At 37.2% G+C, this 922,746-nt stretch carries 849 protein-coding genes, 13 tRNA genes, 15 pseudogenes, 2 riboswitches and 2 other annotated features; of the genes and pseudogenes, 480 read left to right on the top strand and 397 right to left on the bottom strand.

The window, feature by feature from the left end; translation table 11 throughout:
* Window positions 1-100: 100 nt before the first annotated feature.
* From mprA to BTA34_RS03590, 6 genes are all read right to left on the bottom strand, one after another.
* Window positions 101-634: a transcriptional repressor MprA gene (mprA, locus tag BTA34_RS03565; RefSeq protein WP_151434525.1), complete on the bottom strand. Its 534-nt coding sequence runs from the start codon at window positions 632-634 to the stop codon at window positions 101-103.
* 491 nt (window positions 635-1,125) lie between these two features.
* Entirely contained in the window at window positions 1,126-2,334 is a 1,209-nt protein-coding gene (locus tag BTA34_RS03570; RefSeq protein ID WP_151436724.1) for an MFS transporter, read from the bottom strand.
* 173 nt (window positions 2,335-2,507) lie between these two features.
* Window positions 2,508-2,909 (bottom strand): hypothetical protein, encoded by a 402-nt coding sequence (locus BTA34_RS18265; RefSeq protein WP_265576170.1) that lies wholly within the window; start codon window positions 2,907-2,909, stop codon window positions 2,508-2,510.
* A 10-nt stretch (window positions 2,910-2,919) separates the two neighbouring features.
* Window positions 2,920-4,251 carry a phosphatase PAP2/dual specificity phosphatase family protein gene (locus BTA34_RS03580; RefSeq protein WP_151434526.1) on the bottom strand — a complete coding sequence of 444 codons (1,332 nt, stop codon included), beginning with the start codon at window positions 4,249-4,251 and terminating at the stop codon, window positions 2,920-2,922.
* 104 nt (window positions 4,252-4,355) lie between these two features.
* Window positions 4,356-6,125, bottom strand: a complete 1,770-nt coding sequence (locus BTA34_RS03585) for a bifunctional alpha/beta hydrolase/class I SAM-dependent methyltransferase (RefSeq protein WP_151434527.1) — start codon at window positions 6,123-6,125, stop codon at window positions 4,356-4,358.
* On the bottom strand, window positions 6,122-6,757 hold the full coding sequence (locus BTA34_RS03590; RefSeq protein WP_151434528.1) for a CDP-alcohol phosphatidyltransferase family protein: 636 nt from the start codon (window positions 6,755-6,757) through the stop codon (window positions 6,122-6,124). Before BTA34_RS03590 ends, BTA34_RS03585 begins: the two co-directional genes overlap by 4 nt.
* Before the next feature lie 541 nt (window positions 6,758-7,298).
* On the opposite strand from BTA34_RS03590, the gene BTA34_RS03595 reads away from it, so the two are divergent.
* Window positions 7,299-9,632: a TonB-dependent hemoglobin/transferrin/lactoferrin family receptor gene (locus tag BTA34_RS03595; protein ID WP_151434529.1), complete on the top strand. Its 2,334-nt coding sequence runs from the start codon at window positions 7,299-7,301 to the stop codon at window positions 9,630-9,632.
* A 105-nt stretch (window positions 9,633-9,737) separates the two neighbouring features.
* Here BTA34_RS03595 and BTA34_RS03600 read toward each other — a convergent pair whose 3' ends face one another.
* The 8 genes from BTA34_RS03600 to nrdH all read right to left on the bottom strand — a co-directional run bounded on the left by BTA34_RS03600 (window position 9,738) and on the right by nrdH (window position 18,307).
* On the bottom strand, window positions 9,738-10,088 hold the full coding sequence (locus BTA34_RS03600) for a ribonuclease G (protein WP_151434530.1): 351 nt from the start codon (window positions 10,086-10,088) through the stop codon (window positions 9,738-9,740).
* Between the two features lie 285 nt (window positions 10,089-10,373).
* Complete coding sequence (proX, locus tag BTA34_RS03605; protein ID WP_151434531.1) at window positions 10,374-11,369, bottom strand: glycine betaine/L-proline ABC transporter substrate-binding protein ProX; 996 nt, start codon at window positions 11,367-11,369, stop codon at window positions 10,374-10,376.
* Window positions 11,370-11,515: 146 nt separating this feature from the next.
* Entirely contained in the window at window positions 11,516-12,712 is a 1,197-nt protein-coding gene (proW, locus tag BTA34_RS03610) for a glycine betaine/L-proline ABC transporter permease ProW (RefSeq protein ID WP_151434532.1), read from the bottom strand.
* Window positions 12,705-13,904, bottom strand: a complete 1,200-nt coding sequence (proV, locus tag BTA34_RS03615; RefSeq protein ID WP_109374070.1) for a glycine betaine/L-proline ABC transporter ATP-binding protein ProV — start codon at window positions 13,902-13,904, stop codon at window positions 12,705-12,707. The genes proW and proV overlap by 8 nt, the downstream gene beginning before the upstream one ends.
* 622 nt (window positions 13,905-14,526) lie before the next feature.
* Complete coding sequence (nrdF, locus tag BTA34_RS03620) at window positions 14,527-15,495, bottom strand: class 1b ribonucleoside-diphosphate reductase subunit beta (protein ID WP_151434533.1); 969 nt, start codon at window positions 15,493-15,495, stop codon at window positions 14,527-14,529.
* Between the two features lie 24 nt (window positions 15,496-15,519).
* Window positions 15,520-17,646, bottom strand: a complete 2,127-nt coding sequence (gene nrdE, locus BTA34_RS03625; RefSeq protein WP_151434534.1) for a class 1b ribonucleoside-diphosphate reductase subunit alpha — start codon at window positions 17,644-17,646, stop codon at window positions 15,520-15,522.
* 5 nt (window positions 17,647-17,651) lie between these two features.
* Complete coding sequence (gene nrdI, locus BTA34_RS03630) at window positions 17,652-18,071, bottom strand: class Ib ribonucleoside-diphosphate reductase assembly flavoprotein NrdI (protein WP_151434535.1); 420 nt, start codon at window positions 18,069-18,071, stop codon at window positions 17,652-17,654.
* Between the two features lie 11 nt (window positions 18,072-18,082).
* On the bottom strand, window positions 18,083-18,307 hold the full coding sequence (nrdH, locus tag BTA34_RS03635) for a glutaredoxin-like protein NrdH (RefSeq protein WP_023581131.1): 225 nt from the start codon (window positions 18,305-18,307) through the stop codon (window positions 18,083-18,085).
* Between the two features lie 283 nt (window positions 18,308-18,590).
* On the opposite strand from nrdH, the gene BTA34_RS03640 reads away from it, so the two are divergent.
* Window positions 18,591-19,064, top strand: a complete 474-nt coding sequence (locus BTA34_RS03640; protein WP_151434536.1) for a methylated-DNA--[protein]-cysteine S-methyltransferase — start codon at window positions 18,591-18,593, stop codon at window positions 19,062-19,064.
* Between the two features lie 197 nt (window positions 19,065-19,261).
* A complete protein-coding gene (cspE, locus tag BTA34_RS03645; protein WP_023581133.1) occupies window positions 19,262-19,471 on the top strand; it encodes a transcription antiterminator/RNA stability regulator CspE in 210 nt (69 codons plus the stop codon).
* Between the two features lie 77 nt (window positions 19,472-19,548).
* Here cspE and crcB read toward each other — a convergent pair whose 3' ends face one another.
* The 10 genes from crcB to rsfS all read right to left on the bottom strand — a co-directional run bounded on the left by crcB (window position 19,549) and on the right by rsfS (window position 28,470).
* Complete coding sequence (gene crcB / locus BTA34_RS03650; RefSeq protein ID WP_151434537.1) at window positions 19,549-19,923, bottom strand: fluoride efflux transporter CrcB; 375 nt, start codon at window positions 19,921-19,923, stop codon at window positions 19,549-19,551.
* A 13-nt stretch (window positions 19,924-19,936) separates the two neighbouring features.
* Window positions 19,937-20,902, bottom strand: a complete 966-nt coding sequence (gene lipA / locus BTA34_RS03655) for a lipoyl synthase (protein ID WP_151434538.1) — start codon at window positions 20,900-20,902, stop codon at window positions 19,937-19,939.
* Between the two features lie 101 nt (window positions 20,903-21,003).
* The gene (lipB, locus tag BTA34_RS03660) at window positions 21,004-21,648 is read right to left on the bottom strand and encodes a lipoyl(octanoyl) transferase LipB (RefSeq protein ID WP_151434539.1); all 645 of its coding nucleotides are present in this window, start codon (window positions 21,646-21,648) and stop codon (window positions 21,004-21,006) included.
* Window positions 21,649-21,807: 159 nt separating this feature from the next.
* A complete protein-coding gene (ybeD, locus tag BTA34_RS03665; protein ID WP_036912266.1) occupies window positions 21,808-22,071 on the bottom strand; it encodes a DUF493 family protein YbeD in 264 nt (87 codons plus the stop codon).
* A gap of 200 nt (window positions 22,072-22,271) precedes the next feature.
* Complete coding sequence (gene dacA / locus BTA34_RS03670; RefSeq protein ID WP_151434540.1) at window positions 22,272-23,483, bottom strand: D-alanyl-D-alanine carboxypeptidase DacA; 1,212 nt, start codon at window positions 23,481-23,483, stop codon at window positions 22,272-22,274.
* 122 nt (window positions 23,484-23,605) lie between these two features.
* Window positions 23,606-24,607, bottom strand: coding sequence for an endolytic peptidoglycan transglycosylase RlpA (gene rlpA, locus BTA34_RS03675; RefSeq protein ID WP_151434541.1), 1,002 nt, complete (start codon window positions 24,605-24,607; stop codon window positions 23,606-23,608).
* A gap of 10 nt (window positions 24,608-24,617) precedes the next feature.
* Window positions 24,618-25,730 (bottom strand): peptidoglycan glycosyltransferase MrdB, encoded by a 1,113-nt coding sequence (mrdB, locus tag BTA34_RS03680; protein WP_151434542.1) that lies wholly within the window; start codon window positions 25,728-25,730, stop codon window positions 24,618-24,620.
* A 5-nt stretch (window positions 25,731-25,735) separates the two neighbouring features.
* A complete protein-coding gene (gene mrdA / locus BTA34_RS03685; RefSeq protein ID WP_151436726.1) occupies window positions 25,736-27,631 on the bottom strand; it encodes a peptidoglycan DD-transpeptidase MrdA in 1,896 nt (631 codons plus the stop codon).
* Window positions 27,632-27,670: 39 nt separating this feature from the next.
* On the bottom strand, window positions 27,671-28,141 hold the full coding sequence (gene rlmH, locus BTA34_RS03690; RefSeq protein ID WP_004246050.1) for a 23S rRNA (pseudouridine(1915)-N(3))-methyltransferase RlmH: 471 nt from the start codon (window positions 28,139-28,141) through the stop codon (window positions 27,671-27,673).
* Between the two features lie 2 nt (window positions 28,142-28,143).
* Window positions 28,144-28,470 (bottom strand): ribosome silencing factor, encoded by a 327-nt coding sequence (gene rsfS, locus BTA34_RS03695; protein WP_006537732.1) that lies wholly within the window; start codon window positions 28,468-28,470, stop codon window positions 28,144-28,146.
* 515 nt (window positions 28,471-28,985) lie between these two features.
* On the opposite strand from rsfS, the gene BTA34_RS03700 reads away from it, so the two are divergent.
* Entirely contained in the window at window positions 28,986-29,732 is a 747-nt protein-coding gene (locus BTA34_RS03700; protein ID WP_151434543.1) for a YbgA family protein, read from the top strand.
* Window positions 29,733-29,742: 10 nt separating this feature from the next.
* Here BTA34_RS03700 and nadD read toward each other — a convergent pair whose 3' ends face one another.
* The 8 genes from nadD to BTA34_RS03740 form a co-directional block, all read right to left on the bottom strand.
* A complete protein-coding gene (nadD, locus tag BTA34_RS03705) occupies window positions 29,743-30,414 on the bottom strand; it encodes a nicotinate-nucleotide adenylyltransferase (protein ID WP_151434544.1) in 672 nt (223 codons plus the stop codon).
* Window positions 30,407-31,441, bottom strand: coding sequence for a DNA polymerase III subunit delta (gene holA, locus BTA34_RS03710; RefSeq protein ID WP_151434545.1), 1,035 nt, complete (start codon window positions 31,439-31,441; stop codon window positions 30,407-30,409). The genes nadD and holA overlap by 8 nt, the downstream gene beginning before the upstream one ends.
* Window positions 31,438-31,986, bottom strand: a complete 549-nt coding sequence (gene lptE, locus BTA34_RS03715) for an LPS assembly lipoprotein LptE (protein ID WP_151434546.1) — start codon at window positions 31,984-31,986, stop codon at window positions 31,438-31,440. The genes holA and lptE overlap by 4 nt, the downstream gene beginning before the upstream one ends.
* A 12-nt stretch (window positions 31,987-31,998) precedes the next feature.
* Window positions 31,999-34,581, bottom strand: a complete 2,583-nt coding sequence (gene leuS, locus BTA34_RS03720; protein WP_151434547.1) for a leucine--tRNA ligase — start codon at window positions 34,579-34,581, stop codon at window positions 31,999-32,001.
* Window positions 34,582-34,907: 326 nt separating this feature from the next.
* Entirely contained in the window at window positions 34,908-35,633 is a 726-nt protein-coding gene (locus BTA34_RS03725) for an amino acid ABC transporter ATP-binding protein (RefSeq protein ID WP_099075883.1), read from the bottom strand.
* Complete coding sequence (gene gltK, locus BTA34_RS03730) at window positions 35,634-36,308, bottom strand: glutamate/aspartate ABC transporter permease GltK (RefSeq protein ID WP_006537724.1); 675 nt, start codon at window positions 36,306-36,308, stop codon at window positions 35,634-35,636. It abuts the gene before it with no gap.
* Window positions 36,308-37,048 (bottom strand): amino acid ABC transporter permease, encoded by a 741-nt coding sequence (locus BTA34_RS03735; protein WP_069370058.1) that lies wholly within the window; start codon window positions 37,046-37,048, stop codon window positions 36,308-36,310. The genes gltK and BTA34_RS03735 overlap by 1 nt, the downstream gene beginning before the upstream one ends.
* A gap of 116 nt (window positions 37,049-37,164) precedes the next feature.
* Entirely contained in the window at window positions 37,165-38,058 is an 894-nt protein-coding gene (locus BTA34_RS03740) for a glutamate/aspartate ABC transporter substrate-binding protein (protein ID WP_151434548.1), read from the bottom strand.
* Between the two features lie 365 nt (window positions 38,059-38,423).
* On the opposite strand from BTA34_RS03740, the gene BTA34_RS03745 reads away from it, so the two are divergent.
* The 4 genes from BTA34_RS03745 to BTA34_RS03760 all read left to right on the top strand — a co-directional run bounded on the left by BTA34_RS03745 (window position 38,424) and on the right by BTA34_RS03760 (window position 42,171).
* A complete protein-coding gene (locus BTA34_RS03745; RefSeq protein ID WP_151434549.1) occupies window positions 38,424-38,813 on the top strand; it encodes a metal resistance protein in 390 nt (129 codons plus the stop codon).
* Between the two features lie 84 nt (window positions 38,814-38,897).
* Window positions 38,898-40,937: a protein-disulfide reductase DsbD family protein gene (locus tag BTA34_RS03750; protein WP_151434550.1), complete on the top strand. Its 2,040-nt coding sequence runs from the start codon at window positions 38,898-38,900 to the stop codon at window positions 40,935-40,937.
* Window positions 40,937-41,668 (top strand): DsbA family protein, encoded by a 732-nt coding sequence (locus BTA34_RS03755; RefSeq protein ID WP_151434551.1) that lies wholly within the window; start codon window positions 40,937-40,939, stop codon window positions 41,666-41,668. The genes BTA34_RS03750 and BTA34_RS03755 overlap by 1 nt, the downstream gene beginning before the upstream one ends.
* The gene (locus BTA34_RS03760) at window positions 41,668-42,171 is read left to right on the top strand and encodes a protein disulfide oxidoreductase (protein WP_151434552.1); all 504 of its coding nucleotides are present in this window, start codon (window positions 41,668-41,670) and stop codon (window positions 42,169-42,171) included. The genes BTA34_RS03755 and BTA34_RS03760 overlap by 1 nt, the downstream gene beginning before the upstream one ends.
* A gap of 87 nt (window positions 42,172-42,258) precedes the next feature.
* On the opposite strand, the gene lnt is transcribed toward BTA34_RS03760, so the two are convergent.
* From lnt to miaB, 5 genes are all read right to left on the bottom strand, one after another.
* Window positions 42,259-43,785, bottom strand: a complete 1,527-nt coding sequence (gene lnt, locus BTA34_RS03765; RefSeq protein ID WP_151434553.1) for an apolipoprotein N-acyltransferase — start codon at window positions 43,783-43,785, stop codon at window positions 42,259-42,261.
* Between the two features lie 7 nt (window positions 43,786-43,792).
* Entirely contained in the window at window positions 43,793-44,674 is an 882-nt protein-coding gene (gene corC, locus BTA34_RS03770; protein ID WP_151434554.1) for a CNNM family magnesium/cobalt transport protein CorC, read from the bottom strand.
* A 71-nt stretch (window positions 44,675-44,745) separates the two neighbouring features.
* A complete protein-coding gene (gene ybeY, locus BTA34_RS03775) occupies window positions 44,746-45,213 on the bottom strand; it encodes an rRNA maturation RNase YbeY (protein WP_151434555.1) in 468 nt (155 codons plus the stop codon).
* A complete protein-coding gene (locus tag BTA34_RS03780) occupies window positions 45,206-46,267 on the bottom strand; it encodes a PhoH family protein (RefSeq protein WP_036912056.1) in 1,062 nt (353 codons plus the stop codon). Before BTA34_RS03780 ends, ybeY begins: the two co-directional genes overlap by 8 nt.
* A gap of 28 nt (window positions 46,268-46,295) precedes the next feature.
* Complete coding sequence (gene miaB, locus BTA34_RS03785; RefSeq protein ID WP_151434556.1) at window positions 46,296-47,726, bottom strand: tRNA (N6-isopentenyl adenosine(37)-C2)-methylthiotransferase MiaB; 1,431 nt, start codon at window positions 47,724-47,726, stop codon at window positions 46,296-46,298.
* Window positions 47,727-47,931: 205 nt separating this feature from the next.
* On the opposite strand from miaB, the gene ubiF reads away from it, so the two are divergent.
* Window positions 47,932-49,119 (top strand): 3-demethoxyubiquinol 3-hydroxylase, encoded by a 1,188-nt coding sequence (gene ubiF / locus BTA34_RS03790; RefSeq protein ID WP_151434557.1) that lies wholly within the window; start codon window positions 47,932-47,934, stop codon window positions 49,117-49,119.
* A gap of 54 nt (window positions 49,120-49,173) precedes the next feature.
* On the opposite strand, the gene fghA is transcribed toward ubiF, so the two are convergent.
* The 13 genes from fghA to nagB all read right to left on the bottom strand — a co-directional run bounded on the left by fghA (window position 49,174) and on the right by nagB (window position 56,189).
* On the bottom strand, window positions 49,174-50,004 hold the full coding sequence (gene fghA / locus BTA34_RS03795; RefSeq protein ID WP_151434558.1) for an S-formylglutathione hydrolase: 831 nt from the start codon (window positions 50,002-50,004) through the stop codon (window positions 49,174-49,176).
* Window positions 50,005-50,057: 53 nt separating this feature from the next.
* The gene (locus BTA34_RS03800) at window positions 50,058-51,170 is read right to left on the bottom strand and encodes an S-(hydroxymethyl)glutathione dehydrogenase/class III alcohol dehydrogenase (protein WP_151434559.1); all 1,113 of its coding nucleotides are present in this window, start codon (window positions 51,168-51,170) and stop codon (window positions 50,058-50,060) included.
* Between the two features lie 18 nt (window positions 51,171-51,188).
* Entirely contained in the window at window positions 51,189-51,464 is a 276-nt protein-coding gene (locus BTA34_RS03805; RefSeq protein WP_036938507.1) for a metal-sensing transcriptional repressor, read from the bottom strand.
* 265 nt (window positions 51,465-51,729) lie between these two features.
* A tRNA-Leu gene (locus BTA34_RS03810) sits at window positions 51,730-51,814 on the bottom strand.
* 50 nt (window positions 51,815-51,864) lie between these two features.
* Window positions 51,865-51,939, bottom strand: a tRNA-Gln gene (locus BTA34_RS03815).
* A gap of 5 nt (window positions 51,940-51,944) precedes the next feature.
* Window positions 51,945-52,021, bottom strand: a tRNA-Met gene (locus BTA34_RS03820).
* A 32-nt stretch (window positions 52,022-52,053) separates the two neighbouring features.
* Window positions 52,054-52,128 (bottom strand) — tRNA-Gln (locus BTA34_RS03825).
* Window positions 52,129-52,169: 41 nt separating this feature from the next.
* A tRNA-Gln gene (locus BTA34_RS03830) sits at window positions 52,170-52,244 on the bottom strand.
* Between the two features lie 27 nt (window positions 52,245-52,271).
* Window positions 52,272-52,356, bottom strand: a tRNA-Leu gene (locus BTA34_RS03835).
* Between the two features lie 8 nt (window positions 52,357-52,364).
* Window positions 52,365-52,441: transfer RNA gene (locus BTA34_RS03840), tRNA-Met, on the bottom strand.
* Window positions 52,442-52,851: 410 nt separating this feature from the next.
* Window positions 52,852-54,084, bottom strand: a complete 1,233-nt coding sequence (nagC, locus tag BTA34_RS03845; RefSeq protein ID WP_088493435.1) for a DNA-binding transcriptional regulator NagC — start codon at window positions 54,082-54,084, stop codon at window positions 52,852-52,854.
* A 13-nt stretch (window positions 54,085-54,097) separates the two neighbouring features.
* The gene (gene nagA, locus BTA34_RS03850; protein WP_151434560.1) at window positions 54,098-55,258 is read right to left on the bottom strand and encodes an N-acetylglucosamine-6-phosphate deacetylase; all 1,161 of its coding nucleotides are present in this window, start codon (window positions 55,256-55,258) and stop codon (window positions 54,098-54,100) included.
* Window positions 55,259-55,382: 124 nt separating this feature from the next.
* Entirely contained in the window at window positions 55,383-56,189 is an 807-nt protein-coding gene (nagB, locus tag BTA34_RS03855; protein ID WP_075671607.1) for a glucosamine-6-phosphate deaminase, read from the bottom strand.
* Window positions 56,190-56,670: 481 nt separating this feature from the next.
* Here nagB and nagE point away from each other — a divergent pair, with 481 nt between their 5' ends.
* The 6 genes and pseudogenes from nagE (at window position 56,671) to BTA34_RS03885 (ending at window position 64,702) form a co-directional block, all read left to right on the top strand.
* Entirely contained in the window at window positions 56,671-58,713 is a 2,043-nt protein-coding gene (nagE, locus tag BTA34_RS03860; protein ID WP_151434561.1) for an N-acetylglucosamine-specific PTS transporter subunit IIBC, read from the top strand.
* Window positions 58,714-58,910: 197 nt separating this feature from the next.
* Window positions 58,911-60,578 carry a glutamine--tRNA ligase gene (gene glnS / locus BTA34_RS03865; protein ID WP_151434562.1) on the top strand — a complete coding sequence of 556 codons (1,668 nt, stop codon included), beginning with the start codon at window positions 58,911-58,913 and terminating at the stop codon, window positions 60,576-60,578.
* Between the two features lie 636 nt (window positions 60,579-61,214).
* Entirely contained in the window at window positions 61,215-62,609 is a 1,395-nt protein-coding gene (gene chiP, locus BTA34_RS03870) for a chitoporin ChiP (RefSeq protein ID WP_151434563.1), read from the top strand.
* 528 nt (window positions 62,610-63,137) lie between these two features.
* Window positions 63,138-63,977 carry a DUF817 domain-containing protein gene (locus tag BTA34_RS03875; protein WP_109420393.1) on the top strand — a complete coding sequence of 280 codons (840 nt, stop codon included), beginning with the start codon at window positions 63,138-63,140 and terminating at the stop codon, window positions 63,975-63,977.
* Between the two features lie 100 nt (window positions 63,978-64,077).
* A pseudogene (locus BTA34_RS03880) lies at window positions 64,078-64,356 on the top strand (toxin HicA).
* The gene (locus tag BTA34_RS03885; RefSeq protein WP_151434564.1) at window positions 64,349-64,702 is read left to right on the top strand and encodes a type II toxin-antitoxin system HicB family antitoxin; all 354 of its coding nucleotides are present in this window, start codon (window positions 64,349-64,351) and stop codon (window positions 64,700-64,702) included. The pseudogene BTA34_RS03880 and the gene BTA34_RS03885 overlap by 8 nt, the downstream one beginning before the upstream one ends.
* An 81-nt stretch (window positions 64,703-64,783) precedes the next feature.
* Here BTA34_RS03885 and fur read toward each other — a convergent pair whose 3' ends face one another.
* The 4 genes from fur to ybfF form a co-directional block, all read right to left on the bottom strand.
* Window positions 64,784-65,230 carry a ferric iron uptake transcriptional regulator gene (gene fur, locus BTA34_RS03890; protein ID WP_023581171.1) on the bottom strand — a complete coding sequence of 149 codons (447 nt, stop codon included), beginning with the start codon at window positions 65,228-65,230 and terminating at the stop codon, window positions 64,784-64,786.
* A 189-nt stretch (window positions 65,231-65,419) separates the two neighbouring features.
* On the bottom strand, window positions 65,420-65,947 hold the full coding sequence (gene fldA, locus BTA34_RS03895; protein ID WP_004244384.1) for a flavodoxin FldA: 528 nt from the start codon (window positions 65,945-65,947) through the stop codon (window positions 65,420-65,422).
* 275 nt (window positions 65,948-66,222) lie between these two features.
* Complete coding sequence (gene ybfE, locus BTA34_RS03900) at window positions 66,223-66,531, bottom strand: LexA regulated protein (RefSeq protein ID WP_036912278.1); 309 nt, start codon at window positions 66,529-66,531, stop codon at window positions 66,223-66,225.
* Between the two features lie 211 nt (window positions 66,532-66,742).
* Window positions 66,743-67,525 (bottom strand): esterase, encoded by a 783-nt coding sequence (gene ybfF / locus BTA34_RS03905; protein WP_151434565.1) that lies wholly within the window; start codon window positions 67,523-67,525, stop codon window positions 66,743-66,745.
* 460 nt (window positions 67,526-67,985) lie between these two features.
* On the opposite strand from ybfF, the gene seqA reads away from it, so the two are divergent.
* From seqA to BTA34_RS03920, 3 genes are all read left to right on the top strand, one after another.
* Complete coding sequence (gene seqA / locus BTA34_RS03910; protein ID WP_151434566.1) at window positions 67,986-68,549, top strand: replication initiation negative regulator SeqA; 564 nt, start codon at window positions 67,986-67,988, stop codon at window positions 68,547-68,549.
* Window positions 68,550-68,623: 74 nt separating this feature from the next.
* A complete protein-coding gene (gene pgm / locus BTA34_RS03915) occupies window positions 68,624-70,264 on the top strand; it encodes a phosphoglucomutase (alpha-D-glucose-1,6-bisphosphate-dependent) (RefSeq protein ID WP_100159440.1) in 1,641 nt (546 codons plus the stop codon).
* A 146-nt stretch (window positions 70,265-70,410) separates the two neighbouring features.
* Window positions 70,411-70,893, top strand: a complete 483-nt coding sequence (locus BTA34_RS03920; RefSeq protein WP_151434567.1) for a DUF1456 family protein — start codon at window positions 70,411-70,413, stop codon at window positions 70,891-70,893.
* A gap of 50 nt (window positions 70,894-70,943) precedes the next feature.
* Here the strand turns inward: BTA34_RS03920 and BTA34_RS03925 are convergent, their stop codons facing one another.
* Window positions 70,944-71,162 carry a hypothetical protein gene (locus BTA34_RS03925; RefSeq protein ID WP_151434568.1) on the bottom strand — a complete coding sequence of 73 codons (219 nt, stop codon included), beginning with the start codon at window positions 71,160-71,162 and terminating at the stop codon, window positions 70,944-70,946.
* A 66-nt stretch (window positions 71,163-71,228) separates the two neighbouring features.
* Window positions 71,229-71,795, bottom strand: coding sequence for a hypothetical protein (locus tag BTA34_RS03930; RefSeq protein ID WP_151434569.1), 567 nt, complete (start codon window positions 71,793-71,795; stop codon window positions 71,229-71,231).
* Window positions 71,796-72,056: 261 nt separating this feature from the next.
* Here BTA34_RS03930 and nadS point away from each other — a divergent pair.
* The 3 genes and pseudogenes from nadS to BTA34_RS03945 form a co-directional block, all read left to right on the top strand.
* A pseudogene (gene nadS / locus BTA34_RS03935) lies at window positions 72,057-72,212 on the top strand (NadS family protein); the annotation flags it as partial.
* 342 nt (window positions 72,213-72,554) lie between these two features.
* A complete protein-coding gene (locus BTA34_RS03940; protein WP_036912074.1) occupies window positions 72,555-72,761 on the top strand; it encodes a YbfA family protein in 207 nt (68 codons plus the stop codon).
* A 222-nt stretch (window positions 72,762-72,983) separates the two neighbouring features.
* The gene (locus tag BTA34_RS03945; protein WP_151434570.1) at window positions 72,984-73,727 is read left to right on the top strand and encodes a type 2 GTP cyclohydrolase I; all 744 of its coding nucleotides are present in this window, start codon (window positions 72,984-72,986) and stop codon (window positions 73,725-73,727) included.
* A gap of 80 nt (window positions 73,728-73,807) precedes the next feature.
* Here BTA34_RS03945 and BTA34_RS03950 read toward each other — a convergent pair whose 3' ends face one another.
* The 6 genes from BTA34_RS03950 to BTA34_RS03975 form a co-directional block, all read right to left on the bottom strand.
* Window positions 73,808-75,880 carry an SWIM zinc finger family protein gene (locus tag BTA34_RS03950; protein ID WP_151434571.1) on the bottom strand — a complete coding sequence of 691 codons (2,073 nt, stop codon included), beginning with the start codon at window positions 75,878-75,880 and terminating at the stop codon, window positions 73,808-73,810.
* Entirely contained in the window at window positions 75,877-77,031 is a 1,155-nt protein-coding gene (locus BTA34_RS03955) for a VWA domain-containing protein (protein ID WP_151434572.1), read from the bottom strand. Before BTA34_RS03955 ends, BTA34_RS03950 begins: the two co-directional genes overlap by 4 nt.
* Window positions 77,018-79,600 carry a DUF5682 family protein gene (locus BTA34_RS03960; RefSeq protein ID WP_151434573.1) on the bottom strand — a complete coding sequence of 861 codons (2,583 nt, stop codon included), beginning with the start codon at window positions 79,598-79,600 and terminating at the stop codon, window positions 77,018-77,020. The genes BTA34_RS03955 and BTA34_RS03960 overlap by 14 nt, the downstream gene beginning before the upstream one ends.
* A 99-nt stretch (window positions 79,601-79,699) precedes the next feature.
* On the bottom strand, window positions 79,700-80,809 hold the full coding sequence (locus BTA34_RS03965; RefSeq protein WP_151434574.1) for an ATP-binding protein: 1,110 nt from the start codon (window positions 80,807-80,809) through the stop codon (window positions 79,700-79,702).
* Between the two features lie 25 nt (window positions 80,810-80,834).
* Window positions 80,835-84,563, bottom strand: a complete 3,729-nt coding sequence (locus BTA34_RS03970; protein WP_151434575.1) for a DUF4132 domain-containing protein — start codon at window positions 84,561-84,563, stop codon at window positions 80,835-80,837.
* Window positions 84,564-84,942: 379 nt separating this feature from the next.
* Window positions 84,943-86,073 carry a multidrug effflux MFS transporter gene (locus BTA34_RS03975; protein WP_151434576.1) on the bottom strand — a complete coding sequence of 377 codons (1,131 nt, stop codon included), beginning with the start codon at window positions 86,071-86,073 and terminating at the stop codon, window positions 84,943-84,945.
* 101 nt (window positions 86,074-86,174) lie between these two features.
* Here BTA34_RS03975 and BTA34_RS03980 point away from each other — a divergent pair, with 101 nt between their 5' ends.
* A complete protein-coding gene (locus BTA34_RS03980) occupies window positions 86,175-86,936 on the top strand; it encodes an AraC family transcriptional regulator (protein WP_151434577.1) in 762 nt (253 codons plus the stop codon).
* Window positions 86,937-87,017: 81 nt separating this feature from the next.
* Here the strand turns inward: BTA34_RS03980 and BTA34_RS03985 are convergent, their stop codons facing one another.
* The gene (locus BTA34_RS03985; RefSeq protein ID WP_151434578.1) at window positions 87,018-88,301 is read right to left on the bottom strand and encodes a citrate synthase; all 1,284 of its coding nucleotides are present in this window, start codon (window positions 88,299-88,301) and stop codon (window positions 87,018-87,020) included.
* A gap of 622 nt (window positions 88,302-88,923) precedes the next feature.
* Here BTA34_RS03985 and sdhC point away from each other — a divergent pair.
* The 12 genes from sdhC to ybgE all read left to right on the top strand — a co-directional run bounded on the left by sdhC (window position 88,924) and on the right by ybgE (window position 103,260).
* Window positions 88,924-89,304 (top strand): succinate dehydrogenase cytochrome b556 subunit, encoded by a 381-nt coding sequence (gene sdhC, locus BTA34_RS03990; protein ID WP_129586864.1) that lies wholly within the window; start codon window positions 88,924-88,926, stop codon window positions 89,302-89,304.
* Window positions 89,298-89,642, top strand: coding sequence for a succinate dehydrogenase membrane anchor subunit (gene sdhD / locus BTA34_RS03995; protein WP_006537664.1), 345 nt, complete (start codon window positions 89,298-89,300; stop codon window positions 89,640-89,642). Before sdhC ends, sdhD begins: the two co-directional genes overlap by 7 nt.
* On the top strand, window positions 89,642-91,408 hold the full coding sequence (gene sdhA, locus BTA34_RS04000) for a succinate dehydrogenase flavoprotein subunit (RefSeq protein ID WP_023581183.1): 1,767 nt from the start codon (window positions 89,642-89,644) through the stop codon (window positions 91,406-91,408). Before sdhD ends, sdhA begins: the two co-directional genes overlap by 1 nt.
* A gap of 34 nt (window positions 91,409-91,442) precedes the next feature.
* Window positions 91,443-92,159, top strand: coding sequence for a succinate dehydrogenase iron-sulfur subunit (locus BTA34_RS04005; RefSeq protein ID WP_006537662.1), 717 nt, complete (start codon window positions 91,443-91,445; stop codon window positions 92,157-92,159).
* A gap of 244 nt (window positions 92,160-92,403) precedes the next feature.
* Window positions 92,404-95,208 (top strand): 2-oxoglutarate dehydrogenase E1 component, encoded by a 2,805-nt coding sequence (gene sucA, locus BTA34_RS04010; RefSeq protein ID WP_151434579.1) that lies wholly within the window; start codon window positions 92,404-92,406, stop codon window positions 95,206-95,208.
* Window positions 95,209-95,221: 13 nt separating this feature from the next.
* Entirely contained in the window at window positions 95,222-96,427 is a 1,206-nt protein-coding gene (odhB, locus tag BTA34_RS04015) for a 2-oxoglutarate dehydrogenase complex dihydrolipoyllysine-residue succinyltransferase (RefSeq protein WP_151434580.1), read from the top strand.
* Between the two features lie 161 nt (window positions 96,428-96,588).
* Window positions 96,589-97,755 carry an ADP-forming succinate--CoA ligase subunit beta gene (gene sucC, locus BTA34_RS04020; protein ID WP_151434581.1) on the top strand — a complete coding sequence of 389 codons (1,167 nt, stop codon included), beginning with the start codon at window positions 96,589-96,591 and terminating at the stop codon, window positions 97,753-97,755.
* On the top strand, window positions 97,755-98,624 hold the full coding sequence (gene sucD / locus BTA34_RS04025; RefSeq protein ID WP_006537657.1) for a succinate--CoA ligase subunit alpha: 870 nt from the start codon (window positions 97,755-97,757) through the stop codon (window positions 98,622-98,624). Before sucC ends, sucD begins: the two co-directional genes overlap by 1 nt.
* Before the next feature lie 1,485 nt (window positions 98,625-100,109).
* On the top strand, window positions 100,110-101,678 hold the full coding sequence (gene cydA, locus BTA34_RS04030; protein WP_151434582.1) for a cytochrome ubiquinol oxidase subunit I: 1,569 nt from the start codon (window positions 100,110-100,112) through the stop codon (window positions 101,676-101,678).
* A 14-nt stretch (window positions 101,679-101,692) separates the two neighbouring features.
* Entirely contained in the window at window positions 101,693-102,850 is a 1,158-nt protein-coding gene (gene cydB / locus BTA34_RS04035) for a cytochrome d ubiquinol oxidase subunit II (protein ID WP_151434583.1), read from the top strand.
* A 12-nt stretch (window positions 102,851-102,862) separates the two neighbouring features.
* On the top strand, window positions 102,863-102,976 hold the full coding sequence (gene cydX / locus BTA34_RS04040) for a cytochrome bd-I oxidase subunit CydX (protein ID WP_099075922.1): 114 nt from the start codon (window positions 102,863-102,865) through the stop codon (window positions 102,974-102,976).
* Window positions 102,976-103,260 (top strand): cyd operon protein YbgE, encoded by a 285-nt coding sequence (gene ybgE / locus BTA34_RS04045; protein ID WP_151434584.1) that lies wholly within the window; start codon window positions 102,976-102,978, stop codon window positions 103,258-103,260. Before cydX ends, ybgE begins: the two co-directional genes overlap by 1 nt.
* A 99-nt stretch (window positions 103,261-103,359) precedes the next feature.
* On the opposite strand, the gene BTA34_RS04050 is transcribed toward ybgE, so the two are convergent.
* Window positions 103,360-104,247 (bottom strand): LysR family transcriptional regulator, encoded by an 888-nt coding sequence (locus tag BTA34_RS04050; RefSeq protein ID WP_151434585.1) that lies wholly within the window; start codon window positions 104,245-104,247, stop codon window positions 103,360-103,362.
* Window positions 104,248-104,336: 89 nt separating this feature from the next.
* On the opposite strand from BTA34_RS04050, the gene BTA34_RS04055 reads away from it, so the two are divergent.
* From BTA34_RS04055 to BTA34_RS04105, 11 genes are all read left to right on the top strand, one after another.
* Window positions 104,337-105,707, top strand: a complete 1,371-nt coding sequence (locus tag BTA34_RS04055; RefSeq protein WP_151434586.1) for an MFS transporter — start codon at window positions 104,337-104,339, stop codon at window positions 105,705-105,707.
* Complete coding sequence (locus tag BTA34_RS04060) at window positions 105,697-106,104, top strand: DUF4440 domain-containing protein (protein ID WP_151434587.1); 408 nt, start codon at window positions 105,697-105,699, stop codon at window positions 106,102-106,104. Before BTA34_RS04055 ends, BTA34_RS04060 begins: the two co-directional genes overlap by 11 nt.
* 309 nt (window positions 106,105-106,413) lie before the next feature.
* Complete coding sequence (gene ybgC / locus BTA34_RS04065; protein ID WP_151434588.1) at window positions 106,414-106,809, top strand: tol-pal system-associated acyl-CoA thioesterase; 396 nt, start codon at window positions 106,414-106,416, stop codon at window positions 106,807-106,809.
* Window positions 106,809-107,495: a Tol-Pal system protein TolQ gene (gene tolQ / locus BTA34_RS04070; protein ID WP_075672726.1), complete on the top strand. Its 687-nt coding sequence runs from the start codon at window positions 106,809-106,811 to the stop codon at window positions 107,493-107,495. Before ybgC ends, tolQ begins: the two co-directional genes overlap by 1 nt.
* Before the next feature lie 22 nt (window positions 107,496-107,517).
* Complete coding sequence (gene tolR / locus BTA34_RS04075) at window positions 107,518-107,943, top strand: colicin uptake protein TolR (RefSeq protein WP_023581195.1); 426 nt, start codon at window positions 107,518-107,520, stop codon at window positions 107,941-107,943.
* Between the two features lie 28 nt (window positions 107,944-107,971).
* Window positions 107,972-109,042, top strand: a complete 1,071-nt coding sequence (gene tolA, locus BTA34_RS04080) for a cell envelope integrity protein TolA (RefSeq protein WP_151434589.1) — start codon at window positions 107,972-107,974, stop codon at window positions 109,040-109,042.
* Between the two features lie 142 nt (window positions 109,043-109,184).
* On the top strand, window positions 109,185-110,480 hold the full coding sequence (tolB, locus tag BTA34_RS04085) for a Tol-Pal system beta propeller repeat protein TolB (protein WP_151434590.1): 1,296 nt from the start codon (window positions 109,185-109,187) through the stop codon (window positions 110,478-110,480).
* 45 nt (window positions 110,481-110,525) lie between these two features.
* Entirely contained in the window at window positions 110,526-111,020 is a 495-nt protein-coding gene (gene pal / locus BTA34_RS04090; protein ID WP_100159459.1) for a peptidoglycan-associated lipoprotein Pal, read from the top strand.
* Window positions 111,021-111,029: 9 nt separating this feature from the next.
* Entirely contained in the window at window positions 111,030-111,797 is a 768-nt protein-coding gene (gene cpoB, locus BTA34_RS04095) for a cell division protein CpoB (protein ID WP_088493403.1), read from the top strand.
* Window positions 111,798-111,951: 154 nt separating this feature from the next.
* Window positions 111,952-112,027: transfer RNA gene (locus BTA34_RS04100), tRNA-Lys, on the top strand.
* Between the two features lie 30 nt (window positions 112,028-112,057).
* Window positions 112,058-112,133 (top strand) — tRNA-Lys (locus tag BTA34_RS04105).
* 158 nt (window positions 112,134-112,291) lie between these two features.
* On the opposite strand, the gene BTA34_RS04110 is transcribed toward BTA34_RS04105, so the two are convergent.
* A complete protein-coding gene (locus BTA34_RS04110; RefSeq protein ID WP_151434591.1) occupies window positions 112,292-113,176 on the bottom strand; it encodes an aminoglycoside 6-adenylyltransferase in 885 nt (294 codons plus the stop codon).
* Window positions 113,177-113,427: 251 nt separating this feature from the next.
* Here BTA34_RS04110 and pnuC point away from each other — a divergent pair, with 251 nt between their 5' ends.
* Both pnuC and aroG read left to right on the top strand, forming a co-directional pair.
* Window positions 113,428-114,156, top strand: a complete 729-nt coding sequence (gene pnuC / locus BTA34_RS04115) for a nicotinamide riboside transporter PnuC (protein WP_151434592.1) — start codon at window positions 113,428-113,430, stop codon at window positions 114,154-114,156.
* Window positions 114,157-114,399: 243 nt separating this feature from the next.
* Window positions 114,400-115,458: a 3-deoxy-7-phosphoheptulonate synthase AroG gene (gene aroG / locus BTA34_RS04120; protein WP_151434593.1), complete on the top strand. Its 1,059-nt coding sequence runs from the start codon at window positions 114,400-114,402 to the stop codon at window positions 115,456-115,458.
* A gap of 82 nt (window positions 115,459-115,540) precedes the next feature.
* Here the strand turns inward: aroG and gpmA are convergent, their stop codons facing one another.
* Both gpmA and modF read right to left on the bottom strand, forming a co-directional pair.
* Window positions 115,541-116,293: a 2,3-diphosphoglycerate-dependent phosphoglycerate mutase gene (gpmA, locus tag BTA34_RS04125; protein WP_099075932.1), complete on the bottom strand. Its 753-nt coding sequence runs from the start codon at window positions 116,291-116,293 to the stop codon at window positions 115,541-115,543.
* Window positions 116,294-116,684: 391 nt separating this feature from the next.
* Entirely contained in the window at window positions 116,685-118,151 is a 1,467-nt protein-coding gene (modF, locus tag BTA34_RS04130; RefSeq protein WP_151434594.1) for a molybdate ABC transporter ATP-binding protein ModF, read from the bottom strand.
* 183 nt (window positions 118,152-118,334) lie between these two features.
* On the opposite strand from modF, the gene BTA34_RS04135 reads away from it, so the two are divergent.
* From BTA34_RS04135 to BTA34_RS04170, 9 genes are all read left to right on the top strand, one after another.
* Window positions 118,335-119,894 carry a ShlB/FhaC/HecB family hemolysin secretion/activation protein gene (locus tag BTA34_RS04135; protein ID WP_151434595.1) on the top strand — a complete coding sequence of 520 codons (1,560 nt, stop codon included), beginning with the start codon at window positions 118,335-118,337 and terminating at the stop codon, window positions 119,892-119,894.
* 14 nt (window positions 119,895-119,908) lie between these two features.
* Window positions 119,909-125,296 (top strand): DUF637 domain-containing protein, encoded by a 5,388-nt coding sequence (locus tag BTA34_RS04140; RefSeq protein WP_151434596.1) that lies wholly within the window; start codon window positions 119,909-119,911, stop codon window positions 125,294-125,296.
* Window positions 125,293-125,625 (top strand): hypothetical protein, encoded by a 333-nt coding sequence (locus BTA34_RS04145; protein WP_069369151.1) that lies wholly within the window; start codon window positions 125,293-125,295, stop codon window positions 125,623-125,625. The genes BTA34_RS04140 and BTA34_RS04145 overlap by 4 nt, the downstream gene beginning before the upstream one ends.
* Window positions 125,626-126,015: 390 nt before the next feature.
* Window positions 126,016-126,084 (top strand): hypothetical protein, encoded by a 69-nt coding sequence (locus tag BTA34_RS18510; RefSeq protein WP_416202679.1) that lies wholly within the window; start codon window positions 126,016-126,018, stop codon window positions 126,082-126,084.
* 3 nt (window positions 126,085-126,087) lie between these two features.
* A complete protein-coding gene (locus BTA34_RS04150; RefSeq protein WP_151434597.1) occupies window positions 126,088-126,594 on the top strand; it encodes a contact-dependent growth inhibition system immunity protein in 507 nt (168 codons plus the stop codon).
* A gap of 45 nt (window positions 126,595-126,639) precedes the next feature.
* The gene (locus BTA34_RS04155; protein WP_151434598.1) at window positions 126,640-126,972 is read left to right on the top strand and encodes a zinc ABC transporter substrate-binding protein; all 333 of its coding nucleotides are present in this window, start codon (window positions 126,640-126,642) and stop codon (window positions 126,970-126,972) included.
* An 11-nt stretch (window positions 126,973-126,983) separates the two neighbouring features.
* On the top strand, window positions 126,984-127,196 hold the full coding sequence (locus tag BTA34_RS04160; RefSeq protein ID WP_151434599.1) for a hypothetical protein: 213 nt from the start codon (window positions 126,984-126,986) through the stop codon (window positions 127,194-127,196).
* A 135-nt stretch (window positions 127,197-127,331) separates the two neighbouring features.
* Window positions 127,332-127,583, top strand: coding sequence for a hypothetical protein (locus BTA34_RS04165; protein ID WP_151434600.1), 252 nt, complete (start codon window positions 127,332-127,334; stop codon window positions 127,581-127,583).
* A 383-nt stretch (window positions 127,584-127,966) separates the two neighbouring features.
* Window positions 127,967-128,209, top strand: a complete 243-nt coding sequence (locus BTA34_RS04170) for a hypothetical protein (protein ID WP_151434601.1) — start codon at window positions 127,967-127,969, stop codon at window positions 128,207-128,209.
* A 114-nt stretch (window positions 128,210-128,323) separates the two neighbouring features.
* On the opposite strand, the gene modE is transcribed toward BTA34_RS04170, so the two are convergent.
* Window positions 128,324-129,115: a molybdenum-dependent transcriptional regulator gene (gene modE, locus BTA34_RS04175; RefSeq protein WP_151434602.1), complete on the bottom strand. Its 792-nt coding sequence runs from the start codon at window positions 129,113-129,115 to the stop codon at window positions 128,324-128,326.
* Between the two features lie 158 nt (window positions 129,116-129,273).
* Between modE and BTA34_RS04180 the strand changes: the two genes are divergently transcribed.
* From BTA34_RS04180 to modC, 4 genes are all read left to right on the top strand, one after another.
* On the top strand, window positions 129,274-129,417 hold the full coding sequence (locus tag BTA34_RS04180) for an AcrZ family multidrug efflux pump-associated protein (RefSeq protein WP_071788544.1): 144 nt from the start codon (window positions 129,274-129,276) through the stop codon (window positions 129,415-129,417).
* Between the two features lie 260 nt (window positions 129,418-129,677).
* The gene (gene modA, locus BTA34_RS04185; RefSeq protein WP_075672737.1) at window positions 129,678-130,448 is read left to right on the top strand and encodes a molybdate ABC transporter substrate-binding protein; all 771 of its coding nucleotides are present in this window, start codon (window positions 129,678-129,680) and stop codon (window positions 130,446-130,448) included.
* Window positions 130,449-130,465: 17 nt separating this feature from the next.
* Window positions 130,466-131,158, top strand: a complete 693-nt coding sequence (modB, locus tag BTA34_RS04190) for a molybdate ABC transporter permease subunit (RefSeq protein WP_151434603.1) — start codon at window positions 130,466-130,468, stop codon at window positions 131,156-131,158.
* Window positions 131,152-132,216 (top strand): molybdenum ABC transporter ATP-binding protein ModC, encoded by a 1,065-nt coding sequence (gene modC, locus BTA34_RS04195; protein ID WP_109373972.1) that lies wholly within the window; start codon window positions 131,152-131,154, stop codon window positions 132,214-132,216. Before modB ends, modC begins: the two co-directional genes overlap by 7 nt.
* 77 nt (window positions 132,217-132,293) lie before the next feature.
* On the opposite strand, the gene BTA34_RS04200 is transcribed toward modC, so the two are convergent.
* On the bottom strand, window positions 132,294-133,115 hold the full coding sequence (locus tag BTA34_RS04200; RefSeq protein ID WP_151434604.1) for a pyridoxal phosphatase: 822 nt from the start codon (window positions 133,113-133,115) through the stop codon (window positions 132,294-132,296).
* Between the two features lie 149 nt (window positions 133,116-133,264).
* Between BTA34_RS04200 and pgl the strand changes: the two genes are divergently transcribed.
* Window positions 133,265-134,254, top strand: coding sequence for a 6-phosphogluconolactonase (pgl, locus tag BTA34_RS04205; RefSeq protein WP_151434605.1), 990 nt, complete (start codon window positions 133,265-133,267; stop codon window positions 134,252-134,254).
* A gap of 76 nt (window positions 134,255-134,330) precedes the next feature.
* Here the strand turns inward: pgl and bioA are convergent, their stop codons facing one another.
* A complete protein-coding gene (gene bioA / locus BTA34_RS04210; RefSeq protein WP_151434606.1) occupies window positions 134,331-135,605 on the bottom strand; it encodes an adenosylmethionine--8-amino-7-oxononanoate transaminase in 1,275 nt (424 codons plus the stop codon).
* 103 nt (window positions 135,606-135,708) lie between these two features.
* On the opposite strand from bioA, the gene bioB reads away from it, so the two are divergent.
* From bioB to BTA34_RS04240, 6 genes are all read left to right on the top strand, one after another.
* A complete protein-coding gene (gene bioB / locus BTA34_RS04215) occupies window positions 135,709-136,746 on the top strand; it encodes a biotin synthase BioB (protein ID WP_151434607.1) in 1,038 nt (345 codons plus the stop codon).
* Window positions 136,746-137,909: an 8-amino-7-oxononanoate synthase gene (gene bioF, locus BTA34_RS04220; protein ID WP_151434608.1), complete on the top strand. Its 1,164-nt coding sequence runs from the start codon at window positions 136,746-136,748 to the stop codon at window positions 137,907-137,909. The genes bioB and bioF overlap by 1 nt, the downstream gene beginning before the upstream one ends.
* The gene (gene bioC / locus BTA34_RS04225; RefSeq protein WP_151434609.1) at window positions 137,884-138,648 is read left to right on the top strand and encodes a malonyl-ACP O-methyltransferase BioC; all 765 of its coding nucleotides are present in this window, start codon (window positions 137,884-137,886) and stop codon (window positions 138,646-138,648) included. Before bioF ends, bioC begins: the two co-directional genes overlap by 26 nt.
* Window positions 138,641-139,324, top strand: a complete 684-nt coding sequence (gene bioD / locus BTA34_RS04230; RefSeq protein WP_151434610.1) for a dethiobiotin synthase — start codon at window positions 138,641-138,643, stop codon at window positions 139,322-139,324. The genes bioC and bioD (BTA34_RS04230) overlap by 8 nt, the downstream gene beginning before the upstream one ends.
* 470 nt (window positions 139,325-139,794) lie before the next feature.
* Complete coding sequence (gene uvrB / locus BTA34_RS04235; protein WP_151434611.1) at window positions 139,795-141,804, top strand: excinuclease ABC subunit UvrB; 2,010 nt, start codon at window positions 139,795-139,797, stop codon at window positions 141,802-141,804.
* A gap of 199 nt (window positions 141,805-142,003) precedes the next feature.
* Window positions 142,004-142,954, top strand: a complete 951-nt coding sequence (locus BTA34_RS04240; protein ID WP_151434612.1) for a DUF1266 domain-containing protein — start codon at window positions 142,004-142,006, stop codon at window positions 142,952-142,954.
* A 137-nt stretch (window positions 142,955-143,091) separates the two neighbouring features.
* Here BTA34_RS04240 and yvcK read toward each other — a convergent pair whose 3' ends face one another.
* Window positions 143,092-144,030: a uridine diphosphate-N-acetylglucosamine-binding protein YvcK gene (gene yvcK / locus BTA34_RS04245; RefSeq protein WP_151434613.1), complete on the bottom strand. Its 939-nt coding sequence runs from the start codon at window positions 144,028-144,030 to the stop codon at window positions 143,092-143,094.
* Between the two features lie 279 nt (window positions 144,031-144,309).
* A riboswitch (molybdenum cofactor riboswitch) is annotated at window positions 144,310-144,452 on the top strand.
* Between yvcK and moaA the strand changes: the two genes are divergently transcribed.
* The 5 genes from moaA to BTA34_RS04270 all read left to right on the top strand — a co-directional run bounded on the left by moaA (window position 144,442) and on the right by BTA34_RS04270 (window position 147,551).
* Window positions 144,442-145,422, top strand: a complete 981-nt coding sequence (moaA, locus tag BTA34_RS04250) for a GTP 3',8-cyclase MoaA (protein ID WP_151434614.1) — start codon at window positions 144,442-144,444, stop codon at window positions 145,420-145,422. It overlaps the preceding riboswitch by 11 nt.
* A 39-nt stretch (window positions 145,423-145,461) precedes the next feature.
* A complete protein-coding gene (moaC, locus tag BTA34_RS04255) occupies window positions 145,462-145,941 on the top strand; it encodes a cyclic pyranopterin monophosphate synthase MoaC (protein WP_023581221.1) in 480 nt (159 codons plus the stop codon).
* Window positions 145,938-146,183: a molybdopterin synthase sulfur carrier subunit gene (moaD, locus tag BTA34_RS04260; RefSeq protein ID WP_151434615.1), complete on the top strand. Its 246-nt coding sequence runs from the start codon at window positions 145,938-145,940 to the stop codon at window positions 146,181-146,183. The genes moaC and moaD overlap by 4 nt, the downstream gene beginning before the upstream one ends.
* Before the next feature lies 1 nt (window position 146,184).
* Window positions 146,185-146,646 carry a molybdopterin synthase catalytic subunit MoaE gene (gene moaE, locus BTA34_RS04265; RefSeq protein WP_151434616.1) on the top strand — a complete coding sequence of 154 codons (462 nt, stop codon included), beginning with the start codon at window positions 146,185-146,187 and terminating at the stop codon, window positions 146,644-146,646.
* Between the two features lie 194 nt (window positions 146,647-146,840).
* Window positions 146,841-147,551, top strand: coding sequence for a Bax inhibitor-1 family protein (locus BTA34_RS04270; RefSeq protein WP_151434617.1), 711 nt, complete (start codon window positions 146,841-146,843; stop codon window positions 147,549-147,551).
* 259 nt (window positions 147,552-147,810) lie between these two features.
* Here BTA34_RS04270 and BTA34_RS04275 read toward each other — a convergent pair whose 3' ends face one another.
* The 7 genes from BTA34_RS04275 to cecR all read right to left on the bottom strand — a co-directional run bounded on the left by BTA34_RS04275 (window position 147,811) and on the right by cecR (window position 155,657).
* Window positions 147,811-148,446 (bottom strand): retron system putative HNH endonuclease, encoded by a 636-nt coding sequence (locus BTA34_RS04275; protein WP_151434618.1) that lies wholly within the window; start codon window positions 148,444-148,446, stop codon window positions 147,811-147,813.
* Window positions 148,421-149,845 carry an AAA family ATPase gene (locus tag BTA34_RS04280; RefSeq protein ID WP_151434619.1) on the bottom strand — a complete coding sequence of 475 codons (1,425 nt, stop codon included), beginning with the start codon at window positions 149,843-149,845 and terminating at the stop codon, window positions 148,421-148,423. The genes BTA34_RS04275 and BTA34_RS04280 overlap by 26 nt, the downstream gene beginning before the upstream one ends.
* Window positions 149,846-149,910: 65 nt before the next feature.
* Complete coding sequence (locus tag BTA34_RS04285; protein ID WP_151434620.1) at window positions 149,911-151,020, bottom strand: ABC transporter permease; 1,110 nt, start codon at window positions 151,018-151,020, stop codon at window positions 149,911-149,913.
* A 13-nt stretch (window positions 151,021-151,033) separates the two neighbouring features.
* Window positions 151,034-152,185, bottom strand: coding sequence for an ABC transporter permease (locus tag BTA34_RS04290; RefSeq protein ID WP_151434621.1), 1,152 nt, complete (start codon window positions 152,183-152,185; stop codon window positions 151,034-151,036).
* Window positions 152,178-153,947 carry an ATP-binding cassette domain-containing protein gene (locus tag BTA34_RS04295; protein ID WP_151434622.1) on the bottom strand — a complete coding sequence of 590 codons (1,770 nt, stop codon included), beginning with the start codon at window positions 153,945-153,947 and terminating at the stop codon, window positions 152,178-152,180. Before BTA34_RS04295 ends, BTA34_RS04290 begins: the two co-directional genes overlap by 8 nt.
* Before the next feature lie 13 nt (window positions 153,948-153,960).
* Complete coding sequence (hlyD, locus tag BTA34_RS04300; RefSeq protein ID WP_151434623.1) at window positions 153,961-154,947, bottom strand: secretion protein HlyD; 987 nt, start codon at window positions 154,945-154,947, stop codon at window positions 153,961-153,963.
* Between the two features lie 11 nt (window positions 154,948-154,958).
* Window positions 154,959-155,657, bottom strand: a complete 699-nt coding sequence (cecR, locus tag BTA34_RS04305) for a transcriptional regulator CecR (protein WP_151434624.1) — start codon at window positions 155,655-155,657, stop codon at window positions 154,959-154,961.
* A gap of 373 nt (window positions 155,658-156,030) precedes the next feature.
* On the opposite strand from cecR, the gene rhlE reads away from it, so the two are divergent.
* The 3 genes from rhlE to BTA34_RS04320 all read left to right on the top strand — a co-directional run bounded on the left by rhlE (window position 156,031) and on the right by BTA34_RS04320 (window position 158,849).
* On the top strand, window positions 156,031-157,455 hold the full coding sequence (gene rhlE / locus BTA34_RS04310; protein ID WP_151434625.1) for an ATP-dependent RNA helicase RhlE: 1,425 nt from the start codon (window positions 156,031-156,033) through the stop codon (window positions 157,453-157,455).
* Between the two features lie 9 nt (window positions 157,456-157,464).
* Window positions 157,465-158,397, top strand: a complete 933-nt coding sequence (dusC, locus tag BTA34_RS04315) for a tRNA dihydrouridine(16) synthase DusC (RefSeq protein WP_151434626.1) — start codon at window positions 157,465-157,467, stop codon at window positions 158,395-158,397.
* Window positions 158,398-158,600: 203 nt separating this feature from the next.
* Window positions 158,601-158,849 (top strand): GlsB/YeaQ/YmgE family stress response membrane protein, encoded by a 249-nt coding sequence (locus BTA34_RS04320; RefSeq protein ID WP_151434627.1) that lies wholly within the window; start codon window positions 158,601-158,603, stop codon window positions 158,847-158,849.
* Window positions 158,850-158,927: 78 nt separating this feature from the next.
* On the opposite strand, the gene sseA is transcribed toward BTA34_RS04320, so the two are convergent.
* The 4 genes from sseA to metC form a co-directional block, all read right to left on the bottom strand.
* Complete coding sequence (gene sseA, locus BTA34_RS04325; protein ID WP_151434628.1) at window positions 158,928-159,770, bottom strand: 3-mercaptopyruvate sulfurtransferase; 843 nt, start codon at window positions 159,768-159,770, stop codon at window positions 158,928-158,930.
* A gap of 13 nt (window positions 159,771-159,783) precedes the next feature.
* Entirely contained in the window at window positions 159,784-159,969 is a 186-nt protein-coding gene (locus tag BTA34_RS04330; RefSeq protein ID WP_151434629.1) for a hypothetical protein, read from the bottom strand.
* Between the two features lie 313 nt (window positions 159,970-160,282).
* Window positions 160,283-161,650 carry a C4-dicarboxylate transporter DcuC gene (gene dcuC / locus BTA34_RS04335; protein WP_099075077.1) on the bottom strand — a complete coding sequence of 456 codons (1,368 nt, stop codon included), beginning with the start codon at window positions 161,648-161,650 and terminating at the stop codon, window positions 160,283-160,285.
* A 33-nt stretch (window positions 161,651-161,683) separates the two neighbouring features.
* On the bottom strand, window positions 161,684-162,859 hold the full coding sequence (gene metC / locus BTA34_RS04340; protein ID WP_151434630.1) for a cystathionine beta-lyase: 1,176 nt from the start codon (window positions 162,857-162,859) through the stop codon (window positions 161,684-161,686).
* A gap of 408 nt (window positions 162,860-163,267) precedes the next feature.
* Between metC and purB (BTA34_RS04345) the strand changes: the two genes are divergently transcribed.
* Complete coding sequence (purB, locus tag BTA34_RS04345; RefSeq protein ID WP_151434631.1) at window positions 163,268-164,635, top strand: adenylosuccinate lyase; 1,368 nt, start codon at window positions 163,268-163,270, stop codon at window positions 164,633-164,635.
* A gap of 81 nt (window positions 164,636-164,716) precedes the next feature.
* Complete coding sequence (locus BTA34_RS04350) at window positions 164,717-166,096, top strand: MmgE/PrpD family protein (RefSeq protein WP_151434632.1); 1,380 nt, start codon at window positions 164,717-164,719, stop codon at window positions 166,094-166,096.
* A gap of 69 nt (window positions 166,097-166,165) precedes the next feature.
* On the opposite strand, the gene fabZ is transcribed toward BTA34_RS04350, so the two are convergent.
* The 3 genes from fabZ to BTA34_RS04365 all read right to left on the bottom strand — a co-directional run bounded on the left by fabZ (window position 166,166) and on the right by BTA34_RS04365 (window position 168,617).
* On the bottom strand, window positions 166,166-166,591 hold the full coding sequence (gene fabZ, locus BTA34_RS04355; protein WP_151434633.1) for a 3-hydroxyacyl-ACP dehydratase FabZ: 426 nt from the start codon (window positions 166,589-166,591) through the stop codon (window positions 166,166-166,168).
* A gap of 185 nt (window positions 166,592-166,776) precedes the next feature.
* Entirely contained in the window at window positions 166,777-167,658 is an 882-nt protein-coding gene (locus BTA34_RS04360; RefSeq protein ID WP_151434634.1) for a dihydrodipicolinate synthase family protein, read from the bottom strand.
* A gap of 50 nt (window positions 167,659-167,708) precedes the next feature.
* Window positions 167,709-168,617: a LysR family transcriptional regulator gene (locus BTA34_RS04365; RefSeq protein ID WP_151434635.1), complete on the bottom strand. Its 909-nt coding sequence runs from the start codon at window positions 168,615-168,617 to the stop codon at window positions 167,709-167,711.
* A gap of 254 nt (window positions 168,618-168,871) precedes the next feature.
* Here BTA34_RS04365 and dinG point away from each other — a divergent pair, with 254 nt between their 5' ends.
* On the top strand, window positions 168,872-170,986 hold the full coding sequence (dinG, locus tag BTA34_RS04370; protein WP_151434636.1) for an ATP-dependent DNA helicase DinG: 2,115 nt from the start codon (window positions 168,872-168,874) through the stop codon (window positions 170,984-170,986).
* Window positions 170,987-171,047: 61 nt separating this feature from the next.
* Here dinG and dps read toward each other — a convergent pair whose 3' ends face one another.
* Together dps and rhtA are read right to left on the bottom strand one after the other, a co-directional pair.
* On the bottom strand, window positions 171,048-171,554 hold the full coding sequence (gene dps / locus BTA34_RS04375) for a DNA starvation/stationary phase protection protein Dps (protein ID WP_151434637.1): 507 nt from the start codon (window positions 171,552-171,554) through the stop codon (window positions 171,048-171,050).
* 274 nt (window positions 171,555-171,828) lie between these two features.
* Window positions 171,829-172,719 (bottom strand): threonine/homoserine exporter RhtA, encoded by an 891-nt coding sequence (gene rhtA / locus BTA34_RS04380; RefSeq protein WP_151434638.1) that lies wholly within the window; start codon window positions 172,717-172,719, stop codon window positions 171,829-171,831.
* Window positions 172,720-173,050: 331 nt separating this feature from the next.
* On the opposite strand from rhtA, the gene BTA34_RS04385 reads away from it, so the two are divergent.
* Together BTA34_RS04385 and BTA34_RS04390 are read left to right on the top strand one after the other, a co-directional pair.
* The gene (locus BTA34_RS04385) at window positions 173,051-173,629 is read left to right on the top strand and encodes a TIGR00730 family Rossman fold protein (RefSeq protein ID WP_151434639.1); all 579 of its coding nucleotides are present in this window, start codon (window positions 173,051-173,053) and stop codon (window positions 173,627-173,629) included.
* Between the two features lie 9 nt (window positions 173,630-173,638).
* Complete coding sequence (locus BTA34_RS04390) at window positions 173,639-174,103, top strand: GNAT family N-acetyltransferase (protein WP_151434640.1); 465 nt, start codon at window positions 173,639-173,641, stop codon at window positions 174,101-174,103.
* Window positions 174,104-174,193: 90 nt separating this feature from the next.
* On the opposite strand, the gene BTA34_RS04395 is transcribed toward BTA34_RS04390, so the two are convergent.
* The 3 genes from BTA34_RS04395 to moeA form a co-directional block, all read right to left on the bottom strand.
* Complete coding sequence (locus BTA34_RS04395; protein ID WP_151434641.1) at window positions 174,194-175,894, bottom strand: amidohydrolase; 1,701 nt, start codon at window positions 175,892-175,894, stop codon at window positions 174,194-174,196.
* A gap of 233 nt (window positions 175,895-176,127) precedes the next feature.
* Window positions 176,128-176,895 (bottom strand): molybdopterin-synthase adenylyltransferase MoeB, encoded by a 768-nt coding sequence (gene moeB / locus BTA34_RS04400; RefSeq protein WP_151434642.1) that lies wholly within the window; start codon window positions 176,893-176,895, stop codon window positions 176,128-176,130.
* Window positions 176,896-176,900: 5 nt separating this feature from the next.
* Window positions 176,901-178,142: a molybdopterin molybdotransferase MoeA gene (gene moeA / locus BTA34_RS04405; RefSeq protein WP_151434643.1), complete on the bottom strand. Its 1,242-nt coding sequence runs from the start codon at window positions 178,140-178,142 to the stop codon at window positions 176,901-176,903.
* 210 nt (window positions 178,143-178,352) lie between these two features.
* Here moeA and BTA34_RS04410 point away from each other — a divergent pair, with 210 nt between their 5' ends.
* The 3 genes from BTA34_RS04410 to yeiB all read left to right on the top strand — a co-directional run bounded on the left by BTA34_RS04410 (window position 178,353) and on the right by yeiB (window position 181,496).
* On the top strand, window positions 178,353-179,522 hold the full coding sequence (locus BTA34_RS04410) for a YbfB/YjiJ family MFS transporter (RefSeq protein WP_151434644.1): 1,170 nt from the start codon (window positions 178,353-178,355) through the stop codon (window positions 179,520-179,522).
* Window positions 179,523-179,670: 148 nt separating this feature from the next.
* Window positions 179,671-180,330: a GTP cyclohydrolase I FolE gene (folE, locus tag BTA34_RS04415; protein ID WP_151434645.1), complete on the top strand. Its 660-nt coding sequence runs from the start codon at window positions 179,671-179,673 to the stop codon at window positions 180,328-180,330.
* A 14-nt stretch (window positions 180,331-180,344) separates the two neighbouring features.
* Window positions 180,345-181,496, top strand: coding sequence for a DUF418 domain-containing protein YeiB (yeiB, locus tag BTA34_RS04420; protein WP_151434646.1), 1,152 nt, complete (start codon window positions 180,345-180,347; stop codon window positions 181,494-181,496).
* Here yeiB and sanA read toward each other — a convergent pair.
* From sanA to metG, 6 genes are all read right to left on the bottom strand, one after another.
* Entirely contained in the window at window positions 181,493-182,224 is a 732-nt protein-coding gene (gene sanA / locus BTA34_RS04425) for an outer membrane permeability protein SanA (protein ID WP_109373464.1), read from the bottom strand. The genes yeiB and sanA overlap by 4 nt on opposite strands.
* Before the next feature lie 141 nt (window positions 182,225-182,365).
* Window positions 182,366-184,063, bottom strand: coding sequence for an NAD-dependent malic enzyme (locus tag BTA34_RS04430; RefSeq protein ID WP_151434647.1), 1,698 nt, complete (start codon window positions 184,061-184,063; stop codon window positions 182,366-182,368).
* A 213-nt stretch (window positions 184,064-184,276) separates the two neighbouring features.
* Window positions 184,277-185,161, bottom strand: a complete 885-nt coding sequence (gene cdd, locus BTA34_RS04435) for a cytidine deaminase (RefSeq protein ID WP_151434648.1) — start codon at window positions 185,159-185,161, stop codon at window positions 184,277-184,279.
* 201 nt (window positions 185,162-185,362) lie between these two features.
* Entirely contained in the window at window positions 185,363-186,058 is a 696-nt protein-coding gene (locus BTA34_RS04440; protein ID WP_151436727.1) for a CidB/LrgB family autolysis modulator, read from the bottom strand.
* The gene (locus BTA34_RS04445) at window positions 186,058-186,534 is read right to left on the bottom strand and encodes a CidA/LrgA family protein (RefSeq protein ID WP_109373467.1); all 477 of its coding nucleotides are present in this window, start codon (window positions 186,532-186,534) and stop codon (window positions 186,058-186,060) included. The genes BTA34_RS04440 and BTA34_RS04445 overlap by 1 nt, the downstream gene beginning before the upstream one ends.
* Before the next feature lie 134 nt (window positions 186,535-186,668).
* Entirely contained in the window at window positions 186,669-188,696 is a 2,028-nt protein-coding gene (gene metG / locus BTA34_RS04450; protein WP_109373468.1) for a methionine--tRNA ligase, read from the bottom strand.
* Between the two features lie 204 nt (window positions 188,697-188,900).
* Between metG and apbC the strand changes: the two genes are divergently transcribed.
* The 6 genes from apbC to BTA34_RS04480 all read left to right on the top strand — a co-directional run bounded on the left by apbC (window position 188,901) and on the right by BTA34_RS04480 (window position 196,336).
* A complete protein-coding gene (gene apbC / locus BTA34_RS04455; protein WP_151434649.1) occupies window positions 188,901-190,013 on the top strand; it encodes an iron-sulfur cluster carrier protein ApbC in 1,113 nt (370 codons plus the stop codon).
* Window positions 190,014-190,233: 220 nt separating this feature from the next.
* Window positions 190,234-190,875: a uridine kinase gene (gene udk, locus BTA34_RS04460; RefSeq protein WP_151434650.1), complete on the top strand. Its 642-nt coding sequence runs from the start codon at window positions 190,234-190,236 to the stop codon at window positions 190,873-190,875.
* 67 nt (window positions 190,876-190,942) lie between these two features.
* Entirely contained in the window at window positions 190,943-191,524 is a 582-nt protein-coding gene (gene dcd, locus BTA34_RS04465; RefSeq protein ID WP_006537532.1) for a dCTP deaminase, read from the top strand.
* 46 nt (window positions 191,525-191,570) lie between these two features.
* Window positions 191,571-193,508, top strand: coding sequence for an outer membrane assembly protein AsmA (gene asmA / locus BTA34_RS04470; protein ID WP_151434651.1), 1,938 nt, complete (start codon window positions 191,571-191,573; stop codon window positions 193,506-193,508).
* Window positions 193,509-193,783: 275 nt separating this feature from the next.
* Window positions 193,784-195,145, top strand: a complete 1,362-nt coding sequence (gene dcuC, locus BTA34_RS04475; protein WP_109409728.1) for an anaerobic C4-dicarboxylate transporter DcuC — start codon at window positions 193,784-193,786, stop codon at window positions 195,143-195,145.
* A gap of 372 nt (window positions 195,146-195,517) precedes the next feature.
* Window positions 195,518-196,336, top strand: a complete 819-nt coding sequence (locus BTA34_RS04480; RefSeq protein WP_265576205.1) for a DUF6708 domain-containing protein — start codon at window positions 195,518-195,520, stop codon at window positions 196,334-196,336.
* A gap of 76 nt (window positions 196,337-196,412) precedes the next feature.
* On the opposite strand, the gene BTA34_RS04485 is transcribed toward BTA34_RS04480, so the two are convergent.
* Window positions 196,413-196,712, bottom strand: coding sequence for a hypothetical protein (locus BTA34_RS04485; RefSeq protein WP_151434653.1), 300 nt, complete (start codon window positions 196,710-196,712; stop codon window positions 196,413-196,415).
* A gap of 76 nt (window positions 196,713-196,788) precedes the next feature.
* Window positions 196,789-198,369, bottom strand: coding sequence for a TerC family protein (locus tag BTA34_RS04490; protein ID WP_151434654.1), 1,581 nt, complete (start codon window positions 198,367-198,369; stop codon window positions 196,789-196,791).
* Window positions 198,370-198,613: 244 nt separating this feature from the next.
* Here BTA34_RS04490 and gndA point away from each other — a divergent pair, with 244 nt between their 5' ends.
* Window positions 198,614-200,020 carry an NADP-dependent phosphogluconate dehydrogenase gene (gene gndA / locus BTA34_RS04495; RefSeq protein WP_069368813.1) on the top strand — a complete coding sequence of 469 codons (1,407 nt, stop codon included), beginning with the start codon at window positions 198,614-198,616 and terminating at the stop codon, window positions 200,018-200,020.
* A gap of 299 nt (window positions 200,021-200,319) precedes the next feature.
* Here the strand turns inward: gndA and BTA34_RS04500 are convergent, their stop codons facing one another.
* The 3 genes from BTA34_RS04500 to BTA34_RS04510 form a co-directional block, all read right to left on the bottom strand.
* Complete coding sequence (locus BTA34_RS04500) at window positions 200,320-201,672, bottom strand: dicarboxylate/amino acid:cation symporter (RefSeq protein ID WP_151434655.1); 1,353 nt, start codon at window positions 201,670-201,672, stop codon at window positions 200,320-200,322.
* Between the two features lie 434 nt (window positions 201,673-202,106).
* Window positions 202,107-203,456, bottom strand: coding sequence for a dicarboxylate/amino acid:cation symporter (locus BTA34_RS04505; protein WP_151434656.1), 1,350 nt, complete (start codon window positions 203,454-203,456; stop codon window positions 202,107-202,109).
* Window positions 203,457-203,885: 429 nt separating this feature from the next.
* Window positions 203,886-204,386 (bottom strand): YbaK/prolyl-tRNA synthetase associated domain-containing protein, encoded by a 501-nt coding sequence (locus BTA34_RS04510; protein ID WP_151434657.1) that lies wholly within the window; start codon window positions 204,384-204,386, stop codon window positions 203,886-203,888.
* Between the two features lie 313 nt (window positions 204,387-204,699).
* Between BTA34_RS04510 and yiaY the strand changes: the two genes are divergently transcribed.
* Entirely contained in the window at window positions 204,700-205,851 is a 1,152-nt protein-coding gene (yiaY, locus tag BTA34_RS04515) for an L-threonine dehydrogenase (protein ID WP_151434658.1), read from the top strand.
* 110 nt (window positions 205,852-205,961) lie between these two features.
* Here yiaY and hisIE read toward each other — a convergent pair whose 3' ends face one another.
* The 8 genes from hisIE to hisG are packed head-to-tail and all read right to left on the bottom strand — an operon-like array spanning window position 205,962 to window position 213,092.
* The gene (gene hisIE / locus BTA34_RS04520; protein ID WP_265576207.1) at window positions 205,962-206,579 is read right to left on the bottom strand and encodes a bifunctional phosphoribosyl-AMP cyclohydrolase/phosphoribosyl-ATP diphosphatase HisIE; all 618 of its coding nucleotides are present in this window, start codon (window positions 206,577-206,579) and stop codon (window positions 205,962-205,964) included.
* Complete coding sequence (gene hisF / locus BTA34_RS04525) at window positions 206,579-207,352, bottom strand: imidazole glycerol phosphate synthase subunit HisF (protein WP_151434660.1); 774 nt, start codon at window positions 207,350-207,352, stop codon at window positions 206,579-206,581. The genes hisIE and hisF overlap by 1 nt, the downstream gene beginning before the upstream one ends.
* Complete coding sequence (gene hisA / locus BTA34_RS04530; RefSeq protein WP_151434661.1) at window positions 207,334-208,071, bottom strand: 1-(5-phosphoribosyl)-5-[(5-phosphoribosylamino)methylideneamino]imidazole-4-carboxamide isomerase; 738 nt, start codon at window positions 208,069-208,071, stop codon at window positions 207,334-207,336. The genes hisF and hisA overlap by 19 nt, the downstream gene beginning before the upstream one ends.
* Before the next feature lie 6 nt (window positions 208,072-208,077).
* Window positions 208,078-208,668 carry an imidazole glycerol phosphate synthase subunit HisH gene (gene hisH / locus BTA34_RS04535; protein ID WP_109373480.1) on the bottom strand — a complete coding sequence of 197 codons (591 nt, stop codon included), beginning with the start codon at window positions 208,666-208,668 and terminating at the stop codon, window positions 208,078-208,080.
* Complete coding sequence (gene hisB, locus BTA34_RS04540; protein WP_151434662.1) at window positions 208,668-209,735, bottom strand: bifunctional histidinol-phosphatase/imidazoleglycerol-phosphate dehydratase HisB; 1,068 nt, start codon at window positions 209,733-209,735, stop codon at window positions 208,668-208,670. Before hisB ends, hisH begins: the two co-directional genes overlap by 1 nt.
* Before the next feature lie 49 nt (window positions 209,736-209,784).
* On the bottom strand, window positions 209,785-210,867 hold the full coding sequence (gene hisC, locus BTA34_RS04545) for a histidinol-phosphate transaminase (RefSeq protein ID WP_151434663.1): 1,083 nt from the start codon (window positions 210,865-210,867) through the stop codon (window positions 209,785-209,787).
* Window positions 210,867-212,186: a histidinol dehydrogenase gene (hisD, locus tag BTA34_RS04550; protein ID WP_151434664.1), complete on the bottom strand. Its 1,320-nt coding sequence runs from the start codon at window positions 212,184-212,186 to the stop codon at window positions 210,867-210,869. The genes hisC and hisD overlap by 1 nt, the downstream gene beginning before the upstream one ends.
* 6 nt (window positions 212,187-212,192) lie before the next feature.
* On the bottom strand, window positions 212,193-213,092 hold the full coding sequence (hisG, locus tag BTA34_RS04555; protein ID WP_151434665.1) for an ATP phosphoribosyltransferase: 900 nt from the start codon (window positions 213,090-213,092) through the stop codon (window positions 212,193-212,195).
* Between the two features lie 44 nt (window positions 213,093-213,136).
* Window positions 213,137-213,267: a sequence feature (His leader region), on the bottom strand.
* A gap of 358 nt (window positions 213,268-213,625) precedes the next feature.
* Between hisG and BTA34_RS04565 the strand changes: the two genes are divergently transcribed.
* Window positions 213,626-214,447, top strand: a complete 822-nt coding sequence (locus BTA34_RS04565) for an SDR family oxidoreductase (RefSeq protein WP_151434666.1) — start codon at window positions 213,626-213,628, stop codon at window positions 214,445-214,447.
* A 1-nt stretch (window position 214,448) separates the two neighbouring features.
* On the opposite strand, the gene BTA34_RS04570 is transcribed toward BTA34_RS04565, so the two are convergent.
* Window positions 214,449-215,069 (bottom strand): glutathione S-transferase family protein, encoded by a 621-nt coding sequence (locus BTA34_RS04570; protein ID WP_151434667.1) that lies wholly within the window; start codon window positions 215,067-215,069, stop codon window positions 214,449-214,451.
* A 157-nt stretch (window positions 215,070-215,226) separates the two neighbouring features.
* Here BTA34_RS04570 and BTA34_RS04575 point away from each other — a divergent pair, with 157 nt between their 5' ends.
* Window positions 215,227-216,429, top strand: a complete 1,203-nt coding sequence (locus BTA34_RS04575; RefSeq protein WP_023581278.1) for a serine hydrolase — start codon at window positions 215,227-215,229, stop codon at window positions 216,427-216,429.
* Window positions 216,430-216,580: 151 nt separating this feature from the next.
* On the opposite strand, the gene BTA34_RS04580 is transcribed toward BTA34_RS04575, so the two are convergent.
* The 4 genes from BTA34_RS04580 to ybjG all read right to left on the bottom strand — a co-directional run bounded on the left by BTA34_RS04580 (window position 216,581) and on the right by ybjG (window position 222,907).
* The gene (locus tag BTA34_RS04580; protein WP_151434668.1) at window positions 216,581-218,251 is read right to left on the bottom strand and encodes a formate--tetrahydrofolate ligase; all 1,671 of its coding nucleotides are present in this window, start codon (window positions 218,249-218,251) and stop codon (window positions 216,581-216,583) included.
* Window positions 218,252-218,578: 327 nt separating this feature from the next.
* On the bottom strand, window positions 218,579-219,943 hold the full coding sequence (locus BTA34_RS04585) for an L-serine ammonia-lyase (protein WP_151434669.1): 1,365 nt from the start codon (window positions 219,941-219,943) through the stop codon (window positions 218,579-218,581).
* 125 nt (window positions 219,944-220,068) lie between these two features.
* Entirely contained in the window at window positions 220,069-221,385 is a 1,317-nt protein-coding gene (locus tag BTA34_RS04590) for an HAAAP family serine/threonine permease (RefSeq protein WP_151434670.1), read from the bottom strand.
* A 910-nt stretch (window positions 221,386-222,295) separates the two neighbouring features.
* Complete coding sequence (gene ybjG, locus BTA34_RS04595) at window positions 222,296-222,907, bottom strand: undecaprenyl-diphosphate phosphatase (RefSeq protein ID WP_151434671.1); 612 nt, start codon at window positions 222,905-222,907, stop codon at window positions 222,296-222,298.
* Window positions 222,908-223,146: 239 nt separating this feature from the next.
* Here ybjG and BTA34_RS04600 point away from each other — a divergent pair, with 239 nt between their 5' ends.
* Window positions 223,147-223,572: a secondary thiamine-phosphate synthase enzyme YjbQ gene (locus BTA34_RS04600; RefSeq protein ID WP_151434672.1), complete on the top strand. Its 426-nt coding sequence runs from the start codon at window positions 223,147-223,149 to the stop codon at window positions 223,570-223,572.
* 253 nt (window positions 223,573-223,825) lie between these two features.
* Here BTA34_RS04600 and BTA34_RS04605 read toward each other — a convergent pair whose 3' ends face one another.
* The gene (locus tag BTA34_RS04605; RefSeq protein WP_036912158.1) at window positions 223,826-224,089 is read right to left on the bottom strand and encodes a GrxA family glutaredoxin; all 264 of its coding nucleotides are present in this window, start codon (window positions 224,087-224,089) and stop codon (window positions 223,826-223,828) included.
* Between the two features lie 172 nt (window positions 224,090-224,261).
* On the opposite strand from BTA34_RS04605, the gene BTA34_RS04610 reads away from it, so the two are divergent.
* The 4 genes from BTA34_RS04610 to BTA34_RS04625 all read left to right on the top strand — a co-directional run bounded on the left by BTA34_RS04610 (window position 224,262) and on the right by BTA34_RS04625 (window position 227,713).
* Window positions 224,262-224,564, top strand: a complete 303-nt coding sequence (locus BTA34_RS04610; protein WP_151434673.1) for a YbjC family protein — start codon at window positions 224,262-224,264, stop codon at window positions 224,562-224,564.
* 167 nt (window positions 224,565-224,731) lie between these two features.
* Window positions 224,732-225,244: a YbjN domain-containing protein gene (locus BTA34_RS04615; protein WP_151434674.1), complete on the top strand. Its 513-nt coding sequence runs from the start codon at window positions 224,732-224,734 to the stop codon at window positions 225,242-225,244.
* 30 nt (window positions 225,245-225,274) lie between these two features.
* Window positions 225,275-226,408, top strand: coding sequence for a 23S rRNA (uracil(747)-C(5))-methyltransferase RlmC (rlmC, locus tag BTA34_RS04620; protein WP_151434675.1), 1,134 nt, complete (start codon window positions 225,275-225,277; stop codon window positions 226,406-226,408).
* Between the two features lie 105 nt (window positions 226,409-226,513).
* Complete coding sequence (locus BTA34_RS04625) at window positions 226,514-227,713, top strand: multidrug effflux MFS transporter (RefSeq protein WP_151434676.1); 1,200 nt, start codon at window positions 226,514-226,516, stop codon at window positions 227,711-227,713.
* 94 nt (window positions 227,714-227,807) lie between these two features.
* On the opposite strand, the gene artM is transcribed toward BTA34_RS04625, so the two are convergent.
* The 6 genes from artM to BTA34_RS04655 form a co-directional block, all read right to left on the bottom strand.
* Window positions 227,808-228,476, bottom strand: a complete 669-nt coding sequence (gene artM, locus BTA34_RS04630) for an arginine ABC transporter permease ArtM (protein WP_151434677.1) — start codon at window positions 228,474-228,476, stop codon at window positions 227,808-227,810.
* Window positions 228,476-229,180 (bottom strand): arginine ABC transporter permease ArtQ, encoded by a 705-nt coding sequence (artQ, locus tag BTA34_RS04635; RefSeq protein ID WP_151434678.1) that lies wholly within the window; start codon window positions 229,178-229,180, stop codon window positions 228,476-228,478. The genes artM and artQ overlap by 1 nt, the downstream gene beginning before the upstream one ends.
* Window positions 229,181-229,211: 31 nt before the next feature.
* The gene (gene artJ / locus BTA34_RS04640) at window positions 229,212-229,946 is read right to left on the bottom strand and encodes an arginine ABC transporter substrate-binding protein (protein WP_023581291.1); all 735 of its coding nucleotides are present in this window, start codon (window positions 229,944-229,946) and stop codon (window positions 229,212-229,214) included.
* Window positions 229,947-229,960: 14 nt separating this feature from the next.
* A complete protein-coding gene (gene artP / locus BTA34_RS04645) occupies window positions 229,961-230,689 on the bottom strand; it encodes an arginine ABC transporter ATP-binding protein ArtP (RefSeq protein WP_151434679.1) in 729 nt (242 codons plus the stop codon).
* Window positions 230,690-230,801: 112 nt separating this feature from the next.
* Window positions 230,802-232,259: a DUF2867 domain-containing protein gene (locus tag BTA34_RS04650; RefSeq protein WP_151434680.1), complete on the bottom strand. Its 1,458-nt coding sequence runs from the start codon at window positions 232,257-232,259 to the stop codon at window positions 230,802-230,804.
* A gap of 52 nt (window positions 232,260-232,311) precedes the next feature.
* Window positions 232,312-233,214: a lysine exporter LysO family protein gene (locus tag BTA34_RS04655; RefSeq protein ID WP_151434681.1), complete on the bottom strand. Its 903-nt coding sequence runs from the start codon at window positions 233,212-233,214 to the stop codon at window positions 232,312-232,314.
* Between the two features lie 341 nt (window positions 233,215-233,555).
* Here BTA34_RS04655 and BTA34_RS04660 point away from each other — a divergent pair, with 341 nt between their 5' ends.
* The 3 genes from BTA34_RS04660 (at window position 233,556) to macB (ending at window position 238,423) form a co-directional block, all read left to right on the top strand.
* Complete coding sequence (locus BTA34_RS04660) at window positions 233,556-235,232, top strand: ATP-dependent nuclease (RefSeq protein WP_151434682.1); 1,677 nt, start codon at window positions 233,556-233,558, stop codon at window positions 235,230-235,232.
* A gap of 135 nt (window positions 235,233-235,367) precedes the next feature.
* A complete protein-coding gene (macA, locus tag BTA34_RS04665) occupies window positions 235,368-236,477 on the top strand; it encodes a macrolide transporter subunit MacA (RefSeq protein WP_151434683.1) in 1,110 nt (369 codons plus the stop codon).
* Window positions 236,477-238,423, top strand: a complete 1,947-nt coding sequence (gene macB, locus BTA34_RS04670; RefSeq protein WP_151434684.1) for a macrolide ABC transporter ATP-binding protein/permease MacB — start codon at window positions 236,477-236,479, stop codon at window positions 238,421-238,423. The genes macA and macB overlap by 1 nt, the downstream gene beginning before the upstream one ends.
* A gap of 149 nt (window positions 238,424-238,572) precedes the next feature.
* Here macB and cspD read toward each other — a convergent pair whose 3' ends face one another.
* A complete protein-coding gene (cspD, locus tag BTA34_RS04675; RefSeq protein ID WP_023581298.1) occupies window positions 238,573-238,782 on the bottom strand; it encodes a cold shock domain-containing protein CspD in 210 nt (69 codons plus the stop codon).
* A gap of 288 nt (window positions 238,783-239,070) precedes the next feature.
* Between cspD and clpS the strand changes: the two genes are divergently transcribed.
* Window positions 239,071-239,385, top strand: coding sequence for an ATP-dependent Clp protease adapter ClpS (gene clpS / locus BTA34_RS04680; RefSeq protein ID WP_151434685.1), 315 nt, complete (start codon window positions 239,071-239,073; stop codon window positions 239,383-239,385).
* A gap of 30 nt (window positions 239,386-239,415) precedes the next feature.
* Window positions 239,416-241,707 carry an ATP-dependent Clp protease ATP-binding subunit ClpA gene (gene clpA / locus BTA34_RS04685; protein WP_151434686.1) on the top strand — a complete coding sequence of 764 codons (2,292 nt, stop codon included), beginning with the start codon at window positions 239,416-239,418 and terminating at the stop codon, window positions 241,705-241,707.
* A 131-nt stretch (window positions 241,708-241,838) separates the two neighbouring features.
* On the opposite strand, the gene infA is transcribed toward clpA, so the two are convergent.
* The 5 genes from infA to trxB form a co-directional block, all read right to left on the bottom strand.
* Entirely contained in the window at window positions 241,839-242,057 is a 219-nt protein-coding gene (gene infA / locus BTA34_RS04690) for a translation initiation factor IF-1 (protein WP_004244560.1), read from the bottom strand.
* A 339-nt stretch (window positions 242,058-242,396) separates the two neighbouring features.
* Window positions 242,397-243,089 carry a leucyl/phenylalanyl-tRNA--protein transferase gene (gene aat / locus BTA34_RS04695; RefSeq protein WP_151434687.1) on the bottom strand — a complete coding sequence of 231 codons (693 nt, stop codon included), beginning with the start codon at window positions 243,087-243,089 and terminating at the stop codon, window positions 242,397-242,399.
* 1 nt (window position 243,090) lies between these two features.
* Complete coding sequence (gene cydC / locus BTA34_RS04700) at window positions 243,091-244,842, bottom strand: heme ABC transporter ATP-binding protein/permease CydC (RefSeq protein ID WP_151434688.1); 1,752 nt, start codon at window positions 244,840-244,842, stop codon at window positions 243,091-243,093.
* Window positions 244,843-244,844: 2 nt separating this feature from the next.
* On the bottom strand, window positions 244,845-246,614 hold the full coding sequence (gene cydD / locus BTA34_RS04705; RefSeq protein WP_151434689.1) for a heme ABC transporter permease/ATP-binding protein CydD: 1,770 nt from the start codon (window positions 246,612-246,614) through the stop codon (window positions 244,845-244,847).
* 141 nt (window positions 246,615-246,755) lie between these two features.
* Window positions 246,756-247,715, bottom strand: a complete 960-nt coding sequence (gene trxB, locus BTA34_RS04710; RefSeq protein ID WP_023581304.1) for a thioredoxin-disulfide reductase — start codon at window positions 247,713-247,715, stop codon at window positions 246,756-246,758.
* A 544-nt stretch (window positions 247,716-248,259) separates the two neighbouring features.
* Between trxB and lrp the strand changes: the two genes are divergently transcribed.
* The 10 genes from lrp to BTA34_RS04760 all read left to right on the top strand — a co-directional run bounded on the left by lrp (window position 248,260) and on the right by BTA34_RS04760 (window position 262,603).
* A complete protein-coding gene (gene lrp, locus BTA34_RS04715) occupies window positions 248,260-248,754 on the top strand; it encodes a leucine-responsive transcriptional regulator Lrp (protein ID WP_004244566.1) in 495 nt (164 codons plus the stop codon).
* Window positions 248,755-248,886: 132 nt separating this feature from the next.
* Window positions 248,887-252,567: a DNA translocase FtsK 4TM domain-containing protein gene (locus BTA34_RS04720; protein ID WP_151434690.1), complete on the top strand. Its 3,681-nt coding sequence runs from the start codon at window positions 248,887-248,889 to the stop codon at window positions 252,565-252,567.
* 113 nt (window positions 252,568-252,680) lie between these two features.
* On the top strand, window positions 252,681-253,289 hold the full coding sequence (gene lolA, locus BTA34_RS04725; protein WP_075672453.1) for an outer membrane lipoprotein chaperone LolA: 609 nt from the start codon (window positions 252,681-252,683) through the stop codon (window positions 253,287-253,289).
* 7 nt (window positions 253,290-253,296) lie between these two features.
* Window positions 253,297-254,646: a replication-associated recombination protein A gene (locus tag BTA34_RS04730; RefSeq protein ID WP_151436728.1), complete on the top strand. Its 1,350-nt coding sequence runs from the start codon at window positions 253,297-253,299 to the stop codon at window positions 254,644-254,646.
* Window positions 254,647-254,764: 118 nt separating this feature from the next.
* Window positions 254,765-256,054: a serine--tRNA ligase gene (gene serS / locus BTA34_RS04735; protein ID WP_151434691.1), complete on the top strand. Its 1,290-nt coding sequence runs from the start codon at window positions 254,765-254,767 to the stop codon at window positions 256,052-256,054.
* A gap of 259 nt (window positions 256,055-256,313) precedes the next feature.
* Entirely contained in the window at window positions 256,314-257,345 is a 1,032-nt protein-coding gene (locus BTA34_RS04740) for a methionine ABC transporter ATP-binding protein (protein ID WP_265576219.1), read from the top strand.
* Window position 257,346: 1 nt separating this feature from the next.
* Window positions 257,347-258,033 carry a methionine ABC transporter permease gene (locus tag BTA34_RS04745; RefSeq protein ID WP_151434692.1) on the top strand — a complete coding sequence of 229 codons (687 nt, stop codon included), beginning with the start codon at window positions 257,347-257,349 and terminating at the stop codon, window positions 258,031-258,033.
* A gap of 51 nt (window positions 258,034-258,084) precedes the next feature.
* Entirely contained in the window at window positions 258,085-258,909 is an 825-nt protein-coding gene (locus tag BTA34_RS04750; protein ID WP_151434693.1) for a MetQ/NlpA family ABC transporter substrate-binding protein, read from the top strand.
* Between the two features lie 256 nt (window positions 258,910-259,165).
* The gene (gene allD / locus BTA34_RS04755; RefSeq protein WP_151434694.1) at window positions 259,166-260,215 is read left to right on the top strand and encodes an ureidoglycolate dehydrogenase; all 1,050 of its coding nucleotides are present in this window, start codon (window positions 259,166-259,168) and stop codon (window positions 260,213-260,215) included.
* Between the two features lie 252 nt (window positions 260,216-260,467).
* On the top strand, window positions 260,468-262,603 hold the full coding sequence (locus tag BTA34_RS04760; RefSeq protein WP_151434695.1) for a pentapeptide repeat-containing protein: 2,136 nt from the start codon (window positions 260,468-260,470) through the stop codon (window positions 262,601-262,603).
* A gap of 106 nt (window positions 262,604-262,709) precedes the next feature.
* Here BTA34_RS04760 and BTA34_RS04765 read toward each other — a convergent pair whose 3' ends face one another.
* From BTA34_RS04765 to ycaO, 5 genes are all read right to left on the bottom strand, one after another.
* On the bottom strand, window positions 262,710-263,597 hold the full coding sequence (locus tag BTA34_RS04765) for a BPSS1780 family membrane protein (RefSeq protein ID WP_151434696.1): 888 nt from the start codon (window positions 263,595-263,597) through the stop codon (window positions 262,710-262,712).
* Between the two features lie 300 nt (window positions 263,598-263,897).
* Window positions 263,898-264,638, bottom strand: a complete 741-nt coding sequence (pflA, locus tag BTA34_RS04770) for a pyruvate formate lyase 1-activating protein (RefSeq protein ID WP_036938126.1) — start codon at window positions 264,636-264,638, stop codon at window positions 263,898-263,900.
* A 108-nt stretch (window positions 264,639-264,746) separates the two neighbouring features.
* Window positions 264,747-267,029 (bottom strand): formate C-acetyltransferase, encoded by a 2,283-nt coding sequence (gene pflB, locus BTA34_RS04775; RefSeq protein WP_151434697.1) that lies wholly within the window; start codon window positions 267,027-267,029, stop codon window positions 264,747-264,749.
* A gap of 54 nt (window positions 267,030-267,083) precedes the next feature.
* Window positions 267,084-267,938 (bottom strand): formate transporter FocA, encoded by an 855-nt coding sequence (gene focA / locus BTA34_RS04780; protein ID WP_151434698.1) that lies wholly within the window; start codon window positions 267,936-267,938, stop codon window positions 267,084-267,086.
* Window positions 267,939-268,610: 672 nt separating this feature from the next.
* Window positions 268,611-270,368 carry a 30S ribosomal protein S12 methylthiotransferase accessory factor YcaO gene (ycaO, locus tag BTA34_RS04785; RefSeq protein ID WP_151434699.1) on the bottom strand — a complete coding sequence of 586 codons (1,758 nt, stop codon included), beginning with the start codon at window positions 270,366-270,368 and terminating at the stop codon, window positions 268,611-268,613.
* Window positions 270,369-270,600: 232 nt separating this feature from the next.
* On the opposite strand from ycaO, the gene ansB reads away from it, so the two are divergent.
* Complete coding sequence (gene ansB, locus BTA34_RS04790; protein ID WP_151434700.1) at window positions 270,601-271,638, top strand: L-asparaginase 2; 1,038 nt, start codon at window positions 270,601-270,603, stop codon at window positions 271,636-271,638.
* 68 nt (window positions 271,639-271,706) lie between these two features.
* Here ansB and BTA34_RS04795 read toward each other — a convergent pair whose 3' ends face one another.
* A complete protein-coding gene (locus BTA34_RS04795; RefSeq protein ID WP_151434701.1) occupies window positions 271,707-273,137 on the bottom strand; it encodes an MFS transporter in 1,431 nt (476 codons plus the stop codon).
* 136 nt (window positions 273,138-273,273) lie between these two features.
* On the opposite strand from BTA34_RS04795, the gene serC reads away from it, so the two are divergent.
* From serC to mqo, 13 genes are all read left to right on the top strand, one after another.
* Window positions 273,274-274,362, top strand: a complete 1,089-nt coding sequence (gene serC, locus BTA34_RS04800) for a 3-phosphoserine/phosphohydroxythreonine transaminase (protein WP_151434702.1) — start codon at window positions 273,274-273,276, stop codon at window positions 274,360-274,362.
* Between the two features lie 197 nt (window positions 274,363-274,559).
* Entirely contained in the window at window positions 274,560-275,861 is a 1,302-nt protein-coding gene (aroA, locus tag BTA34_RS04805; RefSeq protein WP_151434703.1) for a 3-phosphoshikimate 1-carboxyvinyltransferase, read from the top strand.
* A 312-nt stretch (window positions 275,862-276,173) separates the two neighbouring features.
* Entirely contained in the window at window positions 276,174-276,860 is a 687-nt protein-coding gene (cmk, locus tag BTA34_RS04810) for a (d)CMP kinase (protein ID WP_099074997.1), read from the top strand.
* Window positions 276,861-277,033: 173 nt separating this feature from the next.
* Window positions 277,034-278,707 carry a 30S ribosomal protein S1 gene (gene rpsA / locus BTA34_RS04815; protein ID WP_006537421.1) on the top strand — a complete coding sequence of 558 codons (1,674 nt, stop codon included), beginning with the start codon at window positions 277,034-277,036 and terminating at the stop codon, window positions 278,705-278,707.
* A 64-nt stretch (window positions 278,708-278,771) separates the two neighbouring features.
* Window positions 278,772-279,059 carry an integration host factor subunit beta gene (gene ihfB / locus BTA34_RS04820; protein WP_006537420.1) on the top strand — a complete coding sequence of 96 codons (288 nt, stop codon included), beginning with the start codon at window positions 278,772-278,774 and terminating at the stop codon, window positions 279,057-279,059.
* Between the two features lie 541 nt (window positions 279,060-279,600).
* Window positions 279,601-281,838 carry a DNA internalization-related competence protein ComEC/Rec2 gene (locus BTA34_RS04825; protein ID WP_265576229.1) on the top strand — a complete coding sequence of 746 codons (2,238 nt, stop codon included), beginning with the start codon at window positions 279,601-279,603 and terminating at the stop codon, window positions 281,836-281,838.
* Between the two features lie 36 nt (window positions 281,839-281,874).
* The gene (msbA, locus tag BTA34_RS04830) at window positions 281,875-283,620 is read left to right on the top strand and encodes a lipid A ABC transporter ATP-binding protein/permease MsbA (protein WP_151434705.1); all 1,746 of its coding nucleotides are present in this window, start codon (window positions 281,875-281,877) and stop codon (window positions 283,618-283,620) included.
* A complete protein-coding gene (gene lpxK, locus BTA34_RS04835) occupies window positions 283,617-284,606 on the top strand; it encodes a tetraacyldisaccharide 4'-kinase (protein ID WP_151434706.1) in 990 nt (329 codons plus the stop codon). Before msbA ends, lpxK begins: the two co-directional genes overlap by 4 nt.
* A gap of 514 nt (window positions 284,607-285,120) precedes the next feature.
* A complete protein-coding gene (locus BTA34_RS04840; protein ID WP_023581324.1) occupies window positions 285,121-285,336 on the top strand; it encodes a cold-shock protein in 216 nt (71 codons plus the stop codon).
* 415 nt (window positions 285,337-285,751) lie between these two features.
* Window positions 285,752-285,931: a Trm112 family protein gene (locus BTA34_RS04845; protein ID WP_004244593.1), complete on the top strand. Its 180-nt coding sequence runs from the start codon at window positions 285,752-285,754 to the stop codon at window positions 285,929-285,931.
* A gap of 4 nt (window positions 285,932-285,935) precedes the next feature.
* The gene (gene kdsB, locus BTA34_RS04850) at window positions 285,936-286,697 is read left to right on the top strand and encodes a 3-deoxy-manno-octulosonate cytidylyltransferase (RefSeq protein ID WP_109373527.1); all 762 of its coding nucleotides are present in this window, start codon (window positions 285,936-285,938) and stop codon (window positions 286,695-286,697) included.
* Window positions 286,698-287,157: 460 nt separating this feature from the next.
* Complete coding sequence (locus BTA34_RS04855; protein WP_151434707.1) at window positions 287,158-287,553, top strand: hypothetical protein; 396 nt, start codon at window positions 287,158-287,160, stop codon at window positions 287,551-287,553.
* A gap of 11 nt (window positions 287,554-287,564) precedes the next feature.
* On the top strand, window positions 287,565-289,061 hold the full coding sequence (gene mqo / locus BTA34_RS04860) for a malate dehydrogenase (quinone) (protein WP_151434708.1): 1,497 nt from the start codon (window positions 287,565-287,567) through the stop codon (window positions 289,059-289,061).
* Between the two features lie 173 nt (window positions 289,062-289,234).
* On the opposite strand, the gene elyC is transcribed toward mqo, so the two are convergent.
* The gene (gene elyC / locus BTA34_RS04865; protein ID WP_151434709.1) at window positions 289,235-290,068 is read right to left on the bottom strand and encodes an envelope biogenesis factor ElyC; all 834 of its coding nucleotides are present in this window, start codon (window positions 290,066-290,068) and stop codon (window positions 289,235-289,237) included.
* Between the two features lie 375 nt (window positions 290,069-290,443).
* Between elyC and cmoM the strand changes: the two genes are divergently transcribed.
* The 8 genes from cmoM (at window position 290,444) to BTA34_RS04905 (ending at window position 302,299) form a co-directional block, all read left to right on the top strand.
* The gene (gene cmoM, locus BTA34_RS04870; protein ID WP_151434710.1) at window positions 290,444-291,217 is read left to right on the top strand and encodes a tRNA uridine 5-oxyacetic acid(34) methyltransferase CmoM; all 774 of its coding nucleotides are present in this window, start codon (window positions 290,444-290,446) and stop codon (window positions 291,215-291,217) included.
* 9 nt (window positions 291,218-291,226) lie between these two features.
* Window positions 291,227-292,549: a chromosome partition protein MukF gene (gene mukF / locus BTA34_RS04875; RefSeq protein WP_151434711.1), complete on the top strand. Its 1,323-nt coding sequence runs from the start codon at window positions 291,227-291,229 to the stop codon at window positions 292,547-292,549.
* Window positions 292,530-293,261 carry a chromosome partition protein MukE gene (gene mukE / locus BTA34_RS04880; protein ID WP_151434712.1) on the top strand — a complete coding sequence of 244 codons (732 nt, stop codon included), beginning with the start codon at window positions 292,530-292,532 and terminating at the stop codon, window positions 293,259-293,261. The genes mukF and mukE overlap by 20 nt, the downstream gene beginning before the upstream one ends.
* Window positions 293,258-297,718 carry a chromosome partition protein MukB gene (gene mukB / locus BTA34_RS04885; protein WP_151434713.1) on the top strand — a complete coding sequence of 1,487 codons (4,461 nt, stop codon included), beginning with the start codon at window positions 293,258-293,260 and terminating at the stop codon, window positions 297,716-297,718. The genes mukE and mukB overlap by 4 nt, the downstream gene beginning before the upstream one ends.
* A gap of 225 nt (window positions 297,719-297,943) precedes the next feature.
* Window positions 297,944-298,657 carry an acid phosphatase AphA gene (gene aphA / locus BTA34_RS04890; protein WP_151434714.1) on the top strand — a complete coding sequence of 238 codons (714 nt, stop codon included), beginning with the start codon at window positions 297,944-297,946 and terminating at the stop codon, window positions 298,655-298,657.
* 352 nt (window positions 298,658-299,009) lie between these two features.
* Window positions 299,010-300,737, top strand: coding sequence for a L,D-transpeptidase (gene ldtD / locus BTA34_RS04895; protein WP_151434715.1), 1,728 nt, complete (start codon window positions 299,010-299,012; stop codon window positions 300,735-300,737).
* Between the two features lie 327 nt (window positions 300,738-301,064).
* Window positions 301,065-301,613, top strand: coding sequence for a YcbK family protein (locus BTA34_RS04900; RefSeq protein ID WP_151434716.1), 549 nt, complete (start codon window positions 301,065-301,067; stop codon window positions 301,611-301,613).
* A gap of 35 nt (window positions 301,614-301,648) precedes the next feature.
* Window positions 301,649-302,299 (top strand): MBL fold metallo-hydrolase, encoded by a 651-nt coding sequence (locus BTA34_RS04905; protein WP_151434717.1) that lies wholly within the window; start codon window positions 301,649-301,651, stop codon window positions 302,297-302,299.
* Window positions 302,300-302,458: 159 nt separating this feature from the next.
* Here BTA34_RS04905 and BTA34_RS04910 read toward each other — a convergent pair whose 3' ends face one another.
* From BTA34_RS04910 to pncB, 4 genes are all read right to left on the bottom strand, one after another.
* Window positions 302,459-303,649, bottom strand: a complete 1,191-nt coding sequence (locus tag BTA34_RS04910) for an amino acid aminotransferase (RefSeq protein WP_072069660.1) — start codon at window positions 303,647-303,649, stop codon at window positions 302,459-302,461.
* A gap of 407 nt (window positions 303,650-304,056) precedes the next feature.
* Window positions 304,057-305,172: a porin gene (locus tag BTA34_RS04915; RefSeq protein WP_322618351.1), complete on the bottom strand. Its 1,116-nt coding sequence runs from the start codon at window positions 305,170-305,172 to the stop codon at window positions 304,057-304,059.
* 340 nt (window positions 305,173-305,512) lie between these two features.
* Window positions 305,513-306,913 (bottom strand): asparagine--tRNA ligase, encoded by a 1,401-nt coding sequence (gene asnS / locus BTA34_RS04920; protein ID WP_151434718.1) that lies wholly within the window; start codon window positions 306,911-306,913, stop codon window positions 305,513-305,515.
* A 257-nt stretch (window positions 306,914-307,170) separates the two neighbouring features.
* Window positions 307,171-308,385, bottom strand: a complete 1,215-nt coding sequence (gene pncB / locus BTA34_RS04925; protein WP_151434719.1) for a nicotinate phosphoribosyltransferase — start codon at window positions 308,383-308,385, stop codon at window positions 307,171-307,173.
* A gap of 353 nt (window positions 308,386-308,738) precedes the next feature.
* Between pncB and pepN the strand changes: the two genes are divergently transcribed.
* The 3 genes from pepN to BTA34_RS04940 all read left to right on the top strand — a co-directional run bounded on the left by pepN (window position 308,739) and on the right by BTA34_RS04940 (window position 313,340).
* On the top strand, window positions 308,739-311,354 hold the full coding sequence (pepN, locus tag BTA34_RS04930; RefSeq protein ID WP_151434720.1) for an aminopeptidase N: 2,616 nt from the start codon (window positions 308,739-308,741) through the stop codon (window positions 311,352-311,354).
* 204 nt (window positions 311,355-311,558) lie between these two features.
* Window positions 311,559-312,569, top strand: coding sequence for a quinone-dependent dihydroorotate dehydrogenase (gene pyrD, locus BTA34_RS04935; protein ID WP_036912193.1), 1,011 nt, complete (start codon window positions 311,559-311,561; stop codon window positions 312,567-312,569).
* 219 nt (window positions 312,570-312,788) lie between these two features.
* Window positions 312,789-313,340, top strand: coding sequence for a cell division protein ZapC (locus tag BTA34_RS04940; protein WP_151434721.1), 552 nt, complete (start codon window positions 312,789-312,791; stop codon window positions 313,338-313,340).
* A 268-nt stretch (window positions 313,341-313,608) separates the two neighbouring features.
* Here the strand turns inward: BTA34_RS04940 and BTA34_RS04945 are convergent, their stop codons facing one another.
* Window positions 313,609-314,733 carry a YcbX family protein gene (locus BTA34_RS04945; RefSeq protein ID WP_151434722.1) on the bottom strand — a complete coding sequence of 375 codons (1,125 nt, stop codon included), beginning with the start codon at window positions 314,731-314,733 and terminating at the stop codon, window positions 313,609-313,611.
* A gap of 108 nt (window positions 314,734-314,841) precedes the next feature.
* Here BTA34_RS04945 and rlmKL point away from each other — a divergent pair, with 108 nt between their 5' ends.
* The 6 genes from rlmKL to rmf all read left to right on the top strand — a co-directional run bounded on the left by rlmKL (window position 314,842) and on the right by rmf (window position 323,387).
* The gene (rlmKL, locus tag BTA34_RS04950) at window positions 314,842-316,956 is read left to right on the top strand and encodes a bifunctional 23S rRNA (guanine(2069)-N(7))-methyltransferase RlmK/23S rRNA (guanine(2445)-N(2))-methyltransferase RlmL (RefSeq protein WP_151434723.1); all 2,115 of its coding nucleotides are present in this window, start codon (window positions 314,842-314,844) and stop codon (window positions 316,954-316,956) included.
* Window positions 316,957-316,962: 6 nt separating this feature from the next.
* Window positions 316,963-318,891 (top strand): ABC transporter ATP-binding protein, encoded by a 1,929-nt coding sequence (locus BTA34_RS04955; protein WP_151434724.1) that lies wholly within the window; start codon window positions 316,963-316,965, stop codon window positions 318,889-318,891.
* A gap of 85 nt (window positions 318,892-318,976) precedes the next feature.
* On the top strand, window positions 318,977-320,266 hold the full coding sequence (gene pqiA / locus BTA34_RS04960) for a membrane integrity-associated transporter subunit PqiA (RefSeq protein WP_151434725.1): 1,290 nt from the start codon (window positions 318,977-318,979) through the stop codon (window positions 320,264-320,266).
* Window positions 320,259-321,911, top strand: coding sequence for an intermembrane transport protein PqiB (pqiB, locus tag BTA34_RS04965; RefSeq protein WP_151434726.1), 1,653 nt, complete (start codon window positions 320,259-320,261; stop codon window positions 321,909-321,911). Before pqiA ends, pqiB begins: the two co-directional genes overlap by 8 nt.
* A complete protein-coding gene (gene pqiC / locus BTA34_RS04970; protein WP_151434727.1) occupies window positions 321,911-322,483 on the top strand; it encodes a membrane integrity-associated transporter subunit PqiC in 573 nt (190 codons plus the stop codon). Before pqiB ends, pqiC begins: the two co-directional genes overlap by 1 nt.
* 733 nt (window positions 322,484-323,216) lie before the next feature.
* Window positions 323,217-323,387: a ribosome modulation factor gene (rmf, locus tag BTA34_RS04975; protein ID WP_023581348.1), complete on the top strand. Its 171-nt coding sequence runs from the start codon at window positions 323,217-323,219 to the stop codon at window positions 323,385-323,387.
* A gap of 218 nt (window positions 323,388-323,605) precedes the next feature.
* On the opposite strand, the gene BTA34_RS04980 is transcribed toward rmf, so the two are convergent.
* From BTA34_RS04980 to BTA34_RS04990, 3 genes are read right to left on the bottom strand one after another with little or no spacing between them, the layout of a single operon-like run.
* Window positions 323,606-325,603, bottom strand: a complete 1,998-nt coding sequence (locus tag BTA34_RS04980; protein WP_151434728.1) for an FUSC family protein — start codon at window positions 325,601-325,603, stop codon at window positions 323,606-323,608.
* Window positions 325,604-325,628: 25 nt separating this feature from the next.
* Window positions 325,629-326,645 carry a multidrug transporter subunit MdtN gene (gene mdtN, locus BTA34_RS04985; protein ID WP_151434729.1) on the bottom strand — a complete coding sequence of 339 codons (1,017 nt, stop codon included), beginning with the start codon at window positions 326,643-326,645 and terminating at the stop codon, window positions 325,629-325,631.
* Between the two features lie 12 nt (window positions 326,646-326,657).
* Window positions 326,658-326,849, bottom strand: a complete 192-nt coding sequence (locus BTA34_RS04990; RefSeq protein ID WP_265576319.1) for a YtcA family lipoprotein — start codon at window positions 326,847-326,849, stop codon at window positions 326,658-326,660.
* On the opposite strand from BTA34_RS04990, the gene BTA34_RS18270 reads away from it, so the two are divergent.
* Complete coding sequence (locus BTA34_RS18270) at window positions 326,785-326,973, top strand: hypothetical protein (protein WP_265576351.1); 189 nt, start codon at window positions 326,785-326,787, stop codon at window positions 326,971-326,973. The genes BTA34_RS04990 and BTA34_RS18270 overlap by 65 nt on opposite strands.
* Window positions 326,974-327,291: 318 nt before the next feature.
* Here the strand turns inward: BTA34_RS18270 and fabA are convergent, their stop codons facing one another.
* Complete coding sequence (gene fabA, locus BTA34_RS04995; protein ID WP_023581351.1) at window positions 327,292-327,810, bottom strand: bifunctional 3-hydroxydecanoyl-ACP dehydratase/trans-2-decenoyl-ACP isomerase; 519 nt, start codon at window positions 327,808-327,810, stop codon at window positions 327,292-327,294.
* An 83-nt stretch (window positions 327,811-327,893) separates the two neighbouring features.
* Window positions 327,894-329,636 carry an AAA family ATPase gene (locus BTA34_RS05000; RefSeq protein ID WP_151434731.1) on the bottom strand — a complete coding sequence of 581 codons (1,743 nt, stop codon included), beginning with the start codon at window positions 329,634-329,636 and terminating at the stop codon, window positions 327,894-327,896.
* A 361-nt stretch (window positions 329,637-329,997) separates the two neighbouring features.
* Here BTA34_RS05000 and matP point away from each other — a divergent pair, with 361 nt between their 5' ends.
* Window positions 329,998-330,459, top strand: a complete 462-nt coding sequence (matP, locus tag BTA34_RS05005) for a macrodomain Ter protein MatP (RefSeq protein WP_151434732.1) — start codon at window positions 329,998-330,000, stop codon at window positions 330,457-330,459.
* Window positions 330,460-330,649: 190 nt separating this feature from the next.
* Here matP and ompA read toward each other — a convergent pair whose 3' ends face one another.
* Together ompA and sulA are read right to left on the bottom strand one after the other, a co-directional pair.
* The gene (ompA, locus tag BTA34_RS05010; RefSeq protein WP_151434733.1) at window positions 330,650-331,741 is read right to left on the bottom strand and encodes a porin OmpA; all 1,092 of its coding nucleotides are present in this window, start codon (window positions 331,739-331,741) and stop codon (window positions 330,650-330,652) included.
* Window positions 331,742-332,088: 347 nt separating this feature from the next.
* Window positions 332,089-332,640 (bottom strand): SOS-induced cell division inhibitor SulA, encoded by a 552-nt coding sequence (gene sulA, locus BTA34_RS05015; protein ID WP_151434734.1) that lies wholly within the window; start codon window positions 332,638-332,640, stop codon window positions 332,089-332,091.
* A 229-nt stretch (window positions 332,641-332,869) separates the two neighbouring features.
* Here sulA and BTA34_RS05020 point away from each other — a divergent pair, with 229 nt between their 5' ends.
* Window positions 332,870-333,478, top strand: a complete 609-nt coding sequence (locus BTA34_RS05020; RefSeq protein WP_151434735.1) for a TfoX/Sxy family DNA transformation protein — start codon at window positions 332,870-332,872, stop codon at window positions 333,476-333,478.
* A 70-nt stretch (window positions 333,479-333,548) separates the two neighbouring features.
* On the opposite strand, the gene yccS is transcribed toward BTA34_RS05020, so the two are convergent.
* The gene (yccS, locus tag BTA34_RS05025) at window positions 333,549-335,717 is read right to left on the bottom strand and encodes a YccS family putative transporter (RefSeq protein ID WP_151434736.1); all 2,169 of its coding nucleotides are present in this window, start codon (window positions 335,715-335,717) and stop codon (window positions 333,549-333,551) included.
* Window positions 335,718-335,831: 114 nt separating this feature from the next.
* Here yccS and helD point away from each other — a divergent pair, with 114 nt between their 5' ends.
* Entirely contained in the window at window positions 335,832-337,883 is a 2,052-nt protein-coding gene (gene helD / locus BTA34_RS05030) for a DNA helicase IV (protein ID WP_151434737.1), read from the top strand.
* Between the two features lie 2 nt (window positions 337,884-337,885).
* Here helD and BTA34_RS05035 read toward each other — a convergent pair whose 3' ends face one another.
* Window positions 337,886-338,344: a methylglyoxal synthase gene (locus tag BTA34_RS05035; protein WP_069368776.1), complete on the bottom strand. Its 459-nt coding sequence runs from the start codon at window positions 338,342-338,344 to the stop codon at window positions 337,886-337,888.
* Window positions 338,345-338,481: 137 nt separating this feature from the next.
* Between BTA34_RS05035 and BTA34_RS05040 the strand changes: the two genes are divergently transcribed.
* A complete protein-coding gene (locus BTA34_RS05040; protein ID WP_151434738.1) occupies window positions 338,482-338,895 on the top strand; it encodes a CoA-binding protein in 414 nt (137 codons plus the stop codon).
* Between the two features lie 79 nt (window positions 338,896-338,974).
* Here the strand turns inward: BTA34_RS05040 and hspQ are convergent, their stop codons facing one another.
* Complete coding sequence (gene hspQ / locus BTA34_RS05045) at window positions 338,975-339,295, bottom strand: heat shock protein HspQ (protein ID WP_006537351.1); 321 nt, start codon at window positions 339,293-339,295, stop codon at window positions 338,975-338,977.
* 196 nt (window positions 339,296-339,491) lie between these two features.
* On the opposite strand from hspQ, the gene BTA34_RS05050 reads away from it, so the two are divergent.
* The gene (locus BTA34_RS05050; RefSeq protein ID WP_151434739.1) at window positions 339,492-339,773 is read left to right on the top strand and encodes an acylphosphatase; all 282 of its coding nucleotides are present in this window, start codon (window positions 339,492-339,494) and stop codon (window positions 339,771-339,773) included.
* 44 nt (window positions 339,774-339,817) lie between these two features.
* Here the strand turns inward: BTA34_RS05050 and tusE are convergent, their stop codons facing one another.
* The gene (gene tusE, locus BTA34_RS05055) at window positions 339,818-340,147 is read right to left on the bottom strand and encodes a sulfurtransferase TusE (protein WP_023581360.1); all 330 of its coding nucleotides are present in this window, start codon (window positions 340,145-340,147) and stop codon (window positions 339,818-339,820) included.
* Window positions 340,148-340,329: 182 nt separating this feature from the next.
* Here tusE and BTA34_RS05060 point away from each other — a divergent pair.
* Window positions 340,330-340,417: transfer RNA gene (locus BTA34_RS05060), tRNA-Ser, on the top strand.
* Window positions 340,418-340,606: 189 nt separating this feature from the next.
* Here the strand turns inward: BTA34_RS05060 and BTA34_RS05065 are convergent.
* Window positions 340,607-340,837, bottom strand: coding sequence for a DNA polymerase III subunit theta (locus BTA34_RS05065; protein WP_151434740.1), 231 nt, complete (start codon window positions 340,835-340,837; stop codon window positions 340,607-340,609).
* Between the two features lie 182 nt (window positions 340,838-341,019).
* Window positions 341,020-341,349: a hypothetical protein gene (locus BTA34_RS05070; RefSeq protein WP_151434741.1), complete on the bottom strand. Its 330-nt coding sequence runs from the start codon at window positions 341,347-341,349 to the stop codon at window positions 341,020-341,022.
* 625 nt (window positions 341,350-341,974) lie between these two features.
* Here BTA34_RS05070 and BTA34_RS05075 point away from each other — a divergent pair.
* Entirely contained in the window at window positions 341,975-342,856 is an 882-nt protein-coding gene (locus tag BTA34_RS05075; RefSeq protein WP_151434742.1) for a hypothetical protein, read from the top strand.
* An 859-nt stretch (window positions 342,857-343,715) separates the two neighbouring features.
* On the opposite strand, the gene BTA34_RS05080 is transcribed toward BTA34_RS05075, so the two are convergent.
* Window positions 343,716-344,168 (bottom strand): multidrug/biocide efflux PACE transporter, encoded by a 453-nt coding sequence (locus tag BTA34_RS05080; protein WP_151434743.1) that lies wholly within the window; start codon window positions 344,166-344,168, stop codon window positions 343,716-343,718.
* Window positions 344,169-344,268: 100 nt separating this feature from the next.
* Here BTA34_RS05080 and BTA34_RS05085 point away from each other — a divergent pair, with 100 nt between their 5' ends.
* Complete coding sequence (locus tag BTA34_RS05085; RefSeq protein ID WP_151434744.1) at window positions 344,269-345,141, top strand: LysR family transcriptional regulator; 873 nt, start codon at window positions 344,269-344,271, stop codon at window positions 345,139-345,141.
* Between the two features lie 75 nt (window positions 345,142-345,216).
* Here the strand turns inward: BTA34_RS05085 and BTA34_RS05090 are convergent, their stop codons facing one another.
* Both BTA34_RS05090 and BTA34_RS05095 read right to left on the bottom strand, forming a co-directional pair.
* Window positions 345,217-345,555 (bottom strand): DUF1869 domain-containing protein, encoded by a 339-nt coding sequence (locus tag BTA34_RS05090; protein ID WP_196735792.1) that lies wholly within the window; start codon window positions 345,553-345,555, stop codon window positions 345,217-345,219.
* 9 nt (window positions 345,556-345,564) lie between these two features.
* Complete coding sequence (locus BTA34_RS05095; protein ID WP_151434746.1) at window positions 345,565-345,897, bottom strand: DUF1971 domain-containing protein; 333 nt, start codon at window positions 345,895-345,897, stop codon at window positions 345,565-345,567.
* A 380-nt stretch (window positions 345,898-346,277) separates the two neighbouring features.
* Between BTA34_RS05095 and cbpA the strand changes: the two genes are divergently transcribed.
* The 3 genes from cbpA to BTA34_RS05110 all read left to right on the top strand — a co-directional run bounded on the left by cbpA (window position 346,278) and on the right by BTA34_RS05110 (window position 349,453).
* The gene (gene cbpA / locus BTA34_RS05100) at window positions 346,278-347,219 is read left to right on the top strand and encodes a curved DNA-binding protein (RefSeq protein ID WP_151434747.1); all 942 of its coding nucleotides are present in this window, start codon (window positions 346,278-346,280) and stop codon (window positions 347,217-347,219) included.
* Window positions 347,219-347,524 carry a chaperone modulator CbpM gene (gene cbpM / locus BTA34_RS05105; RefSeq protein ID WP_151434748.1) on the top strand — a complete coding sequence of 102 codons (306 nt, stop codon included), beginning with the start codon at window positions 347,219-347,221 and terminating at the stop codon, window positions 347,522-347,524. Before cbpA ends, cbpM begins: the two co-directional genes overlap by 1 nt.
* A gap of 432 nt (window positions 347,525-347,956) precedes the next feature.
* Window positions 347,957-349,453 carry a C69 family dipeptidase gene (locus tag BTA34_RS05110; protein ID WP_151434749.1) on the top strand — a complete coding sequence of 499 codons (1,497 nt, stop codon included), beginning with the start codon at window positions 347,957-347,959 and terminating at the stop codon, window positions 349,451-349,453.
* A gap of 79 nt (window positions 349,454-349,532) precedes the next feature.
* Here the strand turns inward: BTA34_RS05110 and BTA34_RS05115 are convergent, their stop codons facing one another.
* Window positions 349,533-350,429: an AraC family transcriptional regulator gene (locus BTA34_RS05115; protein WP_151434750.1), complete on the bottom strand. Its 897-nt coding sequence runs from the start codon at window positions 350,427-350,429 to the stop codon at window positions 349,533-349,535.
* A 380-nt stretch (window positions 350,430-350,809) separates the two neighbouring features.
* Between BTA34_RS05115 and BTA34_RS05120 the strand changes: the two genes are divergently transcribed.
* From BTA34_RS05120 to lpxL, 4 genes are all read left to right on the top strand, one after another.
* A complete protein-coding gene (locus BTA34_RS05120; protein ID WP_151434751.1) occupies window positions 350,810-351,142 on the top strand; it encodes an MliC family protein in 333 nt (110 codons plus the stop codon).
* Window positions 351,143-351,512: 370 nt separating this feature from the next.
* Complete coding sequence (locus BTA34_RS05125; protein WP_151434752.1) at window positions 351,513-352,370, top strand: alpha/beta fold hydrolase; 858 nt, start codon at window positions 351,513-351,515, stop codon at window positions 352,368-352,370.
* 395 nt (window positions 352,371-352,765) lie between these two features.
* Window positions 352,766-352,978 carry an RNA chaperone/antiterminator CspA gene (gene cspA / locus BTA34_RS05130; protein ID WP_006537332.1) on the top strand — a complete coding sequence of 71 codons (213 nt, stop codon included), beginning with the start codon at window positions 352,766-352,768 and terminating at the stop codon, window positions 352,976-352,978.
* 464 nt (window positions 352,979-353,442) lie between these two features.
* Window positions 353,443-354,372 carry an LpxL/LpxP family Kdo(2)-lipid IV(A) lauroyl/palmitoleoyl acyltransferase gene (gene lpxL / locus BTA34_RS05135; RefSeq protein ID WP_151434753.1) on the top strand — a complete coding sequence of 310 codons (930 nt, stop codon included), beginning with the start codon at window positions 353,443-353,445 and terminating at the stop codon, window positions 354,370-354,372.
* Window positions 354,373-354,794: 422 nt separating this feature from the next.
* Here lpxL and BTA34_RS05140 read toward each other — a convergent pair whose 3' ends face one another.
* The 3 genes from BTA34_RS05140 to BTA34_RS18275 form a co-directional block, all read right to left on the bottom strand.
* Window positions 354,795-355,106: a hypothetical protein gene (locus BTA34_RS05140; protein WP_151434754.1), complete on the bottom strand. Its 312-nt coding sequence runs from the start codon at window positions 355,104-355,106 to the stop codon at window positions 354,795-354,797.
* A 1,151-nt stretch (window positions 355,107-356,257) separates the two neighbouring features.
* Window positions 356,258-357,679: an SMI1/KNR4 family protein gene (locus BTA34_RS05145; RefSeq protein WP_151434755.1), complete on the bottom strand. Its 1,422-nt coding sequence runs from the start codon at window positions 357,677-357,679 to the stop codon at window positions 356,258-356,260.
* Between the two features lie 387 nt (window positions 357,680-358,066).
* A complete protein-coding gene (locus BTA34_RS18275) occupies window positions 358,067-358,228 on the bottom strand; it encodes a hypothetical protein (RefSeq protein WP_196570153.1) in 162 nt (53 codons plus the stop codon).
* A gap of 221 nt (window positions 358,229-358,449) precedes the next feature.
* Between BTA34_RS18275 and BTA34_RS05150 the strand changes: the two genes are divergently transcribed.
* Complete coding sequence (locus tag BTA34_RS05150; protein WP_151434756.1) at window positions 358,450-359,385, top strand: 5'-nucleotidase; 936 nt, start codon at window positions 358,450-358,452, stop codon at window positions 359,383-359,385.
* Between the two features lie 218 nt (window positions 359,386-359,603).
* Window positions 359,604-359,783 (top strand): hypothetical protein, encoded by a 180-nt coding sequence (locus tag BTA34_RS05155; RefSeq protein ID WP_151434757.1) that lies wholly within the window; start codon window positions 359,604-359,606, stop codon window positions 359,781-359,783.
* A gap of 143 nt (window positions 359,784-359,926) precedes the next feature.
* Here BTA34_RS05155 and BTA34_RS05160 read toward each other — a convergent pair whose 3' ends face one another.
* Window positions 359,927-360,442, bottom strand: coding sequence for a DUF1543 domain-containing protein (locus BTA34_RS05160; protein ID WP_151434758.1), 516 nt, complete (start codon window positions 360,440-360,442; stop codon window positions 359,927-359,929).
* Between the two features lie 110 nt (window positions 360,443-360,552).
* Between BTA34_RS05160 and BTA34_RS18280 the strand changes: the two genes are divergently transcribed.
* Entirely contained in the window at window positions 360,553-360,711 is a 159-nt protein-coding gene (locus tag BTA34_RS18280; protein WP_265576247.1) for a hypothetical protein, read from the top strand.
* 221 nt (window positions 360,712-360,932) lie between these two features.
* Here BTA34_RS18280 and BTA34_RS05165 read toward each other — a convergent pair whose 3' ends face one another.
* The 3 genes and pseudogenes from BTA34_RS05165 to BTA34_RS05175 form a co-directional block, all read right to left on the bottom strand.
* Window positions 360,933-361,412 carry a GNAT family N-acetyltransferase gene (locus BTA34_RS05165; RefSeq protein WP_151434759.1) on the bottom strand — a complete coding sequence of 160 codons (480 nt, stop codon included), beginning with the start codon at window positions 361,410-361,412 and terminating at the stop codon, window positions 360,933-360,935.
* A gap of 208 nt (window positions 361,413-361,620) precedes the next feature.
* A pseudogene (locus tag BTA34_RS05170) lies at window positions 361,621-361,710 on the bottom strand (integrase); the annotation flags it as partial.
* A gap of 39 nt (window positions 361,711-361,749) precedes the next feature.
* Window positions 361,750-361,887, bottom strand: a pseudogene (locus tag BTA34_RS05175) (glutathione peroxidase); the annotation flags it as partial.
* Between BTA34_RS05175 and BTA34_RS05180 the strand changes: the two are divergent.
* From BTA34_RS05180 to BTA34_RS05190, 3 genes and pseudogenes are all read left to right on the top strand, one after another.
* Window positions 361,829-362,139, top strand: a pseudogene (locus BTA34_RS05180) (hypothetical protein); the annotation flags it as partial. The pseudogenes BTA34_RS05175 and BTA34_RS05180 overlap by 59 nt on opposite strands.
* 81 nt (window positions 362,140-362,220) lie before the next feature.
* Window positions 362,221-363,072: an aldo/keto reductase gene (locus BTA34_RS05185; RefSeq protein WP_151434760.1), complete on the top strand. Its 852-nt coding sequence runs from the start codon at window positions 362,221-362,223 to the stop codon at window positions 363,070-363,072.
* A 38-nt stretch (window positions 363,073-363,110) separates the two neighbouring features.
* Complete coding sequence (locus BTA34_RS05190) at window positions 363,111-364,100, top strand: aldo/keto reductase (RefSeq protein ID WP_151434761.1); 990 nt, start codon at window positions 363,111-363,113, stop codon at window positions 364,098-364,100.
* A 51-nt stretch (window positions 364,101-364,151) separates the two neighbouring features.
* Here the strand turns inward: BTA34_RS05190 and BTA34_RS05195 are convergent, their stop codons facing one another.
* The 4 genes from BTA34_RS05195 to BTA34_RS05210 form a co-directional block, all read right to left on the bottom strand.
* Complete coding sequence (locus BTA34_RS05195; RefSeq protein ID WP_151434762.1) at window positions 364,152-365,048, bottom strand: LysR family transcriptional regulator; 897 nt, start codon at window positions 365,046-365,048, stop codon at window positions 364,152-364,154.
* A gap of 446 nt (window positions 365,049-365,494) precedes the next feature.
* A tRNA-Pro gene (locus BTA34_RS05200) sits at window positions 365,495-365,571 on the bottom strand.
* An 86-nt stretch (window positions 365,572-365,657) separates the two neighbouring features.
* Complete coding sequence (yejM, locus tag BTA34_RS05205) at window positions 365,658-367,394, bottom strand: LPS biosynthesis-modulating metalloenzyme YejM (protein WP_151434763.1); 1,737 nt, start codon at window positions 367,392-367,394, stop codon at window positions 365,658-365,660.
* Between the two features lie 26 nt (window positions 367,395-367,420).
* Complete coding sequence (locus BTA34_RS05210) at window positions 367,421-367,648, bottom strand: YejL family protein (protein WP_004247042.1); 228 nt, start codon at window positions 367,646-367,648, stop codon at window positions 367,421-367,423.
* 155 nt (window positions 367,649-367,803) lie between these two features.
* Here BTA34_RS05210 and yejK point away from each other — a divergent pair, with 155 nt between their 5' ends.
* On the top strand, window positions 367,804-368,808 hold the full coding sequence (yejK, locus tag BTA34_RS05215; protein WP_099074944.1) for a nucleoid-associated protein YejK: 1,005 nt from the start codon (window positions 367,804-367,806) through the stop codon (window positions 368,806-368,808).
* An 83-nt stretch (window positions 368,809-368,891) separates the two neighbouring features.
* Here yejK and rplY read toward each other — a convergent pair whose 3' ends face one another.
* Entirely contained in the window at window positions 368,892-369,176 is a 285-nt protein-coding gene (gene rplY, locus BTA34_RS05220) for a 50S ribosomal protein L25 (RefSeq protein ID WP_023581385.1), read from the bottom strand.
* A 144-nt stretch (window positions 369,177-369,320) separates the two neighbouring features.
* A complete protein-coding gene (locus BTA34_RS05225; protein ID WP_151434764.1) occupies window positions 369,321-371,084 on the bottom strand; it encodes a DEAD/DEAH box helicase in 1,764 nt (587 codons plus the stop codon).
* 181 nt (window positions 371,085-371,265) lie between these two features.
* On the opposite strand from BTA34_RS05225, the gene rsuA reads away from it, so the two are divergent.
* From rsuA to BTA34_RS05240, 3 genes are all read left to right on the top strand, one after another.
* Window positions 371,266-371,970, top strand: a complete 705-nt coding sequence (rsuA, locus tag BTA34_RS05230; RefSeq protein WP_151434765.1) for a 16S rRNA pseudouridine(516) synthase RsuA — start codon at window positions 371,266-371,268, stop codon at window positions 371,968-371,970.
* A 37-nt stretch (window positions 371,971-372,007) separates the two neighbouring features.
* On the top strand, window positions 372,008-373,192 hold the full coding sequence (locus tag BTA34_RS05235; protein WP_265576253.1) for a Bcr/CflA family multidrug efflux MFS transporter: 1,185 nt from the start codon (window positions 372,008-372,010) through the stop codon (window positions 373,190-373,192).
* 520 nt (window positions 373,193-373,712) lie between these two features.
* Window positions 373,713-374,060 (top strand): YejG family protein, encoded by a 348-nt coding sequence (locus BTA34_RS05240; RefSeq protein WP_069368284.1) that lies wholly within the window; start codon window positions 373,713-373,715, stop codon window positions 374,058-374,060.
* A 126-nt stretch (window positions 374,061-374,186) separates the two neighbouring features.
* On the opposite strand, the gene mepS is transcribed toward BTA34_RS05240, so the two are convergent.
* Window positions 374,187-374,801 (bottom strand): bifunctional murein DD-endopeptidase/murein LD-carboxypeptidase, encoded by a 615-nt coding sequence (gene mepS, locus BTA34_RS05245; protein ID WP_151434767.1) that lies wholly within the window; start codon window positions 374,799-374,801, stop codon window positions 374,187-374,189.
* Window positions 374,802-375,170: 369 nt separating this feature from the next.
* Window positions 375,171-375,878: a phosphatase PAP2 family protein gene (locus BTA34_RS05250; protein WP_151434768.1), complete on the bottom strand. Its 708-nt coding sequence runs from the start codon at window positions 375,876-375,878 to the stop codon at window positions 375,171-375,173.
* Between the two features lie 346 nt (window positions 375,879-376,224).
* On the opposite strand from BTA34_RS05250, the gene BTA34_RS05255 reads away from it, so the two are divergent.
* Both BTA34_RS05255 and BTA34_RS05260 read left to right on the top strand, forming a co-directional pair.
* Window positions 376,225-376,536, top strand: coding sequence for a hypothetical protein (locus BTA34_RS05255; protein WP_151434769.1), 312 nt, complete (start codon window positions 376,225-376,227; stop codon window positions 376,534-376,536).
* A gap of 341 nt (window positions 376,537-376,877) precedes the next feature.
* Complete coding sequence (locus BTA34_RS05260; protein ID WP_265576255.1) at window positions 376,878-377,132, top strand: hypothetical protein; 255 nt, start codon at window positions 376,878-376,880, stop codon at window positions 377,130-377,132.
* Between the two features lie 153 nt (window positions 377,133-377,285).
* On the opposite strand, the gene yeiP is transcribed toward BTA34_RS05260, so the two are convergent.
* The 3 genes from yeiP to BTA34_RS05275 form a co-directional block, all read right to left on the bottom strand.
* Window positions 377,286-377,858, bottom strand: a complete 573-nt coding sequence (gene yeiP / locus BTA34_RS05265; protein ID WP_088493223.1) for an elongation factor P-like protein YeiP — start codon at window positions 377,856-377,858, stop codon at window positions 377,286-377,288.
* 171 nt (window positions 377,859-378,029) lie between these two features.
* Entirely contained in the window at window positions 378,030-379,271 is a 1,242-nt protein-coding gene (gene mtr / locus BTA34_RS05270; RefSeq protein ID WP_151434771.1) for a tryptophan permease, read from the bottom strand.
* 290 nt (window positions 379,272-379,561) lie between these two features.
* Window positions 379,562-379,978 carry a nucleotide triphosphate diphosphatase NUDT15 gene (locus BTA34_RS05275; RefSeq protein ID WP_151434772.1) on the bottom strand — a complete coding sequence of 139 codons (417 nt, stop codon included), beginning with the start codon at window positions 379,976-379,978 and terminating at the stop codon, window positions 379,562-379,564.
* Between the two features lie 188 nt (window positions 379,979-380,166).
* On the opposite strand from BTA34_RS05275, the gene fruK reads away from it, so the two are divergent.
* Entirely contained in the window at window positions 380,167-381,105 is a 939-nt protein-coding gene (fruK, locus tag BTA34_RS05280; RefSeq protein WP_151434773.1) for a 1-phosphofructokinase, read from the top strand.
* Between the two features lie 88 nt (window positions 381,106-381,193).
* Here fruK and nfo read toward each other — a convergent pair whose 3' ends face one another.
* The gene (gene nfo, locus BTA34_RS05285) at window positions 381,194-382,036 is read right to left on the bottom strand and encodes a deoxyribonuclease IV (protein WP_151434774.1); all 843 of its coding nucleotides are present in this window, start codon (window positions 382,034-382,036) and stop codon (window positions 381,194-381,196) included.
* Between the two features lie 164 nt (window positions 382,037-382,200).
* The gene (locus BTA34_RS05290; RefSeq protein WP_196533112.1) at window positions 382,201-383,295 is read right to left on the bottom strand and encodes a YeiH family protein; all 1,095 of its coding nucleotides are present in this window, start codon (window positions 383,293-383,295) and stop codon (window positions 382,201-382,203) included.
* 184 nt (window positions 383,296-383,479) lie between these two features.
* On the opposite strand from BTA34_RS05290, the gene yieE reads away from it, so the two are divergent.
* The 15 genes from yieE (at window position 383,480) to BTA34_RS05365 (ending at window position 401,090) form a co-directional block, all read left to right on the top strand.
* Window positions 383,480-384,373, top strand: a complete 894-nt coding sequence (gene yieE / locus BTA34_RS05295) for a DNA-binding transcriptional regulator YeiE (RefSeq protein WP_151434776.1) — start codon at window positions 383,480-383,482, stop codon at window positions 384,371-384,373.
* A 118-nt stretch (window positions 384,374-384,491) separates the two neighbouring features.
* Window positions 384,492-385,979 (top strand): amino acid permease, encoded by a 1,488-nt coding sequence (locus BTA34_RS05300; RefSeq protein ID WP_100157914.1) that lies wholly within the window; start codon window positions 384,492-384,494, stop codon window positions 385,977-385,979.
* A 486-nt stretch (window positions 385,980-386,465) separates the two neighbouring features.
* Window positions 386,466-387,554 carry a FecCD family ABC transporter permease gene (locus BTA34_RS05305; RefSeq protein WP_151434777.1) on the top strand — a complete coding sequence of 363 codons (1,089 nt, stop codon included), beginning with the start codon at window positions 386,466-386,468 and terminating at the stop codon, window positions 387,552-387,554.
* On the top strand, window positions 387,554-388,336 hold the full coding sequence (locus BTA34_RS05310; RefSeq protein ID WP_098943438.1) for an ABC transporter ATP-binding protein: 783 nt from the start codon (window positions 387,554-387,556) through the stop codon (window positions 388,334-388,336). The genes BTA34_RS05305 and BTA34_RS05310 overlap by 1 nt, the downstream gene beginning before the upstream one ends.
* A 171-nt stretch (window positions 388,337-388,507) precedes the next feature.
* Entirely contained in the window at window positions 388,508-390,487 is a 1,980-nt protein-coding gene (locus BTA34_RS05315) for a ligand-gated channel protein (RefSeq protein ID WP_151434778.1), read from the top strand.
* Between the two features lie 770 nt (window positions 390,488-391,257).
* A complete protein-coding gene (locus BTA34_RS05320) occupies window positions 391,258-391,467 on the top strand; it encodes a hypothetical protein (RefSeq protein ID WP_074454084.1) in 210 nt (69 codons plus the stop codon).
* Window positions 391,457-392,836, top strand: a complete 1,380-nt coding sequence (locus BTA34_RS05325; protein WP_151434779.1) for an APC family permease — start codon at window positions 391,457-391,459, stop codon at window positions 392,834-392,836. The genes BTA34_RS05320 and BTA34_RS05325 overlap by 11 nt, the downstream gene beginning before the upstream one ends.
* A gap of 577 nt (window positions 392,837-393,413) precedes the next feature.
* The gene (locus BTA34_RS05330) at window positions 393,414-393,965 is read left to right on the top strand and encodes a fimbrial protein (protein WP_151434780.1); all 552 of its coding nucleotides are present in this window, start codon (window positions 393,414-393,416) and stop codon (window positions 393,963-393,965) included.
* 58 nt (window positions 393,966-394,023) lie between these two features.
* Window positions 394,024-394,722: a molecular chaperone gene (locus BTA34_RS05335; RefSeq protein WP_151434781.1), complete on the top strand. Its 699-nt coding sequence runs from the start codon at window positions 394,024-394,026 to the stop codon at window positions 394,720-394,722.
* Window positions 394,700-395,254, top strand: coding sequence for a fimbrial protein (locus BTA34_RS05340; protein ID WP_151434782.1), 555 nt, complete (start codon window positions 394,700-394,702; stop codon window positions 395,252-395,254). The genes BTA34_RS05335 and BTA34_RS05340 overlap by 23 nt, the downstream gene beginning before the upstream one ends.
* 46 nt (window positions 395,255-395,300) lie before the next feature.
* Window positions 395,301-395,807: a fimbrial protein gene (locus BTA34_RS05345; protein ID WP_265576264.1), complete on the top strand. Its 507-nt coding sequence runs from the start codon at window positions 395,301-395,303 to the stop codon at window positions 395,805-395,807.
* Between the two features lie 8 nt (window positions 395,808-395,815).
* On the top strand, window positions 395,816-396,508 hold the full coding sequence (locus tag BTA34_RS05350; RefSeq protein ID WP_151434784.1) for a molecular chaperone: 693 nt from the start codon (window positions 395,816-395,818) through the stop codon (window positions 396,506-396,508).
* A gap of 4 nt (window positions 396,509-396,512) precedes the next feature.
* Complete coding sequence (locus BTA34_RS05355) at window positions 396,513-397,259, top strand: molecular chaperone (RefSeq protein ID WP_265576266.1); 747 nt, start codon at window positions 396,513-396,515, stop codon at window positions 397,257-397,259.
* A gap of 43 nt (window positions 397,260-397,302) precedes the next feature.
* On the top strand, window positions 397,303-399,888 hold the full coding sequence (locus BTA34_RS05360) for a fimbria/pilus outer membrane usher protein (RefSeq protein ID WP_265576268.1): 2,586 nt from the start codon (window positions 397,303-397,305) through the stop codon (window positions 399,886-399,888).
* Between the two features lie 35 nt (window positions 399,889-399,923).
* Window positions 399,924-401,090 (top strand): hypothetical protein, encoded by a 1,167-nt coding sequence (locus tag BTA34_RS05365; RefSeq protein WP_151434786.1) that lies wholly within the window; start codon window positions 399,924-399,926, stop codon window positions 401,088-401,090.
* Window positions 401,091-401,354: 264 nt separating this feature from the next.
* Here the strand turns inward: BTA34_RS05365 and BTA34_RS05370 are convergent, their stop codons facing one another.
* A complete protein-coding gene (locus BTA34_RS05370) occupies window positions 401,355-403,004 on the bottom strand; it encodes an alpha-keto acid decarboxylase family protein (RefSeq protein WP_151434787.1) in 1,650 nt (549 codons plus the stop codon).
* Between the two features lie 148 nt (window positions 403,005-403,152).
* Between BTA34_RS05370 and BTA34_RS05375 the strand changes: the two genes are divergently transcribed.
* Together BTA34_RS05375 and dld are read left to right on the top strand one after the other, a co-directional pair.
* Window positions 403,153-404,040, top strand: coding sequence for a LysR family transcriptional regulator (locus tag BTA34_RS05375; RefSeq protein ID WP_151434788.1), 888 nt, complete (start codon window positions 403,153-403,155; stop codon window positions 404,038-404,040).
* 233 nt (window positions 404,041-404,273) lie between these two features.
* Window positions 404,274-406,034, top strand: coding sequence for a D-lactate dehydrogenase (gene dld, locus BTA34_RS05380; RefSeq protein ID WP_151434789.1), 1,761 nt, complete (start codon window positions 404,274-404,276; stop codon window positions 406,032-406,034).
* 66 nt (window positions 406,035-406,100) lie between these two features.
* Here dld and sbcB read toward each other — a convergent pair whose 3' ends face one another.
* Both sbcB and BTA34_RS05390 read right to left on the bottom strand, forming a co-directional pair.
* Complete coding sequence (gene sbcB, locus BTA34_RS05385; RefSeq protein WP_151434790.1) at window positions 406,101-407,531, bottom strand: exodeoxyribonuclease I; 1,431 nt, start codon at window positions 407,529-407,531, stop codon at window positions 406,101-406,103.
* Window positions 407,532-407,749: 218 nt separating this feature from the next.
* Window positions 407,750-408,172 carry a VOC family protein gene (locus BTA34_RS05390; protein WP_151434791.1) on the bottom strand — a complete coding sequence of 141 codons (423 nt, stop codon included), beginning with the start codon at window positions 408,170-408,172 and terminating at the stop codon, window positions 407,750-407,752.
* 253 nt (window positions 408,173-408,425) lie between these two features.
* On the opposite strand from BTA34_RS05390, the gene BTA34_RS05395 reads away from it, so the two are divergent.
* Both BTA34_RS05395 and tmaR read left to right on the top strand, forming a co-directional pair.
* Entirely contained in the window at window positions 408,426-409,688 is a 1,263-nt protein-coding gene (locus tag BTA34_RS05395; protein ID WP_151434792.1) for an MFS transporter, read from the top strand.
* A gap of 256 nt (window positions 409,689-409,944) precedes the next feature.
* Complete coding sequence (tmaR, locus tag BTA34_RS05400) at window positions 409,945-410,283, top strand: PTS system regulator TmaR (RefSeq protein ID WP_036937771.1); 339 nt, start codon at window positions 409,945-409,947, stop codon at window positions 410,281-410,283.
* 200 nt (window positions 410,284-410,483) lie between these two features.
* Here tmaR and rne read toward each other — a convergent pair whose 3' ends face one another.
* A complete protein-coding gene (gene rne / locus BTA34_RS05405; RefSeq protein WP_151434793.1) occupies window positions 410,484-413,951 on the bottom strand; it encodes a ribonuclease E in 3,468 nt (1,155 codons plus the stop codon).
* Window positions 413,952-414,482: 531 nt separating this feature from the next.
* Between rne and rluC the strand changes: the two genes are divergently transcribed.
* Window positions 414,483-415,436 (top strand): 23S rRNA pseudouridine(955/2504/2580) synthase RluC, encoded by a 954-nt coding sequence (gene rluC / locus BTA34_RS05410; RefSeq protein ID WP_099076193.1) that lies wholly within the window; start codon window positions 414,483-414,485, stop codon window positions 415,434-415,436.
* A 104-nt stretch (window positions 415,437-415,540) separates the two neighbouring features.
* Here rluC and BTA34_RS05415 read toward each other — a convergent pair whose 3' ends face one another.
* Both BTA34_RS05415 and BTA34_RS05420 read right to left on the bottom strand, forming a co-directional pair.
* Window positions 415,541-415,942, bottom strand: a complete 402-nt coding sequence (locus BTA34_RS05415; protein WP_151434794.1) for a hypothetical protein — start codon at window positions 415,940-415,942, stop codon at window positions 415,541-415,543.
* 46 nt (window positions 415,943-415,988) lie between these two features.
* On the bottom strand, window positions 415,989-416,588 hold the full coding sequence (locus tag BTA34_RS05420; protein ID WP_151434795.1) for a Maf family protein: 600 nt from the start codon (window positions 416,586-416,588) through the stop codon (window positions 415,989-415,991).
* Between the two features lie 141 nt (window positions 416,589-416,729).
* On the opposite strand from BTA34_RS05420, the gene yceD reads away from it, so the two are divergent.
* From yceD to umoD, 21 genes are all read left to right on the top strand, one after another.
* Window positions 416,730-417,263: a 23S rRNA accumulation protein YceD gene (gene yceD, locus BTA34_RS05425; RefSeq protein WP_023582576.1), complete on the top strand. Its 534-nt coding sequence runs from the start codon at window positions 416,730-416,732 to the stop codon at window positions 417,261-417,263.
* Between the two features lie 5 nt (window positions 417,264-417,268).
* The gene (gene rpmF, locus BTA34_RS05430) at window positions 417,269-417,439 is read left to right on the top strand and encodes a 50S ribosomal protein L32 (RefSeq protein ID WP_006537252.1); all 171 of its coding nucleotides are present in this window, start codon (window positions 417,269-417,271) and stop codon (window positions 417,437-417,439) included.
* A gap of 24 nt (window positions 417,440-417,463) precedes the next feature.
* Window positions 417,464-418,501 (top strand): phosphate acyltransferase PlsX, encoded by a 1,038-nt coding sequence (gene plsX, locus BTA34_RS05435; RefSeq protein ID WP_151434796.1) that lies wholly within the window; start codon window positions 417,464-417,466, stop codon window positions 418,499-418,501.
* Window positions 418,502-418,505: 4 nt separating this feature from the next.
* Entirely contained in the window at window positions 418,506-419,459 is a 954-nt protein-coding gene (locus BTA34_RS05440; protein ID WP_151434797.1) for a beta-ketoacyl-ACP synthase III, read from the top strand.
* Between the two features lie 19 nt (window positions 419,460-419,478).
* Entirely contained in the window at window positions 419,479-420,411 is a 933-nt protein-coding gene (gene fabD, locus BTA34_RS05445; protein ID WP_151434798.1) for an ACP S-malonyltransferase, read from the top strand.
* An 8-nt stretch (window positions 420,412-420,419) separates the two neighbouring features.
* A complete protein-coding gene (fabG, locus tag BTA34_RS05450) occupies window positions 420,420-421,154 on the top strand; it encodes a 3-oxoacyl-ACP reductase FabG (protein ID WP_109372881.1) in 735 nt (244 codons plus the stop codon).
* A gap of 157 nt (window positions 421,155-421,311) precedes the next feature.
* Window positions 421,312-421,548 carry an acyl carrier protein gene (acpP, locus tag BTA34_RS05455; protein ID WP_004247087.1) on the top strand — a complete coding sequence of 79 codons (237 nt, stop codon included), beginning with the start codon at window positions 421,312-421,314 and terminating at the stop codon, window positions 421,546-421,548.
* A 74-nt stretch (window positions 421,549-421,622) separates the two neighbouring features.
* A complete protein-coding gene (fabF, locus tag BTA34_RS05460; protein WP_151434799.1) occupies window positions 421,623-422,864 on the top strand; it encodes a beta-ketoacyl-ACP synthase II in 1,242 nt (413 codons plus the stop codon).
* A gap of 133 nt (window positions 422,865-422,997) precedes the next feature.
* Window positions 422,998-423,825: an aminodeoxychorismate lyase gene (pabC, locus tag BTA34_RS05465; protein WP_151434800.1), complete on the top strand. Its 828-nt coding sequence runs from the start codon at window positions 422,998-423,000 to the stop codon at window positions 423,823-423,825.
* Window positions 423,826-423,842: 17 nt separating this feature from the next.
* On the top strand, window positions 423,843-424,865 hold the full coding sequence (gene mltG / locus BTA34_RS05470) for an endolytic transglycosylase MltG (RefSeq protein WP_151434801.1): 1,023 nt from the start codon (window positions 423,843-423,845) through the stop codon (window positions 424,863-424,865).
* Between the two features lie 2 nt (window positions 424,866-424,867).
* Entirely contained in the window at window positions 424,868-425,515 is a 648-nt protein-coding gene (gene tmk / locus BTA34_RS05475; protein WP_151434802.1) for a dTMP kinase, read from the top strand.
* A complete protein-coding gene (gene holB, locus BTA34_RS05480) occupies window positions 425,512-426,495 on the top strand; it encodes a DNA polymerase III subunit delta' (protein WP_151434803.1) in 984 nt (327 codons plus the stop codon). The genes tmk and holB overlap by 4 nt, the downstream gene beginning before the upstream one ends.
* 198 nt (window positions 426,496-426,693) lie before the next feature.
* A complete protein-coding gene (locus tag BTA34_RS05485; RefSeq protein WP_151434804.1) occupies window positions 426,694-427,479 on the top strand; it encodes a metal-dependent hydrolase in 786 nt (261 codons plus the stop codon).
* Between the two features lie 42 nt (window positions 427,480-427,521).
* On the top strand, window positions 427,522-427,872 hold the full coding sequence (gene hinT / locus BTA34_RS05490) for a purine nucleoside phosphoramidase (protein WP_151434805.1): 351 nt from the start codon (window positions 427,522-427,524) through the stop codon (window positions 427,870-427,872).
* Between the two features lie 39 nt (window positions 427,873-427,911).
* Entirely contained in the window at window positions 427,912-428,313 is a 402-nt protein-coding gene (locus BTA34_RS05495) for a YcfL family protein (protein ID WP_151434806.1), read from the top strand.
* Between the two features lie 17 nt (window positions 428,314-428,330).
* Entirely contained in the window at window positions 428,331-428,912 is a 582-nt protein-coding gene (locus BTA34_RS05500; RefSeq protein ID WP_151434807.1) for a penicillin-binding protein activator LpoB, read from the top strand.
* Window positions 428,905-429,789 carry a phosphotransferase gene (locus BTA34_RS05505; RefSeq protein ID WP_151434808.1) on the top strand — a complete coding sequence of 295 codons (885 nt, stop codon included), beginning with the start codon at window positions 428,905-428,907 and terminating at the stop codon, window positions 429,787-429,789. The genes BTA34_RS05500 and BTA34_RS05505 overlap by 8 nt, the downstream gene beginning before the upstream one ends.
* Window positions 429,790-429,827: 38 nt before the next feature.
* A complete protein-coding gene (gene nagZ / locus BTA34_RS05510; RefSeq protein WP_151434809.1) occupies window positions 429,828-430,847 on the top strand; it encodes a beta-N-acetylhexosaminidase in 1,020 nt (339 codons plus the stop codon).
* The gene (gene ycfP / locus BTA34_RS05515) at window positions 430,844-431,383 is read left to right on the top strand and encodes an alpha/beta hydrolase YcfP (protein WP_151434810.1); all 540 of its coding nucleotides are present in this window, start codon (window positions 430,844-430,846) and stop codon (window positions 431,381-431,383) included. The genes nagZ and ycfP overlap by 4 nt, the downstream gene beginning before the upstream one ends.
* 454 nt (window positions 431,384-431,837) lie before the next feature.
* Entirely contained in the window at window positions 431,838-433,145 is a 1,308-nt protein-coding gene (locus BTA34_RS05520; protein ID WP_151434811.1) for an NAD(P)/FAD-dependent oxidoreductase, read from the top strand.
* 848 nt (window positions 433,146-433,993) lie between these two features.
* A complete protein-coding gene (gene umoD, locus BTA34_RS05525; RefSeq protein WP_151434812.1) occupies window positions 433,994-434,494 on the top strand; it encodes a flagellar biogenesis regulator UmoD in 501 nt (166 codons plus the stop codon).
* An 87-nt stretch (window positions 434,495-434,581) separates the two neighbouring features.
* Here umoD and mfd read toward each other — a convergent pair whose 3' ends face one another.
* The gene (gene mfd / locus BTA34_RS05530) at window positions 434,582-438,031 is read right to left on the bottom strand and encodes a transcription-repair coupling factor (protein ID WP_151434813.1); all 3,450 of its coding nucleotides are present in this window, start codon (window positions 438,029-438,031) and stop codon (window positions 434,582-434,584) included.
* A 193-nt stretch (window positions 438,032-438,224) separates the two neighbouring features.
* On the opposite strand from mfd, the gene lolC reads away from it, so the two are divergent.
* The 6 genes from lolC (at window position 438,225) to BTA34_RS05560 (ending at window position 444,230) form a co-directional block, all read left to right on the top strand.
* Window positions 438,225-439,427 (top strand): lipoprotein-releasing ABC transporter permease subunit LolC, encoded by a 1,203-nt coding sequence (gene lolC / locus BTA34_RS05535; RefSeq protein ID WP_151434814.1) that lies wholly within the window; start codon window positions 438,225-438,227, stop codon window positions 439,425-439,427.
* Between the two features lie 40 nt (window positions 439,428-439,467).
* A complete protein-coding gene (gene lolD, locus BTA34_RS05540; RefSeq protein WP_408633989.1) occupies window positions 439,468-440,178 on the top strand; it encodes a lipoprotein-releasing ABC transporter ATP-binding protein LolD in 711 nt (236 codons plus the stop codon).
* The gene (lolE, locus tag BTA34_RS05545; protein WP_151434815.1) at window positions 440,178-441,425 is read left to right on the top strand and encodes a lipoprotein-releasing ABC transporter permease subunit LolE; all 1,248 of its coding nucleotides are present in this window, start codon (window positions 440,178-440,180) and stop codon (window positions 441,423-441,425) included. Before lolD ends, lolE begins: the two co-directional genes overlap by 1 nt.
* An 85-nt stretch (window positions 441,426-441,510) precedes the next feature.
* Window positions 441,511-442,368, top strand: coding sequence for a Sir2 family NAD+-dependent deacetylase (gene cobB / locus BTA34_RS05550; RefSeq protein ID WP_151434816.1), 858 nt, complete (start codon window positions 441,511-441,513; stop codon window positions 442,366-442,368).
* A gap of 52 nt (window positions 442,369-442,420) precedes the next feature.
* Complete coding sequence (gene pepT, locus BTA34_RS05555) at window positions 442,421-443,665, top strand: peptidase T (protein ID WP_151434817.1); 1,245 nt, start codon at window positions 442,421-442,423, stop codon at window positions 443,663-443,665.
* Between the two features lie 286 nt (window positions 443,666-443,951).
* Entirely contained in the window at window positions 443,952-444,230 is a 279-nt protein-coding gene (locus BTA34_RS05560; protein WP_151434818.1) for a hypothetical protein, read from the top strand.
* Between the two features lie 97 nt (window positions 444,231-444,327).
* Here the strand turns inward: BTA34_RS05560 and BTA34_RS05565 are convergent, their stop codons facing one another.
* The 8 genes from BTA34_RS05565 to rluE form a co-directional block, all read right to left on the bottom strand.
* Window positions 444,328-445,449, bottom strand: a complete 1,122-nt coding sequence (locus BTA34_RS05565) for a cupin domain-containing protein (protein ID WP_151434819.1) — start codon at window positions 445,447-445,449, stop codon at window positions 444,328-444,330.
* Between the two features lie 179 nt (window positions 445,450-445,628).
* A complete protein-coding gene (gene phoQ, locus BTA34_RS05570; protein ID WP_151434820.1) occupies window positions 445,629-447,092 on the bottom strand; it encodes a two-component system sensor histidine kinase PhoQ in 1,464 nt (487 codons plus the stop codon).
* 1 nt (window position 447,093) lies between these two features.
* Window positions 447,094-447,768: a two-component system response regulator PhoP gene (gene phoP, locus BTA34_RS05575; RefSeq protein ID WP_151434821.1), complete on the bottom strand. Its 675-nt coding sequence runs from the start codon at window positions 447,766-447,768 to the stop codon at window positions 447,094-447,096.
* A gap of 214 nt (window positions 447,769-447,982) precedes the next feature.
* On the bottom strand, window positions 447,983-449,353 hold the full coding sequence (purB, locus tag BTA34_RS05580) for an adenylosuccinate lyase (protein ID WP_151434822.1): 1,371 nt from the start codon (window positions 449,351-449,353) through the stop codon (window positions 447,983-447,985).
* Window positions 449,354-449,384: 31 nt separating this feature from the next.
* Window positions 449,385-450,014 (bottom strand): high frequency lysogenization protein HflD, encoded by a 630-nt coding sequence (gene hflD / locus BTA34_RS05585; RefSeq protein ID WP_151434823.1) that lies wholly within the window; start codon window positions 450,012-450,014, stop codon window positions 449,385-449,387.
* Between the two features lie 2 nt (window positions 450,015-450,016).
* Entirely contained in the window at window positions 450,017-451,120 is a 1,104-nt protein-coding gene (gene mnmA, locus BTA34_RS05590) for a tRNA 2-thiouridine(34) synthase MnmA (RefSeq protein ID WP_151434824.1), read from the bottom strand.
* A 108-nt stretch (window positions 451,121-451,228) separates the two neighbouring features.
* Complete coding sequence (locus BTA34_RS05595; protein ID WP_151434825.1) at window positions 451,229-451,678, bottom strand: NUDIX hydrolase; 450 nt, start codon at window positions 451,676-451,678, stop codon at window positions 451,229-451,231.
* Window positions 451,671-452,300: a 23S rRNA pseudouridine(2457) synthase RluE gene (rluE, locus tag BTA34_RS05600; RefSeq protein WP_151434826.1), complete on the bottom strand. Its 630-nt coding sequence runs from the start codon at window positions 452,298-452,300 to the stop codon at window positions 451,671-451,673. The genes BTA34_RS05595 and rluE overlap by 8 nt, the downstream gene beginning before the upstream one ends.
* Before the next feature lie 138 nt (window positions 452,301-452,438).
* Here rluE and icd point away from each other — a divergent pair, with 138 nt between their 5' ends.
* Window positions 452,439-453,692, top strand: coding sequence for an NADP-dependent isocitrate dehydrogenase (gene icd / locus BTA34_RS05605; RefSeq protein WP_151434827.1), 1,254 nt, complete (start codon window positions 452,439-452,441; stop codon window positions 453,690-453,692).
* Window positions 453,693-453,801: 109 nt separating this feature from the next.
* On the opposite strand, the gene BTA34_RS05610 is transcribed toward icd, so the two are convergent.
* The 4 genes from BTA34_RS05610 to BTA34_RS05625 all read right to left on the bottom strand — a co-directional run bounded on the left by BTA34_RS05610 (window position 453,802) and on the right by BTA34_RS05625 (window position 456,799).
* Window positions 453,802-454,935, bottom strand: a complete 1,134-nt coding sequence (locus BTA34_RS05610) for a site-specific integrase (RefSeq protein ID WP_151434828.1) — start codon at window positions 454,933-454,935, stop codon at window positions 453,802-453,804.
* Window positions 454,910-455,161, bottom strand: coding sequence for an excisionase (locus BTA34_RS05615; RefSeq protein ID WP_017628380.1), 252 nt, complete (start codon window positions 455,159-455,161; stop codon window positions 454,910-454,912). Before BTA34_RS05615 ends, BTA34_RS05610 begins: the two co-directional genes overlap by 26 nt.
* 85 nt (window positions 455,162-455,246) lie before the next feature.
* Window positions 455,247-455,771 carry a hypothetical protein gene (locus tag BTA34_RS05620; protein ID WP_100157866.1) on the bottom strand — a complete coding sequence of 175 codons (525 nt, stop codon included), beginning with the start codon at window positions 455,769-455,771 and terminating at the stop codon, window positions 455,247-455,249.
* A 389-nt stretch (window positions 455,772-456,160) separates the two neighbouring features.
* Window positions 456,161-456,799, bottom strand: coding sequence for a LexA family protein (locus tag BTA34_RS05625; protein ID WP_373274641.1), 639 nt, complete (start codon window positions 456,797-456,799; stop codon window positions 456,161-456,163).
* A 112-nt stretch (window positions 456,800-456,911) separates the two neighbouring features.
* On the opposite strand from BTA34_RS05625, the gene BTA34_RS05630 reads away from it, so the two are divergent.
* The 14 genes and pseudogenes from BTA34_RS05630 (at window position 456,912) to BTA34_RS05695 (ending at window position 465,458) form a co-directional block, all read left to right on the top strand.
* Window positions 456,912-457,106 (top strand): Cro/CI family transcriptional regulator, encoded by a 195-nt coding sequence (locus tag BTA34_RS05630; RefSeq protein WP_049217157.1) that lies wholly within the window; start codon window positions 456,912-456,914, stop codon window positions 457,104-457,106.
* A gap of 37 nt (window positions 457,107-457,143) precedes the next feature.
* On the top strand, window positions 457,144-457,620 hold the full coding sequence (locus BTA34_RS05635; RefSeq protein ID WP_036908083.1) for a YmfL family putative regulatory protein: 477 nt from the start codon (window positions 457,144-457,146) through the stop codon (window positions 457,618-457,620).
* Window positions 457,621-457,881: 261 nt separating this feature from the next.
* Window positions 457,882-458,061, top strand: a complete 180-nt coding sequence (locus tag BTA34_RS05640; protein ID WP_017628377.1) for a DUF4222 domain-containing protein — start codon at window positions 457,882-457,884, stop codon at window positions 458,059-458,061.
* Between the two features lie 8 nt (window positions 458,062-458,069).
* Window positions 458,070-459,134, top strand: a complete 1,065-nt coding sequence (locus BTA34_RS18290; RefSeq protein WP_265576270.1) for a helix-turn-helix domain-containing protein — start codon at window positions 458,070-458,072, stop codon at window positions 459,132-459,134.
* 21 nt (window positions 459,135-459,155) lie between these two features.
* Entirely contained in the window at window positions 459,156-459,962 is an 807-nt protein-coding gene (locus BTA34_RS05655) for a KilA-N domain-containing protein (protein ID WP_151434829.1), read from the top strand.
* Window positions 459,959-460,984, top strand: a complete 1,026-nt coding sequence (locus BTA34_RS05660; RefSeq protein ID WP_151434830.1) for a DUF968 domain-containing protein — start codon at window positions 459,959-459,961, stop codon at window positions 460,982-460,984. The genes BTA34_RS05655 and BTA34_RS05660 overlap by 4 nt, the downstream gene beginning before the upstream one ends.
* Window positions 460,985-461,011: 27 nt before the next feature.
* Window positions 461,012-461,416 (top strand): antiterminator Q family protein, encoded by a 405-nt coding sequence (locus BTA34_RS05665; protein ID WP_151434831.1) that lies wholly within the window; start codon window positions 461,012-461,014, stop codon window positions 461,414-461,416.
* 183 nt (window positions 461,417-461,599) lie between these two features.
* A complete protein-coding gene (locus BTA34_RS05670) occupies window positions 461,600-462,490 on the top strand; it encodes a hypothetical protein (RefSeq protein ID WP_151434832.1) in 891 nt (296 codons plus the stop codon).
* Window positions 462,491-462,502: 12 nt separating this feature from the next.
* A complete protein-coding gene (locus tag BTA34_RS05675) occupies window positions 462,503-463,045 on the top strand; it encodes a hypothetical protein (protein WP_151434833.1) in 543 nt (180 codons plus the stop codon).
* A gap of 23 nt (window positions 463,046-463,068) precedes the next feature.
* On the top strand, window positions 463,069-463,305 hold the full coding sequence (locus tag BTA34_RS05680) for a hypothetical protein (RefSeq protein ID WP_232797655.1): 237 nt from the start codon (window positions 463,069-463,071) through the stop codon (window positions 463,303-463,305).
* Window positions 463,306-463,518: 213 nt separating this feature from the next.
* Window positions 463,519-463,974: an IS200/IS605 family transposase gene (gene tnpA, locus BTA34_RS05685; RefSeq protein WP_151434835.1), complete on the top strand. Its 456-nt coding sequence runs from the start codon at window positions 463,519-463,521 to the stop codon at window positions 463,972-463,974.
* Between the two features lie 480 nt (window positions 463,975-464,454).
* A complete protein-coding gene (gene cspA, locus BTA34_RS05690) occupies window positions 464,455-464,667 on the top strand; it encodes an RNA chaperone/antiterminator CspA (protein WP_006537195.1) in 213 nt (70 codons plus the stop codon).
* Window positions 464,668-464,690: 23 nt separating this feature from the next.
* Window positions 464,691-464,798 (top strand): annotated as a pseudogene (locus BTA34_RS18295) (cold-shock protein); the annotation flags it as partial.
* A gap of 201 nt (window positions 464,799-464,999) precedes the next feature.
* Window positions 465,000-465,458, top strand: a complete 459-nt coding sequence (locus BTA34_RS05695) for an Hsp20 family protein (RefSeq protein WP_151434836.1) — start codon at window positions 465,000-465,002, stop codon at window positions 465,456-465,458.
* 243 nt (window positions 465,459-465,701) lie between these two features.
* Here BTA34_RS05695 and BTA34_RS05700 read toward each other — a convergent pair whose 3' ends face one another.
* The 3 genes from BTA34_RS05700 to BTA34_RS18300 all read right to left on the bottom strand — a co-directional run bounded on the left by BTA34_RS05700 (window position 465,702) and on the right by BTA34_RS18300 (window position 468,928).
* A complete protein-coding gene (locus tag BTA34_RS05700) occupies window positions 465,702-466,478 on the bottom strand; it encodes a hypothetical protein (RefSeq protein ID WP_151434837.1) in 777 nt (258 codons plus the stop codon).
* Window positions 466,479-466,910: 432 nt separating this feature from the next.
* The gene (locus BTA34_RS05705) at window positions 466,911-468,053 is read right to left on the bottom strand and encodes a hypothetical protein (RefSeq protein ID WP_151434838.1); all 1,143 of its coding nucleotides are present in this window, start codon (window positions 468,051-468,053) and stop codon (window positions 466,911-466,913) included.
* 92 nt (window positions 468,054-468,145) lie between these two features.
* Window positions 468,146-468,928, bottom strand: a complete 783-nt coding sequence (locus tag BTA34_RS18300; RefSeq protein WP_045513525.1) for a hypothetical protein — start codon at window positions 468,926-468,928, stop codon at window positions 468,146-468,148.
* Window positions 468,929-469,749: 821 nt separating this feature from the next.
* Here BTA34_RS18300 and BTA34_RS05715 point away from each other — a divergent pair.
* From BTA34_RS05715 to BTA34_RS05800, 19 genes are all read left to right on the top strand, one after another.
* Window positions 469,750-470,073 (top strand): hypothetical protein, encoded by a 324-nt coding sequence (locus tag BTA34_RS05715; RefSeq protein WP_265576271.1) that lies wholly within the window; start codon window positions 469,750-469,752, stop codon window positions 470,071-470,073.
* Window positions 470,074-470,243: 170 nt separating this feature from the next.
* The gene (locus BTA34_RS05720) at window positions 470,244-470,513 is read left to right on the top strand and encodes a bacteriophage protein (protein ID WP_046334538.1); all 270 of its coding nucleotides are present in this window, start codon (window positions 470,244-470,246) and stop codon (window positions 470,511-470,513) included.
* Entirely contained in the window at window positions 470,513-470,983 is a 471-nt protein-coding gene (locus BTA34_RS05725; protein WP_151434839.1) for a lysozyme, read from the top strand. The genes BTA34_RS05720 and BTA34_RS05725 overlap by 1 nt, the downstream gene beginning before the upstream one ends.
* Window positions 470,965-471,123 carry a hypothetical protein gene (locus tag BTA34_RS18305; protein ID WP_265576272.1) on the top strand — a complete coding sequence of 53 codons (159 nt, stop codon included), beginning with the start codon at window positions 470,965-470,967 and terminating at the stop codon, window positions 471,121-471,123. The genes BTA34_RS05725 and BTA34_RS18305 overlap by 19 nt, the downstream gene beginning before the upstream one ends.
* A 2-nt stretch (window positions 471,124-471,125) precedes the next feature.
* Window positions 471,126-471,590: a lysis protein gene (locus BTA34_RS05730; RefSeq protein ID WP_151434840.1), complete on the top strand. Its 465-nt coding sequence runs from the start codon at window positions 471,126-471,128 to the stop codon at window positions 471,588-471,590.
* A gap of 59 nt (window positions 471,591-471,649) precedes the next feature.
* Window positions 471,650-472,522 carry a hypothetical protein gene (locus BTA34_RS05735; RefSeq protein ID WP_151434841.1) on the top strand — a complete coding sequence of 291 codons (873 nt, stop codon included), beginning with the start codon at window positions 471,650-471,652 and terminating at the stop codon, window positions 472,520-472,522.
* Window positions 472,523-472,626: 104 nt separating this feature from the next.
* The gene (locus BTA34_RS05740) at window positions 472,627-472,965 is read left to right on the top strand and encodes an HNH endonuclease (protein ID WP_004242468.1); all 339 of its coding nucleotides are present in this window, start codon (window positions 472,627-472,629) and stop codon (window positions 472,963-472,965) included.
* A 118-nt stretch (window positions 472,966-473,083) separates the two neighbouring features.
* Window positions 473,084-473,551 carry a phage terminase small subunit P27 family gene (locus BTA34_RS05745; protein ID WP_151434842.1) on the top strand — a complete coding sequence of 156 codons (468 nt, stop codon included), beginning with the start codon at window positions 473,084-473,086 and terminating at the stop codon, window positions 473,549-473,551.
* Window positions 473,505-475,238 (top strand): terminase large subunit, encoded by a 1,734-nt coding sequence (locus BTA34_RS05750; RefSeq protein WP_151434843.1) that lies wholly within the window; start codon window positions 473,505-473,507, stop codon window positions 475,236-475,238. Before BTA34_RS05745 ends, BTA34_RS05750 begins: the two co-directional genes overlap by 47 nt.
* Window positions 475,238-476,506 (top strand): phage portal protein, encoded by a 1,269-nt coding sequence (locus BTA34_RS05755; RefSeq protein ID WP_004242475.1) that lies wholly within the window; start codon window positions 475,238-475,240, stop codon window positions 476,504-476,506. Before BTA34_RS05750 ends, BTA34_RS05755 begins: the two co-directional genes overlap by 1 nt.
* Window positions 476,507-476,523: 17 nt before the next feature.
* Window positions 476,524-477,192: an HK97 family phage prohead protease gene (locus tag BTA34_RS05760; RefSeq protein ID WP_020946083.1), complete on the top strand. Its 669-nt coding sequence runs from the start codon at window positions 476,524-476,526 to the stop codon at window positions 477,190-477,192.
* Window positions 477,193-477,195: 3 nt separating this feature from the next.
* On the top strand, window positions 477,196-478,362 hold the full coding sequence (locus BTA34_RS05765; protein ID WP_151434844.1) for a phage major capsid protein: 1,167 nt from the start codon (window positions 477,196-477,198) through the stop codon (window positions 478,360-478,362).
* Between the two features lie 38 nt (window positions 478,363-478,400).
* A complete protein-coding gene (locus BTA34_RS05770) occupies window positions 478,401-478,700 on the top strand; it encodes a head-tail connector protein (protein ID WP_012367786.1) in 300 nt (99 codons plus the stop codon).
* The gene (locus BTA34_RS05775) at window positions 478,700-479,029 is read left to right on the top strand and encodes a phage head closure protein (RefSeq protein WP_012367787.1); all 330 of its coding nucleotides are present in this window, start codon (window positions 478,700-478,702) and stop codon (window positions 479,027-479,029) included. Before BTA34_RS05770 ends, BTA34_RS05775 begins: the two co-directional genes overlap by 1 nt.
* Window positions 479,019-479,492 carry an HK97-gp10 family putative phage morphogenesis protein gene (locus tag BTA34_RS05780; RefSeq protein WP_036976749.1) on the top strand — a complete coding sequence of 158 codons (474 nt, stop codon included), beginning with the start codon at window positions 479,019-479,021 and terminating at the stop codon, window positions 479,490-479,492. The genes BTA34_RS05775 and BTA34_RS05780 overlap by 11 nt, the downstream gene beginning before the upstream one ends.
* Before the next feature lie 5 nt (window positions 479,493-479,497).
* Complete coding sequence (gp17, locus tag BTA34_RS05785) at window positions 479,498-479,839, top strand: tail completion protein gp17 (RefSeq protein ID WP_036976750.1); 342 nt, start codon at window positions 479,498-479,500, stop codon at window positions 479,837-479,839.
* 9 nt (window positions 479,840-479,848) lie between these two features.
* Window positions 479,849-480,514, top strand: a complete 666-nt coding sequence (locus BTA34_RS05790; protein ID WP_109850104.1) for a hypothetical protein — start codon at window positions 479,849-479,851, stop codon at window positions 480,512-480,514.
* A 64-nt stretch (window positions 480,515-480,578) separates the two neighbouring features.
* On the top strand, window positions 480,579-480,995 hold the full coding sequence (locus BTA34_RS05795) for a hypothetical protein (protein ID WP_036900961.1): 417 nt from the start codon (window positions 480,579-480,581) through the stop codon (window positions 480,993-480,995).
* A gap of 44 nt (window positions 480,996-481,039) precedes the next feature.
* Window positions 481,040-481,270: a DUF4035 domain-containing protein gene (locus BTA34_RS05800; RefSeq protein WP_223231949.1), complete on the top strand. Its 231-nt coding sequence runs from the start codon at window positions 481,040-481,042 to the stop codon at window positions 481,268-481,270.
* Between the two features lie 24 nt (window positions 481,271-481,294).
* Here the strand turns inward: BTA34_RS05800 and BTA34_RS05805 are convergent, their stop codons facing one another.
* The gene (locus BTA34_RS05805; protein WP_004242485.1) at window positions 481,295-481,486 is read right to left on the bottom strand and encodes a YqaE/Pmp3 family membrane protein; all 192 of its coding nucleotides are present in this window, start codon (window positions 481,484-481,486) and stop codon (window positions 481,295-481,297) included.
* A 126-nt stretch (window positions 481,487-481,612) separates the two neighbouring features.
* On the opposite strand from BTA34_RS05805, the gene BTA34_RS05810 reads away from it, so the two are divergent.
* The 10 genes and pseudogenes from BTA34_RS05810 to BTA34_RS18310 all read left to right on the top strand — a co-directional run.
* Window positions 481,613-484,888 (top strand): phage tail tape measure protein, encoded by a 3,276-nt coding sequence (locus BTA34_RS05810; protein WP_151434845.1) that lies wholly within the window; start codon window positions 481,613-481,615, stop codon window positions 484,886-484,888.
* On the top strand, window positions 484,889-485,485 hold the full coding sequence (locus BTA34_RS05815; protein WP_151434846.1) for a hypothetical protein: 597 nt from the start codon (window positions 484,889-484,891) through the stop codon (window positions 485,483-485,485). It abuts the gene before it with no gap.
* On the top strand, window positions 485,485-486,066 hold the full coding sequence (locus tag BTA34_RS05820; RefSeq protein ID WP_012367795.1) for a hypothetical protein: 582 nt from the start codon (window positions 485,485-485,487) through the stop codon (window positions 486,064-486,066). The genes BTA34_RS05815 and BTA34_RS05820 overlap by 1 nt, the downstream gene beginning before the upstream one ends.
* Before the next feature lie 17 nt (window positions 486,067-486,083).
* Window positions 486,084-486,632 (top strand): Ail/Lom family outer membrane beta-barrel protein, encoded by a 549-nt coding sequence (locus BTA34_RS05825; RefSeq protein ID WP_151434847.1) that lies wholly within the window; start codon window positions 486,084-486,086, stop codon window positions 486,630-486,632.
* Window positions 486,633-486,699: 67 nt separating this feature from the next.
* Window positions 486,700-487,098, top strand: coding sequence for a DUF6950 family protein (locus BTA34_RS05830; protein WP_151434848.1), 399 nt, complete (start codon window positions 486,700-486,702; stop codon window positions 487,096-487,098).
* Window positions 487,098-490,913, top strand: coding sequence for a phage tail protein (locus BTA34_RS05835; protein ID WP_151434849.1), 3,816 nt, complete (start codon window positions 487,098-487,100; stop codon window positions 490,911-490,913). Before BTA34_RS05830 ends, BTA34_RS05835 begins: the two co-directional genes overlap by 1 nt.
* A gap of 3 nt (window positions 490,914-490,916) precedes the next feature.
* A complete protein-coding gene (locus BTA34_RS05840; RefSeq protein WP_004242498.1) occupies window positions 490,917-491,168 on the top strand; it encodes a hypothetical protein in 252 nt (83 codons plus the stop codon).
* Window positions 491,153-491,416, top strand: coding sequence for a hypothetical protein (locus BTA34_RS05845; protein ID WP_151434850.1), 264 nt, complete (start codon window positions 491,153-491,155; stop codon window positions 491,414-491,416). The genes BTA34_RS05840 and BTA34_RS05845 overlap by 16 nt, the downstream gene beginning before the upstream one ends.
* Window positions 491,413-492,054 (top strand): hypothetical protein, encoded by a 642-nt coding sequence (locus BTA34_RS05850; RefSeq protein WP_151434851.1) that lies wholly within the window; start codon window positions 491,413-491,415, stop codon window positions 492,052-492,054. Before BTA34_RS05845 ends, BTA34_RS05850 begins: the two co-directional genes overlap by 4 nt.
* 47 nt (window positions 492,055-492,101) lie before the next feature.
* A pseudogene (locus BTA34_RS18310) lies at window positions 492,102-492,475 on the top strand (IS3 family transposase); the annotation flags it as partial.
* 373 nt (window positions 492,476-492,848) lie between these two features.
* Here BTA34_RS18310 and BTA34_RS05855 read toward each other — a convergent pair.
* A complete protein-coding gene (locus tag BTA34_RS05855) occupies window positions 492,849-493,622 on the bottom strand; it encodes a hypothetical protein (protein ID WP_151434852.1) in 774 nt (257 codons plus the stop codon).
* Window positions 493,623-493,979, bottom strand: coding sequence for a hypothetical protein (locus BTA34_RS05860; protein ID WP_151434853.1), 357 nt, complete (start codon window positions 493,977-493,979; stop codon window positions 493,623-493,625).
* Window positions 493,980-494,929: 950 nt separating this feature from the next.
* Here BTA34_RS05860 and BTA34_RS05865 point away from each other — a divergent pair.
* Both BTA34_RS05865 and BTA34_RS18515 read left to right on the top strand, forming a co-directional pair.
* Window positions 494,930-495,874 carry a hypothetical protein gene (locus BTA34_RS05865; protein WP_151434854.1) on the top strand — a complete coding sequence of 315 codons (945 nt, stop codon included), beginning with the start codon at window positions 494,930-494,932 and terminating at the stop codon, window positions 495,872-495,874.
* A 210-nt stretch (window positions 495,875-496,084) separates the two neighbouring features.
* Window positions 496,085-496,381, top strand: a complete 297-nt coding sequence (locus tag BTA34_RS18515) for an isocitrate/isopropylmalate family dehydrogenase (protein ID WP_416202675.1) — start codon at window positions 496,085-496,087, stop codon at window positions 496,379-496,381.
* 303 nt (window positions 496,382-496,684) lie between these two features.
* Here the strand turns inward: BTA34_RS18515 and BTA34_RS05875 are convergent, their stop codons facing one another.
* The 3 genes from BTA34_RS05875 to BTA34_RS05885 all read right to left on the bottom strand — a co-directional run bounded on the left by BTA34_RS05875 (window position 496,685) and on the right by BTA34_RS05885 (window position 498,951).
* Window positions 496,685-497,812, bottom strand: coding sequence for a phage integrase Arm DNA-binding domain-containing protein (locus BTA34_RS05875; RefSeq protein ID WP_151434855.1), 1,128 nt, complete (start codon window positions 497,810-497,812; stop codon window positions 496,685-496,687).
* Complete coding sequence (locus BTA34_RS05880) at window positions 497,793-498,035, bottom strand: excisionase (RefSeq protein WP_151434856.1); 243 nt, start codon at window positions 498,033-498,035, stop codon at window positions 497,793-497,795. Before BTA34_RS05880 ends, BTA34_RS05875 begins: the two co-directional genes overlap by 20 nt.
* Before the next feature lie 256 nt (window positions 498,036-498,291).
* On the bottom strand, window positions 498,292-498,951 hold the full coding sequence (locus tag BTA34_RS05885; RefSeq protein ID WP_151434857.1) for a helix-turn-helix domain-containing protein: 660 nt from the start codon (window positions 498,949-498,951) through the stop codon (window positions 498,292-498,294).
* A gap of 321 nt (window positions 498,952-499,272) precedes the next feature.
* On the opposite strand from BTA34_RS05885, the gene BTA34_RS05890 reads away from it, so the two are divergent.
* From BTA34_RS05890 to BTA34_RS05905, 4 genes are all read left to right on the top strand, one after another.
* Window positions 499,273-500,343 (top strand): conserved phage C-terminal domain-containing protein, encoded by a 1,071-nt coding sequence (locus BTA34_RS05890; protein ID WP_151434858.1) that lies wholly within the window; start codon window positions 499,273-499,275, stop codon window positions 500,341-500,343.
* A gap of 13 nt (window positions 500,344-500,356) precedes the next feature.
* Entirely contained in the window at window positions 500,357-500,752 is a 396-nt protein-coding gene (locus BTA34_RS05895; RefSeq protein WP_151434859.1) for an antiterminator Q family protein, read from the top strand.
* 226 nt (window positions 500,753-500,978) lie between these two features.
* A complete protein-coding gene (locus BTA34_RS05900; RefSeq protein WP_023582490.1) occupies window positions 500,979-501,239 on the top strand; it encodes a helix-turn-helix domain-containing protein in 261 nt (86 codons plus the stop codon).
* 174 nt (window positions 501,240-501,413) lie between these two features.
* Entirely contained in the window at window positions 501,414-501,671 is a 258-nt protein-coding gene (locus BTA34_RS05905) for a helix-turn-helix domain-containing protein (protein WP_151434860.1), read from the top strand.
* Between the two features lie 5 nt (window positions 501,672-501,676).
* Here the strand turns inward: BTA34_RS05905 and BTA34_RS05910 are convergent, their stop codons facing one another.
* On the bottom strand, window positions 501,677-501,949 hold the full coding sequence (locus BTA34_RS05910) for a helix-turn-helix domain-containing protein (RefSeq protein ID WP_151434861.1): 273 nt from the start codon (window positions 501,947-501,949) through the stop codon (window positions 501,677-501,679).
* Between the two features lie 303 nt (window positions 501,950-502,252).
* On the opposite strand from BTA34_RS05910, the gene BTA34_RS05915 reads away from it, so the two are divergent.
* From BTA34_RS05915 to BTA34_RS05935, 5 genes are all read left to right on the top strand, one after another.
* Window positions 502,253-502,459, top strand: coding sequence for a hypothetical protein (locus BTA34_RS05915; RefSeq protein ID WP_151434862.1), 207 nt, complete (start codon window positions 502,253-502,255; stop codon window positions 502,457-502,459).
* A 185-nt stretch (window positions 502,460-502,644) separates the two neighbouring features.
* Window positions 502,645-503,028, top strand: a complete 384-nt coding sequence (locus tag BTA34_RS05920; RefSeq protein WP_151434863.1) for a hypothetical protein — start codon at window positions 502,645-502,647, stop codon at window positions 503,026-503,028.
* A 97-nt stretch (window positions 503,029-503,125) separates the two neighbouring features.
* On the top strand, window positions 503,126-504,151 hold the full coding sequence (locus BTA34_RS05925; RefSeq protein ID WP_151434864.1) for a DNA-methyltransferase: 1,026 nt from the start codon (window positions 503,126-503,128) through the stop codon (window positions 504,149-504,151).
* A 220-nt stretch (window positions 504,152-504,371) separates the two neighbouring features.
* On the top strand, window positions 504,372-504,851 hold the full coding sequence (locus BTA34_RS05930) for an Hcp family type VI secretion system effector (protein ID WP_151434865.1): 480 nt from the start codon (window positions 504,372-504,374) through the stop codon (window positions 504,849-504,851).
* Window positions 504,851-505,819: a DUF4225 domain-containing protein gene (locus BTA34_RS05935; protein ID WP_151434866.1), complete on the top strand. Its 969-nt coding sequence runs from the start codon at window positions 504,851-504,853 to the stop codon at window positions 505,817-505,819. Before BTA34_RS05930 ends, BTA34_RS05935 begins: the two co-directional genes overlap by 1 nt.
* Before the next feature lie 30 nt (window positions 505,820-505,849).
* On the opposite strand, the gene BTA34_RS05940 is transcribed toward BTA34_RS05935, so the two are convergent.
* On the bottom strand, window positions 505,850-506,215 hold the full coding sequence (locus BTA34_RS05940) for a hypothetical protein (RefSeq protein WP_151434867.1): 366 nt from the start codon (window positions 506,213-506,215) through the stop codon (window positions 505,850-505,852).
* A 114-nt stretch (window positions 506,216-506,329) separates the two neighbouring features.
* On the opposite strand from BTA34_RS05940, the gene BTA34_RS05945 reads away from it, so the two are divergent.
* From BTA34_RS05945 to BTA34_RS06035, 19 genes and pseudogenes are all read left to right on the top strand, one after another.
* Window positions 506,330-506,800 (top strand): lysozyme, encoded by a 471-nt coding sequence (locus tag BTA34_RS05945; RefSeq protein WP_151434868.1) that lies wholly within the window; start codon window positions 506,330-506,332, stop codon window positions 506,798-506,800.
* Window positions 506,801-506,946: 146 nt separating this feature from the next.
* Window positions 506,947-507,408 (top strand): lysis protein, encoded by a 462-nt coding sequence (locus BTA34_RS05950; RefSeq protein ID WP_151434869.1) that lies wholly within the window; start codon window positions 506,947-506,949, stop codon window positions 507,406-507,408.
* A gap of 163 nt (window positions 507,409-507,571) precedes the next feature.
* Window positions 507,572-507,949 (top strand): DUF6979 family protein, encoded by a 378-nt coding sequence (locus BTA34_RS05955; protein ID WP_151434870.1) that lies wholly within the window; start codon window positions 507,572-507,574, stop codon window positions 507,947-507,949.
* Between the two features lie 319 nt (window positions 507,950-508,268).
* The gene (locus tag BTA34_RS05960; protein ID WP_151434871.1) at window positions 508,269-508,769 is read left to right on the top strand and encodes a hypothetical protein; all 501 of its coding nucleotides are present in this window, start codon (window positions 508,269-508,271) and stop codon (window positions 508,767-508,769) included.
* Between the two features lie 63 nt (window positions 508,770-508,832).
* A complete protein-coding gene (locus BTA34_RS05965; RefSeq protein ID WP_151434872.1) occupies window positions 508,833-509,309 on the top strand; it encodes a DUF1441 family protein in 477 nt (158 codons plus the stop codon).
* A gap of 11 nt (window positions 509,310-509,320) precedes the next feature.
* Window positions 509,321-512,662, top strand: coding sequence for a phage tail tape measure protein (locus BTA34_RS05970; protein WP_151434873.1), 3,342 nt, complete (start codon window positions 509,321-509,323; stop codon window positions 512,660-512,662).
* A gap of 7 nt (window positions 512,663-512,669) precedes the next feature.
* Window positions 512,670-512,999 carry a phage tail protein gene (locus BTA34_RS05975; protein ID WP_151434874.1) on the top strand — a complete coding sequence of 110 codons (330 nt, stop codon included), beginning with the start codon at window positions 512,670-512,672 and terminating at the stop codon, window positions 512,997-512,999.
* A 135-nt stretch (window positions 513,000-513,134) separates the two neighbouring features.
* Window positions 513,135-513,437, top strand: a complete 303-nt coding sequence (locus BTA34_RS05980; RefSeq protein WP_099659624.1) for a hypothetical protein — start codon at window positions 513,135-513,137, stop codon at window positions 513,435-513,437.
* Window positions 513,427-513,960, top strand: a complete 534-nt coding sequence (locus tag BTA34_RS05985; RefSeq protein WP_151434875.1) for a hypothetical protein — start codon at window positions 513,427-513,429, stop codon at window positions 513,958-513,960. The genes BTA34_RS05980 and BTA34_RS05985 overlap by 11 nt, the downstream gene beginning before the upstream one ends.
* A gap of 125 nt (window positions 513,961-514,085) precedes the next feature.
* Complete coding sequence (locus tag BTA34_RS05990; RefSeq protein ID WP_151434876.1) at window positions 514,086-514,631, top strand: hypothetical protein; 546 nt, start codon at window positions 514,086-514,088, stop codon at window positions 514,629-514,631.
* Between the two features lie 51 nt (window positions 514,632-514,682).
* On the top strand, window positions 514,683-515,387 hold the full coding sequence (locus BTA34_RS05995; RefSeq protein ID WP_151434877.1) for a phage minor tail protein L: 705 nt from the start codon (window positions 514,683-514,685) through the stop codon (window positions 515,385-515,387).
* 21 nt (window positions 515,388-515,408) lie between these two features.
* On the top strand, window positions 515,409-516,137 hold the full coding sequence (locus BTA34_RS06000; RefSeq protein ID WP_151434878.1) for a C40 family peptidase: 729 nt from the start codon (window positions 515,409-515,411) through the stop codon (window positions 516,135-516,137).
* Complete coding sequence (locus BTA34_RS06005; protein WP_265576273.1) at window positions 516,041-516,691, top strand: tail assembly protein; 651 nt, start codon at window positions 516,041-516,043, stop codon at window positions 516,689-516,691. The genes BTA34_RS06000 and BTA34_RS06005 overlap by 97 nt, the downstream gene beginning before the upstream one ends.
* A gap of 14 nt (window positions 516,692-516,705) precedes the next feature.
* Window positions 516,706-519,820 (top strand): annotated as a pseudogene (locus BTA34_RS06010) (phage tail protein).
* Entirely contained in the window at window positions 519,810-520,142 is a 333-nt protein-coding gene (locus tag BTA34_RS06015; RefSeq protein ID WP_023582457.1) for a hypothetical protein, read from the top strand. The pseudogene BTA34_RS06010 and the gene BTA34_RS06015 overlap by 11 nt, the downstream one beginning before the upstream one ends.
* Window positions 520,142-520,831, top strand: a complete 690-nt coding sequence (locus BTA34_RS06020; RefSeq protein ID WP_151434879.1) for a hypothetical protein — start codon at window positions 520,142-520,144, stop codon at window positions 520,829-520,831. The genes BTA34_RS06015 and BTA34_RS06020 overlap by 1 nt, the downstream gene beginning before the upstream one ends.
* A 622-nt stretch (window positions 520,832-521,453) precedes the next feature.
* Window positions 521,454-522,416 (top strand): retron St85 family RNA-directed DNA polymerase, encoded by a 963-nt coding sequence (locus BTA34_RS06025; protein ID WP_151434880.1) that lies wholly within the window; start codon window positions 521,454-521,456, stop codon window positions 522,414-522,416.
* The gene (locus BTA34_RS06030) at window positions 522,413-524,062 is read left to right on the top strand and encodes an AAA family ATPase (protein WP_265576277.1); all 1,650 of its coding nucleotides are present in this window, start codon (window positions 522,413-522,415) and stop codon (window positions 524,060-524,062) included. The genes BTA34_RS06025 and BTA34_RS06030 overlap by 4 nt, the downstream gene beginning before the upstream one ends.
* A gap of 2 nt (window positions 524,063-524,064) precedes the next feature.
* On the top strand, window positions 524,065-524,712 hold the full coding sequence (locus BTA34_RS06035; protein ID WP_151434881.1) for a retron system putative HNH endonuclease: 648 nt from the start codon (window positions 524,065-524,067) through the stop codon (window positions 524,710-524,712).
* 172 nt (window positions 524,713-524,884) lie between these two features.
* Here BTA34_RS06035 and BTA34_RS06040 read toward each other — a convergent pair.
* Both BTA34_RS06040 and BTA34_RS06045 read right to left on the bottom strand, forming a co-directional pair.
* Window positions 524,885-525,788, bottom strand: a pseudogene (locus BTA34_RS06040) (integrase core domain-containing protein).
* Between the two features lie 146 nt (window positions 525,789-525,934).
* Window positions 525,935-528,634, bottom strand: coding sequence for an NACHT domain-containing protein (locus BTA34_RS06045; protein WP_151434882.1), 2,700 nt, complete (start codon window positions 528,632-528,634; stop codon window positions 525,935-525,937).
* A gap of 733 nt (window positions 528,635-529,367) precedes the next feature.
* On the opposite strand from BTA34_RS06045, the gene BTA34_RS06050 reads away from it, so the two are divergent.
* The gene (locus BTA34_RS06050; protein ID WP_151434883.1) at window positions 529,368-530,336 is read left to right on the top strand and encodes an HNH endonuclease domain-containing protein; all 969 of its coding nucleotides are present in this window, start codon (window positions 529,368-529,370) and stop codon (window positions 530,334-530,336) included.
* Between the two features lie 321 nt (window positions 530,337-530,657).
* Here the strand turns inward: BTA34_RS06050 and BTA34_RS06055 are convergent, their stop codons facing one another.
* The 3 genes from BTA34_RS06055 to BTA34_RS06065 form a co-directional block, all read right to left on the bottom strand.
* Window positions 530,658-531,959 carry a hypothetical protein gene (locus BTA34_RS06055; RefSeq protein ID WP_151434884.1) on the bottom strand — a complete coding sequence of 434 codons (1,302 nt, stop codon included), beginning with the start codon at window positions 531,957-531,959 and terminating at the stop codon, window positions 530,658-530,660.
* Between the two features lie 550 nt (window positions 531,960-532,509).
* A complete protein-coding gene (locus BTA34_RS06060; protein WP_265576278.1) occupies window positions 532,510-532,734 on the bottom strand; it encodes a hypothetical protein in 225 nt (74 codons plus the stop codon).
* Window positions 532,706-532,891, bottom strand: a complete 186-nt coding sequence (locus BTA34_RS06065) for a hypothetical protein (RefSeq protein WP_151434886.1) — start codon at window positions 532,889-532,891, stop codon at window positions 532,706-532,708. Before BTA34_RS06065 ends, BTA34_RS06060 begins: the two co-directional genes overlap by 29 nt.
* Window positions 532,892-533,052: 161 nt before the next feature.
* Between BTA34_RS06065 and BTA34_RS06070 the strand changes: the two are divergent.
* Window positions 533,053-533,220: pseudogene (locus tag BTA34_RS06070) on the top strand (isocitrate/isopropylmalate family dehydrogenase); the annotation flags it as partial.
* Between the two features lie 120 nt (window positions 533,221-533,340).
* On the opposite strand, the gene BTA34_RS06075 reads toward BTA34_RS06070, so the two are convergent.
* Window positions 533,341-534,444: a phage integrase Arm DNA-binding domain-containing protein gene (locus BTA34_RS06075; protein ID WP_151434887.1), complete on the bottom strand. Its 1,104-nt coding sequence runs from the start codon at window positions 534,442-534,444 to the stop codon at window positions 533,341-533,343.
* A gap of 238 nt (window positions 534,445-534,682) precedes the next feature.
* Here BTA34_RS06075 and BTA34_RS06080 point away from each other — a divergent pair, with 238 nt between their 5' ends.
* From BTA34_RS06080 to BTA34_RS06090, 3 genes and pseudogenes are all read left to right on the top strand, one after another.
* Complete coding sequence (locus BTA34_RS06080; protein ID WP_072062621.1) at window positions 534,683-535,204, top strand: YagU family protein; 522 nt, start codon at window positions 534,683-534,685, stop codon at window positions 535,202-535,204.
* A 413-nt stretch (window positions 535,205-535,617) separates the two neighbouring features.
* Window positions 535,618-536,632 (top strand): annotated as a pseudogene (locus BTA34_RS06085) (DNA-methyltransferase).
* Window positions 536,633-536,713: 81 nt separating this feature from the next.
* Window positions 536,714-537,070: an MmcQ/YjbR family DNA-binding protein gene (locus tag BTA34_RS06090; protein WP_151434888.1), complete on the top strand. Its 357-nt coding sequence runs from the start codon at window positions 536,714-536,716 to the stop codon at window positions 537,068-537,070.
* Window positions 537,071-537,352: 282 nt separating this feature from the next.
* Here BTA34_RS06090 and BTA34_RS06100 read toward each other — a convergent pair whose 3' ends face one another.
* Complete coding sequence (locus BTA34_RS06100; RefSeq protein ID WP_151434889.1) at window positions 537,353-537,541, bottom strand: hypothetical protein; 189 nt, start codon at window positions 537,539-537,541, stop codon at window positions 537,353-537,355.
* A gap of 102 nt (window positions 537,542-537,643) precedes the next feature.
* Here BTA34_RS06100 and BTA34_RS06105 point away from each other — a divergent pair, with 102 nt between their 5' ends.
* From BTA34_RS06105 to BTA34_RS06115, 3 genes are all read left to right on the top strand, one after another.
* Window positions 537,644-537,913 (top strand): hypothetical protein, encoded by a 270-nt coding sequence (locus BTA34_RS06105; protein WP_151434890.1) that lies wholly within the window; start codon window positions 537,644-537,646, stop codon window positions 537,911-537,913.
* A complete protein-coding gene (locus tag BTA34_RS06110) occupies window positions 537,913-538,383 on the top strand; it encodes a lysozyme (protein ID WP_151434891.1) in 471 nt (156 codons plus the stop codon). The genes BTA34_RS06105 and BTA34_RS06110 overlap by 1 nt, the downstream gene beginning before the upstream one ends.
* Before the next feature lie 150 nt (window positions 538,384-538,533).
* Window positions 538,534-539,358 carry a colicin-like pore-forming protein gene (locus BTA34_RS06115; RefSeq protein ID WP_151434892.1) on the top strand — a complete coding sequence of 275 codons (825 nt, stop codon included), beginning with the start codon at window positions 538,534-538,536 and terminating at the stop codon, window positions 539,356-539,358.
* Window positions 539,359-539,384: 26 nt separating this feature from the next.
* Here BTA34_RS06115 and BTA34_RS06120 read toward each other — a convergent pair whose 3' ends face one another.
* On the bottom strand, window positions 539,385-539,720 hold the full coding sequence (locus tag BTA34_RS06120; RefSeq protein ID WP_231619311.1) for a colicin E1 immunity protein: 336 nt from the start codon (window positions 539,718-539,720) through the stop codon (window positions 539,385-539,387).
* A 74-nt stretch (window positions 539,721-539,794) separates the two neighbouring features.
* Window positions 539,795-539,920, bottom strand: coding sequence for a hypothetical protein (locus BTA34_RS18320; protein WP_265576279.1), 126 nt, complete (start codon window positions 539,918-539,920; stop codon window positions 539,795-539,797).
* A gap of 33 nt (window positions 539,921-539,953) precedes the next feature.
* Here BTA34_RS18320 and BTA34_RS18325 point away from each other — a divergent pair, with 33 nt between their 5' ends.
* Complete coding sequence (locus BTA34_RS18325) at window positions 539,954-540,097, top strand: hypothetical protein (RefSeq protein ID WP_265576352.1); 144 nt, start codon at window positions 539,954-539,956, stop codon at window positions 540,095-540,097.
* Between the two features lie 962 nt (window positions 540,098-541,059).
* Here BTA34_RS18325 and BTA34_RS18330 read toward each other — a convergent pair.
* Window positions 541,060-541,186: pseudogene (locus BTA34_RS18330) on the bottom strand (electron transport complex subunit RsxA); the annotation flags it as partial.
* Between the two features lie 441 nt (window positions 541,187-541,627).
* On the opposite strand from BTA34_RS18330, the gene gltP reads away from it, so the two are divergent.
* Window positions 541,628-542,929, top strand: a complete 1,302-nt coding sequence (gene gltP / locus BTA34_RS06140; protein ID WP_151434895.1) for a glutamate/aspartate:proton symporter GltP — start codon at window positions 541,628-541,630, stop codon at window positions 542,927-542,929.
* 379 nt (window positions 542,930-543,308) lie between these two features.
* On the opposite strand, the gene BTA34_RS06145 is transcribed toward gltP, so the two are convergent.
* Window positions 543,309-545,309: an autotransporter outer membrane beta-barrel domain-containing protein gene (locus BTA34_RS06145; protein WP_151434896.1), complete on the bottom strand. Its 2,001-nt coding sequence runs from the start codon at window positions 545,307-545,309 to the stop codon at window positions 543,309-543,311.
* A gap of 262 nt (window positions 545,310-545,571) precedes the next feature.
* Window positions 545,572-546,219, bottom strand: coding sequence for a hypothetical protein (locus BTA34_RS06150; RefSeq protein ID WP_151434897.1), 648 nt, complete (start codon window positions 546,217-546,219; stop codon window positions 545,572-545,574).
* Between the two features lie 202 nt (window positions 546,220-546,421).
* On the opposite strand from BTA34_RS06150, the gene BTA34_RS18335 reads away from it, so the two are divergent.
* From BTA34_RS18335 to BTA34_RS06160, 3 genes are all read left to right on the top strand, one after another.
* Entirely contained in the window at window positions 546,422-546,577 is a 156-nt protein-coding gene (locus BTA34_RS18335) for a hypothetical protein (RefSeq protein ID WP_194952313.1), read from the top strand.
* A gap of 611 nt (window positions 546,578-547,188) precedes the next feature.
* Complete coding sequence (locus BTA34_RS06155) at window positions 547,189-547,539, top strand: hypothetical protein (protein ID WP_151434898.1); 351 nt, start codon at window positions 547,189-547,191, stop codon at window positions 547,537-547,539.
* 233 nt (window positions 547,540-547,772) lie between these two features.
* Complete coding sequence (locus BTA34_RS06160; protein WP_075672624.1) at window positions 547,773-547,994, top strand: DUF465 domain-containing protein; 222 nt, start codon at window positions 547,773-547,775, stop codon at window positions 547,992-547,994.
* Between the two features lie 205 nt (window positions 547,995-548,199).
* Here the strand turns inward: BTA34_RS06160 and BTA34_RS06165 are convergent, their stop codons facing one another.
* The 3 genes from BTA34_RS06165 to BTA34_RS06175 form a co-directional block, all read right to left on the bottom strand.
* Entirely contained in the window at window positions 548,200-548,451 is a 252-nt protein-coding gene (locus BTA34_RS06165) for a putative Se/S carrier-like protein (RefSeq protein ID WP_196736834.1), read from the bottom strand.
* Entirely contained in the window at window positions 548,441-549,526 is a 1,086-nt protein-coding gene (gene yedE, locus BTA34_RS06170) for a YedE family putative selenium transporter (protein WP_151434900.1), read from the bottom strand. Before yedE ends, BTA34_RS06165 begins: the two co-directional genes overlap by 11 nt.
* A 239-nt stretch (window positions 549,527-549,765) precedes the next feature.
* Window positions 549,766-550,197, bottom strand: coding sequence for a hypothetical protein (locus tag BTA34_RS06175; protein WP_151434901.1), 432 nt, complete (start codon window positions 550,195-550,197; stop codon window positions 549,766-549,768).
* Between the two features lie 333 nt (window positions 550,198-550,530).
* Between BTA34_RS06175 and BTA34_RS06180 the strand changes: the two genes are divergently transcribed.
* From BTA34_RS06180 to BTA34_RS06195, 4 genes are all read left to right on the top strand, one after another.
* The gene (locus BTA34_RS06180; RefSeq protein WP_151434902.1) at window positions 550,531-550,812 is read left to right on the top strand and encodes a DUF5339 domain-containing protein; all 282 of its coding nucleotides are present in this window, start codon (window positions 550,531-550,533) and stop codon (window positions 550,810-550,812) included.
* 226 nt (window positions 550,813-551,038) lie between these two features.
* A complete protein-coding gene (locus BTA34_RS06185; RefSeq protein ID WP_151434903.1) occupies window positions 551,039-551,566 on the top strand; it encodes a dihydrofolate reductase family protein in 528 nt (175 codons plus the stop codon).
* A gap of 194 nt (window positions 551,567-551,760) precedes the next feature.
* Window positions 551,761-552,264: a hypothetical protein gene (locus BTA34_RS06190; RefSeq protein ID WP_151434904.1), complete on the top strand. Its 504-nt coding sequence runs from the start codon at window positions 551,761-551,763 to the stop codon at window positions 552,262-552,264.
* Window positions 552,265-552,307: 43 nt separating this feature from the next.
* Window positions 552,308-552,553: a hypothetical protein gene (locus BTA34_RS06195; RefSeq protein ID WP_151434905.1), complete on the top strand. Its 246-nt coding sequence runs from the start codon at window positions 552,308-552,310 to the stop codon at window positions 552,551-552,553.
* Window positions 552,554-552,605: 52 nt separating this feature from the next.
* Here the strand turns inward: BTA34_RS06195 and BTA34_RS06200 are convergent, their stop codons facing one another.
* Together BTA34_RS06200 and BTA34_RS06205 are read right to left on the bottom strand one after the other, a co-directional pair.
* Window positions 552,606-553,145: an AAA family ATPase gene (locus BTA34_RS06200; protein WP_151434906.1), complete on the bottom strand. Its 540-nt coding sequence runs from the start codon at window positions 553,143-553,145 to the stop codon at window positions 552,606-552,608.
* A 234-nt stretch (window positions 553,146-553,379) separates the two neighbouring features.
* On the bottom strand, window positions 553,380-554,135 hold the full coding sequence (locus BTA34_RS06205; protein WP_151434907.1) for a hypothetical protein: 756 nt from the start codon (window positions 554,133-554,135) through the stop codon (window positions 553,380-553,382).
* 362 nt (window positions 554,136-554,497) lie between these two features.
* Here BTA34_RS06205 and BTA34_RS06210 point away from each other — a divergent pair, with 362 nt between their 5' ends.
* The 4 genes from BTA34_RS06210 (at window position 554,498) to BTA34_RS06225 (ending at window position 557,195) form a co-directional block, all read left to right on the top strand.
* Window positions 554,498-554,695: a ParD-like family protein gene (locus BTA34_RS06210; protein WP_036913277.1), complete on the top strand. Its 198-nt coding sequence runs from the start codon at window positions 554,498-554,500 to the stop codon at window positions 554,693-554,695.
* 12 nt (window positions 554,696-554,707) lie between these two features.
* Entirely contained in the window at window positions 554,708-555,484 is a 777-nt protein-coding gene (gene map, locus BTA34_RS06215) for a type I methionyl aminopeptidase (RefSeq protein WP_151434908.1), read from the top strand.
* Between the two features lie 273 nt (window positions 555,485-555,757).
* Window positions 555,758-556,102, top strand: coding sequence for an antiterminator Q family protein (locus BTA34_RS06220; protein ID WP_151434909.1), 345 nt, complete (start codon window positions 555,758-555,760; stop codon window positions 556,100-556,102).
* A gap of 229 nt (window positions 556,103-556,331) precedes the next feature.
* Window positions 556,332-557,195: a lipase family alpha/beta hydrolase gene (locus tag BTA34_RS06225; RefSeq protein WP_151434910.1), complete on the top strand. Its 864-nt coding sequence runs from the start codon at window positions 556,332-556,334 to the stop codon at window positions 557,193-557,195.
* A gap of 74 nt (window positions 557,196-557,269) precedes the next feature.
* Here BTA34_RS06225 and BTA34_RS06230 read toward each other — a convergent pair whose 3' ends face one another.
* Window positions 557,270-557,710: a hypothetical protein gene (locus BTA34_RS06230; RefSeq protein WP_151434911.1), complete on the bottom strand. Its 441-nt coding sequence runs from the start codon at window positions 557,708-557,710 to the stop codon at window positions 557,270-557,272.
* 334 nt (window positions 557,711-558,044) lie between these two features.
* Between BTA34_RS06230 and BTA34_RS06235 the strand changes: the two genes are divergently transcribed.
* Entirely contained in the window at window positions 558,045-558,782 is a 738-nt protein-coding gene (locus BTA34_RS06235; protein WP_151434912.1) for a phosphatase, read from the top strand.
* 74 nt (window positions 558,783-558,856) lie between these two features.
* On the opposite strand, the gene BTA34_RS06240 is transcribed toward BTA34_RS06235, so the two are convergent.
* The 5 genes from BTA34_RS06240 to BTA34_RS06260 form a co-directional block, all read right to left on the bottom strand.
* Entirely contained in the window at window positions 558,857-560,455 is a 1,599-nt protein-coding gene (locus BTA34_RS06240; RefSeq protein ID WP_265576281.1) for a methyl-accepting chemotaxis protein, read from the bottom strand.
* A gap of 702 nt (window positions 560,456-561,157) precedes the next feature.
* A complete protein-coding gene (gene nqrE / locus BTA34_RS06245) occupies window positions 561,158-561,757 on the bottom strand; it encodes an NADH:ubiquinone reductase (Na(+)-transporting) subunit E (RefSeq protein ID WP_151434913.1) in 600 nt (199 codons plus the stop codon).
* Between the two features lie 338 nt (window positions 561,758-562,095).
* Window positions 562,096-562,647 carry a class IV adenylate cyclase gene (locus tag BTA34_RS06250; protein ID WP_151434914.1) on the bottom strand — a complete coding sequence of 184 codons (552 nt, stop codon included), beginning with the start codon at window positions 562,645-562,647 and terminating at the stop codon, window positions 562,096-562,098.
* 230 nt (window positions 562,648-562,877) lie between these two features.
* Complete coding sequence (locus BTA34_RS06255) at window positions 562,878-563,258, bottom strand: DUF2628 domain-containing protein (protein ID WP_023582416.1); 381 nt, start codon at window positions 563,256-563,258, stop codon at window positions 562,878-562,880.
* A gap of 315 nt (window positions 563,259-563,573) precedes the next feature.
* Window positions 563,574-564,008 carry a universal stress protein gene (locus BTA34_RS06260; protein WP_072062602.1) on the bottom strand — a complete coding sequence of 145 codons (435 nt, stop codon included), beginning with the start codon at window positions 564,006-564,008 and terminating at the stop codon, window positions 563,574-563,576.
* A gap of 701 nt (window positions 564,009-564,709) precedes the next feature.
* Between BTA34_RS06260 and ftnA the strand changes: the two genes are divergently transcribed.
* The 4 genes from ftnA to BTA34_RS06280 all read left to right on the top strand — a co-directional run bounded on the left by ftnA (window position 564,710) and on the right by BTA34_RS06280 (window position 567,343).
* Window positions 564,710-565,213, top strand: coding sequence for a non-heme ferritin (ftnA, locus tag BTA34_RS06265; RefSeq protein ID WP_075673382.1), 504 nt, complete (start codon window positions 564,710-564,712; stop codon window positions 565,211-565,213).
* Window positions 565,214-565,662: 449 nt separating this feature from the next.
* Window positions 565,663-566,055 carry a copper homeostasis periplasmic binding protein CopC gene (copC, locus tag BTA34_RS06270; RefSeq protein ID WP_151434915.1) on the top strand — a complete coding sequence of 131 codons (393 nt, stop codon included), beginning with the start codon at window positions 565,663-565,665 and terminating at the stop codon, window positions 566,053-566,055.
* Complete coding sequence (gene copD / locus BTA34_RS06275; RefSeq protein WP_151434916.1) at window positions 566,055-566,951, top strand: copper homeostasis membrane protein CopD; 897 nt, start codon at window positions 566,055-566,057, stop codon at window positions 566,949-566,951. Before copC ends, copD begins: the two co-directional genes overlap by 1 nt.
* A gap of 47 nt (window positions 566,952-566,998) precedes the next feature.
* Complete coding sequence (locus tag BTA34_RS06280; RefSeq protein ID WP_151434917.1) at window positions 566,999-567,343, top strand: YebY family protein; 345 nt, start codon at window positions 566,999-567,001, stop codon at window positions 567,341-567,343.
* Between the two features lie 307 nt (window positions 567,344-567,650).
* Here the strand turns inward: BTA34_RS06280 and BTA34_RS06285 are convergent, their stop codons facing one another.
* The 3 genes from BTA34_RS06285 to yebS form a co-directional block, all read right to left on the bottom strand.
* Window positions 567,651-567,893, bottom strand: a complete 243-nt coding sequence (locus tag BTA34_RS06285; RefSeq protein WP_075673379.1) for a DUF1480 family protein — start codon at window positions 567,891-567,893, stop codon at window positions 567,651-567,653.
* Window positions 567,894-568,100: 207 nt separating this feature from the next.
* Window positions 568,101-570,419, bottom strand: coding sequence for a PqiB family protein (locus tag BTA34_RS06290; protein WP_151434918.1), 2,319 nt, complete (start codon window positions 570,417-570,419; stop codon window positions 568,101-568,103).
* The gene (yebS, locus tag BTA34_RS06295) at window positions 570,361-571,617 is read right to left on the bottom strand and encodes a membrane integrity lipid transport subunit YebS (RefSeq protein WP_151434919.1); all 1,257 of its coding nucleotides are present in this window, start codon (window positions 571,615-571,617) and stop codon (window positions 570,361-570,363) included. The genes BTA34_RS06290 and yebS overlap by 59 nt, the downstream gene beginning before the upstream one ends.
* A 278-nt stretch (window positions 571,618-571,895) precedes the next feature.
* Here yebS and BTA34_RS06300 point away from each other — a divergent pair, with 278 nt between their 5' ends.
* The 5 genes from BTA34_RS06300 (at window position 571,896) to htpX (ending at window position 578,814) form a co-directional block, all read left to right on the top strand.
* On the top strand, window positions 571,896-572,393 hold the full coding sequence (locus tag BTA34_RS06300; RefSeq protein WP_088495806.1) for a GAF domain-containing protein: 498 nt from the start codon (window positions 571,896-571,898) through the stop codon (window positions 572,391-572,393).
* A gap of 95 nt (window positions 572,394-572,488) precedes the next feature.
* Window positions 572,489-573,184, top strand: coding sequence for an RNA chaperone ProQ (gene proQ / locus BTA34_RS06305; RefSeq protein ID WP_088495805.1), 696 nt, complete (start codon window positions 572,489-572,491; stop codon window positions 573,182-573,184).
* Between the two features lie 19 nt (window positions 573,185-573,203).
* Window positions 573,204-575,264: a carboxy terminal-processing peptidase gene (gene prc / locus BTA34_RS06310; RefSeq protein ID WP_151434920.1), complete on the top strand. Its 2,061-nt coding sequence runs from the start codon at window positions 573,204-573,206 to the stop codon at window positions 575,262-575,264.
* Between the two features lie 911 nt (window positions 575,265-576,175).
* Window positions 576,176-577,528, top strand: coding sequence for an OprD family outer membrane porin (locus tag BTA34_RS06315; RefSeq protein ID WP_151434921.1), 1,353 nt, complete (start codon window positions 576,176-576,178; stop codon window positions 577,526-577,528).
* A 407-nt stretch (window positions 577,529-577,935) separates the two neighbouring features.
* Window positions 577,936-578,814 (top strand): protease HtpX, encoded by an 879-nt coding sequence (gene htpX, locus BTA34_RS06320; RefSeq protein WP_088495802.1) that lies wholly within the window; start codon window positions 577,936-577,938, stop codon window positions 578,812-578,814.
* A gap of 84 nt (window positions 578,815-578,898) precedes the next feature.
* On the opposite strand, the gene BTA34_RS06325 is transcribed toward htpX, so the two are convergent.
* The 6 genes from BTA34_RS06325 to hxpB form a co-directional block, all read right to left on the bottom strand.
* Window positions 578,899-579,864, bottom strand: a complete 966-nt coding sequence (locus tag BTA34_RS06325) for a nucleotidyl transferase AbiEii/AbiGii toxin family protein (protein WP_151434922.1) — start codon at window positions 579,862-579,864, stop codon at window positions 578,899-578,901.
* A complete protein-coding gene (locus BTA34_RS06330) occupies window positions 579,848-580,252 on the bottom strand; it encodes a DUF6088 family protein (RefSeq protein WP_151434923.1) in 405 nt (134 codons plus the stop codon). The genes BTA34_RS06325 and BTA34_RS06330 overlap by 17 nt, the downstream gene beginning before the upstream one ends.
* 377 nt (window positions 580,253-580,629) lie before the next feature.
* Entirely contained in the window at window positions 580,630-581,484 is an 855-nt protein-coding gene (locus BTA34_RS06335) for a hypothetical protein (protein ID WP_265576320.1), read from the bottom strand.
* 144 nt (window positions 581,485-581,628) lie between these two features.
* On the bottom strand, window positions 581,629-583,020 hold the full coding sequence (locus BTA34_RS06340) for an L-cystine transporter (RefSeq protein ID WP_151434924.1): 1,392 nt from the start codon (window positions 583,018-583,020) through the stop codon (window positions 581,629-581,631).
* Between the two features lie 243 nt (window positions 583,021-583,263).
* The gene (locus BTA34_RS06345) at window positions 583,264-583,830 is read right to left on the bottom strand and encodes a metal-dependent hydrolase (RefSeq protein WP_151434925.1); all 567 of its coding nucleotides are present in this window, start codon (window positions 583,828-583,830) and stop codon (window positions 583,264-583,266) included.
* Window positions 583,831-584,139: 309 nt separating this feature from the next.
* On the bottom strand, window positions 584,140-584,808 hold the full coding sequence (hxpB, locus tag BTA34_RS06350) for a hexitol phosphatase HxpB (protein WP_151434926.1): 669 nt from the start codon (window positions 584,806-584,808) through the stop codon (window positions 584,140-584,142).
* A gap of 200 nt (window positions 584,809-585,008) precedes the next feature.
* On the opposite strand from hxpB, the gene BTA34_RS06355 reads away from it, so the two are divergent.
* Window positions 585,009-585,548 (top strand): YniB family protein, encoded by a 540-nt coding sequence (locus BTA34_RS06355; protein WP_196736649.1) that lies wholly within the window; start codon window positions 585,009-585,011, stop codon window positions 585,546-585,548.
* 135 nt (window positions 585,549-585,683) lie between these two features.
* On the opposite strand, the gene BTA34_RS06360 is transcribed toward BTA34_RS06355, so the two are convergent.
* From BTA34_RS06360 to BTA34_RS06380, 5 genes are all read right to left on the bottom strand, one after another.
* Entirely contained in the window at window positions 585,684-586,556 is an 873-nt protein-coding gene (locus BTA34_RS06360; protein ID WP_151434927.1) for a fructosamine kinase family protein, read from the bottom strand.
* A 154-nt stretch (window positions 586,557-586,710) separates the two neighbouring features.
* Entirely contained in the window at window positions 586,711-587,568 is an 858-nt protein-coding gene (locus tag BTA34_RS06365) for a metal ABC transporter permease (protein WP_151434928.1), read from the bottom strand.
* On the bottom strand, window positions 587,565-588,476 hold the full coding sequence (locus tag BTA34_RS06370; protein WP_151434929.1) for a metal ABC transporter permease: 912 nt from the start codon (window positions 588,474-588,476) through the stop codon (window positions 587,565-587,567). The genes BTA34_RS06365 and BTA34_RS06370 overlap by 4 nt, the downstream gene beginning before the upstream one ends.
* Before the next feature lie 2 nt (window positions 588,477-588,478).
* Entirely contained in the window at window positions 588,479-589,366 is an 888-nt protein-coding gene (locus BTA34_RS06375; protein ID WP_151434930.1) for a manganese/iron ABC transporter ATP-binding protein, read from the bottom strand.
* Complete coding sequence (locus BTA34_RS06380; protein WP_151434931.1) at window positions 589,363-590,271, bottom strand: metal ABC transporter substrate-binding protein; 909 nt, start codon at window positions 590,269-590,271, stop codon at window positions 589,363-589,365. The genes BTA34_RS06375 and BTA34_RS06380 overlap by 4 nt, the downstream gene beginning before the upstream one ends.
* Window positions 590,272-590,868: 597 nt before the next feature.
* Between BTA34_RS06380 and BTA34_RS06385 the strand changes: the two genes are divergently transcribed.
* Window positions 590,869-591,540: a transglycosylase SLT domain-containing protein gene (locus tag BTA34_RS06385; protein ID WP_151434932.1), complete on the top strand. Its 672-nt coding sequence runs from the start codon at window positions 590,869-590,871 to the stop codon at window positions 591,538-591,540.
* Here the strand turns inward: BTA34_RS06385 and BTA34_RS06390 are convergent.
* Both BTA34_RS06390 and BTA34_RS06395 read right to left on the bottom strand, forming a co-directional pair.
* Window positions 591,537-592,250, bottom strand: a complete 714-nt coding sequence (locus tag BTA34_RS06390) for a MarC family NAAT transporter (RefSeq protein WP_151434933.1) — start codon at window positions 592,248-592,250, stop codon at window positions 591,537-591,539. The two genes, BTA34_RS06385 and BTA34_RS06390, sit on opposite strands and share 4 nt — an antisense overlap.
* A gap of 99 nt (window positions 592,251-592,349) precedes the next feature.
* The gene (locus tag BTA34_RS06395; RefSeq protein ID WP_151434934.1) at window positions 592,350-592,943 is read right to left on the bottom strand and encodes a GNAT family N-acetyltransferase; all 594 of its coding nucleotides are present in this window, start codon (window positions 592,941-592,943) and stop codon (window positions 592,350-592,352) included.
* Between the two features lie 266 nt (window positions 592,944-593,209).
* On the opposite strand from BTA34_RS06395, the gene BTA34_RS06400 reads away from it, so the two are divergent.
* Window positions 593,210-593,548 (top strand): tRNA-binding protein, encoded by a 339-nt coding sequence (locus tag BTA34_RS06400; RefSeq protein ID WP_151434935.1) that lies wholly within the window; start codon window positions 593,210-593,212, stop codon window positions 593,546-593,548.
* Window positions 593,549-593,644: 96 nt separating this feature from the next.
* On the top strand, window positions 593,645-594,334 hold the full coding sequence (locus BTA34_RS06405) for an AraC family transcriptional regulator (RefSeq protein ID WP_151434936.1): 690 nt from the start codon (window positions 593,645-593,647) through the stop codon (window positions 594,332-594,334).
* A 4-nt stretch (window positions 594,335-594,338) separates the two neighbouring features.
* Here BTA34_RS06405 and BTA34_RS06410 read toward each other — a convergent pair whose 3' ends face one another.
* On the bottom strand, window positions 594,339-594,779 hold the full coding sequence (locus tag BTA34_RS06410) for a PACE efflux transporter (RefSeq protein WP_151434937.1): 441 nt from the start codon (window positions 594,777-594,779) through the stop codon (window positions 594,339-594,341).
* A gap of 403 nt (window positions 594,780-595,182) precedes the next feature.
* On the opposite strand from BTA34_RS06410, the gene BTA34_RS06415 reads away from it, so the two are divergent.
* From BTA34_RS06415 to BTA34_RS06510, 20 genes are all read left to right on the top strand, one after another.
* Window positions 595,183-595,635, top strand: a complete 453-nt coding sequence (locus BTA34_RS06415; RefSeq protein WP_151434938.1) for a hypothetical protein — start codon at window positions 595,183-595,185, stop codon at window positions 595,633-595,635.
* Between the two features lie 465 nt (window positions 595,636-596,100).
* Window positions 596,101-598,029 (top strand): threonine--tRNA ligase, encoded by a 1,929-nt coding sequence (gene thrS, locus BTA34_RS06420; RefSeq protein ID WP_151434939.1) that lies wholly within the window; start codon window positions 596,101-596,103, stop codon window positions 598,027-598,029.
* Between the two features lie 3 nt (window positions 598,030-598,032).
* Window positions 598,033-598,572 carry a translation initiation factor IF-3 gene (gene infC / locus BTA34_RS06425; protein WP_151434940.1) on the top strand — a complete coding sequence of 180 codons (540 nt, stop codon included), beginning with the start codon at window positions 598,033-598,035 and terminating at the stop codon, window positions 598,570-598,572.
* A gap of 94 nt (window positions 598,573-598,666) precedes the next feature.
* A complete protein-coding gene (rpmI, locus tag BTA34_RS06430) occupies window positions 598,667-598,864 on the top strand; it encodes a 50S ribosomal protein L35 (RefSeq protein ID WP_004263702.1) in 198 nt (65 codons plus the stop codon).
* A 42-nt stretch (window positions 598,865-598,906) separates the two neighbouring features.
* A complete protein-coding gene (gene rplT, locus BTA34_RS06435) occupies window positions 598,907-599,263 on the top strand; it encodes a 50S ribosomal protein L20 (RefSeq protein ID WP_151434941.1) in 357 nt (118 codons plus the stop codon).
* Between the two features lie 106 nt (window positions 599,264-599,369).
* Window positions 599,370-599,493: a sequence feature (Phe leader region), on the top strand.
* Window positions 599,371-599,418 (top strand): pheST operon leader peptide PheM, encoded by a 48-nt coding sequence (gene pheM / locus BTA34_RS18520; RefSeq protein ID WP_120655563.1) that lies wholly within the window; start codon window positions 599,371-599,373, stop codon window positions 599,416-599,418. (Overlaps the previous feature by 48 nt.)
* Window positions 599,494-599,593: 100 nt before the next feature.
* Complete coding sequence (pheS, locus tag BTA34_RS06445; protein ID WP_023582383.1) at window positions 599,594-600,577, top strand: phenylalanine--tRNA ligase subunit alpha; 984 nt, start codon at window positions 599,594-599,596, stop codon at window positions 600,575-600,577.
* 14 nt (window positions 600,578-600,591) lie between these two features.
* Window positions 600,592-602,979: a phenylalanine--tRNA ligase subunit beta gene (pheT, locus tag BTA34_RS06450; RefSeq protein WP_151434942.1), complete on the top strand. Its 2,388-nt coding sequence runs from the start codon at window positions 600,592-600,594 to the stop codon at window positions 602,977-602,979.
* Window positions 602,980-602,983: 4 nt separating this feature from the next.
* Complete coding sequence (gene ihfA / locus BTA34_RS06455; RefSeq protein ID WP_023582381.1) at window positions 602,984-603,280, top strand: integration host factor subunit alpha; 297 nt, start codon at window positions 602,984-602,986, stop codon at window positions 603,278-603,280.
* 365 nt (window positions 603,281-603,645) lie between these two features.
* Window positions 603,646-604,656 (top strand): vitamin B12 ABC transporter permease BtuC, encoded by a 1,011-nt coding sequence (gene btuC / locus BTA34_RS06460; protein WP_151434943.1) that lies wholly within the window; start codon window positions 603,646-603,648, stop codon window positions 604,654-604,656.
* 1 nt (window position 604,657) lies between these two features.
* Complete coding sequence (locus BTA34_RS06465; protein ID WP_151434944.1) at window positions 604,658-605,407, top strand: ATP-binding cassette domain-containing protein; 750 nt, start codon at window positions 604,658-604,660, stop codon at window positions 605,405-605,407.
* Between the two features lie 141 nt (window positions 605,408-605,548).
* The gene (gene arnB, locus BTA34_RS06470; protein WP_151434945.1) at window positions 605,549-606,694 is read left to right on the top strand and encodes a UDP-4-amino-4-deoxy-L-arabinose aminotransferase; all 1,146 of its coding nucleotides are present in this window, start codon (window positions 605,549-605,551) and stop codon (window positions 606,692-606,694) included.
* A complete protein-coding gene (gene arnC / locus BTA34_RS06475) occupies window positions 606,695-607,675 on the top strand; it encodes an undecaprenyl-phosphate 4-deoxy-4-formamido-L-arabinose transferase (protein WP_151434946.1) in 981 nt (326 codons plus the stop codon).
* A complete protein-coding gene (arnA, locus tag BTA34_RS06480; RefSeq protein WP_151434947.1) occupies window positions 607,675-609,657 on the top strand; it encodes a bifunctional UDP-4-amino-4-deoxy-L-arabinose formyltransferase/UDP-glucuronic acid oxidase ArnA in 1,983 nt (660 codons plus the stop codon). The genes arnC and arnA overlap by 1 nt, the downstream gene beginning before the upstream one ends.
* Window positions 609,658-609,666: 9 nt before the next feature.
* Entirely contained in the window at window positions 609,667-610,560 is an 894-nt protein-coding gene (arnD, locus tag BTA34_RS06485; protein WP_151434948.1) for a 4-deoxy-4-formamido-L-arabinose-phosphoundecaprenol deformylase, read from the top strand.
* A 7-nt stretch (window positions 610,561-610,567) separates the two neighbouring features.
* Window positions 610,568-612,232: a lipid IV(A) 4-amino-4-deoxy-L-arabinosyltransferase gene (arnT, locus tag BTA34_RS06490; protein ID WP_151434949.1), complete on the top strand. Its 1,665-nt coding sequence runs from the start codon at window positions 610,568-610,570 to the stop codon at window positions 612,230-612,232.
* Window positions 612,232-612,573 carry a 4-amino-4-deoxy-L-arabinose-phosphoundecaprenol flippase subunit ArnE gene (gene arnE / locus BTA34_RS06495; RefSeq protein WP_151434950.1) on the top strand — a complete coding sequence of 114 codons (342 nt, stop codon included), beginning with the start codon at window positions 612,232-612,234 and terminating at the stop codon, window positions 612,571-612,573. The genes arnT and arnE overlap by 1 nt, the downstream gene beginning before the upstream one ends.
* Window positions 612,570-612,968, top strand: coding sequence for a 4-amino-4-deoxy-L-arabinose-phosphoundecaprenol flippase subunit ArnF (gene arnF, locus BTA34_RS06500; RefSeq protein WP_151434951.1), 399 nt, complete (start codon window positions 612,570-612,572; stop codon window positions 612,966-612,968). Before arnE ends, arnF begins: the two co-directional genes overlap by 4 nt.
* A gap of 149 nt (window positions 612,969-613,117) precedes the next feature.
* A complete protein-coding gene (locus tag BTA34_RS06505) occupies window positions 613,118-613,609 on the top strand; it encodes a C40 family peptidase (protein WP_109397694.1) in 492 nt (163 codons plus the stop codon).
* 77 nt (window positions 613,610-613,686) lie between these two features.
* Complete coding sequence (locus BTA34_RS06510) at window positions 613,687-614,706, top strand: lipoate--protein ligase A (protein WP_151434952.1); 1,020 nt, start codon at window positions 613,687-613,689, stop codon at window positions 614,704-614,706.
* A 93-nt stretch (window positions 614,707-614,799) separates the two neighbouring features.
* Here BTA34_RS06510 and BTA34_RS06515 read toward each other — a convergent pair whose 3' ends face one another.
* From BTA34_RS06515 to BTA34_RS06560, 10 genes are all read right to left on the bottom strand, one after another.
* Complete coding sequence (locus BTA34_RS06515) at window positions 614,800-615,168, bottom strand: helix-turn-helix domain-containing protein (RefSeq protein ID WP_069369334.1); 369 nt, start codon at window positions 615,166-615,168, stop codon at window positions 614,800-614,802.
* A gap of 527 nt (window positions 615,169-615,695) precedes the next feature.
* Entirely contained in the window at window positions 615,696-616,490 is a 795-nt protein-coding gene (locus tag BTA34_RS06520) for a heme ABC transporter ATP-binding protein (RefSeq protein ID WP_151434953.1), read from the bottom strand.
* Complete coding sequence (locus tag BTA34_RS06525) at window positions 616,487-617,491, bottom strand: FecCD family ABC transporter permease (RefSeq protein WP_098943120.1); 1,005 nt, start codon at window positions 617,489-617,491, stop codon at window positions 616,487-616,489. Before BTA34_RS06525 ends, BTA34_RS06520 begins: the two co-directional genes overlap by 4 nt.
* Window positions 617,491-618,306 (bottom strand): heme/hemin ABC transporter substrate-binding protein, encoded by an 816-nt coding sequence (locus tag BTA34_RS06530; RefSeq protein WP_151434954.1) that lies wholly within the window; start codon window positions 618,304-618,306, stop codon window positions 617,491-617,493. The genes BTA34_RS06525 and BTA34_RS06530 overlap by 1 nt, the downstream gene beginning before the upstream one ends.
* 15 nt (window positions 618,307-618,321) lie before the next feature.
* Window positions 618,322-619,371 (bottom strand): hemin-degrading factor, encoded by a 1,050-nt coding sequence (locus tag BTA34_RS06535; protein ID WP_151434955.1) that lies wholly within the window; start codon window positions 619,369-619,371, stop codon window positions 618,322-618,324.
* 35 nt (window positions 619,372-619,406) lie between these two features.
* Window positions 619,407-621,434, bottom strand: coding sequence for a TonB-dependent hemoglobin/transferrin/lactoferrin family receptor (locus BTA34_RS06540; protein ID WP_151434956.1), 2,028 nt, complete (start codon window positions 621,432-621,434; stop codon window positions 619,407-619,409).
* Window positions 621,435-621,504: 70 nt separating this feature from the next.
* Window positions 621,505-623,679 carry a TonB-dependent receptor domain-containing protein gene (locus BTA34_RS06545; protein ID WP_151434957.1) on the bottom strand — a complete coding sequence of 725 codons (2,175 nt, stop codon included), beginning with the start codon at window positions 623,677-623,679 and terminating at the stop codon, window positions 621,505-621,507.
* Window positions 623,680-623,760: 81 nt separating this feature from the next.
* Complete coding sequence (hemP, locus tag BTA34_RS06550; protein WP_151434958.1) at window positions 623,761-623,943, bottom strand: hemin uptake protein HemP; 183 nt, start codon at window positions 623,941-623,943, stop codon at window positions 623,761-623,763.
* A 261-nt stretch (window positions 623,944-624,204) separates the two neighbouring features.
* Window positions 624,205-625,254: a 3-deoxy-7-phosphoheptulonate synthase gene (locus tag BTA34_RS06555; RefSeq protein ID WP_151434959.1), complete on the bottom strand. Its 1,050-nt coding sequence runs from the start codon at window positions 625,252-625,254 to the stop codon at window positions 624,205-624,207.
* Window positions 625,255-625,375: 121 nt separating this feature from the next.
* Window positions 625,376-626,242 carry a pyruvate, water dikinase regulatory protein gene (locus BTA34_RS06560; RefSeq protein ID WP_151434960.1) on the bottom strand — a complete coding sequence of 289 codons (867 nt, stop codon included), beginning with the start codon at window positions 626,240-626,242 and terminating at the stop codon, window positions 625,376-625,378.
* Between the two features lie 218 nt (window positions 626,243-626,460).
* On the opposite strand from BTA34_RS06560, the gene ppsA reads away from it, so the two are divergent.
* Window positions 626,461-628,833: a phosphoenolpyruvate synthase gene (ppsA, locus tag BTA34_RS06565; RefSeq protein WP_151434961.1), complete on the top strand. Its 2,373-nt coding sequence runs from the start codon at window positions 626,461-626,463 to the stop codon at window positions 628,831-628,833.
* Between the two features lie 455 nt (window positions 628,834-629,288).
* Here ppsA and ydiK read toward each other — a convergent pair whose 3' ends face one another.
* Window positions 629,289-630,401: an AI-2E family transporter YdiK gene (gene ydiK / locus BTA34_RS06570; protein WP_151434962.1), complete on the bottom strand. Its 1,113-nt coding sequence runs from the start codon at window positions 630,399-630,401 to the stop codon at window positions 629,289-629,291.
* Window positions 630,402-630,617: 216 nt separating this feature from the next.
* Between ydiK and BTA34_RS06575 the strand changes: the two genes are divergently transcribed.
* From BTA34_RS06575 to BTA34_RS06625, 11 genes are all read left to right on the top strand, one after another.
* Window positions 630,618-633,674: an FAD-binding and (Fe-S)-binding domain-containing protein gene (locus tag BTA34_RS06575; protein ID WP_151434963.1), complete on the top strand. Its 3,057-nt coding sequence runs from the start codon at window positions 630,618-630,620 to the stop codon at window positions 633,672-633,674.
* Entirely contained in the window at window positions 633,671-634,084 is a 414-nt protein-coding gene (gene menI / locus BTA34_RS06580; RefSeq protein WP_151434964.1) for a 1,4-dihydroxy-2-naphthoyl-CoA hydrolase, read from the top strand. Before BTA34_RS06575 ends, menI begins: the two co-directional genes overlap by 4 nt.
* Before the next feature lie 173 nt (window positions 634,085-634,257).
* Window positions 634,258-634,878 carry a hypothetical protein gene (locus BTA34_RS06585; RefSeq protein ID WP_151434965.1) on the top strand — a complete coding sequence of 207 codons (621 nt, stop codon included), beginning with the start codon at window positions 634,258-634,260 and terminating at the stop codon, window positions 634,876-634,878.
* A 418-nt stretch (window positions 634,879-635,296) separates the two neighbouring features.
* On the top strand, window positions 635,297-635,665 hold the full coding sequence (gene sufA, locus BTA34_RS06590; protein WP_036913225.1) for a Fe-S cluster assembly scaffold SufA: 369 nt from the start codon (window positions 635,297-635,299) through the stop codon (window positions 635,663-635,665).
* Window positions 635,666-635,682: 17 nt separating this feature from the next.
* Window positions 635,683-637,185 (top strand): Fe-S cluster assembly protein SufB, encoded by a 1,503-nt coding sequence (gene sufB, locus BTA34_RS06595; RefSeq protein WP_151434966.1) that lies wholly within the window; start codon window positions 635,683-635,685, stop codon window positions 637,183-637,185.
* 44 nt (window positions 637,186-637,229) lie between these two features.
* Window positions 637,230-637,976 (top strand): Fe-S cluster assembly ATPase SufC, encoded by a 747-nt coding sequence (sufC, locus tag BTA34_RS06600; protein WP_023582353.1) that lies wholly within the window; start codon window positions 637,230-637,232, stop codon window positions 637,974-637,976.
* A complete protein-coding gene (sufD, locus tag BTA34_RS06605) occupies window positions 637,951-639,258 on the top strand; it encodes a Fe-S cluster assembly protein SufD (protein ID WP_151434967.1) in 1,308 nt (435 codons plus the stop codon). Before sufC ends, sufD begins: the two co-directional genes overlap by 26 nt.
* Window positions 639,259-639,269: 11 nt before the next feature.
* Window positions 639,270-640,508, top strand: coding sequence for a cysteine desulfurase SufS (sufS, locus tag BTA34_RS06610; RefSeq protein ID WP_265576284.1), 1,239 nt, complete (start codon window positions 639,270-639,272; stop codon window positions 640,506-640,508).
* 37 nt (window positions 640,509-640,545) lie between these two features.
* Window positions 640,546-640,974: a cysteine desulfuration protein SufE gene (sufE, locus tag BTA34_RS06615; protein ID WP_151434969.1), complete on the top strand. Its 429-nt coding sequence runs from the start codon at window positions 640,546-640,548 to the stop codon at window positions 640,972-640,974.
* A gap of 117 nt (window positions 640,975-641,091) precedes the next feature.
* The gene (locus BTA34_RS06620; RefSeq protein WP_151434970.1) at window positions 641,092-642,009 is read left to right on the top strand and encodes a L,D-transpeptidase family protein; all 918 of its coding nucleotides are present in this window, start codon (window positions 641,092-641,094) and stop codon (window positions 642,007-642,009) included.
* A 106-nt stretch (window positions 642,010-642,115) separates the two neighbouring features.
* Window positions 642,116-642,640: a hypothetical protein gene (locus BTA34_RS06625; protein ID WP_151434971.1), complete on the top strand. Its 525-nt coding sequence runs from the start codon at window positions 642,116-642,118 to the stop codon at window positions 642,638-642,640.
* A 91-nt stretch (window positions 642,641-642,731) separates the two neighbouring features.
* Here BTA34_RS06625 and BTA34_RS06630 read toward each other — a convergent pair whose 3' ends face one another.
* From BTA34_RS06630 to BTA34_RS06655, 6 genes are all read right to left on the bottom strand, one after another.
* On the bottom strand, window positions 642,732-642,971 hold the full coding sequence (locus tag BTA34_RS06630; RefSeq protein WP_036913221.1) for an Lpp/OprI family alanine-zipper lipoprotein: 240 nt from the start codon (window positions 642,969-642,971) through the stop codon (window positions 642,732-642,734).
* 265 nt (window positions 642,972-643,236) lie between these two features.
* Window positions 643,237-644,295 (bottom strand): linear amide C-N hydrolase, encoded by a 1,059-nt coding sequence (locus BTA34_RS06635; protein ID WP_151434972.1) that lies wholly within the window; start codon window positions 644,293-644,295, stop codon window positions 643,237-643,239.
* A 178-nt stretch (window positions 644,296-644,473) separates the two neighbouring features.
* Window positions 644,474-645,886 (bottom strand): pyruvate kinase PykF, encoded by a 1,413-nt coding sequence (gene pykF, locus BTA34_RS06640; protein WP_151434973.1) that lies wholly within the window; start codon window positions 645,884-645,886, stop codon window positions 644,474-644,476.
* Window positions 645,887-646,353: 467 nt separating this feature from the next.
* Window positions 646,354-646,430, bottom strand: a tRNA-Val gene (locus BTA34_RS06645).
* 29 nt (window positions 646,431-646,459) lie between these two features.
* Window positions 646,460-646,536, bottom strand: a tRNA-Val gene (locus BTA34_RS06650).
* 148 nt (window positions 646,537-646,684) lie between these two features.
* Window positions 646,685-648,058, bottom strand: coding sequence for an MATE family efflux transporter (locus BTA34_RS06655; RefSeq protein WP_151434974.1), 1,374 nt, complete (start codon window positions 648,056-648,058; stop codon window positions 646,685-646,687).
* Between the two features lie 313 nt (window positions 648,059-648,371).
* Between BTA34_RS06655 and BTA34_RS06660 the strand changes: the two genes are divergently transcribed.
* A complete protein-coding gene (locus BTA34_RS06660) occupies window positions 648,372-649,043 on the top strand; it encodes a riboflavin synthase subunit alpha (RefSeq protein ID WP_151434975.1) in 672 nt (223 codons plus the stop codon).
* An 86-nt stretch (window positions 649,044-649,129) separates the two neighbouring features.
* On the opposite strand, the gene cfa is transcribed toward BTA34_RS06660, so the two are convergent.
* Window positions 649,130-650,284, bottom strand: a complete 1,155-nt coding sequence (gene cfa, locus BTA34_RS06665) for a cyclopropane fatty acyl phospholipid synthase (protein WP_151434976.1) — start codon at window positions 650,282-650,284, stop codon at window positions 649,130-649,132.
* Window positions 650,285-650,587: 303 nt separating this feature from the next.
* The gene (gene punC, locus BTA34_RS06670; RefSeq protein ID WP_151434977.1) at window positions 650,588-651,805 is read right to left on the bottom strand and encodes a purine nucleoside transporter PunC; all 1,218 of its coding nucleotides are present in this window, start codon (window positions 651,803-651,805) and stop codon (window positions 650,588-650,590) included.
* Window positions 651,806-651,923: 118 nt separating this feature from the next.
* Here punC and punR point away from each other — a divergent pair, with 118 nt between their 5' ends.
* Window positions 651,924-652,826, top strand: coding sequence for a DNA-binding transcriptional activator PunR (gene punR / locus BTA34_RS06675; RefSeq protein WP_088495752.1), 903 nt, complete (start codon window positions 651,924-651,926; stop codon window positions 652,824-652,826).
* A gap of 26 nt (window positions 652,827-652,852) precedes the next feature.
* On the opposite strand, the gene purR is transcribed toward punR, so the two are convergent.
* Window positions 652,853-653,878 carry an HTH-type transcriptional repressor PurR gene (gene purR / locus BTA34_RS06680; RefSeq protein ID WP_023582340.1) on the bottom strand — a complete coding sequence of 342 codons (1,026 nt, stop codon included), beginning with the start codon at window positions 653,876-653,878 and terminating at the stop codon, window positions 652,853-652,855.
* Between the two features lie 268 nt (window positions 653,879-654,146).
* Between purR and BTA34_RS18525 the strand changes: the two genes are divergently transcribed.
* Window positions 654,147-654,230: a YnhF family membrane protein gene (locus BTA34_RS18525; protein WP_103004765.1), complete on the top strand. Its 84-nt coding sequence runs from the start codon at window positions 654,147-654,149 to the stop codon at window positions 654,228-654,230.
* A gap of 137 nt (window positions 654,231-654,367) precedes the next feature.
* Here the strand turns inward: BTA34_RS18525 and sodB are convergent, their stop codons facing one another.
* Entirely contained in the window at window positions 654,368-654,946 is a 579-nt protein-coding gene (gene sodB / locus BTA34_RS06690) for a superoxide dismutase [Fe] (RefSeq protein ID WP_072062546.1), read from the bottom strand.
* 283 nt (window positions 654,947-655,229) lie between these two features.
* The gene (locus tag BTA34_RS06695) at window positions 655,230-656,045 is read right to left on the bottom strand and encodes a sulfite exporter TauE/SafE family protein (RefSeq protein ID WP_151434978.1); all 816 of its coding nucleotides are present in this window, start codon (window positions 656,043-656,045) and stop codon (window positions 655,230-655,232) included.
* A gap of 677 nt (window positions 656,046-656,722) precedes the next feature.
* On the opposite strand from BTA34_RS06695, the gene BTA34_RS06700 reads away from it, so the two are divergent.
* On the top strand, window positions 656,723-657,064 hold the full coding sequence (locus BTA34_RS06700; RefSeq protein WP_151434979.1) for a Grx4 family monothiol glutaredoxin: 342 nt from the start codon (window positions 656,723-656,725) through the stop codon (window positions 657,062-657,064).
* Between the two features lie 141 nt (window positions 657,065-657,205).
* On the opposite strand, the gene rnt is transcribed toward BTA34_RS06700, so the two are convergent.
* A complete protein-coding gene (gene rnt / locus BTA34_RS06705) occupies window positions 657,206-657,844 on the bottom strand; it encodes a ribonuclease T (protein WP_069369299.1) in 639 nt (212 codons plus the stop codon).
* A gap of 95 nt (window positions 657,845-657,939) precedes the next feature.
* The gene (gene gloA / locus BTA34_RS06710) at window positions 657,940-658,347 is read right to left on the bottom strand and encodes a lactoylglutathione lyase (protein ID WP_036937247.1); all 408 of its coding nucleotides are present in this window, start codon (window positions 658,345-658,347) and stop codon (window positions 657,940-657,942) included.
* A 185-nt stretch (window positions 658,348-658,532) separates the two neighbouring features.
* Between gloA and BTA34_RS06715 the strand changes: the two genes are divergently transcribed.
* Both BTA34_RS06715 and slyA read left to right on the top strand, forming a co-directional pair.
* Window positions 658,533-658,772 carry a DUF1289 domain-containing protein gene (locus tag BTA34_RS06715; RefSeq protein WP_151434980.1) on the top strand — a complete coding sequence of 80 codons (240 nt, stop codon included), beginning with the start codon at window positions 658,533-658,535 and terminating at the stop codon, window positions 658,770-658,772.
* A gap of 450 nt (window positions 658,773-659,222) precedes the next feature.
* On the top strand, window positions 659,223-659,651 hold the full coding sequence (gene slyA / locus BTA34_RS06720) for a transcriptional regulator SlyA (protein ID WP_151434981.1): 429 nt from the start codon (window positions 659,223-659,225) through the stop codon (window positions 659,649-659,651).
* Between the two features lie 326 nt (window positions 659,652-659,977).
* Here the strand turns inward: slyA and BTA34_RS06725 are convergent, their stop codons facing one another.
* Window positions 659,978-660,445 carry a glycine zipper 2TM domain-containing protein gene (locus BTA34_RS06725; RefSeq protein WP_023582334.1) on the bottom strand — a complete coding sequence of 156 codons (468 nt, stop codon included), beginning with the start codon at window positions 660,443-660,445 and terminating at the stop codon, window positions 659,978-659,980.
* Window positions 660,446-660,666: 221 nt separating this feature from the next.
* Here BTA34_RS06725 and anmK point away from each other — a divergent pair, with 221 nt between their 5' ends.
* The 4 genes from anmK (at window position 660,667) to pdxY (ending at window position 664,875) form a co-directional block, all read left to right on the top strand.
* Entirely contained in the window at window positions 660,667-661,779 is a 1,113-nt protein-coding gene (anmK, locus tag BTA34_RS06730) for an anhydro-N-acetylmuramic acid kinase (protein WP_151434982.1), read from the top strand.
* Between the two features lie 43 nt (window positions 661,780-661,822).
* A complete protein-coding gene (pdxH, locus tag BTA34_RS06735; protein WP_151434983.1) occupies window positions 661,823-662,476 on the top strand; it encodes a pyridoxamine 5'-phosphate oxidase in 654 nt (217 codons plus the stop codon).
* A 132-nt stretch (window positions 662,477-662,608) separates the two neighbouring features.
* Window positions 662,609-663,883: a tyrosine--tRNA ligase gene (gene tyrS / locus BTA34_RS06740; RefSeq protein WP_151434984.1), complete on the top strand. Its 1,275-nt coding sequence runs from the start codon at window positions 662,609-662,611 to the stop codon at window positions 663,881-663,883.
* A gap of 122 nt (window positions 663,884-664,005) precedes the next feature.
* Entirely contained in the window at window positions 664,006-664,875 is an 870-nt protein-coding gene (gene pdxY / locus BTA34_RS06745; RefSeq protein ID WP_151434985.1) for a pyridoxal kinase PdxY, read from the top strand.
* Between the two features lie 108 nt (window positions 664,876-664,983).
* On the opposite strand, the gene gstA is transcribed toward pdxY, so the two are convergent.
* The 9 genes from gstA to pspF form a co-directional block, all read right to left on the bottom strand.
* Entirely contained in the window at window positions 664,984-665,595 is a 612-nt protein-coding gene (gene gstA, locus BTA34_RS06750) for a glutathione transferase GstA (RefSeq protein ID WP_151434986.1), read from the bottom strand.
* Window positions 665,596-665,807: 212 nt separating this feature from the next.
* Entirely contained in the window at window positions 665,808-666,512 is a 705-nt protein-coding gene (locus BTA34_RS06755) for a DUF3592 domain-containing protein (RefSeq protein WP_151434987.1), read from the bottom strand.
* A 266-nt stretch (window positions 666,513-666,778) separates the two neighbouring features.
* Entirely contained in the window at window positions 666,779-667,567 is a 789-nt protein-coding gene (fabI, locus tag BTA34_RS06760) for an enoyl-ACP reductase FabI (RefSeq protein ID WP_072067955.1), read from the bottom strand.
* 207 nt (window positions 667,568-667,774) lie between these two features.
* Window positions 667,775-668,584, bottom strand: coding sequence for a putrescine export ABC transporter ATP-binding protein SapF (gene sapF, locus BTA34_RS06765; RefSeq protein ID WP_151434988.1), 810 nt, complete (start codon window positions 668,582-668,584; stop codon window positions 667,775-667,777).
* Window positions 668,574-669,575: a putrescine export ABC transporter ATP-binding protein SapD gene (gene sapD, locus BTA34_RS06770; protein ID WP_151434989.1), complete on the bottom strand. Its 1,002-nt coding sequence runs from the start codon at window positions 669,573-669,575 to the stop codon at window positions 668,574-668,576. The genes sapF and sapD overlap by 11 nt, the downstream gene beginning before the upstream one ends.
* Window positions 669,575-670,468 (bottom strand): putrescine export ABC transporter permease SapC, encoded by an 894-nt coding sequence (gene sapC / locus BTA34_RS06775; RefSeq protein WP_099075271.1) that lies wholly within the window; start codon window positions 670,466-670,468, stop codon window positions 669,575-669,577. Before sapC ends, sapD begins: the two co-directional genes overlap by 1 nt.
* A complete protein-coding gene (sapB, locus tag BTA34_RS06780; RefSeq protein ID WP_151434990.1) occupies window positions 670,455-671,420 on the bottom strand; it encodes a putrescine export ABC transporter permease SapB in 966 nt (321 codons plus the stop codon). The genes sapC and sapB overlap by 14 nt, the downstream gene beginning before the upstream one ends.
* A 3-nt stretch (window positions 671,421-671,423) precedes the next feature.
* Window positions 671,424-673,109: an ABC transporter substrate-binding protein SapA gene (gene sapA / locus BTA34_RS06785; RefSeq protein ID WP_151434991.1), complete on the bottom strand. Its 1,686-nt coding sequence runs from the start codon at window positions 673,107-673,109 to the stop codon at window positions 671,424-671,426.
* 291 nt (window positions 673,110-673,400) lie between these two features.
* Window positions 673,401-674,396: a phage shock protein operon transcriptional activator gene (gene pspF, locus BTA34_RS06790; protein ID WP_151434992.1), complete on the bottom strand. Its 996-nt coding sequence runs from the start codon at window positions 674,394-674,396 to the stop codon at window positions 673,401-673,403.
* A 214-nt stretch (window positions 674,397-674,610) separates the two neighbouring features.
* Here pspF and pspA point away from each other — a divergent pair, with 214 nt between their 5' ends.
* From pspA to tyrR, 8 genes are all read left to right on the top strand, one after another.
* Window positions 674,611-675,279, top strand: a complete 669-nt coding sequence (gene pspA / locus BTA34_RS06795; RefSeq protein ID WP_151434993.1) for a phage shock protein PspA — start codon at window positions 674,611-674,613, stop codon at window positions 675,277-675,279.
* A gap of 36 nt (window positions 675,280-675,315) precedes the next feature.
* Entirely contained in the window at window positions 675,316-675,549 is a 234-nt protein-coding gene (pspB, locus tag BTA34_RS06800) for an envelope stress response membrane protein PspB (RefSeq protein ID WP_151434994.1), read from the top strand.
* On the top strand, window positions 675,546-675,902 hold the full coding sequence (gene pspC / locus BTA34_RS06805) for an envelope stress response membrane protein PspC (protein WP_151434995.1): 357 nt from the start codon (window positions 675,546-675,548) through the stop codon (window positions 675,900-675,902). Before pspB ends, pspC begins: the two co-directional genes overlap by 4 nt.
* A gap of 119 nt (window positions 675,903-676,021) precedes the next feature.
* Window positions 676,022-676,276 (top strand): phage shock protein PspD, encoded by a 255-nt coding sequence (locus BTA34_RS06810; protein WP_265576286.1) that lies wholly within the window; start codon window positions 676,022-676,024, stop codon window positions 676,274-676,276.
* Window positions 676,257-677,651 (top strand): YcjX family protein, encoded by a 1,395-nt coding sequence (locus BTA34_RS06815; protein WP_151434996.1) that lies wholly within the window; start codon window positions 676,257-676,259, stop codon window positions 677,649-677,651. Before BTA34_RS06810 ends, BTA34_RS06815 begins: the two co-directional genes overlap by 20 nt.
* Window positions 677,648-678,691 carry a YcjF family protein gene (locus BTA34_RS06820; protein WP_151434997.1) on the top strand — a complete coding sequence of 348 codons (1,044 nt, stop codon included), beginning with the start codon at window positions 677,648-677,650 and terminating at the stop codon, window positions 678,689-678,691. The genes BTA34_RS06815 and BTA34_RS06820 overlap by 4 nt, the downstream gene beginning before the upstream one ends.
* A gap of 534 nt (window positions 678,692-679,225) precedes the next feature.
* Window positions 679,226-679,645 (top strand): hypothetical protein, encoded by a 420-nt coding sequence (locus tag BTA34_RS06825; RefSeq protein WP_265576287.1) that lies wholly within the window; start codon window positions 679,226-679,228, stop codon window positions 679,643-679,645.
* 153 nt (window positions 679,646-679,798) lie between these two features.
* Window positions 679,799-681,364 carry a transcriptional regulator TyrR gene (gene tyrR, locus BTA34_RS06830; protein WP_151434998.1) on the top strand — a complete coding sequence of 522 codons (1,566 nt, stop codon included), beginning with the start codon at window positions 679,799-679,801 and terminating at the stop codon, window positions 681,362-681,364.
* A 67-nt stretch (window positions 681,365-681,431) separates the two neighbouring features.
* Here the strand turns inward: tyrR and tpx are convergent, their stop codons facing one another.
* The gene (gene tpx / locus BTA34_RS06835) at window positions 681,432-681,935 is read right to left on the bottom strand and encodes a thiol peroxidase (protein ID WP_151434999.1); all 504 of its coding nucleotides are present in this window, start codon (window positions 681,933-681,935) and stop codon (window positions 681,432-681,434) included.
* Between the two features lie 223 nt (window positions 681,936-682,158).
* Between tpx and BTA34_RS06840 the strand changes: the two genes are divergently transcribed.
* Window positions 682,159-683,778 (top strand): peptide ABC transporter substrate-binding protein, encoded by a 1,620-nt coding sequence (locus BTA34_RS06840; protein ID WP_151435000.1) that lies wholly within the window; start codon window positions 682,159-682,161, stop codon window positions 683,776-683,778.
* A gap of 672 nt (window positions 683,779-684,450) precedes the next feature.
* Here BTA34_RS06840 and BTA34_RS06845 read toward each other — a convergent pair.
* Both BTA34_RS06845 and BTA34_RS06850 read right to left on the bottom strand, forming a co-directional pair.
* Complete coding sequence (locus BTA34_RS06845) at window positions 684,451-685,011, bottom strand: outer membrane beta-barrel protein (RefSeq protein WP_151435001.1); 561 nt, start codon at window positions 685,009-685,011, stop codon at window positions 684,451-684,453.
* Between the two features lie 309 nt (window positions 685,012-685,320).
* Window positions 685,321-685,662 (bottom strand): DUF4377 domain-containing protein, encoded by a 342-nt coding sequence (locus BTA34_RS06850; protein ID WP_151435002.1) that lies wholly within the window; start codon window positions 685,660-685,662, stop codon window positions 685,321-685,323.
* Window positions 685,663-686,039: 377 nt separating this feature from the next.
* Here BTA34_RS06850 and zntB point away from each other — a divergent pair, with 377 nt between their 5' ends.
* Entirely contained in the window at window positions 686,040-687,023 is a 984-nt protein-coding gene (zntB, locus tag BTA34_RS06855; RefSeq protein ID WP_151435003.1) for a zinc transporter ZntB, read from the top strand.
* Window positions 687,024-687,330: 307 nt separating this feature from the next.
* Here zntB and ttcA read toward each other — a convergent pair whose 3' ends face one another.
* The 3 genes from ttcA to leuE (BTA34_RS06870) form a co-directional block, all read right to left on the bottom strand.
* Window positions 687,331-688,254, bottom strand: a complete 924-nt coding sequence (gene ttcA / locus BTA34_RS06860) for a tRNA 2-thiocytidine(32) synthetase TtcA (RefSeq protein WP_151435004.1) — start codon at window positions 688,252-688,254, stop codon at window positions 687,331-687,333.
* Window positions 688,255-688,584: 330 nt separating this feature from the next.
* Window positions 688,585-689,133, bottom strand: coding sequence for a 4Fe-4S dicluster domain-containing protein (locus BTA34_RS06865; protein ID WP_151435005.1), 549 nt, complete (start codon window positions 689,131-689,133; stop codon window positions 688,585-688,587).
* A gap of 269 nt (window positions 689,134-689,402) precedes the next feature.
* Window positions 689,403-690,044 carry a leucine efflux protein LeuE gene (gene leuE, locus BTA34_RS06870; protein ID WP_196734308.1) on the bottom strand — a complete coding sequence of 214 codons (642 nt, stop codon included), beginning with the start codon at window positions 690,042-690,044 and terminating at the stop codon, window positions 689,403-689,405.
* Window positions 690,045-690,210: 166 nt separating this feature from the next.
* On the opposite strand from leuE (BTA34_RS06870), the gene BTA34_RS06875 reads away from it, so the two are divergent.
* The 6 genes from BTA34_RS06875 (at window position 690,211) to BTA34_RS06900 (ending at window position 693,275) form a co-directional block, all read left to right on the top strand.
* A complete protein-coding gene (locus BTA34_RS06875) occupies window positions 690,211-690,411 on the top strand; it encodes a hypothetical protein (protein WP_151435007.1) in 201 nt (66 codons plus the stop codon).
* 131 nt (window positions 690,412-690,542) lie between these two features.
* Window positions 690,543-690,845 (top strand): putative quinol monooxygenase, encoded by a 303-nt coding sequence (locus tag BTA34_RS06880; RefSeq protein WP_151435008.1) that lies wholly within the window; start codon window positions 690,543-690,545, stop codon window positions 690,843-690,845.
* Between the two features lie 63 nt (window positions 690,846-690,908).
* The gene (locus tag BTA34_RS06885; protein ID WP_151435009.1) at window positions 690,909-691,226 is read left to right on the top strand and encodes a hypothetical protein; all 318 of its coding nucleotides are present in this window, start codon (window positions 690,909-690,911) and stop codon (window positions 691,224-691,226) included.
* 377 nt (window positions 691,227-691,603) lie between these two features.
* On the top strand, window positions 691,604-692,143 hold the full coding sequence (locus BTA34_RS06890; protein ID WP_151435010.1) for an Ail/Lom family outer membrane beta-barrel protein: 540 nt from the start codon (window positions 691,604-691,606) through the stop codon (window positions 692,141-692,143).
* A gap of 211 nt (window positions 692,144-692,354) precedes the next feature.
* Entirely contained in the window at window positions 692,355-692,810 is a 456-nt protein-coding gene (locus tag BTA34_RS06895) for a GNAT family N-acetyltransferase (RefSeq protein WP_151435011.1), read from the top strand.
* Window positions 692,811-692,993: 183 nt separating this feature from the next.
* Window positions 692,994-693,275, top strand: coding sequence for a hypothetical protein (locus tag BTA34_RS06900; protein ID WP_151435012.1), 282 nt, complete (start codon window positions 692,994-692,996; stop codon window positions 693,273-693,275).
* 97 nt (window positions 693,276-693,372) lie between these two features.
* Here BTA34_RS06900 and BTA34_RS06905 read toward each other — a convergent pair whose 3' ends face one another.
* The gene (locus tag BTA34_RS06905) at window positions 693,373-693,702 is read right to left on the bottom strand and encodes an HI1450 family dsDNA-mimic protein (protein WP_409282945.1); all 330 of its coding nucleotides are present in this window, start codon (window positions 693,700-693,702) and stop codon (window positions 693,373-693,375) included.
* A 109-nt stretch (window positions 693,703-693,811) separates the two neighbouring features.
* Window positions 693,812-695,272: a cardiolipin synthase gene (cls, locus tag BTA34_RS06910; RefSeq protein WP_151435014.1), complete on the bottom strand. Its 1,461-nt coding sequence runs from the start codon at window positions 695,270-695,272 to the stop codon at window positions 693,812-693,814.
* Between the two features lie 305 nt (window positions 695,273-695,577).
* Between cls and BTA34_RS06915 the strand changes: the two genes are divergently transcribed.
* The gene (locus tag BTA34_RS06915; protein ID WP_036913581.1) at window positions 695,578-695,760 is read left to right on the top strand and encodes a YciY family protein; all 183 of its coding nucleotides are present in this window, start codon (window positions 695,578-695,580) and stop codon (window positions 695,758-695,760) included.
* A gap of 113 nt (window positions 695,761-695,873) precedes the next feature.
* Complete coding sequence (tonB, locus tag BTA34_RS06920; protein WP_151435015.1) at window positions 695,874-696,587, top strand: TonB system transport protein TonB; 714 nt, start codon at window positions 695,874-695,876, stop codon at window positions 696,585-696,587.
* Between the two features lie 146 nt (window positions 696,588-696,733).
* Here tonB and yciA read toward each other — a convergent pair whose 3' ends face one another.
* Window positions 696,734-697,165: an acyl-CoA thioester hydrolase YciA gene (yciA, locus tag BTA34_RS06925; protein ID WP_006536988.1), complete on the bottom strand. Its 432-nt coding sequence runs from the start codon at window positions 697,163-697,165 to the stop codon at window positions 696,734-696,736.
* 257 nt (window positions 697,166-697,422) lie between these two features.
* A pseudogene (locus tag BTA34_RS06930) lies at window positions 697,423-697,971 on the bottom strand (septation protein A); the annotation flags it as partial.
* A 309-nt stretch (window positions 697,972-698,280) separates the two neighbouring features.
* On the opposite strand from BTA34_RS06930, the gene BTA34_RS06935 reads away from it, so the two are divergent.
* On the top strand, window positions 698,281-700,086 hold the full coding sequence (locus BTA34_RS06935) for a SulP family inorganic anion transporter (protein WP_265576290.1): 1,806 nt from the start codon (window positions 698,281-698,283) through the stop codon (window positions 700,084-700,086).
* A gap of 131 nt (window positions 700,087-700,217) precedes the next feature.
* On the opposite strand, the gene BTA34_RS06940 is transcribed toward BTA34_RS06935, so the two are convergent.
* Entirely contained in the window at window positions 700,218-700,988 is a 771-nt protein-coding gene (locus tag BTA34_RS06940; RefSeq protein WP_151435017.1) for a YciC family protein, read from the bottom strand.
* A gap of 433 nt (window positions 700,989-701,421) precedes the next feature.
* Here BTA34_RS06940 and ompW point away from each other — a divergent pair, with 433 nt between their 5' ends.
* Window positions 701,422-702,057, top strand: coding sequence for an outer membrane protein OmpW (gene ompW / locus BTA34_RS06945; protein ID WP_151435018.1), 636 nt, complete (start codon window positions 701,422-701,424; stop codon window positions 702,055-702,057).
* 674 nt (window positions 702,058-702,731) lie between these two features.
* Here ompW and BTA34_RS06950 read toward each other — a convergent pair.
* From BTA34_RS06950 to BTA34_RS06980, 7 genes are all read right to left on the bottom strand, one after another.
* Window positions 702,732-703,046: a BON domain-containing protein gene (locus tag BTA34_RS06950; RefSeq protein ID WP_151435019.1), complete on the bottom strand. Its 315-nt coding sequence runs from the start codon at window positions 703,044-703,046 to the stop codon at window positions 702,732-702,734.
* 273 nt (window positions 703,047-703,319) lie between these two features.
* Entirely contained in the window at window positions 703,320-704,126 is an 807-nt protein-coding gene (trpA, locus tag BTA34_RS06955) for a tryptophan synthase subunit alpha (RefSeq protein WP_151435020.1), read from the bottom strand.
* The gene (gene trpB / locus BTA34_RS06960) at window positions 704,126-705,316 is read right to left on the bottom strand and encodes a tryptophan synthase subunit beta (RefSeq protein WP_036937130.1); all 1,191 of its coding nucleotides are present in this window, start codon (window positions 705,314-705,316) and stop codon (window positions 704,126-704,128) included. Before trpB ends, trpA begins: the two co-directional genes overlap by 1 nt.
* Window positions 705,317-705,355: 39 nt before the next feature.
* The gene (gene trpCF / locus BTA34_RS06965) at window positions 705,356-706,711 is read right to left on the bottom strand and encodes a bifunctional indole-3-glycerol-phosphate synthase TrpC/phosphoribosylanthranilate isomerase TrpF (protein ID WP_151435021.1); all 1,356 of its coding nucleotides are present in this window, start codon (window positions 706,709-706,711) and stop codon (window positions 705,356-705,358) included.
* 4 nt (window positions 706,712-706,715) lie between these two features.
* Window positions 706,716-707,714, bottom strand: coding sequence for an anthranilate phosphoribosyltransferase (trpD, locus tag BTA34_RS06970; protein WP_151435022.1), 999 nt, complete (start codon window positions 707,712-707,714; stop codon window positions 706,716-706,718).
* Between the two features lies 1 nt (window position 707,715).
* Window positions 707,716-708,309 carry an aminodeoxychorismate/anthranilate synthase component II gene (locus tag BTA34_RS06975; protein WP_109402903.1) on the bottom strand — a complete coding sequence of 198 codons (594 nt, stop codon included), beginning with the start codon at window positions 708,307-708,309 and terminating at the stop codon, window positions 707,716-707,718.
* Window positions 708,309-709,886, bottom strand: a complete 1,578-nt coding sequence (locus tag BTA34_RS06980) for an anthranilate synthase component 1 (protein WP_151435023.1) — start codon at window positions 709,884-709,886, stop codon at window positions 708,309-708,311. Before BTA34_RS06980 ends, BTA34_RS06975 begins: the two co-directional genes overlap by 1 nt.
* Window positions 709,887-710,192: 306 nt before the next feature.
* Between BTA34_RS06980 and rnm the strand changes: the two genes are divergently transcribed.
* From rnm to BTA34_RS07000, 4 genes are all read left to right on the top strand, one after another.
* Window positions 710,193-711,053, top strand: a complete 861-nt coding sequence (gene rnm, locus BTA34_RS06985) for an RNase RNM (RefSeq protein WP_151435024.1) — start codon at window positions 710,193-710,195, stop codon at window positions 711,051-711,053.
* A gap of 24 nt (window positions 711,054-711,077) precedes the next feature.
* Complete coding sequence (locus BTA34_RS06990; protein WP_151435025.1) at window positions 711,078-711,698, top strand: L-threonylcarbamoyladenylate synthase; 621 nt, start codon at window positions 711,078-711,080, stop codon at window positions 711,696-711,698.
* A gap of 426 nt (window positions 711,699-712,124) precedes the next feature.
* Entirely contained in the window at window positions 712,125-713,048 is a 924-nt protein-coding gene (gene rluB, locus BTA34_RS06995) for a 23S rRNA pseudouridine(2605) synthase RluB (RefSeq protein WP_023582283.1), read from the top strand.
* A 200-nt stretch (window positions 713,049-713,248) separates the two neighbouring features.
* A complete protein-coding gene (locus tag BTA34_RS07000; RefSeq protein ID WP_151435026.1) occupies window positions 713,249-714,196 on the top strand; it encodes a hypothetical protein in 948 nt (315 codons plus the stop codon).
* 44 nt (window positions 714,197-714,240) lie between these two features.
* Here the strand turns inward: BTA34_RS07000 and cobO are convergent, their stop codons facing one another.
* The gene (cobO, locus tag BTA34_RS07005; RefSeq protein ID WP_151435027.1) at window positions 714,241-714,831 is read right to left on the bottom strand and encodes a cob(I)yrinic acid a,c-diamide adenosyltransferase; all 591 of its coding nucleotides are present in this window, start codon (window positions 714,829-714,831) and stop codon (window positions 714,241-714,243) included.
* 25 nt (window positions 714,832-714,856) lie between these two features.
* A complete protein-coding gene (locus BTA34_RS07010) occupies window positions 714,857-715,618 on the bottom strand; it encodes a YciK family oxidoreductase (RefSeq protein ID WP_196566073.1) in 762 nt (253 codons plus the stop codon).
* Between the two features lie 229 nt (window positions 715,619-715,847).
* Here BTA34_RS07010 and sohB point away from each other — a divergent pair, with 229 nt between their 5' ends.
* Window positions 715,848-716,894 (top strand): protease SohB, encoded by a 1,047-nt coding sequence (sohB, locus tag BTA34_RS07015; RefSeq protein ID WP_151435028.1) that lies wholly within the window; start codon window positions 715,848-715,850, stop codon window positions 716,892-716,894.
* A gap of 517 nt (window positions 716,895-717,411) precedes the next feature.
* Here sohB and BTA34_RS07020 read toward each other — a convergent pair.
* The gene (locus BTA34_RS07020; RefSeq protein WP_069369238.1) at window positions 717,412-717,660 is read right to left on the bottom strand and encodes a YciN family protein; all 249 of its coding nucleotides are present in this window, start codon (window positions 717,658-717,660) and stop codon (window positions 717,412-717,414) included.
* Window positions 717,661-717,967: 307 nt separating this feature from the next.
* On the opposite strand from BTA34_RS07020, the gene topA reads away from it, so the two are divergent.
* The 3 genes from topA to cysB all read left to right on the top strand — a co-directional run bounded on the left by topA (window position 717,968) and on the right by cysB (window position 722,460).
* Window positions 717,968-720,565, top strand: a complete 2,598-nt coding sequence (gene topA, locus BTA34_RS07025; RefSeq protein WP_151435029.1) for a type I DNA topoisomerase — start codon at window positions 717,968-717,970, stop codon at window positions 720,563-720,565.
* 155 nt (window positions 720,566-720,720) lie between these two features.
* Window positions 720,721-721,245, top strand: a complete 525-nt coding sequence (gene sodC, locus BTA34_RS07030; RefSeq protein WP_151435030.1) for a superoxide dismutase family protein — start codon at window positions 720,721-720,723, stop codon at window positions 721,243-721,245.
* Between the two features lie 240 nt (window positions 721,246-721,485).
* Window positions 721,486-722,460 carry an HTH-type transcriptional regulator CysB gene (gene cysB, locus BTA34_RS07035; RefSeq protein WP_151435031.1) on the top strand — a complete coding sequence of 325 codons (975 nt, stop codon included), beginning with the start codon at window positions 721,486-721,488 and terminating at the stop codon, window positions 722,458-722,460.
* 66 nt (window positions 722,461-722,526) lie between these two features.
* On the opposite strand, the gene BTA34_RS07040 is transcribed toward cysB, so the two are convergent.
* On the bottom strand, window positions 722,527-723,357 hold the full coding sequence (locus tag BTA34_RS07040) for a hypothetical protein (protein ID WP_151435032.1): 831 nt from the start codon (window positions 723,355-723,357) through the stop codon (window positions 722,527-722,529).
* A 219-nt stretch (window positions 723,358-723,576) separates the two neighbouring features.
* On the opposite strand from BTA34_RS07040, the gene acnA reads away from it, so the two are divergent.
* Both acnA and BTA34_RS07050 read left to right on the top strand, forming a co-directional pair.
* Window positions 723,577-726,249: an aconitate hydratase AcnA gene (acnA, locus tag BTA34_RS07045; protein ID WP_151435033.1), complete on the top strand. Its 2,673-nt coding sequence runs from the start codon at window positions 723,577-723,579 to the stop codon at window positions 726,247-726,249.
* A gap of 214 nt (window positions 726,250-726,463) precedes the next feature.
* Window positions 726,464-727,828 (top strand): transferase, encoded by a 1,365-nt coding sequence (locus BTA34_RS07050; RefSeq protein ID WP_151435034.1) that lies wholly within the window; start codon window positions 726,464-726,466, stop codon window positions 727,826-727,828.
* 316 nt (window positions 727,829-728,144) lie between these two features.
* On the opposite strand, the gene nlpA is transcribed toward BTA34_RS07050, so the two are convergent.
* Both nlpA and ribA read right to left on the bottom strand, forming a co-directional pair.
* Window positions 728,145-728,960, bottom strand: coding sequence for a lipoprotein NlpA (nlpA, locus tag BTA34_RS07055; protein ID WP_151435035.1), 816 nt, complete (start codon window positions 728,958-728,960; stop codon window positions 728,145-728,147).
* A 246-nt stretch (window positions 728,961-729,206) separates the two neighbouring features.
* Window positions 729,207-729,806 carry a GTP cyclohydrolase II gene (ribA, locus tag BTA34_RS07060; protein ID WP_109400383.1) on the bottom strand — a complete coding sequence of 200 codons (600 nt, stop codon included), beginning with the start codon at window positions 729,804-729,806 and terminating at the stop codon, window positions 729,207-729,209.
* Between the two features lie 266 nt (window positions 729,807-730,072).
* On the opposite strand from ribA, the gene pgpB reads away from it, so the two are divergent.
* The 6 genes from pgpB to BTA34_RS07090 all read left to right on the top strand — a co-directional run bounded on the left by pgpB (window position 730,073) and on the right by BTA34_RS07090 (window position 734,093).
* On the top strand, window positions 730,073-730,786 hold the full coding sequence (pgpB, locus tag BTA34_RS07065; RefSeq protein ID WP_151435036.1) for a phosphatidylglycerophosphatase B: 714 nt from the start codon (window positions 730,073-730,075) through the stop codon (window positions 730,784-730,786).
* A gap of 225 nt (window positions 730,787-731,011) precedes the next feature.
* The gene (locus BTA34_RS07070) at window positions 731,012-731,269 is read left to right on the top strand and encodes a LapA family protein (RefSeq protein ID WP_409282946.1); all 258 of its coding nucleotides are present in this window, start codon (window positions 731,012-731,014) and stop codon (window positions 731,267-731,269) included.
* 12 nt (window positions 731,270-731,281) lie between these two features.
* Window positions 731,282-732,451 carry a lipopolysaccharide assembly protein LapB gene (gene lapB / locus BTA34_RS07075; protein WP_151435038.1) on the top strand — a complete coding sequence of 390 codons (1,170 nt, stop codon included), beginning with the start codon at window positions 731,282-731,284 and terminating at the stop codon, window positions 732,449-732,451.
* Window positions 732,452-732,496: 45 nt separating this feature from the next.
* Window positions 732,497-733,228 carry an orotidine-5'-phosphate decarboxylase gene (gene pyrF, locus BTA34_RS07080; RefSeq protein ID WP_151435039.1) on the top strand — a complete coding sequence of 244 codons (732 nt, stop codon included), beginning with the start codon at window positions 732,497-732,499 and terminating at the stop codon, window positions 733,226-733,228.
* Between the two features lie 29 nt (window positions 733,229-733,257).
* A complete protein-coding gene (gene yciH / locus BTA34_RS07085) occupies window positions 733,258-733,581 on the top strand; it encodes a stress response translation initiation inhibitor YciH (protein WP_151435040.1) in 324 nt (107 codons plus the stop codon).
* Window positions 733,582-733,682: 101 nt separating this feature from the next.
* On the top strand, window positions 733,683-734,093 hold the full coding sequence (locus BTA34_RS07090) for a hypothetical protein (RefSeq protein ID WP_151435041.1): 411 nt from the start codon (window positions 733,683-733,685) through the stop codon (window positions 734,091-734,093).
* 269 nt (window positions 734,094-734,362) lie between these two features.
* On the opposite strand, the gene BTA34_RS07095 is transcribed toward BTA34_RS07090, so the two are convergent.
* The 9 genes from BTA34_RS07095 to BTA34_RS07135 all read right to left on the bottom strand — a co-directional run bounded on the left by BTA34_RS07095 (window position 734,363) and on the right by BTA34_RS07135 (window position 743,672).
* Window positions 734,363-736,309, bottom strand: a complete 1,947-nt coding sequence (locus BTA34_RS07095) for an exoribonuclease II (RefSeq protein ID WP_151435042.1) — start codon at window positions 736,307-736,309, stop codon at window positions 734,363-734,365.
* A 113-nt stretch (window positions 736,310-736,422) separates the two neighbouring features.
* On the bottom strand, window positions 736,423-737,061 hold the full coding sequence (gene nth, locus BTA34_RS07100; protein WP_109372352.1) for an endonuclease III: 639 nt from the start codon (window positions 737,059-737,061) through the stop codon (window positions 736,423-736,425).
* A 12-nt stretch (window positions 737,062-737,073) separates the two neighbouring features.
* Window positions 737,074-737,778: an electron transport complex subunit E gene (locus BTA34_RS07105; protein WP_151435043.1), complete on the bottom strand. Its 705-nt coding sequence runs from the start codon at window positions 737,776-737,778 to the stop codon at window positions 737,074-737,076.
* Between the two features lies 1 nt (window position 737,779).
* Window positions 737,780-738,406, bottom strand: a complete 627-nt coding sequence (gene rsxG / locus BTA34_RS07110) for an electron transport complex subunit RsxG (protein ID WP_151435044.1) — start codon at window positions 738,404-738,406, stop codon at window positions 737,780-737,782.
* Window positions 738,407-738,421: 15 nt separating this feature from the next.
* The gene (rsxD, locus tag BTA34_RS07115; protein ID WP_151435045.1) at window positions 738,422-739,498 is read right to left on the bottom strand and encodes an electron transport complex subunit RsxD; all 1,077 of its coding nucleotides are present in this window, start codon (window positions 739,496-739,498) and stop codon (window positions 738,422-738,424) included.
* A 6-nt stretch (window positions 739,499-739,504) separates the two neighbouring features.
* Entirely contained in the window at window positions 739,505-741,910 is a 2,406-nt protein-coding gene (gene rsxC, locus BTA34_RS07120) for an electron transport complex subunit RsxC (protein WP_151435046.1), read from the bottom strand.
* On the bottom strand, window positions 741,903-742,529 hold the full coding sequence (gene rsxB / locus BTA34_RS07125; RefSeq protein WP_151435047.1) for an electron transport complex subunit RsxB: 627 nt from the start codon (window positions 742,527-742,529) through the stop codon (window positions 741,903-741,905). Before rsxB ends, rsxC begins: the two co-directional genes overlap by 8 nt.
* Window positions 742,529-743,110 carry an electron transport complex subunit RsxA gene (gene rsxA, locus BTA34_RS07130; protein WP_006536930.1) on the bottom strand — a complete coding sequence of 194 codons (582 nt, stop codon included), beginning with the start codon at window positions 743,108-743,110 and terminating at the stop codon, window positions 742,529-742,531. Before rsxA ends, rsxB begins: the two co-directional genes overlap by 1 nt.
* A 94-nt stretch (window positions 743,111-743,204) precedes the next feature.
* A complete protein-coding gene (locus BTA34_RS07135; protein WP_151435048.1) occupies window positions 743,205-743,672 on the bottom strand; it encodes a DUF2569 domain-containing protein in 468 nt (155 codons plus the stop codon).
* A gap of 130 nt (window positions 743,673-743,802) precedes the next feature.
* On the opposite strand from BTA34_RS07135, the gene BTA34_RS07140 reads away from it, so the two are divergent.
* Window positions 743,803-744,846 carry an oxidoreductase gene (locus tag BTA34_RS07140; RefSeq protein WP_151435049.1) on the top strand — a complete coding sequence of 348 codons (1,044 nt, stop codon included), beginning with the start codon at window positions 743,803-743,805 and terminating at the stop codon, window positions 744,844-744,846.
* A gap of 22 nt (window positions 744,847-744,868) precedes the next feature.
* On the top strand, window positions 744,869-745,858 hold the full coding sequence (locus BTA34_RS07145) for a bile acid:sodium symporter family protein (RefSeq protein WP_151435050.1): 990 nt from the start codon (window positions 744,869-744,871) through the stop codon (window positions 745,856-745,858).
* A 96-nt stretch (window positions 745,859-745,954) separates the two neighbouring features.
* Here BTA34_RS07145 and BTA34_RS07150 read toward each other — a convergent pair whose 3' ends face one another.
* Window positions 745,955-746,398 carry a hypothetical protein gene (locus tag BTA34_RS07150; RefSeq protein WP_265576291.1) on the bottom strand — a complete coding sequence of 148 codons (444 nt, stop codon included), beginning with the start codon at window positions 746,396-746,398 and terminating at the stop codon, window positions 745,955-745,957.
* Between the two features lie 135 nt (window positions 746,399-746,533).
* The gene (gene add / locus BTA34_RS07155; protein ID WP_151435051.1) at window positions 746,534-747,535 is read right to left on the bottom strand and encodes an adenosine deaminase; all 1,002 of its coding nucleotides are present in this window, start codon (window positions 747,533-747,535) and stop codon (window positions 746,534-746,536) included.
* A gap of 668 nt (window positions 747,536-748,203) precedes the next feature.
* Between add (BTA34_RS07155) and BTA34_RS07160 the strand changes: the two genes are divergently transcribed.
* The gene (locus BTA34_RS07160; protein ID WP_151435052.1) at window positions 748,204-749,169 is read left to right on the top strand and encodes a VWA domain-containing protein; all 966 of its coding nucleotides are present in this window, start codon (window positions 748,204-748,206) and stop codon (window positions 749,167-749,169) included.
* Window positions 749,170-749,293: 124 nt separating this feature from the next.
* On the opposite strand, the gene BTA34_RS07165 is transcribed toward BTA34_RS07160, so the two are convergent.
* Entirely contained in the window at window positions 749,294-750,985 is a 1,692-nt protein-coding gene (locus BTA34_RS07165; RefSeq protein WP_151435053.1) for a YdgA family protein, read from the bottom strand.
* A gap of 579 nt (window positions 750,986-751,564) precedes the next feature.
* Between BTA34_RS07165 and fumC the strand changes: the two genes are divergently transcribed.
* Together fumC and BTA34_RS07175 are read left to right on the top strand one after the other, a co-directional pair.
* The gene (fumC, locus tag BTA34_RS07170; RefSeq protein ID WP_075673810.1) at window positions 751,565-752,962 is read left to right on the top strand and encodes a class II fumarate hydratase; all 1,398 of its coding nucleotides are present in this window, start codon (window positions 751,565-751,567) and stop codon (window positions 752,960-752,962) included.
* 75 nt (window positions 752,963-753,037) lie between these two features.
* Window positions 753,038-753,397, top strand: a complete 360-nt coding sequence (locus BTA34_RS07175; protein WP_151435054.1) for a hypothetical protein — start codon at window positions 753,038-753,040, stop codon at window positions 753,395-753,397.
* Between the two features lie 14 nt (window positions 753,398-753,411).
* Here the strand turns inward: BTA34_RS07175 and tus are convergent, their stop codons facing one another.
* The 3 genes from tus to BTA34_RS07185 all read right to left on the bottom strand — a co-directional run bounded on the left by tus (window position 753,412) and on the right by BTA34_RS07185 (window position 756,094).
* Window positions 753,412-754,341 carry a DNA replication terminus site-binding protein gene (gene tus / locus BTA34_RS07180; protein WP_151435055.1) on the bottom strand — a complete coding sequence of 310 codons (930 nt, stop codon included), beginning with the start codon at window positions 754,339-754,341 and terminating at the stop codon, window positions 753,412-753,414.
* A 200-nt stretch (window positions 754,342-754,541) separates the two neighbouring features.
* Complete coding sequence (locus tag BTA34_RS18340; protein WP_265576292.1) at window positions 754,542-754,697, bottom strand: hypothetical protein; 156 nt, start codon at window positions 754,695-754,697, stop codon at window positions 754,542-754,544.
* Between the two features lie 110 nt (window positions 754,698-754,807).
* Entirely contained in the window at window positions 754,808-756,094 is a 1,287-nt protein-coding gene (locus tag BTA34_RS07185; protein WP_151435056.1) for an MFS transporter, read from the bottom strand.
* Window positions 756,095-756,219: 125 nt separating this feature from the next.
* Between BTA34_RS07185 and BTA34_RS07190 the strand changes: the two genes are divergently transcribed.
* From BTA34_RS07190 to bioD (BTA34_RS07200), 3 genes are all read left to right on the top strand, one after another.
* Entirely contained in the window at window positions 756,220-757,134 is a 915-nt protein-coding gene (locus tag BTA34_RS07190) for a LysR family transcriptional regulator (RefSeq protein ID WP_151435057.1), read from the top strand.
* 128 nt (window positions 757,135-757,262) lie between these two features.
* Window positions 757,263-758,474 (top strand): ROK family transcriptional regulator, encoded by a 1,212-nt coding sequence (locus tag BTA34_RS07195; RefSeq protein WP_151435058.1) that lies wholly within the window; start codon window positions 757,263-757,265, stop codon window positions 758,472-758,474.
* Window positions 758,475-758,670: 196 nt separating this feature from the next.
* Complete coding sequence (bioD, locus tag BTA34_RS07200; protein WP_151435059.1) at window positions 758,671-759,342, top strand: dethiobiotin synthase; 672 nt, start codon at window positions 758,671-758,673, stop codon at window positions 759,340-759,342.
* A gap of 353 nt (window positions 759,343-759,695) precedes the next feature.
* On the opposite strand, the gene BTA34_RS07205 is transcribed toward bioD (BTA34_RS07200), so the two are convergent.
* The 4 genes from BTA34_RS07205 to osmB form a co-directional block, all read right to left on the bottom strand.
* Window positions 759,696-759,932, bottom strand: coding sequence for a DUF1161 domain-containing protein (locus tag BTA34_RS07205; RefSeq protein WP_151435060.1), 237 nt, complete (start codon window positions 759,930-759,932; stop codon window positions 759,696-759,698).
* 52 nt (window positions 759,933-759,984) lie between these two features.
* Entirely contained in the window at window positions 759,985-760,341 is a 357-nt protein-coding gene (locus BTA34_RS07210; protein WP_151435061.1) for a DUF1283 family protein, read from the bottom strand.
* Window positions 760,342-760,441: 100 nt separating this feature from the next.
* The gene (gene ydfG / locus BTA34_RS07215) at window positions 760,442-761,191 is read right to left on the bottom strand and encodes a bifunctional NADP-dependent 3-hydroxy acid dehydrogenase/3-hydroxypropionate dehydrogenase YdfG (RefSeq protein WP_151435062.1); all 750 of its coding nucleotides are present in this window, start codon (window positions 761,189-761,191) and stop codon (window positions 760,442-760,444) included.
* Window positions 761,192-761,446: 255 nt separating this feature from the next.
* The gene (gene osmB, locus BTA34_RS07220) at window positions 761,447-761,668 is read right to left on the bottom strand and encodes an osmotically-inducible lipoprotein OsmB (protein ID WP_006536908.1); all 222 of its coding nucleotides are present in this window, start codon (window positions 761,666-761,668) and stop codon (window positions 761,447-761,449) included.
* A gap of 248 nt (window positions 761,669-761,916) precedes the next feature.
* Here osmB and tehA point away from each other — a divergent pair, with 248 nt between their 5' ends.
* Window positions 761,917-762,903, top strand: coding sequence for a dicarboxylate transporter/tellurite-resistance protein TehA (gene tehA / locus BTA34_RS07225; protein WP_151435063.1), 987 nt, complete (start codon window positions 761,917-761,919; stop codon window positions 762,901-762,903).
* Window positions 762,904-763,006: 103 nt separating this feature from the next.
* On the opposite strand, the gene BTA34_RS07230 is transcribed toward tehA, so the two are convergent.
* The 7 genes from BTA34_RS07230 to BTA34_RS07260 form a co-directional block, all read right to left on the bottom strand.
* Window positions 763,007-763,300, bottom strand: coding sequence for a hypothetical protein (locus BTA34_RS07230; protein ID WP_151435064.1), 294 nt, complete (start codon window positions 763,298-763,300; stop codon window positions 763,007-763,009).
* Window positions 763,301-763,560: 260 nt separating this feature from the next.
* Window positions 763,561-763,971, bottom strand: coding sequence for a hypothetical protein (locus BTA34_RS18345; protein ID WP_265576294.1), 411 nt, complete (start codon window positions 763,969-763,971; stop codon window positions 763,561-763,563).
* Between the two features lie 134 nt (window positions 763,972-764,105).
* A complete protein-coding gene (gene dhaT, locus BTA34_RS07240) occupies window positions 764,106-765,269 on the bottom strand; it encodes a 1,3-propanediol dehydrogenase (RefSeq protein WP_151435065.1) in 1,164 nt (387 codons plus the stop codon).
* Window positions 765,270-765,527: 258 nt separating this feature from the next.
* Window positions 765,528-766,649: a cupin domain-containing protein gene (locus BTA34_RS07245; protein ID WP_151435066.1), complete on the bottom strand. Its 1,122-nt coding sequence runs from the start codon at window positions 766,647-766,649 to the stop codon at window positions 765,528-765,530.
* A 294-nt stretch (window positions 766,650-766,943) separates the two neighbouring features.
* Window positions 766,944-767,234 (bottom strand): hypothetical protein, encoded by a 291-nt coding sequence (locus BTA34_RS07250; RefSeq protein ID WP_151435067.1) that lies wholly within the window; start codon window positions 767,232-767,234, stop codon window positions 766,944-766,946.
* Window positions 767,235-767,252: 18 nt separating this feature from the next.
* Window positions 767,253-767,714, bottom strand: a complete 462-nt coding sequence (locus BTA34_RS07255) for a hypothetical protein (RefSeq protein WP_151435068.1) — start codon at window positions 767,712-767,714, stop codon at window positions 767,253-767,255.
* A gap of 3 nt (window positions 767,715-767,717) precedes the next feature.
* Complete coding sequence (locus BTA34_RS07260) at window positions 767,718-767,987, bottom strand: hypothetical protein (protein ID WP_151435069.1); 270 nt, start codon at window positions 767,985-767,987, stop codon at window positions 767,718-767,720.
* A gap of 870 nt (window positions 767,988-768,857) precedes the next feature.
* A riboswitch (Fluoride riboswitch) is annotated at window positions 768,858-768,936 on the top strand.
* Window positions 768,937-768,977: 41 nt separating this feature from the next.
* On the opposite strand from BTA34_RS07260, the gene BTA34_RS07270 reads away from it, so the two are divergent.
* Window positions 768,978-769,940, top strand: a complete 963-nt coding sequence (locus BTA34_RS07270; RefSeq protein WP_151435070.1) for a DHHA2 domain-containing protein — start codon at window positions 768,978-768,980, stop codon at window positions 769,938-769,940.
* 95 nt (window positions 769,941-770,035) lie between these two features.
* Window positions 770,036-771,322: a phosphopyruvate hydratase gene (gene eno, locus BTA34_RS07275; RefSeq protein WP_151435071.1), complete on the top strand. Its 1,287-nt coding sequence runs from the start codon at window positions 770,036-770,038 to the stop codon at window positions 771,320-771,322.
* Between the two features lie 104 nt (window positions 771,323-771,426).
* On the opposite strand, the gene BTA34_RS07280 is transcribed toward eno, so the two are convergent.
* The 4 genes from BTA34_RS07280 to BTA34_RS07295 form a co-directional block, all read right to left on the bottom strand.
* Window positions 771,427-772,659, bottom strand: coding sequence for a multidrug effflux MFS transporter (locus BTA34_RS07280; protein WP_151435072.1), 1,233 nt, complete (start codon window positions 772,657-772,659; stop codon window positions 771,427-771,429).
* A complete protein-coding gene (locus BTA34_RS07285) occupies window positions 772,643-773,233 on the bottom strand; it encodes a TetR/AcrR family transcriptional regulator (RefSeq protein WP_151435073.1) in 591 nt (196 codons plus the stop codon). Before BTA34_RS07285 ends, BTA34_RS07280 begins: the two co-directional genes overlap by 17 nt.
* A 120-nt stretch (window positions 773,234-773,353) precedes the next feature.
* Complete coding sequence (locus BTA34_RS07290) at window positions 773,354-774,109, bottom strand: serine hydrolase (RefSeq protein WP_151435074.1); 756 nt, start codon at window positions 774,107-774,109, stop codon at window positions 773,354-773,356.
* Between the two features lie 60 nt (window positions 774,110-774,169).
* Complete coding sequence (locus tag BTA34_RS07295; RefSeq protein ID WP_151435075.1) at window positions 774,170-774,523, bottom strand: hypothetical protein; 354 nt, start codon at window positions 774,521-774,523, stop codon at window positions 774,170-774,172.
* Between the two features lie 171 nt (window positions 774,524-774,694).
* On the opposite strand from BTA34_RS07295, the gene BTA34_RS07300 reads away from it, so the two are divergent.
* Complete coding sequence (locus BTA34_RS07300; RefSeq protein WP_151435076.1) at window positions 774,695-775,612, top strand: LysR family transcriptional regulator; 918 nt, start codon at window positions 774,695-774,697, stop codon at window positions 775,610-775,612.
* A 141-nt stretch (window positions 775,613-775,753) separates the two neighbouring features.
* Here the strand turns inward: BTA34_RS07300 and BTA34_RS07305 are convergent, their stop codons facing one another.
* Both BTA34_RS07305 and BTA34_RS07310 read right to left on the bottom strand, forming a co-directional pair.
* Window positions 775,754-776,455 carry an ArsR/SmtB family transcription factor gene (locus BTA34_RS07305; RefSeq protein WP_151435077.1) on the bottom strand — a complete coding sequence of 234 codons (702 nt, stop codon included), beginning with the start codon at window positions 776,453-776,455 and terminating at the stop codon, window positions 775,754-775,756.
* 77 nt (window positions 776,456-776,532) lie between these two features.
* The gene (locus tag BTA34_RS07310; RefSeq protein ID WP_151435078.1) at window positions 776,533-776,847 is read right to left on the bottom strand and encodes an antibiotic biosynthesis monooxygenase family protein; all 315 of its coding nucleotides are present in this window, start codon (window positions 776,845-776,847) and stop codon (window positions 776,533-776,535) included.
* Window positions 776,848-776,994: 147 nt separating this feature from the next.
* Here BTA34_RS07310 and BTA34_RS07315 point away from each other — a divergent pair, with 147 nt between their 5' ends.
* Window positions 776,995-777,279, top strand: a complete 285-nt coding sequence (locus BTA34_RS07315) for an iron-containing redox enzyme family protein (protein WP_196734359.1) — start codon at window positions 776,995-776,997, stop codon at window positions 777,277-777,279.
* Between the two features lie 41 nt (window positions 777,280-777,320).
* Window positions 777,321-778,217 (top strand): DMT family transporter, encoded by an 897-nt coding sequence (locus tag BTA34_RS07320; protein ID WP_151435080.1) that lies wholly within the window; start codon window positions 777,321-777,323, stop codon window positions 778,215-778,217.
* A 49-nt stretch (window positions 778,218-778,266) separates the two neighbouring features.
* Here the strand turns inward: BTA34_RS07320 and BTA34_RS07325 are convergent, their stop codons facing one another.
* From BTA34_RS07325 to add (BTA34_RS07345), 5 genes are all read right to left on the bottom strand, one after another.
* Entirely contained in the window at window positions 778,267-780,918 is a 2,652-nt protein-coding gene (locus BTA34_RS07325; RefSeq protein WP_151435081.1) for a bpX6 domain-containing protein, read from the bottom strand.
* Complete coding sequence (locus tag BTA34_RS07330; RefSeq protein ID WP_151435082.1) at window positions 780,911-782,815, bottom strand: hypothetical protein; 1,905 nt, start codon at window positions 782,813-782,815, stop codon at window positions 780,911-780,913. Before BTA34_RS07330 ends, BTA34_RS07325 begins: the two co-directional genes overlap by 8 nt.
* Before the next feature lie 35 nt (window positions 782,816-782,850).
* Complete coding sequence (locus BTA34_RS07335; RefSeq protein ID WP_151435083.1) at window positions 782,851-783,279, bottom strand: hypothetical protein; 429 nt, start codon at window positions 783,277-783,279, stop codon at window positions 782,851-782,853.
* Window positions 783,276-784,394, bottom strand: coding sequence for an AAA family ATPase (locus BTA34_RS07340; RefSeq protein WP_151435084.1), 1,119 nt, complete (start codon window positions 784,392-784,394; stop codon window positions 783,276-783,278). The genes BTA34_RS07335 and BTA34_RS07340 overlap by 4 nt, the downstream gene beginning before the upstream one ends.
* A 409-nt stretch (window positions 784,395-784,803) precedes the next feature.
* Window positions 784,804-785,799 (bottom strand): adenosine deaminase, encoded by a 996-nt coding sequence (gene add / locus BTA34_RS07345; protein WP_151435085.1) that lies wholly within the window; start codon window positions 785,797-785,799, stop codon window positions 784,804-784,806.
* A 136-nt stretch (window positions 785,800-785,935) separates the two neighbouring features.
* Between add (BTA34_RS07345) and BTA34_RS07350 the strand changes: the two genes are divergently transcribed.
* The 4 genes from BTA34_RS07350 (at window position 785,936) to BTA34_RS07365 (ending at window position 790,874) form a co-directional block, all read left to right on the top strand.
* Window positions 785,936-786,616 carry a Crp/Fnr family transcriptional regulator gene (locus BTA34_RS07350; RefSeq protein ID WP_151435086.1) on the top strand — a complete coding sequence of 227 codons (681 nt, stop codon included), beginning with the start codon at window positions 785,936-785,938 and terminating at the stop codon, window positions 786,614-786,616.
* Window positions 786,617-786,893: 277 nt separating this feature from the next.
* Window positions 786,894-788,762 (top strand): amidohydrolase, encoded by a 1,869-nt coding sequence (locus BTA34_RS07355; RefSeq protein WP_151435087.1) that lies wholly within the window; start codon window positions 786,894-786,896, stop codon window positions 788,760-788,762.
* A 63-nt stretch (window positions 788,763-788,825) separates the two neighbouring features.
* Window positions 788,826-790,424: an MFS transporter gene (locus tag BTA34_RS07360; RefSeq protein ID WP_151435088.1), complete on the top strand. Its 1,599-nt coding sequence runs from the start codon at window positions 788,826-788,828 to the stop codon at window positions 790,422-790,424.
* Between the two features lie 159 nt (window positions 790,425-790,583).
* On the top strand, window positions 790,584-790,874 hold the full coding sequence (locus tag BTA34_RS07365) for a VF530 family DNA-binding protein (RefSeq protein ID WP_040133173.1): 291 nt from the start codon (window positions 790,584-790,586) through the stop codon (window positions 790,872-790,874).
* Window positions 790,875-791,049: 175 nt separating this feature from the next.
* On the opposite strand, the gene BTA34_RS07370 is transcribed toward BTA34_RS07365, so the two are convergent.
* From BTA34_RS07370 to BTA34_RS07380, 3 genes are all read right to left on the bottom strand, one after another.
* The gene (locus BTA34_RS07370) at window positions 791,050-792,903 is read right to left on the bottom strand and encodes an NERD domain-containing protein/DEAD/DEAH box helicase (RefSeq protein ID WP_151435089.1); all 1,854 of its coding nucleotides are present in this window, start codon (window positions 792,901-792,903) and stop codon (window positions 791,050-791,052) included.
* A gap of 72 nt (window positions 792,904-792,975) precedes the next feature.
* Window positions 792,976-793,263: a DUF3892 domain-containing protein gene (locus tag BTA34_RS07375; protein WP_151435090.1), complete on the bottom strand. Its 288-nt coding sequence runs from the start codon at window positions 793,261-793,263 to the stop codon at window positions 792,976-792,978.
* A 235-nt stretch (window positions 793,264-793,498) separates the two neighbouring features.
* On the bottom strand, window positions 793,499-794,665 hold the full coding sequence (locus tag BTA34_RS07380) for a XylR family transcriptional regulator (RefSeq protein WP_151435091.1): 1,167 nt from the start codon (window positions 794,663-794,665) through the stop codon (window positions 793,499-793,501).
* 188 nt (window positions 794,666-794,853) lie between these two features.
* Between BTA34_RS07380 and BTA34_RS07385 the strand changes: the two genes are divergently transcribed.
* From BTA34_RS07385 to xylB, 4 genes are all read left to right on the top strand, one after another.
* Window positions 794,854-796,023 (top strand): MalY/PatB family protein, encoded by a 1,170-nt coding sequence (locus BTA34_RS07385; RefSeq protein WP_151435092.1) that lies wholly within the window; start codon window positions 794,854-794,856, stop codon window positions 796,021-796,023.
* A gap of 6 nt (window positions 796,024-796,029) precedes the next feature.
* Window positions 796,030-797,505 carry a Na+/H+ antiporter NhaC gene (nhaC, locus tag BTA34_RS07390; RefSeq protein WP_088495624.1) on the top strand — a complete coding sequence of 492 codons (1,476 nt, stop codon included), beginning with the start codon at window positions 796,030-796,032 and terminating at the stop codon, window positions 797,503-797,505.
* Between the two features lie 10 nt (window positions 797,506-797,515).
* The gene (gene xylA, locus BTA34_RS07395; RefSeq protein WP_151435093.1) at window positions 797,516-798,832 is read left to right on the top strand and encodes a xylose isomerase; all 1,317 of its coding nucleotides are present in this window, start codon (window positions 797,516-797,518) and stop codon (window positions 798,830-798,832) included.
* A gap of 72 nt (window positions 798,833-798,904) precedes the next feature.
* The gene (xylB, locus tag BTA34_RS07400; protein WP_151435094.1) at window positions 798,905-800,359 is read left to right on the top strand and encodes a xylulokinase; all 1,455 of its coding nucleotides are present in this window, start codon (window positions 798,905-798,907) and stop codon (window positions 800,357-800,359) included.
* Between the two features lie 113 nt (window positions 800,360-800,472).
* Here xylB and BTA34_RS07405 read toward each other — a convergent pair whose 3' ends face one another.
* The 3 genes from BTA34_RS07405 to yegD form a co-directional block, all read right to left on the bottom strand.
* Entirely contained in the window at window positions 800,473-800,736 is a 264-nt protein-coding gene (locus tag BTA34_RS07405) for a DUF3811 domain-containing protein (protein WP_151435095.1), read from the bottom strand.
* A gap of 172 nt (window positions 800,737-800,908) precedes the next feature.
* A complete protein-coding gene (locus BTA34_RS07410; protein WP_151435096.1) occupies window positions 800,909-801,934 on the bottom strand; it encodes a threonine aldolase family protein in 1,026 nt (341 codons plus the stop codon).
* 328 nt (window positions 801,935-802,262) lie between these two features.
* Window positions 802,263-803,615: a molecular chaperone gene (gene yegD, locus BTA34_RS07415; RefSeq protein ID WP_151435097.1), complete on the bottom strand. Its 1,353-nt coding sequence runs from the start codon at window positions 803,613-803,615 to the stop codon at window positions 802,263-802,265.
* A 202-nt stretch (window positions 803,616-803,817) separates the two neighbouring features.
* On the opposite strand from yegD, the gene BTA34_RS07420 reads away from it, so the two are divergent.
* The gene (locus BTA34_RS07420; RefSeq protein WP_151435098.1) at window positions 803,818-804,294 is read left to right on the top strand and encodes a hypothetical protein; all 477 of its coding nucleotides are present in this window, start codon (window positions 803,818-803,820) and stop codon (window positions 804,292-804,294) included.
* Here BTA34_RS07420 and BTA34_RS07425 read toward each other — a convergent pair.
* A complete protein-coding gene (locus tag BTA34_RS07425; RefSeq protein ID WP_151435099.1) occupies window positions 804,286-805,218 on the bottom strand; it encodes a LysR family transcriptional regulator in 933 nt (310 codons plus the stop codon). The genes BTA34_RS07420 and BTA34_RS07425 overlap by 9 nt on opposite strands.
* A 98-nt stretch (window positions 805,219-805,316) precedes the next feature.
* Between BTA34_RS07425 and BTA34_RS07430 the strand changes: the two genes are divergently transcribed.
* Both BTA34_RS07430 and BTA34_RS07435 read left to right on the top strand, forming a co-directional pair.
* Complete coding sequence (locus BTA34_RS07430; protein ID WP_151435100.1) at window positions 805,317-805,772, top strand: DMT family transporter; 456 nt, start codon at window positions 805,317-805,319, stop codon at window positions 805,770-805,772.
* Window positions 805,773-805,775: 3 nt separating this feature from the next.
* The gene (locus tag BTA34_RS07435) at window positions 805,776-806,207 is read left to right on the top strand and encodes a DMT family transporter (protein ID WP_151435101.1); all 432 of its coding nucleotides are present in this window, start codon (window positions 805,776-805,778) and stop codon (window positions 806,205-806,207) included.
* 28 nt (window positions 806,208-806,235) lie between these two features.
* Here the strand turns inward: BTA34_RS07435 and BTA34_RS07440 are convergent, their stop codons facing one another.
* Window positions 806,236-806,649, bottom strand: coding sequence for a DUF6122 family protein (locus tag BTA34_RS07440; protein WP_151435102.1), 414 nt, complete (start codon window positions 806,647-806,649; stop codon window positions 806,236-806,238).
* A 102-nt stretch (window positions 806,650-806,751) separates the two neighbouring features.
* Between BTA34_RS07440 and BTA34_RS07445 the strand changes: the two genes are divergently transcribed.
* Entirely contained in the window at window positions 806,752-807,840 is a 1,089-nt protein-coding gene (locus BTA34_RS07445; protein ID WP_265576325.1) for a linear amide C-N hydrolase, read from the top strand.
* Between the two features lie 81 nt (window positions 807,841-807,921).
* On the opposite strand, the gene BTA34_RS07450 is transcribed toward BTA34_RS07445, so the two are convergent.
* The 4 genes from BTA34_RS07450 to BTA34_RS18350 are packed head-to-tail and all read right to left on the bottom strand — an operon-like array spanning window position 807,922 to window position 812,514.
* The gene (locus BTA34_RS07450; RefSeq protein ID WP_151435104.1) at window positions 807,922-809,394 is read right to left on the bottom strand and encodes a TolC family protein; all 1,473 of its coding nucleotides are present in this window, start codon (window positions 809,392-809,394) and stop codon (window positions 807,922-807,924) included.
* On the bottom strand, window positions 809,391-811,244 hold the full coding sequence (locus BTA34_RS07455; RefSeq protein ID WP_151435105.1) for an FUSC family protein: 1,854 nt from the start codon (window positions 811,242-811,244) through the stop codon (window positions 809,391-809,393). The genes BTA34_RS07450 and BTA34_RS07455 overlap by 4 nt, the downstream gene beginning before the upstream one ends.
* Window positions 811,234-812,274, bottom strand: coding sequence for a multidrug transporter subunit MdtN (gene mdtN / locus BTA34_RS07460; RefSeq protein ID WP_151435106.1), 1,041 nt, complete (start codon window positions 812,272-812,274; stop codon window positions 811,234-811,236). The genes BTA34_RS07455 and mdtN (BTA34_RS07460) overlap by 11 nt, the downstream gene beginning before the upstream one ends.
* A 3-nt stretch (window positions 812,275-812,277) precedes the next feature.
* Complete coding sequence (locus BTA34_RS18350; protein ID WP_322618352.1) at window positions 812,278-812,514, bottom strand: YtcA family lipoprotein; 237 nt, start codon at window positions 812,512-812,514, stop codon at window positions 812,278-812,280.
* Between the two features lie 315 nt (window positions 812,515-812,829).
* Here BTA34_RS18350 and mnmH point away from each other — a divergent pair, with 315 nt between their 5' ends.
* Window positions 812,830-813,918 carry a tRNA 2-selenouridine(34) synthase MnmH gene (mnmH, locus tag BTA34_RS07470; protein WP_151435108.1) on the top strand — a complete coding sequence of 363 codons (1,089 nt, stop codon included), beginning with the start codon at window positions 812,830-812,832 and terminating at the stop codon, window positions 813,916-813,918.
* 130 nt (window positions 813,919-814,048) lie between these two features.
* Here the strand turns inward: mnmH and BTA34_RS07475 are convergent, their stop codons facing one another.
* Complete coding sequence (locus BTA34_RS07475; RefSeq protein WP_151435109.1) at window positions 814,049-814,792, bottom strand: DUF4184 family protein; 744 nt, start codon at window positions 814,790-814,792, stop codon at window positions 814,049-814,051.
* Window positions 814,793-815,074: 282 nt separating this feature from the next.
* On the opposite strand from BTA34_RS07475, the gene BTA34_RS07480 reads away from it, so the two are divergent.
* Entirely contained in the window at window positions 815,075-816,247 is a 1,173-nt protein-coding gene (locus BTA34_RS07480) for an MFS transporter (RefSeq protein WP_151435110.1), read from the top strand.
* Window positions 816,240-817,219 (top strand): annotated as a pseudogene (gene yidZ / locus BTA34_RS07485) (HTH-type transcriptional regulator YidZ). The gene BTA34_RS07480 and the pseudogene yidZ overlap by 8 nt, the downstream one beginning before the upstream one ends.
* Window positions 817,220-817,388: 169 nt before the next feature.
* Here yidZ and BTA34_RS07490 read toward each other — a convergent pair.
* The 4 genes from BTA34_RS07490 to BTA34_RS07505 all read right to left on the bottom strand — a co-directional run bounded on the left by BTA34_RS07490 (window position 817,389) and on the right by BTA34_RS07505 (window position 822,325).
* Window positions 817,389-819,032 (bottom strand): DUF4139 domain-containing protein, encoded by a 1,644-nt coding sequence (locus BTA34_RS07490; protein ID WP_265576296.1) that lies wholly within the window; start codon window positions 819,030-819,032, stop codon window positions 817,389-817,391.
* A 352-nt stretch (window positions 819,033-819,384) separates the two neighbouring features.
* On the bottom strand, window positions 819,385-820,785 hold the full coding sequence (locus BTA34_RS07495; protein ID WP_109374035.1) for an amidohydrolase: 1,401 nt from the start codon (window positions 820,783-820,785) through the stop codon (window positions 819,385-819,387).
* A gap of 139 nt (window positions 820,786-820,924) precedes the next feature.
* Window positions 820,925-821,380, bottom strand: coding sequence for a YaiI/YqxD family protein (locus BTA34_RS07500; protein ID WP_151435112.1), 456 nt, complete (start codon window positions 821,378-821,380; stop codon window positions 820,925-820,927).
* A 69-nt stretch (window positions 821,381-821,449) separates the two neighbouring features.
* A complete protein-coding gene (locus tag BTA34_RS07505) occupies window positions 821,450-822,325 on the bottom strand; it encodes an EamA family transporter (protein WP_151435113.1) in 876 nt (291 codons plus the stop codon).
* 99 nt (window positions 822,326-822,424) lie between these two features.
* On the opposite strand from BTA34_RS07505, the gene BTA34_RS07510 reads away from it, so the two are divergent.
* The 7 genes from BTA34_RS07510 to BTA34_RS07540 all read left to right on the top strand — a co-directional run bounded on the left by BTA34_RS07510 (window position 822,425) and on the right by BTA34_RS07540 (window position 830,568).
* A complete protein-coding gene (locus BTA34_RS07510) occupies window positions 822,425-822,907 on the top strand; it encodes a MarR family winged helix-turn-helix transcriptional regulator (protein ID WP_151435114.1) in 483 nt (160 codons plus the stop codon).
* A gap of 279 nt (window positions 822,908-823,186) precedes the next feature.
* Complete coding sequence (locus BTA34_RS07515; protein ID WP_151435115.1) at window positions 823,187-825,325, top strand: TonB-dependent receptor plug domain-containing protein; 2,139 nt, start codon at window positions 823,187-823,189, stop codon at window positions 825,323-825,325.
* A 2-nt stretch (window positions 825,326-825,327) separates the two neighbouring features.
* Window positions 825,328-826,206, top strand: a complete 879-nt coding sequence (locus tag BTA34_RS07520; protein WP_265576297.1) for a heme/hemin ABC transporter substrate-binding protein — start codon at window positions 825,328-825,330, stop codon at window positions 826,204-826,206.
* Between the two features lie 13 nt (window positions 826,207-826,219).
* The gene (hutW, locus tag BTA34_RS07525; RefSeq protein WP_151435117.1) at window positions 826,220-827,566 is read left to right on the top strand and encodes a heme anaerobic degradation radical SAM methyltransferase ChuW/HutW; all 1,347 of its coding nucleotides are present in this window, start codon (window positions 826,220-826,222) and stop codon (window positions 827,564-827,566) included.
* Window positions 827,567-827,608: 42 nt separating this feature from the next.
* A complete protein-coding gene (gene hutX, locus BTA34_RS07530) occupies window positions 827,609-828,097 on the top strand; it encodes a heme utilization cystosolic carrier protein HutX (protein WP_409282779.1) in 489 nt (162 codons plus the stop codon).
* Between the two features lie 6 nt (window positions 828,098-828,103).
* Window positions 828,104-828,730, top strand: coding sequence for an NAD(P)H-binding protein (locus BTA34_RS07535; protein WP_151435119.1), 627 nt, complete (start codon window positions 828,104-828,106; stop codon window positions 828,728-828,730).
* 239 nt (window positions 828,731-828,969) lie between these two features.
* Window positions 828,970-830,568 carry an ABC-F family ATPase gene (locus tag BTA34_RS07540; protein WP_151435120.1) on the top strand — a complete coding sequence of 533 codons (1,599 nt, stop codon included), beginning with the start codon at window positions 828,970-828,972 and terminating at the stop codon, window positions 830,566-830,568.
* An 88-nt stretch (window positions 830,569-830,656) separates the two neighbouring features.
* Here the strand turns inward: BTA34_RS07540 and BTA34_RS07545 are convergent, their stop codons facing one another.
* Window positions 830,657-833,242: a hypothetical protein gene (locus BTA34_RS07545; RefSeq protein ID WP_151435121.1), complete on the bottom strand. Its 2,586-nt coding sequence runs from the start codon at window positions 833,240-833,242 to the stop codon at window positions 830,657-830,659.
* 375 nt (window positions 833,243-833,617) lie between these two features.
* Here BTA34_RS07545 and BTA34_RS07550 point away from each other — a divergent pair, with 375 nt between their 5' ends.
* The 7 genes from BTA34_RS07550 (at window position 833,618) to fhuB (ending at window position 844,025) form a co-directional block, all read left to right on the top strand.
* Complete coding sequence (locus BTA34_RS07550) at window positions 833,618-835,801, top strand: TonB-dependent siderophore receptor (protein ID WP_151435122.1); 2,184 nt, start codon at window positions 833,618-833,620, stop codon at window positions 835,799-835,801.
* A 9-nt stretch (window positions 835,802-835,810) separates the two neighbouring features.
* A complete protein-coding gene (locus tag BTA34_RS07555; protein WP_265576298.1) occupies window positions 835,811-836,980 on the top strand; it encodes an ABC transporter substrate-binding protein in 1,170 nt (389 codons plus the stop codon).
* Between the two features lie 2 nt (window positions 836,981-836,982).
* Window positions 836,983-838,104 (top strand): hypothetical protein, encoded by a 1,122-nt coding sequence (locus BTA34_RS07560; protein WP_151435124.1) that lies wholly within the window; start codon window positions 836,983-836,985, stop codon window positions 838,102-838,104.
* Window positions 838,105-838,215: 111 nt separating this feature from the next.
* A complete protein-coding gene (locus BTA34_RS07565; RefSeq protein ID WP_151435125.1) occupies window positions 838,216-840,300 on the top strand; it encodes a TonB-dependent siderophore receptor in 2,085 nt (694 codons plus the stop codon).
* A 74-nt stretch (window positions 840,301-840,374) separates the two neighbouring features.
* The gene (locus tag BTA34_RS07570; RefSeq protein WP_151435126.1) at window positions 840,375-841,157 is read left to right on the top strand and encodes an ABC transporter ATP-binding protein; all 783 of its coding nucleotides are present in this window, start codon (window positions 840,375-840,377) and stop codon (window positions 841,155-841,157) included.
* Window positions 841,148-842,068, top strand: a complete 921-nt coding sequence (locus BTA34_RS07575; protein WP_151435127.1) for an iron-siderophore ABC transporter substrate-binding protein — start codon at window positions 841,148-841,150, stop codon at window positions 842,066-842,068. Before BTA34_RS07570 ends, BTA34_RS07575 begins: the two co-directional genes overlap by 10 nt.
* Window positions 842,058-844,025: a Fe(3+)-hydroxamate ABC transporter permease FhuB gene (fhuB, locus tag BTA34_RS07580; RefSeq protein WP_151435128.1), complete on the top strand. Its 1,968-nt coding sequence runs from the start codon at window positions 842,058-842,060 to the stop codon at window positions 844,023-844,025. The genes BTA34_RS07575 and fhuB overlap by 11 nt, the downstream gene beginning before the upstream one ends.
* A 70-nt stretch (window positions 844,026-844,095) precedes the next feature.
* Here the strand turns inward: fhuB and BTA34_RS07585 are convergent, their stop codons facing one another.
* The gene (locus tag BTA34_RS07585; RefSeq protein ID WP_151435129.1) at window positions 844,096-845,298 is read right to left on the bottom strand and encodes an MFS transporter; all 1,203 of its coding nucleotides are present in this window, start codon (window positions 845,296-845,298) and stop codon (window positions 844,096-844,098) included.
* A 140-nt stretch (window positions 845,299-845,438) separates the two neighbouring features.
* On the opposite strand from BTA34_RS07585, the gene BTA34_RS07590 reads away from it, so the two are divergent.
* Entirely contained in the window at window positions 845,439-846,029 is a 591-nt protein-coding gene (locus BTA34_RS07590; RefSeq protein WP_151435130.1) for a TetR/AcrR family transcriptional regulator, read from the top strand.
* Window positions 846,030-846,101: 72 nt separating this feature from the next.
* Here the strand turns inward: BTA34_RS07590 and BTA34_RS07595 are convergent, their stop codons facing one another.
* Window positions 846,102-847,013 carry a LysR family transcriptional regulator gene (locus BTA34_RS07595; protein WP_151436742.1) on the bottom strand — a complete coding sequence of 304 codons (912 nt, stop codon included), beginning with the start codon at window positions 847,011-847,013 and terminating at the stop codon, window positions 846,102-846,104.
* Between the two features lie 120 nt (window positions 847,014-847,133).
* Between BTA34_RS07595 and BTA34_RS07600 the strand changes: the two genes are divergently transcribed.
* Window positions 847,134-848,330 (top strand): MFS transporter, encoded by a 1,197-nt coding sequence (locus tag BTA34_RS07600; protein WP_265576299.1) that lies wholly within the window; start codon window positions 847,134-847,136, stop codon window positions 848,328-848,330.
* Between the two features lie 100 nt (window positions 848,331-848,430).
* On the opposite strand, the gene BTA34_RS07605 is transcribed toward BTA34_RS07600, so the two are convergent.
* On the bottom strand, window positions 848,431-849,027 hold the full coding sequence (locus tag BTA34_RS07605; protein WP_100158240.1) for a TetR/AcrR family transcriptional regulator: 597 nt from the start codon (window positions 849,025-849,027) through the stop codon (window positions 848,431-848,433).
* A gap of 152 nt (window positions 849,028-849,179) precedes the next feature.
* Between BTA34_RS07605 and BTA34_RS07610 the strand changes: the two genes are divergently transcribed.
* A complete protein-coding gene (locus BTA34_RS07610) occupies window positions 849,180-850,682 on the top strand; it encodes an MFS transporter (RefSeq protein WP_151435131.1) in 1,503 nt (500 codons plus the stop codon).
* A 3-nt stretch (window positions 850,683-850,685) separates the two neighbouring features.
* On the opposite strand, the gene BTA34_RS07615 is transcribed toward BTA34_RS07610, so the two are convergent.
* On the bottom strand, window positions 850,686-851,573 hold the full coding sequence (locus tag BTA34_RS07615; protein WP_151436744.1) for a LysR family transcriptional regulator: 888 nt from the start codon (window positions 851,571-851,573) through the stop codon (window positions 850,686-850,688).
* 78 nt (window positions 851,574-851,651) lie between these two features.
* Window positions 851,652-852,614, bottom strand: a complete 963-nt coding sequence (accA, locus tag BTA34_RS07620) for an acetyl-CoA carboxylase carboxyl transferase subunit alpha (RefSeq protein ID WP_151435132.1) — start codon at window positions 852,612-852,614, stop codon at window positions 851,652-851,654.
* Between the two features lie 304 nt (window positions 852,615-852,918).
* On the opposite strand from accA, the gene ydeE reads away from it, so the two are divergent.
* A complete protein-coding gene (gene ydeE / locus BTA34_RS07625) occupies window positions 852,919-854,106 on the top strand; it encodes an efflux MFS transporter YdeE (protein WP_151435133.1) in 1,188 nt (395 codons plus the stop codon).
* A 92-nt stretch (window positions 854,107-854,198) separates the two neighbouring features.
* On the opposite strand, the pseudogene nifJ reads toward ydeE, so the two are convergent.
* The 3 genes and pseudogenes from nifJ to BTA34_RS07640 form a co-directional block, all read right to left on the bottom strand.
* A pseudogene (gene nifJ / locus BTA34_RS07630) lies at window positions 854,199-857,710 on the bottom strand (pyruvate:ferredoxin (flavodoxin) oxidoreductase).
* Between the two features lie 212 nt (window positions 857,711-857,922).
* On the bottom strand, window positions 857,923-858,459 hold the full coding sequence (locus BTA34_RS07635) for a metallophosphoesterase (protein ID WP_151435134.1): 537 nt from the start codon (window positions 858,457-858,459) through the stop codon (window positions 857,923-857,925).
* Window positions 858,460-858,591: 132 nt separating this feature from the next.
* Entirely contained in the window at window positions 858,592-859,437 is an 846-nt protein-coding gene (locus tag BTA34_RS07640; protein WP_151435135.1) for a helix-turn-helix domain-containing protein, read from the bottom strand.
* A 222-nt stretch (window positions 859,438-859,659) separates the two neighbouring features.
* Here BTA34_RS07640 and BTA34_RS07645 point away from each other — a divergent pair, with 222 nt between their 5' ends.
* The gene (locus BTA34_RS07645; RefSeq protein ID WP_151435136.1) at window positions 859,660-860,217 is read left to right on the top strand and encodes a GNAT family N-acetyltransferase; all 558 of its coding nucleotides are present in this window, start codon (window positions 859,660-859,662) and stop codon (window positions 860,215-860,217) included.
* A 64-nt stretch (window positions 860,218-860,281) separates the two neighbouring features.
* Here the strand turns inward: BTA34_RS07645 and BTA34_RS07650 are convergent, their stop codons facing one another.
* From BTA34_RS07650 to BTA34_RS07670, 5 genes are all read right to left on the bottom strand, one after another.
* The gene (locus tag BTA34_RS07650; RefSeq protein ID WP_151435137.1) at window positions 860,282-861,565 is read right to left on the bottom strand and encodes a cystathionine gamma-synthase family protein; all 1,284 of its coding nucleotides are present in this window, start codon (window positions 861,563-861,565) and stop codon (window positions 860,282-860,284) included.
* 283 nt (window positions 861,566-861,848) lie between these two features.
* The gene (locus BTA34_RS07655; protein WP_151435138.1) at window positions 861,849-862,649 is read right to left on the bottom strand and encodes a MetQ/NlpA family lipoprotein; all 801 of its coding nucleotides are present in this window, start codon (window positions 862,647-862,649) and stop codon (window positions 861,849-861,851) included.
* 217 nt (window positions 862,650-862,866) lie between these two features.
* Window positions 862,867-863,400, bottom strand: coding sequence for a carbapenem self-resistance protein CarG family protein (locus BTA34_RS07660; protein WP_151435139.1), 534 nt, complete (start codon window positions 863,398-863,400; stop codon window positions 862,867-862,869).
* A 205-nt stretch (window positions 863,401-863,605) separates the two neighbouring features.
* Entirely contained in the window at window positions 863,606-863,983 is a 378-nt protein-coding gene (locus BTA34_RS07665; RefSeq protein WP_151435140.1) for a lysozyme inhibitor LprI family protein, read from the bottom strand.
* A gap of 755 nt (window positions 863,984-864,738) precedes the next feature.
* Window positions 864,739-866,073 (bottom strand): PLP-dependent aminotransferase family protein, encoded by a 1,335-nt coding sequence (locus tag BTA34_RS07670; RefSeq protein ID WP_151435141.1) that lies wholly within the window; start codon window positions 866,071-866,073, stop codon window positions 864,739-864,741.
* A 181-nt stretch (window positions 866,074-866,254) separates the two neighbouring features.
* Here BTA34_RS07670 and BTA34_RS07675 point away from each other — a divergent pair, with 181 nt between their 5' ends.
* A complete protein-coding gene (locus tag BTA34_RS07675; protein ID WP_265576300.1) occupies window positions 866,255-867,130 on the top strand; it encodes a DMT family transporter in 876 nt (291 codons plus the stop codon).
* 216 nt (window positions 867,131-867,346) lie between these two features.
* Here BTA34_RS07675 and ddlA read toward each other — a convergent pair whose 3' ends face one another.
* On the bottom strand, window positions 867,347-868,447 hold the full coding sequence (ddlA, locus tag BTA34_RS07680; protein ID WP_151435143.1) for a D-alanine--D-alanine ligase: 1,101 nt from the start codon (window positions 868,445-868,447) through the stop codon (window positions 867,347-867,349).
* Between the two features lie 463 nt (window positions 868,448-868,910).
* Between ddlA and BTA34_RS07685 the strand changes: the two genes are divergently transcribed.
* A complete protein-coding gene (locus BTA34_RS07685; protein ID WP_151435144.1) occupies window positions 868,911-870,659 on the top strand; it encodes an ABC-F family ATP-binding cassette domain-containing protein in 1,749 nt (582 codons plus the stop codon).
* 59 nt (window positions 870,660-870,718) lie between these two features.
* Here BTA34_RS07685 and yqfB read toward each other — a convergent pair whose 3' ends face one another.
* From yqfB to BTA34_RS07700, 3 genes are all read right to left on the bottom strand, one after another.
* Window positions 870,719-871,039, bottom strand: a complete 321-nt coding sequence (gene yqfB, locus BTA34_RS07690) for a N(4)-acetylcytidine aminohydrolase (protein WP_151435145.1) — start codon at window positions 871,037-871,039, stop codon at window positions 870,719-870,721.
* Window positions 871,040-871,100: 61 nt separating this feature from the next.
* Window positions 871,101-871,949, bottom strand: a complete 849-nt coding sequence (gene ada / locus BTA34_RS07695; protein WP_151435146.1) for a bifunctional DNA-binding transcriptional regulator/O6-methylguanine-DNA methyltransferase Ada — start codon at window positions 871,947-871,949, stop codon at window positions 871,101-871,103.
* 77 nt (window positions 871,950-872,026) lie between these two features.
* Complete coding sequence (locus BTA34_RS07700; protein ID WP_151435147.1) at window positions 872,027-872,635, bottom strand: DNA-3-methyladenine glycosylase family protein; 609 nt, start codon at window positions 872,633-872,635, stop codon at window positions 872,027-872,029.
* Between the two features lie 285 nt (window positions 872,636-872,920).
* Here BTA34_RS07700 and BTA34_RS07705 point away from each other — a divergent pair, with 285 nt between their 5' ends.
* Entirely contained in the window at window positions 872,921-873,943 is a 1,023-nt protein-coding gene (locus BTA34_RS07705; protein ID WP_265576301.1) for a methyltransferase, read from the top strand.
* 77 nt (window positions 873,944-874,020) lie between these two features.
* On the opposite strand, the gene leuE (BTA34_RS07710) is transcribed toward BTA34_RS07705, so the two are convergent.
* On the bottom strand, window positions 874,021-874,668 hold the full coding sequence (leuE, locus tag BTA34_RS07710; RefSeq protein WP_151435148.1) for a leucine efflux protein LeuE: 648 nt from the start codon (window positions 874,666-874,668) through the stop codon (window positions 874,021-874,023).
* Between the two features lie 400 nt (window positions 874,669-875,068).
* Between leuE (BTA34_RS07710) and BTA34_RS07715 the strand changes: the two genes are divergently transcribed.
* Window positions 875,069-875,389 carry a hypothetical protein gene (locus tag BTA34_RS07715; RefSeq protein WP_151435149.1) on the top strand — a complete coding sequence of 107 codons (321 nt, stop codon included), beginning with the start codon at window positions 875,069-875,071 and terminating at the stop codon, window positions 875,387-875,389.
* 80 nt (window positions 875,390-875,469) lie between these two features.
* Window positions 875,470-876,237, top strand: a complete 768-nt coding sequence (locus tag BTA34_RS07720) for a GNAT family N-acetyltransferase (protein WP_151435150.1) — start codon at window positions 875,470-875,472, stop codon at window positions 876,235-876,237.
* Between the two features lie 54 nt (window positions 876,238-876,291).
* On the opposite strand, the gene BTA34_RS07725 is transcribed toward BTA34_RS07720, so the two are convergent.
* Both BTA34_RS07725 and BTA34_RS07730 read right to left on the bottom strand, forming a co-directional pair.
* Complete coding sequence (locus BTA34_RS07725; RefSeq protein ID WP_151435151.1) at window positions 876,292-876,891, bottom strand: sugar O-acetyltransferase; 600 nt, start codon at window positions 876,889-876,891, stop codon at window positions 876,292-876,294.
* A gap of 81 nt (window positions 876,892-876,972) precedes the next feature.
* Window positions 876,973-877,731, bottom strand: a complete 759-nt coding sequence (locus tag BTA34_RS07730; protein WP_151435152.1) for a DJ-1/PfpI family protein — start codon at window positions 877,729-877,731, stop codon at window positions 876,973-876,975.
* Between the two features lie 85 nt (window positions 877,732-877,816).
* Here BTA34_RS07730 and BTA34_RS07735 point away from each other — a divergent pair, with 85 nt between their 5' ends.
* Window positions 877,817-878,434 carry a TetR/AcrR family transcriptional regulator gene (locus tag BTA34_RS07735; RefSeq protein WP_151435153.1) on the top strand — a complete coding sequence of 206 codons (618 nt, stop codon included), beginning with the start codon at window positions 877,817-877,819 and terminating at the stop codon, window positions 878,432-878,434.
* Between the two features lie 23 nt (window positions 878,435-878,457).
* Here BTA34_RS07735 and BTA34_RS07740 read toward each other — a convergent pair whose 3' ends face one another.
* Entirely contained in the window at window positions 878,458-879,183 is a 726-nt protein-coding gene (locus BTA34_RS07740) for a sulfite exporter TauE/SafE family protein (protein WP_322618353.1), read from the bottom strand.
* A 143-nt stretch (window positions 879,184-879,326) separates the two neighbouring features.
* Between BTA34_RS07740 and BTA34_RS07745 the strand changes: the two genes are divergently transcribed.
* The 6 genes from BTA34_RS07745 to glgP all read left to right on the top strand — a co-directional run bounded on the left by BTA34_RS07745 (window position 879,327) and on the right by glgP (window position 890,120).
* Window positions 879,327-880,208, top strand: a complete 882-nt coding sequence (locus BTA34_RS07745; protein ID WP_151435155.1) for a LysR substrate-binding domain-containing protein — start codon at window positions 879,327-879,329, stop codon at window positions 880,206-880,208.
* Window positions 880,209-880,574: 366 nt separating this feature from the next.
* The gene (gene glgB / locus BTA34_RS07750) at window positions 880,575-882,758 is read left to right on the top strand and encodes a 1,4-alpha-glucan branching protein GlgB (protein WP_151435156.1); all 2,184 of its coding nucleotides are present in this window, start codon (window positions 880,575-880,577) and stop codon (window positions 882,756-882,758) included.
* Window position 882,759: 1 nt separating this feature from the next.
* Window positions 882,760-884,829, top strand: a complete 2,070-nt coding sequence (gene glgX, locus BTA34_RS07755; protein ID WP_151435157.1) for a glycogen debranching protein GlgX — start codon at window positions 882,760-882,762, stop codon at window positions 884,827-884,829.
* 21 nt (window positions 884,830-884,850) lie between these two features.
* Window positions 884,851-886,194 carry a glucose-1-phosphate adenylyltransferase gene (gene glgC, locus BTA34_RS07760; protein WP_151435158.1) on the top strand — a complete coding sequence of 448 codons (1,344 nt, stop codon included), beginning with the start codon at window positions 884,851-884,853 and terminating at the stop codon, window positions 886,192-886,194.
* Window positions 886,191-887,624: a glycogen synthase GlgA gene (gene glgA / locus BTA34_RS07765; RefSeq protein ID WP_151435159.1), complete on the top strand. Its 1,434-nt coding sequence runs from the start codon at window positions 886,191-886,193 to the stop codon at window positions 887,622-887,624. The genes glgC and glgA overlap by 4 nt, the downstream gene beginning before the upstream one ends.
* Before the next feature lie 45 nt (window positions 887,625-887,669).
* On the top strand, window positions 887,670-890,120 hold the full coding sequence (gene glgP, locus BTA34_RS07770) for a glycogen/starch/alpha-glucan family phosphorylase (RefSeq protein WP_151435160.1): 2,451 nt from the start codon (window positions 887,670-887,672) through the stop codon (window positions 890,118-890,120).
* Window positions 890,121-890,204: 84 nt separating this feature from the next.
* Here glgP and BTA34_RS07775 read toward each other — a convergent pair whose 3' ends face one another.
* Complete coding sequence (locus tag BTA34_RS07775) at window positions 890,205-890,855, bottom strand: helix-turn-helix transcriptional regulator (RefSeq protein ID WP_151435161.1); 651 nt, start codon at window positions 890,853-890,855, stop codon at window positions 890,205-890,207.
* A gap of 93 nt (window positions 890,856-890,948) precedes the next feature.
* Between BTA34_RS07775 and BTA34_RS07780 the strand changes: the two genes are divergently transcribed.
* The 3 genes from BTA34_RS07780 (at window position 890,949) to BTA34_RS07790 (ending at window position 894,000) form a co-directional block, all read left to right on the top strand.
* Window positions 890,949-892,364, top strand: a complete 1,416-nt coding sequence (locus BTA34_RS07780) for an MFS transporter (protein WP_151435162.1) — start codon at window positions 890,949-890,951, stop codon at window positions 892,362-892,364.
* 273 nt (window positions 892,365-892,637) lie between these two features.
* Window positions 892,638-893,027: a RidA family protein gene (locus BTA34_RS07785; protein ID WP_151435163.1), complete on the top strand. Its 390-nt coding sequence runs from the start codon at window positions 892,638-892,640 to the stop codon at window positions 893,025-893,027.
* A 4-nt stretch (window positions 893,028-893,031) separates the two neighbouring features.
* Window positions 893,032-894,000: a threo-3-hydroxy-L-aspartate ammonia-lyase gene (locus BTA34_RS07790; protein ID WP_151435164.1), complete on the top strand. Its 969-nt coding sequence runs from the start codon at window positions 893,032-893,034 to the stop codon at window positions 893,998-894,000.
* A 138-nt stretch (window positions 894,001-894,138) separates the two neighbouring features.
* On the opposite strand, the gene BTA34_RS07795 is transcribed toward BTA34_RS07790, so the two are convergent.
* The 12 genes from BTA34_RS07795 to BTA34_RS07850 form a co-directional block, all read right to left on the bottom strand.
* Complete coding sequence (locus BTA34_RS07795; protein WP_151435165.1) at window positions 894,139-895,050, bottom strand: dihydrodipicolinate synthase family protein; 912 nt, start codon at window positions 895,048-895,050, stop codon at window positions 894,139-894,141.
* A gap of 18 nt (window positions 895,051-895,068) precedes the next feature.
* Window positions 895,069-895,674, bottom strand: a complete 606-nt coding sequence (locus BTA34_RS07800) for a dihydroxyacetone kinase subunit L (protein ID WP_265576302.1) — start codon at window positions 895,672-895,674, stop codon at window positions 895,069-895,071.
* A 2-nt stretch (window positions 895,675-895,676) separates the two neighbouring features.
* Window positions 895,677-896,672 (bottom strand): dihydroxyacetone kinase subunit DhaK, encoded by a 996-nt coding sequence (locus BTA34_RS07805; RefSeq protein WP_151435166.1) that lies wholly within the window; start codon window positions 896,670-896,672, stop codon window positions 895,677-895,679.
* A gap of 146 nt (window positions 896,673-896,818) precedes the next feature.
* Complete coding sequence (locus BTA34_RS07810; RefSeq protein ID WP_151435167.1) at window positions 896,819-898,309, bottom strand: tripartite tricarboxylate transporter permease; 1,491 nt, start codon at window positions 898,307-898,309, stop codon at window positions 896,819-896,821.
* 15 nt (window positions 898,310-898,324) lie between these two features.
* Entirely contained in the window at window positions 898,325-898,762 is a 438-nt protein-coding gene (locus BTA34_RS07815) for a tripartite tricarboxylate transporter TctB family protein (protein WP_151435168.1), read from the bottom strand.
* A gap of 31 nt (window positions 898,763-898,793) precedes the next feature.
* Window positions 898,794-899,738, bottom strand: coding sequence for a tripartite tricarboxylate transporter substrate binding protein (locus BTA34_RS07820; protein ID WP_072068128.1), 945 nt, complete (start codon window positions 899,736-899,738; stop codon window positions 898,794-898,796).
* Window positions 899,738-900,982, bottom strand: coding sequence for a PfkB family carbohydrate kinase (locus BTA34_RS07825; RefSeq protein WP_151435169.1), 1,245 nt, complete (start codon window positions 900,980-900,982; stop codon window positions 899,738-899,740). The genes BTA34_RS07820 and BTA34_RS07825 overlap by 1 nt, the downstream gene beginning before the upstream one ends.
* Window positions 900,983-901,295: 313 nt before the next feature.
* Complete coding sequence (locus BTA34_RS07830; protein ID WP_151435170.1) at window positions 901,296-901,610, bottom strand: AzlD domain-containing protein; 315 nt, start codon at window positions 901,608-901,610, stop codon at window positions 901,296-901,298.
* Window positions 901,607-902,320: an AzlC family ABC transporter permease gene (locus tag BTA34_RS07835; protein WP_265576303.1), complete on the bottom strand. Its 714-nt coding sequence runs from the start codon at window positions 902,318-902,320 to the stop codon at window positions 901,607-901,609. Before BTA34_RS07835 ends, BTA34_RS07830 begins: the two co-directional genes overlap by 4 nt.
* Window positions 902,321-902,409: 89 nt before the next feature.
* Window positions 902,410-903,414: a LacI family DNA-binding transcriptional regulator gene (locus BTA34_RS07840; RefSeq protein WP_151435171.1), complete on the bottom strand. Its 1,005-nt coding sequence runs from the start codon at window positions 903,412-903,414 to the stop codon at window positions 902,410-902,412.
* A gap of 63 nt (window positions 903,415-903,477) precedes the next feature.
* On the bottom strand, window positions 903,478-904,884 hold the full coding sequence (locus BTA34_RS07845; protein ID WP_151435172.1) for a sucrose-6-phosphate hydrolase: 1,407 nt from the start codon (window positions 904,882-904,884) through the stop codon (window positions 903,478-903,480).
* On the bottom strand, window positions 904,885-906,255 hold the full coding sequence (locus tag BTA34_RS07850; protein ID WP_151435173.1) for a sucrose-specific PTS transporter subunit IIBC: 1,371 nt from the start codon (window positions 906,253-906,255) through the stop codon (window positions 904,885-904,887).
* Between the two features lie 651 nt (window positions 906,256-906,906).
* On the opposite strand from BTA34_RS07850, the gene dmsA reads away from it, so the two are divergent.
* The 4 genes from dmsA (at window position 906,907) to dmsD (ending at window position 911,620) form a co-directional block, all read left to right on the top strand.
* Window positions 906,907-909,345, top strand: coding sequence for a dimethylsulfoxide reductase subunit A (gene dmsA, locus BTA34_RS07855; RefSeq protein ID WP_151435174.1), 2,439 nt, complete (start codon window positions 906,907-906,909; stop codon window positions 909,343-909,345).
* 11 nt (window positions 909,346-909,356) lie between these two features.
* Window positions 909,357-909,974 (top strand): DMSO/selenate family reductase complex B subunit, encoded by a 618-nt coding sequence (locus tag BTA34_RS07860; RefSeq protein WP_151435175.1) that lies wholly within the window; start codon window positions 909,357-909,359, stop codon window positions 909,972-909,974.
* Window position 909,975: 1 nt separating this feature from the next.
* Window positions 909,976-910,833, top strand: a complete 858-nt coding sequence (locus BTA34_RS07865; RefSeq protein WP_151435176.1) for a DmsC/YnfH family molybdoenzyme membrane anchor subunit — start codon at window positions 909,976-909,978, stop codon at window positions 910,831-910,833.
* Between the two features lie 175 nt (window positions 910,834-911,008).
* Window positions 911,009-911,620, top strand: a complete 612-nt coding sequence (gene dmsD / locus BTA34_RS07870) for a Tat proofreading chaperone DmsD (RefSeq protein WP_151435177.1) — start codon at window positions 911,009-911,011, stop codon at window positions 911,618-911,620.
* A gap of 102 nt (window positions 911,621-911,722) precedes the next feature.
* Here dmsD and BTA34_RS07875 read toward each other — a convergent pair whose 3' ends face one another.
* Together BTA34_RS07875 and BTA34_RS07880 are read right to left on the bottom strand one after the other, a co-directional pair.
* Entirely contained in the window at window positions 911,723-912,184 is a 462-nt protein-coding gene (locus BTA34_RS07875; RefSeq protein ID WP_151435178.1) for a nucleoside deaminase, read from the bottom strand.
* Window positions 912,184-912,870, bottom strand: coding sequence for an ankyrin repeat domain-containing protein (locus BTA34_RS07880; RefSeq protein WP_151435179.1), 687 nt, complete (start codon window positions 912,868-912,870; stop codon window positions 912,184-912,186). Before BTA34_RS07880 ends, BTA34_RS07875 begins: the two co-directional genes overlap by 1 nt.
* Window positions 912,871-913,098: 228 nt before the next feature.
* Between BTA34_RS07880 and BTA34_RS18530 the strand changes: the two genes are divergently transcribed.
* Genes BTA34_RS18530 through kdpE form a run of 6 tightly spaced genes read left to right on the top strand, consistent with a single transcriptional unit; the run spans window position 913,099 to window position 920,987 of the window.
* Window positions 913,099-913,182, top strand: a complete 84-nt coding sequence (locus BTA34_RS18530) for a potassium-transporting ATPase subunit F (protein WP_100158289.1) — start codon at window positions 913,099-913,101, stop codon at window positions 913,180-913,182.
* 2 nt (window positions 913,183-913,184) lie between these two features.
* A complete protein-coding gene (gene kdpA, locus BTA34_RS07890; RefSeq protein ID WP_151435180.1) occupies window positions 913,185-914,888 on the top strand; it encodes a potassium-transporting ATPase subunit KdpA in 1,704 nt (567 codons plus the stop codon).
* Window positions 914,889-914,899: 11 nt separating this feature from the next.
* On the top strand, window positions 914,900-916,957 hold the full coding sequence (gene kdpB / locus BTA34_RS07895) for a potassium-transporting ATPase subunit KdpB (protein ID WP_151435181.1): 2,058 nt from the start codon (window positions 914,900-914,902) through the stop codon (window positions 916,955-916,957).
* 10 nt (window positions 916,958-916,967) lie between these two features.
* Window positions 916,968-917,564 (top strand): potassium-transporting ATPase subunit KdpC, encoded by a 597-nt coding sequence (kdpC, locus tag BTA34_RS07900; RefSeq protein WP_151435182.1) that lies wholly within the window; start codon window positions 916,968-916,970, stop codon window positions 917,562-917,564.
* Between the two features lies 1 nt (window position 917,565).
* Window positions 917,566-920,307 (top strand): two-component system sensor histidine kinase KdpD, encoded by a 2,742-nt coding sequence (gene kdpD / locus BTA34_RS07905; protein WP_151435183.1) that lies wholly within the window; start codon window positions 917,566-917,568, stop codon window positions 920,305-920,307.
* Window positions 920,304-920,987 (top strand): two-component system response regulator KdpE, encoded by a 684-nt coding sequence (kdpE, locus tag BTA34_RS07910; protein WP_151435184.1) that lies wholly within the window; start codon window positions 920,304-920,306, stop codon window positions 920,985-920,987. The genes kdpD and kdpE overlap by 4 nt, the downstream gene beginning before the upstream one ends.
* A gap of 112 nt (window positions 920,988-921,099) precedes the next feature.
* Here the strand turns inward: kdpE and BTA34_RS07915 are convergent, their stop codons facing one another.
* The gene (locus BTA34_RS07915; protein WP_151435185.1) at window positions 921,100-921,402 is read right to left on the bottom strand and encodes a hypothetical protein; all 303 of its coding nucleotides are present in this window, start codon (window positions 921,400-921,402) and stop codon (window positions 921,100-921,102) included.
* Between the two features lie 11 nt (window positions 921,403-921,413).
* Complete coding sequence (locus BTA34_RS07920; RefSeq protein WP_151435186.1) at window positions 921,414-922,718, bottom strand: insecticidal delta-endotoxin Cry8Ea1 family protein; 1,305 nt, start codon at window positions 922,716-922,718, stop codon at window positions 921,414-921,416.
* Between the last annotated feature and the right edge of the window lie 28 nt (window positions 922,719-922,746).

A 922,746-nucleotide genomic window follows, 5' to 3' on the forward strand; every position in this document is an offset into this window, starting at 1 on the left:
ATAATTATTAGTGTGAAGGTAAATTATAAATGCTAATGGGCAAGTATGTTTGCCGATTTATGGCGTAAATAGGATTAGATCAATAAAACTATTTATTATGTTACTTCTTCTCACAACCGTTTTCAGCCAAAGTATCTAATTGTAATAATAACTTACGCATTAGTGTTTCAAGCTGTCTTTGTTCAGATTGATCTAATACAGACCAGATTTGTTTTAAACACTGATGTTGCGGTGGTAATAAGCTATTTAAAAACTCTTCACCGGCATCAGTTAAATGGAGATGTAAACAACGGCGGTCATTATGACTTTCACGACGTTCAATCCAACCTTGCTTTTCAAGTTCATCAGCAATACGCGTTGCATTGGTTCTTGAAGAGCCTAAAGCTGCACTTAATTCTGATGGTTGAATACTACGATTTTCTGTCGTATCTAAAATCATTAGTGCCATAAATAATGTCTCGTTAATACCCTGAGACTTCAACATATTATTACGACTTTCAAGAAGTTTGCTTTGAACATGCATAGAAAGGCGGGTTAACAATATTTCTTGATAAGGAATATCTTTGTTAAGCGATTTCTGTTGTGTAGCGCGAGTGTTTAGTAATTCTTCTGTTGGCGTAAATGAGCTTTCCATTTTTAGACACCTTGTTAGTTTCGAAAATTAGGATAATTCTGTTATCAACATGTTAAATGGTATATTAAACACACAATTTAGCAATTTTTATTATTTATAGTCACTATGTTTTTTTGATTATGTTACCTGATTCATAAATTTTCTGAATGATAACACAAAAAAAAGATAGGTACTTATCTCTTTGCAATAAGTTAATAAAATCAATTTATCACTTATCTGACAATGAATAGTAGTCTATTTGCGAAAAAAGGGATCATTTTTTACGATAAAACACGTAATAAATTTATTATCACTACCAATAGTTGTTATGTAGATAGTATCGAAATGAAACTATTCATGCGGTGCTTTATTGGGGAGATTGATATAATTTTCTTAATAAAGAATGGGATGATGATATACATTAATAGTAATCACGCTGTTAAAACATTCACATTTTATTCTGATTAGCGTGGAGTGGAAGAAATAATATAACCCATCCTTGGGTCTAAAAATTACTCGGCATGAATTATTGGATCATTTTTATAACCTAAAAACCAAACAATAAGACCGATAACACCAATGACTAATCCTGCGATAGAAACACCGGTCCATCCATATTGATGATAAGCATAGCCTGATAGTAAAGATCCTAATGCACCACCAATAAAATAGCTTGTCATATAGGCGGCAGTCAGGCGGTTTCTAGCATCAGGTAAAATGCGATATATGGTGCTCTGATTGGTGACATGAACCCCCTGAACAGCTAAGTCTAGTAGGACAACGCCAATGATAAAGCTGATTAGCCCAACCCAGTGATAATAAGGTGCAATAATGATAAAGCCCCAAGAAAGAAAGAGAAGAATTAATCCCACCGTGGTGGTTTTCTTGCCTTTTCCTTTATCAACTAATACACCCGCTTTACCCGCCATTAATGCACCAGCAGCACCTACAAGTCCAAATAAACCAATCACAGCATCCGAGTAATTAAAAGGATCAGAAGCCAATAAAAAGGCCATTGAGGTCCACAATAAACCAAAGTGAGCAAAAATAAGCGCACCAACTAATGAACGAGTTCTTAATACGGGTGTTGTTGCAAATAATTTGAAAATAGAACCGAGTAATTGGAAATAATTTAAGTCGGTTTTACTTTTATAAGTGGGCAAACAGCGCCATAAAGTGATAGCCAAAATCGCCAGAAAAATACTCGCTACCCAGAAAATACCCTGCCAATTGGTAAATGATGCCATTAATCCAGATGCGGTTCTTGCCAGTAAGATCCCGAGTAACAGACCACTCATAATAGTTCCGACGGCCTTTCCTCTTTGGTGTGGTGCGGCAAGTGTTGCAGCAAAAGGAATAAGGATTTGAGCCACAACGGCGAACATACCTGAGAGCGCAGTTCCGATTAACATCACCCAAATATTAGGCGCCATAGCGGTAATTAATAGACCACTCGCTGAAATTAATGTCATGGTAATAATGAGTGAGCGACGTTCAAAAATATCGCCAAGAGGCACTAACAACATTAGCCCTACGGCATAACTTAATTGCGCGGTGGTGACAATAAATCCCGCCAAAGTAGCCGATATGTGGAAATAGTTTGCGATTGAATCAAGTAGAGGTTGTGCGTAGTAGTTACTGGCAACAACCATACCTGTGGCAACCGCCATAAGTAAAATAAGACCTTTGCTTAGCGATGTTTGTGGTGCGGTGTGTTCCATAATACTCATAACAAATCATTTGTAAGGTAAATGATAGTAACATGAGTCATTTTTTTAAGGAAAGCATTACGGTGATAGAGATGTTCAATTAATTTGATATAAACCCTTAGATTTTATTCTTATAACATATTGTTTTATATGATTAATAAACAGCAGCTTTTGCTAGTTAATAACTAAAAAGCGTAAAAAAAAAGCATAGCCAAACACCATATCCATTGAATTGAAACGCCAATCACGGCAAAAGAAAATAGACGTTTAGTCCCTAACCAGCGGGCTTCCATAGTCTGTTTTTGGGGACGTTTAGGAAATAATGTAGAGAGACTTTTATCAAAGCTTACATCGTCTTGATAACGATAAAGAGCTTGAAAAAAATGGCTATCAAGCCATAAACGAAAAAGGTGATATTGCGTAAATAAAAATAAAACAGAAGCAACAAAGAAAGCCAATTTATTGTGAAAATGAAGGCTAAACACAGGCCATGTGCTTATATAAGGTAACAGTGATAATAGCAGCAAATAGCGCCAACTTTGAGTTAAAGACACAATGACTTTACCGCTCGTTTTTGTTGTCAGCATAGTTACCTCGTTATCTATTTTGTTGGAAACGTGAATACCAAGTTTGTAGTGCCTCTTGTGTTTCTGAATTTAAAATGACTTGAGGGCGTGTTTGATACACTTGTTTTATTGCATCTTCCAAAGTATCTACTGTGCCATTGTAAACTAGCCATGCAACCGCAATGGTTGCACTGCGTGAATAGCCTAATTTGCAATGAATATAAACAGTACCAACTTGGCTAAGTCGTTCCATAGACAACATGGCTTTGCTGATATCATCAGGAGATAATGGTAGTAAATCGATTTGAGGTTGGGCTAAATAAAGCTGATTTTGGCTAAATTTATTTCTTGGCCATTCACAGGTTAAATCAAAAACGGCATTTGCTTTTAATTTATAAAGTGGGCGTCCACCTAATAAAATACCTTCAGCAATTAAACTGGGTGTTTGGCAACGAGTTAAATAATAGCGATAAGTACACCAAGCAAAAAAGCGATAAGGTAATAGGATTATCTGTGCAGAAAGGGGGATTTCACCCTGAGCATTTTTTTGAAAAATAGAAGCGCCAGCGCCTAAATAACCTAAAGTCACAAAAGTTAATGTGATTGCAGGCCAGAGAAAAATCCAAAAGAAACCTTGTAAACCAAAAGATAACAGGTAGAACACCATTGCTGATAATGCATAGTTTTTACCAATACGTAAACTGCGTTTGCTGCCAGTAAAATGCCATTTCCAACGAGAGTTTATTGGTAATAAATAACAAATAAATACGCCAACACCAAAGCCCGTAATAATATCAATAAAGTGGTGTTGCCACGTTGTCAGTACAGAAACAGCAATAAGCAATGACCATAAATTTAAAAACCATTGCCATGATTTAGGCGTATGTGCGCGAAAACGTAACCAAAGTATCCACAATAAGATAATGTGCAAAGAAGGCGCTTGGTTATAAGGTAAATCGAAACCTTCTAATTGGGTAAATAACCAACCAGAAAATCCTTCTGTTGTTGGGCGAATAAAACTAAATTTTAAAGGAAATAATAAAAAACCAGCGCAAGCAATAAGAGAGGCGACAATTAAACGTAGTCCATGTACAAATTGCTCTCTCAATGTTGTACAAATAATCAGTGAAATACCATAGGCAATATTCACACTCCAATAAGGAATGATTGTCCAAGGTAAAAAGGGGATCGCTTTTTCCCAAGAATAAACAAAAGAAGGAACATCAGATAAAGTGGCAGTGTAAGTGTTAACTTGCATATAAGTTAAATAGAAAAATGGGGCAAGAAATAACAGCCATACAATACCAGCAAGCCAGATACTTTTTCTCGATGATGTTATTTGAGTGTGTTGGTCGCCACCCATACTAAAATTCCTTTCTTTGGTTATGCTTCTATTTTTACAACCACTTAAAACTATCGCTATATGTTGCCATATAGCGATAGCTCGGTTATTGAGGGTGCATTCCGTTAGCGACGTTTTGCTATTGATACACTGAAAATACCCCAATGATCAATTTGTTGATCTAACTTCTCAAAACCAGCTTCATTAACTAAAGCATCCATTTCACCTTGACTACGGCAACGCATGATCCAAGGTTGTCCATTTTGGTGACTTGGTAATACACGCGCAATCATTTCAAGTTGAGGGTGCCAAGGTTGGCAGGTATAAATTAATAAACCGCCACTTGGTATGGCTTGCGATAGCCCTTTTAAAGACTCTTTTAGTAGATGGTTTTCAGGGAATAATTCATATAGCCCACTGACAATACTTAACGTGGGAGAAGGCGAAACAGCACTCAAGCTTTCTGCATCAAAAGCGTTACCTTCTTCAAAACGCACTTTGTCTTCTAAGTGACGTTCTTTAATCGCCATTCTGCCTTGTTCAACGTTAATGGCGCTATAATCGCGCATTAAAATAGAATCGACCTTACCATAATCATTAACAGCATCAAAAAGATAGCGTCCTTGTCCCGCTGCGATATCCATAATATGCACCGGCATATTATTTTGTATTAATTGGCGAATTGCGTAGCGGATCGTATTTTCAATATTGATTTTACGTTGGCGAATACCTTGCCAGCCAATGCTATTTAAATACTGCCTATCAACAACACGACCAAATAATCCTTTGCCTTGGGGTTGATTGCGGTAGACATAATCTAGCGTTGATCCGGAATCAAAACCTTTATCGTAACCTAGAGCAACACCTTCAGACGCTTTACCTAAAGTGCTCATCGAACGGCTAAGTAATTTATAATAAAGTCTTTTGGGACAATATTTAGGAAGAGGGGTCTGTAATGCGCGATAAACATCTGCACTATGGCTCCAAGTATCTTCATGTTGGTAATCATGTTGATAAAGTGGTTGTGCAAATAATTTTTCAATAAAACTGCGCATTTTATTGATAGGGATAATTCTCTCTTTCTCACCTAAGGTATCGTGGTAAAAGCCCGGTAAGACATGCTTTTCTTTGATAGAGGTATTTAAACGTTCATAGAAAAGATGTTGAGGCTTGGCGTGAACCACATGATCATTACCTGAAATAAATAACTGTGTTGGTAAAGTTATCGCACTCGCATCTTCAACAACACGAGCTGCCGTTTTATAAAGCTCTAATAAAATATTGACAGCAATAGGGCGAGTGATCAGTGGGTCTTGATTAAAAGAGTCGATACGGCTTTGATCATGGGTTAGATATTTCGCTTTCACATACGAATTAACATAAAAAAGCCCACGAATTTTTTGCATTAAGGCAAGACCTGTACGTGCAAAAGGAACATATAATTTCACTTTAAATGCAGGAGAAGCTAGCACCATACCGCGAATTTTTGGCGCGTAATCGTGTACCCAACCAGTAACTAAAACGGCACCTACACTTTGGCCAACAACCAGAATATTCTCCATTGGAATATTATAGTTAGAAGAAACGTAATGAACGAATTCGTCTATATCTTTTATTGATGTTCCCATTGATGGGCTATAACCGCGAGCGCCTTCATTTTTACCATGCCCACGAGCATCCCAAGCAAACATGGAGAAATCAGGAAGATCTAACTCATCAACTAGATGAGCAACACGACCTGAGTGTTCATGTCCTCGGTGAAATAAAATAACTGCTTTTGGCTCCGTGGTAATTTGAGCAGGCCAATGGCGATAATACAGCTGTGTCTTATCGCTGGTGGTAAATTCAGACTCAATCATATTCCTTTGAGTTTGATATTGCGGCTGTTGATTCATAACGATGTATCCTTATCTTTATCTGTCATCGTTGCTTCTTTTAGTGCGCGATGAATTCGGTGATAACAAGTCAACAAAAGTAATAAATTAATAATAATAAAAAGATAATGCGTGTTTTCTGATAATGTCAGTGAGGGGAATAATCCGATAAAAAACGCAATAGCACCGAAAATAAAGGCTCTATCACTTTTTCCCATCGGACCATCATAACGACGAGATGCATGAATAGTTTGGGCAAGAATGCCTAAGAACTCAGTCATTATCATTAAAAAAAGTGCCAGCATGATCCACCAATAGGACTGTGGAAAAATAAAAGCAAAAGGTAGATAGAGTGCAATATCTGAAATAACATCGCTGGCTTCGTTTAATATCGCCCCAAAAGCACTCTTTTGATTATGTTCTCGTGCAAGCATGCCATCTATGGCATTAAGCGCCATACGGAAAAAGAGAACAAAAGGGAGTAATAAAAATAAGCGAGGGGAAGGATAAAGTAAAAGCAACCCACCAATGACAATGGATAACAGTAAGGCAGAAAGCGTGACTTGATTTGCGGTGATCCCTTTTGTGAATAACTGTTCTACATAAGGGCGCAATAGAGATTGAAATTTGGGCTTTAGGTCATAAATTGTCATGACGCATCCTTGTGTTCAAAAGTGCGTATATTACTTCAAAATTATTATTTTATTATTAGCTGATTTTTATCCTATTGAATATCTTTATTTTAATGGTTTAATTTATTTAAGATTTAAACATAAAACGTATATCTGAAATTTACTTGAGTTAATAATTATTTAGCGCTTAAAAAAAGGGAGAATAAGATATACATAATTGTAATTATCAGACTGTTCCGTGTTTGTTTTATTCTTTTCATTTTAAGAATGATTAAATTTTCTTTAGTAATATGTACGTAATTATAATTAGAAAATTAAATAAGAGGAATGAAATAAGAAATACCTTATAGTAACTAATGGAATTAGTTTAATTTATTAAAAATATCATTTTATATAAAATTTAAATCTAACAAGAGTGTATCAATAGAGTAGTTATCTGTATTGAGTGATAAGTGCAAAAAAACTAGATAATGATAATTATTATCATTATCATAATCGGCGCTGTTAGTTACAGCTCTAATCATTTATCAAACTAATAACCATACAAAAAGATACTACTATTATGATCCATTTCTTAGCAAAAAATGATGCTTATCGTCAGGGAATTGGGATATTTTCATTTTCGTCATCAGCGATTGCATTATTATTGACTTCACTCACTTCGTTAAATAGCTATGCAACTGAAAGTGTAAAACCAGAAATAACGATACCCACAAAGTCGGAGAGTCCTGCACAACCAAAATCGCGTGAAAAGATTATTCTTGAACCTATTTATGTATTAGGGGAGCTTAATTCGAGTGTTGATGCAGGAAGTACTGTTCTGACATTAAAAGATATCGACAGAATTCAGCCTAATAATATTGCAGAGCTGGTGGATAAATTACCCGGAATTTCATCATCTGGCTCTCCAAGACCAGGTGGTCAAACATTAAATATCTGGGGGATGGGTAATCCTGAAGATATTAAAATCACTCTTGATGGTACACCTAAAACCTTTGAGAAATATCGCCAAGGTTCAATTTTTATTGATCCTGAATTAATACGCCGTCTCGATGTTGATAAAGGTCCCCATAATATTACTCAAGGGAATGGCGGGTTTGGTGGTTCAGTGAGAATTGAAACCAAAGATCCCGATGACTTATTATTACCCGATCAGCATATTGGGATGTTTTTAAAATACGGGCATCATACTAACGATAGACAAAATCGTTATAGTGGTGCGGTATATGGCAAATTACTTGATGGACAAGCTGACGGATTATTCTATTTTAACCGTCGTGAAAGTGATGATCTGCGACGTCCTGATGGGACTAAATTTGGCTATTCACAGTCAGATCAAGATTCTTTTTTAATTAAAACTAATATCTATTTAACTGAAGCACAAACATTAATGTTATCAGCATCACGATCAGAAAGTGATGGTTGGACACCTTGGGCAGCCAAGCGTGATGAATTAGCTAAACCTAGCCAAGCTGAAGTGGATAAATACGGTTTTGATGCTGCGATGAAACGTAAATTAGTTTATCGTGATCAAAAAGATGACACCTTCAGTGTGAAATGGAATATTCAGCCAGTTGATTCAGATTTAATTAATTTAACGCTTACCTACGGTTATTCAAAAACTAAGCAAAACGATAGTCGCCCAGAGACAGCAAGCTCCTATTTTAGTGGCAGTATGGGAAATCAAAGTTGGGTAGATTATCGAAATCATCAAATCGAAATTAAAAATGAAAGCACTATTATGCAGGGTGCTTTAGAGCATAAAGTATTAGTGGGAACACGTTGGCATCGTAATGATCGTGATGTCTTAATGTTTACTCGCGATAAAGCTAAAAATCCAAATTATAACTATGGATATTATGCGCCTCCTTATATGCCAGAAGGTACGCAAACAACAACCAGTTTCTATCTTCAAGATTCGATGAGTTATAGAAATATAACGATAACACCGGGCGTTCGCTACGATATCGTTAAAAATCAAGGCAAGGGAAGCCGAGCTATTACTTATCAAGATCCTGATCCTTATTATGGTCATGATTATTCTGATGTGACTTATAGCGGGGCAACACCTCATTTAGGTTTATTATGGAAAATGAACCAGAATTTCAGATTCTTTGGTGATCTCACCTACACATGGCGTGCTCCATTAATTGATGAGCAGTATGAAGTTCAAGGAAGTGTTTCAAGTTTAACGGGTACAAGCCGTCACCTAGATAAAGAAACAGTAAGAGCGGCACGAATTGGTGCCATTGCAGACTTTGAAAGTGTTATTCAGCAAGAAGACCAACTGCAATTAAGAACAACACTGTTTGATACTCGTGGTAAAGATGAAATCTTCCGCCGCCGTGGTGTTTATTGTGAAAGTCAAAAGGTGGATGGGCATAATGGAAATTGTCCGCCTTCAATAGGTAATTACCGTAATTTACCGGGTTACCATATTCAAGGATTAGAAATTGAAGCCTTTTATAACAGCCCTAATGTATTCGGTCGTTTAGCGTATTCGACAATGAAAGGAAAACGTGACCAATCACCGCGTGATCCGTGGTTTGGTCAAAAAACATGGATTGCGGAGATCCAGCCTGATGCTTTACATGCCACCCTTGGCGTAAAAGTACCAAGTATTAATGTCAATATGGGATGGACGGGCGATTTTATTGGCGCTCAACGTCGCTCACCAATGGATGCTGATCCTGATGCGGGTTATTGGTCATTACCAAAAAGTAAAGGTTATGCAATACACGGTTTATTTGCGAATTGGGAACCTTCTTTTATAGATAATACTGAGGTTCGTTTTACAGTCGCGAATTTATTTAACCGTGATTATTACCCTTATTTAGGGGAGTCAGTTTCAGGTGTAGGGCGTGATTATCGATTTACTGTGGTAAAACGTTTCTAATATTACTGAAAATAAAAAACGCAGCTTTTGATCGCTTAAACAGATAAACCCCATAGCTATTATGGGGTTTATTGTCATTAAGAGTTCAATACTCAATATATTGAATTAATAACCGTATGATGCAGACGTTGCAATCATTGCCATCATGGTGGTGAAGAAGAAAATAAAGAAAAGAACCGCCATAATGATACTAATAATAAAGTAAATAAAGCCCGCTCTATTCCATGTTTCTTGCACTTTCATAAAGGTTTCAACAGAATCGTAATCACCATTTTTCCAAGCCCATTCATTTCCTTTAATACCACAGACAAAGAGCCAAATCAGATTAAGTAAAGGAACAAGTACTAATAATGGAAGATAGGATTTATTACCAAAACCCCAAATAATATTAAACATGAAAGCACCCCAGTTCCAACGTTTAATTTCCTCAGGTACTGGTTTGTTAGTGTAAGACACAGTTTATTCCTTATTTAAAAATAATAAATATAAAAATGAGAATGCCAAAATGGCAACTGGAGAAAGGAATAATCATAATTGAACAAATGAGAGAATGAAAGACAGGGATATCGCGACCATTAATAAAAAGAATAATCTTAATAATAAAGTTGTATTAGGATCTCTTAATTTTTATATAAACTTATTTTGCCTAATTACATATAAATTTAGTTTTTTATAAATAAAAACAGGCACACAAGAGTGTGACCTGTTTTGTGATAATCTTAATTTAAGGTTATTTATTGATTATTTTGCAGCTGCTTGAGCTTGTTCAATCCAACCATCAAACGTTTTTTGATGGGCTTTGATCCATGCATTAGCATGACGTTCAATATCTGCTTGTGATTTTTGACCATTATGCATACGTAAATTTTGCGCATTAATATCGGCAACAGATACTTTCATCACTTCAAAGAGTTTTGCCGCAGCGGGGTTTTCTTCTGCCCACTTTTTATTTGCTGCAATATGCATGGTACTTGGTGGGAAACCATAGTTTTTACCATTTGCTAATGTAGTATCGGTTTTATCATCACCTGGTAACGAAGAGAAGGGCACTTGTAACCAGACAACATCTTTACCCGGTTTTAATACATCACTTATCCAGTAAGGCGTCCATGTGTAATAAAAAATAGGTTTGCCTTCTTTATAACGGGTAATGGTATCTGCCATCATTGCCGCGTAATTGCCTTGGTTATGTGTGACAGATTTTTCTAATCCATAGGCTTTTAAGTGATTGTTGATAGCTTCTTCACAACCCCATCCCGGATTACAACCCGTTAAATCGGCTTTGCCATCACCATTGGCATCAAATAATTTAGCAATGTTCGGATCTTTTAATTGCTCAATATTCGTAATGTTATATTTCTCTGCCGTTTTTTTATCAATCAAGTAGCCTTGAGCAGCATTAACGACATAATCCCCTTTACGATAAAAGGTATTATCACCACCCGCTGCCGCATATTGTGAATTATGAAGAGGAACCCAACTGACTGCCATAAAGGTAGCATCACCATTGGCGATAGAGGAATAAGCAACGTTATAGTCAACTTCTTTAATTGGCTGAACAGTGTAACCTAATTGTTCTAGTGCTTTGTTTACGATTAAAGTTTGAAAGGTTTCTTCAGAAATCGTACTTTGCACAGGTTGAACCGAAATTCCTTTTCCAGGTAAATCAGCAGCGGATAACTGGGTGCTTATCAGTGTGGCGGACAATACGGTTGCCCAGATAACTGGATTACGCATAGTTTTTCCTTCTGTTGTGATGGTAAGAGATAAATAGCGACAGCGAACTGTCGCTTTTATTTCTTATATTGATTGAACGTGATGTTCTTATTGATTTTTAGTACTTATTTTTAATACTGTTTTTTAATAAATAGTGAAAATATTTATTACGATGCTTTTTTGCCAAAGAGTCGGCAAATTAAACCAATAGGTCCTGTCATATACCAGCATCGATTGCCTTTATGACGACTGTTTTGACCTAAAGATTGTGTTAATCGGTCAAGAATAATGGCGAGGATAACAATACCAGCCCCCCCTACGGCAGCAAGTCCCATATCAAGGCGACCTATACCGCGCAATACCATTTGACCTAATCCACCGACGGCTATCATTGAGGCAATAACAACCATTGAAAGCGCTAACATCAGTGTTTGGTTTACACCTGCCATAATCGTTGGCATAGCGAGCGGTAATTGCACTTTAAACAGCATTTGGCGAGGATTTGCACCAAATGATTGTGCGGCTTCAATTAAATCTTCAGGGACTTGTTTGATCCCTAAAATGGTCAATCTCACAATAGGAGGTAAGGCAAAAATAATGGTGACCACAACACCAGGTACGTTACCAATACCAAATAACATGACGATAGGTACTAAATAGACAAATGCAGGCGTTGTCTGCATTGCATCCAGTAAAGGCCGAACAATTTTGGATGCTCTATCACTGTTAGCTAACCATATTCCTAATGGAAGCCCGATAATAAGACAAAACAGCAATGAAGTGAGTACCAATGCAAGGGTAACCATCGCTTCAGACCAAGCACCAATCGCACCAATTAATATTAATGAGATAAAAGAAGCCGCACCCATGACTTTGCCTGAAAGTTGCCATGCAATCAGAGAAAACAGAATAATGGCGATAGGTGCTGGCATTGAGGTTAAGAAATTTTCAAAACCACTTAATACCAAATCAACCGGTACACGAATACCTTGGAAAACAGGGCGAAAGTGCAACACAATCCAGTCAATCGCTTCGGTAACCCATGAATCTAATGGGATCAGCGTATTGTGAAATGGGTCCATGATATTGAAAGAATCGGGTGCAACATCCGTCGGTGCGGCATCTAGCCAATCACTGCCAGCGGATGAGGTGTCAATATTATCAGTACCACTGCCAGCACCCCATGGATCGGCATCTGTTGATGTACTGTCAGCACTGCTCCAAGGATCGCTTTCTGTTGCGCTAGTATCTGTTGTTGCCCAAGGATCATCATTTACATGAGTTGTCTCTTGTGCCGTCTCGTTTGTCGCAGTCTCTTGGATCTTTGTATCCAACGCTGTGTTTTGATCTGCTGTATTACTCATTTGGCGTCTCCTTATCCAGTGCTTGTAGTAACATTCCTTTAGAAATTAAGCCGATATAGCGGTTTTTTTCATCAATAACAGGAATGGCACAGGGAGATTGTGCAACAGTTGAAATCAGCTCGTTTAACGGTGTATCACCATTAATGGCACAAGGCTCTGGTAAAATAGCTGACTCAATAGGTTGTTTATTCTTGAGCGCCTCTTCAAGAGACATAACGGAAACAATACCAACAAATTTTCTTCCTCGTTCAATGAGATAGCCAAAGTTTCTATCTTCATCTTCGAGTACTTTTAATGCAGAGCGAGGACCAAAACCAGGTGCAACATGCAGTAAGGTTTCTGGGCGACGTTTGGCTATATCTTTTGCACTAAATACGTGGCTAATATCAACACCACGGAAAAACGTACGCACATAATCATTTGCTGGATTGTTGAGTATTTCATCGGGTGTTCCCGTTTGAACAACAACACCACCTTGCATAATGGCAATTCGATCACCAATACGCATCGCTTCGTCCAAATCATGAGAGATAAATACAATGGTTCGCTGTTTATCACCTTGTAAGCTCAATAACTCATCTTGCATTTCAGTACGAATTAATGGATCAAGTGCGGAAAAGGCTTCATCCATTAACAAAATATCAGGATCATTCGCTAGCGCGCGCGCAAGACCGATACGTTGACGCATCCCACCAGAAAGCTCATCAGGCCAAGAATTTGCGTAACTACCCAAGTTGACTTGCTCTAAGGCATCCATCGCTTTTTTATAACGCTCGTCTTTGCTTAATCCAGCGAGATCCATTCCAAATGCAGTGTTATCAAGCACGTTCATATGGGGCATCAAGGCAAATGACTGAAACACCATACTGATTTTTTTACGACGAACTTGTCGTAATTCTTTATCTGACATGGTGGCAATATTTTCACCATCAATAAGCACCTCTCCCTTGGTTGGAGAGATCAGACGATTGAGAAGGCGGACTAGAGTGGATTTACCTGAACCAGATAACCCCATGATGACAAATATTTCGCCTTCTTCAATTGCCAGATTTGCATTTTGAACGCCCACAGTAAGCCCTGTTTTATCAAAAATCTGATCTTTATTCATACCCGATTCTAATAATTCGAAAGCGCGTTTAGGGTGCTCGCCAAATACCTTGTAGAGATTTTTTACTTCGAGTTTAATTGCCATGCAATATATAGTTTCCTATTTAAATATTGAAAGGAATAAATTAAATATTAATAAATAAGTGTTGTTATTTTCCTAAATAAGATTTTTAGTAAGGGAAATACCCTACCACAATGATTGAGTCTGACAACCCTATGTTAATTATAATTAATTAAATAAATTGCCTGTATTTTCTTTATTTTTAATATGATTAATAATTAAATAAAGTGAAATAAATAAAATTTATTAAAAGATATATTTTTCTCTAACTAACTGAAATAACTTTATTTTTAGAGATATTGTTATTTTGATTAGGATCTCAATAAAAATGAAGACTCAATATCGGAATAGAAGGGAAAAAGAGATGAAAATTAAATGAAAAAAAATCATCATACATTAGTTAAATTAATATTTATTATCCCGTAATAAGCGCTATCTACTCAATATCAGCTAAAATCATTCGAAAAAAATTGATTTTTTGACAATATTGAACGGCAAAAATCAATCAATTTGCTTGTTTAGTGAACAAATAAAAATACACCAAAAAATAGTCTATATTTTTCAGTGTATTATGTTTTATCTGTGATACATAATTAAATTGAATGTATCCCGCTGTTTCTCTTAACTTCAACTAGGCTAATAAAGCTTAAAAATCCCAATCATCGTCTTCAGTGTTAATGGTTTTTCCAATAACATAGGATGAACCTGAACCAGAGAAGAAATCGTGATTTTCATTTGCATCTGGTGATAATGAAGAAAGAATAGCAGGGCTTACATCGGTTATTTCATCAGGGAATAAAGCTTCATACCCTAAATTCATTAACGCTTTATTGGCATTATAATGAAGAAATTTTTTGACATCTTCTGTCCAACCTACCGTGTCGTAAAGATCTTCGGTATATTTCACTTCATTGTCATATAAATCTAATAATAATGAGAAAGCAAAATCTTTAATATCTTGTTTTTCTAATTCTGATTTATTTAATAACTGATTTTGAAATTTGTAGCCAATGTAATAACCATGAACGGCTTCATCCCTAATAATAAGACGAATTAAATCGGCTGTATTGGTTAATTTTCCTCGGCTTGACCAATACATTGGTAAATAGAATCCTGAATAAAATAAAAAGGATTCTAAAAAGACACTGGCGATTTTTTTCTTTAAAGGATCTTCATCTTGATAATAACGCAAAATAATTTCTGCTTTCTTTTGTAAGTAAGGATTTTCCTCACTCCAACGATATGCTTCATCGACATCGGTTGTTAAGCAGAGTGTAGAAAATATCGAACTGTAAGAGCGAGCATGAACCGCTTCCATAAAACAGATATTAGATAATACGGCTTCTTCATGAGGCGTGAGTGCATCAGGCATTAAAGTCGGTGCACCTACAGTGTTTTGGATAGTATCAAGCAAAGTTAACCCAGTGAAAACACGGATCGTCAGTTGCTTTTCAGCTTGAGTCAGCGTGTTCCATGAAGGAATATCATTAGAGAGTGGAATTTTTTCAGGTAACCAAAAATTCATGGTTAAACGGTTCCAAACTTCTAAATCTTTTTCATCTTCAATGCGATTCCAGTTAATCGCATTAACATGGCTTAATAAAGGTGATGACATGCTATGTTCTCCTTATTGTTATTATTAAAGTGCGCACGAAACACAGCCTTTGATTTCTGTACCGGCTAATGCAGATTGTCGGATACGAATGTAATACAAGGTTTTAATACCTTTACGCCATGCATAAATTTGCGCTTTGTTAATATCTCTTGTTGTGGCTTCATCAGAAAAGAACAAGGTCAGTGATAATCCTTGGTCGATATGTTGAGAAGCTTCAGCATAGGTATCGATAATTTTTTCAGCCCCAATTTCATATGCATCTTGATAATATTGACGATTTTCATTGGTCATAAAGGGAGCAGGGTAATAAACTCGTCCAATCTTACCTTCTTTTCTAATTTCTATTGGCGCGGCAATAGGATGAATACTCGATGTAGAGTGGTTGATATAGGAAATCGATCCTGTTGGTGGTATTGCTTGTAAATTTTGGTTATAGATCCCATGCGTCATAATAGATTGCTTGAGAGCTTGCCAATCTTCCTGTGTTGGAATATGAACATTAGATTGACTAAATAGCTGGTTAACTTTTTGAGTTTTGGGCAACCACTGCTGTGATAGATATTTATTGAAGTATTCACCCGTTGCGTATTTTGAATTTTCAAAGCCTTTAAAGTGCTGTTTTTTCTCAATAGCTAATTGATTTGACGCTAATAATGCATAGTAAGTGACGGTATAAAAATAGATATTAGTAAAATCTAATGCTTCTTCTGAGCCGTAATAAATCCCTTCACGCGCTAAGTAGCCATGTAAATTCATTTGTCCCAAACCAATGGCATGAGAAGCGAGATTACCTTTTTCAATCGAAGGGACGGACTCAATTTTCGTCATTTCAGAGACATTACTTAATGCTCTAATTGCTGTGCTGACAGTATGAGCAAAGTTAGGTGAGTCCATTGCCATAGCAATATTCATAGAGCCTAAGTTACAACTAATATCGTGACCGATATGGCGATAACTTAAATCAGGGTGATACTCACTTGCACTGTTGACTTGTAAAATTTCAGAGCAAAGATTGCTCATATTAATTCTACCGGCGATAGGATTGGCGCGATTTACAGCATCTTCAAACATGATATAAGGGTAGCCAGATTCAAATTGAATTTCGGCAAGTGTTTGGAAAAACTCTCTCGCTTTAATTTTTTTCTTACGAATTTGCGCGTTATTCACCATTTCACTGTATTTTTCACTAATACTGATCTCTGACATAGGTACGCCATAAACACGCTCTATATCATAAGGTGAGAAGAGATACATATCTTCATTACGTTTCGCTAATTCAAAAGTGATATCAGGGATAACAACGCCTAAAGAGAGCGTTTTAATTCTCACTTTTTCGTCCGCATTTTCTCTTTTTGTATCAAGAAAATGGTAAATATCTGGATGATGGGCATGAAGATAAACAGCTCCAGCGCCTTGTCGTGCGCCTAACTGATTGGCATAGGAAAAAGCATCTTCGAGCATCTTCATAACAGGAACAACGCCAGAAGATTGATTCTCTATACGTTTAATGGGGGCACCAGCTTCACGTAAATTAGTGAGCAAAAATGCAACGCCACCGCCACGTTTAGAAAGCTGTAATGCGGAATTGACCGATCGACCGATAGACTCCATATTATCTTCTATGCGCAGCAGAAAGCAGGAAACCAATTCACCACGCTGTTGCTTCCCACAATTTAAAAAAGTCGGTGTTGCGGGTTGGAAACGACCACTAATGATTTCATCAACAAGATGAATAGCAAGATCAGTATCTCCTTGTGCAAGCGTGAGCGCCACCATACAAACGCGATCTTCATAGCGCTCAAGATAGCGCTCTCCATCAAACGTTTTTAAGGTGTAACTGGTGTAATACTTAAAAGCACCAAGGAAAGATTGAAAGCGAAACTTTTTGCTATAAGCATGTTTGAATAGCTGTTTTATAAAGGCAAATTCATACTGTTCTAACACTAGAGCTTCGTAATAGTGTTGTTGGACTAAGAATTCTAATTTTTCTCTTAGATCATGAAAAAATACCGTATTTTGATTTACATGCTGGCGAAAAAAATGGTGTGTCGCTAATTTGTCTTTATCAAACTGAATATTACCTTGCTCATCATAGAGATTTAGCATGGCATTCAATGCATGGTAATCCAGTTGTTCTGTTGATTGTGTCATGTTAATTATCTCGTGGCGCATTGGTCAGTAAGGCTTGACCAAAACGTACTTAAACCTGTTTTTACGCGGTTTACATCTTCTGGTGTACCTAATAATTCAAATCGATACAAAAAAGGGATTTGGCATTTTTGTGCAATAATATCGCCTGCTAATCCGTAAGCTGCACCAAAGTTAGTATTTCCAGAAGCAATGACTCCACGTATTAATTGGCGGTTTTCAGGAATATTTAAAAACTGAATAACCGCTTTAGGCACTGCACCTTTAGTACCGCCGCCGCCATAAGTCGGGCAAAGCAACACAAAAGGTTGCGTTGCAAGCAAGGTTTCATCTTCAATAATTCTGGTCGCTTTTAAATGGAGCTTTTGTACAAAGCGATGACAGTTTTCAGAACGACTTGAAAAGTAGATCAAAGGTGCAGTTTGCATGAGATGCTCCTTTAGAGCGTGATCTGTCTGATTTTATCAGGGCAGAAACCCGACCAATGTTGTTCACCGTGAACGACAACAGGTACTTGGCGATATCCCATAGAAACAATGTGAGCGAGGGCTTGTGTATCTTTGGTGAGATCAACTGCAACAAACGGAATATTTTTCTGTTTTAAGGCGCGTTCTGTAGCGCTGCATTGAACGCAATTCGGTTTGGTATAGAGGATAACAGACATAAAAATAACCCTTATAAAAATATGGATGCGTCTGTTTTCACATCCATAATGAGAAGTACTTAAATACTATATATAGATTTATTTATTTTCAACCACACAATATATGGTGATTTTAATTTTTGATAATGATTATCATTAAAATTAAATAGTTAGTGAATTAATTTTATTTTTAGATCGCTCGATTGATCAATTTTTATTAGATATACGAGTAATTAGATGATTGCTTTATCAATCAAGCATGATTTAATCTTATTGCTAAAGACAAATCAGCAGAGAAAACATTATGTACCAAGACTATCTCAATGCACCTAAAGGCTTTCCAAAACCTTATATCTCAATCACTGCAAATGAAAAAGGGATCACGAGTCTCTATTTTGTGAATGACAAAGAGGTTGCTGTAAACACAAGCCCCGTGATTAACCAATGTATGCAACAATTAAAAGAGTATTTTGCGGGTAAACGCACGACGTTTTCAGTGCCATTAGCACCGGAAGGAACTGAGTTTCAAAGCCGTGTTTGGAAGACATTGCAGACAATTCCTTATGGTGAAATTTGGAGCTATAAAAAATTGGCGCTTACATTAGGTTCGATCAATTATTGCAGAGCGGTAGGAATGGCCAACTCACGCAATCCAATTTCTTTAATTATTCCTTGCCACCGAGTTATTGGTCATAACGGTAAGTTGGTCGGCTATACTGGTGGATTAGATATTAAGCGTTGGCTACTTCACTATGAAAAAGTAGAAATTGATGAATAGTTTAGATTGTAAGTATTAAGTATTGTTTCTTAAGTGAACTATGCGTTAAGGCATGGGATTTGTCTGAATATTAATCATTTGGCAGAAAAAAAATGTGAGTTTCGTGATCTAGGCTGTGGACAGGGAATCATCATTTTTGTTTTACTATAGCCAACGCAAAACGCTTGCGTTTATTTTCTATTTTAAAGGTAAACTTGATGTCTAAATTAAAAGGTAACGTTAAGTGGTTTAACGAAACTAAAGGTTTTGGTTTTATCACTCCAGAAGATGGCAGCAAAGATGTATTTGTACACTTTTCCGCTATTACATCAGAAGGCTTTAAAACCCTTGCTGAAGGTCAAAAAGTAGAGTTTGAAGTTACTGACGGCGCGAAAGGGCCATCTGCTGCAAACGTTGTCGCTATCTAATTAACGACTTCTTTGAGACAGTAAAAACCCGTTTTTTAACGGGTTTTTATGTATCTAGAGCAAAGCCCGTCCGAGCATTACATTTCTCGTAGTAACCAAAACGCAAAGGCGGTCATTAAAAATGAACCTGCCAAGTTAGCGCCCATAGTACCTAATGCCCATCCTATCTTTCCCTCAGTAAAGAGTGCGACAACTTCGACAGAAAAGGTTGAGAACGTCGTAAGACCGCCACAGAAGCCCGTCGTTAGCATAATTTTCCAAATAGGATCAATATGTGGCGCTTTGCTAAACCAAGCGATACCAAAGGCAATAATAAAAGCACCAATACAGTTAGCAATTAAGGTGCCTGTGGCAAAATGAGGAAAAATAGAATTTAGGCGGTAGCTAATCAGCCAGCGCAATACGCTACCTAAACCACCACCTATAAATACAGCAATTGCAATGTTAAACATGAGAGATTAATTATTATTTAACCTCAATCCCTTGAGCTTGAAGGTCAGCATGATAAGACGAGCGAACAAACGGCCCACAAGCTGCATGGGTAAAGCCCATAGCAAGTGCTTGCTCTTTCATATACTCAAACTCGTCAGGACTGACGTAGCGTTGAACAGGAAGATGGTGACGACTTGGCTGTAAATATTGCCCTAATGTCAGCATCGTTACCCCATGTTTACGCAGATCACGCATAACGTCAATAATTTCTTCGTTAGTTTCCCCAAGACCGACCATTAAACCCGACTTAGTGGGAATATTTGGGTGAGCTTGCTTAAAACGTTCTAATAATGTCAATGACCATTGATAGTTAGCGCCTGGACGTACTTGACGATAAACGCGAGGAACGTTCTCTAAGTTATGGTTGAAGACATCTGGTGGTGTATCTGTGAGGATCTCAAGTGCTTTATCCATACGACCACGGAAGTCAGGGACTAATGTTTCAATGCGGATCGTTGGATTTTTTGCACGAATTGCAGCAATACAATCAGCAAAATGTTGAGCGCCGCCATCCCGTAAATCATCGCGGTCTACAGAAGTAATTACGACGTAACGTAACCCCATATCTTTGATCGTTTGAGCGAGTTTTTCTGGCTCTTGTGGATCGGGAGCATTTGGGCGGCCATGAGCCACATCGCAGAATGGGCAACGGCGTGTACAGATTGCACCCAAGATCATAAAGGTTGCTGTTCCGTGGTTAAAGCACTCTGCAAGATTAGGGCAAGAGGCTTCTTCACAGACAGAATGAAGACCATTTTTACGCATTGCTGCTTTGATACCCTGAATTTTACTTGAGTCAGCGGGTAGCTTTATTTTCATCCAATCAGGTTTGCGTAGCAGTTGTTCTCGTTCTGTAGCGACTGTTTTAACAGGAATAAGTGCCATTTTATCGGCGTCGCGATATTTAACTCCGCGTTCCATCTGAATAGGTTTACTCATAATTGTGCCAGTTCCAGTTATCTAGAGTGATTAACACGATGTGACTGAGGTAATCAGGGTTTTAAAAAAATATGACAAATGTTAAAAAAATTATAGCATTTTTATTGCTGTGGTTGAAATCCTAGTTGTGTACAAAAATGCTTAACTAATAACGGTGCTACCTGTGACGTTGTCGTGTTCGGTGCAAAATCAATTAACTGCGTCATTTTTAGATCAGAATAACCACAAGGATTTATTCGTGTAAAAGGCGATAAATCCATATCGATATTGAGCGCAAGCCCATGAAAGGAGCAACCTTTACGAATGCGTAATCCTAAAGAGCAAATTTTATCGCCCTTTACATAAACGCCGGGTGCATCAGCGCGAGCATAAGCTTCTACATTAAACTCTGCCAGCGTATCAATAACGGTATTTTCAAGAGCGGTGACTAATTGACGAACACCTACATGATTGCGTTTTAAATCAATTAAAACATACATCACTTGTTGACCTGGGCCATGATAAGTCACTTGACCACCACGATCAGATTGAATAACTGGGATAGTTCCCGTATTTAATAAGTGTTCAGCTTTACCTGCTTGCCCTTGGGTAAAAACCTGTTCATGTTGAACGAGCCATATTTCATCAGGTGTGTGACTTTCCCGTTTTTCCGTAAACTGATGCATAGAATCAGAAACCGGTAAATAGGGTTCCACACCTAATTGGCGAATAATGATTGTCTTGTCTTGCACCGTGAAAATCTTCATTTGTAGCGTAATTGTGAAGAGCAGTATAACGCTCCAGTAAATGAACTACCAGATTGAGATGTTTTTTTTCCGAGGTAGAGTGAAAAATGAGGAAAGGCAGAAATAAAAAAGCGCCTTAATGAAAGGCGCTTTTAGAAAGTCATCTATTCAAAGAAGAGATTATAGAACCATACGTACCAGTTCAAGTTCACCTAATTCTTTATATAACGTTTCTACTTGATCGATATGAGTTGCATTGATAGTAATAGAAACAGAGTGGTAATTACCTTTGCTACTTGGTTTCACTGAAGGCGTGTAATCACCAGGCGCATGGCGCTGAATGACTTCAACGACTTGATCCACTAATTCTGGTTTTGCATGACCCATCACTTTATAAGTGAAAGAACATGGGAACTCTAACAGTTCGTTTAATTTTGTTTTCATCATAATGTAATTCCTTAAGACAACGGGTGCTGTTGTTTTAATAATTTATTTCTACACCTAATCTTAGCAAATAAAAAGCGCATTCCTTATATAATAAGGAATGCAATACTGGTAATTAGGGTAAATATGGGAATGGTAAATGTATTTCTGCCAATATCTGTATAAAAGTTATATGTGGGCGCATTTACCTTTTTCAAGCCTTAGCCAAACCAGTGTGAGAATAATAATTTAATATAGTCGATAATACGGCTAAAGAAACCACCTTCTTTTACTTCATTCATCACAACAAGCGGGCGTTGTTCAATCACTTGACCATCAAGTTGGAAATTAATTGTTCCCACAACTTGGTTTTTCGCCACTGGTGCATGTAATTCTACATTATCAAGAACATAGCTTGCTTTTAAATCTTTTAAACGACCACGAGGAATAGTTAAATAAACATCTTTATCTACCCCTAATTGTACTTTATCTGTTTCACCATACCAGATTGGCTCCGCGGCGAACTCTTTACCCACTTGCAATGGTTTTACGGTTTCAAAAAAACGAAAACCCCAAGTAAGTAATTTTTTACTTTCTGCATCTCGACCTTTAGATGAGTGACCGCCCATAACTGCAGAAATTAAACGCATATCGCCTTCAGTTGCAGAAGCGACAAGGTTATAGCCAGCAGATGCAGTATGCCCAGTTTTAATGCCATCAACGTTTAAACTGGTATCCCACAACAAACCATTTCGGTTGGTTTGGCGAATATTGTTGTAGGTGTACTCTTTTTCTTTATAGATGGCATATTCATCCGGTACATCGCGAATTAATGCAGCACCAATTAGCGCCATATCGCGAGCCGAGCTGTATTGCCCTGGAGCATCAAGACCATGAACGGTTTGGAATTGTGTATTTTGTAAACCTAGACGTTTAACGTAGTCGTTCATCATGGTCACAAACGTATCTTGGCTGCCGGCGATATAAGAGGCCATCGCAACACAAGCATCATTACCTGATTGTAAGTTAATACCACGAGTTAACTGCGCAACTGTAACTTGGTCACCCGGTTTTAAGAACATTAAAGAAGAGCCACGGAAAACAGGATTACCCGTTGCCCATGCTTCTTCACCAATGGGTACGATATCGCTATTTGAAATTTTACCAGCACGAATTGATTGACCGATAACATAGCTGGTCATCATCTTGGTTAAACTGGCAGGATCACGGCGAACATCGGCATTCATTTCAGCCAGTACTTTCCCAGAATTATAATCAATAAGAATATAAGATTCGGCTTCGATACTAGGAACAGCGGGTATCATTGTTTTTAGGGAATCTTCCGCAATACTTTGATGACTTACTGTGAGTAAAGCAAAAGTGGCACTTAATAGGCTTGTTCTTAGTAATTTTGCTGGGAGTATCTGTTTCATTCTGTTTGTTTAATCCGAAAATTCAGGGAAAAATAGGGACTGATAAATAAAATATCAGCAAATCCAGACGATTCTACGCTTGAATTTGCTGATATAAAAAGGATTTTACGTAAAATTATCCTTTATTGGGTAATAATAAATCCCGTGATATCTTTAACTTGTTTTAGCTTGTTCTTTATCGTTTCGGCTTGATCTTTAGATGAATAAGGGCCGAGTTGCACTTTATACAATCCATCTGCTTTATTGATTACACCTTGAGTGCTAAATAATGACGATAAATCATTGAGCCAAAACTGCGCATTATTTTCGTTACTGAGAGCGCCGACTTGGACATAAAAGCCTTGTGCTATAGCGTTTGAGGATAATACAGGTTTTGGTGCTTTTGTTTCTGTCTCCACAGGAGTTGGCATTGGAGCTGGCGCCGGAGTTGGCGTTTTGACTGGAACAGGAGTTGGAGCAGGTGGCTCTACGGGCATATTGTTGTTGGTAGGCGTTGATGTCGTTAATGGCGCTTGTGCTGCTGGCTGAGCATTAAAATTAGGGCGCTCAGGTAATGCCGTTGTTTTTTTCTCTATTTGCGCACCATGTGTACCAATACCACTCATATGACCAGTTTGGTCAACAACAATTCCTTCAATAAGCAATGGGGTTGTTGGCATTAAACGTAAACTATCAGAAACCGCTGGCGTGACTTGGATTTGTTTTCCATTGACGTAAGGACCACGGTCGTTAATACGTACAACCATTGTGCGTCCATTGAGCAAGTTTGTGATTTTCGCATAGCTTGGGATCGGTAATGTAGGATGTGCGACGGCAAACTCATAGGGATTAACGCGCTCACCAATGGTTGTTAAACGACTCATCGCTAAACTATCATAAACAACCGCCTCTCCTCGCTCACTGAAGTTTGCAGGATCAGTCACAATACGGTAAACCACGCCATTTTTTCGGTAATCTTGATTTGCCGTAGGGTGGTAAGGCTCGTAACGTGGCTCTGCACCGAGAACACGTTGAGCTGGCACATTGGGTAATGGTGCTGGCTGTTTATTGGTATTCGGCTTATCAATAACACACCCTGACAGTAGCAATGCACTGATACCAATCAAAACCCATTGCAGACGCATAAAAACCTCATTATAAACTTTTAGATAGTAGTTTTCGGTGTGTATGAATCGACATCACGATACCAAACCCTGCCATTAATACAATAAGGGCCGAGCCTCCATAACTCATCAGCGGTAACGGAACACCTACAACAGGAAGAATACCACTCACCATTCCTATGTTGACAAAAACATAGACAAAGAAAATTAGCATTAGCCCGCCAATCATTACTCTACCAAATGTATTTTGTGCTTTCGTTGCAAGATAAAGACCGCGCGCGATTAAGAGTATATAAAGCGTCAGTAGTATCAAAACACCAATTAATCCGAGTTCTTCAGCCAATACAGCAAAAATAAAGTCTGTATGGCGCTCTGGTAGGAATTCTAATTGAGATTGAGTGCCTTGTAACCATCCTTTTCCATGTAATCCACCAGAACCAATGGCAATTTTAGATTGGATGATATGATATCCTGCGCCAAGAGGGTCTGATTCGGGGTCAAGAAGCATCATTACCCGTGCTTGCTGGTAATCATGCATGAGGAAAAACCAAAGTATGGGGATAAAGGCGGCAACAAGTAAAATTGCGATAATAATAAGTCGCCAACTCATTCCAGCAAGGAAAAGAACAAATAGCCCTGAAGCAGCAACAAGAATGGATGTCCCCAAATCGGGCTGTGCTGCAACTAATAATGTTGGAACAAAAATAATGACCAGAGCAATGGCGGTATTACGCAACGTCGGTGGGCACACATCTCGATTCATAAATCGTGCCACCATCAAAGGAACGGCAATTTTTGCAATTTCTGAGGGCTGAAAACGTACAATACCTAAATCTAGCCAGCGTTGCGCTCCCTTGCTGATTTGCCCGAAAACATCGACAAGGACCAATAAGATGACGCAAAAGAAAAAGAGATGAGGCGCCCAACTTTCATAAACTCGGGGAGGAATTTGTGCCATGATGATCATGATCATAAACCCCATTGCAATCTGTCCTAACTTACGTTGCATCATGTCTGGATCTTGCCCACTGGCACTCCACATAATAAATGCGCTGTATCCTAATAAAGCAATAATACAAAGCAAGAATAGGGGGTCGATATGGATCCGTGTCCAGAAGGATTTTTTCTTGTTATTTTCAGTCATGAGTATTATTCCTCTGAACCACGCGGTGCTGGTGGAGAAGCTGGCAATACCGTGTTGTTATCACCAAGGAGAATGTGGTCAAGAATTTGTCTGGTAAGATCGCCAACAGAAGGACCTGCGCCACCATTTTCTAGAATAATAGAGACGGCTACGGTTGGGTTATCATAAGGCGCAAAGGCAATCATCAATTTGTGGTCACGAAGATGTTCAGCCAATTGGCTCGCATTGTAGGTTTCGTAACTAAATACCTGTGCTGTTCCCGATTTTGCTGCGACTTTATAAGGTGCATTAGCAAAACTTCTACGGCCTGTGCCATTAGGGAAGTTAGCCACACCATACATACCGTGTTTTGCTAATTCCCAATAACCTGAGTTGATATCACCAATTTGGCGTGTTTCAGTATCAACATAAGGCAACATTTCATTGCCAAGTTTTGTACCGTAAAGTAGGTGAGGGGTTTTTACTTGACCATCATTAATTAGCGTCATTAACGCCTTCGCCATTTGAATTGGCGTTGCTGTCCAATAACCTTGTCCAATCCCTACGGGGATCGTGTCACCTTGATACCAAGGCTTTTTATAACGTTGCTGTTTCCACTCACGGGTTGGCATGATGCCATTACGTTCTTCTGACAGATCAATGCCAGTATATTCACCATAGCCAAAGCGAGTCATCCAAGTTGATATACGATCAATTCCCATATCATAAGCAACTTGGTAGAAGAAGGTATCCGCAGATTCTACGATAGATTTTGTAACATTAAGTTTTCCATGTCCCCAACGTTTCCAGTCTCGGTAACGTTTTTCAGAGCCGGGAAGTTGCCACCAGCCAGGATCATGAATGGTTGTATTGGGGGTGATCACGCCTTCGCTTAATGCAGCAACTGACATAAAAGGTTTTACCGTTGAAGCTGGTGGGTAAAGCCCTTGCGTAGTACGGTTAATTAAAGGTCGATCGGGATTATTGAGTAATCCTTGATAATCGGTATTAGAGATCCCCCCAACAAATAAATTAGGGTCGTAACTTGGGTTGGAAACCAAGGCTAAAATTTCACCATTACGTGGATCAGTAACCACAACCGCAGCACGGCTGGTGGTAAGTAATGTTTCAATATAAGTCTGTAACTCAAGGTCGATAGTTAAATAAATATCTTTGCCCGCTTGTGGCGGTTGCTCATGTAATTGACGAATAACACGACCACGGCTATTGACTTCCACTTCTTCATAGCCAGTTTTACCATGTAAAACCGATTCGTAATAACGCTCAATCCCTAATTTACCAATATCATGTGTTGAAGCGTAATTGGCATATAAGCCTTCTTTTTCAAGGCGTTCAACATCCTTATCATTAATTTTAGCAACATAGCCAATAACATGCGTTAATGCAGAGCCATAAGGATAATAACGGCGTTGAATACCTTTTATTTCTAAACCAGGATAGCGATATTGATTAATAGCAAAACGAGCGACTTGCACTTGGTTCAGTGCTGTTTTTAATACAATTTGGGTGAAGCGGCGTGCTCTTTTACGCTCTTTTTCAAAATTAGCAATGTCTTCATCACTTAAATCGACAACCTCTCTTAAACTATCTAACGTTTCTTGTAGATTGGCGACTTTCTCAGGCATTATTTCGAGCTGATAAATAGTACTATTTAGCGCAAGAGGAACGCCTTTGCGATCATAGATAATACCGCGACTAGGTGGAATAGGGACTAGCTTAATACGGTTACCATTAGACCGAGTTTGGTAATCATCATGGCGAGCAATTTGTAAGTGGTGTAAGTTAAACACTAAAATACCACTTAGCACTATAATTACAGAAAACGCGACAATAACACGGCGGATGAAAAGTTTGGATTCCGCTGTATAATCTCGAAATGGGGTACGTTTTCTTTTCTTCATCCCATTAGTTGACTTCACTTACTTACCCGCCAAAATTTATTATTCCCGATGATAAGGATGGTTTGTGGTAATACTCCACGCACGGTAAAGGCTTTCCGCTACGACAACGCGAACTAGAGGATGTGGCATGGTTAATGGCGATAAAGACCAGCTTTGTTCTGCTGCCGCTTTACATGCTGGTGCTAATCCTTCGGGACCACCAATGAGTAAGCTGACATTTCTTCCATCAAGCTTCCATCGATCAAGTTGTTCTGCAAGTTTTGGCGTATCCCAGCGAGCGCCAGGAATATCGAGAGTAACGATTCGATTTCCTTTTCCTACTGCTGCTAACATTTGTTCACCTTCTTTTTCGAGAATACGTTTAATATCCGCATTCTTCCCACGCTTGCCAGCGGGGATCTCGATAAGTTCTAAAGGCATGTCTTTTGGGAATCGATTAAGATAATCCATAAAGCCGGTCTGTATCCAGTCCGGCATTTTTGTACCAACGGCAATGAGCTGTAATTTCAAACTCAGCTCCAGAGTTTTTCAAGTTCGTACATACGGCGACTATCTTCTTGCATGACGTGTACCATGGCTTCACCAAGATCAACGACAATCCAGTCAGAAACGCCTTGTCCTTCAACACCTAAAGGTTGTAATCCCGCTTCGCGGCAATCATCAACGAGATTATCTGCAACAGACATGAGGTGTCTGCTTGATGTGCCCGTACAAATAATCATGTAATCAGTTACACTTGATTTTCCGCGGACATCTAATGCAATAATGTCTTGAGCTTTAGAATCTTCAAGTTTATCAATAATAAATTGCTGTAATTCAGAACCTTGCAAAAGGATCACCTTTAATCTAATGAGTTAATTCAATCGAAAAATAACATACTCGTGATACTTCAAGTTGCAGCGTTGTTGACTACATTTATTCGCACTAGTTATATACTTTGATATGCTCCTAGCGACTTACTCTATTTGTTGTCTAACTGCGCCTCAAATTATTTAGAATATGAATGCTATTTTAAAGGAATTTATACCAATAAATCTATTTTACTGGATGATTAATTCCAGTTAGCAATAACAAGAACATAAACTTCATTTTCTTGTTTTTCGACGTTTGATTTAGAAAAATTCATATATGCCCATTAACTGCGTCATAATAAATAACAAAAAGAAGGCAGATAAGAACTTTTCCGTTTAGACGACAGTTTTACCTTACAGTTCCCTTAAGGGAACAGAGGGTGAGAATAACAGCTAAACCTCGTCTGTCAATGCTGATTAAATACCTAATTAGCGTGTTTTGACTTTGTTACGTTGAGATTATACAGACTAATACTCATACTTTTTAGTTAGAGAGAAAAAGAATGGAAAGAAAAGAAAATTATCTCGGGCTATCTTCAGAAATTGTGAGTAACAACGATTGCCAATTACAAGAAAAGTTAGCATTACTTTGTCATGCCGTTAAAGATGAAAAAATAGGCATTATGCAGATAGATCTCCAAAACAGAGATCATCCGTTGCCGATTTATGGTTATATCGGAAAAGAAGGGGACCGACTTGTTTCTCCATCAAATTTTATCTTACCTCAATTAAGTCTTGAGCAGCTTTTACAGCCTATTTTTCTCGATCACTTTCTTACTCAATTCTTTACACTATGCGATTATCAACAACAGGTTAATCAATCACTAAGTAAAGGGGCTTTGATTAAATTCCATAGTCGATATAAATATTTAGTTATGGCTTATTCACAAGTGGCTTATCGTGAATTAGGGCGTTATCTCGCTAATCTCTCTGACAAAACTTCCCTTGACGAAATTGCATCGACATATCAACAAAAGCTAATGAGGGCATTAAGCGTTGCTCCAAATCGAGAAGGGCAAACTAATGCATTAATGCATATGGCGGGGTATTTTAAGCGAGATCTGAGTTCGCAACAGAAACAAGAAATGTCACAGACAATTTTGCTATATCGTCAAGGTGTAGTGCCTTTCTCTAAACCTTATGATTTACTCCAATATTGGTTAACCATTTATCCTGATGACTATTTGATTAATCAACGCTATTTTTCGCCTTATCCATCTGCTTTTAATTATTTAAGAGAACAACTTTAAAAAGCATAGGTTATTTATAAAGTTGTTGTTGGCGAATATAGTTTTCAACGGAGCTGGGGAGTAAATCGCGGCAATCTAAACCTGCTTTGTGGCGCGCACGAATGTCTGTCGCTGAAATATTATAAAGTGGTGTGTCAGCAAGGAATATTTTACCTGCGGGTAAGCAATGAATATCTTCTTGCTGTTTGGTTTGGTGCTTTTCTAACCATGCTTGCATTTGCGCTGATCCAAAATGCGTTTGATAGCCAGGACGAGCGCAAACTAATAAATGGCACACGTCTAATAAACTTTCCCATTTGTGCCATGTATTTATTGAAAGCAATGAATCTTGACCAATAATAAAGGCTAAAGGTTGTTTATCGCCAATTTCTTGTCTGAAGTCTCTTAATGTCTCTATGCTATAAGAGGGCGTTGGTTTTTCAAGCTCGCGGGTATCCACTTTAAAAGAAGAATATGGTTCGAGTGCGAGGCGTACCATTTCAAGACGTTGTTGAGAAGATGCCTCTGGTTGAGGGCGATGAGGTGGAATATTGTTAGGTAACCAAATCACTTCTTTTAAACCAATTAATCCTGAAAGTGCTTCAACCGGACGCAAATGCCCATAATGAATAGGATCAAATGTACCACCATATAAAGCGATGGCTTGGTTAATTAAAGGTGTTGAGTGATTGGTTTTAGGCATGACTGACAAATCCTTCTGGTAATGCTTTTCCACAAAGTAATAAGCCCAGAGCGCTAAGCGAGGGCCAAACTGCCTGTCCGTAATCTTGCTTAATTGTAATTTCAATTGTTGCAAGTAATCGTATTGCTGTCAGCAATTGATGTTCAGATAAGCGCTGTAGTGCTGCTGTGAATATTGGGCGTCGATTTTGCCAAATTCGATGTTTATCAAAAATCGTTTTTAACGAAGCTGTTTTAGATTCACGATGTAGCGTAATCAACTGCATTAATTCACGTTGTAAAGTTCTGAGTAAAATAACAGGTTCAGAGTCTTCTCTTTTGAGTTGTTGCAAGATATGCCATGCACGTTGCGTTTTCCCTGCAAGTAATGCATCAACCCAGTGATAAGGGGTAAAATGTGACGCGTCATTGACCGCTGCTTCGACTCTTGGGAGTGTTAGCTTTCCGTCAGGGTACAATAGAGAAAGGCGCTCGATGGCTTGTGCTAGTGCGAGTAAATTCCCTTCATAACAGTAGCAAAGTAATTGATTACCTTGTTCATCCAGCGCTAACCCTTTTTGTTTTGCTCGACGCGCAACCCAATTAGGCAATTTATCAAGCTCCGGTGTCAGGCAAGAAACATAGGTTCCATGTTGGCTTAATGTTTTAAACCATTCACTGTTTTCTTGCGCTTTGGTGAGTTTATTGCCACGTAAAATCAACAATAAATCTTGATGCAATTCTTGAGATAGGCGAGTGAGTTTCTCTGACATCACTGCATTGGGGCCATTTTCAGGTAAATGCAGTAAAAGAGATTGTCTTTGAGAAAAAAGGCTTAGCGATTGACAAAGCGAGTAAATTTCATTCCAGTCCGTATTATTATCAAGGGTAAATTGATAATGCTCGATAAATCCTTGGGATTTAGCTACGGATTGAATAGCATCTTGAGACTCTTGGAGTAACAGCGGTTCATTACCCCAGAGTAGGTAACTTTGGCGCAGCCCCTCTTGGAGCTGCGCATTCAGTTGTTCTGGATATAAGCGGATCATTTGGCTGGTGAGATTATCTGTTTTGCCTGCTCAGCTTGTGCGGCTTTTTGGCGTTCAGCGTTATGAACAACCAATAATTTACGCACTAATATTGCTGTCGCTTGTTCACGCATCTCTTGCTTGATAATGTCATTTTCAGCATCTTTCGCTAATGCTTCTAATGGGTTATCGAAGAATGGGCGTGAAACCTGTGATGAAATTGGGTAAATCGTACCATCAGGCATAATCACTTGTGCATCAAGCACAAATGTTAACTGACGTTCTGCTGATTTACCGTCTTGATACACAGAGACGGTCTCTTTACTTTCTGATGAACCAATAATTTTAAGAATAGGGATATTGGCTGTTGGATTTTCAACAAGCTGAACACCACTAAGTCTAAGTTGTTGACGCATTATACGAGATAATGGGCCATAAGGGTCACCAGAGCTAAGATAAAGCGTTTTTAATTCTGCTGGAACCTGAGTTTTACCTTGAAGGTGAAAACCACAGCCAGCGGTGATTAACACCGCTAAACCGAAAAATAGCGAAAGTAGATATCGCACTAGGCCTCCTTATCAGCCAACAACCATGTTCAGTAATTTTCCTGGAACATAGATGACTTTACGAATAGTCACATCTTCCAAGTATTTAGCAACACTGTACTCTTTTGTCGCCATTTCCTGAACATATTCTTTTTCTGAATTAGCCGGAACAGTGACTCGACCACGCACTTTACCATTCACTTGAACGATGATCAGTTTGGTGTCATCGACCATTGCTTCTTCATCAGCAACCGGCCATGGTGCAACATCAACGTCCTCTTTTCCACCTAATGCTTGCCACATAACGAAACATGCATGAGGGATGATTGGAGAAAGCATACGAACAATAGCTTCTAATGCTTCTTGCATTAAAGCACGATCTTGCTCTGTTTCTTGTGTTGCACGAGTTAATTTATTCATTAACTCCATAATGGCGGCAATCGCGGTGTTAAAGGCTAAACGACGACCTACGTCATCAGATACTTTCGCAATTGTTTTATGTAAGTCACGACGTAAATCTTTTTGTTCTTCTGTCAGTGCAGAAAGATCAAGAGGCTGTGTCGCTCCTTTTTGAGAGTGTTCGTGAACTAAACGCCATAAACGACGTAAGAAACGGTTTGCACCTTCAACGCTAGATTCCTGCCATTCCAGTGTTAATTCTGGTGGAGCAGCAAACATCATAAATAAACGAACGGTATCTGCACCATAACGTTCAACCATCGTTTGTGGGTCGATACCGTTATTTTTAGATTTAGACATTTTGCTCATGCCAGCATAAGTCAATTCATGACCTTCGCTGTCAGTCGCTTTAATGATGCGATTTTTCTCATCACGTTCAACAATAGCTTCAGCAGGAGATACCCAATGGCGAGCGCCATCTTCACCCGTGTGATAGAACGCATCCGCTAATACCATGCCTTGACAAAGTAAGCGTTTTGCAGGTTCATCAGAGTTTACTAAACCAGCATCACGCATCAGCTTATGGAAGAAGCGGAAATACATTAAGTGCATGATTGCGTGTTCAATACCACCGATATACCAGTCAACTGGTAACCAATAGTTAGCGGCTTTCGGATCTAACATGCCTTTATCATAATCAGGGCAGGTATAACGAGCGTAATACCAAGAAGATTCCATAAAGGTGTCAAAAGTATCTGTTTCACGCAGCGCTGGCTGACCATTGATTGTGGTTTTTGCCCACTCAGGATCTGCTTTGATTGGGCTGGTGATCCCGTCCATTTTTACATCTTCTGGCAGGATAACAGGGAGTTGATCTTCAGGAACAGGAACAACAGTACCATCTTCTAAAGTCGCCATTGGAATTGGCGCACCCCAGTAACGTTGACGAGAAACCCCCCAGTCACGTAAACGGTAGTTAACTTTGCGCTCACCAACACCCATTTGTGCCAGTTTATCTGCAATTGCATTAAAGCCAGCTTGGTTGTCTAATCCAGAGAATTCACCAGAGTTAATCAGGCTATTTTTTTCGGTTAATGCACCTTCAGATAAGTCAGGTTGATTACCTTCGGCATCCGCAATAACAGCTTTAATAGGTAAATTGTATTTAGTTGCAAATTCCCAGTCACGTTCATCATGACCTGGAACCGCCATTACAGCACCTGTGCCGTATTCCATTAATACAAAGTTAGCAACCCAAATAGCGACTTTCTCTTTAGTCAATGGATGAATAGCATAAAGACCTGTTGCAATCCCTTTTTTCTCCATTGTTGCCATATCGGCTTCTGCCATTTTCATGTTACGGCATTCATCAATGAAGTGTTGAACTTCAGGATTATTTTGAGCAGCTTTTTGTGCTAATGGGTGACCTGCTGCAACGGCAACATAAGTGACACCCATAAATGTATCAGGACGCGTTGTATAAACGGTCATTGTGTCGTTGCTGTCAGCAACATCAAATTTAATTTCGACGCCTTCAGAACGACCAATCCAGTTACGTTGCATGGTCTTAACTTGTTCAGGCCATTCATCTAACGTATCTAAATCGTTTAACAGCTCTTCTGCATATTCGGTAATTTTGATAAACCACTGTGGAATTTCTTTACGCTCAACAGGGGTATCACAACGCCAGCAGCAGCCATCGATAACTTGTTCGTTGGCTAAAACTGTTAAGTCGTGTGGACACCAGTTAACCGCAGAGGTTTTTTTATAAACTAAGCCTTTTTCATATAACTTAGTAAAGAACCATTGTTCCCAGCGATAATATTCTGGTGTGCAGGTAGTGACTTCACGATCCCAATCGTAACCAAAACCTAGTTTTTTTAACTGGTTTTTCATGTAATTGATGTTTTCGTAAGTCCATGGTGCAGGGGCTGTTTTATTTTTTACTGCGGCACCTTCTGCGGGTAAACCAAACGCATCCCAACCAATAGGTTGTAAGACGTTTTTACCTAGCATACGTTGATAACGGGAAATCACGTCACCAATGGTGTAGTTACGGACGTGTCCCATGTGTAGTCGGCCAGAAGGATAAGGTAGCATTGACAGGCAGTAATATTTTTCTTTGTTATTATCTTCTGTCACTTTAAATGTATTGTTCTTTTCCCAGTGTTCCTGGATAGTTTGCTCTATATCTTCGGGACGATATTGTTCTTGCATGGCACCGATAATCCTATGGTGAATTAATGGCTACCGGAGGGTAACCGCTATTATGAAATTAAGACTTGCATAGCATAGCTGATTTTGTCTAATAGCCACAACTATTGATCTCAATGAAAGCCACTGTTTGCATAACTTTTTCAACACAATTGCGAGATATCTTGGAAAGAGCTAAGGCAAAAAGATAATAAATGCGTATTTCCTGAGAAAATAATAGTGATATTGCGAAAAAAGAAGATTATTTGATATTTAATTGCGAGGTTAATCGAAATTATTATTTTGAGCTGACGTGCTAAAAAAGCACGTCAGCAGAGGGGATGTGGGAATTAGTGTAGAATTTTAGCGAGGAAATCTTTTGCTCGTGCTGATTTTGGATTATCAAAAAAGTCATTTTTAGGTCTATCTTCCACAATTCGACCTTCGTCCATAAAAATAATACGGTCAGCAACTTTTTTAGCAAACCCCATCTCATGGGTTACTACCATCATCGTCATACCTTCATTTGCAAGCTCTACCATTACATCAAGTACTTCATTAATCATTTCAGGATCAAGCGCTGATGTCGGTTCATCAAATAACATTGCAATCGGATCCATACATAATGCGCGGGCGATGGCAACACGTTGTTGTTGACCACCTGAAAGCTGTGCTGGATATTTGTTAGCATGGCTTGCTAATCCAACTCGCTCTAATAGCTTTAACCCTTTCTCTTTTGCGGCTCCTTTCTCTCTATTAAGCACTTTAACTTGTGCCAGTGTAAGATTTTCAATAATAGAGAGGTGAGGGAAGAGTTCAAAATGTTGGAATACCATACCCACTTTTGCTCGTAATTTGGCAAGATCAGTATGCTTGTCATTGACTTTGATTTCATTAACAAGGATCTCGCCTTGTTGTATAGGCTCTAAGCCATTTACTGTTTTGATCAGTGTTGATTTACCTGATCCAGAAGGTCCACAGACAACAACAACTTCCCCCTTTTTAACTTCAGTGGAACATTCAGTCAGTACTTGAAACTGACCATACCATTTGGATACGTCTTTTAGGGAAATCATCTAGGTAGTCCTTTTTTTAAGAAAATTTACTAACATCGAAGCAGCGAAGCTAATAACAAAATAAACAAAACCAGCAAAGAGGATCATTTCAACTTGTGTTCCATCTCGTTCTCCAATATTTGCCGCTGTTCTGAAAAAGTCAGTAAGACTTAAAACGTAAACTAAGGATGTATCTTGGAACAATACAATTCCTTGAGTCAGTAAAAGCGGGATCATGGCTCGAAAGGCTTGAGGTAGGATCACTAAACGCATGGTTTGTGATTTAGTCATACCTAACGCGAGTGAGGCTGAAAATTGTCCTTTGCTAACACTTTGAATACCTGCTCTTATAATTTCAGAGTAATAAGCTGCTTCAAATAAAGAGAACGCTATCATTGCTGAAATTAAACGGATATCACTTTTCGGTGAAAGCCCTAGAACATTTTGTAATATGTTAGGCACAATTAAATAAAACCACAGCAATACCATGACTAATGGAATAGAGCGGAAAGTATTAACGTAAGCGGCTGCAAACCAGCTAATAGGCTTAAAGGTAGATAGGCGCATAACAGCAAGCACCGTTCCCCATAAAATACCAACCACAATAGCAGTGATAGTAATTTTTAGTGTGATAGCCATACCATCAACTAAAAATGGTAGGCTTGGAACAACAGAACTCCAGTCAAATTCGTACATTATTGACCTCCTGTTGTGCCGGGTAAGCGGACGCGTTTTTCAAGCCAATGCATTATTAGCATAATAATGACATTGATAAATACATAGGCCAGTGTGATTGCAGTGAATGACTCATACGCTTTTGCTGAATAATCGAGGAGTTTATTCGCTTGTGCTGCCATATCAATAAGACCGATAGTAGAGGCAATCGCAGAGTTTTTCACGAGATTGAGCATTTCGGATGTCATTGGTGGAATAATGACTCGGTATGCATTGGGTAATAAAACATAACGATAAGTTTGGGGTAAAGTTAAACCCAGTGCTAAGCCTGCCGCTTTTTGACCACGGGGTAATGAATTTATTGCGGCTCTAACTTGTTCACACATACGCGCTGCGGTAAATAAACCTAAGCAGAGTGCTGATGAGACAAAAAATTGCACATTTGGCGCTAAGTCCATTTTAAACCAATCGCCAATAGATTGAGGTAATAGTTCAGGAATGACGAGATACCACGTAAAGAATTGAACAATAAGTGGTACGTTACGAAATAACTCAACATAAACAGTGCCTAAGCTTGAAAGCCAGCGATTAGGTACTGTACGTAAAATTCCGAATAAAGAACCGACAAGAAAGGCAATAACCCAAGCGCATAAAGATAAGGCAATGGTGACTTGAAAGCCAGAAATCAGCCATCCTAAGTATGTGGTGTTTCCGAAAGGGGCTTCTTGGAAGAATATCCCCCAATCCCAATCAATCGACATGATTTCACCTCCGGTGAAAAAAGAGGGGCAGGGAACGGCTGCCCCAAACTTCACTGATCTGTCTGTCCAACAGATACTTTATAATTATGTATTTTGCATCAACTGCTTATGTGTTTTTAATTCAAAGCTTTATCATTTGGTGATGCAAATAATGCTTTCATTTCATCAGAGATAGTGAATTCTAAGTTAAGATTTTTAGGTGGGATTGGTGCATTAAACCAGCGATTAAACGATTTTTCTGCTTCACCTGATTTTTGCGCTTTAGCGATGGTTTCATCAATTAACGCTTTGAATTGAGCGTCATCTTTACGCAACATACAGCCATAAGCTTCTTCAGATTGTGGGGTTCCTACAATTTCCCACTCACCCGGTTTTTTCGCTTTAGCTCGCTCACCAGCCAGTAATGCGTCATCCATCATAAAGGCAACAGCACGGCCTGATTCAAGTGTACGGAATGAGTCTCCATGATCTTTTGCGCTGATAATGCGCATATTCATCTTTTTCTCATCATTGAGTTTGTTGAGTAACATTTCAGACGTTGTTCCTGATGTTACGACAACGTTTTTACCTGACAAATCAGCAGAATCTTTAATTCCACTGTCTTTTTTCGTCAGTAAACGTGTACCTACGATGAAAATCGTATTAGAGAAGCTAGCTTGTTGCTGACGAGCTTCATTGTTGGTTGTTGAACCACACTCAAAATCAAATGTGCCATTTTGTAATAATGGAATGCGATTCTGAGAAGTAATAGGAATGAGGCGAACTTGTAAGTTTGGTTTGCCTATTTTGTCTTTTACTGCCTGCACAATTAGGTTGGAATAGTCTTGAGAATAGCCAACCACTTTTTGTTGATTATCATAGTAAGAGAAAGGAACAGAGGACTCTCTGTGTCCAACAATAATAATATCGTTATCATTGATTTTCTTTAAGGTTCCAGTGAGTTCTTCTGCCTGCACCGCTGCTGCAGCCCCTAAGATCATTAATGATAATGCTAGTTTACGCATGCGCATAATAACTCCTGTCGTGGTGATAATTGATATTGGTGTTTTGCTTTGTGTTACTTTTTTGTTTTAATTTGTTTTGGTAATGTTAATAGATAGAACAAATAACATACTGTTGTGAAGTGTAATTTGTGAAATACGAGAGGTATCTCCCAATAAAAGAATGAAATCAAATATAGTTGATTATTTTTTTGGAAGTTGTTTTCAATATTTAAAATTATTGTAGTAGAAACCCTATAGAAATAAAGGTTAAAAATGAAAGTTTGAGATAATGCGAAAAATAAACTAAACAGGGATTTGTAAAGTTTGTCTTAAGGAGTTGTTTGTCTGTGGATTACCGTTAAGATAGCGAGTCATATTGATGAGGAACATCTATGAGTAATTGGCGGTCAGGTCGCTGGCTAGTGGTGATAACAGTTTTGCTGATCTTGTGTTGCATTGTTCAGCGTTCATTAGGTGCCCACATCATTAGTGAGCGCTTAGCAACGGCTGTTGCTCAAACACAATACCCATTATCAACACCCATTGCTGATGAAAATAGTGCAACAGAGCGCACTTATTCACTGTCTACCTGTGAATTAAGCGCCAAATCATTATTATCTGTTCCTCCATTAACAATAGAGCCATTTTTCCATTCATGGGCGGTATTACTATTGTTAAGTATGGCTGCCATCTATGTGTCGCGCCAGCGTAATCAGAAAAAACATCATCATCCACCTCCTCCAATCAGACTTCACCTTCATTATTGTATTTTGAGGGATTAGAAATTTCCTTTTAGCTAAAAGATTGCGCGTCTATTTTAGGCGAGGCTCTATGTGTAGCGTTGTAGGAATTTTTAGGGAGTTGTTATGTTTCGTTCTTTTATTATGGCGTTGATATTAACGCTATTTACTTTATCTACTTCTCAAGCCGCAGATACAGGCTGGTTAACCACGCCTGATAATTCTCATGCACAAGTTAGGGCGACGGCACAAAAGTCTCCAGCGGGTGACGTGAAAGTTTTACTTGAAGTACAGCTTGAGTCTGGTTGGAAAACGTATTGGCGTTCTCCGGGAGAAGGCGGTGTTGCCCCTGAAATTAATTGGTCACAAGATGTAAGTGCAATGGTTTGGCATTGGCCTTCGCCTTCAGCTTTTGATGTAGCAGGTATTCATACCCAAGGTTATGATAAACAAGTTATTTTTCCCATTGAGTTATCCCCTGTTCACGCTGATCGTTTAACAGGCGTTTTAACGTTATCAACATGCAGTAATGTCTGTATTCTGACTGACTACACTTTAGATTTAGATCTTACCGAACCTGTACCTGCTGATTTTGAATGGCAATATAATCAGGCTATGGGCAAGATCCCTGTTGGAACAGGATTAATATCATCAGTTTCTTCTGGTTATAACAATAGCCAACTCACTATCTCTTTACAAAAAGAGCAAGGTGCTTGGGTTAAACCTAATATTTATCTCGATCCTCCTGAAGGTATGCTCTACGGTATTCCAAAATTAAATCATCAAGATAAAAACCTATTTGTCACGGTTGATGTGACAGATGATTGGGGGGATGCTGCCGGTGATATCTCAGGTAAAGTGCTTTCTTTTGTCATTACTGACCAAGGTTTTTCTCGTCAAGTTAATGGCACAATAGGGCATGGAACAGAGAATACTACTCCACCTTCTAATTCAGGTATGGGGCTTTGGGGGATTCTTGCTTTTGCACTATTGGGTGGCTTAATTCTGAATTTAATGCCCTGTGTATTACCTGTGCTTGCGATGAAAATGGGATCAATTTTACATCTCGAAAATCGAGATAAAGGTGTTATTCGCAAGCAATTCTCTGTTTCTGTTTTAGGTATTTTAGTCTCATTTTGGGCGTTAGCGCTGTTTATGACAGGCTTACGTTATAGCCAAGAAGCCTTAGGTTGGGGAATTCAATTCCAAAGCCCTTGGTTTATTGGCTTTATGGTATTAGTTACCGCTATTTTTACGGCAAATCTATTTGGATTATTTGAACTGCGTTTAAGTAGCAATATGAATACCAAAATGGCAACAGCGGGTGGACAAGGATATAGCCGACACTTTTGGGAAGGTGCATTTGCAACTTTACTCGCGACACCTTGTTCTGCACCATTTTTAGGAACCGCAGTCGCTTATGCACTTATAGCGCCTTTAAATGAACTATGGCTTATTTTTACTGCTTTAGGGATTGGAATGAGTTTGCCTTGGATCTTAGTGGCAATATTTCCATCTATCGCCAAAGCGCTACCAAAACCAGGTAAATGGATGAATCGCCTAAGAGTAGTTTTAGGCTTTATGATGTTGTTGTCCAGTATTTGGCTAATAACGCTCTTGATCCCTCACTTGGGAATGCCAATAGTTGCTGGTATTTTTGTTATTATTGGGCTGTTGTTATTGTTTGCTATCGCAAAGCATTATGGCAAAAAAGTATTATTGATTTCTACAGTGGTCGCTTTCCTTTTAGGAGGAAGCACTTATCTATTTGTGGAGCAACCAGCAAGCCAAACACTCGCAGGTCAAGATACGATAAATTGGCAGCCGTTATCAGAAGAAGCAATACACCAAGCATTAGCAGACAATAAACGGGTATTTGTTGATGTAACAGCAGATTGGTGTGTAACCTGCAAAGCAAACAAATACAATGTATTATTGCGAGAAGAGATCCAAGCCGCACTTTCAGCGCCAGATGTTGTCGCATTAAGAGGGGATTGGACTAAACCTTCTGATAAGATCACTCAGTTTTTAAAACAACGTGGTCAAGTTGCAGTACCTTTTAACCAAATTTATGGGCCTTGCCATAAAGATGGCGTGGTTTTACCCCCTATTTTAAATAAAGATTCAACATTGACCGTTCTTTCTGAGGCTAAAGGAGCCAATTAATGAAAAAAACACTTTCTGCACTGGTTATCTCTTCGTTACTTTTTGGTGCAAATGTGCAAGCTGCGGCGTTAAGTGCTGATCAGGAAAAAGAAGTTCGCGCACTGGTTCGTGATACGTTAATCAAGAATCCAGAAATTTTGGAAGAAGCTATTACGGCATTACAAGCGCAAAAAGCCGATGAGCAACAAGCTCAATTTCGTACTGCGTTAAAGGCAGAGCATGACGCATTATATAACGATGCAGCAAGCCCTCGTATTGGTGCAAAAGACGCTAAGTTAGTGTTGGTTTCTTTTACTGATTATAACTGTCCTTATTGCAAACGCTTCGACCCATTATTAGAACAAATCACAAAAGATTATCCTGAAGTTGCCGTGGTTATTAAACCACTGCCATTTAAAGGTGAAAGTTCTGCCAAAGCCTCTCAAGCCGTGCTTTCAGTTTGGAAAGAAGATCCAAAGGCGTTCTTAGCATTGCACCAACGCTTAATGCAGAAGAAAACAATGCTAGATAATGCAAGTATTGATGATGCAATGAAAACAACCAATACAAGCAAAGTTAAATTAACGGATGAAAGCTTAAAAGTGTTACAAAATAACTTAGATCTTTCTCGTAAGTTAGGTATCCAAGGTACACCTGCAACTGTTGTTGGCGATATGGTTATTCCTGGCGCCGTTGATTACGCTCAGCTAGAAGTGATTGTGAAAGAGCAATTGGCTAAAGTGAAAAAATAATGCGTAGTCGCTTACGAAAGTGGAGTAAAGAACTGATTGTTCTGCTTGTCATTTTCGTTGTAGCTTCTTTTGCGATGGATTGGTGGCGACAACCTACGCCACCATCTTTGACAAATTTACCTGAGCTATATACTGTCGATAATAAAGTTGTTTCTTTAACTGAATTAAGTGCTGAAAAGCCTTTATTAATCTATTTTTGGGCAACTTGGTGTGGGGTTTGTAAACTAACAACACCCGCAGTAAATTCGTTAGCGCAAGATGGTTATAACGTGACATCTGTTGCGATCCGCTCTGGTGATAACGCAAAGTTAGAGCGCGGTATTCAGTCTAAAGGGCTGCTCTTTCCTGTAATAAATGATAGTCGAGGGGATATTTCTCAGCAGTGGGAAATTAGCGCAACACCTTCATTTGTTATTGTTTATAAAGGAGAAATGGTAGGCTTTACGAGCGGTTGGTCATCTTCGTGGGGATTAAAACTACGTTTATGGTGGGCTGGTCTTTGAACGGTATACAAGCAATCATTTTAAGCGTTAATCGATTAAAAATAACGGAATTCATTATTATATTGAATTCCGTTATTTTATTTTGCTTTACTCAACTCGCCGTTTAATAAAGGCGATGATAAAAAATAATCCAACCATTATCCACAATGGTGTATTACCCCATTTGTAATAAGGGGTTAACCCAGTTGTTGGTGTGATTTTTTCTGCTAAAGCACCTTCTTCAAACTGAGGAAGTTGAGAAATAACATCACCATTGGCTGCAATAAATGCGGTAATACCGTTATTTGTTGAGCGTAATAATGGTCTTCCTAACTCAAGAGAACGCATTCTCGCCATTTGGAAGTGTTGCCAAGGACCAATTGAATTACCAAACCACGCATCATTAGAAATCGTTAATAAGAACCGTGTATCGGGTTTAAAATTAGCGCGGACTTGTTCACCTAAAATAATTTCGTAGCAAATCGCTGCGGTTATTTTGGCATCATTGACAGTGAGCTGAGGCTGTACATATTCACCTTGGCTTAATGATGACATCGGTAAATTAAAGAAAGGCGCAAGTGGGCGTAATAGCGATGCTAATGGTACATATTCACCAAAAGGAACAAGGTGATGTTTGTTATAGCGATCTGTCGCTGGGTATTGATAAGCATAGTGTTCACCTAATGTGATGACACTATTGTAGAAACGATAACCTTCTAATGTTGGTCGGGCATCAATAATTCCCGTCATTAAATGTGTATCTTGCTCTCTCAGTTGCTTATCAAGCTCAGCTAAAAAGCCTTGTTGTTGAATTTCAACATCAGGGATCGCTGATTCAGGCCAAATAATAAGATTTGCATTACCAATAAAAGGGCGGCTTAAAGTGAGATAGGTTTTTAGCGTGCTCTCTAATGTACCGGGTTCCCATTTTAATGATTGCGCAATATTACCTTGGATTAATGCAATTTCTTGCGTTTCATCAGGTAAAGGTTGATACCACTGATAGGACTTAAAGCTGATAGGCAATACTAATAAAAGCAGTGCAACCACAAGGCTATAAATTGATTTACGATAGATTGTAAATGCAATTAATCCACTAATAACGGTTAAGAGCAGCGTTATCATAGTGACACCAAAAACAGGTGCAATACCTTTTAATGGACCATCAATCTGGCTATAACCAAACTGTAACCACGGAAAGCCTGATAATACCCATCCCCTTAAAAATTCAGTGATTTGCCATAGTGCAGGGGCTGCAAATACAAATCGCCAGAGTGTTGGTTTTGGAAAAAACTTATTCAGTGATCCTGCAAATAACAGCGTGTAGAGTGATAAATAGAGTGCTAATAAAATTACTAAAAAGATATTTATCGCAAATGGCATACCACCAAAATCAGCAATACTGACATAAACCCAATTTACACCACTACCAAATAACCCAAATCCCCAAGCAAAACCAAGGAATGCGCCTTGACGGGTTGTACGGTTAGTGATTATCAGTAATAAGCCAAGTAGTGAAATTAACGCTGCTGGCCAAAAATCAAATGGCGAAAATGCCAATGTGCCTATGGCACCGAAAAAAACCGCCAGAAGGGCGCGAACCCACTGGCGGTTTAAGAAAGAGATCTTATTCATTGATATCCTATGCATCATTACCTAGTTCAGGAACTGGCGCATCATCTGGGATATGCACATAAACCTGAATGATCTTACGGCTATCAGCCATAACAACTTTAAATTGGTAATTATCAATAGTAATAGTTTCACCACGAGTAGGAAGGTGACCAAAGGCTTGCATGACTAAACCGCCAATCGTATCAACTTCTTCATCGCTGAAATGCGTACCGAACGCTTCATTGAAATCTTCTATCTGGGTTAAAGCTCGAACTGAGTAAGCGTGACGACTTAGCGGACGAATATCAATATCATCCTCATCATCATACTCATCTTCAATTTCGCCTACGATAAGTTCAAGAATATCCTCAATTGTGACGAGTCCAGATACACCTCCGAATTCATCGATCACAATCGCCATATGATAGCGTTGAGAGCGGAACTCTTTTAATAGGCGATCAACCCGTTTGCTTTCAGGTACAACAACAGCAGAGCGTAAGACTTTATCCATACTAAATGGCTCTGCGTCAGTACGCATAAATGGCAGTAGATCTTTTGCCATCAATAAGCCTTCAATATGATCTTTGTCTTCGCTAATGACTGGGAAACGAGAATGTGCTGAATCAATAATCACATCTAAACACTCATCAAGGGTTTGATTGCGTTTTAGTGTGACAATTTGTGAGCGAGGGATCATTATGTCCCGAACACGTTGTTCAGCAATATCCATTACCCCTTCAAGCATGTCGCGGGTGTCAGGATCAATTAATTCTTTCTGTTCAGAATCGCGGATAAGCTCCATCAGATCATCACGGTTTTTAGGTTCACCGTGGAACCACTGATTAAGCAGTGTGAGAAACCCTTTCTTAGGACCAGGGTTATCGTTACTCGAAGATTGGTCGTCGCTCATGGCGTTTTAACTATTTTTCCTCATTGAATGGTTAATTAGATATAGTATTTATCATAAAAATAAGAGAACTGTTACTCTTTTTCAATTAAATAGGGATCTGCATAACCTAAATTTTGTAAGATTTCTGTCTCTAAACCTTCCATTTCTTCGGCTTCATCATCTTCAATATGATCATAGCCTAAAAGATGCAGACATCCATGAATAACCATGTGCGCCCAATGTTCTTCAACAGTCTTACTCTGCTCAACCGCCTCTTTTTCTACCACTTGGCGGCAAATAATCAAATCACCTAATAACGGTAATTCAATTTCAGGCGGTGCCTCAAAGGGAAAAGAAAGCACGTTAGTCGGTTTGTCTTTTCCACGATAAGTGAGATTCAATTCGTGACTTTCTGCTTCATCAACAATACGAATAGTCACTTCACTTACAGGTTGAAATTGCGGTAATACCGCTTCTAACCATGTCATAAATTGGGCTTCAGTAGGAAGCCCTTGCGCATTTTCACTTGCTACTTGTAAATCAAGGATAACTTCACTCATGATTTTCTCTCTGAAGCTTCTCTTTTTCTGCTTTGATAGCTTGACGGCGTTTTTGATCTTCCGTTTCCCAAGCTTCATAGGCAATAACAATTTTGGCAACCACGGGATGACGAACAACGTCTTCACTGTGGAAAAAGTTAAAACTTAAGTCATTAACATCAGATAAAACTTCAATGGCATGACGTAAGCCTGATTTATTGCCTCTTGGCAGGTCAATTTGAGTAATATCCCCAGTGACAACTGCTTTAGAGTTAAAGCCAATACGTGTTAAGAACATTTTCATCTGTTCGATGGTGGTATTTTGGCTTTCATCAAGAATAATAAAGGCGTCATTTAATGTGCGTCCACGCATATAGGCGAGAGGCGCGACTTCAATGACATTGCGCTCTATTAGTTTCTCAACTTTTTCAAAACCTAACATCTCAAATAACGCATCATAAAGTGGTCGTAAATAGGGATCGACTTTTTGACTTAAATCGCCCGGTAAAAAGCCCAGTTTTTCACCGGCTTCAACCGCCGGGCGAGTTAATAAAATACGACGTACTTCTTGACGCTCAAGAGCATCAACAGCAGCAGCAACAGCCAGATAAGTTTTCCCTGTACCAGCAGGTCCAATACCAAAAGTAATATCATGGGTTTGGATATTGGCAATATATTGTGCCTGATTCGGTGTACGAGGTTTTATCACGCCTCGCTTAGTTCGAATATTGGTTGATTTCCCAAATTCAGGAACATGCTCATCACTTTGCTCAAGCACTCGGCTTTCTTTGATTGCAAGGTGAATTTGTTCAGGGTCGATATCGGGGATCACGCCTTTAATTGGCGAGGTTTCCACATACAGGCGACGTAAAATTCCTGCGGCTGCATTGACACACAATGATTTTCCCGTGAGTTTAAAACGGTTATCACGATGATTAATCTCGATACCTAAACGGCGCTCAAGTTGCTTAATATTATCGTCAAATGGACCACATAGGCTCATTAAACGGGCATTGTCAGCTGGCTCTAAGAAGATTTCTTGGGTCGCTACCTGTGCATGTGCTATTACTGTCACTGATTATCCTTTTGTTCAATCTGATCAATTAAGGTTGGTAAACACCTACCCCTAATTCATCTTCTTTACGTGTACGTGCAATGACGGATTCTGGAGATTCGTGAATACGTAAATCCATTTGGTCTTCCGTTCTAATGACTTTACCGCGGAGTGAGTTGGCATAAACGTCAACAATTTCAACATCAACGAACTTACCAATCATCTCTGGCGTACCTTCAAAGTTAACCACACGGTTATTTTCAGTACGACCAGAAAGCTCCATCACATTTTTACGCGAAGGCCCTTCAACTAGAATACGCTGTACTGTGTTTAACATTGCACGGCTAAAGTTCATTGCTTGTTGATTGATGCGCTGTTGTAGCAGATATAAACGTTGTTTCTTCTCATCTTCACTGACATCATCAGGTAAATCAGCCGCTGGAGTGCCCGGACGTGCTGAATAGATGAAACTAAAGCTCATATCGAAATTAACATCCGCAATTAATTGCATGGTTTTTTCAAAGTCGTCTTGGGTTTCACCCGGGAAACCAATGATAAAGTCTGAACTTATCAGAATACCAGGACGTGCTTTGCGTAGTTTGCGAATGATGCTCTTATATTCAAGTGCAGTATGGTTACGCTTCATTAATGTTAGAATGCGGTCAGAACCACTTTGCACTGGCAAGTGTAAATAGCTGACTAATTCTGGAGTATCTTCATAAACCGCAACAATATCGTCAGTAAATTCGATAGGGTGGCTGGTAGTAAAGCGAATACGGTCAATGCCGTCAATTGCGGCGACTAAGCGAATTAATTCAGCAAAGCTACAGATTTGACCATCAAAAGTGGCGCCTCGGTAGGCGTTAACGTTTTGACCTAACAAGTTTACTTCGCGCACGCCTTGTGCCGCTAATTGAGCAATTTCAAATAGCACATCATCACAAGGGCGGCTAACTTCTTCACCGCGTGTGTAAGGAACTACGCAGAAAGAACAGTATTTGTTACAGCCTTCCATGATGGAGACAAAAGCAGAAGGACCTTCAGCACGAGGCTCTGGTAAACGGTCAAATTTTTCGATTTCAGGGAAGCTGATATCGACAACTGGGCTTTTAGTCCCTTTAACCTGATTAATCATTTCAGGTAAACGGTGTAAAGTTTGTGGTCCGAAGATAATATCGACACACTGCGCACGTTGACGGATGTATTCACCTTCTTGAGAAGCAACACAACCGCCAACGCCAATGATAATATCGGGTTTATTATCTTTAAAATATTTCCAACGTCCTAACTGATGAAAGACTTTTTCTTGTGCTTTCTCACGGATAGAACAGGTATTTAGCAGTAGAATGTCCGCATCTTCGGCGACATCGGTTAACTGATAACCGTGGGTGCTTTCGAGTAGGTCTGCCATTTTGGATGAATCGTACTCATTCATCTGACAGCCCCAAGTTTTAATGTACAGTTTTTTTATCGTCGACATTGTGTAAATCCGGTATTTTCAGTGAGACAATAGCTAATCATTGGAAAACGTTGCGTGTAATAAGCCAATAAGGTGGTTATTGTAGTCATTTGTGTGGTCAGTGACTAGAGCAAGTCGGCGCTAATTCTCTATGGCGTTTAGTTTAATAGAAATAAACTGAAACAGCGCTTACCTATTATTTAAAGTAATGAGTTATGGCATAACAATGATGAGTAATGTAAAAAACGATTTTGATGCAATCATCGCTGGTGGCGGGATGATTGGCGCTGCTGTTGCAATTGGGCTGGCGCAAGAAGGATTGCGTGTTGCAATGATTGAACGACAGTCTCCAGCACCTTTTGATGCGTCATCTCATCCTGATATCCGTATTTCTGCGATTAGTTGCGCGTCCGTTAGTCTATTAAAACAATTAGGTGCATGGCAACATGTTTTAGCGATGCGTTCTGCGCCTTATCTTACCTTAGAAACATGGGAAGAAGAAAATGCCCATGTGGTTTTTGATGCTAAAAGCTTAGGTTTACCTGAATTAGGCTATATGGTTGAAAACCGAATTTTGCAATTAGCTCTTTGGCAAGAGGCTGAACGTTATAGCAATATCACTTTATTATGTCCAAATAGTCTAAGCAAAATGACGTATTTAGATGATAAATGGAAAGTAACACTTTCTGATGGCAGTGAGGTGAGTACAAATTTAGTGGTAGGTGCGGATGGTGCAAACTCTCAAGTGCGCCAATTTGCGGGTATTGGTAGCAATGGCTGGCAATATCGTCAATCTTGTATGCTGATCACGGTGAAAACAGAGTTACCTCCTGAAAAGGGGACATGGCAACGTTTTTACCCTTCAGGGCCTCGCGCTTATTTGCCGCTTTTTGATAATTGGGCGTGTTTGGTTTGGTATGACTCGCCTGACAGAATTAGAAAACTGCAAAATATGTCAATGACGCAGTTAGAAAAAGAAATTCAACATGCTTTTCCTGAGCGATTAAGTAAAGCGACACCTATTGCAGCAGGCTCATTCCCATTAACGCGTCAGCACGCAAGTCGTTATGTTGATAAAGGTATTATTTTGTTGGGAGATGCGGCTCACACCATCAATCCGTTAGCGGGGCAGGGCGTTAATTTAGGCTACCGCGATGTGGATTGTTTTTTAGACTTAGTGGCTGATGCCAAAAAACATTTTGAGCCTTGGGATTCAATGGCGTTATTGAAAAAATATCAGCGTCGTCGTATGCCTGATAATTTAGTTATGCAAGCGGGCATGGACGTATTTTATCATGCCTTTAGCCACCAATTACCGGGTTTAAAAGTGGTGAGGAATCTCGGCCTTTTAGCTGCTCAACATGCAGGAAAAGCCAAAGAAGCGGCATTACGTTATGCGTTAGGTATTAAGTAATGAGAAATGCGATGATCTGAGTTGGATATCAGCAATAAGATCATCGCATTGTTGTTACGCTTTTAAATGCTTGGCATGAAAAGCAATATGCTCACCAATGAAACTCGCCACAAAATAGTAACTGTGATCGTACCCTTGATGTAAATTCAACTGATAAGCGAATTGTTTTGTATCGCAAGCTTGTGAAAATAATTCAGGCTTCAGTTGTTCTTGATAGAAAGGATCATCTAGCCCGACATCAACACGCATAGGTAACACGTTTTCTGCTTGGTTAATCAAAGCCACTGCATCATATTGTTGCCATTGTGCCGTATCATCGCCTAAATAGGCGCTAAACGCTTTTTTACCCCAAGGAACAACTGATGGTGCCACAATCGGAGAAAATGCTGACACACTGCGGTAGCGTGCCGAATTTCGCAGTGCAATCGTTAATGCGCCATGCCCTCCCATCGAATGCCCACTAATGGCACGTTGATGAGTCACAGGAAAATGCGTTTCTATCAGTGTAGGAAGTTCATCAACAATGTAGTCATACATATTGTAATGAGTATTCCACGGCGATTGTGTCGCATTAAGATAAAAACCTGCGCCTTGCCCTAAATCGTAAGCACTATCATCAGCGACATTTTCACCACGAGGACTGGTATCAGGTACGACTAAAATAATGCCATGTTGTGCCGCAAATTGTTGAGCGCCTGATTTAGTAATAAAATTTTGTTCGTTGCAGGTTAAGCCTGATAACCAATATAAAACAGGGTATTTTTGCTCTTCTTCCATAGGAGGAAGATAGATGGCAAATTTCATCTCACAATTTAACGTCTTTGATGTATGTTGATAGACTTCTTGCCAACCACCAAAGCAGGCATGACGTTCAATCCTTTCCATTTTGACTCCTTTAAAAACAAAGACAAACCTATGAGACATAGGTTTGAGGATGATTAATCGAAATGAATAACTGTACGGATTGATTTACCTTCGTGCATTAAATCAAAAGCTTCATTAATTTTTTCTAACGGTAGTTTATGGGTAACAAAAGGCTTAAGTTCGATATCGCCTTTCATTGCATCCTCAACCATACCGGGTAATTGGCTACGACCTTTAACACCACCAAAAGCTGTGCCTCTCCACGAACGACCTGTTACTAGTTGGAATGGACGGGTGGAGATCTCTTGCCCAGCACCTGCGACACCAATAATAATGGATTGACCCCAGCCACGATGCGCACTTTCTAATGCTGCTCTCATGACATTCGTGTTACCAATGCATTCAAAAGTATGGTCAACACCCCATTGTGTCATTTCGACAAGGACTTGCTGGATGGGTTTGTCGTAGTCATTAGGATTTAAGCAATCTGTTGCACCAAATTGGCGTGCTAATGCAAATTTTTCAGGGTTTGTATCGATAGCAAAAATACGTCCTGCTTTGGCTTGTCTTGCGCCTTGAAGAACGGCAAGACCAATGCCTCCTAAACCAAATACAGCAACAGAGTCGCCTTCTTGCACTTTTGCTGTATTGTGAACCGCACCAATACCGGTTGTTACGCCACAACCTAATAAGCAAACTTCTTCGTGATTGGCTTCTGGATTGATTTTCGCCAGAGAAACTTCAGCTACCACAGTGTATTCGCTAAAAGTAGAACATCCCATATAATGATAAATAGGCTGTCCGTTATAAGAAAAACGTGTTGTTCCATCTGGCATTAAACCTTTACCTTGCGTTGCTCTGACTGCAACACATAAGTTTGTTTTGCCTGATTTACAGAATAGACATTCGCCACATTCAGCCGTGTACAGAGGAATAACGTGATCGCCCGGTTTAACACTGGTGACACCTTCACCGACCTCTACAACTACACCAGCACCTTCATGACCAAGAATAGCAGGGAAGACACCTTCAGGATCATCACCAGAAAGTGTAAATGCGTCTGTATGGCAAACACCGGTGTGACTAATTTTAATGAGCACTTCACCCGCTTGAGGTGGCATTACATCAACTTCAACGATTTTTAAAGGTTCTCCTGGCCCAAATGCGACCGCAGCACGAGATTTCATGGTGTATCCTTTTTGTTATTAACGCAGGTAAGTGCGGATAAGTGAAATGGCATCATCAACGGAGTTTTTTTGATCTTCAGGAGAAGCGACGGCATCCATAAGACCTTCACGTAAATGACTTTCGAGTACTCCAGCCATCAGGCCATTGATAGCACCTCTGATGGCGGCAATTTGTTGTAATACCTGACCGCATTCATTTTCATTTTCAAGTGCAGTTTCTAATGCGAGAAGCTGCCCTTTAATTTTTCTCACGCGAGTTAACGCGGCTTTTTTTTCTGCTGGTGAGTGTGGCATATATAATCCTTAAATATACTATAGGGGAGTATAGTATTTAGAGGGATATATGTACAGCGAGATCAATAAAATGTGGCGTGATGAGAATAAATAAAAAATGATGATGTGGAGAACATTGATTTTTGAGGGCAGAAAAATAAGAAAAGAAGAGGGAGGAGAATGACGTTTAGAAAATAGATAGGAAAAAGTGAAGAGACAAAAACAAAAAAGACCCGCTATTGCGAGTCTTATCTGTTGATTTCGTGATAAACACGTTAGTAATCAATGGTGCGGGAGGCGAGACTTGAACTCGCACACCTTGCGGCGCCAGAACCTAAATCTGGTGCGTCTACCAATTTCGCCACTCCCGCAACAACTTGGAGAAAAAAAGACTCGCTCTGCGAGTCTCTCTTTCAAAATATGGCTGGGATACCAGGATTCGAACCTGGGAATGCCAGGATCAAAACCTGGTGCCTTACCGCTTGGCGATATCCCAAAAAATGGTGGCTATGACGGGATTCGAACCTGTGACCCCAACATTATGAGTGTTGTGCTCTAACCAGCTGAGCTACATAGCCATATTGAATCTAGTTATCTTTCTTTTGAAAGATGGCTGGGATACCAGGATTCGAACCTGGGAATGCCAGGATCAAAACCTGGTGCCTTACCGCTTGGCGATATCCCATCCGCTAATTCAATTGTCAACACACTTATTTATCAGAAAAATGGCTGGGATACCAGGATTCGAACCTGGGAATGCCAGGATCAAAACCTGGTGCCTTACCGCTTGGCGATATCCCAACTGATAAATTCTTGACGAGGTTAAAATGGTGCGGGAGGCGAGACTTGAACTCGCACACCTTGCGGCGCCAGAACCTAAATCTGGTGCGTCTACCAATTTCGCCACTCCCGCAAAAAATATGGTGGCTATGACGGGATTCGAACCTGTGACCCCAACATTATGAGTGTTGTGCTCTAACCAGCTGAGCTACATAGCCATCTTTTTTTGCATAACCTTCGTCGGCGTTGCGGGGCGCATTATGCGTATTACAGACAAATCCGTCAACTGCTTTTTGCATTAATTTTCGAGAAACGTGTCCGTTTGCTCGATGGTTAATCATTTTGTCGAAAAAAGATCCAAAAAACAACCTTATTGATGAAAAATATCTCAAAAAATAAGACGCAATAGTGTGTGAATAAAAAGAAAAAACAAAGCAGTAACAGAAATGAGATTAAGTGAAAGAAGGAAAAGATGAAGAACAATGAGCATAAAAAAAGAAATGCGGTGAAAAAATCACACTACATTTCTTTTTCTTTAGATGTTACTGATTGAATTTTAGACTTATTTCATCATAAAAGTTAGAAAAGTATACATTTAAACCAGAAAGTATAATTTATCGACAGTAAATTACTTTTCTAATAGCTGTTGAAGCAATTCTCCATTAAGCATTGCACGTTTAGTTAAGGCAAAAGCCCCTATGGCAGAACGATGATCAAGCTCTGATGTGACAACCGGAAGCTCTTCTCTGAATTCTTTTAATACTTGCGTATTAATACAACTTTGAATTGAGGGGAGTAAAACTTCAGCCGCTTCAGTCAATTCACCCGCTAAAACCACTTTTTGTGGGTTAAACAGGTTAATAGCGATTGCAATAGCTTTACCTAAGTGTAAACCTACTTGTTTAATGGTTTCGACTGCTAGCGGGTCATTTTTAACTGCTGCTCGACAAATATCTTGGATTTGGCACTGTGTTGGCGATAAATACTGGCTTGGGTAGCCTTGCTCTAATTGATAGCGCACTTTGGCTTCAATAGCTGTATTGGATGCAATCGTTTCTAAACAACCAAAATTGCCACAATGGCAACGTTCACCTAGAGGATCGATTTGAATATGACCAATCTCCCCTAGGTTACCGCGCTGGTTGAGCAGAATTTTATTATTAATAATAACACCAGCACCTGCACCACGATGTATCCGAACGAGTAATGAGTCTTCACAATCTCGAGTGGCACCAAAATAGTTTTCAGCGAGTGCAAGGCTCCGGATATCATGCCCAGCATAACAAGGCAGACTAAAGCGTTTTTCTAAGCTATTTACCAAAGCCCAATTATCTACTTTCATATGAGGCATATAACGAACAATGCCTTTATTTGGATCAACAAGACCGGGTAAGATCACGGAAATTGAAATAAGCTCACGAATGCGACGTTGATTTTGTTTAATAAAATCATCAATTGCATTGATAAGCAGAGCTTCAACTTCATTTTGAGTGCTCTGCTCTAAAGGGTAGTGTTGCTCAATGATGACTTTACCGCTCAGATCGTAAAGAGCAACAGTGGCATCATTACGCCCTAATCGCACACTGACTGTATTAAAATTGCGGTGTTCAACAATAATAGAAATTGCGCGACGACCACCTGTTGATGCCTGTTGATCAACCTCTTTGATTAAGCCTCGTTCAAGCAACTGACGAGTAATTTTAGTCACACTGGCTGGTGCTAGTTGGCTTTGTTCGGCTATTTGGATACGGGAAATTGGCCCGTGTTGATCAATCAGTCGATACACAATCGCACTGTTAAGTTGTTTAACAAGATCGATATTGCCAATTTGCGTTTCAGTGTTGTTATGACTCATCAGCATATACATCCATTAGTTATTCAGTTATTTCGATACCATTGACAAACGTTGTGCAAAGGTTGAAGTCCTTGTCAAAAGAAGCGAGGTTAGCAATTTTTCCAGCTTCAATTGTTCCCAATTCTTTTTCCATTCCAATTGCGCGAGCAGGATAAAGTGTTGCCATCCGCAATGTTTCATCTAATGGAATACCTACATGGATCACGCTATTTTTAATTGCACCAATCATGGTTAGTGATGATCCACTTAATGTGCCATCGGCATCGACACAAAGGCCATTACGATAATATATGGTTTTACCTGCAAAAACGAAGCTATCCATCTCATTTTTACTAGGATCAAGCCCCGCTGGCGCAGTTGCGTCTGTGACTAAAAGTAGTTTTTCACCTTTCAGACGCTTGCTGTTACGAATATTTGCCCATGAAACATGTAAACCATCAGCAATGATACCAGCATAAACCTCAGGTGTATCATAAATGGCACCGACAAGCCCCGGACCTCTGCCTGTAATATAAGGCATTGCGTTGTAAAGGTGAGTCGATAATGAGATACCATTACGGAACCCTTTACGCGCTTCTTCATAAGTCGAATTGGAATGACCCGCAGAAACAATGATACCTGCTTTGATTAATTGACGAACATACTTTTCATCAACCATTTCTGGCGCAAGGGTGATTTTGGCGATGACATCAGCATTATCGCACAAATAGCTAATCATCTGAGCACTTGGTTGACGAATGAATTGTGGATCATGAGTCCCTTTTTTAATCACATTGATATAAGGACCTTCTAAATGTAATCCCAACACTTTATTTTCATGTTTCTGCATATAAGCACGAGTTGCTTCAATGCCTATTTTCATCAATTCATCAGAACAGGTAATTAATGTTGGTAAATAACTGGTGCAACCTAAACGTTCATTCGCTTTTTGCATTATTTCTAACGTTTCAACGGTGACATTTTCTGGCGTATCATTAAATTGCACACCACCACAGCCATTAACCTGTAAATCGATAAAACCGGGAGAGACAATTGCACCTTTCATATCACGAGTTGTGATATCTTTCGGCAGTTGATCCTGTGGGCAAACCTGCTCAATACGGGAGCCGTTAATAATAATGGCGTGGTTTTCTAAACGGTCGTAACCTGTATAAATAACAGCATTTGTTAAGGCAAACATACCTTTGTCTCCTGATAAGGGAAGTCAATCTAAAAATCCGATATCAGCCAGCAAATTCTGGCTGATAAATAAGAGAGCTTAGCCTTTTCCACTACTTAATCAGTAGGTACTTATTTTACTAAACTTAGTCTTGGTATTTCTGACACTCTTGCGCTTCAATCTGTTGGAAATAACGCAATGTTTTTACTCGTAATTCCATTGTTGCAGGATCATCACACACTAAAATTGCTTTAGGGTGAAGCTGAACACAGGAAATTGTCCATAAATGGTTAACAGCGCCTTCTGTTGCCGCATGTACTGCTTGCGCTTTATTAAAACCAGTTGCCAAAATCATTAATTCTTCAGCATCTAATAATGTGCCTACACCCACTGTTAGTGCATATTTAGGAACATGATTAACATTATTGTCGAAGAAACGTGAATTTGCTAAGCGTGTATCTTCAGTTAGCGTTTTCATACGAGTGCGTGAAGAGAGTGATGACGCAGGTTCATTAAATGCAATGTGACCGTCGTTACCTACACCGCCCATAAACAAATTGATTTTGCCATAAGACTTAATTTTAGCCTCATAACGTTCGCATTCTGCTTGTGGATCTTCTGCATTGCCGTTTAATAAATTGATATTTTCATCTTTAATATCAATATGATTAAAGAAGTTTTCATACATAAAAGTACGATAACTTTGTGAATGATCTGATGGAATGCCAACATATTCATCCATATTGAACGTTACAACATGTTGGAAGCTAACTTTTCCTGCACGATGTAATTCAATTAATTCTTTATATGTCGCCAATGGCGTGCCACCAGTCGGTAAACCAAGTACGAAAGGGCGCTCTGCAGTTGGATTAAATGCGTTGATCTTCTCAACGATGTAATTTGCAGACCACTTACCAACTTGTTTTGCCGTGGATAGGGGGATTAACCTCATAGTAACCTCATAGAAAAAAGACAAAATCTGATAACTCAGCAATGTGTTATTTTATCGTGTGATTATCAGTAGCTCATCTATACTCGTCATACCTCAAGTTGCAGGGGGGTTGGCTACGCTCAGCTACCTGAATCACATACATGAGTATACTCATCGGGATATCTTTATTTGCCGCCTACCTGCAACTCGAATGATTTAGAGTGTATAACACGAATTTCTTTTCATTTTTAGCTGGTGATCGAAATGTCCTGCCAAAAGATATTTTTAATCATAAAATAAGCTTTCTGACTTAGCCAGCATTTCAGCTAAAAAATATACTATATTGGTGACTTATCTCACAAATTATGACTAATTAATTTGCGATACGAAATAAATTTTTTAGACTAAAAATGGAATTAAATAATTAGCTCATCAATTTTCTTATAAAATATGAATGAGTATGAATAAGATCCCAATATAGGGGCTATCCAAGGGGGAGTTTGTGAATATTTTAAGTTATCTGCAGAAGATAGGGCGGGCGCTGATGGTGCCTGTTGCTACATTACCTGCAGCAGCAATTCTGATGGGGATTGGCTACTGGATTGACCCAGTAGGCTGGGGTGGCGATAACGCGCTTGCTGCCTTACTTATCAAATCTGGTGCTGCTATCATCGACAATATGTCAGTCTTGTTTGCCATTGGTGTTGCTTATGGTATGTCGAAAGACAAAGACGGCGCTGCTGCTTTAACCGGGTTTGTGAGCTTTTTAGTTGTTACAACACTGTGTTCACCGGCTGCGGTTTCAATGATTAAAGGTATCCCGTTAGCAGAGGTGCCTGTCGCATTTGGTAAAATAGAAAACCAGTTTGTGGGGATCTTAGTTGGTGTGCTTTCAGCTGAACTTTATAACCGCTTTAGCCAAGTAGAACTGCCTCTCGCACTCTCTTTCTTTAGTGGCCGACGTTTAGTTCCTATTTTAGCGTCATTCCTCATGATTATCGTTGCCTTTATCTTGATGTATATCTGGCCTGTTATTTATGGCGGATTAGTCAGTTTCGGTGAAAGCATTAAAGATATGGGGGCGCTAGGTGCAGGTATTTATGCATTCTTTAACCGCTTATTAATTCCTGTTGGTCTACATCATGCGTTGAACTCTGTATTCTGGTTTGACGTTGCAGGTATTAATGATATTCCTAATTTCCTTGCTGGTCAGAAATCTATCGATGCTGGTTTAGCGACAGTGGGTATAACTGGTCGTTACCAAGCAGGTTTCTTCCCTGTTATGATGTTCGGTTTACCAGGTGCTGCGCTGGCGATTTATCACTGTGCGCGTAAAGAAAATAAAGCCAAAGTTGCGGGTATTATGATGGCGGGTGCTTTTGCAGCATTCTTCACAGGTATCACGGAACCGCTTGAATTCTCCTTTATGTTTGTTGCACCTGTACTTTACGTTATTCACGCATTCTTAATGGCAATCTCTGTGTATATTGCTGCAAGCATGGAGTGGATTTCAGGGTTCGGCTTTAGTGCGGGCTTAGTGGATATGTTCTTATCCTCACGTAACCCACTGGCTGTTCACTGGTATATGCTGATTGTTCAAGGTATTGTGTTCTTCTTCATTTACTACGGTATTTTCCGTTTCACTATCACTAAATTCAACCTGAAAACACCGGGTCGTGAAGATGAAGTGTCTGGTGATGAAACCGCAGACGGTTATGATGAAGATATCAAAACAGAGCCAACAAATAGTAAAGAAGGTATTCAACAAGAAGCACGTCAATATATCGCCGCTATCGGTGGCTCTGATAATTTAACCGGTATTGATGCGTGTATCACTCGTTTACGTCTTAATGTAAAAGACTCTGGCGTTGTTAATGATGCATACGCAAAACGTTTAGGTGCATCAGGTGTTATTCGTTTAAATAAACAAAGTGTTCAAGTGATTGTAGGTACTCGTGCAGAGCTTGTCGCTAACGCAATGCGTGATGTATTGACTCAAGGTCCTGTGCCGGCTTATGAAGGAGCTTCTGCTTCAACCGTTTCTACTGAAAAAACACCTGTAAAACAAGCTAACGCCAATGCAAAAGTGTTACTTGAAATGATTGCACCTTTTGATGGTGAAGTGGTGGCATTAAAAGATGTGCCTGATGAAGCATTCTCTAGTGGTGTTGTTGGTGATGGTGTAGCAATCAAACCAACCTCTAATATCGTGATGGCACCTGCGACTGGTACTGTTGTTAAGATTTTTGATACAAACCATGCATTTTGTATTGAGACTGACAACGGTGTGGAAATCATCGTGCATATGGGGATTGATACTGTCGCGTTAGGTGGCAAAGGCTTCAAGCGTTTAGTTGAAGAAGGCGCTGATGTTAAAGTTGGTCAACCTATCTTAGAATTAGATCTTGAATATCTAAACGCGAATGCCAAATCGATGATAAGCCCTGTGATTGTTAGCAATATCGATGATTTTGATAAGATTGCTGAACAAGTTGCCGGTGTTGTAGTCGGAAATAAAACCGTTATCTACAACGTGCTAAAATAAATTCTATATAGATATTTAATCCTCTATAAAGAGATGGTTAAATAAGACGATAAAACGGGGAGTCTTTCGAACTTCCCGTTTTTTTATCTCTATTTTGATAAATATCTCAGGGGTGTATTTAGCTAAGGTATTTATGAAACCTGCTTATTGGATTATAGTGGGTTAATTATGCGTTTTGCTTTGAGGAAAAAATGACCATGAATGAGGCAGATGCCCGCCCAACGAACTTTATTCGTCAAATTATTGACGAAGATCTGGCTACCGGGAAACATGATAGCGTTCAAACGCGTTTCCCACCTGAACCTAATGGCTATCTTCATATCGGCCATGCGAAATCAATTTGTCTGAATTTTGGTATTGCTAAAGATTATCAGGGAAAATGTAATCTACGTTTTGATGATACCAATCCAGTAAAAGAAGATATTGAGTACATCAACTCAATTCAAAAAGATGTTCAGTGGTTAGGTTTCCAATGGGAAGGGAGCATTCATTACTCCTCAGATTATTTTGATCAACTTTATCAATATGCGATTGAGCTGATTAATAAAGGCTTAGCTTATGTTGATGAGTTAAGTGCTGAAGAAATTCGTGGATACCGCGGTACATTAAAAGAGCCGGGTAAAAATAGCCCTTATCGTTCACGTAGCGTAGAAGAAAACTTAGCGCTGTTTGAAAAAATGCGTGCTGGTGGCTTTGAAGAAGGTAAAGCGTGTTTACGTGCGAAAATTGATATGGCATCACCTTTTATTGTTATGCGTGATCCTGTTCTTTATCGTATTAAATTCGCGGAACACCACCAAACTGGAAATAAATGGTGCATTTACCCAATGTATGATTTTACCCACTGTATTTCTGATGCACTGGAAAATATCACACATTCTTTATGTACTTTAGAATTCCAAGATAACCGCCGTTTATATGATTGGGTGCTGGATAATATCACTATCCCTTGTCATCCTCGCCAATATGAATTCTCACGCCTTAACCTTGAATATACAGTGATGTCAAAACGTAAGCTTAATCAGCTTGTGACAGAAAACATTGTAAATGGTTGGGATGATCCTCGTATGCCAACGATTTCAGGCTTACGTCGTCGTGGTTATACCGCAGAATCTATTCGTGAATTCTGCCTACGTATTGGTGTGACGAAACAAGAAAACAACGTCGAAATGGCTGCTTTGGAATCTTGTATTCGTGATGACTTAAACGAAAATGCACCACGCGCAATGGCTGTTATCGATCCTGTTCGTTTAGTGATTGAAAATATGCCAGAAGGCGAAGAAATTCTTGTTGCACCAAATCACCCAAACAAGCCAGAAATGGGTACGCGTGAAGTGCCATTTAGCCGTGAGATCTATATTGATCGTGCAGACTTCAAAGAAGAAGCAAATCGTCAATATAAACGTCTGGTGCTAGGTAAAGAAGTACGTTTACGTAATGCTTATGTTATTAAAGCAGAACGTGTCGAAAAAGACGAACAAGGCGAAATTACGACCATTTACTGTACCTATGATGCAGAAACTTTAAATAAAGATCCTGCTGATGGACGTAAAGTAAAAGGTGTTATTCACTGGGTAAGCATTCCACATGCTATTCCTGCTGAAATCCGTCTTTATGACCGTTTATTTAGCGTACCAAATCCAGCTGCTGAAGATGATTTCTTATCAACAATTAACCCTGAATCATTAGTTATTCGTGAAGGTTTTGTTGAACGTAGCTTAAAAGATGCTGCTATCGAAAAAGCGTATCAATTTGAGCGTGAAGGCTACTTCTGTGCTGATAAGCTTTCAACAGCGGATAAACTTGTGTTTAACCGTACAGTGGGCTTACGTGACACTTGGGCGAAGATTTCTCAGCAAGGTTAATCTGACCTGTTTTAAGCCACATTAGTGCTTTAATGAATAAATGCTCGGTAATTATTTACTGAGCATTTTTTTATCTGTTCTACGTCTTGGTTTGGGTGATTTTTAATCTATTGATATCAAATATTTATTATTCTTAATTTGATTAGTCTCTCGTTTTTTCTTTTTTAGGTGATAACTTTTCATTTATTTCATTTGAAATAGTTTATTCACTATCACTTTATTCTTTTGTTTTTTCATACCATCACGCTAAATAAAACTGTAATAGAAAAAGTGTGATTCACGCCACATATTTTACATCGTTAAAAAAGATTATTGATAAATATTACTTATTATTCTTTTTTATAAAAACGAAACTTCATATCATTTAAAGATTGCTTTGTAAAATTTATTTAAATCAATTGGTTATGATTGTTTTTGTTCAATGCTTATAAAAGCAAGAAAATGAAACGATCATTTGGTTATGTGCCCTTGGTCATATTTTGATAAAAATTCTTTTTTTTAGGTTGATAATTCGCGTCGCGAAAAATATGCTGTTTCTAACCTAATTTAGGTTTTTTCCCCACTTGGGGTTTTATATTTGGAAATAGGCATTGTGCTTATTTCTTTTTTAGTCAAAGTCAAAGAGGAAACAATGCTATGGTTATGCAACATGCTAAACCAGGCAGGGTGGCACTTGCCGTTATGGGCGCATTGCTTGTAACTGCACTACCTGCAAAAATGTCTCATGCTGAAGGGTTTATTGATGACTCAACCTTAACAGGCGGTCTTTTTTATTGGCAACGTGACCGTGATAGAAAAGAGTTAACACCAAATAGCCCTGATTACGGCAAATACAAAGCTAACTTACACCATTCTACTTTCAACGCTAATCTAGATTTCTCATCAGGTTACCTTGGTGATTTTATTGGTATTGATTTAGCTGCTTTTGGTGCGGCTGAATTGAATAACAGTGGCCCTGCAGCACCTAATGAAATCGGTTTTAGTGATGCAAAAAGTCGCTGGGATGAAAAATGGACTGGCGATCGCAGTGGCATGAGCGTTTATAAAGCGGCTGCGAAATTCAAATTAGGCAATTTCTGGGCGCAAGGTGGATATATTCAACCTAAAGGCCAAAGTTTATTGCGTCCACACTGGAGCTTCTTACCAGGTACTTACCGCGGTGCTGAAGCGGGTGCTGTTTTTGACTTCGATAAAAATGGTGAATTGTCTTTCTCTTATATGTGGACAGATGAATATAAAGCACCATGGTATCGGAATATGTACAACTTCCGTAAAGCTGATCTAGAAACGAATATCAGCTATCTTCATTCTTTTGGCGCCAAATATGATTTTAAAAACAGCCTAGTATTAGAAGCTGCATTTGGTCAGGCCGATGGTTATATCGATCAGTATTTTGGTAAAGTTTCTTATGATTTCCCAATTGCTGACAATGCATTAAGAACGTCTTACCAATTCTACGGTGCTAAAGATAAAGTTACTGGCGGTGGTGTTAATGACGTTTATGATGGGCTGGCATGGTTACAAGCACTGACTTTTGGTTATACCTACAATGTGTTTGACTTCAAAGTAGAAGGAACGTGGGTTAAAGCTGAAGGTAATCAAGGTTATTTCTTACAACGTATGACTCCGGGCTGGGCAACCTCTAATGGTCGTCTTGATGTCTGGTGGGATGGTCGTTCTGACTTTAACGCCAATGGCGAAAAGGCACTGTATGCTGGCGTTATGTATGATCTGAAAAACTGGGATCTGTCAGGTTGGGCGGTAGGTACTTCTTATGTTTATGCATGGGATGCTAAGCCAAGTGGTAAAGCCATTTATGACCAAGGTCAGCGTATCAGAGAAAGTGCATGGAATGCGGATATTATGTATACGGTTCAAGAAGGTCGCGCTAAAGGCACCCTCTTTAAGCTTCACTATACTCGTTATGATAACCACTCTGATATTCCAAGTTATGAAGGTGGTTTTGGAAATATTTTCCAAGATGAAAAAGACGTTAAATTTAACGTGATAATGCCATTCACTATTTTCTAATATCAGCATAAGGATAAAGTGTATTCATTGCACTTTATCCTGAATAAAACTAAAAAAGCTAAATACGATTACGAAAGTAAAAATAACTAGTAGAAAGATAGGGATACGTTAATTAAGAAGAACCTTACAAATAAGCCTCATTAATAAAGTGAAGTTGTCGCAGTAGAAAGAAGTAGTAAGTAGAAGTAAAACAGTCGTTTTAACATCGCAGTATGTAGTAAAAGTAATGAAGTAAAGTCGTCATGTCATGTCGTCTGAGATAAATGTGAGTGGGTTATGTTTATCTCTTGTGCTTCAGTTATTTCGCAGAATTTGCGTAAGGTATTTACCCTAAGTAAAGGCAGTCAGAGTGGGTATCGTAGTGGGGGGTAAATACCTTTATTTTTTCATTCCTTTCTTTTTTTTCGTCCTTTTCATCCTTGTACGTTTTTTTATTCTATGGCAGATTTCTTACCATTCATTTTATCTCACCTTATGTATTATTCCGCATTGAAGGCTGTTCGATAATGCGAGTTTTCAGGAAGAAGCATGTTAAAGCGATTGGATGATTTTTTATTAGAACCACCATTGAAGCCCTTTAAAGGTATAAAACGATTTATTGTTGAATTTCTTTTTTTTGGTGTAAAAGAGGCGCGTTCTTGTTTATTTGCGGGATTTTTCTTTTTTATTTTATTTGCGACACCAAGTAAAGGTGTCTTTGGTATACCTCGTTATGATGTACTGCTTATTCTCGCTATCGCTTTTCAATTATGGATGGTGTGGGGAAAGCTAGAAACATGGGATGAATTAAAAGCGATTTGTTTTTTCCACATTGTTGGTTTTGTGATGGAGTTATTTAAAACATCAGCGGCAATTGGTTCATGGAAATACCCTGATTTTGCTTACACGAAATTGTGGGAAGTCCCTTTGTTTACAGGATTTATGTATTCAGCGGTAGGGAGTTATTTAATTCAAGCATGGCGTTTTTTAAAAGTACGAATTGAACATTATCCGCCTTATTGGTTGGCAACATTAGTTGCTCTTGCTATTTATATTAATTTCTTCTCTCATCACTTTATTGGTGATTATCGATGGTATTTAACTGCTTTTATTTTAGGTCTTTATGCTCGTAGTGTGGTTTATTTTACGCCTTATGATACAGAGCGAAAAATGCCCTTATTACTTGCTTTTGTTCTGATAGGTTTCTTTATTTGGCTTGCTGAGAATTTCGGTACATTTTTTGGTGTTTGGCAATATCCAAACCAAATTGGTGCTTGGTCTGCAGTGCATGCAGGAAAATGGGGTTCTTGGTCACTGTTAGTTATTGTTACTTTTACTATTGTGGTGCATTTAAAACATATCAAACACAGTATTAGTGTGGCGAAGTGAATTGATATAGCTTATGTTATCTTTAAGGAGACGTCATTGATTGACGTCACCTTTCGTTGTGCTAAAGTGATATCATCATGTGACGTCAATGGAATGAATGATGATAAAGACCAACGAGCTGAGTTCCAAACACTATAAGACACTCGCTGATATACTAACAGTGCCTCCAAAGTCAGGAATTAAGTGAGATGACGTGAAGAGCCTAATAAATAATCTTGGTGGAAAAGTTAAAAATGGTAATGGTTCTAGACGAAAATTTATTTTAATGGGATCTGTTTATCAAACACATCAACCTCATCCAGAGAATGTTATGGAGAAAGGCTCTGTAAATGGTCTACGTGAATGGTTTGAGAATGTGATAGGAGTAAAGCATGATTAAGAGTACGAATATCATGGTAATAAGTGGGCACCCTGCATCAGTTGTTTATGAGTCTGAAATTAAAGCCTTCAGAGGACAATTTTTAGATGTAAATGGCTACTGTGATTTTGTAGCTGATAGTATTGATGGATTACAAAAAGAAGGGGCTATTTCCTTAACGGAGTTTGTTGAAACTTGTATTGAGGAAGAAATTGCGCCTTTTAAAGAGGAAGATAAGCTTAAAGCATTTACACTACGTTATCCGGCTTGGTTAGAAACTCGATTGAATGCAACCGCTGCAGCACATGCAATCTCAAAAAATCAGTTCATTGTCCAGTTATTAGAGCGGGAACTAGTTACACGATAATATTGAGGTTCATAGTGGGAGCCAATAAAAAAGGAACTGTGAACAGTTCCTTTTTTTTACTGAGAGATTATCCAGAATGAATTATTTCTCATCATGTGCGTGGCTATCTTCTTTACAATTACCTTCAGCGCAGTGGCCATATAAATAAAGGCTATGATTGGAAAGCTTGATACCATGACGTTCAGCGATATTTCTTTGGCGCAATTCAATTGCATCGTCTGTAAACTCAATAACTTTGCCACAATCAAGACAAATTAGATGGTCATGATGGTGTTGTTGAGTTAATTCAAATACTGATTTACCACCTTCAAAATTATGTCGGGTAACAATACCAGCATCATCAAATTGATTTAAGACGCGATACACTGTTGCCAGACCAATCTCTTCACCGATATCGATGAGTTTCTTGTAGAGATCTTCAGCACTGACATGATGGCACTCAGGATCCTGGAGCACTTCCAAGATCTTTAAGCGAGGAAGTGTAACTTTTAACCCAGCATTTTTTAACGCTTTATTATTGTCGGTCATGCGGATTTAATCCTGTTGCTAATGGTGAATTTAATTTTTGTGCTCACAAAGAGGTTTTATTCATTAATACTTGGGTGAATAAATAACCTTATTGATTATAGGCATGATATTTAAAAATAAACACCCCACCTATCACACTATCTTAGCACACCATTGAATAATTATCATTCTCAATATTGAGTATTTATATTATCCCAGAATTTCGTCTAAGCTCATTTCTTCTTTGATTTGAGCAACCCAAGCGTCAACACGCTCTTCGGTTAATTCTGGTTGACGATCTTCATCAATTGCAAGACCGATAAAATGATTATCATCTGCAAGCCCTTTAGAGGCTTCGAAATGATAACCTTCGGTTGGCCAATGCCCTACGATAACTGCACCACGAGGCTCAATAATATCGCGGATAGTACCCATTGCATCACAGAAATATTCTGCATAGTCCTCTTGGTCACCACAACCAAATAGTGCAACAAGCTTACCATTGAAATCAATATCTTCTAGTGTTGGGAAAAAGTCATCCCAATCACATTGTGCTTCACCATAATACCAAGTAGGAATACCTAGTAACAGAATATCGAACGCTTCGATGTCTTCTTGACTGGATTTTGCAATATCATGAACTTCGGCATTATCAGCGCCCAGTCTTTCTTGAAGCATTTTGGCAATATTTTCAGTGTTGCCAGTATCACTGCCGAAGAATATTCCTATGATTGCCATAAAGTGAGATAACCTCTTTTATTCTAAATTCGTTATATTTCAACTTGTAGCGTTATTGACTACGTATATTTTCACCAGAGACACATATTTTGTGTCTGTTTCTAGTGACTCATTCACTTGTCACCTAGCTACACTTCAAAATATTTAGAGTATATTTGTCTGTGTTTTAACAATTACTAGTGAAAGATAAGCATTGTGTTTTCATAATAGAAAACTAAAAACGTATTTTGACGAAAATAGCAGGCTAATTCTGTCGAATTTGTGTGGTTTATCCGCTAGCTATTCTTGTTTTGATGCATTTTTAAGGCGTGATTTTGCGCCAATTGCTCTAGTAATATTTCTTCAATAAGTTCACTACGACTGACGTTTCTTTCTGTCGCCAACTCATTGAGAGCATTCACAGCATCTTCATTTAATTTTAACTCAACTCGACGTAAGCCATTAACTCTGTCACGTCTTAATTGATTGCGTTTATTAATTCTAAGCTGTTCATCCCGAGAAAGCGGGTTTGTTTTAGGTCGCCCAGGTCTGCGTTCATCTGCGAACAAATCCAGTGTGGTGCGATCAGTTTGTTCTTTTGCCATAAATTTTGCTGTGAAAGGGCGTATACCAATGACTAAATTGCGAAACGCCCAATAATACCCCACATAGTGATGTCTCGCCACTGCTTCCTGAGTTTAACTTATTGTGATTTGGTCTTTTTATCAACAGACGCTATTTTTAAGCACAATAATTATACATTTTATTAAGTTATTATTTTTCAGTGGCGTTATTTTAAGCAGTTAAGTTTATTAATTAAGCTTTCTCTAAAAAACGACGAATGGCCTTAATAACGGTATCTGGTTTTTCTGAATGAACCCAATGCCCTGTATTTGCGACAACAAAAGCGGTTGCGAGAGGGAATTGACGAGCGATGTTTTCACGATACTCATCTAAAATATAAGGTGATAAACCGCCACGAATAAATAATACAGGATGATGCCAAGCAGGCACCTCTACCCAGCCAATAATGTCTGAATAGGCATTTTTTATTGCAGGTAAATTAAATAGCCACTCACCATTTTTGAATGATTTGAGTAAAAATTGGATCACACCTTCCTCTTTAATAAAAGGACGCATGATTTCCACCGCATCTTGACGGCGTGTGACTTGAGCTTCCGTTACGGCTTCAAGCGCAGCAAAAATTTTGTCATGGCGGCGAACGTTATAAGCAACGGGTGACATATCAATCACAACAATATTTGCAATACGTTCGGGAGCTAATGCTGTCATCGCCATCGCAATTTTACCTCCCATTGAATGCCCAATAATAATGGCTTTTGAGATAGTTAAACTATCCAGCAATGCGAGCACATCTTGCGCCATATCTTGATAATTCATACTTTCGCTATGAGGAGAGTGCCCATGGTTACGCACGTCAATTTGTATCACGGTATTATCTTGACGAAGTGCGCGACCTAAAACACCTAAATTATTGAGATCACCAAATAGCCCATGGATCAAGACGATAGGTAAATTAGATGCAGGTGTCGTTTCAGGTTGGTGTAATTGATAATTTAATAATGTATTGAGTTTCATATGAATGACCAAGATGATTGCGATTTTCTTCTATGATGACATGCACAAGATGCTAAGCCAACTTATCGCAATAATATGAAAGAGTAATGAAGTTGAGAAATAATTGATAAGGGAAATTTATAAAAAACTATAAAAACGATATTATATAGATATATATTCCAAACTTATTTAAAAAGTTGAAATCTTGACATTGCTCAAAAATAAATAATTAGAATTTTATATTATTTGGGGGCTGGGGTGGTGTGATATAGCGGCATTTAAAACTGACTTTGTGCGAATAAGTTCAAAGAATAGAAGATGATACCAAGATAAACAATAGGATAAATACCGAGCTTAGCCTTTAAAACGGCAGGATCTTGAATAGATCCTCTTTAAGTTATTGAAATTTTGCCTATTTTGTTTTTAAAGATTATATCTTATAATCCTAATTACTTTTTTTTGAAAACAGTACTGGGTAGCAATGAAAAAGATAGAAATTGATGACGAACTTTACCGCTATATTGCTAGCGAAACTAGACATATCGGTGAAAGCGCTTCAGATATTTTAAGGCGTCTACTGAAGCTCGATGCCAAACAGCCCGTACAACCAGTCGTTGTCACTGAGTCAGTACAAGCACCTGTTATTCAACAGGAAGCTGAAGCTACACCTATAACACCAGCTATTACACCAGCAAAAAATCCGATCCGTGAAATGCGAGAACTGCTGTTATCTGACAGTTACGCAGAAAAAACAAAATCAGTTGATCGCTTTTTACAGATCCTTTCTACGTTATATAGCCTAGATAGTGCTACTTTTACTCAATCTGCTGAAACAGTACATGGACGAACACGCATCTATTTTGCTGGTGATGAACAAACATTACTCGATAGTGGACGTCATACAAAACCGCGCCATATTTCAGGCACGCCGTTTTGGGTTATCACTAACTCAAACACAGAGCGCAAGAGAACGATGGTACAAAGCATCATGCAGGATATGCAATTCCCTGCAAATGAGATTGATAAGGTGTGTGGAACTATCTAACCACTATTGTTAATTGATGCATTGCAAAGGCTTTTGTTTAAAGCGTGATTGTGATGTCAAATAGGAGAAGATTTGTGGCAATTCATCCAAGAGCAGGGCAGCATACCCGTCAAAGTGATCTGATTAATGTGGCGCAATTAACGTCTCAATATTATTCACTTAAACCACAAGCTAGCAATAACGCTCATCGTGTGAAATTTGGTACATCTGGTCATCGTGGAAGTGCAAATCGCCATAGCTTTAATGAAGCACATATTTTGGCAATTGCACAGGCCATTGCTGAAGTACGCGCTAAGAATGGAGTAACAGGACCATGTTACGTGGGTAAAGATACCCATGGACTGTCAGAGCCTGCATTTATTTCTGTTTTAGAAGTACTTGCTGCCAATAAAGTTAAAGTGATTATTCAAGAAAATAATGGCTATACACCAACACCGGCAGTCTCTTTTTCTATTTTGACATACAACGAAGCACATCAAGATATTGCTGATGGTATCGTTATCACTCCATCTCATAATCCACCTGAAGATGGCGGTATTAAATACAATCCATCAAATGGTGGACCTGCTGATACAGATTTAACTTCAGTTATTGAAAAACGTGCCAACGAACTGCTTGAAAACAATTTAGCAGGGATCAAACGTCTTTCTTATGATGAAGCATTAGCCAGTGGTTATATTCAGGCTCAAGACTTAATTATGCCTTATGTCAAAGCGTTAGGTGACGTTGTTGATATGCAAGCAATTAAGAAAGCGGGCTTAAAATTGGGTGTTGATCCACTAGGTGGTTCTGGTATTGAGTACTGGAAACGTATTGGTGAGTATTATGGTCTTGATCTTGAATTAGTTAACGATCAAGTTGATCAGACATTCCGTTTTATGACGCTTGATCACGATGGTGTTATTCGTATGGACTGTTCATCACCATGGGCAATGGAAGGCTTATTACAACTACGTGATAAATTTGATTTAGCCTTTGCTAACGATCCTGATTACGATCGCCATGGTATTGTGACACCTTCTGGTTTAATGAATCCTAACCACTATTTAGCGGCTGCGATTAACTATCTTTTCCGTCATCGTCCGCAATGGGCTAAAGATGTAAAAGTGGGTAAAACACTGGTTTCAAGCGCCATGATTGACCGTGTTGTTGCCGATTTAGGTCGTGAGCTAGTTGAAGTACCTGTTGGCTTTAAATGGTTTGTTCAAGGTTTATTCAGTGGTGAGTTTGGCTTTGGTGGTGAAGAGAGTGCGGGTGCATCTTTCTTACGCTTTAATGGTAAACCATGGTCAACCGATAAAGATGGCATCATTTTATGTCTGTTGGCTGCTGAAATGAAAGCAGTAACAGGTAAAGATCCACAAGAGCATTACAACGAATTAGCACAACGTTTTGGTTCACCAAGCTATAACCGTATTCAAGCATCAGCAACCCATGAACAAAAAGCACTGTTATCACGTTTATCACCTGAAATGGTGACTGCAAGCACATTAGCAGGTGATCCAATAACTGCACGTTTAACGCATGCATCAGGTAATGGCGCATCTATTGGTGGCTTAAAAGTGATGACCGATTACGGTTGGTTTGCGGCTCGTCCTTCTGGTACTGAAGAAGCCTATAAGATTTACTGTGAAAGCTTCCGTGGCCCTGAGCATCGTGAATTAATTGAAAAAGAAGCCATTGAAATAGTAAATAATGTTTTTGCTAACAAATAAGTTAGTGCAATAAACTATTTATATAGAATACACTCTACTTAAAAGTAGAGTGTATTTTTTTAATTATTGAATATTTTTAGATCACAGCATTGATATCCATCATTGAGGTTGATTTAGAATTAAAAATAAAGTGGATAATCAATACAATGCAAAATAATTATGTTTTACGAAGTGTACGTTACATGCTGGATCTAAGTGATGCACATGTTGTTGAAATTATGAAACTGGCTGATTTCACAGTCACAAAAGAGTTAGTAAATAGTTGGCTGAAAAAAGACGAGGAGCCTGAGTTTGTCGAGTGTGACGATAATGCGATGGGACATTTTTTAAATGGTCTGATTTTTTATCGTCGTGGCAAAGATGAGAATTTTCCTGCACCTGAAGTTGAAAAGCGTATAACTAATAATATTATCTTAAAAAAACTGCGTGTCGCTTTTGAGCTAAAAGATGTTGATATTCTGAAGATTTATGAACTTGCAGACTTCCGTGTTTCTAAGCCAGAACTTAGTGCAGTATTCCGCAAGCCTGGACATAAAAACTATCGTAACTGTGGCGATCAACTTGTGAGATATTTCCTTAAAGGCTTAACCGAAACCCTACGTGGTAAAGGTAAAACAGTTAAGAAATAAAGTTTAGATATGAAAGGGAAGCCTCCTATTTTTATTCGGAGGCTTTCTAATTAGCGAAACTTTTTACCTGCTGCTTCATGATAAGGGGCTTTAGGTAAGTTATTAAGCTGAGGAGCTGCGGCTATTAATATTGCTAATGCTTGCTCTGATGTGAGTCTAAATTTATTATCAGCTTGATTTTTATAGGTATCATTTTTATCAAGTATCTTATTTAGATTTTCAGGTATTTTGGTTATCATTTTTATCTCCATATTGATAATGTTTTTCATGGTAGCATCAGATCTAATCAATATCTAATATTTAATTTTTATAATAAATAATATTTATTTTACTGTTTATATTAACGTTAAATACCAATTTACTAAATTTTCAAAAGAAAGGAAAAGCGTTTTCCCATCTTTATTTATATCATTAAATCCAAAAACATTGACATAATAATTCTTGATTTCATTATTAATAGGATTAATTAAATAGATCCCATTGCCTTCTATTTTTGTTAAAAATAAAAAAATTGTAAGTAGAGAATATTTCATCATACTACCATTTATTATTTTATTCTCTTTAGAGAAATTTTGTATTATTTCAATGGAAATACATTTATCAAATATATTATAAGTACATATACATGCTGCCTCTGGTCTATTTGTAATACTTTTATCTATATCTAATGATATAATTTTAAAGCAAAAATTATAACAATGTTCATCATTTAAGTAGTGTTCATAATCATTCCACGCTAAGCAATGCTGGCTAATCATAGAGCGAAAACAACATGATTTTAAATCATATTTATTCATTTTATTTATAATGATTGGTGTATTTGTTTTACTAAAATAATAGTTTGTATCGCTAATCGCTTTTTCTCTTGCTTCTCTAACGGTAATTTTTTCTTTTACCTTCACATACTATTCCTTCGATGAAATTAAATTTTCATTTATTATGCATAAACTATGAAGGATATTGTTTATTAAATATTTTTTCTGTGTTGTCATTCAGTATTTATTATTGTTAAATTTAATGGTGCTCATTTTTATTTTAACTTAAATCACATTTGTATTTTTTTTAAATATATAAAAATAAAATTAGTATCTTAATAATGTGTTTTTTTAAGTTAATAGAATAAATATTAATTTACTAATACATATTGATAAGGATGTAGTAATATGAATTTCTTTAATGAGTTAAAAGTCTCTTTAGAAGAAGCCGTAGAAATTAAAAATGGCGATAAAAAGGCATCAAAAGTGACTCGTTTTGAAGTTGCTGATGTAAAAGTGATTAGAGAGCAACTTAACGTTTCACAAAGTGAATTTGCACAATCTAATCCCTCTAACGTTTCCGTTTACTGTTAAACTTATCGCGTTTAGCAGTAAACCCAATTCTGTAATATTCAACTTCTCCTCACTGATTTGATTTTTTCCCTTTTTGATAATATATGACAGAAATTATTTATTGCTAACTTAATTAAGTAAAAATATCGATCTCACTTTGTTAACAATTATGTCATTCATGTTTCATTTTCGTTTCCATTCTGAAATTTAATTACATATCAAGCAAAATAAAGGTGATTTTTCGCACGAATTAAGTGGTCTGATCAGTAGTAAAATTTCATCAAATGAGGTAAAATTTCAGTCATCAAATTAATCTCTATACAGGAGAGCACTATGCCAGCTTATAACGAATATACAAAAAAACATGTTTTAGCCCGTCGTACTGGTGCTGTTGCGCTAGGTGTTGTGGCATTTCCTGTTATGATTTTTCACCCTAAACGCGCACAATTTTATAGCTATATACACCGTGTATGGTCTAAAACAAGTGATAAACCCGTTTGGTTGGCAAAATCAGAAGTGGCACTAAATAGTCACAAATAACAGAATATTAAGATAACGCCTGCAAAAGTAGGCGTTATTTTTATCACTCTTTAAGTACGTTGCCGGTGCTACCTTCTTGTTTTTCCTTATCTGCAAATAATCTTCCGTTTTTACGTTACAATAAACAGTAATGAGTCATTTAAACGACGGCCATTAATCTATTGCTATTTATCCTATTGTTATATAAATAGTGGCATTCGTGATAACAGGGAAATAAATGAAATGAAGAATACTGATCTGGAATTAGTGATTAATGAAAAATTAAGCATCGAAAATTTTCAAGATTATGCACCTAATGGACTTCAAGTCGAAGGACGCCCTCATATTCAAAAAATAGTAACGGGTGTAACGGCAAGCCAAGCATTACTTGATGAAGCTGTACGATTAAACGCTGATGCAATTTTAGTACACCATGGTTACTTTTGGAAAAATGAGCCTGTGGTTATTCGTTCAATGAAGCGCAACCGCTTAAAAACATTACTTTGCAATGACATTAATCTTTTTGGTTATCACTTGCCGTTAGATGCTCACCCAATCTTAGGTAACAATGCTCAATTAGCGTTAAAAATGGGCGTTAAAGTTGAAGGTGAAATATTACCATTAGTGCCTAAAGGTGTGTTCGATTTACCTTTAACCCCTCTTGAATTAAAAGCTCGTTTAGAAAAAGCGTTGCAACGCAATGTATTACATTGTGGTGATAATGCACCGGAAACTATTCGTAATATTGCTTGGTGTACAGGCGGCGGACAAGGCTTTATTCAAGATGCTGCAGAGCAGGGGATGGATGCTTTTGTGACAGGTGAAGTTTCAGAACAGACTATTCATATTGCAAGAGAAATGGGCGTTCATTTTTTCGCAGCGGGACACCATGCGACAGAGCGTTATGGTATTAAAGCATTAGGTGAATGGCTTGCTCAAACACATCACTTTGATGTGACATTTGTTGATATTGATAATCCAGCATAAGCCTATTTATTTTTATCTTATAAGCTATCTCTCTAATTAAAGAGAGATAGCTTTTACTTCTTAATACTTCTTACTACTTATTACTCATTAAGCTGAATGGGTAATGGGCTTTGTAATTGTTGCAGATTATCGCATAGCCAAATTAACTGTAATAAAGCCTGAGGATCTCGTGTTGTTAATCTCAGATAACGAGCTAATTGGTCGGCAATTAATGTCATTCCTAAATCGTCAGCAGTATGTTTGCTTATTTCTAACTGATCTTTTTGCATTTCAGAAAGTAATTCTCTCCCAGTACATGCTTGGGCTTCTAATACGGACAAAATAGGACGGCAAAATTTTTGTGCTAATGTCGGTTCACTGTGATGCATTGCTGTTTGTTGCTTACGTTTAGCCATATATTCTTGAATACGGCTAATAAACTCTGATTGTTTTTTCTTGCGCGGAAATTGGTCAAAATCAAGATAAAATAGTTCAATGCCTTTTGTCGTTTTAAGCCAAATGGTCGTTGGCAATAAATCTATATTTAAATCACGTCGAACAGGTTGCACAGTGACTGCGACCATCTCTAATTCTCGCTTAGTGAGATAACGTAATTCTTCCAGATTATTTTGCATTGTTCCTTCCCAGTAAAGACGTAAGAAGGCTGAATTGTCATGATTATCTGAAACATCCCAAATAACACATTGCTCTATTTCATACCAAATTAATGGCTTATAGCTTTTGATATGTAAGACGAGAGGAGAAAGAAATCCTTCAGGTTGATTAGCAAAATAGTCTGGCAACTCTTGCCAATTGTTGATCCCTAATTCAGTTTGTAGAGTGCGATAATCCGTAATATCAAGAAAATCAGTTTGGTTTTGTGCAAAGCTTTCGCCAATAGTCGCCAGTTTTCCTTCATCAGAAATACGAGGTTCTTGTAATAAAAAAGGGCGACGCATTAATTTATCGGATGTTTGTTTCCATAACGATAAACTATTCCAAACACTATAACGGTTAAACAGAGTATCAAGTTGATTAGGGCGTGCTTGTGTCGCTTGTAAGAGCTGTTTCTCTTCTTTATCCCAGAAGGTAAAAGTTGCGCCTAATGCACCACTTTGTGCCGTCCACCAGTTTGCACCAACAGGAATAAGCGAGAGACTCGTTTTCTTATCGTCATATTGACGACGAAGTTGTCCTCGTAACATTTTTAACTGTTCAGGTGTCGCATTGGTTAATTGGAATAGATAAGCTGAAATATGAGCTAACAAGCGCAAGACATTGCTTTCATCCATCGTGAAATGTCTTTCTGCCAATAGTTTTACTTGGGTGCTTAATGTTCGCAAATAAGAGGCTAAACGAGGTAAACCTTCTGCTCGAGCCGACATATTTAATAAGTGCAACTGTGTGGCAGTGCTTAAGCTGATATGTGATAGCCCTTGGCGCAACAAATCATAAATAAATTGTTCAACCGTCGTAATTAACGCGGACTCTTCTTCATTGAGAGGGCGCTTTGAAGATTGCACCGTGATTAAATCTTCAGGCCAACCCCATGGTTGAGCATGTTGTTCAAATATTTTAGCCACAATAGCGAGATGGAATGCTTTTTTCTGTGAGTCAGAAAAAGGCGATAACATGCCATCGTAACCACTACCTTGTAAGAAAATAACCGGCTCTTCAACATCAGGGAGTTGAATTTTTAACTGTGTTCCTGTGTCTTCTAAATTTAATGTTGTCGTTTCCCATTGCTCAACTAATTTAATCGCCACACGACAGGCGGGTTTTCCTGCTTTTTTGATTAATGCTTCCGGATCAAGCGCCAATAGCGTGGGTAACAGAGGGGCGATTTCAATAGGTTCAATAATGGCTTCTGAAGATGTTTCACCACTTTTATCGTCATTTGAATTATCAGCACTATTATTGGCTTGTAGCCATAAAACGGCCGCTAAAATGTGTTTACAACACCCTGATGCAGAACAATCACAACTGGCTTGTTGAATACCTGCTTCGTGTAAAACAACATTTTTCCCATCACTACTGAACTGCCCTGTGTCAGCATCAGTGAGCGAAACTTTTTCGTTATCAACATCTTTTTTTGCGCGTCTTAATAATCCTGCATTAGCAAATACAGTGAGCGCATCTTCATCGTAATGAAAGTAAACAGTTTGCCAACTCATTGCATTACCTCTGCCAACCATTGTGCGAAATGTTCAGGTGTTAACGCTGCAACTTGCATGCCTCTGTCTGCAAGTTTTTGTGCAATTGCAGAGTCATAAACAGGTTGAGCCTCATCATCAAGAGCCGCAAGCCCTAATAATTTAACTTGTTGGCTATTAAGGCGCTGTGTGCAATCTAATAAGCGATTTAAGGAGCCACCTTCTTCAAAGTCACTAATAAGTGAAATAACCGTGCGTTTAGGATTTTTAACTAAGCTTTCGCAATATTGCATTGCACCTGCAATATCCGTACCGCCCCCTAATTGTACTGTCATTAAAACTTCAACGGGATCGTCTGCTAAGTGCGATAAATCGACAACTTGGGTATCAAAAACCACTAAAGAGACATTAACCGCCGGTAAAGAAGCTAAAATACTGGCGCAAACAGCGGCATACATAATTGAGCTAGACATTGACGCACTTTGGTCAACACAAAGAATGACATCCCACGGAAAATGCTGTTGCATCCGTGAGTTAAAATAAGGTGTTTCAATCACTAAGCGACGATTTTGGGTATCGTAATGTTTTAAGTTTGCAGCGATGGTTGCGCGCCAATCAAAGTTGCGACTGTTAGGTACCAAAGAGCGTCTAAAGCGATTACGACGTCCCGTTAATGATTGGCGAAAGTTATTGCGAATTTGGCGCAAAATATCATCAACCACTTGACGAATAATGGTTTTAACCGCATCTCGCGTTTCTTCACTCATTCGCCCACGTAAGCTTAATAATGTTTTAGCTAACGCTTTTGTTGGCTCCATCGCTTTTAATGTATTGGGATCTTTAAGAAAACTACTGATTTGATAACGCTCAATAGCTTGTGATTGCATTCGTTCAAATGTGCTATTAGGAAATAGCTTACGAGCTTGATTTAGCCAGTTTACCGCAGTAAGTTGCGATGCATCGAGTGATCCATGACGTCCTCGTTCTTGGCGAAGACCTCTGCGTTGATATTCTCGGCGATAGAGAAAGTCGAGCGTGCGCTCCACTTTTAAATCATCAGCAGTAAAAGTCGCTTGTCCAAGAGCATCATCAGCATATTGACCTAAAATCAGACGCCAGCGTTTTGCTTGTTTTATTTTATCTTCAGGCATATCGTCATTATGCTGACTCATGAGTCGTATCTCCTTTCTCTATTTTCTTAGCATCAAACCAAGAAATCATGCCTTGTTCCATTATTCGCTGCTGTAACTTTTGATTGAGCTTAGTGGCTTCAAGCATCTGTTTAGCACTAAATTCTGACTGCCACAAAGATAACGCTTGCGTATCTAAACCAATATCATTGGCAATATATTGTGCAAGCTCTGCATTTTGTTTGGGATTAAGTTGGCTAAAGGCAAAACGCAGATCAGGTAAGATCTGAATAAATCGTTCTTCATCCCATTGTTGCAACAAGGTGTTTAAGTGATCGACTAATAACGGTAGGCGGATCACCAGCTCTGGTGCAGTTCGCATCATACCGACGAAATAACCAATGGCATGCTCGGGAGAACTGCCTGTACTAAAGGTTGTATTTAGCGCGGTGACCAACGTATTTTCGTCAATATATGAACCTAAATAACGTAATGCATCTACCGCACCTTTTAATAAAGGCACAGCATCTAATTGACCATCAAGGCGATTGAGTTGCTGATAGAAATCACTTTTATAATCATGCTGATTATTGAGTGATGGCATAAATTCAATCAATTCACGCAAAGAGAGCAGAGCTTGTAAATGGCTTTCTTGCTGTTGCTCATCACCTTGAGCCAGTTGTTCTAAACAAAAGAATGCTTGTGGAATAACTTGATGTAGGCGATTTTCAAGTGAAAGTTCATCAGTAATGTCAAGATATTGGCGACCCCGCCATAAATGGATCAGTTTATGTCCACATTGAGTGAGTGACTCAAGACGAAAATCTTGCTGAATATAGCTATCTAATAGTTTAAAAAGTGATGGTATGCGCTGGTGAAGCCCTATTAATGCCGCTTGGATTAATAACGTGACCGCACTCTGGCTTGAACGGCTTTGCCCTTGTTCTTCGAGCTGTTTTTCCATTGATAACAGCTTATTTAGGGCGATGGCTTCAAGTTGAGAGCCTTTCTCTGATAATGAAATTAGCTCGCCTTCCACATTGGGTGTCCAAGCGTATTGCCACTCTTCAAATAGCAGATCTAATTGATGACCAGAAAGAAAATCAGGGCCATTAACACGGTGTGCAAAATGGATCTCTAAGAAGGCTAATAAGTGTAAAAAGCGGCTTCTTAATCGGTGTTGCGGATTACGGTAAACATCACATTTAGTGGTTTTTGCTAATGTATCATCTAGCTTGAAGCGAAATGCTCTTGCGCGCTCATAAGTTTCATTGACTAAAGGCGGGGTTGCCGTACCTAATGGAATTTTACCTAAGAGATAGCCTGAAAAGCAGGTTTTAATTTCAGCCCATAATTCGCTTTGGCTATCATCTAAACTGCCCTTAATAAAGGCACTTTGTAAACCATCAAGCAAGTCATAGCGACCTGTACCTGCGTGATCTCTTAGTAATGCGAGTCGTAAACTCTGTTCAGCCGCGAGTTTTACAGCTAAATAGCTAGGGGGATTATCAAATTGTTTTTCTCTGATAGCCTGAGCTACCGAGCTTAGAAAAGCGATCCCCATTTTATTGCGATAAACTTGGGTTGGCTGTTTTGCCGCATCATTATGCTCTAATTTATCATGATGTTGTTGCATCAAACTTTGCCAAGCTTGTTGATAAAAGGCGGGCGATGGCATGCCTGAAGCATAGCCATTAAGTGCATCTAATCTGTCAAAACTATAGCGAATAAGCCAAGCTTGTTCTTTTTCACCCATTTTTTGCATTTTAGTGAATTGCTTTTGTTCTGTGCTAGAAATGGCGAAAGAGTGAGGTTGTAGATGCGCTAGACCTTCAATTAACGCAAGGGTATGAAATCCGCCCGTGACGATTAAAATCTTTGCATTCGGCTCTTGGTTTTTGATTGCCTGAATATGAGTGAGCATATGCGCTTCACGTTGTGAAGATCCCTCAGATTCAAGCACTTCAGGTTCATAATCAAGGCGTGCGAGTGCGCACCAAATAAAGGTGTCATTAAACAGTGTTTGCCAATCTGCTAAGGCTTCGATACTGCGTAATTCAAAAAGATGCTCCCAAACATCATCATGATCACGACAGTGGCATTTTTTGGCTAATTGCGCGATAAACTGGCTATGTGCTAAATAACGTTCTTTTTGTAAGCTACGACTTTGTGAGTCGCTATACTCTTCGTTATTAATTTGTGCTGCCCAAGGTAAATCGATAAAACGTGTTTTGGCATTGATGCGCAAACCACCTCGCAAAGCTTGCCATTCAGGTGAATATTCACAAAATGGAAAATAGGCAGAGTGCAGTGATTTTTCTCGCTCTTCTTGGTTTCCATCATTATGCAAATACTCTGCTTGTCCCATAATCGCAACGGGAGGCAGAGTATCTTTATCTGTTAGGCTAGGAATAAGCGAATTAAAGGTATCTGGACCTTCAATTAAAATATAATCAGGTTTTACAGAATCAATTAATGATAAAACCGCATAAGCACAAGCAGGACTATGGTGGCGTATAGGGGCAAAATAGAGATGTTGTTGCTGTAACGACGTCCATTTCAGTCGTGCTTGGTCAATTCTTTCTGGCAAAGGTATTGAAGGTAGCGTCACCGTGTCGATCCCTTTTCTGGGTGAAAAGGCAGAGTGAGTTAACTCTGCCTTTAATAGGTAAATAACGTATTTTAATGTGTAGCCACGAGTCTTAGCGTTTTATTGCCAAAACTCTTTTGATGCATCAAAGAAAGCTTTCCACTCTTTACTATTTCTTGCTCTCTCTCTGGCTACGTTGTCCATGTAATAACGAATACGCTTAATATCATCGGCATTGTCTTTTAATACAACACCGATTAATTGACGGGCAATAGCACCTGCATTCATCACACCATCACCTAAATAATGCGCTTCTAAGGCACAAGCATAAGCAATGTTCACGGCTTCTGCGGTTGACATAACTGCATCAGGGGTTTTGATATTGCCGCCATCTTTCGTATTACCTGAACGTAACTCTTGGAATGTTGTGACCAGTAACTCCACAACTTCCGCGGGTGCAGTGATTTCATTTGCTAAAGCGCCTAATTCATTCTCAAGCTGTGATTGGATCAAACTAATTTCAAAGGCAGGATCACGAATAGGTTTCACCGTTTCAAAGTTAAAACGGCGCTTTAATGCGGCTGACATTTCATGAACACCGCGATCACGTAAGTTTGCTGTACCAATAAGGTTAAATCCCGGTTTTGCACTAATACGTGCACCATCACCCATTTCAGGGATCATCAATTGTTTCTCTGACATCAAGGAAACCAGCACATCCTGAATTTCAGGAGGACAGCGGGTTATCTCTTCAAAGCGAACAATTTTACCTTGCAACATACCTTGATAAAGCGGTGATCCCACTAACGCGCGTTCTGTTGGACCTTCTGCTAATAGCAATGCATAGTTCCAAGAATACTTAATATGATCTTCTGTTGTGCCGGCAGTACCTTGGATAGTTAATCCTGAATCACCACTGATGGCGGCAGCAAAAAGCTCTGAGAGCATTGATTTTGCTGTACCCGGTTCACCAACTAGCATTAAACCTTGTTTACCCAATAATGTGACAATTGCACGATCAACCAATGCATCATCGCCAAAAAACTTAGGTGTGATGCCTAATGCATCATCACCTAAAATAAATTGACGTACAGCACGAGGAGAGCGAAGCCATCCTTGTGGTTTAGGATTATTAGCATCAGCTTTTGTTAAACGCTCTAACTCTTGGGCAAATCGAACCTCAGCGCTTTCCCTAATTGCTTGTTGATCTGCGGGTGCTTTTTTAGCCATATTCTTTCCTAATTATCCCTATTTTTTACCAAGGTGTTTTCTTTTCCCATTCAGGATCAAATCCTGCACAAGCTTCAGCGACTTTTAGATAATCGGCATAGCTTTCTGCTAATAGAATAGGAGGTACATCTTTTAGTTCAACATTATTGCGATCCCAATAATCTTGCTGATTTTTTTCGAAACTTAAATCAAATAAGACCGCTGGAATGTTTTCTTCTGGTACATAACTACCACTGAAACCGATATTGACGTAATAGTTTAAACTCGAGAAGAATTTGTAATAGTGAGAGAACGAGCCACCATCTTCAGCTGGTCCACGTTGATAGCCCATTTTGGTTAAAATGCCACGTAGTGTGAAGGTATCTGTGATCCAACCTTTTCTATCTTCAATCTCAGTCAGCTTTAGATCTAACTCAGGGATTTTATGTTCCATTTGCGAGAACAAGAATTTCACTTTGTAATCTTTGAAATGAGCTATCCATGCTTTACGCTCATCTTCATTAACCAATGCAGCATGAGCAAGCTGGATCAACGAGTCGTTTTGTAAAGTCACTTCATCATCTTCTAGATCAAGCAATGCACCGTCATCAGAAGGGCGGAATGTATTGATAACTTTGCCATCTTTTACTTCTTGCCAAACCAGTTGTTCAATCAGTTTATGCATGATTGGGTGAGCTAAAATATATTCTTGCCAATCCGCACTTAACCACTGACGTTGAGCGCACATGGCTTCATATAAGCGCACACTTTGTAGCTCAATAACTTGTTTAAGTTCTTTTTTACTTGAAGTGAAGAGTTTTTTCGCTTCTTTGATAAGCTCTGCATCGTCATTTTTACGCGCAGCAGGTAAGGCTTTAACTTCTTTACCTTCAGGATTAAACAAGACCAGTTTTTGTTTTGCATCCATCTTCGCGGTAAAGATACGCTCGCCATACTCTAGTACTAATGTACCCGTATCATCAAAGCCAGCCGTTGGGATCGTTCTATCCGCTAATTCATCAGAACTCCAACCATTGCGTTCAGCAATTTGCGTGACTAAATTACGCGCTTTTTCTTGAACCGATGCGGTGCGATAACGGCGTGATAATGAAAGAAGAAGCTGAATGATAATTGGATCATTGCTTGACGCTACAGCATCAATCATGGCTTCAATTTGCGCACGGCGCTGATAGTGATCACGCATATAGTTACGTAATACAGATACCGCAACATGACCTTCAATACCGCAAATCAGGGCAAGCATACCTTTATCACTAATGGCAGAGCCTAAATAACGACGTAGCACCTCGTTTTTAATCTCTTCAATTACTTGCTCTAAAGTATAGGTTTCATATTTAGCGTAATATTCAGGATAACGTTTAGCCCAATCTTTATATTGTGTTAAGCGAGTAGGCGCATTTTGTTGTGCTTCTAGCATAGCTTCTTCAAGCGTCGGCCCTTTAATATCCTGAGCCACAAAGGTATGCAGAATAAAGCTGGAAAGTTTATGTTGGCTATCGGTAGAAAGTAGCCCGATATAACGTTGTAATAATGCGTTTCCTCCTGGCATTTTTAGTTTGACTGCCAGAATAACCCACCAACGAATAATTGCAGGATCAACCGCTTTTTTGTTTTCCCACGTTAATGCAGGAATAGCATCAAAGTTAAACCAAGCAAGGCTTGCTGGTGCTTTGGCTTTAAGACCTTTTTCAGCTTCAGCTAATAGGGTTTTTGGTGATAAATAACTTGAAATATCTTCACCAAGTTGCTCTAACGCTGTTAATAAAGAGGCTCGAACGACTTCGCGTTTCTCTTTTTTCAATAAGGCATTCAATGCAGGTAATGAGTCTGGATTTTTTAACCGAGCCAACCACTCAATCGCGGTCACGCGAATTTCTTGTTTCGCAGAAGATAAACCTTCTTGAGCGCTTGTATGAATATTTGGCAGTGTCTCAAGTAAATTCTGCGCTGAAACGCGGTGCATTTTATTTTCACCCAATGCCAGTTCCATAATTCGAGGCACGAATTGTGCTGGAATGGTAGGGAAACGACCTAACACTTTAATGCCTTGTGAAATTTCAAATTGGCGATAGCGACGCTCGCTTTGACTTGGCATTAAATTCAGCGCTTCAGCAATATAATCTGGATGCTGAGAGAAGAAAGGCCAAACTTGCTCTGGTCTACGGAATCGTTTTAAACCATCTTCATAAGATTCTAAACATAGTGCAGCCGTTAGGCGGGTGGCATTTTTAAAGTTACAACGTTGCAGCACATCTTCAAGATGACGCAATTCAATATCACTAAATAAGCGCTCAGGAATTTCGCCATTAAAATAGTGAGAAGAGAAGTGATCGGCATGTTGGCGATTATTAACTATGACACGCACAGCATGGAACAGCGTATATTCAGGCAAATTCAAAACACGGTTTTTATGTTTAATGATTTGAATTTCATTTGACTGAATAGAGCCTTGCCCGCTATTCAGTTTATCTACTATTGCACGGCACTGTTTTTCATCAATTTTATTTAAATCTTTTAAATGGCGCTGCGCCCAATTATAAGTGTGTTTAGCCGTTTTATTTTCTTCAATTTCACGTTCAGCATTTTCTTTGGCTTTAACCAAGATCTCATTGAAGTTATTGACCATCATATCGCGAACGCTATCAGGTAATGGTGTATCTTCTAATGGAGTAAAATCAGGAGTCTCAATTGCTTCTACGGTATTGGCATCTTCTGCAACATTAAAGCGTAGTAGGGCGCTTTCAATACTTTTCATTACCGCTTTTGAGGTTTCATGTTTTAACGCTTCTTCAAGTACATCGCGGTTTTCACCTTGGCGTGCAAATAAATCAGCTGCTTGAGTACGCTGTTTTGGCGTACCATTCATTAAAACATGGGTAAGATTTTCTTTAACAATTTCAGGCGGTAAAGTGACTAAAATTGGCTCTGCGGTTTTTTTAACGGTTTTTAAGCTGCTGGTGGCAAGTAACACAATAATGTCTGCAAAAGTGTCACGTAATACGTTGTTTTTATTGAGGTAATTAATTAACTCAACTAAACCATTTGCTGACATTTTTTCAATTAATTCTGTTCTAACAAACTCTTGATGTGAAAGTAGGTAGTCTTTTAAATCATTTAATTCATAAATACGCTTCAGATTAGTTGCATAGTATTCAGAAATATCTTTTCTATCAAACACAGCAAATAAGGCATTTTCACCGGCAATATTCGCTTCTTGTTCCACCATATCGGCAATAAATGCCATATTCCAATGTTTACGGTGTTCTAAGTTTAGATTACGCGCATTTTCATAGGTGTTATAAAATACGTCAATCAGCAGATAAAGCACCCAAGATGGCACTTCTTTTGTTGTTATTTTGATATTGATATCTTGGCAAGCAGCTGCCAGCACTTTTCCGTAACGAGCCACTTGTTCTGCTGAAAAACCATCACCAACTTTGGAATAGAGTTTGTGTCGTGCATTTAGCCCTTGCGTGATAATTTTACTGTATTTCCCTGTATTTACGTTATGTGCATACCACCACTCTAACGTACCAGGTTTATCAAAATAAACGGCCGCTTTTGAAGCATCCAGCTTGTTTAATTCAAAAAGCACTTCAGGGTTTTCACCTGTAAGGACATAATTTAATGCACGTTTAGGTAATCCTTCATCGAATACAGCAAGTAATACGAGGGATTCTTGGAGGTGCTTTTCAGTAATTGCGACGTCTTTTTTCCCAAAAATTGGGAAAATGTCTAAGATTTTTTTTATCACGCCAGTTCCTTAAGCTATGTATGGATAAACAGTTTTTTTTACCATGAAATAGCAATGTGAACAATTTGATTATCACTATCATAAATAAAGATAAGAGGTGTTATTGGTTAAATTAATAGAGGTAAACGCTAAAAAATTTAACTGAACTTTATTAATATTCAATTTGGCTTTATATAAATAGGTATATCAGGAAAAAGTGCTGAAAATGAAGAAATGAGAATAAAGGTGTTTTTTGTTGGATTTAAAAAGATTAAGAATTGTCTGCCTAGCAATATAAGCGTTAACCCTTAGCTAAATTGATTAAAAATTAACAGTAAAAATGAAACTTAATATTGCTAGAAAAAATCCCGTACTTTTCATTTTGTACGGGATAAATTTATTATTTTGTCGTTTGACGAGAAAAAGAGAGTAGCAATGATCCTAGACTACAAATCAATAAAGTGATTGCTAAACTTTGTCCCCATCCTGCCAGTGCAAGCCCGCCACCAATTAATAAATAATAGAATAAGCCTAATAATGCCCCTGCAGTACCTAATCTGTCTTTATATTGTGCTAAAGCCGTGGCTAAAATATTTGGAATAGCAATACCATAAGCAACAACACTCGTCATCATTGGAATAACAAAGCTAATATGGTTACGTAATAAATAAACACCCACGGCACTGATTAATGCAATAAAACTCGCGAGTAAAACTAACTTTTCACATTGCCAATGGTGGTTTAATAGTGCTTTATTAATATAAGAGCCAATACCAACACCTATTGCTAATACAATACCACTATAACCAAAGGTGCTTGCGCTATAACCTTGTTTATCAAACATAAAAGGAGCTAACTGATAATAAGCAAAGAGACTGATATTAAAAAAGGCAATTAATAATACTGTTTTAGCAATTTGCTTATCCTTAAGCATTTTTATTGCAGTTTCTCCTAACGGTGTTGTTTTTACTGTTTCAGGGCGACTTTCAGGTAAAGCAAAAGTACTCCATAACAGTAAAATCATAGCAAGAAGGGCAAGCCCACTAAACACACCTTGGTAACCAGCATAACTCACTAGTAATGAACCACTTAGCATCCCAATTGCGGGGCTTAGGGCGATCGCTGCCCCCATAACAGAGAAAACTTTAGCCAGTTCATCACCACTGTACACATCACGCATAATGGTTTGTGTGCCGACCGACCCTACCGCAGCACCAAAAGCAGAAAGCATGCGTAGCCCAAGTAATACAGAAAAGTCGTTGGTCATAAAAACGCCAAGGCAAGCAAGAGCGTAAATAAACAATCCAGCTAACATTGTCGGACGACGACCAATGACATCACATAATCGACCCCATATAATGACGCCCAATGCAAACGCAAAGAAATAGAGCGAAAGTGTTTGTCCAGCCTCGTTTGCACCGACATGAAAGCCGTTCGCGATATCGGTAAGTGCTGGGCTATAAATGGTTTCTGCAATTTGTGGAAACATCATTAACGCAATTGCTAACCATAAAGAGAGTTTTTTGTTCATCTTTTTATCCTACATCCTTAAAACTTGATGAGCAGAATACAGAGATAATGAATGTCTTGTTATAAACATAAAGACATATTATTTTTCAAATAGGACAAGTGATGGCTTGGCTTAATCAATACGACCACTTTGTGCCAGAAGAGCATCTTGCATCAGTCGTTGGTATTGCGGCAGAAATGGGAAAGCACGACTCAGGATTTCATTCTCATGATAGAGGGCAGTTATTATTTACGCAGTCAGGGTGTATGCGAATTACTTTGGCTTCCCGCGTTTCTGTATTACCTCCTATGAGGATTGCGTGGATCCCTCCAAGACTTGAGCATCGAGTCGAAATGTATGCCTCTGTTGGATATCGTTCAGTTTATATTAGTGAAAAATTTCATGATAATTTTCCAAGTGAAAGCGAGATCTTGACGATTTCACCTCTTTTACGCGAAATATTAGAACGAATTTCTATTGCTGATTTTGATACTCAGTGGGAAGAAGGGCGCTACGCCAATTTATTAGCTGTTTTCTTTGATGAAATTGCTCAGGCACCGCGGCAACCCAATCATTTATTTATGCCTAAAGATAGACGGCTAAGTCGTTTATCCTTTGATGATTTACCGCCTGCATTACAAGAAATGGCAAAATATGTGGGGGCGAGTGAAAAAACGATCACACGCTTATTTTACAAAGAAACGGGATTAAGCTATCAACAATGGCGTCAACAATGGCGGTTAATGAAAGCGATTGAATTATTAGCTACCCAGCATCGCTATATTGATATTAGCCAGATATTAGGGTTTGCCAGTGACAGTGCTTTTATTACCTTTTTTAAAAAAATGACAGGGCAAACACCGCAAGAATATTTGAAAAACTGATGAGATTTTATTGGTATTTTTAAAATATAAAGCCCCGATTTAAAATGGGGCTTAGCAAGATAACTAATTAATAAAAATCAATTATTTCTTTTTAATTTCACTTTTGAAATTACGCTCATCATAACCAGTATAAAGTTGACGAGGACGTGCAATTTTCAGACCATCTTCGTGCATTTCATTCCAGTGAGCAATCCAACCAATTGTACGTGCAATAGCAAAAATAACCGTAAACATATTGGATGGAATACCTAACGCTTTAAGGATAATACCAGAGTAGAAGTCAACGTTAGGATACAGTTTTTTCTCAATAAAATACGGGTCGTTTAGGGCAATACGTTCTAATTCCATTGCCACTTCAAGTAAGCTGTCATTGAGGTTTAATTCTTTTAACACTTCATGACAGGTTTCACGCATTACTGTTGCACGAGGATCGTAGTTTTTGTAAACACGATGACCAAAGCCCATTAAACGGAAGGAGTCGTTTTTATCTTTTGCACGTTTAATAAATTCAGGAATGTGTTCAACCGTTTTGATCTCTTCCAACATACGCAGACAAGCTTCGTTAGCACCACCGTGAGCCGGTCCCCAAAGTGACGCGATACCTGCTGCGATACATGCAAATGGGTTTGCACCAGAAGAACCCGCAGTACGTACAGTTGAGGTTGATGCATTTTGCTCGTGATCTGCGTGAAGGATGAAAATTCTATCCATTGCACGTTCAAGTACTGGATTAACAACATACTCTTCACAAGGTGTTGCAAACATCATATGCAAGAAGTTACCTGCATAGGAGAGGTCATTTTTTGGATAAACGAAAGGTTGGCCAATCGAGTATTTGTAACACATCGCTGCCACTGTTGGCATTTTTGATAGCAGGCGATAAGCCGTGATATCACGGTGAACTGGATTACTGACATCCAATGCATCGTGATAGAACGCAGCTAAAGCACCTGTGACACCACATAATACTGCCATTGGGTGTGAATCACGACGGAACCCATTGAACAGTCGGGTGATTTGTTCATGGATCATGGTGTGACGAGTTACTGTGGTTTTAAATTTATCGTATTGCTCCTGTGTTGGTGCTTCACCGTACAGCAGGATATAACAGACTTCCAAGTATGTTGATTCAGTCGCTAATTGCCCGATAGGGAAACCACGGTGAAGTAAGATACCGTTATCACCATCAATAAAAGTAATTTTTGATTCACAAGAGGCGGTTGAGGTAAAGCCGGGATCATAGGTGTAATAACCTTTGGAGCCGAGAGTACGAATATCAATAACTTTGGAACCGAGTGTAGGGGATAGAACGTCCAAGTCTACAGATGTTTCAGCAATCGTTAGCTTAGCTTTGTTATCAGCCATTTATAATCTCCTTAGCGCTTATATGTCTCCTAACAATATCGAGGTATCTTCATAAAGATGCACTTCGATAGTGAAACTATAGTTGATGTAAGGTACCCAGCCGAGTTTTATTTAATGCCCGTAATGTCTAGGTCTATAGTGTGTCACTTATGTTAAGGAGCTTTTGATGTTATGTTTTTTTAGGTGCTTTTTTATGCAATGCACTTAGAATTAGTACTGCTATCACTTTTACATAAGTTTGAGGTTTCTGGAAGCGTGTTTGCGCACAAAAAAAACATAAACATTAAAATAATGCAGTAAATGTAATAAAAATGTTGTACATGTGTCAAAAATGATAATCATTTTTGCATCGGATGTATTAAATAGTGATCCTTCTCACTGTTCGAGGCAAATGTCGGGCACACAAGTTGTGTGGTAATTGTAATAAGTTTGTGAAGCACTTATACTGCGCGCAGGTCTCCGGAACCGTTGTTGTATGGAGAACCAGCGTAACGAATCCACACTTTTTGTAAAATAGACGGATTTAACATTTTACTTAAAATGTGCCTTTGTACCCCATTCGCTGTTTGATTTCCATCCAAGTCCGGAGGAAGGAAAAATTATAAAAGCTGTGTGGGCATAAATTGTGAAAAAACAAAGACCTGTCAATCTGGATTTACAGACGATACAGTTTCCACTCCCTGCTATCGCATCGATCTTGCATCGTGTCTCTGGGGTTATCATGTTAGTCGCAGTTGGCATCTTACTGTGGTTACTTGGCACCTCTCTCTCCTCTCCTGAAGGTTTTCAGCAAGCCGCTGAAATTATGACTGGCTTCTTCGCGAAATTTATTTTGTGGGGCATCCTAACCGCATTGGCGTATCACATTTGTGGTGGTATTCGTCATATGTTAATGGACTTCGGCTTTATTGATGAAACCTTGATTGTGGGTCGCAACTCCGCGGCTGCATCAATGGTTATTACCGTTATTTTATCAATATTGGCGGGGGTATTAGTATGGTAAGTAATTCTTCTACTTTAGGCCGTACTGGCATACAGGATTGGTTATTCCTTCGTGCCTCAGCCATTATTATCGTTCTATATGTTCTTTATCTTGTGGGATTTATTGCTACAACAGAAATAACCTATGAGGTATGGCGTGGGTTCTTTAGCTCATCCTTGACCAAAGTGTTCACCATCTTGACCTTGCTTTCTATTCTTATTCACGCGTGGATCGGAATGTGGCAAGTGTTAACGGATTATATTAAACCGCTGGCATTACGCCTGACTTTACAACTGATAATCGTTGTTGCGCTGTTGGTTTATCTTATTTATGGAACAATTGTGGTGTGGGGTGTGTAATGAATCTGCCAGTAAGAGAGTTTGATGCTGTTGTTATTGGTGCAGGTGGTGCTGGCATGCGCGCCGCTTTACAGATTTCTCAAATGGGTCTGTCTTGTGCGCTGATTTCTAAAGTTTTTCCTACTCGTTCTCATACTGTTTCCGCTCAAGGTGGTATTACTGTTGCACTGGGTAATACCCATGAGGATAACTGGGAATGGCACATGTACGATACCGTAAAAGGTTCCGACTATATTGGTGACCAAGACGCTATCGAATATATGTGTAAAACCGGCCCTGAAGCAATTTTAGAGCTGGAACATATGGGACTCCCATTTTCTCGCCTAGATGATGGTCGTATTTATCAGCGTCCATTTGGTGGTCAGTCAAAAAACTTTGGTGGCGAACAAGCTGCACGTACAGCTGCTGCCGCTGACCGTACTGGGCACGCATTATTGCATACCCTTTATCAGCAAAATTTAAAAAACCATACAACTATCTTTTCAGAGTGGTATTCACTGGACTTAGTGAAAAACCAAGATGGCGATATCGTTGGTTGTACTGCAATTTGCATCGAAACGGGTGAAGTCGTTTATTTCAAAGCAAACGCCACGATTTTAGCAACTGGCGGTGCAGGTCGTATTTACCAATCAACCACAAATGCACATATCAACACAGGTGATGGTGTGGGTATGGCGGTTCGCGCAGGTGTTCCACTGCAAGATATGGAAATGTGGCAATTCCATCCAACGGGTATTGCGGGTGCGGGCGTATTAGTGACCGAAGGTTGCCGTGGTGAAGGCGGATACCTGTTAAATAAAGACGGTGAACGCTTTATGGAACGTTACGCGCCAAACGCCAAAGACCTTGCTGGTCGCGATGTGGTTGCGCGTTCTATTATGATCGAAATCCGTGAAGGTCGTGGTTGTGATGGTCCTTGGGGTCCTCATGCGAAATTAAAACTCGATCATCTGGGTAAAGAAGTTCTTGAGTCTCGTTTGCCGGGTATTCTTGATCTTTCTCGTACTTTCGCCCACGTTGACCCAGTTAAAGAACCTATTCCTGTTATTCCTACTTGTCACTATATGATGGGTGGTATTCCAACAAAAGTAACGGGTCAAGCTATTCGTGTGAACGAGAAGGGCGAAGATGTCGTTATTCCTGGGCTGTTCGCAGTAGGTGAAATCGCTTGTGTATCTGTTCATGGTGCAAACCGCTTAGGTGGTAACTCACTATTAGACCTCGTTGTATTTGGTCGTTCAGCAGGGGTTCACTTAAAAGAGTCACTGATGGAACAAGGTACAATGCGTGATGCGAGCGATTCTGATGTTGAAGCCGCATTAACTCGCTTAAATCGCTGGGAAAACAACCGTTCTGGTGAAGATCCTGTTGAAATCCGTAAAGCACTGCAATCTTGTATGCAACATAACTTCTCGGTATTCCGTGAAGGTGATGCTATGGCAAAAGGCTTAGAAGAACTGAAAGTGATTCGTGAGCGCTTACAAAATGCACGACTGGATGATAATTCAAGCGAGTTTAATACACAGCGTATTGAATGCTTAGAATTAGATAACCTGATGGAAACTGCTTATGCCACTGCGGTATCTGCAAACTTCCGTACAGAAAGCCGTGGCGCTCATAGCCGTTTCGATTTCCCAGAACGTGATGATGCGAACTGGTTATGCCATACATTATATCAACCGCAAACCGAAACAATGACACGACGTGAAGTCAATATGCAGCCAAAACTGCGTGAAGCTTTCCCACCAAAAGTGCGTACATATTAATTAGCGGTGTTATTGAAGTTGCGGAGACTTAAATATGAAACTTGAATTTTCGATTTATCGTTATAATCCCGACGTTGATAATGCGCCGCATATGCAAGATTACACCCTCGAAGTTCCTGAAGGGCGTGACATGATGCTGTTGGATGCATTAATTCAATTAAAGGAAAAAGATCCTACCTTATCGTTCCGTCGTTCTTGTCGTGAAGGTGTTTGCGGCTCTGATGGCGTGAACATGAATGGTAAAAATGGTTTGGCTTGTATCACACCTATTTCATCTTTACAGAAAGGAAGTAAGAAAATTGTGATCAGACCGTTACCCGGTTTACCAGTAATTCGTGATTTAATAGTGGATATGACTCAGTTCTATACACAGTATGAGAAAATTCGTCCGTATTTAATTAATAATGGCAAAAATCCTCCTGCTCGTGAGAACTTACAGTCACCAGAACAACGTGAAAAGCTTGATGGACTTTATGATTGTATCCTTTGTGCTTGTTGTTCAACCTCTTGCCCGTCATTCTGGTGGAATCCAGATAAGTTTATCGGGCCTGCTGGATTGTTAGCGGCTTATCGTTTCTTGATTGATAGTCGTGATACAGAAACTGAATCTCGTCTTGATGATCTTAACGATGCATTCAGTGTATTCCGCTGTCATGGCATTATGAACTGTGTCAGCGTATGTCCTAAAGGGCTTAATCCGACAAAAGCGATTGGTCATATTAAGTCAATGTTGTTAAAACGTAGTGCATAAAATAATAACCGCCCTAAAATAGTTAGGGCGGTTAATGGAAAAACTAAGTTAGACGTTTGCGGTAAAAATAGTAAGGCGCCTTTAAACACTGTAGACAGTGCTTAAAGGTTCCTTGAGAGCTAAAGCTCCATATTTAAAGAACCTGCGAGATAGCGGGTCATAAGAGAACCTTGCAATCGACACCGTTTAATCACGGTATTAGTTATCCACGGCGAACTAAAGCTGTATAGCTTAAGGGATCATAATGCAGAACGGCGCAATGAAGGACTGGCTAGAATCAACTTTTCTAGCAGGAGAGAATCAGTCTTACATAGAAGATATCTATGAAGATTACCTAACTGACCCAAACTCTGTTGACGAAAGTTGGAGAGAGATTTTTCAACAACTGCCCGCAAGTCAAGGCATAGAACAGTCGCATTCTCAAACCCGCGACTACTTCAGACGCCTCGCAAAAGAATCCACTCGATATCATACCTCGGTAAGCGATCCGGCAATGGACTCAAAACAAGTTAAAGTTTTGCAGCTCATTAATGCCTTCCGTTTTCGTGGTCACCAAAATGCTAATCTCGACCCACTTGGTTTATGGAAACAAGAATCTGTTCCAGATTTAGATCCTGCTTTCCATAATCTAACTAAAGAAGACTTTGAAGAAACCTTTAACGTCGGTTCTTTTGCTATCGGCAAAGAAACGATGAAACTAGGTGATTTATATGAAGCACTGAAACGCATTTACTGTGGTTCAATCGGTGCTGAATATATGCACATCACTAACACTGAAGAAAAACGCTGGATCCAACAACGTCTAGAATCAGTGAATGTTGCAGACCAATTTACTAAAGAAGAAAAGTTACGCTTCCTGACAGAGCTAACGGCAGCCGAAGGTTTAGAGCGCTATTTAGGTGCAAAATTCCCAGGTGCAAAACGCTTCTCTTTAGAAGGTGGTGATGCATTAGTTCCGATGTTAAAAGATTTAATTCGCCATGCAGGTAAACAAGACACTCGTGAAGTGGTTCTTGGTATGGCGCACCGCGGACGTTTAAACGTTCTGGTTAATATCCTAGGTAAAAAGCCGGCTGATTTATTTGATGAATTTGCGGGTATTCATAAAGAGCATTTGGGAACGGGTGACGTTAAATATCACCAAGGTTTCTCATCTGATTTTGCAACTGAAGGCGCTCAAGTTCACCTTGCATTAGCCTTTAACCCGTCTCACTTAGAGATTGTTAGCCCAGTTGTTATCGGTTCTGTTCGCGCTCGTCGTGATCGTTTAGATGAAGCGCGTAGCAATATGGTGCTTCCTATCACTATTCATGGTGATGCGGCTGTGACTGGTCAAGGTGTTGTGCAAGAAACGCTGAACATGTCTCAAGCGCGTGGCTATGAAGTTGGCGGTACAGTTCGTATTGTTATCAATAACCAAGTTGGTTTTACGACTTCAAATCCAAAAGATGCCCGTTCAACGCAATACTGTACTGATGTTGTGAAAATGGTTCAGGCACCAATTTTCCACGTTAATGCAGATGATCCTGAAGCGGTCGCTTTTGTAACTCGCTTGGCATTGGATTTCCGCAATACCTTTAAACGCGATGTGATGATTGATCTCGTTTGTTACCGTCGTCATGGTCACAACGAAGCGGATGAGCCAAATGCGACTCAGCCTCTGATGTATCAAAAAATCAAAAAACATCCAACTCCACGTAAAATTTATGCGGATAAACTGGTTGCCCAATCACTGCTTGATGCCAATGATGTGACTGAACTAGTGAATCTCTATCGTGATGCGCTAGATCGTGGTGATTGTGTTGTCGAAGAATACCGCCCAATGGGTCTGCATTCTTACACATGGGAACCGTATTTAAATCACGAATGGAATGAAGAGTATCCACATAAAGTAGAGAAAACACGTTTACAAGATTTAGCGCGTCGTGTGAGTACCGTTCCTTCAGAAATCGTGATGCAATCTCGTGTTGAGAAAATTTATGCTGACCGTGCCGTTATGGCTGAAGGTGAGAAACTACTCGACTGGGGTGCCGCAGAAACATTAGCGTATGCGACTTTAGTTGACCAAGGTATCACCATTCGTCTTTCTGGTGAAGATGCGGGACGTGGTACATTCTTCCATCGTCATGCCGTTATTCATAACCAAACAAATGGCTCTGTTTATGTGCCATTAGCCAATGTTCATAATGCTCAAGGACAATTTAATGTCTGGGACTCTGTATTAACAGAAGAAGCAGTACTTGCATTTGAATATGGTTATGCCACAACAGAACCTCGTGGATTAACGATTTGGGAAGCACAATTTGGTGACTTCGCAAACGTTGCTCAAGTGGTTATCGACCAATTTATTAGCTCTGGTGAGCAAAAATGGGGTCGTATGTGTGGTTTAGTCATGTTGTTACCACACGGTTATGAAGGCCAAGGCCCAGAGCACTCCTCTGCACGTTTAGAACGTTATCTGCAACTGTGTGCAGAACAAAATATGCAGGTTTGTGTGCCATCAACTCCGGCTCAGGTTTATCATATGCTACGTCGCCAAGCGTTACGTGGTATGCGTCGCCCACTTATCGTAATGTCACCAAAATCACTGTTACGTCATCCACTAGCGGTTTCTGCGTTGGATGAATTAGCAAATGGTAAATTCTTACCTGTCATTGGTGAAATGGATTATTTAAAACCTGCTGATGTGAAACGTGTTGTGATGTGTTCCGGTAAGGTTTACTACGATTTATTAGAACAACGTCGTGCTAATGAGCAAAACAACGTTGCCATTATTCGTATTGAACAACTGTATCCATTCCCACACGAAGATATTGCGCAAATTCTCGCACCTTATGCTCATGTAAAAGAGTTTATTTGGTGTCAAGAAGAGCCTCTGAATCAAGGTGCTTGGTACTGTAGTCAGCATAACTTCCGTGATGCTATTCCTACAGGCGCAACATTACGTTATGCAGGACGTCCTGCATCAGCCTCTCCAGCAGTTGGTTATACCTCTGTTCATCAGGAGCAACAAAAAGCTCTGGTTGAAGATGCACTGAAAGTTGAATAAATAAGGATAGAAAATGAGTAGTGTAGATATTCTAGTACCGGATCTCCCTGAATCAGTTGCTGACGCATCGGTCGCAACTTGGCATAAAAAACCTGGTGATAGCATTCAACGCGATGAAGTGCTGGTTGAAATCGAAACAGATAAAGTTGTTTTAGAAGTACCTGCAAGTGAAGCAGGTGTTTTAGAAAGCATTCTTGAAGAAGAAGGCGCTACCGTTGGCTCACGCCAATTACTAGGTCGTATTCGTTTAGGTGATAGCACTGGCATTCCTGCTGATGTGAAACCTGCTCAAGATAGCACGCCAGCACAGCGTCAAAGTGCTGATATTGCTGAAAAAGGCAATAATGATGCTTTAAGTCCAACAGCGCGTCGCTTAGTGGCTGAGCACGATATTAACCCTGCTGATGTGAAAGGTAGTGGTGTAGGTGGACGTTTAACTCGCCAAGATATCGAAGGTCATGTTGCGAATAAATCAACTTCACAACCAGTAGCAGAAGCTCCTCAAACACTGTTATCTCACCGTAGCGAAAAACGTGTACCAATGACGCGTTTACGTAAACGTGTAGCAGAGCGCTTATTAGAAGCGAAAAACACCACTGCAATGTTGACAACGTTTAACGAAATCAACATGCAACCAATCAAAGATCTACGTGCTCAATATGGTGAAGCATTCGAAAAACGCCACGGTGTACGTTTAGGCTTTATGTCTTTCTATATTAAAGCGGTTGTTGAAGCACTGAAACGCTATCCAGAAGTTAATGCTTCTATCGATGGTACTGATGTGGTTTATCACAACTACTTCGATATCAGTATTGCAGTATCAACACCGCGTGGTCTGGTAACACCAGTATTACGTGATGCGGATGCAATGAGCATGGCGGATATTGAGAAAAACATCAAAGCGTTAGCGGTAAAAGGTCGTGACGGTAAGTTAACTGTTGAAGACTTAACAGGTGGTAACTTCACTATCACAAATGGCGGTGTTTTCGGTTCATTAATGTCAACTCCGATTATCAACCCACCACAAAGTGCCATTTTAGGGATGCATGCAATTAAAGATCGCCCAATGGCAGTAGATGGTCAGGTTGTTATTTTACCAATGATGTATCTGGCTCTGTCTTATGACCACCGTTTAATTGATGGTCGTGAGTCTGTCGGTTTCTTAGTAACCGTTAAAGAGATGCTAGAAGATCCAGCTCGTTTATTACTGGATGTTTAGGTAATAAATATCGCTTTTAGGCAGGGGATGCTCCTCCTGCCTACTTAGCAACAAATACTAGCATCAAAGAAGTACAGTGTGTTCGTGAAGTCAGATTTCTCTGGCTTATAGTCAAAAAAATAAGAAAGCCCGACTTTCAACAAGATTATGGATAGAACATCATGAATTTACACGAGTATCAGGCAAAACAGCTTTTCACACGGTATGGATTACCAGCACCTGCTGGTTTCGCCTGCACCACACCGCGCGAGGCAGAAGAAGCTGCATCAAAAATCGGTCATGGCCCTTGGGTTGTGAAATGTCAGGTTCACGCGGGTGGACGTGGTAAAGCTGGCGGCGTAAAAGTCGTTAAATCGAAAGAAGAGATCCGCGCATTTGCTGAACAATGGTTAGGCAAACGTTTAGTTACTTATCAGACAGACGCTAATGGTCAACCTGTTACACAGATTTTAGTTGAAGCTGCAACTGATATCGCTAAAGAGCTTTATCTTGGTGCGGTTGTTGACCGTGGTACCCGTCGCGTTGTCTTTATGGCCTCCACAGAAGGCGGCGTTGAAATTGAGAAAGTGGCAGAAGAAACGCCAGAACTTATTCATCGCGCAATTATTGATCCACTGACAGGTCCTATGCCTTATCAGGGAAGAGAATTAGCATTTAAACTGGGTTTAAAAGGCAAGCAAGTTAGCCAATTTGCTAAAATCTTTATGGGATTAGCCACTATTTTCTTAGAGCGTGATCTTGCTTTAATCGAAATTAACCCACTGGTTATTACTAAAGAAGACGATCTGATTTGTCTTGATGGTAAATTAGGCGTAGATAGCAACGCGTTATATCGTCAACCAGAAATGCGTGAAATGCACGATCCATCACAAGAAGATCCTCGTGAAGCACAAGCTGCACAATGGGAACTGAACTACGTTGCATTAGATGGCAACATTGGCTGTATGGTTAATGGTGCAGGTTTAGCGATGGGGACAATGGATATCGTTAAACTTCACGGTGGCGAGCCAGCAAACTTCCTCGATGTCGGTGGAGGTGCAACAAAAGAGCGCGTAACTGAAGCATTTAAGATTATTTTGTCAGATGAAAATGTCAGTGCTGTATTAGTCAACATTTTCGGCGGTATTGTTCGTTGTGACTTAATCGCAGACGGTATTATTGGCGCAGTTGAAGAAGTTGGCGTTAATGTTCCTGTGGTTGTTCGTCTTGAAGGAAACAATGCAGAGTTAGGCACCAAGAAATTAGCTGATAGTGGATTAAATATTATCGCTGCTAAGAGCTTAACAGATGCCGCGAAACAAGTTGTTGCAGCAGCGGAGGCAAAATAATGTCTATTTTAATCGATAAGAATACCAAAGTAATTTGCCAAGGCTTTACGGGTAGCCAAGGAACATTCCACTCTGAGCAAGCTATTGCTTATGGTACGCAAATGGTCGGTGGTGTTACACCGGGTAAAGGCGGTACTACTCACTTAGGTTTACCTGTATTCAATACAGTACGTGAAGCCGTTGAAGCAACGGGTGCAACTGCGACAGTTATCTATGTACCCGCTCCATTTTGTAAAGACTCAATCTTAGAAGCAATAGATGCAGGCATCAAACTAATTATTACTATTACTGAAGGTATTCCTACGCTGGATATGCTGACGGTTAAAGTTAAATTAGATGAAGCTGGCGTGCGCATGATTGGCCCTAACTGCCCAGGTGTTATCACTCCAGGTGAATGTAAGATTGGCATTATGCCTGGTCACATTCACTTACCAGGCAAAGTAGGTATTGTATCTCGTTCAGGTACATTAACTTATGAAGCTGTTAAGCAAACAACAGACGTCGGCTTAGGCCAATCAACCTGTGTTGGTATTGGTGGCGACCCAATTCCGGGTTCTAACTTTATTGATATTCTGAAGCTATTCCAAGAAGATCCACAAACAGAAGCGATTGTGATGATTGGTGAAATTGGAGGCACGGCAGAAGAAGAAGCGGCTGCTTATATCAAAGATCACGTCACTAAGCCTGTTGTTGGCTACATTGCGGGTGTAACAGCGCCTAAAGGCAAACGTATGGGACATGCGGGTGCAATTATTGCTGGTGGTAAAGGCACCGCAGACGAGAAATTTGCTGCCCTAGAAGCTGCGGGTGTTAAAACAGTCCGTAGTTTAGCGGATATCGGCGAAGCAATTAAATCACTGATCAAGTAAGTAACAATTCTGTTAATAATTTCAGATTGATACTATCTTAATGCCAGTTTCGAAAAAAGAAGCTGGCATTTTTTATTTCTAGTTTCATTTAATAGTCGCATCAAGAGTTAATATTGTAATTAACACCTCAATATCCTACCTGAATTTACACTAATAAATTGTTTTATATGGTTTTTTCTTTAAATTGATCTGTATGGGAAATATCATTTCTCTATTTATTTATTTTCTTGTAGAGTCTAAAAATAATGATATAAACCATGAATAAGCTTCCTGAATTGTTAAAAATAATATTTTAAATACGTGTTTTGAGTGAAAAAGGGTGTTAGCTAGAAACAATGAACACTTGTTTTATGTTGTTTTCAATATAGATGCTTCTATAAGTATCGTAATAATTAGCTTTAATTTTATACAAAGATCACGCTGTAAGGCTGATTTTTGCTAAGAAAATAGACCTTTAAACATGTTAATGAATACATGAGGAAGAGGGCACAGGCTAGTTCTTTGATAGAAAAAATATCTTTTTATTATAATAAAACATCAAATGACGGTTAAAGGTGAATTATGACCTTCTTATCATTATAGGAATTGATAATCAGCAGTTGGTGAAGATCTTGAAAAACGCTCTGTTTAAATAAGAAAATATAATAAAAATTTTTTTGTATTTTTTCTCATACCATTCAACAAATAACTTATTGTGATTATTTATCTGTTTGATTTTTATTGGTATTTATTTTTTCCATTAATAACGACTTTGCGCTTTATCAATTAAATACACATTTATTGTACTTCGTTTATCTAGAATAACAAAGAAACTAAAAAAGAAATAACATTAGGAATGGATAATCAAGATCAGATTTTTTATATATCTTTATTAGATAAAATAATTAAGAGTATTTTTTTATATTTACATTTTTGTAAATTTCAACTTATTAATTAATAGATTATTTTTTTAAAATATTTATTATTTACCTGCAAAAAAATGAAATTGATATTAAAATTAATAAAACACAATTAAAAGTGTTTATTTTTAAGTCTTTTATGAAAATAAAAAGTTAATTTTTTTATGGAAAATATAAGGAGGTAAATTACACTTAAAAATAAAAACAACATTGCATTAACACAATAGTAACTATTGGGTAATTTATTCGCAACTAGTTAACATTAAAGTGTTTTTTTGATGTGGGTCAAGTTATTAATTGTGGCAAAAATTTCTGAATATGCTTAAATTGGCACACGATCAAATATGCTGTTACAAACCTAAAAGTCGTATTGTTGACCTAAGCTCAGAATTCAAATCTGGGTCACGCAAAATATATTTATTATATGTAAATATAAGCGTACTATTTGTAAGGTATTGTGTTTTTGGTCTTTAATATTCGTTGTTGTTTTTAGAGGCATTTATTGCTGGTAGTTATGAGGCTTTATAATTTAATAAAGTCGGGTTGCCGCAAGTCGGTGTCTTCCTGCTAGGAGCAAGGAGTCAAGATGTTTGATATTGTCGAACTGTCACGGTTACAGTTTGCCTTAACAGCAATGTATCACTTCCTGTTTGTCCCATTAACGCTGGGTATGGCGTTTATGCTGGCAATCATGGAAACGATATATGTTCTGTCGGGTAAACAAGTTTACAAAGATATGACAAAGTTCTGGGGTAAGTTATTTGGTATTAACTTTGCTCTGGGTGTCGCAACTGGGTTGACCATGGAGTTCCAATTTGGTACTAACTGGTCATATTTCTCTCATTACGTCGGTGATATCTTCGGTGCGCCTTTAGCAATCGAAGGTTTAATGGCGTTCTTCTTAGAATCAACTTTCGTCGGATTGTTCTTCTTTGGCTGGGATCGTTTAGGTAAGAAGCAGCACTTGATGGTAACTTGGTTAGTTGCTTTCGGTTCTAACTTCTCTGCACTGTGGATCCTTGTTGCGAATGGTTGGATGCAAAACCCTGTCGCTGCAGACTTCAACTTTGAAACCATGCGAATGGAAATGTTGAGTTTTGCCGATCTGGTTTTAAACCCTGTCGCTCAAGTTAAATTTGTTCACACCGTTGCTGCTGGTTACTGTACTGGTGCATTCTTTGTTCTGGGTATCAGCTCTTACTACCTGCTCAAAGGCCGTGATATCGGTTTTGCAAAACGTTCTTTCGCAGTTGCTGCTACTTTTGGTATTGCAGCTGTATTATCTGTTATCGTACTGGGTGATGAATCTGGTTACGAAATGGGTGATGTACAGAAAACTAAACTGGCTGCAATTGAAGGTGAATGGCATACAGAAGCAGCTCCAGCTGCATTTAATCTGATTGCATTCCCTAATCAAGAAAAAATGGAAAACTCGTTTGCATTACAAATTCCTTATGTCATGGGTATTATTGCAACGCGTTCTTTCGATACACCAGTATTAGGTCTGCATGACTTGATGAGTCAACACGAAGTTCGTATTCGTAATGGTATGAAAGCTTACGAATTATTAAACGAACTACGTTCAGGTAATACCGATCCAACGGTACGCGCTGCATTTAATGACGCTAAAAAAGATTTAGGCTATGGCTTATTGCTTAAGCGTTATACAAATAATGTCTCCGATGCAACGGAAGCGCAAATTAAATCTGCTGTAAAAGACTCTATTCCTAAAGTCGCACCACTGTTCTGGTCATTCCGTATCATGGTTGCCGCAGGCTTCCTGATGTTACTGGTTGTTGCGATTTCCTTCTGGACAGTTCTGTCTAACCGTATTGGTAACTATAAATGGTTACTGCGTGCTGCTCTGTTTAGTATTCCATTACCATGGATTGCAGTTGAAGCAGGTTGGTTTGTTGCAGAATATGGACGTCAACCATGGGCGATTGGTGAAATCCTGCCTACGGCTGTAGCAACTTCTTCACTGACACAGGCTGATCTCCTTGTATCTATGGGTCTTATCTGTGGTCTATATACATTATTCCTAGTTGCTGAAATGTTCCTGATGTTCAAATTTGGTCGCCTTGGGCCGAGTAGCCTGAAGACGGGTCGCTATCACTTTGAACAGAAGAACGCATCTTCTGCACAAAGTAAGTAACACAGGAGTCCACTATGTTTGATTATGAAGTATTGCGATTTGTTTGGTGGCTACTGATTGGTATCTTACTGATTGGCTTTGCAGTCACTGATGGTTTTGATATGGGTGTTGGTGTGTTACTACGCGTTATCGCTAAAGATGACACTGAACGCCGTATTTTGATTAACTCTGTTGCACCTCACTGGGATGGTAACCAAGTATGGTTAATCACAGCGGGTGGTGCATTGTTCGCTGCATGGCCAATGGTTTATGCTGCGGCATTCTCTGGTTTCTATTTCGGTATGATCTTCGTACTGGCGGCATTATTCTTCCGCCCAGTTGGTTTTGATTACCGTTCTAAACTGGAATCTCCAAAATGGCGTGGCATGTGGGATTGGGGTATCTTTATTGGTAGCTTCGTTCCACCATTAGTTATCGGTGTTGCTTTTGGTAACCTGTTACAAGGTGTTCCATTAGAAGTCGATAGTATGCAACGTGTATCTTATAACGGTACGACTAACGCTCTGATTAACCTGTTAAGCCTGTTAAACCCATACGGTTTATTAGCGGGTGTGGTTAGCTTAATGATGATTGTTGCACACGGTGCAAGTTATCTTCAAATGCGTACTACTGGTGAGTTACACGAGCGTACTCGTAAAACAACGTACATTACCTCACTAATTACGTTTATCGCATTCGCATCAGCAGGTGTATGGTTAATCTATGGTATCGATGGCTTTATTATTACAAGCGCTATTGATACAGCAGGACCATCATCTCCACTGCTGAAAACCGTTTCTCATGAAGCGGGTGCTTGGATGACTAACTACAACAACTATCCAGTATTATGGGCACTGCCGGCCTTAGGTCTGTTATCTCCATTACTGGCGATTGTTGCAACTAAAGCAAACAAAGGTGGTTGGGCATTCCTGTTCACTTCACTGACTATTGCTTGTGTTATCCTGACTTGTGGTGTGACTATGTTCCCATTTGTGATGCCTTCGAGCACATTCCCAGATGTGAGCTTAACAATGTGGGATGCAACTTCTAGCTTGTTTACTCTGCAAGTCATGACAGTTGTTGCGATTATCTTTGTACCTATCGTTCTCCTTTACACCATCTGGTGTTACTGGAAAATGCATGGTCGCCTTGATAAGAAATTTATCGAAGGCAATAATCATACTCTTTACTAAGGAGCATAGAGAATGTGGTATTTTGCATGGATCCTCGGCACACTCTTCGCTTGTAGTATTGCGGTGATCGCAGGACTGGCTTTCGAACACGCTGAAGCCAAAAAAACTTCAGAAAGTGAAGAATAATGTTGGATAAAAGCTACCAACTACTAGACAAGGGCCCTATTAGGGCTCTTGTTTTAATCATGGCGTTGGCTATGGCATTTTGTGTCATGTGGGACCCTAGCCGATTTGCAGCGAACACAAGTTCATTGGCAATTTGGCAAGGTATTCTTCTTATTTGGTCTGTATGTGCTGGTGCAACTTTTGGTCTAGCATTTCGTCCTAAACATATTGTCGCAAAATGTTTATTACATCCAATCCCAGCAATTATTATTTTAGTTGTTGGATTAAGTTACTTTTTCTTCTAAAAAAATACCTTATTTCTGCTCGTAATATGAAAAAGAAATAAGGTATTTTATTTTCTATACATTCATACATCTGCACTAAATTCTTTTGTCCTCGTGTTTCTATAATTGAATATTTTCTTTCAAATAATCAATAAATAAACGTGTTTTTCTTGGGATATGCTCGCTATAAGGAAAAATAATATTAACGGATTGTGTTAATAGCGATAGTTCAGGAAACAGCACCACTAATTTTTCTTCTAATAATTCTTGATGAATATACCAATGTGGCAAAATAGTCATTCCAGCATGCGAAAGTACCATTTTCTTTAATGCAGCAATAGTATTCGTTTCGAAATAGGCATCTTGAGCTAATTGAGAAAGTAGGGTATTGAATTCTGAAGAGGCTGAAAGCTTACTTTGGCGCAAATTACTATTTGCTAAATAAGGAATAGCGCTCAAGTCATTAATGGTTTTTATTGAGAATTTTTGCAACAAATGAGGTGAGATAACCAAACTTATCTCATAATCAGCCAGTTTTGTAGACCGATAATTACTGTCTTTTAATGTGCCAAGACGAATAGCAAGATCAAGTTTATGGTTTATTAAATCCTCAATAGAAGAATTAAACGCATACTGTACTTTTAGCTTCGGATGCAACTGCATAAATTGATTAAGTAATGGCAAAATGTAGTGTTCACCAAATTCAGCCGTTGAACTTAACCGCAACGATCCCTGTAATTCTTGTTGACCTAATCGCGCTTTATCCAATGTTTGTTCTAATTGAATTAACACTTGGCGAAAATCCTGATAAAGCATTTCTCCTGTTTCTGTCAGTGAGAATCGACGAGTATTACGATTAAGTAATGATACATCTAATTCTGTTTCTAACGCCTTGATATGAATACTTACCATCGATTTACTGAGGCGCAAATATTTTGCTGCTTGAGTAAATGATCCCGTATCGACAACAGCAATAAACGAGCGAATTCGATCAATTTGATTTTGCATGATTGTTTACTCTGATTAAACAATAAGTTCTATTTTGTCAGATAGACGAAATTCGTCAATCTTCCGTACTCTATGCCCGGAGGATTTTTATGACTTACCGTTATCGAATTGCATCTATATTTTTGCTGGGCTTCTTTATCGATTGTATTAACATTTTTATGTCAGCTATTGCATTACCTGCAATTGCCGATGATATGCAGATCTCTATCGTTTCTGTTACATGGGTTTCAAATAGTTATATTTTAGGATTAACATTAATTATTCCCTTGAGTCATTGGTTATCTCAACGTTTTGGAATTAAAGCATTGATGGTAACGTCAATGTTGATGTTTAGTTTATCAGTTGCATTAGTGGGATATTCTCACTCTTTTATCGAACTTATTTTTTGGCGCTTTATTCAAGGTGTGAGTGGTGGGCTGTTAATCCCAATAGGGCAAGCATTAACTTTTCAATATTTTCAAGGGAATGAGAGAAGTAAAATATCAACACTTATTATGGCAATAGCCTTGATTGCACCTGCGATATCGCCAACATTAGGTGGATTTATTGTTGATGTTGTTTCGTGGCGTTGGGTTTTTTATAGCAATATTCCATTCTCATTGATAACCGCGTTTCTAGCCTTTATCTGGGTAAAAGAGCCTTTACCGAAAGAAAACGCTATGCCTGATATTAAAGGTATCATTCTTATTAGTTTGATCATTGTATCTGGATTGTTCGCGTTATCTGCTTATGGTGAATATCACTCAACATTACTTGCTTTATTGATTGCCGTACTTTCAATCATTTTTGCTGTACTTTATTATTATCATTATCGGCACCATTCATCACCGGTTATTAATTTAACATTATTAAAAAATAGAAATCTATCACTCTCTATTTTTATTTATTACTGTATTCCGGGTGTTTTTACTGGCGTAAATATTCTCGCTATTTTTTATTTACAACAATATTTAAAATTTACAGGTCAAGGTACAGGTGTTTTTATGTTGTTGTATGCACTGGGTGCCTTTATTTCGATGACAATAAGTGGTTCGCTTTATAATAAATTAGGTATGAAACGCTTATTTATTATTGCGTTGCTATTACATAGTATTGGTATCGCTTTATTAAGTATTGTAAATAGTAATACAGATATTCCATTACTTATTATTGCATATCTAATTATCGGAGTGGGTGGGGGAGTGGGTGCTAACACCGCTCAAACCACGGCATTGTATGACTTTAGTGCGCAGAAGTTAGTTCAAGCAAGTATTATTTGGAATATTAACAGGCAAGTTGTTTTTAGTCTCGGGGCAACTATGGTTGCTATGTTATTTAATATTCTTTCTCTTTTTTGTTTACCACAAACTGCTTATAGCATGACTTTTTTAATATGTGCATTGATAGGTATATTACCTCTTACTTTATTATTTACATTAAAGAAAAAAGTTATTACACAGGAAATACAAGATGAATTTTAATAATGATTTAATTATAGAAAGCATTAAATCTTTGCATGATGAAATTGAAACGGTTTTTACACAATATCCACTATCAATTACTGCCATTACAAAAATAGAAAATCTCTTATCTCCAGAATTTTCAATGGTTGGGATCAGCGGAAAAGCGGTGAGTTATGATGAAGTTATCGCGATGTTCAAACAAAATGCAGGAAAAAGAAGTGGTCTGAAAATAAAAACGGATGATTATAAAATAATTCACCAGTCAGATTGTTTGGCGCTTGTCCGATATCAAGAAACACATAGTGAAAATAAGAAAATTCTTAGACGTGAGTCTGTGGTGTTATTGAGACGCAATTCTCATGATGAGAGTTGGCAATGGTACTACCTTCATGAAACCCCAATCTCAAATAATTGATTGATTTATATGAAAAACCAGTTTTTTAACTGGTTTTTTTTATCATTAAAAATAATACTACTAAATTAGACAATCTATAAATTTCTAATTAGCAAGCATTTTTATGCTGTCTTAATAAAAATATTTTTTCTATTCAGAGCACAAAGCATATTGCGTGTTGCAAAGAAGAGTTTATGATTGGCGGCTGAAAACTGCGTTTTCTATTCTTTACGTTACTACGATTCCCTTAGAGCGACCTCTTAAGTATAGTTAGGTAACCTATAGCTACATTATTTATGGACTTAACTCGGGAAATGTAAGGAAGGTAATATGCAGTTTCTTTGGCCTGTTCGTGTTTATTATGAAGATACTGATGCCGGTGGTGTTGTTTATCACGCCAGTTATCTGAAATATTTTGAACGCGCTAGAACTGAACTACTCAGAGAAAAAGGTTTTCATCAGCATGATTTACGGGAGTATAATCATGTTGCATTTGTTGTACGTAAATTATCAATAGAATATATTGCGCCAGCTCGACTTGATAATCTTTTGCAAGTAGAAAGTGAAATTACCGCATTGCGTGGTGTTTCGATGACATTTTCTCAAAAAATTATTAATGAAGATGGTTGTGTATTGTGTAGCGCAGAAGTGCTCATTGTCTGCGTAGATTCATCAAAAATGAAGCCAGTAGCGCTTCCTAAGTCCATTATCGCGGAGTTTAAGTAGTGGCTGACATGAATGTTATCGATCTCTTCCTAAAAGCAGGGCTTTTAGTCAAGTTGATCATGTTGCTTTTAATCGGATTTTCTATTGCATCTTGGGCGATTATTATTCAGCGAACTAAAGTTCTGAATGCCGCCGATCGTGAAGCTGCAGATTTTGAAGATAAATTCTGGTCAGGTACTGATTTGGCTCGTTTATATAAAGATAGCCAAGCACGTCGTGATGAATTATCTGGTTCAGAGCAAATTTTTCATTCTGGCTTTAAAGAATTTGCCCGTTTGCATCAAGCAAGCGTTCATGCTCCTGATGCGGTTGTTAATGGTGCATCAAGGGCTATGCGTGTCTCTTTCAATCGTGAATTAGAATCTTTAGAAAATCATATTCCTTTCCTTGGTACTGTTGGCTCTATCAGCCCATATATTGGTCTGTTTGGTACAGTTTGGGGGATTATGCACGCATTTATTGCATTAGGTAGTGTTAAACAAGCGACATTACAAATGGTCGCACCCGGCATTGCTGAAGCGCTGATTGCAACAGCTATCGGTTTATTTGCGGCAATCCCCGCAGTTATGGCTTATAACCGGTTTACGCAGCGTGTAAATAAACTGGAACAAAGTTACGATAACTTTATGGAAGAGTTCCTGACGATTTTACATCGCCAAGCTTTTGCCTCCGCAGAAAAGAAATAGTTAACGCAGAAGGAGAGAGCTGATGGCACGGGGTCGCAGTAGCCGCCGAGGCGTAAAATCAGAGATTAACATTGTTCCTTTGCTCGACGTATTATTAGTGCTGTTACTTATTTTTATGGCTACGGCACCGATTATCTCGCAAAGTGTTGAGGTTGATCTTCCTGAAGCAACAGAGACACAAACTGTTTCAAGTAGCGATAATCCTCCTGTGATTGTTGAAGTTGCAGGTGTTGGGCAATATAACATTCGTGTTGATCAGGAAGTATTAGAATTATTACCACAAGAACAGATTATGGCTGAAGCTAAACGACAACTGGAAAAAAATCCGAAAGTTGTCTTTCTTATTGGCGGTGCTAAAGATGTTCCTTATGATGAGATAATTAAAGCGCTCAACATGTTACGTCAAGCAGGTGTTAAATCTGTAGGTTTAATGACTCAGCCTATGTAATTAGGTTGAAATAAGTTTGGATGATAGCGTGGGAAAGAAGACGAAACCAACCCGAAGTAAATTGAGCGGTTCAGTTATCTTGTCTACCGCCTTGCATTTACTTGTTATCGCATTGCTTATCTGGGGGTCATTAACTCAGAAATGGGATTTAGGTGGTGGCGGTGGATCTGATGGACAAGTTATTGATGCTATTATGGTTGATCCTAATGCGGTGGTACAACAGTATAACCAGCAAAAAGCGCAACAAGCTAACGTCCAAAAAGCCGAGCAAGAGCGAAAAGAGCGTGCAGAGCAACAAGAAGAAGAGTTGCGTCAGCAGCAAGTGAAAGAACAAGAACGTTTGAAAACGTTAGAAGTTGAACGTTTACAAGCGAAAGAGGCGGCAGAAGCTCAAAAACGTGAATCTGCATTAGCCGCCGCTAAAGCAAAAGAAGAACAAAAAGTTGCAGAAGAAGCGGCTGCACAAGCGAAAGCAGAGCGTGATCGCATCTTAAAAGAACAAGCAGACGCTAAAAAACAAGCGGAAGCAGAAGCGAAGAAACAAGCAGAATTAGCCGCGAAACAAAAAGCGGAAGAAGAAGCGAAGGCCAAAGCTGAAGCCGATGCAAAAGCCAAAGCAGAAGCGGATGCAAAAGCTAAAGCTGAAGCCGATGCTAAAGCAAAGGCTGCCGCAGAAGCGAAAGCTAAAGCAGCAGCAGAAGCTAAGGCAAAAGCGGCTGCTCAACAGCAAAGTAAAGCAGTAGATAGTTTACTTGATGGTTTAGTGGCTGACGGTAGTAAACAAAGTGGTGCTTCTGCAGCAGGTCAAGGTGGTGGAAATCGTACTGGTGCGAATGATGCGGGTATTGATCGCTATACAGGGCAAGTGAAAGTTGCTATCCAACAGAAGTTTTTTGATTCTGATTTGTATAAAGGTCGTAAGTGTGACCTTAAAATAAGTATTGCACCAGACGGAATGTTGATAAGTGCGAAAGCGGTAGGTGGAGATCCGGCTTTATGCCAAGTCGCATTACAAGCGGCGAAAATGGCGACATTACCTAAGCCACCAAAGGATATTTACGAGAAAGTAAAATCACCAACAATTGAGTTTAAGCCATAAAACTGTCTGATAGTAGGAAAACATACACTAATTTATAGCTATTTTAGAATGTTATTGATGTGTTGTATGGTGTTGTTGAAAAGCGTTTGTTACTATTCTGTGCGTTATTGCGTAATAACCGCAATAATAAAAGGGAGACATGATGAAGCAGGCATTAAATGTTATTTTCGGGCTTTTAATTTTATGCGTAGCCACTCTGGCTAACGCTGAAGTTCGAATTGAAATTACACAAGGGGTGAATACTGCACGCCCTATCGGTGTTGTTCCTTTTAAATGGGAAGGCACAGGTCAAATGCCAGAAGATGTTGCTGGTATCATTGCGGCTGATTTACGTAATAGCGGAAAATTCAATCCAATTGATGTATCTCGTATACCTCAACAACCAGTTACTGCCTCTGAAGTCCAACCTGCACTTTGGACTGCATTGGGCATTGACTCTGTTGTCGTAGGACGTGTGCAACCATCAGCGGATGGTCAATATTTAGTGAGTTATCAGCTAGTTGATGTCGCTGGTTCTCCAGGTGCGGTTTTATCTCAAAGTGAGTTTAAAGTTCCATCTAAATGGTTACGTTACTCTGCACATACCGCGAGTGATGAAGTTTTTGAAAAACTGACGGGTATTCGTGGTGCATTCCGTACACGTATTGCTTATGTTGTTGTGACAAATGGTGGCGCATATCCTTATGAATTGCGCGTTTCAGATTATGATGGATTTAACCAAGATCGTGTTTATCGTTCATCACAGCCATTAATGTCACCAGCATGGTCGCCAGATGGTGCTAAACTTGCATATGTAACCTTTGAAAGTGGTCAATCTGCTTTAGTGGTACAAACATTAGCAACAGGTGAAATTCGCCAAATTGCATCATTCCCAAGACATAATGGCGCACCTTCGTTTTCACCTGATGGCTCTAAACTTGCATTTGCTCTTTCTAAGAGCGGTAGCTTAAATCTGTATGTTATGGATTTAGCTAGTGGGAATATGACACAGGTAACCAATGGCAGAAGTAATAATACCGAGCCAAATTGGATGCCAGATGGACAAACCTTAGTCTATACTTCAGATCAAGGTGGACGTCCACAAATTTACAAGGTTAATATTAACGGTGGAACGCCAGAGCGTATTACTTGGGAAGGTAAACAAAACCAAAACCCAGCAGTAAGCCCAGATGGCAGTTTCTTAGTTATGGTGAGTTCTGAAAGCGGTAGGCAACATATCGCTAAGCAGGATCTGGAAACGAATTCCGTACAATATCTAACAGATACGTTTCTGGATGAAACGCCAAGCATCGCTCCTAATGGCACAATGGTTATTTATAGCTCGACACAAGGCTTAGGCACCATTTTGCAGCTAGTATCGACTGATGGACGTTTCAAAGCGCGTCTTCCGGCGACTGACGGTCAGGTTAAATCACCTGCCTGGTCACCGTTTATGTGATGCATAAAAATTATGTATGGCAAACAAATAAAGGAACAAATAGAGATGCAATTAAACAAAGTGTTTAAAGGGTTGATGTTAGCATTACCACTCGTTGCTGTTGCAGCATGTAGCTCAAACAAAAACGACGATCAAACTGATACAAACAATGTACCAGTTGTTGAACAAGGTCCTACTGCTGAAGAATTAGCACGTCAGCAATTAGAACAACTGAAACAACAAAACATCGTTTACTTCGGTTTTGACAAATATGACATTAGCTCAGACTACGCTAACCTGTTAGATGCACACGCAGCATTCCTGCGTTCAAATCCATCAGTACGTATCACTGTAGAAGGTCATGCTGACGAACGCGGTACTCCAGAATACAACATCGCTCTGGGCGAACGTCGTGCAAACGCTGTGAAAATGTACCTGCAAGGTAAAGGCGTATCTGCTGATCAACTGTCAATCGTTTCTTACGGTAAAGAAAAACCAGCTGTACTGGGTCATGACGAAGCCGCTTATGCGAAAAACCGTCGTGCAGTACTGGATTACTAAGAGAACGGCATGAACAACAGTAACTTCAGACCTTTCTTGATGAGTCTGTTGTTACTGGTTGGCGTAGCGGCTCCTGTAGCCGCTATTGCCCAAGCGCCAATCAGTAATATCGGTTCAGGTTCGACCGATGAACGACTCGCCCAACTTGAGCGTTTTTCAAATGCTCACAGCCAGCTTTTGACCCAATTACAGCAACAACTCGCTGATTCTCAGCGTGATATTGATATGTTACGTGGTCAAATTCAGGAAAATCAGTACCAGTTAAATCAAGTTGTTGAACGCCAACGCAATATCTATCAACAATTAGATAGCCTTGGTGGCGGAGCTTCAACATCAACAGAAGCCACTCAACCTGATAATACTGCTTCTTCAACACCTCCTGCGGCAACTAGTTCAGGACAAGGTGATGAGAAGGCCGATTATAATGCAGCAATTGATATCGTATTGAATTCTAAAGATTACGATAAGGCAATTGTTGAATTAAACAACTTTATCAATAACTATCCGAAATCTAGCTATCAATCAAATGCACAATTTTGGTTGGGTCAGATGTATTATCTAAAAGGTAATAAGGATCAGGCGGCAAGTACATTTGCTATTGTTGTTAAAAACTATCCAAAATCTCAAAAAGCAAGTGAAGCCTTTTATAAAATTGGCTTGATCATGCAAGAGAAAGGGCAAAAGGATAATGCTAAAGCTGTTTACCAACAAGTGATTAAGCAATATCCAAATAGCGCTGGCGCTAAATTAGCGCAAAAGCAGCTAGGAACACTCTAATTATTGGCCCCGTAATGTAAAATGTTGCATTTTCGGGGTTAAATGATTGTTTTTTCAACGGTTGAATGTTTTTTTGAAAAAAAACGTTGCACAAAAACATTAAATCAGTATTATTACCCGCCGTTGCCACAGAGAATGTGGCGAGTTCGAAAAAGGGTCGTTAGCTCAGTCGGTAGAGCAGTTGACTTTTAATCAATTGGTCGGGCGTTCGAATCGCCCACGACCCACCATTTTCGAACACCAATCCGTTTTATTGAAATGGGTCGTTAGCTCAGTCGGTAGAGCAGTTGACTTTTAATCAATTGGTCGGGCGTTCGAATCGCCCACGACCCACCATTTCAACCCTTCTCGTATATCTATCATTCCCTAAACAGAACAGTAAACAAGCTCTTAGCTATTTTTTGATAATGAAATTCATTGTTTGATTACACAATGAAGATAGTTTTCTCAAAATTGAAAAAACTACCTCGCTTTAATTAACAATCACATTGAAATCAGTAATGACAAACAATCGATGACGTAATCTGAGTGTATTCATTTTCAGTCAAAAATTCATTATCGATTAGCCAATTACAGATAAGCGCTTGCGTTTTTATCGCAGTATCAATAGGGTGATTGAGCTGTTTTGACGCATCAAGAAAAAATGCCATCATTATAGAAAGGGAGGCGGCAGCTTCATAAGGCGTACTCATTGCAAGTGTGCTTTCTAATGAACGTAATGAATAAAACTTAGGTAGCCACTCTTTTAAGTTTTTCCCTTGATACCACACATCTTGTGTTGATGTTTGTAATGCAACTTGTTCAAGTAAGGCTATCAACCATTCACGCATATCATTCATGCGATAATTAGCAAACCAAAACTCATGGCGCAGAATCGCTACAGCGGCTTGTGTGGCTTCAAACCAGAATTCTTGAGCATCACTGTAAGCTTGCTCTTTTGAAAGCACAGGAGGTGTTATAACGCTAATTTCAGGAAGCCCGTCACATAAACCTGTTTTATCAAGTAGGATTTGATATCCACGCTGGTAAACTGGACTAAGCCCTTCACTTTTCATGTTAAAAATACGCTCAGGCTCTGCCATCATAATATCCATTTTGCGGCCTTGAGCTAAAACATGTAAATAAATAGGCCAAAGTTTACCTTTAGGATCTTCGCACTCTAATTGTAAGTTAACTAAGCTATCACCAAATTGTGATAACCAGTGTTGGTTTTTTGCGAGTTCAGTCGCACCATAACCGATAAGCTCTATATCAATATCAGAATAACTGTCTATCTTTTTATTACGTCCTAATGATCCAGTTAGCACTACAGCTTCGATTCTAGGATCAAGGAGGGCAAAAGATAGCATGCGATCGATTAAACGTGTTGTTGGCTCCATATTTCTCTCTAGTAAGTAAAATGTATAAAGTTATTTGTCGTTTTTATTGTTTAAAAAGTGAATTAGAATAATTTGTTTAGTATATAAAACATTTATTTGTTATTTTTATTAACTAGCAACATAATGTTCAGTATCAAAAACACAGTACTATTATAAATATGAATTTATAATATATCTTTACTACTTTGCAAAGATGTCGCAATAACCCATATTTTCTTTGTTTTTTTCTATGATTAAGGCGGGGTTGTAAAATGGATGTCATGAGTTGGTTTAGTATCAATAATATTTTAGTCAATATTCCGTTAGGAGAGGGGGGATATCCGCTTTCATGGATTGAAGCTGTCGGTACTATTGCTGGACTATTGTGTATTTGGCTTGCCAGTCAGGAAAAAATTATTAACTATTTATTTGGACTGATTAATGTCACCTTATTTGCCATTATATTTTTCCAAATTCAACTATATGCAAGCTTATTACTTCAAATTTTCTTCTTCGCTGCCAATATTTATGGCTGGTATGCATGGAGCAAAGTGAATGACTTTGAGCAGGCCGAGTTGAAAATACGTTGGTTAAAATCAAGTCATCGTCTCTTTTTAATCGTTGTTTCGATAGCCGCCATTGCCGCTCTTACTTTCAATATTGATACTGTATTTGGCTATTTAGCTGTTGTTGCTGTTGATATATTAAATGTCTTTGGTGCAAATTTAGCTACACCCGTTCTTGAACCAGATGCTTACCCATTCTGGGACTCTGCCATGACGGTTCTTTCTATTGTCGCGATGATCTTAATGACACGGAAATTAGTTGAAAATTGGCTAGTTTGGTCCGTTATTAACGTGATTAGTATTGTTATATTCTACAAACAAGGTGTTTATGCAATGTCTGTTGAATATATCATCTTACTGGCTATCGCGATTAATGGTTCTCGTTTGTGGATCAAAACAGCAAAACGCTCTAGCAGAAATAATTATCTCTCCTAATAAAAAAGGCTGGCAGAGTTATCTTTCTCTCCAGCCTTAATATCCATTGTTTTTATTCTTATTCTTAACGCAATTTCAAATCATTATTTTGCTTAAATGCGCTATTTCCCTTTATATTGAAATTTTTAGAAAGGTGACTATAGGTGCTTTAGGTTGAAAGGGTGTTTACAGATAGAAAACGAATGGTTAGATTGGAAAAGCAATAATAACATTGACTAGATAACATAGAGTGGATACACGGGAATGAATTATCAAAATGATGACCTTAAAATAACACAAATTAATGAACTTTTACCGCCAGTGGCTTTATTGGAAAAGTTTCCAGCGACTGATAATGCGGCTTTTACAGTTCGTCATGCCCGTGAAGCTATTCATCAAATCCTAGCAGGAAAAGATGATCGTCTATTAGTGGTAATTGGACCTTGTTCTATTCATGATCCGAAAGCTGCGCTGGAGTATGCACAACGTTTAAGTCTTATTAGAGAAGAGTTGAAAGACAAACTTGAAATTGTAATGCGTGTTTATTTTGAAAAACCGCGCACGACTGTAGGTTGGAAAGGCTTAATTAACGATCCTCATATGGATCATACTTTTGATATTAATGAAGGTTTACGTATTGCTCGTAATCTTTTATTAACGATTAATGATAGTGGCTTGCCAACGGCTGGCGAGTTCTTAGATATGATAACGCCTCAATACGTTGCTGATTTAATGAGTTGGGGTGCAATTGGCGCTCGTACGACAGAATCACAAGTTCACCGTGAGCTTTCATCTGGTCTATCTTGCCCTGTTGGTTTTAAAAATGGTACAGATGGCACCATTAAAGTGGCGATAGATGCGATTAATGCTGCAGGATCGCCACACTGTTTTCTTTCAGTGACTAAATGGGGGCATTCTGCAATTGTACGCACGGCAGGTAATGGTGATTGCCATATTATTTTACGTGGTGGTAAAGAGCCAAATTACAGCGCTGAACATGTTGCCAAGGTAAAAGAAGGGCTTAAAAAAGCCGGTTTACCACAAAACGTCATGGTAGATTTCAGTCACGCCAATAGTTGCAAAAAATTTGAGAAACAAATGGAAGTTGGTGCTGATATTTGCCAACAAATTAGCGCAGGTGAAAAAGCATTAATCGGCGTGATGATTGAAAGCCATTTAGTAGAAGGTAGTCAATCATTAGAAAGCGGTGAGCCTTTAGTTTATGGCAAAAGCATCACTGATGCATGTATTGGTTGGGATGATACCGAAACGCTATTACGCCAATTAGCAGATGCGGTAGTGACCCGTCGTAATAAAGCGTAATAATTAAATTTAAAGCATAAAAAATGCCACTCATTATGAAATGAAGTGGCATTTTTTTGTGTAATTCAAAATAAAAGTAAAATTATTTTGCTTTACCTTGGTTAGCAACAGCGGCTGCTTTTGCTGCGATTTCGTCAGCATTACCTAAGTAGTAACGTTTGATTGGTTTCATGTTTTCATCAAATTCGTAAACTAAAGGTACAGCTGTTGGGATATTCAGCTCAAGAATTTCATCTTCGCTCATGTTGTCTAGGTATTTAACCAGAGCGCGCAGTGAGTTACCGTGCGCAGCGATGATAACTTTCTCACCAGAAGCAACACGCGGTTTAATCACTTCTTCCCAGTATGGGGTTACACGATCGATAGTCAGCGCTAGGCTTTCGGTTAATGGCAGTTCTGCTGCAGTTAAAGATGCATAACGTGGATCTTTACCTGGGAAACGTTCATCATCTTTAGTTAATTCTGGTGGAGTGATTGCAAAACCACGACGCCATTGTTTAACTTGCTCGTCACCGTATTTTTCAGCGGTTTCAGCTTTGTTTAAGCCTTGCAGAGCGCCGTAATGACGTTCGTTTAATTTCCAGCTTTTTTCAACTGGCAGCCATTGTTGATCAACTTGATCAAGAATGTTCCACAGGGTGTGAATTGCGCGTTTCAGAACAGAAGTATATGCATAGTCAAAAGCAAAACCTTCAGCTTTCAGCAGTTTACCTGCTTCTTGCGCTTCATTACGGCCTTTTTCGGACAGCTCAACGTCAGTCCAGCCTGTAAAACGGTTTTCTTTGTTCCATACACTTTCACCGTGTCGAACTAGCACAAGCTTAGTTACTGCCATAGTTTAGACTCCTATAATTACTTTCTTAATATAAGTTTAAAATTAGCACTTCAATCATTATATGGATCATCGACAAGAACGCCAAACATAAGTGACAAAACAAGGGGGATTATGTCAAAAATGTCGTTTGTTCGATGAATTATTGCACAGTTGTCACACCTTTTGCTTAATCGTTCAAGCTATTAATCTAGCGGGATCGGCGTAAAAAAACAAAATATCCGTTTTGTATAAAAAATAGACGAAACTAGCGTCCATAAAAACGACACACTTTTTATTTGTTATTGTTTAAAGAACAAGCAAAAAAATGTCGATTTTAAATAAAAAATTCAGACCTAATTTTAGCGTTAATTTCTAAAATCATTGCCCTGATTATGACAGTAAAAATCCATCTTTAACAAATTTCTTGCTGATAGCGATAAATTTCACCGTCTTTAATAAAAGTCAATCGATGAGTAATACATAATGGTGCGTCTTCTTGATGGTGACTCACAAATAAAAGCTGTGTATTACTATGGCTTATCATGATGTCAATAAAACGCTGCACTAAGAGTCGATTTGTTGTGTCTAATCCTTGCAGTGGCTCATCTAGAATAAGCAAAGTAGGGTGCTTAACTAACGCTCTAACAATTAACACTAAACGTTGTTGTCCCCATGATAAGGCATGAAATGGATTATTGGCATGGGCTGTTAAACCAATCAATGCTAACCATTCATCAGCGAGTTTAAGCTGTTTATCTGTAATAGCCTGATAAATACCAATTGAGTCGTGAAATCCTGAAATAATGACATTTTTTACACTTGAAGAGACACGATAGCTCTGGTGTAAGGCATTACTGACATAACCAATATGGCGTTTAATTTCCCATATCGTTTCGCCACTTCCTCTTTTACGGCCAAATAATGTTAAGTCATTACTATAGCCTTGAGGGTGATCGCCAGTAATTAAGCTTAATAATGTCGATTTTCCTGCGCCATTAGGACCTAAGATTTGCCAATGTTGGTGAGGTTTGACTTCCCATGTTAAATGATAAAGTACGGGTTTATCGTTATAACTCACTACACCATTTTTTAAAATGATTGGAGAAAGTGTTGGAGATAATTGTGGGATCGCATCTGACGAGTCTTGTTCAGGTAATGTGAAGCTTTTAAGTGTTTCACTGTGAGATAATTGTGCGATCACAGAATCAGATAAAATATATTCCTTTTCGCCTTTAGCGATTAATTCGCAATGAATAAGTAAACCTGCATGTTGAATAAAATCAGGAATATCATTAAAACGATTTAAAATGAGTACAATCGTCAGATTTTGTTGATGTAATAGTGTAAGTAATTCATTTAGTGCTCGACGAGAATCAACATCTAATCCATCAAAAGGCTCATCTAAAATTAATAGATCAGGTTCATTCATTAATAGTTGAATAAGCAGTATTTTACGAGATTCACCAGTAGAAAGGTATTTAAAACGTCTTGATAATAAGTATTCAACACCAAACTGTTTTGCTAATAAAAGACACTTATCATTATCTTTTACCTGCATTTGGATAACTTGAGCAACCGTTAAACCTGTATCTTCTTCACCTTCACTGAGTAAATCGGTGTTATTACGACGCCACTCTTCTTCAATCATTTTTTGTAGTTTTTCAAAAGAGAGGCTAATTGGCCGAGTAAAGGTATTAATGAACTCCCCTGATAGCAATACACCTTCTTGACATAATGCGTTTGCTAATGCGGTTTTTCCACTTCCATTACTGCCTACAAATGCCCAACTGTCACCTTCATTAATCGTTAAATCATTAATTTGTAAACAGAGGGTATTGTTTAATCGAAATTGTGTTTTTTTGAGTTGCAAGTATTTCATTATTATTATCCGTAGCTTTTAGAGCAAGTAGAGTACTTACCAATATCGGGTTAACTAAAAATTGTCAATATTTGTTGAATTATTCTTAGGTGAAAAAAGCTTAAGTGCCTTTTAAAAAATGATAACTATTTAGTCATAAAGTTTATGTAATTATATAAAAAATTACTCAAGGATGATTTCTATATGCATAAATTTAAAAATAAAAGGATTAAATTTTTATTATTTTTATTACTAATGTTAGTAAGTGAAATGAGTTTTTCCGATATTAATAATCACGGTGTTAATGAAAATAATTGTTCTTTAATTAATGAAGTTAAAATAGAAAATGCTGATATATTAAGTGATAAAAAACAGAATAAATTAATATCAAAATATTTACACCAATGTTTAACAGCAAATGACATACAGAGTATCGTTAATATTATAACAAATGAATATATTGTGAAAGGTTATATCACTTCACAGGCGTTTATTTCTCATCAAGATCTCTCTAATAATAAACTTACAATTAAAGTCATAGAGGGAAAAATAAAAGATATTTTCATTGATAATATTTCTTCTCGATTAGTCAATATTATCTTTCCATCGTACAAAGAAAAAAGACTTAATTTACGTGATTTAGAGCATGGGCTTGAACAACTTAATCGATTAACAACGGCACAATATACATTGGATATTAAACCTAGCGATAGTGTGGGATATTCATCTATTTTTATTGTTACAAATAATAAGAAATATCCTTTTAAAAATCAATTAACCGTTGATAATTCAGGTAATAAAATAACAGGTAAAACTCTACTAGCCAATATCACAACAATAGATTCGTTATTTGGATTAGGCGAACAATGGGCTTTTTCACTAAGTTCAAATATAGATTTATCTCGTTCGCACTATTCTCGTTCTTATTCGGCAAGTGTAAATATTCCTTATGGATACTGGTTTTATCAGTATCAATTATCTCATAGTCAATCCTCTTATCCTTTCTTCAGTCATGATATTCAATACGCTTATAAAAACAAAAATAGCGATCAGCAATTTGATATTAGCCGTTTAGTTTATCGTAATAATAAGCAACGAATAATATTAAAGAGTTTTTTGAAACATAAAAAAGCAAGGACACAATTAGCACAACAAGAAATACGAATAAATAGCCCCACATTAACCTCTTTATCATTTAGCCCTCAATATAATTTAACACTCAAACGAGGATATTTAACGATTAGTTCAATGGTAGAAATGGGGCTTTCTTTTTTTGGTGCATCATCTGATTATATTGCTGAAAACTCGCCTCGTAGTCATTACCGAAAATTAAGCATAAATTTAAGCTATCAACATTTATTTATTAATAAATTTTCCTACATTACATCATTTTATGGGCAATTTACGCCAGATAATCTTTATAGTGTAGAGAAAGTAGCGATTGATGGAATAAAAGCAGTCCGTGGATATAAAGAAACAAACTTGAATGCAAATAGTGGTTTTTATTGGCGTAATGAAATAAATACACCAAAAATAAGTTACTTTTTAGGTGATGTTAATTTTATTTTCGCGCTTGATTATGGTGTTGCTTATTCAGATAAATATGAAACAAATAAGAATAAAGTAATTGGAAGTGCAATAGGTGCTTCTCTTTATCATTCCATTTTCTTTTCTCAGATATTAATTAGTAAACCGTTAATTTACCCAAAATCACTAAAACCAGATCATTGGTCTTTATTTTGGTCTATTTCTTTGGCTATTTAAAATTTGGAGTTTTTATGGACGAAAAGGATATTTCTCGAAAACAGCGTTTAATTAGTTATAGCATTATTTATTTAACTGCTATTTACCCATTACATCCCGCTTGGAGTTCTGTAATTACTCCATCCGATAAAACAATAAAAATAAGTCAGCAAAATACCGTTCCTATTATTAATATTGCAACACCTAATGATACTGGTGTTTCTCATAATCAATTTCACTCTTTTAACGTCGGTAAACAAGGTGTTGTACTTAATAATGCAACAATACCTATTAATACTCAATTAGCTAAAAAAGTGAATGCTAATACTAATTTAAAAGGTAATGCAGCGCATTTAATTATTAATGAGGTAGTGGGAAATGGACATTCACAGTTATTAGGTAAATTAGAAGTTGCAGGACAACAAGCAGACGTTTTAATTGCAAATCCGAATGGTATTACGTGTGATGGTTGTTCGTTTATTAATACCCCAGCAATTACACTCACAACAGGAAAACCTCAATTTAATCCTCAAGGTGCTTATTCGGCAATAGAAGTGAAAAAAGGCAGTGTTGTTGTTGGCAAGCAGGGTATGAATACTGTACTGCAAAATTATGCTGACATTATTAGTCGTAGTATTGAATTAAATGGAAAAATAAATGCTAAAAATCTTTCTTTAATGCAAGGAAATAACCGGATTGATTTTGAAAAAGGAATGGTAAATAACCTTAATGGAGAAGGTATAAAACCGACAATATCTATTGATACAAAAGCACTGGGGGGAATGTATGCTAATCAAATACGCCTAGTCAGCACAGAAAAGGGAGTTGGTGTTAATTTAAGTGATATTCAGACAACTCAAAACAGTATGAATTTAACTGTTGATGGAAAAATTACCTTTAATGGCAATATTCAATCTGAAAAAGATATTAATGTTAGCAGTAAAGAACTACAAATTAATCGTGATACAAAGTTAAAAGCGAAAAGGGATATTACGTTAGCAACTCATGCGCTAACTAATCATAGTGAAATTATCTCAGAAAAAGATATGCGTTTATTTGCAGACAAACTCACTAATAAAGGCGAAAAGGCACTTGTTCAAGCAAAAGATAACTTATGGGTACAAAAAAATGCACAGGGTGATCCCAGTAGTTTAATTGAAAATCAATCCGCCACGATAAAAACAGAAAAGGGTGATTTGATTATTCGGACAAAGAAGTTGGTTAATGAATCTATTACACCTTTATTTAAAGAAATAAAACAAGAGCCTGATTCTAAACTTTCTATAAATATCGGTAATCACCTCCTCTCTCCTTCCAGAAGTCCTACGGATGATTTTCTTTTAGTTATTTTATTCCCTGAATTAAAAGATTTTTCTGATAAAAAATGGTTTGATATCTTAGATTTAAAAAATAATGGAGGAGTTAATGTAGAACGTTTATATTTTGAAAAAAGTGAACAATATGTTCCAAGTGTTATTTCTTCAGGGAATAACTTATATATACAATCTAATGAGTTTATTAATAATCAATCTAGAATTATTGCAAATAATAATTTAATTGCAACAGGCAGTAATGCAAAATTATATTACTATCGTTCTGGATATCTTAATAAATGGGATGTGTATTCTCATGATAATGCTCAGTTTTATTATCGTGATGATATAGTTAAATATAAACTTGATGAAGCTAAGTTCAATAAGATAAGTCATTTCGTACCTTTTGTGAAAACGGGGAGTCATTATGAATTTTCTGTAAATGACGTTTCTGATTATATAATAAAAGCAGGTAATAACTTAGTATTAGATTTTAAAAATAGTATAGATTTAGAGCGCAAGCTACCATCTACAGGAAAAGAAATAAAAAAATTCCGAGGATTATCAGATTTTGAAAACGCTATATTAGCTAAGAATATATTGTTAAACGCTAATAATATGAATATTTCTTTAAATTTAACAGCGAAGGATTCCTTATCTATTATTGCTGATAAAAATATAAATATAAATAATTCAGAGTTATTAGCTGATGGAAATATAAATTTGACAGCGACTGATACTATAAATTTTGAGAATATAGATGTATCAGCAAAATATTTTTCTACTACAACTAAAAAGGGAGATATTAGTCATTTATTTAATCCCACAACCTTTTATACTCTAAAAGGTGTTAAATCGCCATATATTGATATTTCTGAAAAAATAGATTTTCACTCTGGAAAAAATATTGACATTTCAAATGTAATAATTAATAAATCTAATGAAATAAATTTATTTGCGTTAGAAAATATTAAAATAAATCGTGATGAATCTTTTCTTTTTAATTTAGTGCCTTTTATCAGAGATAGTGGATATATTCCAGACTTTTTAATTAATATGGGGGTTTGGGATAGTAATCACAATATCGTTTTTACTTCCGGTAAAGATATTATTAGTCAAGGAATAAAATATAACAGTGATAAAGCCATAACTTTCAATGCAGGTCAGGATATTTTTCTCTCATCCAAATCAATAAAAGAAGCCGATCCCTTCTTTAGTGATATTCATTATCCTCAATTACAATCTAAGTTATTTTCAGACAATAACCTTATTTTAAATGCTGCTCGTGATATTGATTTAAGTTCAACAGTATTAAATTCAAAGGATAAAGTCATTGTATTAGCAGGCAGGAGTATAAAGCTGGGTGCAAATGCTTATTCTGCTATTAAAGATCCCCATGAAGATGCTCAAGATATTCAGTATGCCACAACGGCCATTACGGGAAATAAAGGTATTTCTATTGCGTCATCAGGCACATTAATCACAGAAGGAAGTGTATTTAAATCAGAGGGTGACGTCACCATTTCAAGCGGTGGCAATATTCAATTGGGATCAGTGCAAACACATTTTCGTAAAAAAGTAGGATCTAAATTAGAAGATCTTCGCAAACAAATTAGTACTGAAATTAATAGTGGCAATAATCTAACACTATTATCTGAAGGTAGTATTTTATTTCAGGCGTCAAAATTAACTGCAAATAAAGAGATGGATATTGCCGCTAAAGGCGGATTTCTTTACGCGCAAGCGATGGAAGAAAACAGTTATTACGAAGAGAAAAAGAAAAAATGTAGAAAATGGACTTTCTGCACATTCAAAAAAACAGTTACTCAAACCTCTTATAATACAAATAATAAAGTCACCGAGTTTATTGCAAATGGCAATATTAATTTATTTGCTAAAGATGATATCACTTTAGAAGCTACTAAAATTGATACAGCAAAAAATGCCAAGTTAACCAGTAAAACAGGAAAAGTTAATTTTAAAGCAGTAAAAAACACTGCCTTTAAACAAGTTATTACCAATTCAAAAGATATTTATATTACTCAGCGTGATCAGGGATATACCAAAGGAATATGGGTATTACCTGAACTTTATATTGGTGGAATGCTCACAATTGATGCCCCAAAAGGCATAACTGCAGATATTAAAGCCCAAAAAGAGCAATCATTAGAACAAGCATTAACCGTTTTAAGTAATACACCAGAATATGCTTGGCTTAACTCTCTCCAACGTCAAGAAAATATTAATTGGAATTTAGTTAAAGACACTTATTCCAGTTGGAATGATAAAACTCAGCAATTAAATCCTGTTGTCGGTGCGGTCATTGCTATCGCGGTAGGGGTTGCAACTTACGGTACTGCAACGGCGGCAACCATTGGTGGAATGGCAAGTGAAGCCACCATTGCGGCAGGTGCTTCAGCAAGTGTGGCTTCAACGGCATCGGTTGCGGCACAAGCGGGTTTTGCCTCTTTAGTATCGCAAGCTGCAGTCTCTTTAGCTGAGAACAAAGGCAGTATTTATAAAACCATTGAATCACTCGGCCGTAGTGACACTGTCAAGTCTGTTGTTACAAGCATGGTGGTTGCAGGGGCATTGCAAGGTCTTGACCAATTTATGGGTTGGGATCAGGCAATCCAAGGAGGAACATTACCTTCAACAGGCAAGTTATTGCTTACTGATAACGCAACATGGAATCAAGTTGCACAGCGTGTCGCCTCACATTCAGTTGTTAGCTCAACCCTCGGTACTGCCATTCAAGGCGGCAGTTTTATTGATAATTTTAAAACCGCGCTATTAAGCAATATTGGCAGTCAATTCCATGCAGAAGGTGCCAACCTAATTGGTGATAACGGTGCGGTATTAGGGCATGCAGGAAAGGTTTTAAGTCATTCCGTCGTGGCGGGTATTAGTGCAGAAATTGCAGGAGGCAGTGTTACAGGAGCTGTCGCGGGTGCCTTAGCGGCAGAAATAGCGGCGATATCACTACAAAGTAAATTATTTGAGCCTAGTTATTTAAATGAAACTGACAGACAAGTTGCATTAATTCAAGAGGCACTACAGGGCAATGAAGGAAAAACACAGCTCACTAAATTAATTGGTGCACTGACAGGCGCTATTGTGACTCGTAAGCCTGAGGGCGTATTTTCTGCGGCTAATTCTGCTGAGTTGGTTTATCGGCATAATTACAGTGAGCATATGTTTTCTAATTTAGCCTTAGAAAATAATAAAGATATGATCGCTGCTTCGAAGGGAGATGTTGCAGCAGCAGAAAGAGTTGTCAATCGACAAAATGCAGGAATGGTTGCAATCGCTTTTGGCTTAGGAGGAAGTGTAAGTTTTATTGCTGGTCATATTGTTATTGCAGCAACACCTGAACTTATCACTATTGCTCAAGTTGCATTTAATACCTGTAAAGCTAACTGGGTTTATTGTACTAATCAGCTAGGTATTAATATTGCAGGGATATCGGCTCCAGAAGCAGCAATAGCAGGCGTCACTTTTGGCAGCGGTTATAAGGTGTTAGCAAGTTCAGAAGAAAGTGCTAAAGCTTTTTCTAGCATGTTAACTAATAGCTCAAAGTCTTTAATAACGTCAGGTAAATTAAATATTACTGCTATAAAACCGATAGTAGAACAAGAAAAATTATTAATAGCAGCAAATAAAAAAGTTATTGAAATAATCAACAACGGGGAACTTATAGCATATTCAGGAGTAACTACGAATGGATATAAAGTATCTAATGGAGCCAAAACAGTAGTTTCTAAAAATGAATTAGAATATCCTATTGTTCAATCTAGGATTAATATTGATAATGGTAACTTAAAGCGTGGTTGGGTACATGTGATTCATCGGCATTTTTCAGATAAAAATGCTAGCCAATTCACTATAAGTCAAGTAGATTTAAAGCTAATACTTCAAAGTAATGATATTTCAAAAATAAAAATTAGTAGAATCATCAATAGTAAAGATGAAAAATTGTATGAAAGAGTTATTATATTAGATAAATATATTGGTATTGATAAATTTACTAAAAACTCAACGAATATCATAACAATTTTAACGGATAATTTGGGTAATTTAGTAACGGTAACGCCAGGAAGACTAAAATGAAATTAATTGGTTCTAGAAAAGAAATGATTATTAAGGATAGGTTAATTAAAAATGAAGGTTCTATTCTAAAAAATGAAAAAATTAATTGTCTTTTAAAAAATAGATTCTCTAATATAATAAGTGTATATTGTTTGGAGCATGTTTTAGAAGAAGATTATGATCTGTATACATTATTAGTTAATAAAGATTCTATTGTTGAGTTTGAATTATCTAGATTTAATGGTGAATTTAAAGATATCAATATATCATCATTAGATTTATATTCAAAAAAAATAAAGGATAAAAAATTAAGGTTAAAACTACTTGTTGCGGTAAATTTACCAAAATAGGTAACTGTTTTCGTTTTATTGTTCCAACTATTTATGCAACGATAAAAGATATTCCTGAAGAGTTAAGAAAATATATTGTAGTTTCTGATAGTATTGATTTTACCAAAGATAGATTGCTCGATAACAATAAAATTAGCGATTATTTTACTCGCATGTATTCAGAATAAATAAATTAGCTACTAATTTTTTAATAGAAATATTAATCAATCCAAAACCATTACTTAATATTATTTTAAAAATAATAATTAGGTGGTGGTTTTTATTTAAAAATACTTAAATGGATAAATATTCTGGAGAAAGGAAAGCGCTGAGATTTTACCAAGTTATGTTAAATCAAAAACTCTATAACTAGGTGTTCCTGCAAGAACAACCAAAGAACAATGGGATGCTATTAATGATTCTATTAAAAATGCATCGTCAAAAAATATAAAAGTTAATATTACGATTATTGAGGAATAGTATATGTTTAAATTAAAAAATAATAAATTAAGAGCAAGTGTTTATTATAATGATGCTTATTATATTTTATTAACTTTTTCTGGCCACTTTCTATATATAATGGATCTAAAAAAAGGCTATAAAGTTTTACCTAATGATATTCTTGATGAAGAATTAGGTTATTATGCAAAACTCGCTCTGATTAAAAGTGAGCAAATTAAAGGAAATTCAGATCAGTTTCATCAAATGTATAATGATAAAAAATCTTATCAAGACTGGATAAAAAAAATAATCAAACAGTATGATTATAAAAATAAAACAGCACTTTTTAATAATATGAATCGATGTAGCTTAGATCTTACAGATGATGAAATTACTATTAGTCCTCTAAACCATTTACGTATGGATCATTGGGTAGGTGAGGGAATACCCGATAGTGCAATTATTACATTAAAAACTAATTGTAGTGATGAGGTTTTAGGTGCCTCAATAAAAGAAGCTTTTACGCGTTGTATTAGTTGTGAAGTTTAATTAGCTAATATTTTATTAATAATGTTTTTTTAAGAAATAAAAATAATGACTAAAAATGAAATATACATAGATATGATGTATTGGATTTTGCCTCAATTAAGAAATATTCAGTCCAGAGGAATGATAGCAAAAGCAAAGGATAAATCTTGTTATTACGAATTACAGTTAATTCATAATTTACCCAAAAAAATACTTAATCAAAATTTTGATGAAAGTGATATTTCATTTTTAAATTTTCAAGCTAAAACATATACTGAAAAATGCAATTCAAAAATAAGTATATTATATGATGGTAATATCAAGTATATTAAAATGTTATTTAACTTGGTTCCTAATGAATTACGTCATCAATTACGATGGGATGGACCTATTAATTAAAATAAGGATATATGGCTTTATCTCTAATTTCAGAATGGGTACCAGGTTCATCTTACACATATGCGTGGGTTGCCATGGATAATCAAGGGTATTTAGCAAAAATGTATAATAACAATAGTGGGTGGTTAGCTAAAGCACTATTATCGATACCTGATATTAAATTATATTTGGATGACTTATCTGAATATATTGATGGTGAATCAGAAAAATATAACAATAAATAAGAATGCTAACTATATTGTTGATTTATATTCAAGTTATACTTATAGAAAATATAGTAAATCAAAAATAATAAAAAAATTTGATTTTGAATTGAAAAATGGGATGGGAATCATTCTGATGCGGGAATAGGGGCTAAAATGGGAATGTTTTATTTTGAAGCATTAGAGGGGCAATCTATAGGAGAAGATTATCCCATTGGCTATGAGGGTGAAACAAAAATGGGTGACTATTTTCGTTTTATTGTTCCAACTATTTATGCAACGATAGAAGATATTCTAGAAGAGTTAAGAAAATATATTGTAGTCTCTGATAGTGTTGATTTTACCAAAGATAGATTGCTCGATAACAATAAAATTAGCGATTATTTTACTCGCATTTATTCAAAATAAATAAATTAGCTACTAATTTTTAATAGAAACATTAATCAATCGAAAACCATTACTTAATATTATTTTAAAAATAATAATTAGGTGGTGGTTTTTATTTAAAAATACTTAAATGGATAAATATTCTGGAGAAAGGAAAGCGCTGAGATTTTACCAAGTGATGTTAAATCAAAAACTCTATAATTAGGTGTGCCTGCAAGAACAACCAAAGAATAATGGGATGTAATAAATATTTTTATAGAAAAATTATTGAAAAACCCATCCACAATTAAAACCGAATTATCTAGAGGTGGAATTGAATATAGATTACCTAATGGGCAAGGTGTTCGATATAATGCAGATGATTCTTTTTCCGGTTTTCTTGATCCTAAAAGAGGTAATAACTCATGATAGATTCTAACTTTGAAATCGATTTTGTAAGTGACAATAAATATGAGAATATTACTGTTGAAATTTCATATAAAAAACAAATGCTTTGTCAATTAAATAAAGATAGTGGAGCCGATAAAATAGAAATTGAATTTTTTAATGATAGCCGGTGTTTCAGTAAAGATGTGAAGCATAAATTTAATTTAGATAATTTTATGACCATTTTGAATAGTGCCAAATTAGATTTAATTAATACCTGAATTTATTCCACATTCTATTTAAAAATATAGATAAAACCATCACTTAATATTATTTCTAAAATAATAACTAAGTAATGGTTTTATTTTTTTATTGAAAAGCAACCATACTAATAATTAACACAGCGTGGCGACAATCACTTGATCGGCATTAAATAAAGCCGTTACGCTGTCATTAATATGTAGTTTTTGCTCTTTAACATGCTGATTAGAACAGGTGGCACACACTTCTTGTCCGCCTTCTAATGTCACCACTAATTCGCTGTTTTCACTGCCCGTCTCTATTTGGGTTAAAGTGCCTGAAAGGGCATTATCATATTGTTGTGTTAAAGAGGAGCCTTTTTCAATATTGACCCATGGCGCTTTAATTAAGATCAGTACTTCTTTGCCTTTTTTCAGACCTAAGCGGTCTGCACTTTTTTCTGTTAAAGCCGCACGAATAGTCGTTTTTCTATCTGCAAGTTGCACACTAACATGTTGCTGAACTTGCAAGTTATCACGCTCAATAATCGTACCAAAAAACTGGTTTCTAGCGCTGGTTTGTAATGAAAAACGAGAAATCGCTGCTAAAAGGCTATCAAGAGGGAGTGAATCGTCTTTTAATACATCAAAGGCTTTCTGCTGAATTTGTCCTAGCAGATCGTAAAGTTGAAGTAAGCGTTCACAATAATGAGTAAGGGTTGCACCACCACCGCCTTTGCCGCCCGTTGCTCTATCAACAAGAAGTTCGTCTGCGAGTTGATTCATTTCATTAATGGCATCCCAAGCACTTTTATAACTAATGCCCGCCATTTTTGCCCCTTGGCTAATTGAACCTGTCGCTTTGATCTGTTTTAACAATGCAACGCGACGAGGATCGGCAAAGAGCTTATCTTGAAGTTTAAGGGTTAATAATATTTCTGCTTGCATAATGATAGGCTTCTTCTTTTTTGTGTGTTTATCGCATTTTTTGTGCCGACACAAAGCGATAATTCTCTAGAATATATACAACTATAGCGTTATTATTCGTTATTCGTGAAGAAATGCCAACTCTGGCTTTCCGAATATACCATGATAAAGAGGTTATCATGCTTGAATTATTGAAAAGTTTAGGGTTCGCTCTCTTGATGGTACCTGTTGTAATGGTACTCATTATGGGTATTATTTATGGTTTAGGTGAAGTGTTTAACCTGATTTCACCAAGTCAACCAAAAGCAGACAAAAAATCATAAAATCTCCCTCCCTGATTTAGAATAGCCCTTTATATTGAAGGGCTATTTTTTTACTCACTATACTCGTCATACTTCAAGCCGTAGCGTTGTGACTTGAATTATTTAGAGTATATAGCCTTTTTTCTATTTGTTTTTTACCCGCTATTTTTATGGTTATATTTATTGATATATAACCTGTTTCTCACATCTAATCCTTTCATTTTACGCTGTATCTTGGTATATACAGCGTGGTCATCCTTTAATTTAAGTGGAATTAGAACATGAAAAAATTATCAGGTAAGTTACTTGCTGGTGCGGTTATCTCTTTTGCTTTAGTCAGTCAAAGTTTTGCATCGGAAAAAGTAACGGTATTTGCGGCCGCTTCTCTTACCAATGCTCTTAATGAAATTTCGGCACAATATAAGCAAGAAAAGCAAACTGAAGTTGTTGCATCTTATGCATCATCTTCAACGCTGGCTCGCCAAATTGAACAAGGCGCACCTGCAAATCTGTTTATTTCAGCAGATCAGCAGTGGATGGACTACGCAATCGATAAAAACTTAATGGTTGCAGATTCACGTCATACACTATTAGGTAATGATTTAGTACTCATTGCCCCTAAAGATAGTAAATTAAATGACGTTGTTATTAATAAGGAAACCAAATGGAAATCCTTACTTAATGGCGGAAAATTAGCTGTTGGCGATCCGGATCATGTGCCTGTTGGTATCTATGCAAAAGAATCATTAGAATATTTAGGTGCATGGGATACAGTAAGCCCAGATATGGCTCGTACTAATAACGTACGTAGCGGTATGGCACTAGTTGAACGTGATGAAGCACCATTAGGTATCGTATACGGTTCTGATGCGGTTGCGAGTGATAAAGTGAAAGTGGTCGGCGTATTCCCAGCTGATAGCCACAAACCTGTTGAGTATCCAATGGCAGTTGTAAAAGGTCAGGACAATAAAGCAGTTCGTGATTTTTATGACTATCTGAAAACACCTCAAGCCGCAGAAATCTTTAAGAAATACGGCTTTAGCCCACTGTAGGAATTATACTTTTGGAGATGTTAAGTGAATACGAATGGCAAGCTATCATACTAAGCCTTAAGGTATCGACTGTCGCAGTTATTATCAGTCTACCTTTTGGCATTTTTATGGCTTGGCTTTTAGTTAGGGTACGTTTTCCCGGTAAATCATTGCTTGATAGCATTATCCATTTACCTTTAGTTCTGCCACCTGTTGTGGTCGGTTATCTTTTACTGATCAGTATGGGGAGACGCGGATTTATTGGTGAATGGTTGTATAACTGGTTTGGTTTTAGCTTTACCTTTAGTTGGCGAGGCGCAGCGCTTGCTTCTGCAGTAGTTGCATTTCCACTGATGGTAAGGGCTATCAGATTAGCATTAGAAGCTGTCGATCAACGTATGGAACAAGCGGCGAGAACCTTAGGGGCATCACCGATACGCGTCTTTTTTACCATAACGTTACCTTTGTCTATGCCAGGGATCATCGCAGGGATTGTGCTGGCATTTGCGCGCTCATTGGGAGAATTTGGCGCAACAATCACTTTCGTCTCCAATATTCCGGGGGAAACAAGAACTATTCCTCTGGCAATGTATACCTTGATTGAAACACCGGGGGCGGAAATGGATGCCGCCCGTTTATGTGTAATTGCAATTATTTTGGCGCTCGTCTCTTTAATGGCTTCAGAGTGGCTAACTCGTTGGGGTCGTAAAAGATTGGGGGGCGTATGCTAGAGATGAATTTTAAACAGACGCTAGGATCACTGCGTCTGGAAGTCAATACTGAGCTGCCAACAGAGAGTATTACTGCGGTCTTTGGTTTATCTGGTGCGGGTAAAACTTCACTAATTAATGTGATTGGTGGTTTAACCAAACCTGATTCAGGGCGAATTGTATTAAATAATCACACATTGGTTGATACTGAAAAGAAAATTTATCTGCCGCCTGAAAAACGTAAAGTGGGCTATGTATTCCAAGATGCCAGACTGTTTCCTCATTACACAGTAAGAGGAAATCTGCTTTACGGTATGTCACCAACAATGAAAGTGCAGTTTGATCGTATTATTTACTTATTAGGTATCGAACATTTACTCTCACGTTTTCCTATTACCTTATCTGGTGGTGAAAAACAGCGTGTTGCCATAGGGCGAGCGTTGTTAACTGCGCCCGATATTATGTTAATGGATGAGCCTTTAGCATCGCTTGATTTACCGCGTAAACGTGAGTTATTGCCGTATTTAGAAAAACTCTCACAAGATGTACAAATTCCTATTTTGTATGTGAGCCATAGTCTTGATGAAATTATTCGACTTGCTGATAACGTCATTGTAATGGATGCAGGAAAAATTAAGGCGACAGGTAAACTTGAAGATGTATGGGCAAGTAGTGCGTTACGTCCTTGGTTACAAAAAGAGACATTAAGCAGCATCGCTAATGTAATGGTAGTAGAGCACCATAGTCATTACGATATGACAGCAACGGCTTTTGGTAATCAAGTGCTGTGGTTGCCTCAAATAGAAGCGAAAATCGGTCGTGATGTGCGTGTGCGTATTGATGCTTCTGATGTGTCATTAACAACGACTCGTCCTTCAAATAGCAGTATCCGTAACATCTTACATATGAAAGTAGTTGAAACCATTAAAAATGATGGCCAAGTTGATGTGAAACTGGTCAATGATGGTAACTATTTATGGGCAAGGATCACGCCTTGGGCAAAAGATGAATTGAATATCCAAGAAGGGCAATGGCTTTATGCGCAAATAAAAAGTATTTCGTTAAGTCGCCATCTTTGATTTTTTAGTTGTATTTGTCGATAAAAAAACCTCATCTTTGATGAGGTTTTTATCTTTTGGGTGATGTAAAAATAGGGCTAAGACAGAATATATTTATGGATAGTCTCTGCAATACCTGGTTGTGAGTTTACTTTTGTGACCATTTTGGCACGTGCTTTTACTTCATCTGAGGCATTACCCATTGCAACACCTAAGCCTACATGTTCTAACATGCTAAGATCATTAAAATTATCACCAAAAGCAATAACATCACTCATCTTCATACCATTCGCTTCCACCCAACGTTGTAAACGACGCCCTTTACTGTTGCCTTTTTTAGCGATATCAACTTGATCAACCCAAGACCATTCACACTCTAAGCCAACTTGTTGCTCAATTTTCTCAACTAAAGCATGTAATTCATCGTGATCAGGCGTTGTAGTGGCAATTTTCCAAATGGCATTAACATCATGCATCGCTTTATAAAAATCATCGACTTTAATAAGATTAGGGCGCTGTGTGATAGGGAGAGTATCTGCCCAATTAAGTGTGCGTTGTACTGCCGCGGTGAGTTGGTCATACATCATTGCATCATCAGCATAAACTAAGTGATGTACATCTGTTTGTTTAATGAGATCTAATACTGCGCTAGTTTCTTGCGTGGTTAATGGGTCGGATTCCAATACCTTTTTACCAATATAATCATAAAGGTAAGTTCCATTACAGCAAATTGCAGGGGTATCAAGATCGAGTGCTTGATAGAATGGATGAATAGCAACATGATGACGACCTGTTACAATTAAAACTTTAACACCTGCCTTTCTTGCAAGATTGAGTGCTTCTAAAGATTCTGGCAGGATACGTTTTTGGTCATCAAGCAGTGTGCCATCAAGATCCAAAGCAATAACGCGATATGACATAAATAAGCCCCTTGATAGTATTAAGATGCAATGGTGTTGATGTTACACGTTAACCAATAAAAGATAAACTAGCTTAATCGTTACAATCAAACGTTGGTTTTTCTATTATTCTTTATAAATCAATGGGTAATGGATTTTAAGGAGAAGGAATGAAACAGGTAGTCTACGTAGCAAGTCCAGAGAGTCAGCAAATTCATGTTTATGCGTTAAACACCGAAGGTGAAATGGATTTATTGCAGGTTGTTGAGGTTGCAGGGCAAGTGCAACCCATGATTGCAAGTGCTGATGGAAAATACCTTTATGTGGGTATTCGTCCTCATTTTAGTGTGGTGACATTTGCGATTGCTGTCGATGGTCAGTTAGAGCAAAAGGCTATCACTTCCATTCCAAGTACACCTGTTCATTTATGCTTAGATAAAACGGGGCGCTTTTTGTTTGTTCCTTCTTATCATCAAGGTAATTTAGCTGTTTTGCCTATTAATGCGCAGGGGATACCTCAATCACCTATTCAAATTATTGAAGGCTTAAATAAGCCTCATTCATCTAATATTGATTGGAATAATAAACAACTGATTGTGCCTTGCTTAGGTGAAGATCATATTCGTTTATTTGATTTATCAGAAGACGGTCGTTTAACAGAAGCGGGTACTGAAGAGCTAACAACAGCACAAAATGCAGGTCCTCGTCATATGGCATTCCATCCTAATGGTGATGTGTTTTACTGCCTTAATGAATTAGATGCGACAATCAATGTATATCGTCGTATGGGGGATTTATATCGTTTAATGCAAACGGTGGATATCGTCCCTGAAACTTTCAACAGTACTCGTTGGGCGTCAGATATTCATATTACACCTGATGGCCGTTTTCTTTATGCAAGCGAACGTTCTGAAAGCTTTATTTGTGCGATGACAATTTCAGAAGCGGGCGACTATTTGCAACCTGTGGGTTATTACCCTACACAAACACAGCCTCGTGGCTTTAATCTTGATAATACCGGAAATTATCTGATTTCTTGTGGTCAAAAATCAGATTTTGCGTCGGTTTCTCGTATTGATAAACACACTGGGGCATTAACTGAGTTAGCGTGTTACCCAGTAGGCAAAGGCGCTATGTGGGTGACGGTTGTGACTAAGTAACTATCATAGTATAAAAGTTACTGCAAACCTCTAGCAAAATATTACCTTGCTAGAGGTTTATTTTTTTATAAAAAATTTATGAGAGATTAACGACTTTCTCAATAGCTTGGGTAAGTTTAGTCAGGTTTGCTGGTGGCATAATAAACGGTGGCATAATATAAATTAGCTTACCAAAAGGTCTTATCCAAACGCCTTCATCCACAAAGATTTTTTGCAGTTTTGCCATATTGACAGGCTCGTTCATTTCAACCACACCAATAGCACCTAATACGCGTACATCTTTAACACTTTTAGCCTGTTTTAACGGTAATAGCTCGCATTTTAATTGTTTTTCAATTTCTGCAACTTGGTTTACCCAATCACCTTTTGCTAATAGAGATAAACTGGCATCTGCAACAGCACAAGCCAGAGGATTTCCCATATAAGTAGGACCGTGCATAAAGCATCCCGCATCACCTTGACTGATGGTTTCGGCAATATGACGCGTAGTTAAGGTTGCTGATAAGGTCATATAACCACCCGTTAATGATTTACCTACACACATTATATCTGGCGATATTTCAGCATGTTCACAGGCAAACAGCTTACCTGTTCGACCAAAACCAGTGGCTATCTCATCTGCAATGAGTAGTACATCAAACTCGTCACACAGTGCTCTTGCATGCTTTAAGTATTCAGGATGATAAATTCGCATTCCACCAGCACCTTGAACAATGGGTTCAAGCATAACGGCAGCAATTTCTTGATGATGTTGCTCTAGTGTTGAGCGTAATGAGTGGATATCAGCAGGGTTCCACTCTTCATAAAAACCCGTTTTTGGTGCATCCACAAAAAGATGATTAGGCAGATAACCTTTGTAAAGACTGTGCATGGAGTTATCCGGATCACACACCGACATGGCACCAAAGGTATCGCCATGATAACCCTGCTTTAACGCCACAATACGTTGGCGTTTTTCACCTTTAGCCTGCCAATATTGCAACGCCATTTTCAGTGCAACTTCAACAGCAACTGAACCAGAATCGGCTAGAAATATGCATTCAAGAGGCGCTGGAGTTATCGCTAATAATTTTCGACAAAGTGATACTGCTGGTGGATGAGTAATGCCACCAAACATCACATGAGACATATTGCTTAGCTGTGTTGTAACGGCATTATTGAGTTCTGGGTGATTATATCCATGAATGGCAGCCCACCATGAAGACATTCCATCAATCAGTTTTCTACCATCAGCCAAGACTAGTTCAACGCCTTTTGCACTGACGATAGGGTAAGCAGGTAGCGGATTACTCATCGAAGTGTATGGATGCCAAATATGGCGTAAATCGAAAGCGATATCTTCAGGTGTCATTCTATTTTTCACTTAATCATGTAAACCAATTGTGATCAATTTTAGTTGACATGATAACCCTATTATTTAAACTGGCAATCACTTTTAAACAGGAGATTGTATTGTGAGCGTACTAAAACGTTGGACACTAAAAGAAGCCAGAGCACTGTTTGATATGCCATTTTTAGATTTAGTTTTTCAGGCACAGCAAGTTCATCGTCAACATTTTGACCCTTCGCAAATTCAAGTGAGTACTTTGCTTTCTATTAAAACAGGGGCTTGTCCTGAAGATTGTAAATATTGCGCCCAAAGCGCGCGATATAAAACAGGATTAGAAAAAGAGCGCTTAATGGAAGTGCAGCAAGTGATTGAATCTGCGAAAAAAGCAAAAGCAGCAGGTTCAACGCGTTTTTGTATGGGGGCGGCATGGAAAAATCCGCATGAGCGCGATATGCCTTACCTTGAGCAAATGGTAAAAGAAGTGAAAGCGCTGGGTATGGAAACTTGCATGACACTCGGCAAATTAGATGATTCACAAGCTAACCGATTAGCCGATGCAGGGCTGGATTTTTATAACCACAACCTTGATACCTCACCTGAATTTTACGGTAGTATCGTGACAACACGTACCTATCAAGATCGCTTAGATACGCTTGATAAAGTGCGCAATGCGGGCATTAAAGTGTGTTCTGGCGGAATTTTAGGGTTAGGCGAGGAGGTTAAAGATCGCGCTGCAATGTTAGTGCAATTAGCGAATTTGCCACAACCTCCTGAAAGTGTACCTATTAATATGCTTGCCAAAATCAAAGGTACGCCATTGGCTGATAATGAGGATGTCGATCCATTTGATTTCATCCGCACTATCGCCGTCGCTCGTATCATGATGCCGCGCTCTTATGTCCGTCTTTCTGCTGGGCGAGAGCAAATGAGTGAACAGACACAAGCATTTTGCTTTATGGCTGGCGCTAACTCGATTTTCTACGGTTGCAAATTATTAACAACAACCAATCCAACTGAAGATAAAGATCACCAATTATTCCGTAAGTTAGGCTTAAATCCAGAGCGGTTAGCGGTATCAATGGGCGATAATCAGCAAGAAGAAGCGCTAATGCACGCTGTTATCAATAAAGACACTGAACAATTTTATAATGCGGCACTGTAATGAGCTGGCAAAACTATTTAGATAAAAAACTTAATGTGCGTAGAAATACGCCATTATGGCGAACACGCCAAGTGATAAATCATTCTAATGGGCGTTTTTTAACCACAATATCAGGCGAAAAATATCTTAATTTTTCAGGTAATGATTATTTAGGTATTAGCCAACATGCCGATGTGATTAGCGCATGGCAACAAGGTGCGAATGAATATGGTGTGGGGAGTGGCGGTTCAGGGCATATCACAGGGTTTACACAAGCTCATATGCAATTAGAACAGCATCTTGCAGATTGGTTGGGTTACGATAATGCGCTGTTATTTTCATCAGGTTATAGTGCCAATCAGGGGGTTATTTCGGCATTAATGGAAAAAGAAGATGCTGTTATTGCTGATAAACTCAGTCATGCTTCATTAATGGAAGCGGCAGTATTGTCACCTGCTACATTGTGGCGATTTTTACATAATTCTCCGGACTCTTTATCTCAACGACTTAATAAAACATCTGCTAATAAAACCCTTGTGGTAACAGAAGGGGTATTTAGCATGGATGGGGATAAAGCACCATTAAGAGAAATAGCAACAATAAGCCAAAAGCACCATGCATGGTTAATGGTCGATGATGCGCATGGTATTGGTGTTTTAGGTAAAGAAGGCCGGGGCAGTTGTGATGAAGCGGGTATTAAACCTGAAATATTGGTCGTAACTTTTGGTAAAGCCTTTGGTGTCAGTGGGGCGGCAGTGCTTTGTGACAAGCCAACCGCAGAGTTTTTTGAACAATATGCTCGCCATCTTATTTACAGTACTTCAATGCCACCGGCACAAGCTATCGCTTTAAACTCTGCTCTAAATGTTATTAAGCAAGCAGATAATGAGCGGGAATATCTTCAACAATTAATTGATACTTTTCACCAAGGTGTTGCTTCGCTCCCTATTAAATTATTGCCTTCGCAAACTGCTATTCAACCTGTTATTATTGGTGATGAACAATTGTGCCAAACACTTTCAGATTATCTGCAATCTAAAGGGCTTTGGGTAAAAGCTATCTTCCCACCGACAGTACCACCTCAAAGTGCGCGTTTACGAATAACGTTAACGACTCGCCATCACCTTTCAGATATTAAGCTGTTAATCGAGACGCTTCATGCTTTCTTCAGTCAAAACAGATAAACAACGTATAGCTCAAACATTTGGTAAAGCGGCGACTCATTATGATAATCACGCCAATATTCAGCGCTATAGCGGCAATAAATTAATGGATTTAGCACGTCATGATAATGGCTATATTGTGTTAGATGCAGGATGTGGAACCGGATATTTCAGTCAAAAATGGAAGCAACAAGGTAAGTTTGTTATTGCCCTTGATTTGTCACATTCAATGTTGCAAGTGGCAAAACAGCAACAGCGGGCCAATAGTTATCTACAAAGTGATATCGAGCACTGTGCAATTGCGCCACAAAGCGTGGACATTGTCTTTAGTAATTTAGCTATGCAATGGTGTGATGATTTATCTGGCGCGATTAAAACATTAATGAACACAGTTAATGCAAAAGGCGCACTTTATTTTTCAACTCTTGCTACGTTGACATTGCAAGAAGTCAGAGATGCTTGGCAATCGCTTGATAAGCATGAACATGTTAACCCTTTTTTATCCCTTCACGATATTGAAAAAGCCTGTGCTGGCTTTGATTGCCAATTTTCTACTGAAACCGTCACGGAGCAATATGATTCATTACATGCACTCTTTGCCTCTTTGAAGGGAGTGGGTGCCAATTTTGTGCAAGGTGATCGCCAAAAAGGGTTAATGACACGGCGGAAATTTTGCGCGCTAGAAAATGTATGGAAAACAGACTCAGGAAAATATTTACTCACTTATCAAATTGTTATAGGAAAAATATCTCATGGCTAAAATATGGTTTTTAACAGGTACAGATACCGAAGTGGGTAAAACGGTTGTGAGTAGCGCATTATTACAATGTGCGGCACATCAAGGATATAAAACCGCGGGCTATAAACCTGTTGCATCAGGAAGTGAGTGGCTAAATGAAGGTTTACGTAATTCAGATGCACTTACACTACAAAAATCCAGTACGGTAAAGTTAGAGTATCACCGCGTTAACCCTTACTGTTTTGAAACACCGACATCGCCGCATATTGTTAGCCAAGAAATGAATCAGCCTATTGATTTTGATGTGATGTCAGAGGGTTTGTCTTACTTAAAGCAGCAAGCTGATTGGGTTTTAGTCGAAGGTGCTGGTGGTTGGTTTACTCCACTGTCAGAAAATCAATTTTTCTCTGATTGGGCTATCAATGAAAAGTTACCTGTTATTTTGACTGTAGGTATTAAATTGGGTTGTATTAATCATGCGTTATTAACGCAACAAGCAATTATTCAGTCTGGTTTAACATTGGCGGGTTGGGTTGCAAATGAAGTTGAACCTGCGGGGCGATATCAAAAAGAATATTTGGCAACATTAAAACAGCACATTAAAGCACCATTCTTAGGCAAAATACCCTATTTAAATGACGTAAAAGAGCATAATTTTACTTCTTACCTTGATCTTTCCTGTTTAAAACTAAGTTGATAGACCGTTATTAAGTAAATTATAAAAGTCTATTTTTTATACCAATAAAAAAATAAAAAAAATAAATTTCGTCAATTTTTAGGGATATTTTAAGGTGGAAAAAAAGACGTAACCTACCGAGAGATAACAACTTTGTGCAGTTATCCACTATTCCTGTGGATAACCTTGTGTATTACCATTATAAAAATACTCTGAATAGAGAGAACACAAGGCATTGCTAAAGATTGGCGTTATTCTCAACTTTTATTTTTAATCTTTATATATCAATTAATTAAATAAAATCAATAGCGCAAGGAAAGTCTACGTGTCTCTTTGAATAATTAATAAAAGAGGGGGTTGCTTTTTGAAAAAATCCCAGTTTCAAAACTGGGGATAACTTATGCTAATTATTCAGATAAATTTTATCAGATAGAGATTGAAGCTGGATTTTTATCCAGTATTATAGGGAGGGTTCGCGAGGAGAAGAAAATATGAGCAAAGATTTTAAACTGCATTCTGAATTTAAACCGGGTGGTGATCAACCTACCGCTATTGCCTCACTCTGTGAAGGATTAGATGATGGTCTTGCTCATCAAACTCTTTTAGGGGTAACAGGTTCAGGTAAAACCTTTACAATTGCCAATGTGATTGCCAATCTAAATCGTCCGACTATGGTGTTGGCGCCAAATAAAACACTGGCAGCACAGCTTTATAGTGAGATGAAAGAATTCTTCCCTGAAAATGCAGTGGAATACTTTGTTTCTTATTATGATTATTATCAGCCTGAAGCGTATGTTCCAAGCTCTGATACTTTTATTGAAAAAGATGCTTCTGTTAACGAACATATTGAGCAAATGCGTCTATCTGCGACTAAAGCCTTGCTAGAACGTAAAGACGTTATTGTTGTGTCATCAGTTTCTGCTATCTACGGTTTAGGTGATCCTGATAGCTATTTAAAAATGATGCTTCATCTGACTAACGGCATGATAATCGACCAGCGTGCCATTTTACGTCGCCTTGCTGATCTACAATATACTCGCAATGATCAAGCCTTTCAGCGGGGGACATTTCGTGTCCGTGGTGAAGTGATTGATATCTTTCCTGCTGAATCTGATGATTATGCATTACGTGTTGAACTATTTGATGAAGAAGTCGAGCGCCTCTCACTGTTTGACCCTTTAACGGGGCAAATTCATTACAATGTGCCTCGTTTTACTGTTTATCCTAAAACGCACTATGTCACACCTCGTGAGCGTATTCTTGAAGCGATGGAAGAAATCAAAAAAGAACTCGCAGAGAGACGCAAAGTACTTTTAGCTAACGATAAACTCGTTGAAGAGCAACGCGTGACACAGCGTACTCAATTTGATCTCGAAATGATGAATGAATTGGGCTATTGCTCCGGTATCGAAAACTATTCACGCTATTTATCAGGTAGAGGCCCTGGTGAGCCACCACCAACTTTGTTTGATTACCTTCCCGCTAATGGTTTATTAGTGATTGATGAATCACACGTTACTATTCCTCAAATTGGTGGAATGTATAAAGGTGACCGCTCGCGTAAAGAAACCTTAGTTGAATATGGCTTTCGTTTACCTTCTGCGCTTGATAACCGTCCATTACGTTTTGAAGAGTTTGAGGCATTAGCACCACAAACGATTTATGTTTCAGCAACACCGGGTAAATATGAACTTGAAAAATCGGGTGATGAAATTGTTGAGCAAGTTGTAAGACCAACAGGTTTACTTGATCCCATTGTTGAAGTGCGACCTGTGGCAACACAAGTTGATGATTTACTCTCTGAAATACGTATTCGTGCAGCAAAAAATGAACGTGTGCTGGTTACCACACTGACAAAACGAATGGCAGAAGACTTAACAGAATATCTTGAAGAGCATGGTGAACGAGTTCGCTATTTACACTCTGATATTGATACTGTTGAACGTGTTGAAATTATTCGTGATTTGCGCCTAGGTGAGTTTGATGTATTAGTGGGTATTAACTTACTGCGAGAAGGTTTGGATATGCCAGAGGTCTCTTTGGTGGCGATTTTAGATGCTGATAAAGAGGGCTTCTTACGTTCAGAGCGTTCATTGATCCAGACAATTGGTCGTGCGGCTCGTAACCTTGAAGGTAAAGCGATTTTATATGGTGATAAAATTACCGATTCCATGGCGAGAGCAATAAGCGAAACTGAACGCCGTCGTGAGAAACAGCAACAGTTTAACCTTGAACATGGCATTGTGCCTAAAGGATTAAATAAGAAAGTTGGTGATATTCTTAAAATTGGTCAGCCTTCTCAGGGACGTAATAAGAAAGGGCACAAAGCAACAGAGATTCATGATAATTATCCGTTGTTGTCTACGGCTGAATTGGAAAAAGAGATCCAACGTTTAGAAGCCGAAATGTATCAACACGCAAAAGATCTTGAATTTGAAAAAGCAGCGAGTACGCGTGATAAGTTGCAAGCATTACGCGCTCAGTTTATTGCTAACTCTTAATTAGATAACGTCAGCTAGCAATACAATAAAGGGATATTTGTGTTTTTGCATGAAATTATCCCTTTTTACTTTCTATCTTCCATTTTTTGCCTAGTTTGATATTCCCTTAATGGCGTTCAACTGTTTAAATATCACCACAAACAAAGCGTCAATATATTTACAAAGATAAAAAAGACATTAAGGACAGTGGATGAGTGTAATGGCTATTGATATTTTTTCAGTGTTTCCAAAGTCACTAGGTATCATTATTGGGATTATTTTTGTTGTGTTACTTTTTAAGTGGTTACGTAAAGTTGCTATACAAGACAGTGAGTTTTCAAAATCACCAACAGTAGGGAAAGAGCCTGTTTTATCTGAAGCAGAAAATACGTCAGATCAGTTGTTACCCAACGAATGGGGTTTATATGTTGCTGCACCTTATGCTGCAATGAATGAGTGGGCATATAACGAATATGACCAAGGTAAAGATGATGGTGGATTATCAGCAGGTTGGGGAATTAACGACCGTTGGGATTTAGTCTATCAACTATTTTGGTTGCTCACTCAAGGTCATACTAATGATTTTTATCAGCTACGCGACCAAATTTTGGATGGTAAAGAAGACGATGTTCAGTCATTAAAAAATGATATTTTACTTTCTGAGCTAACTGAACACGATAAAAATGAGCGTTTATGGCAAATCGATATGATGAGCACAAATCGCATGAATATCCAAAATGTGAAATACCTTATTTGGGATCTCTGCCGTTTTAACAAGCTCTGCTTAGAAGGTTGCCAACAAGGATATATTACTCAACAAGAAGCTCAAACATGGTCATTAATGAGCGCATCTATGCTGCGTCGGATCTATGATGGATGGGAAGATATGTGGAGAAATTTTATTGCAGCTCGCTGGTTTTGGGCCAGTGGCGATCAAGATTGGGTATCTTCTCATCAAGCTTTTACGGATGTTATACAAAATATTCTGAATGCTGCTGACACGTTGGCAACAGAAGAGAACTGGATCATGGAGCTACCTCCATTAGATTTAATGTCGTTTTCTCGCACCGTAGCGGGTCTTGGTTTGATGAAAAATGATGTACCAATGACGCTTGACGAAATTGAAGAAGCGATTAGCCAGCGTATTACATTAAAGCAGCTTAATAGCTAATAATGCATAGCTAATAACTAACGCATAGCTAATAACACGTTGAAAACCAATAGTGATATTGTGTTTTTATCGACAAAAAAACCGCACTTGCTGTTTATTGCAGATGCGGTTTTTTTATGAACGCAAGTCATTAAATACTATTTAACGGTTTGAGGTGATGCATTACGTTGCCCTAATTGTTGCAACGTTAACTCAATAGCTTTACCTAATAGATGGCGGTCGTGACGATAAGGAATATCTTTGGCTTCCAATTGAGCTTGTACAATTAATCGACCTTTCATCGATTCATATTGTGTTTCAGGGCTAATGATCACGGCATCTATTGTTTGTAAACCAATATAATTCTCCATCATGGCGATTTTATCAGACATCGTCATACTGGCCGCCGCAGGGCTTAGCTCTTTGCCTAGATTACCAATATAAATCGTTGTTGCACTGCTACGGCGCAATGCTTGTGCAAGCTCTGGCAGTAATAACAAAGGCATTAAACTGGTAAAAAAGCTACCGGGACCAATTAAGATCAAATCGGCTTGTTCAATCGCTTCAATGGCTTCTCGTGTAGTAGGCACTTTAGGGTAGAGATCAAGCTTTTGGGGGATCTTAGGTAAAATATCAACATTGACCTCACCATAAATCTCATTTCCTTGGTCGTCTATCGCCATAAGGTCAACGGCTTGTTCAGACATAGGAATAAGGTGAGCATTCACTCTTAATAATCCGCGGATAAGATTAATGGCTTCTAAAGGTCGAACACTTAAGTTATCAAGAGCCTTAAGCATTAGATTACCTAAATTATGACCTGCCAGCTCGCCTGTACCAGAAAAGCGGTATTCAAACATTGCAGAAGCAACGGAAGGCTCAGTAATTAGCTGATTAATACAATTGCGCATATCTCCCCACGCAATGCCACCTTCTTCTTGGCGAATACGGCCAGTAGAACCGCCATTGTCAGTTGTTGTAACAATACCAGTAAGACGAGAGCCTAAGTAGGAGAGTGCTGAAAGCACACGTCCAAGCCCATGACCACCACCAAGGGCAACAACACGATCTAAATCACTTAGCGTGCGATTTCGCATATTTGTTCTACTCATCTTTAAAAATTTGCCGCTAATTTATCACAATTAAATTTTAAGCCTATGATCACGACGTGATTTCATCACATTCCTAGTTTAATTTCACTTTTGATAGCCTAATATTTAATCAATGAAAGCGTTTTTACTTATGTTATTAGAGTGACTAAAGTGTCGTAAGTCGTTGTATTATAAATTATATAGCGAAAACATTATTCGCTTTTTGAAAAATTAGAAGGTAGAATCCACAATAAATATATAGGTATTAGAAACCTGTGAACAACAGGTAAAGATTAACTCCTAGCCTTAATGTCTAAGTCATGTATTTACAAGATATGATGTTCTGGCCGTGACGAAACCAGTCACCAGGGTGCAAGGTAGAAATGCCAGCATCTCCCGATTTGGAAAGGTGTTACTATGCAACAACTCGTTGATGCGTTTTCCCGCAAATTTTTCTATTTACGTCTTTCAATTACAGACGTGTGTAATTTTCGTTGTACTTATTGCCTACCTAATGGTTATAAGCCTAACGGTCATAAATCATTTCTTTCGTTAGATGAAATCAGCAGACTGACACAATCTTTTGCCGCGTTAGGGACAGAAAAGATCCGCCTAACAGGTGGGGAGCCTACAATGCGTCGTGATTTTACTGATATTATCGCAACCATTAAAGACAATCCGGCAATTAAAAAAATTGCAGTAACAACCAATGGCTATCGCTTAGCCAGAGATGTTGCACAATGGCGTGCTGCTGGTTTAAGTGCAATTAATGTGAGTGTTGATAGCCTCGATCCTCGTCAATTCCATGCTATTACAGGACAAGATAAATTTAGCCAAGTAATGGAAGGTATTGATGCTGCATTTACCGCGGGTTTCGAAAAAGTAAAAGTTAACGTTGTGCTAATGCGCAATGTGAATGATAAAAATCTCCCTGATTTTCTTCGTTGGATCAAGGACCGACCTATCCAACTGCGTTTTATCGAGTTAATGGAAACCGGTGATGGTAGTGATATATTTAACCGCTTTCATTTGTCTGGTGAAGTGATTCGTCAGCGCTTACTCAATGAAGGTTGGTTACAAATTCCTCGCGCTCGCAGTGACGGGCCTGCTCAAGTATTTACCCATCCTGATTATCAAGGTGAAATAGGTCTTATCATGCCTTATGAAAAAGACTTCTGTTTAACTTGTAACCGTTTACGTGTTTCAGCTATTGGTAATCTCCATCTTTGCCTATTTGGTGAGAATGGTATTCCTTTACGTGATCTGCTTGCTGATGATAGTCAGCAAGAAGCATTACAACAGCGTATTCAAGGTGGTCTTCTTCATAAACGAGAAACTCATTTTCTTCATCAAGGCGATAGCGGTATTACACCGAACTTATCTGTGATTGGTGGGTAGTTTTTCGCTCTGTTATTTCGTTAATTTCAGGAGTTGTGCATGTCTCAACTAACTCATATTAATGCTGCCGGTGAAGCTCACATGGTGGATGTTAGCGCTAAAGCTGAAACAGTGCGAGAAGCGCGTGCTGAAGCCTTTGTTGAAATGTCGGCAGAAACATTAAGCATGATCACCGAAGGTAAACATCATAAAGGTGATGTATTTGCGACTGCAAGAATTGCAGGTATTCAAGCAGCAAAAAGAACATGGGAGTTAATCCCGTTATGTCATCCGCTGTTATTAACTAAAGTCGAAGTGCGTTTAGAAGCACTCACTGGATCCAACCGCGTACGCATTGAATCTGTTTGCCGTTTAACGGGTAAAACAGGGGTTGAGATGGAAGCATTAACTGCGGCATCGGTAGCGGCATTGACGATTTATGATATGTGCAAAGCCGTTCAAAAAGATATGGTGATAGGACCTGTACGTTTATTAGAAAAAACAGGTGGTAAATCAGGTCACTTTAAGGTGGAAGCATGATTAAGGTTCTTTTCTTTGCTCAAGTCCGTGAATTAGTGGGGGTTGATTCTCTCGAATTAGATTGTAAGTACCACACAGTAGATGATTTACGTAAAGCCTTAATTACTAAAGGTGATCGTTGGTCACTCGCATTAGAAGATGGCAAATTACTTTCTGCGGTAAACCAATCCTTTGTTCAAGGCTCTCACGTTATTAATGATGGTGATGAAATCGCCTTTTTCCCACCTGTTACAGGAGGATAAGATGAGCGCATCAACTCGCATTTCAGTACAAACCGAAAATTTTAGTGTTGGTGATGAATACCAATGGCTTTCAGAGTGTGACAGCGATGGCGCTGTTGTGACATTTACGGGTAAAGTTCGCAATCATAATTTAGGTGATGAAGTGAATACACTCACCCTTGAGCATTATCCGGGAATGACTGAAAAAGCACTGACAGATATTGTGAATGAAGCTCGCTCTCGCTGGCCTTTGCAACGTGTAAGTGTTATTCACCGCGTTGGAACTTTGCAAATTGGTGAAGAGATAGTGTTTGTTGGTGTCACCAGTTCTCATCGCAATAGTGCGTTTGAATCCGCTGAATTTATTATGGATTTTTTAAAAACACGCGCACCGTTTTGGAAAAAAGAAGGGCTTTCTGAAAATAACGATAGATGGGTGGATGCACGTCAAAGTGATTATGATTCAGCCGAGCGTTGGGAATAAATTATTACGTTCAATTAAACGCTACATTACTTTACCTAAATTTATTTTGTGATGACATTTCATACAGTTTATTTCATGGAAATGTAAAATCAGTGTGATAAAATTAAATTCTAATGAGTCCATAATGGGCTTTTTACTGAAATAAACGTTATTGTTAAACCTAACGTTATCACTATGATTAAAGGGTAATCATCATGGATCGATTTTCACGTTCAAATGATTCAATAGTACAGCGCACAGGTTCTGGCCTACAAACCTTTATGGCTCAGGTTTATGGTTGGATGACTGTAGGTCTGTTATTAACTGCGTTTGTTGCATTCTACGTTGCATCAAGCGAAACATTATTATCAATGATTTTCTCAAGCAAGATCGTCTTTTTTGGTCTGATCATTGCTCAATTAGGGTTAGTTTTCGTGTTATCCGGTATGGTTCATAAAATGAGTGGTGTAATGGCAACCTCATTATTTATGCTCTATTCCGTGTTAACGGGTGTGACTATCTCAAGCGTATTACTGGTTTATACTGCATCTTCAATTGCGAGCACCTTCTTTATTTGTGCGGCAATGTTTGGCGCATTAAGTATTTACGGTTACACCACTAAGCGTAGTTTAACGGGTATGGGTAGCTTCCTGTTTATGGGGCTTATCGGTATCATTATTGCTTCTATCGTGAATATCTTTATGCAAAGCTCCATGATGAGCATGGTTATCTCTTACGCAGGTGTGTTAATTTTTGCTGGTTTAACCGCGTATGACACACAAAAATTAAAAGATATGGGTAATGAAATTAACCAAGAAGATAAAGAAAATATGCGCCGTTACTCAATTATGGGGGCATTAACGCTTTATTTAGATTTCATCAACCTGTTCTTAATGTTACTGCGTATTTTAGGCGACCGTCGTTAATTTTAACGGTATCTACGGGTAAACCTAGTTTAAAAACAGCATAAAAATAAATCCCATAGCTTTAATAAGTTGTGGGATTTTTTTGTGCTTTTATTAAGGGGCTTTTTCTGTCGTTACCCAATTGAAATAGAATGAAGTTTAATTATCTCGTAACCAAGACGTAATAGTTAACCTCACTAAAGCCCCTTCAGGGCTTAATAACCGACAACAAAGAGAACGTGAACACCAAAAATAAAAGAAGTCATTATTACTCTTACTGTTAAGTTAACCACTGTTTCAATATATTAATAATAATAGGTGAAAAGCTTTCTAGTTTCCCATCATCATTAGGTTTTGCTAGTTCTATGATTAAATCATTAAGTAAATCATCATCTTCTAGTCCTTGACTAGGATCAATTCCATTAATAAATAGAATTTGTTCAATAGCGTTTTTTCTTTTACTGATTAATAAGTTATTGGGAAGAGTGCTAGAGCCTAAATTTAGTATTTCAATTGCCTTTTCAGCACGGGAAGTTACACCATTAACTCTACCACTAATTGAAAACTGTAATTCAGTCTCACACTCATCCATAAGTGGAGTGAGGGGAAGTGCGTGATGTTGATGAGAATTGCCGCATTGTTTCTTAGCATTGCAACTGGCGATAAGATTAGAGAACTCAAGCGTTTTATTTTGTGCTAATTGTTGAGGTTCGATATGTTCATTGTGGCAGTCATGAATTGATTTTATTTGCTGACAACAATGACCACATAAATAGAACTGCTCTTCTAGCAATACTTCTCTTATTTCTGTTCGAATTTCTGAGGTTAAATCAGCGTATTTTTTATGTTTATTTTGCCTTTTCCATTGAGTTAAACTTGTGGGTTCATAATTATTTCTTTTGCTGATTTTTCTCAAGTTGAACTTCCTTTTTCTTTAGCAATAACCGTGCTTTTACGACTTCGATGTTATTGGTAGAAATCTCTTTTTCTAACTCAGTTAGTAAATCTTTTGCTGTTGCAATATCGGCATTTTGAATAGCATCAAGAACATCGCCAATTTGGCTTTGTACTTTTTGATTGATAAAGTCAGTATCCATAATTTCTGACAGTACGCTATTGATATCTTGCCCATAAGGCGAAGAGACTTTTTCAACCTGACCTTTTTCAATGCTATAAACAAGAATATCTTTGTGATCACTGATTAATAACGGAGAGTGCGTTGTTAATACAAATTGGCAGTTAGGAAAGGTTTTATCCAATAAAGCTATTAATCGTCGTTGCCATTGAGGGTGCAAGTGGACGTCAGGCTCATCAATTAAAATAATGCCTTTGCCTTCTAAAGGATTATCCAAAGTTATATTTAAAAGCGTTAAACGGCGTGCAATATCACCAATCATGGCAAGTAGTGATTTTTCACCATAAGAGAGCTGTTCAATTGAAAAGTGAGTACCGTCTTTAACTACTTTCATTGAAAGATCGGGTGTACGCTCAATATAGATATTTTCAATTGTTGAACTACCATCAGATAAGAAAATTTTAATGGCTTCGCGTACCGCAGTGAGTGCTTTATCTTGCAATTTTTTTTGCTCGGCTAACATACTTTGGTAAATCTCACTGTTTACATCAGTATGTTTTTCTAACAATTTCATAATGCTTGTATGAGGAGCCGTTTCATTTTCGATATCTTCACGGTAACGAAACCAAGCAAAGAAATCGGCATAATCTGTTTTAGCTTCTAGAGCATCTTTATACGCGGATAAAATATCAAATTGACGGTTATTATTGGGCTGAATTGCGTTGTTGATTGTTGTGTCATAAGTATGGCGAGTTGCGCTGTAGTAGGCAACAACAGGATAATTTCTATAATGCTTTTTTTGTCTTGAGGAAATTATATAAGAGTTATATACGTACTGAGCTAGATCAAAATCTACTACAGATGAGCCTAAAGCATATTTTTTTGAGTTTTCTGGTACTGTAATTAATTCTAGTGAGAGATCATCATGATATTTATAAAATGGAAGCTTGGTTTCTTGTTTTATATTTCTTTTGATAAAGGAAATTAGGCAATAATCAGACGACACATTAATTTTGGATTTATTTGCAAATTTGCCCTGAGCATCTTTATCTTCAAGCTTCGCTACAAACCAACTTAAACCTGTTGCAATAGCATCTAAAATGCTGGTTTTACCCGAACCATTATTACCAATAAACACAGTAATATTTGAGCCATTCTTGTTGCCATCTTTTGTGGCTAACGTGATGTCGGCATCAGTAAAAACACCATAATTTTCAAGTCGTAGTTTGCTGATTTGCATATTGCACGCCTATTGATTTTTTCTTTGGTATCAGTCTATTAGAGTTAGTTATCAAAGTACAGATTTTAAGCTATCTTCCTTTGGAAAAGATAATAGGCAATGCTACCCGTTCCTACTGCAATCACCAATAAAGGCCATAAACTGTGCCATATAACAGTGATGTCGGCATTTTTAAGGTAGATCTGTTTTGTGATATCAGTGAAATGACGAATTGGGTTTATCCATGTGGCATGTTGCAGCCAAACAGGCATATTTTCTACGGGGGAAATATAGCCGGATAATAAAATCGCGGGCATCATAAACACAAAGACACCAATAAAAGCCTGCTGTTGTGTTGAACTTAATGCCGATATTAATAAACCAAATCCTACCAACGATAAGCCATAAATCAACATAGTAAAGTAAAACAGCAATAAGGAGCCAGAAAAGGGAATTTGATAACCAAATATACCAATAATTAACACAATAGTGCCTTGAGTAGCAGCAACAACCATTGCGGGAACGGCTTTACCGACAAAGATTTGCCATGTTGATAGAGGAGAAACTAGCAATTGATCTAACGTACCTTGTTCACGCTCCCGAGCAACAGAAAGTGAAGTCACAATCATAACGCCAATGGTAATAATTAATGCAACTAAAGAGGGCACAATAAACCATTTATAATTTAAATTAGGGTTATACCAATTACGAACAACAAGCTCTGTTTTATTTAGCAAAGAAGGTGTATTGCCTGTTAATTCAGTTTGATAGTTTTGTACGATTTGCTGTACATAATTAGCAGCAATTTGCGCACTATTAGAATTTCTACCATCTAGGATTATTTGCAATTTAACCGGGACGCTGCTTTCTAAATCAGCACTAAAATTCTGTGGAAAACGAACTAATAAAAGCGCTTTACGATTATCAATAGCCTCTTTTATTTCATGTTCATTTTTAAGCAAAAGAGTTTGAGAGAATGCACTTGCTTTGGCGATACGTTGGGTTAACTCAATAGATTGTTTACCATTATCTTCATCAAAAATAGCAATAGAGGCATTGGTAACATCTAATGTTGCGGCAAATGGGAATAAGATCATCTGAAAGATAACGGGCATTATTAAAATAATACGCGTTTGAGGCTCTTGTAATAATGACTGTAACTCTTTCATTATCAGGGTGAGAAGACGATAAAACATAAACACTCTCCCTTTAATCTAATCGACGTCGTGTTGCTAACGCGGTTAAGCCAATAAAGAATATGGCAGAAACGATCAACAACCACATATCTAACATTAATATCAATGGAATATCGCCAGCTAAAAATAGTGTTTGTAAGCTACTCACAAAATAACGTGCAGGAATAAAATAGGTCACCACTTGAATAAAAATGGGCATGCTATCAATTTCAAAAACAAAGCCTGATAACATAACTGCGGGCAAAAATGCAGCATTTAACGAAATCATTGCGGCATTAAATTGATTACGCGTTAGTGTGGAAATAAGTAATCCCATTCCTAAAGCCGTAGCTAAAAAGAGCGAGGTGATCCCGCCTAAAATCCACAACGATCCTCGATAAGGCACACCAAGCACAAACACTGTGACGACCATACATAACACCATGACAAAACTCCCTAACACTTGGTAAGGAATAAGCTTTGAAAGTAAGAGTTCTGTGCGTGTAATTTGAGTGGAAAGTAGGGCTTCCATAGTGCCTCTTTCCCATTCGCGGGCAATCACTAATGAAGTAAGAATAGCCCCTACGACCGTAATAATAATCGTCACCGCACCCGGAATAATATAGTGCTGACTCATTGCCGCAGGGTTAAACCAATAACGAGGTTCTACTTCAATTAATGGGGTTGTATCAATACCTTTACTGATAGCCTGTTGTTGTAACCATACTTGCCAAACCCCTTTGGTATACGCTTGCACAAAGTTTGCCGTATTAGGCTCACTGCCGTCGGTGATCACTTGGATCGGTGCTTGGGTATCTTGGCGAGCCAGTAATTCAGCAAAATTAACCGGAATGACCACAATGCCACGGATTTGTCCCGCCTGCATTTTATCGATTAATAATTGTCGATTATCGCTAATAGTTGCATTGATATACGGTGAATTCGTGAAGGTGTAAACAAGCTCTTGTGCTGGCTGGCTTTGTTGATTAGTTAAAATGCCAATATTTAATTTGCTGGAGTCTAAATTAATGCCATATCCAAAAATAAACAGCAAAGTAAGTGGGATAACAATAGCAATAAGGGCGCTACTGGGATCACGAGTAATTTGCTTTGTTTCTTTTAAACACAGTGCATATAAACGTCGCCAAGAAAAGCGAGCATGAGATGATTGAGCTGAATTATGCATGTTTTTCGCTCCCTTTATCATTTTCACTTTCAAGTTTTTTATCGTAATCCAGCACTAGACCAATAAAGGCATCTTCCATTGAAGGCGTTGGATTATCTTTGCTTGCAACCATTTTTTTCAGAGAATCAGGCTCTCCTGCTGCAATGATTTTTCCTCTATAAACCAAACCAATGCGATCACAATACTCTGCTTCATCCATAAAGTGAGTGGTAACCATGACGGTCACTCCTTTATCAACCATACCATTAATATGCAGCCAAAATTCTCTTCGCGTTAATGGGTCAACGCCTGATGTAGGCTCATCTAAAAAGAGAATATCAGGCTCGTGCATTAATGAGCACGCAAGGGCAAGGCGTTGTTTATAACCTAAAGGCAAGGTTTCTGTGATTTGATTGACCATCAGCTGTAAACCAAAGGCAGTTATCATATCGTTGATTTTATCGCGCTGTTGTTTGCCATGTAAGCCATAAACACCTGAGAAGAATTTCAAGTTTTGTCCCACTTTAAGGTTGCCATAAAGTGAGAATTTTTGTGCCATATAACCTAAATGCTGACGTGCTTTACCAGAGCTTTCCTTCAGGTCCATACCTAGCACAAGGGCTTTACCGCTGGTGGGAACTAATAAACCACACATCATTTTAAAGGTTGTCGATTTACCTGCTCCGTTAGGTCCTAATAAACCGAAAATTTCACCACGTTTCACTTGGAAATTGACATGATCGGTCGCTGCAAATTGACCAAACATTTTGGTTAACTGTTGCGCTTCAATTACAGTTTCATTAGGTGCGGGAGGGATCTGAGGCATAATTTCAGCTAATTCAGACTTATGAGAAGGACCGCCTCCTAATAAATCTATAAAAGCATCTTCAAAGCGAGGTGTAGCAGGAATAAGCTTCGCATCAGGTTTACCCAAAGCGCTGAGTAATTCAGTTTGATTACTCTGTTTTTTCAGGATCAAACGAACGGATTGCCCTTGAATAACGCCATCCGTTACCTGAGGTTGAATAATTGCCTGTTGCAATACTTTTCTACGCTGATGACCTTCAACATTAAGTAGAAAAGAGCGCCCTGTCATTTTTGCTGTTAAATCTTGAGGAATACCACTATAAAGTAGCTCTCCTTTGTTAAGTAAGAGAATGTTTTTACATTGCTCTGCTTCATCAAGATAAGAGGTGCTCCATAAGATCAACATGCCATCGCTGGCTAAAGCATGCACCATTTGCCAAAGTTCGCGACGTGCAATGGGATCGACTCCCACGCCCGGCTCGTCAAGAAGCAGAACTTTAGGGCTACCTAATAAAGTGCAAGCTAGTCCAAGTTTTTGCTTCATCCCTCCTGAGAGATTGCCTGCAAGGCGAGATGTAAAGCGAGTGAGATCGGTAAAGGTGAGCAGTTGGTGATAAACTTTTTTACGCTCCTCGCCCACAACATTTTTTAAATCAGCATAAAGATTGAGATTTTCTAATACCGTTAAATCTTCATACAGACCAAATTTTTGTGGCATATAACCAAGGATAGCTCTGACATCGATACTCTGTTTTTGTGGGTCCATTCCTAAAATACGAATATCACCCGCATCAGGCTTTAATAATCCTGCAAGCATACGAATTAAGGTTGTTTTGCCTGCGCCATCAGGGCCAACTAAACCCGTCACAGAGCCACCAGTGATGGTGGCGGTTAATGACGAAACAGCGGGGTTTTCCAGCCCTGAAAAGCGCTTTTCAACACCGTGAAGTTCGATAGTGTAATCAGTGTGTTCCATTTTTTCCCCGCACTTAATGAGAGGAAGCAAATTTTAAGGTGACAGGCATACCTTGGCGCAATGCGTCATCAGCATCCGTTACCACCACTCTGAGGCGATACACTAAATCGGTTCTTAACTCCGGTGTTTCAACGCTTTTTGGAGTAAATTCGGCTGTTGGTGAAACAAAACCAATCGTACCGTGATAAGGCTTATCTTTACGTCCATCGGTATAGAGATAAACTTCTCGATTAGGAACAGCTTCGCTTAAGTGAGTTTCACTGATATAAGCTCTGACCCAAACAGGGTTAGTTAATGATACCGTAAATACTGGGCTTCCAGCCGATAACATAGTACCGGGTTCCACAGCACGAGTTAGCACAGTACCTTGTGATGGAGAAATTAATTGCGTGTCTTGGAGGTTTAATTCAGCTTGAGCAACGGCGGCTTTAGCTTGTATAACTTGTCCTTTCGCCGCATCAATGTCTTCTTTTCGATAACCATTTTGATACTGATTAAGCTTATCTTGCGCTGCTTTTAAGGCGGCTGCCGCTTGATTGCGATTATTTCTCGCACTATCTAAATCATTGGCTGAAATTACTTTTCGGTTAGCAAGATCTTGCTGGCGTTTATAAAAATTTTCTGCATATTGCCAAGCGGCTTGCTTTAATGACACATCAGATTGAGCTTGGGCAATTTCTTCAGTGCGATATCCCGCTTCCATTAAAGCTAGCGACGCAATTGCACTATCACGCTCACCATAAGCTTTATTTAGTGCATTGCGATAGGGCGCATCATCAAGCTTACCTAATAATTGCCCTTTTTGAACAGGAGCGCCTTCATCAACTTGTAATGTGTCTAATCTTCCAGCCACACGAAAACTAAGGTTGACTGTACGTATATCGACATTGCCATAGAGTACTAATTCAGACTCTTTGTTTTCTTCGTAATAATAGATACCTGCAACAATACCGATAATAATCATTAAGATAATAAACAAACTGACTTTTTTAGTTTTCATAATAACTCTATTTATGCGTGATGGTTGTTAGTGTAAATCTCTCTTAATCCATTGAGTAATAAAGTAATATGAGTTTTTAACGTATTGGAGATAATCTGATACTCATTTTTACCAATTCTATCCCATCCTGTTTGTCTTAGGATAGTTTCCCTGACTAAACGAAATGATAGCACTTCTCCCAATATAGCGTGAGTATGTAACATCGTTGCAGGTAGTGCAGCATCTAAACCAATATAAATAGCTAATAGCTTGTTTACACGCGTTAAAAGAGGCGATAACGCTTGCTGGTGGATCAAGGAATATGCTTCGGTTGGAACAAGCTGTTCCCTTGCCATAATGCGACTAAGATGAATATTTTCTTTATCAAGCACAAGGCGGGCATATTGCAAAAAGCTATCTGTAATAAGCGTTTGCAGTAAAGGGAGATGTTCTGCTGGGTTAGGTCGTTCAAGAAATTCGTCAAGAATGACCACTGTCGGTTCAAAATCAAGGCGAATAAGATCAGCAATATGTTGTGCAACGGCGAGATATAGCCCTTCTTTAGACCCAAAATAATAAGCGATAGCGGCAATATTTTGTTGAGCAGCTTGTGCAATTTGGCGTGTTGTGGCGGCATCTGGCCCATTTTTACCAAAGATCTCACATGCAGCTTCCAATAATTGTCGTTTTGCTAGTTCACCACGCGTCGTCTTCTGTTGGGTGTCTGACATAATAGAAGATACCTTACTTAAGTAAAATGTAACAAAACCAATGATATTAAAAACAGCGATAACAAGGCGTATTATATTAGATGATATTGAACAATAGGGAAAATTTGTGATAAATAATCAAATAAAGCTGATGTGTAATAAAAAAAGTGTAATCTATTATTGAAAATTATTTTTGTATTCTGAATATAGCAAAAACTGTTAGAATAGGGGTTATTAGGTTAACCTAACAAGGTTCATTCTCTTTCATCACTGTCTATACCTAGAAATGATAGTACCTATAGAGTAATAGTACCTATAGATTGACAGTATGAAAGCCCGTCATTTTTAATTTCAATCACCGTGTTATACGTTCTGGTTGTAGGAGACTACTGTTTTGACCGATTTTACATCGCTTGGTTTAAGTGAGGCGCTTCTCCGCGCTATTGATGAACAAGGGTATAAAACCCCAACCCCTATTCAACAGCAGGCGATTGAGCCGATTTTGGCGGGTAAAGACGTATTAGCAAGTGCGCAAACAGGCACAGGTAAAACAGCAGCTTTTACATTACCAATATTGGAAAAGTTATCTCAATCAGCAGTAAAAACAAAAGGTCGCCAACCTGTTAAAGCGCTGATTTTGACACCAACGCGCGAGCTTGCGGCTCAAATTGCTGAAAACGTAAAAGCGTATAGCCGTTATATTCCTATTCGTTCGTTAGTCGTGTTTGGTGGTGTGAGCATTAACCCACAAATGATGAAGTTACGTGGCGGTGTTGATGTACTGATTGCAACACCGGGACGTTTACTCGATCTTGAACATCAAAATGCAGTTGATCTTTCTCGCGTTGAAGTTTTAGTGCTTGATGAAGCTGATCGTATGTTAGATATGGGCTTTATCCACGATATTCGCCGAGTGATTAGCAAATTACCGAAAAAACGTCAAAACTTACTGTTTTCAGCGACGTTTTCTAAAGAGATCACAGGGCTTGCCAATTCACTCTTAAATAACCCAGTGAGCATTTCGGTTGCACCAAAAAACTCGGCTGCTGAATCTGTTGATCAATATGTTCATTTAGTGGATAAAAAACGTAAAACAGAGTTGTTATCACACTTAATTGGTTTAGAAAATTGGCCACAAGTGCTTATTTTTACGCGTACTAAACACGGCGCGAATAAGCTTGCTGAACATTTAAATGCAGATGGAATTAAATCGGCTGCTATTCACGGTAATAAAAGCCAAGGTGCAAGAACGCGCGCTTTAGCTGACTTTAAAGATGGCAAATTAAAAGCGTTAGTCGCAACAGATATTGCGGCTCGTGGTCTTGATATCGACCAACTGCCTTATGTGGTCAATTTTGAATTACCGCAAGTGGCAGAAGATTATGTTCACCGTATTGGTAGAACCGGTCGTGCAGCTGCAACGGGTAAGGCTATTTCGCTTGTTTGTGTTGATGAACATGGTTTATTAGCGGATATTGAACGTTTATTAAAACGCGAAATTCCACGTTTAGCATTAGAAGGTTACGATCCTGATCCTTCAATTAAAGCAGCACCTTTACATAAAAAACCAAAGAATAATGCCCCGCGTAGAAGTGGTGGTAATCATGGTCGTGCAGATATTCGTGGTAAAGACAATCGCAATAATAGTCGTAGAGACGGTGATAGCGAAGGTAAAGAGTCTGGACGTAATAAAAATAAAGAAAACTACCGTAACAAAGATGGCTCTCGTACCGGAAAATTAGGGCCTCGTCGTTCACGTAAAAGTGATGAAGGTAGTGATAATCAAAGCCCTTGGTCAAAAGCTAGAAAAGAGTTTTGAGGTTAAAAAGTGCGAGTTCTATTAGCGCCAATGGAGGGGGTTTTAGACCCCCTAGTGAGAGAATTACTCACTTCGATTAACGATTACGATCTCTGTATTACAGAGTTTGTACGAGTTGTAGACTCATTACTGCCAACGAAAGCGTTTTATCGCTTATGCCCTGAATTGCAAACAGAAAGCCGCACTAAAAGTGGAACATTGGTGCGAGTGCAATTATTAGGACAACATCCACAATGGTTGGCTGAAAATGCCTTTAGAGCGGTTTCTTTAGGCTCTTGGGGCGTTGATTTAAATTGCGGTTGCCCTTCAAAAACAGTCAATGGTAGTGGCGGTGGCGCTTCACTTCTAAAACAGCCAGAAACGATTTATCAAGCAACAAAAGCAATGCGTGACGCAGTGCCTTTAGAGTTACCTGTATCTGTTAAAGTGAGACTAGGCTGGGATTCTTCAGCGCATAGTCATGAAATTGCCGATGCTGTGGTACAAGGTGGAGCTACGGAAATCACTATACATGGCAGAACAAAAGAAGATGGCTATAATGCGGAAAAAATTAATTGGCAAGCCATTGGAGATATTCGTCAAAGGCTTTCAATCCCTGTGATTGCTAATGGTGAAATTTGGAACCGTGAAGATGCATTAGCCTGTTTAGCCACAACAGGTTGTGATGCGATAATGATTGGTCGTGGTGCCATGAATACCCCTAACTTAAGCCGTGTTGTCAAGGGCATAGAAGCTAGAATGCCTTGGCAAGAGGTTATTGAATTATTAAAGCGCTATGTTCGTTTAGAAAAGCGCGGCGATACGACGATTTATCATGCATCACGTATTAAGCAGTGGTTTAGCTATTTACGCAAAGAGTATCCAGAGGCAGATGAGTTATTTAGGCAAATTCGAACACTAAAAACCTCACCAGAAATTGCGGTTGCAATAGAAGCGTTGTAGTTTAAAAATTCGCTCATTCGATAAAAAATAGTGCTAATCAATTAGCACTATTTTTTTGTCTGATAAGCCATAATCTCTCTATTTATCTTAAATATAATGTTACTTATCTCCAATAATTGGAAAAAATAACTATTTCGACTTACACTCAATAAGTGACAATTTTAGGTATGTTGTTTATATCATAACTATTTTTAGGGGGAAATATGGGAATTATTGCTTGGGTTATCTTTGGTCTGATTGCAGGTATTTTAGCGAAATTCTTAATGCCTGGCTCTTATGATATTGGTCTGATATGGACCTGTATTCTGGGTATTGTCGGTGCGGTTGTTGGTGGCGCAATTAGTAGCTTCTTTGGCAAAGGCAAAGTGGATGGTTTTAACTTTGGTAGTTTTGTTGTCGCTGTCATTGGTGCCATTGTCGTGCTCTATCTTGCAAAAGTATTTGCAAGCTAATGTTTTCGCATCAAATAGTTATTGATAATAAACCCGCATAATGCGGGTTTACTTTTTCTAAGGCAAAAACCAATTAAATTAGCATTCACAAGGCAGGGCGCTTTCAGCACCCCATTGCGCCCAAGAACCGTCATAAAGCGCAATAGATTGGCAACCTAATACCGTTAACGCTAAAAATAAAATTGCTGCTGTCATACCAGAGCCACAAGTGACAATAATCGGTTGTGATAAATTCACACCTGCGAGTTCAAAAATTTGTTTTAGCTCTGCGTTGCTTTTCAATTGCCCATTAACAACAAGCTCATTCCACGGAACGTTTTTACTGCCAGGAATATGCCCACTGCGTAACCCCGGGCGAGGCTCCGGCGCTCTGCCATAAAAACGATCAGCAGAACGTGCATCAACCATCTGTTTTTGCTTGGTCGCGAGATTATCAAGAAGTTGCTGTTTATTGGCATAACGTTGGGCGTGACGTTCAACCACAAAAGGTGAAGTTGCTGGCGTAGCAATAGCTTCACCTTGTTGGGTTTCAAATCCAGCATCAATCCATGCTTGTAGACCGCCAGCAAGAATACGCACATTACGACAACCTAATGTTGTCAGTGTCCACCAACCTCGTGGCGCTGAAAATAAATTGCCTTGATCATAAATAATGACTGTTGTGGTATTAGAAATACCTAGTTGCGTCAAGGTTTCTGAAAATAACGCATCGGATGGCAACATATGTGGCAATGTTGTTGTTTTATCGGCAATCTCATCTAAGTTAAAAAAATGAGCATGAGGAATATGACGCTCAAGATAATATTTTTGATAATCAATATCTTGTGTTGGCATTGGTGCGCTAACATCAAGGATCACAAGGTCGCTATCATTTTGATGTTCAAATAGCCACTGGGGCGTGACAAAGTAATCATATTCCATAGTGCAACCTCATTTATTTTGTGGACGGTGAACTGTCGGGTATTGCTGGAAATTGTTGTGCTGGCGATGTTTCAGGTAGCGCTTGTTTGTCTTCTATTGGTGTAGTTGAACGGGTATAAATATTTAATCCCGCAAGGAAAACGCCACCGATAGAGCCAAAAGCAAGTAGTGCGATAATAACGATAATTATTTTTTTCATAATGTTCATTTGCAGATGAATGTTGCGCAAAAGTATATCGAGATATGAGGTTGAAACAAGCGCTAAGTCTCCAAATTGAGGAAAAATACAGAATAAAAAAGAGACGTTCTATCGCGTTAAATAGGATGAATAAAGATGTAAAAAAGGCTATTTACCTACATAAATAGCCTTAATTGCAGTACAAGTTGTGTTATTGGTTTCAATCAAAGGTTACAGTCAATGATAAGAAAAAATCCCTTAAATTCAGGAGTAAATGAATTTAAGGGAAAGGGGTAACGCAACTTAAGACTTCATTTAAAATACAACGCAATTTTTACGAGTAGAGGAACCAGAATGTCATTGCTAAGTTCACAATGGCAGCCACAGCCATAGGAATAGCGGTTCGCTTAACGATTTGGAATGGTGAAACATTCGCAATACCTGCAATGGCAACAATGGCTGCGGTAATCGGTGAAACCGTACGACCAAAGCTTGTCATGATTTGCATTGGTAAAATTAAGGTAATGACATCCACTTTTAAGAAGGCTGCAATTTTTGGTGTTAAGGCTGCAAATGAGAAGAAAGCAGCATTACCAGAACCCATTAAGAATGCGGCTAATGCAAGGATCGCACTCATCACAATAATCATCGCGGCAATACCAAAACCCGCATCTTGAGCAGAGCTAATGAGTGTATCGACAGCACCACTTTTTAGTAATCCGTTCGCAAAGAATTCACCAGATACAATAAGTGATACCACTAAGACAAATTGCTTACCCATACCTTCGAAGAACAACATAAAGCTGTTCATCACCGCTTTTGCATCACGTAAGCGAACATATTCAAAAAGAAGTGCAATTACTGTACTAATGATCATTGCCGTGGTGACTTCTAATTTAATATAAGGGTGCAGCAAAGGGCTGAAGCCGATAATTAGAATTAAAGGGATCACAGGTAATAAGGCATAAGACAGTGGAATTTTGTTTCCTTCTTCTTTTACGGCATCAATTGTTGTTGGGTCAAAAACAAATCCTTCACGTTTATCCCACCAGCGTTGAATAAAGAAATGGGTGATCGCAACAGCAATAATAATAGGAATAGTAATAGGTAACTGGTGCTGAACAAAATAAACGGCAGGTTCAATATCCGCTGTTTTTGCCGCCATAATGACGTTACCAGAGCCGGGACCATGGTCGATAAATTGGCAACATCCAATAACCGCTAAAGCAGAAAGAGGGCTAATACCAGAACGAATTAAAATCGGATACATGGTGACCATTAATAGCATTCCCAAACCAGCATGACTTGGAATAAAAATAACCAAGATTTGGGTAACTAAAAATGAAATAACCAAAAGTAAATAAGGCGATTTAATTGCTTTTAAAGGTTTTTCAAAAATAGCGAATAAAGCACGGCTTGCGCCAACGTGTTCCATATAACGAGAGAAACCCGCAATAGCCATTAATGTTAAACCTAGCCCCGCTAAGCGAGAACTCATAATATCCGTAAAGATTTGGAAAATATCAAAATACTTAAATTGCGTTGATTTATTTTCTGGTAATAACGGATTAAGGTCGAGAGAAGCCGTCAGGAGCAATAGCAACAAGCCCCCGAGTAATAATACTGGCTGAGGCTTATAACCTCTAGCCAGTAAATAAACCACCAACGCTGTTACCAGCGCGGCAATGATTAAACCTGTCATAGTGAATTCCCCGGTAATGGTGCAATATTTTTGTTATTTGTTTAATGCTGAAAAAGCTTGTGTAATATCTGCAATGAGATCTTCTGTTGCCTCCAGACCAATATGTAAACGCACAAAAGGACCATGCCCTTCGCGCCAATCAGAGGCACTTCTTGCCCCAACAACATTGGCAGGTAAAGCAAGGCTTTCAAATCCGCCCCAAGATGCCCCAATACCAAAAAGCTCAAGAGCATCAATAAATTGTTCTGATTGTTTAGCGGTATAACCTTGTTTAAATTCAATGGTTAATAAACCATTGCTACCTTTACAATCACGTTTCCATAAATCATGACGAGGGTGATTAGGTAATTCAGGGAACCACACTTTTTCAACTTCAGGGCGTGTTTCTAGCCATTGCGCAATAGCAAGAGCCGATTTTCCATGAGCGGCAATACGTTGCCCCAGTGTTCTCATACCACGAAGCACTAATGCTGCATCATCAGGGCTACTGGCTTGGCCTAATGCTTCAGGCAATGCACCAATTTTTTCCCATGCTTTTTCATTTGCAACCATAATGCCCATCATCACATCAGAGTGGCCGCATAAATATTTAGTCGCTGCAATAACTGAGACGTCGGCACCTAATTCCAATGGGTTATAAAGCCATGCGGAACCCCATGTATTATCAACACCAACAGGAATATTTCTTTCATGCGCAATACGGCAGATTTCAGGTAAATCAAGCATTTCATAAAGTAATGAACCTGGTGATTCGACAAAAATAAGCTGTGTATTGTCTTGAATTTTTTGCTCAAAATCTGAACCGTCTGTTTTAAAGAAGCTATAAGCAATATTATTGGGTTCAAGAAAAGCGGAGGCAATTTTACGCACAGGTTCATAAACAGAGTCTGCAAATAAAACATGACCACCACTACGCGCATATCCCATAATGGTTACTGCGATAGCAGCCAATCCGGTAGGGAACAATTGAGCGCGATGACCACCTTCTAGCTCAGTCACTAACGCTTCCAGTGCAAAAGCGGTTTCAGTACCACGCGCGCCGTAACTCAATACGCGTTCTGTCGCACGACGATCACGGACATCACGCCAGCTTTTAATAGAATCAAAAACAATAGTACTGGCTCTCATAACGGGTGGATTAACTGGACCTGAGGTTTTAATTTCTTGGCGTCCACTGTGTATTAGTTTTGTTTGTTTATTTTGTTTCATTATTAATATCTCCAAATATAGAAATAGAGTTCCCCGGTAATTAAATAAAACCTTTAATTACTTTTTGCTCTGCGCTTATTCTGTTTCTATTATTTATAACAAACTTATTTATTTTTAAAATAGCTATTTTTTAAAAATGATGATCTTCCTCTAACTTTTTAGCATTAATTATTCTAATTAAATCTTAAATAACATTTAAGATTCAAAAGTTATAAGTAATAAATAAAGAATTATTTATAACGTATTGAATTGATGTTATTTTTTAATTGATTAGAAATATTTTAAATTAGATTAAAATTATCAAAGTGTTTTTATTGAGATTATATTGCATAAATAAAATAACAATCTAACAAGTCGTTTGATTAAAAAAACGATTTTTTTATTATTCTTTTAACAGGGGAAATAATTATGGGAACCAGTGTTTTCGATTCGGTTTTATTAAAGAATTTATGGTCAACAGAAGAAATGAGAACTATTTTTTCTGATAAAACCAGAATGCAAAATTGGCTTGATTACGAAGCCGCATTAGCGATTGAGCAAGCTGAATTAGGTTTGATCCCAAAAGATGCTGCAAAAGTGATTGCAGATACCGCAAAGCTTGAAAAGCTTGATATGGATTATATCTTAGAACAAGTGCGTTTGACGCGCCATCCATTAGTGCCAACTATTCGCGGTTTAGAACATGCTTGCCCTGAACATTACGGTGAATATGTTCACTTTGGTCCCACCACACAAGATGTGATTGATACAGGTCTTGTACTGCAACTTAAAGATGCTCATCAAACTTTCCTTCGTGATATCAAAATATTAGGTCGTTCATTATTATCATTAAGTGAAAAACACCGAAATACACCTATGGTAGGACGCACATTAGCACTACAAGCATTGCCAATTACTTTTGGCCATAAAACTGCGATTTGGTTAACAGAATTAGCGCGTCATTATCAACGTCTTAAAGAAATTGAACCGCGTTTATTTGTTGGTAGTGTCGTGGGTGCTGTGGGCACAAAAGCCTCTTTAAGTGATAAAGCCGATGAATTAGAAGCGCGTGTGTTAAAACGCTTAGGCTTAGATGTACCTGAAATTTCATGGCAACCTGCGCGTGATAGATTCAGCGAATATGGCATGTTGATTGGCTTAATTAGCGGTACATTAGGTAAAATTGCTAATGAAATTTTGATATTAGCACATAACGAAATTGATGAATTATCAGAGCCTTTCAGTAAAGGGCAAGTTGGCTCTTCGACGATGCCTCATAAGCGCAATCCGGCTATTGTTGAAAATGCCGCTTGTGTCAGCAACACCTTAAAAGCAAACCTTTCTGTTTTAACCGATATGATGAAACATCAACACGAACGTGATGGCGCAATCTGGAAAATGGAATGGAAAATCATGCCAGAACTGTGCCTAATGCTGTCTGTTATTTTTGATAATATGAAAACAGTATTAGGCGGGTTAAATGTTCATGTTGAAAAAATGCGCAAAAATATGGATATTTTGGGCGGCTTTATGCTGGCTGAACGAGTGATGTTTGCATTATCTGATAAAGCAGGTAAACAAACGGCACATGAAATTGTGTATGAAGCATCAATGTCAGGGCAAGAAGAGGGTATTACTTTTGTAGAAGCGATTAATCGTGATACCCGTATTCGTGATCATATTACGCAAGAAGAACTTGATGCCTTGTTAGATCCAACGACTTATGTGGGGAATGCGCCAGCTCAGGTTGATCGCGTTGTCGCACAAACCAAAGCCTCTGGCTGGTTAAATGACTAAGTGACTTAATTACATCCAACCTTCTTATTATCTAAAAGCCGGTGATATTGCTGGCTTTTTCTTATCTATTTCGAGGTGTTTATGACATTAAGTCAGCAGTTAGCGCAATTTATTACTACAACCACATTTTCTGATTTACCCGCACAAGTGGTGAGCCGAGCCAAAATTCATCTATTAGATACATTAGGCGTTGCTTTGGCTGGCAGTGTGCAACAAAGTGCAATTCAAGGGCGACAAGGTGTTGCTTTTTTACCTGATAGTCAAGGTGATATCCCGATTTGGGGAAGTTCACAAACGGCAAGTACAATCGTAGCAGCCCTTGCCAATGGTATTGCAGCTCATGCTTTAGATTTTGATGATACACATACCGATTCCATTACACATGGTAGTGCAGTATTAACGCCGATTGCTTTTGCATTGGGTGAAGCTATCGGTGCATCATCACAAGATATTTTAACGGCATGGGTGATTGGCTGGGAAGTTGCTGCCAGAGTAGGCTTAGCAAGTCATAGCGGATTTCATCAGCGTGGTTTTCATGCCACCGCAATTGCCGGTATTTTTGGTGCAACGGCTTGTGCCGCTTCACTATTAAAATTAACGCCTGAACAAACTGTGAATGCATTAGGGTTAACAGGAAGCCAAGCCGGAGGAGTGGCTGAATATCTTACTAATAGTTCATCTTCTAAATGCTTTCATGCGGGATGGGCTGCGCAATCAGGTATTATCGCAGCATCATTAGCAAAAGGTGGAATGACAGGCCCTGAAACAATATTTGAAGGTCGTTATAGCCTTTATCAAACACATGGTATCCGAGAGCAAGCGCAACCAGAGCAAGTCGCATTGGGATTAGGTCAGGTATGGGAATTTTTAAATGTCTCTATTAAACCTTACCCGGTGTGCCATTTTGCTCATGCAACGGTTGATTGCGGGCGTAATTTGCTGAAAAAAGGGATCACCGCTGATGATATCGAGAGTGTCGAGTGTGTTGTCGATCCGGTAGCGGCTGCCTTGATTTGCGAGCCACCTGAAACAAAATGGGCGCCTCAAACAGCTTATGGCGCTAAATTTAGTTTGCCGTGGTTATTTGCTGCGGGCTTTTTAGATAATGCTTTAACGCTATCTTCATTATTACCTGAAAACCTCCAACGGGAAGATATTCAATCGTTAGCGAAGCGGGTAAGTTATCGTTATCCCGAAAAAGGAGAAATTCCATTTCCTACCTATTTCCCCGGATTAATTTTCGTAACATTAAAAAATGGCGAGAAGCTCACGGAGAGATTAGATATTCAGTATGGTAATCCGAAAAATCCAATGGTAGATAAAGATGTGATCAGTAAATTTTACGATAATGCATCTTTGGTGATAGACGCTGAACAATCGGCACAATTAGTTGAAAAAATACTACATTTCGACAATGTAACCATTTCAGAAATAACACAATTATTACGTGTTAAAGAATAGAAGGTTAAGCCGGAATAATACAAATAAGATGGTTGTATGAAGGATTGGTTTTATCTACCAATCCTTTATCTATTGCCTTGCACACATAAATTCGGATGTACAAACTATCTTTTCCCCAATTTTCACCGTACCTGAAAAGCTCACAATAGTGCGTCGTTGCCGGCGAAATTGGATCTCAATAAGTAGCTGATCGCCTGCTTTTACCACATCATAAAACCGAGCATTTTTTATGCTGGCAAAGTAGCATCGCTGATCTTCACCCATGGGTGAAAGATAGTAATGTGCAAGAATGCCCGAAGCTTGAGCCATGCTTTCAAGGAGTAATAAAGGTGGGTAAAACTCGCCAAAAACAACGGTGTCATTGGTTGTGATATTTTTAATGGCGGTTAATTTGCCACTGGCAAGTTCAGCGGGTGTGGAAATAACGCGATCAATTAATAAGAATGGATAACGATGAGGCAATATTTCCATTATTTCACTGACGGAAATGGGCATACATTTTCTCCTCGTTATGATGATAGAACAAATCGTTTTTACAATAAAGGTGGCTATTATTCCATTCTTATTCAATATGGTACAGTATTGAGCTATGTTTTAGATAAGAAATTCTGGTTAAGTAGATAACAAAGACCAGAATAAGAAAAATCCAGCCTTTGTTATTTCTAAATAAGAATAGCTTATTAATCAAGGCGAGCAATAATTTGGCGTAAATCGTTCATTGCTGCTTCATTTAGTGGCTCTTGCGGCAAAATAGGGGAGCCAACTTCAAAACCTTGAATATTTAGGGATGCTTTAATACATGATGCGAGCGAGTATTTTGTAAACGCTTCATTGATTTGCCACATCTCTTTTTGTTTTGCTAATGCTGTATCAAAATCGCCTTTTGTTGCGAGTTCATACAGCTCAACACATTGCTTTGGTAATACACAAGCTGGTCCTGCCATCCAACCTACACCGCCAAGTTTTAACACTAACAACGGAATATGAGCTGAAGCACTAAATATTTTAACGCGCTCGCCAAAAGTATTGATCATGGTGAGTAAGCGACCTGTATTGCTTGATGCATCTTTAATATATTCAATATTCGGGATATAGCTAAGTTCATTGAATAAAGAAATAGGAAGGACATCACCCAAAAGCCCCGGATTGGTATAAATGGTCATGGATTTTTCAGGAAACGCTTCGGCGATAGTTTGGAAATAACCCGCTTGTGCAGTTTCGCTTAATGGGTACATTTTTTGTGAAATCAATACCATGCCATCAACGCCTAATTGGGCATATTGTTCAGCTTGATGACAAGCATCTGCGGTTGAAAAGCCCGCAACACCCGCAATAACAGGAACACGACCTGCTGTTTGATCAACAGTAATACGCACAATTTCATTTCGTTGCGCTTGAGAGAGATAAGCGTATTCCCCTGTGCTACCTAAGGGGCTTAAACCATGAACGCCACACGCGATCAAATGATCGATCAATCGACGCAATGAGGATTCAAGAACAGTGCCTTTTGTTTGATCAATAGGGGAAACAAGATAAGGAAAAATACCATGAAAATGGGTCATAATCGGTGTCCTATTTTAATATGTTATTGCAATGATTTTATCTATTTTGGTTATTCTTGTTGCAGCGTGATATCTGCATGATTAATCACTTCATTTTGTTCGTTTTTTAATGAGTCAAACAGAATTTGTGCCGCTTTCCCTGGGCTATTAGAATTAAAATAAAGGTTATAACGGATCGCGGGTAAAGCTGGTAAACCTTCTTTTTCGCCTAATATACGTAAATCATCACCTGAAAGCTCTATGGAACGCGCCATAATGCCTAAACCGGCACGTACTGCGGCTCTGGCTCCTGAAAGCGTTGTCGCAACATAAGCGATCCGCCAACGAATACCTTGTTGATCAAGGTGATTTATCATCATATCGCGGTAAGTGCTAGGTTCATCTAATACAACTAATGGTAGAGGTTCATCAAGATCAAACCTGAAGTGTTTTCCGCAATACCATAAGGAGGGGGAAACGCGTAATACAATTTTTGGATAACCCACATGTTCTTCGGTAGAAATAGCTAAATCAAGCTCGTTATTTTCTAACATAGACATTAAAAACGGGCTACGTTTAACAATAATTTCCATAATCAAACGAGGATAGGCACCAGAAAAACGTGCGAGGAGATCCGGTAAAATCGTGTTGGCGGTGTCATCGGGAGAGCCAATTTTTAAGATCCCATCAATCTCTTCATGCATCAATGAAAGACACGCTTCATCATTCAAACGTAAAATACGGCGAGCGTAATTAAGCAGTTGTGTACCGGCTTCTGTCAGTGTTTTATTTCGACCTTGGCGAGCAAACAGCTCTTTGCCTATCAGTGATTCAAGCCGTTGCATTTGCTGGCTTACAGCAGATTGTGTACGACAAACAGATTCTGCTGCTGCTGCAAAGGTATTTCCATCGACAACAGCAACAAAGGTTCGGAGTAAATCAAGTTCTAAGTTAAAAATAGGGCGCTTTGCGGAAGTCATTATAGATATCTCTTAACTGGTGTTGTTGTGCTTAATAGAACAAAAGAAAAATATTTTTATAAGACTATTTTGGATGTTACGTAATCAATACTCATACTATGAAGAGTTGAATGAATAATCCATAACAAAGAGCAATAATTTCGAGAAGTTATCCATTCTTTGATGAAAAAGGAGAGTAAATGAAGGTAACTACTGATTTTTATACAGTGTTATGAGACAATAGCGCCTTTCTTGAAATCAGTTACAGAGTGGTTATGTCCCTTTCGCAATCCGTTAAAAATCAAATAAGTCAGTGGTATAAAGCCTTACCAGAACATATTGAAGGGTTTATTCCTCGAGCGCCACAGCGTGAAATGATTGCTGAGGTAGCCAAGACTTTTTCTGATGAAATGGGACGCCATCTTGTTATTGAAGCCCCAACTGGCGTGGGTAAAACACTCTCTTATCTTATTCCGGGTATTGCAATTAGCCGTGATGAGAAAAAACCACTGATAATCAGTACGGCAAATGTGGCACTGCAAGATCAAATTTATAGTAAAGATCTGCCATTACTTAAAAAAATCATTCCTGATCTTACGTTTACTGGCGCTTTTGGTCGTGGGCGTTACTTATGCCCTCGTAATTTAGATGCAATTTGTGCAACGGAAGGCGAGCAAATTGACTTAATGTTTTTGCTTGAAGATAAAGTGGATGTGGCGACCAGCGCAGAAAGGGATATTTGCCAAGAACTCAAAAATGATTTTACCAGTTTCGGTTGGGATGGTTTACGTGATCATCATAAACGAGCGCTAACAGACAGTTTATGGCGTAAAATCAGTACTGATAAAATGAATTGCTTAGGGCGTAATTGCCAATACTATCATCGTTGTCCTTTCTTTATTGCACGTCGTGAAATTGACGAAGTCGATGTGGTTATTACCAATCATGCTTTAGTGATGGCGGCAATGGAAAGTGAATCCGTGTTGCCTGATGCTAAAAATCTGCTTTTAGTACTTGATGAAGGGCATCATATTCCTGATGTTGCGCGAGATGCCCTTGAAGTCGAAGGAGAAATAACCTTAGTTTCCCTTAATAATCAGCTTGATAATATCACTCGACATGTTAGCCAATATTTAGCGCAATTTATTCCTGTAAAACCGCCTAAATTGGCTGATCCTATTCGTTTTGATGCGCATATTGCTAAGTTACGTGAAGCCTATCAAGAGGTTGATACATTCACGCGAGCGCTATTACCTGAGCGCAGTGAACAAGATGAATATCTCTTTCCATTGGGGGAATTACCTGAACAACTTCTGTTAAGTTGCCAGACATTATTTAAACTAACGGATGGTTTAAAAATGCTGGGCGAAGCGATTTTAAACGATTTAACAGAACGGACAGCAAAAGAAGATGTTGTGCGTTTACATCGTGCCATTTTAACTACCAGTAGGATGGTGGGTTATTTAGAAAATATGGCGAAACTTTGGCGCTTAGCCACATTAGAGCAAACCTCAAAAGCACCAGTATCCAAATGGTTAACTCGCCGTTACGATAAAAAACAGTCTCATCTCTATTTTCATTGTGCAGGTATTCGGGTTAGTGAACAATTGACGCAATTATTATGGAAAAATATTCCTCATGTGGTGATTACGTCTGCAACATTACGTTCATTAAATAGCTATTCTCGTATCCAAGAATTGACGGGGTTAAGCGAGCAATTTGATGATCGCTTTATTACGTTGTCTTCACCTTTTGAGCATCAAAAGCAAGGCAAACTCGTGATCCCCAAAATGCACTATGAGCCAACTATGCTCCATGAACGTAATCATTTAAAAGAGATGGCTCGTTATTTTCGCCAAGAAATGCAAGAGAATAATCACCGAGGGCAATTGGTTTTATTTAGCAGCCAACGTGCAATGGAAGGCTTTTTAGAAGAAGTGAAAGATTTGCGTTTATGCTTATTAGTGCAAGGTGATCAGCCACGCTATCGATTAGTTGAAACACATTGCAAGCGCATTGATGCGGGTGATAATAGTGTCTTAATTGGCTTACAATCTTTTGCTGAAGGGTTAGATTTAAAAGGCGATTATCTAACGCAGGTACATATCCATAAAATTGCTTTTCCTCCAGTGACTGATCCGGTGATTGTAACTGAAGGAGAATGGTTAAAATCACTCAAACGCTATCCTTTTGAAGTGCAAAGCTTACCCAGTGCATCGTTTAATTTAATTCAGCAAGTTGGACGCCTTATTCGTAGTCATCATTGCCACGGCGAAATTGTTATTTATGACCGACGTCTGTTAACTAAAAACTACGGTTCACGCTTATTAACGGCACTGCCGGTTTTTCCAATTTATCAACCGGATATGCCTAAAGAGAAAGACAAATAAAAAAGGCTACCTAAAAAATAGGCAGCCTTTTAACGTCATAATAGTGATTTTTTATTAAGAATTAGTTCTCAATATTGGCTTCAATAAACCATAAGAACTTATCAAGATCACGCGATGCAGCAGTAAACATATCGGCAGTATCTTCGTCTTCAACTTCGTCAATAGCTTTACGAATATCATTAGCAACAACTGCATAACGATCAGCCAGTGCTTTTAGATGATCTTGCACATCATGAATATCCAGTGGATAAGCTTTCAGTGGTGTTTTTTTACCGACAACTTGCGCGGTGCCTAATACTGTGCCACCTAATTGAACAACACGCTCTGCGAACTCATCTGTGTGCTGATTAATGGTATCGCGGAAGCCATCAACCATCTCATGAACAGAAATAAAGTTTCTGCCACGCATATTCCAGTGCGCTTGTTTTGTGATGAGAGATAGGTCGATAAACTGCGTCACCATCTGTTGCAATAATTCAATAGCGTGCAGTTTTACACTGTCATCAAGGTTATTACGGGTATAAAGCAGAGTTGAAGGTGTGGATTTGACTAATTTAGCAGTACTCATAATCGTTCTCCCTAAATAATTAATAACTCAATATCTTAATTTCTGTTAATGATGATAGTAAATTATTAATGGTTAGTCTTATCGATTGATACTATTAAATTGATAGGTCATCTATTAAAAAAATCTAATCTATCGAAATAGTCTATTTAGAGTAAGACAATGAGCGAAAAATAGCAATGATAGGTCAGTAAAGTTATTATTTAATAAGTAAAAAGGATCATAAGATCCTTTTACATTAATATTGATTTTTTACTGAGTAAAATGAGTTAAATATCTATTTTACTTCTTCAATTTTGGTTTTGCTTTTCATTGTCGCTGTTGAACCAATAGAGGCTAATACAATAAAGGCTAAGGCAACCCATTGTATTAACGTCAAATGTTCGTGTAAGAAAATAATACCAATAAAGGCACCCATACAAGGCTCTAAGCTCATTAAAGTACCAAATGTTTTGGCGGGTAAACGTGTTAGAGCAATCATTTCTAAGGTGTAAGGAAATGCGGTCGATAAAATTGCAATGGCTAATGCAATCGGCAAAATTGACCAACTAAACATAATGTCAGGGCTACTTTGTAACATACCAATAGGAACGAAAATAAAGGCAGCAACTAGAGAGCCAATTGAAACCGTTGCCGCACCGTAGCCTTTACCTGCACGTTGTCCGAATACAATATATAACGCCCAACCGACACCCGCACCCAGCGCATAAAGAATACCTAGAGGATCTAACCCGTGAATATTATCGCCAATAGGTAGCAATAATCCTAAGCCTGCAATGACTAAAATTATCCATAAAAAGTCGATGGCTCTGCGCGATGAAAACATAGCAACAGCTAAAGGACCTGTAAATTCAAGGGCAACTGCAATCCCTAAAGGAATGGTTTCAAGAGCAAGGTAGAAAAGGTAATTCATTGCCCCTAAAGATAAACCATATAGAAATAGTGGCATAATTGACTCGCGGTTAAATTTGAGTCGCCATGGCTTAAAGATAAAAAATAGGATCAAAGTACCCAATAATAGACGTAACGCTGTTACTGCTGGGGCGCCAATAACAGGAAATAGGCTTTTAGCAAGGGATGCGCCGCTTTGAATTGAAAGCATGGAGAGAAGCAAAAGAAGCACAGGGTAAAACACCTGTAATTTAGCTGAGTGTCTGGCTGACAACATCCTATAAAACCTCATCAATAATTAATCGTTATGTGTTCTCTGTTGGCAGATAACAAAGGATCGCATAATATAAAATAAAATCACCTGCTTTAATATAGCTATTCATTAATAAATATTTTTTGTTTTAATTTAGTTGAATGAGATTAGCTAAAATATAACTTAATTTATTTTTAATAAAATAAAAAATAATTTCTCATAAATATAAGTATTAATGATGATTAAATATATATATGAAATAAAAAGCGTAAAAACACTTTTTTTAACCTTTTTTATTAAAAACACCTTCAGTATAATTCCAAGCTCGATTTAACTAGCTAAAAGAGAATAAAAAATGAGTAAAATAAAATCTATCGCAGTGTATTGTGGTTCTAGTTTAGGTGCTTCAGATATTTATAAAGAACAAGCCATTATTTTTGCCAAAGAGCTAGTTAAACGTAATATTACCTTAATTTATGGTGGTGCTAGTGTCGGCATCATGGGTATTCTCGCTGATACTGTATTAGCCGAAGGCGGAAAGGTGATTGGTGTTATTCCTACGCTATTAGAAGGGCGTGAAATATCGCATAAAAATCTGACTGAACTGCATGTTGTTGAAACCATGCATCAGCGTAAAAGCAAAATGATAGAACTGGCTGGTGGTTTTGTCGCTTTACCTGGTGGTTTCGGTACATTAGAGGAGTTTAGTGAAGTCTTTACATGGAGCCAAATTGGTTTGCACCAAAAACCATTGGGCATACTTAATATTAATCAATTTTACGATCCACTTTTGATGATGATTGATAAAATGGCAGATGAGCAGTTTCTACATGAAAAATATCGCCATATGGCGATTGTGGAACAATGTTCTATTCAATTATTAGATAAATTTGAAACGTATACCGCATCGCCTGTAAAAACCTACAATAAATAAAGGTAAAAAATGATAATAATAAGAAAAGCAATTTTGTCTGATGTAGAAGAAATTAATACGCTTTACACTTGTTTATTTAATGAAATGGCGAATTTACAACCCGATAGATTAAAGCCAGGTAAGCAAGATGAAGCATTTATTATTAATGGAATAAAAAATAATAAGTTTCATCTTTTGGTTGCAGATTTAGATGGCAAAGTGGTTGGATTTAGCATAGCGCAAATTCAAGAAACACCGATGTTTAACTGCTTGGTTCAGCGTAAATACGCTTATATTTATGATATTGCTGTTGACCTTTCTATTCGTAGCCAAGGTACAGGTAGTTTATTATTAACGGCAATGAAAGAGTGGGCTAAATCAGAAAAAATGACGCATCTTGAGTTATCTGTATTAGCTGAAAATGGTGCGGCTAAACGTTTTTACGAGCGTGAAGGATTAAAAGAAGTGAGCACAGTAATGGGAATTGCTTTATAGCAGGAAAAATTTACGTTAATTCTCATAGGATTAAGTGCATAGATAAAAATAAACCCGCTTAAAGGCGGGTTTATTAATTATATTATTCAGCTAAATTGTGGGTTTCCCCGCAATGATCGTACACAATACCCTGACATTTTCAACATCTTCTGCCGATATTTCAAACAGGTTTCTATCTAATACGATTAAATCGGCAAATTTTCCGACTTCTAATGATCCAATTTGTCTATCCATATCTAATGCTTGAGCGGCATTAATGGTAGCCGCACGCAAGACTTCAATTAACGTAAGGTTACGATCATTATCAAGGCGTGGGCTTGCTGCATCTTTTTGGCGAGTCATCGCGACTTTAAAATCGTACCATTCATTAAGTGGATCAATTGGCCAATCACTACCAAAAGCAACAGTAACGCCAGTATCAATAAACTTGCCAGCCGTCTCTAAATAGCCACAGCGAGATTTCCCCAGCATTTCAATATCTTTTTCGATATTACTCTGTTCTACGGCTGCCCATTGGAAGGAGAGGAACGGGTAGGTTTTGAGTTGTGCGAAACGGGCATAATCTTTTTCACACATCAATTCATTATGTGCAAGCCCCGGTCTTATGTCTTTTTCAGGTAAGGCGTTACGCATTGCACTAATCGCATCAAGTGCAGTACTAATTGCACCTTCAGCAACAGTATGAATATGAGGGTGATAACCCGCACGGGCAATTTCTGTGACTAACGGCGTTAAAATTTCAGGTGAGAAATAGAGATCGCCAATATGTTCAGAGTCTTGCCAGTGTGGCGTATCATCTGTGCCAACATTAATACGATAAGGCGAGTGTAAGCGCGCTGTCATAATTGGCGCTTGTAATACACCATCAAGAAAAAGTTTGATATGGCGGATAGCAACACTGGGTTGAGCATCTTCGCTAATTTGATGCCATTGTGAAAAGCGAGTGGCAGCATGGCGTACCGCGTTTGGAATATCTTCAATACAAGGTACATCATCTGGCGTGATTTCAACGGCATTCTCTATGCGCAGGGTTAATTCACCCGCTTGTCTTAACGTGTTGAAGGCGCGTAATTGAGGCTCTCCCACACGAGCATCCATAATAGTGGTTACGCCTTGTTCATTTAATAATTTTTGAACATGGCGAGCTATTTGTAAATTTTGAGCTTCAGTCAGTGGAGGCAAGCTGTCAATGGCTTGCATTGCTGGCGCATCTTCAAGAATACCAATAGGGGTTCTATCACTATCACGTTCAATATTTCCATCAGGTGGATCAGGCGTTTCAGCGGTGATATTTAACAGCGCTAAAGCGCGAGAATTAGCAAGAACACTATGACAATCGCTAGAAAAGAGCAAAATAGGGCGCGTCGTATTTAAAGTATCAAGATGATAACGTGTCATTTGCACACCTTCAGGTTGCATACCTTCACGATACCATGCGGAAACTTTTAACCATTCAGTGTCGCTATCAATATAGTTTTCATCAAGGTATTTCTGAATACGTAATAAAATATCATCGATAGAGAGTGATTGATAATCAAGATGGCAACCCGCTAGTGTTGCGCCTCCCCAGAATGGGTGCATATGTGCATCAATAATGCCCGGCATGACCATTCTTCCCTGTAAATCAATTTGCTCAGTATTTTCATTACAGTAAGAAAGTAGCTCCTCTTTTTTACCTGAAGCAATAATCACACCTTGGCTGATCGCGATAGCATCAACAATATTGTCATTATGATCAGCGGTATAAATAAGCCCGTTGTAATAGAGAGTGTCTGCAATTTGAAATGTCATTCTTCTACCTTGTATTGCTTTTTTAGCACGTAGAATGCGTGCTTAAATGATGATTTTGCTTATAGGGCATCCTGTTGCGTTTTGACGCGGGCGGTCATAGTAGAATTAAATCAGAGTGAATACTACAAGCTTGTTACATCGACTTAACGATGGATATGAATACAACTTAGAGATTGCGTGAAATAAGGTAAGTTTAAAGAAGATAGACTTACCTTATTCAAATATAAGTATGGTTACTTGTCCGGCAAATTGGTGGAGCACACTTCGCAATGTGGATTTTTAGGTAATTTGAATTCACGAAATTGCATTCGCATTGCGTCAAACATCAACACCTTACCATGTAAATGTTCACCATACCCTGTAAGCAGTTTGATGGCTTCAACGGCTTGTAAAGTACCAATTACGCCCACAACAGGTGCCATTATGCCAGCTTCAACGCAGCTTAAAGCATTATCACCAAAAAGATGACTTAAACAGCGGTAGCAAGGCTCCTCATCTTGATAGGTGAATACGCTGATTTGACCTTCCATCCGAATTGCTGCACCAGAAACGAGCGGTTTTTTCTGATGAAAACAGAGACGATTAAGTTGCTCACGGACTGTCACATTATCAGTACAATCCATAACAATATTATGGTGGCTAATAAGCTCTGCTAACGCTTCATCTTCAAGTAACGCATCAACGGTTTCTATCGTGACATGAGGATTAATGGCTTCTAATGTTGCTTTTGCAGATAGTACTTTAGGTTGACCAATCGTGACGTCGCGATGAAGAATTTGGCGCTGAAGATTAGAAAGTGAAACCGTATCAAAATCTAATAAGGTGAGTTTTCCCACTCCCGCGGCTGTAAGATATTGTGAGGCACTACATCCTAAGCCTCCTGCGCCAACAATCAGTACAGAGGCACTTTTCAGCGCCTCTTGACCGTCAAAATCAAAGCCTCTTAATACAATCTGGCGATTGTAACGTAGAGTTTCTTCATCCGTTAATTCAATACTCATAAAGGCTATTCGCTTTTTAACAGAGAATTAAATAGCTCAATAGTAACCGTTTCGCCAGCTGCGACTTTACCGCGTTCACGCTCTAAAACGATAAAGCAGTTAGCAACACTAAAGGAGCTATAAACATGGGAGCCTTGATGACCAGAGGTTTCCACTTGCCATACGCCATCGGCATTAATACTGGCGATACCGCGTTGGAAATCAAGACGACCAGCTGATTTTTTCAATGGAGATTGTGCAATAGCTTGGAAACGTTGCGGTGCTTTCCAATGGCTAAAACCAGATAGGCGTGCAATTAATGGTTGAACCAATTGATAGAATGTCACGGTTGCTGATACTGGATTACCCGGTAATCCGCAGAACCATGCATTGTGTAATCGACCAAAAGCAAAGGGTTTTCCCGGTTTAATGGCTAATTTCCAAAAACCAATTTCGCCAATTTCATCAAGAATTTGTTTGGTATAATCGGCTTCACCTACAGAAACACCACCACTGCTGATCACTAAATCTGCTTCTTGATCAGCCTTTTTAAAGGTTTCACGCAGTTTCTCTGGTGAATCAGGAATAACGCCTAAATCTAAAACTTCACATCCTAGTTTTTCAAGCATTAAACGTACCGCAAAGCGGTTGGTATCATAAATTTGACCCGCTTTTAATGGCTGACCGATGGTTTGTAATTCATCACCCGTTGAGAAAACTGCAACTTTTAAACGACGATAAACGTGTACTGTTGCCACACCTAAAGAGGCGATTAAAGGTAATTGTGCTGTTGAAAGTTTAGTACCAGCAGGTAATACAATGTCATTTTCTTTAATATCTTCACCAATACGGCGAATATTTTGACCTTTTTTAGCAGGCTGTGAAAAACGGACACCGTGTTCGGTCACTTCGGCTTCTTCTTGCATAATGACAGTATCAACACCAGCAGGAACCATTGCCCCAGTCATAATGCGTACACATTGCCCAGCAGGAAGTTCTCCTTCAAAAGGAATACCAGCGAACGATTTACCCGCAACAGGAAGTGGAATTTGAGCATCTAAGTCAGCGTAACGAAGCCCGTAACCATCCATTGCCGAATTATCAAAAGGTGGAACATTCAGTGGAGAAGTAATATCTTCACTTAGAATATAATCTGCGGCGTTATTTAATGGAATGTTAAGGGTGTTGGTAATTGCCAGCGGTTTTTCAAGTAGTTTTTCTAGCGCTTCATCAAGAGATAATAAACCGCTAACGTGACATTGACTCATCATATACTCCAAGATCTATCGAAATGTTCTGTTTTATTTCATGATACTAATCTATCACGATGAACATCATCATGTCAGAGATCATCTTGTGAATAGAAAGAAATGAAACTTCTTATTACGGAAATGTTATCTAATTGGGTTTAATATGTTAACTATTCTGTTATTAATAAGCAGCACATTTAAAATGATAAAACAAAATAATGGATATCCATGAATACTTCAAATCACCAAAGTCATTCAGCACAAGCTTTTCATATCGCTTTTAGCGGGTTTCTTGCTTTAGTGGTTGCAATGGGAATAGGGCGCTTTACATTCACACCGCAAGTGCCGTTGATGATTGCAGAATATCAATTAACGCTGACAAGTGCGGGGATTGTCGCTGCATTTAATTATCTTGGTTATCTAGCTGGCTCTTATGATGCGATGAGAGCCGTTAAAGGTGTGGGATATCGCTTGTGGGCGGGTCTTTGGGGAGCCGTGATCATCACGCTGTTGTCTGCTTTTTTAAATGATGCTTTTACACATAGTATTGCACGCTTTTTTATTGGTTGGGCAAGTGGCTGGACATTAGTACTGGTGGCTTCATGGGCTAACGAGTTACTGGCTCGCCTAAATAAACCTATATTAAGTGTGGCTGTTTATGCAGGAACGGGTGCCGGTATATTCATTAGCGGTATTCTTGCTGTGTTAATTATGAAATGGCAAATGAATGCGATGGCGGGATGGTTAATTTATGGTTCTCTTGCTTTTATTTGTGCCATATATGTGAGCTACCATCTACCAAAACCTTGGAAAATGAGCAGAGAAGAAGTAAAAGTCACCTCTTTAACGCTTACGCCAGCGATAAAAAGGCTGATTTGGGGTTATACCTTTGCCGGATTTGGCTATATTTTACCCGCAACGTTTCTTTCTCAAATGGCAGCAGAACGCTTCCCGGGGAGCTTAATCGCACAATTTGTTTGGCCTGTTTTTGGTGCTTCTGCGGCGTTATGTATTGGTATCGCTATTTTCACACGTAATGTATTAAACACGCAGTTACGCTTAGCTATTACGCTTTGGTTGCAAGCGTTAGGCATACTGATTGCGCTGTGGGTGCCTACCATTACAGGGTTGGCAATAGGGGCATTTTTAATTGGTGGCGGCTTAATGTGTGCAGTACAACTGGCATTTTTACGAGGTCGTGAATTAGCGCCTGATCATGGACGTTATATGGCGGGTTTGCTCACCACTTTTTATGCCATTGGGCAATTAGTAGGTCCTGTAATTTCTTCACTTTCATCAGCATTGACAGGAAAATTAGAACCTGCACTTTATGTTGCTTTTATTGTATTGATAATTGGCGGCTTTCTGGTGTGTTTAAAAGAAAAAGAGCGTCAGTAAACTAAAAATAGCTCATACAAAAATGCAATAATTTCATAACGAAAAATGCGGTATTGCTGGATAATGTGATTGAGGTCATCTAAAGTGTAGGTTGTTGTTGCTAAGTGCGATAACAGCTACTTAATTAATGTGTTTATCGGAGAGTCCAATGTCATCATTAAGTAAAGAGGCGCAATGGGTGCACGCTGCGTTAGTTGAACGCGGTTTGGAAACGCCTCTTCGTGAACCACAACTCTCTCCAAGTGAGAGCAAACAGCAAATTGAACATCATATGACAGAAGTGATGAAGCTGTTAAATCTAGATTTAAGCGACGATAGTTTAGCTGAAACGCCTCGTCGTATCGCTAAAATGTATGTTGATGAAATTTTCTCAGGGCTGGATTACCACAACTTCCCAAAAATCACGCTAATTGAAAATAAAATGCAAGTTGATGAAATGGTGACAGTACGAGATATCACATTAACAAGCACTTGCGAACATCACTTTGTCACTATTGATGGTAAAGCAATTGTGGCTTATATCCCGAAAGATAAAGTGATTGGGTTATCTAAAATTAATCGAATTGTGCAATTCTTTGCGCAGCGTCCTCAAGTACAAGAACGCTTAACACAGCAAATCCTTATCGCATTACAAACGTTACTCGGCACAAAAAATGTGGCTGTTTCTATTGATGCGGTTCACTATTGTGTTAAAGCTCGTGGTATTCGTGATGCAACGAGTGCAACAACAACAACTTCATTAGGTGGGTTATTTAAATCTAGTCAAAATACGCGTCAGGAGTTTCTGCGCGCTGTTCGTCATCTTTGAGATTTTAAATAAAAATGAATGAATCGTCTCATCAACGTATCGAAGCACTCGATGCGTTGAGAGGAATGGCGATCCTTGGCATTTTATTGCTCAATATTTCAGGTTTTGCATTATTAAGAGTGGCTTCATTTAATCCGTTACATTCGGGAGAAGCCTCTTTTGGTGATCGTATAACATGGATGGCATTAAATCTGTTTGCTCAAGGAAAATTCCTCTTTATTTTTGCGCTGTTATTTGGTGGTACGCTTTATCTCCTTTTGTATAAAGGGACTCGTTTTAATTTATCGCGATTAGTTGTATTGGCATTAATTGGTGTTATTCACACATTATTTATTTGGGAAGGGGATATTTTATTTCCATATAGTGTATGTGGTTTATTTGTTTTTGCGTTTATCAAATCAATCGCGACAAAGCACCAATTTATATTGGGAGCGATACTCTATTTTTGTGGCGCACTGATTTTAGGTGCGCTGTTTTACTATTATCGTGATTTTATTGATACCGTTTGGTATAGCACGCCATACTCTCAATTGGCTGAATCAGATTGGAAAACAGGACCTTATTTAAATAGTGTTTATTATCGTTTAAATGAGCTAAGTCTTTTTGTTTTTAATCTAGTACGTCAATACAGTTGGTTTTTGTTTGGTGCGATGTTAATGGGTTCTGCATTAATGGCATCAGGTTGGTTGCAACAGAAATATAGTCGCGCTCATTATGGTCGTGTGGCACTTTATTTCCTCACAATCAGTTTAAGCGTACAAACGGTTATTGTGCTGGTGGATTATTACCTTGATTGGGATTACCGCTGGGCGGCTATTTTTGCACAACCTTTAACTATGTTGATCCAAGTGATGCAAAGTTTGGGGTATATTGCGCTGTTTTATTGGAGTTGGAATATTATTCAACACTCTTATTTTGCCTATGCTTTACGTTGTGTTGGCAAAATGGCGTTAACGACCTATTTAATGCAAAGTGTTATCGGTATTTATTTATTTCAGCGTATGGGTCTATTTAATCAATTTACTTTACCTGAACTGATGCCTTTTGTTGCTGTTATTTGGGCAATCAATATTACTTTTGCTGTGATTTGGTTACGTTATTTTCCACAAGGGCCAATAGAGTGGATTTGGCGTAAATCAGCCTCAAAATTAGCGGAATTCTTTTAGCTTTTTTCATGATTATTTTCATTCAGAGGAAGTGATTCGACTTCCTCTGGTGAAACCGCAGGATAACCTTTAATGCCTTCAGGAATAGATTGTATTGCGGGAATAGTTTCTGGCGGCCCTAAAAAGCGGGGTTCGCGGTTTAGAATATAAACATCAATCATTGCACCAGCTCTGGCAAATACTTCGCGTACGCGTACTTTAAACATACTTTTAGGGGATGCAACCGCAAAGCATTGTGCATCAATGCCTTTTTCTAATGCGATAAAAACAGCTCGCTCACAGTGAAAACGCTGAGTAATAATGGTAAATCCATCTGTACCAAATACCTCTTTTGTTCGCACTACTGAGTCAAGTGTTCTGAAACCGGCAAAATCCATCACAATACGAGAGGCAGGAATGCCCGCTTTAATGAGATCTTTACGCATCGTATTTGGCTCATTATAGCTGTGTTTTGCATTATCACCGCTGAGCAATAAATACTGAATTTTGCCACTATTATAAGCATTTACAGCGCCTTGGATGCGGTATTGATAAAACTGATTTATATAACCGCTGGTATAGTACTTTGATGTTCCTAACACCATTCCTACTTTTTTAGCGGGTAATGTATCTACGTCTTCAAATATATAAGGATTAGTTTTCCACCCGATCCAGCGATCACAGGCAATCAAGGTGACAGCCAGTAGAATAAAAAGTGTGAGAAAAAGATAAATGAGGCGTTTTAGCATGTCCTTGCCTTAATGACGCAAATAACGAATGACTTTCATAATACTTAAGGCTACTTGAGCAGGGATAGGGAAGCAAGAAAAAAGCGCCTCATATTAAGTAATGACGCGCTTTTCGGAATGGTACTTAGTATTTCAAACTACTTAGAACGAAGTTCTTTTGTAAATACGGTACTCAGGTGACCAATAGTTACGTTCAATGGCTTCTTCTAATGCTGAATCAGAAGTCACAGTAGCAACACCTTGTACTTGTGCTTCTTTTGCAACTTGTTTTGCGATATAGCGAGAAACTTGTTGAATATCAGACAGTAAAGGTAATAGAGAGCCATCACCCTCTTTTGCCATTGGTGAGCAATCTGCTAATGCGCGACTTGCCACCATCAGCATGGCATCAGTAACACGTTTGGCACCACATGCGATAACACCTAATCCAATACCTGGAAAGATATAAGAGTTGTTGCATTGTGCAATTGGATATTCTTTATCTTTGTATTTAACTGGTGCAAATGGGCTGCCTGTTGCCACTAATGCTTGTCCATCAGTCCAGTTGATAATATCTTCAGGACGCGCTTCTACACGAGACGTTGGATTAGATAATGGCATTACGATAGGGCGTTCACAGTGTTTGTGCATTTCACGAATAATTTCTTCAGTGAATAAGCCAGCTTGCCCTGAAACACCAATCAAAATAGTTGGTTTTGCATTCTTAACCACTTCTAACAGTGAAATCGCATCGCTTTCGGTTTCCCAATTAGCAATAGTTTCGCTTTTTTGGATAAGTTTGCTTTGGAAATCAAGTAAATTTGGCAGTTTGTCTGTTAATAAGCCGAAACGGTCAACCATAAAGATGCGTTCACGCGCTTGCTCATCACTTAAACCTTCAGATTTCATTTGGGCAATAATTTGCTCGGCAATACCACAACCCGCAGATCCTGCGCCTAAGAAAGTGACAGTTTGGTCTTTTAATTGGCGACCCGCAGCACGACTTGCTGCAATTAGGCTACCTAAAGTGACCGACGCTGTACCTTGAATATCATCATTAAAGCAACATAATTCATCACGATAACGATTTAATAAAGGCATCGCATTTTTTTGTGCGAAATCTTCAAATTGTAGTAAAACATTTGGCCAGCGACGTTTAACAGCTTGAATAAACTCATCAACAAACTCGTTATATTCATCACCTGTAATACGAGGATGACGCCATCCCATATACAGAGGATCGTTTAAACGTTGCGGGTTGTTAGTTCCCACATCAAGTACAACAGGCAGTGTATACGCAGGGCTAATGCCACCACATGCGGTATATAAAGAGAGTTTACCGATAGGAATACCCATACCACCGATACCTTGGTCACCTAAACCAAGAATACGTTCGCCATCTGTTACAACAATTACTTTTACGTTCTGTTTGGTGGCGTTTTGTAGCATATCGTCAATATTGGCGCGGTTAGGGTAAGAGATAAACAAACCGCGAGCGCGACGATAAATATCAGAGAAATGTTCACAAGCTTCACCCACTGTTGGTGTGTAAATGATTGGCATCATTTCAGTTAGGTGGGATTCCAAGAGACGGTAAAACAGGGTTTCATTGGTATCTTGGATATTTCGTAGGTAAATATGTTTATCGTTATCGTTTTTGAAATCAAGATATTGGCGATAAGCGCGTTCAACCTGTTCTTCGATGGTTTCAACTGCTTCAGGCAGTAAACCATGTAAGTTAAAGGTGCTGCGTTCTTCTTCGCTGAAAGCACTACCTTTATTTAACAGGGGAAATTCAAGCAGGATTGGACCTGCATACGGGATGTAGAGAGGGCGTTTACTTTCGTGTTCCAGTTCCATGAAAAATACTCTTGTAAGGCAGTTAGTCACATGACAATTGTAGATCCTACAAAATAATAAAAATATGTACAGCTTATGTTATTTTTTTATGATTTTTATGCTTAGAAATGAGAGATAGATACAGTTGTTACAACTTTTTCTGGTAAGCATCAGCAAAATTTACATGCTGATGCTTTTTTAGGAGAGATTTTTAGAAGAATAAGTTAAAACTTTTTACAAAGTGATGCGTTGCATTTGGTGACAACCTAAAGCAGTTAATGTTGCTTGTGTTGCATCCCATTGCGTTAAAATTGTCTCTGCTTTTTCAATTAAGACAGCAGATTCAATATCCATCACACTCTCACCCGCCATGTTTAATAAAATTAATGCCGCTTGTAATGGCGGTAAACTTGGATTAAATGCGGCATTTTCAGCGTAGCTACCTTGGAAAATTTTGCCATTCTTCATTTGAACAGCTATACCACTGTGCGAGCCACTATAAGGCGCATGGCTACGATTAGCCGCTTGTAGTGCCTGTTGCGCTAATTCACTAGGGTTATCAATTTTGTAACCGTGATTAACTTTGTCCATTAATAAAGAGGTGATATTGAGATCTTTCGGGCCAAAGCTATCAGGTAAATAATCGCCTAATGTTGCCATTTTTCTACCCGGTAACTGAATTTGAATTTGAGTGCCACTGTTCAATTCGTTCATAAACTGGCGGCAATGACCACAAGGTGTATAGTTAACAGTGACTGAGATTAAGCGAGATTCACCACGTAACCATGCATGAGTCACGGCACTTTGTTCAGCATGAACGGTTTGTTGTAGCGGTGCGCCAGCAAATTCCATATTGGCACCGAAATAGAAATTACCACTTTCGCCACGAGCAATCGCACCCACTTTGAAATTAGAGATTGGCGCGACAGCGCAAGCTGCGGCAACCGGTAAAAGTGCTAGGGCTAAGGCATCATCATTACATTGTAACTGTGTTTTTATGGCATTGACCTGTTCTGCCGTGAACATTGCAGGGAATTCATCCTGCTCAAGATAAGGAGCAAGTGCTTGTTGTAACTGAGGGGATAAATCTGACCAAATTGCCTGAAAACGAGTATGCATACATGAGTCTCCCATTAATCTTTCTGTATTATAAGATTCTAGGCATCTTTACCCACTCTTATATGTGATGAAAATCATATTTTCAATGAAACTATTGCAACAAATTTATTAATTGAGAGATGTATCTCAAATTTATAGTGAAAATCCCCGAAATAAATTTAATTAAATCGGGGATTTGAGAAAAAGGAAGCAAAACTGAGATCAACTATAGAGATGCAAAATAATCGGGAAGATAAACGGTGCAGTTAATGAAGTAATAATCCCACAGGTCATTAATGCCAGTGAACTATAAGCACCTTCAATATAATCCACTTCAGCCGCTCTTGCTGTTCCCACGGCATGAGAAACGGTTCCCATCGCCAAACCACGAGATGCGTGAGTAGGAATACGCAGTATTTTAAAGAGTGAATGACCAAAAATGGCACCTAAAATACCTACTGCGATAACGCAAGCAGCACTGATTGCAGGAATACCACCGATGGAATCTGCGACAGCCATTGCGATAGGCGTTGTCACTGATTTAGGTAAAATTGATGCGGCAATTTCGGGTGTTGCACCAGCCCATAATGCAATGGCAGTCCCACTGACCATCGCAGCAATACTACCAATAAAGCAAATACTGATTAATGATTTCCACTGTGCGCGAATTTGGTGTAATTGCTGATAAAGTGGAATGGCTAAAGCAACCACAGCCGGTTGTAATAAGTCATTTAAAATACGACTACCGGCAAAATAATGCTCATAAGGTGTATGAGTGATTAATAAAATAGGAATAATAACCGCAATACCTATAAGCAAGGGATTCAATATAGGCAATTTATAACGAGCAGCAAGTTTACGTGATAAATAAAAGACAATTATGGTCAAAGGAAGTGACCACCAAATATTCATTAACATTAACATTTTTTCTTCTCACTTAACGCTGTATCGTCGTCTTTCTGTTGCGTTTTTTCTACAACGTCCTCAACTATGTCAGGTTTTGCACCCACGATAATGCGCTCACGGTGAACATAGTGTGAGCAATAAGCGACTAATGCCATAACACCAAAGGTACTTACCACACTTGCTAAAACAATAGGGAAAAGTTGCTGACTTAATAAGTCATAATAATTCATTACTGCCACTCCGATAGGAATAAAGAGTAATGTCATATTTTTTAAGAGAATATTGGCCCCGGGTTTAACCCAGCGCAAAGGGATAAGCTGGAAAGCAAGTAAACCGAAGAGAATAAGTAAGCCAACAATGCTGCCTGGAACCGCGAAGGGTAGAAGGGCTGAAATAAGATTACCCGCAAAGAGACAAAGATAAAGTACCAAAAAAGATCGTAGATAATGCCAAAGTGTAATCTGCAATCGTGCCCGTTTAGATTTCATAATTAAGTGTCCCAAATCAACTAACAGATTTATCATACACCGATTTTGAAAGTGTGCTACGGATCACAATAAAAAAAGAGCGGGGCTCTTATAGAACCCCGCCATTTATTGATTTGGCAAATGAATCTTGGTTGTTATTTCACTTGCTGACCCGGTTTTGCACCAGAATCTGGGCTAAGTAAGAAGATATCTTTATCGCCAGGTCCTGCCGCCATTACCATGCCTTCTGAAATACCAAAACGCATTTTACGAGGTGCTAAGTTTGCCACCATTACCGTTAAACGACCTTCCAACACTTTCGGATCTGGGTATGCTGTACGAATGCCAGAAAAGACTTGGCGAGTCTCACCACCTAAGTCCAAAATTAGCTTCAGTAACTTATCTGATCCTTCAACAAAATCAGCTTGTTTAATTTCAGCGATACGCATATCGATTTTCGCAAAATCATCAAACTTAATCGTTTCTTGAATTGGTGAATCTGCTAATGGTCCTGTGACTTCTTTTACAGGTGCAATGGTGCTTTTAGATGCTTCAACCATTGCATTGGCTTTATCCATTTCAATACGGTTAAACAGTGCTTTGAATTTGGTGATTTCTGTACCTAAAAGTGGTTGTGCAAGCGCATCCCATGTTAATTCGGTTTGCAAAAAGGCTTCTGAACGTTCTGTTAATGAAGGTAAAACAGGTTTCAGATATGTCATCAGTACGCGGAATAAGTTAATACCCATTGTACAGATAGCTTGTAGCTGTGCATCTTGACCTTCTTGTTTTGCTACAACCCATGGCGCTTTTTCATCAATATAGCGGTTGGCTTCATCCGCTAATGCCATGATTTCACGAACTGCTTTACCAAATTCACGATTTTCAAATGACTGTGCGATAGTTTCTTTCATATCAACAAAGTGTTGATAAAGCTTAGCATCATCTAAAGAATCTGCTAATTTACCATCAAAACGCTTGCTGATAAAACCCGCTGTACGTGATGCAAGGTTAACGACTTTATTAACAATATCGCTGTTAACACGTTGAACAAAGTCTTCTAAGTTTAGGTCAATATCATCAATGCGTGAGGAAAGTTTTGCTGCATAGTAATAGCGTAGGCAATCTGCATCAAAATGATCAAGATAAGCACGCGCTGTAATAAAGGTGCCACGAGATTTTGACATCTTCGCGCCATTTACAGTGACATAACCGTGAACAAACAGGTTGGTTGGTTTACGATATTCGCTACCTTCTAACATGGCTGGCCAGAATAAGCTGTGGAAATAGACGATATCTTTACCAATAAAGTGATAAAGGTCTGCTTTGCTGTCTTTATTCCAAAACTCATCAAAACTTAAATCACCACGTTTTTCACATAAGTTTAAGAAAGAACTCATGTAGCCGATTGGTGCATCTAGCCATACATAGAAATATTTACCCGGTGCATCTGGGATTTCAAATCCAAAATAAGGTGCGTCACGAGTGATATCCCACTGTTGTAAACCGCTGTCGAACCACTCTTGCATTTTATTTGCAACTTGCTCTTGCAGAGCGCCAGAGCGGATCCACTCTTGTAACATATTGCTAAATGCAGGTAAGTCGAAGAAATAGTGCTCAGTTTCACGCATAACAGGCGTTGAACCTGATACAACAGAGCGTGGGTTGATTAATTCGGTTGGGCTGTAAGTAGAGCCACAAACTTCACAGTTATCACCATATTGGTCTGGCGCTTTACATTTAGGGCAAGTGCCTTTTACAAAGCGGTCAGGCAAAAACATGCCTTTTTCTTCATCATAAAGCTGAGAAATAGTTTTGCTTTTGATGTGACCATTTTTTTTCAGTGCAAGATAAATTTTAGTCGATAATTGGCGACTCTCTTCACTGTGTGTAGAGTGATAATTGTCGTAACTGATATTAAAGCCAGCAAAATCCTGCTGATGCTCTTTGCTCATTTCTTCAATCATGGCTTCTGGTGTAATACCCAGTTGTTGAGCTTTCAGCATAATTGGCGTGCCGTGAGCATCATCAGCGCAGATGAAATGAACTTCTTTGCCGCGCATTCGTTGATAACGGACCCAGATATCAGCCTGAATGTGCTCAAGGATATGACCGAGATGAATTGAACCGTTAGCATAAGGTAACGCGCAGGTTACCAATAATTTATTCGCGACGTGAGACATAGTAAGGATCTTACTTCCATAAAATTAATAAAAGGGACTTTGATGTTAACCGATCCGTCATGATGTCGCTAGGGCAATAATCGAGTTTTTGCAAGAGAAATTTCAGTTGGCAAATTGAGGTAAGGCATTATCGTAGTCATCTACTATCTGATATGATAGATGCACTCATATATTTAATAAATAATGAAAACGAGAGGAGCCGGGATGAGTGATAAATCCCCCGAGCAGACCACCCCTGAGATTCTGAACGAAAAAGTTTCAGGTGTCTTGTCTACTTTTGAACACCCGACATTGAAGCGTAATCTGCTTTCTCTAAAAGCATTACATCAATGTGCGATGATTGACGATGTTCTTCATATCGAGTTAGTGATGCCATTTGTTTGGAAAAAGCCTTTCCAAGCCCTAATCGAAGAAAAAACATCTGAACTTCGCAACATCACTGGTGCAAAAGCCATTGAATGGAAACTCAAGCACAATATTTCAACCTTACGCCGTGCAAATGATCTGCCGGGCGTTAATGGTGTACGTAATATTCTTGCTGTTAGCTCTGGTAAAGGTGGCGTTGGTAAATCAAGTACAGCAGTTAACCTTGCATTAGCGCTTGCACAAGAAGGCGCTAAAGTAGGTATTCTTGATGCTGATATTTATGGGCCGTCTATTCCGAATATGTTGGGTACCACAATGGAGCGTCCAACGTCTCCTGATGGACAACATATGGCACCGATTATGGCTTATGGTTTAGCGTCTAACTCTATCGGTTATTTAGTTACAGATGATAATGCAATGGTATGGCGTGGTCCTATGGCGAGCAAAGCATTAATGCAAATGCTCCAAGATACGCTGTGGCCTGACTTGGATTATCTGGTTATCGATATGCCACCGGGAACAGGTGATATCCAACTAACCTTATCGCAAAATATCCCTGTAACCGCTGCGGTTGTGGTAACAACGCCACAAGATATCGCGCTGGTGGATGCGATGAAAGGGATCGTCATGTTTAAGAAAGTCAATGTGCCTGTATTAGGTATTATTGAAAACATGAGCGCACATATTTGTAGTAACTGTGGTCACCTTGAACCTATCTTTGGTACAGGTGGTGCGGCGAAATTGGCAGAAAAGTATCATTGCCAATTATTAGGTCAAGTTCCTCTTCATATCTCTTTACGTGAAGACTTAGACCGCGGGCAACCAACAGTAATGCGTGATCCTGAAGGCGAGTTTGCTGATATTTATCGCGAAATCGCGTCAACAGTATCTGCTCAAATGTATTGGGATGGTGATGCAATCCCAACGGAAATTTCTTTCCGCGCAGTGTAATTACAGTAAAAAAATACGTTGAATTATTTGCTGATTTAAATGGAGAGCCATCTGGCTTTCCATTTTTTACATGCAATTTCCGACTGTTTTTGATAAAAAACGAATAGATTTCTGGTTTTACGCTGGAACCAGAGTGATTTCAAAACTATAATCTGCGCTAGCGTAATATTTACATATTATTACGTTATCCCTCTTTTTATTTCAAACCAGGTTTTTGATTATGGCTGACACAGCACATCAGTGCACAATTGTAGGTATCGCTGGAGCATCTGCTTCGGGTAAAAGTCTTATTGCAAGTACACTTTACCGCGAATTAAGAGCGCAAGTAGGTGATCATAATATCGGGGTGATACCAGAAGATTGTTACTATCGTGACCAAAGTAATTTAACGATGGAAGAACGATATAAGGTCAATTATGACCACCCAAATTCGATGGATCACGCACTTTTATATCAGCATTTGTGTGAACTAAAAGCAGGAAAAACCATCGAACTCCCTCAATACGACTACGTTGCTCACACTCGCAAAGCAGAATCCATTCCTTTTCAACCTAAAAAAGTTATTATTATTGAAGGCATCTTGTTATTAACAGATAAACGCCTGCGTGAAGAGATGGATTTCTCTATCTTTGTTGATACGCCATTAGATATTTGCTTAATGCGCAGAATTAAACGTGATGTGAATGAACGTGGACGTAGCTTAGACTCAGTCATTGAACAATATAATAAAACCGTTCGTCCTATGTTCTTCCAGTTTATTGAACCTTCTAAACAATATGCCGATATTATTGTACCTAGAGGGGGGAAAAACCGCGTTGCGATTGATATTCTGAAAGCAAAAATTGGGCAGTTCTGCGAATAATAGGTTCATTTGTGGGCAGCTTTCATGCATGATGAAACTGCCTGTTTAACTTGAAGAAGGAAATAAAATGCGATTATGCGACCGTGATATTATTCAGTGGCTGGATGAAGGTAAATTAGTCATTGAACCCCGCCCGCCCGTCGAGCGAATTAACGGCGCAACAGCAGATGTTTGCTTAGGAAATCAATTTCGTGTTTTCCAAGGTCATACTGCTGCTTATATTGATTTGAGTGGTCCTAAGGCTGAAGTAAACGCTGCACTAGAACGTGTAATGAGTGATGAAATTGTGTTACCTGAAGGTGAAGCATTTTTCTTGCATCCCGGTGAATTAGCGTTAGCGGTGACACTTGAATCCGTCACTTTGCCTGATAATGTTGTTGGATGGTTAGATGGACGCTCATCATTAGCTCGTTTAGGTTTAATGGTGCATGTTACTGCTCATCGCATTGATCCTGGCTGGCATGGACAAATCGTATTAGAATTTTTTAATTCAGGTAAACTTCCTCTCGCATTAAGACCGGGTATGGTTATTGGTGCATTAAGCTTTGAACCTATGTCTGGTTCTGCTGATAGACCTTATAATCGTCGTCAAGATGCAAAATATAAAAATCAACAAGGTGCTGTTGGTAGTCGGATTAGTGAAGATTAACTATCTTTATAATCGTCATTATCATGTTCATTAAGCGGGTAATTATATGAAAAGGTTCTTGACAACACTGGCTATTTTGCTTGTGGTTATTTTGGCAGGCTTAACAGCGTTAGTTTTACTCATTAACCCGAATGATTTCCGTGGATACCTTGTTGAAAGGGTTGAAAAACAAAGCGGTTATAAACTCACATTACAAGATGATATGCGTTGGCATGTGTGGCCAAAGTTAAGCATTATCAGTGGTAAGATGTCATTGACAGCACCCGGTGCTGAAATGCCTTTTATTACTGCCGATAATATGCGTCTTGATGTTGAGTTATTACCGCTACTTTCTCATCAACTTGAAGTAAAAGAAGTCATGCTTAAAGGTGCCGTAGTTCGCCAAACACCTGAAAGTAAAGCTATTCCTAAAGTATCACCAACTTCTATTCCTCGCGATATTTCTCGCCCAGTTGTCGAACCTAGAGCCAATAATTGGCAGTTGAACATCGCCAAAGTAAAAATTTCAGACAGCTTAATTATTTGGCAAATGAAAGACGGTGAGCAACTTAATTTACGTGATATTGATATATCGTTGAAAACAGACGAGAAAAAACAAGTTAGTCTTGAGATGAGCACGAAAGTGAATCGTGACCGTCGTGAGGTAACGCTTAATGTTAACGCTAATGCGGATATGAGCGCTTACCCTTATCAAATTAACGGCAAAATTACACAGCTAGATTATATTTTGTCTGGTACTGAGCTTCCTGAAAATGGGATCTCAGGGGGATTATCCTCTGATTTCACCATTAAAAATGGCAATATCAAGGCGATATCTCTTGATAATTTAAATCTCACGGCAAACGACAGCCAATTACAAGGCCGTATTAGCGCTGAATTTGATAAAAAAACACGTTATCAAGCTGAATTAAGCGGTGATGTGTTAAATTTAAATACACTATTACCTGAATTAGCACCGACAAAAATAACAGAAACGGCACGTTCAACACCTGTTATAAAGAATTCAGCATCTTCTTCATTTTCATTATTTAACTCTGCTTATGCTGCACCCGCACCGAATGCCACTATTATGGCAAAACCGATTATTACTTCAGTTACCATTGAAAATAAAGAATATGATTTAACGCATTGGGGTGATATTGAGTTTACCCTGAAATTAGCCCTGAATAAGCTTCTTTATAAAGATTTAGAAATTAACAATTTTAAACTTGATGCGTTAAATAACCCTAATTCACTGAATATTCAAACCTTAACAGGACAAATCCTTCAAGGTGATTTTTCACTGCCAACGGTTATCTCAACAAGCATTGTGCCAGCGCATATCAGCATGGATATCACAATGAACAATATTCCATTACAGCCACTATTGCGTGTCTTTAATCAACCTGAAAATTTCAGTGGATTAATTTCAGCAAAAGGGAATTTAGAAGGAACGGGATATAACCGAAAAGCTTTTTATCATTATTGGCAAGGTACACTTAATACCTCTGTTACCCAATTTAAAATGCAGGGATTAAATGTACCACAGGTTATTCAGCAATCAGTCGCTCAAGCGACAGATAAAGTGATTTACCCTGAAGATATCGAAAGTTATACCCAAGCAGATAATGTGATTGCCCAATTTAAGTTAGCACCAAAAGGAAAAGTAACCGTTAATTCACTTGATGCTCAAGCAGAGGCTTATCAAATTAAAGGGCAGGGCAAAGTAGATCTTCAACGCCATGATCTTGATGTGATGTTATTTGTTAATATCAAAAAAGGTTGGGGCAAAGAAAACGAATTTATCCGCCAATTGGCTAAAATTGAAATTCCACTAAGGCTTTATGGTGATTGGAATGCTATTCAATATGAACTTAATATTGAAAAATTATTGCGCGATCAATTACAGCAAAAAGCCAAACAAGCTATCGATAATTGGCTAAATAAACAAGATGCTGAAAGCCCTGAAGTAAAGGCGCTTAATCAGCTATTGAAGAAAATCTAGTTTCACGATTTTTAACTTCATCACATTCTTAATAAAAGCACACTATTTTGATAATTGTGTGCTTTTTGCTTTATATCTATCATTTAATTTATGTTTTGAATGAAAAGTAAGCATTCGTGCTATGTATATACAAAAAAATAGTCGTTTTTTTTGATATATGTCATACACTGCAACGTTGCCTTTGGGCAGAGTGTGTCAATCGCACTAAACGCAAAAATGATGATAAAAATAAAAAACTTCATTTTATAAATGACTATTTTAGACAGGATAAATAAATGATTGAAATTCTTATCGGCGCCTTAGTTGCCGTAGGTGTTGGACGTTATATCGTAAAAGGCTATTCACCAACAGGTGTTTTAATGACGGGTGGTCTGTTATTACTGATCATCAGCGTAATTATGGGAAGGGCTGTTTTACCTGCGAGTGCGACTGCAACAGGCTACGGTTTAATTGATATTGTCGAGTATGTGAAAAATCTACTAATGAGCCGTGGTGGCGATTTAGGTATGATGATCATGATACTTTGTGGTTTTGCCTCTTATATGACGCATATTGGTGCTAATGATGTTGTTGTAAAATTAGCCTCACGCCCACTAAAAATGATTAATTCACCTTATCTGCTGATGGTGGCGGCTTATATCGTTGCATGTTTGATGTCACTGGCTGTTTCATCAGCAACAGGGCTAGGTGTGTTATTAATGGCAACGCTGTTCCCTGTTATGGTGAATATGGGAATTAGCCGCGGAGCGGCGGCTGCAATCTGTGCGTCTCCAGCTTCTATTATTTTAGCACCAACATCAGGTGATGTTATTTTAGCTGCTGAAGCGTCTCAAATGCCACTGATTGATTTCGCATTTAAAACCACGTTGCCTATTTCCATTGCTGCAATTATTGGTATGTGTATTGCTCACTTCTTCTGGCAGCGTTATCTTGACCGTAAAGAGCATATCGAAACAGAAATGTTAGACGTGAATGAGATCAAAACTCACGCACCAAGTTTCTATGCAATTTTGCCTTTCACGCCAATTATCGGTGTTCTTGTTTTTGATGGTAAATGGTTACCAGAGCTTCATATTGTTGCCATTATTATTATCTGTATGATTTTAGCGGCTGTTATCGAATTTATTCGTAGCTTTAGCGCAAAACAAGTTTTTGAAGGTTTAGAAGTAGCTTACCGCGGTATGGCAGACGCATTTGCACAAGTTGTGATGTTATTAGTCGCAGCAGGGGTATTTGCTCAAGGTTTAACAACCGTTGGCTTTATCAATGCATTAATTGAAGGTGCTCAGTCATTAGGCTCCGGTGCGATTGTGATGATGATTGCACTGGTATTAATTACGATGTTAGCGGCAATGACTACTGGCTCTGGTAACGCACCATTCTATGCGTTCGTTGAATTAATTCCTCGTTTAGCAAGCAATATGGGTGTTAACCCAGCTTATTTAACCATTCCAATGTTACAAGCTTCAAACTTAGGTCGTACATTATCACCCGTTTCTGGTGTTGTGGTTGCGGTATCAGGTATGGCAAAAATTTCACCTTTCGAAGTGATGAAACGTGTTTCTGTACCTGTGTTAGTCGGTCTTGTTATTGTCATTGTTGCTACTGAAATTCTTGTACCAAGTACTTTAGGTTAATTTTCATCGTATTGAATTAATCTGAAATTATTGTTTTAAATTTTATTGGCGGGCTTTGTATCAAAACAAAGCCCGTTTTTTTTATTGGATAAAATTAAAAGCAACCTACCTGATATAATCTCATAACATTCATAAATAGATAATTAAATTTAATGCTTGTGTTTTTACACGCACATTGAGTAATTAACCATATTTATACTATAAGTTGTCTCCATAGAATTAAATATTACTTCTATATCAAAACTTATATTTAATTTTGATTGTGATTTATTTAAGCTTAATCGCCCATTAAATAATGAAGAAATAGCCGGTAAGCTGGATCAAAATAGCCGTATTGATTTAGAAAATGAGGAATTAATCCCTGATATTAAAGTGATTGCAATAAATTCTCATTATCTTGAAATGGTGGATAAATATTATTCTTCAAAAGGATTTGTGAGTCTTTTTTCTTCCTTAGGTACTGTGGCATTTTTAGGTGGCGTATTATGGATCATTATACATTTTATTTTTTTTAGTCAACTTACTAAAGGAACTATATTATATGTTATTACTATGGGATCTTTATTCCTTGCAATGGGATTCTTTATGTTCTCTTTATTGAAAACAGAATGGTTTGCATGGACACATTATCCCATACGTTTTGATCGTAAAAATCAGATGGTTTACGCTTTTCGCACTGACGGCTCTATTATTACCGTGCCTTGGGGAAAAGTCTTTTTTACCACGGGGCTTGATTACGCAAAGAGTATGAAAAATGACTATTATATTAGTGGTCATGTGCTTGCTGATGATAATAAAACCATTATTGATACCTTTTGCCTTCCTGCCTCCACGGGTAATTTTGAATTGCTAAAATATCATTGGGAGTTTATTCGCCGTTATATGGAAGAGGGTCCGGAACATCTTATTCAGCAAGTAGAGTTTTGTTTGCCCATAGCCAATAAAAAAGAGAGTTATGGATTTACGTTCTTTTATGTCAGCACGCTATTTAAAGGGCTGTTAAAAATTTTAATGCCATTGATGTCTCCAATTATTTTTATTATTAGTATCCCACGTTATATTGCAATATTAACCAGTCGTCGTCCTATTTGGCCAGAGGAAATAGAAGCGCAGTGTAAAATAGATGCTCATGATCCTTATATCTTAAACGAAAAAACAAATCCTAAAGATCTCTGGAAAGCATTTTATTAAAAATAATCTATATTACGTTTCATCAACGTTATTATCTGTTTCCCGCCTAACGATATTTAATTTATGAATTAGATGATTATTTAAATCGAATAAAAATATCTGCAACTTTTTTAGAGCCTTCATAAATTTCAATTTTTTCTAATTCTTCTAATAAGTGATGAGGAGCATGTTCAACAAGAAACTGCATATAGCCCTCACTTATCCAATGTTCAGACTCTTGCTGTGTGTGAGTGATTTCAATCGCAAGGCTCCAACTATTTGGCTCATTAGGCAGTTGAGTCGTTGGATAATAAAAACCAGTTAAAGGTGGGGGTGATTGTCTTCCTCCCTCAATAGAGGTTAACCAAACGATTTTAACAATGATATTGGTATGCATATTTTTCAGTAGACATAGTAGTCTTCAGATAAAAAATATCCGCCATAAAGGCGGATATTTAGAGAACTAATTGAGATTACGCTTCGTCCACGTCCTCATTATCGTCAGTTTTAGGCTCTACAATTCGAACTTTATTAATTCGATGATTGTTCACTTCTAATGGCTCAAATTCAATGCCATCAATAAGGATCTTCTCACCAACGGTTGGAACACGTTGTAAATGCTCCATTAATAAGCCAGCTAAGGTTTCATACTCACGTTTTTCATCCAGTTTGATTGGAACATAGAGTACTAAGTCTTCAAGTGGTGTAAAACCGTTTACAGTCCATGAGCCGTCTTCGTTTTGAACCAAGTCATGACGTGAATCGTTTTCTTCAGAACTAACAGGTAAGTTACCCGCAATAGTTTCCATAACGTCAGTGAGCGTCACGATCCCTTCTACCGAGCCAAATTCATCAACAACAAATGCGAAGTGAGTATGCGCACTACGGAATTGTTCTAATGCTTGTAACAATGATAAACCTTCAGGGAAGATCAACGGTTGTGTCACTAATAAGCGTAAGTTTAATGGCTCATTACGTAATTGTTGATTCAGCAGTTGAATAACATTAACAACGCCGACAGGTTCATCACTGTATTGTTCATCAGTGATCACTAGACGAGAGTGAGGCTCCTTCTCCAATAATTGGCGAATATCATCTTGTGTTGCATTTAAGTCTACGTATTCAACATCATGGCGAGACGTCATGATACTGTTAACATTACGTTGGCTTAAACCAAGCACACGCACAATCATTTGGCGTTCTTGAGGATCAAACACTTCTTCTGAACTGGAGACTAAATCAGATGTGTGAGGATCTAATTCAGAAGATTCAGACTTACCATTAATAATACGTAGCACCGCTTCTGCTGTACGTTCACGCAAAGAGCGAGAAGCTGATAAGAAACGGCGACGGTTAAATTGTGCAAGCTGATTAAAGACTTCTATCATGATAGAGAAGCCAATCGCTGCATATAGGTAACCTTTTGGAATGGCGTAGCCAAAGCCTTCGGCAACTAATGCAAAACCAATCATCAGCAAGAAGCTTAAACACAAGATAACAATAGTTGGGTGGTTATTGACGAAATTTGTTAGAGGCTTACTTGCAAGGATCATCAAGGACATTGCAATCGTAACAGCCGCAATCATAACGCCTAAATGATCAACCATACCAACAGCGGTTATCACTGAGTCAAGCGAGAATACCGCATCCAGCACGATAATTTGTGCAACGACAGACCAAAAGCTGGTCGTTTTGCGTTGTTTCCCTTCGTCGTGATCTTTACCTTCTAGTCGTTCATTAAGCTCCATAGTGGCTTTGAACAGCAAGAATATCCCTCCGAGCAACATAATTAAATCTCTTGCACTGAAAGGATGATCAAACAGTGTAATAAGAGGTTTTGTCAGAGTGATAAGCCAAGAGAGACTAAATAACAACACAATCCGCATAACAAGGGCGCACAATAAGCCGGTTACACGAGCTTTATCTCTTAGTTTTGCTGGGAGTTTATCTGCCAGAATAGCAATGAAAACAAGGTTATCAATACCAAGTACGATTTCGAGAACAATTAAGGTGGAAAGCCCTACCCAGATTGTCGGATCTAAGATCCATTCCATACAGTTTGTTTTACCTTCTATAAAGACGGCATATGCCGACTTGAGAATAATGAGCAATTTGAAGGAATTTTTCAATAAATTATTATCAGTAGTAGAGGAATAATTTCATTTTGTCTAAAAGATTGTGATACCAATTACATCAATAACTACCACCAAGTGAGAGAGTGAGTTACTATGTGATCAGGTTAACAAATTGTCAGTACATTGATACTGGCAGGTTTATTTTCAGACGGGAGTTATTTTCATGTCAAAACAGCAAATCGGCGTGGTTGGTATGGCAGTTATGGGACGTAACCTTGCGCTAAATATTGAAAGCCGTGGTTATTCTGTATCTATTTACAACCGCTCAAGCGATAAAACCAACGAAGTTATCGCTGAAAATCCAGGTAAAAAACTGGTTCCGAATTATTCTATTGAAGAGTTTGTTGATTCGTTAGAAAAACCGCGCCGTATTTTATTAATGGTAAAAGCGGGTGAAGCAACGGATAAAACAATTGCTGCATTGACACCGCATTTAGATAAAGGCGATATCCTTATCGATGGCGGAAATACTTTCTTTAAAGATACTATTCGTCGTAACCGTGAATTATCAGCACAAGGCTTTAACTTCATTGGTACCGGTGTTTCTGGTGGTGAAGAAGGTGCATTAAAAGGTCCTTCAATCATGCCGGGCGGACAAAAAGAAGCTTACGAATTAGTTGCTCCTATCCTTGAAAAAATTGCAGCCGTTGCTGAAGGTGAACCTTGTGTAACTTATATCGGTGCTGATGGCGCAGGTCACTATGTGAAAATGGTTCATAACGGTATCGAATATGGCGATATGCAACTGATTGCAGAAGCATATTCAGTATTAAAACACTCATTAGGTTTAACTAATGAAGAATTAGCAGAAACCTTTACTGAGTGGAATAAAGGCGAATTAAGTAGCTATCTAATTGAAATTACAGCTGATATTTTCCGTAAAAAAGATGACGAAGGTAAATACCTTGTTGATGTTATTCTTGATGAAGCGGCAAATAAAGGTACAGGTAAATGGACTAGCCAAAGCTCTTTAGACTTAGGTGTGCCGGTTACTCTTATCACTGAGTCTGTATTTGCTCGTTATATCTCTTCATTAAAAGATCAACGTGTTGCTGCCTCTAAAGTATTATCTGGCCCTACACCTAAAGCATTCTCTGGTGATAAAAAAGCCTTTATTGAAAATGTTCGTCGTGCACTGTATTTAGGTAAAATCGTCTCTTATGCGCAAGGTTTCCAGCAACTGAAAGCAGCGTCAGACGAATATAACTGGGATTTAAACTACGGTGAAATTGCGAAGATTTTCCGTGCGGGTTGTATCATCCGTGCTCAATTCCTGCAAAAAATCACAGATGCTTATAACGAAGATGCAAACATTGCAAATCTGCTGTTAGCGCCATACTTTAAACAAATCGCTGACGATTACCAACAAGCTCTGCGTGATGTTGTTTGTTATGGCGTACAAGCGGGTATTCCTACTCCAACATTCTCTGCAGCTATTTCTTACTACGATAGCTATCGTGCAGAAGTGTTACCAGCAAACTTAATCCAAGCTCAACGTGACTACTTTGGTGCGCATACTTATAAACGTACTGATAAAGATGGCGTATTCCATACTGAGTGGATGGAATAAGAAAGATTAAATACTCGGTTATATTAATTGAAATATAACAATAAAAGGTGCTCAATTTGGGCACCTTTTTTATAGATTTAATATTGCGGTATCAAATGGGATGAGTATTCTTTAAAAAGTCATTAAAGATATTTTTCTATTACACTTATTTTAATCCATTAAAGTGACAATAATTGTCAGTAGCATTTTAATTAAAAATGAATAGCATAATAAAAAGAGAGTATTTATTTAAACACTCTCTTTTATCATTATTAAGTTAAGAAATTGAGTTAAGAAATTAAGTTAAGAAAAAGTCCAATCTATTGCTCAGTGACTTTTACATAATGAGGTTCTTCATTTACATTATCAGAGACTAATTTATCATCAGCAAAGTCTTCTCTTGATATTTTGCCACTAAAAACACCATTCATTCTCTCTTTGTCTAAGGCATTTTCCCAACGAGCGACAACAATACAAGCGCAAGCATTACCCACAAGATTAGTTAATGCACGACACTCTGACATAAAGCGGTCAATCCCTAGAATTAATGCCATACCTGCAACGGGAACACTAGGAACAACCGATAATGTTGCGGCAAGAGTAATGAAACCGGCCCCTGTAACGCCCGCAGCACCTTTTGAGCTGATCATAGCAACAAACAGTAACGTAATTTGTTCTGTTAATGACAAATCAACGCCTGTTGCTTGAGCGATGAATAAAGCTGCCATGGTCATATAGATATTGGTGCCATCTAAATTAAAAGAATAACCCGTTGGAATAACTAAACCAACGACAGATTTTTTACAGCCCAGTTGCTCCATTTTACTCATTAATGTGGGGAGGGCAGCTTCAGATGAAGAGGTACCTAATACTAACCATAACTCATCTTTAATATATTTAATTAAAGAGAGAATGGAGAAGCCGTTATATTTGGCAACAGCACCTAATACTACGAGTACAAAAAGTAATGCAGTAAGATAAAAGGTAATCACTAACAACATTAAATTGCCAATAGAAGAAATACCATATTTACCTATTGTAAAAGCCATGGCACCAAAGGCACCAATAGGTGCTAGCTTCATTAGCATACCCACCATCTTAAAAACTGGGTCGCAAAGATGCTGTAAGAATTTTAATACAGGCTCACCCCGTGAACCTATTGATGCTAATGCTAGGCCAAAAATCACAGAAACAAACAATACTTGTAAGATATTGCCGTTAACTAATGGGCTAACGATAGTATCTGGGATGATATTCATTAAAAAATCAACAAGAGAAGAACTGTGTGCTTGTGTGACATACATTTCTACTCGACTACTATCTAATGATTCGGGAGAGATATTTAAACCATCACCAGGACGAATAATATTCGCGGTTATTAATCCAATAATCAGCGCAATAGTCGAAAAGGTTAAGAAGTAAATCATTGATTTACCAGCTACCTTTCCTACTGCTTTCATATTATTCATGCCAGCAATACCTGTGACTACAGTTAAGAAAATCACAGGTGCAATAATCATTTTGACGATTTTGATAAAACCATCACCTAGCGGTTTGAAAGATCCACCCACATCAGGATAAAAATGGCCCAGCAGAATACCCAGAATGATAGCGATAATTACTTGGACATATAACACACGATAAAAGGGGAGCTTGCGGGATGAAGTCTGCATAAAAATTCCCTGTAACTGAAAGATATTTGAATAATTAAAAAGTCATTATGTTGTAAATTATTATTTACATTTATTTTGTTGTAACAGGTAACTTAAAGGTATGAGTAAATCAGGTCAATAAAATAAAGTTGATTTTATCAAATATTGTGCTCTTCATCTAAAAAAATAGATTTAATTTCAATTTATCGCTATTTGTGGAATTTATTTTTCATAAATCAATAAGTTAATGAAATTATATTTTGTTTTAATTTATTATGTTTATTTAAGAATATGTGTATTTGGCTTTATTTTTTGGTGAATTAAATGGTTTAAATGTAAAAAAGATGGAAGGGAAGAAATGAGAAAGGGGATTTTATCTAATTATTTGTTTTTGTTTGATTATTTTAAAAAAAAGAGCGCATAAGCGCTCTTTTATGGATCATGGAAAATGATTTTTATTTTACTGGGATTTTAATTGAGTTATCAGACTCAGTTTCAATAGTCGCTAATGGAGCCTCTTCAATAAATTCGCTTGATGCTCTACCACTAAAGACATCATTCATTCTTTCTTTATCTAAGGCATTTTCCCAACGAGCAACAACGATACAGGCACAAGCATTACCCACAAGGTTGGTTAATGCGCGACATTCTGACATAAAACGGTCAATCCCTAGAATTAATGCCATACCTGCAACAGGAACGCTAGGAACAACGGATAAGGTTGCTGCTAAAGTAATAAAGCCAGCACCAGTAACACCCGCAGCACCTTTTGAACTTATCATTGCAACTAAGAGTAGGGTGATTTGCTCTGTTAATGAAAGATCAATGCCTGTAGCTTGCGCAATAAATAGAGCCGCCATGGTCATATAGATGTTAGTGCCATCTAAGTTAAAGGAGTAACCCGTTGGAATAACTAAGCCGACGACGGATTTTTTACAGCCTACATTTTCCATTTTACGCATTAAGCTAGGTAAAGCTGCTTCTGAAGAAGAAGTACCTAATACTAACCAAAGTTCATCTTTAATATATTTAATTAAAGAGAGAATAGAGAAGCCATTATATTTTGCAACAGCACCTAACACGACAAGAACAAACAATAATGAAGTTATGTAGAAAGTCAGAACGAGCAATACTAAGTTACTGATTGAGGAAATACCGTACTTCCCGATGGTAAAGGCCATTGCCCCAAAAGCGCCGATAGGTGCTAATTTCATTAGCATGCCGACCATTTTGAATACTGGCTCTGAGAAGTTTTGTAAGAACTTAAGAACTGGCTCGCCACGAGTCCCGATAGAGGCTAATGCAATACCAAAGACAACAGAAACAAACAGTACTTGTAGAATATTGCCGTTAACTAATGGACTAACAACTGTTTCAGGAATGATATTCATTAAGAAACCAACAATAGACGAGTCATGTGCTTTTGAAACATAACTTTCTACTTTGCTCGCATCTAATGAAGCAGGAGAGATATTTAAACCATCACCAGGGCGAATAACGTTTGCAACGATTAAACCAATAATTAATGCAATGGTAGAGAAAGTCAGGAAGTAAATCATGGATTTACCCGCGACTGTACCCACAGCTTTCATATTATTCATACCGGCAATGCCAGTGACGACTGTTAAGAAGATAACAGGCGCGATGATCATTTTTACAATTTTGATAAATCCATCACCAAGTGGTTTAAAGGATTCACCAACGTCAGGGTAAAAATGTCCAAGCAAGATACCGAGTAAGATGGCAACGATAACTTGCACATATAGCACTTTATAAAGTGGTTGTTTTTTAGTTGAAGTTTGCATGAAAATTTCCCTGCACCTATTGGTACATTGTTTATATATTTATTTATATGTTAGAAAATAACCGAATTGTAAATGAAGTTTTACATTATTGTATTTTTATTGATGCTAACTTAAATGTACTACTAATTCAGGTCAATAAAATAAAACCTATTTAGTAAATTATTGAGTGCTGAAACGAGTAAATTTATTAATAATCTCTGTCTTGTACATTTTTTAGCGTTATTGATAGGGCAATAAGAAATTAGTGAAATTTATTCTGATTTTTTTCTTTTTATTAGAATTAAATATTGGGTTGTTTTCGGATTAGATTATCTAATATTAGTTTTAAGGGTGTAAATCTATACATACAGCAGGAATAGATATCATGCTAACAATTACCCTTAGCTGAATTTATAACTAGGGTAATTGTTAAAGATAAGTTGACCGTTTTTATTTTTCGTTTTCTTCGTCACGAATAAAAGAGATTAATTCGGGGTGTGCAATACGTTTGTAATCTTGCGTATTCAGAATAATAGAGCGCTCTAATGTACCCGCATTAAACGCTAACTCATCAAAGCGTTCAAAAAGCAAAGGGTCCGCGACAAGCTTCAATGCAGGATGAAAACTAAAAGGGGGAATTGCACCAAAGACACACTGGGTGAGATCATCCACTTCTTTAGGACTTGCTAAAGATGCTCTTGTCCCCCCGATTTGGTGAGCAAGTTTTGAAAGGTCAGCTTGTTTATCGGCGGGTAATATTGCCAGAACATGTTGTTTAACACCGTTACCTTTTATATGGCAAACAAGTCCTTTTGCGCCTTGTCCTAATTGTGTTCCTCTGATTTTTGCAACTTCTTCAGAACGACCTGCGGTAGGGTGTTCCATTACACGGTAAGTAGCGTGGTTTTTATCTAATAAAGCAGTGAGTTGCTCAAAAATAGTCAAAGACATCAATGACTCCTGAATTAATAAGTTATTTATTTGAAGTCATTATACGACTTTAAAAAAAATATTCTGCTGTGATGTTTACAGTTGGTTTTGATTATTTTGATAAGCTTTTCAAATTATTTTATTACAAACAATAACATGTTAATAGTATTATCCTATTGAATTAATAGAGTAATTAAATTACCAATATTATATTCGTGTACTAATATTATAAATAAATTGATATTTATTTATTATTTTGATGATGATCAATTTAAGAACAAAAAGAATAGAACATATTAAAACATAGATTTAATTACTAAAAAGGAAGTCAATAATGGCTGTTTCTACATTCTATATCCCTTCTGTAAATAAAATTGGTGCGGGTTGTCTTGCTGATGCCGTAAGTTCAATGAAAGACTTCGGTTTTCATAAAGCGTTGATCGTAACTGATAGCATTTTAAATCAACTGGGTGTTGTTGAGAAAGTAAGTAAATTACTGACCGAGGCTGGTATTTCTAGCGTAGTTTATGACGGTACTGCACCAAACCCTACTGTTGAAAACGTAGAAGCGGGTTTAGCTCTGCTGAAAGAACATCAATGTGACTGTGTGATTTCTTTAGGTGGTGGTTCACCACACGATTGCGCCAAAGGTATTGCGTTAGTGGCTTCTAATGGTGGAAAAATTGCAGATTACGAAGGCGTTGACCGTTCTGCTAAACCTCAATTACCACTGATTTCAATTAATACCACAGCAGGTACTGCATCAGAAATGACGCGTTTTTGTATCATCACAGATACTGCGCGTCATATCAAAATGGCTATCGTTGATAAAAACGTTACACCACTCTTATCTGTAAATGATTCAGAATTAATGATTGGTATGCCAAAAGGTTTAACCGCTGCAACAGGTATGGATGCATTAACTCATGCTGTTGAAGCGTATGTTTCAATTGCTGCAAATCCAATCACTGATGCATGTGCATTAAAAGCAGTCACTATGATCAGCGGATCTTTACGTAAAGTTGTTGATAATGGCGGTGATGCAACAGCGCGTGAAAACATGGCTTATGCACAGTTTTTAGCAGGTATGGCATTTAATAACGCATCTTTAGGCTATGTACATGCTATGGCTCACCAATTAGGTGGTTTTTATAACTTACCTCATGGTGTGTGTAATGCGGTTTTATTACCACATGTTCAAGCTTATAACATTCAAGCTGCAGCAGGTCGTTTAAAAGATATCGCACAAGCTATGGGTGTTGATGTTTCTGCAATGAGCGATGAGCAAGGTGCGAAAGCGTGTATCGAAGAAATTCGTAAAATGGCTAAAGATGTTGGTATTCCTGCAGGCCTGAAAGAATTAGGCGTGAAAGAAGAAGATTTCAAAACATTAGCTGAAAATGCGCTGAAAGATGCTTGTGCAATCACTAACCCAGTTCAGGGTTCTGAAAGTGATGTTATCGAATTATTCCGCCAAGCAATGTAATGCTTAGAAAATAAAAAGCTAATTAAGCGATTACTTTTCATTTTTAAAAAATGAAGCCGATACTTTATTTTTGTATCGGCTTTTTGTTATCTCTATTAATGTGATATCAATTATTCTGCTTTTTTATGGCGTTCTTGTAGGCAACCAATAACATCACTGAGTGATAATGATTGGTCTTGCAGTAAGACCATTAAGTGATAGAGCAAGTCTGAGGCTTCATTTTTTAGCTCTTCTCTGTCATTCACAGTAGCAGCCAATGCGGTTTCTACACCTTCTTCTCCCACTTTTTGCGCTATACGTTTTGTACCACTGGCATAAAGGCGGGCAGTATAAGAGCTATCTGGTGAGGCATTTTTACGTTCACGTAATATATTTTCAAGCTCGTAGAGAAATCCCCATTGGCTTTGTGCTGGAGCAAAACAACTTTCAGTACCGTTATGGCAAGTGGGACCAATAGGATTGGCTAAAATAAGTAAAGTATCGTTATCACAGTCAGGATAAATATTGACTAATTTAAGAAAGTTGCCTGAGGTTTCACCTTTTGTCCATAAACGCTGTTTAGTGCGTGAATAGAAGGTCACATTTCCACTTTCTAAAGTGACATTTAATGCTTCTTTGTTCATATAACCTAGCATTAATACATCGCCTGAAATGGCATTTTGGATAACCACAGGCATGAGATTATCGACTTTTTTCCAATCTAGTTGCGCTAATGTTTCACTATTCATTATATTCTTACCTTAACGTCATTCTTTGCAAGATACTGTTTTAATTCGTTGATATTAATTATTTGTTTATGAAAAACAGAGGCTGCAAGAGCGCCATCAACATTGGCTAATTTAAATGCATCAAGAAAGTGTGACATTTCACCCGCACCGCCAGAGGCAATAAGAGGAACACCTGCAACTTGGCGTACTTGAGCCAATTGTTTCAAGTCATAGCCTTGTCTGACACCATCTTGATTCATCATATTTAAAACAATTTCACCGGCACCTAATCGCTGCACTTCACGTACCCAATCAAGGGTTGTCCAGTGTGTTTGCTGAGTCCGTTTTTCATCACCTGTGAATTGATAAACTAAATATTCGCCTGTTTTTTCGTCAAACCATGTATCAATACCCACAACAACACATTGCACACCATAACGTTCTGCAAGACGCGAAATCAGAGAGGGATCTGAAAGTGCAGGGGAGTTAATCGAAATTTTATCGGCACCGAATGAGAGAATTTTCCCTGCATCTTCAACAGAGCGAATACCACCTGCAACACAAAATGGAATATCAATCACTTCAGCAACGCGCGACACCCAGCTTTTATCAACCACGCGGCCATCAGACGAGGCGGTAATATCGTAAAATACCAGTTCATCAGCGCCTTCTTTAGCATAGCGTTCAGCAAGAGGAACAATATCACCGATGATTTCATGATTACGAAATTGAACACCTTTAACGACTTGCCCATTTCGGACATCAAGACAAGGAATTATGCGTTTTGCCAACATGATATCGCCTCTTTTAATGTAAATTTGCCTTCTAATAATGCTCTACCAACAATAATGCCGGCAACACCAGATGCTGGAAGATCTGCGATATCTTGTAAATCACCAATACCGCCCGAAGCTTGGAATAAAATATCAGGGAAACGCTGGCTAATTTCTTTATACAGTTCAACGTTAGAGCCAGCTAATGTGCCATCACGAGAAATGTCGGTACACAATACATGCTTTAAACCCACACTTTGATAAAGCTTGATGATATCTTCAAGCGTATAAGGGGAGTTCTCTTGCCAACCACTGACAGCTACCCACTTTTTGCCTTGTTTATCAATGCGAACATCGAGGGCTAATACAATGGCATCTGCACCATAGCGCTCAAACCATGTTTTCACTATTTCAGGTTGACTGACTGCGGTAGAGCCAATAACAACACGGCTTGCCCCTGCATTGAGCAGTGATTTAACATCATCTTCAGTGCGAATGCCTCCACCCACTTGTACAGGTACATTGACACAAGCAACAAGTTTTTTTAACAGTGGAATTTGGCGAGCAGACGGATCTTTTGCACCTGTTAAATCCACTAGGTGAAGTAGCTTTGCGCCATCTTTTTCATATTGTTGGTAGCGAGTCAGCGGATTATCATCATAATCACGCTGTTTTGCATAATCACCCTGATGAAGACGAACTACTTTCCCATCAATTAAATCTAATGCTGGAATAATCATAACGGGTTACATCTCCAAAAAATTCTTGATAAGTTGAGCGCCCGCTTTACCTGAACGTTCTGGGTGAAATTGCACGCCATAAAAATTATCTTTTTGAATTGCGCTACTAAAGCGAGAGCCGTATTCAGTTTCAGCAATCGTCGATTCATTGAGCGCTAGAGCGTAACTATGAACAAAATAGAACCAAGCATTGTCATCAAGTGAACGAAAAAGAGGATGCCCCGGTTTTGCTAATACTTGGTTCCAACCCATATGAGGTAATGGTAAACCCGCTGTATCAAGCTTATCTATGGTGCCATCAACTAAACCTAATAAAGGGATATCTTTACCTTCCTCGCTTAGTGAAGCCAATATTTGCATACCTAAACAAATACCTAAAACTGGTTGTGTTAAGGCTTTAATTAAAGGAATTAGCTCACGAGCTTTGAGCTGTTCCATTGCCGCTCTCGCTGTTCCTACTCCGGGTAAAAAGAGTTTATCCGCAGATAACACTACGTTTTTTTCATAGGACACAATTGGATCATAACCGAGTCGCTTAACAGCGTAAGCGACAGAGGCTAAATTGGCACAGCCCGTATCAAGAATAACCACTTTCATCACAGAACACCTTTTGAGCTTGGTAAAGTATTGCCTTCAACACGAATGGCTTGGCGTAATGTACGACCAAAGACTTTAAATAAGCTTTCAGCTTTGTGGTGATCGTTTTTGCCTTTTGATTTCAGGTGCAATGTGCAACCCATGGTGTAAGAGAGAGAACGGAAAAAGTGTTCAATCATCTCTGTACTTAAATCACCGACACGTTGATATTTAAATTCGGCTTTGTACTCAAGGTGTGGACGACCAGAAATATCTAATGCACAGCTTGCGAGGCACTCATCCATTGGTAATGTAAAGCCAAAGCGAGCAATACCCCGTTTATCACCTAATGCTTCGCGTAATGCTTCACCCAAAGCAAGACCGGTATCTTCTACCGTGTGGTGATCATCAATAACTAAATCACCTTTTACATTGATATTCATACGAAAGCCGCCGTGTGTGGCAATTTGATCAAGCATGTGATCAAAGAAACCAACACCAGTGCTGATTTGGCTATTTCCTTCACGATCTAGCCAAACATCGATCGCGATTTGTGTTTCTTTTGTTTTGCGCTCAACGTGGGCATAACGATCTTTTTTAGTCAGCTGCTCTGTAATAACAGCCCAAGGGAGCTTGTTGGCATTATAAAGTATGCCTTTGATACCCATATTTTCAGCTAGCTGAATATCAGTTTGTCTATCGCCAATAACATAACTGTTATCTTTATCGAGTGCGCCATCAACTAAATATTGGGTGACAAGCCCTGTTTCTGGTTTGCGACAAGGGCAGTTGTCTTCAGGCTTATGAGGGCAAATTAAAACATCATCAAAGGTGATCCCTTGTGATGAGAAAACTTGCATCATTAAATTATGAGGAGGATCGAAATCTGTTTGAGGAAAACTTTCTGTGCCTAATCCATCCTGATTTGTGATCATAATCAGTTTATAACCCGCTTTTTGCAGCGCTGTCAGTGCGGGGATCACGCCATTTTCAAAGGCAAGTTTATCAAGTCTATCAACTTGGTAATCAGTTGGTGGCTCAGTGATTAAAGTACCATCACGATCGATAAAAAGAATTTTTTGGCTCATGGTTGAGATCCCTCAGTTGCGATTTTTTGTTGTTATCGTTTTTAATGTTTTATACGTTTGCAGTTTGAATATTTTTTATGGCATTAATCACGCTATCACATTCTTCTGCTGTACCGATAGAAATACGCAAACAGCCATTAAGCCCATATTGACGCTGTTGATCGCGTAAAATAATCCCTTGCTCCCATAAAGTACGGAAAACCAGAGTCGCATCAGTGAATTTCACTAAAATATAGTTGGTTTCACTGTTATAAACCTGTTCAACATTAGGCAATTTTTTTAACGTATCAGATAAAATGGCTCTATTGCGTGTAATTTCGGCCACTCGCTTTTTCATTATCTCAATACTTGCTTCTGTTAATGCTTGCGCAGCAATATCTGCAACAGGTGTTGAAAGTGGGTACGGTGCGATCACCTTTAGTAATAATTCAATGACTGGTGGGTTGGCAAGCGCAAAGCCACAACGAAGCCCTGCTAAAGCAAAAGCTTTCGATAAGGTTCGCAAAATAACTAAATTCGGATAATCTTCAAGCCATGAAACAATTGACGCTTGTGGGCAAAATTCAATATAAGCTTCATCTACCGCAACAATGGCTTTGTCTTTAGCCAACGCTAATACATCACGAATAAGCGAAGGATCAACAATATTTCCTGTCGGATTATTGGGGCTGCATAGGTAGATAAGCTTTACATTATCAAGTTGTGATGCGATGGCTTTAACATCTAGGCTCCAATCAGCAAGTGCGGGAACAACACGCTGTTCTATACCGAAGGTTTCAGCACTAACGCTATACATCCCGTATGTTGGTGGACAATAAAGTACGGCATCTTTACCTGGCTCACAGAAAGCACGAATAAGTAGTTCAATCGCTTCATCTGCCCCACGGCTAACTAAGACTTGATTTGAATTAACACCTGCGTATGCAGCATAACGATTAATCACATTCACAGGCTGACATTCAGGGTAACGATTTAAGTTTTTTTCATTAAAAGCAAAGTCAGGCGCGAGAGGGTATTCATTTGCATTTAACCAAACAGAACCATTTCCCCCTAAGCGCCGAGCAGATTGATAAGGTGTTAATTCACGTACATTTTTTCTTGCAAGCGTATTGATATCAAATTCAGTTTTCATCACTCTTTTTTCCCCTGAGCTAAAGCATTAACGCGAAGTGTGACCGCATTTTTGTGTGCAGTGAGTTGTTCTGCTTGCGCTAATATTTCAATAGTCTGTGCTAAATCAGATAAACCTTGTGCTGTCAGTTTCTGTACTGTCATACGTTTCATAAAATCAGCTAAGCCTAAGCTTGAGTAGGTTGCTGTATAACCATAAGTCGGTAGAACGTGATTAGTACCAGAAGCATAATCTCCCGCAGATTCAGGTGACCAAGCACCAAGAAAAACAGATCCAGCGCTGGTAATGCTATCAACACGATTATCAGCATCATTGGTTTGAATAATTAAGTGTTCTGGGCCATAGCTGTTACTAATTTCAATACACTGATCGAGATCACGAGTAATAATGACGCGGCTTTCTGTAAGTGCTTGTTTAGCGATTTCAGCACGGCTTAATAGCGCTAGTTGTGTTTCTGTTTCAGCAATAACGGCTTTAGCGAGGGTTTCATCAGGTGTTAATAATACAACTTGTGAATCAGGGCCGTGTTCAGCTTGCGAAAGTAAGTCTGCGGCAATAAATGCAGGGTTTGCATCTGCATCCGCAATCACTAATACTTCAGAAGGACCTGCTGGCATATCGATTGCTGCACCTTGTAGCGATTGGCTTACTTGGCGTTTTGCTTCGGTTACATAGGCATTGCCGGGGCCAAAAATTTTATCAACCTTAGGAATAGATTCAGTACCAAATGCCATGGCGGCAATCGCCTGAGCACCACCAACTTGGAAGATTTCATCAATACCAATTTGTTGAGCAATATATAAAATTTCATCAGCAATAGGGGGCGGTGAGCAAAGAATAACTTTGCGACAACCTGCAATACGGGCTGGAATACCTAACATCATTACGGTTGAGAGTAATGGTGCCGAACCTCCAGGAATATAAAGCCCTACTGCATCAATAGGTCTGCTTACTTGTTGGCAAAATACACCAGGTTGAGTTTCCACGTTGATAGTGTTAGGAATTTGAGCCTCATGAAAGCGACGAATATTATTCATCGCCTGTGCTATTGCCTGTTTTATTTTGCTATCAAGTCTTGATGAAGCTGCATCGATTTGTGATTTTGACACCAAAACGCTTTCTGGCGCTGCCTTATCGAATTTTTGGCTAAGTGCTTTAAGCGCTTTATCTCCATCATTGCGTACCTGTGAAATGATGCTAGCAACTTGTTCTGTAATTGAACCTGATGCAGAAATAGCTGGGCGAGTTAATAGCACTTGTTGCTGTTCTTTCGTGCATTTATTCCAGTAATTTAATGTATTAAAACCCGTTTTCATCATTTCACCTTATTCCATCATTTTTTCAATTGGTAAAACAAGAATTGAACTTGCACCTAATGCTTTAAGCTTTTCCATTGTTTCCCAGAATAGGGTTTCGCTACTCACCATGTGCATTGCTACGCGATTTTGGTCACCCGCCAGAGGTAAAATAGTTGGTCTTTCAGCGCCCGGAAGTAATGCAATGACATCTTCAAGGCAATCACTTGGTGCGTGTAACATAATGTATTTTGATTCTCGAGCTTGAATAACACCTTGAATACGCGTTAGTAGGCGGTCGATAAGTGCTTGTTTATCGGTTTCCATGTCACCGTCACGTTGGATCAAGCATGCTTTTGAGCGATAAATCACTTCAACTTCTTTTAAACCATTGGCTTCTAACGTTGCGCCAGTAGAAACTAAGTCGCAGATAGAGTCAGCAAGACCTGCACGAGGGGCGACTTCAACCGAGCCATTTAATAAACAGGATTTAAACTTGATGCCTTTTTGATCTAAATAGCGTTTGAGCAGATTGGGATAGGAGGTTGCGATGCGAGTATTATTTAAGCATTCCACACCTTGATAATTGAAATCGACAGGGGTTGCGAGAGATAAACGACAGCCACCGAAATCAAGACGACGTAGTGTCAGATAACTTGGGTTTTCACCTTGTGAGCGACGTTTTAATAACTCTTCTTCTAAAACGTTTTCACCGATGATCCCTAAATCAACAACACCATCCATGACTAATCCCGGAATATCGTCATCTCTAACACGTAAAATATCGATTGGCATATTTTCAGCGTAAGCAATCAGGCGCTGTTGGTTTAAGTTAATTTTGATGCCACAACGCGCTAAAAGAGCACGAGAATCATCGCTTAAACGCCCTGATTTTTGCATTGCGATCCTTAATCTTGCTTTATCTAACATATTATTACCCTATCATTGTCCATGTTTTTGTTATGAAAATTAGCTATAAAAAAACCCCGGAAGTTGCCTTCCGGGGTTTTTATTGTTTGTCTGCATTCAGACCACCGGAAGCGTTTCTTAAACGTCTTCCAGCACTCATCGCCTGAAAGACTAGTCAGGGTGATGGTGATGATGGTGGTTTAGTTGAATGCTATACATAATTATTTTCCTAGCTAATAACACTATTTGTTATTTAGTAATGCCCGTTACCGTTAAACAATATTCAGTAACCTGCATTTAGAATTTGTCTGCCTTTCAACCTACATGATTTACAAAGCATAAAGCAACCTATTTTTTAATAATAATTTAATTATTTTGTAACCTTATGTTTTTAATATGATTTTAATATTTCTCTTATTTACTTAATGGCACAAGTAGGCGAGTATATAGAGAGAGGCTAAATGTTCACGAAATAATAAGTAGTATTTATAAGTAATGGCGAAATTAAAATTTTATAGCATACTTTGACTAAGCCATTTAAGTAGGGGAGCAAAATGAAACGAATAACCATCGTAGGATTAGGTTGGTTAGGTTTACCACTTGCCGTTGCGTTGCGTGATGCAGGCTATCAAGTTAAAGGGACTAAAACCACCGAAGATGGCGTAGAAGCAGCAAGAATGAGTGGCGTTGACTGCTGTTTAGTGAATTTAACACCCGCAATTGAATGTGATAGAGATGATTTTGATTACTTAATGGAAACTGACGTTCTCATTATCACGTTACCACCCAGTGCTGCTGGTGGCGGTTATGATTATGTTGAAGCCATTCAGACGTTGGTGGATAGCGCAATGTCTCGCCATGTTACGAGAGTCATTTACATTAGCTCTACTTCTGTATATGGCAATCAAACAGGTAATATCACGGAAGAAATGGATATTCGACCAGAAACACAATCAGCAAAAATGTTAGCAGAAGTTGAGAACTGGCTACATCGTTTACCGTTGACGACAGTTGATATTCTTCGATTAGCCGGATTAGTTGGGCCGGGTCGTCATGCTGGACGTTTTTTATCAGGTAAAAAACAGGTAAAAGGCGCTCATCAATGCGTTAATTTAGTCCACTTGGATGATGTCATTTTTGCTATTGAGCAACTTCTTGCGCAGAATGAAGGTGGTCATTTATATAATTTATGTGCCCCAATTCATCCTAAAAAGAAAGACTTTTACTCAAGAGTGTCGAGCCAACTTGATCTTATTCCGCCAGAATTTGCTGAAGAAGAGAAGCCTTTAATACGAGAAATTGATGGTCAGGAGATCTGTCGAGATCTTGGATTTCATTACCATTATCCAGATCCCGACAAAATGCCAATGAATTAACTTAATTTACAGGCAGTAACACGATATCACGGAAAATAGCTCTTTCACTTAATTGTGCAAACCAACGTTCAATGTGAGGGAAGTTTGGTCTATCTTTGCAAACCTCAAGCCACGGGTAGACCAATGGTGCGATCGCCATATCGGCAAGAGAGAATGCATCTCCTGCGAAATAAGTTGTTTTTGCAAGTTGGTCGTCAGCAATTTTAATTAATTTATTAAGCTTCTCTTTCAATGCGTTAACAATCTCGGGATTTTGCTGCTCTTTAGGCGTACGAACAATCATGATCATCATTTGTTGGATGGGAGCAAATAAGCTGCCATTTGACCAATCCATCCATTTTTCTACGTTCGCACGTTGTTTAGGATCAACGGGATAGAGAGTGTTATTTTCATATTTTGTACATAAATAACGAATAATGGTATTAGACTCCCATAAAGCAAAGTCATCATCTTGTAAGGTTGGAATAGAAGCGTTGGGATTCATTGCTAAATAATTTTCTTCATTGAGTCCACCAAAAGGACCACCAACGTCGATTTGTTCATAAGGAACATTTAATTCCTTTAAGCACCAAAGTACTTTTTTAACGTTAGATGAGTTTTTTCTACCCCAGACTTTTAACATAAAGGTCTCCTAAACCACGATAAGTAATAAAATTTCCCTCTATAGGGCGCTAAATATGAATATAAGATAAATCTCTATATATCAATGTTGGCGTCTTATTCCAGAAAGCCATATAGTAGGAAAGCTTTAACAAATTGATATAAAAGGGTGATCGGTAATGAAAAAAAATATTCCATCTGTTCTGGGTAAGGTTACCGCGGGAATGGGTTTACTGCTAATTATTTCTAGTCCTTCATTTGCAGTAAATAATCCAGTGCCTCCTCAAATAGAGGCAAAATCTTATGTATTAATGGATTACAACAGCGGCAAAATTCTGGCATCAGAAAAGCTTGATGAGCGTTTAGATCCCGCCAGTCTTACAAAAATCATGAGTAGCTACGTTGTTGGGCAAGCTATTAAAGAAGGTCGTATGTCACCTGACGATACAGTTATTGTTGGGCGTAATGCGTGGGCAACGGGCAATCCGGTATTGAAAGGATCATCATTGATGTTCTTGAAACCGGGTGATCAGGTCAAAGTGATTGATTTAAATCGCGGTATGGTTATTCAATCTGGTAATGATGCCAGTATTGCATTAGCAGAACATGTTGCGGGTAGTCAGGAAACCTTTGTTGATTTAATGAATTCCTATGCTAAGAATCTCGGTTTAAAAAATACACATTTTAAAACCGTTCATGGGCTAGATTCTGATGGGCAATATACCACCGCACAAGATATGGCATTGCTCACCGCAGCCATGATCCGTGATGTTCCTTCAGAGTATGAAATTCATAAAGAAAAAGAATTTACATTCAACAATATTCGTCAGCCAAACCGTAACCGTTTATTGTGGAATAAAAATATGAATGTCGATGGTGTGAAAACAGGTCACACTAATGGAGCAGGGTATAACCTTGTTTCTTCGGCAACTGAAGGTGATATGCGCCTGATTGCTGTTGTTTTAGGAACGCCATCAGACAAAGTGCGTTTTGCGGAAAGTGAAAAATTATTAGGCTGGGGTTTCCGCTTTTTTGAAACAGTAACCCCTGTAAAAGCAGATACACCACTGACAACTCAAAAAGTGTGGTATGGCGATAAAGGCGAAGTGGCATTAGGAGTTGCGAATGATGCCTCAATTACCATTCCTAAAGGTGAATTGAAAAATCTGAAAGCCTCTTTTACTTTAACCAATCCTGTATTAGAAGCACCGTTAACTCAAAATCAGGTTGTAGGTACAGTTAACTTTTTATTAAATGATGAAGTGATTGAACAACGTCCATTAGTTGTAAAAGAAGCGGTTGAGGAAGGCGGTTTCTTTAGTCGTATTTGGGATTTTGTGGTTAAAACAGTATCCGGTTGGTTTAATGCTATTTTTGGTTAATTCACTAATAATGGATCTATCAAAGCGTTACTGAGTTTTTCACCCAAAAAGAAAGACTAGCTGTTATTTTTATATAAATAATCCGTAATTGTTTAACGATTACGGATTTTTTTATATTCAATAAAATAGAGGGATATTTCTATTTTATCACTTAAATAAGCCCATCTATTTTACCTTGATTATCAACATTAACCGCGATAGCAGCAGGTGTTTTCGGTAATCCGGGCATCGTTGTGATAGAGCCTGTTAAGGCGACAACAAAGCCAGCGCCAGCAGAAACATACACTTCACGAACGTTTATTGTAAAGTCAGTCGGGCGACCTAATAATGAGGGATCATCTGAGAGTGAATATTGCGTTTTTGCCATGCAAACAGGGAAATGAGCAAAACCCATACTTTCTATCTTTTCTAACATTTTACGAGCATGTTGGCTATAAGTCACACCATCTGCGCCATAAATTTCTTTGGCAACAATATCGATTTTTTGACTAAGTGAGACATCATCAGGATAAATTAATTGAAATTGGCTCGGTTCATTTTCAAGTGTATCAATCACTTGCTTAGCTAATTCAATACCACCTTCGCCGCCTTTTTCCCATACTTTAGTCATTGCGAAGCGACAATCTCTCTCTTGGCAAAATTGTTCGATAAATTGGTGCTCTGCAATACTATCAGTGATATAAGCATTAAGAGAGACAATGACGGGTAAGCCATATTTTTTAAGGTTTTCAATGTGTTTTTCAAGATTTACAATGCCTTTTTCAAGGGCAACTAAATCTTCATTATTCCATTCGCCTTTACCTAAGCCACCGTTATATTTTAGCGCTTTGGTGGTGACAACAATCACGGCACAATCAGGGCGTAACCCACTGATCCGGCATTTGATATCAAAGAATTTTTCGGCACCTAAATCAGCACCAAAACCAGCTTCTGTCACCGTAATATCAGCAAGTTGAAGCGCAAGTTTTGTCGCCCTTACGCTATTGCATCCATGGGCGATATTAGCAAAAGGACCGCCATGAATAATGGCTGGAGTATTTTCGAGTGTTTGTACTAAATTAGGATTAATAGCATCTTTTAATAAACTTGCCATTGCCCCGACAGCTTGTAGATCGTTTGCTGTAACAGGATCACCATGATAAGAATAAGCAACAATGATGCGAGAAAGTCGTTGTTTTAAATCATCAATATCCGCGGCTAAACATAGGATAGACATAATTTCAGAGGCAACAGTAATAACAAAATTATCTTCTCTGGTGATACCGTCTTTTTCGCCACCTAATCCCACAACAATATGACGTAAAGTACGATCGTTCATATCCATACAACGTTTAAACACGATTTTTTTAGGATCGATATTTAAAGGATTACCTTGATAAATCGAATTATCAAGCATAGCTGCAAGTAGGTTATTAGCAGAGGTAATAGCATGAAAATCGCCAGTAAAATGAAGGTTGAGATCTTCCATCGGAACAACTTGTGAATAACCACCACCGGTTGCCCCACCTTTAATGCCAAAGCAAGGACCTAAAGAGGGTTCACGCAATGCAATAATGGCATTTTTTCCTAGATGACTCAGTGCTTGCCCTAATCCAACAGTCACCGTTGTTTTGCCTTCACCAGCCGGTGTCGGGTTTATTGCTGTCACTAAAACTAATTTTCCGGGCTTTTTTGTCGCAATTTTTGGCCAAATGCTGTGGCTAAATTTGGCTTTGTACTTGCCATAAAACTCGATATCGTCTTGATCAATATTTAAATTTTTAGCAATGTCCTGAATAGGTAAGAGGTGTGCTTCTTGGGAGATTTGAATATCTGATTTCATTTTAGTTCTCTTTTTATCCCGTTAATGATGTCTCTAGTGATCTTTACTTATCAACTCTAGACAATAATCTAAATATGGCCAATAGATTGATTAATTTGTAGTTATTTACTTTAGATAACGAGTTCATCGTCACGTCATTTAAATAATTTTTGAGGTTAGCGCCTATTTTTTCAAAAAAACTATTTTAACTAAGGATGACAATTTAATCTCATACAAAAAAGAGGATATTAAAAAAAGAAGAGTGTTGAGATTGATGTTAATAAACAAAAAAGGCGCTGATATCAGCGCCTTATCTATCATAAATATCTGTATTTCAGACGTTCAGATTTAGTCACAAGAAATTTTAATGGCTAATCCACCTTGAGAGGTTTCACGATATTTAGCATTAATGTCTTTGCCTGTTTCGTACATTGTTTCAATGACTTTATCTAAACAAATACGAGGATCGCTAACACGACGTAAAGCCATACGAGATGAGTTTACAGCTTGTACGGCTGCGATAGCATTACGTTCAATACACGGAACTTGTACTTGTCCTGCCACTGGGTCACAAGTAAGCCCTAAGTTATGCTCCATCGCAATTTCTGCTGCAATACAAACTTGTTCTGGGCTACCGCCTAAAAGCTCAGTTAACGCACCTGCTGCCATTGAACAAGCAACACCGACTTCACCTTGACAACCAACTTCAGCGCCTGAGATAGATGCATTCATTTTGTAAAGTGAACCAATAACACCAGCAACTAAGAAAAAGCGAGTGTAAGAATTTTCATTTACAGGACGAATAAATTTATCATAGTAAGACAATACTGCTGGGATAATGCCACAGGCACCGTTTGTTGGCGCTGTAACAACACGTCCACCAGCTGCATTTTCTTCATTCACAGCAAGTGCAAACATATTAATCCAGTCAACAACTGTCATTGGATCGGTTGTCGTTTTATCTTCTGTGACTAGCATACGGCGTAATGCAGAAGCACGGCGAGGTACGCGTAATGGCCCCGGTAATAAGCCTTCAGTATTTACACCGCGCTCAATACCTGACTTCATCACGTCCCAAACAGCCGCGAAATGAGCCGAAATTTCTTCTTTGCTACGTAATGCTAATTCGTTTTGCATCACTAATGCTGATAAAGAAAGCCCTGTTTCTTTGCAATGGCGACGTAAATCAGCCGCATATTGATAAGGATAAGGAACTTGAACCGTATTTTCTGCAGGTTGGCCAAAATGTTCTTCATCAACAATAAAACCGCCACCAATAGAATAATAGGTTTTTTTCAATAAAACTTGCTCACCGTTATAAGCGGTAATGGTCATGCCATTTTCATGGAGGGGAAGATTAGTTTTATGAAAATTCATACCGCCTTCAACCGGAAAATCGACTTCTTTTATGCCATTTGCCAGCATTAAGCGACCGGTTGCTTCTACTTGTTTAATAAACGGGGCAATAGAATCAATATCGACAGTATCAGGTAAATTTCCTGCGAGTCCCATAATAATAGCAATATCCGTTGCATGACCTTTACCTGTTAAAGATAAAGAGCCATAAACATCAACGATAACGCGGGAAACAGAAGAGAGAAGATTTTTTTCAGCAAGTAAATCGACGAATTCTTTACCTGCTTTCATTGGACCTACGGTGTGGGAGCTTGAAGGGCCGATACCGATTTTAAAAATATCAAAGACGCTAACCATAATATTCGCCTCCCTAATTAATTTAAAGGCGCAACTGTGTGATTATTAGAGTGAGAAGTGTCAGCTTTGAAGTCTAAAGCTGTAATGGCTACTTTCTTTTATGAAAGTAGCCATTAGATGTCTTATTAACTAATGAAAGAGTTAATTAAGCTATAGAAAACTGCTGAGATTGCGATAAGACCCATGACTACAACAAATACGTTGCTGATATGGCCTTCATATTTCTTCATTGCTGGTACTTTACGGATTGCATACATTGGCATCAGGAACAGTAACATCGCGATGATTGGGCCACCTAATGTTTCAATCATACCTAAAATGCTTGGGTTTAATGTTGCAACAATCCAAGTTGTAACCAGCATAAACAGTGCAGTGATTTTGTTTAAACGATCTTTTTCGATTGTTTTACCTTTCTCACGCAGTGATTTGATGATTAAACCATTGAAACCTTCACGAGCACCTAAGTAGTGACCTAAGAATGATTTAGTGATCGCAACGAAAGCAATAAATGGAGCAATATAAGCGATAACAGGTGCTTCAAAATGGTTAGCAAGGTAAGACAGAATACTGATGTTCTGTGCTTTTGCTTCAGCTAAGTTCTCTGGTGTTAAGCTAAATACACAGCTAAACACGAAGAACATTACGGTGATAACCATCATGATGTGTGCATAAGCTAAAATGCGTGAACATTTTTTCTCAGCGTTTTCGCCGTATTCTTCACGTTTTGCAACAGCAAACGCAGAGATGATTGGAGAGTGGTTAAAAGAGAACACCATTACAGGGATAGCTAACCATAAGGTTACTAATAGACCTTGCCCCATACCTGATGTAGTTGCGTGATCAAAAGAGAGAGTATCAAGAACCGCACCATTCCACTCTGGGATCAGATACAGTGCTAAGACCATCAGGACCGCAACAAATGGGAATACTAAAACGCTCATTGCTTTAACGATAGCTTGTTCACCAAAGCGGATAATCGACATGATACCAATAATCAGTATCAGCGATAAAATTGCGCGAGGTGGTGCAGCCATGTGCATTTGGTTCACAATAAAGCTTTCTACTGTATTGGTGATAGCAACACTATAAACCAATAGAATAGGATAAATTGCGAAGAAATAGAGCAGGGTGATTAATTTACCTGCTGTTTTACCAAAGTGTTCTTCAACAACTTCAGTGATATCTTCACCTGGGTTTTTACCTGATAACACAAAGCGGCACATACCACGGTGTGCAAAGAAGGTCATTGGGAACGCAAGTACTAACATGATAAGCAGAGGAATTAAACCACCAATCCCTGCGTTGATAGGTAAAAATAGAACACCAGCACCGATAGCCGTACCGTATAAACCTAACATCCATACTGTATCTGACTTACGCCATGTTTTGTAATCACCTTGGGTGTTACCCGACGCGATAGAACCAACTTTGGTTGTATCCATAATACTCTCCGAAATAACGCGGTAAAAAAATAATGAATAAAATAAGAGCGCGATTGTATTTCTTTTTAGAAATGAATCACTGCATAAATTTAATTATGAATAAATGAGTGCATTGAGTACCTGGTGTTATCTCAATATCTTCAATTACCACATACAAAATCTTTAAATTTCAAAAGAGTTAAACCCTTCCAAAATTTGAAAAAATATTCTATAAGTTTATATCTAGACTTAAGAGTTGCAGAATATAGTGTTTTTCAGGATAAACTACCGTGATCACCATCTCAAATGCTAAATATAACTAAAAAAGCTGAAAATGTAACATTTTTTATATTTTGTGTTTTTCGAGGCGGTTTTTAAAACATTTTGAAATAACTTTCCAATTTTAAAGTAAATACAAAATAAAGCTAAATACTTAAATATTCATATGTTAATGATTATTTTTAGGTATTTTTATTAACTAGGAAATAAATGATTAAAATCAATTAGGTTATTTTTGTTTACAATTAAAACATTATATTAACCACGCATATGATTGAAATATAATGATAAATTATTTTCTTTAATTAATGTTTAAAACTAGACAAAAGAATATAGAAACGATGCAATATGATTATTTATTAATGAATTTCCTTTATTTTATGAAATGAATATAGCTATATTTCATTTATAAGTAGAATATTGTTTATAAATACGACAATGAATTTGTTAATAAATGAGTTTGGTAGGTTGCTATATAACGAATATAAAAGTTTCATTTTGATTAAAATAACAACATATTTATTTTTTGGACAAATACTATAATAGTAGAGAATATTTTTATTTATATATTAATATATTGAAGAAGGGCATTACTTAAGCTAAATATAAAAAAAGACCACAATAAATGTGGTCTTTTTCGGTATAAGAAAGGTTATGCCTTTGTCCAACCCTTGCGAATAGGATAAGCAAAACAGAGCTGATAGAGCTGTTGTACCCATTTTTGGAGTATGTCTCCACCTTTAGACCAGAAGATCTGGCAAAGGCCACAAGAAAGTAGAGCAACGATAAAGGCACCAATCATATCGATTGGCCAATGTACACCAAGATAGATACGTGACCAAGCAATCGCAAGCCCTAAACCGAGCATAATATAGCCAATACGTTTGCTGTTATGCCAAAAGAGATAAGCTAAAGCAATGGTGAAAACAAACGTACCATGGTTACTTGGGAATGATGGTGTTGCATCGTGATCAAGAAAATTGTAGCCAATGTTGGCTGCAAAAGGGCGCGCATGAGGCGCAATAGCACCAATCACCCAAGAGATAGAAAGTGCGATAACTAAAGAGATAGCCGCTTTACATACCAATGTTCTGTGCTGGCTAAGATGTTTTTCATTACCCCATAACCAATAGAACACTAAAGATAACGGAAAAAGATAGACAAGGTACTTAGCAATAATTATCGCCGTACCGATTTCTAAAGGAGATGCCGCAGGTGTTGCATTCATCATTGAAAATACGGCTAAATTGAATTGTTCCAGCAAAGTAGGCTCCATACATGTCGTACTGATAAGCGATGTTTATGATACATAATACGCAAGTTTTTAAGGGTAAATGAGGGAGTAATAGGGGTAAAGTGTTTTTTTCTTATTTAATTGTGCTTTTTTTAAAAGATTTGTCAGTTTTATAGCAAACTGAGTTAAAGCACTCTTAAAAAGAGTATTGCGCTTATGTTATTGCTCTCACATCGTTCTTTTTCTTATCTTCAACGAGGTATAACTTTATGTGGTTCCAGAAAAATATAGTCCTTAATGCACGACCAAGAGGATTTCACTTAATTACACAAGCATTGATTCAAGAATTACCGGAACTAAGACAATATAAAATTGGAATTGCTCATTTTTTTATTCAACATACATCGGCTTCATTAACGATTAATGAAAATGCTGATCCGACAGTACGAAGCGACTTTGAAAATTTCTTTAATCAAAGCGTAAAAGAGAACGAAGATTACTATCTTCACACTTATGAAGGCAGTGATGATATGCCCGCGCATATTAAAAGTAGCTTACTTGGGCAAAGTGTTACGGTTCCTATTAGTCAAGGTGAGCTGAATTTAGGGGTTTGGCAGGGAATTTATCTTGGTGAACATCGTAATCACGGTGGTAATCGTCGCATTATTGTGACATTGCAAGGTGAGTGTTACTAAATTTCAAGCAATAAAAAACCCGACAGTTATTTCACCAAAAGGGTTGAAACTATCGGGCTCCTCAATATTTGGGGACATCAAAGAAAAGCAGTGGCACTAATTCAGACTACGAGTTAGAAAGAAAGTTCGCTGGCTAATGAAAAAAAATAGAATTTTTTTGGGAAAAGAGTGAGAAGATAAAGAAAAGATGGATGATGCAAAAAGAGAAAGCGCTAAAACATATTGATAAATAACCTGTTTTAGCGCTTTTGAATTAATTGTAGATGCCTAAATTTTCTTTAGCATAAGCTTCAAAATCTGTGCAACCACCAATGTGTTTCTCATCAATAAAAATTTGTGGCACAGTTTCAACAGGTTTACCGACAGTTTTAGATAAATCAGCTTTTGTAATTCCTTCAGCTTGAATATCTACATAGCGGAAATCGAAATCGTCACGTTTTTCAGACAAAGTTTCAGCCAGTTGTTTTGCACGAACACAGTATGGACAACCAGGGCGACCAAAAATGACAACAAACATACGACACTCCTTATTGAGGAAATAAAATTCAGGCATAATAGTTTCTATTGGTTGTTACTATGCCCTTTTATTAGGCTAAACAAAAACAGTTATTGCCTTTTAGTGTGATAAATTATACCAATTTGCTGGATAATGAGATAGGACTGCAACACAGCAATTTAGCGGAGAAATCATGGAAAAGCCTTCAAATCGAGATATGAAATCACTATCAGATATGCCAAGACCCATTATCATCATTGAAATAATCGGGATTGTTTTATTGGTGATTGCTTATCTTTATATCAATCAATATATGACCTCTCCGCAGTGGCTAGGAACATATACAGGACAATTAACATTAGTTGTTTTAGGGGTTATCTGCATGATCCCGCCCGCTATCCATATTGTATGGCGTGCTATTTATCGATTAACTTTTTTAGGGATTGACCATAAATCCCTAAATAGTAAAAAGAAAAAAGAGAATAACAGAGAATAGCTATCTGTTTTCCCTCAAAAATGTATTAGAAACTAAGAAAAAACAATGTGTAAATTGGCTTAATTTTCTTAGTTTTTCTATTTATTAGTGCCTTCAAGATAGAAAAAGTGGCAAAATAGCGTCAATGCCAAAAGGCACTCTATTTTTTGCGCGTAAAGGTTATTTGAATGAACGCTGTTGTGACTACCGATCTGGATCAGCTAAAGTCTTGGCTTGATGAATTACAGATTGCTTATTATGAATGTGACTCTTGTCAGGCGTTACATTTACCGCATCTTCAATATATCAGTGGTATTTTTGATGCCAAAATTGATATTCTTGAGGATGTACTTGTATTTACCGCTATCGCTGAGCTAAAACCGTCAGCCATAGTGCCATTAATGGCAAATCTAAGCCAAATTAATGCAAGCTCTTTATTTATTAAAACATTTCTAGAAATTAGTGATGAGAACTTACCAAAATTAGTCTTCTGCCAATCATTCCCAGTTGCTGCGGGTATCTCACTTAATCAATTTGACCTATTCTTACAAAAAGCAGAAGAGCAATCTGCTGAAGTCGTCAGGGAAATTTTTAATAACGGTTTCTTGTATGGCGAAAAGCAAGAAAGTGAAAACGAAGAAGACGAAGAAGATGTTGAGATAAATAGCACATCAACTGACTCCTCCTATACTGTACATTAATATTAATCTCCATAACGGTCACAAAATCTTATGCAATGCGCACGATTTAGTGCGGGTGAATGTCATTCTTGTGAGTGGCTTTCTCTTGCTTATCCTGAACAAATCAAGAAAAAACAGCACAGCTTATTAGCATTACTTCCAGAAGATTATGCTTTTGATAAATTAGCGCCAGTAGAAAGCCAACAGGCGCAGTTTCGTAATAAAGCAAAAATGGTCGTCAGCGGGAGTGTCGAAAGACCTGTCTTAGGCTTAAAAACGAAAGACGGTATGGCTGTCGATTTATGTGAATGCCCACTGTACCCAGTTTCTTTTGCACCCGTGTTTCCTGTTTTAAAAACATTTATTGCAAAAGCAGGGTTAGTGCCTTACGACATCGAACGTCGTCGCGGTGAACTCAAGTTTATTTTATTAACTGAGAGTCGAAGTAATCGCACCATGATGTTGCGCTTTGTTTTGCGCTCAGAAAAAAAACTAGAACAACTTCGCAAAGCACTTCCTTGGTTACAAGCGCAATTGCCTCAATTAGCGGTTATCTCCGTGAATATTCAACCTGTTCATATGGCTATTTTGGAAGGCGAGCAAGAAATTATTCTGACTGAAAAAACGTTCTTGGATGAATCATTTAACCAAATTCCATTGCATATTCGTCCAAGAGGCTTTTTTCAAACCAATCCAGCGGTGGCTTCATCACTTTATGCCACAGCAGGTCGTTGGGTAAGAGAATTAAATATCACGCATTTGTGGGATATGTTTTGTGGTTCAGGGGGCTTTGGGTTGCATTGTGCAGATAAATCAACCCAATTAACAGGTATTGAAATTAGCCCAGAAGCTATTGAATGCGCACGTTTATCAGCTCAGGAATTAGGGCTAGAGCATGTTGAGTTTCAAGCGTTAGATTCAACAGGCTATGCATTAGCAAAAGAGTCTGTTCCTGAATTAGTGCTTGTTAATCCACCAAGAAGAGGTATTGGTGAGGCATTATGCGGTTATCTAAATAAAATGAAACCTCGCTTTATCCTGTACTCAAGTTGTAATGCTCAAACCATGGCAAAAGATATCCAGCAACTTTCACATTATCAGATAGATAGAGTGCAATTGTTTGATATGTTTCCGCATACTTCTCACTATGAAGTCCTTACGTTATTAGTATTACAAGATGACTAAGATATTTATTACAAAATAGTAATTGAGTGTTAGTATAAATAAGCATTTAACGCTCGATGGATAACATCGGGCGTTTTCTTTTTTATTAGATGGGCATTCTATTTTATGCAGAACTTAAAAGCGTTGTTATTAGTGATGGTGTTATTGGGACCTTTGGGGATCGATCTCTATTTACCGACGATACCTACGATTGCTCAAGATTTAGGAAGTAGCGTATCCCTTATCCAATCAACTATCGCTTTATTTATTTTAGTCTTAGGTGTAGGGCAACTTATATCGGGACCTTTAGTGGATAGGTTTGGTCGTAAACCTATCGCTATCGCGGGAATACTTATCTATATTGTGGGTTCTGTTATTGCAACAATTTCGACAGACTCAACGCTTTTTATTATCTCGCGATTATTACAAGCTTCAGCTGTGTGCTGTACTTCTGTTGTCGCTTTTACCTGTGTTCGTGACTGTTTTAATGGTAATGAAGCCGCCCGCGTTTTTGGTTTTTTAAATGGTACGTTAAATATTATCCCTGCATTGGCGCCATTATTAGGTGGATTATTAGCAGAATATTGGGGATGGCGTGCTCCTTTCGGGTTCTTAATTTTCTATTCAGTGTTTGTGTTGATTTTGATCACCCGCTTTTTACCAGAAACAAAGCCTGAAAATACTGCTCAATCAAAGCAAAAATTAGGTAAAACATACCTTGAGATTTTATGCAGTAAACGCTTTTTAACTTTTGCTTTAGTGAATGCAGGAACAATGGGGATGGCATTAACCTATGTGTCATTCGCCCCAATTGTATTGATGAATGATGCAAAATTATCAGCACTGATTTTTTCTATTGTTTTTGGTGTAAATGGTTTTTGGATCATGTTTGTTAGTTTTTATGCGAACCGCGTTATTCACCGTGCCGGCAGACCTGTTTGTTTGATCTTAGGGAGTGGGCTGATGGGATTAGGCTGTGTGAGCTTGTTAGGTAGCTTGTTGCTTATTCCAGCCGCAATGCAGGATCATTGGTTGATCTATATGCTTCCTGTGGCAAGTGCTTGTGCGGGGCTTGCTTTTATTATGGGACCCGCGACAAGTTATGCACTTGAACCTTATTCAAAAACAGCAGGTATTGCCTCTGCATTAGTGGGTTTTATTCAAATGGCAGGTGGTGCAGCCTTTGGTTTAACCGCGTTGGCTTCACCAGTACAACCGAAATTAGCGTTAGCTATTGTGATGTTACTTGGCAGTTTATTAGCGTTGAACGCTTATAGAGTAAGCCACAAAGAAGCGTTAATAGAAAAACAGGCTACACCAGAATAGAACAATTATTTGTTATTTATTCAAACATAAAAAAACACCCCAGAATGATAACCTACTGGGGTGTTTTTATATCGACAGTTCGGTTTACACGTTTTTAATTACGATGCTCAAACTCTAAGGCTTTTTTCTCAATTAATCTCATTAAAAGAGTCAATATTCCGTTGATACACAGATAAATAATACCTGCTGCAACAAAAACCATTACATCATAACTTTGACCAAAAACTTGTCGGCTATAACCTGTTAACTCAAGTAAGGTGATGGTACTGGCAAGTGAGGTGCTTTTGAATATTAAGACCACTTCGTTTGAATATGATGAAAGCGCACGCTTAAATGCGTAAGGTAATATCACTCTTGCCGTTTGTATTGGAGACATGCCTAGCGCTTGGCAAGATTGCCATTGCCCTGATGGGATAGCTCTTACAGCACCATAGAAAAGTAAGGTTGAATATGCCGCACTATTTAATGCTAATGTGACCATTGCACAAAACCAAGGTGTTGATAATAACTCCCAAATCAATGGGAAGTTTTTCAACGCAGGAAATTGCCCAGGACCATAATAGATTAAGAAGAACTGCACCAATAATGGTGTACCCGTAAATAAGGTAATATAAGCTTTTACTATTTGGCTAATAACCGGTGTTTTTAGTGCCAAAATAAAGGTCATTAATACCGATAAAGTAAATGCAACCAATAGCGCCACAATTGTTAAAGAAAGGCTGGTTGGTAATCCCGGTAATATATCAACAATATAATCCCACATTATGAGGCACTCCGTTCAAATCGGGTCGTTCTCATTTCTAGCCATTTCAGGATATATTGACTGACCAATGTAATTGCTAAATAAATCAGAGCAACAATGCTATACCAAGTAAAAGGCTCTTGAGTTCTATTGGCGATACTTTGTGTTTGTAGCATTAAATCATTGACGCTGATTAATGAGACTAACGCGGTGTCTTTCAAGAGTACTAACCACTGATTACCTAAACCCGGCAAAGCGTGACGCCACATTTGAGGCATGATAAAGCGGAAGAAAATAGTAATACGACCCATGCCTAATGCTTGGCCGGCTTCCCATTGTCCTGTTGGTACGGCTTTTAATGCACCACGTAAAGTTTGTGAAGCATAAGAAGCATAAAGAAGTGAAAGGGCGATAACACCGCAATAGAAAGGTAAAGATTCAGTATCACCAAAATCAATTTGTAAGGTGAAAGCACCTAATTCAATACCATCCATTAGCATCATGACACCTTGCAAGGTGCCATAATAGACAAAAAGAACCACCAGCATTTCTGGTAGTCCTCTAATTAGTGTTACCCAGCATGTTCCTAAGAAAGCAAAGGCTTTCCATCTCGCGGATTCCCAAGCTGTAAACAGCATGGCAAGAACTAATCCGATGATAAGAGCAGAAATAGCAAGTGAGACCGTTGTGACGGCCGCACCTGCTAGAGTTGTTATTTCATTCATCTATTAAACTATTGTTGTTATTGAAATATCGTTATTCAAACCATTTTTTATAAATGACATCATAGGTGCCATCAGCTTTTACTTCAGCTAACGCTTTATTTAATTTATCTTGTAAATCAGCATTGCCTTTTCTTACTGCAATCGCAAGACCAGTACCAAAATAGTTAGGATCTGCAACTTTATCACCTACAATACCTAATTCAGGATTCTTTTTCAGCCATTCATTAACCACAGCCGTGTCACCAAAGATAGCTTCGATACGACCATTTTTCAGATCTAATACCGCATTTTGATAACTGTCATAAGGAACCGTTTTCATCTCTTTGTGTTGTTCATTGATGAATTTCTGATGGGTTGTCCCATTTTGTACACCAATTTGTTTACCTTTTAGGCTCGCAACATCAGAGATTTTACCTGTTACTGTGATAAATACTGCTGAGTTATCATAGTAAGAATCAGTGAAATCAACTTGTTTTTGACGCTCTGGCGTAATATCAATGCCTGCCATTAATGCTTCAAAACGACGGAATTTCAGGCTAGGAATTAAACTATCAAATGATTGATTGGTAAAGGTACAGTCCGCATTAATTTTTGCACACATTGCATTTGCTAAATCAACGTCAAATCCCACAATTTGATTATTTGCATCAATCATTTCAAATGGAGGATACGTTGCTTCCGTTGCAAAACGGATTGTTTCTTTCTCAGCCGCAGTTGCAGAAAGTGTAATACTGGTCAGAAGTGCCGCAAATAATATTTTTTTCATTGTCTGATCCTGATTTAGTGTGACAAGTAATTAGCAAAAGCTTCCGTTTGTGGAGCTGTGAAACGATAGTTATCACCTTGCTCTATAATACGACCGTTTTCCATATATACAACTTTGCTCGCGGCTTTGCGTGCAATTTCAACTTCGTGGGTCACAATCACTTGTGTAATACCCGTTTCAGAAAGTTCTTTGATAATATCAACAACTTGAGCGGTAATTTCAGGATCTAAAGCTGCCGTTGGTTCATCAAATAAGAGAACTTGAGGCTCCATCATTAAGGCTCTAGCAATAGCAACACGTTGTTGCTGTCCCCCTGATAAATGCAGTGGGAAACGTTCTGCATATTCACTTAAACGTAAACGTCCAAGTAATTTCATTGCTTTTTCTTTGGCCTGTGGTTTTGATAAACCTAATACACGGCAAGGTGCTTCAATTAAATTATCAAGAACCGTTAAATGTGGCCATAAATTATATTGTTGAAATACCATGCCCACATTTTGGCGTAATGAACGAATTGCCTTTGCGTTAGGCTGTTGGCTAAAGTCAAAATGCAGACCCGCAATTTCTAATTCGCCTGAACGTGGCATTTCTAATAAATTAAGAACTCTCATTAGGGAGCTTTTACCTGCACCACTTGGTCCTAATAGAACCATTGTTTCACCAGCAGAGCATTCTAGATTAATATCATAGAGTGCTTGGTGCGAACCGTAGAAACAATTTATGTTTTTTAATTGAATACTCATGCGTTTTTTCTGAATAGTCATTAACTGGTTCAAATAATAAAACGGTGAGAATAATTATGCAACTAAAACTGCATAATAAAGTGGTTTTTTTATGTAAAAATGGGTAATTCGGCTATTTTTTTTCACTAGTAGGTGAATTTTTATCCAGTTTGTAAGCGTTAGTACTTATTGTTTTAGCCATACCTTTGAAAATAAATAAGTGCGCAGGCATCATGGCAAACCAATAAAGTAATCCACTAAATCCTGCAGGGTGCCACCAAGCACGAACATCTATTGAACGCAGATGACCACTGTCGTGGATCGTGAAAGAGAGTCTGCCTAAACCGGGCGCCTTCATTCCAAATAACAGTGTGAGCTGTTTTTCAGGCTCCAGTTTAATCACTCGCCAACCATCAATCATATCGCCAAGTTCTAACGTTTCTCGAGAAGGTCGTCCGTAAGTGACTTTATTCCCTGCAATATCATCCATAATGGCGCGTGTTTTCCATAAGGCGTTACCATAGAAATACCCTTGTTCACCGCCGATTTGTTGTACTGTATGCCAAAGGGATGCCGCGCTTGCAGGTGTGGATACTGTGCAACCCGCATTTTTAGGGTAATAGCCATAGCCGGGTTTCCAGCGACTACGAACCGCCGAAGAGTAACCCCAATCTTGGTTATCTAACGCGGCCTCTTCATCAGCGAGTGTTTCTTTTACCGCATCATCAAATTTAATTAGAGACTGAGGGATCAGTTTACGTAATCGCTCATCGTTGGCAGGAAGATCGTATTTCAGCCCTTGGATCAGCTCTTTGGCAATCGAGGTGGGCACAGACGTTATCATACTGATAAATCCTGCCGAAATTAAACTAGCTGGCATTGGGATGGGAATTAGCATCCGCTTTTTACCCGAAATTTTAATAAAGCGCTCAAAAAGTGTTTGATAGCTGATGTATTCAGGGCCACCTGCATCAAAAATCCGGTGCTGATGTGTAGGGTGATGAATAATTTCCGTTAAATAGTGAATTAAATTTTTTAAGGCAATAGGGGAGGATTTTGACCGAACCCAGCGAGGTGGCGTAAGAATGGGGAGGTTATAAACCATATCACGCATAATTTCAAAAGCGGCTGAACCAGGACCGACAATCATTGAGGTACGAATTTCTGTTACCGGGATGGAGCTGGTTCTTAATACTTCACCTGTCAGTTTTCGTGCAATAAGGTGAGGAGAGTATTGTTGATCTTCATGTTGTAAGGCACTTAAAAAGATAATTTGTTGAACATTCGAGCCTTCAAGTGCTTCAACAACATTAATGGCAGCTTGACGCTCTAGTTCAATTAGATTATGCGCATCTCCCATACTATGAACAAGATAATAAACGATATCAGTATCGTGCATGACACTGTTTAAGGTTTCTGGATCATGTAAATCAACAAAGATACAGCGTGTATTTTCCCAACCTTGAGACATCATCCAGTCAATTCTACGAGCGCCGGCAGTGACCTGATGACCTTGTTTTATCAGAGCTGGAATAAGATTTTGACCAATATGCCCACTGGCACCAAGTACTAATACACGCTGTTGATTCATGGTTAATCCATTGTAAAAAGAGAACGTTATCGTTCTATTGTTACTGATTTTTCTATGAAGTAAAGAACGCCATCAAGATTGGTGTGATTAAACTTAACACGAATCCATGCACAATCGCTGCTGGCACAATGGCAACACCGCCACTGCGTTGTAAAACAGGCAAGGTAAAGTCCATAGATGTTGAACCACAAATTCCTAATGCCGTATTTCTATAACGATTAACAATGATAGGAATAAGCATAATTGCCGCTAATTCACGCATTAAGTCATTGAAAAATGCAGTACTACCAATAACAGGACCAAATGCATCAGTGAGCACAATACCCGATAATGAATACCAACCATAACCTGATGCAATCGCTAATCCCATTTTCATCGGTAATCCTAGTAAGTAAGCGGCTAAAGCACCACCAGCAAGCGCACTAAAGCCCATCACGACGGCAATGGTTGTTCCTCGACGGTTGATAAGAATTTGCTTTGGACTCATTCCGCTATTGCGTAATTGTAATCCGACTAACCAAAGTAAAAAGATAAGCGCGCCTTGGCTGGCATGAGAGGCATAATGGAAAATTGACCAGCCTGTTAAACCAACAAAGAAACCCACAACAACGACACCACATAATTGTAGCGATTCAAGTACCATTTTTATGCGTGAAGGGGGCTTGGACTGTTTATGCGCAGGGACGTGCCAAGGATCTTTTTTATCCAGTAACCATAAAAACAGTAAGTTGGCACCAAATGTACATAAAAAGAAAACACTAGCATAAGAAAGAATCGAGACTAAGTTTTCACCAATATTATCTAGCATGGCTAAACTAACGCCCATTAGAAATAGGATAACGTAAACCATCGCGCTAAGCAGGCGGTTTGCCAGATGAAGTAATGGGCGATTGTTTAACTTAATCAAATACCCTACAAAAAGCGGAAGTAGGATAATTAATAATCCTGATAGCATTTCTATTCCTTACTGAGTGTGCTTAAATTATAAAATAAACTAATAACGTGAATTGGATTATAACATTTACTTATGATGTTGTGGATACAGAAATTAAGATAAGTCTAAAATATTTATTAAGGTTAACGAGCCTACCATGTTTAGGTGTAAGAGGCTTTAATTGATTGAAAAGCGAACAAAATGGGTATATATCGAATAGTTGAGTAAATTTTATTACGGCTATCTTGAACTGTGATTTAATGAAAATATACATTAAGTGAAATTATTGCTGATTAAGCATAAAGTGAAGATAGGAAGAATAAAATAAAACCATAGCTTAGTCGCAACTGACGAGGGAATTTATGTATTTAGAAAGAGTGGAAATAGTTGGATTCCGTGGACTTAATCGTCTTTCATTACCTCTTGATATGAATACAGTCTTAGTGGGTGAAAATGCGTGGGGTAAAAGCTCATTACTTGATGCGTTAACACTCAGTTTGGGTATTGAAACCTATCAATATGCATTTACACCTGATGATTTCCATCGTTTGCCGAATGAACCTGAAGAAAATGGCAAAAAAAGCCTACAAATTATTTTAACGTTTACTGAATCTCGCCCGGGACGTCATCGCTCTTATCGCTTCCATAAAATCGCGCCTGTATGGGTTGAAAATGGGGATGATCTTAAACATATCTATTACCGTATCAGTGCGGAATTAGATGAACAAAAGAATGTAAAAACATTCCGCTATTTTCTTGATAAAGAAGGCAAGCAAATTCGCTTACCTAATGGGCAAACTCAAGAAATCATTGCAGAGATAGTGAGGCTTTATCCAGTTCTTCGCTTACAAGATGCGCGTTTTGTTCGTGATCTCACCTCTGACGTTATCGATTCTCATAATAATCCTCATCGAGAAGCGTTTAATAATAAAATGAGCGAGTTAACCAAAGCGTTAGTCAAAAATCCGGACGAGTTGTCAGATGAAGATTTGCGTGAAGGTCTTGATGCAATGCAACAACTGTTAGGGCATTATTTTGCAGATCACGGTTCGTTGCTGTTTAAATCGCGCGCCCACCATCGCAAAGTTAACGAGCCTCATGTACGTGGCTGGCATGCCTTAGAAAATATCAATAAAGTGTTGGCAAAACCCAATCAGAGAAGTATTCGATTAATTATCTTGGGGATGTTTTCTTCTATCTTACAATCTCGTGGTAGTGTTGCGCTCGATCCTTATGCAAGACCTATTGTGATTGTTGAAAACCCAGAAACGCGTTTACATCCTATTATGCTTTCGGTGGCTTGGGGATTACTCAATCTTTTCTCATTACAACGGATCACAACTACAAACTCAGGTGAACTGCTTTCACTCGCACCGCTGCAAAGCGTTTGCCGTTTAGTGCGTGATACCGATAAAGTTGCGGCTTACCGTGTTGGAGATCAGCAACTACATTCTGATGAAGAGCGACGTATCTCATTTCATATTCGTTATAACAGACCCTCTGCGTTATTTGCGCGCTGTTGGTTATTGGTTGAAGGTGAAACAGAGATTTGGTTAATGAATGAATTGGCAAGGCAATGTAATTATTTCTTTGAAGCGGAAGGAATAAAAGTTATTGAGTTTGCTCAATGTGGGCTTAAGCCATTATTAAAGTACGCAACTTATATGGGTATAGAATGGCATACCTTAGTAGATGGTGATGAAGCGGGTAAGAAATATGCCGCGACCGTTAAGGATTTTGCATTAAAAAGCAATGATGCAGAGCGTGATAGATTAACGAAGCTTCCTGCGTTAGATATGGAACATTTTTTATATAAAGAAGGCTTTCGCAATGTATATCATGATGTCGCAGGTGTGCCAGATAATGAAAAATGGCCAACTCGACGCGTGATCATTAAAGCCATTCAACGTTCATCCAAGCCTGATCTCGCACTAACGGTAGCTAACAATGCGGCTCAACGTGGAGTAGACTCCATCCCTTCCATACTGAAAAGTATGTTCTCTCGTGTTGCATGGCTTGCAAGAGGCAAGGCGAATTAATTCAAATCCACTACATTTATGTAAGTAAGATAAATTCACCAGATCTACACGTATTTTATTTAGCTATGAGAATAAAATCTCATAGCTAAAGCTTTGTATGAGTTATGTCATCTTTATGTTTAAGAAGGAAGAATTATGGCTTTTTTATCTTTAAAAAAGCGAGGGAAAGTGCTCACCCTTATTTTAATTGTTGCAGCAATTGCGACGTACTTTTTTTTGCCAAAAGATAAGGCACCGATATATCAAACACAGCAGATCACACGAGGTGATCTGTCAAAAGAAGTCACCGCAACTGGTAAGCTTGATGCTGTGCGTAAAGTAGATGTAGGTGCGCAGGTTAGTGGTCAGCTACAAACTTTATATGTAAAAGAGGGCGATGCCGTTAAAAAAGGTGATTTATTGGCGATTATTGATCCTAAAAAAGCACAAAATGACGTCACAGAATCTCAAGAAACAAATAATGAGCTTAAAGCCAATCTTCAACAAGCACAGGCTGAATTACGTTTGGCGCAATTGACATATCAGCGACAATTAAAATTGATTGCGACCCATGTTATTGCACAAGAAGAGCTTGATCGTACTAGAACCGATGTTGAAGTGAAAAAAGCGCGCATCATCACTTATCAAGCACAAATTAAAAAGAACCAAGCGACATTAGATACCGCAAGAACGAATCTGCAATATACACGGATAACTGCGCCTATGGATGGTGTTGTCACGTTTATTAAAACTCTTGAAGGTCAAACAGTGATTGCCGCGCAAGAAGCGCCTACGATTTTAACTTTAGCTGACTTAGACACAATGCTGGTAAAGGCAGAAGTATCCGAAGCTGACGTTATTTATTTAAAGCCTGATCTCAGCGCTTCTTTTACTGTTTTAGGCGCGCCAGATAAAGCCTTTAGCGGTAAATTAAAAGATATTCTTCCGACACCTGAAAAAATTAATGATGCAATTTTCTACTATGCGCGTTTTGAAGTGCCGAATGAACAACATTTATTACGGTTGCAAATGACCGCACAAGTTAAAATCCTTATCGAAACTAAAAAAGGGGTGCTTCTTGTTCCACTTTCAGTATTAGGTGAGGATGCGGGTATTAATGAATATTATGTTGATGTATTGGTTAATGGTCAGCCAGAAAGACGCACTGTAAAAATAGGTATGCGTACTGATGTTTATGCAGAAGTTCTCAGCGGATTGAAAGAAAACGATGAGGTTATTCTGGGTAAAACTTCAGGAGAAGCATAATGCCCGCATTATTAGAGCTAGATGAGGTTAGCCGTTTATATACCAATGGTGAAGAAGAAACCGTTGTTCTCAATAAAGTTTCATTAACGATTAATGCCGGAGAAATGGTGGCGATTATCGGGGCTTCTGGCTCCGGTAAATCGACTTTAATGAATATTTTAGGCTGCTTAGATAAACCAAGTAGCGGTGAATATAAAGTCGCAGGTCAAAGTGTTGCGAAAATGGAAGGCGACCAACTTGCAGCATTACGCCGCGAGCATTTTGGTTTTATCTTTCAACGCTACCATTTGATGTCGCATTTAAGTGCAGAACAGAATGTTGAAATTCCTGCGATTTATGCAGATAAAAATGCTACTCAAAGAAAAGAAAGGGCGCGTGAACTATTAACACGCTTAGGATTAGGTGATCGCGTTGATTATCGACCTAATCAACTCTCTGGCGGTCAGCAACAGCGCGTAAGTATTGCTAGAGCATTAATGAATGGTGGTGAAGTCATTCTTGCAGATGAGCCAACAGGGGCATTGGATAGTCATTCTGGTAAAGAGGTTATGTCTATTCTTAAGCAATTAAATGAACAAGGGCACACGGTTATTATCGTGACCCATGATCCTTTAATTGCGGCACAGGCTGAGCGAATTATAGAAATAAAAGATGGTAAGATTATTAATGATAATTACCATCAAAGAACAGCAAATAAAGTTAAAAAAGAGACACCCCCTGTTTTAGCTTCTTCGTATTTTGGGCAAATATTCGGGCGTTTTACACAAGCATTAGATATGGCTTGGCGTGCAATGGTTGTGAATAAAATACGCACGTTGCTAACGATGCTCGGCATTATTATTGGTATAGCCTCTGTCGTCACTATTATTGTGATTGGTGATGCCGCTAAAAGCATGGTGCTGGCAGATATAAAAGCGATTGGCTCTAATACTATTGATATCTATCCAGGGAAAGATTTTGGCAGCGATTCACCAGAAGATAGACAATCGTTAACATTGCAAGATGTCTTTGCTTTAAAACAACAATCTTATGTACAAGCTGTTACACCACAAGTGCAATTTAGCACACGATTACGCCGTGGAAATCAAGACTCGCCTGCATCTGTTGCGGGTGTTAGTGACGATTATTTCACTGTGTATGCCATGAAGTTTTCGCAAGGTGGTTCATTTACACCTGATATGATCGAGCGACAAGCTCAAGTTGTCGTTATTGATGAAAATACCCGTCAGCGGTTTTTCCCTACCAAAAAAGAAGTTATTGGTGAGCAAATCATTATTCGCAATATTCCCTCGACCATTGTTGGTGTCATTGCAGAGAAAAAATCGGCTTTTGGCAATGGTCAATCGCTCAGAGTATGGGTACCTTACAGCACGCTAAATAGCCGTATTTTAAATCGAAGTTACCTTGATAGCATTACAGTAAGAGCAACGGAAGGCTATGATGCCAGTGTTGCGGAGCAACAAATTATCCGTTTATTAACGATAAGGCACGGTAAAAAAGATATTTTTACTTATAACCTTGATAGCTTTATTAAGGCTGCCGAAAGCACAACTCAAACAATGCAACTGTTTCTCACTTTAGTGGCCGTTATTTCATTAGTCGTGGGTGGGATTGGTGTCATGAATATTATGCTAGTTTCAGTGACAGAAAGAACGCGAGAAATTGGTATTAGAATGGCGGTGGGTGCCAGAGCAAGTGATGTGATGCAACAATTCCTTATCGAGTCCGTATTGGTGTGTTTAGTTGGCGGGGTACTGGGAATAGGTCTTTCATTTGGTATTGCTATGGTGGCAAGTGTGATGTTGCCTGATTGGCATTTTGTATTCCAGCCTATCGCATTAGTGAGTGCTTTTATTTGTTCGACTGCCATTGGTGTTATTTTTGGATTTTTACCTGCAAGAAGTGCAGCAAAAATGAATCCAATAGATGCTCTTGCGAGAGAATAACGCAAACTAAACGCTAACTATAAGATAAAAGCCCTTGAAACATAAAGGGCTTTTATTTGAATGAATTAGGTATTCTATTTGACTAAAAATACCCAACTATTATGAGTAAAAGGTATTTTTATTGGGATCACCTATGCTGTAATTACCTTCTATTCGATAATAGGAATGATAAGGTCAGCATGATCACCCTTAGGTCCTTTTATCGTGCTATAATTAACTTTCTGCCCCGCTTTAAGTGTGCGGTAACCTTCCATTCTGATTGTTGAATAGTGGGCAAAAATATCATCGCCACCTTTTGCTGGGGTAATAAAACCAAAACCCTTAGCGTTATTGAACCACTTTACTGTACCTGTCTCCATACTTAGCTTCTCTCATATACTTGTATTTATTTGTTTAACATCACTTTCAGTATATTTACTGAGCTGTTCATAAAACATACTCTATTTTATTGTTTCAATCGTCAAGAGGTGAAGAGGGTAGAAAGTGTTTCGGGTAGATGAAATTTTGATGTAGCTAACGCTTTATAATTTTTTGAATGTAAAAAGAAGGAATAAAAAAGCGTTGATAGGCAGACTTTCCTGTGAGATGGTAAACTAAATGTCATAATTGAAAGTGACATTTAACAAAACTATGAGTAATACAAAACAATGGGTCAGTTTGATTTTTTAACAGAAACCACGTTAAGGGAAGATGTTCATCAGAAAAATGAGCCACCATCAATGTATAAGGTGATCTTGAATAATGATGATTACACCCCCATGGATTTTGTTGTAGAAGTGCTTACGATGTATTTTTTCCTTAGCGAGGAAAAAGCAACGCAAATTATGTTGGACGTTCATCATAAAGGAAAAGGAGTTTGTGGGGTTTATAGTGCGGACATTGCTGAAACAAAAGTGGCGCAAGTTAATCTGTATGCGAGAGAAAACGAATACCCACTTTTATGTACTCTTGAACAGGCATGATCCGGTTAGTCTTTTAAGGAGGAGGTGCTTATGCTTAATCACGAATTAGAGCTGAGTCTTAATGTTGCATTCGCGAAAGCCCGTGATAACAGACACGAATTTATGACTGTAGAGCACCTGCTGTTGGCGCTATTAAGTAATAAATCGGCACGCGAAGCATTGGAAGCTTGTAAAGTCGATCTAGCAGTCTTACGCGAAGAGCTTGAAGTCTTTATTCGTAAAACGACCCCAATTCTGCCTGAAAATGTGGACAGAGAAACACAGCCAACGCTGAGTTTTCAGCGTGTATTACAGCGCGCTGTTTTTCATGTTCAATCATCAGGCAAAAATGAAGTCTCTGGCGCAAATGTGCTGGTGGCTATTTTTAGTGAACAAGAGTCTCACGCAGCTTACCTATTACGTAAACACGACGTTAGTCGCCTTGATGTCGTTAACTTTATTTCTCATGGCATTTCAAAAGAAGATCAACAAAACGAAGATCTTTCTGACATGAATGATATGAACGCACAATCTCAACAAGAGATGCCTCAAAGTGACGATCATATGGATAATTTTACCACTAACCTTAATCAGTTAGCGCGCCAAGGTAAAATTGATCCCCTAATTGGGCGCCAAGCTGAATTAGAAAGAACAATCCAAGTATTATGCCGTCGTCGCAAAAATAACCCATTATTAGTGGGTGAATCGGGTGTTGGTAAAACAGCTATCGCAGAAGGGCTTGCATGGCGTATTGAGCAAGATGATGTGCCTGATGTGATGAAAGGTTACACAATTTACTCACTCGATATTGGTTCGCTATTAGCGGGAACAAAATATCGTGGTGATTTCGAAAAACGCTTTAAAGCATTACTGAAAACCCTCGAAAAAGATGAAAAAAGCATCTTATTTATTGATGAGATCCACACCATTATTGGTGCAGGAGCGGCATCGGGGGGACAGGTTGATGCGGCAAACTTAATTAAGCCATTGTTATCTGGTGGTCGAATTCGTGTTATAGGCTCTACGACTTATCAAGAATTTAGCAATATCTTTGAAAAAGACAGAGCGCTCGCGCGTCGTTTCCAAAAAATTGATGTAATTGAGCCATCTCCAGATGAGACGGTTTTGATCATCAAAGGATTGCGCCAGAAATACGAAGCACACCATGATGTGCGTTATACCAATAAAGCTATTCAGGCTGCGGTGGACTTATCGGTTAAATACATTACTGATAGACATCTACCTGATAAAGCTATTGATGTCATTGATGAAGCGGGTGCAAAAACACGTTTAATTGCACCAAGCAAACGTAAAAAAACCATTAATGTCTCAGATATTGAGTCGGTCGTGGCTAAAATTGCACGAATTCCTGAAAAAACAGTTTCTAGTAGCGATAAATCAATACTGAAAAATCTCGATAACCAATTAAAAATGTTGGTATTCGGTCAGGATCAAGCAATCCATGCCTTATCTGAATCGATTAAGATGAGCCGTGCAGGATTAAGCCAAGATAATAAACCGGTGGGGTCGTTCTTATTTGCGGGTCCTACTGGGGTAGGTAAAACGGAAGTCACTGTACAGTTAGCAAAAGCGTTGAATGTTAAACTGCTACGCTTTGATATGTCAGAATATATGGAAAGACATACGGTCAGTCGCTTAATTGGTGCTCCTCCTGGTTATGTTGGTTTTGACCAAGGTGGATTATTAACAGACGCTGTTATTAAAAATCCATATTCCGTTGTGTTACTTGATGAAATTGAGAAAGCGCATCCTGATGTATTCAATATCCTGTTACAGGTAATGGATAACGGCACATTAACGGATAACAATGGGCGTAAAGCCGATTTCCGTAATGTTATTTTAGTGATGACAACTAATGCGGGCGTGCGTGAAACGCAACGTAAATCGATTGGGTTTACAGAGCAAGATAATAGTACTGATGCGATGGTCGAAATCAAAAAAGCCTTCTCACCTGAGTTCCGTAACCGTTTAGATAGTATTATTTGGTTTAATGCCTTATCACCAGAAATTATCTCTATGGTTGTGGATAAATTTATTGTCGAACTGCAAGTGCAGTTAGATGATAAAGGGGTATCGCTAGAAGTTAGCCAAGAAGCACGTCAATGGTTATGTGATAAAGGCTATGACAAAGCGATGGGCGCAAGACCAATGGCGCGTGTTATTCAAGAAAACTTGAAAAAACCATTAGCTAACGAGATTTTATTTGGTTCTCTTGTTAATGGCGGTTCAGTTTCAGTAACACTCGATAAGCTGGCAGGCAAATTGAATTATGAGTTTGTTAGCCAAGAGAAACTGGCTAAGAATGAAGATACCGTTATCTAAAGATAGCGTTTAATCTCACTAAGCTATATAAGTTATAAAAGCATACACCACAGGTGAGCATCAATAAATGCCTTGCCTGTGGTGTTTTTTTCACCCGTTATATGACAATAGCGGGAGAGAACAGATTGGGATCAACGGCTACGGAAGATGATACGGCCTTTGCTCAGGTCATATGGGGTCAGCTCAACGGTAACCTTGTCGCCTGTCAGGATACGAATATAGTTTTTACGCATTTTTCCTGAGATATGAGCGGTAACGACGTGTCCGTTTTCTAATTCTACGCGGAACATCGTGTTTGGCAGAGTATCCAGTACAGTGCCTTGCATTTCAATGTTGTCTTCTTTGGCCATCTAATCCTCTAAGTTTTAATAACCATATTTTTTAAACGGCAAGATAATGCCGAAAATATTGTCCTATGTAAAGGAATGTTATTGGATAGCAATGGTGTTTACCTTGCTATTGCACTTAACATCCTTACCGCAACTTGCGTTTTACTTTGCTAAAGTAAAAGTAATAACAGAAGTCGTAATTCTTTATTTTGTGGTATTTGTAGCAATAAAATAACAGCACCCTAACCACATAATGGGTGTGTAAGATAAAATTTTTGTATAAACCTTTTTGCATAAATAACAGAATGACATTCTCAATTCTGTCTTAAATAAGAAGGGCTTTACAAAAACAAGCAGTGATTATAATTCCAACGATTGCTGATACCAACACTTTTTATCAATAATCACTTTTTTCCAACGAGATAACGCAACTAAATAATGTTCACGAGAGATCTCAGTGGCACCTAACGAGGCAGTATGAGAGTTTAGCACCTGACAATCAAATAGTTGACCCCCATAACGAAGAAAATGGTTATAAAAAGCAATAAAGGCACATTTAGAAGCGTTATCTCTACGGCTAAACATAGATTCGCCACAAAAAACGGCACCCATGTTTACACCATATAATCCTCCAACGAGTTCATCACCTTCCCAAACCTCAACAGAGTGAGCTTCACCTTGTTGATGAAGCTCTTCATAACCTGCTTTGATATCAGGACCTATCCACGTTCCTTCTTCACGTACAGAACATGCTTCAATCACTGAAGCAAAGGCATGATTTAACGTAATTTTATAAGGCTGATGCCGAATAAATTTACGTAAACTGCGCCCAATATGCAAATCACCAGCCGGTAAAACGGCTCTTGGATCGGGTGACCACCATAATGGTTCTTCATTAGGGAAATACCAAGGGAAAATACCCGATTGATATGCAACGCGTAATCGTGAAAGGGAGATTTCTCCCCCTATCGCTAATAAACCATTAGGCTCTTTTAACGCTAAGTGAGGCTCTGGAAAATCTAAATCACTATCATCCAATTGAAACAACGGCATATTATGCCTCGTGAGTTGGTGTTAATAGAGCCTGTCTTTGATGAAATTTAGCATAATGCCCTTGTTGTTGTAACAACGAAGCATGAGTGCCTGTTTCAACGATTTTTCCGCCATCCATAACGCAGATTTTATCCATTTTATCTAAACCGTGAAGTCTGTGAGTGATCATTAATACAGCCTTACCTTGGCAATGCTGATGTAAGAGCGCAAGGATCTGCTGTTCTGTATCGGCATCAAGGCCTTCTGTTGGCTCATCAAGCAATACAAGAGGGGCATTGTGGAGTAACGCTCTTGCCAGCCCTAAACGTCGCTGCTCGCCACCAGAGAGCTGTCTACCACCATCACCCATCCATGCATTTAAGCCTTCATCATTTTCAAGTAGCTGCCCAAGACCCACTTGCTGAAGAACATCTTTAAGCTCTTCATCTGTTGCCTGTTCTTTGGCCATCAATAGATTTTCTCTTAATGTGTGGCTAAAGACATGAACGCGTTGAGGGACAACGGACATCATTGAACGTAATGTCGCTTCATCATAATCAGCAATAGGCAAATTATTTAAGCTGATAGTACCGTGAGTCGGATCAAAAGCCCGATTGATCAACTGCAACAGAGTCGATTTACCACACCCCGTTTTTCCTAATAAGGCAATGTGTTGTCCTGCTTCAATCGTTAAATCAACGTGATTGATGACTTGCATTGGTTGGGCTGGATAAGTAAAGCAAATATCGCGCATTGTCAGTGTGGCATGATTGTTTGTTTCTCCTCCTTTTTCAGGAAAAGTGACATCCGGTTTTTGCTCAATTAAATGAGAAATACGTGTTGCAGATGTCATTACTTGACCTAAATGCTGGAAAGCAACAGTAACAGGCGCTAAAGACTCAAATGCTGCCAATGCACAGAATGTAAATAAGGCAATTAACGCTTCTGGCATAAAACTATTGTCGATACCATCAGCCGCAAGCCATAAAATTAATGTTGCTGTTAGACCTGATGCGAGGATCATTAATGATTGCGATAAGCCGGTTAAGTTTGCTTGTTGTGCTTGTCTACGCAGCCATTTAGCTTCAAGTTGCGCCAAATTTTGTCTAAAACGAGGTAATGCGCCAAAAACAGTTAGCTCGGCTTGTCCTTGCAACATGCTGGTTAATACTGTGCGATATTGACCTCGTAAGTCGGTGAGATCACGGCCAATAGGTTTTCCTGCGTAGTAGAATACGAAAGGCAAAACAATCAGCAAGGTAAGCATAATGCCACCCAGCGTATTGGCTAAACGAGCATCGATTAAACCAAGACCAAACATAATTGCCATAATGACAACAAAAGCGGCAATAATAGGGGAAATAACGCGAATATAAAGGTGATCGAGCGTTTCAACATCAGCAACTAAGCGATTAAGTAATTCACCTTGACGAAAACGTGCAATTCCACCCGGTGAAAGAGGGAGGATCTTTTTAAAGGTGAATACACGTAGGTGCGATAATACGCGAAACGTTGCGTCATGACTGACAAGCCTTTCAAAATAACGACCCGCAGTACGAAAAATTGCTGCACCTCGAACACCCGCTGCTGGTAGCATATAGTTAAAGCTATAAATACCCGCAAAACCCGCAAGAGATGTACCTGCTAAAAACCAGCCCGATAGTGTTAAAAGACCAATACTCGCCAGTAAAGTCAGAATTGCAAGGATAATCCCCAGCAATAACATAAACCAGTGACGGCGATAGAGCGCAAGAAAAGGAAGCAATACTCTCATGATTAAAGTTCCTCTTTACGATGAGCAAGAAGGCGAGCAAAAGTGCCGTTCTGTTGGCTTAATGATGCATAAGTGCCAGTTTCAATAATCTGACCTTTTTCCATCACCCAAATTTGGTCGTAACCTAATGTCTCTTCAAGTAGATGCGTAATAAGCAAGGTCGTTTGATTTAATGAGGCATTATTCAGCGCGTGCATGACACGTTGTTCACTATGAGAATCAAGGCTTGCTGCGGGTTCATCTAATAACAAAAATTGACAAGGTGACAATAAAGCACGCGCAACAGCAATACGCTGAGCCTGACCAACAGAAAGGCGTGCAGCACTATCGCCAATAATCGTATTTAAGCCGTCAGGTAACTCATGAATAAAATCGCTGACATAGGCTTTTTCAATAGCAAGGTTGATTTGTTCATCACTGGCATTAGGATTGCTTAAGCGAATATTATCCAGCAAGGTTTGTTCGGGTAAATTCGGATTTTGACCAACCCAGCTTAAACATTGACGCCATGCATCAGGCGAGAGTTGCGTCAATTCAACGCCATTAACTTTTAAGGAGCCACGATAAGGTAAAAAGCCGAGCAGCACATTTAATAGCGAGCTTTTGCCTGCACCACTTAGACCCACAATCGCAATTCGTTGATTAGGGTTAATAGTAAAGTTTAATGGACCTGCGAGTTTGACACCTTGATGAGATAGAATTTCTAGTTCATGAGCCGTTATCTCAATACTTTCTGTGGTATTAAGGCGCTCATTGCCTGTGAATTGTGGTTTTTCACCGTCGGCTTCTAAAAACTCAACCAGAGATTCTGCAGCGCCAACGGCTTGTGCTTTGGCATGATAGTAAGTTCCTAAATCACGCAGAGGTTGGAAGAATTCAGGGGCTAAGATCAGCGCTAAAAAGCCTGAGAAAAGTGTGACACCTAAACCATAACTACCGAAACTGAGTTCACCTAAGTAAGAAAAACCAAAGTAAACAGCCACAACAGCAATCGAAACCGCGGTAAAGAATTCTAATACGCCTGATGAAAGGAATGCCATTCTTAGCACTTCCATTGTACGTTTGCGGAAATCTTCTGTTGCTTCGGTGATTTGTTTAACTTCGGCATTACCACGGTTAAATAACCGTAATGTATCTAACCCTCTTAATCTATCGAGGAAGTTACCACTTAAACGACCTAATGCGAGGAAGTTTCTGCGGTTAGCATCTGCTGCGCCCAATCCCACTAATGCCATAAATAGCGGGATCAGTGGGGCGGTGAAAAATAGAATCAAGCCAGCAGCCCAGTTAACAGGGACGATGGTGATAAGAATAAGGATAGGCACAATGGTAGCAAGATACATTTGCGGGATATAACGCGCATAGTAATCTTGCATATCTTCTATTTGCTCTAGAATAATTGTTGCCCAACTCCCTGCGGGTTTGCCTTTAACCCAAACAGGACCTAGCTCTTCAAGTCTATCAAGAACAATTTTACGAATTTGTTGCCTGACCGCCATACCACAGCGATAACCTACTCGCTCTCTTATCGCCATCACCACAGCGCGTAAGATAAAAATACCAATAAGGGTGAGAAAGGTAGGTATGTGCATATCACGATTCAGACTGTCCATGATAAATGCTTGAAGTAAAACAGCTAATAACCATGCTTGTGCAATAATTAATAAGCCGCTTACAACACCTAGGATCATTGATAGCCGTAGCCATCGACGGGCTGGAGCACTTTGCTGTTTCAGCCATCGAACCAATTCACTTTGTTTAGTTTTATCCATAAGAAAAGATTCAAATCTGCAGGTGAGATACAAAGTATCAGAAAGGCCAAGGGTAAGTAGTTATACGCTTTGGCAACCAGGCTAGTATGTTACATGGTAAAAGGCGCTACTGAAATAGCGCCTTGAAAGGAAGTGATGATTTTAGTTGGATTTTAGTGCGTCTAAGTAGCGTTCTGCATCTAAAGCAGCCATACAGCCTGTACCTGCGGAGGTAATTGCTTGACGATAAATGTGATCCATTACGTCACCTGCGGCGAAAACACCCTCGATAGAGGTTTGTGTTGCATTACCTTGCGTACCTGATTGCACTTTGATGTAACCGTTGTCTAATTCTAATTGGCCATCAAAAATAGCAGTATTAGGGCTATGACCAATAGCGATAAAGACACCCATAACATCTAATTCTTCGGTTTTATCGCTCTTAGTATCTTTTAAGCGAACTTTCGTCACACCCATATCATCGCCAAGAACTTCGTCTAAGGTACGATCAGTATGCAAAATAATGTTGCCACTGTTAACTTTGTCCATTAAACGGTTAATTAAGATCTTTTCAGAACGGAAAGAATCACGGCGGTGGATCAGATGAACTTCTGATGCAATATTTGCTAAATAAAGAGCTTCTTCCACAGCGGTATTTCCGCCACCGACAACAGCGACTTTCTGATTACGATAGAAAAATCCGTCACATGTTGCACAAGCTGAAACGCCTCGGCCTTTAAAAGATTCTTCTGAAGGTAAACCGATATAACGTGCAGAAGCACCTGTTGCGATAATTAAAGCATCACAAGTGTATTCTTGTTCATCACCAAATAGGCGAAATGGACGGTTTTTCAGATCGACTTTATTAATATGGTCAGAGATAATCTCTGTATTAAATTTTTCAGCGTGCTGAAACATGCGGTCCATTAATCCAGGACCTGTTAACCCTTCTGGGTCACCGGGCCAGTTTTCGACTTCTGTTGTCGTTGTCAGCTGACCGCCTTTTTCAACACCCGTAATCAGTACTGGTTCTAAGTTTGCTCTTGCAGCGTAAACGGCGGCGGTATAACCCGCAGGGCCAGAACCTAAAATAATAAGTTTGCTATGTTTGATGGTGCTCATGTGTACCTCATCTCTGATTAGGCGTGATGCGAATTGAGGGATTGTAGGAGAAATAAGACGTTAAAAAAAGCCAATGACGAGAAATAGACATAATATTTTAGCTATTTTAGCAATAGTTAATACTAATATAGTTTAATAATTATAGAGTTATATTGGGCTAACATCATCGAATTAACCTGAAACATTTTGCTTTACAATTGATGTTTATCTTGCGTATATAGAGAATAACATAGCGCCTTGTTCTGATTTTTACTCATTTGCTTTGACAATCCGCTGTACATTTGCGAAAACATGATTGTTAAAGATAATTATCCTCGGATGTTATACGTATTATTTTTTAGACAGACAGGGTATAGGATAGTTACTTTACGATATTTGCTAATGAGTATTTGGATAAAATAGAACTTTTATCTGGGATTAAAAGAAAATAGATTGGTAGTTTGCTCTGACCGTTTGATACCGAAGTTTCGACAGTGATGCTGAAGGTGTACAGGTATGGGTATAGGAAAATAAAGTAAGAGAAAAAGAGAAAGAGAGTATAGAGATGATTGATAATAAAAAACGTCCGGGTAAAGATCTTGATAGAATAGACCGGAATATTCTAAATGAGCTTCAAAAAGATGGTCGTATTTCAAACGTTGAACTATCTAAGCGTGTAGGTTTATCACCAACGCCTTGTTTAGAGCGTGTACGTCGTTTAGAACGCCAAGGATTTATTTCTGGTTATACTGCACTGTTAAACCCACACTACTTAGATGCATCATTGCTGGTATTCGTGGAAATCACATTAAACCGCGGTGCACCAGATGTTTTTGAACAATTTAATATGGCTGTTCAAAAACTTGAAGAAATCCAAGAATGTCATTTAGTTTCTGGTGATTTTGACTATCTGTTGAAAACTCGTGTACCTGATATGTCCGCTTACCGTAAATTACTCGGTGAAACACTGTTACGTCTTCCAGGTGTTAATGACACACGTACATACGTGGTTATGGAAGAAGTTAAACAAAGTAACCGTCTTGTAATTAAAACTCGCTAAGCCAACTTAATAGGTTGGTGCAAAGCAGGAAAAAGTTAGGTACACTCCTGTTTATGCATACAGTTTCAACGCTGGGATATCTCAGCGTTGTTCCGTTTTAATTCACCCTCAGTTAAACCTGGAGAGCCATCTTTGAGCCAGGAATATACAGAAGATAAAAATATTCGTTTAACAAAGATAAGCAACCGTCGCCGTATTTGGGAGGCTATTCTCATCCTCATCGGCATTGGCGCTGTCTTTTTAATGGTTTCGTTACTTAGCTTTCATCCCTCTGATCCTAGCTGGTCACAAACCACTTGGAATGAGCCTATTCAAAATTTAGGCGGTAGTATCGGGGCATGGTTAGCTGATATTCTATTTTCTGCATTTGGTTTACTTGCCTATGCAATTCCTGTTGTCGTGGTCTTTGGGTGCTGGAATTCTCTACGCTACCAACAAAACCGTGAATATACCGACTTCTTTTCCCTTGCACTTCGCACGATTGGTGCTTTGGCTCTGATCTTTACCTCTTGTGCATTGGCTGATCTTAATTTTGATGATATCTACAATTTCAGCTCAGGTGGTGTTATTGGCAGTTTGTTTAGTAAAGCCTTATTACCGTGGTTTAATGTTTTAGGTGCTACTCTTGCTCTGTTATCTGTGTGGGCAATTGGCTTTACATTGTTTACTGGCTGGTCTTGGTTAACAATCACAGAAAAAATTGGTGCCGTAATTTTGGGCGGTGTTGGTTTTATTGCCAATAGAGGCCAAAATGAAGCTGATTACGAAGATGACGAAGAGGAAGATGATACTCAAGACGTTGTTACAGAAATAGCTGAAAATTCAAATCAAAAAGAAAATCAGCAAACAGAATTAACAACAGAAGAAAGTGATGATATTTTATTTTCTGCGCCTTCAGCACTTGAACTAGCTCGTCAGCAAGAGATAGACACATTACAAGTTAAAGCAGAACATGAAGATGATTTGCCGTCTTTCTCTGCAACAAACGACATAACAGATGAGCATGCGCAAACATTGACGCAACAAGCTGCTTCTTTTGTGCCAGAAACAGTTTCACAACCCACTCATACAGAGGAAGAACCAGAACATTACCGTTTTGATATTCCAGAAGCATTTTTGAAAAAAGAAGCGCAATCAGAAGCCAATGCTCCTCAAGATCTCGCTTACTCAATGCCAGAAAAAAATACACCTGCTGAGATGCCGTTTGATGACAAACCTATGGCACAGGCATCGTCTGTATCAACAGATAGTGTTATGCCAGCAGGCAAAGCTGAACCTACATTCTCGTTAGCACCTGATACAGACTCTTTAACGCAAGCAGCAGCTGCGGTAGCATCAGGTGTGGCAACAAGTGCTCTTGTTAGCCATGGCTCTCAAATTAAACAAGGATTAGGCCCTGAATTACCACGCCCAAATCCAGTACGACTGCCAACACGTCGTGAGCTTTATGGTATTCATATACCTTCACAACGCGAAGCAGAACTACGTCGTCGTGAGGAAGTCGTTCAATCTGAACCTGAAGATGAATTAGCTGATATCCAAGAACAAGCGAATTTCGAACAAGAGTTGCGTCAGCAATTCCTTGAACAGCAACGCGAACGTTATGGTGAGAACGATAGTGCTGATCCAGAAGCTATTATTGGAGCAGACAATCAGCCAAATATTACAACGCCATTATCTTCATTTAATCATCAACAAGATGATTATCGTGATGAACCAACGGTTACCGCAAATACATTCTCTTCTTCAGAAGAAAATAACAGTGATATTGATGAAGATGAGCAATATCAGCAACAATTAGCAGCACAATTTAAGCAACAATTGCAGGATCGCTATGGTGATGATGTTTCGTTAGATGATGACGAAGATGAAGTTTTACCTCAAATATCAACATCAGCACCTTCATTGCAAGCAACCACAGGTTATCAACCTCATATTCAACATTCATTTGCTTCACAATCAGCGCAACCGACGCAAACTATTGAGAAAAAAGTTGAATATCCAGCCAGCAATGCATTTCTACAAATATCGCCTCGTGATGAAGAAGAGGAAGAGTACAGCCCTAAAATTGAGTTAGAAAGAGAGCTAACAGCATTAGAGGCATTCTCGCCAATTGATGATCTATTGGATGAAGATCCGACAGAGCCAGTGTTTACACCGATTGTTTCAGAACCTGTTACGCCACAAGTTGCACCACAATCACGTATTGAGCCTCAGCCTAATATGGCTCAGCATTTTGCACAGCAACAGCAACAGCAACAGCAACAGCAAGAATCGTTAATTCACCCGTTCTTGATGCGTAATGATAGACCGTTGCAAAAGCCAACAACACCAATGCCTTCTTTGGATCTACTAACAACGCCACCAGTAGAAGATGAACCTGTTGATATGTTCGAGCTTGAGCGTATTGGTAAACTTATTGAAGCACGTCTTAATGACTATCGTGTTAAAGCCAAGGTGGTTGGTATTTCACCGGGACCTGTTATCACTCGTTTTGAGCTTGAACTTGCACCAGGTGTAAAAGCGGCACGTATATCAAATTTATCACGCGACTTAGCGCGTTCATTGTCTGCTATTGCGGTGCGTATTGTTGAAGTTATTCCGGGTAAACCTTATGTAGGGCTGGAATTACCTAACAAAAAACGCCAAACCGTATATATGCATGAGTTATTAGATAGCAATGCGTTTCGTGATAGCCGTTCTCCATTGACTGTTGTTTTAGGTAAAGATATCGGTGGTCAGCCAGTTGTTGCCAATCTGGCTAAAATGCCTCACTTACTTGTTGCCGGTACAACAGGCTCCGGTAAATCTGTCGGTGTGAATGCGATGATCATCAGCATTCTTTATAAAGCGAAACCAGAAGATGTTCGCTTTATTATGATTGACCCTAAAATGCTTGAGCTTTCGGTTTATGAAGGTATTCCACATCTTCTAACCGAAGTGGTTACCGACATGAAAGATGCCGCAAGCGCTCTGCGTTGGAGTGTGGCTGAAATGGAACGCCGTTATAAACTAATGTCAGCATTAGGTGTGCGTAATCTTGCTGGCTATAACGAAAGAATTAAAGAAGCAGAAGCGATGGGTCGCCCAATTCCTGATCCATTCTGGAAACCAAGCGACAGCATGGCAACAGAAATACCGATGTTGGAAAAAGAGCCTTATATCGTGGTTGTTGTTGATGAGTTTGCTGATTTAATGATGACCGTAGGTAAGAAAGTTGAAGAATTGATTGCTCGTTTGGCACAAAAAGCGCGTGCCGCGGGGATCCATCTTGTACTTGCAACGCAAAGACCTTCTGTGGACATTATTACAGGGTTAATTAAAGCCAATATTCCTAGCCGTATCGCGTTTACTGTATCAAGTAAAATCGATTCTCGAACTATCTTAGACCAAGGTGGCGCAGAGTCTTTACTCGGTATGGGTGATATGCTTTATGCTCCTAATGGTTATCCGCCAGAACGTGTTCACGGTGCTTTTGTTAGTGATGATGAAGTTCATGCAGTAGCAACCGACTGGAAAGCACGCGGTCGTCCTCAGTATATTGAAGCCATTACTAAATGTAGCGAAGAAGGTGAAGGCAATAGTGGTGGTGGATATGATGATGGTGAAGAGCTTGATCCGTTATTTGACCAAGCTGTAGAATTTGTGGTTGAAAAACAACGTGTTTCTATTTCTGGAGTACAACGTCAATTTAGAATTGGCTATAACCGTGCAGCAAGAATTGTGGAACAAATGGAAATGCAAGGTATTGTCAGTGCGCCAAATCACAACAATACGCGTGATGTCCTTTCACCACCGCCTTCAGATATGTAATATCTTGAAAACACAGTTATCAGCTAATGAGATAGCGTGGTAATCTGCACAACATCATCAATAATTTATACGCCGACATTATGTCGGCGTTATCTCATGCCGAGGCTTGTAGAATGAAAAAAGTATTATTTGCAGTGTGTGCGATGACATTAATAAGTAGCCAAGCCGCTTGGGCTGATGCACGTCAGGATTTGCAACAACGATTAAATAAAGTAAATAGTTTTCAAGCAAACTTTAGTCAAACCGTGACCAGCAATGAAGGCTCTCTTATTCAAAAAGGGGAAGGCAGTTTAAAAGTACAGCGCCCTGATTTGTTTAATTGGCAAATGACAGCGCCGGATGAGAGCACATTGATCTCTGATGGTAAAACATTGTGGTTTTACAATCCTTTTGTCGAGCAAGTTACGGCAACTTGGCTGGAAAGTGCCACAACCAATACGCCTTTTATGCTGATCGCACGTAATGACAGTAAAGAATGGCAAAACTATGATGTAAAACAGTCTGGTGATCGTTTTGAGTTAACACCTAAAGTAGAAAATAACTTAAAACATTTTACGATAACTGTATTACCTAACGGACAAATTCAGCAATTTGCAGCTACAGAGCAAGACGGTCAGGTAAGTAATTATCAATTAACTGCACAGACTGCCGCACCAATCGATGCATCCGCGTTTCGCTTTACTCCTCCTGCGGGTGTGACTGTGGATGACCAACGTCAGTGAGGATATTTTGAGTAATTTATCACTCGATTTTTCACGCAATGAGTTCCAACCTTTAGCGGCAAGAATGCGACCTGAAACGTTGGAGCAATATATCGGACAAACTCATTTACTTGCTGAAGGTAAACCATTGCCTCGAGCGATTAAAGCGGGTCAATTGCATTCTATGATCTTATGGGGACCTCCTGGTACGGGTAAAACCACCCTTGCTGAGATCATTGGCCGCTATGCGCAAGCTGATATAGAAAGATTATCTGCGGTGACATCGGGTATTAAAGAAATCAGAGAATCTATTGAAATTGCGCGCCAAAACCGCAATGCAGGACGTAGAACGATCCTATTTGTTGATGAAGTTCATCGTTTTAATAAGAGTCAACAAGATGCCTTTTTACCTCATATCGAAGACGGCACGATCACTTTTATTGGTGCAACAACAGAAAACCCCTCTTTTGAATTAAATTCAGCGTTGCTATCCAGAGCAAGAGTTTATTTATTACGCTCATTAACCGAAGCTGATATTGAGCTAGTTCTACAACAAGCGCTGGACGATCCTGAAAGGGGTTTAGGCGGACGTAATATTATCCTGCCAGATGATACACGCAAAATGATTGCACAATTGGTTAATGGTGATGCGCGCCGTTCATTGAATTTACTTGAAATGATGGCGGATATCGCTGAAGTTGATAATCAAGGAAAACGAGTATTAGCACCGGCATTACTGACAGAAATCAGTGGTGAACGAAGTGCTCGTTTTGATAATAAAGGTGACCGCTTTTACGATCTTATCTCTGCATTGCATAAATCGGTAAGAGGCTCAGCGCCTGATGCTGCGCTTTATTGGTATGCAAGGATCATAACAGCCGGTGGCGATCCACTTTATGTTGCTCGTCGCTTATTAGCGATTGCATCCGAAGATGTGGGAAATGCCGATCCTCGTGCTATGCAAGTGGCAATTGCTGCATGGGATTGTTTTACGCGTGTAGGTCCTGCAGAAGGTGAGCGTGCGATTGCTCAAGCAATTGTATATCTGGCTTGCGCTCCCAAAAGTAATGCTGTTTATACCGCATTTAAAGCAGCCATTGCTGATGCTAAAAGTAAACCTGATTATGATGTACCTGAGCATTTGCGTAATGCACCAACAAAATTAATGAAAGAAATGGGGCTTGGTGCTGAATATCGATACGCCCATGACGAGCCTAATGCTTATGCAGCCGGAGAGGTCTATTTCCCTAAAGAAATGGCTGATACGCAGTACTATTACCCAGTGAAAAGAGGGTTAGAGATCAAGCTTGCAGAGAAATTAGACTGGCTTGCTCAACAAGATCAAAATAGTACGACAAAACGCTATCGCAAAATGTAAAGATGCGGTAAGGTTATTAAATTATCATTAATTTCTTAACTATGCCTTGTTTCAGATATCTTTTTTATAAGATAGGAGAGAAGGTTTTTATTAATCTATCAATAAGCACAGGATAAGCATGCTCGATCCAAATCTACTGCGTAATGAGCTAGACGCGGTCGCCGAAAAACTGGCTCGCAGGGGTTTCACCCTCAATGTGGAAAAAATTCGTCAACAAGAAGAACGCCGTAAGGTGTTACAGGTTGAAACTGAATCCCTGCAAGCAGAACGTAATTCTCGATCGAAGTCCATTGGTGCGGCAAAAGCGCGTGGTGAAGATATTGAGCCACTTCGTCAAGAAGTTAACCTGTTAGGTGAAAAACTTGAAGCTGCAAAAGCCGAACTTGAAGTGCTTCAAGCGGAAATTCGTGATTACGTTTTAACTATCCCAAATATGCCAGATGATGCGGTTCCAAATGGCAAAGATGACAGCGAAAACGTGGAAGTTTCTCGTTGGGGTACTCCAAAGACTTATGATTTTGAATTAAAAGATCATGTGACTTTAGGTGAGCTAACAGATGGTTTAGATTTTGCTTCTGCGGTAAAAATTACCGGTTCACGTTTTGTTGTGATGAAAGGTCAAGTTGCACGTTTACATCGTGCTATTACACAATTTATGTTGGATCTGCACACAGAAAAGCACGGCTACCAAGAAATGTATGTTCCTTACTTGGTTAACCATGCAACTTTGTACGGTACAGGTCAGTTACCTAAATTTAGTGAAGACTTATTCCACACTAAACCGTTAGAAGAAGAAGCAGAAAGCCAATACGCACTTATTCCAACAGCGGAAGTGCCTGTAACAAATATGGTAAGAGACGTCATTCTTGAAGAAGACGACTTGCCATTAAAAATGACGGCTCACACACCATGCTTCCGTTCAGAAGCAGGCTCTTATGGTCGTGATACTCGTGGTTTAATTCGTATGCACCAATTTGATAAAGTAGAGCTAGTTCAAATCGCTCATCCTGAAAAATCAATGGAAGCATTAGAAGAGCTGACTGGTCACGCTGAAAAAGTGCTGCAATTACTGAATCTACCTTATCGTAAAGTTGTGCTTTGCACTGGCGATATGGGCTTCGGTTCACGTAAAACTTACGACTTAGAAGTTTGGGTTCCGGCTCAAAATACTTACCGTGAGATCTCTTCATGCTCAAATATGTGGGATTTCCAAGCTCGTCGTATGCAAGCACGCTTCCGTTCTAAAGGTGATAAGAAAATACAACTTGTTCATACCTTAAATGGTTCGGGTTTAGCAGTAGGTCGTACTTTAGTTGCAATTATGGAAAACTATCAAATGGCTGATGGTCGTATTGAAATTCCAGAAGTGTTACGCCCATACATGAAAGGTTTAGAATATATCGGTTAATTATTATCTAATTAATTGAGTATTAATAATTTAACCCCCTGCTTAGGCCGGGGGTTTTTTATTAACCGTAGTAAATATTTAACGCTATTTATTTATTTTTTATAAGTCATTAAAGCCAGAATATCTGATTATATTAGAGTTAAATCTCAATAAAGAGCGTATCAAAAATAATTTAATTCTAAGGTATGTCTTTTTTGTTTATCTCTTTTTCATTCCTTGCTTGACAATTTCTCATATTGACATTAACTTGGATTTCTAGATGTTTAGCCGTCTAGATTTCCATTTAATAAGTGAGTTGATTAAAATGATAACACTAAAAAATGTCAGCAAAATTTATCAGCGAGGGAAAAAGCAAACTATTGCTGTTGATGATATTAATTTGAATATTGAGCAGGGAGATATCTTTGGCATCATTGGTTATAGCGGTGCAGGAAAAAGTAGTTTAATTCGTTTATTGAATCGCTTAGAGCCTGTAACAAAAGGAGAGGTGATTGTTGGTAAATACAACATTACAACCAGCAGTGAACGTGAGATCCGTAAAATCCGTCACTCAATTGGAATGATCTTTCAACACTTCAATTTACTGTGGTCACGCACCGTTAGAGAGAATATTGAATTCCCACTTGAAATTTCAGGGTTAGATAAGAAGCAACGTTTTCAGCGCGCGAGTGAATTAATGGCGTTAGTAGGGCTTGCTGATAAAGCTGATGAATATCCATCAACATTAAGTGGCGGGCAAAAACAACGTGTTGGTATTGCTAGAGCATTAGCAAATAATCCAGATGTTTTATTATGTGATGAAGCAACATCTGCATTAGATCCAAAAACAACACAAACAATTTTAGCACTGCTCGCTGAAATTAATCAAAAAATGAATATTACAATTGTGTTGATCACACATGAAATGCAAGTTGTAAAAGCGATATGTAATAAAGTAGCGGTTATTGAGCAAGGAAAAATAATTGAACAAGGCGATGTAGTCAAAATATTTAACCAACCAAAACATAAAGTGACACAACAGTTTTTATCACAATCAGTACATGTAACAGATAGCAGTGATGATATTGATAATATAAAGCAGCAAGGCACAGTAATAAAACTGTTACTGCAAGAGGGTAAAAAATATGACTATTTACTTTATGATTTAATTTCTAAATTTAATGAGCCTGTTAATTTAATAAAAGGCAGTTTTTCACAAGAAAACGGGTTTATTTATTTACAGTTAAATAATAAATCGGATGAAATCATCCAATATCTTGAGAATAATAAATTTGATATAGCGGTCGTGTGATATGGATGAAATACAAATTTGGTTGAATAGCTATTTACCGCATTTAAAACTCAATGTACTCGGTGAAGAAACATTAAATACATTATATATGACACTTGTTTCTGGTGCATTATCCTGCTTATTAGGGATCTTAATTGGTGTGGCATTATTTTTAACAGCAAAAGAGGGTTATAAAGAACATATTTTTATTTATCGAACACTCTCATTTATTGTGAATATCTTTAGAGCCGTTCCTTTTATTATTTTGATTATTTTATTGTTCCCTTTTACTAAATTAATTGTGGGAACCATATTAGGTGTTAATGCAGCACTACCTGCATTAGTGATTTCAGCCGCTGCTTTTTATGCTCGATTGGTTGAATTAGCATTACGTGAAGTAGACAAAGGCGTTATAGAAGCAAGTCTCTCAATGGGTGCTAATTTACCTACATTAATCTTTAAAGTGTTATTGCCAGAATCATCACCCGCACTTATTTCTGGTTTAACTGTCACGCTGATTTCTTTAGTGGGAGGAACTGCAGTTGCAGGTGCAATAGGGGCAGGTGGATTGGGTAACTTAGCTTATTTAGAGGGATTTCAGCGTAGCCATCTTGATGTAGTTTGGATTGCAACATTAGTGATTTTATTTATTGTGCTATGTATTCAGTTATTGGGAGATAGTGTTGTAAGAAATATAGATAAACGATAATTAAAGAATTATTTCAATTAAAAAATCAAATTTAAAAATAAGGTTACAATAATGAAACTAACAGTATTTAAAAAACTGGGATCACTGCTACTTATTAGCCTAGCGCTCTCTGCTTGCAAACCATCAGATGAAAAATCAGAAAATAAATTAATTATCGGTGCATCGAGTACACCTCATGCGGAAATTCTAGAATTTATTAAACCGCAATTAGCCAAAGAAGGATTAGAGTTAGATATTCGAATTTTTAATGACTATATTATTCCTAATCAAGCATTAGCGGAAAAAGAATTGGATGCAAACTTCTTCCAACATGTGCCTTATTTAAATAAAACACTAGCTGATCACCCTGATTGGAAATTAGTATCAGCAGGCGCAGTGCATATGCACCCATATCGTTTTTTCTCGCAGAAATATAAAAGCTTACAAGATTTACCTAATGGTGCAAAAATGATTAGTAGCAATAATCTGGCACAACATGGACATATATTAAAACTGTTTCAAGATGAGGGTTTAATTAAATTACGAGATGGTATTGATCCTGATGATTCTACGATTGATGACATCGTTGAGAATCCTCGTAATATTAAGTTTTTATTTACCTATGACGGTCCATTGTTGCCACAAATATATAAAAATGGTGAAGCAGATGTCGCTTCTATTGATGGGCACTTTGCCATTAATGCTGGGCTAGATTTAAGCAAAGAAGTAATTTATACAGAGCCTGCGGCTAACAGCAAGTTTGCCAATGTGGTTGTTATAAGAGAAGAAGATAAAAACGATCCGCGTATTACTAAATTAATGGCACAACTAAAAGCGCCTGAAACCAAAAAATTTATTTTGGATACCTTTAAAGGCGAAGCAGTTCCTGTTCCATAATCAGTTTATTTTTAAACTAACGTATCAAAGAGTGGTGTAAGAAATTATGCCACTTTTTTGTTTATTATGAGAGGGATTATAAAAAGCTTTTTAATAAAAGAATGACTATTTAACAAAAATATAACGCAATCCGCCATTGGTTAAACCGATCACGGCAGATCCTATTTATGCTGTTAAATTAGACCTATCGCTCGAATTTACCTTCGTTATTTATAACATTTCTATTTAATTAGAACCCTACAAAAGAGCATATTCTATGATAGTTTCTAAACAGCAGTTACATCAATTAATCAAAAATAAATTACATCATGCAGGATTGAGTGAGCCTCATGCTGATACGGTGGCTGATGTCTTAGTCCATGCTGATGCCAAAGGTATTCATTCTCATGGTGCTGTGCGTGTGGAATATTATGCAGAGCGCATCAGTAAAGGCGGTACAAATACGACGCCTAATTTTACGTATACTGAAACGGGGTCATGTAGTGCTGTATTTGATGGTGATAATGGTGCAGGGCATGTTGCAGCGAAAGATGCAATGGAATGCGCAATTAAAATGGCACAGGAGAAGGGCGTTGCGGTTGTTGGTGTAAGACGAATTGGTCATAGTGGTGCGCTGTCTTATTTTGTTGAACAAGCATCACGAGCAGGCATGGTGGGTATTTCGCTGTGTCAATCTGATCCCATGGTTGTTCCTTTTGGTGGCTCTGAAGTCTATTACGGCACTAATCCTATCGCTTTTTCAGCGCCTGGAGTAGGTGATAAACATATTACATTTGATATGGCGACAACTGTACAGGCATGGGGCAAGGTACTTGATGCGCGCTCGCGTCATGTCGATATTCCTGATACTTGGGCAGTTGATGAAAGTGGTAAACCTACGACAGATCCCTTCGCAGTAAAAGGTTTATTACCTATTGCGGGACCTAAAGGTTATGGTTTAATGATGATGGTTGATGTGTTGTCTGGTATTTTGCTGGGGCTTCCTTTCGGTAAACATGTTAGTTCGATGTATCACGATTTAACACAAGGGCGAGAGCTAGGGCAATTACATATTGTTATTAATCCTGCTTTCTTTACTGATGCCTCATTATTTAGAGAACATATCTCACAGGCTATGGGGGAGTTAAATGCAATTAAGCCAGCTCCTCATGTGGAGAAAGTGCTTTATCCTGGTGAGAATAGTCAAATAGAAGAACAAAGAAGTGAAAAAGAAGGTATTGAAATTGTTGATGAAATTTATAATTATTTAATATCTGATGCACTTTATAATAAATCTTACGATAATAAAAATCCGTTTGCGGGTTAATATAACATCTCAATTCTCAATAAAAAGAACAGTGGATGGTGACATCGACTGTTCTTTTTTCTTTTATATATTCACACTATAAAATTTATAATTAATTAGCCATTATGTATTTGGTTATTTTATTATAGCAAATTAATTAAATTTATCTAATTATAAAAATAATACATCATAGGTTTTTAATTATATATCAATTAATAATTAAGAATAAAACGTGTGCTTTTTATTATTTTAAAATATACATTGGTGAGGGTTATGAATAATCTATTTATGTATTTAAAAGTTAAAATCAAACAAGATGCAATTTTAGCGATTGATCTTGCAGAGAAAAGTCCATCTATCCGTAATTTTAATCTTGCTAATAAAATATTAACAGTAAAATTAACAAGTGAGAAATTAAAATTACAAAAAAATCCTGATGATACCTCTCTTATTCAAGAAAAAATAAAAAATTATGAGTCTTTATTTTTAAAATTAAATGAAATTAAAATAGAATATGCGTGTGAGTATAAATTTATAGTTGTATTAAAAAGCTTATTGACCAATAAAAAAATAAAAAATAGTCCACAAAAAAAGATCATAGGAAATTATAAAAATAGAGTAGGAATTTATCGATCAACCAATAAGGATGTTAATGTTAATCATTTTACAAATAAAGATTTAATGGATTTTTTATTTGAAAATAAAAAAATTAATAACGATAAATTTAATAGTTTTAATATTAAGAATGTTAATATTAATGACGCAAATATGTGTGGTTCACAATTTAAAAAATGTAATATAAATGAATCAATATTTACGGATTGTGAATTAACTAGATCTCATTTTCATTCTTCAACAATAAAAAATTCAACGTTTAATCATTGTAATTTAATCAACACTGATTTTTTATTTTCAAATATAGAGAATGTAAACTTTATAAACAGTGATTTAAGTAATGCAACAATTAAGGTAAAAAGTGCTAATTTTGAAAATTCGACACTTGATAATACAAAAATAGAATTTGATATTGACAATATTCCTTTAATGAAAAATAAAAAAACTCTATTTGAAACCATTAGTTCTATAAATGATAAATATGATGCAATAAAAACATCATTGATGAGCGCACTGATTTTAAAAATACAGCGTAATATTTTATATAATTATAATGATCATGATGGTCATGATCATAATAATATAGGGCTATCAGCAGAATTTATAATAGAAAATATTTTTTCTAATCAATATTTTTGTAAAAATGAAATAATTAAAAAATTTGTTACTGATATTTTATATAGTAAATATTTTGATGATGAATGTAGCAATTCTATTGATAAATTATCCCCTGATTTTTTATCTTTTCATTTAGATCTAATTGATAATTATGATAATGATAAGATGAAAAGCTTTATGTTAGAAAATAATGATCAATTTATTAAGCTAATGGTGTTATCACTTTATCATGAAAATAAAAATGTTAGAGATAGAGCGAGAGCGTTATATGATAAATATCTTAATCTTAAAGAGATAAAATCTTTTGTTCAAGAAAATGATATTGATTGTGGTGATAGAAAGGTTGATTGGTATGATAAAAACAGTTTTAATTATATTTTATCAAATAAAAATAAAGATAAAAAAATAGTTATTAATCATGAAGATATAGTTAATGTTTTATTTGATAATAATATAGAAAATAATACGAGTTGGACTAGATTTTATCTTTATATTAATAATGATTGCCAGGGAATTAATAATATTGATTATTATGAATTATTTAATGGTTTTAAAATTTCAGAGACAAGTACTATACCTGATTTTGTTATTTTTAAAAATAGTTATAACAAAATGGCTAATAAAATTGAATCTAATAAATGGTTGTCATTATTTAAATCAAGTGGTTTTTATGAACAATTTCACTCTGTTTTAATAGGTATGAAGCCTTTATCTAACGAAAAGCTTATTAATATTCAAGAACAAGAAAAGTTAAGTGAAGTATTTAAGCCATTTTTAAATGCTTTAGATGGTAATATTAAAAAAAGTTCTCTAACTATTGAACATTATCAAAAACTTTGTGAACTTTTTGATATTACTTTGGAAAATAAAGCATTGAAATCTCAATATTTATTAAGCCTTTCTGCTTTAATTGTTAAATATTCATCAAGCTCTGTATTTGGCACCGATTCAGATTCACCTGAAATATTAAGAATGTATGCTTATGCTTTAATGAGTAAGGCTAATGAATTAAATCCGAAATTAATGGAAAAAAACTTTAAAGAATGGAGTGATAGACTATTAGGCATGAATGAAATGTTTCAATGTACGGATGTACTTTTTTCAATAATGAGTGATTATGGAAAAGAACACTTCAAAGATATATTTTATAAAATCATACCGTTACATTGGAGATAATAATTAGTCAAAATAAGAGAAATAAAATGCACTCCAACTTTACTAATTAACTGTTGGAGTGCAAGAAAAAGACATTATTTTTCGTTTTAATCAATTAAATCGAAGATTAACTGACTAATTTACCAATATTTGATTCTGCGGTTTTATTAAGAGAAATCGTTCCACTTCCACCAATTCCACCATTATTTCCTTGATTGCCTACATTATGGTGATAAAAAATATCACGATAAGAGCCATACATCGCAGTATAAGAAAGAGGAATAGTAATTAATAACCCTAAACCAAATGGAATAACACTAATTGCGATAATAAAGAACAGCAAAATAAAGAAGAAGAATCCACCAGCTAAATTTATTTTTACTGCCGAAAGGCTCGCTTTAACTGCAGGGAATGCTTTATAGCCGTTGACTAACACCAGCGCTGGGACAAACCAATAAGCCGCCGTACTTAGCGCACCAAAGATAGCCATAATGATAAAAAACAGTATAAAGCCAGAAGAGTTATCTACCATCATTTCAGCAATAATTTCTTCAGGATAATCACTATTGATAGCATAAAAAATATCCATCATAGCAGCACTACTGACGATAAGGGCAAGAATAATCCCAGCAAGTAAAATTAGAAAACTAATACCGTAAGCACCCATCAGGCTAAGATAACGTTTGTTATAAAAACCAAAGAATAAAGTATCAACATCAAGACGTTGAGTCTCATATTGTTGATGAGCAATTGCTACAACACCTGCGGCTAATACAGTAGTAATAAAAGGTGAGATGATTGGACCAATTAGCGGAATAAATCCAAGAATGGTCGATATAATAAGACTAACGATAAAGTAGATAATAATAACGCCTATCCACATCCAAAAACGTTCTTTTATTAAATCCCATCCTAGCCCTAACCAGCGGACACCCCCTGCGGCACCTCGTGCTTGAGGAATAGGCGTAAATACCTCTTGTGGCTCTGTTAGCGATGAATTATTGTTTTGTTCCATTTCCTGTACCTTAATCCCAATATCTTTGTTTATAAATATAAGTCTTCTATAATATCTTTTTGTTTTGTTATTAATCAACTATATTCAACTTAATATAGGTTAAGGATAATCTTATTATGTGTATTTTTACTTGTGGGAACAATTATTCTTTTATTAATACAAAATGATTTAAATAATTTAATTTAACTTCATATAATTAAAAAAATGACTTTATTTATTTTGAATGTTTTTAATGATATAAAAACAAAAAAAGCAGCGTTTAAAACCGCTGCTTCTTAAATTAATCTTAAGTAGAAAAGCTTAGTACATCACTTTATGACCGTAAGATTCAAGAATTGATTTTACATTTTCCATCGTCTCTTTTGACGGCGGATGAATACCATCTAGCTTGTATTCTTCTCCTAAAGCTACCCATTTATGTTTGCCGAGTTCGTGGTAAGGAAGAAGTTCTACTTTTTCGATGTTTTTCATATCTTTAATAAATTCGCCTAAACGATGAGCAGAATCATCATCATCAGACCAACCTGGTACAACAACATAACGAACCCATGTTTTTTGGCCTCGTTTTGCTAAATAACGTGCGAATTCAAGTGTACGCTGGTTTGATACACCAACGAGCTTTTGGTGGATCTCATCGTTGACTTGTTTGAGGTCGAGCATCACTAAGTCAGTGGCATCCATTAATTCATCAATAACGGGATCATAACGACGAACAAAGCCGTTAGTATCTAAGCAGGTATGGATATTTTCTTTCTGACAAGCGCGGAACCAATCGCGCACAAACTCTGCTTGCAAAATTGCTTCGCCACCTGAAGCAGTAACACCCCCGCCAGAAGCATTCATAAAATGACGATAGGTAACCGCCTCTTTCATTAATTCATCAACTGTGACGATTTGCCCACCATGAGTATCCCATGTGTCACGGTTGTGACAATAGAGGCATCTCATTAGGCATCCTTGAAAGAAAACAATGAAACGTATTCCGGGACCGTCAACAGTACCGCAGGATTCAAATGAGTGGATACGACCAAGTACGGACATAACAGGGTTACTCCAAAACTGTCTAATAAAAAGACCCCAAAGTAGGGGCCTTTATTCTAAGCGATTTTATTTACTTTCTCAGTAAATAAATGCATATAGTTATCTTTATTACATTGTTTGTGTAAATGTACGGGTGATAACGTCTTGCTGTTGCTCTTTAGTCAGTGAGTTAAAGCGAACTGCATAACCAGAAACACGGATAGTTAACTGAGGATATTTCTCAGGATCTTCCATTGCTTCTAACAGCATTTCACGGTTCATCACGTTGACGTTCAGGTGTTGACCACCTTCGATGCCCGCTTCGTGGTGGAAGTAACCATCCATCAGACCCGCAAGGTTTGCTTTACGAACATCATCATCTTTACCTAATGCATTAGGTACGATTGAGAAGGTGTAAGAAATACCATCTTTCGCATAAGCAAATGGCAGTTTCGCAACAGAAGTCAGAGAAGCTACCGCACCTTTTTGGTCACGACCGTGCATTGGGTTAGCACCTGGTCCGAATGGTGCGCCTGCACGACGACCGTCTGGAGTATTACCTGTTTTCTTACCGTAAACAACGTTCGAAGTGATAGTCAGGATTGACTGTGTAGGTACCGCATTACGGTATGTACGCAGTTTCTGAATTTTCTTCATGAAACGTTCAACTAAGTCACAAGCGATGTCATCTACACGAGCATCGTTGTTACCAAATTGTGGGTATTCGCCATCAATTTTGAAGTCAATTGCTAAACCGTTTTCATCACGGATTGGAGAAACTTTTGCATATTTGATTGCAGACAGTGAGTCAGCAGCAACAGACAGACCTGCGATACCGCATGCCATTGTACGATATACGTCACGATCATGAAGTGCCATCAGAGCTGCTTCATAGCTGTATTTATCGTGCATGTAGTGGATAACGTTCAGCGCAGTTACGTACTGAGTTGCTAACCAATCCATAAAGTGATCCATTTGGTTCATCACAGTATCGAAGTTTAATACTTCGTCCATGATTGGAGCGTGTTTTGGACCTACTTGGATTTTCAGTTTTTCGTCAACACCACCATTGATGGTATACAGTAAGGTTTTCGCTAAGTTCGCACGAGCGCCGAAGAACTGCATTTGTTTACCAACAACCATTGGGCTAACACAACATGCGATTGCATAGTCATCGCTGTCGAAGTCAGGACGCATTAAGTCATCATTTTCGTACTGGATTGAAGAAGTATCGATTGAGACTTTAGCTGCGTATTTTTTGAAGTTGATAGGCAGTTGTTCTGACCACAGGATGGTCATGTTTGGTTCTGGAGATGGACCCATTGTGTACAGGGTATTTAAGAAACGGAAAGTATTCTTAGTTACCAGAGTACGGCCATCTAAACCCATACCTGCTAAAGATTCTGTTGCCCAGATTGGGTCACCAGAGAACAGTTCATCATATTCAGGAGTACGTAAGAAACGAACCATACGTAATTTCATGACTAAGTGGTCAATTAATTCCTGAGCTTGTTCTTCAGTCAGTAAGCCCGCTTCAATATCACGTTGGATGTAGATATCTAAGAAAGTAGATACACGACCAAATGACATTGCAGCACCGTTTTGAGATTTAACAGCGGCTAAGTAACCGAAGTAAGTCCATTGTACTGCTTCTTTCGCGTTTTGTGCTGGACGAGAAATATCGTAACCGTATTTCGCAGCCATTTCTTGGATTTGACCTAAAGCAGCGTGCTGCTCTGCGATTTCTTCACGCAGTTGGATAGTCATTTCCAGATCTTCGCCTTTTTCCATTCTTTCTTGTAAAGAGGTGAATTGGGCAAATTTATCTTTACGCAGGAACTCAATACCGTACAGTGCAACACGACGGTAGTCACCGATAATACGACCACGACCATATGCATCTGGTAAACCTGTTAAGATACCAGATTTACGGCATTTCAGGATGTCTGGAGTATAAACATCGAAAACGCCTTGGTTGTGAGTTTTACGGTAATCAGTAAAGATTTTTTTCAATTCTGGGTCCAGCTCACGGTTGTAAGCGTGGCAAGAACTTTCAACCATACGGATACCACCGAATGGAATGATCGCACGTTTCAGAGGTGCATCAGTCTGTAAACCTACGATTTGTTCTAAATCTTTAGTGATATAACCCGCATCGTGAGATGTGATAGTTGAAGCAACAGAAGTATCAAAATCAACCGGCGCATGTGTGCGGTTTTCGATTTTGATGCCTTCCATAACTTGTTCCCAAAGTGTATCAGTTGCTTTAGTGGAACCTGCTAGGAAAGATTCGTCGCCTTCATATGGAGTGTAGTTTTTTTGAATAAAGTCACGAACGTTAACACCGTTCTGCCATTCACCTTCAGAAAAACCTTTCCATGCTTCAGCAAATTTTTCATTTAAATCAGACATGATACTTCTACCTTTTTACAATGGAACTTAAGAAATCAGTCATACCTGCGTGGATTAATGTTTATCGCCACGCAGATGCATTAACCAGTATACCAAACCGACTAGGACTGCTCCGCCAATAACGTTACCGATAGTGACTGGTAATAAATTGTCAGCGAGGAAATTCGAAACTGTTAAATCTGAAAATTGTTCGGGTGATGCACCTACTTTAGTCCAGAACTCAGCGGGTGCAAAATTCTTAATAACAATACCTAAAGGGATAAGAAACATGTTAGCGATACTGTGCTCAAAACCACTAGCAACGAACATACCGATAGGTAAAATTAATGCAAAGAGTTTATCAATAAGCGTACGACCTGCATAGCTCATCCAAACTGCAAGACAAACCATTAAGTTAGCTAAAATACCTAAACAAACGGCTTCAATAAAAGCGTGTTCAACTTTATGTTGTGCGGTTTGTAAGACATTAAGCCCCCAAAGCCCATTCGCCGCCATATGCTGACCTGCGAACCACATTAAGGCGACAAAAAAGAGTGCGCCAACAAAGTTACCAAGATAGACATTTATCCAGTTTGCAAACATTTTGCACCAAGATATACGTCCGGTTGCTTTAGGAATAATAGTAAGAACAGTAGAGGTGAATAAGTCAGCGCCACAAACGACGACGAGCATTAACCCCAGAGAGAAGCAGATCCCACCGACTAATTTAGCCAGCCCAAATGGAACAGATGCGGTACCTGTAGTAGCAGTAATATAAAAAACAAAAGCAATTGATATAAACATACCCGCGGTAAATGCAGATAAGTAAGTCGCTGGAATATGTTTATTTGCTTTATAACAACATGCATCATCGGCAACTTTTGCCATATCTGCAGGTGATAATAAATTAAAAGGGCTGTCAGCTTTCATACTAACACTCTCTTATATGTTGGAATAATTATAGCACGCAATAATAGTAGCAAAGGGGCTTACTTCTAAAATTGATATGGATCATGGTCACTCATTAGAACCTCATTTTTAGTGCGTAAAAACCCGTTGTTTTTGCTATAACTATCTGATTAATAAAATGAAAAAATTTTTTAAAAATTATCAAAAAATTTTAGACTAGCTGGATAAATAAAGTAGAAAGTAAATATAAAGTATTATTTAAACCCCGTATGTTAAGAATTAAAAATCAAATTTAACGCCTTCTTTACTTTTGTCATAAATATAAACATTACTTTATTTGTGGTTAATCGTTAATGATTACTCCAGACATATATCCATTATAAAAATAAGGTTTTTAAATTTTTGGGATCTGGTTAAACAAATAGCAATTTAAACTAGATTTAAGTAATATTCTTGGTGCAAAAGTTCAATATGCATTTATAGTGTCATATTTAATGCCTTAAATCGTCACTTTTGCCATATTTTGACAATTTTGTCAGATGGCAAATTTGTCATATTGACAAATCTGTCAATATTTTATTTTTAGCAAAATAAAACACTCTACTTTTCAATAGAGTGTTTCAATTTAAATATGCGCTTATTATTCAGTTAAAATTAATTATTATTTAATAAATAACCTTAAACAAAATAGGTTTATTTAGTCGATTGACGTTTTGCTTTCTGTAATTTCTCATAGGCAGCAAGTAACGACTGATGAACAGGTAAATTAGCTAAATCAGGATCAATAGTTTGTAATCCGTAAAATGCTTGTTTGCCTTGTATTGCATTTAAAGCTGCTTGTAATGTTTCTTCGCCATACATACGAGAAAATGCGTATATATATTGTTCTGGTTCACGTTCAGTCTCTTGTTGTAATAATAAGAGATTGTGTAAACAGCGATAATAGTTTTGACGCTCTGGCGTAAATAAAGAAGCATTAAAGTCTTGAGTCCATTCAACCCAAACGAGCGCTTGGTCAAGATCGCCACCCGCAAGAGCTAACATTGATTTTAATTCACCTACACGTAAATGGCTCCAACCATTATCTTTGCCCGGAGCAATGCCAATCATCTCTCTGATACGTGTAAAGTCATCTAAACCATCTTCATCAAATTGACCAATAAGAGAAAGATACTCTTCTTGAGTGCCTTCGCTCGTTGGTAGAGAAAGAATAGTGTCGCGCCAATGTACACCCATAATGTTATTGGCTAATTGTAAATCTTCAGCAGGGTAAATATCAGATAAACCCGGTACTAAAATACGGCAAGCGTAAACACCTAGGTGTGAGTAGTCCATAATATAGACTTCTGCATCGCACTGCTGGCAAAGAGACATTAAGGTGTGGAACTCTTCTTCTGTTGTACCACTGAAGTTCCAGTCAACAAATGCGTAATCGGCATCTTTCTTAAATAGATCCCAACTAATTAAACCACTTGAATCAATAAAGTGTGTTTCAAGGTTAGTATGATCACCAACTTCTTCATCATCAAAGCTTGGCGGATTAAAGACATCGAGATCTTTAAGGCTACGCCCTTGCAATAATTCAGTGACAGTACGCTCTAAAGCCACACCAAAATCAGGGTGAGCACCAAAAGAGGCAAAACAGGTGCCATTTTGTGGGTTGAATAACACAACACAAATAACAGGGAATTGACCGCCTAAAGAGGCATCAAAGCTAAAGATTGGGAAGCCTTCTTGCTCTAACGTTTTAATTGCTTCAATAACAGCAGGGTAGCGAGCTAAAACTTCTTTAGGAATTTCAGGTAAGCTAATTCTTTCAGTGATAATGCGATTTTTTACATAACGTTCAAAAACTTCAGAAAGCCCTTGAACTCGTGCTTCATTCTTTGTATTCCCTGCTGACATACCATTAGAAGCATATAAATTAGCAATAATGTTTACAGGAATATAAACAGGCTTTTCATCAGATTGACGTATAAATGGCAGAGCGCAAATTCCGCGATCATGATTACTTGATTGTAAATCAACTAACTCACTACCACATAACTCACCTTCAGGATCATAAAATTCGCGTAAACGCGCATCTAATAAGCCCGCAGGAACAGAATCATCTTCTGTTAGTGGGAACCATTTTTCACTTGGATAGTGAACAAATTCACCTTCTGCAATATCAGCACCTAACCAGAAATCAGAGAAGAAATAATTGGTTGAAAGACGTTCAAAGTATTCGCCCAGAGCAGAGGCTAATGCTGCTTTTTTGCTGGCACCTTTACCGTTAGTAAAACATAAAGGGCAATCTTTATCGCGAATATGAACAGACCAAACGTTAGGAACAGGGTTTAACCATGAAGCTTCTTCAATGTTAAATCCTAAGTCGGTTAATTTTTGCTGAAAGCTAGCGATAGAATCTTCCAGTGCGGCATCTTTGCCAGGAATAAATGTTTGTGACATGGCAGGTTTCATCAATATTTTGCTGGTGATAATTAGGCGCACATGATACTGAAATCCCCTGTAATGCACTAACGATTTCTTATGACTAAAAATTACTATCTATATAAAAAACTCATTATTTATTTGATATATGAGTTTTTTTAATAAATTCGTTCGATTTATCACGGAATTTATAATTAAAAGTCATCATAATTAGATTCATTTATTTATTAATTTATAAGGGATCGAAAAAATGATGAAGAAAACATTGCTTGCCAGTTTGTTAGCTGTAATCAGTGGTTCTGTTTTCGCTTTGCCTAATGTCACTATTCTTGCAACAGGTGGAACGATTGCAGGCGGCGGTGATTCAGCAACACAGTCTAGCTATACGGCAGGTAAATTAGGCATTGATGTGCTGATCAATGCGGTGCCTGAAGCGAAGCAAGTGGCTAATTTGAAAGGTGAGCAAGTTGTTAATATCGGTTCTCAAGATATGAATGACCAAGTTTGGTTAAAACTCGCTAAAAAAATTAATGAAGATTGCGATAAAACCGACGGGTTCGTGATAACACATGGTACTGATACCATGGAGGAAACAGCATATTTTCTTGATTTAACAACTGCCTGTAAAAAACCTGTTGTAATGGTAGGCGCAATGCGACCTGCTACGGCATTAGGTGCTGAAGGTCCTTTAAATCTTTTTAATGCGGTTGTGATTGCAAGTGATAAAGCCTCTGAAAATCGTGGTGTATTAGTCACAATGAATAATGCAGTTATCAGTGGTAAAGATGTTGTAAAAATGAATACTACTGAAGTACAAGCATTCCAGCCTGTTAATGCAGGCGCTCAAGGCTATGTGCATAACGGTAAGGTTCATTATTATGCTGCAGCATTACCTCGTGCAGATAAAGCCGCATTTGATGTGAGTAAATTAACTGAATTGCCAAAAGTTGGTATTGTTTATAACTACTCCAATGCATCTGATTTACCAGCAAAAGCCTTTATTGATAATGGCTACAAAGGTATTGTCAGTGCAGGTGTGGGTAACGGTAACTTATATACTGATATTTTTGATACCTTAGCTGATGGTGCAAAAAAAGGTGTCGTTGTTGTACGAGCAAGCCGTGTACCAGTAGGATTTACTACACAAAATGGTGAAGTTGATGATGCAAAATATGGTTTTGTTGCGTCAGAGCGCTTAAACCCACAAAAAGCGAGAGTGTTATTACAGTTATCTCTGACTGAAACGCAAGATCCAGCGAAGATCCAAGAGAATTTCGAAAAGTATTAATTTAAAATAGTTTGAATAATAACAAGGCCTCATTAATGGGGCTTTGTTATTTTAAAGGGGGGAAATAACTAATTTGTTTTGGCTCTAGAAACAACAACTCTCGCTGTAAAGAGAGCAATTAATGGCGTTATTGCAAACACAATAAACAGCCAATGTGCGGCATTTTGTGCGCCAAGAATACCTCCCGGATCTGTTAATCCTGCCATATTAACCACAGTCCCTGAAATAGATGCACCAACAGCCGTTGAAAACAATTGGATTGTGGTAATGGATGTGGCTGCTTTTTGAGCTTCTTGTCCCTGAGAAACATGTAAAACACGGGTTAAATAATGGGGCCATGCCATACCAATTCCGGCACCTGTAAAAAAGAGAGCGATACAAATAATGATAATCTGCCCATAAGGTATGGTTAGCGCATTAGAGATCAATAAGCCAAGGATCACGATGGCTGAGAAATTAATCATTGGACCAAAACGCATTAACCTGTGAGCAGTAGATTGTTTACTTGATGAAGACATAATGGCAGAGAAAGACCAACCCGCACCAACCAATGCTGCTAAATAGCCTGAAAGCAGTGGCGTAATATTATGGATAATTTGCAAGAAATAGGGCACAAAGACTTCTGTTTGTACACTAATTCCTAATAAAGCCATGGTGAGATATATTGGTGCTAACGGTGCAGAAAAAGAAAATGTCCCTTTAGGAAATAAGCCATCATTTGATTTTTTATCAATATGGATTAACAGTAGAATAAAGATAAAAGCAAATATAAAGGATAAGGCATTATATAAAATAATGTTATAAAGGCTACCGATAGAAATAGATAATACAGCCAACATTAATAAAATAAGTTGTTGATAAGGTAATGGCGTTTTCGCGACGATATTATCGGCATTATTTTCGGTAGGAAGAATAGTAAATAATAAAATAGCGTAAGGAATACCTACAAATAAAATAGACCAAAATGCACCGCGCCAAACATCATATTCAGCAAATATTCCCCCTAGCGCAGGACCTAATAGTGTCGAGATCCCCCACATGCTAGACATTAATGCCATGGCTCTAGACCAAAGAGGTTGAGGAAACATCACTCGGACTAAAGAGTAAGCAAGAGCCAGTAACATTCCTCCGCCAGCCCCTTGAATAAATCGCCCTACAAGTAATATTTGCATTGAGGGCGCTGTTGCACAAATAACAGAACCGGCTAAAAAGCAAATTGTGGCAAAAAGATAACTATTGCGAGGTGCAAGTACGCTCAGTAATCGTGAAGTTAATGCGGAAGAGAGAATTGAAGCTAGGATAAAAACGGTGGTGTTCCACGCATATAAATTAAGCCCACCAATATCACGCACAATTGAAGGTAGCGTTGTGATCGTAATATAGACATTAATTGCGTGTAATGCGACACCTCCTGCTAAAGCGAGCGATTTTAGACTATTTTTTCCATGAAGAAGCATTCCCCAGCTCGCTTCTTCTTTTTTATTTACACTCCCCGACATAAAACACTCCTAACCATTATTTTTATATTCTGCATATTATGCGTTAGTTCACAATAATCATTGCGCCAATTTAACGGGAATGATACAACCGATAAAGGTCATTTTGTAAAAACATATTCAGATAGGGTGAATTTGAATGAGTCAGGTATATAACTTTAGTGCAGGTCCGGCTATGTTACCGGCAGAAGTCCTTCGTCGTGCAGAATTAGAATTATGCAACTGGCATGAACTTGGGCGTTCGGTTATGGAAATTAGCCACCGCAGTAAAGAGTTTCTTGAGGTTGCTCATCAGGCAGAACAAGATCTTCGCGATCTTCTCAATGTGCCAGAAAACTACAAAATTCTTTTTTGCCACGGTGGCGCTCGTGGTCATTTTGCTGCTTTACCTCTCAATTTATTAGGCGATAAAGCAAGCGCTGATTATATTGACGGTGGTTATTGGGCTAAAAGTGCAGCCGAAGAAGCTGAAAAATATTGTTCGCCAAATATCATTAAAATTAAAACAGAAGTTGATGGCAAAATTGGCGTTAAACCAATGAAAGAGTGGCAATTAAGTGCAGATGCAGCTTATGTGCATTATTGCCCAAATGAAACCATTGATGGTATTGCCATTCATGAAGAGCCAGATTTTGATGACAGCAAAATTGTTATTGCTGACTATTCATCTTCTATTTTATCTCAACCGATAGATGTTAGCCGTTTTGGTGTTATCTATGCGGGCGCACAAAAGAATATTGGTCCTGCGGGTTTAACGCTTGTTATTATTCGTGAAGATCTATTAGGTAAAGCGCGTAAAGAAACGCCTTCTGTGTTTGATTACACTGTGCTTGCTGAAAATGATTCCATGTTTAATACACCACCTACTTTTGCTTGGTATTTATCAGGTATGGTCTTTAAATGGCTGAAAGAGCAAGGTGGTTTGCAAGAGATGGCAAAACGTAACTATGAAAAAGCAACGCTTCTTTATAGTGCAATTGATAATAGTGATTTCTATATCAATCGCGTTGCCACAGAAAATCGTTCACTAATGAATGTACCTTTCCAAATGTCTTCTCCTGAGCTGGACTCTGTATTCCTAAAAGAGGCAGAAGCACAAGGTTTAGTTGCATTAAAAGGTCACCGTGTATCAGGTGGTATGCGTGCTTCAATTTATAACGCAATGCCATTGGAAGGTGTTCAAGCATTAGTTGACTTTATGGCTGATTTTGAACGTCGCCATGCGTAATAAATAAGATCTAGAATAAGAAAATCTGCTGAAAATACAGGTTTTCTTATTCATTCAATATTTAAGATGTTAACAATTAAAATTGAATTACCCAGTACAGAATTAATAAATAAAAATATAAGTACCTAAATGATTTTATATTTAATTAAATAACATCCCCAGTTAATTTATTTGTCTATTGGAGTTTTTACCTGTTTATGGAATCGTTAACATTACAACCTATCGCTCATATCGAAGGTGTTATTAATTTACCAGGATCAAAAAGTGTCTCTAACCGTGCGTTGTTATTAGCGGCTTTAGCTAAAGGTAAAACTCGTCTAACCAACTTATTAGATAGTGATGATATTCGTCATATGCTTAATGCATTAAAAGCGTTAGGTGTGCAATATCAATTATCAAATAACAATACGGTATGTGATATTGAAGGGCTAGGTGGGAAATTTAAAACCAATTCGCCATTAGAGCTATTTTTAGGTAATGCTGGTACAGCAATGCGCCCATTAGCGGCAGCATTAAGTCTTGGTGAGCACGATATTATTCTCACGGGTGAACCCCGTATGAAAGAGCGTCCAATTGGGCATTTAGTTGACGCTTTACGCCAAGGTGGCGCAAAAATTGACTACCTTGAACAAACGGATTATCCGCCAATTCGCTTATGTGGTGGTTTTTTAGGTGGTAATGTTGAGGTTGATGGGAGTGTTTCTAGCCAATTTTTGACTGCATTATTAATGACGGCACCTTTAGCTGAACAAGATACGATTATCACCATTAAAGGCGAATTAGTATCAAAGCCTTACATTGATATTACCTTAGCATTAATTAATACCTTTGGTGGACAAATTGAAAATCAAGACTACCAACGCTTTGTTATAAAAGGTGGGCAGCAATATCAATCACCAGAAAAGTACCTTGTAGAAGGTGATGCTTCATCAGCTTCTTACTTCTTAGCCGCTGCAGCCATTAAAGGTGGCACTGTGCGAGTTACAGGTATCGGTAAAAATAGCTTACAAGGGGATATTCATTTTGCTTCTGTGCTGGAAAAAATGGGAGCAAAAGTACGCTGGGGTGATGACTATATAGAGTGTGAACGTGGAACGTTAAAAGGTATTGATATGGATATGAATACTATCCCTGACGCAGCAATGACCATTGCTACCACGGCACTTTTTGCTGAAGGCGAAACGGTTATTCGCAATATTTATAACTGGCGTGTAAAAGAAACTGACCGATTAGCGGCAATGGCAGCAGAGTTACAAAAAGTAGGTGCGATAGTTGAAGAAGGGCGCGACTACTTAAAAGTAACGCCACCAAAACAGTTAACCACTGCGGATATCAAAACTTATAATGATCACCGTATTGCAATGTGTTTTTCGCTGGTGGCGCTTTCAGATACGCCAATTACTATTCTTGATCCGGGATGTACCGCAAAAACTTTCCCTGATTATTTTGAGAAACTAGAAACACTTTCTCAACGTAGTAATTCTCAACGTAGTCATTAATGTGAAAATCATTAATTAAAATGAGTCAAAATTAAATCAATTAAATCGGCAGTATTGGACTTTTTGAAGAACAATGCTGCCGATTTTTTATTGTGGCCAGATTGATTTTTCTAAAAAATAGCCTATCTCGAAAAATTAATATTAAATAAGACTCTTTAGTGCTTATCTGCTTGTTTCTTCCTATACATTGTATGCGTATAATGTCGCGCATATATTAATACTGTTTTTCTCTGTTTGAATACTATGCCTATTATATCAATGTAATAAGAGCAACAAATACAGAAATGCAGTGCCCACGAAAAGGAGAAACTCATGGCGGTTATCGTCCCTGTTATAACTGTTGATGGGCCTAGCGGAGCAGGTAAAGGAACATTATGCCAAGCATTAGCGAAAGCGTTTGGCTGGCATTTACTCGATTCTGGCGCTATTTATCGTGTATTGGCATTAGCGGCTTTACATCACCATGTTGATATCACCTCAGAAGATGCTTTAGTCCCCTTGGCTGCAAATTTAGATGTGCGTTTTATTCCTAATGAGAATGGCTTAAGTGTCATTCTTGAAGGTGAAGATGTTTCAACTGAAATTCGAACAGAAACAGTTGGAAACACGGCATCACAAGCTGCGACTTTTCCTCGTGTAAGAGAAGCATTACTGCGTCGTCAGCGCGCATTTCGTACAGCACCTGGCTTAATTGCTGATGGCCGAGATATGGGAACAATCGTTTTTCCTGATGCTCAAGTGAAAATATTTTTAGAAGCGAGTGCAGAAGAACGCGCGCGTCGTCGCATGTTACAGTTGCAGGAAAAGGGCTTTAATGTTAACTTTGAGCGCCTTTTATCCGAGATAAAAGAACGCGATCACCGTGACCGGAATCGCGCTGTTGCGCCACTTGTTGCGGCGAAAGATGCATTAATTCTCGATTCTACAAGTTTGTCTATTGACGAAGTCATTGAAAAATCGTTGACTTATGCTAAAAAAAATCTGCAATTATCAGCGTAATTAATTTTTATTTCGTTTATACTAGGTAATTATCAAAATCGGGTTGACGTGTTAATGAAAACACAACAATGCCCGATGACCTTGTCACAAAGGATGTAACGAGGTATGTGAAACAACCCCATTCGGCCGGATGCTAAATGGACGTTAATTAAATTTACTTGAAGATCATTAACATGACAGAATCTTTTGCTCAACTCTTTGAAGAATCCCTAAAAACAATCGAAACTCGTCCTGGCGCTATCGTTCGCGGCGTTGTAGTTGCTATCGATAAAGACGTTGTTCTGGTTGATGCAGGTCTGAAATCAGAATCTGCTATTCCTGTAGAACAATTCAAAAACGCTCAAGGCGAATTAGAAATCCAAGTGGGCGACGAAATTGATGTTGCTCTGGACGCGGTTGAAGATGGCTTCGGTGAAACCGTTCTGTCTCGTGAGAAAGCTAAACGTCACGAAGCGTGGCTGATGCTGGAAAAAGCTTACGAAGAAAACGAAACTGTTGTTGGTATCATCAACGGTAAAGTTAAAGGTGGTTTCACTGTTGAACTGAACGGCATTCGTGCGTTCTTACCAGGTTCACTGGTAGACGTTCGCCCAGTTCGCGATACAACTCATCTGGAAAACAAAGAGCTTGAGTTCAAAGTCATCAAATTAGACCAAAAACGTAACAACGTTGTTGTGTCTCGTCGTGCGGTTATCGAATCTGAAAACAGCGCAGAACGCGATCAGTTATTAGAAAACCTGCAAGAAGGCATGGAAGTTAAAGGTATTGTTAAAAACCTTACTGACTACGGTGCATTCGTTGATCTGGGCGGTGTTGACGGCTTACTGCACATCACTGACATGGCTTGGAAACGTGTTAAACACCCAAGCGAAATTGTCAATGTTGGCGACGAAATCACTGTTAAAGTCCTGAAATTCGACCGTGAACGTACTCGCGTATCATTAGGTCTGAAACAACTGGGCGAAGATCCATGGGTAGCTATCGCTAAACGTTATCCAGAAGGTACTAAACTGACTGGTCGTGTAACTAACCTGACTGATTACGGCTGCTTCGTAGAAATCGAAGAAGGCGTTGAAGGTCTGGTACACGTTTCTGAAATGGATTGGACTAACAAAAACATTCACCCATCTAAAGTTGTTAACGTTGGTGATGTTGTTGAAGTTATGGTTCTTGACATCGATGAAGAACGTCGCCGTATTTCACTGGGTCTGAAACAGTGCAAATCTAACCCATGGCAGCAGTTCGCAGAAACTCACAACAAGAACGACCGTGTTGAAGGTAAAATCAAGTCTATCACTGACTTCGGTATCTTCATCGGTTTAGACGGCGGTATTGATGGTCTGGTTCATTTATCTGACATTTCTTGGAATGTTGCAGGTGAAGAAGCAGTTCGTGAATACAAAAAAGGCGACGAAATCGCTGCTGTAGTTCTGCAAGTTGATGCTGAACGTGAACGTATCTCACTGGGCGTTAAACAATTATCAGAAGATCCATTCAATAATTACCTGTCTGCTCACAAAAAAGGTGCTATTGTTTCTGGTAAAGTAACTGCTGTTGACGCTAAAGGCGCAACTGTAGAATTAGCTGACGGTGTTGAAGGTTACCTGCGTGCTTCAGAAGCTTCACGTGACCGCGTTGAAGATGCAACTCTGGTTCTGAATGTTGGCGAAGCTGTAGAAGCTAAATACACTGGCGTTGATCGTAAAAACCGCGTTATCAACTTATCTGTTCGTGCTAAGGACGAAGCAGACGAGAAAGACGCTATCGCTTCTGTAAACAACAAAGAAGAAGTTGGTTTTTCAAACAACGCTATGGCTGAAGCTTTCAAAGCAGCTAAAGGCGAATAATTTAAGTTATTAACGAAAGGCAACGTTAATCGTTGCCTATTTATCGGTAGTTTAGGGAGGTAATATGACCAAGTCTGAGTTAATCGAGAGACTTGCAGGCCTACAATCTCATCTTTCGGCTAAGACGGTTGAAGAAGCTGTAAAAGAAATGCTTGATCATATGGCTGATACTTTAGCTGATGGTGAGCGTATCGAAGTCCGCGGATTCGGCAGTTTTTCTCTACACTACCGTGCGCCGCGTACGGGTCGTAACCCGAAGACTGGTGATAAAGTAGATCTGGAAGGTAAATACGTTCCACACTTTAAGCCAGGTAAAGAGTTACGTGACCGTGTAAATATTTATACGGAATAATAACTCCTGTCGAAATGGCACGATGTTAGTTAACTTTCTCAAAAACGGTGCTTAGGTGCCGTTTTTTTATTATCAATTATTATGACGTTTAGTGTATTTTCTGCTCTCCAATCTTTTATTTCTCATCTTGAATTGATTGATTTACTCTATTTATTTTATCTCTCTAGTACTTACCTTTCTTGCTCCTTCTTTACTACTGTATTCTGCTTTAGTGGTAATTTCTCTATTTAATTACCTGTATTACTTAGTTGCTTTGTTTTTTACGAGTTTCTTCGCAAAATTTATTGTATGTAACAAGAGATCTTTTTCTTTTTATAAAGCATCGCTAAAAAATGACCTAAAAGTCTTTCTTTAACTAAATGGTAATATCATGATATTTAAAGAATGATTGAAGGTAAGGATGCTGGAAATGATTTTATTAAATCGGATGATAAATTTTTTTGAGTTAAGGGTGGTATCAATAAAACGGAAGTGCTTTCATTCAGCTTATTTTCAAAAACTCTATTTCACAAAGTTAACTTTAGACAATATTGCTTTAGCAATGATATTAGGTTGCTTACCGTTATTAGTTCAACATACACTTTTTAGCCAAACTATTTATTCTATTATTATTCTTGTTGCACTATTTCTATTATTTGTTCCTTTTTGCTCATTCCGATTTTTAGCGATATCTCTATTTTTCTGGGTTTATTCAAATATGGTTGCGTCATCGCTAATGACAAGAACGGAACAGTTTGCTGATAACATAGCAACACTTGAAACCAACGTTATGGAGTATCGTCAATTAACAGATGATAACGTTATTATCAAAATACCTATTACGAAAAAAACGCTCTTTTCATCCTCTGTTTATGCTAACGTGTATTGGCGAAATCCACCTAAAAATATAGCAGTAGGGCAATATTGGAAGTTTAAAATTCAATTCAGAGCTGTACATAGCTATTTAAATGAAGGTGGGTTTGATAGCCAAAAATATGCCGTTTCTATGAAAGAAACGTTAGCGGGTAAAGTGATGATCGCTAAGTTTATCCGAGATGATATATCACTGCGTACTCAACTTATTCAGACTATCTCCGCTTATTGGCAAGCAGCAAAAAATAAAGGTGAAATTATTGCTTTAGTTTTAGGTGATAAACGATATATCGAACCTGAGAAAAAAGATCTTTATATGAAAACAGGAGTTGCACATTTAATTGTGATATCAGGTTTACATATAGGTTTAGCTGCCTTTGCTGGTTGGGTTATTGCAAGAGGTATTCAATTTCTTTTTCCTATAAGGTGGATTAATCCACAGTTTCCATTAGTTATCGCTTGGCTATGTGGTGTTTTCTATGCTGCGTTATCAGGTTGGGGAATACCCGCTACAAGAGCTGTTATTGGATTAACCGTTTGGGTGATTTTGCATTGGGGGAGTCGATTATTTTTACCTTGGCAATGGGCGCTTTGGAGTGCTTCACTCATTCTTATTGTGGAACCTCTTTCTATACTTTCAGCCAGTTTCTGGCTTTCATTTTCTGCTGCATTCGCCATCATTTTTTGGTATTGGATGTACCCATTAAAAGCTAAATATAATTATCAAAAGCGGTGGTTTATTTTAAGATTGATACATTTACAATTTGGTTTATTAATTATTTTATTACCATTTCAATTATATTTATTTAATGGTGCTAATTTTTTTAGTTTCATCGTTAATTTATGGGCAGTTCCTATTATTTCTTTTATTACCGTACCGTTAATAATGATTGGATTATTGACATTTTTTCTCTCATTTTTACAACCGATAATTTGGCATTGGGTTGATCTTTCTATTAATTTTGCTTTTTGGTGTGCGCCATTATTTTTACCATTTTGGCAAGATAGCGGTGCTATCCCTTTATTATTAGGTTTTTGGGGAATAGGTATTATTTTAATCCTCAAAATGTCATGGTGGCATCATCATTTTATTTGTATTGTGGCTATTGCGACTATTTTATATTGTGAATTCGCAGCTTCTTCACGCTATCAATGGCGAATGTCTATGCTAGATGTTGGACATGGTTTGGTGGTTATTATTGAAAAAGAAGGAGAGGCGATTATTTATGACACCGGAATACGTTGGAGAAATGGTGGTTCAATTGCAAAAAGTGTCATTATTCCTTATCTAAAAAGCCATCGGCTTAAACCAGTTGCACTGATAATTAGTCATGATCATCTTGATCATACTGGTGGTATGAAGGATTTAATAAAAGCTTATCCTAACTTAAGTATTCGCAGTAGCTTTGACGCTCCTTCGCATTTACCTTGCTTAAGCAATAAATCATGGCAGTGGAAAGATCTTCAATTTGATGCATTATGGCCACCGAATAAATCACTCTCCCCGAAGAATAATCAATCCTGTGTGATTAATATCAGCGATGGTAAACACAATATTCTTTTGACGGGAGATATAGAAAAAGAAGCTGAAGCCTCATTAGTAAGAGTAAAAAAAGAACAACTGAAGGCAGATGTTTTACAAGTCCCTCATCATGGTAGTCAAACATCATCCACATTGATGTTTATTCAAGCAGTATCACCTAAATTTGCGCTTGTTTCTGCTGCTCGTTATAGCCCTTGGCGTTTACCTTCTGATAAAGTGCATCATCGTTATAAAAAAGAAGCTATTAACTGGCTAACAACCTCTATTAGTGGGCAAGTTTCTATCGAGTTTAATCAAGATAATATTGATGTATTTACCTATAGACGAGATATTTTACCTCGTTGGTATCATCAGTGGTTTGGTGTTTTGACGTTTCCCGAGTAGAATGTCCGGCTAATTATTAAAAGTTTGGTAATATATATGAATGATATAGATCTATCAACGTGGCAAACATTCCGCCGCCTATGGCCAATGATCCGACTTTTCAAAGCGGGTTTAATCACTGCTGCAATTGCACTAATTATCAATGCGGGTGTGGATGCATTTATGATTTCTTTATTAAAACCGCTTCTTGATGAAGGTTTTGGTAAAGCCAGCAATGACGTATTAAAATGGATGCCATTTGCCGTTATTGGACTGATAGTTCTGCGTGGTATATCTAACTTTATTTCAAGTTACTGTCTTTCTTGGGTATCAGGAAAAGTAGTAATGAATATGCGTCGCCGACTGTTTTCTCATATTATGGGTATGCCGGTGAGCTTTTTCGATCAGCAATCAACAGGGACTTTACTCTCTCGTATCACATATGATTCAGAACAAGTTGCCTCTTCATCATCAGGTGCATTAATTACTGTTGTCCGTGAAGGTGCTTATATTATCGGGCTATTCTGTTTGATGTTTTACTATAGCTGGCAATTATCTCTGATCCTCATTGTTATCGCGCCTATTGTTGCTGTTGTTATCCGTTTAGTATCGACTCGTTTTAGAACGATCAGTAAACGAATTCAAAATAGTATGGGGCAAGTGACCACTAGTGCAGAACAAATGCTAAAAGGGCATAAAGAAGTTCTGATTTTTAATGGTCAAGAAGTTGAAAATAAACGCTTTAATCATGTGAGTAATCATATTCGCCGTCAAGGTATGCGTATGGTTGTTGCGTCATCAATTTCAGATCCTATTATTCAATTGATTGCTTCTTTCGCATTAGCGTTTGTTCTGTATGCAGCAAGCTTCCCTGAAATTATGGATACATTAACAGCGGGTACAATAACGGTTGTTTTCTCCTCAATGGTTGCATTAATGCGCCCATTGAAATCACTGACTAATGTGAATGCTCAATTTCAGCGTGGTATGGCTGCTTGTCAGACACTATTTGCTATCCTCGATATGGAGCAAGAAAAAGACACTGGTAAGCTTGAACTGAAAAAACCAACAGGTGATATTGAGTTTCGTAATGTCACTTTCCAATATGTCACAAAAGATACGCCAGCACTGAAAAACATGTCATTTACTATTCCAGCAGGGAAAACTGTTGCATTAGTTGGACGTTCAGGTTCAGGTAAATCTACTATCGCTAACTTGATCACACGTTTTTATGACATTAATGAAGGTGAGATATTGATTAATGGTCATGATATTCGTGAATACACATTGAAATCTTTGCGTAACCAAGTCGCACTAGTTTCTCAAAATGTTCACCTTTTTAATGAAACTGTGGCAAACAATATCGTCTATGCCTGTGAAGAACAGTATACCCGTGAAGATATTGAAAAAGCGGCGAAAATGGCTCATGCGATGGATTTTATCCAAAAAATGGATAAAGGCTTAGATACTGAAATTGGTGAAAATGGTGTGTTACTTTCAGGTGGACAACGTCAGCGTATTGCAATTGCAAGAGCGTTACTGCGAGATTCACCAATTCTTATTCTTGATGAGGCAACATCAGCACTGGATACAGAATCAGAGCGTGCTATCCAGTCAGCACTTGATGAACTACAGAAGAATAGAACTTCTTTAGTGATTGCTCACCGTTTATCAACTATTGAAAAAGCGGATGAAATATTAGTTATTGAAGACGGTGAAATTATTGAACGTGGCGCACACCTTGATTTGATTGAGAAAAAAGGTATTTATGCTCAACTTCACAGGATGCAATTTGGCAAATGATTGAACGGATTTGGTCTGGTAAATCTTGGTTTTATATCCTATTGCTTCCATTCTCATGGTTGTATGGCGCGATCACACTGTTAAGGCGCTTTGCATATCAGAAAGGGTGGTTAGCATCATGGAAAGCTCCAGTTCCTGTTGTGATTGTTGGCAATTTAACCGCAGGTGGAAATGGCAAAACACCCGTTGTGATATGGCTTGTTGAGCAATTAATACAGCAGGGATTTAAACCAGGTGTTGTGTCTCGTGGTTACGGCGGGAAATCAGACCATTATCCATTACTTTTGACATCCGAGACACCACCTTCCATGGCAGGTGATGAGCCTGTGTTGATTCATCATCGAACAGGCGCTCCCGTTGCGGTTGCACCTAACCGACGAGATGCCGTAAAAGCATTATTAGCTCAATATGAGCTTGATGTGATCATCACTGATGATGGTTTACAGCATTATGCATTACAGCGTAATTATGAAATTGTTGTTATTGATGGCCAACGTCGGTTTGGCAATGGTTGGTGGTTACCAGCAGGGCCTATGCGGGAGCGTGCAGGGCGCTTAAATTCAGTAGATGCAATTATCGTTAATGGTGGAGTAAGCCAAGGTGACGAAATAGGCATGGTGCTAGAGGGTGATATTGCTGTTAATCTTAAAACGGGTGAAAAGAAACCCGTTCAGCAAATTAAAAAGGCTGTTGCTATCGCTGGAATTGGTCATCCACCTCGATTTTTTAACTCTTTACATGCAAAAGGGATTGAGTTAATCACAACAAAAGCATTTAGTGATCATAGTGATTATAGCGCTCAAGAATTACAGGGCTTAACACCTGATTTAGAACCTCTTATTATGACAGAAAAGGATGCCGTTAAATGCCAGCATTTTGCGCAAGATAATTGGTGGTATTTGCCCGTTAGCGCTAAATTAAATAGTCAATCAGTGCTAAAACAAGTCAGCAATTTAATTTACGGCTCGAAAAAAACTTGTATCTGATCTGAAACAATGATATTTATAGTGGAAATCAGGATAGCGTTACATAAAAGATTACCTACCTACAGTCGCATATCGCTTTTGTCGTAGTTCAATTTAACTCGCCAATACCCTATCTACTCAAAAGCCTTGTGTGGAGAGTTTGTGGATCTTGAATGTAGGGTTAATATTTTGTGCAGTGAATAGCGTCGGTTTGTACGCACAACGAATGATAAAAAATATTTTGACTGTTGACTAATTATCTCTATGCCCGGTTATCTTTTTTATCAGTGCGCAATAAATATCAACATGTCATCTTTTTGTCATGTTGATACTGTAAATATTTATTGAGCTTTATGATGCTTATTAAGCTTAGCTATCACGATTTTGAACATTTATATTGAATAATAAAATGCACTACTTAAATTAATGTGTTCAGAATTTAATTGGGGTTTTATATAAGAAGACTTAATAAAAAGTAGGATGCATTTGTATAGGAAAATAAAGCTATACAAAGAACAAAAGGAGTTTATCTATCATGACATTACAATTAAGAATGGGTCGCGTAAAATGGTTTGACAATAACAAAGGTTATGGTCTTATTGTTGCAAGAGATATTGAACAAGAAGTTTATGTCAATAAAAAAGCGATTGCCAATACAAAAAATAAAGCATTAACAGAAGGTCAAGACGTTGAGTTTTCTGTTATCAGAACAGCAGCAGGTTTAGAAGCGGCTGATGTTATCGGATTTTAAATAAGGTTCATCCTTGTTAAAAATGTAGATAAAACGATAGTTTAACATTGAGATTAAATTATCGTTTATGCCTATTTTTAGGTAGGTAAGCAGAAATAGTTTACCACCAAGCTGAATAAGTAATATAAAAGAGTCATTTCGTTAATTAGAATGCAATAAAGATAATAAAAAGGTTAAATTATTATCAATAAAAGCCGAATGTAATTCTTTATTAATGATGTTGTAGACTCAACGATAAAAAGCCACATTAATGTGGCTTTTTTGTTGCTTATAGTAAAAGAGAAAATAATAAATTTATTAATAACTAAAATAATTTTCGAATTATCACTAAACGAGAGGTTTTGAGTATTAACGCTGATCCTTCCTTATGATATCCTTTTACCATATAAAATGATTAACCCTTGAGAGGGAAAAAATGGATCACCGCTTACTTGAAATTATTGCTTGCCCAGTTTGCCACGGCAAACTTATCTTTGATAAAGAAAATTCAGAGCTTATCTGCAAAATCGATCATTTAGCTTATCCTGTTCGTGACAATATCCCCGTTCTTCTGGAGAATGAAGCAAGAGAATTATCACTAGAAGAGGAAAAGTAACCTCATGTTTACAGTCATTATCCCTGGTCGATATGCATCGACCCGTTTACCGGGTAAGCCCCTTGCGGATATTCATGGCAAGCCTATGATTGTTCGTGTGATGGAACAGGCTATGCGCTCTGGTGCAAACCGCGTCATTGTTGCAACCGATAATTTAGAGGTTGTTGCAGCAGTTGAAAAAGCGGGCGGGGAAGCATGTATGACTCGCGAAGATCACCATTCAGGTACAGAACGTTTAGCAGAAGTCATTGAAAAATATCAATTTGCAGATGATGAAATAATCGTTAACGTACAAGGTGATGAGCCTCTTATTCCACCCGCTATTATTGCCCAAGTAGCCGAAAATTTGGCAAATTGTGGTGCTGGAATGGCAACATTAGCAGTGCCTATTGTTGACTCAAAAGAAGCTTTTAACCCTAACGCAGTGAAAGTTGTGATGGATGCAAAAGGTTTCGCACTTTATTTTTCTCGTGCAACCATTCCTTGGGAAAGAGACCGTTTTAATTTATCGCATGATGAAATTGGTGAGCATTATCTACGCCATATTGGTATTTATGCTTATCGTGCAGGCTTTATTCGTCGATATATTACTTGGGAACCAAGCCCATTAGAATCTATTGAAATGTTAGAGCAACTGCGTGTGCTGTGGTATGGTGAAAAAATCCATGTTGCAAAAGCATTAGAAGTTCCTGGTGTGGGTGTAGATACACAAGATGATCTTGTTGCAGCAAGAGCGGCATATCGAGCGCTTAACCAAGAATTTTAGTCTTTTAGCGACAACAAATAATATCAACGGCACTTAATTTTATTTAAGTGCCGTTTTTATTTTCTTCTTTAAGATGATTTAACTACTTAATATTATTGAGTTAATTATTGCTAACATATTGATTATTCTTATTTTAACAAAAAGAATTTTTTATCAGAGCTGTAAAATCTTAATTTGTGCAATGGGTTAAAAAGGTTGAACAGAAAAATTAATATATTCAAGAATAACGGAAAAATATCACAACTTTTCGGTATGTTTATTGGAAGTAACATTATATTTGTTCTGCCCATGCTATTGAATACTTAATCTAATAACGACTCATATTATTTGATTACTGCTATATTTTTTAATAATAAAAAACACTTAATTGTGCTGTTGATTATAGGGAATAATAATAAATATTAACTATAATAAATAATTATAGAAGCTTAGGTATCAATTATTAAAGGAGTTTGAAGAGATGATCCGTTGTATTCGTTTATGGACTGGAGAAGATGGTAATTCATTATTTGAAGAAGGAGTTATCGAATTTAAAGATAGTTCACAGGGTGATAGGGAAAGTTTGCCTATTCCCGTTTCAGAATTATCTTTTAGAGAAACAACCTCTGGTGGTTCTTATGACTGGCATCAAGATCCCGTTCCTCGCTATGTTATTACATTATCTGGCACATTAGAATTTGAAACAAAAGATGGTTCAACCTTCATTATTAAACCGGGTGATGTGTTATTAGCACAAGATAACAGTGGTACTGGTCATAAATGGCGTCTTTTAGATAATGAACCTTGGCGTCGTGCTTATGTTGTTTATAAGGAAGATGCAGGATTATGTTTTAAACCTAATAAAACAACCAATTAATCGAGATCATTATGAGTAAACCTATCAGTGAGCAGGTCGATGTTGCATTAATTGGCGCTGGTATCATGAGTGCAACGCTCGGTACATTACTTAAAGAGCTTGAGCCAAGTTTAAAAGTCTCTATGTTCGAAAGGCTAAATGATTGTGGCCAAGAGAGCTCTAATTCATGGAATAATGCAGGAACAGGTCATGCGGCTAACTGTGAGCTAAATTATACGCCATCTAATCCTGATGGAACGGTTAATATTAGCAAAGCATTAGAGGTCAATACAGAATTCGATTTATCTCGTCAATTATGGTCTTATTTAGTCACAAAAGGCAAAATTGCTGATCCTCGAGACTTTATTCATGCTTGCCCACATATGAGTTTTGTTTGGGGTGCCGATAACGTTAAATTTCTTCATCAACGTTATCGCCAAATGTCTGCTAATCACTGTTATGAAAATATGGAATACAGTGAAGATAAAAAACAAATTGAAGATTGGGCTCCATTAATAATGGAAGGACGAGAACCTAATCAACAAATTGCAGTGACTCGCGTTGCGACAGGTACTGATGTAGATTATGGTGCATTAACTCATCTATTAGTTAAGCAACTTTCCCAACAAGACAATTTTGAGCTGCATTATAAACATGATGTTATTGATGTAAAACGAAATAATTCCGGTGGTTGGGATCTCGAAATCAGAGATCTTACTACTCATAATAAATTTATTATTTCAGCTAAATATGTATTCGTTGGTGCAGGTGGACGCGCTATCGATTTATTACAAAAATCAGGTATTCCAGAAGGTAAAGGTTACGGTGGATTCCCGGTTAGTGGTATTTGGTTACGCTGTGATGAAGATAAGATAAGTACTCGTCACCACGCTAAAGTTTATGGGAAAGCTGATGTAGGCTCACCACCGATGTCTGTTCCACACCTTGATACTCGTATTATTGCCGGTAAACGTTCTCTACTCTTCGGCCCTTATGCTGGGTTTTCAAGTAAGTTTCTAAAACACGGCTCTTATTTAGATTTATTTGAGTCAATTCGACTAAATAATATTGAGCCGATGCTTGATGTAGCAAAAGATAACTGGTCATTGACTGAATATTTAATTGGTCAAGTATTACAAACTTCTGCACATCAATTTGAAATGCTTAAACAATTCTATCCTCAGGCGCAACATGAAGATTGGCAGGAAGCTGTCGCTGGACAACGTGTTCAGATTATCAAACCAGAAGCTAAGTATCATGGTGTCTTAGAATTTGGTACTGAGCTAATTAGCAGTGAAGATAAATCATTGTCGGTGTTATTGGGGGCGTCACCAGGGGCTTCTACGGCGGCATTTATTGCTATCAATATCATTGAATCTTGCTTTAAAGATCAGCTAGAAAGCGACGGCTGGGAAGAACGTCTTAAAACGATTATTCCAAGTTATGGTATTGATCTCAAAATAGATGCAGATGCTTGCCGTGATATTCGGGCATCAACGGCTAAAATATTAAAATTAGATACACCTTAGTTATCGTGCCTATAAAAATTAATCACATTTAGTTTAAAATCAAGAGAATATTTAGCCATAGAAAAGCACCCCAAAGTTGGTGTCCAACTTTTGGGGTGCAGTTCAAGCGTTTCTTGGTCTGCTTAAAACTCGTTTAATTTGAATGAAAATTGACCATTAAAGGTTAGCACGCGCTAGTCATCTGCATTTACTTTATCTGATAGTGAATGATTATTCTCTGGGTTTTCTATAGGTTGTCCAGCCGGTTTTATTGATTGCCACATCGATCCTAAAAACTCATACCATGCACGTTCACTGTGTTGAAAATAAGTGGCAGAGGGAAAATATTTCTCCCACGGATGTAATGGTGAAGTGATAGCCAATTGGTTAGCTGGGGCAACGATAGGGTGCATGCCTCGTGCTAAAAAGAAACGTTCAGCGCGCGCTAAATGGTTGGCAGACGTTACAAGTAAAAAGGGTTTCTTACCAATTAATTTATCAACTTCATAGGCTTCTTCTTCAGTATCTTTCGGTATTGATAATGCGATAGTTTTCTCTGCCGGGACACCTAAAGATTGTGCCACCTGAGCCGCTACCTCTGCACTACTTATCGGATTAACACCTGCGCCACCTGTAAAAATCAGTGTCGAATTAGGATTGCGATAATAAAGTCTTACACCTTCAGCAACACGAAACAGACTATTGTTAATAAGGTTAGAACTTGGCGCCCATTCTGGGTTATAAGTAAATCCACCACCTAAAACAACAATGTAGTTCACATCTTGTTGCGAATTTTCTCGTAATTCATAACGAGCTTGATACTCTTTTTCACTTGGCATTAATAGTGTATCGGCAACAGGTTGTATGCCTAGAATGGTTAACAGAACAAGCACAACAGTGAGTAGGCTTTTCCCCGTTTTCTGCCAACGTGTAAACCAAAGTAGTGCTAATGCAAAAAAGGCGATTAATAAGAGCAAAGGCAAGGGCATCAGAAAGCCTGCAACATATTTTTTGAGCAAAAATAGCATAAATCATCCTAGATTGAGTGAAATACATGCAATTGATAGCGAAAGCTTAGTGAAAACTAGGGGAATTCCAAGACGTTGTGTCAAAATAGCTAACACAACAACGTTTCACTAAATTTTTATCAATAGAAATAAAGAACCGTTTAATTATTTATAAAACGATAAACGTTTGACCGTTAATTTTTTCATTAAGAAGCGTTATATTTATACTGCGCTTTGCGAATAGTCTGATTCATGACTTATTTCTTTAGAGAAAACAGTCAGTATCATAGAACACTGGTAAAATTACCGTCTTTATTTATGTACAGTGTCTCATATTTTTGAATTTATCAGAACGCAAAGAGCGCAAGTAGTAAGTTGTTATCATGAGGCGTTTTAATGTCAGATCGTAATTTTGACGATATTGCAGATAAATTCTCCCGCAATATCTATGGCACAACAAAGGGTAAAATACGTCAAGCGGTGATTTGGGAAGATTTACAACAATTATTGACCCTTTTACCTAACCAGAGTTTGCGTATTTTAGATGCAGGTGGAGGAGAAGGTTATTTCTCTCGCCAGCTTGCTAAATTAGGACACCAAATTATCTTATGTGATTTATCACAAGAGATGCTTAATCGCGCACAAGAGGCTGCGATTGAAGAGGGTGTTATCGAGAACATGACGTTTATTTGTTGTGCAGCTCAAGAGATTAAAGAGCATATAGATGAAGGGGTTGACTTAATTCTATTTCATGCAGTATTGGAATGGATCACGGATCAGAAAGACGCCGTAAATGTTCTTACCGATATGTTGCTACCTAATGGTATCTTATCGCTGATGTTTTACAATGCGAATGGTATTGTCATGAGAAATGCGATTTTAGGAAATTTTCATCTGGCAAATCCTGAGATCCCACGTAGAAGAAAAAAATCGCTATCACCTCAAAACCCATTGCAACCAGAAGATGTTTATCAATGGTTAGGTGAGTTTTCGATGACTATATTAGGAAAAACAGGTGTCCGTGTTTTCCATGATTATTTGCAAAGTCGCCAGTTACAAAATAAAGATTTTCCATCGTTGCTTGCATTAGAGCAACGATATTGTCGGCAAGAGCCCTATATCAGTCTGGGGCGTTACATTCATGTCATGGCACAAAAGCGTGTAAATTAAGGATGTACTATGAGTGATTTTACCCAGACCGTTCCTGAGTTAGTGTCTTGGGCGAGAAAAAATGATTTCTCAATCTCACTGCCACCAGAAAGATTAGCTTTTTTGATGGCTGTCGCTGTATTAAACAGCGAGCGCCTTGATGGCGAAATCAGTGAAGGGGAGTTAATTGATGCCTTTAGAGAAGTGTGTAAAGGCTTTGAACAACCCGCAGAATCAATACAAGTTCGCGCGAATAATGCCATTAATGACATGGTAAAGCAGCGACTTTTTAACCGTTTTACCAGTGAATTGGTAGAAGGTAATGCAATATACCGTTTAACCCCATTGGGGATTGGAATTAGTGATTATTATATTCGCCAACGCGAATTTTCATCATTGCGCTTATCTATGCAACTTTCTATTGTGGCGGGGGAGCTTGATTCAGCGGCTAGCTCTGCTGAAGATGGTGGTGATGAATATCATTGGCATCGTAATGTTTTCGCGCCTTTAAAATATTCAGTAGCGGAAATTTTCGATAGCATTGATTTGTCTCAGCGAATTATGGATGAGCAGCAAAATACAGTAAAAGAAGATATTGCTGCGTTATTAAATCAAGATTGGCAAGCGGCTATTTCAAGCTGTGAACAGCTATTATCTGAAACATCCGGTACATTAAGAGAGTTGCAAGATACGCTTGAAGCAGCCGGCGACAAACTTCAAGCCAATCTCTTACGTATTCAGGAAGCAAACATGAATACGGGTCATGTTGAGCAAATAGATACACTCGTGTTTGAACTTCAAAGTAAGTTAGACCGCATTATTAGTTGGGGTCAGCAATCTATTGATTTATGGATTGGATACGATAGACATGTCCATAAATTTATTCGTACAGCGATTGATATGGATAAAAATCGTATTTTCTCTCGCCGCTTACGTCAATCTGTACAAAACTATTTCGACAGCCCATGGGCATTAACTTACGCTAATGCTGATCGGTTGTTTGATATGCGTGATGAAGAACTGGCTCTACGTGATGACGAAGTCACGGGTGAGTTACCCGAAGAGCTTGAATATCAAATGTTCAGTGAAGTGAACGAACAGATAGCACAATGGGTAGAACAAGAGCTTGCTTCTTACAAATTAGAACAACGAGCATTAGATCTCAGTTCAGTGTTAGTTGAATACCTTAATCGTTATCCGCAACAGAAACATTTCGATGTTGCACGTATTGTCATTGATCAAGCCGTACGATTAGGTATAGCGAAAGCTGAGCTAGCAGGATTACCTGCAAAATGGTCAGAAATTAACGAATATGGAGCTAAGGTGCAAGCGCATGTCATCGATACATACTGAACAATTTATGCCAGCAAAACTGGCGCAGGCATTAGCGAACTCACTTTTTCCTGAACTGGATAGCCAGTTACGTGCAGGTCGCCATATCGGTATAGACTCTCTGGATAATCATGCCTTTTTGATGGATTTTCAAGATGAGTTATCAGACTTTTATGCGCGTTATAACGTTGAATTAATTCGAGCGCCAGAAGGTTTCTTCTATTTGCGACCTCGTTCAACCACACTTATTCCACGTTCTGTTCTCTCTGAAATGGATATGCTGGTGGGGAAAATTCTTTGTTATCTTTACCTTAGCCCTGAGCGATTAGCAAATCAGGGAATATTCACCGTTCAAGAGCTGTTTGATGAATTAAGAACATTAGCAGATGAAAATAAACTTTTACGTTTAGTGAATCAACGCTCAACAGGTTCTGATCTTGATTTGCAAAAATTACAAGAAAAAATGAGAACCTCTTTAAATCGTTTACGTCGCTTAGGCATGATTTCATTTTTATTAAATGATATGCAGCGTTTTTCGATCACAGAATCTGTTTTCCGTTTTGGTGCTGATGTACGTAGTGGCGATTCCCCACTTGAGGCTCAAATACGAATGATCCGAGATGGTGAAGCAATGGCGCTTGAAGATAGCTCAGAAACACTTAACGATGATGAAGAAAATGAAGATGAGCAATTACAATCCAGTGAAGAGGGTGCGGAGGGAGAAAATAAATGATTGAACGGGGAAAATTTCGCTCATTAACACTTATCAACTGGAATGGGTTCTTTGCTCGTACTTTTGATTTAGATGAGTTGGTGACTACGTTATCAGGTGGTAATGGTGCGGGTAAATCAACCACTATGGCTGCATTTATTACAGCTATGATCCCTGATCTTACTTTACTTCATTTCCGTAATACCACAGAAGCAGGATCGACAAGTGGATCTCGTGATAAAGGGTTATACGGGAAATTGCGCCCGGGTGTGTGTTATGCCGTTCTAGATGTGATTAACTCGCGTCACTTACGTGCTGTGGTCGGTGTTCGTTTACAGCAAATTGCAGGACGTGATAAGAAAGTTGATATCAAACCCTTTATGATCCAAGGGCTGCCAATGGCAGAAAACCCAACAGAAATTTTAACGCAAGCTGTTGCAGATCGCCAAGCCCGTGTTTTACCGCTGAATGAATTAAAAGAAAAAGTTGAAGCCATTGATGGGGTTGTTTTTAGACAATTTAACTCTATTACTGATTTCCATGCGGTGATGTTTGATTTAGGGGTTATTCCTAAACGTTTACGCTCAGCAAGTGATCGTGCCAAATTTTATCGTTTAATTGAAGCCTCATTGTATGGCGGTATTTCAAGTGCGATTACACGCTCTTTACGTGATTATTTACTACCTGAAAATAGTGGTGTAAGAAAAGCTTTCCAAGATATGGAAGGCGCATTACGTGAAAACAGAATGACGCTTGAAGCTATTCGCGTCACTCAATCTGATCGTGACTTATTTAAGCATTTAATTACAGAAGCGACATCTTATGTTGCCGCTGACTATATGCGCCATGCCAATGAACGACGTGTTCATCTTGATGAAGCTTTAACCGTGCGTCGTGAGTTATGGAGTCAGCGTAAATCCATTAATAACGAAGCGTATCGATTTGTTGAAATGGGTAAAGAGTTAGAAGAGCAACAATCGTTATCTTCTGATCTTGAAGCGGATTATCAAGCAGCAAGCGACCGACTAAACTTAGTGCAAAATGCGGTTCGCCAACAAGAAAAAATTGACCGCTATGTTGCTGATGTTGAAGAAATAACTTTTCGCTTAGAAGAACAAAGTGAAGTGGTTGAAGAAGCTACATCTAAGAAAGAAGAGCTTGAAGAACGCGTAGGAGCAGCAGAAGAAGAAGTTGATGAACTGAAAAATCAGTTAGCGGATTATCAGCAAGCATTAGATGTGCAGCAAACTCGTGCAATTCAATATCGTCAAGCTGTACAGGCTTTAGAGCGTGCTAAAGCACAATGTGGTATTGATGATTTAGATGAAACGAATGCTGAACAATGGGCTGAACGAATTCAGGCTAAAATTCAAACCATTACACATTCATTGCTTTCTATGGAGCAGAAACTCAATGTTTCTGAAGCGGCTAAAACACAATTTGACCAAGCCTATAAGCTGGTAAGTTCAATTGTAGGTGAAGTTGAACGTCAAAATGCATGGGATGCGGCAAAAACGGCATTGCGTGAATGGTCTTCTCATCGACATCAAGCGGATAGGGTTCATCCTATTCGTATGCAGTTAGCTGAATTAGAACAGCGTTTACATCAACGAAATAACGCAGAGCGGCAACTTGAAGAGTTTAACAAATATCATGGCAAACCGATGGAGCCTGATGATTTGTTAATTCTTCAAGATGAATTAGAAGCCAAAATTGAAGAGCTTAGCGATTATGTTAATGAATCTGGTGAACACCGCATGCAAATGCGTCAGGAGCTAGATCAACTAAAGCAACAAATTGAAAAGCTGAAAAAACAAGCACCAGCATGGCTTGCGGCACAAGATGCGTTAACACAATTATGTGAACAGACTCGTCAATCTTTTGAAACGGGTCATCAAGTAACAGAATATATGCAACAGTTACTTGAAAAAGAGCGTGAAGCCACCGTATTACGTGATGAAACGGCAACTCGCAAACAACAGATTGAAGCGCAAATTGAACGTTTAAGTCAGCCAAGTGGCGCTGAAGATGGGCGCTTAATTACGCTAGCGGAACGTTTTAATGGTGTTTTATTATCAGAAATTTATGATGATATTACGTTAGATGATGCGCCTTATTTCTCTGCATTATATGGTCCTGCACGTCATGCAATTGTTGTGCAAGACTTATCTCAAGTTCAGGAGCAATTAGAAACATTAGAAGATTGCCCTGAAGATCTCTATTTTATTGAAGGCGACCCACAATCTTTCGATGACAGTGTATTTAATGCTCAAGAGATGGATAAAGCCGTTCTTATCAAAAGTTCGGATAGACAATGGCGTTATTCTCGCTACCCTGAAATCCCATTATTTGGTCGAGCAGCGCGTGAAAATCAATTAGAAATTTTATCACGTCAGCGTGATGAGCTTGCTGAGCTTTACGCAACACAAGCTTTTGATGTACAGAAGATCCAACGTGCTCACCATGCCTTTAGCCAGTTTGTGGGACAACATATTTCTGTGGCATTTGAGGCTGATCCTGAAGAAAATATTCGTCAGTTGAATCAACGACGTAACGAGCTAGAAAGAGCTTTAGCACAATACGAAGAGAGTACTCAGCAACAGCGTCAACATTATGCGCGGACTAAAGAATCGCTGAATCTTCTTAATAAACTTATTCCTCAAGTTAATATCTTGATGGATGAAACTCTAATTGATCGTGTTGAAGAGTTACGTGAAGAGCTGTATGCCGCTGAAGAGTCAATGCGTCACTTACAGCGCCACGAAAAAGCATTAGCAACATTAGAGCCTATCGCTTCAATTTTGCAAAGTGATCCACAAGCGCATGAACAATTAGCGCAAGATTACGAGCAAGCAAAAGCAGAGCAACAACATTATCAGCAACAGGCTTTCTTGTTGGTGGAAGTGGTACAGCGCCGCCCACACTTTAGTTATAGTGATGCCGTTGAGATTGTCAGTGAAAATAGTGATCTCAATGAGAAACTACGTCACCGTTTAGAAATGGCAGAAACAGAACGTGCTACAGCAAGAGAACTTTATCGTCAGCAACAAGCACAATGCGCTCAATTTAATCAAGTACTTGCATCATTAAAAAGCTCCTTTGACACTAAATCTGAATTGCTCAGAGAACTTGAGCAAGAGATGCGTGATACCGGCGTTCATATCGATATTGGTGCAGAGACAAGAGCTAAAGAGCTGCGTGATCAACGCTATTCCGCGGTAAGTGCAAACCGTGCGCGTATTAGTCAACTTGAGCGAGATATCGCACTGAGTGAAGCTGAACGAGATAACCTAACCAAGAAAATTCGCAAACTTGAACGTGACTACATTCAAATTCGTGAGCATGTTGTGAGTGCAAAAGCGGGTTGGTGCGCGGTTATGCGATTAGTGAAAGAAAATGGTATGGAGCGTCGCTTACATCGACGAGACTTTGCTTATCTTTCTGCTGATGAACTACGCTCAATGTCGGATAAAGCGTTAGGTGCTTTACGCCAAGCGGTTGCTGATAATGAATATTTACGTGATGCGTTACGTCGCTCAGAAGATGCAAAATACCCTGATCGTAAAGTTCAGTTCTTTATTGCGGTATACCAGCATTTAAGAGAACGTATCCGCCAAGACATCATTAAAACGGATGATCCGGTTGATGCAATTGAACAGATGGAAATCGAACTTGCTCGTTTAACGGAAGAGTTAACGAGTCGTGAGCAAAAATTAGCGATTAGTTCACGAAGTGTCGCGAATATTATTCGTAAAACTATTCAGCGTGAGCAAAATCGTATCCGTATGTTAAACCAAGGTTTGCAAGCGGTTTCATTTGGTCAGGTGCGTGGTGTCCGACTCAATGTCAATATTCGTGAAAGTCATCAAGTATTATTGGATGTGTTATCTGAAGAAGATAACCAATATCAAGATCTATTTAAAAACCAAAATCTTACTTTCTCTGAAGCAATGGCGAAGCTTTATCAGCGTTTAAACCCTCAAGTGGATATTGGTCAACGTATGCCACAAACCGTAGGTGAAGAGCTGTTAGATTACCGTAATTACCTTGAAATGGACGTCGAAGTGAATCGTGGACCAGAAGGTTGGTTAAAAGCAGAAAGTGGTGCTTTATCAACAGGTGAAGCGATTGGTACGGGGATGTCAATTCTGGTGATGGTGGTACAAAGCTGGGAAGAAGAATCACGGCGCTTAAGAGGAAAAGATATCTCTCCTTGTCGTTTACTCTTTCTCGATGAAGCGGCGCGTTTAGATGCGAAATCTATTGCAACGTTATTTGAGCTTTGCGATCGCCTTGATATGCAGTTAATTATTGCGGCGCCAGAAAATATCAGCCCAGAAAAAGGAACAACCTATAAATTAGTACGTAAAGTGTTCAATGGCACTGAACATGTACATGTTGTTGGCTTAAAAGGTTTTGGTCAACAGGCTGAAAAAGATAAAATTGCATCATCAAATGTTGCTGAAATAACAGAATAATTTTATTCGATTATCAGCCCCAAGGGGTAAGAATAAAGGCGCTACGGACTTATGCTTGTAGCGCCTTCTTTTTTTAAAGTGTTACATAGATCAAAAAATGAAAGCAAATTAACAAAAAAATGAAATTTTAAGTGGTATAACGTGCGCCATATCTCATTTAAATGTAATTATGATGTTTATTATTATTACCGTATGTGATTAATATAAAAATTTAAAGGAAAAAGAATGCGTAAAGTCACGTTAGCTTTTAGTGCAATTGCTTTAGCGTTAAGCTTAAACGGCGCAGCAATGGCAAAAGTACATCTGCCAGAAGTTGTTAGCCCAGGAGTTACTGTTGCACAACTCGCACAACAACAACCAATTCATTGGGTTTCTGTTGCTGATATTGAAAAAAGCCTTGAAGGTCAAGCACCGATGGCGGTTGGTTTTGATATTGATGACACCGTTCTATTCTCAAGCCCTGGTTTCTACCGTGGTAAACTGGAATACTCTCCAAACGATTTCAGCTACTTGAAAAACCCAGAATTCTGGGAAAAAATGAATAACGAGTGGGATAAATTCAGTATGCCTAAACAAGTCGGTATCGATCTTGTTCAGATGCACTTAAAACGTGGGGATACTGTTTATTTCATTACAGGTCGTACTCAAACTAAAACTGAGACTGTGACCAAATATGTACAAGAAGGCTTAAATATTCCTGCTGATAAAATGCAGCCTGTTATTTTTGCTGGTGACCAACCTGGCGCAAATAACAAAGTAAGCTGGATGCGTGATCACAAACTGAAAATTTACTACGGTGATGCTGATGCTGATATCGCAGCAGCAGATGAACTGAATATCCGTGGTATTCGTATTCTGCGTGCTGCTAACTCTTCTTACCAACCACTGCCAAAAGCAGGTCAGTTTGGTGAAGAAGTGGTTATCAATTCAGAGTATTAATCTTTACCCTTTGTTTACCTTTATTTGTAAGGCGTAGGAAACTGCGCCTTTTTCTATTTTAAAATACCTTCCATTTAAATAATCTTATTTATCCATTCATAATTCTTTATTATTTCCTAAATGCTTATTTTCAGTATGTCTGCTTTTGTTCTTTTATTGTGCTTTTAACTTAAATTATATATTTGAATATAAAAACAGCTAAATAGTCTTTTTTTGATTAAATAAAATTAAATTTCTATCAAGGGCTTACAAAACTTTAAAAATATTAGTTTATTCCTATAAAACTCTTTGCCTAGCTCATCTAATATTCTAGGATACCAAAATAATAATAAGGGATGAGGGTAGAGGATTTATGGCGTATCAACCAATTAAAAGAGCAATCGCATATTCAGTTGTTATAGGTACACTCCTTTCTAGTCATGATGCAATAGCCACAGAAACAGAGTCGGTGACTTTATCTGCGCCCGAAACAGAAAACACGACATTAGTTCCTGTGAATAATGAAATTATGCCAGCACCTGCAACTGTGGTTATGAAAGCCCCACCATTGACTGAGTTAGCAGTAAGAACAAAACTACAGTCATGGAGCCAGCCGGGATATAAACCGTTATATTTAAACCAGCTAGTGAAAGTTTACCAAGCAAATGACTTAGCATTAATCTGGCAAGATGAAAAAATAGTCCAGCAATTACAGCAACAAATTGCTGAAGTGGCGATGTCGGGAATCCAACCTCAGTTTGGGCAATGGCTAATACAATTAGATGCGCCTGAATTAACAAAAGAAGCGCGTGATCTTATTTTATCAGATGCTTTTTTAGGCTATATCAGTTTTGTTGAGCAAGTAAATAAATCAGGCATATCTTTACTGTATCGTGATGTGGCTCAAACATTACCATCACCAACTGATAAATCAGTCGTGGAATTACAGCAAAATATTCAAAATAACACTTTAGGTAGCTTTATTATTTCTTATGCACCGTCTCATCCTTATTATGCTTTAATGAAAGAGGAAGTACGAAAGCAGTTACATGATTCAGTTGTTTGGCCTGAAATGAAAGGAACGACATCATTAAAGCCAAATCAATCATCACAAGAAGTTATACCGTTAAGACAAATTTTACGTAATTTAAAATTAATTCCTGAGTTGGCAGCAAACGAGCAGGAAATTGCGACAACGGTTTATGATCCGTCTTTAGTTGCGGCTGTTAAATTATTTCAAACTGCTCATGGATTGGAACCAGATGGTGTTATTGGGCGACAAACGCGAGTGTGGTTAAATATAACGCCAGCACAGCGTGCTAGCATTATGGCATTAAATATTCAACGTCTTCGCCTGACGCCGGCTGTTGGTAACACTGGAATTTGGGTTAATATTCCTGATTTCTCACTCTATTTTTATGCCAATAACGAGCTTATTCTCGACTCAAAAGTTATTGTCGGTCGCCCTGATAGAAAAACACCGATTATGAGTAGTGCGCTAAATAATGTCGTGGTTAATCCACCTTGGAATGTGCCAATAAGCATGACTCGTAAAGATATTGTACCTAGAGGTAAAGCAGATCCTAGTTACTTTAGTCGTAAGGGATATACCATTTATTCAGGGTGGGGGAATGATGCTTATCCTATTAACCCTTACGATATTGATTGGCAAAATATGAGTGCTAATAACTTCCCTTACCGAATTTGGCAGGCTCCGGGACCAACAAACTCATTAGGTCGTTATAAATTTAATATGCCAAATTCAGATGCGATATATCTGCATGACACACCAAATCATTCACTGTTTGCAAAAAATATGAGGGCAATCAGCTCAGGGTGTATTCGTGTTAATAAGGCCTCTGAACTCGCTTCAATTTTATTGGGTGATGCTGGATGGAAACAAGATAGAATTGATGCGGCACTAAAACGTGGTTCAACACAATATGCGCCAATTCCTGAACGTATTCCGGTTTATTTATATTATCAAACAGCATGGGTGGCTCCGGAAAATGCACCTCAATATCGTGCAGATATTTATGGTTATGACAAAATAACGATCAATTCACAACCTTATTTAGAGAATATTAAGAAATACTTTTAATATAAATAAATATAAATTGAATAAAGGGTGGCTCAATCGGCTGCCCTTTATTTTATATAAATCAATAAGATGATGAGGCTCTATTCTGATTATTTATAAGATGGTTAAAAATATAATAAATTATAAAATATTTTTAAAATTTCTATTAAAAATAGAATGATAAAAATAGAATTTAGTATAAATAACTAAACTTATAAAATTACTAATGGCATTAAATTGGAAGGAAGTGTTATTTACAATACTATACAAACTATAAGAAACAATTCGAGAAAAATATTGTCATAATAAAGGTTCTTCCTTCTGAAATAATTGTTGAGTGCATATACTATGGATATTATTGATTCACATCGCCGTAAATGGCTGGGGCTTGGTATGGCCGCAGTGGGGTTAGGGTTATTGCCTTCTCATGCTTTTGCTTCATTAGCGACACCTCGACCAAAAATCCTTCGCTTTAATAATTTAAATACTGGCGAAACTATTAAAGCCGAGTTTTTTGATGGGAAACGTTATAATAAACAGGAACTTGCTAAATTAAACCACCTTTTTAGAGATTATCGTCAAAACAAAATCAAAACCATTGATCCCGCACTGTTTGACCAAATCTATTTATTGCAAGTGATGCTTAATAACAATAAACCTGTAGAGCTTATTTCAGGTTATCGCTCTTTAGTAACGAATAATAATCTACGTCACAGTAGTAGCGGAGTGGCAAAGAAGAGCTATCACACGCGTGGACAAGCAATGGATTTTCGTTTACTCGGCACTGATCTTTCTAAAGTGCGTCAAGTTGCATTAAGAATGAAAGCAGGTGGTGTAGGCTATTATCCAAGAAGTAATTTTGTGCATATTGATACAGGACCAGTCCGCTCATGGTAATCTATTGAGAATTAGATAATAGAGTGGAGTGATTCATGATGTATCACATTGTACCTGTGACAAACTATATGCAAAATTGCACCCTTATTTGGTGCGATGAAACGAAGGAAGCGGCAATTGTTGATCCTGGTGGCGATGTCGAAACGCTTATTGCGCAAATCGAAGAACGCCAATTAACATTGACCAAAGTATTATTAACACACGGGCACTTCGACCATATTGCAGGCACCTCACAAATTGTTGAGCACTTCAATGTTCCTGTTTACGGTCCTCATGAAGATGATAATTTCTTATTAGAAGAATTAGAACAACAGTGCCGTATGTTTAATTTCCCTTGCGGAAAATCATTTAGACCAGATAGCTGGTTAAATGAAGGCGATACTATCACAATTGGTAAAACAATTTCGTTATCTGTTTTACATTGCCCTGGTCATACGCCGGGACATATTATTTTTGTAAATCATCAGAATAAACTTATCTCTATGGGAGATGTGTTATTTAAAGAAAGTATTGGTCGTACCGATTTCCCTCGAGGAAACCATGCCGATCTTATTGCTTCAATCAAAAATAAAGTCTTACCTTTAGGCGATGATTATCTGTTTATTCCGGGACATGGACCTATGTCTAATTTAGGGCACGAACGACAATATAATCCTTTTTTACAAGATGAAATGCCAATCTGGTAATACTGATAATATCCATTAATTAACGAAAAGCTCTTTATTATAAAGAGCTTTTTTTATAAATAAAAAAGTGTGGTTTATATTTCTTTTTTCTTTTATGCCAATAAAAAAGCCACGTTGCTAATAACGTGGCATATATCTTAATTACACTTTAGAAGGCAATTAGAGTACTGCAACAATGGCTTCACACAGTGGAACCATATTCTCAAGGGTTAAACCTGCAACGTTAATACGACCTGAACCCACGATATAAATACCGTATTCAGCACGTAAACGCTCAACTTGCTCTTTATTTAAACCACTAAATGAGAACATACCATTTTGGTCGATAATAAAGCTAAAGTCTTGTTTAGCACCTTTTTCTTGTAGTGTAGTCACTAACAATTGACGCATACGTTGAATTCGTTCACGCATGGTTGTCAGCTCTTCAATCCACTCTTCTTTTAACTCTGGGTTAGAAAGAATAGTGGTTACCACTGAAGCGCCGTGTGCTGGTGGGTTTGAGTAGTTTGCACGAATAATTGCTTTTGCTTGGCTAAAGGCTTTTTCAGCCGTGTCGCTGTCTTTGGTAACAATGGTGCATGCGCCTACACGTTCGTTGTAAAGACCGAAATTTTTAGAATATGAACTAGCAACAATAAGCTCAGGATTCTTTTCTGCAAAGAGACGCAAGCCTTGTGCATCCTCTTCAAGACCACGGGCAAAACCTTGGTATGCAAAGTCAAAAACAGGTAACCAGCCTTTCTCTGCTGATAATGTCGCTAATTGACGCCATTGTTCTTCTGTTGGATCAATACCGCTTGGGTTATGACAGCAACCGTGGAATAAGACAACGTCACCAGCCTGTGCATTTGCAAGGCTTGCTAACATACCGTCAAAATCTAACCCGCGATTTTCTGCGTCATAATAATCATAATTACAGATCTCAAGACCTGCAGTTTGGAAAATATTATTATGGTTAGGCCAAGTTGGATTACTGATCCAGACACGTTTTGCTGTAGTTTGTTGAGCAATAAAATCTGCAGCAATACGTAAAGCACCTGTACCACCCGGTGCTTGAGCTGTGCGTGCGCGCTTTTCAGTAATAATAGGATGTTGTTCACCAAACAGAAGTGCTTGGGTCACATTGCCAAATTCAGGGATACCGCTAATAGGAAGGTAGTTTTTAGTGGTTTCGTTTTCTAACAGGTATTTTTCTGCTTTCTTAACAGTGGTTAAAACAGGTGTTTTACCTGTCTCATCCTTGTAAACACCAATTCCTAAATTAATTTTGTTTTCACGAGGATCAGAACGGAAACTATCAGCTAAACCCAGAATAGGATCGGCTGGTGCAGCAATGATTTTCTCAAACATAGTGTAATTGTTCCCTAAGCTCAAAACGAAGCCGAAATATGAGTATCAAGAGTAACGCTATGAGGGCTTTTTGCCAACTGTTTGTAGTGAAATTAACAAGAAGTTGTGAACTAAGTGAGAATAAATAGCAAATCAAGATGTAAATAAGTGAATATCCTGTGATTACATTAACATGTAAAAATAATCACTAAAAAGACATAATTGTTTAGTGGGATAAACTTTTTTGATTTTCAAAAAAGAGAGCAAGGGAAGTTATTGCATTCAATAAATTAGTTGAGTGTGATTGGTTTAGGTACAAGAGAGGCAAATAGGGAAGTGATGGTTAAATTGTGCAAATAAAAAAGCAACACCGAAGTGTTGCTTTTCAAATCAATTAACTTGACTGTTTAATTACCTATAAGCGGTAATTAGAACTGATAAGTCAGACCTAAACCAACTACGTTATCAGTGTTGACACCAGCAGCTTTAGTGAAGTCATCTTTATCTAACAGGTTGATTTTATAGTCAACAACTGCAGTCATGTTTTTGTTAAATTTGTAGAATGAACCTACAGAGATATATTTAACTAAATCATGATCGTTGTCTTTCAGACCACCAACGCCATTGTTCAGATCTTTACCTTTAGATTGAACATAACCTAAAGATGGTTTCAGACCTAAATCTTTAAAGTCGTACTGTGCAGTTAACTCGATGTTTTGAGTTTTGTTAGCAATAGCACCATCACCGTAGTAACTCATGTTACGAGTTTCACCGTACATAGCTGCTAAGTAAACATTGTTAGCTTCGAATTTACCACCGAAGTTCCATGCTTCTGCACGTTTACCAGTAGCAGCGCTCTTATGTTCTTGCCAGTTAGTACGAGCAGCGTTTGAGTAACCACCACCCAGTGTTACACCCCAGCCTAAGTTATAAGCTGTAGAGAAACCAAAACCGTCGCCATTTGCTTCAGCGTTGTCTTTACGTTTGTTGTTGGTGTTTTCGTTGTTTTTACCTTGATATTGCAGAGCAAAGTTCAGGCCATCAACGTAACCGAACATATCAGTGTTACGGTAAGTCAGAACACCAGTAGTACGGCTAGTCATGTAAACATCAGTTTGTGCCATAGAGTCGCCGCCCCATAAAGGCAGAACGTCTGTCCATGCGTTAGTGTCGTAAATTACACCGTAGTTACGACCGTAATCTAATGAACCGTAGTCAGCGAATTTAAAACCAGCGTAAGCGAAACGAGTTTTAGATTTGTTTTCGCCTTCAGTAGTATTAGTTTTAACTTCGTATTCAAAACGACCAAAACCAACTAAATCTTTATTGATTTGAGTTTCGCCTTTGAAACCGATACGTGCACGAGAAGCATCACCGCTTTCGTGATCACCTTTAGTATCAGCATCTGCGAAGTAATGACGAACGTCAACTTTACCGTAGATGTCTACTTTGTTGCCGTCTTTGTTATACATTTCAGCTGCGTTTGCTGCACCAGCAAACATTAAAGCTGGGATTACCACTGCAAGAAGATTGCGCTTCATCATTATTATTACCCTCATTGGTGTTATTCAGACACCTTTGCCACTGCCAGAAATAGTTTCTTAATTTTTATGGAACTATTTATGAGAGTTAAGTGTCGTCTGTGTCGGGTGACAGTGTTCCATTGGTAAAAAATTTTATCTACCCCCAATTTGCTACAAAAACGAAAAAAGTGTAACAAATTGTAACTATGTATTTCAAAGTGTGTATTTAGGGGAACTTTTGAATCAAATAACAGCCATGCATAAAAAAAGCCAACCTTGAGGTTGGCTTCTTGACTTAAGTAAAACTAGTACAATAAAACAACAATGCAAATTTCCAGCTGAATACTAATTAATCACTAAATTAAAAATCTGCATTTCTTGGTGTGCGTGGGAACGGAATAACTTCACGAACGTTTGCGACACCGGTCACATAAGCAACTAAACGTTCAAAACCTAAACCGAAACCTGAATGAGGCACTGTGCCATAACGACGTAGGTCGCGATACCACCAGTAGTCTTCTTTATTCATTCCCATTTCTTCTAAACGTTTATCAAACATATCTAAACGCTCTTCACGTTGAGAACCACCGATGATTTCACCAATTCCTGGTGCTAATACATCCATTGCTGCAACTGTTTTACCGTCTTCATTCATACGCATATAGAATGCTTTGATGTCTTTCGGGTAGTTTTTCACCACAACAGGTGCTTTAAAGTGTTTCTCTGCAAGATAACGTTCATGCTCAGAAGAGAGGTCAACACCCCAATAAACTGGGTTTTCAAATTTCTCACCACAGTTTTCAAGCACAGTAACTGCATCGGTATAATCAATTTGAGCAAAGTCAGAGGTGATAAAGTTCTCTAAGCGTGTGATAGCGTCTTTATCGACACGTTGTGCAAAGAACTCCATATCATCTTTACGCTCTGCTAATACAGCTGCAAAGGTGTATTTCAGCATTTTTTCAGCAAGAGCTGCGATATCGTTAAGATCAGCAAATGCCACTTCAGGCTCTACCATCCAGAATTCAGCAAGGTGACGACTGGTATTTGAGTTTTCAGCACGGAATGTGGGGCCGAAAGTATACACTTTGCTTAATGCAGAGGCGTAAGTTTCACCATTTAGCTGACCAGAAACCGTTAAAAACGCTTCACGGCCAAAAAAGTCTTCACTGAAATCGACTTCGCCTTTATCTGTGCGTGGCAGGTTGTTCATATCTAATGTAGAAACACGGAACATTTCACCTGCACCTTCTGTATCAGCCGCTGTAATTAGTGGCGTAGAAACCCAGAAGAAGCCTTGTTCATCGAAGAAACGATGTAGTGCTTGTGCTAATGTGTGACGAACACGAGCAACTGCACCAATTAAGTTAGTACGAGGACGAAGGTGAGCAACTTCACGTAGGTACTCAATACTATGACGTTTGGCGGCCATCGGATAAGTTTCCGGATCATCGACCATTCCTACCACAACAACATTAGTGGCTTGAATTTCAAAGTTCTGTCCCTGGCCCGGAGATTCAACAATTTTACCGGTGACTTCCACAGAACAGCCTGTGGTTAAGTGCAGCACTTCATCTTGATAATTCGGTAAATTATTATTAATGATGGCCTGTACTGGATTAAAGCAGGAACCGTCATAGACGGTAAGAAATGAGATACCAGCTTTTGAATCTCTTCTTGTACGTACCCAACCGCGAACGGTGACGTCTTCGCCAACCGCGATACGGCCTTGCAGTACGTCGACTACAGGCGCAACGATCATAAATAAATCTCTCTTCGTTTAATTAAAATAATTGTTTGGTTAATTCATTCTGCCCCTGTCGGACAGTTTTTCTATGTTACTTGCAATAGCGCAGGAAACAAGTAGGAAATTTTAGTTTAAAGAGTCAATAAAGAAGAGAAAAGCTTTTGTATAAAATAAATTGATAAAAATAGATGAAATATTGATAAAAGCAGATGTTATGACAAAAGAAAGGGCAATTATTACCCTTTCTTTTATTAATGAAGATTTTTAGCTAATTAACAGGCCTGTTTAACAAGAGGAACGTCAAAGGCTTTGCGTAGCTTGTCAACAAAGTCATTGTCGTCACAAATCGTTTTACCTGGGCTATCTGATAATTTAGCAACTGGCTTACCATTGCACTCCACCAGCTTAATTACAATATTAAGAGGCGTTATTTCAGGAATGTTACAAGTAAGTCGAGTGCCAATACCAAAGATTAGACGAATGCGCTTATGGAAATGCTTATAAAGGACCAGTGCTTTTTGAAAATCGAGGCTATCAGAAAAGACTAATACTTTATTCATTGGATCAATACCCAATTTTTCATAATGCGCGATCGCTTTTTCACCCCATTCAATCGGATCACCGGAGTCGTGACGTAAACCTTGGTAGCTCTCTGCAAAGGCTTTATCAAAATCACGCAAAAACGCATCCATTGTAATGCAATCTGTTAATGCAATACCTAATTGATCTGGATATTCATCTAACCAAGATTGCAAGGCTGCACGCTGGCTATTTGCCAATTCAGGGCTAATCTGCTGATGAGCTTGAAACCACTCGTGAGCTTGCGTTCCCACAGGAGCCAAATGCATACGTTCAGCTAAATGATAGTTACTTGTACCAATAAGATAAGGAAAATGATTTTTTAGCTCATCCACAATGGCACACTGCACATCATAAGAGAAACGGCGGCGAGTACCGAAATCCATTAATTTAAAATCAGCTAAGTCAACCTGTTGCTCTGCAGCATCACGGTAGAAGATATCAATTAATTTACGTAGTTGATTAACTGCGTCATCAGGCGTGATTTGAGGAGAACGAGTACGATGTACAATTTCACTCACTAAAGCCAATAAAGGAACTTCCCATAGAATAACTTCGCGCCAAGGCCCCGTTATTCTGATCGACAATTGGTTTTCAGCTGTTGTTGAAATTTTGACTTGTTCTGGTTTAAAGCGAAAATGCTTAAACCATTGCAGATAGTCATTTTTGAAAAAGGGGAGGCTCTGAAGATAGTTAAATTCTTCATTCGTTAATGACAAGTCTGCCATCATATTAACTTGATGGCGTAAGGTTGTTGCATATTCACCTAGACGTTCATCACTCCGACAGCGGAACTCAGCAACGACAGGAATATCACTATAATGGTGGTAAACCGCTTGTTGCATGTGGAGCTTATATGCATCGGTATCCAACAGTGATGTAATAATCGGTGTAGCGTCTAAAATCATAGCGCGTCAAGCATCCTCACGGAGCGTTTTTATGTCTGCTAAATCGTTAAGGTTGGAGAGTATACCCGAATATGACGACAAAGCGTCACTATTCAACAATACTATTCAACAATATTTCTCTGCGACATAAAAACAAGCTGTAAAACTTAGATGAGTTTACCACGTTAAACATAATTTGGGAGTATATTAGCATCATTTACCAAATAAATTGATTACATATATTAATAAGCCATTAACATTCTGTTGACTTTTAATGTTTTCAATTGAATTTTCGACTGGCTAAACAGGTTTTTGACGGGTAAGCTTTGGCAATATAACCGTTAAATAGTCGTGTTAACTAAAAGGTTTTTTCTATGACACAACAAAGAATCGCGAAATTTCGCAAAGATTATCGTGCTCCTGACTACACAATCACCGATTTACATCTTGATTTTATTTTAGACAAAGAAAACACCCAGGTTACGGCGATAAGCCAATGTAAACGCCTAAACTCAGATGCGACAGCATTAGTGTTAGATGGTGAAGACTTAACATTAAAATCAATCGCAGTGAATGATGTTGCTTGGACACACTATAAAGAAGAAAACGGCAAACTCATCATTGAACAACTGCCAGAGCAATTTACATTAAAAATTGTTAACGAGATTAATCCATCGGCTAACACCGCGTTAGAAGGGTTATATGTTTCTGGTGATGCATTATGTACACAATGTGAAGCTGAAGGCTTTCGCCATATTACTTACTATTTAGATAGACCTGATGTATTAGCTCGTTACACCACAACAATTACGGCAGACAAAAAACAGTATCCTTATTTATTATCCAATGGTAACCGTATTGCACAAGGTGAACTGGATGATGGTCGCCATTGGGTAACGTGGGAAGATCCACATCCAAAACCAAGTTATTTATTTGCTGTGGTAGCGGGTGATTTTGATGTATTACGAGATACTTTTATCACCAAAAGTGGCCGTGAAGTTGCTTTAGAGCTTTTTGTTGATAAAGGTAATTTGGATCGTGCAGATTGGGCTATGACATCATTGAAAAATGCGATGGCATGGGATCAATCTCGCTTTAATTTAGAATATGATCTCGACATCTATATGATAGTTGCTGTTGATTTCTTTAATATGGGTGCAATGGAGAATAAAGGGCTGAATGTCTTTAACTCTAAATATGTGCTAGCAAAAAGTGAAACGGCAACTGACAAAGATTACTTAGGTATCGAGTCTGTTATTGGTCATGAATATTTCCATAACTGGACAGGTAACCGTATTACTTGTCGTGATTGGTTCCAGTTAAGTTTAAAAGAAGGCTTAACTGTTTTCCGTGATCAAGAATTTAGCTCTGACTTAGGTTCACGCTCTGTGAATCGTATCAATAATGTACGAGTGATGCGTACTGCTCAGTTTGCAGAAGATGCAAGCCCTATGGCACACCCAATTCGTCCTGATAGTGTGATCGAAATGAACAACTTCTATACTTTAACAGTATATGAAAAAGGTTCAGAAGTGATCAGAATGATCCACACCTTATTAGGTGAAGAGCAATTCCAAGCTGGTATTCAAATGTATATTCATCGTCACGACGGCAGTGCTGCAACTTGTGACGATTTTATTCAAGCAATGGAAGATGCTTCTAATGTTGATCTTACTTTATTCCGCCGTTGGTATAGCCAATCAGGTACACCACAACTGACCGTTCGTGATAGTTATAATGCTAATAAAAAGCAATACACTTTAACGGTTAGTCAAATGACGCCACCGACAGCCGATCAAACTAAAAAGCAGCCATTACATATTCCATTAGATATTGAATTATATGATACCAAAGGCAATGTGATCCCACTGCGTTCACAAGGTCAAACTATTTCTAATGTATTGAATGTGGTACGTGAAGAGCAGCAGTTTGTTTTTGACGATGTGCCAGAACAACCGATCCCATCTTTATTGCGTGAGTTCTCTGCGCCTGTAAAACTTGATTATCCATTTACGGATGAGCAACTCTCTTTCTTAATGAAATATGCACGTAATGCATTTTCACGTTGGGATGCAGCTCAAGCATTATTAGGTCGCTATATAAAAGAAAATGTTGCTCGAGTTCAAAAGGGTGAAAGCTGCATTTTGCCTGAAATGGTGGTTGATGCTTTCCGTGCAGTATTACTTGATAAAGATATCGATCCTGCATTAGCTGCACTTATTCTGACATTACCAACAGATGTCGAAGCCGGTGAATCATTTAGTATTATTGATCCAGTTGCTATCCATAAAGCGCTTGGTTTTATTCGTAAAACACTAGCGACTGAAATGGCAGACGAGTTCTCTGCTGTTTACCATTCAATGCATATCGGTGCTTATCGTGTTAATCATGATGATATTGCAAAACGTGATTTACGTAATGTTTGTTTAGCTTATTTAGCGGTTGAAAATGAGCAAACGGGTAATCATCTTGTCGATGTGCAATATCATAACAGTGACAATATGACTGATGCGCTCGCCGCACTTAATGCTGCTGTAATGGCTCAGTTACCTTGTAAAGATGCACTATTACAAGAGTTCGATGACAAATGGCATCAAGATGGCTTAGTAATGGACAAATGGTTTAGTTTACAAGCCATTAGCCCAGCAAAAGAGGTGCTACAGAAAGTACGTAGTCTGTTATCTCATCGCTCATTTACACTTGCAAACCCTAATCGTACTCGTGCGCTAATTGGTGCTTTTGTGAATAATAACCCTGTGGCATTCCACGCTGAAGATGGTTCAGGTTATTTATTATTGACAGAAATTCTGACTGATTTAAATAGCCGTAACCCACAAGTTGCATCACGCCTTATTGAACCGTTTATTCGTTTAAAACGTTATGATGCAACGCGCCAAGAAAAAATGCGTGCAGAGTTATTAAAACTGAAAGAACTTGAGAATTTATCTGGTGATTTATATGAGAAAATTACCAAGGCGTTAGCTGATTAATATTACGTTTTATATCACTTTATAAGTGAGTAAATAGTATAAAACCAGCAAGATAATTAGATCCCCAGCATAGTCTGGGGATTTTTTATGGTGAATTGTGAAATTGAAGCGTTTACTTTTCGTGCTTTTATCTATATGATGCTCGACGCTTAAATTGTCGTAGACATATCATTCCTAATACCCGATATTCTCAATGGAGATCGTATGTATTATTCCTTAGTAAGGAAGGCATTGTTTCGGCTAGATCCTGAACGTGCCCATGATTTTACCTTCCGTCAGTTAAAACGTTTATCTCATTCCCCATTTCAATTTCTTATTCAGCAGTCACTTCCTTCTAAACCCGTATCCTGTATGGGACTCTCATTTAAAAATCCACTAGGTCTTGCTGCCGGTCTTGATAAAAACGGTGATTGTATAGATGCATTGGGTGCAATGGGATTTGGTTTTATTGAAGTTGGTACAGTGACACCACGACCTCAAGTGGGAAATGATAAACCTCGTTTATTCCGCTTAGTGGAAGCGGAAGGTTTAATTAACCGAATGGGCTTTAATAACCTTGGCGTTGATAACTTAATTGAAAATGTAAAACAATCTCGTTATGGTGGCGTACTGGGTATTAATATCGGTAAAAATAAAGATACCCCAGTAGAGCAAGGCAAAGATGATTATCTGATTTGTATGGAAAAAGTCTATGCTCATGCCGGTTATATCGCAATCAATATCTCATCACCAAATACCCCAGGTTTGCGTACACTACAATATGGTGAAGCATTAGACGATCTGCTATCAGCAATTAAAAATAAACAACTAGAGTTGCAGGGTAAATATCAAAAATATGTTCCTGTCGCTGTTAAAATTGCACCTGATTTAACACATGAAGAATTAATTCAAGTTGCAGATAGCTTAGTTCGTCATCATATTGATGGTGTTATTGCGACAAATACTACATTAGATAAATCATTAGTCAGTGGATTAGATCACTGTAATGAAGCTGGGGGATTAAGTGGTCGCCCGGTACAATCAAAAAGTACACAAATAATTCGACAATTAAATGAAGAATTAAAAGGTGCATTACCTATTATTGGTGTCGGTGGAATTGATTCATTAACTGCAGCCAGAGAAAAAATGGATGCGGGTGCTTCTCTAATTCAAGTCTATTCAGGATTCATTTATCAAGGTCCTGCACTTATCAAATCTATAATTAATCATATCTAAATACATTTAATAATGAGTTAGGGGCTTTTCTTCTGCCCCTAACTCGTTTATATTGCCCCTAGTTGGTTATTTTTTATTAAATTGCACTGATTGTGCTTAATTAATAGTAAAATGAATCCTGTTTTTGTTAGGTGATATTAAATATTTTATTTAGGTCATTTAATTTTGATTGTTTGTTAGGGTATAAAACAGGGTAATGAATCGAAGGGGGATTAATTAGTGATAATAAAACCCGATGATCGCTGGCGTTGGTATTTTGATGTTGAGCAACAAAAATTAATGCTTGATTTAGCAAATGGGATGGTTTTTCGTTCCCGCTTTCCAAGCAAAATGTTGAGTGAGAGCGCTCAACAATCAGCATCTTTTACCGTTGATGATGCAGCTCTTTATTATGGATACGATGAGCAAATTCGCCAAATAGATATGCCATCAGAATCAAGAGCTGAATTAGCGTTAAATGCATTAATAGCCCATCGCTTTTTAAAACCACTGATGCCTAAGAGTTGGTATTTTGAAGTTAACAATAATCAAATCAACCCTTATTTGTCTCAAGTGGTAGAAGCTTCATTAAAAGAAGGAAATGAAACAGCTCTTTTTTTAGTGACCGAAGTGGGCGCTCAAGCTTGTTTATGTTTATTAGCTCAACCACAGTTAACGTTATTCGATAGAACACTTAATTTTTGTGACCCAATAAAAATTATGAATGACAGGTTAAGCAATTATCATAAAAAGTCAGAGTCAGGATCATTTTTGTACGAGAAAGTTATTTAACAAAAAGAGTAAAAAGGACTTACTCTTTTTATCGTCAGTTATTATTTATAACATTCTAAAAGTAAATCCACCCCCAAACAACACTCCCTAAAATCAAATCTTCATTACGCTCTTCCTGTCATCTTTTTCTAAAAGTAAAATAAGTTTATTGATAATTTATTATTGAGTTCTTAATAAGATAATTCTTATTAAATAAACTATTTTATTTAAAATAAAAAAAGAAGATAAGGGCAAATTACCTTCTTTTAATTTGTGATAAAGATAAGCGTTATTTTTTATTAAGTGAAAGTCTCACATTGCCGTTAGGAACACAGCTACAGGCTAAAATTTTACCTGAGCGTTTAATTGCTCCGGCTTTTAATGCATTAACATCGCCTTCATCTAATTGGATAACACAAGAGCCACAAAGACCGGCACGGCAACTATAAGGGATAGCATAGCCATTATTTTCAAGCTGTTCTAATAACACTTCTTGGTTATTACCCTCAAAAGCTACACCATTAAATTCAATGCTAACAGTTTGTGCTTGAGTGCTTTCCACCGCTGGTGTGGCTTGTGTTTCTATAGGTGCTGTTACAATATAGTGCTTTGCTTCTTTATAAGCTAATACTTCAACTGTATCCCCCACACGAATAATCCCTGTTTGACGAATGATGACATTTTGACCAAAATCGACATCGCCTGTTTCATCACTACGGAATGTTTGCAGTGTTGCGAGGGGTTCTGTGTTAGGATGTTTCACGCCTTTATCAATACTAATTGTGGTCATGATGCAACGACTACAAGGTTTCATCAGATCCATCACAACAGAGCCAATACGAATAGTCTGCCAAGTATCTTCTTCAAAAGGCTTTGCACCTGTTATGAGGATATTACCTCGAAATTGCTCAATATTAATGGAAGCAGGGCAACGCTGTTGTAAGTATTGAAATGAGGCTTCATTAATTAATAAGTAAGGGTAACCATCAGCGAAAGAAACAGCGGTTTCTGGATTTTTTTTCACTCGACGTGTCGATTTTTCGCCAGTCCAACGAAGTTGAACATCCATTTTTAAATAACGACTGAACCACTGATTTATTTCATCTGGAGCCACATACGCGGTAAAATGGTTGCCCCAAACTTCTGTCGGTTGCAATGTGGTTTCAAAATCTTGATAGGTGATAGCAATACCTTCACCATCAGGAGCTTGAATATAAATACCATTTGCCATGACAGTGGGAATAAAACACAGCAAAACGGGAAATTTTCGTGCCGTGATAAAAGTCCCTTCAGGGGTGGTTATCATAAAATCGCGATCAAACGTGAATCCGCTCTCACGAGCAAATGCATGAGAAAGTCGAATTCCCTTCATTGATTTAACTGGGTGTATATAAAGGCGTGAAACGTTGATCATCAGTGCTCCCAAAAAGACATTATTATTTTTTATAGCCAGTAACTTTATGACAACGTAATACAATTAGCTATAATGCCCAACAATTTTATTTTAGGTGGTAACAATATTATGCGCTCTCTGTTTGCCAGCACAGGCCGAGGTCTGGAAGAACTATTAAAATCTGAACTTGAACACTTAGGTGCTCAGGCTTGCCAGATAACACAAGGCGGTGTTTATTTCCGTGCTGATGATAAAACCATGTATCAGTCTTTACTTTGGAGCCGTTTAGCGTCGCGTATTATGTTGCCGTTAAATGAATTCAATGTTTATAGTGATCTAGACTTATATCTTGGTGTGCAGGCAATTGATTGGAGTGAGATTTTTACTGTTGATCAGACTTTTGCTATTCATTTTAATGGCACGAATGACATTATTCGCAATAGCCAATATGGTGCATTAAAAGCGAAAGATGCCATCGTTGACTCATTTCAACGTAAAATAGGGCAACGTCCGGATGTCGCTAAACAATCTCCTGATATCCGTTTAACTATTCACCTTCATAAAGAAAAAGCCTCTCTATCTTTAGATTTAAGTGGTGATGGTTTACATCAACGTGGCTATCGCGACTTAACAGGGCAAGCGCCTTTAAAAGAAAACTTAGCTGCTGCAATTATTATGCGTTCAGGCTGGAAACTTGACACACCATTAATCGATCCAATGTGTGGCTCCGGTACATTATTAATTGAAGCAGCGATGATGGCGACAGATTGCGCTCCAGCATTAAATCGTGTGCATTGGGGGTTTCGTCATTGGTTAGGTCACGATGAAGCATTATGGAAAGAAGTGACTCATGAAGCTTTTGCTCGTTTCCGTGAAGGTAAAAAGAATACCACTGCGCGTTTCTATGGTTTTGATGTTGATAAACGTGTATTGGATATGGCAAGAGCCAATGCTCGCAGAGCGGATGTTGCTGAACTGATCACATTTGCTCACGGTGATGCAGCTAAACTGACAAACCCAGTTTCAACAGAAATAAAAGGGACAATTATCAGTAACCCACCGTATGGTGAGCGTTTAGAAAGCGAGCCTGCATTAATTGCACTGCATAGCCAGTTAGGAAGAGCGATAAAAGCACACTTCCCAGGTTGGAGATTGTCACTATTTAGTGCATCACCTGAACTGTTAAGTTGCATTCAATTACGTGCTGAAAGAGAGTTCAAAGCAAAAAATGGCCCTCTTGATTGTGTACAAAAGAACTATTTACTTTCTGATACACCATCAACGATTAACACTGGGCTTGCGGAAGATTTTGCAAACCGTTTACGTAAAAATGAGAAAAAACTCGCGAAATGGGCAAAACAACAGCAAATTGAATGTTATCGTTTATACGATGCTGATTTACCTGAATATAATGTTGCTGTGGATCGTTATGGCGATAAAGTGGTTATTCAAGAATATGCACCACCTAAAACAGTTAATGAGCACAAAGCTCGCCAGCGCTTATTTGATGTGATTAGCGCAACAATGGAAGTATTGGCATTACGTTCGGATCAACTGATTTTAAAAACACGTCAACGCCAAAAAGGTAAACAGCAGTATGAAAAAATGGCCGAAAAAGGTGATTTTTTCTTAGTTGATGAGTTTGGTGCAAAATTTTGGGTAAATCTAACAGATTATCTCGATACAGGGTTGTTCTTAGATCACCGTATTGCACGAAAAATGCTGGGTGAAATGAGTAATGGAAAAGATTTCTTAAATCTTTTTGCTTATACCGGTACAGCTTCTGTTCATGCGGGAATTGGCGGTGCAAAAAGCACAACAACCGTTGATATGTCTCGTACTTATCTTGAATGGGCGGAGAAAAACTTTCAAGCGAATGGCTTATCAGGTAGACAACACCGTTTAATGCAAGCAGATTGCATTCAATGGTTAATGCAGAGCAACGAACAATTTGATGTGATCTTTATTGATCCGCCTACGTTTTCTAACTCAAAACGAATGGAAAACACCTTTGATGTACAGCGTGATCACATTGAACTAATGAAACATCTAAAACGTTTGTTGAGAAAAGGTGGAACAATTATGTTCTCAAATAACAAACGTGGATTCAAAATGGAACATGAAGAGTTAGCAAAAATTGGCTTGTGTGCAAAAGAGATAACACAGAAAACATTATCACAAGACTTTGCACGTAACCGCCAAATTCACAATTGCTGGCTGTTAACTCATGCTAGTGAGGAATAATTTACAATGCCGTTAATTAGTTTGACTGGGGCTTATTTATCTTTCAGCGATGCCCCACTATTAGATAGCACCGATTTATTTATTGAAGAAAATGAACGCGTTTGTTTAGTTGGGCGCAATGGTGCGGGTAAATCAACACTATTAAGAGTGTTATCTAAAGAGCAACCTTTAGATGATGGTCAAGTTGTTTATGAGCAAGATCTTGTGACTGCTCGCTTACAACAAGATCCGCCAAGAGATATTGAAGGCACTATCTTTGACTTTGTTGCCGAAGGTGTTGAAGAAGATGCTAAATATCTAACGGATTATCACCATATTTCTAAACTGATTGAGACAGATCCTTCTGATAAAAATCTCAATAAAATGGCTGAGCTACAAGAAGTACTTGATAGTCGTAACTTGTGGTTACTTGATAGCCGAATTGCCGAAGTGCTAGAAAAACTCGGTTTAGATGGTGAAGCAGAGCTTTCTTCTTTATCCGGTGGTTGGTTAAGAAAAGCAGCATTAGGGCGCGCATTAGTCAGTGCACCAAGAGTACTGTTTTTAGATGAGCCAACAAACCACCTTGATATTGAAACGATCCTTTGGCTTGAGAAATTCTTAAAAGATTTCCAAGGAAGTATCGTATTTATTTCCCATGACCGCTCATTTATCCGTAATATGGCAACGCGTATTATCGATCTTGATCGTGGCAAACTTTCTTCATGGCCGGGAAATTACGATAAATATCTTGAAAGCAAAGAAGAAGCATTGCGTGTTGAAGAGCAACAAAACGCAGAGTTTGATCGTAAATTAGCACAAGAAGAAGCGTGGATACGCCAAGGCATTAAAGCACGACGTACTCGTAACGAAGGTCGTGTAAGAGCATTAAAAGCACTGCGTGTAGAGCGCAGCGAACGCCGTGAAGTGTTAGGTAGTGCTCGAATGCAGGTCGAAGAAGCGACGCGTTCTGGTAAAATTGTTTTTGAACTTGAAGATGTTAATTACAGCATTGGAATGCGTAAGTTAGTTCGTGACTTTTCTGCCAAAGTACAACGTGGCGATAAAATTGCGCTGGTGGGGCCAAATGGTTGCGGTAAAACCACTTTATTGAAACTCATGTTAGGCGATTTAAAAGCAGACAGCGGACGAGTTCATTGTGGTACTAAGCTTGAAGTGGCTTACTTTGATCAGCACCGTGCGGCACTTGATCCTGATAAAACAGTAATGGATAACCTTGCTGAAGGTAAGCAAGAGGTGATGGTAAATGGTCGCCCTCGCCATGTGCTTGGTTATTTGCAAGACTTCTTATTCCCACCTAAACGTGCGATGACGCCTGTTCGCGCACTTTCAGGCGGTGAGAGAAACCGTCTGTTACTGGCACGTTTATTCTTAAAACCGAGTAACTTACTGATCCTCGATGAGCCAACCAATGATCTCGATGTTGAAACATTGGAATTACTAGAAGAGCTGGTTGATGCTTATCAAGGCACTGTTTTACTGGTTAGCCATGACCGTGAATTTGTTGATAATAGTGTTACTGAATGTTGGATCTTTGAAGGTGATGGTGTTATTAACAGCTACGTTGGTGGATATTACGATGCTCAGCAACAACGAGCGCAGACGGTTTCACTAAAGAGTGAGACAAACAAATCACGCAACGTACCAGAAAAAGCTGAAAAAGAAGCAAAAGTGAAAGATAGCTCTAAAAAGAACACTCGTAATAACAAATTAAGTTATCATTTGATACGAGAACTTGAGCAACTTCCTGCTAAATTAGAAAGCTTAGAAACGCAGTTAAGTGCATTACAAGAAGAAGTGAGTGGGGCAGATTTCTTTACTCGTCCTCATGAAGAGACAGAAAAAGTCTTAAAGGCGCTTGCAGATAAAGAACAAGAGCTTGAAACGGCTTTTGATAGATGGCAAGAGCTGGAAATGATGCAAAACGGCGAGTAGCCAACTGAAAGCGGGGCATTATGCCCCGTTTTAATTCCTAGATTAAATGTTCTTTTATTGATTATTCTAAATAAGAGGTGTCGCTGTGTGCTCTGGTCAACAACATCGTCATGAACATAAACATGAGCAAATATTATGTCCTCAGTGCGATCTGGTGGTCAGTGTTCCTCAATTAGTACAAGGAACAAAAGCAACATGCCCTCGTTGCCATACTGTGCTAACTGCACGTTGGCGCCAACCTTTTTATCAACCTGTTGCATTAGCAATCAGCGCATTATTTATGCTGTTAATGGCGAGCCAATTTACTTTTGTTAGTATGGAAGTGGCGGGTATTACCAATAATGTCACATTGATGCAAATTCCAACGGTGATGTTCAGCGAAAACTACGTTGAGCTAGGTGCCTTTTTCCTATTGTTTGTGCAGATTGTGCCCGCTTTTTGTATGATCGCAATCTTGCTTCTTTGCACACCCATTAAATTACCAAGAAAATTACAAATTTGGTTATCGCGTATTTTATTTCAACTAAAATCGTGGTGTATGGCAGAAATTTTTCTTGCGGGAATTTTAGTTAGCTTTGTAAAATTAATGGCTTATGGTGATATTGGGCTGGGATTGAGCTTTCCTCCTTATGTGCTTTATTGCTTATTTCAAATTCGTGCTTTCCAGTGTCTTGATAGACATACCTTATGGGAAAAATTAGAGCCTCGTCCTGCTTATCCTGACATAGAATCGGGTAAACCGGGATTAAAACAAGGTGTAAGATTGTGCCGTTCATGTACGGCAATTTTACCTGCCGACCAATATGAATGTAGTCGTTGTGAAGTGAAAGGACATGCAAGAAAACCGAAAAGTTTGCAATGGACAGTATCACTGTTGATTACTTCGTTGATCCTCTATATTCCCGCGAATTTATTACCGATTATGGTGACAGAATCACTGGGTAATAACCTCTATTCAACCATTATGGCTGGGGTTATTTTGTTATGGGAAGATGGCTCTTATCCTGTTGCCATGGTGATATTTATTGCCAGTATTATGGTGCCAAGTTTAAAAATGCTCGCAATTGCTTGGTTGTGTTGGGATGCACACAAATCTAATGGAAAAAGAGATCCTGCTAGAATGCATTTTCTCTATGAAGTTGTTGAATATGTAGGGCGTTGGTCGATGATTGACGTCTTCGTAATTGCTGTTTTAGCTTCATTAGTCAGAATGGGACGTCTGATGAGCATCTATCCTGATTTTGGTGTGGTGCTATTTGCATTGGTTGTAGTGCTAACTATGTTCTCTGCAATGATGTTTGATCCTCGGTTGACGTGGGATAAGTGTACAACCGATGATGATAAACCCACGATTAAGGAGCCTAAGGGTGACTGAAAAGAATGAAACTGCTTTAACTGAAGCAAAAATTAACAAACTAAAAAGCTGGTCTCCAGTTTGGATCATACCACTTGTCACTTTACTGATTGGTGCGTGGATACTTTATTATCATTTCAGCCATCAGGGACCAGAAGTTACATTAATTACCTATAATGCAGATGGCATTGAAGCTGGTAAAACTAAAATTAAAAGTCGCAGTGTGGATATTGGCTTAGTTGAAAGTGTCACACTCGATAGCAATTTTAGTCGCGTTATTATTACGGCTCGTCTTGATAAAGAGATGAAAGAGTTATTACGCGCAGATACTGCATTTTGGGTTGTAAGACCTCAGGTTGGTAAAGAGGGTGTAACGGGTTTAGGTACCTTGCTTTCGGGGGCTTATATCGAATTGCAGCCGGGATTAAAAGGTAAAGAAGTCGATGAATTTAATCTTCTCGACTCGCCTCCATTGGCGTCACCAGATGCAAAAGGTATTCGTATCAATTTGGTAAGCGAAGCCGCTGGTCAATTAAATGCGGGCGATCCTGTTTTATTTAGAGGCTACCAAGTCGGCTCTGTTGAAACCAGTGAATTCAACATTGAGAGCCGAGATATGCATTATCAACTCTTTATCAAAGCACCTTATGACAAAATGGTGACCTCAAATGTTCGATTCTGGAAAGATTCTGGCATCGCTTTTGATATGTCTTCATCGGGTGTGCGTGTTGAAATGGCATCACTTTCTACACTCTTTAGTGGCGGTGTCAGTTTTGATGTTCCTGCGGGATGGGTACCCGGTGATCCTATTGCACCTAAAACAGAATTTAAGCTCTACGATAATGAAAAGAGCATTCAAAACTCGCTATATACCGACTATCGTAGCTACATTATGTTTTTCTCTGATTCTGTAAGAGGATTGCAAGCAGGCGCTCCCGTCGAATTCCGTGGGATCCGTATGGGAACAGTTGTACAAGTGCCTTATTACACTAAAGGTATGCAACAATCGCTAGATAAAGATTTTCGTATTCCAGTGCTTATCCATGTTGAACCAGAGCGTTTTGCCAATGATGTCGGTGAAAGTTTCGACTTCGTTAAAGAAATCACTTTTGCTTCTAATAATGGGCTAAGAGCATCATTGAAATCAGGTAACCTTTTAACTGGGGCGCTTTATATTGATCTTGATTTCTATCCTGACGAAGCTAAATGGGAAGGACCTCAAGAAGTTGCAGGTTACCAACAAATTCCGACGGTTAGCTCTGGTTTAGCGCAGATTCAGCAAAAAGTGATGACATCACTGGATAAGATCAACAATCTTCCTGTTGAACCAATGCTTAAAGAGATGACTGCAACATTATCTGAAAGCCAAAAAGCAGTCAGTGAAGCTAAAGAAACACTGAAGTCATTGAATGCCATGATTGGTAGTGATGAATTTAGAAATCTTCCTAACGATATTCAGCAGTCATTGAAAGAGATTAATCGCAGTATGCAAGGCTTCCAACCAGGCTCTCCTGCATACGGAAAAATGATCGATAATATGCAGCAAGTTGATCAGGTTTTAAGAGAAATGCAGCCTTTATTGAAAACATTGAACAATAAGAGCAATGCATTAATTTTTGAAGCGAAGGAAGGTAAAGATCCAGAACCGAAGAGGGCTGAAAAATAATGAAATACATCATTGGGGTATTTGTATTGATGTTAACGGCATGTTCAAGTCAGATTGATAAAACGTATTATCAGTTGCCTGATGTTTATCAAGGTGGCGTGTCAGAACAAGTCTCGACAACACAGTCAGCCAAGAAGCCTCAAATTTGGGTTCAGCCGATCCGGTTGTCTAATATGCTAGTTAATGCAGGAATTGTTTATCAAACGACGGATATCAACTATACCGTGGCTAATCAACACCTATGGATTAATCCACTTGATCAGCAATTACAACAGAACCTTATTTCAGGTTTAACAAAAGCATTGCCGGGCACGGTTGTTGCTAATCAACCTGTTGAAGATAGCTTAGCGAAATTAACGGTCACCGTTAATTACTTTCAAGGCCGTTATGATGGACAGGTAATTATTTCAGGTGACTGGATTTATACTGAAAATAATAAAGTGATTAATCAGCCATTCTCTTTAGTTTTAACACAAACTGAAGATGGTTATCCTGCTTTAGTGCGTACATTAGGGCAAGGCTGGGAGCAAGTGGTTTCTGACATAGCGAAAGCAATTCAAGCTCAATACTAACTGACTTAGCATCGTGTTTATTCAAACCCAATATTCTCTTAAATTGTCTTTAAGTTGAATATTGGGTTTTTGTTTCTTTAGAAAAGAATAATAAAAAACAATCCGTTAGAAAACCTTAAAGGAAATATCTCACAGCAATTAGTGGGACATTTAGGCAACAAGAGCATAAAGCTTCTTCAGTTGAGAAGATTATTTTGCAGAAGGTATGGAATTGGTATTTAAAGAGTCTGAATTAATAGATGTACATAAGAGGTATTAATCGCTTATTTTACCTTCAATGATGGCTAATTCCTTAATAAAACAAAGGTAATTAAAAAGAGTTTTCTACAAAAAAATAAAAATAGAGCAAAAAATTATATATATAAACCAAGTCTTATATTGACATAAATTTTAAAATAAACATTATTTTATCTTAATTAAATTATTGGTTACATAAAATAAAAATAAAGGAAGTTATTTTTATTTATAAAAATTGATTAAATATCAACATATTGTGATTTGTTTTAATATAACTTATTAAAATGATTAGATAATATTTTAGTCGAATTATTAGATAAAATAAATAATAACATTAAGTATTAAATTTATAGTTGGTTCAACATCACAAATATGACATTTGTATTAACTTCTTTACTTGCTTAAATGTGCAATAAAGCGTATCAATTTATAGTGGTTGTTGAAAAAACAATCATTATCTTTCCGCTTAAACTTAGAACGTGAGGGTTGTCTAGATATGAAAAGACAGAAACGAGATCGTTTAGCAAGAGCATTATCGAAAGGTTATCAAGCTGGTATGCAAGGTCGTTCAAAAGAACTTTGCCCTTATTTCGCCATTGATGCGCGTTCACATTGGCTTGGAGGCTGGCGACAGGCGATGGAAGATCGCCCGAGTCTGGTAAAATAAATAACCCGTCGCAGTGAAATAGATAATAGTTTATTTTTAGCTATATTAAATATTATCACTAAGATTTTACCGACAATCAAAACGAGGGTTATTTATATATTCCTATGTACATATTGAACATAGGACAATTTGAGTATAAATAACAAACAATCAAATTGGATATAAAAAGGCTTACATTTTGTAAGCCTTTTGCATTTATCATTTTATAATTAAACAGATTAACGACCTAAATTAAAGAAACTGTTCATGCTTAGCTCAAAGTTTTGCATTAATTCTTTTAAGTTATTATTTTTAACTTTATTAAGATCGGGGTAGCGTGGGCGATTAGTACGGGCGCCTTGTAATCTAAGTGTTATGAGGAATAAATTATTTTTATACTGATTAATAATTTCAGTGTTACTTTCTATCGCTTTTTGATCCATTGTTTTTTTACTATCATCAAATTGTAAAAGTAATTTTTCATAGTTATAAATGATATTTTTTAATAAATAGAAAATCTCTTGTGTATGCTGATTAAAATTATCGTGTGACCCTTCATTATTTACCCATGTTGGCTCAATACTTACTCGTGAAATAAATTCATTACATTCAAAGAGCTTTATTGCAATATCTTCGCGTGTTAGCTTCATCCCTTGCTTATTTTTCGGACTCCATTCCTTTCTGACTAATTCTATAATAGAGGCAAGTTTTCCTAAAACTATCGCCCCTTCTCTTTCTGGAGAGATGAAAATATGTATTATACTACCTAGTATGATACCTAAAATTATACCAATAATACGATCCCGAACAGCCGTAAGTTCATAAACAGGGCCCGTTGTTTCTAATAAAGCTAATGAAAATGTAAATGCTATTTGAATACCTGCATAGCTAATATTTTCTTGCCCCGTTGCCACCCATCCAGCAAGAAAAAAAACGGGAATTATCAATAATAATAAACCAAAAATAGAATTTATTTGGTTGGTGATAAACATTATTGAAAATAGCGCAAAAACCGCACCAATAACTGCGCCAGATAAACGCAAAATAACTTTACGTTGAACATTGCCTAATCCAGGTTGAGCAATAATTAGGCAGCTTAACATAAAGGTGCTAATCCCAGTCCAATCAGTTAATGTATAAATAAAATAACTAACTAATACAGAGAGTAATGTTTTTAATGCAAAGATGATGTATCGACTATTAGTAAAAGCATCTTCGATCCAAAAACGTTCTTTAGGTTGATCAACCTTATTTAAAATTAATTCAACTTCCTCTTTACTAAGGTAATTTTTTTCACTTTCTAAATATCTTTTTAGTGCCGAATAGATCCTATTTAAAATCACATTATTTGTAGTTTTATAATGAATTATATCTTGTTCAGATAATGATTTTTTTTCTAGTGATAATTTTATATTTTCTAGCGTATTGGCTAGTTGTGCAGCAAATATTTTATCTTCCTCATTAGCTAATTCTTGAGGTAGTTTTGCTGATAAATTTCGAATTTCAGAAATAAAGGTTATTTTTTCAATATAGTATTGTTTATCTAGTGTGTTATTTTTATCTCGCATAATACTAAAGCGCAGATATTTATACATGGCTTGTAGGTCCATGCCTACTTGAACAATATTATGATCTTTTTCGGTAGATGAAATTGTAGGATCAATGCATTTATTAATAATTTTAATTTGATAAATTAAAAAATTAGTAAGCTGTTTTTCGGGTTCAATGGGTAATAAAAGTGTATTAATTATCAGTGTAACAACTATAGTATAAATAACAGAAACCCAAACCCATAAAATTGATCTAACAAGTAGTTCTGCATTAGGTGCAATATCAACAAGGGATTGTGAATAAATAACAACGATTGAAATAATATAAAAGAGAATTCCGACTTTTGTTGTTCTCATTAAAAAAAAGCTAATTAGAAAAACAAGGGAGGAAAGTAATATTCTGAGAAAAGGGGAATTCCAAGTTATAATAATGATTAGAAGAGATACCAATATTGCTAATGTACCTGCAATAATAAATAGAAAGCCGATTATTTTTGTAATAACAATATTTGTTTGAGTTAGAAAGAAGACAACAATAATAGAAAGTGGAATATAGGGTATTTGCAGGGATAGTGAAATAATTACAACCAAAACGCATGATATTACTGTGCGTACTGTTTGGTTCATTCTTCCTGGATAAGGTAATAAAGCATTCTGAATATTTTCTAAAATTGAGTTCTCTTTCATTATTTTATTCTTCCTTAATGACTTATCATTTATCGCGCTGAATAATGACAACGGAAGAAGCACCAATACGGAATAAATCAGGATCAGGATCAGCAATACGTATTTTTACAGGAAACCGTTGTGAGACATGGACCCAATTAATAGAACGACTTACTGACGGTAAACCACCAATAATGATTCCTTCATCTGTGGGAGCAACACCATAACTAATTGAGTCAACAACACCAGAAAAAGATTTATTTGTATCGCTCATAACAAACACTTGTGCTGGAGAGCCTTTATGAAGTCCTTTTAAATCTGTTTCACGGAAATTTGCGATGACAAACCATTGTTTTGTATCAATTAAGGTCATAATGGCTTGAGAGGGGGAGGTATATTGCCCTACAGTGGTTTTTAGTGATGTTACTATGCCATCAAAAGGGGCTCTGACTTCTGTATATTGTAAATTAAGCTTCGCTTTTTCAATTTGAGCAACGACTTCATTGCGTTGAGCTTCTAAAGCCTCAATACCATCAATCGCTAGAATTGCTTGTTTGGCTTGTAATTGTAAAGCTTTATAAACAGCCTCATCACTATTTTTCTTTGTTAATGCTTGATTTATCTCTTCCTTAGAAACATAGCCTTTTTTAACTAAAGGGAGTTTTCGATTATATGAATCGAGAGATTGTAAAAATTGAACTTTTGCACTTTCAACTTGTGCATGAATAGCTTCAGCATTTTTTTCTTGAGAACTGATTGAGCGTTGCATTAATTTTATTTGTTCTTCAAGCGTTTTTTGTTTAGCTAAATTATAGTTTAAATCAGCTTGATAAAGCTGAGGGTCTATTCGATAAAGTAAGTCGCCTTTTTTGACTAACTGATTATTCTCGATAGGAAGCTCAATAATTTTACCATTAATTTCAGGTACTACATTAATTGTATCTGCGTAAATATAAGCATCATCTGTTCTTGGTGCATTATTAACATTCCAAAGCACTATCCCTAATACAATTAATGTGATTAATAGAAGTAATAGGCTATATATTTTACGTACTAATATCATCTCTAGTCCTTTTTACTTAGGAAAAAATAATAACCAAGTTAACATTGAAATTAATGCTGTAACGCAAGGATATACAATAATAACAGGGTGCAAAAAGAAGTGCCCTTTAGTTTTGGATAGTATGATATGGATGATAATCATGCCTAAAATGCCAATGGCAGAACATAATAACCAATCAGGAAATGATGCACCAAATAATACAATGGAAGGGGCAGGTGAGCATCCTGTAAGAAACAATATCATTAATACAGTTGCTACTAAATTTTTTATATTATTCATAACATCCTATTTTCTAATAATGACGCATAAAAATGGTTTATTAAAATAAGTAATATCATTCATTATTGCACAAAACTTATTTAAAAATATAACAATAAGCTAAATTTATAGTCTTTGTTTAACTTTTAAATGTTAAATTTATCTTTGATATAAAAACAAAGAATAGATGAAATTCGGAGTTATGATCTGAATAAGATTAAATTACTCACATAATCAAAATGTTATCACTATGTTTTCTTGGAAAGGTAGGTTTTCAATATGATAGGTAGGATGAAAAACTAGATGAGAATAAGTTTTATTTTTATAACAGAAATAAAAAAGCCTATTCTTAAAAAGAGTAGGCTTTAGTCTATCAGTTACTGACGATTTAGAATGCAGTCGTATCTTTAAATAAGCCAACTTTTAAATCTTTTGCTTCATAAATCAGCTTACCATCAACATACACTTCACCATCGGCAATACCCATAATCAGTTTACGATTGATAACACGTTTGAAATCAATTTTATAGGTAACTTTTTTTGCTGTTGGTAATATTTGTCCAGTGAATTTTACTTCGCCAACACCAAGTGCGCGGCCTTTACCTTCACCACCAAGCCAGCCAAGATAGAAGCCAACAAGTTGCCACATGGCATCTAGACCTAAGCAACCCGGCATAACAGGATCATTGACGAAGTGGCAATCAAAGAACCATAAATCTGGCTTGATATCGAATTCTGCTTCGATAAAGCCTTTATTATGGGTGCCGCCATCTTCTGTCATTTTAATGATGCGATCCATCATTAGCATATTACCAGATGGCAGTGGTGGACCATCTTGGCCAAATAATTCACCACGGCCTGAAGCAATGAGGTCTTCTTTAGAATAAGATTCGCGTTTATCAACCATTGTCTATATAGCCTTTATCAAGTGTAAGATAACAGAATAGCTTACACTTGTACGCTGAACAACTCCGATCACTTGAAACAGAATTATCTGAATAGACGTAAGAACCAAGGTAATTTAGGTCTATCCTGATTATTTGCGAGTGTTATACGATCATGAATAACAGCTAACAAGTGTGAGTCTGATTGTTCTGGTTCGCATTGCTCTTCATAATATGGCTGACGAGTCAGTAACGTTATCGCTTCTGCTACATGAGTGACAGGCCAAATATGAAATTTTTCTTCTTTTACCGCTTGTTGCACATTTTCGTTGAGTACAAGATGACGAATATTAGCAAGAGGAATAATTACGCCTTGCGCACCCGTTAATCCTCTTTGTTGGCAGATATCAAAGAAGCCTTCGATTTTCTGGTTTACGCCACCAATTGGTTGGACTTGACCAAATTGATCAACGGCACCTGTAACCGCAATTTGCTGATCAATAGGTTGTTGTGCCAGTGTGCTAATAAAAGCACATAATTCAGCCAAAGAGGCGCTATCACCATCAACCTCACCATATGATTGCTCAAAAACAATCGAGGTGCTAAATGGCTGCGGTTGGTCTAAACGTAATTCTGAGTTTAAGTAAGCTTGCATAATCATCATTCCTTTAGCATGAAGATTGCCACCAAGCTCTGCTTTTCGCTCAACATCCGTAAACTCACCATCACCTATATGCGCAACGCAGGTAATACGAGTCGGCTCTCCGATTAAATCAGGATATCCGGGGTAATCTAAGACAGAAAGCCCATTGATTTGACCAATAGCTTCACCTTCTGTTTGTATCATTACTTGGTCTTGTAAAATCTCATCACGACTACGTTCTAACAAATAACTGTGTCGCCATAGGCGGTTTTCTTCAGCTTTTTTCAATGCATCGGCATTTAGAGAAGCACCATGATTAAAACGTATGGCATAACGAAGCTGGCGTAAGATCCATTCTAAATCTAGGCTCAGTATTAGCTGATCTTCATGTTGTCTTGCTGCTTGTGTTAGCAAGACTTCCCAAGCATCCGCAGAGAGAGAAGGGAGGCGATATTTTTGGCACAATGAATTTACAAAGCCACACCATTGAGAAAGAGCGGTTTCGTCTTCTAAATACATGTCGTATTCATATTCACCATATAAAGCAGTGCTACTTAGTTCTGGCTCCATAAATTCAAGCTCTTCAAGGCTAAGTCTATCGCCAACTAAGATAACTCGAAGATTGAGCGGCATGCTCTCAATAGGTAAAGGTAAGGATTGATTGTCATTCCAGACAAGCCATTCAAAACGCTGCTCTTCAACCATTTTTTTTAGGCGGAACCACATTAGTGGTTGTGCAAGTAAAGATTTTATAGAGAGGACTAAGATGCCTCCATTTACTTTATGCAATAAGCCTGGGCTGAGGGTAACTTCATCTTTATGGCAATAGAATGAACCAAAGAGTTGTTCTGGCTCTATCCATTGGCAACAAGTAATAGATTCTGATGATGAAAATGCACCTTGTACATTATCTTGCCAATTGATTTTATTGGTTTCTGCTTGATAACTGCCAACAACAGGATCAGTTTTGATCCCTGATTGCATTAATGTGTCTGTCAGCATATCAAAGTAAGCAGCAGAATCATCCGCTTTTAACAGCATAAACTGCCCTGAATCTGCATTATTTAACCATTGCAGGCTTTCATACAGGCGAGGTTGAACCTCACGAAGTAGAGATGCAGGTAATTGAGATGCCGTTTGAAAGAAAGTTTGGTAGGAGGCGTAATCAGGACGTAACGCCTGCCATTCTAATTCGTTGTTTTTCAAGGTTACCGTTTTTATTATTGATTAGTGAAAAGAGATAATTAGATATCGTATAAGTCGATATCTATCCTGCAATAAGACGGTTCTTTAACTGTCATCAACTGCATAGGCAGGGAATATGTACCGCTACGACCTTATAATGACGGGTTAAAAATGGGTCATTAAGGTTTTATGATAGCGACGCTCGATTCTATCATAACGCGCTCAGAAAACTATCCCTTATCAAGGCTTGTTATTAATTGATAAGAAAGATTATGTAAAATAAATTTGTCTATAAAATAATCGAAAAATTTCGGTTCAGTGGCAGTATTTTTGTAAAATTGTTGATATGCTACTATATAGTTACGTTGTCACGGGATTTTGTATGAAATATCAACAATTAGAGAACCTAGAATGTGGCTGGAAATGGGCCTATCTAGTAAAAAAACACCGTGAAGGTGAATTAATTACCCGTTATATAGAAAGAAGTGCCGCTGATGAGGCTATCGAGCAATTGTTGCTTCTGGAATCGCAACCACTAAAAGTTTTAGAGTGGATAGATTTGCATATGGATCCTGATTTATCTAATAGGATGAAGCAAACGATTAGAGCACGAAGAAAACGTTATTTTAATGCTGAGCATCAACACACGCGCAAAAAATCAATCGATTTAACATTTAAAGTTTGGCAGCGCTTATCTGCATTGTCACAACGAAGAGGGATCACATTATCAGAAACGATCGTGCAATTAATTGAAGATGCTGAGCGAAAAGAACAATATGCATTAAAAGTGCATAGTTTAAAAGATGGGCTTATTGAGTTATTAGAACGCGATAAAGAAAAATAAGTTACATTAATTTTGGCTTACTGGTCTCGACAATTAATTTTTTTATTGTGATATTTCATACTGGGTCGAACACATTTTTGTCTTTATATTTTTCCCTAATTTTATCTACCTAACTTTATCGCCATAAAGAAAAACCCTGCCATTGGCAGGGTTTTGAATTCATCAACAGTAGATTATTCTACTATCTGAATTATTTACCAGCAGGAACAACAACTTCAGTTGTACCTTGGATTTCGATCTCAACACGACGGTCTGGCGCTAAGCAATCGATCAGAGCTGAACGAGCTTTAACGTTGTCACAAGTGTTGCCAGTAACTGGGTTTTCTTTACCACGACCTTCTGCAGAGATGCTGTTTGCAGGGATACCTTTAGAAACCAGGTAATCAACTACAGATTGAGCACGTTTTTCTGACAGAGGCAGGTTGTAGTTTTGTGAACCGATACGGTCAGTGTAACCGATAACTACTACACGACCTTGAGTTGGGTCGATGTTAGCCAGTTCATTGTACAGACCATTCAGAGCATCTTGACCTTCAGCTTTCAGAGTAGATTTGTTGAAGTTGAACAGAACGTCTGAACGCAGAGTAAAGGTTTTGTTCTCAACAACTGGAGCTGGAGCTACAACCGGAGCTGGAGCTACAACTGGAGCTGGAGTTTCTTGGTTGAAGCGGTAAGCAACACCAACACTCAGCATGCCGTTGTCTGGACGAGCATTCAGAGTACCTTTATCACCGATGTTGTTGATCCATTGATATTCAACACGGGTAGCGATGTTTGGAGTGATCGCGTATTCAGTACCTAATGCGAATACTGGAGAAACACCAGTGTCGTTATTAGAGAAACGTTCTTGTTTTGGAGATAAAGAAGTAGCGTTTTTAGTTGCAGAAGAATCTGCACGCCATACCATACCACCTAAACGTGTATAAACGTCTAAGTCTTCCATTACTGGATAGCTTAATTTAGTGGTTAATTGGATACCTTGAGCACGGAATGCACCGTTGTCATATGAACCTTTGTAAGTCATACGACCTAACCAATCATAACCCAGTTCAAAACCTAAGTATTGGTTGTATTGATAACCAGCAAATGCACCTGCACCTAACTGATCACGGTGAGTGTTACCGTTACCAATAGAAGTTTCACCGAAATGGTTACTAGTACCTTGGTATTGAGACCAACCTAATTTACCACCGGTATACCAGGTATTGTCTTTTGGAGCTGCTTGCGCTGCAGTTGCGAAAGCTGCCACTGCCACTGCTAATGCGATAGCTGTCTTTTTCATTTTACGCCTCGTTATCATCCAAGTTAGGCATTTGGCTTTAAGCCTTATTATTTGCCCTTGGTTAAATTATTGTTAGGAATCCAATGCTCTCATCAAATGATGATCCCAAAAATGGGATTTAAAGCATAACCTTAACGACATAAAGTCTACAATGAACTTAAAAAGTTACAAGTAATCCTTTAAAATTCGACTTAAAATTTTAAAAAGATCCGTCTTATTCCACAATGGGGAAGATTCTGTATTTTTGTTAAATTTGTTGTAACTATATGATTTAGGTTATAAATACATTTGACTTATCTTAAATGATATCAGCGTGTTTTGAGTATTAGGAAAACTCTTAAATTTCACTAATGGTAGTGAATTGAATGAATTTTTACGGAATTCAAATGTCGTTTAGATGCATTACTACTTTCTAAATGGATATTTGTATTAACTTGCTGTCGCATAATAAACCCAAGGGTTTTTCCTTTACTTGCAGCAGATTCTAATCGTTTCATCTCTTCTGACGATATTTCTGGTAACCAACCGAGTACCACACTGTAATTACCACTCATCAGTGCTTTTTCCATTAAATCAACAGTAGTTATCATATTTATATGATTTAACTGAATTATCTTATTAAGTGGTAATCCTGCATTTTTTAACCAAGTACGATTTAGTTTTTGTTGTGGGTTTAACCACAATAACCAACGTGATTCATGACTATACTGTCTCAGTAATGGCAAAAGGATGTGATTAATGACGAGCGGATTTTGGTAGAGAAGTTCACTCACCATACCTTGTTTATTGTTGCTATCGTAAGTCGCCACTGTTGAAGGGATAGATAGAGGTAATACCTCATTTGAGATCTCTTGGAGAATGGCGTTCTGTCTTGTCGGAGATGATGTTGAGAGTTTCATATTTACCTCGTTCCACGTATACTGTATGAATATACAGTATCTCTATATTTCGCTTAAATCAAGCTCCTTTTTTTGAAAGTTCCTCTCAAATTTTATGTAAATCTCTATTTTTGAGTCGTTAACTATTGGCAATATAAAGGAAATTCTTTATTGTCTTTCTTGTGATGTTTTATGCATGTTTTTGAATTCAAAGATAAAATTTAATCTTAAAGTATGTGTTGGAGTTTCAATGTTATTTTTACCTGAGCAAAGGAAGGCTCATTTATTATCGCGTATTGCGCAATATGGAGAGTTAACAATAAAGTCTCAATTTGGCGGCGTTAGCTTAATGATTGATGATGTTATGTTTGCTATCACGTCAGATAATGAGTTTTATTTAAAAGGAAGTGGCTTTTTAGAAACTCTTTATAAGGCAACAAAAATGAGTTCCTATACCTATTTGAAAAAAGGAATTCCTATCATATTGCGTTATTACCATATAACGGATTCGCTATGGGAAAATCAGCAAAAATTAGATCAATATATTGATATGTCATATCACTACAGCATTCAAGAATATTTAGGACAACGAAAGAAGCCTTGCAGAATAAAAGACTTACCTAATCTAGGAGTGATATTAGAAAAAAGATTGAATCAAATTGGCATTAATCAAGTTGAAGAACTGCGTTTAATCGGTGCTAAAGCGTGTTATCTAAAATTAATGCATAGCCACAATTTGAGGAATAGTGAACTTTTACTCTCATTGGCAGGAGCTATCGTCGGGTGTCATCGTTCTGTATTACCTAGTCAACTTAAAATGGAGTTATTAGATTGGTACAACGAATTATCTTTCCAATAAGATAAAAACAATGACCGTTATTTTCTCTAATGTACTTATGGAAATTAGAGAAAATAACGTCAATATGAGTCTAAACTTGAGGTTGAGGTAGGCTGTTTGATTCGCTTTGCTCAATAATTTGGATACAACTAATAATTTGTGGCAGTAAATCCAATAGTAAGCGGATCTGAGTAAGTACTAATTGAATGCGAGGATTATCTGCATTAGGTAATAGATTAATCCTTTCAATTAATTCTACATGAGATTGCTTAAATCCTTCGTCTTGCGGTGTTTTGCGACGTAAAGCAGAATCGATATAACAAACCGTATCATTAAGCAATGTAAGCACATTCTCATCTTCTATTTTTGAACGATGAACACCAAGTGCAGAAATATAACTGAGTAAAGTATGATTTAAACAAAGCAACTGGAATGCTACTTCTTGGGATGCTTGATAGCTTTTTGGCTCTGATGACATATTTGAGATCAGTGAAGCTAATTCACCATCACTGCTATGAGCATTTCGACGAGCAATTCGATAACTCAAGCTATTATCTTTCCCTTGGTAATATTGAATAAGGATGGCATCAAGATAATAACAGTTATTCGTCATTGTTTTTTGAATAACAACAGGCAGTTGACGGAATTTCCAATCAGGCCAAATAAAACTAACTGCAAACCATGCTATGGCACAGCCAATTAAGGTATCAATAATACGAGGAAGAGCAACATCATAACCTTCACCAAGCAGATTGAAGCTTAATAAAACCAATAAAGTAATAAATAGTGTGGCATGTGCATATTGTATGGTTCTAAATGCGAAAAAGAGCGTACCCGTTATCACAATTAAAACGAGTTGCCCTTCAATTGAAGGCACAAAATATAAAATAGGGAAGCCAATTAAAATACCAATAATAGTACCACTTACACGCAGTGTAAGACGTCGGCGAGTCGCATTGTAGTTAGGTTGGCAAACAAATAGGCTGGTCAATAATATCCAATAGCCTCTATCCAATTGGAAAAATTGAATAATGGCATAGCCAATACATAAAACCAGTGACATCCTAACGGCATGCCTAAAAAGCGCCGATTTAGGCGTAAGGTGCTCTCTTATTCTTAGTGCAATATCGCGCCATCCTGTTAAACCATCATCAGAAAGTTGCGTTTCTTCCTTTTGGTCATGGGATATTTGATATTGCTCTGTACTAATACTTCGTAAAAGCGCATCAATGCCTTGAAGGTTTTGCAATAAATTATTTAAAGGCGTTATTAGTTGTGGTTCTGAAGTCGTATTTTTTAAATGATTTAATGCATTCTCTAAATAATTTATAGCGCGCTCTAATGAAGGGTTATGCTGATATTTTTTATGCCAAAGAATAGATTGTGCAACTTGTTCACACGCTCGCGCCTGCATAGAAAGTAAACGTTGAAAACGAAATAACACATCGCTATGTCGCAATTCATTACTTAATAGTTGATATTGAACATGTGACGAACTTGCTCTTTCATGAATATCCTGAGCAACAAAATAGTAATGAAGTGTGAAACGGCTACTACGTTGACCTCTATCACCTTTTAATCGACTTAATAATGTAACTTTAGTTTGGTTCATCGAGTCAATTAATTGGCTATTTGCCATTGCTAAATTATAAAGGGAATGTTGATAGTCATCTTCGATATCAGGATCAAATAATGTTGCTTTAGCTTCGAGGTAAGTTGCAAGTTGTTGGTAGCAGCGAGTTAAATTGTCCTGAACTGGGCGAATTGGGAATAATAAATGACCAACCAATGTTAAAGAGTTATACCAAATAGCGCCTAATAGCAATAAAACGGGTTGTTCATACCATTCAGGGAAAATAGGCATACCGAGCATAGTATAAATTGCGATTAATAAAGCACCAAAAGCAATGGTTGCGTACCGTTGCCCTAAAGCACCTAATAAAATAAATCCCCAAGTAGAAATGGCTAAACCGCAAAAGAATAAAATAGGATATGGATAAAGCAATCCTATTGATGCTGAAGCAAGAAGAAAACAGCATAAAGTGATAACGAGGTTTTTTAAACGACCAACAAGCCTATCATCTAAGTCAGTTAATGCAGCTGCAACCACACCTAAAGTTAGAGGAATTGTGTATTTAGGCTCTTGTCCTAAAACCCAAGGAAACAAAGTCGTTCCTGTAAGCGCGATTATTATGCGAATATAATATAAAAAGTGGCTATTATAGATAAATCGGCGGGCGCCATTTAGCAAAGTGAACACAAAAAGCCCTTAAATAAACAAGATGAAGATAATTACCTCTTAGAATATAGGGTTTATCACCGATTAAAAAGAGCTTAACAACAGACTATTTGTTATTTATTGCAGGAATTACGTATGGAACTGAAATCCACCCCGATGGGACAACGTTTAGCACAGCATCCTTATAATAGAGTCAAATTGTTAAATGCAGGTATTGAAGTCAGTGGTGAAAAACATCAGTATTTAATCCCTTTTAACGAATTGATTAATATTTTCTGTAAAAAAGGAATTGTGTGGGGGGAATTAGAATTTTTATTGCCTGAAGATAAAGTTGTTCGATTGCATGGAACAGACTGGGAAGAAACCCAGCAGTTTTATCGTTATCTTTATCAATCATGGCAAAATTGGAGTAAAGAAATGAGCGAAATAAGTGCTCAGGTGCTTGAGAAGCAACTCCATAATATTAATGAAATCACTCAATCAAATAGATGGATAAAACAGTCTAAACTTACTGAAATTCAGCAATCTATTAAAGAAAGCTTTTCCGCTATTCCCCTTCCTATTGAACGCCTTACTCAATTTGATAATTGTCATACTTTTTATCAGCAATGTTTAGAATGGTTACAGCAAGGTGAAGCACTTATTAATAAAGAAAATTCTGCATGGGTAACTCAAATATTAAATGAGCATGCGGAATTTTTTAATACGATTGAATCATCGCCGTTAAATGAATCTCAGTGTCGCGCCGTAATTAATGGAGAAGAAAATATTCTTGTACTTGCTGGTGCGGGAAGTGGCAAAACTTCTGTATTAGTCGCAAGAGCAGGCTGGTTATTACGTCGCCAGTTAGCGCAACCAGATCAAATATTATTACTTGCTTTTGGGCGTAAAGCTGCACAAGAAATGAATGAAAGGCTTTCTAGTCGTTTAAATGCCGATATTATGGCAAAAACGTTCCATGCACTGGCATTATCCATTATTCAACAAGCGACCAAAAAACAACCCAAAATTAGTGAGCTTGAAATAAATAGTGAAAAAAGAAGAGCTTTATTATTAGGTGAGTGGCGCGAGCAATGCCAACAGAAAAAAGCACAAGCAAAAGGGTGGCGAGAGTGGTTATCTCAAGAGTTAGAGTGGGATATTACTGATGGTGAGTTTTGGCATGATAAAAAATTAGAAAACCAAGTTGCCGTAAGATTAGAGCGTTGGGTTAGTTTATTAAGGATGCAAGGCGGTAGCCAAAAATCGCTAATTGACAGTGTACAACCCGAATATACAGAAGCCTTTAAAAAGTATTTAAAATTATTATCGCCATTATTAAAAGCGTGGAAAACTGCATTAAAAGAGGAAGATGCCATCGATTTTTCGGGCTTATTACATCAAGCTATTAATCTTATTGAAAAAGGGCGTTTTATTAGCCCATGGAAACATATTCTTGTTGATGAGTTCCAAGATATTTCACCATTAAGAGCTTCATTATTAACCGCATTAAAACAGCAAAATAAACAAACATCTTTATTTGCAGTCGGAGATGATTGGCAAGCCATTTATCGTTTTAGTGGCGCAGAATTATTATTAACGACCTCTTTCCATCACTCTTTTGGTGAAGGTGCTGAATGTGCATTAGATACGACTTATCGTTTTAATGACACGATAGGAAATGTTGCCAATACGTTTATTCAACAAAACCCAGCTCAATTATCTAAACCTTTAAATAGTTTAGTGAAAGGCAATAAAAAGTCAGTTGTGCTGTTATCTGACGATCAACTTGAAAATCTACTCAATAAAATGAGTGGTTATGTAGAAGAAAATGAAACTATTCTTTTACTCGCTCGTTATCACTATTTAAAACCAGAATTATTAAAAAAAGCGAAAACACGTTGGCCTAAATTAGACCTACAGTTTATGACTTTTCATGCTTCAAAAGGGCAACAGGCAGATTACGTTATTATTTTAGGTTTACAAGAAGGTAAAGATGCTTTTCCAGCACCAGCAAGAGAGTCGATTATTGAATTGGCATTACTGCCTAGTGTTGAAGATTATCCTAATGCGGAAGAGCGACGCTTAATGTATGTTGCTTTAACAAGAGCAAAAAAACAAGTATGGCTATTATTTAATAAACAACAGCCATCTTGTTTTGTTTCAGAACTAAAATCTCAAGGTGTTCCTATACAGCGAAAACCTTAGGATTATTTTAATCTCTCTTTTAAATAGCCTTCGTAATCTGGAATTTTAATTGTAGATTCTTGTGAAAAGAAAGGTGATGAAATTAAAAAATTCGCAGTTGCACGATTTGTTGCAACTGGGATGTTCCAAACTGTCGCTAAGCGTAGAAGGGCTTTAACATCGGGGTCATGCGGAACGGCATTTAATGGATCCCAAAAGAAAATCATAATATCAATTTTCTTTTCAGCGATCATTGCACCAATTTGTTGGTCGCCACCCATGGGACCACTTAGCATTTGAGTAACAGGAAGACCAGTGTGGTGATTAATTAAGTTACCGGTAGTTCCTGTTGCGAATAGCTTGTGTAGAGACAGTTGTTCACGATTATTTTCAACCCACTCCAGTAATGAGCTTTTACAGTGATCATGGGCAACAAGCGCGATATTTTTTTCTTTTAGGAGCGTGCGGTCAATTTGTTCCATTTGATACCTTTAAAAATAAATATAGTAATTGTTTCAGTTTTCAAAATACCTTTTTTTTATCTTATAAGCTATGAACAGATCAAGATACTATGATGTATCATAATATTTTCAATCTTCATGATGAACGGAGTAGATAAATGGTGGATTCAGACATTTATGACATTTTAAGAAGCGTTAAAACCATTGCGCTTGTTGGTGCGAGTAATAAAGAAGATCGCCCAAGCTATAAAGTCATGAAATTCCTATTAGAACAAGGCTATGATGTTATTCCTGTCAATCCAGGCATGTCAGGGCAAACCTTATTGGGGCAACTATGTTATGCCTCATTAAAAGATATTCCTGTTGCTGTGGATATGGTTGATGTTTTTCGCCAATCTGACGTAGCATTAGAAATTGCGCAAGAAGCCATTGAAATTAATGCCAAAGTATTATGGTTGCAGATTGGTGTTATTAATGAAGATGCTAAAGACTTAGCTGAAGATGCTGGGTTACGTGTGGTAATGGATCGTTGTCCTAAAAAAGAAATTGAAGCACATGGTCTTCCTTGGTAATACGCCAAAATAAAATCGCCGAAAACAAATTCGGCGATTATCATTTCATTCAGATTACTGGTTATGTAGATTAATTGGGTTAATTCCTTAATCGTGGCGCCTGTAGTTGGCTACGAATTGACTGTGATAACTCATCCAATGAGTCATTATCTAAGTGTTCATCTGAAACTTCATAGGTTATCTGCGCTTCAGCAAGATAAGTATGAACAGGTTGCCCTTCATCATCTTCCATCACAACATGGTACCAAGGTGCTGCTCGCAAGGTCACATTAGATGCAATATCATCCTCATTAGGTTGATCAAGGGAATATTCAGCATCCACATCGACAACAACGCCTAAGTAGCCGAGTAATTTATGTCTAACTTGCTGTCCTATCCCAAATTTGCTGGCGGTCATCATAGTATCACCTCCATATAGCCTTGCTTATTGGTTATATATATGAGGGCATAAAGTGAAATTTCAAGGGGTTGGAAAAATATAATCCTTTGCTTTCATTATGAATAAAAAACCTCACAAAATCAGATTATCTATTGTATAAAGAAAAGACAATAACCTAGACAGAATTTTTATTTGAAGAAGGTTACTAGAAGGGCATATGAAAATCGGTAGAGAATATATTATTCAAGGGCGTGTTCAAGGTGTTGGTTTTCGTTTTTTTACTTATCAGTGGATGAAAAAACAGCCAATAACCGGGTATGTTTGGAATCGTGATGATGGTAGCGTAGGAGTAAAGGCTTTTGCGGAAGAAAATGCATTAAAAGAATTTGAAGATTGGTTAGAAGCTGGTGGCCCTAAAAGCGCCAAAATTACATTTTGGTCAGCGGCATCTTGTGAATATGAACAAATGGCAGATTTTTCAATCCACCATTATGAGTAATATTGTTTTAATGATTTTTAATTCTCTTTGATCGAAAGATAAAATTAAATACATTTAACGGGTTTTGGTAAGCCAGCAAGTTTTGTAGCCTGTTTTGCTGGACCTTTAGGAAATAAACGATAAAGATAACGGCTATTTCCTTTTTCATCGCCATATTTTTGTGCAAGTGCTTTTACTAACATACGAATAGCAGGGGAGGTATTAAATTCTAAATAAAATTGGCGAACAAAACGGATAATCTCCCAATGTTGTTCTGTAAGCTCTATTTCTTCTAGTTCTGCTAATGTTGGAACCATATCTTCATTCCACTCATTGCTATTTTTTAAATAACCGTGGCTATCTGTCTCGATTTCTTTTCCGTTAAATACAAACATGTGCGTAGCAACCAATCAAAAATAATACCGCTAATTTAGCAAAAATAAGGGAAATACCCAAGTAGAACCCATAAATCGTTGATAAATTAAGCCATTGACTTGTAATACGTTTAATTTTACGGCAAACAGTACAATAAGGGCTTTACAACATAAGCTTAGGTGTTTATATTGCTCCCCATTGCGGAGGGGTGGCCGAGCGGCTGAAGGCAGCGGTCTTGAAAACCGCCGATGGGAAACCATCCGAGAGTTCGAATCTCTCCTCCTCCGCCATCTCATCATCTCCTAGCGTCTCCTAAAGTCTCCTTATCCCAGTAAAATAAAACATTTTATTTTTTTCATGTTATTGCCTATATCGTTTTATAGAATCTACACGATTGTTCGAAAAATAAATTAACTAACCAGATCTCATTCACCTTCAATAAAATCCTCTTTGTTGAGTAGTCACAAAAAACTGAGTAATCACTCTGTTTTTAAATACTGCACCGAATTTCCATCAGGCAATTTCTTACTTCTCTCACGATAAAATACTAACCGCTCATTAAAGTACTCGCGCAAATGTGCTGGTTGTTGTCGTTCAACTTCGGATACAACAACTGGCATGTTGAGTCGCTCTTTATATGCGACACCCGAAGCAGCCAAATCGACATTGATTTTGTCTTTTTCTTCTTTGGTTAAGTTTGCGAGGTTCATATCAGATCCGGTTGGTTATTTTTGGAGAGTATAGCAGGGTGTGGAATTAAAAATGATGATGTGGTTTTTATTGCCTGAAATACCATGGCTACATAGCATAAATTTCGGTGAAGCCCTAGTATAAGGGCTTCATTTGGTTAGCTTAATTAGAGACATAAGCGCGGCAGGCGATAACGTATATTTTATTTGAGTGAATAAGGGAGTTTACAGCTAGTTGGAATAGAAACAGTTAAAATGGCATCTACTTTTTGTCCTTCTGTTTGGGAAAAGGGGCCAGGGTCAGTGGCTAAGCAGTAGAAATCTACTCTAGCACCTCGTGTGTGTGCGGGAACGCATGGGACGTTACAAGCAGGTTGGGGAGTCGTACTAAAACAAGTTTTATTGTTTAGAGTTTCTACTAAGGTTCTCATTTCTATTTGGCAACTATTATCAGCAGATACACCACCAATCATAAGTACGTAACTTAAAATAAAGATAACAGCAGATAGTAAATATTTAAATTTATTAGTCATAAAAATTACCTTTTAAATTAATTATCGCCTCAGAACCAAGTATAGATAACTAATCATATATTGCTAATCAATAATAGATAATTAAGGTTGCAGATTTTATCACGAGCTAAAACTATATATGCTGATTTTTCATCAAACGTTAAATTAGGTATTTGAGGTGATAATTCAATTCTATAATATTATAACCAGATAAACTAAGAGAAAATTAACTAATAAGGATGACATATTAATAAATAAGTATATTTTTGTTTATGAAGTATATGGTTTTAGTTCAGAACTGTTACTAAAAGAAAATATAGCGATGGAGTTTGATTTTAAAGCCTTTGATTTAGATTGCGCTTTAAGTTTTATTTTAGATAAAGCAAATAAAGAGGCTAAATTGAGGTGTTCGCATAGTTTTAGAAATATAGTGATTACAGATATTATGAAAATATAAAATAATAAATTTATTCTTCCTAATAAGGCCACATAAGTGGACTTTTTGTTTGCTTGATTGGCACTTGTATTTAGTCAGAATAAGAATAAAAACGACAATGCTTAAGATCACATATTATGCCTCTTAATTGAGGATTTTCTGATTATTTTGATAGTATCACCTACAATATTAATATTTTTTGGTGATGACATGAAATCAAAAACATTAGGGTTAGATCTTCTATATTGGCAATTTGTTGATCTTGCGATGAATAAAGAATATGTAACAACGAATGATTTTCTTAGAAGATTCATAATTAATCAAGATAGAGTAAATAAAGTGATCGCTGAACTGGAAAAAACGAACGTCATTGTTAAAGATGGTGAAAGATATAAGGTTATTGGTTTTCCTACAGAATTAAATTGGCGAGAGGTAAGCTCAACACAACCCCAAGGTGATGAGTGGCAATTAAATCAAAAATATACAAATGTGCTGACAATAGAGGAAGGTAAAACATTTGTTTATCAGGATTTTTACAACAGAGGTTTCACTGGAAAGCCTGAGTTTCTTATAGACATTCATGGTGATATTACAAAGTATCATCCAGTTAGCTTTGGTGGCGTTAATGAGAGATTAAGGTATGCGTATTTATCAGCTTACTGGCCTAGAGAAACAATAGTTGCTTTTCATTATGATGAGGAAATAAGAACCTTATTTATAGATGTAGATCTTCCAGAAATTGAAGACACACCCGTATCAAATGGCGAAAGGCTAAAAACCGCAGAAGAATATTATTATGATTATGCAAGGCATGTTCATGCTATTGCTCTCAGAGTATCCGCTATTGGGTTCATGGTTTGCTCAGAAATAGAGAATATCATCGTGGCTGGATATTCTCAGATATTTAATCATGAAACTGGTGATGAAGATGATCTCTATTTAATCAATGTAAAACTGAATAGAGATAAGTTTGAAAGTTTGCCTATTAAAAATATCGCTATGAGTGATCCCATTCAGTATCTTTCAGTATTTGAAGCCTTAGTTAAGATGAATAAAAATTATAAAATGAATGCAATCGACCTGAAATGGTAATTTACTTTAGCTTGCGACTATAAATAACGACACTAAAGAGAATGAAAATAATAGTGATGTACTATTTTGTTATGGGGTATCTAGCAAGGAAACTCAAGAAGGTTTCAAACAATTGAAAAGCCTAATTGGATTTAATCAGATCATTGCAGTTGAAAGTGAGTGATTGTATGGTAAATATCATAAATTCTATAATTATCCATATAATATTGTTGATTTAGAATATTTAGCAACTTTCCTCTATCCTGCACAACTTGTAAAATTAAAGCCCAGGTTTTTTTAAGGGCTGTCTATATTTATTTACATTTTAATAAATCAGAGTATCTGACTTAATAAAGTTAAAATAAGACTAATAACTATAATAATGAGCAATACACCCAGAAGTGTTCTGACTAAAAGGCAAGAAAGTGTTGTGGGTGGCGCTTTAGGAAAAAGTGCAGAGAAACACCAATAGGCTAATATAGTGGTCAAAATAATCGAAAAAAGGATATAACTAATAAAAATGATCATTTATTGCTACTCTTTTGGTGTTAATAATAAATAACAGCTCAGTTATCACTTTATTTTTGAGCATCTACAGTATTTATTGTTCTACACAATTTTATAAGTATTTTCCAATAAGTATTAAAGTATCTTCATCATGATCAATTGTAAAAGCAATAAAATCTTTATTTTTTGCGATTTTTTAAGCCTCTGTTTGCTTAAATAGAGTGGGCGATTCTGAAAATATTTGAATAATTTTTGTTAAAATGTGAGAGTAAGAACCGTTTTATAAGGTGTTTAATAAAGATGTTCTAAGGATGTTTTATCTTATTCGTGATAAAAAACACCTAATGATAATTCAAAAGGTGTTTTCGAGAAATTATTGACGTGCAACAACCCGTTTTTGTTTACGATAAAACCACTTTTCACGTAATTTATCGTAACTAAGATTAAATGCATAGGTATAGAAAAGGAAAAAGGCAAAGAAGCCGACTTCTAATAAGAATGCATTCCATAGTGACATCTTTAATAAAAATGCCAATATTGGTAAACCAACGATCACAAAACTTAATTCAAAGCCAATGGCATGCATGACTCTTATTTTTGTTGGTCTTGGACCTTTGATTAAAGGCCAATAGTGATCAAAAATCATGTTATAAAATAAATTCAATAACATAGCTAATGTTGATAAAACAATAGCAACGGTTCCCATTTGAAAAATTGAGCGTTCCAAAATCCATGCACTAAGTGGCGCTGTTATTGCGATAGCTATCACTTCAAATGAAACAGCGTGAAAAACGCGCTCAGTAAATGTTTTTTGATATTGGCTCATATCCCACCTCAAATTAATTATTTAGCAAAAAACAGATGCAATTATTGGTGATATTTTGTATATATACAAAATAGGAGCCATCGAAAAAACCGATACCATAATGAACTATTCCATAGAAACTCTGCGTACATTTGTTGAAGCCGCCTCACTAAAATCATTTTCTGCCGCTGCTCGAAAATTAAATAAAAGTCAGTCTACAGTGAGTAGCACAATTACAGGATTTGAAGATGATATGGGCTTTGAATTATTTGAACGAAAGGGGAGAGAATCAACGCTAACCTTTGCAGGGCAAAAGGTATTAAGCTTAGTTGAAGATATATTAGCAGCAGATGAACGATTACAAGCATTAAGAATAGAGTTATCACCAGAAATGGAGCCTCGTTTAAGTTGCGTTTTTTCTGATATGTATCAACCCCCTTATTCTGAGCAACTCTTAAAAATTCTAGATAAAGAATTCCCTCATATTGAATTTGAATTTCTTGTCGCTGAAAATGATGATGTCATTAATATGCTACAAAATAAGCAGGCACATATTGGTATGATGGAATCACGAATAGAATATCCAGCCGATATTGCTTTTGCCCGTTTACCCGTCAGCGGTAAATTAGGATTATATGCACATAAAACTCATCCACTTGCGAAAGAAAAACAAATTAACTATCAACATTTAACCATGCATCGTCAATTGCGGCTAAGTAGTCGCGCTCAGTTTGTCATTAATAGTGAAAAAAATTGGCTGGCGCCTAACTATTTATTACTACTTGAAATGGCAGAGCAAGAAATGGGATGGGCAATATTACCCACTTGGTTAGTTGAGCAATTTGGACATGACTTACTAGTCAGTCTGAATTATGACCAGTTTCCGAAAAAAATAGATATCGATTTAGTTTGGTCAAGAAATAATCCGCCAGGAAAAGCAGGATATTGGATGATTGATAAACTATTGAAAAATAATATTCAATCTTCTCGATAAAAATGAGGGAAGCAATCACCTTCATTAGCAATAGTGAAGGTGATATAAGTTCATTATTATCTTAATAAAATTAACTCACCAACCACAGACATTTGTTTCTTCATCCATATCATAGCCACGTACAATATTGATAAGATCTTTTACCATTAGGCTCGACATATCTGCATCTAATAAATCAGTCAAAAAGCTCTCTTTATTGACAGAAACACCATTATTTTTATTTGTTAATGCTAAGGTAAGTTCTTGCGAATCAATATTTACTTTGCTTTTTAACTCATCAACTAAGAGTAAAATTTCTTGAGTTGCAACGTCTGGGATATACAGAATTTTAGGATTAAGAAAGATTTTTTGGGACTTATCTTGGCCATCAGCGCTAATCAATTCTAATAAATAGCCTTTGTTTTCATTTTCCATAATCAACCTTTAACCTTCAGCAAGTATTTTAGGATCGACATAAAAATCGACGTTAAAAACAGTATCTTGAGTTTTCGCTTCTATTTTGTGCCACGTTTCTGGTGGAAACACACCAAATTCACCTGCATTAATCACTAGAGTTTCTGTTGGCTCCGGGCTAAATTCATCTGCATAAGCGTAATAAACAATAGTACCTTGCATAACCGATAATTTAGGATAAACCCCTTGGCGAGTTCCTTTATCTAAATGTCTTTCCCAAATTGATTTAGGGGCAGTGTCTTTCGTCCAAAGTGGCGTTGCACGTACATGAATATAGTGAGTGGGGATAATAATTCTTTCCATTTTACCGCCCTAGAAAAAGTGAATAGATTGATTTTTATACTTTTTATCTTAATTAAAAAGAAAAACCGTAGTTGATAACGTAGTAAATTATTATGCGTCAAATAAAATCTACCTCTTATAATGAGGTATTTCAAATGCAATTTAATGAGAATATACAATAATACTATTCATTTTTTATTTAACACATTGTTTTATATTACTTTATTTTTTTAAATTAATTTTTAATATTTAAAATATTTTTTAGTTTAAACCTATTTTTTTAGGCTGCAAGCACGCTTTTCGTGGGAATTTACTCATCAACATAGTTTCTTTGTTCTATAATTGATCAAGTATTGGGCATTAATATTTAATTCATTGTTTAACATAATTGAGATATCACTATGGAATTAAAGGATTATTACGCCATTATGGGTGTTAAACCCACTGATGATACTAAAACGATTAAAACAGCTTATCGCCGTTTAGCGAAAAAATATCATCCAGATGTCAGTAAAGAGCCAAATGCAGAAGAGCGTTTTAAAGAAATTGCTCAGGCATGGGAAATATTAGGCGATGAACAACGTCGAGCCGAATATGATGAACTTTGGGCCCATCGTAACGATCCTAAATTTAGGCAATTTACACAACAACATTCAAATAAGAGTCAAGAAAACTTTAGCCAAGAAGATTTTGATGATTTTTATGCTTCATTTTTCGGTCAACACTCCCCATTTGAAGGGCGTCGAACTCAACAGCCTCATAAACAGCGTGGGCATGATTTAGAAATAGAATTAGCTGTTTTTCTGGAAGAATCACAGGAAGAGCATAAACGCACAATAAGTTACCACTTACCTGTTTATAATGTCTTCGGTATTTTGGAAAAAGAAATTCCTAAAACACTGAATGTTAAAATTCCCGCAGGTGTTATTGATGGACAACGTATACGCTTAAAAGGGCAAGGTACTTCAGGTGAAAATGGAGGAGAAAATGGTGATTTATGGTTAACGATTCGTATTGCTCCTCATCCTTTATTTGATGTTAAAGATCATGATTTAGAAATCGTTGTTCCAGTAGCTCCTTGGGAAGCTGCATTAGGTGCAAAAATTCCTATACCCACAATAAAAGAAAAAATCTTGTTAACTATCCCGGCGGGAAGTCAGGCAGGACAAAAACTACGTATTAAGGGAAAAGGGTTAGTTAGCAAAAAGGTCAGCGGTGATTTATATGCAATTTTAAAAATTGTAATGCCACCTAAACCCGATGAAAAGACACGCGAATTATGGCAACAAATTGCAGATAGCCAGACCGATTATAATCCACGTAAAGACTGGGAGAATAAATAATGGGTCAATTAACAACAACCGTATTTACTGTTACTGAGTTTTGTTATCACACAGGAATATCAAATGATGAGCTAAAAGAGTTTGTAGCTCTTGGTGTGATCGAGCCGTTAGAAATTGAAACTCAGGAATGGTTTTTTGATGATAACGCTATTGTGGTGATACATCGTGCATTAAAACTTCATAAAGAACTCGCATTAGATTGGCATGGTATCGCCATAGCATTGACTTTATTAGATGAAAATGAACAGTTAAAACAAGAAAATAAGCAATTACGCCAGCAGTTAATGCGTTTTATAAAAGAATAAAGATTAATAAAATAGCCACTAAAACAGTAAACAATTCTAGTGGCTATTTTTATGCCTGAATTTTATTACTATTAATATCTTTTATTAACATAGAACATTATTATATTTAATTAGTTGTTATTTAATTTAATATTTAAGTCTGTTTTTATAATTAAATTTCATTTGGATTACATCTCTAGATTTTATCAATAATAAAAATGGTATTTATATTTTAAATGCATCTTTCTATAAAGCTTATTGATATTAATATGATGCGAATAATTAATGTTTTTATTTCGAAATATAATAATCATTGAGATGTAAATCACGGAAACTCATACTTTTTCATTGTTAATATTTCGCATCAAATTATCTATCTGGTTTTTTATTTTGATTCTAAAAAGATACTTAATTGATCTATAAATTATAAATAACAAGCAAATGGGGAGTTTTATGTCTTTATTTAAAAAGGGCATTATTGCCTTATCCGTTAATATTGCATTAGTTTCTTCAGCTTTAGCCTGTACAACGTTGTTAGCGGGAAGTGAAGCAACAAATGATGGTTCATTGATTATTGCTCGTAGCGCAGACAGCGATGCATTAAAAGCCCAACATTTTGTTATTCATCCTGCTAAAACGAATCAAACGGGGATTTATAGTACCAAAGAACATAACGGTGCTAATAATTTTACGTATCCATTACCTAAGAATTCATTGCGCTATACCACTGTACCGAATTGGAAAACACAACTTCATGGTGCAACAGGATTTAATGAACTAGGGGTGGGTGTCAGTGGTACTGAATCTATTTTTGCTTCACCTAAAGCACTCTCTTTTGATCCCTATGTTGAAGAGACCGGGATAACGGAAGATGATATTCCAGATGTCCTGCTTTCAAGAGCAAAAACAGCTCGTGAAGCCGTGGAATTATTAGGTAGTATTATTGAAAAACAAGGTGCTGGTGAAGGATTTGGTGTTGCCGTTGTTGATAAAAATGAGCTTTGGTACTTAGAAACTGGAACTGGGCATCATTGGATCGCACAAAAATTACCTAAAGATAAATACTTTGCGACAGGAAACCAAGGTCGATTACAACACTATGATATTAACAGTAATGATGTTTTAGGCTCGAAAAATCTAGTGGAATTTGCTGTTGAGAAAGGGCTTTATAATCCTGAAAAAGAAGGCGTGTTTAATTTTTCAAAAGCTTATACACGAGATGACGAACGAGATCGTACTTATAACGATCCGCGAGTATGGGTTATTCAGCAACAATTTAATCCATCATTAAAGCAAGCTGTGGACGATGGTCGTAACTTCGCGCCTTTATTAACGCCAGAGAAAAAAGTATCTGTTGAAGAGGCGAAAGCGATGTTACGTAATCACTTTGAAGGAACAGAGCACGACCCATATACCAATGGGTTAAATGGTGAAGAGCCATGGCGTCCAATTAGTGTATTTAGAACTTATGAAGCACATGTTATGCAAGTCCGCCCAGAACTTCCTCAAGAAATAGGCGAAGTGACTTATGTAGGATTAGGTATGGCGGATTTAACTGCATTTGTTCCGTATTACAGTGGATTAAAAGCTTATCCGCAACATTATGGAATAGGAACCAATCAAGCAGACAGTGATTCTATTTACTGGAAATATCGTAAGTTACAAACATTGGTAATGACAGATTATCCAAAACTTGCACCAATAGTGAAAAAAGCTTATCAAGAGTGGGAAGCAAAAACTGCATTAGAGCAAAAAGAAATGGAAGCTAAATATCTCACTATGGTGAAAACAGATAAAGCCGGTGCAGATAAAATGCTTAATGAATTTAATCTACGAGTTATGGCTGATGCTGAAAAATTAACTGAAAACTTAATGAACGAATTGTTTACAGTAAGAACAAAAGATATCCAAGACGATATTTTCTTTGCTAATAAGTCTAAGAAAGATTGATAGAAGAGAATTATTTTAGATATCTCTTTAAATAGAAAGATCCCAATTTAATTGGGATCTTTTTTGTAGATGAAACTGATTAAAGAACAGGAATATAGTAGCTAATTTTTTGTAAGTATTGTTCACTTTGCTCAAGTAATTTATCGTAACTCACCGATCCTTTTAATGTATATTGTTCAATATCAGGGCCAGATCTACGTAATAAATTCATTTTTGGTAATACTTTAGTATATACCGTGTAAATAATATCATCGTAACCTGTTAATGAACCTAAAATTTCATCCATATTAAAAGTAATTGCTAAATAATTACCACTAGGTAATTCTAATTGTGACATTGAAGATAGATTAGATATTGTTGATAATTTTTCTTTATCAACCGCGGTACTATAAATGTACATCGTATCTTCTAATGTACTCGCAGAGGCTCGATGCATTGCATATAGCTCTGTGGGTATTGTATGCATATCCTTCAAAAATTTACGCCAAAATTCTTTTCTAAATTTTTTCTTATCTGAATTCCACGTTGAAACAGGTTTGTTGTATTGGTGAGACATACCCGCTAATTTTAGGGAAGGAAAGGTAACAACTTCATATTTAGCGCTAAGTTCAACTGTTTCTAGTGCGGGAAAAATCAGTTCACTAATATCCCAACCTGGCTTTTTTCTGTATTCGGAAGGCGTAATATTAAACTGCTTTTTAAATGCGCGACAAAATGTTTGTTGAGAGTCAAACCGATATTTCAAGGAAATATCAAGCAGGCTACAACGCGTTATACGTAAAGCGTAAGCACCGCAAGATAAACGGCGGGCGAGTATGTATTTTCCTAAAGATATTCCTGTATATGCTTTAAATAAGCGCTGAAAATGCCATTTTGTATAACCTGATTTTTCAGCAACAATATCTAGTGATAAGCGTGAATCAAGATTTTGCTCAATCCAAACAATAATATCTTTAACAACATTCTCTTGAAGCATGAATATTCCTATTTTTTTTCTTTATCGATATTTTTCAATAAGATCGACTTAAATTATTGAACTACAATAAATTTATAGGTACTAGAATAATAGCATATCGTATAGTGATAATTACACTGAATAAAGTAAAATAGACAGATAATAATGTAAAGTTATGTATTGAAATTGGGTTTAATTAAACTTGATTTTAATTAAGAAATTGCATTTTAACTCACTCATCAATGATTGATAATTTTTTATTAAAATTAATCTTAAATTAAAATATTCATATAAACTTTTAGTTTTAATAAAATGCGGAGATATCCTATTTCATCTTTAAAAGATGAAGTCTAGTCTAATTTCATTAGTAAAACTTTACTTGGTTATTTTAGGATGTGTAAATGAATAAATTACTTTCTATTTCTGCTATTGCATTAGTTTCTTCATTAATAACAGCTCCTGCTTTGGCTGCTAAAACGGATACTTATAACTGTGAAGGTCAAAAAATTAGAGTTTCTTTCCCTACTGAACAGTTAGCGGTTATGTATTACAACGATGAAATTATTGTTCTAAAAGAAGCTATTGCGGCTAGTGGCGCTCGTTATGTTGGTGAGAATTTCCAAATTTGGGGCAAAGGACAAAATGAATTTAATTTAGCAACAATTTCAGAAGATGATGCAGTTAATGGGCGTGTTGCTGAAGATGAAGGACGTACTTGTAAATTAGTAAAATAACGTAGAAACCAGTTATAAATGAAAAAGAGGGCAATTTTATTGCTCTCTTTTTTTATAAGAAAAAGAAAACAATAAATATAATAAAAATTTAAAATAAAAATGATCAGTGATGACTCTTACCTATTACGGCTAACTCGATTATACTAATAGGGCGTAGTATGAAATCTACGCATTTTTATTTTTAAAAACAAAGAATAAATTTCGGTTTATCCATTTATCGGCAACGAAACAAAATTTATTGCGAGTTTATATGAAATCTTACCCTTAGCGAGTCTTAACATTAATTTTTAAAAGCAAAACTTAAAAATAGACATTGCTATGCAAATTGGCAGGTAATGTGTTATCAAAAATTAATAAAAGACAAAATCTAATGAAAATTAAAAACTCAAGAAAATATAATGTATCACTACCAGATAATAGAATTTTAACGTGGTATGAATCAGGCCCAGAGCAAGGTAAGCCAGTATTATTTTGCACCGGTGCAGGTATGAGTGGTTTATTAGGAGTAGATGCTGACCTTTTAAATAAGCTTAATATTCGGTTGATTACACCCACTCGCCCAGGATTAGGCGATTCGACTTTTGATCCTCAAAAGTCGTTAAAATCTTTTTCTAAAGATATTTTATTTTTATTAGACCATCTTCATATTAAAAGTATTAATGTAATGGGATTTTCTCAAGGTGCTGTTTTTGCTATGGCGCTTTGTGTTTATTGTCATGTTGATAAATTACTTATTGTCGCAGGACAAGATCAATTTGACTATCCGGATACACAAAATAAGCTAACAGATGATGTTGTTAATATGCAACGTCAGGCTGTTGGATCACCAGATTCGTTAACCAGTTGGATTAAGCAAAATATAACAGCCAAATGGTTAATGGATTTTATTCTAAATTACAGTGCCGAAGTTGATTTGGCTATTTATAAATCAATTGATTTTCTCCCAGTTTATCAAGAATGTATGGCAGAAGCCTTTAAACAAGGCAATGATGGATATACTCAAGATTTACTGATTGCTATGCAACCTTGGGGATTTTCACCTGAAGAAATAAAGACACCAACAACCTTATGGTATGGAATGAAAGATACCAGTACCGTTCATTCTCCAGATTTTGGGGATTTATTATTTCAACGTTTTCCTAATGCTGAGCGGCATTTATGGCCAGAAGAAGGGGGTTCACTTCTATGGACGAAAACAGAAGAAATTTTATTAGAACTCGCTGATTAAGGTGATGTAGTACATTAATGATAGAGTAGATACTGATTATCTTAAAAAATAACAGTATCTACTTTTTTATTCATGTTCTTAAATTAAAATAATGAGATAGGTGAAATAGATAATTGTTTTTATCTTATAATTATCTTCTAATTTTGCCGGTGAAAAGTTTTTTTAAAATAAAGATGAAAATAATTTGCTATAAAACGAATTATATGACTTAATAGCGCCACTGGTTTGGAAGTACAGACCTATTTATGTTAGTGCAGTTTTAAGTAGTTCACCGTTTAGCGTTATCCCTGATACCTCTTCGTTGCGAATTCCTTCAAATAGTGACCATAAGTAAAAATCCGAAATCAAACCGCAAACAATGCCTTATGGCAAAATAATTAATTAAAGGAAATCTTATGTCTAATACAATGACTGGTACAGTAAAATGGTTTAACGATGATAAAGGTTTTGGCTTTATCACTCCTAAAGACGGTAGCAAAGATGTATTCGTACACTTTTCAGCGATCCAAAGCGATAGCTTCAAATCTCTGAAAGAAGGCCAAGAAGTTTCATTTTCTATCGAAAATGGCGCTAAAGGTCCAGCAGCAGCGAACGTAATCGCTCTGTAATCTATTGAGCTTTTATTACTGTATGTATTGCTTAATGCAATATTGATACAAGTAAGATCTAAAAAACCTCACTTCGGTGAGGTTTTTTTTTATATCAATTTTTAGTGTTATTTAAATTTAGAGTGTACTTAGCAAAGCGTATAAAAATAGTATTATTAAAGTTATGTAAGTATTTAATATAAATTATTTAAAACTCCAGAAAGTTATTTACTTTAATACCTGCTGATTTTTACAGAACAATAAATTAATGGATAAATTAATTATTATAATGGCAAAATAAAGGCATTAAGATATTGCCTTCTCAATCAAAAGAAACAAAAAAATTTTATTAGAATAAAAGATATCAGATAAATCATAAAAATAATTTAAGATAAAATTAAATTAACATTTAAAGACTTATCTTAAACAATTGCTGTTTAATTCAATGTGGCTTAAATGCTTTTTGGTTCCTAAAGGACAAACTTGTGTACGCTAAAAATGTTTTTTCATTGCATCTATTACATCCAAAATATTTCTTAACCTGGTTTGGTGTTTTTATTCTTTTTTTATTAGTACAACTTCCTTATTCTTGGTTACTTTTTTTAGGTAAACATCTTGGGCTGTTATCTCGTTTCTTTGTCAAAAGAAGAGTCTCGATCATAAAGAAAAATTTAGAATTATGTTTCCCTAATAAAGATAAAAATGAAATTAACAAGCTTGTGATGGATAATTTATCGTCATTAGGTGTCGCATTATTTGAAACGGGCATGGCGTGGTTTTGGAGTGATCGCCGATTAAAAAACCTCTTTGAAGTCCAGGGGATCGCCAATTTTACTGATGCAAATGATAAAAATGCTGGGATCCTATTAATTGGTATACATTCTATGTCTCTAGAGCTGGGTGGACGCATTATGGGGCTTTGTTTCCCTGTGAACGCCATGTATAGACCACATAATAATAAAGCGATGGAGTTTATCCAAACTAAAGCAAGATGCCGTTCAGATAAGGGCATGATAGATAGACGTAACTTGAAGTTTATGGTTATGGAGTTAAAAAAAGGGAAAGCAATTTGGTTTGCTCCTGACCAAGACTTTGGTTTAAAAGGTACAACATTTTCTCCATTCTTTTCTGTTGAAAAAACATCAACTTCAAAAGGAGTTGCTATATTAGCAAAATTATCAGGAGCACCATCTTTAACTGTTACTTTGGTCAGAAATGAAAATCTGAAAGGCAAAAAATACAGTTTAATCATAGGTAAAGAGCTGATTAATTATCCTTCTGAAGATATTCAAAATGACACAGATAGAATGAATAAGTTGATTGAAACAGAAATTATGAGAGCGCCAGATCAATATTTATGGGCTCACCGCCGTTTTAAAACTCGACCAGCAGGTGAAGCCAGTTTTTATAATTAATTATTAATATATAAAAAAAAAGACCAACACATGATGTGTTGGTCACAGTAAATACTGGAAGCAATGTGAGCAATGTCGTTGTGAAAAACCAAGTAAAATACTCAACTATTCACAAGGTAAAAGATAATCATTATCACTTAACTTGTCAACCCTAATGTTTGTATGGATTTGGTCGATAAAGACAGGGCATACAAGGCAAAGATAAGACGATTAAAATTATATAAATAAGTTAAAATAGAGTTAGCAAATATAGAAATAAACTATATCTACTTAATATATTGTAGCCATAATGGAAAATATTATTTATATAGTAATGAATTCTAATTTCTTGAAAATATATACTCGTTATTTAATAATAAATACTATTTCTACTTGATAGAGATTGATGTTTATTAAATATATATGATTTTAATTTTACTGTATTAGTTATATTCGATATCCATAATCCCTACATTTTCTTTGATCCAATTTATGCTCATTGTACCTTTATTTTCACCCAATTGAGCATCAAAAACTTTATTGGGTTCAATGTGATGCAAAGTTTCCTCCATTTCAGTTCCATTCCAACAATTTGTTTTAAAAGTATTTCCTACAGAGTTGGTAATACAATTTTCCTCTATAATTGAACCTGTAAATGTAATTGTTCCTGAACCGATTACTTTATTATTATTTGCCATAGCTGGAGCTGATAATAAAAGTGCTAAAAAACTTCCGATAATAAAATTATTTTTCATTTTATATTCCTTAAATATTCTTTCTTTGGTTAATTTTTTATTTGTTTTTCTGTATACGATGAATAAGTATTTTTTCGTACCAAGTTGGTGGAAGGAATATTAGAGGAAAAAAATATATCAATCTGTAAAAAATCTTGATAGTTAATGACAGGTAGATAAAGATTTATGAATGGATTTATGATTTTTTCAGTACTGAATTATTAACGTGAGTTAATTATAATTTATATAAACATCTGAAATTTAAAAATTAAATTTATTTTTGATTATTTTTGTTAATAAGTTAACTTTTTTTGATATTAGTTAAATTACTTAATTTTTTCATGATACATTTTGTCGTTAAAATAGAAAACTTATAAAATGAGTAATTTCAGAGTTCAAAAAAAGTTGTCAAAATATTACAAAGAAATAGTTATTAAGAATAAAAATTCATTTTTTTAGATAGTTTTTATCTTGATAAGATAACGTTTGATATTGAAAAGGAACTCCTAATGTTCCTGTAATTAATTGAGTGATGTGTTGATTATTTTTATTTCCCAGTTTATGAAGGTATGTGCATTTTGCTCTGTCACTAATTTTAGCTTTATTGCCATATCCCTTTTCGTCCATTACAAAAGACATAATTGGCATAATATGTTTACGTTATGTGGGAAAAATAGGAAGGTAGGTTTAGTTTGAAAATAATGAGAGTTTAGCGATTGAATATTTTGAGAGGGTAATTTAGATAAAAAAATCCCCGCACGAGGCGGGGGAAAATTAAATATCTATCAGTGATGAAATACTGAAAAAAATAATAAGGGAAAAAAAGATATCAATCTGTAACAAACTTTAAAAAGAAATAATAAGAATAAGTGCAGAATTAGAGTGGTTTTCTGAAGTAATAAATGTTTTTTGGGTTTTATTGTATTTAACTGCTTGATTTTATTGGTTTTAATTTTAATTTAACTATGAGGTTAAATGATATAAATGAAAATCATCTTAGTTTAACTATAAAGTTTGCATACATTTAGTTGAAATTCTTGATAATTTATTTCATTGGTTAGAATAACAATATGCTTATTTATAATGAGATTTGAATTAAAAATAGACAATAACAAGATCTACTTATTGTCTATTTAAAATAAATAAGAGAAAAATGCCTATTTATCTGTTAGTTACCATTTTTTTACATCAACTTCATTGTTCTGATATACCCTCGCAATATAAGAAGAGATATTGTTGCGTATATAAGGATTTTTTTCTTTGGGATACATTTTCCAAGCTTGTTGTAAATAAGGTAACAACTCACTATCGATATAATTTGAGCTAGATAATGCCTGAATTGCACCTAAGCTGATCTCTTCATTTTCAGAGATTGCGAGTTCATAAAATGCTGATGTTTTATCTTTTAAATTAATATCATGAGAAGCTGCATAAATTGCACTTCTTATTATTTCTACATTTGGGTGAGTAAAGAATGGTTGAAAATCTTCAACTAAAACGGCTTTTAATTCGGCCAAAGAGTAACCGATAAAACGCAATGTATCTTCGCTGTTCGTTACTTTAAGAATTGGGAAAAGGCTATCTTTGAAAAGAGAGCATTGATCTCTATATTTAGAGTAAATAATAGGAATAACAATGTCTGTTTTTTCATCAAATGGAGCAACTAAAGCTTGCTGAATATAAGGTAATGCTTGTTCTTTAAAATAAGTGGCTAAAACATTTAATGAAGCTTTATATAACTCAATATTTTCAGTTTGTAGTTGTTGTTCTAAAAAACATAAACTGCTATTGGATAATTTAGGCAACTTAGTTAGTGAGTTGATAGCACTAATTTTTTTCGTAATATCTTCATTATTTTGGGCAAAATGAAGTAATGTTTCTTCATTGCCTCCCATTCGATGACCAAACCAACTTGTGTCATAGCCTAAAATCACTTCATCTAACCAACGTTCGTACCATTGTGTAAATGAAGTTTCATAGGAAAATGTGTAAGGAGTATCTGAATTAACCCAATCAGAGGTATATAAAATATGACCTTTATATTTACCATTGACCACTAATAAAAGATCGTATTCGCATCCACAAGTGCCTAAATAAAGCGTACCTTGATGAACTCTATCGCAAATAATATCAAAGTCTTCATCACTACAGTCTTCAGGTACATGACACAGTGCTTTCCATTCATCGATATCCATTTTAGGTTTAAGTAAGCAGGGTAATGCACAATTTTGTGCGCCATTTCTATCTATTGCGTCATCAAAAGCATATAAGCCATAGTAAGGACCCGCACCGCCATAAGAGCCTGTACCGCCATTGCCAATTTGAGTTATAAAGGCGATATAATCTTCGGGGAATTCACATCCTGCCTTTACTTGTAGCTGATTAACTTTCTCTATTGAGAGTGGAGAATTTAGGTGATATTTATGATTGTCCGCACCAAATTCCTTATATTCACGATCAACACTAGATACGAGTACTAATTTTTCACGAATACGCTCTATAGGATTATCTGCATATTTTTTATTAAGTTGTTCCCATTGCTGCTCTGGTGTTAGCTCTTTATTTTTTCCAATGATAGTGGAAATAAAACCCATAATTTAAAATCCCTATTGATGATATGGTTTAATTATAATGTGGTTATTTCATGATCCTTTTTAGATGTGATAACCAAATACAATATTACTACCTTGCGTTAAATTCACTATAAACTATTTTAGCTTTAACAAGATAATAGTATTTCGAAGGAAAGTATGTCCTCCATTTAGGGTTAAGCAGATTGCGGGATAATACAGATAAAAAAAAGACCAACGCTAGGAGAGTTGGTCAATAAATACTAGAAGCAATGTGAGCAATGTCGTTGTGAAAAACCAAGTAAAATACTCAACTATTCACGAGTTAAAAGATAATCATTATCATTTAATCTGTCAACCCTAAGAAAATTGCGGTTATTATTTATTCACACTAAAAGCCAATAAATTATTTTACTTTATAGAAACCAAAGTTGGGATTTTATTATTAATAACAACAAGATCACTATTTTCTGATTTAGTGTTTATTGTATTTTTAACAGCACTCATTTTTTTCATTTTATTGACTAAATCTTTAAAATGCTGAGAGCGTAAATGTATCGTTTTCTTAACCATGAGTTTTCTCCTTATGAATTGTAGTCATAACAATAATAAGGATATCTCTCAAATGCAAATGATAATCAATATCATTTTATGGGATGTGATTTAATGATAAAGTGTTTATACTCAGGTAAATATTACGATTTTATCTGCTTTTTTGTATAAGTTTTCTTATCTTCACTCTCTTAAAAGAGTGATATTATGAATAAAAAAGGAACTAGCAGGGAATTTTGGCGATGGCGTATGATTTAACGAAGAGATTAGTCATAGGGCTTTCTTCTAGTGCATTATTTGATTTAGAAGAATCAGATAATATTTTTCGCACACAAGGAGAGGAAGCTTATCGAAAATATCAACATAAAATGCAGGATGTACCTTTGAATAAAGGTGTTGCATTTCCTTTTATTAGCCGACTTTTGAAGCTAAATAATATTAGACCTGACGATCCACTCGTTGAAGTTATTTTGTTATCTAGAAATGATCCCGACACTGGATTAAGAGTGATGAATTCTATTGAACATTATAAGCTTGGGATCACCCGAGCTGTATTCCTTCAAGGAAAATCACCTCATATTTATATTCCAGCATTTGATATTGAGTTATTTTTATCTGCGGATCATGACGATGTTTTACAAGCAATTAATGCAAATTATCCAGCAGGGCAGATATTAGAAGGTCATGTTAATGATGATGATGCTGATGAATTAAGAATTGCGTTCGACTTTGATGGTGTGATTGCTGATGATGAAGCTGAAGTTATTTATAAAACTTCAGGTGAATTGTCTCAATTTCATAATCATGAAGCCAAAATGGTTAATGTTCCTCATAATCCTGGACCATTAAAAAAGTTTTTACTACGTATTTCTGATATTCAAAAATTGGAATTAGAAAAAGTAAAACAAGATCCTACATATATTCCATTACTTAAGATCTCTATTGTTACTGCACGCAATGCACCATCTCATAAACGTGTTATTAACACGATGAGAGCATGGGGAATTTCTGTTAATGAAGCCTTTTTTATGGGGGGAGTAGAGAAGGCCAATGTTCTGAGAATTTTAAAACCTCATATATTCTTTGATGATCAAAGACTGCATTTAAAATCATCATCTGAATTACCTTCTGTGCATATTCCTTTTGGAATAGCGAATAGAAAAATAGATAATGAATAATAAGTTTTTAATTATTGAGTGTCTGATATATAGCATACACTCAAATTTTATTTTGTCTAATTATGTTTTTTCTTTAATTTAAATAATAGTACGACTAGAAACTGGATCTATTTTATAAAAGTAGTATGGTATTAAATAACTACTAAAAATTATAAATAATAAATATTTATAATTAATTTAAAGAGGTCTTAAGTTTAATTTAAAGAAGGAAAATTGAAGTGGATAATAATCATAGATTTTTTTCTGATGAAGTGTGCCCTAAAACTGCATTATATGGTCAATTTTATGGTGATAATCACTATGCTGGTCGAGATTATGAGCGAAAAATATATTATGGAAGTAAATTTCCAAAAACTAAAAAAGGCTTCTATTTTAAGAAGTTGATGAATTTTAAATAACAAAGATTACAAATAAATAGTATGGGATTATTTTAAATGGAAATATCAATGTTGTTTAAATTGATACATATTTAAAAACAAGTTGATGATTGCTTAAATTATAAAATTTACTACGCTGAAAAATAACAGCGCAGTAAAAATTATTATTGAGTCTTTTCAATACCAATAGGCTGATAACCTTGCCATAAAGGTTTGAAATGTTCACCTGAATTATTTGGTATTAGATGAATGTAAAAATTACCAATTTTGCTTAATAAAATGCAATCATCAACATCTTTTAAATTATCTTTATGTTGCTGCTGACTATTTACTAAAAGCGTTGCAATAGCCTTCTCTTTAGCTTCATTCGCTGATTTAGCAACAAATAAATCAAATTCATGCAATTCAGCTAGACTTGATGGATGGTAGCCTCCCACATTAACAAAATATAAATTATCATTGCTATTGCTAGGTTTATCACTAAGGTTAATATTAAATCCATCAACCCAAGTGATTTCTGCATAACCATCAATATGTATTTTGTCTTTATCTCCAAACCATGCTTCTCTTAACGCAGGCCAAGCATCTGTAGGTTTTTCTGCCACAACAAATTGGATATCGTGAACTTCAATATTTGATTTACCGGCATTACCACCAATGTAGAACATAAATAACTTCATTGCTTCTCCAACTTTTTATTTTGTTATCGTTATGTAATTTATTATATATCGATTTTGGGAGCAAGTTAAAATGAGATGATAGATAGGATAAAAAGTGTGATTGTTGGGGCATGGGTTTTAATTACCAGTGGTGTGATTCAATAGGGTTTGCAGGTGTGAAAGAAGGGATGTTTGGTATTGAGGCTCTTACTCGTAATCCAGATGAGGTGCTTATAGATATGCCGAAGAACGAGGCAGAAATAATCGGTACTGATGGTGAACCTATTTAAATAACAGGCATTGACCTTCGTTAGTTGAGTTTTAAGTAGATTATTAAATTGAGAAAGATCCATAAAACTGAATAAATATATCCATTCGACCTAAATACGCAATATAAGTCACCTCATTATGATTGCCTGCTTTGAGCGAAGAGCGGGCGTTCATAATCATTCCTGTTCTGGAATGCATGGTTAGCGCGACCGCTAATATATTTTTTAGATAACAACCTGCTTTATACAGGTTTTTGCGTTGCTACTAAGCGGAACCGACGAAAACATATGCTATCAAACATCACTTCACCATCAGGATGAAAACCTAACCGTAAAATAGTTTTAATTTTTACCCTACTCAAGGGAAGTAAAATAGTGATGCTTTCTAGTTTCATTTCACAGAAAGCACGTCTGATAATTTCGTCATAGATGACTTTACCTGCACCCCAATAATCTGGGTGAAGCACTAGGGCAAGATCTGCATCACCGTCTTCATATTGTAATCCCCCCCACCCAGCAAAATGCTCATTAATCATAATTGCCCACGGGCCATAACCATGTTCTTTCCATTGAGCATCTTTTTGCGCCACCCATTCTATACACTTTTGGTAGTTAAAATCGGGGGTTCCCAATGGCATGTGTCGTAATACATCAGGATGGTTATTTAGCGTAATAATATTGCTAACATTGACCTCTGTTAGTCTTTTGAATTCTAAAATCAAATACGGATCCCTTATGAAAAAATGGCATGAATAAAATAATTCTACTGACATCATCATAACGTTATGGTTCTAATGATATTTTTATGACCTATTCAGCAAAAATTGGGCGAGTAGACCTTATCACATCTATCAAGATAAGCTATAGGAACACTTCTGATGATATTTCTTCTAAGAAATAAATCATATTCACTACTGCACTCCATTACACGAGTCTAATAAGGAACCCCCATATAGGAGATATTTTAAGCGGTCGTTTTTGCCCAATAATACGATCTTTATCCCACGGTGGCTTAGACATAATTAAATCTCCTGTGATGTAGAGATTTAATTATGGTTGTTATCTCAAAAGTGCCGCAAGGATTGCAGCTTCTATTTTTTCTGGGGTTGTGTTCGGCGCAAAGCGTTTGATTGGTTCGCCGTCACGTCCGATCAGAAGCTTAGTAAAATTCCATTTAATCCTCTTCCCTAGCAATCCTGTCACTATGCCTGCCCAAGATAGCTGGAGGGTACGTCAGAGAATGGCGAGATGTGGTTAATCAACATGGTGGGGGATGTGACCGTTATCCATTTGCCAGAGATGGGTATTAAAGTAAATACACATTTTCCTTTTTCGGATCTGAACAATACTCAAGTTACTGATTTAGTTAGTCAATTTATTGAACAAAAAATCTACAATAATTCACGCCTATTATGGGCAGGATCCATTATTCATGAATTCTGCTCATAAGCTCTAGAGGATTATAACCTCTAATCTAATCAATAAATCTACGCTATGCTTTATTCCAACGAAAATAAAAAGGAGCGCATTATGCAAACTGTCAAATTAAACAATGGGGTTGAAATGCCATTGTTAGGCTTCGGTGTTTTTCAAATGACAGATGCGGACGAATGTGAACGCGCTGTTATTGACGCACTTGAAACCGGTTATCGTTTAATAGATACCGCTGCATCCTATCAAAATGAAACCCAAGTCGGGAATGCATTAAAACAGAGCCAAATAGCACGAGAAGATTTATTTATTACGACGAAGTTGTGGCTACAGGATGCCAGCTACGAAGGGGCAAAAGCCCAATTTCAACGTTCATTAAGTCGCTTGCAACTCGACTATGTTGATCTTTACCTTATCCACCAACCTTATGGCGATGTCTACGGTGCGTGGCGTGCAATGGAAGAACTTTATCAAGCTGGAAAAATTCGGGCAATTGGCGTCAGCAATTTTCATCCAGACAGATTAGCTGACCTTATTGCATTCAATAAAGTTATCCCTGCGGTCAATCAAGTTGAAGTTAACCCATTCAATCAGCAACTACATGCAGTGCCATGGATGCAGAGTAAGAATATCCAACCAGAGGCTTGGGCGCCTTTTGCTGAAGGTAGAAATGGATTATTTCAGCATCCTCAACTCACCGCTATCGGTGAAAAATACGGTAAAAGTATTGGGCAAGTTGTTCTGCGCTGGTTATTTCAACGAGGCATTGTGTCACTGGCTAAATCAGTTCGTAAAACTAGAATGGCAGAAAATATAAACATTCTCGATTTCACTCTAACCGATAATGAAATGACACAAATCGCAGCAATGGATACAGCAACAAGTGCATTTTTCTCACACCGCGATCCTGCAATGGTCGAATGGCTCGCTGGCCGCAAGCTAGATATTTAGTCATGCAAGCAATCTAATTAATGATCAGGACATAAATCATGAAGAAACGTTTTCTCGGTAATTCTAAACTTGAAGTTTCTGCACTTGGATTAGGTTGTATGGGGCTAAGTCACGGTTATGGTCCAGCCACAGATAAACATCAAGCCATTGAATTGCTGCGTACAGCTGTCGAACGTGGGGTCACTTTTTTTGATACCGCAGAAGTCTATGGACCATTCTTGAATGAGGAAGTGGTTGGTGAAGCATTAAAACCCTTTCGAGATAGGGTGGTTATTGCAACAAAATTTGGTTTCAACTGCAGTAATGAAAATAAACAGCAGCTTTTAAATAGCCGCCCAGAACATATTCGTGAAGCAGTCGAAGGCTCATTACGTCGGCTCAAAACTGACGTTATTGACCTTTTATATCAACACCGTGTTGACCCAGATGTACCGACTGAAGATGTTGCAGGCACAATAAAAGATTTGATTGTGGAAGGTAAGGTAAAGCACTTTGGCCTCTCTGAAGCCAGCGCTCAAACAATTCGTCGGGCACATGCCATTCAGCCTGTCACTGCACTGCAAAGCGAGTATTCACTTTGGTGGCGTGAACCTGAAGATGAAATATTACCTGTGCTTGAAGAATTAGGCATTGGATTTGTGCCCTTTAGCCCGTTAGGAAAAGGTTTTTTAACTGGGGCAATTAATGCGAATACCACATTTAACGATGATGACTTTCGTAGCAAAGTCCCACGTTTCAATACAGAAGCGTTAGAGGCGAATGCACAACTGGTTACTTTGTTAGCTGACCTTGCTAGCCAGAAAGGCGTGACTTCAGCACAAATTGCACTGGCTTGGTTATTGGCACAAAAACCGTGGATTGTTCCTATTCCTGGCACAACTAAACTGCATCGTTTAGAGGAAAATTTAAATGCTGTTGATGTCATACTCACGAATAACGATTTGCAAAAAATTGCCCATGCGTTGGAAACAGTTAAAATTGTTGGAGAACGCTATCCTGCTGCGTTACAAGCACTAATTAATCGATAAACTTATTTTAGGCTGGTAAACATCAATACATTAGTCTCACACTACCAGCCTCTATTTCTCACTGTAACGCAGTGCATCAATCAATAATGCAAATGCGGGAGGGTGCTGTTTTCGACTTGGATAATAAAGATAATAGCCTGAAAAAGCCGGGCACCAATCGCTTAAAACGTGGATCAGCTTTCCTGATTTGACAGCTTCTTGGATGGTATCCTCGGGGACACAAGCAATACCAAACCCAGACAGCGCCGCATCAATTCGCTCAGATAATAGATTAAAGGTGAGCTGTCCTTCCACTCTAACTCGTAACGATTTCCCTTCTTTCTCAAATTCCCAATGATACAATCCCCCCGCAGTAGGCAGTCGCATATTGATACAACGATGATGCTGTAAATCATGAGGTGTTCGTGGTATGCCTTGAGAATCGAAATAACTCGGTGAACCAACAATTGCTAGTCGCATATCAGGGCCAATCTTAACGGCGACCATGTCCTTATCAACACTTTCCCCTAAACGTATCCCTGCATCAAAACCTTCATCGACAATATTAACAAACCCATTATCAACCACCAATTCGACATTAATCTCAGGGTATGCACGTAGAAACGGTTTGAGTTTGGGCCAAAGAAGACTGCGTGCTGCATGCTCCCCCGTTGAAAGGCGGATATTGCCAGATGCGACACCATTAAGCTGAATAATTGCCTCTAACTCGTGATTAAGGTCAGCCAGTCGAGGTTCAAGACAAGCGATAATCTTTTCCCCCATTTCTGTTGCCGCGACACTGCGTGTGGTGCGTGTTAAAAGCCGTGTATTTAAACGTTCTTCCAATGCTTTTACTGCATGGCTCAAAGCGGATTGAGAAACGCCCAGTTTAGCCGCAGCTTTGGTAAAGCTTTTCTCCCTCGCAACAGCAAAAAAAATTTGTAATTCATTAAAGTTATCTTTGAGCACAATGTATTCCTTTTGTATCTTTACGCTTTGTATCCGTTCTAACAAACTATTTCACCATGATGTAAATATACATTATGGTAAATATTAGTTTTATGTTCATAATTCTCTTACGATAAAACGCTAATCACTCATTAAAGTACGCTCCCAAATGTGCTGGTTGTTGTCGTTCTTTATATGCGATATGCGACATCTGAAACGGATAAATCGACATTAATTTTGTCTTTTTCTTCTAGTGTTAGTTCAGCAAGATTTTTAATTTCATAAGTTTTATTAATGAATCGGAGAGTGATTATAGCATAAGAATAGGGCGAGAATTGGAACTTAAACAAGGTAAATCTGATGTGGGTTTTACACCAGTATTACACCAGTATTACACCAGTTTTACCCCGCGCAAATTTCAGACATAAAAAAACCAACCATAAGCGGTTGGTTTTTCTAAGGAATTTTGGTCGGCATGATAGGATTTGAACCTACGACCCCTGACACCCCATGACAGTGCGCTACCAGGCTGCGCTACATGCCGTTTGCGCCCTGTATATTACTGTTTTTGGCTGCTAAAGCAACCCTTTGCTAATTAAGTGGCGTAATTTTATACGTTATTTAATAGTACTAGCGTTCAATAAAACGCTTCTGCTCAGCTAAAATTTGCAGTAATAATTTTAAATCGGGTTTTGCCGTGCTGATCTCTTGTCCTGATTTATCAAATAAAGCGTACCGACCATGCTTATCTATCAACAAGGTATTATCTTGTAAAAAGACTACAAATGTCTCTTCATCACCAGTAAAAATCCATGGATGATTACGGGTGCTTGCAAATAAGTCTTCACCTTGTGAATAGTTATCTACTGGGCTAATGACATGTAAAACATGCTGCATCAAGGTTGTCATAATATCTTGATGACTTGTCATTCGATCAATAACCTGTGGCGTCATATGTGGCCAATGTATCATCAATGGCACTTGTGATTGGCTTAAATTAAAGGTGGTCTTATCTGAAAGCCATTGGTTAATCTGCTTCTTATTGTTGTCTTGATGATAGCTAGAAGTGACAACGACAACAGTATTATCTAGCGCTTTGGTTTCTTGTAATGTCTTAAATATTGTCTCTAGTTGATCATTTAATGTGGCACGTTGAGACGCATTATTGGTGTGACCATTAATTTGTAAGAAAGAGAACCAAGGGGCTGTTTGGCTGTTTTTCACCAGCCAATTACTCCAACTATCAATTGTGGCATTGTTATCACCACTGCGTGATGTCGGGAGGGTGAAATCTGATAGCACAGCTTGTTTAAACAGTGGTGTTTGGAAACCATTAGTTGAAAACATTGCTAATTGGTAGTTCCGATAACTTAATGCATCGAAAAGTGCAGAGTTTTTTCTGCTACTTAATACACTGTCTAAATAAGAAGGTGAAATACCATAAAATAGGCCAAATAATGCAGTGTCATTATTAATGCCTGATGAATAATGTTTTGAAAAATAGAGATTATTTTGTGCGAACTGTTGCAAGCTTGGTAATTCAGGTACTTCTTCGTTACCTAAACCATCAACGATAACCACCAGCAAGTTATAAGAATAGGTATCTTTGGCATAGATTAATGGAGCAAGAGGATAGGTGATACCTTGTGCTGCTGGGTTACCTTCACTGATAACACGCTGCTCATATTCTGATTGATTAAGAAAACCATGGCGTTCAAGGAATTTACGCGCTGTCATTGGATACGATAACGGTAAATTAGCTCGTTGCATGGTAATTGGGCGATAAAAGTTAGCATCAGCCCAAATCGACATAGAGTGAGATAATATAAAGCAAGTAATAAAGACACCCGCTAATGGTTTACCCCAACGTTGGCGATTTAAACTGCGTAATTTTTGCCAACTCCATGTTGCAAAAAGCATTTCAATAAGAAAAATGATGGGAATGCCAATAAAGATAAGTTGCCATTCACGCGCCATTTCACCTTCATCTGGATTAATGACAAGATCCCAAACGAGCTGAGTCAAATGGAGTTGAAATTGCTGGTAAACGGCGATATCAAAAATAAGGATAGTTAATCCGGCACTGGCAAGGGCGCAGGAAATAACTCTAAGTAGCCGTTGAGAAACAGCTACAAAGGTGAGAGGGAAAAGGATGAGTATATAGATAGCAAAGACAATAAAGCTAAAATGTCCCATCCAACTCACAATAGCGTAAAAACGACCCGCAAAGGTTGCAGGCCAATCAGAAATAAACAGGTAACGGCTCCCAAGCAGTAAGCTTAGAATAATATTAAATAGCGCAAACCAGTGACCCCAGCTGATCATTTGGGATACTTTTTCACGATAGGACTGAGGTTTCGTTACCATGTCTATAAATAATTTTTCTATGTTTATTAGTGAATATTGCCTTCATCAATTGAAGCACGCAATGCGTGAACAAAAGAATCAGCAATCAGCATTCGTTGAGCAGGGGCAATACTTGTATTAATTAAGTTTGTCACCATGTTCCCCAACACCATCAAAGAAAGATCTGTAGGAGTATGATGTTTTTCAAGAACGCTGACAAGTTCTGCAAGTAATTGCTCAACTTGTTCATCACTATAACGGGATTTTTGCGGCATAAAATCTGAATTCCTACTAAATGAATAAAACGCTATATATTACCGTATTACTAGGTCTTTTTCCGCTATTAAATTAATTAATTTTCCCTTGATACTGAAAGTAGGGAGTGTTTGAATACGCGCACAAGAAAGAGACGCAATAGAAGAGGACGACCATGAGTCTAGATATTAACCAATTAGTTTTGCATCAACTTATTAAGCGAGATGAGCAGACATTAGAAGTTGTGCTACGTGATTCACTCTTAGAAATTGAACCCGTTGTTCAGGAGATGATTGAAGAGTTGCATCGTGTATACAGTGCAAAAAGTAAAGCTTATGGTCTGTTTAATGAAGAAAGTGAATTAGCAGAAGCGCTGCGCTTACAGCGTAAAGGCGAAGAAAACTTTTTAGGTTTTTCACGAGCAGCTACCGTAAGACTAAAAGATGAATTAGCAAAATACCCTTTTGCAGAAGGTGGCACCGTTCTATTTTGCCACTATCGCTATTTAGCGGTGGATTACCTGTTAATTGCTGTACTTAGTAGTTGTAACAGTATGTGGGTCAATGACAGCCTTGATGTGTCATCAACGCGCTATTTAGATATTCCTCATGCAGACATTATTGCTCGTATCGATTTAACTGAGTGGGAAACAGCACCCGACTCTTTACGTTATTTAACGTTTTTAAAAGGTCGTGTTGGACGTAAAGTCTCTGATTTCTTTATGGACTTTTTAGGCGCTCAAGAAGGTTTAAACGCTAAAGTTCAAAATAAAGGTTTATTACAAGCGGTTGACGATTTTTGTGAAGCCTCAGAAATGGGTAAGCAAGAACGTCAAACTTGTCGTGAGCAAGTATATAGCTATTGTAACGAGCAATTACAATCGGGCGAAGAAATTGCTTTAACAGAGCTTGCTGAAGAATTACCGTCTTTAGGCGATCAAAACTTTGCTCAATTTACTGAAGAAAAAGGCTATGAATTAGCTGAAACATTCCCAGCAGATCGCAGTACGTTACGTCAACTGATGAAGTACTCAGGAAGTGGTGGGGGATTAACCGTTAATTTTGATGCGAAATTATTAGGGGAGAGAATATTCTGGGATCCTGCAACAGATACGCTCACCATTAAAGGTACCCCGCCTAATTTGCGTGATCAGCTACAACGTAGAGCATCAGAAAAATAATTAAACAGTAGAAACAAATAACGCCACATTAAGTGGCGTTATATGCTCGGCGTCCCGAAAAATAAAGCTCGAAGGGTGGCTTATTAAGCGCGCAGGAAGTCGATATGAGTAATTTTTGGTTTATACTCGTGACGTTGCACTGCTTTAACTTTAACTTTAGTTTCTTTGCCATCGATAACCAGGTTTACGAAATCTGAATAGAATTCTGATTTGTGTTCTTGGTTGATAACTTCGTTGTGATCTAAATCGATAGCGATTGGCTCTTCATTTCCGCCATAAACGATAGCAGGAAAACGGTTAGCCACACGCAGGCGGCGGCTCGCACCCTTACCCTGCTCTTTACGTACAGTTGCTTTGATAGTTAACATCTTTTTTCTCTTATAAAAAAGAAAGAAAATACATACTTGTTACAGGCGACCCAGCAACAAGCTCGAGATTTGGTTTATCTAAAAATAGATAAAGCGGGGCGCATTTTAACGAAAAAGTCTTCCAACAGCAAATATAAATCCAGATTAATACAAGGTATCTGCTTTTCGGTAGCGACCTGCATAGTCAAAAATCTTATTTCTTATCTTCCAAAAGTGCTCTTTTTTACCTTTATGGGCGACAATAAAGTCGGGATGACGCAACAAATCAAACTGTTTAATAATATCGTTGGCATTATGCCAAACAAAGGGGACACCCGGTGCGCGTTGATGTTCACGTAAAAATTTTAATTCAAATATTTTTCGTTGAGCTGGGGTGGTTAATCGAAAACGTTCTGAGACAGAAGTGCCTTCTTCATCGTAATAATTAATTTCTAACCATTCGCCTTTAACATCGTTTCCTGATTTAAATTGCATCCCACCACAACGTAGAACTAATGCTCCTTTGAGTTTTAATGCCGCTTTGAGCATATCATCAGGATCAACCAAGATCTCATCGCAGTGAACACAGCGACGTGCTGCAATATCATTTTCTTCATTACAATGAGGACACAATTTAAAGCGGAAACGAAATTCACATTGCTGTTTTTGCCCTTGTTCATTGAGTTCCCAGCCTTGGCAACGGCGACCATAGTGTTCAATGATATCCCCATCAGCATCTACAATTCCCCAAAAGGTATTGGCAAATTGGCAAATAGGACAAAAAACTTGTACCGGCTTACTATTTGGATTGGGCTTTTTAGTACCAACTTCGGGTAGATAGAGATCATGAGGATTACCCGCATAATCTAAAATCAGGCATTCTGTTTTTCCTGCAAATAATCTTAATCCTCGTCCTACAATTTGCTGGTATAAACTTACAGACTCAGTAGGGCGTAAGATAGCAATTAAATCAACATGAGGTGCATCAAAACCTGTTGTTAGTACGGCAACATTAACCATATAACGTAATTGTTGCTGTTTAAAACGAGAAATAAGATCATCACGCTCATAAGAAGGGGTATCTGCACTGACTAATGCCGCTTCATCTTGTGGTAAAAGAGAAAGGATCTCTTTTGCATGTTCAACTGTTGCCGCAAATATCATTACACCTTGGCAATTTTGCGCATATTCAATAATTTGAGCAACAATATGAGGCGTAATACGTTTTTGTCTCTTTATTTCACGGTTTAGATCTTCCTCATTAAATATCCCATTTTGACTGGTTCTTACTTGGCTAAAGTCGTATTGCAATATAGGCATATCTAGGCGAGTGGGTGGAACTAAAAAATGATTGCTTATCATATAGCGCAAAGGTAATTCATAGATACAATCACGGAAAAAGCAGTTTTCATCGCCTCTGATCATACCGTGATAATGATATTGATAAATCCAACCCGTAGGTAAACGATAAGGTGTTGCAGTTAATCCTAAGATCCGTAATTGTGGATTAATGGATTGTAATTGTTTAATGACTTGCTGATATTGGCTATCTTCAGACAAACTAATGCGATGGCATTCATCAATAATAAGAAGAGAAAAAGTATCACTAAACTGCGATAAATTACGGGCAACAGATTGCACGCTACCAAAAACAACTTTTCCGCTACTCTCTTTCTGTTGTAAGCCCGCAGCAAAAATATCCGCAGATAGACCATAAGCCTCATATTTGCTATGGTTCTGTTCTACTAATTCTTTTACGTGTGCTAGCACCAATACACGTCCGCGCGCTCTTTTAGCGAGTTCTGCAATCACTAAACTTTTTCCTGCGCCAGTAGGTAATACAATTACCGCAGGTGTATTGTGTTGGCGAAAATAAGAGATTGTCGCGTTAACCGCGTCAAGTTGATAAGGTCTGAGTGTAAAAGCCATAACTCTGCATAAGAAATCAAACGGGGTGTCAGCGTAACATTTTTTTATGGGTGGTGCGAATAAGGACGGAGTAAAGAGCGTGATAGTTTATTTATAAATTAATTAGTTGTTTTATTGTTAATATTCATTTTTAATAGATACCTCATATCAGATGGTATTCTTCCATTTTTCAGAGAAATTCATGCGATTAGATAAATTTTTATCCCAGCAATTGGGTATTAGCCGTAGCTTGATCCTTCGTGAATTAAGAGCAGGGCTTGTAACAATTGATGGCGAAATGGTGAAAAGCGGCTCAACCAAAATTGCACCAGAGCAAGAAGTAGCTTACGACGGAAATGTCTTAACTCAAATTTTAGGGCCTCGTTACTTTATGTTGAATAAGCCAATTGGCTATGTATGTTCAACAGACGATCCAGTTAATCCAACTATCCTCTATTTTATTGATGAACCTCTGGCACATAAATTACATGCCGCTGGGCGTTTAGATATTGATACAACAGGGCTTGTTTTATTAACGGATAATGGTCAATGGTCTCATCGTATTACGGCACCAAAACATCATTGTGAGAAAACTTATCTAGTTACGTTAGAAGAGCCGATTGAAGAGGGTGTTGCTGAACAATTCCAAAAGGGTGTTCAACTTAACGGTGAAAAAGATCTAACCAAACCCGCCTCGTTAGAAATTATTACACCGACAGAAGTTAAGCTCACTATTAGTGAAGGCAAATACCACCAAGTAAAACGTATGTTTGCAGCAGTGGGGAATCATGTAAGTGCATTACATCGTGAGCGTATTGGGGATATCACATTAGATGAGACTTTAGCTGAGGGCGAATATCGTCCATTAACAGAAGAAGAGATCAACAGCATTCACTTACCTCAATAATTATTATTTATCCTGTCGTTTTTGGGAGTTTATCTGCGTGCAACAGCAACGTTCGTCGTACCTTAGTCTCATTTTAATACTGGGACTTATTTCCATGCTTATGCCATTGGCTATAGATATGTATTTGCCAAGTTTACCCACTATTGCGCAAGATTTTGGTGTGCCGAGTGGCAAAGTACAAATGACATTAAGTATCTATATTTTTGGTTTTGCTATTGGGCAATTAGTCTATGGTCCTATGGCTGATAGTTTGGGACGTAAGCCTGTCATTTTGGGCGGCGTAATTGTTTTTGCTTTTGCCTCTAGTGCATGTGCATTGTCTGAATCAATAGATATGCTAATTGGCATGCGCTTTTTACATGGTTTTGCAGCCGCTGCGGCAAGTGTTGTTATTAATGCATTGATGAGAGATATGTTCTCTAGAGATGACTTCTCTAGAAGTATGTCTTTTGTTGCACTTGTTATGACTATCGCACCTTTATTAGCGCCATTATTAGGTGCTTGGGTGATGAATTGGTTTTCATGGCATGCGATTTTCTGGAGTATCGCGATAGCTGCTTTGATTGCATCAGCATTAATAGCTTTTTATATTCCAGAAACATTACCAAAAGAGCGTCGCCAACGCTTTAGCTTAAGAGTGACATTTAGCCAATTTATTAGCCTGTTTAGAACACGCCGTGTCCTTTGCTATATTTTGGCTTCCGGTTTTTCTTTTGCTGGCATGTTTTCATTTCTTAGTGCTGGTCCTTTTGTCTACATCGAATTACATGGTATTCCCTTTGATCAATTTGGATTATATTTTGGTTTTAATATTATCTTCTTAATTGTGATGACCAGCATTAATGGGCGATATGTTCGTCGATTTGGTGCGCTGAATATGTTGCGCCTAGGGCTAACTATTCAATGTTTTATGGGGATCTTTTTATTGCTGGTGGTCGCTCTTAATTTACATTTCTATTTCCTTGTTGTGGGTGTAGCAATGTATGTGGGAGGGATCGCGATGATCACATCGAATGCGATGGCCGTTATTCTTGATGATTATCCCCATATGGCAGGAACAGTTTCTTCTCTCGCAGGAACAGTGCGTTTTGGTGTTGGTGCGTTAGTTGGAACGGCGATTGCTATGCTACCCGCAAAATCAGAATGGCCAATGGTAAGCTCTATGGCATTTTGTGTACTGTGTGCTATGGGTTTTATTTTACTTGCTCGTCGTTATAAATAAGAACATCACGCTATAAATAACAGAAATTTATAGCGTGCTCCTCTTTTCCTGCCTCTATTTCCTCTAAATACACCAAATTTTTCTCTGTTGTATTTCATGAATCGTTTCAAATTAGTGTGATTTTTTGATTTGAATCAATACTTGATGTTGTTATTTTGTTAAATTAAGTAAAATTTATTTTAATAATCATCTATTATTGTTTTGTTGATATGAAGTATCGTGATAAAAATTGATGGATTGTTTTACTTGAATGCGTAATATTTTATACAATTATTTTATATAGTTGATAAAATGTTAAATAAATGAAAGAATAATTGAAGAGATTAAGCATTGCAGACATCAATATCTGCAAACACTAAGCTAAACGAATGGTTTGATACGTCTCTTCGCTTTACTTGTAAAGCAATTGTAATATTTATGTTGTATGATTAACAAGGTTCTAATATGCGTGTGAGCAAGTCAGTTCAAACTCGTATTGATGATGTATTAAATTAACGTGTTGATGAAACAGGATTGATTTGTGGATAATGTACAACTTTCGGTAGTTCATAAGCTGCCGCTGAGTTATCGGTGGCTAGCAGGCTTTGCGGGCACAAGAGTAGAGATACTGCCTGAAAATGATGCTGGAAAGCAAAATACGCTGATTGGCTTAAAATTATTAAGTCATGATGGTATGACACTGGATGAAGCAATACAGAATTTGCGTCAGTATCTGAGTAATCTCCATATTGATAGCGTTGTGATTGAGTGGGATGGTACTCCTTGCCTTTTCCTTCATAGCGATGATGAATGTGCTGCATTATGTTGCTTAAAAAACGCAGGTGTTGCTATTGCGGAGCCATTCCCAACGGCATATTCTTATTTATAACACTTATTTAATGTTATAAAACCAACGTAACTATTGTGCGGTTTAAGCATGGTCAACGAATATAAAAAAAGCCTCATTATTGATTTAATGAGGCTTTTTTATTGCAATAAGATATAAGGGAATTAATTATCTTAATACATTTTGCGAAAGGTTGTTTTCAACAAGTACTGCGTCATTTTTCTCAATAACACGTCTTGCTGCATAAAAACGTTTATTCCAGTAGGTATTAGACATTTCTGACACTGTCACACCATTGCTGGTGGATGCATGTACGAATTTATCATTACCGATGTAAATTCCAACATGGCGCATAGTACGGCCTGTTTTGAATAGAACGAGATCGCCTGCTTGTAATTTTGATTTATTAACCTGAGTACCAGAGAACTGTTGGTCTGAGGTTGAGCGAGGAAGTTCTACACCGAATTGGTCAAGAAAGGTTCTTTGTACAAAGGCAGAGCAGTCAATGCCTTTTTTGGTATCTCCACCTAAACGGTAAGCGACGCCTTTCCAGTCTGCATATTGGTCAAGTATCTTAGATTTTATATCGAGATTCTTCACCAATGATTCAAATTCATCTTGTGATGCTTGGGAAATAGATGTGCTTGATGATGTATTAAGTGGGGTAGTGCTTGAATTCGCTAAGCGTGAATTTGCGTTCTGTGAGCTACATGCTGATAGCGTAGCTACAACAATGAACGCCGGTATGAGCTTAAGCATTCTCATATACGGTTTTGTTCTCATTGTGACAGATTTCCCTTACATCCTTACGTGCAGAAGCGCACATGAATTATTCACCAAATAACCAGAGAATATAGTGTAATTTAACTCTGGCAACCTTATTTCGCGAAAAACGTGCTCTAAAGCACGTAAATATCCACATTAAACAATAAATAATGAAGAAACCAGAAAAGTGTACAGAAAGAGGGGCTAAATGGCGAGAGGAAAGGCGCTTAATTTACAAAACATTAGATAATAAAGTGCTAATACTTAAAATAGATCTCATTTTGTCATAATAATATCATTTAATTGTCAAAAAAATGACCAAAAGAATAAGTGCAATATTACACTTATTCTCTTTTAATGAATTAGATGTGTTTTTCCTTTTCCCTTTTATTTTTTAAAAGGAAGATATTTTTCTAATTGTCTGACAATATTATCTGATAACGGTGTAATTAATAGCCAACTTGTTGTGACTAAAGTTAAAGATATAGAACCAACTAATATATCTGATGCCCAGTGTGCGCCGGCCATAACTCTTGGTAATGAAAACACGACAGTAATAAGAAGAGCACATAAGAAAGAACGAAACGAGAGATAACGTAATATAAAGCTACAGAAGATTAGTAGCATTAAGCCATGGTCGCCAGGGAAGCTATCACCTGAGGCATCTTTTGTAGGAATGCCCGTCACAACGCCCACTCTATGCGCATCTTGAAAATGAAGTGTCGGGCTTGGTCTTTCAATTGGAATATTTTGTCCTAATTGATTAATCAGCACTGCACTGATTATCATCACTAATCCCACAATTATCAGATGGCGTTTACCCCTATAATCTTTTTTACGGAATGTATTGTAATAAAGCGCTCCCATCGCCAGCAAAATAACCAAATCAAACTTTCTATTATTGGTATAAGCCACAAAAGAAGCAAAAAAAGTATCAGGCAAAATGTGCTGATTAAAAAAATAAAAAATACGTGTGTCAATTGATAGCCAAAATCCATGTTGTGCCGGAAGATACCAAGAGAGAAAAATAATTAGGCCGGCAAGATTAAGTAAAAAAATAGCCAGTGCTTTTTGGTTAAAATGAGAAAGTTTCATAGTAATAAAATGACAAATTTGCGTGTATTTAGTGATCTAGATCACAATAAGTTTGAGTTTGATTCTAGGACTATAACCAAAATAAAAAAATAGATCTTTGCAATTTGCTGTCTATGCAAATGTTATGCTTTAGTTTCATTTCTGTTAGATTTTTTCATATCCACTTAACCTAAATTTAGAATATTTTTTTTTGATACTCGTAATTTGAGTGTTATATAATTTTTTTCTATTCTTTAATTAAAGATAAAAGTTAAATAAATAAAGTAACAAGCCGATATTAGTTAAGACTTTAATAACATATTGGCTTGTGAAATTTACACATCCCAATAATCATAGGAGATTAGTTTTGAATAAGTTATGTATTGCAGCTACGTGCTTAACTTTATTATTAAGCACACCTACTTTGGCTAAGGAAAATAAAGTCATTGGTTCAGGAACTATAACTTTTGTTGGTGCAATTGTTGAGGGCAATTGTCTAATGGATACGGATAAAAACACTTTTAAAACAAGTTGTTGGAATGGTACTGAAATGCAGGAATCTGAATATCAGTTAGAAAGGAATAAGCACTTTAACTCTAAATTGATTAACAACAAAGGCTCTATGGATATTAAATGGATTAATGATAATTTAGCTGTAATGAACATTGTTTATAATTAATTTCCCATAGATCTAGTAATAAAAATAATTGTATTAATTAAATAAAATTTTAATACTTTTATAGAGCTGTTATTAAAGTTAAAAATATTTGACTTAAGTTTAATCAACGTTGATTTCTTATTTATAAACATCGAACACTTATATTTGATAGACATCAAATATTCCTCTTATGTCTATATAAATGTCATATTTTATTGCTATGATAAAAATATGTCGGGTAGGTGTGATCCCCATACCTGCTAGCGCAAACAAGAAGTGAGGTCGTTATGAGAAAATATCTGACCGTAGTATGCAGTCTTCTCGTTTCCAGTTCGATATCATTAGCTTGGGCATCTGATCCCATGCAAACAACAGGGCAGATTTATCTGCGGGGTGCGATTGTCGATCCTGCATGTGAGATGAATTTCACATTTGATAAAGCTGAATACCAATGTTACAAACACAACAAAGTGTTCACATCTACTCAATCTATTGTTCCCGCGTCTTTTGATAAATCCCAACGAACTATTATTTTGCCTCAAGATATGGGCAAGGCTGAGATCCGTTGGATGGATGACACCCAAAAAAATGGTGTTATTGACGTCCAATATTTTTAAGGCGTCTGTGGATAGACAAAGGTAGGGTGCAAAAGATAAACAAGTCAAATAATCGTTTGTCACATTGGGTTTCTTACGATTATCTGACCTATTTAAAGCGACATTAGCTATACGCTAATGAGTAGGGCTTTTGACTGTTGATTTGACAGTTGATTAGTCAGCTCGGCCCATATAGCGACGTTCAGCAATATGAATACGAACTTTATCGCCAGTAGAAAGATATTCAGGAACCTGAATAACTAACCCTGTTGGTAATGTTGCAGGTTTAGTACGAGCGCTTGCAGAGGCACCTTTAATACCTGGAACAGTTTCAACAATCTCCATATCAACAGTTTGTGGCAGTTCTAATGCTAAAACTTGACCATCCATTGTTAATACTTGCATTCCCGCTAAGCCTTCCTCAGGAATAAACAGTAATTCATCTTCAATTTGATCTTTTTTGAAGGTATACGGTGTGTAATCTTCATTATCCATAAAGATATATTCATCACCATCAATGTAAGAGAAGCTCACAGCACGACGCGTTAAGCTGATGGTATCAATCATATCATCGCCTTTAAAACGCTCTTCTACTTTCTGGCCAGTACGGATATCAGTAAAACGCATTTTGTACAGTGTGCTTGCACCACGGGCACTTGGTGCTTGGATGTCGATATCTTTTACCAGTAATAATTTGTTGTTATAACTAACAGCCATACCACGTTTAATTTCATTGGCTTTTGCCATATAAAACCTTCCATTAAATAACATTGACGATAATGGCGACAAAATTACTCGCAGTGCAGAAACTTGGCAAGTTATTCGCACATTTTTTTATAAGATTTGATGAAAAAAACAAAGCCAGCTCCAATGTGGGCTGGCTCGGCTGGCTTTAGATGTAGGCTTTTAGCAAAGACATTAACGGTAGATAGGAAGAAGATTAAAGTTCGCTAAAATATGTGCGCTGGCATTGAGAATACCAAACAAAATGACGAAACCAATCATAAACATACCACCGGGAGCTTTAAAGCTTTGGCTTTGATTACGCTCACGACTTGCTTTTGCCATTAATGCGGGAATAATTGCAGCCCAAATGGCAGCCGCTAACCCTGCAAAACCAATGGCATATAAGAAACCATCAGGAAAAATAATGGCTAAAACAGTCGGCGGTATAAACGTTACTAATGCAGATTTAAATCGGCCACTTCCTGTATTTGAAAACTTAAAGAAGTCTGCTAAGTAATCGAATAATCCTAATGACACACCTAAAAATGAACTTGCTAATGCCATATAAGAGAACAAGTCTAATAACATTGATACAGAGGTATTGGCGGTTGTTGTACGCATTTGTGCCAATAAGTTACCAATATTCCCACCATCAGCAATCACTTGCTTGAAACCTTCACGAGGAATATTACCTTGTACAACAAACTGCCATAAAATATAAATTGCCAATGAAATCAATGTACCAATAAGCAAGCTTTTCATAACAGCTTTGCCATCTTTACGATAATACGTCACTAAGCCCGGAATATTGCCGTGATAACCAAATGAAGCCAGTAAATAAGGTAATGCGGCTAAAGCATAAGGCAAGTAACTTGCATTGCTTTCATTGGTGTTAAATAACACAGGCATTTTTACTTCGGTAAATAGGCCGCCAATGGCTAACACAAAAGTAATTACCATACCGCCAATTAAAATGGTGCTTAATCTATCTACTGCGCGTGTTGATAACCAAACAAAGAAAGCAACAATTAATGCAAAGACCAAACCCGCAATAGCTTGGGGTACGCTTACCACATTTTCGAAATTTTGCACAATAATGGAGCTACCGGCAGAAATATAAGCGTAAGTTAAAATATAAAGAACAAATGCAATCGCCAGCCCATTAATAGTACTCCAGCCTTTTCCTAATAAGTCTTTGGTAATGGTATGAAAGCTAGAGCCTAAAGGATAATGAAGGTTTACTTCTAAAATCATTAACCCAGACATAAATAAACAAAACCAAGTGTAGATCAGAAGAAAAATAGAACCGGTAAACCAGACACCGGAAGTCACAATAGGAATGGAAAACATGCCTGCACCCACAGCGGTGCCAGCAATGATCATTGCACCACCAAGTATGGATGGGCGCTTTGTTATTGATGTGACTTCTGACATAGGATGTCCTTATAAAATTGACTCAATGTACTAGCTTGATGGTGTAAAGGATACACGTTTGCTATAAGGGTGTAAATAGAGGTTATTGTGCTTTATAAAAGAAAAAAGTGAGTAAAAATAATACAGTAGAAAAAGGTGATTATATAAATCAATAGATTAGTGTGAGGATTATTATAAATAATAAAGGAATATCATTATAAATAAGTGAAAATTTATGTAGAAATAGAAGATCTGAACATTATTCTGAACAAAAAAGATCCAGAATAATGAAAGTGATAGAGTGTTTTTAATTAGCCTTGATAAAACTGCTTACTTTTCCATAATGCAATAGAATTGCGACTGGCTTCGAAGTGTGGCTCTGGTAAATCATCTGGAGAACACCAGCGAAGTTCAGAACATTTATCTGGCTCCATCAATTTAGGTTCGTCGCCTTGGTGTTGTGCGATCATACAAATAGAAACGGTGTGTTTACCTTCTTGTTGGTAAGTTTCTAGATTATTGCTAATACCAATCACTTGTGGCTCTGTGATCGCAATACCAATTTCTTCTTCTATTTCTCGAATAGCACATTGCTCAAAAGTTTCACCTTCATCAACATGCCCACCAAAAATTGACCAATAAGGGGCATGTTTTCCGCAACGCTTTCCTAATAAAACTTCACCCTTTTCATTAGTGATAATTACACCAACGCCGACTACGACTGACATTTGAGACTCCTTTTTTCTTTTTTATATAGTTAATGTATAAAATAAGTCGCTTTTTACGGGGAACATTCTCTATTGAGGGTGAATAGAGTGCAAGGAGAACCCACTCAATTTCACTGAATAAAAGGTTAATTGATGCTATATATAGCACCCTAAATATTCATAATAAAAAATGATTGGGGAGTGAAGGCATGAGTCGCCGTGTCGCTACGATCACCTTAAACCCTGCTTATGATCTGGTTGGTGCTTGTCCAGCTATTGATGTAGGTGGTGTTAATTTAGTCCGAACTGCTGGGCTTAATCCTGCTGGTAAAGGCAATAATGTCGCGAAAGTCTTACGTGATTTAGGTATCGATATTACTGTTAGCGGGTTTATGGGACGCGAAAATCAAGAAGAGTTTCAGCACTTCTTTAGTGAAAATGGGATGGCGAACCGTTTTTATTTAGTATCAGGACGAACACGCATTAATGTGAAGTTAACCGAGGGAAAAGGGCAAGTCACCGACTTTAATTTTTCAGGATTTACAGTATCAGCGCAAGATTGGCAGCGTTTTGCAACAGATTCGCTTAATTGGCTTGGTCATTTCGATATGGTGGTTGTCAGCGGAAGCTTACCTAATGGTGTTGATCCTGAAGCCTTTACCCAATGGATGATTAAGTTAAGAAGATTATGCCCATGCATTATTTTTGACAGCAGTCGTGATGCCTTAGTCGCAGGATTAAAAGCAGCCCCATGGTTGATAAAACCTAATCATCGTGAATTAGAAGCGTGGGTTGGACATTCATTAACTGAAATGGCAGATATTATTAAAGCGGCTCATCAACTGCGAGATAAAGGCATTGCACATGTTGTTATTTCACTGGGTGAAAGAGGGGCGTTATGGGTAAATGCATCTGGTGCATGGCTTGCAAAACCACCACATTGTAATGTGATAAGTACCGTTGGTGCAGGAGATTCAATGGTTGCAGGATTAGTCTATGGCTTATTAATGAGCCAAACGAGTGAACATACATTGCGCCTTGCAACCGCTATTTCTGCATTATCAGTTAGTCAGCCTGATGTAGGAATAAAAGACAGAAGCCAGCTTGCTGAAATGATGACTAAGATTGAGTTAACACCCATTAAATAAAGTCATTTGCGGTTTATGGTTATAAAACAAATATTCTATAAACCGCAAATTGTATAAGCCGCAGTTCTCATTATTGCTGGCGTTGCTGTTAGTCTTGTTGTGATTTCAACCAAGCAATTTCTTCAGGCCAAATATCAGGATTAATGGTTTCTAAAATCAGCGGAATACCATCAAAACGTTTATCCCGCATAATATAACTAAAAGGCACTTTACCAATATTACCTTCACCTAAACTATGGTGGCGATCGACACGACTGGCTAATTCGCTTTTCGCATCATTAAGATGCATCGCTTTTAAGTATTGAAAGCCGACAATCTTTTCAAATTCAGCGAATGTTTTTTCGCAATCTTCAATCGTTCTTAGATCATAACCTGCGGCGAAAGTGTGGCAAGTATCAATACAAACACCTACACGAGATTTATCTTCTACACCATCAATAATGGCGGCTAGATGCTCAAAACGATAACCCAGATTTGTTCCTTGCCCTGCGGTATTTTCAATTACGGCAGTAACATTTTTAGTTTTTTCTAAGGTGATGTTAATTGATTGGGCAATTTTTTGTAGGCACTTATCAACATCAATCTTATTTAAATGACTTCCTGGGTGAAAATTCAGTAACTCAATGCCAAGTTGCTCACAACGCTGCATTTCATCTAGAAATGCGTCTCTTGATTTTTCAAGAGCATCTTCTTCAGGGTGACCTAAATTAATAAGATAACTGTCATGGGGTAAAATTTGAGAAGGGCCATAACTATAAAGTTCGCAGTTCTTTTTAAATTTATCAATGACTTCTGTAGATAATGGTGCCGCTTTCCACTGGCGCTGATTCTTAGTAAAAAGGGCAAATGCAGTCGCTTTTATTTCATGTGCGCGTAATACCGCCTGATCGACGCCACCAGCAGCACTGACATGTGCGCCAACAAATTTCATTACTTCTCTCCTTAGATTTATTTTACACCATGATAACAAACATACAGCGTATAACATCATATTGAGGTGATAAAAGCAAAAAAGCGCAACTAAAAATAGTTGCGCAATTAAAAAGTACTTCTCAAGGCGAAATTTCAAAGGGGATTAATTTTTTGATATTCCTATTAAGACATCAACACAGTTTGAATAAAGATATTAATCATCGCACCACCAAGGGTTAACCAGAAAAATAAGAATAACGCTAACAATAATGGTTTGACGCCTGCTTGTCGGATAGCACTAATATGCGTTGTTAAACCTAATGCCACCATTGCCATTGCTAATAGAATGGTATCGATAGTCACAATATAACTAACAATAGACGCTGGAATTAAATTCAAAGAGTTAAAGCCAGCCATTAAAATAAAGAATACGGCAAACCAAGGAATAGTAATTGGGCTTTTTTCAGTAGATTGTGCGCCATTGTTTGCCTTGCTTTTCTTTTTACTTAAATAAGTTGAAAGAATAATTAAGAACGGTGCTAACATCATTACGCGGATCATTTTACTAATAACTGCTGCATTTTCAGCATCAGGGCTAATGGAGTGCCCTACAGCAACGACTTGAGCCACTTCATGAATTGTTGAACCAGAAAAAATACCAAAAGTTTCTTCGGTAAATGGTAGCCAACCTGCAAATGCATTTAAGTGGTAGAACCAAGGGTAAAGAAAAATACCAATGGTCCCGAAAATCACAACAGTAGAAACCGCAACAGCAACTTGGCTGGCTTGTGCTTTAACAACAGGCTCTGTCGCCATAACAGCAGCAGCACCACAAATACTACTACCCGCACCAATTAAGATGACAGTTTGTTCATCTAAACCGAAATATTTGCGACCAATCCACATAGCAATAAGAAAAGTCGATATCAGCATAATGGCATCTATAATTAAACCTGTTGCACCTACATCTGCAATTTGCTGAAAAGTCAGTCTAAAACCGTACAAAATAATACCTGTACGTAATAAATAGTGTTTAGCGAATTTAACACCTTCATCACTATAAGGCTTTGCAACAGGATAAAAGGTATTACCCACAATAATACCGAATAGGATAGCCAGTGTTAATGCACCTAAACCCATGCTAGAAAACCAAGGAATATCACCAATATAAATAGCAAGCGCAGTTAATACGCCTGTTAGTAATAAACCAGGAAGCCAGCGATAGACTGGAGTAAAACATTTTTTCGCCAATGTAATAGGTTGACTTTGCTCTGACATAGAAAAACCTTGCTTATATGAATTTTGCATAAGCATATAACAAGTAATCTTATTTATTAAACTCATTATTTTTATAATAATAACCAGTAAAATTAATATAGGTGTATTTTCTTAAATGTGCTTGGTATGTTACTGGTTTGTGGATAGTATGTTATTACAATGACGGCTCAAAGGTGGAATGGATATGCGAATTACGTTGCGGCAACTGGAAGTCTTTACTGAAGTTCTCAAGAGTGGTTCTACAACGCAAGCATCACAACAGCTTGCTTTATCTCAATCTGCTGTCAGTGCATCTTTAACTGATCTCGAAAGCCAATTAGGCGTACAGCTTTTTGATAGAGTGGGAAAACGGCTTGTCACAAATGAACATGGGAGATTACTTTATCCCAGAGCATTATCTTTACTTGAACGAGCAACTGAAGTGGAGCAGTTATTCCAAGCTGGAAATGGTGCTTTACGCATCGCTGCAAGTACAACAATAGGCAATTATATTTTACCTCAAATGCTGGGTAATTTTCATCGTAACTATCCTGATATTCCGCTAGAAATGAGTATTGGAAATACTGAGGAAGTCGTTAAATTAGTGAGCGAATTCCGTGTTGATTTAGGGTTAATTGAAGGCGCTTGTCAAAGTTCTGAATTGATTAGCCAGAAATGGCTTTTAGATGAAATGGTTATTTTTTGCTCACCTGATCATCCGTTAGCTAAAGCACCTAAAGTGACTTTAGCGGATTTACAGACGGCTCCTTGGATTTTACGAGAAAATGGTTCCGGAACTCGAGATGTACTAAACCATCTTCTATTTGCTTCTTTACCAGGCTACCGCATTGAAATGGAATTAGGTAACTCAGAAGCAATAAAACACGCCGTAATGTATGAAATGGGGATCAGTTGTTTATCTCGTCGAGTCATTGAAGAGCAGATTAATAACGGCTCATTAAAAGAGATAAAAGTAGAAGGGCTAACCTTACAACGTACCTTATATCTTGTTTATCATCGTCAAAAACATGTTTCTGATGCACTGAAAAAACTGCTGACGTATTGTAATGCTGAACATTTAATCGGCAATTTTTCATAAATTGCTAATAATTGACGCCCGATCATGAAGGTATCTTATAATCCCAGATCCTTGCTATTCACGAACGACAGATTTGTTACAATCCTCGTTAGAAAAGTGAATATAAAAGTGGAATGTTATGTCAGAACAACAAAATAGTACTGCAGGTTCGGGCGCAGTACGCACTTTGCGCCGAGAGTTAAAAGCGCGACATTTAGCGATGATCGCTATTGGTGGTTCAATTGGTACAGGGCTTTTTGTCGCATCTGGTGCAACTGTTGCTCAAGCAGGGCCGGGTGGGGCATTACTCTCTTATGCTTTAATTGGATTAATGGTCTATTTTCTAATGACGAGCCTTGGAGAATTAGCCGCATTTATGCCTGTTTCCGGCTCTTTTTCAACATACGGCTCTAAGTATGTCGAAGAAGGCTTTGGTTTCGCATTAGGTTGGAACTATTGGTATAACTGGGCAGTTACAATTGCTGTTGACCTTGTTGCTGCACAATTGGTGATGCTCTATTGGTTCCCTGATGTTGATGGTTGGATCTGGAGCGCTCTATTCCTTGGCGTTATTTTCTTACTCAACTATATCTCGGTAAAAGGATTTGGTGAGGCAGAATATTGGTTCTCCTTAATCAAAGTTTCCACAGTAATTATCTTTATTATTGTGGGTATTGCGATGATCACTGGCATTATGAAAGGTGCCGAAAACGCCGGTTGGCATAATTGGGAAATTGGTGATGCACCTTTTGCGGGTGGATTTGCTGCCATGATTGGTGTTGCCATGATTGTTGGTTTCTCATTCCAAGGTACAGAATTAATTGGTATTGCAGCGGGTGAATCTAAAGATCCTGCTAAAAATATTCCTAAAGCTGTGCGTAAAGTCTTCTGGCGTATCTTATTATTTTATATCTTTGCAATTTTAATCATTAGCTTAATTATCCCGTACACTGATCCTAGTTTACTGCGTAATGATGTGGGTGATATTAGCGTTAGTCCATTCACGCTAGTCTTTAAAAATGCGGGATTATTATCTGCGGCTGCCATTATGAATGCGGTTATCTTAACGGCGGTACTTTCTGCGGGTAACTCAGGCATGTATGCATCAACGCGTATGCTGTTTACATTAGCAAGAGAAGGCAAAGCACCAAAATGCTTTGGAAAATTGTCTAAAAACGGCGTGCCACGTAATGCGCTTTATGCGACAACGGTTGTTGCTGGTCTATGCTTTTTAAGCTCCATGTACGGAAATCAAACGGTTTACTTGTGGTTATTAAATACCTCGGGAATGACGGGTTTTATTGCATGGTTAGGTATTGCGATTAGTCACTACCGTTTCCGTAAAGGTTATGTTGCACAAGGTCGTGATTTAAATGACTTACCTTATCGATCTGGCTTCTTCCCAATTGGTCCTATTTTTGCCTTTATATTGTGTTTAATTATTACATTAGGTCAAAATTACCAAGCGTTCTTAGAAGATACGATTGATTGGTATGGTGCAATTGCAACCTATATTGGTATCCCATTATTTTTATTAATTTGGTTTACTTACAAGATTGTGAAGAAAACCCGCTTTATTCGTTATAATGAAATGGAATTTCCAACGCACATTGCGAATAAAAAATAACCTATAAATCAAGTTATTAAAACGTCCGTTTTGTGATCTCGATCACTATAAAACGGACGTTTTTTATTTTTTTGACCAGTCAATTATAAAAAAGATACAAAAATCCTAATTATATTAGTGTTCGCATTGATAATAATTATTATTTGCTTTATTGTTAGCGCATAATTTATTTGCTGAAAAATAAAATAATGGTGCTGTTGATTGTAAATAATATGCTTAATGTAATGAGTCTGATAATAATTAGCCCTTCTAGCGCTCAATACAGCCAACCAACAGCTTATCGCCATATAATAAGTTACACAGCGAATATATTTCACCGTATAATAATTTTGCGACTCACTTCTTTGTTGAATGAATTGTCTCAAATTAATAATTGGCTTTTTGTACATAAGAAACAATTGATGAGTTGTACGGTATGTTTTTGCCAATGTAAAACACAGGTAAGAGCAGAAGAACGTAAAAAAAAGACTAGGTACAACAGTTGATATGAGCATTATGTCAGAGAGACTCGCCACACAAGAGCATGAAAAAAATGCATCAGATAATGTGAAAGCCCATTATCGGAAAATGATGAATAAACGCATGCTATGGCTGGGAGTTATCTTTTTAATTATTTGTGGTTCAGTAGTGTTAGATTTCACTATGGGGCCTTCTGGTTTATCACTTGAAAAATTATTAACCACCCTGTTTCAACCGGAGCTTGTTGATGCAGGCTCTCGAGTGATTGTTTGGGATATTCGCTTACCTTATGCCTTAATGGCGGTTGTGGTAGGGATGTCGCTAGGATTAGCGGGTGCAGAAATGCAAACTATTCTAAATAACCCGTTAGCAAGCCCTTTCACACTTGGTTTATCAAATGCCGCTTCATTTGGTGCTGCATTAGCGATTGTTTTAGGGATTGGTATTCCGGGTATTCCTGACCAATGGTTTATTTCGGCGAATGCGTTTCTCTTTGCATTATTATCAGCTTTATTATTAGACGGAATTACTCGTTGGACTCGTGTTCCTACATCTGGAGTGGTGCTTTTTGGTATTGCCATGGTGTTTACGTTCAACGCACTAGTCTCAATGATGCAATTTATTGCAACAGAAGACACTCTCCAAGGTCTAGTTTTCTGGACTATGGGAAGTTTAGCGCGTGCAACATGGGTAAAACTCGGTGTGATGACGGGAGCTTTTGCTGTCATTATGGTGATTTCATGGATGAGTTCATGGAAATTAACTGCATTGCGATTAGGCGAAGACAGAGCGATTAGCTTTGGTATTGATGTAAAGCGTTTAAGATTAGGCTCCTTACTGCGCATCAGTATTTTAACCGCACTCGCAGTCGCTTTTGTGGGACCAATTGCCTTTATTGGTTTAGTTGCTCCTCATATTGCTCGTATGATGTTTGGTGAAGATCATCGATTCTATCTGCCAGCAAGCGCATTAATTGGAGCTTTAGTTTTATCATTGGCATCTATTGCTTCTAAAAATTTAATACCGGGTGTCATTATTCCAGTGGGTATTGTGACATCGCTGGTGGGCGTGCCATTTTTCCTCAGTATGATTTTACGTCATAGGGGGAATATCTAATGATGGAAGGATTAAAGATCCAAGATTTTAGCGCTGGTTATGCTAAACATCTTATCATTAAGGCACTTGATGTGGAGCCATTACCTAAAGGAAAAGTCACCGTATTATTGGGACCAAATGGTAGCGGAAAATCAACATTATTAAGAGCGTTAGCTGGATTAAATAAGTCATCAGGTGTTGTCAGTTTAGATGGCAACGATTTGGCTTCGATGAATTTTGCACAACGCGCTCAAAATGTAGTCTATTTGCCACAAACATTACCTGCTGGTGTTCATTTACATGTTTTAGAATCCATTATTGTGGCGCAACGTGCTTCAGGTGGATTACATAATGAACATAGTGAAGCCCAGGTCATGCATTTATTACGGCAATTAGGTATTGAGCATTTAGCATTACGCTATTTAGATGAATTATCTGGTGGTCAAAAACAATTAGTAGGGCTTGCTCAATCATTAATTAGACAGCCTTCTTTATTATTATTGGATGAGCCATTAAGCGCACTAGATCTTAATTACCAATATCATGTAATGGATTTAGTGGCTAAAGAAACACACCGTAGAAATATTATTACTGTCGTCGTTGTCCACGATATTAATATCGCCTTACGACATGGTGAACATGTATTAATGTTGAAACAAGGACAGTTAATTGCGCAAGGCGCGCCAGATAAGGTTATCACGGCACAAAGCCTTGCCGATGTTTATGGTGTTCAAGGTCGATTGGAATATTGTTCACAAGGAATACCTCAAATTATTATTGATGGTTTAGTGGATAAAATATAGAGCAGTAAAAGAGAAAAGAAATAAATATAGGGATGCAGTAAATAGGGATATAAAAATAATATTAAAATAACTAAGGGTAATTAAATTTATTTATTACCCTAATTTCTGAGCAATTGTCGATCTGTCCATCTATATAAAACTTAAAGAATATATATTCTTGGAGAATCGGGAATGGTAGTGTTAAATAAAAATAAAATTGCGCTTGGCGTTGTTGCGGCTATTGCATCAAGTTTTGTTATGACTGCATCAGCAGAAAATGTAGAAAAACTGCTTGTAACAACCGCTTCAGGGTTTAAACAAACCGTTGAAGATGCACCTGCATCGGTTTCTGTTGTCACTCGTGAACAGCTAGAAACCAAATCTTACCGTGATGTGACTGACGCATTAAAAGATGTTCCCGGCGTTTTAGTAACAGGCGGTGGAAGTAGTTCTGATATCAGTATTCGTGGTATGGATGCAAAATATACCATGATTTTAGTTGATGGTAAGCGAGTTGCCTCGCGTGAAACGCGTCCTAATAGTGATAACTCAGGTATTGAACAAGGCTGGTTACCGCCTTTACCTGCCATTGAACGTATTGAAGTTGTACGTGGCCCAATGTCTTCTTTATATGGTTCAGATGCAATGGGTGGGGTTATCAATATTATTACTCGTAAAGCGCAAAAAGAGTGGAACGTAAGTTTACGTGCTGATAGCACGCTGACAGAGCGTCAAAACTCAGGAAATACTGAACAAGGCAGTTTTTATGCAGCCGGTCCATTGATTGATAACCTGCTGGGATTAAAAGTCCAAGGTCAATATTCGCACCGTAGCGAAGATAAATTTGCGAATGGTTATAATCGTCAAATTACTGCAAGCGGTGGTGGTACATTAAGCTGGACACCAGATGATAAAAATACGGTTGAATTTGAATTTAAAAAAGACAGCCAGCACCGAGATTCTCGTTGGGAATATTCAGCCTCTGATCGCTCTCGTAAATCTAAGAGCAGTGATTTCAGTAAATATGAGCTAAAACAATATGCCCTGACTCATGATGGTGTGTATGACTTTGGTACGATGAATACTTATATTCAGCGTGATGAAAACAATAACCCAAGTCGTAAAATGGAATACAACGATACAACAGTACGTAATCAAACAGTATTTATGTTAGATGCGCATACTTTAAGTGTTGGTGCTCAGTATCGTTTTGAAGAATTAAAAGATAGCAATAACCATTTAGACAAAGGTAGTAAATTAGATCGTTATAGCTGGGCGCTGTTTGCTGAAGACGAATGGGCGCTAGCAAATGATTTCGCTTTAACCGGTGGTTTACGTATGGATAAAGACGAAAACTACGGTACTCACTGGACACCTCGTGTTTATGGTGTTTGGCATATGGCTGATGAATGGACGTTAAAAGGTGGTGTATCTACTGGTTATCGTTCACCTGATTTACGCCAAGCAACGAAAACTTGGGGACAAGCAACAGGGGGTTCAGGTGGTAATGCCGTCATTTATGGTAACCCAGATCTGAAACCTGAAAAATCAGTAACAGAAGAGATTGGTATTATTTGGGATAACCGTGATAACTTAACGGCAAGTGTTACAATTTATAATACTGATTTTAAAGATAAAATTACTGAGCGTCGCATTTGTGATGATAAAGGCGTGTTACCTGCATGTACTAAAGAACAAGGATATGGTCACCTATATGACTTTATCAGTACGCGTGAAAACGTAGATAAAGCCAATATGCGTGGTATTGAGGTAACTGGTAACTGGACAATTTCACCTGCGTGGAACTTAGCAGCTAACTACACCTTTACTGATTCAGAGCAGAAGAGCGGTGCATTTAGTGGTAAACCACTGAATAAACAGCCTCGCCATATGGCAAATGCGACCTTAAACTGGGAAACTACGCCAGAAATAGAAACTTGGGCGCGTATTAACTTCCGTGGTAAAACATCGGATTACTTATCACGCACAAGTATGGCAACCGGTACACCTTCTTATGCATTTGTTGACATTGGTACAAGTTACAGCTTAACCAAACAACTTAATGTGATTGGTGGTGTTTATAACGTGTTCGATCGTCGCATTAATTATGAAAACTTTAATACCACATTAGAAGGTCGTCGTTACAACATTGGTTTGAACTATAACTTCTAATTTTTTACCCTCAGTTTGTGTCATTAAGACTCCACTTGTGGAGTCTTTTTTTTTATCTCTAATTTCCTTTCATTTGCTCAGAATTAATACTGGAAAGTTTAAATATTGAGGTCTATATTTAGCTCAATAATTCATCTTATTCATCGTGTTATTTGGACTATTAGATTGTGATTTCTACTTATTACCAGCCATTTTTTTCTTAATTTATTCTCTTACTTTTTATTTATATAAAACAGGTTGCTAAAAAATAGGCACTTTTTATTAAAAGTCTATTTTGGGGTGATAAAAGAAGCATGAGTTAACAAAATTTTAGCATTAATCTTATTAATGTATTTTAAATGCTTTATTTTGATGATTTGGCAATGATATTAATTTAAATCTAAAGTTTAATTCTTATTTATCAATACATTGTGTTTTATTTTCTTACGGTAGAGTAATGGCTTTTGAAATATTTAAAACTTAAAAGTTGTGATAAAAGCACAATTATTGTTAATAAAATGTGGCGTTATATGTTGACTTAGTTTGCGAATTGAAAAGATCGTAAAAAAAGGGGGCTTTTTGATGAAAATGTATTGCTATTTAAGTCTGAGACGTGCAAAATGCGCCCACTAAAAATATGACTGATGCGTTTAAAGTGCATCGGTTTTTTTTTGCATTTTTACTTATTACTACACCAAGAGGTCAGATTCATTTGAGTCTGAATAGATAACATAATTTGATTAGCAGCCAGCCCCTTAGAGAAAGGGTTGTCATGATAGAGGAATGCTAATATGGTACAATTATTCTCTTTCGCAGTCGGGCCTAGCGGCACTGCGGGCAATGATGACTACGGAGCACGGCGTCTCCTAAACACATACACATCCTTAAAAACTTCATTCTATTCTGTTTATAGGCAGATGCGAAGTCTTCCCAGTAACTGTCGGTTGAGTTTATCTAATACTCAAACCGAAGTTATGGGAGGGTTCGCTAATGTCAGATAACGTCATCTCCTCTATCGGCACTAACCAAACTGGTGCTAACAATCGAGTTCAATTACGTAAAACCTTGACTCTAATGCAGGTAGTCATGATGGGGCTTGCTTTTTTACAGCCTATGACTATTTTCGATACATTTGGTATCGTTTCTGGCATTACGAATGGTCACGTAGCAACCTCGTATGCGATTGCGTTGATTGCAATTTTATTTACAGCGGTCAGCTATGGAAAATTAGTTAAGCGTTTTCCTTCAGCAGGCTCTGCGTATACTTATGCTCAAAAATCCATGAGCCCTTATGTTGGCTTTATGGTGGGTTGGTCATCTTTACTTGACTATTTATTTATGCCAATGATCAATATCTTATTGGCGAAAATCTATTTACAAGCAATATTCCCAGGCGTTGAACCGTGGATCTTTGTATTTGCTTTAGTGGCTTTAATGACGTTCTTTAACCTGCGTGGTATTAACGTTGTTGCGAACTTAAATACAGCGATCGTTATTGTTCAGGTAGCAGTCATGGTTGTCTTCGTTGGGCTGCTTATCCACGGTGTTTATAACGGGGAAGGTGCAGGGGAGTTATGGACCTTTAGGCCGTTTGCGTCTGTTGATGCGCAAGTCATACCAATGATAACCGGGGCAACAATACTCTGTTTCTCATTCTTAGGTTTCGACGGTATTAGTACATTATCAGAAGAGACACCAAATGCAGGTAAAGTTATCCCTAAAGCGATTTTCTTAACAGCGCTGATTGGTGGGATCATCTTTATTGCGGTTTCTTACTTTTTACAACTGTATTTCCCAGATATTTCACGATTTAAAAATCCAGAAGAGTCACAACCTGAAATAATGCTGTATGTTGCGGGTGCTTTATTCCAGTCCATTATTTTAGTGTTCTCTTGTGTGACTGTATTAGCATCAGGTATGGCGGCTCACGCAGGTGTTGCACGTTTACTTTATGTTATGGGACGTGATGGTGTATTCCCTGAGAAGACATTTGGCTATGTACATCCAAAATGGCGTACGCCTGCATTTAACGTGCTATTAGTTGGCTTCTTAGCATTAGGTGCGGTGTTCTTTGATTTAGTGACTGCAACGGCATTAATTAACTTTGGTGCGTTAGTTGCGTTTACTTTCGTGAATCTGTCTGTTATTTCACAGTTCTATATTCGTGAGCGCCGTAATAAAGGATTAATGGATCACATTAATTACCTGATATTACCTATTATTGGTGCTGCAACAATGGGTGTCTTGTGGGTAAACCTTGAACCAGGTTCTATGGAGTTAGGTCTTGTTTGGGGCGCAATTGGTATACTTTATATGGTATGGATCACTCGTCGGTTCCGTAGACCAATGCCACAAATGCCAGAAAAGTAATATTCGAAGAATTGTTATAATGATAAATAAAATGGTCTCAGTAATGAGACCATTTTTTTGTATTGAATAAACAGCGCTAGAATCGATCAGTATAATAAATAACCAATTGATTTATTTATATACAATAAAATTAAGTATATTTACCCATTCAAATAAAAAAATTAAAAATAATTTTATGTGGAATATAGGTTTGCTCTTAAGTACTTATCATTAGGTGTATTTACTTATTTAAATTAAATTAAATGTTTTTTTATATTAGTTTTAACATGTCTATATATATGAAAAACAAAATTTATATATTCAAAAATATATTTTTTTATTTTTTAAGTATTATATTGATGCTCGATTAAAGATTAGTTAAATATTCTAAAAATAAAGAAAGAACTTTATAAAAAAAGTTTTTTAAATAATTATCATTATGTAATTTAAACTCGCTTTACGAGTAAAATTTAATTGTTGTGCTACTCTTTAAAAAGAATTAGAAAATATATTTTCTTAATTTACATCTAATTAAGATGATTAAGGGAATAATACTAATTCCAATAGGCGATTTATTTAAAAAACGAAAGGTAACAATATGTCTTTAATTAAGAAAGTTGCTCCGTTTATCGTGTTGTCTGGATTTATGGTTGCAGGTAATGCTTTTGCTGCAACACAGGGCACAACGGTGTCATTCGAAGCATTAATTCGTGCCGCAAGTTGTGATGTTTCTTCAACAACAGAAGGTTCTAAAATTGATTGGGGAACCTTCACAAGTGATGAAGTTTCTGGCAAAAACGTCGGCGATCAATTAGGAGATAATAAGACGTTTAATTTAGAGCTTTCTAATTGTACAGCAGCATTAGCAACTGGTGAAACAATCAATCTTTATGCTCGTGGTAATAAATCAAACTTTGATTCTGAAATGTTTGCTAACGCAACAGCGGCTTCTTTAGCTGTAAAATTGTTAGCAACAGCAAGTAATACTTTAGTTAAACCAAATGTTGAAACAGGTCTGACATTAGGACAAGAGATCATTAAAGACGGTACAGGTCGTATTCCGATGACCGCTGGTCTGTATTTAACAAATGGTGCAGTAACAAGTGATGAATTAAAAGTACCAGTTACTTTTACTGTTGCTTATAACTAATATTGCTTAATTTTTAGAGGCTCTATTTAATAGAGCCTCTCATTAAAGAAGAAATATAATGATTAAAATTACAAATAGAATAAGAAAGTTTTTTGTTATTTTACTAATGATTATATCGCCACTCGCTTATTCTAAAGGCGTGGGTTTAAACGCTACACGTATTATTTATCCTGAAGGTGAGAGTAGTGTAGGTGTTATCGTTCGTAATGAAGAACCAAAAATAAATTATTTGGTACAAGCCTATATTTCCTCTGATGAAAACCCAATTGTATTTCAAGTCACTCCACCTCTTTTTAGAATTAATAGTTTATCAAGGCATGAAGTGAAAATTTATGCCATGAGTAATTCTTTACCAAAAGATAGAGAAAGTATTTTTTATTTTCATGCAAAGATGATCCCTGGACAAAACAACAATTCTGATACAGCGGGCTTAAGTGTGGGATTTGATAATGTCATAAAACTTTTCTACCGACCTAAAAATTTACCGATGACATCTGACGATGCGCAAAAGAAATTAGGATTTAGTGTGGAAGGAAAACAATTAAAGGTAATCAATAACTCCCCTTATTACATCAATTTTGCTGGGTTTTCTGTCAACAATATAAAGCTAGGTGTTAGTTTGGCCAATAACAATGCCATGATCGCGCCTTATAGTTCGATAAAATATGCCTTACCTACAGGTGTAACTAAAGGAAGTGTTCAATGGCGTACAATAGATGATTTAGGTGGATTTAATGAACATAAAGCCACATTTTAAACCAATTATATTAGGCGCATTATTAACTTGTATCTCTTTTTATGGATATAGCGCTGTTGATGACTCTGCGGTTGTCATAGTAAAAGGTTCAGTAACAAAAGGAACGTGTGCTTTTACCTTATCAGATCAAACGGTGAAATTTTCTCAATCAACATTAATGCAAAATGTTGATGAAATAGGTGTAAAAAAGGAAAACAAAATACCTTTTTCAGTTAATTACCTTTGCCAAGATTATGTTGATGAAACACCTGATATGGAAGTTGTTATAAAAGCGGGATCAGGAACACAAATTGCAAATAACAAAATATCACCGGTGAATAATCCAACTAATGCAAGTTTCGCTCTATACGATTGTAAAAATGATCAATGTTCTTTAGTTAATTTTAATGCTGGAACAAGTTCTGTTTATATTACAACAGGAAATGGTAATAAAAATAAAGACTTTGAAGTCGAGCTTGTTAAGAAAGACAGTTCAGCGGTTAATCCTGGTACGCTAAAAGCAATATTAGCATTAACACTTATACAACCTTGAGAAAGTAAATATGAATATATTTCTATTGAAAAGGAATTTGTTAAGTTTGTTTATTACACTAGCACTATTTATTAGTTTTGATGCTCAAAGTATTGAATTTGACTTTAATGTGACCATTGATAAACAGACCTGCAAACTCTCAGTTTCAGGAACAAGTAACAATGAAGTTGATTTTGGTAGTATTCAATCGAATAAAATTAAAAATAATCTTATAGAACCTATTCCGATAAAGGTATTACTGAGTGACTGTAAAACGAATGACTTTTTTGATACTTATGTGACAATGAAGGCAAAGAGTACTTTAAATACGGTTACATTTAATGATGATATCAATAAAAGCTTTGGTATCAGAGTATCAAGTAAAAATAATGTTGCTCAATCTAATAATAATACGGATTTTTTTAAATCTGAAGATACTGTTTGGAATAACATAAGTAAAGATCAATTAGAAAAAACACTTTATACCTATGTTAAATGTAAAGATCCCACTGTTTGTGATCCCGAGTCTGGAGAGTTTTCGGCAACGTTAACTTTTTCGTATATCGTTGATTAAGATATTATATGAATAATTTTATTATAAAAATTTCTATTATTTTAATATTAGCTTTTAGTTATTTTAATGCTAACGCTCAAGGGGTTAGTTTAGGAAAAACGCGCGTTATTTTTTCTGAAGGTAACTCAAGTGAAAGTGTATATATTTCTAATGATAATAATCAGCCTTATTTAATACAAGCTGGCGTTACTGAAAAAATTGATGGAAATTTGTCATCTAATTTTATAGTGACTCCCCCTGTATTTCGTTTAGAAAACAAGAGTGTTTCATCTTTACGTATTTTATTAAAAGAGACTCAAAATTTACCCAATGACAAAGAGTCACTCTTTTATTTGAATACAAAAATTATACCTTCTACTAAACGACCTAATGAAAGTGAATCACAGGAATCAAAATTAGTATTAATAACTAATTTTGTGATTAAAGTAATTTATCGACCTGAAAATATAGCAAGACCTTCAGAACAAGATTATAAAAAGATCTTTATTAAAGAACAAGAAGGAAAGTGGTTTTTAGATAACCCAACTCCATATTATATGACATTAACATCAATTAAAGTTAATAACGAAAAATATAACAAAACCTTATTGTTATCACCTTATAGCAAAACTGAATTGGTAGAAGTATCAATAAAAGAAGCTAGTTGGCATATAATTAACGACTATGGTGAATTATCAAAAGAATTCAAATATAAGGACTAATGAAATGAACGTTTTGAATAGTCGTATTTTTTTTATTACTATTTTGATATTAGGTTTTTTTTATTGCCAATTAGCATGGTCTGCTAATAATGCATTTGAATTTTCATTGCAAAGAATGACGTATAATGAAGGTAGTAAAAGCATCTCTATTGGTTTAAGAAATAATGAAAAAAAAGCGTATCTCGTTCAGGCTAGTATGAGATGGTTAGATGAATCTACGGGGTTACAATTAATTGATAAAAAAGAGAATCCTCCTTTTATTTTAACTCCGCTTTTACAAAAAATAGAACCTGAAGAGTACTATGAGTGGGTGATTAAGTTTACTGGTTCAGAAAGTACAATACCAACAGATAGAGAGAGTGTTTATATTTCTCAATTTCGATTAATACCATCAACATCTGAAGAAACACCAAATGTACAGATGAACTTTATTAGGGCATTAAACTTTAAAGTATATTATCGACCAAAGTCTCTTGAAGGCATAGAAATAAAAGATGCAGAAAAAAAATTATCATTTTCAATTGATGGTAATAAAATAATCGCTAAAAATGATTCACCTATTTATCTAGCTTTTAACACAATAAAGATAAATGGAAAAGAGATCGAACTACAAGAGTTATCGAAAAACGTACCTCCATTTGGCACGCAAGAATACTTATTTTCGAATGAAAAAAAGATTACATCTATTCATTGGCAAGTATTAGATGAGTTTATGTTCCCATTAGATGAAAAAATAAAAACAGTAAATTAATAAAAATATATTTTTTATAAGGCTAAATATTAAGAGTGTAAAAATGAATAAATCAATGGCAATTTTTAGATACAGTTTTTTTACATCACTTATTTTGTTCTCATTTAATTCTTTTGCAGAAGATTATTTTGATCCCGCATTACTTGATGGACAATTAGGTGTATCTGCAAATGAAATTGATTTAAGCCAATTTTCACAAAAAGATGCATTACCTGAAGGTAGAATATCTTTGTTAGTTTATGTCAATAATAATAACAATGGTGAGTTTATCATTAATTTGGTAAAAGGACCTAATAATAAAGTGGTGCCTGAAATAACCCGAGGGTTATTAGATAAATTAGGTGTTAATACTGAAGTAATACCTAAGTTAAATATGTTAAAAAGCGATCAGGTGATTTATGATATTAATGAATATATTCCTGATGCATTAATAAAAGTAAATTTATCAGAATTAAAACTAATCACTAGTTTTCCTCAAATTGTTATGTCTAATGATGCCGTCGGCTATATTGATCCCGCCTCTTTTGATAGTGGTGTTACTGCTATGTTTATCAATTATATGTTTAGTGGAGGTCATTCTTCTAACGATAGCAATGTTGATAAAATTAATAATAATGGAAAACAAAAAAATGATAATTTCTTTGCTCAATTAAGAGCAGGGTTTAATCTTTATGATTGGCGTTTACGTTCGACAATGACACAGACGTATACCCGAAATTCAAATAATGCAGAGACTCAAAGCAATAACAGTAATAAATTTTCTAATACATATCTTTCTCGTAATCTTTATTCTTTGCGGTCGGAATTTATTATTGGTGAAACGACAACCGGAAATGATGTCTTTGATAGTATTCCAATGAAAGGTATGCGTTTAGTTTCTAACGAACAAATGTTGCCAGCGAGTCAACAAGGTTTTGCTCCAGATGTGAGTGGAATTGCTCAATCAAATGCCCAAATTACTATCCGGCAAAATGGGAATGTTATTTATCAAACTTATGTTGCACCCGGTGCATTTAAAATAACCGATCTTTACGCGAGTGGCTCAGGAGGGAACTTGGATGTCACAGTGAAAGAAGAAGATGGTTCAGAAAGGACATTTACAGTTGCTTTTTCATCATTACCCGTAATGTTAAGACCGGGTGGTTGGAAATATGAAATTAGTACTGGGCGATTTGATGGTGGCACAACGGTTGGCTCTAAAAAGGCAGATTTTTTGCTTGCCAGTGGTATTTATGGTTTACCTCATGATGTCACTCTTTATGGCGGGGTATTAGGTGCGAAAGATTATTACGCTATTTCCTCTGGGATAGGAATTTCATTAGGTAATTGGGGTGCTCTGTCTACAGATATCACACATGCTCATGCTGACTTTAATACAATAGGTTCTCAAAATGGGCAATCTTATCGATTCCGTTATTCTAAGAATATGACCACTACAGGAACCTCTGTTGACTTAACGGCATTACGTTTTTCAACTAAAGATTATTACGATTTTAATCAATTCAATACTGAAGATTATCGGTTAAAAGAGGGCACTTCACCATGGTTAGGTGAACGAGAAAAAAGTCGTTTTACAACGTCAGTATCACAATCATTAGGTCAGTACGGTAGTATTTATTTATCTGGTAGCCGTTATAATTATTGGGAGCAAAATAAGAACGTTACTCAACTTACGACAGGCTATAATAGCAATATTCGTGGTATTAACTTTGGCATAAATTACAGTATTGATAGAATAAAATCAGATGATAGCTGGCCTGAAAATAGACAAATTAGTTTTAATGTGAGCGTTCCATTTAGTGTGTTTAGTAATTCGCCGGCACTCAGCAATTTTAATAGCACTTACATGATAAACCATGATAATAATGGAAGAACTAACCAGCAAGTTGGATTATCTGGTAGTGCATTTGATAACTCCTTATCTTATGGTATTTCTCAATCTTGGGCTAACCAAGGCCAATCTAATAATGGTTCAGCCTATGCTAATTATTCAGGTAACTACGGTACATCCTCTCTAAATTATAATTATTCAAGTGACTATTATAATGTTAATGGCAGCATGAATGGTGGTTTGCTTTTACATTCAGGTGGTTTATTACTGGGTAGAAGCATGGGCAATAGTATGGCTATTGTTGAAGCACCTGGAGCAACAGGAACAGAGTTAAGTTCAGGAAATGGTGCGATTAATAGACAGGGATATGCGTTATCACCATATCTTACAGAATATCGCCAAAATACAATTGCATTAAATGTAAATACATTGCCTGACAATACGACTCTACAATCAACATCTCAAAATGTAGTTCCGACAAAAGGCGCTATTGTTAAGGTTGCCTTTAAAACAAAAATTGGCTTTCAAGCTATTTTAAATCTTTCTCAGAATAAAAGTGTTGTCCCATTTGGTGCTATTGCTACGTTAATTGATGCTGATAATCCTAATGATTTGAATACAGGTATTGTTGGTGAAAATGGCCAGCTTTATATGAGTGGGCTTCCTGATAATGGCAAGCTGTTAGTGAAATGGGGTAATAAAAACCAACAGAGTTGCAGCGTTTCGTATAGTGGCTTAAGTGATATTGAAGTCAATAGCAGGCAACCAATAAGAATTTTATCTCTTTCTTGCCAATAAAAAATAATCTTTATTTTATAGGTGGATGCATAACTATGAAAATGCGTAATTTAATGATGGCATCACTGACTTCAGTATTAATGACTTCGTCATTTAATGTTTTAGCTGGAACAGACATGGGTGCTATGACATTAAACTTAACAGGGGTGATTGATATGAATATCAATCCCAGTCAAGTTCAATATATAAATGGTACTTTGTCGGGAACGAGTAGTTTTCAAGGAAAACCTATTTACGATAATCAGAGTAATCCTTCGTGGAATAGTGTATATGCGATTATTTCATTAAGTCAGTCACAATCGAGGTGTAATTCTACATTTGTTTCTAAAATACCTAATCAATCTAATAAATATGGTTTAAAGTTAACGCATTCTTCGAATTCTGGCACAGTCGTTTATGTGACTCCTCAATTTAATTATAATGTCAGCCTATCCAATTTTGGTTCTAGTTTTCAAAGTGTCTATACTGGGCAATTTTTTCAGCCAAATAGTGGTGTTGTTGATAAAGAAACGCCTGACGTTAATGTATGTTATGTACCATCTAATTATGCAACAACTACAGTTCCTGCTGGTGGTATTAAAAATATTAGAGTTACGGTTCCAAGTTCATTTCCTGTTTATATTGATGCTCAGTTAACTCCCGGAAAACTAACATATACGGGGACTCCTTTTTATGTAGGGAGTTTTGGCCGAATTGTTGAGGGAGATTTCTATGCAAAAGTTAACGTAAATGCCAATGTAACAGTGAAACGATCTTGTGCTGTTACTGGCGTATCTAATCAACAAATTAATGAAAACATGACATTTACGAATGAAGTCATTAAAGAATCTGTATTTACATTGTCCTGTGGTGGTACAGGTAACCCTGTAAATATGTCAGCGGTAATTAAAGAGGGAAGTTTAGATCCAAATAATGTAAATAAGTTAGTTTTAGCACCTATTAATGGTACTGTCTCTGACAAAAAACCTTGGGTTATAGGATTGCCTTATAAGCAAACTTCAACACCAAGTTTAAAATGTGCTAATGAAAATAATAATGATCTATTAAAGTTCAATAATACAGATCTCGAACTAACTGGAACCAATATGGGGAATAATCAACCTGATATATTTGGTATCAAATGGGCCATTTGTAAACCAGATGGTACAAAAGCGGGTGAATATCGCGGAAAAGTGGATGTAAATATATTTGTCCGAGGATAAAAGTAATAGATTAAAAAAGAAAAAAGCGGATCTTAGGGGCCGCTTTTTTTTATAGAAGATCTTTTTATTTCTATTGATTTGATAGCTCAGCTTGAAAAGTTGAGAGTTACCCGTTTAGTATAGGTGCCAAAGCCTTATGCAAAACACAAAAGGTAACTCTCATTCTCCATATTAATAATCCAATTATTAAACACTAAGTAGTGTCCATTTCTCCTAACTTAAGGCAGCCTAAGCTAGGTTTTGTTATTTAAATCATACGATAACTTAAAATGAATAAAGTGAATCTTTAGACTCTTTCAATTTTTGTGCTAATTCAGAAGCTTCATATCGTTCGGTTACTATTTCGATATAAGAGGCACTTTCTGTTGTTCCCGCTACTTTAAGCGCTTTATTTAATTCATCTATCGTTGTGACTTTCTCACAATGCCAATCTTTTGCACCAAAAGCTTTAGGTAATTGATGATAATTCCATTGAGCAAGATCGTTATAATAAGCTTCAGGGTAATCACATAATAATCGCTCAATTAAATAACCATCATTATTTAACACAAGGATAATCGGTTTTAATCCGAAGCGAACAAATTGGCTAATCTCTTGTACCGTTAATTGATGGGAGCCTTCACCTGTAATTAAAATAACTCGTTTGTTAGGCGCTGCAAGGGCTGCACCAAATGATGCTGGTGTTGCCCAACCAATAGAACCCCATAATGTTTGGTTATGGAATTGAGCGCCTTCTGGTAATAGGGCAAAACCTAATCCCATTGATGATGTACCTGTCTCTGCAATAATAATATCATTAGGTTTAAAGAACTTTTCTAAATGAGGATAGAGATACTGAGCTGTAATTTTACCGTTATCAGATAATACAGCTTCGCCTAATCCTTTGGCTTTTATCTGATGATACGTTTTATTCGGTAATCGTTGAGTCAGTGCTGAGAGCACGTCTTCTATATAAATCGATGTGTAGATAACTGAATCAATCTCAACATACTCAGGCATGATGTTGATAAGTTGTTTTGGTTTAATATTGGCAGTAAAACTTCCTGTATTAAAGTCGGTCATCATTGCACCAATTCCTAATACGTACTCACTATTTTCTACAAATTCTCTGACTTCAGGTGTCATTAATTTGCCATCATACATGCCAATATATTGGGGATGAGATTCACTTAAAATACTTTTATCCATAAACATAGTGGCATAAGGTAAGCCAGTCTTATCAATAAAAGCTTGCACATTATCTGACAATCCTAAACGGGCGGATAAAATACCAGGTAATACGCAGATATTATTGCTGTGTGCAAGCTTTTCAATAATGAGTGAGACCACTTTTTCTAGTATTTCTTTATCACTTATTGGTCTTTTGGGGGCGGTAACAGGGGAATGTTCTATCACTTGCATAGTGGCATAATCAGAAGGTAGTCCGATATAAACAGGGCGACGTTCTTTTAATGCAGTCGCAATTAAACGTTCCATTTCTGTAATACAATTTTCAGGTGTTAATATTGCGTGAGCGCAAGCAAGACGTTGGCCTAATTGATAAAAAATATCAAAATCACCATTACCTAATGTGTGATGAACAAGGCGCTTACTTTTTTGTACACCACTTGCTGGCATACCAACTAAATGGAAAATAGGTAGGTTTTCTGCATAAGAGCCAGCAATAGCATTAATCGCACTTAACTCACCAACACCAAATGTTGTCGATAACGCTGCCATACCTTTAATTCGGGCATAACCATCAGCAGCGTAAGCTGCATTTAATTCATTGCAGTTGCCAATCCAACGCATATGTTTGCTATTACAAATAGTATCTTCTATGGGAAATGCATAATCACCCGCCACACCAAAAACATCACTTATTCCTAAGTCATATAAACGGCTTAACATATATTCAACGACAGTCTTACTCATATTATCTCCAAAAAATCCGAATAATAGTCTATAAAAGTATATGAATGCTTTTACATTATGCTTAATGTTTTATCGCGAATATTATTTGATATGAAATGGTTTATTATCATTAAGGGCATAACTAAATGTAATAAGGTAAATATTGCTAATGAATATTCGTACATTACGCTATTTTGTTGAGGTTGTTCAATTAAATGGCTTTAGCCGAGCCGCTGATGCGCTATTTATCACTCAACCTGCAATTAGTCGTAGTATTAAAAAATTAGAAGATGAATTGGGTATTATTTTATTAGTGAGAGAAACTGATGGCGTTAGATTAACGGATGATGGTGCAATATTGTTTGAACATGCAAAACAGATACTTGCACAATTTAATAATATGAATAAAGCATTACAGGACAAGTCTGGACCATTAACTGGAACATTAAATGTTGGATTACCTCCTGTAATAGCTTCGACGTATTTTGCTGATATTATTATGGCATTTAGCTCTCGCCATCCTCAGGTTGAACTAAAAATATTTGAATTGGGTACTAAACAAATGGCTGATGCTATGAGAGAAGGCAGAGTTGAAACTGCCGCAGTTGTATTGCCTTTTAATGAAGATATTTTTGAATTAACGCCTTTTTCAGAAGATCACTTAATGCTATTAATGTCGCCATCCCATCCTTTAGCTATAAAAAAGGAAATTCATTTTAAGGAGTTGATTAATGAGCCTTTTATCTTCTTTTCTGAAGATTTCCGTATTAATGATTTAATTTATAGTGCTTGTGGTATTTACAATACAGCGCCTATTATTGCGGGTCGTAGTAACCATTTAGATTTAATTATTGCAATGGTGAAAGCTGGTGTAGGGATAACACTGTTACCCAACAGTATGTGTAATAAAAATCCTATTGATGATTTGGTTGTTCTTCCTGTGGTGGAACCTACATTGTCATATCAAATAGCGCTAGCCAATAATAAAAACAGCTATAAAAGCCGAAGTTGCCAAGCATGGGAGCAGCTAGCAAGAGAAAAGCTAATAATAGAATAAAATATTAAAATAGCGCTTATTTATATTCTATTTAAGAAACAAATACCAAAATTCTCTTTAAATAATAAAAGTGATTAGAAATAAATAAAGACTATTTTTTTAAGAAATGCGGATAGCAGTATAAAAGCAGTTATATAAATGATAAGTTTATATTTTGCACATAGTCTTATGAGTAATAATAAAAATGGGCAAATAAAAGATTAATCAGATAAGACAGGAATAGGATAGGGAAAATGAATGAGAGTAATAGTTCTGTAAATCAACATTTTATTCGCAAACTTGAAAGTATCGTTGGTAAAAAACAAGTATTAACCCAAGCACATAAAACAGAACGTTATCGCAAAGGTTTTCGTTCAGGGCAAGGTAAGGCGCTGGCCGTTGTCTTTCCCGCTAATCTATTAGAACAATGGCGAGTTTTTAAAACCTGTGTTGAAGCCGATAAAATTATTATTATGCAAGCGGCGAATACTGGATTAACAGAAGGCTCGACACCTAATGGTGATGATTATGATAGAGATATCGTGATTATTAGTACATTACGTCAAGATAAAATACAGGTTCTTTCAGAGCATAATCAAGTTATTGCTTTCCCCGGTAGTACGTTATGGCATTTAGAAAAAGTATTAAAGCCATTAGGTCGGGAGCCTCATTCTGTTATTGGATCATCTTGTATTGGTGCGTCGGTAATAGGCGGAATTTGTAATAACTCGGGCGGTGCTTTAGTTCGCCGTGGACCTGCTTATACCGAATTATCACTTTATGCTCGTGTTAATGAAAAAGGTGAAGCTGAATTAGTTAACCATTTAGGCATTGATTTAGGTGAAACTCCCGAAGAAATATTAACTAATTTAGATAATCGTCATTATCATGAGACACAGATACAAACAACAGAAAAACTAGCCTCTGATCATGAATACCATGAGCGTATACGTGATGTTGATGCTAATACACCTTCTCGTTTTAACAATGATGAACGGCGTTTATATGAAGCAGCAGGAAGTGCCGGAAAATTATCTGTATTTGCTGTGAGGTTAGATACTTTCCCCGCAGATCATCGCACTCAAGTTTTTTATATTGGTACTAATAATCCGGACGAACTTGAAGATATTCGTCGTCATATTTTAAGTCATTTTAAAAAGCTGCCTGTTGCCGGGGAATATATGCATAGAAGCTATTACAAAATGGCGGAAGTGTATGGAAAAGATACATTTTTGGTGATTGATAAATTAGGCACAGATAAAATGCCAATACTATTTGCCGTAAAAGGGCGAGTAGATGCGGTATTAAATAAAGTGCCTCTTTTACCTAAAAATATGGTGGATAGAACCATGCAGTTTATGAGCAAGCTATGGCCTGCTCATTTACCTGAACGTATGACAGATTTTCGTGACAAATATGAGCATCATCTTATGTTAAGAATGGCGGATGATGGAATTGAAGAAGCCGCAGCTTATTTAAAAGAATACTTTAAACTAGCATCAGGCGATTATTTTGAATGTACCGAAGAAGAGGGGAATAAAGCCTTTTTACATCGTTTTGCCGCCGCAGGTGCTGCAGTGCGTTATCATGCCGTTCATGTTAATGACGTAGAAGATGTGTTGCCATTAGATATTGCATTGCGTCGTAATGACAAAGATTGGTTTGAAAAACTACCTCCTGAAATAGAGAGTAAATTACTTTATAAACTCTATTGTGGGCATTTTATGTGTCACGTTATGCATCAAGATTATATTATTAAAAAAGGTGTTGATGCTAAAGCATTAAAAGCAGAAATGCTGGCGTTATTAGATCAACGTGGAGCAGAATATCCCGCAGAACATAACGTTGGTCATATGTATTATGCTAAACCTCAATTAAAAGCATTCTATAAACATAACGATCCAACCAATAGCATGAACCCAGGTATTGGTAAAACCTCAAAACTAAAATATTGGGGGGAAGAGTGCGGATGTGGGCGCGCTCATAATGATACTAATACAGAGAACAAAGAATAATTATTGTAGATTGTGTTTAGTAAATTAAAAAATAAAGGCAGGGTAAACCTGCCTTTATTTTATCTATTAACTCGCTATCTCTTGAGCATATAAATAAAGCTCTTGTAGCTGCTTTAATTTTTCTTCGTTATCAGCATATTCTTCAGCTAATAACTGAATAGTATTAATATATTCGGTTAATTTTTCTGGCGTTAACATCTCTTTTCTATGCGCCAACCAACGTTGTTGTTCGTCATAATTCAACGTTGAAGGATAATTTCTTGCACGATAACGGAAAAACAGAGGTTCCATTCTCGGATCTTCAAACGTTAAATCTAACGCGGGTAAATTCTGTGGTTGTGTTGAGCGAATAATTTCCATCGCACTACGATCATTTTCACTGAAAAAGCCATTATAAATTTGTGAATCAACGTTATCAGATACAACAAAAGGCGTTTGTTGCGCAAATATTTCCACGACTTTATTGCGTATTTCAGGATGAGAAAACAAGATTGCCTGATTCTTTAAACAAGTCTCAACATCTAAACCAATTCTATCTGCATCTTGTTGTCTTAATGTATTTTGCGGTGCCACAATAGGGCATTTATTAATATGCAGTAATTTAATTGGAACTGGTGGCTCCTCAAGGGATAGTTCACTACGTGGCGTATATAAACGCTCACGCAATTGATCTGAGTCGAGTGTTAATAAAGGGGATATATCGGCGGCTAAGTCGCAAACAATAACTGCATTGCGATTATCAGGATGCCACGCTAATGGTGCAACAAGGCTTAAATTAGAACGTGCGGCACCAAACATACCTGAAACATGCACAATTGGTGTCATTGCCGGAATATCAATTAGCGCCTGCACTTTGCGTTTATCACGTAAATTAAAGAAATAATCAAACATACGTGGTTGCGCTTGCTTTAATTTTTTTGCCATCGCAATGGTGGCATAAACATCAGACATTGCATCATGCGCATTCTCATGAGAAATACCATTTGCTTTGGTTAATAACTCTAAACGGAAACTTGGAAAACCGTCTTCATTTTCAGGCCAAATAATACCTTCAGGGCGCAGTGCATAACAGGCACGTAAAACATCAAGTAAATCCCAACGCGAATTTCCTTTTTGCCAGCTATAAGCATAAGGATCATAAAAATTACGATAAAGGATATTGCGGGTGACTTCATCATCAAATCGCAGGTTGTTATAGCCCATAATACAACTATTAGGTTGGCTAAAAGCTTGATGAATTTGACGAGTAAATTCAGCTTCAATCATCCCATTTTTTGCCGCTATTTGTGGCGTTATTCCTGTGATCATCACGGCTTCTGGATGAGGCAGATAATCATCATTAGGCTTGCAATAAATCACGAGAGGATCTTCAATAATATTGAAATCCATATCTGTTCTTACACCCGCAAATTGTGCAGGGCGATCGAGCGCAGGGTGAGTACCAAAAGTTTCGTAGTCATGAATGTAAAATGTGGGCGTTTTCGCTGAATTAGACAAGGTTTCCTACCATAAATTTATTGATGATTTTTTTAAATCATTACTCAATGAGTTGTATTGGGCTTCATTAAGACCATGGTAAACCATAATGCGGTAAACGTGAAATGTCAGATCAAAGTGCGCTTATGTTGTGTTTAATATAAGGTGTTGCTGTGAGGATTAATAGGAGCGTACCACCGCTAATATTGATTACTTTTTTCATAGTAACAATTTAGCCCTTATATTTTTTCGGCTTCGTCGAAAAATTGCATGCCTGAATAAGGATGTTGACGACAAGCTTCTAAGCGACTTTTTAAATCACCCACATGAACTTCAAGTTTATGATGGTCAGGATCGTAAAAATAGAATGAATCACCTTCACTTTTATTTTCTTTCCATGCAGTAATGTCATGGGATAAAAGGTGTTGTTTAAAGGTTTCAAAATTATTTGCAGATAAACTGAAAGCATAGTGGGTGTAATCACTGTCTTCAGTAATATGGCGTTTATCGTGAGATAAACATAACCATAAGGAGCCTAGTTGTAGATAAGCACCGTTATCCCATAAAGCAAGAGGCTTAAAGCCTAATATTTCAGTATAAAAGGCAAAGCTCTTACTCACATTATTGACGGCGAGTGTTAGGTGGTTTAAATCAGTTAGCATTGTTTTAAGTGAGTTATGGAGGATACTGTTATTTTAACAAAGGAAATCAAAGAAAAGGGATTATATGATGCCTATTTGTGCGTTTTATTGTCAGTAACGACAATTAAAATAAAAGTAGATCCAGTACACATAACTCAAATTGTTAACGTTAACTTATGTGCTTTATATCACATTAAAGCGATATAATTGTTTGTGAACTTTAAAGTTAACGTTAACATTTAAAGGTGAAATGACTTTATAAGGCGCTCAACCAATGAACAAAGACTCAAAAAAATACTATGCGATCTTAAGTGCGCTGTTATTTTTCTTCTTTTTTACCTGGTCTTCATCTTTTTCATTAGTTTCTATTTGGTTAAACCAGTATGTAGGACTAAAAGCGACTGATACTGGATTAATATTCTCTGCAATTTCTCTGATTGCGTTATGTGCTCAACCCCTATACGGCTTTATTCAAGATAAATTAGGGCTAAGAAAGAATTTATTATTAGTGATTGCAGTCTTACTTATTCTTTCTGGGCCATTTTTTCTAGGTTTCGCCTCAATACTCCGTTGGAATATTTTTGTTGGTTCTATTCTAGGGGGCTTATATGTTGGTATGACATTTAATGCGGGTATTGGTGTATTAGAGTCATATACCGAGCGTGTTAGTCGTATTCGTGGTTTTGAATACGGTAGGGCGAGAATGTGGGGATCGTTAGGTTGGGCATCTGCAACATTTATTGCTGGGCACAATATAAACATTGATCCTAATTATAATTTTGTGATGGCTTCTGTTTCTGGTGTTGTGTTCTTAATTCTTTTAACACTGTTAAAAACAGATAAATCAGACGCATTTAATCAATTAGAGCATGGTAAAACATCGGCTATTACCATAAAAGATGCACTAAATTTACTTTCGCTGCCTCGTTTTTGGGCGCTTATCTTGTTTGTTATTGGCACCTGTGTTTATGGGGTTTATGACCAACAGTTTCCCGTTTTTTTCTCATCGCAATTTGCAACCTTACAGCAGGGTAATGAGATGTACGGATATCTGAATTCATTGCAGGTATTCTTAGAAGCTGGTGGTATGTTTATTGCGCCTTTCCTAGTTAATAGAATAGGCGCTAAAAACGGCTTATTGTTGGCAAGTAGTGTTATGGCTGCACGCATTATTGGCTCAGGACTAGTTGAAGGACCTGTCTTGATCTCTTGTATGAAATTATTACATGCTGTTGAGTTACCTATTTTATTAATTTCAATTTTTAAATATAACAGTCAGCACTTTGATAAACGTTTATCTTCAACACTCTATTTAGTCGGCTTCCAATGTGTTAGCTCTATTGTTGCTACATTATTATCTCCATTAGCAGGTTATGGTTATGATCATTATGGTTTTGCACCAACCTATATGGTGATGGGATGTATTGTGATAGGGACAACACTTTTCTCAGCTGTGTTTTTACGTTCAGACGCGAAAGCATTACCGCCACTTGATGGTTTACAACATGAAGATCAAAATAAGGCACAACCTATTTAATTACTTATTAATTTATCCTTTGTAGTGTCGATTTTGGCTACCAGTAAAAATGTGTAGCCATTTTTTTATCATTAATTAAGTGAATATTTGCGGGTTAAAAAATGTTGACTATATTTATTAATGCATATCATCCTAATTAATTGTTAATTAAGCAAAATCAATTAAATTTGTAAACTTTGCTTGTTTATTGACACGATTAAGCGATAATCTTAAACAGAGCTATTTATCTTAAATATCAATTGTAAAGGTGTAGGAAATGGATAACGCAAACAAGCCGTCTTTCCAAAACGTACTGGAGTTTGTGCGTATGTATCGTCGTAAAAACAAAATCCGTCGTGAGATCACTGACAATGAGAAAAAGATCCGTGATAACCAAAAACGTGTTCTTTTATTAGACAACTTAAGTGAATATATTAAACCGGGTATGTCGATTGAAGATGTACTGGGCATTATTGCTAATATGCGTAGTGACTATGACGATCGTGTTGACGATTACATTATTAAAAATGCCGATCTGTCTAAAGAGCGCCGTGAATTATCTAAGCAGTTAAAAGCGATGGGTGAAATTAAAAATCTTCCTGATCTAAAAGACTGATTGTTTTACTAAAAATAATAAATGAAAGGCCTCTGAATTGAATATTCAGGGGCTTTTTTTATTTTATTGTTGGCTTAATAAGCACTAAGTTAATTAGCGCCAAGTTAATTAGCTAATGGTTACCCAAAAAAAAGAACCCACTAAAAAGTGGGTTCTCAATTTAACAGTATTATCAAGATATTCTTAATAACACCTTATTATCAGTTTTGACTTTCAGCTTTAGTCATTCCTGAAGAAGCGTGATTAGTAGAACAATGTCCACCTGCACCACTGCGACCTTTCTTATCAAAAGCTGGACGTGCTTCCCAGGCTTTGATTTCAATTGCCACAGGAGCTTCATTAGCAGCTGGTGCTTTTGTCATTGGAGAGCTTGCATGTAGTTGGCGTGCAACTGCAACAGGCTCTTGGCGAATAACAACTTCAGCTGGTTTGCTCTCGGTTACTGTTTCAACATCCACAGCTGGGATTGCACTTGCTTCTGGCTGATTTTCAATAACAGTTTCAGCTTTAGTGGCAGGGGCAACAACAGTTTCAACAGCAACTTCTTTGTGTTGTTCAACAGTTTCTTCAGTTGCTATTACTGCTTCAACAGGCTGAGGTTGTTCAGGTGTTGAAGTTTCACTTTCTACTGGTGCAACTGTATCTTGTGCAACTTCTTCTGGCGTGATACTTGTTTCAACTTGTGGTGAAGTTTCATGCATATAAGCTTCAGTGGTATTTAATACCGCTGAAATATTCTCTTTACGAGTAACGTGCTCTTCTGTATTCACTTCATTAATTACATCATTGATAACGTTGCTTCCAATGATGTTATTCGTTTCAACAGGCTCTGCTTTTGGCGGCTCTACTGCAATAATTTCAGCAACAGCCTCTGTGGTTGATTCAGTGCTAACCGTGACAGAGTAAGTCGATTCTGTAGATCCTTCCTGTGCAATATCAGCAACAATGGCTTCTGAAACCGCGGGTGCGATCGCGACCATTTGTGGATCTTGATGAGTAATAATGTGGTTTTCAACAGAAACATCATTGTTATTTTCAACATTATTTTCAACAAATGCTGCATCACTTACTGGTGTGATTGGGTAGCGAATGAAGACTTTACCTGAAGCAAGCTCAGGAGAAGCCACCGCCATTGCCAGAGGCATTGGTGATACTGTTAAGGTACGCTCATCACGATAGCGACGACGACGTTGGCCACTTACACGTAAATGACGAGGCGAACGGCGAGAACGACGTGGCATAACATTATCTTGCCCGTTATTATCTTCGTTTTTATTGTCATCTTGTGGTTTAGTTGCATCTGGTAACGCTTTTACAGCTTGTGCTTCATTTGCTTCAACTTTCGCAACAGCAACTGCTTTAGGCGCTGGTTTTTCTGTCGGCGCAACTTTAGTTTGTGTTGTTGCAACAGGCGGCTCAGAAACGGCTTTTTCAGTCACAACAGGTATAACAGCTAATGTATTATCATTGTCAGTCACGCGTACAGATTGTGTTAATTGACGACGATTACGGCGTTGCATAGCAGGGCGACGAGGTTCTTCTTTCTTCTCATCAGCATTACCTTTTGCAACGGTATCATTTTCAGCAAGAGCCGCTTGTGCTTTAGCCGCTTCTTGTTGTTGTTGACGTTTTTCTTCTTGACGACGACGCTGTTCCGCACGTTGTTCACGACGCTGCTGGCGACGAGCTTCGCGCTCTGCAATCTCTTGCTCACTACTAACTTCAGTCGTTGGCGTTGTTTGTGGTTTTTGATTGCGATTTTTGCGATTGTCTTCGCTATTTGCGTTATCACGATTACGATCGTTATCACGGTCACGGCGATTATTGTTGTTACGTCGATTATTGTTATTACGACGATCACGACGATTATCGTTATTCTCTTTCTTATTTTCCTGTGGTTTTTCTGGTGTTACCACAGGCTCTGGTTGACTACTAAATAAGTTAGAGAAGAATTTTGCGATAGAGGCAAAGAAACCTGTACCTTGAGCTTGTTCTGATTTAACAGGTTTAGCTTGAGGTTGAGGTGCTTTTTTGCTTTTCGTTGCTTCAATCGGCTCTTCTTCTTGCAATCCAAAGGCTGAAATAGCAGGTTGTTCAGGTGCTTTACGCTCTGTAACAACATCGTCCTCAGCTTCATTTAACTGACTCTCATGGAATTGCGCTAAGTTGTAGCTCAGAGAGGTAATTTCTTCGCCTTTACGTACACGAATAACAGAGAAATGAGGCGTTTGCATTTGGTCATTAGGAACAATAACCACTTTGACATTAGATTGACGTAATTCAATGTCTGTTACTGCTTTACGTTTTTCGTTAAGCAAATAAGAGGCGATTTGAACAGGCACAATTGCGTGTACTTCATGTGTATTTTCTTTAAGAGCTTCTTCTTCAATAAGACGTAACACAGAAAGTGACAGTGATTCGTTATCACGAATAGTACCGGTGCCTAAACAACGCGGACAAACGTGATGGCTAGATTCACCTAATGAAGGGCTTAAACGCTGACGAGACATCTCTAATAAGCCAAAGCGAGAGATGCGTCCAATTTGAATGCGAGCGCGATCTTGGCGAACAGCTTCGCGCATTCTGTTTTCAACTTCACGCTGATGACGTACAGGCGTCATGTCGATAAAGTCGATAACAATTAAACCACCCAAGTCGCGTAAACGTAATTGACGTGCAATTTCGTCAGCCGCTTCTAAGTTAGTATTAAAGGCAGTTTCTTCGATATCACCACCACGGGTTGAGCGTGAGGAGTTGATATCAATTGCTGTTAATGCTTCAGTTGTATCAATAACTAAAGCGCCACCAGAAGGAAGGCGAACTTCACGCTGAAAAGCAGATTCAATCTGTGATTCAATCTGGTAATGGCTAAACAGAGGTACTGCACCAGTGTAATGGCGAATTTTGCTAGCAAAATCACCACGACCAATCGCTTCAATATGGCTACGTGCCATTTCAACGACTTTTGCGTTATCAATTAAAATTTCGCCAATATCAGGACGTAAGTAGTCGCGGAATGCGCGAACGATTACGTTACTTTCCTGATGGATTAAGAATGGCGCAGGGCGATTCTCAGCCGCTTTCTTAATTGCATCCCAGTGTCTTAAACGATAGCTTAAGTCTTGTTGTAGCGCTTCGGCAGATTTACCAACACCTGCTGTACGTACAATCAGACCCATACCATCTGGGATTTCAAGGCTTGATAAAGCTTCTTTGAGTTCAGTACGGTCTTCACCTTCAATACGGCGAGAAATACCACCTGCACGAGGATTATTTGGCATTAATACCAAATAACTTCCCGCAAGGCTGATAAAAGTGGTTAATGCTGCACCTTTATTACCACGCTCTTCTTTATCAACTTGAACAATAACTTCCTGACCTTCTTTTAAGACATCTTTGATGTTAGGACGACCATGGGAGTGATAATTACTAGGAAAGTATTCGCGGGCAATTTCTTTGATAGGAAGGAAACCGTGGCGTTCCGCACCATAATCAACAAAAGCGGCTTCTAAGCTGGGTTCAATTCGAGTAATTTTACCTTTATAGATATTCGCTTTTTTCTGTTCATGACCGGGGCTTTCGATATCCAGATCGTACAAACGTTGCCCATCGACAAGGGCAACACGCAACTCTTCCTGCTGAGTTGCGTTAATTAACATTCTTTTCATATTGTGACTTACTCGTTATTTTCACGTTTTATAATGTGCCACTAACATACGTAATTACACTATTGATAACCGATGACCTCGTGTCTTTTACAAATGCGTCAACCTCACGGTTGTCGGTTGTATAGAGGTGCAATATGTCGGTGAGTCTGATTTTTAGTTCAAAAATTCAGCACTCTTTAATTGAACACGATGTTTCAACTCAATAAGCGATGTATTTATGGCATACTAAATTGTTTGATTTTCGACTATGTCTTACGCCATTGCTGCATTTTGAAAATCAAACAAACAAAATTTTCATAAATATACCTGATAAACATAATCAGGAGAGTCTGCATTATTCCATTGGTGTTAGGGTTATAGCAAGATGACTTTTCTGCTTTGGTGACTTTTTCTGTATAAATATGAGAGATTAGCTAATGTTTCGTCTTTTTCCCATTATTCAGGTTAAAATAGACGACAGATTTGATGTTATTTTGTACACCACAAAGTTGTTTGTTATTTTTATTTTAAGAGAGCCAAAGAATCGCCACTATGAAATCATTTAATCAAGTTCAGTTCGTCACCATTGATGGCGATGAAGCAGGCCAGCGTATCGATAATTTTTTACTGGCACGCTTAAAAGGTGTACCAAAAAGTATGATTTACCGAATTATCCGTAAAGGGGAAGTTCGAGTTAACAAAGGGCGAATTAAACCTGAATATAAACTCAATGCGGGTGACAGCATCCGTATACCTCCTGTGCGAGTATCGGAAAAAGAAGAAGTCGCGGTATCACCAAAACTTGATAAAGTCGCTGCATTGTCAAATTGTATTTTATATGAAGATGACCATTTAATGCTTATCAATAAACCTTCTGGTACGGCTGTACACGGGGGGAGTGGGTTAAGTTTTGGTGTGATTGAAGGTTTACGTGCATTGCGTCCAGAAGCTCGCTTTTTAGAGCTTGTACACCGCCTTGATAGAGATACATCGGGTGTTCTGTTAATTGCTAAAAAACGCTCAGCATTACGCGCTTTGCATGAGCAGTTACGCTTAAAACAGATGCAAAAAGATTATTTAGCCTTAGTGCGTGGTCAATGGCAATCTCACACTAAAGTTGTTCAGGCACCGTTATTGAAAAATATTCTTCAAAGTGGTGAGCGAGTCGTTAAAGTAAGCAATGAAGGAAAACCTTCTGAAACGCGTTTTAAAGTGGAAGAGCGTTTTGAATTTGCCACACTTGTAAAAGCAAGCCCTGTGACAGGAAGAACACACCAAATTCGTGTGCATACATTACATGCAGGTCATCCTATTGCATTTGATGATCGTTATGGTGATCGTGATTTTGATTCACAATTGGTAGGAACTAAACTTAATCGTCTATTTTTACATGCAAGTTCTTTGACATTTACTCATCCTTCAACGGGTGAACAAATGCGAATTGAAGCGCCAATGGATAATCAGCTACGCCATTGTTTGCAAGTATTACGTAGTCAAAAATCTTAAGTCGAAAATTTTTATTTCAACAGAAAATCTGAATACTCAATACGCCCAGTTTGTTGGGCGTATTGCTTTTCGTAAACCACGAAGAAAGTGAGTGGAAAACAGAATTAACCTTCCACTTTTGTCATACATTGCTCAACAACTTTATCAATATCCCACTCTTTAGGCAGTGATTTTGAGCCGTTTTTACGCATTTCCATATCTACACGGATAAATTCGGTAATTCCGTAATTTTTAATAATACCGTCGTAAGTACATTCACAGACTTCGGCAATTTGAGGAATTAACGCATCATCAGTAATACCAGAACCTAATATGCAGCTACTGACAAAATTCTTTTTAAATAAAGATTTGTTGTCATCTTTTTTGTCTGAAATCACACTGTCTTGGATAGTATTTGTCGTGTTAGTTACTTTTGTTGTTGAAATTTCAGTGTCTTTTTCATCAGAACAACCCACTAATGCTGTTGCCACCACTAAAGCTGTTAAGACTGATGCTAATTTATTCATAATACGTTTTATCGCTACATGAGATTAAAAAATAAGATGACCAAATTTATTTGTGATCATCAGAGAAAAATAATGGGTTTATTCTTTGCGAGAGTAACATTTTATTCAATCGGATAAGTGGTAAACCAATTAAAGAATTTGGATCATCACCGACAAGTTTATCAAATAGAGTAATGCCTAGCCCCTCAGATTTAAAACTTCCAGCACAATTGAACGGCATCTCTTTATTTAAATAACTGATAATTTCTTCATCAGTTAAATGACGAAAGTAAACTTGAAATAATTCACAATGCGTTTGATGTTCTAAAGTTAGGCTATTATATACAGTTAATCCGGTGTAGAACGAGACACATTGTCCTGAAGCTTGTTTTAATTGTGCAAAGGCATTATCAAAATTATGGGGTTTTCCCGTGATCTTTTTATTCAGCACACAAACTTGATCAGAACCAATTATAAGGTGATGTGGAAATTTTACTTGTAAAGCGCTGGCTTTTTCATAGGATAAACGACTGACAAGATCTTGAGCGCACTCTGTGGGCATCGGGGTTTCGTCAATCTCTGGAGATGCCTGTATAAAGGGCATTCCAAGCTTTTTCAGCAACTCAGCTCGAAAGGGTGAAGTAGACGCAAGGACGAGTGGCAACATATTTTTTTTAAAATCCGTAGCAAAATGATGCCTGACATTCTAAACTATGCGCCGCTGATAAAGCGAATTTTGGTGGAAAGGTGTAGATAACCCGCCTTTTTCTTTGACTATATTCCATTACAAAGATAATATGCGCGCCTTATGCAAAAGGTAAAATTACCCCTGACCATTGATGCGCTGCGAGCAGCTCAAAAGAATTTAGACTATGACGGTCATTATTCTCCAGAGCAAGTAAGCCGCTTAGCTGAATCGGTGGTCAGTGTGGACAGTAATATTGATGTGGCTTTATCATTTGATATTGACCATCAACGTCTTGCCGTGATTAAAGGGCATTCCGATGTGGATGTGACTTTAGAATGTCAACGTTGTGGTGGCCATTTTCCGTATCATGTTCACGCAACGTATTGTTTTAGCCCTGTTGTCAGTGATGAACGGGCCGAGACATTACCGGAAGAATATGAACCAGTTTATGTAAACGAATTTGGTGAAATAGATTTGCTGGCAATGATTGAAGATGAAATAATCCTCAACTTGCCGGTGGTTCCGGTACATGATTTTGAACACTGTGAAGTGTCCGACGCGGATATGGTGTTTGGTGAACTCCCTGAAGAATTATCAGAGAAGCCAAATCCATTTGCCGTATTAGCCAGTTTAAAGAAAAGTACTAAGGAGTAAGGTCAATGGCCGTACAACAAAACAAACCAACTCGTTCTAAACGCGGTATGCGTCGCTCTCATGACGCGCTGACAGTAACTCAAGTTTCTGTTGACAAAACTTCTGGTGAAACTCACCTGCGTCACCATGTAACTGCTGACGGTTACTACCGTGGTCGCAAGGTTATCAACAAGTAATTAGCTTTATAGCTCGTTGATACCTTGACAAATCTAACCATAGCGTTAGATGCGATGGGCGGGGACTTCGGTCCTCGCATCACAGTGCCTGCTTGTTTGCGGGCGCTGGCATCTAATCCTCATTTAAAAATATTGCTGGTAGGTCAACCAGACTCTATATCTCCTCTGCTTGCAAATCAAAATGCTGAGCTAATCTCCCGTTTACAAGTTATACCCGCAGAACATATTGTCGCCAATGATGCCAAACCTTCACAAGCTATTAGAGCAAGTAAAGGTACATCAATGCGAGTGGCACTTGATCTCGTGAAAACAGGGGATGCACAAGCTTGTGTAAGTGCAGGGAATACTGGCGTATTAATGGGATTAGCAAAACTTCGACTTAATGCAATTGATGGAATTGAACGTCCTGCTCTGGTTTCGGTATTACCTAATCAGAAAAAAGGCAAGACCGTCGTTCTTGATTTAGGCGCTAACGTTAACTGTGATAGCAAAATGCTGGTGCAGTTTGCGGTAATGGGCGCAGTAATGGCCGAAGAGATAGCAGATATTGATTCACCGAAAGTGGCGCTTTTAAATATTGGTGAAGAAGAGAGTAAAGGATTAGATAATATCCGCGAAGCTGCTACGGTATTAAAATCGACACCGAATATTAATTATATTGGTTATGTTGAAGGTAATGAATTACTGACAGGCAAAACGGATGTATTGGTGTGTGACGGCTTCGCAGGTAATGTCTCCCTTAAAACGATGGAAGGCGTTATTAGAGTTTTCCTTTCATTGATTAAATCTTCTACTACCGAAAATAAAAAAACGTCGTGGTGGATGAAAATATTGAAGAAGTGGTTACAAAAGCGGCTAATTAAGCGTTTTGGACATATGAACCCCGACCAGTATAACGGTGCTTCTCTGTTAGGATTACGCGGTATCGTCATTAAAAGCCATGGTGGCGCAAATGAAAGCGCGTTTACAGCAGCAATAGAACAGGCTGTTCATGCCGTTGAGCGAAAAATTCCAGAGCGAATTGCTTCACGACTGACAACAGTATTACCCAAGAGCGATTGATAGAATGTATACAAAAATCTTAGGTACTGGTAGTTACTTGCCTGTACAAGTGCGAACTAATGCCGATTTAGAAAAAATGGTTGAAACATCTGACGAGTGGATTGTTACCAGAACGGGTATCCATGAACGTCGAATTGCAACAGAAGAAGAAACTGTTGCCGTGATGGGTGCGGGTGCTGGCGAAAAAGCATTAGAAATGTCAGGTATTGATAAGCAAGACATTGGGTTGATTATTGTTGCAACGACATCTGGCTCTCATGCTTTTCCAAGTGCAGCTTGCCAAATTCAAAATGCATTAGGTATTAGTGATTGTATTGCTTTCGATGTTGCGGCTGCATGTTCGGGTTTTGTTTATGCATTAAGTATTGCGGATCAATTTATTAAAGCGGGTTCTGTTAAAAAAGCACTGGTTATTGGTGCTGACAGATTATCTCACGCTTTAGATCCAGAAGATCGTGGCACGATCATCCTGTTTGGTGATGCGGCAGGGGCTGTAGTTGTTGGCGCATCAGAAGAAGAAGGCATTATCTCTACCCATTTACATTCTGATGGTCGTTTTGGTGATCTATTAGCATTACCTTATCAGAGTAGAGAAAATGACGATTTGCCTGCTTATGTGACTATGGCAGGAAATGAAGTTTTTAAAGTCGCAGTTCGGGAGCTTGCCCACATTGTGGATGAGACACTTGAAGCTAACAATATTGATAAATCTGAACTGGACTGGCTTGTGCCTCATCAGGCAAATTTAAGAATTATTTCAGCGACCGCGAAAAAGCTGGATATGACAATGGATAAAGTAGTGGTGACACTAGATCGCCACGGCAATACGTCAGCAGCATCAGTCCCAACAGCATTAGATGAAGCTGTAAGAGATAATCGCATTCAACGTGGTCAGTTAATCTTACTGGAAGCGTTTGGTGGCGGTTTTACTTGGGGTTCTGCACTTATCCGTTTTTAATATTATCAGGAAAATAAACATGACTGATTTTGCAATGGTTTTTCCCGGACAGGGATCACAATCTGTTGGAATGCTTGCAGAACTTGCAGAGCAATATCCAATCGTGACTGAAACATTTGCTCAAGCATCTGATGTATTGGGTTACTCTCTTTGGGACTTAGTTCAAAATGGTCCAGAAGAAGAGCTAAACAAAACATGGAAAACACAGCCAGCATTATTAGCTGCTTCTGTTGCTATTTGGCGTGTATGGCAAGAAAAACAAGGCAAAATGCCACAAATGATGGCAGGTCACAGTCTTGGCGAGTATTCTGCTTTAGTGTGTGCCGGCGTTATTGATTTCGCTGCAGCAATTAAATTAGTAGAATTACGTGGTCAACTGATGCAAGAAGCCGTACCTGCGGGTACTGGTGCAATGTATGCGATTATCGGCTTAGATAATGACGCTATTGCAAAAGCTTGTGAAGAAGCAGCACAAGGACAAGTAGTCTCGCCTGTCAACTTTAACTCACCGGGTCAAGTGGTTATTGCAGGTAACAAAGAAGCCGTAGAACGTGCTGGTGTGTTATGTAAAGAAGCGGGCGCTAAACGAGCTTTACCATTAGCAGTAAGCGTGCCTTCTCACTGTGCTTTAATGAAACCGGCTGCTGATAAGTTAGCGGTTGCATTACAAGAAATCGAATTTAAACAACCTGAAATTCAGGTGGTTAATAACGTTGATGTGATAGCGCAAACTGATGCAAATGCAATCCGTGATGCATTAGTTCGCCAGCTTTATAATCCGGTTCGCTGGACTGAAACCGTTGAACTTATTGCTGAAAAAGGTATCACACAATTATTAGAAATCGGACCAGGAAAAGTATTAACTGGCTTAACAAAACGTATTTCTAAAGAAATGAACGCTGCAGCAGTTAATGATATTGCATCATTAGATGTTGCATTAGGAAATGACTGAGGGATCTCATGGGATTTGACGGAAAAATAGCGCTAGTTACTGGTGCAAGCCGTGGTATTGGCCGTGCGATTGCAGAAGATTTAGTTGCACGCGGTGCGACAGTAATTGGTACAGCAACGAGTGAAAACGGTGCGAAAGCTATCAGCGAATATTTAGACGGTAAGGGTAAGGGTTTTGTGTTAAACGTCACAGAAAACGACTCTATCGAAAAATTTTTAGCAGATGTGCGCGCTGAATTTGGCGAAATTGATATTTTGGTCAATAATGCAGGTATTACTCGTGATAACCTGTTGATGCGCATGAAAGATGATGAGTGGCAAGATATCATTGACACTAATCTTTCATCAGTCTTCCGTCTGTCTAAAGCAGTTATGCGTGCTATGATGAAAAAACGTTATGGTCGTATAATTACCATTGGTTCTGTTGTTGGAACCATGGGTAACGCAGGGCAGGCAAACTACGCGGCGGCAAAAGCGGGTGTGATTGGTTTTAGTAAATCATTAGCACGCGAAGTTGCTTCCCGTGGCATTACGGTGAATGTTGTTGCTCCAGGCTTTATCGAAACTGATATGACTAGAGCATTAACAGACGACCAAAGAGCAGGTATTTTATCTCAAGTCCCTGCTAACCGTTTAGGTGATGCCAAAGAGATTGCCAGTGCTGTAGCTTTCTTAGCTTCTGATGAAGCAAGCTATATCACGGGTGAAACATTGCATGTCAATGGTGGCATGTACATGATCTAATTATGGGGACGTCTTTATATTTGCTTTTTGCGTACAATATAATGCAAAATATAGCGAATAAAGTAGTCCACACAGTCGGGATTGGTTAGATCTTTTCCTGTATTTATAAACTAAGAAAATCATCGCGCAAGCGAGTTTTGATAGGAAATTTAATAGTATGAGCACTATCGACGAACGCGTTAAGAAAATCATTGTTGAACAACTGGGTGTTAAAGAGGAAGAAGTTGTAAATTCAGCTTCATTTGTTGATGACTTAGGCGCTGATTCTCTTGACACAGTTGAGCTGGTAATGGCTCTGGAAGAAGAATTCGATATCGAAATCCCAGACGAAGAAGCAGAAAAAATTACTACAGTTCAAGCTGCTATTGATTACGTTGAAAACGCAGGTAAATAAGCTTGCTAATCTAGGCGGTCACTCGACCGCCTATATTTTTAATCCTAAACTTTTTCCCTCCTTGGAGGATAAGCGTGTCTAAGCGTCGTGTAGTTGTGACCGGACTAGGCATGTTATCTCCTGTCGGTAATAACGCAGAAGCTTCTTGGGAAGCAGTGTGTGCCGGACAGAGTGGTATCGGCCTTATCGAAGATTTTGACACCAGTCATCATGCGACTAAATTCGCTGGATTGGTAAAAGATTTCAATCACGAAGATTATAATCTTTCGCGTAAAGACGCGCGTAAGATGGATCTTTTTATTCAATATGGTATTGCAGCAGGTGTGCAAGCCATTGCGGATTCAGGTCTTGAAGTAACAGAAGCCAATGCAAGTCGTATCGGAGCTGCTATTGGTTCTGGTATTGGTGGCTTAGGCCTTATCGAAGAAAACCATACATCAATGATGAATGGTGGTCCTCGTAAAATTAGCCCATTCTTTGTACCTTCAACCATCATTAACATGGTTGCAGGGCATTTAAGCATTATGTATGGTCTTCGTGGCCCTACAATCTCTATTGCAACAGCATGTACTTCAGGTGTTCATAATATTGGACATGCAGCACGTATTATCGCTTATGGTGATGCAGATGTAATGCTGGCTGGCGGTGCTGAAAAAGCAACTACACCATTAGGTTTGGGTGGCTTTGGTGCTGTTCGTGCATTATCAACACGTAACGATAATCCTCAAGCGGCTAGCCGCCCATGGGATAAAGATCGTGATGGTTTTGTATTAGGTGATGGTGCGGGTGTTCTTGTTCTTGAAGAGTACGAACACGCTAAAAACCGTGGCGCTAAAATTTATGCTGAAGTGATTGGGTTTGGTATGAGCAGCGATGCTTATCACATGACTTCACCAGCAGAAAATGGCGAAGGCGGTGCGCTGGCAATGACAAATGCACTGAAAGATGCGGGTATTTCCTCATCAGAAGTGGGTTATATCAACGCACACGGTACATCAACAAATGCAGGCGATGTTGCTGAAGCACAAGCAGTAGAAAATGTATTTGGTAAAGGTACTGATGTATTAGTTAGCTCAACAAAATCTATGACGGGTCACTTATTAGGTGCTGCGGGTGCAATTGAGTCTATCTTTACAATCCTTTCGTTACGTGACCAAATCGTACCTCCAACAATAAACCTAGATAATCAAGACGAAAATTGTCATCTTGATTTCGTTCCACATAAAGCACGTAAAGTTGAGAACATGGAATATGCTCTGTGTAACTCATTCGGCTTTGGTGGTACTAACGGTTCAATTCTCTTTAAGCGCGTATAACCCGTTTTTTGTAGAAAACTGAAAAATACCTAAAGGCCCAGGATTATTCTGGGTCTTTTATTTTGTCCTTTTACTGCCAGTTGTTTTATCATGTGCAGATTGATATCAATAACATAGATGTAGGGTGTGTTAGATGTATTGGGTAAATGGACAACAGCAACAAAATATCGATGCAAGCGACCGCGCAATACAGTTTGGTGATGGCTGCTTTACGACACTTGCCGTTGAGCATGGTAACCCTATTTTATTATCTGCACACATAAATCGCTTAAAACAAGGCTGTGATACACTTTTTCTACCACATCCAAATTGGTCTGATTTAGAAAACCACATTATAGATATTGCCTCAGACACTCAAACGAAGGGTGTTATTAAGGTTATCATTAGCCGTGGCTGTGGCGGTCGTGGCTATTCCTCTAATGGATTTATAACACCGACAGTAATAATGTCTCTGTCGCCTTATCCTACCCATTATCTCCACCAGCAAAGTGAAGGAATTTCGTTAGGTATAAGCCCAGTTATCTTAGGGCAGAATCCTTTGTTGGCTGGCATCAAACATCTCAACCGTTTAGAACAAGTCCTTATCAAATATCATTTAGAAAAAACAGAATTTGATGATGTTTTGGTGTGTGATAATGAAGGATATTTAGTTGAAGCTAATGCGGCGAATCTTTTTTGGCGCAAAGGAAATAGGCTTTTTACGCCAAACCTGACTAATTCAGGCGTAAATGGCATTATGCGTCAATCTATTTTTCAACTAGCGCAAAAAAAGCATTGGGAAATTGATATTGTGAGAGAAAAACCTGAAACACTTTATCAAGCTGATGAAATATGGTTAACAAATGCGTTGATGCCAGTGATCCCCGTTTCACAAATCACTTTTTCAGATGATAAGCGCTATCAATACCCTAATAGGGATTATTATCATGTTGTTTTACAACACAGTTTGTCACTTAAATAGAATTTAATGAGTTATAAATGAAGATAAAAAAAATAGTATGGATAGTTTTTTTTGCCTTATTGATTAGCCTTGGCGCAATTGCATTGTATATGATGCAACATATTCGAGGTTTAGAAGAAAAGATTGTTGTAAAACAAGATGAAATGTTACTGACTGTGCCAGCAGGAACAGGGCGTGTTGCCATGGAGCAACTATTAATAAAAAATAATCTGCTTAATGAAGGGGATTATTTTCAGATCTTATTAAAAGCCAAACCAGAGCTAAGCCAATTTAAAGCGGGAACTTATCGTTTAACGAAGGATATGACGTTACGTGATGTTTTACTGCTGATCAAAAGTGGCAAAGAGGCGCAGTTTACAATCCGTTTTATTGAAGGCAGCCGTTTAAAGGATTGGCAATCTATTTTTGAGCAAGCGCCTCAACTTGCTGCTGTCGCACATACGATGGATAGCGATAAATTACGCCAAGAAATAGGAATAAAACCGGAAATTGCTGATCTAGAAGGTTGGTTTGCGCCAGATACATACCATTACACTGCGGGTACGACAGATGTCGCAATTTTAAAGCGTGCCTACCAACAAATGGAAAAAACATTAGAAGAAGAGTGGATTAAACGCGATAGTGATTTACCGTATAAGTCGGCTTATGAAATGCTTATCATGGCATCAATTATTGAAAAAGAGACAGGTATTGATGCTGAAAGAACAAAGGTTGCGTCTGTTTTTGTCAATCGATTAAAAACAAATATGCGATTACAGACCGATCCTACCGTGATTTATGGTTTAGGTGATAAATACCGAGGTACAATTTATCGCAGTGATTTAAATGGTTACACCCCTTATAACACGTATCAAATTGATGGATTACCACCAACACCAATCGCAATGCCCGGTGTTGCTTCAATTAGAGCCGCTGCACATCCAGCGGATACGCGTTATCTCTATTTTGTTGCGGATGGGACGGGTGGTCATAAATTTTCAACCACACTCAATGAACACAATAAGGCCGTCGCGCAATACCGACGCTTACAACAAAGATAATTATGAACAACAGCAAATTTATTGTAATTGAAGGATTAGAAGGTGCTGGAAAAACCAGCGCAATTCAAACGGTTATTGATACATTAAAAGAAAAAGGTATCACCAATCTGGCTTTTACCCGTGAACCGGGTGGCACACCGCTTGCTGAAAAACTACGTGAACTCATCAAGCAAGGTATTGACGGCGAAAAAGTGACAGATAAAGCAGAGCTTTTAATGTTATATGCCGCGCGTGTTCAGCTTGTTGAAAACGTAATAAAACCGGCATTAGCGGAAGGTAAATGGGTGATTGGCGATAGACATGATCTCTCTTCACAAGCTTATCAGGGTGGTGGACGCGGCTTAGATAAAGATCTTATGTTGTCACTTCGTAATACCGTTCTTGGTGATTTTCGCCCTGATTTAACCTTATATCTTGATTTAGATCCGGCAATTGGTCTTGCCAGAGCGCGCGCTCGAGGTGAGTTAGACCGAATTGAAAAAGAATCAATGGATTTCTTTTATCGTACTCGTGAACGTTATCAGGCATTAGTCAAAGGTGATGACTCTATTATCACAATAGATGCATCTCAAGCTATTGAAAAAGTACAAGCAGATATCCGTCAAACATTAACAGCGTGGCTAGTTCAGCAGGAAAATAAATCACTATGAATTGGTATCCTTGGCTAAATCAGGCATATCGACAACTTATTAGCATGTATCAAGAAGGGCGAGGTCATCATGCCTTGCTTTTACATGCGATAGAAGGCATGGGAGGAGAAGCACTCTCTTATGGGTTAAGTCGTTGGTTAATGTGCCAGAATAAACAGGGATTAAAAAGTTGTAATGAATGCCATAGCTGTCGTTTGATGCTTGCTGAAACACACCCTGATTGGCATGTTTTACAAAGTGAAAAGGGAAAATCCTCGATTGGTATTGAAGCCGTAAGAAAAGTCACTGAAAAATTGGAGCATCATGCTCAGCAAAGTGGTTCTAGGGTTGTTTGGATAAAAGATGTTGAAGCATTAACTGAAGCGGCAGCAAATGCATTGCTCAAAACGTTAGAAGAGCCGCCTAAAAACACCTATTTTTTGCTGAATTGTCAGCAACCAGAGGTTTTATTAGCGACATTGCGTAGCCGTTGTTTTTATTACCATTTAGCGACGCCAGATCTCCAACATGCAACGCACTGGTTACAGCAACAATTACCAAACATACCTTATGCCAATAGTGTGACGGCATTAAATTTATCTCAGAATGCTCCAGTTTTAGCGCTTTCATTATTGAAAGATGAGTGGAAGGAAAGAGAGACTTTTTACCAAGTTTTATATGCAAGCATACAACAACATGATTTATATTCATTTTTACCGCAATTAAATCAAGATAATGCCGAGCGTCGCTTGTATTGGTTATTATCCCTGCTGCTTGATGCATTAAAATACCAAACCAATGCACAAGTGTATTGTGTGAACCAAGACCAGCAAGCATTAATTATGGCGTTATCACAATGGCCTTCGGATATTTTGTTATCCACTATTGATGGATGGAAACAGTGTCGTTACCAGTTAATGACTATTCCTGCATTAAATAGAGAACTATTACTAGTAGAGCAGCTACTAGATTGGGAAAATCAGCTAGCCACAAAAAATTAATTATCTATATATTAATTATGATTTAGCTGTAATAAAAAACACCTATACTCTAAATCATTCGAGTTGTAGGTAGGCGGCAAGCAAAGATATCCCGATGAGCATACTCATATGTGATTCGGGTAGCTGAGCGTAGCCAACACCTCTGTAACTTGAAGAATGACGAGTATATAAGTCGTATCAGATAAATGAGAGTAAGTTATGTTTTTAGTTGATTCACACTGCCATCTCGACTGCTTAGATTATGAAAAATTACATGAAAATATTGATGATGTTGTCGAAAAAGCACAGCAGCGTGATGTTCAATATATGTTAGCAGTGGCAACCACATTACCGGGCTTTAAGAGTATGCGTGAGCTAATCGGTAAACGTGACAATATCGCCTTTTCTTGTGGAGTCCATCCTTTAAATTTAGATGAAGGTCATGATATTGAAGAATTAGCACGTTTAGCTGCTGCACCTGATGTTGTGGCTTTAGGTGAAACAGGGCTAGATTACTATTACCAACAAGAAAATGCGGCTCTACAGCGTGAAATTTTCCGTGAGCATATTCGTATTGGACGCCAAGTTAATAAACCCGTTATTGTGCATACACGCAGTGCTCGCGAAGACACGTTATCTATTTTAAAAGAAGAAAAAGTTCAAGATTGTGGTGGTGTTTTGCATTGTTTTACTGAAGATAAAGAAACTGCAACCGCATTACTTGATCTTGGAATGTATATTTCTTTTTCTGGCATCGTAACATTTAGAAATGCTGAACAAATTAGAGAAGCAGCGCGTATTGTTCCTCTTGATAGAATTTTAGTTGAAACAGACTCCCCTTATTTAGCGCCCGTTCCTCATCGCGGAAAAGAAAACCAACCGGCTTATGTCCGCGATGTTGCAGAATATATGGCTGTCTTAAAAGGCGTCAGTGTTGAAGAGTTAGCGCAACAAACAACACGCAATTTTGCTAAGCTCTTTCATATTCAAAACTTACCTGCTTAATAGAATTAATCGGGAATTAAAATAAATAATAAGGTGATGGAAATGGCAGAAGAAACAATTTTCAGTAAAATTATCCGTGGTGAAATTCCAGCCAATATCGTGTTTCAAGATGATACAGTGACGGCATTTCGTGATATTTCACCTCAAGCGCCCACTCATATTTTAATTATTCCTAATAAACTTATTCCTACTGTAAACGATGTTACTGCAGAAGATGAGCAAGTATTAGGGCACCTTTTCGTTGTTGCGGCAAAAATTGCACAACAAGAAGGTATTGCTGAAGATGGTTATCGCTTAGTGATGAACTGTAATAAACATGGTGGACAAGAAGTTTTCCATATTCATATGCATTTACTTGGCGGGAAACCATTAGGACCATTATTAAGCCTGTAATGGATGTAATGCTAACAGCAGGATAACAGGAAGTAATACATGATAAGACAAGGTAAGGCTATTTGTTCATTACTTATCGTTGTGTTTATGACGACATTGCTTGCAGGATGTTTATCATCTCATTCAGATAATAAACTCTATTTCAATCGTCAGCAGGCTATTATTATGGAGCCTTCAGTATTAGTTGTAGGCGTTGTTGCTGGTCAGCCGGCCATTGAACACCATGCTAATGGCACCAAAGCGACAGTCATGTTATCAAATACACAATCTTACCCTGTTTCTATTCGTTATCGTTTTTATTGGTATAACGAACAAGGTCTTGAAGTTTCCCCTGCTGGAAATGTAAATGATGTGACTATTCTTGGAGATGGTGATGTCGAAATTAGTGGTGATATACCAAATAAAACCATTAGTTATGTCAGAGTTTATCTCTTTACTTAGGATAAGGTAACACGAGCATGAAAAGAGTTCTATTTGTGGCGATGTCTGTATTTTTATTAGCGGGTTGTCCATCTATGTTGCCACAACAACCCCCTGTACCTGTAGAGCCGGTGACACCCACAGAGCCAGTAGAGCCGCCTAAACCGATAGAGCCACCAATCGAAGTTGTGCCAACGCCACCTAAAATCACGAGCATTAATTGGAATGCAGCTGTCACACCTTTAATTAGAGAAATGGCAGTTACTGATGATTTAGACGCGGGTAAACTTATCGTTGTTGATAATGTTAAAAATAATTCAGGCGGGAATATCCAAGCGGTAAATGCGACTAATACTATTATTGAATCAGTTAATAGTATTAGTGCATTGCAAACCGTGCCTTATACGCAAATGATGTCAGCACGAAAAGCGCTTGGTTTATCTGGTGAAGATAGCCTAGGTCTTCGTAGTGCAGCGATTGGCTTAGCCCGCTATTTGAAAGCTGATTATATTTTATTCTCAACCGTTGATGGTAAAAAAGATAACCGTGTGATCAGCATGCAGTTAATGTCGGTTTCTTCTGGTGAAATTCTTTGGAACGGGCGTCATAAGGTTGAGTGATCCGTATTACTCAAGTTTGCTTAATGCCTTGCAAGCGCTTTTCCCTGCAACGGCATTAAGTCAATGGAAAATCACTGCATTAGCCGGAGCCGGTGGTGGTGCTTTTCGTGTGCAATGTGCAGATATTGACTGGGTTGCTCGCTATTATGGCGATGAAAAAAAAGCGCTTTATGTACATGGAAGAAAAGAATACGCCATTTTAAAGCAGCTATCAGGATCTGATTTATCACCTAAAGTTGCCACACGTTATAAAGAGTGGTTTTTTCTTTGTTGGTTACAGGGCGAACATCTTACTCATCAATCACTTTTTAGTACTTATTTAAAACCGTTAGCTGAAAAAATAGCAATACTCCATCAACACACACCGTTAGGTTTTCCTCTTAACTTAAATCATGAGTTATTAATTTATTGGCAGGGTATTGATAGAAAACGTTTATCTGCTAAATGGTTACGCTTGCAACAACATTTTTTACGCCAACCGCGATGCAATTTCATAAAATACGCGCCTGCTCACATGGATTTGCATGTTGAGAATATTCTTCTTAGTGATTCGGGTATAAAATTTATTGATTGGGAATATGCTGCCGATATTGATACAGCAGATTCATTGATGACGTTCTTTGCAACAAACCAACTCAATGAGGCGCAACAAAATACGTTTTTGGATTATTATTATTCGTATCATTGTCATTATACTCAATCCAAAGAGACGGATATTTATTCTGTGAAGGAGTTGAGAAAGCGTATTCTCTCAAGGGAGCCATTCATTTTTTATATGATGCTAATGTGGTATGAAGTCCGTTGGCAACAAACAAAAGATGGATCATTTTTAATAATGTCTGAACCTTTGCGTCGCTATTTCAGTCTGACGAATTAAAGACATTATCTTGTCACAATTACAAAGAGAGGAATGTTATGGGTCCAGTAATGCTTGATGTTGAAGGATATGAACTCGATAGTGAAGAGCGTGAAATTTTAAAGCATCCTCTTGTCGGTGGATTAATCCTTTTTACCCGCAACTTCCACGATGCTGAACAATTAAATGAATTAGTTCGCCAAATTCGTGATGCATCTCATGAGCGGCTTGTGATTGCAGTAGACCAAGAAGGGGGACGAGTACAGCGCTTCCGTGATGGTTTTACACGCATACCAGCAGCTCAATCTTATGCGGCATTAAATGAAAGTTATCAAGCGAGTCATTTAGCACAAGAAGCGGGATGGCTAATGGCATCAGAAATGATTGCCATGGATATTGATATCAGTTTTGCACCCGTGCTTGACCTAGGTCATAACTGTATTGCTATTGGCGAGCGTTCTTTCCATGATTCCCCTGAAATTGCCATGACAATGGCTGAGAGCTTTATTAAAGGTATGCGCTCTGCGGGCATGAAATCAACAGGCAAACACTTCCCTGGTCATGGTGCTGTAAGGGCTGATTCTCATAAAGAAACGCCTCGTGATGATCGCTCTTTAAATGATATTCGCCAGCGTGATATGTCTATCTTTAAAGATTTTATTCAACGCCAGTTATTAGATGCGATTATGCCAGCTCATGTTATTTATTCTCAGGTTGATGAGCGTCCGGCAAGTGGCTCATCGTACTGGCTGAAATCTATTTTACGTGAACAATTAGGCTTCCAAGGCGTTATTTTCTCTGATGACTTATCGATGGAAGGCGCTGCTATTATGGGGAGTTATGCAGAAAGGGCGCAACGCTCGCTAGATGCCGGTTGTGATATGCTTTTAGTATGTAATAACCGAAAAGGGGCGGTGAGTGTGTTAGATAACCTGTTCTCTGTCAAAGCAGAACGTATCTCCACATTGTACCATCACCGAGGTCGTTACACATTGAGTGAGCTACAAACCTCTGATCGTTGGAAAAAAGCGAATCAGTTGCTGACCCAATTACAGGAGCAATGGCAGGAGCGAGCATGATTATATATTTACATGGTTTTGATTCCACAAGTCCTGGAAATCATGAGAAAGTTTTACAGCTACAGTTTATTGATCCTGATGTCCGCTTTTTAAGCTACAGTACGTTGCATCCTCGTCATGACATGCAACACTTACTGAAAGAAACGGATAAAGTGATTAAATCCACAAAAGAGCCAGTATTAATTTGCGGCGTAGGATTAGGTGGATATTGGGCAGAGCGTATTGGTTTCTTATGTAATATTCGTCAGGTAATGATTAATCCTAATCTTTTTCCTTACGAAAACATGACAGACAAAATCGACAGACCTGAAGAATATTTAGATATCTCAACGAAATGTATTAAAGATTTTCGTTCTAAAAACAAAGATAACGCTTTAGTGATTTTATCCCGTAATGATGAGATTTTAGATAATCAGCGTTCTGCTGATGAATTATCACCTTATTACTCAGTCATTTGGGATGAAGTGCAAACGCATAAATTTAAGAGCCTCTCTGAGCACTTATTTAAAATTAAAGCGTTTAATAACAAAGAGTAAGACTAAAGTAATATGTTTAAAATGGATGGTGTTTGTTCCATCCATTTTTTTATCTGATGTCGTTAAAACGTTCATACAGCTCTCTCTGCCTATCTCTTCTCAGCATTTGTTTCACCCCTTTATTTTTATCACCTCAATGATCACGACTGATTTTAACAATCCTCTTTATGCTTATGTTTCTAGCTCCTTGTATTAATTAACAAAACCAATATCCCTATGTTTTAAATGGAGATTTATTTCTCACTCAAAGGCAAAAAACAACCATTTTCCTCAAAAAATAGATATGCATATTCAAATATTTTTGATATAAATCAACTTTGGTATGACCATCTTTCCAATTAACTTGCTTAAGAACAAAAATAACAGCCGAAACGATTTAACTGTCGTTATTTAAGTAGATTTCACTAAGGCTATTTAAATAACAACAGTAAATATCTTTATGGAGTGACGTTAAATGTCATTAAAAAAAATTGTTATTGTCGGTGGCGGTGCTGGTGGTTTAGAACTGGCGACCAAATTAGGCAATAAATTAGGACGCAGCAAAAAAGCAGAGATCACCTTAGTCGATCGCAACAACAGTCATCTGTGGAAACCCCTTTTACATGAAGTAGCAACTGGCTCTTTAGATGATGGTGTTGATGCGTTAAGTTACCTAGCACATGGCTATAATCATCATTTCAATTTCCAATTAGGCTCCTTAACAGGGCTTGATCGTGAGCAAAAAAATATCACACTGGCTGCTATTTATAATGAAGAGCAAGAGCTACTCGTACCTGAACGCACATTAGACTACGATATTTTAGTGATGGCGTTAGGCAGTAAATCAAACGATTTTGGCACACCAGGTATTAAAGAAAACTGCATTTTCTTGGACAGCCCTCAACAAGCACATCGTTTCCATAACGAAATGCTAAATTTGTTTTTAAAATACTCAGCAGATACCAATGCACAAGAAGAAAATCGTAAGGTAAATATTGCAATTGTGGGTGGTGGTGCGACAGGTGTTGAACTTTCAGCCGAATTGCATAATGCAGTACGTCAGCTTAATAGCTATGGATTAAAAAAATTAGCGCCTTCCGCATTAAATATCACCTTGGTTGAAGCAGGAGAGCGTATCTTACCTGCATTACCTGTGCGTATTTCTAGTGCTGCACATCAAGAATTAACCAAATTAGGTGTGCGAGTAATGACCAAAACCATGGTCACAAGTGCAGATGAAGGTGGATTAAACACCAAAGAAGGTGAGCATATCGATGCTGATTTAATGGTGTGGGCGGCAGGTATTAAAGCGCCTGATTTTATGAAAGAGATTGCTGGCCTAGAGACTAACCGTATTAATCAGTTGATTGTTAAACCTACCTTACAAACAACCTTAGATGACTCTATTTTTGCGATTGGTGACTGCTCTTCTTGTCCAAGAAAAGAAGGTGGTTTTGTTCCTCCACGAGCGCAATCTGCACATCAAATGGCAAGTCGTTGTTACAGCAATATTTTAGCAATGTTAAAAGACAAACCACTGAAAGATTATGTGTTTACTGATCATGGCTCATTAGTTTCACTCTCTAAATTTAGTACTGTGGGGAGTTTGATGGGGAATTTGATGAAGGGAGACATGATGATCGAAGGGCGCATAGCGCGGATTGTTTATATCTCTTTATATCGAATGCATCAAATAGCGTTGCATGGTTATATCAAAACTGGGCTTATGATGTTAGTTGGATCAATCAATCGAGTGATTAGACCTAAACTAAAACTTCATTAATTTATCTTTTGTTTTATAGACAAGACAAAAGTTACCTTTTGAAGCCCTCATATTATATGAGGGTTTTTTATCTATTTTTCTTTTAAATTAAATGATTAAATGAGAATATCCAAATAAGATAAATAATCTCAGCATAAAGCACTAGATGATTTGTCTGTCTATATCAGAAATAACCGATAACTCTAAAACTCAATAGAGTAATGATAAATATAATTTTATTATTAAGGTTAAATTTGTAATATTAAAGATAGCGTTAATTTTATTTATTACGCTAAATTATTTAAGACTTTTCTTAAATAAAAAATGATGTTTAATTCATTAATTCATCAAATAAAATGTTATGGTGTTTCGTAGATTTGTATTAGAAAGATAATAAGTAAAAATTATTATAAATAAGATTAACTTGTTGTTTTTAACCGCATTTAAGTGGATAAAATAATTCTACAAATTTTAAAAGTAAATTTTATAATATGAGTTAAATATGAAATACCGCCTATTTTTAGGCAACATTTGTTAATTTAGTGTTATCATAATGATGTATTATAAGTTGCATAACGATTTCTATATTTTCAGCTTAATAAATTAAGATCTATCTTAATATAATGTGTAAATCTTAAGAATGTAGTTAGTATTTAATTAAGTAATTAAAACAGAAATAAGTGGTGTATTTAACATGTCATAAATACGTAGTTTACTTATTATGTTAATCAGCATGGATGTTGAATTAAGCTATCAGATTAGAGAATTCATTTATTGAATACTAAATATATTAGCCAGTTAGCGTGAAACAGTGGCTTTTATTACGTATCTGTGGCAATTAAGGATAAAACAAATAAAAAGGGGTAAAAGTGGGTGTTAATGTCAGAAAGTACACACTAATAGGACTAATCATAGTATTAGCTATTCTTTCATTTATTGCATGGAGGTGGGTATTTCCCCAACCTCAATACGCTCATGTCGTTTCGGCTACGCCTATTAAATCGACCGTTTTTGTGACAGAAGAGTATTGTCATCGAATTGGCTTACCGACACCTTTTACACCAGAAAAATTGTCACGATTTCACCCAGCAGAGCAAGAATGCCGAGTGTTTTATATGATTGAAGCACTCAATAACAGTAATATTGCTAATTTCCCTTATCCTCAATTTAAAGAGTGCATCCCGATTTATCGTCAAGAGCGTAGAATTGTGGGTTATGATGTGCTTTATACTATCGATGGAACACCAGGCAAAGTCCGTACCACGTTTAAACCTGGTGAAATTATCGCGTTAGATTCTGATGGTAGGCTGATTTTAGAACAAGAACCTTATTGTTCTATGAATGAAAAAGTACCTTGTCGCAAAGAGTAAACTTATCAATAGAACAAACCTAAGAATATAAAAAGAAAGGCGTAATAAAGTGACTTTGATTACGCCTTTTTGTTGATTCAATAACCGCTAGAGTGCGGTTATTTTATGCTCATTAAATGCACTTAACATATCATCAATAAAAGTGAGTCGTTTTTCACGCTCAGTTAAATCAGTAATAAATTTCAGTTTTGAAGGGCCATCTAAGCGGAAAATAGCAGGTTGCTCTTGAAGTAGACTGATTAAATATCCTGGATCAACCTTATTCTTTTCACCAAACTCAATAAATCCACCTTTATCATGGGCTTCAATTCGAGTGATACCCAAGCTCATTGCACTTAAACGAATAGCCGCATTACGCAGTAGATAACGCCCTGCATCAGGCAGCTTACCAAATCTATCAATTAACTCTGCTCTTAGATCATTAAGCTCTGTTACATCAATGGCACTGGCAATTCGTTTATAGAATGAAAGTCTGACATTTACATCAGGAATATAATCATCCGGCAACAAGACTGGCATTCTTAATTCAATTTCAGTTTGTTGATTGGTGAGATCTTCAAGTGATGGCTCTCTACCTTCTTTAAGCGCTTCTACTGCACTTTCTAGCAATTCCATATAAAGTGAGAAACCAACAGTATTCATTTGACCGCTCTGTTCTTCTCCTAATAATTCACCTGCACCTCGAATTTCTAGATCATGAGTTGCTAATGCAAAACCTGCACCCAGATCTTCCAGTGAAGCAATCGCTTCTAAACGTTTATGAGCATCCTTTGTCATTGCTTTAGGATGTGGCGTCAGCAAATAAGCATAAGCTTGATGATGAGAACGACCTACACGACCACGTAACTGATGTAATTGCGCTAAGCCAAAGTGATCTGCTCGTTCAATAATAATGGTGTTCGCGCTAGGTATATCGATACCTGTTTCAATAATTGTGGTGCAAAGTAACACATTAAAACGTTGGTGATGGAAATCATTCATCACACGCTCAAGTTCACGTTCACGCATTTGCCCGTGACCAATGCCAATACGCGCTTCAGGAACGAGTGCAGCTAGTCTCTCGCGGGCTTTTTCGATATTTTCAACATCGTTATACAAGTAATAAACTTGTCCACCACGCAATGTCTCACGCAAGATAGCTTCACGTACTACTAAGTCGTCATATTCTCGCACAAAGGTTTTCACCGATAAGCGACGTGCTGGTGGTGTTGCAATAATGGAAAGATCACGCATACCACTCATTGCCATATTCAATGTACGAGGAATTGGCGTTGCTGTTAGCGTTAAAATATCGACATTAGCACGCATGGCTTTTATACGCTCTTTATGGCGAACACCAAAACGGTGCTCTTCATCGACAATTAATAGCCCTAAATCTTTCCACTGAATATTAGGTTGAAGCAATTTATGTGTACCAATGACAATATCAACGGTTCCTTCAGCCAGTTTTTCTGTAATTTGCTGTTGCTCTTTTGCGCTACGAAAACGCGAGATCATCTCAATGTTAACGGGCCAATTAGCAAAACGATCACGGAAATTATCAAAATGTTGCTGAGCCAATAGGGTAGTTGGCACTAAAATAGCGACTTGTTTATTGTTGTTAACGGCAAGAAATGCAGCGCGCATCGCCACTTCTGTTTTACCAAATCCGACATCACCACAGACGAGTCTATCCATTGAAATGGCTTGGCACATATCGCTAAGTACAGCATTGATTGCCATTTCTTGATCAGGTGTTGTTTCAAAAGGAAAGCTTTGGCGGAATGATTGGTACTGCTCTTTATCCATTTTAAAGGCAAAGCCTGTTTTTACTTCGCGTTGAGCATAAACATCTAATAACTCTGCTGCGACATCACGCACTTTTTCAGCGGCTTTTTGGCGCGCTCTTACCCATGCATCGCCACCCAATTTATGTAGTGGGGCATTTTCATCTGCACCACCAGAATAACGACTAATCAAATGCAGTGATGAAACAGGCACATAAAGCTTGTCATTACCCGCGTAACTTAACATCAAGTATTCAGCTTTAACGCCACCCGCTTCTAGTGTTGTCATTCCTTGATAGCGACCAACACCATGTTGAAGATGAACAACGGGTTGTCCTATGCTTAATTCAGCAAGGTTACGAATTAATGTATCTGTATTAATTGCACGGCGATTGTCTTGGCGACGACGATTAACTCGTTCACCTAACATGTCACTTTCACAGATCATGGCTAATTGACGATGGTTATCAATAAATCCATGTTCAGCAGCACCAATGATAAAGTAAAAACCTTTCTCTTGAGCATCAGATAATTCAATGATCTGCTTGGGCGCTATTTTTATGCGCGATAAAAGCTCTTGTACGGTTTCGCGTCGTCCTTCACTTTCAACAGAGAAAATAACGCTGCCTGAAAATTGTTCTTGGAATCGACGTAAGTTATCTAAAGGTGATTTGCTTTGCGCGTTAATCGATAAATCAGGAAGAGGTTGATAGCCTAAATTGGTCTGTCCTGCCTTTTCTGGCAACGTTTCTGTTTTAAGTTGAATACGAGGCCACTGTTTTAACTCTTTATTAAATTTATCAACGTTCAGCCAAATATCATCAGGTGGTAACAGGGGGCGCATAGGATCAACGCGACGGCTTTCAAAACGTTGATTAATGTCTTGCCAAAATTTTTCTGCAAAATCTTGTAGATCTTGCGTCACTATCAATGTGTTTTTAGGGAAATAAGCAAATAAGTTAGATAAAGGCTGTTCAAAAAACAGGGATTGCCAATATTCAATTCCCGTTGGCAAGATGTGTTTACTGACTTGCTGATAAATATGTTCTGGATCACGTCTTACGTCAAACCGTTCACGCCATTGGCTACGGAAAGTTTCTATCGCATTTGCATCTGTGGGGAATTCATGCGCAGGCAATAAATTAATTTGATCAACTTCAGCTAATGTTCGTTGTGTATCGACATCAAAAGTACGCAGGCTATCTATTTCGTCATCAAAAAAATCAATACGATAAGGAAATTCACTTCCCATCGGAAATAAATCTAATAATGCCCCACGCGTTGCGTATTCTCCATGTTCTAATACTTGCTCAACATGACGATATCCCGCTTCATCTAATGTTTTACGTAAATTATCACGAGAAAGTACCTCTCCTTTTTGCATTACCAACGCATGACTTGCGAGATAATCCGTAGGGCAGACTTTCTGCATTAACGTATTGACAGGTAAGATTAAAATTCCCTTGAGAAGTGATGGAATACGGTATAGCGTAGAAAGGCGGTTTGAGATGATCTCTTGGTGAGGTGAAAAACTGTCGTATGGCAGTGTTTCCCAATCCGATAATGTCTCTACTGGATAATCACAAAACTGACGGATTTCATCTTGTAAACGCAATGCATTTTGCATATCACGAGTAACAAGAACGACTAATCCAGAGTGACGTTTGATGATCTCTGCACATTCTAGAGCGCAAGCGGCACCAGTCAGTTGACCTAGCTGACGAGTATCCCCTTGTTTTATAGGAAGTTGATAACGATATTCTGAGGACATAAGCGTGTAATGTGAACTCTTTGTTGTAGTTAACTCCCAACACATCTTTAGCTTAATGGCTAAAGCTTAAACTGGCGGGCAGGTTAAGATAAAAGAAAAACCACAGTTTGGGAATAGAGTGGTTCCATTCAGTAAGACTACCCTTTATTATCCCTGAACACTTCGCATTAGCAACAGGAACAGCACAGATTTCATGTACAATTCTGTCTCATTTTATATAGGGCTCCGTTATATGCGGGGTCGTGCGGTCGATAAATTCGGTCGCTTCGTCTCATGGCTATCCGCTTTAGGGATTATGTTAGGTGTAGCGGCACTGATCACAGTGACTTCTGTCATGAATGGCTTTGAACGTTCATTGCAAGAAAGCATTCTTGCTTATATTCCACAAGCCATTGTGACATCACCTAGCGGACAATTACCCCGCGATCCAAATATAGCTGAAAGATTACTGACGCGTGAAGGTATCATAAACGTTACCCCTTTAGTAGAAGGTGATGTTGTTTTGCAAAGTAAAGACAATATCAGCGTTGGTGTCATGCTGGGTATAGAAAAAGCGCAAGATGAACCTTTAACGAAACATATTCGTTATGGCGATTTTTCTATGCTGAAAGCGGGGGATTATGGTGTCATTTTAGGCAGTGGTCTTGCTAAACAGTTAAAAGCAAAAGAAGGAGATAGCATCCGCCTTATTGTGCCAAGTGTAAGCCAATTAACGCCAATGGGAAGATTACCTAGCCAACGGTTATTTACTGTTAAAGGCATTTTCCAAAGTGGTGGCGATGCAGATGCCTCTCAAATCTTAGTTAATCAGCAAGATGCGGCACGTTTAATGCGTTATCAGCCAGGTAATATTACAGGATGGCGTCTTTTCTTTACTGATCCTCTCAATATTGAAAAATACAGTGCACAATCTTTAGATAAAAATCTAAGTTGGAGAGATTGGCGCGAACGTAAAGGTGAATTTTTCCAAGCCGTTAAAATGGAAAAAAATATGATGGGATTATTATTAAGCTTAATTATAGCAGTGGCGGCTTTTAATATTATTACTTCACTTTCTTTGTTGGTCATGGAAAAACAAGGTGAAGTCGCTATTTTGCAAACGATGGGTTTAAAACGCTCTCAGATTATGTCCATTTTTATGCTACAAGGGGCAGGTGCAGGTATTTTAGGGGCGGTAGCTGGTGGTCTGTTAGGCGCATTACTCTCAAGTCAATTAAACGTCATTATGCCGGCGGTAGGACTTATTCCTCAAGGTGTGGAATTGCCCGCAACACTTGATTGGGGACGCGTCTTTATGATTGGTTTCTCCGCTATTATCATTTCCCTTTTATCCACTTTATACCCGTCTTGGCGGGCCGCGGCTATTCAGCCAGCAGAGGCGCTACGTTATGAGTAATTCTTCTTTGAATAAACAACCCATGGCATCAGAAAAACAAATGCAAATTAATAAAGATGGTTTATTGGATTGCCACGCCCTATGTAAACAATACCAAGATGGTTCTATTTCCACACAAGTGCTGAAATCAGTCTCTTTTAAAATGGATAAGGGCGATTTTCTTGCCATAGTGGGAAGTTCAGGCTCTGGAAAAAGTACCTTATTACATTTGTTGGGTGGATTAGATTCACCCACATCAGGCGAAGTCTTTTTTAAAGGGCAATCACTTAATAAATTATCTTCTTCTGAAAAGGCTGATTTACGTAATAGCCAATTGGGTTTTATTTATCAATTTCATCATCTATTACCTGATTTTACCGCACTTGAAAATGTTGCTATGCCACTGATGATTGGTGGCACGAGCGCTTCTGTGGCGAAAGAAAAAGCAATGTCTTTACTTGAAGCGGTTGGGTTAAAGGATCGCGCTCATCATCGTCCTTCAGAGCTTTCTGGTGGTGAGAGACAACGCGTTGCGATTGCGAGAGCATTAGTGAACGATCCTGCATTAGTCCTTGCCGATGAACCAACGGGTAATCTAGACCAGAAAAACGCAGAAGGGATTTTCGAATTGTTGATTAAGTTAAACAAAGAAAAACAAACTGCTTTTCTGGTTGTAACGCATGATTTATCACTGGCTGCTCGTTTTCAGCGCCAACTTGAAATGAAAGATGGTCAACTACAGTCACAAAACGCAATTTCAGGAGTGAAATAATGGCGCAATTGCCACTTGCATTAGTGACCGCATTACGTTTTTCAAGAGGGCGAAAACGTGCGGGAATGGTTTCTTTAATTTCAGTTATTTCAACACTGGGCATTATGCTTGGGGTTGCCGTCTTAATTATTGGTCTAAGTGCCATGAATGGCTTTGAGCGTGAATTAAAAAACCGCATTTTATCAGTGGTGCCTCACGGACAAATTTATTCAGTAGAACAGCCATTTGTACAATGGCAATCAGCATTACCTCGTATTGAAAATACCCAAGGTGTTGTCGCTGCTGCTCCTTATATTTTACTTACTGGATTGTTAGAAAAAGGAACAGAATTAAAGGCAGTGCAAGTCATGGGTGTCTCACCTGAAAAACAAGGTGATATCAGCCTATTGCCTCGATATGTACAAAACAATGCATGGCAAGATTTTAAGGCCGGTAAGCAACAAATTATTATCGGGCAAGGTGTTGCCGATGCATTGAAAATAAAACAAGGTGATTGGCTCACCGTGTTAATCCCTAATAATGACGATCCTACTAAATTATTACAGCCTAAACGTATCCGTTTACAAGTGAGTGGTATCTTTAAATTAAGTGGGATGCTCGATCATCAATTAGCCTTAATTCCTTTAGCCGATGCTCAGCAATATATGGATTACGGGCAAGGTATTACAGGAATTGAAGTGAAAACGGTTGATCCTTTTTTCGCGAATGAAATTATTCATAATGCGGGATTAAACAGTAAAGAATATGTCTATGCTAAAAGCTGGATAAGTGACTACGGCTATATGTATAGCGATATTCAGATGATCCGTAGCATTATGTATTTATCGATGATCTTAGTGATTGGTGTCGCTTGTTTTAATATTGTTTCAACGCTGATTATGGCGGTAAGAGATAAAAGTAGTGATATTGCTATTTTACGAACGTTAGGTGCGCGAGATAGCCATATTCGTAATATCTTTTTATGGTACGGTTTATTATCAGGCATGATTGGTTGTGTCGCAGGTGTGATATTGGGTGTCTTGGTTGCTTATAATTTAACGCCATTAGTGTCTGTTATTGAATCATTAACGGGACACAGCGTGTTGTCTGGCGATGTTTATTTCGTTGATTTTCTACCTTCAGAAGTTCATTTAATTGACGTTTTCTCTGTATTTATTACCACTGTGATCTTAAGCCTGATTGCAAGTTGGTATCCTGCACGCCGAGCCACTAAACTAGATCCTGCAAGAATTTTAAGTGGACAATAAGTTTATTGACATACACAGAAGAAAAAACGCTTAAACTAGTGAAGATAAGAAACGCGATATTTAAATTTGAAAACCAAGGATTGTAATGATGAAACTTAAACTTCGTCATCGTCGGTTTAGAAAGTTTCGTAAAATTAAAAGTTTACGTAGACAACATTCACGTTGTCGCTATTTTCATCTAACCCATAAAACGGAACATGAAATGAATTTACCCAAAGTTGTCGTATTAACAGGGGCTGGCATTTCGGCTGAATCAGGAATTAAAACATTCCGATCAGAAGATGGATTGTGGGAAGAGCATCGCGTTGAAGATGTTGCAACACCTGAAGGTTATCAACGCAATCCCCAATTGGTTCAACAGTTTTACAATGAACGTCGTCGCCAATTGCAACAGCCCTCTATTCAACCTAATGAAGCGCATTATGCATTAGCGAAGTTAGAGCAACGTTTAGGTAAAGACAATTTTTTACTGGTTACGCAAAATATTGATAATTTGCATGAAAAGGCAGGTAGTAAACATATTTTGCATATGCACGGTGAATTGCTAAAAGTGCGTTGCCCTCAATCTCGCCAAGTCTTTGAGTGGAAAGGGGACTTAGAAACAACCGATCGTTGTCATTGTTGCCAATTTCCATCGCCATTACGCCCACATATTGTCTGGTTTGGTGAAATGCCAATTGGTATGGAAGAGATTTATCACGCTTTGGCTGAGGCTGATATTTTTATCTCTATCGGTACATCTGGAAATGTTTATCCAGCAGCTGGTTTTGTCCATGAAGCTCGGTTAACAGGCGCTCATACCGTTGAATTAAATCTTGAACCCAGTTTGGTTGAAAGCCAGTTTGAAGAAAAACATTATGGTCCTGCAAGTCAGGTCGTTGATGAATATGTTCATAAATTGTTTGAATTAATTAATGATCCTAAAGCTGATTTGACGCAATAATTATTTTATAGAGTTCCCTATTATTGTTCTTAGAGAGATCTTAGGGGGCAAAATGGATAAATTATTAGAACGTTTTTTTGAATATATTAATTTTGATACACAATCAAAACCATCTTCAAAAATGTCACCAAGCAGTGATGGACAATTAAAACTTGCCAAGGCATTGGCTCAAGAATTAAAAAAACTGGGCTTTTCTGATGTAATGCTCAGTGATAAGGGATGTGTAATGGCAAGTTTACCATCCAATGTATCTTGGCCAGTGCCAGTGATTGGCTTTATTTCGCATCTTGATACATCTCCTGATTTTTCAGGAAAACATGTAAAACCACAAGTTCTTGAAGATTATCGTGGTGGCGATATTGCGTTAGGTATTGGTGATGAAGTGTTATCGCCGGTTATGTTCCCAATTTTACATTCAATGATTGGTAAAACATTAATTACTACAGACGGCAAAACGTTATTGGGTGCGGACGACAAAGCGGGTATTGCTGAAATTATTACAGCGATGGTGCGCTTAAAAGAAACGAATCGACCGCATGGGGATATTCGTATTGCTTTCACTCCTGATGAAGAAATTGGGCGTGGTGCGCATTATGTAGATTTAAAAGCATTCGGTGCAAGCTGGGCTTATACCGTTGATGGTGGTGGTGTTGGCGAATTGGAATATGAAAACTTCAATGCCGCATCCGTGAATATCAAAATTGTAGGTAACAATGTTCATCCGGGTAGTGCCAAAGGGGTGATGGTTAATGCATTAGGATTAGCAACACGCATTCATCAAGAATTACCGGTTGATGAAACACCCGAAAATACCGACGGTTATGAAGGTTTTTACCATCTGCAAAGTATCAAAGGTTCAGTAGAAAGAGCGGAAATGCATTATATTATCCGTGATTTTAATCGTAACTTATTTGAAAAACGCAAACAGAATATGATTGCGATTGCAGAGAAAGTCGGGAAAGGGCTACATCCTGATTGCTATATTGAGCTAACGATTGATGATAGCTATTACAATATGCATGATAAAGTTGTTCAATTCCCTCACATCATTGAAATAGCCAAACAAGCCATGATTGATTGTGATATTGAGCCAAATATCAAGCCTATTCGTGGTGGTACAGACGGCGCTCAACTTTCTTACCGCGGATTACCTTGCCCTAATATTTTTACAGGCGGTTATAATTTCCATGGTAAGCATGAATTTATCTCTTTAGAAGGCATGGAAGCAGCGGTGAGTGTGATTATGCGTATCGCTGAAATTACGGCTGAAAGAGAAAAGGCGAAAGTGATTAGCTGATTAAGCCAAATAAGATAAAAGTAATAGCCGATATATCGGCTATTACTTTTTAGTAAAGAGAATATCTTAAATTTGTTTATTTACGTTTTTTGTAATCTTGTTCAATAGGCAATTTCCAACCTCCCAACCGCTCTCTTTTTCTGCTGAGTTAATGAATGATTTTACATATTATTCACTATTAAACTTTTAATATAGGCTTAATATTAATAACTCCTTGAGAAATTGAATTTTCTGATTTTCTATTATAATTAAAGAGATGTGAATAAATATAATATAAGGATATTGAATGGAAAACATAACAGAAAAATTATTAAAACCTGTAATAGAAGATCAACTAAGCTTTCATCAAAAGGAAGTAATTAAACAATCTGAGCAGCAATCGTTTATTATTATTTTTAGTTATTTTCTAATAACTTATTTAATCTCATTTTCTCTTTATGCGACAAATAGCAAACATACATTACTACTTTTTTTCTTACAAAGTACATTTTTTGTTGTTATTCCTTTTCTCTTTAAAAATACAAGAATACTTCTAAAAGAAGCAATAAGTTATTTAATCCGTTAGATTTTAAAATAAGATTTATTTTTAATATTTATTAATAAAAAAAGCCCTGCAGCAATATATCAGGGCTTTATAACTTATAATTGAAAGTTAGTGATAATTAATCTTCAAAATACCAATAACCTTGATTAACTAAGTGTGTTAATAAACGCACAAACTTCGGATCAGATAATGCCTCACCTAAGTGTTGTTTATCAATATAATCATATTGGCAAAGCGCATCAGCCGCTTCGATATAATCAGTATTTATCAACTCACCATTAACAAAACAGCTATCACCAACACGTAACGCACGAATACCATTTAAACGGTGAAGTTGCTCGCCTTGTTGCAGTAAGTCATGAATTTCTGCGTTTTCATATAAAGGTTCTGGAACTGCAAGATCAAGCTCATGACGAGATTGAGAAATAAACTCACCAAACCAATGACGGAATACTTCTGGTTGAGCAAGTAGATCTTCCATCATGGCATGAAGTTTATTCAACTCTTGATGTTGTACTAATGCAGGGTTTTCACGCGGAGTTAGATCCGGATCGCTATAACGATAGCTGCCTAAATCATTTGCTAGCACATAGTCAGCGAAACCACTGAAAAGCTCACGAGCGTTAGGCGATCTGAAACCAACAGAGTAGTTTAGTGATTCTTCAATCGCATAGCCTTCATGTGGAAATCCTGGTGGGATATAAAGAATATCACCCGGTTCTAATTCTTCATCAATAATTGCTTCAAAAGGATCAACTTGAAGCAGATCAGGGTGAGGGCAGTGTTGTTTCATTGGGATTTTTTCACCCACACGCCAACGACGACGACCTTGTCCTTGAATAATAAAGACATCATATTGATCAAGGTGTGGACCTACACCACCACCGGGAACAGAATAAGAGATCATTAAATCATCAATGCGCCAATCGGGTAACACACGAAATGGCTTCATTAATGCCGCACTAGGAAAATGCCAGTGATCGACGGCTTGTACAAGTAAAGACCAATCTTTATCACCGAGTCCTTCAAAGTGCTCGAAAGGCCCATGTTTGACTCCCCATTGTCCGTCTTGACAGCTAACAAGACGGCTATCTACTTCATCTTCCATTGCAAGACCAGCAAGTTCGTCAGGAGATAAAGGATCAACAAAACGAGAGAAGCCGTTTTTAATTAATAAAGGGCGTTTTTGCCAATGGCTTTCGAGGAATGATTGCCAATCTAAATTAAGTTTATAGTCCATTGTGTATATCCTGAATTCGGGAAGCCTAAAGCCATAGTATAATGAATTCTAGTTTCCTGCTAAACATTCCTTTGAGCAATGTGAGTAATAGCGAGTAACACGATAATAACTGAACAGATATCATGCATAACGCCATATATTTAGCGGTAATTTAAAAAAGAGTTTCTTATCAGCAATGATTATTCACGCTCAGTCGTCAGTTGTTGCTCAGCAAAGATTACGGTGATACGAGCGCCGCCTAAAGGGCTATCCGTAATAGTAATTTCACCACTGTATTGTTCAATAATATCAACTGCAATAGATAATCCTAATCCTTGCCCAGAACGCAGAGTATCTGCTCTTGTTCCTCGTTGGAAAATGGCCTCTCTTTTTTCAGGGCTGACGCCCGGGCCGTCATCATCAACAATAATCATTACACTATTTTCATTATTGCTAACATTGATTTCAACAAATTCTAAGCAGTATTTACAGGCGTTATCAAGAATATTACCCATCACTTCCATAAAATCATTTTTCTCACCTAACCACATGATTTCAGGTGAAATATTAAGTGTTAAATCAACACCTTTTGACTGATAAACCTTACTTAATGCACTACAAAGATTATCCAGTAATCCTGACAGTGAATGGAGTTTTCGCGTGGTAATATCGTGATCACCATGAATGGATGCTCGGTGCAGATAATAACCGACTTGTTGGGAAATTCGTTCTATTTGATCAAGCATAATTGGTTCGGCTTGCTCTATCGTCATCTGTTTGCCCGAACGTAAAGAGCGTAATGTGGATTGCAACACGGCAAGTGGTGTTTTTAAGCTATGGGTAAGATCAGATAAACTTGTGCGATATTTACTATAACGACTGCGTTCATTACGTAATAACACATTTAAATTTCGGACTAAGCCTTTTAACTCGGTTGGCGGGTTTTCATCCAAATCATTGCGAATTCCTTTTTCTAAGGCACTGATTTGTTCTATTACTTGCTTTATAGGTCGTAAGCTCCAATGTGCAGCTAACCAAATTAAAGGTACAACTAAGAATAAATTAGCGAGAATAATATATAAGAACCAATCCCAAACTTGACTGGCTTTTTGCATACGCTGAGGAATAGGATCGATAACCGCGATCGCCATAGAAGGCATATTATCAGCGGCAGGATAATGATTAATCACAACGGAGTGAGTTAAAAACTCATTACTGGTGTATTCTTCAAGGCGTTTGAGATAAACACGATATTGCGGTAATTGCTTTAACATTAAACGTGTTGTTTTGATATCGACTGAGATCTCAAATAAGCCTTCTTCATGACGCCACTTATGTTTAATGCTATCCGCAATGGCTTTAGGTAAATCGGGAGGCGTCCATAATACATTACCTTCATCATCAAAAATAATTACCAACGAGGTGGTGTTATTATTAAGATTTGTTGGAAACTCAATATTCAGCTTACCCTTGTTCCACTGCGCTAAGCTGTAGTAAAGATTACTTTGACTACGCATCAGCATAAAAGTGGTTTTATCCACACTGACAATCGAACCGACAATGGCAACTAACCCATAAGAGAGCGTAAGTGCCAAAATTATGGCACTAGTTGCAAGCAAAAAACGTGTTCGTAATGAGAATGGAGAGCGCTGTTTTTTTTGCATATTAAGGTTTCATATCAAAACGGTAGCCTTGTCCGCGTACTGTAACCACTACGTCATCAGGATATTTCTCTAAGATTTTTTTCCGTAGTCGGCCCATTAGCACATCAATAGTATGACTCTCTTTTAATTCGGCATCAGGGTATAACTGACGCATTAATGCATCTTTACTAACAACTTTATTTTGATTTCGCATCAAGGTTTCTAAAATTGTATATTCAAATGCCGTTAACTTGATTTGTTCGCCTGAAATCATGAACTCTTTACGGGATAAATCCAATTCAAAAGGTTCGATTGAGAGGGTTTGCGATGCAATTCCCATGTTTCTTCGCATTAGTGCCTGAATACGTGCAACAATTTCCTCAAAATGAAAGGGCTTTGTCACATAGTCATCAGCGCCCGCATTTAACGCTGAAACTTTTTCTTGCCAACTTTCTCGTGCCGTTAAGACCATTATTGGTAGGGTAATATTATTTTCTCGCCATCTACGAATAAGGCTAATGCCATCTTCATCCGGCAATCCTAAGTCCACAATGGCAACATCAGGTGTTCCTTCTGCAATAAAATTATCTGCTTCTTTGGCATCTTCTGCTGCATCAACCTGATGCCCAGCATCACGAAATTGCACAGATAAATGATGGCGAAGTAGGATATTATCTTCAATAATTAAGATCCGCATTATTCCACCTTGAGTACAATCAGCAAAAATTCACTGTTGTAAAATAAATATAGGAAATGAGTGTCATCCTATAAGATAAAAAATATATTGTTATCATAGTCAATCTATCACTTAAAAAATACCGTAGCGGGTAACGTGTTTAAGTTACAGAGAGCTTTCTCATTTTTTGATATAAAAAAAGGCAGAGATTATCTGCCTTTTTTAGAAAGATAAATTAATTTAATTTATCAACAAGTTGAGTGGCAAAACCAATATAGCTTTCAGGTTTCATTGCTTTTAAGCGTGTTTTTTCATCTTCTGGTAGTTCTAAACCATCAATGAAAACGACCATATCTTGTTCTGTGATGCGTTTTCCACGAGTAAGCTCTTTTAGCTTTTCGTAAGGTTTTTCAATGCCATAACGACGCATTACAGTTTGAATCGGCTCGGCTAATACTTCCCAGTTGCAGTCTAATTCTTCACGAAGATGGTTTTCATTCACTTCAAGTTTATTAAGACCTTTTATGGTTGATTGATAAGCAATTAGCGCATAACCCATACCAACACCTAAATTACGCAGTACAGTTGAGTCTGTTAAGTCACGTTGCCAGCGCGAAACAGGTAATTTGCTAGAAAGATGTCCCATAACTGCATTGGCTAACCCTAAGTTTCCTTCAGAGTTTTCAAAATCAATTGGGTTTACTTTATGAGGCATGGTTGATGAACCAATTTCACCTGCAATAGTTTTTTGTTTAAAGTGGTTCAGTGCTACGTAACCCCAAATATCACGGTCGAAATCGATCAAGATAGTGTTGAAGCGACTAATACAATCAAAAAGCTCCGCAATATAATCGTGTGGTTCAATTTGAGTTGTGTATGGGTTCCATGTAATACCCAATGACGTTACAAATTCTTCACTAAATTGGTGCCAGTTGACTTCAGGATATGCGGCTAAGTGGGCATTGTAGTTACCTACTGCTCCATTAATTTTACCTAAGATCTCAACTTGAGTTAGTTGACGATATTGGCGCTCCATACGGTAGGCAACGTTAGCAAACTCTTTACCAATTGTAGATGGTGTTGCTGGTTGACCGTGAGTACGAGAAAGTAATGGTAAATCACGGTATTCTTGCGCCATTTTACTAATGGTATCAATAATTTCACGCCATGCAGGCAGTAAGATCTCTTGGCGTGCTGTTTCCAGCATAATGGCGTGAGATAGATTATTAATATCTTCAGATGTACAAGCGAAGTGAATAAATTCGGAAACCTGATGTAAAGCAGGGATAGTCGCCACTTTTTCTTTTAAGAAATATTCTACGGCTTTTACATCGTGGTTAGTGGTGCGTTCGATAGTTTTAATACGCGCTGCATCTTCTTCATTGAAGTTAGCAACAATCGCATCAAGGTAATCGTTTGCGTTTTTTTCAAAGGCTGGAACTTCTTTAATGTCGGCGCAAGATGCCAGCTTTTGTAGCCAGCGAACTTCTACCTGTACACGGAATTTCAGAAGACCGAATTCACTAAAAATAGAACGTAACGACGAGGTTTTACTTCCGTAACGACCGTCAATCGGTGAAATCGCTGTCAGCGAAGATAATTCCATTGTTGGCAACTCCCAGGTTGAATTTAAAGTATTAACATTGAGCGAGAAAATCATCAGCTTGTCGCAGGATGGTCTTTTGATGTAGTAAAAAATCAAAACGACGACCACCGACTTGACGCCAGAGCACGGCACTTCGAATGCCGGTCAGTAATAACGCTCTAACTTTAGCTTGAATAATAGGGTTCTTTAATAGTTCAATCGAGCCATGAACCTGAATGCGAGGGCCAACAGGGCTAACTGCATCAACATAAACGCCCGCAAGGGCATTAAATACACCTTCGGACATTGGTTCAAAATAACTTTTTTGACGCTCTAATTGAGAAATTTTTTGTGATAAACGAGAGCTGTAATCATCATTTCTATTGATAAGACGCTCTAGATTAATTAAGCCTTGCTGGTAAGTCATTAACTCAAGCGTTAATTTTTCTCTTCTTACCGCCTGATGAATGGCTTTCAATGTTTGAAAGCCTAATTTTAAGTGGCTGACTTGGTTGCCATAAACATCTAATGTTGAAGTTGGGTTGAGATTAAACACACTGTTAACCATGACTTCAACATCGCTCTCATTCGCACTACCTTGGTAAGCAATTTGTTGAACGAGACGACTTGCTTGGCAGATCCCTGCCAATGCAAGCGTTATATCACGAAAATCTTTAGCCACATCTACTCCTGAATACGGGTTTCAATGATACCGCCACCTAAACAGACTTCGTCTTGATAAAAGACGGCTGATTGTCCCGGAGTAACTGCTGCAACAGGATAATCAAAGCGGACTTCAATTTTATCTTCATCTAATGGTGTTACTGTACACGCAATATCAGGTTGGCGATATCGTGTTTTAACAGTGCAACGGAAAGCTTCAGTAATAGGCTCTCTTGATACCCAATGTAATTGCTGAGCAATTAGACCGACAGACATTAATCTTGGATGTTCATGCCCTTGAGCGACAACAAGAATGTTATTTTCAACATCTTTATCAACCACATACCAAGGATCTTCTCCGCCATCTTTCGTACCACCAATACCTAAGCCTTTACGTTGACCTAATGTGTGATACATCAACCCTTGGTGTTCACCAATGGTTTCTCCATCAACCGTGACAATAGGACCCGGTTTAGCTGGTAAATAACGCGATAAGAAATCAGTAAATTTACGCTCACCAATAAAACAAATACCGGTTGAATCTTTTTTCTTTGCAGTCGCTAAATCAAGTTTTTCAGCAATTTTTCTGACTTCAGGCTTTTCCATTTCACCAACAGGAAAAAGGCTTTGTTCAATTTGCTCATGGCTTAATGTGTATAAGAAATAGCTTTGGTCTTTGTTATTATCGACACCGCGAAGCAATTGGCTTTTGCCATCAACATCACGACGGCGAACATAGTGACCTGTTGCGATATAGTCAGCACCCAAATCTTCCGCTGCATATTCTAAAAATGCTTTAAATTTTATTTCTTTATTACACAGAATATCTGGGTTTGGGGTGCGACCTGCTTTATATTCGGATAAAAAGTGTTCAAAAACATTATCCCAATACTCAGCAGCAAAATTGATGGTATAAAGCTCAATGCCAAGTTTATCGCACACGGCTTGCGCATCGGCAAGATCGGTAGAGGCTGAGCAATATTCTGTATCGTCGTCTTCTTCCCAGTTCTTCATAAACAGACCAACGACCTGATATCCCTGTTCCTTAAGAAGATAGGCTGAGACGGATGAATCTACGCCACCGGACATTCCTACGATGACTTTTTTTTGGCTGTTATCTGACATGACTGGATCTCACTGCGGAAAAATAAGCGCCATACTTTACCATATCACTGACACAGGTGCATCAAGTCTTATTCTGTTTTTGATGCTTTGTTTTCCCTTTTCTATTCTTTAGTTAAAAGGCGTTCCAAAGCTACTTAATAAAGAAAGGGGATAGCGCTCACCTTGTTGATAACATAGTAGGCTTTCTCTTACCAATGGTGAACGCAGTTGCTGGCTATGAATAATTTCATCGGCGCTAACCCAGTGACAACAGTCAATATCACTATCTTGAGGCTGAGTTTCAAATTGTTCTTGTGCTTCAATAAGAAAAAGAAAACGTAGAAAAGGCGTTTTATCTGGGGCAATCCATTGGTGTAATTTAAGAAAATGTTGAACGGGAAGTGTTAATCCAGTTTCTTCCCATAATTCACGTTGAACCGCCTGAATCAGTGTTTCATTGGCTTCAAGGTGCCCAGCTGGCTGATTCCATGTTGCTTTTCCATTGACCGTTTCTTCAACAACAAGAAACTTATTTTTTGCATGAACGATACACGCGACAGTCACATTAGGTTTAAACAAAATCAATCTCCTTCCATTCGCCGGGTAATAAATTATCCAATGTAATATTTCCCATACTAAAGCGGATCAGACGCAATGTTGGATAACCGATATGAGCCGTCATTCGTCTCACTTGGCGGTTTTTACCTTCAAATAGCGTTATTTTTAACCAAGTTGTCGGGATAGTTTGGCGCTCTCTAATTGGAGGATTTCTCTCCCAGAGCCATTTGGGTTGTTCAACTATTTCGACTTGTGCAGGTAATGTTTTGCCATCTTTAAGCTCTAATCCATTTCTAAATTGTTGTAATGAGGCAACGCTTGGGATGCCTTCAACCTGAGCATAGTAGATTTTTCCTGTTTTTTTACCCGGTTGTGTTAATTTTGCTTGCAGCTTCCCATCATTTGTTAAGACTAAAAGTCCTTCACTGTCTCTATCTAAACGTCCTGCCGCATAAATATCACGAATAGGAATAAAATCTTTTAGCGTTTTTCTACCATTTTCGTCCGTAAATTGCACAAGAACATCAAAGGGCTTGTTGAAGATAATGACTTTACGCTCACCTCTTGGTCGCACTGATTTTCTTTGTGCGAATGGAGTGTGATGTTTTCTCGATTTAGCGCTATTTTTAAGTTGATTTGCCATAGTTAATTTTTGTAAAAAATGGGAGATTGATTATACCTTAAAAGAGAACCGATTGGCGTTAGCTGAATAATCAAGTAGTATTGACAGGTCTCTTACAAAAAATTAACAAAGCGTGCGCTTACATGAAAGGAGAGGTAGATGGAAAGCAAAGTAGTTGTTCCGGCTAATGGCGCTAAAATTACACTAGATGCTAAAGGTAAGCTTGTTGTTCCAAATAATCCGGTTATCCCTTATATCGAAGGGGATGGTATCGGTATCGATGTTACGCCAGCAATGTTAAAAGTTGTTGATGCAGCAGTTGAGAAAGCTTACGGTAAAGAACGTAAGATTGAGTGGATGGAAGTCTACACTGGCGAAAAATCAACACAGGTATATGGTAAAGATGTTTGGTTACCAGAAGAAACCTTAGATCTTATCCGTGAATATCGTGTTTCTATTAAAGGTCCTCTTACTACGCCTGTTGGTGGTGGTATCCGTTCATTAAACGTTGCATTACGCCAACAACTTGATCTCTATATTTGCCTACGTCCAGTACGTTATTACAAAGGCACTCCAAGCCCCGTTAAACAACCTGAACTGACTGATATGGTTATTTTCCGCGAAAACTCGGAAGATATCTATGCAGGCATTGAGTGGAAAGCTGGCTCCGCAGAAGCAGATAAAGTGATTAAATTCCTGCAAGATGAAATGGGTGTTACTAAAATCCGCTTCCCACAAGATTGCGGTATTGGTATTAAACCTTGTTCAGAAGAAGGAACTAAACGTTTAGTTCGTGCTGCTATTGAATACGCTATCGATAACGACCGTGATTCAGTTACATTGGTACACAAAGGTAATATTATGAAATTTACCGAAGGTGCCTTTAAAGACTGGGGTTATGAGTTAGCTCGCGAAGAGTTCGGTGGTGAATTATTAGATGGCGGTCCTTGGGTTAAAATCAAGAATCCAAAATCAGGTAAAGAGATCATCGTTAAAGACGTTATCGCTGATGCTTTCTTGCAACAAATCCTGTTACGCCCAGCAGAGTATGATGTTATCGCATGTATGAACCTAAATGGTGACTATATTTCTGATGCATTAGCTGCTCAAGTAGGTGGTATTGGTATCGCACCGGGCGCAAATATTGGTGATGAGTGTGCTTTATTTGAAGCAACACACGGCACAGCACCTAAGTACGCAGGTCAAGATAAAGTTAACCCAGGTTCTATCATTCTTTCCGCAGAAATGATGCTACGCCACATGGGTTGGACAGAAGCGGCTGACTTAATCATTAAAGGTATGGAAGGCGCGATTGCCGCTAAGACTGTAACTTATGATTTCGAACGTCAGTTAGAAGGCGCTAAACTGCTGAAATGTAGCGAGTTTGGTGACGCGATTATCAAACACATGTAATTGTTGATTTGATAAATAGTTAACGGGAGCTTATTAGTTCCCGTTTATTTTTTGTACTATAAAATTTTTCCCCAAAATATCCCCAAAACTCTTCCCCAAAACTGTTCAATTAAACAGCAATAATTTGCCATTCTTTGCCTCTATCGTCGTGGTATCTATCAGTCATATTTTGTGTTTTATGACCCAATAATTTTTGTGTATTAATTCCTTGTTCTCGATAAAGTCGTTCGGATAAAGATCGCTGTTCATGGAAAGTCGGTGCCGTGCCTTTTTCCCAAGTTAACCCACATTTATCTCGCGCTTTTTTAAATGTTGTGGTTAACGTATTTGGCGTGACTTGTTCACCGCGTTTCGCTTGTGCGGTGGTATGCCGATAATGGACGAGATATTTGCTCACAACCGCGTCACGACATTGGGCAACAACATCCCTTAAGGAGAGATTGATAGCCTCACATTTTAGTGAGAGAGGGATGGCCAACTTACTCCCCGTTTTTTCTTGCTGTATATGTAACATGTCATCCCAAATATCAGAGAATTTCATTTTACAGATATCACCGATCCGCTGACCTGTGGTTAAGGCCAGCAACATGCCACATTGCAAGTAAGGAGGGTGGTTCTTAGCTTGCTGGTAAATAGTGCGCCATTCTTCCAATGTCATGCGTTCTCTTTTCACTCTGTTCCGTGGTTGTTTCGTTGCTTTCGCAGGATTGTAACCAGGCGGAACATAGCCAGCATGTTGAGCTTCTTTAAATACATCAATAAGCACCATGCGAACGACCTGAGCCATTCTTGAATGTCCTAATACTTTGACTGAATCTATTATTTCAGCAATATCTAAAGCGGTTATCTCTTTTAATATTTTCGTACCACAATACTGACGGAATAAATTAATAGGTTTCATTTTTTGTCGATAAGAATTAATTTTTAATTCACCGATATCTAATCTTTCTTTTTGAATATCTAAATATTTATCCATCCATATATCGACAGATATTTCAGACTTATTTGTCTTAATTTTTGATAACCGTTCATTAATACTTAATAACTGTCGAGTATGTTGTTCTGCAATAATTGTATTGGCCTGAATGGCAGTTTCTCTCGCTTCCTGCTCGTCGGTGCCTAAGCTATGAAATTTACCAGTGATGGGATGTTTATATTGCCAATAAATTTTGCCGTTACGTTTATCTAGCTTTCGATATAGATTAGGAATGATAATTTTATGGGTTCGTGGTCGGGCAGCCATCTGTAATTATCCTCTTAAGTCGTTCCGTTGATTTAGTAGGAATTTGGGGGAGAGACAGATAGCCCACATAACGAGCTTCTCTATCAACCATCCACTTACGGCCAACTTTCATTGCAGGTGGTGCAATAAGGTTATTCTTTGCGTATTTTTGTAATACCGTCATGCAAGGAGAAGCATCTCCAAATTCCAACCTTGCCCACGCTTCAAGAGTCACCATTCTTGACATATTTTCTCTCCATACTGCCGTATACAGTTTAAATAGACGTTAATTATGCTGGTGGTATTTATTTAAACTTTTTAGAACTGTTTATTTAGCTCCTTTTACTTAATTCATTAAATCTACGTAAAAATAAAACTTTGGCTTGTAGAGGGGTTAATGGATTAACAATAAAATCACTTGTAGGAATGCCTTCAAGCATTAGCCAATTGCTACCCACATCAATATCTAAATCTCGTTTTTCAGTTGCTAACATCATTAAGTCGGCTAAATGCACAGCGTCCGACATAACGGGTGGCAAGTTATATTTTTGACGAATAACAGTATCAATTCTTTTTTCTATCTCCTTATATTCAGGTAATAGCTTTTTAAGCGGTGATGGCAGATCTTTTACATAGGCCTCACTGGCATCATGAAGTAAGGCTTCTAAAGCATATTCTGGAGCAACTAAATAGCTGACATATACTGAGTGTTGAGCAACAGAGTAGAAATTATCAATCTGTCCATTAAAGCGACATTCATTAGCTAAACCCGTCGCAATGTCTTGAATATCTATATCCTCGATCCGTACATCGAGGTAATAGAAGTGCTTATTCGTTGCAGTTGCAATATAAGACATTATTCTCTCCACATAATTTAAGTAATAAAGATCCCTCTCGAATTAATCGAGATTAAATTTCCCTGATGTTGGTTAATGGTAAATAAAGACTTATTTTTTATGTTTCAATTATTGAACTTGATTATTGCTTACCTCAAGTTGTGGCTGTTTCTATTGTTTCCCAACAGACAGAAACTATTTATCTTCACATGAAAATTTTTATTAAGGTGTTTTTACACACATAATTGAATTAGATATTAATCATAATGTAACTCATCCTACACCGCACACTTAAAATGTAGGATAACCAACATTGATGTGTCAAGTGTTTTTGTAGGAAATCTTACATCGGTATGTGATGGTAATAAAAAATCCTCCGAAGAGGATCCTTTTATCAATGAGATAGGAAATTATGGTAAATGAGCTATTTTGGCATCCACAACAACACCCACAATTTTACAATTTCCATTGATTGGTATTAAGCGGTATTGAGGGTTTAATGGTTTTAAGTAATGGTTGCCTGCATCCACAATGTACTGCTTAAATGTAACTTCATTTTCAGATTCTAATTTAGCGACAACTAGCTTGCCACTAACAACCTCTACTGCGGGATCTACTAATATAATCATCCCTTCAGGAATACTTAGTCCAGAAGGAGAGGTCATAGAATCTCCTTTTACTTCTAGCCAAAATGATTCTTCGGAACAATGCACAGTTGTCTCATACCATGTATCGATTGATTTTCTATGATATGGCTCTACGGCCTCAGACCAATTCCCAGCGCTTACCCAGCTAATTAAAGGGTATTCACCACTAGATCTATTAAATTTTAAAAACGAAACATTAGAAATAGGATCTTCTTTTCCATCAACAAGCCAAATAGGGCTTGTTTCAAGAGCACTCGCTAATGCTTGAAGATTAGCGCCATTGGGTTGATAGTCACCTTTTTCCCAACCAGTAACAGTTACACGATTAACTCCAGCTTTTTTAGCTAGAGCCTGTTGTGTCATTTTCAGCTCAAGGCGTCTTTGTTTAATTCGTTCGCTCATTTCTTTCATGTAGGAAAGCCTACCACATTCTAAATGTAAGAATCTTGACATTTAAATGTAAGATATCCTACATTGTATGCGTGTGAATTATTCACTTACCAAAGGATTACAAATGAAGAAAAAAGATGTAATCACGTTTTTTGGTGGTACGTGTAAAACAGCAAAAGCCCTCGGTATTAAACATCCTTCGGTGTGTGGTTGGGGATATATCATTCCTAAAGTAAGGGCGTATGAAATAGAAAAAATCACCAAGGGAAAACTTAAATATAACCCTGAACTTTATAGAAAAAATACCAAAACAGCATAAGGCAATTAACTACCAATAAAAGATAGAGCAGGTAGATATGAGCAAACATTCAATTAAAGAAGTTATTAAAGAAATGTGCAAAGCACTGCCGGGTGGACGTTCTGCTATGGCAGGGGCTCTAGGTATGTCACTCGAGACGTTTAATAACAAGCTATACGAAAAAAATGGCTGTCGTTTCTTTGATATTGATGAACAGGAAGCCATGGAAGACATTTCGGGCACTAAGTTGCTGGTGGAATATCACCTAGATCGTCATGGCATGAGTGCACTACCAAAAATAGAAGCAGAAAAGATAGATCAAGTAGAGCTGTTTGATATGCGAATGACATTGGCTGCTATGCAAGGTTCACTCGCCGTTTTAATTCAAGAAAGTCTTGTTGATGGTGTTTTAACGGATGAAGAAATAGGGCGTATTTATCGAAAAGCAGGAAAAGTTTTTGCGTATGCAATTGGGTTCTTGGATTCACTGAAAGTGTTATACGGTGAAAAACAGGAAGCGACTAAGAAAGGGTGAAGCCAAAGGTATACGGCCTCTGGCTTCGGTTGCCAATTTCAATGATGTGAAGAGAAATAAGCATGAGTAGATTAGCGCATCTAATACCTAAAAAGCAATTTCGCTGTTTACCCTTAACTAAAGAGGGAACATTTCGCTATGTAGAAAGCATACCGAGTGACAATCGATCACACAACTACCGAAAAAATATTGATTTGGTAGATAAGAGGACACTGAAAAAGTCATGGGCTGATTTCTATTTCTTGAGTGGAGGAAAATGCAATGCGAAATGAAGATCCCAATCGTCTTGATCGCTATTACAGAAACCCTCGAGGGCTCCTTGTTCATGTCATTCGTTATGATCGAGAAAAACAGCGCGTTATTTTTATGATTGATGGTTGTGAATACGAACAATGCGAGCCGGTTCAAAGATTTAAAGAGAGATATACCCGAGTTAAGTGAGGCCTCTTATGAGTGTTAAATTATCTAGCTATGTTTGGGATGGTTGCGCCCATGCAGGTTTAAAACTCACATCAGTCGCTATCATGGCAAGATTAGCTGATTTTTCTAATGATGAAGGCATTTGTTGGCCTTCTGTTGTGACAATTGCTCGTCAAATTGGTGCGGGTGAAAGCACGGTGCGCACAGCAATAAAACAGTTGGAAAAAGAAGGGTGGTTAACCAGCGAAAAGCGTAGAAAAGGCAATCGCAACGCAAGCAATATCTATCAGCTGAATGTAGAGAAACTATACCAATCAGCAAAGAAAGCGCTTTCTCAACCAACAAAATCTGACGTATCAAAACCTGACGCATCAGGATCTGACCCATCAAAATTTGTTGCATCAAATTCTGTTCCCTCAAAATCGAGCAAAAATAGGGATTTTGACCCGCCAGCTCCTGAGGGCGATCCATCAGTAACTTCAAAATATGATCCATCAATAAATTATTCTTCGTCGCAGAATTCTGGCGAATCCAGCGACCAGCCCAAAAATGATTTTTTAACTCGTTATCCTGAAGCTGTGATTTACAGCGCCAACTTTCAAAAATGGGGCTCCGCTGACGATTTGAAGTGCGCTAAATGGCTATTCAGTCGTAAATGCGAAGTGTTTCAAGAGATGGGATTAAAAACGCCTAAAGAGCCAAATTTCACTGATTGGGCTAATGATATTCGCTTAATGACAACGATTGATGGGCATACTCACAAAGAAATTTGCCAGTTCTATAAACGAATTACGCAAGATGATTTTTGGAAAAAGAATGTTCAGTGTCCTCGTACACTCAGGGCTCAATGGGATGATTTAACCTTACGTTTGGCGGGTAAGAAAAAAATCACCATCGACTCCGTAGAGCGTGATGAAACATTCCGGCTCATCTGGGGTACGGGTTGGAAACCTAAAAATAAAATCCAAGAATTAGCCGCTATTCAGGCAAAGAAAAATGGTCTAGGCCGAATGAATGAGGTTGCAGGTTTAGCTGCGTGGCGAGGTATTTGGCAACAAGTCGCGGAACAAGTTGCTCAGGAAGTTTTGCTATAAACGAGAGTGGAGAAAAATAACATGAATGGACTAATTGTTATTGATGGTGTTCAAATTCGTCGAGATACCGCAGGGCGTTATTGTTTAAATGATCTTCATCGAGTCTCAGGTGGTGAAAAACGGCATCAACCGTCGAATTGGAGTGCTTTGACTCAAACTAAAGAGTTGGTTGATGAAATTTCAACCGCTCCTGTGATCTCAGGAGCGGTTCCTATTGTGACCATTGTCGGTGGGCTTAACCAAGGAACATATGTTTGCAAAGAATTAGTGTATGCCTATGCAATGTGGATAAGCCCATCATTTCATTTAAAAGTGATCCGGACTTTTGATGCTTTGATAAAACAGCAACACGACGAAAAGTTAGCCGATAAAGTTCAAGCTGGAGTTATATTGCTTGAATCGATGGCAAAGAGCCTGAATTTCTCAAATTCTTCGAAACTAGGGGCGTATCAAAAATTACAAGCCATGGCAGGCTTACCCGAATTAGCCCCTGTGTATGCGATTGATGCGCCAAGCGGATCAATGGATGGTTCAAGTCGTCCAACAGTAGCTTTATCAACACTGATTAGAAAACATCAATTACCTATTTCAGCGCAACAAGCTTATAAGCGGTTGGCCGATCTCGGCATTGTTGAACGTTTATCTCGGCCAAGTACGAAAACTGCTAACAAAGTGAAAGAGTTTTGGTCAGTGACTGCAAGGGGCTGTCAGTTTGGGAAGAACATGACCAGCCCTAATAATCCTCGTGAAACTCAACCTCATTTCTTTGAAAGTAAAACGGATGAATTGATCCGTATGGTGATGCTGAATAAGCAGGTGAGTGCATGAAATTATTATTAACACCTTATATTCAGTCTGATCTTGGTGTTGTTTTATTGAAGCCTGAAGCGGAGTTGCTTGAGCAACTAAAACAACATTCTCGTGTGATTATTAGTGATGTACCAAAGAGTTTAGATAAATGGCCTTCTGGCGCATTAACAGGGAACGAACAGCCATTATTGAATAACAAGGACATTATTGGCTTTTTGAATAATGAAAAAGTGATCCAAGCTATGGGTGGGCTATCATCGATGAATATGTGGATAGGTAGAAATATTCATTGCTGCCAGATTAACGATGAGAATGACAGTTATCATCATCATGAATTAACAACCACATGGCATAAAGACGGTGTGATACGGACTTGTTGGTATCATGATAATCATATTCGTAATTCATCGGCGGGGTGGGTTGCTGAGTTAGCGTATAAAAATCGTATTGCTTGGATGATAGATACTATTCGCAGTCGTTTGAGATTAGATGATAGCCATTCGCTGACGATACCTGACTTTTTTGCTTTTGCCGTGATGCATAAACTGGTTGATGAATTACCTGATGCCATATTGCGTCGTATTCTAAATTGGCCTGATAAACCTAAAGAGCGCAGGGTGCATGGCGGTTTTCCTGAAGCTGATATTGTTCCAAATGAAGTGACAGCACTATCAGTAATGAATGCGCGTTTAGATGCTATAAAACCCGTTATTAATGTAGCTGTCGATCCTGAACCTCCAGCCTCATTTCTTCTTAAACCTAAAATGCGCCGTTGGGAAAATTCCCAATGGCTTCAATGGGTAAAAACACAGCCATGTTGTGTTTGCGGACAACAAGCTGATGATCCACATCATATCATCGGCCATGGTATGGGAGGCATGGGAACGAAAGCCCATGACTTATTCACTATTCCATTATGTCGCATTCATCATGACGAGTTACATCGTGATCCGAAATTGTGGGAAGCCACTTACGGCAATCAAATCGAATTGTTATTTTCTTTTTTAAACCGTTCATTAGGAATGGGAGCATTGGTTTAACGTGTGTACGGCACGGGGAGTATTAGTATGAGAGATATGCAGGAAGTTTTATCGCGTTGGGGAGCGTGGTGTGCTGATAATACTGAATCAGTTCAATGGTATTCTATCGCAGCAGGTTTTAAAAGATTAATCCCTAATAAAGTAAAATCTCGTCCTCAGTGTTGTGAAGATGATGCAATGGTAATTTCCAGTTGTATGGCCCAATTAAATAAAAAAAATAGTGATATGCATGATCTCTTGCTCGATTATTATTTATTTGGAATGACTTTCATTCAGTTAGCCAAAAAACATCATTGCTCTGATACTTACATTGGAAAAAAACTACAAAAAGCGGAAGGTATCATTGAAGGAATGTTGATGATACTTGAGATTCCATTGGAAATGGATCGATATGTAAAAAAGTTATATAAAGACTTTACGATCGTAAAATAATTGATATTGTGATAAGACTAACATCAAAACCAATTAGTCTATGAACTTCAGCAATAGTGTTTTTTGTTTATTTTGAGAGAGATTATTCAGCGGTGAAGTAAGATTATTATATTTGATTGTTATTTTGAACATTGTACAATTAATCTCATATATAATTATTATTACTTTATATGAGATAAATTAATGAAAGTTTATTGTACTCCAATAAAAATACGTTCTTCAGTCGCTAGTTATCCAGTGACTGATTTCTTTCATGATTTTGCTAATGTGTATAAAGATCAAATGGATTATGAGACCGTTGATAGAAAGGTTATGTTCTCTACATTTGAAAGAGATAATCACTTTATCTTTGTTGCTATAACTATGAAAAAGACAAAATCTTTTTGTCAAGCTGAGTTTGATACTCTTGATCAACTACTGCTAAGCTACAAAGAATTAGATGGGAATGGCATTTTAGAGTGTAACATACTGTTATTTAGAAAAGACAATCTATCTGGAGTATATGTTTACAATGAAGGCTCAATGAGGCTTGCTCGTCTTGATGTCAAGTTAAGAAATTTCTTTTATGAAAAAGTAAGAGCTAAAGCTAAAAGAGTGCCTAGAAAAGAAAGGTTTGACATACAACGATTGGTTGATAACTCGACTTTGATGGATAAATTATCTAAATTTGACTTTGTCGATGAGCTCAATGTTACACTAACTGGTACAACAGTGAGAGACCGTATTCTTAATGGGTCGAGTTATGAAAAAGCTAAAACTGTTAGGTTAAGCTTTAGAACAGATGGTGTATCAATGAAGATTAGAAAAAACAAAAAAGAGCTTCATGATTACATCGAAGAGCTAAAAAAGGAACATGGGTCATCAATTAGTGTCAAAGGTAGATATAGTGGCGCGATGGACGGTGAGACGATCGATGTTATAGATACAATAAACAGTATCTATACAATTGAACATGATGAGTACTTAAAAGATTTAGATAATGTGAAAATGAGCGATTTCGGAAATATTGGCTTATGTGATGTGTTGATAGATAAGGTAGATAAAAACAAATTAATAACATCACAGCAAAAATGATAGGTAACAATTATGAAGCCTAACAAAAGAGTTTTATTCAACGTACTGATATCATTAGGGATTTCCGCCTTTTTGTATGCCGTGGTTATATATGTACTTTTTGATATAAATGATGGTGCTTGGGAAAGAGTTGTAAAAGTATATTCTGAAAGCATTCGTGGATATATTTTTACGGCATTCCTTGCAGTAGCTTCTTTTTTGTTATCATTGCTGACGTTTGTCGTTATTAATTTAAAAGAAAAAATGTTTGATTCTAAAGAATATATTGATATTGCAAAAAAAAGTTGGCAAAAGAAAAATGGATTGGTTGTTTTTAAAAAGAAAAACTTATATGAGCCTTTAGTTGTTATATCATGGGTTCTAGCTTTCGCTATATCAAGTTGCTTTTTGACGTCTATATCCCAGTTTCTTTTTGGGTTTTCATCTAATCATTATGTGTTGCTATTACCAACATATTTACCATTTTTATCGCTTACATTATTGATTTTTACTCTATACCAGATGGTTGATCTCATATTGCAGTGGTTGTCTTCAGATGCAGATTTAGACGCATAATTCAACGCAAGATTAAGAGAGGCATGATGTACGAATTAATAACAATAGATGTTTCCTCTGACACTCCTAAAGGACTTGGAGTAAAACTTTATAAGACCCACCCTAGAATTGGCGAGTGGGTTGAAATGGACATAAATGAGGAAGGTACTATGTTTGAAGTTGTAATGGTGGCCCACTCAGATAGCGGAGCTGGTTCTGATATTTATGTAAGAAAACTAGGAACCACGCTCCAAGCAGTTAAAACACTTTGTCATAAATAAACTATTGTAATCAATTAGTAATACTTTTTTACATAGACCACTTGAGTGGTCTTTTTATTATTGGCTTTAGCCCGTTTAAGTCGCGTCAGCGTCTTAAATATAAAACCACCCGCTATGCGGGTGGGCATTAAAGGTTATACCAAGAAAAACACCTTTCCGTTACGATATAGATGTTCAAGCTAATATTCGTAACTTAAATAAGGAAAGGTGTTTATGGGCATTAAAGCACAAAGCTCAGTACATACAAAGTGGCTGTGTAAATACCATATCGTCTTTTCGCCGAAATATAGACGGAAAGTAATTTTTAATAAAATTCGTTCAAGTATAGGTGAGATCCTTCGAGACCTTTGTAAGTATAAAGGAGTGGAAATAATCGAAGGGCATCTTATGCCAGATCATGTTCATATGTTAGTGAGTATTCCACCGAAGATATGCGTATCAAGTTTCATGGGATATTTGAAAGGTAAAAGTTCGTTGATGATCTTTGATAGACATGCCAATCTTAAATATAAATTTGGCAACAGAAAGTTTTGGGCGGAAGGGTTCTATGTCACAACAGTTGGACTCAATGAAGCCACAATTCAGAAGTATATCAGAGAGCAAGAAAAGTCGGATTTAATCTCAGATAAATTGAGTAGTAAAGAGTATGTCGACCCCTTCAAGGGGTAAGCCAAAGTAGCAAAGACACTTAGCTTGAACGAAGAGAAAGCAGCGTCATTTAGGCGCAGTCGGTAACAAGCCCTTATAGGGCTAGAGCAAACCACCCGTTTTACGGGTGGTTATGATTTAGGACGGGTCTTTTAAATTAAAGAAGTTTACTTTTAGTCGTTTTACTGCCTGCTTACGCCGACTACAGAACCTTATTGATTGAAGTCTTCGTTAATATTAGTAGGGTTTTATTTTTGATAGTACACAAGTAGTTTCATCGCTAAAAAATAAAGTTTGCTATCTGAATTTTTCTATGGCTTAATAGCGTCACTGGTTTGGAAGTACAGACCTATTTATGTTAGTAAGTTTAAAGTTGTTCCCGTTTAGCGTTATCCTCGATACCTCTTCATTGTGAATTCCTTCTAATTAATTCCCATAAGTAAAAATACAAAACAAACCGCCTATGCCTTATGGCAAATTAAATAAATTAAAGGAAATTCTATGTCTAATACAATGACTGGTACAGTAAAATGGTTCGATGAAGGTAAAGGTTTTGGTTTTATTACTCCAGCTGATGGTAGCAAAGATGTCTTCGTACATTTCTCTGCAATCCAAAGTGATAACTTCAAAACATTAGCTGAAGGTCAACAAGTTTCATTCACCATGGAAAATGGTATGAAAGGCCCAGCAGCAGGCAACGTGGTGGCTCTCTAAAGGCGCTATTACTATTCGCCTCTATTATTAAATGCCCTTGTTGTAGCGGTTCACAACATAGAACATCACAATTTGATGTCACAGTGAACAATCCACACGGCGCAAAATGTATCTTTTGCAAAAGTGTGATGACAGCTCAAATGAGTTAAGCATTAAATAGTTGAATATACAAAACCTCGCTTCGGCGGGGTTTTTTGCTATCTACAATCCCATATTGGTCTAAGATAAAAAATTTAGATTTTAGGGCTTGAAAAATACTTGCTCGTTCATATTTATATTTTTGGTAAATAAGAGACCGCCCATAATTCACTAAATACTGAAGGAGGAGTTATATGCCTAACATTAAACCTTTTTCATTATTCCCAACATTATCTGACAACTTACTTTCAAATCGTTTTGATCAGATAGATCACCTGTTTAGCCAGTTAACAGGCAGTAAGCCTATTGTATCACCTGTACAGACTTATAATCTGAAACAGATTGATGATAACCATTATGAATTGACAGTCAGTGTGCCTGGATATCAAGAAAATGACTTATCGGTTTCATTAAAAGGAAGTCATTTATTGATTGAAGGGAAAAAAGAAGAAAAATCAGAAGAAGACAATGATAAATGGATCCACCGAGGCATATTTCAAGGGCAATTTACATTGCAATTTGACCTCGGTAAAAATGTTAAAATAGAAAAAGCGGATTTATCAAGTGGACTTCTGACCATCGCTATTGAGTATGAGTTGCCTGAAGAAGAAAAACGGCAAACAATAGCGATAGAAAATAAAGATAAAAAATAATTGAGTTAGATAACGTGAATAAGATTAAGGCTACGCATGATGTGTAGCCTTAATTGTTTTTTTCGGAATTTTAAATTGCACTAATTCAAATTTTGGCGTGCAAAGAAAGTTTGTAAGCCGAGCTCAATTAGAGCAGGCTGTCTGGTTTGAGCGAGATGCAGACATTAACCACTGCACTCTAAAAGCTAAAATGGCAGCAGTACCGAATGACCTTCAGTTAGTAATGCAGGACTCTCTATACTGTTATAATAATCTTTGTGACAGTTGCATAAGCGCATCAGCCTCTGTGACATCACCAAATATTATTATCGAATCACTATTTAAACCGTTAAGAGACGGTCCGTACCAAGCCTTTTCCTTTCCACTATTGTACTGAACAAAAATAAACCTATCGTGGAACGTTGAGGTGTTATTATGGTTCGAGACTGAACAGCGAGGAAATTTTTGCTGAATTCGTTTTTCAAGCCTATCTATTTTTTGAAGGTCGTTTTGCGGTGTTAGCTTAAGTTCAAATGATGATGTACTAAGAATATTCAGATGTTCCAATAGCTTTAACAAATTATCAAACCCACCTCCGTTGCCATTTTGTCCAATGTCTGAATAAATGTAGGGATCTGTGAGGATTACTCGCTGTACTATTGCTTTTTTTATCTTTGTTGTGTCGATCAAGTTAAAAAATGATTTGGCTGGCGGATTATGGCCTTTCCCGCCTGCAACCGTCATCAATTGCATATCGTTGTTGACGTTAAATCCTCCTTTCTTCCGTAGGCAATACGGATGATTGCAGGAATCCCCTTCAGGTATATCTGTTACTGGTTCTTCAAACCTTTGAAGCCAATCGCGAATTGCTTCGTGAAGTTCGTATGCATCCCAATATAAAGGATGAAAGAATGCTCGTGGATGCTTTGTGATGCCTTTGCACTTTTCATTTGAGAACAATTCAGGGGCGCTTTCTCTTAATTCTTTTACGTCTTTAGCTCGTGGGGGTAAATCGAGAATCATTCGTGTAAACCATTCCATCGTTCTCTCCATTACGGGTAACAGTTTAAAGGGTTATATTGACAGGCTGGATATTATATCGCTAGATTTCATCATATTACACTTTTCAGCATGCCTATTAAACGTCTTCTCCGAGGATTAGCACACCGACAAATTTTGAATGGCTTCTTTTGGCACTAAACTGCCTGTAAACAGAACTCAAGAGGCTGATTTGAGCGAGGAGCGGAAGTTGGCATTTGCCATAACCGCAGGGATGTAGGATTAACATTGACGTGTAATAATCAACTGGGAGAAGGTCAGGATTGCCTAACACTGTGGGGGGCGACGGCCGAGTTGACGGATCACAAGGGAAAACTGCTGGCCAATAGCGACAGTGTGGCCAGCCCTTTGCGTAAGGTGTGCAATAAATCCTAGGCGGATATGCCAAGCGCAGAAAAAACCTCTAGGGGTAAGTTACTTGGTCGCAGCGGTTGGTCTTCCAACAAATAGATTGATACCGCTCCTTCGAAACTTACTTCTGTCGAATACGGAGACCGCGAACACCTCCGCAATGTGTTTGATCTGTTCAGGGCTGAAGTTATCGTTAATATACTTCGGACCGTAGGCGGAGTTCTCAACGTAGTTGAGTACGATGTTTGAAAGGCCAATCTTCAGCGCTTCATCCTCTAGCTTGAGCAGTCGTTCTATCGACGCCTTGAAGCTCTGGTTACCCTTAGAGAAGGTGAAGATGACATGGGTTTTATCGCCTTCCGGAAAAACGTTGAGCATCACGTTCTTTATTTCAGCATTGCTCGCTGCGCTTGATCGAGCCATTCGCTGCTCCTCCTGCTCGGATATGATCCGACTGCCATCATGGTCGAAGTATGGGATAAACGACGCGCAGCATGCTACAAGGAAAGTACCGTCGAGGACATGGTAGACGTGCTCGAATCCCAACGACTCCTCGCGTTCTATAGTGTCTGTCAACTCGTCGCAGATTTGCTGCAGTTCAGAAATGCTGTGTTCGCACTGCATGTGCAGTACCCGAATTTGATGGTTCTTCTCCCCTTGCAACATGGCTTCGAGAATGAAGTCAGGGACCTCGATTTCGCCTGACTTGATCTGCGGTAGCGTCATCTGGAAGTGCGCTGGAAAGTCATTAACGTTTAACTTGTCACCCAGCAGAACTTCGAAAAAAGCCTTTGACTCAAGGATGGAGTGTAATTCCTTGGCTGCAGCCCGATAGGCGTAGATGTTCAGCTGCTTGTTCGTTGCACTGAACGCTACATCTTCAATCGGTTGGAATATGGCTTTGTCGTGGCCGCCGCAGAATCCGGTGAAGGTGCTGAATTTTTTGATTCCTTGTAGCTTAAATTCCGGCTGCATAGATTGCATGTCCTCTGCCGGCGCTAAGCCAAGGTGGTATATTTTCCCCTCGTTTTCTCCGCTTACATCTGCGATAGATTCGAGTATTTTTCCCCGTTGGATAGAGTGGGCATGGATAATTTTCCCAGAACACTTAAGTTTATCGTCGCCGGCTCGCAAGCATGCTTTTATGCTGGCTTCTTTCTGGTTTTGGCTCAAAAGTTTGTTGAACTCGATCTGCTCTGGATTCACTAAGATTTTCCTCAAACAAGGCTGGCAAGCCCCGGGCTTGCATTATTTGGGCCTTCATGGGTCTCCTATGCGCCCCCTGTGTGAAAGGATGGCTAGATTCTGGTCGGCGCAATACTCTGAAGATCTTTGCACAAGGCAATGCCGTAGGCATTTGCAAGGTTGGCAATCTGCATTCCTATGGATTTCCGAAGTGCTGACAGTGCGTCATTGAAATGGAGCCACTCAGGATTACCTGAACTACATCGTAATGTTCTAAGGTCGACTGACTTCATCGCGTCGAAGAAAATCAGAATCGTCTTGGTTAGCGACAGCAGTATTTCATCAAGTGCTGTTCCGTCGAGGAGATTCCCCCGAATAGTGGTGAATCGTCGACGAAGTTCATCAAGCGACTGTCGTACGTGGTCGGGACATTCGGCATCGAATGTGGCCCATAACGAACGACGATCCGTCATTGCAGAGACGATTTCCTTCGCTATCTGCGGTTCCATGCGCCCAGATTGAAGCAAGGCAAGACTGCGTGAATATCCTTCGGTGCGGACCTCTGATACCATATTCTCGTGGTCTCGCTTCCACTTGCGAAGCAAGTCCGCGTCGTAAGCGCAGTCGTCACCATCGACAATGACTCCGCACTCCCGACAAAGCCACAGACCGTTATCTATGGACGTTCGTTCTGCGACGGTCTGCGAGGTCTTGTAGCGTGGCCCCAGTTCGGAGGCCGCATGAATATGTGCAGCGTGACCCGAAGTCAAAGCTTTGTTTGGGTCGGAGTGCGGCCCGATCGTGAGCTTGAGACAACGCGGATTGGAGCAAAAATGTGCAGCCCGACGGGCAAGCGCTAATTTCGTGGCTGCTTTGAAGTCATCCCTCTTGGTCACTCCCAACCTCTCTGTTTAATATGAATTATTTTCCCTAAATATTATCACGTCGTAGGAGCGAAAGCACTGACCAATGCACTAAAACTCGATCGCGCCAGAGCCTTTAGTGTTCGATTCTCAATAGACGCTGCTGCATAAATCTGTGTGCTTAAGCCAGTAGGTTTTTTGCATGAGCCAGCCCAACAGTAGTTCCAAACCACGTTATCTATCCTAGCTGGTTCTGATATAACGCGGCTTTGAAGACTCGGAACAATCCTGTTCGCACGCAACCTGGAGTAGCGGTCTTTTAGCTGTATGGGCACAACGAAACTTGCTTACCATTGCGATCAGCTCTGCTGAATCTCCGACCTTGGCAGGGCAGCAGTCACTCAGTCCATGGAGAGTTCAATGATTGGTAGGACTACAGTGGCCACCTATCCGCCAAAACTGGAGGCTACAGTCAATTGACCTGCTCCCCATAAATTAACATATCTCAATGTTATCAATGTCTGCTCCTGGCACTGAGCAGAATATCTAAATTGTAGGTATAAAAGAATTACCCAAAACAAAATAAAAAAATGCCGATACGCTAGGAGTCATATCGGCATATAAAATAAACGCAAGAAGCAATGTAAGTCATGTCGTACTAATTCGTATCAGACCTGTCAATTTGATACGTATGTAATGATAATTATTCTCATTAATATATTCAACCTTAAATTAAATAAGGTTACTTTGTAGCCTTTTTGTCTACGCCGACCACAGAATCAACACCCACTTATACCGTTCACACAAGAGCTGTGAGTCGGCACCTTATTAACTAAAATAAATCGGTAAATGTTATGTCAAAAGAGATAAGCAAATTACAGTTTAGTCTTCACTATGCCTCAGAAACAGACAGTGAAAAGAATACCTCCGTCATTTTAACGGCGAATATCCATACGGCTGATGGTGAAACCCAACAACTGACACAATTAATTTGTACAACATCTCCCGCAGGTAAAAAACAATATCGAATCGGTACACGAAAGATTAATGATGCTGGTGACCCATTGCTGGTGGCAATTGAATCTTATTGGCGCAAAAACACACAAGAGAGCTGTATTTATTTGTTAGAGAAAGCGAAGCAATTTATTCAAGGACACTTACAACAAACGAATACATGAATATCCATGTACGGACTTGTGATTGTTTCTAATGCGTCACTGGAAGAGCAATTGCCTGAAGGTTTATTAAAGGCACTTAAAGTATCAATACTCGCACCCGCCTAATTTTTATCGTTTCACTTTTAATTCTCTCATTCTAATCATCAACGGACACTCCTCTGGGGGTGACTATGCGTATGGAAAAATTAACTAATGTAACTTATGGAACAGCAGGTCTAACGGCCTTTTTTGCCAGCCTCTCATTATATGAATGGGGATTTGTTATCGGAATGGCGTTTAGCATGGTTCTTGGTTTAGCCACCTATTTTATGACTCGTCGAGAGCAACGAAAACGCACTCAATTATTTGAAGAGCTTGTTCGTCATGTTGACCCACAAAACCCAACTGAAACCCTAAAAAGACTTGCTGAATTAATGGTGAAAGCGCCAAAGGATATTTAATGTCTATCAAACAGAAAGTAGCTGCGCTAACAACTGCGGGAGCCACAGCAATCGCGTTAGTAGTAATAGCCCATTTTGAGGGTGTGCGTTATGAACCTTATCGTGATGTGGCAGGTGTTTTGACGGTTTGTTATGGGCACACAGGCAAAGACATTATTCAAGGTAAGAGATACACACAACAAGAATGTGATGCGTTATTACAAAGTGATTTTATTAAGACACAACAGCAAGTCGATGCATTAATCAAAGTACCACTCGATGACTACACCAAAGCCGCTTTATATTCCTTTGCTTTTAATGTGGGTACAACCGCATTTGCTCGCTCAACATTACTCAAGAAACTAAACGCTGGTGATAGAGCGGGTGCCTGTGAAGAAATAAAACGTTGGGTTTATGCAGGAGGAAAGGTTTGGCGAGGGCTTGTCAGTCGTCGAGAAGCGGAGTCAGCACTATGTTATGGAAACCTTTAATCATCATTATCGGCTTTATTCTTGCATTACTCATTACAGTCGCTGGTGGCATTTATCTCTTGATTGATAACTCATGTACTAAAGATCAAGTTAGTTTAGAAAAACGCTGTCAGATTGCACTCTCACATCATCGGTACTAATCATGAAATACGGAAAACTCTATGCCGTCATTACGATGGTAGGCATCATTGTGGGTAGTTATTGGGTGATTAACTGGCAAGCTAACAGGATTAACTCACTGACAGATACCAACAAAAAACTAACAGTGGCTCTCGAAGAACAGAAGTCTATTAATGCTGATTACCAAGCACGCATAATGCGGTTAAACCAACTGGATATTCAATATACGCAGGAGTTAGCGAATGCTAAAAATGAAATTAGTCGCTTGCGTGATATTAGTGAGCGTCATCCTGAGCGGGTGTATATCAAAGCAGAGTGTCCCAAAGTCACAACCACTCCCTCCACCAGCTTGGCTTATGCAACCACCGCCCGACCTACTGACACCGCTATCAGAAATTATTGGATACTCCGAGAACGAATTGCAGAATTAGAGCAAATGATTAAAGGGTTGCAGGATTATGTAAGGCATGGGTGTTTAATAAATTAAAATTTATATAACCAAATTTCTACATAAGATTATACTTTAAATTTTAAGGTATATGGTACATGGAACATTTCATTAGAAATACAAGCAAAAACAAAGAATTAACAATTGAGTCAGTGGAGCGTGCCGAGGAATGGTTAAAGACATTGGGTATTAATTTTTCAAACTCTCGGTTTGGAAATGCAAAGAAAATTTTGAATCAAATTAATCAGCAAGTAATACAACCTAATCTAGACAATCTTTGGGCTATGAATGAACTATATGAGTTAGTGCAACTATGTGATTCTTTTTCCTCCTCCAAAGAAATCGAAGATGCTTTTATTGAAAGAATAACAGGAGGAGTAAATTTTTTATGCAATGAAAAAAAAAGCAGTGCTAGAGATTTATTTTTTGAAGCTAAAGCTGCATCGAGGTTGAAAAGAGGAGGATGTGAAATTATTAAGGACAAATCTCATGATATTGTTTTTAAAAAAAACGCAATAATCTTTGGCGCTGAATGCAAAAGACCTAGTAATGACAATAAATTAATTAATCATATAAAGTATGCATACAATAGACAATTAAACAAATTATCAAATAGGAATGAACAAGGTGTTATTTTTATTGATTTGGACCGAATTTTATATAAAAAATTTTCAGAGCAATTATTGCATTCAGACTCATCACTTCCCTTTTCAGACAGTGATTTATTAGCGAAATTTCGTAATGATACTGATATTAAATATAAAAATTTGATACAACGAAAAATTCCTGAAATAGCGCACGGTGTATTAATGATAATTGTCCATTATAGCTTTCCTATAATTATTCAAAGCGAAATCGGATTTCGTTGTCTGATGTTCAATCATTATTGTCTAATAAGTAGTAGTTATAGCGAGTCAGTAGAATTGATATCATCTGGATTAAGAGATAGTGTTGGTGAAGGGTTATTTTAATAAATATTTAAGAATGACAAATTTAGTAGCATAAAATTTTAAGAGACCATCGGCTCATTCATAGCTGGTGGCTTTTTTATTGGAGAAAATTCGTAATAAAAACCATGAAAAAACGCAATGTCTATGGTGGTCGCTGGGCTAAAGTGCGATTAGCATTTCTTAATGAACATCCACTTTGCGTCATGTGCCAAGAGCAAGGGCGCATTACTGCTGCCACAGTAGTTGACCACATTATTCCACATCGCCTAAAAGAGGCACTTGAATCAGGTGATAAAGAACGTATCGCAAAAGCTCAAGCCTTATTCTGGGACACAAAGAACTTCCAAAGCTTATGCGAACTGCATCATAACTCAACCAAACAACGTATCGAAAAGAGTGGCAAAGTCATTGGTTGTAATGCGGATGGCATTCCACTCGATCCCAATTCTCATTGGCATCAATAACACCATGAAATACAGGGTGGGGGTGGGATAAAAGTTCAAACACTTTCGCCCTGATTACCTAGCGCCCTCATTTGTGTGCACAACCGCGAAATGAAAAGTTTTTTTCTGGGAGGTTCCGATGGCAGGAAGACGCCCGAAACCGACCCACTTGAAGGTGGTCACCGGTAATCCGGGAAAACGAAAACTCAACGATAAAGAACCCCAACCTAAACGTGAAATTCCAAGCCCACCCGAACATTTAACGGATTGGGGGAAAATGGCGTGGGCAAAATTAACCTTACTACTCGATGGAATGGGCGTTTTAACCGTGGCTGACACGCTGGCGTTAGAACGGCTGTGTGATATCTACGCCGATATTCTTCAATTACGAGACACCATTGCCATTGAAGGTCGGACATACACCACAAAAACGCAATCAGGGGATTTTTTAATTAAAGCGAATCCTGCCGTAGCCATGTTGGCTGATGCAGATCGCCGCTTTAAAAGTTATTTAGTCGAGTTTGGTTTAACCCCCGCCGCTCGTTCGAAGGTGAAGATAGATGGTGGAGAAGAAGAGGAAGATCCGCTCAACCAATATTTCGGTTGATCCCGCAACACAATACGCGCAAGACGTGCATCAAGGCAAAATCTTAGCAGGGCCTGATATTCGTCATGCATGTGCGCGTCATCTCAAAGATTTAAATGAAGCCGAGCAACGAGGATTAGTCTGGGATGTCGAGGCTGTCAAAAGAGTGATCGACTTTTTTGCGAAAGTCTTAAAGCTCAATGGCGGGGAACATGAAGGCAAACCGTTTATTTTATTGCCTTGGCAATGCTTTGTGATTGGCTCCATTTTTGGCTGGAAAATGACAGACGGCACACGCCGGTTTCGCATGGTGTACGTTGAATCAGGCAAAGGTTCAGGAAAATCCCCGATGGCAGGTGGCGTTGGGTTGTATTGTTTAGTCGCCGACAGTGAACCGCGTGCCGAAGTGTATGCGGCAGCCACGAAAAAAGACCAAGCCATGATTTTGTTTCGTGATGCGGTGGCGATGGTTGATCAATCTCCTGCATTAAGTCAGCGGATCACCAAATCAGGCGGAACAGGCAAAGAGTGGAACTTGGCTTATTTGAAAACAAGTTCATTCTTTCGCCCGATTAGCTCAGATGATGGGCAATCAGGGCCTCGTCCCCATTGTGCGTTGATTGATGAAATTCATGAGCACAAAAGTAATACCGCCGTTGAGATGATGCGAGCAGGCACAAAAGGCCGGCGACAAGCCTTGATATTTATGATCACCAATAGTGGCCATGATAAAACCAGCGTGTGTTATGACTATCATGAATACGGACGAAAAGTCGCCGAAGGTACTATCGAAGACGACAGCTTCTTTTCCTATATTTGCTCACTGGATGAAGGCGATGATCCCTTTAAGGATGAATCTTGCTGGGGGAAAGCCAATCCATCACTGGGCTACACCTTTTCTGATCGCTATTTGCGCGAGCAAGTGACACAAGCTCGAGGTATGCCCGCGAAAGAAAGCATTGTGCGTCGGCTTAATTTTTGCCAGTGGGTGGATGCCGATAATCCGTGGATTAACAGTGAAACATGGATGCAGTGTGAAAACACGTTCACCTTCGATGATCTTCAAGGTGAAGAGTGTTATGGCGGATTGGACTTATCAGGAACCAAAGATTTAACCGCATTAGCCCTGTATTTTCCTCGCCTCAAACGTCTTTATGTTGAATTTTGGACACCCAAAGACACTTTATTGGATAGAGCGAAAACCGACCGAGTGCCCTACGACTTATGGGTAAGGCAAGGTTTTATGCATACCACGCCAGGGAATGCGGTGAGGTATGAATTTGTGGCAGAACGCATTGCTGAAATGGCGATGCACGTCAGCATGAGAGCCATTGCCTTTGACCCTTATCGCATTAAATACCTTGAACCCAAACTCGATGAAGCGGGTGTGACGGTTCCTTTAACTCCGCATGGACAAGGATATTACAAAGCTAAAGATTCAGGGCTATGGATGCCACACTCTATCGAACTATTTGAACAGCTCATTGATGACAAGAAGATTGAGATCTACACCAATCCTTGTTTGAGATGGAATGCCGCATCCGCTGTGCTTGAGGCTGACCAAAAAGATAACCGCGTCTTTGCCAAGAAAAAAAGTACTGGTCGAATTGATGGTGTGGTGGCATCTGCAATGGCGATTGGTGCTGCGGAAGGTGAGGTTGATGATGGCAACCTTGATGATTTTTTCTCTAACCCATTGAGTATGTGATGACAGATAAACAATATTCAATCGATTTGCGCACTAATCATGGTTGGTTTGCGCGTCTGGCTTCCTTCTTTGTTGGGGGAAGACTCGTGACACCTGAACAAGGTTCACAATCAGGCGCTATCTCAGCGCAAGGCTCGCTTGGTGATTCTTCTGTAAATGATGAGCGAATACTCCAAATATCCACGGTTTGGCGTTGTGTCAGCTTAATTTCGACGTTAACGGCTTGTTTGCCACTGGATGTGTTCGAAACGGATAAACAGGGAAATAGAACCAAAGTTGATTTAAGTAACCCATTGGCTCGATTACTGCGATATTCACCCAATCAATATATGACCGCTCAAGAATTCCGAGAGGCAATGACTATGCAACTTTGCTTTTATGGTAATGCTTTCGCGTTGATTGAGCGAAATAAAGTCGGTGATGTGATCAGCTTGCTTCCTCTGTTGTCTGCCAATATGGATGTACGCATGGAGGGGAAGAATATTATCTATAAATATCAGCGTGATCATGAATTTGCCAAATTTAAACAACACGAAATTTTTCATTTAAAAGGGTTTGGTTTTAATGGATTAGTTGGATTGTCGCCTATTGCTTATGCGTGTAAGACAGCAAGCACGGCCGTTGCGATGGAAGATCAACAACGTGAGTTTTATGCTAATGGAGCTAAGTCTCCTAAAATTCTGACAACGGGCGATAAGGTATTGAATAAAGAGCAACGTAGCCAACTTGAAGAGAATTTCAAAGAAATTGCGGGTGGTCCCGTTAAAAAACGATTGTGGATCTTAGAAGGGGGATTTCAAGCACAAGATATTGGTGTTAGTCCTCAAGATGCAGAAACAATGTCTTCCCGCAAATTTCAAGTCAGTGAATTGGCCCGTTTCTTTGGGGTTCCACCGCACTTAGTCGGTGATGTTGAAAAATCAACAAGTTGGGGAACAGGTATTGAGCAACAAAACTTAGGTTTTCTTCAATATACCTTACAACCCTATATCTCCCGATGGGAAAATTGCATTGCACGTTGGCTTCTAAAACCACCCGAAGTGGGGAAATATCATGCTGAACATAACCTTGATGGGTTATTGCGTGGCGATTCCACTTCACGCGCCGCGTTTATGAAAGCGATGGGAGAATCGGGACTAAGAACCATTAATGAAATGCGACGGCTTGATAATTATCCTCCTCTTGAAGGTGGAGATGTCGCTTACCGGCAAGCACAATATTTACCGATTAACCAACTCAATAAAGAGCCTCACGAAAGTGGGGCTTAATTATTTATGGGGGTTCAATGCCTGATATTAGAAAAACACTGAATTTTGATGAAGCGGAAATCAAATTTACGGGAGATGGCACACAAGGCGTTTTCGAAGGTTATGCCTCCGTATTTAGTCATCAAGATCTCGATGGTGACATTATTTTACCCGGTGCGTTTAAGCATGTTTTAGATAAGCAAAAACAAAAAGTCGCTATGTTTTATAACCATCGAGTCTGGGAACTTCCTGTGGGGAAGTGGGAGTACATGGAGGAAGATCAAAAAGGGTTACGTGTAAGAGGACAACTGACACCCGGTCATAGTGCGGCTCAAGATCTAAAAGCGGCAATGAAGCATGGCACGGTTGACGGGCTTTCTATCGGATTCGGTTGTCTGCGTAATGACTTTGAGCGAACACCTTCAGGTCGTATTTTTAAAAACATCTCCCTGTTACGTGAAATCAGTATTTGTACATTTCCCGCTAATGACCAAGCACAGGTTTCATCACTCAAGAGCATCGATGGGTTATTAACGATCCGAGATATTGAGGATTGGCTGAGAGAGTCAGCCGGTTTATCAAAATCAGAAGCCGTCGGTTTTATTTCCCGCTTCAAATCCGCTATTCGGAGTGAGTCCGATGACACTCAACAATCCCTAGTCGCATCCATTGTTAACCAAATTAATGCATTTAATCTGAAAGGATAGAATATGTCTGACTTAGCTATTATCCAAGAAGCCATCGAAGGATCACAAAAAAAGGTGCAAGAGCTTTTCGATGCACAGAAGAAAGAAATTGAAGCTACTGGCGTAGTTTCAAAGCAATTACAAACAGATTTAGCCTTAGTTCAAGAGGAATTAAAAAAAGCCGGTGAGCGTCTGTTTGATTTAGAGCAGAAAGGGGCAACGAGTGCTGATGATCCTAATGCGAAAAAAGATTTTTCTGAGCGAGCAGCAGAAGCGCTGACAAAATCATGGAATGGGAGTCAGGCTTCTTATGAAGTGAAAACGTTTAATAAATCATTAGGCAGTGATGTGAGTTCAGCCGGAGTTCTCATTCAGCCGATGCAAGTACCGGGTATTATTATGCCGGGTATGCGTCGTTTAGTTATCCGCGATTTATTAGCACAAGGTCGTATTTCCAGTAACTCACTGGAATATGTACGCGAAAAATTGTTTACCAATAGCGCGGCACCTGTGAAAGAAAAGGCACAAAAACCAGAATCTAATCTGACTTTTGAAAAACAAACGGCAAATGTGATCACTATTGCTCATTGGATCCAAGCGTCTCGCCAAGTGATGGATGATGCTGTGCAGTTACAGTCTTACGTTAATAACCGCTTATTGTATGGCTTAGCGTTAGTGGAAGAGGAGCAATTACTCAATGGTGACGGTACTGCGGATAATTTGACGGGGATTAATCATGTTGCCACGGCCTATGATACCACGTTGAGTGCTACGGGTGACACGCATGCTGACCTGATTGCTCATGCCATTTATCAGGTAACAGAATCTGAATTTAGCGCCTCTGGTATTATTTTAAATCCTCGTGATTGGCATGCCATTGCGTTAATGAAAGATAAAGAAGGGCGTTATATTTTTGGTGGCCCACAAGCGTTTACTTCAAATGTAATGTGGGGATTACCTGTTGTTCCCACAAAAGCACAAAAACAAGGTGAGTTTACTGTTGGTGCATTTGATTTGGCGTCTCAAGTATGGGATCGAATGAATGCGGTTATCGAAGTGAGTCGAGAAGATCGTGATAATTTCGTGAAGAATATGCTGACCATTTTGTGTGAAGAGCGTTTAGCATTAGCCCATTATCGCCCTCAAGCCTTAATTAAAGGGACTTTTCCAACGTCTGGAAGAAGTGCTTAAGTAATAGGTCGGGGTAGGTAACTATCCCGTATTACATCATGAATATCTTAGATGTCATTCCTCTTTCTTTATTAAAACAGCATCTCGAATACAGCGGTGATGATCGTGATGAGCAGATTATATTTTATGCACAAAGCGCATTAAATTATTGTTTGAGATGGTGTGATGAACCGGCATGGAAATCACCTGATGATATCCCTTATGAAGTGAAATCGGCAATGCTCTTAGTGCTGGGGGATATGTTTGAACATCGAACCAGCCAAAGTGAAATTCCGTTATATGAAAATAAAGCAGTAGAACGATTGTTACTGCTTTGTCGAAATTGGCGAGGTAGTTAATGGATCCGGGACGATTACGCCACACTATTCATATTCAAAAATCAGTATTAGCGCCCGATGCCATCAGTGGCAATGATGTGATTTGGACGGATCATGCGACAAAAGTACGTGCAGCGATCATGCCTTATCAAGGGCGGGAATATTTTCAAGCCCAACAAGTACAAAGTGAGGCCACAACACGAATTATTATTCGCTATATCGCTGACATTGATACTTCGATGCGTATTGTATGGGGTAAGCGAATATTTAATATTATTTCGATTATTGACCCTTATGAGCGTCATCGTGAGCTTCAATTGATGTGCAAAGAGGGCGTGAATGATGGGTGAGATTAAAATCAGTGGATTGTCTGAACTCGCTCAACGAATGCAAGACATTGCCCGTAAAACCAGAAATCAAAGTGCGCGTAAGGCGATGAATGCAGGCGCTTCGGCGTTAAAACAGGAAATCAAACATCGAGTGCCTATTCTTAAGGAAACGGTGCCTCATCGACGCAAAGGCACCATCAAGCGCAATATTCGTTCTAAAACGAAAGTGCAGCGTAATGGACAAGTCAAAACGCGCATTTGGGTGAAATCATTATCGGGTAAAAAGGTGTCTGCCTTTAAACAGGCAACGGGAAAAAGTGCGGCATTGAACCCAAATGATCCGTTTTATTGGTGGTTTGTTGAGTTTGGCACTGCCAAGATGCCCGCACAACCGTTTATGCGCCCCAGCTTTGAAGCGAAAAAGGAAGCGACGGCTAAAGTGATTGTTCAAACACTCAAAGAGGATATTGAAAAAGCAAGGTAGAGATCATGATACAGCAATTAAAAGAGACCCTTTCACCGCTTGTCGATGGAAGGGTTTTTTTTCAGGTATTACCCGAAGGAAAAGGGCATTATCCCGCCATTGTGATCCAGTTTGCCAGCATCACGCCTAACAGTGCGCTGGAGGATACGGATTTAGACAACTATCGCGTGCAACTTGATGTGTATGCGCCACAACCACAACCCCTTATGGTCTTGCGTAAAAAAATCGAGGCTCAGATTATCGAGGCGATCCCATTTGCACAACGAGTGAATGCGGTCTTTGGGTATGAAGCGGATGTCAAATTGCATCGGCTTGTTCTTGAATTAATGATTTCATCAGATAAATAAGGAATGGATATGGCAAAGTCAAAAAACCATAAAGCGACGCCTTTCCTCGGCACGAAGATCTTTGTACAAACCGGCTTAGGAGAGGCGATGACCGTGACGGAAGCGACGTTATCACCCGCAACCATTACCATCGCCAATAATAAGCTGAAAGCCGATGACATGATTATGTTATCGGGTTTAGGGGAATTAGATGGGCGTTTCCCCATTGCACAGGTTGATGGCAATAAAGTGACCTTGTGTGAGGAAGTGGATTGGAGTGATAAAACGTTACCCACGGATTTTGCAAACGCCAAAGCACAACGTATTCAATGGTCTAATAATTTTTGTGCAGTGAAAAGTTTCAGTAAAGACGGTTCGACAACCGAACAAATTGATGTCACCACCATTTGCAGTGATGGCAAGGAATATGAATCCGGTGATACGGAATACGGCTCAATTAAATTGACCTTTTTCTTACGGTATAGCTCCAGTGATGTGCAGCGGCTCTTGCGTAAATATGAAAACAGCAAAGAAAAATTTGCGGTGAAAATGGTTTTAACGCGAGATGAAGGCTCCATGTTTTATTACGGCTCTGTCGAAACGGGCATGAATATTGATGGCAGTGTAGGACAAATGATGGATTCGGGGATCTCGATTAAATTGTCTGGCCGTGATTATTTGAATGTGAAGAAATAACCCCTAATTCACCTCTTTCATTATTTCTCTTCTCCCTTCTCAATAAAAAATCTTAGGAGTGATTATGTCTAACGCTTTATTGCGTGAATTAGTGTTAAACCAAGCACTGAAAGTGACGCCTTTTACCTATTTAGACAACACCTTTTATGTCAAAGAGTTGGATGTTGGCACCATGAATTACATTCAGCGCAAACTTCGCCAAATTAAAATCAAGCTCGCTGAGGCGCAGGACATTTATTTAGACGAAGACGATCCCGAACAATTTAATGAGGCGATAAATCGTGTCTACGATGAATATGATGTCGCCAGAATGTTGGCTTTTAAGTTGTGTGATGAAAAAGGGGAACTGCTTTTTGATGCAGAAAATGAAGAAGACTTAAAAGGTCTTAATCGTTTAGGACAAGGGTTCTCTAATGCGGTGTTTACAGCAGAAGCGGGGAATAGCGAAAAAAACTTGGAGAACGGCGACAATTTCAATTGATATTGTCGCTGGCATTGGGAAAAACCCTCGCGGAAATCGAGCAAATGCCCGAAAGCCACTTGTGTGAATATGAAGCTTTTTATCGCAAACAACCCTTTGGTTTATGGCGAGAGGATTATCGGATGGCACAAGTGGCGCATCTTCTTGCGATGATAAATCGTGATCCGAAAACGTCTCCGCCTGAATTGATGGATTTTATGCCGATGTGGAAGAAGAAAATCACGGAAGAAGAGCTGTGGGATAACGTTACTGAGAGTGTATTAGCTAATCGATAGCCCCACATCAGTGGGGCTTAATCGTTAACCACCGCGAGACATTTTCTCAATTTTTTTATCCGTATTGTATTGAGAAAGCGCATAAACCGACCAGATAGCCGCAGGGATCCAGCCAATTAATGTGATTTGTAGGATAAGGCAGAAGATGCCAGCAAATGGGCGACCAATCGTGAAAAATTGTAACCAAGGTAGTAATAACGCCAGAATAAGTCTCATAAAACCCCCTCTATTATTCGAAATTTCAGTTTATCAATAATTAAATCAATAGCAAATAACAAGGAATATTGCATTTATTCAGGATGAAAGTTTGCTTTTGTAGTGTTCATACCAAGGATTGAATTTATGGCGGGAGCATTAGGTAGATTAAATATTGATTTGACGCTGAATACGGCAAATTTCACAAATGCGATCAACCGTAGCCAGCGCCAAACAGAACAATTTGGGCAAAGTATTCGCGTCAGTCTTCAAGCTATCACCGTACAACAAGAGCGAATGGTATCGCAAACCGCAAAATCCTCAGCGCTTTTTGCCCGTTTTGCGAGTGTCACCGCAAGTGCATTATCCATTCATCAAGTCATTAATTATGCCGATAGTTGGACTGAATTACAGAACCGCTTAAAACTGGTGACAGAAAGCTCCGTTGAGTTAAATAAAGCCACACAAGCCGTCTATGATATTGCCCAAAAAACCTATCAATCATTGGATGCCACAGCACAGGTTTATCAACGTTTTGCGGATAATGCCGATCGCTTAGGCTTAAGTCAGCAAAAAGTGGCTGAACTCACAGAAACTGTCTCAAAAGCCGTGGCGATTTCGGGAGCGAGTGCAACCGCAGCACAAGCGGCATTAACCCAATTTGGTCAAGCATTAGCCTCGGGGCAGTTACGCGGGGAAGAGCTGAATTCGGTGATGGAGCAAACCCCTGCGTTAGCGAAAGCCATCGCTGACGGAATGGGTGTCAGTGTGGGTGAACTAAGGAAGAAAGCCCAAGACGGTGAAATGACGATTGAAAAAGTCATTCAAGCCTTAGAGCGTGCTGCCGACAGTGTGGATAAAAAATTCGCCACCAGTGTGACAACGGTTAGCCAAGGTTTCACTAATCTTCAATCGGCGATGACCAAATTTATTGGTGAAGCGAATCAAGGTACAGGTGCGACTCAGCTTTTTACCACAGGGATGACCACTCTTGCCGATAATCTATCGTTAGTCGCTAAAGTAGTCGAAGGGATCGCCGTCACGGCATTGGTAGCAAAACTCTCTCAATGGACGAAAGCCACTTATCTGAAAAATCAGACAACGTTGAATGAAGCCAAAGCCACATTACAGAGTGCAGAGGCAAACAGTGTGGCAGCAACCAGTGCCGTGAGGAAGGCATGGGCGGATAAAGAAGCCGCCACATCGGCGCTCAATAGAGCCAAAATGGAATATCAAGTTGCTAGAGGCACTAACGCGGAAAAAATAGCACTTGATAACCTTATTGCCACAAAATCACTCGCAAGAACAACCTCTCTAAATTATACACAGGCATTAACCGCCGAAAACGTTGCTCAACGTGCATTAACGACCGCTCGGCGTCAATCAACGGTGGCGGGGCGAGCACTTAACAGTGTTATGGGATTCGCGGGTGGCCCTATTGGATTAGTGTTGACGGGTGTTGCGGCATTGGGCATGGGATTGTATGAATACAGCGAAAATGTCAAACAAGCCAAGTTAGAATCGATTGAATTTGCTCATTCCCTTGATACATCAACAGAAGCGTTAAACAAAATGAGCAATGCCACGTTAGTGGCGAATTTAAGCAAAGTTTCATCGGGCATTAACGCGCAATTGGAGAAAATCGAGGAACTTAAACAACAGGTTATTTCCTTACAAGGTCTATCAAAATACAGCGTTGAGAGTGAAAAGGCGTTTACTGAACAAGGTGTGGGGGATTTATACCTTAAACGAGTGGCTGAAAAGCAAAAAGAGCTTGATGCTGCGATGGGGATATATGCAGAGCAAGTTAATAACTTAGAGCGTCAGCGAGCCAATATGCAAAATATGTTGGCGACACTCAAAGAAAAAGTAGGTGACCAAGCTCCTGAATATAGACGCTATGCCACCGAATTACAAAATGTTGATGCCGTTATCAATTCACTTAAGGCGAGTTTAAAGAGTTTAGGCATTGAATATGAATCACTCATTAATATCACGCTTCAGGCGACAAATAGCCAAGTGAATGCCGCCATGGCGATTGCTAAACAGATTGATGAATCGATTGAAAAATCGCAACGTTCAGTGGCAAAAGCACAAGCCACAGGGAAGGTATTAGCGAAATTAAATGCAGAAGATGTATTGGCTTCACGCAAAATTACGCCAGATATGCAAGGCTACGATAAGGCCTTACAAGCTGAAATTGAGGCACAACTGGCACTGCAAGCCAAACGGACGTATAAGCCCAGCCATAAATCAACCATTGATTATGCCAAGCAATACACCAAAATCTTAACGGAATTAGAGGAAAAACAAGCCTCACTGATTGCGGATGGACAAAGTATTCAGCTGTATGGCACTACCTCTTCCTTTAATGAATACACATCCGCATTAGCCGATATCAAACAGAATAAAGACAAATTTGATGCCATCTTAAAAATCGATCCCAAAGCCATTGAGACGATAAAAGAAAAAGCGAAAGCCATTGATGATTTAGCTCGTGCCAACTCGGTTGCGCAATTTGCTTATGATCGCGGTAAAGAAATTGAGCAGATGCAATTTGAAACCACCTTGATAGGAAAGACACGCGCAGAGCAAGAAAAACTCAATGCCCTTCGTCAGATTGATGTGCTGTATCAGCAAGCCAGTGTGGATTTAGGCGAGAAAGAGCTGGCGAACTTACAACGCAATGTCGAACTCACTAAGCAGCAGATTGAGGAAGAGCTGAGGAAGCGAGAGGCCATGAAAGGCGATCCGATGGTGGGATTAAAACAAGGCTTATCGGATTTCAGTGAGTCGGCTATGGATGTAATGGAGAACGTCAGAAACGTCACTACCAATGCCCTTAATAATATGTCTGATGCATTAGCCGATTTTGCTTTAACGGGCAAAGGAAGCTTTAAAGATTTTGCCAATGCGGTGATTTCCGATATCACTCGAATGGTAATGAAAATGCTGATTTTCAAAGCCATTGAAGCAGGCGGGCAGGCAATGGGCTTTGATATGGGATGGATGAGCAAAGGGCATGCTTACGGTGGTTATACGGGGCATGGAGGAAAATTCGAACCTAAAGGGATTGTACATGGTGGTGAGTTTGTTTTTACCAAAGAAGCGACGGCTAAATTGGGTGTCGGCAATCTCTATCGCTTAATGCATGCGGCGCAAGGTTATGCTTCGGGGGGCTTTGTGGGGCCGGTCGCAGGGCGAATACCCGTTACACCGCAACCGACGTTAGCCCATGCAGGTGGTGTACAAATGACCGTCGTTAATCATATTACGGTGACGGGAAATGGTGACGCTGTACTTGCACAGGCAATGAAGGAAGCCGCACAACAAGGGACAGAAGCAGGCGCACAGAAAGCTCACGCGATGATGTTACAAGACTTTCAAAGTAATGGCGCAGCACGCAGAACATTAGGAGTCTAAATGTCTATTCTTGAATGGCCAAAAGAGGTGATCCCCACACAAGAAAACTGGCAATTATTGAGTAACAGCAAAACCTTTACCTCACCATTTAATGGAAGTAGCCAGACGGTACGCTTTCCGGGAAGCCGTTGGCGTTGTGAGCTGACATTTAATAATTTAAATGAAGAGAAATCGCGCCAGTTAGAAGCGCTGGTGGCTTCATTGGATGGGATGTCGGGGCGAGTCAAAATATCAAGCTGGATAAGAAAAGGGCGTTATGGGTATGGTTCGCCTCGTATTGCAATACCGAGCCAATTGGGTAATCGACTAGAAACGAAGGACTGGAAGCGCAATATGCGCGTGTTACAGCAAGGGGATCGCTTAACTGTGGGCAATGAACTCAAAATGGTGGTGGCGGATGTGGTCAGTGATAATCAAGGACGTGCCATTATTCTTATTTCGCCGATGTTAAGAACATCACCTACCGTCAATGAAATGCTCGAGGTTGAGCGTCCTTTTGGAGTTTTTCGGCTCGTTGATAATGAACAGGGTAAATTTCAGCATCGTCGCTTGGGGTATACCCATATCACGTTATCTTTTGAGGAGGTGTTGTACTAATGCAATATCATCCATTTTCTGATGCCATGGTCAACGCGATTAATGAGGGAGCTTATATCGTTTTAGCTGCCAGACTCGATTTGAAATCAGGCGTCACCTGTGCGCATACCGGTGTTGGGCAACTGATTATTGCGGGTGAAACCTATTTAGGTGTAGGAAGTTTAGGTGAAATCAGTCAGCTAAAAGAGAATAAGACAACCAGTCCTCCACAACTACAGCTTAAATTAGCCGGTTTTGATAAATCGCTGGTGGGAATGGTGATGAATGAGCAAAGTCGAGGACGCGAAGTCCGGTTGATGATGGTCGCCATTGGTGAAGAGGGAAAACCGTTGCTTGCTGAAGTCTTATTTGTCGGACAAATCACATCTATCAATGTAGTGTCTGGCGAAGAAAATGCCGTATGTGTTAATGTTTCTAATCGATTCGAGCGATGGTCAATCGGGTTACCTGATAGATTCACCGATGAATCGTGGTCATCTCGAAGACAAGGTGATCGTATCTTTCGCTATGTCGCTCAAATGGCTGAACGGGCCATTTATTGGGGCAGTAAGAAAGATGCACCTGCATTTATTTATAAATAATTGTTGGAAGAAACGAAATGAGTAAAAAACTTTTAGTTCCCCTTATTATGACGAGTCTATCGCTATGCGCAGCAAGTGCACAAGCCGTAGGTGAAAATACGCTTTCATTAGGTTATGCACAAAGTCATGTTAAAGCGGATGGCGATAAACTAAAAGAGAAGCCGAAAGGATTTAATGTCAAATATCGTTATGAATTCGATAATCATTTAGGTGTTATTGGTTCTTTTGCTTATACACATCAAGGCTATGATTATCGCTTAGGATCTCACTCTGTGGGAAATGGCGATCTTGATTATTATTCACTTACCGTGGGGCCAACCTATCGTTTTAACGATTATATTAGCGCATATGGTTTATTGGGTATTGCCCACGGTAAAGCTGAAATGGAGTTAAATGCCCCGGGTTATCACGAAAAAGAAAGCCAAAGTAAATCTGCATTCGCTTATGGTGCGGGACTTCAATTTAACCCATATCCCAATATCGCTATTGATGCTTCCTATGAATACACTAAATTTCATGATGTTAAAGTAGGTACATGGATGGTCGGTCTTGGCTATCGTTTCTAATTAAAGATAAATATTATGTATGAAAGTCGGCATTATGCCGGCTTTTTTGTTTTTAGGCGTTCTGATAATGAAACAACCTAACTGGACACTTAAATTACCCGAAACCATAAGGGTGGCGATGAGCCGCCCTTTTTCATGGGGTGAATTTGATTGTTGTATTTTTGCCTCTGAATGTATTTACGCACAATGCGGTTTCTCGCCAATAAAGCCTTATCTCAATCACTATAAAACCAAAGCAGAAGCCTTCAATCTTATCAAATCTAAATTTGGCTCATTAGAGAAAGCCGTTTCACGCTATTTCAAATCCATTGAGATTGAGTGTGTTCAGCGTGGCGACCTCGTACTGTTTAAAGGTGAGGATGGTGAAAGTTTAGCCGTGGTCTGGGCGGGGCATTATTGGGGCGTAACCCCACAAGGCGTGAAGCCGGTGCAGATTAACCCAATCAAAGCGTGGAGAGTGGAATAATGGGTGGGAGTGGTGGATTAATTTCAAAAGTCTTGGGTGCTGGCTTAATGATTGCTGGGCTATTTACCGGTGGCGTGACATCGGCGATGGGCATGGCGCTGATGGCGGCAGGCGTTGCGGTTCAAGTCGCGGGTTCGCTTATCTTTAAGCCAAAACTGCCTTCCATGAATTATCGAGATACGGGTGAACGCAAACAGATGTTACGTTCATCGTCTGCGCCTGAAACCGTAATTGTCGGAAAAACAGTGATATCGGGTTTGCTTTTCTTCGCCGAAGAAGAAGCGGGGGAACAAGATGAAAACGAAAAAATCACACTGGCATTAGCGTTAGCAGGGCACCCCATAGAGAAAATTGGGAAGATTTGGTTGGGAGACGATTTAATTGAGACGTTTGGTGAATATACCGTTCATGAAGTTAAACACCTTTGGTTAAAGAGTTTAAAAATCACGGCACCTGTTGTTGAAGTGGAGTTGCATAATGACAGGGAAGATGTCGATCCCTTTATGCTTAAAAATTGCCCGTCATGGAAAGAGGATATGATTGGTCGAGGTCTGGCGTGGTTACGAGTGACACTCACGTTTGACCAAGAAAAATTCCCTTATGGATTACCCAATGTGAAATGTGAAGTCTGGGGAAAACATCTGTTTGATCCTCGCACTGGGCAAACTGCATGGAGTAATAATGGGGCTTTAGTCATTTTGGATTATTACCGCCATTATTTAAAAGTGCCTGATACGGATATTGATTTTGACAGCTTTAAACAGGCGGCCGATTTATGTGATGAAAAAGTGAGTCTACCAGAAGGCGGATTTGAGTCGCGATATACCCTTAATGGTGCCTATGACTTAAATGAGAGTCCATCCAGTGTTTTGGAAGTGATGCACAAATGCATCAACGCGGAACCGACATTCACCGCAGGAAAACATGGTATTCAAATCGGCGCTTATTATGGGCCTGCAATAAAAACCATCACTGAATCACAATTGATTGGCACCGTCACATGTACCCCTGAAACAGGATTAAAAGACGCCACCAATACGGTGTATGGCACGTTTATTGATGCCGAACAGTTGTACACAAAAACCGACTTCACGCCTGTGATTGTGGACGAATGGGTGAAAGAGGATGGCTTAGAAATTCGAGAGAATATCGACTATCGTTTTGTCACCAGCCCTTATCAAGCCCAACGATTAGCTCGCCAATATCTTCGTAAAAAGAAAGCAGGAAGACGAGTTCAATTGACCATGAACTTAGACGGCTATGCTTATCGTCCGGGTGAAGTTGTGCTTTTAGAATTACCTTCTTTGGGAATTAGTGGGCTGGAATTCCGTATTGCCGAATGGTCTTTTCATGCTTTAGACGGTGTGGCTTTAACGTTGGAAGAGGATGGTGCCTATCTATATGAAGATGTGATTGGCAAACCGTTTGAGCGTCCCCCGTTTGTGAGTTTACCCACTGGCGGTGTTGCTTCACCCATTAATCTTACCTTTGTTCCACTTGCAGTCAGTGACATCGTACAAGGTACGCTTTCTTGGCAAAATGTTGCTTCTGATGTGCGCTATAACACCGTTACTGTTCTTCAAGAAGGCAATGTTATTCAATCTATTCAGGTACCGGCTGAGCGTGTTGATATTAACGGATTAGCGCGAGGAACTTATCGTGTTGAAGTTAGGGCGACAAATGTGGCAGGCGCAATGTCGGCACCCGCTATCAGTGACTTTGCCATTCAAGCACCACCGCCTCCTGAGCATATTGATGTTACCTCTGGCTTATTTAATCTGACCATTGCACCGAAACAAGGCGATAGTGCTGTCTTTGGTTATACCTTTGAGTTTTGGTTTAGTGAGGAAAAGCTCGCTGATCTTTCTGAAAATGAAGTGATCACCAAAACAAACAAAGTTGGCCAAGGGAATTTCTGGACGCAAGAGAATTTAAAAGCAGGGCATACGTATTATTTTTATGTTCGAACAATCAACAGCTATGGCAAATCACCTTTTGTGGAAGCTTCAGGTACTTGCTCTTCTCAAACGGATTTAATTCTTGAGGAATTAGCGGGGCAAATTAGCCGAGACCAATTAGCGCAAGACCTATTGGGTGAGATCAACAGCAAGGCTAACCAACTCGATATTACTGAATTACATGAGTTGATGAGGATAAATCATGACAAGATTTTATCTGAGTTGATGAGGCATGGAGCAACTATTGAAGAAAGTGAAAAAAAACTGGAGGAGGCAGGAAAATTATTAGCTGAGCGAATGAACCAAGTTGCAACGGCAACAGAAGCACAGGCCGCCACAATTAAACAAGAGCAACAAGCACGTATTGAGGCTGATAAAACTGAAGCACAACAACGGCAATCCTTAGCTACTCAACTTCGTGGTGATTATACCGGCAATGATTTATCGAAAGTCACCGCAGGACTTATCTCCGCAGAGAAACAAGCACGTGTTACAGGCGACCAAGCGGAAACCAAAGCCAGACAGTCATTGGAAACACGGATGAATGGAAATGTTTCCGCGATTAATAAATCATTAGAAACCCTCACTTCAAAACAGCAAGCCCAAACGCAAGAGATTTCAACGCTCAATTCAACTCTTAAAGGGAAAGCTGATAGTAGTGCGGTAAATGCGTTAAATACGCGTGTATCTAATATCGATGGCAAAGTGACGTCTGCAACCTCACAGGTACAAACGTTATCCAGCAAATTAGATAAAGTGAAAGCCGATTTAACGGAGTCTGTGGTGGTGGATTTAGATTTATCAAAACTCAATGAAAACACCTATTATCCGGTTATTTTGCCATTAGTGACCTCTCGTCGTTACGCGTTTAAGGTTTTTAGAACCTTAGGGCAATATAGAGACAATAAACCCAGCTATGCGACACATGGCACCAAAGGCTTTGCCATGATTGTGGAATGGCAAGTCAGTGGTTCTGGATGGGGAACACAGTCTGAAAACCGCATCATTGATAATTTTGATTGGCGATGGACAAATCAATCCCCTGTGCTGGGACCCGCTCAATTAATAAATGGTTCTGTGGAATATATCTATTTGCGGGGAGGGGCAAAATATCAGTTAACTAAACACAAAAGTGTTAACCATCAAATTATCACCAGCACTTATACCAACAACAAGCAATCGGTGGCACCAAAGGGGTTTGTGGCGAATGAAGTACCTAAGTCGAGCGAACAGAAAGCCAATGCAATGGCGAATGCGGTAAGCCAACTTGAAACTAAAGTGACTGAGGTTTCAGGTAAAGTGACCTCTACCGCTCAGCAAGTCACTCGTTTAGAAAGCCAAGTGGGTACAAGTTCAGCCAAAATCGAACAAACTTCGAAAGTGGTCACAGACATAAATGGCAAAATTTCAGCATCATGGACAATGAAAGTCCAACAAGATAGCAAAGGGAATAAAGTCATTACCGGCATTGGCTTAGGGTTTAATGCACAAGGAAATAGCCAATTTCTGGTCAATGCCCAAAACTTTGCAGTGATATCGTCATTAAACGGTAAAGTGGTGACACCGTTTGTGATCCAAAATGGACAAGCTTTTTTCAATGATGCGTTATTTAGCAAGGCAACCATTGATAAATTATCGGTAGGTAAAAAAATCACATCCACTAATTATTTAACGGGCAAGAAAGGATTTAATATTGATGCCACAACAGGGAATGTGGAATTAAATGATGCAGTATTTCGTGGACGATTAGATATTAACTCAGGAGGAACAAAAGGGCGGTTAGTGATCACGAATAATACTATTTATGTTTACGATGAAAACAATCAGTTAGCGGCAAAAATAGGTTATTTAGGGTAGCGTATGAAGTTTATTGTTTTAATTACAGCATTATTATTGTCAGGGTGTACCTCTGGATATAAAAAAGTCGATTGCCAAGGTGTTTACCAAATAAAAACTTTTCACTATCAACAACCTGTATTGGTAAAGTTTGATAAAAAGAGAGAAACCATTAAAGGGCCTCTTTATCATGCTGTACCTCAATTAGGATTTAAATTCTTAGGAGGATGGGTATCTCCTGATGCCGTAGAGGATTTCTCATGTCGTGGGGAATAGAGATATATGAAAAAGGAAAGCCAATAAAAATCACAGGGCGTTCATTTATTTTTGACCAAATAGCGGTCACTCAGAATGGCAGTAAAACTTATAATAATATTCCTAAAGGGCGGTCATTGGCCGCCTATATTGCCGCTAGAAATCGAGGATCTTATTTCACTGTTAGAGTCGAGAATAATAAAATCTCGTGGAATTCTCTACGCGGTAGCCAATCGATTAATGGAATTATTATGGTACTAATTAAATGAGTAAATATGGTGCATTATTTTTTAATCAGGGAATTACCGAAGAATTAACACCTTATGAATCAGCCGTATTTTTAAAAAAAATAAAAACAAAGCCAGGACTAATTAAAGTCATCGAAGGTAATAATAACGCAGTGCCACTTATTTTTATTCGAATTCTTAATTCTTCTAATCCATCATTAGGTGGATTATCTGAAGTAATTTATGAAAACAATGCGTGGTGTGTGAATTTAATCGATACTATTCAAGGTAATTCAGCAGAATATGAGCTCTATGTATTTGTGAAGTCTTCTTATCATATTTCACTTCATCCTCAAAAATGGGGAATTCAAATTTATCATAAAGGTGTTATTACACATGCCTCAAGCCAAAGACCGCTTAATTTATTAGAGGGAAATAACTTTGTGCTCACAGGAAATAATTGGAGTGGTGTGGATGTCGGATTCCCTTGTGCGGTATTAATCACAACAATTGGGCATATAGGGATGATGGATTCGATGGGAGGAAAAACGATTAGAGTAACTCTTTGTGGGCGAGGTAATCGTATTATCCCTCATTCCATGATAGTAGCCGGACAGATGTCAACAACCTCTCTAGGTAAGCAGTATTTTTATATTGATGTGAGGGAGTATGGTGGGTGATAGAAAAGAGTTTAGATAGTTGGTGGTGGTCGGCTTTGTACTGTGAGTTCAACCATAAAAGGGTATACTGACTTTATTGCGAACTATCATTGAACATGAGAATAAAACCGAAAAAATTACTGAAATAGAATAAACCTGAACTACTGACAGTATCTGAAAGTAGCAACGAATGTTGGTCTATGGACTTTAGGCATGATTAACCGTCAGATAGTCGTTCATCCGTTTTCTGAATATCATCAGAACATTGGTTCATCTCATGGGGTGGAAAGAGAAAACTGTCGCCATTCGGTGTGATAAAGGTCCTAAATATACAGGAAAGATACTGATGTTATGGGGAAATATACCCCTCCGTTTTATTCAACCAAGCAAATTTCAGCAGAATGCTTATATTGAGCACTATAACTGGTCGGTACGTTATGACTGACTGCGATAATATTTTTTTAATTGCAGGACTATACCACGCGATGGCAATGATCCTATAACTACGACCGAATATTGGGTTAGATAGTTTTACGTTAATACAGTATAGTCAACGTATGGACTAACTCTAATTATCACATCCATTAAAAATGTGGGAATTACCGAATCCTCCGGCTACCTATAACACTGATAATAAGATAAAGAAAACTGAGACCTCAAAGGTAATAAATGCTAATAATATGTAAAATAAAAAAGTGTTCCTTTATCTAATGACTGAATAATCCAATGTCTTAGATGTGTTTTCTTTTGTCAAAATTTGGAACGGACTATTTGACAGACTTCATCTAAAGTAAGCATGGTTGTAACAATAGAGTTTATTGTCCTAGATCTATTTGTAACCGTTCTGCTTCACACTCTGCTAAATGTAGTAAATGACCTAAGGATACAAGCCGAGATGCGCTAGTGCCATGCCCATATTCGACATCCTGCAAAAGGCGAGTTTTTTCATATAACTTATGTGATAGACCTCTCCATATCTCATTTAATTGGGAGTAGATTTGAATCTCTATATGAAAATCATCGGTGTAGATAATATCTGCATGGTAAGCAAAATAACCGCTCGCCATCTTTGCCTCTTGCTCCACTTTTATTTCTAATATGTCATTGTAATCATCTAATGATATTTGATTCATTTGAAGCTTTTCTCTCCATTTTGGTAATGCCTTGCTGAAGTCATTTGCAAACTTGTGAGTGCTTAAAATTACTGAACTTCTTGCTAAGTCTTTTATATTGTGTTTAATGTTGGTTGATGTGACGTATTCTGACGCATCTTTGTTCTTTCTCCATAATTTATCAATTATTGATTCAATCGGCTTGAATATGTCGTTGTATCTTCCTGTTGATAGTTGGGTATTTAAAAGTATTTCACACTTATATGAAGAAACGTCTACATCAGCAGTCTGTTTAGCTCTTAACAAAACGGTATTAAGTTGATCTAATAGTCTCGCGAGTTTTTCAAATCTATCTCTATTTGCTTCCAATGAATTAATTATGTTTGTTAACTCGGTTATAATATTTAGCCCAGGCTCAACTTCAAGGTTGTGCCATGTTATATATTGGTTATAGTTGAAAGTTTTTGGGCAGTCCATTTAAAACTCCCCAATGTAAAAAGCTTTTGAAAGTCTCTTCGCAAGAGACTTAACTTCGATACTGCACCAACTCATCTCAAAGGCTAGACTGACTTGGTGTGCTTTATTGTTTTTTATATTAAATTCATTTTTAAAAAAAGTTAGACCAGAAATAACAAAAACTTCTTGGCCTTCCCATCGATTTAATCCAAATCGTTCAAGCTTATGTTCGAAAGTGGTTTGGATAGTACCAAGTTTGTCAGATAAATCATTTAAGTACCATTCTTTAGAGAATATCTCAGTCCACATTTCATGGGCTTGTTTATAAATGTCAATGACTTTTTCGTCACCATTATTAAGTAATTCAAATGTTTTCATTTCATACCTTTCAAAAATTCTTATTTATATAAATAGCTTAGTATACTACCAACAAAAATTCTTAATGCTACTTTATATAGAATTTACTCGGTTGCTCATCATTGTCTCTGTTCTCGAATATGTTCTGTGAAGAGGCTCATGCTAAATTGTTCTACGTGTTTCACAAACAGTTTTGCAACCATCAGAGTTAAGTAAGGGGCACTTCAATTATGTTGTTCTAAACATCGAAACTGTGTGATCTCAGCATGATGCTTCGCGGTAGGTGTAATAGCCAACTAAAAAAGTCTCTGTTTCAGCGTTTTTCCTGTATTACCTTTCAGATTCGTTTGGTGGTAATCCATCGCTATATTCGTGTGACATGAATGTACTGCAATATCTGACAATATCGACTCTACCTGTTCATCAGGGTTATAGTGGAAAGACCTATATTCATGATTTTAACCTCATTAACAATATTGTAGTTCTGAACAACACTAATTGGGTGGATTCACGTTTTGATGTTTGTTTTAATAACGTAGTTAAAAAAACAACATATCGCTGAGATAAAGAATCAAAAAGGCTGTAATAATACAATATATTGCTGATTTAGGTATAGAGACAGATGGAGACGTTACTCTCTGCATGTATGAAGAAAGACTATATTATCTAAAATTATATAGGTATTTTTACGCATTAACTGAAAAGTTATAGTTTCAAATTAAATTACAAAACTTGCCAAAGTATAGTCATTTGTATTAATACTACACAGGATAGGTTTTATTTATAGTACATAATTAAGCTCGATTTGCCTCATTAGAATTATAGGGAATATAGGTAAGGATACGAGCCAAAAATAGACTATTATTTTTTATGGAACTGTGAGTTATTTAAAATTAAAAACCTTTTTATAATTTCTGGGATGTTATACTATTCATCATTGTTTTATAATTAAAAATGAGATTACAATTATTATGAATGAAAAAGATACTGAGTTTCATTGTCAAAAAAGTATTAAATTAACTATAGATGTTGATTCTGATATGATCGAAATGTTAAATGAATGGTCTAGAATGGTTCCTACACTATATTTATTAGATATCTGTTTGGTTTCTATAATAAAATTACCAGAGGAAAGTATTAACAGAGATAAAAGAAAGAAAAAATGGATTGATGAACTTAAAAATTTAGATCGTGAACAAAATAAATTTTCATATATATGTGCGTTAATGGAAAAAGTTAGTGATTCACGAGTAAAAATGACTGATGTCGAGTTAGAAGAACAAATATTGGGTGATGTGGCATCTTTAAGACGTTTTTTTAAAAATGCTTCTATATATGAATCTGATAAATTTTTGATTTCATTTCTCCGCGAATTAAGAGGACTACCAGTAGAAACCGATAAGGAGAAATACGTGAGGTTTCTGAAATCTGCAAATGAAAAATTTAATTTAAAAGATGCAGTTTCACCATCAAATAGACTTAATAAAGCAAAGGAATTATTGGAAGAAGCAGATAATATAGGGATATATAAGCAACACCCAGTAGTTGTTGTTACATTAGCTTGCTTATATGGTAATCGGCAGGCTAAAAAATTAATGAAATTTAAAAAGAATGCTGATTTATTTGATGTTGAAAATGTTTTGTCCGATATACTAATTATTTCTAGGACAGCAAAGCTTAAGTTAGAAATAGAGCATTATGGAAATAATGGGAGAGGGCGTTTTCCTCGTGCTATTTTTCTTTCAGATGACACCGCCCTTAATGAAATACGTAATTGTTTTGAACCCAAGATGGTTAAAAATATAGATAGTGAAGATGGAAGAGAAAGTATACTTACATTAACTGTTAATTTAGAAAAACTTATGACAGAAATTACGGAAGATGAACTCGCTCAACTTACTGAATTGCTAAAATAGATTTAATGTACTGATTACTTTTTCATGATATAAAAAGTGATATTTCAAGTGAAGTAATATAATTTTAAATTGTAATTAAGTAAAAAATGAGATTATTGAACTCTCGAACAAAATGCTGTTAACCAGAAGGAAATAATAAATATTTCAATAAACTGTTAAAATACATGGAGTGTTTGTATATAAAAATATCAAATTTTTATTGAAATAAAAGTGTTCCCCAAAACCACTCCAACCCAAATTAAAAATCAACCAGTTACATACAAACCAAGATCACATAAAAAAAGATTATCACCCACAATAATTATAATTTATTTGATAAGTTACTTAATTATTATGGGTATAATGCTACGCCACATGGGGTGGACAGAAGCGGCTGACTTAATCATTAAAGGTATGGAAGGCGCGATTGCCGCTAAGACTGTAACTTATGATTTCGAACGTCAGTTAGAAGGCGCTAAACTGCTGAAATGTAGCGAGTTTGGTGACGCGATTATCAAACATATGTAATATAATTAGCGTTGCAAATTGATTACGGGAACTTAAGGGTTCCCGTTTTTGTTACAGGGTTTTTTATGAGTACATGTAACGTCTTGATGCGTATTTTTGTATTAAAAGTAGCCTAATGTAGCAAAACCAAACAAACAATGAATAAAACGTAAGTGTTAAAATCAACCCATTAAAAGAGGCGATAAGGCTTTATTTATGGCGAAATGAAAAAGAAAGAAAATAATCTGCAAACCGCATGATAAACGTGGCGAAAATTATCATTTGCAGATTATCTGATGAATCAAAATAAGGTCAGAAATAAGATCAACACGCGATGGTTATCCATTCTTTGCCACGAACATCATTATAACGGTCGGTTTGTGCTCGAGTGGCATGCCCTAATAAAGCTTGCGTATCGATACCCTGTTTTCGATATAAACGTTCTGATAATGAACGTTGTTCATGAAAGGAAGCTGGCATTCCTTCACCCCAATCAATATCAGTTTTATTTCTTGCTTTGGTGAAATTCGTTGTCATCGTATTTGCTGTGACTGGGCCTCCTCGTTGCCCTTGCGATGTACTCCGAAAATAGTGAATTAAATAGTGGCTCACTACGCGATCACGACAGCGGTCAATGATTTCTTTAAGTGAAACATTAATGGCTTGATTGCGCAAAGAAAGGGGAATGGCCACTTTAGCGCCCGTTTTTCCTTGAACAACATGCAAGTGGTCATCCCAAATATCTTGAAAACGCATTCGAGAGATATCACTAATACGTTGACCTGTTACGAGAGCAAGGAGCATCGCATTACCCATATAACGGTGTTGTTTGTCCGCTAAATCATAAATCTGATGCCATTCATCTAAAGTCAATCTTTGACGTTTTATCCGAGTTTTTGGCCTTTTAGTTGCCAATGCGGGGTTATAACCTGGTGGAACTTCACCCGCATGTTGTGCTTCTTTAAAAATATCACTAAAAACGGATCTGACTACCTGTGCCATACGCGATTGTCCCGCCGTTTTATACTCGTCGAGAATACTGACCAAATCTCGAGTGCCCACTTTGGCTAATGGGAGTAAAGCTAATTTTTGGCGCATAAGGGCGATGGGTTTTTTCTTTTGCCGATAGGTGGCCAGTTGTATCTCTCCTTGATCTAAGCGTTCTTTTTGGATGTTCCAATAACGATCTAACCATGTGGCAACCGTAATCGACTCATCTTTGTCAGTTGCAATGCGATCACTGATGGCTAAAATTTGACGCGTTCTTTGCTCTGCAATACGGCTATTTGCTTCGATGGCGATTAGTCGCGCTTGAGTTTCATCAGCGCCCAAGGAATGAAATTTACCCGTTATAGGGTGACGATATCGCCAATATATTTTTCGCATTCTTGGGTGATACGTTGTATATAAATTGGGGATATCAATGTTTTTCTCACGAGGTCGTCCGATCATCTTTTAGTATCTTCCTTAATATTGGATCATCAAAGATATTGATTGAAGGGATAGCTAACATGCCGACTAAATCTGCATCTTCTCTCACTCGCCACATGCCACCTTCTTTCCTTGCAGGTGGGCAGAAAAAACCTAATCGTGCATAGCGACTTAATGTGGTGAGAGACGGTGGACGACTTTTGTATCGTTTCTCAGCCCATTCTTTTAATGTTAATACTTGCATTATTCTTTCCTTATATTATTAAAAATGAATTAATAATGATTATTCCTTTATTTTAAATAAATTAATGCTGTATTTATTTGATGGCTAATTAATACGTAATTATATTTTTAGTCTTTTATTTCCTTATCGTTTAAATGAGTGGGTGTTTGTTACTTGTGATTAATTGTACTCTATGTTTCTTTATAGGCAATAACACTGTGAGGGGAAGTACATATTGAGCTGAAGTGATCCAGCTCAATAAATTAAACTAAATAAGTTAAAGTGTTTGAATAATTTGTATCACATAACCAATGATTTGATAATCATGAGTTAATAATATAGGCGTAAAGGCGGCATTTAATGAAACCAAATAAAGATGAGGTGGTTCTGATATTAATTTCTTAATTACCACATCATGGGTAATACTATGTTTCGCGATGATTATCTTTCCATATAATTCAATATTATTTTTAAATTCCGGCTCAATAATAATCGTTGAACCCTTTGGTATGGAGGGGAGTGAGTAAGGGTTAGTCATTGATTCACCTTGATACACAAGCCCGTAAGCCTGCTCAGAAACAGGTACTGTCGCATAACACCAAGTTTGAATATCACTCAACCTTAATGTTTCATAACGTGTTTTCCAATCAAGGGTTTGCTCTAGTGTGATAATGGGAATTTGACGAATATTCATTGTCTTACGTGTGATTATTAACGCATCAGCATCGGATGATGTTCCACCATAAAGTAACCATTCAGGTGAAACTTCAAGAACTTTAGCCAGTATTTGTAAGTTTTCCCCGTCTGGTTCAGTGACTTGGGTTTCCCATTTTGTAATAGAAACTCGGCTGACACTTAACATCTTTGCTAATGACTCTTGTGTTAAGGCTAATTGCAATCGACGCTCTCTAATTCGGGTATGCATTTTGTTTCTCATGTAATTCCCATTTCCTTTTATTTAAGTAAAAATGATTTGCGTGTCCATTCTCTATTTATTAATTTTAATAGCGTAATCGATAACTGATTAATTTAATCTATAAAGATGTTATTTAAATTAATCCTATTAATTTAACTCACGATAGTTTCAATGGTAATAACGGATTAGATCTTTTCGTTAAGTGTGCTAATTAAAAGTAATGCAACGGAATATTTTACAAAACAAAAGTGGAATTACCATCTTTTGTTATTTTTTCAATTAAATTATTTTTAATTTGATGCACATCTTTTTTTTAAAAGAATGGTAGAAAAAGGAATTCACATGAAATTATTAATGGAAAAAACACGTCCTCAGATAGTCATACCTGAATTAGCAGTTCAAATTGGGTTATACGAAGCAATTGTTTTGCAACAATTACATTATTGGATAACAGAAACAATATCGGGTGTTGAATATGAAGGACGGCGATGGATCTACAATACATTACCTGATTGGCATTTACAGTTTCCCTACTTATCGCTATCAACACTAAAACGCGTCTTTACTCATCTTCGAACGGCTGGATTGATTGAAGTGAGACAGCTCAACAAACACCTTCATGATCGTACTAACTTTTATAGTATTAATTATCAGCATAAAATTTTGAAAACGGAAGATGAAGAGCAAAATACGAATGAAGAAGGTAGTGATAATGAAACGAAAATACGCACATTCGATGGTGCCAAACAGGAACAATGGAAGGGATGCAAAAGTCAGCCTCAGAACGGTTCAAATAGGGCTCTTCTTACAGAGAATACAACAAAGATTACTACAAAGAGTAACCTTAAAAGATCTTGTTCAGATTGCTCATCGTCAAATCGTGAACGGCCTGAAATAGACATTATTCGCTATTTTAATAAAACAACTCACTCCCATTATCGAGAATGTCAAACCACATTGGGCTATGTCCGAGCTAGGTTGGCTGATGGTTTCCAAGTCGATGAATTGATCTTAATTACCGATTACCTAACAGCAAAATGGCTCAACGATAATAAAATGCAGGATTATTTAAGACCTAAAACCCTGTTCCATAAAAACAATTGTGCAGAGTATCTTGATAAAGCGAAAAAGTGGCAATTAAAAGGACGACCCACTTATCAAAATGGGCGGTGCTTAAAGGAGGGCGAAATCCCTATTGAAATCGATTGTGTTGAAAGAGATAACACATTTAGTCTGTTATTTAGTTCAGCATGGAAGCCTAAAACAGCTCTTCAGATCCTCGCGAAAAAAATCGCCTTACAACGTGGTTTAGGGCGAATGCATATTCATAATGCTAAAGTGCTTTGGAAAGAAATTTGGTATCAGTCCGCACAGTTAATTGCGCGTTCAACATATCACAATAGTATTAGATAAAGGTATTTGCGACATGAGAGATATACAGCAAGTATTAGAACGATGGGGTGCTTGGGCATCTGATGTACAAAGTGGTGTGGATTATTCTCATATTGCTGCGGGCTTTAAAGGGATATTACCTTATCAATCATCATCTCGTATCAGTTGTTGCGATGATGATGGATTGATCATTGATTCTGCTATCGCTCGCCTAAAACAACTGAGAAAAGAAGAAGAGGTGAATGCACTTATATTACATTATATTTATCAGCATCCTAAAAGAAGTATTGCGAGGCGTTGGAAAATAAGTGAAAGCCGAGTTCGCCAAATTATACAAGTTGCAGAGGGTTTTGTTGAAGGAGGGCTGGCAATGTTAGAAATATGTTTAGAGATGGATCATGAAGTTTATTGTTATAAGAAAACAAATTAAATAAAAAAGTATTAACGCGCTACGCAAATTAGCTGTTAATCTAATAAAAATAAAGATATTTACCTGGCTTATAATTTATCTAAAAGGGTAATATTAAATAATGAAACATCAAATACTACTTTAATTAATGTTTATATAGCCTAATCTTGTTAAGTAATGCTTAATTTTTAAGGTTTGAATTTTTATGATATAAACTTACATCTTCATTTTAAATGTTAGAGTTATTATGATCCCTAAAAGACTAAAAACGGCAAGAGCAAGAGTTGAATTAACTCAAGAGGAGTTGGGGATTTTAGCTGGGATAGATGAGGAGTCAGCTAAAATTAGAGTTTGCCAATATGAGTCAGGCACACATCGTCCTAATTTTGAAACTATTTGCCGATTTGCCAAAATATTGAAAGTACCAGAAAATTATTTTTACACTTTAAATGATGAATTCGCAGAAGAGCTAATTTTTATTTATAATGAAAAATATAATCCACTATAAAATTCGTTTTAAAAAAGTGCTATACACGTTTTTTAAATTTATGATATAAAATAAATGAATTACTAAAATAAAAATACTATTTTTAAAGAAATTGCTATTTGCTTAATGATTGGGAGGTGGGGCAGAATAGATAAAATAAATATCTTATTAATTTAAAAATTATTGGTTATAGCTATGGTTCATCTTAGATTAAGATATGCCCGTAAAATGGCAAAATTAACTCAGGCAAGATTAGGTATACTGGCAGGAATAAATATAGATCATGCGCGTTCAAGAGTCTGTCAGTATGAATTAGGGGTTCATAGACCAACTTTTGAAATGGTATGTAAGTTTGCCAAAATACTTAATTTACCTGAATGTTATTTTTATACTGTTAATGAATATTTAGCAGAGGATATAATGAAATTATATCGTGAAAAATATAATAAGTAGTAAATCTACAGTTTATGTTTATCGTTTGATTTTTGCTCTCTCGTTTTGCGAACAATTTGATTTCCATGTTCATCAAAATAACGCTCAGGCCATATTGTTGATGGGGGCAAATTAAGTTCTTGAGCGATAAGTTGTTCTCCTTTAGGCCATGGACGGGACAATGCATTAGACAGAGTTGATGAGCTTAAGCCTGCGGCTCTGGAAATCTCTGCTAACGTTGTCCCTTTTTTCTTTAATGATGCGATAATATCTGCTGCATGCCAATTTTTATTAATCATATACTTTCCTGTATGATTTGTTAGTTTAATTTAAAAATTTTAATGTGTAGTTATTTCCAAACAAATTCATTTTAAATAAATTAATTTTTTATATCAAATAGAATAAATCTTATTTTTAAATGTAGTAGATTAGTATTTCTATTTATAAAAATATCTTAAATATATAAATTAATATTTTTGTTTTTATAATTATCAATAAAGTTATTTATTTAAAAATAATCTGACAAAAGAACTTGCTGTTTATAGGATGAAGAGTTACACCTTTAGATATATTATTTGTTTAAAATAAAGGTGTAAAATATCATGATAAAACAGAGTGATATGACTATTCAGGCATATGATATATTAGAAATAATATCACAAAGTACGTGTAAGAATATAATAGAAATCGTAAGTGAATCTAAACTCAGTTATGAAAGTTGTGAGTTTTTACTCACTCAATTAGAAATGGCGGAATTAATTTTAAAACAAGATGATTTTTATAAGCGAACAAGTAAAAGAATTGATTAAATACTTTATATTATAATAAAAGGTATCAGTTTGTATTTTTCTTGCATAAAAGATGAATTTGCACTTGATAAACCGCAGATAAAGATAAGATTGAATAATTATTTTATAAATAAAAATTCAAGATAAAGCCTTTCGATTAATTGACGATATACATAATGACTTATCTTAAATGAGAGATTAAATTTGTGAAAAAAATCTTATTATTATCACTACTGTTTAGTTCTTCTGTTTTTGCACAAAATGTCGATGTGGGGCAAGTATGTAAAGCTTCTGCGGCAACCATGTTTGGTCGAGATCATAAGATTATGCAATTAGATACTATTGAAAACGGTATTGCTTATGTTCATTACATTCGTTCAGTTGATAACAGTCGCTGGGCTATAAAATGCAAGCTAAACGGTGAAAAGGTAATTTGGGCATCAAATAATGCTGATAGTATTGGTCGATGGAGGAATGATCCTTTAGATAGTATTGTGAAATATTCTGTAAATGGTGGGGATATCACGATTTCTGAAATTTATAGTGATGGTTCTAAAACGGAAAAAACATATCCAATAAAAGAGCTATAAATTACCACTGGTTTTTGAACTCTTTTATATTAAATATAAATACAAGTCAGAAGTTTGATAATTTCTGGCTTTTTTGTTGCCTCAATAAAGGATATAGATGCAATTATATAATAATGACGCATTGGTTGTGCTAAAAGTGTTACCAGAGAATTGTATTGATTTGATAGTGACAGATCCCCCTTATTTTCGGGTTAAATCTTGTGCATGGGATAATCAGTGGGCAAATGAAGCTGAATACTTAGCGTGGCTAGATGACGTATTAACTGAGTTTTGGCGAGTATTGAAACCGAATGGAAGCTTGTATTTATTTTGTGGCTCTAAGCTTGCCTCTGATACTGAATTATTAGTAAAAGGGCGATTTAATATGTTAAGTCATATTATTTGGGCTAAACCTTCAGGCCCTTGGCGACGCCAGAATAAAGAAAGCCTGCGTACGTTTTTTCCTTCGACAGAACGAATATTGTTTGCGGAACATTATCAAAGACCAGTACAAGCAAAAGGAGCTGAGTTTGTTATAAAGTGTCGTGAACTCAAGCAACGAGTATTTAAACCTCTTATGGATTATTTTATCGATGCACGATCAGCATTACAGGTTAGCGTTAAACAAATAAATAAAGTTACAGGGAAGAAAATGGCTAATCACTGGTTTGGTCGCAGTCAGTGGCAATTACCATTAAAGGATGACTATCAAAAGTTACAAATATTATTTTCACAACGAGCTACGCATATTGATCAGTTATCACCCTTATTACGTACCTATGATGATTTGCTGTCAGAATATAAAATTTCTCAGATACGTTATCAAACATTGGTTGAAGAACACGGATTATTGAAGTGTCCTTTTTTTGTTACAGCTGATGTTTCTTACACTGATGTATGGACATATCCTCCAGTGCAATATTATCCTGGGAAACATCCTTGTGAGAAACCATCAGATATGATGGAACATATTATTCGTTCTAGCAGTCGTGAAGGGGACTTAGTGGCCGATTTCTTTATGGGATCAGGGGCAACGATAAAGGCGGGATTAAAGTTAAATAGAAATGTGTTGGGAGTGGAGTTAGAGAAGGAGAGATTTGAGGTGACAAAAGAGGAGATAAATAATTATTTAAGAAATACATAAAATATAAATAACTTCTTAATAAGAGTTATTCCTCTTAAGTATAATTTAAATATTTTTAATTTTAATAACGCAATAAAACAATTGAATATTATTCAGTTGTTTATATAGTAAGTAATATTTTATTGTTAAACTATTCTTAATTAAATGGACTTTCAGGTTTTATTTATTAGATGTCTATTAAATGATGGATTATGGTTTTCTATAAATGGAGATGTATAAATTGGCAAATATTATTTATTTAAAGTTAAATGGAAATAATCAAGGTTTAATTTCAAAAGGGTGTTCTACATTTGATTCTATTGGTAATAAATATCAATCTGGTCATGAAGATGAAATTTTAGTTTATGAATTCTCATCAAATCTTTCAATGCATCAAAATGTAAGCTTTCAACCTATAGATATACGTAAGACAATCGATAAGGCATCCCCATTATTATCTCAATCATTAGTCTCTAATGAGTTATTAACATGTGAATTTTTCTTTTATAGAACATCAGGTAATAGTGGATTGGAGTTATATTACAAAATAAAATTAACAGATGCTTCAATAGTAAATATCAGTTGTTTCTATCCTAATTCTATAACACATAATGAAGTTCAACCCGAAGAGTCATTATCAATACGGTTTAAGTCAATAACATGGGAACATGTAACCGCAGGAACAAGTTCTTATAGTATTTGGGATGAAAGGATATTTTAATGTTTTTTAGTTTTGAAGAAAAATTTGAAAGATATGCTAATGATATTAAAAGGTTATCCGAAATATCCGCAAGATACCTACTTACAGATGATTACTGTAAACAAGGATATAGAAGTGAAATAGCAGAAGTTGTAAGGTTAATTCGAGCTGATTTTTATCGTGCATTATATAACCACAGAGAAAGATATAATCGAGTTGAAGGTTTTAGAGATACAGTAAAAGAGACATTTGGAGTTGGTTCTACGCCAGAAATAATGCAGTATCTCAATGAAATAGAAACTGAGTATGAAACTGAAATGTCTGCTTATTCTCAATTAAGAAAACAGAGTAAAGAACTCTATGAACTAACTAAAACTTTTTCTGGAACGGGATGGTATTTTTACCTTAAAGGTAGTCAAACTATTATAGGAGGAGGAATACAAAGTGCTTTTGGATATTTAAGCTTTAAGATAGGCCGTAAAATTAGAAATAAAGAAATGCAAGGTGCAGGAATTATTGGTTTATCACTCGGTGGCGGTAAGTTTTTTGAAGGTGTATCAGATTTAGTGTATGAATTTACTGATGGCGATATTAACTTTGGAGGGGATCCCGTTAAAGAGAGAATTCAGAAAGGATTTGAATTTTTGGGTTTGAATGAGAGTCATGGTGAGATAGGCTATGATGTTATTGATATGACTGTTAGCGTATATAATGGATTCGCTGCTTTTGCTAAATATGACTCACCTAATCGTATTATTCATTTACCTGTCACCATGGGTGGAAGAACTTATAGAGCAACACATTTTGATAGATTATTTACCAGTAAAGGTACTCGCTTATTTCGTTGGAGTTCATTAGATTTTAAGCGAAAATTTAGCGTTCATAGCAATCCACTATTACTCACTACCTTAGGCTATAATATGGGAAAATTTATTCTAATATTAAAAAAATATAATAACGAAGATTCATCTAATGAAAATACTCATTAAGTTAGATTAATGTTCTAATTAAAAAATAGATCATTTTTTCATTATATAGGTCATTATTGCAATTCTCTTTACTCTAAAGAATAAAATTAGTGATATTTTATTATTAATACAATCATAGATAGTAATTACTAAACTCATGGTAAAGTAAATAAAAACTAAAACTAAGAATGAATAGAATAGATGAGGTGTGGTTCCTAATGTGATTATACAAATGAAAACTATAGTAAGTGAAATAAATAATCCTTCAAATAAGATACGATCAAAGATAAATGTGTCAAAAAACCATTTTTTGAAACTATCTTCTTTATTGGTTTGGTTGTTATAGGTTTGATTTATTTTTTTTACATCCTTGTCCGATAAGTTTTTAATTATTTTATCTATATCGAATTTTTTCATTATATTTTATCTCTAATTTTTATTTTTCTAATGATAACATAATTAAATATTAAATTGAATTATAAGATTCAATTATATTTATGAAATGATACTTTTTAATAAAAAGGATCTTAAGTGCAATTAAAACGGAAAGCAATTGTATTAAGTAGCACCAGTGCCGTTACTATAGCCTTAACTCTTATTAGTTATTTAGAAGGAATAAAATACAAATCCTATTATGATATTGCGGGTGTTCTGACGGTTTGTTACGGCCATACTGGCAATGACATCATTCAGAATAGGCTATACACACAGCAAGAATGTGATGCTTTATTACAAAAAGATTTTATTAAAATACAACGACAAGTCGATGTTTTAGTTAAAGTATCTCTCGATAATCACACTAAAGCCTCTTTATATTCTTTTGCTTATAATGTTGGAATAACCTCATTTTCACATTCTACTTTACTCAAGAAATTAAACGAAGGTGATCAATATGGCGCTTGTGAAGAAATGAAACGCTGGATTTATGCTGGTGGAAAAGTATGGAAAGGCTTAATTAATCGCCGTGAAATGGAATCTGCTTTATGCCATGGAAATCTTTAATTATTATTTTGTGTTTTATTATTACTCTTTTTCTTATTGTTATCTTCAGTTTTTATCTTTCCATTGATCCTTCTTGTTCTAATGATAAATCGAGTTTAGTTAAACGCTGTCAACGCGCTATTTCTCATCATAGGTATTAATCAATAATGAATTGGAAGTTTTATATCGCGACTATGGCGATAGTTATTATTGCTGGTGGTTATATGGTGATAAATGAGCAATCAAAAAAACTCAATAGATTAAACAATGCTAACAAGGAATTAGACAGTCGTTTAAAAGAACTAGTGAATATAAATCACGATTATCAAAAACGGGTAACTCTATTAAATCAACTCGATATTAAACATACTCAGGAATTAGTTAATGCGAAAAAAAAAATTGATGAGTTGCGTATTTTGGCTGAGCGTAATCCTAAGCGGGTGTATATCAGAGCCGAGTGCTCCTCCCGTATCACCACAAATTCTTCCTCCAGCATGGATGATGCAATTCCCACCAGACCTACTGACACCGCTCTCCGAAATTATTGGCTACTTAGAGAACGAATTGCCGAGTCGGAAAGAATGATTAAGGGATTGCAGGAGTATATAAGATATGAGTGTTCACAATAATTAAAAATATTCAAATAAATTACAAAAATAAGTTGAATAATAAAGGAAGCTATGAGTAATGTTAAATAGAAATAAATACTTTTACAATGCGTGGTCAAAATCAGGTAATTATGCATTACAGAGTGTTAGTATCATCGAATATTAATCAGGCATGAGGTTATATATGGGAAATTACGGTAAAGCAGCAGTACAGACTGTATTGAATTATGATGATAAAGTGAATTTACGTGAGCAATGGACGAATGCGATATCAAAAGAAACAACTAGTAAATCATCAATTAATAAAGGATGCCCTAAAGGTGCATTTCTTGGTTTATGTGAGCTTGGTTTAGTGAAGAACATCCCATCAAATAATTATAAAGCGGGTATAGCTAATAAACACCATGCGAAAGAACTTTTAGCATTAGCAATAGAGAACCCAAATATAACAGCCATCGAATGTTTTCGGTTATATCAAAAAAACAATGATGATTTACCTAAAAATCATAATGGGCAAGCCGATGTGGTTATTAGCCTTTTAGAAGCAAACCTTATTAAATAATAAATTAGATTGAAGAACAGTTAATTAAAAAGGTACTCCCAATAGCCTCCCTTCCCGCGGGGCGGGGGCTTCGCGGAAAACGTCAAATTTTTGTATTTTATTTCAGCATCACCACTACTTAATTAACTTATTGATTTTTAAATATACAAACAATAAATACTGATGTCTGTGAACGTTTTTTGTTCATCATCAGATTGATAGCACATGATTTTCCACAGGGACTTTTCCTTAATATCCATAAGAATGTGATGTAGTAACTTGTATTTATTATATTCTGTACGTATATCATAATTTATTATTCACAAATGGAATTCTCATAATGAAACTTGAAAATAAATTAATGTTACGTGTTTTTGGTGCAAGTAAGCGTGGTAAAACACAAACACTAATTCAATTGATTAGAAAATTAAAATCAGATAAAAGCTATACTGTTCGTTTAGAACCAAAAGAAAACCCTTTAGCTAAAAATGATGAAATAGCTATTTTTGAGAAAGATGGTTTAAAAATAGGGATATCTACAGGTGGTGATAACGAAAAAATTATAAGAAAAGCAGTGGAAGAGTTAATTGAAGAAAACTGTAATTTTATAATTTCTGCAACAAGAACTAGAGGTCAGACAAAAAAAGAACTTTATAAACTGGTCAATGAACATGAATATCAAAAACAGTGGTTCAAGAAAAATACAAATATAGATTATTGGTGTAATAAATGGCCTCATAAAGGTGAAGATTTTGACAAAAGAAAAGCCGAATATTTCAATAAATTAAACGAAACAGATGCTCAATTTCTTTTTGACTATATTGATTCCCTAACAAAATAAAGTTAAATACCACTATGAACACCCGCTTAACGCGGGTTTTTTATTCACTATTTACATGCAATGATGGTTCAAAAACTCAAACAGCTAACACTCAATATTAGTCAGATAGCTGCATTATCAGGAATACATCGACAGACCGTTTCATCACGCCTTAAAAATCTCACGCCCGTTAATACCAATAACTCAAACCTCAAACTTTATGCACTTAGCGATATTTTAGCTGAAACAATGAAAGCTCCTGCATCGATTGATAGTCAAGACATGCAACCTCAAGATCGCAAAGCGTGGTATCAATCAGAACGAGAACGATTGAAATTCGAGCAAGAAATAGGGGTGTTATTACCTGCTTCTGATGTTGCTCGTGAATATGCGGCTTTAGCGAAAGCCATGATACAGGTGTTAGAGACGTTACCAGATATATTAGAGCGCGATTGTGCATTAACGCCTTCGGCGGTTTTTCAAATACAAGCGGTGATTGATGACCTACGTGATCAAATAGCGATAAAAGTGCTAGCAGACGATGAGCTTAAGGAGGATTAAAAGGAGGAGAAATGGGTAAACCAATATCTGCCTCTTTATTACGTAAAAATGTGGCTCAACTCATTAAAGCACCGAGGCGAATGCCAGTTGCGGATGCCGTGGCAAAATATATGCGAGTGCCTGTGGGAGCGGGTAACTCTGTTCCTTGGGATCCCGCCGTATCCCCTTATATTGTTGAACCCATGAATTGTTTATCGTCACGGCTCTATGATGCAGTGATATTTGTGGGGCCTGCGAGAACAGGAAAGACCGTTGGGTTAATTGATGGGTGGGTGATTTACAATATTGTGTGTGATCCGTCGGATATGTTGCTGGTACAAATGACGCAAGATAAAGCACAAGAGCACAGCAAAAAACGGCTTTCTCGTACCTTCCGTTGCAGTCCTGAAGTCAGTAAGCAACTCAGTCCTCGTCGTAACGATAATAACGTATTTGATAAATACTTTTTATCGGGCAGTTTTTTAAAAATGGGGTGGCCATCGATTAACGTGATGTCCTCTTCGGACTTTAAATGTGTGGCGCTTACCGATTATGACCGTTTTCCCGAAGATATCGATGGTGAAGGAGATGGTTTTTCTTTAGCCTCAAAACGGACAACCACCTTTATGTCAGCGGGTATGACGCTGGTGGAAAGCTCAGCTATTGAATCACGCAAACAAGCCGATGCTTTTTTAGAGCAAGCTCAAAGTGTTGGGCAAACGAGAGATGCACTCGAACAACTCACTGAGGTTTTAAATAAATCCACAAAGGCTTATGACAAGCTCAAAATTACAGGTGAGCAGTTTGCCGAAATTCAAAATGTCACTCAATCAAGAATAAAGGCGATACAAGATCAACAAGATGCGAATACTGAAAAATACTACAAACAAATCGAAGCCGTTAAAGGATTATCAGGTAGTGCATCAGCATTAAGAGCGATTCAGGCTCAGTTAAACCAAGAAGTGAAGAAAGGCACTATCCATCAGCGCGATTATCAGGTGCTTATTTCTGCTATTACTTCAGAGTCAATGAAGTTACGCCGAGAAGAAGAGTCTCTAACACAACAAAAAACACGGTTTATTCAGCGACTAAAAGAACAGGTTGCCACTCAAAATTTAAGTCGCGAGCAAATGTTGCGTTATCAAGCCTCTCAACTTGGTGTCAGTTCTTCAGCCGAGATCTATATTCGTCGCTTATCTGAATCGAACAAAGAAACTAAAGAGTTTGATAAAAACAGCAAGTCATTAGCTAGCCGTCTTCAGAGTATTGCCAATTCCTTTAATATGGGCTCACTGGTTCGCGGTGGTATTTGGGGAGGAATTACTGCAGGTCTAACGGGTGTTGCAAAATTAGCCTATGATGCAGAAAGAGAGTTTTCTCAATTTAATAAGCAGTTGATCTTAACAGGTAACTACGCCAATAAATCTGCTAGCCAATTAAATGAAATGTCGCGAACCCTTGCGGGTGGCGGTATTACGCGTGGTGAAATGGCATCATCCATTTCGAGTGTTGTCGGTACAGGCGTATTTTCAAATAATGAGATTTCCCGTGTTTCAAAAGCGGTCGCACAGATGAATTACATCACAGGGCAGGCGATTGATACCACGATTGATCAGTTTAAACGCTTGCAAGATGAACCACTTCAAATGTCGCTTGAATTAGAAAAAGCGAACCACCACCTCACAGCATCCCAATTAGAGCAAATCAGAACACTCGAATTACAAGGTAATAAAACCGAAGCCGCTAAGCTGGCGATTGATGCTTATGCGCAATCTATTAATGATGGCGCTAATGATATTGTTGAAAATCTTGGATACTTAGAGTCAGCATGGCTAGGGATAAAAAATACAGCGAAAAAAGGCTGGGATGCCATGCTCAATATTGGGCGTACAGAGACATTAAACGATCAAATTAGAGAGCAAGAGTCATTATTAAAGAGTCTCAGTAATATTGCTATCACTCCTCAATATCGTCTTGATGAAATCAAAGCAAAAATCGCCACTTTAAAAGAGCAAGTGGGCGATATCGATCTTAAAAATGCACAAAAACAAGCAGAAGTGGTGGCAAATCAATTAGAAGTGAACCAAATCAGGTTACAAGAAAAATGGCGAAGTTTTTATAGTTGGGAAACACAACGGCTAAAGAAATTAGCTGAATTAGAAAAAGAGAAACATGCCTTAACCAAAGAGCAGTATGAAGAAGCTAAAGCGATGATCAATTACCGATTAAGAGATCGGCAAATACCAGGAAGAGGACGAGAAAGTGGAAATCGCGTCTCTGCTGGAAGACGCGAAGAAGAGAACGCTTCGCGTGATTTATTCACATTACAAGCCCAGCTTGATGTACTTAGAAAACATCACAATACGTATCAACAAATTAGCCAACAACGTAAAGACTTACAAAAACAACAAGCGCAATTTACCCTCTTAGAACAAGCCTCTCAGTCTCGACAATTAACGGTAACTGAAAAATCATTATTAGCTCACAAAGATAATATCCTCTCACAAAAAGAAAAATTAGCATTAATTGGCGATGAAATCGTATTACAGCAACGCTTAAACAAGATGCAAGCGCAAGCTGAAAAATATCTCACTCAACAAATTAAAAAACGTCAAGCAATAGAGGCAAATGCAGGACTTTCTCGCCAAGAAATTCAACGAAATAATCAGCGCGAGCAATTATTAGCAGACAATAAAGATAATCCTCAATTATCCATGATGATCGCAGAGCAACAAAAAACATTTGAAGCGGAGGACAATCAACGAAACAACTGGTTAGCAGGGGCGAAAAGTGCGTGGGCTGATTATCGTGAGACGGCATTAGATGTTAACACACAAGTTAAAAATGCCACATCAATGGCATTAGACGGATTTAGTAGCCAGTTAACAGATGTATTAGTAGAAAGAGAAGCTGACTTTAAAGCATTCACTAAATCGATATTTAAAATGATCACGAATATCTTAGTTAAAATGGCTTTAATAAAAGGTCTAGAAGCCTTCGGTTTTGGTGGTTTTAGTGCACCTGTCGCCAATGCGAAAGGAGGTGTTTATTCCTCATCAAGCCTTAGCCGTTATAGTGGACACATCGTCAATCGGCCTACATTGTTTGCCTTTGCTAAAGGCGCAGGAGTGATGGGGGAAGCTGGGCCTGAAGGTATTTTTCCTCTTCGCCGAGGGATTGATGGCAAATTAGGTGTTATTGCTAAAATACCGAATCAAGGTGCAGGATTCACTCAAATCAATAATGTCACTATTCAAAATGAAAGCAGTCATGGGCAAATTAGCCCTCATGTGCTGAAAAAAATCTATGAGATAAGCAAGCGAGGGGCTCAAGATTATATTTTAAGTCAGCGCCGTGATGGTGGTGGAATGTAGGATATATATGGACGTTTTTAAATGGAAAGTGAAGCCTGATATGACCAAAGTATCTGAACCTAGAGTGAAATCGGTAAAACTGGGGGAGGGTTATGAACAACGACGACCTGACGGATTAAATTCTAATACAGTCAAATATAATGTCACATTTCTATCAACACATGCTGAATCACAAGAAATCGATCGTTTTTTAGCAAAACATCAAGGTGTTAAAGCCTTTCTTTGGCAACCTCCATACCAAGCTGACTATATCAAGGTGATTTGCCGTAAATGGTCAGAACAAGTCAAACTAATGCGCAGTGAAATTGAAGCTGAATTTGAACAAGTGGTAAATTAATAAAATTAATTATTACTGTGTAATCAGTCTGAAAATAAAGAATAGAAGAGGAAAATGATTTTTTTGTCTCTGATACATGTATAGAGTATGCTTACATTTTTCTTTTATAGCGAGATTAGTGTGGGAGAATTAATAATGTCGAAATTCACTTTAGAGGGTAATGAAGATTTACCTGCTGTGTTTGGTGGCTATTTAGTGATTTTAAAAGACAATAAAGAGCTTGCGGTTGTGAGTGTACCTTCATTCAATTTACTTGCTGATAGATATAGAGATAGTGTCATTGAAAATGATGATTCATTTGAAGATGATGAGGGTAACGAATATATGATAAATATTTATTCTTCAAATACAGGTATCGATTGGAATTTAGAAATTGGATCACAGAATGAGGAGATATTAAACCATATAAAAGTGGAGTATCAACCCAATGACTACTAACAATCCATTTTATAATATATTTCGAACAGGGATTGAAAATATAAGAAATCAAAGCAAAGATCCTTTCCATAATAAATTATATTATTCCAATGTGATCAGCTTAATGGAACAGTATTTATCAGGCTTATTTATCAATGAGATTACAAAAAATAGAAAATATCTGATTAAATTATCTTCTCATGGGAAATTTAATGCCGATAACCTACCGTTAGTTAAAGCAATAAATCTATCAATGAATGATATTGATAATATTCTTATTGATAAGATGAAAAATTTAGTCTGGCATCGCTTAAATGATATAGAAGGATACTTTAAACATGTTTTTAATATCAAGTTTAACATCAGTAGAGAATTACTTTCTTTATTAGAAACGAGACATGATCTTATTCATAGGAATGGGTTTAATATGGATGGTCAAGAAACACAAATCACAGAAGATAAACTAGTAAATTGTATTAAGGTTGTTGAAGATTTTATAAATGATATTGATAAAAAGTATAATTCCTTTCTTAACTCTCATTAATAAATAATTATTGTATTTAAATACTCACTTTTTATTAATTTAAGCTAGTATAAAATCTCATTATTAATATAAGCTAAACTAGTGTATTCTATAGTTACTATGATTTCTTTTATTCTGGAGAATTTATGCGAATTTTCGGTGCCATATTAATAGCCTTGGGATTATTGGCTATTATCTATGCATTAAATATGAGTGTAACAGTAAGAGTTTCATCAGGTTATGGTGAAGTAAATAATATGGGATTAATTGCAAGTAAAAATAATACCCTGATGTTAGGATGTTTTATCACATTAATGGGTTTTATTTCATATTGCACAGCTATTATAAAAGAAACTATCGAAAAGAGTGTTCTAGGTAGCTTTATTCATAACAATAATAAAGTTGAGATAATAGGAAGTAAAAAATCTGAGGGTACTGAAGATAAAGAAGAATATGGAGCACCTGAAAAGGTTGATATAAAATCTTTATTAATACCTAAAAAAGATGGTTTTATGATTGATGATGAGTCAATTGCAAAACTTGCACTAAGTATTATTCAGCATAATCCTGATGTGAAAAAGGAAAATTTATTTCTACATTGCGAGGAGTTAATAAATAATATTGAATCCTCTTTACCTTCTGAAGTACGAATAACATTTATGCGACGTATAAAGTATTGGTTAGAAAATTAAAAAAATATTGTGATATTGACCCGCTTCGGCGGGTTTTTTATTGGAGCTAATATGGAACATATTCCTCCTGAAATGCGAATTAGTGTTACCGAACTCTCCTCCACTGATGCTTCGCTTGAGCTTTACGAATTTGATTTAACTAAAATAGGCGGTATTCGGTACCGCTTTTTTGATGGACTCAATCAACGTAAAGAGCCGTTAATCTGGCAAGGAAACACCTATGAACCTTACCCCGTGAAAGGCGAAGGATTTTCTTTTAATGGCAAAGGCCCCTCAGGGCGACCCACTATTACATTGTCGAATTTATTTGGGCTGATTACGGGGATTGCCAGTCAGCTAGATAGTGCAATCGGTGGGCTGGTGGTACGTCGCATTGTCAGTACTCAATTTTTAGATGCGGTAAATTTTCCTCATGGCAATCCTAATGCCGACCCGTCACAAGAAATTGTGACACGTTGGATCATTGAGCAGATGACCAGTTTAAATTCAGTAACAGCTACCTTTATGTTGGCGACACCCAGTGAAACAGACGGATTGATGCTTCCTGGTCGCGTGATTTTGTCGGATATCTGTCCTTGGGGGTATCGTTCTGAAGAGTGCGGATATAAAGGGCCTCCTGTTGCCGATGAATGGGGAAAGCCAACCACCGATCCGTTAAAAGATAAATGCGGTAAACGTCTTAGTGATTGTAAGTTACGAAAAAACGAGTCGCGTATAGGTGCGTTTGTTTCTACTTCCCGTATTGGTAATAGTTAATTCCTTCCTAAGGTATTTCTTATGATTGAACAAACAATTTTGGCGCAGGCAAAAGAGCAAGCGCCCTTAGAGGCATGTGGCTTATTGATAAGTACCGCACAGGGTGAGCAGTATTTACCTTGCGTTAATCAGCACGCTGATCCGAAAAACCATTTCACGATTTCTTTTGATGATTTTATTCGCGCCGAACAGCAGGGCGAGGTGATCGCGGTTGTACATAGTCACCCTGACGGCCAACAGTACCTCAGTACATTAGACCGACAACTGCAGGTGAACAGCGCATTGCCGTGGTGGGTGGTCTGTGATGAAAAAATTCATCGCTATCAGCCGGTGCCTCATCTGTTAGGTCGCCAATTTGTTCATGGCTCAACAGATTGTTATGGGTTGTTTCGTGATGCTTACCATTTGGCAGGGCATGAATTGCCTGACTTTGAGCGACATGATAATTGGTGGCGCCAAGGCAAAGAACTGTACCTCGATAATATGGTGAGCACTGGTTTTCGGCAGGTCAAAAAAGAGGCGCAACCCGGCGATATTATTTTGTGTTGTTATGCCAGCTCTCGCGCCAACCACGCAGGGATCTATTTAGGCAATCAAACGATTTTGCATCACATTCCAAACCAACTTAGCAAACGCGAGGAGTATAACGAACGATGGCAACGAATGACGCACTCAATTTGGCGTTACCGCGATTGGCAACCTTCCGACTTTATGGGAATTTGCAACGATTTGGACGTCGCTTTGATTTAAATGTGAATACCGCCTCTGAAGGGCTTCACGCGCTTTTTATTCAAATTCCAGCCTTACGCCTCGCCATTCGTGATGGTTGGTATCAAGTTCGCATTGCCGGTACCGATATTTCCCCGCAAGAAATTAACCAAAAATTCAATGAAGCCTTACCGGATAATGCGGTCGTCCATATTGTGCCGAAATTATCAGGCGCTAAAAACGTCGGTGTTTTTCAGTTTGTTGCGGGTGCGGCCTTATTTTCATTGGGATGGTGGGGACCTGCGTGGATCTCCGCAACCGTTGCCACGTCTTTGATGGCAGGTGGTGCAGCCATGATGATTGGTGGTGTCGCTCAAATGCTGATCCCCGCGCCTAAACCGCCTAATTTATCTCGTGGTGATGAAGAAAAAGGCAATACCTATTTTAGTAATCTTGATAACGCGGTTGCACAAGGGATGCCGGTGCCCATTGCGTATGGTGAAATTATGTGTGGTTCACGCGTCATTTCACAATCGGTTGAGATTATGGATGACAGTGACGGCGAAGATATCGATGCCGGTAAACACGGTGGATAAGAGGAGTTCGTATCATGGGTAAGGGTGGTGGTGGTCAAAAAACACCGTATGAGGCACCAAACGATTTAACATCACGTCAAAAAGCCTCATTAATTGATTTAATCAGCGAGGGGCCGATTGAAGGCCCTATTCATATTCAAGGCTCGATGGATGATTTAGGGTGTATTTACTTGGATGATACGCCTGTGGTAGACGGCTCTGGTAATAGCACCATTAATGGGATGTATGCACAATGGCGGGCGGGTACATTAGAGCAACCAGCAATGAGTGGGTTTACGGCGTCTGCGAATGAAGTGCCGGTGGGGATTGAGGTTAAATATAATTCCCCCGTTACTCGTACCATCACCTCGCCTAATATTGACCGTTTACGCCTAACCTTTGGTACACAAGCTTTGGTTGAAACCAAAGATAATGGTGATCGCGTACCGACTTCTGTTCAATTGCAAATCCAAATCCAGCGCAAAGGGGCTTGGATAACAGAGAAAAATGTCACAATTAATGGCAAGCGCTCTAACTCACCTTATTTAATGGCCGTTGTGTTGGATGATTTACCGCCCGTTCCGTTTAGTATACGCATGATCCGTATCACTCAGGACAGCACTTCTGACAAAATTCAAAATAATACCGTTTGGTCGAGTTATTCTGAGTTAGTGGATATCTCACAAACCTATCCGAGTTCTGCCGTTGCAGGATTGATGTTTGATAGTGAGCAGTTTGGCAATAAGTTTCCACGCCGTAATTACCTTATCAAAGGTCGCATTATTCAGGTACCCAGTAATTATGATCCAGATAAACGGATTTATTCGGGGATTTGGGATGGCACCTTTAAACCCGCATTTACCAATAGTCCTGCATGGATATTATGGGATTTATTAACCCATCCGCGTTATGGCATGGGGAAACGCCTCAATATCAGTGAAGTTGATAAATTCGCCCTGTATGCAATCGGTCGTTATTGTGATGGGCGATATGTGTGCCATGATGCGCATTATGCCGGTCTGGAATGGGCGAACATTAACCTTTATTCAAGATAGACCGTCTGATGTGGTATGGCCATATACCAACGCTAATGTGATTGAGGGTAATTTCCAATACAGCTTTAGTGCATTAAAATCGCGTCATACTGCTGTCGAGGTTCGTTTTATTGATCCCGATAATGGTTGGAAAACCAGTGTTGAACTGGTTGAAGATGATGCCAGTATTGCCCGCTTTGGGCGTAATGTGATGCGTGTGGATGCCTTTGGTTGCACTAGCAGAGGGCAGGCTCATCGCCATGGTCTTTGGTTATTAATCACGGAAAAATTAGAGACACAGACGGTTGAGTTTACTGTCGGCAGTGAAGGCTTGCGTCATATGCCGGGTGATATTATCGAAATTGCTGATAACTATTACGCGGACAATCAAATTGGTGGACGTCTGACACACATTGATTATGCCTCTCAAACATTAACCTTAGATCGCAATATCGACACACCCAAAAGCGGTAAATCACGCGTCACACTCATCAATGCACTAGGTGATCCGCAATCTTATGAAGTGGTGAGCTATCTCGCATCTAATCAAATAAAGCTGGATACCTTACCGTTAGGGTTACGAGAGGGCGGGATTTGGACGTTGACTCTCCCGTCTTTACGTCGCCGATTATTTCGCGCCATCAGTTTGGCTGATAATGGTGATGGTAGTTTTACGGTTATTGCTGTGCAACACATGCCCGAAAAAGAGGCGATTGTTGATAAAGGCGCTAAATTTGAGCCAAAGCCAGAGACGCCACTGGGTGGATTTATCCCACCGGTTGAAAATTTTTCTGTGGATATCGAATCGGATGCAAGTGCGTGGCAAGTAGAAGCCAGCTGGAACACGCCTTATTCCAGTCGAGGGGTAGACTTTTTATTAAAACTCACTACGGGTGATCGCATTGTCGGCACTGCCTCAACCACGGATACAATGTATCGTTTTGGTGGACTGCCACAGGGTAATTACGTTTTATCCGTTGTGCCTCAAAATGATCGAAAACAAAAAGGCGAGGTGGCCACAACTTCATTCGCGATTAATCCACCCTTACCACCGGGTTATATTGAAGTGAAGTCAGGTTATTTTAGCTTGGGTATTATTCCGCGTTCTGGCGGTCAAAATAGCTTACGAGCACAGTATGAGTTTTGGTTTTCAGAAAAACAAATCACGGATATTCGTGATGTGGAAAATCGTGCCGAGTATTTAGGTGTTAGTTCTATGTGGGTTATTCAAGGCCGAAACCTAAAAGCAGGGCATACCTATTATATTTATGTTCGCAGTATAAATGCTGTAGGGCGTTCAGAATTTGTGGAAGGAATAGGGCAACCAGAAAGCCACACCAGAGAGATATTAGATAACTTAGATAAAGAATTACAAGAAACCCAAGCATGGAAAACACTGAGTGAGACTGTCGATTGGAATGAAAATACGGTTAAAAGACTACGTTATAATGAATACCGCTTATCTCGAAAGTTTGAAAAATACGGTGAACAAATAGAAATAGATATTAAAGATATCCGAACTCAAATAGAAAATACAAAAGCGGATATTATTATCCAAAAAGAAGCCATTTCCTCAATAACTCAAGCCCAATCAACTTATCAACAACAGGTTCAAGCCAAGTTTAATCAGCAATCAGGTATTGTTAATCAAAAGATGAATGCGCAATTTACACAATCAGGTGGATATGCGAGGCATTCAATGAACATTACCATTATCCAAGATAATATTAAATATAATGCTGGTGGTCTTGTAGTGAGTGCTGAAATTAAAAATAAGAAGATCACTTCCTATATTGGGTTTAATGCCAATAATTTTGCCTTTTATAATCCTAAAAATAATCGAATGGAACTGTTTATGTCAGCAAAAAATGGACAGTTTTTTATTCGAGATGCATTAATTGATAAAGCCATGATCAGAAAATTAGTATTATCAGAAGCCATTACCTCCGATAACTATTATCCCGACGAGTCAGGTTTTATTATTGACGTAAAAAATAATAAATTAGAATTTTATGGCGGTAATGGTGGTACATCCCTCACAGAACAAAATTTATATGTCAAAGATGAGTTTGGAAATAACGTTGTTATTATTGGTGATATCAGCAATGAAGAGTAAATATGGCGTACTGGTTAGGTCTACATTATATGATATGGATTTATTAAATACCTCAGACAGAGTGGGAAGAATAGTCGGATATCATGATATAACACCCATCCCACTACATACTCAAAAAGAGTATATTTTTGATCATCAAGATTTAAATAAATATGGCAAGGTTTTCGCTTGGTTTGGTTCGGCATTTTTGATGGGATTGGCAGGTGATATTAAATTAGAGATAAATAATGGGATTATTAAACTTGAATTAAAAAATATGTATACCAATGGAGTTGATGGTGAATATGAAGATATTATAAAACTCTACTATGGTGTTTATTAATGAAAAGTAAATATGGAATAATCATCCGCGGTGAAAATAGGCAAGTTCAGATTGATAGCCATAACCAAGTGATGTGCTGTCTTGGTAAAAGAACCATAAGAATGTCTGGCGGGATAACATCAAATAATGAAGGATATAGCCAAGAGTTTAAAACACCGCCTCATCCCAATACAAAATTATTAGCAATATCACCTAAACATGCATTTATTAGGATCATCTCAAGAATTATAAATAATGAGATGAAAGCGGTTTATATATCACAGCCTTGCTATGATTCAGAGGGTGTTGTTGATATTTATGGGTTTGGTGATCAGCCCAATAATATTTTTAATGAAAAATATGGATTGGTTGTAAAAAACAGCAAAACAAAAAAGACCGTTTATAATTCAAATTGGGGAATATTAAAGATAGTTGATTATTTTATTGTTTCACAAAAAGAGAATATGGATTATCCGTTACCGAATATAAAGGATTTAGCCTTTGTTTTTGGTGGTGGTATGGCTGGAATTTGTGAAGATGGTTTTGAAGGTGCTTTGATGGAAACTTTTATTCGAAGAGAAGAAAATGTGCTCCAAATTCGATATAAAGAAAGTATTAAATGGGCAACAAATGTTGCAGGAGAAGAAATATCGAGATTTCCCGCAACCTGTTTGGTGGTCGATGTGGGGAATATAAATAGGGTTTTTTAGTTTGTTATGAATTATTAGTCATAAGTTAATGTATAGTGATTTAAATTTTTACTACTAAGATCAGAGTTGTCTTTATAATTAGTATTCATATCAAGGAAATTAAAATATATAATAAATTAATAGTGATTGAGTTAATATAAATCATATGAATATAGCATATAGAAGTTAACTTATTTTTAGCTGATGTGAAGCTAAAGGTTAAATAAATGAGCTCTGAATCATAAGCAATAGTTATTTAATTTCTAGTTATTTATCATAATTGATGGATTATTTCTTTGTTTTTGATATACCTTGATTTTCATATGATTAAAAACTAAAATGATGAAAGTTCTTTAGCGTTAAGACATTTTCTGACTAGTCAGGATTAGTCTAGTCGGGCGTTACGCCAGACTCTAATTTATTGGGAAACAATTGTTGTTGCGGTGAATAAATTTTAAATCCGCAACCCAACTGTAACCACAGTTAGTTTGCGGATTTAAAATTTATTCACCGCTTTCTTTAGTAAAGAACTTTGTTAACATGGGTATAGAGTAAGCATTCTTGCTCTATACCCTAATGCTAGACTTAAATCTCAAAGGAGGATGGGGTATTTTTTTAATATTATGATTAGTTAAGGTTAATCATGCTAAAAATTTTTCTTAAACTACAAAATGAATTAGCAACGAGTAAAGAGGACGGTACATTTCCAACTCGTGCTACAATAGAGCGTTTTGCTAGAACAGCTATGAATTGCTATAAAGTCTACTCCATTCCTAAGCGGACTTCTGGAGTAAGGGTGATTGCCCATCCATCAAAAGAGTTAAAAAATTATCAGAGAGCACTTGTCAGTATTCTTGAATCGCAATTTGAACCTCATCCCGCTTCGTATGCTTATCAAAAGGGAAAAAATATAAAACTAAATGCACAAAAGCATGCGAAGAAAAAATTTCTATTAAAAATGGATTTTAATGATTTCTTTAATAGTATTACCCCTCAAATATTTTTAGCAGAATTACGATATAGAAAAATTCTTTTATCTAAGGCAGAAGAAAATTTATTAATAAATTTATTTTTTTGGAATAAGACCAAGTCTGAAGATAAGAAGTTGGTCTTAAGTGTTGGTGCTCCTAGCTCTCCTATGCTTTCTAATTTCATAATGTATCGTTTTGATGAGATTGTCTCAGAGTATGCTAGAGAAAATTCAATTGTATATACAAGGTATGCAGACGATTTAACATTCTCTACAAACATTAAAGATATACTATTTAGTACTCCTGAATATATAAAAGGTATCTTAAGAAATCTGTATCAACATTATATAACAATTAATGATTCTAAAACTGTTTTTACATCAATGGCTCACAATAGACATGTAACAGGGGTTACTATAACAAATAATTTTGAACTATCTATAGGTAGAGAAAGAAAAAGATTGATATCAGTCATGACTCATAAATTTAAAATAGGAGTTTTGAATGAAGAAGATTTATGTTATTTACAGGGGCTATTGTCTTTTGCTATTAATATAGAACCAAATTTTATAAAACGGTTGTCAAGAAAATATGGGAAAGAAATAGTTAATGTGATTAGAATGGGGGGATTATGATGAGTGCCAGCTTTAAGCATGATAAATCTATTAAAGCGCTAGAAAAAAAAGCAAAAAAAGGCGGTTTTTATTCTGCATTGGAGTTATCTAATAATTTTAAAATAGGGAAATTTGTTGAAATTGATATTAATAAGTCAGATTATTATTTAAATTTAGCATATAATAATTTCAAACGGCAAGATTTAAAATTAAAGTCAATAAAAATAAATAATTATAGATTATTTGATAATATTTCATTAGATGACTTTGATAGTTCACTAAATATATTTATAGGTAATAATGGTGCTGGAAAAACATCTTTACTAGATGCGATGGCCTTATCATTAAGCTGGCTTAGTATTAATATTAGTAAAAATGGTGGATCAGGTGATTATATTGATATTGTAGATATAAATAATTATACTGATGCAGTATATTCAACAATAACATCTGTGATTCATATAAATAAAAATATATCAGCTAGTTTAGAATTGTCGCAATTTAGAAATGGTATAGATAAAACAATAAAAAATAAATTAATTGATTTTAGATTGATCGGTTCTTTCTATAAAGAAGCTAACCGTATTAATCCGAATTTTAACTTACCATTATTAGCTTATTATAATGTAATGAGATCTTATGATGTAAACCCAAAGGATTTTAAAGGATTGGATGATTTATTAGAAAATACTTTAATTGATAAATTTGATGGATATCAAAAATCTTTAACAGGAAAAACTGATTTTAAAGCTTTTATAAAATGGTATAAGAAATTGGATGATATTCTATTAAGAGAAAAAAAAACCGAACGTGGATTTGTAGATACAGTTTCTTCGTTTGAATTATCAGAGGATTTTTTAGATACGTTCAAATATTTCGCATCCGTTAATGATGCATTTAAAGATAAATACAAAGAACTTGAAATTAAATTGAATGAAATTAAAGATAGAAAAGAGAATGAAAATATTTCTTATTCAAAATTAAAGCAATATAAAAATATTATTGATGACGTTATATATAAATTTATGGATGGATTTAGTAATATAGAAGTTCGAATTGAACCTATGATTGATTTGGTGATTAATAAAAAAAATAAAGAAATCAGCGTGATGAGACTATCTCAAGGAGAAAAAACACTTCTTGCTTTAATTTTAGATATAACTCGTCGGCTGATAGTTTTAAATCCGTCTTTAGATGACCCATTAGAAGGGCAAGGAATTATTTTAATCGATGAATTTGATTTACACTTACATCCACAATGGCAAAAAAATATTGCCACTAATTTAAAAAGTACATTCCCTAATTGTCAGTTTTTTTTAACTACTCACTCTCCTATTGTGATTAGTGAAGTAGATAGAAAACATATATATATTCTCGATACAATCGAAGACTCTATCTTTATTAGAAGGCCAAGCCAGACTTATGGATTGACGGCAAATGATATATTAAATGAATTAATGGGGCCTGATGATGGAAAACAAATAATAAGAGCTAATGATGTGGAAGAAAAACTAGAGGAAATATTTTCGCTATTATCTAATGAAGATAATAAATCGATTAATTTGGCATCAAAAAAAATAGAAGAACTTGAATTATTACTTAATGGAGATATACCAGAGTTAGTAAGAGCGAAAGTACAACGAGATTTGTTAAAGGAGTTATTATAGATATGAAGTATATTAACAAAAAAAAGGAACCAAAAAGCTTAACAGAATATAGAATGGAGGAAGGTGCGGTATATGATGGTTCTGGTTTTAAAAATGTAAAAATAGACATAAAAATGCAACTTTTAATAGAACAAGGGTATTTATGTGCATATTGTATGCAACGAATTGATTTTAATAATATGAAAGTTGAGCATTTTTTATGTCAATCAAAATACTCTGATGAACAGTTGAATTATATGAATTTATTGGGATGTTGTCTTGGTGGTGAAAGTAATATAAAAAGAAATCAGACATGTGATACTAGAAAAGGTGCATTAGATGTATTATTCTCACCAGCAATTAGTTCACATAATATAGAAATAAAATTAAAATACAATACCCTTTCAGGAAAAATAGAATCGGAAGATAAAGTTTTTAATGAGCAATTACAGTGTGTTTTAAATTTAAATGATCATCGTTTAATTTCTAATAGAAAAAACAGTTTAATAGCAGTTGAGAATATACTTGGTAATAAATCTGGATGTAGAACTAAAGGCCAAATACAAAACATTATAAATAGTTATGAGAAAGTTGATGGTGATAATAAATTTAAAGAATATTATGGAATTGTTTTATTTTACTTAAAAAAGAAATTATCTAAAATAAAATAAGAGCACATTTGGGTTAGTATTTTTTGCGAAAAATTTCCATTTTTATGGTTATTCTAACATGCTGGAATAATCTAGTGCTTGGAATGATAAATAAATTATTTAAAGGTAATATTCAATTCCCTTAATTGAAGTACACCAAATTAGAGTTTTCTAACTGCTTATGGTATGTCTCCTATGGGAGATTATTTAAACTTTCATAGGTTCGATTCAGATTATAATTTTGTTGCCAAAACTACACCATTTCGCGCATTTCGCGTACTTGGCTTAATGATTCAAATAAATAAGCACTTGAAAATTTTCGGCGGAACGAACTATTAGATCGTTTTATGAAACCGTCTTGTTAAGGTTTACCTGGTTGAATATGACACAACTCATCTTGATTATTTTTTAGTAATTCAATAAATTAACGGATATCAGTTCAGGCCTATTATCCATGAGAGTTTTTTTGGGCAATCCTCTGTTGATTTTCATTCAAACGTTCAAGTACTCTGATGATTCGTTCAGCAGGCAATGATGTATCAACTTCAATTGCCAGTCATTAACGTGTACTTTCATCAATAGTATTCAATTTTCTAAATCGTTCACCGCAATATAGCTGTCATGCATAAAATCCAAGACCCATTGAAGATTTGGCATTTTTGTCATCACTAATGTTTTTTTCACGCACAGGCGATACTTTTTTAACGCGACGTTTTAAATTAAGTCCTAATTGACAATAAATGCGATAAATTCGTTTATGATTAAATGGATAGCATCGATCACAGAGAGATCTCTTTTACGTTAATCAACTGGTTAATGGTAAAATGTTGCGCAAGATAACGACGTCAGCTGACAAGCTTTAATGACTGATAAACCTGCGCTCTTTAATAATTGAGCGCAGGATTTTTTCCAGCTATTACTAACCCTTTTTGCAAAAATTCCTTCATTGCATGATTTTCAAGGTTGATTTCAGTAAACACCTTTTTGAGTTTGGGGTTTTACTCTTTAAACTCTTTTAATCGTTTAACATCATTGATTTTTATGCCTGAATCAGTAAGTTTTAAAATATTAATGAGTTGAGTTTCAGTAAAACAAATTTTTCATCATGATCTCTACAATTGTTAGGGTCGAAAATCTAATTATAGCTGTCTTATTTTAGAATAAGTGGACACTCGACTACTTTAAGGACAGTAGTATTGTATTTGTAAAAAATGGAACTATTTTTTATTAAACTAAAAATTTTCTATCTCCAGTTATCATCCCATTCTGAAGAGTAATTGAAGTAGTCATCATCCGTATGTTCGTAATTATTAATTAAGCCATTCAAATGGCGACGTTCTTTTTCGGGCCTGAATTTGACCATTTCACGCAATGTAATTAATGCAGGCTTTATATTAGAATACCTCAATGTGAACTCTTCCAATAAAATAGAGAATTCGCAGCATTGTGCATAAAGGCACAGAGTACCACGCCACCAATCATTTTTCAGATAATGAATAATTTCTATTGAACGATTCAGCATTAATTCTAATGAGGCTAAATGCTCCTGATACCTTAGATGACCAAAAGAAAAAGTATCGGATATTGGGTCAAAAATGAGTATATTACAAGGATCTATTAGTTCAGTAACTGCTAATGAACATGTTGATTCTTCATAATTAAAACTAGGGTCATTAACCAAGAATGTAACAAGTTCCTGCTTGGTTGCTGCTCTTAAAGTCTTTGAGTGCATTGCGAAAGCAATCTTATGGGATGCCTTGATTAAAATACTTTGCGATAATTTTGTACGTTTAATATCTTTAAAGTTATCATAAGAACCACATAGTAATTCTAACCGTTTAGTAAAAATTTCACTTTCGCTAGATGGTATATCTATTCCTTTTTCAGCCAAATCACATAACAGTGTTGCTAATAATGGAGTCCTGACTATGTCAGATATTTTTTTTGACTTAATATTATCAATTATAATATCACTTAATGCTGGATTTTTATTTTTAAACCACGCTTGAATGAAACTGTAAAGCTGATTTTCACTGAAGGGCATGAGAGTAATTCCTAAAAATTTAATTTCAGATAAATAGCTCACACAATCCCTGCTAGATATTAGTAATTGAATATTATCAAATTTATTTTTGAAGGTATTTATTGCTTCTATTATTCCAGGGAATTTTATATAGGCCTCATCTAAACCATCAAAAATAACTTTTATTCTTTTTTTATCTTGTAAATAAAGCTCAAGCTTTTCAATATTCTCACGAATAGGTTCGAGTGATTTAGAAACCAAAATCATACCCATTAAAATGTCATAGTTTTTTGATTTTGATTCAATATTCATATCAACTTTATTTAAGAATCGATTCAAAGGTAAGTATATAACTCCTCTACTTCCTTCTGACTCTAGTTTTCTTGCATACATTTGAAGTGTTGTTGTTTTTCCAGCACCAGCACTGCCATATACGGCTATATCATGCTGACAATCGAAAAGTCTGAAAGGTGATGTCGAGAGACCATCTATAGCCCCCATACTATCTATAATTATTTCTTTTAAAAAAATTTTTTCACTATTTTCTAGCTTATTTACAAGTATATCAAGAGCATTTAATGTAACCTGCGTATCATTAAGAAACCGAAAAATATCAACACTACTATTACCAGAATTTATAGCATGTATATCAAGTTTATATTTTTTGCATCTTTCATTTAACCATAAGTTAATCAACTCACTGTTGAACGCATATTCAATCTTAGGTTCTTCTTTATACTCGTTTCTCAATTTATATATTTCGATAGTTTGCAACTGAGAGATCTTAGATTTTTTTAAACATTCCACTATTCTAGGCAATAGACTTTTCGGATTTGCTTTTGCAAGATCTTGGATTTTATTTAAGTTTATAAAGCTAGTAAAATCATCGTTCGCTTTTTCTTGAAAGTTTTTCTCTAAACATTCTTTTAAGTGTGTAATGCTGTTAGTCATTAGAGCAATATTTAAATTCTCTAATTTATTATATGCAACTATATTATTAATGCTTGCCTCTAATTCTGAAATTACTTCTCTTATAAAGGATATATTCCCAGCTAACAACTGATTAGCTTGTTCTATACTATTCTTAATATCTCGATTCTTTTTGGATGTAAAAATACTCAGTTCATCTTTGTATTTTTTCAGTATCGTAGAAGCATCCTGAGTTAGAGGTTCGATAGTAGTCAATGACTTCAAGGGATTATACACTGTTCGTTCAAACCATTCCCATTTACTTGGGATAACATGAAATTTATCTGGCTTGATAGTAAATCGACTGTTTAGTAAAACGTTGCTATCGATAGTTCCCATGAAAAATGCAAGATCGCTATAACAATCAAGCTCGTGTATCGAATCTTGTTGATTTAAAGCAGACATTAATTCAACATTACATAATTGTTTTGCGTCTTGTGTACTGAATATATCTTCTACAGAAAGTAGAGACTCCAGCAATGTTGGCTTATGTTTTTTTAACAAGTTAATAACTAATGGACCATCCAATATTTCGATTTTTTTTCCATTTATTTTTAGCATTCCATGAATTTCATCAATTAAACGAATGCTTATTTGGTATGGACTTGCTAGATATACTTGATCGGGAATGACTTCCTCTCCATTATGCAACTTGATAGGGTTTGTGAAACATTGCCTTAATTGAAAAACAAGATCTCCAAGAATTGCTTTCTCCGATGTGCTAGATTCTTCACCAATCTTTTTTGATTGGATAGCGTAACTCATAGTTTTGTTCACAGGTACTTCAACAAACGCTATCAAATCTTTTCCTGATTCATAAGGGCCTCCGTAGAAGTCAACACGGTAAAAACCCATAGATTCAAATAATGGTTTGATTAGATATTTAGAGAAATCGTCCTCTTTCATTTTTTGCATAGCTTTCAGATAAACCTGCTGGCTAGTATCTTCCATATTAATATTCTCTGTAGTTTTCGATGTGCTCAATAATTATCATATTAATCATAGAGTAAACTAATGGTCTATATATTTATGTGAGGTGAATAGACAATTAAATGTATACTTTGAAAAGTAGACTCTCTTCGGTACGTTTTGCTATACGATGATCTCCGATTTTTTCACGTAGCATGCCGGTGAGTTTTCAACTGAACTAAAGCTTTATATGATACTGATGATTGATTAATCTCAGGACTCCAATCCACTTTTAGGAGCACTTCTTTCTGATCTGACACCATTCTCTGCCAGCGAGATACACCGTGAATCTGGCTTTGATCTATCTGCTCTTCCTAATTCAATTGCAGTCGGTAGACCATGGCCTCGTTCCTAGGGATGCTAGGTGTCAGAAGCGTTGACATCTGCAACTGGGGTAGCTTGTCACTGATATTATTCATGGGGGAATTAGTGAACTACTGTGTGATACCACCCATTGTTAACACCTATCTATTTGTCCTCAAGGGGGAGAAAGAAAGCTTGAATGCTCGTCTCATGGGGGCGATCCGCTATGAGCGAAGAGCAGGCGTTAAGTTACATCCGCAAACAGTGAATTAAATGTTATCTCATGTTATTAATGAAATGTGATCGCTTCATGGATTACATGTAGATATGATTTAAACCCAATTAAAGGCTCGTTTCTTTAGCGTAAACTGACGAATAGATAACCAAACAAGAATTATAAAGGAACTATTGAATGATTAGCAATTATAGAAGGCTTAAGTTTGAACTATGGGAGAAGTTTAAGCATCAATGTGCTTACTGTGGCACTAGACTTTATGAACCATTGATGGCGGATGTTGAGCACTTTTTCCCAAAATCAAAGTATCCGGACTTTCTGGAAAATACAGATAATCTGCTCATCGTTTGTAGAGCGTGTAACATGATTAAACGAGATCAGTTTCCTCTCGATGAGAATGGTAAACCATTACTCCTAAATCCTGTGAGTGAAAGTTTTTCAGAACATATAAAACAAAATAAAAATGGATATTTAGAAGGTTTAACTGAGCGAGGGCATGCGACTATAAAGGTATTGCAGTTGAATAGGCCTTCATTAATCGAACAACGTATTCTAGATGTTATTGATATGCAGTTTGCTGATGATCGAACTCTATCTGGACACGATGTCTATATGACATTCAAAAAAAGTATGCTGAATGCCATAAAACTTAATGATGCTCAGTTACAAATTGATAGTGTTTTACAAGTACAAATGATTTATATGCTGTATGCCAATATAATAACATCTTTGGAAACATATTTATGTGATCGTTTTATTTCCTTGATCCATGGTAGTCAAGCGAACTTAAGAAGTTTTGTTGAAAATTTTAAAGATTACAATCAAGAAAAGTTCTTACTTTCGGAGTTATTTATAAAACATGAAGAAATAGAATCTAAAGCGATAGAGTCTATGAAGAGTGTTCTTTATCATGATCTACCAAAAGTAAGTGGCATGTATCGAGATACTTTTGGTATTAGATTTCCTATATTCGCAGATGTTTATAAAAGCGTGTTAATCAGGCATGACTTAGTTCATCGAGCAGGTAAAACAAAAGATGGAAATTTTCATGAATTAAATGCAGAGTCAGTTAAAGAGGTTGTTAAAAAATGCTTTGACTTGGTTGAACAATTAGAAAAAGAGCTTAAAGATTGTACAAAATTCTAGGTGGTTGCCACCATATCAAAGGTGACCGCGCTAGCGGTCACCAAAAGTAATAAACTATTCATTCTCATTTTAATCGTCCTTAATCAATATATTTTTGTTTATTCAAATTGAACTGCTTCTGGCACTAAAGTACCCTCAAACAGCTCTCAAAGGTCAGGTTTGAGCGAACAGAAAACGTTCAACTTATTCAACAATGGTCTGCATAGCTTATAAAAGACAAACAATAATTTACCTATTATTCTATAGAGTATTTATATACATTGAATTATTAATTTAGCTTGTTATTAAACATCCATAAGCTAAACGTATATAATAAATTTATTATTTATCTTCTTGCATATAGCTCAGCCATTGATTGAATAATTCATTTCTTTCATCATCAGGTAGATCTTCAACTTCAGGACAATCACAACCGATTACTTTTACAGGACCATTTGATGTAAATATATATTTTGGATCACCTGATAAAGCATACAGTGTGAATGAGCTGCCACATGACTTGCAGCTATATTTATAACTTTCATGTGGTGGTTTTATTATATTTACTCTCCCACACACACAAGGCAATACCATATCTTTATCTGAACCAATTAAGCCATCCTTGATGAAAAAATAATATAGTGAGTTTCTGGATTTAATTTTCATTTTTATTACAGAGGACATTGTTGTCATTGTTAATTTAAATTTATCATATGACTCTTTTTTAAGTATCTTTTTCAGGCAAACAAGGATTGACGGTGTATATATTCCAATTAAAGCCCAGCAAGCTGTTTCTAAGAGTTCATACTTTATTTCACTAAAATTTTCCATGCTTAGTAGGTAAGGCCGTTCTTTCTCATCACAAAAAACAACATCTACAGCATCAGAACTTGTAAACAACGTGGATGTATAACCAATATGAGTGAATTCAGATGAGAACTTGAATATGTTCTTCAGATCATCAGATAGGGAGTCTTTAGGAAATACGCCCAAAATGCTTTTGATATGATCGACTTTACTACCAAATGTAGTATGTGCGCATTGCGTAATTGATGAATTTTTCCATTGATTGTAAGGCAAGCTTTCAAACTCAGTGAGTGCCAATCTCAAGTCATCATTAAACATTGTATTTGAAATAGACTTTGAAGCATATTTATTAAAACTATTCAATGAAACTAAGACATGATAATTTATATTTTTAGGTTCTAATAAGCAAAGTTGATATGAATCTGAAATTAAACTATCGACCAACTGTCTGGATGCAGTTATTAATTCATTATAATGAGTGAATTTTTTTGCTTGCATATGGATGTTGTCCATATCGACACCCTCTCTAACATCTGACTCAGTCAGATTTGAGAACTTTTCGAAAACCACAATACTATTTTTCACTATTCTACTAACAATTGGAAGTATTGAATTTAAATCCTTGTCTGATTTGTATTCTTCATTTAATGATGCATCACTTTCAAACTCTTCACTTATTTTTTTTTGGGTCTCATTCAATAGTTGTAAGTAGGATTTAAAGGCTGTGTTGAGATAATTTATATTGTTGCATAAGACATTATAATCACTTAAAGCGGATGAGTTTTTTTTATTTGTTAAGTTGCTTGATATTATTTTTAAAATCTCTATCTCTGTCATGGTATATCCTTTCCGAAATATTAAATGTAAAAAATACAGGCATCATAAGTTAATATATGACATTTAAGCACAAGTGAAATAAATTAAGTAAGAATTTTGAGTGATTAAGAAAAGAGTTGTTGAATAGATAAATATTATACTGCGAATCAACAAAGGAAGAAGAAAATTATACTGAAAAATCAGCAGGTTAATTTCTAGATTGGCAATGAGATGAAAGTTCAACAAGCATCCTTGGCTAAAAAAGTATCATTACTTATTATTAGTCGCTAGGATACTGTAATGCGCTGACCTGCACCTCATAGAACAAGGTTGCAGGATACTCTAAACGTCCACCTTTGGCACAAAACAGCCCTTCAAGGACACGTAAGAATAACTAATAGGCACGCATAAATCTAATATTCAGTTGGTATTAGATTTATATAAAACAGTTTATATCGCAGAAACCGATTTAGAATACTGAGTATTATTACACCAATCCAAAATACTTCAACTACACCATCCCATAAGCTTCCACAACATCATCTTTATTCGCATATTTAGTAATAAATATCTAATACGCATCATCAAACGAAAATCGTTTCTTATAGAAAAAATAACCTGCTAAAGGATGCTTTTTATCGCTATATATTGGTGAAGCAGGGCAGTGATATTTTTTATCCATCCAAGGTACAAACTGCTCAACAGTTAAATCGAAAATCTTTTTATCAACTTCAAGCCAGTAATGATGATTATCATCTTTACGAGAACTACCTATTAACAATAGTAACTTCAGCATTGGGATGTAAATCGAGGATGAGTTTACCTAATAGGATTGAAGCACCTTGGCAACAATTTAGAGGATAAGTACAGAAAAATGGCAAATCCATTCGCGCATAGCATTGTTGCAAAATAGCGTGTAATAACTTAGCGACCTCAATATATTTTTTATTCATTGTACTCAACCTTTACAAATTAACTTTGTACTTAAGGTAGCAAAGTTAAGTTACAAGCGTGATTAATATAAATTGTTTAATTAACCCTACAAAACTAAAAATAAGAAAATAATGAATGAAATATACCCTACAAATTAATAAAGTAAGTGATAATTTAGGTGTTACTGCTACGCCACATGGGTTGGACAGAAGCCGCTGACTTAATCATTAAAGGTATGGAAGGCGCGATTGCTGCTAAGACTGTCACTTATGATTTCGAACGTCAGTTAGAAGGCGCTAAACTGCTGAAATGTAGCGAGTTTGGTGACGCGATTATCAAGCATATGTAATTGTTGATTTGATAAATAGTTAACGGGAGCTTATTAGTTCCCGTTTTTTATTGTCAATCTTGAAACGGTTATCAAAAAGTTATCAAAACGAATTATCAAAACCACCTGAAATTTGGGCAATTAAATCACGATTTTTATCCAATCTTTTCCTCGATCATCATGGTATTTATCTGTTTGAATTTGGTTTTTATGACCGAGTAAATCTTTAGTGTTTATACCTTGTGCTCTATATAACCTTTCAGATAAAGATCGTTGTTCGTGAAATGTTGCAGGTGTTCCTTCTCCCCAATCAATATCTGTTTTGTTGCTCGCTTTTTTAAAGTTAGTCGTTAGCGTATTTGGCGTAACTTGTTCACCACGTTTAGATTGTGAAGTGGTATGAAAATAATGAATAAGATAAGGGCTAATAACGCGATCACGACAACGAGCAATAACATCACGTAATGACATATTTAATTGCTCAGAACGTAGTGATAATGGAATAGCTAATTTGGTGCCCGTTTTTTCTTGAGTAATATGCAAATGATCATCCCAAATATCACCTAATTGTTGCCCAGTAATAAGTGCAAGCAACATCGCGTTCCCGACATAACGATGTTGTTTATCAGCAATCTCAAATATCTTTTTCCATTCATCAAAATTAAGGCGTTGGCGAGTTACTTTTCGTTTCGGTTGTTTAGTGGCAAGGGCTGGGTTGTAACCAGGAGGAACTTCACCTGCATGTTGTGCTTCTTTAAATACATCAATTAAAACAGAGCGAATAACTTGTGCCATTCTGTGTTGGTCATTAGATTTATATTCATCCAGAATTTCAGCAATATCTCTGGCATCAACAGCGGGTAATGGTTTCATGGATAAGGTTTGCCTCATTAAATCAACTGGCTTCCTTTTTTGTTTATAAGTATTCGGCTTTATATCACCTTCTTTTAAACGCTCTTCTTGAATAACCCAGTATTTATCTAGCCAAGTATTAACCGTGATTTCTTTACTTTTTATTTTTGCCACCCGATCACCAATAGCCATAACTTGTCGGCTACGTTGTTCCGCTAACCTTGTGTTAGCTTCAATGGCTATTGCTTTCGCCTCGGCTTCATTGTCACCGAGGGCATGATATTTACCTGTTACAGGATGGCGGTAACGCCAATAAACCTTGTTAGCTTTACGACTAAATAAAGGGTAAAGATTTGGAATATTGACGTTATTTTTACGAGGTCTGGCAGTCATCTTTGAGCCTCGCTTTTTGCGAGGTTTTGTTTTTTTATATATATAATTTTTAATTATTAATTAAAAAATTTGTTGGAAGTTTTTTGTTTTCATTGATTGTTTGTTTATATTTAAGATAAAATTTATCGTTATCCTATAAGCATAAATCTGCAGTATTTAACTAATAATTAAAATAATAAACAGGTATTCTTATCTCTACTATACTCATAATATTCAATTTATAGAGCGAGTATATATAATGATTGATTTGTTTAAATTAACGAAAAAAAGTTCTAGGCATATTGGTATAGCAATATACGTTGGTATTATAGCGGGTATCTTTTCAGCTTTAGTAAAATCTGGTTTTGAAGACCTAATTCCACCGAGAACACTTGAAACGACACCACCTCCAGTCGTCTTATTAGAAAAGCTAGGATTAAATATAGATACTATGACTTATCATTGGATGGGGTATAGTATTAATTGGGGCGGTAATGGTGTTCATATATTATTCTCAATAGTTATCGCTGTGATATATTGTGTTATTGCTGAATACTTACCAAAGGTTAAATTATTACACGGTATTTGTTTTGGTATTGGTGTTTCTGTTTTTGCTCATGGCTTAGTTGTACCATTATTAGGGCTATCTAGCTGGCTTTGGACAGCAGGTTATCAAGCATTAGTTTCTGAGTTTGTCGGAACCGCTTTTTGGATCTGGTCAATTGAAGCGATTAGACAAAATTTGCGTTATTGTTTAACTAAAGAAAAAGATGCTGAGTAGATAAGGAAGTTCAACCTTAATCTGTTATAAATCTCTTAAAGATCGCCTAGGCGGTCTTTTTTATTATTTAAAAATAAGACTTGCTGTTCTCTTTGGTCAGAGTTACATGTGTAGTTATGCACAATAACTCATCAGAGGTATAAAATATCATGTTAAAACAGAGTGATATGACAATGCAGGCAAGTTGTGTACTTCAATCTCAAAAAGTGATTGGCAAACAGTACAAGCAATTTTAAATCAAACTGGACTAAGTAATGAAAATTGTGAGTTTCTATTAACTCAGTTTGAAATAGCAGGGTTTGTCGCAAAGCAAGGAAATAGCTATATGCGTACAGCCTAAAAAATATAAAGAATTTATAAAGCTGGTGGCTTAACAGTCATCGGCTTTTTTATTGCGTAGAAAAGCACTTCTGATGCAACTATTTAACGACGACGCACTCTCTGTATTAAAAACACTACCCGAAAATAGCATTGATTTAATTGTGACTGATCTACCGTATTTCAGAGTGAAATCGTGCGCATGGGATAATCAGTGGGATAGTGTTGAGGTTTATTTATCGTGGCTCGATGGTGTTCTTGCTGAATTTTGGCGGGTATTAAAACCTAATGGCAGTTTGTATCTATTCTGTGGATCTAAACTTGCGTCAGATACGGAATTGCTTGTTCGTGGGCGATTTAATGTTTTAAGCCATATTATTTGGGCTAAACCCTCAAGGCCATGGCGACGACAAAATAAAGAAAGTCTACGTGCTTTTTTCCTTCAACAGAACGAATACTTTTTGCTGAGCATTATCAAAAACCAGTCACAGCTAAAATTTCTGAATTTTCTTTAAAATGCAAAGAACTAAAGCTAGACGTATTTAAGCCATTGATTGATTATTTTAGAAATGCACGGTTAGCACTGCAGGTGAGCGCAAAAGAAATAGACCGGGCAATAGGTAAGCAATGTGCAGTCATTGGTTCAGCAATAGTCAATGGCAATTACCGAACGAAGAAGACTATAAAAAGTTACAAACACTGTTTACACACATTGCTGATAAACAAGAAAAGCTATCACCGTTATTTCGTCACTTTAGTGAGTTAGAGCTAGAGCAATTTACATTACAAAAAAACTACCAAGAATTAATAAAAGAATATGGTTTATTAAGACGGCCATTCTTTGTGACTGCAGATGTTCCTTACACCGGTGTTTGGACTTATCCCCCTGTTCAATACTATCTCGGCAAGCATCCTTGCGAGAAACCATCAGACATGATGGAACATATTATTCGTTCTAGCAGTCTAGAGGGTGATTTAGTAGCCGATTTCTTTATGGGATCAGGGGCAACACTGAAAGCAGCGCTAAAACTGAATCGAAAGGTTTTGGGTGTTGAAATGGAAAAGGAACGGTTTGAGCAGACTAAGGCTGAAATAGTGTTATCGCAATGAGATTGATTTTTGTATCACATTGCGTATAAGGTAAAAACAGAGTTAACTGTAATCTGTAATAGTTAACGGTAAGGTTCTGACATGCAACGAAGTGATTTGATTGAGTATATCAAAAATAATTATGGTTCAGATCCGGAGTATCTATGGCGCAAATATCCAAATTATGTTGTATTTCGACATTCTGGGAATACTAAGTGGTTTGCCGCCATTATAGATGTTTCTGCTGATAAATTGCATTCTGGTGATGCTAATACGATTATTGATGTTATTAATGTTAAAGTTCGCCCTGAATTGGTTGGCTCGCTCCGCTTAAAAGATGGGATATTTCCTGGCTATCACATGAATAAAGAGCACTGGGTTTCTATCAAGTTAAATGACGGCATTGATGAAACTGAACTTAAATCATTGATTGATGAGAGTTACAGATTAACACAGTGACCGTATTCACTATAATCGGATAGTTCACATGTTCGGTTATTCCGAATAACTCATTTTGAAGATCGCTTAGGCGGTCTTTTTTCGTATAAGAGAGGTAGTTATGAGTAATCAAAATTTAGAAGTGTTAGTTAATACGTTGTCAGCACAAGTGATGCAACAAGGGTGACAAATAGTGGATTTACAAAAACAGCTCGCCAGCATGCAATTAACGAGCTGTGAATTAGAGTGCCACGCTGATGGTTATTTCTAATAACTTTATTGAAATAAAAAAAGATAATGGTTCTACTGTTTGCCAGTTAAAGCCATTTTAGTTGTTTGACCTATTAACACTATTTGCTCTTTAACTGGTAGTTCTTTATTCCACTCTAGAGCTTTATCTAACATTCTGAATAGACGTTCTTCTTTATTTTTATCATCATCAGTTATTAGCTTTGCTAACAATGAAAATAACAGAGGTATGGCATGAGCCATTTCTTCTGCTTCAATTTGTGGATCTTTTATTTTTTCAAATTCATATTCTCACGTTTAACTCACTCACATTAATCATCAAGGGACACTCCGTAGGGGGTATATATGCGTATGGAAAAATTAACCAATGATACCTACGGAACAGCTGGCTTAACTGCCTTTTTTGCAAGTCTTTCACTTTATGAATGGGGATTTGTAATAGGGATGGGATTCAGCATGCTCCTTGGATTAGCAACTTATTTTATGACACAGCGAGAACAGCGGAAACGAACAGCGTTATTTGCTGAATTAGTTCATCGAAATTGTTCTAGCGATCCGCAAGACATAGAAAAGATAGTTGGCGAGATGCTGACTAAAGCTAAAAAGGACATGTAGTGAACCTAAAACAGAAAGTGACAGCAGTTGTAAGCGCCGGTGTGGTAAGTATTGCGCTAACAGTGATTGGTTACTTTGAGGGGGTACGTTATGAACCATACCGTGATGTTGCTGGAATTCTGACGGTTTGTTATGGACATACTGGGAACGACATTATTCAAGGCAAGACATACACACATCAAGAATGTGACGAGTTACTTCAGAAAGACTTTATCAGAACGCAACAACAAGTTGATGTTCTGGTTAAAGTTCCATTGGATGATAAAACAAAAGCTTCTCTATATTCCTTTGCCTTTAATGTTGGTATCACCGCTTTTGCACGTTCTACATTGCTAAAGAAATTAAACGCAGGTGATCAGTATGGCGCTTGTGAAGAAATTAAACGCTGGGTTTATGCAGGAGGAAAGGTTTGGCGAGGGCTTGTCAGTCGTCGAGAGGCGGAGTCAGCACTATGTCATGGAAAACTTTAATCATCATTATCAGCTTTATCCTCATATTACTTATCACAGTCGCTGGTAGCATTTATCTCTCAATTGATAATTCATGTGTTAATGATAAAGCCAGTTTAGAAAAGCGCTGTCAGGTAGCTCTCTCACATTATCGGTACTAATTATGAAGCATTGGAAACTTTACATTGTCATTGTGATAGTGGCCTTGGTTTACAAGGAAATATTATTCAAAATTACTCAAATGAAAATAAAAAATTCTCATATCCAGAAAAAGTAGAATTGCCTAATAAGGTAGAAAACAAAAGGATAGAAGCACTATATCCACATCAATTTAATGATGCAATCATTGTATTTCCTAGAAATTCAAACTTACCGCCTTTATATGCCTATTCGGGCTTTCCCGCAATTGAACTTAAGGATAAAGATCCGAGTCCTCAGCAGGAAAAAGAATTTAATGACATCAAAGATAGCGTGAAATTTACAATTTCATTTTACGAAAAAGTAACACAGGAATTTGGTAAAAAGGCAGCACAATTATCTAGAGAGTTAGCAGAACAATCTAAAGGAAAAACAATCAGAAATGTAGAAGATGCTTTACGTACATATGAGAAATATGGGCAGAATATTAATAATAAAATTAATGCCAAAGATCGAGCTGCTATTATAAAAGCATTAGAATCTATTGATGCAAAACAGTTAGCTTCAAACTTAGGTAAATTTAGTAAAGGGCTTGGATATACCAATCACGCGATTAATGCCGTGGAATTACTTGTTGAATTTAAAAAAGCGGTTAAAACGGGAAATTGGCGTCCATTTTTTGTTAAAGGCACTTCAATTGCTGCAGGCATGGCTGTGGTGGCATTGACAGCTTTTGCCTTTAGTTTAATTATTGGTGGACCTGTTGGAATTTTAGGGTATGCCCTTATCATTGCAACAGTTGGTGCCTTGATTGACGACGCTTTGGTTGAAAAAGTCAGCGGTGCAATTGGTATTTAATATGTAGGGTAATAGGATAATCGATTTTAATTGGTTATCCTATTTTTTGTGAAATATAAAGCTAGATATATGATGCTAAATGGAATTGAAAATATAAAACAAAATAAGTGGTATAGAGCTACTCCACCATGTTTAGCTGGTGTATTTATAAATAATCCAGTATTCCAGAATTTTTTTGTTGTATATTTTAATGCGAATTTTTCGATAAGCATTTTGGAAAAAGGAAAAAAAATTGCACTAGGTATGCTTAAAGTTAGCATTAATAAGCCTTCAATAGTGTGATCGTTATAATTAAGATAAACCATCACCAACATCATAAAATAGCCCCAGAACATATTATTAATATAATATTTTTTAGTCACATCCAAATCCTACTAAATAATCAGCTTTTTACATGAATGCCATTTTAATGGTAATAGTTCTTATTTTCAATAAATTAAACAGCAATGATTTGCCATTCTTTGCTTCTATCGTTGTGGTATTTATCAGTCATATTTTGTGTTTTATGTGCAGCAATATCCATTGCTGCCAGATTAACGATAAGCATGACAGTTATCATCATTATTAATTAACAACCACATGGTATAAAGACGGTGTGATACGGAATTGTTGGTACTATGATAATCATATCATCGGGCATGGTATGGGAGGCATGGGAACGAACGCTTATAACTTATTCACTATTCCATTATGTCAGCAACATCATGATGAGTTACTTGTTTATTATCCCATCAAGTAATGATGTATTTATGGCTCTTGCCGAAAATTTATTTTCTTTACTATCGACGGCTTTGTAACAATCAGTATCTTTTGTGAGATTTAGTGGTTTCTGGCTTTTGCTTATTACGATGATATCGAAAGATTTTTGGTATTTTGGAACACCGTAGATAACAACAGTGCTTTCAGTTGATGATTTTACTTCTATAATCAGATTTTCTGCAATATTAGAAAATATAGCAGAAAATGAACTGAGCGTACTTATTATCAGGACTAACGGTTGAAGCTTATTTGTATTATGTCCTGCATATTTTAGATATATTGAAAGGATAATTAATCGGATGATATTTTGATATAAGAATTGCTCTTACTTTATCATTATAAGTTTTTTTTGCACTGTATCGTTGTCACTTTTTATTAGATGCATTTTGTGTTATAAACTGAAAAACATAAAACTTTGCTTAATTTAGTTAAAATTTATATGAAACTACAACTGTTAACGTTATTAGCCATTTTTTTTATATCCGGTTGTTCAACTTCCCAGTCTGATGTTGACAGATATAATCGAAATTCTCAAAAAGTTGATCCGTACTCTGATAGTGTTTTTAACACAATAAAAGATAATCAGCGTGTTTACCAAGATCAATTAGAAAGAAAAAGTATGGGACGTAATTTTTAAAAGTAGAATATAGACTAAAAACCCCGCTATATGCGGGGTTTTTCTTGTTATTTTAATCATTTGATTGATAATGATAAATTAACTTTTTATTTATTTTATTTTTCTTGGTTTTATCTAACTTTGTAATATATATTTTTATGAGATTTATCTTTTATCTTTTATCTTTTATCTTTTATCTTTTATCTTTAATTTTCAATTATTGTTTTAATAAGATCGCTTAGGCGGTTTTTTTGTTTATAGGCTGATATGACGGTTAGTAATTTAAAAGCAATCAATGATCGGTATATAACCGAAGAACGGAGAAAAGCGGTTATTAGAGATATTGATGTTCCCATAAAAGGGCATAAACCTAAAAACTTTGATGAAACAAAATTCTTAACAAGATGGCACTAGAAACAGTAATGTGTATTCAGCTACTCTGGCACCATCTATTTGTTAGAATGTACGAATTTTATTTATAAACAAAGAAAATTTTTATCATATTCGTGCTATTAATCCTATAATGCTCGTTTTATTTAATAAAATTAGAGAGATAGAGTGCAAGTGAAGTAATGTATCGGTAAAAGTTTAAAAATATAAAAAATACCATATGAGCGTGGCATTTTTTATATTTTTGCTTGATATATTCAATCCTATTAATTTATTAAGTTGTCGTAGTATCCTTTTCTAGAGTACGTAGTATATCAATAGAATGTAAGGTTAATTAATTGTTGTTATTTTGTTTCTTTTTTATGTTTTTTTGTTTAGTTCTTGTGACGATAGTTGGTTTATTATTGTTGCATTGCCCTTAATCGTTTTTTTATAGAATATTTATTTGTTTTGTACTCATAAAATAAAGTATAACAAAATAGAAACAAAAATAGGAATATAACAATGACAGCAAATAAAACTCACAAATTTAAATTTGGCCTTGGTTGGCAAATTCTAACTGCGCTCATTTTAGGGATTATTGTTGGTGCAATTTTGCACGATAATGAAAACAAAGAATGGTTAATTATGAATGTTTTATCTCCTGCGGGTAAAATATTTATTCAGTTAATCAAAATGATAGTTGTACCAATTGTTATTTCAACATTGGTAGTCGGAATAGCGGGGGTAGGGAATACTAAACAACTAGGTAAGCTAGGGTTTAAAACTATCCTCTATTTTGAAATTATCACGACAATAGCGATTATCGTTGGAATAAGCCTAGCGAATATATTCCAACCTGGCGTAGGAATTGATATGTCAACACTTAGCCAAGTTGATATATCTCAGTATGAAAAAACTACCCAACAAGTGGAAAGTCAGTCACATGGTATAATGGCGACGATATTATCGCTTGTTCCATCTAATATCTTTGCTGCTATGTCAAGCGGTGAAATGTTGCCAGTAATTTTCTTTGCCGTTATTTTTGGTATGGGATTATCTTCCTTACCAGTGGAAAAAAGAGAACCGTTATTAATTGTGTTACAAACATTTTCAGAAACGATGTTCCGAGTAACACATATGATTATGATGTATGCACCTATCGGTGTATTCGGGCTTATTTCTGTCACTGTTGCAAATTTTGGGTTCACCTCTTTGATCCCACTTATTAAATTGGTGTTACTGGTTCATGGTGCCATCTTGTTTTTTGCAATTGTTGTACTAGGATTGGTTGCAAAATATTGTGGTATTAACATTTTTACGTTAATCAAAATCTTAAAAGATGAATTAATACTGGCTTATTCGACAGCAAGTTCTGAAACAGTCTTACCAAGAATTATGGATAAGATGGAGAAATATGGTGCTTCCAAATCAGTAACGAGCTTTGTTATTCCAATTGGCTATTCATTTAATCTCGATGGCTCTACACTCTATCAAAGTATTGCTGCCATCTTTATTGCTCAGTTGTATGGTATTGATCTCAGTATCTGGCAAGAAATTACCCTTGTAGTGACGTTAATGATCACATCTAAAGGGATTGCAGGAGTGCCGGGTGTCTCGTTTGTTGTGTTATTGGCGACATTAGGAAGTGTAGGTATTCCGCTAGAAGGGTTGGCTTTTATTGCTGGAATAGACCGAATATTAGATATGGCAAGAACAGCATTAAATGTAATTGGTAATGCACTCGCTGCTTTAGTCATTGCTAAATGGGAGCATCAATTTGATAAGAATAAATCTAAAGATTATGAAGCAACTTTTAAAAGTTAGATTTTAGTTGCTTTCCCCTAAAAGCCCTTAAGAGGCTTTTAGGGGAATATCATGTTCTAATAATTCTATTCTCCCTTTTTTACGCTGAGTTATTCTCATTTTAATATTTCTTATAGTGGGTTATTCATATGTAGAAGGAAGAAGATCATGCTATGATATAAAAGTAAATGATGAAAGTGAAGGTGAGGTAAAGGTTTGTGCCAAAATTGTTCATGATAATATTTATGAAACTGGAAATTCAGAAGTCTTGAAGAAAACAAATGCTATAGGTTTTGAACTGATATCAGCAAAAACAGAATAATATGAAATTGAAATAAAAAAACCTCATTAAATCATGAGGTTTATTATGTATTAACCTTATAAAAGGAAAATAAATCAATTAAAAGCTAATTCTAAATCCTGCTGTTGCATATATTGGAGTTTCTACTTTATTACCATTTTGATAATTTATTTCAGTATAGAAAAGAGCATCATTACCTATATTAGTTGTTAAACCAACGCCGTATTTACCAGTATTCCCCGAATAATGACTATCAAAGGATACGTTATTAATTTCTATTTCATTACTTTTAATGAATTCACGAGATATTGCCGCTTTTATGTAAGGCTTAACATTGTGGTTCGAAATTAATAAATTACTTTCTAATATGGTTCCTAATTCACCTTTTAAGCTATCAGCATTGTGGATATTTGCTTTCATGCCATTATCTAACACATAATGCGACTTACCAATATGAGAATAAAGGATTTGGTTGTATGGTGTAAGTGTCAATGCATTTGAAAACGCAATAGGATAGCCTATTTCTGTTGATGTTGTAATCGCATTTTGATTGTAATTTCCTTTGACTCTTCTACCTTCATTCATATTAGTATTGATTTCGTTATGAAGATGATTCATCTTAAATAAAGAGTCTACATAAAAACCAGAATGATTAAGCCAAGTTAAATAAATACCACCGCTATAGCTATTAATATCACCATTATTAATATTGTCAGATTTTATTTTACTCTTAGTGTAAGAAGTTATTAAACCAAATAGCAATTGATCATTATTTATAGCTATTTTCTTATCTATACCAATTTGCATTCCATTTAAATTTGAATGAAATTGACTATAACCTTTATCGTTTAAATGAGAGTTATCATTTAAATAGCGAACCCACACTCCCAGATTATTATTTTCACGTAAGAAACCCATTCTTTGGCGTAAAGTACTCGTTTCAATGCTTAATATGTTCTGCGGTGCTGAGGCCATATTAATAACGGCTTGAGCACTATTGCTTAATATAGGCTGGCTAACATCGGGCTGTTTAGAGATATCAGGCTGTTTAGAAGTATCAGGCTGTTTAGAAGTATCAGGCTGTTTAGAGGAATCAGGCTGTTTAGATGTATCCTGCTCGCCAGCTTTTCCGCCTACAAGATACCACTCTGTATGACCATCATTAGTTTTGCTATTTAGTTTATATTTCCAAACACCAACTTCAACATTACCGTCTTTATTTAATAAGTTAAAATCAGCGTCACCACTATTTACATAAACTAATTGAGTATTTTTAGGATCAGAAATTTCTTCTCCGCTATCATTTATTTTTAATCCAAAATGCCCAGTTGCATGATCTGAAATATAAATATTATCGCTTAAACCATTGGCTAAGCTGCTACTTAAAATAAAAGTACCTTCGCCGGTGAGCGTTTTTAATTCAAGTCGATTAAATTGCATGCCAGAAATATAATGATCCATTTCCAATTGGCTACCAGATTGCATCTCTAAATTGTTAATATGAGTGATTAATTCTGGGCCTGGTTTTTCGGGTTTAGGGGCATCACCATCATCACCATAATCTTCGTTCCATGAGGGTAAAATATATGTTTTACCTGCTAGTGTTAAGTTTTCTATAAATATTTTAGCTGAAGGAGCAGGATCATTTTTAGATACATCAGTAGATTTATCATTAATGTTATCAATATATAATTCAGCATTTTTATCTATAAATAGCTTACCTATAGATGATGAACCTGCGCTCATATCAATATTACTGGTGCCTGTTACTATAGTATCTTTAATAGTGGGAGTCGCTGTTTCTTTTGTACCAGATGCATACATACTAATATTAGCATCATCTTTAACGATAGTACCTATCGCTAGGCTATCACCATACATTCTTAATATTGCTTCGTTTTCCAGAGTAATATTTTGTATTTCGTGGCTTTTATCTATATAAAGGTTTGTTGTATCACTATAAGTTGAATTAGAGATAATTTCCTTATTAGAGAGGAGAACGCCCCGTATACTACTTTCTTTGGCATAAACTGAACTGGCTAAGAAAGATAATATACTTATAGTAATAATATTCTTACTAAAATGTTTATTCAGTAGCATAAAAACCGACCTTTTTATTTTTTTATTGTGTAAAAATAGTTAATTTATGCTTAATGATTATATTGTTTATTTTTTTTATCAATTTAAATAGCCTTAAAAAAAATTATTTAGAATATAATCTTTCTTAAGGTTAATTCTATTAAAGAAAAATATAATTATTTATTATATAGAATAATATATCTTAGGTGAGTAATTTAGCTTATGGCATCTTTTTAAACAAAACACCATAAGATAAAATAGAAATATTATAATAGCCGAGCTGTTATATTTTGGGCGCTCTGTATACTAAAATAGCAAAAAACATAGCCCATAAGAAACTGATAACTTTAAACCATTTAGGATATTTTTTTTGTAGAGAAAACCAGCAAAAAATAAAGGGAGCAAAAAAAGTAGCAATTGCTAGAATAGCAAATTTTGTTTTATAAAATCTTTTGGCTTTAAATTCTTTTTTAACTCTTTTTTCAATTTCTTTACCATTTCTTTCTACTTCAGCTCTTTCACTATTCCATGATGGATATTTATTATCTAACCAACGAGTTATCTCAAATAATGAGGTGGTAATTCTATTCTTTGCGTGTTGACTTGTATCGCCAGAATATCTTATTTCTTGAATAATTTGAAAGAATGATACAGTAAGTCGAAGAAACTCATTGTCTAATTTTTCATAATGCAGAGGCTTATTAGAGTTAGGGCTTTTGCTTTTTTTCTCTGATCTTTCAAAACAACCGATCATTGTAGAGACTTCATCAACGGCTTTATCTGCAAATTTATTAAATTCTATTTTTTGAATTTCTTGCGGTGACGGCCTATCATCAGAAAGACTAATTCTGTATGTAGTTCCCAAACCAGGAAAAATTGAGTTTCTTTTTCTTACATTGGCTTTTACGGTTCTTTTGGGGTTTAGAAACATGAATGATACCTATCTATTTTCTAATTTATCATAAATATGTTAATGTTTTTTCTAAAAATAAACAACGAACTATATCGCAAATATTCTATCGATAATGTACTGCTAATCATCTTTAAATGATTATTTTGTAAAAGCGTGTAAGTCAGACCGTTCTGTTACTGTTTTGTGCCAATATTTTCTCTTTTACCAATGGGGAATTATTATGTCTACAATGAAAACAGAAGTGATTGTTATTCGTTTAACAAAAAAAGAGCGTGCATTATTGGATTCAATAAAAACAGCACCATTACTTGCAGATTGGATGAAAGAATTAGCGCTTTCTAAATTACAAGAGCAAGATATTTCATCTAATAAATAATTACTAATGCCGACAAAAAAGGAATTGAGTCGGTATTCTTATTTATTGCTTATACAATAAAATTGAGTCGTCACAGTAATAATAAATTATAGTTTATGCCCATTAAACTTTAAGATAATAGGTATGGATATAAGTAAAACTAAAAAATAGCAGGGAAGGGAATGTTAATGGCATTTTGGGGTGGGTGTATGGTTTTGTAGGGTTACTTGTTTCTCAATTATTATTTCAATGATATCAACAACCATTGGCAATAAAAAAGCCCAATGTGGCGGCATTGGGCTTAGTGACTCGAATAGATGGGTATAAAAAACTATTAGAGATCAGTATAAATGTAGTGAATTTTCATTTTATAAATTAACAATAAATGCTTTTTTCTTAGTAAAAAGTGCTGTTATGCTTTATGTCGTCTAGTTTTAAAGCAAATTGACGTTTTTTCATTCCATTGACCATGCGGAGTTTCGTAGATTTACTTGTTTTTATACTTTTTGCTATGTGAATAGAGGGAGCGATGCGCTCTTTTATCAATATTTGGTAGATAACGATAAGTTAATTATAATCGAAAACTCATAAACTCTTTTTTTGAGTTTTTTTTGTAAAATTAAAGATATAACATGAATAAAAACAATAAATTATTGTTTTCTGAACAACAGAAAATAATGTGTGAAAAGTATGGGGTGATACCTCAAAAGCCAGAAGAAATGGTAGCGATTGCTTTAGATAACCTAAAGGGTAATCCTATTTATGGCACACGCATAAAGCGCTTAGAAGGCGGTACGATAAGCTGGTTTTTCTATTGTGAGGAATATTGCGCAACAGATGACTTTTATCAACCATTGCATACAGAACATTTGAAAGAACTATTACCTGAAGTAATAAATTATCTTTATCTACCAGAAGGATATAATTTTATTATTGACAGAGACGGATATGAAGATGTTTGGTTTGAAGAAATAAATGAATAAGTAGTTATTATTATTTTATAATTTTTAGATTAAGTAGATTTACATTTTATATTCTCTTACACATTGAATTTTATAATAATCTTGAGAATATAAAAATATTAAGTTATTTTAAAAATTAAAAATATTAATTGATGTTGGTCTTATTTTTAACATAAAAATAATGACAGGTTAATCAGTTTGGGTAAATATTATAAGAGTATTTAATTCACTGTTAATAAGGAAGGTAGCTATTTATGTTTCCAGAATATCGTGATTTAATTTCAAAACTTCGTCAGACTGATCCCCATTTTCGCGCTCTTTTTGAACAACATAATGAACTTGACCATAAAATTGTTAGATTAGAACATAAAGATAGAAGAGGGTATGGTGAAGAAGTTGTTGAGCTAAAAAAACAAAAATTAAAACTGAAAGAGGAAATTCATCAGATCCTCAAAAATCCACCAGAAGAAGAGTGAGTAATAGAAAATAATTACTCTATAAATACATAAAGATGCAGAAACCATCCAACTAAAAAGGGATGGTTTTTTATTTTTAGAAAGATAATTTATTTTTGATGAAAAAATTATATAAACCACATAGTTATATTTATAAAGAAAAGGCTACTGTTGTAGCCTTTTAACTGTTTAGGTTCTAAAAATAGTAACTTAGTTATGTACTATGTTAAAACTCATCTTTCCAAAGTACATCAAAATGGTTTGAATTTATTTTATAAACAGCCCTAACGTTATCATTAATATACTGTTTATAAATCTCATCGTCAGAAAAATAAATGGATATGGCTAACTCACATTCTGATGATATTTTTCGTGGAGCATCAATAATTTTTGCGGAAAAATTATCTTGTTGGAGTTGCTGCTGAAGTTTTTTTACAGCGTATTGCGCATGAAAAAGAAATAAATAGTTATGCGCCATTTTTACTGATCCCATTATCTTTTGCTTTATTTGCAACATAGGTGTAAATAGCAGCAACAATGACAGTAAACACTAAACCAATAATAATAACTAGTTTCCCATTATCTGTAACTCCAGCAGGGCTTGAAGCATAAGAGAAGTTATGAGCAAATGCAGCTCCCACTAACATACCCATAACGCTTACAGCCGCATCTGAATTACCTTGGCCAGCATTAGCTAGTTGTCGTAATGGGCAACCTGTAATGAGTACACCGCATAAGCCTACAAGTGCCATAGAGAGAAAATTCCATAGTCCATCGCTGTGAGCTATTGGTTGATTTTCAAAACCAAAATTAAACTTGCCTAAATAGAGATTACCTAAAAAAACAACGAGTGTTAATGCGATTACACCAAACGCCATATTATAATTACGCGATAAAAATACATGTTTGGCCATTCCAATAAAGCAGAATCTTGTGCGTTGAATAATAAAACCAATAATAAGCCCTGCGATGATAGACATCCACACTGGCGCATGACTTGCTCCAGGACCTTTTACACTGGCATTGAATATATCACTATTCCATAAGAATAAAGCAAATAGGAATATACATATAGTAGGTAAAATAAAACCTTCTATAGGTGATTGGTTATAATTTCTTGGAAGAGAAAATCCTTTTTTGACAAATAAACTACCTATACCAATTCCTATTATTAATCCAACTAATCCTATAACAGCATTTAAATCACCCGCTCCGATACGAAGTACCATTCTTAATGGACAACCTAAAAAAACTAAGCAGCCAGCCATCATTAGAAAACCTAGCGTAAAACGAATAATAGGAGCAGAGCCTGCTTTCGATTGAAATTCTTTGAAGATAAGTGCGGCAATAAAAGAACCAAGAATAAAGCCGAATATTTCAGGGCGAAGATATTGCACCGTTTCAGTGTGATGTAAGCCCATACTTCCGGCGCTATCACGAATAAAGCAGGCTACACAAACCCCCATATTAGGTGGATTCCCGTTAATACCAAGGAGTAACGCAAGAGTACCAATAATAAATCCAGATAGGATTAAAACCCATTTTATAGACATTAAATGCCTCCGTTGATGGGGGGCCGCCCCCTGACTAATAGAACCTATTAAGCACGGAGCAACTATATATAAGAATTACGTGTGATTCTTTTATATAGATCACGTCAAAATTAATAAATTAGATAAGATATTTTTTAGGATTTAAGAATGTTAATTTAATTAGCAATAAGTTAATTATTGTTTAAATAACTTATTACTAATAATGCAGGGTATAAAATGAAATTTAGAAAGATATTAATTTAATTATTTATTTCTTTTTTCCACTTTGTATATGCATCTGTAATTACAGGCGCAATTTTGTCGTAATTGTCCCATATGTTTTCAACATAATATGAAGAAGATAAACCTTGGGTTAAAACACGCTCGAAATCTTCAAAATAGTTATTATTTTCTGATTCATAATAATATTGTGTAAATGCGTATCCCTCATCATTCAAGTCATCACTAATAAATTTCTCGTCACAAACTTGAATAAGAAATGAAAGGCCATCCATTTCTCTGTTACGTACCATTTCTAACTCTTCAATTGCATCTTCTTGCAACTCTTCACTTTCTAAGTTATTTTCAATAATCCAAGTTAAATAAAACCCTATATGTATACCTCCATTTTCAGGTGGAAGGTCGTCAGGGAACTCACCATAAGCGTGCCAGTCTATTCTATCAATCGCCATTTTTTTACCTGTGTTAGTTAGTGGGGATTATTTTATTGTATCAAGTATTATCGATATACAAATAGCAGTATTACTATAAAAAAATTATTTTTGGATAATAACATATTAAGTTAAAAAGAATATATCAATGTGTTAGCTGATACGAAAAATAATAAACTAAATTCAATTATCATATTTTGATTCTACTTATTATAATAATCACAATTAGATTAGCGTTTATTTTTTTAATTAAGATAATACTTATCCCTATTTTATTCTTCTTTGAGATAATGCTGACTTAAGACGAATAATGGAAGTTACTTTCTAGCTGTTAACAATACTTAAAGGATATTTATGAAAAAGCTTATTTTAGCATTGGGTTTATTATCAATTTCTTCTATCGCTGTTTCTGCTGATTTATCTAAAGCATGCGAAGACTATTTTAAAGAAACTGACTCTTATGTTGAGTTAATGGAAAAAAATGATGCAACCAAAGCTCAAGCAGAAGCGATGAAAGCACAATATACTCAAGCTAAAGAACAATTTGCAGCATTACCTAAAGATGTTCAGGAAAGTACTTGTAAACAAGCTTTAGATTCTTTAGAGCAAATGAAAAAAATGTCAGCAGGTCAATAAGTTTTATTCTTTTACGATAAGCCTTATAATAATTAAAGTTATAAGGCTTTTTCTTTATTAAAGGATAAAAGTACTTTTTATATCGCATTGTTTTCTTATTTATTCTAATTTAAAATTAATAACTAATTAATTTAATTTCATCTCTATTTCTATTCTCTTAGTTTATTTTCAATTTTATTTATTTAATGCTAGTATTAAATGCCTTCTCTAAGAATGAGTATTAAAAATGAACATAGTAGTTTATATCGCAACAAGTTTAGATGGTTATATTGCTGATAAACAAGGTAATATTGATTGGCTTACCAGTATTGAAAACCCTGAAAATTTAGACTTTGGTTTTGCCGACTTTCTTAGTGAAATAGATGTGATTGTTATGGGAAGAACAACTTTTGAAACAATAATGGGTTTCGATATTGAATGGCCCTATGTACAGCCTGTTTTTGTATTAAGTAATACTATTAAAGAATTACCAGAGTCATTACCTAGTAATGTAAAAATTTTATCAGGAAATGTGAGTGAAATAATAAAAAGACTCAAAGATGATGGTTATAATAGAGTGTATATTGATGGTGGAAAAACTGTGCAAGGCTTTATTAATGAAGGTTTTGTTGATGAACTCATAATAACTAGAATACCTATTTTATTAGGTGAGGGCATACCGTTATTTATTCCAAATGATAAAAAAATAGAGTTTACTCATCATAAAACAGAAATATATTTAGACTCTTTTGTTAAATCACACTATAAAAAATAAAATTTTACTTATTGTATTTTGAGGATGCCTTATTGGGGTCCTTTTTATTTCTATATGACAATACTTTAATATAGTCAGTTACTATATATTCCTGTTAAATATATTTTTATTTACACTGGTTATTTTGGTTAGGTTGTTTATTTGTTCTGTGTTTTTATCAAGCTATAGTTTAAATCATTTTCTATCATCATTTTATGAGCAGATTTTTTTATTTTTATATAAATGACGAAATTTATTTTGTCGGTGAATCGATTTTATGGAATAATTATTTACTCCTATTTCTTATTGATATTCAATTTATGCATTACTTTTTATTTTTATTACTTTCTGTATTTATAATCTCTGGATGTACCACTAATAAAGTCACTCAGACTAAATTAATTGAAACACACACCGATAATCCCATTCCTGATAGTAACGCAGTTAATAATAACTTGGTTTTTATGTTAGGAAAACAATCTCGATTTGAAATGGAAGTTCAAGAAGAGAAACAAAGGCTTGGACAAGTTTTTAAAGTTGGTTTAAATGAGAAAAAACCATCAATAAACGATCAGTATTTAAATAACAATTCAACATTAAAGCCAATTCAAAAAATAAGCTTTACTATGCCAGTTCCTGAGCCTATTTGGAATGAGGAAAAACAAACTGTTGAATTCAAATGGAAACAAAAGCCACATTATACTTTTGATGCCTATTAATACTTTAATATCAATTTAAAATTTAATTTTATATGGGAAAATTATGCGCATAGCTATCACCTTATTATTATCTTTTCTATTACTGGGTTGTACTACTGATAACGTTACTTTTAGTACGGGTAATTCAGGAAACCATAGAATAGGCAGCACAGTGTGTTCTACATTAGTTTGTGGCAAGAATACTCGAACACCAGGAGAGCAAAAAGCAATTAATGAAGCAGTTCATGAACAACAGCGGGCTATTATGCGAGGAGAAAAACCTGATTTGCGGATCATGGCTTCTTATTAAAAATTAACACTATTATCTATGCCAGTAATTACTACTGGCTGATAATAGTTTTTTAGATTTTATTAATAATAAAATTAACTCTATCTGTTATTCCTATTTTGGGTAGTTCTGTTAAGTTATAATTATATTTTTTATAAACCGCTATCATAGCTAAATAAGTTTCTTCAGCTTCTTTTTCTGTTTGTTTTCTTTCTTGATCTTGAATATAAATCTCGGCCCATGGTGGTGCTATAAACACATTTGCAGAATAACGAAATAAGGTAATTGCCTTATCAAGGTGTTTGGGAATAGCTAAACCACATAGTAGTAAATATCCTGCAATATCAGGGAGCCCCCTATCATAGAAATAAGGCATTTTATTGTTGCTTGCTTCATGCCATGACCGTAACTCCCAAATTAGCATTGCTTGTGCGAAAGCGTTAGGATCTACCCACGGTAATGCATTCCCTTCAATAATATTTTGGTCTTGAATAATAGCTCTTCCTGCTTCTAAAGAGCAGGGATAACCCCTATTTTTAAGTTCATTTATTAGTGTTGTTTTACCAGAGCCGGGACCTCCAGTTAATATAATACGATGTGATCTTTCAGGCATGATGACTCCTATAAGTTTATATAATTAATAAAGGAAAAGAGACTGGGGATGATATGTAGGGGGCGTTAATACTAGAGTTGTTAGAGATTGAATATAGTTAAGAAATCGAACTAAAAAAAGTATACTAGAATTAAATGCTAATATAAATCTTAAGTAGCTTTATTACCCAGAAGTTCAAAAAAAATAGCGTAATAATTTACGCTATTTTTAGAAGAAAAGCTGAATGGGTAAATATCAAGGAATACAAGGCTCTGGTGCATAGCTACTATTTGGGAAAGGGTTAGGCAAATAAGTACATTTTTTCATTGTTTTTTGTATGCCTTCTTCTGATTCAAAAAGTGCAACACCAATTACACCCGTATTTCTTTTATCACCTTGAGCGCTATAATTTACATATCCTTCCTCTGGTGCGCCAAAACGAAACGCTGCAACTTGTTGCTGATTTTTTCTAAAGCCTTCTACAAATAAAGTATCTCCAGGTCTTAATAAATAACCTCTATTTTGATAAGAACCTGCTGTTCCACTAATGACATCTAAGCCATCCACAGTAATAACGGCTTCATATATTATTTTATGACTAGTGTTATGTAAGAAAATAATATAGCGATCATTCTGTTTTCCATACAGTAAATATTGATTATTTTGTGTGTGGTATAATGGCATTATATTTCTATTTTCAGTTAAGATTGATAGTTGCACTGGGCTTTCACTAATGCGCGCAACTTTTGAATAAGAATTGGAAGGCACTCCACTTTGATAAAATATAGATGTTGTTTGTGAAGGTGTTTGTGATAATCGATACGCTTCAACACTTTCAGTGACAGAAGATAAACTTTCTCCCCATTTTGTCGAAAGGGCTTTATTTTCAGTTTGCTCATTAGTCACACTTAAACTAGTGGGATAATTTCTCTCAATTGTTGTACAACCAGAGATTAGTATTAAAAAACCACTTAATAGTGAAAGTGATCCAATTTTTTTGAATAGATTCATATTCTTGCTTTCCTTAGTATTTATACGAAGCTCATTTCTAAACTTTATTAATACTAAATTAGCGTTTGCTTTCTGATTTGTCTTTCAGCTAATTCTTAGGATAGTCGTATTCAAAGGTAAATAGCCGTAATTTAGGATAGTTTGAAGCCAAATATTATAAGTTTATGGGTGGAGGTAATGAAGTATGTGAAAAGTAAAAATATCACCTTCTTATTGTGAGTTTAATTTACTCTTATTTCTCCTTATTTTCTTATTTAGGCATTTTATGCCTATAGCACTATCGAATAGCAATTGAAAGAAGAAACGTTTGATTCTATTATAGAACGTATATGTTTTATTATGATATGTATATAAGGATTGGCGTGGGTATTGTAAAAATTTCTGATGAATTACATGAGTATTTGCGAAAAGCAAGTAATGTGATGTCACGCTCTGTTAATGCTCAGGCAGAGTTTTGGATAAAAATCGGCATTCAAGCAGAATTAAACCCAGATAAAACGTTTCCAATGATTATTAATGAAATGCTGGAAAAAGAAGCCATTAAGCAAGAAGTAGAATAAGAGGAAAGAATAGTGGATAAAATAACGATTAAAACGGCCGATGAAATTGAATTAATGCGTGAGTCAGGGCGTTTATTGGCGAAAGTTTTTACAATGCTTGATGATTTTATTGTACCAGGTGTTTCTACGCTAGAAATTAACGATAAAGTTGATGATTTTATTGTCAATGAACTTCAATCAAGACCAGCAAGCAAAGGCCAATATGGTTATGAGTATGTGCTAAATACATCTATCAATGAAGTTGTTTGTCATGGCGTACCAAAAGCAGATGAGCGCCTTAAAAGCAAAGATATTATTAATGTTGACATTACACTAGAAAAAAATGGGTTTATTGCTGACTCTAGTAAAATGTATATTATGCCAGAAGCATCTCCTATTGCGCGTAAATTAGCAAAAACAACTTATCAAGCAATGTGGGAAGGTATTAAAGAAGTTAAACCGGGTGCGACATTAGGCGATATTGGTCATGCTATTCAAAGCTTTGCACAAAGTCATGGATATAGTGTTGTGAGAGAATACTGTGGGCATGGAATAGGAAGAGAAATGCATGAAGCGCCACAGGTACTACATTATGGTATTAAAGGACAGGGTGTTGAATTAAAAGAAGGCATGACTTTTACGATCGAGCCAATGATAAATCAAGGCGGCGCTAAAATAAAAACCAAAAAAGATGGTTGGACGGTTGTGACAAGAGATAAAAAGTTATCCGCTCAATCAGAACATACTATTTTAGTAACTGCAACAGGATATGAAGTACTCACTTTACGTCCAGAAGAAGTATTACCATAATTGCTACTCTTTTATATTTATAGCCATTTTAAGAGAAAATATTTTTTATAATTTAAAAAATATTTAATTTTTAAATAAAGTGGCTATTTTTCTCTCCTTTATTTTTCATTTCTATCAATAAATTAAGTTTAAAATTTAATATCTTTATAAATCTGAGTTGTAAATTACACGTTGTACACTATATTGATATCAACATTCATTAAGTATTAATAAATTATCATTAAATGATTGTAGGATGCGATCATTACGCTATGGAAAAATAAGGATATTAATATGAAAAATATTTCAAAAATTTTAGAAGAATGGGGATCATGGGTCGCCAATGATCAAGATGCTATCAACCTGTTTAATAAAAATAAAAAAGAATTTATTCCAGAACGGATAAAGTTAAGAAAAAAATGTACTCATCATGATGCTAATATTATCAATGACTTAATGAAAAGATTGATGGTGCATAATAAAGAGGATTATCAGTTACTTATTAATTATTATGTTTTTGGTAAAACATTTATTCAGCTTGCAAAATATGATCAATGTTCGGATACATATATTGGAAAAAAACTGAAAAAAGCAGAAGGTATGATTGAAGGTATGCTGATTTTCTCAGGCTCTAATTAAGACTATAAATTTAAATTAGTTTAAATTGATTAAAATAATTCTTTACGATCGTAAAATAGAGATTAAGCTAATAACACTTAGAACAATTAAGGTGTAAAGATACAACCTTTACTATGATCTTTGCACATCAAAGATGGTATTTTAAATTTTGTATTCTAAATATTGTTTTAAGTATTGCTAATATGATGTTTAGCAAATTAAATAAATTTAAACCCAAGGAGTGGAAAATATGTCAACAATATACCCAATTGTTTTAGTTCACGGTTTATCTGGTTTTGATGATATCGTCGGTTATCCTTATTTTTATGGTATCGCGGATGCCTTAGAAAAGGATGGTCATAAAGTTTTCACCGCATCTCTTTCTGCATTTAACTCTAACGAAGTTCGTGGTGAACAACTTTGGGAATTTGTGCAAAAAGTTCTCAAAGAAACGAAAGCAAAAAAAGTAAATTTAATCGGTCATAGCCAAGGTCCATTAGCTTGCCGTTATGTTGCAGCAAAACATGCGAAGAAAATTGCTTCTGTTACCTCTGTTAATGGTGTAAACCATGGTTCAGAGATTGCTGATTTAGTACGACGTATTGTGCGCAAGGATAGTGTGCCAGAATATATTGCTGATGCCGTAATGAAAGCTATTGGTACTATTATTTCTACATTTTCAGGCAATCGCGGCAATTCACAAGATGCTGTCGCAGCATTAGAAGCGTTAACAACTGAAAATGTAACTGAATTTAATAAAAAGTACCCACAAGGGCTACCTGCTGTTCGTGGTGGAGAAGGTAAAGAAATCGTAAATGGTGTTCACTACTATTCATTTGGTAGCTATATCCAAGGTTTGATTGCGGGTGAAAAAGGCAATTTACTCGATCCTACTCATGCTTCAATGCGTGTATTAAGTGCATTCTTTGCTGAACGTGAAAATGATGGCTTGGTAGGTCGCACAAGTATGCGGTTAGGTAAACTAATTAAAGATAATTATGCGCAAGATCATCTGGATATGGTCAATCAGGTTGCAGGGTTAGTAGGGCGAGGTGAAGATATCGTTGCTATTTATACAAACCATGCGAATTTCTTAGCAAGTAAAAAGCTTTAATTATCTTGCACACTTGTTGTGAAATAATCTAGTACAAATGGCTCTAATCAATTTAGAGCCATTTTTGTTTTTAATTATTGTTGGTTAATATCTTTATTAACGCTGACAGAAATAGCATAGCCTAATAAATAAAGTGCTTGCTCTAGACTATCTACTTTTGAGGTTTGATTAATTTCAAGTAAACGCTCTATTTGCGCACTCGTTAAATTCATCTTTCTTGCAAGATCAAATTTTTTTGTCTTTGTTTCTAGCATCGCATTGTGTAATGCAATCTTTAAACAGCTAATAAGAGGTAAGTAGACAATAAAATCGCCAGCTTGGGCTTTGGATGGCGCTGGAATAGGCAATTTGCTCGCAATAAATTCCTCAAGACCTACATGTAAAATATCAGAGGCTTCTAGTTCAATATCATCTTCTGTATAAGCAACAGCGTGTATATTATCAAAATCACGGTAGGTGATTTCGTAAGTTTCACTTTCTTCATCAAAATGAGCGACTGCTGGATAGTTGAACATAAATAGCCTTTTATAAAGTTGAAAACTAGGTTTAACATGAAATTGCACAATATAATGTGTTTTCAAAATTCTTGTGTATAGTACTCTTGTGTATAGTACTAAAGTAAAACTCTATTTATCTATTTGATATTAAATAGTATGTTAAAGATTAAAGCATATTTATTAAAATTTATCTTCATTTCTTGCTAATGTGAGAAAAAGTGAAGTAGATAGTACATTGCTTGTTGGTTATTAGGTGTTTTTACTGAAATTGATTATTGATTTTCGCTAGTTTTTATAGTTAAGAAAAACCATCTTATCAATATTTATAAGGTGTTTTAGAAAGGAGTTATTTATGTATCCCGTTGATTTACATGCTCATACTATTGCTAGTACACATGCTTACAGTACAGTTAGTGAATATTTCCAACAAGCTAAAAAGCAGGGAATTCAATTATTTGCAATTACTGATCATGGCCCAGATATGGATGATGCACCTCATGAATGGCATTTTTCTAACTTACCGGTGATCCCTCGTATTATTGATGGTGTTGGTATTCTTTATGGTATAGAAGCGAATATTAAAAATATTAAAGGTGAAACGGATTGTAGTGAGAAAATGAGCAAGAAATTAGATATTGTGCTTGCTGGTTTTCATGAGCCAGTCATGAGTTCATTAGGTCTTGTTGATAATACAAAAGCGTTAATTGCAACAATCGCTAGTGGCTGTGTTCAAATGATCACACACCCAGGTAATCCGAAATATCCAATAGATATAGCTGAAGTTGCAAAAGCAGCAGCCTCTTACAACGTTGCTTTAGAAATGAATAACTCATCATTTATTCATTCTAGAGTAGGGAGTGAGAAAAATTGTATAGAAATAGCGAAAGCAGTACGTGATGCAGGCGGATTAATAGCATTAGGCTCTGACTCACACATTGCTTCTTCACTAGGAAATTTTGATCGAGTATTAGAAGTATTAGCCCAAATAGATTTTCCACAAGAGCGTATATTAAATGTAACCCCAAGAAGGGTATTAGATTTTCTAAAATCACACGGTAAAAAAGAGATCCCTGAATTTAGTCATTTTTAATATTGGGTTAAATAAGTAAGCAGAAAGCTATCCTAAGATTAAGATAGCTTTTATGCTGTGGGTAGACTTAACACTTACTGGTGAAAAACAGTTAATTCTTGTTTTAGTCTATCTGATTGTGTTTGCAATGAATCTAATGAACTAACTAATTCTCGTGTCATTGTTGAGTTAGCTTGTGTTGTTTGATCTAATTGATTTATTGCATCTTCAATTTGGGCAATACCATTACTTTGTTCATTTGTAGAAATAGAAATATCGTGGATCATTTCATTAATATTTTCAGTATGTTTAGAAATATCTACCATATTATCGTTTGCGTCCGCAGCTAATTGAAAACACTGATTTATTTTTTTACTTGAATTGGCGACAAGTACTTTTATTTCTTTTGATGCCAAATTACAGCTAATGGATAATTCTCTTACTTCTTTAGCGACAACCGCAAAACCTTTTCCGTGTTCACCTACTCTTGCTGCTTCTACGGCAGCATTTAAAGCCAATAGATTTGTTTGGAAGGCAATATTATCGATAGTAGAGGTAATATCGTTTATTTGTTCAGAGAACGTGACAACTTCATGCATATTTTCAACAACGTTAGCGAGCATTTCATTGCTTTGATGGATCATCGTATCTGTTTTTGTTACTAGCTCACAGGATGCTTGTGTATTTTCTGCATGTTGTTTTGATGTAACGCTTAATTGTCGTATTCCTGCTGAGGTTTCGAGTACGGCAGCTGATTGTTGTTCAACACGAATAGCAAGATTATTGTTCATAACAGCAATATCATTTAATTCAGAATTAATCAGGCCAGAGCTGTGATTGATGTTATTGACGATTTGTTTTATCTGATCTCGCATTTTTTGAATATTGGCAGTGAGAATGTTTATTTCAAATAGACCTTTTGTGGTTACATCGGTCGCTAATTCTCCATTACTAATATCTTCGATATTTTTCATGATAGCGTTTAAAGGTGAAATAAAGTTTTTTCGTAGTACAACTTGAACTAAGAAAGAAAAAATAACAATTAATATTGAAATGGCGATTAAGCTATAAATAATTTTATCGTACAGTAATTCGCCTTCCCCCAATGAGGCTGTGTAATAGTTTTCTAGCTGTTGATGATAGTTAGTATAGGCTTGCTCAAAATTGTCTTGATAGGCTTGTGTTGGTTGATTTAAATACTCATATGTTTTGCCTTGTTCTAGAAAGGCTAAAAATTCAATAAGTGCTGCATTAAGCTCAGTATATTTCTGCTCTAATTGTTGTATATAACTTTGATCTTCAACATTATGAGGAAAACTCTTGAAACTTTTCCATCCATTTTCAACGTGTTGAAGTTTTTCTTTAGTTTGTTGCAATAGCGAAGAGATGTCAGTATTGGCGGTGGCCATTTTATTAATAATTAATAGGTGGCGAGAGCTAGCTCTATTTAAGGTATTACGTGTTTGTAGTAGATTTTCCCAAGTATTATTTAGGAGCGACTGTTCATGATAGATATTGTTTAGTGTGTTCAAGTTTCTCTTGTAATCATTAACTGAAGAGAGAAATAAAACACAGGCTAGCCCAAGAAGTAAGATTAAAGAGCCTGTAATAAGCCAAACTAAAGTGGTTGTTTTTAAACTCGACATATTAAAAGAGACGTTTGGCAAATAACGTTGTTTGAAGTTATTAAACATGTAATGTTATTTCCTTTTTCATAAAAATATAACTGTGTAATTTATTGATTTTAAAGTTCTATTTTTACTTCCTGTAACTGGTATAGACAAAGAATTCAAAAAACAAGTGAAAATATGTTTTTAGGTCACTCTTTGATTTAATGCCATATATCCTTTTGATTTTTTCAAATACTAAAAAATAGTATCGGCATTTTATAAATATTCTTTATGCTTATTTATTGTTCTTATTTATAAATTTATTAAATGTATTGGTTGGTTTTATAACACTTTGATTTTTAATTAATTTTTCTTAAATATTAAAAGTTAAAGATAAAGAATAAAAATGATATAAAAGATACCATCTTAGTAGATGATGGTTAACCTGTTGATTTATTATTAACTTTATGTAATTTACTCGGTTGTTTTTAAACAATTAGATTTAAGTATTGTAAGTGTTTCTATTTATAAAATAAAAAAGTAATAATGATTAAAACAGCAATAAATTAAATTAATTTTTGTTTATTTAATAGAATAAATAAGAGAGCTTAAAGTTATAAATAAGAGAATGATAAAAAAAGGGTAGTAGAGAAAAAATAAGAAAGCAGACAAAATCTCTATAAACGGAAGGTTTATAACCCTTCCGCTTATAAGTAAAGATCATACCGATAATGATCCTAAGAATGCATGAAAATGTCACATAAAATTAAAGATAAAAACAATCAGTTAAAGCGAAATACCAGAGAATGACATAAAACCAAGAGACATTAACCCTACTGTGATAAATGTGATCCCTAATCCTCTCAATCCTTTTGGAATATTTGAATATTTCATTTTTTCACGTAAACCTGAGAGGGCGATAATCGCAAGTAACCAACCGATGCCACATCCTGCACCATATATCACTGATTCCGTAAAGGTGTAATCACGTTCAACCATAAAAATGGTGGCACCAAAGATAGCGCAATGAATAGTCAATAAAGGCAAAAAAATCCCTAATGAGTGATAAAGTGAAGGGATAAATTTATCTAAAAACATTTCTAAAATTTGAACAAGTGCCGCTAAAACACCAATAAAAGTGATATATCTAAGAAAGCTAAGATCAATACCTTCAACTATCGCGTCTTTCTTTAGAATAAAATGATAGATTAAGTTATTGATAGGTGTGGCAATAATAAGTAAAACAGTAACAGTAAGACCTAGTTTTAATGAGGTTTTTACTTCTTTAGAAACAGCAAGAAAAGTACACATTCCTAAAAAGAAACTTAATGCCATATTCTCAACAAAAGTCGCCTTAATAAAGATATTAAGGTAATTTTCAAGCATAAACCCTCCTATTAATATATTTTTTTACTAATTCTATTAAAAACAGCGCATTAATATAAGTGGTATCGCAAAAATATCTTTAAAATTAGATCTAAATGACATTTTTTGACTAAGAGTAAGATTTATTTGAGATAAGAAAAGTAAAATTTGGGGATAAATGTAATAAATGTGGCATTCAAATAAATTTTATATTTAAAGCTTCATTTTTTGTTTTTATTCGGTAAGGCAAAAAAGAGTTAGAAACGACAAAACACCAATATCTGTTGATAGCATATCGGTGCTTAGGTGAGAACGTTTTTAATTATTTTTATAGAGATGTTTAGACTGAATAAATTTGTTTATGATTTGAGGGTGTTTAACATAAGTGTTTTATAGTTATTTTTCTCGAGATCTTTTTCTGTAAATCCGAATCTTGCGGCTAAATGTCTTAATTGATCAGTGTAGAGTGGGAGTTTGCTTTGGTCGTCCGTCATGATAGCAAACTCGGCAAAAGAGCCTAATTTATCTAGTTTATCAATTGTGATATGAAACTTATCTAGAAAATAGATTTCTCTTGATTTTGTATAATTGAGAATGCAATGGTAGCCAAGTGTCGTAAACATAGAGACTGTTTTTTCTGCATCTTCGATGCGAACAGCTTCACATTGTGATAAATCAGGACCTTTAACGATAAGAAGATTTATTCCTGAGGGTAGCATTTTTCTTATACATAAACTGATAGTTGGAGTTGAAAACCCAGTATTATTATGTTCCATATACCAATCTGTTTCTTTATTCTCAGGTGTAAATAATGTGGCTCCTGATTTTGTTAATTCATGAATAAAACTCTTTGGATTTTGAAGGTGATATTTTAGTTCGGCTTCAAATTTACCTTGAAAGTGTTCAGACATACGTTTTCCCCAATTTAGCGTTAATGAATTATAGCGCATTAACAAGGTGTTCTTCTGAGATAAAAACGAATTTTTAGTGTGATTTCATTATTTTCTATTTTAGTAAGTTAGATAAGAATATTTAAATAGAGTAATGAATATAATTACTATGAAATAAGGCGAAGAGGATATGGTGTGATTAAAAAAGAAAGACATAAGGGAAAATAAAAGGGGCAATGCCCCCTTTATTATTACAGAACACCTTCAAACGGGTTCCAACTTTGATCATTTTTGGTTTCTTTTAAGTAGTATGCATAGTTGGCTGTTATAGCCCATAAAATGTTAACTGCGATACCTACCGCATTGATAACACCATTGTTTACAGGTAAAAAACCAATAATAGTAAAAATGGCGATATTAATAGCAAATAATGTTAATGCTTTGCGCCATAAACCTAAAATAAGGAAGTAAATAAAGCCAAAGAAAAATGCCCAGATATTCATTCCAATAAGAATACGTTTACCAAAGGAGAGTTCTTTATAAGCAGCTTTAAATTCTGGTGTTTTAGGTGAACCATATTTATCAAAAAATGAAAAACGCTCTTGCCATTTTTCAGAAAGTTCTTTATTCATTTTAATTCCTTTTACTCTGTTGATTAAATTTAGCATTAATAGAAAAGTATCTTTACATAATTTAACATTACGAACAATATAAATTTATTAAGAGATTATCGATGTAAGTGATTATATAAAAAGTATTAAAGTGAGTGTGTTTCCAGTCATTTTTTAATAATTATCTTATTGCTTCAGAATATATTTTTAATGACCACTCTTAAAAGTAAACATGATAAAATAAAATATCATTTTGAATGGATTTTATGGTGAAAAGAATAAGAAATCTGGTTTATGGCGAATACCAGATTTCTTATAAAAGTAGGGCGTGGGTAATTAACGTACGACTAATACAGATGATTCTGCGTAACTAACCACTGAAGATGCGGTAGAACCTAGAAGATAAGTTTTCATACCAGGATTACGAGAACCAATGACAATCAACTCTGCTTGGATTTTTTTTGCGGTTTCTAAAATTTTATCGCGAGGATTACCTATAGACACGTAAAATTGCGTTGTACTATTGGGGATATCAATGTGTGATAAATTTTCTTTTAGTGTGGATAATGCAATTTCAATACGTTGTTTATCACTTGCTAGTCTATCTTGGCCTGCGAATGCAAATCCAACAAAAGACTCATAACTTGGAATGACTGATAAAAAATGAATATTCAATTTGTCAGCGACAGACAATGCTTTTAGATGAGACACAACCTTGTCCAACAAACCAAGCTCTGTAAAATCAACGGGTACTAACACTGTTTTTGTCATAGTGGCTCCTAATTAACCTTTTATTATGATTAGGGCTTTAATATTAATTTTTTGTGCATACAAATATGAGTTACCTACTAATCTTATCAGTCAAAATGAAAAACTGCACAAAAATTGAAATTATTTTTATTTTTTGAGAGTTATGTATTTTTTTATATGAAAAAAATGAAAAAAGCTGCTGTCTGAAAAAACCAATATGTAGCAATATCAAATAGAAATCATAAAAAATAAGAAATGATAATAAGTAATGGAAAGATATTTCATTTTTCTAATGACTAATATTGTAAACATTACTTCTCATATGTTTATTAATATATTAAAAAGCTTATTATTGAATATTTTCCAATAAGTGAAATATTATTTTCATTTAATGTTAATCTTAATTAACTTGACTATAAAGAGAAATCAATAAATATTAAAACTAAAGAAAAAAAGCCAGTGGTTAAATTTTATATCTATGATTTTCAATGTGTTAGGTAATTAATCACAATAATTAAATACATATTTAGCCTTAATGATAATAAGTGCTATTTCGCTTTTAAATAGTATTAAAAGCATATTACAAATGAGATTGGTTTTTATTTTTATTACGGCTAATTAATTGAAGAAAATATATAAAACCACACTTAAATAACTATATTTTTATTTTTAACTGTGCATAATATCCATAATGTTAATTTTCATCGTAAGGAACGTAAAATATGTTACATCAAGATATGATCAATAAATTGAATGAACAGCTAAACTTAGAGTTTTATTCGGCAAATCTGTATTTGCAAATGAGTGCTTGGTGCGACGATAAAGGATTTGATGGTGCAGCTAAATTTTTAAAAGCTCACTCTCGTGAAGAAATGGAACATATGCACCGTTTATTTGATTACTTAAGTGATACAGGTGCAATGCCTTTATTGGGTGCGATTGAAGCGCCACCTGCTGAGTTTTCATCATTATCTGAATTGTTCGATAAAACTTACGAACATGAAAAACATATTACATCTGAGATTAATAAATTAGCACATGTTGCAATGACAACTCAGGATTATTCAACATTTAACTTCTTACAATGGTATGTTGCAGAGCAGCATGAAGAAGAAAAATTATTCAAATCAATCCTTGATAAATTAGCAATGGTGGGTGACAGTGGAAAAGCTTTATTCTTGTTAGATAAAGATCTGAACACATTATCAACATCTGCTCATGTCTAATTATTAATAAAGCTTGAGATAGCCTAAGTTAATAAATGAATTATTGCGCTCTGCTGTGAATGAATAGCAGGGCGTTTTTTATTCTGCTATATTGCCATTTCCTCCCTTTCTATTGTTGCTATTCTTATCTTTTATTTTTTCCCTTATTTGCATTGTCTGTTTTTTATCCTAAAAATGACCTATCCCATACTATTTATACTGAGTGATTATTTTACTTTTAGTTGTATTTGGTTATGTATTGAACTGTTTAGACTGTCAATATGGGTATTATATTTTCTCAAAGTGTAAAAATGGGTGATATTTGAAACAGAAACTGGTCTAAATAACATATATTTTGAGTGCTAGTTCACAACCTTTTATTTCTAATATCAAGAAGCGAAGATCTTGACGTAAATTTGCTATAAAATATTTTCATAAATAAAAAATCACCTGTAATTTAAGAGGTTATTATGTCATTAAATACACTTAAAACATCTTGGGGTAAATTATCGGCTATTGCTGTTTTATTCCTTGGTATGTCATGTCAACAAGCCTTAGCTCATGCACACTTAAAATCACAGTTACCTGCTGAAGGTGCTGCGATTGAACAAGCGCAAGCGCCTAAAGTTATCACATTAGATTTCTCTGAAGGTATTGAATTAGCCTTTAGTAAAATCAAGGTCACGAATAGCGACGGTAAAGAAATTACCGTAGGAAAACTGAGTTTAGACCCGGTTAATAACACTAAATTATTACTGCCTTTAGAAAGTGATTTAGCAGAAGGTGATTATTTAGTTAATTGGAGCGTTGTTTCTGTTGATGGGCACAAGACAAAAGGTTCTTATCAATTTAGTGTAAAATAATGACACCTGAAGACGTTTATATTTTATGCCGTTTTTTCCATTTTGTGGCAGTCATGTTTATGTTCGGACTGAGCTTCTCGGCTGCCATTCTTGCAAAAGATAAGTTCATTCCTCTTATCCAAGTTCGTTTGCGCCCCGCATTAGCCATTAGTACGGTCACTGTCTTTATTACGACTTATTTATGGATGATTGTGCAATCTGGTATTATGGGGGATGGATGGGAAGATGCTTGGTCATTTGAAATCTGGAAAGTGGTATTAGGGACTTCGTTTGGTCAAGTTTGGCAATGGCAATTGGCATTAGCAACTGTTGCATTAGCCGTTTTATTTATACACCAACGTTATATTCGTAATATTTCTTTATTAATTGTTGCTTCAATTATGTTGATCTTACATGCATCTATTGGTCATGGTGCCATGTTTACAGGATCAGAAGCGATATTTTATAAAGTTAATCAAAGCATTCATCTTATTAGTGCCGCCTATTGGTTTGGTGGTTTATGGCCATTTGTCGCTTGTTTGCAATTTTTACGGAATAAAGAAGAGCTTGCGGATGGAATGATCAAACCTATTATTGGTACAATGAAGCGGTTTTCACTTTTTGGTCATATTGCTGTTTTATTGGTTATTATTACCGGTATTATCAGTGCTGTTATGTTAATTCCAGGATGGCCAGCAGTACAGTTATCATCTGAATATCAAAGTATGTTATGGCTTAAAATTAGCTTAGTGGTGTTAATGCTTGTCCTAGCTGTAATCAATCGCTATGTCTTAGTTCCTCATATCCGTAAGAAAAATAACTTTCAATGGTTGCTAGTAAATAGTTGGTTTGAGCTATTACTTGGAACAATGGTTATTTTTGCTGTAGCTATCTTTGCGATTAACTCACCTGTATAGATTGTTATATAATCGAAAAAACCTAATTTCTTAAGTGAGACATCCACATGAAACGTTTTTTATTTGCGGGAATGTTAATGCTTTTTTCTTTTCAGGCATTCTCTGCAGCACCTATTTCAACGGTCAGTAAGCTTCAATTTGGTGACGATTGGCCATTTACTCGAGAAGAAGTGATGCTTAATTGCCGTGCTGATGGTGCTTGGTTTGTGATTAATCCAGCAACACTGATGCAGTATCCACTTAATGAAATTGCAATGAAACAAATGGAAAGTGGAAAAGTAAAAGCACAGTTAATTGATATTATTTTACTGCCAGATCCTAATGTACCTGAAAAGAAAAAATCAGTAGAAGTGATACAGAATGCGATTAAGTCGCTCTGTGAGAGTAATTAATCAAGTGATTGATAATATAAATAAGATTTTTTATTTTTATCATATTGATTTAAATAATAAAAATTAAAAATAAAGATTTTTTGAATAGAAAGTGGTGTGCTATTAGGTTGTTTACTGGATCTTTACATATTGTTAGCTAATATTTAACAGTAGGTTGTGAGATAGAAAAGTTTGAGTTAGTCCTCGATCTTTGTTTATGCAGTAATCAGCAATTACTTTTTAGCGCACGGCTCGCAATGAGCCATTTCCCTAAGCCAGATAAATGATTTATCTGGCTTTTTTTATGTTATTTCGCTTTAGCATCTCGTTATGCCACTTTTAAAATCCAGTGGTGGCTATCTTTATCATAAGCATGACGATAGAGCAGAATATTTTTATCTTTCAATTGGGCTGGAATACTTGTGTTTTCATCCCATCCATCTAATTGCATGCAAAATTCTTTGTCATAATCACATGGAATATGAATATAAGTTAATTGGTTATCAGAAGAGTGTTTCAAAGTAATATCTTCAATTTCATAGCAAGCAATTTTCAACGTTGTCTTTTTCATAAATAAAGCTCCAGATTAAGCGATGATGTATTTTGTTGTATTCTGTTGGTGGCATTTATTTTACAGAATGCTTTTTGACCGAACAAAATTAAGCATAGTATAAATGGAATCTATTTCCAAAATTTTTTTTGGAAATAAAAAAAGCGGATCATTTTTTGTGATCCGCTTTAAATAAATTATCTAAAATAGAGCAGAATTGCCTAATCTTTAAGGTTTAGGTATTGCTGTTCCCCATTCATCCCAATCTTTGGGTTCTTTATCATTTAAAATGAAATTCTGTTCCTGTTTTGCTTTCGTTTGTAATGGTGTGGAAGGTGGTGTTGCGAAAGTGATCCCACCACGTATAAATTGTTTGAATGTACCACTACGAATAACGCCACCAGTTAAACCAAACGAGAAGTTATATCCAGATGAGAGCCAAAACTCTGTATTATTTCGAACAAGGTATTGATATTTTTTACTAATACGAATGTGAATTAATACTCTGTCAGACATATTTCCTAGTTCAAGACCTGTTACAGCGCCAACTTCAAGACCACGGTAGTAAATAGGTGTGCCAATTTGTACCGAACCCGCTTCAGTGGCATTTAACACGAGGTTTAATCCATCGAGATAACGTGAATCTGTAATATTAGAGGTTTGTAATTCAAATTGACGATATACACCACCATTGCCAGGTTCTGCTTTGATATAAGGCTGTATCAGTGAATCTAAGTTATCTAATCCTGATGCTGTTAATTCGGGAGTAACAACAGCGAAGCGGCTGCCTGATCTCGCAAAGGTTTTGACATAATCAGGATAGAGAACAGCAGATACAGTCACTGCTTTTCTATCAGGTGAAAGGATTAATGATTCGACTTGTCCAATATCAATGCCTAAATAACGAATAGGCATTCCTTCAGAAAGTTTGCTTGCGTCGTAGGTTTTTAACGTAATTTGAGCGCCGATAGCTCGTGCGCTAGTTTCTGATGAATAGAGTTTGTAACGTGAAACGTTGTTATTGATATTTTCGAAATTATCAAAACTGATTGCGCCTTTTAATGCACGATTTAATGGTGTTGCTTCAACAGTTAATCCTGAGCCATTAACAGATACTTTAGCTGCCCCTTCAGTCCAAAATACACTCTTTTCTGTGAGCAGATGGCGGTATTGTTTTGAAATATAAACATCAATATCAAATTCATCCATTAAAGGTCGAACATCAGTAATTTCACCGACTTGGAATTGATGATAAAGAACCACTGAACCTTTTTGTATCCCAGGAAGGCTTGATGCTTTTAAAGTGAGTGTCACTGGTAATTCATTACCATTAATACTGGCTTTGGCAAAAAAGTCGTTACGATAAAGGCGATACTGTTCTTTAGGTGCTCCTTTAGTACCTTGAATAAGATGAATACCTCCTTCAAGCCATTCTTGAGGTGCCGCGCCTTGAACTTCAATACCATTTAGACCCATATTGACGTTAATCCGGCTATTGGCAACAAATTTACTATTTTCATAAATATAATGTTTATATTCAGGGGCGATAATTGCATCAAAAATAACCCCATCATCACTCATATTACGCTGAATGATTTGCCCAACAGTAATTCCTCTAAAGAGGATAGGTTGCCCTGCATCAACACCCCAACTTTCTTCACTGGTTAGTGAAATAATTAATCCATCTTCGCCATATATTGCTTTACCTGCATCTACGGAGGTTGCTGATTGTAAAACGAATTGCTGGTTTTTTTGTGCCGGAGGGCTGTTTTCTGGGGAATCAAAAGCAATAGCACCATTGATTAAAGCAGAAACGCTTTCCATTTTTACTGATACACCACTTTTTAAATTAAAACTACCTTGAAAGCCAGAGACGTTCCAGAAATGGCTATCTTGACGAATTAAGTGGGCGTACTGTTTATCAATACTCAGTTCAATAAAAATACCTTGATTATCAGGGCGAATCGCATAGCTATACACCTTACCAACAGGAACTTGGCGATAATAAACTTGAGAGTCAACATTGAGTGAGCCTAGTTTTTCTGTCGTTAAGGTTATTAATTGCTGATTTTTATCAATATTAGCTTGAGGACGAACTTCCTGAGCAATAAATTTAAACTGCTTTTCACCGTCACCCGGTAACATGCTGATATAGTTACCACCAACTAAAGCATCTAGCCCAGATACACCAGAAAGGCTGGCCTTAGGTGTAACTAACCAAAACTGTGTGTTTTGGCGTAGCGTTGTGGCGAGATCTTTGCGGATATCGGCTGTAACAATAACTCGACGTAAGTCGTCGCTTAACGTGACATCTTTAACCAAACCCACATCAACGCCTTGATAGCGAATAGGTGTTCTGCCAGAGACAATTCCTGATGCGGATTGAAAATCAATCGTGATTTGTACGCCTTTATCTTGCCAATGTTGGAAAAGCAACCAACTAGCAATAAAAATGGCGATGACAGGCAGTAGCCAAAATGTCGAAATTCTACGCTTGCGGCGTATTTGGGCTTGTGTGTCCTGAACGTCGTTTTCTTCTTGTTGCATAAGTATCCCATAGTAAACGACTATCCAACCATTCAACGGCAAGGATAGTAAGAATAACCGCAGTACCAAAATAAAAAGCCGCTGGCCCCATTGTGAAAGTCATCAATTGATCTCGATTAATCAATGACATCATTAGCCCAATCACAAAGAGATCAAGCATTGACCATCGTCCTATCCAAGAGACAAAACGGTATAGTTTCATTCGAAGTAGGGGGTCAATACGAGAATTAAAATGAATGCTTAATAATAAGCCCAGCATAATTATAATCTTGAAAAAAGGCACAAAAACACTGGCAATGAAGACAATAACTGCAATTGGAGTATTACCTGAATTCACTAAGGAAAGTACACCTGAAAAAATAGTGTCTTCACTACGCTGACCATTTAAATAGAAAATAGAAATAGGTAATAGATTTGCAGGTATTAGTAAAATTATTGCTGAAATTAATGCAGCCCATGTTTTTTGTAAACTCATTGGCTGTCTTGAGGTATAGCAAGATTTACAACGAGGGCAGTGTGTTGATGGTGTTCTTTTAAAATGATAATGACAGGCATGGCAAGTTGCAGGGCTTTTTTCTATTTCTTTTTGTGGATAAAAGCGTTGCCAAAGTTGGTCCATATTAATGTTAATTAGCATTAATAAGCTGAGTATCATTAAAGAAACAAAAGCAATTAAGCCATTGCCAATATAAACAGTTGCATAATCGCCTAATTTTATTGTTGCAACACCAAGCCCTATTAAATAGACATCTAGCATTACCCATTCTTTTAATTTCCCTAACATTAATAAGACTGGGCGAAGATTAAGGCGTAAGCGAGAGCCTAAATGGAGATATAAAATAGCGATGGGGAGGCTAAGTGGAGCAGCAATAGCACAAAAGGCTACCATTGTTGCTGTAAGAGGAGAGCCTTGCTCTGACATCATGCGAATACCGTCAAGCACATTCGCGGTTATCATTGTGCCTAATAGATGAATTTTAATTAGTGGCTGAGTAAATGCTATTGATGCCAAAATAAGCATTGTAATGGAGAGAATAAGTAGACGAGTTAATGACCAAGAACGATAAGATGCGAGTTTGGCTTGGCAACGTGGGCAATAAGCATCTTCTCCACGCTTTAATGCAAGAGGTAGTGTCACGAGGTGATCACACTCCTGACAGCGTATTGATTTTTTTCCCTTTATTGCGATATTGTTCACTATGTTGCTCGTTAGTTCGCCTAAGTTGGTTTTCTCAAGAGTTATCGTTTGATTAAGCTAAAAAAAAGCACCTATACTCAATGGTTCACAAGTTAGCATTTTTATTATATTTATGCCTTTCATTTTACAATGCAAAGTGTCTGATTTTTTTGTGGGTGTTAAGGGAATATTATCGTTTTTTTAGCCAATTCTTGAAAATGGAGTATTCAACCTCAAGATAAAATAGGCTAAATTACGAGATATGTTATCTATTTTAGTTACGCAAATAGGATTTAATGATGCCAAAATCGCTTTTTTATCAGGAACTCACTGATAATTTGTCAGCCTTGTTGTCTGGTGAAAATGATCTTATCGCATCACTTGCTAATACCAGCGCGCTTCTTTACGAGAAGTTAGATACGATAAATTGGGTTGGGTTTTATCTTAATGATGGTGATTCATTAGTTCTTGGCCCATTTCAAGGCAAAATTGCTTGTGTCAGAATAGGTTTTGGAAAAGGAGTTTGCGGAACTGCATACTCCGAAAACAGAATTTTAAGAGTAAGTGACGTTCATCAATTTAGTGGTCATATTGCTTGTGACAGTGCAAGTCAGTCTGAAATTGTTCTACCTTTAGAAGTAAATGGACAAATTATCGGCGTTCTCGATATTGATAGTCCTATTTTTGATCGTTTTGATAAAAAAGATGAAAATGGGCTTAAAGCGTTGTGTGACGTGCTCTGCGAGCATTTAAAAACTTGTCATACAGCAAAATATTGTGAATTTTGTGTAAGTTAACAGGCGTTTGCCATAGAAATTGTTGGCAACACTATTATAATGTCGCTTGTTCATGCCTGCGCTGGTTGGCAAAACCGTTGTAATCAGGAAATTTCATGGAAAATCAACCTAAGTTGAATAGTAGTAAAGAAATCATCGCTTTTTTAGCTGAACGTTTCCCTAAGTGTTTTATCGCTGAGGGCGAAGCCCGCCCTTTGAAAGTTGGCATTTTTCAAGATCTTGTTGAAGATCTAAAAGATGAAACTCAACTGAGTAAAACACAGTTACGTTCGGCATTACGCTTGTATACCTCAAGTTGGCGCTACCTTTATGGAGTTAAAGAAGGAGCAAAACGTGTCGATTTGAATGGTAATGACTGCGGCGAACTGGAAGCTGAGCATATTGAACATGCTCGTACACAATTAGCAGAAGCTAAGGCGCGCGTTCAAGCTCAGAGAGCAGAACAACGTGCTAAGAAGCGCGAAGCTGAAGGTGATAAGGAGACCAGCAAACGTCCGGCAGCGAAAAAGCCAAATAATACGCGTCGTCAGCCACCTAAAGATGGTGAAAAACGGCAGCCTCGTCCTCAAAAAGCGACTCAAGCACCTCGTAAAGCACCACCACGCCAAAATACTGAAAAGTTAATTCCAGTGAAAGACACATCAGTTCTTACTGTTGGTCAATCGCTAAAAGTTAACGTTGGTAGCAGCGTGATGGACGCGACAGTGCTAGAGATAGCGAAAGAGGGTGTACGTGTACAATTGCCTAATGGTTTGGCAATGAATGTACGCACGGAACATTTAAAGTTCTGATACGGAGGCCAACCAGAGCATGAACAAACTTTTAAATGTGGCTTTTGCAATCGGATTAACGTTAACAGGCACTTCTGTTGTGATGGCTGAGAAACCAGCCACCCCAGCAATGGTAACTATTGATCAGTTACCCGAATTAAAGCAAGAGCCACAACATTCTACCGTGAGCGAGCGAGTAACCTCTCGTTTTGAACGCTCTCACTACCGTCAGTTCTCGCTAGATGCGAGCTTTTCTGAAAAGATTTTTAATCGCTATCTTAATTTATTAGATTATAGCCACAATGTGTTGCTAGCATCAGATATTGCCCAATTTGATAAAGAAAAAACCAAAGTAGGCGAATATCTGAAAAAAGGGGAGCTTCAGCCCCTTTATGATCTCTTTAATTTAGCGCAAAAAAGACGTTTTGAACGTTTTCAATACGCCTTAAACCGCCTAGATAAACCCATGGATTTAACTGGTCAAGATAAGTTTGAGTTAGATAGAACAAAAGCGCCATGGCCGCAAACTCAAGCTGAGCTAGATAAACTTTGGGATGAAAAAGTAAAATATGATTGGTTAACGCTGAAACTATCTGAAAAAACAGATAGCGAAGTTAAAGAGACACTCACTAAGCGTTATAAAGCTGCGTTACGTCGTCAAACGCAAAGCCAAAGTGAAGATGTTTTCCAAATCATTATGTCGGCATTCGCCCGCGAAATTGATCCTCATACAAGTTATTTATCACCAAGAAATACCGAAGCCTTTGATTCTGAAATGAGCCTATCCTTAGAAGGCATTGGCGCTGTATTACAGATGGATGATGACTATCCTATGATCAACTCTATGGTAACCGGTGGTCCGGCTGCAAAAAGCAAAGAGTTGAAAGTAGGCGATAAAATTATTGCTGTAGGGCAACAAAATAAAACGATGGTTGATGTTGTCGGCTGGCGACTTGATGATATTGTTGCGTTGATTAAAGGACCAAAAGGTAGCCAAGTAAAATTAGAAGTTATTTCTGATGAGAAGGGCGCTAAACCAAGAACAATCACTTTAGTCAGAGAGCAAATCCGTTTAGAAGACAGAGCTGTTAAGCTAACTGAAAAAGTGATTAACGGTGATAAAGTTGCAATTTTGGATATTCCAAGCTTCTATGTTGGTTTAACCAATGACGTAAAAACACAGTTACAAAAAGTGGCGAAAGATAATGTTTCATCTTTAGTCATTGATTTGCGCGGTAATGGTGGTGGTGCATTAACAGAGGCGATTTCACTTTCAGGATTATTTATTCCAAGTGGCCCCGTTGTGCAAGTCAGAGATAATAATGGTCGTGTACGACAAGATTTCGATAAAGATGATGTCGTGTATTATAAAGGACCACTAGTTGTTATCGTAAATCGCTTTAGTGCTTCTGCCTCTGAAATTTTTGCGGCTGCAATGCAAGACTACGGACGAGCGCTAATTGTAGGTGAGCAAACGTTCGGTAAAGGAACAGTTCAGCAATATCGCCCATTAACCCGTGTTTACGACCAAATGCTAAGCCCTGATTGGCCTGGTTTAGGTTCAGTGCAATACACTATTCAAAAATTCTATCGAATTAATGGTGGCAGTACTCAACTTAAAGGGGTAACACCTGATTTGTTGTTACCAAGCTTTGATAGTGCTGAAATGGGTGAAAGTTTTGAAGATAACGCATTGCCTTGGGATAGTATCTCTCCAGCAAGCTATCAGCTCTCTGAGTATTCAGACAAGCTGAAGGCCGCGTTAGCGCCATTAACTGAGCAGCATACTAAGCGCATCGCAAATGACAGAGAGTTTTCATACATCTTTGCTGATATTCAGCGTTATAACGATGCCAAAGCAAAAGGTGAAGATAAATTTGTTATCTTAAACTTCGCTGAAAGAGAGAAAGAAAACAAAGAGCTAGAAGCCATTAAATTAAATCGCATTAATGAGCGTTTTAAATTAGAGGGTAAGCCTGCGTTGAAATCACTCGATGATTTGCCTAAGGATTATGAGGGACCAGATCCTTATTTAGATGAAACTGCTAAAATTGCGGTTGATCTCTCAAAAGTGCTTAAGCCTAAGAAATTATTAAATTAAGTTATCAGTTATAACAACGGATACTTAAAGTAACCCCCCAATAGTTGGATACCAATTGCTGGGGGGTTTTATATTTATATTAGCCAAGATATAAAATTACTATTGCCAATCAATGTTTATCAGGCTTTTCATCAAAAATCTTTTTAAGAAAACCAATAATAGTTTCTTAGATGCCACCCTTTATATTTTTAGTTCTTCTCTATATTAAGTTACCAGTAATATTAATTATTATTAATGAATGGATATTTAAATTTCACTTTGTGTAACTTAATTTTCAATTCGAAATATATCTTGAATAAGTTTTGTAAGCTATAAGAGCGAATACTGGGTTGATTTTTAGATAAGAGGTGAGTTTCTTATTTAATAAGTGGAATAAAAAGATAAAAGGATTATTTATTGTGATTAAGATCTCATTTGATAGCATGTCTATTGCAATAAATGTAACATGTTGTGACAATGGTCTCTAAAGTTGACATAAAATTACTATAGTATACACATTATGAAATATTTGCGTCATTTTTGGATATTGACGCGTTAGCTAAAATCTTACCTAAATGATGAGTTATCTTTATTCTATGAGTTCAAAATGTATTTTTAGAGCAAAATATTATAACTAAAATAATCTATTTTTAGAGTAGGGTTCTCTACGTAAGAGATAGTGACTAAAGGCAAATAATCTATAATTTGCTTATAGGATTTTATTGCAAAAAAATAAGTAAATATAAATATGGTGAGATATCCATATTGGATTTTTTACGCCAAAAAATGACTCTATTGCTTGAAAATGGTGCAACTATAAATTTAATCAAAGGTTATTTTTTAGCTAAATAAAAAAATGGTGTTTTATTAAACTTGCTGAATATAAGTCAGCATAACTTAATTCAAATATTTATTAACCAGGTTGCATTAAGATGAAAGTAAAAAAAATAGTATTGTTTATGTTGTCTCCTTGCTTCTTAGCAGTAAGCGCTGCTAATGCTGCAAATTGGGAAGACTCAATTAAAGAAAGCGCGTTTATTTCAGATTCAGAACTTGAACTTTCTACAATCAATATGTGGAAATACTTAAAAACTGAAAACCGTTTTGATAAAGAAGAGCAACGTTACAGAAAGCAAGTTGCCAATGCTTGGGGTCAAAACTTCCAAGCTGATTTCAAATCAGGTTATTTAGGTGGCATCCTAGGATTTGACGTCTCTTATTATGGTGGTATCAAATTAGGCGCAAGTAAAGACTTCGCCTCTCGTGCAATTTTATATAATGATGATGGCGACGCAAAAGGCTATAACAAAATTGGTCAACGCTTTGCAAAAGTTAAATTCGATTTAGATCCTGTATTAATTAACGGTAAAGCGGGTTGGTTTACTCTGAAAAATACCGGTATTTTTACAAACTCACAGCGTTTATCATTAAACAGCTACAATGGTTATGCAACTAACACTGCAATGGGCGACTGGAGCTTAGATTTACTATTCCTTGATGGTAAAGTAATGCGTCGTGATAGCCCAAATACCGACAGAATGTATTTTAGCGATGGCAATGGCGTTAGACATAATATCGACCATGTGCTGACTGGTGGCATCAACTATAACTCTAAACCGTTAAAAGTATTTTATTTCTATGGTCAAGCGGATGATGTATTCCGTCAACATGGTTTAGAAGCAAAATATAAATTAACCTCAGATGTTACTGTTGGCGGTGTTGTTTATTATCATGATTACGGTAGTGATGGTAAACGTACATTAAGTGATGCCAATAAGGGTAAACGTAACTTTGATAATGATGCATGGCACTTTGCAGGTACTATGGAATGGCGCATTCCAGAATCACCATGGACATTACGTACAGGTGTGACATATACCGATGCAGAAAAAGCTAATGGTGTTGGTCAATTTGCTCGTAACCCAATTGGTAATACCCGTGGACGCTTTAACTCACCTGCTTACGCAGATATCGACTATGTACGTGATGGTGAGGTTATGGGTGCATTGGAAGCTGAATACAGAATTAGCAAAGAACTGTCTGTTGGTGCGCGTACCAACTATAGTGAATTCAGCTATTCTGGTGAAAGATTAAAACAAGGGCAATTTGGTTTATTTAGCTACTGGAAACCTACAAAAAATCTTTCTGTTTCTTTAAGCGGTGGTATCGGCTGGCACCACCAGCAAGAAAACGACTATACCACACCAAAACTTTATGATGGCCACTCACAACGAGCTCATTCATTATCAGGCTCTATGACAACCACATATCGTTTTAAAATGTAATTTATAGCGTTAATTGAGTTTATTGCTCGTATCAGATGCACGACTTGCATATATTGTGAGTCGTGCATAAAAATACAGAGATAATGACTCTATCGATTATCGTAAATGATGGCATCTTTATGGTAAACCTGTGGTTATGATATTCAACAATACAAGCCTTTCTTAAATAAATTCCTTTCGTTCGACAAAACAGAAAACTCATATCATCTATTATCAATCTCACTTTATACTTAAGTTTTAAATGATGCCTAATATTAGGTGTTCACTGACTATTTCTTTATCAAAATGTAAAGTTATATCGTTTTTAATATTAAATAGGTTAAAAAGCTTGATAAAATCTAAAAAAGCCTTATTTATAAGACAGTTTTAGCAATGTGATAATTAGATAAAATAGGAACAGTATCAATATGATGAGAATTGCTTTATTCCTGTTAACAAACTTAGCTGTTATGTTTGTTTTTGGGATCATCTTATCTTTAACAGGTATACAAGGTCGTAGTGTTCAAGGCTTGATGATCATGGCGGGATTGTTTGGCTTTGGTGGTGCATTTATTTCACTATTAATGTCAAAATGGATGGCATTACGTTCAGTGGGTGGTCAAGTTATTGAAAACCCAACTTCAGAAGTAGAGCGTTGGTTATTAGATACGGTAAGAAGACAATCTGAACAAGTCGGCATTAAAATGCCACAAGTGGCAATTTACGATGCGCCCGATATTAATGCATTTGCAACAGGCGCTCGCCGTGATGCTTCGCTGGTGGCTGTGAGTACTGGTTTGTTAGCTAGTATGAGTCGAGATGAAGCAGAAGCGGTTATTGCCCATGAAATTAGCCATGTCGCTAATGGTGATATGATAACCATGACCTTACTGCAAGGTGTTGTGAATACCTTCGTTATCTTTATTTCTCGTATCATCGCTCAATTTGTTGCTAACTTTATCTCTAATGACGAAGAGAGTGAAAATAGCAACGGAAACCCATGGGTTTATATGGGGGTTTCAATGGTTCTGGAAATTGTATTCGGTATTCTTGCCAGCATTATTACCATGTGGTTCTCTCGTTATCGTGAATTCCATGCGGATGCGGGTTCTGCAAAGCTTGTTGGCCGTGAAAAAATGATAGCGGCATTACAACGTTTGAAAACGAGTTACGAGCCACAAGAAGAAAGTAGCATGATGGCTTTCTGTATCAATGGTCGTAATAAGTCATTCAGCGAGTTATTTTTATCTCATCCGCCATTAGATAAGCGTATTGAAGCACTGCGCAATGGTGAGTATTTGAAATAAGATTGAATGATAGCATTAAAGAAAATATGGTTAATGCTTCGCTAAAAATAGAAACGCCAGAGAGTTAAATCTTTCTGGCGTTTTTTAATCATAATATTTTTCGTTAAGGATATTTAATAAAATAGAGGCTGTTGAATGAAATGTTGCATATGCATTTTTCCATGTGATTTTGTTTTTGCTAAAGACCATCGGTAAAACAAATTTTAGATAACGTTGCTCATGAATTGGGTCATCACGTAATCTATCTAGCCCTAGTTGCAATTCTTTAAGTGGAAACTCGCAAAATTCAGGATACTGGTTTGAGTATCGTGCTATATCTTGTTGTATACAGTTATACATAAAAATACTGAGTTTTTGATAATCAGGTGGTTGGTGAGTGACAATACAATAATTATCATAAATATGCCTAACTAATGATTTATCGTCAAATCGATCATAACCACGATTTAATGATGCTGTTCTACGCATTATTGATATAAGTTTCTCCACATGAGTTGATTCATTTGTAGCACATGGAAGTGATTCAATTACATCTCCTTGATCCGTTAATTGTGTAACTAATGAGCTAATGTTTCTATTTTCGGGTGGCTCTAATAATTCTGTTTCGATAAATTCAAGTTTAATGAAGGGTCTTAAGCAAGGTGCTTGCTGGTGCTTTTGAGGGTATTGTATTTCTACTTCGTAGTAGCGATATTCATCACGTTTAATTGCATTTTCTAAGTTAATTTTAAAAAAATCTAATGATTCTATTTTCTTTATAATTAAGCCAATTAATTCACGCCTAATTTTTTTACGCTGCTCCCTTGACTTGGATGAAAACTGAACATTTGGTACCATTTTTATATCAACATCTTCAGACATTCTGTTTAATGCTATTCCTGATTTAGATAGTGCTGTACCACCAGAAAAAACAAGTTGATGGGAATGGTAAGCTGCATCTTTAATTATTTTTAATAGCTCAATGATATAAAAGTCTTTTTCAACAATAGATACGGAATCAATACCGAGAGCATCTGCAACATCAGGGAATAAATCAATTTGTTTTTTCATTAATTTTGCTATTCCCTATTATGAGTTTTCGGCTAAAACGACGAGGGGTTTTTATTTCAACATATGCAGGAATTTGAGTTGAACTACCCTCATTGTATGCTTTGGTGGCATCACCAAGTAAATAAGGTATTTTGAGACGATCAAGTGTTTCAATAATAACTGATGCTGACCCACCAGGGGCTGCTGGCATTGTTTTTCCTGTAATTTGGTTACGGCGGGCTTTGGTATAAACACCTTGCCCAACTCTTAGCAAAACACCTTCTTGGATAAGTAAGTTTAAAACCCGACCTATTTGATCATAACCTGCTATATCATTAAAATCTTTACGAAAGAAAACATTACGTTTTGAACGTTTTAAACGTGTTTCAATTTTATCTTTTATTGTCATGATTTCCTCCTTAAGTCAAATATTATGATAGCAAAAATACGACATTAATGATAGCAAAAATACGACATTTTAATTTTATCCGATGATAATTTAAAAGTTTAATTAATTGTTTTTATTATAAATTATATTGATTTCTTAGAGTGGTGAGTAAGTTTTGTTAGTAAAGATATTTATAACAATCAAATTAATTACTAACCAAAGATATATGATTTTTTGCACGATTTTGTCTTGTTATGTTTAGAGGGTTTTTATTGATATTGGAGGATGACAAAAATAGAAGATATGCGACTTAATAGAGATACAAAAAAGCCAGCTCAAATTGAACTGACCTTAGTTTATTGAGCGCTTCCTATTATTTATGCGGAATAATAGGGTATTTAATCTAAATGCTCGCCAAAGTATGCCATCAGTTTTTTCTCATCAATTTTAAGAGCACCTTTCCAGCCCGCCCATGGCATTTCCATATCAGAGCGACCTTTTGTGTTATTAAGTTGATTTTCTGCAATGGTAATATCGCCGAAATTCGCCCAATGATCTAAATATAATGGAATGTAGGCATTGGGAATAACACCAACTAAGGCAAGTGAGTGCAAAATACCTCGTTTGGTATATTTATCACCAGAAACTAATTTAGCCTCATTTAACCGCTTTTCAAACTTACCCGGAGTGTCATCTTCAGGCGCATGGCGTAATAAATCGAGCAATTGCTTAAAGATCTCTTTATCTGTGGGAGTTGGGCTGATAGGGGGGACGGTCAGTAGATGTTTTAAATTCAAGTAAGCATAAGTAGGATTGCCAGTATAAGAATTACCGTAATAGAGGCAATATTGAAAATAGCTGTCATTAATATGTTTTTGCTGATCTTTATCACTACAAACCCAACAGCAGGCATATTGAGGCTTTTCTTCATAATTATGTAATGGCAAATTTTGCAATTTATGAAAAGCCCCTAAAACAGAGCGACCTCTAAGATAACTACCTCCGACACCTGCAACAAAAGCATCTAAGCAACGCTTTTGGGTGAGTAATGGATTATTCTTTAAGCTATTTAATTTCGAAATAACATCAGCGTGATCAGCAAATCTTTCTATGATATTAGGTTGCCAATTGGACTCAGACAACAAGGCTTTTTCTTTTTCTGACAGAATATCAAGGGAATAAAGTGAAACCTGACGTTCTGGATCATATTGACTATTTTCATATTTATAGAGTTTACGTAAAACTCGCATCATTTTTTGCACGATTTTACCTTGTTATATTTATAAGTTTTTTATTGATATCGGTGAATTAAATAGATAGAAGATACGTAACTTAATATAGATACAAAAAAAAGCCAGTTCAAATGAACTGGCTTTATCAATAGAGGTAGATAACGTTTATTTTACGGTAAGTTCAGTTTCTTCATCTTGGTTGAAGACAGCTTTGTCCGTTTGTCCCATAATTTGACTGGTAATTGTACCCGCTGTCATGGAGCCACTAACGTTTAATGCTGTACGTCCCATATCAATTAACGGTTCTACTGAGATTAACAGGGCAACTAATGTCACTGGTAAGCCCATGGCAGGTAAAACGATAAGGGCTGCAAATGTTGCACCGCCACCCACACCAGCAACACCAGCAGAGCTAACAGTCACGATAGCAACTAAAGTTGCGATCCACATTGGATCTAATGGGTTAATTCCCACAGTAGGCGCAACCATAACAGCTAACATCGCAGGGTAAATACCTGCACAACCATTTTGGCCAATTGTTGTACCAAAAGAGGATGAGAAGCTGGCGATAGATTCTGGCACACCAACACGCTTAATTTGTGTTTCAATATTCAACGGAATACTTGCAGCACTTGAACGACTTGTAAATGCAAATGCTAATAAAGGTCCCGCTTTTTTGAAGAATCTAATCGGATTTAAACCTGTGAAGCTGACCAGTAATCCATGAACAACAAACATTAAGCCAATAGCAACATAAGAGGCAACAACAAAGCTTCCTAATTGAATGATGTCGTGCATATTGGAGCTTGCAACAACTTTAGTCATCAGCGCCATTACACCATAAGGTGTTAACATCATAACAATGCGAACCAGTTTCATGATCCATGATTGTAGGCAATCAATCGCGACTAAAACCTTCTCACCACGAGGCTGATCTTCTTTGAGTAATTTCAACGCCGCCATGCCTAAGAAAGTCGCGAAGATAACAACGCTAATAATCGATGTGGAGCTGGCACCTGTTAAATCAGCAAATGGATTTTTAGGAATAAATGACAAAATAAGCTGTGGCATCGTTAAGTCAGAAACTTTGCCCATGTAATTTTGTTCAAGTGCAATTAAGCGCTGTGCTTCTTGTTCACCTTGTACTAAGCCTTCTGCTGTTAAGCCAAATAAGTTAGCAATAACAATACCGATTAAGGCAGAAATAGCGGTGGTAAATAACAGTGTACCAATAGTGAGACCACTAATTTTTCCTAGTGATGATGCTTGATGCAAACGAGCTACGGCACTAAGAATAGAGGCAAATACTAATGGCATAATGATCATTTGCAACAGCTGTACATAGCCATTACCCACGATATTAAACCAAAGAATAGATTCTTTAATAATAGGATCGTGTGAGTCATAGAATGCGTGTAGTGCTAGTCCAAAAGCAACACCAAAAACTAAACCAACAAGAACTTTCTTTGAAAGGCTCCACTGACGTTGACTTAATTTAGCCAAGATGAGTAATAGCACAACAAAGACGAGTACGTTAATAATTAACGGAAAATTCATCTTAACTCTCCAACGAGATCTTTATTTATATAAATTCAACGATTGTATGCGATATGAGTTCTTAGGTAATAAGAAAGGATATAACAGCATCAATTCGTTATATAGTAACAGGGTTGTTAATAACTTTTTATAATTAATTAATATTTTATATAATCGTTTGGTTATAAAGACAAGGAAAGTAGGTATAAAAAGATGTAAGAATTTATAAATAAATAGAAAAACGTAGGGTTTTGTCAGGGGATGTTAAAAGTTAGTGCGCTTATCGTGGTACATCTGTAACCAGTTGTTGACTTGCGAAGGTAGGGTAACAGTAAGGTGTGGAGGTAAAAAAAGTGCGCCAACAAGGATCAAAACAGAAATAAATCTCTCGCCTTTTTTATTATTCTTTTTACCTAAAATAGGTAATGCAAAACGCATTTTTAAAGGCCACAAGAAAGGAACGCCCGCAGGAGTTAACATATCGGCAATGAGATGACTAAGATAACCCAATAAAAGGGCATGAAAGATATCGGCAGAAATATCCCAACGTGGTGAAACTTGGGTTTCCCACAAAATAGCTAAACCACAAAATGCAAGTAAACTATGCGTAAAACCTCGATGGCCACAGAGCTTTGATAGAGGCAGAGAGATAATACGGAATAATCGCCCAAGAATAGAGCCAGGGTGATCCAAATCAGGTAGAAGGGAGCCTAATAAGACAGCAGGGATCATGTGAAACCAATCACCATGAGCAATAGCTGGCGTTATTTCAAGTTTCTGTGCTAACACAAGTGTTGCTACAGAAAAAAGTAGATGTCCTTCTGCTGTCATTCCGTGTCTGTTCGTTTGCTGTTCATTTATACAGTAATGAAGTATAAAAGGTTTTGGCGATAACTAACAGACAAAAAAGATAAAAATTGTCTTAAATATTAAGGGATAACAGGAATATTTTATTTGATTGATTTAAAAATGATCGAATTTAGGATAAAAAACTAAAAAATAAGATAATGGCGAGTGGCTGTAAGCAAAATATATAAGAGGAAGAGCAAAAGTACAAAAGGTGGTTTGTGAGGCGATAAATATTAAAAGAGAACAAAAAGGATATCTTACAAAGCAAAATACCCTTTTTATTTATGGAAATTAGCCTAATAAATGCAGTTGTGTTAGTTCATTAAGTGATGCAATTTTTACATCCGCTAAGCCCCATTGCTTATCATTAAATTGTTCTGTTGCAGGCACGACGATAGAGCGCATTCTTGCGCCTTTACAAGCAATCATGCCATTGCGAGAATCTTCTAATGAAACACAGTGGATAGGGTCAAGATTAAGCGCTTTAGCTGCGTTTAGATAAACCTCAGGGTGTGGTTTGCTATGTGGTAACTCATCGGCAGACACGACGGCTGAGAAGTAATGGCGAATATTAAACAACTCGAGTACACGCTCAAGCATAAAATCAGGAGATGCCGATGCAAGTGCAATTTTTAACCCTGATGATTTACAAAGCTCTAAGGCATGCTCAACACCCGGTAATAGTGGCTTTGTTTCTTCAACCAATTTGACAACACGAGAAACCATTTTTTGTTTTGCTTCTTGTTTTGAAACGCCTTGCCAAGGTGATGCTTTATACCATAAATCAATGACTTCGTTTATTCTTAACCCAACCATATCGGGCATTGCCGATGCAAGGGATAAATCGACGCCTAATTCAGCAAAGACCTCATGTTCTGCTCGCTGCCAAAATGGTTCAGAGTCGATTAATAAACCATCCATATCAAATATTGCAGCTTCAATAGGGAATTTAAAAGACATGTTACTCTCCATAAATAAGGTCTATGTTGTCGAGTGGCGATTGTAGCAAGAGTTACAAGGAAAATCTTTTTAATCAGTTTCTTATTTATTTTGTAAAATAAATAGAGAGAATAGCTACTATTAATTTATTGTCGTATTAGCCGTTAACTAGACTACGATAAACAGATAAGATATTGACGAATTCTATTAGTGAGGATGTGATGAGTTATCAATATGCAGGATTGTATGCCATTTTAAAGCGTGTACTTGGTTGGCTTATTTTTATTCCTGCCTTTATTTCAACAGCAGTATCATTGATAGGCTTGGCGGCAATACAACGCCCAACCGGCGATGGTGTAAATGCCGTAATTAATGATTTTTTTCGTGTATTAGCAGAAATGGTGCAATTTAATACGCCTTTTTTAGGTTTTTTCTGGCGAAATTCACCTATTCCCAATACACAAATGGGATTTAGCCAAGAAAATATCACTTTTTTTGTTATCTTTCTTTTTATATTTATTGGCTTAGCATTCAGTGCATCAGGATTACGAATTTATCGCCAAGTGAAATATTTGAAAGAAAATATACAAGACCAGCTTATTATCGAACGTGCAATGAAAAGTGGTGTGACTGCTGAAGAATTGCAACAAAATATTAAATTACCTCGACATACTATTTTTACACAAATTATGGTGCTTTATCTGTCACCTCTGATTGTTATTGCAATAGGTTATTTCTTGATGAAATTTTTAGGATGGTAACACGGCTTTAAAGTGAACGAGGATGGTTCATTTATATTAACTGAAGGGAAAAATAAACCTCGCGTAACTGAATCTGGCGAGGTTATATTTTTTAGTTTATGCATTTTATCTCAGAGCTATTCCACTCTTTTCCTATTAAGGTGTTGCTAATAGATCATCAATTATTTTTCTGACTTCTAAATAATTTTCTTCGCCCCCAAATAAATTACAACGGTTGAGGAAGAAATAGAGTTGGTAAATAGGCTGGCGTGATAAAAATTTATCTGATAATGGCCAAACACTTTGATAACCATCGAAAATATTTGCAGGCACGGCTGTGCAAAGTGGTAACATCGCGATATCACACTCTCGATCACCCCAATAACAAGCAGGATCAAACACTGTACCTTCTGATTGACCAATCGCAGCACAGTTTTTAGGCCATAAGTTGCCGTGAAGCAGAGAGGGTTGTGGATTATGATCAGCAAGACGATGATTGATAATTTGGATTATCTCGTCGATATCCCCAAAAATCATACCTTTCTCAGAAGCCAGTTGTAGCTGAAAACCAATACGTTTTTCAGAATAAAAGTGGCTCCAGCGTTTTTCCCAGCTATTAAGTTGAGGTGTTGTATCGATTTGGGTATCGAAATCAAAGCCATAGCTAGGTTGTTCTTCCCACTGATGTAGTCTTGCTAGTTGTTGTCCAAAACAATAGGCGCTATGAGGTGTAAATGGTTGAACAGGCAAAAATTCAAGGAGTAGAAAGCTGGCATCTTTACTATTACCAATACCAAGAACCCGAGGCGTTCGAATTGTTTGGCTTTTAGCTAACATTTCGAGTTGTTCTGCCTCATTTTTAAAATTAGGCAAAAATTCACGCAAATTAGATTTCACAAAAACTGGCGTATCACCATAATAAATTTTCCATGTATGATGAATATCGCCACTAGAAAGGTGGAGTTTTTCGTTTATCTTTGCTGAAAATCCTAAGTTTGATTCCAGTAAACGACCTATATTCTGCCACATACTTACACCTCGCAAAGTTGTTTACTTAGTAGACCCAAATAAAATAATAACGAGCGATGTTTATACTATGACAATAACACTTTAATTAAATCAATAAAGTATAAAGCTAAAAAACGGGATGATTATCCCGTTTTTGCTGAGATAAAAAATATTATCAGGCGCTAGCGGGTTTTGTTTGTCGCTTTATTTTTGCCAACTTTATCTGATTACAGAGTAGCGCAATAATAAAGAACACAGCTTGCGTTAGCACAATACAAGGACCTGTTGCTCCATCAATATGGAAACTAATAAATGTGCCTATAACGCTAGAAGCGACAGAAAATACAATTGCCAACATAATCATGCGTGAAAAACTACGTGTTAATAAATACGCGGTGATCCCCGGTGAAATAAGCATGGCGACAACTAAAATAATCCCAACCGCTTGCATTGAAGCAACAATGGTTAATGCCAAAATAGACAGCAATCCATAGTGTAATAATGTGACAGGTAGACCAACAATTCTTGCTTGGTTAGGATCGAAGCAATAAAGCATAAAATCTTTTTGCTTAATAAGCATAATAGTGATGGTAATTACACAGATAATGCCGATTTGAATTAATACATCAGGTGTAATGCCTAAAATATTACCAAATAAAATATGCATTAAATGTTGGTCTGTATCGACACTGGCAAAAATGACCAACCCCACAGCAAACATGCCTGAGAATACGATCCCCATTACAGTATCTTCTTTAATGCGACTGTGATCTTTTAAATAACCGGTGGCAAAAGAGCAAAATAATCCAGAAAGAAAGGCACCAACTGTTAACGGGATCGCGGTGACATAAGCAAGAACAACACCGGGTAAAACGGCATGAGAGATTGCATCCCCCATCAAAGACCAGCCTTTTAATACCATATAACAAGATAAAATAGCACAGGCGATACCTATGATAATCGCGGCAACAATAGCACGTTGCATAAATGGATATTGAAAAGGCTCAATGAAAAACTCCATCAACTCATTCATAGTTTCACCTCTTCTGGTTTTGTTGATCCTTTATGCTGGTGAGATTGTGTGATCAACTCTTGTGAACTCTGACGAGCACGACGGCGAGCGGCTAACATACCGTGTTTAGGGGCAAATAAGAAAGCCAACAAAAAGAGTGATGTTTGCATTGTGACAATCACGCCACCTGTTGCACCATTAAAGAAGTAGCTAAGATAAGCGCCTACAGCACTTGTGATTGTGCCAATACAGATAGCAATAATAGCAAGTCGTTTAAATTGATCTGTGAGTAAGTAAGCTGTTGCACCGGGAGTCACTACCATAGCAATGACAAGGATGGCGCCAACAGTTTGAAGCGCCGCAACAGTACATGCGCTCAGAAGCGTAAAAAAGATAATTTTTAATTTTAATGGCGATAAACCGATGGATTTTGCATGAACTTCATCAAAAAAAACCACTAGCAAATCTTTCCAAATACAAAATAAAACTAAGAAAGAGACACCTGTGATGATCACTACTTGCCATACATCTTCATCAGCAATACCTAAAATATTTCCGAGAATAATGGTCTGAACGTTGACGGCTGTCGGTTTAAGCGAAACCAGCAACAGACCAAAGGCAAAAAAAGTGGAGAAAATAAAACCAATAACGGCATCTTCACGAAGGCGAGTAATATGACGAATAAATGTCATTGATAATGCAGCGAGCAAACCGGTAAAAAAAGCACCCACTGCATAAGGTAAACCTAATATATAAGCCCCAGCAACACCGGGAACAACAGAGTGGGAAAGGGCATCTCCCATTAACGACCAACCTTTCAAAATAAGATAGGATGAAAGAAAAGCGCAGACAGCACCAACTAAGGCACTTACCCAAATTGCTTTCACCATATAGTTATATTCAAAAGGTTGTAGGAGTAAATCTAGCATGGCTAATCTCCTTGTTTGCGTTGGCTTTGGTGCGCTGGAGTATGCTCTTTTTGATGACCATAAAAGACAGCAGCACGTTCATCATCGGTAATGACAGTAAGTGAACGTGGATCGTCATCATCATGAAGATCAGAACCTGATAAGCTAATGTGGCGTAACACACCACCAAATGCGTGCTCTAAGTTTTTCTGTGTAAACGTCGTTTCAGTTGGACCACTGTCTAACACTGTTCTATTGATTAAAATAACGTGGTCACAAAATTCAGGCACACTTCCTAGGTTATGTGTTGAAACTAAAACTAAGTGACCTTCTTCGCGCAAATTGCGTAAAAGCTCGATAATGGCATTTTCTGTTTTAACATCGACACCAGTAAAAGGTTCATCAAGTAATAAAACAGTACCTTCTTGAGCCATTGCACGCGCTAAGAAAACACGTTTTTTCTGACCACCAGAAAGCTCCCCAATTTGGCGATGCCCTAAGCCTGATAAGCCCACGCGTTCTAATGATGCTTCAACAACTTCATGGTCACGTTTTGAAGGAATACGAAAAAATCCCATTTTTCCATAGCGTCCCATCATCACAACATCAGAAACGAGAACGGGAAAGTTCCAGTCAACCTCTTCTGTTTGTGGAACATAGGCGATCATATTTTGTTTTAACGCCTGCTGGATAGGGCTATCGTTTAATGTCACTTTACCTTTAGAGGGCTTTACCAGCCCCATAATGGTTTTAAATAGAGTGGATTTACCACTGCCATTGATACCCACTAGGGCGCAAATAGTGCCACCAGTGATAGAAAAACTTGCATCGAAAATAGCTGTATGACCGTTGTTGTAAGTTACTGTGGCATTATCAACAGTCAACGTAGGATTAGCTTTTATATTGCTCATTGCCCAAATCCTTTCGCAATTGTATCTACTGTAATAGTAATTAAATCAATATAAGTAGGAACTTCGCCACCTTCAGCGGAAAGTGAGTCAACATAAAGAACACCACCGTATTTTGCGCCTGTTTCTTTGCTGACTTGTTTTGCTGGTTTATCTGAAATTGTACTTTCACTAAAGACAACAGGGATTTTATGTTCTCTAACGGTATCAATCACATATTTAACCTGTTGAGGTGTGCCTTGTTCTTCTGCATTGATAGGCCATAAATAAACTTCTTTAAAGCCATAGTCATTAGTTAAATAGCTGAATGCACCTTCACTGGTTACTAACCAACGCTCTTCTTGTGGAATGCGAGATAATCTTTCTCTTAATGGTGCGTCAAGCTGTTTAATTTTTTCTGCGTAGCGTGCCGCATTTTGATTATAAATAGCTGCATTATCTGGATCATGTTCAACAAGCGCCTTGCGAATATTTTCAATATAAATTAATGCATTATTCGGTGACATCCACGCATGTGGGTTAGGGTTGTTTTTGTAAGCACCTTCACTGATTGCTATTGGTGTGATGCCTTCAGTGACAACAACAGCGGGTACGTTACGTAACTCATTAAAAAAACGTTCAAACCAACGTTCAAGATTTAAGCCATTCCATAAGATAAGATCAGCCTTTTGAGCTTTTACAATATCTTTAGGAGTCGGTTGGTAATCGTGAATTTCAGCACCGGGTTTTGTGATTGATTCGACAATTGCGGCATCTCCAGCCACATTTTGAGCGATATCTTGAATAATAGTAAATGTGGTGACAACTTTTAGTTTATCTTTTGCTTGTGTAGGTGCTGTTAAAAATACAGATGCCACAAGGCACAAAGCCGTGAGTGAAAATTTGTTTACAGAGCGAAATATATCCATATTATTATTGCCTTATAGTTGCAGAGTTATTTTCTCAATTGATAATGATTATCAATATCATTTCAAAAAAGTCAAGTTATCTCTGTGTAAAAAGCTTCATTTGATAATGACTAGAAATAAGATAACAACATGTATTCCAATAAATGTTAAGTAGATTGTCGAGTTTTGTCACAAAAATTAACAATAGTTCGTAACTATTTGTGCAAGAGCTTATTTTTATTACGTATAAAAAACCACGTTCCTTTATTCACCCAAGGTGGATTATGCCTCTACAGTTTTATCGCTGCCTTTCAACACCTCTTTTACATTGCATTTAATGCACATTACTTATTCAAATTTTATTCAAAAATTAAGTTATAACACGATATAAACCTGTGATGGCAGATCCTATTCTGATTAATATATTTGGAAGGCAATGTGGGGAAGAGGATAGATTTGAGATAAAACGCACACACTAGAAGTAGTAATAGATTGATTTATTTCTTATGCTTTGCCATATTTTAGCATGCATTTTTGCGTGAAAATAGAATAATATATCTATAGCTTATTGATATATAAAGCAGTCTTTGTACAACCCTTTATGCAAAAGGATAAAACGTGAAAGTAAACATCATCTTTTCTTTGGCAATTTTGCTTCTTGCTGGTTGTGCTGATCATGCTCGTCAACCTGTTCAAAAAGAAACATCACGATTTTTAAGCCAAAAACCAGTAGAGAATCGCGTTAATAATGCTTCAATCTCAACGGCACAATGGAGATCAACTCCTTTTGATAACCATATACAGCAAGCCTCAAGCCGTTACGATGTTGATGAAACATTAATTAAGGCGATTATCCAAGTTGAATCAAACTTTAGACCTGAAGTTATTAGCAAATCAAATGCAGTTGGATTAATGCAAATTAAAGCATCAACCGCGGGAAGAGATGTTTACCAAAATAGAGGCAAGGCAGGGCAGCCAACAACGGCTCAACTAAAAGATCCCGCCATTAATATCGATTTGGGTACAGCTTATATTCAATTATTAAGAGAGCGCCACCTTGTTGGTATTGCCGATCCTGAAACGCTTTATTACGCTACTATTCTTGCTTATGTGAATGGCGCTGGCGCTTTATTAAGAACATTTGATAAAGATAGAGATAATGCTATCGCTAAAATTAACTCAATGAGTGCGGATGATTTTTATCGTTATGTTGAAAAAAATCATCCGGCTTCTCAAGCACCGCGTTATTTAGCAAAAGTCAGGGCGGCTTACCATGCAGGTGATAATTAATCTGGCAAATTAGCAGCTGCTTGAGCCTGTTTTAATAAAGCAGGCAAATCAGCAATAATTTCAAGAACGCCATTGATCATAAACTGAACACCCATACAGATTAATAAAAATCCCATTACGCGAGAAATAGCGTCAATACCACTGTGACCTAAATATTTCATAATGCGGGTGGAGCCACGAAGTGATACCCAAACAATAACGCTAATTAAAAAGAAGCTTGTCACAGGGGCGATATACAATACCCATTGTGCAATATCAGTACGCGAGGGGATTGAAGCCGCTGTACTAATTATCATTGCAATGGTTCCGGGTCCTGCTGTACTTGGCATTGCTAAAGGAACAAAGGCAATATTAGGCTCTTTGGGATTATGATGTGGATTGTCATCGTCTGAAACAGGATCATCGACATTAGGTGTGTTTGGAAACAGCATACTAAAGCCAATAAAGGCAACGATCATTCCACCTGCAATACGAAGACCGGGGATCGAAATACCAAACGTTGTCATTATGATCCGCCCCGCATAGAACGCGATGGTCATAATGAGGAAAATATATACACATGCCATTAAGGATTGTTGATTACGTTGTTCCTTTGTCATATTGCCTGAAAGGCCAAGCCAAAGAGCAACAGTCGTTAATGGATTAGTTAAAGGCAAAAGCAAAATAAGACCAAGACCGATAGCCTGAAAAAACTGGTAAACAGAGTGCATGGAATATAAAAGCTCCCAATAACAGGTGATTAAGGAGTAATTATGATAACAAATTAAACGAGATAATAGTTATTTTACTCGTAATATTCTTAATGTGTATTAGTATTTTTTCATAAGCCATTCTAAATGCACTTTTACCGATCCCCAGTCATAATCAGTAATACTATAAACACAAGTATCTCTTTTTTGTCCCATTGTCGTTAATCTATGATTACGTAAAATACCATCCAGTTTTGCCCCAAGTCGCTCAATTGCTCTACGGCTAGTTTGATTTAATATATGAGTACGAAATTCAACAGCAATGCACTGTAAATCTTCTAAGGCATATTTAAGTAAGAGATATTTGGCTTCTGTGTTTATTCCTGTTCTTTGTACTTCTTTGGTATACCACGTTGAACCAATTTCTAATCTTGGTGTTTGGTTATCAATATTCATAAAGGTTGTTATGCCAACCACACGGTTATTAGCTTTAGAAATAATGGTAAAAGGCAACATTAACCCTTTTTGTTGCAACTGAAGTTTATGCTCAATATCGCGTTGTAACTCTGTTACTGAAGGAACGGTGGTATACCAAAGTTCATCGGGCCTATCTTTTTCGATTAATTGATAAAGTTCTGAATAGTGTTCCATACTTAGAGGCACTAAACGCACAAGTTTTCCTTCTAATGTTGTCCACTCTGTTATCTTTTTCATAATAAATATTCTCAGGGGTTGTTAATAAAAATGCGTTTTTTAAGAATACTTTTTATACATAACAAATTTATAAATTAATATTGTTATTTAAAAGGCTATTAAAAAATAAGCCAAATTCAGAATGATGGAAATAGAGAAAAAAGAGTGCGAGTGATTTTTTCTCAACAGAAAATGACCGTCTCACCACAGGTGAGCCAGTATCATGCGTGTTAATCTATAATTCAGTAATAGTGATATAACCGTAAACACAATAGATTGGTAAAAAGATGACAGATTTAATTGAATGGGATGATTTTTTACGTGTAGAAATGAGAGTGGGGACGATTATTAGCGCAGAAATAAATAAGAAAGCTAATAAACCTGCTTATGTAATGGAAGTTGATTTGGGCGAATTAGGCATAAAACGTTCAAGTGCTCAAATTACGGTAAACTATACACCTGAAGATCTTGTGGGACGTCGCATTTTATGTGTATGTAATTTCCCAGTTAAACGCATTGCAGGTATAAAATCTGAAGTCTTAATTACAGGGGCGCCCGATGAAACGGGAGCAATTGTATTGGCTGAGTTTAACTTGCCTTTACCAAATGGTTCACGTTTAGCATAAATAAGTATCTTGATAAGACACTCTTAAATAGTGATGTTCTGCTGAGTTTTGATATAGTAATTGTTCAATAGCAGGATGGATATAAAGGAGTGTCTTTTGTTATTACCTCAATTGCATTTGCGATGTTATACACAAGAGACGGTATCTCATCAGCATGATAATTTATGGCAGATTATTTTCGGGCTTTCAGGTTCGATGGAAGTTAATTTCAATCGAGAAGATTTTCTGATTTCCAGTCAAAACTGTTTGATTATTCCTCCAACTATTCATCATGCCTTTTCCGGTAATATAGATAATAAAAATCTTATTTTGGAACTCCCTGCAACCTCTCAATGGCAATTAAGTGAGAAAGGTGGGCAATTTGCGTTATCACCAGCAGCTATTAGTTTATTAGAGTGGCTACATCAATATCCTCAACCTCCAGATCAATATTCAACGATCACACGTTTATTACTCGCTCAAATGAAAATACAAAAAGGTTGGCGCGATAGTTTGGATGCTTGGTTAGCGAATAAATTACATACACCATTGACCACACATGATATTGCTTTTGCTTTTAATTCATCAGCAAGTACATTACAACGAAAAATGAAAGCCGAGGTGGGTGTATCTGTGATGCAATATGTCACTCAACAGCGGCTTAGCAAAGCTGCTGAATTATTAAAATACACATCAGTAAATATTGAAAATATTGCTTTAGCCGTAGGGTATGACTCGCATTCTGCATTTAGTCAGGCATTTCGCCAATACTTTAATAAAAGTCCTACTGAATATCGACAAGATTAAGCCATTACAGCACTTCACTTTCTGTCGAATAAACACGAGGGCATAATTTATCGAAGGCGAGTGTAAACAAATAGGTATAAACAAAGAAGAACACTAATATAGTGATTTCCATGCTTATTGCTTTGATAAAACCCACATTATACCACCACATATAAAGTGGAATGGTAAAGAAGAACAGACCTAATTCAAAACTTATTGCATGGATAAGTCGTACCATAACTGTACGCTTTTTTATTTTTAATTTTGACTCAATTAATTCAAAGAAAGAATTAAAAATATAGTTCCAAATCAAGGCAATAATAGAAACAGCGATTGCAACGGGTAGTGAATTATGTGATTGGCTTTGGCTTAATATTGCAAGTAAAACAGTGCTTAATAAAATCGCAAGAGTTTCAAAGGTAATAGCATAGACTAATTTACGAGAGCGGGGTTTTAGATAAAACACGTTACACACCTTTATATTAACAATGAAGATCCTGGTCCGCCCCAGAGAATGTTATTTTAAAAGCCACGGTTTCCGCTTGATTGGTACTGATACTAATAAAATCCTATAAAAAAGGCAAAGTTTGTCTATAAGACGCACGTTAACAGATTAGTGAGTTTCATTAAGAATGACTTGGGTCTTTAAATAGAGATTTCTTTTGTTTTAACTCTTTTAAAGAAGAAGGTGTAAGACATTTTATCGAATAATCTACCTTTTAAATATTTATATTTAATTTGGTATATTTTATTAATATATTCAATTTGTTATGATTAATTGCTGATTTCTATTTTAGTAAAAAAAGTATCGACCCCATCTTAAATTAACTGTATATTTAAACAGTAGTTTAAACATAAGGAGATACTACATGCGTAATGTAAAAGGAATTCAAATTATTGGACTAAATAACATTCCTAGCAATGTTTCTACGGGTTATGGTAATACTGATACTGGTAAAGTTTTTAACTCTGATGGTTCATTTCTTGTCTATACAAGAATTCGCTTAATTGGTTCAGATGATGAAGCCCTAAAAGACTCTCGTTTCGAAACTGTTTCTGGCGTAACGGCTGATTTTCAGGAAGTTCCTTGTGATAAAGACGGAAATGTTTTAATGACCCATCATGTAATCACAAGACCTGCAGGAGAAGGTGAATATAGTCGTGAAAACGGTTATTCACATGGTGTCGGCATTCGTTTATTTATTTTTTGTAAACAAGAGCCAACTCATCGCATTAATTTAACTACGGGTGAGATCAGCGCTAATACTGATGATAACTACCTGCGTCATATTACATTTTCTTATGCAGTTCTTGGCCGTTAGTTAAAGATCTAGTTAAAGATTAAGATAAATAGCCTTTGATTAATATCAGAGGCTATTTTTATAGCTAAGAAGCTTATATATTTTTAACTGAGTGTTTTAAAAAAGTAATCATGCCATCAAAAAGATAGAGAATAAAAAATAGATAAAGAAAAAAATATCGAGTCAATTAATACAATGTGATGAGTGAGTTTTTTCTATTTTTGATTTTGTATTTTCTTCGTGTTTTCTTGGGGAAATATAGGCAGATAAATGTATAAATCTTTACTGTCTGTGATAATATCCCCCCTGAGTTGCGATAAGGCTCAGTGATGCTATGGATATTTATAAAATAAATATGTGTACATAACTGTAGTGCAAACCTCGCGAGGTAAAGTGAGAAATTGTCGTAACGTACTGAATATATATGAAATAAAAAGCTTACAAGTGATCTTGCGTATGGGTCACCACTGTAAATAAGGATTTTAAATGCCAATTATTACTCTTCCTGACGGAAGCCAACGTCAATTTGAAAATGCAGTTTCTGTCATGGATGTCGCTGCAGATATCGGCCCTGGACTTGCGAAAGCATGTATTGCTGGTCGTGTTAATGGTGAACTGGTAGATGCTTGTGAATTAATCGAACATGATGCAAGTCTGGCGATTATCACCGCAAAAGATGATGAAGGTCTTGAAATTATTCGTCACTCTTGCGCCCATTTATTGGGACATGCAATTAAACAATTATGGCCACACACCAAAATGGCGATTGGTCCTGTTATTGAAAATGGATTCTACTACGATGTGGATTTAGACCATTCTCTAACACAGGAAGATTTAGACACTCTAGAAAAACGCATGCTAGAGTTGGCGAAAACAGATTATGACGTTATTAAAAAACGCGTAAGCTGGGCTGAAGCTCGTGAAACATTTGTTTCTCGTGGTGAAGACTATAAAGTTGCTATTCTTGACGAAAATATTAGCCAAGATTCTCAACCAGGTCTTTATCATCACCAAGAATATGTTGATATGTGCCGTGGGCCACACGTTCCAAACATGCGTTTCTGTCATAACTTTAAATTACAGAAAATCGCAGGTGCATATTGGCGCGGTAACAGCGATAATAAAATGCTACAACGCATTTATGGTACAGCTTGGGCTGATAAGAAACAGTTAAAAGCTTACTTAGATCGCTTAGAAGAAGCTGCTAAACGTGACCACCGTAAAATTGGTAAACAGCTTGATTTATATCATATGCAAGAAGAAGCGCCGGGTATGGCTTTCTGGCATAATGATGGCTGGACTATTTTCCGTGAGTTAGAAACATTTGTACGTTGTAAATTAAAAGAATATGATTACCAAGAAGTAAAAGGTCCATTTATGATGGATCGTGTTCTTTGGGAAAAAACAGGTCACTGGGAAAACTACAAAGAAAACATGTTCACAACATCTTCAGAGAATCGTGAATATTGTATCAAACCAATGAACTGCCCAGGTCACGTACAAATTTTCAAACAAGGTTTACGTTCTTACCGTGATTTGCCATTACGTATGGCCGAATTCGGTAGTTGTCATCGTAATGAACCATCAGGTGCATTGCATGGTTTAATGCGTGTTCGTGGCTTTACACAAGATGATGCGCATATCTTCTGTACTGAAGATCAAATTTTAAGTGAAGTAAATGACTGCATCAAATTGATTTATGATGTATATTCTACTTTCGGATTTGAAAAAATCGTTGTTAAGCTGTCTACTCGCCCAGAAAAACGTATCGGTGAAGATGCATTATGGGATGTTGCTGAAGCAGACTTAGCAAAAGCCTTAACTGATAACAATATTGAATTTGAATATCAGCCAGGCGAAGGGGCGTTTTATGGCCCTAAAATTGAATTTACACTTTACGATTGTTTAGATCGTGCATGGCAGTGTGGTACAGTACAATTAGACTTCTCACTACCAGGTCGTTTAGGCGCATCTTATGTTGCCGAAAACAACGAGCGTAAAGTACCTGTTATGTTACACCGAGCAGTGCTAGGGTCCTTAGAACGTTTTATTGGTATTCTGACAGAAGAATACGCAGGATTCTTCCCAACTTGGTTAGCACCACAGCAGGTTGTCGTGATGAATATCACGGATGGACAGGCTGATTATGTACAAAAACTCGTCAAAGAATTGCAAGATGCCGGAATTCGTGCAAAAGCAGACTTGAGAAATGAGAAGATTGGCTTTAAAATTCGTGAACATACTTTACGTCGTGTTCCGTACATGCTTGTCTGTGGAGATAAAGAAGTTGAATCAGGCAAGGTAGCGGTTCGTACTCGTCGAGGAAAAGACCTTGGCAGTATCGACGTTAACGAATTTAAAGAAAAACTTCTGCAAGAAATTAGAAGCAGAAGTCTTCATCAGTTGGAGGAATAAGGTATTAAAGGCGGAAAAAGAATTCAATCAACGCGTCAGAATCGCATCAATGGTGAGATTCGCGCTCATGAAGTTCGTTTAACAGGTTTAGATGGCGAACAGATTGGAGTTGTTAGTCTGAAAGAGGCTCTTGAGAAAGCCGAGGAAGCAGGTGCTGATTTAGTTGAAATTAGTCCTAATGCCGAGCCGCCGGTTTGTCGTATTATGGACTACGGCAAATTCCTCTATGAGAAAAGTAAGACTCTCAAAGAACAGAAAAAGAAACAAAAAGTTATTCAGGTTAAGGAAGTTAAATTCCGTCCTGGTACAGATGAAGGCGACTATCAGGTCAAACTACGCAACCTGATTCGTTTTCTTGAAGATGGCGATAAAGCTAAAGTCACACTGCGTTTCCGTGGTCGTGAAATGGCACACCAACAAATCGGTATGGAAATGCTTAACCGTATCCGTGAAGATTTGGATGAACTGGCAACTGTTGAATCTTTCCCTAATAAGATTGAAGGGCGTCAGATGATCATGGTGTTAGCGCCGAAGAAGAAATAGTCGGGCAATTCAAGTAATAGCATCAGTCTTTAAAGGCTGATTGCTATTCGCCTCATTATTTTATGTTATTAACAATGCGAAGTGGATTATAGAAATGCCAAAGATTAAAACAGTACGCGGCGCAGCTAAGCGCTTTAAAAAAACTGCTGGTGGTGGCTTCAAGCGCAAGCATGCTAACCTCCGTCACATTCTGACTAAAAAATCAACTAAGCGTAAACGTCATTTACGTCCAAAAGGCATGGTCTCTAAAGGAGATTTAGGTCTGGTCGTAGCTTGCTTACCATACGCATAAGTATCACTTTTTTAACAGAATATAGACATTTAGGAGTTTAATATGGCTCGTGCTAAACGTGGTGTTATCGCCCGTGCTCGTCACAAGAAAATTTTAAAGCAAGCTAAAGGTTATTACGGTGCACGTTCACGCGTATATCGTGTAGCTTTCCAGGCTGTAATCAAAGCTGGTCAATATGCGTACCGTGACCGTCGTCAGAAAAAACGTGTTTTCCGTCAACTGTGGATTGCTCGTATCAACGCAGCAGCTCGTCAGAACGGCATGTCTTATAGCCGTTTCATCAATGGTCTGAAAAAAGCATCCATTGAAATCGACCGTAAGATTCTGGCTGACATCGCTGTATTCGACAAAGTAGCATTTGCTGCTTTAGTTGAAAAAGCGAAAGGTGCTCTGGCTTAATTTTTATTAAGCAATGGAAGAGGGAGTTTTCTCCCTCTTTTATTTTGTCTAAATTTGTGGCTTAATGATATAAATTCAATAAGTTAATATTTTAAGAGACATTATCAATGTTAAATATCGCTTTTTTCCGTTTCTTTTTTTACTTTAGCGCCTAATTCAAGGGGGCTTTTGCGCGTAAGAAAAGAAACGAAAAGTAGCGCCTGAGCCTCCAATATGGAGGCTTTTTTGTTTTCAGATCCCAATACTGGGTTAGAAACCAAAAAGGGCAATTTTATTCGTCATCATTGATAACAACTAATAGACCTCATCAGGTCAAAGGAAGAGGAAACGATGCCACATCTCGCTGAACTCGTTGCTCAAGCTAAAGCAGCTATCGAAGAGGCACAGGATGTTGCTGCGCTGGATTCGGTTCGTGTTGAATACTTGGGGAAAAAAGGTCATTTAACGCTTCAGATGTCCACGCTGCGCGACTTACCCGCGGAAGATCGTCCAGCTGCAGGGGCTGTCATTAATCAGGCTAAACAAGAGGTTCAGCAAGCGCTGAATACTCGTAAAGATTATCTTGAATCAGCATTATTAAACGAACGTTTATCTGCTGAGAAAATCGATGTGTCTTTGCCTGGTCGCCGTATTGAAAACGGTGGTCTACACCCAGTAACTCGTACAATTGAACGTATTGAAACTTTCTTTGGCGAATTAGGGTTTTCTGTGGAATCTGGCCCTGAAATCGAAGATGATTATCATAACTTTGATGCGTTGAATATTCCTGCTCATCACCCAGCAAGAGCCGACCACGATACTTTCTGGTTTGATGCGAAGCGTTTACTGCGTACACAAACATCAGGTGTACAAATTCGTACCATGCAAGATAAACAGCCACCTATTCGCATCATTGCACCAGGCCGCGTATATCGTAACGACTACGATCAGACTCACACACCAATGTTCCACCAAATTGAAGGCTTAATTGTTGATAAAGACATTAGCTTTACCAATTTAAAAGGAACACTTCATGATTTCCTAAAAAACTTCTTTGAAGAAGATATGGAAATTCGTTTCCGTCCTTCTTATTTCCCATTCACAGAGCCTTCAGCAGAGGTCGATGTAATGGGTAAGAATGGTAAATGGTTAGAAGTGTTGGGTTGCGGTATGGTTCACCCAAATGTATTACGTAATGTAGGTATCGATCCTGAAGTTTATTCAGGTTTTGCGTTCGGTATGGGTATGGAACGTCTGACTATGTTACGTTACGGTGTCACCGACTTGCGTTCATTCTTCGAAAACGATCTTCGTTTCCTCAAACAGTTTAAATAAGGTGGGATTATCTCATGAAATTCAGTGAACTTTGGTTACGTGAGTGGGTAAACCCAGCGATTAGTAGCGAAGCGCTTTCTGAACAACTGACAATGGCTGGCCTTGAAGTTGATGGCGTTGAAGCTGTTGCTGGCGATTTTCACGGTGTGTTTGTAGGTGAAGTTGTTGAATGTGGACAACACCCTAATGCCGATAAATTGCGTGTAACGAAAGTTAACGTAGGCGGTGACAGATTACTTGATATCGTTTGTGGCGCACCTAACTGCCGCCAAGGACTAAAAGTTGCGGTTGCAACAGTCGGAGCTGTATTACCAGGCGATTTCAAAATTAAAGCAGCAAAACTACGTGGTAAACCCTCTGAAGGTATGCTGTGCTCATTTTCTGAATTAGCTATTTCAGAAAATCATGAAGGTATTATTGAATTACCTGCTGATGCACCAATTGGCATGGATATTCGTGAATACTTAAAATTAAACGATAATGCGATTGAAATTAGCATTACACCAAATCGTGCTGATTGCTTAGGTATTTTGGGTGTTGCGCGTGATATCGCTGTTATCAACAAAATGGAATGCCAAGTACCTGATATGTCGCCTGTTGCGGCAACTTCTTCAGCAACATTCCCTGTGCGTATTGAAGCGCCAGAAGCGTGCCCACGTTATTTAGGTCGTGTTTTCACTAATATAAATGTGAAAGCCAAAACACCTTTATGGATGCAAGAAAAGTTACGTCGTGGTGGTATTCGTTCTATTGACCCAATTGTTGATATTACCAACTTAATCCTACTTGAAATGGGTCAACCGCTACATGCGTTCGATCTTGATCGCGTTGACGGTGCTATTGTTGTTCGTATGGGTAAAGAGGGTGAAAAACTGACTTTACTTGATGGCAATGAAATTACATTAAAAGAAGATGTATTAGTTATTGCTGACGAAAAACAAGCATTAGGTATGGCTGGTATTTTTGGTGGTGAATCATCAGGTGTTAATGAAGAAACGAAGAATGTCTTCTTAGAGAGTGCATTCTTCTCTCCATTATCTATCACAGGTCGTGCGCGTCGCTATGGCTTACATACTGATGCTTCTCATCGTTTTGAGCGTGGCGTTGATTCTGCGCTGCAATACAACGCGATTGAGCGTGCAACTAAGTTACTGTTAGAAATTTGTGGTGGTGAAGTTGGTGAAGTGATTGATGTAACCAATAAAGCACATTTACCAAATATCGCACCAGTTAAATTAACACGTAAAAAATTAGACCGTTTACTAGGTCATGTGATTGATGATGCACAAGTTCTGGATTCGTTAACTCGCTTAGGATTCAACGTTTCTGTTGAGAACGATGGTTGGTTAGCAACAGTTCCTTCATGGCGTTTCGATGTTCAAATCGAAGAAGATCTGATTGAAGAAGTTGCTCGCATTTATGGTTACAACAATATTCCAGATGTACCATTACGCGCTGATTTAGTGATGACTAATCATCGTGAAGCGAACTTGTCATTAAAACGCGTTAAAACAATGCTAGTAGACAACGGCTTCCAAGAAGCAATTACTTATAGCTTTGTTGATCCTAAGGTTCAATCTTTATTACATCCAAATGAAGAAGCATTAATTCTGCCTAATCCGATTTCAGCAGATATGTCAGCAATGAGACTATCTTTATTAACCGGATTATTGACTACGACTGTATATAATCAGAACCGTCAACAATCTAGAGTTAGGTTATTTGAAGCAGGTCTGCGTTTTGTTCCTGATAATCAAGCAGAATATGGAATACGTCAGGAACTTATGTTAGCTGGTGTGATCGCGGGCAACCGTTATGAAGAACATTGGAGTTTAGATAAGCAAACTGTTGATTTCTTTGATTTGAAAGGTAATATTGAATCAATTCTGGAATTGACAGGTCAGCTAGATGAAATTACATTTAAACCAGCTAATCATTCAGCACTTCATCCGGGACAAAGTGCTGGGATTTATCTGAGAAATGAATATATTGGCTGTATTGGCGTTGTTCATCCAGAGCTTGAACGTAAACTTGACTTAAACGGTCGTACGGTAGTATTCGAAATACGTTGGAATGCAATTGCAAATCGCAGTTTACCACAAGCAAAAGCAATTTCTCGTTACCCTTCGAATCGTAGAGATATCGCTGTAGTTGTTCCGAATGATGTTGCTGCAGAGGATATTTTAGCCGAATGTAAGAAAGTTGGCGGAAATCAAATAGTTGGCATAAACTTATTTGACGTGTATTGTGGTAAGGGAGTAGCAGAGGGCTATAAAAGCCTCGCTATTAGCATAATCTTGCAGGATATCGAGCATACACTGGAAGAAGATGAGATTGCTGCAACAGTGAGTAACTGTGTAGCAGCATTGAAACAGCGATTCCAAGCATCCTTGAGGGACTAGACCTATGGCGCTTACAAAAGCTGAAATGGCAGAAAATCTGTTTGAAAAACTTGGTGTTAGCAAACGCGATGCAAAAGACCTTGTAGAATCCTTTTTTGAGGAAGTGCGTCGTTCTCTTGAAAATGGGGAACAGGTGAAGCTGTCTGGATTCGGAAACTTTGACCTGCGTGATAAAAATCAGCGCCCAGGTCGTAATCCGAAAACTGGGGAAGACATTCCTATTACAGCTCGCCGTGTTGTTACTTTCCGCCCAGGACAAAAGTTAAAAAGTCGGGTTGAGAGCGCAACACCAAAAGAATAAGATTTACAAAAACATCCAAAACGGCTTTCTTTGAAAGCCGTTTTTTTATCATTATCATCTGTATCTATTTTGATGATAAACGCATTAGGGTGTTTATATTTATCAATATAGTCTGAATGAGTATTTCTATTTGGATGGAAGGTTTTTATTTTTCTATTATCTTTCTTTTTATTCTTATTTTGACTCTTTTATTTTATCTGCATCAACATTGTGATAGCTAATCCCCATTTTCCTTCATTATTAGAGACTGGCTTACATGTTCTAAATTTATTTTTTCATCATTGAATGCGAACATGTTATGTTGCTAAAAAATTATTTTATAAATAAAAACAGTTAGAGTCGTTGTTGCATGGATAGGGAATGAAATGAATAAAGAAGTTAATCCTCTAATTAAATTGGCTAAAAGACAACGCATTGACGACAGAAAGAAGCTGTTTCTAATGGCATTAGTATTATATTTTTTGTTTGTATTTTCCCTCTCTGTTGGTGAGATTACGTTATTTCCACATCAATGGTTAACAGATGAAGCTCATTTATTTGTTTGGCAGATCCGTTTACCAAGAATACTTGCAGTAATGACTGTTGGTGCCAGTCTAGCAATTGCAGGTGCGATTATGCAGGCTCTATTCCAAAATCCACTCGCAGAGCCAGGATTACTAGGAGTAAGCAGTGGTGCAGGAGTGTGTGTTGTATTACTCATTGTTTTACAATTGGGTTTCAGCCCTTGGTTGATAAGTGGTGCGGCAATATTCGGTGCATTAGGAATGACTCTTTTATTAATGTTTTTTACTCGCATAAGAAAGCTGTCTAATGCTCAGTTACTATTAATTGGTGTGGCATTAGGTGTTCTGGCAAGCGCGATAATGACTTGGCTGGTTTATTTCAGTTCAGCTTTGGATTTAAGACAATTAATGTATTGGTTGATGGGGAGTTTTAGTGGCATTGATTGGCGTCATCAAATCTTATTTTTGGCTCTTATACCTATTGTCTTAATTCTTATTCTACAAGCCGATATTCTTAATTATTTATCTCTGGGTTCATTCAGAGCAAAACAATTAGGTATATCCGTTAATCAATGGCGAAATTGGTTTATTTTAGCTGTTGGGTTATTGATAGGGCTAAGTGTCGCTTTAGCGGGCGCTATAAGCTTTGTAGGGCTTGTTGTGCCGCATTTATTAAGACTGTGTGGAATAACTCATTATAAAACATTACTACCCGCGTGTGCGCTTGCTGGTGGCGGATTGTTATTGCTTGCTGATCTGCTATCTCGCTTAATTTTAAATGGTGCAGAAGTTCCGATAGGAGTGATTACAGCAACGCTTGGTGCGCCTTTATTTATCTGGTTATTGGCAACAAAAGAGATGGGGCGTTTGTAATATGGCGTTACTTAAACTTGATAATTTAAGTGTTAATGAGCGGCTTAACGCATTTACAGAGCAAGTAAATTATGGTGAACGTGTCCACTTAATTGGCGCAAATGGCGCGGGGAAAAGCACACTTTTAATGGCGATCGCAGGAGAGCTTCAATTTAATGGTGAAATCATTCTAAACGAAACTTCAATAAGATATTATAAATATGATGATCTTTCTAGAATGCAGAGCATTGTTATACAACAATTGGAAGCTTTATCATTTATGCCTGTTTTTCATTATCTCTCGCTATATCATAAATTATCGAAAATGGATGTTCAGCAATTAAATATGCTGTTAAATGATTTTAAAATTGACAAATTATTATCAAAAAACATTCATCATTTATCGGGAGGTGAATGGCAGAGGGTCAGAATCGTTGGTGCATTTATCCAATTATGGTCAAGTTATGATTTAAAAGGAAAATTAATGTTACTTGATGAACCAACGAATAACTTAGATGTCGTACAGTTGGCTATTTTGGATAAGTGGGTTGATAAATTTTGCCAACAAGGTGGTGCCGTTATTATGAGTACACATAATTTGAATCATTCCTATCAAAAAGCAGACAGAGTTTGGCTCATAAAAAATGGATATTTGGTTGACTCTGGCGTACCTGCACTCTTATTGGACGAAAAATTATTATCAACTACATTTAATACAAATATCAAATGCATCAATGATGTTGATCATATTGATTGGCGGGTTTTGCAATAATATGGTTATTGTTTAGCTTATCTCCAAGTAATTATTAAGGTTTTTTTAATGTTTTCTTAATAAGACGGATGCCGGTGAACAATAGTTTGTATATAATTGTTTTTTCTTTATTCATTCATTCATTAATTAGGCTACATTTTTATGAGTCACTTCCTTCCTTTCTCTCGCCCTGCGATTGGCGATGAAGAAATCAAAGCCGTTGAGGATGTACTGCGTTCAGGTTGGATTACAACAGGCCCTCAAAATCATCAATTAGAGCAAGATTTTTGTGAAAAATTTGGTAGCAAACATGCTATCGCAATTTGCTCTGCCACTGCGGGTATGCATGTTGTTTTAATGGCGATGGGAATTGGCGCTGGTGATGAAGTTATCACACCATCACAAACTTGGGTTTCGACGATAAACATCATTACATTACTTGGTGCAGAGCCAGTGATGATTGATGTTGACCGTGATACTTTGATGGTGAGTGCAGAAGATGTCAAAAAAGCGATTACACCTAGAACGAAAGCAATTATTCCGGTTCATTATGCGGGCGCACCTTGCGATCTTGATGCATTAAGAAAAGTGGCACAAGATGCAGGCATTCCTCTTATTGAAGATGCAGCGCATGCTATTGGTACTCGCTATAAAAATGAATGGATTGGAGAAAAAGGAACTTCCATTTTCTCTTTTCACGCAATTAAGAACGTAACTTGTGCAGAAGGTGGATTAGTTGTTACTGATAATGACGAATTAGCCAATAGAGTACGTTGCTTAAAATTCCACGGTTTAGGGGTAGACGCTTTTGATAGACAAATTCAAGGGCGTAAACCTCAAGCAGAAGTTGTAGAGCCTGGCTATAAATACAACTTATCTGATATTCATGCAGCGATTGCCGTGGTGCAATTAGGGCGTTTAGATGAAATGAATGCTAAACGTGCTGAGTTAGTTGCACTGTATCGTGAAAAACTCAAAGATTCTCCATTAGAAATGTTGAGTGTTCCTGAATATTCACATTTACATGCAAATCACCTATTTATGGTGAGAGTTGATAAAAATGCCTGTGGTATCGATCGTGATACCTTTATGGAGAAGTTGAAGCAAAAAGAGATTGGTACAGGGCTTCATTTCCGTGCAGCGCACACACAAAAATATTATCGTGAGCGCTATCCTTCTTTATCCCTTCCTCAATCAGAATGGAACTCTGCAACGTTATGCTCGCTGCCGCTGTTCCCTGATATGAATAATGAAGATGTTATTCGCGTTGTAGATGCGATCAATGAAATTCTTTCGGAGCATATTTAAGTGTCAACATTTGATGAAATCAAGAAAGTATCGGTTGTAATTCCCGTTTATAACGAGGAAGAGAGCCTTCCTCAGCTTTTAGAACGTACAATTAAAAGCTGTAAACAATTAAAGCAAGAATATGAACTGATCCTTGTTGATGATGGTAGTAGTGACAATTCAGCTAAGATGTTAGAAGAAGCGGCTGCAATTGAAGAAAATCACGTTATTGCAATTATTTTAAACCGTAATTATGGTCAACACTCCGCAATTATGGCCGGTTTTAATCAGGCTGATGGTGATTTAGTGATCACATTGGATGCTGATTTACAAAACCCACCTGAAGAGATCCCAAGACTTGTCGCGACTGCTGAAGAAGGGTATGACGTTGTCGGAACTCGTCGTCGTAACCGCCAAGATTCATGGTTTCGTAAAACCGCTTCAAAAATGATCAACTCAATGATCACTAAAGCAACAGGTCGCTCCATGGGAGACTACGGTTGTATGTTGCGTGCTTATCGTCGCCACATTGTTGAAGCGATGTTACAGTGTCACGAAAGAAGCACATTTATCCCTATTCTTGCGAACACATTCGCTCGTCGTACTATTGAAATTGATGTCGCACACGCAGAGCGTGAATATGGCGATTCAAAATACAGCTTTTTAAAGCTGATTAATTTGATGTATGACCTATTAACTTGTTTAACCACGGCACCATTACGTTTATTAAGTATCGTCGGCAGTGTGATTGCTGTATCGGGCTTTGTATTAGCCTTATTGCTGATTATTTTACGTATTATTTTCGGTGCAATGTGGGCAGCTGAAGGTGTATTCACACTTTTTGCAATCTTATTTATGTTTATCGGAGCGCAGTTCGTTGCAATGGGCTTATTAGGCGAGTATATAGGCCGAATTTATAATGATGTAAGAGCGCGTCCTCGGTATTTTATCCAAAAAGTGGTTGGAGTTAATAAACCCAACAAAGATCAGGAAAAAGACTAATGAAAGCAATAGTATTTGCCTATCACGATATTGGCTGTGTTGGTTTAAAAGCACTTGAAAAAGCAGGTTATGATATTCAGGCTGTATTTACCCACACTGACGATCCTAATGAAAATCATTTCTTCTCATCTGTTGCTCGTGTGAGTGCAGAAATGGGATTGACAGTATTTGCACCTGAAAATGTCAATCACCCATTGTGGATTGAACGTATCCGTGAAATGAAACCTGATGTCATTTTTTCTTTCTATTATCGTCACATGTTAAGTGATGAGATCCTGAATTTGGCACCTAAAGGCGCGTTTAATTTACATGGTTCTTTATTACCAAAATATCGTGGTCGCGCACCAATTAACTGGGCGATTGTGAACGGTGAAACAGAAACGGGTGTTACTCTGCATAAAATGACCGTGAAAGCGGATGCAGGTGATATCGTTGCTCAAGAAAAAGTGACCATTGCAGATAATGATACTTCTCTGATTTTACATGAAAAAATAAGAGAAGCCGCTGATAAGTTACTTTCTAGCACATTACCACATATTGCATCAGGTGATTATTCAACAACAGTACAAGATGAAAGCCAAGCAACTTACTTTGGCCGTCGTTGTGCTGATGATGGTTTAATCGACTGGAATGCAGATGCAAAAACAGTTCACAATTTAGTGCGTGCTGTTACAGAACCGTACCCGGGTGCATTCACTTTCTTAGGTGAACGTAAAATGATTATCTGGCGTTCACGCGCAGTTGCTGATAATCAAGGCAAACGCCCTGGTACTGTTATTTCAACAGAACCTTTAGTGATTGCGTGTGGGAAAGGTGCAATCGAAGTTGTTACTGGTCAAAGTGAAAATGGTCTTTATGTTCAAGGAAGTCGTTTAGCGACTGAAATGGGTATTGTGACTGATGTTCGCGTTGGACCGAAAGCGACTGCACAAGTTAAACGTCGCAAACGTGTTCTGATTTTAGGTGTGAATGGTTTTATTGGTAACCATTTAACTGAACGTTTATTGAAAGATGATAACTATGATATCTATGGTATGGATATCGGTTCTTCTGCAATTGAGCGCTTTATTGGTAATCCACGTTTCCACTTTATTGAAGGTGACGTGAGCATTCATACAGAATGGATTGAATACCACATTAAAAAATGTGACGTTATTCTGCCATTAGTGGCTATTGCAACGCCAATTGAATATACCCGTAATCCATTACGTGTATTCGAATTAGACTTTGAAGAAAACTTAAAAATTGTACGTTATTGCGTTAAATATAATAAGCGTATTATTTTCCCATCCACATCAGAAGTTTATGGTATGTGTGATGATAAAGAATTTGACGAAGATAATTCACGTCTGATTGTTGGTCCAATCAATAAACAACGTTGGATTTATTCTGTATCTAAACAGTTATTAGACAGAGTTATTTGGGCTTATGGCGCCAAAGAAGATCTGAAGTTTACGCTATTCCGTCCATTTAACTGGATGGGACCTCGTTTAGATAACTTAAATTCAGCGCGTATTGGTAGTTCTCGTGCAATCACACAATTAATTCTGAACTTAGTTGAAGGCTCACCAATTAAATTGGTTGATGGTGGCGAGCAAAAACGTTGTTTCACTGATATCAATGACGGTATTGAAGCCTTATTCCGTATTATTGAAAACCGTGATAACAAATGTGATGGTCAAATTATCAATATCGGTAATCCAACTAACGAAGCAAGTATTCGCGAATTAGCAGAAATGCTGTTAGATTGCTTTGAAAAACATGAGTTACGTGGCCATTTCCCTCCATTTGCCGGCTTCAAGAAAATTGAAAGTAGCAGTTACTATGGTAAAGGCTATCAAGATGTTGAACACCGTAAGCCAAGCATTAAAAACGCAGAGCGTTTATTGGATTGGAAACCAAGTATCGAAACTCGTCAAACAGTAGAAGAAACATTAGATTTCTTCTTACGTGGCGCAGTTGAAGAATTAGGCACTAAATAGGAATAAACAATGAAGAAAGTTGGTTTGAGAGTTGATGTGGATACTTATCAAGGAACGAAACAAGGTATTCCACAGCTGCTGGATGTATTTGCCAGACATAACATTCATGCCAGCTTCTTCTTTAGTGTGGGTCCAGATAATATGGGGCGTCATTTATGGCGCCTTTTAAAGCCCAAATTTTTATGGAAAATGCTGAGATCTAATGCTGCATCACTGTATGGCTTAGATATTTTATTAGCCGGAACAGCATGGCCAGGTAAAAAAATTGCTAAAAATTTAGGTTATTTGATGAAAGAAACCCAAGATGCAGGGCATGAAGTTGGATTGCATTCATGGGATCATCAAGGTTGGCAAGCAAAAGTCGGGCGCTGGTCAACAGAAGAATTAATGCAACAAGTTCGTTTAGGTGTTGAAGCACTGGAAAAAGCACTTGAAAACCCTGTAAAATGTTCGGCAGTTGCTGGATGGCGAGCAGATGAACGCGTATTAACAGTTAAAGAAACTTTTCAATTCGATTACAATAGCGATTGTCGAGGAACACATCCTTTCAGACCTATTTTAGAAAATGGTTCTATCGGTACGGTGCAAATTCCAGTAACATTACCAACTTATGATGAAGTCGTTGGTACAAAAGTTAAGGATGAAGATTTTAATCAATTTATTATTGATGAAATCAAAAAAGACAGGGGAATACCTGTTTATACTATCCATACTGAAGTTGAAGGAATGTCAAAAGCCGCTCAATTTGAGCAGTTACTGGCAATGATTGCAAATGAAGGCATCGAATTCTGCCCGTTAAGCGATTTATTACCACTAGATAAAGAAATGCTTCCGATGGGTAAAGTTGTTCGATCTGACTTTCCAGGTCGAGAAGGCTGGTTAGGGTGCCAACAAGAGGTCTAACGAAACTATGTTGAATAACCGGGCGAGTAAAATAGGGGCCATCCTCTTGGCTCTTTTTTTTGTTCTTACCTACTTATTTCCATTGAACAGCCGGTTATTATGGCAGCCAGATGAAACCCGTTATGCGGAAATTAGCCGTGAAATGGTGGTGAGCGGGAACTGGATTGTTCCTCATATGCTCGATATCCGCTATTTTGAGAAACCTGTTGCAGGTTATTGGATTAATAATGTTAGCCAATTAATTTTTGGTCACACCAATTTTGCTGTACGTTTTGGCTCTGTTATTTCTATTCTGTTAAGCACATTACTTGTCTATTTATTGGCAAGAATGATGTGGCGTAACCGCCAAGTCGCTTTTGTTTCTAGTTTAATCTATTTATCCATGTTCTTAGTGTTTAGCGTCGGTACGTACAGTGTATTAGATCCTATGTTGGCACTTTGGGTTACTGCGAGTATGGTTTGCTGTTTTTGGGCGCTTAAAGCGACCACAGTAAAAACACGAATATTAGCGTGGATAACATTAGGGCTTGCATGTGGTATGGCATTTATGACCAAAGGATTTTTAGCCTTAGCTATCCCGGTCATTGTTATGATCCCTATCACACTGTATCAAAAACAATTTATACAAATGTTGCTCTATGGCTTACTTGCGGTATTTAGTGCCGCATTAATTAGTTTGCCGTGGGCATTGGCTGTTGCTAAAGCAGAGCCAGATTATTGGCACTACTTCTTCTGGATTGAACATATTCAGCGTTTTTCGGGTGAAGATGCTCAACACAGCTCTCCATTTTGGTACTATATCCCAGTTGTCTTATTAGGTGTGATCCCTTGGCTTGGATTACTGCCGGGCGCATTAATGGACGCCTGGAAGAAAAGACGCAAACGCCCTGAATTATTCTTCCTATTATGCTGGTTTGTCGTTCCGTTCTTATTTTTTAGTATTGCGAAAGGTAAGCTACCGACATATATGCTGCCGTTTATGGCACCACTAGCAATGCTAATGGCGAAATATGGCGTAGATTGCGCACGCAAATTTAGAATGAAAGCGCTGCGTATAAATGGTTATATCAATATCTTTATTGGTGTTGCTGTTGTTATCGCTATTTTAGTTATTCAGCTTGTCTCTTCAAAACCTATTTATATGCCATATGAATGGTCTAAATGGGTATTAGCGATAGTCGCATTTTCATTATGGGGTATTATTGGTTATCTTTGCTCTACACTTAATGGAAAACACTGGTTATGGGCGGCGTCTTGTTCGCTAGGTGTTAGCTTATGTATTGGTCAAGCAATACCAAATAGCAGCGTAGATGGAAAATTACCTCAAGAATTTATTCGCCAAAATATCGAGACATTAAACGCAAGCAAATACATTGTGAGCAATAGCGTTGGTGTCGGTGCGGGATTAGCGTGGGAATTACAACGTAGCGATATTTACCTTTATGAAAGAACAGGCGAATTAACTTATGGTATTGAAGAGTATCCAGATTCTCAGCATAAATTAATTAAACCTGATAATTTTGCTCAGTGGTTAGAAGAAGCAAGAAAAGAAGGGAATGTTTCAGTTGTTATTACCTTTAAAGATCCTAAAAGATTAGCACAATTGCCAAGACCTGAAGAGCTAGTGACAAACCATCGAGTGGCTATTTTAACCTATGAGAAGCGTAATTAATGTCATTTGTTTTATTGCTGATCGTGAGTTTTTTGACCTGTATAGGGCAAGTATGTCAAAAACAAGCGGTGGTTAGCTGGCAAAGTGACTCTTTAACAAAAGTCAGAAAAACGATTTTCTGGCTTTTTGTTGCAATTGCTATGCTTGGTTTAGGCATGTTATTTTGGCTCCGATTATTACAGCTCCTTCCTCTAAGTATTGCTTATCCCATGTTAAGTATTAACTTTATTGTGGTGACATTAATTGGCCAGTTTGTTTATAAAGAACCGGTTAATGTGAAACATTGGATTGGGATCGCGTCAATTATGGTTGGTATTATATTGATGAGTATACAAGCATGAAAGGCTATCTATGGGCAATTGGAAGCGCACTATTAGTGACGGTGGCTCAATTGTTGCTAAAGTTTGGCATGTCTGAACTACCCGCTTTACAGCTAGAAAAACAGTGGTTTGATTTTTCATGGTTATGGGCCAATGTAATGCCACTTGCTATCGTGTTTGCTGGTCTTGTCGGTTATGTCCTTTCTATGGTTTGTTGGCTATTCACTTTACGTACCATTCCTTTAAATAAAGCCTATCCGCTGATCAGCTTGAGTTATGTGTTTGTTTATATTCTTGCAGTGATATTACCTTGGTTTCAAGAAACACCGTCATGGACAAAAACAGCGGGTGTTGCATTTATCATGATTGGAGTGTGGCTAATCAGTCAAAAAGCGAAAGATGCTCAAACACACTAACTTAATGATTGTAGAATTTATTTTTTAAATTCTGTTGTTAATTGTGCGATTTATGCTATCAATCATCACTCATTCATCTTCAATAACTTGTTTTTGCTTAAAAAAGCAGATAGATTTTAAAATCTATGATAACAATAATGGTGGATGCAATGAGAAAGTCTATTTTTTATCCTTTCTTACTCTGTATTATTCTGCTGGCTGGATGTTCATCTAGCCCGTCTAAACGTATTCCACCAGCGCCTCCTTTAAAAACACAACTTTCTGACCCTATCATGGTGATAGTGCAATTAAAATCGCAGCTTGAGCAATGGTATGGTACGCCATACAGCTATGGTGGAATGACGCCTTCTGGTATTGATTGTTCGGGCTTTGTGTATAAAACTTACAGTGATCGCTTTGATATAAAACTTCCTCGAATGACCATTGATCAAACCAAATATGGTACACAAATCAGTAAAAGTGATTTAATGCCAGGTGATTTGGTTTTCTTCAAAACCGGTGGTGGTGAAAATGGTCTTCATGTTGGTATTTATGATACTGATAATACATTTATCCACGCATCAACTAGCAAAGGGGTAACTCGCTCATCCCTTGATAATGTCTATTGGAAAAAAACATTCTGGCAAGCTCGCCGATTGTAGTTTCGTGCCATTTAACAGCCTAATATATTGAGAGTTATGTTATCTTATACCTTATTTTCTTCGTATAGGTATTCCTTATGTCAGGCAAATTGCGTCTGTTAATTTCAGAGTCTTATGATCCTTGGTTTAACCTTGCTGTTGAAGAGTGTATTTTTAGACAAATGCCCGCTGATCAACGCGTACTTTTTCTTTGGCGTAATGATAATACGGTAGTCATCGGTCGAGCGCAAAATCCATGGAAAGAGTGTAATACCCGTAAAATGGATGAAGATGGTGTGAAATTAGCACGCCGTTCAAGTGGTGGTGGCGCTGTTTTCCATGATCTTGGCAATACTTGTTTTACTTTTATGGCAGGAAAGCCAGAATATAATAAAACGATTTCAACTCAAATTATTCTTAATGGATTATTAAAAGCAGGCATTAATGCTACGGCATCAGGGCGTAACGATTTAGTCGTTCCCCAAGATGATGGTGAAAGAAAGGTTTCTGGATCAGCCTATAAAGAGACTAAAGATCGTGGTTTTCATCATGGTACATTATTAATAAATGCTAATTTATCTAGATTAGCTAATTACCTCAATCCCGATCCGAAAAAACTTCAAGCTAAAGGTATCACCTCTGTACGCTCCAGAGTGGCTAATTTGGTTGAGATCAAACCTAATATTACCCATGAAAAACTGTGTGAAACTATCACTGAAAGCTTTTTTGAATACTATGGTGAGCGAGTAGAAGCAGAGATTATTTCACCACAAAAATTACCTGATTTACCCGGTTTTGAAGAAACTTTCACTAAACAAAGTAGTTGGGAGTGGAATTTTGGACAAGCACCTGCATTTTCACATCTTTTAGATAATCGTTTTAAATGGGGGGGAGTAGAGCTGCATTTTGATATTGAGCGTGGCAACGTTATTAGAAGCCAAATATATACAGACAGTTTAGATCCTGCGCCATTAGAAGCATTATCAGAGATGTTGGTAGGGCAACGTTATACACCTGAGTCTCTAAAAGGGCTTATTGAGCAACTCATTCAGCGATATCCTAACAATAAAATAGAGCTTAACGAGCTTCAAGAATGGCTTATGACAGCGATAGCGTAATTTTTATCAACGTTAGAAAACGATAAACAATAAGCATAAAAACCAGCTAAAAAAGCTGGTTTTTTCATGAAGAATAACGTGATGCGAAATGGATCAGTGATTTTCACATGACATAAAGCAATGAGTATCTGGCATTTTGCCATTTTCTCTAAATTTAGCGGGTGTAGTATTGAAATGCTTTTTAAAGATGCGTGTAAATGTTGCTTGAGAGCTAAAGCCATACATTAAAGCGATATCTAAAATAGACATATCTTTTTCTTGTAATGATTTAGCTGCTTCTAATAAGCGACGTTTGCGAACATATTCGCCTAATGTGCAGCCTTTAAAGTCTTTAAAAATGCGTTGCAAGTGCCACTTAGAGTAACCACTTTTATTTGCAATCGTATCGATTTTTATACCTTCGTTACGTTGTAACTGGGTTTCTAACCATTTCAGAATATCATTAACGACATTTTCAGCCATAAAACCTCCCACAAAAATGGTGGGGACACAGTGCCCAAGTAAATAGAATAGTAACGTATGTTATTTATAACCTATTTTAAGCATGGGGAAAATAACAGGTAGGCAAAAAGTGCTTTTCGTGATTGATAATCATTATCACAACGATAGGTGAGGCTTATATAGTTTAAGTAAGGTTCAACTTGCTGAATCTTTCTGATTAAAAATGTTATTTTGTATGACTTTTAGTTTGTTGAATTTATTGATTTATTTTTTCAACTTAATAATACTGTTATACCTTTTATTTGTCGTTCTGTTATGCTTTTTTGTGCGAAACACAAGCTAATCATTGATTAAGGTGTATTTGAAAGTCAATTTATTTGACTAAACATTGAAAAATTAAAATAAGATTTACTAATCAATTGATGTGGTATTGCCTTCACCATTTTATTTTCACTTGATAAGTTTATTGATAATAAACTAACTAAGCCACCTTTTAGAAGGTAACGCTAAAAGGTGGCTTGGTAATAAAAATTTAGGTAGTGTTCTTTTTAAGGGCGTAGAAAAACTTGAGGATATAAATGTTCAGGATGAGTATTAATACTTACATCTGCGCCATACCATTTTTGTATATTTTCTGTTGTGAGTACGCTGTGTGGCATACCTTCACAAACTAACCTTCCTTGATGCAGTAATAAAATTCTATCAGCATAAAGAGACGCTAAATTAAGATCATGCAAAACACAACAAACCATAAGATTCTGTGTTTTTGCCAATTGTTTTAATAAACGTAAGCTGTGTTGCTGGTGGTAAAGATCAAGTGCGGAAGTTGGTTCATCAAGGAACAATACGGCTTCTTGTGGTGTAGGGTGCCATAATTGCGCTAGCACTCTAGCAAGTTGTACTCGTTGTTGTTCTCCACCCGATAATTGACGATAGTCTCTATCTTTAAATTTTAAACAATCTGTTTGGAGTAGTGCGGTTTCAATGGCCATTTTTTTATGTTGCTGTCCATGAGGTGTTCTTCCCATAGCAACGACTTCTTCGACTGAAAATGAAAATGAGAGCTGGCTATTTTGTCGCATAACGGCACGGTTTTGCGCTAATTGTTGGCTATTCCATTGAGAATATTTTTTTTGCTTAAAATAACATTGACCTTGTGTGGGTGTTGTATAGCCTGTTAGTAAGCGTAAGAGCGATGATTTTCCTGCGCCATTAGGACCAATAATGGCAACTAACTCCCCAGCATTCAGTGAAAGTGACACATCATCAATAATGGTCTTATTGCCAATTTGGTAAGTTAAATTATTTCCATAAAGTAATGGTGTGTTTTGTTTTTCAATCATGACATTCTTCCTGCGGGTTGTCGTAAGATCAGCCAAAGGAAATAAGGGCCACCAATTAATCCTGTAATCAGCCCCACAGGGATTTCTGCTGGAGATACTAGTGTTCGTGATAATGTGTCAGCAGCGAGTAATAGTGTTGCACCACCTAAAATAGTGGCAGGTAATAGCCATACATGGTTACTACCAATACGCATACGAATAAGGTGTGGAACGACAAGCCCAATAAATCCAATAACACCACTCAGTGCGACAGCACAGCCAATTAAAATGGCGCTAAGAAGTAACAGAATAAACTTGGTTCTTCTTACATTTAGCCCTAAGTAATGCGCTTCTTCATCACCAAGTTGTAATAGGTTTAATTTATGGCTTTGCCAACATGCCAAAATGCTGACAGGAATGATCACAAGGGTTGCAATGGATAAAGTTTTCCAGTCAATTTGGCTTAATGAACCCATCATCCAAAGTGAGAATTGACGTAGCTGTTGGTCGGTACTGATGTAACTTAATACACCAATAAAAGACATGCATAGCGCATTGATAGCAATACCAGCAAGCAATAACCGCGCTAAATTACCATCACTCAATTGATGCAATGAGAAGATAATCATTGCCACAATTAAACCGCCAACAAAGGCGGCAACAATATGGCTGTAGAATGCAAAAGCTGGCGAAAAAGAGAACGGTAAAATAATTACAATGGCAACCATAAGTGCCGCACCGCTACTAATACCAAGTAAACCAGGATCAGCTAATGAGTTTCTAAATAATCCCTGCATTATTGCGCCTGATATTGCTAACGCGCCCCCAACAAGAATAGCCAATAATACGCGAGGTAAACGGATATCAAGCCAAATTTGCCATTCCATATCATCAAAAGAACTATTCCATAGTGTATGAAACGAAAGGGCTAATGCACCGCTATTCACAGAAATTAATGTAACAGTGGTGAGTAAAAAGAGTAAAACTAAAATACTCATCCACGGTGAACGAAAACGAGACATTATTGCTCCAATGCTTGACGAATTTGATGCATGACTTCTGGTGTTGAAAGGGTAAAGCCTAATAATCCCATGTCATCAACAACAACATAATGCTTGTTTTTACCCGCTGGTGTGTATTTTATGCCGGGTAGTTCCCATAGTTTTTCAATTCCGCCAATGCCTTTAATACCTTCTTTAGTTACTAGTAAAATATCAGGTTGGCTTGCAATCACACCTTCTTGAGAAAGTGGACGATAGCTTGTAAACCCTTGCATGGCATTTTTACCACCCACCAGTGAAATAATGGTATCTGCAGCTGTATTTTGACCCGCTGCCATTGGAACAACACCACCATGACTCATGATATAAATGACTTTTTTATCGATAGGAGTGGTTGAAATTTGTTTGATAGAGAGGGCGAGCTTCTCTTTTAGTTGATGACCTTCTTGTTCTTTATTTAAAACGGTTGCGATGGTGTCTATTTTTTCATTAATGGCTTCTAATGAATGTGTACCAGTAATCGTTTTAACAGCAACTCCAGCTTCTTTAATACGACGTAATGCTAAAGAAGGGCGAGCGAGTTCACTGGTAATGATCAATGTTGGTTTGACAGATAAGATCCCTTCTGGGTTTAGCATTCGCATATAACCCACATCAGGAAGTGTTTTCACTTGTTCAGGAACTAAACTGGTGCTGTCTCTTGCAATAACTTGCTCACCTGCACCTAATGCGAAAACAATTTCTGTAATATCGCCACCAATAGTAACGATACGCTCATTGGCCAAAGTGATGGACGATATGACGCTACACAGGATCAAAAGAAGCCATTTTTTCATTAAATCATTCTCCGATTAGGCGATTTTAGTGAGGGTATTCACTTGTTCACGCCACTGTAGTTGCTCAGCAGTACCTTCAGTGCGTTGTCCATAGAGTTGAGCAATTTGCTGTCCCTTGTTATCAAAGATTTCAAGACTGGTAACAAAACCATCTTGAGTTGGTTTACGTGTTACCCAACTTTCTGCAATTTCACTTTCAATTAAATGAAGTGTAAAAGCAGGATTGAAAACGTTGATCCAAATTTGCTCGCTATTTTCAAATTGATGCGGTACTAGACGATCAATTTGACCTGTGAAAATTTGTACACAACCACGGCTACCGACAAATATCATGATCTCATTTTGCGCTTCTTTAGCTAGCTCTAATAAGGTTTTCAGCGCGTTGTTATCAACTTGATAAGCAAGATCATCAGGAACCGCTTTGAATGCTTGTTGACGACTTAAGTTGTTTTCTTTTAGTAATTTGAAGAATTGGTGAACGTCAGTCATTGAACGCCATTGTTGTTCAAGTTGTTCCGCTAATTCATTACTAACAGGCGTGTTTGAGTATGGTTCAACAGGAGTGATATCAAGAGCAGGATTTTCTTCAGATAAGAATGACTGAATAAGTGCATTCCATTCATCCATATTCGTGTTATCTGTCGCATAGACTTTATGTAATGCATCACCATGCATATCAAAGAATTGAATGCTATAACGCGTTCCTTTTGCTGTTTCTTCGGTAAGTGCAAAAATACTTGACCAATAAGCGAAGAAGAAGCGTAAATCCATAGCACGCGGATTTAAGATTAAACCTGCGTGATCGTTAAAACGGGCATTTGTGTATTCACCAAGGTGTTCATGAACTGCAATATCATTACGAGTAATTGCTTTGACTTCACCTACTTTACTTAATGCTTTTAATAATTCTTGTACATCATTACGTAGACGCTTTGCATCGTGCCCTACACGGGCATGAGTGAGTTCGGCTTCACTGACATTTAAGTAAGTTGCGAGATCTCGCGCGAACGATGCTTTTTTGTCCGCTTTAGCTTGCAGGTAGCTCTCATAAAGAGGTTTATTCACAGAAACTCCTATTATATCGTTGATTTTATTGTTAATTACCACTGATAACTCACAAGTACTTTTGCATTTCGGCCTTCTTGAGGAATACCTGCAGAAGAGTAATACGTTTTATCAAATGCGTTACCCAGTACAAATGAGGTTGTTAGCCCCTTTAATGAGGCATTACCTTCATAACGAAGGTAAAAATCATTAACGCCATAACCTGATTGTTGGCGATTGGTTGGACGATTAAAACGGTCATGCTTGGTAAAGTCCGTTTTTTTGGTAAATTGACCGACCCAACCCACAGAAAAATCGGTACTCGGTACAGGAATATCAAAGCGACTGGTTAATGTGTCTGGCTCAATTGAGGTAATTGAGGCGTTAGTCGCATTATCTTTCCCTTTGGTATGGTTGTAGGCTAAATCCCAATTGAAGAATTTCGATTGGTAACTCATAGAAACATCCCATCCCCAAATAGTTGCTCTTGGAATATTTGTTGATTGTGTATATCCCTGAAAAATAGCAACATCTGCATCAATATAATCTTTTGCGCGAGTATTGAAATGGGCAGCTTTAATTTTCAGATTATCATTATTAGATAATAAGTCGTCGAATTGAAAACCTAACCCATATTCAGTAGTTGAATTGGTTTCAGGCTTTAAATTAGGGTTTGGACGCCAATAGTTTGTTGGCGCGCCAGGAAAAGGTGCATCAAAATGTTTTGCATCGTTATACATCTCACCTAAAGTTGGCGCTCTAAATGCTTGTGAGTAAGAGGTATACAGCATTGACCAGTCAGTTGGTGTGATACTGATTGCCCCTTTTGATGACCATTTATCCGCAGTAATGTCATCATAACGATCGTTTTGGCTCTTATATTTGTCAAAACGTGTTCCTAAAATTAGGGAGACAGGTAAATCACGTAAAGTGACTTCATCTTGTACCCAACCGGACATAAAACGGATATCGGCTTGTGGGAAGCTTTCTGCATTTTGGCTTGGTGATTGTTTTTGTTTATAAACCTCGCCACCATAAGTCAATCCATGTGATGCAAAGCTGTACGTACCCACCTGTGAGCGGTTTTCGAGTTTTACGCCATAGGTTTTTTGCTCTCGACCTTCAAATCCTTTTTGTACCGTTTTGGCATTGATATCAACTTCACTGTAATAAGCCTGTGTTTTCAAATTAATCCATTGTGAATCTGAAGGATCAAATTGATAGGTTAACTGAACATCTTTTTGTGTCGTGGTGCGATCAGTTTCTACATTAGCAAGTGTAGGATTTGAGGGAACTTGAGGATTTTTAGGTTGATTTGTATTGTTATGGTAATAGCGGAATTGTCCACTTAATGTGTTGCTATCATCAATTAACCAGCGTCCTTTAGAAAGGAGATTAATAATGGTTTCGTCATTTTGAGCGCGATAACCACCACCATAGCGGGTATCACCTTTATCACGGGCTGAGAATGCGACGAGTCCATCAAGGTTATCGTGTCGGCCAAAAGCCGTAACACCCAAACCTTGACTATGCTGGGCGGTATTACCAAGACCAGTAACTCGAACACCGCCTTTTTCGTGTTTTGAAAGCAAGTCGCTTGCATCAACCGTATCGTAAGCGATAACACCACCAAGGGCGCCGCTACCATATAACAGAGCAGAAGGACCACGAATCACTTCAACTTGTTTTATAAGTAGAGGATCAACAAAAATACTGTCGATATGACCGGTGTCTGTTCCTTGGCGAACGCCATCTACAAGTGTCAATATTCCATTCTTACTGTATCCACGCATACTGATGGTTTCGCCATTGGTACGACCTGCACCTGAAATTGAAATTCCCGGTACATGACGAAGTAATTCAGAAGCGCTTCCTGCGGTTTCTGACAACGCATTGTTATTTTTTATAACCGTTGACATCATCGGTAATGTAAAGCTATCACGCTCATTACCTGTCGCATAAACTGTAAGCACTTCTGTTTGTTTCTTCTCATTAGTTTGGGTCTTTTCTTGTGCAGAGGCACAAGCAGAAGAAACTGCAATTGCCAGTAAACTGAATTTAATCAATAGGGATGACTGAGACATGCAGATGGATCTCCGTTATTTAATGGGCTGTTAAATACAGCCCTTTGTTATGTAAATTATTGCTCCTCATCTACCAGCGATAACTGATGGACATTTTGATATTTCGACCTTCTTGTGGCACACCTAATGCTGAGAAATATTCTCGATTAAACGCATTGGTGAGCGCTAACGCGGCTTGAATATCTTTATTGTTTTGAGATTGATAACTGATTGAAAAATCATGAATACCATAGCCTGGATATTGAGTAATAAGCTCTTGCATTCGATTTGTGGTTTTACCTTTCACATGAGGCGCTTGTCCGCGATGTGTGCCTTTATTCGCGGTAGTACCAGCGAATTTTCCTGACCACCCTAATGAGAATGGGGTTTTAGCGACAGGAAGTTGAATAAAGGTCGTCAGTATTTCAGGGCGAACCGGCGAAATGGTTTCATGTGTGGTTAACTCTAGGGTATGAGTACGGTTATAACTTAAGCCTAGAGAAATTAATGGGTGTGAATAACGCAGACTAAGATCAATACCTTCAATCATTGCGTTGGGAATATTAAATGCTTGGAGATTTAATTTACCCGCAAATGAACTTGAATGCCACGGACCATAAGTAATGTAATCCTTTGATTTAGTATCAAAATAAGCGGCTTTTAAAATGAGTTTATCTTGTTGTGATAAAAGCTGTTTAAATGAGAAATCAGCGCCATATTCCCAAGTGCTATTTCTTTCAGGTTTTAAGTTTGGATTAGGCACCCAATGCGCATTAAAAAAACCCGCTTTAAAATGGAATGAATCATTAAACATTTCATTTAAAGTTGGCGCGCGAAACGTAGTTGAATAGGTAGAATAAAGTTGTAACCAACGTGTTGGTGTGAAGGCTAACGTGATATTTTCAGTGGTTCCTCGATAACTCGATGTATGTTTTTCTGCTTGTAATGTTTTAGCCGAAAATTTAGTGAAGAAAGGATCAAGCCCTTCACCAGGTATATTTTTGTAATAGTGATAACGTATACCTGTTGTGAGTGTGAGAGGGAGTGATGGTGTACTGAGAGAGCTTTGCAACCAACCTGCGATATAATTCATTTTCGCTAAAGGAAAGTTTTTTGCTTCTTCATTTGATTGCATTTTCTGCTGATAAGCTTCTGTTCCAATAATCACAGATTGATTGAATGTATCAAACCAATTGATACTGGCATTATCTTCAAATTTAAGCCCGTAAGTTGATTGTGTACGTGCTTCGTATTTACCTATTTTACCTTGGATATTTTTTTTTAAATCTGACGTTGTTAATTTAGTATCCGTTAAAAACGTTTGGTTAATATCAAACTGTGAATAGTAAAGATAAGTGGTTAAATCTAACCATGAGTTTGTATCAGAAACATAATGGTGAGTGAACGCATAATTTTTTTGCTGAGTGTCGCGCTGCATCTGGTTACTTTCATTCTTGCCAAAGCCGCCCATTCGATGCAAAACTTCTCGTTGTTCACCTGAATTATCATAATGGCGAGCTGAAATAATAAGCGTTTGATTTTCAGTTGGGTAAAAATAGGCTTTTGCAAAGAAATTTTTAATATGCTCGTGATTTTCTAATTTATCACCATTAGCAAGACGAATAGGACCACGTTGACGTTGGCTATACGCAAATAAACCTTCTGCAATATCGTGTCTTGCTGCAATCATGCCACCATAAGAAAAATGGCGATCTGCTGATGAAACTGAGCTAAATAGTTTTGCGCCTAATTTTTTATCCGTACCTAATATGGAGCGAGGATCAAGAGTATTAAACGCGACAACGCCTCCCATAGCACCTGCACCATGCAAAGTGGATGCGGAGCCATGTTTTACATCAACACGTCTAATTAAAGAGGGATCAAGAAAGATACCACCTAAATTATTTATGGTGTTCTCTAGTGGTTGATGAATACCATCAACGAGGATCTTGATACCTTTTTGGTCGTATCCTCGCATTAAAATATTCGTGCCATTTGTGATACCGGTTCCTGATAACGTCACACCAGCAACATCTTTTAATATTTCACCAGTAGTTGATGCGGTTTGTGTTTTAGCCGAAGAAGTATCAATAACAGAGTGAAAGTCTGAGGATCGATCGTCGTTATAGCCAATAACAGTAAGAGAGTCCGTTCCTGTATTTTCAGAGTGTGCAGAGGCAATAGGGGAATACAACAGACAAAGTGCTGTTGCTATACCTGAATATTTGAAATGTTTCTTCAGCATACACATACCATAAATATCCATAAAAAGTCCTTGTATATGGAGTTATTTAGCTGGCTGCCTAGCTGAGTCGATAGGTGGCTTGCACGTTATTGTCAAAAAAAATTATTTAGTCAGGATAAGTTTTCCTGCTTTAGTTTGGCGTAGTTGGTACAACTCTCCGTTATGTTGAATGTAAACCATGCCATCTTTACCTAATAACTCAATACTATTAATCGATTGAATTATTGAAGAATGAGAATTTTGTTTGGTTAAAGAATTATCCAAATTATTAGCTTTTTTATTCATAATACACTAAGAGTAATAAGCGTTATCATTATGATAATCATTATCGTTAACAAAAGTGTTTAGACAAGCTTTTTTTAACGTAAATAAGTAAATTTAAGTCATATTGTGAGTAATAAAGAGGTAGGTGATGAAATTTAAAACAATGGAATAAAATAGGCTGATATTTTACCTGAATATAAAGTCAGAAAGAGGGAGGATCAGGAGGAACATAATGAATGTAAAAGATAAAAGGGGATAAGGATTATCCCCTTAAAAACAAGACTATTGAAATCGACTCTCAACAGCTTGTGCTAATAACTCAAGAAGTTGTTCTGTGTCATTCCAGCTTAAACAAGGATCAGTGATTGATTGCCCATAATTAAGAGGTTTATTTTGCACAACTTTTTGGGAGCCTTCTTGTAAAAAGCTTTCAGCCATCACGCCAACAATTGCTTGTGAGCCATCTTTAATTTGTTGACCAACATTTCTGGCTACTTCTAATTGACGACGATGAATTTTTTCACAGTTGCCATGGCTAAAATCGATAATAAGATGCTCTGGTAAATCTACTTGTTTTAGCGCATCAACCGCGTCAGCAATATCGCTTGCGTGATAATTAGGTTTTTTACCTCCGCGCAGAATAATATGACCATACGGATTACCACTGGTTTGGTAAATTGTCATACGGCCATTTTTATCTGGCGATAAGAAGGTGTGACCAACACGAGAAGCACGAATAGCATCAATCGCAATGCGGGTATTACCATCAGTGCCATTTTTAAAACCAACAGGGCAAGAAAGCGCAGAAGCCATTTCACGATGAACTTGGCTTTCAGTCGTTCTAGCACCAATGGCACCCCAACTAATTAAATCTGCAATATATTGGCCTGTGACCATATCGAGAAATTCAGTTGCAGTGGGTAAACCTAATGCATTTATTTCAATTAATAGCTTTCTTGCAAGACGAATACCTTCGTTGACGTTGCAAGAGTTATCAAGGTAAGGATCAGAGATTAAACCTTTCCAACCAATGACCGTACGTGGCTTTTCAAAGTAGGTTCTCATGACGATTTCTAAGCGGTCATGATAACGTTCTTTTAGCTGATTAAGCTTAGTGGCGTACTCTTTGGCTGCTTTAGGATCATGAATAGAGCAAGGCCCTACAATCACTAAAAGTCGTTGGTCTTCTCCGGTAAGGATTGCTTCAATTCGTTTACGTGCTGATGTGATATTTTGGGTTATCTCATCAGAAATGGGGAACTCTTTTGCTAAGGTTTCTGGTGTTACCAGACTATCTAGCACCTTAGTCCGTAGTTCGTCTGTCTTTAACATAATTCATCTCAATAAATATACAGGGTAAGTCTACCCAGTGATTAAGATCACAATAAACGAAATTCAGCTAATTTCAACAGCCTTCTCAGTGAAAACCGAATAAAAAAATGACAAAAATGCGTTAGAACATTCTTCTTGCTAATCCCATAGAATCAATCACCTTGGTTGAAATTTCTTCAACAGAATAGTTGGTGGTGTTGAGATAAGGAATGTTGTTCTTTCTAAAGAGTGCTTCAACTTCTGATAATTCAATTCTACATTGACGAATAGAGGCATAACGGCTGTTTTCACGACGTTCACCACGAATAGCGGCTAAGCGTTCTGGTGCAATGGTTAAACCAAACAATTTATGCTGGTATTCTTTTAATTCAGCAGGCAGTTTTAAGAAATCCATATCATCTGCGGTGAAAGGATAGTTGGCTGCCTGAATACCAAATTGCATTGCTAAATAGAGGCTGGTGGGTGTTTTTCCGCAACGAGAAACACCAATTAAGATCACTTGTGCTTGGTCGAGATTACGTAATGATATGCCATCATCATGGGAAAGGGTGTATTCGATGGCGGCAATACGAGCATCGTATTTACTAAGATTTTTTTCAGTCAATCCATGGGTTTTATTTAATTTTGGCGATGCCTTGATCCCCATTTCTTTTTCTAGTGGTAATACGAGAGACTGGACAATATCCTGACAAAAACCCTCACTGCTATTTATTATCTGTTTAACTTCAGGGCTGATAATAGAATAAAAAACCAGGGGTTTCGCGCCACTCTTTTTATAAATTTCAGAGATTTTCTGTTTTATTTCTTCAGCTCTTTCTACAGTAGACACAAAAGGTAATGTATAACTTTTCATTTTTAATGGAAATTGAGAAAGCACCGCATGACCTAATACCTCTGCCGTAATCGCTGTGCCATCAGAGATAAAAAAGACTGTCCTATCAATGGGTTCATTATTATCACAATTAATAGAATTCAAGCTTAATATCATAACACTCACCTTTTTTTAGCTGAATTAGCAAATCAAACAATATTATCTATAGCATTTTTAGCGATTATAAAGGATAAAAAAATAAAGTTTTCTGGTTGATCGATTCACCTTTCTATATTCAGCATAACATTGTGATACGCTTATTTACGTTGTCGTTTTGACAGCGGGTTTTTCTTTTTTTCTCTCTCTCATAATTGTTTAAAAAAGGATTGTTCTCAATGTCCAGCAATAGCCTCACCCCGTGCAATGTGCTTTGGTATAACCAATTAGGTATGAATGACGTTGATCGTGTTGGTGGGAAAAATGCTTCCCTCGGTGAAATGATCACAAACCTAGCGGAACTGGGTGTTTCTGTTCCTAATGGGTTTGCTACCACAGCGCAAGCGTTTAATGATTTTCTGGAACAGAGCGGTATCAATCAGCGTATTTATGAATTACTTGATAGCGTTGATGTTGATGATGTCAATCAACTGGCTCAAGCAGGTAATCAAATTCGCCAGTGGGTAATTGATACACCTTTTACGCCTCAGTTTGAAAAAGATATTCGCGATGCTTATCTCACATTAAGTGAAGGTGAATCTGAAGCTTCATTTGCCGTTCGTTCATCTGCGACTGCAGAAGATATGCCTGATGCTTCTTTTGCAGGTCAACAAGAGACGTTTTTAAACGTTCAAGGTATTGATGCCATACTCGTTGCAATCAAACATGTATTTGCCTCGTTATTTAACGATCGAGCAATCTCTTATCGTGTTCACCAAGGTTATGATCACCGTGGTGTTGCATTATCTGCGGGTGTTCAACGTATGGTGCGTTCTGATCTTGCTTCTTCAGGTGTGATGTTTACCATCGATACTGAATCTGGCTTTGATCAAGTTGTCTTTATTACATCAGCTTATGGTTTAGGTGAAATGGTAGTACAGGGTGCGGTTAACCCAGATGAGTTCTATGTACACAAGCCAACTTTAGCAAAAGGTCTACCTTCTATTGTTCGTCGTAATCTTGGCTCTAAAAAGATCCAAATGGTTTACGCGGACAGTGTTGAACATGGTAAACAAGTTCGTATCGAAGATACGCCAGAGTCACTGCGCAATCGTTTCTCTTTGACTGATCATGAAGTTCAAGAGTTGGCTAAACAAGCGGTATTGATTGAACGTCACTATGGTCGTCCAATGGATATCGAATGGGCTAAAGATGGGCATAATGGTCGCTTATATATTGTTCAGGCACGCCCAGAAACCGTTCGTTCTAACCAACAAGTTATGGAGCGCTATCAATTAAATGAAAGTGGCTCTGTTATCATTGAAGGCCGTGCTATTGGTCATCGTATTGGTACAGGTGTCGTTAAAGTTATTCATAACTTAAATGAGATGGATAGAATTGAAGCGGGTGATGTGCTGGTTACTGACATGACAGACCCAGATTGGGAACCTATCATGAAAAAAGCCTCTGCGATTGTGACTAACCGTGGTGGTAGAACATGCCATGCTGCAATTATTGCTCGTGAATTAGGTATTCCCGCTGTGGTGGGTTGTGGTGATGCAACAGAATGTATTACTGAAGGCCAAGTTGTTACCGTTTCTTGTGCTGAAGGTGATACAGGATTTGTTTACGATGGCAAACTGGATTTTTCTATTCAAAGCTCCGCAATCGATAACATGCCTGAATTAGGGCTTAAAATCATGATGAACGTCGGTAATCCTGATCGTGCATTCGATTTTGCTGGTTTACCAAATGATGGTGTTGGTCTTGCGCGTTTAGAATTTATTATTAACCGCATGATTGGTGTGCATCCTCGTGCATTATTAGAATATGACGACCAAACTGAAGCATTGAAAGCTGAAATCAATGAAATGATGGCAGGCTATGAATCTCCAGTAGAGTATTACATCAGTAAATTAACGGAAGGAATTGCAACATTAGCTGCGGCATTCTGGCCTAAACGCGTTATTGTTCGTTTATCTGACTTTAAATCTAACGAATACGCCAACTTAGTGGGTGGCGATCGTTATGAGCCAGACGAAGAGAACCCAATGTTAGGATTCCGTGGTGCGGGTCGTTATGTTTCTGACGATTTCCGTCGCTGCTTCTCTCTTGAGTGTGAAGCGGTAAAACGTGTTCGTAATGATATGGGCTTAGAGAATGTTGAAGTCATGATCCCATTTGTTCGTACTGTACGCCAAGCTGAAGAGGTGATTGACGAATTAGCGGCAAACGGTTTGAAACGAGGTGAGAATGGCTTAAAAGTCATTATGATGTGTGAAATTCCATCAAATGCCTTATTAGCGGATAAATTCTTAGAACACTTTGATGGTTTTTCTATCGGCTCTAACGACATGACCCAATTAACATTAGGTCTTGACCGCGATTCTGGTGTGGTTTCTGCACTGTTTGATGAACGCAATGATGCAGTGAAAGCATTATTATCAATGGCAATCCAAGCCGCAAAACGTAATGGAAAATATGTGGGTATTTGTGGTCAAGGACCTTCTGATCATGAAGATTTCGCACAATGGCTAATGGAAGAGGGAATTGATAGTTTATCGTTAAACCCAGATACCGTAATTAAGACTTGGGTGAAATTAGCACAATAGAATTAATATCATCGTTATAAATAAAAAGCTCACAATATTATGTGAGCTTTTTTTATACAATTATTAAATAATAGGCAAAAAAAAAGCCTATCATGGGCTGACAGGCAAAGACTACACACAGCAATATTTTATATTCTTTAATCCCGCCAATTAATCTATTAATATGAAAGGCGAAATTATTAATTCGATGAAACATTTGTTTCGTTGATATTTATATTAAGAGAAATGCGTTAATTATGCTCTAAGAATTATCTCAATAAAAAGAATAATGGTTTATTTAAAATTGAATATAACTTGCTGGTAACAAACAGGTTTAAAAAAATGTAATTTGTTTCAAGATGTAAGTTTTAATATAGAAATATAATGGTTTATTCCTAAATTGATAATCTTTATTAAACTTTACTCTGTTATTTTTAGAGCATGTAAGTAGCTACACTTACATGCTCCATTATTATTTATTCTTTTTCAATAAAGTTTTTATTCATAAATTCTACTGTTTCAGTTAAATCAGGACTAGGTTTTGGTACTTCATTAATCCATGCATTTAATAAACTATGAGCAACAGCAAGAACAACAGGACCAATAAATAAACCAATCATACCTAATGTTAAAATTCCACCAATAACACCTGTGAGAATTAATACCATAGGCAAATCTGCACCCATCTTGATTAAATAAGGGCGTAATACACCATCCATTGTTGCAACAGCACCACCCCAAATCACCATAACAATGCCCCAAGTGGTATCACCCGTCCAAAATAGCCATAAAATTGAAGGGATCAAAACTAATAAAGGACCTATTTGAGCAAGGCAGCAAATAAACATAACGACGGTTAATACCGTAGCATAAGGTACGCCAGATACAGCAAGACCAACACCGCCAACAATAGCCTGAATTAAGGCGGTTAAAACCACACCTAATGCAACAGCGCGAATAGACATAGAGGCGAGTAAGATTGCGGCATCACCACGTTGACCGGCTAAGCGAATAGCAAAATGACGCAACCAAGATACGACATTTTCACCTTGTAAAAACAGTAAGCCTGAAAATAACAACATCACACCCAAATGTAGGGCAAATCGACCAATATTTAAGGCTTGAGCAAAAAACCAGTTTGCAGCTTGCCCAACATAAGGTTGGATTTTTGAGATTAACGCATTCCCCCCTGAAACCAGAATAGAGTGCCATGTATCATAAAGCTTGCTCCCTATCATGGGGATATCGTTAAGCCATAATAATTGAGGTGGCTGAATATTCGAAGGTGATTTCGCTAATTCAATTAAGGGGGCGCTATTATCAATAACGCTACTAATTAATAAGATAATAGGGATAACGAAGATCAGTAATATCAAAATCATCATTATCATGGTTGATAGCCAACGATATTTTACTCGTTTTTCAATAATAAGAAGTAAAGGCCACGTTGCTACAACAATCATTCCAGCCCAAATGAAACCCACAATAAAGGGATTTAAGATCCAAAAACTGGCGATAATAAAAAAAGAAATAAAAAGAACAGTGAATAAAACTTTGGGTATATCTGTATGGATCTGCGGTTTTTCCATGGTTTTAAATCCCTACACGAATAAAAATGCTAGAAGCAGATGAATAAACATTGCAAATATCACGTTGTTTATATCACTACGCAATTTGCCAGAATTGTATGATAAGGTGAATAGGTATCGGTCTGAAAGTACAAAATGAGGCAGAGTACCTCTTAGCATACATTTCAACATCTAAAATTAAGCAATGTGGACTATTAGATTAAAGAGCTATAACCCATGATCCCACGTATATCGCAAGCACCGCAAGTCAGTGAACTCACAACAGAATTTCTTGATACTCTTCGAAAAAACGGTTTTACCGGTGATATCTCCAGCAGTTATGCTGACAGACTCACTATGGCAACAGATAATAGTATTTACCAGTTATTGCCACAGGCGGTTGTTTTCCCTCGTTCAACAGCGGATGTCACTATTATAGCTCGCTTAGTTGATGAACCTCGATTTCATTCACTCTCCCTGACTCCAAGAGGGGGCGGCACAGGTACTAATGGGCAAGCATTAACGGATGGCATTGTCGTCGATTTATCTCGTTATATGAAACGCATCATTGAGATAAACCCAGAAGAGCGTTGGGTAAAAGTGGAAGCAGGAGTGATAAAAGATGAGCTTAATCTCTTTTTAAAACCTTATGGCTTCTTTTTTGCTCCAGAACTTTCTACCAGTAATCGTGCCACATTAGGCGGAATGATTAACACTGATGCATCCGGGCAAGGTTCAATGGTTTATGGTAAAACTTCTGATCATGTTCTTGGTGTTAGGGCGGTTTTGTTAGGCGGTGAACTTCTTGAAACGCGAGCGATGGATATCGCACTAGCCGAAAATATTGCCCAAGACAGCTCTGCAATCGGTAAAGTTTATCGTACCGTTTTATCTCGTTGCAAAGAGCAACGAAAGCTTATTCTTGAAAAATTCCCTAAATTAAATCGCTTTTTAACTGGGTATGATTTACGTCATGTCTTTAGTGATGACATGAAACGATTTGATTTAACGAGAATTTTAACAGGCTCTGAAGGAACGCTCGCTTTTATTACTGAAGCGACACTCGATATCACGCCAATTCCTAAACAGCGCAGTTTAGTCAATGTAAAATACGATTCTTTTGACTCAGCATTACGTAATGCGCCTTTTTTAGTTAAAGCAAATGCACTTTCTGTTGAAACTGTTGATTCCAAAGTATTAAATCTCGCTCGTGAAGATATTGTGTGGCATTCCGTTAAAGCGCTGATCACTGATATACCTGATAAAGATATGCAAGGTCTTAATATTGTTGAATTTGCGGGTGATGATGAAAATCTTATCGCTTCACAAGTCGCATCATTATGCCAACGCTTAGATTCATTAATGAAAGAGGGTCAGAGCGGTGTTATCGGTTATCAAGTCTGTGAAGATTTGGCGGATATAAATCGTATTTATGCCATGCGTAAAAAAGCGGTTGGTTTATTAGGTAACGCAAAAGGGCAAGCAAAGCCAATTCCTTTTGTTGAAGATACCTGTGTACCGCCAGAACATCTTGCTGATTATATTACAGAATTTAGAGCGCTACTTGATAGCCACCAGCTCAATTATGGCATGTTTGGACATGTTGATGCGGGTGTATTGCACGTAAGACCTGCTCTTGATATGTGCGATCCACAACAAGAATTATTGATGAAATCCATCTCAGACGACATTGTCACGTTAACAGCCAAATATGGTGGGTTACTCTGGGGTGAACATGGAAAAGGCTTTAGAGCGCAATACAGCCCCGAATTTTTCGGTGAAACGCTCTATCATGAACTGCGTCAAATCAAAACGGTGTTCGATCCTCGAAATAGACTGAATCCTGGGAAAATCTGCCCTCCATTAGAGGTCGATGAGCCTATGAAGCAAGTTGATACTATCAAACGAGGGACTTTTGATCGCACAATTCCTTTATCTGTGCGCCAAGATTTCAAAGGTGCATTAGATTGTAATGGCAATGGGCTTTGCTTTAACTTTGATGCTAAAAGCCCTATGTGCCCTTCAATGAAAATCAGCGGACAACGCATTCATTCACCTAAAGGACGAGCCGCACTTGTAAGGGAGTGGCTACGCTTATTAACAGAGCAAGGCGTTAGCCCAAAACAACTTGGATCTAGCCTTGAAAATAATAAACCTAGCTTAAGAAGTTTAATTGAGAAAACGCGTAATACTTGGAAAGCTAAACGTGGCGAATATGATTTTTCTCATGAAGTCAAAGCGGCAATGAACGGTTGCTTGGCTTGTAAAGCGTGTTCAACGCAATGTCCGATTAAAATTGATGTGCCATCGTTTCGTTCTAAGTTTACTGAGCTTTATCACCAGCGCTATTTACGTCCGTTAAAAGATCATATTGTCGCTAATGTTGAGTTAACTACGCCGATTATGGCGAAAGCACCCGGATTCTTTAACTTTTTTATGAAGCAACCCTTGGTGCAATCATTAAGTAAACACACGATAGGAATGGTTGATTTGCCTTTGCTGTCATCACCAACATTAAGGCAGCAATTGGCTGGGCACAATGCGTTAGATATGACGCTAGAAGACTTAGAGCGTTTATCTGAAAAGCAACGAAGCCATCATGTGCTGGTGGTTCAAGATCCCTTCACCAGTTATTACGATGCAAAAGTGGTTGCCGATTTTATCAAGCTAATTGAAAAGATTGGATTTAAACCTGTCTTGTTGCCGTTTTCACCTAATGGTAAAGCACAACATATTAAAGGTTTTTTACAGCAATTTAGTAAAACAGCACAAAAAACCTCAATAATGCTTAATCGTGTTGCAAAATTAGGTATCCCTATGGTGGGAGTCGATCCTGCGTTAGTGCTTTGTTATCGTGATGAATATCGTGAAATACTGGGTGATAAACGTGGGGATTTTAATGTTCAACTTGTTCATGAATGGCTAAGTAAATTGGTATCTGAGCCAATAGCAGTTCGCGATGATGCTGAAAAATGGTATCTTTTTGGGCACTGTACAGAAGTGACGGCGCTACCACAAAGTATGAAACAGTGGCAGGCTATTTTCCAACGTTATGGGCAGCAACTCGAATTTGTGAGCACTGGATGTTGTGGAATGGCTGGTACTTATGGACATGAACTCAATAATTATGAAAACTCGTTGGGCATTTATCAACTCTCATGGGGTAATGCATTAAAAACGTTACCAACAATGCGTTGTTTAAGCACCGGTTACTCTTGTCGTAGTCAAGTGAAACGTATTGATAATGTTGAGCTAAAACACCCACTACAGGCACTTTTGGAGATTATGCCATGATATGGAAACGTAAAACGACAATTGAGGATCTTAATCATATTGGACAAAACAATATGATGAGCCATTTGGGTATTGAATTAACATGTCTTGGTGATGATTATCTTGAAGGAACAATGCCTGTTGATCATCGTACTAAGCAGCCTTTGGGGCTTTTGCATGGTGGTGCTTCTGTTGTGTTAGCTGAAACATTAGGCTCTGTTGCGGGTTATCTTTGTACCGAAGGTGAACAAAAGATTGTCGGGCTTGAAATTAATGCGAATCATATTCGTTCAGCAAGAGAAGGCAAGGTAAGAGGTGTATGCAAACCTATTCATTTAGGTCGTTCACACCAAGTTTGGTCAATAGAAATATTTGATGATGAAGGTCGTCAAGTATGTATTTCTAGATTAACAACATCTGTTATTTCTTAAAAAATAAAAAAGTTATACGCACAAAGTGAAATACTCGCTTTGTGCGTTTTTTATGTTTATAGATAATGTCAAAAAGAATAAAAATTGAGAGAGAAAAGAAAATTATTTCTTTATTTAGATTTTATTTTTAATGATAATCATTATCTTCATAATAAAAGATAAGACGATCAATAATGTTAACTATTTCTAAATTCAACACCACAGTATTATTAATTGTAGGTTTATTAATCAGTGGGTGTGACAATAATTCTACCTCTAAAACGAGTAATGATATAAGCAATATTCCAGTGCAAACTGTTTCTGGTTTTAATATGGCTTATCCCACTTCATTTACAATGAGCAGAGAAGATACTGAAAATTATTTTAAATTATTACCCGATAATATTCAGGATGTCACAACAGAAATGATGGTTTATAAATCAGAGCCTATTTGTGATTTAACAGATGTTCGTCTGGTTTATTTTAAAATGATCGATGCAATGAGTTATGATGTGGATGCGGGAGCACAAGGCATAGTTGATAATATTGCGATAATAGATGGCATGAAGGAAATATCTACATCGATAAAACCATTAACCATCCCAAACGTAGAAAGTAGACATGTCTTTTTTGAAGGAAAATACGCAAAAGAGAATGTGAGTTATGAAGGTGTTTTAGTGGCTGATCTTAAAACGAACCGAGTATGGCAACTACAATTGATTAGCAACTTCAATAGCCAATCGAACAAACAAAAGAATAGTCAAATCCTTGAATGTACAAACAAATATATTCAAACCATTACTATCAATAAATAAGTTCAAAGAGCACACAATCCAATAAGAGGTCATCACATAAGTGGTGCTATCTTATCCTGCATGATAAGCATAAAAATGAATGTGAACAGAGTTAATAAGCTGTCATGTAAAAACACATTTTTATGCTTTTTTCTCTAAATTTCAGTGATAACATATAAAGTGTATTTATATTGCAACTTATGTGCGTATTGTGCGAAATATAAGAAAAATTAAAAGTTTTATTTTTTGTAATGAAAGAGAATAAAAGTGTTATATTACATTGTGTTAACATTAATTGTTAACAAAGTAATTGCAAAAATAGAACAAAAAACACACATTTATGGAATATCCTTTCAAAAGACATGGTTGAAGTGATAAGGGTTATCATTACCATTAGTGTCAGGAAAGATATCAATCTCCTTTCGAAATGAGGTCAGAAATGACAAACAACGTTGAAACTTTTTCTCTTAATGACACAGCTTGGCAAGGCATTGTATTAACGGATAATGCGGCAAAGCATATCTGTCATTTAGTTGAGAAAAACCCAGAAAAACAAGGGCTTTCCTTAAGTATCAAACCCTCCGGTTGTACAGGGTATGGTTATGTTATTGAACTCGCTACTGCCCCAAATGATGATGATCTTGTTTATGAACACAATGGAGCAAAACTCTTTGTTTCATTAAAAGCAATGCCATTTATCGATGGGTTGGTTGTTGATTATGTTCGTGAAGGACTTAATCAAATGTTTAAATTTAATAATCCTAAAGCTCAAAACGTCTGCGGATGTGGTGAGAGCTTCGGGGTATAACATAGTGAAGTCAGATTATGTCTCAGAGCAATGTTGAAATTGGTGATGAAGTTCAGGGATGGCTAAGCGATCACCACTATAAAGAAGGTTTTTATACCGATATTTCAACCGATACCTTAGAAAAAGGATTAAACGAAGCGGTTGTGCGTGCAATATCGGCAAAAAGAAACGAACCAGAGTGGATGCTGGAATTTCGTTTAGATGCTTATCGCCATTGGTTAGAAATGGAAGAGCCTCATTGGCTAAAAGCAGATTATCCATCGCTTAATTATCAAGATTATAGCTATTATTCAGCGCCATCTTGCAGTTCATGCTGTGCTAATGGCAGTTGTGCTGGTGGTACAAATGAAGCGGTTGCAAGTGATAAACAAGCCGCGCAAGATTATTTAACTAAAGAAGTTGAAGATGCCTTTAACCAACTTGGTGTGCCTGTAAGAGAAGGGCAAGCGGTTGCGGTTGATGCCATTTTTGACTCTGTTTCTGTTTCAACAACATATCGTGAAGAGCTTGCCGAACATGGCATAATTTTCTGCTCATTTAGCGAAGCTATTCAAGAATATCCTGATTTAGTACGCCAATATTTAGGCACCGTTGTATCAAGCCATGATAACTACTTTGCTGCACTAAATGCGGCTGTCGCATCTGATGGTACTTTTGTCTATATTCCAAAAGGGGTTCGTTGCCCAATGGAATTATCGACTTATTTTCGTATTAATGCGGCTCAAACTGGTCAATTTGAACGAACTATTCTGGTTGCTGATGAAGGCAGTTACGTCAGTTACATCGAAGGTTGTTCAGCACCTGTTCGTGATAGCTATCAGCTTCATGCTGCTGTGGTTGAAGTCATTATCCATAAAGATGCTGAAGTAAAATACTCGACGGTACAAAACTGGTTCTCTGGTGGCGATAGTGAAGGCGGTATTCTTAACTTTGTGACTAAACGTGCGATTTGTGAAGGCGAAAACGCAAAAATGTCATGGACGCAATCAGAAACAGGTTCTGCGATTACATGGAAATATCCAAGTGTGATTTTAAAAGGGGATAATTCGACCGCTGAATTCTTCTCGGTTGCTTTAACGAATGGCAACCAACAAGCAGATACCGGTACTAAGATGATCCATATCGGCAAAAATACCAAATCAACCATTATCTCTAAAGGTATTTCTGCGGGTAAAAGCCAAAACAGTTACCGTGGACTCGTAAAAGTACTCCCTGGTGCGCAAAATGCCCGTAACTTTACCCAATGTGATTCCATGTTAATTGGTACGCAGTGCGGTGCGCATACTTTCCCTTATGTTGAAGTAATGAACAACTCAGCACAGCTTGAACACGAAGCAACAACGTCACGTATTGGTGAGGATCAGTTGTTCTATTGTCGTCAGCGTGGGTTAAGCGAAGATGATGCAATCTCAATGATTGTAAACGGATTTTGTAAAGATGTGTTCTCAGAATTACCGCTGGAATTTGCTGTAGAAGCACAAAAATTATTAGCAATCAGCTTAGAACATAGCGTCGGTTAACGATTAACCAAATTCTGAGTATAAAGATACCGAAGGCATATATTATGTTAGAAATTAAAAATTTACATGTCAGTGTTGAAGGCAATGAAATCCTGAAAGGGTTAGATTTGCAAGTTCGTGCGGGTGAAGTTCACGCGATTATGGGGCCAAATGGCTCGGGTAAAAGCACCTTATCAGCAACACTTGCTGGTCGTGATGAATATGAAGTCGATGAAGGTTCAATCACCTTTAAAAATAAAGATTTATTGGAATTAGAACCAGAAGATCGCGCAGGTGAAGGCATCTTTATGGCATTTCAATATCCGGTTGAAATACCCGGTGTCAGCAACCAATTTTTCTTACAATCGTCTGTGAATGCGGTGAGAGAATATCGTGGTCAAGAGCCGTTAGATCGCTTTGATTTTGAAGATTTTATTGAAGATAAAATCAAATTACTGGATATGCCACAAGATTTGTTAACACGTTCAGTTAACGTGGGGTTTTCTGGTGGTGAGAAAAAACGTAACGATATTTTACAAATGGCTGCGTTAGAGCCTGAATTATGTATTCTAGATGAAACAGATTCAGGGCTTGATATTGATGCCTTAAAAATCGTTTCTAATGGTGTTAATAGCTTACGTGATGGTAAACGTGCTTTCATTGTTGTAACACACTACCAGCGCATTCTTGACTATATTAAACCTGATTTTGTACATGTGCTTTATCAGGGGAAAATCATTAAATCTGGTGATTTCTCATTGGCGCAAAAATTGGAGGAACAAGGTTATGGCTGGCTTATTGACCCTCAATGAAAAGCGTGAAAAGCAGCGCCAAGTTGAACTGCGTAATCAACAAGCATTAGAAACGTTTTCAGCGTTATATCATCAACGTAAAGGCGACGATAGTCTCAATGCGCGTAATCACTGGCTACAAGTCGAGAAAGTCGGTTTCCCGGCTTATCGTCATGAAGATTGGCACTATACACCATTAGAAGAAACGCTAAGCCAGCGCTATCAACAGTTGCCAGCTTTTGATGTGCAAAATTTAATGGCTAAATACGCATTATCTTTTGATTGCTATCGTATTGTTATGGTAAATGGCACATTTTCACCGATAGAAAGCAGCAAAGATTTTGGTCCTTATCAAGTCACTTTGCTTGATAACCAAAGTGAATTGCCTAAAGCGGTAAATGGTGAAATTTTCCTGCATTTAGTTGAAAGTTTAGCGCCACATCCTTTGTTGATTACCTTGAAAGCGGGCGTTATTGCGGATAAACCACTTTATATCCTCAATATTACTCAAGGTGATCAAAGTGCAGAGGTAAATAGCGCAAATTATCGTTTTCACCTTGATGTCGGTGCAAATACACAGATGCAAGTTATTGAGCACTATATCAGCAGTGACAGCGAAAACCGTCACTTTACAGGGGCAAGATTAACTGCTGCGATTGGTGATAATGCCTCTTTTAACCATATCAAATTAAGCTTTGAGAATGGTGTAAGTCAGCATTTTGCTCATAACGATCTGACGATAGGTCGTGATGCTCGTGTCAATAGTTATGCTTTCTTATTAGGGGCTAAACTTAGTCGTCATCATACAAGTTCTGCACTAAAAGGTGAAAATACAGAGCTTTCGATGAATAGCGTTGTATTACCTAAAGCCGGCGAAATAGCGGATACCCGCACATGGTTGGTTCATGGTGAAAAAAATTGCCAGAGTCGTCAACTGCATAAAAGTATTGCAATGGATGCAGGGAAAGCCGTATTTAACGGTATGATCACGGTAACACCTCAAGCATTAAAAACAGATGGTCAAATGACTAATAACAATCTGTTGCTGGGTGAGAAAGCGCAAATCGATACTAAGCCACAGCTTGAGATCTATGCTGATGATGTAAAATGTAGCCATGGTGCGACTGTGGGGCGAATTGATGATGAGCAACTATTTTACTTGCGTTCACGAGGTATTTCTTTAAGTGATGCCCGTAAAATGATCATCCATGCATTTGCGGCTGAATTAACTGAATCGCTAGAAAATAGCGTGATTAAGGCGCAGGTATTAGACAGAATTAATCAGCGCTTATTAGAGGTATAAAATAAGGCATTATGACGCATTCCATTGAAAAAGCGCGAGATGATTTTCCAATCCTTTTACAACAAGTAAAAGGGAAACCACTGGTTTATCTCGACAGTGCCGCAAGTGCTCAGAAACCGGCTTGCGTCATTGAACATGAAAAGCAATTTGCCTTAACACAATATGCCGCGGTTCACCGCGGCATTCATACGTTAAGTGCAAATGCGACAACGTTAGTTGAAAATGTCCGTAAAAAAGCCAGTGATTTTTTAGGTGCCAATAGCGAAGATGAGATTATTTTTGTTAAAGGCACAACGGAAGGGATCAACTTAATTGCAAATGTTTATAGCCAACGATTTTTAAATGATGGTGACAATATCATCATCACAGAAATGGAACATCACGCAAATATTGTTCCTTGGTATATGTTGGCAAAACAGTATGGTTTTAATGTTCGTGTGTTACCGCTATTACAAGACGGTACACTCGATTTAGCTAAATTACCTAGCTTAATCGACGAACGAACTAAATTATTTAGCCTTACGCACCAATCAAATGTATTGGGCACAGTGAATCCTATCGCTCAGATTATTCGTGATGCTCGCCAATATGCTATTGATCAAGGCGGGGAGTTACATATATTGGTTGATGGTGCTCAAAGTGTCATGCATCAATCAATTAATGTTTCACAACTTGATTGCGACTTTTTTGTTTGTAGCGGGCATAAATTGTATGGACCTACGGGTATTGGCTTGCTGTATGGTAAAAAAGCGATACTGGATGAATTGCCGCCTTGGGAAGGCGGTGGCGCAATGATAAAACATGTTCATATTAATGGTGATATTACCTACGCAGATGCACCTTGGCGTTTTGAAGCGGGAACACCTAATATAATAGGAATGATTGGCTTAGGTGCGGCATTAGATTATCTTTCACAGCTAGGTATGAATAATATTGCTGAGTATGAAAATAGTATAATGAAGTATGCTCAAGAGCAGTTGCAAAAAGTAAAATCTTTAACGCTTTATGGTAATGATCTTCGACAAGGTGTGATAGCGTTTAATTTAGGTAAACACCACGCTTATGATGTTGGGGCATTTCTTGATAATTATGGTATTGCTATCCGTACAGGGCATCATTGTGCGATGCCAATTATGGATTATTACCAAGTTCCTGCGATGTGTCGTGCATCTATTGGTTTATATACCAATAAAAATGATATTGATGCGTTGGTTAATGCGCTATTACGTGTTGAAATGTTACTAGGTTAAAGATTAAAGATTAAAGATTAAAGAAAAGAGGTTATTCATGGCAGTAGCCAATTTGCCAGATGAAGCAAAACTATTACGCAATTTTTCTCGTTGTCAGGATTGGGAACAACGTTATCTCTATATGATGGAGTTAGGTGAACGCCTTACTCCTTTAACAGATGAACAACGTAGTTCCGCTAATTTTATCGAAGGTTGTCAAAGTCAAGTGTGGATTGCTGTTTCGTTTAATGAGAATAAACAACTTATTCTTGCTGGTGATAGCGATGCAGGCATTGTCAAAGGGCTTGTTGCCTTGGTAATTATCTTATTTCAGGGGAAAACGCTCGAACAAGCATTAGCCACAGATGTAAAACAGTATTTTTCATCACTCGCACTAGAAAGCCACTTAACACCCTCTCGAACTCAAGGCTTACATGCGATGGTTACGACACTAATTAAGCGTTTTTCAGAATACGCTGTAGCATAAATGTTACCTAATCCCACATTAATGTTCTAAACTGACTTATTATATGAATAGCATAACAATGATAATGTTATCATCATAATAGTCAGTTTATTTTATTTCTAACACACGGGATAAATGATGAATAAATGGTTAACCCTATTGGGAGTATCGCTGTTAGGGATGAACAGCCACTTATCTTATGCGACAGAATACCTGTTACCCGCTGATGGCCAGCGTATTATCGGCGAGAATGTTTCATATATAGTGCCGGATGATAAGCGTTCACTAGAAGCTATTGCGTCTGAATATCAAGTGGGATTGCTTAATATGATGGAAGCAAATCCGGGTATTGATCCGCTTTTACCAGATGCAGGTAAAACATTAAATATTCCATTGCAGATGATTTTACCTGATACGGTATATAAAGGTATTGTCATCAATCTTGCCGAATTACGCCTTTATTATTATCCGAAAGAGGGTAGCACCGTTGATGTTTATCCTATCGGTATTGGTCAATTAGGACGAGAAACGCCTGAAATGGTGACATCGATTTCTCAATTGATTAAAGATCCCACATGGACACCGACGGCAAATATTCGTAAAAACTATGCAGCAAAAGGGATCATTCTCCCTGCCGTTGTTCCTGCCGGCCCTGAAAATCCAATGGGTGCTTATGCATTAAGATTGGCTCATAGTCGCGGTGAATATTTAATTCACGGTACAAATGCAGATTTTGGTATTGGATTAAGAGTGAGTTCAGGCTGTATTCGTTTAAGACCCAATGATATTGAGACGTTATTTAACGTAGTGCCTAAAGGTAGCCGTGTTCAGGTTATCAATAAGCCGATTAAATTTACTGAAACTGCGGATGGTAGACAGTTTATTGAAGTTCATCAGCCATTATCACGTAATGAAGATGACGATCCGCAAACGATGCCTCTTACGTTCACAAAGCAATTTAATGCTTGGTATGAAAGTGGCAAAGTCGATAAAAATAAAGTCGATGCAGAGCTTATTCGTCGTTCTGGTATTCCTGTAGAGGTTACAGCCTACTAAGTGTGGATGATATTTTATAAATAGCAAAAGACCTCTTTATAAAATTAATAGCGTTAAAGATACCTTACTATAAGTCATATTATTTTACTGATAATAAGGAAATTTAGTGAGAGTTTCAGCTAATAATGAAAATCTGATAAAGAGAAATAACAGTATCACGCCTAACATGGCGGATAATTCTGGTTTGCTATTTAATAAGTTATCTCAGGCGAGAAATAGCTGTAAAACATTTTTAATTGGGGATAAAAAGCTAAAAAGTGAAAATATTCAATTAATGTGCGAGGAGCTTCTTCAGCGAGTCATTCCTAAAGAGGGATGTAGGGTATATGAGTTAATTGAAATAGAGACTTTGCCTGATAAGGTTAGCTCCAGAGTATCTTACTCAAAGTATTCAAAGTCAGTGACAGAGCTATTTAATATTCTAGAGAATGAATTAAAAAAAGTCAGTGGCATGGAATATTTTGTACTGACGAAAGATCAACAAAAAAATGTTGATAAAATTAAGGATACATTTAGTCAGATATCTACTCAAACAGACAAAAATATCAGGCATAACTCATACCTAGCAACGAATCTTAATTTAAATGAGCGTATAAAAGCTTTTGGCATTGATACACTTAATAATAATTAAAAACCTTATAAAAACCAAAGCCCTAACATTACGTTAGGGCTTTGCTATTAATGCTTACCTAAAGCTGTTTTCAGCCTATTGGTGAGTCAAATTACTTTTTATAAGTAGTGACTTGGTTATCTAAACGCTGATTTGCGCGAGCTGCTTCGTCGTAAGCTGATTTAGCTTCAGCGCGAGCAGATTGTACATCACCGCTTAGTTGCTGAACTTGAGTATTCAGGCGGCTTACATCAGAAGAGATTTGATCTAATTGTGCATTATTACTAGAAGAACAACCTGCTAATAAGCCTGAAGCCAGAATTACCGCACCTAGTACAAGTTTCGCTTTCATAGTTACAACCTCTATTATTAGTTTGTGTAAAGGAACAAGTAGCATTTATATGAAACCACTAATAAGTATGGCACATATATAAGAAAATGCTGGATTTATTTATCTCATTCTACTGAACCATTAGTTGAACAATAGAAAAAATAACACCTACAACGCAAATGTTCAGTACAAAAAATGCGTGTTATTTCACAAAAGATTTTTATTCATAAAAGTCTGATAGAAAAACATTTTATCTGCATTGTTTTATTGTTACTTATATTTATAGCTATAAAACACCACCTAAATTTACTTTTATGAAAACAGGCTCTACTTCATTTTTAAACGATTCAAGTGTAAATTTTTGGAAGTTTAGATCGTTATATCCCCTAAAGAAGAGTATCCCGCGTTCTAAATCGGTGAGTGTTGTCCATACTGAAAATTCACTGGTATGAAGGGCTTTTAACGTATTATGTCCCAGTAAAGGATCGATTGTGGAATTTTTAGGACGATCAAAACGGTTCATAATATGCGATAATTCAACAAGTTGTGTGTCTGGATCAGAAACTTGGTGATAATACGTTGTGTAGTAAACAGCACGAATAAACCTATCAACAGAAGTATCAGAGCTTGGCAATGTTACTAACGCAATCCCACTATCAGGTTGTTTTACCTTAATATTACCCAGAGTGCTGGTGGAAATATTAATATTAGAAAGATGAGTGTAATTATTTAAGTTGGTAAGATGCCATGGAAATAAGGGACCATTGGTCATGCAATAAGTCGGATTATCATAAATATGCAATTTCCCTTCTGAAACCTCAACAACAATACAGGCTCCCGTTTTATCATAAAAAGCATAATGGAAAGGGCTGGGTAAATTGCGTAATAACAATAATTTTTGTGACCAAAATGCGGTTTTAGGGATGTTTTGTTTTAATTCTTCAACGGTTGAATATTGTGCTAAAGCCCATTCACCAATTGCTGCGATAGGTACTGAATTTGCGTAGTCTTCTGGGCTAATATCATGGAGCTTTGAATCAGGAAGCATATTCAAGCTAAAAGAAAGCCCTTGTGTATTGACTCCTTCCAGTACGTCTTTTGTTCCTTCTAAATTAATGGGGGCTGTAATGGCGATAAAAGGGTATTTAGCGACATATTTTAATCCTGGTGTACCATCGGGAGCATTTTGTTGGAATGTATGAGCTTTAGGATAATATGCAAATATTGAGGCGGGTTTGTCTGTTGAAAATTCCATTGTTCTACCATGATAAATACGATTTTTCTTATCTTTAATCGCAAGGGTAGTACAAGCAAAAACGCGGGTATTTTTTGTGTCATTAGACATTTTACATCCTTATTTACTTATATTAATAAAATAGTTTATTAAAAGCATAGAAGAAATGAGGGCAGTAAGAGAAAAAAATCAGCAGAATTAAAAAAAATAATGAAAGAGAAAAAATAGTGAAAGAGAAGAAAAAACGCCACGGTTACCGTGGCGTTTGAACTATTGACGTACTGTTAAATTACAGAACGTGAACAGATGAAGTATTTGTTGTGCCGCTATCAACCAGCGCACCAGTAACCATAACAACACGCTCACCAGCATGAGCTAAACCACTTGCTAATGCTGCTTCTTTACCAATACGGTAGAAGTCGTCAGTAGAAGAGATTTCGTTAACTAATTGCGTTGTTACACCTTTAACTAACAGTAACTGACGAGCTGTTTCTTCGTTGTTTGTTAATGCTAAGATTGGCGCAGTTGGGAAATATTTACGGATAGAACGAGCTGATTTACCACCGAAAGTTGCAACAACAATCAGAGGTGCATCTAAGTTTTCAGCCATTTCTACGGCACCGCGACAAACTGCTTCTGTGACGCGTAATTTTGCAGCAGTTTGTTTGTAATCAAGGCGAGATTGCATGATACGGTCTGTACGATCACAGATAGTTGCCATGATAGTTACAGCTTCTACTGGGTATTTACCTTTCGCACTTTCACCTGACAACATAACAGCATCAGTACCATCTAAGATGGCATTCGCAACGTCACCCGCTTCAGCACGAGTAGGGCGTGGGTTTTTGATCATTGAATCTAACATTTGCGTTGCAGTGATAACCACTTTACGTGCAGCGTTACATTTTTCGATCATCATTTTTTGTGCGAAGATAACTTCTTCAACTGGGATCTCAACACCTAAGTCACCACGAGCAACCATGATACCGTCAGAAGCTTCTAAGATCTCATCAAAATTGTTTAAACCTTCTTGGTTTTCAATTTTTGAGATGATCATGATGTTTTTGCCGCCGTGTGCATTTAAGTGTGCGCGCATTTCTTCAACGTCAGAACGTTTACGAATAAATGATGCAGCAACGAAATCAACGCCTTGTTCGCAACCAAAGATAAGATCTTGTTTATCTTTTTCAGCTAATGCTGGTAAACCGATAGAAACGCCCGGTAAGTTAACACCTTTATTTTCACCTAAGTCACCGTTGTTTAAAACTTCACAAACAACTTCTGTATCAGTTACAGCAGTTACTTTCATGCCGATAAGACCATCATCAACTAAAACGGTATTACCAACAGTTAAGTCTTTAGCGAAACCTTCGTAAGTTACAGCAACGCGGTCTTTGTTGCCCACAACAGTTTTGTCTGTAGTGAAAGTGAAAGTTTGACCAGCAACTAAAGCAACATCATTACCACCTTCTAATTTGATGGTACGGATTTCTGGACCTTTAGTATCTAATAAGATAGCGGCTTTTTTGCCTGTTTTAGCGCAAACGTTACGCAGATTTTTGATACGGTTGCCATGCTCTTCATAGTCACCGTGAGAGAAGTTTAGACGCATAACGTTCATGCCTGCGTCTAGTAATTGATTCAGTTTTTCTTCAGATTCGGTTTTTGGCCCGATGGTGCAAACAATTTTTGTCTTTTTCATGGCAGTCTATTTAATGGTTGTATTGTAATGGATGAATAAGGATTAATGTCGCTGTTTTCTATTAACAGTATCAATGGTGCAAAACAGGATGTACAAACTCATCCCTAATGGATAAGTTGCGCAACATGTTAATGGTTCAGCAACATCATAAAAATCTTGTCACTATTTTGTATCAAAGGTTGGCAGACATCTTACATTATAGTCTATCACGATTCATTTGTTCTGTTTTCTAAAGATGCCCGTAAATCAATACGCTGAAACCTTTCAACAAAATTATGTTTCGTATTATAGAGGTTAATTTCTATGAAGAAAATCGAAAAAAGGTAAATTTAAGTGATGTGATCAAAATACAGCGCTGACTGCTTGTTTTTTAAACACTTTGTTGCGCAATAAAATATTGCAAGCTGAATTAATTATTTTGTAGGGGAGGTAAGATGAATAAAATTAAGAAAATAGAGAAAGAGAAATGGTGCGTCCAAGTGGACTCGAACCACCGACCCCCACCATGTCAAGGTGGTGCTCTAACCAACTGAGCTATGGACGCACTGTATTGAGATGTTGCCGAAAAATAAATGGTGCGTCCAAGTGGACTCGAACCACCGACCCCCACCATGTCAAGGTGGTGCTCTAACCAACTGAGCTATGGACGCATTATCTATTGGGTGACAACGGGGACGAATATTAACGAGATGATTCGATTCTGGCAAGAGGAAAAACACAAATTTATATTCAACTGCTCGTATTTAAAGCTATTTGTTGATATTTGTGTCATTCCCTTGCCTAAATAACCGTTTCTCTTTAACGCTCTGAGCGTAATAACACCACTTCATCAGATTGGCGTTGGATCCACCAAATACGGGAACCCATCATAATTGCTGAGGCAGTTAAACCTAGAATAAAGCCAATCCAGAAACCAGCAGGCCCCATGGCTTCAACAAAGTAATTAGTACGTCCTAATATATAACCAGAAGGTAATCCAATTACCCAGTAGGCAATAAAGGTGATAAAGAAGATAGAGCGGGTATCTTTATAACCTCGTAATACACCGGAGCCAATAACTTGCACAGAATCTGATAACTGATAAAGCGCAGCGAATAACATAAGATGAGAAGCTAATGTCACCACTTCAATATTATCGTTATACATTAATGCAATTTTTTCTCTGAAGATGATAGAGAAAATCGCAGTACAACTTGCCAACATTAGCCCAACAACAAGTGCTGTAATGGCTGAAGTACGGGCTTGTGCTGTGGAGCGTTGCCCTAAGTTATGACCAACACGGATTGTTGCCGCTATTCCCAATGATAGCGGGAACATAAACATCAGAGAACTAAAGTTAAGTGCAATCTGATGACTCGCAACCGCGGTAACGCCTAAAGGTGAAACTAATAATGCCACAACGGCAAAGAGTGTTACTTCAAAAAATAAGGCTAAACCAACGGGTAATCCTAAAAATGTAATACGTTTTATCGTGTGAAAATCAGGGCTGACTAAACGTTTTTCTGGCATAACATCACGTTGTGTTGGCGCTCTACGCACGTAATAACGCATCATTAAGAACATTGCCCAGAAAACAGAGGCTGTTGCAACACCACAACCAATACCCCCTAATTGCGGCGCGCCAAATTTACCGTAAATAAAGGCGTAGTTAACAGGGATATTAATTAATAAGCCAACAAAACCAATTATCATACCGGGTTTTGTTTTAGATAAACCCTCACATTGGCTTCTCAGTACCTGATAATAAAGGCAGCCTGGTGCACCCCACATAATGGCGTGAATAAATCCAATGGCTTTTTCGGCTAATTCTGGCTCGATATCATGTTGCGCTTCAATAATAAAACGGCTGTTATAAAGAATAGCAATGACCATGATTGATAAGAAAGTGGCGAGCCAAAAACCTTGCTGTGTACGATTAGCAATGTGTTTTCGTTGTCCTGAACCATTTAATTGTGCAACGATTGGAGTTAATGCCATTAATATGCCTTGGCCTAATAAAATCGTTGGTAACCAAATAGACGTACCTACTGCCACTGCCGACATTTCTGTGGCATTTACAGCACCCGCCATGACAGTATCAACCACACCCATTGCTGTCTGGGAAAATTGCGCGATGATAACGGGGATACCGAGAGCAAGTAAGCTACGCGCTTCTTTTATGTACTTCTGCACGCATACACCTTTATTTATTATAAGAAAACGAAAGGAAAGGAAGGGAACAAACGTCGTATTGTTAACATGACGTAAAGAGATCCTCAAGACCGCTTATTCTAATGATAAAAGTTTAATTAGCAACGAAAGAAGTTTAGCTTTTCAAACACAGGATTTTGATAAGTTATTAGGTGTTTTTACGTTATATTTAACGGCAATAATCGATAAGGAATAAATGCGATAATTGTTCCTTTGTATTAATACGAGCTATGTTATCCTTAATAGCATAAACCTAAAGTGAGTTTACCAGTTTATCGTTCCAAGGAGATGTAAGATGTTTACAGGTATTGTTCAGGGAAAAGGGCGGGTTATTGCTATCGAAGATAAAGGCGATTTTCGTACCCATATCATTGAATTACCCAACGAGTTAGTCGGCAATTTAGAAACAGGCGCTTCTGTTGCAAATAATGGTTGCTGTTTAACGGTCACTAAAATTGAAGGCACACATATTAGCTTTGATTTAGTGAAAGAGACATTACGTTTAACTAACCTTGGTGAATTAAAAGTTGGCTCTGAAGTCAATATTGAACGAGCAGCTAAGTATGGTGATGAAATTGGTGGTCATGTGATGTCTGGTCATATTGTCACAACCGCTGAAGTTGCCAAAATTATTACATCAGAAAATAATTTACAAATTTGGTTTCGCATCTTCGATAAAGCATTAATGAAGTATATTTTACACAAAGGTTTTATTGGTATTGATGGAATAAGCCTAACTGTGGGCGATGTGGTTAATAACCGTTTTTGTGTTCATTTAATTCCAGAAACTCGTGACAGAACAACATTAGGTCGTAAGCGCCTTGGTGATAAAGTCAATATTGAGCTTGATCCTCAAACTCAAGCGATTGTCGATACAGTAGAGCGCGTTATGGCACAACAAGCACAGCAACAAGCTTTATTTGCAGCGCAACAAATTGAAAATGAAGAACAAGCTTCACATAATTAATCATTAATGTTGTTGCTCTGAAAAGAAAATTAAAGAAAAAGCCAGTTTATTAATCAAACTGGCTTTTCTCTTTTTATAAAAAATAATTAACGAGGGATCTGTAAACCGCCAATATGCCCTTTAGGGCTTAGTACTATTTGCCATAACTGAATATCTCTGGCACGAAATGCGCCAGCACAGGCATTAAGATAATAGCTAAACATACGTTTAAAACGCGGTGTATAATTGGGTTCAATATCTGGCCAACAATCTAAGAAACGCTGATACCATGCCATTAATGTTTTATCGTAATCAGCGCCAAAGTTATGCCAATCTTCCATCACAAATTTATTGTCCATGGCATGAGCAATTTTTTGAATAGACGGTAAACATCCATTAGGAAAGATATATTTACTTATCCAGCTATCTACATTCACCTTATCGCGGTTAGAACCAATGGTGTGTAATAGAAACAGACCATCTTCTTTTAAATTACGACGAACGACATCAAAATAAGTGGCGTAATTTTTAGGGCCAACGTGTTCGAACATGCCCACTGAAACTATACGATCAAATTTTTCATGTAAATCACGATAGTCTTCTAAGATTATATTAACATCAAGCCCTTGGCATCGAGCTTGTGCCAACTTCTGTTGTTCAACAGAAATGGTGACACCCGTAACAGATACGCCAAAGTGTTTGGCTGCGTAGCCTGCAAGCCCCCCCCAGCCACAGCCAATATCTAATAAGGTCATACCTGGTTTTAAATCTAATTTTCGGCAAATTAAATCTAATTTATGTTCTTGAGCCTGAGCTAAATTGTCTGCATTTTTCCAGTAGCCACAGGAATATTGCATATTAGGATCAAGCATGGCAGTAAATAGATCATTACCCAGATCGTAATGTTCTTTACCTACCATCCATGCGCGTTTTTGTGTTTGCAGATTAAAAAGGCGGGCTGCCGCAATCTTGAAAATGTCACGTAGGTTTTGTGGAAGCTTATTTTCAAGACCTGCACGTAAAACTTTATGAAAGAATATATCCAGTCGTTCACAATCCCACCAACCATCCATATAACTTTCGCCGAGACCTAATGAGCCTTGCTGTAATACTCTTTTATAAAAATTCTGATTATGAACCTGAATATCATAAGGTTCTGAACCATTAATTCGAATATCTGTGTGAGCTAACAGTTCTATTACGATCTTTTCATAAGGATCGTTGGAGGTCTTTCGGCCTTCTTCTACACAAGATGTACTCATATACTCTCCGCGTAAACTAAGCGGGTTTTGAGACATAAAGCTAAGAAAGGATGTGTACAGATTGATAGTATTAAAATGGTATTGTGTTCAGTATGAATTGAACGAATAAAATTAATAAGACAACTAATCTGACATAATCAGCAAATAATTTGTTTAATGTCTCAAAATCCGAAAGAAAAATAAACAAAACGCTATACAGCGTATAGGTAAGTATAGAGACGTAAATTATTTTTCTCTAGAAAAGAAAAAGACCATTTTTTATAAAATGGCCTTTTTAAGATGATTCTTAAAATAAAGGGGGGATTATTCTGCGGTTTGAACCGTGTGTTTGATAACAGATTTATTGCGCTGAATAAAGTAGCCAACTGCCATTGGGATTGCTGTTAATGCCATAATTGCAGTGGTGTTAATCAGAGGTTGTTGACTGATAAAGGCAGACACAATAAAACTTGCTAAGCTACAAAGACCCAGTTGAAGTGCATTTTGTAACGCAGCTGCTTTACCACTAATTTCAGGATAAGCGGATAAAGCATTAGATACTGCGATTGGATAAGATGCACCATTCATTGCAGCCATAATACAGAACGGAATTAAAATAGTTGTTAATGTTGGCTCAGTAAATTTAGCAACAAGGTATAACGCAGTCATACTGACAGCATAACCGATTAACAACAGTGGAAGCAGTGTTTTACCTGTCATTTTTGACAGTAAGATACGACAACCATAACCACCCACCATAAATGCAATAGTTTGTGGAATATAACTTAAACCGATATCCTGTGGCGAGTAACCCATCTTTTCAAGAATGATTGGTGAGCCAGCTAACCAAGCAAAGAAACCCGCGCTACAAGAAGCGTAAACTAATACGTTACCTGTGTAGAGAGGGGATTTGAGTAAAGTCATAAATGAAGCGGTAGATTGGTTTGCATCTGTGACTGATTTTTGTTTAATGTTTTTTAGCATTAATGTCGGTAACATTAGAACTAATGTTACTGCCATTAACAGCATGAAAATCATACGCCAGCCGCCGTGATTTAATAATGATGCACCAATTAAAGGTGCAAGTGCTGGTGATAATGCAACCAGTGGCATAATTAAAGCAAAAACGTGCTGAGCGCGAGATTCATCAAAACGGTCGATGACAAGAGCTTGCCAAATAACAGCAGCAGAGCAGACACCGAAAGCTTGTAGGAAGCGCATAGCAAGTAAGCCAGTTGCACTCTCAACCCACAGCATACCAAGACAGCCTAAAGAGAAAAGGCTTAAACCAATAAGTAGAATAGGTTTACGACCTACTTTGTCAGAAAGTGGTCCCCAAAGTAATTGGGCAACAGCAAAGCCAAATAAAAAGATACTTAAGCTATTACTAATAGCACCTTCGCTGATAGAGAGTTCACGCTGCATCATACCGAATGCAGGTAAGTACATATCAATAGCTAAGTAACCTAGCATACTCAAACCCGCTAGGTACACCATAAAGCTCATAGGTGTTTTTGATTGTGTGGACGTTTTAGAATTCATTTTATTTTCTATGCTATGTGATGTAGAACATTTTATATATTGTAACTAAGACTTATTTTACTTGTGAAACGGGAATATTTGGTTAATGCTGTGAAAAATTTTCAAAGGAATAAACTCTATGTGGTCAGAATACTCTTTAGAAGTTGTTGATGCAGTTGCAAGAACAGGAAGTTTTAGCTCCGCTGCTCAAGAATTGCACAGAGTGCCATCCGCCGTTAGTTACACAGTTCGGCAATTAGAGGAATGGCTTGCCGTTCCTTTGTTTGAGCGCCGTCACCGTGATGTAGAATTAACCGATGCAGGTAAAATTTTCATCAAAGAAGCACGATCTGTTATCAAAAAAATGAATGACACTCGGCATCTTTGTCAACAAGTTTCTAATGGGTGGCGCGGTCAATTTAGTATAGCAGTTGATGGCATTGTTAAACCTGAAAGAACACAACAACTTATTCTCGATTTCTACCGCCATTTTCCTGATATTGAGCTGTATGTCTACCCTGAAGTGTTTAATGGCGTATGGGACTCTTTAGTTAATGGTCGTGTTGATTTAGCAATTGGTGCAACAAGAGCCTCACCAATTGGTGAACGTTATAGTTTTAGAGATATGGGATTTATGCCTTGGCGCTGCGTTTGCCATGTTGATCACCCTTTAGCGAAAGCACAACACCCATTAACGGATGATGAGATGCGCCCTTATCCTAGTTTATGTTTAGAAGATACCTCACGCAGTTTACCAAAGCGTGACACTTGGGCGCTAAATAATCAGCGTAGAATGGTTGTCCCGACATGGGATATGGGGCTTGAATGCTTGTTAGCGGGATTATGCGTAGGAATGGTGCCTTGGCACCGCGCTGAGCCTTTAATTGAACAAGGTAAGCTGGTTACTTTACAACTGGCACAACCATTGCCAGACAGCCCATGCTGCCTGACGTGGGTCGATAAAAGTGAATCACCCGCTTTGACATGGTTGTTAGATTATCTTGGAGATAGCCAAACCTTAAATGAGGAATGGCTTCGCTAGAAATCAGATAACTGAATAAATCTGAATTAACGACGGTAGTCAATAAAAGGACCGTCAGCAACTGAACGGCGCTCAACTAATCGTGGATGAACTTCGATTGTTTGGGCGTCTTCGCGTTTATTGACGATGCGATCAAGCAACATTGATAATGCCATTTGACCTAAACGTTCTTTTGGCTGGTGGACGGTCGTTAGTGCGGGTGTAAAATAACGTGCATTACGAATATTGTCGTAACCCACAATAGAAATATCGAAAGGAACGCGCAGACCAAGTTCATCCGCAGCACAAATTGCGCCCATCGCCATCACATCACCACCACAAAAAACAGCAGTAGGGCGATGTTTTTGATTTAGCATTTGGTACATGGCTTTATAACCCGACTCTGGCTCAAAGTCGCCTTGTACAATCCACTCATCTTTTACTGTGATTTTTGCTTCTTCCATGGCTTTTAAGAAACCTTGTAAGCGACCACCACCAGTATTACGTTCTAATGGACCAGGAATAATACCAATATCACGATGACCACGCTCAATAAGGTAACGACCTGCAATATAACCACCATGGAAAGCATTATCGATAATGGTATCTGTAAAGTCACCACGCGCTTTGCCCCAATCCATGACAACCATTGGAATATTACGATAGCCCTCTAAAAGTGTAAGAAGGTGATCGGGATATTCAGAACACATGACTAACAATCCATCAACACGTTTTTGTGCCAGCATCGCTAAATAGGCTTTTTGTTTATCAAGGTTATTATGTGAATTACATAAAATCAGTGTGTAGCCTTTGCTATAACAACTATTTTCAACCGCTTCAATCACTTCAGCAAAGTAAGGAGCTTCACTGGACGTGGCTAACAGGCCAATAGATTTGGTGTGATTGACTTTTAAACTACGCGCAACGGCACTAGGCGAATAATTTAATTCTTTTATAGCGGCCCAAACTGCTGCCCGTGTGTTCTCAGCAACAAAACGTGTTTTGTTGATCACATGAGAAACAGTCGTGGTTGATACGCCTGCGCGTTTTGCCACGTCTTTTATTGTTGCCATGGTGTGGAAAACTCCTGACCTTCATTGGTCTCTTTTATCTAATTTTATGGTTTAACTGCCAGTATAGTCATACATAGGGCAAACACTGGCAATAATTTAGCGATTAGCTGTGAATTTTGTATGATCTAGCTCAAAAGTGAAAGTATTAATCAATGTTATAAATTGTGCACTGGTCGCTATTTTAGCAAATATTGATATGTAATAATAATTAACCATGACAATGTTATGGTTAAAAATGTGTATTATAATCATTTTGAGGGAGAAATAGATGGATACGGATCTGAAATTTGGTTTGAGTACAGCAGTAGCAGCGCTTGTTATGATCGTTTTATTTTCGACTATGTTGTTCTAATCACCGCTTTATAAAATATCCGATCAATTTAAATAATAGATTATCGAATATCTGAATATAACAAAGGGCTGAAGGCCCTTTGTTATTTTGTCACCAAAAATGAATCTCAATCACTCACCTTTGATTATCACGCTCTATTAAGCAAGGTTAGCTTCAACAAATGACCAGTTAACTAATGCCCAGAACTCTTCTAAATATTTAACGCGCGCATTACGGTAGTCGATGTAGTATGCATGTTCCCATACGTCTACTGTTAACAGTGGTTTGTCTGCGCCTGAAACTGGCGTTGCAGCATTAGACGTATTAACAATTGCAACTGAACCGTCGGCTTTTTTAACTAACCAAGTCCAACCTGAACCGAAGTTTTTAGCTGCCGCATCATTAAATTGCTTTTTGAACTCTTCAAAAGAGCCAAATGCTTTGTTGATAGCATCAGCAATTTTACCTGTTGGTGCGCCACCTGCGTTTGGTGCTAAGCAGTTCCAGTAGAAAGTGTGGTTCCATACTTGAGCGGCATTATTAAAGATACCACCATCAGTAGACTTGATGATTTCTTCTAAGGATTTGCTTTCTAAATCAGTACCTTTAACCAGATTATTTAAATTGGTTACATAGGTTTGGTGGTGTTTGCCGTAGTGATATTCTAAAGTTTCTTTAGAGATGTGTGGCTCAAGAGCATCTAACGCATAAGGTAATTTTGGTAATTCGAAAGACATTGCGTACTCCTTTAAACTATCTATTTCGGGTTTTGTGCCTAAAATCATTCCATCAAAATCATTTGAATTGATAGAATGAGGCAAATGAATCACTAAGTTGTTACTATTTTGCTAATTATTTTAACAAAAATCTGTTGAAATAACAGCTAAATATCTTTTATCTATAGATATAAGCCATATAGATTAATTATACTCATAAGAGTATATCCCTCAGAGTTACTCGTAAAGCAGTAAAACATTGACTGTGATCAGAGTCGGTATCTTCTAATTGTATATTTTCTGCTTACTCCATTATTAGTGTATACATCATTTTCACGACCACTAAGAATAAGAATAGTGCAAATATTTGGCGAACTCTTGGAATAGGCAGGCGATAAGCAACTTTTACGCCGACAGGGGCGAAGAGAATGCTGGTAATGCTTATGCCAATAAAGGCAGGTAAATAGATAAAACCGAAGTAATAGTCATCAATATTTGTTTGATTCCAACCATAGATAATACCCATAATTGTGCCTACGGAAGCGATGATGACACCAATCATTGATGAGGTTGCAATGCATTTGCGAGTATTAAATCCCCAATGACTTAAAAGAGGAATGGTGATAGTACCACCAGCAATACCGATAAAGCTGGATATAAAGCCAATTAATGCGCCACCACTGGTTAACGCTGGTTTTGAAACGATAGGATCTTTCACGTTTTCTATACGTTCAGCTTCTTTCTTTTTAGTTAATAATCCATAGATGGTATATACCATGAAAATACAGAATACGATTTGCAATATCGTATTTGACATTTTTTGTACCAGAAATGTCCCAACAAGCATACCAATGAGAGTACCGATGGATAATAAAGGAAATTGTTGCCATAAAATGGCTTTATGTTTGTTATGAGAATACGCTGAAGATGCTGTGGAAAATATAATGACAGAAAATGAAGTAGATAAGGCAATTTTCATCACCATATCTGTTGGAATAGCTTGTTGACTCACAACATACATAACCACCGGAACAATGATTGCACCGCCTCCGATGCCAAGTAGCCCAGCAAAAAAACCAGTAATACAGCCCACTAAAAGAAACAGCAAAATCATGTCCATAGTTAGTACTCATTAGGATTTATAACAAACTCATTTATATACATTATATTCTTTTAAAAAAGTAGCGTTTTATCTTAATGTAAAGGTTATGAAATTTAATATATTGATTTTGATATAAAAGTTACTCTTCCTTTTCTTTTTACTTTTTTAATTTAAAAGGATATAAAGCTAAATAGAATTCAAATAAAGAAACATATTAAATATTTTATAATAATTTATATTTTTAAATCGCATGCTAAAAATAACAACGTTCATTTTAATTTAAGAAAGTTGTTGCTATTTCATTTAATAATAAAGCCAGTGCTTCATATACTTTAAAACCTAGTGAAGAAGAAAATGTTCTTAAAATTAAGAAAGGACAAACTGCAAAAATAAAAGGTGAAATAAGCGATATTACTGCTGCACTGGGTTGCTTGATCCTTTTAGAAAACGGATTGTGTTGGTGATAAGAGGCGAAATAATAAGATAAAATGTACTCATAAACATCTGTAACGTATTGATTTATTTTTATACTTTTTTGTGTGTTTTCTCATCAATAATCTTATGGTTTAACACCAGCTTATTGTTTTATATCGAGAATTAAACTTATATAGAGGTTTCGAATATAAAGTGGTATTCTTCTTCCATGTTTTCCCCTATAAAGCATATCGAATATAAAAGGCTGTAAGGACTTACAAATGACGACTATTGAAAAAATTGAACGCCAGATCAATGAAAACCCAATTATTTTATACATGAAAGGTTCACCAAAATTACCAAGTTGTGGTTTTTCTGCTCAGGCAGTTCAAGCTATCTCTGCTTGTGGTGAGCGTTTTGCGTATGTTGATATCTTGCAAAACCCAGATATTCGTGCAGAACTACCAAAATATGCACACTGGCCAACCTTCCCACAATTATGGGTAGGTGGTGAATTAGTCGGTGGATGTGACATTATTTTAGAAATGTATCAGCGCGGTGAATTACAGAAGTTATTAAAAGAGACTGCTGATAAATATCGTGGTGAAGAAGAAGCACAGTAATTCATTTTTATTGTTTCAGTATTGAAACGCATAAAAATAATGAGATTTACAATAAAAAAGCCAGTTCAATTTTTGAACTGGCTTTTTTCTGTTATTCATACTTTTTCTGCGATTCATAAATGTATCAGCGAAATCATGGCTTCAAGGTGTAGGCAATGGCCATCCACCAAGCTTTTTCCAACGATTAACTAATTCACAAAAAAGTAATGATGTACGATTAGTATCGTATAACGCACCATGCGCTAATTTACTATCAAAGGGAATGCCAGCAGTGATGCAGGCTTTAGCCAAAATAGTCTGTCCTAATACCAATCCACTTAAAGCTGCTGTATCAAAGGTGGCAAAAGGGTGAAAAGGATTACGTTTTAACCCAGCACGTTCAGCAGCAGCCATTACAAAGCTGTGATCAAAATTTGCATTATGAGCGACAATAATAGCTCGATTACAATCTGCATCCTTCATCCCTTTACGTACCATTTTAAAAATAGCATGTAAGGCTTCATATTCACTGACTGCGCCACGTAAAGGATTAGTTGGATCAATACCTGTAAATTCTAAGGCTGCCGGCTCTAAATTAGCCCCTTCAAAGGGATCAACATGAAAATGTAATGTGTTATCAGGTTTTAGCCAACCTTGCTCATCCATTTTTAGTGTAATAGCGGCGATTTCAAGTAAACCGTCTGTTTTCGCATTAAATCCACCTGTTTCAACATCAATGACAACAGGGTAGTAACCCCGAAAACGGTTACAAAGCTTATTGGGATTATTTATATCAGGCATTAAGTTGTACTTATCCGATAAAAATAGAATATCGGAAATTGATAATCAGTAAGGCCAGAAAGATACACATGTTATCTTTCTGGTTTTAATAAAAATTAGTTACCTAGAGCGTGACTGGCACTTTTGTTTTCGATTAGCTCGATTTTATATCCATCAGGATCTTCAACAAAAGCAATAATTGTGGAGCCACCTTTTACTGGACCCGCATCACGGGTAACATTACCGCCAGCTTGGCGAATGGCTTCACAGGTTGCTGCAACATCATCAACACCTAATGCCACATGCCCAAAAGCGGTTCCCATTTCGTAGCTGTTTACACCCCAGTTATAGGTTAATTCGATAACCGCACCGGTGCTTTCATCACCATAACCAACAAAAGCTAACGAGTATTTATATTCCTCATTCTCGCTAGTGCGTAGAAGTTGCATACCTAAAACCTTGGTATAAAAGTCGATGGAACGTTGTAAATCGCCCACACGGATCATGGTATGAAGTACTCGCATATAAACCTCTTGTGTTTTTTTAATGATTAAACCCTACAGTTAAACTGATGGCGGAGTACTATAACGCGTTAAAGCCCTAAAGTTCAATTTTACTACGCCTTTAACAGTTCAATAAATCATGTTGTGCAGATAATATCGCTATTAACTATACTCTATTGTAACAAACAATAGGGAGGGAAAATCAAATGCAAGAACAATTAGAATTTTTTGATATTCCTAGCCCTTGTATTGGGCGCTGTGAAATGAATGCGCAAGGATATTGTGTTGGGTGCTATCGTAGCCGCCAAGAGCGATTTAATTGGTCAACAATGAATCAACAAGAGAAAAGAAATATATTACGACTTTGTCAGCAACGTTATTTAAGAACATTAAAAAAATTGGGTTCCTCAATTGAAAAAGAGAATGAACAACTCAATTTATTTTAAATTTTCCACTTAATTTTTAATGTTAAAATAATAATTAACTATATTCTTAATTCATTATTGTTATTTATTGTAGTTGTGTGGTTTATTATTTTTTCTTTATTAATATAAAGTTGTAACTTTAAAGTATTCTCGCTCTGTTTTATTTGCAATTAATTGATAAGAAGAGTGTTTTTCTTGATTTTTGTGTTGAGTTTAAAATAATAATAATTATTATGTAAAAAAATATAGATTAGTTTTTATAACAAGGTTATTCTTTATGAACTTTCGTTGCTAGAAAGAAAAGCTTTAATTATATCTGGAAAATAATTACTTATCTAATAAATGGGGTTATAACTATATTAGTTATTAAAGGTAATGTTTTAATTAAAAAGAATAGGTAATAATTGTATTAAAAATGAATATCTAAACTTTGTAATAAGTTGACTGAAAATGCTAATTAAGGAGAGATAAGTGGAATCAACATTAGGAGCTGATTTAGCGCGTTTAGTTCGATTATGGCGTGCTTTAATTGATCATCGTCTCAAACCATTAAAATTAACCCAAACCCACTGGGTTACTTTGTACAATATCAGCCAATTACCTCCAGAGCAGTCACAAATCCAATTGGCAAAAGCAATAGGAATAGAGCAGCCATCTTTAGTGAGAACCTTAGATCAACTGGAAGAAAAAAAACTGATTTGTCGGCATACATGTGCAAATGATCGTAGAGCAAAACGTATAAAATTAACAAAAGAATCTGAGCCTTTTATTAATGAGGTTTATACTGTTATAGAAAAAACGAGACGAGAAATACTAGGTGGTATTCAACTAGAAGAAATTGAAAGGCTAATAGGTACAATTCAAAAACTAGAAAAAAATATAAATAGGTTAAATGACTAATAATTTCAAATTTAATATATATTCTATTTAAATAATATTAATGACATGATGATAACGATACTCTAAATAATTCGATTGTTCAGCTATACAACAAATGAATGACTCACTAGAGATATATAAATATATCATTGGTGTGAGTAAGCGATGTCAACAATACTGAAATTTGAAATATACTGAAACTTGAAATATAACGAGTATATAACAAATATCATTATATAGTCTTAATTGCCATAACTAGATTATATATTCGTTCTCTCTTTAGATTACTTATTATTGAGTCATAAATAAAACAGGCAACTTTAATGTTGCCTGTTTTTTGTTGTTCATTAGCGAGGAGAAACAGTTAAGTTATTTCCGTTACCAATAACTGCAACACGTTGACCTTGGCTATAAACAGTATTATCTGCTTTTTGAACGATAGCGACAGTTTTACCACTATCTAAACGAACTTCAATTTGAACACCTTTAGTGGTATTTAAAGCACCTTGTGCTTGTTGTCCTGCCATACCACCTGCTATTGCACCCGCGGCTGTTGCTAGGTTACGACCTGTACCACCACCCACTGTGTTACCTAACATACCGCCGAGAACAGCACCACCGATAGCGCCTAAAATATTCTCATCGCTACCCGCCTGAATATTTACTGCACGCACAGAAACCACTGTACCATAAGTAATATTTTGAGCTTGTTTTGCTTGGCTTGCGGTATAAGTGTCACCGGATAGTGAATTTGTATTCACGCAACCAGTAAGTACAGTCATTGTAAAAAGACCAATAAGTAAATGCTTAAACATAGTCACTCCTAAAGAAAATCTGAGGGAAATCGTTCAGATTATACCAATGTTATCTAGTATCAGTTATAGCTCGTTTTTTGCGTATGTCGACACTGATTTTAATAATATATAGCTTACTATATAGTAAAGGCCGATAGTACAAACAGAAGAGATTTCTGAAAAAAGAGAATATAACATTATATGTTAAAAATTTGCATCATCTTGATTATAAGGAAAAGAACATGATAGCAGGGCGGTACATTGGCGTGATGTCTGGCACAAGCTTAGATGGTGTTGATGTTGTATTAGCTGCAATCAATAATAAGTTTGTTGCACAACAAGAAAATCACTTTCTGCCTTATCCACAACATTTACGCCAACGAATTTTAGCTGTTTGCCAAGGGCAACCTACTACCTTGCATGAAATCGGTCTATTAGATGCCCAACTGGGCGAACTTTATGCGCAAGCAATTATAGAGTTACTCGCAAAAGTAAAACTTAGCGCGAGTGATATTACGGCGATAGGGTGTCATGGACAAACCGTTTGGCATGAGCCAGAAAGTGATATGCCATTTACTATGCAAATTGGTGACAACAACCGTGTTGCTGCCCTAACGGGAATTACAACAGTCGGTGATTTTCGTCGCAGAGATATTGCTTATGGCGGACAAGGCGCACCTTTAGTACCTGCTTTTCATCTTGCCGTGTTAGGACACTCTGTTGAAAAACGGGTGATTTTAAATATTGGTGGTATCGCCAATATCTCATTGTTATTACCTGGTATTGCAGTCAAAGGCTACGATACCGGACCCGGAAATATGCTATTAGATAGCTGGAATTGGATCCATAACCAAACCCCCTATGATGATAATGGCAAATGGGCGGCTACTGGCACTGTAAACGCAACTTTATTGAAAGATATGCTTTCAGATCCCTACTTTTCACGTTCAGCACCTAAAAGTACAGGGCGAGAATATTTCAATACACAATGGTTAAATTACCATTTAGCAAGAGTACCTAATGTTTTTCCTGAAGATGTACAAGCAACGCTAGTTGAATTAACCGCGATAAGTATTGTGCAACAGATCCAATTAAACGGAGGATGTGAACGTTTACTTGTTTGTGGTGGAGGGGCGAGAAATGGACAAATTATGCATCGTTTAGCTTCATTATTACCGGGTACAGAAGTCGCAACAACGGATAAATATGGTTTAAGTGGCGATGATATGGAAGCGTTGGCATTTGCTTGGTTAGCTGCTCGTACTATTGCCAATGAATCAGGGAATTTGCCTTCTGTAACAGGGGCATCAAGAGAAACCGTTTTAGGGGCGATTTACCCTACAAATCCTCGTTAAGCGTGATATGCTGAACGCAGTTTCTCAAAAGAGAGAGTGAAAAATGACAGAACTTGATTTTATTGATGTTGCAGATTTACGCCGCGAATATATGAACGGTGGACTACGACGTCATGAATTAACTGAACAGCCATTAGTTTTGTTTGAAAAGTGGCTAAAACAGGCTTGTGAAGCGCGTTTGAGTGATCCTACTGCAATGTGTGTTGCCACGGTTGATGAAAATGGACAACCTTACCAACGTATCGTGTTATTAAAACACTTCGACGAACATGGTTTAGTCTTTTACACCAACTTGGGCAGTCGCAAGGCGAGTCATTTAGAGCACAATCAACGAGTCAGTTTATTATTCCCTTGGTATCCATTAGAAAGACAAGTTTGCTTTTTAGGGAAAGCTGAAAAGCTTTCACCCATTGAAGTTATTAAATATTTTCATAGTCGCCCTAAAGATAGTCAAATTGCAGCGTGGGCTTCTCAACAGTCTTCTCGCATTTCCGCAAGAGGCGTCTTAGAAAGTAAGTTTCTGGAATTAAAACAGAAATTCAAAAATGGAGAAGTACCATTACCGAGTTTCTGGGGTGGATATCGTGTGACATTTGATTCTGTCGAATTTTGGCAAGGGCGAGAAAATCGTCTACACGATCGCTTTATCTACCAAAAATCACCACAAGGATGGGACATTGAGCGATTAGCACCTTAATGGTGTGTTAATAAATTTGTCTCAAAAAGTCTTTTTCTACTGGTACTTAATGTAGTGGCGCTTTATGCTATACCACTTGTGTTTCACTTATATTTTAAATAGACAAAAAACAATAAACCGATGGAGTCATTGATGTCTAGCAAGAACCTAATCACACAATTGCAGGAGCGTGGGCTAATCGCTCAGGTCACGGATGAGGCAGCTTTAGTAGAGCGTTTGGAGCAAGGTCCTATCGCTCTCTATTGTGGCTTCGATCCTACCGCTGATAGCCTGCACTTGGGGCATTTGGTTCCTTTGCTGTGTTTAAAACGATTCCAACTAGCCGGGCATAAGCCTGTGGCGTTGGTGGGTGGTGCAACGGGTCTAATTGGTGATCCTAGTTTTAAAGCCACCGAGCGCAAACTGAATACCCAAGATACTGTTCACGAATGGGTAGAAAAAATTCGTAAACAAGTGTCACCTTTCTTAGATTTCAACAGTGGTGAAAACAGTGCGGAATTAGCAAACAACTATGACTGGTTTGGTCAAATGGATGTGCTGACATTCCTGCGTGATATCGGTAAACACTTCTCTGTGAACCAAATGATCAACAAAGAAGCGGTTAAACAACGTTTAAACCGTGACGATGTGGGTATCTCTTTTACTGAATTCGCCTATAACCTATTACAAGCTTATGACTTTGCGTCATTAAATACGCAATTAGGTGTTGAATTACAAATCGGTGGCTCTGATCAGTGGGGTAATATCACTTCAGGTATCGATTTAACCCGTCGTTTCAATCAGAAGCAAGTATTTGGTATGACTGTACCATTAATTACTAAATCTGATGGAACTAAATTCGGTAAGACAGAAGGCGGTGCGGTTTGGTTAGATCCTAAGAAAACAAGCCCATACAAATTCTACCAGTTCTGGATTAATACAGCAGATGCTGACGTTTATCGCTTCTTAAAATTCTTCACATTTATGAGCATTGAAGAAATTAATGCACTTGAAGAAGAAGATAAAAATAGCGGTCAAGCGCCTCGTGCTCAACGTGTATTAGCAGAACTAGTTACTGGTTTAGTTCATGGTGAAGAAGGTTTAATCGCCGCTAAACGTATTACAGAAAGCTTATTCTCTGGTGCAATTGCAGACTTAACACAAGCTGACCTTGAACAATTAGCACAAGATGGTATGCCAACAATTGAGTTAGAAAAAGGCAGTGATTTGCAACAAGCACTGGTTAACGCAGAATTAGTTCCTTCTCGTGGTCAGGCTCGTACAATGATTGGTTCTAACGCAGTTTCAATTAATGGCGAAAAACAAGACAATCCTGAATACGTCTTTGAAGAAAAAGATTTCTTATTTGGTCATTATTCCATTTTGCGTCGCGGTAAAAAACATTACTGCCTCGTTATCTGGAAATAATTGACAGTAAAGGGCAGCCGGTGAGTTGCCCTTTTTCTTAATAACAATAAATAAACGTATATACCTCGCCTATGATGATAAAGCTTGGGTGTTGTGTGTATTCACAATAATCGGTTTATGTCATGAAAAATATACTCTCTATTCAGTCACATGTTGTTTTCGGTCATGCAGGTAACAGCGCCTCTGAGTTTCCAATGCGTCGTATGGGGGTAAATGTTTGGCCGCTAAATACAGTGCAATTTTCAAATCACACACAATACCCAGAAAAGTGGACTGGCTGTGTTATGTCAGCAGAACATATTACTGAGATTGTTGATGGTATTGCCGCAATTGGTAAACTCTCACAATGTGATGCCGTACTCAGTGGTTATTTGGGATCGGCTGAACAAGGTTTGCGTATTGTTGATATCGTTAAAAAAGTAAAACAAGCGAATCCTAACGCATGGTACTTTTGTGATCCTGTAATGGGGCATCCTGAAAAAGGGTGTATTGTTCCTCCTGCTGTTTCAGGTGTGCTGTGTGAAGATGCACTACCTATTAGTGATATCATTGCACCTAATTTATTAGAGCTTGAAACATTAAGTGGTGGCAAAGCCCTTCATAACGTTGATGAATGCGTCAATGCTGCTCGTGAATTGTGTAAACAAGGTCCAAAGATTGTATTAGTAAAACACTTATCACGCGCTGGATATCGTCATGATCGCTTTGAAATGCTGTTAGTAACCGCAGAGCATAGTTGGCATGTGAGTCGTCCATTAGTTGATTTTGGTGAACGTCAACCTGTGGGTGTCGGTGATCTAACAAGTGGTTTAATGCTGGTGGATTTACTTAAAGGTGTTGAATTACAAACTGCATTAGAACACGTTGCTGCGGCAGTTTATGAAGTGATGCTAAAAACGAAAGAGATGAATGAGTACGAATTGCAACTCGTTGCTGCTCAAGATCAAATGGTGCATCCAACACACAAATTCTGCGCAACACAGATAGATTAAACCACACAAATTCTAAGAAAAGAAAAAGCGGATATGAATGTTACGTCCGCTTTTTTTATTGTAATGAACTTATCGTTTATTCGGTTTTAACTTTTATAACGTTTTAACTTACTCTTTAATTAACCCTTCGGTAACCAGTGCGCTATGCACATTAGGTCGTTGTGCAATGCGTTTTAGGTAGCTTTGTAGGTGTGTTAAATCAGTTAAATCTAAACCGACATGCGGCGCCCATTGGCTTAATGTAAATAAATAGGCATCAATAACCGTAAAATGCTCACCACAGGCATATTTTTGTTTGCTTAATACATCATTAATATAAGTGAATTTACTTTTTAATTTAGTTTTAACAACAGGCACATAGCTTTCAGGTGTGTCGGGTGAAAACAGAGGGCCATAGCCTTTATGTACTTCACTTGCAAGAAAGTTTAACCACTCAATTTGATGATAACGTTCTAGTGATTTTGGTGGCGCAATTAAATTTCTATCAGGTTTTAAGTCCGCAAGGTATTGAACAATTGCAACACCTTCAGTCAAAATATCACCATTATCTAATTGAAGAACAGGAACTTGGCCTTTTGGATTGATGGTTAGAAAATCTTTCCCCGATTCTGTTTTCTTAGCACGTAAGTCGATGCGCTCTATTGAAAAATCTAAACCAGTTTCACGTAAAACGATATGAGGGGAAAGTGAGCAACTACCAGGCGTGTAGTACAATTTCATATTGAATAGCTCCCTATCAATGAGGTGATGAATTAACTTACAGATATCAGAATATCTTTACTAATATAAGATGATAAGAGGTTCTAAGAAATTAGCAAACTCAAAAGGTGCGAATAAAAAAGGCTTTTGTAAATTTGTGAACAAGGCAGTTAATTGATGAAATTACACGAAAATAAATGCTCCCTATATTTTTAAATATAAAGAACATTTATTTATGACTCTTCAAATGAAGGCAAAAATGAAATATCAAGGTAATAAATTTTGGGGTTCTTTTTATCAACATAAACGGTAACCAGCTCCCTATTAATATAAGGTGTGGGATCAAAGAAGATATAACCACTTTTATAACGAATTAATCGATTGTTTAATGTATCATGATAATCAGCAATAATTTGATAGGGAGAACGGTGATTAAAACGAATATGAGTATTAATAATAATTTCAGATATTTTTACATTGATAGGCATGCCATCACGTTTTAATCGTTGATCCCTTGTGGCTCTTCTTCTGATAAAATACAAAGGGATAAGCCCTGTTGATGCAAATACTAATCCCAAAATACTTAATATAGTTCCCGCGCCATATAAGCCTAAAAAGTTGTTTATCGTTGCTCTTTGTGGATCACTAGGAAGATAAATAACGTTAATCTTTTCACCAAGATAAAAACGAGATTGGCTACCACCTTCCGGTGAGCGAAACGTTATTTCTTTATTATCTTCTGTATTGAACTGAATAATAGGGTGATAAAAGTAGTTACCATCAGAAGATTTACTCACACTTTGGTCAATAACAACGCCTGTTGTTTCTATTCCATTTCTTACTACATTTAATTCAGATTTAATAACGAATAAAGCCACAACAAAAATAATTGCACCAATAAGAGCAAAAATATAAAACAGAAATCTAAATTTCTTCATACATTAAATCCTTTTATTAATATGTAATTATTTTATCGCTAATATAAAGAAAAGATTATAGGAATAAGCTAAAAAACAAAAGTGAAATTTATCTAACAGAGTCATGATATTAAAAATGAAAGGGAAAAGGGAGATATTAGATAAAAAACCGGTATTTAATAGAGTTAAGAGTAAAAACCGTAGAAGCAACATAAAAAAACTACAAAAAAACCACAAAAAAACCAGCCTTAACAGTAAGGCTGGTTTCTATTATTTATAGAACAGAATTATTTTAGTTCTAATTCATTCATTGCAGCGATGCTGAAACCACCATCTACGTGAATGATTTCACCTGTGATACCGCCAGATAAGTCAGAGCATAAGAATGCCGCTGTATTACCCACATCTTCGGTTGTTACAGTACGACGCAGAGGCGTTACTGATTCGCAATGGCTTAACATTTTACGGAAATCTTTGATACCAGATGCCGCTAATGTACGGATAGGGCCAGCAGAGATACCGTTAACACGAATACCTTCAGGACCCATAGCATTTGCCATATAACGAACGTTAGCTTCTAAAGAGGCTTTCGCCAGACCCATAACGTTATAGTTAGGGATTGCACGTTCAGCACCTAAATAAGTCAGAGTTAATAGAGCTGAATTTGGATTTAGCATTTCACGGCTTGCTTTCGCCATAGCAACGAAGCTGTATGCACTGATATCGTGAGCAATTTTAAAGCCTTCACGAGTTACGGCATTAACGTAGTCGCCATCTAATTGGTCAGCAGGAGCAAAACCGATAGAGTGAACAAAGCCATCGTATTTTGGCCAAACTTTTGCAAGTTCTGCGTACATGGTATCGATGCTTTCGTCTTTTGACACATCACACTCTAATACGATATTTGAGTCTAATGATGCTGCAAATTCTTCAACGCGTGGTTTCAGTTTTTCATTTTGGTAAGTAAATGCAAGTTCTGCACCTTGGTCACGCATAGCTTTGGCAATACCATAAGCAATTGATAATTTACTAGCAACACCAGTAATAAGAATGCGTTTGCCGGTCATAAAGCCCATAGCTGTATCCTTGTTTTTTCGTAAATCGCGATAATAACATCATTCACAGTTTTATTTATCTGTTAGGTTATCACGCTTATTGTTAATAAACGTGGCTGATTCTACCACGACATTTGTAAATTTGTTTAATTTCCCTAGCACCTCCGAGGAGTTAAGGGAAAAGGGCGAAATAATGTGCAATCAACATTATGCTTATATTGTTTACACTTAAGTCAAATCTTGACGCCAAGCTTCTGCTGTTAAGGCTTCACCAAAGTGACTTGCTACCAATCTTCGAGTGACTTCATGTAATGGTGACGCAAGAACTTCTGCTGTATTACCACGTTCAACGACTTCGCCATTATCCATCACTATGATTTTATCGCTAATATGTTTTGTCATGCCTAAGTTTTGTGTCACATAAATATAGGCAATATCATGAGTCTCTTGTAGCTCTAACATCAAGTTTATAATTTGAGAGCGCAAAGACATATCCAGCGAAGCAATTGCCTCATCGGCAATAATGACTTGAGGTTGCAATATCAATGCGCGTGCAAGCGCAATTCGTTGGCGCTGACCTGATGCAAACATATGAGGATAATAGTTCGCATGTTCAGGTAAAAGACCCACTTGGCGTAATGTTTGATAAATTCGTTTTTCACGCTCAATTGCACTTAAGTCTGTATTCAGGCGTAAAGGGATCTCTAATGTTTGACCAATACGTTGGCGTGGGTTTAGTGAGTTAGTGGGATCTTGAAATATCATTCTAATTCGCTGACTACGATAAGGATAATCACCAAAAGTCAGTTGATGCCCATTAATAAAAATATCGCCACCTGTAGGCTCTGTCACACCTGATAACATTCTCGCGAGTGTAGATTTTCCTGAACCATTAGCACCAATAATAGCTAAAGTTTGCTTGGGTTCTAGCGTGAAACTTATAGGTTTTACGGCTTCTAACTGCTGACGTCGAAATAATCCGGTACGATAGCGAAATGTTTTTGATAGATTTTTCACCTCAAGTAGCTTATCGAACATCAGTTGGCTCCACATTTAACGGAAAATGACAAGCCACGGCATGGTTTTTAAATAAACGTAACCGAGGAGCTTCAATACATTGTCGCTGCGCATAAGGGCAGCGAGGTCCTAAACGGCACCCCACAGGTAAATGCTCAAGAGAAGGGATCGCGCCGGGTAGTGTATTTAAACGGCTCTTATGTGCTAATGAGTTGGTAAAATCAGGAATAGAGCGGATCAATGCTTGAGTATAAGGATGATAAGGTGTCACTAATAACTCGTCAGGGGATGCTGTTTCGACGGTTTGACCACAATACATAACTGTAATTTTATTCGCCAATTTGCTCATCCATTGCAAATCATGGCTAATCAACAAAATGGTCATATTGTTATTTTGATTAAGTCGAGTCAGTAAACGAAAAATTTGGGTTTGCGTTGCTGGCTCCATCGCGTTAGTCGGCTCATCCGCAATCAGTAATCGAGGCTGGTTTGCAATAGCAATGGCAATCATCACCTTTTGGCATTCACCCTCGGTTAATTCATAAGGATAACTGCGCATAATGTCTTTGTGATCTTTAATACCTACACGGTGCAATAGTTCAATTGCACGGCGTTTTCGCCAATGAAAGCGTTGCCACCAATGCCCTTTAAAAGTCCAGCCGGGAATTGCCTGTATAAGCTGCTGCTCAATTTTTGTCGCAGGATCAAGACAAGATTGCGGCTCTTGGAAAATCATTGAAACATTATGACCAATAACACGGCGTCTAGCTCTTGGTGATAATTTAAGTAAATCGATATCATCAAAACGGAAGCGATCGGCTGTCACATTGATATTATCTTTCGTAACGCCACAAATCGCTTTTGCAATTAAACTTTTACCCGATCCCGATTCACCAACAAGACCTCTCACTTCACCTTCATTTAAGGTTATAGAAACACGATCTACCGCTTTTACTGGGCCATCGGGTGTCATAAATTCAATGGTTAAATTGCGTATATCTAATAAAGGCATTATTCAACTCCCTCATTTATGGCACGCTGTAAACCATCACCTAAAAGGTTCACCAGTAAAACGCTTATCATAATGGTTGCGCCCGGAATTAAGACCGTCCAAGGAGCAACATATATTAACTCTAACGAATCACCTAACATTGCTCCCCATTCTGGTGAAGGAAGTTGGGCGCCTAAATTGAGGAAACCTAATGCGGTAATATCAAGAATAGCAATTGAGAAAGCGCGTGTTAATTCAGAAACTAATACAGGCGTAATATTAGGCAATACGGTATACCATAAAATGGAAATGTTAGATGCACCATCAAGTCGAGATGCAATAACATACTCTTTGTTTAATTCATCATTAACAGCAGAGTAAATCATTCTGACTAAACGAGGTAACAGCGCCAGCCAAATAGCTATCATCGCGTGACCAAGACTTGTTCCAACAAATGCCACAACAATAATAGCCAGCAGTAGGGATGGAATGGACAACAGTGTGTCTAATATATGATTAAGAATGGCAGATTTTAAGCCATGGGTCATACCTGCAAAACAGCCGATAATTAAGCCCATCAGTGTTGCTGCAAAAGTAACAATAAATGCACCACCAAAGGTCATACTTGTGCCAATTAAAATTCGGCTGAATACATCACGACCTAAATCATCTGTACCAAAGAAATAAGAGACATTACCGTTTTGATACCAAGATGGTGGCGTTAGTTGATGACCAAAAAATTGTTGGTCGAGTGCATAAGGCGCAATATAAGGACCTATAATACTGAGCACTAAGAGAAAAAGAACGCCATAAAATCCTACCATTGAGATAACGTCTTTAGAAAAACATTGCCAAATCACCGCCGCGGGTGAGGGTGTTTTTTTCTCTTTATAAAATTGGCTATCTAAAGGCATATCCCACCTTATGTTTCATTGGGTTGCTCATTGCGCCCACAATATCTGATAAGACATTGACAATAATGACCATTGAACCCACCAACATTACCCCTGCTGAAATAGCCGAGTAATCTTGTTGACGGATTGCTGTAACTAACCAACGACCAAGCCCCGGCCAGTTAAATACAATTTCTGTTACCATCGTGAGTGTAAGCATGGTGGAGAACTGTAGGCCTAATTTAGGGATGATAGGAGGTAAAGCATTATGAAGAATATGGCGACGAATAATTGTAAAACGTGAAAGACCTCGAGTTGCGGCTGCTTTCACGTAGTTCTCTGACATAATTTCTTCCGTACTGTTTCGCATTAATCGAATAACTTCAGTTGTTGGCGCAATCGCCAGAGTGATTACAGGCAAAATAAGATGCTGTAATACATTAATGATCATTTGTTGGCGATAAGGTGGATCAGATAACCACGCATCCACTAATGCAATGCCTGTAATAGGTTGCAAGTTATAAAGCAAATCAATACGACCTGAAACAGGTAACCAACCCAATTTTAGTGAGAAGAAAAGAGTTAGCAGCAATGCAAGCCCAAATACAGGCACAGAAAAACCTAAGAGCGCGAAGTTACTGATAATAATATCGGCAGATTTATTACGCCAAACTCCCGCAATAATACCAGCAGGAATACCTATAATAAGGGCAAAAAGAAAGGCTAATGTACAAAGCTCCATGGTCGCAGGCAGTGCTTCTATCAATTGCGCTTTGATTGGTTCACCATTGATAGAGGAAATACCAAAATCAAAATGGATCATATTATGGGCATAAAAAAAGTAGGCATCGGTGAATGATGCACCACTTAACGGAGCATTGGGTGTGTAATAGCTTAGGCTAAAGCTTACTAGCGACAAAAAGAACAGTGTCACAAGTAATAAAAGCAATCGACGTATTGAATAAATAATCATGGATTATTTTACAGCCTCTTTCTTGTGATTTTGTTCATCTACTTCTGCCTCTCGATAAACACCAGCAAAAGACGCATTACCAAAAGTACTTAATACTAATCCTTTAATATCATGACGATATGCTTGCATACGTAAAGAGTTTGCTAAAGGCAATACTGGTAACTCTTGAGCAAGGATATCTTGAGCTTCATGATAATAATCCATTCTTGAAGCAAGTTGCTGACTATAAAGCGCTTTTTTCAAAATATCATCAAAGTTAGGTAAACACCAATGACTTAAGTTAGTTTGTGAGCCAATTGCGGCACAGCTAAAGAGAGGACGGAAAAAACTATCAGGATCGTTACTGTCAGTTGACCAACCCGATAAGGTCATATCATGGGTGCGATCCATCATACTTGTTTCTTGATATCGCCCCTCGATAGGACGAATGCTCATTTGAATACCTACTTGCGCTAAGTCTGCTTGAATAAGTTCAGCCATTTTTAAAGGGCTTGGGTTATAAGATTGTGAGGCGCTAGGTACCCAAAGATTTAATTTCAGCCCATCAAGACCAAGTTGTTTAAGAATCTGTTTCGATTTCTCAGGATTGTATTCTGTAATTTTTGCTCGGTTATCATAAGCCCAAGATGCGCGAGGAAGCACTGATGCTGCTGTTTCTGCCGTACCATAATAAATAGACTCCATTAAACGTTCGTTGTTAATGGCATAAGCAATAGCTTGACGAACTTTAAGATCATTTAATGGTGGCTTACTGGTGTTAAAGGCTAAATAAGCGATATTCATACCAGAACGCAACGTTAATCTTAGGCGTGGATCGTCACGTAAGACTTTTAATTGGCTTGCGGCAGGATAGGCTAAAACATCACATTCACCAGTGAGCAATTTAGATATACGGCCTGTACCACCGGCACCCATATCAATAACAATCTGCTGCATTTTGGGTTGACCTTTCCAGTAATCTTTATTTCTAAATAAACGAACAAATTGCCCAGCTTGATATTCATCTAAAAAGAAAGGACCTGTTCCTACTGGTTTCCAATCAAGCTGCGTTTGATCGCCTAATTTTTCTAAATTTTGGGCGTATTCAGCAGAAAGAATAGGGGCGTAATGTGTTGCTAAATGCCATAGAAAAGAGGCATCAGGCTCTTTTAGGCTAAATTCTACCGTATATTGACCGAGTCTTTTTATCGATTGGATATTATTGGCAAAACTTAAGCTGTCAAAATAGGGATATTTCCCGCCATTAACTTGATTGAAAGGATTTTGTGGATTAATCATCCTTTCAAAACTAAAAATAACATCATCAGCAGTAAGTTTTCGTGTTGGTGTAAACCAAGATGTTTGCTGAAAGGAGACATTTTTACGTAAATAAAAGCGGTATGTTGCACCGTTATCTAATGTTTCCCATCGAGCGGCAATTTCTGGGATCAGGCGATAAGTGTAAGGATCGACATCTAAAAGACGGTCATAGAGCTGTGCAGCTAGAGGATCAATAATTAATCCACTACTTGATAGCTGTGGATTAAAGGTATTTACACTGCCATCAACACAGTAAACAAAGCCATTTTGATTAATTGGAGTTGGCTCAAGCGTTATAGATGGTGCTTGTGTTTTTGGTGCTACATCCGCAATACAAGTTGCGCTTGTAAAGGTGAGTAGCAAAGTACCAATAAATAAAATAGGGCGCATAAATAATGTCTTTTAGAGAAACGATTTTGCTATTGTAACTTAAAAAACTTTCTATCCCCAAATAGTCAAAAAAACAAAGTGAGAAAAATTCTCAATAAAATGCTTTACAAATGCTAATGATAAAGATTATCATCCGTATTGTCCTTCAGCGGTAAGAGGTTTTCCGCAGAAGGCACGACATTGCTCACATTGCTTCCAGTATTTTTTTACTAGCCAGCTCGGGTGCTGGCTTTTTTTTTGCCTATCGTTTACAGAATTCCCTAGTAATTAAAAACGTTATTTATCAATAAATTAACTTGTTATTTGATGTTTTTTAATTAGCCCTCTAAATTGATCGTAACTGAGTGATAGCTTCTCAGCCGCCTCTTTCTGGTTATATAAACTCTCTTCTAATGCACTGTTTACTAATTTTTTTTCTACATTATTCTGCCATTGGCGTAAATTCAACGGTAATGTAGGCAGTGAGAAATTTTCTTTAGGCGATTTTTTTAATGTGGGTATTTTTGATGTCTGAAGACCCGCAAAGGGATCAATAATAATATTGTTGAGTACGTTATCACTGGTTCCATGACGATAAACTGAGCGTTCAACAACATTTTTTAGCTCACGAATATTGCCGGGCCATGAATAATCTAAAAGTACTTGGCGTGCGCTATCGCTAAAACCAGAAAAAAAAGGTAAACCTAACTCTTGGCACATTGAGATAGCGAAATTTTCAGCAAGCAACATAATATCCGCTCGTCGCTCTCTTAATGGCGGAAGTCTAATCACATCAAACGCTAATCTATCGAGTAAATCGGCACGAAATTTACCTTCTTCTGCCATTGCGGGTAAATCTGCATTTGTCGCGCAAATAAGCCTAACATCAACATGCAGAGATTGACTCCCCCCAACGCGCTCTAAGTGACCATACTCAATGACACGCAGAAGCTTTTCTTGCACAAGCATAGGAGCCGTCGCCAGTTCATCAAGAAAAAGAGAACCTCCATCCGCACGTTCAAAACGCCCTTGATGACGATTTTTAGCACCAGTAAAAGCGCCAGCTTCATGACCAAAAAGCTCCGAATCAAGTAAATTGTCATTGAGCGCAGAACAGTTAATTGAAATAAAAGGTCCTTGCCACCAAGGAGCAAGATAGTGTAATCGATGCGCGATCAACTCTTTGCCTGTACCTCGTTCACCAATAATTAATACCGGTTTTTTTAATTGAGCAAGCGCCGAGGTTTGTTCTAATACATCAATAAATTGACTATCAACACCGATTATTGTCTCTAAATTCTCATTCATTGGTTAAATTCACCATATTGAGGTATTTTTTACCAGTTTATCAGGTGTTCGAAAAATAGGCGAATAATATAAATCACCGATTATTAATAACTTAAGTGAATTTTAAAAGTTGGCACGTAAATTGTATTAACTAAAGTATGCCGGCGTTACGTAAGTGCGCCATTATTGAAATAATTTAACGCCACTAATTAGCATAGCTATTAAGGATAACATCATGGGTATATTTTCACGTTTTGCTGACATTATTAATGCCAATATCGCTTCTTTATTAGATAAAGCGGAAGATCCTGAAAAAATGATCCGCCTAATGATCCAAGAAATGGAAGATATGTTAGTTGAGATCCGTACAACTTCTGCACGTACTTTAGCTGAAAAGAAAGGATTAGAGCGTCGTATCGAACAAGCTGAAAAACAGATAAAAGATTGGCAGGATAAAGCAGAGTTGGCTCTTATTAAGGAAAAAGAAGATTTAGCTCGTGCAGCATTAATCGAAAAACAACGTGTAGCATCAGTTAATGACACATTGAAACATGAACTCATTATCATCGATGAAACACTAACTCGTTTAAAAGGCGAAATTAGCGAATTAGAAAACAAGCTAACAGAAACACGCGCTAAGCAGCAGTCTTTAGTGGTTCGTCATCAAGCGGCAAATTCATCTCGCCAAGTTCGTCGCCAGTTAGACAGTGGCAAAATGGATGCAGCAATGGCGCGTTTTGAACAATTTGAACGCCGTATTGACCATATGGAAGGTGAAGCTCAAAGTTATGGTTTAGGCAAGGAAAAATCGTTAGATCAACAGTTTGCTGAATTAAAAGCTGACGATGAAATTAGCGCGCAATTAGCGGCATTAAAAGCTAAAATCAATATCAATAAAGAGTAACAGCAAGCGTAATAACCATCTTATAAAGGATATGTAATGGGCTATTTATTTCTGGGAATACCACTGACAATTTTCGTTTTATTTATTCTCCCTATTTGGTTGTGGTTGCACTATAACAATCAAAAAGGTGGAGGTAATGTTCAGTTAACCCATCAAGAAATGCAGCGACTGAGCGCGCTGGTGGATAAAGCTCAGCAAATGCAGGAACGCATTAAGACGTTAGAACAAATACTTGATGCAGAACATCCTAACTGGAGGCAATCACAATGACGATGCAAAGCAAACAATTGTATCGCTTGCCACAAGAAGGCATGATCCGTGGTGTATGTGCTGGGCTTGCCCATTATTTTAATATTCCTGTTTTACTTGTCAGGGTTATTGCGGTGATTGCGCTGTTTGCTGGCTTTTTCGGTTTAACTATTGTTGCTTATCTTGTCTTAAGTTTCTTTATGGAGCCAGCTCCTGCTAATTACCAGCAAGGTGAAGATCAGCAAGAGAGCTTAAAAGAGATTTTAAGCGGAGTCGATAATCAATTGATGCAAGGTGAAAAACGTTTACAACAAATGGAACGTTATATTACTTCTTCTACTTATCAGTTAAATAAACGCTTTCGAGATTTGTAATATTTTTGCCATTTAATCTGATAAGACGCTCCATTTTTGGAGCGTCTTTCTTTCAGCCCGTTTATCTTTTTCAACGCTTGTATTATGAGACAATAAAATTTCTGATTGAGGTGCTTATTGTGAATTCCAATCAAGTATTCGTTTCTTTAAAAACAAATAAACTCGCCCAATTAGCTAAAAAAGGGTTAACATTTGGGTTAATGTTATTCACTTTATTTGGGCCAGCAGCAATCACAGGCGGTATATTAAAACGAGTAAGTAGCAAACCGTTACGTTGGCTGGTTCTATTGATAGCTGAACCTATTATCAAAGCAGGTTTTAATAAGCTATCGCGTCAAATGTCTTGGGAGAAACATGAAACGCCTACAAAATGAACTTACCGCTTTTATTAATCGTGGTGTTGATAGACATCTTCGTTTGGCCGTAACGGGATTAAGTCGAAGCGGTAAAACTGCATTTATTACTTCTTTAGTTAATCAACTTATAAATGTGCATACAGGTGCACGTTTACCGCTGTTCTCGGCTGCACGAAATAAGCAACTACTAGGTGTAAAACGTATTCCTCAACACAATTTAAATATTCCTCGTTTTACTTATGATGAGGGAATGGAATCTCTTTATCATACACCGCCAAGTTGGCCTATTCCTACGAAAGGGGTCAGCGAAATTCGTTTACAACTACGTTATCGTTCTAATGAATCTTTAACACGTTTTATAAAAGAAACATCTTCTCTTTATTTAGAAATTGTTGATTATCCCGGAGAATGGCTATTAGATTTACCTATGCTCGAACAAGACTATTTTGAATGGTCAGAGCAAATGAATAAGATAAATCGCCAAAGAACGTCACCAGAACAACATTGGCAATTACTGCTTAAAAAATGTGATCCTTTTGCGCCAGCTGATGAAACATTATTAGCTGATATTGCCTTCGCTTACACTGACTATTTATTAGCATGCAAAGACGAAGGGCTTCATTTTATTCAGCCAGGGCGTTTTGTATTACCAGGTGAATTAGCTGGAGCGCCCGTTTTGCAGTTTTTCCCATGGGTTGATTTACAAAAATACGATATTGCTAAATTAAAGAACGCAGATAAACGTACTAATATTGGTATGTTAAAACAGCGCTATGAATATTATGGGCAGCATGTTGTAAAAGGTTTTTATCGTGATCATTTCCAAGGGTTTGATCGACAAATTGTTTTGGTTGATTGTCTACAACCTTTAAATCAAGGTGCAGATGTTTTTAATGATATGCGCCAAGCATTAACACAATTAATGCGCAGTTTTCATTATGGAAAAAGAACCTTACTTAGACGCTTATTCTCGCCTTGTATCGATAAACTTCTATTTGCGGCCACAAAAGCTGACCATATCACGGTTGATCAACATGAAAATTTAGTGTCATTGCTTCAACAGCTTATTCAAGATGCTAAACAAAATGCTATTTTTGAAGGGATCAGTATTGATTGCATGGGACTCGCTTCTATTGCGGCAACTGAAAGCGGGATAGTTGATCATCATGGCGAAAAAATACCAGCCTTAAAAGGTTTTCGTTTAAGTGATAACACTCCATTGGTGTATTTTCCCGGTGAGGTTCCTAAGCGATTACCTGAAAAAACATTTTGGGAAAAACAAGGGTTTAGTTTCGAATCGTTTAGACCGCAGCAAATATCAAGAGATAGCGCGGTTCCTCATATTCGTATGGATAGTGCAATGGAGTTCTTGTTAGGGGATAAATTAAAATGACGGAGCCATTAAAATCGCGAATTGATTTTAAAGAACCGATACTTCAAGAAGAAATCACCTTGAAAAAAGGTGTTGGCTTTAATGAAAATGAGCAATTTTTGCCTATTGATCCACAATTGGATGAAGAGAATGAAGGGCAATTAGAAGGTGATGTTCAATCAATTTTAAAACCGAAAAAAAGTCTCTGGAAACGTTTATTAACGATTGCAAGTACCATTTTAGGGATCAGTGTTATTGCCCAAACCGGACAGTGGATTTGTGACTCATGGGTAAATTCTGACTGGATTGCGTTGGGTGCAGCCAGTGCGGGCGGGTTAATCGTTATTGCTGGTATTGGATCAGTGATAACAGAGTGGTGTCGTATTTATCGTTTACGCCAACGTGCAGATGAAAGAGATAAAGCAAAAGAGTTACTTTATAGCCATGCAATGGGGAATGGACGACCATTTTGTGAAAAACTCGCAAAACAAGCGGGTATTAGCTCACAACACCCTGCATTGATTCGTTGGCAAAGTGCATTACACGACACCCATAATGACAAAGAAGTATTAGAACTTTATAGTCAACTTGTTCAACCTATTTTGGATAAACAAGCTAAAGCTGAAATTAGTCGTTCTGCAGCAGAGTCAACTTTAATGATTGCTGTCAGCCCGTTGGCAATGGTTGATATGGCCTTTATTGGCTGGCGTAATATTCGTTTAATTAATCGTATTGCAGAAATTTACGGCATCGAATTAGGCTACTATAGTCGTTTAAAACTCTTTCGCCTTGTTCTAGTCAATATTGCATTTGCGGGGGCGACAGAGCTGGTTAGAGAAGTCGGAATGGACTGGCTTTCACAAGATCTTGCAGCACGATTATCGACAAGAGCGGCTCAAGGCATTGGAGCTGGTTTATTAACGGCACGCTTAGGAATAAAAGCCATGGAATTATGCCGTCCTTTACCATGGATTGATGATAATAAACCTAAGCTAGGCGATTTTAGAAAAGAGCTAATTGGAAAATTAAAAAATACTATTGGTAGTAAAAAGAAAGAATAAATTATTTTTCACCTCTTAATTGTTTTAAATAAAAGCCGTAGAAGCCATTCTGCGGTTTTTTTATATAAATATTGGCAAGGTGTTGTTTATATAAAATAGCCAAAACAATAAAGATGATAAGATATTATTTTAAAATAAGGAATAAAATGCTATAAAATGTTTTTATGATTTTACTACTAATTAATGTAATCATTTTAAAATAAAACTATCGTGATAAAAAACTTTAAAAAGAGTCAGTTCTCACAAAAAATAAAGATGTTGTAACTGTTTGTATATAAAGGTTTATGTGTGTCTCCCTAGTGAAATATTTGTAATTTTAATCAAAATATTCCTTTTTTGAAAGAAAATAGTCTTGAGTTTGGTTTAATAAATAGCGTTAAATGTCACCGCAGAAATGTATCATAGACCTATTTTGTCAATATATTTTCAACTATCTAATTTGTAAGCTATTCGTTATTTAATAAATAGAGACGGTTTTTTATTTATAAAAAATAGAAAATAGTTAATCAATAATTATTCTAACAAGGTTAAAAAATGAAAGAAATGCAAATTTCAGTAATAAAGAAACTCTCTAAACCAAGGCGTAAACTCTATCTGAGTTCGGCATTTAATGTCTCAAATATTGATAACCAACTCAGTATTTTAATCCCTATTCTTAGTGAGACGATCGGAGAGATTAAAAAGAGACAATATCAAAAGCAGCCTAAGTCATTTCAAATAAAAGAGATATCCCAATTTTTTGAATATCTGGCTGAGCCAGATAAGAAAGAAAAGGCAATAAAGGCGTTAGAGTATCTCCTTTTTTGTTTTGATAATGGATGTAAAACTATCAAAAAGGTGATCCGTCGAGAATTAAGCCCTTTGGTAAAAGATGTCGAATATCTTATCGATTTTGAATTAAAAAAAATAATAAAAACCTCTTCATTTTCGTTATTCAGCATTTTTAAAGCATAAATAATTTTGGTTAAAAATTAGGAGATTAATTTAGTTGTGTAAAAATAAATGCTAGTGGTGTCAACCTTTGCTGACAAGCCTCTTTATTTCGTTGATATTTATGTATAATATCTAGAATTAGTTCAGGGTCACTCAGTATTAAGAAGGTTTATAATGCGTTTAGAGGTCACTTGTGAAGATCGCATCGGGTTAACCCGTGAATTATTAGATCTGCTTGTATTAAAAAATATTGATTTGCGTGGAATTGAAATATTCCCAATTGGTCTTATTTACCTGAATTTCTCACAGATAGATTTTAATATATTTCAACCGCTTATGGCGGAAATACGTCGAATAAATGGTGTTATTGATGTACGAACTGTTGCATTTATGCCATCAGAGCAAGAACATCGTGCAATTTGGACATTATTAGAATCTGTTCCTGTTCCTGTTTTTTCTATTGATACCAAGGGTAAGGTTAAATTACTTAACCCTGCGACAAGACAGCTTTTTGGTTTATCTCCAGATGATTATGCTGAGAAAACATTTAACCAATTGATCCCAAATTTTAATATTCATCGTTTTTTAGAACAAAAAGAGCACTTTATTCAAAAGGTGCCTATTACTGTGAAAAAACAGAACTTTGAAATGGAAATAGTCCCAATTAAACTGACCGACGATAACCAATATAATCATTGCGTTGGGGCTTTTGTTTTACTGAAATATAATGAAATTATTTATAATTATCCTAAATTAGCCACTAACGATCAAAGTGGGTTTGACCAAATTATTGCCGTAACACCCAAAATGAAGCAGCTTATTACTCGCGCAAAGAAAATGGCAATAATGCATGATCCATTGTTATTAGTGGGTGAAACAGGCACAGGAAAAGATTTATTAGCCAAAGCCTGCCATTTACTGAGTAGCCGTTTAAGATATCCATTTCTTGGCTTAAATTGCGCTTCAATGCCTGATGATGTTGTTGAAAGTGAATTATTTGGCTATGCAGCAGGTGCTTATCCTAATGCCATTGAAGGGAAAAAGGGCTTTTTTGAGCAAGCCAATGGCGGCACTGTTTTACTTGATGAAATTGGTGAAATGTCACCACAAATGCAGATCAAACTTCTACGCTTTTTAAATGATGGTACGTTCCGCAGAGTGGGTGAAGAAGAAGAAGTTAATGTAGATGTGCGTATTATTTGTGCTACTCAGAAAAATTTGTGGGAATTAGTACAAAAAGGATTGTTTAGAGAAGATCTTTATTACCGCTTGAACGTATTAACATTAACATTACCGCCATTAAGGGAAAGAAAGGACGATATAATTCCGTTGGCAACTCATTTTATTAATCAGTACTGCCAAGAACAAAAGGTGAGTGTACCGTCCATTTCTAGTGATTTCTCAAATTGTTTAATGCAATATTCTTGGCCGGGTAATATTCGTCAATTACGGAATACGGTTTATCAAGCAATGGCACAATTAGTTGGAAATACATTGCGTGTTCAAGATATTACGTTACCTGAGCATACGGATGAAACATTATTTGATGAGAACCTATTAGAAGGCTCGTTAGATGAAATGACAAAACGCTTTGAAGCTTCGATTTTAACGCGTTTATACCGTGATTATCCTAGTACACGTAAATTAGCGAAACGCTTAGGTATTTCACATACTGCTATTGCGAATAAGTTAAGAGAATATAATCTTACGAATAAAAAGAGTGATAAGTCTGAAGAATAATTGAGTAATAAGATTTTATGCATAATAAAAATAGACGAGCTAATACTCGTCTATTTTTTTATCAGTATTATTTCAGTGCTTTTAACGCATCATCATAATTAGGTTCAGTTGTAATTTCATCAACCAACTGAGTGTAGATAACCTTGTTATTTTCATCTAAAACAACCACAGCTCGGCTTGTTAAGCCAGCTAATGGACCTGATGTAATTGCAACACCGTAGTTTTCTTTAAATTCAGCGCCACGCATTGTAGATAATGTCACAACGTTATCTAAGCCTTCTGCGCCACAAAAACGCGCTTGAGCAAAAGGTAAATCAGCTGAAATACATAAAACAACCGTGTTATTTAATTCATTTGCAACTTTGTTAAATTGGCGAACACTTGCAGCACAAACACCAGTATCTACACTTGGAAAAATGTTTAGAACTTTACGTTTACCTGCAAAATTCGCTAAAGAAACATCATTAAGATCTTTACCAACAAGAGAAAAATCTGCAGCTTTTTGACCTACTGTTGGGAAATTACCCGATAGTGCTACTGCATTTCCTTGTAAAGTAACTTGATGTGCCATTGTTGTTCTCCTTTATTAGTTGTCAGACTAACCGTTATTAATACTCATTATTAACGATAATTACCGTTAATGCTTAACCATTATTAAAATTTGCCACTATTGGCATAGTCACCACTAAAAACATAAAAATTTATAAAATATTTGTAATCAGTGATTGTGCCTTTTTATCAGGCTCTTATAATTGTGCAGTTTACTCTCATACAGATTACAGGACGAAACAGACATGCGCAAAATATTCGTCATCTCATGTGCACTTGTCGTTCAAGGATTACTCACATCGCAGATAAATGCGGCAGTAGTCCCGGCAGGAACGATACTCGATAAAAAGCAAGAAGTCGTGCGACATTTAAAAGATGAGCCAGCATCACTTGATCCTATTAATGCCGTAGGGTTAACAGAAGCTCAAGTGCAACGTGATTTATTTGAAGGGTTGACGATAGAAGATGAGCATGGACGCCCCATTCCGGGTGTTGCTCAAAGTTGGCGTACAGAAGATAATCGTGTGTGGATCTTCACTTTACGTGATAATGCAAAATGGTCTAATGGTGAAAAAGTAACAGCAATGGATTTTGTCTATAGCTGGCAAAGACTGGTTGATCCTAAGAATCTTTCACCTTTTGCATGGTATGCATCACTTGCATCTATTGAAAATGCACAAAAAATTATTGATGGCAAATTAAAACCAACATCATTAGGTGTAGAAGCGATAGATGAAAAGACACTAAAAGTCACTTTAGAACGACCCGTTTCTTATTTTCCAAATTTGACGACTAACTTTTCATTATATCCTGTACCACATCATAGTATTGAAAAATATGGTGCTGAATGGGTTAAGGTTGGCAATTTAGTTGGAAATGGAGCTTTTGTTTTAAAAGATAGAGTCGTTAATGAGAAGATCGTATTAACGCCAAATCCTTATTATTGGGATCATAAAAATACAGTATTAACCAAAGTCACTTTTGTGCCGATTAATCATGAATCACATGCGACTAAGCGTTATTTAGCGGGTGATATTGATATTACAGAGTCATTCCCGAAAAATTTATATCATAAATTAATGAAAGATATTCCTAATGAGGTTTATATTCCTGACCAGTTAGGGACTTATTATTATGCTTTTAATACCCAATCAGGGCCAACAAAAGATATTCGTGTACGTAAAGCGTTATCGATGGCAATAGATAGAAAAATTATCACTGATAAAGTATTAGGAACAGGGGAGAAATCAGCAAATCGTTTTACACCTGATGTAACGGCGGGCTTTACCCCAGAACCTACAATCTATGATGAATACAATCAAGATGAATTAGATAGCCAAGCTAAGATCTTATTAGCGGCTGCGGGATATGGTCCTCATAATCCATTAACGCTCTCATTGCTATACAATAATTCAGAGAATCATCAGAAAATTGCTATTGCCGTTGCTTCTATGTGGAAGAAAAAGTTAGGTGTGAAAGTCGAATTACGTAATCAGGAATGGAAAACATATATTGATAGCCGAAATTCGGGAGATTTTGATGTTATAAGAGCATCATGGGTTGGCGATTATAACGAGCCTTCTACTTTTTTAAGCTTATTAGGTTCTAAACACGCTGGTAATATCGCTAAATATCAGAATAAGCAATATGATGAAATATTAACATTATCTGGCATGACTATTGATACAAATGAAAGAAATAGTCTGTATAATCGCGCTGAGCAAATTATTGCTGAAGATGCACCAATCGCGCCTATTTATCAATACACAAATGGACGCTTGATAAAACCGTGGTTAAAAGGTTATCCCATTGAGAACCCAGAAGATGTTGCTTATAGCCATACGCTTTATATTCTGAAGCATTAATGTAAAAACTAAATTAGAAGCTTAAAATTAAGCCAATATGAAAATTTTAATTTAGTAACAGATCATTAAGCATAAACTATACCTCAAAGTTAAAATTGACTTTGGGGTATTTTTTTATTCGAACATCAATAGTAAAAATAGAGTTTTAGGAATATATAAGTTGATATACTACTGTTAGTAGAAAAGCTAAGAAAAAGCAAGAAAATAAAAGAGGTTATAAAAAAGCGTATAAACCAAAAGAGTATAAATAAAAAAGAACCCCTTTTAAAAAGGGGCGTAGCAAAATAAAGCAGGGTGATTTCTTGTCTAAATATAAATTATATTGTTAATGCTTTCTTTGCACGCTTTTTATTGTATCTAACTGTTACAGTTATTAATAAAATATTTATAACAAAAAAAATCCCTCTGTTATAAAAACAGAAGGAGACTCAAAAGGAATAAACATTGCAGGAGATATGTTAATACATTTTTATGGTATTGTTTTGACTAATTGTGCAATGTGCTTAATGTTAAATATTATACCTTATTTTATTTATAGATATAAACACGTAGTTATAATCAAGTCTAATGTATTTATTGTGGCATTTGATAAACGCACAATCAGAATTATCTATTTGTTTTTCTTTATTGTTAAGTTAAATTACGGATTATCAATAATTATTAAAAAATCGTTTAAAAACGGAATCCTAGAGATAATTGTAAAGCACTTAATTCGATATGCCGCTTATTTGCCGTGGTATCAGAATAAAGGTAGCCCAAGCTAAATGAGATATTCTTAACAGGATTATAATCGATGCCAACTTGACCAATTACACTTGTTGTCTTAACAATGTGGGTATCTGTTGTATTTATTTCAGGGTGATATTTATCTTCTTGATGTTTTAATTTATTAGGACCCATTTGAGCATAAACAGAAATTTTAGGTGTTATTCTATAAGTAGAACCGATTAATAGGGCAGTGGTTTTAGTTCGGTATTTTGTCATTGAAGGTATGGTAAAACGAGGTTCAATAAAATATTCTTTATGGTTTCCATTTAAACTCAGTAGAGAAATTAATATTCCCCAAGCATTTTCTGTTTCATAACGATAACTGATTATTTCTCCTTTTGCAGTGTCACCTTTTATTTTGCCATAAATATAGCCACCAGATAGGGTATGTGTCTTATCATAGGCATGTAATGTAGAGGAATAAGATAAAGCTAAGCTAATTAAAATAAGGGCTAATTTATTCATTATAGAGTTTCTATGTTGATGTGTAGAACACTATTTTTAGTAAAATAAATGTTGATTTCAATATTAATTGATTGAAATTACTCTTAAAAAAAGTTTGAGTGCTTATTTTTAAACTCAATAAAAAATCAAACTATTATAAATAGCTAATTATTAAATAGCATGAAAATTATTAATCAGTTTAATATTGGTACAATTGGTACAATGACAAGAAATTATTTAAATAGGAGGGAGTGGAAACTGAGCGTAATAAGTGGAAATACTCACAATAAGCTTGAATACCTATTGTGAGTCAGATTTGAGTGCGATGTTCTATTTTTTATCTACAACTTCCACCAACGTATATTTCACACTTGATGCATCTGCTGGCGGGTTAGGAATATCTGTAACATTAACTTTTAATGTGTATTCAGTGCCTGGTTTATATTCAAAACCATCAATATTTTGATAGAACAGGGACCATTCGCCAGCAGGTAGCTCTTTCACCTTCATACACTTCATTGGCGCGACACCAACACAATCATACAGTTGTGAATCCACTAGAAGTGTTTTTATTGTTCCCGTAGATGATGTTGTATTGGCACTTTCAGTTGAAGTTGCATCATTGCATCCAGCCAAAAGCAAAAATAAAGGAATAGCGATAAATTTTTTCATATTGAGAACCTTATTTTTAGGGTGCAATAAATGTATTAAAGAATATTTAGTATACACCAGTTAGATAGTTATTATAAATTATAGTAGGTAACTTTTTACCTACAAATAAAATAAGTTACCTACTGTTGTTCTAAGTATTAATATACTAGCGTAACTATCAGCATTTAATTTAGTGCAATAATCCTAAAGTAATAAAGATAATTAGAGGTTATAGATAAATTAAACAAAAATAGTCTTGATATACAGTTAACTAGAAAAAAGTATAGAATAACGGTTCAAAACATAGCGTTATAAAATGAAGGTAGATTAATCATATTTGACAGTTGAGTATTGAATTCAAGTATTACTTTTAAAGCAAAAGTTATGGAGGAAGCTAAGTGAAAACAATTAATGACTCTGTTATACAAGATTCAGATGCTATTTATACAGCACAGCTTAATGGGCATGGCGGATCAACAGAAATCACAGCAGAGACTGTTGCAACAAATGAAAATCCCTATTGGGTGCATTTAGATTACCGCAAGCCACAAAGTGCTCAATGGATACAAGAAACAGAATTACTTCCACCTATTGCTAAAGATATATTACTTGCAGAGAACGTCAGACCAAAAGCACAACGCATTGGCGAAGGTGTCGTCATCAACTTGCAAACAATTAATAATAATCCTAATGATCGACCAGATGAGCTTGTTGCTTTTAGAATTTATATTAACAGTCAAACAATTGTTTCAAGCCGCCACCGCCGAGTCAATTCTGTAGATTCGGTTATTCATACTTTAGAACTCGGTAATGGGCCTGAAAATAGCGGCGATTGGCTAATTACCATGGCTGATGCAGTCACTGATGAAATAGGTGAATTTGTTGAGACGCTACATGACCAATTAATTGAATTGGAAGATATGATCCTCGATCAACAAATACCAGCAAGAGGTGAACTTGCATTATTAAGAAAACAGTTAATTGTTTTACGTCGTTATATGGCACCTCAACGAGATGTATTCTCAAGACTCTCTATTGAAAAATTACCGTGGATGAGTGATAGCGATAGAGTCACGATGTTAGAAATCTCAGAAAGACTTTCTCGACGTTTAGAAGATTTGGACAGTAGTATTTCTCGTACTGCGGTGATTGCAGATGAAATAACATCCATGATGGCTGATGCGATGAATAGACGTACTTATACTATGTCGCTAATGGCAATGTTATTTTTACCAACAACATTTCTAACAGGACTATTTGGTGTCAATTTAGGCGGAATACCTGGAAATGAATTTCCTTATGGTTTTACCATTTTTTGTTTATCTCTCTTTATTTTGATTGTGATTGTTACTTGGTGGTTAAAGCGTAGTAGGTGGTTGTAAAATTTCAGCAAATTAATCGTAACTAAATGGATTTAAAAAAGAATTCTCTAACCCTGTTTGAGATATATCAATTTTTTAAAATAGAACATCTGGCATTATAACTCTCGCAGGTGAATACAACGTTGAGCGATGAACGTTGTGCTCCATAATTGTAGTTTTTCTCATATTGAGTTCTTAATACAGAATAATTGACCATTATTACACCGATGTTTATTAACATCGGTTTTTTTTTGCTCAAATTAATTATTGGCGATTATTTAGTCATAAAAATCCTAAGCCCTGAATGCAAGGCTTAGGATATAGTGCATTATTTCACTTCAACAATATCGAGCTTATTTTGGCTAAAGTCAGGACGTTCATCATCTTCTTCTTGGAACATCACTGGAACGGCTGGAATATCATCTTTATCAAAAGCTAAGTCGCCACCATTAATGACTTCATCACCATGTTTGATATTAGCAAAATCAAATAATTGAGTATCACATAAGTGTGATGGAACAATATTTTGTGTTGCTCTAAACATGGTTTCAATACGACCAGGGTAACGCTTATCCCAATCTCTTAGCATCTCTTTAATCACTTGACGTTGGAGATTAGGCTGGGAGCCACAAAGATTACAAGGAATAATTGGAAACTGTTTTGCTTGTGCAAAACGCTCAATATCTTTTTCACGAGCGTAAGCAAGAGGGCGAATAACGATTTGTTTGCCATCGTCACTCATTAATTTCGGTGGCATACCTTTAAGTTTTCCACCATAAAACATATTTAAGAATAATGTTTCTAAAATATCATCACGATGGTGCCCTAAAGCAATTTTAGTTGCGCCAAGTTCTGTCGCTGTGCGATATAAAATACCACGACGTAAACGTGAGCATAAAGAGCAGGTTGTTTTACCTTCAGGAATAATATCTTTAACGATCCCATAGGTATTCTCTTCAACAATTTTATATTCCACACCAAGCTCATTTAAATACTCAGGTAAAATATGCTCAGGGAATCCGGGTTGTTTTTGGTCTAAATTGACTGCAACAAGTGAAAAGTTAATTGGCGCACTTTTTTGCAGATTCATTAAGATAGAAAGTAGCGTGTAGCTATCTTTACCACCAGAAAGGCAGACCATGATTTTGTCGCCGTCTTCAATCATATTAAAGTCAGCGATAGCTTGCCCAACATCACGGCGTAAGCGTTTTTGTAGTTTGTTGAAATTATACTGCTCTTTTGGGATGCTCATTTTTTACGGTTCTATATCGTTGCTGATTATTCTGTAACTTGCTAACCAAGGCTTTGTTCTTCGCTGTTCTGAGACCTTAACAATATGATAAATCAATAAAATATCTTATAGGCTCCAATAATCAGTTGTGTGCAAAACAAAGTTATTTATGGCAAGAAAATTGATAAGTCGCCAATGATACCAGATGGTAGGGTAGTTTCGATATAGATAACTATAGTTAAGCGATTTCAAGGCAGTAAAAAAGTAAGAAGTTATAGCCTTATATAAACTGAATAAGGCTATAAACTTTTTGTATCACTCGGTGATTATTAATAGGCATAGACCTTAATCTTAATAAGATATTGTTGGTAGTTCACGTAAAATAGAATTTTTTCTACGTTCAGCGGTCAATTGTGACAATTCATTATCAGAGACAAAAATTAAGGCATCTTGAGGACAAAATTCAACACAAGCAGGTCCTTGTTCTCTATGATTGCATAAATCACATTTAACGATATCAATGTGAAACTGCTGACCAAGATCTAAACAAGAAGTAGGTACGGAATGCGCTTTTTTCTCAAGTTCAATGGCGCCAAAAGGACAAGCTAAAAGGCAAGCTCTACATCCAATGCAATTTTCAGGATGAGTTTCGACAAAATTTTCACCACGCACTAATGCTTTTGTCTGGCAAGCTTGGGCGCAGGGAGCATCTTCACATTGATGGCAAACAGAAGCTGTAAATTGATGCATTAATTTAATAATGCGGATCCTCGGATGAAAATTCTTTTTATTGAGAAAATCATTTCCATCTTTTTCTGATGTATGACCGACTGAACAAACAACTTCACATGTCTTACAGCCAATACATTTTTTAGAGTCAATAACAATTTGGCTATTCATCTCAGTACCTATTTATAGGGTTATATAATTTATAATATAATGAATGGCAGTTTATTTTAGTAATATTAATCAAAATTATCTCTAGTAAATAAGGTTAAATAATAACAATTAAATAAAAAAGAATTTTTAAACTTAACTCAAATGAGAATGAATACTATTTAATAAAGTAATAGATATAAGATTTTATAATATACATAAATAATCTTAGATGAAAAAACGGCAATCTTATTTCGATTGCCGTTTCTTTTAATGGATATTTGTTATTAAAATTATGATGATAATGTGGCTAATTTAGTCGCGAATCCCATAAAGAAAAGCCCGATAACACCATTACCTAATTTAGCGATATTTTTACGGGAGCCAAAGAAACGAGCAAGGGCTACGCCACCAAATATTAGAAAAGAGAGATAGATAAAACTAAATGCTTCAAGCATGGAGGCGAGGATTAAATAAGATAATCCAGTATGTGCATAATTAAAATCAATAAATTGAACAAAAAATGAAATATAAAATAAAATCGCTTTAGGATTGGTTAGACTTAATGTAAGTGCTTTTCTAAAAACGTGTTTCTGTACCGTTGTTGTTTGTTCTGAATGTACTTTTTTGGAGAAAAAAGTTGCGTGGATAATTTTTATTCCCAAATAGAGAAGATAAAAAGCACCTAAAAAACGAACAATAGTAAAGAGTACAGGAGAGGCTTTGATAACAGATGCAACACCAATAAAGGCGAGAAAAATTAAAATAGCATCACCTAAGAACACACCAAATGCAGCACGATACCCATCGCGAACACCACCAGATGCACTTGTTTTTAGCACATAGAGCGTATTCGGACCTGGAACAAGGATAATAAAAAACATGCCTGCAAGGTATGTCCAGATATTGAGTACACCAAATTGTTCAAGCCACACGTTAACCCCCAATCCTACTTTCTCTGCATTACTTAATGAATTGCTATTATATAAAGAGAATCCGCATTATTTAAACGTATATTTTTATCGATATTGAGAATAAATTTTTGATATTTACTGCCTACAGTGTAAAAAACAAGCCTTTTTTATCATTTAAAGATGAATATTGCCTGAAACACTAGAAGACTTCGTAAAAATAGTAGAAGCAAACTATCCAGAGCAACAAAAAAGTATTAATTACCTTTTATCTGAAAGCATAAGCCCAATCGATGATGTAAATGTGTTTATACAAAAAGCAAAGCTATTTACTCATTGGTTAGAAATCGAGTGTTTAAAGAAAGATAAAGAGGATAGCCTGAAATGCTAAGACAGTTTTTATTGTTTTAAAGAAGCATTTTTCGTATGTAAAGAGTCTAGATCTCTTAAGTTAACTAGATTATATTTGTCTGTGTTTTTATACAGTATATTGTGTTATTTAATTACGGTAAGGAAAATGTGATGTTAAAAGTGATTGCCGAAGATTTTATTAAAACAGAAGCGATAGAAACTGTTTTACCTCTTTATCGTGAACTTGTTGAAGCGACTAAGAAAGAGCCTCTGTGTATTAGCTATAATTTATATGTTGATGAAAAAGATCCAGGTCACTTTGTCTTTGTTGAACAATGGCCTGATCATGCTGCACTTGATGTGCATTGTGCTAGTGAACATTTTCAGCGATTAGTCCCGATGATTAATGCATATAAAAAAGCAGAGCCTAAATTTTTACTTATGGCAGATGCTTTTGATGAAAAACAAGAGTAATAAAACTCGGTTCATTTATAATGGGCGCACTAAATAATAAGAAGTAAAACAAGAGAGAAGGTGATGTTAGCGAAGTACATATCTCAAATTGTTAACCAAGAAGATAGCTATCAAATTTTAAGTACCCAGAATTTTTTGGATAACTTAACAGAAATAACCAGAGCAACTCATACTTGGTTATTTCCTGATGGTGTCATCTTGAAATGCACAGAAGAGATAGAAACAGAACACTATGATAATGACGCTCAATGTCCTGAACATTGGATAACTTGGGAAATTGTAGAGTCAAATAACAAGCTAATTTCTCCTTGTAGAAAAGAATTTTTTAATTTATGCCAGCAAAGTTTTTGGTTAAAAATGCAACTTGCTAATAATACATAAAAGAAAAGCCACTTTATAAGATATGGGTTACCGTTTCTAAATTTAAGCTAATAAATAATATTTTTAACAGGTCACGTTATGTGACCTTTTTAGTTTTTATAAAATAGAAATATAAATAATATAAAAATTAATTAACTTATCTGAAATTTAATGCTTTTTATTTTTCTTTATTTGAATGTAACCCTTTATTATCAATATTTATTTAAAATAATATATTTATTGTTTTCACATTGAAAATAAACCATTCATCTATTTTTTAATTTGATTTATTATTTTAAGTGAGGTTTAAGTTCAATAATATTGAATTAATTGTAATTTAAATTATATTTCTTTCTTAGTCTTATATTCTTAATTGAAAAATAATATCGAGATGTTTAATGAAAAATAAACTGTTTATTTCAATCACAGCTATTCTATCATCAATGATAACATTTAATGCATCTGCTACATTAAAAAACACATTGTCTCTAGGCTATGCACAAAGCCAGATAAAAGTAGATAGCGATAAGGTAGATGAAGATCCTAAAGGATTTAATATTAAGTATGATCGTAAGATAGATAATGGTTTGGGGATTATAGGCTCGTTTTCTTATAATAATAAAAGATATAATTGCTATGATAAGAATGATAAAAGTACCGGGCATGCTGATGTTAATTATTATTTATTTTCAGGCGGACCAAGTTATCGTTTTAATGAATATATTAATGCGTATGGTTTAATCGGTACCAGTGTTTTTAATGTTAATTATAAAATTCCTGATACTGAACAGCATGAAAGCAAAGTATCTATAAGTTATGGATTAGGTTTACAGATTAATCCAATCCCAAACGTAGCAATTGATGCATCTTATGAATACTCAAAATTAGATGATATGAAATTTGGTACTTGGGTATTAGGTGTGGGTTACCGTTTCTAATTTTCAGCAATAAATAATATTTTTAAAAGGTCACGGTATGTGGCCTTTTTGTGAATACAAATGTAAATGCATCACTATATGTAGGATATTCATGTAGGATATTCACTTATCAAAGCGTATTAAATATACATTAAATGTGTGCTTTTTATTTGGGATGCTTGACTGTTAATAAAGGACCTTTAAGATACCCATATTTTATGTAGAGGAAATTATGTTAACTATAATAAAAGCAGAACCTTCACACTATGATGAAATGATTGCAGTTTGGGAGTCTTCAGTTAGAGCAACGCATGCCTTTCTATCAGAAGATATCATCTTATCGCTTAAAAAGGATATTGTAGAACAGTATTTCCCTATGCTTAATACTTATATTGCGATAGACAATAATAATGTTATTCATGGGATTTTAGGCACAGCAGAAAATAAGTTAGAAATGCTTTTTATCGATGCGAATTCTAGAGGGCATGGCTGTGGTAAATTACTTACAACTTTCGCGATAAATACACTGCATATTGATGAATTAGATGTAAATGAGCAAAATCCTCAAGCAATTGGCTTTTATCTTCATATTGGATTTGAGCAAATAGGGCGTTCAGAATTAGATGGGCAAGGTAATCCTTTTCCACTGTTACATTTAAGATTAAATAAAAGTAAGTACAAATACTAAATACAAGTACCAAATAAAGAAATATTAAAGATACAAAATAGGGGGGAGGTGAAGATTATCTCTATTTATCTTGTATAAATAATAATTATCCACTCAAGTTTGATTTATATCGTGATAAATCCCCTGCTTTAATGAAATAATTTTTTCATAATTAAATAGATCTAACACAACAGTGGAATAGCTATGAAAAAAAACTTAGTTGTTATTTTATCTTTATTTTTACTACCTGCTTGCTCTGAATCACAAGAAAATAAAGTTATTGAATATTGTATGGATACATTAAGTGTCTATAGCCATGTGAGCAAAGACCAATGTTTGTGTTTTTATAATGAAGCAAGTAATAAATTTTCTTCAACTGAAATAGATAGAATGGTCAAATCACCACCAATAAAACAAGACAGTACACTCACAAGAGAGGGCACGATGTTTTTAACTATTGCTCATTCATCTAAATGCTTTGAGTAACAGATATTACACGCAATAAGTGACTTTTATTCATTTTATTTCAGAGCGAAATAAAAAAATCACCTGCTAAAATATAAGCAGGTGAAGATAAAAGTGATTATGATTTCCAAATAATATGGAACATAGGCTGTAGTGGATCGCGACTAATTAGGACTCGACCAAAAATATCATCAATATCGGAATCATCGTCTGGAGCAAGACCAATAATTACTTCGCTAAAACGGGCTGGTGTGACAGGCTGGCCAACAATAAATTGCCAATCATTACCTAATGGAACCACTTCCGCTGCGCCCCTTTCTTCAAATTGCAGGTTAAACAATAATTGGTCTGCAACATCTAAATTATCAGCTGCTTGGGCTAAAAATAGATCATAAGCTTGTTCTAGAGCATCGTCTTCACTGATTAAAGTTGGTTCATTCATGGTAATGCCTGTCTATTGTTCCAATAATTATCGTGTTATTTGTATCGCATTTTTACTAATTTAGCACAGTTATTTATTGCCAGTTCTTAGTAGTCTATTGATTATAACATTTCTGTTATAACAGAGGGCTAAAGAAATAGCAGATACGCTCTAATACACGATTGAAGAATGGTCGTTTTTCCCATTCATCGATGGTTAGCTCTGTTGAGCGGGCAATATAATCATATTGAACAATGCTTAAGTCACTACCAAAACCTTCATCATCAATGACAACTGTAATTTCAAAGTTTAACCATAAACTACGCATATCAAGGTTAACTGAACCTACCATACTAAGTTGTCCATCAACCATCACGCTTTTAGTGTGTAATAAACCATCTTCAAATTGGAATATTTTTACACCAGATTCGAGCATTTCTGTAAAGAATGAACGGCTTGCCCAACGTACCAAGAAAGAGTCATTACTGCGAGGAACAATAATACTTACATTAACACCTCGCATTGCAGCGGTTGAGATTGCATGGGCAAGATCATCGCTAGGCACAAAATAAGGCGTTGTCAGTACCAATTCTTTTCTTGCAGAATAAATGGCTGTAATAAGTGATTGCTGGATTAGCTCATCAGGAAATCCAGGACCTGAGGCGATGACTTGTGTTGTATGACCGCTTTCTTGTTCACAAGGCATAATATTATCGTCAGGTGGAGGGGGTAAATGACGTTCACCTGTTTCCATTTCCCAGTCAAAGGCATAAATCATACCTAATGTAGTTGATACTGGGCCTTCCATTCTTACCATAATATCAATCCATTGACCAACACCGGAATCTTGCTTGAAATAACGAGGATCGACCATATTCATGCTTCCTGTGTAGGAAATATAATTGTCGATCAATACGATTTTTCGATGTTGGCGCAAATCCATGCGGCGTAAGAAGAAACGGAATAAGTTAACATGCAGTGATTCAACAAATTCAATACCTGCGGCTCTCATTACTTTTGGGCCATTAGTACGGAAGAAATTCCAACTACCCGCAGAGTCAACCATGACTCGACATTTTACACCGCGTTTAGCGGCTCTGATTAAGGCGTCGGTTACTTCATCGACTAAACCTCCTGATTGCCAAATATAGAAGACCATTTCAATATTATCACGCGCATTATTAATATCGCGTGTAATTGAATTTAGTGAATCTTCACAGGTGGTTAAAAGTTCAATTTTGTTACCTTTAACACCTTTAATACCTTGGCGTTTAGCGGTTAACTGGAAAAGAGGAGTAGCAATATCACTCGTACTTGTAGCAAAGATATGTTTACATTTCCTCAATTCTTCGAGCCACGCAACAACAGAAGGCCACATCTGTTTAGCATGTTCAACGCGTCGTTTCCCTAGGTGTAATTCACCAAAAGCAAAATACGCAATAACCCCAACTAATGGCAGAATATAGATGATCAATAACCATGTCATTGTTGATGTAACGGGTCGTCGATGCATTAGGACACGAAATGTGACCCCCGCAATTAATAGCCAATAGAAGAAAAAGGTTAGCCAACTTAATACAGTATAAAATGTTGTCATAGTAGAGCTATTTTCCGTTGAAAATGAATTGCATGGATAAGCTAAAGGCAATTTACTAAAAATAGTCCATTATTTTTGTTATTTGCCGAATGTTGCTATTAAATCAGGATTATTATCTCTGTCAAATCTCTTTCTTAAGAGATAAGCATTAAATAAGTAATAAGATACAACTCTTTATTCATTTTTTCTCTGTGAGAAATGCTGAAATAATGGAGGAAATTCAAGCAAATCATAAATCACCCCTTGGATCACAAAATGAACGTCTTATAATAGTCCACTTATTCGAAAAAATAGGTGCTGATAGCATGAGACACAGTAGGACTGAAGTAGCTCGTTGGCGGATGATGAGACAAGCTATACGTAAACGACGTCGATGGTTAGAAGGGCAATCTCGTCGTAATTTCCGAATTTATAAACTGCGTAAACTTGATACTTCTAGAAAACATAGAGCACTTTTATTTGTACAACACATAGAATGGAACTCATAATTTCACTTTTTAACAGTTAATATCAATCATTTTACTAAACGTTATTGAATATGATTGCTATTTGCATTTAAACTAGGGGCATTATTTTTTCTTTAGGTGAAATAAGATCAGTTATGCGTTGGAAGCTTTGGGTATTCATATCGCTTTGTCTACATGCCTCACTTGTTGCGGCTGCGATGTTATATGTTGTAGAAGATAAGCCAGTTACACCGGAGCCTATCTCTATACAGATGTTGGCATTTGCAGCAGACGAGCCTGCAGGTGAACCAGAACCAGTGGTTGAAGAAGTTACTCCTCCAGAACCGGAACCGGTTGTTGAGCCAGAACCCGAGCCAGAACCTATTCCTGATGTAAAACCTATTATCGAAAAACCAATAGAGAAAAAACCAGAACCAAAACCTAAGCCTAAGCCAAAACCAGTGGACAAACCGAAACCGCCTGTTGAGCGACCACAACCTTTAGTTGTTAATAAAGGTAATGATCTCAAAAATCTTAACCCGACGGCTAAGCCAAGTGATAAAGGCGATGAAAAACCAGTTGCAGTGGCAAGCAGTGGTGAAGGCAGAGTACCAAATGTATTACGCCAAGGTTTACCTGAATATCCTTCGCGAGCAAAAGCTGTGGGTATTGAAGGGGCTATAAAAGTTCGTTTTGATGTTGATGCTGATGGACGTGTAGATAATGTAGAAATACTTTCTGCTGATCCTAAGAATGTATTTGAGAGAGATGTTAAAAGAGCGATGCGCCAATGGCGTTATGAAAAAATTCCTTATAAAGGAAAAGTGATCCTCATTGAGTTCAAAATGACAGGGATATCAGCAAGCTAATTTTTATAAAGTTAGCGGTTAAACAAAGCGATATCACTATCTGATAGCAGATAAATAAAAGGCACTTTAATAAGTGCCTTTTTTAGTACTCAACTTTTAATCCTGTCACGCGATTAGTGTCGTAATCAAATTATCGTAATAACGTTTTATTCCATGGTACTTGTTAGCGTGAAGTGAGCTTTACCTTCAGGTAAGCGACGAGCTGAATTGTTCTCGTCAACGGCAACATAGGTAAACACCGCCTCTGTTGCACGATAGCGTTGGCCAACAGGTTCTGTGGCAACTTTTTTAACCCATACTTCAATATTAACAGTAATTGAAGAGTTACCTGTTTTTAAGCAACGCGCATAGCAACAAACGACATCGCCAACAGCAACAGGTTTAAGAAAGGTAATGCCTGTTACACTTACAGTAACGACACGACCTAACGCAATTTCTTTTGCTAAAATTGCACCACCGATGTCCATTTGAGACATTAACCAGCCACCGAAAATATCACCATTGGCGTTAGTATCAGCAGGCATGGCAAGGGTACGTAAAACTAGCTCACCATTAGGCAAAGATTGTTGTTCAGTCATGGGAATTAAGGTATCTGTAAATAATGTTGAAACCAAGGAGATAGTTACTCGTCATACTTCAAGTTGCCGCTATTAGAGTAGCTACAGGCTATGCTCTAATAGCTACAACTTAAATTATTTAGAACACATATCTTCCAATAAAATAAAAATGATTATTCAGATTTTGAATGAGCATCGTGTGATGTCGGTTTAGATGCTTGCTTTGTCATATTATCTGATAATTCGTGTTCACTATTTTCTGTCGCTTCGTCATCGGTTTGTTCTTCTGGTAAACGGTTATTCCAGATATAAACCACGCTGGCGATAGTAAAGATAAAGGTTAAAATAGTTAAGCCAAAGACTTTAAAATTAACCCAAGTCTCTTCTGCCAAAGAAAATGCCACATAAATATTACCAAGAGCGCAAGCAAAAAAGAAAATCACCCATGCAATATTGAGTTTTTTCCAATTTGCAGGCGGCATAGCTAGCTCTTTGCCTAACATTCTTTCCATTAACGTTTTTGGCGTAAATAACTGCATACCAATTAAAACGAGGGCAAAAATGGCATATATAGCCGTCACTTTCCATTTAATAAAATCAGCAGAATGGAAGAATATGGTTAAGGAGCCAAAAATAGTGACCACGATAGCGGTAATGAGTGGCGCTTTCTCAACTTTATGGAAAATAAGCCATGTTAAACCAACTGAGATCCACGTCGCGATAATTAATGCACCTGAAGCATAGAAAATATCTTGCCATTTATAGAAGATAAAAAACACTAATAGTGGAGCAAAATCAAGTAATTGCTTAAGCCAGCCATTTTTCATAACAGATAGGAACCTATGGTAATTAAATTCATAAACTTGGCTATTCTAATGCAAAGCGACAGAAAATGGGTAAACAATTGCATATCTTTAACGACAGAGTGTTAATTTATACAAAAAATGCGAGTTTTATCTGAAATAACTCAATGAAAAATCAATGTAATTGCATTTATGTAAAATTAAAACTCAAGCTTGAGTTATGAAAGAGGATTTAAATATTACACTAGTATATGATTCATTAACTCATCATTATCACCCGCCACTTTTTGATGAATGCATAAATAAAAAAGTATTTCTGATAAGAGGACATCAATGAACGGAAAAAGAATAATAAAATGGATGCCAGGATTAGGCTTATTATTTAACTATAAGCGTGAATATTTTGGCTATGACTTAAAAGCAGGGCTTTCAGTGGCCGCTGTCGCACTACCAGTTGCCATTGCGTATACCGAATTATTAGGCATTAATGCTATTGTTGGATTATATGCTTGTATTTTACCCATGATTATTTATGCATTATTTGGTACTTCTCGACAATTAATTACGGGGCCTGATGCAGCAACGTGTGCCGTTATTGCGGCGGTTGTTATTCCATTATCTGCTGGTGATGAAAATACACGATGGCAACTTGCAATTATCATGACGGCAATGACGGGTTTTTGGTGTATTTTAGCCAGTCATTTTCGGTTAGGGGCTTTTACTGATTTTCTGTCTCGTCCTATTCTTCAAGGTTTATTAAATGGTGTGGCGATCACCATTATGGTTGGGCAACTTAGTAAAGTATTTGGTTTTGATACTTCCCCAGACCACTTAATTGAAAAACTCATTGAAGTTCCATTTCGATTAATGGATGCACATTTACCTACGCTATTGATGTCAGCGATAACACTCGCCTTATTATTGGGTATTCGCTATTTTCGGAGCCGATGGCCAGCGCCATTAATTGCCATGGTTGTGATGACTTATCTGAGTTGGCAATTTGATTTAGCAAGCTATGGTATTGCTATTGTGAATAAAGAGGCAGGAAATGTTGACCTATTTTTACCAGTCGTCTCGATGAGTGGATTTCATCCCAGTGTATTACGAGAATTATTAGTTCCATCCATAAACTTAGCGGTAATTAGCTTTGTGAGCTTTATGATGACCGCACGTAGTTTTGCCAGTAAAAATGGTTATGACGTCGATGCAGACCAAGAATTAAAAGCATTAGGTATTGCCAATATTGCGTCGGCTCTTTCTCAAGGATTTGCTGTCAGTGCGGCAAGTAGCCGTACTGCAGTCAATGATTCAGTTGGTGGAAAAACGCAGTTAGTATCTATTATTGCCGCACTGGTGATCCTACTAGTGCTATTATTTATGACCGATTTTCTCGCCTATATTTCATTATCTTCACTCGGCATTGTGTTGATCGTCTCTTCATGGTCATTGCTGAGTATTCGTCATATTTGGTCTTATCGTAAACGTAATAAACAAGCATTCACATTGGCATCATTTACCTTATTAGCGGTGTTATTAGCAGGGTTAATTAATGGTATTGGTTTTGCGGTTTTATTAGGTTTATTACAATTTTTACGTATTGTTTTCCGACCTAGCGATCAGTTATTGGGTGTTGATGAACAAGGAATGGTTCATTCAATGAATAAGGATAATGGCATAGAGCCTATTGATGGTTTAATGATGTACCGTTTTAATTCACCCCTGACATATTTTAATGTGGGTTATTTTAAAAAACGAGTACTACAACTGGTTGATAGCGCACCTCAAAGACCGGCATGGTTAGCGGTAGATGCTGCTGTAAGCTTTACTTATGACGATGTTAGCGTATTTGCTGCTATTGATGAATTAATACGAGAGTTACGAATAAAAGGCGTTAAATTGGTTTTAGCAGGGCGTAGAACCGAGTTAAATCGCTGGATTGAACGCAACAGAATTTCACTTAATGAAGATGACCTGATTATTGCCCCCGATCTTTATTTTGTGATCCGACTGTATCAAAGCCGACAGCAGATCAAAGAAAAACAGAAAGAGGCAAGGAAAGAGGCGCTAAAACAAGACGCTGAAAATAATGATGAGAATACATTAGAAGTGCCAACAACGAGCCATACATCTACTCTTTAAGTGTATTGGTTAAACTTTATTGGTACATAATAATTGGTGCATAATCATCGGTGCATAATAAATAAAAAAATCCCGTGATAAGTGATTAGCTTATACACGGGATTTTTAATAGATGGTGATAATAGAATAAATTAGCGCTGTTGCGTTGTGTATTTGTTTTCAACCAACATAAACAAACGGAATAGATAAATAATCATCCAAGCCGAAGCCATATTTTTTAGGAAGTAGAATAAGAAGTTATGGATAACATCAGGTAGTTGAATTGTAAGATTACTCACAAAACCAATGCCGAATTGCAATAAGATCCAAATACCTAAAGCAGGGATCAGCGCAGCCGACTCACTAAATCCAACTTTCCAGCCCAAACGTATTGCACTTCCCATATTTTGTTGACGTACTAAAACAACGGGGGCTAATGCAAAACCAATTAATAAAATGATGCCAGGAATAATCATCACCATAAAACCCGCGCTAATCAAAATAGAGCACAGTACAACCAATAGGAACATTTTAGGTAAGCGAGGTAGGGCTGCATTAAATGTTTGACCTAAGGTGACGTTATGACCTGTGGAAATTGCCATGGTGAACATCAATAAGGTTAGAACCAAGATGCTTTGCTGTAATGTTTCAAATGCATACAGTGATAACACTTTTTTGGCAATACCCACGACACTGTTTGACATTGCTTCTAACTCAGCAGGAGAAGCAGAAGAAAGCTGTGTATTTTTAAAATTAGCCACAAATTCAATCATCAATTGGTACTCTTGAGGATTAGGACCAATGAAGACATGAATGAACGCTAAAATAATGGCAAGAATAGCGGAAAGAGTAACAATGCTACGTCGTTCATTCTTATAAAAATTAAGACTGTCTCGGTAGATTGTGCGTGCCGTGGTAGGCATGAAACTGCTCCTATAAAAATAGACTGTGTCAATGCGCGCTATTGTACCTTTTACAACAACAAAAAGGGATATTTTCTCTTACTTCTCTTATTTGGCTTGTTTCTTGATGTTGATAATCAGAACACCCTCATCACCGAAAATAAAATAAACATTATATTAACACAATAATAACTTTATTTTTAAATATGTCTTTTAAGGATATTTTTTATTCAAAAAATAACAGTAATAATAAATTTAATTATAAGAAAAAATGGTATTAATGTGTAATTTGATGTGGATCAATTATAAATAATAGTATTGATAAATAATAAAAAGAGAAATAACACTTTCTGCAAAAATAATTCCAAAGTTGTGATCGGCATTAGATCATAATTATCAATAAGTGGTTATATTTTTAGCGGAGATTTTACTTATTACAGGAATGGGTTAAATAATGAAAAAACTTTCTGCGCTTATTTTAGCGGCTGCAACTCTTGCGCCTTCTATTTCTTTTGCTCACCAAGCAGGTGATTTCTTATTCCGTGCAGGTACTGCAACAGTTCGTCCTAATGCGGGTTCTGATGATGTATTAGGTATTGGGCATTTTGAAGCTAATAATAATACCCAATTAGGTTTAACTTTCGGGTATATGATCACTGATAATATCGGTGTTGAGTTATTAGCAGCTACTCCTTTTGAGCACAAAGTATCATTAACAAACTTTGGTGAAATTGCGACTGTTAAACATTTACCACCAACATTAATGGCACAATATTACTTCGGTAATGGCGAAGATAAACTACGTCCTTATTTAGGTGCAGGTCTTAATTTTACCACTTTCTTTGATGAGAAATTCAATTCAGCGGGTAAAAATGCCGGCTTATCTGACTTAGATCTCAAGGATTCATGGGGCTTTGCAGCACAAGCAGGTTTAGATTATAACCTCGATAAAAACTGGATGCTGAATGCGTCTGTTTGGTGGATGAACATCGAAACGGATGTTAAATTTAAAGCGGGTGAAGATAGACAATCAATTAGCACACGTTTAGACCCATTTGTATTTATGTTTGGTGTGGGTTACCGTTTCTAATTATTCTTTCTTTAAAAGAATATCTCATAATGAAAAAGCGAAGATTACCTTCGCTTTTTTTTATCTTTTTGATTTACTAAAAATATTTCATTTCTAGATTATATACAGCTTCTTTTTTTATTATTAATACCTGAATTATGAGTTATTAAAAGCAGCGTTAAATAGGTAAATATACATCTGAAATAAGACATTTATCATTTTAACATTCATTAAAATGTATTTAATATACATCTTTTATTTATTGATATTATCAAAATAAAAAAGTGTAGTTTTATTTATTAAGAGTTGCTGGCATTTTAATGAGTAAAAGAGTGTATTTTATTGGTGTATTTAAAATGCATCTTTATATTTGAATTTAGTAAAACGGCTTTATCTATCAATGGATAGAAGAAAATAGAAAAAGAATAAAATGATATCAACATAGGAGATATTCAGGGTAATTAGGTGGTTAAATTACAACCTCAAAATGATTAATAATATTTATTATTTATTCTTTTTATGAGCTATTTTTAGCGAGAAATAAAGATAGGCACTTTTTAGCTTATTTGTCTTTTTTTGCAAAAATTGATCTGCTTTATGAAAGATTAAATGGTTAAGACAAAAGTTAGGACAAAAAAAGACCACCGAAGTGGTCTAAAAAGTAAGGCTAAAGGAAGACTAGAATAAAGAGAGGATCAGCGAATAACCATTGAGTTGATAACACCTTTTACGCCAGTCACTTTACGTGTTGTTTCAATAGCACGATTAGCATCCGCTTGAGAAGAGACAAAACCACTTAGTTGAACTTTGCCTTTAAATGTTTCCACGCTAATTTGTGTTGAGTTAAGATTTTTTTCACCGACTAATGCAGTTTTTACTTTAGTGGTGATCACTGAGTCATCAAAATAACCCCCAGTGCCCTCTGATGTTGCAGTGGGTGAACATGCAGATAAGGTAAATGCCATCAGCAATGCTGCCATAACGGCAGAGATTTTTGCCCATAGTTTCATTATCAAACTCCTTGTAATCACATTGTTGGTTGAGTATTTATGAAAAGAAAATATAAAGTACCTTATAAAGTATGACCAAAAAATAAAAATTCGCCCAATTTTAGATAAAAAGATTATTTGATTAAGAATATCGAAGAGTAAATAAGAGCGCGGTTTATCGCGGTTTCAGCAGTCAATGAGTGGGATTGAATAGATAATAAATTAAGAATAATCCGCTTAGAAAAATCGCAATTATTTCTCTAAAGCGGATCTTAGTCGGTGTATTTAAAGCAATTAGGCGAGGGTGGCTGCCTTCATCTCTTTCACAAATGTCGTCAGTGCTTTTAACATCACATCGGGTTGATGAAGATTTTTCTCAATAATTTGAACCACGGCAGAGCCTGAAATAGCCCCAGCCGCGCCATTTGCAATCGCTTCTTTCACTTGTTTAGGTTCTGAAATACCAAACCCTTGTAATGCAGGGGGAGCCTTATAGGTTTTTAGCTTATCAGTAAGATGTGTTAGTGATTGTTCTGCGCGTTTATCTGTACCAGTTACCCCTGCTCTTGATAGTAAATAGGTATAACCTTTACCTGATGCAGCCAACTCTTGTAAAAGTTCATCATCAGCATTAGGTGGGCAAATAAAAATAGGGCTGATATTGGCGCGTTGTGCTGCTTCACGAAACTCTTTTGATTCACGTAAAGGTACATCACCAATTAAAACAGAGTCCACGCCAGCTTGTTCGCATTTACTGTAAAAATTATCAATGCCATTACTAAAAACAAGGTTGGCATACACTAATAAGCCAATAGGAATATTAGGATGTTTTTTACGTACACTTGTTAAAAGTGCAAAGCAATCCGTGGGGGTGACACCTACATTCAGCGCCCGTAAATTAGCGCCTTGAATAGTAGGACCATCAGCAAGAGGATCGGAAAATGGAATACCAATCTCTAATGCATCTGCACCACCTTCAATTAACGCATCAATAATTTGTAATGACAGCTCAGGAGAAGGATCACCTAATGTGACAAAAGGAACGAATGCGCCTTGCTGTTTTTGTGCTAATGCTTCAAAGCATACTTGATAACGGCTCATTAGATTTCTCCTCTTGCTGCTAAAATATCGTTTACAGTAAAAATATCTTTATCACCACGACCTGATAAGTTCACAATTAATAGCTGCTCTTTGTCAGGATTTTGTGCAATTAATTTCAGTGCATAAGCCAATGCATGAGAAGATTCTAAAGCTGGAATAATCCCTTCACGGCGAGAAAGTGCTTTAAATGCTTCGATGGCTTCATCATCGGTAACAGAAACATAATCAGCACGACCAATGCTATTTAAATGTGCGTGTTGAGGTCCGACAGATGGGAAATCAAGACCTGCTGAAATTGAATATGACTCTTCAATTTGCCCTTCATCCGTCTGCATGATTGGGGATTTCATACCAAAATAGATCCCTAATTTTCCATGTTTTAGTGGTGCGCCATGTTCACCCGTTTCAATACCTTTACCCGCAGGTTCAACACCAATTAGTTGCACCGAAGTTTCTGGGATAAAGGAAGCAAATAAACCGATAGCGTTAGAACCACCGCCAATACAAGCGATAGCAGCATCAGGTAGACGACCTTCACGCTCTAGAATTTGTGCCTTAGCTTCATCACCAATCATACGTTGAAACTCACGGACAATGGTTGGATAAGGATGAGGACCTGCCGCAGTTCCTAATAAGTAATGCGCCCGATCGTAACAACCAGACCAGTCACGTAATGCTTCATTACACGCATCTTTTAAGGTAGATGAACCACTGTGAACAGGGATCACTTCGGCACCCATTAAGCGCATACGAAATACGTTAGGCGATTGACGTTCGACGTCTTTAGCCCCCATATAGATACGACATTTCATATTAAGTAGTGCGCAGGCTAAGGCTGTTGCAACACCGTGTTGACCCGCACCTGTTTCTGCAATAATTTCAGTTTTACCCATACGTTTTGCTAACAAGGCTTGACCCAATACTTGGTTAGTTTTATGCGCACCGCCATGCAGTAAATCTTCACGTTTTAGATATAAACGAGTTCGTGTGCCTTCCGTTAAATTACGACAGAGCGTAAGAGCCGTAGGTCTGCCAGCGTAATTTTTTAATAAATCTTGGAATTCTTGCTGAAAAGAGGGATCGTTTTGCGCATCAATAAAAGCTTGTTCGAGTTGATCCAATGCAGGAATTAAGATTTCAGGTACATATTGGCCACCAAATTCGCCAAAGTAGGGGTTAAGTTTTCTCATTGTGATGTCATCCTGTTTAAAATTTTATTTTTGTGAAATTTAGCTTAGCTGTAATTGTGCAAATACTTGGTTCAGACGTTGTGCATCTTTTATGCCAGGAGCCGATTCTACTCCTGAGTTAAAATCAAGCCCTATACAACCTGTTTTAACTGCATCCAAACAGTTTTCACTGTTAAGACCGCCTGCAAGTAATGCTTTTTCACGTAATGTATTAGGAATTTTTTGCCAATTAAACGTTGTTCCTGTGCCACCAGTGCCGTTATCAAGTACATATTTATTAACGTGTGACACAAGAGAAATATCTGTGTGAGTTGCCATATTTATTGCTTGCCAAATCTCACAGCTAGGTTGAATTCTTTGTCTAAGTTGCTCAATAAACTGAGCATCTTCTTGCCCGTGTAGTTGAATGGCAGCTAAATTAAGTTTTTCAGCATAGTCACAAATAAGCGCTATAGATTGGTTTTGAAAAACGCCTACAAAAGCCAAAGGTGCTTGTGTAATCAACTCTTGTGCTTGTGACAATGTCACTTTACGAGGGGATTTTTCTGCAAAAATCAGCCCTGCATAATAAGCACCCGCTTGATAAACCGCTTTTACATCTTGTGTACGAGTTAACCCGCACACTTTATGCTTTCCCAAAACTAGCGCTCTCACCGCTTGGTCAATATTTTCTTGTGACATTAGAGCGCTACCTACCAGAAAACCATTAGCATATTGGCTTAACTCTTGAACTTGCTGGTGGGTGTGAATACCTGACTCACTGATGACGATTGCATCTTTAGGCAACCCTTGGCTTAACTGCTGGGTGCGAGCTAAATCGATAGAGAGATCACGCAAATCACGATTGTTAATACCAATAACTTTGGCATTGAGATTAATGGCACGTTGACGCTCTTCTTCGGTGCTTACTTCGGTTAATACACCCATATTTAATTGATGAGCAACGGCTGATAGAGCGCGATATTGCTCATCATCCAAGACAGAGAGCATTAATAAAATGGCATCTGCTTGATAAAAACGCGCTAAATAGATTTGGTATTCATCAATAATAAAATCTTTACATAAAACAGGTTGGTGTACGGCTTGGCTAACTTGATGTAAATAATCAAAGCTTCCTTGAAAATATTTCTCATCCGTTAATACCGAAATTGCTGCCGCATAAGGCTGATAAATTTTTGCGATCGTCGCGGGATCAAAATCAGCACGAATTAAACCTTTTGAGGGCGATGCTTTTTTACACTCTAAAATAAAAACAGTATTAGGCTGAGTTAATGCCTGATAAAACGAGCGTGTTGATGGCACTATTTGGTGCATAAACTCTGATAATGGTTGGCTTGCTTTACGAGCAATCAGATATTCAGCTTTATCTTTTACAATGGCGTTTAATACAGTCATGCTCTTATCCTCTTGCGGCTAATGCAGTTACACGATTTATTGCTTTACCGCTATAAATGGCGTGCATAGCAACTTCAGTATTCATTTTTAAATCTTCTTGCCCATGTAAACGCATTAATAAAGCGACATTAGCTGCAACAGATTCGGTATGTGCTCTTTTTCCTTCACCTTGTAGTAAATCTGCCAATAATTGACGGTTGACTTCAGGTGTACCACCTTCTAAATCAGTAATGGCACAAGGGCGAAGACCAAAATCACTTGGTGTCAGTTCATAACGAGTAATTTCACCATTACGCAATTCAGCGACTTGAGTAGGCGCATGCAGTGAGACTTCATCCATTCCACCACTGTGAACAACAGCAGCACGCTCATAACCTAAAACGTTTAATGTATCTGCAATTGGCATCAATAACTCTGGGCTATACACACCGATTAATGCTAATGGCGGGCGAGCCGGGTTAATCAAAGGACCTAATACATTAAATAATGTGCGTGTTTTCAGTTGTTGGCGAACAGGCGCGGCAAAACGAAAACCACTGTGATATTGAGGTGCAAATAAAAAGCATAAACCCACTTCATCCAGTAATTGGCGCGCATCAGCAGCACTTCTGTCTAAAGGGATACCAAATGCTGCTAATAAGTCGGAAGATCCAGAGCGGCTAGATACGCTACGATTGCCGTGTTTCGCAACTTTGATACCTACTTCAGCCGCAACAAAGGCGCTTGCTGTTGAAATATTGATACTGTTGGCACCATCTCCTCCTGTGCCGACAATATCGCAAAATGTGTAATCAGGGCGAGGAAATGGTTGTGCATTTTCAAGTAACGCGCGCGCCGCACCAGCGATTTCTTGAGGATGTTCACCGCGCATTTTCATGCTGATCAAAACAGCCGCTAATTGTGATTCTGTCAACTCACCGCGAATAATGGCGCTAAACAGTGTTTGGCTTTCTTCTAACGTCAATTGTTGTGCGCTAAATAATTTGTTGAAGATAGTTTCCATTTTATGCGTCTCCTTTAGGAGTTAATGCCCATGCGATTGTTTGTTCTAAAAGTTGTGCGCCTTTGGTGGTTAAAATTGATTCTGGGTGAAACTGAAAACCACACGTTTTATGTTGACGGTGACGCACCGCCATAACAGTGTTATCGCACCAAGCATTAATAATGAGTTGTTCTGGAACTTGTTCTCCTGAAAGCGAATGGTAACGAGCTACGGGTAAAGGGTTAGGTAAATTCACAAACATTTCGCTGTTATCGTGTTCAGCTAATGTCGCTTTACCATGTAAGATCTCTCCACATGAAGAAACTTTGCCACCGTAAGCCTCAATAATCGCTTGATGACCTAAGCAAATGCCAATCACAGGCAATGTACCTAATACACGTTTTAATAGTTCAGGCATACAACCGGCTTGTGAAGGTGCTCCTGGCCCCGGAGATAACAGTAAAATCGGATTATCGAGTTCACGTAATTTTTGTTCAATAAAATCGGCAGTGACGCTATTGCGATAAATCACAACGTTATTGCCAAGGCTACGTAATTGATCGACAAGGTTATAAGTAAATGAGTCGATATTATCGAGTAGTAAGATAGTCGCCATTAGCAAGCCTCCTGCAGTTGTGTATCAGTATGAGCTTGCAAAATAGCGTTGATCACAGCTTGTGATTTATTACGTGTCTCTTCAGCTTCCATTTGAGGATCTGAATCAAGCACAATTCCGGCACCAACTTGAATAGTTGCAATATTATTTTCAACATAAGCAGAGCGAATAACTATGCAAGTGTCAAAATCGCCTGCACCAGTGAAATAGCCGATAGCGCCACCGTAGCTGCCACGTTTTGTTTTTTCATAACGAGCAATCAATTGCATTGCACTGACTTTGGGCGCACCCGATAACGTACCCATATTCATACAAGCTTGATAAGCATGAAAAATATCTAAGTCATCACGTAATTTACCCACAACTCTTGAGACTAAGTGCATGACAAAAGCATAACGGTCAACTTTTGTTAATTCAGCGACATAACGGCTACCTGCTTGGCAAATACGCGCTAAATCATTACGTGCTAAATCAACTAACATTAAATGTTCAGAAAGTTCTTTCGTATCTGTGCGCATTTCAAGTTCAATTCGGCTGTCTAAATCAGCATTGATTGAACCATCTGTGTTGCGTCCTCTTGGGCGAGTTCCTGCAATTGGATAGATTTCAATTTGGCGATCGCTTGTTTGATATTTCAATGCGCTCTCTGGTGATGCGCCAAATACCGTGAATAAAGCATCATGCATATAGAACAAATAAGGGCTTGGATTTTTCTCTTTCAATACTTGATAAGCGGCAAGTGGTGAAGGGCAAGCAACTTGAAAGCGACGTGATGGAACAACTTGGAAAATATCACCACGACGAATATAGGTTTTCATTGCTTCAACGATATCGCCATAACCTTTATCATCCATATTGCCTTGTATTGTTGACTCTGCTGCTGTTAATGCGCGGCGAATAGGATGTTTTAAAGGTTGCTTAGCCAGTGAAGCTAACTCAGATTGTCGTAAAGTGAGGCGCTGACACTCTGTTTTATCATCAGTAAAAGCAATGGAAATTAATTGACTATCTTTATTCTGATGGTCGATCACGATTAATTGTTCTGCTAAGTAAAAGCAGTAGTCTGGGCATGAAAAAACGGCGTCTAATTCAGGAATAGGTTCAAAACCACTGACTAAATCATAAGCAAATAAACCGCCAACAAAAATAGCATTAGCATCTTTAACGTCTTTATTAACAAGGAAGAAGCGTAAGGCATCAAATACGCTGGCTGATTTTAATTTGCTTTCTTCATCAATATCTTGTGCAGGTGCTGAAAAAGTAAAAACACACTGTTTATCGCTCTCTTGTATTAAGACAGCTTTTTCTTTTAGTGCGATTTTTAATGCGGGTAATAAAGCTTGTCCATTAACGCTTAATGCATCAATAGTGACTTGATTTTTTACTGCGCTGATACGCAATGCGCTATCAACAATTAACAAGCTTTTTAAGTTTGCTTTAGTATCAACTTGTGCAGATTCTAACAATAATGTGTGATGTTTGTTTTCACATAATGTATTGAAAAGTAAAGCTGGTTCACTATGGTAAGGCAGTGGCGTTGCCTTGGTATTAAATGAGAATGCAAGTGATGTATTCATTATTATCGCTCTATATTATTTTTTACTAACTGTTTTTAATGCATAAAAAAACCCGCGTAGGCGGGTTTTAGATATCACTGACGTGAAGCAGGAGATCAAACCGCCCATAAAAGAGTATTGCGCCACCAAAGAGCGATAAGACGTTGATTAATATTCATAAGATCTCCTTACAGCTAACGACAGATAATAAGTTAATAGACTAGCTTGTGTTGTGTACTAGTAAACTGGATTGCGTTAGGTTCGTCAAGTACTTTATGGCATACTCTTTAAAAATTATTATCTTGCTAAGATGAAAAGGGAGAAGCGATGACAGAAGTGCTATCTGATTTAAGAGTGATTTATGATTTGCACAGCCACACTACCGCGTCAGATGGCGAGCTTTCACCAGAAGAATTGGTTGAGAGAGCGATAGAGCGTCAAATTAATGTCTTAGCAATTACGGATCACGATACAACCGCAGCAATTACTCCAGCTAATGATTATATTGCAGAAAAAAATCTGCCTCTTACCCTGATATCAGGTGTCGAAATATCGACTTTGTGGGAGAATATAGAAATCCATATTGTTGGATTGAATATTGATATCAACCATAATGCAATGAAAACGCTCCTTTCGTCACAAAGCCAATGTCGTGAAACACGCGCGATAATGATAGGTGAGCGATTAGAAAAATCGGGTATTGCAAATGCATTTAAAGGGGCAAAAGCCTTAGCACTTGGTGGACAAGTTACAAGAGGGCACTTTGCTCGTTTTCTTGTGAATGAAGGGCATGTTGCCTCAGTTAATAAAGTGTTTAAACGTTATTTAGCGAAAGGTAAAACCGGCTATGTTCCACCACAGTGGTGCTCAATAGGTGACGCTGTCACAGCAATTCATGAAGCTGGTGGTGTTGCAGTATTAGCACACCCAGGACGATATGGTCTATCCTCTAAATGGTTAAAACGCTTAACGCTTTATTTTAAACAACTCGGTGGTGATGCAATCGAAGTGGCACAATGCCAACAACCACCACAAGAACGGGAACAACACGCAGCATTAGCGCAACTTTATGGGTTAAAAGCTTCGTTAGGTTCTGATTTTCATCGCCCTTGCTCGTGGATAGAATTGGGGCGTAATTTATGGTTACCCAGTGGTGTAGAACCAGTTTGGTCGCTATGGCAAGAGTAACATTAGAAATTCGTTGAGGGATGTATGAGCCAACTTTTTTATATTCACCCTGATAATCCGCAGGCTCGTTTAATTGAACAAAGTGCTGATATTTTACGTAAAGGCGGTGTGGTGATTTATCCAACAGACTCTGGCTATGCTATTGGTTGTTGTTTAGACAATAAAGATGCAATGACGAGAATTTGTCGTATTCGCCAATTAGATAAAAACCACAATTTCACACTGATGTGCCGTGATTTATCAGAAATTGCCAATTACGCTTATGTTGATAATGTCGTGTTTCGTTTAATAAAAAATAACACTCCAGGTAATTACACGTTTATCTTAAAAGCAACTAAAGATGTACCAAAGCGATTGATGAACGATAAACGTAAAACTATAGGCTTGCGTGTTCCTTCTAACCCTATTGCACTGGCATTGTTAGAAAATATTGGTGAGCCATTAATGTCAACAAGCCTGATTTTACCGGGCAATGATTTTGCTGAATCCGATCCAGAAGAAATCGAAGATTTATTAAGCAAGCAAGTTGATTTGGTGATCCACGGTGGCTATTTAGGGCAAAAACCGACAACGGTAATTGATTTAACAGAAGATACTCCAGTTATTGTGCGTGAAGGTATGGGAGATATTACGCCATTTCAGTAAGTCATTTAGCTGATTAAACTGAGTTTGGAGAAAATGACTCAATAGTGAAGAAATTTATCACGAGATAAAAAGATAAAAGGTGAAGGGATTTATCGCTTGTGTTAAATTTATACATTGCGATAAAAATCATGGTGTCTGTTTTTGAAATCGGTTATATCAACGCGTGTTTTAGACGCTAAACACGATAACTTGATCTGCAGACAAACGGCTAAGTTATTGTTAGGTTTTGCCAACATCGTTTTATCGTCACTATTTATCACAATGTTGATGGTTAATGTGAAAAATCATCAACATTGTTCACTATTGAATCAATAAACCTGTGTTTATTTCTTATTTTAATAAACATGGGTTATTTATATTTAATTGATTTTTAAAAATTAATTCTATTTTTATGACGCCTGTGAAGGCGACACATGAGGTTGTTTCATGAGCGATAAATCGCAACGCACTGAAAAATTACAAAAAATCCTTGCTCGTTCTGGTCACGGTTCTCGCCGTGAAATTGAAGGCTATCTTCAAGAAGGGCGTATCAGCATTGATGGTACAAAAGCAAAATTAGGTGATCGTATTGATGTCACCACGACAGCAAAAATCCGCTTAGATGGCCGCATTCTAAATATTCGTGAAGCACAAAAAGATGTTTGTCGTGTGCTTGCTTATTACAAACCTGAAGGTGAATTGTGTACTCGCAGTGATCCACAAGGTCGTCCAACCGTTTTCCAACGTCTTCCTCGCCTTAACAGTGCTCGCTGGATTGCAGTAGGTCGTCTTGATGTGAATACCAGTGGATTACTGTTATTTACAACTGATGGTGAATTAGCTAACCGTTTAATGCATCCTAGCCGTGAAGTTGAGCGTGAATACGCTGTTCGTGTTTTTGGTGAAATTGATGATGCGAAAATTCGTCAATTAACGCGTGGTGTACAATTAGAAGATGGTCCTGCTTCATTCCGCTCTGTTTCTTACCGTGGTGGTGAAGGGATTAACCAATGGTATAACGTTTCACTGACTGAAGGGCGTAACCGTGAAGTTCGTCGTATGTGGGAAGCGGTGGGCGTACAAGTCAGCCGTCTTATTCGTGTTCGTTACGGTGATATTGATTTACCAAAAGGTTTACCGCGTGGTGGTTGGGTAGAGCTTGGATTAGATCAAATCAACTATTTACGTCAGTTAGTTGAATTAAACGACGAAACAGTAACAAAAGTTGCAGTAGAAAAAGATCAGCGTCGTATTAAAGCGAATCAGATCCGTCGTGCGGTTAAGCGTCATACTAAGATATCAACACGTACTTCAACATCACCAGCTAAAAGAGCGTCAAGCCGTCGCCAATCAGCAGGAAATAAAAAGTAATTAGCGAATAATTATTTATTATTTTAAATTAAAATATCATTCTTTATGAAGAAGCACCCATAGAAATAGGGTGCTTCTTTTTTTGATGACTTTATTTTTTCCATAAATAAAACTATGATGCACAATTGATGAGATGAGAAGTCACTTTTATTAATAATAATATTTTATTTGTATATTTTACGATAAGGTATACGCGATATATGCATCGTTCTTTTTATTTAACAACAATGTTATGTGCGACTACTCTTACTACGGGTTGTGAGCCAACGACTAATTTAAACTCACAATCTGGTGTGTTTTACATTAGTAACAATAAAACAACACCGCTAGTCTTTCAAATTGATGAAAATGCTTTTTGGCTTAATACAGGTGAAGTAAAAGAAATAAAATTAGAGAATGGGAAGCATGTATTAGTTGGTGCTGACGGGGAAAAGAAAATTTTTATGATTTACCCTGGAAATCATGGAGGAATAATTAATCCATCTAGGGAAATATACTATAGTTTTACTTCTATTTTTTCTCCTAAAGAAGATAGTGAGCATTTATACTTAACAATGCGCTCTGTTTGGATTGATGGGCAATTAGTGAATGGCGCTATTAATAGCTCTGACGCTATTTTTATTGATAATAATGTTTTTCACTGTGATGTTCCTTTAAATGAGCCTATACCGACTTACTTACCTGATTGGAGTAATAAGGGAGTAGTCAATGTATTAACTAAGTGTTTTTCCCAATCTGAATTTCAAGATTTTATATCAAGAAAGCCATATGGTATTCATGTTTATTCTGGTCCTAATTTATTAGAAGCACATAAAGAAAAAGATAAATACAATTGGATAAATGATGAAAATACACGGACAGATGATTTTATTCCGACATTGAGTCATATTGAATTTCATAATAGCGAAATGCTGAAAGAAGCTAATAATATTTATAAAGTAACTAATTCCTATTTGACTTCACGGGAACCGAATGAGAAGCAAAATTACTATAATGAATATCATTTCCATATAATGAAAATGGCTATGGTGTATAGTCAACAAATACAAAATGATATATTCGATGATAAAGAAGCTTACTTTAAATTAATAGATGAAACAGGGCGTATATTTGGTGCTGGCATATTAAGTGAGCCAGCTTTAATATAATTATTATTTATTTTTAAGATAATTGAAAAGGCAGTAAGAGATTATTACCAATCTATGCCTTTTTGTGCTTTTATCCCACTATCAAAAGCATGTTTAATAGGACGCATTTCTGTCACTGTATCAGCTAACTCAATTAATTTTCTATGGCAGCCTCTTCCTGTAATAATGACATTTTGGTGAGGCGGGCGAGAGCTAATGGCTGAAATAACCTCATCTAATGGTAAATAATTAAAGCTAATCATATAGGTAATTTCATCAAGAATAACCAGATCATATTCTGGGTTATTAAGTAGTTTGAGTGCATATTGCCAAGTATTCAAACAGGCAGCAGTATCTGCGCTTTTATCTTGAGTTTCCCAAGTGAAACCTGTTTCCATTACATAAAATGGCACACCGAATTGTTCTAATAGGTTTCGTTCACCGTTTTCCCATGTCCCTTTTATAAACTGCACAACACCGACTTTTTTTTGATGACCAACAGCACGCGTTGCAGTTCCCATCGCCGCTGTTGTTTTACCTTTACCATTGCCAGTAAAAATCATCACAATACCTTGCTCACGTTGAGCTTGTTCAATTCGGGTATCTACTTTTTCTTTTAAACGTTGTTGGCGTTTTTGGTGTTGTGCATCATTCATTTTGCTACCTTAAACTTAAAGTACGTTATTCAGCGGGACCTGCCTTACGACCAGGTTGTGCATCTAAAGATTGTCCTTTCACATCAATACTGTCATCACTCATAAGATAGAGATATAACGGCATCAAATCTTTAGGTGTTTTTAGCTTTTGTGCATTTTCATCTGGAAATGCACTTGCTCGCATTGCGGTACGAGTGCCACCAGGATTAATACAGTTAATACGCAAGGTACTCTCGTTATATTCTTCATTAAGTACTTGCATAAAGCCTTCTGTTGCGAATTTAGAGACAGAATAAGCACCCCAACCATAACGACCTTGACGACCTACACTCGACGTGGTGAGGATAAGGCTTGCATGAGGTGCTTTAAGCATCAATGGTAAGAGTGCTTTTGTGAGCATAAATGTCGCATTAACATTGACTTGCATAACGTCATGCCAAAGATTACTCGGTTGATTAATGATAGGCTCAACAACACCCAATAAACCGGCATTTTGTAATACACCATCAAGATGAGGAAAGCGTTTAACGAGAGTATCAGCAAATTGCTGAAAATCGTTCTCTGTCGCTGTAAGTAGATCAAGTGGATATAACATAGGCTGTTGGCCACCTGATGTGATTATCTCTTCTTGAACATCTTCAAGTTTTGATAGAGTACGACCTAATAAGATAAGTGTTGCGCCATATTGCGCATAAGTTAGTGCAGCTTCTTTTCCAATGCCATCACCAGCACCCGTTACTAGAATAATTTTATCTTTTAGCACGCTATGATCGGGTTGATATTGCAACATATTGATATCCTGTCTAGTAAAAAGTAAATAAAGTGTAACGTCTTATTTGCTTAGCGACCAGTTTAGTCTGACTTTTTGTTTACAAATTATGGCTGTTTTCTTTATGGTATTAAACATAAATGGTATTAAACATAATCATGCCTTTGTTGCTGGCGCTAAAGCAGAATTTCGTTAAACTAGGCATATTGGTTTTAGTCAGTGTTATTAACCTTAAAAAGAGGTCTTTGTGGAGTATATTTTGCAATATGGACTGTTTTTAGCAGAAATTGTCACTGTTGTTGTGGCGATTATCGCTATCGTGTTGTTTTTCGTTGTGATTGGAAATAAAAAGCAAAATCGTAAAGGGACGTTAAGAGTCACTGATCTTGCTGAAGCTTACGAAGAAAAACAGCGTGTTATGCAACAAGCAAAAATGGACGATGCTGAATTAAAAGTCTGGTATAAAGCATTTAAAAAACAGCAGAAAAAAGAGAATAAACAGAGTAAAAACAATGCAAAAGAAGGTAAAAAAGGCGTTGTAAAACCTTGTTTATATGTGCTTGATTTTAACGGTAGTATGGATGCCCATGAAGTGGGTGCACTACGTGAAGAAATCAGTGCCATTCTTTCTGTTGCACAAACAGGTGATGAAGTATTACTGCGCTTAGAAAGCCCAGGCGGTATGGTTCACGGATATGGATTAGCGGCGGCTCAATTAACACGCTTAAAAGAAAAGGGAATTAAACTGACTGCGGTTGTCGATAAAGTGGCTGCTAGCGGGGGATATATGATGGCATGTGTGGCAGATAACATTGTTGCAGCGCCATTTGCGATTATTGGCTCTATTGGTGTCGTAGCTCAAATCCCTAATATTCACCGTTTACTCAAGAAAAACGATATTGATGTTGAGTTGCATACTGCTGGCGAATATAAACGTACATTGACCTTATTAGGCGAAAATACTGAAGAAGGTCGCGAGAAATTTAAGCAAGATTTAAATGAAACGCATCTATTGTTTAAATCATTTGTGCATAAATATCGTCCTCAACTTGATATTGATAGCGTTGCAACGGGTGAGTATTGGTACGGCTCAGAAGCGCTAAACAGAGGCTTAATTGATAAAGTTGGTGTAAGTGATGATTGGCTGATTGATCATATTAATGATTTTGAAGTTCTTTCTGTCCAATATGTTACCAAAAAGAAAATGGTTGAGCGAGTTACCGGTGGCGTAATGGAAAGTATCGATAAACTGATGATGCGTTGGGTGCAAAGAAGTAAAAAACCGCTGCTATAAGCCAAGCTACTAAGTTATATAAGTCAATAAGTACGCAATAATAATGATATCAGTGATATGGATTATCGCTGATATCATCCTTCCTTAATCCAGTCACTATTTCTAAGCCTTCTTAATAAATATTCTAACTTTCTATTTTAAAAGCTTTTATGTTGATAAAACAAAAAAAAGCCAGTGAAAATTTCACTGGCAATCAAAGAAATAATTGATATTGCTTATAACAACAACAGGGTAAATATTTCCTCTTTCTAGGAGGCTTCAATATAGCCGTAAATAGAAAATAAAAATAATTGATCTTACTGATTGTATTGATAGGTAAGTGTAATCGTGAATTAAGATGCGACAAAAAACGGCATTATGAACAGGTTGAATCATTATTCTTTATTACCGCTTAATTATGCCAGTTGTGCGTATCTGAGTGAACGCAATAACTGGCAAGTAAAGCCTCTTTTTTGCTATCGATTAAGAGTAAATTAATTTACTTCAGTGATTAAATAAAAATAATCACGAAGATGACTTATTCTAAGTGGTATTTATCAGATAACACATGAGCTAAATGCTTGAACATGTTGAATGCTGCTGTGCTTTTTGCAGTAGGTAAACCTTGTTCATCTAAAAAAAATTCGCCTTTAAATACGAGGACATTACCTTTCTGTTCAACCGAATCAGCACGCATACCTTGTAAATAATCTTCATGTTCACATATGATTTTATTCGCTTTTTCAAGTAGCATCTCTGTTGTAATCGGTGTAGTTTGTGTTGACATAATATGTGCTCCTTAGAAAAATAATTTGTTGCGCCTCACTTTTTATCAGGTAGAGTGTGGCATTTTTAAAAGCTTAGCTACTCTATATGTAGCAAACAATGATTTACCTGTACCCGATCAAGGCAGTGAGGTGATTAAAATACCTCAAAAAAAGTTATGAGTTTTGAGCTTAAACAAAAGCTTTGAATAAAAACAGGTTGATATATTGCAAAACTAACGCAATATAAAAAAGAGATTTTAAACATTTTTTTAGTTGAGGGTATTAAACAATACCGTCATAACAAAGTTTAATTAGGTAAAGGTAATTATGGGTAAAGCTCTTGTTATCGTGGAGTCCCCGGCTAAAGCCAAAACGATCAATAAATATCTTGGCAATGACTACGTAGTTAAATCTAGCGTGGGTCACATTCGTGATTTGCCAAAGAGTGGTTCTGGCAGCCAGAAGAGCGAAAACTCATCCGCCACGAAAGGCGTGAAAAAAGTTAAAAAGGATGAGAAATCAGCCTTAGTCAGCCGTATGGGAGTTGATCCCTATAATGGATGGAATGCGAACTATCAAATTCTACCCGGCAAAGAAAAAGTCGTGGCTGAACTAAAAGCATTGGCTGAGAAAGCTGATCATGTCTATCTCGCAACGGACCTTGACCGCGAAGGAGAAGCTATCGCGTGGCATTTACGCGAAGTTATCGGCGGTGATGATGAACGATTTAGTCGAGTGGTTTTTAACGAGATCACTAAAAATGCCATTACACAAGCTTTCCAAACTCCAGGTGAGTTAAATATAGATCGCGTTAACGCACAACAAGCACGTCGCTTTATGGATCGTGTTGTGGGCTATATGGTTTCACCTTTACTTTGGAAAAAAGTGGCTCGTGGATTATCTGCGGGGCGAGTGCAATCCGTTGCTGTGCGTCTTTTAGTTGAACGTGAGCGTGAAATTAAAGCCTTTGTTCCTGAAGAATATTGGCAATTACATGCATCGCTGTTAACGCCTGACGAACAGCCATTGCGTATGGAAGTCACGCATTATAATGATAAAGCCTTCAACCCTGTTTCATCTGATGAAACACAGGTTGCGGTTAAAGCATTACAAAATGCGACCTTCACGGTAAAAGATCGTGAAGATAGACCAACATCGAGCAAACCGAGCGCACCACTTATCACATCAACCTTACAGCAAGCGGCAAGTACGCGTTTAAGCTTTGGTGTGAAAAAGACGATGATGCTAGCTCAGCGCCTTTATGAAGCAGGTTATATAACCTATATGCGTACTGACTCAACTAACTTAAGTCAGGATGCAATTCAAATGGCGCGTGATTATATCAATGAGAATTTTGGCGCTAAATATTTGCCGAAAGCACCAAACGTTTATTCGAGTAAAGAAAATTCTCAAGAAGCGCACGAAGCTATCCGTCCTTCTGATATCAACGTTATCGCAGAATCTTTAAAAGATATGGATAACGATGCCAAACGTTTATATCAACTGATTTGGAATCAATTTGTTGCTTGCCAAATGACACCAGCAAAATACGATTCAACCACATTAACAGTCGAATCAGGTGATTATAAACTACGTGCTAAAGGTCGTACTTTACGTTTTGCCGGTTGGACGAAAGTCATGCCAGCGATGCGTAATAAAGATGAAGATAAAACCTTACCTGCAGTTGATGTAGGGGCAAAACTGGCTTTAGTTGAATTAGAACCAACTCAGCACTTTACTAAGCCACCAGCACGTTTTAGCGAAGCAACTTTAGTTAAAGAGTTAGAAAAGCGCGGTATTGGCCGTCCTTCAACATATGCATCTATCATTTCCACTATTCAAGATCGTGGTTATGTGAAAGTTGAAAACCGTCGTTTTTATGCAGAAAAAATGGGTGAAATTGTCACAGATCGCTTAGAAGAAAATTTTAGCGATTTAATGAATTACGATTTTACTGCGCAAATGGAAGATCACCTCGACCATGTTGCTAATAATGAAGAAAACTGGAAAGCGGTATTAGATGCATTCTTCACTGATTTTAGTCAGCAATTAGATGTCGCTGAAAAAGATCCGGAAGAAGGTGGAATGCGACCAAATCCAATGGTGATCACGTCGATTGAATGTCCAACTTGTTCTCGTCATATGGGCATTAGAACAGCGACAACAGGCGTATTCTTAGGATGTTCAGGCTATGCTTTACCGCCTAAAGAGCGTTGTAAGCAAACCATTAATCTTATCCCTGAAGATGAATTATTAAATATTCTTGAAGGGGAAGATGCAGAAACTAACGCATTACGTGCACGTCGTCGTTGTCCGAAATGTGGTACTGCAATGGATAGTTACCTGATTGATACTCATCGTAAATTACATGTTTGTGGTAATAATCCTGCATGTGATGGTTATGAAGTTGAAGAAGGTGAATTCCGCTTAAAAGGTTACGAAGGTCCAGTTATTGAGTGCGATAAATGTGGCTCTGAAATGCACCTGAAAATGGGGCGTTTTGGTAAATACATGGGTTGTACTAATGATGACTGCAAAAATACGCGTAAAATTTTAAAAAGCGGTGAAATTGCACCACCGAAGGAAGATCCCGTTCCACTTCCTGAGTTGCCATGCGAAAAATCAGATGCTTACTTTGTCTTACGAGATGGCGCTGCGGGAGTATTTTTGGCCGCAAACACGTTCCCTAAATCAAGAGAAACGCGCGCGCCAAAAGTAGAAGAACTGGTTCGCTTTAAAGACCGTTTAGCAGAGAAAATGCGCTATTTAGCAGAAGCTCCGGTGGCTGATCCTGAAGGAAATCCAACTATTGTGCGTTTTAGTCGTAAAACAAAACAACAATATGTTTCTTCAGAGAAAGATGGCAAGGCTACAGGTTGGTCTGCGTTTTATGTCGATGGCAAATGGGTTGAAAAAACCAAATAATATCGGCATGACGTGATAAATAAAAAAGCGACTAATGAGAGTTAGTCGCTTTTTTGTATTAAGAAGGTATGCTAATTAAATACATTGAAACAGTATTAATGGTTAATTTCTATTTGTCTGATATTTTACTTTGCTAATAATAAGACGGAGATACTATGAAACTGATGCCTTTGTTACTATCTGGCTTACTCTTCACTTCTGTGGCAAGCGCTGCAACGTTAGATGTCACGTTAAAAGAAGCTTTACCGACGGGAGCAGGCAACGATGTTGGTGTTGTGACTATTACTGAAACTGATTATGGGCTGTTATTTACGCCAAAACTCACTGGATTAACACCGGGTATTCATGGTTTTCATATCCATGCTAATGGTTCTTGTGAGCCGGATATGAAAGATGGCAAACCTGTACCAGCATTAAAAGCAGGAGGGCATTTAGATCCTGAAAAAACCGGCGTTCACTTGGGACCGTATAATAAAGCTGGGCATCTAGGTGATTTACCAGGATTAGTTGTAAATGATCATGGCGTTGCTGATTACGCAGTATTAGCACCAAAACTCACTAAACTTGAACAAGTGAAAGATAAAGCAATTATGGTGCATGTGGGTGGCGACAACTATTCTGATGATCCTGAGGCACTTGGCGGTGGTGGCGCAAGAATGGCATGTGGTGTGATTAAATAATTTAGTGACACCAGCATTATGAAATAAAAGCTGACAGATAACGTTGGCTTTTTTTATGCTTATTTATAGCTTATAACTATTCGATATAACAAAACCTAAATAACACTATTAATTACGTTAGACCGAAATGAAATAAGTGATATAGTGGTTATAAATTACATCTTTATTATTCTTTTTAGTTATATGAATATAAATAGAATAACGGAATAATAAGTCTTTTGTTGAAGGGATAGCCTCTCTATGAAATTACAACAGTTGCGTTATATCGTTGAAGTGGTGAATAACGATTTAAATGTTTCGACCACGGCAGAGCGTTTGTATACATCTCAACCGGGAATAAGTAAACAAATTCGCATGTTAGAAGATGAGCTTGGTATACAAATATTTTCTCGTAGTGGTAAGCATCTAACGCATGTGACACCAGCAGGTGAAGAAATTGTAAGGCTGTCTAGAGAGATTTTGTCAAAAACTGAAGCTATTCGATCAGCGGCGGGTGAGCACACTTATCCAGATAGAGGCTCGCTATCAATTGCAACAACGCATACGCAAGCTCGTTATGTATTACCGCCAGTAATAAAAGGTTTTATTGAGCGTTATCCTGATGTTTCATTGCATATGAACCAAGGTTCACCAACGCAAATTGCTGAAGACGTATGCAGAGGTAAAAGTGATTTTGCGATCGCGACAGAATCACTGCATCTTTATAACGATTTAGTGATGCTACCTTGTTATCGTTGGAACCGTATTGTTGTGGTTTCAAAAGATCATCCACTTGCACAAAAACGAGAAGTGACGTTAAAAGAGCTTGCGGGTTACGATATCGTTACCTATACCCACGGTTTTACCGGACGTTCTGATCTTGATGATGCTTTTGGTAAAGTTGGGTTAAAACCTAAAATTGTTTTCACTGCAACCGATGCGGATGTCATTAAAACTTATGTAAGACTGCATTTAGGTATTGGTGTGATTGCCAGCATGGCATTTGATCCTGTACTTGATAGCGATTTAGTTGCCATTGATATGCGTGATAAGTTTAGTTATAGCACCACTAAAATTGCGTTTCGTCGTAGTGGTTTCTTACGTGGCTATATGTATGATTTTATGTGGCGTTTTGCCCCTCATCTTACGCGTAATTTGATTGAGCAAGCTGTTGCGTTGCGAACTAACGAAGAGATTGAAGAGTTATTTAAAGATATCGAATTACCACTCGTGTAATACTGAAAGGCGGGTTATTCCCGCCTTCAAGCGTGTTCATAAATCTAATTTCTGCTATTACTCAACTCATTTCAAATAAAAATCCCCACTAAAAAAAGCATCTGATTTTGCAATGCTTAACTGACGGTACTTATTTAAAAAATCATAAAACTGGCGATTAATCAGTGGATCATCAAGAGCGCTAGCATCAAATACAGAGGTAATGGTGGTGTACTCTAAAGAGAGGGTAAATTTACGACCTATACAACTGGCAAGTAGCATTTTTGCTGATTGATAAGAAAAACGCAGGCTCAAAATTTTCAGCTTTGGAACAAAAATAAGATGATTATTATGATTGAGTATCTCCGTGATCCCCGCAATCGTTATCGTTTGATAGCTGTCTAATGATTTTCGTAAGCCGACTTCTATTTTTTGTCCTTGGGTACGTAAAAAATCAATAAATTCGCCAAGTGCAGGAGAGGTGGCATTGATTGCTGCTCCTAGTAATAATTGAATAAACGCTTGAGCAACAGAAAAATCATAGGTTTGTTTATGAAGTTTTTTTGTTTCGACTTTATTGTGTCCGAGAAGTGGTAAATGATTGAGAGTATCTAACCAATGTTCGGGGCGATAATAGGCTTCATTATCCTCTTTTTTTAATGCTGCAAGATGGTTTGCCATAATAGAAATAAGTCCAATTTGGATATTTTTAAGCTGTGACATTTTTTCTATTTCGGACGGCTCAAAAGGTTTGGGTGACGCGATGATAAATTGCACTAAACCTTCTGAATCTTTTATATTTTGAGAATGTAATGGATTCATCGATAAGGTTTGCGGAAATGGGGGGGTAATAGGTTCTGCGAAATAGCTATCCGCATTCATAATATTTTTAAGTAAATCAGATTGTTTATTACTCATAAAAGTTATCCTTACGTAGTCATATCTCCACCATTAAATCTTAATTAAGCAAAAATCCCGAGATTAAAATTTATTAACACTATGACAGCCATAACATTACGTTAACAAATTGTGTGGTCTTTAAGCGAAATTCGGCGTTATATGATATGTTTAATAAATAACCTTACCTATTTTGATAGTTTAAACATGCTGTCAGTATAAAAATAAGAAGGAGGAGCTATGTCGTTACGTTTGAAAAAAGAGAGCCATGCTACGCTCTTAGTCGGATCTCAAGAATATGAGTACTACCGCCTTTCAGAAGTTGCCCGCCAATTAGGCGATATTACCCGTCTTCCTAAGTCTCTGAAGGTGTTACTAGAAAACTTAGTGCGTTATCTCGACAATGATACTGTTGTTGAGGAGGATATTAAGGCACTCGTTGAGTGGCAAAAAACAGCACATGCATCACGAGAAATTGCATATCGACCGGCAAGGGTACTTATGCAAGATTTTACTGGTGTGCCTGCTGTTGTTGATTTAGCCGCTATGCGTGAAGCCGTAAAATCTTTGGGTGGGCAAGTGGATAAAGTTAATCCATTATCACCCGTTGATTTGGTTATTGACCACTCTGTTATGGTTGATGAATATGCCAGTAAAAATGCGTTTGCTGAAAACGTGGAAATTGAAATGGAGCGTAACTATGAACGCTACCTTTTTTTACGTTGGGGACAACAATCCTTTGAACGCTTTCGTGTCGTGCCGCCGGGTACAGGAATTTGCCATCAGGTAAACCTGGAGTACTTAGGCAAAGCGATTTGGTCTGAGGTGCAAAACGGGCGTCATGTGGCTTATCCTGATACTTTAGTCGGCACGGATTCTCACACCACAATGATAAATGGTCTTGGTGTTCTAGGTTGGGGGGTAGGCGGCATTGAAGCAGAAGCTGCAATGTTAGGACAACCTATCTCCATGCTAATTCCAGATGTTGTTGGCTTTAAATTAACAGGAAAATTACGTGAAGGGATCACGGCAACGGATCTGGTATTAACCGTCACACAGATGTTACGCGCTCATGGTGTTGTGGGTAAATTTGTGGAGTTCTATGGAGATGGTTTAGCGTCATTACCTTTAGCTGATCGTGCAACCATAGCGAATATGTCGCCAGAGTATGGCGCAACCTGTGGATTCTTCCCAATAGATGATATCACCCTTGATTATTTGCGTTTAACAGGACGTGAAGAACAAGAAATTGCACTTGTTGAAGCTTATAGCAAAGAGCAAGGTCTATGGAGACATACAGGTGATGAGCCTATCTTTACGTCAACATTATCGTTAGATATGGGAACCGTTGAAGCGAGCCTTGCAGGACCTAAACGCCCTCAAGATAGAGTCAATCTACCGAGTGTACCTAAGGCATTTAAAGCAGCAGTCGATCTTGAAACCAATAAAAAACCACTGGCACAGTTTCCTCAAGTAAAAATTGATGATTATCCTGCATTTGAGTTAACCGATGGTGCAGTCGTTATTGCAGCTATCACATCATGCACCAACACATCAAATCCTAATGTTTTAATGGCCGCCGGATTACTGGCTAAAAATGCGGTAGAAAAAGGCTTGCAGCGTAAACCTTGGGTTAAGTCTTCTTTGGCTCCTGGCTCTAAAGTGGTCACAGATTATCTTAATTTAGCAGGATTAACGCCTTATCTTGATGAGTTAGGATTTAATCTTGTGGGATATGGTTGCACAACATGTATTGGTAACTCAGGACCTTTATTAGCACCGATTGAAAGTGCAATTAAGGATAATGACTTAACTATTGCAGCTGTATTATCCGGCAACCGTAACTTTGAAGGTCGAATTCATCCCTTAGTGAAAACCAACTGGTTAGCATCGCCACCTTTAGTGGTTGCTTATGCTTTATCAGGAAATATGAATATCGATCTTACGAAAGAACCATTAGGTAAAGATAAACAGGGCGCTCCCGTTTATTTAAAAGATATTTGGCCTGACAGTAAAGCCATTGCTGATGCTGTCGAGAAAGTTAAAACAGAGATGTTCCATAAAGAGTACTCCGCTGTATTTGAAGGTGATGAAACATGGAAATCACTGCAAACACAAGATACACCTGTCTATGATTGGCAACCAGACTCTACCTATATTCGACATCCTCCTTTCTTTGAAGGTATGTCAAAAACGCCGGCTCCGATTAAAGATATTCATCAAGCCAGTATTTTGGCTATTTTAGGTGATTCGGTGACAACTGATCATATTTCACCAGCAGGTAATATTAAGGCGGATAGTCCTGCAGGGCGTTATTTGCGTGAACATGGTGTTGAGCCGAAAGATTTTAACTCTTATGGCTCCAGACGCGGGAATCATGAAGTAATGATGCGAGGCACATTTGCCAATATTCGTATTCGTAACGAAATGGTGCCAGGAATAGAGGGCGGTTTTACCAAGCATATTCCAACGGGTGAAATACTGGCGATTTATGATGCTTCAATGCGTTATCAGCAAGAAAATACACCACTGGCAATTATTGCAGGTAATGAATATGGCTCTGGCTCTAGCCGAGATTGGGCAGCGAAGGGAACGCGTTTATTGGGTGTGCGAGTCGTCATCGCAGGCTCTTTTGAGCGTATTCACCGTTCTAACTTAATCGGTATGGGGGTTTTACCTTTAGAATTTCCTAAAGGGGTTTCTCGTCAAACATTGGGTCTAAAAGGTGATGAGAAAATTGAGATAACAGGGCTTCATGCATTAATACCGAATCAAGATGTCGCGGTTAATATTACTTTTGCAGATAATCGTACTGAAACTATTATGGCACGTTGTCGTATTGATACTCAAACTGAATTAGCTTATTTCCAACATGGTGGCATATTGCATTATGTGATTAGAAATATGTTATAAATAATATTCTAATAACATATGTAAAAAACATTAAGTTATTCTCACAAAAGACAGTATTTAAATTTTAAATACTGTCTTTCTATTTTAAATTAACAGGTCTATTTTTTTATTTAATGTTACCTAATTATTCTTTTCTTTATATTATTCCAATGGCTCTTGTTTTGGAGGTGTTTCTATTTTAACAAGATTATATTAAATAAACGCGAGGCGTATAATGAAGAAATATATTATTACAAATGAATCAAAAGAATATAATGGCGTTACTCTGTTTAAAATTAAAAGAGTATATACTGGTAGTCCAGGGGGATGGATTGAAAATGAAAGTAATTTAAGTCGAGAAGATGGTTGTTTTATTTATGATGATGCAATGGTATTTGGTAATGCGAGAGTAATAGAAAATGCAATAATATCAAAAAATGCTAAAGTTTATGATAATGCGATAATTTCAGGTAATGCTAAAGTATCTGATGATGCAGCAATATATGATTCTGCTGTAGTCACACAAAACGCGAGTATTGAAAATAGAGGTGTTGTTCGAGGAAATGCAAAAGTTGAAGGTAATGCGGTTGTTTTTAAGCATGCTATTGTTGAAGGAAATACCGTCGTATCAGGTGATGAAAAAGTTAAATATTATGTAGGTAATTGGGAAGATATTGAACGTGTAATACAATTTACTTTTTATATTAATCACACGGATCAAGAATCAAATATTTATGCAAATGGTAAACATCAAGTTCCTATCGGTGTTGGTTTAATTGTACTAGATAAAGAAGATAGACATTTTAAAGTGTCAGAAGAAGAAATGCATAAAAATATTTGTATTGTTGATGATAAAAATAAAACGTTAAATCCAGATATCCATATTTCTAAAGAAGCAAAAGGTTACGTTCATCCTCACACTGAGAATCTTTATGAGCAAATAAATTATTCAGCATGTATATGGTATGTATCTGTTGATAAAATCATGGATACTTTAAAACTATGTGCACAATTTACTGTCAATGGTAAACAATATACAACCGCTTTTAGATCTAATAGTCCTATATATCGGCAGAGTGTTGTAACATTAAATGTTATACCGCCCCGCGTTTTTACAAAAGAGGATATGAATATTGATCCGCTAATATACCCAGAAGTAGAAAAAAATGTATCGATACCCGGTGGAACGCTGTCTAAGTATTACCTTGCATTTAATGGTAATGGCGGTGCAATAACAACAGGTGCAGAATGTGAGGAAAATAAAGATTTTTATTATTATCATAAAAATATTTATCAATTAATAGGTACATCAACGGATCAATCAGTTTTATTAGATCCTTCTGGTTATTATACAAAGAATTTCCATTTTGAGAATATGCCCTCAATTAAAGTAACATCAAGTAATAAAAAAAGAGTAGGATTATGTTTCTGGACTTATAGTATAAACATTGGGCTACCATTGTTTTCAAGTAAGAAAGAAGAAAAAATGGATTGTATTATTCGAGATCAATATGGTAATGGTGCTAATGTTTCAGTTAAAGCAGATGAAAATAATAAATTAATTTTTATGTTAGATAATAAAGTGAAATTAGCCTATTAATTTATATTGAGATTTAATTTAATCACTAGGTATTAACTTTGTACACTCTCTATAAATAATATAGGTGTAAGGCGAGTTTTTATTCTCAATAAAAAACACCATTTTTCTATTTTAAATAGAATATATACTAAAATTAAACTATTAAATTTTTTTGGTGATAATAAAATCGCTAATTAATAATAAGGATATTTTATGGAATATAAGCTTACTAATGAATCAAAAAAATATAATGGAATAACCTTATCGAGATAAAAGAGTAAATAAATGATTGGGTCACATGTTAATCACAAGTGACCAATCAATATTATTAATAATTTTACCAGCCTTGAATTGCCCCACCGTTAAAAATGGTTTCGGCAGCCGTGGCAACTTCGGGTGACTGATAAGCCTTAATAAAATCACGGACGTTATCAGCGTTTTTATTATCTTCTCTTGTCACAATAATATTGGTGTAAGGCGAGTTTTTATCCTCAATAAAAATACTGTCTTTGGTAGGTGATAAATTAATTTGCTGGATATAAGTTGTACTGATAATAGCGACAGTGACTTTTGGATCGTTTAAAACTCGTGGTAATTGCGCGCCTTCTAGCTCCATAATTTTAAGCTTGTGAGGATTATCAATAATATCGATAGCCGTAGGCAATAAACCACTGTTTGGTTTTAGCGTAATAAGATTTTCTTTATCTAATAACAGTAATGCTCGACCTAAATTGGTGGGATCGTTAGGAACTGCAATGGTATCACCTGATTTTAACTCTGAAATATGTTTGATTTTAGTTGAATAACCCGCCATAGGAAAAACAAAGGTATTACCGACAGCGACTAAATTGTAACCACGAGATTGATTATCTTGGGCAAGAAAAGGGCGATGTTGAAAAACATTGGCATCAAGTTCTTTATTTGCAGTGGGATCATTAGGCAATAATGAACCACTGAAACTTACCAATTCGACTTCTAAGCCATATTTTTCTTTTGCGACTTTTTTAGCAATCTCAGCTACATCTTGTTCAGCACCATTAATCACACCAACCTTGATTGAATAGCTATTTTTATCGCTATTATCACAGCCTGTTAATAATGTTCCTGCTAATAACAACGCGCCGAAAATCCGACCAGAAAAATGTAATGGCATAATGTATTCCTATAAAAATTTATTTATTAATAAATAACTTAGGAACCGATAGATAGTCAATGAAATCACATATGACAAATTTTCACATGATATAATTTAATGATAAAAAAGATGTAAAAATAAGAAGTAAGGAAAGAAAAATAGATAAAGAATGAATTTATAAGGTAATAGAATAAAAGGAATAAATAAAAAATCCGAGCGCTTAGACTCGGATTTGAAAAGAATTAATGCTGAGTTGTTGCTGTATTATTGCACTTTCTTAAATAAAAGATGGCCCATTTTATCGGCTTTAGTATCAAGATAATGTGCATTACTTGGATTACGTCCTACAATTAAGGGCACTCGCTCAATGACATTGATACCAGCAGCTTTCATGATTTCAATTTTCTTCGGGTTATTGGTTAATAATCGAACTTCATGAACACCTAAGAGGTTATACATATCAGCACAAAGGGTAAAATCACGTTCATCAGCTTTAAAACCTAGTTCAAGGTTCGCTTCAACGGTATCTAATCCTTTATCTTGTAATGCATAAGCTCGTATTTTATTTAGTAATCCAATATTTCGCCCTTCTTGGCGATGATAAAGTAATACGCCACGACCTGTTTTGCTTATTTGTGAAAGCGCAGCTTCAAGTTGGAAACCACAATCACAACGTAGGCTAAATAAGGCATCACCTGTTAAACATTCTGAATGAATGCGAGATAATACTGGCTCGGAGCCTGAAATATCACCATAAACAAGGGCGACATGATCTTTTCCTGTTGCGATTTCTTCAAAACCCACCATTAAAAACTCACCAAAAGGAGTAGGTAGTTTTGCTTCTGCGATACGTCTTAATTTCATTATTTTTGACTCATAATTTCAGGTGAAACTCTTGTTCGAGATTATACACTTTATAACGAGAACAAAGAGAAATAAAACACTGAAATGCTTCCATGTCTGATAGACAAGGAATGGGGATAACACACACTTATAAATTCACACCACTACAAGCTATCAGATTTTACGCCTTCTTGCATAATGATTTATTGCTAAACTTGCATCGTTTATACTGATAGTCTTTAGCCGTAAATGGAAGAGAACATGTGTATTTAAGAAAAGGCAATATATTGAATAAGCAAGTAACAAAGTTGATCCTATTAGGTAGTATGTTGCTCTTAATCATACCAAGTGCTGTGTTGATATTAGGTTGGCAATGGCAACCTACCGATCACCCTTTAGGCGGTATAAGTACATTATGGATAGCAGATAGTGCCGCAAAACCTTGGGGGACAGTGACGGTTATTGTTGTGTTAGCGTTACTCTTTATGGTTTTGAAATTGAAACTTAACCATTTCATTCAATTAGCAGTGATAATTATTGCTACATTATCTATTGGGCAATTAATTAAGGTTGCGGTTAAAAATACAGTTAAAGAGCCTCGCCCTTATGTTGTTTGGGTGAGTGAAAATTTGCACATTACCCCAGAGGCGTTTTATCAAGTATCAAGATCTGAGCGAGAACAATTGCTTCAAAATGGATTAATTCATTCACCTGTGATCCCCAAATGGCAGCTTAAACATTGGAAAGCTGAAACAGGTTATGCTTTTCCGTCTGGTCATAGTTTATTTTCAGCCACACTCGCATTATTTGTTTTTGCCCTTTTTATGTTGCGTCGCCATTATTTTTTAGCGTCACTCGGGTTATTATGGGGAATTAATGTCACGGTAGGGCGTATTGTATTAGGAATGCACTGGGCATCTGATGTGATTGTCGGTATTCTTATCAGCACAGTGTTGGTTTGGTGTGCATTTAAGGTGATTGAGCGGCGTTTATGGCTCTAATCCTGACAATAGCCCTTATTTTTGAGATACAGAATGTCTTTTTCAGTATTTATGTGAAAAAATATACGAAAATCAGATGTCTCTAAGAAATGACTTTCTTTGTGCGCAGTGAAAATGCTACCTTTATCTGTCTACTAAAGAAAAGAGAATAAAAAAGGAAATAATGTGAAAAAAGTCCTACTTTTTATTTTGGTTATTCTTGTTCTTGCCATCGTGGTGATTGCCATGACTTTAGGCTCCAATAACGATCAGGTAGTCACATTTAATTATCTTATTGCTCAAGGTGAGTATCGTATTTCTACCTTGTTAGCTACCTTGTTCGGTGTGGGCTTTGTGCTTGGCTGGATTGTAAGTGGTGTTTTTTATCTACGCGCTCGTTTATCATTAGGCCGAGCAAAACGTAAAATTAAACGTCTTGAAAGCGCCCAAACAAAACAAGAAAACCAAGAAAGTCGCCCAACGGTTGCTTCTGCTACGAAATAAGGACGATAGCTGATGCTAGAATTGCTGTTTCTGTTATTACCTGTCGCTGCGGCTTACGGCTGGTATATGGGGCGTCGTGGCGCTCAACAAGATAAACAGCAGAACGCCGACCGCCTGTCACGAGAGTATGTGGCGGGTGTTAACTTTTTACTCTCTGATCAACAAGATAAAGCGGTTGATCTTTTCCTCGAAATGCTTAAAGAAGATAGCTCAGCATTTGAAGCCCATCTTACTTTAGGTAATCTTTTTCGCTCTCGTGGCGAAGTCGAACGTGCTATTCGTATCCACCAATCGTTAATGGAAAGTGCTGCACTGTCCTTTGATCAACGTCTGCTTGCTGTTCAACAGTTAGGTCGTGATTATGTGGCGGCGGGTGTTTACGATCGTGCTGAAAATATGTTTCAGCAGCTTATTGATGAACAAGAATTTCGCCAAAGCGCACTACAATCGTTGCTTGCTATTTACCAGTTAACCAGCGATTGGGGAAAGGCCATAGAAACGGCTGAAAAACTGGTTAAATTAGGTCAGCATGAATTAAAAGAACAAATTTCGCATTTTTATTGTGAATTAGCACTTCAAGAAATGAGCAGTGATAATCTTGATAGTGCGCTTAATTTGTTGCAAAAAGCAGGGCAAATGGACCCTCTCTGCGCCCGTGTTTCAATTATGTATGGTCGTATTTATATTGCTCGTGATGATAAACAAAAAGCTATCGATGTTTTAATGAAAGTCATTGAGCAAGATAAAGAGATGGTCAGTGAAACCTTACCTATGCTTTTTGAATGTTTTCAGACTCTAGGCGATACTTCTCGTTGGGAAACTTATTTACGTCAATGTGTAGATAGTAATTGTGGTGCAATTGCGGAGCTGTACCTTGCTGACATTATTGAAGCTAAAGAGGGCATTGAAGCGGCTCAGTTATACATTAATCGTCAATTAGAGCGTCATCCAACCATGCGCTTGTTCTATCGTTTAATGCGTTACCATTTAGCAGAAGCGGAAGAAGGACGCGCCAAAGAGAGCCTTATCTTATTGCGCTATATGGTTGGTGAACAAATTCGCACGAAACCAGATTATCGTTGCCATAAATGTGGTTTTACCTCTCATGCATTATATTGGCATTGTCCATCCTGTCGTTCATGGGATACCGTTAAGCCTATTCGCGGTTTAGATGGTCAGTGACGATGTCACTTTTTTAATAGTCTCTCTATAAATAAAGGCCCTAAAATGTCATTTCATTGTGATAAAAAATCGCCCGAGCTTACCTGCGCGCCCGTTATTGTGGCACTAGACTATGAAGACCAAAAAAGTGCATTAGATTTTGCACAGCGTATCGATCCCTCGTCTTGTCGTTTAAAAATTGGTAAAGAGATGTTTACCCGTTTTGGACCTCAATTTGTGACTCAATTACAAAAAGAAGGGTTTGATATTTTCCTCGACTTAAAATTCCATGATATTCCCAATACGGTTGCAAGAGCCGTCGCTGCTGCAGCTGATCTCGGTGTATGGATGGTCAATGTACACGCGAGTGGCGGAAGTCGTATGATGCGTGCTGCCAAAGAGAGCCTTGCTGCCTTTGGTAAGGATGCACCACTTTTAACGGCAGTGACTGTACTTACCAGTATGGATCAATCAGATTTAATTGAATTGGGAATAACATTGACGCCCGCAGAACAAGCAGAACGTTTAGCGTTACTGACAAAATCTTGTGGTCTTGATGGTGTTGTCTGCTCTGCACATGAAGCAACACGTTTTAAACAAGTTTGTGGTGATGATTTCTTATTAGTCACTCCGGGGATACGTCCAACAGGAAGTGATGTTGGCGATCAACGTCGCGTAATGACACCAGAGCAAGCTATTGCAGTGGGTGTTGATTATATGGTGATTGGTCGTCCTATCACTCGTAGCGATAACCCTCATGAAACATTGCAACAAATTAATCGTTCTATATTAAAGTAAGACGAATATATACAAGGTATGTAATTAACATGGATAATAACTCTCGTTTGGTTTATTCCACAGATACGGGTCGTATAAAAGAAGAAGAACAAAAGCCAGTACGTCCTGCCGGTGATGGTATTGTGCGTATTCAACGCCAAACTAGTGGACGTAAAGGCAAAGGTGTTTGCGTTGTTTCAGGTATCGATCTGGATGATGCAGAGTTAGCCAAACTTGCGGCTGAACTGAAGAAAAAATGTGGCTGCGGTGGTAGTGTCAAAGAGGGTTTAATCGAGATCCAAGGTGATAAACGTGATTTAATTAAATCGCTATTAGAAGCCAAAGGCATGAAAGTTAAACTGGCTGGTGGCTGATTTAGCGAGATAGCAACGAAATGAATGATAGTGCGCTGATTTTCTATTGAGGTTAGCGCATTTTTTATTGTCACTAATAGATGTCTTTTAAAAGGTATTTTATGAAAGCGTATTTGATGATTGGCGCACTATTATATTCTTCTGCGCTTTTTGCAGAAACCAAAACTGAGAACAGGGTTGTTCATGATAAATATTGCTCTTCACCTGAACAGACCATGGATGACGTTTATGAGAATGGCGCAATAACAGATTGTGTTTACACAGGGCTTTCAATTGCAGATGCATATAAAAAATATGTTAATGAGCATGATGAAGATTATCTTGTAAAAACCATTAAGGTGAACAATAACATCCAAAAAGAGTATACAAAAGACGGTGTTTCTGTTGATTATAAATGGGAAAATCCGCAGAAATTAATGATAGAGCAACAGTTCGCGGGTGGTTTTACTGAATTATTGTTAGAAGAAGATCAGAAAGGCACTAAAATAACAATCACTGGTCACCCTGATTAATCGTTCATAAAACTGATTAACCATTCATAAGGCAGCGAAGTCGATAAGTAAGATTATAGGTGACAATGTCACCTATTTTTTGTGTTTCATTCTATACTTTCTATTACTTATTAAATTTATGACGCAGAGAAAATATCAATGCATCATAAAAGCATTTCCTTTTTTTAAGATCCTTTTTTATCGCTAGTTTGACTAGAAATTAAAGATATAAAAAAGCTGATAGTTCTAAGTGAACTATCAGCCTTATTTGTATACCGATTTAAGCCGTATTAGATAGGGCGAGCGACGATATTACGTGTTTCTAGTTTTACATCTTCAATGCGTACAGGAATGATATCATTGAGCTTATAAGCAGTTTCACCTTTTACAATGACGGTGCCTGTTTCTTGGCTACATTGAATTTCATCACGTACAGCATGTAAGAATGGTGCAGGAATAAAGGCAACAGCACCGTTTTCAACTAGACGAACACGAACACCACCACGCGTAATATCGATAATTTCTGCATTAAATGGTGTTTCAGTGCCAGCAAAAGGTTTTAAGAAACGTGCATATAACCAATCACCTACATCACGCTCTGCCATACGGTTAGCACGGCGACGCTCTGCAATACGAATGCCATCTTCTTCTTGTGGTTTTTCAGCACTTTCTTTACTGATAATCGCTTTGAGCAAACGGTGATTTAAAATATCACTGTACTTACGAATAGGTGAAGTCCATGTTGCGTAAGCTTCTAATCCTAAACCAAAGTGAGGACCAGGCTCTGCTTTGATTTCAGCAAAGTTTTGGAAGCGGCGAATACGGCTATCAAGGAACTGATTTGGCTGATTATCAAGCTCGCGACGCAATTGGCAGAAACCTTCAAGCGTTAATAAACTTTCAGACGTAGTTTCAATTCCGTTATCTTTTAAAGTCTGTACAACTTGATCGATATAAAGTGGATCAAAGCCTGTATGAACGTTGTAAACGCCAAAACCTAAGTTTTTCGCCAGCACTTTTGCCGCACAGATATTGGCGGTGATCATTGCTTCTTCAACAATGCGGTTTGCGATACGGCGTTTTTCTGCAACGATATCTAAAACATTGCCGCCTTCATCAAGAATAAAACGGTAATCAGGGCGTTCTTTAAAGACCAGAGCATGTTTTTCACGCCATTCATGACGTTTTTCACACATCTCTTTTAATAACATCACTTGCTCATGAACCATTTCATTTTCAGGTTGCCATTGGGCGTTTTCACTTTCTAACCAATCTGAAATGTTGTCATAAACCAGTTTAGCTTTTGATTCTACCCATGCAGAGTAGAAATGAATATCTTCAAGCAGAGCGCCATCTTCAGTGATGTTAACTTGGCAAACTAATGCAGGACGTTTCTCATTAGGGCGTAATGAGCAAATATTGTCTGATAGTTCGCGAGGCAACATTGGGATATTAAAGCCTGGTAGATAGTTAGTTAGCGCACGTTGTGCGGCAATTTTATCTAATTCACTGTTAGGCAGAATATAAGCGGTTGGATCTGCAATAGCGATAAAGAGTGTGAGTTGACCGTTCTCTTCTTTACGAATAAAGAGGGCGTCATCCATATCTTCTGTTGAAGCACTATCAATAGTGACAAAGGAGAGAGAAGTCAGATCTTCACGAGGTAAAGTGTCATGTAGTGTGAGCGCTTCGTCACTCATTTCAGGTGCATCACGTTCAAGCTGATGACGCATTAAGGTTACCCACCAAGGCGCAAAGTGATCGTCTTTATCGGTAATATAGTCTGTAATTTCAGCCTGAAAACCTTTATCACCTTTATTCAGTGGATGACGACGCATAACGGCAACAGCCCAATCTTGATCAACAAAGCTATGTGTTAAGCCTTGAGCAGGGCGGCAAGGAATGGCGTCTTTTAAAAGCGGGTGATCTGGGATTATCCACAGACGGTTGTCACCTTCTTTTTTCTGAATACGACCGACAAAACGTGTTAAGAAAGGTTCGACTAATTCTTCAGGTTCAACCGATTCTTTATCACCGTTTGTATGAACGGCAGCAATAACTCGGTCGCCGTGCATCACTTTTTTCATTTGCGGAGGGGGAATAAAATAGCTTTTCTGACCATCAACTTCAAGGAAGCCAAAGCCTTTATCTGTTCCCTTTACAAGGCCTTCCACGCGCGGTGTCTGGGCATGGAGTTGCTGTTTTAGCTGTGCAAGCAGCGGATTGTCTTGAAACATATTTTTCCGGAAAGTCGGCAGTTTTAATAATAAAAGTGGGCAATAGTTTTATTCGATTGTGTGTAGTGACGCAAGTAATATCGCATCATAAAAACAGACAAATCGACAAATTTTTACTCAGGATCTGTTTTTTCTTTAAATTCACAAAGATCTTCAATAATACAAGAGCCACACCGTGGTTTTCGTGCAATGCAGGTATAACGACCATGAAGAATAAGCCAATGATGGCAATCAACTTTAAACTCTGCTGGAACAACCTTTAACAGCTTTTGTTCAACTTCATTGACATTTTTACCTGGAGCGAAACCTGTGCGATTACTCACTCTAAAGATATGCGTATCGACAGCGATTGTTGGCCAGCCAAATGCCGTGTTTAAAACGACATTAGCGGTTTTGCGACCGACGCCGGGTAAGGCTTCTAGGGCTTCTCTGTTTTCAGGTACTTCACTGTTATGTTTATCGACTAAGATTTGACACGTCTTAATCACATTTTCAGCTTTAGTATTATAGAGACCGATGGTTTTAATGTATTTCTTAAGGCCATCAACACCTAAATTCAGTATTGCCTGTGGTGTATTGGCAACGGGGTAAAGCTTGGCTGTTGCTTTATTTACACTCACATCGGTTGCTTGTGCAGAGAGTAACACGGAGATCAATAGTTCAAACGGAGAGTCAAATTTTAGCTCTGTCGTTGGTTGCGGATTGTCATCGCGCAACCGAGTTAGAATTTCAATACGTTTTGCTTGATTCATTATGCTCACAAATTAATTTTTGACGATATGACTACCACAGCCTTGTTCTTTTTCGTAAGTTTTCGTTGTCAAAGTGCTGCGCTTTTTCTGTCTTTCATCGATCAGGTATTTTGCTGCTAACATAAAGCCTAAGCCGATAAAAGCACCCGGTGGCAAAATGGCAAGTAAGAAGGGTGAGTCTAAATGTACTATCTCAATTCTCAATACTTGCGCCCATTCACCTAATAGTAAATCTGCACCATCAAATAATGTGCCGTTACCTAAAACTTCACGTATTGCACCTAAAACAAAGAGTGCCGCGGTTGCGCCTAATCCCATTGCTAAACCATCAATAGCGGAAGGAAAGACTTCATTTTTAGCGGCAAACGCTTCAGCACGACCAATAACAATACAGTTAGTGACGATCAATGGAATGAAGATCCCTAAAGATTGATATAAGCCGTAGGCATACGCATTGATCAGTAATTGCACAGCACTGACGACAGACGCAATTATCATAACATAAATTGGGATACGAATTTCAGAAGGAACCCAACGACGTAAACTTGAAACCGCCACATTAGTACAAAAGAGCACTAATGTTGTTGCAAGCCCTAAGCCTAATGCGTTAGTGGCAGTAGAAGAAACGGCAAGTAAAGGACATAAACCCAGTAGTTGAACTAAAGCTGAGTTATTGGTCCATAACCCTTGAGAAAAGAGCGCTTTAATTGAGTTCATATTAATTTGCCTCACAGACAGAGAGTGTATCTAACTTCTCTGGTAAAGATTGTATTAGCCACGCAGTACGTTTTGATGAGTTGACGACAGCGCGAGGGGTGATCGTCGCGCCCGTAAATTGATCAAAATCGCCACCATCTTTTTTTACTGCCCAGTGTGGATCGTTTTCACTAGAAATGAATTTATTACTCAGCGTTGTGATCCAGTCCGAAATTCGTGTTTCAATTTTATCACCCAACCCTGGTGTTTCATTGTGTGCGGTAACACGCACACCAAGTACATTTCCTGTAAAGTCAGCACCCACAAGAAGCTCTATTGCTCCTGAATATCCATCTGGCGCAGTAGATTCTAATGCGGCAGCAACAGGTTTACCGTCTAAACGGGCAACATAAAGTTTATGGGGCTTGGTATTTCCTAATTCAGGAGCCATCAGCAGATAACAGTCTTTAGAAAGATTGTTGTTATATATTGATTGTGGGATCACCTGATCTAATAATTTTTGTTTCTCTAAAGAGACTTGTTCTGCAATGGTATTTGCCGTTAAGTGATAAACCACCGCAGTTAAACCTGTCGTACAGGCAGCAAAGATAGCTAATGTTAACCCATGACGTTTTAAGATTTCGATCATCATTTTCTCCTTGGATTAATGTCCGTAAACACGAGGGCGTGTATAGCTATCAATGAGTGGCACAGCGATATTGGCAAGCAATACCGAGAAGGCGATTGCATCTGGGTATCCACCATAAACGCGTATAACCCAAACTAATAAACCAATCATACCTGCATAAATTAAGCGCCCCTTAGGGGTGGTTGAGGCACTAACCGGATCAGTCGCAATAAAGAAGGCGCCTAACATTGTTGCACCGGAGAAGAGTTGTAATAGCGGTTGTGAATAACGCGTAGGATCAATACCCCAGCTAATCACAGAACATAATGCTAAAACAGAAATCATGGCAACAGGGATATGCCAGCTAATAATGCGTTTATATAGCAAAATTAATCCACCGACTAAATAAGCTACATTCACCCATTGCCAGCCAATGCCCGCAAATTCACCTTGTAAAATAGGTGTCGCTAAGACTTCGTTAATAGAGTGAGTTAATAAACCTGTTTTAAAGCTATCAAGAGGTGTTGCTTGTGTAATGCCATCAACAGAGCGTCTTAAATCTTCAAGCGTTAAGCCAGATGATGTATGCCCTGTAAAGAAGATACTTAAGCTATCCATGACATTGTAAGAGACTGCCTGTAATTCAACGGGAGGCATCCAAGATGTCATTTGTACCGGGAATGAGATCAGTAAAACGACATAACCCACCATTGCGGGGTTAAATGGATTTTGTCCTAAGCCACCATAAATATGTTTTGCGATAACAATGGCAACAAAAGTACCTAATACAATGATCCACCATGGTGCTAAAGGCGGAATACTAATGGCGAGCAATACACCAGTAAGAAGTGCAGAGTTATCTTTCAGATAAAGTAAGGGATCTTCTTTTTTGAGTTTTACACACAGTGTTTCAGTAACAAGCGCTACGATAATCGCTAACACAATTTGGTAAAGGGTGCCTAAGCCAAAGAAATAGATTTGGCTTAAGATCCCCGGCAAGGCAGCTAACGTTACCCATAGCATGACTTGGCTGGTGGACTGTTGATTATGCGTAAAAGGTGAACTCGCAATTTTTAATTTACTGTTGTTATTTTGTATTGGTCTGAATTTCATCTGTGATTAGTCCAAGGTAACTTCTTCTTTAGCTCGACGTTGTTCGGCTTCTTTTTTTGCTTTTACTCTAGCAATTGCAGCAGCAACGGCAGCTTTACGTGGATCGACTTCTTCTGGTTCAGCATTTTGAGCAGGCGCTTCATCAGTAGTTGTTTCTGTTGGAGCTTGTAAAGCCTCTTTTTTCGCTTTTACTCTAGCAATTGCGGCAGCAACGGCAGCTTTGCGTGGATCGACTTCCTCTGCTTCAGCATTTTGAATAGGTGCTTCATCGGTTGAAGATGATTGGGAAGCTTGTTGTGCTTTTTTGGCTTTAACGCGAGCTAATGCGGCAGCAACGGCAGCTTTACGTGGATCGACTTCCTCTGCTTCAGCATTTTGAATAGGTGCTTCATCGGTTGAAGATGATTGGGAAGCTTGTTGTGCTTTTTTGGCTTTAACGCGAGCAAGAGCGGCGGCAACGGCAGCTTTACGTGGATCGACTTCTTCTGGTTCAGCATTTTGAACAGGCGCTTCATCAGTTGAAGCTTGGGAAGCCTGCAGTGCCTTCTTGGCTTTAACACGAGCTAATGCGGCAGCAACGGCAGCTTTACGCGGATCGACTTCTTCTGCTTCGGCATTTTGAACAGGCGCTTCAACGGTTGAAGATTGAGAAGCTTGCTGTGCCTTCTTGGCTTTAACACGAGCTAATGCGGCAGCAACGGCAGCTTTACGCGGATCAGCATCTTCGCTCTCACTCGCTGTATTCTCACTTGATGCTTCTAGTGCTTTTTGTTGTGCTAATTTAGCTGCTTGTTTTGCTCTGACTTCTTCTTTCCGTTTTTTACGAGCGGCAATAGCGGCTGCGTTATCTGGCTCTTCACCTGCTTTAACAGAAATAATTTTACCGATATTTTGTTTTGCTTTTACGCGAGAGAGTGCGGATTGAACTTCACTCTGTTCAGTATCATCGAGTTTAACTGCTGCGCGTTGATGTCTTGCTTCACGTTCAAGTTTTTCTCGCTCCATACGTATTTTTTTCGCTTCAAAACGTGCTTTGGCTTCAGCCGCGCGCTTTGCCTCTGCATCGATTTCACGTATTTCTGCTTTTTCTTGGCGGTAGTATTGAACGAGTGGAATATTACTTGGGCAAACAAATGCACATGCACCACACTCAATACAATCAAATAAATTATGTTGTTGTGCTTTCTCATGCTCTTTACCTTTACTAAACCAGTAAAGTTGTTGAGGTAACAAACCACTAGGGCAAGCATCAACACAATGACCACAACGGATACAGGCTTCTTCAAGGTTATCTGTATCCATCTCTTCAACGGAAGGGATAAGTAGACAGTTCGTTATCTTAACAACAGGGGCATTTAAGTCTGGTAAGGTAAAGCCCATTAATGGCCCACCCATAATCACCATTTGTTCAGAGCCTGCTACAAAGCCCGTTTGTTTTAATAACGAGTAAATGGGTGTACCTAAACGCGCCCAGAAGTTACCCGGTGTTTTTGCTCCATTACCTGTAACGGTGACGACACGCTCAATTAAAGGCTCATCATCGATAATTGCGCGTTTGATAGCAACGACCGTACCTACGTTTTGCATTAAAACGCCAATGTCAGATGAACGACCTCCTGATGGTACTTCTTTACCCGTTAAGATCTTGGTAAGTTGTTTAGCACCGCCTGATGGGTATTTTGTTGGGATAACACGAATGAAAATACGTTTTTCATCAGGTACTGCATTTAAGGCGTGTTTTAATGCCTCAATGGCTTCAGGCTTGTTATCTTCAATACCAATTAAGACTTCATTAGGAGAGAGAAGGTGAATTAATACCTGACATCCTGCAATCACTTCATCAGCGTGTTCTTGCATTAAGCGATCGTCAGCGGTGATATAAGGTTCACATTCTGCTGCATTGACTATCAATGTTTTAACGAGATCGCCACCACCTTTTAATTTTGATGCGGTTGGGAATCCTGCACCGCCTAATCCTGCAATACCGGCTTCATGAATACGGCTAAGTAATGTATCTCTGCTTTCTAACTGGTAATTGATGATAGGTGATTTTTCTCGCCATTCATCTTTACCGTCAGACTGAATTCTTACCGCAATTTCAGGTAATCCAGAAGGGTGAGCACTTGGAAAGGGTTCTATTGCTATGACCGTACCTGAAATAGAGGCATGTACAGGTAATGTTCTGCCAATCCCTTTTGTCAGCGGTTGCCCTTTTAATACATGTTCACCTACGTTGACACAAAGTTGACCCGGTACACCTAAGTGCTGATGAATAGGAATAATGACTTCATCAGGTAAGTGCGCTATGCGCATAGGTGTACGACTTGACTGTAATTTCATTTCAGGAGGATGAATACCGCCTTTAAAATCCCAGATTTTATCTTTTTTAAATAACGAAAAGAGATTAAACATGAGCGTTATCCTCCGTCTTTAATGACGGTTCATCTTCAGGTGTTTCTTCAGGCTCTGCTGGAATGTTTTTAACAGGGATTGTGTTTAAATCCCATTTCCAGTTAGAGGTTGTGACTTTGACAGGAACCAAGGTTATACAATCAGTAGGGCAAGGGGGAACACATAAATCACACCCAGTACATAAGTCTTCAATAATAGTATGCATAGCTCGTGTTGCGCCCACAATGGCATCAACAGGACAGGCTTGAATACACTTAGTGCATCCTATGCAATTATCTTCATCAATTAAGGCAACTTTTCTAATTGGATTTAACGCTTCTTCGTCACCATCAAGCGGTTGAGGATCAACCCCCATCAATTCAGCTATTTTTAACATCACTTGTTCGCCACCCGGCGCACAACGGTTAATCATCTCACCATTGTTTGCAACTGCATCTGCATAAGGGCGACACCCAGGATGACCACATTGCCCGCATTGGCTTTGCGGTAATATTGCGTCAATTCTTTCGACAATAGGATCTTCTTCCACTTTAAAACGACGTGCGGAATAGCCCAAAATTAGTCCAAAGATAAGACCTAGCGCACCTAGTACGCCAATTGCTATCCATAAAGAATTCATTACAGTTTCACCAAACCACTAAAACCCATAAAGGCAAGAGACATTAAACCTGCGGTAATTAAACCAATTGAAGCACCTTTAAATGGCGCAGGTACATTGGCGACAGCTAATCTTTCTCGAATAGCGGCAAATAATACCATCACAAGAGAGAATCCCACCGCTGCACCAAAACCATACACAGCTGATTGCATAAATGTGTGGGCTTGATTGATATTTAATAACGCAACACCTAAGACGGCACAGTTTGTGGTAATTAATGGTAAGAAGATCCCTAACAAACGATAGAGTGTAGGGCTTGTTTTTCTTACGACCATTTCAGTGAATTGAACAACTACTGCAATAACTAAGATAAAGCTCAGTGTGCGTAAATAAAGTAAGTCCAAAGGAACTAAAATAAAATTATCCATCAGCCAAGAACTAATCGAGGCGAGCGTCATAACAAAGGTCGTCGCAAATCCCATTCCGATCGCGGTTTCTAATTTTTTTGATACACCCATAAATGGGCATAAACCTAGGAATTTGACGAGTACAAAGTTATTCACCAATACGGTGCCGACGAATAGAAGCAAGTAATCAGTCATTGTTATGCCAAAATTGTTAAACAGAGAAACAAAAAGCCTCCAGAAATAAAGAGGCTAAACAAGCGTATATAATATCAAGGGTAAAGATGCGGGGTTATCGAAGTTGTGTGAAAGTTTCACGAACACGCTTAGCATATTTGATATAAGGCACAAAACAGACTGTTGAGAAGACTGACCATAGAAGGGATTTTAGCGCTGTTTGGTCGTCAACAGGAGCAAAACCAAAGCTTTTAATGGCTAAGAGTAAGTTAATCAGTAACCACAAAATAAATAGACGTGGAAAATTTTGAGCGCGATAAAAAAATTGTCTTAACAGATATAACGTGAAGGCGAACATCACCCAGGTTGTTAATGCAGAAAGATACCAACTTGAGATTACATGAAAAGGAAGCTGGTGGAGGATCGAAAAATCTGAAAAATATTTAATAACATAGAGAACCGACATCAACCCAGAGCCAATAATCGACAAGATCATATACGCCAATGGCGCAAGCAACCACCCTGTAATAGGCGCTTTTCCTGAAAGGTTATTCGACGTGTTTGCTTTGAGATCAAATTTCATTAATTAATTATTCCTACTCGTATGTATAGAACTAAACGGGATATTATCACAAACTTTGTTATTATTTATTTAGCTACAAAAGTGAAAGTGATTTTTGTTAATAAAAAACAGCTAAAAATAGGATAGGGTGATGGCAATTAAACTTAATGTTGGAATTATCGGGTATGGCTATGCCAGTAAAACCTTTCATGCTCCGCTAATAACAACAACCGAAGGCTTAAATCTTAGTGCAATTTCAAGCTCTGATGAAAATAAAGTTAAACAAGATTTTCCTCACATTACGGTTTATGCTGATCCTCAAGCACTGATTAATGATCCCTCAATAGACTTAATCATTATTCCAACACCGAATAATACTCACTATTCACTGGCTTCACAGGCTCTGGACAAAGGTAAGCATGTTGTTGTTGATAAACCGTTTACTCTGACACTAGAAGAAGCTGAAAAATTGACTCAGCAAGCAACAGATGCCGGTAAACTTCTTTCCGTCTTTCATAATCGCCGTTGGGATTCTGGTTTCTTAACTGTTAAAAAGCTTTTAGCTGATAAAACACTAGGTCATGTCAGTGCATATGAAGCGCACTTTGATCGTTTTCGCCCAGTTGTTCGTCAACGTTGGCGAGAAGATGCAGGAATTGGTGGGGGGCTTTGGTACGATCTTGCGCCTCATGTTCTTGACCAAGCGGTTTGTCTATTTGGTGAACCTAAAGCGATTACTGCTGATATTGCTCAATTACGTCCTAATGCAAAAAATGCTGATTACTTTCATGCATTACTAGAATATGACAATCTTAGAGTTGTTCTTCATGCTTCTATGTTAGTTGCATCACCGACACCTATCTTTGCTATTCATGGGACAAAAGGAAGCTATGTTAAGTATGGCTTAGATACCCAAGAAGATGCCTTAAAAGCCGGTTATCTTCCTAATCAAACTTATAATTGGGGAATGGACAATAATGATGGTGAACTAACAATACTATCAGAGTCTGGTGAGTTAGAAACAACCACACTCACTACACTTTCTGGTGATTATCCTGCTTACTATCAACAAATTTATCGTGCAATTACATTGGGTGAAGAAAACCCGGTTACGCCAATACAAGCAACAGCCATTATGCGTTTGATTGAAGCTGGCGAAATTTCTAATCGTTTAAAACAAACTATAACGCTATAAGCAAAAAGGAGCGCTAAATCTAATGTCTTGGTGGCAAAAACTAAAACTCGATCCTTTCCTCATGATTATGATTTGTGTGGTGACGCTGGCAACACTACTACCCGCACAAGGCGATATTAAAATCCTGTTCCAATATCTTACGACCGCTGCGATAGCACTGCTGTTTTTCTTGCATGGTGCGAAGCTGTCTAGAGAAGCAATACTAGCAGGAATGGGACATTGGCGTTTACACCTTACCGTGTTTACTAGCACTTTTATTCTTTTCCCAATTTTAGGGCTGGGTTTGCAAGTTATTGTGCCTGAATGGATGTCACCCACTGTCTATATGGGCTTTTTATATCTTTGTGCGTTGCCTGCAACGGTTCAATCTGCCATTGCCTTTACTTCTGTGGCTGGGGGAAATGTTGCCGCTGCGATTTGTAGTGCGTCTGCATCTAGTATTTTGGGTGTTTTTCTGTCACCCGTATTAGTCGGTTTTTTAATGCAAACGCAAGGTTCTGCCAGTGATTTTGATACAGCAGGGGCGATTCAATCTATCTTACTGCAATTGATGGTACCTTTTATTATTGGTCACTTATCACGTCCTTTAATTGGTCGTTGGGTTGATAAGCATAAGAAATTAGTGAATAGAACGGATCGTTCTTCTATTTTGCTGGTGGTTTATGTGGCATTTAGTGAGGCCGTTGTTGAAGGGATCTGGCATAAAATTGATGGTTGGTCGCTATTACTGATTGCCGTAGTGAGTTGTATTCTGTTAGCGATTGTTATTTTTGTGAACGTGTACAGTGCAAGATTGCTTGGTTTTAATAAAGAAGATGAAATCACCATTGTTTTTTGTGGTTCTAAAAAGAGCTTAGCAAATGGTGTTCCTATGGCGAATGTATTATTTCCTGCAGCGACTGTTGGAGTAATGTTATTACCATTAATGATATTCCATCAGATACAATTAATGGTTTGTGCGGTGTTAGCACAGCGCTATGCTAATCAAGCTAAAGACGCTAAAAAGAAATAACGAATTTAAGCTGGTGGATAATCAATAAAATTAATTAAATATTGATTATCAAATAAATAAGAAAAAGCATCGAGTTAACTTTGTATCGGTGCTTTTTTATTTGTTATGAATATCATGATTTTCACTATTTTCTTTTTCATCTGCCAATGACGGGGAATGAGATTTAAAAGGAAGTGGTAAGCCAAATACAAGATAAATTAATAACACAAAACCCATATTTAAATAGTCAGATTTATTATTTTTCACATCAACCTTTAATTCACTATCGATGGGTTCTAACTGGTCGTTAATAGTATATTTACCTTGGTAAAGCGCCTTAAGCATTGCCTGTGCTTGTTCAAACTCTTTATAGTTAACGAGTAATTTTACGCCCCCAGTTGCTTGAGCATATACTTGGTTATTCCAAACAATATTTTCATCTAAAAGGATCGCATCAATGCCTTCTGATTGAAGAAAACCTGCTTCAATAGAAGCATCAAGTGGTGATAGATATTGTGCTAATAATTTATATTGACCTCTTGTCGGATGAATATTCCACATCGTTTTTCCTTAATAATAAATGACCCCTTGAAGATTAATTCTAGTCTAAGAGCCATTAATAATTCCATTTATTTTCAATAAAGATAAAAAAACCACCTGATAAACAGATGGTTTTAATCAAAAAGCGATAAAGTATTAGCGTGAACTTACTTTCTTAATTAATGCGTCACGTTCTGCTTGGCTAATAAATGCCATTTTTAAGCCATTAATTTGTGTTTGGCGGATTTGCTCTGGCGTTAATCCAGCAGCAGGGGCAGCAACGGTATATTCATGTTTTAACTCAATACCTTCAACCGCAGGATCATCGGTATTAAGAGAGGCAATAATGCCATGTTCTAAAAATGTTTTTAAAGGATGTTCTGCTAACGAATTGATGGTACTGGTTTGAATATTTGACGTTAGGCAAGACTCAATACCAATTTGATGCTCGGCAAGGTAGTCCATTAAGCGTGGATCTTCAATTGCTTTAACACCATGGCCAATACGACTTGCGCCCAATTCTTTGATAGCATGCCAAATACTTTCTGCTCCTGCGGCTTCACCAGCATGAACCGTAATATTCCAGTGAGTATCGCGAGCGCGATTAAAATGAGGTTGGAATAAATGACCAGGGAAACCTAATTCATCACCGGCTAAATCCAGTGCTGTAATTTTATCTTGATGTTTTAGTAAGCCATTTAACTCTTGTTGGCAGGCATTTTCACCAAAGGTACGGCTTAAAATACCGATTAAACGAATATCTACATCGTGTGATTGCAGTGCGCTTTGTACACCATCAACAATGGCTTCCACGACACCTTCAACCGGCAATTGATGTTTCATTGCCATATAATAAGGTGAGAATCGCAGTTCAGCGTAATCGATACCTGCATTAACCACATCCACCACGTTTTCATAAGCAACACGATGACATGCGTCTAAGTCAGCTAAAACCGCTACACCCCAATCTAATTTTTGTAAGAAGCTAACGAGACTTGGCTCATTTTTTGTAATTTGTACATGAGGGCGCAATGCTTCTAATTCGTAAGCGGGTAGCGCAATGTTATGTTGTTTTGCTAACTCTAAAATAGTTTGAGGGCGGATATTACCATCTAAATGGCGATGTAAATCGGTTAAAGGCAACTGTGTGTCAATCACGTGTTATTTTCCTTTTAATAGAAATAATGAAAATCTATCGTTTATAGTGATTTTCTTATAATTGGGTAAATATAAATGAGTTGCAGATTATTATGACTGATTTTTATTTTATTCACTAATAAATAAACTTAAATTGGTTATTTTTAAAACTAAAAATGCCGTTTTTTCTCACTTTTAAGTTGAAAAATAAAAGATAGAAAAAAGAAGTGTTTATTTATTAGCAATAACATTCAATGTAATTGACGTGTATTATCAAGTAAATTGATACATTGGATGTTAAGTTTAAAAACATTTATCATTATAATTGAAATATCTTATCAGTTATTTTGATAGGTTTAATGGAGCAAAATGAGTAAAAAAATAACTGAAATATCATTTCGTTATGATTTTATTTAATAGATGATTTGTTTTCTTCGGTTTAAAGTAGTTAGATAAAAATGAAAATATTCTTTTTATAAAGCAAATACGGTTTGTTTTTATTTTAATGTATTTGCATAAATATAATAGAACTAAAAAATAGAACATCTCTTTTATTAAATAAGGAATAAAGAATAGGAAATTAACGCCATAATAGGTTGCTGTTAAATAGATATATTCAACTGAATATAATTATTTACATGATGGCTTTTTAATAGAAACCTAATTATTTAAAATCAAGGCATATAAATATGAATGAGAATTCTGATTTCAATTTTGAAAATAAAATTAATAAAGTGCAAGACGAATTAATGTCTAAAATACTTCCGCCTTCATCTGCAAATAATCTTACTTATGGCTCACAAGTCGTTACCGGTGATGGTGCCATTGCATTAGATTTAGTTGTTGTTATTGATACCAGTGGTTCAATGGCCGATGAGTCGTCAGATTTAAGTAAAGATATTGATATTGCAATACAAAAAGCACTGGAAAAGTGCCCATCAAAACTTCGGGTAACTTTTTTAGGTATTGAAGGTACATGGGATGATACTAAATTTGATCAATCAGCTAGTGACTATTTAAAAGGGCTAGGCGTACCTGAAAGTCGCTTACAGGCAAGAAAGCCTTTTAAAGAGGCTGATGGGCGTGATCATGCGGGTAATAAAGAAGACTTATGTCGTGCAGTGATTGATTTAAGTAAGCATTTTGATTGGCGTGATGGCGCTCGTCGTGCTGTTTTTGTTTTGGGTGATGAAGGTATGGAAGGTGGCGGAGGCGTATTGACCAACGCTGCAAAGATAAAAAATGACGAAGCGATTGCAGTTGCTCAACATGAAAAAGTCAAAGTATATACCTACCAAGGAACACCAGACGATAGTGTAACGAACATCGATCGTTTCCCAAGTGTGGCTGATAGAGATCGCGTTACAAAAGAGTATGTACGTTTAGCGGAGCAAACAGGAGGGCGCTCTTATATTTACACCACAGGTATTGCGAATTTCTCTTTAGTATTACAAGAAATTCTCTGTGATAGTTTGACGTTACCAAAAATTCCTAAACCGCATGATAAAAAATCTAGCTGTAGCCATGTTTGTGAACAATTAGCTTCTATTATTTCAACAGTAAATACACTGGCAGAAATAATTAATAAAACCATTGATTCTTGCTGTAAAGATGAATGGGGGAATCGCCAGCTTCCGGCTAAAGATTGTGATTGATAATTAAAATACGATGCTAAAAAAATACCCCATTATGCAAATGGGGTATTTATTGATTGTTTGAACAGACTATTGCTTTAACAGCTTACCGTTCTAACAGTTTATCGTTCTAACAATAGATTAATTATTGAGCTTGTGCTGGTTGCTCAGGAATTAAAATGTCTTGTTCTTCGATAATTGCTGGATCTTCTGTCATCTCTTCTTGATAACCTTCTTCTGAATAATCAGAATCATCGTAATCATAAGATGATGCGCCCATGCCGAATAACATTGCTGCTAAACCTAACATTTGAGGCGCTTGGGTCACTTCCATAAACTCATCAAAAGTATACGTTTTACCATTCATGGTAAATTTATCAGCAGCATAGTTCAGTTTCATGCTTAATGCGTTACTATCTTTAGCAAGTAACATCAGAGGTAATGCATCTTTCTCGTCTTGAGAAATTTGGTTGATATTTTGCTGTAACTCATTTTTCAACTGTTCAATATCAGCCGCTGTTGCTACTTCGATCTCTTTTTTCTCTTCATCTGTTAATGCGGTTTCTTGGTAACGAGCTGCATCAAGATATTGAGTGGTGTTACGGAATTCAGCTAACATCGGAAGAGATAAATCAACATTGAAATCAATGTTTTTAAACAGATAGTTAAATAACTCTGCTGGTGATTTCTCTTGGCTTTCTAATACTTTAACGTTAAAAGCATTTAAGTCTAAGTTAAAGGTTAACTTACTTGCACCGCTTTTATTTGTTAAAGAGGCTTCATCGATACGGAAAACTAAGCCTTTTTCCAGAACATCACGAACGGCTTGTTCAACTATTTCTGAATTGTCGAAATGGTTTTTATTCCACGGTAACAATGAGTTGTTATAAACTTTGGTTAATAACAGCATCGCATCGGGATCAGCTTTATCAATTGAATAGCCAAATTTACCGGCACCAAATTCTAGCCCTGCAACATTCAGTGACTTAAAGTAATAAGTTTGAGAGATATTAAAGAGCTTATCTTTGATATCACTTTTTGTTGTCAGAGAAAAATCTTTCAGCGAGAAATCAGAGGCTTTGTCTTTGCTGGTATGTGCGATTTCAGCAAAATTTAATAATTGTTCATTAAATAAGTACTGATCATCGTTAATTTTTGTTCCAACAATAGAACCTGAAATATTTTTAATTGTGAAAGTTTCTTCACCATCTTTAGTCACAACAACTTGATCACCTTTAATTTTGGTTGCAAAGTTTGTTGCATTTTTGTCAGATGAGAACTCAACAGTGATAGGCGTCGTTTTAACTGTGCCACCGTTTTCAGCAAAATCGATAGAATTTAGTGTCGCAGTACCAGATACTGCACCATCGAAAGCTAAAGAAGTGTGACTACTAAGAATAGATTTTTCTTTTGTCAGTTTGAATAACTCTTTTGTTGAGTTGTTATCAACCAACGTATTATTCATCGCCGCTAATTTTGGTGCCAAATTAAATTTAGCCAGATCAGAAAGAGGGAATGGACCATGGTCAATATCAGTAGAGAAGACAACTTCTTCTACTTTTTTTTCTTGGTCTGCGTCTGCGTCACTAGTATCTGGTGAAATCACGACAACAAAGTCTGCATTAGAGGTGAAAACCCCTTTCTTATAGTCACGAATTTCAAGTTTTACATCAGCACCAAACTGTGCTTTTTTAGCAAGTTGCGCCAATTGTTCATTAGCTAGTTTCGTTTCTTCCTGTAAGCGACTTTCAATTTTGCTGCCCATGTACCACGACGCACCAGTCCAAACAACACCAAGTGCGACGATAACACCAACAGCGACAAGCGATTTCTTCATAATTCTAGTCCATCCTCTGTGTACATCTGGCGATGTACGTTATAAAGGCTGTTTTGTAACCCTTAAACAACCCGATAAATTGGTGATAAATTTTACTAAATTTAAATATAGATAATCCACATATATACATCGCCATCTATATTAACTGTAAATATAGATTTAGTGGAATAAAATCGCAATCAGAACTTACTTAGTTAATCGCTAACATAATGAGTTTAAAGCAAAATGAATATGATTTATAAGATAATTTAATTAAGGATTAAAATTCTTTTTTCTTACTCACTTTTAGATTAAGACAATATTTAATTGTGATGTAATTCTATTTATGATGAATAATAAAGGCTCATAATAAATGTGGATATAAATATGCAAGCTTAAGTAATAATATTAGTAGGAAAATAAGATTGCTAACCGTATTTTTCCAAAAAATCAACAGATTTCATTCTGTTATAAATTTCATAAGCTCGCTTTAGCTCTCATATTTATTATTCTGTTTATGGCATGATACTGGTATCCGAGTTAGTTACTAGAAAGTGATTCGGAATTAATCAATTATTCTGTGTACTTAAGGAGATTGAAATGGCAGCCACTCGCATTGAAAAAGACTCAATGGGGCAAATCGAAGTACCTGCTGACCAGTTATGGGGAGCTCAAACGCAGCGTTCTCTTGAACACTTCCGTATTTCAGTTGAAAAAATGCCTGTTGCACTTATCCATGCGCTTGCTATCACCAAGAAAGCAGCCGCAGGTGTTAACATGGATTTAGGTTTATTACCAAAAGAGCGCGCTGATGCCATTATCGCAGCAGCAGATGAAGTGCTTGCAGGTAAACACCCAACTGAATTCCCATTAGCAATCTGGCAGACCGGTTCTGGCACTCAGTCAAACATGAATATGAATGAAGTGTTAGCTAACCGTGGTAGTGAGATACTTGGTGGTATCCGTGGCATGGAACGCAAAATCCATCCGAACGACGATGTTAACAAAAGTCAAAGTTCAAATGATGTGTTCCCAACTGCCATGCATGTCGCTGCTGTTATTGCATTACGTCAGGATTTACTGCCAGAATTAAAATCACTACTGAAAGTATTCAAAGAGAAAGCCGAAGCTTTCCATGACATCGTTAAAATTGGTCGTACTCACCTGCAAGATGCGACACCACTGACATTAGGTCAAGAGATCTCCGGTTGGGCTGCTATGCTTGAGCACAGCATCAAACATATCGATGATTCAGTTCCTCATGTTTGTGAATTAGCGCTCGGTGGTACAGCCGTGGGTACGGGATTAAATACCCATCCAGAATATGCTGTTCGTGTTGCTAAACGTATCGCTGAATTATCTGGTCAGCCTTTTGTAACCGCGCCTAATAAATTTGAAGCATTAGCAACTTGTGATGCATTAGTTCATTCACACGGTGCATTGAAAGGTTTAGCTGCATCATTAATGAAGATTGCTAACGACGTGCGTTGGTTAGCTTCTGGTCCTCGTTGTGGTATTGGCGAAATCGCTATCCCAGAAAACGAACCAGGCAGTTCAATCATGCCTGGTAAAGTTAACCCAACACAATGTGAAGCATTAACAATGTTATGTGCTCAAGTAATGGGTAATGACGTTGCTATTAATATTGGTGGCGCATCAGGTAACTTTGAACTGAATGTTTATCGCCCAATGATCATTGATAATTTCTTACAATCAGTTCGCTTACTGGCTGATGGTATGCGTAGTTTCAATGAGCACTGTGCAATTGGTATTGAGCCAAACCGTGAACGTATTAATAAACTACTGCATGAATCATTAATGCTAGTTACTGCGTTAAATACTCATATTGGTTACGATAAAGCTGCTGAAATTGCTAAGAAAGCGCATAAAGAAGGCTTAACGCTAAAAGAATCAGCATTGAAACTGAACTACTTAACATCGGAAGAATTCGATAGCTGGGTACGTCCAGAAGATATGGTTGGTAGCATGAAAAAATAAGTGTTAAATACACTTATTTAACCGATATTAAATCCCGCTATAATGGCGGGATTTTTAGATCTTATAGGAAAAATAATGACTGAAGAAATTACGTTTACTGCGACAGAAGTTAATTGCTATGTCGAAGATGATGTCACCATTATCGGAATAGGGGATGATGCTGTTTCTCCCGATCATTTTATTATTCTTTCAAGATTTGATGAAGAAGATGAAGATATCGATAATTCAATTGGTTTAATGACCCATTTATCTGATATTGAAGCTATTAATACGCTCGAAAAAATTACTCTTGATCGAAAAAATATTATCCTTGTATTAAAAGATAATGTGGTGATAACAATCCATTTAGATGTTGAAGACAATCACTTTGTTCAGCTTAATGATTATCTTCAGCAAATTCTTCAAGGAAGCTCCATTAAGCTTATCGAGAAATAAGAATTCTCTATTCGTTATTTTTCAAGATACAAGTGCATCCTTGGAATAATTAATTCCAGCTTTTTAGCTTTAGGGCGATGGCGAATTTGAATGTTATCGGCATCATAATCAGGAAGTTCGCCAATAACAGGTTTAAAGTCGCTCTCTTTATCAATATAGAAAGCCAATAAAGGCAAGGGACATGCATACTGCACTTGTTTTTGAAGTTCTGAATACCAAACACGCGCAATAGGTTGCACTTTTACAGGGCGTTTTATTTTTAATTTTGCATTCTCAGGTAATTGTGAAAGGGTAATGATCTCTTTCTCAATACGTTCTGCCCATTGTTCACTGGTATAAGGGGGAACTGCGCGATTGGCTTCACGGCTTTTCTCTAATTGCGTTAATACCTCATTACGCGTTAAATTCTTAATAATATTCTTATTCGCCCAACCAAAACGCACTGTATCTGGATCAGACAGTAGGGTAATAGTGCGATAAGCATTAAGTGTAATTAAGCCTTTTAGTTGGTTATGGACGAAGTCAAACCGTTCTTCCTTAGAGATACCAGACTCTTTAGTGACAATATCAGAAAGCTGTTTTTTTAATAAATTAATTTGCTCAACTTGTTTTTTTACAAACTTAAATATTTGGTTATCAGTACTAAAGCAGAGCGCTCCGGGTAACCGAATAGCACGTTTACTGCTGATGTGCGGGGCATTGTCATAAATAAAAAGATTCGCCATTAGCTTTAAAGTGAGATCTCTAGCTTCATCATCATAGTAAGGTGACACTGTAACGCGAACAACCTCATCATGTTCCTCTTCTTTGCTCACTTCAGGCAATTCAAATACTGCTGATGGCAATAAAGTTAAATTTTTCAACACATCCGTTAGCTTTTTTATTTCAATTTCTAATTGCTGAAAACAGAGATTGAACTGCTCGATTAAATCATATCGATTCATCTTAATATCCTTATTTAGTTACAACATACAACAAGCCTTTGTTTAAAACAATACATTAGCTTCAGTGAAAAGTACATCGTCTAGTAGGGAAAATGCCAAAAAAACAGTATACTGTGTTTATGTACAGTATACTGTAGGTTTGGTCATTTTTATGATAATTTTCTGAAAAAAAGGTATTAAATATTAAAAATTAAGCGATATTAAGAAGCCAAATTTATTGGAGATTGTATCCATACATCACCGCCACAATCAGGGTGTGTTGGCGGACATTCAGTAGCAGCAATCGCTGTTGTTGATAGAAAGAAAGTAAGAGAAATGGAAAATGCCATAAGTAATTTTTTTAAATATATCATCATATTTATCCTTTTTTTATGGTTGGTTTACCATCACCATCGTAGAAAAGGAGAGGAGTACAATCAATATCCTTTACTATCAAATACGTATCATCTTTTATTAACTTAGATAATTAATTATTAAGCGTATTGTTTAAATGCCATGCGATTATAAGTGCGATGGTCATTAATAGGGCAATAAATAACCCTACACCAAGCCAGCCGAAACTCACCCAGAATAATCCACCCACTGTACCGGCAAGGCTAGAGCCCGCATAGTAAGTAAAAAGATAAAGTGAAGAGGCTTGGGCTTTTCCTCGTTTAGCGCGACGACCAACCCAACTACTTGCGACTGCATGTGCAGCAAAGAAACCTGTCGTTAAGATAAGCATCCCAATAAAAATAACGGGTAGTGATTCAATCAAGGTAATCAATATGCCAATTAGCATCATTGAAATCCCAGCAATAAAGACTTTGCCTAAACCGTATTTAGTGGTTAATAAGCCAGCTTTAGATGCGCTATAAGTACCACTTAAATAGACAATAGAAATCAGACCCACAGTTGTTTGACTTAATGAATAGGGCGCATCTAATAAACGATAGCCAATATAGTTAAATAAAGTAACAAAACCACCCATTAATAAGCCACCTTCAATAAATAACAAAGGCAGCCCTTTATCTCTAAAATGCAATTTAGTCGTTATAAGAAGATTACGAGGTTTTAATGCTGTCGGTCTAAAGTGCTGTGAAGCAGGTAATATCTTCCAGAAAGTAATCGCAGCAAATAGGGCAAAAATACCTAGAATAACAACGGATAAACGCCAAGAATAATAATCACTTAGTACCCCTGTAATAACGCGTCCGCTCATTCCACCAATAGAGTTTCCGCTAATATATAAACCCATTGATAATGCGAGATAAGCAGGATGAATTTCTTCACTTAAATACGTCATTGCCACTGCTGCAACGCCACTTAATGAAAGCCCCACTAAAGCTCGCGTAATTAAAATGCCTGTCCAGCTATTCATGGCCGCACTTAATAATGTAAAAAATGCGGCGCAAAACAGTGCGATAACCATGACATTTTTACGACCAAAGGCATCTGAAAGTGGACCTGTAATTAATAATCCACATGCCATTAAAGCGGTTGAAAGTGAGAGCGCTAAACTACTGGTTGCAGGGCTGACGGAAAATTCGTTCGATAACACTGGCAATATGGGTTGCACAAAATAGAGTAAGGCGAATGTCGCTAAACCGACCATAAAAAATGACACTGTCACTTTTATATACAGTGCATCATCACGTTGAATATAGTGTTTAGGGTTAGATTGGCGTTGAGCAGGCTTTTTTATACTTGATGTATTGTCTGAAATATCAGTGTTTAAGCGCATACCTTTACTGTCTATTTCGTGAGTATCCATATTGATTAAACTTCCATTACTTAAATTTGATTTATGTCAATGTTAGAAATATTTGATTTTTTTGTCTAATATATTAATCATTAAGAATAAGACTTTTAAAGTATCAATAACAATATGAGAGAAATATGAATATTGAACTTAGACATTTGCGTTACTTTATTGCTGTTGCAGAAGAGCTTCACTTTGGTAAAGCAGCCGAAAGATTGAATATTTCTCAACCTCCTTTAAGCCAACAAATACAAACACTTGAAAGCGAAATAGGCGCAAGACTTTTAGAGAGAACAAACCGTTCAGTCTCGTTAACACCCGCAGGACAAATGTTTTTAAAAGAGTCGTATCAAATTATGGCGCAGGTCAACGCAGCCGCGACGCGCGCCGCTAGAATGGAAAAAGGTGAATTAGGTGAGATTTCAATTGGTTTTACCTCAACAACACCTTTTATGCATTTAGTCACCTTGAGTTTGCGGCAGTTTAGAGAAAACTATCCAGAAGTCGGTATTCATATGCATCAAATGAATACCAAACAACAGATATCACCGTTACTGACGGGGCGTATTGATCTGGGGATCATGCGAAACACGACATTACCTGAAAATTTGCACCACCAGCTATTGTTTCGTGAACCTTTTATTTTAGCGGTTTATGAAGGGCATCCACTGCTTGCTTACAAAGAAACAGGGGTCAATATTCAAGATATTGGGCAATATCCTTTTGTTTTCTTTGAAAGAGATGTTGGTACGGCACTTTATGATGAAATTATTCAACTGCTTAGTTTGTCAGGAATTACGCCAACTATCGCACAAGAAGCGGGTGAAGCGATGACGATTTTAGGGCTAGTTGCCGCAGGGCTTGGTATTTCTATTGTGACAAAATCATTTACGCGAATGAAAGTCGATGGCGTGCACTATCTACACTTTGCAAATACTCAGGTATTCTCTGAAGTTTGGTTAGTTTCACATAATAAACGCGCTATTCCTGCGGCGGCGAATCGATTAACGCAATTGTTATTGAAAAATATCTTAGATCACCAAAAATCTTGATTTATATGTGTTTTTGATCACGCTTTTTATGTAAGTATTGTACAATTATCACAAATTGACGACATAATCGGTAATGAATTATTTGGAGCCTCGAATTAATTATGGCTCTTTAATTAAGGATGCATTCAATGGGGAACCAACCTAGTCACATCGATCACGTAAAACAATTTAATCTTGGCACAGTCTTTCGCTTGATTGATGAACATGGTCCCATTTCTCGTATTTCATTGTCGAAAAAGGCAGAGCTTGCACCGGCAAGTATTACAAAGATTACGCGAGAATTAGTCGAAGCACACCTTATTCATGAAACGGAATTCCCTGATGTGGGATTTCGCGGCAGACCCGCTGTCGGATTAAAATTAGAAAGCCAAGGCTGGCAATTTCTCTGTATCCGTGTCAATAAAGGCAGTTTACTTTTTAGTTTAAGAGAATTAGATAGCAAACTGGTTACTGAAGATACATTCGATTTCCCCAAAGAATACAGCGCTGATTTTCTTAATTACTTTTTAATTGCAATTGATAAATTCTTCGAACGTTATCAATCTCATGTTGAAAGATTGACGGCAATTAGCATTACAATGAATGCCATTGTTGATCCCATTAGTGGTGTTATTTATAGCTCGCCTTATTATGATATTAAAGACATCCCACTTGCCGATAAAATCCATGAAAAAACAGGTGTTTCTGTATTTTTACAGCATAGCGTAACTGCATGGACAATGGCGGAATCTTTATATGGTGCGGCAAAAAACAATTCAGACGTTCTGCAAATTGTTATCGATGATATTGTTGGTGCTGGCGTGATAAACAATGGAAAAACATTACATTCTAACAGCCATAGTGCCATCGAAATTGGACATACTAAAGTTATCGATTCTCAAAATAGCTGTTATTGCGGGGCAAAAGGGTGTTTAGAAACAGAAATTGCTATTCCTCAATTAATTAAGAAAGCCCAATTATTAGCTCAAGAAGATCCCACTTCGTTGCTAAACAAATATCCTATAACCGTTGAGACATTGTGTGATGCGATATTAGTTGGCGATAAACCCGCGCTTGAAATTGTAAATTTAGTCGCTCAGCGATTAGGTTTTATTTTGGCTGTGATGATCAATATCTTTAATCCACAAAAAATATTAATTGGTTCACCTTTGTGTCGTGCTAAATCAGTGCTTTTTCCTTTGATGTTGGATCATATCCAAGATCACGTCATGCCTCGTTATGCAAAGTCACTCATTATTGAAGAAACAGAATTAAGAAATAAAGGCACATTGCCAGCCGCATCTTTAGTGAAAGAAGCGCTGTATAACGGTTCTTTGTTAATTGAATTAATGCAAGGCTAAATTAAGCTAAATAAAACGTAACAAAACTGTTTTGTATGCGTAAATGCGCCAATTGATCATTAACGAATTCTCTATTTTTGAGCAATTAACTAAAAAATTGAGCTACCTCAAGCCACCAGAAACAGTGTTACCCTAAACTCTAATCTCTGTCATTTTTTATGAACCTGATTTATCTGTCATAACGGAAGTAAATTATATGTTAACACGCTTTTTTGTTACGGGGACAGATACCAACGTGGGTAAAACTGTTGTAACCCGAGCACTTCTTCAGTCATTAAATCGTGGCGGGTCAACGGCAGTGGGTTATAAGCCTATTGCAACAGAATTGCATGAAACGGCTGATGGTGAACGTAATCGTGACGCTATGATTATTCATAATTCATCGCCAGTTGAAGTTCGCTACGACGAAATTAATCCTATTTTGCTTGATAATTGTTATGTTAGTGAAAATGAAATCGATTTTAATAAAATTTCAAATGAGCTAGATAATTTAAGTAAAAAAGCAGAGTGTGTTGTTATCGAAGGTAATGGTGGTTGGCGTTACCTTCTTGATGATAATACTTTTTATTCTGATTGGGTGGTGAAAGAACAAATTCCAGTTGTTTTGGTTGTTGGTATTCAACCAGGCTGTGTCAATCACTCAATATTAACAGCGCAATCTATTATCAATGATGGTGTTAAATTAGTAGGTTGGGTTGCGAACAGAATAAATCCAGGATTACCTTATTACGCGAAAATTGTGGAAAGGCTATCTCAGCATATTCCTGCACCGCTGATTGGTGAAATCCCGTATTTATTACGTCCTGAAGAACGTGATCTCTCTTGTTACCTCGATTTAAGTCAGTTAGGAATTGCCGTACCTGCTTAAGAGAGAATATAAAAGAGAAAATATCAATAAGTAACGAAGTGGATTGCTATCTGTTTTTAAACGATACCAAACTTGTTACTTTTAAATGCCTGATGATTAAATTCATTGGGTGTTTTTATTTTTTCTGATTTAGTCTCAAGCATAAATAATGATAAAAATCGCACTCAATATTAAGACTAAATAAGATAGATCGGATCAGATAAAATCGTTGAAATACCATGCAGATCTATAATGAAAATACTCACACTTATCATTAAATCATAAAACGCCCGATAAAGTTCATCGGGCGTTTTATACCTGAAAAGTTATCAACCTATATCAGGATTAGTCGATATGATTTTATCAACTATAGATTAATGACGAGTATAAACAATCTTCTTACTGTCATTTTCGCATGTTCCAACAACCTTACCTTCTGTTTGTGCAACTTGATCGTTTTCAACGACAGTTAAAGTAAAGTTAGCGGCTGGCACACCATTATTAACGATTTTTTGTTGAATAGACTCAACTACTTCATCACAACCCGCATTCGCGGCTAAAGGTGCAAATGCAACTAGTGTGGCCATTACTGCAAATACATATTTTTTCATATCATTCTCTCCTTGTTTTATGGAGTAAACATCATTGTTTTACACTATTTTCTTACGGATTAACAGGGCGACCAGTATTACTGTCTAAACAACGACGAGTTTCAGGCTCCCAATATGCATAGACATTCGCGCTTTTCAGACAAGCATCTCGCTCATCAATGGCTTTATCTATTTTATTAAATTCGGTTTTTTCCCGCTGATTGATTTGGGTTCGAAGCTCACGCTTTTGATCCCAGTCTTCTTTCATTTGTCGAGCTTGTTCTTTATCTAAGACATTGTCATAGCCATTGCCATTAATGGTTACATTAGTTGAAGCGGCAACAGAAGAAAAAGAAGACACTGATAAACCAAGAAATAAGGAGAACACCATGGTTCTGATGACTTGTTTCTTAGTTAGTGTGTTTATCATGGTTGCTATCCTCTAAAGTTATGTAGCTATTACTCTCAATGACTATTATATCTTAATCATTATAGCTGATACCTTAATAAAAAATGTGTTTTCAGTGTATTTAGTTTTGACGATGAACACTTAACCCCGCAAATGACTGACTCACCGGCATCATTTCTAATGTATTGATATTCACATGAGCAGGTAATGTTGCTGTCCAATATACTGCTTCTGCTACATCTTCAGGTGTTAATGCATTTGCATTAGCATAAGTTTGCTCAACTTTATCACTATCGCCTTTAAAACGAACTAATGAAAACTCTGTACCACCAACAAGCCCTGGCTCGATATCGGTCACGCGGACTTTTTTACCTTGGAGATCAGCACGTAATCCTAAGCTAAATTGCTTAACAAACGCTTTGGTCGCACCATAAACATTTCCGCCCATATAAGGCCAAGACGCTGCTGTTGAACTGATATTAATAATATGACCTTGGTTTCTTTCTACCATAAAAGGAAGAATAGCGCGGGTGACATGTACCAGACCTTTATTATTTGTCTCGATCATCGTATCCCAATCATCAAGATTGGCTTTATCGGCGGTATTTAAACCTAGGGCTAATCCTGCATTATTAACCAACACATCAATTTCACGCCATTTTTCAGGTAATTGTGTATAAATCTCACTGACTGCTTTTTTATCTGTAACATCTAGCTGTAATGGATAAAATTGTTCACCTAGCTCTTTATGCAAGTTATTCAGTTTATCCAAACGACGAGCAGTACCAATAACTTTATGTCCATGGCTGATAAAATGACGAGCAATGGCTTCACCAAAGCCAGCAGAAGCACCCGTGATAAAAATAATCATTTAATTACCCTCGATAGTTATAATGATTGAAAGTAAAAGGCTATCACTAGAAAGAGTCAAGTTTAAAAAGCGGCTTTGCGATAAATCAGGCTAAAAACAAGATCCTTTTCTTATATGAAAGATTTTTATCTTTAATAATAAGTCAGATTTTTGTTTTCAACTGTAAGACAAAGGGGGTTAGACAGAGCAATTAACAACGCTGAGACCGGGTTTATTGTGCAACAAACCCAGCCTAGTCAAAGAAGACAATATCAATTATTTTTTACCGACTTGGTGACCAATAACGCCACCTAAAACACCACCGCCAATGGTGCCCAATGCACTACCGTCAGTTAAAATTGCGCCACCAATGGCACCCGCACCGGCTCCAATTGCTGTGTTACGATCGCGTTTTGTCATGCTAGAACAACCCGCAAGAGAAAAAAGCAGAACAGAAGCGACACACAGTGTTCCAATCTTTTTTAACGTGATATTCATTTTTATAAACTCCGATATAAAGGACAATATAAAGATATCGTTATCGTATTTATACGAGCATCAGAATATTCGGGAACATAAGGGGTGAAAACTCTTAAAATGAGTGAATGCTGATAACATACATTTTAAATGCATTAAATCAAAATAAATTTTATTATTTATATTATTATTTGATGCTTATAAGAAAAGCATCAATGTAACTATGTCATTTATGTAACTATGTCATTTATATGAGTTAATGTAACAATATGATATTGCTAAATAAATTAAAAGCACTCTCTTCGCAATTCGCCTCGGGCTATTTTGGTGTTGTATTAGGAATGATTGGTACGGGAATGGCATGGCGCTATGCAGCAAAAGAGCACCACTATCCGTCTTTTATCGGTGAAATATTTATTGGTGTAGGTTGCTTGGTTTGGTTAACGCTTACGCTATTTTTATTGGGTAAATGGTTATTTCATCGATATGCTATTCTGGATGAAATTAAACATCCGGTTGCCAGTGGATTTACGAGTTTATTTCCTGCAACAACAGTCTTAGTATCAATAGGTTTAAACCCTTATTTACCATTATTCTCTCTTGTATTGTTTATCCTCGGTGCGCTTGCTCAGTTAGCGTATTCCAGTTGGCTGATTGGTTATCAATGGAAGGGCGAATATCCTAAAATGGCCACTACACCCGTATTATATTTACCGACAGTGGCGAATAACTTTATCTGTGCCATGGCATGTGGTGCATTCGGATTTAATGATTTGGGTATTTTATTTTTTGGTGCTGGCGTATTTTCTTGGTTAAGTTTAGAACCTGCTATTTTAAAAAGAATACGTAGTGAAGGGGTAATGGATGAAAAATCACGGCTATCCTTTGGTATTCAATTAGCGCCGGCTTTAGTGGCTTGCAGTGCTTATTTGGCTATTAATGATAATCATATCGACTTTTTCGCTAAAATGTTATTAGGCTATGGTCTATTACAACTTTTATTTATGGTGAGATTAATCCCTTGGTTTATTAAACAGCCATTTTCACTACCATTTTGGAGCTTTTCCTTTGGAGTCTCTGCATTAGCAAAGGCATCATTAAATATGAGTATGATAGCTAATAGCCATTTTATGCAGTTACTCTCAACAGCACTATTTATCTTTGCTAATTTAATTATATTACTACTGATTTGGCATTCGTTATTATGGCTTTTTAGAGGACTAAAACAATTATGTTGTCCTTCTAAGGCACTTTAATAACCATAGAAAAAAAAGAGCCTAAACAAGATTATTTAGGCTCTTTTTATTTTACGTCGAAAGATAATTTAATAAAATTTTAAAAAAGTGCATTAAGTTAGAATTAAATTCTAATCGGCTTTCTACTTAAAATAGCCACGGTATTACCGATAAACATCGCTGAGTAATATAAAGGAACATAAATCAAGCCGAGTGCAATCATCATAACACCAATAGATAGCATTAACGCTACAGTGCTATCTGGTGAGGTTAATTCTAAAAATCCTTTATCTAACCCTGTTAAAAATACCTTTTCTTGTAATTTTGCATATAGCCATGAACTACCAACAAGAACAGCACCAAACCAAAAACTTAGCCAACATAATGCTGAAGTAAAAGACATCATATTATTTTTCATTATTTATTTTCCTTGTCAAATAAAGCATACAATGAGTTATGATATTTTTATAAAAATCAGTTTTTAGATTATATCGATAAATAAAAATAGATAAATACATATATGGGTAAAATGGCTAAGTGAATATATAAAAAGAGCAAAGTTATTAATTAGCCATTTATAAGTTTCTTATTACATATATCCACATATAAAGAAACTCTGAGAATAATAACGTTTGGGGATAATTCAAGTTTGGTATTAAAAAGATATCTAAACGTTAATTATTTCCTATACTTTTTAATTTGATAGACAAAATATCCTATTGCTAACGGTATGATCAATGGGATTAGCACCATTAGATATAATGCACCGCCACCTTTGGCTCCACCGCCATTGATATATTCATCGAAAATGTCTTTTGAAAAGTAATGAAGAAATATGTCGTCACTGCATTTTTTAGCGAACGGAAGTAAGGGGATACAGATACAACTATAAATAATAATTAAAATATGTTTAGTGCCGCTATCACTTAAAAAATAAACAATTGGAATAAAAATAAAAAAACTAAGAAATGATTTACCCCAGAAATCCCAACTTTTTATAAAAAGACGAACAGGGTGATTTTTCTTTTTTTCCAATAAGTTTCGTTGTGTTATTTTTTCTTTTGTATGATTTTTGCCACTTTTACTCATTAAACTACCTTGTTAGAGTTAGCATTTATTTGTTATTTATACGTATTATTATATTTGATGTGACAAAAGATGAAAAGGCGTGATCTTAAATCCGCCAGTAGAATAATACTGACGGATTTATCATTTAGGAAAAATTAGAAGGCTTGACGGAAAATCTCAATGATCTCTTTTTCATTACCTTTACGAGGATTAGAGAATGCATTACCGTCTTTGAGTGCCATTTCCGCCATATATGGGAAATCAGATTCTTTCACACCCAATTCCCTTAGATGTTGAGGAATACCAATATCCGTAGAGAGGCGAGCGATAGCTGCAATAGCGCGCTCTGCAGTATCCATCACGGATAATCCTGTGATATTTTCACCCATAAATTCAGCGATATCTGCAAATTTTTCTGGATTAGCAATCAGGTTATAACGCAGTACATGTGGTAATAGCACCGCATTCGCGACACCATGTGGCATATCATATAAACCACCTAATTGGTGAGCCATTGCATGCACGTAACCAAGGTTAGCGTTATTAAATGCCATTCCAGCTAACAATGAAGCATAAGCCATATTTTCACGGGCTTTCAGGTTTGTTCCCAAGGCTACGGCTTGGCGTAAGTTACGAGAAATTAAGCGAATTGCTTGAATAGCTGAAGCATCAGTGACTGGATTAGCATCTTTAGAGATATAAGCTTCAACTGCGTGAGTTAACGCATCCATACCTGTTGCGGCTGTGAGTCCTGCGGGTTTGCCAATCATTAACAGTGGGTCGTTAATAGAAACAGAAGGGAGGTTACGCCAGCTCACAATAACAAATTTAACTTTAGTTTTTGTATTGGTCAGAACACAGTGGCGAGTAACTTCACTTGCTGTACCAGCAGTGGTATTTACTGCAATAATAGGAGGAAGTGGATTTGTGAGTGTTTCAATACCTGCATAATTGTAAAGATCACCTTCATGAGTGGCTGCAATACCGATACCTTTACCGCAGTCGTGCGGGCTACCGCCTCCCACTGTAATTATCATGTCGCATTGTTCTTTGCGGAACATTGCAAGACCTTCAAGTACATTAGTGTCTTTGGGGTTAGGTTCAACGCCATCAAATACGGCAACATCAATACCCGCTTCTTTTAGATAACCGATAGTTTTATCTACAGCACCATCTTTTATTGCTCGTAGACCTTTATCTGTTACCAGCAGGGCTTTTTTACCGCCCAATAATTTGCAACGTTCGCCAACAACAGAGATAGCACCTGGACCAAAGAAGTTAACATTCGGTACCAAGTAATCAAACATACGATAGCTCATGATAAACCTTCCAATATCAGATTATTATTCAGATAAATTAAAGTATTAGTGCATTCTCGCCCCATTGGTTATTAAGTCAAGAGAGGTAGCTCATCAATGAGTTGAATCGATTCGTTTAACTTTGGTTTATTTGACATAAGTCAACATGGCGTACTTATAATTAATAAGCCAGCGTCATCTGATTTGAGAAAAAAGCAGGGGGAAACAAAAAATAAAACACCCGCAAGCAGGTGTTTTATCATATCCAGCAAATATCGCTTATTCTTCGAAGTACCAATATCCTTGATTGATAAATTCGGTTAATTCGGCAACAAAGGCTGGGTTATTCAATGCTTCACCGAGTTCATCTGCGCCAACTTCTGTAAACTGGCATAAGGCATCTGCTCCCTTCGTTTCTTTGGTTATCCAATTTTCTGTATTCACAAAGAAACTCTCAGCGATGCGTAGGACGCGCAGCCCACTTAGTCGGATCAGTTTTTCACCGTCATTCAATGCATTCAGTACTTCTTCTGGTTGATAAGGTGGTTCTGAAGGCGCAATATCTAGCTCATGACGCGGTGTAGTTGCAAAGCGACCTAACCACTGTTCAAAATCACCGGGCTTGTTGATCATCTCAATCATCATAGCGCGCAGACGTTCAACTTCATGAGGTTCCATTCTTCCTGCATTGTCGCGTACTGTTAGATTTGGATCGCCATAATTTATTCCACCCAGATCTTGTTCCAGAGCATAATCTGCAAAGCTGCTCAGCAAATCACGGCCATTTGGCCCACGAAAGCCAACAGAATAATTCATAGTATCTTCAAAGGTGAAGCCATCGTGAGGAAATCCAGGTGGGATATATAAAATATCTCCCGGTGCCATTTCTACATCAATAATTGGTTCAAATGGATCAACATGCAGTAATGCGGGGTGAGGGCAGAACTGGCGCATTGGTAAGGCATCACCTACACGCCAGCGGCGACGTCCCATTCCTTGAATGATAAAAACATCATAGTTATCGATATGTGGGCCGACACCACCTCCCGGTACAGAATAGGAGATCATCAAGTCATCAAGCCGCCATTCAGGTAATACTCGAAACGGTTTCACCAGTTCAGCTGCCGGCATATGCCAATGGTTGACAGCCTGAACTAATAGTGACCATCCTTCTTCACCTAATTCACTGAAGTCTTCAAACGGACCATGACTTGCCTGCCATTTGTCGCCAGTAAGGCTGACAAGGCGGCTGTCAATTTCCGGCTCCATTGCCAGACCAGCCAGTTCATCTGGTGTGATAGGATCGACAAAATTAGGAAATGCATTTTTCAGTACAACAGGTTTTTTTTGCCAGTATTTTTCTAAAAATTCAGGCCAGTTAAGATTCAGTTTATTAACCATGTGACCACATCTGTATCAATGAATAAGTGGGTAATTATAGAAGTAATACACGGTGATATTTTTGTTTGGCGTCAAATGGCAGTTAATAACACGGATGGGAATATCTGAATATGGAGGATCAAGGTGTTATAAAACTCTTTCTGAAATGGAGTTAATAATTTAGATACCACAAAGTCGTATAATATTTGACGCTATGTTACATAAGGGGGCTGAGCCATTCCAGCAAAATGAGATTGGAGTTTACCGGAATGGTTCAGGTTAGTCTTTATATAGAGTGAATTGTGTGGATTACTATTACTTCTTATTTGTTTTTTGGGCAATCGCAGATTTAGCCTTTGCTATAATCTTGCTTAATTCATCAGCACCTTGACTTTCGCTAATTGCATGTAGTTTTGAGTAATCACATTCAGGTTCATTATTTAATTTAAACTGTTTACACAGCTCTAACCAAAATTTATTTTTACTCTGTTCAGAGATATTGGATTGGTTTATTTTTTGTTCTGCTTTTGAAATAATTTCTTTGTAGTTAGATATATTGGAAGATAAATCGTCAGCTACTTTTTTAGCATATTCTTGATATGTCAATTATTATCCTTAACGAAGTTAACTTCGTTTCCATTGTTCATTAATATCTAATATGTTTGTATATATTGTGGTTGCTGTGAATTTTTCAGGGTGGTCAGCTATAGCTTCAGAAATTATAGTTCTGTACTCTAGCTTCATATCATTATTATCTAGGTATTTTTTCTTAACACAATAGCAAAGTCTATCTAGCCCATTTAAGTACATTTGTACAGCTTCACCGAACCTAAGATTGGCAGCAGTATATTCTTCAGATACTTCTTCAGTGTCAAATTTACCGAGAGCAATTCCTGCTGAACTTAATTCCCTGCGTCTTTCAGCTATCTGAGCTTCTAAAGCAAGTAAAGAGTTTAAAGTGTTTATTTTATTTGACTCAACTGCTTCTTTTATCTGACCTCTCACACTCCACAACATAAGTAGCGCAATTACGGCTGATATAATGTACGTAATTAAACTTAACAAATTATAGAGATCTTGTTGCATATTTTAGCTTGCCTTTTTAGTGATAATTGCTTTAGCCATAGCCACTATTTTACTCAATTCACCAGCGCCTTGGCTTTCCATACCTAAAGATAAATGCATTCCGAATAAATCAGTCAGTTCTGAATATAATTCAATCCAGAATTGTTTTTTGCTATCTTCATTAATATTTGACTTTTCTAAAACACGTTCTGCTTCTTCGATTAACTCAACTGAAGAGTATGGTGTTTCTTTTATTTTTTTAGCTGTTATGGCAGCGTATTCTTTAGGTGTCATTTCATTTCCTTTTTATTCTTTACAAAACCCCATGCTGTACTACAAAGGTAGTCTCAGGGAAATATCAAGATCTCAGCACAAATGGCTAAAAAACAACCGCTTCAATTAATCATTTGCAACAAAAACCTTATCTAAATATAACATATTCTTATGTGTTTGGCAGTCTTAGGCATTGTTTTTCTAATTTTTGAATATAAATAGTAAGTAAAACTATATAATAAGAAGGAAAAGTGGTTTGGAGGAGATTTATGGCAACACTCAATATAAAAGCAACTTTTTAGTGCGATATCGAAATGTTGTGGAAAGTGATTACCTCGACAGAAAATTATTAATGGCGTAGTGATTTACACAGTATTGAAGTGATAAACGATCATAAATTTATTGAACATACCAAAGATGGTTATACGCCCACATTTACGAAAATAGCTAAAGTGCCATAATATCAACGATGGGAATTTGATATGGAAAATGAAAATATCAAATTAGATTTTATTAAAACCTTTAGTGAAGTCGTATCTGAAGAAAAGGCAAAAAGCCTATATTCAAGACTTAGAAAAAGCATTGGTAAATAAGCATTAAATTAAGAATCAACCAACATAATCAACCAGACCAAAAACAGAGATTTCAATGCCTACCCGTATTTAGACACCAAGGTTCGCATAATGTATATTATGTTAAATAGAATCTAACAAATAATAATACGGTGGCTTTCTCCTATAAATGTAAATCTTAAACTGATGGTTCTTTTCGCCCCATCTACTCAAGCTATTTCAATATACTCAATGGAAGAATTTTACTTCTGCTATTTTTGATATATGACTATGGAAAATACTTTTGGGTTGATTTAATACTAAGACCGATATAAGCTTAATTTTACAAGGTGATGGTGTTCCACCTTTCCCAACCGCTGGTTATTCTCACAATACCAGATGATGACGCCTGATATACAATTAATTTGTCCTCTTATAGGCATGTATGTCAGGTATCGCTATGAAAAAAACAACTAAATCAAATCTCGACCATAAACAATTTCCCCTTCAAAAAGAAGACTCAATCTATGTTTTGGGTCACCAAAATCCTGATAGTGATGCTATCTGTAGCACACTCGTTGTGGCTGATTGGCTTAATTATACTGGTAGATCTGCAACCCCTTGGCGTTTAGGCGATATCACCCCAGAAACCCGTTATATCCTTAGCGTAGCTGGTGTTCCTCAGCCCAATTTACTCACGACGGACTTAACCGATAAAGTTGTATGGCTGGTCGATTTTACTGATGCTGAGCAAGGACCGCCTTCCCTAATGAGTAGCAATATCATCGGGATCATTGATCACCATCGTATTGGAACCATCATCACCCGAAACCCTCCTGATGTTTGGATCAGAGCCGTAGGATGCAGCGGAACTGTTCTGCTTTCTATTTTGATGCACGAAGTGCCAATGCCACTTACCGTCTCTCAGGCTATTTTGCTAATGGGGGCTATACTTAGTGATACCGTTGCATTAACGGGTCCTACCACAACGACACAAGATCATCATGCTGTGGCGATATTACGGGACATTGCGGGTATCGATTATGACGAATTCGTAAACGGGCTTCTCCGTGCCAAAACGGATATCGCTGGGCAATCCATTTCAGTATTGCTCAATCGTGATGCTAAAAATTACTGTATCCATGATATGCCCCTTTTGCTCTCACAAATTGAGGTGAGCAATATGGATGATATTACCCCTTTACTGCCGGCATTGTTGCAGGAAATGGTACAGATTCATAACCATCGTTCATTAAAAATGGTCGTATTAATAGTGACAGATATTACTCAACGGAACTCTGTTTTGTATTTTTCCGAAAGTAGCCTGATTGGTTCTAGCCAAGTTTCATTACCCGGCATGATAAGCCGGAAAAAAGAGATACTTCCTTGGCTGACCGAACGACTTGCTTCTTATAAGGCATGATATATGAAAATTTATCGATACGCCTATTTATTAACCATTTTTCTGTTGATGTCCTGATTAAACATCTTCCAAATCTATAGAATAAGGTCGAACTTATGAGCTTTGAAATTAAAAATATTATCGCAAGAGAAATTCTTGATTCACGAGGTAACCCAACCGTAGAAGTTGAAGTAACCTCTACAGAGGGATGCATGGCTCGGGCATCGGTTCCTTCTGGTGCAAGTACAGGCTCTCGCGAAGCTATCGAACGCCGTGATAGTGATAAAAAACGTTTTGGTGGCAAAGGTGTGTTAGATGCAATCCACAGCATCAATACTGAAATTAATGATGCCCTAAAAGGCTATGATGTTCGCCATCAAAAAGATATTGATAACTGTCTGATCGCCCTTGATGGTACAGAAAATAAAAGTCGATTGGGTGCAAATGCCCTTCTTGGTGTTTCTTTGGCGGTATCTCGTCTGGCAGCGCAACTCTCTGATATGCCACTCTATCGCTACTTAGGGGGGATTGGCGCTAATTTGCTCCCTGTTCCTTGCATGAATATCATCAATGGCGGTGTTCATGCTCGTTGGCAAGGTGCTGATTTTCAAGAGTTTATGATAGCCCCTTGGGGGGCTTCCTCTGTGCGCGAAGCAATTCGTTGGGGCAGTGAAGTGTATCAAGCTTTGCGTCAAGTTCTATTGGAGAAAGGGCTATCTACGGGAGTTGGTGATGAAGGTGGGTTTGCCCCTGCTGTTTCTTCAAATCGCCAGCCACTTGAACTTATTGTAGAAGCGATCACTAAAGCGGGATATCGCCCAGGTGAAGATATTGTTATTTGTATGGACCCTGCCTCTAGCGAGTTCTATGCAGATGGTAAATATACTCTGCGTACTGAAAATACGCAGCTCAATGCTGAAGAAATGACTCAGTACTACGCACAATTAGTGAACGATTTTCCGATAATGCTGATTGAAGATGGCTTAGCCGAAGATGATTGGGCTGGTTGGAAAATCTTACATGCAGCACTTGGTGGTAAATTAGAGCTAGTTGGCGATGATCTTTTTGTGACAAACGTGAAGTATATCCAGCGAGGCATCGATGAAAACCTTGCCAATGCTGCACTGATCAAACTGAATCAAATTGGTACCCTTAGTGAGACTATTGAAGCCGTTCAGTTATGCAAAGATAACAATTGGGGAACCTTTATTTCCCACCGTAGTGGGGAAACTGTCGATAGTTTTATTGCCGATATGACTGTGGGGCTACGTGCTGGTCATCTGAAAACTGGCGCTCCTAGCCGTGGAGAACGTGTTGAGAAATACAATCAATTGATGCGTATTGAAGATGAATTAGGTGATGCTGCTGTATTTGCAGGTAAAGCCGCATTCAAAATACGCTGATTAAGGTTATTGATATTGTTCATCGTATGATGCAATGAAATAGAGAGTAAAACTCGTTATTTTTATAAAAAATAACGAGTTTTTAGTTTTTAATTTATGCTTTGTTATGTATTACTATTAACCGATATTTGGGTCTTTCTCATTTTAAATAAAGAAACACCTAAAAATATCATGGCGAATATACCACATAACAAGAATGCAAAAGGTAATTGATATGTAATGGATGAAATTAAGCTAATTAAATAGCCGACAATGGCTGAAATAAAATATTGGATCATCCCCATTAATGATGAAGCAACACCGGATTGTGATTTAACACTTGCCATTGTTAATGCCGTTAAATTACCAAAAATTAAACCTAACGACCCTACACCAATAGCTAATAATGTACCAAATGTGAATAGAGAAACTGGTCCAAAACTCATCATAATTAATAGTGTTGCACCGATAGCAGTATGAATAAGTATCCCTAAAATAATGACAACCTTAGATGATAGATATTTCTTTTGTAATAAAAAATCAACCTGCCCACCGATAATTAAAGCAACAGCATTAGCTGCAAAAATATAACTAAATTCTGTCGGTGTTAATCCATAATATGTCGTAAAAATAAAGGAAGAGCCACTGATATACACAAATAGTGAGGCTAAAATAACACCACCTGAGAGCATATATCCCATATAGGTAATATTGCGAATTTGATTGATATAAGCCTTAACACTATTTTTAATGCTTAAAGGTGAACGTTTGTCTATGGGCAATGTATCGGGGATTGAGCGATAACTCCATATAAAAAGAATACTCCCTAATAGCGTCATAAACCCAAATATGCTTCTCCACCCAATATGCCCTAATAAAAAACCGCCAATAATAGGTGCTAAAATGGGAGCTATCATCATGATTTGCATTAATAATGAGAATATTTTTGATGACTCTTTTAATGAACAAGCATCATCAACAATAGCTCGTGGTGTGACCAAACCCGCTGCTGCCCCTACTGCTTGGATTAACCTTGCGATTAATAACCCTTCGAGGCTTTGTGAAATAGTGGCAATAAATGAACCTAAAATAAAAATACCGATCCCGACGAGTAATGGCGTTCTTCTGCCATATCTATCTAATAAAGGACCATATATACCCTGCCCAATCGCTAATCCAATTAAGAAAAAAGAGAGTGTTAGCTGAATATCGCTTGAAGTAACATTTAAATCATTAGCGATAGTTGGCATTGCAGGTAAATAAAGATCGATGGCCATTGCATCTAAAGCAGTTATTAAAGCGAGCAATACCACTAATAATGCGCTAAATGTGTTTGAATTATTATTTGAAGCTAACATTATTCTCTCCAATTAAATGCTTTAAAAGTGTCATTAAAGCATCCAACCTTAGTTTGGTAAGTTCTTTATTTGTATATACTAATTTAATTTGAATGCTATCAATAATTGAAATATAGACCTCGGTATAGAAATCAGTATCAAATTTTAATGCTGTATATGTCGTTATTGTATTTTTAAATTCAGAGGTTAATCGTTGGATATAGTCGCTATGTAATTCATTAATCTCATCAGCAAGATGCAAAGGTGATAAATAGCTGGTTTGTAAGAAAAATTTTAATATTGGTGTATTATCATACCGCTCAACTAAATTTTCACAGTAACTAAAACCAGGTGCATTACGATTAATTTGTGTGTCTGAAAAAGCATTTTGAACATTAATAAGTTCTTCATCCAGCGCACAACGATATGCATGCATAAATAGTGCATCTTTGCTCTTAAAATGGCTATATAACGATGATTTTTGTATGCCCGCTGCATGAGCTATTTTAGATATCGACGCCCCATTATATCCATATAGTGAAAACTCAAGCATTGATGCTTGAGTGAGTTTTTCAAATGTTGTTTCTGTGCCCATTATTTTTCCTTACCGTACGACCGATCGGTCGGTTGTATGATAAGGAGGTAAATATATAGATGCAACTAAAAAATGAACAAAAATTAGGTGTGCAAGAGTGATTTTATATCCTCAATAATTTTATCTAATTCCTTTTTTTACACCTGATGTGACAATATGGTATTTATTTTCTGATGTTGTTCCTGTTATTAACCCATCAATATCAAATTTACTTTGATATAATAATTTATTACGATTAAATTGTTTTATTCCGTTATAAGTAAATTGTTTTTCTTTATATAAATTATAATCATCTGGGGTCTCTTTAATTAAGTGTCTTGCTAACAATGCCATATCAAAAGCAGTAGTATATTGCTCTCCATTATTATTAAGACCATGTACATTTTTAAAATAGGTATTAGTCATACCAATACTGGTAGCCATTTTATTCATTTGGTCAACAAAGCTATCCTGATTACTGGCCATATATTTAGCTAGTGCAATAGCAGCATCATTGGCTGATTGGATAATTAAGCCTTTTTTCAGTTGATATATAGATACGTGCTCATCTGCTTTAAGAAACATAAGAGGTGAGCCATTTAATACAGGGTTTGCAAAAGCCCATGCTTCTTTATCAATAGTAACGTTATCATCATTTTTTATGTAGCCTAAATATGTTGATTTCGCTATTAAATATGATGTCATTAGCTTAACTAAGCTTGCTGGTTCAACTTTTTCATCGCCCCCTTTTTCTGCTAATATTTCCCCTGTATCGTATGACATTAACACCCAAGCTTCTGATGAAATGATAGGTGTTGAATATTCAGCATGGGTTTTTTCAGTAATAGAAAATAATATTAAAAAAACAATAAAAAAAGAATTAAAACTATTTTTCATAATAATTTTTGATTACCCTTTTATTTAGTAATTTATAGGTTTAAGGAAATGATTTATTCTTTATTTTGCGATTGATAAATTTGTGATGTGGACATTTTTTGTTCTTGTTTTTTTGCATTCTATTTTTTCACTATCATTAAATATCATGACGTGAGAATAACCATTGTTAATATAAGTATCACCGCTTAAAAATTGGTAAATATTATATTGAATTCCTTTTATAGTTTTCCTATCCACACCGGGTGATACATAGAAATCATCGCCATTTTTCATTGTGCTTATCCTATAGTTTGTATGAAAAATAGTAACCATTCCTTTATCTTTGCAATCAAGTTCTATTTCTGCCATGGCATTAGCATCAACACAAAAGAGCAATAGTATTAATTTTAATAATATCTTATTTTTTATCATCATATGTTTTCTCTATTATTTTTTATGTTTTAAAATTATAATAATCTATTATTTATCATTATATTGTGAATATATTCATGATCATCCCATAACTAGATGAACCTTTGTAAAAACACTGTTAATATGATGGAGTGATAGGAAAAAACCTTCAATACTAAATAGAGACTATCTGATATGAATAATATTAATATCGAATCCATGGATTTAAATTTAATGAAGGTTTTTGAGGCGTTATTTGAAGAAGGTAGTGCGACAAGAGCCGCAATACGGTTAGGATTAACACAATCAGCAGTAAGTGCTTCATTATCAAAACTAAGATTAATTTATCATGATCCATTATTTGAGAGGACTGGCAGAGGATTAAAGCCTACGGCACGTTCGAATGAGCTTGCGCCAATAATAGAAAGTGCTCTTGGTCAATGTCGATTGGTAGCCTCTTATGCTGTTCCTAAAGGGCATTTTGAAGGGAAAACGGTCACAATAGGGCTATCTGATGATTTTGAAATCGCGTTAGGTAAGCAACTTTTGGATAAAATTAATCAATCATTGAAAGGCATACATGTTATATATCGGCAAACGCATTCACGTATTGTTCAGGATATGCTGCTAAGGCATCAAATCGATTTGGCTATTACGGCGGGAGGCATGGCTTCGCATTTAATTAAGACTTATCGATTAGGTAAAAGTAATTATTTATGTATTACTGATAAAAAGAATGATATTCCCGAAAATGTTAGGGCATATGCTGATTACCCTCACCTTCTCGTCTCTTCAAGTGGTTTTGTTGGTGTTGTTGATGAAGCATTAAAAACATTAGGATTAAAGCGCAAAGTTGTGGTATCAACCACACATTTTTCAGCAGTTCCTTTTTTATTATCAGATTCGCATATGTTAACAACAATACCATCTCATGCTGCCTATGCAATTGCAGAAATGGCGAATATGCATGTCTTTTTGCCACCTGCCAAGATGCCTTCTTATGAATTAATTATCGGGAATCGAATTGGCGGAAAACATGATTATGTAATAGAAGAAATAAAACAATTTATTATAGATACTTGTTTTTCCTCAACCTATTTAAAACTAGAATAGAGCATACGCACTTTAAATTCGAATATAAATCGGCAGGTAAAGGTCGATTTTTATTTTTCTAATAGTGGAATTAATGTAGTGGGATTAAGGGATAGTAATGTTTATATTACATATATTGATTGTATGTAATCAAACCTTCCCTTACCTTTTCACATTAAAATGCTGAGCAAATATTTTATATCCTTTTTCGCTAATGCTGACTTCCCTATATCCTTGATGTCTTATTAACCACCCTTGCACTTCTGCGTGATTAAGAAAAACCGTGCCGATTTGTCCACCAAGATGAAATCGGCGCTCACTCCAATCTAAACATGGACAACAAATATTGCGTGAACCTTTGGCTTGGAAATCAACACCCATATTTTTAAATCGCTCAAGACCTAACGTTGTAATAGCGCGACCATCTTCTGTTATCCATTTTTGTTGGCAAAGCGAATGATAAATATCAACAGCAACTTCACCCGCTAAATGATTATAACAAGTGCGTGCTTTTCTTAGATTTTTCGGGGTTGTAATTTTTGCTTGAGAAATATTTTCTGTTGAAAAGCTCATCAAATTTTCAATGATTTTTGCAATATCATCATTAGCTAACCTGAAGTAACGATATTTACCTTGAGCTATCACAGAAATAAGATTGCTATTGAGTAATTTTGATAAATGACTGCTTGTCGTAGAGGCTGAAATATCTGCAATAATGCTAAGCTCAGTAGCTGTCCACGCCCTTCCATCCATTAAAGCACAAAGTATTTTTACTCTGGAAATATCCGATATCGCTGCGCCAACAGCGGCTATTGCAGATTCTACGCTGTGCTGATATTCCGTCTTTATCTCTGATTTAGTCATTTGAAATATTACCGTCTCTCTCTCATAGAATGCGCTATTGAGTATTGTGATAATGCTATTGTAGCAATATCTAGAGTCTACGGATTTTCTTTATTAAATGAATATTCGCGAGTCAGAGAAACAATACTAATTCTGTAAAAATTAAAAAGAGAGCTACGGCCTTCTTGTTGTGCATTTTTATGTAAAATATTCTTCTTCCACTGTAAAACGGCTTCTTCATTTTCCCACCAAGAAAGTGACAATAACTTTCCTTGTGTTGATAAGCTTTGAAAACGCTCTATTGAGATAAATCCCTTGATGTCTTGTAATAACGGTTTTAAGTCAGTCGCTAAAGACAAATAGCGACTCATTTTCCCTTGTTCTACCTTCACTTCAAATATAACAGCAATCATCACATTCTCCTTTTTGTTTAGTTGTTGAGAGTCTACCTATAAAAAACAATAACATTTCGATAAGAATTGAAATGAGAAATTTAAGTGAGTTTAGAGGTTAAGCATGATCAAAAAGAAAAAAACTTATTCTCTAAATAGTCATACAAATTGCTTGGGGTTATGGCAATGACGGAATTATTAGATCCGCCACAATACTCCAAACTTGTTAAAGGATGTACACGTCTAGGACTGACCAGCGGTGATTTCCATTATTATTCAGAACACATCACCATCGATATCAAACATGGTGAAGATTGGCTGTATAAGGTCATCAAAGTTATTACAGATCAGTACCCTGATGCGAAAAAAGAGTTTTACTTAGGGAGTCTTTTGCGGTTACAAACAGCAGAAAGATATTACGATAATCTGTTGATGAAACTAAAAAACATTTAATCACTAATAATAAGTGACCGAAAGGTCACTTAGGATAAGATATGGCATATTTACTACTAGCACTCGCTGCTATTTTTTGGGGTGGAAACTACGTAGCAGGACATTTGCTTGTTGGTTATATCAACCCTTATCTTCTCAGTGTGTTGCGTTGGGGATTTACCTCAATACTCATGTTCATCTTGTACTGGAAAGTTATCCGCAAGGAGTGGCATTTACTTACTGAACATCTTGGTATCAATACCCTTTTTGCTTTCCTTGGACAAGTCAGTTTCCCACTTACGTTATATATTGGCTTGCAATATACAAGTTCACTTAATGCCGCGATTTATATATCAGCCACACCTTGTCTTGTGTTGATAATTAATTTCTTATTTTTTAGAGAGCATATTTCAACACGCAATGTCATTGGTGCAATAGTCAGTACAATTGGTGTTATCTACCTTGCTTACGCGGGTTCTGATGGTGAAGCCTCGTTCTCATCATTCGGTATTGGTGATGTGTTAACCATTATTTCAGCACTGAGCTGGGCATTTTATTGTGCGTTGTTACGTCTTAAAGACAAACGAGTCACACATACTTCATTTGTTGGTTTTTGCTCGCTGATTGGTACCGCTATATTGATCCCAATGTATCTGGTGTATCTATTTTATGCGAAGGAAACCCCTGTAACGATGGGGAGTGACTACTTTTACCCTGCGCTTGGCGTTGCTTATTTGGTTATTTTCCCATCATGGCTCTCTTATGTTTTTTGGAATAAAGGCGTTGCGATGATAGGGACAACACGAAGTGAAATATTCACGCACCTTATCCCTGTATCGGGTGGTCTGCTGAGTATTGTCTTGCTAGATGAAAAAATTCATCTATATCACGTTATTTCACTCGTGATGATTATTTTCGGTATTGTGTGTTGTTCCGGTAAGAATAAAGCGAGAGCATAGACACTTTTAAAAGAAGAATAAAAATTATATTCTTCTTTTAAGCTGATCTTTATTTTAAAAGTAAACTCAATGTATTTACTCGCCCACTATCCCAATTAAGATGCACTAAACGCCCTGTTTTATCGAAAAAACACCATTGGTTAAATTCATTGCGATATTGCGGTGCTAAATCTGTGGGCCATTTTAGCTCAAAGGTACAGTGATTTTTATTGTTATATAAACGAAATATCGTGAACTCATCTTTTTGCCAATAAATTAACGTGGCTGTTTTTTTTATTAAATAAAATGTACGTTGCTCTTCAATAGATTGAGTATTAGGTAGTTGTAATCGTTGTGTATAGTGTGAGCTTGCTGAGGCTAGTACGCATTTATCATACTTTACGTCATAATATGAGTTAGAAATAAAATCATATTTTAATCCCTCATTTAAATGGTGAAGCAGGCTTTCTCGTTGAGTTAATCGACGCTCAGGTAAAATATACAACCAGCGCTCTTTAGGTTCACTATTAATTAGCCAATATTCAGTGTTATTGTGGCGAAGGATCTCGATAACATCGCCATTCAAAGCATCTACATTCCATACTATTTTAAAGTCATTTTTAGTATCAACAACTTGCACTGTATTATTAACTGCAATTGTCCAAAAAACACCATCAAAAAGACGAGCAAAAACAGTACATTTTAGTATGCCAAGCTCTTGAATAGACTGTGTTGTGATCGCTAATGAATGGATCTGGAAATAATCGCCTCTTGGTGCTAATAATAAAGCGCTTTGGTGATTTTCTGCGATAACAATATGGTATGTTGGTGTTAAAGTATGCCAAAGTTTTTTCCCTGCTTTATCGGTTAATAACACCCCAGATTCACCCAAAGCAATAAGATATTGGTGATCATTTAAGGCAACCATATCATAAATAGCGTAAAGCCCTTGTTTGGGAATAGTTGCTGAAATAAAGTGATTTTGTGCATCTAAGGAATAACGTTTAGCCTCAGGAATATCATTATGGGGTATATCTGTTTTTAATAGCTTATTGGTGCTTTTATGAATAAGTTGGCTAATTTCTTTTCTTTCTAGCACAGAATTTGCGCCATATTGATCAACAATAATAGGACGAATAAGTTGATTAATGAGTTGTTCTGTTAATTTAGTCTGCTTAGGTAATGCTAATACTTCTCTGGCTAAAATAGCGCGTTGAATAGTGGCCAGTGGATCGTTACATACCTTTTTAATATCATCTTGATATAAATGAAAAGTGTCAGGTAATAGAAATACTGATTTCACAAGGCTACGTAGGCTTAATTCTCCACCAGCTTGATAGGCAATTTCTAACCAGTGTTTGGCTTTATTACGACTTAATTCATTATTTAACGGCCAGATAATATCGATAGCCTGTAAATAATCTTCGCAGTCAACCAGATATTCAGCCCACTCTTCACGCATTTTATCTGCAATCGTAGGATGTTTTTCTTGTAACTGTAATACGATGTATGAAAAAGCATTATGTAGGCGAGCATAAATAACAGCAGAATCAATATCACCCGCCAAGCAATATAAACGAATAATGCGATCAGGTTGCATTCCCCACAAACGTGCTAGCTCCGCCGCGTGTTGATAGCGTTGAAAGCTTTCTAAATAACTAAGTGCTTCCTCTTTTTCTTGCAATAATTCAGCGAGAACAAATAGAGCTTCTTCATTACATCCTGCTTTATCTAGTTTTATAAACTGTTGACGATAAAGTTGTTTTAAATAATTTTGAAGTTCATCTCCTAGATAAAGGCTTTTATGCTCTTGTGAAGCCGAGGATATTTCTAGTTTATTTCGCCCTTTTAATCTTCCCAAATAAGGTGAAGGCGTTGTTTCTTGATTTTCTTGAGATTGACTAAGTGGAATACCATGACGCAGCGCTTGATCGACATTACCGTCTTCAAACATTTTCATCATTTTATTAATATAATCCGCTTGTTGCTTGCTCATCATAGAGGCTAATCCACTTTTTATTGAAAGTTTATTTAGCCAATGTTGCCACGGTGATAATTGAGATGCCGTTTTAGAGGGATCGCGTATAGCTTCACGACTTTGAGGTGTCAGAAATTTATTAATTATTTTCTGAGTCAGTGATAATGACGCTTTTACGTGAGGTATTTGTGTTTGAGAAGACGATGAAACGTTGTTAAATGCCGTTTTTATAAATTGCTTTTGTTGATCTGCTGCCGGTGGAATATTGCCACCAATAATTGTTCTAATATTTTGCTCTTCTGACAATGCTTGAGGTTTTATCTCATACAAATTGGCGTAGTTATCTGTCTCTTCAAAAGCAATCTCTTTTATATCAAGATAGTCAGCAAGTGATAAAGGTTTAGCTTGCGAGAATAAAAGCGTTGTAACAACACCACTACGGACCAAAGCAAGATCTGCATAAGGCAGTTTTTTTATCTCGTCATTATCTAAAGGCGCAGTGCTATAAAGGCGACCGTAACGAATTAAAGGCCATCCTTCAATTGATGAACAATCCACTGTTTTACTCTCAGTAAAGCAGAGAACATCCCCTTGCTCGAATCGATAAACTCGACAATTAACTTGCCAATGTTTTATTAAATAGGTGAGTCGTTGAGTTTCATTAAACCAATCGTTAGGTAGCCATAAACCTTCGATTTGACGATATCCCAATAACATTGGATGACGAATATAATCGTTATGCATTTTGGGAGTCACCTTCTTGTGCAATGGTATAGAGATTTAGGCGTAATTGTTTTTGGTATACATCATAAACAACGACTTGAGCATGATCCGTTAATGCAGCAAAAAGACCTTTAGATGGGCTAAATGAGTAACGTGTAAACGGATTATCTGCACGATATAAAATTTCTATCTCGCCGTTTGAATAACTGGCAATATTTCGTTTGTTTGGACTGATCATCAAAATATTTAAGGTGGTTAAATCTTCTTCTGAGGAGCCATTAAGCGTTGGATGAAAAAGCCCTATTCCTTGCCATCCCTGAGGTAAATCTATTTGATAGCCATAAACCTCATCAACTTCCATATTATAAACATGCCAACTTTGTCGATTAGTACCTAGTGAAATAGCGCAAGATATTGATTTAGAACCATCAGTATATTTATGACGATAGGCAAATAAAACACCTCTTTGATAGGAAATAAACTGGGTGAAATAGAACCGATGCTGATAACACTTTTGAGAAACATCTGCACGAGTGACCATTTGAATTAATTCATTACTATCATTGAGATAAATATACACAAGTAGGTTGTCTGCTATTTTCTCTATGCCAAGGACTTTTTCTTCAATGATTTTAAAGGTATTTTTTTCTTCAGTATAAATATTGTATGAGAAAGCCACCAGCCGTCTTGCTCTATCATGTACAAATAAGCTGAAATATTCCTTATTTAGATTAACTAAATAGGCGCTGGCAAGCGTATTACCTCGTCCAATACCCGCTGAAAACTCCTCATCGGAAGGTCGAGGCATATAAGAGAGTTTGGGTAATTGCCAAAAATAGAGCCCATTGTTATTGGAAAGTAATGCGCCTATCTTTTTTCCGTGACACTGTAACGCTAAAATAGTGTGACCATCAGGATATATTTGGTATATAAATGGTTTTTTAAGTGAGTTGTTTTGATTTAATCTATTAAGCGGTGGAATTTTAATCACCATCAATCCAGGCTTACCTAATAAAGTAACCCCCACCGCGCTACCATGAAATGAGATAACCGGCGAAAACATCAACGATATTTTGTGTTCATGTTGATGCGTATTTTGCGCTGAAGGTGTTCTTATTTGCCCTTTTAATATCTGTGCGCTTAATGTTCTAGGTGGTGTTGGTAATACAATATGGCGTTGAAAATGCGGTGTGCGAATTTTGACATCAATGGTTTTATTGAAACAATCATCTGCTGTTAATTCGATATGATGACTTGATGCAATTTGTTTCAATATAGATTGTTGATTTGCTCCCGTAACTAACCAAATCTCACCGTTTTGCACATCAACATCTTCACTAATAACCTCTTGCCAATGTGTAATATTTTCTTTTAAAACAGGAGAATAAGTTCGACGTGTCAATAATTCGTATAGATCATTTATGGTGTTTAACGGCATTAATGGAATGAGTGATTGCAACGTTCCCCACATTAATGTGCAACCCACCTTTTCTGCTCGTTGCGCCAATATAATAAGCATTGCAATATGAACTAAACGGCATTCACCCAGTTGCGAAATACCAGTATCAAACAGGACAGTGATCTGATTTAAAGATTGTTGAGATTTATAGTGTGGTGTCAAAAAGAGATGTTCTGCATTAATGGCGCGTCTCATAAATTCATCAGGCATTTCATCAGCCATTAACCATTCGCTAAGTAGTAGGTTTTGATAATTCCCTTTACGCTGTATTTGCCCTATACCGTCTTGTTCGGGTAAGCCACCGAGTTGTCTTCCTTGTACAGGACCTAATACCCGGCTGAGACGTTGCAATATGTCAGAAAATGCGGGAACTAATTGGGGATCTAACCAGCTAAGCCAAGTTTGCCAAGGTTGTAGCGCTTCGGGTAACGATATAGGCTGTGTTGTGGATAATGACATGATGATAAACCGATCCTTGTATCACATTATATATTTCACTCAAAACACAATTGGGTGAGTGTATCCCGTAGCGTTGGTGTTAATGTCCACTGATTATCTAAAGGGATCACCGTTTGAGGTGATGGTAAAAGTAATAGTGGCTGGCGTTTAAAATGCTGCACTAAGGCTTGCTCCACCAGCCCATAAGGCTGTAAAAGCTGTTGGTGTATAGGGAGCCATAATTTTGCTGTTTGAGTAGAAGGCGCAATCAGCGTTATCTTGTCAATCCAAGGTAAATCAGCTTGCTTACCCAACACAATAAGCCGATGTTGACTGGTGATCACTTTCAACCGTTGTTGCTGAACATCAGGCAAATGAATAATGCGTTCAATAAGCTGTTTAGCCGTTATACCTGTTGCAAACACCCCTTGCGGTTTAGGTGGTGTTGTATTAGGTTGCCAAGTGAGTGGAAATGTTAGGCTCATAATAAGTGGCTAAACTGTATTGCTAATTGAGTTCGTAATATGGCAAGTTCTTCACTTAACATCTCTGTTGAGAAGTTGGCATCTATTTCTCGTAACGTCAGTTCAATCTCTGCTTTAGATACTGGTTCTGCATGGAGCACATCTTTTGCTCTCTCTATTAAACGGTTCATACGGGATTGGGGTTGTAATGTCGCCTCTTCTACTGAACTAAATAACCGCGAATTCATTGAAAGTGAGAGTTCCTTTCGTAAGATTTCACGTCCTTGTTGCTGTGTATCTTCAGTAGGAAGGACATACAGTAAAGGCCAGAGATCTTGTTCTGTCGCAATCTCTCTATTATTGAGCACGGTTGCTGCGGCAATAAGACGCTGAACACGAACAATGCGTCTATCTGAAAGCGTGATCCCTGCGTTTCTTAATGAACGTACGGCATTAGCCAGCAACGGTCTAATTTGCGTTAAATCGACATTTTTAGCAGCAAGGTGTAATTCATCTAATTGAGTAATATCGAGTTGAGCTGAAAGTGGCGTTAGACTTGAAGCCCACCCACCTTCAAGCATGGCTTCTAATTGGTGATCGGGAGTGGATTCAATAAAAAGATGAATAAGAAAGCGGTCTGAGAATGCGGCAAGGTTCGGATCATCTGGCAAGCTATTAGCAGCACCAATACACACCTTTAATGGACTAATAATATCGGTATGACCACGTTTAAATCGACGTTCATTTAAAATACCTAATAAGGTATTTAAAATAGCCGTCGAACCTAAAAAAACTTCATCAAGAAAAACGATATCCGCTTCAGGTAGCATTCCTGTGATATCCGTTTCGACTTTACCTTCTTTTAGTTTTTTGAGGTCAACGGCACCAAATAATTCTGAAGGTTCGGTAAAACGCCCCAGAAGATATTCAAAATAGCCCCCACCTAATGTTTGAGAAACTCTACGGACAACAGCGCTTTTCGCTGTACCTGGCGGGCCGATAACAAGCAAATGTTCATGAGCAACGGCGGCTAAAATAACCAGTTCAGCAAGTTGCTCGCGTCCAATCATACCTTGTGTTGAGTGTTGTATTGCTTTGCGAATATTATCGATAATTCCATTTATATTTGATGTCATATGGTTACGCACAAATTAAGAGTTTAACGGTGAGATAATCGCATTATGTAGGTTTTTATTTTTTGACTCAACTCTTTTAATTTAATTAAAATGGATTTTATATTTAACTTAATATTATCTATAAATAATTGTCTTTTAAAAGCGAAAAACAAGCTGAAATAATTCATATCCAGCTTATTTTATTGTTATTTATTAATATAATTATATTTTATTTTAATTATAAAGTTTCTCACCGCACATTATTTTAATAAAGTCAGCGACACCGATAGATACTGAGATAGGTTGGTCTTTAGCAACATAAATAAATGAAGGGCTGGAAAGATGTTCAATAATAGGTGTTTTAACTTAAAAAGAGAAAAACACCTTAAAAATAAAGGTGTTATTTCTCATGATTATGATGAGTAGATCGCTACTTTTCGTAAAAGTAGTTAAGTTCATCCATTAGCTTTTTACGAACGTCATGGGAAATAAAACTGGCATTAAGAGCATCGATATTACATTGCTGAAAGTCTTTTTCGCACCAATCAAAAATATCATGTAATAACTGATACTCTTTATTTAATGAAGTATTAGCAACTGTTCGCGCATCGGTATTTATATTTAATTTAACGCCCTGCTTTTTTAGTTGATTAACTGGGTGTTGGTCTATTTGCTCATATATATTGCAGATAATATTACAGCTTGGACAAACCTCTAGTAATATGTTTTGAGATTTAAGTCTTTTAATTACTTCACTATCTTCAATACTTCTTACACCATGACCAATTCGAGTAACTTGCAGTTTATCCAATGTTTCAGTAACGCTTTCAGCGCCTTTTGCTTCTCCGGCATGAGCAATTAAATGACCTCCTGCTTTTTTAACATAATCAAAAGCAGCAATATGATTATCTAAAGGGAAGCGTGCTTCATCAGCCGCGAGATCAAGCGCAACTACACCTTTATTAAGGTATTCCACAACCAACTTGGCGGTTTGCTGGCTCTCTAATGCACTAAAATGACGTAATGTGCATAAAATCAATCCTGCTTTAATAGCATATTTTTCAGCGGCTTCATTCATTGCTGAAATAACAATCTCAACAACGTCTTTATCTGTTAAGCCTTGTTTGGTGTGTAATAACGGGGCAAAACGTATCTCAGCGTAAATAACATTGTCTGCTTTCAACTGATAAAATAGATCGTCAACAGCCAGTGTAATTGCTGATTTTGTCTGCAGAATATTGATTTGTGGTGTGACTTTACTTAAAAAATCACCCAAATCAAAACAGGGTTTATGAGCAACAAATTGCTGATTAAACTCGTCAAAGCTTATTGTTGGATCTAGCTGTTTAAGATAAAAATAGCTTAAACAGGTATCTAAATGCACATGAAGCTCCACTTTAGGTAATAAACTAGGATTAAATGTCATCAATATAGGCTCTAAATATTAGGAATATCAAGATAGTAATAATCTCCACCAGCCTAAAAAAGGACATATGTCCTTTTTTGAAAAGTATGCTATTTTCGATAATAAATGAGATCTTCAACGTGAAAGGAAAATAAAAGTGAGAATAGTTAACGATGAAAAAAAACGTAACGCTTTTATTTTAATGCATCAACTTGATACTCATTTATCTGATACGTTGTTGTCTTCTATGCGCTTAATGGAGGTGAAAACGGGAGAATATTTAATAACGCAAAATAGCCAAGCAACACATTTATACTGCTTAGTGGAAGGGAAATTACAGATTGAACGTTATGAAATAAACGGTGAGCATGTGGTTTTTTCTTTTGAACAAGCTTTCTGTATTATTGGTGATTTAGAACTTTTCTCAGCCAAAGATGAAATGGTGTTTAGTACGGTACAAGCCTTAGTACCTTCTTATTTATTAGCGTTACCGCTTTCGATTGTCAGGCAAAAAGCGTTACAAGACGCTAATTTTTTAACCTTTATTTGCCAACAATTAAGCAAAAAACTTTATCAATCATCGTTAAAACACTCTCAATCTCCCTATTCTTCAGAATTTAAATTGCGCCGATATTTATTTTTTAAAACTCAGCAAGAAGGACCTTCTTTTCAATTAGAAAAAAGAGACTCATTAGCAGCAATGCTTGGGATCTCAACCAGACAATTAAACCGTGCTTTAGCATATCTAGTGAGTATTAACGCGATTACATTAAAGAACAAATCAATAACGGTATTAGATTTTGAATGCTTATCTCACATTGATAATTCAAATGAATAAGTTGTAAATAATAGATATTTAATTAAATATCAATAGATTACCTCACCTCTATCTTATTCATTTTTTTTGTTCCCTTAAAGCAAATGTTTTAAATGGTAATGAAATAAACTTAAGCTACAATTTAATAAACCTGCCGGAATAAATATAAAAAACGTACTTTCTTATCTTTAATTTATTTAAAAAAGAAATAGTTATCTGTATTGCTAATAAAGCGCGGCACGCTCACGCCTTTTATTCAACAAAGGGTTAATTCCTTTTAAATAGGAAATCAAAAATCATGAATAAAACTTTCGCGACTGAAATATTTATCAATGGTGAGATCCATACTCTTGATAGAGAAAATCCTATCGCTCAAGCGATAGCCATTTATCAAGGTAAATTTCTTTTTATTGGCTCAAATGATGAAGCGATGCAGTTTCAAAATGCAGAAACAAAAATCATTGATCTAAAAAACCACGTTATTATTCCTGGGCTTAATGACTCACATCTTCACCTGATCCGTGGTGGATTAAACTACAACCTTGAATTACGGTGGGAAGGCGTGCCTTCTCTTTCTATTGCCCTTGAGATGTTAAAGGCACAAGCACAAGTGACACCGTCACCGCAATGGGTACGTGTTGTTGGTGGTTGGAGCGAATTTCAATTTGCAGAGCGCCGTATGCCAACGCTAGATGAAATTAATGCGGTTTCGCCTGATACGCCTGTTTTTGTTTTACACCTCTATGACAGTGCATTGCTAAACAAAGCCGCTTTACGTGCGATTGGTTATACCAAAGAGACACCAAATCCACCGGGGGGTGAAATTCAACGTGATGAACACGGTAATCCAACTGGATTATTAATCGCTAAACCGAATGCTATGTTGCTCTATTCGGCATTAGCAAAAGGCCCTAAATTACCCCTTGAATATCAAGTTAATTCAACCCGTCAATTTATGAGAGAACTCAACCGCCTTGGTGTAACTAGTGCTATTGATGCAGGTGGTGGTTTTCAAAATTATCCTGAAGATTATCAAGTCGTTGATGAACTTGCCAAGAATAACCAATTAACTATTCGTATTGCTTATAACTTATTTACTCAAAGACCAAAACAAGAGTTTGAAGATTTCCAACAATGGACATCAATGGTATCCCCCGGTGATGGCAGTGATTTTTACCGTCATAACGGTGCGGGTGAAATGTTGGTTTTTTCTGCGGCTGATTTTGAAGACTTCTTACAGCCAAGACCTGATCTTCCTGAAAATATGGAAGCTGAATTAGAAAAAGTGATCCGTCATTTAGTCGAACATCGCTGGCCATTTCGTTTACATGCCACTTATAACGAATCCATTAGCCGTATGTTAGATGTCTTTGAAAAAGTTAATAAAGACATTCCTTTCGATGGATTACACTGGTTTTTCGATCATGCTGAAACTATCAGTGAGAAAAATATTGAACGTGTTAAAGCACTTGGCGGTGGATTAGCAATTCAACATCGTATGGCATTCCAAGGCGAATATTTTGCACAACGTTATGGCACAAAAGCCCTGAAACAAACTCCCCCTGTTGCCAAAATGCTAAATGCACAAGTTCCTGTTGGATTAGGGACAGATGCAACTCGTGTTGCTAGTTACAATCCGTGGACAGCGCTTTATTGGTTAGTTTCGGGGCGTACTGTGGGGGGAATGCAAATGTATGATGGCGATAATCGTTTAGACAGAGATACCGCGCTTATGTTGTGGACGATGGGTAGCTCATGGTTCTCCAATGAACAAGGTAAAAAAGGTCAAATTAAAGCAGGACAACTTGCTGATTTTATCGCCCTTTCTGCCGATTATTTTCGCGTGCCTGAAAATGAGATCAAAGCCATTGAATCACTTTTAACGGTAGTGGATGGCAAGATTGTGTATGCAAATGGTGACTTTTCATCATTAACACCACCGTCTATTCCTGTATTACCTGATTGGTCGCCAGTGATAAAAGTACCAGGTCATTATTCTTACTTGCAACAAGAGACAAAAGCCGCGGTGTTAAATCAGCTACATCAATGCTGTGGTGCTTGTCATGTTCATGGGCATCAACATGATATCGCTCGCCAATCATCCATTCCTATTTCAGATGATAATGCATTTTGGGGTGCTTTAGGTTGTTCTTGCTTTGCATTCTAATTTTTATGATAACGATGGTCGGTAATTATTTATCGACCATCTCAAACAAAGAGAGATAAGACGATGGCAACGCAACGCGCCTCTGCATGGTCGCCCTTACGTAATCGTATTTTTTTCGTATTATGGATGGCAACGCTATTTTCTAATATTGGTACTTGGATGAATGATGTGGGTGCCGGTTGGTTGATGACAAACCTCAGCCCTGATCCCGTGATGATTGCTGCTATTCAAGCCATGACGACATTACCTGTTTTTTTATTGGCGCTTCCCGCAGGAGCCATTGCTGATATTTTCGATAAACGAAAACTGCTTATTTTCGTCAATATTTTAATGCTCTGTGCGGCCACGCTATTGGCTGTTTTGGTTTATTTCGATGTTATCAGCATTGGCTGGTTATTATTAATTACCTTTGTTTTGGGTTCTGGTGCCGCATTTTTAGGTCCTGCATGGCAAGCCATTGTGCCAAGTATTGTCGAGCCTAATGAATTAAAATCAGGCATTGCCTTAAACAGTATGGGAATTAATATCAGCCGTGCGATAGGTCCCGCACTTGCAGGTATTTTGATTTCTCAGGTCGGTCTTTACCTTCCTTTTTTACTTAACGCCTTGAGCTTTATTGCTATTATTCTTGCTGTCTGGTGGTGGGAAGGTGAGAAAAAAGAAAAAGAAAAACTCCCTGCTGAATCTGTTGTGGCAGCAATGATCTCCGGTTTACGTTATGCGCGTTATAGCCCTGCATTGATAAAAACGATTGTAAGAGCAGCCAGCTTTTTTATTTTTGCCAGTGCCTATTGGGCAATGTTACCGCTAGTTGCTCGAGTCTCACTACATGGTGATGCGACACTTTATGGTCTATTAACAACTAGCATTGGTATTGGCGCGGTGGTTGGTGCATTTAGCTTATCAACCTTACGTGAAAAATTTAGCACCAGCACACTTATTGCTTTTGGTACTCTGGGTACTGCATTGGTGTTATTTATTTTTGCTAGTGCGACTTCAAAATATCTCGCTATTTTCGCCAGTATGCTGGCAGGATTTAGTTGGATAATCACCCTTTCCACATTAATGGTCTCTGCACAAACAGCATTGCCTAATTGGGTTCGTGCGAGAGGTCTCGCACTCTATTTAACTGTGTTTTCAGGCGCTATGGCGTTAGGCTCTCTTGTTTGGGGACAAATCGCTTCACATACCTCCGTGACGATAGCTTTGCTGTGTGCAACGGTTGGGATTATTTTAGTTTGGTTATGTGTTTTGCGTGTCAAATTAGACCATGACAACATCAACTTACAGCATTCAGAACACTTTATTCTTGATGAGGGGCTTATTGAGATCACAGCAGATAAAGATCCTGTGTTAATTACCGTAAATTATCAAATTGAAGCAATTCACCAAGAACAATTCCTTAGTTTAATGAATCGATTAAAAACGGTTCGTTTAAGAGATGGTGGTTATTCATGGGGCTTGTTTGTTTCATCTGATGCGATTACAGATAATAACGCTCAAACTTATATGGAAACGTTTATGGTCGCTTCTTGGGCTGAGCATCTTCGTCAACATGATCGCGCGACAATGGATGATAAACAGTTGCAACAACAACTAGATAAAATAATTAGCGCTAAAAAAGTGACACACTCTTTCTCTGCTTTTTCATCCAAAAAATAATTACATCAATCGCTCATACACTTTATTTATTTTTATTTCGGTCAATAAGGTGTACGGGCGGTTTTATGTTTTTTATCCTTTCATTGCCTCTCACTCTACTTTCTTGTACTCTGCACCGCTTCTTACCTTTGAAATAACGAAAACGTATTTGAGAAAATCATGACAGGACATATTTCTAAAGATCCGCTACATGGCATCACGCTTGAAATGCAAGTAAATGCGCTGGTGGCAAAATATGGTTGGGCTAAATTAGGACAACTTATCAAAATTAACTGCTTTAGAAGTGATCCTAGCGTGAAATCAAGTTTAAAATTTTTGCGCAGAACACCTTGGGCGCGCGCGGAAGTGGAAGCGTTATATCTTGATTCTTTAGAAGCAGATATTGATGATGTGATTGAAGTTATCGACCATCCTGATTGCGATCCGTGGGCAAATAGTCGAAAGAGGTAGGGATATATTTCACTTTTACTTGTTTGATGCATCTTAACTATGAAGATTATGCAATAAAAAATATTTAATTAATCAGTAGAGTTGCATTAAAAATATAATATATTTATTGTGTGATAATTAAAGAGCACTTCTTGTTAATATAATTAAGAAATGCTCTTTATTTTTATAAGTTATGCTATTTTCTTTCAAAAAAAGGCCACGTTTTTCCATATTCAATAAGTTCAGGTGATTTGGAAACTATAGTTAGACAACTACCATCAGGGTGTCTTTTAAGTCTTGTTAGACCTGTATATATTAATGCTAATGTTTTTGGGGTTAAATTGTCATTATCGACAAATATTACTAAAGCTCTCGACTCCCATCCTTTAAAACTATGTAACGTGGTTGCTTTTATTCGAGAATCACCCATATAAAATCCCATTTTTTGACGCCTTGATTCTTTATTATCATTAGCATAAGTATGAACAACACTAATACCTTTATTATTTAATTTTTCGACAACTTTTAAACCAAATTCTTTAGAAGCACATAAAAAAGTGATATCTGAGACCGCAAGTGTTTCAGGTATCCCTGTAGTCAATAATAAAAATAATTCAGAACAACAAATAGTATCTTCATTATTAGAATCCACTTGAACCCATTTCAAATAACAAGGTTCAAGCTCCATACCAAATTGACTATTTTCAGGTAAAAGTGCTAATTCTTTAGGTAAAAAGCGATTAGCAAAGTCCCTTGCTATTTCTATTGTTAATAAAGGTAAACGATAACTGATATTGAGTTCAGCCCAATTTCCGCTAAAGCCAGCACCTTTCATTGATTCATCAGTCCAAGATTTGGCAGTATCATAGATATCTTGGGTTATATCAGCAACTAAAAGCATTTCTCCTGTAGGTTTGCAGACTTTGCGTAATACGGACCACCAATTAGGTAAAAAATCCTGCCCTTCATCAACTAATACGGCATCATATTTTATAGACTCATCATCTTCTTTATCTAATATAGTATTAATTAAAGAGGGTAAAGAATATTTTAAAAAATTTTCTAGGTTATCATTTTTCCATAAATCATCGTATTCTTGTGTATAGCCTAACTGCTCACACATGCGTTTACACCAATGATGAAAATTAAGCCAAACAATATCAGAACGCTCCTTTCTTTTTGATTTTGAATATCGTACAGCAATATCCTGCAAGTAGTGCATTAAAGTAATATTATATGTAATAACTAAGATTTTTTTATTTTCACTTAATAATTCAGCAGCTCTAGCCGCGAGTACTAATGATTTTCCTGTTCCTGCAGCGCCACGTATTCTGCGATAACCAGATGGTGTTCTTGTTGTTGCTAAATATTGTTGTATTTTGTCCAATATAATTGGTTTTCTTTGCATTTCTGAAAAATCAGGTTCAATTAACCAATTTCTAATATCCTTATAAGTATCCATATTCATTAATTTTGAGGATGTTCTCTTTGCCTCTGGAAAAACAGTGTAGATATCACCATTTTTTAATGCATTCATACCAGAAATTGGATTATAGCTAGGAAACTTTTCCATGCCTCTAAATTTAAGATTTTGCTTAAATAAATCTCTTACATATTTATCATCTGCAAATGGAAATATTACTCCTGCTGTAATAACAGCCAAACCAGCATTTTTTTCTAAACGAGGACAATAAAGATTAAATAATTCTTGTTTATAGCTATAAACTTGCTCTACTGGGTTTTCTCTTTGTTTGGAAAATGTCACACCTTCTTTTTGGGCCAATAATACCGGGATGTGATTTTCTTTCATCTCAATGAAATAGGTCATTGAAGTGAAATTCCAATCTTTAACTTCAAATACAGCAATGCCAACTTTTGGATTAAGTAATACAAAATCAGGTCGTAGTCCATTGAGGTGAGGTTGAATATAAATTTCCCATTCTAATGGTAAATATTTATTAAAAAATTCAAAAACTTTTTTTTCACCATGAGTTAATGGTTGTCGTAATTTATGGAGTTCAGATATTGGTGGTGAGATAAAGCGTAACATTCAGCTCTCATTCTTTGTATTAAATTAATTATTAATAAGGTGATAACAATTAATAATATCACCTTATTATCTTTAAAATTTTGGTAAATTACCTAAATTATCACGCTTTGTGCCATTCGGATCGGTTGTAAGATAAATGCTATCTATAACACGAACTGTAGCACCACTGCGCCAGTCACCATTTCTATCTTGAATAGCGGTTTGAAAAGTTGCTAGATTTTTATTGATAAGCTCAGCAATAAATTGTCTAGAGTTGATTGTGGAATCACTTATTAATTTACCATTTTGGTTAGTTTTTACATATTCGATATGTTGATTTCCAGCATCCATTTTAATAGCAATAATATAAAAATCTGTCATCTCATTACCCTCGTTTTTTTAATATAAATAATTAATACACTTTAATAAAATTAAATCAACTGATTGGAAACTGATGTGCTTTAGTGTTTTTTTTAAAAAAAGTAATGAAATTTAATAAGATAGGAATAATATTTATTTATATAGGTATAATCACTAATATTCACAATATTGTGATCTAGGATGTGATAATAATTAACAATATTAATTATTTTATAAAGAAATTATAATATTATCCTCACTCATCCCTAAACTCTTTCGGTGTCATACCAAATTCTTTTTTAAAGATAGAGTAAAAATATTGCAGTGATGGATAGCCACACATCACAGATATTTCTTGTATCGCCAGTGTTGTGGTGGCTAATAAATTTTGAGCGCGTTTGAGCTTTTCTTCATAAATAACGGTATGAATTGTTTTGCCAATTTCCTTTTTAAACCGCTGTTCTAAATTAGAACGCGACATATTAACCGCATCTAAAACTTGCTCTGTTTTTATTCCCTTGCAAGCATTGTAATAAATATAATGCATAGCCTGTACAACGGTAGGATCGTTAAATGAATGGAAATCTGTTGAACGGCGCTCAACAATTTTAACCGGTGGCACTAATATTCTTTGCGGTTTCTCTGTGACATGCCCTTCCAGCGTTTGATGCAACAACTTCGCAGCTAAATATCCCATTTGTCGTGAACCTTGAACAACAGAAGATAATGCAATACGAGATAAATAACGCGTCATATCTTCATCATCAATACCAATAATGCTGATCTCTTCAGGCACATTAATATTTAAATTATCGCAAACTTGCAATAAATGGCGCGCCCTTGCATCTGTTACCGCAATAATACCTGTTTGTGGGGGCAAGGTTTGTATCCAATCGGATAAACGGTTTTGCGCATGTTGCCAATTTTCTTGGGTAATATCCATGCCGTTATAAACAATACCTGGATATTTTTCACTGGTGACTAATTGACGAAATGCATGCTCTCGTTCATTAGACCAATGAGGATGATCTTTTGCTGGCAAGCCATAAAAAGCAAAGTGTTTTAGCCCCTTTTGCTTTAAATGTAAAAAAGCTTGCTGGACTAATTCATAATTATCTGTGGCGATATAAGGTACAGATGGATAATTTTCTTCTTGATGATAAGAGCCACCCACACCAATAACTGCTAATGGTAATTGGCTTAAATGTTTTGCAATAATTGGATCATCAAAATCTGCAATAATACCGTCACAAACCCAATGGTTTATATTATCAAGCCGAGTACGAAAATCCTCTTCAATAAATACATCCCAATGGCACTGTGATGCCTGAAGATATTCTCCAACACCTTCAACAACTTGTCGGTCATACACTTTATTAGCATTGAATAACAGCACAATACGAAAGTATTTATCTTTTTTCATTTTACGCTACCTAGTTTTCTCGTTTGGCATTAAACCACAGCTTTAATTTTGTAAGAACTTGCTTTCATTGCTATGTGACTACTATCACACAAGCCAAATTTCGTAATGGCAAAGTAAAAAATAGGAATAACCAATGTTAATTACAACAGGTATTTTGTTTTTAAACCCGATTGCCGAGGAGATTTCTCATGTATCAGAATAACTTTAATAAATTAATTTCTAGGCAAAATACCTATAGCGCAAAATGGTGTAATAGTAATGCCAATGTTATCCCGTTATCTGTTGCAGATATGGATATTCCTGCGCCTGATTTTATTATTAATGAACTTACCCAATTTAATCTTAAAGGCATTTATGGCTATACAGACCTGAGCCATGATTGGAATAATGTTGCTGCTAATTGGTTTAAAACGCAATATCAGTGGGTTGTTGCCCCTGAGACAATTGTCTTTTGCCCTCGTATTATTCAGGCTGTTTCACTTTATATTCAGAACTTTACGCAAATGGGCGATAAAGTGACAACGTTATCTCCCGCTTATCATCCTATTAGTAATGCTGTTTGTGTCAATCAACGTGAACTATTAGAAAGCCCGCTGATTTATCGTGACGGCTATTATGAAATTGATTTTGATGACTTGGAAAATAAGTTTAAACAGTCTGTCTGCTTTATTTTGCTATCACCGCATAATCCAACAGGAACAGTATGGCAAAAAAGTGATTTATTAAAAATAGCGGAACTTGCACAAAAATATCAGGTTTTTATTATTTCTGATGATGTGCATGCCGATTTTGTTTTTGATGACGCAACTTATCACCCTATTTCATCAGTAAATACTTATGTAGAACAACACTCTTTTATTTGTACTTCTCCCGCTAAAACATTCAATTTAGCAGGTCTTGAAGTTGCGAATATAGTTATTGCCAATCCTGAATATCGTGAAAAATTCAAGCAATGCTTAATTGCTGCGGGTATTCATAATCCTGGCTATTTTTCAGTTCCCGCTTTTTTACAAGCTTATACCTTACAAGGCCAACAATGGGTTGGTGAATTAAAAACGTACCTTGCTGATAACCGACGTTGGGTAAAAGAACAATGTGAACGTTGCTTTCCTGATTGGGTTATCACTCAAAGTCATGGCACCTACATGCTATGGATCAACTACCAAAAAATGCAGTTATCTGAAGAACAACTAAAACATTGGTTTGTTTCATTAGCTGAAGTGGAAATGAGTTGGGGGCGTGGTTTTGGTGCGGTTGGGGATGGTTTTTTCCGCATTAATATCGCGACACCTCGTTCAATATTAGAAACCGTTTTCACTCGGCTTATTCGTACCTTACCTCACGCCAGTTTGGAATAAATTACAATGAAAACGCAAACGATAAACAGCCCGAGAACACCTACATTACTCGAATCACTCTTTCCTATATTCACCATGGTGGTGCTATTAGGTGGAGGCTACGCTGCTTTTGATTTACCACCAGAGCCTTTAATGGTGCTATCCACAGTTGTAGCAGCGCTATTAGTAAAACGATTAGGATATCGCTATGACGAGATCTTAACGGCAATTTCACAAAAAATTGCTAAAACCATGCCCGCATTGTTAATTTTAATCAGCGTGGGCTTATTAATAGGCACATGGATGATTGGTGGCACCATTCCACTGATGATCTATTACGGCTTAAAAATGATCAGCCCAGAAATGCTTTATGTTACGGCATTATTGGTTACATCATTAGTGTCAGTCTGTACGGGAACGTCATGGGGTTCTGCGGGAACCATCGGTGTTGCCTTTATGGGCGTTGCCGTCGGTATGGATGCTAACCTTGCTGCAACCGCTGGTGCCGTCGTTGCGGGTGCTTATTTTGGTGACAAATTATCACCATTATCAGGTGATACCAATCTTGCTGCAATGGCAGCGAGGATCGACCTTTATCAGCATATCTGGCACTTACTTTATACCACGCTACCTTCTCTGATTTTAACCGCGATTGTAATGACGGTTTATGGCATGAATGGTGATTTAGCCGGTCAAGGTGTGCCAGAAAAAGTGACATTAATTACAAATGGTCTTGAGAGTGTTTATAACTTCAATCTGATCCTTCTCATTCCTGTATTAGTGATTTTATATGGTTCAGTAACGAAGAAACCCACAATCCCAGTGATGTTAGCTTCTGCTGCAATCGCGATGTTTAACGCCTATCTTATTCAAGGTTTTGGATTACATGACATCGTAAAAAGTGCAGTTGATGGCTTTAATGTCTCGATGATCCAAGGTAAAGAAGTCCCTGAATTATTAGGTAACTTATTAAATCGTGGTGGCATGAACTCAATGATGAGCACCCTGCTTATCTGTTTCTGCGCCCTCTCTTTTGCTGGTACTTTATCGTTAAGTGGTGCATTAGAGGTGATTGTCCATGCATTGTTAAAAATGGTTCACTCAACAGGCTCTATGATCTTAGCCACAATTGCTTGCGGGCTAACCATGATTGGCGTGACCTGTAATGGACAAATCTCAATCCTTATTCCTATCGAAATGTTACGCGGTGCCTACATCGAACGAGGTTTACACCCTAAAAACCTAGCTCGTACCGTAGAAGACTCCGCCACTATCTTTGAACCTATTTTACCGTGGACAGCTGCAGGCGCTTATATGGCAGGTACGTTAGGTGTTGCAACCTTAAGTTACTTACCTTGGGCTGTATTGTGCTGGAGTGGCATCTTCTTTGCCATGCTGTGGGGTTTCACGGGCTTTGGCATTGCCAAATTAACACCAGAAGAGCAGGAAGAGATGACTGCTGAGCTTGAATCACATTCAGAATTACAACTTGATACTAAATAAGGACGGTTCCATGTCTTACTTTGATAAAATTGAACAAATTCAATATGAAGGCACAACAAGCGATAACCCATTAGCGTTTCGTTACTATAATCCTGATGAGATTATTTTAGGTAAACGAATGGAAGATCACCTAAGATTTGCGGCTTGTTATTGGCATAATTTCTGTTGGAATGGTTCTGATATGTTCGGTATCGGTACTTTTGATAGACCGTGGCAAACTCCGGGTGAAGCCTTAGAACAAGCAAAACGCAAAGCCGATGTAGCCTTTGAGTTCTTTCATAAACTCAATGTTCCTTTCTACTGTTTTCATGATGTCGATGTTATTTCTGAAGGTAATAACATCAATGAATATATCTCTAATATGGCGGCAATCACTGATGTATTAGCGAAAAAACAAGAAGAAACCAACGTTAAGTTATTATGGGGAACAGCAAACTGCTTCACTAATCCTCGTTATGGTGCAGGTGCAGCAACCAATCCAGATCCTGACGTTTTTGCATGGGCCGCGACACAAGTCTGTGAAGCGATGAAAGCGACAAAAATACTGGGTGGCGAAAACTATGTATTATGGGGCGGACGTGAAGGCTATGAAACACTGTTAAATACAGATTTACGCCAAGAAAGAGAGCAAATTGGCCGTTTTATGCAGATGGTTGTTGAACACAAACATAAAATTGGTTTCCAAGGTACATTACTGATTGAACCCAAACCACAAGAGCCGACAAAACACCAGTATGACTATGATACTGCGACTGTTTATGGTTTCTTAAAACAGTTTGGTCTTGAAAAAGAAGTCAAAGTAAACATTGAAGCCAACCACGCAACATTAGCAGGACATAGCTTCCATCATGAAATTGCGACTGCCATTGCGTTAGGGATTTTAGGCTCTGTTGATGCTAACCGTGGCGATCCACAATTAGGTTGGGATACAGACCAATTCCCAAATAGCGTAGAAGAAAATGCACTTGTGATGTATGAAATTCTTAAATCAGGTGGATTTACAACGGGTGGGTTAAACTTTGATGCTAAAGTTCGTCGTCAAAGTAATGATAAATATGACCTTTTCTATGGGCATATTTCAGGAATGGATACAATGGCAATGGCATTACGCATTGCAGCAAGAATGATCCAAGATGGTGGTCTTGATAAATTTACGGCACAGCGTTATTCAGGCTGGAGTGCAGAGTTTGGTCAAAATATCTTACAAGGTAAATATAGCCTTGAAGATGTGGCGAAATATGCACAAAACAATACATTAGCGCCACAGTTACAAAGTGGACGCCAAGAAATGCTCGAAAGTTTAGTGAATCGCTATATTTTTGGTTAATTGCATAAATGTAATAACACAGCGGGTTTTCCGCTGTGTCTATTAATTAGATATAGGTCATGAGGTAACTTTATGTATTTAGGGCTAGATTTAGGCACTTCAAGCGTTAAAGCGATCATCATGAATGAGCAAGGTGACGTTGTTGCCAGTCATTCTGTTTCTTTAGCAATATCACGCCCTCACCCTCAATGGTCAGAACAAGATCCACTGCAATGGTGGCAAGCCACGCAAGACGCTATTCTTCAGCTTGGACGCAGTTATCCTATGGATAAAATCGAAGCGATTGGATTAAGCGGTCAGATGCATGGCGCCGTTTTACTTGATGCTCAACAAGCGGTGCTACGTCCTGCAATCTTATGGAACGATGGTCGTAGTTTTAAGCAGTGCCAAGTGCTTGAGGCGCAATATCCTCAGTTTAAAAAAATCACGGGTAACTTAGTTATGCCCGGCTTTACGGCACCAAAACTACAATGGGTTGCTGAACAGGAGCCTGAAGTTTTTCAACGCATTGCACATGTTTTATTACCTAAAGATTTTTTACGTTGGAAGATGAGCGGTAATTTCGCCAGTGATATGTCAGATTCAGCTGGCACGCTTTGGTTAGACATGCAAAAGCGAGATTGGAGTGAAGAGCTTTTAAATGCGACAGGATTAACGCGTCGCCAAATGCCTACATTGTTTGAAGGTAATCAAATAACAGGCTATCTATTGGCTGATATCGCTAAAAAATGGCAGATGAAACAAGTCCCTATTATTGCGGGTGGTGGCGATAATGCCGCGGGTGCAATTGGTGTTGGTGTTTATCAACCTGGCCAAGCGATGCTCTCTTTAGGTACTTCGGGTGTTTATTTTGTTGTTAGCGAAAAGTTTCTCCAAAATAGTGATAATGCAGTACACAGCTTTTGTCATGCATTACCCAAGACTTGGCATTTAATGTCAGTGATGCTAAGTGCTGCATCATGTCTTGATTGGGTGTGCCAATTAACAGGGATCGAAGATGTAGGTGCGATGTTTGAAGAAGTGGAACACGCGACTTTTGCTGATAGCCCTCTCCTGTTTTTACCTTATCTTTCAGGTGAACGGACACCATATAACAACCCTAATGCGAAAGGTGTCTTTTGGGGATTAACCCATGAGCATCAACGGGCTGACTTATGCCAAGCGGTTCTTGAAGGTGTAAGTTTTGCGTTACGACAAGGGATTGAAGTTGCAGAAAATGCGGGGCAATTAGCTGATAATATTACATTAATTGGTGGTGGTGCTAGAAGTGAATATTGGCGACAACTTCTGGCAGACATTACAGGAAAAACCCTCGATTATCGTCAAGGCGGTGATGTCGGCCCTGCACTTGGTGCAGCAAGACTCGCACAATTAGCGGTAAACCCTGCTCATTCATCACAGGTTATTCTTTCTCAACCTAAGCTTGAAAAACGTCATGCACCTAATTTAGAAAAACACAAAAAATACGAAAAAAAATATCATGCTTTTAAAAAGCTATATTCATTAATTGAAACAATGGAAATATAGCAATATTGCGTCAACATCAGGGAAAAATAGCGCCATCTTTAAAGGATTGGCGCTATTTTTTTGTGTTTAGGTAACTCCTTGCTAGTCATCGAATTAATTAGCAAGGCAAAAAATTAACGATATCCCCGAGTATGGTTTTTGGCTGACCAACTGTAGGTTTCATCACTAGGGGCTAATTTCTGTTTTTTCTTGAGGGCTTGTGCTTTTTTGGTGGCTTTTTCAACTTCGAGGGAGATTTCGGTAATAATGGAGTCTTTGACTTTACTCATTTCAGCATTGGTTAATTCACGCCCTAATTTCTTTCTCTCTTGACCTATTCTGGTTTTTACTCGCATTTGTTGGGCATCTGTCATCTCTTGGAGTGTCAATTTCTTCATTCTTTTACCCTACCTATGTTGAGAGAGGAAGTATTAATATAACATTATTAATGCACCTCTCCATCATTATGTTTAGATTTAAGGTAATTAAATTCTGATTATATCGAAAATGCATTACACACTTAATAAGCGTGTAATGCATAAAAATAAGAGCTGAATATAGACTGAAATTTTAAACTAATTGAAGAAATGCTGTTTTAAATTCATCAATGTCTTGCTGTGTTGTTGCCCAAGAAGTACAAAGACGTAAACAACTCAAATTAGGATCTTCAAGTAAAACACGATGAAAAACAAACTGCTGTGTTAATTTTTCTGCAATTGTGTTTGGTAAAATAACAAAAACTTGGTTAGATTCCGGTGGCGCTAAAAACTCAAAACCTTGTGTAGTAAAGAATGCGGCTAATTGTGACGCCATTTCATTAAGGTGTTTGCCTAATTTAAAATAGAGATCATCTTTAAATAAAGCTTCAAATTGCGCGCCTAATAACCAACCTTTCGCTTGTAATCCACCCTTTTGTTTTAAGCTAAAACGGAAATCAGATTTTAATGCTGGATGACAAATTACTAGCGTTTCAGCTGACATTGCACCGATTTTAGTGCCTCCAATATAAAAAGCATCGGTTAAGTTGGCGATATCTTCGATAGTTAGATCACTTTGCGCAGACATTAATCCGGCTGCTAAACGGGCGCCATCAAGATATAACCACAAATTATGCTCGTTACAGAAGTTACGTAGCGCTTGTAACTCATCTTTACGATAAACCGTACCAATTTCTGTGGCATTCGTTATATAAACAAGTTTAGGTTGAACCCCATGTTCATCATTATGCTCAGCAAGAATGGGTTTTAATAGCGCAGGTGTTAATTTGCCATCAGCCGAAAATGTAGTGATAACTTTATGTCCTGTTGCTTCAATGGCACCGGTTTCATGTGTCGCAATATGCCCAGTACTGACAGAAATAACAGCTTGGTATGGACGTAAAAAATGAGAGATAGCGGTTAAATTTGTAATGGTGCCACCATTAAAAAAGTGAATATCCGCATCAGGTTGTTGAATACGCTGTTTTATTAATTGCGTAGCTTGATGACAAAGCGCATCCATCCCATATCCATCATAGCGTTGCCCAACTGTATCAGTGATTGCCTTAATAACCGTAGGATGTGCAATTTCATTATAATCATTTTGGAAGCGGTACATGTGTTCTCCTGTCGAATATTGTATTTTTATCGTGTTTTATACAAAAAACGCCTCACATCTAATCAATATAATGATTAAATGTAAAGAAATATTAATGTGTTTTGTTGTGGTTTTTTGTTTTTATCGTGATTTAAACAGAAAAAAAGCCTATTACCTAAACAATATAATATCAAATGTGAAGTGTTTTTAATGTATTTGGATCGAGTGCTGTGTTTTTATCGTGTTTATAAAGAGAAACGCCCCACATCTAATCAATACAAAGATTGAATGTAAAGCGTTTTAATATATTGAAAATGCCGGTTATTTAAAACCCATTATTTGATATTAATTATTTAAAACAAACCTCGCCCCAACGCGCCAATCCGGCGGTGACAGAGCCAAAGTCATTACCTTTAACAATAGGAACATTGGGTAACTGTTGTTCTATTGCTTGGCATAAAATAGGCGAACGTGCCGAACCTCCAGTCATAAAGATAGCGTCCGGTTTTATTCCCCCTTGTTTTACCGCATCATTAACCAATTCAATCATTTTACTTTTTGGCGATTCAATAGATTCAACCATCTGATCGCGTTCAATGGTTAATTCTAAGGTTTCACTTAATAATGCGATATTAGCAATATACTCAGGAGAATCTGATAAAGCGATTTTAGCTTCTTCAGCACGACGAACAATGCTGTAACCTAATGTTTCATTATAGACTTCAATAAGGCGCGTTATTTTTTCAGGCTCTTTTGCATCCCGTCTTAGCTGATTTAATACAGCAAGGTTTTGACGAGAATAAAATTCTTTTTGTGCTTCTACATTATTAATCGCAATAGGGTCCCAAAACTGTTTCAGCGGTAATTTAATACCTGAAGACGTTAATCCTGTCATACCAAATAAAGGCATAAGCTGTTTAAAAGCAAGGTAAATATCAAGATCATTACCACCAACACGTTGTCCACTATGGGCAAGTAATGTGTTTGAACGGTCGGTTTTGCCTTGATAACTTGGCCCCATTTGAATTAATGAGCAGTCAGTTGTACCACCCCCAATATCAACGACTAATACAGTTTGGTCTTTAGTTAACGTCGATTCATATTCAAGCCCGGCAGCAACAGGTTCAAATTCAAACATAATATTCTTAAAGCCAGCTCTTTTAGCTGCACGGATAAGAATACTTTCAGCTTGCCTATTTGAAGCATCGCCACCTAACCCATTAAAGTTAATAGGTTTGCCGATAACGGTATCTGTGATCGCTTCTTGTGTGCTTTTTTCTGCTTGGTGCTTAATATTTGCCATCATGGCGCAAACTAAATCTTCAAAGAAGCTAATTTGTATATCATGTAGCCCTGAAGCACCTAAGAAGGATTTAGGTGATTTAACGTAATAGACATCACGAGGATCACGTAGGTATAAACTTAATGCAGATTGTCCGAAGAGAATATCTTCAGGAACTAATTCAATATCTTCTTCTCGATTAAACGCGATCGACTTTCTTAGTAATTGTTCGCCAACTTCACTGGAAGGTTTAATATTTAAATGGCGAAATAAGTGCTCAGAAACAGATTCACGGGTTGGCGCACAAAGGGTTGATGGAATATACACATCATTACCTTCTAAAGGCAAAAGAGTCGGTTTTCCCTCTTTCATAATTGCAACAGAACAATTTGATGTTCCGTAGTCAAAGCCAATAAACATTCAGCCTCCCCAATAGACTTCATTAAAAAAAGACTGAGCACTCTACATCAAGCTTTTTGTAATTACCACCAGATTATGTGGCTAAAAAGAGAGAAAATAAGTGAAGTCATGCAGCATATTAGAGGCTTATAATGCCTGAAATGATATTAATAATGGTTGTAAAATCACCTAAAAGGTTTGTCTCGGGAAAGAGTAAAAAAATATGAATACAATTTACTTGTGTATAGTTGGAATTTCGGGTTACGAAGGACCTAATTTTATTTTAGGGGCTTTTGATAATGAAGATGCAGCTCAAAAAGCAAAAGCGACATTTATTAAAGATAATCAAAGCGAAGGCAATCAAGTTAAAGTGCTCACTGAAAAAGAGCGATGGATAGAAATCGAAGATGTGAAATTAAACAGTTTTAGCTGTGATATCCCCCTTTCCGATTTTTATTACCCTGTTTCACGGTTTAGTGAAGGTTTTGGGCAGCTCTATCGTGATATTGAAGCCATTTTTGATAACTATGAAAATGCGCTCGCCAAAGTAGAACAACTCGAAAAAGAGTATGAAGGATCTGATGCCTCATTCCCGGAATATTTTGCGATTGAAAAGCTACAAGCAAATCAAATTAATACTAAAACCGTAGCACAGTGGCTAGCCGATGACTTTTTCGGCGATGATAACCGTTTATTGTGATGATTTTCTTTCGATGTTGCGTTGGTAGTCGCTATTTGCACCGAATTGTTCTTTTAAGAAATCAACAAATAGCGTTATCTTGCGAGGAAGGTTTTTCTTGTCAGGATAAACTGCATAAATAAAGTGCTCAGGTAAATCAAAGGATGTCAAAATAGGAATAAGCTTTTTATTTGTGTTTGATAAGTCTGTGTGAGTAATAAAATGTGGAAGTAAGGCGATACCTATCCCTTGTAAAACAGCTTGTAATAATGCCTCGCTGTTATTAACACGATAGCTACCTTTAGGAATATGGCTATATTTTTTACCTTTTTGATAAAAAATCCACTCCATGCCAGCTTGATATAATGAATACGATAAGCAATTGTGATTTTTTAGCTCAGAAACTTGCATGGGTTCACCATATTTATCAAGATATTCTGAAGAGGCGTAAAGCTGGCTATAACAAGGTGATAATTGACGTGCTATTAATGATGAATCGGGTAATTCACCAATTCTAATTGCAAGATCGTATCCTTCTGCGACTAAATCCGTTACTTTGTCATCAAATAAAAGTTGTACATCCAGCTCGGGGTATTTCTGCATAAATAAAGGCATTATCTTAGCAATATGTAACGTACCAAATGACATAGGAGCCGAAATTTTAATGCTACCTTTTGCTTTATCGCTAAATTGTGAAACAGCCTCTTCTGCCATTACAGCTAAATTATAAGACTCTCGAATATAACCAATATAAACAATTCCCTCTTCAGTTAAACTGACACTTCTTGTCGTTCGATGAAATAAGCGTACACCTAACTTCTCTTCTATACCTTGGATAGCCTTACTGACTGCCGATTTTGTCATATTTAATGTTTTGGCAGCTTTGGTAATACTTAAGTGTTCAGCTACAGCAATCAGGATGGGAAAGACATTCATATCATTCATATTGTCAACCTAGAGTAAACAGTGTGTTTTCTTGCCAGTATTCTCGAAAAGGAATATTTTAAATCCACACAAAAAATGATTTATATAGACTTAATATTATGAATAACAAGTATATTCTCTCTCTTATTGCAATTTTTTCTGGTGTTTTACTTTCATTAATGATTATGAGTAATAGCTACTTGGCCAGTTTTACAACGCCATTAACCGCATCATGGATAACACACGGTATAGGGGCTATTTTCTCTTTAATTATATATATTTTATATTTAAGAAAGAATCAACAGAGCAAAAAAAACAATAATAAAATAAAAATCCTATGGTATTTAGGTGGTATCCCTGGAGCATTTACGGTGTTATTAGCTGCAATTACAGTAAATAGTGCATTGTCGCTTTCTGGTAGCATTATTTTAATGATTACAGGACAAATTCTTTTTAGCGTTATTGTTGATGCAATGGGATGGTTTGGGGTTGAAAAAAGAAAAATTACCTTACGTGATTTATTTATGTGCTTTTTACTTATTTCTGGTAGTGCATTATTAATTATAGGTAGATAACTAATGAGTGTTTTTATTTTAATTGCATTATTTAATGGTGTTTGTATTGTAACAAGCCGTACTTTAAATGGTAAACTAGCACAAAATAGCAATGCTTTTTATAGCTCTTTAATCAATCACTTAGTTGGCTTTATATTTTTAACTATTTTCGTTTTATGGATAAAAGATTACCACTCTATTGAACTCTCAACGATCCCTTTAATTGCCTTCGCTGGTGGTATTATTGGTGCGTTCTTTGTTGTCATTAATAGCTACGTATTACCGCTATTGGGTGTGATGTTAACGTCTGTTTTAGCTATTTGTGGGCAAATGATCTCAAGTCTGGTTATTGATATATTTAGTGGTGTTGGAAGCAATAACCTACTATTGCAAATAATAGGTGTTTTGCTGATTATCGGTGGTGTGTTAATTAAATTTACTAAGCAATCCAAATAAAAAATTAAAGGGAAAATTAAATTTATTTCTATTCTTGGATAATAAAGTTGTTATTTAAATTAGATATAAAGTGATTTTTATCACAACTCATCGTGATTGCTAAATTTGGTTTTAATCCACCTAAATAGCAGTCAACCGAGTCGGTAAATAAATGAAATAAACACCCTACCGCAATGGCTTTAAATTTCCATGATGGTAAAAATCCTATGCCTAAGTAAGCTAAGGCAGCCCAACCAGTATGTAATGGGTGAAAACCTACGCTACAACGGTTGGGATCAAAAATAGGTGTTGCTAACAAATGGTCAATATCAATAGCCATTGTTCCTATCATAAGCAATGAGGCTATCTTCCAATTCTTACGCCAGAAAAGATAGCCTAATAAAATAGGTGCTAAAAAGTGTAAACTGTAATGTAAAAGTGTTCTAACAATTTCAAGTATCACAAGATCCCCAATGTTCTAAAAATATTTGTTATTTAATTGCCAAATAGTTGTCATATCCTTTATTTGAACTAACTTTAAAGTAGTTTTTTAATTAAGGAATTTATAATGAAACGTAATAAAATATTGGTTGGTTTATTATCCTCATTACTTGTTGTTTCGGTAGCGAGTGAAGCCTGCTCTAGTTTGGCTATACTTGATAAAAATAATAACGTTTACCAAGGTAGAACACTTGAACTGACGGAAGATTTACCTTCATGGGTTACTTTTTATCCTAAAAATACACAATTCACAAAAAAAGCTCCTAATGGTGAAAATAGCCTAAGTTATAGCAATAAATATGACATATTAGCCGTTACAACAGATATCTTTTTTGACGGCGATGATCATAACTTATTACAAGGTTTAAATAGTGCAGGTTTGTCATTTAGCGCCAATATGATAACAGAAGCTGAATTATCACCGCTTGATAAAAAGGATTATGATAAAGCTATTCCCGTCACTTCGATAGGTGAATGGGCTTTAGCTAATTTTTCAACAGTTGAAGAAGTACAAAAAGCGGTTGAGTCAGGTTATTTTTGGGCCCCCGTGTTAAAAAACTTTGGCAATCTAAAATCACCTTTTCACTATGCCTTCTATGATAAAAAAGGTGGCAGTATTGTCGTTGAAGCCACAAACGGTAAATTACACGTTTATCAAAATCCAACCCGTGTAATGACAAATGGTCCAGACTTTCCTTGGCATTTAACTAACCTTAATAATTATAGTCAATTAACTAATATTGATAAATCTTCAGGTAAATTGGCTAATATCAATGTGGTACAGCCTGATAGCGGCATTGCAACATCTCAATTACCTTCATCAGATACGTCTGTCGGTCGTTTTATTCGCGCGGTTTATTTTTCAACCTACGCACCAACAGCCAAATCGACACCTGAAGCGATGAATACCCTTGCACACATTATGAATCGCTTTGATAGAACAAAAAATATCACGGTTGATATCATGGGAGAAAGTCAAAGCACCAATAATCAACCGCAAACGGAATACACTGTTTGGACAACGTTATCTGATTTAACAAATGGTGTAATGAAAATAAGAGGCTATAACGATTTCAACTATACCGAATATTCTCTTTCACAGTTTAAAGATATGAATAAACCTGTTTTTGAACAGATTAACTTGAATAAATAATCTTTCATCGTTACGTTAGAGGCTGGCGACTTATTATTAACGCCGCCTCTACTAAAATAACAATATATAAAAGAAATATTTTTAATGTGATGCTGAATTAGGCAATGCCCTATCTATTTCGCCTAATGCAAATGCTAAATCAACGGCTGCAATCTGTGATCCTGTATAGGCATCAATCTGAGACATTTGTGCATTTAATAATGCAATCTCTGCGGTATTAATTTCGGTTACGGTTCCCAATCCGTTACGGTAAAATTCTACACTGGCGGTATATGTTAATTGTGTTGTCTCGACTAAATTTTTAGACGCTTTATTTGCCTCAAGTGCCGACTTGAGAGTATTTTCGCTAATTGAAATCTCTTTTATTGCAAGATCTTGGCTTTTGCGTAAATTTTCTTGAGCTAGCCTAATTTCTGATTGTGCATTTGCCATTCTAGATTGACGTATTCCGCCTTCATATAATGGAATACTGACTCCAATCAAGATATTAGAAGATGACGTTCTTTGGCTAATATCAGGAAGTCCCTGAACATCAAAGCTACCAGTTCCTCCTGCAAGAGCACCAGCAAGATATACTTTAGGGAAATAGTCAGATTCGACAGAATTAGCAGCCTTAATTGCGGCTTGTTGTAATTCATACTGCGCTAAAACATCAGGACGTTGTGCAAGTGCTTTTTTTATCACATCATGAGTTAGTGGTGAAATATCATCAGGAAGAAAATTATCATCGGCATAATTAATGGTTATTTTTTCAAAAGGTGAAACGCCAATAGCAGACAATAAGATTTGATATTGATCTTTTTCATGACCTTTAGCTAACACGTTTTGTAATTCAATTTGTGCAACTTGTTGTTTTGCTAATGCCACATCCAATACGGTCGCTAATCCCTTCACTCGTTTTTGCTCAACGGCATATAAAATATCTTTACTTCTTTGAAGGGCTTTTTGAGTAATATTCACCTTTTTTTGTGCTGCACCATAGCTAAAATAGGCAACCGAAACATCATGAATAATTTTCTGATGCATCAGATTAAAATTAAGATTTATTGCTAATGAAGTATGTTTGGCAGCATCGACTAATGCTCCTCGTTTACCAAAATCAAAAATAAGCCATCTAAATGTGAGTGCTGGAATAAAAGCGCTACTAGATGTTTTTATATCATCAACAATAGGATTTTTAGGTAAATCAATTTTACCATGTTGATATCCTGCGAGTGCTGTTGCTGTGATAATTGGCAAATATGTGCTTTCTATCATACCGATATCTGTGGCAGATTTTTTTGCTAATTCCCATGCAATACGTGTGTCTGGGTTATTTTGTTGCCCTAAATCTATCAGATCAGCTAAAGCATAGTGAGATTTAACCATTCGTTCTTGAGGGAGCGATAAGTATTGCTCAGCAGGTGAGGAAAGATATTGAGTATTATCATAAGCGATAGGATTTTGAGAATACTGCTTAAATGAACTGCTTGTGTCAACGCAACCAACAAGTAATAGGCTTAATAGAGATGACAGAATATTTTTTTTATTATTAATAACTACTTTTATCATCATGAATTCTCTCTTATTAAATTTTTAAACACCAGCTCTCTTTCATCTGTGGGTAGCATTTTCATTTCTTTATTAAGAATGGTTTTCTTAAACTCATTTTTTGATTCTTCGCTAATATTTAAATGAGTGAGATCGTCTTCAAAAATAAACCTATGAGCATAATTATGATAACTAATATAAGAAATTTTATTTAACGACTCTTTAAAAAATAACATTAAATCCTTGTTTCTCTCTCTATTTTCTTTCTCAAAAATGAGTAAGTCTACATTATCTTTAGATTGTGTAATTGTTTCATTAACAGATGAAACTAAATCAAGCATGTCATCTTTATTGGGTGAATATCTTAAGTCTGTATAGTTATCTAAAAGAGTAGTAAATTGCTTATATATCGTATTAACAATACTTGAAGGCCATACTTTTGTGAAAATAATGTACATCACAATATTACCTAACAAAATGCCTAAAATACGATCAGAGACCACATCCATATCAAAACTAGGTTTAAATCCATGTAATGTTGTTAATAAAAATGCTAAACCGACTTGTACACCAGCATAAGAGATACGTTCATTACCAACAGCAACCCAAGCTGCAGGTAATAAGCAGAAAAAGATCAGCACCATCAATTCAAAAACATCAGATAAGTTAGGGATAATATAGAGCAGTGAAATCATGCCAATTAGCGCCCCAATTAGGCATCCGGTGATCCGTAATGTTAATTTATGAACTGTTTCACCAACAGATGTTAATGCTACAACATAACAAGTGATCATTGCAGTATGAATACCCTGCCATTTAAAATAATCATAAAAAATATAACATAGAATAGCGGCTATAGTAGTTTTTAAAGCGAAGTACTTATGATTAGGATTTGTAAATGCATCACTAACAAAAAAAGGTGTTTTTTTCTGTACCGGTTTAGTTTCTCTTTTATTAGATAAAATATTATCAAAAGTATTTAATAAATGAAGTTTGTTTATTGTATATTGAGATTGTTGTTTATCTTTTATTTTATCTATTTGATGATGTGTAAAACAATCGGCCATTTCTAAACATCTTTTAGAAAGAAGAAAACGTATAGAAGTTGGTGTGTCTTTATCAAAAGTTAATGACATAATTAATATTTTATAAGAGTTATCAATAATATTCTCTAACCATTGAATATCTTCTCTTCCCCGTAAATAAAATATTTTAATAAACATTAAATAACGTTTACATTCTGTTTGTGTACTCAGTAATTCACTAATTTCGAGTTGACTTTCTTTTCTTCCTAAAAAGAAATCACTTGCAGTAGAAAAGCGTGTGGCAATTCTGTTTAACAGTAATTTTCTTGGGCTAATGCCAACAAAGAAATTAAATAAAATAACCAATAACATTGGAGATACTGCCATCAGTAATGCATAAAGTAACGCTCTTGTTGCAACATCTCCTACAGGGATATCATCAATTAAAGTCATTAAAAAGGCGATAACTAAAGCGACTAAATTACCAATGTCACCAAGGCTACTGGCCGATGCTAAATACATAAAAACAGCTGAAAACAAAGCCATAAAAAAGAATCGTAAAATAATGTTTTGTATCGTGAGATTAAAAAGAACAAAGATAATACACACAACAATAGAACATAAAATAATTACGCCAACAGATAATAATATATTTTGTACAGCATCAGCTTTGATTAAATAGATAATTAAATAGCAACTTATTGCGGATTCGGGAATTTCATAAATCATCGCAATAGCAGCCATTAAGGCACAAAGCAATGCAATGCGCCAAGTAGTTGCTAAACGAAAATCAAAGGGTAACAAGTCTTTTTTGACTTGTTTCACTATTAGAGAGGGTTTAACAATCATCGTCGTTAGCTATTATATTGACAGTTGCTGTAGCGCCAACCCGCATAAGATCTTCTGGTGGATTGGTGATAGTGACTTTAACAGGAAACCGTTGTTGAACTCTAACCCAATTTAATGATTTAGGTACATAGGGCAAGTCTCTTGGGATATTAATAAGATCAGTTGACATGATCCCTCGGCTAATACCTTCTACTTTGCCTTTAATAGGGTGATTATTATCAATCATTGAATAAATAACGACACAGTTGCCTATTTTTATATTATTTAAATCGGTCTCTTTAAAATAAGCTGAAGCATACCAAGTATCAGTATCAATTAAGGTAAATACAGACTGTCCAGAAATAATAAATTCACCAGGTGATAGCACTAATCCAGCAACGTAACCATTGCTTGGCGCTTTTACTTCAGTATTACTTAATTCCCATTCAGCCATTGCCAATGAGGTTTTTAACGATTTCACTAATGCTACTTCTGAATCTGTATTATTAATTAAAGCTTCTGAGGCGACATTTTGTTTTTGTGCCTGTTTTAATGTGACTTCTGCATCATGTTTTAATGTTCTGGCATCATCAACTTGTTGTGCGGTCACAAATCCTTTTGCTAATAATGGCTCTAATCTATTGAGTGATTGAGTCGCTAATAACAAATTGACTTGAGCACGTTTTATTTGTGCTTCTGCAACCTCTGAATTTGATGTTTCTGCAATAATAATACGTTGTTTGTTACTTAATGTTGCTTCAGCAATCATGAGTTGTTCTTTTGCTTGTTGAACTCTTAATGCGTACATAGTGGGATCGATAGTAAAGAGTAAATCCCCTTTATTAACCTTGCTATTTTCTTTGACGTAAATAGCACTAATTCGACCTGGCACAGTTGATGATATGTTAATTTTGTTAGCGTCAATTATTGCATCTTCACTGAGTGGGTTTAACGCTGATAATTGAATATTTTTCCACAATAAGATGAGTGTAATCACAAAAACACTCACCGTGATTATAAGCGCCAGCTTTTTTTTGCTTTTTTTATCCATAATTTAGTAAGAAAAATAAAATAAAGAGATAGTTAAAGAAATTGATAACAATATTGCAAAATAAAAGATTAAAGGAAGTGGCAATTTATCATCAATACCCCAATAGATAAGTAACACACGTATGACAAAAGCTCCTAATAAGCCGATAAATGTACATAACATCCAATACGGGAAATAGGAGCCTAACATACTAATAAAAGGAGAATGGCCTCGAGAACAACCTGATAACAGCAATATCATTATGCTCAAGCTAGTAATACGATAATATTTTTTTATTCTATCCAAGGTAATACACTCGTCATTTTACGATAAATTTTATGGTTCGTTTTCAACAAGATAGTGTTTTTATTTATAGTATTTAATCAATGAATTAATCTAATACAATCCATCAAATAGATGTTAGATGTTTTTTATCTATCAATCCATAGCATTATCTTAAATTTTTTATTGAAAGCAGGACTCCATTTTCAAATATGGTTGTAATTATGGGCGTTACATGATTTTAAGAGTATAGTAGTCAATCTTTCAGTCAGACTAGATATAACAATTTTTATTATGGAATCAGCGTTTTCTGCTCAAAACATTCGACATATTCTTGCTAATAACACATCGATTATTGATGTGCGTGCGCCTATTGAATTTAATCAAGGCGCGATCCCTCATGCTATCAATTTGCCTTTAATGAATGATGAAGAGCGTGCTGCTGTGGGGACTTGTTATAAACAGCAAGGTTCACAAAAAGCGGTTGCTTTAGGGCATCAATTGGTGAGTGGTGAAATTCGTGATAACCGTATTGCAGCTTGGCGTGAAGCTTGTGAGCAATTTCCTAATGGTTATATTTGCTGCGCTCGAGGAGGAATGCGTTCTCATATAGTTCAGCAATGGCTTAAAGAAATAGGTGTAGATTATCCATTAATTGAAGGCGGATATAAGGCGCTAAGACAGGCTGTTATTGAAATGACCAATGAATTGGTTCAACGACCTATTATTTTAATTGGTGGATGTACCGGCAATGGAAAAACGACTTTAGTGCGTTCGTTACCTGAAGGTATTGATCTTGAAGGTATTGCACACCATCGAGGTTCATCTTTTGGTCGTACTATAGAAGATCAATTTCCTCAAGCTACCTTTGAAAATCATCTTGGTATTGAAATGTTGAAGAAAGCATCTAAATATACACGATGGGTACTTGAGGATGAAGGTCGCGCTATTGGTGCTAATGGATTGCCTGAATGTTTACGAGCAAAAATGGCTGAGGCATCAATAGTTGTTGTTGATGATCCCTTAGAGCGTCGCATAGAACGTTTGAAGGCAGAATATTTTGATCGCATGACACATGATTATTTGGAAGCATATGGCGAAGAAAAAGGCTGGCAAGCTTACAGTGATTATTTGCATCATGGTTTATTTGCTATCCGCCGCCGATTAGGCTCTCAAAGAGCAACAGAATTAACTCAGTTGCTAGATAATGCCCTAGAAATACAGAAAAAAGAGTCTAGCACAGAGGCGCATTTTTCTTGGTTAACACCTTTACTTAAAGAGTATTACGATCCTATGTATCGTTACCAATTAAGCAAAAAGGAAGATAAAATTATTTACCAAGGAAGTTATGAAGAAGTCATGCAGTGGTTTAACAATAAGTAGATAGCTAAGATTTCTGGTATTAAATGTATATACCAAAGCAAATACCCAAAAAACACCCAAAAAACACCAAAGAAAAGCCCCGTAAAAATTATATTACGGGGCTTTTTTTAGCAATAACCAGCGGTATTACTTATTTCTTAGTACGATATAACCCTATTCCTAAGATAATCATTAAACCAAAGAAAAAAGGAACTGCTAAAGAAAGCTCAAGGAAAATAAACCGATTAATGTTAATTCCCTGCCCTTTATTTGAGAGTTGTAAAGCTAAAGGCAAAGCACATAATCCAGACAGAAAACCAATTCCAATTAAGCGATATAACTTAGTACGGTTCTCTTTTTGTGTTAGGTAGTCTTGTTTGCGCTGATATTGAATGTATTTCCAACATAAATAAAGAAGCCCTAATACAGAGCCTAAATGTTGTAATAATTTATAAATAGCAATCTCTTGGCTATCTGTCATTCCTTGTAATAATTGTGCTTGTAGTACAGAAAAAAATCTGACGGCGGTTCCTGTTTCGTGAGTAAAAGAATCCCACACAATATGTGTTACTGCGCCAATATACAGGGATAAAACAAATAGACTAAATGCTCGAATATTGGGTTTTATCGGCTCATATAAAGGAATGGGTGATACGTATTTCAATGGCTCTCGCAATAAATAATTTAGCGCAAAGACCAGTAAACAAAAAGGAAATGCAGTATAAAACCAGCCTAATAAATCATGTGCCGTTGTGGCTGATTGATATAAACCAAAAGAATAGAGTAAATCAGGTGAAGTGCTTCCTACAATAAGTGCAGGTAAACTAAGGTTTCTTCCTATACGGGACTGTTTTATGGGGAAAACAATGGAAGGATGGGAAAAAGTCCACGGCATAGGAATATCTCTATAATATGAAGATGAATAACTAAAATTAGTACGAGTATATCAGTAGATTAGCTAAACTTTATCTGATATCACAACGATTATTAAGATTAAAATCATTCATGGTGGTTAATATAAATGAGATATATCCTCCTTGTGATGGCATGACCATTTTTGATAATGGAATAAATATATTATTTCCAAAATGGAAATTAGAGATTGCTTTTTTGTCATTAGGTATCAGTTTCTTTGACGACTAGAATGCCTCTTCATCAGAATAATTGAGGTGGCTGGATGACAAAATATATCCTTTTTAGCTTTTGTTTAGTACTTATTTATCCTCTTGGTGTGGATTTACATTTAACCGGTTTAACGGCAATAGCCAGTGATTTAGGGGCATCAGAAGCGACATTACATCAAGCTTTTTCAATTTATTTAATGGGCATGGTTTCAGCCATGTTAGTTGCAGGATGGTGTAGTGATAATTTAGGGCGTAAGCCTGTTATATTGCTCGGTACAGTTATTTTCTTATTGGCATCATTTTATGCGGGAATTTCGATAACGGAAAATAACTTTTTGATCGCACGTTTTTTTCAGGGAATTGGTGCTGGGTTTTGTTATGTTGTTACCTTTGCGATATTGCGAGATACATTAGCGGAAAAACAACGCGCTAAAGTTCTTTCTATGATAAATGGCATTACTTGTATTATTCCAGTATTAGCGCCTGTTTTAGGTTTTCTGATCTTGTTAAAGTTTAAATGGCCAGTGATGTTTTATGCCATGGCAATCTATGGGCTATTAATCTTTATTTATTGTTTCTTTGGAATAAAAGAAACTAAACCAAAGCAATGTGCTAAAAGCAAAAGTAACAAAATTACTGGCGAATCTTTCTTAAATAGTTTCTTTTTAAGTCGCTTACTTATTTCGTGCTTAGGAATGAGCGTGATCCTGACTTATGTTAATATCTCTCCAATCGTAATTATGCAGCAAATGCATTACACCACTGGGCAGTATTCAACAGTAATTACATTGCTTTCAATGGTCAGTATGGCAACTTCGTTTATGATGCCTAAAATATTAACAAAATTTCGTTATGAAACTATTTTGTATACTGGCTTATCGAGCTTTTTAGGTGCCGTTATTTTTCTTTTTATTGGAAAAAATAGTGATCCTCGTTGGTTCTTTGCTTCATTTTCATTATGTGGTGCGGGGTTTGCACTGTTATTTGGTATTATTATGAGCCAAGCGCTCTCTCCGTTTAGTCAGCGTGCGGGGCTTGCCAGTTCGATTTTAGGGATTTCGCAATTGAGTTTTGCCTCTCTCTATATCTGGACTATGGGATGGTTGGGAATATCTGCAATTAATATGCTGATGGTTATATTATCTGTTAGTTGCCTTATTGGTTTTACCTTTTTGCATCTCTTTCGTTCTTCAGGACAACAACAAAAGGTAAATTGTGATGCATAAGCCATTACATCGAATAGACTTGAATTTATTAGTTATTCTGCAAATTCTTTTACAAGAGCGCAGTGTGACATTAACTGCAAAATGGTTGTCTATTTCGCCTTCAGCAGTCAGTAAAGCATTGGCTAAATTACGGGTTTGGTTTGGTTTGATGATCCCCTTTTCGTTCGTAGCCCTCAAGGATTAATTCCTACACCTTTAACACTAAGTATTGAAGAATCGCTTTCTGATTTTATTAATATTGGTAACCATATTGCGGGCAAGCAAAATAGTGAAACGCCTAAAGGCGTTCATTTCAGTTTAATATTAGAATCTCCTTTACATCAGGTGCTATTAAATCGATTTCCTCTGGAAATATTGAATTATTATCCTCAATCAATGGTGCAAATACGAAATTGGGAATATAACTCGCTATCAAGCATTATTGATGGTGATGCTGATATTGCTTTTTTAGGTCGTGAATATTACTCAGGCTCTAAAGAGGCGTTACATTTATTACCTGAAGTCATCGATTGTGAGGAGCTTTTTAGTGATACCCCATTGGTTTATGTGCGAAAAGGTCATCCTTTATTCCAAGAGCCTTGGAATTTAGAGACATTTTTGCGCTATTCTCATATTTCAACAGAATATGATAAACGTGCGCATTGGGCGCTAGATGATATATTGGCAGAGCATGGCCGTTTACGTAATATTGCGATAACTTACACGTCATTTGAGCAAACTTTATTTACAATCTCTCAACCAAATCATGAACTTATTACTTGCTTGCCTGGATATTGCGCCCATTATATCTCTCAAGCTTTACCTAATTTAGTCACATTGCCTATCCCATTGCCAGACAGTGTTTCTAAACAACTTGATATTTCATTTATTTTACTATGGCATAAGCGTCATGCGTATAACTCTAAAGTGCTGTGGTTAAGAGAAACTATCAAAAAGAGTGTTAATCAGTTTATGCAGAAAAATACCCATTAAAAGTTTTACTACTATTTATTTAGCTATTTAGCTATTTAGTTTCTTTTGTGTTTACTAAAAATTATAGTCAATAAATATGATAAAAAATATAAAACTAGTTCTTCTTGAAAATAGAAAAAGGTGCAAATGCACCTTCTTCTATTTTACTTTTAAATTTAGATGAGAAAAATTATAACCCCATAACTTGTCTATTTTTAGGATAAGAAAGAGTGTAATTTAGAGGTAATGATTTTTCCTCTTTTGCACCTAATGTGATATCCCACTTAATTTCACCAGTATCTTTATCAAGTACGCCATCTTTATAAACGGCATCTGTTACATTGATATTGTTTTCTTGACTAAGTGGTAGTTGATCGTAAATAGTTACTTTTACAGGAGAACTGTAAGTGTTTCTTACTTTAATGGTATAACTTTCTTTTTGTTCAATTGTAGTGCCAATAAAAATAGGTTCTTTTCTTATCTTCTCATTGTTAATGCGGCTAATTTGAATATTTTTATCTACCCCAAACGGAATGCTAAGTAATTCTGTTAATTCGTTAGTATTAATATAACTATTACCCACAAAGCTATTCATATAGTAGATATTCGCGCGGCCATCGAGTAAATTCAAGTTTTCCCAATCTTTTACTTCAGCTTGTAAATAGACTTCTTCAACTAATTTTGGCGTCGTTAAATAGCGATAATCGGCAACAACTTCTTTTTGATTAATCACTAATGTATTAGGTTCTGTGCTATTTTTTAAGCTGTAAGGTAGCGCGATAGCATGGCTTAAATTAATCCCGTTATTATTGGTGGTTACGTAACGAGTCACTCCTTTACTTAATCGCTCTCTTGGTGCTTCACTCATTGCTTCTAATGCGGGAGCTGGCATTGCCATCTTCATATCACTAGATTGTCTGAATTTCGCAGTGTTATTATAAAGAGACAAATACCAAGGTGATAAGGTTGGCGCAGTGATATTAAGTGATGGATTAGTGGATGTTAAAACCAGTTTTACTTTATCCCAATTTAGACCTGTATTTTGAATAACGTCTGCCTTGTAGGTGAGCAATATCGGCTTATCCATTCCTTGGCTTCGAATATCATAAGCGGGTGACCATCCAGCATCTGGTGTTATATAAGAAATACGCATTTTACTGGTTAGGTTTTTTGATGTGCCTAAAGATAAAACAATTTGCGTTTTCTCTTTTGTAATAATTGGCATATCAATTTCTAATTGGCGCGTTAATTCTTCTAATTGCTCGGTGAGTTCAGCTATCTCTTCTCGAGCTGCTTTTTGTTGATTAAGAATAGAGGTCATTTTTTGGCTAATAAAATCAAATTTTTGTGATGATTGTTCTAATGTTTGAGTATCACCATAACCAAAGAAAGATTGATCTTTAAGTAATGCAATTTGCTCATCGCCCACATTAATATTGATATTTAATACTTCAATTCTCTTATTAATATCTTTCTGTTTTTCTATCAATACTGCAATTGCAGAGGGATAACTAGGGGCAATAGGCGTTTTTTTAACGTTAATGGTATTAATAATCACATCGTCATTATCAATGCTAATTGACAAGCTTTTAGGGTCAATATTGTTTGCAACATTGGATAAAACAACTTCACTCTGCCCTGCCGGTAAATTGAGAGTGACGTTATTATCGAGTTCGGCACCCCGTAGAAAAATAGTTGCTTGGTCGAGTTTTATCTCATAATTAAGTGGTTTAGTGGGATCTACTGAATTGATCTCATTAGCAAAAGCACTAGTTGAACTAATAATAGATAATGCAATAAGCGATAACGTTAGTCTATTGGGTTTAATCATCATTTTCATTCTATCCATAGTTGATGAGCAGTATTAGTAAGAACGGCAAAATAGAGATGCACTGTTGTACAAGTATATTTAGATAGTATTGCATCTCTAATAAATTAGATAACAGAATAAACTTAAAGATCTAATTGTGTGAAAGTGAAAAGAATAGATAAAACAGCATGTTAGTGTTTTTATTTAAATGAATATTTAAATAATAAGGATTATCTTAATGATAGAGAGATATTTCGCTTTTATTAGCTTTATCTAGTCTTGTTTAGATAAGAATAAGAGAAAAACTTCACAAATAAACAATAAAAAAGGCAGTTTGAAAATAAACTGCCTAAGATAAAAATATTGTTATCGATTTTTATTTAACAACTTCACCACTGTCGATAACCGTTTTACGCACTTTATCAGAGAAATCTTGTGCTTCTTTAATAATGGCTTTTTCATCAACTGTTAATAATTGGCGATCTTCCATTAAGATTTTTCCATCAACAATGGTATGGCGAACATTACTTCCATTTGCACCATAAACTAATGCTGCATAAGGGCTATACATTGGCACCATGTTAGGCGATTTAGTATCGACAACGATAATATCAGCAAGTTTGCCTGATTCTAAAGATCCCAGTTTATCTTCCATATGTAATACTTTTGCTGACCCCATTGTTGCTAGTTCTACAACAGTTAATGGTGGCATTGCAGCACGATCTTTATTCTCTAATTTATGGATTTTACCCACAAGATTTAGCTCATTCATGGTCGTGAGTGTGTTACTTGACATTGGACCATCAGTTCCTAAACCTACACGAACACCTTTTTCTAGCATTGCAACGACTGGTGCGACACCTTTCGCTGATTTAGTATTTGCGCTGATATTATGGGCAACACCAACATCATATTTTTTCAGTAAATCAATATCTTTATCATCGACCATAATTGCGTGAGCCGCGATAACTTTATTATTTAACGCTCCGATATCTGCCATATATTGAACGGGGCTTTTACCGCCAGTACGTTTAGCGATTTCTTCTTGTTCACGATCGGTTTCCGCTAAATGGATCATAACAGGAACATCAAGTTCTATTGATAACTTAGCAATTTTCTGAAGATTTTCTGTGGTATTTGTATAAGGAGCATGTGGTGCAAATGCGGGAATAATACGAGGATGATCTTTATATTCTTTAATAAAGTTTACTGCGTATTGGATACCCTCTTCTGGTGTTTTTGCATCAGCAACAGGGAAATTAATAACAGATTCTCCTAATACTGCACGATTACCCATTTTATCAACCGTTTTGGCTACTTCATCTTCGAAATAATACATATCAACGTAAGTTGTTACGCCACCTTTTACCATTTCGATATTGGCAAGATCAGCACCTACTCTGACCATTTCACGAGAAACCATTTTGCTTTCAAGTGGAAAAATATAACGGTGAAGTCTGTCTGGCACATCATCGGCCAATGAACGAAATACAGTCATTGAACCGTGAGTGTGGGTATTAATTAAACCCGGCATCACAATATCACCATCAACATCTAATACTTTATTGGCTTGATATTCTTTAGAAAGTTCCGGGCCACCAACGGCAATAATTTTATTTTCTTTTACGACAACAGTACCCTGTTCAATGATTTTATTTTGCTGATCCATAGTTAGAACAGTACCGTCAACTATCATCAAATCAGCCTGTTTTGCCGCATAACTAGAAAAGGAGACCGCCATTACAGCCAAAGCAAGCATAGATTTAGAAAATGACATCATTACCTCTCGTCTTGATGGGAAAATTTCCCTAAGATTATAAATAAATTCATTGGCTTTTAATATCAATTGAAAGTGAACGAGATCACCGAATAAATAATTAATTGAAGTTATTATCGCATTTGTTTACTGATTTAAATTAAGCGCGCTTTTTCTGTTGTAAAAGCCACTTATCTAATTCATTCGCAAAAAGTTGGCGGTCACGTTGACTTAAACTTGCGGGTCCTCCAGTTTGAATACCGCTTGCTCTCATCGTATCCATAAAATCACGTATATTTAAACGCTCACGGATCGTTGCGTCAGTATAACGTTCACCTCTTGGATTTAGCGCTACTGCGCCCTTTTCTATGACTTCGGCAGCTAATGGAATATCCGCGGTAATAACTAAGTCATCTTTATTGGTGCGGCGGACAATTTCGTTATCAGTAACATCAAATCCAGCAGAAACCTGTAATGTGCGTAAAAAAGGTGATGCAGGTACAATTAATCGTTGATTCGCAACAAAAGTAATAATCACTTTTTCTCTATCTGCGGCACGATATAACACTTCTTTGATTACTTTTGGACATGCATCAGCATCAACCCATATAGGCATAACAACACTCTCTTTATTATTCGGTATTAAATGGTCTGTATTTATGGCGTTTAAAATAACACATTAATACTAACTAAGTGATTGAAGCTTTACTCTTTCTCGTTTTTCTGACTGTTGATTAGCCCATATACTGAGTAATATCACGATCATCCCCAATATTTGTAAACTTGTTAATTGTTGTCCTAGCAATGCCCAACCTAAAATAACCGCGCTTAGCGGGCTTAAAAAGCCTAATGATGCCACAGAGCTTGGACCTAATAATGCTAATCCCCTAAACCAGAAAATATAGGTTAATGCTCCACCAATTAAGGCTAAATAAGCCAAGCCTAAAAGGTTAATACCTGTTAATGAAGGTAATGCGGGTTCAAATAATAAGGCAAAAGGTAATAATACAGCACCACCAGCGGTTAATTGCCAAGCTGTAAAAGTTAAAGGTGTAACAGGCGGTTGCCAACGACGACTTAATACAGTACCCGCAGCCATAGAAAGTGCGCCTCCTAATCCTGCAATTATTCCGATAGGATCAAGTGCTGCATTCGGTGTCAAAATGAGTATTGCTACACCCAAAATACCCCCTAATGCGGCTGAAATAGATAACCATGATAGGCGCGTTTGTAATAACCAACGAGATAAAAATAAGACAATTAAAGGCTGCACTGCCCCTACTGTTGCAGCCACACCGCCGGGTAAACGATAGGCTGAAATAAATAATAACCACCAGAACAGTGAGAAATTTAAAATACCTAAAATAATGACACGTAGCCACCATATACCTTGTGGCAGTTGTCTCATGATGATTAATAATAAAATTCCTGCTGGTAATGCACGCAATGCAGCTAATGTCATGGGAACATTAGCTGGCAACATTTCCGTTGTCACAATATAAGTGCTCCCCCATACAATGGGAGCCAATGCCGTTAATAGTAATGTTGTGTATCGATTCATAAAATCACTCGTTTAGTGGTTACTGAACTAATTTATCTTGAGGTCAAGATAAATTGATAATACCTTGACGTCAAGATAAATAATTGACATGATGAATGCATGGATAGAATCGATAAAATTACTAAGCAATGGCAGCGCGAGCGCCCTGATCTTGATATTAGCCCGATGGGATTAATTGGACGATTGGGGAATGTTACTTTGCATCTTTCCCGCGAAATGGAGAAAGTTTTCTCCCAATTCGGCTTAAACACATCAAGTTTTGATGTTCTTGCTACATTACGGCGCTCAGGAGAGCCTTACACCCTTTCTCCAGGTGAAATGCTATCAACCCTGATGGTTACATCAGGCACGATGACAAATCGTATTGATCAATTAGAAAAAGCGGGTTGGGTTATTCGTAAAGTTAATCCGGAAGATGGACGTGGTTTTTTAGTTTCGCTAACACCGCAAGGTCTGGAATTAATCAATCAAGTGATAGAAGCACACACTGAAAATCAAAAACGTTTAGTCTCTGGTTTATCACAACAAGAGCAACAAACATTAAATCAATTACTTAAAGTTTTTCTTAACTCGTTAGAATAGCGTTTTATTTTCTGTTATTAATTTTACCTCTCTTAATAACGAGGATACGTAAGAATAAGCCCCCTATATTCTTACTTATCCTCTTTTCTTTATTTGCTTAAAAACCCTTCTTTTTGTGCCATTTTTGTTTATTTAAGCATCCAATGTGCATGAAATCACATTTTTACCTTGATCTAAATCAAAGATGTATTCTATTTACCATTTTTAGGTTGATGAATATCCAAACTTAAATTATAAAGCGAATGATAATAATTACTGATCTCATTAAGGTTTGCGACTATGTGCATTCAATTTAAATCTTGCTTCGTGTTGTCTGCTTTAACACTCTCACTCTCTCAATATGCTATCGCTGATAATACCTCACCTAAAGAAGATACACTTGTTGTGACAACAACACGTAACGCAGCTTCTTTATGGAACAGCCCAGCCACCATTCAAGTCATTGATAAAGAAACAATAACGCAATCAACCTCTTCTTCTATTGCTGATCAATTGCGTGATATTCCTGGTGTTGAAGTCACTGATAATAGCCTTGCTGGTCGTAAACAAATTCGTATTCGTGGCGAGGCTTCATCACGCGTACTCTTGTTGGTTGATGGGCAGGAAGTGACCTATCAACGTGGTGGTCAAAACTTTGGTGCTGGTATTTTAATTGATGAATCTGCATTAGAGCGTATTGAAGTGGTTAAAGGTCCCTATTCGGTGCTTTATGGCTCGCAAGCTATTGGCGGTGTCGTAAATTTAATTACTCAAAAAGGTGGCGATAAGCCTTTTGGCGGAAATGTTAAAGTCGTTTATGACTCAGCAACCATGGGATGGCGAGAATCTGCATTAATTTCAGGCACTGTCGGTGATTTTGAATATCGCCTTAATGGAAGTTATGCCGATCATGGGGATAGATATACTCCTGATGGGCGTTTACCTAATACGCATTTTAGAAATAACGGTCAAGGTGCATGGTTAGGCTATAAAGTGGATAAACATAAGTTAGGGCTTTCGCTCGATCGTTATAATTTATCAACACAATCTTATTATGCTGATGAAGGAAAATATCAAGAGTTTAGCGTTAAAGTACCTAAACTAGAGCGTGAAAAAGTCGGTTTATTTTATGACTATGATGCAGATACCGATTATTTCAAAAAACTTCATATTGATGCCTATACACAACGTATAGAGCGAGAATTTGAAAACCGCGTAGGCGTTGTTACGCCTACGGGTAGCCCGATGATTGGTAATTTAACCGTAAAAAATAGAACTCAATCTGAAGATACGCAAAATACACAAGGCATGACAATACAGGCTAATTTTACTTTACCTGCAAATAATGAATTAATTTTAGGCTCTCAATATCAACAAGATAAAGTAAAACAAACCTCTGCTGGACAAACCTCTTCAAATAGCACAACAGGGTTTCCACCGGCGGTAAATTATGAAAAACAATCCCTGTTACATAACCGCAGTAAACAAACTAATATCTCTGTTTTCGCCCAAAATGATTGGAAAATAACAGATGATTGGTCATGGACAATGGGGGCCAGACAATATTGGTTGAAATCAGAATTACAAGATGGTGATGAAACTATTCATCATAATAAAACAGGAACAAGCTATAAGACATTAGGTTCTGATCCTGTAAGAGATAACGCTTTTATTGTGTCATCTAATTTGCGTTATTCTGGATTTAAAGATACTGAATTACGTCTCGCATTTGCTCAAGGTTATGTTTTCCCAACACTTGTTCAGCAATTTATGAACACGACGGCTGGCGGTGCGGTGACTTACGGTAATCCAAATCTTGATGCTGAACATTCTAATAACGTGGAATTTGGTGCGCGTTATAAAGGCAATAATTGGTATATCGATAGCGCGATTTATTATTCTGAAGCCAAAGATTACATCACATCACTCGCCTGTGCAGGAGAATCTATTTGCGAAGGAAATAGTAAAACGGGTCGCGCAGATTATTTCTATTACGATAATATCGATCGCGCCAAAACTTATGGTATGGAAGTGATGGCTCAATACCAAGGTTGGTTAATTACTCCTTATGTTTCTGCTAATGTGATGCGTCGTCAATTTATTGGCTCTACATTGAAAACATGGGATACCGGCGAACCGACATTAACCTCTCGTATTGGTGCTAAACATGTATTACTTCTCAATAATATGAATCTAATGTCGGACTTATATTTAAGAGCAGCAACAAAAGCAAAAGATCATAGCAACCCAGAAAATAAACAGCACTATGCAGGTTGGACAACCGTTAATCTTTCACTGAGTACAGAATTTGGTAATAACGATCAATACCGTATTAACTTTGATTTAAATAATATTTTGAATAAGCGTTATCAAACTGCTCATGAATCTATTCCTGCCGCAGGTATTAATGCTGCAGTTGGTCTGACATGGGCATTTTAATTATGAAAAAAATTGCAATCGCACTTAGTTTGTTATTGTTACCTTTTAACTTAATGGCAAAAAATAACAATAATAGTGAGCGTTGGGTTATTGCTGGTGGCTCTATAACAGAACTCGTTTATGCCATAGGTGCTGGCGATAAGATTGTCGGTGTTGATGAAACAACGTCTTATCCTGAACAAACGCAAGCATTGCCCCATATCGGATATTGGAAGCAGCTAAGTACAGAAGGAATTCTGTCTTTACGCCCTTCTACTTTTGTCACTTGGGATGATGCTGAACCTAAAATGGTGTTGCGCCAATTAGCACAACATAATGTTGATGTCATTGCATTACCACGAACACCTGCAACATTTGATTTAATGCTGAAAAATATTCGCACACTGGCGGCTTCTCTTGATAAGAAAACTGAGGCTGAAGCATTAATTGACACATTACAATCTCGTTTAGCGGTTATCGCTGAAAAAAATAATCACATTAAACAGAAAGTAAAAGTGTTGTTTTTTCTTTCGCCCGGAGGGGGAATTCCTCAAGTTGCAGGAAAAAATAGTGTTGCAGATGCCATTTTGGCATTAGCGGGTGGCGATAATATCGCCACGCACGAAAATTATCGTATTTATAGCGCAGAAGCTATTATCGCAGCTAATCCAGAAGTTATCGTGATAACCACACAAAGCCAACAAAATCATACTGGCGGTATAAGAGCCTCTGAAGGATTAGCGTCTGTTCCTGGTGTCTCAATGACTCAAGCATGGAAAAACCAGCGCATTATTGAAATTGATCAATCCCTTATTTTGGGAATGGGACCTCGTATTGTGGATGCGGTGGAGTTATTGCATCAACAGTTTTATCCCGCTGATCCTGTTAATGTTAATAAGTAGGAATGATCTAATAATGAAAGAGTTAGTCGCAACACATAGCACCCAATCTTCAGCAGAAATCGATCTTACTCCTCATTTTGCACTTGATGGTGATAGCCCTTTTCTTGATAGACATGCCACGATGCCATGGCGAGGCTCTGTACCTATTGCGAAAGAAGATCAACAATCTACATGGCAAACACTGTTAAACAGTAAAACGCCTGCGTGTAAACGTTTGTTGTATATTCATATTCCTTTTTGTGCAACGCATTGTACGTTTTGTGGTTTTTATCAAAATAACTACCATGAAGAAGCCTGTACGCGCTATACCGACGCATTATTGCGTGAGATATCGGCTGAATCAGATAGCTTACTTTATCAGTCAGCGCCCATTCATGCCGTTTACTTTGGTGGTGGAACCCCTTCTGCATTATCAGCAAAAGATCTCTATCGAGTGATCTCTCATTTGCGCCAATCACTTCCTTTAGCACCAGATTGTGAAATCACGATTGAAGGTCGCGTTTTAAATTTTGATGATAATCGAATTGATGCTTGTTTAGATGCAGGTGCAAACCGCTTTTCTATTGGTATTCAAACCTTTAACAGCAAAATACGTAAACGGATGGCAAGGACATCAACGGGTGAAGAAGCCGCCAAATTTATGAAAGGACTCTGTTTACGAGATAGAGCTGCTGTGGTGTGTGATCTGTTATTTGGATTACCGGGACAAAATGCAGTGAATTGGCAAGAGGATCTTACTATTGCCCATGATATTGGTTTAGATGGTGTCGATTTATATGCATTGAATTTATTGCCAAATACACCATTGGGCAAAGCGGTGGAAAATCAGCGAGTGACTGTACCAACACCAATAGAACGGCGTGCGCTCTATCTTCAAGGCTGTGATTTTATGGAAAACGTGGGTTGGCATCAGATAAGTAATAGTCATTGGGCTAGAACAACTCGTGAGCGCAATCTCTATAATTTATTAATTAAACAAGGTGCGGATTGCCTTGCTTTTGGCTCTGGGGCTGGTGGTTCAGTTAATGGTTATTCTTGGATGATAGAACGATCACTGGATAGCTATTATCAAAAAATTACAGATAACCAAAAGCCCTTAATGATGATGAGTCGTACAACTGATAGTGGTTTTCGTTGGCGTCATGAACTACAAGCCGGCATAGAGTGTGGGCGTGTTGATTTAGCCAAATTAAGCCCGCAAGCGACTCAGCTCTCCCCTTTATTAAATCAATGGTATCAAGCGGGTCTTGTTGAAGACGATTTTCTTTGTATGAAACTCACTAATGAAGGTCGATTTTGGGCAAGCAATTTGCTGACATCTTTACAGCAATTAATTTTGCAATTAAATACACCCCGTTAATTTTATTACCCTAAATATTAATTAAAAGATGGAAATAACATCATGAATATAGAGTTACAACAATTTTTAATGACCGAGCCTGATGGAACACTAGAAACTATCGCAACGCAATTTGATACCACCTTGTTAGAGGTGGTGAGACATTTACCATCACGCTCATTAATGAGTGGTGAGCAATTCGATATTGTGTGGGATAACGTGATGAAATGGGGTAATGTCACCACGCTTGTGCATACTCAAGATGTTATTTTAGAATTTAGCGGTGAATTACCCAGTGGTTTTCATCGTCATGGCTATTTTAACTTACGTGGTAAGAAAGGAATGACAGGCCATATTAAAGCCGAAAATTGCCAATATATTGCAATGATCGAGCGTAAATTTATGGGTATGGATACCGCCTCTATCTTATTTTTCAATCATCAAGGCGTTGCAATGTTTAAGATTTTCCTTGGCAGAGACGAACACCGTCAACTGTTACCAGAGCAATTATCAGCCTTCCGTCAATTAGCACAACAATTAAATAAGGAATAATTGCACGTGAAAACATGGGTTATTTTTGGCGCCGGCGGTAAAGGTATCGGCGCACATATTGCAGATATTGGCGTTACACAACAACGCCCTATTGTGGCTTTAGTTCGTTCCGAAGAGGCAGCGAATCGGTTAAACGAAAAAGGGATCAAAACAGTTATCGGCGATGCGATTGATGCTAACGCGGTTGAGGCTGTTTTAACATTGGCAGGAAAAGAGGCAGACATCATTTCCACAATGGGGGGTGAAAATGATTATTTAGCCCATCGAACCGTTATTGATACTGCGGAAAAAATGGGTTTTCAACGTATGCTAATGGTTTCATCTTTAGGATGTGGTGATAGTTGGGTTGCCTTATCTGACAGAGCAAAAGCAGCGTTTGGTCAAGCTGTAAGAGAAAAATCATTGGCTGAAGTGTGGTTGCAAACCAGTCGTTTTGATTATGCGATAGTTAGACCGGGTGGATTACTTAATGGTGAAGAAACAGGCAAAGCCCAGCTTTATCAGTATGAAGAGACTCATGGTTTAGTTAATCGTCGAGATGTTGCGCGTTTAGTGACTCAGCTTCTTGAAGCCGATCTTCTTGATGATCAAATTTATGCTGTGGTTGAACCGGGTTTACTCCCTTCCAAGTAGTTGCACTTGCGATAAGTATTTTTCGCTTCAAGTTAAGATCACCATTAAGAGATAACGCATTTGCGTTATCTCTTTTTTCTTACTTTTGTTATGGGTAATAACTCACAAGATAATGCGTTTTTCTCTTACAGCAAAAATTCCTTAACAGACATTCGTCACTTTACTGTCTTAATAGGGGGAACTTGTGGCATAATGTCGCCCCATTATCTTTTGTCATTCACTAATAATGAGTATTCGTCTTGTTAATCAGCAATAATATCACTATGCAGTTTGGCTCCAAGCCACTGTTTGAAAACATTTCTGTCAAATTCGGTGGCGGAAATCGCTATGGTTTAATCGGTGCCAACGGTAGCGGTAAATCAACCTTTATGAAAATTTTAGGTGGCGATTTAGTGCCAAGTAGCGGCAACGTATTCCTCGATCCTAATGAACGCCTTGGTAAACTAAAACAAGACCAGTTTGCTTATGAAGAGTTTACTGTGCTTGATACGGTGATTATGGGGCACACTGAACTTTGGGAAGTGAAGCAAGAGCGTGAACGCATCTATAATTTACCTGAAATGAGCGAAGAAGACGGCTTACGTGTTGCCGATCTTGAAGTGAAATTTGGTGAAATGGACGGTTATACCGTTGAATCTCGTGCTGGCGAATTATTGCTAAACGTAGGTATTCCATTAGAACAACACAATGGTCCTATGAGTGAAGTGGCTCCCGGTTGGAAATTGCGTGTGTTACTTGCACAAGCCCTGTTTGCTGATCCTGATATTTTGTTGCTGGATGAACCGACGAACAACTTGGATATTGATACCATTCGTTGGCTTGAGCAAACGCTAAATGAACGTAACAGTACCATGATCATTATTTCCCATGATCGCCATTTCCTAAATATGGTCTGTACGCACATGGCAGACTTAGACTATGGTGCGCTTGCTGTTCATCCGGGTAACTATGATGAATATATGTTTGCTGCAACCCAAGCTCGTGAGCGTTTATTAGCGGATAATGCGAAGAAAAAAGCACAGATTAGTGAATTACAATCTTTCGTGAGTCGCTTTAGTGCTAATGCATCTAAATCACGCCAAGCAACCTCTCGTGCAAAACAAATTGAGAAAATTCAATTAGCAGAAGTGAAAGCGTCTAGCCGTCAAAACCCATTCATTCGTTTTGAACAAGAGAAAAAATTATTCCGTAATGCGCTTGAAGTGGAAAATATCTCTAAAGGCTATGATGATAATGCCCCGCTGTTTAAAAACGTCAATATGATGCTTGAAGTGGGCGAAAAAGTGGCCATTTTAGGTAATAACGGTGTGGGTAAATCGACAATGATCAAAACATTAGTCGGTGAATTAACACCTGATACTGGCCGTTTAAAATGGTCTGAAAACTCAAACATTGGCTATTATGCACAAGATCACGCAACTGATTTTGAAGTCAATATGACTGTGTTTGATTGGATGAGTTTATGGATGAAACCAGAAGACGATGAGCAATCTGTACGCAGCGTATTAGGTCGTTTACTGTTCTCTCAAGATGATTTGAAAAAATCAGTTCAAGTTTTATCTGGTGGTGAAAAAGGTAGAATGTTATTTGGTAAGCTGATGATGCAAAAGCCAAACATTTTGATTATGGATGAACCAACCAACCACTTAGATATGGAATCTATCGAATCATTGAATATGGCATTAGAGCTTTATCAAGGTACATTGATTTTCGTCTCTCATGACCGTGAATTTGTCAGTTCATTGGCAAATCGTATTATTGAAATCACACCTGAAAAAGTGACTAATTTCCAAGGAACTTATGATGAGTTCTTAGCGAAAAAAGGTGTTGAGGCTTAATCGCTGCCCTATTTATTAAATAGTAGATAAGACAAATGAAAAAGGCTTAGTATATTGACTAAGCCTTTTTAAATTTTGATAAATGTTTTTATAGTCTTATTTGATTATAGTGTCCTGAAATTTCCACCTCAGGCTTATTTTTTATTTTTCTATTTATTTTTATTATTATTTCCAAGCCACTGTATAATAGAGGATTTACAGATAATAAATCTTCACTGATTTGTTTTTCTTTAACAAGCTTATCATTCTCTTTTTTATCCTTTTTATATTTTAAATCCATATATTTTTCTGATAATAAATTATCCAACATATTTATATTGTCTAATAATGCTACATTTAACGCACTATCATTGATTATAGATCCAGTAGTATCTTTTTCTTTCTTTGCAAATTTATTTATATTTGCGTTGTTACTAATCATTTCACTGTTATTTTTATATTTCAACAATAATTTTTTAATATCATTTAAATCATTTTCATTTTGTTTTTCTGTAATATCTTTCATTAAAACTGACATTTGATAATTAATTTCTTCCAATAAAGAGAGGTCTATATCTTTTAATCTTAATATTGATTCAACTTTTTCTGTTGAATTGCTAAGTTTATTTGCTAGAAAGTTTGCAGGGGATTCAATATATTCTTTAATTGTATTAATTAAAAAACCTTGAGTTCTTTTTTCTGATACTCTAATTTTAATTATATCTTCATTTTTTTCACTTTTTTTATCTACTTTAATTTTCAGTAAATCAGTTTTATCATTATAATTTTTTCTTATAATTTCATTAAACTTTCCAGAAAATAAGGTGTCGAGATATTTTTCTTCATTAAGATTTTCTGTGTTAATTTTATTTAAAGATAAAATATTTATTTTAGACTCTGTTTCTATTTTTTTTAATTTTTCGGTGATGTTTTCTGGGATTGTTTTATTTAGCTCATCGAAAAACTCTTTGCTAATAGTTTCTTTCTTATTATTGCCATTTGAAATTAAATTATCGATTTTTGAATTTATTATATATTCATTATTATTATCAATGTCTTGTAAGTCTAATCTTTTTATAAATAATATATCGTTATAATATTTAAATACTTCATTAATTTGTTCGATACTATAAATACCGATACTTTTAGGTAAATTTTCTATTATAGCTTTTTGTTCGGTGCTAATTTCAAAAATATTTATCTTTTTTTCATCCAGCAATAAAGGTTCGATTATTCCGTCAAATTCTTTTTTTAATTCTTCCTTTAACTCTGAACTTTTATTAAGATTATGATAATAAAAAATTTTTAATATGGTTGAGTTTCTATTATATTCATCTAAATTTGATAATATACTTATTTTATTTTCAATGGATAAATCGCCATTGTTAAAATTATTTATATTAATCAAATCTAAATTGTTATCATTAGGAATGATAAATTTTAATACATTGTCTTCCTTCATCCCACCGGTTTTAATATTAAATTTTATTTGTTTTTCTTTATTTATTTTAATGTCCAGTTTTTTATCTATATTACTATCATTATATTGTTTAGATATCGATTTAACTAATTCTAATTTTTCACTTAAAATAGTATTTTTTTTGTTTAAAAGCAACATGTTCATAAATAGTTCGCTTTTGTCTTTTTCATTTAATTTTTCACTTAATATATTGTAAGTAGATAAAAAATTATTTAAATTTCCTTCATCTTCCTTTGATGTTGCATTATTGTATAAATTCTTATTATTTATAATATTTTCAAATGCTGCAAAGTCTAAATCAAATTTCTGTGTTATATTTGAATGTGCATTGGATATGATTTTATTATTATTTTCATCTAGAAGAAAAAAAGTTACTTTTTCTGGTGTAAACTCTACATCTAATATTTTTCTGTCTTTATTAAGAATTTCTTTCAGTGACAGATAACTATATATTATGTTATAGGTTGAATGAATTTTGTCGTTAAAAATATTATTTATTAATAGAGATATATAGTAATCATTATATTTTTCATTGCGGCTTTCTTTTATTATTTCCCATACTTCATCCATGGCATATTTTTCTTTTATTTCAATGCATTTTTTTCCTGATAAGAATTTATTCAGTATTGAATTTCCTTTTTTAAAAGAATCTAGTTTTTCATCTCTATAAACATTATCATTCAATAATAATGATAAATTGCTTCTTATTAATTCTATTTTTTCTTCCGCGCTTTTATTTTCCATTTCATTTGTTTTATTTACATCATTTACTACCATTAATTCTATATTATTAATATCCATTTTTAGTGGTTGATTAAATAATGATTTAATACTTTGGTTATTAATAATATTATTCCTTTGTTTTTCTGAACAATCAATTTCAAAATATGACTGAGATATATGTGTACCATTCTGAATATACCCTATTTCAAAATAAAAAACATTATTATCTATTTTTATGTTAAATGTATCTTTATAATCATTTAGTGATAAATTCCTTAACTCTTTAAATTTATCTAGTTTATCTAAAAATGAAACATCAGGGTTATAATAAACATCATAAAGCAATGTCATAACTTGCTTTTTATCGCTAATATGGAAACAATCTTTTATCTTATCCCAGATAGTCATGACTTTATTGACTTTTTCTCCAGATAAAACGCTATTAATCTGAGCTGATGTTAGTTTACTATTTCCTATGGTTATACTATTCATATTTCGCCTGGTTTGAAAAAATTTAAAGTAAGATAATAATAAATAATAATAAAATTACTTAATATAAATAAATGTCTTGATTATTTTAATAAAAAATACTTTTGCTTTTTATAATGTAGAATATATGGCAATGTATCAACAATACAATTTAATTATTCTCCTCTATAACTTTATTTCTATTATAAAATTAATCTAATATTAAAAATTAATATATAAATAATTACTCATTTTTTAGGATCATAATATTAAAAACTTATACTCCATCATTTTTAAATGAAAATGATTATTATTTATATTGACTGACAGTCGGTCGTTGTTGTATGTTACCGACCCTGAGTCAGTCATTATCAATTTTTCATTTTCGATGGAACTATCATGTTGCTATTACCTGAAAATAATCATTGCCCAAATAAGCACTTTAAAAGTAGACGTAACTACTATTCTATTGTTATTCCTACATTATTTACATTAACTGCCCTATCCCCTGTGTATGCGGAAACCACTGAAAAAATTGTGGTCACTGCGAGTAGCGGTAATGAAAATGAGTCATTACCTATCGGTTATATTGCCAAGAAGCAGACAACGGCAACAAAAAGTGATGCCACGTTATTAGAAGCACCACAAATGGTTTCTGTCGTTAATCGTGCGCAATTAGATAATTTACCTTCTGAATCTATCAGCCAAGCATTGCGTTATAGCTCAGGGGTTGTGAGTGAAAAATTTGGCGCTTTTGGTAGCGGTATTGATTACTCGAAAATGCGTGGTTTTGACGCTGACTATTATTTAGATGGGCTAAGAATGCTGGGTAATAGTGGTATTTGGGCGCCACAGATTGATAGTTGGAGTTTAGAAAGTTTAGAAGCTGTGCATGGACCTGCATCTGCTTTATATGGGCAAGGTGGTGCCGGCGGTGTGATAAATATGACGTCACGTCGCCCTTCAGAAGAAACTCAGCATCAAGTGCAACTACAAGCTGGTAATAATAAAAACCATGGTATTAAATTTGATACTACATCTGCACTTAATGAGGATGAAACATGGTTATATCGTGTTTCAGGCTTGGCGCTTGAACAAGAGTCGCAAATACCCTCTTCTCGTCAAACTCGATTTCTTATCTCGCCCGCTGTTACTTGGAAACCAAATGATGCATTGAGTTGGACAATATTGGGGCAATATCAAAAAGAGCCTCGTCTTGGTTACTATAATACATTGCCTGCTCAAGCATTAGGTTTGTTACCAAATCCTAATGGAAAAGTCGATCCTAATCGAAATTATAATAATCAAAGTCATGATAATTCACACCGTAAGCAACAATCATTAACCTCACTGTTCGCGTATGATCTAACACCTCAGTGGCAGTTTAAGCAAAATACCCGTTTTATGAAGGTTGATACGGAAATTAGTCGTGATTATACCCGTGGTTTTTTACCGGGTGATCGTCTGCTCACTGCGGTTTATCAAGAAGCACCGAGTAAATCAGAAACATGGGTAACAGATACTCAATTGATTGGTAAATTATCGACATGGGATATCAATCATACGGTGATGGCTGGTTTTGATTATCAACATGGCAATATGACTAAAGATTGGTGGGGTTCACAAACAGTTAGTTTTGATCCTTGGGCATCACATCACAAGCCAGATTTTGAACCTTACCCTGTTTCACGTACGTCAACAAAACAACAATTTGATCGCTATGGATATTATTTACAAGATCATTTGCGTTGGCAGCAATGGAATTTACTGCTGAGTGGTCGTTATGATTCCTCTGATTTAGACACACATAATCAAATTTCAGGTGCTACAAGCTCCAGCCATAACACGGCATGGAGCCATCGTGTGGGTTTAAGCTATCAATTTAATAATGGATTTTCACCTTGGGTAAGTACATCAGATAGTTTTGATCCTGTATTAGGTACAGATGCAGATGGAAAAGCTTTTATTCCAATGAAATCAAAACAATATGAAGCGGGTATTAAGTATCAAAATCCTGAGTCAACACAATTAGTGAGTGTTGCTGTTTATCAATTAACGCAAGAAAATGTCACAACACATAACCCAAGAAATCCTGATTATTATCAGCAATCTGGAGAAATTCGTTCTCGGGGGCTTGAGTTTGAAAGTAAATTAGCGTTAACACCACGAGTTAATATGATGCTCAATTATGCTTATATTCATAATATTGTGACATCAACGAGTGATCCGACAACGTTAAATAAACATCCTGTACAAGTGCCTACTCATACCGGCTCTGCATGGATAGATTACCGTTTTCACCAGCCTTACTTAGAAGGTGCATTATTAGGTGCCGGCGTACGCTATTTAGGCTCCAGTTATGGTGATAATACAAATACGTTTAAAGTCCCCGCAGTATGGTTAGCTGATATGAGTTTCCGCTACCAATTATCGTCAATAAACCGTGAATTGCAGGGATTAGAGTTAGGATTAACTGTCAGCAATATTACAAATAAATCCTATGTTGCGAGTTGTACCAGCTCGACTTACTGCAGTATTGGTACTGATCGCGTAGTTCTTGGTGTATTAAATTACTATTTTTAGGAAATGAACATGGATAATTATCGACGTTCATTACTAAAAGGTGCCAGTGCATTCTCTTTATTATTAGCGAGTCCTTTTCCTGTTTATGCAAACCCTATTTATGTAAAACCAAAACAGAGAGAAGTTGTTGATATTCTAGGAAGAGAAATTGTATTGCCACAAGAACTAACACGTATTTATGTGGCAGATAGTGGGTTATTTTTACTTTATGCTTCATTAAATGAAGGCGCTCTTTATGAGCGTCTTATCGCAATGCCTTCTGCTTTTCGTACCGCTGATTTAAGTTTATATCATCAATATACGCGAGCTTTTCCACAATTATTGGCGCTACCTGAATTTACGGCGATGTCGAGTGGGCACTTTAATAGTGAAAAACTTATCGCGCTAAAACCAGATGTCATTATTGTCGCTGTTGGGACTTATCGCGCAATCAGCGTTAATGGTGTGTTGGACTTATTAACTAAAGCAAATATTCCCGTTGTGGTGCTTGATTTGAGTATCGACCCACTTAATAACACACCAATCAGCACATCGATTATGGGAAATATGCTTGGTAATACCCAACAAAGCCAAGCAATGAATCAATTTCGTGAGAAACAACTTAGTTATATTTCTCAGCAATTAGGAAAAAAGCCATTTAAACGCCCTAATGTATTATTTGAACGAGCCGCGGGCTTTACTCCAGAATGTTGCCTCTCATATGGTAATGGCAGTATGGGACAAATGCTACAAAGTGCAGGTGGTAAAAATCTAGGTTCAGAATATATAAAAAGTACTTATGGTCTTTTGAATCAGGAAACGGTGATTTACTCTGAACCCGATAAGATCTTTTTAACGGGGGCTGATTGGAGTGGCTATAACCCTTCTGGCGATTGGATTAATTTAGGGCCTGGCGCAAATTTAGCTTTGGCAAAACAGCAACTGGCGGTTTTAATGCAACGCCTTGCTTATAAAACACTCGATGCCGTTAAAAACAAACAAGTATATGCTATTTGGCACTCTTTTTATGACAGCCCTTTTGGCTTTATTGCTATTTTGCAAATGGCAAAATGGCTACATCCTGAACGCTTTTCCCACCTTGATGCAGACGCTATTTTTCATGAATACCATACCCAATTTTTGCCAGTAGAATGGGAAACAGGTTATTGGGTGACATTACTTGATGAAGATAAGGAATAATCATGTTCGATATCTATTCACCTGATCCTTTACGGATAAAAGTTGAGACACAATCAGCAGGAAAAAGAACTATCTTGTATTCTGCAAAAGGTCAGCCAAATTATATGTATGTAATGCCTCGTTTTCGATTAAATGAGGTATCGGATGATCTTGATAGTACTATTCACCCTGCTTTTATTGTAAATGGAAAAGTTAAGGATACATTTCTCTATGCGTGTTATCCCGCCTCATTACATCAAGGTGAATTACTCAGTTTACCCAATCAAAAACCCGCTAGTCAGTTAGATTTGTTAAGTTTTCAACAATACGCTCAACAGACAGGAATGGGATTTCATTTAAGCACCCATGCTGAATGGGCTGCACTTATGCTGTGGTGTCGTCACCATAATAAGGTTGAAGATGGAAATACAGACTATGGGCGTAGTTTTTTAAATCCAGAACAATGCACTAATCGAGTTGATGGCAAAGAGGCTGGTAATACAGATTTTATTACAGGTGATCCAACGACAATAACATCGCCACCGTGGCCGAATTGGTATCATGACAATAGCTTATTTGGTATTAGTGATTTATGTGGAAACCTCTGGGAATGGCAAAGTGGAATGCAACTATATGCCGGAGAGATACAGATAATTAAAGATAATGATGCCGTATTTTGTGGTGATCCAACGATAACAGAGCAATGGCATTCAATAGCGTTATCAACAGGTAAGTTATTGCCTATTAATGATATTCATAGCGCAAAATACGATGCTCCTTCTGATTATTGTGAGGGAAATGCAGGTATACCTATTTTATCAACTTCAATAAAACACTATAACGGCGCACCCGCAGATAATGGTTATCCGGCAGGGTTAATGGATGGTGATTTTAACGCAATAATGACTGCAGATGATCTTGAAGTGCCCACATTATTTAAAGCATTAGGATTATATCCAGCAATAAACCAGCAAGATCACGATCAGGTTTATTTACGAAATTATGGTCAGCGCTCTTTAATGCGAGGAGGCGCATGGTATTCACAGCAATTAGCAGGAATGCGAACTTTATGTTTAAGCCATAATGCACGCCATCGCAGCACTTCTGTCGGTGGTCGCCTTGCTTGGATTGACATAACCAGTTAATTAAACCGAAAAATTGTCATTTATAGACATATTTGCATAAATTAATTTACCTTAGTATCGATTACATGAATAATAGCGGTAATAGTAATGATTATTATTCGGTGACTCATTGTGATTAATTTTTGTGCGTTTAAATTGAAACCCGTGGCATTACTTTGTTCTGCCACCCTTCCTTTTATTTTGACTACACAGGCTTTTGCAGAAGAAACAGCAAAAACGGAGCAAGTTGAGAAACTTGTCGTTAGCGCTCAGGCTCTAAAAGTGAATACCAGTCTGCAAGAAACGCCTAAATCCGTTTCTATCATTTCCCAAAAAGATCTCGAAACACATGCTCCTCAAAAACTTGATGAAGCCTTACGTTATACCTCTGGTGTTGTTTCTCAGCCTTTTGGTGCTGATAACGATACTGACTGGCTTCGCGTACGAGGTTTCGAAGCTGCCACTTATTTAGATAACAGCCGCCTCTTTCGTGATGGTTATTATACATGGTTGCTGGAGCCTTATGGTTTTGAACAAATTGAAGTGGTAAAAGGCGCATCAGCAGTATTATTTGGCGAATCAACACCCGGTGGTGCGGTTAACGTCGTACAAAAGAAACCCAGCTTTAAGTCTCAAAATGAAGTATTTCTTGAAGTCGGAAATAATGACCAACGTGGGTTAGGCTTTGATGTTTCAAGTACAACGGATGATAAACGTGTGCGTTATCGTCTTGTTGGACTAATGAAAAAGTCAGATGGGGAATTGTCTCACACTGATAATGAGCGTATTTACCTTGCACCAAGTGTTGCGATTAATCTGACCGACGATACAGCAATAACCTTCATGGCAACTTATTTGCATGATGATGGCACACCAACCAATCCTTTCTTCCCTGCTGCCGGTACATTAATTTCATCTCCTTTTGGTAAAATTAAACCGTCAACTAACTTAGGTGAACCAGGCTACGATAAATATAAACGTACCCAAATTTCAGCAGGTTATTTATTAGAAAGTAATATCAACGATGTTTGGCGTTTTTCTCAACGTTTAAATTATGGTTATAACGATCTGTTATTGCGTAGTGTTTATGCATTCCCTAATTCAGATATTACAGCAACAGAACTGAATCGTGGCGTTGTTTTCCGTGATGGTAAAAACCAAAGCATTTCTTTTGATAATAATGTTGTTGGTGAATGGGATACGGATAATTTCGAACATACGTTATTAGCGGGTGCTGAATTGCAATATCACCAAACCAAAGGTGATGAGCAAGATAATTACAGCTTTGGTAAGATTAATCCATGGAACCCAGTTTACGGCAACTATATTCCTCTTAATCCTGCTGATAATGTCAATCGTACCATTGATAAAACACAATATAGCCTTTACTCACAGTATCAAACCAAATTTGATAGTCGTTGGATTGCCATGGCGGGTGTGCGCCAAGACTGGGTGAAAACAGAAAATAGAGCCAAAGCAAAAAATGAGGATAAATCACGCACTGATAGCGAATTTAGCCTCAATGCAGGATTAATGTATTTAGCGGATAATGGTCTATCGCCTTATGTGAGTTATTCTGAGTCTTTTGAGGTGATGAGCACTATCGATCCTGCGACTCATGATCTGTATAAACCATTAAAAGGTGACCAGATTGAAGCAGGGATAAAATATACACCTGATTTTATAGATGGTTACTTTAATATTGCTTGGTTTGATATCACACAGAAGAATGCACTGGTTGCAAACCCAACGACTTTTGTTTCAACCCAAACCGGTAAAGTAACGTCAAAAGGTATTGAAGTAACAAGTGAAATGCAATTAACCGAACGTTTAGCGTTAAAAGCCAATTACACTTATACCGATATGCAAACCGATGACACGGGTAATAAAGGTAAACAACAAGCAGGTTTAATTCCTAAACATACTGCTTCTGCTTGGGGTAGTTACACTATTCCAATTACGGGAACCCAAGATTTAACTTTAGGAACGGGTGTTCGTTATTTAGGTAAATCTAAAGATAATCCTAAGAGCAGTGATTTAACCGTACCTAGTGCAACATTATGGGATATGGCTGCAATTTATAATTTCAATAAACAGTGGCAATTACAGTTAAATATCAACAATATTCTTGATAAAGAGTATCTCTCTGGCTGTGATTATTACTGCTATTACGGGCAATCTCGTTCTGTTTTATTGAATGCTAAATATCGCTGGTAATTTTCTTTATTATTCCGCCTTTTGTTGTTAACCATACAATAAAAGGCGGAATATCATTTTATAAATGAGTGACCATGTTTGAACTCTCAAATATTCAAATGGATCGCGGTGGACGCACTATCCTATCAATCCCCTCACTGCGTATTTCAGATCTAGGGCTAACCATTGTGCTAGGTCATAATGGCTCTGGTAAATCGACTTTAGTTAGTTTGTTATCAGGCCAGCAAGCTCCAGATAGTGGATCTATTACACTAAATAACAGCAATATCTCACATTATAAGCCTCGTGATCTGGCTAAACAAATCGCCTTTCTTCCCCAAAAACTTCCTGCTTCTGCTGGATTAACTGTCAGAGAATTAGTGCGTTTAGGTCGTTTTCCTTGGCGTGGAACATTAGGGCGTTGGAATAAAAAAGATGATGAAATTATCACAATAGCGATGGAAAAAGCGGGAGTACTTCCTTTTGCTGACACGCTGGCTGATAATTTATCGGGTGGCGAACGTCAACGGGCTTGGGTTGCCATGTTACTCGCTCAACAATCACCTATTTTAATTTTAGATGAACCAACATCAGCATTAGATATACATCATCAATATCAACTTATGGAATTGTTGAGTGAATTAAATCAAACTCAGCACGTTGGTATTATTGTTATTTTGCATGATCTTAACCTTGCCTTACGTTATGCCACTCATATCATCGCGCTTAAAAAAGGCAAAATTGCATTTGAAGGTGAAGCGTCATTACTTTTTGATGATAAAAGACTTTCTGCACTTTATGAAACACCGATTAAGCTGATTGAGCACCCTGATAATAAAGGTTCACAACAACATAAGGTGGCAGTGGTATGCGTGTAGTATTACAAAAAATAGTTAATTTACTGTCCTTGTGTTTAGTTATTTTATTCATTATTCCCACAGCAAATGCAGCGCAAAATAATAATGAAAAGGCTTCTAACATACCGCAGCGTATTATTGTTTTAGACTGGGATTTACTTGAACAAATATTAACACTCGACGTTATCCCCGTAGGGGCAACTGAAATTGCAGGTTATAACCAATGGGTTGCTCACCCTATTGCACCAGATTCTATTGAAGAAGTCGGAATGCGAGCAGAGCCTAATTTAGAAAAAATAGCGATGTTAAAACCCGATCTTATTTTAGCGTCAAGCTCCCAACAAGACTTATTACCTGTATTAGAAACCATTGCCCCGGTGATTTATTTACCTAATTTTTCTCGCCAAGATAATGCGGCACAAGTTGCTCTAGCGCATTTTAATACCCTTGCTTCACTTTTGGGAAAACAAGCTCTCGCACAGCAAAAATTAGATGAAATGAATGCGACTTTTGCGCAATTAAAAGCAAAGTTACAGCAGGCATTTATCACATTACCTGAAGTAGAAGTGATCCGCTTTTCTACGCTCACCTCCGTCTTTTTATATACTGAAAACTCAACAACTGAATATGTGATAAAAAAGCTGGGGCTGAAATCAGCAATATCATTACCTCCTCAACCTTGGGGGATTGATCAACGAAGAATGAATGTATTGCAACAGATTACACATGGTTATGTCCTTTATATGTTGCCTTTTCCTGATGAAAGTAAACTGCAAAAATCGGTATTATGGAAAGCGATGCCATTTGTACAAAATGGGCATTTTCATTCAGTCAAGCCTGTCTGGAATTATGGAGGGATGACCTCGTTAACATTAATGGCAGATGCAATTACAGAAAGCTTATTAGATATGGCACCGAATAATGAAAATTAAGCAATATACTTTCTATTTTTTGGCGATCATCTTATTAAGCATTATCAGCTTACAAATTGATAATTCTCTTTCTTTATCTCGCCAACTATATTTATTGACTCATTCAGCCACAACAATGCCTTTTGCTGATGTTTTTTTCTTACATGCGCAATTACCACGTTTAGCCATGACGGTTGTTATTGGCGGTTTATTTGGTGTTGTTGGCAGTTTAATGCAGCAATTAACGCAAAATAATTTAACGTCTCCTTTAACCTTAGGAACTTCATCAGGTGCTTGGCTAGCCCTAGTGATCGTTAATATTTGGTTCACAGGCTTGGTTGCAGATTATAGTGCAGTAGCCGCAACAATGGGGGCTTTATTAGCCTTTTCTCTGGTAATTATTATTGCAGGAATTCGCAATATGACCGGCTTACCTTTAGTTGTTTCAGGTATGGTGGTCAATATTTTATTAGGTGCTATTGCAACGGCATTAGTGACATTAAACGCTCAATTCGCTCAAAACATATTTATGTGGGGAGCCGGAGATTTAGCTCAAGATGGCTGGGAACCGTTTTTTTGGCTATTACCTCGGATAGCCCCTGTTTTACTTATTTTTATTTTTGCCCCTCGTATTCTTACATTATTACGTTTGGGCCATGAAGGCGCAACGGCTCGAGGATTATCTGTTTTACCTGCATTTGCCTTTTTTATTATATTAAGTACTTGGTTAGTCTCTGTCTCTATTACCGTTGTTGGGGTGATTAGTTTTATTGGATTACTTGCACCTAATATTGTAAGAACATTAGGCGCAAGAACTGCTCGCCAAGAACTTATTGCCAGCGGTCTAATGGGAATATGTTTATTGCTTATTACGGATAGCTTGGCAATATGGGCTGGCCAGTGGCTTAATACGGTTATTCCAAGTGGTGTTACCGCTGCCGCTATTGGCGCGCCTGCATTAATTTGGTTTAGTCGTAAGAAAATGCAAGCTCCAGATCAGCTTTCTATTTCAATTATTTCTCAAACTAAAAAACTATCAAATTATACGGTTATAGGAATAACTGCATTATTAATGCTTGGATTAGCGCTTACCCTGTTTATTCATATTAATGAGCGCCAATGGTTTTGGGAAGTACCTTCTGTTTATCAAGGGGCTTTACGTTTTCCTCGCCTATTAACAGCACTCTTTGCTGGTGTTGCACTGGCTATTGCTGGCGTTATTTTACAACGTTTAATTTATAACCCGTTAGCCAGCCCCGATATTTTAGGTGTTTCATCCGGTGCCACTTTCGCTTTAGTATTTTCTAGCTTAATTCTGGGAAGTACTTTACAAACATCACAATGGGGAACCGCGTTATTAGGAAGCGGTGTGGTTATGATTATCTTATTAGTGTTGGGTAAAAGACACCAATATGCCCCTGCCAGCTTGATCTTAACAGGTATTGCATTAACCGCGAGTTTAGAGGCTTTTATTCAGTTTTTCTTAGCGAAAGGTTCGTTAAGTAGCTATAAAATATTATTGTGGTTATCAGGCTCTACTTATCGCGTAACAGAGCAACAAGCTATTTATTTTGCATTAGCTATCATCTTTATTGTGGGCGTTGTTTTATTACTCACTCGATGGTTGGCATTAATATCTATCGGTCGAAGCTTTGCATTAGCGCGAGGATTACATACAGCACAAGCAAGTATTATTTTACTGATCATTGTTTCTCTGTTATGTGCATTAGTTACATCAACCGTTGGTCCTATCGCCTTTATTGGCTTAGTCGCCCCTCATATGGCGGTATTAATTGGCGCTCAAAAAATAAAATCACAATTAATTCTTTCGGGATTAATTGGTGCGACTTTAATGGTTTGGGCTGATTGGCTTGGGCAAATATTGATTTATCCTGCACAAATTGCCGCAGGAACTTTAGTGGCAATTTTAGGGGGGAGCTATTTCCTTTGTTTAATGCTGTTAAATCGTAATCGCTGATTAAAAAAAACCTAAGATATCAACATTAATCTTGCTGATATTCTTAGGCTTTAATTATTATTGATTATGCTTAAATCTTATTGTTGTAATTATTTATGCGTTTAAAACCAATAAATGCAATTAACATCACTAAAGCACTTGCGCCAATGGCAATCCATACACCCGCTTGAACACCCGAATAATCAATAAGTTGCCCTGTTAATGTCGCCCCAATTGCCGTCCCTACATTTAACCCTGCAAGTAACCACGTCATTCCTTCAGTAAGCTGATTTTCTGGCACAATTTTCTCAATAAGTGACATTGTCACGATTATCATGGGCGCAAAGAAGACTCCTGAAATTAATACGACAAAACTTAAGCTATAAATAGAACCGACAAAAACAAGAGGTAAAATAGTGAGAAAAGTTGCGATACCACCTAAACATAATAAGCGATGCAATGGTGTTGATAATTTTAGCGTGCCATAAAACAAACCAGCAAAACAAGAGCCAATGGCATAGGCTGATAATACAAGGCTAGCACCGATGGGCGCTCCTTGAATATTAGCAAAAGCTACACTAAAGATATCAATGGTGCCTACAATTGCCCCCATAAAAATCATAATAACAGTTAAGATTTTCACGAGAGAAAAGCGGATCACAGATTGTGTTTTATAAAGTGCTAATTCAGAAGATATTGATTTTATTGCGGGTTCTGTATTGCGTTGTGAAACGAGTAATAATACACCAATAATAAGAAAAATAGCCGCCATTAATAATCCTGCTTGTGGAAAAAAAGCGACACTTAATGTGACAGAAATGGGTGGACCAAGAATAAAGGTCACTTCATCAAATACACTTTCTAATGAATATGCGGTTTGTAAACGATCATCTTCTTTATAAATTGCCGTCCATCTCGCCCTTACCATAGCGGAAATACATGGCATAAATCCAATTAGTACCGCGAAAATAAATAATAAACTAATATGCCACTGTAACCATGTTGCCAATAGCATTCCCCCTATTCCAATGACACTCATTAATGTGAATAGAGGTAAAATTCTAGACTGCCCATAAGTATCAACTAGACGTGATATTTGAGGCGATAACACAGCATAAGTAAAAACAAAACTAGCAGAAATTGTACCCGCTAATGCATAACTGCCTGTGATTTGTGAAATCATCATAATGATACCAATACCCATCATGGGTAACGGTAATCGAGCTATCATTCCAGCCAAAGTAAAAGATACGGTTCCTTTATAGCTAAATAGCGTTTGATAAGTACTTATCATAGTTTTCCTTATGTTTACCCTTGCCATTTTTACAAGGGTTCAAGATAATACATACATAGCGTATGTATAAATCATATATACATACGAACTGAATGTAAATATACAAACAATACGTATGTATATTTTAAAAAGGAGAGAAAATGGCTAGGCGTACTCGTGCTGAAATGGAAGAAACACGGCTGTTATTGCTAGAAACTGCAAGAAAAGTCTTTTGTGAACAAGGTTATGCAGAAGCATCGATGGATGATTTAACGGCACAAGCAGGTTTAACGCGAGGAGCGTTATATCACCATTTTGGCGATAAAAAAGGATTGTTATCTGCTGTTGTTGCACAAATAGATACAGAGATGGATGCTCGTTTGCAGGCTATCTCAGATACCATTGATGATCCTTGGTTGGCATTTTCAATGCGCTGTCATACCTATTTAGAAATGGCTTTAGAGCCTGAAATTCAGCGTATTATTATGCGAGATTCACGAGCTGTATTAAGTGATAAACTGACTGAACTACCGACTCATTGTGTAATATCTATGAGTAATATGATTGATAAACTTATCGAGAATAAAATACTGGTAGAGTCTGACTCAAAAATGTTGGCTCTATTTATTTATGGTAGCTTAGAAGCTACGGCTTTATGGATAGCAAACAGTCTTGATGGTGAAACTCAGCTAAAACAAGCCAAATCAACATTAGATACTTTATTAAACAGCTTACGTATTTCAGCAGCATAAATAAAATACAGCGAGGTTTATTTGAATAAGCCTCGCCATTGTTTATCGTATTTTCTACCATGATTTTAGTGATTATGTTATTTGCCATATTGCTTTTCCCTGCCATTGCTTCTCAATAAAATCAAGTAAATAGCGTACTTTAGGAGATAAATGGCATTTAGAGGGATAAACAGCGCAAATTGGTGCAAGATTAATCGTATATTCTAATAATATAGGAGTTAGTTTGCCAGATTTAATATATTCACCTACTAAAAACTCGCCTAGTTGGCATATTCCATAACCAGATAATGCCATATCTAAAATAGCTTCTGTATTATCTAAACGTAATTTTCCTTTAACGGGAAGCGTAAACTCTTTTTGATGAGTTTGATATTTCCACGGTACGGTTGTTCCTTGATGGGAAAAAGCAATTAGTTGATGTTGTGACAATGTATTAGGAGATTGAGGCGTGTCATTTCGTTCAAAATAATCAGGAGATGCACAGGTTATTAAACGGTGAGGTGCTAATACTTTACGCATTAATCGACTATCATCATTACCTCCAATGCGAATAGCCAAATCGACACCGTATTTAACTAAATCAGTGTATTCATCCGAAAAAGTAATTTCAGCATCTAACTCTGGCCATTGCACTAAATAAGTTTGTAATAACGGTAGAATATAACGTCTCCCAAAAGCAACAGGTAAATCAATGCGTAAACGCCCTCTTGGGTTTTCATTAAGTTTATCAAGAGCAGCGCTCGCTTCTTCAATTTCATTTAAGATAAGTTGTGCATGTTGATAAAATAATTCACCTTCAGCCGTTAGACTAATACTGCGTGTAGTTCGATGAAATAAACGTAAACTTAGTCGTTCTTCTAAACGTACAATGCTTTTCCCTACCGCTGAGCGAGACATCTCTAAGTTTTCTGCTGCAAGGGTAAAACTCAATAAATCTGCCACTCGAATAAAAACAGTAAGATCAGAAATATTATCAAAAGGCATTGTGAGCTTTTTATTTGCCACTTTTATTCCCCAATGTTGTGACTTTAACGGTGTTTATCTCCAATATAGCGACAGATAGACTAAAACGCGATAAATAAAGAACGAGTAATTGGAGTCTCAATGGAGAATATCGCGTCAGTATCACAGAAAATGAATTGCAGTCACCATCATCATTGGTGGGCCGTTATTGCATTAAGCCTTGCCACTTTCTCAGTGGTAACCACAGAAATGTTGCCTGTGGGGTTATTAAATCCCATTAGAGATAGTTTTGGCATATCAACAGGAATATCTGGTTTTATGATAGTTATTCCTGCCATTATTGCCGCCTTTTTTTCACCCATCGTTGTTATTAGTGCTGGTAAGCAAGATCGTAAAAAAATACTCTTATTTTTGGCTCTACTTTTAGTTGTTTCCAATATCATTTCAGCTTATTCAACGACAATCATTCAGCTATTAATTGCCAGAGCTATCGTTGGTTTTTGTATTGGTGGTATTTGGGCTTTTGCCGGTGGCTTAGCATTAAGATTAGTGCCAGAAAAATCTGTTGCTTTGGCGACTTCACTTATTTTTGGTGGTGTTGCCGCAGCATCAGTATTAGGTATTCCTATGGGTGTTTTTATTGGTGAATATCTAGGTTGGCGTGGTGCTTTTATTGTTATGGGGTTATTCTCATTCGCCGTATTAGTATTAATGTTTATTTGTTTACCTTCATTACTAGGCTCAAGGTCTTCGCACACTAAAGCCTTCTTTGTACAGTTTAGAAATACAAAGTTAGTCTTAGGATTATTAGTTACACTCTTTCTCGTGTGCGCGCATTTTATGGTGTTTACTTATGTTCGCCCATTACTTCAAACGACGGCTATGTTGTCAAATAACACATTAGCATTACTTCTATTTGCCTATGGTATCAGTGGTATCATCGGTAATTTTATTTTTGGTATTCAATCAGCAAAAAGGCTCAATGTTGCGGTTTCGATTATTATTATCGGCATTTTAAGCGTCTTTTTAGGTTTTCTGTTTTGGGTGGCATCTCCAGTAATAGCAATCGCCGTTATGTTAATTTGGGGATTAATGTATGGTGGTGTTTCAGTAGCACTAATGACATGGATAATGACTGCGGTTCCTAAAGGAATTGAATTAGGAAGTTCTGCTTATATTGCAATTTTTAATTTAGCTATTGCATTAGGTGCTTATTTAGGTGGCTTAATTGTTGATAATTATGGATTAAATTCAACATTACTTATTGCTATATTGTTTATTGCATCCGCTTTATTGTGTGTTTTTGCATCAAAGTACATGAAATGTTCAGATAAATAATACACTCACGTTTGGCATAAATAAAAAGGGTAATAGCTAGTTATTACCCTTTTCTCTTTTAGAAAACTAATATCGTGACACTGTCACGATAAAATTTGGCTTATTTTAGTAATTGAGTAAATTGCTGATATAACATATTACCTAATGTTTTTGCGGTATATTCTTCGCTATGACCTAAATTATCAACCGCAGCATGCATACCATGATAAATCAATGTACTGGTTAATTCCGGTTGTGTAACGTGCCACGTTTTATTTTCTGTACCCGAAATTAACAGTGTTTGAATTTGTTGTAATGCTCTATTTTCATGAATATTGCTGCTTTGATGAAATACTTGATGAAAAAGCATATCGTGTAATTCTTGTTTCTCAACATAAGCAATAACGCTGATTTCACACCATTGTTTTAATTTTTCACGGTGATCTTGTTGTGAGCAGGCGTCCATTGCGTTATCTATTTTATTTAAATACCAATCCATATAACGTGTTCTGAGTGCATCAAGAACGTCTGTTTTGGCAGAAAAATAGTGATAATACGTTCCTTTTGCTACCCCTGCTTTTTTTACGATATCGCTAACGGTTGTGGCATCAAAACCTTTATCAAGAAATAACGCTTCTGCCGCATTCATTAACTCTTCTAAACGAACCTCTGCGGGTTTTGTTCTCGGTTTATCTGTGGTTTGTTCTTCTAATGACATTGCTTATCTCCCTCAAAGTCGCTGGTAAAGAGTACTCTATATTAAAGCGACTCACAATGATGATAAATGAAACTCATTATCAATAACCATTGACCGACGGTCAGTCGAGTATTATTATGCTAATATTATTCATCATTAAGGCAATAAAGCTTATGACTTATTTAAAACGACTGTCACTTATCTGTGCCATTTGTTTAGGTACTTTTATGGCAACTCTCGATATTAGTATCGTGAATGTGGCTCTGCCAACTATTCAAAATGATATACATGCTGATATGGCAACCTTGCAGTGGATTGTGGATGCTTATGCGCTTTGTTTATCAGCCTGTATTTTGTCATCAGGTCCTTTAAGTGATCGCTTTGGGCGAAAAAAAGTGTGGCTATGGGGCGTGATTATTTTCACGTTAGGCTCAGTAATTTGTGCAATTGCACAGCAACATGAAATATTAATTCTTGGTCGTATTATTCAAGGTATTGCCGCTGCTGCACTTATTCCGGGCGCATTGTCTTTAATTACTCATGCTTTTCCTATTGATATTGAGCGAGTTCGTATCATCGGAATATGGTCTTCTGTTAGTGCATTGTCGCTTATCATTGGTCCTATTTTAGGGGGTGTTTTAGTTCATGCTAGTGGTTGGGCGAGCATATTTCTTATTAATATTCCTATTGGCATTATTACCGTTTTATTAGGTTGGTATGGATTAAGTGAGAGTGCTGATCCTGATAATGTTGCTTTAGATCCCTTTGGCCAATTAACCAGTATGTTGGGATTAGGATCACTGACTTATGGTTTGATTGAAGCTGGCTCTGTGGGTTGGTCACATTATAGAACGGTATCAACACTGATTGCGGGGATTATATTTCTTGCCCTTTTCGTCATGATAGAAAAACGTGTTGAACGCCCTTTATTACCACTGACCTTATTTAAAGATCGTACATTCTTTCAATATAACCTTTCTTCTTTTACCTTGGGTTTTGCTACATACAGCAATGTATTTTTTATCGCTTTCTTTTTGCAAAAAGCACAAGGTTGGAGTGCATTAGAAACGGGATGGAGAATGGCACCAGAATTTATTGCAATGGCGCTGTTTTCTATGTCTTTTGGACGACTCTCTTCTTATTTCTCCGTTAGTAAACTCATGATCTGTGGTTTCTTATTTATCGCTATTTCTTCTTGTCTATTAGCGACATTAGCAACAAATAGCCACTATGGAATAACAGGAAGCTATCTGTTTGTATTAGGTGCTGGAATGGGATTATCAACACCCGCAATAGGTGCTTTAGTGATGAAAAGTGTGCCACCGTCTCGTTCTGGTATGGCGTCTGCAACCATGAATGCATTAAGACAAACCGGTATGACAATGGGAATTGCTTTATTAGGTACATTGATGGTGCAACAAGCAATTCATTATATGGTGATCCAAAGCCAAGTATTGGGAATATCTGTAAATTATATCGATATTGTTAGTTTGGTGACTGAAAATACGACAAATGGTTTAGACAAAGGGTTTATCACTTTGTTACCAGAGGCATTTAATTCGGGGTTTGCTTATGCAATTGCGACTGCGGGGATCTCATGTTTTGTGACTTTATTTATAGTGCTCTTTCCTGTTAAAGCAAAACATAAAGCACTTACTCAACAAATCACAGATTAATGTTTATAAACGCTGAGATAAAAATTCTAGAAAAGACTCTATATTACGTGAGAGCTTACTGCGAGTTGCATATATTGCCACTAAATTAATTGTTGCGGGTTGTTGAGGAAACTCAATAGCTCGTAACTTCCCTTCTTTAATCATATCAAGGCAGCAATGCTCGGCTAAAATAGCAAATCCTAATCCTTTTAATACTGCTGATTTTGCCAATATAGCGCTGTTTACTCGATAATTACTATTAATGGTTACCCTGATTGGTTTTTTATCTTCATCCATAAATATCCAGGGTTGCCCTTCTAAGGCGCTTAAACTAGAAATACAAGGCATTTTGCTTAACTGTTCAATATGTGTAGGTATTCCTGTTTTTTCTAATAATTCATTAGATGCCACAACAATACTGCGCCATGATTTAATTAAGCGTGAGTGATGGCTACTATCCGCTAAATTTCCACGGTGAAAAGTTAATAGTAAATCAATATCATCATCGATGATATTTCTTGGCATTAATTGGGTATCACATTGGATCAGTAAATTAGGATGAAGTGCAGCAAAATCAGCCAAAATATCACCAAGTAGCTCACTGCCATATTCACTTGGGATCGTTAAACGGAAAGTGCCAGTTAATGGTCCATCACTGGTGATATTGCTTACAACGTTGTCTAATTCAGTTAAGGTTTTTGTTCCTTGCTGATAGAGGATTTTTCCTTGCTCAGTAAGGCGCATTTTTCGAGTTGTTCTATCAATAAGTTTACAATTAAGTTGTTGTTCAAGTTGCTTAATTGCACGACTGATATTTGAAGTAGGCATAGATAATAGCCGAGCGGCGGCTGCAAATTGCCCTTGCTCTGCTACGGCAGAAAAAATACGTAATAAATTAAGATCGATTTGCATAAATAATTCACTGCCTACTGTATTTCTATTACTCAATATAGGCAGTGTATCATTCATTTTCTTTTCACTCGTTAATAATTAACAGTAACCGTGAGACATGAGTTTTTGATAGCGTTTATCTAGGAGTTCTTCGGTTGAATAACTTTTTAACAAGGCTAAGTCAGTTAATAGCTGTTGTTTAAGAAATTCTGCAGCTTGTTTATGATCACGATGAGCGCCGCCTAATGGCTCTGGAATAATGGCATCGATAATACCTAATGATTGTAATTTAGGTGCTGTCATTCCCATGGTTTCTGCTGCAATTGGCGCTTTATCAGAACTTTTCCATAGAATAGAAGCACACCCTTCTGGCGAAATAGCTGCATAAGTACTGTATTGCAGCATATTCACTTTATCACCTACACCAATAGCGAGCGCACCTCCAGAAAATCCTTCACCAGTAATAGTGCAAATAATAGGTGTTTTTAATCGTGACATTTCAAGAATATTACGAGCGATAGCTTCTGCTTGTCCTCGTTCTTCAGCACCGACACCGGGATAAGCCCCAGCAGAATCAATAAAAATAATAACAGGTAGATGAAAGCGCTCTGCCATTTTCATTAAACGTAATGCTTTTCTATAACCTTCTGGTGATGGCATACCAAAATTACGCAGAATTTTCTCTTTGGTATCACGCCCTTTTTGTTGCCCAATCACCATGACAGGCATTTTGTCTAAACGCGCTAAACCCGCAACAATCGCTTTATCATCAGCGTAAGCTCTATCACCCGCCAACTCCTGAAAATCAGTAAAAACCGCTTTAATATAGTCAAGGGTATATGGGCGCATGGGATGACGAGCGAGTTGCACAATTTCCCAAGCACCTAAATCAGTAAAAATAGATTTTGTCAGCGAAAGACTTTTTTGCCTTAAACGTGCGATCTCTTCATCTAAATTAATCCCTGTTGGTTCATCTTGAGATTGCTTAAAGGTGAGCAATGCATCTATTTTTTCGTCTAATTCAACAATAGGTTTTTCAAATTCAAGATGAATAAAAGACATAACGACCTCAGATTTAATGCAGTAAATAAAACAGTGATTGATTCAGTTTAGAAAAAATAACAATGTGTTGATAGAGAGGAATTTGATAAACACTATTATCAAAAATGGGATAATTAAACATTACTACAAGATCAGCAAGGAAAAAAACAAGATCAAAAAGAGCTTTTTTTCTAATTTTACGCTATACAGTAATTACTAAGTCATGTATTAATATACAGTGCGAATTTGTTCTTTTTTCACCCGTAAAAAACCGCACGAATAATAAAATACCCCATAAAATACAAATAATTAGAATAAAGATAATATGTTCTCAAAAAAAACACGCTCAACAACTGCTCTGCTATTTTCATCACTTCTTCTTACCATCGGAAGAGGTGCAACATTACCGTTTATGGCAATCTATTTGTCACGAGAGTATCAATTACCCGTCGATGATATCGGTATTGCCATGTCTATTGCATTAACAACGGGAATTTTTTTCAGCCTTGGTTTTGGTATGCTTGCTGATAAATTTGAGAAAAAGCGTTATATGATATTGGCAATTCTAACGTTTATTTTCGGATTTGCCGCAATCCCTCTTGTCCATAGCACTATTTTAGTCGTTATCTTTTTCTCTGTAATTAACTGCTCTTATTTAGTGTTTTCAACCGTATTAAAAGCGTATTTTTCTGAAACCTTATCGGTTTCAGCAAAGCCTAAAATATTCTCTTTAAACTATACCTTTATCAATATGGGATGGACGGTGGGTCCTCCTATCGGCACCTTATTATTAATGTATGGGACACAATTACCTTTCTGGCTTGCGGCTATTTCTGCAACATTGCCACTATTTATGATCCAAGTTTTTGTTCAACGCTCAAAAATGGTGAATACAGATGAAGAAAATAGTGTGAAATGGGACCCGAAAATAATGCTAAAAGACAGAGCGTTGAGTTGGTTTGTGCTCTCAACTTTTTTCGGAACATTAACATTTGGCTCTTTTGCATCGTGTATTTCGCAATATATTTTAGTGGTGTACGATGCAAAATTAGCAGAGTCTGTTATTGCGGTTGTATTACCTGTAAACGCGGCCATTGTTGTCTCTCTACAATATATTGTCGGTAAGCATGTTACAGCCGAAAGACTTCGTAAATTAATGACACTGGGTACGTTATTTTTTATGCTGGGCTTACTTGGTTTTATATTTGCTGGTGATAATTTAATCTTTTGGGCATTAGCTATCGCGGTATTTACCTTTGGTGAATTAATTTATGCGCCTGGTGAGTATATGATGATTGATAATATTGCCCCGTTAGGAATGAAAGCCAGTTATTTCTCGGCACAGTCACTCGGTTGGTTAGGCGCTGCGCTTAATCCACTTGTTAGTGGTTTTATTTTAACTGCATTTCCACCAGCCTCTCTATTCACTATTTTAATGGTCGTTTCTGCATTGGCTTGGTTTTGTATGATCCAAGGTATGAATGCTAGCCGAAATAAAATGATATCTGTTTAATATATTGGGTATTAATAAAATCATAACCCCTGTAAAACAGGGGGTTATGATTTTTAGTCGAGCGGGATTTATAGTTTATTCAGTCTTTGACTTTATGCTTTCTCTGCCAATAGACTAAGTAAAGCATATTTCTTCTCAATATTACGTTGTGCTTGATCCGCTAAAACCATTGCTTTATCAGGATAGATTTTAAATAGCCGATTAAAACGTTGCTCTTTATTTAACACCACAGAAGCGACTTGGTTAGTGACTCTGGAATCTAACATTAGCGAATTTTTACCCTCTTGTTCACGGCGAGGATCAAATCGATAGAGAGGCCAGAAACCTGATGCAGTCAGTTGCTTCATTTGTTCATAGCTAAAGGCCAAGTCATAACCATGCTCTTCACAAGGGCTATAAGCAATAATCAGTGAAGGTCCTTGATAGGCTTCCGCTTCTTGAATGGCTTTAATAGTTTGGTTCATTTGAGCGCCAATAGCGATTTGAGCAACATAAATGTTGCCATACATCATCATGGTGATACCCAAATCTTTGCGAGCTTTGTTTTTTCCATTCTCACCAAATTTAGTAATAGCCCCCATTGGGGTTGCTTTAGATTGTTGCCCACCCGTATTGGAATAACATTGTGTATCTAACACCAGTACATTAACGTTTTCACCGCTACTCAATACATGATCAAGCCCGCCAAAACCAATATCATAAGCCCAACCGTCACCGCCAACCATCCATACAGACTTTTGCATTAAATAGTGCGCATCATGGAGTAACTCTTTGGCTAGTGGATCACTACTGTGACCTAATAAGGTGGATAGCTCATTAATTCCATTGCGTTTATCCTGATTAGAATTGTTCGTATCAGTCAACGTTTGATAAAGCGAAGCGGGTATTTCTGTTGCAAATCGATTTAATAAGCGCTCAACACGTTTTTTATGTTGATCTAAAGTGAGACGAAAACCTAAACCAAATTCGGCATTGTCTTCAAACAAGGCGTTAGCCCAAGCGGGACCTCTACCTTCTCTATTTGTGGTATAGGGTGTAGTTGGGAGATTACCGCCGTAAATAGATGAACACCCTGTGGCATTTGCAATTAATAATTCATCGCCATAAAGCTGAGTTAACAATTTAATATAGGCGGTTTCACCACAGCCAGAACATGCACCTGAATATTCAAATAGTGGCGTAATTAATTGTGATGTTCTGATATCTATTTTTTCTAATTCAGAAGGATGTAAATCAGGTAATTGATTGAAGAAATTGAAGTTTTGTTTTTCCTGTTCTAATACACCAAGCTTTTCAATCATATTGATCGCCCTGATGTTTGGATCTTGTCTGTCTTTGGCTGGGCAAACTTCATAGCATAAGTTACAGCCAGTACAATCTTCAGGTGCAACTTGTAGAATATAGTCTAACCCTTTCATTTCACGAGATTTTACAGGCAGTTTTTCAAGGGTCGTTGGCGCATTTTCTAACAGGCTAGGCTTGGTCACTTTTGCGCGAATGGCAGCATGAGGACAAGCGGCAACGCAATAATTGCACTGTGTACATAATGACGGTTTCCAGACAGGAATAAATTCAGCAATATTACGTTTTTCCCATTGTGTTGTGCCAGTTGGCCATGTGCCATCAGGTGGAAATGCCGAAACAGGTAAACTATCACCAAGCCCTGCTATCATCATGGCTGTGACTGTTTTGACAAAATCAGGTGCATTATCAGCAACAATCGGGGATTTATAAGGGCTTTCGGTTAATACAGCTCCCACAGGAATGCGCTCTAATGCAGACAATGTTTGTGAAATCGCCATTAAGTTCGCATTAACCAATGCTTCGCCTTTATTTTGATAACTTTTAATAATTGTCTGATGCAGATAATCATTTATTTTTTCGGCAGGGAAAAGAGATGTTAAGTGGAAAAATGCTGTTTGCATTATGGTATTAATTCGTGCGCCTAATTGGCATTCACGCGCAATCTTATAAGCATTAATAACATAGATGCGCGCTTCTTTTTCAATAAGTAACGCTTGAACTTCTTGCGGTAATTTAGCCCAAACGGTTGTCGCTGCATAAGGGGTATTTAATAGAAGTGTGCCCCCTACTTTTAATTTCTCAACAATTTGGTATTTATCAATAAACTGCCATTGGTGACAACCAATAAAATCAGCCTGTTTAATGAGGTAAGTTGAGTTAATCGGCGTTTGACTGATCCTTAAATGAGAAACAGTTAATCCACCTGCTTTTTTTGAGTCATAAACAAAATAGCCTTGGGCATATAACGGTGTGTTGTTACCAATAATATTAATATTATTCTTAGTCGCAGAAACAGAACCATCACTACCTAATCCATAAAAGAGTGCGCTAAGTTTATGATGTTCAGGTAATTTGGCATCTATAGGCATAATTGATAAATGTGTTACATCATCATAGATACCAACAGTGAACCGACGTTTAGGTTTAGATTGCTGTAATTCTTTAAACACAGCCATAACACAATCTGGATCGAATTCTTTTGAAGATAACCCATAACGACCAGAAATAGTCAGAGGCAATATTTCACGTTCACCTTGATGATAGGCTTCGGCAAATGCCGTAATAACATCAAGATAGAGAGGTTCAGCCTGTGCGCCAGGCTCTTTAGTTCTATCAAGAACAGCAATAGACTCAACTGAATTTGGAATAGCATCAAGAAAATGGCGCGCCGAAAATGGGCGATAAAGATGTACGCAAAGTAAGCCGAGTTTCTCGCCTCGCGCATTGAGCATATCAATAACTTCTTTACAAGGACCCGCGGCTGAACCCATTAGAACAATAATTCGTGTTGCTTGAGGATGTCCATAGTATTCAAATGGCTGATAAGTACGCCCAGTCACTTTGGCAAACAAATTCATTGCCTCTTCAACATGTTGATAACCACTGTTATACCAAGGATTTGAGGCTTCTCTAGCTTGAAAATAAGTATCAGGATTAGCGGAAGTTCCTCTTATTACAGGCGATTCTGGCGATAATGCACGTTGGCGATGAGCTTCAATCGCAGAGTATGGAATAAGCTGTTTGAGTTCATCATCAGAAATGGACATTATTTTATTCATTTCATGTGATGTTCTAAATCCATCAAAAAAATGAACAAATGGAATACGGCTATTGAGTGTTGCTATCTGCGCAATCACCGCAAAGTCTTGCGCTTCTTGCACACTATTGGCACAAAGTAACGCACAGCCCGTTTGTCGTATTGCCATTACATCCGAATGATCACCAAAAATAGACAATGCATGTGTTGCGACAGTGCGTGCAGCGACATGTAATACAAAAGGCGTTAATTCCCCTGCTATTTTATAAAGTGATGGGATCATTAATAATAATCCCTGAGATGAGGTAAATGTGGTGGCTAACGCACCTGTTTGTAATGCACCATGAACTGTTGCTATCGCACCGCCTTCGGATTGCATTTCCATTAATCGAGGTATATCCCCCAAAGATTGGGCTGGTGAGCAACGGCCCAACGATCAGCATATTCCGCCATCGTAGAGCTAGGTGTTATGGGATAAATAGCAATAACTTCATTTAAGCGATAAGCGATAGAAGCAACAGCTTGGTTAGCATCTGTTGTGATATAAGGAGGCAGTTTATGGCTCACAATAATTACCTTTGTTGTTGATCTTTTTTCTTATGCTTTTGAAATTAGCAGAAATTAATTACAAGGAATTATCGTATTTGTGGCTCAAGAGTGATTTATTTGCCAATAAGATGATTTTAGTCAACATTGGCAAATAAATAAATTTGTTATTTAACAATGAATTAAATAATAGTTATATCTTTATAAGATTATTTCGATGTTTTTTTTAGTATGGTTTCAATGCTAATAGGGAAAAAATCGTTGACATCAACACCGACATTAATTGCATTTTTTCCTAAAACATCTAAACGTTTACGTTGAGCCGGATCTTTTTGTGAATTGTGTACATGACCATATAAATGAATTGAATCACGGAAAAAACCAGCCCATTCCAATATAGGATAATGAAACATCACAATTTTTCGTTTTTTATAATCCAATTCAAAGTAATCTTTTACCCATTCAAATGCAGATGCATCAAATTCCGGATCGTCTAGAAACTTGTCATGATTTCCACGGATAAGGTACTTTTTACCTTTTAATCGGCGCAAGATTTGATTGGCATCTCGCCCTGTTCCTCGATAAAGAAAATCACCTAAAATGTAGATTTCATCATTATCGGAGACGTAAGCGTTCCAATTATGAATTAAAGTATCATTCATATGGCTAACACTATTGAATGGACGACCACAAAGATTGAGGATATTTGAATGGCAAAAATGTGTATCAGAAGTAAAGTAAATCATAGTAATTTCTTAATAAGTAATAAAAATCTTAACCTAAAGAAAATATTTTCCCTCGGTCTGTATAGTGATATTTTTTCAACATAATTGCCTCCTTTAATTAAAAATAAAACAATAAATACCATATCATCAGTTTTATTGTCGTTGGTGTTGTTTACGGTAACCAGATAAAGAATTACCCGTTTCTCTTTTAAAGTATCGGCATAAATAAGAGGGATCTTCAAAATGGAGCTTCACTGATAATTCATTTACCGACAGCGAAGTGTGCATTAATAATGCCTTTATTTCAAGGATGACTTGACGGTTAATCAAAGTCTTAGGCGCATCATTAAAGAATTGCTTTGTTATTTGAGATAAATAGAACGATGTAATGTTAAGCTGATTTGCATAAAAAGCCACCTCTCTATGTGTTAAACAATGCTTGCCAATCAATTCCCAAAACTGCCAACAGAGCTTTTCTTTACGAGTAAATTCTTTTTTGGCGATAGAGAAATGAGCGGGTATTGATTCAGTAATAGCAAAAAAGAGATTTTGTAAGTGGTTTTTTAACATTAATTTTCTGTGTTCAGAATAACTGTTATCTATATGTGTTAGTTGTTGAATCCATCTATTTAAGGCTTCATATTGTTCTTTATGTGGGTGACAAATAGGATTGTCATGGAGAAAAGCAAATAAAGTATTAGAAAGAGAATAAGCAATTTCTGAAGCAAAAGATTTATCGAGAAAACAATAGAATAAGCGAAAATTCGCTGATTTTTGACTCAAAACGGCCATCATATCATCGCCTAAAATAAGAATATCATTCGCTTTGATCACCTGTTTTTGAAAACTAATATTGATTACCGCCCTCCCTTCTAAGCAAATCATGACGACGATATAGGATAATGGTAAGGGATAACCTATTTCATTCATCATATTACTTTCACCTATAATGGCATGTTGCGGTGAAGTATTAAGTTGTGACAATACTTGGTTCAGCATAAATCCATTACCTCTTTTTGCTCCTGACTTAACCAACTTTATGTTTTTATATTTGACGATATTGAACGTAATAACAAGTATTCCCTCTCATTCAGTTGTTAAAAGTACCGGTTTTACCTCTTTTATGACATTCGGTTTTTTAGTTGTTTTCTTTAGAATACACGCATCTTAAAGCCGTAAGATAATTTGCAGAACATTTAAAAATTAAGAGAAGTTATTGAAATGAAAACATTAAAAACAGAGAGACTTATACTACGCCCATGGAAACTTTCTGATGCATCAAGTTTGTATCAATATGCAAAAGATGAACGCATTGGTCCCATTGCAGGTTGGCCAGTACATAAAAACGTTGAAGAAAGTGCCGAAATTATTCGCATTATATTTATGCGTGATGAAGTTTATGCCGTTACGTTAATTGATGATGATTTTGCCATCGGCTTGGTTGGATTATCTTTCGCAAATGAGAGTAATTTCCCGATTGGGGATAATGATGCTGAAGTTTCTTATTGGATTGGTGTGCCATTTTGGGGGAACGGTTTAATACCAGAAGCCGTAAAAGAAATCAGTCGGCATAGCTTCGAAACACTGGAATTAGATAATTTATGGTGTGGCTATTTCGCTGATAATGAGAAGTCACAAAAGGCACAAGAAAAATGTGGATTTAAATTTCATCACGTTATTGAAGAACAATACGCAGAATTTTTAGATGAAGTGAAAGTTGAAAATATTTGTCGCTTAACTAAAGAGCAATGGGTTGAGATCCAAAAACAGATCTATTAAAACAAAACACCAGATTGTGAAATTCACATTATCTGGTGTTTTTAATATTAACAAGGCAATTTAATTAAGCACTTGCTAATGCTTGGGATAAATCAGCAATTAAATCTTGTGGATTTTCTATTCCAATAGATAAACGAATAGTTGTGTCTTGAATGCCAATGCTATGTCGTAATGTTATTGGTACACCCGAATGCGTTGTTGAACCAGGATGACAAGCTAGAGATTCCGTTCCACCCAGACTTACTGCAAGTTTAAAAATTTTCATTGCATTAAGAAAACGGAAAGCTTCACTTTCGCCACCCACAATATCAAATGAGAAAGTTGATCCTGCACCTGTACATTGTTTAGCAAAAACCTGAGCTTCAACAGAATTTTTATCGGCAAAAGGTAAATAATGAATTGCTTTTACTTTTTCGTGTTCACGCAGAAATTCTGCAACTAATAATGCATTCTGATTGGCTTTTTCCATTCTAATTTGTAACGTTTCTAAAGAACGACCTAGCATCCAGCAAGAATGAGGATCTAATTGTGTCCCTATTGCCCCTCTTAATAATCTGATTTGATTTATAAGTTCACGAGATCCCATTGCAGCACCGGCGACTAAATCTGAATGTCCACCAACATATTTAGTTAAAGAATAGACTGAGACATCAGCACCTTGTTCTATCGGATGCTGATATACAGGGCCAAGTAATGTGTTATCACAGACAATAATAGGACGATAGCCTTGCGCTTTTTCTAATTGGTCCGCAACGTTCTTTAATGCTCCAATATCAACTAATGAATTAGTCGGGTTTGCAGGAGTTTCTGCAAAAATAACGGATACGCGCCCTTTTTGACTGGCTTTATCTGCTTGTTCTTGAATAAGTGAAAGGTTTAGCCCATCAGTAAATGGTGTGGCTTGGATACCAAATTTAGCAAGTGTTTTGGCAATTAACGTCTCTGTTCCACCATAAAGCGGCTGTGAATGTAAAATAACATCACCGGGCTGTGTTAATGCCATTAATGTTGTGGTAATTGCGGACATTCCTGATGAAAATAATACACAAGATTGTGTATTTTCATAAACAGCCAGTCTATCTTCAACAATTTCACTATTAGGTTGATTAAAGCGAGAATAAACTAAACCTGCCTTTTCACCTTCTGGTAAAGGTTTTCGACCACTTACGGTATCAAAAAAAGCTTTACCCTCTTCTGCACTTTTAAAAATAAAGGTAGATGTTAAAAATACAGGTGGTTTAACGGAGCCTTCAGAGAGTAATGGATCATAGCCATAACTCATCATTAGTGTTTCTGGTGATAGTTTATGCTCGCCGATATATTGTTTTTTCAATTGAGTGTCAGTCATTTTTTTATTTCTTATGTTTAATGAAGGATCTTTATCATACTGAAAAAAATTCATGTTGTTAGAATGTTTTATATAGAATAAAAACCAGCAGTTATATAAACATATCGAGTTTAAGCATAAATATAACGCTAAATAAAAGGTTCTATTCGTTGAGTGGTATTTAATCAAGGTTATTTGACTAAATAAAAGTTGATTATTCTAGTTAAAAAGAAGGAAAAAACAGTAGGATAAACTTAAAGATAAAAAGAATGCGTGTTTCTTTTTACCTTTAAGTTAAGGGACGTTACCAAGCTCTTACCGCATCACCTTTATACATTTCCTTGAATTTTAACTCGATTTGCCTTGAATGCAGAACTGAGACTAATTTTTTTATATTCTCATCATTTTTGTTATCTTCACGCGTTACAATAACATTAGCATAAGGTGAATTCTTATTTTCTAAGATTAATCCATCACGAGTTGCAATAAGCCCTACTTGAGAGGAAAAATTATTGTTGATTATAACCATTGTGATATTGGGATCATTTAATGCTTCAGTAAGCTTAGGTGAGTCTACTTCAACAAAAGTGATTTCTTTTGGGTTATAGATAATGTCATCTACTGTTGGCGTGAAACCAACATTATCATTAAGAGTAATGAGATTATTTTCTGCTAGTAATAAAAGTGCGCGCCCTTTCATGCTAACTTCATTTGAGATTGCAACGACATCACCAGGTTTTAATTCATTTATATCGCTAATTTTTTTAGAATACGCGGCTAAAGGAAAGATATATGTTTTGCTGGCAATATGAAATTGGTAGCCATGCTCTTTTATTTGAGCTTGAAGATAAGGAATTGATTGAAACGCATTCGCATCAACTTCTTTATCGCTCAATGCCTTATTAGGCTGAACATAATCATTGAAAGCAACAACCTCAACATCTAACCCTTCAGTTAATTTCGCTAAACGAATTACTTCATCCCAAATCACTTGATCAGGCCCTGTATTAATTGCCACTTTTACTTTATGTGTATCTTCTTGTGAACAAGATACAGTAAATAGTGATATTGAGGCTAGAAGTAAACCTGTAATAATTTCCTTCATATCTCCCTCTTAAACAGACTTTGATAAAACAGCGCCATAAAAATCATTTTGATTAAGAAATATCCTAACAGTAGATTAATAACAAGGAACAAGAAATGATACAAGTACCTAATGCAGATAAAGAAAGGAATATTATTTATATTTCCACAATACATTGTTTTATAAAACAAAAAAAGGACACATCATAATATGATGTGTTTGTTATTTAATTGTAGATTTATTCATTAATGATTTTGTCTATACAATTATCAGAATACGCATCTTCTACACTAAGATAAAATGATTCAGTTACACAATAGCTATTAAATCGCCATTTAAACTGAATTTCATCATCTTTTTTATGCTCTAAAATAGAATAACTTGAAAAGCGGATTGGCGTAGTTTTTTGTAGGTTGTTTCCTACTTTTTCGGCGCTTAACAATACAACGTGGTTTTTTTTATCAATAAATTTGAAATCAGAGATAGTGATATCTGTACCTTTAATCTTATTGTTGAAAAGGCTCAACGCATTAGCATATATGGATGGAACAATATAAGCTTTTTGATCACTTCCTTTGATATAAACAGTTACCAGATCAACAAAGGTTGAATCATTTAATGCTCGTCTAGATTTAACGACGACATCAGGAACACCATCACCATTAAAATCGATAAGATTTACTCCATATTCGAGTTGAATATCAGTTGCTGTTGAAACAAATGGTAACGATAAAAAAAGTAATCCTAGCCCAAGTTTTAATATATTACCCATTTTATTCACTTCTTTGTTGCTTATTACTTGCGCATCAGACTACTTTGTAACAGTAATTAGTCAAGGGGTTTTATGTTTCAAAACAATACAAAATTTACATTTATATCATATATAAATTATTTTCATGGCAACCACTATACTTATTTGACTATTATAAAAAGAATGTATTTTTAGTGATTATATTTTTTAGATTTAAAATTTATCTTTAATATAGAGCAATATAATTTTTAAGGTCGCTAATTCTTTCTTTCGTTTTATCTTTTAAGCAACTGCTATATACCATTGGTGCCAAACTTCCACCTTGATAATAGTCAGCTTCATATTGGCAAGAGAGGTCTCTAAAATTAATCCAAACCAATTGGGCTTGTTTAAGCTGAGCTTTTCGACCACCATCTAATTTGGTGTAATATTGTTGATAAATATGGTTAAGCTCTTCATCCTTTTGTTGAAAATCTTGATATGCACATTGATTAATTTCAGTCTGGGTTGCTGCATTTCGACAATCAAAATTATCTGCTTGTAAATGTATAGACCAAAATAGTATACCGCCAGATATTGCACCGAATAGGATAAGTTTTTTCATCACACAGTCCTTTTTTTGATTAAAAATATCGCTAAAGATATTTACTTTATTCCTTTACTACTTAATTTAAAGATAAAAACAAAGTAAGCTATTTATCATTTTAGCAAAATTTCCTAGATGACAATTACGTGAGGACAATACAAAAACACTCTATTTTAAACAATCCAATTTAGATGAAAATATTTAATTCTGAGCAATTATGCTAATATTTAGTTTAGAGAAAATATCTATTTAATACAAATTTAAAAAAGTGATAACTCAATATCTTTTTTCTTTAACAATAAATACCATTTGTAAAAAAATAAGTAAAATAGTAGTCATATTCTATTGTTTGTTTTTTTGTATTGAGTCACTTTTATTGAAATATCTAATCAATCTTACTTTAACAAGAAACTTGTTTTGTCAGCGCCTACTTAAGCAAGATTTAATAAAATCACTTTAATTAATTAGACTAACCTGTTTAATTTATAATACTCACAGGTCCATGTGCCCATGGTGGATTTTTCAAGATATGAAAAAATATTTCAAATCAATTTAGTTTTGTTTAGGGCTTGTCACTCTTATTTTTGTGATAATCATTCGTGGTGGTCAGTATTCTGATTTTGAATTGAATGAGCATGCATCTACGATAACACCGATTAGTTTTGCTTATAAAACAGACACTTTATCTGGAACATTAATTTCATCTAATTAGAGCAATACTGTAGATAACGCCTAAATGAGCGTTGCTCTTTAGACGTTAAAGTGTAAAAACATTATAAATCAATTTGATACTCAATAATTTCTCTGATTTTTATTAATGCATCACGCAATAAATTAATATCAATTGAAGCTAGTGCAATACGAATTGCATGAGGAATATTGGGCGTTGTGGCATAAGGTTCCGCGGTTGCAACAGATATTTGTAATTGATGTAATGAAGCAACAATTTTATCGGCTCTAACTTCTTCAGGTAAAGGTATCCATAAAAAATAAGAAGTTGGATGATGAATATAAGAAAGCCCTTCAAATATCTCACTCACTATTTTCTGTCGCTGCTGTGCATCTTTGCGTAATAAACGTTCTAATTTATCAACAACCCCGTCTTTCACCCATTGGCAGACAATGGAAGTCATTAGTGCCGGTGTATTCCATGTAGTTACTCTCATTGAACGCTCTAACGATGAAATAGAGTTTGTCGGAGCAACAATAAAACCCACTCTTAATCCAGAAGCGACATTTTTAGAAAATCCCGAAATATAAAATGTAATATCTGGCGCTAAGGTAACAATTGAAGGTGGTGCTTTGTTAACTAGAAAAGCATAAGTCGCGTCTTCAATGATCATAAAATGATATTGTCTTGCCAAAGTAATTAATTGTTGTCGCTGTTTTAATGTTAATACCCAGCCCATTGGATTATGAAGTGTGGGAATACAATACAGTGCGCGTATTGCCCTTTTTTTGCATAGCTCTTCCAGTTTATCTAAATCTGTTCCTGTAGGTGTTATGGGAATGGGTAATATTTCCAAATGATGAGCAAGTGCTGCCAATTTAAATCCGGGATAACTTAATGCATCTACCGCTACAACATCTCCCGGTTTTAAAGCGCTTAATAATGTAATCGCGATACCTTGTTGTGCGCCGTTAGTAATAATAATATTTTCAGGTTCAACGGTGATTTCTTTACTTTTAAGATATTGAGAAATCACGATTTTATCGTGTAGTTTGCCGCTATGTGGCTGATAGCGAAGTAATGATTCAATTTCGCCTGATGTCGATAATCTTTTTAGCTCGGTACGTAATAATTCAGCTTGAATAGGCAATGAGGGATAATTGAAATTAAGATCCAACATATCTGCTGCCGCAGGATTTTCTATTCCATGATTTGGCGGAAGTGATAATTCACGAACAAAAGTTCCTCTCCCTGTTTCACCAATGATTAAGCCCATACTTTCTAATTCAGCATAGACACGGCTTGCTGTTGCAAGAGACATTTTATGCTCTGCGGCTAAATGTCGATGTGTGGGTAAACGCGTACCGGGTAATAATTTACCTATACGTATTTCGCTCGCTAATTTATCAACTAAAGACTTATAACGGGGCTGAACCATAGACATTGTATCCATGACAATTATTTGATTGTCATAATTGTGTTCCATAAGATGGAATTCAGCAAGTTACATCGTAGATACAAGTTTTATATAAATAGATTTTTATATATCTGTTGCTATTGCGAAAATTGTAATTAATTGTTTTTTATTGAAATTTATCATAATAAAAATGGAAAATCGTATGCAACAAATGAAGCAAAAAGAGCGGAAAAATGGCTGGATAAATGGATTTATAGGTATGTTGATTTTTAGTGGATCTTTACCCGCAACAAAAGCGGCTGTATTAGGTTTTGATCCCTTATTTTTAACCGCGGCAAGAGCAACAATTGCAGGGCTATTATCTTTAGCAATGTTGCTGTTATATAAAGAAAAACTACCTACCTTTAAACAGTGGATTTCATTAACGGTTGTCTCATTAGGTGTTGTTGTCGGTTTTCCATTATTAACGGCGATTGCGCTACAAGAAATAACCTCAGCACACTCCCTTGTTTTTTTAGCTTTATTACCGTTATCTACGGCAATTTTTGCGGTAATACGGGGTGGCGAAAAGCCTCACCCTATTTTTTGGTTTTTCTCTATTATTGGTAGTTTATTGGTGATGGGCTATGCTATTTCTCAAGGCGGAGCATCATCGTTCAGCGCAGATTTATTAATGATAGCGTCAGTCATTGTTTGTGGTTTAGGTTATGCCGAAGGAGCGACTTTAACGAGAGCATTAGGCGGATGGCAGGTTATCTGCTGGGCATTGATTGTATCTTTACCTCCAATGCTAATTCTTAGCGTTATTCTTATGCCTGAAGATCTCGCTACAATTAGTATTTCGGCATGGGTAGGCTTAGGCTATGTCTCACTTTTTAGTATGTTGATTGGTTTTATATTTTGGTACAAAGGATTATCGCAAGGTGGGATCGCGGCAGTAGGACAACTTCAATTATTGCAACCATTCTTTGGGTTAGGCTTTGCTGCTGTATTGCTTCATGAATCTGTCAATTTATTGATGTTATTAGTCACCATTGGTGTTATTTTTTGTGTTGCTGGCTCCAGAAAATATGCTTAATTAAAAGCTTGCTTTTTAAAAACTATATTTTTAAAAACTATATTTTAAAAATTATCTTTTTAAAACTATAAAACACGCTAAATAGGGTTATTTAGCGTGTTTTGTTTCTTGAGAACCAAAAGTGAGTGCTTTGCGCCCTTCTTTAAACGTAATAACGTTAAAGCAAAATGATCAATGTGTGTGATTTTTATCAAGCTCTCACTTTTTATACATCAATTAAATTTCACACTTGGTTTTTAAAATAGCCGTTTTTCTATGATGATCTAGTGCTAACTCAATTAATTTAGTAATTAATGATTGATAGCCTAAACCTGCACTCTGCCATAATTTTGGATACATACTAATATTGGTAAAACCAGGTAGTGTATTTATTTCGTTAATCACAACACGATTATCTTGCGTTAAGAACACATCTACACGAGCCATACCTAAGCAATTAAGCACACGGTATGCTTTTAATGCAACTTGGCGAATATGCAAACTTGTATTTTCATCCATTACCGCTGGGACAATAACTTTAGCACCGTCTTCATCAATATATTTTGTGTTATAGGCATAGAAAGCATCGTTTAATACGATTTCACCACAAGGACTAACTTCAGGATCTTCATTACCTAAAACAGCACACTCTATTTCACGACCTACAATAGCACTTTCAACAATCACTTTAAGATCGTATTCAAAAGCCATTTCTAATGCTGCACTGAATTCTTCTTCATTATTAACTTTGCTAATTCCTACAGAAGAACCTAGGTTTGCTGGCTTTATAAATAAAGGAAGCCCTAATTGGCGAACCATTTCGTTGTAAGGAATGTCATTAATTTGATGCGCCATAATAGTAATAAATGGGGCAACCGCTAAACCTGCACCATCAAGTAGGCGTTTAGTAATATCTTTGTCCATGCAAGCTGCTGAACTCATGATATTTGGCCCTACATAAGGCATATCAATCATGTGTAATAAGCCTTGAAGTGTTCCATCTTCACCGTACGCACCATGGACAATTGGGAATACAACATCAATTTGAGGTAATGCCTGACCATCTTCAAGTGAAATAAATTGGTTTTTTACACTACCAGGAATAATAGCAACCGCTCTTAAAGGTTTGCTTAATGAAATAGTTTTAGGATTATCGCTATTTAGTAAGTAGTCAGTTTCTGAATATTCATGCCACTGACCTTGTTCATTAATACCGATTAAGCAAAGGTCGAATTTCGTTCGATCTAATTCATTAATAATATTTTTTGCTGACTGTAATGAAACTTGATGTTCTGTGGATTTACCACCAAAAATAATAGCGACTCTTAATTTACTCATTTTCTAACCTTTTATAGGACAGCTATAGCGAATAGGTAGCAATATATCATGATAAAAACCCCCAATGTAGGTAGATAGTTCTTATCTGCGAAAAATTACGATAAAATGATGAAATTCTATGATTTTGCGTGTTAAAACATCACTATTTTAAGTTATAGAGTTTCCATAACGATAACACACAAAATGACACCTTTTATCTCTTCTATAAGATTGTATGTAATAACGCTATCTTGATAGAATCACGCTACCGATTAACGTTTAAACTTAGAGAAGGAGGCTAATTATGTTTTTGTGTGATCTTATTGAATACTCACACTTCTTTGGTAATCGCCACAGCTCAGGCTTTCACAGTAATTTACTGCGTTAACCTGCCTGAGCGACGTTAACTATTACCTCTCCTCAGCTTACAGGGTTATCGCTTGATATTGCCCAAGGCGTTGTTACGCCTAAAAATGAGTAAGCTATGAGCACATTATTATCTACACAAAATCTGTCTTTCCATAATAATCACGGTTTATTATTAAACGATATTTCTTTAGCACTGATTAAAGGTGAGAAGATTGGTTTAATTGGTTATAACGGTTGTGGGAAAAGTACTTTATTAAAATTACTTTCACATCAATTATCACCAAGTTCGGGTGTTATTTCCGTCGCTAATCAAACGGTTATGGCATATATAGAACAACACTTACCCACTGATTTACAGTCAATGACTTTAATGGATGCTGTACTTCATAAATTACCTAAAGAATACAGATTATCTGAAGGCTGGCGAGCTGAGTTATTGCTAAGTGAAATGGGATTTAAACTTCACGAAAAAGATCTGCTTGTCTCGCAATTAAGTGGTGGTCAACACACTCGTTTATTATTAGCGAGAGCGTTAATTACGGAGCCTGATTTATTATTACTTGATGAACCAAGCAACCACCTCGATTTACCCACCATTTTATGGTTGGAAACATTTTTAAAACAGTGGCGTGGTAGCTTCATTCTGGTTTCACATGATAATACGTTATTAGACAACGTAACGAATTGTACATGGATTATTCGTGATAAATCGCTATCTATCTTTCGATTACCCTGCTCTCAAGCTCGAGTTGCACAAGAAGAGCAAGATATCAGTGCGCAACATCGCTATGATGCACAACAAAAAGAGATAGATAGAATAGCTCAAAGTGCGAAGCAACTCGCAATATGGGGGCACGTTTATGATAACGAGAGTTTATCTCGTAAAGCCAAACAGATGGAAAAACATATTGTTCGTTTAAAAGATGAGCAAACCGACGTGACATCTGGAAATCAGTGGGTATTGCAGTTTTCTGGTACGACATTACGTGCGGATAGGCTTTGCGAATTAAATCAACTTGCTGTTATTCCTGCTGAAAATACACCCGTTTTATATACTGTTGAAAATCAGCGTATAAAAAGTGGTGATCGAGTAGCAATAATTGGAGCTAATGGAACAGGTAAATCATCATTATTAAAGATGATTTGGTCACTGAGTTTAGTTGATATAAGTGAACAAAATGCAATAAAGCTGCATCCCCGCGTTGAATTGGGTTATTACGATCAAAAAATTGCTCAATTAGTTGATAATGATACCCTTTCTGATGCATTAAAACCTTTTGCACCATTAACGGATGAACAGAGAAAAATGGCACTTATTAATGCTGGCTTTGTTTATACGCGCCACGGGCAGAAAGTGAGTACATTAAGTGGTGGTGAACGCGCGCGTTTATTGTTTGTTGGTCTGAGTTTAGCAAACTACTCTTTATTAATGTTGGACGAGCCTACAAATCATATCGATATGGAAGGCAAAAAGGCATTAGCTGAACAAATTAACCAATTTCCTGGTGGTGTTTTATTAGTTAGCCATGATAGAGAATTAATTGAAAATAGTTGTAATCGTTTTTGGTATATTCATAATGGCATTTTAACGGAACATCATGATATTGAAGTGATTTATCAGCTTATCTCTGAAGAGGAAATGTCAGAAACTCCGCGAGTGGATAAACTCAATAATTTGCAGAATACCTCATCGGCTCCATTAGTTTCACATCACGATGATGATGAAAAACTCTTTAAGTTAATTGAGTTAGAAGAGAAATTAGAAGCTGATTTAGCACGTAAAACTAACCATCAAAAACCTGCTTTACAAGCGCAATGGAAGTTAGAGATTAACCAGCTAAAGCAAGCACTTAAATTGATATAAGATAGATAAGATTTTGTTTAAATTAAAAGGATCACAATGTGATCCTTTTTTATTTATTCTTATTTTAATAATTGATATTCAATAAGATATAAAGATTTCGTTGTCGGATAAATATCGTTGATAAGCGCTTTTAATACCGGAAGTGTCATACCTTCCTGTTGTGCGTGATATTCATTGATATCATCATAACGTAAAGGCGATACCGCGATGATTTTCAATTTTCCATAATGAGTACGATGTTCATTAGCAAATAATTCAACAATGCTTCCCGGTTTGTAATTACTTTCACTTTCATCTCGGATCGTAATCACTTTTTTTTCTTCAAGAATGGAAGGGATTAAACGCTCAAAAAAAGTAATTTCTGTTGGTATTGCTGACATAATATTGACTCATAAATTTATTGATAAATTGCTGATTATCTTATCATGCAACAACTACTTTTTATTCTTTTTTGCCCACAGCGGTATTATTTAAAGCTTCTCTCTGAAGCAACTTAGCTTTACGCTCAATCCCCCAACGATAACCGGATAATTCACCATTTTGTCGAATAACTCGATGGCATGGAATGGCAACTGCTAGCTTATTGGCGGCACAGGCATTTGCGACTGCGCGATATGCCTTAGGCGCTCCAATTTTGTCGGCAATTTCTTGGTAAGTCATCGTGCTACCAAAAGGAATATCTAATAATGCCTGCCAAACTTTTTGCTGAAACACAGTACCTTGGATATCAAGAGGTAAAGATAAGGGTTGTTTGGGTAATTCAATAAAACCGATGACTTGTGCAATGATTTGCTCAAATTCTTCATTGGCACCGATTAATTCGGCCAAAGGGAATTGTTTTTGCAAATCTTCTAATAACAGCTCTGCATCATCTCCTAACATAATGGCACAAATCCCCTTTTCACTTTGCGCCACAAGGATACTTCCCAAAGAGCACTGAGCGATAGCAAAAAAGATAGCAATATTCTTACCACCTGTACGCCAATTTGTTGGCGTCATTCCTAATATAGCAGTTGCATTTTCATAGAAACGGCTATTAGCATTGAAGCCTGATTGATAAATCGCATCTGTAATACTGCCATCTTGAGCTAATGCTTTTTTTATTAATTTTTGACGATAAGCATTGGCATAATCTTTTGGCGTGATCCCCATCGTTGATTTAAAGAGACGATGGAAATGATATGGGCTTGCCATAACATGCTCTGCAATACTGGCAAGAGATACGTCACCGTTATTTTTTTCAATAAAACGACAGGCTCGCTCAATAAGTTGATTATGTTTATTTTCCATTATGGTCGTCCTTTAAATACGGAATTATGGCTATTATTGGCAAACATAATAAATAAAGAACTCCGTTTATTGCTCAATCACTCTGGTTCTTTAGATAATGCCCATAGATACAGCGATGCCGTGGAACCATAGGGTGAATAACGTTTTCGGTAACGTTCGAAGCGTGCTTTATCTAGCGTTTTATGGCGATAAAGACGCATAATTCCGCGTTGAATAGCTAAGTCTCCCCAACTTAAAATATCTGGCCGATTAAGCGAAGAAATTAATAGCATTTCTGCAGTCCAAACCCCGATACCTTTTAGTTGAATTAACGTATCGATAACCTCTTTATCTGTCATCTCAGGAATTTTATTTAGATCTAATCTTTCTGAAATAACGGCATCAGCAATACCGATAATATAACTAGCTTTGCGCATAGTCATTCCACACTGTTGTATCTCTTGTTCTGATAATTTGGCGATATGTTCTGGTGTGTAAATACCGTCACATAAATTGAGTAATCGCTGGTTAACGGTTATGGCAGCAGAAACCGAAATTTGTTGTTCAATAATGTTTTTAACTAATGCTGTAAATAGATCCGGTGTTAAGGGGCGCTTAATTTCTCCTATTCTTTCAATGAGTTTAGCTAAGCGCTTATCGCGTTTTTTTAATGTATTTATCTCTGTTTCGCCATACTTAAAGTGCATAAGTTAACTTAATTTAAATAGAATATTTGTGTCAGTATAACGTGAAAATAAGTGTACTACGCACTCCATTTCTTGCTTTTTTGAGTTTTACACCGTCTATCATAGGCAAACAAAGATAATATTTAGCAGAAGTTATTCAATAAAAATATCATTACATTTGAAAACTATAATTTTATATTAAAAGTGATAAAAATATAAAATTTAAATTACCACCTATACTTTATTAGATTTTTTAAATTTTTACTTAGGTTAATTCTTGGTTATTCTGTAATTTCAGGATTTAATATGAAAAATTATACACTCAATTTACAAAACAAAGCTGATGCGCTGGCAATAATGAAGAAAGCCATAAGCTTTACTATTCCTGCCGCATTAAGAGTTGCTGCTAAATTAAATATCGCAGATTTATTAAAAGAAGGTTCTAAGAATATTAATGAACTGGCCGAAAAAACAAACTCAATACCTGTTGTTCTAAATAGAATATTAAGAATGTTAGCTTCTGAAGGCATATTCTCTGAATCAGAAGGATCTCGCTATTCTCTTGCTCCTGCTGGGTACTTTTTATTAAGTGATCATCAATATAGCTTGCGTGATGCCGTATTAATGTTAACAAATGAAACGTTATGGCGCCCAGTAGGTAATGTTGTTGAATCAGTTCAGGGTAACCCCGCTTTTGAAAACTTATATGGCATGTCTTTTTATCAATATTGGCAAGATAATGTAAGAGATGATCATGATTTTCAAGCAGGTATGAACTCGCTTTCAAAAATAGAAAATTATTTTATAATTAAGCATTATAAATTCCCAGATAATAAAATAGTGACAGATATTGCTGGAGGATTAGGTGGATTATTATTAGAAGTCTTAAAAGAAAATCCTACTTTAAAAGGACAGTTGTTTGATCACCAGCATGTATTAGAAAGAACGAAGCTAGTTGAATTAGGTGATGATAGTCGTTGGAAATTAATTCCTGGTGATTTATTTGAAGATTATCCAGAATCAGATATTTATCTAATTAAATATATAATTCATAATTGGAATAATGACAGCGTTATAAAAATTTTTAAAAATTTACGTAAAGTAATGAAGGAAGATTCAAAAGTACTTATTATTGAACCTATTATTTTTAAAAAGAATATACCTGATGTCGCTAAATGTATGGATTTGATTTGTATGAGTGCATTTCATGAATCGGGTGAACGTACTGAAGAAGAGTTCATTGAATTATTAGATAAAGCAGATTTAAAAATCAATAAATTTATTAAAACAGAGACATATAATTCAATATTAGAAGTAGTTATTAAATAATAAAATTTTTCTCTAATAAATTATTGAGATCAAAAAAAGGTCACTTTACAGTGACCTTTTTAACTAAAAGTATATTTTTATGCGGTTAACGCTAGTTTGGCACCAAAAAGTAAGAACACTGCGCCAATACAACTATTTGATAATGAAGCTAACCGTTTGTTATGTTTTACTTTATTAGTAATAGCAACACCGCCAAATATAAGAACTGATAAATAAAGCATACTGCATGTTTCTAAAATCGCACCTAATACAAAGAATGGGACACCTGCACTTTCATACTTAGGATCGATAAACTGAATAAAGAAAGAAACATAGAAAATGATCATTTTAGGGTTAAGCATACTTAAAAATAACGCCTTAACATAAAGACCATCTTTTGCTTTTACTACGACTTCAGACACTTGTTCTGGCGTCTCTTTTTTCTTTTGGAACGTTGCATATAACGTTTTTAACCCTAAATAGGTTAAGTAAAGTGCACCCGCGTATTTAATGACAATAAAGAAGACGGGTGAAGTCTTGACTAATGAAGCAACCCCCAAAAATGCCAAAAAGATTAATAATGCATCACCCGTGAAAACACCAAGAGCGGCTTTATACCCCCCTTTTACGCCATGCTTCGCACTGGAAGTAAGGACGAAAATCGAGTTTGGACCTGGTACTAAAGTAATAAAAATAACGCCTAAAAGGTATGTCCAAATATTTGAAATACCGATACTTTCTAACATACGACGCCTTTTTTAAAAAAATAACATGCTGAATATGTGAGCTATCATATCCACAATAATTTTTTTGTAAAACAATAATCTTTATAATAGATAAAGATAAGTTAATTACTCTGCTTTTGAATGTGAAAAGCAGTTTGTAAGCCTTTTTTTGTTATCAATTTTAGATTTAAAAACCAGTTTGAATTCTAGTTATAGTATGATGCTGAAATTAAAATTTATACAGATTTAGCATCTAATTAAAGTCATTTAGTTGGAGTTATAAACTACATTGTAGTTTAAATTTAGATGTAATATCCTATTGTTTGTTTTGTGTTATGGTTCATTATTCTTTTTGTGATCTTGAGCGATATTTTATTTTTAACATTAAAATATTCTTACTGATTAATCTTATGAAAAATAAGTGTTTTTATTGATATCAGGTGCGTTAATTAGCACGAAAAGAGAGAGAATAAAAAAGATTATATTTACCAAAACCATTATTCTAGGTTGTTTTTACCGTTATTTTGCATTTATCTCCACACCAGAGATGGAGTTACGCCATTTTGCTCAAAATGAGATTATTGCAACTGAAGATTACATTGATAATAGTGATGAACATCACCCTGAGCGAATTGCATATCATGCACAAGCGACTTTTTATGATAATTTTACGCAAACAGGTAAACTAATAATAAAATGGGTTACTGTTGGTGTGACATCGTCATCTTTATTATGTGAATGAGTTGCACAAGAGCTTGTTTACGAAAAGCGGAACCTCTATTAACGCCTTATTGCGTACCACGATTCAGCTAGAGAACCATTATGGATGCACAACTGTATAAAGAATTTAAAATAGTAGAAAAAGCCTTTTGGTCAGAAATTTGTGAAAATAATATTCGTATTGGTGATCATACTCACTGCTTTATGACACCAATGGATGCTGCCATTTTTAACTTTATTTATTTGCGCCAAGGCGCAACAGAAAGTTCATTCCAGCAAGCCAGTACCCTTTTCACTTCGCAGAAAAAAAATCATATTTTGGTATTACCAGAGTCATTATTGCCTGAATTTGAAGAAATAATAAAAAATGCAGGTTATACCGGTGATGGCATGACAACCGCAATGTATTTAACATTATCTGACGCGGTATTCCCATCTTACAGAAATAATCCTTGCGATATTATTTTAACCAATCACAACCTTGAACAGTGGGCGCATCCATTAAAAACGGCGTTTCCTGTGGGAGATGATAGTGATGATACGATTGTTAATGAATATATTCGTTATCACCAAAAAGCATTAGATAATGGCGCAGCTATTTTCCATTACGCGTTATTAGTTGATGGTCAGCCAGTCTCTTCATTAACGTTAACAATACACGATAAATTAGCGCGTTTTGATGATATTGGGACAGATATTGCCTATCAAGGTAATGGTTATGCAACACATTTGATTAAGCATGTTTTAGAGTTTTGCCGTGAACAAGGCGTTGAACGTTGCTTCTTAGATGCTTCAGCAGATGGTTTAGCGTTATACCGTAAGTTTGGTTTTAAATCGCTCTTTAACTACCTCAGTTTTATTAAAGAATAAAAGCAGTTTTATGAATAGGCTCCATCATGTTTGTAGAGCCTATTTTTTTAAATATTAATAAAGACTAAGTCTTTTTTCAGCGTTTTGTTTATCTTTATCGCTAATTTGTCTTATCACACGACAAGGATTTCCAACAGCAACGCAATTAGCCGGAATAGATTTTGTTACTACACTGCCCGCACCTATAACGCAATTATCACCAATAGTCACACCAGGTAAAATAATACACCCCGCACCTAACCACACCGAATTACCGATAGTAATCGGTAATGCATATTCGAATTCACTGTTACGTATTTCAGGATCAATCGGATGAGTTGCAGTTAAAATGCTGACATTTGGCGCACACATCACATTGTGTCCAATTTTCACAGGGGCGCAATCTAAGATAGTTAAATTAAAATTAGCGTAAAATGCTTCACCAATTTCAATTAACTGACCATAGTCACAATGAAATGGCGGCTCTATAGTAAAATTATTGCCTGTTTTTCCTAAAAGCTGTTTTAAATATGTCTTTCTCTTTTCAACGTCAGAAGGACGCGTCATATTAAAATCATAAATAATTTCACGCGCTTTTACTCTAAGTGGCTCTAAACTATCATCTTTACTGGCATGATAAAGATGACCTGATACCATTTTTTTGTATTCTGTCATTGTGATGCTCCGAATTTTAAATAAAACAGTTTAGATAAACGTCAATATTAATTTCCTTATTCTAGCGTTAATTAACTTAAATTAGCGGTGTTTTTTAAGTCCATTAAGTGCGGCTTGATGAAATTGATCATTTAAATTAGCGGTTAAGCTTTGTGAAATAGCGGTCATTTCAGCGCCTGCTAAAGTGGGTGAACCCGTACCGAAAGGCGGACGAGGATCATATTCAATCGCTAATTCAACTAATTGAGCAAAAGGTGTGCCTAGTAATTGTTCCAATACTAATAATGAAGCATCGAATGAACCAGTTGCAGGTCCTGAAGTATAAATATTACCATCGATAACAACATCGCTTCCTTCTACTGCTATGGCTCCCATATCAGGTAACATCGGAACGACATTTGAATTACTGGTCGCTCTTTTACCTTTTAATAATCCAGCAGCACCCAAAACCAAAGAACCATAACATGTACCAATAATAAAACGCGCTTTATTACCCATTTTTGCGAAGAATGCCAATGTCTCTTTATCTTCAACAATCTCTGGTGGCACCATTCCAACTACTAATACATCAAGATCTTCTGGGCACTCATCAAAAGTCATGGTTGGCATTGTTGGCCAGCCAATATAGCCTTCAACTAACTCTTTCTTTTTCCATATAAAATAGATTTCTGCACTTGCAATAGTAAATACCGATTGAGCGCCATTAATATCCATCGGCATAAAACCGGGGCAAACAAAAATACCGACTTTGAGCGGTTTAGATTGTTGTTTACGCCCTTCTTCAACAAGCTTAATAATTGAAGGCATATTCTTTCCATACAGCATTTCATTACGGATCATTTTATTTTCCTATTTTGTACTAGTTAGTAAAATAATGACATTTGTTTTATACTGAGTAAATACATTTATTACTAAATGGTACAAAATGAAAAAGAAAGGTCGCCCTCGCCGTTACGATAGTGATGCTGCACTTGAAAAAATAATGGCATTATTTTGGCGCAAAGGATTTACAGCAACATCAATGGATGACTTAGTCATTGAAACACAAATGAATAAGCCTAGCCTTTATGCCGCATTTGGTAATAAAGCGGCCTTGTATGAGAAAGCAATTGAACGCTTTAATCATATTGCTTCTACACGTTATCGCCATGAGCTTGAGAAACAATCACTTCAAGACTGCGTGACAGAAAGAATAAAGCGCTATTTGATTTCAGCTATCCATTTTTATACTGATAGCGAAGGTTTAGCTGGCTGTATGGTACTTTCAACCGCAGTGAGTGAAGTTGAAGATCCGGCAATAAAAACAATGCTAAATCAGGTTATTAACGCACAAACTCAGCAAGTTGAAGATGCCTTGCAAGAAGCGTTAGAAGCGGGAGAATTAAAAGAAGGAACGGATATTCACGCTATTGCGTTGGGTGTGGTTGCTCTTTTACATTCAATCTCATTAAGGGCAAGAGCCGGTGCCACAGTCAATGAATTACTGCCATTTGCTGGTATTTCGCAGGCTTTACTCATGCCTTATGTATCAGATTTAAAGTAAAGGCTGTTAATACAGCCATTTTATTAAGAATAAATGCCATTAAATAGCAGTGAGCCACCCGCAAAAATCAGCATAGCATCTAATAGCCATTGAAAAAGTTTTGGTGTCAGTTTTAATACCAGTTTTTTACCAAGGTAATTTCCTACGGTTAAACCACAACCGACTAACACCCCACTAATAAAGATAAAGCTATTAACTGCACCCAGTTGGCTAAATGTTAGGGCTTTGGTGAGATAAATAACAAATGAGGCAGCCGCTTCAGTCGCAAGTAATGGCCCTAATGTCAGACCATATGCAGAAAATATGGGGATAGTTAATGGCCCAGTGGAAAACACAACTCCCGTTAAATAGCCGATAACAGCACCGGCAATAATAACTTGGGACGTTTTCATTTTGATTTGATGTTTGCGTATTAAGTGGATCACGGGGATCATCAAGATAAAAAACATTCCCATACCAATATTTAGCCATTTTTCAGACATTATCCATAATGTATTCGCACCAAGAATAACGGCTGGAATACCGGGTAAGAGATAATAAAATAGTGGTTTAAAGCGAATGCTGTGACGCCATAAATAAATACGCGATAAATTTCCCATCACTGAAGCTAATGCCATAATAGGTACGGCTTCCTTAGCACCGAACACATAGGTCAACGCGGGAATTAGTAAAATAGAAGAGCCAGTTCCTACAACGCCACTAATTACACCAGACAATACTGCCAATAAAATAACTGCGATAAAACTCATTATCATCCTTTAAGTTCAATAAGTTAAAGACGCTGTATCATACCCGCCTTCTTTATTTTTACCTGTGATAAAATGTCACGGTATTGTGAGTTTTAATCAGAAAGCCGCTTTATTTATGATAAATAAACTTTGATGAGACAATTATGATGAGAAACCTTCCACCATTACCTTCATTGCGTGCTTTCTTAGTCGCTTGCCATAGCCAAAGTTATACCGAAGCCGCACAGACATTATGTGTCACTCATGGTGCTATCAGTCGTCATATCCAAGTTATAGAAAAATGGTTTGGTGTCACCTTATTTAATAAACAAGGTCTACGCCGCGTCCCTACGCCTTATGCATTGACGTTAGCGCAAGAGTTAAGTGAGGTTTTTGATAAATTAAATGATATTGGTTTTCGTTATGGCAATGGTGGAAAAAACGATATTTTAAATATTAGTGTGCCTACAACACTTTGTTTAAAATGGCTTATTCCGCGAATGGAGGATTTTTATCTTCAATATCCTAATGCAAATATCCAAATTGCTTCTGCAAATAGCGAGCGATTTCACTTGATTAGTCATGATGATCTGATAATTCGCCCTCAACTTCAGCAACAAGAGTATTCATCTGTTGTTTTTTTAGAGGATAAACATTGTTTAATTGCTTCTGAAAAATTCTTAAAACGTTACAGTGTCACTAGCTTTGAAGATGTTTTTGACTGCCCTGTTATTGATACGCTTACTCGCCCAGGGCATTGGCAGCAATGGTTAATGGCGACTCATCTTAATACTCAGTGTTCATTTTCACGTCACTATCGCTTTGATCACTTTCATATTTCTCTTCAAGCCATTATTGAAGGATTAGGTCTCGGTATTGGCCCTGTTTCGATTTTATCGAATGAAATAAATAGCGGTACTTTAAAAGTGTTATTTCCGAATATTCAAATTGCGCCGATAAGCTACTACGCTTTAACGCCATTGGGTGTTCAAAAAACTAAAACACATCTTGATTTTGAACAATGGCTCACCCAACAAAAAAGTTAATTCCTCTAATGAAATAAGTGTTTTCTTTTCATAAAAATAGCAATTATTTTTCTATTAACTACACTTTTTAAGACGAATTTCTAGCTATTTTATTAAAAATATCTAATGGTAACCTTCTTTTTATGAATAGGTAAAAACGCTAATTGTGTTGTTTTTATAATTCGCGATCTTTCTCTACCTTCGCCAATAAATTTATTTAAATTCAATATATTAAAATCAAAAAGTAAGTATATTAACTTATATAAATTATTTTGATTTTAAATATTCTGTTATAAACACTTATTGTTTAACTTAAATTAACGTTCTATGCTGACATTTATATATAAAATTTATTAATTTATTTTGCTGGCAACTAAGGACGATAAGATGTCTGTAGCTGTGACAAAAAAAGCAATAGAAAAGCTAATCAATGGGTATGAGTCTGATCCTTTTGCACTTCTTGGTATGCATGAAACATCGGCAGGTTTAGAGGTTCGTGCTTTTTTACCAGATGCAATTGCAGTCAGTGTCATTGATAGAAAAAATGGCCGAAAAGTAGCAACACTAGAGCGTAAACATCCTAGTGGTTTTTTCTGTGGCGCTATCCCCCGACGTAAACGTCGTTTTAGTTACTGTTTAGATGTAACGTGGGAAAATGCGCAAGGTATCGTTGATGATCCCTATCAATTCGGCATTTTATTGCAAGAAATGGATATTTGGTTTTTAGCACAAGGGCATCATTCTCGCCCTTACCAATGTTTAGGTGCACACCCTGCAAAACTGGGTGATATCGATGGTATTACTTTTGCTGTATGGGCGCCCAATGCAAAAAGTGTAAGCGTTGTAGGTGATTTCTCATTCTGGGATGAACGACGTTTTCCAATGCGATTACGCCGTGAAAGTGGAATATGGGAGCTATTCCTTCCACAAGCTTCTTTAGGTGATTGTTATAAATATTCTATTCTTGATGCGAATGGTGAACGTCGATTAAAAGCCGATCCTTATGCTTTTGAAACACAAATACGCCCTGAAACTGCTTCAGTTATCAATACATTACCACCAATTAAACCCATGCCATTATCGCGTCAGCAAGCGAATCAACTTAATGCACCTATATCTATTTATGAAGTTCATTTAGGTTCATGGCGTAGACATACTGACGATCAAAGCTGGTTAAGCTATCGCGAACTAGCTGAACAGTTAATTCCATATGTTAAAGAAATGGGTTTTACTCATATTGAGTTGCTCCCTATTAATGAACATCCTTTTGATGGCTCATGGGGATATCAACCGTTAGGGTTATATTCACCCACTCGTCGATTTGGTTCCCCGATGGATTTTCGTGACTTTATTGAAGCGGCACATCAAGCAGAAATTAACGTTATTTTAGATTGGGTTCCCGGTCATTTCCCTGAAGATGATTACGGTTTACGTAATTTTGATGGCACATCACTCTATGAATATGCGGATAGACGTGAAGGTTTTCATCCCGATTGGAATACTTTGATTTATAACTATGGGCGTAATGAAGTGCTGAATTACCTTTCCGGTAATTTATTGTATTGGCATGAGCATTTTGCGCTAGATGGTTTTCGTTTCGATGCAGTTGCCTCAATGCTTTATCGTGATTACAGCAGAAAAGAAGGCGAATGGGTTCCCAATAAACACGGTGGACGTGAGAATTTAGAAGCCATTGATTTTATTCGCCATACTAACAAATTACTGGGAATAACTTGCCCTGGTACTATCACGATTGCAGAAGAATCTACTGATTTTCCGGGTGTTACCTTACCGCCTGATGATGGTGGCTTAGGTTTTAATTACAAATGGAATATGGGTTGGATGCATGACACGTTAGCTTATATGCAACGTGATCCTATCTACCGTAAATTTCACCACAATCAAATGACTTTTGGCATGCTCTATGCCTATAACGAAAACTTTGTCCTGCCCCTTTCTCACGATGAATTTGTGCATGGTAAAGGTTCGTTGATTGGTCGCATGGTGGGCGATGATTGGCAAAAATTTGCCAATTTACGTGCATATCTCGGCTTTATGTGGGCTTATCCCGGCAAAAAACTGCTATTTATGGGATGTGAGTTTGCACAATGGCGTGAATGGAATCACGACAGTAGCTTAGATTGGCATCTTCTTGAAGAGCCAAATAGCCCGCATCAAGGCGTTCAACACTTTGTACGTGATTTGAATCTTTCCTATCAAGCTAATGCTCCGCTTTATGAATGTGATTTTGAACGCGAAGGCTTTGAATGGCTTACCGTTGATGATCACGATAACTCTGTCTTTGCTTTTTGCCGTAAAGATGCGCAAGGCAATGAAATTATTATTATCAGTAATTTCACGCCTGTTGTTCATCACAATTACGTTGTCGGTGTAAATAAAGCCGGTGCTTATCAGGAAATTCTCAACAGCGATTCTGAATTTTATAACGGCAGTAATGTAGGAAATTTAGGTGAAATAACAACAACCGCAAGTACATTTAATGGCAAGCCTTATTCTTTGTCGTTGTCATTGCCTCCGCTTGCGACGCTGTATTTAAGATTGAAGGATTAATATGTCTTTAGATTATGGTCGCCCTTTTCCTATGGGCAGTCATTATGATGGCTATGGAGTAAACTTTACACTCTTTAGTGAAAATGCCACTAAAGTCATTCTTTGCCTGTTTGATAAAGCAGGTAAAGAGATCCGCTACCCGTTACCGGGTAAAACAGGCGCAATTTGGCATGGGTATTTGCCCGGTGCAGGGCCTGGCTTACATTATGGTTATCGTGTAGAAGGTGAATGGAACCCAGAGCAAGGATTGTTCTATCAACCTCAGCAACTATTATTAGATCCTTATGCAAAACAGGTGACAGGTATTATTGATAATACATTACCTTATACCTCCCCTGTTTTTAATGCATTAGAGCATGATGATAGTGCGATTACACCTAAAGCCGTTATTACAGATGATAGCGGTTGTTTTTGCCATTCTTATAAAGAAAAAGGCACTTATCAGCGTTTAAATACGCCGTGGTCAGAAACCATTATTTACGAAGGGCACGTAAAAGGGCTGACAAAATTACATCCTGAAATACCCGAAAAATTGCAGGGTACTTATGCCGCATTAGGGCATCCTGCTTTTATTTCACATCTGAAAAAATTAGGTATTACGGCATTAGAGTTATTACCTGTCCAATATCATTTAACAGAGCCACATCTTCATAAAATCGGTTTAAAAAACTATTGGGGTTATAACGTATTAGCGCCTTTTGCTTTATCGACTCAATATTATTCTAATTCAGGTCGGAATATTATTGATGAATTTCGAGAAGCTGTAAGATGCCTACATAAAGCCAATATTGAAGTGATTTTAGATGTGGTCTTTAACCATACCGCAGAATTAAGTGATCAATTCGATGGTTATATTGTTTCGCAACGCGGTATTGATAACCAAAGCTATTATTGGCTAAACGACGAAAATAAAGCTCAAAATTGGACGGGTTGTGGTAATACGCTCAATTTAAGTCGCCCTGAAACAGTACAGTGGGTTATGGATTGCCTGCGTTATTGGGTGACAGAATTTCATATTGATGGTTTTCGTTTTGATTTAGCGACAAGTCTTGGTCGAGTTCCTTATTTTGATACTCAATCACCACTACTGACAGCGATACGCCAAGATCCGCTGCTTTCCCGTATCAAACTTATCGCAGAGCCGTGGGACTTAGGCTCTGATGGTTATCAAGTTGGCAATTTCCCTGTTCCATTTACAGAATGGAATGATGGTTATCGCGATGTTATTCGTCGTTTTTGGCTATGGCGTGATGTGGCTATTGCAACATTTGCAGACCATATTACTGGCTCTGCAAAGCTGTATCGCAAAAACGGCAGACCTCCCTATTCTAGCGTCAATATGATAACTAGCCATGACGGCTTTACACTACGGGATTTAGTGAGTTATCAAAATAAACATAACGAGGAGAATGGAGAATCAAACCTAGATGGACATAACACCAATTACAGTGTGAATTTTGGTGAAGAAGGTTTGATAGTTAACGAAAAAATAACTCAATACAGATTGCTTGCAACAAGGAACATGCTAGCAACTTTACTGCTTTCTAGAGGAACACCTCATTTACTCGCCGGTGATGAAGTGGGTAATACGCAATATGGTAATAACAACGCTTATTGTCAGGATAATAAAGTCAGTTGGATCAAATGGTTTCAACAGCCTTACAACTTAACTGATTACATTCGCCACCTTATTGAATTACGTCACCAAATTACACCTTTAAGTTCGCTTAAATGGTGGGAAGAAGATAGCCAAAATATCATTTGGTTAAATCAAAATGCTCAACCTATGAGTAATGAAGAATGGCAACAACTTCCCCCTTCACCATTACAACTTCTTTTAGCGCAACAATGGATCTTAATGTTTAACCCATTAAGAAACAGCACTGTTTTTTCTTTACCTGAAGGGGCTTGGTCTTGCTTGCTTGATACAGCTATCTGGCCGGACTGTCACCCAACACAATCTCAGCATTGTGAAGTACAACCTAACAGTATCACCCTTTGGCGAAATAGCGTTTTTTATACTCAGTCTTCTACTGAAAAATTACCCATTATTTCCTCCCAAGTTAAGTAATTTGATTGGAGTGCTATAACTATGATGACAACAGAACAAGGCCAAAAATTAATGTTGGCACAACAACTTCCTAAAGAGGCAATTGCACTCGTTTTAGCGGGAGGTCGTGGTACACGCTTAAAAGCATTGACTTCAAAACGTGCAAAACCGGCGGTTTTCTTTGGTGGGAAATTTCGAATTATCGACTTTACGCTATCAAACTGTCTTAACTCAGGGATCCGTCGTATTGGTGTAATCACCCAATATCAGTCGCACTCTTTAGTTCAACATATTCAGCGAGGTTGGTCATTCTTCAACGAAGATATGAATGAATTCGTTGATTTATTACCGGCTCAGCAACGCCGTAATACCGAACATTGGTATATGGGCACAGCAGATGCTATCTATCAAAACCTCGATATACTTCGTAGCTACAAAGCAAAATATGTGGTGATTTTAGCTGGTGACCATATTTATAAAATGAATTATGCACGTTTATTGCTTGATCACGTTGAAAACAAATCAAAATTTACCGTGGCTTGTATTCGTGTTCCTAAAGAAGATGCATTCCAATTTGGTATTATGGATATCGATGAAAATCGTAAAGTGCTCAATTTCTTAGAAAAACCATCAAACCCGCCTTGTATTCCTGATGATCCTGAGCACGCATTAGCAAGTATGGGTATTTATGTGGTTGATAGAGATTATCTTTTTGATTTATTAGAAGAAGATAGCCGTGATCCAAATTCACATCATGATTTTGGCCAAGATATCATTCCTAAAATCACCGAACGCGGTGATGTTCTTGCTCACCCATTTGAACTCTCTTGTGTCAGTTCCGATCCTTCAGTACCACCTTACTGGCGCGATGTAGGAACCATTGAAGCATATTGGTCTGCTAACCTCGATTTAGCCTCTGTAACACCAGAACTTGATATGTATGCGAAAGATTGGCCAATCCGCACCTTTATGACACCTTTGCCGCCAGCCAAATTTGTTCAAGATAATCATGGTGAACATGGACAAATGATGAACTCATTGATTGCTGATGGTTGTATTATCAATGGTTCAACGCTCTATTCATCTATCCTATTCCCATTAGTTCGCGTTGAATCTTTCTGCCATATTGAAGACTCTGTGATTTTACCTGATGTAACGGTGAGCCATCATTGCTACTTAAAACGCTGTATTATTGAACGTAGCTGTACTATTCCTGAAGGTACTGTTATTGGGATGAATGCAGAAGAAGATGCAGCACGTTTCCACCGCACTGAAGAAGGTATCGTGCTTGTAACAAGAGAAATGCTTGAGCAATTAGCACGTAAAGAAAATCCAACTGAAACAACGGCGGAACAAAAGCCTCAAAATGAGGAGGCATTTTCGTGAATGTTCTTCACTGTTGTTCTGAATTATTCCCCCTGCTAAAAACAGGGGGATTAGCTGATGTTATGGGATCTTTGCCTTTAGCTCAGAAAAAAATAGGTTTAGATGCGCGGGTTGTTATTCCCGCGTTTCCTGCTATCAAAGATAATATTCCCGATCTCAAATTAGTGACTAATATCGATACGTTTGCAGGTCATGTTTCGCTGCTTTACGGACAATACCAAGGTGTTGATATTTATCTTATTGATGCACCTCACCTTTATCAACGTACAGGTAGCCCTTATCACGATCAACATCAACATCCTTATGGTGATAATGTTTTTCGTTTTGCCCTATTAGGCTGGGTGGCAAGCGAGCTATCAGCGGGATTAGATCCTTTATGGCGGGCTGATGTTGTTCACGCTCATGATTGGCACGCAGGGCTGGCTTGTGCTTATCTCGCGGTTAAACATTACAGCGCGAAATCTGTTTTTACTGTTCATAATCTGGCTTATAAAGGTGAATTTTCACCCTACCATCTGCATCAACTTGAATTACCTGATTACAGTTTTTCAATTAATGGGCTGGAATATTACGGACAAATTTCATTCTTAAAAGCGGGTCTCTTTTATGCCAACCACATTACGACAGTCAGCCCCACTTATGCCAAAGAGATAACCACTCACGAGTTTGGTTACGGTTTAGAGGGATTATTACGCCAACGCGCTGATGAACAGCGATTAAGTGGCATCTTAAATGGTATTGATGAGGCAGTTTGGGCGCCAGCAACAGATAGCTTAATTACACGTCGTTATGATGTTAAAAACCTGAATAAGCGTTTAGAAAACAAAGCGGCATTACAGAAAAAATGTGGTTTACCTGTCAATAATAACGCCCCTCTTTTTGCAGCGGTAAGTCGTTTAACTTCGCAAAAAGGGTTGGATTTAGTTATTGAAACGCTCCCAGATATCGTTGAACAAGGTGGTCAGTTTGTTTTATTAGGTACTGGCGATAGTCACCTTGAAGCGGCATTTTTACATACACAACAACAGTATCCGCAAAATGTGGCTGTGAATATTGGCTATGATGAAAGTTTTTCACACCAAGTTGTCGCTGGTGCTGATGTGATTATGGTACCGAGTCGTTTTGAACCTTGTGGGTTAACTCAGTTATATGGTTTGAAATATGGCGCGTTACCTTTAGTAAGGCACACCGGTGGATTAGCCGATACGGTTAATGATTGTTCATTAGAAAATTTAGCGCATCATCAAGCTACGGGGTTTGTGTTCTATGAAGCGACTCCAGACTCTCTGCGCCAAGCGATAAATCGAGCCTTTACCTTATGGAGTATGCCTAAACAGTGGCAACAAGTTCAAACTGATGGCATGAATCAAACTATTTTTAGTTGGGAAACCGCTGCAAAAACGTATGCGACACTGTATCAAAATTTATAGACATGAAGTCTATTTGAACTCATGGATAACAAAAAGAGATTTATAATGAAAAATTTATGTGAATTTGATTATCTATCACCCGATAAGGATATTGAATCATTAAAGCGTTCCATTGTTTATAAACTTATGTTTATCGTGGGTACGTCGCCAAAATATGCAACACCAACAGATTGGTTAAATGCAACTTCTTACGCTATTAGAGACCGCTTAGTCGAGCGTTGGTTAAAATCAACCAAAGCGGAGCTTTCACCGAAAGTAAAACAAGTTTATTACATTTCGATGGAGTTTCTTATGGGGCGTTTTTTAACCAACGCCATGCTCTCTTTAGGTGTTTATCACGAAGTCAAAGAGGCGTTAAAAGAGTTAGGCCTTGATCTTGAAAAGCAAATCGAACTAGAGCCAGATCCGGGTTTAGGTAATGGGGGTTTAGGTCGTTTGGCGGCTTGCTTCCTTGATTCTTGTGCCACATTAGGTTATCCCGTTACAGGTTATGGTATTCGTTATGAATACGGAATGTTCCGCCAACAAATTCAAAATGGCGAACAACATGAAGTTGCGGATAACTGGCTTGAAAAAGGTAATCCTTGGGAATTTCCTCGCCATGATCTGCAATTTGAAGTGGATTTTGGCGGACGTTTACAACAAGAAGGTGAGAAAAATTATTGGGTTGATACCTTTAATGTTATGGCTCAACCTTATGACTCTATTGTTCCGGGTTATAACACACAAGCAACAGATACCATTCGTTTATGGTCAGCCAAATCAAATGTGGCATTTAACTTAGGTAAATTTAATAAAGGTGAATATTTAGAGGCAACAGAAGCAAAAGATCGCTCTGAAAATATCTCTCGTATTCTCTACCCTGATGATTCAACAACGTCAGGTAAAATGTTGCGTTTGCAGCAAGAGTATTTCTTAGTGAGTGCTTCTGTTCAAGATATTTTGCAACGTCATTATCATCTGCATCAACGCTTTGATAATCTAAAAGATTTTATTGCAATTCATCTTAATGATACTCACCCTGTTCTTGCTATTCCTGAGTTAATGCGCCAGTTAATTGATAAGCATGGATTTAGCTGGGATGAGGCATGGGAACAAACGATTCATATATTTTCATACACCAACCATACATTAATGGGTGAAGCATTAGAAACTTGGCCTGTTGATATGTTAGGTCGTTCTCTTCCTCGCCATTTACAAATCATTTTCCAAATCAATGATAAATTCTTGAAACAAGTTAGAGCGCAATTCCCGAACGATAACGACTTATTACGTCGTGTTTCAATTATCGATGAAGAGAATGGTCGTAATGTTCGTATGGCATGGCTAGCAGTTATTATTAGTCATCAGGTTAATGGTGTTTCTGAACTTCATAGTCAATTAATGGTGCAATCTTTATTTGCTGATTTTGCGATGATCTACCCTAAGAAATTCTGCAATATTACCAATGGGATCACACCTCGTCGTTGGTTGGCATTAGCAAACCCTTCTCTCTCTAAAGTTATTGATAGCTATATTGGTACAAATTGGCGAACTAATTTAGAACAATTGGGTGAATTAATGTCATTGGTAAAAGATAAAAATTTCTTGTACCAACTAAAAGATTCAAAACATATCAATAAACAAAATCTTGCTCAGCTCATTAAGGAAGATTTAAATATTGATATTAACCCTAATGCACTGTTTGATGTGCAAATCAAACGTATTCACGAATATAAACGTCAACTTCTCAATGTGTTAGGCATTATCACTCGTTATAATCGTATTTTAGAAAATCCAAACAAAAACTGGGTACCTCGCGTCTTTATTTTTGGCGGTAAGGCAGCATCAGCCTATTATAATGCGAAGAAAATTATCAATCTTATCAATGACATTGCCTGTAAGATTAATAGTGACGAGCGTATTAAAGATAAACTAAAAGTGATTTTTATTCCTAATTACGGCGTAAGTTTAGCGCAACATATTATCCCTGCGGCAGATTTATCTGAGCAAATATCATTAGCAGGAACAGAAGCTTCTGGCACAGGAAATATGAAGTTTGCTCTAAATGGTGCATTAACCATCGGTACACTTGATGGTGCTAATATTGAAATTGGTGAACATGTCGGTTTCGATAATATGTTTATCTTTGGTCACAATGCACAAGAAGTGGCGGAATTAAGACAGCGTTATTCCCCTCGTCGTTATTACGATGAAGATGTTGAGTTACATACTGCGCTTAATCAAATTGCTAATGGTTTCTTTAATCCAACTGATCCTGATAAGTACAAATCTATTTTCGATAGCTTAATTGAGTTTGGCGATCATTATCAGGTATTAGCCGATTACCGTAGTTATGTTGATACTCAAGATAGTGTTGATGTTCTCTATCAAGATGAAGATGCTTGGTTGAAAAAATCGGCATTAAATATCTGCCAGATGGGTTATTTTTCTGCGGATCGTGCGGTAACAGAATATATGCAACGAATTTGGAAAGCTTCTGCGATTACATTGTAAAAACGAAGCTAAATTTCTAAGGACAGAACAGTAACCGCGCTTAATCGCGCGGTTTTTGCTTTTATTGTTCAGGGCTGAGTCACATTAGATTTTAATACGATAAGCGCAACGTCTGGCACCTTCTAAGATATATTCAACACGTTGTAGTTCTACCCCAAGTGTTTCAGAAAATAGCTCTTTTTCCGTATTACAAAAACCTTGGCACACTTTTGCTGCTGCACAAATTGGACAATGATCTTCAATAAAAAGATATTCGTTATCTTTTACTTGCCTCCAGTGTGCCATATAGCCTTCTTGGCTACGTAGTGTGGCTAAAATATCTAAACGTTCTGTGAGTTCATCCGCATCTTTTATTGCTTGTGTGTAGCGCTCATAGCTTTGTTTTTTTCGTGCTAAAACAATTTTTTCGATAGCACTTTCACCCAATTCTTCACGTATAGTCAGTAAAATTTGCGCAGTTAATTCAGCATGAGTATCTGGAAATTGTTTCTGCCCTAATTCGGTTAAATGCCAATATTGAATAGGTCTTCCAACACCTTTTGGCTCAGTTATCGCCTCAACAAATCCTGCATTAGCCAGTTTTACAAATTGTTGTCTTGCTGCTTCACCACTTGTACCAAGACGTTGTCCAATTTCACTTGCTTGCATAGGTCCATGTTTTTTAATTAAAAATAGAATTTTATCGCCAACAGTTCGTTGTGCAGGATAATTATATTCCAAGTTTTTTCTTGACATATTAAGCGTCTCAGTATCTATTTATCCAAGTTTTATCTTGGTAATTTAACGAAGCTATGTCGTAATAGCAATGAAAGAAGGATATTTTTTCTCATGCACCCAAATAATAATAGCCAATGGCGTGATCTCTTTTCAGGGCGGAATGGTGCAATTTCCTTTGCCCTCTCTTTTGGTGTCGTGATCCACGCGATTAATATTTTAATGGCAACGACTATTTTGCCTTCTGTTGTAACAGATATTGGTGGAATGGGATTATATGCATGGAATACCACGTTATTTGTAGCAGCTTCAATTATTGGCTCTGTATTGTCTGCTCGCTTACTCAATTTATTAGGTGCTAAAGGTGCGTATTTAGCTGGTACAGTATTATTTTTTATTGGTAGTTTGTTGTGTGCAATTGCACCTAAAATGGAAGTGATGCTTATTGGTCGATTTGTTCAAGGTCTTGGTGGGGGGCTTTTATTTGCGCTTTCTTATGCCATGGTGAATATCGTTTACGATCAAGCATTATGGCCAAGAGCAATGGCATTAATTTCAGGCATGTGGGGTGTTGCTACCTTAATTGGCCCTGCTATTGGTGGAATATTTGCTCAATTAGATGCTTGGCGTTATGCCTTTGGTATTATGTTACCTATCATGCTTTTTTATGGTATTTATCTGTGGTTTATTTTACCCAAAAATAGCAGTGACGCGCCAAAATCAACCTCACAAAGCCTGCCTTATCTTCAGCTGATCATTTTAACAGTCGCTGTTTTGCTGATTTCATCGGGTAGCCTTTCGTCCTCACTTACCATTAATTTGCTTAGTATCGTGGCTGTATTTGGTTTAATTGGTGTACTTATTTTCTGCGAAAAACGTTTTACCGTTCGGCTATTACCTACCAATACATTTAAAGGGCTATCTTTACACGCACTTTTGTATTTAACTATTTCGCTATTAGCCATCGGTATGACTTGTGAGATCTTTGTCCCTTATTATCTACAAAGTTTACATATGCAAACGCCTTTAGCTTCTGGCTATATGAGTGCATTAATGGCATTAGGCTGGACAGTTGCTGAAGTCATTAGTGCAAGTTGGCAAGGTGCTAAAATGCGTTTTAGTATTTTAAGTGGCCCTATTATTGTTTTTATCGGTTTAGTCGTATTGGCTTTTGTTATTCCTAATCCACTGTTGCAATCAGAAAATGCAATGAGTCTTTTTATTATTTTATTTGCTTTGTTCTTAGTGGGCTATGGTATTGGTTTTGGTTGGCCTCACCTATTAACACGTATATTGCAAGCCGCTTCCACACAAGATAAAGATATTGCGGGTGCCTCAATTACTACCGTACAACTGTTTGCAACCGCACTAGGTTCTGCACTTGCAGGCATGATAGTTAATTTAAATGGTTTTAATAGTGGTACTCCTGAAGGGCTTTCTTCTTCTGCATCTGCCCTCTTCTTATTTTTAGCATTAGCGCCATTAATAGCGATTTATACCGCGTGGAAAATAACACGTTGTTCTTATTAAATCTTATATTTAATATCATATAAAAGACAAAAAGAGGTGATATATTTTCACCTCTTTTTTATTAGATTCATTGGTTTTATTTATAAAAGATTTTATTCTTTATTCTGTCAAAATTTCTTTTATTTAGCACACCTAAAAATGAATTAGCGCATCCTTTTCTTTATCCTAGATTTACACTCGCTTTTAGCAAAAAACAAACTATTGATCTAAAGTTAGACATTATGTATAAATGAATGTACATTTTATCTAACTTAAGTGAAATAGGAAAATACAATGACCTCACATCTTATCCAACAAAATATTGAAGCACTCTCTTCACCTGGTGGGCATTACTCTCATGTCGTTACTGCAAATAATATGTCGTTTGTTTCTGGATTATTGCCATTAGATAAACAAGGTAAACCTTTAGCAGACAAGCCCGTTGAAGTCCAAATCACACAAGTCCTTGAAAATTTAACTGCTTGTCTTCTCGGAATTAATGCAAAGAAAACCGATATTGCTCAAGTTAAAGTCTATGTGACTGATATTAATGAATGGCCTATCGTTAATGAGTTATATGCAAAATGGATTGGCGAGCATAGACCAGCAAGATTAGTGGCGGGTGTAAAAGAGCTACATTTTGGGAGTAAAATTGAAATTGAAGCCGTTGTTATTAAGGAATAATCTTATGAATAAGTTACTTGCTCCTACTTATAAAGATGTTGCTGACGCTCATCAACGTATTCTGCCGTATCTTAATAAAACACCGGTTTTAACCTCTCGCACTATTAATGAGCTGACAGGGGCGCAATTTTATTTTAAATGTGAAAACTTTCAGCGAATGGGCGCATTTAAATTTCGTGGTGCGATGAATGCCTTATCTCAATTTACCGCAGAACAACGTAAAAAGGGTGTCGTGACTTTCTCATCAGGCAATCATGCGCAAGCTATAGCTTTATCGGCAAAGCTATTAGGTATTCCTGCAACTATTATCATGCCTGAAGATGCACCAAAGGCAAAAATGGAAGCCACAAAAGGCTATGGTGGTCGCGTGATCAGCTATAACCGTTATACAGAAGATCGTGAAGAAATTGGGCAACAACTTGCACAAAAAGAAGGTCTAACATTAATTCAACCTTACGATCATCCTCATATTATTGCCGGGCAAGGTACTGCCGCAAAAGAGTTGTTTGATGAAGTTGGTGCATTAGATATGCTATTTGTTCCATTAGGTGGTGGTGGATTACTTTCCGGCTCTTTATTATCAACCAAAGCCCTCTCACCATATTGTAAAATATTTGGCGTAGAGCCTTTAGCCGGAAATGACGGGCAACAATCATTACGCAAAGGCGAAATCATTCATATTGATACACCGAAAACAATTGCAGATGGCGCACAAACTCAGCACTTAGGCAATTATACTTTTGATATTATTCGTAACAATGTGAACGATATTTTAACGGCGACAGATGAAGAATTAATTTTGGCTATGCAGTTTTATGCTCAGCGAATGAAAATAATTGTAGAGCCAACGGGCTGTTTAAGTTTAGCGGCTGCTCGTCAATTTGGTGATAAATTAAAAGGTAAGAAAATAGGGATTATTATCAGCGGTGGTAATGTTGATATCGTGCAATATGGTCACTTTTTAGCACAATAAACCATGACATCTTATGCATTGTCTAATATGAACATGCTCTAATATGAAAAAAAGCAGTATAGAAAAACCTATACTGCTTAAAAGGATCAACATACAGCCAATCAACTAAAATAACGGGGACATTTGTTTAACCACTTATTAGTTAAGTGAAAAAGTAATACCTACTTCTTTACATAATTGAGTTAGATTTTCTTTTAATTGTTGATTTTCTTCAGGCAATAAATCAAGTTGCGGCAAACGCATATGTCCGCCTTCTAAACCACGCATGGTTAATGCCGATTTAAATATTGCCATATTCGCGCCAGACTTAAGTGCATCACTAAATTTCACACAAAATTGTTGCCAGTATTTCGCTTCTTGGTAATGACCTGCGATATAAGCTTTATACATATTCACAAATGGCTCAGGGAATACACAAGCACAACCTGAAACCGTACCGTCACAGCCTGCATCTAATAAGCCTAGGAATAATTTATCGTAACCATGAAGGACTGAAAAACCCTCTTCAACCGCAAGATAACTTAATGTTGTATTGTTATCAGCAAAACTGTATTTAATACCAATTACATTTTTACACTGTTGTTGTACTTTGGCCGCTAATTCAGGCTTGATATTATTTGCAGCACATTGTGGAATGTTATACAGATAAACAGGGAAATTATCCGGCACACTATTTGCCACGGTCACAAAATAGTTTTCTAATTCTCTGTCTGTCGCACCAAAAAATTGTGGTGTCACCACACCAATACCATCGGCACCAATTTCAACGGCATGTTTGGCTAATTCAATGGTTTCAGTTAATGTCATTGCACCAACATGAATAAAGACCGGTAAACGCTTATTTGCTGTTTCAACAACGGTTTTAGCAACATTTTTACGTTCTGATGCAGATAAACGCAACATCTCACCCGTTGTACCACAAGGATAAAGGCAATCAACGCCTTTGGTTACGAGCATTTCAGTTAATGCAGATAACGCTTTAATATCTACTTGATCGTGCGAATCAAACGGAGTAACCATTGCCACTGTAACGCCAAATAATTTTTTCATATAAAGACCTTTATTAAATCAGATTGCTTCAACAATAACTTTAATTGCCAACATACCCGGATCATCTAAACCAATAGATTTTTCTGGGAACATACGAGCGCGACCTAATAAATTAGGTTTTTGGCGAAATTCATTAAGCGTACTATCGACGCTTTGTAAGGCTGCTGCTTTTAGATTATCGATAGCTAAAGTTGGTTTTAGCGCTTCAGATAAATGGTAAAGAATATCGAGTACGGATTTTTGCCCTAATTCCCCTTTTCCTCTCGCCATCATGCTTTGGTATGCAATAGTTAATAGCGGTGAAATGTCAGAAGGCGAGATTTCTTGAAGTTGATTCTCTTTGCAGTATTTTGCCATTGCCATAAAAGCCGTAGCTTGCAATGTACCAAAAGAAGAAGCACAGGCTTTTTGTAATGATTTACTGCATTGAAAAAGTACTTTGCTGAGATCATCAGACCAATCTTGTGAATCGTCCGCAATTTGTCGCCAGCCTTTTTGCATCGTGATCCCGAGATCCCCATCACCTAGACGACTATCTGCTTCACACAGCATTGATTGAGATTGCTCACAAGCGATAGCGATATGGCTCACCGCTTGTTTGAGCATATCAAGTGTAATATTCATCGCTATACCCTCCAGAATGCACAATGAGCGGGTGCATTCATCAAGGCTTCTAGCTCTTCATCTAATTTACACAATGTTAAACTTGCCCCAGTCATTTCCATGGATGTGGCATAACGACCGACTAATGGATGTACAATTGTTGCACCCGTTTTATCAATCAGTTGTGCAATTTTGTTGTACAGAATATAAAGCTCTTCTAATGGCGTTGCGCCTAAAGAGTTAACTAATACAGAGACTTTATCACCTATTTTTAATGATAATTCTGCCTGTAAGCGATCAAACATCTCTTGTGCAATATCATCTGCGCTGCGTAATTTATCACGCCAAATTCCCGGTTCACCGTGAATACCCATCCCCATTTCCATTTCATCTTCACCGATTTCAAAAGTAGGATGTCCTACTGCGGGTAAGGTGCAAGATGTCAACGCACAACCAATGGTTCGGGTATTTTCCATGGTTTTTTGAGCAATACGCGTAACTTCATCAAGTGTTGCTCCTTCTTCAGCTTTGGCACCCGCCATTTTAAAACCATAGATCATCCCAGCAACACCACGACGTTTGTGTGCTTCTTCTGGTTTTGCTGAAGCCACATCATCAGCGGCTAAAACGGTTGTACAACGAATATCATCTTCAAAATCGACCGTTTCGGTCGCCATATCAAAATTCATGATATCGCCACCATAATTGCCATACAGTAACAACACACCTAAGCCATTGTTGGCTTCACGAATGGCATCTGCCATTAAATCTGCTGAAGGTGAAGCAAAAACATCGCCTACGGCAGCCGCATCTAATAAGCCCTCACCCACATATCCTGTAAATACAGGTAAGTGACCCGATCCACCTCCCGTTACAATACCCACTTTGGTCTTATTTACTTTTTTCGAACGAGCAATCAATCTTGGCTGTGGTTGACGATAAATATCACTATGAGCAAGGCATAAACCCGCTAATGTTTCATCGACATAGTTTTCTGGCTTATTTAATATTTTTTTCATGTGATCACCCGATATTTTATTTATCTGCTGATTTCTGACATCTTAAATAAACTTATTTTATTTAAGATGAGTTTTCCCTGATACTTAAAAAGTATCTTTCTATAAATAGATGTTTAGTAATAAATATTTAGTATTAGATAGATTATTTATTTAGCTTTAAATGCACCTCTAATTTGCATAACTACAATAAGTAGAAATACACTGGCTAATACCATCGAAATAGGTCTGTTAACGAAATTAATTAAGTCACCATCAGATTTCATTAAAGATGAGATTAAATTCTTTTCTAACATTGGACCTAATATCATGCCCAGAATAATGGGTGATATTGGGAATTTTCGTTCTTGAAGGAAATAACCGATAACTCCCATTACTAACATAACAACAATAGAAGACATCGTATTAGTGATTGCGTAAGAGCCGACGAGACTAAATAAGATAATTGCTGGATAAATAATCGCATTATCAATAGCAACGATCTTCTTCAATAAATTGACAACAATAAAAGCAATCGGTAATAAAATTAGATTCGCGATAAAGAAGATAATAAAGACAGCATACAATTTATCAGGGTTGAATAAAAACAGTGTTGGCCCTGGTTGCATATCTTTCATATACAATACACCGATAATAATTGCAGCGGCAGAATCGCCCGGAATACCAAATACTAGCGATGGGATCCAACTTCCGGCTAAACTTGCATTATTACTTGCTGATGCATCAACAATACCTTCTTCAGAACCATGCCCATATTTTTCTGGTGTTTTAGAGAGTTTCTTTGAAACAGCATAAGAGATCCATGCCGCAATATCGGCACCCGCGCCGGGTAACGCACCAATTAATGTGCCTATTATTCCGCTACGGAAAATACCGCCTTTACGCTGGCGAACAACACCGCCTATTCCTTTAAAAATATTGTAAGAGTTATTTTCAGCATTCATTTCACTTAGCGTGATTTGCTTTTCTTTCCAACGCTCAACGTAATATTTAATTGCACCAGAAATTGCAAATAATCCGATCATTGCTGGAATAAAACTTACACCTTGCATTAAAGAGACTTCACCGAAAGTAAAGCGTGCTTGCCCTGTAAATTCATCATAGCCAATGGTGGCTAATGCAATACCAAAGAACAGTGCTAATAAGCTTTTTCTAATATGTGAACCTGAAACAATCGTTGCACAGCTAAGCCCTATTAAAGACAGCCACATATATTCATAAGAGCTAAACTTTAAAGCAAACTCAGCCAAAATTGGCGCGGTTGACGCTAATATGATCGTGCCAATAACGCCACCAATCACAGAGCTTGTTAACGACATACCTAATACGCGGTTAGTTTTACCTTCTTTTACTAAGCTGTGTGCATCATTGGTATAAGCTGCCGATGCAGGCGTGCCCGGAATATTCAATAAAGCACCAGGAATATCACCCGCAAATATAGAAGATGCACCGACAGAAATCATTAAGGCTAATGCAGGAATAGGATCAAGAAAAAAAGTAAATGGCACCATTAATGCAATAGCCATTGTTGATGTTAATCCGGGAATAGCACCAACGAATAAGCCAAATAAACAAGCACCAATAACGACAAGTATTGTTGTGTAATCAATATAAGCAAGTGCGCTAATTAATATATCCATACTGTTGTTCTCTATTTATGAAAATAGCTGAGGTAGCGGTACTAACAGTACAGCGGTAAATAAGTAATACACACCTAACACCACACTGGCTGAAATAATAAAACTGTATATCGGTTTTGTTGTTGCATATTTCATCATTAACGGTGCTGTAATAATTAAACCCGTTAAAATAAAACCTAGATAATCTGATGCAAAAACATAAAAAAGAATAATACCAATAATTAATAAAACGAATTTTATTTCATGCCATGAAATTAATGGAATATCACTTTCTTGATTACGTGAAAATATATCTATTAATGAGAATATAATCATGCCACCGCCAATAATAGAAGGCATAAATGCGGCACCATATTCACTAAAATCACCTAATGAATACGCACTATAAACAATAAGAAATAAACCAAAGCAACAAAATATTAGCGATAGAATATGACGATTTAGCATAGGCATAAAAACGGCTGTTGTTCAGCCGTTTCCTCAGTTATTTCTTTATAATTTCGCCAAACTTTTTATCTTCATTGGCCATAAATTGAGTGGCATCATCGCCATATAATTCGATAACTTCAAACCCTTGTTTATTTGCAAACTCGGCTAATTCACCAGATGCGTACACCTTTTTCATTGCAGCAGTGAGTTTATCTTGCACTTCTTTATCTAGCCCTTTTGGCGCAACTAGCATATTCCATGCTTGTAAATCCCAGTTATAAGGTGTGGCTTCTTTAAATAGTGGTACATCAGGATAAAAAGCCGATTTCTCATTTGACATAATTGCCATGTGCTTCACTAATCCTGCTTTTACCATACTGTCCGCTTCGCCTAATGAAGAGGTCACAATATCAACACCACCAGAAGCAAGCTCCTGTAATGCAGCACTTGCACCTTGAGATGGGATAAAACGAATGGCGTTATCAGGCAATCCTGCAGCACGCAACATACCAATAGTATTGAGATGCCAGATTGAATTTAAACCACTGCCGGATGCTTTTAATTTACCCGGATTTGCTTTTGCGTAATCAATAATTTCCTGTGCATTTTTAAATGGCGAAGATTTCCCAACCTGCAATCCACCATAAATAACAGCAAGACGTGTAATCGGTGTGTAATCTTGATAAGTTAAATTTGTCATGCCTTGATGATGCATCATGGTAATTTCAACTGTGGCAATCCCCAGTGTGTAACCATCAGGTTTTGCATTTTTAATAGCATCATGACCTACCACACCACTGCCGCCAGTTTTATTTACCACATTAACAGTCACGCCTAATTCTTCTTGCAACCCTTTAGCCGCTAAGCGTGCAACTGTATCAGTGTTACCTCCAGCAGCCCAAGGAACAACAATCGTAATCGGCTTTTCAGGGTATTGAGCAAAAGCCGGAAGTGTAAAAATGGAACTGCATAGGGTAAATGCCAGAAGTGTTTTTTTCATTATATGCACCTTTTCTCATTGCAGATTATTTGTGGTCGAATATCTTCGAGCCTTGATTTAAGGCGAGCCTGAACTTGAGAAAGTACAGGCATTGCTGTTACACCTTTTTGTTCTATAAATGCAGAGAGGAAAGCACTGGCAAATAATACACTCTCATGCATTGTGCCTCCTGCCGCTATTTTTGAAGCGAATGCGCCATTAAAAGCATCCGTGGCTGCCATCGTATCTACTCGTAACGATGGCATCGGGGGAATATGAAATGTGGCTCGTCCGTCAAAATAGACCACGCCAAGCTCATCCATATAGATAATTACTTTCTTATTTTCATCACCTGAAATAACACCAATAGCATGTTTAGCGTCATTAATATCGTTTATTTCAATGCCAGCCCAATGTGATGCTTGATTCGCATTTAAGGTAATAAAATCAAGATTTGAATAAAGCTGCTTTAGGTTTTCGTTATAAGGCGCAACATTAAGCACCACTGTTTTATTAACTGATTTTGCAAACAGTGCCGTTTTAATATTGGCTTCTATATTAATTTCACCTTGGAGCAATAACACATCAGCCTCACTTACATAAGGTAAAGAAATATCAATCTCTTGATCTGAGAATGTATTGTTCGCCCCTAAATAAGTTGCTGTAATATTATTTTGTGTTTTATCTGCTAAATAACTAATTGAACTGCCTGTTGGCTCTATGTCTGTTTGAAAAATAGTGAAAGAATCAATTCCACTTTCTTGTAAATATTTATAAGCATATTTACTAAAATGATCTTCACCAACTTTTGTTATTAAATGCACTTTCGCATCAGAAAAACTGGCAGCTATCGCCTGATTTGTTCCTTTGCCACCGGGACCTATCGAATTGCTTTTAGAATTAATTAACTCACCGACTTTTGGAAAAGAATCAACATTGGCAATAATATCTACCACAAATGACCCAAGTACACAGACTTTGCCTTCTGGCGTTCTATCTTTACGTTCTCTCACGATTAATAGATCGTGCAATAAACATGAAATATCAAAACTATCACTAAATTTACTTATTTTTTTAATTTCTTGTTTCCCTAGTATGGCGCCACCATGACAACGTTTGATCAACCCTTCTCCTTCAAGGTATTTCAAATCACTGCGAATAGTTTCCAATGTGACACTGAATTTTTCCGCAAGTAGAGCCACTTTAACTTTCTTTTGTTCTCTGATGATGGTGTAAATTTCCTGCCGCCGTTCTTCTGAAAACATATAAAGTGCCTCCGTATCATTGATAACGAGAATAAGGAGATTCAGTCAGTGATTCTGCGATGGTATTCAAAACAAAAAACCAAAAGCAAAAGCAAAACCAAATCAAAGCAATTTAGATCACATTTTTTTAACACAACATCAATTGCTATACGTTAAAAATGAGAGGTGAAACGAGTCGAATAAAGAATGGTAATGAAGAAAAGAGAGGTAGGATCAGCCGTTCAAAGACGGCTGATAAAATAATAACTTAAATAGTTACAGTGATAATAGTTTTAAAATGTAAATATCATGTTAAATAAAATCACTTTGGTATTTAGTTTAACAAAGCATTAAGCAGATAAAAGCCCACTAATGTCAGTAAAACCACGACTAAGGTATTTCGTATTTTAAGCGCTAACCCTATACATAATAAGGTTCCCCAAAGATAAGGATTATCTAAAATACCTTTAAATTCGCCTTTTTCTAACAGCACAATAGGTGCGCAAATTGCAGTTAATAAACAAGGTGCAGAATATCCTAATGCCTGTCTGATCACTGACGGTAATTTGACGGGGATCGCCGGTTCAAGAAAGAAATAGCGCAACATGAAAATGACGAGTGCCAAAATAAATAGTAACGACCATGTCATTTTTGTTCACCTCTGACTCTAGCAACACAAACAGCGATAAACATGCTTGTTAATCCACCAATAACTACGCCACCTTCTATATTCAACCAACTGAAAATAATCGATAGGCAAAAAGAGACAATAACGCCAATTAATGTACTAAATGTTTTTATTAACGGAATAACAATTGCCAATAATGTGGCGACAATAGAGAAATCAAGATGATAACGGGATAAATCAGAAACTTGGCTTGCCATAATAATGCCAACAATACTGACAGCAACCCACGCTAAATAAAAACATAATCCCGCGCCAATCATATAGGCGGGTGTTAGTTTTACTTTAGGTTGTGCTGAAACGGCAAAAAGTTCATCCGTTAATAAAAAGCCTATTGTAATACGTTGATACCATTTTAAATGGGCAACATGAGGACGTAAGGTTAGCCCGTATAAAAGATGTTGTGCTGTAATAAAAAAGACAGACACAATAATGGTCAGCATTCCTGCACCAGAAACCACTAATCCTAAAGTAACGAGTTGTGCTGCCCCTGCAAATATAATTGCAGACATTCCGACACTTTGTGCAAAGGTTAACCCTGCATCAACCGCCATTGAACCCGCTAATATTCCCCAAGGAATAACCGCAAGGCATAAAGGTAAAACATGCAAAGCACCAAGGCCAAAAGCACGCATTACTTGCCTATCTTCATTATTATTTTTTATTTGTTCCATTTACCTGTCTTCACTTTTAATACATTAATTCTATAGAGAATAATTATCAGTCAGTAAAGATAAATGATATTGCATAAAATTGCTCAATCTTATTTATGTCGTTGGTGTATTTTTGCTGGAACAAAAATTTGATGAGTTCCTAAATTTGTCTGGTTAATTAATCCCATAATCAACCGGAAACAGTGTGAGGCTAATTCGGGGTTATTTTGAGCAATAGTGTCGATTGGTATTGATAATGAATCATAAAGATAGTGATCATCAAAACCTGCTAAATAGACTTCATTTTGCATATGTTTATTTTGACTTAAATAGCGCAATACCCCTTCTAATAAACCGCAGGCAGAAGTAAAAACAAACTTAGGCGCTCGCCCTAAAGAAGCACATAAAGAGCCAAACATTTCATAGCCGGAACTTGGGTGATAATGCCCATGAATGATCCACTCTGGTTTGATATTCACTTGCGAAAGCCCTTGCGTGAAACCTAAAAGACGATCGTTAGTCGGTGAAAGCATGGATTGTCCACCTAAAAAGTAAAACTCATCAATGCGTTGCGTTGAAGCAATCTCTGCAATAAGTTGTTGCGTCGTGGTAGTTGAATCTGTAACAACAAAAGGAAGTGTTGTTCCTTCAAAATAACGGTCAAATAACACAACGGGAATTTGTTGACTCAAACGTTGATATTCAACATCACTTTGTAAACACGAGGCGACAATCAAACCATCTATTTGTCGTGATAATAGATGTTCTATTACCAGTGTTTCTTGAGCTGCATTCTCATCAGTGCAGGAAATAAGTAACTGAATACCCGCTTCTCTACATAATATTTCTAGCTCATAAGCCACAGAAGCAAAACCATAGTTTGTAATATCAGGAATAACTAATCCCAACGCATAACTACGATTATCACGTAAAGAGCGAGCATGAATATTGGGTTGATACTGATATTGTTCAGCAATAGTCGTAATACGCGCAATGGTATCATCAGAGACGCGCATCTCTTTACCTCGGCCATTTAACACTAAACTTGCCGTTGTTTTTGAAACACCTGCTAATTTTGCAATATCGGTGATCGTGATACGTTTTTGTTTTTTCACTGTTATTTTACTTAATGTCACATTCGCTGAACTTAAACTGTTTTATTGTTTATATAATCGTATTTAACTAACCAATGCATTCTTTAATTGCCACGTTGTGAGTTTTATTGTGTCTTTCCCCAAGAAGCAGACAGTCTGTTTTTCTGAAGGGAAAAAACGACTGCTCATTACACCCGCGCCGCCATTAAAGAAAATTTCCACACTCGAGTTATCACATAATATTTGAAGATGTTTTATATCACCAGACCAGAAACGTGATTGCCATTCCCCGTTTTTAACACTACGGCGTTTTAATTCAGCTTGGTTATTCTTAATGATTAAAACCAGAGTATCAGAAAAGTAAATCTCTAGAGAGCCGAATAACGCGATTTCAAGTTCAAACGAAAACCCGTTAATATCTGGCGCATCATCTGCAATGCCTTGCCAATATTGTGCATTTTGTCTGAGTTGCTGTAATTCTTTTACGGGTTGCTGATAAAGTTGCCCTTCTCTTATTTGTAATTCACGAGGACAAGTCATTTGATGTATCCAGCCATTAGCAATAGTGGGTTGATACATTTCCTCTCCATCAGGAACACCCATCCAACCAAATAATAAACGCCGACCATTAACTTGTGTGGTTTGTGGCGCATAAAACTCAAAACCTGCATCAAGCTCGATTAAATCGCCATGTTGGAATTGTAAGGTTGAATAATCAAAGCTTCCTATTAAATAAGCACTAGGATGCGAATTTAAAAATCGCTGTTGCTCTTTTTTTATTCCTTGAGGACAAGCTAATAAAATAAAGTGTTCATTAAGTTCAAAAAGATCAGGGCATTCCCACATATAACCCGCATCACCTAACCCACCTAAATGGCTTCCGGCTAATTCACCTATTAATTGCCATTGATATAAGTGAGATGCACGATAGAGTAAAACCTTACCCTGTTTATCTAGAGTTTGCGCCCCTAATACCATGTACCATTTATCGTTGTACCGCCAAATTTTAGGATCACGAACATGCCCGCTATAACCTTCAGGAAGCCCTAAAACAGGTCCTAACTTATCAAAACCACCCTGTTTATTTTCTACGGCTAAACATTGCCAAGCCGTACGAGTTCCATCTTGAAATTTAACATTTCCGGTATAACAAAGCGTTAATTGTCCTTGATTGATCACGGCACTACCAGAATAACAGCCATCTTTGTCATAAAATTCATCAGGCAATAAAGCAATAGGTTGATGTTGCCAAGTAATAAGATCCTTTGAGCGCCAATGCCCCCAACATTTATTTTTATGCTCACAAGATAGAGGCGCCCATTGATAGAAAAGATGATAATACTTACCATCAAAACAAAATCCGTTCGGATCATTTAATAACCCGGTTATTGGCGCTAAATGCCAACGCGGATAATATTTATCCTTTGCTACGTTAGCACTATTACGCATAACCGCTTGTAAAATTGCAGATAACCCTTCGCTTTTTGTCATTTATGCAGACTCCACTTTGTATTTCAGTAAAAGAGAAAGAACAAAAGCTGTTAAGAATGCAATCACTAAACCAATAACATAATTACTAATTGAACCCGCTTGCACAATCGCAATACCCGGAATTGCTGTAAGACCAACCGCGGTCATATAAACATGAGAGCCAACAACCCAAGCGCCACCCGCTGCACCACCAATTAATGCAGCAATAAAAGGTTTGCCGTAACGCAAATTAATCCCAAAAATTGCCGCTTCAGTGATACCTAACATAGCGGAGAAACCCGACGGGATCGTAATTGCTTTAATTTTCGCATCGTTGGTTTTAAACCAAACGGCAATACAGGCTCCCCCTTGTGCAATATTCGCCATTGCCCAAATCGGTAATAAGAAATTAACGCCAATATTAGGATTGCCTAATAAGCCTGCTTCAACTGCATGAAAACTGTGATGAATTCCCGTAATAACAATAACAGAATAAAGACCACCAAAAATAAGCCCCGCAATCCATCCTGCTTGCGTAATTAACGTACTTAATATTAATGAGATACCATCACCTAAAAGGCGACCGACAGGTCCAATAACTAATAGCGCAACAAAGCCTGAAATAATTACCGTTAAAAATGGCGTGATAATTAAATCGAGTGCATTAGGAACAACTTTACGTAATTGTTTTTCCAGTACACTCATAAACCAAACAGCAAGTAAAACCGGGAAAACGGTTCCTTGATAGCCAATCATGGCGACTTCTAATCCAAAAAAATTCATGGTATTAAAACCAGCCGCAACCCCCCACGCGTTAGTTAACGCTGGATGCGTTAAAATTCCGCCTAATGTCGCACCAAGATAAGGATTTCCGCCAAATTCTTTTGCCGCAGTAAAACCAATAAGAATGGGTAAAATAATAAAAGCCGCCGAACTACACATATCCAGCATAATATATAATGCATTGTCAGGGCTTACCCACTGGTTAGTTTTCATTAGCCCCAACAATCCCATTAATAAGCCTGACGCTACAATGGCAGGAATAATGGGCACAAAAATATTAGAAAGCAGTCTTGCTATTCGCTGAAATGGATTGAGCTTTTTAGCCGCAATATTAGCTGCTTCAGATTTACTTGATTCACCAATACCCGCGGCAGCAATAAATGCAGCATGTACTTTATTGACTAACCCTGTGCCGAAAATAACTTGAATTTGCCCTGCATTACTAAAACATCCTTTCACACCCTCTAATTTGTTTATTGCTTCTTTATCCGCTTTTGAATCATCAATAAGAACAAGCCTTAAGCGCGTAGCGCAATGTGCTGCACTTGCGATATTTTCAGCACCACCTAATAAAGGTATAAGTTGGTGAGCAACTTTTTCAATATTCATCATAGCCTCTGTCATTCTTTTTTATTTATGTAGCGAGTATTTAGTTCAATTAAAAAACTAAACCGGTTTAGCTAATAATTAGATTAAATAAAAATCAATTCAAGATAGCAATAAAAACTCAGATAAAGGGCGTTCAATTGTGATCTCAATTACAAAAAAGCACATTTATTAATCATATTTTGACGTTTTTAAATAATTAAAAACAACGAAAAGCTAAACAAATTTTAATTTTTGTTTAGCTAGGTAGGTTAATGAATTGTTAGATAATTATAGCTTCTAAAATTAACTATTGAACTAACAAAATCATATAGATAGAAGCAAGCAGGCTTAATAAATGTTACTGATAACATAAAAACACTTAATCAATCGTTATGTATTTATTTATATAATGATGTTGGCGATATAATTAAACACAACTAATACATACGCTTAAGGTAATCACAAAAACTGGTAACCATTGTAATAAATCACTTTTCTTTGATGTAAAGCAACTACAAATTTCAGGAAATACGTAGTATCCACATTAACTGTCGGGTTTTGTTGCCCACGTTAAAGTGCTTATTTTTTAACAACAATAACAATAATTATTTCTTTATAAGCTTATTAGCTTCTGTTTTTTTCTTAAAATGTTAATAATCAAGTGAGTAATGTATGAAAAACATCAAAGAGATGGCGTTACTTTCCACTCCCTTATCTCGCCGTCGTTTTGTAAAAACAGGTGCAGCGGGTGGTTTAGCGATAACCGCGGGTGGATTATCACTGCCCTTTAATCAAGCCATTGCCTCGGAAACAAAACCAACAGCTAATAGCGAAAAAGTCGTGTGGAGCGCATGTACTGTAAACTGTGGTAGTCGTTGCCCATTACGTATGCATGTGGTTGATGGTGAAATTAAATACATCGAAACAGACCACACTGGCAATGATGTCTACGAAGAATTACACCAAGTTCGCGCCTGTTTACGTGGTCGTTCTATGCGTCGCCGTGTTTACAATCCAGACCGTTTGCGCTACCCAATGAAACGTGTAGGTAAACGTGGTGAAGGTAAATTTGAACGTATTTCATGGGATGAAGCGTTTGATACTATTTCAGACACCATGAAACGTTTAATTAAAGATTATGGTAATGAATCTATTTATCTAAACTACGGTACAGGTACTTTAGGTGGCACCATGACGAAATCTTGGCCACCAGGTGCAACATTAATTGCACGATTAATGAATTGTTGTGGTGGCTATCTTAACCACTATGGTGACTATAGTACGGCGCAAATCGCAGCGGGCTTAAATTATACTTATGGTGGTTGGGCAGATGGTAATAGCCCTTCTGATATTGAAAACACTAAACTTGTCGTGATGTTCGGTAATAATCCGGGTGAAACACGTATGAGTGGTGGCGGTGTCACCTATTACGTTGAGCAAGCTCGTGAAAAATCTGATGCACGAATGATTATCATCGATCCACGCTATACCGATACGGGCGCTGGTCGTGAAGATGAATGGATCCCTATTCGTCCAGGAACAGATGCTGCATTAGTTAATGCATTAGCTTATGTCATGATCAAAGAAGACTTAGTTGATAAGCCTTTCTTAGACAAATATTGTGTTGGTTACGATGAAACCACTATGCCAGAAGGTGCGCCAAAAAATGGTCACTATAAAGCCTATATTTTAGGTAATGGTGTAGATGGTCAGCCAAAAACGCCTGAATGGGCAGCGCAGATCACCGGTATTCCTGCTTCACGCATTGTGAAATTAGCCCGTGAGATTGCAACAGCGAAACCTGCTTATATTACACAAGGCTGGGGTCCTCAACGTCGTTCTAACGGTGAACTGGCTTCTCGTGCTATCGCAATGCTCTCTATTTTAACGGGGAATGTGGGAATTAACGGCGGTAATACTGGCGCTCGTGAAGGCTCTTACAGTATTCCTTTTGTTCGTATGCCAACCTTTACTAACCCTGTTACCACCAGCATTTCTATGTTTATGTGGACGGATGCCATCTTACGTGGCCCAGAAATGACCACAACCCGTGATGGTGTTCGTGGTAAAGACAAGCTTGATGTACCAATCAAAATGGTATGGAACTACGCGGGTAACTGCTTAGTTAACCAACATTCTGAAATCAATCGTACTCATGATATTTTGCAAGACGATAAAAAATGCGAAATGATTGTGGTGATCGATAACCATATGACAGCATCCGCTAAATATGCCGATATTCTGCTTCCTGATTGCACAGCATCAGAACAAATGGATTTCTGTATGGATGCATCAGCAGGTAATATGGCTTATGTTATTTTTGCAGATCAGGCAATCAAACCTCGCTTTGAAAGCCGCAATATCTATGAAATGACCAGCGAAATTGCAAAACGCATGGGGGTGGGTGAAAAATTCACTGAAAACCGTACTCAAGAAGAGTGGTTACGTCACCTTTACGAACAATCTCGTCAAAACTTACCTGAACTGCCGACTTTTGAAGAGTTCCGTGCTCAAGGTATCTTCAAAAAACGTGACCCTGAAGGTCATCACGTTGCTTATCGCCAATTCCGTGAAGATCCTGAAAATAACCCATTAACCACACCATCAGGTAAAATTGAGATTTATTCTTCTCAACTTGCCGACATAAAAGCGACGTGGGAACTTGAATCTGGCGATGTGATTGATCCACTACCTGTCTACTCTGTTGGTTTTGAAAACTATGGCGACCCGGCAATGGAAAAATACCCATTACAAATGACGGGATTCCATTATAAATCACGCACCCACTCAACGTATGGCAACGTTGATGTCTTAAAAGCAGCTTGCCCTCAAGAAATATGGATCAACCCTGTTGATGCGGCTAAACGTAGTATCAAACACGGTGATTTAGTGCGTATTTATAACGATCGTGGTGAAGTTCGGATCAATGCAAAAGTCACACCTCGTATTTTACCGGGCGTTGTCGGCTTAAGCGAAGGTGCTTGGTATAACCCAGACAGTAATCGAATTGATCACGCAGGTAGTATTAACGTGTTAACGACACAACGCCCTTCACCTCTCGCTAAGGGTAATCCTTCTCACAGTAATCTTGTTGAAGTCGTCAAGGCGTAAGGAGTCTGGTTATGTCAACGCAATATGGTTTTTATATTGATTCAAGTCGTTGCACCGGCTGCAAAACCTGTGAACTGGCGTGCAAGGATTTTAAAAATTTATCCCCTGAAGTTAATTTCCGCCGTATTTATGAATATGCAGGTGGCGATTGGACTGAGCAAGATGGTGTTTATACACAGAACGTTTTTGCTTATTACTTATCGATCTCTTGTAACCACTGTGACGATCCTGCTTGTGCCAAAGTTTGTCCAAGTGGTGCGATGCATAAACGTGAAGACGGCTTTGTGGTTGTTAATGAAGAAGTCTGTATTGGATGTCGTTATTGTCATATGGCTTGCCCTTACGGCGCACCGCAATTTGATGAAGTCAAAGGTCATATGACCAAATGTGATGGTTGCTATGAACGTGTCGCAGAAGGCAAAAAACCTATTTGTGTCGAATCTTGTCCACTACGTGCATTAGATATGGCACCTATTGAAGAGTTACGCGCTAAATATGGTGATTTAGCTGAAATTGCCCCACTTCCTTCAGCAAAATACACCAAGCCAAATATTGTCCTTAAATTAAATGCCAATAGCCGTCCTGTGGGTGATACCACTGGTCATCTGGCAAACCCAGAGGAGGTGTAAGATGGTGGGATTGCATGAATGGCCACTAATGTTTTTTACCGTTATCGGTCAAAGTGTTGCTGGCGCCTTTATTATTATGGGATGCGCGATTCTTTCGGGTAAGCTTTCCGCAGAAATGAACCGAAAAGTGCATTACAGCATGTTTGGACTTTGGGTATTAATGGGTATTGGTTTCTTATTATCCATGATGCATATGGGAACCCCATTACGCGCATTTAACTCATTACTTCGTTTGGGTCACTCATCATTAAGTAATGAAATTGCCAGCGGTTCTATTTTCTTTGCACTGGGTGGTATTTACTGGTTACTGGCTGTATTTAATAAAATGCCAGCTGCATTAGGCAAATTATGGGTCGCGCTGGTTATGGTATTAGCCGCATTATTTATTACGGCTATCTCTCGTGTATACCAAATTGATACTGTTCCGACTTGGCATAATGGCTATACCACATTTAATTTTGTACTGACAGCCTTTATCGGTGGTCCTATTTTAGCGGCACTCTTAATGCGTATTGCGGGCTTTAACCTAAACTGCATCAGTGCATTGCCATTACTCAGTGTTATCGCCATTGTTATTAGCGCTATTGTGGCAACATCACAAGGTTTTGAATTAGGTTCTATTCAAACCTCTGTGCAAAAAGCGGTAGATTTAGTTCCTAACTATGGCACTTTGATGGGAATTAAATTAGTGGCTTTAGTCTTAGGCTTAAGTTGCTGGATTGCTCCACTGTTACGTAAAAATAACCCTTCTGTGGCGTTATTAGCATTGGGCTTTATTTTAGTGTTTGTGGGTGAGTTTATAGGGCGCGGTGTGTTCTATGGTTTACATATGACTGTCGGCATGGCAGTCGTTGGTTAATTAAGTTCTCACCCTGCTAAACCGCTGTAATAGTTAAAAGGCACACTCTTTTTATCTGTTATAGCGGTTTTCCTTTTATATTACGGTATCGCTCTTTTTTAATCTTCGTCATTATGTTTAGATAGAAAATCGCATATAGTAAAGACAATAAATCTAAGCGGATTATAAAAATATTATGAAACAACAAGTTATTACTGATATTTCTCTTACTGCCCGTATTTTAGGCGCAGCTTTTTATTATGCACCTACTGAGAAAAGTGACATTGTCGAGCTGCTGTCTAGTCAAAAGTGGGTTGAAGAATGGCCTTATGGCAGTGATGAAGAAAAGCAACGCATTGCTAGTCTTCTTTCACAAACCACATTAGCGGAAGAAACTTTAGCACAGGCATATCAACGCTTATTTGTCGGTCCTTACGCACTGCCGGCACCACCTTGGGGTTCTGTTTACCTTGATCATGAAAATGTATTATTCGGTAACTCAACATTAGATTTACGTGAATGGATGCTAGAAAATGGCATTGATATTGCGTTAACTCAAAACGAGCCGGAAGATCACTTTGGTTTAATGGTGATGATGGTGGCATGGATTGCAGAAACTCGCCCTGAAAAACTAAATGAGCTATTAGCAGAACACCTTCTGCCATGGGCTTATCGTTATTTAGAGAAGTTATCTCTGCAAGGCGCATTCCCATATTATGAAGGTTTAGCCATGCTGGCGACATTAACATTAAAAAACTGGCAATCTTTGTTAAATGTCACCCCTGCTGAAAAGCAGTTATTTTGTTGATTATTAATAAATATTAGAATAGAAAGCCCTAAAAGTATCTATTTATGCAGTTACTTCAATTCTCACTTTTAGGGCTTTTATTTATAGCAATAATGAATCTTTTTAAGATTGTTTTGACCAATACTGATAAAGCTTGGGTTGCATTTCATCCTCAGTTCTTATCTGTACAAATTGAAGACCTTCTTGCTGTTCTGGCACCTTTCTTAATGCTTTAGCAATATTGGCTGTCGATAGTCCGTAAGGCTCTGCATCCTCATTAGAATAGGCATAAAAAATTTTAGAGATCCCCGCCATGCGCATTGCGGCAAGACACATTGGACAAGGTTGTCCACTGGCATAAACAATACAATCATCTAACTTTGTTCGCTTTAATACTTTTCCAGCTTCCCGTAATGCTAACAATTCAGCATGAGCAGTAGGATCATTGGTCGTTACTATTTGGTTAACAGCACTTGCAATTACTTGACCATTATTCACAATGACCGCGCCGAATGGTCTTCCCCCTACTTTCACATTATCCATTGCAAGCGATATGGCTTGTTGTATAAATTGATTATCTGACATTATTTTGCCCCCGCTTGTTCAAGTATATTAACGATGTTTGTATACCCTTTATCTTTAGCTAAGGTTAATGGTGTGTGGCCAGAGCCATCGGCAAGGTTAACGTTAGCTCCACCTTCAATAAGTAAACTCACAATCTCTTCATATCTTTGGCTACCATCACCTAAAATAATAGCTTCGATTAAAGCCGTCCAACCTAAACGATTAATATGATCAACATCCACACCAGCATCAATCAATGTTTTTACTGTTTTTACATGACCTCGTTCTGAAGCAGGAATTAACGCTGTTCCACCATAACGATTAATACTTTTAAGCGAAGCGCCATGCGATAACGTTAGTTCTAAGATCTCCTGTAACCCTCTAGCGCCCGAATAAAGATATGGTGAATCATGAATAGCATCACGGGCATTAACATCTGCGCCATGCTCAATCAGATATTTCGCAACCTCAATTTGGTTGGCATGTGTGGCTGCCATGAGCGGTGTGCGTAACTTTAGATCACGTTGTTCAATATTTGCACCTTGTTCTATTTGGCGTTTTAACTCAGATAAATTTCCTTCTTGTGCCAATGTAACTAAGTATGCCTTATCAGAATTTGCCATCGCTTTAACCATAAAGAGAGATGAAATCATTAACAGGCTTAAGAAGTATAAAAACCATTTAGCCTTTAGATAGAGAGTGTTCATTCAAAATCTCCTAGAAAGTGCTAATTTCCACTCATTTAATTAGTATAACCTTTGAACTCACCCTCATATCTAACAAAGGTATGACATTAATTCAATAAATCAAAGGGTAATAAACCACCTATTAAGTCATTTTTATACTTTTTTTACACTTATCACTGCTCTTTTATCAACATCTTTACAGCCCATTCAGTACGCTAACTCAATCTAAATAGTAAAAGGATTGTTCTGATGCTGATATTCGGTGCTGTGACGTTAGTTGTTTTGCTCACTGCTTATCTTATCTATGTGTTATTTAACGCAGAGGCATTTTAAAAATGGCAACAACGATGTTGATATATCTTGCTATTTTTCTGATCACTTTATTAGTGATAGGGAAAATGCTTGGGTATTATTTAGCTCGCCTTATCGAAGGTGATTTACCTCATTGGGTTACTCAAACCGAACATGTTATTTGGCGTTGTTGTGGTTTTAAACCCGCAGGAAAATCAATCCAGCCAATGAGCTGGTATCACTATATGCTCGCCCTACTTATTTTTAATTTAATGGGTGCGATCCTATTATTTGTCATGTTGCTAAACCAAGGCTATTTACCGTTAAATCCTCAAGTTGCACCTAATATGAATTGGGATTTAGCGTTAAATACCACAATTAGCTTTATCACTAATACTAATTGGCAAGCTTATAGCGGTGAAACCGCAGTGAGTTATTTAAGCCAAATGACGGGGCTTGCAGTGCAAAACTTCTTATCTGCAACAACCGGCATTGCTGTCGCTTTTGTTTTAATTAGAGCGCTAACACAGTCCTCTTGTACCTCATTAGGGAATGCATGGATTGATATTGGGCGCATTACGTTATATGTCCTACTCCCTTTATCAATTATTTGGTCACTGTTATTTGTCAGTCAAGGGGTAATACAAAACTTTCACCCCGCGGTATTAAGTCAAGGGCTTGATGGACAACAACAGTGGTTACCAATGGGGCCTGTTGCTTCTCAAGAAGCCATTAAATTATTAGGCACAAATGGCGGTGGCTATTTTGCAGCAAACTCTGCCCATCCTTATGAAAATCCAACATCATTAAGTAACTTCTTACAAATACTCGCCATATTTCTTATTCCTACTGCCTTATGTTTTGCCTTTGGTCGTTTAAGTGGAACACAACGCCAAGGGCATACCTTGCTTTGGGCGATGACATTAATTTTCATCGTTGCCGTTACTGTGGTCACTTGGGCTGAATGGCAAGGAAATCCAGAGTTTATCTTTGCGGGCGCAGAAAACTCGCTAAATATGGAAGGCAAAGAAACACGCTTTGGCATAATCGGTAGTGCTATTTTTGTTGCTGTCACAACAGCGGCATCTTGTGGTGCAGTTAATGCCATGCATGACTCATTAACCGCTTTAGGTGGCATGGTGCCAATGTGGTTAATGCAAACAGGAGAAGTGGTATTTGGCGGAGTAGGATCAGGGTTTTACGGCATGATCCTCTATGTATTATTAGCTGTGTTTATCGCGGGATTAATGGTTGGTCGCGCACCTGAATATCTTGGTAAAAAGATCGGTGTTGCCGAAATGAAATGGGTAGCCGTTGCAATTTTAATTTCTCCAGCCGTTGTTTTATTAGGTACAACCCTCGCCTTATTTACTGATGTTGGTCGTGAAGCCATTTTAAATCCAGGCCCTCATGGCTTTAGTGAAGTGTTATACGCTTTTACTTCTGCGGCTAATAATAACGGTAGTGCTTTTGCCGGGCTTCACGCCAGCTCACCTTTTTATAATCTATTATTAGGGCTTTCCATGTTGATTGGTCGCTTTGGTGTCATGCTACCTGTTTTAGCTATTGCAGGTAGTTTAGCCGTGAAAAAGCGTCAGCCAGAAAGCTTGGCAACACTCTCTACCACTTCACCGCTATTTATTTTGTTATTGATCCTCACGGTATTAATGATCGGCGCTTTAACTTTTGTTCCGGCATTAGCACTTGGCCCTATTGCAGAACACTTACAACTGTTTTGGGCTAAATAAGGAAACGTATCATGAAAAAAACTCAACTCTTTGACAGAAAAACCGTGATATCGGCTTTCTTTGATGCGATAAAAAAATGTACGCCTCAAGCACAATGGCGTAATCCCGTTATGTTTATCGTTTATATTGGTGCGCTCTTAACTACCGGAATTTGGATTGCTTCGCTGTTAGGTTATCTCCCTGATGATAATCACTTTACTTCACAAGTCACATTTTGGTTATGGGTGACATTGCTATTTGCTAATTTCGCTGAATCATTAGCAGAAAGTCGAAGCAAAGCACAAGCGGCTAGCTTACGTGGGGCTAAACAACAATCTAAAGCGATACGTTTACATCACGCAGACATTAATGCCGCAAAAGAAACCGTTGACTCTTTCTTATTGCATAAAGGTGATATCGTTTTAGTCAACGCTGGCGAAGCTATTCCTTGTGATGGTGAAGTCATTGAAGGTGGTGCTTCTGTTGATGAAAGTGCTATTACGGGTGAATCCGCACCTGTTATTCGTGAATCGGGTGGTGATTTTTCTTCCGTCACTGGCGGTACTCGGGTGTTATCCGATTGGTTAATCATACGTTGTACTGCTGAAGCAGGTAATTCATTTCTCGACCGCATGATTGGAATGGTAGAAGGCGCAAAGCGTAGAAAGACGCCAAATGAAGTTGCTTTGACTATCTTATTGACTGCATTGACACTGATTTTCTTATTGGCTTGTATAACGCTTTATCCATTTAGTGTGTTTGCTGTCGAGTTTCAAGGTCATGGTGAGATTATCTCTGTTGTCACTTTAATTGCTTTGTTGGTGTGTCTTATTCCCACAACGATTGGCGGCTTACTTTCATCAATTGGTGTGGCTGGAATGAGTCGAATGCTGGATGCCAATGTGATTGCAACCAGTGGGCGTGCTGTTGAAGCTGCGGGTGATGTTGATGTCTTACTTCTTGATAAAACAGGCACAATTACACTCGGTAATCGTCAAGCTTCTCGTTTTATCCCGCTTTCGGGTATTAGCGAAAAACAACTTGCTGATGCGGCACAGTTAAGCTCGCTTGCAGATGAAACGCCTGAAGGCAGAAGCATTGTGATCCTCGCTAAACAGCGTTTTAATTTACGCGAACGTGATTTAGCATCAATTGGGGCTTCTTTTATTCCCTTCTCTGCAATGACAAGAATGAGCGGTGTTAATTTAGAAGAGCGCTTGATCCGCAAAGGTTCCGTTGATGCTATTCGTCGTCATATTGAAGTCAGTCATGGTCATTTTCCTGATGAAGTCACCACGATAGTTGAGCAAGTAGCGAGAACGGGAGGAACACCGCTGGTGGTGGTTGAAAATCAGAAAATCTTAGGTGTTGTTGAACTTAAAGATATTGTGAAAGGTGGAATTAAAGAGCGTTTTGCTCAACTGCGCCAAATGGGTATAAAAACCGTCATGATCACCGGTGATAATCACCTTACGGCAGCCGCTATCGCAGCAGAATCTGGTGTTGATGATTTTCTGGCTGAAGCAACACCTGAGGCAAAATTAGCATTAATTCGTCAATATCAATCTGAAGGTCGATTAGTTGCAATGACGGGTGATGGTACTAATGATGCCCCAGCCTTAGCGCAAGCGGATGTCGCTGTTGCGATGAATTCAGGTACTCAAGCCGCCAAAGAAGCGGGAAATATGGTCGATTTAGACTCTAATCCAACAAAATTAATCGAAGTTGTGCATATTGGTAAACAAATGCTAATGACACGAGGCGCTTTAACGACATTTAGTATTTCCAACGATATCGCTAAATACTTCGCCATTATTCCTGCGGCTTTCGCTGTCACCTATCCACAGCTCAATATGCTTAATGTCATGAACTTACATTCACCAGCATCTGCAATGTTATCTGCGGTTATTTTTAATGCCTTAATTATTGTCTTCTTGATCCCTCTTGCCCTTAAAGGTGTGCATTATCGCCCTGTTTCAGCGCATTCATTATTGCGCCGAAACCTCTCTTTATACGGGATCAGCGGATTATTAGTCCCTTTTATTGGGATTAAAATCATCGATATGCTCTTAGCGTTTATCGGGTTTTAAGGAGTTCTCTATGCATCTATTTCGATCATCATTAGTAATGTTATTATTACTCACACTAATAACTGGGCTGGCTTATCCTTTGCTTGTAACAGGATTAGCCAACCTTATTTTCCCATGGCAAGCGAATGGCTCGCGGATCTATCAAGATAATAAACTTATTGGCTCTGAACTGATTGGGCAACAATTTACGCGGAATGATTATTTTAAAAGTCGTCCATCAATAACAGCAGAAATGCCCTATAACAGCATGGCATCAGGTGCTAGCCAATTAGCATCTTCAAATCCATTATTGCTTAATGAAGTCACAAAACGCGTTCAAACGTGGCAAAAAGAGGTTGGTAATCATCAGGCCGTTCCTGTTGATTTAGTGACTGCATCAGGGAGCGGGCTTGATCCTCATATTTCATTACAAGCCGCTTATTATCAAATTGAAAATATTGCATATTCTCGCCAACTCACTAAAAATGAAATTGAGCAATTAATAAAAGACAATACAACATCGCCACTAATGCCGTTTATGGGCGAGCCTGTTGTGAATGTGTTTATGCTAAATCAGGCACTTGATAAATTAAGTGCAGAAAAGCAGCAAAAAGTGAGTACTCAATAAAATGGAACTCGATCAGCAATGGCAACGTCCCTCACCCGATGATCTGCTCGCTTCAACGCGAATAACAACTCGTGGACGACTAAAAATATTTTTTGGGGCTTGTGCGGGTGTAGGAAAAACTTACGCCATGTTGCAAGAAGCTAAACGCCTCCACCAGCAAGGTATTGATGTGCTTGCGGGGGTTGTTGAAACACACCAAAGGCAAGAAACGGCTGCGCTACTTCACGGATTACCTTTATTGCCACCACAACGTATTCATCATCATGGTAGAAAGCTTGTTGCATTTGATTTAGATGCTGCATTAGCCAGACACCCTGCGGTGATCTTAATGGATGAACTGGCATTTAGTAATCCTCATAAATGCCGGCATCCTAAGCGTTGGCAAGATGTGGAAGAACTGTTGGATGCGGGTATTGATGTACTCGCTACAATAAATGTACAACACATTGAAAGTCTTAATGATATCGTAGGAAGTATTACTGGCATTCGTGTCCAAGAGACGATCCCTGACTATATTTTTGATAGTGCTGATGAAGTGGTTATGGTGGATTTACCGCCTGACGATCTACAACAACGTTTGCACGAAGGCAAAGTATATCTAGCCGGACAAGCAGAACGCGCCATCGAACATTTTTTTCGTAAAGGTAATTTAATCGCATTACGAGAATTAGCTTTACGCCGTATGGCAGATAGAGTTGATACACAAGTTAAAGAATTTCGAGATAGCCAAGGAACGGCTCCTGTTTGGCACACAACAGATAGTCTGATGGTCTGTCTTGGCGCTCATGGCGGTAACGATAAATTAGTTCGCACGGCAGCGCGTTATGCTGCTGCTTTTGGTTGCCAATGGCATGCTATTTATGTTGAAACTCCTAAGCTCCATCAAATTGGAGAGCATAAACGCCGAGCTATTTTGCACTCTCTAAAACTGGCACAACATTTAGGTGCAAGAACCGCGATCCTTTCTGATAACCAAGCTGAAAAAGCCGTGATCCGTTACGCCAGAGAGCATAATCTTGGAAAAGTGATTATTGGTCAGCGTGCTTACCAAAAATGGCAATGGCTAAAACGCTGGGTACGGATGCGTTTTGCAGAAAAATTAGCACGCTACGCCCCCGATCTCCATGTTATTAGTGTTGCTCTCAATGATGAGGAAATTCGTTATAAAACCAAAACAGCACCACTGCAAAATGATAAATGGCGACAAGAGATAAAAGGCTATTTAATAGCGATTGGATTATGTTTAGCGATAACCTTATTCTCTCGCACATTTCTATTAGCACTTGATAAAGCCAATTTAGTGACACTCTATTTATTGGGTGTTGTATTAATTGCACTCTTTTTTGGTCGTCGCCCTTCTATTTTTGCAGCATTAATCAATGTCATTAGTTTTGACTTATTTTTTGTACAGCCCCACTTTTCGCTCGCTGTACTCGACATGCAGTATTTGATCACTTTCACCGTCATGCTTATTGTAGGATTAGTGGTCGGTAATTTAACTGCGGGTATGCGTTATCAAACTCGCGTCGCACGTTATCGAGAACAACGCACCCGTCACTTATTTGAAATGACGAGAGAACTGGGTCGAGCGGTAACGTTACAAGATGTTGTTCGCACCAGTTACCATTTTTTATCAAGTGCGTTTGATGCAAAAGTTTGTTTGTTGATCCCTAACAAACAAGGTGAATTAACACCTTTTCATGCACAAGGTATGGGGCATTTACCTATTGATAATGCAATTGCACGCTGGTGTTGCGATAAAGACCAAATTGCCGGTGCAGGCACAGATACTCTGCCAAGTGTGCCTTATCAATTACATCCGATCACCGCCTCTCAACAAGTTTTAGCTATTTTAGCGATTGAACCGAATAATCTTCGCCAACTGCTTATTCCTGAACAACAGCAGCTATTGCAAACTTTTAATGGTTTAATTGCTAATGCGCTTGAACGATTACAACAGGCTGAAATTGCAGAACAATCTCGAATTAATATCGAACGAGAACAATTAAGAAATGCATTACTAGCCGCACTTTCTCATGATTTAAAAACACCGCTTACTGTGCTTTTTGGGCAATCAGAAATTTTGCTTCTCGATTTAAGCGCTGAAGGCTCATCTCATACAGAACAAGTTAACCAGATTCGACAGCAGATCCTCACAACCTCACGTTTGGTCAATAATTTACTTGATATGGCACGCATTCAATCTGGCGGTATTCAAGTGAATTTACAATGGAATTCGTTGCAAGAAATTACAGGAAGTGCTATTCGTTCACTCTCTTATTTACTTGATAAACATCCATTACAAATTGATATTCCGGCCGATTTACTGCTTTATTGTGATGGTAATTTAATTGAACGGGTTATCACGAACTTACTTGAAAATGCAGTAAAATATACGACTCCAAATACAAAGCTTGGAGTAAGAGCCTATATTGAAGCCTCTAAAATTCATGTTGAGGTATGGGATGAAGGCAATGGCATTCCGACTGACCAACTACAACTTATTTTTAATAAATTTTCACGCGCAGTAAAAGAATCCGCAATTCCTGGTGTTGGCTTAGGTTTAGCGATATGTAGCGCGATTATTCGCTTACATGAAGGTGAAATTTGGGCTGAAAACCACAATTTCTCTGAAAACAATAATTTCCCTGATGAAAACCATAAAAAAGGTGGAGCAAGTTTCCACTTTGTTTTACCTTTAAAATCACTCCCTGATATTGATGAGATTGAAATAAAACAGTGACTCCATATAACATTTTAATTGTTGAAGATGAAAAAGAGATCTTACGCTTTGTTCGGCTGGCTTTAGAGAACGAAGGATTTCGTGTTTATGAAGCCAATGAATGCCAACGAGGATTAATTGAAGCTGCATCAAGAAAACCTGATTTAGTTATTCTTGATCTTGGTTTACCTGATAAAGATGGTCTCTGTTTTATTCAAGACTTTCGCCAATGGAGTAGTACGCCCGTTATCGTACTTTCAGCGCGAGACTCAGAACAAGATAAAGTTAAAGCGCTTGATGCAGGAGCAGACGACTATCTGACTAAACCCTTTGGCATTAGTGAACTACTCGCCAGAGTCAGAGCATCACTACGCCGTTTTGTTAAACAAGAAACGCAGAGCGCACAATTTACGTTTGGTGATATTACAATTGATTGGGTTAATCGTATTGTTACTCGTCAAAATGAACCTGTTCATTTAACACCGACAGAATTTCGTTTGCTAAGCGAATTGGTTAATAACAGCGGTAAAGTGCTCACTCAACGGCATTTAATGCAACATGTTTGGGGACCTAATTTCGTTGAACATAGTCACTATTTACGTATTTATATGGGACATTTACGCCAAAAACTAGAAACCGATCCCGCATGTCCGGTACATTTAATGACGGAAACGGGGATCGGCTATCGATTTATGCCTTAACTAAAGGCTATTGGAGAAGAAATAAGGTTAATCTATTAATTAATCAGTTTTCTTGTTTATACAATATATATACCTAACCCACGTAAGATCTCACCTGACCATCAAGTAAATGCTAATCTAAAATTTCAACGATAGCCGCACCCACCTTGGTATCATCCGAGTTAGTTACATTAACTCTGTAGTAGTAAAATGATCGTTCGGGTGCTGGAACCATAATCGTGTCATTGGGTTCAACCCAATATGTGGTATCGGGATAAAAAACATGTGATGGTGGCGCCCAGTAATTCACAACTTCTAATTTCGTTTCGCCATTATTAGTAACAATTACACTTTTACTAACTGTTGGAATGATAGGCTCAGCATCGTCCCATACTGTAACGGTTTCCAAAGGTTGAATAACATAATTAGTTGACATAACGCGCATCCTTAACTGTTTTTATATAGACTGCTGACATATTGCATCGCGAGTTCATTATTATATATTGCTGAAATCGCTATCCCACACATTTGATGGCCAGATGATTGTATATATCCTGCAACATCAGAAACCACATACATGGAGTTAATTGAAAATGGGCTGACTAAAGTGACTTCTTGTATAGAGTCATCATCAGGATGCTGACCTGCTACCATTGTATTATTAAGATTAGTGGTGAACTGAATTTGTGAAACAAAAGATTCCGCTCTCACGGACACCTGATTAATAAACTCACCACCATCAGCATTAATACTCATTTTGTTTTGTCCAACATTAAATGAGTAATTGTTATTTGGCGTCATACCCATTTCATATTGTTCATCAGACCCACTACAGGTAAACATTAACCCAGTAGTTCGATGTGACACTGACAGGTCTGTATAAACATCGATAAAATTAATATAGCCATCTGGATAAGATGTTGGGTCCTGATATAAAGATCCCTGGATGTTTGTAGAAGGCATCATTGAGTTATCAGCTACTTCAGCAAATGCCATAGGCACTGAGAAATTTTGCCCGTCTAGGCTTATAAGCTTATAGAAAGATCCAGCTGCCATGACTGGAACGTAGTAATTTTCCAGCGGTGCAGGCGCATTATAGTCTTCATAATCCCCTGACCATAGTTCATTAAATAAAGACACGCTGGTTTCATAATATAACTTAACACTAAAGTAGGTCTGTATATTGTTAAGATAAGTACTGCCTATTGCCGAATTTATTGGAGATAAATAACTCTTGGAGCTTTGAACATCAGATTGAAGCAATGACTTTAATTGATTAACTTGATCTTGACTTAATCCTAATTCATTAGAGTATTTAATACCTTCAAGATATAAGGCAATTTTTAAATTCATAGCGGCGACAAAAAGTGGAGCAAATGCATATTCGAAGTTAGTCCCTTTTATTTTGAAGTTTTCTTCAATTCCAATTATATCTACAACTACTGTCATCAGTTCAGGGCCAGCAGTATCATACTGGGCATTAATTAACTGCTCATTGATAAATGATACTTTATCCTGAAGCTCATTTACTGCGGCCACAAGGCGATTCCAGTCGTCCTCTTGAATATCTTCATTAATAAGGTTTTGTACTTCCTGTTTAATCGTGCTCCATATATCTTCCTTATTTGTTGGCCATAAAAGACCAAAAATGGTGCCTAGTACACCTCCGACCACTGGGATCTGACTGATACCATAATGTATTATCGAACCGATATCAGATAAACCATCATTAAGCTTAAGTGTAGATGACATATTTAACCTCTTAAGTTATAGCAATGAT

It is taken from the genome of Proteus sp. CD3 (genome assembly GCF_008808075.1).
Classification (GTDB): domain Bacteria; phylum Pseudomonadota; class Gammaproteobacteria; order Enterobacterales; family Enterobacteriaceae; genus Proteus; species Proteus appendicitidis.

Coding starts and splice junctions, on each gene's coding strand:
- mprA (WP_151434525.1), bottom strand. CDS start 634: ATGGAAAGCTCATTTACGCCAACAGAAGAATTACTAAACACTCGCGCT.
- BTA34_RS03570 (WP_151436724.1), bottom strand. CDS start 2,334: ATGGAACACACCGCACCACAAACATCGCTAAGCAAAGGTCTTATTTTA.
- BTA34_RS18265 (WP_265576170.1), bottom strand. CDS start 2,909: ATGCTGACAACAAAAACGAGCGGTAAAGTCATTGTGTCTTTAACTCAA.
- BTA34_RS03580 (WP_151434526.1), bottom strand. CDS start 4,251: ATGGGTGGCGACCAACACACTCAAATAACATCATCGAGAAAAAGTATC.
- BTA34_RS03585 (WP_151434527.1), bottom strand. CDS start 6,125: ATGAATCAACAGCCGCAATATCAAACTCAAAGGAATATGATTGAGTCT.
- BTA34_RS03590 (WP_151434528.1), bottom strand. CDS start 6,757: ATGACAATTTATGACCTAAAGCCCAAATTTCAATCTCTATTGCGCCCT.
- BTA34_RS03595 (WP_151434529.1), top strand. CDS start 7,299: ATGATCCATTTCTTAGCAAAAAATGATGCTTATCGTCAGGGAATTGGG.
- proX (WP_151434531.1), bottom strand. CDS start 11,369: ATGCGTAATCCAGTTATCTGGGCAACCGTATTGTCCGCCACACTGATA.
- proW (WP_151434532.1), bottom strand. CDS start 12,712: ATGAGTAATACAGCAGATCAAAACACAGCGTTGGATACAAAGATCCAA.
- proV (WP_109374070.1), bottom strand. CDS start 13,904: ATGGCAATTAAACTCGAAGTAAAAAATCTCTACAAGGTATTTGGCGAG.
- nrdF (WP_151434533.1), bottom strand. CDS start 15,495: ATGTCATCACCTTTATTAAGCCATGTTAATGCGATTAACTGGAATCGC.
- nrdE (WP_151434534.1), bottom strand. CDS start 17,646: ATGACACAATCAACAGAACAACTGGATTACCATGCATTGAATGCCATG.
- nrdI (WP_151434535.1), bottom strand. CDS start 18,071: ATGCAAACTGCACCTTTGATCTACTTTTCAAGTCGTTCTGAAAACTGT.
- nrdH (WP_023581131.1), bottom strand. CDS start 18,307: ATGTCTGTTATCCTCTATACCAAACCGAATTGCGTTCAATGCAGCGCT.
- BTA34_RS03640 (WP_151434536.1), top strand. CDS start 18,591: ATGTACCAAGACTATCTCAATGCACCTAAAGGCTTTCCAAAACCTTAT.
- cspE (WP_023581133.1), top strand. CDS start 19,262: ATGTCTAAATTAAAAGGTAACGTTAAGTGGTTTAACGAAACTAAAGGT.
- crcB (WP_151434537.1), bottom strand. CDS start 19,923: ATGTTTAACATTGCAATTGCTGTATTTATAGGTGGTGGTTTAGGTAGC.
- lipA (WP_151434538.1), bottom strand. CDS start 20,902: ATGAGTAAACCTATTCAGATGGAACGCGGAGTTAAATATCGCGACGCC.
- lipB (WP_151434539.1), bottom strand. CDS start 21,648: ATGAAGATTTTCACGGTGCAAGACAAGACAATCATTATTCGCCAATTA.
- ybeD (WP_036912266.1), bottom strand. CDS start 22,071: ATGAAAACAAAATTAAACGAACTGTTAGAGTTCCCATGTTCTTTCACT.
- dacA (WP_151434540.1), bottom strand. CDS start 23,483: ATGAAACAGATACTCCCAGCAAAATTACTAAGAACAAGCCTATTAAGT.
- rlpA (WP_151434541.1), bottom strand. CDS start 24,607: ATGCGTCTGCAATGGGTTTTGATTGGTATCAGTGCATTGCTACTGTCA.
- mrdB (WP_151434542.1), bottom strand. CDS start 25,730: ATGACTGAAAATAACAAGAAAAAATCCTTCTGGACACGGATCCATATC.
- mrdA (WP_151436726.1), bottom strand. CDS start 27,631: ATGAAGAAAAGAAAACGTACCCCATTTCGAGATTATACAGCGGAATCC.
- BTA34_RS03700 (WP_151434543.1), top strand. CDS start 28,986: ATGGAAAGAAAAGAAAATTATCTCGGGCTATCTTCAGAAATTGTGAGT.
- nadD (WP_151434544.1), bottom strand. CDS start 30,414: ATGCCTAAAACCAATCACTCAACACCTTTAATTAACCAAGCCATCGCT.
- holA (WP_151434545.1), bottom strand. CDS start 31,441: ATGATCCGCTTATATCCAGAACAACTGAATGCGCAGCTCCAAGAGGGG.
- leuS (WP_151434547.1), bottom strand. CDS start 34,581: ATGCAAGAACAATATCGTCCCGAAGATATAGAGCAAACTATCCAGGAA.
- BTA34_RS03725 (WP_099075883.1), bottom strand. CDS start 35,633: ATGATTTCCCTAAAAGACGTATCCAAATGGTATGGTCAGTTTCAAGTA.
- gltK (WP_006537724.1), bottom strand. CDS start 36,308: ATGTACGAATTTGACTGGAGTTCTGTTGTTCCAAGCCTACCATTTTTA.
- BTA34_RS03735 (WP_069370058.1), bottom strand. CDS start 37,048: ATGTCGATTGATTGGGATTGGGGGATATTCTTCCAAGAAGCCCCTTTC.
- BTA34_RS03740 (WP_151434548.1), bottom strand. CDS start 38,058: ATGCGCATGCGTAAACTAGCATTATCATTAATGATCTTAGGGGCTGCA.
- BTA34_RS03745 (WP_151434549.1), top strand. CDS start 38,424: ATGAGTAATTGGCGGTCAGGTCGCTGGCTAGTGGTGATAACAGTTTTG.
- BTA34_RS03750 (WP_151434550.1), top strand. CDS start 38,898: ATGTTTCGTTCTTTTATTATGGCGTTGATATTAACGCTATTTACTTTA.
- BTA34_RS03755 (WP_151434551.1), top strand. CDS start 40,937: ATGAAAAAAACACTTTCTGCACTGGTTATCTCTTCGTTACTTTTTGGT.
- BTA34_RS03760 (WP_151434552.1), top strand. CDS start 41,668: ATGCGTAGTCGCTTACGAAAGTGGAGTAAAGAACTGATTGTTCTGCTT.
- lnt (WP_151434553.1), bottom strand. CDS start 43,785: ATGAATAAGATCTCTTTCTTAAACCGCCAGTGGGTTCGCGCCCTTCTG.
- corC (WP_151434554.1), bottom strand. CDS start 44,674: ATGAGCGACGACCAATCTTCGAGTAACGATAACCCTGGTCCTAAGAAA.
- ybeY (WP_151434555.1), bottom strand. CDS start 45,213: ATGAGTGAAGTTATCCTTGATTTACAAGTAGCAAGTGAAAATGCGCAA.
- miaB (WP_151434556.1), bottom strand. CDS start 47,726: ATGTCGACGATAAAAAAACTGTACATTAAAACTTGGGGCTGTCAGATG.
- ubiF (WP_151434557.1), top strand. CDS start 47,932: ATGATGAGTAATGTAAAAAACGATTTTGATGCAATCATCGCTGGTGGC.
- fghA (WP_151434558.1), bottom strand. CDS start 50,004: ATGGAAAGGATTGAACGTCATGCCTGCTTTGGTGGTTGGCAAGAAGTC.
- BTA34_RS03800 (WP_151434559.1), bottom strand. CDS start 51,170: ATGAAATCTCGTGCTGCGGTCGCATTTGGGCCAGGAGAACCTTTAAAA.
- BTA34_RS03805 (WP_036938507.1), bottom strand. CDS start 51,464: ATGCCACACTCACCAGCAGAAAAAAAAGCCGCGTTAACTCGCGTGAGA.
- nagC (WP_088493435.1), bottom strand. CDS start 54,084: ATGCTGATGAGTCATAACAACACTGAAACGCAAATTGGCAATATCGAT.
- nagA (WP_151434560.1), bottom strand. CDS start 55,258: ATGTTTGCCTTAACAAATGCTGTTATTTATACAGGTTACGACCGTTTA.
- nagB (WP_075671607.1), bottom strand. CDS start 56,189: ATGAGGTTAATCCCCCTATCCACGGCAAAACAAGTTGGTAAGTGGTCT.
- glnS (WP_151434562.1), top strand. CDS start 58,911: ATGAATGAGGCAGATGCCCGCCCAACGAACTTTATTCGTCAAATTATT.
- chiP (WP_151434563.1), top strand. CDS start 61,215: ATGGTTATGCAACATGCTAAACCAGGCAGGGTGGCACTTGCCGTTATG.
- BTA34_RS03875 (WP_109420393.1), top strand. CDS start 63,138: ATGTTAAAGCGATTGGATGATTTTTTATTAGAACCACCATTGAAGCCC.
- BTA34_RS03885 (WP_151434564.1), top strand. CDS start 64,349: ATGATTAAGAGTACGAATATCATGGTAATAAGTGGGCACCCTGCATCA.
- fur (WP_023581171.1), bottom strand. CDS start 65,230: ATGACCGACAATAATAAAGCGTTAAAAAATGCTGGGTTAAAAGTTACA.
- fldA (WP_004244384.1), bottom strand. CDS start 65,947: ATGGCAATCATAGGAATATTCTTCGGCAGTGATACTGGCAACACTGAA.
- ybfE (WP_036912278.1), bottom strand. CDS start 66,531: ATGGCAAAAGAACAAACTGATCGCACCACACTGGATTTGTTCGCAGAT.
- ybfF (WP_151434565.1), bottom strand. CDS start 67,525: ATGAAACTCAATACATTATTAAATTATCAATTACACCAACCTGAAACG.
- seqA (WP_151434566.1), top strand. CDS start 67,986: ATGAAAAAGATAGAAATTGATGACGAACTTTACCGCTATATTGCTAGC.
- BTA34_RS03920 (WP_151434567.1), top strand. CDS start 70,411: ATGCAAAATAATTATGTTTTACGAAGTGTACGTTACATGCTGGATCTA.
- BTA34_RS03925 (WP_151434568.1), bottom strand. CDS start 71,162: ATGAAAAACATTATCAATATGGAGATAAAAATGATAACCAAAATACCT.
- BTA34_RS03940 (WP_036912074.1), top strand. CDS start 72,555: ATGCCAGCTTATAACGAATATACAAAAAAACATGTTTTAGCCCGTCGT.
- BTA34_RS03945 (WP_151434570.1), top strand. CDS start 72,984: ATGAAGAATACTGATCTGGAATTAGTGATTAATGAAAAATTAAGCATC.
- BTA34_RS03950 (WP_151434571.1), bottom strand. CDS start 75,880: ATGAGTTGGCAAACTGTTTACTTTCATTACGATGAAGATGCGCTCACT.
- BTA34_RS03955 (WP_151434572.1), bottom strand. CDS start 77,031: ATGAGTCAGCATAATGACGATATGCCTGAAGATAAAATAAAACAAGCA.
- BTA34_RS03965 (WP_151434574.1), bottom strand. CDS start 80,809: ATGGCTAAAAAAGCACCCGCAGATCAACAAGCAATTAGGGAAAGCGCT.
- BTA34_RS03975 (WP_151434576.1), bottom strand. CDS start 86,073: ATGAACAAAAAACTCTCTTTATGGTTAGCAATTGCGTTAATGATGTTT.
- BTA34_RS03980 (WP_151434577.1), top strand. CDS start 86,175: ATGGCTTGGCTTAATCAATACGACCACTTTGTGCCAGAAGAGCATCTT.
- BTA34_RS03985 (WP_151434578.1), bottom strand. CDS start 88,301: ATGGCTGATAACAAAGCTAAGCTAACGATTGCTGAAACATCTGTAGAC.
- sdhD (WP_006537664.1), top strand. CDS start 89,298: ATGGTAAGTAATTCTTCTACTTTAGGCCGTACTGGCATACAGGATTGG.
- sdhA (WP_023581183.1), top strand. CDS start 89,642: ATGAATCTGCCAGTAAGAGAGTTTGATGCTGTTGTTATTGGTGCAGGT.
- BTA34_RS04005 (WP_006537662.1), top strand. CDS start 91,443: ATGAAACTTGAATTTTCGATTTATCGTTATAATCCCGACGTTGATAAT.
- sucA (WP_151434579.1), top strand. CDS start 92,404: ATGCAGAACGGCGCAATGAAGGACTGGCTAGAATCAACTTTTCTAGCA.
- odhB (WP_151434580.1), top strand. CDS start 95,222: ATGAGTAGTGTAGATATTCTAGTACCGGATCTCCCTGAATCAGTTGCT.
- sucC (WP_151434581.1), top strand. CDS start 96,589: ATGAATTTACACGAGTATCAGGCAAAACAGCTTTTCACACGGTATGGA.
- sucD (WP_006537657.1), top strand. CDS start 97,755: ATGTCTATTTTAATCGATAAGAATACCAAAGTAATTTGCCAAGGCTTT.
- cydA (WP_151434582.1), top strand. CDS start 100,110: ATGTTTGATATTGTCGAACTGTCACGGTTACAGTTTGCCTTAACAGCA.
- cydB (WP_151434583.1), top strand. CDS start 101,693: ATGTTTGATTATGAAGTATTGCGATTTGTTTGGTGGCTACTGATTGGT.
- cydX (WP_099075922.1), top strand. CDS start 102,863: ATGTGGTATTTTGCATGGATCCTCGGCACACTCTTCGCTTGTAGTATT.
- ybgE (WP_151434584.1), top strand. CDS start 102,976: ATGTTGGATAAAAGCTACCAACTACTAGACAAGGGCCCTATTAGGGCT.
- BTA34_RS04050 (WP_151434585.1), bottom strand. CDS start 104,247: ATGCAAAATCAAATTGATCGAATTCGCTCGTTTATTGCTGTTGTCGAT.
- BTA34_RS04055 (WP_151434586.1), top strand. CDS start 104,337: ATGACTTACCGTTATCGAATTGCATCTATATTTTTGCTGGGCTTCTTT.
- BTA34_RS04060 (WP_151434587.1), top strand. CDS start 105,697: ATGAATTTTAATAATGATTTAATTATAGAAAGCATTAAATCTTTGCAT.
- ybgC (WP_151434588.1), top strand. CDS start 106,414: ATGCAGTTTCTTTGGCCTGTTCGTGTTTATTATGAAGATACTGATGCC.
- tolR (WP_023581195.1), top strand. CDS start 107,518: ATGGCACGGGGTCGCAGTAGCCGCCGAGGCGTAAAATCAGAGATTAAC.
- tolB (WP_151434590.1), top strand. CDS start 109,185: ATGAAGCAGGCATTAAATGTTATTTTCGGGCTTTTAATTTTATGCGTA.
- pal (WP_100159459.1), top strand. CDS start 110,526: ATGCAATTAAACAAAGTGTTTAAAGGGTTGATGTTAGCATTACCACTC.
- cpoB (WP_088493403.1), top strand. CDS start 111,030: ATGAACAACAGTAACTTCAGACCTTTCTTGATGAGTCTGTTGTTACTG.
- BTA34_RS04110 (WP_151434591.1), bottom strand. CDS start 113,176: ATGGAGCCAACAACACGTTTAATCGATCGCATGCTATCTTTTGCCCTC.
- pnuC (WP_151434592.1), top strand. CDS start 113,428: ATGGATGTCATGAGTTGGTTTAGTATCAATAATATTTTAGTCAATATT.
- aroG (WP_151434593.1), top strand. CDS start 114,400: ATGAATTATCAAAATGATGACCTTAAAATAACACAAATTAATGAACTT.
- gpmA (WP_099075932.1), bottom strand. CDS start 116,293: ATGGCAGTAACTAAGCTTGTGCTAGTTCGACACGGTGAAAGTGTATGG.
- modF (WP_151434594.1), bottom strand. CDS start 118,151: ATGAAATACTTGCAACTCAAAAAAACACAATTTCGATTAAACAATACC.
- BTA34_RS04135 (WP_151434595.1), top strand. CDS start 118,335: ATGCATAAATTTAAAAATAAAAGGATTAAATTTTTATTATTTTTATTA.
- BTA34_RS04140 (WP_151434596.1), top strand. CDS start 119,909: ATGGACGAAAAGGATATTTCTCGAAAACAGCGTTTAATTAGTTATAGC.
- BTA34_RS04145 (WP_069369151.1), top strand. CDS start 125,293: ATGAAATTAATTGGTTCTAGAAAAGAAATGATTATTAAGGATAGGTTA.
- BTA34_RS04150 (WP_151434597.1), top strand. CDS start 126,088: ATGTTTAAATTAAAAAATAATAAATTAAGAGCAAGTGTTTATTATAAT.
- BTA34_RS04155 (WP_151434598.1), top strand. CDS start 126,640: ATGACTAAAAATGAAATATACATAGATATGATGTATTGGATTTTGCCT.
- BTA34_RS04160 (WP_151434599.1), top strand. CDS start 126,984: ATGGCTTTATCTCTAATTTCAGAATGGGTACCAGGTTCATCTTACACA.
- BTA34_RS04165 (WP_151434600.1), top strand. CDS start 127,332: ATGGGAATGTTTTATTTTGAAGCATTAGAGGGGCAATCTATAGGAGAA.
- BTA34_RS04170 (WP_151434601.1), top strand. CDS start 127,967: ATGATAGATTCTAACTTTGAAATCGATTTTGTAAGTGACAATAAATAT.
- modE (WP_151434602.1), bottom strand. CDS start 129,115: ATGCAAGCAGAAATATTATTAACCCTTAAACTTCAAGATAAGCTCTTT.
- BTA34_RS04180 (WP_071788544.1), top strand. CDS start 129,274: ATGCTTGAATTATTGAAAAGTTTAGGGTTCGCTCTCTTGATGGTACCT.
- modA (WP_075672737.1), top strand. CDS start 129,678: ATGAAAAAATTATCAGGTAAGTTACTTGCTGGTGCGGTTATCTCTTTT.
- modB (WP_151434603.1), top strand. CDS start 130,466: ATGTTAAGTGAATACGAATGGCAAGCTATCATACTAAGCCTTAAGGTA.
- modC (WP_109373972.1), top strand. CDS start 131,152: ATGCTAGAGATGAATTTTAAACAGACGCTAGGATCACTGCGTCTGGAA.
- BTA34_RS04200 (WP_151434604.1), bottom strand. CDS start 133,115: ATGTCATATCGCGTTATTGCTTTGGATCTTGATGGCACACTGCTTGAT.
- pgl (WP_151434605.1), top strand. CDS start 133,265: ATGAAACAGGTAGTCTACGTAGCAAGTCCAGAGAGTCAGCAAATTCAT.
- bioA (WP_151434606.1), bottom strand. CDS start 135,605: ATGACACCTGAAGATATCGCTTTCGATTTACGCCATATTTGGCATCCA.
- bioF (WP_151434608.1), top strand. CDS start 136,746: ATGAGCTGGCAAAACTATTTAGATAAAAAACTTAATGTGCGTAGAAAT.
- bioC (WP_151434609.1), top strand. CDS start 137,884: ATGCTTTCTTCAGTCAAAACAGATAAACAACGTATAGCTCAAACATTT.
- bioD (WP_151434610.1), top strand. CDS start 138,641: ATGGCTAAAATATGGTTTTTAACAGGTACAGATACCGAAGTGGGTAAA.
- uvrB (WP_151434611.1), top strand. CDS start 139,795: ATGAGCAAAGATTTTAAACTGCATTCTGAATTTAAACCGGGTGGTGAT.
- BTA34_RS04240 (WP_151434612.1), top strand. CDS start 142,004: ATGGCTATTGATATTTTTTCAGTGTTTCCAAAGTCACTAGGTATCATT.
- yvcK (WP_151434613.1), bottom strand. CDS start 144,030: ATGCGAAATCGCACGCTAAGTGATTTAGATCGTGTTGTTGCCCTTGGT.
- moaA (WP_151434614.1), top strand. CDS start 144,442: ATGCAACAACTCGTTGATGCGTTTTCCCGCAAATTTTTCTATTTACGT.
- moaC (WP_023581221.1), top strand. CDS start 145,462: ATGTCTCAACTAACTCATATTAATGCTGCCGGTGAAGCTCACATGGTG.
- moaD (WP_151434615.1), top strand. CDS start 145,938: ATGATTAAGGTTCTTTTCTTTGCTCAAGTCCGTGAATTAGTGGGGGTT.
- moaE (WP_151434616.1), top strand. CDS start 146,185: ATGAGCGCATCAACTCGCATTTCAGTACAAACCGAAAATTTTAGTGTT.
- BTA34_RS04270 (WP_151434617.1), top strand. CDS start 146,841: ATGGATCGATTTTCACGTTCAAATGATTCAATAGTACAGCGCACAGGT.
- BTA34_RS04280 (WP_151434619.1), bottom strand. CDS start 149,845: ATGCAAATCAGCAAACTACGACTTGAAAATTATGGTGTTTTTACTGAT.
- BTA34_RS04285 (WP_151434620.1), bottom strand. CDS start 151,020: ATGTTTTATCGTCTTCTCACCCTGATAATGAAAGAGTTACAGTCATTA.
- BTA34_RS04290 (WP_151434621.1), bottom strand. CDS start 152,185: ATGCATAATTCAGCTCAATCATCTCATGCTCGCTTTTCTTGGCGACGT.
- BTA34_RS04295 (WP_151434622.1), bottom strand. CDS start 153,947: ATGGAACACACTGATTACACTATCGAACTTCACGGTGTTGAAAAGCGC.
- hlyD (WP_151434623.1), bottom strand. CDS start 154,947: ATGAAAACTAAAAAAGTCAGTTTGTTTATTATCTTAATGATTATTATC.
- cecR (WP_151434624.1), bottom strand. CDS start 155,657: ATGTCAGACACCCAACAGAAGACGACGCGTGGTGAACTAGCAAAACGA.
- BTA34_RS04320 (WP_151434627.1), top strand. CDS start 158,601: ATGGGAATTATTGCTTGGGTTATCTTTGGTCTGATTGCAGGTATTTTA.
- sseA (WP_151434628.1), bottom strand. CDS start 159,770: ATGGAATATGATTACTTTGTCACGCCCCAGTGGCTATTTGAACATCAA.
- BTA34_RS04330 (WP_151434629.1), bottom strand. CDS start 159,969: ATGAAAAAAATAATTATCGTTATTATCGCACTACTTGCTTTTGGCTCT.
- dcuC (WP_099075077.1), bottom strand. CDS start 161,650: ATGACAGGTTTAATCATTGCCGCGCTGGTAACAGCGTTGGTGGTTTAT.
- metC (WP_151434630.1), bottom strand. CDS start 162,859: ATGAAACAAAATAAACAAACAAAACTAATACACAGTGGACGCCAAGAA.
- purB (WP_151434631.1), top strand. CDS start 163,268: ATGGGAACCAGTGTTTTCGATTCGGTTTTATTAAAGAATTTATGGTCA.
- BTA34_RS04350 (WP_151434632.1), top strand. CDS start 164,717: ATGACATTAAGTCAGCAGTTAGCGCAATTTATTACTACAACCACATTT.
- fabZ (WP_151434633.1), bottom strand. CDS start 166,591: ATGCCCATTTCCGTCAGTGAAATAATGGAAATATTGCCTCATCGTTAT.
- BTA34_RS04360 (WP_151434634.1), bottom strand. CDS start 167,658: ATGACCCATTTTCATGGTATTTTTCCTTATCTTGTTTCCCCTATTGAT.
- BTA34_RS04365 (WP_151434635.1), bottom strand. CDS start 168,617: ATGACTTCCGCAAAGCGCCCTATTTTTAACTTAGAACTTGATTTACTC.
- dinG (WP_151434636.1), top strand. CDS start 168,872: ATGTCCCTTTCGCAATCCGTTAAAAATCAAATAAGTCAGTGGTATAAA.
- dps (WP_151434637.1), bottom strand. CDS start 171,554: ATGAGTACTGCTAAATTAGTCAAATCCACACCTTCAACTCTGCTTTAT.
- rhtA (WP_151434638.1), bottom strand. CDS start 172,719: ATGTTGTCAGCCAGACACTCAGCTAAATTACAGGTGTTTTACCCTGTG.
- BTA34_RS04385 (WP_151434639.1), top strand. CDS start 173,051: ATGAGTAAAATAAAATCTATCGCAGTGTATTGTGGTTCTAGTTTAGGT.
- BTA34_RS04390 (WP_151434640.1), top strand. CDS start 173,639: ATGATAATAATAAGAAAAGCAATTTTGTCTGATGTAGAAGAAATTAAT.
- BTA34_RS04395 (WP_151434641.1), bottom strand. CDS start 175,894: ATGACATTTCAAATTGCAGACACTCTCTATTACAACGGGCTTATTTAT.
- moeB (WP_151434642.1), bottom strand. CDS start 176,895: ATGAGTATTGAATTAACGGATGAAGAAACTCTACGTTACAATCGCCAG.
- moeA (WP_151434643.1), bottom strand. CDS start 178,142: ATGAGTCAATGTCACGTTAGCGGTTTATTATCTCTTGATGAAGCGCTA.
- BTA34_RS04410 (WP_151434644.1), top strand. CDS start 178,353: ATGAATACTTCAAATCACCAAAGTCATTCAGCACAAGCTTTTCATATC.
- folE (WP_151434645.1), top strand. CDS start 179,671: ATGTCATCATTAAGTAAAGAGGCGCAATGGGTGCACGCTGCGTTAGTT.
- yeiB (WP_151434646.1), top strand. CDS start 180,345: ATGAATGAATCGTCTCATCAACGTATCGAAGCACTCGATGCGTTGAGA.
- sanA (WP_109373464.1), bottom strand. CDS start 182,224: ATGCTAAAACGCCTCATTTATCTTTTTCTCACACTTTTTATTCTACTG.
- BTA34_RS04430 (WP_151434647.1), bottom strand. CDS start 184,063: ATGGAACTGGAACACGAAAGTAAACGCCCTCTCTACATCCCGTATGCA.
- cdd (WP_151434648.1), bottom strand. CDS start 185,161: ATGCATACTCGTTTTCAGGCAATTTGGTCAGATTTATCCCCTCAGTTA.
- BTA34_RS04440 (WP_151436727.1), bottom strand. CDS start 186,058: ATGTTAATGAATATTTGGTGGTCACTTCCTTTGACCATAATTGTCTTT.
- BTA34_RS04445 (WP_109373467.1), bottom strand. CDS start 186,534: ATGAAATCTAAACGGGCACGATTGCAGATTACACTTTGGCATTATCTA.
- metG (WP_109373468.1), bottom strand. CDS start 188,696: ATGTCTCACGTCGCGAATAAATTATTGGTAACCTGCGCGTTACCTTAT.
- apbC (WP_151434649.1), top strand. CDS start 188,901: ATGAGTGATAAATCCCCCGAGCAGACCACCCCTGAGATTCTGAACGAA.
- udk (WP_151434650.1), top strand. CDS start 190,234: ATGGCTGACACAGCACATCAGTGCACAATTGTAGGTATCGCTGGAGCA.
- dcd (WP_006537532.1), top strand. CDS start 190,943: ATGCGATTATGCGACCGTGATATTATTCAGTGGCTGGATGAAGGTAAA.
- asmA (WP_151434651.1), top strand. CDS start 191,571: ATGAAAAGGTTCTTGACAACACTGGCTATTTTGCTTGTGGTTATTTTG.
- dcuC (WP_109409728.1), top strand. CDS start 193,784: ATGATTGAAATTCTTATCGGCGCCTTAGTTGCCGTAGGTGTTGGACGT.
- BTA34_RS04485 (WP_151434653.1), bottom strand. CDS start 196,712: ATGCATACCAATATCATTGTTAAAATCGTTTGGTTAACCTCTATTGAG.
- BTA34_RS04490 (WP_151434654.1), bottom strand. CDS start 198,369: ATGGAATGGATCTTAGATCCGACAATCTGGGTAGGGCTTTCCACCTTA.
- gndA (WP_069368813.1), top strand. CDS start 198,614: ATGTCAAAACAGCAAATCGGCGTGGTTGGTATGGCAGTTATGGGACGT.
- BTA34_RS04500 (WP_151434655.1), bottom strand. CDS start 201,672: ATGCAGACTTCATCCCGCAAGCTCCCCTTTTATCGTGTGTTATATGTC.
- BTA34_RS04505 (WP_151434656.1), bottom strand. CDS start 203,456: ATGCAAACTTCAACTAAAAAACAACCACTTTATAAAGTGCTATATGTG.
- BTA34_RS04510 (WP_151434657.1), bottom strand. CDS start 204,386: ATGTCTTTGACTATTTTTGAGCAACTCACTGCTTTATTAGATAAAAAC.
- yiaY (WP_151434658.1), top strand. CDS start 204,700: ATGGCTGTTTCTACATTCTATATCCCTTCTGTAAATAAAATTGGTGCG.
- hisIE (WP_265576207.1), bottom strand. CDS start 206,579: ATGAATAGTGAAACATTAGCGCAACTAGATTGGAAAAAAGTCGATAAT.
- hisF (WP_151434660.1), bottom strand. CDS start 207,352: ATGTTGGCAAAACGCATAATTCCTTGTCTTGATGTCCGAAATGGGCAA.
- hisA (WP_151434661.1), bottom strand. CDS start 208,071: ATGATTATTCCAGCATTAGATTTAATTGATGGGAAAGTAGTTCGTCTT.
- hisH (WP_109373480.1), bottom strand. CDS start 208,668: ATGAAAGTGGTTATTCTTGATACGGGCTGTGCCAATTTAGCCTCTGTC.
- hisB (WP_151434662.1), bottom strand. CDS start 209,735: ATGAGCCAAAAAATTCTTTTTATCGATCGTGATGGTACTTTAATCACT.
- hisC (WP_151434663.1), bottom strand. CDS start 210,867: ATGAAAACTGAATTTGATATCAATACGCTTGCAAGAAAAAATGTACGT.
- hisD (WP_151434664.1), bottom strand. CDS start 212,186: ATGATGAAAACGGGTTTTAATACATTAAATTACTGGAATAAATGCACG.
- hisG (WP_151434665.1), bottom strand. CDS start 213,092: ATGTTAGATAAAGCAAGATTAAGGATCGCAATGCAAAAATCAGGGCGT.
- BTA34_RS04565 (WP_151434666.1), top strand. CDS start 213,626: ATGAAACGAATAACCATCGTAGGATTAGGTTGGTTAGGTTTACCACTT.
- BTA34_RS04570 (WP_151434667.1), bottom strand. CDS start 215,069: ATGTTAAAAGTCTGGGGTAGAAAAAACTCATCTAACGTTAAAAAAGTA.
- BTA34_RS04575 (WP_023581278.1), top strand. CDS start 215,227: ATGAAAAAAAATATTCCATCTGTTCTGGGTAAGGTTACCGCGGGAATG.
- BTA34_RS04580 (WP_151434668.1), bottom strand. CDS start 218,251: ATGAAATCAGATATTCAAATCTCCCAAGAAGCACACCTCTTACCTATT.
- BTA34_RS04585 (WP_151434669.1), bottom strand. CDS start 219,943: ATGGTTAGCGTCTTTGATATTTTTAAAATCGGTATCGGCCCTTCAAGC.
- BTA34_RS04590 (WP_151434670.1), bottom strand. CDS start 221,385: ATGGATACAACCAAAGTTGGTTCTATCGCGTCGGGTAACACCCAAGGT.
- BTA34_RS04600 (WP_151434672.1), top strand. CDS start 223,147: ATGTGGTTCCAGAAAAATATAGTCCTTAATGCACGACCAAGAGGATTT.
- BTA34_RS04605 (WP_036912158.1), bottom strand. CDS start 224,089: ATGTTTGTTGTCATTTTTGGTCGCCCTGGTTGTCCATACTGTGTTCGT.
- BTA34_RS04610 (WP_151434673.1), top strand. CDS start 224,262: ATGGAAAAGCCTTCAAATCGAGATATGAAATCACTATCAGATATGCCA.
- BTA34_RS04615 (WP_151434674.1), top strand. CDS start 224,732: ATGAACGCTGTTGTGACTACCGATCTGGATCAGCTAAAGTCTTGGCTT.
- rlmC (WP_151434675.1), top strand. CDS start 225,275: ATGCAATGCGCACGATTTAGTGCGGGTGAATGTCATTCTTGTGAGTGG.
- BTA34_RS04625 (WP_151434676.1), top strand. CDS start 226,514: ATGCAGAACTTAAAAGCGTTGTTATTAGTGATGGTGTTATTGGGACCT.
- artM (WP_151434677.1), bottom strand. CDS start 228,476: ATGTGGGATTATATTGTTGATATATTACCGGGATTACCAACCAGCCTT.
- artQ (WP_151434678.1), bottom strand. CDS start 229,180: ATGAATGAAATAACAACTCTAGCAGGTGCGGCCGTCACAACGGTCTCA.
- artJ (WP_023581291.1), bottom strand. CDS start 229,946: ATGAAAAAAATATTATTTGCGGCACTTCTGACCAGTATTACACTTTCT.
- artP (WP_151434679.1), bottom strand. CDS start 230,689: ATGAGTATTCAATTAAAAAACATAAATTGTTTCTACGGTTCGCACCAA.
- BTA34_RS04650 (WP_151434680.1), bottom strand. CDS start 232,259: ATGAATCAACAGCGTGTATTAGTACTTGGTGCCAGTGGGCATATTGGT.
- BTA34_RS04655 (WP_151434681.1), bottom strand. CDS start 233,214: ATGCTATCAGGATTATTAATTATCCTACTTCCGCTTTTTGTAGGGTAT.
- BTA34_RS04660 (WP_151434682.1), top strand. CDS start 233,556: ATGTATTTAGAAAGAGTGGAAATAGTTGGATTCCGTGGACTTAATCGT.
- macA (WP_151434683.1), top strand. CDS start 235,368: ATGGCTTTTTTATCTTTAAAAAAGCGAGGGAAAGTGCTCACCCTTATT.
- macB (WP_151434684.1), top strand. CDS start 236,477: ATGCCCGCATTATTAGAGCTAGATGAGGTTAGCCGTTTATATACCAAT.
- cspD (WP_023581298.1), bottom strand. CDS start 238,782: ATGGAGACAGGTACAGTAAAGTGGTTCAATAACGCTAAGGGTTTTGGT.
- clpS (WP_151434685.1), top strand. CDS start 239,071: ATGGGTCAGTTTGATTTTTTAACAGAAACCACGTTAAGGGAAGATGTT.
- clpA (WP_151434686.1), top strand. CDS start 239,416: ATGCTTAATCACGAATTAGAGCTGAGTCTTAATGTTGCATTCGCGAAA.
- infA (WP_004244560.1), bottom strand. CDS start 242,057: ATGGCCAAAGAAGACAACATTGAAATGCAAGGCACTGTACTGGATACT.
- aat (WP_151434687.1), bottom strand. CDS start 243,089: ATGCCGTTGTTTCAATTGGATGATAGTGATTTAGATTTTCCAGAGCCT.
- cydC (WP_151434688.1), bottom strand. CDS start 244,842: ATGAGAGTATTGCTTCCTTTTCTTGCGCTCTATCGCCGTCACTGGTTT.
- cydD (WP_151434689.1), bottom strand. CDS start 246,614: ATGGATAAAACTAAACAAAGTGAATTGGTTCGATGGCTGAAACAGCAA.
- trxB (WP_023581304.1), bottom strand. CDS start 247,715: ATGAGCACCATCAAACATAGCAAACTTATTATTTTAGGTTCTGGCCCT.
- lrp (WP_004244566.1), top strand. CDS start 248,260: ATGATTGATAATAAAAAACGTCCGGGTAAAGATCTTGATAGAATAGAC.
- lolA (WP_075672453.1), top strand. CDS start 252,681: ATGAAAAAAGTATTATTTGCAGTGTGTGCGATGACATTAATAAGTAGC.
- serS (WP_151434691.1), top strand. CDS start 254,765: ATGCTCGATCCAAATCTACTGCGTAATGAGCTAGACGCGGTCGCCGAA.
- BTA34_RS04740 (WP_265576219.1), top strand. CDS start 256,314: ATGTTTAGCCGTCTAGATTTCCATTTAATAAGTGAGTTGATTAAAATG.
- BTA34_RS04745 (WP_151434692.1), top strand. CDS start 257,347: ATGGATGAAATACAAATTTGGTTGAATAGCTATTTACCGCATTTAAAA.
- BTA34_RS04750 (WP_151434693.1), top strand. CDS start 258,085: ATGAAACTAACAGTATTTAAAAAACTGGGATCACTGCTACTTATTAGC.
- allD (WP_151434694.1), top strand. CDS start 259,166: ATGATAGTTTCTAAACAGCAGTTACATCAATTAATCAAAAATAAATTA.
- BTA34_RS04760 (WP_151434695.1), top strand. CDS start 260,468: ATGAATAATCTATTTATGTATTTAAAAGTTAAAATCAAACAAGATGCA.
- BTA34_RS04765 (WP_151434696.1), bottom strand. CDS start 263,597: ATGGAACAAAACAATAATTCATCGCTAACAGAGCCACAAGAGGTATTT.
- pflA (WP_036938126.1), bottom strand. CDS start 264,638: ATGTCCGTACTTGGTCGTATCCACTCATTTGAATCCTGCGGTACTGTT.
- pflB (WP_151434697.1), bottom strand. CDS start 267,029: ATGTCTGATTTAAATGAAAAATTTGCTGAAGCATGGAAAGGTTTTTCT.
- focA (WP_151434698.1), bottom strand. CDS start 267,938: ATGAAAGCTGACAGCCCTTTTAATTTATTATCACCTGCAGATATGGCA.
- ycaO (WP_151434699.1), bottom strand. CDS start 270,368: ATGTCACAAACATTTATTCCTGGCAAAGATGCCGCACTGGAAGATTCT.
- ansB (WP_151434700.1), top strand. CDS start 270,601: ATGATGAAGAAAACATTGCTTGCCAGTTTGTTAGCTGTAATCAGTGGT.
- BTA34_RS04795 (WP_151434701.1), bottom strand. CDS start 273,137: ATGTCGGGGAGTGTAAATAAAAAAGAAGAAGCGAGCTGGGGAATGCTT.
- serC (WP_151434702.1), top strand. CDS start 273,274: ATGAGTCAGGTATATAACTTTAGTGCAGGTCCGGCTATGTTACCGGCA.
- aroA (WP_151434703.1), top strand. CDS start 274,560: ATGGAATCGTTAACATTACAACCTATCGCTCATATCGAAGGTGTTATT.
- cmk (WP_099074997.1), top strand. CDS start 276,174: ATGGCGGTTATCGTCCCTGTTATAACTGTTGATGGGCCTAGCGGAGCA.
- rpsA (WP_006537421.1), top strand. CDS start 277,034: ATGACAGAATCTTTTGCTCAACTCTTTGAAGAATCCCTAAAAACAATC.
- ihfB (WP_006537420.1), top strand. CDS start 278,772: ATGACCAAGTCTGAGTTAATCGAGAGACTTGCAGGCCTACAATCTCAT.
- BTA34_RS04825 (WP_265576229.1), top strand. CDS start 279,601: ATGATATTAGGTTGCTTACCGTTATTAGTTCAACATACACTTTTTAGC.
- msbA (WP_151434705.1), top strand. CDS start 281,875: ATGAATGATATAGATCTATCAACGTGGCAAACATTCCGCCGCCTATGG.
- lpxK (WP_151434706.1), top strand. CDS start 283,617: ATGATTGAACGGATTTGGTCTGGTAAATCTTGGTTTTATATCCTATTG.
- BTA34_RS04840 (WP_023581324.1), top strand. CDS start 285,121: ATGACATTACAATTAAGAATGGGTCGCGTAAAATGGTTTGACAATAAC.
- BTA34_RS04845 (WP_004244593.1), top strand. CDS start 285,752: ATGGATCACCGCTTACTTGAAATTATTGCTTGCCCAGTTTGCCACGGC.
- kdsB (WP_109373527.1), top strand. CDS start 285,936: ATGTTTACAGTCATTATCCCTGGTCGATATGCATCGACCCGTTTACCG.
- BTA34_RS04855 (WP_151434707.1), top strand. CDS start 287,158: ATGATCCGTTGTATTCGTTTATGGACTGGAGAAGATGGTAATTCATTA.
- mqo (WP_151434708.1), top strand. CDS start 287,565: ATGAGTAAACCTATCAGTGAGCAGGTCGATGTTGCATTAATTGGCGCT.
- elyC (WP_151434709.1), bottom strand. CDS start 290,068: ATGCTATTTTTGCTCAAAAAATATGTTGCAGGCTTTCTGATGCCCTTG.
- cmoM (WP_151434710.1), top strand. CDS start 290,444: ATGTCAGATCGTAATTTTGACGATATTGCAGATAAATTCTCCCGCAAT.
- mukF (WP_151434711.1), top strand. CDS start 291,227: ATGAGTGATTTTACCCAGACCGTTCCTGAGTTAGTGTCTTGGGCGAGA.
- mukE (WP_151434712.1), top strand. CDS start 292,530: ATGTCATCGATACATACTGAACAATTTATGCCAGCAAAACTGGCGCAG.
- mukB (WP_151434713.1), top strand. CDS start 293,258: ATGATTGAACGGGGAAAATTTCGCTCATTAACACTTATCAACTGGAAT.
- aphA (WP_151434714.1), top strand. CDS start 297,944: ATGCGTAAAGTCACGTTAGCTTTTAGTGCAATTGCTTTAGCGTTAAGC.
- ldtD (WP_151434715.1), top strand. CDS start 299,010: ATGGCGTATCAACCAATTAAAAGAGCAATCGCATATTCAGTTGTTATA.
- BTA34_RS04900 (WP_151434716.1), top strand. CDS start 301,065: ATGGATATTATTGATTCACATCGCCGTAAATGGCTGGGGCTTGGTATG.
- BTA34_RS04905 (WP_151434717.1), top strand. CDS start 301,649: ATGATGTATCACATTGTACCTGTGACAAACTATATGCAAAATTGCACC.
- BTA34_RS04910 (WP_072069660.1), bottom strand. CDS start 303,649: ATGTTTGAGAAAATCATTGCTGCACCAGCCGATCCTATTCTGGGTTTA.
- BTA34_RS04915 (WP_322618351.1), bottom strand. CDS start 305,172: ATGATGAAGCGCAATCTTCTTGCAGTGGTAATCCCAGCTTTAATGTTT.
- asnS (WP_151434718.1), bottom strand. CDS start 306,913: ATGATCGTTGCGCCTGTAGTCGACGTACTGCAAGGCCGTATCGCGGTT.
- pncB (WP_151434719.1), bottom strand. CDS start 308,385: ATGATTTTAGACGCTACACCGATTATTACATCACTGTTGGATACCGAT.
- pepN (WP_151434720.1), top strand. CDS start 308,739: ATGACACAACAAAGAATCGCGAAATTTCGCAAAGATTATCGTGCTCCT.
- pyrD (WP_036912193.1), top strand. CDS start 311,559: ATGTATTATTCCTTAGTAAGGAAGGCATTGTTTCGGCTAGATCCTGAA.
- BTA34_RS04945 (WP_151434722.1), bottom strand. CDS start 314,733: ATGATCAACGTTTCACGCCTTTATATACACCCAGTTAAATCAATGAAG.
- rlmKL (WP_151434723.1), top strand. CDS start 314,842: ATGCGCTCTCTGTTTGCCAGCACAGGCCGAGGTCTGGAAGAACTATTA.
- BTA34_RS04955 (WP_151434724.1), top strand. CDS start 316,963: ATGCCGTTAATTAGTTTGACTGGGGCTTATTTATCTTTCAGCGATGCC.
- pqiC (WP_151434727.1), top strand. CDS start 321,911: ATGAAATACATCATTGGGGTATTTGTATTGATGTTAACGGCATGTTCA.
- rmf (WP_023581348.1), top strand. CDS start 323,217: ATGAAAAGACAGAAACGAGATCGTTTAGCAAGAGCATTATCGAAAGGT.
- BTA34_RS04980 (WP_151434728.1), bottom strand. CDS start 325,603: ATGAAAGAGAACTCAATTTTAGAAAATATTCAGAATGCTTTATTACCT.
- mdtN (WP_151434729.1), bottom strand. CDS start 326,645: ATGATATTAGTACGTAAAATATATAGCCTATTACTTCTATTAATCACA.
- BTA34_RS18270 (WP_265576351.1), top strand. CDS start 326,785: ATGCCTAAAATGCCAATGGCAGAACATAATAACCAATCAGGAAATGAT.
- fabA (WP_023581351.1), bottom strand. CDS start 327,810: ATGGTTGATAAACGCGAATCTTATTCTAAAGAAGACCTCATTGCTTCA.
- matP (WP_151434732.1), top strand. CDS start 329,998: ATGAAATATCAACAATTAGAGAACCTAGAATGTGGCTGGAAATGGGCC.
- ompA (WP_151434733.1), bottom strand. CDS start 331,741: ATGAAAAAGACAGCTATCGCATTAGCAGTGGCAGTGGCAGCTTTCGCA.
- sulA (WP_151434734.1), bottom strand. CDS start 332,640: ATGAAACTCTCAACATCATCTCCGACAAGACAGAACGCCATTCTCCAA.
- BTA34_RS05020 (WP_151434735.1), top strand. CDS start 332,870: ATGTTATTTTTACCTGAGCAAAGGAAGGCTCATTTATTATCGCGTATT.
- helD (WP_151434737.1), top strand. CDS start 335,832: ATGGAACTGAAATCCACCCCGATGGGACAACGTTTAGCACAGCATCCT.
- BTA34_RS05035 (WP_069368776.1), bottom strand. CDS start 338,344: ATGGAACAAATTGACCGCACGCTCCTAAAAGAAAAAAATATCGCGCTT.
- BTA34_RS05040 (WP_151434738.1), top strand. CDS start 338,482: ATGGTGGATTCAGACATTTATGACATTTTAAGAAGCGTTAAAACCATT.
- hspQ (WP_006537351.1), bottom strand. CDS start 339,295: ATGATGACCGCCAGCAAATTTGGGATAGGACAGCAAGTTAGACATAAA.
- BTA34_RS05050 (WP_151434739.1), top strand. CDS start 339,492: ATGAAAATCGGTAGAGAATATATTATTCAAGGGCGTGTTCAAGGTGTT.
- tusE (WP_023581360.1), bottom strand. CDS start 340,147: ATGTTTGTATTTAACGGAAAAGAAATCGAGACAGATAGCCACGGTTAT.
- BTA34_RS05065 (WP_151434740.1), bottom strand. CDS start 340,837: ATGAACCTCGCAAACTTAACCAAAGAAGAAAAAGACAAAATCAATGTC.
- BTA34_RS05070 (WP_151434741.1), bottom strand. CDS start 341,349: ATGACTAATAAATTTAAATATTTACTATCTGCTGTTATCTTTATTTTA.
- BTA34_RS05075 (WP_151434742.1), top strand. CDS start 341,975: ATGAAATCAAAAACATTAGGGTTAGATCTTCTATATTGGCAATTTGTT.
- BTA34_RS05080 (WP_151434743.1), bottom strand. CDS start 344,168: ATGAGCCAATATCAAAAAACATTTACTGAGCGCGTTTTTCACGCTGTT.
- BTA34_RS05085 (WP_151434744.1), top strand. CDS start 344,269: ATGAACTATTCCATAGAAACTCTGCGTACATTTGTTGAAGCCGCCTCA.
- BTA34_RS05090 (WP_196735792.1), bottom strand. CDS start 345,555: ATGGAAAATGAAAACAAAGGCTATTTATTAGAATTGATTAGCGCTGAT.
- BTA34_RS05095 (WP_151434746.1), bottom strand. CDS start 345,897: ATGGAAAGAATTATTATCCCCACTCACTATATTCATGTACGTGCAACG.
- cbpA (WP_151434747.1), top strand. CDS start 346,278: ATGGAATTAAAGGATTATTACGCCATTATGGGTGTTAAACCCACTGAT.
- cbpM (WP_151434748.1), top strand. CDS start 347,219: ATGGGTCAATTAACAACAACCGTATTTACTGTTACTGAGTTTTGTTAT.
- BTA34_RS05110 (WP_151434749.1), top strand. CDS start 347,957: ATGTCTTTATTTAAAAAGGGCATTATTGCCTTATCCGTTAATATTGCA.
- BTA34_RS05115 (WP_151434750.1), bottom strand. CDS start 350,429: ATGCTTCAAGAGAATGTTGTTAAAGATATTATTGTTTGGATTGAGCAA.
- BTA34_RS05120 (WP_151434751.1), top strand. CDS start 350,810: ATGAATAAATTACTTTCTATTTCTGCTATTGCATTAGTTTCTTCATTA.
- BTA34_RS05125 (WP_151434752.1), top strand. CDS start 351,513: ATGAAAATTAAAAACTCAAGAAAATATAATGTATCACTACCAGATAAT.
- cspA (WP_006537332.1), top strand. CDS start 352,766: ATGTCTAATACAATGACTGGTACAGTAAAATGGTTTAACGATGATAAA.
- BTA34_RS05140 (WP_151434754.1), bottom strand. CDS start 355,106: ATGAAAAATAATTTTATTATCGGAAGTTTTTTAGCACTTTTATTATCA.
- BTA34_RS05145 (WP_151434755.1), bottom strand. CDS start 357,679: ATGGGTTTTATTTCCACTATCATTGGAAAAAATAAAGAGCTAACACCA.
- BTA34_RS18275 (WP_196570153.1), bottom strand. CDS start 358,228: ATGGTTAAGAAAACGATACATTTACGCTCTCAGCATTTTAAAGATTTA.
- BTA34_RS05150 (WP_151434756.1), top strand. CDS start 358,450: ATGGCGTATGATTTAACGAAGAGATTAGTCATAGGGCTTTCTTCTAGT.
- BTA34_RS05160 (WP_151434758.1), bottom strand. CDS start 360,442: ATGAAGTTATTTATGTTCTACATTGGTGGTAATGCCGGTAAATCAAAT.
- BTA34_RS18280 (WP_265576247.1), top strand. CDS start 360,553: ATGGGTTTTAATTACCAGTGGTGTGATTCAATAGGGTTTGCAGGTGTG.
- BTA34_RS05185 (WP_151434760.1), top strand. CDS start 362,221: ATGCAAACTGTCAAATTAAACAATGGGGTTGAAATGCCATTGTTAGGC.
- BTA34_RS05190 (WP_151434761.1), top strand. CDS start 363,111: ATGAAGAAACGTTTTCTCGGTAATTCTAAACTTGAAGTTTCTGCACTT.
- yejM (WP_151434763.1), bottom strand. CDS start 367,394: ATGGTAACGAAACCTCAGTCCTATCGTGAAAAAGTATCCCAAATGATC.
- BTA34_RS05210 (WP_004247042.1), bottom strand. CDS start 367,648: ATGCCGCAAAAATCCCGTTATAGTGATGAACAAGTTGAGCAATTACTT.
- yejK (WP_099074944.1), top strand. CDS start 367,804: ATGAGTCTAGATATTAACCAATTAGTTTTGCATCAACTTATTAAGCGA.
- rplY (WP_023581385.1), bottom strand. CDS start 369,176: ATGTTAACTATCAAAGCAACTGTACGTAAAGAGCAGGGTAAGGGTGCG.
- BTA34_RS05225 (WP_151434764.1), bottom strand. CDS start 371,084: ATGGCTTTTACACTCAGACCTTATCAACTTGACGCGGTTAACGCGACA.
- rsuA (WP_151434765.1), top strand. CDS start 371,266: ATGCGATTAGATAAATTTTTATCCCAGCAATTGGGTATTAGCCGTAGC.
- mepS (WP_151434767.1), bottom strand. CDS start 374,801: ATGAGAACAAAACCGTATATGAGAATGCTTAAGCTCATACCGGCGTTC.
- BTA34_RS05250 (WP_151434768.1), bottom strand. CDS start 375,878: ATGAAACTTTCTCATTTTAACCAAAAAGCACTGGCTATTTTTTTACTT.
- BTA34_RS05260 (WP_265576255.1), top strand. CDS start 376,878: ATGCAAACAACAGGGCAGATTTATCTGCGGGGTGCGATTGTCGATCCT.
- yeiP (WP_088493223.1), bottom strand. CDS start 377,858: ATGGCAAAAGCCAATGAAATTAAACGTGGTATGGCTGTTAGTTATAAC.
- mtr (WP_151434771.1), bottom strand. CDS start 379,271: ATGTCAGAAGTCACATCAATAACAAAGCGCCCATCCATACTTGGTGGT.
- BTA34_RS05275 (WP_151434772.1), bottom strand. CDS start 379,978: ATGTCAGTCGTAGTCGGCGTTGGTGTAATTATCACTAATGAAAAGGGT.
- fruK (WP_151434773.1), top strand. CDS start 380,167: ATGAGTCGCCGTGTCGCTACGATCACCTTAAACCCTGCTTATGATCTG.
- nfo (WP_151434774.1), bottom strand. CDS start 382,036: ATGAAATTTGTTGGCGCACATGTCAGTGCTGCTGGTGGCGTCGATCAG.
- BTA34_RS05290 (WP_196533112.1), bottom strand. CDS start 383,295: ATGTCAGAGCAAAGTCAACCTATTACATTGGCGAAAAAATGTTTTACT.
- yieE (WP_151434776.1), top strand. CDS start 383,480: ATGCGAATTACGTTGCGGCAACTGGAAGTCTTTACTGAAGTTCTCAAG.
- BTA34_RS05300 (WP_100157914.1), top strand. CDS start 384,492: ATGTCAGAACAACAAAATAGTACTGCAGGTTCGGGCGCAGTACGCACT.
- BTA34_RS05305 (WP_151434777.1), top strand. CDS start 386,466: ATGAGCATTATGTCAGAGAGACTCGCCACACAAGAGCATGAAAAAAAT.
- BTA34_RS05310 (WP_098943438.1), top strand. CDS start 387,554: ATGATGGAAGGATTAAAGATCCAAGATTTTAGCGCTGGTTATGCTAAA.
- BTA34_RS05315 (WP_151434778.1), top strand. CDS start 388,508: ATGGTAGTGTTAAATAAAAATAAAATTGCGCTTGGCGTTGTTGCGGCT.
- BTA34_RS05320 (WP_074454084.1), top strand. CDS start 391,258: ATGGTACAATTATTCTCTTTCGCAGTCGGGCCTAGCGGCACTGCGGGC.
- BTA34_RS05325 (WP_151434779.1), top strand. CDS start 391,457: ATGTCAGATAACGTCATCTCCTCTATCGGCACTAACCAAACTGGTGCT.
- BTA34_RS05330 (WP_151434780.1), top strand. CDS start 393,414: ATGTCTTTAATTAAGAAAGTTGCTCCGTTTATCGTGTTGTCTGGATTT.
- BTA34_RS05335 (WP_151434781.1), top strand. CDS start 394,024: ATGATTAAAATTACAAATAGAATAAGAAAGTTTTTTGTTATTTTACTA.
- BTA34_RS05340 (WP_151434782.1), top strand. CDS start 394,700: ATGAACATAAAGCCACATTTTAAACCAATTATATTAGGCGCATTATTA.
- BTA34_RS05350 (WP_151434784.1), top strand. CDS start 395,816: ATGAATAATTTTATTATAAAAATTTCTATTATTTTAATATTAGCTTTT.
- BTA34_RS05355 (WP_265576266.1), top strand. CDS start 396,513: ATGAACGTTTTGAATAGTCGTATTTTTTTTATTACTATTTTGATATTA.
- BTA34_RS05360 (WP_265576268.1), top strand. CDS start 397,303: ATGAATAAATCAATGGCAATTTTTAGATACAGTTTTTTTACATCACTT.
- BTA34_RS05365 (WP_151434786.1), top strand. CDS start 399,924: ATGAAAATGCGTAATTTAATGATGGCATCACTGACTTCAGTATTAATG.
- BTA34_RS05370 (WP_151434787.1), bottom strand. CDS start 403,004: ATGAGTAAGACTGTCGTTGAATATATGTTAAGCCGTTTATATGACTTA.
- BTA34_RS05375 (WP_151434788.1), top strand. CDS start 403,153: ATGAATATTCGTACATTACGCTATTTTGTTGAGGTTGTTCAATTAAAT.
- dld (WP_151434789.1), top strand. CDS start 404,274: ATGAATGAGAGTAATAGTTCTGTAAATCAACATTTTATTCGCAAACTT.
- BTA34_RS05390 (WP_151434791.1), bottom strand. CDS start 408,172: ATGCTAACTGATTTAAACCACCTAACACTCGCCGTCAATAATGTGAGT.
- BTA34_RS05395 (WP_151434792.1), top strand. CDS start 408,426: ATGAACAAAGACTCAAAAAAATACTATGCGATCTTAAGTGCGCTGTTA.
- tmaR (WP_036937771.1), top strand. CDS start 409,945: ATGGATAACGCAAACAAGCCGTCTTTCCAAAACGTACTGGAGTTTGTG.
- rne (WP_151434793.1), bottom strand. CDS start 413,951: ATGAAAAGAATGTTAATTAACGCAACTCAGCAGGAAGAGTTGCGTGTT.
- rluC (WP_099076193.1), top strand. CDS start 414,483: ATGAAATCATTTAATCAAGTTCAGTTCGTCACCATTGATGGCGATGAA.
- BTA34_RS05415 (WP_151434794.1), bottom strand. CDS start 415,942: ATGAATAAATTAGCATCAGTCTTAACAGCTTTAGTGGTGGCAACAGCA.
- BTA34_RS05420 (WP_151434795.1), bottom strand. CDS start 416,588: ATGTTGCCACTCGTCCTTGCGTCTACTTCACCCTTTCGAGCTGAGTTG.
- yceD (WP_023582576.1), top strand. CDS start 416,730: ATGCAAAAGGTAAAATTACCCCTGACCATTGATGCGCTGCGAGCAGCT.
- rpmF (WP_006537252.1), top strand. CDS start 417,269: ATGGCCGTACAACAAAACAAACCAACTCGTTCTAAACGCGGTATGCGT.
- BTA34_RS05440 (WP_151434797.1), top strand. CDS start 418,506: ATGTATACAAAAATCTTAGGTACTGGTAGTTACTTGCCTGTACAAGTG.
- fabD (WP_151434798.1), top strand. CDS start 419,479: ATGACTGATTTTGCAATGGTTTTTCCCGGACAGGGATCACAATCTGTT.
- fabG (WP_109372881.1), top strand. CDS start 420,420: ATGGGATTTGACGGAAAAATAGCGCTAGTTACTGGTGCAAGCCGTGGT.
- acpP (WP_004247087.1), top strand. CDS start 421,312: ATGAGCACTATCGACGAACGCGTTAAGAAAATCATTGTTGAACAACTG.
- pabC (WP_151434800.1), top strand. CDS start 422,998: ATGTATTGGGTAAATGGACAACAGCAACAAAATATCGATGCAAGCGAC.
- mltG (WP_151434801.1), top strand. CDS start 423,843: ATGAAGATAAAAAAAATAGTATGGATAGTTTTTTTTGCCTTATTGATT.
- tmk (WP_151434802.1), top strand. CDS start 424,868: ATGAACAACAGCAAATTTATTGTAATTGAAGGATTAGAAGGTGCTGGA.
- holB (WP_151434803.1), top strand. CDS start 425,512: ATGAATTGGTATCCTTGGCTAAATCAGGCATATCGACAACTTATTAGC.
- BTA34_RS05485 (WP_151434804.1), top strand. CDS start 426,694: ATGTTTTTAGTTGATTCACACTGCCATCTCGACTGCTTAGATTATGAA.
- hinT (WP_151434805.1), top strand. CDS start 427,522: ATGGCAGAAGAAACAATTTTCAGTAAAATTATCCGTGGTGAAATTCCA.
- BTA34_RS05495 (WP_151434806.1), top strand. CDS start 427,912: ATGATAAGACAAGGTAAGGCTATTTGTTCATTACTTATCGTTGTGTTT.
- BTA34_RS05500 (WP_151434807.1), top strand. CDS start 428,331: ATGAAAAGAGTTCTATTTGTGGCGATGTCTGTATTTTTATTAGCGGGT.
- nagZ (WP_151434809.1), top strand. CDS start 429,828: ATGGGTCCAGTAATGCTTGATGTTGAAGGATATGAACTCGATAGTGAA.
- ycfP (WP_151434810.1), top strand. CDS start 430,844: ATGATTATATATTTACATGGTTTTGATTCCACAAGTCCTGGAAATCAT.
- BTA34_RS05520 (WP_151434811.1), top strand. CDS start 431,838: ATGTCATTAAAAAAAATTGTTATTGTCGGTGGCGGTGCTGGTGGTTTA.
- mfd (WP_151434813.1), bottom strand. CDS start 438,031: ATGTCCTCAGAATATCGTTATCAACTTCCTATAAAACAAGGGGATACT.
- lolC (WP_151434814.1), top strand. CDS start 438,225: ATGTACAATTCTGTCTCATTTTATATAGGGCTCCGTTATATGCGGGGT.
- lolD (WP_408633989.1), top strand. CDS start 439,468: ATGCAAATTAATAAAGATGGTTTATTGGATTGCCACGCCCTATGTAAA.
- lolE (WP_151434815.1), top strand. CDS start 440,178: ATGGCGCAATTGCCACTTGCATTAGTGACCGCATTACGTTTTTCAAGA.
- cobB (WP_151434816.1), top strand. CDS start 441,511: ATGATGAAACTTAAACTTCGTCATCGTCGGTTTAGAAAGTTTCGTAAA.
- pepT (WP_151434817.1), top strand. CDS start 442,421: ATGGATAAATTATTAGAACGTTTTTTTGAATATATTAATTTTGATACA.
- BTA34_RS05560 (WP_151434818.1), top strand. CDS start 443,952: ATGGAAAACATAACAGAAAAATTATTAAAACCTGTAATAGAAGATCAA.
- BTA34_RS05565 (WP_151434819.1), bottom strand. CDS start 445,449: ATGGACTATAAACTTAATTTAGATTGGCAATCATTCCTCGAAAGCCAT.
- phoQ (WP_151434820.1), bottom strand. CDS start 447,092: ATGCAAAAAAAACAGCGCTCTCCATTCTCATTACGAACACGTTTTTTG.
- phoP (WP_151434821.1), bottom strand. CDS start 447,768: ATGCGGATCTTAATTATTGAAGATAATATCCTACTTCGCCATCATTTA.
- purB (WP_151434822.1), bottom strand. CDS start 449,353: ATGGAATTATCTTCGCTGACAGCGATTTCACCGATTGACGGTCGTTAC.
- mnmA (WP_151434824.1), bottom strand. CDS start 451,120: ATGTCAGATAACAGCCAAAAAAAAGTCATCGTAGGAATGTCCGGTGGC.
- rluE (WP_151434826.1), bottom strand. CDS start 452,300: ATGGCAAATCAACTTAAAAATAGCGCTAAATCGAGAAAACATCACACT.
- icd (WP_151434827.1), top strand. CDS start 452,439: ATGGAAAGCAAAGTAGTTGTTCCGGCTAATGGCGCTAAAATTACACTA.
- BTA34_RS05610 (WP_151434828.1), bottom strand. CDS start 454,935: ATGGCTGCCCGACCACGAACCCATAAAATTATCATTCCTAATCTATAT.
- BTA34_RS05615 (WP_017628380.1), bottom strand. CDS start 455,161: ATGTCAAGAATGGTGACTCTTGAAGCGTGGGCAAGGTTGGAATTTGGA.
- BTA34_RS05620 (WP_100157866.1), bottom strand. CDS start 455,771: ATGTCTTATATTGCAACTGCAACGAATAAGCACTTCTATTACCTCGAT.
- BTA34_RS05625 (WP_373274641.1), bottom strand. CDS start 456,799: ATGAGCGAACGAATTAAACAAAGACGCCTTGAGCTGAAAATGACACAA.
- BTA34_RS05630 (WP_049217157.1), top strand. CDS start 456,912: ATGAAGAAAAAAGATGTAATCACGTTTTTTGGTGGTACGTGTAAAACA.
- BTA34_RS05635 (WP_036908083.1), top strand. CDS start 457,144: ATGAGCAAACATTCAATTAAAGAAGTTATTAAAGAAATGTGCAAAGCA.
- BTA34_RS05640 (WP_017628377.1), top strand. CDS start 457,882: ATGCGAAATGAAGATCCCAATCGTCTTGATCGCTATTACAGAAACCCT.
- BTA34_RS18290 (WP_265576270.1), top strand. CDS start 458,070: ATGAGTGTTAAATTATCTAGCTATGTTTGGGATGGTTGCGCCCATGCA.
- BTA34_RS05655 (WP_151434829.1), top strand. CDS start 459,156: ATGAATGGACTAATTGTTATTGATGGTGTTCAAATTCGTCGAGATACC.
- BTA34_RS05660 (WP_151434830.1), top strand. CDS start 459,959: ATGAAATTATTATTAACACCTTATATTCAGTCTGATCTTGGTGTTGTT.
- BTA34_RS05665 (WP_151434831.1), top strand. CDS start 461,012: ATGAGAGATATGCAGGAAGTTTTATCGCGTTGGGGAGCGTGGTGTGCT.
- BTA34_RS05670 (WP_151434832.1), top strand. CDS start 461,600: ATGAAAGTTTATTGTACTCCAATAAAAATACGTTCTTCAGTCGCTAGT.
- BTA34_RS05675 (WP_151434833.1), top strand. CDS start 462,503: ATGAAGCCTAACAAAAGAGTTTTATTCAACGTACTGATATCATTAGGG.
- BTA34_RS05680 (WP_232797655.1), top strand. CDS start 463,069: ATGATGTACGAATTAATAACAATAGATGTTTCCTCTGACACTCCTAAA.
- tnpA (WP_151434835.1), top strand. CDS start 463,519: ATGGGCATTAAAGCACAAAGCTCAGTACATACAAAGTGGCTGTGTAAA.
- cspA (WP_006537195.1), top strand. CDS start 464,455: ATGTCTAATACAATGACTGGTACAGTAAAATGGTTCGATGAAGGTAAA.
- BTA34_RS05695 (WP_151434836.1), top strand. CDS start 465,000: ATGCCTAACATTAAACCTTTTTCATTATTCCCAACATTATCTGACAAC.
- BTA34_RS05700 (WP_151434837.1), bottom strand. CDS start 466,478: ATGGAATGGTTTACACGAATGATTCTCGATTTACCCCCACGAGCTAAA.
- BTA34_RS05715 (WP_265576271.1), top strand. CDS start 469,750: ATGTCAAAAGAGATAAGCAAATTACAGTTTAGTCTTCACTATGCCTCA.
- BTA34_RS05720 (WP_046334538.1), top strand. CDS start 470,244: ATGCGTATGGAAAAATTAACTAATGTAACTTATGGAACAGCAGGTCTA.
- BTA34_RS05725 (WP_151434839.1), top strand. CDS start 470,513: ATGTCTATCAAACAGAAAGTAGCTGCGCTAACAACTGCGGGAGCCACA.
- BTA34_RS18305 (WP_265576272.1), top strand. CDS start 470,965: ATGTTATGGAAACCTTTAATCATCATTATCGGCTTTATTCTTGCATTA.
- BTA34_RS05730 (WP_151434840.1), top strand. CDS start 471,126: ATGAAATACGGAAAACTCTATGCCGTCATTACGATGGTAGGCATCATT.
- BTA34_RS05735 (WP_151434841.1), top strand. CDS start 471,650: ATGGAACATTTCATTAGAAATACAAGCAAAAACAAAGAATTAACAATT.
- BTA34_RS05740 (WP_004242468.1), top strand. CDS start 472,627: ATGAAAAAACGCAATGTCTATGGTGGTCGCTGGGCTAAAGTGCGATTA.
- BTA34_RS05745 (WP_151434842.1), top strand. CDS start 473,084: ATGGCAGGAAGACGCCCGAAACCGACCCACTTGAAGGTGGTCACCGGT.
- BTA34_RS05750 (WP_151434843.1), top strand. CDS start 473,505: ATGGTGGAGAAGAAGAGGAAGATCCGCTCAACCAATATTTCGGTTGAT.
- BTA34_RS05755 (WP_004242475.1), top strand. CDS start 475,238: ATGACAGATAAACAATATTCAATCGATTTGCGCACTAATCATGGTTGG.
- BTA34_RS05760 (WP_020946083.1), top strand. CDS start 476,524: ATGCCTGATATTAGAAAAACACTGAATTTTGATGAAGCGGAAATCAAA.
- BTA34_RS05765 (WP_151434844.1), top strand. CDS start 477,196: ATGTCTGACTTAGCTATTATCCAAGAAGCCATCGAAGGATCACAAAAA.
- BTA34_RS05770 (WP_012367786.1), top strand. CDS start 478,401: ATGAATATCTTAGATGTCATTCCTCTTTCTTTATTAAAACAGCATCTC.
- BTA34_RS05775 (WP_012367787.1), top strand. CDS start 478,700: ATGGATCCGGGACGATTACGCCACACTATTCATATTCAAAAATCAGTA.
- BTA34_RS05780 (WP_036976749.1), top strand. CDS start 479,019: ATGATGGGTGAGATTAAAATCAGTGGATTGTCTGAACTCGCTCAACGA.
- gp17 (WP_036976750.1), top strand. CDS start 479,498: ATGATACAGCAATTAAAAGAGACCCTTTCACCGCTTGTCGATGGAAGG.
- BTA34_RS05790 (WP_109850104.1), top strand. CDS start 479,849: ATGGCAAAGTCAAAAAACCATAAAGCGACGCCTTTCCTCGGCACGAAG.
- BTA34_RS05795 (WP_036900961.1), top strand. CDS start 480,579: ATGTCTAACGCTTTATTGCGTGAATTAGTGTTAAACCAAGCACTGAAA.
- BTA34_RS05800 (WP_223231949.1), top strand. CDS start 481,040: ATGCCCGAAAGCCACTTGTGTGAATATGAAGCTTTTTATCGCAAACAA.
- BTA34_RS05805 (WP_004242485.1), bottom strand. CDS start 481,486: ATGAGACTTATTCTGGCGTTATTACTACCTTGGTTACAATTTTTCACG.
- BTA34_RS05810 (WP_151434845.1), top strand. CDS start 481,613: ATGGCGGGAGCATTAGGTAGATTAAATATTGATTTGACGCTGAATACG.
- BTA34_RS05815 (WP_151434846.1), top strand. CDS start 484,889: ATGTCTATTCTTGAATGGCCAAAAGAGGTGATCCCCACACAAGAAAAC.
- BTA34_RS05820 (WP_012367795.1), top strand. CDS start 485,485: ATGCAATATCATCCATTTTCTGATGCCATGGTCAACGCGATTAATGAG.
- BTA34_RS05825 (WP_151434847.1), top strand. CDS start 486,084: ATGAGTAAAAAACTTTTAGTTCCCCTTATTATGACGAGTCTATCGCTA.
- BTA34_RS05830 (WP_151434848.1), top strand. CDS start 486,700: ATGAAACAACCTAACTGGACACTTAAATTACCCGAAACCATAAGGGTG.
- BTA34_RS05835 (WP_151434849.1), top strand. CDS start 487,098: ATGGGTGGGAGTGGTGGATTAATTTCAAAAGTCTTGGGTGCTGGCTTA.
- BTA34_RS05840 (WP_004242498.1), top strand. CDS start 490,917: ATGAAGTTTATTGTTTTAATTACAGCATTATTATTGTCAGGGTGTACC.
- BTA34_RS05845 (WP_151434850.1), top strand. CDS start 491,153: ATGTCGTGGGGAATAGAGATATATGAAAAAGGAAAGCCAATAAAAATC.
- BTA34_RS05850 (WP_151434851.1), top strand. CDS start 491,413: ATGAGTAAATATGGTGCATTATTTTTTAATCAGGGAATTACCGAAGAA.
- BTA34_RS05855 (WP_151434852.1), bottom strand. CDS start 493,622: ATGGACTGCCCAAAAACTTTCAACTATAACCAATATATAACATGGCAC.
- BTA34_RS05860 (WP_151434853.1), bottom strand. CDS start 493,979: ATGAAAACATTTGAATTACTTAATAATGGTGACGAAAAAGTCATTGAC.
- BTA34_RS05865 (WP_151434854.1), top strand. CDS start 494,930: ATGAATGAAAAAGATACTGAGTTTCATTGTCAAAAAAGTATTAAATTA.
- BTA34_RS05875 (WP_151434855.1), bottom strand. CDS start 497,812: ATGATCGGACGACCTCGTGAGAAAAACATTGATATCCCCAATTTATAT.
- BTA34_RS05880 (WP_151434856.1), bottom strand. CDS start 498,035: ATGCAAGTATTAACATTAAAAGAATGGGCTGAGAAACGATACAAAAGT.
- BTA34_RS05885 (WP_151434857.1), bottom strand. CDS start 498,951: ATGAGAAACAAAATGCATACCCGAATTAGAGAGCGTCGATTGCAATTA.
- BTA34_RS05890 (WP_151434858.1), top strand. CDS start 499,273: ATGAAATTATTAATGGAAAAAACACGTCCTCAGATAGTCATACCTGAA.
- BTA34_RS05895 (WP_151434859.1), top strand. CDS start 500,357: ATGAGAGATATACAGCAAGTATTAGAACGATGGGGTGCTTGGGCATCT.
- BTA34_RS05900 (WP_023582490.1), top strand. CDS start 500,979: ATGATCCCTAAAAGACTAAAAACGGCAAGAGCAAGAGTTGAATTAACT.
- BTA34_RS05905 (WP_151434860.1), top strand. CDS start 501,414: ATGGTTCATCTTAGATTAAGATATGCCCGTAAAATGGCAAAATTAACT.
- BTA34_RS05910 (WP_151434861.1), bottom strand. CDS start 501,949: ATGATTAATAAAAATTGGCATGCAGCAGATATTATCGCATCATTAAAG.
- BTA34_RS05915 (WP_151434862.1), top strand. CDS start 502,253: ATGATAAAACAGAGTGATATGACTATTCAGGCATATGATATATTAGAA.
- BTA34_RS05925 (WP_151434864.1), top strand. CDS start 503,126: ATGCAATTATATAATAATGACGCATTGGTTGTGCTAAAAGTGTTACCA.
- BTA34_RS05935 (WP_151434866.1), top strand. CDS start 504,851: ATGTTTTTTAGTTTTGAAGAAAAATTTGAAAGATATGCTAATGATATT.
- BTA34_RS05940 (WP_151434867.1), bottom strand. CDS start 506,215: ATGAAAAAATTCGATATAGATAAAATAATTAAAAACTTATCGGACAAG.
- BTA34_RS05950 (WP_151434869.1), top strand. CDS start 506,947: ATGAATTGGAAGTTTTATATCGCGACTATGGCGATAGTTATTATTGCT.
- BTA34_RS05955 (WP_151434870.1), top strand. CDS start 507,572: ATGGGAAATTACGGTAAAGCAGCAGTACAGACTGTATTGAATTATGAT.
- BTA34_RS05960 (WP_151434871.1), top strand. CDS start 508,269: ATGAAACTTGAAAATAAATTAATGTTACGTGTTTTTGGTGCAAGTAAG.
- BTA34_RS05965 (WP_151434872.1), top strand. CDS start 508,833: ATGGTTCAAAAACTCAAACAGCTAACACTCAATATTAGTCAGATAGCT.
- BTA34_RS05970 (WP_151434873.1), top strand. CDS start 509,321: ATGGGTAAACCAATATCTGCCTCTTTATTACGTAAAAATGTGGCTCAA.
- BTA34_RS05975 (WP_151434874.1), top strand. CDS start 512,670: ATGGACGTTTTTAAATGGAAAGTGAAGCCTGATATGACCAAAGTATCT.
- BTA34_RS05980 (WP_099659624.1), top strand. CDS start 513,135: ATGTCGAAATTCACTTTAGAGGGTAATGAAGATTTACCTGCTGTGTTT.
- BTA34_RS05985 (WP_151434875.1), top strand. CDS start 513,427: ATGACTACTAACAATCCATTTTATAATATATTTCGAACAGGGATTGAA.
- BTA34_RS05990 (WP_151434876.1), top strand. CDS start 514,086: ATGCGAATTTTCGGTGCCATATTAATAGCCTTGGGATTATTGGCTATT.
- BTA34_RS05995 (WP_151434877.1), top strand. CDS start 514,683: ATGGAACATATTCCTCCTGAAATGCGAATTAGTGTTACCGAACTCTCC.
- BTA34_RS06000 (WP_151434878.1), top strand. CDS start 515,409: ATGATTGAACAAACAATTTTGGCGCAGGCAAAAGAGCAAGCGCCCTTA.
- BTA34_RS06005 (WP_265576273.1), top strand. CDS start 516,041: ATGGCAACGAATGACGCACTCAATTTGGCGTTACCGCGATTGGCAACC.
- BTA34_RS06015 (WP_023582457.1), top strand. CDS start 519,810: ATGAAGAGTAAATATGGCGTACTGGTTAGGTCTACATTATATGATATG.
- BTA34_RS06020 (WP_151434879.1), top strand. CDS start 520,142: ATGAAAAGTAAATATGGAATAATCATCCGCGGTGAAAATAGGCAAGTT.
- BTA34_RS06025 (WP_151434880.1), top strand. CDS start 521,454: ATGCTAAAAATTTTTCTTAAACTACAAAATGAATTAGCAACGAGTAAA.
- BTA34_RS06030 (WP_265576277.1), top strand. CDS start 522,413: ATGATGAGTGCCAGCTTTAAGCATGATAAATCTATTAAAGCGCTAGAA.
- BTA34_RS06035 (WP_151434881.1), top strand. CDS start 524,065: ATGAAGTATATTAACAAAAAAAAGGAACCAAAAAGCTTAACAGAATAT.
- BTA34_RS06045 (WP_151434882.1), bottom strand. CDS start 528,634: ATGGAAGATACTAGCCAGCAGGTTTATCTGAAAGCTATGCAAAAAATG.
- BTA34_RS06050 (WP_151434883.1), top strand. CDS start 529,368: ATGATTAGCAATTATAGAAGGCTTAAGTTTGAACTATGGGAGAAGTTT.
- BTA34_RS06055 (WP_151434884.1), bottom strand. CDS start 531,959: ATGACAGAGATAGAGATTTTAAAAATAATATCAAGCAACTTAACAAAT.
- BTA34_RS06060 (WP_265576278.1), bottom strand. CDS start 532,734: ATGCTGAAGTTACTATTGTTAATAGGTAGTTCTCGTAAAGATGATAAT.
- BTA34_RS06065 (WP_151434886.1), bottom strand. CDS start 532,891: ATGAATAAAAAATATATTGAGGTCGCTAAGTTATTACACGCTATTTTG.
- BTA34_RS06075 (WP_151434887.1), bottom strand. CDS start 534,444: ATGACTGCCAGACCTCGTAAAAATAACGTCAATATTCCAAATCTTTAC.
- BTA34_RS06080 (WP_072062621.1), top strand. CDS start 534,683: ATGATTGATTTGTTTAAATTAACGAAAAAAAGTTCTAGGCATATTGGT.
- BTA34_RS06090 (WP_151434888.1), top strand. CDS start 536,714: ATGCAACGAAGTGATTTGATTGAGTATATCAAAAATAATTATGGTTCA.
- BTA34_RS06100 (WP_151434889.1), bottom strand. CDS start 537,541: ATGGCTCATGCCATACCTCTGTTATTTTCATTGTTAGCAAAGCTAATA.
- BTA34_RS06105 (WP_151434890.1), top strand. CDS start 537,644: ATGCGTATGGAAAAATTAACCAATGATACCTACGGAACAGCTGGCTTA.
- BTA34_RS18320 (WP_265576279.1), bottom strand. CDS start 539,920: ATGATGATAACTGTCATGCTTATCGTTAATCTGGCAGCAATGGATATT.
- gltP (WP_151434895.1), top strand. CDS start 541,628: ATGACAGCAAATAAAACTCACAAATTTAAATTTGGCCTTGGTTGGCAA.
- BTA34_RS06145 (WP_151434896.1), bottom strand. CDS start 545,309: ATGCTACTGAATAAACATTTTAGTAAGAATATTATTACTATAAGTATA.
- BTA34_RS06150 (WP_151434897.1), bottom strand. CDS start 546,219: ATGTTTCTAAACCCCAAAAGAACCGTAAAAGCCAATGTAAGAAAAAGA.
- BTA34_RS18335 (WP_194952313.1), top strand. CDS start 546,422: ATGTCTACAATGAAAACAGAAGTGATTGTTATTCGTTTAACAAAAAAA.
- BTA34_RS06155 (WP_151434898.1), top strand. CDS start 547,189: ATGAATAAAAACAATAAATTATTGTTTTCTGAACAACAGAAAATAATG.
- BTA34_RS06160 (WP_075672624.1), top strand. CDS start 547,773: ATGTTTCCAGAATATCGTGATTTAATTTCAAAACTTCGTCAGACTGAT.
- BTA34_RS06165 (WP_196736834.1), bottom strand. CDS start 548,451: ATGGCGCATAACTATTTATTTCTTTTTCATGCGCAATACGCTGTAAAA.
- yedE (WP_151434900.1), bottom strand. CDS start 549,526: ATGTCTATAAAATGGGTTTTAATCCTATCTGGATTTATTATTGGTACT.
- BTA34_RS06175 (WP_151434901.1), bottom strand. CDS start 550,197: ATGGCGATTGATAGAATAGACTGGCACGCTTATGGTGAGTTCCCTGAC.
- BTA34_RS06180 (WP_151434902.1), top strand. CDS start 550,531: ATGAAAAAGCTTATTTTAGCATTGGGTTTATTATCAATTTCTTCTATC.
- BTA34_RS06185 (WP_151434903.1), top strand. CDS start 551,039: ATGAACATAGTAGTTTATATCGCAACAAGTTTAGATGGTTATATTGCT.
- BTA34_RS06190 (WP_151434904.1), top strand. CDS start 551,761: ATGAGCAGATTTTTTTATTTTTATATAAATGACGAAATTTATTTTGTC.
- BTA34_RS06195 (WP_151434905.1), top strand. CDS start 552,308: ATGCGCATAGCTATCACCTTATTATTATCTTTTCTATTACTGGGTTGT.
- BTA34_RS06200 (WP_151434906.1), bottom strand. CDS start 553,145: ATGCCTGAAAGATCACATCGTATTATATTAACTGGAGGTCCCGGCTCT.
- BTA34_RS06205 (WP_151434907.1), bottom strand. CDS start 554,135: ATGAATCTATTCAAAAAAATTGGATCACTTTCACTATTAAGTGGTTTT.
- BTA34_RS06220 (WP_151434909.1), top strand. CDS start 555,758: ATGAAAAATATTTCAAAAATTTTAGAAGAATGGGGATCATGGGTCGCC.
- BTA34_RS06225 (WP_151434910.1), top strand. CDS start 556,332: ATGTCAACAATATACCCAATTGTTTTAGTTCACGGTTTATCTGGTTTT.
- BTA34_RS06230 (WP_151434911.1), bottom strand. CDS start 557,710: ATGTTCAACTATCCAGCAGTCGCTCATTTTGATGAAGAAAGTGAAACT.
- BTA34_RS06235 (WP_151434912.1), top strand. CDS start 558,045: ATGTATCCCGTTGATTTACATGCTCATACTATTGCTAGTACACATGCT.
- BTA34_RS06240 (WP_265576281.1), bottom strand. CDS start 560,455: ATGTTTAATAACTTCAAACAACGTTATTTGCCAAACGTCTCTTTTAAT.
- nqrE (WP_151434913.1), bottom strand. CDS start 561,757: ATGCTTGAAAATTACCTTAATATCTTTATTAAGGCGACTTTTGTTGAG.
- BTA34_RS06250 (WP_151434914.1), bottom strand. CDS start 562,647: ATGTCTGAACACTTTCAAGGTAAATTTGAAGCCGAACTAAAATATCAC.
- BTA34_RS06255 (WP_023582416.1), bottom strand. CDS start 563,258: ATGAATAAAGAACTTTCTGAAAAATGGCAAGAGCGTTTTTCATTTTTT.
- BTA34_RS06260 (WP_072062602.1), bottom strand. CDS start 564,008: ATGACAAAAACAGTGTTAGTACCCGTTGATTTTACAGAGCTTGGTTTG.
- ftnA (WP_075673382.1), top strand. CDS start 564,710: ATGTTACATCAAGATATGATCAATAAATTGAATGAACAGCTAAACTTA.
- copC (WP_151434915.1), top strand. CDS start 565,663: ATGTCATTAAATACACTTAAAACATCTTGGGGTAAATTATCGGCTATT.
- copD (WP_151434916.1), top strand. CDS start 566,055: ATGACACCTGAAGACGTTTATATTTTATGCCGTTTTTTCCATTTTGTG.
- BTA34_RS06280 (WP_151434917.1), top strand. CDS start 566,999: ATGAAACGTTTTTTATTTGCGGGAATGTTAATGCTTTTTTCTTTTCAG.
- BTA34_RS06285 (WP_075673379.1), bottom strand. CDS start 567,893: ATGAAAAAGACAACGTTGAAAATTGCTTGCTATGAAATTGAAGATATT.
- BTA34_RS06290 (WP_151434918.1), bottom strand. CDS start 570,419: ATGCAACAAGAAGAAAACGACGTTCAGGACACACAAGCCCAAATACGC.
- BTA34_RS06300 (WP_088495806.1), top strand. CDS start 571,896: ATGCCAAAATCGCTTTTTTATCAGGAACTCACTGATAATTTGTCAGCC.
- proQ (WP_088495805.1), top strand. CDS start 572,489: ATGGAAAATCAACCTAAGTTGAATAGTAGTAAAGAAATCATCGCTTTT.
- prc (WP_151434920.1), top strand. CDS start 573,204: ATGAACAAACTTTTAAATGTGGCTTTTGCAATCGGATTAACGTTAACA.
- BTA34_RS06315 (WP_151434921.1), top strand. CDS start 576,176: ATGAAAGTAAAAAAAATAGTATTGTTTATGTTGTCTCCTTGCTTCTTA.
- htpX (WP_088495802.1), top strand. CDS start 577,936: ATGATGAGAATTGCTTTATTCCTGTTAACAAACTTAGCTGTTATGTTT.
- BTA34_RS06325 (WP_151434922.1), bottom strand. CDS start 579,864: ATGAAAAAACAAATTGATTTATTCCCTGATGTTGCAGATGCTCTCGGT.
- BTA34_RS06330 (WP_151434923.1), bottom strand. CDS start 580,252: ATGACAATAAAAGATAAAATTGAAACACGTTTAAAACGTTCAAAACGT.
- BTA34_RS06335 (WP_265576320.1), bottom strand. CDS start 581,484: ATGATGCGAGTTTTACGTAAACTCTATAAATATGAAAATAGTCAATAT.
- BTA34_RS06340 (WP_151434924.1), bottom strand. CDS start 583,020: ATGAATTTTCCGTTAATTATTAACGTACTCGTCTTTGTTGTGCTATTA.
- BTA34_RS06345 (WP_151434925.1), bottom strand. CDS start 583,830: ATGACAGCAGAAGGACATCTACTTTTTTCTGTAGCAACACTTGTGTTA.
- hxpB (WP_151434926.1), bottom strand. CDS start 584,808: ATGTCTTTTAAATTCCCTATTGAAGCTGCAATATTTGATATGGATGGT.
- BTA34_RS06355 (WP_196736649.1), top strand. CDS start 585,009: ATGAGTTATCAATATGCAGGATTGTATGCCATTTTAAAGCGTGTACTT.
- BTA34_RS06360 (WP_151434927.1), bottom strand. CDS start 586,556: ATGTGGCAGAATATAGGTCGTTTACTGGAATCAAACTTAGGATTTTCA.
- BTA34_RS06365 (WP_151434928.1), bottom strand. CDS start 587,568: ATGAATGAGTTGATGGAGTTTTTCATTGAGCCTTTTCAATATCCATTT.
- BTA34_RS06370 (WP_151434929.1), bottom strand. CDS start 588,476: ATGCTAGATTTACTCCTACAACCTTTTGAATATAACTATATGGTGAAA.
- BTA34_RS06375 (WP_151434930.1), bottom strand. CDS start 589,366: ATGAGCAATATAAAAGCTAATCCTACGTTGACTGTTGATAATGCCACA.
- BTA34_RS06380 (WP_151434931.1), bottom strand. CDS start 590,271: ATGGATATATTTCGCTCTGTAAACAAATTTTCACTCACGGCTTTGTGC.
- BTA34_RS06390 (WP_151434933.1), bottom strand. CDS start 592,250: ATGCACTCTGTTTACCAGTTTTTTCAGGCTATCGGTCTTGGTCTTATT.
- BTA34_RS06395 (WP_151434934.1), bottom strand. CDS start 592,943: ATGAAAAAGATAACAGAGTGGACAACATTAGAAGGAAAACTTGTGCGT.
- BTA34_RS06400 (WP_151434935.1), top strand. CDS start 593,210: ATGACAGATTTAATTGAATGGGATGATTTTTTACGTGTAGAAATGAGA.
- BTA34_RS06415 (WP_151434938.1), top strand. CDS start 595,183: ATGCGTAATGTAAAAGGAATTCAAATTATTGGACTAAATAACATTCCT.
- thrS (WP_151434939.1), top strand. CDS start 596,101: ATGCCAATTATTACTCTTCCTGACGGAAGCCAACGTCAATTTGAAAAT.
- rpmI (WP_004263702.1), top strand. CDS start 598,667: ATGCCAAAGATTAAAACAGTACGCGGCGCAGCTAAGCGCTTTAAAAAA.
- rplT (WP_151434941.1), top strand. CDS start 598,907: ATGGCTCGTGCTAAACGTGGTGTTATCGCCCGTGCTCGTCACAAGAAA.
- pheS (WP_023582383.1), top strand. CDS start 599,594: ATGCCACATCTCGCTGAACTCGTTGCTCAAGCTAAAGCAGCTATCGAA.
- pheT (WP_151434942.1), top strand. CDS start 600,592: ATGAAATTCAGTGAACTTTGGTTACGTGAGTGGGTAAACCCAGCGATT.
- ihfA (WP_023582381.1), top strand. CDS start 602,984: ATGGCGCTTACAAAAGCTGAAATGGCAGAAAATCTGTTTGAAAAACTT.
- btuC (WP_151434943.1), top strand. CDS start 603,646: ATGAATAAAGAAGTTAATCCTCTAATTAAATTGGCTAAAAGACAACGC.
- BTA34_RS06465 (WP_151434944.1), top strand. CDS start 604,658: ATGGCGTTACTTAAACTTGATAATTTAAGTGTTAATGAGCGGCTTAAC.
- arnB (WP_151434945.1), top strand. CDS start 605,549: ATGAGTCACTTCCTTCCTTTCTCTCGCCCTGCGATTGGCGATGAAGAA.
- arnA (WP_151434947.1), top strand. CDS start 607,675: ATGAAAGCAATAGTATTTGCCTATCACGATATTGGCTGTGTTGGTTTA.
- arnD (WP_151434948.1), top strand. CDS start 609,667: ATGAAGAAAGTTGGTTTGAGAGTTGATGTGGATACTTATCAAGGAACG.
- arnT (WP_151434949.1), top strand. CDS start 610,568: ATGTTGAATAACCGGGCGAGTAAAATAGGGGCCATCCTCTTGGCTCTT.
- arnE (WP_151434950.1), top strand. CDS start 612,232: ATGTCATTTGTTTTATTGCTGATCGTGAGTTTTTTGACCTGTATAGGG.
- arnF (WP_151434951.1), top strand. CDS start 612,570: ATGAAAGGCTATCTATGGGCAATTGGAAGCGCACTATTAGTGACGGTG.
- BTA34_RS06505 (WP_109397694.1), top strand. CDS start 613,118: ATGAGAAAGTCTATTTTTTATCCTTTCTTACTCTGTATTATTCTGCTG.
- BTA34_RS06510 (WP_151434952.1), top strand. CDS start 613,687: ATGTCAGGCAAATTGCGTCTGTTAATTTCAGAGTCTTATGATCCTTGG.
- BTA34_RS06515 (WP_069369334.1), bottom strand. CDS start 615,168: ATGGCTGAAAATGTCGTTAATGATATTCTGAAATGGTTAGAAACCCAG.
- BTA34_RS06520 (WP_151434953.1), bottom strand. CDS start 616,490: ATGATTGAAAAACAAAACACACCATTACTTTATGGAAATAATTTAACT.
- BTA34_RS06525 (WP_098943120.1), bottom strand. CDS start 617,491: ATGTCTCGTTTTCGTTCACCGTGGATGAGTATTTTAGTTTTACTCTTT.
- BTA34_RS06530 (WP_151434954.1), bottom strand. CDS start 618,306: ATGAAAAAATGGCTTCTTTTGATCCTGTGTAGCGTCATATCGTCCATC.
- BTA34_RS06540 (WP_151434956.1), bottom strand. CDS start 621,434: ATGTCTCAGTCATCCCTATTGATTAAATTCAGTTTACTGGCAATTGCA.
- BTA34_RS06545 (WP_151434957.1), bottom strand. CDS start 623,679: ATGGATATTTATGGTATGTGTATGCTGAAGAAACATTTCAAATATTCA.
- hemP (WP_151434958.1), bottom strand. CDS start 623,943: ATGAATAAAAAAGCTAATAATTTGGATAATTCTTTAACCAAACAAAAT.
- BTA34_RS06555 (WP_151434959.1), bottom strand. CDS start 625,254: ATGTTAAAGACAGACGAACTACGGACTAAGGTGCTAGATAGTCTGGTA.
- BTA34_RS06560 (WP_151434960.1), bottom strand. CDS start 626,242: ATGATATTAAGCTTGAATTCTATTAATTGTGATAATAATGAACCCATT.
- ppsA (WP_151434961.1), top strand. CDS start 626,461: ATGTCCAGCAATAGCCTCACCCCGTGCAATGTGCTTTGGTATAACCAA.
- ydiK (WP_151434962.1), bottom strand. CDS start 630,401: ATGGAAAAACCGCAGATCCATACAGATATACCCAAAGTTTTATTCACT.
- BTA34_RS06575 (WP_151434963.1), top strand. CDS start 630,618: ATGATCCCACGTATATCGCAAGCACCGCAAGTCAGTGAACTCACAACA.
- menI (WP_151434964.1), top strand. CDS start 633,671: ATGATATGGAAACGTAAAACGACAATTGAGGATCTTAATCATATTGGA.
- BTA34_RS06585 (WP_151434965.1), top strand. CDS start 634,258: ATGTTAACTATTTCTAAATTCAACACCACAGTATTATTAATTGTAGGT.
- sufA (WP_036913225.1), top strand. CDS start 635,297: ATGACAAACAACGTTGAAACTTTTTCTCTTAATGACACAGCTTGGCAA.
- sufB (WP_151434966.1), top strand. CDS start 635,683: ATGTCTCAGAGCAATGTTGAAATTGGTGATGAAGTTCAGGGATGGCTA.
- sufC (WP_023582353.1), top strand. CDS start 637,230: ATGTTAGAAATTAAAAATTTACATGTCAGTGTTGAAGGCAATGAAATC.
- sufD (WP_151434967.1), top strand. CDS start 637,951: ATGGCTGGCTTATTGACCCTCAATGAAAAGCGTGAAAAGCAGCGCCAA.
- sufS (WP_265576284.1), top strand. CDS start 639,270: ATGACGCATTCCATTGAAAAAGCGCGAGATGATTTTCCAATCCTTTTA.
- sufE (WP_151434969.1), top strand. CDS start 640,546: ATGGCAGTAGCCAATTTGCCAGATGAAGCAAAACTATTACGCAATTTT.
- BTA34_RS06620 (WP_151434970.1), top strand. CDS start 641,092: ATGAATAAATGGTTAACCCTATTGGGAGTATCGCTGTTAGGGATGAAC.
- BTA34_RS06630 (WP_036913221.1), bottom strand. CDS start 642,971: ATGAAAGCGAAACTTGTACTAGGTGCGGTAATTCTGGCTTCAGGCTTA.
- BTA34_RS06635 (WP_151434972.1), bottom strand. CDS start 644,295: ATGTCTAATGACACAAAAAATACCCGCGTTTTTGCTTGTACTACCCTT.
- pykF (WP_151434973.1), bottom strand. CDS start 645,886: ATGAAAAAGACAAAAATTGTTTGCACCATCGGGCCAAAAACCGAATCT.
- BTA34_RS06660 (WP_151434975.1), top strand. CDS start 648,372: ATGTTTACAGGTATTGTTCAGGGAAAAGGGCGGGTTATTGCTATCGAA.
- cfa (WP_151434976.1), bottom strand. CDS start 650,284: ATGAGTACATCTTGTGTAGAAGAAGGCCGAAAGACCTCCAACGATCCT.
- punC (WP_151434977.1), bottom strand. CDS start 651,805: ATGAATTCTAAAACGTCCACACAATCAAAAACACCTATGAGCTTTATG.
- punR (WP_088495752.1), top strand. CDS start 651,924: ATGTGGTCAGAATACTCTTTAGAAGTTGTTGATGCAGTTGCAAGAACA.
- purR (WP_023582340.1), bottom strand. CDS start 653,878: ATGGCAACAATAAAAGACGTGGCAAAACGCGCAGGCGTATCAACCACG.
- BTA34_RS18525 (WP_103004765.1), top strand. CDS start 654,147: ATGGATACGGATCTGAAATTTGGTTTGAGTACAGCAGTAGCAGCGCTT.
- sodB (WP_072062546.1), bottom strand. CDS start 654,946: ATGTCTTTCGAATTACCAAAATTACCTTATGCGTTAGATGCTCTTGAG.
- BTA34_RS06695 (WP_151434978.1), bottom strand. CDS start 656,045: ATGGACATGATTTTGCTGTTTCTTTTAGTGGGCTGTATTACTGGTTTT.
- BTA34_RS06700 (WP_151434979.1), top strand. CDS start 656,723: ATGACGACTATTGAAAAAATTGAACGCCAGATCAATGAAAACCCAATT.
- rnt (WP_069369299.1), bottom strand. CDS start 657,844: ATGCCTGATATAAATAATCCCAATAAGCTTTGTAACCGTTTTCGGGGT.
- gloA (WP_036937247.1), bottom strand. CDS start 658,347: ATGCGAGTACTTCATACCATGATCCGTGTGGGCGATTTACAACGTTCC.
- BTA34_RS06715 (WP_151434980.1), top strand. CDS start 658,533: ATGCAAGAACAATTAGAATTTTTTGATATTCCTAGCCCTTGTATTGGG.
- BTA34_RS06725 (WP_023582334.1), bottom strand. CDS start 660,445: ATGTTTAAGCATTTACTTATTGGTCTTTTTACAATGACTGTACTTACT.
- anmK (WP_151434982.1), top strand. CDS start 660,667: ATGATAGCAGGGCGGTACATTGGCGTGATGTCTGGCACAAGCTTAGAT.
- pdxH (WP_151434983.1), top strand. CDS start 661,823: ATGACAGAACTTGATTTTATTGATGTTGCAGATTTACGCCGCGAATAT.
- tyrS (WP_151434984.1), top strand. CDS start 662,609: ATGTCTAGCAAGAACCTAATCACACAATTGCAGGAGCGTGGGCTAATC.
- pdxY (WP_151434985.1), top strand. CDS start 664,006: ATGAAAAATATACTCTCTATTCAGTCACATGTTGTTTTCGGTCATGCA.
- gstA (WP_151434986.1), bottom strand. CDS start 665,595: ATGAAATTGTACTACACGCCTGGTAGTTGCTCACTTTCCCCTCATATC.
- BTA34_RS06755 (WP_151434987.1), bottom strand. CDS start 666,512: ATGAAGAAATTTAGATTTCTGTTTTATATTTTTGCTCTTATTGGTGCA.
- fabI (WP_072067955.1), bottom strand. CDS start 667,567: ATGGGCTTTATGACCGGCAAACGCATTCTTATTACTGGTGTTGCTAGT.
- sapF (WP_151434988.1), bottom strand. CDS start 668,584: ATGTTCGATAAGCTACTTGAGGTGAAAAATCTATCAAAAACATTTCGC.
- sapD (WP_151434989.1), bottom strand. CDS start 669,575: ATGCCTTTATTAGATATACGCAATTTAACCATTGAATTTATGACACCC.
- sapC (WP_099075271.1), bottom strand. CDS start 670,468: ATGCCTTTAGATAGCCAATTTTATAAAGAGAAAAAAACACCCTCACCC.
- sapB (WP_151434990.1), bottom strand. CDS start 671,420: ATGATTATTTATTCAATACGTCGATTGCTTTTATTACTTGTGACACTG.
- sapA (WP_151434991.1), bottom strand. CDS start 673,109: ATGCGCCCTATTTTATTTATTGGTACTTTGCTACTCACCTTTACAAGC.
- pspF (WP_151434992.1), bottom strand. CDS start 674,396: ATGAATGAGAATTTAGAGACAATAATCGGTGTTGATAGTCAATTTATT.
- pspA (WP_151434993.1), top strand. CDS start 674,611: ATGGGTATATTTTCACGTTTTGCTGACATTATTAATGCCAATATCGCT.
- pspB (WP_151434994.1), top strand. CDS start 675,316: ATGGGCTATTTATTTCTGGGAATACCACTGACAATTTTCGTTTTATTT.
- pspC (WP_151434995.1), top strand. CDS start 675,546: ATGACGATGCAAAGCAAACAATTGTATCGCTTGCCACAAGAAGGCATG.
- BTA34_RS06815 (WP_151434996.1), top strand. CDS start 676,257: ATGAAACGCCTACAAAATGAACTTACCGCTTTTATTAATCGTGGTGTT.
- BTA34_RS06820 (WP_151434997.1), top strand. CDS start 677,648: ATGACGGAGCCATTAAAATCGCGAATTGATTTTAAAGAACCGATACTT.
- BTA34_RS06825 (WP_265576287.1), top strand. CDS start 679,226: ATGAAAGAAATGCAAATTTCAGTAATAAAGAAACTCTCTAAACCAAGG.
- tyrR (WP_151434998.1), top strand. CDS start 679,799: ATGCGTTTAGAGGTCACTTGTGAAGATCGCATCGGGTTAACCCGTGAA.
- tpx (WP_151434999.1), bottom strand. CDS start 681,935: ATGGCACATCAAGTTACTTTACAAGGAAATGCAGTAGCACTATCGGGT.
- BTA34_RS06840 (WP_151435000.1), top strand. CDS start 682,159: ATGCGCAAAATATTCGTCATCTCATGTGCACTTGTCGTTCAAGGATTA.
- BTA34_RS06845 (WP_151435001.1), bottom strand. CDS start 685,011: ATGAATAAATTAGCCCTTATTTTAATTAGCTTAGCTTTATCTTATTCC.
- BTA34_RS06850 (WP_151435002.1), bottom strand. CDS start 685,662: ATGAAAAAATTTATCGCTATTCCTTTATTTTTGCTTTTGGCTGGATGC.
- ttcA (WP_151435004.1), bottom strand. CDS start 688,254: ATGAGCATCCCAAAAGAGCAGTATAATTTCAACAAACTACAAAAACGC.
- BTA34_RS06865 (WP_151435005.1), bottom strand. CDS start 689,133: ATGAATAGCCAAATTGTTATTGACTCTAAAAAATGTATTGGCTGTAAG.
- BTA34_RS06880 (WP_151435008.1), top strand. CDS start 690,543: ATGTTAAAAGTGATTGCCGAAGATTTTATTAAAACAGAAGCGATAGAA.
- BTA34_RS06885 (WP_151435009.1), top strand. CDS start 690,909: ATGTTAGCGAAGTACATATCTCAAATTGTTAACCAAGAAGATAGCTAT.
- BTA34_RS06890 (WP_151435010.1), top strand. CDS start 691,604: ATGAAAAATAAACTGTTTATTTCAATCACAGCTATTCTATCATCAATG.
- BTA34_RS06895 (WP_151435011.1), top strand. CDS start 692,355: ATGTTAACTATAATAAAAGCAGAACCTTCACACTATGATGAAATGATT.
- BTA34_RS06900 (WP_151435012.1), top strand. CDS start 692,994: ATGAAAAAAAACTTAGTTGTTATTTTATCTTTATTTTTACTACCTGCT.
- cls (WP_151435014.1), bottom strand. CDS start 695,272: ATGACAACATTTTATACTGTATTAAGTTGGCTAACCTTTTTCTTCTAT.
- BTA34_RS06915 (WP_036913581.1), top strand. CDS start 695,578: ATGAGACACAGTAGGACTGAAGTAGCTCGTTGGCGGATGATGAGACAA.
- tonB (WP_151435015.1), top strand. CDS start 695,874: ATGCGTTGGAAGCTTTGGGTATTCATATCGCTTTGTCTACATGCCTCA.
- yciA (WP_006536988.1), bottom strand. CDS start 697,165: ATGACTGAACAACAATCTTTGCCTAATGGTGAGCTAGTTTTACGTACC.
- BTA34_RS06935 (WP_265576290.1), top strand. CDS start 698,281: ATGAACGGAAAAAGAATAATAAAATGGATGCCAGGATTAGGCTTATTA.
- BTA34_RS06940 (WP_151435017.1), bottom strand. CDS start 700,988: ATGCCTACCACGGCACGCACAATCTACCGAGACAGTCTTAATTTTTAT.
- ompW (WP_151435018.1), top strand. CDS start 701,422: ATGAAAAAACTTTCTGCGCTTATTTTAGCGGCTGCAACTCTTGCGCCT.
- BTA34_RS06950 (WP_151435019.1), bottom strand. CDS start 703,046: ATGAAACTATGGGCAAAAATCTCTGCCGTTATGGCAGCATTGCTGATG.
- trpA (WP_151435020.1), bottom strand. CDS start 704,126: ATGAGCCGTTATCAAGTATGCTTTGAAGCATTAGCACAAAAACAGCAA.
- trpB (WP_036937130.1), bottom strand. CDS start 705,316: ATGAGAAAACTTAACCCCTACTTTGGCGAATTTGGTGGCCAATATGTA.
- trpCF (WP_151435021.1), bottom strand. CDS start 706,711: ATGACTGTATTAAACGCCATTGTAAAAGATAAAGCTGAATATCTGATT.
- trpD (WP_151435022.1), bottom strand. CDS start 707,714: ATGGAAACTATCTTCAACAAATTATTTAGCGCACAACAATTGACGTTA.
- BTA34_RS06975 (WP_109402903.1), bottom strand. CDS start 708,309: ATGGCGACTATCTTACTACTCGATAATATCGACTCATTTACTTATAAC.
- BTA34_RS06980 (WP_151435023.1), bottom strand. CDS start 709,886: ATGAATACATCACTTGCATTCTCATTTAATACCAAGGCAACGCCACTG.
- rnm (WP_151435024.1), top strand. CDS start 710,193: ATGACAGAAGTGCTATCTGATTTAAGAGTGATTTATGATTTGCACAGC.
- BTA34_RS06990 (WP_151435025.1), top strand. CDS start 711,078: ATGAGCCAACTTTTTTATATTCACCCTGATAATCCGCAGGCTCGTTTA.
- rluB (WP_023582283.1), top strand. CDS start 712,125: ATGAGCGATAAATCGCAACGCACTGAAAAATTACAAAAAATCCTTGCT.
- BTA34_RS07000 (WP_151435026.1), top strand. CDS start 713,249: ATGCATCGTTCTTTTTATTTAACAACAATGTTATGTGCGACTACTCTT.
- cobO (WP_151435027.1), bottom strand. CDS start 714,831: ATGAATGATGCACAACACCAAAAACGCCAACAACGTTTAAAAGAAAAA.
- BTA34_RS07020 (WP_069369238.1), bottom strand. CDS start 717,660: ATGTCAACACAAACTACACCGATTACAACAGAGATGCTACTTGAAAAA.
- topA (WP_151435029.1), top strand. CDS start 717,968: ATGGGTAAAGCTCTTGTTATCGTGGAGTCCCCGGCTAAAGCCAAAACG.
- sodC (WP_151435030.1), top strand. CDS start 720,721: ATGAAACTGATGCCTTTGTTACTATCTGGCTTACTCTTCACTTCTGTG.
- cysB (WP_151435031.1), top strand. CDS start 721,486: ATGAAATTACAACAGTTGCGTTATATCGTTGAAGTGGTGAATAACGAT.
- BTA34_RS07040 (WP_151435032.1), bottom strand. CDS start 723,357: ATGAGTAATAAACAATCTGATTTACTTAAAAATATTATGAATGCGGAT.
- acnA (WP_151435033.1), top strand. CDS start 723,577: ATGTCGTTACGTTTGAAAAAAGAGAGCCATGCTACGCTCTTAGTCGGA.
- BTA34_RS07050 (WP_151435034.1), top strand. CDS start 726,464: ATGAAGAAATATATTATTACAAATGAATCAAAAGAATATAATGGCGTT.
- nlpA (WP_151435035.1), bottom strand. CDS start 728,960: ATGCCATTACATTTTTCTGGTCGGATTTTCGGCGCGTTGTTATTAGCA.
- ribA (WP_109400383.1), bottom strand. CDS start 729,806: ATGAAATTAAGACGTATCGCAGAAGCAAAACTACCTACTCCTTTTGGT.
- BTA34_RS07070 (WP_409282946.1), top strand. CDS start 731,012: ATGACTTTAGGCTCCAATAACGATCAGGTAGTCACATTTAATTATCTT.
- lapB (WP_151435038.1), top strand. CDS start 731,282: ATGCTAGAATTGCTGTTTCTGTTATTACCTGTCGCTGCGGCTTACGGC.
- pyrF (WP_151435039.1), top strand. CDS start 732,497: ATGTCATTTCATTGTGATAAAAAATCGCCCGAGCTTACCTGCGCGCCC.
- yciH (WP_151435040.1), top strand. CDS start 733,258: ATGGATAATAACTCTCGTTTGGTTTATTCCACAGATACGGGTCGTATA.
- BTA34_RS07090 (WP_151435041.1), top strand. CDS start 733,683: ATGAAAGCGTATTTGATGATTGGCGCACTATTATATTCTTCTGCGCTT.
- BTA34_RS07095 (WP_151435042.1), bottom strand. CDS start 736,309: ATGTTTCAAGACAATCCGCTGCTTGCACAGCTAAAACAGCAACTCCAT.
- nth (WP_109372352.1), bottom strand. CDS start 737,061: ATGAATCAAGCAAAACGTATTGAAATTCTAACTCGGTTGCGCGATGAC.
- BTA34_RS07105 (WP_151435043.1), bottom strand. CDS start 737,778: ATGAACTCAATTAAAGCGCTCTTTTCTCAAGGGTTATGGACCAATAAC.
- rsxG (WP_151435044.1), bottom strand. CDS start 738,406: ATGATCGAAATCTTAAAACGTCATGGGTTAACATTAGCTATCTTTGCT.
- rsxD (WP_151435045.1), bottom strand. CDS start 739,498: ATGAAATTCAGACCAATACAAAATAACAACAGTAAATTAAAAATTGCG.
- rsxC (WP_151435046.1), bottom strand. CDS start 741,910: ATGTTTAATCTCTTTTCGTTATTTAAAAAAGATAAAATCTGGGATTTT.
- rsxB (WP_151435047.1), bottom strand. CDS start 742,529: ATGAATTCTTTATGGATAGCAATTGGCGTACTAGGTGCGCTAGGTCTT.
- rsxA (WP_006536930.1), bottom strand. CDS start 743,110: ATGACTGATTACTTGCTTCTATTCGTCGGCACCGTATTGGTGAATAAC.
- BTA34_RS07135 (WP_151435048.1), bottom strand. CDS start 743,672: ATGAAATTTGATCTCAAAGCAAACACGTCGAATAACCTTTCAGGAAAA.
- BTA34_RS07140 (WP_151435049.1), top strand. CDS start 743,803: ATGGCAATTAAACTTAATGTTGGAATTATCGGGTATGGCTATGCCAGT.
- BTA34_RS07145 (WP_151435050.1), top strand. CDS start 744,869: ATGTCTTGGTGGCAAAAACTAAAACTCGATCCTTTCCTCATGATTATG.
- BTA34_RS07150 (WP_265576291.1), bottom strand. CDS start 746,398: ATGTGGAATATTCATCCGACAAGAGGTCAATATAAATTATTAGCACAA.
- BTA34_RS07160 (WP_151435052.1), top strand. CDS start 748,204: ATGAATGAGAATTCTGATTTCAATTTTGAAAATAAAATTAATAAAGTG.
- BTA34_RS07165 (WP_151435053.1), bottom strand. CDS start 750,985: ATGAAGAAATCGCTTGTCGCTGTTGGTGTTATCGTCGCACTTGGTGTT.
- fumC (WP_075673810.1), top strand. CDS start 751,565: ATGGCAGCCACTCGCATTGAAAAAGACTCAATGGGGCAAATCGAAGTA.
- BTA34_RS07175 (WP_151435054.1), top strand. CDS start 753,038: ATGACTGAAGAAATTACGTTTACTGCGACAGAAGTTAATTGCTATGTC.
- tus (WP_151435055.1), bottom strand. CDS start 754,341: ATGAATCGATATGATTTAATCGAGCAGTTCAATCTCTGTTTTCAGCAA.
- BTA34_RS18340 (WP_265576292.1), bottom strand. CDS start 754,697: ATGATGATATATTTAAAAAAATTACTTATGGCATTTTCCATTTCTCTT.
- BTA34_RS07185 (WP_151435056.1), bottom strand. CDS start 756,094: ATGGATACTCACGAAATAGACAGTAAAGGTATGCGCTTAAACACTGAT.
- BTA34_RS07190 (WP_151435057.1), top strand. CDS start 756,220: ATGAATATTGAACTTAGACATTTGCGTTACTTTATTGCTGTTGCAGAA.
- BTA34_RS07195 (WP_151435058.1), top strand. CDS start 757,263: ATGGGGAACCAACCTAGTCACATCGATCACGTAAAACAATTTAATCTT.
- bioD (WP_151435059.1), top strand. CDS start 758,671: ATGTTAACACGCTTTTTTGTTACGGGGACAGATACCAACGTGGGTAAA.
- BTA34_RS07205 (WP_151435060.1), bottom strand. CDS start 759,932: ATGAAAAAATATGTATTTGCAGTAATGGCCACACTAGTTGCATTTGCA.
- BTA34_RS07210 (WP_151435061.1), bottom strand. CDS start 760,341: ATGATAAACACACTAACTAAGAAACAAGTCATCAGAACCATGGTGTTC.
- ydfG (WP_151435062.1), bottom strand. CDS start 761,191: ATGATTATTTTTATCACGGGTGCTTCTGCTGGCTTTGGTGAAGCCATT.
- osmB (WP_006536908.1), bottom strand. CDS start 761,668: ATGAATATCACGTTAAAAAAGATTGGAACACTGTGTGTCGCTTCTGTT.
- tehA (WP_151435063.1), top strand. CDS start 761,917: ATGATATTGCTAAATAAATTAAAAGCACTCTCTTCGCAATTCGCCTCG.
- BTA34_RS07230 (WP_151435064.1), bottom strand. CDS start 763,300: ATGAAAAATAATATGATGTCTTTTACTTCAGCATTATGTTGGCTAAGT.
- BTA34_RS18345 (WP_265576294.1), bottom strand. CDS start 763,971: ATGAGTAAAAGTGGCAAAAATCATACAAAAGAAAAAATAACACAACGA.
- dhaT (WP_151435065.1), bottom strand. CDS start 765,269: ATGAGCTATCGTATGTTTGATTACTTGGTACCGAATGTTAACTTCTTT.
- BTA34_RS07245 (WP_151435066.1), bottom strand. CDS start 766,649: ATGGTTAATAAACTGAATCTTAACTGGCCTGAATTTTTAGAAAAATAC.
- BTA34_RS07255 (WP_151435068.1), bottom strand. CDS start 767,714: ATGCAACAAGATCTCTATAATTTGTTAAGTTTAATTACGTACATTATA.
- BTA34_RS07260 (WP_151435069.1), bottom strand. CDS start 767,987: ATGACACCTAAAGAATACGCTGCCATAACAGCTAAAAAAATAAAAGAA.
- BTA34_RS07270 (WP_151435070.1), top strand. CDS start 768,978: ATGAAAAAAACAACTAAATCAAATCTCGACCATAAACAATTTCCCCTT.
- eno (WP_151435071.1), top strand. CDS start 770,036: ATGAGCTTTGAAATTAAAAATATTATCGCAAGAGAAATTCTTGATTCA.
- BTA34_RS07280 (WP_151435072.1), bottom strand. CDS start 772,659: ATGTTAGCTTCAAATAATAATTCAAACACATTTAGCGCATTATTAGTG.
- BTA34_RS07285 (WP_151435073.1), bottom strand. CDS start 773,233: ATGGGCACAGAAACAACATTTGAAAAACTCACTCAAGCATCAATGCTT.
- BTA34_RS07290 (WP_151435074.1), bottom strand. CDS start 774,109: ATGAAAAATAGTTTTAATTCTTTTTTTATTGTTTTTTTAATATTATTT.
- BTA34_RS07295 (WP_151435075.1), bottom strand. CDS start 774,523: ATGATGATAAAAAATAAGATATTATTAAAATTAATACTATTGCTCTTT.
- BTA34_RS07300 (WP_151435076.1), top strand. CDS start 774,695: ATGAATAATATTAATATCGAATCCATGGATTTAAATTTAATGAAGGTT.
- BTA34_RS07305 (WP_151435077.1), bottom strand. CDS start 776,455: ATGACTAAATCAGAGATAAAGACGGAATATCAGCACAGCGTAGAATCT.
- BTA34_RS07310 (WP_151435078.1), bottom strand. CDS start 776,847: ATGATTGCTGTTATATTTGAAGTGAAGGTAGAACAAGGGAAAATGAGT.
- BTA34_RS07320 (WP_151435080.1), top strand. CDS start 777,321: ATGGCATATTTACTACTAGCACTCGCTGCTATTTTTTGGGGTGGAAAC.
- BTA34_RS07325 (WP_151435081.1), bottom strand. CDS start 780,918: ATGCATAACGATTATATTCGTCATCCAATGTTATTGGGATATCGTCAA.
- BTA34_RS07330 (WP_151435082.1), bottom strand. CDS start 782,815: ATGTCATTATCCACAACACAGCCTATATCGTTACCCGAAGCGCTACAA.
- BTA34_RS07335 (WP_151435083.1), bottom strand. CDS start 783,279: ATGAGCCTAACATTTCCACTCACTTGGCAACCTAATACAACACCACCT.
- BTA34_RS07340 (WP_151435084.1), bottom strand. CDS start 784,394: ATGACATCAAATATAAATGGAATTATCGATAATATTCGCAAAGCAATA.
- add (WP_151435085.1), bottom strand. CDS start 785,799: ATGACATTTAATCCTAGTTTATTACCTAAAGTGGAGCTTCATGTGCAT.
- BTA34_RS07355 (WP_151435087.1), top strand. CDS start 786,894: ATGAATAAAACTTTCGCGACTGAAATATTTATCAATGGTGAGATCCAT.
- BTA34_RS07360 (WP_151435088.1), top strand. CDS start 788,826: ATGGCAACGCAACGCGCCTCTGCATGGTCGCCCTTACGTAATCGTATT.
- BTA34_RS07365 (WP_040133173.1), top strand. CDS start 790,584: ATGACAGGACATATTTCTAAAGATCCGCTACATGGCATCACGCTTGAA.
- BTA34_RS07370 (WP_151435089.1), bottom strand. CDS start 792,903: ATGTTACGCTTTATCTCACCACCAATATCTGAACTCCATAAATTACGA.
- BTA34_RS07375 (WP_151435090.1), bottom strand. CDS start 793,263: ATGACAGATTTTTATATTATTGCTATTAAAATGGATGCTGGAAATCAA.
- BTA34_RS07380 (WP_151435091.1), bottom strand. CDS start 794,665: ATGAAAAAAGATAAATACTTTCGTATTGTGCTGTTATTCAATGCTAAT.
- BTA34_RS07385 (WP_151435092.1), top strand. CDS start 794,854: ATGTATCAGAATAACTTTAATAAATTAATTTCTAGGCAAAATACCTAT.
- nhaC (WP_088495624.1), top strand. CDS start 796,030: ATGAAAACGCAAACGATAAACAGCCCGAGAACACCTACATTACTCGAA.
- xylA (WP_151435093.1), top strand. CDS start 797,516: ATGTCTTACTTTGATAAAATTGAACAAATTCAATATGAAGGCACAACA.
- xylB (WP_151435094.1), top strand. CDS start 798,905: ATGTATTTAGGGCTAGATTTAGGCACTTCAAGCGTTAAAGCGATCATC.
- BTA34_RS07405 (WP_151435095.1), bottom strand. CDS start 800,736: ATGAAGAAATTGACACTCCAAGAGATGACAGATGCCCAACAAATGCGA.
- BTA34_RS07410 (WP_151435096.1), bottom strand. CDS start 801,934: ATGTACCGCTTCCAAAATGATTATAATGAAATTGCACATCCTACGGTT.
- yegD (WP_151435097.1), bottom strand. CDS start 803,615: ATGTTTATTGGCTTTGACTACGGAACATCAAATTGTTCTGTTGCAATT.
- BTA34_RS07420 (WP_151435098.1), top strand. CDS start 803,818: ATGAATACAATTTACTTGTGTATAGTTGGAATTTCGGGTTACGAAGGA.
- BTA34_RS07425 (WP_151435099.1), bottom strand. CDS start 805,218: ATGAATGATATGAATGTCTTTCCCATCCTGATTGCTGTAGCTGAACAC.
- BTA34_RS07430 (WP_151435100.1), top strand. CDS start 805,317: ATGAATAACAAGTATATTCTCTCTCTTATTGCAATTTTTTCTGGTGTT.
- BTA34_RS07435 (WP_151435101.1), top strand. CDS start 805,776: ATGAGTGTTTTTATTTTAATTGCATTATTTAATGGTGTTTGTATTGTA.
- BTA34_RS07450 (WP_151435104.1), bottom strand. CDS start 809,394: ATGATGATAAAAGTAGTTATTAATAATAAAAAAAATATTCTGTCATCT.
- BTA34_RS07455 (WP_151435105.1), bottom strand. CDS start 811,244: ATGATTGTTAAACCCTCTCTAATAGTGAAACAAGTCAAAAAAGACTTG.
- mdtN (WP_151435106.1), bottom strand. CDS start 812,274: ATGGATAAAAAAAGCAAAAAAAAGCTGGCGCTTATAATCACGGTGAGT.
- BTA34_RS18350 (WP_322618352.1), bottom strand. CDS start 812,514: ATGATATTGCTGTTATCAGGTTGTTCTCGAGGCCATTCTCCTTTTATT.
- mnmH (WP_151435108.1), top strand. CDS start 812,830: ATGGAATCAGCGTTTTCTGCTCAAAACATTCGACATATTCTTGCTAAT.
- BTA34_RS07475 (WP_151435109.1), bottom strand. CDS start 814,792: ATGCCGTGGACTTTTTCCCATCCTTCCATTGTTTTCCCCATAAAACAG.
- BTA34_RS07480 (WP_151435110.1), top strand. CDS start 815,075: ATGACAAAATATATCCTTTTTAGCTTTTGTTTAGTACTTATTTATCCT.
- BTA34_RS07490 (WP_265576296.1), bottom strand. CDS start 819,032: ATGATGATTAAACCCAATAGACTAACGTTATCGCTTATTGCATTATCT.
- BTA34_RS07495 (WP_109374035.1), bottom strand. CDS start 820,785: ATGTCATTTTCTAAATCTATGCTTGCTTTGGCTGTAATGGCGGTCTCC.
- BTA34_RS07500 (WP_151435112.1), bottom strand. CDS start 821,380: ATGCCTATATGGGTTGATGCTGATGCATGTCCAAAAGTAATCAAAGAA.
- BTA34_RS07505 (WP_151435113.1), bottom strand. CDS start 822,325: ATGAATCGATACACAACATTACTATTAACGGCATTGGCTCCCATTGTA.
- BTA34_RS07510 (WP_151435114.1), top strand. CDS start 822,425: ATGGATAGAATCGATAAAATTACTAAGCAATGGCAGCGCGAGCGCCCT.
- BTA34_RS07515 (WP_151435115.1), top strand. CDS start 823,187: ATGTGCATTCAATTTAAATCTTGCTTCGTGTTGTCTGCTTTAACACTC.
- BTA34_RS07520 (WP_265576297.1), top strand. CDS start 825,328: ATGAAAAAAATTGCAATCGCACTTAGTTTGTTATTGTTACCTTTTAAC.
- hutW (WP_151435117.1), top strand. CDS start 826,220: ATGAAAGAGTTAGTCGCAACACATAGCACCCAATCTTCAGCAGAAATC.
- hutX (WP_409282779.1), top strand. CDS start 827,609: ATGAATATAGAGTTACAACAATTTTTAATGACCGAGCCTGATGGAACA.
- BTA34_RS07545 (WP_151435121.1), bottom strand. CDS start 833,242: ATGAATAGTATAACCATAGGAAATAGTAAACTAACATCAGCTCAGATT.
- BTA34_RS07550 (WP_151435122.1), top strand. CDS start 833,618: ATGTTGCTATTACCTGAAAATAATCATTGCCCAAATAAGCACTTTAAA.
- BTA34_RS07555 (WP_265576298.1), top strand. CDS start 835,811: ATGGATAATTATCGACGTTCATTACTAAAAGGTGCCAGTGCATTCTCT.
- BTA34_RS07560 (WP_151435124.1), top strand. CDS start 836,983: ATGTTCGATATCTATTCACCTGATCCTTTACGGATAAAAGTTGAGACA.
- BTA34_RS07570 (WP_151435126.1), top strand. CDS start 840,375: ATGTTTGAACTCTCAAATATTCAAATGGATCGCGGTGGACGCACTATC.
- BTA34_RS07575 (WP_151435127.1), top strand. CDS start 841,148: ATGCGTGTAGTATTACAAAAAATAGTTAATTTACTGTCCTTGTGTTTA.
- fhuB (WP_151435128.1), top strand. CDS start 842,058: ATGAAAATTAAGCAATATACTTTCTATTTTTTGGCGATCATCTTATTA.
- BTA34_RS07585 (WP_151435129.1), bottom strand. CDS start 845,298: ATGATAAGTACTTATCAAACGCTATTTAGCTATAAAGGAACCGTATCT.
- BTA34_RS07590 (WP_151435130.1), top strand. CDS start 845,439: ATGGCTAGGCGTACTCGTGCTGAAATGGAAGAAACACGGCTGTTATTG.
- BTA34_RS07595 (WP_151436742.1), bottom strand. CDS start 847,013: ATGCCTTTTGATAATATTTCTGATCTTACTGTTTTTATTCGAGTGGCA.
- BTA34_RS07600 (WP_265576299.1), top strand. CDS start 847,134: ATGGAGAATATCGCGTCAGTATCACAGAAAATGAATTGCAGTCACCAT.
- BTA34_RS07605 (WP_100158240.1), bottom strand. CDS start 849,027: ATGTCATTAGAAGAACAAACCACAGATAAACCGAGAACAAAACCCGCA.
- BTA34_RS07610 (WP_151435131.1), top strand. CDS start 849,180: ATGACTTATTTAAAACGACTGTCACTTATCTGTGCCATTTGTTTAGGT.
- BTA34_RS07615 (WP_151436744.1), bottom strand. CDS start 851,573: ATGCAAATCGATCTTAATTTATTACGTATTTTTTCTGCCGTAGCAGAG.
- accA (WP_151435132.1), bottom strand. CDS start 852,614: ATGTCTTTTATTCATCTTGAATTTGAAAAACCTATTGTTGAATTAGAC.
- ydeE (WP_151435133.1), top strand. CDS start 852,919: ATGTTCTCAAAAAAAACACGCTCAACAACTGCTCTGCTATTTTCATCA.
- BTA34_RS07635 (WP_151435134.1), bottom strand. CDS start 858,459: ATGATTTACTTTACTTCTGATACACATTTTTGCCATTCAAATATCCTC.
- BTA34_RS07640 (WP_151435135.1), bottom strand. CDS start 859,437: ATGCTGAACCAAGTATTGTCACAACTTAATACTTCACCGCAACATGCC.
- BTA34_RS07645 (WP_151435136.1), top strand. CDS start 859,660: ATGAAAACATTAAAAACAGAGAGACTTATACTACGCCCATGGAAACTT.
- BTA34_RS07650 (WP_151435137.1), bottom strand. CDS start 861,565: ATGACTGACACTCAATTGAAAAAACAATATATCGGCGAGCATAAACTA.
- BTA34_RS07655 (WP_151435138.1), bottom strand. CDS start 862,649: ATGAAGGAAATTATTACAGGTTTACTTCTAGCCTCAATATCACTATTT.
- BTA34_RS07660 (WP_151435139.1), bottom strand. CDS start 863,400: ATGGGTAATATATTAAAACTTGGGCTAGGATTACTTTTTTTATCGTTA.
- BTA34_RS07665 (WP_151435140.1), bottom strand. CDS start 863,983: ATGAAAAAACTTATCCTATTCGGTGCAATATCTGGCGGTATACTATTT.
- BTA34_RS07670 (WP_151435141.1), bottom strand. CDS start 866,073: ATGGTTCAGCCCCGTTATAAGTCTTTAGTTGATAAATTAGCGAGCGAA.
- BTA34_RS07675 (WP_265576300.1), top strand. CDS start 866,255: ATGCAACAAATGAAGCAAAAAGAGCGGAAAAATGGCTGGATAAATGGA.
- ddlA (WP_151435143.1), bottom strand. CDS start 868,447: ATGAGTAAATTAAGAGTCGCTATTATTTTTGGTGGTAAATCCACAGAA.
- BTA34_RS07685 (WP_151435144.1), top strand. CDS start 868,911: ATGAGCACATTATTATCTACACAAAATCTGTCTTTCCATAATAATCAC.
- yqfB (WP_151435145.1), bottom strand. CDS start 871,039: ATGTCAGCAATACCAACAGAAATTACTTTTTTTGAGCGTTTAATCCCT.
- ada (WP_151435146.1), bottom strand. CDS start 871,949: ATGGAAAATAAACATAATCAACTTATTGAGCGAGCCTGTCGTTTTATT.
- BTA34_RS07700 (WP_151435147.1), bottom strand. CDS start 872,635: ATGCACTTTAAGTATGGCGAAACAGAGATAAATACATTAAAAAAACGC.
- BTA34_RS07705 (WP_265576301.1), top strand. CDS start 872,921: ATGAAAAATTATACACTCAATTTACAAAACAAAGCTGATGCGCTGGCA.
- leuE (WP_151435148.1), bottom strand. CDS start 874,668: ATGTTAGAAAGTATCGGTATTTCAAATATTTGGACATACCTTTTAGGC.
- BTA34_RS07720 (WP_151435150.1), top strand. CDS start 875,470: ATGGATGCACAACTGTATAAAGAATTTAAAATAGTAGAAAAAGCCTTT.
- BTA34_RS07725 (WP_151435151.1), bottom strand. CDS start 876,891: ATGACAGAATACAAAAAAATGGTATCAGGTCATCTTTATCATGCCAGT.
- BTA34_RS07730 (WP_151435152.1), bottom strand. CDS start 877,731: ATGATCCGTAATGAAATGCTGTATGGAAAGAATATGCCTTCAATTATT.
- BTA34_RS07735 (WP_151435153.1), top strand. CDS start 877,817: ATGAAAAAGAAAGGTCGCCCTCGCCGTTACGATAGTGATGCTGCACTT.
- BTA34_RS07740 (WP_322618353.1), bottom strand. CDS start 879,183: ATGAGTTTTATCGCAGTTATTTTATTGGCAGTATTGTCTGGTGTAATT.
- BTA34_RS07745 (WP_151435155.1), top strand. CDS start 879,327: ATGATGAGAAACCTTCCACCATTACCTTCATTGCGTGCTTTCTTAGTC.
- glgB (WP_151435156.1), top strand. CDS start 880,575: ATGTCTGTAGCTGTGACAAAAAAAGCAATAGAAAAGCTAATCAATGGG.
- glgX (WP_151435157.1), top strand. CDS start 882,760: ATGTCTTTAGATTATGGTCGCCCTTTTCCTATGGGCAGTCATTATGAT.
- glgC (WP_151435158.1), top strand. CDS start 884,851: ATGATGACAACAGAACAAGGCCAAAAATTAATGTTGGCACAACAACTT.
- glgP (WP_151435160.1), top strand. CDS start 887,670: ATGAAAAATTTATGTGAATTTGATTATCTATCACCCGATAAGGATATT.
- BTA34_RS07775 (WP_151435161.1), bottom strand. CDS start 890,855: ATGTCAAGAAAAAACTTGGAATATAATTATCCTGCACAACGAACTGTT.
- BTA34_RS07780 (WP_151435162.1), top strand. CDS start 890,949: ATGCACCCAAATAATAATAGCCAATGGCGTGATCTCTTTTCAGGGCGG.
- BTA34_RS07785 (WP_151435163.1), top strand. CDS start 892,638: ATGACCTCACATCTTATCCAACAAAATATTGAAGCACTCTCTTCACCT.
- BTA34_RS07790 (WP_151435164.1), top strand. CDS start 893,032: ATGAATAAGTTACTTGCTCCTACTTATAAAGATGTTGCTGACGCTCAT.
- BTA34_RS07795 (WP_151435165.1), bottom strand. CDS start 895,050: ATGAAAAAATTATTTGGCGTTACAGTGGCAATGGTTACTCCGTTTGAT.
- BTA34_RS07800 (WP_265576302.1), bottom strand. CDS start 895,674: ATGAATATTACACTTGATATGCTCAAACAAGCGGTGAGCCATATCGCT.
- BTA34_RS07805 (WP_151435166.1), bottom strand. CDS start 896,672: ATGAAAAAAATATTAAATAAGCCAGAAAACTATGTCGATGAAACATTA.
- BTA34_RS07810 (WP_151435167.1), bottom strand. CDS start 898,309: ATGGATATATTAATTAGCGCACTTGCTTATATTGATTACACAACAATA.
- BTA34_RS07815 (WP_151435168.1), bottom strand. CDS start 898,762: ATGCCTATGCTAAATCGTCATATTCTATCGCTAATATTTTGTTGCTTT.
- BTA34_RS07820 (WP_072068128.1), bottom strand. CDS start 899,738: ATGAAAAAAACACTTCTGGCATTTACCCTATGCAGTTCCATTTTTACA.
- BTA34_RS07825 (WP_151435169.1), bottom strand. CDS start 900,982: ATGTTTTCAGAAGAACGGCGGCAGGAAATTTACACCATCATCAGAGAA.
- BTA34_RS07830 (WP_151435170.1), bottom strand. CDS start 901,610: ATGACATGGTCGTTACTATTTATTTTGGCACTCGTCATTTTCATGTTG.
- BTA34_RS07835 (WP_265576303.1), bottom strand. CDS start 902,320: ATGGAACAAATAAAAAATAATAATGAAGATAGGCAAGTAATGCGTGCT.
- BTA34_RS07845 (WP_151435172.1), bottom strand. CDS start 904,884: ATGACAAAAAGCGAAGGGTTATCTGCAATTTTACAAGCGGTTATGCGT.
- BTA34_RS07850 (WP_151435173.1), bottom strand. CDS start 906,255: ATGAATATTGAAAAAGTTGCTCACCAACTTATACCTTTATTAGGTGGT.
- dmsA (WP_151435174.1), top strand. CDS start 906,907: ATGAAAAACATCAAAGAGATGGCGTTACTTTCCACTCCCTTATCTCGC.
- BTA34_RS07860 (WP_151435175.1), top strand. CDS start 909,357: ATGTCAACGCAATATGGTTTTTATATTGATTCAAGTCGTTGCACCGGC.
- BTA34_RS07865 (WP_151435176.1), top strand. CDS start 909,976: ATGGTGGGATTGCATGAATGGCCACTAATGTTTTTTACCGTTATCGGT.
- dmsD (WP_151435177.1), top strand. CDS start 911,009: ATGAAACAACAAGTTATTACTGATATTTCTCTTACTGCCCGTATTTTA.
- BTA34_RS07875 (WP_151435178.1), bottom strand. CDS start 912,184: ATGTCAGATAATCAATTTATACAACAAGCCATATCGCTTGCAATGGAT.
- BTA34_RS07880 (WP_151435179.1), bottom strand. CDS start 912,870: ATGAACACTCTCTATCTAAAGGCTAAATGGTTTTTATACTTCTTAAGC.
- BTA34_RS18530 (WP_100158289.1), top strand. CDS start 913,099: ATGCTGATATTCGGTGCTGTGACGTTAGTTGTTTTGCTCACTGCTTAT.
- kdpA (WP_151435180.1), top strand. CDS start 913,185: ATGGCAACAACGATGTTGATATATCTTGCTATTTTTCTGATCACTTTA.
- kdpB (WP_151435181.1), top strand. CDS start 914,900: ATGAAAAAAACTCAACTCTTTGACAGAAAAACCGTGATATCGGCTTTC.
- kdpC (WP_151435182.1), top strand. CDS start 916,968: ATGCATCTATTTCGATCATCATTAGTAATGTTATTATTACTCACACTA.
- kdpD (WP_151435183.1), top strand. CDS start 917,566: ATGGAACTCGATCAGCAATGGCAACGTCCCTCACCCGATGATCTGCTC.
- BTA34_RS07915 (WP_151435185.1), bottom strand. CDS start 921,402: ATGTCAACTAATTATGTTATTCAACCTTTGGAAACCGTTACAGTATGG.
- BTA34_RS07920 (WP_151435186.1), bottom strand. CDS start 922,718: ATGTCATCTACACTTAAGCTTAATGATGGTTTATCTGATATCGGTTCG.